This is a genomic window from Mesorhizobium kamtschaticum (assembly GCF_056174585.1).
Genome location: NZ_CM149691.1, coordinates 5,302,412 through 6,207,137, shown reverse-complemented (window position 1 = coordinate 6,207,137; position 904,726 = coordinate 5,302,412). Strand labels below are relative to the sequence as shown.

The following is a 904,726-nucleotide window of genomic DNA, read 5'->3' as shown; positions in this document are numbered from 1 at the left end:
ATCGCGACGACGGCCTTGATGCCGCTGTCCGGGATATACGGCCATGTCATGAAGAGGACGAAGAGGATCGTCGCCCATAGGCAGATGATCAGCAGCGCGGATCCACGCAAATCGGAGCGATACAGCGCCTCGATGCGCTGTTGCAGGTCTGACATCGGTTGTTCCCCTTTTTGCCGACGTCCGGTTCCGAATTGACCGTGCGCCGCTCTCTTTCAAGAGAGTGAAATTTTTTTCATAAATTCAGGCCGATCTTCGCAATTGTCAAGGCGAATTTACGCTGAGTTAACCGTTTGCTCGGGGCGGTCAATTTTGCCTGACAATGAAATTATTTGCTTTCAGGGGATTGCAGCTCTCCCGCGTTTGCGATCAATATTCAACCCAAAGCTCCGGCCACCGCGCCAAGGAGCAGGGAACAATGGATTTTTGAACGGAGGACGATCGGATGACGGCATCCTGGAGATTTTCGACCCTGGCGGATCGCCATCGCGCGCTGGGTTCGAAGCTCGAAGACTGGAGCGGTATGGGGACCGCCTGGACCTACGACAAGGACGCCGACGAAGAATACACCGCCATCCGCACCAAGGCCGGGCTGATGGATGTGTCGGGCCTGAAGAAGGTCCACATCACAGGCCCGCACGCTTCGCATCTCATCGACCTCGCCACCACCCGCGACGTCGAAAAGATCTACCCCGGCAAGTCGGCCTATGCCTGCATGCTGAACGAGGCGGGAAAATTTACCGACGACTGCATTCTCTACCGCACTGGGCCGAACGCCTGGATGGTGGTGCACGGTTCGGGCACCGGCCATGAGGAGTTGCAGCGCGCTTCCGTCGGCCGCGATGTGTCGCTGCGCTTCGACGACAATCTGCACGATCTGTCGCTGCAAGGGCCGACCGCGGTCGACTATCTCGCCAAACATGTGCCTGGGATCCGCGACCTCAACTATTTCCATCACATGCAGACGCAGCTGTTCGGTTTCCCGGTGATGATCTCGCGCACCGGCTACACCGGCGAGCGCGGCTACGAGATCTTCTGCCGCGGCCAGGACGCCGGCACGATCTGGGACAGGATTCTCGACGAGGGCAAGAGCGCCGGCATCATCCCGTGCCGCTTCACCACGCTCGACATGCTGCGGGTCGAAAGCTACCTCTTGTTCTACCCCTACGATAATTCGCAAAAATACCCGTTCGAGAATGAAGGCCCCGGCGACACGCTGTGGGAACTCGGCCTCGACTTCACCGTCAGCCCCGGCAAGACCGGATTCCGCGGGGCCGAGGAGCACTACCGCCTCAAGGGCAAGGAGCGCTTCAAGATCTATGGCGTGCTGCTCGACGGCAAGGAACCGGCCGACGAAGGCGCGCCGGTCTATCGCGACGGCAAAAAGGTCGGCGTTGTGACCTGCGCCATGTATTCGCCGCTGGTCAAGAAATCGATGGGCATTGCCCGCCTCGATGTCGACTGCGCGGTCAAGGACACCAAGCTCGAAATCCGCAACAAGAGCGGATCGATCAAGGCGACGGCACAGCCATTGCCTTTCGACGATCCCAAAAAGACCAAGCGCACCGCCAAGGGTTGAGGCATCATCAGCAGCGAGGGATTTTAAGGCACAAAGAGAGAATGGCAGCCAAGACCATCATCAGCCGGCCCATTTATGGAACCCTGTCTTCGCAGCCCGGCAAGCATCATCTTTTCGTGGCGGATGCGGAAGGCGCGCTGGCCATCCTTGACATGGCCGGGGCGGCTCCGCCCGGTTTCTTCGACGGGGCCGAGATTGTCTTCATCCCAGGTCCCGACGGCAAGCATGTCGCCGCTCTCGAAGCGCTGAAGCCGGGGCAGTTTCATCAGGCGCCGTCCTTCGCCAGCCTGCTGCCGCGACTGAAGCAGACGCTGAGCAACGCCCATATGGGCCTACGCCTTTACCTCGCCGGCACCGAAGGCCTGATCGGCCAGACCATGCAGGTGGCGCTCGAAGCCGGTATCGACCACACCTCCATGCAGACGGAGCATCGAGGCTCGCTGGCGCGGCGCATGCAGTGCGTGCACTGCAAGGGCATCACCGAAAACGTCACGACACAGCCGGCTACCTGTGCGCATTGCGGCCTGCTGCTTCTGGTGCGCGATCACTATTCCCGGCGCCTCGCCGCCTTCCAGGGCGTCTGCATCAATGCCGAGGATCGCTCGGAGATTCCTCCAATGGAGGAGGCCTTCCCATGAGCACCGGCACCACCAAACTCGATGTCGTGGTCAGCGATGTCGTCCCGGTCAACGATCTGGTCACCCGCTTCCATTTCCGCCGGCGCGACGGCGATCTCTTGCCGACCTTTTCCGGCGGCGCCCATGTCGTGGTCGAGATGCGTGACGGCGACCGCACCAGGCTCAATCCCTATTCGCTGATGGGCTCGCCGCTCGACACGCGCGAATACACGATCTCGGTGCGTCGCGACGATATCGGCCGCGGCGGCTCGTTGTTCATGCACCGGTCCGTCAAGCCGGGGCTGGAGATGGTGATCAGCTATCCGGTCAACCTGTTCTCGCTCGACCTGCGCGCCAGGAAACATCTGATGCTGGCTGGCGGCATCGGCATCACGCCGTTCATGGCGCAGACCGCGCAGCTGGCGGGGGAGGGCGGCAATTTCGAACTGCACTACACCTGCCGCACCGCCTCGCTCGGCACTTATGCCGACGTGCTGCGCGAGCGCTATGACCGCCGCATCAGGCTCTACCATGACGACCGCGACGAGCGCATCGATCTCGACCGCTTGCTGTCGACACAGCCGCTCGGCACGCATCTCTACGTCTGTGGTCCGGCTGGCATGATCAACTGGGTCCGCGACCGCGCAGCCGCCCTGGGCTGGCCGGCGGAGGCCGTGCATTTCGAGCATTTCGCCGCACCCCAGCCCGGCCTGCCTTTCGACGTAACGCTTGCCGTCACCGGCAAGACGATCCGCGTCGACGAGCAGCAGAGTCTGCTCGAGGCGATCGAGGCGGCTGGTGTCGATCCGCCCTATCTCTGCCGCGGCGGCGTCTGCGGTCAGTGCGAGACCAACGTCATTTCTTATGATGGCAAGTTCATTCACAACGACCATTGGCTGAGCGAGGAAGACCATCGCTCCGGATGCAAGATCATGCCGTGCGTGTCGCGCTTCGAAGGCCGGTCGCTGGTGCTGGAGCGGTAGGAGGAAATCATGGGCATCACCTTTCGCAAGGAAACGTTCCGCGACGATTTCACCTTCAAGAACAGCCCTGAGCATATCAGGCGGTTCCCGTTCCCGTTTCACGAAGACAGCTACATGTATGCGGTCAACATCGAGCCGCATGTCGTCGGGCCCAAGGGCAGCGTGCTGGAGAACCTGATCGACGTCGACGAACACTATGTCGCCGAAATGCAGGACCGCGCGCTGGTGCTGGCCGAGGACCCGCTGCGCTGCCAGTCTTTGCCGCACATGACGCTGGCCGGCTGGGATTTGCTGGAACTGCTGATGGAGCAACAGGCGCTCGGCTATCCCGAGCATTTTACGCTGACCCGCGACGGCGACCGCTGGCGCTGGATCAACCGGCCGCTTGGCATCGACGACACCTTCACCTTCGGCGACACTTCGACGCTGCCTTACGGGCCGATGGAATACATCACCCGCCAGAGCCAGGGAGATTTCTGCATCCTCGACCAGCGCGACGGCAATCTGTGGATGGATGCCGGCATGGTCACCACGCAAGCCGACTGGTCGCTCGATTTCGACATCGGCATGAACTTCTTCGAGTGGCACGCGCCGGTGCCGCTGGCGCATGAGAAGGGGATTTTCGTCAGGGCGCTGAAGTTCCTCACCAACATCCAGCAAGGCAAGCCGGCTCGGCGTCTCAACTGGACCATGACCATCAATCCGCGCCTCGACACCAGCCCGGAAAATTACCACAAATGGGGACCGGATCGGACAACCGTGACGCCCGAGAATGTCGGCGACAAGGTGCATTTGCGCGTCGAATTGCAGAGTTTTTGGCGGCTGCCGCGCTCCAACGGCATCGTCTTCCCGATCCGCTGTTATCTCATCAAGATGGACGAACTGGTGACACAGCCGAAATGGGCACGCCGCCTGCACCGCGTCATCCGTGATCTGCCGGACGAACTGGCCAATTACAAGGGCCTGACCCGCTATCGGCCGACGCTGGTCGAGTGGCTGTCGAAGCTGGATGACGGGAGTGCGACGAGTCCAGGGTTTGGGCCGGATTAGAGCTGCCGCCGAAGCTGCCGATCTCTCCCACGAGGGCAGGGGAATCGCATATGGCGATTTTGGACTTGAAGTCGGTTTGAGAAGGGATTCTTTGGGAAGGCAGTCCATCGAAGGAGTGACTGCCATTTCCAGCCTTGAGAGCTATTTCGGCGCGGTCCCTGATCCGCGCGCGGCCAATGCCACGCACCGGCTTGGCGACCTGATCGTGATGATGATCGCGGCGAGCCTGTGTGGCGCGACCAACGCGACGGAGTTTTCGTTGTTCGCGCAAGAACGCAAGCCGGCGCTGTCGCGTTTGATCGACTATGAGGAGGCGCCCAGCCACGACACCTTCTCGCGGCTGTTGCGGCTGCTCGATCCGGAGGCCTTCGGACGTGCGTTCGCCGCCTTTGCCGCAGGCTTTGCCCAGGCACGCCAGGGTGTGGTCTCACTTGATGGCAAGGCGCTGCGGCGGACCTATGAGAAAGGCCTTGCGGCCAGCCCGCCCCTGACGGTGTCAGCCTTTGCCAGCCAGACGCGGCTGTGTTTGGCGGCGGTCTCGCCCGGCGAGGGAGACAATGAGGTCGAGGCTGCCCTCAAGGTCGTCGAACTCATTGATCTTACTAGCCGATTGGTTGCAGCTGACGCGCTCCATTACCACACGCGCATGGCCCAGGCCATCATTCAGCGTGGTGGCGACTATCTGCTCGCGCTCAAGGGAAACCGCCGGCATTGGTTGGCTCGGGCCAAACAACAACTGGCCCAGACCACTCCCGCCGTCACTGAGCGGACCGAGACCAACCATGGCCGTAGCGAATGGCGGCAGGCAGAGGTCGTGGTGGCGGCTGAACCAATGATGCCTGGGCACAAGGCCTTCATCCGCATCACCAGCCGGCGTGATCAGGCCGAACCGCTGACGCGCATGTTCATGGCCTCAACGCTGCTGTCGCCACAGCAGGCAATCGATCTCACCAGAGCGCATTGGCAGATCGAGAACGGGCTGCACTGGATGCTCGACGTCCATCTGCACGAGGACCTCAGCCGTGCCCGCAAGGACAACGCCCCAGCCAACACCGCGCTAATCAACCGCATCGCCAGAAATATCCTTCAGGCCGCCGATATCGACAAAGTCCCTATCAGCCACCGCATCAAAAAATGCGCTTGGAATGACGACTATCTCATCCAGGCAATCGCTCATATGCGATAGCCCTGCCCTCAAGGGGGAGATGCCCGGCAGGGCAGAGGGGGGCGCGAAGGAACGCGACCATTGAGGTCGTCATCCTAGGGCGAAGCAAGGAGCGAAGCGACGCGGTGTAGACCCTAGGATCCATGCCGTGACGCTAAGGTGTTGCAGCGGTTGAGAATTCTGCTCCGTTGCACCCTTAGGCGAAGGTCGCGGCATGGATCCTCGGGTCAAGCCCGAGGATGACGAACGTCGGCGGGACAGCGCCCCCTCTGTCCTGCCGGACATCTCCCCCACGAGGGGGGAGATTGGCCAGCCTAACCCGCGCTGTTCTGCGGATAGCAAATAATCGACAGATACCGCATCGGCAGTTTCGTCAGTTGCTCCGGTCCGTGCGGCGCATCGGCGTCGAAGAACAAGCTGTCGCCCGGCTTCATCGGATAGAGGTTGCTGCCGTGCCGGTAAACGACCTCGCCTTCGAGCATGTACAGGAACTCCATGCCCTCATGCTGGAAGGTCGGGAACACGTCCGAATCCTCGGTCAGCGTGATCAGATAGGGTTCGACGACGACGCCGCTGGTGTTGGAGCCGATATGGCCGAGCAGATTGTACTGATGGCCGGCGCGCGTGCCACGGCGCTCGACATCGAGACCTTCGCCGGCCTTGACGAAGACGGCGCTGCGCTCCTCCTCGAAGCGGCGGAAGAAGGCTGTCACCGGAACGCCGAGCGCCCGCGACAGCGCCTGCAAGGTGGTCAGCGACGGCGAGGTGATGCCGTTCTCGATCTTCGACAGCATGCCCAGCGAAATGTCGGTGGCGACAGCGAGATCGGCGACGGTGATGCCGAGTTTCTTGCGGAACGCCCGCACCTCGCGGCCGATCGCCACCTCCAGCACTTTCTCGCGGGTGTCGCGGATGGCGTGCGGGTTCTGCATCAGCGGCGCGCGGATGGTCTTGCCGTCCGCCGAGACCTTTGGCAACGGCTTTGGCTTGGCGCCGGCAAGCCCGGCCTTGGAACTGTCTTTCGCCATGTCGCCCCCCGGACGTCGCGGATTTATTTCACTCTAGGTGAACATTAGAGGTGGCGATACAGCAGCGCGGCGGTGTCGGCAAGCCGTCTTGTGTCGCACGGGCCGATCCCATGAATTCCGCCCGCGAAAGTTTTTCGCCAGGAATCCTGTCCGCGCAAACGCCCTTCCCACAGATGTCTGTTGACAGCACCGAAGCGCCAATTAGTGTCACTGTCAGTGAAATTTGTTTCGCTGGGGAAATCAAAAATGAGGAGGCCCTGGAAATGAAAACTCGCGTTGCCGTCATCGGCGCCGGACCGTCCGGCCTGGCACAGCTCAGGGCCTTCAAGTCGGCTGCCGACAAGGGCGCCGACATCCCTGAAATCGTCTGCTTCGAAAAGCAGTCGGACTGGGGCGGCCTGTGGAACTACACCTGGCGCACCGGCCTCGACGAGCATGGCGATCCCGTCCACGGCTCGATGTATCGCTACCTCTGGTCGAATGGACCGAAGGAATGCCTGGAATTCGCCGACTACACATTCGAGGAGCATTTCGGCCGGCCGATCGGCTCCTATCCGCCGCGCGCCGTGCTGTGGGATTACATCAAGGGCCGCGTCGAAAAATCGGGCCTGCGCAAATGGGTGCGCTTCAACAGCCCGGTACGCATGGTCACCTTCTCGGACGAGACCAAGAAATTCACCGTTACCGCGCATGACCGCAGCAACGACGTCACCTATTCCGAAGAGTTCGACAACGTCGTCGTCGCTTCCGGGCATTTCTCCGTGCCCAACGTTCCCCATTTCGAAGGTTTTTCGACCTTCAACGGCCGCATTCTGCACAGCCACGATTTCCGCGACGCGATGGAATTCAAGGGCAAGGATATCCTGATCATCGGCCGTTCCTATTCGGCCGAGGACATTGGCTCGCAATGCTACAAATACGGCGCCAGGTCGATCACCTCCAGCTACCGCTCGAAGCCGATGGGCTTCAAATGGCCTGACAATTGGAAAGAGGTGCCGCTGCTGCAGAAGGTTGTCGGCAAGACCGCCCACTTCAAGGACGGCACTACCAAGGATGTCGACGCCATCATCCTGTGCACCGGTTATCTCCATTCCTTCCCGTTCCTGACCGACGACCTGAAGCTCAAGACCGCCAACCGCATGTGGCCAGACAGCCTCTATGAGGGCGTCGTCTGGGAGAAGAACCCGAAACTGTCCTATATCGGCATGCAGGACCAGTTCTACACCTTCAACATGTTCGACGCGCAGGCCTGGTTTGCTCGCGACGTCATCATGGGTCGCATCAAGCTGCCGTCGGCCGACGCGATGGCCGCGCACGGCGCCAAATGGCGGGCGCGTGAAGAGACACTGGAAGACGCCGAGCAGATGATCTGGTTCCAGGGCGACTACACCAAGGAACTGATGGACCAGACCGACTATCCCGGCTTCGACGTCGAGGCGGTCAACCAGACCTTCATGGAGTGGGAGCACCACAAGGGCGAAGACATTATGAGTTTTCGCGATCACGCCTACCGCTCGCTGATGACCGGCACCATGGCGCCGTTGCACCATACGCCATGGCTGCAGGCGCTGGACGATTCCATGGAGAGCTATCTCGAAGTGAAGGGCGTCGCGGCGGAGTAGGCCATGATCCCGAACCGGAGGTCAGCGAAGCAAAAAGAGGGAACCGGTTTTCGGAAAAGATCATGGCCCAACTAAAGATTGCCGCGCTTCAATCCAGCGGATAGTCGGGAGCCGCATCCGTCTCGGTAACCTTGACGGAGAGAACATCGCAATCGTTGGCCCAGTCCGGGCCATCGCCGCGCATCGCCATCATGTCGGCCATCAGCAGGAACTGCATGGTTCTGAGCGCCCAGTCGGTCGGCTCTTCCGGCCAGGCGAAGACGCCGGCGGCGTCGCCGCCGAACTTCACATCGTGGCAGACGAAACCGACCTCGACCTTCCAGGATCGCAGCGCCGCGCCCGGCGATGGGTAGGGCGGATCAGGAAGCTCGAAGTAATTGGCGACCATGAGCTTTGTCGGCACGGCCGGCTCGATGTTCTTGGCTTTGAAGGCAGCAATGGCGTCGTCGCGAAAACGCTCGAGCAGGCCGTCGCGCGCCAATTTGTAGGTCGAACGAAAGAATCCGCCGGCCCAGACCGACTCGTCCTTTTCGTTGGAGATCAGCAAGGAAGCGCGGAAGCGGCGCAGCCTTGGCGCCAAAACCTGCCAGTTGCACTCGACAGGGGTCGCCGGCGTGGCGATGAAATCGTCGAGAAGATCGCTGCCGCGCACATTGGCGTTCAACACTGAACAGTCTTCGCCGTAAAGGTGCCAGAGCTGCCTCAGCTCCGCGGCAGCGATGCCGGGCTTACGCAGTTCCTCCACCGAGGCGCGAACCCGCGCGATGGCGTAGGATGTTGCCGCATCCAGCGTCTGGAATCCGCGAACCATATGCTCGCCATCCGGCTCGCCGGTCTTGGCCATGTCGAAGACGAGAACGGTAAAAGGCGGTTCGCCCGGCTCGGTCATTCGGCTTCTATCCCAGCCTTGCCCGTGCCTTCGCCGTCCAGGCATTGAACAGCCGGTCGGCGACGATGCCGATGAAGGCTATGGCCAGGCCGGCGACAATGCCGCGGCCGGAATCGGCTTTCGACAGCGCGATGAACACCTCCTGACCGAGATCGCGGGTGCCGACCATGGCGCAGATGATGATCATCGCCAGCGCCATCAGGATCGTCTGGTTGACGCCGAGCATGATTTCGGGGAGCGCCAGCGGCAGTTGCACGCGAAAGAAGGTCTGGCGCGGCGTGCAGCCGGAAACCTTTGCCGCCTCGATCAGCGCCGGTGGCACCTGGCGGATGCCGTGATTGGTGTAGCGGATCGCCGGCACCACGGCGAAAGCAACCGTGGCGATCATCGCGGTGACGTCGCCGACTCTGAACAGCATCACCACCGGGATGATGAAGCAGAAGGACGGCAGCACCTGCAGCGTGTCTATGATGGGCGTGACAATCTTCTCGAAGCGGTCGCTGCGCGCGGCCATCAGCCCGATCGGGATGCCGATCAGGCAGGCGATGAAGGCCGAGATGCCGCAGAGGTAGACCGTCGCCATGGTCTTCTCCCAGAGACCGGTGATGGCGCAGAAGGCGGTCAGTGCCGCGACCAGGGCCGCCAGGCGCAGGCCTGAGAGCTGATAGCCGGCAAGGGCGAGCAGGAACACCGCGCCGAGCCACGGAAAGCCCTCGCAGAAGGCACGCACCGGGTTGAGCACGTTAAGGATCAGCGCCACGCGAAAGGCTTCGATGATGTCGAAGAAGTTGATCGTCACCCAGTTCACCGCCGCCTTCCACAGCGGCGCGGTGGTGAAGGTGATCGCCTTCGGCACTGCGGCGAAAGCCGGCACGAACAGGCCGAGCAGCGTTGTGACGGCAAGGATAGCGATGGCCAGCGTCAGGTTGGGGTAGCGCCGCCAGAGTCTAGGGCTCATGGCCTGATGGACATGGCCCTTTGCCTGCTTGTGCGCGATGGCCTGGCTCAGCCGGTCGAGCGCGATCGCCAGCGCCACGATGGCGAGACCGGCCTCCATCGCCTCGCCAACCTTCAGCGCGCGCAGCGCCAGAAGCACGTCGTAGCCGAGGCCGCCGGCGCCGATCATCGAGGCGATGATGACCATGTTGAGCGCCAGCATGATGACCTGGTTGACGCCGACCATCAGCGTCGGCCGCGCCGAGGGCAGCAGCACCCGCCACAGTTTCTGCCGCGCCGTGCAGCCGGCCATGTCGCTGAATTCGCCGATCTCCAGCGGCACGCGGGAGAGGCCAAGCATCGTCGCCCGCACCATCGGCGGTGTGGCGAAGATGGCGGTGGCGATCATCGCCGAGACCGGGCTGTTGCCGAACAGGAGCAGCATCGGGATGAGGTAGGCGAAGGTCGGGATCGTCTGCATCAGGTCAAGGGCAGGGGAGACGATCAGTCTTTCCGCCCACGGCTTGCGCCAGGCCCAGATACCGGCGAACAGCCCGGCGACGATGCAAAACGGCACCGCGATGGAGATCAGAGCCAGCGTCAGCATGGCACTGGTCCATTGGCCGAACAGAGCGATGTAGAGGAAGCAGCCGCCGACCAGCAGGCTGAGTTTCCGACCACCGACAGCGTGTCCGGCGAGGAAGGCGGCAGTGCACACCCCGACCCAGGACAGGCGCGGCAGGACCACGGTGTCGACGCCGTGGCCGATCTTGAAGTTCTTGGCCAAGAGATTGAGCGCGAAGTCGAGCGGCACACCGAGCACCGCGGTGATCGAGCGCGTCAGCCACGACAGGTTCGACTTGATCCAGCGCATCAGCGCGCTGACCCAGTCGGCGACCGGCACGACCGCATCGGCCGGATAGTTGACTGCCCAGGGCACACTGTCCTGCAGCAGGAACACCACCAGCACGGCGGCAAGGGCGAGTACCCAGACAAGCAGCCAGCGCTGAAGCGGTGGCCTCGCCTCGCTGGCGCTTGCCGTTACCGTCATGCGCCAGCTCTCTCGATGCCGGCCAGCAGGTCGATGACCGCTTGCGGCGTGACTTCGCCGATCGGCTTGCCGGTGCCGTTGACCACCGCGAACGGCTTGCCGGCGGAAACGATGCTGGCCGAGAAGCTGGCGATCTTGGCCTCGGGCGTCACGGTGCCGCCATACTCGGCGCCATCGCAGGCGCGCATCAGGCTGCGCGCGGAAATCACCTTGGCGCGGTCGACGTCGCGGGTGAATTCGGCGACATAGTCGGTCGCCGGATTGACCACCAGGTGTTCCGGCGTGCCGATCTGGATGACCTCGCCGTCCTTCATGATGGCGATGCGGTCGGCGAGCCGGATCGCCTCGTCGAAATCATGGGTGATGAAGACGATGGTCTTGTGCAGCATGGTCTGCAGCCGCATCAACTCGTCCTGCATCTCGCGGCGGATCAGCGGATCGAGTGCGGAGAACGGCTCGTCGAGGAACCAGATTTCCGGTTTCGTCGCGAGGCTGCGGGCAATGCCGACACGCTGCTGCTGACCGCCGGAAAGTTCGCGCGGATAAAAGTGCTCGCGGCCGCGCAGACCGACAAGTTCGATGACCTCACGCGCCCGCGCCTCGCGCGTTGCCCGGTCCTGCCCCTGGATGCTGAGCGGAAAGGCGATGTTGTCCAGCACGTTGAGATGCGGCAGCAGCGCGAAATTCTGGAATACCATGCCCATGCGATGGCGCCGGAGTTCGATCAGCGCCGCATCGGAAATCTTCAGCAGGTCCTTGCCTTCGAACTCGACCTTGCCATGGCTCGGCTCGACCAGCCTGGACATGCAGCGCACCAGTGTCGACTTGCCGGATCCCGACAGACCCATGATGATGAAGATCTCGCCCTGGCGGATTTCGAGGTCGATGGCGCGCACCGCCCCGACCAGCCCGGCAGCGGTGACATCGGCCATGCTGGCCTTGCCGTCGCGCTCGCGGATGAAACTGGCCGCGTTCGCTCCGAACAGTTTCCACACATTGCGGCAGGCAAGCTTTATCGGGCGGTCGTCCGTGCCCGGTTGCATCGCCCCCTGTTCAGTCCCGTCCGTCATCCAATCGTCCTTCTGGAACATCAACAATTGAGGCCCGGCCGATCAACGGCCGGGTCTCGCATTTCCAGTCGGAACGATCACTGCGCCCAGGCTTTCCAGTCGGCCTCATGCGCGGCAATCCAGGCTGCGGCGACGTCTTCCGGTTTTTTGCCGTCGAGGTCGATCTCGCCGCTCATCTTGTTGAGCTCGTCGGTATCGATCGTGAAGGCCTTCGCCACCTTGTAGGCGACCGGCCATTTGTCCTTCATGCCGTTCCAGGAGTACTTCCAGATCTCGCCATGCGGCTTGCCGCAATCATATTTGGCGTCGGGATTCACGCCCCATTTCGGGTCATTGTAGCATTCCGGCGTGTATTCGGGGAATTGCACCCACTCGCCCTTGTACTTGGCCGGCGCCCAATGCGGCGAATAGATCCACAGCATGATCGGCGCCTTGCGCTGATAGGCAGAGTCGAGTTCCGCGAACATCGCTGCATCGGTGCCGGCATGGATCACGGTGAAGGGCAGTTTCAGCGCCGCGACGCGCTCATCGTCAAAGCCTTCCCAGGTCACCGGGCCGCCGAGATAGCGCCCTTTCGGCGCCGTCTCCGCCGTCGAGAACGATGCGGCGCATGTCGGATCGAGCAGCGCATGCCAGTCCGGCAAGGTTGGGCATTTCTCCTTCATATATTCGGGAAACCACCACTCTTCCTTGGCCTTCGGGCCGAGCTTGCCGAGCCGTTCGGTCTGGCCGGTGGCGTCGGAGGCTTTCATGGCTTCGCCGGCGGTCGTGTCCCAGAACTCCAGCCCGACATCGAGGTCGCCATTGGTAAGGCCGGTGGTGAGGCTGGAGAGGTAATCGGCGGTCGGGTACTCGACGGTATAGCCGAGCTTTTCCAGAATGCCGCCAGAATCTTGGCGTTAAGGTTGACGCTCGTCCAGTCGAACAGCGCGATCTTGATCGGATCGTTGGATTCCGGTGCGGCGGCATGGGCGGAAGGTGTCAGCAGGCTTAGCGTCGCGAGCGCGATGGCGCCCATCGATAGTTTTGAAATTCTGCTCCGAAATGACATGCTTGTTCTCCTTCAAGCTGTGGCGGTTATTGTTCGTTCCCTTCTTGCGTCTTTTTATGCCCGTCTTGCATCTTTCCCTGATTGTGGTGGAAAGACTGGTCGTTGCGCAAGGCCGTTGCCGCCACGTCGCGGCTAAAGCCGGCGCAGGCGAAATGATGCTGAATTTCGGTGATGATGGAGTATGCCGGGAGGGTCAGCGTCATGACTGCCGATGCATCGCTGCGGGAGCGATCATCCGCGGATCAATTGCCAGTCTTGCGGCGCCCTGCAAGGTGCGAGCCATCAAGGTCCCATGATCTCGGCTGTCGGCATGGCAAGCCCCATCTCGCCAAGCCGTTTCATAGGATGAAATTATATATACCAACGTTCATCTCACGCAACGACTAACGCCTCGCGGCCGCACAAATTCAGACTGCAGGCGAAGTTCTGCCAGATGCGGTCCTACCAGCAGACGTAACCGCCATCGACGATCAGGTCGAGGCCGGTGACGAAGCTCGACGCGCGGCTGGCCAGGAACACCGTCGGCCCGACCATTTCCTCCGGCGCCGCCATGCGTCCCATGGGCGTGTCGCGTTTGAAGATCTTGATCTCCTCCGCCACCTCGGGCCGCTTGTTCATCGGCGTCAGCGTGTAGCCCGGGCTGACGACATTGACGCGCAGTCCGCGATCGGCCCATTCCATGGCGAGGCTCTTCGACATGTGGATGACGGCGGCTTTCGAGGAATTGTAATGCGCCTGCGTCAGCCCGCGATTGACGATGGTGCCTGACATCGAGGCGATGTTGATGATCGAGCCCTTGCGTCGAGCCAGCATCTTGCGCGCCTCGGCCTGGCACGACAGGAACACGCCGGCGACGTTGACCTCGTGCACCTTCTGCCATGTCTCAAGCGACATCGTTTCGGCCGGTTCCGACCCGGCGATGCCGGCATTGTTGACCGCAACGGTCAGCGCGCCGAGCTCAGCCTCGACGCGATCGATTGCCGCCGCCAGATCACTCTCCGATGTCACCGTGCCGTTAAGGACCAGTGCCTTGCGGCCAAGCGCGGTAATCCGGTGCGCGGTCTCCTCCAGCCCACCCTTCGATGCATGACCGAAACAGGCGACGTCGGCCCCTGCCTCGGCCAGTCCGATCGCGATTGCCTGGCCAATGCCGCTGCCGGCACCCGTGACCAGCACAACGTCGCCGTCCAGCTTGAAAAGATCCATCGATAGCCCTCCCTATTTCAGGGGAGGGTATGCGCTGCATGGCAGTTCGATCAACCTCGTCAGAAATCGCAAGCCTTGGGGCGCTTCTCCGAGGACCAGTCCTTGAGCGGCACCGGCCTGAATTTGCCCTTGATCGGCTTGCCGTCCTCAAGGTCCCTGGAGACAGTGCCCTTGCCGGTGAGATAGTTGATGTCGCAGCCTCCAACCGTCGTCTTGACGCCATCCGATGTCTGCTGGTTCCAGTCCCAGCTGCGGCTGTAGCCACCGACCAGGAATTGGCCTCGGCGGTAGACGATCGTCAGCGTGTCTTCTGTCGACTTGCTGGCGCCGCAGCCGAAGCAGGACGTCATCGCCAGCGATCCCTTGCCCTTGCTTTCAAGGTCGATGACCCGGTCTTCGGTCAGCCCTTTCCTAACGAAATCGGGCCGGCGCGAGGGGTCGAGCTTCTCCTCGCCCGCTGCCAGGTAGAAATACAGATCGGCCGGCCCGCCGGGCTCCTGCATCGCCACGGCCCGGTCCATCTTGCCGTCCTGGTCGATATCGAGCTTGAGCTCGAAAGCCGGCACACTTTCGGCAAACGCCGGTGCAGGTACCGCAACGAGGGCGACGAGCCAGGGAAGGGCCGCATGATGAAATGCCGTCTTCATGAGCAATCGTCCGCCGCGAAATCTCAGCCTAGCACCGGCCCGGGCGAACGAGAACTCGAAACCTGGCTGACTTCGAACGCAGTCAGCCAGTGACAGCTCAGAAGTAGCCGCTGGACGCGGCCGTGAATTCCTTCGGGATCTCGACGCCGTCGACCAGGATCTTGTCGACCAGTTCGTGGTGGAAGCAGACCAGGCCCTTGATCCGCTCGGCCTCATGCACCGGCTCTGGATAATACCAGACGAGGTTCTCGTGCCGCTTCTTGGGCGTGGTCACGTGATAGTAGCTGGAGATGCCCTTGTAGGGGCAGCGCGAAATGTAGCGGCTGGGCGCGAACATATCGAGCCGCGTGTCCGCGATCGGCAGATAGTGTCGCACCGGATGGCCGGTTTCGAACAGGAACACGCCGCGGCGTGAATCGGCAACCTGCTCGCCGTCGAGGATGACCTGGACCCGCCGCGAGGAGGGCAGGCAGTCGACCCGGCGGAACGGATCGCGGGCGTGGACGAAGATCTCTTCGTCCTCCTCATACCAGTGCGTCATCTTGGGCCAATAGAAGGACATGTAGTCCGACAGGTCAGGCGATCCCTTGACCGGATCGACATAGCGCCAGGCCGCATCCTCGACCAGCGTGATGCCGGTGTTCAGCGAATAATGCGTGGCGACGCCCTTGAACGGGCTCTCGGTCGTCGTCGCGCTCGGCAACAGGAACTCTTCGCGCACATCACTGATCGGGAAGTAGTAGACCGGCAGATGGTCGGATTCGTAGAGCACCAGCGCCTTGGTCGTGTCGGCGACGATCATCGATCCCACCTGCACGCGCAGCCGCTTCTGCATAGGCATGGTGAAAGCGACGTAGCCGGGCTCGAACTCGTATTGCACGATATTGTCGAGCAAGGGGAAATGCGGCCCGCGGCCGCGCAAATGAGGCTTGCGAATGGTAGTCTCCCGTTTCTTTTCTTTTGTCATCGAGCGTTGGCGCACAGCGAGATGAACCTGGATTGAATTGTGGTGCCGGAGAGGGTTTCCGGGCGGCGGGTTTCCCTTGCATCGAGTGGCTCGAACGATGGCCCCCCATCGTTCTTCGCAACCCTGCCAGCGGATAGCCTCACCGCCCGAAAAGCGGAATTGTCCAACCCGGCCTTATCCCAGCGACACACGATCGAGCAGCAGACCGGCGGCGATCGGCGGCAGGCCGCTGACATTCTTGCGCACCGGCACCAGCAGATCCGGGAAGTAGCTGAAAATGACCGGCGTCTCGTCGAGCAGCAGCTTCTGGATGTCGGAAGCGGCCGCGCGCTGTGCGCCGATGTCGAGTGCCTTGAGGTAGGAGGTGACCATGCCGTCATAGGCAGGGTTCTTGAAATGCGCCGCGTTCCACGGGCCGTCGCTGACCAGCGGGCTTTTCAGGAAGACATTGGGCACGCTGCGATGGGCGTAGTCGGTGATCCCCAACGGGCTGTCCAGCCAGTCCGACTGGCCGAACACCGCCTTGCCGTAATATTTGTCCTGGTCCTCGATGTTGAGCGCGATGCGGGCACCGATTTCCTTGGCGAAATTCTGGAACAGCTGCGCATAGCCTGGAATGTCGGAATAGCGCAGCGTCGTCAGGGTGATGTCGAAGCCGCTGGCGAGGCCGGCTGCCTCAAGAAGCTGCCTGGCCTTGGCGATGTCCTGGACGCGTTGCGGCACGGACTTGTCGGTGGCGGGGAAGGCCGGTGCGAACGGGCTGTCATTGCCGGTCGCCGCCATGCCGCGGCACAGGCCGTCGACCAGCTTGGAGCGGTCGATGCTGAGCGCCAGCGCCTGGCGGACGCGTTTGTCGGTGAACGGGCCGGTGTCGCAGCGCATATGCAGTTGGCGGTGCGCGGTCGAGGCGACGCGCAGCACCGTGATGTCGGGGCTGTTGAGCACCACCTGGCTGACATCGAGCGGCACGGCATCGAGGATGTCGACCTCACCCGCCTGTAGCGCCAGGATGCGTGGCTGCACGTCGCCGTAGAATTTGAACTCGAGCCGGTCGGGCAGCGCCTTCTCGCCCCAATAGTCGGGGTTGCGGATGAAGGTCGCGCCGACCTTCGGCGTATAGCTTTCCAGCCGGAACGGGCCGGTGCCTTCAAAGGTCTTTTCGTAATCGCCCTTGTAGCTCGCCGGCAGGATGACGGCGTTGTAATTGTCGATCGACACCGAATAGGGAAAGTTGCCGTTCGGCGCATCGAGATGGAAGGCGACGGTATGGTCGTCGACCTTCTGCGTGCCGCCCTTCGACAGCAGGCCCTTGAACACCGAAAGCGCGTTCGAGGCACCGTTGGGGTCGGCCAGCCGGTCGAAGGTCGCGACGACGTCGTCGGCCTTGAAGTCCTCGCCATTGTGGAATTTCACGCCCTTGCGCAGCTTGAAGGTCCACACGCTGCCGTCCGCGTTCGGCGACCAGCTTTCCGCCAGCACTGGCTTCAAGGTGAGATCCGGCTGGGTAATGCAGAGGAATTCGGCGGTCTGGAAAACCAGCTGGTAGCTGCCGCTGTCATAGTAGGTGACGGGATCGATGGCGCCGCCCGGCGTGGCCACGCCGGCGCGCACCGTGCCGCCCGGCTTGCCCTCGGCGCGGGCCTTTTGCGTGCCGAGACCAGCAGCCGCGACAAGGCTGCCCAGGAACGGCAGGGAAAGGCCGAGAACGCTGCCATGGCGCAGGAAATCGCGGCGGTCGAGCCGGCCGGCCAGCAATTCGTCGACAGCGGAATTTTCGATTGCTGTTAGGTTCTTGCGAGCGGCGTCGATCGTCATGAAATGCTTTGGCATTGGCTGCATTCCTCGCTTGCCCTTGGGGGATCGGCCATTTAGGTCATTGTTGATCGCGGCCGGAAAGCGATATTTTTTGATAGGGGTCATCGAAATTTTCGATGCAAGGTGTGAGCATGGATACCGAAAACCTGCGCAGCTTCCTGGAGGTTGCCGAACATGGCAGCTTCACTGTCGCGGCCAGCCGGCTCGATCTCGCCCAATCCACCGTCAGTGCGCGGATCAGGGGGCTGGAGGAGCAATTGGGACGCCGGCTTTTCGTGCGCGACCGCGACGGCGTTACACTGACGCCGGCGGGCCGGCAGTTCCTGCCGCACGCCTCTTCCATCACCCGCACCTGGGAGCAATCGAGGCAGGATATCGCCGTTCCCGATGGCTATGAGACACTGCTGCGGCTAACCGCGCCCGCCTATCTCTGGGACTTGATCACTTCGCCCTGGGTCGAATGGATGCGTGCCAAGCGGCCGAACGTGGCGCTGCGGCTCGAAGGCAGTTTCCCGGACCTGGCGATCGACCAGTTGGCCGAAGGCCTGCTCGACATCTGCATTCTCTATCTGCCGCGCCCGCATCCCGGAATCGTCTATGAAACGCTGGCTGTCGATCATGTGGTGCTGGTCCAGCATGCCGCGCAGACCAAGCCGTGGACCGAAAACTACATCCTGATGGACTGGGGGCTGGAATTCCGCATCGAGCATGACCGCGCCTTTGCCGGCATGGTCAAGCCGGCCATTTCTGCCGGGCTGGTCTTCATCGGCCTGCAGCATGTGCTGTCGCAGCAGGCGGCCGCCTATCTGCCGCTCAGCGCCGTCAGCGGCCATATCGAGCGCGGCGAGATGCGGCGCATCGACAACGCGCCAATGTTCCAGCGGCCGATCTATCTCGCCTATCCCTCTAACCCCGTCTCGTCGGATGTGCTCGACGTCGCGCTGACGGGCTTGCGCTTGCTGGCCAAGGACTGGACCAGCGATCAAGGTTTTTCGGAAGGCGACCGCTCCCTGGGCATGGCCGGCCTGAGGTAGCCGGCCAGTGATGCCTTGCTATGCCGCTTCGATCACGGCCGGTTTCTGCAGCCTCGTCAGTTCCGCATAGGGAATATGGCAGCGGATCGAGTGTCCGGGCTGTGCTTCTGCCAGCGGCGGCTCCTGCTGCTCGCAGATCAGGCCGATCTTCCGCGGGCAGCGTGTGTGGAAGACGCAGCCTGATGGCGGGTTGGTGGCGCTGGGGATTTCGCCGTCGAGCCGGATGCGCGCGGTTTCGGTCTGGTCGAGCTTGGGCACGGCCGACAGCAGCGCTTCGGTATAGGGATGATGCGGCCCGGAGAAGACTTCCTCCGATGGCCCGATCTCCATGATGCGGCCGAGATAGAGCACGGCGATCTTGTCGGAGAGGTAACGCACCACGCCAAGGTCATGCGAGATGAAGATGTAACTGACGTCTTCCTTCGACTGCAGGTCGGCGAGCAGGTTGAGGATCGCCGCTTGGACGGAGACGTCGAGCGCCGAGGTCGGCTCGTCGCAGACGACGATGCGCGGATCACCGGCGAAGGCGCGTGCAATCGCGACGCGCTGCTTCAGCCCGCCTGACAGCTGGCGCGGCTTGACGGCCAGATGCCGGTCGGTGAGGCGCACCGAGCGGACGAGGTCGTCGAGACGCGCCTCCTGCGCCTTGCCGGAGAGGCCGGCCAGCCGCTTCAAGGCGCGGCCGAGGATGTGGCGGATCGAATGCGAGCGGTTGAGCGCTGAGTCCGGGTTCTGGAAGACGATCTGCAGCGCCTTGACCTGATCGTCGCCGCGGTTCTCCAGCTTCGGCGCCAGCGCCTTGCCCTCGAGCTCGATGGTGCCGCCCTCATCGGGCGACACAAGGCCGAGCAGCAGCCTGGCGAAAGTGGTCTTGCCGCTGCCGGATTCGCCGACCAGCCCCAGTGTCTCGCCGGGCCGCAGATCAAGCGAGACATCCTTGACGGCGCGCAAGGGATGGCCATGGCTGGCATAGGTCTTGTTCAGCCCGGCGACACGCAGCACCGGTGCTGCCGCCGGCTTTGGTGCAGGCGCAACATCGCTGGGTGTGGCGCGCGGCAGGGCCTGCGCCTTGTCGTGATGGAAGCAACGCGACAGGCGTTTTCCGCGCTCGTCACTGAGATCATAGAGCGGCGGCAATTCGGTGCGGCAGCGATCGTCGGCGAGCGCGCAGCGGTCGGCGAAGGCACAGCCCTTGATGTCAGCGCCAATGCCCGGCAGGAAGCCCGGAATGGTGTCGAGCCGGCCCTGATCCTTGCGCTGGCCGCCGCGTGGCAGGCAGCGCAGCAGCGCAACGGTGTAAGGGTGGCGCGGATCGTTGAAGACGACGTCGGTCGGTCCTTCCTCGACCAGCATGCCGGCATAGAGCACGCCGACCCGGTCGCACATGTTGGAGACGACAGCGAGATTGTGGCTGATGAACAGGATCGAGGCCGACAGCTCTTGCCGCAGCTGTGCGATCAGGTCGAGCACCTCGGCTTCGACCGTCGCGTCGAGGCCGGTGGTCGGCTCGTCGAGGATCAGCATCGACGGGTCATTGGCCAGCGCCATGGCGATCGCCACGCGCTGCTGCATGCCGCCCGAGAGCTGGTGCGGGTAGCGCTGCATGACGCTTGGCGGATCGGAGATGCGCACGCGGTTGAGCATCGCGATGGCGCGATCCTCAGCCGCCTTGCCCGTGACGCCGGCAAGCTCGAAGATCTCGGTCAGCTGGCGTCCGATGCGGATCGACGGGTTCAGCGCCTTGCCGGGATCCTGATAGACCATCGAGACGCTTTCGGCCCGTGCGCGCCGCAAGGCTTCGGCATCGAGCTTCATGACGTCCTGGCCGTCGAGCGAGATGGCGCCGCCCGATATCGAGCCGTTCCTCGGCAGATAGCGCACGACGGTGAGCGCCACGGTGGATTTGCCGCAGCCGGATTCGCCGACCAGCCCGTAGGCCTCGCCTTGCCTGATGTTGAGGCTGAGATTGCGCAGCACAGCGCGGTTGCGCCCGGCCACCCGGTAGGCGACTGACAGATCGTGCAGTTCGAGGGCGTTTTCGGCCTTTGCTGAGTTAGTCATTGAGCGCTCCATGGACGCCATCGGCCGCCAGGTTGACACCGATCACCAGCGAGGCGATGGCGAGCGCGTCGAACAGCACCGTCCACCAGAAGCCGCCGCCGATCATGCCGTAATTGCTGGAGATCGACAGCCCCCAGTCGGGTGATGGCGGCTGGATGCCAAAACCCATGAAGGACAGCGTGGCGACCGCGAAGATGGCGTAACCCAGCCGCACGGTGGTCTCGACCAGGATCGGCGGGATGACGTTGGGCAGGATCTCGACGAACATCGTATGCAGCGCGCTCTCATGCCGGAGCTGTGCGGCGGCGACATAGTCGAGTTCGCGCTCGGCCAGCACCGCGGAGCGCACGGTGCGGGCAATGATTGGCGCGAAGCTCAGTCCAATGACGACGATGACGGTGGTCTTGGAGGTGCCGAGCGCGACGATGGCGAGCAACGCGACAATGACCACGGGGATCGCCATGAAGGCTTCGAGGATGCGGCTGACGACATCGTCGACGATGCCGCGGAAATAGCCGGTGAGCAGGCCAAGCGCGGTGCCGGCCACCGTCGCCAGCAGCGTTGCCAGTGGCGCGACGGTGAGGATATCGCGCGAGCCGACGATGACGCGCGAGAAGACATCGCGGCCGATCTGGTCGGTGCCGAACCAGTGTTCGCGCGAGGGGGGTGCCAGCGCGTTGATGATGTCGTCTGCGAGCGGGTCGTAGGGTGCAAAATGTTCGCCGAACAGCGCGCAGGCGACCCAGAACAGCACGATGAACAGGCCGACGAGGAAGGTTCGCGAGCGCAGCAGCGAGAAAAGACTTCCGCCATGGGACTGCGCCGGCGTGTGTCGTCTTGTGGCGGAGAGGTGGTCTGGACGGCGCTCATTGGTCTGACCCCAGCCGGATGCGCGGATTAAGCACGGAATAGAGGAAGTCGGCGATCAATGTCGCCACGGCATAGACGATGCCGATGGTGAGGATGCCCGATTCCAGCATCGGAAAGTCCTTGCCGCGCGCGGCGGTGAAGATCAGCGAACCGATGCCCTGGTAGCGAAACAGCGTCTCGATCACCACCAGGCCGCCGATGAGATAGCCGGTTTGCGTGGCAATGACGGTGATGGTCGGCAGCAACGCATTGCGCAGCACATGGCGCCAGATCACCGTGCGCCAGGGCAGGCCCTTGAGCACCGCCGTTCGCGTATAGTCGGAATCGAGCGCCTCGATCATGCCGGAGCGCGCCATGCGCGCGATATAGCCGAACAGCACCAGGAACAGCGGCAGCGACGGCAGGATCAGGTAATAGAGCTGGGTGAAGAAGCCGGCATCCTTCGGCCATGCCGCCGAGATCGGCAGCCAGCGCAGCCACACACCGAAGATCAGGATCAGGATGATGCCGGTGACGAACTCCGGCAGCACCGTCACCGACAGGCCGCCAAGGCTGATGATGCGGTCGAGCGGGCGGTTGAGGTTGAGCGCGGCAATGACGCCGCCGAGAATACCGATCGGCACCACCAGCACGAAGGCGACCGCGGCCAGCTTCATCGAATTGCCCAAGGCATCGATGACAAACGGCGCCACCGGCGAGCGGAAGATGTAGGACGTGCCCATGTCGCCGCGGACGAAGTTCCAGATCCAGGTCGCATATTGTGTGAGCAGCGGGCGATCGACGCCGAGCGTATGATTGAGCGCATCGACCGCGCGCTGGTCGGCAAACGGCCCCAGGATCGCGCGCCCGACATTGCCGGGCAGCACCTGGCCGCCCAGAAACACCATGATGCTGAGCAGGAACAGCGTCACGAGCGACAGGGAAACACGCCGGGCAAAGAAGGAGAGAATGGCTAAGCCTCCTTGTGATGGGGCTGCGGTCCGGCCAGGCCGGACACGTCGGCTAAACGCACTGTGGCAGGCGGATCGAATGCTGTCACCGGGGGAACGGTTCCGTCAAATCGCGACACCTGAACAAGCGTCGAATTGCAGGTCGGCGATTGGGCAAGGCGCGACGTACCCCGGTCAGGCGTCAGCACATTCGGATTGCCATGCTTTTCCATACTGTGCGGCTGTCCTGGCGAGGAAGGGTCGAACCATGCCCCGGTGGGCAACTGGACGACTCCAGGGATCAGGCCATCCGTCAGCACGGCGCCCGCCAGGCATGCTCCGCGATCGTTGGAAACGCGCACGACCGCTCCGCCCACGATGCCGCGCGCCGCGGCATCCGCCCGGTTGATCCACAGCGGCGCGCGGCCCGACACTTTGCCCGCGCGGCTGACCGAGCCGTGATCATACTGGCTGTGCAGCTTGTCGGCCGGTTGCGGTGACAGAAGATGCAGCGGGAACCGGCTGGCGAGGTCGCTGCCCAGCCATTCCCGCGGCTCAAGCCACACGGCGTGGCCCGGACAGTCGTCATAGTCGTAGGAATCGATCGTCGGCGAGAACAGCTCTATGCGGCCCGACGGCGTTGCCAGCCGGTGCCGGTCCGGATCGGTCCGGAAGGCGCCAAGCAGTGTCTGCGACGTCACCTGTCGGGCAAGATCGGCGTGTCCGTCGTGCCAGAAACGATCGAAGGATGGCATCTCGACCCCGGCCGCGTTCGCATTGTCCCTGGCCTGATCGTAAAGGACCCGGATCCATTCGCCGGCTTCGCGCCCTTCGGTGAAGGCTTCGCCGGTGCCGAGCCGTGCCGACAGGTCGGCAAAGATACGATAATCGTCGCGGGCTTCCGCCACGGGGTCGATCGCTTGCTTCATGGCGACCACGAGGTTTTCGCGGCTCGAGAAGGCGAGATCGTTTCGCTCCAGTGGCGTGGTGACGGGCAGCACGATGTCGGCATGGCGCGCCGTCGCCGTCCAGAAGGGCTCGTGGACGATGATGGTTTCAGGACGTTGCCACGCCTCGACCAGCCGGTTCAGATCCTGGTGATGATGAAAGGGATTGCCACCGGCCCAGTAGACCAGCTTGATGTCGGGATAGGACATCGTGGCGCCGTTGAATTGGAAGGAACCGCCGGGATTGAGCAGCATGTCGGCCATCCGCGCGACCGGGATGAAGTCCGGCACCTGGTTCCTGCCTTGCGGCACGGACGGCCACCGAAATCCCATCTCCGGTCTTCCTGCGCCATTTGTCGACGAATAGCCGAAGCCAAAGCCGCCGCCCGGCAATCCGATCTGGCCGAGCAGCGCGGCAAGCGTGATCGCCGCCCAATATGGCTGTTCGCCATGGTCGGCGCGCTGCAAGGACCAGCTCACCATCAACATTGTGCGCTTGGCGGCCATTTCCCTCGCCAGCGCGACGATCCTGTCCTCTGTCACGCCGCTCAGGGCGGCGGCCCATGCCGGGCTCTTCGGCTGGCCGTCGGTGTCTCCCAGGACATAGGCCCGGACAGCCTCGAAGCCGGTGCAGTAGCGCGCCAGGAATGCCTCGTCATGACGGTGCTCGCTGATGAGGACATGGCATAGAGCCAACATCAGCGCGGTGTCGCTGTTCGGCCGCAGCGGCAGCCATTCGGTTTCGACGCCGCGCGGCGCATCATCGCGCACGGGTGAGACGTTGATCAGCCGGGCGCCGTTGCCGACGGCCTTTTGCAAGGCCGCTGCCGCCTCGTGACGGGCCGCGCCACCACCTTGTATCTGCGCGTTGCGCCAGGGCAGGCCGCCAAAGGCGATGATCAGTTTGCTATGCCGTTCGATCCCGTCCCAGGTGGAATGATTGCCCGTCAGGCCATCGGTGCCGCCAAGGACATGCGGCAGGATGATCTCGGCCGCGCCATAGGAATAGCTGAGCACCGAACTCGTATAGCCGCCGATCGCGTTGAGGAAGCGGTGGACCTGGCTCTGGGCATGGTGGAACCGCCCCGCGCTCGCCCACCCATAGGAGCCCGCATAGATCGCGCTGTTGCCATGCTCGAGGCGAACACGCACGAGTTCTGCGGCCACGATGTCCAGTGCCGTTTTCCAGGAGACTTCGACAAAAGGCTCGCTGCCGCGCCCGCCCTTGCCGCTGGCCCTGTCTCCCTCCAGCCAACCGCGCCTGATGGCGGGACGGGACACGCGCAAGTCGCCCTGTACCGTGCCGAGCATGGACCTGCCGATCGGCGACGGATCGGGGTCGCCGCTCCACGGCTCGACGCCGACGAGCCTGCCGTTCTCGGCACGGACTTCGTAAGTCCCCCAATGCATGGTGGTGAGCAGGGTCTCGGACTCCATGGGACGGATCAATGATCAATCGTCCCGCAACGCGAGGTTCCGCGTCAGGCCGGCGCGCAGCGCTTTGCCTCGACCTGGCAGCGAAAGCACCAGCCCCCGGAGGGGGCTGGCGGTTGCGGGATGGGCTTTGTTTGCCTCCGCTTAGGCCTTCGTTGCCTTGTCGAGGAACAACTGCGACATGGCGGTCGGCTGCACGCCGGCCACGCCCTTCGCCGTTGCCGTCAGATAGTCGTAGAAATAGCCGAAGATAACAGGCGTTTCCTCGAGCAGCAGCTTCTGGATCTTGCCGGCGTCAGCCTTCTGCGCTTCAAGGTCGAGCGCGGCGATGTAGCTGTTTGCCAGCGTGTCGTAATCCTTGTTCTTGAAGTGCGCGGCGTTCCAGGTGCCGTCGCTCTTCAGGGGTGCTGCAAGGAACACGTTAGGCACGCCGCGGTGACCATAGTCGGTAATGCCCATCACCGAATCCAGCCAGTTCGATTTGCCGAACACCGCATCGCCGTAGTAGCCGCCCTGGTCGAGGATGTTGAGCTCGAGCTCGATACCGATCTCCTTGACCCAATTCTGGATGAGCTGGGCGTATTCGGGAATTTCCAGGTAGCGCTCGGTGGTCAGCGTCACCTTGAAACCCTTGCCGGCGCCGGCCGCTTCCATCAGCTGCTTGGCCTGCGCGATATCCTGCTTGCGCTGCGGCACGCTTGTATCGGTCGACGGATAGGCAGGCGCGAACGGGCTGTCGTTGCCAGGCGAAGCACGGCCTTTCATCAGGCCGGCGACCAGCTTGTCGCGATCGAGGCTGAGCGCGATAGCGCGACGCACGCGCGGGTCCTTGAGCGGATCGGAATCGCAGCGCAGATGCAGTTGCTGGTGCGCGACCGACTTCAGGCTGATGATGTCGACGCTCGGATCATTGAGCAGTGCAACGCCGGCCAGCACCGGCATCTGGTTGATGATGTCGACCTGCCCACCCTGCAATGCCAGGATCATCGGCTGCACATCGGTGAAGAAGGTGAACTCGGTGCGATCCGGCAGCGCCTTCGGCCCCCAGTAGTCGTCGTTGCGGACGAAGGACGCGCCGACTTTTGCCGTGTATTTTTCGATCTTGAACGGGCCGGTGCCGTCGAAGCTTTTCTCGTAATCGCCCTTGTAGCTCGCCGGGATGATGACCGCGTTGTAGTTGTCCGACGATACCATGTAGGGGAAGTTGCCGTTCGGCGCGTCGAGATGGAATTCGACCGTGTAATCGTCGACCTTCTTGGTGGCGCCCTTCTGCAGGATGCCGGTGAACACCGACAGTGCGTTGGACGAGTTTGCCGGATCGGCAAGGCGATCGATGCTGGCCACGACGTCGTCGGCCTTCATTTCGCCGCCCGAGTGGAATTTCACGCCCTTGCGCAGCTTGAAGGTCCACACCGTACCGTTGTCGTTCGGCTTCCAGCTCTCGGCCAGGGCCGGCTGCAGCACGAGGTCGGGGCCATCGACGCAGAGGAATTCGGCAACCTGCTGCATGACGAGCAGGCCGCCGGCGTCCGCAATGGTGACCGGGTCGATGGCTGCTGCCGGCACGCTGCTGGCGACGCGGATGGTGGCCCCCGCGGCACCCGCGGCGCGGGCGAGCGACGGCATGCCGCCGAAGCCGGCCGCCGTGGTGATACCGCCCAGAAGCGGCAGCGACAGGCCGAGCAGGCTGCCATGGCGGATGAAGTCGCGGCGGCTGACGCGGCCGTCGACGAGACCGTCGATCAGGTGATTTTCGAGCGGCGAGCGGTTGCGCCGGATCAGGTCGAGAATGCGGTAGTTCTTGCTCATGGGTTTAACCCTTTCCCCTGTTTCTTATGGCTGAAGAATGCATTTCAGTTGACGAAATTCCGTGGAGTTCTCCTCATCCCGGCCATCAACGAAGTCGGTCGACCGGGACTGTAGCATGCGGTTTTGTCTGGTCCATCCGATCCTTGCGACGGAGGGGTCAGATTTTCTTGAGGCAATGCTTCCACCCGTCAGGTCCTGTCGTCACGATCCGATCGCGGCGCGGACTTCTTGTTGTTGAATAAGTCTCCTTTCCTTCTCGTTCTCCTAGTTGAGCGGCAGGCGGCGATATGTTCCGGGCTTCGCCGGGTCGTGATATTTGTTGCACGCGCCGTTCTCGACGAAATCGCGATGGCAGGCCGCGAGGTTTTTCCGCGACAAGGTGACGCCGAGACCGGGGCCTTCCGGCACGCGCACGACATTATTCCTCGGCGAAAACGGCCCTTCCTCGGTGATATCCAAGGGCTGCATGCGAAACAGCGACTGGTTCGGCTCCCGGATCCAGCCGAGCGCCGCGCACAGATGCAGATAGGCCGCGCTGCCGATGCCGCTGTCGCCGCTGTAGCACCAGAAATCGACGCCGGCGTGCTCGCAGGCGCCGACGAACCGCAGCATGCGGCCGATGCCGCCATGCGCTGTCGGATTGCCGACGAAGGCGTCCGGGACCTTGAGGTCCATGGCGCGCGCAATGTCGATGTTGTGGGTCGAGAACGGGATCGAGCAATGCTGCCGCAACTGGCGCATCTCCTCGATCGTCGCCACCGGATCCTCCCAGTTGCGCACGCCGAGCTCCTCGAGCGGCCGCGCCAGCCGCCGCGCGGTGCTGAGCGAATAGGCCTGGTTGGAATCGATGCGGATCATCGCCTCGTCGCCGAGTTTTTCGCGGATCAGCTCGACCATTCTCAGCGAGATTTTCGGGTCTTGCGTCGAGAATTTGCCTTCGAAGAAGGTCGTTCCATGCGTCTCGTGCAGTTCGACGCAATAGTCGGCGACTTCTTCCGGCGTCGTCTCGCCTTTCACCTTGGGTCCGTCGCCGCGCAGCGAGAAATAGTCGGTGAACGGGATGTCCTTGCGCACGGCGCCACCGAGCAGCTGGTAGAGCGGCTGGTTCCACGCCTTGCCGCGCAGGTCCCACAGCGCCATCTCGACGGCGCCGAAGGCCATGATGCGCGTGCGGTCATTGATCGACTGCACGCCGGTCCAGTAGGGCAGGCAGACATGCTCGGCGCCGGCGATATCGAAGGCATCGCGACCGACCAGGCGCTCGGCCAGAACACCATTGATGATGGCCGCTGCCGCCGGCGTCGGCGCCTCGCCGAGGCCGATCAGCCCATCCTCGGTCTCGACCTCGACAATGGTCTGCGAAAACCCGTCGAGCTCGCCGAAGACCCAGCCATACGGCGCTTCGAGGCGAAGATTGATCGGCGTGGCCTTGATGCTGCGGATTTTCATGTCAGCGTCCGATCTCGAAGAACGGCGCACCGAGCAGGTCGGGAACGACGTCGATGCCAAGGCCCGGCCCGTCCGGAATTCCCATCCGGCTGCCGGTGACCGGCGGCTTGTTCGAGGCGGTGCGCACCGTCACCCATTCATGGAAGGCAATCGCATGCAGCCGGCGCTCCTCCGGCGTCGACAGCGACAGATGCGCCATCGCTGCCGTGTCGATCTCGGCACCGCCAGTGTCCTCGACCGTGATCATGAAACCGAGATCGACGGCGACGTCGCGGATCAGACGGGTCTTGGTGATGCCGCCCAGCCGCGAAATCTTCAGCGTCAATCCGTCGGCCGCACCCAGGCGATGGATTTCCAGCATTGCCTCGAGCGAGATGACGGATTCGTCGAGCACCATCGGCTTGTCGAGCATGCGGCGCACCGACATGTTCTCGTCGATGGTTGTGCAGGGCTGCTCGAACGTGTAGTCGATGGCGCGTGTGGCATCGGCGAACTGCCGCGCCTGATAGGGCGTCCAGCCGGCATTGGCGTCGCAGAAGATCACGGTGCCTTTCGGCACCGAAGCGGCGACCGCGGTGACGCGCTCGATGTCGTCATGGACATTGCCGCCGACCTTGACCTGCAGTCGGTGGAAGCCGTCCTTGACGATGCGCTTGGCCAGTGCGGCCATGGCGTCGACGCTGCCATGGGTGACGACCTTGTAGAGTTCGGCCGTGTCGCTCTCCTTGCCGCCGAGCAGCGTGACCAGCGGCACGTCGGCCGCGCGCGCGGCGAGATCCCAGCACGCCATGTCGAGAGCCGACTTGATGTAGGGATGGCCCTTGAACACCGTGTCCATCAGCCTGCCGATGCTGGCCAGGCCACGCGGATCGTGGCCGATGAGGTGCGGCGCGATTTCCGGCACGCCGGCGCGGGTGCCGGCCGGGAAGGCGGCCGAATAAAAGTTGCCGAGCGGCGCCATCTCGCCCCAGCCGGTGAGGCCGCTGTCGGCGGTGATGGCGACGATCACCGCGTCGAAGGCGTCAGCCTCGCGCCCCTTGGACATGCGGTAGGGCCCGTCCACGAAGGGCTGCACGACATGGTAGGCTTTGATGGTTTCGATCCGCACGTGTCTGTCCCTTGGCTGCAATGTCTGGGGAATTGATCAGGCGCCCCTTGATGGGCGCAGTTCGAGGCCGCGTGCGTAAGAAAGCAGCTGTTCGAAATCGAGGTGGATATGCTCGCGGGCATGGCGCTGGGCAGCGCGCATGTCGGTGCCCTTGAGCAGCCGCACGTAAACCTCATGGACGTCTTCGGCCGGCACCGGCTCGTTGCGCGCATGCTGGTGCAGCGCGAAATACATCTGCAGCCGGCTGGTCAACCGCTGCCAGGTTTCCAGAAGCACCGAGTTGTCGGCCCATTCATAGATCAGGCCATGCAGTTGCAGCGCCGTTTCGATCTGCCTTGTGGTGTCGAGGTTGCGGGTCGCCTGCTTCACCGCTTCGTGGCGGCGGTCAAGCTCGTCGAAGAAGCGCTGGTCGCGCAGCGGCCAGGTGCACTCGATGGCAAATTCGTCCAACACCTGGTTGAGCGAATAGGCATCGTCGATGTCCTTGGCGGTGACGTCGATGACGAAGGTGCCGGCATAGGGAATGCTGGTCAGGATGCCTTCCTGCACCAGCTCGCGCATCGCCTCGCGCAAGGGCGCGCGGCTGACCCGCATCTGTTCGGAAATCCTGAGCTCATTGAGCTTCTGGCCGGGTTGCAGTTGCCCGGTCAGGATCGCGCGCCGCAGCAGCGCCACGATCTCGGCGCGGCGCGTCGTGTCGGCAATCGGGCTGAAATCCGTCGTCACCATCCGGCCCACTCCAGCGAGAACAGAAGGCAAGACAATCAGATTGTCGACAATCTAACAAGATGTGATTTTCAGATTTTTTCGCCCGACAGCTGGCCCGCATGCGGTTGGCTCAGGCCGCCCGGCCGTAGAAGCCGACGCGCTCCTCGGTGCTGAACATCACACCCGGCTTCTCATAGTAGGAAAACACCGCGATCATGCGTTCGCGATCGCCTCCGACCGTGGTGACGCGATGCGCGGTGTTCTTGCCGCGAAAGACATTCAGCGTGCCCGGCTTCATGCGCAGGATTTTTGCGTCGGGATCGCGCCCTTCGAGCAACTTGGCGACGCCCTCATAATTCGGGTTGTCATCCGACCGGAGATCGGTGCGGTATTCGAGGTCGCCGCCGCGCTCCGCCTGCTGCAGCAGCAGCGTCGTGGTGAATTCGGAACGGTCGAAATGCCAGTTCAACGCCTCGCCGGCGCGATAGGCCATGACATTGGTGCGTGCCAGCGGATCCTGCATGACATGCAGTTTTTCCTTACCCATGGTCGCCGCTAGGAACCGCACCAGCGGTTCATACTCGTAGATGGCAAGCACGGTGCTGCCGGGAATCTGGTCGGCGCAGACCGTGTGGCTGATGGTTTCGACCTTGCGCAGTGCGGGATGTTCGGGTGCGAGTTCGGGGATATCGGGCTTGAAGTAGATGTTGTGCATGCGCTTGTGCACATGGGACTGGGTGTCCATCACCGGCTTGATTTCCCGCACCGCCTGTTCGGCGACGTCGGGCCGCAAAAAACCTTCGAGATTGAACATGCCGTCAGCCCTGAGGGCTTCGATCGACTGTTCGACGAGATGGTTCCATTCGGCGCTGCCTTCGCGATCGAGCGGATAGCGGTCGAGATCGAGGATGTCTTTCATGTCGGGTGCTCCAAGGGTTGGGCACAGAAGACGGCAAAAATTTCTTTCCCTCAACGCGGAAAATTATTACGACTGACCAAGAAAAACTTATGGAACCTATCATGGAACGGCTGCCACCGCTGAACGCGATCAAGGCCTTCGAAGTCGCGGCCCGCGCCGGCAGCTTCACTTTGGCCGCGAGCGAGCTTGGCGTATCCTCGGCGGCGGTCAGCCAGCAGATCCGCAATCTCGAAACCTGGTTCGGCAAGCAGCTGTTCGTGCGCACGGGCAACCGCATCACGCTCACCGACGCCGGCCATGCCATCTATCCGCAGACGGCGCGTGCGCTCGGCGACATCGCCGCCATCGGCCAGCGCATGCTGGAAGGCGGCTTGAGGACACGGCTTGTGGTCAGCGTGCCGTTCTCGCTGGCCGAACTGTGGCTGGCGCCGAGGCTGGCGGCTCTTCTCGATGCCTTTCCGCATATGGCGATCGACGTGCGGGCGGAGGACGATCCGATCGACCTGATGCGCCAGAATGTCGACCTGCGCATCTCCTATGGCGACTATCACTATCCCGGCCTGCGCATGGTCCGCCTCGTCCATGACGATGTGCTGCCGGTCTGCGCGCCGGACTTCTGGCACCGGCACGGCAATGGCGATCCGGGGTTCACGGACCTGCATGAGAGCCTGTTCATCCACACCAATTGGGGCCCGAATTATGCTTCGCACCCGACCTGGGCGGACTGGTTTTCTGCCTGCGGCGGCAGCCGCTCACCCGACCCCTCGCATGGGCGCCGCGTCGGGTTATCCAGCCTGGCGATCGCCTCTGCGAGGCTGGGTCTGGGCATTGCGCTCGGGCAGCGGGTGATGGCGCAGGCCGATCTGGAGGCTGGCCGCCTGATCGCGCTCTCGTCAGTTTCAGTGCGCCTTGGCCATCCCTATTGCGCGTTCATGCCGCCGGCCAAGGCCGATCGCGCCGATGTCGCCGCTCTCGTCGGCCTGCTCGTGAAAACGGCGCCCGCGACCTGAGAAAAGGTCGGGGCGCCGCGCGGAAACCGGGCCTGCGGGGGATTCAGGTAGCCGGTTTCTGTGGCAGTGGCGAGATCGGCATTCCAGGTCCGATCTTCTGCAGATTGCCAGTTATCACCTGGTCGCCTTCGGCAACACCGCTCAGGATAGCCACCAGATCGCCGCTGGTCGGGCCGAGCGAGACCAGCCGCTGGTCGACTGTGTTGCCCTTGCCGACGACATAGAGATATTTGCCGAGCTGGCTTGAGCCCAGCGCAGTCTGCGGCACCATCAGCGCGTCGGGCTGCTGCCTGATATGCAGCCGCACGCGAACATACTGGCCAGGCATCAGCGTGAACTTTGCATTGCCGATGGTGGCGCGGGCGGTGATGGTTCCGGTCGAATGGTCGACCGTGTTGTCGATGAAGGTGAGTTCGCCCTTCTGGCTGGTCTCGGTCTCACCGGGAAGCAGGACCTCGACCTCGATCGGGCCGTCTGCGCGGGCCTGCTCGATCTCGGTCAGATCCGTCTCGCTCGGATTGAAGGTGACATAGATCGGGTCGAGCTGCACCAGCGTGTTGAGCACTGTGCCGGCGACGCTGACCAGCGTGCCGACCGAAGCCTGGTTGCGGCCCAGGCGCCCGGTGAACGGCGCGTGGATCTCGGCGTAGCTCAGATTGAGCTCGGCCGTGCGCACGGCCGCCTGGTTGAGCGCCAGCGACGCCTGCGCTTCACGCAAGGTGCTGGTGCGCTGGTCGAAACTGTCCTTGTCCAGGTAACCGCTCTTGGCGAGCTCGGTGCCGCGGCCGAGATTGGACCGCGCATAGTCGAGCGTTGCCGTGTCGCGCTGGACCTGGGCTTTCGCCTGGTCAAGCGCGGCCTGGAAGTCGTCAGGCGAGATCTTGTAGAGAAGGTCGCCCTGGCGGATATCGGCGCCGTCTTGCGCCGTCTGTTCCTGCAGGTAGCCAGGCACGCGTGCCTGCAGCGTGACGCTGCGGATCGGCTCGATGCGGGCGGCATAGTCGAGATAGATCGGGATCGTCTTCTTGATCACGCTTGCCACCGGCACCGGCATGACGAATGCCGCTTGAGCCGGCGTCGCCGCTCCCGCCGTGCCGGCGCTGAGCCTGAGGTTGCCCATGTCGAGCAGGTGGACGCTGGCCACCGAGATCGCACCCAGCGCGACAGCCGTTCCCAACGCGATTTTCCATTTACGCATAATTAGTCTCCAATCTTATTCAGCCGCTTCCGCCAGGGGAGGGAAGGCGGGTTCGGCAGTTGGTTCAGTGTGTTTGGAGGAGGCGGGTTCGCCGCTTTCGCGGCGCTCCCGCAGTTGTTCGATGACCGCGTAGAAGACCGGCACGAACACCAGCGACAGGATGGTCGCGGCGACCATGCCACCGAACACGGTGGTGCCGATCGACTGCCGGCTTGCAGCGCCAGCGCCTGTCGCGAACATCAGCGGCAGCACGCCGAGGATGAAGGCGAAGGCCGTCATCAGGATCGGCCGGAGTCTCAGCCGCGCGGCTTCCATTGCCGCCTCGACGATGCTCAAGCCTTCCTCGCGCCGCCGTCTGGCGAACTCGACGATCAGGATGGCGTTCTTGGCCGCCAGGCCGATCAGCATGACGAAGCCGATCTGCGAGTAGACGTCGATCTGCATGCCACGCACCCAGAGCGCCGCGAACGCGCCGAACAAGGCCAATGGCACCGCTAGCAGCACCATGAACGGCATCGCCCAGCTCTCATACTGCGCCGCCAGGATCAGGAAGACGAAGACGATGGCGAGGCCGAAGACGACGGACGCGATCGATCCTGCCTTGAGCTCCTGGAAGGTGATGCCGGTCCATTCGAAACCGAAATCCCTGGGCAGCGCGGTGGCCGCGGCCCGTTCCATGGCAGCGACCGCCTGGCCGGAAGAGAAGCCCGGTGCGGCGCCGCCATTGATCGAGGCCGAAGCGTTGTTGTTGTAGTGCGGCACGGTTTCCGGCCCGACGAACGGCACCAGCTTGCCCAGTGTGCTGAGCGGCACCATGCCGCCCGACGCATTGCGCACATAGAGCCGTGAGATGTCGGCGGCACCCGCGCGTGCATCCTTGTCGGCCTGTATGGTCACCCGGAAGGTGCGGCCGAACAGGTTGAAGTCGTTCACGTAGAGGGAGCCGAGATAGATCTGCAGCGTGTTGAAGACATCGGGCAGGTTCAGGCCGAGCAATTTGGCCTTGCTGCGGTCGAGGTCGTAGTTGAACTGCGGCGTCGAGGTCGAGAACGGCGAGAACAACTGCTGCGGATTGATTTCCGGCTGCTTGCGCGCCTCAGCGATCACGGCCTGCGTCGCGTCGTTGAGAGCCGTGCTGCCGCGACCGGTGAGATCCTCGACGACGAATTCGAAGCCGCCCGTGGTGCCGATACCCGGTATCGAAGGCGGATCGAAACTCAACGCAAAGGCTTCCGGTATCTGCAACAGCTTGCCGCGCACGTCGGCAACCAGCTTCGATGCGCTCTGGTCGGGAGTACGCTCCTCCCAGGGCTTCAAAATCGCAAACTCGACCGCCGAGTTCGACTGCGCCGCACTGGTCAGGAAGTTCAGGCCGCTGATCGAGCCGACAATGTCGACGCCGGGCGTCGCCTGCAGGATGTCGCGCGCCTTCTGCGCCACCGCGTCGGTACGCTCCAGCGAGGCACCGTCGGGCAACTGGATGACGACGAAGAAATAACCCTGGTCCTCGACCGGGAGGAAGGTCGAGGGCAGCTTCTGCCAGACGAAATAGGTGGCAACCAGCCCGGCCGCGAACAGGCCGAGCATGATCCAGCGCAAGCGGATGAGAATGCGCACGCCATGGGCGTATGCATGCGACAGTTTGTCGAAACCCGTATTGAACCAGCGGAACAGCACGAACTGCGTCTCGCCACGATGGCGCAGGAAGGCGGCGCTGAGCGCGGGGCTGAGCGTCAGCGAATTGAAGGCGGAAATACCGACCGAAATCGCCACCGTCAGCGCGAACTGGTTGTAGAGCTTGCCGGAAACGCCGGGAATGAAGGCGACCGGCACGAACACCGCCATCAGCACGGCGGTGGTGGCGATGATCGGGCCGGTGACTTCGGCCATGGCGGCCTTGGTCGCCGCCAGTGGTTTCAACCCAGCCTCGAGCTGTCGTTCGACATTCTCGACCACCACGATGGCATCGTCGACGACAAGGCCGATCGCCAGCACCATGCCGAGCAAAGACAGCATGTTGAGCGAGAAGCCCATCATCTCCATGACGACGAGCGTCGCCACCAGCGACACCGGAATGGCGATGGTCGGGATGATCGTCGTGCGCCAGCTCTGCAAGAAGACGAACACCACGGCAACGACCAGCACCAGGGCTTCGCCGAGCGTGATCAGCACGTCATGCATCGAGGCCGAGACGAAGCGCGTCGTGTCGTAATGCATCGCGTAGGACACGCCCTTCGGGAAACGGGCCGACAGCTCCTGCATCTTGTCCTTGACGCGCTGCTGAAGGTCGAGCGCGTTGGAGCCGGGCATCTGATAGACGGCGAGCACCACCGTCGGGTCCTTGCCGAAGAAGGCCGACGAAGAATATTGCAGGGCGCCGAGCTCGATGCGGGCGACGTCGCGCAGCCGCACCAGCGAGCCGGTGTCGGTGTTGGCGCGCACCACGATGTCGCCGAATTCCTTCGGGTCGCCCAGGCGGCCAACGGCGTTGACCTGCATTTCGAAGGCGGTGCCGGCGGGAGCCGGCGACTGGCCGATCTTGCCGGCGGCCACCTGGACGTTCTGTTCGGCGATGGCATTCTGCACGTCGACGGCGGTGATGCCGAGATTGGCGAGCTTGTCCGGGTCGAGCCAGACGCGCATCGAATAGCGCCGCTCGCCGAAGATCTGCACGTCGCCGACGCCTTGCAGACGCTTCAGCGGATCGACGACCTGCAGATAGGCAAGGTTCGAGAGCGCCACCGGATCGATGGACTTGTCGGGCGAGGTGAGGTTGACGATCAGGACGAAGTTCGGGTTCTGCTTCTTGATCGTCACGCCGCCCTGGTTGACGATAGCCGGCAGCGACGAGGCCGCCTGCGAGACGCGGTTCTGGACGTCGACGGCGGCGGTGCTCAGGGAATAGCCGACATCGAAGGTGATGGTGATGGTCGAGGAGCCGTCATTGGAGCTCGTCGACGACATGTAGGTCATGCCTTGCACGCCGTTGATTTGCTGCTCCAGCGGCGTCGTCACCGTGTCGGCCACGACTTGCGCGCTGGCGCCCGGATAGTGGGCGCTGACCACGACCTGGGGCGGCGTGATGTCGGGAAACTGCGAGACCGGCAGCAGGAAATAACAGATCGTCCCGGCGAGCACCATGATGATGGCGATCGCCGAGGCGAAGATCGGACGGTGGATGAAAAAGTTTACCACGACACACATGCCTCGCCGGCTGCTCTTGCCCGCCCGAAGGCGCTGGCAACCCTGGACAACTGGCCGTGCCCGTCACGGGAGGCTTCCCGTGACCGCAGCAACGGCACCTCGCGACGCTGCTCATCGGCAAGCGAGCGAAGCATCTTCTCGAAGGCGCGGGGGTCGACCCCATCTGCTTTCATGACCAGCCGGATCATCGGATCCCGGACGGCCTCATCTATGGTAAGATCGCGGCGCTGTGGCATTGGCCGGCTCCTTGTCTGTCGATTCGCAGCCCATGCTCGCGAACCGTTTTTCATCTCTTCACCGGCCGGAGCCGCATGAACCGCAGTTTTTCGCTCATTCCGATCTGGCAGGACCAGTTCACGGCCTTGTTATTGACGGAAGGCGACATAGGTGTTACCAGTAAGTAACATCTGCATAGTTACAGACCGGTAACACCCTAGTCAAGAGGTGGCCGTGGTTTTTAGGAAACGAAAGGAGATCATGATGACAGACGGCGTCGTGGAGCGCTCACGTCCCCGGGATCGAATCTTGGAGACGGCGCGTGACATGTTCCACAAGCATGGCATCAAGGGCGTCGGTGTCGACGCCATCACCGAAGCTGCCGGCACGAACAAGATGACGCTCTATCGTCACTTCGAATCCAAGGACGAGCTGATCGTCGAGTGCCTGCGCGCCACGGCGTCCAAGGCCGGCGCGATGTGGGAAACGTTCGAGGCCGAGTTTCCCGGTGACAAGCTCGCCCAGTTGCATGCCTGGATCCGCATGGCCGCTGATTGCCTGAAGGCTGACGGCCGCGGCTGCGACATGGCCAATGCCGCTGCCGAACTGACCGAGCCTGACCATCCGGCCAGGCGTGTCATCAAGGAACTCAAGGAAGCCCAGCGCGATCGCCTTGTGACTTTGTGCCGGGATGCCGGCATCGGTCAGGCTGAGCTTCTCGCCGATACGCTGTCGCTGCTGCTTGAAGGCGCGCGCGTCAGCGTGCAGACGGTGGGCACCGAAGGGCCGAGCACGCAGTTCGTGCGCATGGCCGAAGGGCTGATCGTTTCCTTCCGGGGCACTGCCGCCGGTTGAATTGAACCGCTGTTGACGCGCCATTCCATCGTGCGGTGAAGCGCGATGGGTGGCGCGCTTTGGCGTCGGTAATACGGCTATTTCCCCGTTTGAACGAAAAAAGCCGCTGCCGGGAGGAGGTGGCAGCGGGCTCGATTTCGAATGTGGCGCGGGAGGAGGTGCACCCCATTCAGCGTCGGCATCGCATCTGGGAGGAGTAGATGGCCGACAACCAGAACATACGAGTTGCCCAATGATTCGGCAACAATGAATTGTGCATAGCAGCTGTGCAGATTTGCCGTGCCAATTATCCTACAAATGCGGGAGACCAAGCTTTGCCAGGCGGCCCGGCCTCACTGCACCGGCACGTTTTCCCTGAAGATGAGGCGCGGCTCGATGAATTTACGTGTCAGGTAGGGTGCCGATGAGGCAATGGAGCCGAGCAGGCGGATGACCGACTGTTCGGCGATCAGCCTGGCGTTCTGGTCGATGACGACATCGGCTAGATCGTCGATGAGATAGCCGCGCGTTTCCCGCGTCAGGTCGTGGCAGATGAACACCGGTTTGCGGTTGGGCCTGGCTTCACGGATGGCTTTCGCAACACCGGAGCGTCCGGCCCCGACACAATAGATGCCGAGCAGTTCCGGCTGGTTGCGCAGCGCCTTCATGGTCTCGGCATAGCTGGCATCAGGCTCGTCATTGACCTCGACGGCACTGCTGACGATCAGGTTGGGAAACTCTTCGTCGAGCACGGAGCGAAAGCCCATTTCACGCTCCTCATGGCCGCGGTAGGAGCGCGAGCCGACGACCATCGCCAGATGGCCCTCGCGGCCGCCGAGGAAGCGCCCCATCAAAAGTGCCGCCGTTCGCCCCGCCACCCGGTTGTCGATGCCGACATAGGCCGAGCGGGGAGCGGCCGGAATATCGGACACCAGCGTCACCAGGCGGATGCCGGCCTCGACAATGTCGCGCAGGATGTTGCGGGTTCGTGGATGGTCGACGGCGATGACACCGACGCCATTGGCCCTCAGCGACAGGTTTTCGACGGCGCTCTGCAGCGCGTTTGGCGAGATGCCGGCGAGGTTGTGGATCCGGCAGGACGCGACCAACGGCAGGCGCGATGCATAATCCTCGATGTGTTTTGCCAGATCCTGCATGAAGGCGTTGCTGCCGATCGGCAGGAAGAATTCGAGGTTCGCGGGCTTCGAGGGAAGCGTCACCTGGTCGGCGACCGGCAGATAGCCGAGTTGCTTGGCGGCCTCCATGACGCGCTGCCGGTTGGCGGCGCTGGCGCCCGGCCGATTGTTGAGCACCCTGTCGACCGTCGCTGTCGAGAGCCCGCAATTCCTGGCGATGTCGGAGACGGTGGCCTTCATGCCGCAACCCTATGCGCCGATGCGATGGCGCGCCAGACAAGCCATGGGATAGGTGATGTGACAGGCGATGCGATCTGAGGGGCGGATGATCGACACCCATCACCGCGCGACGCATTCGGCTGCTGCGACAAGACGCGTCCGCCCGTCCTCAGTGCGCCGGCTTGCCGTCGGCGACGGCGTCGCGGATTTCCTTGTCCGACATGCCGGTGATGATCCGTTCGACTTCCGTCACGGTCGTCTTCTTCGGGTCGATGTCGTCGGCGACCACCTTGCCCCGGCGCATGACGACGATGCGGTCGACCACCTGAAAGACATGGTGGATGTTGTGCGCGATGAAGATGCAGGAATGGCCGGAATCGCGGGCGCTGCGCACGAAACTCAGCACCCCTTGTGTTTCGGCGACGCCGAGATTGTTGGTCGGCTCGTCGAGGATGATCAGGTCGCTGTCGAAATGCATGGCGCGCGCGATCGCCACCGCCTGTCGCTCGCCGCCGGACAGCGAACCGATCGGTGTCGTCGGCGGAATGTTCTTCGAGATGCCGACCTGCTTGAGCAGGTCGCGGGCGACAGTGTTCATCGTTTCCTGATCCATGCGGTTGAGGAAACGCGGCGGCTTGATCGGCTCGCGCCCGAGGAACAGATTGCGGGCGATCGACAATTGCGTGACCAGCGCGGAATCCTGGTAGATCGTCTCGATGCCATGGGCGATGGCGTCGCTGGTGCTGCGCAAGCTGACCTTCTTGCCGCGGATGAAGATGTCGCCGCTGGTCAGCGGCACGGCGCCCGACAAAACCTTGATCAGCGTCGACTTGCCGGCGCCGTTGTCGCCGAGCAGGCCGACGATCTCGCGCTCGTTGACATGGAAATTGGCATCCTCCAGCGCCTGCACGCGGCCGTAGGACTTGCGGATGTTCTGCATGCGGATCAATGGCTCAGCCATGGTTCAAGTCCCTGCCTGATGCCGGCGTTCCAGCCATGAGTGGAGCGCCATCATGCCAAGGATGATCGCGCCGATGAAGATGTTGTAGGCGAGGCCCGGCACGCCGATCAGCACGATGCCATTGCGCATCACGCGCAGGATCAGGATGCCGAGCACGGTGCCGATGATGGTGCCGCGCCCGCCGGTCAGCGCCGTGCCGCCGATCACCACCATGGCGATGACTTCGAGCTCGTAACCGGTGCCGCTGTTGGGGTTGGCGGCAGACGTGCGCAGCGAGGAGATGACGCCGGCAAGCGAGGCCATGAGCGACGACAGCACGAACAGGCCGATCTTGACGCGGTTGACATTGACGCCGCGGGCGCGCGCCGCGTTGGGATTGCCGCCCGCCGCCTGGATCCAGTTGCCGGTCCGGCTTTGCGTCAGCACATAGCCGAGCGCGATCGCCGCGGCGATGAACCAGAACAGCGACATGTAGATGCGGAATGGCCCGATGAAGAAGTCGCCGACCAGCGCCTCCGCCAGCCAGCTGCCCTCGGCGCTCCAGGTGCGCTGCGGAAAACCGTCGGTGATGAAAAGCGCACTGCCGCGCACCACCAGCAGCATGCCGAGCGTCACCAGGAAGGACGGGATCTTGAGCTGAGTGACGAACCAGCCATTGACTAGGCCGATCAAGGCGGCAACCACCAGCGCGGCGACGAAGCCCATCTCCAGCGAGGTAACGCCGCTGTTGAACAGCGTCCACATCAGCACCGGCGAGAAGCCGAACAGGGACCCGACGGACAGGTCGAATTCGCCTGACGTCATCAGCAGCGTCATCGCCAACGCGATCAGGCCGAGCTCGACCGTGAAGGCCAGCGTGTTGGAGATGTTCTGCGGCGACAGGAAATCGTGGTTGAAGCCCCAGAAAACGCCGATCTCTATGACGAGCAGCACGAAGGGGCCGAATTCAGGCCGCGCGATCAGGCGTTGGACAAGCGAATGATTTTCCACTGAGAACCCGCGACATGATGGGAATGGCTGACACCTGCGCCGGATCCGGCGAGGCTCGGCAAATGGACAAGACAGTCGCGACCGTGGATGCGGTCGCGACTGTCTAGGTCCGGGATGTTACTTGCCGGACAGGATCTTGTCGTAGACCTGCGCGGTGTCCTTCTCATACAGCGCGCCGGTGATGACGTTGAAGCCCGGAGGAATGCCTGACGCGGCCATGTTGGCGAGCGACAGCGCGACATAGCTGGTCGCCTGCGGGTCCTGCCACTGGCCGGCATTGACGTAGCCGTTCAGCACTTCCTGCGTGGTGTCGAGCGAGTTGCCCCAGCCGACGACCGGGATTTCGCCCGGCTTGACGCCGACCTGGTCGAAGACCCGCTTGATCGAGCCGGTGACGAGGTCGCCGAGGCCGATGATGGCGTTGACCTTGCCCTTGTGGGCGGTGAGGTAGTCGACCATGCGGTTGATCACTTCGGCCTGGTCGAGCGTCGCCTCGGTCACTTCATAGGTGATGCCGAGCGGTCCGAAGACGCTCTTGATGCCTTCCTCTTCCTGGACGCCATAGGTGGCGCCGGGGACCTCGACCGGCATCCAGACGAAGTCGCCCTTCTTCACCAGCCCCTTGTCGACCAGATATTGCGCCCAATGCTTCCCGAAGGTGACGTTGTCGCCGCCGACATAGGCGTTGAAATTGGCTTTTGGATCGGGCGTGTTGAAGTTGATGATCGGGATGTTGGCCGCGCGGGCTTCCTTGACGATCTCGACGAGGCTGCCCGGATCGGGGCTGGTGGTGACGATGCCGTCGGCCTTGGCCGAGAGGGCAGCGCGAACCGCTTCCTGCTGCGAGGCGACATCGCCATTGTGGAACGAGGTGTTGACGGTGTTGCCGGTGTCCTTGGCCCATTGCTTGGCGCCGGCAAGGAAGTAGGTCCAGACCGGATCGGCCGGGCCGCCATGAGAAATCCAGTAGAATGTCTTGGCCTGTGCCGCTGCCGGAATGAGCGTCAGCGCGACCAGCAGGCCGTAGAGCACAAGTCTTAGTCTTGTCAGCATTTGATTTCCTCCCGGTTGAAGATGATCCGTCCCTTGTTCCGGCTTCAGCCGGATTGCGTCTTTTGCCAGCGCCGCTCGGATGCCTCAGAGCATCCCCTTTTTCGACGGATGGCAAGCCTCCATCTGCAGATGTAGTTGGCGCCTGACGCGACGCCATCAACGGACCCATCAGATTGCATCAGTTGGGGTGATTTTTCCGGCCAGCCGGATGATTGGCCTCGAGGCTCAGCCGAGCGGATTGTCCCGGGCGCGATCGGCGCGCCAGTTGCGCCACAGCCTGACCAGCCGGTCGACCGCGAGGGCAAGTACGACCAGGGCACCGGTGGTGAAGGCGGCCCAGATAGCATCCACGCCAAGCGTGGTCATGGCGCTCAGTATCGTCTGCAGGACCAGCATGCCGATCGCGGCACCGATGACGCTGCCGTTGCCGCCCGAAAGCGATGTGCCGCCAATGATGGCCGCCGCGATCGCCAGCAGTGCGAACCTGCCGCCGTCACCGGGGGCAATGGCGCCCTGGGCGCCGACATGGATCACACCGGCCAGCCCGGCCATTGCCCCCATCAGCACCAGCGTCAGCACCCTGACCTTGCCTGTTGGAATGCCGGCATAGGTGGCCGCCCGCGGATTGCTGCCCACGGCCTGGAGCCGGTAACCGAAGCGGGTGCGGTGAAGCACGACATGCATCGCCAGCGCCAGCATGATGAAGATGATGCCCACTGCTGGCACCACGACGAACGCCTTGCCCGACAGCGTGGCCAGGACATCCGCGCCTGGCGGCACGATTGTCTGTCCCTTGCCGGCGACGAGCGACAGGCCCTGGATCATCCACCATGTGCCGAGCGTCACCAGCAGGGCCGGCAGGCGCAGCGCGATCACCAGCAGGCCGTTGATCAGGCCAAGGCCGGCGCCAGCCGCGACACCCGCCAGCGCGGCAAGCCAGGGGTCCACTCCGGCAACCATCATCAAGGCGGTGGAGGTCGCCGCGAGATGGAACACCGCACCGGCCGAAAGGTCGATTTCGCGCGTGGCGAGCACGAACACCATGCCAATCGCCAGCAGGCCGGGCAGGGCAGCTTGGCCCAGCACCGAGAGCAGATTGGCCGGTTGGAGGAAGGCGGGACTCAGCCAACCCAGCATCGCGACCAACAGGGCGAGGGCAACGACAGCACCGGTCTCGGCCGGCAGCCGAATACGGCGTCCAGGTCGACGGTTCGCTGAACCGGCAAGCAGCGGCACGGTATCGGTCCTGGTCATGCTGCACGCTCCCGGCTGGTTTGTCGGTTTTCGTCCGCAGGCTTGCCCGCTGTGATCAGCTTCAGAAGCCTGCCCACATCCATATCGTCGCCGGCGATTTCGCCGGCCAGTCTGCCCTGGTGCAACGCAAGGATACGATCGCAGAGCCCGGTCAGTTCCGACAGCTCGTTGGAATGCAGCAGCACGATGCAGCCGCTGGCCGCCATCTGGCGGATCAAGGCGTAGATCTCCTGCTTGCTGCCGATGTCGATGCCGCGGGCAGGCTCGTCGAGCAGCACCATCTGCGGGCCGATTTCCAGCCATTTGGCGATGATCACCTTTTGCTGGCCACCGGCCGAAAGCGAGCCCGCCGGCATCTGCGGTGTGCTCCTGATGCGCAGCGCCTCGATCTGCCGTGCGGCGCGGCCGAGCGCTGCTTGGGGCGAGTACCAGCGCGATCCCCAGTCGCGTGCCCCGACGACGACGTTCGCCATGTTGAAGGCGATCGACTTGTCGGGCATCAGCCCGTTGCCGCGCTCACCTGAAATCATGCAGATGTTGCGCCGCGCCGCTTCCGTCTGCGTCCTCGGCAAGCCGTCGCCATCGGGAAAACGCACCTTGCCCTGGCGCGGCTTGCGCAGCCCGAACAACAGGGCAAGCAGATCCTGCGCTCCGGACCCAGCGAGCCCGAGAATCTCGCCGGCGCGGGCCGTGAAGCTGACACCGGACAGAATGCCGCCGCTGAGCCCGTCGACCGTGATCTCCGGCCGCAGCATGCCGGCAAGCGTCGGCAAGGCCCTGAGCGGCAGCGGGAACAGCGACTGGCGCAACTGGCCGATCATCGCTTCCTCGGAAGCCGTCAGCTCCTGCCGCGCCTTTGACAGCACGTCGCGGCCGTTGCGGATCACCGTCAGCTGGTCGGCGATGGCAAGCGCGTCCCCCAGCCGGTTCGACACGTAAAGCATGCTCATGCCTCTGGCTTTCAACCCCCGCAGCACCGCGAACAGCCGCTCGCTCTGACGCTGGTCGAGCGCCGAATTCGGGTCGTCAAGGATGAGCAGCCTTGGGTTTTCCAGAAGCGCGCGGGCGATCGCGACCAACTGCCGTTCGCCGGACCCGAGATCGCCGAGCGGGGCATGGACATCGACATCGAGGCCAAGCTGGCGAAGCAGGTCACGGCTGCGTGCCTCCATTTCGCGCCGCGAGATCAGCCCGTTGTGGATCGGTTCGCGGTTGACGAAGAGGTTGGCCAGCACCGGGCGCTCGGCAAACAGCCCCGGCTGTTGCAGGACCACGCCAATGCCGAGCTTGCGCGCCGCATTGGGGCTGTCGATGGTCGCGGTCTTGCCGTCAAATTCGATGACGCCACGGCCTGGCCGGACAATGCCCGCCAGCACTTTCGTCAGCGTCGATTTGCCGGCGCCGCTTTCGCCGACCAGTGCGTGGATCGAGCCGCGCTCGACCACAAGGTTCATATCTTCGAGCACGACCGTGCCGCCAAAACGTTTGGCGATGGTGCGCACGAACAGGATAGGCGAATCGGACATCGGAACGGCCCCCCGACCGCACCGCGATCTTGAAGCGGATTGCGTCCGCCGTCACTGGGATTCCGCATAAAATTGTGTTGATTGCGGCCGTTTCGGACAGATTCTAGATAAGATCGGCCTTCGCCAGGTCGCGCATGAGGTGGCTGGCGCCGTAGGTCCAATGCGGGCAATCGGGCGACAGCCGCACGCGGTTGACCAGCGCCCCGAATTTCTCTGACGAGATGGTGACGATGTCGCCGACCTTGTGGGTAAAACCCTTGCCCTTTTCGCCGCGATCCTTCGACGGCACGAACATGGTGCCGAGATAGAGCGCCAGCCCGTCCGGATACTGGTGGTGCGGCCCCATGGCTGCGGCCACCAGCTCTTCCGGCGAACGGCTGATCTCGGCCATCGAGCTTGCGCCCTCCAGCGAGAAGCCGTCATCGCCCTCGACCTTCAGGCGCACGACGGCCTGCTTCACGTCGTCGATCGAGAACGTGTCGTCGAACAGCCGGATGAACGGGCCAAGCGACGCGGAGGCATTGTTGTCCTTGGCCTTGCCGAGCAGCAGCGCCGAACGCCCTTCGACGTCACGCAGATTGACGTCGTTGCCGATGGTGGCGCCGACGATCCTGCCGCTTGAGGCGGCGATCATGGCGATCTCCGGCTCCGGATTGTTCCAGGTCGACACCGGGTGCAGACCGACATCGGCGCCGAAGCCGACCGAGGCCATTGGCTGACATTTGGTGAAGATCTCGGCATCGGGGCCGATGCCCACTTCCAGATATTGCGACCAGGCGCCGCGGGCGATCAGCTTGGCCTTGATCTCCATGGCTTCGGGCGAACCGGGCTTGAGCTTCGACAGGTCGTGGCCGATCAGCCCGGCAATATCGGCGCGGATGGCGTCGGCCTTCTCCGCCGAGCCGCGCGCCTGTTCCTCGATCACCCGCTCGAGCAAGCTGACGACGAAGGTCACGCCCGACGCCTTGACCGCCTGCAGGTCGACCGGGGAGAGCAGATACGGCTTTGCCTGATCGCGCGTCGCCTCGAAACTGTTTGCCGCGATATCATCGAGCGAGCCGATCGGCTTGCCCTTGGCCGAGCGCACATGCGCTGCCGGATCGGCCATCTCGCAGATGTCCCGCACGGTCGGCGCCGCGCTTGAAGTAATGTCGAAGACGGTGCCGTCACGCACCGTGACCACCACGGGATGGGAGGCAGCCGCTGATCGAGCACGGCCGACGAAGACACCATCGTCAGGCAGAAACGTCATATCAGTCATTGTTCTCTATCTCTCGTCAGAAAGCAGGACGGTTCAATGTTGCAAGGTGCGCACGGTTTCTTCAAGTCGGTTCGCTCTGAGGCGGCATGTGCCGGAGCGACAGACAACGGAAAAGGCCTGTGCCACCATGTCCTTGCGCCGCTAGCGACTCCCGATTCGACGCTACAGCTCATCCCAGCGTAGACGCAATCGCGCGCTTGTCGATCCGCCTTGTTCCAGTGTGGTCAGGCCGCTGCCGTGATGGGCGTCCACCAGATGTGAAACGGGTTCGAAACAGAAGAAATCGGCGTCTCGTCCCGGCGAATAGAGAACGAAGACGTTCAGCGACGGCGATGCCTCGACCGTGACGACGATGGCGTTATCCGGCTGGACGATCGAGGCGCGCCCATTCCAGTCTTCGAAGGCATTGTTGACCCAGCCGTCTGGAAGCGGCGCAGGGTGCGAAAAATCCCAGTCCGGGCGGGAGGCGAGCGGCACAACCTCCGTCGGCAGATGGCGCTCGTCCTCCAGCCAGACCCTCTTCGCCGATGCCTGCAGCAAAGTGCGCGGGCGGCGCGGAAACCAGGGATGGAAGCCGAGCCCGTAGGGCAGGCGGATAGCGGCTCGGTTCTCGACGGTCAGGACGGCAGACAGCGCGCCATCCTCCAGCGCGTAGCGGATGCTCGCGTGGTAGCGATAGGGTCCGATCGCTCCGTCCTCCAGAACCAACTCCATTTCAGTGCCGGCTCGTCGTGTCAGCCGCCACGGCCTTTGAAAACCGTCGCCATGGAGCGGGAACGGCTCGCCTTCGACATTGGGTTCGAGCGGATGGAAGCGCCCGTCAAACTCGAAGCCGCCGCCGGAAATACCGTTCGACCAGGGAATCAGCAGTTGAGACCCGAACGTCAGCAGGCCCGTCGATGGCTTGATGAGAGGCGTCGGCGCCCGGCCGGGGCGCAGTGCGTCGTAGCGCAGGATGGCAGCGCCCTCGCGAGGGCTCACCACCAGGCTTGCGCGCCCGTCGGCAAGTTCGACCACATCACTGTTTGTCATTGACGGAGCGCCACGGCTACCAGCCACCATCGACGCTGATGTTCTGGCCGCTGATCATGTCCGCGGCCGGGGAGACAAGGAACAGCACGAGATCCGCGACATGCTGCGGCTCGATACGGCGCTTAAGGCTTTGGTTGGTCAGGATCCAATCATTGTATTCCTTGAGCCGTTCTCCGAAAACGCGCTCCTCCGCTTCGGAAACGACGGCGCCGGGCGATACCGCGTTTACCGTAATGCCGTGCGGTCCCAATTCCCGCGCCAGCGACTTTGTGAGACCGAGCATGGCACCCTTCGAGGCTACGTAAGGCACATAACCCTCCCAGCGGCCATTCAGCGTCACTGAACAGAAATTGACGATCCTCCCGTGGCCCTTCCTCCTCATGCCAGGAGCGCAAGCGCGCGCCAGTGCGAAGGCAGCCGAGGAGTTCACGCGAATCTGGTCCTCATATTCGGCGAGCGAAAATTCCTCGAACGGACGGTTGATGATCAGCGCTGCGTTGTTGATCAGAATGTCGATCGCGCCTTCTTCGTCGGCGAGCGCCTTGATCGTCGCTTCGGCTTCGGCCAACCGGTTCAAGTCGCAACCGACATAGACGATCGTACCCTTGTTTGCCGCCGCCAATTCCGCCGCGATGCTGGGCCCTTCGGCATTCTCCGGTCGGTCTAGCAAGAGTACGCGCGCGCCGGCGTGGGCAAGTGCGGCAGCCTGGGCGCGGCCGAGCGAACCCAGACCACCAGTCAGGAGCACAACCTTGCCGGAAAAATTCGTCATCGCTATTCCCCGCTTTTAAAGCACGCCGTGGACTTCATCGATGGAGGTTTCCTCGATGCGCTTGTCGAGCACGACCTCGCCGCGCGCCATCGCGACCACGCGATCACAGCAGTCAAAAACGTGATGCATGTTGTGGCTGATGAAAATGCCGGTGACCCCTTGTGCCTTCAGTCCACGTACAAAGCCGATAACCTTGCTGGTCTCCTTGACCGAAAGGTGATTGGTCGGCTCGTCGAGGATCATCACCTTCGACTTGAAATGCATGGCGCGCGCGATGGCGACGCCCTGCCGCTGGCCGCCTGACAGTTCGCCGACCAATGCGTCGGGCGACCGCAGATGCAAATCGACATTGGCGATCGCCTTGATGCTTTCGCTGCCCATTTTCTTCTGATCGAGGATGCCAACGCCGAATACGGAAAACCGCGTCGGTTCCCGCCCGATAAACAGGTTCCTGGCAATCGACATGGTGGGAACCATGGAATTGTACTGGTAGATGGTCTCGATGCCGAGGTTCATCGCGTCGCGCGGCCTGGCGATCCGCACCGGCTTGCCGTCGACCAGGATCTCGCCCTCATCGGCGGTATGGACGCCGGACAGGATGTTGATGAGCGTCGATTTGCCGGCACCATTGTCGCCGACCAGCCCGAGCGCCTCGCCCCGCTTCAGGTCGAGGCTCACGCCCTTCAGCGCATGGACGCCGGAGTACCATTTGTGAAGATTGCGGACGGAGATGATTGCGTCTTCCATGCGTCAGCCCTCCATCTTGATCGCCTTGGCGCGCTTGCGCATCCAGGCATTGGCGACGACGGCGAAGATAGTCAGGAAGCCGATAGCGAATTTGAACCAGTTCGCATCAACGTGGGAGAGCACAAGCCCGTTGTCGATGATGCGGATGAGGATCGTGCCGATGATACCGCCAGCGACCGTGCCGATGCCGCCTGCGAGCGAAGCACCACCGATAACCGCCGAGGCGACTGCCTGGAGTTCCAGACCTTCGCCGATGGAAGGCAAAGGGGAGCCCAGCCTCAGCACTTGCAACATGCCGGCGAAACCGGACAGCATCGAGCAAAGCATGAAGCATGCGAGTTTCACCCTTGCGGTCGGGATGCCCATCGAGGCGGCGGCGGGATGGAAGCCGCCGGTGGCCTTTATCCAGTTGCCGAAATTGGTCCGGGAAAGCATCAGCGATGTCAGCACGGCAATTCCGACAAACCACACGAACGACATGCGGAACATATGGCCGGGACCGACAAACGAGGTGAACAGCCAGTTCGGCAGATCGACGGGAAGCAAGGGCGGAAACCCGCCCGAGACGACGATCGTCAGTGAGCGGGCGATGAAAAGCATGCCGAGCGTGGTGATGAAGCTCGGGATCTCGAACCAGATCGTCACATAGCCGTTGATGAATCCGATCACCGCGCAAACGACAAGCCCAGCCAGCAAGGCAAGGGGGAAAGGGACCCCCTCGACCATGAGGACGGCCATGCACATCGGCATCAGCGCGAACACCGATCCAACCGACAGGTCGAACTCGCCGCTGATCATCAGGATTGTGACGCCGATGGCGACGAGGCCCGTCTCAGGCAGAATGCCGAGTATGCCACGAAGGTTGTCCTGATTGAGGAACACGCCATCCGAGCGGATCTCGAAAATCACCACCAGAAGCGCCAGCAGGATCAGTCCCGCCAGTTCCGGCTTTTCCAGATAGGTCTTGAAGAGGCGTTTCAAGGCAGGCTCCAGGAATTCGAGGCAAGGGACCGCCCGGCGGGTGCGAACACCGCCGGGCGAACACATGGCGCGTGGGCCTAGCGCAGGCCTTGCGCGGAAAGCGTCATGATCGCGTCGGCCTGGTCCGGGCGCACGATGCCCTGGCCCGTATCGATGTCGGAGGGTGCCAGGCCGACCTTCTTGTTCAGATAGGCTTCCATCACCGGCATGAAGCCCTGCATGTAGGGCTGCTGGTCGACCAGGGCCTGGACGTAGCCCTTCTGCATTTGCTGCAAAACTTCCGGCACCAGGTCGAAGCCGCCAAGCAGGACCTTGCCGGGCGCGACACCGCGATCCTGCAGCGACCGCGCAACGCCGGCGCACCAGAAGCCGGTGTCGAAGTATGCGGTGGTGTCGGCGTGCGCGTTGAGATAGGCGCCGACACGATCGGAGGTGATCGCGAGATCCGTTCCGCTGTCGATCCGCTCCCATGAGACCTGGCGATCGGGATGGGCCGCCTTGTACTCCTCCAGGAACTGCATCACACCCGCGCCGCGACTTTCCGACCAGTTCTGGCCTGGTGCCGAAATACCGACCAGAACCTTGATCGGCCCATCCTTCGGGAAGCTCTCGGAAATTGCCTTGCCGAGCGAATAGCCCGCCGGCTTGAACCCTTGCCCTATGAAGGCCTGCCGCGCATTGCCCTTGGCGCCTTCGGTGTCATCGACATTGACGGCAATCACCAACACACCGGCATCGCGCGCTTCCTTGATGACGTCGTCGAACGCCTTGTTGTCGACGATCGAGGTCAGCAAGGCATCCGGCTTGGCGGCAAGGGCCGCGCGCATGTTAGCGAGTTGCTGCTCGACCGAACCTTCGGTCTGGGTGAAGATCATGTTGCACTTGGCCTCGACCTTGCCGCAGGCATCGTCAAAGCCCTTCTTCACCGCCTGCCAGAACGTGTTCGAGGCCGACGAATGGTGCGTGAAGACGATGTTGAGCCCGTCGGCGCTGGCGATGGAAGGCCCGGCGAGCAGCGTCGTCGCGAGCAAAAGCGTTGCAGTCAGTCGTTTCATTACTATTCCTCCCGTTGAGTGTTCTTCAGATGTCCGTCTTGTCGGAGACACGGCGATGGACGGTGTAGGCCCGACCGAGGTCGGGATTGAGTTCCAGCCCGAGGCCCGGGCCGGGCGGCACGGTGATCATGCCGTCCTTGACTTCCGGTAGTGCGGTCACGAGGTCGCGGTACCAGGTCCGGTAGAATGCCCGCACACTCTCCTGTACGAGTGCGTTGGGCGCGTTGAGGGATAAATGTGTGGACGCCGCCAGAACCACCGGCCCGGTGCAGTCGTGCGGGGCGACCGGCAGGTGCCAGGCCTCCGCCATCGCGGCGATCTTGCGTGCTTCGGAAAGCCCGCCGCACCAGGAAATATCCAGCATGACGATGCCTGCGGCGCCGGTCTCCAGAAGATCCCGGAATGCCCAGCGGCTACCCAAGGTTTCCGATGCCGAGATCGGCGCCGGGCTCGCGGCCTCATAGCGCTTGAGGTCGGCGAGGCTGTCCATGCGGATCGGATCCTCATGCCAGTATGTGCCATAAGGTCCGAGCGCTTTGGCGATCTTGATCGCCGGCAGGAGCTGCCACATGGAGTGGAATTCGACCATGATGTCGATCTTGTCGCCGACAGCTTTGCGGATCTTCTCGAAGGGTTGCAGCGCGGCTTTGAGGTCGGTGGCGGTAATGTCTTGCCCCCGGCTTTTCTCGGCGGCATGGTCGAAAGGCCAGATCTTCATGGCCGTGATACCGTCTTCAAGCAATTCTGCCGCCAATTCGTCGGCGCGGTGGAGAAACCCGTTCAGGTCGTCGTAGCCTTGCCTCGTGCCGAGACCATAATTCGCGGTTGTCTGCCCCTTGCCGTCCTTGATGTATTCGGTGCCGGCGCAGGTGTTGTAGGTGCGGATGGACTGCCGCGAAAAGCCTCCTAGAAGCTGCGCAATCGGCTGGTTCATGGCCTTGCCGAAAATATCCCAGAGCGCGATGTCGAAGGCGGAATTGCCGCGGACTTCGACCCCGCTTGAGCGAAAACCGAGATAGCCAACCAGGTCCGCGGAAAGCAGATCGATCTGCAACGGATCGCGGCCGATGACGCGGGGCGCGACATATTCATGGACGTATTCCTCGACCGTGCGGGCTAGGAAGAACGTTTCGCCAAGGCCGGTGATGCCCTCGTCGGTATGCACCTCGATCCAGAGCAGATTGGGCCGCTCTTCGATGCGAATGGTCTCAAGCGAGCGGATTTTCATGCGATCCCCGCATCGATCAGCGCCTTGACGCTCTTGTCGAAATGCGCGGCCATATGTTCGGCGGCAAGTTGCGGGTTCCCTGCGATGATCGCCTGGGCAATATCCCCGTGACCGTCGATCATCTTGATCTGCTCTGCCTCGGTGGCACGCGTACGCCAGCCGATCACCCAGGTGCGTCGCGTGACACCGCTGAAGGCGTTGATGATCAACGAGAACACCGGGTTGTGAGAGGCCCGCGCGATCGCTTCATGGAATGCGATGTCGTGCTCCATGACGATCTCGGGCGCCTGATGGTTCTCGCGCATCAGCCGCGCGCATTTTTGTATTTCAGCCGCCTCGGCATCGGTCCGCCGCAGTGCGGCGAGCGCCACCGTGCGCATTTCGATGGTACGGCGCACATCATAGACCTGCTGGATGCTGATCTGTTCGGTGGTGACGCCGTGCTCGATCACCATCGACATGGCGCCAATGTCGAGTTTGGCGACGCTGGCGCGCCGGCCGGCGCTCATGTCGATCAGACGCATCGCCGACAGCGATCGAAACGCCTCCCGCACCACTGTCCGCGAGACGCTGAGCCTGCGGGTCATGTCGGCTTCACTGGGCAAGAGGTCGCCAGGGCCAAGGCCTTCAACGCGGATGTGTTGGGTGATGGCCTGAATGGCGGCACTCACCAGGCCGGGATTTGTCTCGTCAGGTCCTATGCCGCGATCGCTTACCATTTGCCCAAAACCTGTATGACATGTTTTCTCGAAATGTGTATATCTTTGTGAAATCTTGTCTGTCAATAGGGGGGCGACCGCGCGACAGTCGGGAAGGGAAAAGGGTGGTGGATAGCGAAGAAAAGCAGCCAGGCCTCGTGTTTGATGCCCAGGATATTGTCGGTGAGAGCCTGGTCTGGGACGAGAGCAGGAAGACACTGATCTGGGTGGATATCATCGGGCGACGCATCCACTGGCTCGATCCGGTCACTCTCGATCACGAGAGCTGGCAGACACCTGACCTCGCAACCTCGATTGGCCTGCGCAGGGATGGCGGCGCGATCGTCGGGCTGCGAAAGGACGTGGCACTGTGGGATTTCGGAGAAACCTTCAGGACGATCGCGACGATCGAACCGGACAGCCCTGACACACGGTTGAATGAGGGCGTGGTCGCCCCGGACGGCTCATTCTGGGTCGGCACCATGGAAAACAACATCGGTCCCGACGATCGTCCACGCGACATCTCGCGAGATGTGGGGCGGATCTATCGAGTCGACACTGCCGGCATTGTCGAGGCGCTCAGTGCCGATCGCTTCGGCATCACCAACACGATGGTCTGGACGGCGGATGATGCCTTCATCACGGCAGACACGACCAAGAACCAGATTTTCCGCTATCACTGGGACAGGGTGCAATCGCGAATAACCGGCAGGCGTCTTTTCTTCTCGGGCTTTCCACGCGGTTTGCCGGACGGGTCGTGCATGGATGCGGAGGGTTATGTCTGGAATTGTCGCGTCGCAGGCGGCGGCTGCCTGGTCCGTATTTCACCTGACGGAGTTCTGGACAAGGTGGTGGAGCTGCCCTGCAGCTGGCCCACCAGCTGTGCTTTCGGTGGCGAGAATTTCGATATCCTTTTCGTCACCTCGGCGCGGTTTACCATGAGCGAGAGACATCTGCAGGCGAACCCGCGGGAGGGCGGGCTGTTCGCAGTGCGCGCAGGCGTTGGAGGCACACCGACCAAACGGTTCGGGTGAGATAACCTGGCTAACGCGGCCAAGAACGGCAGGCTACGGCTTTTTCGACCATTCCGGGCAAAGCCCCAAGCGTTCTGGCGGTCGCCGGAGCGCTGACGGCAACAATTCATGAAAGCTGGATTCCGCTTGACAGTTTCATGAATATGAAAAAGTCTTAGCCAATTTCAAAATCCCGGTGAGCAGGTCGATGTCGACCCTAGTTACAACGCAAGCGCCAGAGGCCCGGTCTTCATCGGGTTTCCGGCTCGCCATGCTGCTGCCGGGGGCGCTGGTCACTTTCCTGCTGATCCTGTTTGCGCTTGGCATGGTGCTGTTCCTCGCCTTCCGCGGCAATGACGGCTCGCTGCTCGGCGTTGGGCTGACCGTCGAAAACTTCGCCACCGTGGTCACCGATCCGCTCTACTGGACGGTGACGCTGCGCTCGCTGATCATTGCCGGCCTGGTGACGCTGGCGACCGTCGTCACCGCCTATCCCGTCGCCTACTACCTTGCCTTCCATGCCGGGCCGCGGCGTAGCCTGCTGTTGTTCCTGGTGACGCTGCCATTCTGGACCAGCTATCTCCTGCGCGTCTTCGCCTGGAAGATCGTACTCGCCTACAACGGCGTCTTGAACTCGGCGCTGATCGAAAGCGGCATCTGGTCCCAGCCGACATTGGCCTTCCTGAACACCCCGGCCGCGGTGGTCGTCACGCTCGCGCATGCCTACGCGCCCTTCGCCATCCTGCCCATCTATGTGGCGCTGGACACCATTCCGAAATCGCTGCTCGAGGCTGCTTCCGACCTCGGCGCGCGGCCGTTCACCGCGTTCCGCCGTGTCGTGCTGCCAAATTCGATGCCAGGCGTGCTGGCGGCCGCGCTCGTGGTCTTCGTGCCGACCGTTGGCGACTACGTCACCCCGGCCATGGTCGGCGGCCCGACCAGCACCATGATCGGCTCGCTGATCCAGTCACAGTTCGGCAAGGCCAATGACTGGCCGTTCGGCGCGGCGCTTTCGGTCTGCGTCATGCTGGTCATCCTGCTTGTGGTGCTGGTGGCGCGCGGCGCCGACCGCAGATTTGGCAGCCGCACATGAAAGCGGAACGCGCCGGCACAAAAGGCGATGGCCGCTGGCTCGGCCTCTATGTGCTTGCCTATCTGGTGTTTCTCTATCTGCCGGTCCTGCTGATCCCGCTGTTTTCCTTCAACGATTCCATCCAGGCGGCGTTTCCGCTGCAGGGTTTCACGCTGCAATGGTACCAGACGCTCTATGGCAATCCGGCGCTGTCGGGCGCGCTCATGAACAGTCTCGTCATCGCCGCCGTCGCTGCCTCCGGTGCCACGCTGTGCGGCATCACCGTTTCCTATATGGACCTCTACGGCCGCTCGCCATTGGCCTCCACGATCAGCGCCATAGCCCGGCTGCCGATCCTCATTCCCGGCGTCATTGTCGGCATTTCGCTGCTGATCCTGGTCAACCTCATCGGCCTCGGACCATCGCGCATCGCCATCGTGCTTGGCCACATACTGGTGGCGCTGCCGACGACGGTGGTGATCATGCGCAGTCGCTTTGCCGCCATCCCCAGGACGGTTCGCGAGGCGGCGCTCGACCTCGGCGCCTCCGACTGGACGACATTCCGGCGCGTCATGCTGCCGCTCAGCCTGCCCGCCGTGCTGTCGGCCTTCATGCTCGCCTTCCTGATTTCCTTCGACGAATTCATCGTCGTCTTCTTCCTCGCCGGCACCGAGCCGACGTTGCCGCTCTACATCTGGAGCCAACTGCGCTTCCCCCGCTCGCTGCCGACCGTCATGGCGCTCGGGACGGTGATCCTGGCCGTGTCCTTCATCATCGCCGGTACAGCCGAGCTCCTGCGCCATCGCGGGCTCGGCGCCGCGCGCCGTAATCCAGCCTGACCACAACAATGAGAGGAGAACGAAAATGGCATTTCTGAAATCGATAACCGGACACAAGGCCCGTGCCGGCCTCGCCGCACTGGCGCTCGCACTGTCTTCGACCGTGGCGCTGGCGGCCGAAAAGCTGCAATACTTCACCTGGTCGGGCTACGAACTGCCCGATTTCAACAAGAGCTTCCTCGCCGCACACCCCGATGGCGTCGAGGCCTCGATCTTCGGTGACGACGACGATGCCTTCACCAAGGTCAAGGCCGGCTTCCGCCCTGACATCGCCCATCCCTGCTACGACAAGGTGGCGCGCTGGAACAAGGAAGGCCTGCTGCAGCCGATCGACACCAAGCGCATCAAGAACTGGGATTCGATCTTCCCGGTGTTCAAGAACCTGCCCGATTTGCAGGCCGGCGATGGCAAGGTCTGGATGGTGCCGTGGGACTGGGGCAACACCTCGATCCTCTACCGCACCGACCTAGTGAAGAACCCCGAGGCGAGCTGGAACCTTCTTTGGGACAAACAATATGCCGGCCGCATGGCGACCATCGACGCCGTCCACGACACGCCGATCGTTGCCGCGCTTCTGGCCGGCGTGAACCCCTTCGACATGACGCCCGAGCAGATGGACAAGGTCGCGGCAAAACTGCGCGAACAGCGGCCGCTGCTGTCGAGCTACACCACCGACATGACGTCGGTCGAGCAGGCGCTGGCCAGCGGCCAACTGGTCGCCGCCATGACCTGGAACGCGTCCGCCACCTCGCTGAAGAAGCAGGGCGTGCCGGTCGAATTCATGAAGCCGAAGGAAGGCATGCTGACATGGGCCTGCGGCTTCGTCATGCTGAAGGACGCCAAGAATGTCGATCTCGCCTATGACTTCATCAACAGCCGGCTGGATGCCGATTCGGGCAAATTCCTGATCCAGTCCTACGGCTATGGCAGCTCGCTCTCGACCGCCTTCGCCGGCGTGGCGAAGGGTGAACTTGAGAAGCTGCAACTTCCGTCCGATCCGGAAGTGATGCTGAAGACCACCATCTTCACCGCACCGATGAAGCAGAATGACGATGTGGCCAAGATGTTCGAGAAGGTGAAGGCGGGCGGGTGAGACTGATCTTCCCTTCTCCCCCTGAGGGAGAAGGTGGATCGGCGCGCAGCGCCGAGACGGATGAGCGACTATCTGGGGTGTCAAGTTGCATTTGCGAATTCGTTACGCGCGTCGCGTGCTTTTGCATTGAGAATGACGAGCAGCTTGCGGGCGAGCGCAATGCGGATGACCATTTTCTCCTTTCCGGCAGCCTGCAACCGTTGCTTGAAAGCTGCCAGATGCGGATCATATTTGGCAACGATGCTGGCAACGAGGAAGAGGACGCCGCGCGGCCCTGCCCGACCGCCGCGCACTGGTCTTCGACCGCTGCGCTTGCCGCTGTCATTGGCGATCGGCGCCAGGCCGGCCAACTTGGCGATGGCCTTGTTGGAGAGGATGCCGATCTCCGGCAACTGCGCCATCAGCCGCGCCACGGTGCGAGAGGCAACACCCTTGAGCGAGCGGAAGGCCCGGTCGAGGCATGCCCACAGCGGATCGTCATCGATGAGCGTGGCGATCTCACCCTCGAGCCTGCGGCTCTGGCGCGCAAGCAGCGCGATCACCTCATCAAGGCTTGCGATGGTTTCGGCGTCGGCAGTGCTCTTGCGCTGCTTTTGAATGGTGAGGTCACCTCCCACCTGGGAAAGCCGCGCAACCAGCGCCTTGAGCCGCTGCTGGGCCGCGCTTGGCGGCGGCGTCGGCTTGAGCCGCTTGACGGCACCATAACGGGCAATCACGGCGGCATCGATCCTGTCGGTCTTCTCCAGGAAACCCATCGCCTCGGCAAAGTAGCGAACGCTCCTCGCATTGGCCATGCCGCAGGGTTGGCCCATCTCCCACAAGAGCAGGAAGGCCAACCGTTCGTAGCCGCCACTGGCCTCCATGACGACGAGTTTGACATCATGGTTCTGACACCAGGCGGCCAGATCGGCGATGCCTGCCGCATCGTTGGCGAAGCGGTTTGCCGCTCCCATCGGCTCGATATGGGCATCAAGCCAGTCTTTCGAAATATCTATTCCACAGAGGATCGTGTTCACGGTAACCTGCCTTGTGCGTGCGATTGGAGCCAAGCGACTATTCGGTCGTGCGTGACGAAGGCGAAGATCCCAGGCTCATCCACGGTTGTAGCCGCAGGGGTGTCGGGCGACTTCGCCAAGCCTCGAATCGGATGGCCGTCCGGTTCGAGGCTCAGTCGCTTCCATCGCACAAAGTCTCCTCCGTGCAGATACAAGGGGTGGGTGACGGATCGCCGTCCTTGCCAAGCTGGAACACCCCTCATCCGTCGCCTTCGGCGACACCTTCTCCCACAGGGGGAGAAGGGGAGCTTATCGACGCTGCGCCGCGCTCGGATAGAGAGACTGCAACGAGGACGAATGCATGGATGTTCTTGACGAAGCCGCCGAGAAACCCAAGGACGATGCCGATGTGCGCGTCGGCCGGCGCGTGCGGGCGCTGCGGCTGGAGCGCCGCCTGTCGCTGGCCGAACTGGCCGCAAAAGCCGGCGTGTCGATTGGTGCGCTGAGCCAGATCGAGCGCGGCATGTCCTCGCTGCGCGTCAAGGTGATCTGGCCGCTCGCCGCCGCGCTGGACATCGAGCCGTCGGCGCTGATCGCCGACGGTAACGATGCCGTCAACGATCTCTATTGCGTGCGTGCCAACAGCCGCCGCGCCATTCCCGTGAAGTCGGAAGGCATCGCCAAGGCGCTGCTGTCGCCGCCGGGCGCGACGCTGACCGGCATGCTGGTGACGGTGGAGGCCAATGGCGGCACGGCGGAAGCCTATGCCCATGCCGGCCATGAATTCGGCTATGTGCTGTCGGGCGAGGTCGAACTGGTGGTGGATTCGACAAAATACGGGCTGAAGACCGGCGACAGCTTTGCCTTCAAAAGCACGCTTTTGCACGCCTTCCGCAATCCGGGCGCCGAGCAGTGCCAGATCCTGTGGGTCAACACCACGAAGCCCTCCGAGGTACGCGATGGCGCCTGATCCACTCGTTCGGCTGCAGGCGGTCTCGAAGGTTTTTCCCGGCGGCATCGTCGGGCTCGATGCCGTCGATCTCGACATTATCAGCGGCGAGTTCATCACGCTGCTTGGGCCGTCGGGCTGCGGCAAGACCACCAGCCTGCGCGTCATTGCCGGCTTCGAAAGCCCAACAAGCGGCAAGGTTTTGCTCGACGGCCGCGACATCACGGCGCTTCGGCCCTTCGACCGGCCGGTCAACACCGTGTTCCAGGACTACGCACTGTTTCCGCATATGAACGTCGCCGAAAATGTCGGCTTCGGCCTGTCGTTGCGAAAACTCACCGGCACCGAGCAGGCAAAGCGAGTCGGCGAAGCCCTCGACATGGTCGGTCTCGCCGACAAGCTTGGCGCCCGCGTCTTGGAACTGTCGGGCGGTCAGCGCCAGCGCGTCGCGCTCGCCCGCGCCATCGTCTGCGAGCCGCGCGTGCTGTTGCTCGACGAGCCGCTGTCGGCGCTGGACGCGCATCTGCGCGAACAGATGCAGGTCGAATTGAAGCGGCTGCAGTCGCGGCTTGGCACCACCTTCGTCATGGTCACCCACGACCAAACCGAAGCGCTGTCGATCTCCGACCGCATCGTCGTCATGAACAAGGGCCGCATCGAGCAGATCGCGCCGCCGGCGACGCTCTATGACAGGCCCGCCACGAAGTTCGTTGCCAGCTTCATCGGCACCATGAATCTCCTGCAATCGCGTTTTGTCGGCAGGGATGGCGATCGCCTGCGTTTCACCGCCGGTACCTTGCCGCTGGAAGCCATTTCTGAAACCGGCCAGCCACCTGGCGAAGGCGAAATCCGCACCATTGGCGTGCGTCCGGAGGATTTGCTGGCGGCCACCGAAGCGACCGAAGGAACCGCTCCGGCGCGGGTGAACAGCATCGTCTTCCACGGCCGTACCTTGCGGCTGCATGCTGAACTGGGGCAGGGGTTGCCGGTGGTCATCGATGCGCCGCGCCAGGCCGAAGGCTTTCAATTCAGCGTCGGCGACGTGGCGCATATCAGCCTGCGCCGTGGCGCCAACTGCCCTATGCTCTCCGCATAGGCTGACCATCCATTTCCCAAAACATCGGAGTCTTCCCCGTGAGCAATCATCTCAATTTCTTCATCGACGGCAAATGGGTGGCGCCCGTGGTGCCGGCGACGCTTGATGTCATCGATCCGTCCACCGAAGAGGCCTACACCAAGATTTCCGTCGGCTCGAAGGCCGACGTCGACAAGGCTGTCGCCGCCGCCAAGGCAGCCTTCCCATCCTTCTCGCAGACCAGCAAGGCCGAGCGCCTGAAGCTGTTGAAGCGCATTCTCGAAGTCTACAACGAACGCTTCGAGGACATCGCTCAGGCCGTAAGTCAGGAGAATGGTTCGCCCATCACCTGGGCGCGCGAGGCGCAGGCCTGGGCGGGCAGGGCGCATATGGAAGCCACTATTCATGCGCTGGAGGATTATGAATTCCAGGAGAAGCGCGGCGGCACCATGGTGGTCAAGGAACCGATCGGCGTCTGCGCGCTGATCACGCCGTGGAACTGGCCGCTCAACCAGATCGTCTGCAAGGTGGCGCCGGCCATCGCGGCCGGCTGTACCGTGGTGCTGAAGCCTTCGGAGATCGCGCCGATCAGTGGCATCGTCTTTTCAGAGGTGATGGAAGCGGCCGGCACGCCGAAGGGCGTCTACAACATGATCAACGGCACGGGTCCGGATGTCGGCCAGATCATGGCCGGCCATCCTGATGTCGACATGGTGTCCTTCACCGGCTCGACCCGCGCCGGCATCATCGTCGCCAAGACGGCGGCCGAGACGGTCAAGCGCGTGGCGCAGGAACTCGGCGGCAAGTCGGCCAACATCGTGCTGCCCGACGCCGATTTCGAAACGGCGGTGCGTAAGGGCGTTGAGGGTTGCTTCGGCAACAGCGGCCAGTCCTGCGATGCGCCGACCCGCATGCTGGTACCGGCCGCCCGTCACGACGAGGCGCTCGCCATTGCCAAGAAGGCGGCCGAAGCACACAATGTCGGCGATCCGCGCAATGAACAGACCAAGCTTGGCCCGGTCGTCAGCGAGCTCCAGTTCAACAAGATCCAGCGGCTGATCGAAGCCGGCATCAAGGAAGGCGCCACGCTGGTCACCGGCGGCCCCGGCCGGCCGGAACACCTCAACCGCGGCTACTATGTGCGCCCAACCGTGTTCGGTCACGTCACCCCGGGCATGACCATCGAGAAGGAAGAAATCTTCGGCCCGGTGTTGTCGGTGATTTCCTACAATGACGATGACGACGCCGTGAAGATCGCCAACGACACGGTCTACGGCCTCGCCGCCTATGTGCAGTCCGGTGACATCGACCATGCGCGAAAGGTGGCAGGACAGCTGCGTGCTGGGCAGGTCTCGATCAACTATCCGGAATGGGACACGTTCGCACCGTTCGGCGGCTACAAGCAGTCGGGCAATGGCCGCGAATACGCCGACTGGGCGATCCACGATTTCCTGGAGGTCAAGGGCATCATCGGTTACGGGGCGTAGGGTTCGAGAGCCCTGCTCGGAAGGGCTCCCTCACTCTTGATGAAACAGGCGCTGATGCGGAGAGCATCAGCGCCTGTTTCGTTTTCACTTGATTTGTTCACTTTTTGTTCTATGGTTCCCGACTGGATTCAATTTGCCGAACGAGTTCCGTCATGAGTAGGCAACCTGCATTCGCAAAGAATGGTCAGACCTCTTTCCCATTTGAGGAACCGAGTCCGGTCCGGGAGCCGCATCTGTTCTACGCATTCCTGGTCGAAGCCCCGGTTAACGAGATGCTGCGGCGTAGGGCCGAGCACTACAATCAGGGGCTGGGGTTGCGAGGGTGGCTGACGCCAACCGATCAAATCCACATAACCCTGATGGGCCTTGGCGACGGCAAACAGAAGCGTGTGGTGGAGATCGCGCGCCATGTCGGCTTGCTGATACAGGCCGCGCCATTCGATGTTTGCTTCGATCGCCTGTCGGCTTTCGGTGGCGGGGCGCTGGTGTTTCGCAGCAGCAACCATTCGCCGGCCCTGCAAGCCTTCTGGCGCAAGCTCTCTGCTGTAATCGACGACAGCCCGCTGCAGCCGTTCGTCACGAGCTCGTTGGAGCCACATGTTACGCTGCTTCGTGACAGACGAGGCGTGCCGAAAGTGCGGGAGCAGATTGTTGAGCCGATGTCCTGGACGGTGCGCAGCTTTGCGCTGATCCGCAGCTATCAGGGCGAATACGAATGTCCAGCGATCTGGCAATTGACCGGCCAGGACGATTCCATGGCCGGCATGTGAGAAATCGTCGTCACATAGCTGCGCTATATCAATCGTCCTGACACGGCTTGTCAGCTAACGTGCGGCCCAGCGGTGGCAGGGCAGCAAGCGGTCCCCTACTTGGGGTACGTCTGAACAGGAGGAACACATGTCAATTGCAGATATTGCCAAGGATTTCACCGAGCTGCTCCAGCAGGGTGATCATGCCGGTGCTGGCGAGAAATACAACGCCGACGATATCGTCAGCTACGAAGCCATGGAAGGGCCAATGGCCGTGGCCCGTGGCAAAGAGGCTCTCAAGCAAAAGGGCCAATGGTGGCAAGAGAACCACGAAGTCCACGGTGGCTCGGTCGAGGGCCCCTATGTCAACGGCGACCAGTTCGCCGTGCGCTTCAAGTTCGACATAACGCCCAAGGCCACCGGCGAGCGTGTCACCATGGATGAAGTCGGCCTGTATACGGTCAAGAACGGCAAGATCACGGAAGAGCGTTTTTACTACTGAGGCCGGAAAGTCCCCTTTCTCGGAGTCTGCTCTCTCCGCTGCAAGGTCGAAAAACAAGCATGGCGGCCGGGGCAATGCCCTGGCCGCCAGTGATAGACTCAAATCGTCTTCACATACTTGGCGAGCTGGTCGGCCACCGTGCCCCAGCCATCGAAGAAACCCATCTCTTCATGGTTGTTGCGGGTCGCCGCGTCGCGGTGGATGGCGGTGGCGGTGTAACGCGTGCCCCGGCCATCCGGCTGGAGGGAAATGACCGCGGTGATGAAGGGCTCGCCTGACGGCCGGTAGCCCGGCAGCAGCGCATCCGTCCACACCAGCCGCTCGTTCGGCACGATGTCGAGATAGCAGCAATGGCGATCGCTGACCTCCTTGCCGTCGGGCGACTGCATGCGTGTGCGGAACAACCCGCCTGGCTTGAGATCGATCTCGCAGTCGGTGATCAGCCATGGCTTGGGCGTGAACCATTGCCTGACATGCTCCGGCGTCGTCATGGCGCGCCATAGCAGTTCGCGCGGCGCGTCGAGCACGCGCTCCAGCACGAGGTCCAGCCTGGGATCCGGCTTGAAGGGATAGTTCATTTTTCCTGCTCCTTGAGGGTCATCACATAGGCGTCGAACTGGTCGAGGCGGCGCTCCCACAGCGTGCGCTGCTCGGCCAGCCAGTTCTCGGCGAGCTGCAGCGGCTCGGGCGCCAGTTGATAGGTCCTGGTGCGGCCGATCTTTTCCGAGCGCACCAGCCCGCAGCCTTCCAGCACCTTGAGGTGCTCGATGAAGGAAGGCAGCGCCATCTCGAAAGGCTGTGCCAGTTCGCTGACCGAGGCCGGACTGCGGTTCAGCCGCTCCACCACGCGGCGGCGCGTCGGATCGGCAAGCGCGCGGAAGATGCCATCGATGGGCGGCAGGCTCGGATTGGCGGTCTGGAGACTTGTCATGATCGATCCTGCGGCGCCGTCAAAAGCGGTTCGAAAATACTTAGGGAAATTCCTTAGTATCGGCAAGCCCGAAAATTCTGGCGATGCAGGGCTGGGCGCTGGCAAAGCGGGAAGGGCGGTTTTAGGCTGTGCGACGGATTCGACTGTCAGCCCAAGGGAAGCACGCTTTGACGATCACCATCTACGGCATCACCACCTGCGACACGGTCAAGAAGGCGCGCGTCTGGCTGGAAAGCCATGACGTGCCTTACCGTTTTCATGATTTTCGTGCGGAGGGACTGGACGCGAAGCGGCTGGATGGCTGGGTCGGCAAGGTCGGCTGGGAAAAGCTGCTCAACAAGGGCAGCACGACGTTCCGCGAGTTGGCTGACAAGGAAAAGCAAGGCCTCGATGAAAAGAAGGCCAAGGCGCTGATGCTGGCCAAGCCGACGATGGTCAAGCGGCCGGTGTTGGAGGTGGGGGACAGGGTTCTGGTTGGTTTCAAGCCGGATGTTTATGAGCTGGCGGTGGGGAAATAGAGCGGACCTTCACCTTCGCCCGTCGCGGGCCAGCGCCCCCCTCTGTCCTGCCGGACATCTCCCCCACGAGCAGGGCAATCGCATATGGAATTTCTGAGTCTTTGCAGCCACTTAGTGGCTGGGAGACACTTTTGCCGACGTTCGATCGCGGTATCGAACCCGAATCGGAGCAAGAACGGATCAGAATCAAATCGCGAACCGTCCGCGTCGACGATTTTCTTGGTATCCAGCCAAGTATCTGGAAAACCAAGAAAATCGCCATATGCGATTGCCCTGCCCCCACGAGGGGGGAGATTGGATGTCATCGTGGCCTTCGCCAATCAGCTACGCTGCAAGGGATCTGCGGCGCCGAAGCTGCCGATCTCCCCCCAAGTGGGGGAGATGTCCGGCAGGACAGAGGGGGGCGCTGTCCCGCCGGCCTCAGAAAGTTCCGGCCGCCTCAACCCTTCCCCTGCAAATATCCCGCCAGCGCCACCGCATTGTTATGCGCCTCGTCATGCGCGCCGTAGAGCAGCGTCACCTTGCCCTTACTTAGCAAGCCGCGCAGTTGCGCCACCGCCTCGCCATTCTCATCCAATTCGGCTCCGTATCGCTTCCGAAACTCCGCCCAGCGCGTCGGCTCGTGCCCAAACCATTTGCGCAAATCATCGCTCGGCGCGATCTCCTTGAGCCACAGCGCCAGCGCGGCATGCTCCTTGCTGACGCCGCGCGGCCAGATCCGGTCGACCAGCACCCGCTGCCCGTCCTCGGCAGCAGGTGCTTCGTAGACCCGCTTCACCGCGATGTCGAAGACCACCGAACCCTCCGCCTGCCCTCAGGCCCATTCGCCCTTGCGCATCACCGGCACCTTGCGGCCGTCCTTGTGGACGCCGTCAATGTCGATCTTGTCCGAGCCGATCATCCAGTCGATGTGGATAAAACTCTTGTTGCCGCCGCGCGTCGTGATCTCGTCCTGGCTGAGCGAAGCGCCGTTGACGAAACACTTCGAGTAACACTGGCCGAGCGCGATGTGGCAGGCAGCGTTCTCGTCGAACAGCGTGTTGAAGAACAAAAGGCCGCTGGCCGAGATCGGCGAGGAATGCGGTACCAGCGCCACTTCGCCGAGACGCCGCGACCCCTCGTCGGTGTCGAGCACTTTCTTCAAGACGTCCTCACCCTTCGAGGCCTTGGCCTCGACGATCCGGCCTTCCTCGAAACGCACCGAGATCTCGTCGATCAGCGTGCCCTGGTAGGACAGCGGCTTGGTCGAGGAGACATGGCCCTCGACCCGCCTGGCATGCGGCGTGGTGAAGACCTCCTCGGTCGGGATGTTGGGATTGCAGGTGATGCCGTTCTTGGCGGTCGAGGCGCCGCCCATCCATTCATGACCATCCGCGAGACCAACCGTCAGGTCGGTGCCCGGTCCGGTGAAATGCAGCGCATGGAAATTATGGCCGTTCAGCCATTCGGTGCGGCCGCGCAGCGCTGCATTGTGCGCCGTCCAGTTTGCGATGGGGTCTCCCACGTCGACTCGTGACGCCGCGAAGATGGCATCGGCGAGCTTCACCACCGCGACATCGTCGGCATCGCCGGGGAAAACCTGCTTGGCCCAGGCGAGGTCCGGATAGGCGACGATGTTCCAGTTGATGTCGAAGCCGGTGATCTTTTCCAGCGCCGGCTGGTAGGCCATCGAATTGGCCTTGTTGGCGCGCGCCACTTTGGCCGGATCCTGCGCCGACAACAGCGATGGATCCTCGCCGCGCACGGCAAGCCGGGCCGCATTGTTGGAAAAGGCCTTCGCCATGCCTTCATAGAGCCAACCGGCGGCGTGGTCGAAACCGACGTCCGCCCCGAAGCGGTAACGCGCCAGCGTCATTTCGTCGTCGTTGAAGATCGGCGTCACCAGACCGGCGCCCGCCTTGTAGGCGTGCTCGACGATGCGCCTGGTCAGCGGCAGGGCCGCGATCGACGAGGTCAGCACCAGATCCTGTCCGGGCTGCAATTGCAGCCCGACCTTGATGGCGACTTCCGCCAGCCTGTCGAGCTTCACCGGGTCGATCGTTGCGGAAACGCCGCGCGAATGTGTGGTCATGATCCTGCCTGCCGTCGTTGAATATCTGCTTCTACATAGACCGGCGCCACGGCGCTTTCCACCGCGATCGCGCCGGCGGGGCCTGTCGTCGCCGATCCGAACTGCGCCATCGTCGCCGCGATCTCTTCCTTGATCCAGGCCTTGAAGTCCCGGACCTTGCGGCTCTCCGCCCTGGCCGACGAGGTCACCAGCCAGTAGCCGAGACCGCTCTGGGCGCGGATGCCGAATGGCGCCACCAGCCGCCCGTCGGCCAGCGCATCCGCCGTCAGCAACTGCCAGCCCAGCATCACGCCATGGCCGGCAATGGCCGATTCCAGGCACAGCATCGGATCGGTGAAGCGCGCGCCCTTCTGGAAGGTGACGGGTGGAACACCGGCCGCCGTGAACCAGCTTTCCCAATTGATCATCGCCCGCTCGTCGGTGATGGCGCAGGTCTGGGCAAGGTCCTCGATCGATTGCAGTTTCCTGGCGATATCAGGCGAGCAGACTGGAAAGACCTCCTGCGCCAGGAGCAATTCCGCTCGCCCTTCTGGCCATTTGCCGTCGCCAAGCCGGATGGCGATGTCAACGTCGGAGCGGTCGAGATTGGTGAGCCGCACCGTAGCGTCGATGCGCAGCAGCACGTTGGGATGGCGGTCGAAGTGACGCGACAGCCTGGGCAGCAGCCATTTCGAGGCGAAGGCCGGTGCCACCGAAACGACCAACGTGCATTGCGTCGCCTCGTCGGCCAAGGCCACGGCCTGAGCAAGCTCGCGAAACCCCGTGCCGAGACGGGTCGCGAAGACGGCGCCGAATTCGGTCGGCACCAGACCGCTTGCCGTGCGCTCGAACAGCGCCTGGCCGAGCTGCTTTTCAGTGCGGCTTATCTGCTGGCTGACGGCACTGACGGAAACGTTGAGCTCGCCGGCGGCCGCCGCGAGTGATCCCAGACGGGCAACGGTTTCGACGGCGCGAAGGCCGTTGAGATGGACGCGGTTAAGCATGGCCATTTGAGATTTTCTAAACTGTTCCGTCTGAAATCTCAATTGAAAGACGCGCCGAAACGGCAGACTTTGTTGATGGGAGAGAGACCCGTGGAGCCGGAAATGTTAAGGATGCTGTCATCGCTTAAGGTTCTGTTCGCTGGGGGCACGCCCTATGAGCCGCGCTCGCAGAGCGATACGCAGACATGGCTTACCGATCCGCTTTCGCACCCCGTGCTGAACACCATGTCGGAGCGCGAACTTGGCGACGTGCCGTTCAGGCTGACGGCGCGGCGGACGGTGCACGAGACCACTTCGTGGCAAGCCGGTTTCGGTGGGCGCTGCTGAGCGGATCCCGCACCCTCCGGCTTAAGGAAAACTCGAGCTGGCGCGACACGCTGTAGGCCCACTGGCCCAACGAAAGGCGATTGTTTCAGCGATCCCTGCATTTATTGTGCGCTGCAATGACATCGGCCTCAACAGCGCTGCGCTTCACCGTCGCCGGCATGATTGCGATGGCCGTGGCCATGGGCATCGGCCGCTTCGTCTACACGCCGATCCTGCCCGGCATGATGGAAGAACTGCATCTGTCGCCGGCCAATGCCGGGTGGATCGCGTCTGCCAATTATCTCGGCTACCTCGTCGGCGCGTTTGTGGCGGCGGGCGGCTGGGCGCATGGCCGCGAGCGCCTGCTGATGCTGGGCGGTCTTGGCGCCAGCACCATACTTGCCGCCTTGATGGGACTGTCCGACACCATGGTCGCCTTTCTTGTCATCCGCTTTCTGGCCGGTCTGGCCAGTGCCTTCGTCATGGTTTTCATGGCCAGCATCGTTTTCAGCCATATCAATGCTGCCGGTCGCGGCGACCTGCAGGCCTGGCATTTTGGCGGCGTTGGCCTCGGCATCGCGATCTCCGCGGCGATGATGGCGGTGCTGGTCACCGAGCATGCCGGCTGGGCGGCGGGCTGGCTGTGGTCGGCGGCGATTTCGGCCTGTGGCTTCGTGGTCGTGGCGCTGCTGGCAAACGAAGGCCCGCTCGCCAGCGGCGAAGCCGTCCGTGAGTCGGCCCTGCCGAAAGACCGGTCGCTGATGAAGATGATCGTCGCCTACGGGCTGTTTGGCTTTGGCTATGTGGTGACGGCGACGTTCCTGGTCGCCATCGTGCGCCAAGGCGGCGGCAGCCGCGTCTTCGAAGCCATGGTGTGGATGGTCGCCGGCCTTGCGGGTTTTCCTTCGACCTGGCTGTGGCAGAAGATCGCCGGACGGATCGGGCTCTACGCCGCCTATGCGTTGGCGTGCTTCATCGAAGTCATCGGCGTCACCGCCAGCGTGGCGCTTGGCGGATATTCGGGGCCACTGCTTGGCGGTCTGCTGCTCGGCGGCACCTTCATTGCCATCACCGCGCTTGGCCTGCAGGCCGCCCGCCAGCAGGCGCCAAAGACACCCCGGCGCATCTTTGCGTTGATGACGGCCTCGTTCGGCCTCGGCCAGATCATCGGCCCGATCGCCGCTGGCCTTTTGGCGCAGGCGTCGGGGAATTTCTTCCTGGCTTCGATCGTCGCTGCGGCCATGCTGGTCGTGTCCGGCATCATCACATGGTCGGCCGCGCCAAAATCGCCATGATTTGTGGTCTTGCTCTGCACCGGGCATCGGGCAGGCATTTTCTTTCCCCCTAATGTGTGACTTTATGCCCGCCGAAGTCAGCTGATTTGCCCACCGAGCAAGGAATTCGCCACAGTGTTCGTATCCTTCTTCCCGCAGCCGAAGCTCTTTTTCTCTTCGGCCGCCCTCTGGAGCCTTGCGGCCGTTCTGTTCTGGTTTTTTGGGGGTGAACAGTTAGGCGCCGTTTTCGGTTTGCCGCCTTTGGCTGATGGCGTCGACAAGATCGTTGGTGTAGCGCTTTTTTGGTCAAAACCATTTTTGTGGTTCTACATATATTTTGCCGCTGTTGTTTTGATTTTTTATGGATTTTGGGCTTGGTATCGCCCGCATCCGTGGCAGAATTGGTCGATCCTTGGATCTTCCTTGATACTTTTTGTAATTTACTATCAGGTTCAGGTAAGCGTCGCGTTCAATGACTGGTATGGTCCATTTTACGACCTTATCCAGAAGGCATTGGGTACCCCGTTTTCCACGACGCCATGGGATTTCTACAGCCAGTTATTGACAATAATGTGGATTGCACTTCTGGCGGTCTTTATAGGGGTGCTTAACAGGTTTTTCGTAAGCCACTGGATATTCCGTTGGCGTACTGCGATGAACAATTATTACATGGATAACTGGGAAAAATTGAGACGCATCGAAGGCGCGTCGCAACGCGTGCAGGAAGATACGATGCGTTTTTCCACGACAATGGAAGATCTCGGCGTAAGCTTGGTTGGGTCGATCATGACGCTGATAGCGTTTCTGCCTGTGCTGCTGCACCTTTCTCGAGACGTGACAGAACTGCCCATCGTCGGTGTCGTGCCATACTCACTTGTCGTTGTAGCAATTCTCTGGTCACTCTTTGGAACGACCTTCCTAGCACTTGTTGGCATCAAGCTTCCCGGTTTAGAATTTCGCAATCAGCGTGTTGAAGCTGCTTATCGCAAGGAACTGGTTTATGGTGAAGACGACAGCGATCGCGCCCAGCCTCCTACAGTAGCGGAGCTATTTAGTCATGTCCGGAAGAATTATTTTCGCTTATACTTCCACTACGTCTATTTCAATGTAGCTAGGATATTCTATCTTCAGATTGATAACATTTTTCCTTATATCGTGCTTGTTCCCACGATGGTTGCAGGCAAGATCAAGCTCGGCGCTCTGAACCAAATCCTCAACTCTTTCGATCAGGTTCGATCTTCATTCCAATACCTGGTCAACTCCTGGCCAACGATCGTTGAGTTGCTCTCGATCTACAAGCGTCTGCGCGCCTTTGAAGCGACGATCCACGGTGAGCCGCTGCCCGCCATCGACAGACGTTTCATGGAACGTCAAGCTCAGGAAGGCGATCCAGCCTGATGTTTTCAGGGCAGCGGGTTGGCGGCTCAGCCGCCAACCGAGGCCTGCTTCTGGCTTCCATCCTGCCGCGAAACATAGTCGCGAAAACTGATGCATTCGACGTCTGATTTCACACAGACCTCGCCGGCAAAGCGCTCCAGCGCGTTCCAGTAGGCACCGTCATTCATCAGCGTGAAGTGGAAGCCGAGTTCCAGGGGAATGCGCTTGCCCTGATACTGCGCGTCGAAGGCGGCGCGGAAAGCCTGATAGGTCCGGTCCGCGAACTCGTCCGCCTTGCTCGGCCGTTCGAAGCCACCGGAGTGGCGGACATAGAGATTGTAATCCATGGCGATCACCGGCCTGGATTTCGGTCCTTCCGGAATCTGCGGCAGGGAAAAGCGGGTGATGCCGCCGACGGTCGGCGGCTGGGCAGGCCCCTGTGAAACGCCGCTGGCGTCGAACTGGTAGCCGGCGGCCGGCAGCGCCTCGTAGAGCCCTTTGCTCGTCGACAGATAGGGTGCGCGGAAACCGACCACCGCATGCCGCGCGAAATCGCGCCAGCCCTGCGGTTCAGGCGCAATGCCGTTGATCGCATAGGCGTTCTCGAGAATCTGCTTGAACGAGCCGAATTCCGTCAGCCAGTCGGCCTTGCTCCAGTCCTTGCCGTCGAAATGGCCGCAGGCATGGCTGGCGATGTCGTGGCCCTCGTGCGCGGCAAGGCCGATCTGCTCAAGTCGATCGGCCACCTCCTGTTTGGAAGCGGCAAAGCCGATGTTGGATTTGCCAGCTGTCTTGCCGGGCGCGGTGTATTCCTTGCGCGTCTCCGGCGACAGCAGGAAGACGCAGGAGAGAAAATAGGTGAAATGCGCGCCGGTGCGCTGCGCCAGAGCGCGGCTGCGCTTCCACTGCGAGATGTCGCGGGCGCTGTCGAACGAGATGATGACCACCTGCTTCGGTTTTGCTGGCATTGGTGGCGCGGGCGGATCGGCCAAGGCCGCGCCTGCGGTGGCGAGCGAGGCAAGCGAAAACGCAGTAACGCGGAACAAACAAGGCATCGGCAAACTTACGGGCTCCTGACGGTCAGCAAGCCGGCTATCCCCGAAATGTGGCGTGGGTGCGGTTGGCCCTTTCGTCCGTTTGCCCCGGGGCAAACATCCGTTTGCACCTGGGGATTAGGCGATTTTCCGCTTGAACCCCTTCCATGCCGACAAAATTTCGCTAAAACGCGGGCTCATGAACCGCCCCGGCCCGGGGCAAAAGTGGTTTTGATTGATGTCCGACGACAGTTTTATCCGTGAAGTCAACGACGAGATGCGTCGCGAGCAGGCGCAGAAGCTGTGGGACCGTTTCGGCCCGGCCTTGCTTGTCATCGCGATCCTGGTGGTGCTCGGCACCGCCGCTTTCGTCGGCTACCGCTATTGGGACGAGACGCGCGCCAACCGCTCCGGCGATGCTTTCTCGCAGGCCTTGAAGCTTGCCAATGACGGCAAGAACGACGATGCGCTGGCCGCGCTCGGTCAGTTGGAGAAGGATGGCTACGGCGCCTATCCGCTGCTTGCCCGCATGCGTGCCGCCACCGTCAAGGCGAGCAAGGGCGACACCGATGCCGCCGTCAAGGATTTCGACGACGTCGCCGCCGACACCGCCATTCCCCAGGGCATTCGCGACATGGCGCGGCTCCGGGCAGCGCTCCTGCTCGTCGATCACGGCTCTTTCGCCGACGTGTCCAGCCGCGTCGAGGCGCTGACATCGGACACCAACACGCTTCGCCACACGGCGCGCGAGGCGCTCGGCCTCGCCGCCTGGAAGGAAGGCAAGACCCAGGACGCGCTCAAACTGTTCGACCAGATCGCCGCCGATGACGGCGCCCCACGCAACACCCGCGAGCGGGCAACGCTGATGTCCGAGCTGATCCGCGGCTCGGGCAATGCCTCGTAAATGCATGTCGCCCAAAAGTGTGCAGCGGTTTTGGGAAAACGACATGCATGATTGTAGGACTGTATGACCTTCAAAGTCGCCATCATCGGCAGACCTAACGTCGGCAAATCGACCCTTTTCAATCGGCTGGTGGGAAGGAAGCTGGCGCTTGTCGACGACACGCCGGGTGTCACCCGCGATCGTCGCGTCCATGCCGCCAAGCTCTACGACCTGCATTTCGATGTCATCGACACCGCCGGTTTCGAGGATGCCGGCGCCTCGACCTTGCCCGGCCGCATGCGCGCCCAGACCGAGATCGCCATCCGCGAAGCCGATCTGATCTTCTTCACCATCGACGCCAAGTCCGGCCTGCTGCCCGACGACAGGACCTTCGCCGAGATCGTGCGCAAATCCGGCAAGCCGGTCGTGCTGGTCGCCAACAAGGCCGAGGCCAAGGGCGCGCAGGGCGGCATGCTGGAGGCCTGGGAGCTTGGGCTGGGCGAGCCGATCCCGGTTTCCGCAGAACATGGCCAGGGCATGCCCGATCTGCGCGACGCGGTCATTGGCGCCCTCGGCGAGGCGCGCGCCTTCGGTGAAGAGGAAGAGGGCGAAGACGACGAGATCGCCGCCACCGAGGTGCTGATCGGCGAGGACATTGCCGACCCTGACGCCGAGGAGGTGCATACTTACGACGACACCAAGCCGATGCGCATCGCCGTCGTCGGCCGCCCGAATGCCGGCAAGTCGACGCTGATCAATGCGCTGATCGGCGAGGAGCGGCTGCTGACCGGACCGGAAGCCGGCATCACCCGCGATTCGATCTCGGTCGACTGGGACTGGCATGGCCGCCGCCTGAAGCTGTTCGACACGGCCGGCATGCGCCGCAAGGCCAGGATCCACGAGAAGCTGGAAGTGATGTCGGTGCAGGATGGCTTGCGTGCCATCCGCTTTGCCGAGATCGTCGTCATCGTGCTCGACGCCACCATTCCCTTCGAGAAGCAGGATCTGCAGATCGCCGACCTGATCATCCGCGAGGGCAGGGCACCGGTGATCGCCTTCAACAAATGGGATCTGATCGATCATCCGCAGGAGCTGCTGGCGGAGCTGCGCGAGAAGACCGAGCGGCTGTTGCCGCAGGTGCGCGGCATCCAGGCCGTGCCGGTCTCGGCCGAGACCGGACGTGGGCTCGACAAGTTGATGGACGCGGTGCTGAGGACCCACAAGGTCTGGAACAGCCGTGTCTCGACTGGCAAGCTCAACCGCTGGCTCGAAGCCATACTGGCGCATCATCCGCCGCCCGCCGTCGCCGGGCGCCGGCTGAAGGTCAAATATGTCACCCAGGCCAAGACGCGCCCGCCAGGCTTCGTTGTCCAGTGCTCGCGGCCGGATGCGATGCCGCAATCCTATGTCCGCTATCTCTCCAACAGTCTGCGCGAGGCCTTCGACATACCGGGCGTGCCGATCCGCATCGCGCTGCGCACTTCGGACAATCCGTTCGCCGGCCGGGCCAAGAAGCGCGGCTGAGGCTCGACGCTCGTCCGATCAGGCGACCGCACGCAAGCTGGCGGCCCGCGCAGTGTCCGGCAATGCCTGTCGCGCCGCCTCCAGCAATATGTCGGCGAGGCGGGCCGCCACCGGCTCGGGTTCGGCATCCCGGCGATGCAGGTAGAGCGCCATCTTGGGCAGCGCCGGCAGACCGGCAATCTCCGGCGTCATCGCGCTGACGCTGGCCGGCAGGCCGATGTCGGTGCGGATCGTCAGCCCAAGTCCAGCGGCCACCGCCGCCCAGATGCCGCCGAGGCTCGGGCTGGAGAAGGCCATGCGCCAGGGCAGCCCGGCGCGGTCGAGCGTTTCCGTCGCCACCGTGCGCAACAGGCAGGGCGCTTCGAGCGCTACCAGCGGCAGCGGTTCGCCGTCGCGCAGGCTGGTCTCGATGCGCTTGGCCGGACCGATCCAGCGCATTGGGACATCGGCGACGTGCTCGCCGTAGGGCAGCGTCTGGCCGCAATGCCAGGCCAGCGCGATGTCGAGGCTGCCTGACATCACCCTTTCGGCAAGGTCGTGGCTGCGCGCTATCCTGGCTTCGATCTTGACCTTGGGGTGGGCGCGGGCAAAGCGGCCAAGAACATCGGGCAATACAGCCTCGCCGAAATCCTCCTGCAGGCCGAGCCGCACCCAGCCTTCCAGCTCAACGTCATGAATGGCCGCTGCCGCCTCGTCATTCAATTCGAGCAGCCGGCGCGCATAGCCGAGCATGGTCTCACCCGCCTCCGTCAAGGCCAGGCCGCGCCCCGCTTTGCGAAAGATCGGCGTCGCCGCCTGCTCTTCCAGTTTCTTCAACTGCGCGCTGACCGCCGAGGTCGAGCGGCCAAGCCGGTCGGCGGCCTTGGCAAAGCTGCCAAGCTCCATGCCGGTGACGAAACTGCGGAGAACGTCGAGGTCGAATGTCACGCGTTGCATAGGGAATGTCCTGTTTTTCAGGATCGATAGTCAAAAACTTCCTGATTTTAAGGATGAATTTATGGCGATAGAGAGATGCCGTCAAGGTCTGGGCCACTGGACCACCACGGGAATGAAACCATGTCCGCCATCGTCGACTGCGCCAACCAACAGCCAGCACAAATCCTGAAAGACAGCGGCGCCACCGGCAGGGTGTTCAGTCCCGGCCATCGTTGGAAAGTCCTGGGTATAGGCGTCGCCGCGAACGCTGGTTTTTCGGCCACGTTCTCCGGCATACCGGCAACGGCGGTGGTGCTTCGTCAGGGCTATCACCTGAGCAATGCAGAGCTTGGCTTGGCACTCGGCCTTCTCGGCTTGGGCGTTGCGCTCAGCGAACTGCCCTGGGGCTTGCTCACCGATCGCTGGGGCGATCGCCGCGTGCTTCTGATCGGGCTTGGCGCGACGGCGGCATGGCTGCTTGCCATGGCGATGCTCGTCGTGCCGACAAGGTCAGGCATTCCCGATGTCGCACTCCTCTCGGCAAGCCTGCTCGTCACCGGACTGCTCGGCGGCAGCGTCAATGGTTCGAGTGGCCGCGCCATAATGGGTTGGTTCCGGGAAAGCGAACGCGGCTTTGCCATGAGCATAAGGCAGACGGCGGTGCCGCTTGGCGGCGGCCTTGGCGCGCTCGTCCTGCCGTCCCTCGCTTCGGCCTACGGCTTTTCCGCTGTGTTCGCGCTGCTGGCGGGCGCCTCCGCTCTTTCCGCTCTGTTTGCCTGGCGTTGGCTGCACGAACCGCCGACGGCGGGTCATGTCGTTTCGTCGGCTGCGGCCGGACCGGCGCCGCTGCGCAACATCGAGGTCTGGCGCATCGCAACCGCCATCGGCCTGCTCTGCTTCCCGCAAGTGGCGGTGCTCACTTTCGCATCGGTGTTCCTGCATGACTTCGCCGGGCTGGGGACGGCAGCGATCAGCGCGAGCCTCGCCGCGGTGCAGGTCGGCGCCATGGTCATGCGCGTCTGGAGCGGCCGCTTCACCGACCGCCATGGCAATCGCCGCCAGTTTCTGCGCGCATGCAGTGCGCTCAGCGGGCTGGCCTTCGCTGTGCTTTGGCTGATGGTCCAGGCCAGCCCCGCCATGCCTGGCGGCCAGTCCTTCCTGATCGCTGTCCTTCCCTTGGTACTGATTGTCGCGGGCATCTCGGTGTCCGCCTGGCACGGCGTCGCCTATACCGAGCTTGCCACGCTTGCCGGCGCCGGCCATGTCGGAACCGCGCTCAGTCTTGCCAACACCTTCGTCTTCGTCGGCTTCTTCCTGGTGCCGGTGGCCATTCCAGGGTTGCTGCACCTCTGGTCATGGTCCGGCGTCTGGCTGTCGGCCGCCATCTGCGCGCTGATCGCGTGGCCGATCTTTCTGCGGCCGGTCGCACGCGGATCAGCCTGAGACAGTCAAACCAAGGCAGCCAGTGGCATATGCTGGGATGAAGGTGCGCGCCTGGACATCGGAAACCGCCGTTTGGCCCAGGCGATGGCGGGTTTTTCTGCCGTTCGATGGAGGATGACTGAAAGGCCAAGGCTCAATATCGCTGCCGAAATTGTGGCCGCTATTGGACCGTAGTGCTTATCGAACTCGTAGTTGTAGGCCATGTTGAAAACGACGATTTGATGAATCATGTAAAATGCGAAACTGATCTCACCGCAGAAAATCAACGGGCGGCAAGATAGAACGCGCGTCACCACGCCGGATTGGTGCGCAAAGACATAGACCATGGCAGCGAACACCGGATACATCCCATATTCGCGGTACGCGACAGACGCCATGACCGATGCGTGATTGGCGAAGAATTGCGTGATCTCGTCATGCACGCCGGCATAAAGCACCAGGCTGGCGATTGCCGCAATTTGAGCGGACCCCAACCAGCCGGCGGGAATGCGTCGAAGTCTGAACAATTGATAGATGGCTATCCCCGACAGGAATTCCACCATGCGCAGAGGCGGAAAAAGTTGAACGAACGATGCGTCCGTAACGTAGAAATCCAGCCACGGTCGTTCGGAAGAAGGCGGAAATACCGGACCGGGCAAAACCACCGTGAACGCAAGCAGGCCGAGGACGGCAAGGGTCCAGCCGCAGATCACCAGCATGATCTGGTTTGGCCTCAGGATCAGAATGAACGGCAGGAGAAGGTAGAAGAATAACTCGACCGATATCGACCATGAGACGCCATTGTAGGCGTAGGCCGTGCCGTAGGTCGGAATCCATGAGCTCTGGAGCGTCGTTGTCAGATAGGCGGTGAGAAGGCTTGCCGGTTCATGAAGCGTCACCAGGGCAAAAAAGGAACACAGCATGTGAACGGGCCAGAGCCTGAAAAATCTCTGGAAGACAAAGTGTCTTACATCGCGCCAGTCAAAGAAACGCCCTGCGAAACTGTAGGACAACACGAATCCCGACAGGACAAAGAAGAACGAGACGGCGCATTCCAGATCCATGTTCCGGATGGATTGCGACGCATCGATTCCAAACACCTTTAGATGATGGATGAATATCGATAGGGCCGCAAAAGCCCGCAGGGCCGTCAAATTATGAAGCTGGGGGCGTCCGGGTGGCTCTATCGAGTCCACGCCGTTTGCGGTTGTAGTGTCCACGACCGTTGCCTCGTCGCTCGGCTTGCGCGGCCGCTGTTTCGAACCGCTCCATTGTGATGGTTGGAATATGGATATCCGGTTAAGGCCGGTTCCGGGAACGCGGATCGGCGGGTGTTCCGTCGCCATCCCGCCGCAAAACCGCCCGACTTCGAAATCACGACCTTGAGCCGACTGAGAAAACCCGATCGATCCCGTTAACGTCCCATCAAGGTTAATGCATCATTTTGCTCTCCAGTGGGGTCAGTGGCGTTCCTGGAGAGTGTTCCGTGCATCGACGTGTGTTGAAGCGGCTTGTTGCCGCCGCCGGTGAGAAGAAACGCAGCCTCGTATCTCCGCTCATCATCGGCCTCGGCATCTGGATCGGCTTCCCGACCGTCGCCGCCTACCAGGACATGACCAGCCTCGTTTCCGGCCTCGAATCGCCGACCGCGCGCTGGAATTCCTATGTCGAGCGATCCGTCGCCGGCTCGACCCATGCCGCCGAGATGCCGTTCGTCGATTCCGACGTCACCGGCTCGATCTCCGGATCGGGTATTCACCTGGCCGGCGTCGGCAACGTGTCGTTTCGCGGCAAGGGTGGCAAGGTCAGCGGCTCGCCCGACGAGGATCGCGTGGTGCGCGCCGACAAGAAGGGCCGCATCGTTCAGATGTCTCCTGTTGCACCGCCGAAGAACTTCAACGCCGGGTCGATCTTCCAGCGGACCTCTTCCTTGATGCGGCCGAGCATGGACGGCGACCTGAAGATGGCTTTCGCCAAGCCTCAGATCAAAGGCAAGGAAATCCAGATCGCCGCTGCGTTCCATGCGCGTGAGGACAAGAAGCCGGATCCCGGCGTGCCGTCCTTGCTCGCCGCCCTGGTCAATAACGATCATCCGGATGTGCTGGCGACAGCCTATGCGCAATCCGAGCCGGATTATGCCAAGGCCTCGCCCTTCGAAGTTCTGCTTCAGGATGAAGAGCCCAACAATGGCCGGTTCATTCCGCCGATGGCCAAGGGCGACCATTGGTGGATCCAGAACCCGCTGCCAGAGAGCGTCTTCTCCAAGCCCGAGCAAAAATGCCTGGCCAACGGCATCTATTTCGAGGCGAGGAGCGAATCCGTGCGCGGCCAGGCTGCCGTTGCCCAGGTCATCCTCAATCGCGTCCGCAATCCGGCCTATCCGAACTCGATCTGCGGCGTCGTCTACCAGAACGACAGCTGGTTCAACCGTTGCCAGTTCTCCTTCGCTTGCGACGGCAGGAAGAAGCGCATTGATAGCCCCGTCGCCTACAAGACCGCGCAGGACATCGCCATGGCGGTCACGGCCGGCAAGATATTCATCCCGGAGGTCGGATCGTCGACCCATTATTATGCCCAATATGTCCATCCGGGCTGGGCGCGCACCATGCAGAAGATGACCAAGATCGGCCTGCATATCTTCTACCGCACCTATGGCGGCGGCTGGAGCTGAGGTTCGTCGGTCGCTGGTCTTTTCCATCGACCACAGGCTCGATCAGCGAGCCATTGCCAGGGGGATTCGCGCAACGTATCCCCATCATCGCGACGGGCACGATGTCGCACCTCTCTAATTGATTGATTTTATTGCCTAAAATACATGGCAATGAACTTCCACCCGTGGCTTGACGGGCGCAACCCCTCTAACTATGTTGCCGGCGACTTTAGAAGCGGACGGACGGTGACGGTCTGACCGGGCAGGGGGGTTGCGATGGCCGACAAGAATGGGCCAGACGGAACCGGAGAAACCGGCCGCGGCAAGCAGCATGAACCTGACATCCGCGACGACGATCTTGAGCGCCGTCGGCGTGAACTTGAAGCATCGCTTGCGACAAGGCTGCCGAACCGGCTTGAGGGGAAAGACGACGCGAAAGCGGGCAGTGCGGCCGGATATGGCCAGGCGGTCAAACTCTCCAGTGAATTTATCGCTGGCGTGGTGGTGGGCGCCGGCATCGGCTGGATCATCGACCGTATGGCGGGGACATCGCCGTTCGGTCTGATCGTTTTCCTGCTGCTTGGTTTTGGCGCCGGCGTGCTCAATGTCATGCGTTCCGCGGGCGTTGTGGCAGAATTCGGACAGGGCGATAAATCGCGCTCTGGCCGGGACGACAGCAAATAGCCGCTGACAGGCGGCAATGATAATTTGGCCGTACGCGGCATTGACGGGGTTAGAACGTGGCAGCTGACAAGGTCGATCCGATCCACCAGTTCCATATCATCAAGCTGATTCCGATTAACATCGGCGGCTATGACCTGTCCTTCACCAACTCTGCGCTATTCATGGTCGCGACCGTGGTCGTTGCCGCCGGATTCCTGTTCCTCACGACGTCGAGCCGCAGCCTGGTTCCTGGCCGGATGCAGTCGATCTCCGAGATGGCCTACGAATTCGTCGGCAACATGCTGCGCGACGCTGCCGGCACGCAGGGCATGAAGTTCTTCCCGTTGGTATTCTCGCTGTTCATGTTCGTGCTGGTCGCCAATCTGCTTGGCCTGTTCCCCTATTTCTTCACCATTACCAGCCACATCATCGTCACCTTCGGTTTGGCCATCCTGGTGATTGGCACCGTCATCGTCTACGGCTTCATGAAGCATGGCCTTGGCTTTCTAAAGCTGTTCGTGCCGAAAGGTGTGCCTCTCCTGATGATGGTGCTTGTCGTTCCGATCGAGGTGATTTCCTTCGTATCGCGACCGGTCAGCCTCTCTGTTCGTCTGTTCGCCAACATGCTCGCCGGCCACATCACGCTGAAGGTTTTTTCGGGATTTGTCGTCAGCCTGAGCGCGCTGGGTGCGCTTGGCATTGCGGGTTCGATCTTGCCACTGGCTATGGCGGTGGCGTTGACGGCGCTGGAGCTGCTAGTGGCGCTCTTGCAGGCTTACGTCTTTGCGGTGCTGACCTGCATGTATCTGAACGACGCCCTGCATCCTTCGCACTAATTAGAGTTTCCGGCATGGCTGCCGGATGGAATCGCAACGGAATTTTAGATCCAAAGGAGTTGAACAAATGGACGTGGAAGCAGCAAAGTACATCGGCGCCGGCATCGCTTGCCTGGGCATGGGTGGCGCGGGCATTGGCCTGGGCAACATCTTCGGCAGCTATCTCTCGGGCGCGCTGCGCAATCCGTCGGCTGCTGATGGCCAGTTCGGCCGTCTGATTTTCGGTTTTGCCGTGACCGAAGCGCTGGGCATTTTCTCCCTTCTCATCGCGCTTCTGGCACTGTTCAAGTAAGCCTTGCGCCATCTGGCCCGACGCCACGGCGTTCGGGTCTGAATTTCGGGGATAGTCCATGTTCGTGACATCTGCCTTTGCGCAAGAGTCCGCGCCTGCCACAACGGAAGGCGACACGCATTCCGGTACCGGCGTGCCTGCGGAAGCACACAGCGCGTTCCCGCCATTCGATCCTGCGACCTTCCCGTCGCAGCTTCTTTGGCTGGCGGTCACGTTCGGGCTGTTCTACCTCTTCCTGAAGCGGGTGGTGATGCCGCGTGTCGCTGGCATCATCGATGTCCGCAACGATCGCATCAGCCAGGATCTCGATCAGGCGAGCAAGTTGAAGGGCGAGGCCGACGCCGCTGTTGCTGCCTACGAGCAGGAACTGGCGGAGGCCAAGAAGAACGCCAACTCGATCGGCCAGCAGGCCGCGGATGCGGCCAAGGCGGAAGCCGAGACCGCACGCAAGAAGATCGAGGCCGCGCTCGACGAGAAGCTCGGCGAGGCCGAGGCTCGCATTTCGTCCATCAAGGCCGATGCCATGAAGGAAGTCGGCAGCATTGCCGAGGACACCGCTTCGGCAATCGTCGAGGCCCTGGTCGGCGGCAAGGCCAGCAAGGCCGAGATCGCGGCCGCGGTCAAATCCGTGGCCCGGTGAGGAGCGCATCATGGACGCTACATCTCTCGCAACGCTCTGGGCCACGATCGCCCTGATCATCTTCCTGGGCGTCGCCATCTACATCAAGGTGCCTGGCATGATCGCCAAGGCACTTGACGCCCGCGCCGCCAGGATCAGCAGTGAGCTCGACGAAGCCCGCAAGCTGCGTGACGAGGCCCAGCAATTGCTCGGCCAGTACAAGAAGAAGCGCAAGGAAGCCGAGCAGGAGGCTGCCGACATCGTTGCGGCGGCCAAGCGCGAAGCCGAAATGCTCGCCGCCGATGCGCATAAGAAGTCCGAAGACTACGTCGCCCGGCGCACCGCGCTTGCCGAACAGAAGATCGGTCAGGCTGAGCGTGACGCGGTCGCCGAAGTCCGCGCCAGCGCCGTCGACATCGCCGTCGAAGCCGCCCGCGCACTGCTGGCCGCCAAGGTCGACGTCAAGGCCGGAGCCGATCTGTTCAAGGCATCGCTTGCGGATGTGAAAGCCAAGCTGAACTGAGCTGAAAAAATTTGGAAATCAAAAAAAAGCCGCCCGGGCAACCTGGCGGCTTTTTTGTTGTAGCGCGGATAATCTCCCCCCTTGAGGGGGAGATGTCGCCGAAGGCGACAGAGGGGGTCGTTTCGACCGGACGCGACGCCCATGAGACGTTGAAGAAGAGGCTGGCGCTTCACGCTCGGCGACCCCCTCTGGCCTGCCGGCCATCTCCCCCTCAAGGGGGGAGATACCGCTCCGCCGCTTTCGCCAGCTCAGTCCAGTCCGGCCAAGCCGTCTTCCTCGACCACCTCAGCCCCGCCAAGCCTGAATGGCGCAAACGACACGCGGTGCAGTCGTGCCACCGGGCCATGCGCCTCGATCGCCGTGCGGTGACGGGCGGTGGCGTAGCCCATATGGACTTCGAAGCCGTAGCGGTCGTGGTGGCTGCCGCAACCACACATCATGCGGTCGCGCATCACCTTGGCGACGATCGAGGCGGCGGCGATCGATTGCGAGCGTTGGTCGCCCTTGATCAGCGCACGGCCGTCGCACGGCAGCCCCGGCGGCACGTCGCGTCCGTCGGCGAGTGCAAGCTTCGGCCGCACCGACAGTCCGACCAGGGCGCGGCGCATCGCCTCGAGGCTCGCCTTGAGGATGTTGCTGCCGTCGATGCCCTCGGCGCTGATCGAGGCCATCGAAACCGCCTGCGCGGAGCCAAGAATGCGCAGGAACAACGCCTCGCGCTGCAAATGGCTCAGACGTTTGGAATCGTCGAGGCCTTCGGGGATGTTGGCGGGGTCGAGCACAACAGCCGCGGCGACGACCGGTCCAGCCAGGGGGCCGCGGCCAGCCTCATCCATGCCGGCGACCGGCCACAGGCCTTCGGCCATCGCCTTCGTCTCGAAGGAGAAATCGGGTTTCTCGACGATTTCGAAGAGAAGCGGAGAATCGGAACGCGCGCGAGCCATGTTGCGGCGAGGTTCGCATTGGCTCCGATTCTCCGCAAGTCCCTCCGGGTCGGGTGGGGCGCCGGACCGGGAGGGCACCGTCTGCAGGCCGGGGCAGGCCGGACGGGATTTCTTGCCGTGTGGCAGGTCAGACCGCCACGGCGAATTGCATTTTCAGAGCAGCATCAGCTGTTCCTGGTCTTTTCCAGCGGCGACGAACTGGTCGGTGCGCAGCGTGCGCCGTTCGGCATTGAGACCGAGCCGCTTGGCGGTGATCTCGAAGCGGCGGCCGATCTGCCAGGCGTAGGGGCCGGCACCCTTCATGCGCTTGCCCCATTCCGAATCGTAATCCTTGCCGTCGCGCATCGAGCGGATCAGCGACATCACGTGGCGATAGCGATCGGGATAGTGGCGCAACAGCCAGTCCTTGAAGATCGGGCTGACCTCCAGCGGCAGGCGCAGCACGACATAACCTGCCTCGCGTGCGCCGGCTGCGTGCGCCGAATCGAGGATCCGTTCCATTTCTTGATCGGTCAGGCCGGGGATGATCGGCGCCACCATGACCGAAGCCGGGATGCCGGCATCCGAGAGCTGCCGGATCGCCTCCAGCCGCTTGGTCGGCGTCGACGCGCGGGGTTCCATGGTGCGCGCCAGCATGCGGTCCATTGTCGTCACCGACAGCGCCACCTTGGCTAGCCCGCGCTCGGCCATGCGCGACAATATGTCGATGTCGCGCGTCACCAGGGCGGACTTGGTGACGATGCCGACCGGATGGCCGCGCGCTTCCAGCACTTCGAGGACCTCACGCATGATCCGGTACTGCTTCTCGATCGGCTGGTAGGGATCGGTGTTGGTGCCGATGGCGATGGTGCGCGGCTGGTAGCCGTCCTTGGACAGCTCCTTGTCGAGCAGCCGCGCCGCATCTGGCTTGGCGAACAGCTTGGATTCGAAATCCAGCCCCGGCGACAGGGCCATGAAGGCGTGCGTCGGCCGCGCGAAGCAATAGACGCAGCCATGTTCGCAGCCGCGATAGGGGTTGATCGATCGGTCGAAGGAAATGTCGGGCGATTCGTTGCGGGTGATGATGGTGCGTGGCTTTTCCACCTGCACCTCGGTCTTGAACGGCGGCAGTTCCTCCAGCGAACTCCAGCCATCGTCGAAGACATGCCGGCTGACGGGTTCGAAGCGACCGGACGGATTGATGCCCGCCGACCGGCCGCGATTGCGGTCCGGACGGATGCGCATGCCACTCTGCTCGATCATCGCATTGGCCATTTCGGCGCGTCCTGCTCCGAAGGCTGCAATGTCGGCGCGCACGATCGGTTCCATCTTGGCCCGCTCCCAGGGACTGTCCATGTTGTGTCGAATCGCTCTGTTCATGAAATTATTCCTATTTCGCCGATGAGAACAAAGCAAGAACTTTTTATGCTGCGCCGCAAAAACTGGCGCTGTGCGCGGCTTTCCGCTATTCGGCTAAACATGCTCAGTGTTCTCATCGAAACGCGCAATGACGAGGAGGCTCTCGCCCGCACGCTCGCCTCGCTGATTGGCGGCGCGGTCGAGGGGGTGGTGCGCGAGGTCGTCGTCTGCGATGCCGGTTCCACCGACCAGACGCATCATGTTGCCGAGCATGCCGGCTGCCAGTATGTGGCGAGCGGCGGTATCGCTGCCGGGATCCGGCAGGCCAAGGGTGACTGGCTGCTGCTGCTGGAACCGGGCGCGCGGCTGGTGGAAGGCTGGATCGAAGCGGTCGTCGTCCACACCGGCAGGCAAACCATGGCGGCGCGATTCTCGCGGGCGCGGGGCAGCCGCACGCCGTTCTTGGCTCGGGTGTTTTCGGGAAATCGTGCGCTCGCCGATGGGCTGGTCATCAGCAAGCGGCAGGCCGCGTCCTTGTCGAAGAGCGCCGGCAGCGCCGAAGCGCTGGCGCGTGGCCTGGCGACAAAGAGGCTCGATGCCGAGATCTGGGTGGCGCCGCCGAAGCAGCAGCACCGCTCGCCAAAGTGATTTTTTTCGGCTGCTCTGTTCATTGTGCATTGCACAAAATCTGACGTGGGGTTAGCCTTCTTCTGAAGTGGGTGAATTGGGTTTGGGTCATGCGAGTGGTGAGCACCGATGCGGCATCGGGTTGTCACTCTCATAGAAGAGGACCCGATGAACCTTTCAACGCCTGACAAATCCGGTGCTGCCAGTCTCGAGGCCATTGCGCGCAATGGTAGCCTGCTGCGGCGCATTGCCGTGCGCATTCCGACCTATCTCACGGACCTTCGCGAAAACCCTGCCTGGCTGCCGATGTTCATGCTGGCGCGCACCATGCCTGGGCGCCGCATGCACTGGCTGGGTGCAAAACGCGCCCGTCCTGCCGACACTGTTGGGGATACGATGTTTTCCGGCGTCTCGCGGGCGACAGTGGTCGATGCGCTGCGCCTCGACGGCCTGTTTTCAGGTCTGGTCTTGCCGCCTTACATCCACGAAGAGATTGCGGATTTCGCAGGGCGTACGCCTTGCTTCGGCAATTTCGACCGCCGTCTCGAATTCATGCCGGGCGAGCATGCGCAGGCTGAGAAACGCCTGGGCCGTTCGCTGCTCAGCGGGCACTATTTCGAGCGCATCCTCGACTGTCCGGCGGCACTCGCCATACAGCGCGATCCGCTGCTTCTCGACGTTGCCGCGCACTACCTTGGTGGCCAGGCGAAACTGATCACGACACGCGTCTGGTGGAGCTTTCCAACCGGCGAAGCCTCGGATGCCGACAAGAACCTTGCCTCGCTCGGCAAATATCATTTCGACCTCGACGACTGGCGCATGCTGAAATTTTTCTTCTACCTCAAGCCCGTCGACGCCGACACCGGTCCGCATGTCTATGTCAGGGGCAGCCATAACAGGCGCGCCATAAAGCATCAGCTGACCCTGTTGGTCGGTCATCCCGCCCAGGAGGTGCTGGACGTCTATGGCGAGCAGAGCCCGGTGACGCTGACCGGCGAAGCCGGCCTCGGCTTCGTCGAGGACCCCTTCGGTTTCCACATGGGCACCGTGCCGGCGCGCACGCCGCGGCTGATGATGGAAGTCGGTTTCGGTGTTTCGCGCCCCTCGCGCCGGCGCTTTCACGGCGAGCCGGTCATCCGCTGAGCGCGATCAGTCGAAACGCATCTCGACCGGCATCCAGCGAAGGCGGCGCCTGGCTTGGCGTTGCTCTCTGCTTTCCCTGTCGAAGTCGACAGGGATCGGTTCCCGATTGAATGCCCTTTGATCATCCAGGGCGTTGATGATGACGATTGCCCGCGCATCGTCGTCTCCGGCGATTGCATCGTTTCCGGCGAGTGCGGCGACATAGACGCCGCATTCCCCGCAGATCAGATAGTCGGCCGTCCTCAGCCCGAACCGGTAGTTCCGCAATCGCTCGGCGTCCTTCACCAAAATGATCAGCCTGCCGTCCGGATCGGCGACGGCGCGCGCGCCATGTCTGACACAGAACGAGCATTGGCAGGCGCGGATTTCGATTTGCGAGGGGTCGAGCTCGGTTGAAAATCGAAGGCGTATGTTGCCGCAATGGCATCCGCCGGTGTGCTCGTTCATTGCATCTTCCCCATCATGATCGGCCATGGCCGTTCCATGGGAAGGTACTTTCTTCGGCATCCGGTTTGGAATGGCGTTTCGAAGGCACTGCTGGCGTTCTGCCTGGCAAAGGCGGCGTGAAACCGGGGCTTTGCCCTGGGTTTTTACGGAGCCGACGTCCCGCGCCGCAGATGCTCGTCCAGGCGCGGCATGATCTCGACGAAGTTGCAGGGCATGTGCCGGTAATCGAGCTGCGCCTTGAGGATGCCGTCCCAGGCGTCCTTGCAGGCGCCGGGCGAGCCCGGCAGCACGAACACGAAAGTGGCGTTGACCACGCCGCCGGTCGCCCGGCTCTGGATCGTCGACGTGCCGATCTTGTCGTAGGAGATGCGGTGGAACACTTCCGAAAAGCCATCCATGCGCTTTTCGAAGATCGGCTCCAGCGCCTCCGGTGTCACGTCGCGTCCGGTGAAGCCGGTGCCGCCGGTGGTGATGACGACATCGATATCTTTGTCCCGCGACCACGCCAGGACCGTGTCGCGGATCTTTTGGCGGTCATCGGTGACGATGTCGCGGGCGGCCAGGATGTGGCCGGCCTCGGTGACGCGGTCGGCCAGCGTCTGGCCGGATTTGTCGTCGGCAAGGCTGCGCGTGTCCGAAACGGTCAGCACCGCGATGCGCACGGGAATGAAGGAACGGCTCTCGTCAAGTCTGGCCATCAGCTCCCTCCGAGGCGATGCTGCGCGTCGCCGCGACGAACCAGTCGGGCTGGCGGCCGCGGATTTCGGCCGCCGCGCGCTTGGCGACATTGCCGGTCTCGAACAGGCCGAAACAGGTCGCGCCCGATCCGGACATGCGTGAAAACCCCGATCCCGCTTTGTTCAGCCACGACAGCGCTCGGCCTATGGCGGGCTGCATCGCCAGGGCTGCCGGCTCGAGATCGTTTCGGGTGACCTCCAGCCAGTTGCGCAGGCTGTGAAAATCGATGCTGCGCGGCAGCGGCGGCAGGGGTTCGTTGTCGCGGCGGGAAAGCGCTGCGAACACATCCGCCGTCGAGACCGGCGTGCCTGGATTGACCAGCACCAGTCCCAGCGCCGAAAAGTCCGGCACCATCGACAGTTCGTCACCAATGCCGCGCGCCACCAGCGGCTTTGCCGCCAGGCACATCGGCACATCGGCGCCAAGCGAGAGACCGATCCGCGCCAGCCCGGCATCGTCCATGTCCAGGCCCCAGCTCTGCGCCAGCCCGCGCAGCACGGCCGCCGCATCGCTCGACCCGCCGCCGACGCCGGAGGCCACCGGCAGGTTCTTTTCGAGTTTTATGAAGACGGGCGGGGCTCGCTCGGGGCCGGCCTCCCTTCGCAAGGCATCGCGCGCCTTGAGCACCAGATTGCTGGCGTCGAGAGGAACTGCCGGCGCATAACGACCGGACACGGTAAACTCATCGCTGTCGGCGAGCGCGATCTCGACCCGGTCGCCAAAACGCGTGAACACCGCCAGGCTTTCGATCAGGTGATAGCCGTCAGGGCGCCGGCCGGTGACATGCAGCGCCAGATTGATCTTGGCGTGCGCGTGCCAGGTACGCGCACCGGTGTCGGTGTCCGCCGCAACTGATGTCAGCGAAATGATGCTCAGTCCTTGGCCAGCCGGTATTCGCCGGTCTTCGGATCCTTGACCAGCGTTCCCATCGCGCCGTTGGCCGCCTGCTTTTCGGTGCGCCGCACCTTGGCCGTCACGCGCTCGGCTTCGCGCACGAAAGTGCGGTAGCCGAAATAGGCGGCGACGCCAACGACGGCGAAGAAAATGATCTGCGGCATGTCACAACTCCTACCACGCTGGGCCGGCAAGGCGGCCGGTCGGGTCGGTTAATGCATGTCGCGCAAAACTGTGTCCGGTTTTGGGAAAACGACGTGCATAAGACTACAAGCACCCATGCTAGACGGTTTTGCCGGTTTTTCAAAGCCCGAAGCGAGCCCACAATGCGCGCTCTTCCGCCGCATCGATGACGCCGCTGGCGGCAGCAGCGGCAATGTCGGGCGCTGAAAAGCCCTTGCTGGAACCGAACAGGCCGAAGCGGCTGAGGAAACCGCGCGGCGCCGAGACCAATCTCAGCTGGGTTTTCGCCCCAAACCGGGTCTTCAGCACCGTGCGCATGTCGCCGAGCGCATCGACCAGGCCGAGCTCCAGACCCCTTTTGCCCGTCCAGAACAGGCCGGTGAACAGGTCCGGATCGTCCTTCAGCTTGGTGCCACGCCGCTCCTTGACGAGATCGATGAAGGTGTCGTGCACCTCGAGCTGCAAAGCCTTCAGCCGTTCGACGTCTTCCTTCTTCTCGGGCTTGAACGGATCGAGCACAGCCTTGTTCTGGCCGGCGGTGTGGACACGGCGCTCGACCCCGATCTTCTTCATCAGTTCCGGGAAACCGAACGAAGCCGAAACCACGCCGATCGAACCGACGATGGACGATGGATCGGCGAAAATCTCGTCGCCGGCGACCGCGATCATATAGCCGCCCGAGGCGGCGACGTCCTCGACGAAGACCAGCACCTTCTTGTTCTTTTCCACCGCCAGGTCGCGAATGCGCTTGAAGATCAGCCGCGACTGCACCGGCGAGCCGCCGGGCGAATTGATCGAAACGGCGACCGCCGGCGCGTCGAAGGAAAACGCCTTCTCGATGAGGCCGGCGGTGGAGGCCAGCGACAAATTCTGCCGGAACTGGCCGCCTGACATGATCGTGCCGTGCAGCCGGACAACCGGAATGACGACGACGGTGGAGCGCCAGGATTTCGGCAGCAGTCGGTTGAAAAGACGTTTCACGAGGGCGCGGTCTCCGGTCGATGGGTTGCAGGCATGTAGGGATTTCCCGGCCAACGGCAATGCGGCGGCCAGGAATAGCTCAATCTCCGAACAGCGAGGCGAGACCGTTGGTGATCATTTCGCTGCGCTCATCAGGGCCGTTGCCCGACTGCGCGTGAAGCATCAAAGGCGGGCGGATGGCGAGTTTTCCACGCGCCCCGAGTGCCGCCCGCACGACGATACGGATCGCCGCAGCGTCGGGGCGAGGGTGGACGGCGAGCATCTCGGCATCGCCGAAACGGCCTGATAACGCATCGAGAATGGCGGCGAGCTGTTCGGGCCGCGCGATGACGGCCAACCCGCCGCGCGGCCTGACCACCGCCGCAGCACTGCGGATCCAGCTTTCGAACAACCCGTCCTCCATGACATGGGCTTCTTTTCGCAGGCGGTCCGGCGTGGCGCGGTCCCGGGCGGCGTTGAAAGGCGGGTTCATGATGACGTAGTCGAAGTCATTGTCGGCGAGACCCGCCGCAGCCCGGGCTTGGCCCGACACAGCGACATCGGCGACGAGCACCGAGGCGCGATCGCTGAGATGGGCATTGCCAGGATGGGCAAGGGTGGCCGATGCGAAGGCCGCCATTTCCGGCGCACGTTCGACAAGCACGGCCTGGGCAGCCGGACAGCGCGACAGCACCGCCAGGCCGGCAGCACCGGCTCCGGCGCCGAAATCGGCGAGGCGCCCGCCAAAGCCGGAAGGCACGGCCGCCGCCAGCATCATCGCATCCATGCCGGCGCGGTGGCCGCCATGCTTGGGCTGCACCAGCCAGAACCGGCCGCGATGGAAGGCATCGACCGTATGGGCCGGTGTGTCCGGGGCGAGGGCGGCGGGCGCGGCCGACATTATTTTGTGCGGATTTCGTTGGCGATGCCGGCGTCCGTCAGGATACGCCGCGCGGCGTCGGCCTGGTCAGCGTCGACCATGACGCGCTTCTGCAAAAGACCGATCGACCCTTCGAGAATGCTCATATTCTGATCGGCGACAAAGCAGGCGATGCCGGCGTCGCGCATCAGCGATTCGACAAAGGAGATGATCACGGCATCGTTGGTGCGGACAAGTTCTATCATCGTGTGAAACTCGCAGTTTGCGCTATTGATGTAAACGGGCAGGGGATTTCCGTGGCAGGGCCTCGCTCCCTCCGGCGCCGGTTGACAGGCTGTCACCGACGCCGCGCCAATTCGCCACTTGCCGTGGCCGTGTCCGCCGCCCTAGAGTCCGCCTCGGGACTAAGGGTGCCGTCGCACGCGTTATACCAAGACGGGAGTGATTGTCGTGGGTGTCGTTCTCAACATCGAAAACGGGAAGCGGGAACCCGCCTCCATCAAGGATCTCATCGATCTGACGGCGGCCGATATGGGCCGCGTCAACGAATTGATCCTGTCCAAGGCCGGCTCCGACGTCGAGATGATCCCGGAGGTCGCCAACCATCTGATCTCGTCTGGCGGCAAGCGGCTCAGGCCGATGCTGACGCTCGCTGCCGCGCAGATGTTCGGCTATGTTGGCGAGGGCCACGTCAAGCTCGCCACCTCGGTCGAGTTCATGCATACGGCGACGCTTCTCCACGACGACGTCGTCGACGAAAGCGGCATGCGCCGCGGCAAGAAGACCGCCCGCATGATCTGGGGCAACCAGGCGAGCGTGCTGGTCGGCGACTTCCTGCTCGGCCAGGCCTTCCGCATGATGGTCGATGTCGGCTCGCTCGAAGCGCTCGACATCCTGTCCAGCGCCGCGTCAATCATCGCCGAGGGCGAGGTCATGCAGCTTGCGGCCGCCAAGAACCTCGAAACCACCGAGGACGAGCATTTCGCCGTCATCAAGGCCAAGACCGCAGCGCTGTTTTCGGCCGCCGCTGAGGTTGGACCGGTCATCGCCCAGGCGACCCGCAATGACCGCGCGGCGCTGCGCTCCTACGGCATGAATCTCGGCCTTGCCTTCCAGCTCATCGACGATGCGCTGGACTATGGCGGCACCAGCAAGGATCTCGGCAAGAATGTCGGTGACGATTTCCGCGAGGGCAAGGTGACCCTGCCGGTCATCCTCGCCTACCGGCGCGGCACCAAGGCCGAGCGCACCTTCTGGAAGCGCGCCATCGAGGACAATGTCGTCGACGACGCGGGCCTGGAAAAGGCTATCGGCCTGATGACCCGCCACGGCGCCATCGCCGACACGATCGGCCGTGCCCGCCATTTCGGCGAGATCGCCCGTGATGCGCTGGCGCCGCTGGAGGAGACGCCGCAGAAATCGGCGCTGATCGACGTCATCGATTTCTGCATCAGCCGGGTGAACTGAGCGTCACCCGGCGTGGCGACTACTTCGCCTTTGCCGGCAGCACCATTGCGGCCAGCAGGCTGATCAGGATGCCTGCCGCAGCGAGCCAGAAGGCAAATTGTATGCCGTCGGCAATCGCGCTCTTCAGCGCATCGCCCGTCAGCCCGGCAATGTGACTGTTGGCGACCGCGATCAACGTCGCCATACCGATGGCATTGCCGATGTTGAGCGTCGTGCAAGCCATTCCCGAGGCCACGCCCTGTTCGTCATGCGCGACACCTGAAGCGGCCGCGATCCACATCGCCGTCCAGACAATGCCCTGTCCAACACCGGAGATGATCAGGCCGGGAACGATGGCGGCATAGCTGCTCTCTGCCGACGCCCCAAGGACCATCAAGGCTGTGCCGATTGCCCCGATGATCATGCCGCCAACCAGGGTCGAGCGTGTCGAGAAGCGTGTCGCCAGGCGTTCACCGAGCTGCGTGCCGGTGGCGATGGCGATCGACGGCACCAGGAAGGCGAGGCCGGTCTCCAGCGCAGTGAAGCCATGCACGGTCTGCAGCAGGACGGTTAGGAAATAGGGCAGGGCTCCAAATGTCCCCATGTAGAGGAAGGTGATCGTCATGCCGGCGACCAGGCTGCGGTTGCGGAACAGGCGCAGCGGCATCAGCGGGTCGGCGCTCCTTGCCTCGATCACGGTGAAGACGATCAGGAAGAAAGCCGCCAGCAGGGCGCTCGCAAGGATGGTCGGTGACGTCCAGCCATAGTCCGGTCCCTGAACCAGCGTGAAGACCAGCAGCGTGGCGCCGGCGGTGACGGTGAGCGCGCCGGGCAGGTCGAAATTGCGCTGCTCGTGCCGCTTCGAATCGCGCGGGATGATGGCAAAGGCGGCAACGATGGCGACACCGGCCAGCACCACATTGACATAGAAGACGGACGGCCAGCCGAAGGCGCTGGTCAAAAACCCTCCCGCCAGGGAGCCGAGGGTCAGGCCGCTTGCCCCGGCGCCGCCCCAGACCGCGAGTGCCCGGTTGCGCTCTGGCCCTTCCGCGAACAGGCGATTGATCAGCGACAGTGTCGCCGGAAACAGGAAGGCAGCGCCAATGCCTTGCACGGCGCGCGCCGCGATGATGATTCCTGGCGACCAGGCGAGGCCGCCAAGCAGCGATGAAAGCGCATAAAGCCAGAGCGCGAGGATGAAGACGCGGCGCTGGCCGATGAGGTCGGCAGCGCGGCCGCCAAACAGCAGGAAGCCGCCGGTGAAGACCGTGTAGGCGCTCACCACCCATTGCAATGTCTGGCCGGAAAAACCGAGGCCGGAGCCGATCTCCGGCAGCGCCACGAAAACGATGTTGAGGTCGAGCGCGATGATGAGCTGGGCGAAGGCCAGTAGCGCCAGCGTGGCGCCGCGTTTGCTGCCAGCCGCTGCTTGAGTTGGCGCGACATCCAGCGGCGCGCCTTGATCCAGTAAACTCATGTCAGTCTCCGATTGATTCCTTATCGATTGACAAAGAATTAGAATTTGCAATCTGGAGTCAAGCGGATTATTTGTTGATCGATAAAAAATGGAGTTGGCGATGGCGGGAAGGCCAAGGGAGTTCGACCGCGATCAGGCGCTGGAGAAGGCGCAGGACGCCTTCTGGACGCGCGGTTACGAAGGCACCTCGATGGCCGATCTCGTCTCGGTGCTCGGCATCGCCTCGGCGCGCATCTATGCGGCCTTTGGTTCGAAGGAGGATCTGTTTCGGGAAGCGGTCGGGCTCTATGAGGCCAATGAGGGCGGTTTTGCCACGCGAGCCCTGGCGGAAGAGCCGACCGCCCGGCGCGTCATCGAGCGAATGCTGCGCGAGGCCGTCGAAACCTATACGAAGCCGGGGCGGCCGCAGGGCTGCATGGTGGTGTCGGCCGCCACCAACTGCGCCGTCGAGAATGACCGCGTGCAGGAGTGGCTGGCGGAGCACCGCCGGGCGCGCACGGTATCGATCGTCGAGCGGCTGAATAAGGCTGTTCGGGACGGCGAACTGAAACCGGATACCGATGCCGAGGCGCTGGGCGATTACTACGCCGCGCTCATGCATGGACTTTCCGTGCAAGCCCGTGACGGCGTGCCGAAAAAGCGCCTGCACGATCTCATCACGGTCGCCATGCAGGTGCTGGATGCAAGGCTGGCGGGGCGCCCGTGAATTTCGGTACCGTTCGCCAGGCAGTTGTGGAAGCCGGTCTCGACGTCTCGACAAGCAGCCCTGCTACAAATTATCTATAAAATATGGCAAAGGGCACGGACGACACCATCGCGGTGCGTATCAGCAAGGTGCTGGCGGACCGCATCATCTCCGGCGCGATCGAGCCTGGGGCGCGGCTGCGCCAGGATCATGTCGCCGAGGAGTTCCACACCAGCCACGTTCCGGTGCGCGAGGCGTTCCGCCGTCTGGAGGCGCAAGGCCTGGCCGTCAGCGAGCCGCGCCGCGGCGTGCGCGTCGCGGCTTTCGATCTCGGCGAAGTCAAGGAAGTCGCCGAAATGCGAGCCGCCCTTGAAGTGCTGGCGCTGCGCCACGCCGCGCCGCATCTGACGTCAGCCATTCTCGATCTCGCCGAGGAAGCGACCAAGGCCGGCGACAAATCCCGTGACGTCAGGTCCTGGGAGGAAGCGAATCGTGCTCTTTCATCGGCTGATCCTGGCGCCATGCGCCATGCCGCGCCTGCTCGCCACCATCGACGATCTGCATGCTGCCAGTGCCCGCTTTCTGTTCGCCGCTTGGCGTTCGGAGTGGGAGACACGCACCGACCAGGACCACCGGGCGATCCTGACCGCCTTGCGGCAAGGAAACACCGAATCGGCCGCCGCGACGCTGGGGCGGCATGTCCAGTGGATTGGCCGCAAGCCGGTCAAGACGGCCTCCGGCGCGACGCGCGAAGCCTTCGCGATCGTGGGCTGATGCATGTCGCACAAAAGTGGCCCCCGATTTTAGGAACACGACATGCATAAAATAATGATCTGAAGCGCGTCGCGACGCGGGTCAGACGGTCTTTGTCGTGGGAAGGCTTGCTATCCCAGCGAAAATGTGGATTCGATAATAGATCGAAAACAGAAATTATCTATAATTTCAAACCGGTCGAAGGAATCCTCATGACAGACATCGCATTCTCGTCCCACAAGCCGTCCTTCAGCCCGCTTCGGCTCCAGGATCGTTCGCTCGCCTGGCAGGTGGGAGCCGTCGTGCTCGGCACGCTGTTCCTGGCGCTGTCGTCCTACATCGAAGTGCCGATGGTGCCTGTCCCCGTGACCATGCAGACCTTCGCCGTGACGCTCATTGGCGCGCTCTATGGCTGGCGGCTTGGCGCGGTCACCATCGCGGCGTGGCTTGTCGAGGGTGCTGCCGGCTTTCCGGTGCTGGCTGGAGGCGCTGCCGGCGTGGCACATTTCGTCGGCCCGACCGGCGGTTATCTCTTCGCTTTCCCGGTCACCGGCGCGCTTGTCGGCTGGCTGGCCGAACGCGGCTGGAACGGCAACAGGGTGCTGCTTGCCTTCGCCGCCATGCTGCTCGGCAATCTTGCCTGTCTGGTGCTCGGGACGGCGTGGCTCGCCGTCATGATCGGCACTGAGAAGGCCATTACCTTCGGCTTCCTGCCGTTCATCGTCGGCGGTTTGCTGAAGTCGGCGCTTGGAGCCGCGACGCTGATGGCGCTTCGCGGCGGCAAGGCGAAGCCGGCCAATTCGTGACGATCAGGCTGCGCGCCCATCACCTCCTTTGCCTGCTCACCTATGTGGGCAAGGGATACAGCCCCGCTTTCACCGCCAATTACGACGCGGTCGCGGTGCGCCTGAGCCGGGGCGAGGACATCCTCCTCGTTGCCGGCCCAGACGACATCTGCGCGCCGTTGCTGGACGAGCCGGAACCGCATTGTCTCAACGACAGCGTCATCGAACGGGACCGGCTTGCCGCACGCGATGTCGGGGATCTACTGGCCCGGTCAATCCAGGCCGGCGTCCGCCTCCACCTCGATCCGGCAATCCTGGCGCGGATGCGGCGGGCGTTTTCCGTCGGTGGCGTGCGCAAGGCTTGCGACGGCTGCGAGTGGAACGAACTGTGCAGCGCGATAGCGGCCGGCGGCTTTGCCGAAACGAAGGTGCAGCGATCCGTCGTGCTGGGCTGACCTTGACGCGGGCTTTTCCACGGTCGAAAGTCCCCTTCAGCCATGGTTTGTTAATCGGCTGACCCGATTGTGAATTTCAGGCGGATTGAAGCGCGACCCCAAAAAGGCCATGCTTTGCCCGGAAAGATCGAGTCTACGTCGATCCCGCTGACGCGGAGATGGCGCCTGGCTGAAAGGGATACGATGCAGCAAGGACGTGCGCGCTGGCTGACAAGGCTGGCAATTGTGACGGGCATGGCGATTTCGGCTTTGCCGGCCTATGCCAAGCAATCCACCGAACCGGTCAAGATCTCGTCGTTCTCGGGCGCCTATCTGGCCGCCCGGATCGCCGAAGGCGACAACGACCTCGACAGCGCCATCGCTTACTACAAGCAGGCGCTGGCCTTCGATCCGAGCGACACCGGCCTGCAGCAGAGCCTGATGCTGTCGCTGATCGCACAAGGCCGCTTCGACGAATCCCTGGTCTATGCCGACAAGCTCAAGGAAGTGCCCGATGTCGAGCGCTTCTCGCGCCTGGCGCTGGCGGTCGATTCCTTCCACAAGAAGGATTTCACCAAGGCGCAGTACTGGCTCAAGCTGTCGCTGGAATCCGATCTCGACCGGCTGATCTCCGGCGTCATGTCCGGCTGGGCCGAACAGGGTGCCGGCCAGGCCAGCGATGCGATGGCTTCGATCGACAAGCTTCAGGGGCCGGACTGGTTCGGCCTGTTCAAATCCTTCCACCGCGCCCTGATCGCCGACGCCTCCAACATGCCTGAAAAGGCCGAGGCGATCTACGCCGCGACGATGCAGGACACAACTGCCGGCGGTGCGGCGCCTGAAACCTGGATGCGTAACGCGCAGGCCTATGCCTCGTTCCTGGCCCGCAAGGGCGACAAGGCCAAGGCGGTCTCGGTGCTCGACCAGGCCGAGGCGTTTTCGCCGGGCAAGCTGGAAATCGTCGCTTTGCGCGACAGGATAGCCAAGGGCGACAAGATTGCGCCCTTCGTTTCCGGTCCCGCCGACGGTGCTTCCGAAATCCTGCTCGATCTGGCCACCGCGCTCAATCGTGGCGGCGGCGAGCCGTTCGTTCGCCTTTACCTGCAATATGCGCTCGCCCTGCGGCCTGACAGCGACGCGGCCCTTGTGCAGCTCGCCGCCGTTGCCGAACAGCTGAAGGACGGCGAGGGCGCCATCGCGCTCTATCGGCGCATCCCCGATTCTTCGCCGCTGAAGGAGCTTTCGGACCTGCAGCTTGGCCTCAACCTTGCCGATCTCGACCGCCATGACGAGGCGATCACCCATCTCAAGGCCTTCGTCGAGGCCCATCCCAACGACATGCGCGCCTATCTGGCGCTCGGCGGGGTCTATTCCTCGAAGGATGATTTCCGCTCGGCCGCCAATCTCTACGACAAGGCCGTCGAGGTGCTGAAGACGCCGACCGCGGCCAACTGGAACATCTTCTACCAGCGCGGCATCGCCTATGAGCGGCTGAAGGAATGGCCGAAGGCCGAGCCGAATTTCCGCCGGGCGCTGGAGCTGCAGCCCGATCAGCCGCAGGTGCTGAACTATCTCGGCTATTCCTGGGTCGACATGAACACCAACCTGAAGGAAGGCCTGGCGATGATCCAGAAGGCCGTCGATCTCAGGCCGAGCGACGGTTACATCGTCGATTCGCTGGGCTGGGCCTATTTCCGCCTCGGCAGGTTCGATGACTCAGTGCGCGAAATGGAACGCGCCGTATCGCTGAAGCCGGAAGATCCGGTTCTCAACGACCATCTCGGCGACGCCTATTGGCGCGTCGGCCGCAAGCTGGAAGCCACCTTCCAGTGGAACCAGGCCCGCGACCTGAAGCCGGATCCCGATGTGCTGGCCACCTTGCAGCAGAAGCTGATGAAGGGCCTGCCGCCGATCGAATCCAACACGGCGCAGGAGACCCCCAAGGTCAAGCCGGAGCCGGTGCCTGCCCCGAAGGGGTGAAATCGGCTTTTTGAAATGCGAACGGGGCTCTTTGGGAGCCCCGTTTTCGTTTGGAGCAATTCCAGGAAAAGTGTGAACGGTTTTCCGTCCGGAACTGCGTCAAAACAAGGACTTGGAACGGCGCGTCGTCCTCAAAATAGTTTGCGGTAGACGACGAACCCGGAGCGTTCGCCGACCTTGTCATAGAGTTTCATTGCCGTCTCATTTGTCTCGTGCGTCAGCCAGTAAACCCGGCCCGAGCCGGCTGCCTGGGCGCGCTCATAAACGCCTTCGATCAGCGCCCGGCCGATGCCTTTTCCGCGCGACGCCTGCGTGGTGAAAAGGTCCTGCAAATAACAGTTCGGCGCGATCGCCGTCGTGCTGCGGTGGAAGAGATAGTGCACGAGGCCGAGCAGTTGGCCGTCGCTTTCGGCCACCAGCGCATGCACCGGCTCATAGGCATCGAAGAAGCGCGACCATGTCATGGTGGTGATCTCGCTCGCCAGCGCCGTCTCGCCCGAGCGGCCATAAAACGCGTTGTAGCCATCCCACAGCGGCAGCCATCGGTCGAAATCCTGTCGCGTGACCGGGCGGACGGTGATGGAATTGGGCATGACTGGACCTGTCGTCGTTGCTGTGGGGATCGAACAGACCGCAGGCTTCTGAGGTGGGCAATGGGCCAGCCTCCGCAAAGCTTTCAACAGCGTTTGGGTATGTCCAGCGCGACCGCATCCCACGCGCCTTGCTTGACGCTTCGCCGTCGTGTCTCTAGGACGTGCCGGCAAGCTAGCCTTTGCTGTCGAGGCCACCCCGTGACGATTGAAATCCCCGCCCATATGCACCCAGCCGCTCGTTCCAGGGGCTGATCCTGACCTTGCACAATTACTGGGCGGCCTATGGTTGCGTCATTCTCCAGCCTTACGACATGGAGGTCGGCGCCGGCACGTTTCACCCGGCAACGACGCTGCGCGCGCTCGGTCCAAAGCGCTGGAACGCTGCCTATGTCCAACCCTCGCGCCGTCCCAAGGATGGCCGCTATGGCGAAAACCCGAACCGGCTGCAGCATTATTACCAATATCAGGTGATCTTGAAGCCGAACCCGCCGAACCTGCAGGAGCTCTATCTCGGCTCGCTGGCGGCGATCGGCGTCGATCCACTGCTGCATGACATCCGTTTTGTCGAGGACGACTGGGAGAGCCCGACGCTGGGCGCCTGGGGGCTTGGCTGGGAATGCTGGTGCGACGGCATGGAAGTCTCGCAGTTCACCTATTTCCAGCAGGTCTGCGGCATCGAATGCGCGCCGGTGGCCGGCGAACTGACGTACGGGCTGGAACGGCTGGCCATGTATGTGCAGGGCGTCGACAACATCTACGACCTCAACTTCAATGGCCGCGAAGGCGCCGAAAAGGTGACCTATGGCGACGTCTTCCTGCAGGCCGAGCAGGAATATTCGCGCCACAATTTCGAATACGCCAACACGGCGATGCTGCTGCGCCACTTCGAAGACGCCGAAGCCGAGTGCAAGGCGCTGCTCGACGCTGGTGCGCCGGCTTCGAACGACAATCTGCCGATGCACAAGATGGTCTTCCCAGCCTACGACCAATGCATCAAGGCCAGCCATGTCTTCAACCTGCTCGACGCGCGCGGCGTGATCTCCGTCACCGAGCGGCAGAGCTACATCCTGCGGGTGCGCAATCTGGCGAAGGCTTGTGGCGAGGCGTTTTTGAAGACGCAGGCGGGCGGTCTGGCGGCTTAGAGCAATTCCAGGAAAAGTGTGAACGGTTTTCCGTCCGGAATTGCGTCAAAAAAGCTCTGCTTCAGACAGACTTCATCGTCTCGAGAGCAGCGTTGATCGGCGACAGGATCTGGCCGTTCTGCCCGGCCATCGTCCGCAGCGCCTGCCGCACACCCGGCATCGAGAAGGCGCCATGGACCTGCGCGGTGAAGCAGGCGCTGAGCGCGAGGATCTGGAGAAGTCTGGATGCCGTTTTCATGGTCGTTCAGCCAATAGTTTCCTGCCTGAGCGTGGGTCGCTCCAGCGCTGCGTTCGGTTCATGGAAATCTTTGATCCAAGGACGGGCGGGGTTGCCGCGTCCCGACAGGGCGGTCAAAATTTCTGGAAAGGGTGACAGCGGCCAGCCGAGTTGCTATGCCCCGCCCGGACCACTCTCCCGCATGAGCTGACCCGATGCCCGACCTGCTTCTAGAACTTCGTTCCGAGGAAATCCCCGCCCGCATGCAGCGCAAGGCGGCGGGCGATCTGAGGAAGATGCTGACCGACGGTCTGGTCGAGGCAGGGCTGACCTATGAGGCGGCGCGCGATTACTGGACGCCGCGGCGTCTGACGCTTGATATCAGGGGGCTGACCGCGCGTTCGAAGGATATAAGCGAGGAAATCAAAGGGCCTTCGACATCAGCGCCTGAACAGGCGGTGCAGGGGTTCCTGCGCAAGGCCGGCCTGTCTTCGGTCGCCGAGGCGCATGTCCATTCCGACCCGAAGAAGGGCGACTTCTATGTCGCCCACATTTCGAAGCCGGGCAGGGCGGCCGAAGAGATCGTCGCCGAACTGGTGCCTGGCATCATCCGCAACTTCCCCTGGCCGAAATCGATGCGCTGGGGGCCGGCCTCGGCCAAGCCCGGCTCGCTGCGCTGGGTGCGGCCGCTGCAATCGATCCTGTGCACCTTCGGCCCGGAGACCGAGGAACCTGTTGTGGTCGATTTCGAGATCGACGGCATCCGCTCCGGCAACATCACCTATGGCCACCGCTTCCTCGCGCCGGGCGAAATCACCGTGCGTCGCTTCGACGATTATGTGAGCAAGCTGGAAGCCGCGAAGGTCGTGCTCGACGCCGACCGGCGCAAGGAGATCATCCTCGCCGACGCCCGCAATCTTGCTTTCGCCAACGGGCTCGACCTGGTCGAGGACGAGGGCTTGCTGGAAGAGGTGTCCGGGCTGGTTGAATGGCCCGTCGTGCTGATGGGCGAGTTCGAGCAGGCGTTCCTCGCCATTCCGGCCGAAGTGATCCGGCTGACCATCCGCGCCAACCAGAAATGCTTTGTCACGCGCCCGCAGGGTGAAGGCGAAGCACTCTCCAACCGTTTCATCCTCACCGCCAACATCGAAGCCAAGGACGGCGGCAAGGAGATTGCGCATGGCAACGGCAAGGTGGTGCGCGCCCGTCTCTCCGACGCGCTCTATTTCTGGACGACCGACCAGGGCGATCTGCCGGATCTCGCCACGCTTGAAGCATCGGCTGAAAAGTTCGGGCTCGATCTGAAAAAGCCGCTTGATCAGCGCATGGCCCGGCTCGACCATCTCAATGTGACGTTCCACGCCAAGCTCGGCACGCAAGGCGAGCGCGTGGAGCGGATCAAGCGACTCGCCGAAGAACTGGCGCCAACGGTGGCGCAGTCGATCTCCCCCCTTGAGGGGGAGATGGCCGGCAGGCCAGAGGGGGTCGCCTCGCGTGAAGCGCTGGCATCCTCTGTCCTCAACGGGAAGTCGCGTCCGGTCGTTCCGACCCCCTCTGTCGCCTTTGGCGACATCTCCCCTTCGAGGGGGGAGATTCCCGCGCTCGCTGCTCGCGCCGCGGTTCTCGCAAAGGCCGACCTGCAGACCGAAGTGGTTGGCGAATTCCCGGAATTGCAGGGCGCCATGGGCCGCAAATACGCGCTGCTGCAAGGCGAGCATCCGTCCGTGGCCGCGGCCATCGAGGAACACTACAAGCCGCAGGGCCCGTCCGACTATGTGCCCAGCGATCCGGTGTCGGTCGCTGTCGCGCTCGCCGACAAACTGGATACGCTGGTCGGCTTCTGGGCAATCGACGAAAAGCCGACCGGGTCGAAAGATCCTTACGCACTGAGAAGAGCAGCACTGGGCGTGGTCAGGATTTTGGTCGAGAACGAAGTTCAATTGGATCTTGCTACACCACTCATCCGTTCAGGGCGTCATCTGATGGCGCAGTTACTTCAAAAAGAAGCCGGTAAAGCGGAGACCCAGTTGGCACCGATGCGGGCCATGGACGAACTATCCGGCAAAGGTTTGCTGAGCCAGTTGACGAGCTTATCCGAACGCGCTTCTCAGCTAATGTTTAGCGACTCCGGCGTACCACCTCAGAACTGGGAGATTGATCGCGCGCTCGACCTCCTCGCCTTCTTCCACGACCGCCTCAAAGTCTATCTCCGCGACCAAGGCGCCCGCCACGATCTCATCGACGCCGTCATCACGCCGCAGTCCGACGACCTCCTGCAGATCGTCCGCCGCGTCGAAGCACTGGGCTCCTTCCTCGACAGCGAGGACGGCCGCAATCTGCTTGCCGGCACCAAGCGCGCGGCCAACATTCTGGCTGCCGAGGAGAAGAAGAAAACGGCGATCGCCGAAACCGTTGAGCCGGCTCTGTTCAAGGAGAATGCCGAGAAAACGCTGTTTGCTGCGGTGAATCAGGCCGAGAAGCAAGCCGGCGAAGCGATTCAAAACGAAGACTTTTCCGCCGCCATGCTGGCGCTTAGCGTGTTGCGCGAACCCGTTGATTCATTCTTTGAGGGTGTTCTCGTGAATGATGAGGACTTGTCCGTACGTGCAAACCGTCTGGCGCTGCTCGCCCGCATCCGTGCCGCCACCGGTCAGGTCGCGGATTTCGCGAAAATCGCCGGCTGAGAGCCCAGGAAAAATATCTGCGAGCCGGCCGTTCGAGCCGGCTTACAGTCATATGACGATGATCTCTCCGTGGCAAAGGGACATGTTCCCCACCCCAACGGAGGCTTCCATGAATTCCGATCACGAAATCGAAGTGACAGAAGAAACCTCGGCTTCTGTCGAGGCGCTTGAAACCGCTTCCGAAACCGCCCTCGATCATGCCGCCGCTGCCACGGTCGAAGCCGCCGATCACTCTGACGGTGAGGACGGCGACGAAGAAGAAGGCGACGACGAAGACGGCGAAGAGTCCGACGAAGACGATGCTGAAGCCGCCACGCTCTCGGGCGATGACGACGAAGATGAGGACGAAGACGACGCCGATGATGCCGTGAAGGCTGAAGGCGATGACGCTGAAGGCGAAGAAGAATCCGAAGACGGCGAGTCCGAAGAAGACGACGACAAGGAAGAAGCGGCCTGAAATTTCAATCCGGTTCTGTCGAGAAGAGAGGGCGGCGCATCAGCGCCGCCCTTTTTTCGGTCTTCCCAAATGCCGTTTGATCAGTTTTCCAGGATGCTGACGCGCACGCTGTCCTCATAGACGTCGACCTGGATCAGCGGTTCGCCATTGACGATGGCGCGCTTGGTCGACGAACTCATCGCGCCGGGACGCTCCAGCATGCGCTGCAGATCGGCGCGCTGGTCGTTGGTCCTGAACCAGGCGTCAGCCTGGTCGTCGCTGTCGCGGCGATGGAATTTGTGCCAGTTGGCGCGGTCCTGCCGCACCATTTGCGCGGCGCTGTCCAGCGCATAGCCGTCGCTCGCCTGATGATCGCGATCGGAAATGCGCGCGACATAGGACCCAGCATGTCATCGGCTTGCGCTGCACTGGCACCCAGCAGCGAGGCCAGCAGAAGCCCGGCCACGGTAACGGTCTTGGATATTCTCATGATCAACCCCCTTTGAACGACGAAACCCGTCTGCCAGAGCCGCCCCTTTGCCCGATTCACTTGACCAAATTCAGGCGGCAGCGTTGAGCGGCCGGATAGGCCAGGACGAACTCGCGCGACAATGGTGCACAGGGCGCCGTCAAGCTGTCAACGATCTGGCCAGTCCACCAGTATGTGCGTCGCTACTTGAGCTTGCCGACCCCGGGAACGGGTGCGGTCGGTGCAGGTGCCGGCGCGGTCGGTTTCTTCTGTGCGACCGGGGTCGGAGCGGCCGAGGCGGTCGCCTTGGCGGGCGCCGCCGCGGTGGTCGCGGCGGGTGCCTTGCCTTGCGTAGGTGTCGAGAAGTCGCCGCCGACGACGCCGCCGCGAATGATCATCGGGCCTGGCATGAAACCGTGCCGTGCCTCGGGCGCGTTGGGGATTGCCGCCACCTTCTCATAAGTGACGTCGGGCTCGCCAAGCGCAACGACGGACACCACATCACTTGCCTTGATATCGGTTGCCTTCAGCATGAGGATGGAGGGCGTCGTGATCGGTGGGCCGGGAAAGACCAGCGACGAGGCCTGAGCTCCGCTGCTCGACGCCGCCAGGGTGATCCCCAGCAAGATACGCAGAGACACCATGACCACTCCCCTTTGCCCAAGCCCGGATGGTAGCGGACCGGAATTGATGCCGGCTTTCGCGGAAACATAGCATTTTAGGAATTGATAAATTGCCAAGGGCCTCTCTTGCCGAACAGCCGGCTTGCCCAAAAGCCGCCATCGTACTACGCAGCCGCCATCTGCGAGGTGATGAGAGTGGCTGAAATACTTGCCGTCGGCGAGGCGTTGGAGCGGGCGCTGGCCCTGCTCCAGGGCGGCGATGTCGTCGCTATCCCGACGGAGACCGTCTACGGGCTTGCCGGCGACGCCACCAACGGCATCGGCGTGGCGCGCATTTTCGAGGCCAAGGGACGGCCGCGCTTCAACCCGCTGATCGCCCATGTCGCCGACATGGCGATGGCCGAGCGCATCGCTGTGCTCGATCCGCTGTCGAAGAGACTGGCACAGACGTTCTGGCCGGGGCCGCTGACGCTGGTGCTGCCGCAGCGGCCTGGCAACGGCATTCATCCGCTGGTCACGGCCGGGCTCGACACGATCGCCTTGCGCATGCCGAGGGGCTTTGGCGGCGACCTCATTGCAAAACTCGGCCGGCCGCTTGCCGCACCCAGCGCCAATTCATCCGGCAGGATCAGCGCGACGACGGCGCAAGCGGTGGCGGCCGATCTCGGCGCCCGCATCAAGCTGGTGGTGGATGGTGGCGCGACACCGGTCGGGCTGGAATCGACCATCGTCAAGGTTGAGGGTACGGGATTGCGCCTGCTCCGGCCCGGCGGCATCGCCGCCGAGGAGATCGAAGCGGCCATCGGCATGGCTCTGTTGCGCGGCGGAGGGGCGGGGGTCGAGGCGCCGGGCATGCTTGCCTCGCACTACGCGCCAGGTGCCGCGATGCGGCTCAATGCCGATACGGTTGGCAAGGACGAAGCGTTGCTCGGCTTCGGCGACCAGCGGGCTGAAGGCTGGCGCCATGCGGCTGCCTTCCGCAATTTGTCTGTATCAGGCGATCTGCGCGAAGCCGCGAGCAATCTTTTCGCCTATATGCAGGATCTCGATCGCAGCGGCGCGCGCAGCATCGCGGTCGAGAAAATTCCCTTCGACGGGCTTGGCGAAGCCATCAACGACCGGCTCTCGCGTGCCGCCGCCCCTCGTGACAACACTGAGCCCACACCGTAGTTTTCCCACATGACCGAAATTTCGCAAAAACTCGATCCCGCTCTCATCGACCGCTTCGCGGCCATCGTCGGGAACAAATACGCGCTGCGCGACGAGCAGGACATCGCGCCTTATCTTATTGAGCGGCGCGGGCTCTGGCATGGCGCGACATCGCTGGTGCTGCGGCCGGGCAGTGTCGACGAGGTCAGCCGGATCATGCGGCTGGCAACCGAGACGGGAACGCCCATCGTGCCGCAAAGCGGCAACACCGGTCTGGTCGGCGCCCAGGTGCCCGATAGATCCGGCCGCGAGGTCATCCTGTCGCTGTCGCGGCTGAACCGCATCCGCGAGATCGATGTCCTGTCCAATACGGTGACGGTCGAGGCCGGCGTCATCCTGCAGACGCTGCAGGAGGCGGCCGATGCCGCCGACCGGCTGTTTCCACTGTCGCTCGCCGCGCAAGGCTCCTGCCAGATCGGCGGCAACCTCTCTTCCAATGCCGGCGGCACCGGCGTGCTTGCCTATGGCAATGCGCGCGAACTCTGCCTCGGCGTCGAAGTGGTGTTGCCGACAGGCGAGGTGTTCGACGATCTGCGCAAGCTGAAGAAGGACAACACAGGCTACGATTTGAAGAACCTGTTCGTCGGCGCTGAGGGCACGCTCGGCATCATCACCGCCGCTGTCTTGAAGCTCTTCCCGAGGCCGAAGGGCAGGGAGGTCGCCTTTGCCGGCATGTCGTCGCCCAAGGCGGCGCTTTCGCTCTTTATCTTGGCGATGGACCGGGCCGGCGCCTCGCTCACCGCTTTCGAGCTGATCGGTAAAAGGCCTTACGACTTCACGCTGAAGCATGGCCAAGGCATCACGCGGCCGCTGGCCGATGATTGGCCATGGTATGTGCTGATGCAGGTCTCTTCAGGACGTTCCGAGGAAGACGGCAGGGCGCTGATCGAGGAGATTCTGGGCGAAGCGCTCGAGCAAGGTATCATCGGCGACGCAGTGGTCTCGGCAAGCCTTGCCCAGGGCGATGCCTTCTGGAATTTCCGCGAGACGCTGCCCGAGTGCCAGAAGCCCGAGGGCGCTTCGATCAAGCACGACATCTCGGTGCCGACAGCCGCGATCCCGGAGTTCATCGACAAGGCGGCCGGCGTGGTGGAAGGGGTCTGCCCCGGCGCGCGCGTGGTCTGCTTCGGCCACATGGGCGACGGCAATCTGCATTACAACATCTCGCGCCCCGTGGACTGGCAGGATGAGGCGTTTCTCGCTCTCTACCATCCCATGAACAAGGCCGTGCACGATGTCGTGCGGTCCTTCCATGGATCGATCTCGGCCGAGCACGGCATCGGCCAGTTGAAGCGCGACGAACTGATCGCCACGGCGCCGCCGATGGCCATCGATCTGATGCGCAGGGTGAAGACTGCCTTCGATCCTGCCGGCATCATGAATCCCGGTAAGGTTATCTGATCCTTTCACCATCTTGTGGTCGGTGGCATTCCGATAACCATCCCTGAGATCAGCAAAATTTAACCGACTTTCTTAAGCGCGGCGGTAAGGAGCCCGCGTTACTGTTTCCCCATAACGAGGCCGGGAAAACTGGCCCGGAGAGAACCGGACACCGGCTCTCAGGAGACAGACAGGAAGGCATTCTATGAACACTGGACTGAAGCCAGTCTGGGCGGGACGCAACATGCGCCTCGACCCATTCCGCCTGCCGCAGGTGGTGAGCTACGCCACGCGCGACGACTATGGCGACGTGACGTTCACCATCGACCACCGCGGCGCCGTGATCCGCCGCCTGCTCGAGATGAGCGGCGTGCCGGCGATCATCGCACTGCCCGCCAATGCGTTCCGCGGCGTTGCCGCCCGCGCAATGGAGGATCCGGACGGCAATGTCACGGTGACCCTGGAACTCCTGCACAACGATCCGATGCTGTCGGTGCCGCTTTTGGTGGCCGACGACCTCGAAGACGTCGCCGCCGACTGGCGCGCCTGGGCCGATGCCTACCGTCTGCCGATGCTCCTCATTGAATCGGACGGCGTCGCCCGCACCTTGGAAGAATCGCTCGGCGCCGCAATCAAGACGCTGCCGCCGCAGGATCGCCGCAAGGGCCGTGTTTCGAACACGCGCCGTCCGCGCTTCCTTGCCCGCCGCAGGGCCGGCAACCTCGGTCTCAGGCTGGTCATCGACGGCCAGGAGATCATTTCAAGAGACTAGGATGGGACCTCCCTTCTCCCCTTGTGGGAGAAGGTGGCCGCGAAGCGGCCGGATGAGGGGTGTTCCAGCTTGGCAATGACGGCACTCCGTCACCCACCCCTTGTATCTGCACGGAGGAGACTTTGTGCGATGGAAGCGACTGAGCCTCGAACCGGACGGCCATCCGATTCGAGGCTTGGCGAAGTCGCCCGACACCCCTGCGGCTACAACCGTGGATGAGCCTGGGATCTTCGCCTTCGTCACGCACGACCGAATAGTCGCTTGGCTCCAATCGCACGCACAAGGCAGGTTACCGTGAACACGATCCTCTGTGGAATAGATATTTCGAAAGACTGGCTTGATGCCCATATCGAGCCGATGGGAGCGGCAAACCGCTTCGCCAACGATGCGGCAGGCATCGCCGATCTGGCCGCCTGGTGTCAGAACCATGATGTCAAACTCGTCGTCATGGAGGCCAGTGGCGGCTACGAACGGTTGGCCTTCCTGCTCTTGTGGGAGATGGGCCAACCCTGCGGCATGGCCAATGCGAGGAGCGTTCGCTACTTTGCCGAGGCGATGGGTTTCCTGGAGAAGACCGACAGGATCGATGCCGCCGTGATTGCCCGTTATGGTGCCGTCAAGCGGCTCAAGCCGACGCCGCCGCCAAGCGCGGCCCAGCAGCGGCTCAAGGCGCTGGTTGCGCGGCTTTCCCAGGTGGGAGGTGACCTCACCATTCAAAAGCAGCGCAAGAGCACTGCCGACGCCGAAACCATCGCAAGCCTTGATGAGGTGATCGCGCTGCTTGCGCGCCAGAGCCGCAGGCTCGAGGGTGAGATCGCCACGCTCATCGATGACGATCCGCTGTGGGCATGCCTCGACCGGGCCTTCCGCTCGCTCAAGGGTGTTGCCTCTCGCACCGTGGCGCGGCTGATGGCGCAGTTGCCGGAGATCGGCATCCTCTCCAACAAGGCCATCGCCAAGTTGGCCGGCCTGGCGCCGATCGCCAATGACAGCGGCAAGCGCAGCGGTCGAAGACCAGTGCGCGGCGGTCGGGCAGGGCCGCGCGGCGTCCTCTTCCTCGTTGCCAGCATCGTTGCCAAATATGATCCGCATCTGGCAGCTTTCAAGCAACGGTTGCAGGCTGCCGGAAAGGAGAAAATGGTCATCCGCATTGCGCTCGCCCGCAAGCTCGTCATTCTCAATGCAAAAGCACGCGACGCGCGTAACGAATTCGCAAATGCAACTTGACACCCCAGATAGTCGCTCATCCGTCTCGGCGCTGCGCGCCGATCCACCTTCCCCCACAAGGGGAGAAGGGAAAAAAGTCGCTACACCAGCGGCTTCAGCGCCACCCACAACGCGCCGCCGATCAGGCCGAGGAAGATCAGCCAGCCGACCTGGTTGTTCGACCGGAACAGCCGCAGGCATTGGTCGGGATCGTTGATATCCAGAACCGCGATCTGCCGGGCCATATGGGCGCCGGCGGCGATCAACCCGGCGAGCGCCACCACCGGCGCCTGCGCCGATGCGAAGGCGATGGCGAAGCAGATCAGCGTGCCGCCATAAAGCCCAGCCAGCCACGCCTTGGTGTTGTCGCCGAACAGCCGTGCCGTCGAGCGCACGCCGACAATGGCGTCGTCTTCCTTGTCCTGATGCGCATAGATCGTGTCGTAGCCGATCACCCACAGGATCGAGCCGATATAGAGCATGATGGCGGGACCATCGAGATCGCCGAACTCGACCGCCCATCCCATCAGCGCGCCCCAGGAAAAGGCAAGACCGAGAAACAATTGCGGCCAGTTGGTTATCCGCTTCATGAATGGATAGACGGCGACGATGGCCAGCGAACAGATGCCGAGCAGAATGGCGAAGCTGTTGAACTGTATGAGCACCACCAGGCCGACCAGCGCTTGCAGGACAAGAAACAGCCAGGCACCTCGGCGCGTGGCCTGGCCTGACGGCAACGGGCGCGAGCGTGTGCGTTCGACCTGGTTGTCGATGTCCTCGTCGACGATGTCGTTGTAGGTGCAGCCGGCGCCGCGCATGGCGATGGCGCCGACCAGGAACAGCACGAGATACCATGGTGCCGGCAGCAGCGAGAGCAGCGGGTCGCCGGGACGCGGATAGGCGCTCGCGGCGAGTGCGGCCGACCACCAGCATGGCCACAAGAGCAACTGCCAGCCGATCGGCCTGTCCCATCGCGCAAGCTGCGCATAGGGCCAGATCGAGCGCGGCAGCACGCGGTAGACCCAATGGCCGTTCGGCGCATCGGCAACACGGCCCTGGGCGGCTTTCGACTGGATAGGTTCCATGCCCATGGAGTGGCAGCAGCCGCGGAAACCGTCAAGCGGCAAGCGGATGAGCGGCGACCGTCAGTTCGTCAGGAGGTGAAGATGTCGCGCTTGGAAAACCAGTCTTTCGCCGTCTCGACGAATGCCAGTGCTGCATTCGACACGCGCTGATGCGTGTCATAGGTGAGGATGATCCGTTGCATCGGCAGCGGATCCGACAATGGCTTGCAGATGAGGGGCAGGCCATCATAGCTGCGGTCGCCATGCGGGCGGGTGTAGCTGACCGCGACGCCAAAACCGTTCGCCACCATGCTGCGCTGGAGTTCGAATGAACTCGTCGCCCTGTCGGCCACTGGCGAGAGGCCGCGGCTGCGGAACAGGTCGAGCATATGCTGCCAGCTGTGCGGCTGATCCGTCGTGATCAGCGGATAGGCGGCGAGGTCCGCCAGGCTGACCGATGCTTGGTCCGCCAGGGCATGGCCCGCCGGCAACAGCGCGTGCGGGCGAAGTTCGTGCAGCAGGATGCGCGCGAAATGTGTCGGCAAGCTGAGATCATAGGTGAGGCCGAGATCGATGGCGGCATCGCCAAGCCGCCGCCCAAGCGTCTCGAACGTCTCGTCGCGAACGACGACTTTCACCGCGGGATAGCGTTCGGAAAAGGCGCGGAGCAGCGCCGGTGCGAAGAATGGCGCCAGATCCTCGAAGCACCCCAGCACCAGTTCGCCGCCGACAGCCGATTTGCTTGAACCCAGGCCGACGAGTTCGTCCGTTTCGGTGAGAACCTGTCTCGCCTTGGCCACGAAAGCGCGACCGAACGATGTCGGCGACACGCCGCTTCCCCGCTGGCGGACGAACAGCTTCTGGCCGAAATTCTTTTCGACCGCGTCAATCGCCACCGAAATTGAAGGCTGTGAGACGTTCATCATCTTTGCCGCGCCGGTGACGCTGCCATGGCGCGCCACGGCGACGAGATAGCGCAATTGCGTGAGGGTGACGTTCATAGCCCTACTCTATATATCAGATGAGAAGTTATTATTTTACTGAATGAATTGATGTTGCGATAGTCGGTTCATTCCAAGAGGAGAACGCCATGGCTTCCCAAACCGCTACCCGTGCAATCAAAACCGACATCATCGATGCGGATACAATCGCCGACTATCAGCGCGACGGCGCCGTTTGCATCCGCGGCGCCTTCAAGGGCTGGGTCGATACGATCGCCGCCGGCATCGAGCGCAACATGCAGAACCGCAGCGCCACCGCATCTGATATCGCCAACGGTCGCGGCAGTTTCTTCGACGACTACTGCAATTGGGAGCGCATCCCGGAATTCGTCAAAGTGGTGCGCGAATCGCCGGCCGCGCAAATCGCGGCGGCGGTGATGCAGTCGCGCACCGCGCAGTTCTTCCATGATCATGTTCTGGTCAAGGAACCCGGCACGCAGAAGCCGACGCCCTGGCATCAGGACATCCCCTACTATTTCGTCGATGGCCAGCAGACGGTCAGCTTCTGGATCCCCATCGACCCGGTGAAGGAGGCGACGCTGCGGCTGATCGCCGGTTCGCACAAATGGGACAAGATGATCCTGCCGGTGCGCTGGCTCGACGACAGCAATTTCTACGCCGGCGAGGGCGACTATCTGCCGGTGCCCGACCCCGACAACGATCCGTCGATGAAGGTTCTCGAATGGGAGATGGAGCCGGGCGACGCCATCCTGTTCGACTTCCGCACCGCGCATGGCGCGCGCGGCAACCCGACCGCGGCACGCCGCCGGGCGCTGTCGCTGCGCTGGGTCGGTGACGATGCCCATTATGTCGAGCGGCCGGGCCGCACATCGCCGCCCTATCATGGCCACGGCATGCAGCCGGGCCAGAAATTGCGCGAGGACTGGTTCCCGGTCGTTTTCCCCGGCTAAGCGGGCCAGAATATGGGCGCCGGTATTCGGCGCCCATATTCGGCTGGGGATAACGTTCCCGTGCGCAATTCGGATCAAAACACCTTGATGCCTTGACCCGTCGCCCGGAGAGCAATAGCGGGTGCTCTCCAAGGGTTAGCATCAAGAGGTGGCCATGAACGTTCTTCTTCTGGGCTCCGGCGGCCGCGAACATGCGCTGGCCTGGAAGATCGCCGCCTCGTCGCTGCTGACCAAGCTCTACGCGGCTCCTGGCAATCCCGGCATCGGCAGCGAGGCCGAACTGGTGAAGCTTGATATCACCGATCATGCCGCCGTCGCCGCCTTCTGCCGGGAGAAAAAGATCGACCTCGTCGTGGTTGGTCCGGAAGGGCCGCTCGTCGCCGGCATTGCCGATGATCTGCGTGCCGAAAACATCCGCGTCTTCGGGCCTTCGAAGGCTGCCGCACGGCTGGAGGGGTCGAAGGGTTTCACCAAGGATCTCTGCGCCCGATACGACATCCCGACCGCCGCCTATGGCCGTTTCAGCGATCTGGCCTCGGCGAAGGCCTATGTCGAAAAGACCGGTGCACCGATCGTCATCAAGGCCGATGGGCTCGCCGCCGGCAAGGGCGTCACCGTCGCCATGACGCTGGACGAGGCGCGGGCGGCACTTGATGCCTGTTTCGAGGGCTCCTTCGGCGCTGCCGGCGCGGAAGTGGTGGTCGAGGAATTCATGACCGGCGAGGAGGCGAGCTTCTTCTGCCTCTGTGACGGCACCACCGCGCTGCCCTTCGGCACGGCGCAGGACCACAAGCGCGTCGGCGATGGCGACACCGGCCCCAACACCGGCGGCATGGGCGCCTATTCGCCAGCTCCGGTGATGACGCCTGATATGATCGAGCGCACCATGCGCGAAATCATCGAGCCGACTATGCGCGGCATGGCGGAACTCGGCGCGCCTTTCGCCGGCATTCTCTTCGCCGGGCTGATGATCACGGACAAGGGGCCGAAGCTGATCGAATACAACACCCGTTTCGGCGATCCGGAATGCCAGGTGCTGATGATGCGCCTCAGGGATGATCTGCTGGTCCTGCTCAACGCCGCCGTGGACGGTCAGCTCGCGCACACGTCCATACGCTGGCGCGATGAGGCGGCACTCACCGTGGTGATGGCGGCGAGGGGCTATCCCGGCACGCCGGAAAAAGGCTCCGTCATCCGTGGCGTCGAACAGGCGGCGAGCGACGACGTCCAGATCTTCCATGCCGGCACCGCCATCAATGGCGGCGCGCTGGTTGCCAATGGCGGCCGCGTCCTCAATGTGACCGCGAGCGGTGCCACGGTCGGCGAGGCGCAGGCGCGGGCCTATGCCGCGCTCGACCGGATCGACTGGCCGGATGGCTTCTGCCGCCGCGACATCGGCTGGCAGGCCGTGGCGCGCGAGAAGGCGAGCTAGCAGCCTTACTGCTGGCCGCGATCAATTTCGGTCGAAGCGGTGCTGAGCGGATCGGCCGCGGCAAAGGCGGCGTCGAGTTGCTCCGGGGAACGCTGTTCTGTCCGCTTCCAGGCGACATATTGGACGATGCCGAAGCTCGGCCGCCGTGGCACCGTCTTCACCACAGGCATGCGGAACCCGTCGCTGAATTTGGACCAGCGTGAACCGATCACCGCGACCATTTCCTCGAAGGTCGGCGGTGTTGCCACATCGGCATAGATGAGGGTGGCCTTGCCGGCGAGCGCTGCTTCGCGCGAGAGCGGTACCGGTACGCTGGCAAGATAATCTGATGGCACGTCGATAAGCCCACCAAACGGCCATTGCTGGCGCAATGTGGCGGCATCTGTCGGTGCGACGTTGACGTCGATATCGTTGGGCGTGCCGGCAACCCTGTAGGGGCAACGGAAGCGGCCGCAATTGGCTTGCGCCGAGAATTGCCAGAGCGCGTAGCCCTGCCAGTTGCCCATCGGAAAATGCACGTCGATGTCAGTCTTGTAACGCGCGTACCAAAGCGGCAGCCGCGACAGGAGCCGGTATTTGTAGCGGTTGTCGGCGATGTATTGGGCCGTCTTGCCATTGGTGTAGAGCACCGGGAAGCGGCCGATGCGCCGATGCACCTGGCGCACGAACTCCTCGGCATCGTCGAGCGACATCCATTGCGAGGGATCGTTGCCCTCGATGTCGAGAGCCATGAGATCGTCCGGCGCGGGGTCGGCGAAATCAAGGAAATTGTTGGCTTGCTCGACCGGATTGCCGGGCCGGGCGAGATGATAGGCGCCCCATTTCATGCCGAGCGCCTTGGCCACGACCCTGCGCGTCTGGAACAGTTCGCGCGTCACCGCATGGCGTTTCCACAGCGCCTTGCAGAGCTTTACCTCGGTGTCGGCGCCGAAGCAGAAATAGGGCGGCGGCATGCCGTCCGACGCCTTGTTGATGAAACCGGCGATGCGCTTGTCGGTGGCAAGCTGCGCCCAGTCGATGGAATTGTACTCGTAAGCGTCGACGACCAAAGCGCGGTCGGCGCTCTTCCACGGCTCGGAAAAGTCCGAGGCCTTTGCCGCCGATATCAGCGCCATCATCGCCGCAAGAGCGATCGCTGAGCGGCGAAGAGGATGCGCCGGCGTTTTCAAACAGGAGGTCCCCGTTGATCAAACACCGATGGTGAGCCGGTATGGTTAAGGAAATGCTTTCACGCTAGCAGTCCGAGGAGACTGGCGATCTTCGTCTAGGAAACTGTGCGACAAAGGCTACTGCCTCCCACTTATCCGTTGGCAAGCATCAATTCATTGGCTTGCCCGGGATAGGCGCTCTGGACCAGCTCATTATAACCCCTGAGGCAATCTATTGGCTTCGAGTAAAAGCCTTTGACGATGGGTGTCGCCGTGCAGATTCGCTTGCCGATGGCTCTCAGCTTCGTGATCTCTTCAGCCGTCAATTTTTGGCGATTCTTCTCCAGTCCAGTATATCGGGCACCGGGCGCCGCCCTCAAATAGGAGAGTACGGGGTATAGTTGCAGAGGGGGATTTTCTGCGCTCAGCAGTATCGCATCCATGCGTTGGCTGTGGTTGAGTTTTTGCGCATCGGCGAACCGATCGGTCGATATTCCGGTATAGGCTCGGATCAGGTCCTTCCATTGGACAGGCGTGCCAATGCGTTTCTGCGACCCTGGCAAGGATCCATATTCCCAGCGGATCAGTTCCTGGCCCAGCGTTCCATCCGTGACGGCTTGAAGCACTTGGACACCTTGCAGCCCGTAAGGGCGCGCAAGCACGTTCCTGTCATATTGGAAACCGCGAAGGGCTACCGCCGTTATCGGTGGGTCCACTCGTGCATTCACGACGCAGGTATTAAATATCCCTCGGGACTGCAGGTACTCCACAGAATCTTGTACGGGATTCTCTTTCGAAAGGCAGTTTTCTCCTGCCGAGAGGCTGAATGGTTTCTCGAAAAATTTTTGGCTTCCTCCATTGTTATTCAGGTGTCCATTTGAATATTTCAAGGAAATCCCATTGACGAGAATCTCGTAGCAGTTCTCAAAGCAGCCTCCGCCTTCGCCGATCAAGAGCAGCAGCTCCAGTCTGCCAACGGGCTTGGCCACCGTCCGGCTAAGGTATTCGGGCCGAATTCCCGCCTCTATCTTGGACGATGCAGTTGTATCCCTGATGTAACCGAAGCCCGACCATGCCGTCAGCAGCAGTGGGATGAGCGCAATTCCACCCAGGAGTTGCGCCGGGCGTCCTTTCGTCCACCAGATCAGTAGGCCCAAAACAATCGGTATCCCAATCACCAGCAGGGCCGGACCGAAATACACGACGATGACGATGAAGAGCATGCCCATGCCGACCCCACAGTCGCCACGGCAATCGCCGGTTCCCCCAAGAAGCGAAAGTGCCAGAAGCCAGGCTGGAGACAAAATCACCAGAACCTTGAAGCCGCCGGTTAGAAAATCCAAAAATAACTCGAATTTAGAGTGTGCCCGGTCAGGGGGTTCCACAATATCATTCATAAAGTAAGTCCCACAGAGACAACCGTTGCAGGCGTATCAATATTTTCAAAATTATCTGCTAATCGGGAAAGTAAAATATTCAGCGATGGTGCCTGCATCGCGGTCAGCAGGAGCAAGGTCGACTGATATCGCAGCGACCAATGCATTTTGCGTGTCGGTGTGGATCGACGGCAAGAGCAAATTCGCTGACCGTCACGGTCACGGGATGCTTCTGATGCTGGCCTACAAAACTAGCGCCGGCTGAACGGCTGAACCTCGAACGGATCCGGCGCGGGGTCTTGCTGCAGCGTGCCTTCGGCTGCGCGTTTGCGATGGTGGGCGAGAGAACATTGCGGCGAGCACAATATGCCGCGATCCGACCAGTAGGCCGCACCGTGTTCGAGCTGACCCCCATGATGCCAGAACCCCGCTGCGCGATAGGGCAAGCCGCATTCGATGCAGAGATAGGCGTCGGGTCTGGCGAGCATGGGCTGGTTCCGGTCGGCTGGTTCTGTCTGTCGCCGGTCGACTTGATCCGGCGTCCATCGCATTTAATACAGGCTGGCGCGATTGCAAAATCCGCGTGACAAAATTTGACGTTTACGTAAAAAGAAGATGGGAGACCGCCCAAAGGTGGATGGTTTTGCGGCGGTGCTGGCTCTAGGGTCGGCTAGGCCGATGCATCAGGAGGATCGAGCGGCATGTATCGGGCACCGGTCGAGGATATCGCGTTCACGCTCAAGCATGTGGCGGGCATGAAGTCGGCCCTTGATGCCGGCACGTTCGGCGATCTCGGCGAGGACCTGGTCGATGCCGTCCTTGGCGAGGCTGGCCGGTTCGCCACCGAGGAGGTGGCTCCGCTCTACAAGATCGGCGATGAACACGGTGCCGTGCTGAAGGATGCCGCCGTCACCACGCCGCCTGGTTGGAAGGACCTCTATCGCCGCTGGATCGACGGTGGCTGGAACGCGCTTTCCGGGCCGGAAGAGTATGGAGGCCAGGCGCTGCCGACCATGCTCGGCGTCGCCGCGCTCGAAATGTGGAATTCGGCCGCCATGGCCTTCGGCATCGGCCCGACGCTGACCATGGGCGCGGTCGAAGCGCTCGACAAGCATGCTTCCGAAGACCTCAAGGCGAAGTACCTTGCCAAGCTCGTGTCCGGCGAGTGGATGGGCACGATGAACCTGACCGAGCCGCAGGCGGGCTCGGACCTCGCTGCCTTGCGTAGCCGCGCCGAGCCGGCCGGTGACGGCACCTACCGCATCTTCGGCCAGAAGATCTTCATTACCTATGGCGAGCACGATTTTACCGACAACATCATCCATCTGGTGCTGGCGCGGCTGCCGGATGCGCCGGCCGGCACGCGCGGCATCTCGCTGTTCCTGGTGCCGAAATTCCTGGTCGGCGACGACGGCTCGCTTGGCGCGCGCAACGACGTCTTCTGTTCCGGCCTCGAGCACAAGCTCGGCATCCATGCCTCGCCGACCTGCACCATGATCTATGGCGGCGGCTTCCAGGGCGCCAAGCCCGGCGCCATCGGCTGGCTGATCGGCGAGGAGAACAAGGGTCTCGCCTGCATGTTCACCATGATGAACAATGCGCGGCTTTGCGTGGGCATGCAGGGCGTGGCGGTCGCGGAGGCCGCCACCCAGAAGGCAATCGCCTACGCCAACGACCGCCGCCAGGGCAAGGCGGCGGGTTACTCCGGTGCGGGCATGGCGCCGATCGTCCATCACCCTGACGTGCAGCGCAATCTCCTGACCATGAAGGCGCTGACGCAGACCGCGCGGGCGATCAGCTATTCCTGTGCCCACGCCATCGACATGGCGCGTGTCTCGGATGGTGATCAGGCCGCGCACTGGCGCGACCGTGCCCATCTTTTGACACCGCTGGCCAAGGCGTTTTCGACCGATGTCGGCGTTGACGTCGCATCGCTCGGCCTCCAGGTGCATGGCGGCATGGGCTTCATCGAGGAGACGGGGGCGGCGGCTTTCTACCGCGACGCGCGCATCGCGCCGATCTACGAGGGCACCAACGGCATCCAGGCGATCGATCTGGTGACCCGCAAGCTCCCGCTCGGCGGCGGCGAACATGTGCATGGCTTCATCGCCGAATTGGCCGCGGTCGCCAACGCCGTGCGCACCTCCAACCTGCAAGGTTTCGGCCGCACTGCCGATGCTCTCGATGCTGCACTCGGCGACCTGACGCAAGCGACCCGTTTCCTGCAGAGATTGTCTGCCGACGGCCGCGTAGAGGAGGCGCTGGCGGGTGCGACGCCTTACCTTAGGCTGATCTCGCTTGCCGCCGGCGGCGCCTATCTGGCGCGGGGCGCTCTTGCCGATCAGGGCCGCATCGCGCTTTGCCGATTCTTCGCCGAAAATCTGCTCGGCGAGGCGAGTGCCTTGAAAGGGCGTGTTGTCGATGGCGCGGAGAGCCTCGCTGCCGCCGGCAAGACGCTGATATCGGCCTGAATTCTCACAGCGCTCACCAGGGAAAAAAGACCGTGACAGACCACATCCTCGTCGAGCGCCAGGGCGCCATCCAGATCATCCGCATGAACCGCCCGGACAAGAAGAACGCGCTGACCCGCGCCATGTATGCGAAAATGTCGCAAACCCTGGCTGAGGGTGACGCCGATCCGGCCATCCGCGTCCATGTCTTCCTTGGCGTCCCCGGTGCCTTCTCCTCCGGCAACGACCTTGCGGATTTCATGGTTGTCGCCACCGGCGGCGATGGCGGCACCGAAGTCTGGGATTTCCTGATGGCGCTGGCCAGGGTCGAAAAACCCATCGTCTCCGGCGTTGACGGCATCGCGGTCGGCATCGGCACCACGATCAACCTGCATTGCGACCTGACCTTTGCCACGCCGCGCACCGTGTTCAGGACGCCTTTTGTCGACCTCGGCCTGGTGCCGGAGGCGGGATCAAGCCTGCTGGCGCCGCGCATCCTGGGGCAGCAAGGCGCCTTCGCCCTGCTCGGTCTTGGCGAGGGCTTTTCCGCCGAGCGCGCGAAGGCCGCCGGCCTGATCTACGAGGTGGTCGAAGAGGGTGCACTTGAAGCCTCGGTGCTGGCGGCCGCAGGCCAGATCGCCGCCAAGCCGCCGCAGGCGCTGAAGATTGCGCGCGATCTCATGCGTGGCTCGCGCGATGACCTCATCGCCCGCATCGGCGAGGAAAGCGAGCATTTCCGCGAGCGGCTGAAGTCGGACGAGGCGCGCGCGGCGCTCACCGCGTTCATGACCAGAAAGAAGAGCTAAGCCCTTTCAGGGATAAAGCCGCGTCTTGTCCCAGCCGCCTTTGGCGTTGCGGGAAAAAACCACGCGGTCATGCAGCCGGAACGGACGGTCGTGCCAGAACTCCATCGTCTTCGGCACGATGCGGAAACCCGACCAGTGCTTTGGTCGCGGGATCTCGCCGATGGCGTAACGCGCAGTGTACTCGGCGACCGCCTTCTCCAGCGCGAAGCGGCTTTCCAGCGGCCGCGACTGCTTCGAGGCCCAGGCGCCGATGCGGCTGCCGCGTGGGCGCGTTGCATAATAGCTGTCGGCCTCCGCCTCGCTGACGATCTCCACCGGACCGCGAATGCGGACCTGGCGGCGCAGCGATTTCCAGTGGAAGCACATCGCCGCCTTCATGCTGCCCAGAATCTCCTGGCCCTTCGCACTCTCGAAATTCGTGTAGAAAACAAAGCCGCCCTCATCGAACCCCTTGAGCAGCACCATCCGCACATCCGGCATGCCTTCGGCATCGACGGTCGCCAGTGCGACGCCATTGGCGTCGTTGATTTCGCTCTTGCTGGCATCGTCCAGCCATGCGGCAAAGAGGCGAAACGGCTCGGCCGCTTCGGTAAAGTCACTGGATGTTAACTCTGTGTCACTCATAGTTTTTCTCAAATTGTCACGAGATCAGGGAGGTTGCCGATTGTCGCGTATCGCGCAAGCTTTTGACAGCAGGCAATGGGGCGTTATCGCTTCGGCCAGCGCGAAAGCGGCGATCGTGTCAATCGCCCTGCCGCTTGTTGGCTGTGGCGCAGGCGGCTTCAGCCTGGAAAAAGCCGAAGTCGACCGCTCGATCCTGACCAGCAGCACGCAGGCTCCGGCCGCGTCGAAAGATTCGGATCGCGACTCCGACCAGACGACGATCGGCAATGCGGTGTCTTCCGCCGACATCGAGCAGCTCGGCGGCCAGGCCGTGCCGTGGGCGAATACCGGCACCGGCTCACGCGGCTCGATCACCGAACTGGCGGAATTGAAGGACAGGGGCCAGACCTGCCGCCGCTTCAAGGCCTCGCGCGAAAGCTTTGATGGCGTTGCCATGTTCGAGGGCGAACTGTGCCTCGCCAGTGCCGGCGGCTGGCGCATGCAGGGCTTCAAGGCGCTCTGAGCCTGACACGAAAGTCGGTCCGGTCGGCTCGGCGGGTCTTTCGCCGCCCGGTGCGTCGCCAATCTTGCCGATATCTCGATATCGGCTGCGATCGGCTCCTTCCGGATCGACAAAAATCCCTCACCGATCCTCAGCCGCCGACTTTCGGATCAGGCTCTGATTTTCCGCTTCCGATATGGTGACCCGCCACTGGAATTTCTTCCTATGCGAGCGCATATAGGGGGCAAGTATGGACTCAACTCATTTCCAGGGCAGGAAGCATGCGCGACCCGTATGAGGTCCTGGGCGTTGCAAAGAACGCATCGGCCAAGGACATAAAATCGGCGTATCGGAAACTCGCCAAGAAACATCATCCGGACCAGAATCCGGATGATCCCAAGGCGAAGGACCGTTTTGCCCAGGCCAATCAGGCCTATGAGATCGTCGGCGACGAGAAGAACCGTGCCGCCTTCGATCGCGGCGAGATCGACGCCGACGGCAAGCCGCGCTTCCAGGGATTTGAAGGCGCCGCCGGTGGCGGCGATCCCTTCGGTGGGTTTCGCCGCCAGCAAGGGGCCGGTGGTTCGCGATTCGAATTCCGGTCTGGGCGCCCGGGCGGTGATCCGTTCGACGGCAACAGCGATATTTTCAGCCAGATTTTCGGCGACGCCTTTTCCGGCGCGCGCGGCGCTGGTGGTGGCGATCGCCGCCAGCCGGCGACGGCTGCCGATCTCAACGTCACGCTCGACGTCACCATCGAAGAAGCCGCGACCGCCGAAAAGGTGACGGCGATGTTCCCCGATGGCCGCAAGGTGGCAGTCAAACTGCCGGCCTTTGTCGAGGATGGTCAGACCATCCGGCTGAAGGGGCAGGGCGAGCAGGGCCCGGGCCAGCCCGGCGACGCGCTGGTCAAGATCCATATCCGCCGGCATCCGCGCTACCGCATCGAAGGCCGCGACCTGCATGCCGATCTGCCGGTGTCGCTCGCGGATGCCGTGCTGGGCGCCAAGGTGCCGGTCGAGACGCCCACCGGCAGGCTCGCGGTCAATGTTCCCGCCTGGTCGAGCTCGGATAAGGTTCTGCGGCTCAAGGGCAGGGGCTTGCCGGAGAAAGCCGGCGGCCATGGCGATCTCTACGCCCATGTGCGCATTATGCTGCCGGAGGGCGGGGATTCTGCACTCGAAGCCCTGCTGCGCGGGCAAAAAGCCTGATCCAGCGCTTTTGTCCCCCGAACTGTCCGGTTTGAACGCTTGAAGGGGCTGTGTGCCTGTGCGATAGGCACTCCACAAAGCAGAAACCTTGCGGAGAGCGCTCACATGGCGGGTGGACAGGGCCTGATGGCCGGCAAGCGCGGCCTGATTCTTGGCGTCGCGAACAACAGGTCGATTGCCTATGGCATTGCCAAGGCATGCGTCGACCACGGTGCCGAGATCGCGCTGACCTATCAGGGCGAGGCGTTCAAGAAGCGCGTCGAGCCGCTGGCGGCGGAACTGGGCGCCTTTGTCGCCGGCCATTGCGACGTCACCGATCCGGGGAGCCTCGACGAGGTTTTCGCCAATGTCGCCAGGCATTGGGGGGGCAAGCTCGACTTCCTCGTCCATGCCATCGCCTTCTCCGACAAGGACGAACTGACCGGCCGCTATGTCGAGACGACGCGCGACAACTTCCTGCGGACCATGGACATTTCGGTCTATTCCTTCACCACCATCGCCAAGCGCGCCGAGGCGCTGATGACCGATGGCGGCTCGCTTCTGACGCTGACCTATTACGGCGCCGAGAAGGTGATGCCGCATTACAACGTCATGGGTGTCGCCAAGGCCGCGCTCGAGGCCAGCGTGCGCTACCTCGCCGTCGATCTCGGCGCCAAGAAGATCCGCGTCAACGCCATCTCCGCCGGCCCGATCAAGACGCTGGCCGCATCCGGCATCGGCGACTTCCGCTACATCCTGAAGTGGAACGAATACAATTCGCCGCTGAAGCAGACGGTCACCCAGGAAGAGGTCGGCGATTCCGGCGTCTATTTCCTGTCCGACCTGTCGCGTGGCGTCACAGGCGAAGTGCATCATGTCGATTCCGGCTACCACGTGGTCGGCATGAAGGCGGTCGACGCGCCTGATATTTCGACGGTCAAGGACTAACTCCCTCCGCCGATCCTCCGCCCAGGCCCAGGCCCGACCTCCGGAAGACCTGATGTACCCGCTGGTTTATATCGTGCGCCACGGCCAGACCGCGTGGAACGCCGAGTTCCGGCTTCAGGGCCAGGCCGATACCGATCTCAATGTCCTTGGCCGCGAACAGGCGACCGGGAACGGGCATCGGCTGGCTGAACTTGTCGGCGATCCCCACGATTTCGATTTCGTAGCCAGCCCGATGCGGCGGACGCGCGAAACGATGGAACGCATCCGCGCCGCGATGACGCTCGATCCGGTCGCCTATCGGACCGATATCAGGCTGATTGAAGTCAATTTCGGCGACTGGCAGAGTTTTACCTTCGCCGAGCTCGAGACGCAGTCACCCGGAGCAAGCCGATCCCGCGCACTGGACAAATGGAACTTCCAGCCGCCCGGCGACGGGGCGGAGAGCTACCAGATGCTGCTCGAACGGGTGAAGCCCTGTTTCGACGAGATGGACCGCAGGACGGTTTGTGTGACGCACGGTGGCGTCATGCGCACCCTGTTCCGTTTCGTGCTTGATATGGCCGAAGACGAGGCCGCGAACCTGGAGATACCGCAGGATCGCGTGCTCAAACTCGAAGGCAAGAGCCTTGAGTGGCTTTAGGCAGTCTACAGTGGCCCAGGAAATGACACGGCAGTTTGCGGCCGCAATCACGTAAGAGACGGCTGGGCCGGCTCGGCGGAATGTCGAAACCGACGGCACGCATCCAAATTGGGTTGGAAGCTTCAGTTCGTGTCGCCGTCCGGCAACTGCATGTCGGTGATGACGTTCTCGCCATTGGTCACGTCGTAAGCGATGACGATGTCCATGCCCGGCTTCAGCGCGTCGAGATCGGTCTCGGCGTTCAGCTTGTAGGATTTGCCGTCGTCCAGCGTCAGGGTCAGCGCGTCCTTGTCGACCTTCTTGATCAGGCCTTCGGTCTGGCCGGCGAAAGCAGCGGTGGAAAGCAGCAGCGTGGCGGCAACAGCGCCAATCAGGGTACGCATAATCGTCCTCTTTGGTCATTGCGCCGGCACTGTGGCGGCGGATCCTCAACGGCGGATGGAAGAAAGCAGAAACCAGCCGAATGTGTCAAAACTTAAACGGCGGGGATGACAGTTTGACCACTGCAAAAAACGCCAATAGAAGGCAGGCTTCAACCGGCTCCGCTGCCGGGCAGGGCACTTTTCCATGTCTCACAACACGTTCGGCCATCTTTTCCGAGTCACCACCTGGGGCGAAAGCCATGGCGCAGCACTGGGCTGCGTGGTCGACGGCTGCCCTCCCGGGATCCGCTTTACGCGTGACGAGATCCAGGCCGAACTCGACAAGCGCCGGCCGGGCCAGTCGCGGTTCGTCACCCAGCGCCGCGAGCCGGACGAGGTGAAGGTGCTGTCGGGCTTCGTGCTCGACGAGGACGGCGAGACGATGATCACCACCGGCACGCCGGTCTCGATGCTGATCGAAAATGTCGACCAGCGTTCGAAGGACTATGGCGAGATCGCCCGCCAGTACCGGCCGGGCCATGCCGACTACACCTATGACGTCAAATACGGCATACGCGACTATCGTGGTGGCGGCCGCTCCTCGGCCCGCGAAACAGCGGCGCGGGTGGCGGCAGGCACGCTCGCCCGCAAGGTGGTGCCGGGCATGGTGGTGCGCGGCGCGCTGGTGTCGATGGGTGAAAAGTCGATCGACCGCGCCAACTGGAACTGGAATTTCATCGGTGACGCCGAGAACCCGTTCTTCACGCCCGATCCCGCTTCCGTTCCGGTCTTCACACAGTATCTCGACGGCATCCGCAAGGCCGGTTCCTCGGTCGGCGCGGTGATCGAGATCGTTGCCGATGGCGTTCCGCCGGGGCTTGGCGCGCCGATCTACGCCAAGCTCGACCAAGACATCGCCTCCGGGCTGATGTCTATCAACGCCGTCAAGGGCGTCGAGATTGGCAACGGCTTCGAGGCGGCACGCATCACCGGCGAACAGAATGCCGACGAGATGCGTATCGGCAATGACGGCAAGCCGGTGTTCCTGGCCAACAATGCCGGCGGCATCCTCGGCGGCATCTCGACCGGCCAGGCGATCATTGCGCGCTTCGCCGTCAAGCCGACCTCGTCGATCCTGACGCCGCGCAAGTCGATCGACAAGGACGGCAACGACGTCGAGGTGATGACCAAGGGCCGGCATGACCCCTGCGTCGGCATCCGCGCCGTGCCGATCGGCGAAGCGATGGTTGCTTGCGCCATCGCCGATCATTATCTGCGTCATCGGGGACAGACGGGGAAGGGAGGGGAATAGGGCAGTAGGGCAGTAGGGCAGTATGTTACGCAGCCTGCCGAAACAGCCAAAATTTTCCTTTCCCCTACTGCCTTACTGCCTTATTCCCCTACTGCCCTGCGAGCAAAGCGAGCGTCCATGCCTTACGACCAGAAGAAGATTGTCGAAGCCATTCGGGCCTTCGAACGCGGCGAGATCGTCGTCGTCATGGACGATGACGGGCGCGAGAACGAAGGCGATCTGATCGTCGCCGCCGTCCATTGCACGCCGGAGAAGATGGCCTTCATCGTGCGCAACACCTCGGGCATCGTCTGCACGCCGATGCCGCGCGAGGAAGCCAAGCGGCTCAACCTGCAGCCGATGGTCGCCGACAATGATTCCGCCCACACCACCGCCTTCACCGTCAGCGTCGATTTCAAGCATGGCACGACGACGGGCATTTCGGCCGACGACCGCACGCTGACCGTGCGCAACCTTGCCAACGGCAATGTCGGCGCCTCCGATTTCGTCCGCCCCGGCCACATCTTTCCGCTGATCGCGCGCGAAGGCGGCGTGTTGATGCGTTCGGGCCATACGGAAGCCGCCGTCGATCTCTGCAAGCTCGCCGGCCTGCCGCCGATCGGCGTCATTTCCGAACTGGTCAATGACGACGGTACCGTCAAGCGCGGCCCGCAGGTGCAGGCCTTCGCCGAAGAGCATGGTCTGAAGCAGGTGTCGGTCGCCGACCTCATCGCCTACCGCCAGCGCAAGGAAACGCTGGTCGAGCGCGTCGCCTGCTCCGATATCGACACGCTTGGCGGCAAGGCGCAGGTCTTCACCTACACGCTTCCGTGGGACACGATGCATCACGTCGCCGTTGTCTTCGGCGACATCCGTGACGGCGAGGACGTACCGGTGCGCCTGCATTCCGAGGATGTGGTGACCGACGTCTTCGGCACCAGCCATCGGCTCGACGCCATCATGAAAGCGATGGGCGAGCGCAAGCGCGGCGTCATCGTCTATCTCAGAGAGGGTTCGGTCGGTGTCGCCCACCAGGAGCGCAAGCGCCCGCTGAGCGGCGATCGCGAGGATCACGAAGAGGCCCGCCGGCGCGAGAACGAATGGCGCGAGATCGGCCTCGGCGCGCAGATCCTGAAAGATCTCGGCATTTCCTCGATCAACCTGATCGCCTCACGCGAGCGCCACTATGTCGGCCTCGAAGGCTTTGGCATACACATCGCCAAGACCGAGATCCTCTGAAGGGGTAACCGATCCCTTTGCGGAGATGACGGGATGAACGCGTCATTGCCTCTGAGCCAGCGCAGCGAGCGGCTTTTGCTGCGCCGCCCGGCGCAGGCTGATCTGGATTTCCTGATCGATCTCTTCTCACGCCGGGAACTTGTCGCCCATCGCCCCGATCCTGTTGCGGACACGCCTCAGCAGAGCGCCGCCAGGCTGGCGCGCGACATCGGCCATTGGGACAAGCATGGCTTTGGCCGCTGGGCGGTCGAGGCCGATGGCAAGCTGATCGGCTTCGGCGGCGTCACCGTCTCGGCGGATTTCGACGGCCTGAACCTATCCTACCATCTTCATCCCCAGAGCTGGGGCCATGGCTATGCCACGGAACTGGTCACGGCGGCGCTGCAGGCCGCGTTCGGTCCCCTGCATGCCGACCGGGTCATTGGCCTCGCCCGTGACGCCAATCCGGCATCGCGGCGCGTGCTGGAGAAATGCGGCTTCGCCTTGGAACAAGAGGTGATGCTGCACGGCGCGCCAACAATGCTTTTTGCGCTGGCACGAGCCCGAAGGGCCGATGTGTCAAGCCCGTCTGCCTAAAGCGAACGGCGCGTTCCGCCCCGACGGACGGCGCGCGCTGGACACTATTCCGCGGGAACCGCGGCAGCCTCACACCCATCCAGGTCGCATTCGCGGGTGGCAAGGCTGCGCTGGCCAAGCAGCACGGTGATCAAGGCAATTGTGCCTGATGCCACCGACACCCAGAACCCGCTCTGGGCGCCGAACGCATCCACCACCGCGCCGGCGACAAACGCGCCCAGCGCCATGCCGATGCCGATGCCGGTGGTCACCCAGGTGATGCCCTCGGTCAGCATCGCTTCCGGCACGTGCCGCTCGATCAGGCCGAAAGCGGTGATGAAGGTCGGCGAGATCGCTACGCCACTAAGGAACACGGTCAATGCGAGCAGCGGCAGCGAGCCGGCGGTGAGCGGCAGCAATGTGCTGAGCGCAAGGACAGCGACTGCAATGGCGAGTTGCCGCTGCAGTGGCGCCTTCAGGTTGAGCGCGCCGACCACGATGCCGAGCATGAACGATCCCACTGCATAGACGCCGATGACGAGGCTGGCGGCACTCGGCTGGCCGAGTTCCTTGGTGAGCGCTATCGTGCTGACCTCCGTCGTCGCGAAGGTCGCGCCAACGAAGATTATGGCGAAGGTGATGATCTGCACCGGCCGCAGACGGATGGCCGAGCCGCTGGAGCCATGACCAACCGGCCGCACTTGTGGTTCGCTCGAACGCTGCAGGATGAACGCCGCCCAGCCAATGGCAAGAAACAGCGTGCTTGCCAGGACGCCGGCTTCCGGAAACAGCGCGGCGCTGAGTCCCACCGAAAGCGATGCGCCGAGAATATAGACCAGCTCGTCCGCGACCGACTCGAAGGCGAATGCAGTGTTCATTTGGGGACGTCCGCGAAAAAGCTCGGTCCAGCGCGCGCGAACCATTGCCGGCATGCTGGGCATGGCGGCTGCCGCCAGCGCCGACGCGAATAGCGTCCATACCGGCCAGTCCTGATTGGCCGCAACAATCAGCACCGCAAAGGCGATAAAGGCGATGAGGGTGGTAGGGACCGCAACCCGCGTCTGACCAAGGCGATCCACCAGCCTCGACGTTTGCGGTGAAACGAATGCGTTGCCCAGAGCAAACGTCGCCGAGACCGCACCCGCCAGCCAGTATTCGCCGCGCGTCTGCGACAGCATGGCCACAATGCCGATCGGCGCCATGGCGATCGGCAGGCGCGCGATGAAGCCGGCGGCCGCGAAGCCCTTCGCTCCCGGAGCACGAAAGATCTCAGCATAGGGGTTTTGCATGGGGTTCCTCGACAAAAGGCGATCTGCCAATTACATACGGGGCGTATGAGGATTAGATAGACCATACGCGACGTATGTCAATTGGCATACGGAACGTATGTGGATAAGGCCAGACAGAATGCACAGACCCCGCAAGGAGATGATTGCCGAGACGCGCGCCAAGCTGATCGCCGCGGCCCGCCAGGCTTTCGGCACGACAGGCTACGCCGAAGCGTCGATGGATGATTTCACTGCCTCGGCCGGACTGACGCGCGGCGCACTCTATCATCACTTCGGTGACAAGAAGGGACTGCTGGAGGCGGTTATCGCCGAAATCGACCGCGAGATGGCTGCTCGGGTGAATGAGGTCGCCTCGAAAGCGCCGACTCGCTGGCAACACTTCGTCGACGAATGCACGACCTATATCGAGATGGCGCTGGAGCCGGAAATCCAGCGCATCATGTTCCGGGATGGTCCAGCCGTGCTGGGTGATCCAGCACTTTGGTCGAATGCCAATGCCTGCGTCGGTTCAATGACCGATCATCTGACCGCGCTGCAGGGGGAAGGGGTGGTCGTCCCGAGCGTCGATCCCGAGACCGCCGCCCGGCTGATCAATGGCGCCAGCAGCCAGGCGGCGCAGCGAATCGCCAATTCGAACGACCCCGAAGCGACATCGAAGATGGTGGTGGCGGCGTTCAAGCAGCTGCTGGAGGGCCTGCTCAGAAAACCAGGTTCATAACAGACCCAAATCCCTGTTGGGCGCCTCGCTGGCCACCGCCCCGATTGACAATCTTCAGGCAGAGCGCATCCTCCTCGCCCATCTCTGAGGGGGATTCGGAGCCATGTGGGATTTCGAGATCGGCCGGTCGGTGTCCATCATGATCAGGACCTGGCCCTTCATTGTCTTTCGCATGATCGTCTATTTCGGCATCACGCTGGCCTACATCATGGCGACCGGCACCGGCGCCTCCGTTGGCTATGGCGTCGGCCATATCTCCACCGATCCAGACGGGCCAATGTCCTTCGCCCTGTGGGGTGGCGTGGTCGGTTTCGGCATCGTCTCGATCGCCGTCTACTGGATCCGCGAATACATCCTCTACGTCGTCAAGGCCGGCCATATCGCCGTCATGGTCCATCTGATCGATGGCCGGGATGTTCCCGACGGCCAGAACCAGATCGCCTATGCAAAGCAGGTCGTGACGGAGCGTTTCGCCGAGGCCAACATCCTTTTCGTCGTCGACCAGCTGGTCAAGGGCGCCATCCGCGCCATCACCGGCCTGCTCGGCGGCATCGCCGCTTTCCTGCCCATTCCAGGTCTGAGCGGCCTGGTCTCTTCATCAACACGGTGATCCGCCTGTCGCTGACCTATGTCGACGAGATCATCCTCGGCTACAACATCCGCATCAATTCGTCCTCGCCCTTCGAGACGGCGCGGCAAGGCGTCGTGCTCTATGCCCAGAACGGCAAGACCATGGTCAAGAACGCTGTCTGGCTGGCGGTCATCATGTGGGGCGTCTCTTTCGTCATTTTCCTGCTGATGCTGGCCCCGGCCGCCGCCATTTTGTTCATGATGCCCGGGCAACTCGCCGGCTGGGCTTTCGTGCTCGCCATCGTCTTCGCCTGGGCCTTCAAGGCGGCCTTCATCGAGCCCTTCGCCATCGCGTGCCTGATGCAGGTCTATTTCAAGACCATCGCCGGACAGGTGCCCGATCCCGCCTGGGATGCCCGGCTTGCCGAGGCATCGTCGAAGTTCAGGGAATTGAAGGACAAGGCGCTCGCCTCGTTCGGCGGGTCGCGCTGGGGCACGGCGGGCGCGACGCGCTGATCGGCGGGCTGCGCCGGCGCGGCATCGACGGCGTTGAGGCACGCCACCGCTGACTTGAGCTGCGCCTCGCCTTGCCCGCAAAACGTTTCGCTCATGATCAATTCGGGCAGCGGCAGGCGTCGGCCCCAGCCATGCGTTTCGAGGTCCGGTTTGGGCGCGAATTCCGAGACACGGCCGACGCAGAGATAGGCCACCGGCGTCACGTGCTCGGGAATGGACAGCAGGCTTTTCAACGCTTGCGGCTCGATGATGCTGACCCAGCCGACCCCAACGCCCTCGGCCCGCGCGGCCAGCCAGAAATTCTGCACCGCGCAGACCGTGCTGTAGAGATCCATCTCCGGATTGTGCCAGCGTCCAAGCGGTGAGCCCTGCGAGCGCTGGCGGTCGCAAGTGATGCAGATGTTGAGCGCGCTTTCGCAGATGCCTTCCAGCTTGAGCTTGCGGTAGAGCGCCTGTCTTTCGGCCTCGATTTCAGGCAGTTCCTGCTCTCGCGCGGCCAGGAACAGGTCGCGCACCTTCTCCCGTCGTGCGGCATCGCGGATGACAATGAAATTCCACGGCTGCATGAAGCCGACCGATGGTGCGTGATGGGCGGCAAGTAGCAGCCGCGCCAGCACCTCATCGTCGAGCCCGGTAGGCAGGAAATGGCTGCGCACGTCGCGCCGTGTGAACATGGCACGGTAGACCGCGTCGCGCGCCATCTGGTCAAACCCGTCGCCGATAGGAGCGGTCATAGTTTCCGGCATCGCTTGTCCCCTTGCGATTGCAATCAATGCCGCCCGCCTGACCATGCGGATGACGATGCCTGCCAGGCCGGTCTTCTGGCTCGGGATCAACCCGCGTCCGGTGCCTTCCCGTCATCGACAGTGGCATTTACCGGCGCGGTCCCCCTCACAGCGTTGGGCACGCCACGGAATTCAACCGTGTTCCCGATTCTCCCGCTCGCGGCGGGCACCAGGCAGTGGCGGAAACCTTACGCCGAAGCGCCGGCGCCGCCAATGCCCGCAGCGACACGAATGGACGCAAGCGTGATTTTCCCCAGCCCATCAAGCCGCAATGCATGGCCATCGCGGCGCCGGGGCATTAGATAGGGAACATGGCAACTCGTCTCTACACCCACCCGATCTTCCTCGAGCACCTCACGCCGCCGGGCCACCCCGAGCGGCCGGACCGCTTGCGCGCTATCGAGCGTGTCCTCGACGACGAAGCCTTTGCCGCGCTCGAACGCGTCAAGGCGCCGGAGGGCGACGAGGCGACGATCCTCTACGCGCATCCCGCCGATTTCGTCGCGCGCATCCGCGCCGCCATTCCCGAAGAAGGCCTTGCCCGCGTCGATGCCGACACCACCGCCAGCCCGAAGAGCTGGCAAGCGGTGATCACCGCGATCGGCGCCGCCAACGCCGCCGTCGACGATGTTTTTTCAGGCCGAGCCGACAATGTCTTCGTTGCCGCGCGGCCGCCCGGCCACCATGCCGAAAAGACCACCGCGATGGGCTTCTGCTTCTTCAACACGGCGGCGATCGCCGCGCGCTATGCCCAGAAGAAGCATGGCGTCGAGCGCGTCGCCGTCGTCGACTGGGACGTGCACCATGGCAACGGCACGCAGGATATTTTCTGGGACGATCCGTCGGTGCTCTATTGTTCAACGCACCAGATGCCGCTTTATCCCGGCACCGGCGCGAAGAGCGAGATTGGCGCCGGCAACATCGTCAACGCGCCCTTGGCGCCGCAGACCGGCAGCGAGGTGTTTCGCGATGCCTTCCTGTCGCGCGTCCTGCCGGCGCTCGACAATTTCGCGCCCGATCTGATCATCATTTCGGCCGGCTTCGATGCGCACCACCGCGATCCGCTGGCCGAGATCAATCTGACCGAAGACGATTTCGACTGGGCGACCGGCCAGCTGATGCAGCGTGCGGCCCGCCACAGCGGCAACCGGCTCGTCAGCCTGCTCGAGGGCGGCTACGATCTGCAGGGACTGGCATTTTCGGTCGCCGCCCATGTCGGCCGACTGATGAAAGGATGAATGATGGCTGCTGAGACCAACGAAGACGTCAAGGCGATGAGCTTCGAGCAGGCACTCGACGCTTTGGAGAAGATCGTCGATGATCTGGAGCGTGGCGACGTGCCGCTCGACCAGTCGATCAAGATCTATGAGCGCGGCGAGGCGCTGAAGGCGCATTGCGACCGGCTGCTGAAAGCCGCCGAGGACAAGGTCGAGAAGATCAGGCTGTCGCGCGACGGCAAGCCGGTTGGCACCGAGCCGCTCGACGCGGACTGAGGCACGGAGCAGCCTTACCGGCTTTTGGACACGATCATGGTTGAGGATTAAGCTCGTCTCGATTGAAACGGTCCAGGACAAGAGGAGATACGGAAGCGATGTGCAGAAACATCAAGACCCTGTTCAATTTTGAGCCGCCGGCGACCAATGACGAAGTGCGCGATGCGGCCCTTCAGTTCGTCCGCAAGCTGAGCGGAACGACGCGGCCTTCGAAGCAGAACCAGCATGCATTCGACCATGCGGTCGAGGCCATCGCGGCATCGGCGCGCGAGCTGCTCGATTCGCTCGAAACCCATCAGAATCCGCGCAATCGCGAAGAGGTGGCGGCGAAACTACGGGCAAAGTCAGCCATCCGCTTTGCCTGATACCGCCAAAGCGGCCGTTGGCCGCTGACAAGGAGAGTTCATGAGCTTCTTCCCGGGGAAAGACCCTGAAGCCGGCGACGCCTTTGCCAGCGACCAGATCGAATTGATGGTGATACCAACCGCCAAGGACATTGGCGGTTTTCAGGTGCGCCGCGCTCTGCCGACCGCCAAGCGGCGGCTGGTCGGGCCGTTCATCTTCTTCGACCGCATGGGCCCGGCGATCCTGCGCGGCGGCCAGGCGATGGATGTCCGTCCGCATCCGCATATCGGCCTGTCGACGGTGACTTATCTGTTCGACGGCAAAATCCGGCATCGCGATTCGCTCGGCACCGAAATGGTGATCCAGCCCGGCGACGTGAATTTGATGACCGCCGGCCGTGGCATCGTCCACTCCGAGCGCACGCCCGAGGAACTGCGCGGTGCGCCGATGTCGATCTCGGGCCTGCAGACATGGCTGGCCTTGCCCGATGGCAAGGAAGAAGTGGCGCCGGTGTTCGAGAACACGGCTTCCTTGCGGCTTCCCGAGATCGATGCCGAAGGCGTTCGCGGCCGCGTCGTCATCGGTGACTTCCAGGGGCTGCGCTCCCCGGTGCGGGCCGATACCGAGACGCTCTACGCCGACCTCAGACTGGCGCCCGGCGCCAGCGTGAAGATTCCTGCCGATGCGGAGGAACGAGCCATCTACACGCTGGAAGGCGAGGTCACGATTTCCGGCGACGTCTTTCCGGCCGAACGGTTGCTGGTGTTCCGGCCCGGTGACGAGATCATCATATCGTCGCAGACCGGTGCGCATTTCATGCTGTTCGGCGGCGCTTCGCTTGGCTCGAAGCGTTACATCTGGTGGAATTTCGTCTCCTCGTCAAAGGAGCGCATCGAACAAGCCAAGCAGGAGTGGAAGACGGGCCGCTTCGATATCGTTCCTGGAGACGAGGAAGAGTTTATTCCACTGCCGGAAAACTAAGGAATATCGCCCAAAAGCGGCCCGGTTTCGGGACACGATATGCATGAAAACAAGGGCTTGAAAGCGCGGGCATAAGCTGTTTCGACGCGCTGTGCTTTTGGGAGCAGGCCCGCGTCACTGACACGCATTTACTTTCGCAGGTCGGCGGCCTATCCCGCCGTTGAACAGAAAGCCTGAGACCCGTGAACGCAACGCCGCATACGCCGCTTCTCGACAAGGTCCGCATTCCCGCCGACCTACGGGCGCTTGCCGAGAGCGAATTGCCGCAACTGGCGTCCGAGTTGCGCCTCGAACTGGTCGACGCGGTGTCCCGCACCGGTGGCCATCTCGGCGCCGGCCTCGGCGTGGTCGAGCTGACGGTGGCGTTGCACTATGTCTTCAACACGCCGGACGACCGGCTGATCTGGGATGTCGGCCATCAGGCCTATCCGCACAAGATCCTGACCGGCCGCCGCGATCGCATCCGCACACTGCGCCAGGAAGGCGGCCTGTCCGGCTTCACCCGCCGCGCCGAGAGCGAATATGATCCGTTCGGCGCCGCCCACTCCTCGACATCGATATCGGCCGGCCTCGGCATGGCGGCCGCCCGCGACCTCGCCGGCGGCCGCAACAATGTGATTGCCGTCATCGGCGACGGCGCCATGTCGGCCGGCATGGCCTATGAGGCGATGAACAATGCCGGCGCGCTCGACGCCCGGCTTATCGTCATCCTCAACGACAACGACATGTCGATCGCGCCGCCGACCGGCGCCATGAGCGCCTATCTGGCGCGGCTGGCCTCCGGCAAGGCCTATGCCGGCTTGCGCGATTTCGGCAAGAAACTGACGTCCTATCTCGGCAAGCGTGCCGATCGGGCGATCACAAGAGCGGTCGAGCATGCACGCGGCTATGTCACCGGCGGCACCTTGTTCGAGGAGCTCGGTTTCTACCACATCGGTCCGATCGACGGTCACAATCTCGAACATCTGATCCCGGTGCTCAAAAACGTCCGCGACAATGGCGAAGGCCCGGTGCTGATCCATGTCGTCACCCAGAAAGGCAAGGGCTACGCACCTGCGGAAGAAGCCGCCGACAAGTATCACGGCGTCAACAAGTTCGACGTCATTACCGGCGCGCAGGCCAAGGCGCCGGCCAACGCACCGGCCTACACCAAAGTGTTCGCCGAAAGCCTGATCCAGGAGGCCCGCGAGGACGACCGCATCGTTGCCGTCACCGCCGCCATGCCGAGCGGCACGGGGCTTGACCTGTTCGGCGAAGTGTTTCCCTCGCGGACGTTCGATGTCGGCATCGCCGAACAGCACGCTGTGACTTTCGCGGCCGGCCTCGCCACCGAAGGCTACAAGCCGTTCGCCGCGATCTATTCGACCTTCCTGCAGCGCGCCTATGACCAGGTCGTCCATGACGTCGCGATCCAGAAACTGCCGGTGCGTTTTCCCATCGATCGTGCCGGTTTCGTCGGCGCTGATGGCGCCACCCATTGCGGGGCGTTCGACACCACTTTCCTGGCGAGCCTGCCGGGCTTTGTCGTGATGGCGGCGGCCGACGAGGCTGAACTTCGCCACATGGTGCGCACCGCGGCAAGCTATGATGACGGCCCGATCGCCTTCCGCTACCCGCGGGGCAACGGCGTTGGCGTCGACATGCCGGAGCGCGGCTCGGTTCTCGACATCGGCAGGGGCCGCATCGTCAGGGAAGGCAGCAAGGTGGCGCTATTGTCCTTCGGCACGCGGCTGCAGGATTGCCTTGCTGCCGCCGAGGAACTTGGCGCGGCCGGGCTTTCGACCACCGTTGCCGATGCCCGCTTCGCCAAGCCACTCGACCAGGATCTGATCCGGCGGCTGGCCCGCTCGCACGAGGTTCTGGTGACGGTGGAGGAGGGCGCCATCGGCGGCTTCGCCAGCCACGTGCTGCAGTTCCTTGCCCATGAAGGACTGCTGGAAAGCGGCCTGAAGGTACGCCCGCTGGTGCTGCCCGATGTGTTCGCCGACCACGCCAAGCCGGAAAAGATGTATGCCGATGCTGGCCTCGATGCCGCCGGCATCGTGCGCACCGTTTTCGTCGCGCTCGGGCACAGCACACGCGCTCAACGCGCTTGAATCAAAATCTCAAGCGCTTGAATCAGTTTGCCGGCTTGATTCCTTAACGCATTGTTTACGCTGCCGTTTGGCGCTTTGCTTACCGTGTCTCTTGGCCGTTTTTCAACGGCGCCCTGCTAGATGGTGATCAGGCAGGGAGACAATAACAATGAGAACGCTTCTGTGTGGCGTGGCGCTTTCAGCCACCATCGCAGCATCCGCCGCCGAAACGCCTTACGACCGCAATCTCGAAAAAGCGGCGGTGGGCATCGTCGCCAGCAAGATGGGCGACATCAGGGGCGGCTTTTCCTACAAGCAGGTGCCGCAGCTCGTCGTCCTGCCCGATCCCGTCCCTGCGTCCGCGGTTGCGGCTGAGCCTTCACGGGAGCAAGCTTCAGGCGATCGGCACGACGGTCTGTCTCCTGCCGTCGAGCGCCAGGTGTCCCGCACCATTTTCTAAAACCACATATCACGGACGCAGCGGCCATCGCGCGGCAGGTCGTCGTAAGTGTCGAGACCGTCAAAATGGTCGATCGGCAGATCGGCGACGGCCTCGGGCGGCGCCAGCCGTACATTGACGGCGATGCGTGTTCGACCGGAGGCGCCTGCACGCAAGCCGCGCCAGGCCAGCACGCAGGCGCAGGTCGGGCAGAACAGGATTTCGAGCGAAGGCGTGTCCTTCCCGGCGCGCGTATAACTGCTCACCGGTCCCGCGACACGGATGCGTTCGTCGACATAATCATAGGCCCAGAGCGTGCCATAGCGCCGGCAAAGCGTGCAGTTGCAGGCTGTGATCGGCCCAGGATCGCCCTCCAGGGTCCAGTGGGTTGCGCCACAGTGGCAGGTTCCCGTCAGCATTTCTTCTCCCCCGGGGTTTCGACGACAGAGGGCTCTGCTTGATACCATTTTGCCGGACCTGATACGGTGCACGCAAGCCGCTACGCGGCTCGATGCGTTAGCCGCTTTTTTCTGGTTGCGCCCAATGTCCTTGCCTTCGCTGCCGGCTTTCGCCATGAAGGCCGATGAACTCGCCTCTGCCAGCCAGCACACGCCAGCGGCTCGACGACCTGCTCGTCCAGCGCGGCCTGTTTGCCAGCCGCTCGCGTGCCCGTGACGCGGTCGAGCGTGGCACGGTGACGGTTGACGGTGTCATGGCCCGCAAGCCCGGTCAGAACGTTTCGCCGCAATGCCTTGTTACCATAGACGATCCGGCACAGGGCTATGTCTCGCGCGCGGCGCTGAAGTTGATCGGCGGGCTCGACCATTTTAGCCTCGACCCAGCCGGCCGCGAAGCGCTCGACATCGGCGCCTCGACCGGTGGGTTCACCCAGGTGCTGCTCGAACGCGGTGCCTCCCATGTCACGGCAATCGATGTCGGACACGGCCAGATGCATCCCGATGTCGGCAAGGACCCGCGCGTGACGGTCATCGAAGGCTTGAACGCCCGCGATCTCGCTGCCGAGGATCTTGCCGGCCGTGTTCCGGATTTCATCGTTTCCGACGTCAGCTTCATCTCCCTGAAACTGGCGTTGCCGCCGGCGCTTGCCATTGCCAAGCCTGGTGCCGCCGCGGTCTTTCTGGTCAAGCCGCAATTCGAGGCGGGTCGCGAGGCGATCGGCAAGGGCGGCCTGCTGAAAGACCCCTTCGATGCCGCCCGCGTCGCCGGCCTGCTGCAGGATTGGTTGGATGCGGTTCCCGGGTGGCGCTCGCTCGGCCTGCATCTGTCGCCGATCGAAGGTGGCGACGGCAACCGCGAATTCCTGCTCGGTGGGATTAAGGATCGATGAGTACGCGCTTCACCATCAAAAAGCTGGGCGCCCAGGGCGATGGCATTGCCGAGACTGAAAGCGGCGATCTGTTCATCCCTTTCACGCTGCCGGGCGAGACCGTCACCGCCGCGCGCGAAAGGGACCGCGCCGCGTTGATGGCGGTGCTGGAAGCCTCGCCGCTGCGCATCGAACCTGCCTGCCGCCATTTTACCGAATGCGGCGGCTGCGCCCTCCAGCATTTCGAGGCCGAAGCCTATCGCCAGTGGAAACGCGACAAGGTGGTGCACGCCCTGAAGGGCTTCGATTGCGACATCGATCCGCTGGTCGCCTGCGCGCCGCACACGCGCCGCCGTGTTGTGCTCGCCGCCCGGCGCAGCGATAAGGGCATGCTGCTCGGCTTCAACCGCCATCTGTCGCCGGAAATCATTTCCATATCCGAATGCCCGATCTCGCTGCCCGAGATCGTCGCGGCACTCGACCGGTTGCGGGCGCTCGCCGACTTGATATGCGCCACCACCAAGTCGTTCCGGATGGCGGTCACCGTGACGGGTTCCGGCCTCGACGTCGCGGTGCATGAATCCGGCAAGCTCGGCGAACACCAGCGCCGCATCGCCTCCAATTTTGTCCTTGCGCAAGGATTTGCCAGACTGTCCATCGATGACGAGATCGTCATCGAGCCGAGGAAGCCTGTTGTGATGTTCGGCAGTGTCGCTGTCGCCGTGCCGCCGGGTGCCTTCCTGCAGGCGACCGAGGCCGCCGAACAGACCATGGCCGAGATCGTCGGGGGCCATCTGAAACGCGCCAAGAAGGTCGCCGATCTTTTCGCCGGTTGCGGCAGCTTTGCCTTACGGTTGGCCGCGAAGTCGGAAGTCCATGCGGTGGAAGGCGATGCGGCCGCCCTCTCGGCACTCGACCGGGGGGCGCGGTTCGCGACCGGCCTGAAGCGAGTGACGGGCGAACGCCGCGACCTGTTTCGCCGGCCGCTGACGTTCAAGGAGCTGAACGCCTTTGACGGCCTTGTCTTCGACCCGCCGCGCGCCGGCGCCGAGGACCAGTCAAAGCAGATCGCCCGCTCGGATGTTCCCTTGGTTGCCGCGGTGTCCTGCAATCCGGTGACGCTGGCGCGCGACCTGCGCATCCTCATCGATGGCGGCTATCAACTGAAAAGCGTGACGCCGATCGACCAGTTCCTGTGGTCGCCGCATGTCGAGGCGGTCGCCCTGCTGGAAAAGCCCAAGAAGCGCCGGTAGGCGGATCGGTTCGACTGCCGCGCGGACAGCGATCACTTTTTCTTGAAATCGGCAGGTAGGCTATACTCGATCCCAACCTGCCGAGATCGCGCCGCAAAGCCGCCTCTTTGCGCCCATCTAGTCCAGATCGCTGGAGGAGGGGAAGGGCCTCGACAGCGTCGGCTCTTTACCCATGGTGGCCTGAAATGCGGATGCTCCAGAAATTCCTCGGTTTATTCGTCCTCTTGCTTGTCGTCGCCGCCTCGGCGACGGGCGCGCTCGCGCAACAGCAAAAACGCCTCGCTTTCGTTATCGGCAACGCTGCCTATCCGTCCGGCGCGATGGTGACACCCGCCAACGACGCCGGACTGATCGCGCAGACCTTGCAGGCTGCCGGTTTCGATGTGGTCGGCGCCCGTGATGTGGATCAGGAGTCGCTGCGCGGCGCGCTGCGCGACTTCCTCGGCAAGGTCTCGGCCGCCGGACCCGACGCGGTCGTCTTCGTCTATCTCGCCGGCCAAGGTGTGCAGTTCGAAGGCGAGAACTACTTCCTGCCGGTCGATGCCCAGATCGCCAATCCTGCCGACGTCCCGCTCCAGGCGATGCGGCTCTCCGACGTCACCAAGTCGCTGGCTGGACTGCCGACGAAGGTCAACATCGTCGTGCTCGACGCGGCGCGACCGAATGCATTCCCGCAAACGAACCAGCCGCTGGCCGGCGGTCTCGCGCTGGTCGATCCCGACCCGAACATGCTGATCGCCTTCAACGCCGCGCCGGGAACCGTCGCGCCGGAAGGCAAGGGCCCGTACGGCGCCTATGCCCAGGCGCTGGCCGAGATGATGCGCGACGGGGGCCTGTCGCTCGACGATGTGTTCGACCGCACGCGCCTGCGCGTCAACGAAGTGACGCAAGGGGCCGAAGTGCCTTGGAACGCCTCGAAGATCAGCGCGCCCTTCGTGTTCTTCGATCGTGCCCCGGATGCGCCCGCGCCGAAGGTTTCGGAGGCCGAATCCCAGGCCAACCGGACCAGGGAAATCCGCGACTTCGATGCCCACGACGCTTATGTAGCGGCGCTCGATCGCGACACGCTGCGCGGTTATGAGGATTTCGTCGGGGCCTATCCGCACGATCCGATGGCCAAGCGCGTGCGCGCCATCATCGCGGCGCGGCGCGAGGCGATCACTTGGCGCGAAACCTGGCTACGGGACACGCCGGAAGCCTACTGGTCATATCTCCGGCGCTACCCGCATGGCCCGCATGCCTGGGATGCCCGCCGCCGGCTCGAGCATTTCGAGGCGGCCCTGGAGCCCCCGGAGGATTTCACCGTCTACGCCTATGACGTGCCGCCGCCGCCGGAGGAGGAAATCGTCTACGTCGACCGTCCCGTACTCTATTTCGACGACCCCGACTTCGATTTCGATCCGCCGCCACCGATCGCGGTGATCTTCCTGCCGCCGCGGCCGCGCGACTTCATCGAACTGCCGCCACCGCCGCCGCCAGTCGGAATCTTCCTTCTGCCGACACCCGTCTTTGTGCCCGTGCCGGCCTGGGTGAACCCGCCACATGACGTCTTCCCACCGCCGGACAATGTCATCTTCAATAACATCCACAACACCACGATCATCAACAACACGACGATCAACGAGAACAACAACCAGGGCGGTGGCCTCACCACGGGCCAGAAACTGACCGCCGGCGCCGTGGGCCTAGGTGCGGCCGCACTGGCGACCAAGGTGGCGCTGCCAGCTCTTCTGCAGAAGAAAGAAGCCGTGCTGTCCAAGCAAAACCCGGGCGGCCTGCCGCTGAAGCCGGGGCAGGGTGGCCAGCAGCCCGGAGGTGCCACGCCGCTGTCGAAGACCTTGCCTGCCGACAAGCTGACAGGTCATGCCTTGCCCGGCGCCGACGGCAAGACGCTGCCGCTCGTCAATGGCAAGCCGGTGCTGAATGGACAGAACCTGCCCAACAACCCGAACCTGCCCAACAACAAGTCCAAGAAGCTCTTGAACAAGCAGGGCACGGCAGGTGGAAACGCCGTGACCGGGAACCCGGTGCTGAATGGACAGAACCTGCCCAACAACCCGATCCTACCCAACAACAAGTCCAAGAAGCTCTTGAACAAGCAGGGCACGGCAGGTGGAAACGCCGTGACCGGCAACCCGGTGGTGAATGGGCAAAACGGGGCCAATGGGCAGCGCCAGACCGGTACCGGCAAGAAGTTCCGCAAGGTCCCGGGTGCCAACGGCAAGCCTGTGGCGAATGGAGCGAACCCTTCGGCGCTCAATGGCCAGAATTCCGGCCAGAATCCGCCCAATGGCAAGTTCAAGAGGCTTCGCAATCAGGGCGTTGGCCAGACGAACGGCCAGGCCAACGGGCAAGGCAATGGGCCCCAGGGCAATGGCAACGGTCCCAAATTCCACAAGCTACCCGCCAACGGAAACGGTGGTGGCAACGTTCAGCAGAAATTCAAGGTCAACAATGGCAATCAGCAGTTGAAGGTGCTGGGTCAGCCCAAGCCGCAGAGGCCGGAGTTCCACGCCCAGCCGAAGCAGCAGATCCAGCAGGTGCACCGGCAGCCGCAGCCGCAGGCACAGCCAAAGCCGCCGCAGCCGCCAGCCGTCAAGAAGCCGTCTTGCGGGCACCCCAATGAGCCCGCTTGCAAGAAATAGCACATGTCGCCCGGAGGTGGCCCGACTTCGGTCGCGACATGCGTAAGGCTTGAAACGCATCGCCGGTCGCGTTGTGTGAGGTGAGACGCTTTGCCTGGCTAGGGGCAAAACATGGCCGGGCCGCTGCGGCAACCCGCGATCAGATCACAACTGCGTGGTTGGCCACAGCTGAGATTGCGCGGCGCCCCGGCTCGCTGATACCCAGTCAGTGCCGGGGGGCCTCAAGGGAGTAACCATAATGAGGATTGCAAGCGTTCTGACGTCTATCGCCTTGGCCGGTTTCATTGCGACGGGAGCCGCCGCGGCAGCGACGACAGCAGCCACGACGACCACTGCGCCGGCCGCCACCACGGCCGCCCCCATGAAGAAGGCGCCGGCGACCGCCATGACGCCGGAGAAGACCGCTATTTCGAAGCAATGCTCAGCCCTTGCCGATGCCAAGAAGCTGCACGGCAAGGCGCGCGCGAAATTCCGGGCCGACTGCAAGAAGAACGGCGGCAAACCCACCTGATCAACCGCCGTCGCGGCGGAGGTCCGCTGCCAGCCTGCCCTGCCGGGGAGGCTGGCGGCAATTTCGGAAAATATGAACCTGGTTGCGTTTGAAGCCGCTCCCATGTGAGCTGCGCCAGGGCGGAAGGTAGGCAGGTGGCATTCGCCATCTTGATGGTTGGGTACTCGCCCCCCCACCGCTGCAGTGCCTGGGCCGCCGCGGCCCTGTCAGGCCCTTCAGTCTACGAGCTTGGCAACATTCGTGAGGGTCTTCGGCGTGCCACCCCGCCGGTTGATCGACACCCAGATATTCGGGTTCTGCTGCGACTGGCGTTTCAGGAAGTAGTAGCCAGTCGCGTTCCAGGGCCTGATTTCGTTGACCAGATTGTCGAGGACGAGATCGCCCTTGTCGGTTTTCACCGTCAGGATGGTGTGGCCTTCATGTCAAGGTCGTGGACCACGGTCATCAGCAGCGCCTGCCGGGGGAATCCAGCCTCCTGAAGAAGCTTACGCTTGTAGAGTGCGTAAATCTTGCAGTCGCCCTTGCCGTCAACCGGGTAATCCCAGTGGTCCGCCATCGTGCCCCAGTGATCGAAATTGCTGACGGGTTTGATGGCGCTGTTGGCCTTCTGATTTATTCGTTTGAGGGTGCGCAGGTTCTGCGCGGTCAGCTTGACGTTGGTGGCCGGCAGAGCGGGCACCTTGCACTCTTTTGGTCGGCGATGGCAGAAATCGACCCAACCGTAGGGGACGCTGGTGGAGCCGCCCACCGCGGCAGAGAGTGACCCATCCCTGGATGGTTGCGTCGATATTCGCTTGAACAAGGTCGACTGTGCCGCCGCCGGGGTGACTTGCAGCGATGTCGCACCTATCAACGAAACGAAGCCAAGCAGGATAGACGAAGTCAGGACGGAGGAATGCCGCATTGCCGAAACCACCACCGCAACGAGGAAGCTGGTACTGCGTTCGTGCGCAAAAGGCAGCCCAGGCAGTTAAACAGTTACTAATTTCCTAACGTGGATTGTGTTCACTTCAAGGTGTGGCGGGGATTCAAGTTAGAAAAGCAAGGATCAGCCGGCACATTCAGACCAAGCTCGACTGTCGGAGCGCCAGCCGCGCGCCTCCAAATTATGCTTCCTGCACGCTCTCATATCCGGCCGCCCTCGCAGCTTTGAGGAAATTACGGTCAAAGGTCGCCAAGCCGGCGCAATGAGCTGATTTCCCCAGACGCAGCGCATCTGCGAAATCCATTCCCGAGTCCGACAGGTCGAGCGCAGAGGAGACAACCGCGGCATCTTCCAACTCAACCGTCGGCAACCCGCCGAACACCCGCAATGCGCTGGCGACCACCGCCTGGCTATAACCATAGGCACTGCGGAGCACCCACTCAGTCTCCAGGATTACCGTGACAGCGACAAAGACGGGTTGACCATCGATCAACCGCCGGGCTCGCGGGGACTGCTCCGGATCGTCGTTCGTCAAATACCTGACGACAATGTTGGTATCAATTGCGAGCATCGCGTCGCCGTGCTTCAGCAAGGACGGCTGCGTCCATTTCCTCCAGCGTCTTCGGCTTGCCACTATGCGGCAGGACGCCAAAGACATCGTCTGGCCGCGTCGGGGCAAAGGCCGGCGCCAATTTCAAAAGCACTCCATCCGGAGTGTCTTCGACCTGCAGGCGCGTGCCCGAGCCCCAATCCTTCCGTTTCCGGATCGCGCTGGGCAGGATCACCTGTCCCTTGGTGGAGACGGTCGTTATGAGTCTTTCTTTTGCAGCCATCGTGTCGCGCCTTCATGTAAGACGAAGGTAAGATAGTCTTGTCGCGAAAGCTATTCAAGCCTGTCGGATTTGCAGCCTCAAACCCGCGTGCCGCCGACCGTCATCTGGTTCATCCTGAGATGCGGCTGGCCGACGCCGACCGGCACGCCCTGTCCGGCCTTGCCGCACATGCCGATGCCGTTGTCGAGCTTCATGTCGTTGCCGACCATCGAGACGCGGTGCATGGCATCCGGCCCGTTGCCGATCAGCATCGCACCCTTGATCGGCTGCGTCACCTTGCCGTTCTCGATCATGTAGGCCTCGGTGCAGCCGAACACGAATTTGCCCGAAGTGATGTCGACCTGGCCGCCGCCGAAGGAGACGGCGTAGATGCCGTTCTTGACCGAAGCGATGATCTCGTCCGGCTCCATGTCGCCTGACGTCATGTAGGTGTTGGTCATGCGCGGCATCGGCTGGTGCGCATAGCCTTCACGCCGGCCGTTGCCAGTGGCTTTCATGCCCATCAGCCGGGCGTTCTGCCGGTCCTGCATGTAGCCGACCAGTTTGCCGTCCTCGATCAGCACGTTGCGGGCCGAAGGCGTGCCTTCATCGTCGACGGTGAGCGAGCCGCGCCGCTCGGGGATGGTGCCGTCGTCGACGACGGTGACGCCCTTGGCGGCGACCTGCTGGCCCAGGAGGCCGGCGAAGGCCGAAGTTTTCTTGCGATTGAAGTCGCCTTCCAGCCCGTGCCCTACGGCTTCGTGCAGCATGACGCCCGGCCAGCCGCTGGACAGCACGATGTCGAAGGTGCCCGCCGGGGCAGGGATCGCCTCGAGATTGACCAGCGCCTGCCTGAGCGCCTCCTTGGCCGCGTGCTTCCAGCTGTCCTCGATCAGGAATTCGCCAAACGCCTTGCGTCCGCCCATGCCATAGGAGCCGCTTTCCTGGCGGTCGCCATCGCCGACCACGACCGAGACGTTGATGCGGACCAGCGGCCGGATATCGCGCACCACCTGGCCGTCGGCGCGCACGATCTCGACATGCTGCCAGGACGCGGCGAGCGAGGCCGTCACCTGGCGCACGCGCGGATCCTCGGCGCGCAGCCATGCGTCGATTTCCTGCAGCAGCTTTGCCTTGGCCTCGAAAGAGGGCGAGGGGATCGGATTCTCCTCGCCGTAGAGATGGCGGTTGGTGCGGGCGGGTGCGGCGGCAAGCGTGCCGGAATAGCCGCCCTTGACGGTCGAGACGGCAGCGGCCGCGCGCAGCAGCGAGGTCTCGGACAGGTCGCTGGAATGGGCATAGCCGCTGGCTTCGCCGGCGACGGCACGCAGGCCAAAGCCCTGGTCGGTGTTGAAATTGGCGGTCTTCAGCCGGCCATTGTCGAACATCAGCGCCTCGCTCTCGCTGTATTCGAGAAACAGTTCGCCGTCGTCGGCGCCGTTGATGGTGTCGGCAACGATCTGCTTGATGCGATCGTCTGAAATGTCGAATTGGCCGATCAGGCTGTTCATGGCGCATCCATTCGTGGGAAGAGAGCTGGTTTCCCACGATGTAGGCGTGAAGCCGCGCCGAGACAATCGCCCCCGACGCGCTGTGCGGGCAAATGCGATCGCCGACAGGCCGCCGGCGTCACTTTTGGTTGATGAAATCCTTGATGTTGGTGGTCATCGAATCCCAGTTCGAGAACTGTTCCTCGAGATTGGCCTTGGTGATGCCGCCGATGAAGCTGATATCCATCTTGAAGTTGGAACCGTCGCCGGAAAACGCCTTCACCCAGCGATACTTCTTGTTCCACTCGTTGGCTTGCTCGGCCGTGAAGGCGTCTGTGTAGCCCGAGGAAAACTGGATGGATTTGCACTTCTCGTGGTTTTCGCAGCCATAGAAGTAGATCAAGTACTTCATGCCTTCGAGCCGGCCGGAGACCATGGGGTCGCCACCGTCGTCCTTGTCCAGCTTGGCCGAACCGTAGCCCTTGGCAATGTCGAGAATCGTAGCCGGATCAGGCGCTGTGATGATTTCGCTATCTTCAGCCCACGCAACGGAAACCGCGCCGGTCGAAATCAGACCGGCGGATAAAAGCATTGAAAACGAGCGCATGATGATCCCCCCGCCAAAAACCCGCATCCCATGGGAATTCTGCGTCAGGGCCGGTTTTTTGGCAAGCGTCCCGCTGTCAGGGCAGGGCGGCGAAGCCGTCGGCAAAACCCTTGAGGTCGACAGGGATGCCGATGCCTTCTTCAGGCGTCTGGAAGACGATGAACGTCGCCGACGTGCCGGTCTTCAACGTGTCGAGCAGCGGCTTTTCGAGAATGACTTCCGCGTAGCAGCCGTCCTGGAAGCAGCGCACGAAATAGGCGCGTCCGATGTCCTTGCCGTCGACATTGAGGCCGAGGCCGTTCGGCAAAAGCACGCCGAGCGGCGCCAGCACGCGCAGGATCTCGGCCTTGTTGTCGGCGGTGCGCAGCACGACGACCGACAGCCCCATCTCCGGACGATCCTCGGCGACGACGTTCTGCATCATCACGCATTGTTCGGAGGTTGCACCGGCCGGCGTGTCGCAGATGATCGACCACGCGCCATGCGTCGAGCGCACCGTGCCGCTCGGCTGGGCGGCATTGGCCTGACCGGTGACGAACAGACCGGCCGCGGACAAGATAGCGAGAAACACGGCCTTCGCCAGTGCTCTCGAAAGCTCCTGTCTCGTATGCCTCAGTCCCGAAAGCCAAGAGTTCATGACGGCTCCATTGCGAATCACGGCACTTTAAGCCGCGCCAATGCCAAGTAAAGGACGAGACCGCGGCCGAACTATCCCGAAACAGGCAATACAGCGCTTTTCCCTGCCAAATTCGCCTGAATTACGACGCTTCGCACACCCCGCCAGCATGAGGCGGGCAACCCGCCGGACATACGCGATTCGTCGCCGTGGCCGCTGCCCCGGAAGGGCCATGCCAGCTTGCGCGCAAAAATGCCGCACAGTTTCCTCCGCTCCTTTCTTGCGGAGGGAAAAAGAGTATGGTTTGAACCACCTTGAGACTGTCGGGATTCCCGTCCCGGCATTGTTCGTTATTCTCGTTGGCACAGCCGCGAGGAACTGGGAGACGAAGAGGGCGATGAGAAATTTCCTAGCAGACGCCAAGTTTCTAGCCAGTGCTGGGGTTGCCACCGCGTTTTTCGCCGGCACATCCGCCCATGCCGATCAGCCCGTGAACTGGGAGACGAGTTTCCAGGCGCCGGCGACCGACATGATGCGGCAGATCGAGTGGTTCGGAAACTACACGATGTGGTTCGTCGTTCCGATCACCCTGTTGGTGCTGTTCCTTCTTGCCTATTGCATCTTCAGATTCCGGGCGAGCGCCAATCCGGTCCCATCCAAGGTCAGCCACAACACGCTGATCGAGGTGATCTGGACGGTCGGACCCGTCATCGTGCTGTTGCTGATCGCCATTCCTTCGTTCCAGCTCCTGACCGCGCAGTACACGCCGCCGGAAGAAGCCAAGCTGACCGTCAAGGCGACCGGCAACCAATGGAACTGGGACTACGAATACCAGACCGACAACACGCTCTCCTTCAACTCCGCCATCCTCCAGGAGGGCGACCGTGCCGCCGCCGGCAAGGAGGATCGCAAGGTCTATCCGCGGCTGCTCGCCGTCGACAACGAGTTGGTGGTGCCGGTCAACACGATGACCCGCGTGCTCGTCACCGCGACCGATGTGATCCACTCCTTTGCCATGCCGTCGTTCGGCATCAAGATCGACGCCGTTCCGGGGCGCACCAACGAGACCTGGTTCAAGGCGGAGAAGGAAGGCCTTTATTACGGCCAGTGCTCGCAGCTCTGCGGCAAGGACCATGCCTTCATGCCGATCGCCATCCGTGTCGTCACCGACGCGCAGTTCAAGACCTGGCTGGCGGCAGCCAAGACCAATCTGCCCGGCGCCAACAAGACGCTGATGGCTGAGGTTGATGGCCAGAACAAGGTAGCGGCCGCCGGCAACTGATGCCGCGGGTTAGCAAGATTTAGGGAACGGAGCGGAACATGGCAGACGCTGCAGCTCACGATGGGCACGACCACAAACCTTATCACGGTTGGGTGCGCTGGGTTTATTCGACCAACCACAAGGATATCGGTACGCTCTACCTGATCTTCGCGATCATGGCCGGCATCATCGGCGGCGCGCTGTCGGTTGCCATCCGCATGGAACTGCAGGAGCCTGGCATCCAGATCTTCAGCGGTCTGGCGCAGATGGTCTATGGCATGAACGGTGACGCCGCGATCGACGGCGGCAAGAGCATGTACAATGCCTTCGCCACCGCGCATGCGCTGATCATGATCTTCTTCATGGTCATGCCGGCGCTGATCGGCGGCTTCGCCAACTGGATGGTGCCGATCATGATCGGTGCTCCCGACATGGCGTTCCCGCGCATGAACAACATCTCCTTCTGGCTGCTGCCGCCGGCCTTCATCCTGCTGCTCACCTCGATGTTCATGCCGAGCGCGCCGGGCGCTTACGGCGTCGGTGGTGGCTGGACGCTTTATCCGCCGCTGTCGACCTCGGGTCAGCCCGGACCGGCCATGGATCTGGCGATCCTGTCGATCCATATCGCCGGTGCCTCGTCGATCCTCGGCGCCATCAACTTCATCACCACCATCTTCAACATGCGCGCGCCTGGCATGACGCTGCACAAGATGCCGCTGTTTGCCTGGTCGGTGCTGGTCACCGCCTTCCTGCTGCTCTTGTCCCTGCCGGTTCTGGCCGGCGGCATCACCATGCTGCTCACCGACCGCAATTTTGGCACCACCTTCTTCGCTCCCGATGGTGGCGGCGACCCGATCCTGTTCCAGCACCTGTTCTGGTTCTTCGGTCACCCGGAAGTCTACATCCTGATCCTGCCGGGCTTCGGCATCATCAGCCACGTCATTTCGACCTTCTCGAAGAAGCCGGTGTTCGGCTATCTCGGCATGGCCTACGCCATGGTCGCGATCGGCGCCGTCGGCTTCATCGTGTGGGCGCACCACATGTACACGACCGGCCTGTCGCTCGACACGCAGCGCTACTTCGTCTTCGCCACCATGGTCATCGCGGTGCCGACGGGCGTGAAGATCTTCTCCTGGATCGCGACGATGTGGGGTGGGTCGATCTCGTTCAAGACGCCGATGCTGTGGGCGCTGGGCTTCATCTTCCTGTTCACCATCGGTGGCGTCACCGGCGTCCAGCTGGCCAATGCCGGTCTCGACCGCTCGCTGCATGACACCTATTTCGTCATCGCCCACTTCCACTACGTGCTGTCGCTGGGCGCGGTGTTCGCCATCTTCGCCGGCTGGTACTACTGGTTCCCGAAGATGACCGGCTACATGTACTCGCCCGTCATCGCCAACACCCACTTCTGGGTCACTTTCGTCGGCGTCAACCTGATCTTCTTCCCGCAGCATTTCCTCGGCCTCGCCGGCATGCCGCGCCGCACCATCGACTATCCGGACGCGTTTGCCGGCTGGAACTATGTGTCGTCGATCGGCTCCTATATCTCGGCCGTCGGCGTGGCGATCTTCCTCTACTGCGTGTTCGAAGCCTTCCAGAAGAAGCGGGTCGCCGGTGCCAACCCATGGGGTGAGGGCGCCACCACGCTCGAATGGCAGCTGCCTTCGCCGCCGCCGTTCCACCAGTGGGAGCAGCTGCCGAAGATCAAGTAAGGCGGCTCCCCGCTCGAATACGAAACCGCCGGCCCGCCGGCGGTTTTGGCCAACGGAATGATGGACTTGAGTACGCATGGCCCTAGTCGACGAAACCAGCATTGACGAAGCGGGCTTCCGCATGTCGGAAGCGACGGCGGGCGATTTCTTCGCCCTGCTGAAGCCGCGCGTCATGTCGCTGGTGGTGTTCACCGCCTTTGTCGGGCTGGTCGCCGCACCCGTGACCATCAACCCGCTGCTGGCGGTGATCGCCATCCTGGCCATTGCCATCGGCGCCGGCGCCTCGGGCGCGCTCAACATGTGGTACGACGCCGACATCGACGCTGTGATGACCAGGACGGCCAGCCGTCCGGTGCCGTCCGGCCGCATCCAGCCGCACGAGGCGCTGACCTTCGGCCTGGTGCTGTCGGTGCTGTCGGTGATGACGCTCGGCGTGCTGGTCAACTGGCTGTCGGCGAGCCTGCTGGCCTTCACCATCTTCTTCTATGCCGTCGTCTACACGATGTGGCTGAAGCGCTGGACGCCGCAGAACATCGTCATCGGCGGTGCTGCCGGTGCCATCCCGCCGGTCATTGGCTGGGCCGCGGTGACCGGGTCGGTCAGCCTCGAAAGCATCATCCTGTTCCTGATCATCTTCCTGTGGACACCGCCGCATTTCTGGGCGCTCGCGCTGTTCAAGTCCGAGGACTATGGGCGCGCCGGCATCCCGATGATGCCCAATGTCGCCGGCGAGGCGTCGACCCGCCGTCAGATCTTCGCCTATGCGCTGGTGCTGGCTCCGGTCGGCGTGCTGCCGTGGTTGCTCGGCTACACCACGCCGATCTATGGCGTGGCCTCCGTGCTGCTGGGCGTTGGCTTTGTCTGGTATGCGTGGAAAGTACTCGGCATGGCCGACGACGATCGCGCCATGAAGCCGGCCAAGGCGTTGTTTGCCTATTCGCTGCTTTATCTCTTCGCCATCTTCGCTGCCTACCTGGCCGACAGCGTTGTCGAACGCGCACTTGCCATGGGTGGGGCATGACCATGGTCGAGGAAAAACTTGAAACGGTCACTTTGACCGATCGCCAGAAGAAGGCCCAACGCAGCCGATCCATCGCCATAGGCGTGGCGCTGGCGGCGCTGGTCGTCATTTTCTACATCGCGACGATCGTCAAGTTCGGCCACAATCTGGGCACGATGTGATGAGCGTCGAGATGTCCAAAAGCCGGCCGGCAGGAACAGCAACGCCATCGTCGCGGCGGTCTGCCTTGCCTTCTTCACCGGCATGATCGGCATGGCCTATGCCGCCGTGCCGCTCTACAAGATGTTCTGCCAGGCGACAGGCTATGGCGGCAAGACGCAGCGTGCCGAGAAGCAGTATGCCGGCCGCGTGCTCGATCGTGAGATCACGGTGCGCTTCGATGCCAATATTGCCGGCGTGCCGTGGGAATTTCAGCCGGTCCAGCGCTCGATGACCATGAAGATCGGCGAGACCGTGCAGGCGCATTATCAGGCGACCAACAAGTTCGATCGCCCCGTCACCGGTCGCGCCACCTTCAACGTGCAGCCGGAGCTGGCGGGTCCGTATTTCAACAAGGTCGAGTGCTTCTGCTTCACCGATACGTCGCTGAAGCCCGGCGAGACGCTGGACATGCCGGTCCTGTTCTACGTGGATCCCGATATCGTCAATGTGCCGGAACTGAAGGACGTGAAGACGATCACCTTGTCCTACACGATGTTCCCGGTCGAGAAGACCAAGCCGGTCGCCTCCTCGGAGCCGGTCCAGGGCAACAGCAAGACAATTTCCAATACCGAAGCAAATCTCGGGGGTTGATATGGCAGACGCGCACGCAAAACCACAGCATGACTATCATCTCGTCGACCCGAGCCCGTGGCCTTTCCTGGGCTCGATAGGGGCGCTCGTCATGGCCTTCGGCGGCGTCTGCCTTATGGAGTACCTGAAGGGCGGCACCTTCCCGATCTTCGGCTTCAATATCGCCAATCCGTGGCTGTTCTTCATCGGCCTGGTGATCGTCCTCTACACCATGTTCGCCTGGTGGTCGGACACGATCAAGGAAGCGCATGAGGGCCATCATACGCGCGTCGTGTCGCTGCATCTGCGCTACGGCATGATCATGTTCATCGCCTCGGAAGTGATGTTCTTCGTCGCCTGGTTCTGGGCTTATTTCGACGCCAGCCTTTTTGCCGGCGAGGCGCAGAACTACGCGCGCCACACATTTACCGGTGGCGTCTGGCCGCCAAAGGGCATGGAGGTTCTCGATCCCTTCCATTTGCCGCTTTACAACACCATCATCCTGCTGCTGTCGGGCACCACGGTCACCTGGGCGCACCATTCGCTCATCCATGGCGATCGCAAGGGCCTGATCAACGGCCTGGTGCTGACCGTCGGCCTCGGCATGCTGTTCACCATGGTGCAGGCCTACGAGTACATGCACGCTCCGTTCGGCTTCAAGGATTCCATCTACGGCGCCACCTTCTTCATGGCGACCGGCTTCCACGGCTTCCATGTCATCATCGGCACCATCTTCCTGCTGGTCTGCCTGGTCAGGGCGATGAAGGGTGATTTCACCCCCAAGCAGCATTTCGGCTTCGAGGCCGCCGCCTGGTACTGGCACTTCGTCGACGTGGTCTGGCTGTTCCTGTTCTCTGCGATCTATGTCTGGGGATCTGCCGGCGCGGTGATCGAAGGCCACTGATCCAGTCTTTGGGATTTCGATTTCGGGAAGGCGGCTGCGGCGACGTGGCCGCCTTCTTCGTTTCGGCGCAATGATCGTCGATCGATTGCCCATGCGGCTGACAACTCCCTGGGCGATTTGCGCATTCATCCTCCTGGCGTTCCCGGCCCATGCGGCTGATTCGGTCGATCTGGTGCGTGTCCACAAGGCGGAACGGCTGCTGGAACTGATCGGCGACGGCAAGGTCCTGCGCAGCTACGGCATTGCGCTCGGTGGGGATCCCGTCGGCCACAAACACCAGGAGGGTGACCAGCGCACGCCCGAGGGTCGTTATGTCCTCGACTGGCGCAACCCCGACAGCATCGCGCACAGATCGATCCACATCTCCTATCCCAATGCCGAGGATCTGGCGGCCGCGACGGCGCGCAATGTCGACGCCGGTGGCATGATCATGATCCATGGCCAGCCGAATGGTTTCGGCTGGTGGGGCTGGCTGCTTCAATTGGTCGACTGGACCGATGGCTGCATTGCCGTTACGGACTCCGACATGGACGAAATCTGGGCACTGGTGGCCGACGGCACACCGATCGAGATCGAGCAATAAGCAATGAGCGACGGCCCTATCCATGACTGAAGACAAGGCGATCTGGCCTCCGATCGAACCGATTTCGGCTGGCCTGCATGGCCGTTGCCCGCGCTGTGGCGAGGGGCGGCTGTTTTCCGGTTTCCTCACCGTCGGCAAACGCTGCGTCAATTGCGGCCTCGACTATTCCTTCGCCGATGCCGGCGACGGGCCGGCGGTCTTCGTCATCCTGATCATCGGCTTCATCATTGTCGGCCTGGCGCTCTGGGTGGAAGTGACGCTGAGCCCGCCGCTCTGGCTGCATCTGTTGATCTGGATTCCGCTGGCCCTGGTGCTGTGCCTGACAGCGCTGCGGCTGATCAAGGGCGTGCTGCTCACCCTGCAATATGCCAACAAGGCGGCCGAAGGCCGGCTGGACCGCGGCGAATGAGCGAGGCATCCATCAAGGAAAGCGGCCGTTCACGGCCACGATCGGCATTGCTGCTCGGCCTTGGCTCGGTGCTGCTTTTGATCCTGATGGCGCTCGGCACCTGGCAGGTCCAGCGCCTGCACTGGAAGGAAGGTCTCCTGCAGACCATCGACCAGCGCACCCATTCGGCGCCACGCCCATTGGCCGAGGTCGAGAAGGAATTCGCCTCGACGGGGGACGTCGACTACACCCCGGTCACGGTCTCCGGCACGTTCCTGCATTCAGGCGAGCGGCATTTCTACGCGACCTGGGAGGGTGATGCCGGCTTCAACGTCTACACGCCGCTTGCCCTCGACGATGGTCGCTTCGTGCTGATCAATCGTGGTTTCATACCCTATGATCTGAAGGACCCCGCCAAGCGCGCCAAGGGGCAGGTCACAGGCAAGGTGACCATCACCGGGCTTGCCCGCAATCCGCTGCCGGCAAAGCCGTCGATGATGCTTCCCGACAATGACGTGGCCAAGAACATCTTCTACTGGAAGGACCGCGACGTCATGGCGGCGAGCGCCGGCCTGCCGGCCGGGTTCACGCTGGTGCCGATCTTCATCGATGCCGACAAGACGCCCAATCCCGGCGGTCTGCCCATCGGAGGCGTCACCATCATCGACCTGCCGAACAGCCACCTGCAATATGCCGTCACCTGGTATGGGCTTGCGGCGGCCCTCGCCGCCGTGCTCATCCTGCGGCTTCGCCGTCCCGCGAAAGAGGAATGAACGCGCGACACCCTTGACAGGGCCCACTCTTGACAGAACAGGGGTAGGCACCTCATTTCGGCGCTGACGAACCGGCCAGGATTTAATGCTTCAGACAACCACCAAGCCTCCGCTGACGATCCGGCTCTGCCAGCCACGCGGCTTCTGCGCCGGCGTCGACCGTGCCATCCAGATCGTCGTGCTGGCGCTGAAGAAATACGGCAAGCCGGTCTATGTCCGCCACGAGATCGTCCACAACCGTTACGTCGTCGAAGGACTGCAAAGCCTCGGCGCCGTCTTCATCGAGGAGCTTTCCGAGATCCCGGCCGAACACCGGCAGTCGCCGGTCGTCTTCTCGGCGCATGGCGTGCCGAAATCGGTGCCGGCGGATGCCCAGGCGCGCAAGCTGTTCTATCTCGACGCCACCTGTCCGCTGGTTTCCAAAGTCCACAAGCAAGCGATGCGCCATCAGCGGCTTGGCCGCCATGTGCTGTTGATCGGCCACGCCGGCCACCCCGAGGTGATCGGCACGATGGGGCAATTGCCGGAGGGCGCGGTCACGCTGATCGAGACCGAGGCCGATGCCGCCAGGCTTGAACCTGCCGATCCAAAGGCGCTTGGCTTCGTCACCCAGACCACGCTGTCGGTCGAGGACACTGCCGGCATCATCCGTGCGCTGAAAGAGCGCTTTCCCGACCTGCAGGCGCCGGCGGCGGAATCGATCTGCTACGCCACCACCAACCGCCAGGAGGCGGTCAAGGACACCGCCCCGGGCGCTGATCTCTATCTGATTGTCGGCGCTCCTAATTCCTCCAATTCGCGCCGCCTTGTCGAAGTGGCGGAGCGTGCCGGCGCCACCATGTCGCTTCTCGTGCAGCGCGCGGCCGAGATTCCGTGGAATGACATCGGCAACATTTCGACGCTCGGCCTGTCGGCAGGGGCATCGGCGCCGGAGATCATCGTCGACGAGATCATCGACGCGTTCCGCCAGCGCTTCGATGTCACCATCGACCTCGCCATCACGGCCACTGAAACAGAGGATTTTCCGGTCATGCGGGTACTGCGCGATGTCGAACTGACGCCGGCCGACATGGCCTTCGTCAATGGGGCCGCGTAAGCCAGATGGCGGTCTATACCGACGTTGCGGAGGGCGAACTCGGCGCTTTCCTGAAGCACTACCCGGTCGGCGATCTCCTGTCCTACAAGGGCATCGCCGAGGGCACCGAGAATTCGAATTTTTTGCTGCACACGTCGACCGGCTCCTACATCCTGACACTTTACGAAAAGCGGGTCGAGAAGGCGGATCTGCCGTTTTTCCTCGGGCTGATGGGTCATCTCGCCAACAAGGGCGTGTCCTGCCCGCTGCCGGTGATCGCGCATGACGGCAGTGTCATCGGCTCGCTGGCCGGCCGGCCGGCGGTCATCATTACCTTTCTCGAAGGGCTTTCGCTACGGCGGCCGACGGCAACGCATTGCGCCGAGGTCGGCAAGGCGCTGGCCGCCCTGCACCTTGCCGGCGCCGATTTTCCGATGACCCGTCCCAACGCGCTCGCCATCGACGGCTGGCGCAAGCTTTGGAACGCAGCTCGCGATCGGGCCGACGAGGTCGAGCCGGGCCTGGCGGCCGAGGTCGACGCCGACTTCGTCGATTTCGAGCGGAACTGGCCGAAGGGCCTTCCGGCGGGCATCATCCATGCCGATCTTTTCCCGGACAACGTCTTTTTCCTGGGCGAAAAACTCTCCGGCCTGATCGACTTCTATTTCGCCTGCAACGATCTCTACGCATACGACGTCGCCACCTGCCTCAACGCCTGGTGCTTCGAGAAGGATTTTTCCTTCAATCTCACCAAGGGCAAGGCGCTGCTCGCCGGCTATCAGAGCGTGCGTCCGCTGAGCGATCAGGAAAAGGCGGCATTGCCGATGCTGGCGCGCGGTTCGGCATTGCGCTTCATGCTGACCCGGCTCTACGACTGGCTGACCGTTCCCGATGGCGGCCTGGTCATGAAACGCGATCCGACCGAATACATCAGGCGGATGCGGTTCCATCGGGCAATCAAATCTGCTTCGGAATATGGATTGGCCGAATATAGGGTATCATGAGCAAACAGGTTGAAATCTTCACCGACGGCGCCTGTTCTGGCAATCCAGGCCCTGGCGGCTGGGGTGCAATCCTGCGCTTCAACGGCACCACCAAGGAGCTTTCCGGTGGCGAAGCCGAAACGACCAACAACCGCATGGAGTTGCTGGCGGCCATCTCGGCGCTCAATGCGCTGAAGGAGCCTTGCACGGTCGAGCTTCACACCGACAGCAAATATGTCATGGACGGCATTTCCAAGTGGATCCATGGCTGGAAGAAGAACGGCTGGAAGACCGCCGACAAGAAGCCGGTCAAGAACGGTGAGCTCTGGCAGGCGCTGGACGAAGCCAACCGCCGCCACAAGGTCACCTGGAACTGGGTCAAGGGCCATGCTGGCCACGCCGAGAATGAGCGCGCCGACGAATTGGCACGGGAGGGCATGGCGCCGTTCAAGAAAGGCTCTTTCAAGCCTGCAGCTTCAGCGCCGAAGCCGGATGTTCAGCCGAAGCAGCCGGCGGCCACGAAGGCGCGTCGTTCGACCCAGAGTTATTGAATTCCGGCAGCGATCCGCTTTCAGGCAGGAACCTCGATCGTGCCGATCCTCTACTATGTCACGCATCCCCAGGTTCAGGTCGACGCCCCCATTCCCGTGCCGGAATGGGGGCTGTCCGACATCGGACGGTCGAGAGCCGTTGCCATGCTCGATCAGCCATGGGTCGGTTCAATCCGGCGTATCGTGTCGTCGGGCGAGCGCAAGGCGACAGAGACTGCGGAGATCCTCGCAGCGCATCTCCACCTCGCGGTCGAGGTGAGGGAGCGCATGCACGAGAATGACCGCTCCGCGACAGGCTTTCTGCCGCCGCTCGAGTTTGAGGCGGTCGCCAATCAGTTCTTCGCCAAACCGGACAGCAGTATTCGCGGCTGGGAGCGAGCCATCGATGCCCAGAACCGTATCGTGCGTGAGGCCAGCGCCGTGCTCGCCGGTGATGAGGCCGGCGACATCGCTCTCATTGGCCATGGAGGCGTTGGAACGCTCCTGCTGCTGTCACTCAGCGGACGGGAGATCAGCCGCGACGCGGATCAACCAGCAGGCGGTGGCAACTATTTTGCTTACGATATCGGCGCGCGCCACGTCATCCACGGATGGCGGCCGATCGACAGGCTTGAGCAGCCCTGAGCAGCCCTGAGCCGTCAACGTATCAGCAGCGCCGTGCCCCAGAGCCCGAGCGCGAACACTGTGTGCGAGACCAGGTTGAGCGCCCGGATCTGCATGGGATTGGGCCGCTTCGAAGCTGCCCATCCGGCGCCCATGCCGGGCGCCAGCAGGAACCAGCCGGCGCCGACGGTGACGATGCCCAGGATGAAGGCCGGCAGGAAGGTCGGCGCGGCAAGCCAGCTCGCGCCAGCCACCACGACCAGGATGATGCCGTAGACGATGCCGACGAAATAGTGAAACGCCCAGCCCAGCGCGACTTCATGCGCGTAAGGCTCTGCCTCGCCGATATCGTTGTGAAAGACCTTGTCGGTGAGATGCCAGACCCAGCGGCCGACCGGTCCCCAGTTCGGCCGGGGCTGGCCGAACGCCTTGTGCAGGAAGATGGCCCAGAGATCCATCAGCACGGTAGCACCGATCCCGATCGCGACAGCACGCCAGAAGACGTCGAACATTGTTGGGATCCCCCCGAAAGCCGGCAGTTCTGGAGCGCAAGCGGTTGTCGGGCGAGGTCGGCCGTTGCGGCCTCGCCCGATGCGGCCGTTGAAGCTCAGAGCTGTCCGAGAATATGCGCCGCGCCGGACTCGTCGACGCCGGGCTTGGTCTCGACATTGAGCGCGGTGACCTTGCCGTCGTCGATGATCATTGAAAACCGCTTCGAGCGCAGGCCCATGCCGCCTGCGGAAAGGTCGTTGTCGAGGCCGACCGCCTTGGCGAAATCACCACTGCCGTCGGCGAGGAACAGGATCTTGCCCTCGCCGCCGGTGAAGCGAGCCCAGGCGCCCATGACATGGACGTCGTTGACCGAAACGACGGCGATGGTATCGACGCCGCGCGCCAGGATGGCGTCATGGTTTTCGAGATAGCCGGGCAGATGGTTGTTGCTGCAGGTCGGCGTGAAGGCGCCGGGAACACCGAACAGAACCACCTTCTTGCCCGGGAAAATCTCTGCAGACGTGATCGCCTTGGCGCCGTCGGCGGTCATCGTCTTGAAGGTCGCCTCGGGCAGCTTGTCGCCAACGGAAATGGTCATGAGTTCCTCGCTTGGGGGATGGGAAGGATGCCTGCTTGCGTAGCGAACTCGGCGGCGTCCTGCAACCGTTCGGGCAAGCTGGATCAAGGGAAAGGCAAAAGCCCTTCGACGGCGCCCGCCGAACTGGTCAGCGTGTAGTGAAGTCCACCATCCGTGGGCGTCGTCGAAGGGCGATCGAGGATCGGCACCGTGAAGATCAGCTTGCCGTCCTTCTCGCTGCGGGAAGGGGTGCCGAACATATAGTCCCGCTCGCCGGCGACGAAGAAATCCGCTGCCTCCGGGTCACCGGGAAAGCTCGCCTCGACAACCAGCGTTTCGTGATCGCCCGGCAGCACGTTGATGCCGAAATCAGGCTTTGCCGGCGCCGGCAACGCCGTGAAACTCGCCTTCACCAGGGCTGCGTCGTCGGCATTGTCAGGATCGGAAGTGGGGTCGACGGTCAGTCGTGTCTGCACGGGGATGCAGATCGTTTCACAAATGCCGAGAAAGATGTCGGCATCGATGACTGCCGGCTGGTTCGGTGTCGCCAGCGTGAAGGTCACAGGCAGCGAGATCGGATAGTTGTAGCCCGCCCATTTGCCATAACCATCGTCATGGCGTTGGGGTGCCGGAAACGAGAGTGTGGCATCGGCGATGTTGGTGCTGGCCGAAATGTCGAGCTGCGGCGGCACGCCGGCGTCGCCCGGATCGCGCCAATAGGTCTTCCAGCCGGGCTTGAGCGCGATGTCGAGAACACCCTGGATGCGGCCGGCCTCGTCGGGTTTGCCTGATGTCACCAGCCGCACCTTGCCGCCTTCGCTGTTGTACCAGGCGGACGAGGAGGCGGAGGCGGGAAGGACGGCCGCCGATCCGATGGCGGCGCCGAGCAGCAGGATTTTCAAGCTTTGCATGGCGGTGATTTGATCGTCCGTTCGTGGCTTCGCAATGATTTCATGGCCGTCCCGGTATCATATTTGCGTGACCCCTGCTGGCAAGCCACGGCGGCCTGGCCCCATGGGCTTTGGTCGAATCCGGCGCGGCGCATCTTTCGGCGCCCGGGAAACACGGTACCTTCCCTGTCATGGATTTGTTGCGCCACAAGAAGACAGCCGCTGGGCGCGGCTTTCTCGACGATCAGTTCCTGATTGCCATGCCCGGCATGAAGGACGATCGTTTCACGCGCTCGGTCATCTACATCTGCGCACACTCAGATGAAGGCGCGATGGGCCTGATCATCAACCAGACACAGCAGATGCTGTTTCCGGACCTCCTGGTGCAGCTCGGCATCATGAACGAGCAGGAGGCGATCCGCTTGCCGGCACAGGCACGCGATTTCGTCGTGCGCAATGGCGGCCCAGTCGATCGCAGCCGGGGCTTCGTCCTGCATTCTGGCGACTACCGCGTGGAATCGTCGCTGACCGTTTCCGACGACATCTGCCTGACCGCGACCGTCGACATTTTGCGCGCCATATCGTCGGGCCGCGGCCCGCGTCACGCGCTGATGGCGCTCGGCTATTCCGGCTGGGGTGCGGGCCAACTTGAAACCGAGATCGCCGAGAATGGCTGGCTGACCTGCCCGGCCAGCCCCGAGCTTCTGTTCGACGCCGACATAGAGCGCAAATACGATCGCATCCTCGCCTCGATCGGCATCGACCTTGCCCATCTCAGCCTCGCCGCTGGGCACGCCTGACCCATTAAGCCGACGCAGAGGCCGTTTCGAAACTCGCTCATGCGAGTCATATGATGGTGATTTCGAGAACCGGAGCGGAGCGTACTTTTGGTACGTGAGCACCGGAAGCGCAGAAAGCGCAGAAAGCGCCATCAGATGGCCGCAGGAGTAGAGTTTCCAAACGGCCTCTAAGCCTGCGTCAGCGGATACTGTTCCTTCAGCGTCTTCAGCACCTGGTCGCCTGGCATCGGCGCGCCGAACATGAAGCTTTGCACATACTCGCAGCCCATCTGGCGCAGTTCCAGCGCATCGCGTTCGTCCGAGATGCCCTCGGCGACCACCGACAGGCCAAGCTCATGCGCCATGTTGACCATGGATTTGAGCAGTACGGCCCGTTTGGGCGTGCTGTCGTCGACAAAGCTCTTGTCGATCTTGATCGTGTCGAACGGGAAACGCGTCAGATAGGCGAGCGACGAATAGCCGGTGCCGAAATCGTCCAGCGACAGGCCGATGCCGAGCTGCTTCAGCTTGGTCAGCACGTGGGCGGTCTGCTCGGGATTGTCCATCACCAGGGACTCGGTGAGTTCGAGCCGGAAACAGCGTGGCTTCAGATTGGCCCTTGCGATGACGGAGCGGACATCGCTGACCAGGTCGCGGCGGATGAGCTGGCGGCTGGACAGGTTGACCGAGACCGACAGCGGCGCATCGCCGATCTGCTTTTGCCATCCGGCGAGATCCTCGGCCGCCTGCTGCATGGCGAACAGGCCAAGCTGCACGATCAGCCCGCAGCTTTCGGCGACGGGGATGAAATCGGCCGGCGGGATCATGCCGCGGCGCGGATGGTCCCAACGCAGCAAGGCTTCGAAGCCGGCGACGCTGCCGTCTTCCAGCCGCACGATCGGCTGGTAGGCAAGGGTGAATTCGCGCCGCTCGATGGCGCGCCGCAGGTCGGATTCGAACTGCAGCCGATCGGTGCCGACGGTGCGGAAGGCCGGGCGGAACGGCTCGATCCTGTCGCCGCCGAAACGCTTGGCCTGATGCATGGCAAGCTCGGCGTCCTTGACCATGTCCTCGGCCGAGGTTTGCGCCGAAGTCCAGGTGATCAAGCCGATCGAGGCGGTCAGCACGATCTCGCGCTTGGCAAAGGTGATCGGGTTGTTGATCGCATGCTTGATGGCATCCGCCACACCGGCGATGCGGGCAGGATCCTGTTCGGACAAAAGCATCAGCGCGAACTGGTCGCCGGCAAAACGCGACAGCGAATCCTTCGGCTTCAACAGCCGGTGCAGGCGGCGCGCTATGGTGAGCAGGATGGTGTCGCCGGCCGAGATGCCGAGCCCGTCATTGACCTGCTTGAAACGGTCGATATCGATGACGAAGACGGTCGGACGCACCTTCTCCTCGGTGCGTGCGATCGAGATGATCGCTTCCAGCCGGTTCATGTACAATTCGCGGTTCGGCAGGCCGGTCAGATTGTCGTGCACGGCGTCGTGCAGCAGCCTTTCCTCGGACTTCTTCTGCTCGGTGACGTCGACCATGGTGCCGACGCAGCGGATGACCTCGCCATCCGATCCGATGACCGGGCGCGCCCGCAAGTTGAACCAGTGATAATGCCCATCGGCGCCACGCAGGCGGAAATTCTGCGACACCCGGCCACGGCGATGCTCCAGCACCACGTCGAGCGTCGTGCGGAAGGTGTCGCGGTCGTCGGCATGCAGCACCGGCAGCCAGTTGCGCGCCGCACCGCCGAGGCTGTTGGGCGCGAGACCGAGCTGGATGCTGACATCGGGCTTCGTGACGACGCGGTCGCGCAGCACGTCCCAATCCCACACCGTGTCGCCCGATCCGGCAACCGCCAGCGCCTGGCGTTCGAGGTCGGAGAACAGCCCCTGGTGCAGCGCGCCACCGGCAAAGGCGTGCTGCATGACGGTGAAGCCGATCAACAGGATGATCAGGATCAGCCCGCCGCCGAGCGCCGGCTGGGCGATGTCGTTGTCGAGCATGCCGGTGATCGCCATCCACGACCCGCATAGCCACAACAGCACCATGACCCAACTGGGCACCAGCATGATCGCACGATCATAACCACGAATCCCGAGGAAGATGATCAGGCCGAGCCCGGTGAGAGCGGTGGCGGCAAAGGATATGCGGGCGATGCCGGCGGCAACCGCCGGATCGACGATGGCGACGCCGGCAATCAGCACCAGCCCAAGGATCCAGACCAGGGCGCCATAGCTGAAATGGCCGTGCCATCTATTGAGGTTGAGATAAGCAAACAGGAAGACCACGAAAGTCGCCGCCAGCGCCACCTCCGTTCCCGCTCGCCACATCTGCTCATTGCCGGGCGAAATCTCGATGACCTTGTTGAGGAAGCCGAAATCGACGCAGATATAGGCAAGCACTGCCCAGGCAAGGGCTGCGGTCGCCGGGAACATGGAGGTCCCCTTGACGACGAAAAGGATGGTCAGGAACAGCGCCAGAAGGCCTGCAATGCCGATGACGATGCCGCGAAACAGCGTGTAGGAATTGACCGAGTCCTTGTAGGCTTCCGGCTCCCACAGATACACCTGCGGCAGCTTGGGCGAGGCGAGTTCGGCGATGAAGGTGATCACCGTGCCGGGGTTCAGCGTCACCCGGAACACATCGGCGTCGGGGCTGGTCTGGCGGTCGAGCGCGAAGCCCTCGCTGGGCGTGATCGCGGCAATGCGGGTGGCGCCTAGATCGGGCCAGAAGATGCCGGAATTGACCAGTCGGAAATGCGGCGCCACGATCAACCTGTCGAGCTGCTGGTCGGTGGTGTTGGCCAGCGCGAACACCGCCCAGTCGCCGGTCGAGCGCGCGTCATTGGCCTCGACCTCGATGCGCCGGACGATGCCGTCCGGCCCGGGCGCGGTCGATACCTGGAAGTTTTCGCCCTGGTTGCGGTAGATCTCGAAGGCGCGCGACAGGTCGAGCGCGACGTCGTCGCGGGCAATCTTGATCGGTTCGACGGCAAAGGCCGACGAAGCCGCGCACAGCGTCAGGATTGCCGCGAGGACAAAGGCGAACAGCGGCCCGTTTCGCAGGAAATTCGTCAAAAATCAGTCCTTCGTTCCTGCGGCCAGCGGATCGTCCGCGATCCGGGCGTAGAGGTAGTGGTCCTGCCAGATACCGTTGATCCTGAGATAGGATCTTAACAGTCCTTCGCGTCGGAATCCGGCTTTTTCAAGCACGCGGATCGACCTGATGTTGTCGGGAATACAGGCCGCCTCGATCCGGTGCAACCTCAGCGTATCGAAGGCGAAGCGTGCCACGACCTTGACCGCGTCGGTCATCAGCCCGCGCCCGCCGAAGCGCTCGCCGATCCAGTAGCCGACATGGCCGCTTTGCGAGACACCGTGGCGTATGTTGCCGAGCGTGATGCCGCCGGCCAGCTTGCCACTCGACTTCTCGAAGATGAAGAAGGCAATCGCGGTTCCTTGTGCATAGTCTTCGCGGTAGCGGCTGATGCGCAGGCGCCATGCGGTGCGGTCGAGTTCGTCGGGCGTCCAGCGCGGTTCCCACGGCTCCAGGAAGGCCCGGCTTTCGCCGCGCAGCGCCGACCACTCACGGAAGTCATTGGTGAATGGCACGCGCAACGTGACGAGGTTGCCCTTCAGCGCCGGCAGGTCACGGCGAAAGAAAGGGAGCGCGAACACGACGCTTGGGGGGCTTAGACGGCGAGCTTGCGGGCCGTGGTCTGCGTGCCCGGAAGCGAATCGAGGATCGCCTCATATGGTGCCAGCGTACCCACAGGCCCGACAGCGGTAAGCGTCGGCTTGGTCGAGAACATCCGCGACGACAGGTCGGTCAGCCGCTCGATCGTCAGCGCCGACAGGCGCTCCATCAATTCCTCCTTGGCGATCGGCCTGCCGAACAAAAGCAGTTGCCGTGCGATCTGCGAGGCGCGGCTGGCTGGGCTTTCGGCGGACATGATCAGCCCGGCGCGGTACTGGGCACGCGCCCGGTCCAGCTCTTCCTGCAGGATGTTCTCGCCGGCCTTCTGCAACTCGTCGATGATGACAGGCACGAGTTCGGCGATGTCGCTCTGCCCGGTCGCGGCATGGACGCCGAAAATGCCGGTGTCGGAAAAGCCCCAATGGAAGGCATAGACCGAGTAACACAGGCCGCGTTTCTCGCGGACTTCCTGGAACAGGCGCGACGACATGCCGCCGCCGAGGATCATCGACAGCACCTGCGAGGCGTAGAAATCACGCACGTGATAGGCACGGCCTTCGAAGCCCAGCACGATCTGCGCGTCCATCAGGTCGCGGTCCTCGCGGAAATCGCCGCCGACATATTGCGCGTATTGCGGGATGGTGCTGTCGGCCTTGCTGCGGAAGCCGCCGAGCTGCTTCTCGACCTCGCGCACGAAATTGTCGTGCTTGATGTCGCCGGCAGCCACGATCACCATCCGCTCGGCGCCATATTGGCGTTCGATGAAATCGTGCAATTGCTTGGAGGTGAAGGATTTGACGGTTTCCGGCGTGCCCAGGATCGAGCGGCCGATGGTCTGGTGGCGAAAGGCCGTCTCGGTGAAACGGTCGAAGACGATATCGTCTGGTGTGTCGTGCGCGGCGCCGATCTCCTGCAGGATGACGTGCTGCTCGCGCTCGAGTTCCTGCGGGTCGAATTCGGACTCCTGCAGGATGTCGGCAAGGATGTCGACGGCCAGCGGTACGTCGTCGGACAGCACCCTGGCATAGTAGGAGGTGGTCTCGACACTTGTGGCGGCGTTGATCTCGCCGCCGACATCCTCGATTTCCGAGGCGATTTCGAAGGCCGTCCGCCGCTTCGTGCCCTTGAACGCCATGTGCTCGAGCAGATGGGCCATGCCATGCTCGTCGTCACGTTCATTGCGGGCGCCGGACTTGACCCAGGCACCCAAGGCAACCGATTCGATACTTGGAAGGGTTTCGGTGGCGACTGTCAGGCCGTTCGACAGACGGCTTACCTCAACACCCATATGGCTCGTACTCCCTAACGCGCCGCCCGCGCGCGGCGGCTGACGTAATCTTCCACCATTTTCAGGTCGGATGGAAGTACCGTGTATTTTTCCTCAAATGTCATCAATCCCCCTAGCCATGCGGGCAGGGCCGGCGAAACCCCGCTGGCGGCCTCGACGGCGGCCGGGAATTTTGCCGGATGGGCGGTGCCCAGCACCACCATGGGGACGGTGCCCGACGCTTTGCCGGCCGCGACATGCACGGCCGCGGCGGTATGCGGATCCAGAAGATAATTGCTGGCCGCAAGCGTCGAGCGGATGGTGGCGGCGACCTCGTCCATGGTGGCGCGGCCGGCGTCGAATTCAGACCGCATCCCATTGATTTCGCGGGCTTCTATAGTGAAGGCGCCGGATTGCTTCAGGCCATCCATGTAGCGCCGCACGGTCGCGGCGTCGCGGTTCGAGGCCTCGAACAGCAGGCGTTCGAAATTCGACGACACCTGGATGTCCATCGACGGCGAAGTGGTCGCAAAGACACCCTTGGTGCGGTATTCGCCGGTCGCGAAGGTGCGCGCCAATATGTCATTGTCGTTGGTGGCGATGACCAGCCGTTCGATCGGCAGGCCCATCTTCTTGGCGGCGTAGCCGGCGAAGATATCGCCGAAATTGCCGGTCGGCACGGTGAACGACACCGGCCTGTCCGGTGCGCCGAGCGACAGCGCCGAGGAGAAATAGTAGACGATCTGGGCCATGATACGCGCCCAGTTGATCGAATTGACCCCCGACAGCGCCACCCGGTCACGGAAAGCGTGGTCGTTGAACATGTCCTTGAGCAGGCCCTGACAGTCGTCGAAATTGCCTTCGATCGCCAGCGCGTGGACGTTTTCGGCTTTCGAGGTCGTCATCTGCCGCTGCTGCACCGGCGAAACGCGGCCATGCGGGAACAGGATGAAGATGTCGGTGCGGCTGCGCCCGGCAAAGGCGTCGATGGCCGCGCCGCCGGTATCGCCCGACGTGGCGCCGACGATGGTGGCGTGCTGATCGCGTTCGGCAAGCACATGGTCCATCAGCCGGGCGAGCAACTGCATCGCCACATCCTTGAACGCCAGCGTCGGCCCGTGGAAGAGTTCGAGGACAAAGGTGTTGGAGCCGGTCTGCACCAGCGGGCAGACGGCCTCGTGGCGGAAGGTGGCATAGGCTTCGCGGACTAGGCGTTCGAAGACCGGTGCTGCGATTTCACCGCCAAGGAACGGCGACAGCACGCGGATGGCAAGGTCGGGATACGCAAGGCCGCGCATGGCGCGGATCTCGGAGGCGGAAAACCGCGGCCACTCGCGCGGCACGTAAAGCCCGCCATCGCGTGCCAGCCCCGCCAGCACGGCATCGGAAAATCCAAGCGCCGGTGCTTCCCCGCGCGTACTCACATATTGCATGTCTCAGTCCCGTTGCCGCTTGGCTTTTCCGTTCACCACAAGGTGGTTAATTTCTGTGTCGGCTCCAGTCGCATTTTTGCCGCGCCGTTGATATACGTCACCAGCTTTGCGAGAGGGAAGTGGGAGTTTCATGGCGTTTCGTACATTCAGTGGTCGCTTTTTGGCGGGTCTTGCGCTCACCGGCTTTATGCTCGCCGTCGCCGGCTGCCAATCGGGCGACAATGGCATCCTGAACCTCGGCTTGGGCGGCAAGAAGGATCCGACCGCGCCGCCACCGCCGCAGGATCCCGAGATTCTGGCCAGCCAGTTGAATGCCTATTGCCCGAGGGTGACGGTGCGTGACGGCACGGCCTTCTTCAACACCTATGTCAATGAGGTCAAGAAGGCCAAGCCGAAGCTCAAGAAGACCGGCGACGCCGCCGCGGATGCCGCGGCCCAGGCTGCGGCTGACGCCGCCGCTGCCACTCCGCCCGACGATTCTCAGAGGATCATTTATCAGGCCTCGATCAGCGACGTGACCCGCGATTGCAGCCGCGCCGACGGCCAGCTGACGATGAAGATCGCGGTCGCCGGCAAGATCGTGCCGGGACCGAAGTTCACACCCGGCACCATCACCATGCCGATCCGCACCGCGGTGATGCACGGCACCGACGTGCTTTATTCGCAGATTCACCAGTATCAGGTCCAGGTCACCGACCCGTCGGTCGCCACCCAGTTCGTCTTCACCGATTCCAATGTCGTCGTGCCGGCGCCGACGGCGCAGGACTATCAGGCCTATGCCGGCTATGACGAAACCACGCCGAAGGCGACGACGGACAAGCCGAAGAAGACCCACAGGAAGAAGGCCACCGCGACGAATTAGTCGCGGTTCTCAAGGGAAGCGTGCGTCGCGGCGCAGATTGCTCAGGCGTCGGCTGACCATTCCGACAGTGCCGCGATCACGCTTTTCAGCTCTGCCCAGCGGCGGATCACCGTCTCGGCGCCGGCCTCGGTCAGCGCGTCGGCATGGCCGGGATAGCTGTGGCTGGCGCCGGTGAAGCCGATCACTCGCATACCGGCTGCCCTGGCGCCGGCAACGCCGTGCACGGAATCCTCGATGACGAAAGTGTTCGCCGGGTTCGCGCCGAGTTTTTCGGCCGCGAGCAGGAACACGTCCGGAGCGGGCTTGGTCTTTTTGCTCGGTATTTCCAGCGCCGAGAAGATGCGGCCGGCGAAAAACGGCAGCAGATGCACCTTCTCCAACATGAATTCTATCCGCTCCGAGCGTGAGTTGGAGCAGATACAGCGTTGCGCCGTGACCGAGGCGACCGCTTCGCGCACGCCCTCTATGGCACGAACGTCGCTGCGCAGTTTCCGGTCCACCAAGTCTTCGGCGCGGTCGATCAGCGACGCCTGGAACGGGATTTTGGATTTTTCCTCGATCCGCAGCAGGATGTCCTTGAACGTCAGGCCGGCATAGGTCTCGGCAACCTCCTCGGCGGAGATTTCATATCCGGCGAGCGTTATCAACTCAGCCTCGACCCGCGCGGCGATGATTTCGGAATCGACGAGCACGCCGTCGCAATCGAAGATGACAAGGTCTGGCTGGGGCATGGTGATCCGGACAAGGGGAATGGAGGGATGGCCTCTCAGGGCTCAAGCGGCGCGGCATACACCAACAGCCCGGCCTTCGCAAACCTGGCAGGCGATCGCGCAGGCCTTCACCGAATATTTACGCTGATCGGTAACCATAACGGGGAGTAAACAGTAACGCGTGCCTTGGGTGTAAAAATGTCTGCCGTGCGTCTTCTCGCCGACCTTTCCCATGCTCCCCAGCAATCCGAATGGCTGGACACGATCCTCAAGGGCGACTGCGTCGCGGCACTCGACCGCCTGCCCGAAAAGTCGATCGACGTCATCTTCGCCGATCCGCCCTACAATCTGCAGCTCGACGGCGACCTGCACCGCCCCGACCAGTCCAAGGTCGACGCGGTCGACGACGACTGGGACCAGTTCGAGAGTTTTGAAGCCTATGACGCCTTCACCCGGGCCTGGCTGCTGGCGGCGCGGCGGGTGCTGAAGCCCAATGGCACAATCTGGGTCATCGGCTCCTATCACAACATCTTCCGGGTCGGCGCCAAGATGCAGGATCTGGGCTTCTGGATCCTCAACGACGTGGTCTGGCGCAAGACCAACCCGATGCCGAATTTCCGCGGCCGCCGTTTCCAGAACGCCCATGAGACGATGATCTGGGCTTCGCGCGACCAGAAGGGCAAGGGCTACACCTTCAACTACGAAGCCATGAAGGCGTCCAACGACGACATCCAGATGCGCTCGGACTGGCTGTTTCCGATCTGCACCGGGGGCGAGCGGCTGAAGAACGACAATGGCGACAAATTGCACCCGACGCAGAAGCCGGAAGCGCTGCTCGCCCGCATCATGATGGCCTCGACCAAGCCCGGCGACATCGTGCTCGATCCCTTCTTCGGCTCCGGCACGACGGGTGCTGTCGCCAAGCGCCTTGGCCGCCATTTCGTTGGCATCGAGCGCGAGCAGGCCTATATCGACGCCGCCAACGAGCGCATCGATGCGGTGCGGCCGCTGGAGGATGCCGATTTGACGGTGCTGACCGGCAAGCGTGCGGAGCCGCGCGTTGCCTTCGTCAGCCTGATCGACACCGGGTTGATGACGCCTGGCGCCACGCTTTATGACGCCAAGAAGCGCTGGGCGGCCAAGGTGCGTGCCGACGGCACGGTGGCGATCGGCGACAGCGCCGGCTCGATCCACAAGATCGGCGCCGAAGTGCAGGGCCTGGACGCCTGCAATGGCTGGACCTTCTGGCACTATGAGCGCAGCGGCGGGCTCACCCCGATCGACGAACTTCGCCGCATCGCTCGGTTGGGCATGGAGCGGGCAGGGGCCTGAGCCCCTGCCGTCTACGCAATTTGCGTTGATTCAAAATCTCAGCGGATCGCCGCAAGCGATTCAGACCACGCCTTTATACCGAAGCGTTCAAGATCTGCTTGAAGCGTCTTGGCATCGGTGAACAGCACCGCTTGCCAGCCGGCCGCCTTGGCGCCGTCGACATTCTTCTGGCTGTCGTCGATGAACAGCGATGCGGCCGGGTCAAGGTCGAAGGCTGCGACGTGATGGTCGTAAATCCTGCGATCCGGCTTGATCAGCCCGATCTCGGCGGACACAGTTATGCCGCGCGGCCGGTCGAGGAATGGAAAGCGGCCGCGCGCCTCGACGAACGTGTCGGCGGCCCAGTTGGTCAGCAGCGTCACGTCGTGGCCGGTGTCGATCAAGTTCTCCAGGATGGCAACACTGTCCGCATAGGCATGCGGCGCCATCTCGTGCCAGTGACGCCGGAAATTACGAATGTTTTCCGCATGATCCGGATGATCGGCGATGGCAAGCGCCTCGGCCTCTTCCCATGTACGGCCGCGGTCCTGCTCGATGTTCCAGTCATGCGTGCAGACATTGTCGAAGAACCATTTCCGCTCATTCTCATCGGGAATCAGCCGGCTGAAGGGGATGTTGGGATCGTAGTGGACCAGCACCTTGCCGATGTCGAAAACGATGTGGCGGATCTCAGTCATGAAGCCTCTTTCAATGCGGACGTTCCTTTTTCGTCGCGCCGGGTATCGCAGCCTCGATTGCCTTTTTCATGACAGTTGGCAGGGCCTCCCCCGAAATATCCTGACGCAATGACCAGAAATGGCCGGCCGGCGCGTCACCTTTGGTGCGGGCCAGGAAGATTTCGAGCTCGAGGGCGAAATGGGTGAAGACATGCGAAATTGTCCCGGCGCGCTTCCAGTCAGCCGGGAACGGAGCTGCCGCTTGCGTGGTGGCGCCGTCGATGCGCGCGGTCCAGGCGGTGGTCGGCACCTCGGTCATGCCGCCAAGGAGACCCTTGTCCGGCCGTTTGCGCAGAAGAATGGCACCGTCCTCGCGCACGGCCACGAAAGCAGCGCCGCGCCGCTGCGGCTTGTCTGCTTTCGGCAGCCGCACCGGGAAGTTTTCGGGATCGCCTGAGACGACGGCGCTGCAGTCCTCGCGCAGCGGGCACAGCATGCAGCGTGGCCGGCGCGGCGTGCAGATCGTCGCGCCGAGATCCATCATCGCCTGGGCGAAGTCGCCCGGCCTTGCCGCCGGCACCATGGCCTCGACATGGGCGCGTATCTCAGGCTTGGCGTCGCTGAGCGGCGTCGTGATCGAAAACAGCCTCGATATGACGCGTTCGACATTGCCGTCGACCACGGCGGCCGGCCGGTCGAAGGCGATCGCCGTGATCGCGGCCGAGGTGTAGGCGCCGATGCCGGGCAGGTCTCGCAGAGCAGCCTCGGTGTCGGGAAACCGGCCGCCACGCGCCGCCACCAGATCGGCGCAGGCCTTGAGGTTGCGTGCGCGGGAATAGTAGCCAAGCCCCGCCCAGGCCTTCATCACGTCCTCGGTTGGCGCCGTGGCCAGCGCCCCGACATCAGGCCATTTCTCGACAAAGACGCGGAAATAGGATTTCACCGCCTCGACCGTGGTCTGCTGCAGCATGACTTCGGACAGCCAGATACGGTAAGGTTCGGGCCGCACGCCGCGTGCATGCTCGCGCGGCGTCACCCGCCACGGCAGCTCGCGATGATGCACGTCGTACCAGGCGAGCAGGCGCGACGCGGTATCGTCTGGGATTGCCTTGGTGGTCTGGGCCTTGCGGGTCTGGTCTGCTGGTGCCATTGATCGTGTATTGGCCTGGCCGGTATTGCTGGGGTCGTGGCTGGAGAACGTACATGGCAGGGAGAACGCCCTACGGCAATCCCGTCCCGGTGAGCGATCTTGCGACCAAAATCCTCGATCCGGTGCTGCGCAAGCGGGCCGGCATCTCGATTGGTCTCGTCCAGTCCTGGGAAGAGATTGCCGGACCGCGCCTTGCCAGTCGCTCGCGGCCCGAGAAGATCCAGTGGCCGCGCCGGCTGCATGAGGACGACCCGTTCGAGCCGGCGGTGCTGGTCATCGCCTGCGAAGGCATGGCGGCGCTTCATTTGCAGCACGAGACCGGCGAGATCATCAACCGGGTCAACGCATTTCTTGGCTTTACGGCAATAGACCGCATCAGGATCGTGCAAAAACCGGTGACGGCGGACAAAGGACGGCCTAAACCGACCTTCAGGCCCTTGACGGCAGCGGAGAAGACGAAGTTGTCCAGCACGGTCGAACTGATCGAGGATGACGGACTGCGCGCCTCGCTGGAAAGGCTTGGCGCAACCATTTTGGGTGAAAGGAAGTCAAAAACACCTTGAAGACAGTCATCGATTTGTCGTCAACATCTCGCATTCGTGATCGCCTCTGTCAGGTTTCGCGATTGGATTGGGGATGGAGATGCCTTAATTCGCGCCAACTCTCGCCTTTTCGTGCCTTTGCATTGCAAAATTCAACCCTTGTCAGGTGATTCGTATGAACCGTCCTCCGTTCGGCAAAAGTCTGTCTCGCAGAAACGTCCTGTCTTCGCTGGCCGCCATTCCGGCGGTGGCCCTGCTCGCCGCCTGCAGCGACTCCGGCGAACAGGCCAAGGCGGCGGATGTGAAGCCCGCTGATCCGGCAACGCCCGCAAAGCCGGCCACGCCGGCTGCCATTCAGGTTCCCGAGTCTCAGGGCAACGTCGACATGGCCGAATTGCTGAAGCCGGGCGCGCTGCCTGACAAGCAGCTCGGCAAGGATGACGCCAAGGTCACCATTGTCGAATACGCCTCGATGACCTGCCCGCACTGCGCGCATTTCGCCGCAACCACCTTCCCGGACCTGAAGAAGAAGTATATCGACACCGGCAAGGCGCGCTATATCCTGCGCGAATTCCCGTTCGATCCGAGCGCGGAAGCCGGTTTCATGCTGGCGCGCTGCGCCAAGGATAACTATTTCCCGATGGTGGACGTGCTGTTTGCGCAGCAGGCGAACTGGGTTGGCGTGTCCAACACCAAGGATGCGCTGCTGCAAATCTCGAAGCTCGCCGGTTTTACACAGGAGTCCTTCGAGGCCTGCTTGACGGACCAGAAACTTCTGGACGATGTGAGATCGGTCCAGAAGCGCGGCGCCAATGAATTCAAGGTCGACTCGACACCGACCTTCTTCATCAACGGTAAGACCTACAAAGGGGCGATGTCGATTGAGGAAATGTCGGCCATCATCGACCCTCTGCTCTGACATCAGGTCAGCGCTGAAGCGGCAGCGTTTCGGCGCTCGCCTTTATGGGGCGCGTGAATGAAGTTTTCGCGCCTCCGCCTCCTCGGTTTCAAGTCCTTCGTCGAGCCCGGCGAGTTCGTCATCGAGCGCGGCCTGACGGGTATTGTCGGGCCGAACGGCTGCGGCAAGTCGAACCTTGTCGAGGCGCTGCGCTGGGTGATGGGCGAAAGCTCCTACAAGAACATGCGCGCGTCCGGCATGGACGACGTCATCTTTTCGGGGTCGGGCACGCGGCCTGCGCGCAACACCGCCGAAGTCACGCTTTTCCTCGACAACACAGACCGCTCGGCGCCATCAGCCTTCAACGACGCCGATGAGTTGCAGGTGTCGCGCCGCATCGAGCGCGAGGCCGGCTCGCTCTACCGCATCAATGGCAAGGAAGCGCGCGCCAAGGATGTGCAGCTTCTGTTCGCCGACCAGTCGACCGGCGCACGCTCGCCCTCGATGGTAGGCCAAGGCCGTATCGGTGAACTGATTCAGGCCAAGCCGCAGGCGCGCCGTGCCCTTCTCGAAGAGGCAGCCGGCATTTCCGGCCTGCACACCCGCCGCCACGAGGCCGAACTGCGGCTGAAGGCGGCAGAACAGAATCTCGAACGCCTGGACGACGTCGTCGGCGAACTGGAAAGCCAGATCGAAAGCCTGAAGCGCCAGGCGCGCCAGGCGTCCCGCTTCAAGAACCTGTCGGCCGATATCCGCAAGGCCGAGGCGACATTGCTGCATTTGCGCTGGACGCTGGCCAAGACGCAGGAAGGCGAGGCGCGTTCGGCCCTGGCGGTTGCCACGGCACTTGTCGGCGACCGCGCGGCCGCGCAGATGGCCGCCGCCAGGGAGCAAGGCATCAGCGCGCATCGCCTGCCTGACCTGCGCGACGCGGAAGCCGCGGCTGCCGCCGCCTTCCAGCGCCTGTCGATCGCCAAGTCGCAGATCGAGGAGGAGGCCGGCCGCATCCGTGCCCGCCAGACGGAAATCGAGCGCCGGTTGCAGCAGCTCGACGGCGATATCGCCCGCGAGGAGCGGATGGTGCGCGACAATGCCGATGTTCTCGAACGCCTGCGCACCGAAGAGGCTACGCTGAATTCCGAGAACGCCGGCGCCGCCGAGCGCGAGACCACCACCCGCGCGGCGTTCGAACAGGCGGCATCGACGCTTGCGCAAAGCGAAGCCAAACTCGCCGCGCTGACCGCCGAACGGGCCGAGGCCGCCGCCTCGCGCCATCAGATCGAACGCACGCTGCGCGAAACCGCCGAGCGCCGCGACCGCTTCGCCCGCCAGCTCGCCGAGGTCGACCGCGAACTGTCGGATATTCTCTCCAAGGTGGCCGGCCTGCCGGATCCGGCCGAAAAGCGCGTTCTGGTCGAACAGGCGATGGAGGTTCTCGAGGAATCCGAGGCCGCCGTGGCGCAGGCCGAGCAGTCGGTCATCGATGCCCGTGCCGCCGAAAGCACTGCCCGTCCGCCGCTTCAGGACGCCCGGGCCGAACTGGCGCGGGTCGAGACCGAAGCACGCACGCTGGCCAAGATCCTTAACGCCGCCAGCGGCGATCTCTTCCCTTCGGTGCTCGAGCAGATCAGCGTCGAGCGCGGCTTCGAGACGGCGCTGGGTGCGGCACTTGGCGAAGACCTCGACGTGCCGCTTGATCGCAGCGCGCCGGCGCATTGGGGCGAAAGCGAAATCCAGCCCGGCGACGCCGCGCTGCCGGAAGGCATCAAGAGCCTTGCCAGCGTGGTGCGTGCCCCGGCGCAACTTGCCCGCCGCCTGGCGCAGATCGGCATCGTCGAGACCGCTGATGGCCGCCGGCTGCAGGGGCTTCTTGCTCCTGGCCAGCGTCTGGTCAGCCGCGAGGGCGCGCTCTGGCGCTGGGACGGCCTGACCGCCAGCGCCGATGCGCCGACGGCCGCGGCACAAAGGCTGGCGCAGAAGAACCGGTTGGCCGAACTCGACGCCGAGGCGGTGCAGGCGACACTCGTCCTGCGCCACGCCGAGGAAGCGCTGGCGCAGGCTGAACAGGCGCTTCGCCAGGCGAGCGAGGCCGAACGCAACACACGCCAGGCCGGGCGCGACGCCCAGCACCGGCTGGATGCTGCCCGCAATGCGCTGGCCGAGGCCGAGAAAGCCGGCGGCGAACTGGCGAGCCGCCGCGCGGCACTCGACGAGGCGCGCGCGCGCATCGTCGACAGCCATGAGGAAACCTCGGCGGCTTTCGTCGAGGCCGAAATGCTGCTGCAGGACGCGCCCGATCTCGGCGACCTGCAATTGCAGCTCGAACAGTCCTCGGCCAACGTCTCCCGCGACCGCGCCACGCTGGCCGATGCACGCGCCGTCCATGAGGGGCTGCGGCGCGAAGCCGAGGCGCGCGTACGCCGGCTCGATGCCATCGGCGCCGAACGCAGCAACTGGCTGGTGCGTGCCGAGAACGCCTCGACGCAGATCGCCTCGCTCGGTGAACGCAAGGCCGAGGCCGAGGCCGAGCGCGAGCGGTTGGCCGATGCGCCCGACGAGATCGACGCCAAGCGCCGTGCATTGCTGTCGCAGCTCACCGAGGCTGAGACCTTGCGCAAGGCGGCGGCCGATCGTCTGCAGGAAGCGGAGAACAGGCAATCCGAACTGGACAAGGCGGCCACATCAGCCATCCAGTCGCTGGCCGAGGCGCGCGAGACCCGTGTCCGTGCCGAGGAAAGGCTCACTGCGGCCGACGAACGGCGGCTGGAAGTCGAGGCGCGCATCCAGGAAACGCTGAACACACCGCCGCACCTGGTCATCCGTCATACCGGCCTGGAAGCCGACGATCCGATGCCCGACATGCCCGAGACCGAACGCCAGCTCGATCGGCTGAAGATCGAGCGCGAGCGGCTCGGCGCTGTCAATCTGCGCGCCGAGGAAGAGCAGAAGGAGCTGTCCGACCGGCTGGAAGCGATCGTCACCGAACGCGAGGACATCATCGAGGCGATCCGCAAGCTGCGGCAAGCGATCCAAAGCCTCAATCGCGAGGGCCGCGAGCGGCTTCTCGCTGCCTTCGATGTCGTCAACAGCCATTTCCAGCGGCTGTTCTCACATCTGTTCGGCGGCGGCACGGCCGAATTGCAACTGATCGAGTCTGAGGATCCGCTCGAGGCAGGGCTTGAAATCCTGGCCCGCCCGCCGGGCAAGAAGCCGCAGACCATGACGCTGCTGTCGGGCGGCGAGCAGGCGCTGACGGCGATGTCGCTGATCTTCGCCGTGTTCCTGACCAATCCGGCGCCGATCTGCGTGCTCGACGAAGTCGACGCGCCGCTCGACGATCACAATGTCGAGCGCTTCTGCAATCTCATGGACGAGATGGCCAAGACCACCGAGACGCGCTTCGTCATCATCACCCACAACCCGATCACCATGGCGCGCATGGACCGGCTGTTCGGCGTGACCATGGCCGAGCAGGGCGTCAGCCAGCTTGTGTCGGTCGACCTGCAGGCGGCAGAGGCGATGCGCGAGGCGAGCTAACGCATCCGGGCTGACAGCGCTGCGGCCCGTAGGACCAGATGCGATTGGTGGTCAGCCTTGGCGGTGCATGATCCGGTGTGCACAGATCGCGACCGCGAGGCCGCACGCCATATTATTGGCCGAGTATAGCGACGCCGGGGGGTCAACAGGTTGATTGAATCCGTTTGTCCTGCTTGCGGTGCCGGCGCGCCAATGAGGTTGGCGTTGCCCCATTCATCCCTTTCCATGACGAGCGATGGTGCGATTCTCAGCCGCCCCCTGCAGAAGGCCTCATGTCTGAGGTGCGGACATGGCTTTCATCTCACCCCGCTGAAGCCCGAAGATCGGGACGCCATGTACAGCGACGGATACGATCTCGGCCTGGTCGACCCGGCCGCCGATGCCGCGCGAGCAGAAGCCTATGCCGCTTGCATAGACGAATCCGCGGTCACGCTTCTCGGACGCACTCTTCGCCCCCGCAGCGTCGTTGAGTTTGGGGCAGGGACCGGTGCCCTGCTCGAAGAACTTGCACGGCGATGGCAATTGGGGGAGGCGCTGGGCTTCGAAGCGGCATCTCAACTGGTCGCCGCTACTCGGCAGCGGGATCAAGCACGGGCAACGATCCGGCGGGGCTATGCCGAAGAAGCCCTTGGTGAGATTGCCGGACGGTACGACCTCTGCCTCTCGGTGAACGTCCTTGAGCACGCCCTCAGCCCGGAAGTCTTCCTGTCCGTGTCCAGGCAGGCCCTCTCGGATGAAGGCACCGTGGTGGTGATCTGCCCGGACGGCGATGTTGCCGACACGGAGCTGTTGTTCCTTGATCATGTCTCGAGTTTCTCCCAACAGTCCCTGCGGATGGTCGCTGCGGCAGCGGGATTGCACGTCACTGGAAGCGTTGCGCTGAGTGGACAGCAAAAAGGCTTTCGATTGACCTTCCTGAATCCCGACCCGACCGCGCCGGCGGTTCCCACGGACCTCCAATACCTGTCGCTCGCACAGGTGCGATCGGATTTCCTGAAGGGTTGGTCGGAAATTGATGATGGCGCGTCAGAATGGCTGGACGGCAAGCCCTACGCGATGTTTGGAGCCGGGGAGTTCCGAAATCTGCTGCGCGCCTATGCCCCCCGGCTCGTCAAAGGAGCCGAAGCATTCCTGACGGACGAGCCGCTCGCGGCCACTCTCGACGACCGCCCATGGCTGAGAGCCAACGAATATGCTTCCGCGCATCCCCAGACTATCATAGTGGCCGCCGTGAATCCGCGAAGCTGGCTGGCGTTGGCCGGAAAGTTTCGGGGCAGCGGCATGCAGATCGTCCATCCCTACCTCTTCTCCAGCCGTCTCAAGGAGCAGCTGTGACCGAGATAGATCGCTACGGCGTCAAGGAAACCGCGGTTGTACGCGATGAGATCGATGTCCTGATCGAAGATCTCCGGCTCACCGGCCATACAACGCTCGACGCAGGGCTGACCGGCGAGCAACTGGATGCGTTGTCCCGTGACTTTGACGCCGCTGAAGCGGAATACGCTGAACAAGCCGCGACTGCGGGCTACGACCTTTCGACGATCGGCGAGCGCGACACGATCCGCGTCCTGCCCAAATACGCTCCGGCGTTCATGGCCATCGCCTTCAATGAGCGGCTGGCGCAGTTGCTCTCAAGGATGCTCGGTGACTACTACATCCTCAATCAGGTCAATGGGCTGATCAATCGCGGCAACAAGAGCAAATACGGACAGGCGGCCTTCCATCGCGACATTCCCTACCAGCACTTCGTCAGTTCACGGGCGCTTGCCATAAATGCGCTGTTCGCGCTTGACGATTTCACAGCCGAAAATGGAGCCACCCGGGTCATACCCGCCAGCCATCATCGCGAGGATTTTCCCTCCGACGAGACGGTGCGGCGGCGTCAGATTCAGATAGCCGTGCCGCGGGGGACATTCATCATTCTGGATTGCATGCTCTACCATGCCGGATCGACCAACCATACCGACAGGAATCGGCGCGCTGTGAACCACGTTTTCACCATCCCGATGCTGCGGCAGCAGCTTCATCTTCCGTCGGTCCTGTCCGATCTTCCGGGATTAAGCGCGGATCAGAAGAAGATTCTCGGATTTGGTCTGGATGAGTATCGCTCGGTGGACGCGTGGTTCGGCGCGCGAGCGAAGAAGTAGATGCTGCGAAAGCGGCACGGCCTTGCTTCCGCTGCTACGGATGTGCCCGCTCGATGGTGACGGATTTGAACGCCGCCGCGCCGGTTCCCAAGGTCCAGACCCGAAACTCCATAACCGATGTGTGGTCGAGCGAGAAGAGCAACTGTTGGGGGCCGTGACTTTCCGTCAAATCCTTCTGAGCTATAACTATTCCGCCCGGTGATGCAGCCGCGTCAACGCGCAGCGCGGCAGTCGGACTGCTGTTGGCTTCGACGTCAAAGGTAAGGCGATACGTTCCCGGGGCGACGCTCACATAGGGACCATAGTACAACGCGCCGTTCGCTTCCGGCGGCGCCACCAGCGCTTTCCCGTCGCCGCGCTCTTGCAGGGAGCCCACTTGCGTAAGCGCCTGGGCGTCGGCATGAAATGTTACCGGCTGCATGAACCGAACATCCCAACCCGGCAGCTTCGCAGCAATGTTTTCCGCGAATACAAAGATGCCAAGATTGCCGAATTGAAGTTTCCGCGAAACGGGTAAGCCGAGTGCCGCCAGCCGCTTCCAGTCGATCTTGTTTGCTTCCTCCTGTGTCAGCAGAAGAAACGTCTCGCCCTTCCACGTATCGGCATTGTACCAACGGTCAGCAGACAGGAAGCGCATTGGCATCGGCAGGGCGCTGTCCAGGGCAATCTGCCGAACCAGGACATGTTCGTCGGACAACACGCTGACCGTGCCGGCGTTCCAATAGGTGGCGTAGCCATAGGTCAGCCCATTGTCTTGGAGGTAGCGCGCCAAGTCCGACAGATCGACGGCACGGGATTTCTGCTGCCCCAGGCTCAGACGCGACCACGCATCCGACTTGACAAACGTCGGGTAGGCACTTGTCAGCAATCCGGCAAAGACGACCGCTACGCTGAGGAACTCGATGGGTCTCTGTCGCAAGTCGAGAGGGGTGGCCAACGCCACGATGGCCATCGTGACGAGCGCCGGTACCAGGTAACGGGAACTGCCGATCGGATCGGCAAGGTTTGGAATGGTCGTTGCCACTTGCAGAAGGCACACCGACAGAAGCGCCAAAGATCCATAGATGGCGAGCGGTCTGACCTCGTCGTGCGGTCTCGCCGATGTCGCCACCGACCGCACGATCAACGACACCAATAGGACTGCCACAATCAATCGCAGCGCGCCGTAGAGGCCGACCACGGTCAGAAGCCCGCTGCCTCCGGGCGGAGACCCGCCGAAAACCGCCAGGACCTCCTTGCCCAGCACCACGAGGTTGCTGACGATCGTCTCGTATGGCAGCCATTGGACGGAGGCCGCGTCGCGCGCGGCATTGTTTACATGCGCAAAGGTCACGCCATAGAGGATGGTCCCGCCACCTATCGCTGCGCCGATCGAGGCGGCCGCGCCCACCAAGGAAGCTCTTCCCACACCTGCGGGACGCAGCCTGTGTATCGACCACAGCGCGGCGGCGATCAGCGGCATCCCTATGGTAACGATCGCGCGCTGAGGATTGCCCCAGAACTCGGCCGTAGTCAGCGCCCAGAGCAAAACGCTCCATATGACGACGTTCTTCGTCGACGTCTCTCTCATCAACCTGACGAGGCAGTATATCGAATACAGCGACATGTAGAGAATTGTGCCGTACGACGCCTGTCCGTAGAGATTTTCGGCCAGAACTCCGGATATTCCCGCCGCTACTGACGCGGTTATCAGCATCCGCCGTGTTTTGCCGATCGGCGCCAGGCCGGCAGCCAGCCATACACTGTGCAGCACGAGTATGGATGTGACGAGGCCCGAGATCGCATGAACTGTAAAGCCGGCGGGAAGAAAGGCCAGGGCCGGTATGATAAAGAGATGGCCGATACAACGACAATGTCGTTGTTTCCATAATACCAATCCGGCGGGAAGAAATTGTGGCTTTGGACGATTTCTCGCGCCAGCAGCACTTTCATTGCGCTGTCGGAGTGAAATATGGTTTTGTATTTCACGAAAACGTAAAATACGAGGAAGCAGAAATTGATCGCCAGAATTAATACAGCCGCAGGAAACCAATAGGACCTGGCTTTGGACAGTCCCTCTGCTGGCAAATTCTGCTCAGCCGGGATTGTCCGGGACTGCTCCTGGATTGCCATGGTTCGGTTGGGCTCCCCCTGGAGCAGTTCACCGTTTCACGGAAACGGCGAGCCACTCCAACTTTTTGTTTTGACGCAATTCCTGTGGGAAAACCGTTACACACTTTTCCTGGAATTGCGCCATGCCGTGCACACAGCCCGAAACCAGGGCCGGGCACGACAACTGGCCTAGATGGACCGTTTGGCTTCGCCTTTGTCAACCTGAACTGGCCAATCGAAGCCGGTATCAACGGTTCCTGGTCGACCGAGAGGCTCCCGGGAGGGCGCGCCCCGCGTTTGCAGCCGCCAGCCCAGCCCAGAATGGACAGCTGGCATGCTACAGTCCAAAGGCTAAGGCGCCGGCCGATTCGAGCAGATGGAGAAGCAAACTGGATAACCGTGCCACCGGCATTGCCCTTATTGTTGCGGCTGTGCTTCTGCTCACCACAGCCCAGATCATCATCAAGTCTCGCCTGACCGACCATGGGACGGTGCCGTTCAGCTTTGAGCAAGGCTGGCCCTATTTGCTTGGTTTGCTCGCCGACTGGAAGGTTTGGATAGGCGGTCTTGGCCTCGTCTTCTCGAGCGTTCTTTGGTACGCCGCGATCTCAAGAATTCCGCTATCGGTAGCCTTCCCGTTTGCAGCGCTGGCTTATCCTCTGGTCTTTGCCAGTTCGGTGCTGTTCCTGCACGAACGGTTCAGCTGGCAGTCCCTTGCCGGCAATGGCTTGATTGTCCTCGGTGTGGTGTTGGCGGCGACCCGATTGCCGTAGGCAACGTTGCTGTTGTCGGTAAGGTGCCGGCTGCTTTCCCGGCGAGTGCCGCCAGTCACGGGCGCTTCGCCACCACCAATCTGGATCCGCCGACCGGAAGGGTCAGGCCCGATGCGAGGATCACGCTTTCGATCCCCATGACGGCTCGCAAAGAGGCATTTGTGGCCCGTCCAAGGCGAAATTCCCTGCCGGCGTCGAACTCGGCGCTGTTGCTCTTGCGTTGCCGCGACAGGAACATCAGCGGCAACAGCAGCGACACGAACGACGTGCTGTAGACGATCTCCAGTCCCACGCCTGCGATCTTTTCATGCAGCTCCCGCTTTTCATAGCGCCGGAAATGAAACGACTGTTTGTCGATGTCACTCCAAAGCCATTTGTGCTGCGGCACGGAAATGATCACGCCCCCGCCGGGCTTTACCGCGCGTTTCAGATTCTCCAACGTATCGACATCCTCATCGATGTGCTCGATCACGTCGAACGCCCCTATCACGTCGAATTCCGCGGCATAGGGCAATCGTCTCGCGTCCATCTGCGCAAAGCTTGCCGACGGCACGCGGGCGGCGGCAAAGGGCAGCCCTGCAACGAAGATTTCGGTCCCGACAAGCCGGACCTCGGGAAAGGCGCGGGCGATGCCGCTGAGCACAAACCCAGTGCCGCAGCCGATCTCGAGGAATGACTGCAACTGCGGAAAGAACCGCCTCAGCGTGCGAACGATGATGGTATTGCGGGCCTCGAACCAGAAATTTCCAGCCTCGCGATGAGCAAGTTCGGCAAAGAAGCTCTCGTGGAACCCACCGCCTTCGGTTGCCATTTCGGGCGCCCAGGCGGGGAAGCCGTTCAGGATGGCGGGAACGAAGCCGCAGGCCGGACAACCCGCGTCCAGGGATGCATGGTGTAGACTGCAGCGCGGACAAATAATCATATGTCCGCTCGATCCCCGTTAGACGAGCACGGCCAGGCCGAAGCCGGTCTTCCCGTAGCCATTGCCGTTGTAGAGCATGTAGCGCTGCCCCCCATGATCGAACACAATTGGATACTCGATCATCTCACAATCCCAGCCTGACTTGGAACGCGCGATGCCCACCTCATGGTCCATCCGGGTCCAGTTCAGGCCATCGGCCGATTCGGCGTAGCCGATGCGATAGCGGTCGCCGCGATAGGCATACCACATGCGCCACAGCGCGCCGTCTCGCTGAACCGCTGGTCGAGATATCGCATATTCCTGTTCAGTCGCGAAATCGATGGCGACCCTCCCGTCACGGCGCCAGTGGATGCCGTCGTCGGAGCTCGCATATTTGATGTGGTAGCGATGGATTGGTCCATTCGCCGATGGGCTCCAATCGACGCAGGACGTGTACCACATATGCCAGAGGCCGGCCTCATGCAGCACACAGCAACTGCCGACAAAATGCGGCTCTGTCATCGAGCGATCAACCAGCGGACCCGCGGCGAACCGTGAAAACGAACCATCGGGCGGCGCCGTGGCGAGGCCGATGGCGTTGCGAAAGGGAACGGTGACGCCCAGATTCCAGCCGACATAGTAGAGATATCGCGTCGGACCCGCGACCGTGAGCCAACTCGCCAGGGCGCCGCTGTCGTCAAATTCGCCGAGGGCTCCCGGCACCAGGACAGGCGACCGGGCTACCTCGAGGATCCGCGCCGGCGACGACAGATCGACGATGACATAGCCGGTATGCGAGCGTTGCGATGCATCCCGAGAGCCGAAATAGATTCTGAACAGATTGCCCGAAACGTGCTCGGCGATCGGCATGGTGGCGTGCGAGCGCATCCAATCGACATCACCGGTCGGGCAGAACAGGCGGCCGAGCTTCTCCCATCGCACGGGGTCATATCCCCCTGAGCCGCGAACGCGGCACTGTCGACCGTTCCGTCATGGTTCCAGGATAGCGACCCCGACCCCATCCCTCCCATAACCATTGCCATTATAGAGCAGGAAGCTGGCCTCCGCGGTGTGCAACAGGCTGGCATAGCAGACCATCTCGCAATCCCATCCGCTGGCGCTGGTGTCGAGCAGTGGCACCCTGTCGCGCTCCCAGTGTACCCCGTCGACGGATGTGGCGCGGTACACTCGGTAGGTTTCGCCCAAACGCCTTGCACAATAGAGCATTTCGTAGCCGGCATCGGTCCTTTGCACGACCGGTCGGGCGATGGCGTGCTCTCCCTCATGGAAGGGCAGGCAGATTTGCTCGTTGGTCGTCCAATTCATGCCGTCGCGGCTCGTCGCGTGCTTGACGGTGTAGTAGTGGATAGGAGCATTCTTCCCTTCCGGGTCGACCTCCCATCGCAGGCCGGACACATACCACATGCGGAAATTGCCGTCTTCGACGAGCACCCAGGGCGCGCCGGCAAGCAGGGGATCGTAGTGGTTGCGGCCGAGCACAGGCGCTTCGGACAGACGATCGAAATGCCGGCCTCCGTCGCGCGATTCCGCGATCCCGACTGCGAAGGTGAATGGCACCGTGCGGGTGAGTGACCAGCCGGTATAGTAGAGCAGCAAGCGACCTTCGTGATTGACGAGACAGCCGGGCATGGCGCCCGCATCATCAAATGTCCCCGGCTGGCCAATATCGAGGGATGGACGCTCCGAGCGGGCGATCTGGGTCAGGCCGTCAGCGGTCGCGGCGACCTCGGCCCAGCCGCCTCGCGAGCGATTGCTGTCATCGCGACTTGCAAAATGAATGCGGTATGTTTCGTTGCCCAGCCTCTGGGCAAAGGGGTTCTGGCAATGCGAACGCTCCCAGGGCGAGCCGCCCGGCCGGCATACCAATCCGGCGCGCTTGAAGCGTAATCGCGTCATATCTTTCTCAGCCGCGAGCTCGGCACTTTAGACCGCTCCGTGGCGTTGCCGAGATAGACCCCGTCGGGCGCCGCATCCGCCAGAATTAGCGCTCCGGCGCCGATCACGCACCTCTCGCCCACACGGATATGATCGCGCAGCGTCGCGTTGACACCCAGGAAACAGGCCTCGCCAATATCGACCCCGCCCGAGACCACGATATGCGAGGCAAGAAAGCAATGATCGGCAATGCGCGAGTGGTGCCCGATGTGATTGCCGCTCCACAGCGTCACATTGTTGCCGATAGATGCGAAAGGCTGAATGACGTTGTGCTCGAGAATGAAGCAGTTTTCGCCGATTTTACCGTCGTTGAGGACTGTTGCCCTGGAACTGACATAGCTGGCGAAATCGTAGCCCAGCGCCTTGAGCGCCAGGTATTTTTCGCGGCGAACCTCGTTCAATTTGCTGTAGCTGAGCGCCACGAACGCACTATGGCTGCTCGGCGGATAGTCCCGGGTCAATGTCTCGAATGGCACGACAGGAAGGCCCGCCAGCCGATCCTGGGTCAGGAATGCACTGTCCACGGTAAAGGCGGTGACGTCGTAAGAGGAATCGCGCGTAAAATAGTAGTGGGCGAGTTCAGCGATATCGCCTGCTCCGAATATGACGATGGGCCGCTTCATGACTTCCTGACCAGGATGGTGAATTCATAGAGACCATAATCGTGCAGCAATGCCACGCGCTGCGCATATTTTTTCTTGCAGATGTCGAAAAGCTGCCTTGGATCGGCATAGAAGAGATCGGCTCTTCTCTTGTCCATATCCGAATAGGAGGTAAGGCAATTGAAGGCGAAGCCGCGCCGGCTGGTGGCATGGAGGACATCCAGCGTCGACTCCAGATAAGCCGCCCATTCATCGTCCGGACGTGTGAGCTTGACGTTGAAGATACCGCTCGCAAAGCCGAAATCGGCAATCTGCGCCGGCACTGATCCGACGGCAAACTGCGCTTGGGAACGATCACCAAAAAGTGTGGCCGCTGCTTCGATCATCTCTGCAGCCACATCGCAGCCATAGTATCGTACGCCGGGAAAGCGATCGGCGAGGAACGGCAGCAAAGCACCGTAGCCGCACCCCAGATCGTTGACCGTGAAGTCGCCCGGCAGGTCGATCAACGATGCCAATTGCCTGAAGCGAAGGATCTGGCCTTCTTCTGTATTCCAATCCACACCCTTGGGGCTGGGGCCGTGCGCCTGCACCTTGTCGCCATAGTAGCGGGCGACCTCAAGCAACATTGCCCCGCTTCTGTCCGTTGCCGGGGTGCCAATAGACGTCATGGGCATAACCATCAGTGGGTTTTCGCTCACAGAATCGTGAATCCAAGTCTAAATGGACGGTTCCGCGAATGATACCGGAATTGAACTTTGTTTCCCCTTGACTAGGCAGCCGCTGACAGAGGCGCCGGACGGCTCCGCTTTGCTGGGCGGGCCAGACGAGCGCTATCCCCTGATCGACGACATTCCGCAACTGCTCATCCGCTCCGGCGAGGTGCAGGCCTCTTCCGAGAGCCAGGCCTATTACCGCGAGCGGGCAAGCGAATATGATCGCGGCATCGAGGCACTATTTGCCACGCTGCTGGCGGACGAGGAGCAAACGCGCCGGGACATGTTTGCCCAGCTCGAGCTTCGGCCGGATAGCAAGGTGCTCGAAATTGGCTGCGGGACCTGCCGCGACACCATCCATCTGCTCGATATGCCCATTGACGTGTTTGCCGGCGACCTCTCATTCGAGATGCTGCTGACGGGCCAGGGTCGCCTGCATCGCGCGAAGAAGGACACTTCACGCCTGCAGTTGTTCTGCGCCGATGTGATGCATTTGCCTTTCGCCGACGGCTTCTTCGATGCGGCCTATCATTTCGGCGGCTTCAATCTGTTCCCCGACCACAAGGAGGCCCTGGCTGAAATCACCCGCGTCGTGAAGCCGAACGGACGGGTCGTGGTCGGCGACGAAGGAATCGCGCCCTGGCTGGCGAACAGCGAATTCGCAAAGATCCTGGAAAACTCCGATCCCCTGTTTCGCCATCGTGCGCCGCTGGACTGCATCCCGGTCGATGCGCGACAGGTCGCCTGCCGGTGGATTCTCGGCGGGTCCTTCTATCTGATCAGCTTCGTGAAGGGCCAGGGAGAGCCGCCGCTCGATCTCGACGTCACATTCCCCGGGCGACGGGGCGGATCGCACCGGACCCGCTATTTCGGCAAACTGGAGGGCGTTTCTCCCGAATTGCGCGACCAGCTGCTGGATGCGGCGGCGGCCGAGGGGGTATCGGTGGTCGACTGGCTGGAAAGAACACTTGGCAGAGCAGTACAGAATGCCGAGCGTGATGGCGTCGAAGACTAGCTAGTCGCGAACACGCTCTGACCCAAGGGATGATCGATCTTCAGCGACGGCATTGCCATCGGCCTGCCCCTCGACACCCATCGCTGCGCCGCGATGAATATCTCGAATTATCGTGTAGGGACGACGTTTGGTTTCGGACAATATATTGGCAATGTAGACACTGAGAAGGCCAAGGACAAGCATCGTCATGCCGCCGAAGAACCAAATGGAAATGATTATGGATGTAAATCCGGTAACGCCAATGCCATGGACGAGATATCTCATGAGATAAAATGCCATCGTCAATACCGATAAAAGTGAAATCGTTAATCCAAAATACAATATCAAGTAAAGAATTCTGGTTGATGTCGTCATAAGATAACGCACCGCCATTTGAATGCGGCGACTGATCGAATACGTCGTAGGGGACAGGGCGTGCTTGACGACGACCTGTGAGTCTTGACGAAAACCGGTCAGCTGAAACAGATGAGCGATGATAAACTCATGATCCTGATGGCTGACGAGCGCGGCAACGTAAGCGCGAGTCATGAGCCGCGCGATCACCAGATTGCGCGGCAGATGGAAGTCGCTCAGCCAGTCATTGATTGTGAAGAATAGCGCGCCGGTCCATCGTTCAAAGGCGCCGCCACGGCGAGATTCCTGCACCCCATAGACCACATCGAGTTTCTGTTCCGACATCTGCTCCGCAAAGGGCAGCAGACACTCGGGCTCTTCCTCGAGATCGCTGTCGATGAGGAACACCCGATCGCCCTTGGCGTGGGCCAACCCGGTCATGATCGCCTTGTGGTGGCCGAAATTCCGCGACAGGTCGATGACGGTCACGTGCCGATCAACCGTGCTACGCGCGACGGCGAGGTCGAGGCTGCCATCGGGGGAGCCGTCATTGACGAGGATGATCTCGAATTCATCCCCGACCAGGCGACGCGCCGCGGCAGAGACCCGGTCGCAAAATTCGGCGATATGGGGCTCTGATTTGTAGAGCGTGCTGACGACGGAAAGCTTCATGAAGGAGAATCGGTCCATTGCTGCGCCAGGCGCTTCCGCCCGACGTCTCATTTCAGCTATCGTTGCCCCAGGAAAAGCAACACCGTCAACCTGGCGTCCTTCATTCTACCCCCTCAGCGCCAAAATCGGATGTTCTCACGTCCAATTTCCCAAGTTGGCTTGCTCAAGCCGGCAATTAATGGAACTGTCCTGGTTGAAGTACAGGAGGTACTTTCTTTCGGCGACACCAGTAGCGCCGTTTGGCGGGGGGACGACAGTGTCCGATTCTTTGAACAAGCCTTTGCGGACGGCAGGGTCGCTGCCTGTTGCATTCAATCGCTTGCATTTGACCGGGCGGGAGATGCTCTACATCGCTGAGGCGCGGGTAGCCCAGCACATGTCCGGTGACGGGGCTTTCACCAAACGCTGCCATGCCTGGATCGAGGAGCATGTCGGGTGCGCAAAGGCGCTTCTGACCCATTCATGCACGGCGGCGCTGGAGATGTCGGCGCTCTTGCTGGATATTGTTCCCGGCGACGAAATCATCATGCCGTCCTACACATTCACATCGACGGCGAATGCGTTTGTGCTGCGCGGCGGCGTGCCGGTATTCGTCGACATAAGAGGATACCCTCAATCTTGACGAGCGCCTGATAGAGGCCGCGATCACCCCAAGGACACGGGCGATCGTGGTGGTCCACTATGCCGGAGTGGGCTGCGAGATGGACACCATACTCGATATCGCGCACCGGCACGGGCTGAAGGTCGTCGAAGACGCTGCCCAGGGTGCGATGGCGCGCTACAAGGGGCGGCCGCTCGGCAGCATCGGCGATCTGGGGACGCTAAGCTTCCATGAGACCAAGAACCTGATTTCGGGTGAGGGCGGCGCGCTGCTGATCAATGACCCAGAACTCAGCCAACGGGCTGAGATCATCCGCGAAAAGGGAACCGACCGCAGCCGGTTCTTCCGTGGCGAGGTCGACAAATACACTTGGCAGGACGTCGGCTCCTCCTATCTGCCCAGCGATTTGCTGGCGGCATTCCTGCTCGCCCAGCTCGAGGATGCGGAATCGATCACCGCGGAGCGTTTGCGGGTATGGAACCGCTATCACGAGCTGCTGGCGCCGCTGGAGCAGGCCGGGCTGCTTCGCCGGCCAATCGTTCCGGCCGAGTGCGAACACAATGCGCATCTCTACTACGTGCTGCTGCCCGAAGGAGTGGACAGGCGCGGCGTGCTGGCCCGTCTTCGGGAAAATGGCATCGACGCCATTTTCCACTATGTTCCGTTGCACGAAGCGCCGGCTGGCCGACGCTACTGCCGGACCCACGGCGACCTGCGGGTCACCACCGGAGCCGCAGCGCGCCTGATCAGACTGCCGCTGTGGTATGGCCTCAGTCTCGCCGCCCAGGAGGGCGTGGCCGCGGTGCTGAGCGCCGGTCACCGCTGAACAATCCGCAAGGACGTTGAGCTATTCCCATGATTCTTGGTGAGTGAAGCTGCGGGCAGATGACGAAGCGGGTGGCCATTCTTCAGTCGAACTATATCCCCTGGAAGGGATATTTCGACCTCATCGCTTCGGTCGACGAGTTCATCCTCTACGACGACATGCAATATACCCGTCGCGACTGGCGCAATCGCAACAAGATCAAGACGCCCACTGGGCCCCAATGGCTGACCGTGCCTGTCGTGACCAAGGGAAAATACCTTCAGAAGATTTTCGAGACCGAGATAGACGGCGCCGACTGGGCTCAATCGCACTGGCGGCAGCTGCAGCTGAACTATCGCCGGGCGAGCTGCTTTTCGGAAATAGCCGAATGGCTGGAGCCGCTCTATAGCCGCCACTACACGCACATATCGGAGCTGAACCGCTGCTTCATCGCGGCAATATGCGGGTATTTGGGGATCACTACGGCCATCACATCGTCCAGCGCGTACCAGCTCAACGGTGCGAAAACCGAGCGGTTGGCCGACATTTGTGCCCAGGCCGGAGGGACGGTCTACGTTTCCGGGCCGTCCGCGAAGGACTACATCGTGCCCGACGTCTTCGAGCTCAAGGGCATCGATCTCGAATGGTTCGACTACGAGGGCTATCCTGCCTATCCCCAGCTCTGGGAGGGGTTCATTCACCAGGTGTCGATCCTCGATCTGCTGTTCAACTGCGGCAAGCAGTCGCCTCGGTTCATGCGGTTCGTTGCCAAGCGGGCCTAGTCTGGTGCCCTGATGAAAAGTTCATTAAGATATTGATTTAAATACACAATCATGAACTGGCTGGGGCGCCAGGATTCGAACCTGGGAATGTCGGTACCAAAAACCGATGCCTTACCACTTGGCGACGCCCCAATAGCCGTCAGAGTCGCTTGTGCGGCGCGTTATTAGCAGAGCAGCCGAAAAGCACAATGCTTTATGAGCGAGGGCAAGAACGCCCAAATCGAGCAGTCCACAATGCCACCGGATCCTGTCCGAGCGGGCTATTCACCCCAGACAGCCAGCTCGTTCCCGGCCGGATCGACGAAGTGGAAGCGCCGGCCGCCGGGGAACGGGAAGATCGGCTTGACGATCGTGCCGCCGGCGCTTTCGACGGCGCCAAAGGTTTCCTCGAGGTTGTCGCTATAGAGCACGGGCAGCGGCTTGGCCGGTGCTTCTGCGGCATCGGCCTGAAAACCGCCGTCCAGGCCTTCGGAAAAGGCCGAATAGGTCGGCCCATAGTCGGTGAACGACCAGGCAAAGGCGGAACTGTAGAAAGCCTTCAACCGGTCCAGCGTGCCGCCGGTCGCCGACATTTCCAGATAGTCGAGTTTTCCAGTCAGTTTCATGGGCACCTCTACGTTCCCTTTATGTTCTAGTCGTCGAACCGTGAGGTGGCAAGTCTTTTTGCCGCATGTCCGGGCGAGGCTTTTTCTTAATCGATTGTAGCGGCAGGACGGCTTTGCCGGCGCTTGCCTTTCGCACTGCAGCATCATATCGCTCCAAAGTCGGAGCAGGGCGGAACTTTCCGTTTCGCCAATCTTTCCAATCTCCTGCAACCGGAGCGCAAAGCATGACCAAATGGGTTTTCACCTTTGGCGATGGTGCGGCGGAAGGCCGTGCCAGCGACAGGAATCTGCTGGGCGGCAAGGGCGCCAACCTGGCCGAGATGTGCAGCCTGGGCCTGCCGGTGCCGCCGGGCTTCACCCTCACCACCGAGGTCTGCAACGCCTATTACGCCAATGGCCGTGCCTATCCGGCGGGCCTGGAAGCCGATGTCGCGGTAGCGCTCGATCAGATCGGCCGGCTGACCGGCCGCCGGTTCGGCGATCCGTCGAAGCTGCTGCTTGTGTCGGTGCGCTCCGGGGCCCGCGCGTCGATGCCCGGCATGATGGACACCGTGCTCAATCTCGGGCTGAACGATGAGACCGTCGAGGCGCTGGCCACCGATTCCGGCGACGCCCGCTTTGCCTATGACAGCTATCGCCGCTTCATCCAGATGTATTCCGATGTCGTCATGGGCCTCGACCACGAGGTGTTCGAGGAAATCCTGGAGGACCAGAAGGGCGGATTGGGCTATGAACTCGACACCGAGTTGACGGCAGCCGAATGGCAGGGCGTCATCGAACTCTACAAGGCCAAGGTGGAGGAGGAGCTCAGCAAACCCTTCCCGCAGGATCCGAACGAACAGCTCTGGGGCGCCATCGGTGCGGTGTTCTCGAGCTGGATGAACAACCGCGCCATCACCTACCGGCGTCTGCACGACATCCCCGAAAGCTGGGGCACGGCGGTCAACGTCCAGGCCATGGTGTTCGGCAATATGGGCGAGACCTCGGCCACCGGCGTCGCCTTCACCCGCAACCCGTCGACCGGCGAAAAGCAGCTCTATGGCGAGTTCCTGGTCAACGCGCAGGGCGAGGATGTCGTTGCCGGCATCCGCACGCCGCAGAACATCACCGAGGCCGCCCGCATCGCCGCCGGCTCCGACAAGCCTTCGCTGCAGAAGCTGATGCCGGACGCGTTCCAGTCCTTCGTCACCATCTCCGACAGCCTGGAAAAGCACTACCGCGACATGCAGGACCTCGAATTCACCATCGAGCGCGGCAAATTGTGGATGCTGCAGACCCGGTCGGGCAAGCGCACCGCCAAGGCAGCGTTGAAGATTGCGGTCGAAATGGCAAGGGACGGCCTGATCACGAAGGAGGAAGCCGTCGCGCGCATCGACCCCGCCTCGCTCGACCAGTTGCTGCACCCGACCATCGACCCGAAGGCCGCGCGTGACGTCATCGGCGTCGGCCTGCCGGCGTCGCCCGGAGCCGCCACCGGCGAGATCGTCTTTTCCTCCGGGGATGCCGAGGATCTGAAGACGCAAGGCCGCAAGGCGATCCTGGTGCGTATCGAAACCAGCCCGGAGGACATCCACGGCATGCATGCGGCCGAGGGCATCCTGACCACGCGCGGCGGCATGACCAGCCATGCCGCCGTCGTCGCGCGCGGCATGGGCAAGCCTTGCGTGTCTGGCGCCGGCTCGCTGCGCGTCGACTACAAGGCCGGCACGCTCCTCTCGATGGGACAGACGTTCCGCAAGGGCGACATCATCACCATCGATGGCAGCAATGGCCAGGTGTTGAAGGGCGCCGTATCGATGCTGCAGCCCGAACTATCAGGCGATTTCGCCGCCATCATGGAATGGGCCGACGCGGTGCGCCGCATGAAGGTGCGCACCAACGCCGAAACGCCGCTCGACGCCCGCATGGCGCGTTCTTTCGGCGCCGAAGGCATCGGTCTCTGCCGCACCGAGCACATGTTCTTCGACGGCGAGCGCATCGTCGCCATGCGCGAGATGATCCTGGCCGACACCGAAAAGGAGCGGCGTGCCGCCCTTGCCAAGCTTCTGCCCATGCAGCGCTCGGATTTCCTGGAATTGTTCGAGATCATGGCCGGCCTGCCGGTGACGATCCGCCTGCTCGATCCGCCGCTGCATGAATTCCTGCCCAAGACCGAAGCCGAAATCGCCGAGGTCGCGGCCGTCATGAATGTGTCGCCCGACAAACTCAGGCAGCGCACCGAGGCCCTGCACGAATTCAACCCGATGCTCGGCCATCGCGGCTGCCGGCTGGCCGTCTCCTATCCCGAGATCGCCGAGATGCAGGCGCGCGCCATTTTCGAGGCCGCCGTCGAGGCCGGCAAGAAGGCCGGCGCGCTGGTCGTGCCTGAGATTATGGTGCCGCTGGTCGGCCTGGTGAAGGAACTCGACTATGTGAAGGCGCGCATCGATGCGGTCGCCAAGAGCGTCATGGACGAGACCGGCGTCAAGATCGACTACCTGACCGGAACCATGATTGAGCTGCCGCGCGCGGCGATTCGTGCTCATGTCATCGCCGAATCGGCCGAATTCTTCTCCTTCGGCACCAACGATCTTACCCAGACCACCTTTGGCATCTCACGCGACGATGCGGCCTCGTTCCTGGAGACCTACCGCCAGAAGGGCATCATCGAGCAGGACCCATTCGTCTCGCTCGACATCGACGGCGTCGGCGAACTGGTGCGCATGGCGGCGCAAAAGGGCAGGGCGACCCGGCCCGACATCAAGCTCGGCATCTGCGGCGAACATGGCGGCGACCCCGCATCGATCCGTTTCTGCGAGGAGGTCGGTCTCGACTATGTGTCGTGCTCGCCATATCGCGTGCCGATCGCCAGGCTAGCGGCCGCGCAAGCCGCGGTGCAGGTGGCGAAAACGCGACGTGGATAGGGGAATCAAAGCTTACGATTTTGTATGAAAACTCACGCGAATGTGCTGAAGGCATTGCGTAATCTCGACATTGTTCCTGCCCAATTTGCGGATGGCCCGCCAATTGCACCCGGAATCACATGTTGCAGATCTCACCCGCGCCATTTCGCTCGATCCTGATCATTCAAACGAAGTTCATCGGCGATATTGTTCTCGCCTCGACGCTCGCCAGGAACCTGCAACTCGAATTCCCGGGCGCCAGGATCGTGTTCCTCTGCGAAGCGCACTTCGAGAGTTTCGTGGTGGCGCATGGCATCGCTTCCGAAGTGGTGGCGTTCAGGCGGTCCCGCATGCGGGGCACCCCGCTGGAGCGTGGGAAAGAGCTCTATGCCATGGTGCGGGCTCTGCGCCGCTTCCGCTTCGACCTGACGATCGACCTGACTGATTCCAAGACCTCGCGCCTCGTCAGCGGGCTCGTCAACGCAAAGACACGCATCGGCTACAATCCGCCCGAGAGGCCCCTGAAACTGCTGGAGCGGCAGCCCGCCAATCTGTTTGCAAAACCACAGGGATTTGGCGGCCAGCATTTTGTCTATCGCTATCTGTCGCCCCTTGAAGCGCTTGGCATCGATCTGCGTGTGACGGTGCCAAGCATTCAGCCGCTGCCATCGGAGACCATGAAAGCCCTGGCGCTTCTCAGCAAGCACCGTCTCCACCCGAACGGCTTCGTCGCCGTGCATGCGGGTGCGAGCTTCAAGGGCCGGCAATGGCAGCCGGAACGATTTGCCGAGGCGATCAACGAGATTGCCACCGACAGCGGATTGGCCGTTGCCCTGGTGGGAGGCCCTGACGAACGCGAGGCTGCCAGGCGGATCATCGCCGGAACGGCGACGCCGGTCGTCGACCTTGTCGGGACGCTGTCGCTTGAGACCTTGCTGGCTGTTCTCGAACAGGCGCGGCTGTTTCTTGGCAATGAGAGCGGTCCGATGCATATGGCCGCCGCCGCGGGCACACCGGTTGTCGGACTTTTCGGCCTGACGCATCCGTCGCGCTGGGGGCCTGTCGGCGTGCCCAGCATCGCGCTTCGGCCATCGATGCCGTGCGACTGCGTAGCCAAGGACCTATGCAGCCCGAAGGACCCCAGCAAGGCGTGCTGCGTGTGGCGGCTTGAGGTGAAACCTGTCGTCGAAGCGGCGCGCGAGCTCCTCGCGCGCACCGAGATGAAGCGGGAACGCGCTGTCTGAGCGGCGATCGAACATCGAAGGCTGTCGAATGGCTCGTGCACCAGCGCGCGGTCAAATTGCCGCGCCGGGCATTTTTCTGCTATCCATCGTCCCGATTTCCGCCTTCATGCGGGTCTTGGGATACCGGCTTGAAATCGGTAGAGCAATTCCAGGAAAAGTGTGAAGCGGTTTTCCGTCAGGAATTGCTCCAAAACAAGGAGTTGGGGCGGGTCACCGTTTCAGCGAAACGGTGAACTGCTCCAATAGGGAACTCGGTTTGATGCGTCTGCTGCAAAGACATCTCTGCATGATCGCCATGTCGTTGGCGGTGGTATCCGGCGTCCATGCCGCCCCGCTGGTCGAACCCACGCTGCACATCAAGCCCGCGGCAAGCGGCGCCGGCCGCGTTGCGCTCACGCTCGATGCCTGCGGCGGACAGACCGACACACGCATTCTCTCGGCGCTGGTGGAAAACAAGATCCCCGCCACGATTTTCGTCACCGGCATCTGGCTGAAGCGCAACGCTGCGGCAGTCGAGATCATGCGGGCGCATCCCGACCTGTTCGAGCTGGAAAATCACGGCGGGCGCCATGTTCCGGCGGTCGACACGCCGCAGAAGATTTATGGCATCCGCAGCGCCGGCAGCCCGGAGGCTGTGCTGGCCGAGGTCGAGTCGGGGGCTGCGGCCCTGGCCAGGACCGGCGAGCCGGCACCGAAATGGTTCCGCGGTGCAACCGCCGAGTACAGCCCCTCGGCGATCGCGATGATCCGCAAGCTCGGCTTCAAGATTGCCGGCTTCTCGATCAATGGTGATGGCGGCTCGCTGCTGGGCGCCAAGGAAACAGCCAGACGCATCGCCGCGGCCAAGGACGGCGACGTCATCATCTCACACATCAACCAGCCGACCCATGCCGCCGGCGAGGGTGTGGTTCAGGGCCTGTTGGCGCTGAAGGAAAAAGGCATGACCTTTGTGCGCCTCGACGACGCCGATGGCACAGGCAATCATGGTACGACGGACTAACCGGTAGCGCTGTCTTGTCCTTGGCGACCGTTCAGCCGGGCGTGGCTTCGATCGTTACCTTGCTGGCGTAGAACGCACCGTGGTCGCGGATCTCGGTCATTTCGTCGAAAGGCCGCTCGTAAGCCCACATCGCGTTCTGCCCGGCCTCGCCGGCAGGCAGCACGCTCCAATAGCTGGCATCGCCCTTGTAGGGGCAATGGGTCGAGTGTTCGGTGCCGCTCAGCCTGTCGAAATCGATGTCGGCGAATGGAATATAGAAGGCTGGGGAATAGGGAGCCTCCGTCAACACCTTGGCCTTGGTGGACGACGCTATGACCGTGTCGCCGGCGCGCACCGTGACGGTGCCGACATAGGGCTCGATGGTGATGATCTTGTCGGGATTGCGCTGGAAGCCGGGTGCCGGGTTGGCGATCTTGTCCATGCTGTTCTCCTTGCCTGGCACCTTAAAGTGTGGCGGACACAGCTGTTGCACAAGGGCGTTCGCATCACGAATACGAGCGCCAGTCGCCGAGGCCTGGCGTGCTTTCGCGTGTCAGCCGAGGCTCAGGCGGCGGTTTTGAATGCGTCCATCAGTCCGGCATAGGCGGCCGCGATGCCCGCCACCGGATTGCTGCTTCTCGAAACGGTTTCGACTTTCAGCGAACCGCCGCCGGTCGGCAGAGTGAGCAGCAGGAACTGGCGATTGCCGCCAGCGCCGACGGAGGCGGCCGCGACGTGCTGGCCTTCCCCTTCATTCTTGACGCACATCTTGAACAGCAGCGTGCCGCCGACCGCTTCGAGCGCGCCGCCGACAACTTCAACAAATTCGTCTTCGGAAACAGTCTTTTCGTCCGGCACCAGATCGGCCAGACTTTCGGCAAGTGTGCTCTCAAGGGCCTTGTCGTCGATCTGCGCGTCCATGCGAACCTCTTTCAGTCGCCAATCGCCCCTTGCCCGTTAACGAACCTTAACGCCGACGATGGCCGGATTGTGGCGGATTTCCCGGTCATTTCGCGGGGTAGGACACTGCCACCATTGCGGTGGCTTTGACACTCCTGCCATCGCGGTGGCACGAGTGCCCAGCAACCCGAAATCCAAAACATGCCAGAATTCAACCGCTTGCCGTTGCGGCAGGAACTCTGAAATTCATTCGCCGCGCAAGCGGGTGACTGGACAATCCGCCGGTTCGCTTCACAATGAACCAAAGCTACGACGCAAAATGCGCGAGGGAGGAGGAATCAGATGCTGGGGCTGATGCAGGAATGGCCGCTGCTGTGCCACAAGCTTATCGACAACGCTGAACGGCAACATGGGATGCGCGAGATCGTGTCGCGCTCGATCGAGGGACCGATCGTGCGCACCACCTACGCCGACATCCATCGTCGTTCTCTCAAGGTCGCCCAGCGGCTGGAGCGAGACGGCTATGGGTTGGGCGACCGCATCGCCACGCTCGCCTGGAACACGGCGCGCCATATCGAGGCCTGGTACGGCATCATGGGCGTCGGCGCGATCTATCACACGCTCAATCCGCGCCTGTTTCCCGAGCAGATTGTCTGGATCATGAACCATGCCGAGGACAAGGCCGTCTTCGTCGACCTCACCTTCATACCGTTGCTCGAGAAGATCGCCGGTGCCGTCAAATCGCTGAAAAAGGTGATTGTGCTGACCGACAAGGCGCACATGCCGCAAACGACCTTGCCCAATGCCGTCGCCTATGAGGACTGGCTTGACGAGGTCGATGGCGATTTCGCCTGGAAGACCTTCGACGAAGGCACCGCCGCCGGCATGTGTTACACATCGGGCACGACAGGCGATCCCAAGGGCGTCGTCTACAGCCATCGCTCGAACGTGCTGCACGCCATGATCGCCGCCATGCCGGACGCGATGGGCCTGTCGTCGCGCGACACGATCCTGCCGGTGGTGCCGATGTTCCACGCCAATGCCTGGGGCCTTGGCCAGGCCGGCCCGATGATCGGCGCCAAGCTGGTCATGCCCGGCTGCAAGATGGACGGCGCCTCGATCTATGAGTTGCTCGACACCGAGAAGGTCACCTTCAGTGCCGCTGTGCCGACCGTATGGATGATGCTGCTGCAATATCTGGAGGAGACCGGCAAGAAGCTGCCCTACCTGAACAAGGTCGTCATCGGCGGCTCATCCTGCCCGCGTGCGATCATGACGAAATTCCAGGACAATTACGACGTCCAGGTCATCCATGCCTGGGGCATGACCGAAATGTCGCCGCTCGGCACGCTGTGCACCTTGAAGCCCGAATATGCCGATCTCCAGGGCGAGGCCCGGCTCGATGTCAAGCAGAAGCAGGGCTACCCGCCCTTCGGCGTCGAAATGAAGGTGACCGACGACGAGAACAATCCGCAACCTTGGGATGGCAAGACCTTTGGCCGCCTGAAGGTGCGTGGACCCGCCGTCGCTCGCGCCTATTATGGTGGCGTCGGCACGGAGCAGTTCGATGAGGACGGCTGGTTCGACACTGGAGACGTCGCTCACATCGACGCCGGCGGCTACATGCAGATCACCGATCGGGCCAAGGACGTCATCAAGTCCGGCGGCGAATGGATTTCGACCATCGATCTTGAGAATCTGGCCGTCGGCCATCCGGACGTAGCAGAAGCGGCGGCCATCGGCGTCCATCATTCGAAATGGGGCGAGCGGCCCTTGCTGGTCGTCGTTGCCAAGCCGGGCAAGGAGCCGACCAAGGCGGACATTCTCGACTTCATGAACGGCAAGGTGGCCAAGTGGTGGATGCCCGACGATGTCGCCTTCGTCGGCGAAATACCGCATACCGCCACCGGCAAGATCCAAAAGATCACCTTGCGCCAGCAGTTCAGGGATTATCGCTTGCCGACGGATTGACGGGATGTTGCGTGTTTCGGCTTCAAGCCGTCGCGAAAAGGCACTAAACCTCCGTCCGGGTTGGGGCAGCGCAGAGAACAATGGTTAGCATTCCCGAACGGCGAACGTCGAAGGCTGCCGGCTGGTCGCGGCGCATCGGCGCATTTTCAGCGGTGCTTTTGCTGACCGACTTCGTCGGCCATCGCTTCGATCTCGTCGAAACGCCGGTGTTCCTGTGGGTGCTGGGCGTTGTCGCGCTGCTGGCGGCGCTGGCGCTGCTGTTTGCCGCCTTTGCCTTTTCGAGGCTATGGAAATTTGGTGACCGCGGTGGCCGCGACCTGACCGTCGGCGCCTTGCTGGCACTGCTGGTGCTGGTTCCCTATGGCGTTGCCGCCTACTGGGCGACGATCTGTCCGCCGCTCCGGGACATCTCGACCGATTTCGAAGATCCGCCCGCTCTCGACGTCAGCGACCGGACAAAGGACATGAATGTGCTTGTCCCATCCACACCAGGCGAACAGAGGCTGCAGACCGACAGCTATCCGCTGGTCACCGCGCGCAGCTACGACCTGCCATTCGAGACCATCGTCAATGCCGTCGAAACCGTGCTCGACCGGCGCAGCTGGGAGCTTTCCGAACCCTATCCCGACCTCGCCGGGCAAAGCGACGTCACCATTACCGCTGTCGCCAAGGGCTTCGTGCTCGGCCTTCCGGCCGATGTGGCGATCCGTGTGACGGACGACGGCGATACGGTGATCGTCGACATGCGGTCGGCCTCGCGTTACGGCCGCTACGACCTTGGCGACAATGCCGCGCGCGTCACCGATTTCCTGGCGGAACTCGATCAGGAAGTCGCCGGCCAGGTCGGGGCGGCGCCTGCCGAATAGTCATTTTTCCTCGGATCCCGTGCCTGTGACCAGGGCAGGTGGCGTCCGGGCCAGACAGGCCTACCGAGTTGGCGTGAAAATGCCGTCGATAGCGGGGGCGGCGTCCGTCGACACCATGCCGCGCGCCACCAGGTCTTCGAGATGGGCAAGCACCGACAGTCCGGCGGCGCCATGCAGCCGGGGATCGGTGTCGCGATAGATTGCCCTGACCATGTCGGGAATGGTCCGGTCGCCGGCCCTGACCCGCTCCAATATGGCCCGCTCGCGCATCTTGCGATGCGTCTTCAGCCCGCGCATGAAAGCGCGCGGCTTCGTCACCGGCCCGCCATGGCCAGGCAGCAGCAGGCTGTCGTCGCGCGCGATGAGCCTGTCCAGCGATGCCATGTAATCGGCCATCGCTCCGTCCGGCGGCGCGACAATGGATGTCGCCCACGCCATGACATGATCGGCCGAAAACAGGATGCCGGTTCCTTCCAGCGCGAACACCGCATGATTGGCGGTATGGCCGGGGGTCAGAACCGTGCGGATCGCCCAGCCGTCGCCGTCGACCAACACACCGTCCGGCAGTGCGATATCGGGAACGAAAGCGGTGTCGGCGCTGGCGTCGAGCGCATTGGTCTCGCCGATATGCAATGGCCTTGCCGGTCGGTGCGGCCCCTCCGCCATCACCAAAGCGCCGGTGCGCTCCTTTAGCCGGGCCGCCAGCGGGGAATGGTCGCGATGCGTGTGGCTGACGAAGATATGGCTGACCGGCCTGCCGGCGATCACGTCGAGCAAGGTTTGAAGATGCGGCTCATCATCAGGCCCTGGATCGATCACCGCCAGCGTGTCGCGCCCGACGACATAGCTGTTGGTGCCATGAAAAGTGAAGGGGCTGGGATTTCGCACCGTGACGCGCTGTACGTCCGGTGCCACGTTCACGGCCCGGCCGTAGTGCGGTTCGAAGCTGGTATCGAATTTCAGAGCCATATCGGCACATTATTCCCGGAACGGCAAAACCGATTGCCGCATAGCACGCAAGCCAATATAGGAAAACGCTGAGACCGCGATTATCGGATCGCGACAGATCGGATTGGGGAAGACCATGGCAACTGCAACGACGATGCGCCCGCTTGTTTTTCTGGCTTTGCCGCAAGAAGGCGCGGCGCGACTGGCAACACAGCTTTTGCTGGCGATCGCCGGAACGCTGCTTTTGACCCTGTCGGCCAAGACCAAGGTTGTGCTAGGCCCCGTCGACATCTCGATGCAGACGCTCGCCGTCTTGCTGATCGCCGCCGCCTTCGGCATGCGCCTCGGCGTCGCCACGCTGCTGCTCTACATGGCTGAAGGCGCTATGGGCTTCCCGGTCTTCCAGGGTACCCCGGAAAAGGGCGTCGGCATTGCCTACATGCTCGGCTCGACCGGCGGCTACCTCGCTGGCTTTGTGGTCATGGCGGCGATTGTCGGCTGGGCTGCGGATCGCGGCTGGGATCGCCACCCGATCAAGCTTTTCAATGCGATGCTGGTTGCCGAAGTGGTGATGATGGCGATGGGCTTTGCCTGGCTGGCGCTGCTCATCGGCCCGGAAAAATCCTGGCAGTTCGGCGTCGTGCCGTTCATCGTTGGCGACCTCATCAAGGTTGCGCTGGCGGCTAGCCTTGTGCCGGCCGTGTGGTCGCTGCTGAAGCGCTCCTGAGGTCTGTCGGAAGCTTGGCGTGCCATAGACGTCAGGGCTCCATTCCCGAGGGCGGACGCTTCTGATGAAGGTTCTGGTCACCGGCGCCGCCGGCTTCATAGGCTATCACGTCGCCAGGCGGCTCCTGGAGCGTGGCGACGAGGTTGTCGGCATCGACAGCGTCAACGATTACTATGATCCCGCGATCAAGCAGGCGCGGCTGCGGCTGCTGGCCGAGGCGAGCCGAAGCACCAATGCCGGCTATCATTTCATCCATGGCAATCTTGCCGACAGACAGATCGTGGACGGCTGCTTTGCCGACCACGCCTTCGACCGGGTGATCCATCTCGCCGCCCAGGCCGGGGTCCGCTACAGCCTGGAAAACCCGCGCGCCTATGTCGAAAGCAACATCGTCGCTTTCACCAACATGCTGGAGGCCTGTCGCAGCGACGGCATAGCGCACCTCACCTATGCCAGCACCTCGAGCGTCTACGGCGCCAACACCGACATGCCGTTTTCCGAGCACCGCCCCGCCGATCATCCGCTGCAGTTCTACGCCGCGACCAAGCGCGCCAACGAGTTGATGGCGCACAGTTACAGTCATCTGTTCGGGCTGCCGACCACCGGGCTGCGCTTCTTCACCGTGTACGGCCCCTGGGGGCGTCCCGACATGGCGCTGTTCCTGTTCACCAGGAGCATCTTGGCCGGTGAGCCGATCAAGCTGTTCAACAATGGCAACCACACGCGCGACTTCACCTATGTCGATGACATCGCCGAAGGCGTGATCCGAACCAGCGACAGTCCTGCCGCCGGCAACCCTGCCTGGGATTCCGGTCATCCGGATCCGGCAACGAGCAGCGCGCCGTGGCGCATCTTCAACATCGGCAACAACAATCCGGTCAAGCTGACCGCCTATGTCGAGGCGCTGGAAAACGCGCTTGGCCGCAAAGCCATCATCGAGTTCTTGCCGCTGCAGGCCGGCGACGTGCCGGACACCTTCGCCGACACCTCGGCTCTGCAAGCCGCCGTCGGCTATCGGCCCCGGTACGTCGGTGTCCGACGGGGTAGGGCGGTTCGTCGAGTGGTACCAGGCGTATTTTGGTAACGACTCTAGGATATAAGCGGGCGCTGGCAGCAGCTTTTCAGGGTGTAGTTTGGCTACCACTGCTGCGGAGGGGATTTGGGCATGTCAGGGAGAGCTTCTTGAAAGGAATTATCCTTGCGGGAGGTAGTGGAACGCGCCTTTATCCGCTGACATTGGCAGTCTCTAAACAAATTCTTCCGGTATACGACAAGCCGATGATCTACTATCCGCTGAGCGTACTGATGCTCGCGGAAATTCGCGAGATCCTGGTTATTTCGACGCCCCGAGATCTGCCCGTTTTTCGTGATTTACTCGGCGACGGATCGGATTTTGGGCTGGATATCTCCTATGCGGAGCAGCCGCAACCCAATGGGCTCGCGGAAGCTTTCATCATCGGCCGTGACTTCATCGGTAAGGACAGCGTGTCGATGATCCTGGGCGACAACATCTATTTTGGCGACGGGCTGTCGCAGCTTTGCCGCACCGCCGCTGCGCGCGACACCGGCGCTTCGGTGTTCGCCTACCGCGTCGAGGATCCTGAACGGTATGGTGTTGTGTCCTTCGACAAGGCCACCGGAACCGCGCTCACGATCGAGGAAAAGCCGCAAAAGCCGAAATCCAACTGGGCCGTCACAGGGCTGTATTTCTACGACAACGCTGTCGTCGACATCGCTTCGTCCATTCGACCTTCGGCCCGCGGCGAGCTCGAGATCACGGCGGTCAACAACGCCTATCTCGATCGCGGCCTGCTGCATGTGCACCGATTGGGGCGCGGCTATGCCTGGCTCGATACCGGGACCCATGACAGTCTGAACGACGCTTCTTCCTTCGTGCGCACGATCGAGCACCGGCAAGGCATCAAGGTTGCTTGCCCTGAGGAGATCGCCTTCGAGCAGGGCTGGCTGACGGCAGACGAAGTGCTGCAACGCGCAACCCGGTTGGGCAAAAATGAATATGCCGCCTATCTGCGCCGGCGCGTCGCCGATCTGTCGGAGAGCTGAGCGTTGGAGATCAGGTCCCTCGGCCTCGAAGGCGTGCTGGAAATCGTTCCAAAGCGGCATGGCGATGCACGCGGCTTCTTCATGGAGACATACAATGCCGAGCGCTTTGCGCAGGCCGGAATAAAATTGCATTTCATGCAGGACAACCATTCCTATTCCGCGGCGGCGGGCGTCCTGCGCGGGCTGCATTATCAGCTTGCGCCCCGCACCCAGGACAAATTGCTGCGTGTGATCCGCGGCCGGGTTCTGGATGTTTGTGTCGACATCCGCCGCAGCTCGAAGACCTTTGGAAAATGGATCGCTCACGAGATTTCGGCCGAAAAGGGCAACCAGATTCTGGTGCCAAGGGGCTTTGCACATGGCTTTGTGACGCTCGTGCCCGACACCGAGGTCCTCTACAAGGTCACCGACACCTATTCGCCCGATCATGAGCGCTCGATCCGTTTCGATGATCCCGCCATCGGCATCAAGTGGCCGTCCATCGCTGGCGGGTTCCAGCTTTCGGACAAGGACCTCAAGGCGCCGATGCTTGCTGCCGCAGAGGTGTTTGCCTGATGAATTTTCTGGTGACAGGCGGGGCTGGCTTCATCGGTTCAGCGGTGTGCCGGCATCTGTGCGCCAATCCGGCCTACCGGGTGACCAATCTCGACAAGCTGACCTATGCCGGCAACCTGGCTTCGCTGCGGCCGATCGAAAACGCGCACAATTACAGCTTCGCCCATGCCGATATCTGCGACGAGAGGACGGTGCTCGATCTCCTGCGCCGTGACGATATCGACATCGTCATGAACCTCGCTGCCGAGAGCCATGTCGACCGTTCGATCGACGGGCCCGGCGCCTTCATCGAGACCAACATCGTCGGCACCTACCGGATCCTCAATGCCGCGCTCGAATACTGGCGCGGCCTTGCCGACGACAGGAAAAGCCGCTTCCGCTTCCATCATGTCTCCACCGACGAGGTGTTCGGCGATCTGCCTTTCGATGGCGGCATGTTCGTCGAGGAGACGCCTTACGCGCCGTCCTCGCCCTATTCCGCCTCGAAGGCAGCCTCGGACCATCTGGTGCGGGCCTGGCACGAGACCTATGGCCTGCCGGTCGTGCTCTCCAATTGTTCGAACAATTACGGCCCCTATCATTTTCCCGAAAAACTGATCCCGCTCGTCATTCTCAACGCGCTCGATGAAAAACCGCTGCCGGTCTACGGCGCCGGCGCCAATGTGCGCGACTGGCTGTTCGTCGAGGATCATGCGCGGGCCCTGGAACTCGTCGCCACCAAGGGCACGCCCGGCGAGAGCTACAATGTCGGCGGCAATTCGGAACGGACGAATCTCGCCGTCGTCGAGACGATCTGCGATCTGCTCGATGTCAGGCGTCCCCGGGCCGGGGGCAAGCGCTACCGCGACCTGATCTCCTTCGTCACCGATCGCCCCGGCCACGACCGCCGCTACGCCATCGATGCCTCCAAGATCGCCCGCGAACTCGGCTGGGCGCCGAGGGAGAATTTCGACAGCGGCCTGACCAGAACCGTGGACTGGTTCCTCGACAACAAATGGTGGTGGGGGCCGATCCGCGAGCAGCGCTACGCCGGTGAAAGACTGGGCGAAGCGCGCAAGGGTGGCGCGTGAGGCTCGTCGTCACCGGACGCGACGGCCAGGTCGCGGCGAGCCTGCTGGAGGCCGGCGAAGGAGAGGCCGGCGTGGAGGTCGTCGCCATCGGCCGTCCGGAACTCGACCTGGCAAGACCCGAGACCGTCATCGACGCCATCGCGGCGGGCAAGCCGGATATCGTCGTCTCGGCCGCCGCTTACACGGCCGTGGACCAGGCCGAGGACGAGCCTGACCTGGCTTTTGCGGTCAACGCAACCGGCGCCGGCAAGGTGGCTGAGGCTGCAGCGCGGCTCGGCGTTCCCATCATCCATCTTTCGACCGACTATGTCTTCGACGGCAGCGCCTCCCACGCCTATGTCGAGACCGACGCGACGGCATCGCTGGGCGTCTACGGCGCCTCCAAGCTCGCCGGCGAACAGGCGGTGGCCGCCGCCGGCCCGCGCCACCTGATCCTGCGCACCGCCTGGGTCTACAGCCCGTTCGGCAAGAATTTCGTCAAAACCATGCTGCGGCTGGCCGCCGACCGCGACGAGATTTCGGTGGTGGCCGATCAGTGGGGCAATCCCACCTCGGCACTCGATATCGCCGACGCCATCCTGCATGCGGCAACGATGCTGCATGACGACAAGAGTTTTGGTGCGTTCGGTACCTATCACCTGGCCGGCACGGGCGAGGCCAACTGGAGCGGCTTTGCCCGTCACATCCTGGACACCAGCCGGGCGTCTGGCGGTCCCTGGGCGCAGGTGCGGGATATCGGCACCAAGGACTATCCGACCAAGGCGCGGCGCCCCGCCAGTTCGCGCCTGTCGAGCGCGAAATTCGCGGCTGTATTCGGATGGCGCGCGCCGGGATGGCGAAAATCCACCGAGCGGGTCGTGCGCCGCATCCTGGATCGTCAGTGAGCTCGAGGTTTCAATCAGCGTTCGATTTGCCTGAACTCGGTAGGCTTGCTCCGTAGCTTTTCACGGCCGTGGTCGCCTGAATCCCCTGCAGCGTGGTGAAATCGAACTCGGTCCCGCGTCCGAGATTGACAAGCCATTGCGTGAAACCTAAGCACGGGCAACTTGGGTGTCAGGTGGGGGCTTGGCAATTCACGGAGAGCTTCTTGAAGGGGATCATCCTTGCTGGAGGCAATGAGAACCGGCTGTACCCAATAATATTAGCGGTCTCTAAGCAAACACTGCTTATATATGAAGATCAGGTCGCTGGCTTTGATCTATAGCGACGCGCAGTCTGACGTTCTCGCTCGCCAGCCTTCATGCTGTCGCAGGCTGCGGCACGTGAGGGCCCTTGCCGCAATTTGTGCCGGGGCAGCATTCCCGGAAAAAGGTAGCAATCAGTGACTTTGAAGTTCGGCACCAGCGGGCTGCGCGGTCTCGTCAGCGAGCTCATGGGACCACCGGCGCGCACCTATACAATTGCCTTCGCACGCATGCTTGTGGGGCGTGGTGTATTGAGCGAGGGCGACAAGATCCTTGTTGGGCGCGACCTTCGCTCTTCCAGTCCCGAGATTGCGGGGATTGTCCATGCTGCAATCGCCGAAGCCGGCTTGGTGCCGGTCGATTGCGGAGCCTTGCCCACGCCAGCACTCGCACTTTATGCAGCAGGCAAAGCCCCGGCGATCATGGTGACCGGCAGTCATATTCCCGAGGACAGGAATGGGCTTAAGTTCTACCGGGCGGACGGCGAGATCGACAAGCGCGATGAGCTTGAAATTGTGGCGATCCACGCAGGCTTGCAGATAGCCGACCGATCACAGCCATCCGTTGAACCCGTACAACTGGGCTCCGAACCGTCCGCAGGCTACAGGGATCATTTTCTTGGGTTCTTTCAGCCGGGTAGCCTGTCTGGTGTCCGTGTCGGGGTCTACCAGCATTCGTCGGTAGCCAGGGACATCATCGTCGATATCCTTCGTGCGTTGGGAGCCGAGGCGGTGCCGCTCGGCAGGTCCACACATTTCATTCCGGTGGATACCGAAGCGCTCAGGCAAGAGGATCTATCGCTTCTCAAAAACTGGGCGGCGGCGGAGCCCTTCGATGCCATCGTGTCCGCTGATGGCGATGGCGACCGGCCGCTTGTGGCGGATGCGCAGGGCAGTTTCGTGCGCGGCGACCTGATCGGCGCGATCACGGCGCGTTTTCTTGATGCCGACTGCATCGTCACGCCAGTCAGTTCCAATTCTGCCTTGGAGCGTTGCGGGTATTTCGCAACCGTGGTGCGCACACGCATAGGCTCGCCCTATGTTATCGAAGGTATCGGCGCGGCCCTCGCTCAAGGGGCAAAATGCGTCGTCGGGTTCGAGGCAAATGGCGGCGTTCTTCTGGGGTCATCCGTCGAGAAGGATGGCCGCACGCTCGCGGCCTTGCGAACCCGGGATTCGCTGTTGCCAATTCTCTGTGCGCTATCAACGATTGCGGCGACAGGTCGCCCGCTCGCCGAGATCGCGGCCGGTTTCGGATTCCTTGCCGCGGCAAGTGGCCGGCTTGAAGGCGTGTCGGCGGAAAATAGCGCGTCTTTCCTCAAGAGACTGGCGACGAATGCCGTCTATGCCGACACTCTTTTCGAGGTTCTGGGCGGCGTGGCGGATATTGACAATCGCGACGGCGTGCGTATCACCGCCCGCAACGGAGAGGTTGTTCACTTCCGTGCGTCAGGCAACGCGCCCGAATTGCGGTGCTACATCGAGGCAAAGACAGAATCCCGCGCAGACGAATTGCTCGGTTGGGGTCTTGACCTCAGCCGGACTCAAATCCTGGAAAGCTGAACTTTGACCAATATCGTTCCTGTCATCATAAGTGGCGGTGTCGGTTCCCGCCTCTGGCCTATTTCGCGGGCCTTGCACCCCAAGCCGTTCATCCCCTTGCCGGGAGGCGGGACCCTCATTCGCAGGACCTACGCCCGTGCAGCCGGGCTTGCAGGCGTTGATCAAATTGTGACGGTCACCAATCGCGATCTGTTGTTCCTGACGGCGGACGAGTATGCGGAGGTGGCGGCGCCAGGTGTAAGGAACACGTTCCTGCTGGAGCCTTTCGGCCGTGACACGGCAGCCGCGGTCGCGCTCGCTGCGTTGCAGGTCGCCCGCGACAATCCAGACGCGGTTCTGGTTGTGCTGCCTGCGGATCACCTGATCATGGACGAAGCCGGCTTTGGCGCGGCCGTGGCGAAGGCGGCGGCGATCGCGGCCACGGGACGGATCGTCACGTTTGGCATGAAGGCCGAGAGCCCTGAAACCGGGTTTGGCTATATCGAGGCCGAGGGAGATACGGTCCTTCGGTTCGTCGAAAAGCCGAATGCGGAACGAGCGGCCCAATTTATCGCCAGCGGTCGGTTTTTCTGGAATTCGGGCATGTTCTGTTTTGCGGCTCGCTCCATGATCGCCGCGATGCAGGAACTGTGTCCGGATGTGTTGTCCAATGCGCGCACGGCGCTCGATGCGGCCAGGACAAGCGATGCCGCGGACCGGATCACTGTTGAGATAGACAAGGATGGTTTCGCGGCTGTTCCTGCTGTTTCCATCGACTATGCGGTCATGGAGAAAGCAAAGAACGTGGGTTTCGTGCCCTGCAGCTTCGATTGGTCCGACATCGGCTCATGGACCGTTCTGTCGAAGCTTGTTCCAGCCGACGACAACGGCAACCGCACGACCGGGGAGACCATGCTCCATGACACGACGAACTGCTACGTGCACAGCGAAGACCGGCTTGTCGGTCTTGTCGGTGTTTCGGATCTGTTGATCGTCGACACGCCCGATGCGCTTCTGATTGCCCACAAGGACAAGGCGCAGGAGGTCAAGGATCTCTACAACCGCCTCAAGGCGGAGGGGCATGAGGCAGCGACAGTGCATCGCACCGTGCATCGCCCATGGGGTACCTACACCGTCCTGGAGGAGGGGCCGCGTTTCAAGATCAAGCGGATCGAGGTGAAGCCGAACGCGCGCCTGAGCCTGCAGGCGCATCATCACCGCTCCGAGCACTGGGTGGTGGTGAGCGGGACTGCCAAGGTCGTCAACGGCCAGAGTGAGATCCTGCTGGCGACCAACCAGTCCACCTATATCCCTTGCGGCCACAAGCACCGCCTCGAAAATCCCGGCATTCTTCCGCTGGTCATGATCGAAGTGCAAAGCGGGGAATATCTCGGTGAGGACGATATCGTGCGCTTCGATGATGTTTATGGCCGCACGTAACCTGAAGACAACCCATTGGGCACGTCTGCGAATTGGGTACAGTTTCCGTTTTCGGGCAGATGGTTTGCATTCCTGAAATAGCGATCAACAAAGTAGAGACAGGTTCATCATGAATTCCAAAATAGCGTTTATCACCGGCGTGACCGGGCAGGATGGAGCCTATCTCTCGAAGTTCCTGCTTGAGAAGGGGTACGAGGTCCACGGCCTTCTGCGGCGCAGTGCCTCGGCCGATGTGGTCGGTTCACGGCTGAAATGGCTTGGAATCGCCGACAAGATCGTGCTTCACGATGGCAATCTGACCGATCTCTCCGGCCTCATCCGGGTCCTCCAGGACGTTCGTCCGGCCGAAGTCTACAATCTTGCCGCGCAATCTTTCGTCAAATCGTCTTGGCAGCAACCGCTTTTGACAGGCAACGTGACGGGCATTGGCGCCGCCAACGTGCTGGAAGCGGTGCGGATAACGTGTCCCGAAACCCGTTTCTACCAGGCATCCTCTTCGGAAATGTTCGGGCTGATCCAGGAACCCATCCAGTCGGAAAAGACCCCCTTTTATCCGCGCTCTCCCTATGCCGCGGCCAAGCTCTATGCACATTGGATGACGGTCAATTATCGCGAGAGCTTTGGGCTCCACGCGTCGAGCGGCATTCTCTTCAATCATGAATCGCCCCTGCGCGGCATCGAATTCGTCACCCGCAAGATTACCGACGCTGTCGCGCGCATTAAGCTTGGACTGCAGGAAAAGCTGGCGCTCGGCAACCTGGACGCCAAGCGCGACTGGGGCCACGCACGCGACTATGTCGAAGCCATGTGGCTGATGGTGCAGCAAGACACGGCAAGCGACTATGTGGTCGCCACGGGCAAGACAGTCTCCGTTCGGGACTTCTGCAAGCTCGCCTTCGAACATGCCGGTCTCAATATGGAGGATCACGTCTCCATCGACGAACGCTTCCTGCGGCCTGCGGAAGTTGAAGTCCTGCATGGCAATCCGACCAAGGCCAAGGAGAAATTGGGCTGGGAGGCAAAGACGAGCCTCAAGGAACTCGTCATCGAGATGGTCGAAGCCGATCTTGAGCGTGTAAGACGTGACCAACACCTTTGAGGTGCGGTTAGCGAGGTCGGCATGCGAGTTTTGATCACGGGCGCACGGGGCTTTGTCGGTCCCTATGTCTATGAGGCGTTGCACAGCATCTGCGGTCGCGACCTGACGGTTATTGCGACCTCCAAGGACGCAGGACCGCATCCCGTGTTCGGTCAAATCGCTGCGCTCGACGTGACGGACAAGGTCGCGGTTCATGAGGCGATTGCCCGTCACAAGCCGACCCACGTTGTCCACCTGGCGGCCGTCGCCGCGCTTGGCGCCGCCCAGGCTGACCCTGAAAACACCTGGCGCATCCATGTCCAGGGTGCGCTCAACGTGGCCCATGCCATTCTCGAGGAGGCACCGGGATGTTGGTTGCTCTATGTCGGGTCGGGCCTGGTCTATGGCGAGAGCGCGAAAGCTGGCCGGCCGCTTGATGAAAATGCGCTGCTTGCGCCGATGGACGACTATGCCGTGACCAAGGCCGCGGCCGACCTCGCATTGGGTGCGCTTTCCCGTCACGGCCTTAAATGCATTCGTTTGCGCCCCTTCAATCATACGGGACCAGGGCAAACCGAGGCATTTGCCGTACCTGCCTTCGCCATGCAGATCGCGCGGATTGAAGCAGGTTTGGCCCCGCCGGTCATTCGCGTCGGCAATCTTGACGCGGAGCGGGATTTCCTGGACGCGCGAGACGTCGCCAGCGCTTATGCGCGCGTCGCCTTGAACAGCGACGATCTCCAGCCAAACACCATCTTCAATGTCGCATCTGGCATCTCATGGCGGATGGGGGATATTTTGGATCAGCTCTTGGCGCAGAGCAGTGTCAAGATCGTCACCGAACAAGATCCGCTGCGGCTGCGACCAAGTGATCTGCCGTCCATTGTGGGGGATGCAACCCGCGCCCGAACGCGTCTTGGCTGGGTGCCGGAGCATTCCTTCGAGGAGGCCCTTGCCGCGGTTCTGAAGGATTGCCGCGCACGGGTGGCCCAAGCTTAGAGAACCGCAATCAATGCCCTTTCACCAACAAATTGAGAGTCAGAATTCATGAATGAGGTAAGGTATCACGCCATCGAGACCTGCCGTGTCGGCAAGGCCAAGGATCTGGTCTCCGTGCTCAATCTCGGCGAGCAGGCGCTCACCGGAGTGTTTCCCAAATCGGCGTCTGAACCTGTGACCAAAGGGCCGCTCGAGCTGGTCTGGTCTGCCTCCAGCGGACTTCTGCAGCTGAGACATTCCTATGAGCCGAGCGAAATGTACGGCGACAATTACGGCTATCGCTCGGGTCTCAACCAGTCGATGGTCGATCATTTGACGCACAAGGTTCGCTTCCTGGAGAGGCTCGCCTCGCCACGCGGCGGTGACGTCGTTCTCGACATCGGAAGCAACGATTGCACGACCCTCAAGGCCTATTCGACCGCAGGGTTGACGCGTATAGGCATCGATCCGACGGGCAGGAAGTTTGCGCAGTATTATCCGGACGATGTGAAACTGGTGCCGGACTTTTTCTCGGCCGAAGCCTATCGTGGCATCTCACAAAAGCGGGCCAAGATCGTGACATCCATTGCGATGTTTTATGATCTTGAGGATCCTATCGCCTTTGCTCGTCAGGTGGCCGAGGTCCTTGCCGAAGACGGCATCTGGCATTTCGAACAAAGCTACATGCCGTCCATGCTTCGCCTCAACTCCTATGACACGATTTGCCACGAGCATGTCGAGTACTACTCCCTCGGAGTCGTGGCTAACATACTGGAGGCGGCCGGTCTCAAGGTCGTCAACGTTGTTATGAACAACATCAACGGCGGCAGTTTCGCGGTCACGGCCACCCACAAGGGCAACACGAGTCTCAGATCCGATCAACCGGTCATCGATTGGCTGCTGCAACAGGAAGACCGCATGGGCCTGTCCACGCCGCGGCCTTTTCGCGACTTCGAGGAGCGCGTGTTCCGGCACAAGGACGACCTGTCACGTCTTATCAGGACACTCGTGGCCGACGGCAAGAAAGTGCTGGGCTACGGCGCCTCGACCAAAGGCAATGTCGTCCTGCAATTCTGCAACTTCACGTCAGCCGAAATCCCGGCCATCGCCGAAGTCAATCCGGAAAAGTTTGGCCGCATGACGCCTGGGACGCACATACCGATCATTTCCGAAGCCGAAGCGCGAGCGATGAAGCCGGACTATTTTCTGGTCCTGCCTTGGCATTTCAAGGACGGTATCCTGCGTCGTGAGCGCGAATATCTTGCCGACGGCGGACGGTTTATTTTCCCGTTCCCCGAGATAGAGATAATCTAGATCGGCAGTTGGAGAGCCCGTGCTTTTTACAAAGCTCTGCTCTGGGCGCCGTCCAGCGCCGCGTCCGCGTCGTGATCAAATGATGCGGCCTGGCATGAGGAGTCAAATGGCCGCTTCATAGAGTTCCTGGTCAATTCGCGTGAGGTCTCGCAGTCTCCGAAGCGCTTCCTCCGGCAGTTCCTCGGCGTCGTCCCGTTCGGTGCCGTTCGCCCGAGGGACCTCCGTCGCTATGGGGGGAGGGATATCTGCGACTTCTGCGACTCGGACAAGGAAGTCGTGAAGGCGCTCGGTAACTCCGACGACCGCCATACCCTTGAGCGCTGTCCTGGCCCCCTCCAGCAGCTCCGGCTTGAGCAGAGGCAGTGACATTTGCTCCAGCGCCTCGGAGAGGGCGAACAGTGCGTGGTCGGCCTCGGAGTAGCGACTGCCGAGTACCGCAAGGTTGAGCGGCAGTTTCATAAGGTACCGGGCCTGATAGTCCTCGATCATAACCCGATTAAGATCGTCCATCACGAAGTCGGTGAAGGTTTGGCCCAATACCCTGAGATGATGAGGGTGCTCACGCGCCCGGCGAACATGGTGCCAGTGCGAGCGCGTCCTGGCGACGGGCTCCCGCAGGACAGTCACCGTCACGACGTCGCGACCAAGATACTGCTTGAGATAGCTATGAAAGTGGCCGGCGAATGCCTGGTAGTCGCGAAGCGTTTCCGGTGGACGCATCACCAAATCGTCCGCAAGCCAAGCCGGGCAGAGGCGGTCGCCGTAGTGGGAATGCAGCCACGTCCTGACAGAAACGCCGGCCGTTTTCGGGATGTGCTGGAAGTAGATCGGGAGATCCTGCAACCGTGCGCGTGCCCGCCTTTCGATCCAGCCTCTGACGCGAGATACCATAGTCTTTTTCCTTCTGCGCCGGCCACTTGTAGCCTCACCCGACGATTTCGTAAGAAGCCTTCCATTGAATGCGTCGTGCGAATCGCGCGCTTTGCTCAACCAGTTTGATAAAGCCATCAACTTGATGTCCTTGAGGCAATAATGTATCGAACCTGTCGCACACCGCCGGGCCTGGGCAGAACACACGATCGGGATATCTCGACATATGCTGCCGACTGAGACAGGCGTCCTCGCAGAGGCTTTCGCCGACATAAGAGCGTCGCTGAAGAAACACCACCTGGCGACAACTTTCAGCTGGCAGGACGTGGCCCAGCGGTACCGGCGCTCGCGGGTCGGAGCGTTTTGGCTGACCATCAACATGGGCGTTCTGATCGGCGCGCTCGGGCTCGTCTTCGGCACGCTCTTCCGTGCGCCGATGCAGGAGTTTCTGCCCTACATCTGCGTCAGCTTGATCTTCTGGGGGTACATTTCGTCGTCGATCAACGAGGGGTGCACCACCTTTATCGGGGCCGAAGGCATCATCCTTCAGGTGCGCATGCCATTGTTCACGCACGTGCTGCGCACGCTCTACCGCAACGCCATCATTCTCGGCCACAACATCCTCATCTATCCTCTCGTTCTCCTGGTCTTGTGGCGCATGCCGACATGGCACGTTTTCCTGGCGCTGCCGGGCTTTGTCATCTTGTCGCTCAATTTGCTCTGGATCATGGTGATCCTGGGTGTCTTATGCGCCCGCTATCGCGACATGACGCAGGTCATGCAGAATCTCCTGCAGGTCATCATGTACCTGACCCCGGTGATGTGGATGGCACGAACGCTGCCCGAGGGCATTTCGCGGCTGTTGCTGGATCTCAATCCCTTCTACCACCTTATCAGCGTCGTGCGCGACCCGCTGCTGGGCGAGCTTGCGTCCGCGACGAGCTGGATGGCGTGCATCGTGTTTGCGATCGTCGGCTGGACGGTCGCCCTGTTGCTGTTCGGCCGTTATCGTCATCGCATTCCGTATTGGCTTTGAACATTCCCATGGTCTCAATCATACTGACCGGTGTCTCGGTCGAATTTCCGGTCTTCAACGCGGCAAGCCGCTCTCTCAAGAACAGGGTGCTGAGTGTCGCCACGGGAGGCGCGATCGACCGTCGGGTTGATGGCCATGTCATCGTGCGCGGACTGGAGGATGTGAGCTTTTCTGTGAACGAGGGGGACCGGATCGGCCTCGTTGGCCACAACGGTTCCGGCAAGACGACGCTGCTGCGGGTGCTGTCAGGCATCTACAAGCCGACGAGCGGGTCGGCGGTGATCCACGGCGAATGCGTATCCCTTATCAACATCTCCCTGGGTATCGACCCGGAAGCAACGGGCCGCGAAAACATCAGGCTGCGCGCGGCGATGATGGGCATGCGGCCGAACGAATTGCGCGAGCAATTCGATGGGATTGCCGAGTTCACCGGACTGGGCGATTTTCTTGACATGCCGTTCCGGACCTACTCGTCGGGCATGCAGCTTCGCCTGGCTTTCTCGACATCCACGGCGATCCGGCCGGAAATCCTTGTCATGGACGAATGGCTCTCAACCGGCGACGAGGACTTCAAGCAGAAGGCCGACAAGCGGCTGCGCGAGATCGTGGAGACGACCAAGATACTCGTCCTTGCCAGCCACTCGCGCGATCTGCTGCAAAAGAATTGCAACCGCATTCTGTGGATGGAACATGGTCGTGTGCGGATGGACGGCCCCCCCAATGAGGTTCTGCCAGCTTATTTCGGTTGATAGTTTTGCGAATGGAGGTAGAACGATCTCGGTTGAGATAGACAATAACAATCAATAGTCATGCGGTCGCTGGAACTCGTACGATTCGAATGAAATGTACGGAGAAATAATGGAGATCCAGGCAATGCCCGCACGGGATGCATCCACCGTCACTGCCGCCTCGAGCCCACCGCCGGAACCGGCGTCTCATGGCTAGCAGCGAGCAAGGCTGGTGGCGCGGCAGGAAGGCTGCATTGATCGTTGCTCATCCGGGGCATGAATTGCGGGTCCATCATTGGATGGAGACCAGCAAGCCTCTGGTCCTGGTACTGACAGACGGCTCGGGGCATCTCGATGCCGGCCGGCTCGACCGCACGGCCGAAGTGCTGGCCGGCGCCGGTGCGCGTCCAGCGGCAACGTTCTTCGGCAGGATGGCGGACCGCGATCTCTACCGGGCCATTCTGACCGGCGAAGTGGAGACGTTCAGGGTGCTCGTTGACGAAATAGCCGCGATCCTCGTCGATGAGGCGATCGACTATGTCGCGGCCGACGCGGTCGAGGGGTTCAATCCGGGGCATGATGTCTGTCGGCTGCTCGTCAACGCGGCGCTGGCGCGGCTGCACGAGCGAAGTGGTCACGATCTGCCCAATCTCGAATTTCCGCTCGAGGCGGTTGCACTGAGGCGCCAAACCGCCACGCGGGAGGGAATAGAGCTTCATCTCGACGCCGGCGCCTTCGACCGCAAGCTTAGGGCCGTCGACAATTATCCGGAATTGACCGAGGAAGCCGACCGTCTGCGCGCGGCGCATGGCCTTACGAGCTTCAGCGTGGAACACCTCACCCCGGTCGACTATCATCTGGACATTTCAGAATGCTCCGAGCAGCCGCCGGCCTATGAGCGTTGGGGCACGGAGCGCGTGAAAAGCGGCTACTACAAGACGGTGCTTCGCTTCAAGGAACACGTCGAGCCGCTGGCCAGGCAACTGGCGATCTGAATCCCGAACGAGCGTCCTGGCCGAAGTCAGGACCTCATTCGCCAAGTTCGATCAGGCATAGCCCCAATCCAAGCCGCCGCCGATCGTCTGACAGCCCCACCTCCAGCGGACTTGCCGGATTCTCGATCCGCAGACCAACAGAGAGACTGCGGGCCAGCGCAGCATCGGGCGGCAACGCCACCTGCCAGTCTTGCTGAAGGAAAAGCGGTGCACCGGGCGTGGCCGATCCAAACACCCGCCGTTCAATCCACACTCCGTTGATGAAGAGTTCAGCGGCCACTTCCGGATGGTTCTCATGAAGAAAAGCCACCAAACCCAGTCTTAACCAGGTCGGCGCAGCCGCGGAGGATATTTTGAATTCGACTGTCGCCAGGTCGCCGTCAGTCCAGACTCCCCAATGTTCAACCGCGGAGAATCCCGTCAGGCGCACAAATCTTTGGGGACCGTCGGCCTGGGCGAACGATACCGCCTTGCTCGCCTCGACCGGTTCCAGCCCACCCTGTTCCGGTTCGGCTCGCTCCAGCTCGGCCTGCGCCAGCTTGGCCTGTTCCAACGCGGCCTGCGTCATCATCTCGGCCTGCTCCAACTCGGCCCGCATGCGAGCCAGCCGCGCCAGCAGATCCTCACGCTCCGTCATCCACGGCCATATCGGCCCAGGCTTCGGCAGCCAGGTCTGCATGTGACGCGCCAGCGACAGGTTCAATTCGTCCTTGTCCGCAGGTGAGGCGCGGTGTTGGCTCAGTGCTTCGCGATAGAGCGACAGGCAAGCGTTCAGCCATTTTGACATGCCTGCCTCTTGGCGGGTTCTGCTCGAGATTTCCGCTGCATCGACGGCATCGTAGCGGTCGATCTCGGCTGCAACCGCCTCGGTCGACAGGCGCTGTTGCAGCACCCGCAGTCCGAAGTTGCGCCGCCGCCATCCATCCCAAGTGTCGGACCGAGCCATTCCGGCAAGGCCGCGGCCGTCGCAGACGATGACTGCGCGTCCGCATGCCATGGCTTCAAGGGCGCTTAGCGCCGACGCGAAGACGAGGTCGTATTGCGGCAGCAGGATCTCGGGTTCACTCACGATGCTGCCGATGGAGGCTCCTATCACATCCAGTTCGATGCCCCGCTCCGCGCAGGCGGCGCGCACCGCGTGCAAATGCTGCGTGTTCTTGGCGAAAGCCAGGGCTCGGCGCGGACGCTCCGGCAGCGGCGGGCCGGGGACGAAACGGTCGGTGTCGACGGCATTGAGCAGCGTGACAATACGGTCGGCCGGAATGCCGGCTTCGAACTGCAGCCGCTCGGCAACCGTGTCGTCGACGGCAACGTATTTGCGGATGTTGGCGAGAAGCGGTGGGGCGCTGTGCCAGGCGACGAAGTCGTGTGCGAAGTAAACGGCCGGGGCATTCGGGAAGCGCGCCGTGGCGATCGCGGTAACCTGGGTGTGGTTGCCGTGGATGATGTCAATGTCTGCGGCGATGGTCGAGATGTCGTCGGTGACAGGTATGCCACGAGCCTGGATCTCTTCCGCGATCGGTCCCAGCCCGGGGGCATAAACGATCGGTCTGTGCCCGGCACGCATGAGGGCGAAGGCAACTTCCCGGGTGACGATCTCGGTCCCCGATCGGCCTGTCAGATAAATGTTGGCGATCAGGACCGTCAGCGGCTGTTCGAAGGTCATGGATCGGCAGGCTCCCTACGACGAACTGTCCGCTCAGGCAGTCCCGGCGCACCGCGCCAACTCTATAACTTATCGACGCCATGACAGGAAATTGCTACCCGACCGTGGCGCCGTGCAGATCGCGAAACCGCGCAAGGGAGGACAATCCCGATCCGTTGGCAGGTTTTTAGCCGATGTCTCGTTTTCAGCAAACAGTTCGACAATTTTCGGACACGGCAGCATGCGACCAGGGGGGCTGCAGACCTGCCTCGGTTGCGAGTTTCCCCCTGATGTCAAACGGCTTCAGCTAAGTTAGACAACAGCGAGGCTGCGGGGCCAATGGAGCTTTTTCGATTCGAATGAAATGCACGGAAAAACCATGGGCGCCGACGCAACGCCCCCGCCGGCAGCGCCCGCAATGATCAGCTACGCCCAAAATTGTGAAGACGTTTTGCTCGAGCGCGTTTTCAAGGACGCCGCGACCGGTTTCTATATCGACATCGGCGCCTATCACCCAACCATAGGATCCGTCACCAAAACTTTCTACGATCGCGGATGGTCCGGCATAAACGTCGAACCGGGAGCGGTTTTCGACGAGTTGGCGCGGGAACGATCGCGTGACACGAATGTTAGGGCCGTGGTCACAGATCAGGACGGTGAAGTTGATTTCTTCCAGAATCAATCCGATCCCGGCATGTCCAAAGTGGCCGAAGAGCCGGTCATGGCGGACGGCGAAGGGGAGATGCTTCGAGTTCGGGCTGTGACGCTGGACGGTCTCGTCGCCCAGCATGCCATCGGACAAGAGATCAGCTTTCTCAAGATCGATGCGGAAGGGTCGGAAGCTGCAATCATTCGAGCGACAGACTGGAGCTTGATTCGACCGCTGGTGCTGGTGATCGAAGCAACTGCGCCGTGGTCGAACGAGCTCGTCAATCAGAGTTGGGAGCCTGCTCTGCTCGCGAGCGGGTTCTTGCGTGCGTATTTCGACGGCATCAATGTCTTTTACGTGAGGGCCGAGAGCAAAGAGCTGCTCCGCCACTTCCATGTGCCGGTAAACGTTCTCGATGGCCATGTTACATTCGAACAATGGCATTTGAGCGTAGCCGTGGAACAGCTGACGGCCGAACGCAGCGAGATCATTGCGCAGCGAGATCAATTTTCCGCAGAATGCGAAGCCCAACGCCAAGAGAGCGCGGAAATTCAAAAACGATCGGTTGAGCTCACGGCGGCAATCGAGCAGGCGGAGGCTGAAAGCCAGCGTCTGACAGTCCACGCAGCGGCTCTGACCAAACGCCTTGCGCGGGAACAAAAGCAGGCGGAGGCCGAACGCAAGCGCCTGACAGCCCAAGCGGCAACTCTGTCCAAGCAGCTGGAGCAAGAACGCGAGCGGGCGGAGGAGGACAGCAGGCGTCAGGCGACCCATATTGCTGCCCTGTCCGGACAGTTGGAGCAGGAGCGTCATTCACGCGCTTCTGCGACCTCTCTTGCCGTACGTTACGATCGCCTCGTCCTTGAGCTTCGCGATGATGGGGCGCCCCGCGCCTTGGGGAGCGTTCTGCCTTTGGCGCGGCTTTTGCGCCGGTTTCATCATGCTGTCGGTCGTGATAATGCGATTGATATCACTCCTACGGAGAGTTCCATGGTTTCGCAGGCTAGTTCTGAGCCGCCCTCCAGCCCTGCTCCAGGTCGCCTGCGCTCAACTGTGAAGAAGGGCGCTCTCGGCGTCTACAAGGCCCTTTTCAGGCCTTTCGTGCGTCCAGTCATGTGGCGGACCAGAACATTTCTGTTGCAACCCGTCCAGGAACACCTCGATCGCTCATATGAGACCCTTCATGCACGCTCGGATGACATCCAGGCGTTGCGACAGGAGCAGGCTCAGCTCGCGAGGAACCTGGAAAATCATGCACGCTCGGATGACATCCAGGCATTGCGACAAGAGCAGGCTCAACTCGTGAGGAGCTTGGAGGCACTGGCTCTGACGATAGCGTCAAACCCGCCGCGAGGCCGTTAGAGCAATTTCAGGAAAAGCGTGAAACGGTTTTCTCGGGAAAAGCGGGTAGCGCCTTCCCTGGGGAATTGCGTCAAAACAAAGAGTTAGAGCGGGTCGCCGTTTCCGTGAAGCGGTGAACTGCTCTAGCCTGCGCCGTGCAGCCACGCTGCAAGTTTGCGCACAAACCCGTCCCAAGTCGGTATTCGCAGTCTCGTCACCTCATCCCAAAGCCTTTCCGCGAACGGATCGTCAAGCAGTTGATGCACCGCGCTCGCAATCGCGTTGGGGCTTATCTCGTCGAGGATGACACGGCCGCCTGGTGGCAGCACGTCGAGGCTTGGCAGGTTTGCCGATGCGATGACCGGAATGCCGCTTGCCAGGCTTTCATAGGGCGGAATGCCAAAGCCCTCCAGTGAACTGACGAACAGGGTTGCTCGCGTTTTTTCCAGGGTTTGCCTGATCGCATCATCGCTTGCATGACCCAGATACCTGAACCGCGGTTCGGCCTTGAGGCGTTCCAGGATCACAGGCTCGCGCGTCGATCGGCTTTCCATCCGACCAATGATGGTCAATTCGACGTCGATATCTTGCTGCCAAAGCAGCTCAAAGGCCTCGAGAATATCGGCAACGTTTTTTCTGGGCTCGATTGTCCCGACATATGTGAACATTCGTTTCTGGGCGTCGAACGTTTGCCGGGACATCGCTACGCCATCGCCGCCCAGCGGGATCGCGGGACCTGCGCGACCAACCTTTCGGATGACGCGATGCACGTACTCGCGGCGGGTCTGTTCGCTGATAAACGCAGCGCGCGGTACTTCGCGAAGCGCGCGCAGATAATGCATCAGTCGCCCGGTCGTGCGCGGCTCCCAGTCCTGCGGATGAAGATAGGGCAGGAAATCGTACACCAGCCAACTGACCGATGCGGTGCCCTCATGGCACAGAGCCCGGTATGCTTCGGCACGTTGCGCATCGAAAAACACCTCGGGGTTGTGCAGGCCGGCTTTCAGATCGGTCGTGGAAATCGGGGTGCCCTTGCGGAGATGTGGCAGAAGTCGTTCTCTTTCGTCCTCGACTGAGTGCTTGCCGTCACGGGTGAGTATCTCCACCACCGCGTCCGGGAGCGCGCGAAAACCCAATTTCTCCGAGTCGAACCGACACGGGACGAGCGGCCGCGGACCGCTCCACCTGCGCAAGATCTCGCGTTCTACCCGCTGGATACCCGTGCGCAACGGATGGGTCGTCAACTCGGTCAGATCGACAAAGATTGGGGTTCGTGACAATTCGCTTCTCTTACGGTCTTTGGCGACAGTCTCAGAATCCAAGTCCCTCGCACAGTTGCTGCGCGTAGTTTTTGAAACTGTGAACGTCGCAGTATTGTCGCCGCGTCTCGTCAAATTGGGACCGATTGGCACCTATCTGGCTGATCTTGGCCAGCGCTTCCGCGATCAGAACCGGGCTCGGGTGATCCGGTACGGTAGAAACAAATGTCGGCCCCTCCATTGCCAGCGCCAAGTCCTCGTTTGCAACGGTGGGCAGCCCAACGGCGATACAGTCGAGCAGCGCACCGGACAAGCCTCCGAAGAAGTGGGTTCTCAGCTGAACCGCGGCGTCGGCTGCAAGCAGATAGTCTCGATATTGCACCTCGCCGACAAAGTCGGCTGAGAACACGACATGATCTGCCAAGCCGACGTTGGAAACCAAATCCCTGAACGGACCCTCATCCGATGCAAATCCGCCAACAAAATACAGTTTTGCGGGAATGCCCCAGCTGCGCAGAAGGTCAACAGCCCAAATGCACTCCTCGGCCGCTTTATTGGAGTGGACAAAACCAAGCGATATGATCGCAAATTCTTTCTTGGCGATGCCAAGCCTCAGTCTGGCCGCTGATTTTAGCCTTCGATCGGTGGGATCGGTCTCCCACTGCCGATAGATCGAAAAGGGCAGATAGATCGCCATTTTGGAAAAGCGCTCTTGAACGATCCGAGCCGTCACGCGCGAGTGAACGAACATCGGTGAAGCCCATTCGGCGATTTCGCCGAGAAATGTTGCTGGCAGCCTCGATTCATCTTGCAGCCAGGAGCCGACCTCTTCCGCGGTCACGGATCGCCCGAGTTCACGCTCCGCAACCGCGCAAGCGCGCGGCGAACCCAGGAGACTTCCGTAGAAGCCGAGGAGGCGATTGTCGTGTTCGATGCAAGCTCCGCCATACCGTTCAAGTAGCTGGAACACCTCCAGATGAAAATATGAGTTCCCTACCACTCCAACCACTCGATCAAAGCCCGAAGACAAGCACGGAAGGGTGGTGATCTGCTGCGCCGATGCTGCTCCGTCAGGTGCGGTCACAGGCACATGTTTCGAGAACACATGGACATCGGCCAGTTTCCCGAGTTCCCTGATTGTTGCGGCGGAATAGTCAGCAACACCGGATTGATCAGGCGGCATCGGACTGAGGAATGCAATTTGTGGACGCGCGCCTCTGAGGATGCCGGTGGGCTTCGGATGACGACGCGTAACCAAATCGCCCACCGTCGACCAGAATTCCGCCGCGATTTGGTCGGCCCGAAACCGCTGCCACCGTGTCGACTGATCCTGGATAATCTTGCCGCGCTCCGCTTGATCGACGGCAATCGCTTCGAGCTTCTGTCTGAGTTCCTCCGCGCTGTCGGGAGAAAACATCAAATCGTCGCGCCCGATCAGTTCCCTGTGAGCAGGGATGGAAGACGCGATTACCGGTGAGCCAGCCGCCATTGCCTCGACGACCGGAATCGAGAACCCTTCCATGTACGTTGCAACGACCGTGCAGAGCGCGCCGCGGTAGATCGATACGAGTTCATCTTCGTCGACAAAACCCGGGAAAACAAGAAGCTCGGACCTGCCGCCATTGCCGGTGTACAGGTCGCGCAAGATTGCCTGCCAAACCGGCGGGTAATTCCCGGTGACCACGAGCTGAATGCCGGCGTCCTGCATCACGGCGCTTCCGGCATGAGCGAGGATAGGGCATTCGACATTCTTGCGAGGTTCGGCTCCGCCGCAGGCAAGAACATAGCGCGCGGAGGATCTTCCCGCCGCCCCGAAGTGTCGGCGCGCTCGAACGCGCTGTCTATCGGTGCCCCGGTCTTCGTAATGCGCGTCGGGTTTACGCCGAGAATGCGCCGGAGTTCGTCGGATGTATGCTGCGAGATGGGAAAGAAATGATCGTAGCGAGAAAGCCAAATGAGCTGGGTGTGATAGTCGAGGCGATTGGAAGCCGTTGGCAGGTAACGTTCCGGCTTCATCAGCGGAATGAAGTCGTAGACAATCGCGAGCTTGAGAATGTCGGGATCGTTCACGATGCGACCCAGGAAGAACGGGTCATGGGTCATAGGGGACAGTTCGAAGAACACCGTCGAACATCCTTTGGCGCCCAGATAGGCGTTGCTGCGAACCTGATCGACGAGATGTAGGAAACGATCCTCGAGCGGTGGCAAGGCGGGATCAACCAGCCCGAGGGTCGACACATCAACTCTTTCGCGAAGGTGGCCGACAGCCCTGACCAGATTCGCCGACAACTTGCCGACGCCGCGATCCTTATAGGAAGGGTCTTGCAGGCATCTCAAATCGAATACAATTTCGCAGTTGTCCATGCCGCAACCCAACCCCGTCGTAGCTCACTTCCTACTCGCTGCAAACGGAAGATGACAAGCGAAAAGGGCCTGGGATGTCGCGCCTATGGGAAGAGGCCACCCGGAAATCGATTCGATGATTAGTCCTGATTAATATAAGGGTCGAGAAGAAGCTTGGCTATCGCTTTGGTCTCGTGGCGTAAAAGGCACGATGACGTGGGATTTATTTGCTGTTGCCGGAGAAGTATTAGATATTCTTCATGAGATACTGGTAGAGATTCATATAGGAGATCGCCATTTTCTCAGACGTGAACAGGCCCTCGTATCGCTCTACTGCATTTTGCCCGAAGCGTTGCGCCATGTCCGTGTCATTCCACATCTGAGTCATGGCGGCGGCCAAGGCCGGCGCATCGGCGGCTGGGACGACCAATCCCGTCACCTTGTCCAGGTTGATAAAACTCGTGCCCGTGCCGATCTCGCAGGAGATCATCGGTTTGCCGAACATCGCTGCTTCGACAAGAGACAACCCAAAAGCTTCCGAGCGCAGATGGGATGGGAGAGACGACTCCGCTGCACAGCGTCAGAAGCGCGATCTTGTCCTCTTCTTCCAGCGCGCCGACGAAATGCACATTCGACAGCCGGCTTGCGTCAGCTTGACCGCGCAGGGCCTGCTCCATCGGACCTGAACCGACAATAACCACCGGATAGCCGCTCAGGCGCGCCGCCTCGATCAGCACATGCAGGCCTTTGTAATAACGCAGCACACCGGTGAACAGGAAAAACCTGCCGGGAAACCGCGCGCGCCATTGTTGCAGCCGTGCTTCGGTGGGAGCCGGATAGTCATTCGGGTCCAGGCCGTTCGGGATGACGATTGTCTTGGCACGCTGTCCTCGCAGGACCCCACTCGTTTCGAGATAGTTGGGCGAGGCCACGACAATGCGGTCAACGCTGTTGAGGAAGAGATGCATCAGCGGACGATAGACCTGCAGCAGCGTGCTCTGCTTGACGATATCGGACTGATAGGTGACCACGGTTGGCTTTCGCACCCGCATGCCGAAATGAACCAGGTCCATGAAGGGCCAGGGGAAGTGATAGTGAATGACGTCGGCTTGCGCCGCCAGTTCGCCGAAGCGCTTGAAGGCGCCGAGCGAGAAACCCGTCGAAGCGATCTCCAGATCGAGCCGTGCCTTGTAGGCCCAATGCCCGTCGAAGAAGACGCTGTTCTCCTCCGGCTTGCGGCTGAGTGAAAGCACTGTTGGCTCCACGCCCAGTTTCGACGTTCCACAGGCGATTGCATGGATTGCTCGTTCCATGCCGCCGAACGTGTCAGGCCAGTACGTCTTGAAAAAGTGGAGGACGCGCATGTCAGCGGCTTTTCCGCTTGGCAATGGCCTGGTCGAAAACCTCAATCAAACGCTTTGCGCTGAGATGCCAGTCGAAACGCGCCGCATTAGCCTTGGCGGTCGCGGCCCGTCGTGCAAGGTCGCGATCGTCGGTAAGCAGTTGCTGCAGTTTTGCGGTGAGGTCGCTCACTGACAGCGGATCGACCAGCAGGGCGCCTTCGCCGGCAACTTCGGGCATTGAAGAGACGTTGGAGGTCAGAACCGGTACCCCAAAGCCGTTTGCCTCCAGAATGGGCAAGCCGAACCCTTCATAGAGCGACGGCATCGTAAGGGCTCGAGCTCCAGCATAGAGCGATGCCAGATCGGTGTCATCCAGGTACCCGGTGAGCCGCACCTGGTCGGAAATACCGAGATCCGCCAGGCGAGATCGGAGATCGCCGAGGTGCCAACCCTGCCCACCGGCGATAACCAGCAGATGTCCGGAACGGACCTCCGGGCCGAGGCTGGCCCAGGCCCCCAAAAGGCGAATGAGGTTCTTGCGTGGCTCAAGGGTCCCCACAAACAGCAGATAGGGCCGGTCGATTCCAAAACGCGTGCGCACGGCCGCAATGTCGCCCGGCACGAGGCGGGTGTAACCGGGATAGATCGTTGTCACTGGAGCTTCCACGCCAGGGTACCGCTCACGGAGCGCCCCCATCGTTGAATTGGAGTCCACGACAATTGCATCAGCCCGGCGCACTGCTGAGCCGACAAAGGCGCGCTCCGCGCCCCATGTCTGCCAACGCATGGTTTCGGGCGCATAGGCCCAAACCAGATCGTGAATGGTGACCACCCGTGGCATCGGCGCCGGTAGACGGAAGGGAAGCCTGTGGGCCGGACCCCAAAAAATGTCGACCGCGTCGTTGACCGCAGCGCGTGGTAGCGCCGTTTGCGACCAGATCATGCGAGCGACAGCGCCTGGAAAAGCCGCGACGCGCATGTCGGCTCCAGCCAACTCGCCAAGTGCGTTGGCCGACGGCTCCGGCAGATAGAGGATTGGCCGGTGTCCGGCCGCGACGAGCGCCCGCGTCATCTCGACGACATATCTTCCGATACCCGTGAGGCCAGGTACAAGGTTGCGTGCGTCGATTCCGATTTTCATTTACGATCTGAGTACAATGAACTGCGTGCGGTGCAGGTAGCGAGCACTTCTGCCGTGATATCAGGGTTGCCCCCCACCTTTTCATGCCTATCGCCGGCACTTCCTTTCGCATAGCAGAGTCGAACTCCATTGCAACATCGTCTGCGATGAGCGCGGAGGTCGATATCAGACTTGGCGACCGAAGCCGGCCATGCTTCCGATCTCTCATTTGACAAGCGATGGTGCACTGCAATACCAGACACAGCCTTCCGGGGGCCGGAAAGCGGATGATCGAGCGCATGATCAAGAAGAAACGAATTTTCTGGCTGGGCATGCACAAGGTGCTGTCGCAGACCGAACTTCCTCACCTGCGGGCGCTCGGCTACGAGGTGTTCAATCCGCCCTATCTGAGCGACGTCTATGATCAGTCCGCTGTCTACGATTGGGCTCCATCAGCTTCCAGCCTGCCCAAAGAGGCACTGGAGATCCTGGAAAGGACCAACTTCTTCTACGATGAGGTTCCGCCGGAAGCAGCTGAGATTCTGAACGCATATTTCGATGCGGCCATCGTTACCATCAACCCGCTATGGCTGGTACATTTCCTGAAAGCCTACCGTGGCCGTGTCATCTATCGCACCTATGGTCAGCCCTACAGTCTGTCGGATGAGCTCATCAATATTGGCGGGCTGCCGCTTGTCACAGAGCGGGACGATTTCTGGTTCATGCCGCACTCCGAAAAGGTTGCCGACATAGAGGACGATTGGCTGCGATCGCGCATGACGATCGTTCCCTATTGCCTCACGCAGGACGTCGTCGATCTGCGCGACACATGGGATGTCGGGGCGTCGACGGCAGAGGTGGGGTTGCTATGTCCAAGGGCGGCGGACATCCCTTATTACTCCGCCAACTACCGTCACCTTAAGCACTATTTCCCTGCCAAAGGTTACAGGATCTTCGGCGCGCAAAACGTGCCCGTCCGCGATGAACAGGTGATTGGCACGGTCGAGCGTCCCGAGTTCCTGAGACGATTCGCTCAGATGCGTGGCTTTGCCTATCACTATGAAGAGCCGACCGTCTGCTATCTGCCGCCGATAGAATTCATGACGCTTGGCGGTCCGGTGCTTTTCCAAAAGGGATCTTTGCTCAGCCGGTATTTCCCCGCCGACGCGCCCGGCAGGACCGACAGCATTGAAGATCTGGTCAGGCGGTCGGAGCAGCTGAGGAAAGGGGACGGTGCTCTCTCCCGCGAACTGATCGAAAGCCAGGCCGAGGTTCGCAAACTCTACCAGCCGGAATTTGTGTGGCCCGTATTCGACCGGGCGATAGAGATGGCGCTTGGTGAAGCAGGATCGAACCGGGCACAGGAATTGATTTATACGCCTGCCGTGAAGGTGGAAGCGCCTGCCGCCGAAACTGTTCTTGTCGCCTTCCACGGTTTCGGACCGCTGGTCGTTCGCCACAATGGCGAATACCACTGTTCAGAGGGGATCGCGCGCGTTGTCCGTCAGATCATTCGTGCGTTGAGCGATCTTGGTTTCAAGATTGTCGTCACGAGCCGCAAGCAGGACATCGGCCGCGTTCATGGCTTCCTCAGTTCCGCCGCCGGGCGCGATCTGAGGGTCATGGTTGTGGAAGAAGAGGTTGCCGGTGGAGGAAACGCCATGAAGGCGCTAGGCCGCCTTCGCCAGATTGCAAGGATGCGGCCATTCTCCGCCAACCTCGATCATCTCAGGACGCTCTACCGAACCAGAGATTTCAAGAAGATGCCGCGTGCACTGGCATCCACGGCATTGTTGGCAATTTTCAAGATTTTGACCAAGGTGGAGCAGCAAGTAAATAATATTAGACTTGCGAATGGAACCATACCTCACGCCAAATATGTCGATTTGATAAATGCAGACCCGAACATTGCGCATGTATTGATCTCGCATTACTACATGTTCCCTGAGCTTGCCCATCTGAATGGTAAGAATGTTGTTCTGTATCTTCCCGACTACATGCCTCATTTCTACCAGGGGTCGGCTGAGATGGGGGCTACACGGCAATCGGCCATGATCGGCAAAAAGATGGTCGCCAAGGCGCGCCGCATCCTGACGAACTCCGCGTTCACCGCGTCTTATCTGCCCAAGACCGCCTTGGCGCCAAGGCCCGAGAATATCGCCCACATTCCCTTGCCGTTCCTGAATGACAATGCGAGCAGCGTAGAATCCCTTGATCGGTTTGGAGCGCTGCCGGCGCACTATGTATTTTACCCCACGAGGAACCGGCCCTCAAAGCGGCTTGCAGATTTCGCAAAGACCGTGGCGATCGTAAACGAACGGCTGAAGGCAGCGGGAGGCAAGGATCAGCTCGTTGGGATTTTGACCACGCCCTTGACAGGTCAGGCGGCGGCCGGGGCGGGTGAGCATCTGATTTCGCTTTCGGAGCTGACGGACGCGGAACTCGGATATTTGTACAAGAACGCGCTCTGTCTGCTGTTTACATCTGAAATGGAAGGGAACTTCCCAACCCAGATAACCGAGGCGCTGCACTTGGGCGTGCCGGTGGTTGCAACGAACATCCCTCTCATTACCTTGGAGATGGAGGATGCATCGGCCTCCCTGGATTTGGTCGATGTCGGCGACTGCGAGGGCTTCGCGAACCGGGTTATGTCGATCCTCGCGGATCGCTCGGCGGTGGTGCGCCGACAGGAAGGCGCCAGGCAACTTTCGTCCAGGAAGTTCGCCTATGACAACTTCAAGCACGGATTGTTTGAGCTCTTTAGGCCGTAGGCTATTTCGTGCACAGGCGACAAACTGCTGAAGTTCCAAATGCCGCCTGATTTGGAACTCATAAGGTCGCACGGCGCGCGCCTGTCTAGCGGGTGGAATGGGGGGCGTGACAGAGAGCCCGAAATCAGCTTTTGTTGGTTTGGCAGATGCGCTCGTCCGCTGCCGCTGTTGATGTACGATCGGGGTCGCTCATAGTCGAGGGCGATGGGGGTTTAAAACGCATAAGGTCGCAAGGCGAATGTTTCATTCGCGCATTTTGCATGACCAAAGGCGCAGTCTGGAGAAGCGCATTCTGGAAGGTCTTCGTCAGTTCATGATCCGCAACGCCAGGCCATACTTCGTGCGCGGCAGTGCGGCTTTGGCGCGCGCGTACCGAGCGGGTGGACTGCGGGGCGTGACAGGCTGCCTGAAATCAGCCTTCGTCGGTCTGACACCGCCTGCTGAACAGCTTTTGCCGTCGTCTCCTGATACACTCGAGACCGCACCCGCTGCCGCTGTTGGTTTGGCACGGCCTGCTGATCAGGCCTTGGCGCCGGCTCTGCTCGAGACCGCTGCCGCTGTTGATTTGACGCCGCCTGCTGAACAGATCGTGGCGCCGGTACTTGATGCACTCGAGACCGCACCCGCGTCCACTGCCGCTCTGACACCGCCTGCTGAACAGAGTGTGCCGCCGGCTCCTGATACACCCGCGTCCGCTGCCGCTGCCGCTGCCGCTGTCGATTTGACACCGCCTGCGGAACAGAGTGTGGCGCCGGCTCCCGATACACCCGATACCGCGCCCACTGCTGGTGATATACGATCGGGGTCGCTCAAGTTCGCGCTTGATGATCGATATCGTCTGCCTGCCGCAGCATGGTCAGCTTATTTGGATCATATCCATTCGGCCGTCCAAGGCGATGCGGGAGAATTGCAGGCTTCGATCACCGTCTATGTGGCTATCGTCCTTGCGCTGGGCGAGAGTGAGCAGGAGCAAGATCGCTGCGTTGAGGCCACGCTGACCTCTATTCGGTCGGCTAATTCCCATGTGTTGGTTGACATTCAGCCGGTAGCGTTGGGGGAGGCTGCTTCCAGTAATTTGAAATGCTACTCTTCCGCCAAGGAACTCGCGGAGAAAATTTCAGGCGGGCGTACCTACGTTCTCTTCCTGAAGGCCGGCGACGAAGTGTCCGATAAATTTTCCGCCGTGCTTGCTTATGGGCTGAACGACGGCAAGGACCTGTTGTTGTTCGATATGTGGCAGAGATCGAATGACAAGGTCCTTCCAATTTTTTTGCCGGGTGTAAATCCGATACTTGCTTTGAACAAAGATTATTTTCATTCCCGGTTCTTGATCTCTGGCCCCGCAATAAAGGAAGAATCCGCGAACGCGGAGGTCAAAGCGCCCTATGGCCTGGCTCTTGGCGTGCTCGGAAAAGCATACGAGGCGAAGGAATTTCAAAAATACGGGCATTTGCCGTTTCCCATGATTTGTCTTCCTGGGACAGAAGCGGCCTCGGCGCCTTTGGCGTTGTCGGAACCGTTCCGGTATCGCTTTCCCGGCGCCGGAAAACATGGCGCGAGCAAGTCGGAAGAGGAGCGCATACCGTCCGTTTCGGTCGTCATCTGCACGCGAAACAAAGGCCAGCTTCTCTTTCAGCTGGTGAATGGTATCCTCAACCAGAAAAACAGTCTCATCGAGGACGTCATCATTGTTGCCAACAACACTGACAATCCTCTGGCGATTGAGAGACACAGGCGTCTCTCAAAAAATAGAAAAGTGAAATTTTTAGAATTTCCGCAGCCGTTTAATTTCTCTGCCCAGAGCAACCTTGGTGCCAGGAACGCGAAGGGGAATACCCTCCTCTTCCTGAATGATGACATCGTGCCCGTCACGGAGGATTGGGTGGCTGAATTGTTGCGGCCCCTCGAAAGCGAACGCATTGCAATGGCTGGAGCGTTGCTGCTTTACCCGAATGAACGGGTGCAGCATGCCGGTATGTTTCTCGGCTTCGATGGGATTTGTGGCCACACCTTCAGGCATGCTGCATTGCCAGAAGAGGATTATTGCGGGCTGCTGTCTGCACCGCGCAACGTCAGCTGCACGACGGGGGCATGCCAGATGATTAAGCGCGATGTTTTCGAGGATCTGAATGGATTTGATGAAACCTTCGCGACGTACATACAAGATGTCGACCTTTGCCTGCGGGTGCGCGAACGTGGTTACGACATAGCTTGGACACCCTCGGCTGTTCTCCTGCATGTGGAATCTCCCTCCGTAAGAGAAATTCTCGCAGACGCGAGTATTGAGTTCACGCGGAAACGCGAACGCGACATCTTCACGGAGCGTTGGGGGCAGGCATATCTAGCGAAAGATCCATTTCACAATCCGAACTTTTCTATCGATGACGAGCGTCTTCGCGAAATCGTCTAGCCGCAGAACACCAATGGCTGCCACAAACATCCCTTCCATTGCCCTGGAGCTGGGGGTGCGTCTGCTTCCCTGGACCTGGCGGATGGTGGCGACTGCGGAGGATTTGCGGACCCGTGCGCAAACGCAGCCGCCGATTCCATCTGATTGATCGCGTGGCTCATCGTCTTTACCCTGCACGATCAGTGTTTCACGGCGAAAAGCTGGTCGCCGATGCGCAGCAGCATGAGGCGCCTGACGCTCTGCCCAAAAAAACTCTGGCGATGGCCGCAACTCCACGCTATGCGATGATTGCAGCGGGGGCTGAGGACAGAGCTACGGAACGAGCGATCGATGAGGGATGTCATTCGATCGCGCGAGGCTGTAATGTTGAAGTCCTCTGCCTGGAGTATAGTACTGGCCAATGACTTCCTATGTAAAAGCCGTATCCGGAAGTCGGCCGAAGATGCGTCGCGCCATCATCATGGTCCAGGATATGGCCATGGTCCTGATCGCGGTGGCGCTTAGTCTCGTCCTCTCCAGGTCAAATCTTTCGTTCGATGCCTTCTCCTACGAAGGCTTCGTCACCTGGGCGGGGATCGTTCTCATCAGCCACCTGCTGTTCAGATATTGTGGCCTCTACACCACGATCTGGCGCTTTGCCTCGACCCCGGACTTTTTCAACATTCTGAAGAGCTGTGCGATTCTGACGGTCGTGCTTTACGGCGTCTCGCTGATGTCTCGTTTCTTCCAGCCTGTCGCCGGCCTTAATGAGCGCCAATTCATCGTCTTCTTCCTCGTTTCCTTCACCATCATATCGGCGCCTCGGCTGTTCTACCGATTCCTTCGCGACGGCGCGAGCTGGGGCATCCTCACGGACAAGACCAATAAGGCGCAGGCCAAGCGGGCGCTGTTCGTCGGTCGGCTTGGCGAGGCCGATCTGATCATTCGCTTCACACGCACGGCAGAGCCGGCCGACTATTCCATCGCCGGCATCATGGCGACCGAGCGCGGTGCACCGTTGGGTACACGGATTCAAGGTGTTCCCGTGGTGGCGTCCCGGCCGCGCCTGATCGATGTCCTGGAGGACTACGCCGCCGGCACCAAGAGCATCGACCTGCTTATTTTCGGCAGCGGCGTCGAGCATGAGATCGAGGAATATTCCGAGCTTGTGCGTGTCGCCCGCCATGGCGGTATAGCCGTCGTACAGTTCTCGCGGCTTTCGCAACTGGGGCAGGAGGGAAGATCGTTCTCGACGAAGTCGAGATGGAAACGATCCTGCGCCGCCCGACGGTGCCGTCCGATATCGAACGCATTGGTGCCTTTGTCGGCGGCAGGCGCGTCCTGGTGACGGGAGGCGCCGGGTCTATCGGCCGCACACTGGTCAAGCGGTCGCTGGAGCTGGGGGCAGGGGCGGTGCTGGTCGCCGATAATTCCGAGTTCGGCATCTTCCAGTTGAGCCAGTATGTCGACGAGAAGGACCACGATCGCCTCAAGGTCCGCATCGTCGATGTCGCGGACCGGCGTCAGATGACGCGTGTCGTCACCGAATTCAAACCGGATATCATCTTTCATGCCGCGGCGCTCAAGCACGTTCCGCTGCTCGAGGAGAACTGGGAATCGGCCATTCAGACCAATGTTTTCGGCACGCTTGTCTGCGCTGAGGTTGCCGCCAAATGTGGCGTTCCGCAGTTCCTGCTCATCTCGAGCGACAAGGCCGTGGATCCGACCTCGGTGCTTGGCATCACAAAGAGAGCGGCCGAGCAGCTCGTCAGTTCCCTGCACGAAAGCCACGCAGTCGCGCCGGACGGGCGCCGTTCCGGCACCAAGTTCATAGCCGTGCGGTTCGGCAACGTGTTTGGCTCCAACGGTTCGGTGGCGACCATCTTCCAGGCACAGATCGAAGCCGGCGGCCCGGTCACGATTACCGATCGACGAATGACGCGTTATTTCATGACGGTGGCGGAAGCTGTCGACCTGGTCATCATGGCGGCCGCCGACGCGCAGTCGCGTGAAGGCAAGGACGATTATGCCATCTACATGCTGGACATGGGCAAACCCGTGCCGATTCTCGAAGTCGCGGAAACCATGATCCGCATGGCCGGCAAGACGCCCTATGCGGATATCCCGATCCGCTTCACCGGCATCAGGCCCGGTGAGAAGCTGCATGAGACGCTCCAGGGCGCCAATGAAGAGATCGTCACGCTCGACATCGCCAAGATCTTCGGCCTCAGGACCGATGTCGTGGCGTGGCCGGCGGTTCAGGCCGCGCTGGCTGCGTTGCAGGCGGCAATGAAGAACCAGGACAAGGCTTCCGCCCTTGCGGTGCTGGCGGAACTCCATCGGCCGGAGACGCCAGCGCCCGACACGCGGCAGGAAACGGGCTCGAGAACAGTCGGGCAGGCAGGTTAGATACGTTGCAGCTGACGGTTGAATGACGAGATCTTGCCTGGATATCGATCCCGCGGCGTTGTCAGAGCAATTCCCAAGGGAAAGCGCTACGCGTTTTTCCCGGGAAGACCGGTTCACACTTTTCCTGGAATTGCTCTAGTGATCGGGGGATGGCCGTGAAGGGACTGAAGCGAGCCTTCGATCTCGTCGCGACAGCCCTGCTGTTGCTGGTGACGTCGCCTGTTCTATTGCTCTGCGCGCTTGCGGTGCGGGCATCGTCGCCGGGTCCGGTGATCTTTTCGCAAACGCGGGTCGGTCGCGATGGCGTGTTGTTTCGCTGCCACAAATTGCGGACGATGGTCCAGGGAACGCCGTCCTTGCCCTCGCACGAAGCGCCAGCGAATGCCGTGACCGCGGTCGGAAGGACCTTGCGGAAGTTCAAGCTCGATGAGCTGCCACAATTCTGGAACGTTCTGCGCGGCGAGATGAGCCTGGTCGGGCCGCGCCCTTGCCTGCCGACACAGACAGAACTGATCGAGCGCCGCAGGCGGCTGGGCGTCTTGGCGGCACTTCCGGGCATTACCGGCATGGCCCAGATCAGGGGCATCGACATGTCGAACCCGCAGCTTCTGGCCGAAACGGATGCCGCCTATCTCAGGTCTGCGTCGTTCTGGCTCGACCTGCGCATCCTGTTTGCAACGCTCTATCGCAAAGGAGGCGATTGAGCGTTTCCGAGCCGCGCTATCTCGGCCAGCCGCTCCAGCGTGGCGGTTTCCGGTAGCCAGCCTTCGGATACGAGCAGGGAAGGGTCGCATATCTGCGTCGCCGTCATGCTATCCCAGGACGTCCGCTTGCCCAGCAGGATCGCGGCTGTCCGCAACAGCCCGGCCGGCACGGCCATCAGGCGCTTCGGCCGTCCAAAACCGTTGCGAAAGGCGCCGACAATGTCAGCGACCGAAACCGGCGGCACATCGCTGGCAACATAGATCGGGCGCAGTGGCCCCGAATGGCTGAGCAGGTGCCACACCGCGCCAGCCGCCGATTGCGATGACAGCAGCGAGCGGGTTCCTGTCAACGCACCTGCCGGCAGCGGCAGGCCCGTATCGGCCAGGCGCATCAGCGTCGCCAGGTTTCCCTTCATGCCGGTTCCGTAGACCGGGGGCAGCCGCAATACGGTGGCGTCGGAACGGCCATGCGACGCATAGGCGTCCAGCACCGTGATCTCTGCTTCGCGCTTCGAGCGCCCATAGGCGCATTGCGGATCGGCTATCGTGTCCGCGTCGATCGTTGCACTGACGCGCGCACCGATCACGGCCCGGATCGAGGAAAGCTGGATGAAGCGCCCGCTTGCCTGTTCGGCGGCGGCCTGCGCCAGCCGTGCACTCAATTCCGTATTGGCCGCCCGAAAATCGGCTTCGGTGGCATTGCCTGCGTCATTGTTCAGGCCCGCGCAATGCACGACATCCGTAACATCCCTGGTAAGCGCCAGGAAGGCAGCCGCCGGCGCATCGAAACCGGGCATCTGCATGGCATCCTGTCCCGGACCAAGCCTCTCAGGATAGCGGGACGCGAGACGAAGCTCCGAGCCCGCCTGACGAAGCTGATGCACCACCTGACGGCCGAGGAAGCCTGTCGCGCCTGTGACCAGGACTTTCATGACCTTTGCCCTGAACGGCTATTGGGTGGATGGAAGCGCCTGGTCTTTCATTGCTGGCGGAAGGACTTCTTCCGCCACTGGCGGAAACGCCTGATCTTGCGGCAACGGAGCCTGACGTCCGCAGGCAAGATAGGTTCCCGACACCAGGAAGACCATCAGCACCGAGTCCAGAATGTCGTGACCAACCAGGATGCCCGTCATCCCTGATGTGAGATAGGTGATCACCACGATGACAATCATCGTAGCGCCAAAACGCTCGATCGGATCGGTGCTGTTTCGCAAGACCATGGCGGCATTTGTGGCGGCAACGACAAAGATCGCCGCCAGCGTCACCGCGCCCAGGATTCCCGCCTGCACCAAGGCGGTCAGGAAGCCGTTGTGGAAATGGCTGAAGCCTGCATCCATTCCGAACTGATCGCGGAAGCCCTGTTTTATCAAGGTTTGGGTGGCGCCCACGCCATGTCCGAACAAGGGCATCTCACGAAACGCCTTCAGGCCGATATCCCACAAGGCGAATCGCAATCCGATAGGCGTCGTGTAGTCACCATGGGTGGCGAGCGCGTCCAAGTCGGAACGCATAAAGTCGACACGCCCGGATATCGTCTGGAAACCGACTGCCGCGATCACAGCGCCGACGGCCACCAGCAGCATCAGCAGGCGAATGGCATTCCTTCCTTTCAGCCTCTGTTGGTTGATCAGCAGGACGGCGATGACGGCGATCAGCAGCGACAGCCAGATAATGCGCGTACCGGAGTAGACGATGGCGATCGTTCCGCCAAGGGCTGCGCAGGTGAGGGCGATCCTGTGCCTCTCGAGACCCGACAAGGCGCCGGCCACACAGACCATTACGGCAAGGCAAAGCACCTCCGCGAACACGATCGCATTGCCGGCCCCGCCCTTGGCCCTCATCCCCACCCAATATTGCTGGAGAACGGCCAGCAGCAGCGCGACGAAACAGGCGGCCAGGCTGCTGAGCACGATGATGCGGACGAGCGTGGTTTTCTGCGTGATGCTCCAGGTCGAATAGGAGACAGGAAAAAACAGGAAGGTTACGAGCGGTATAAGGCGTGGCGCATCCTGGACGAGCGTGTTGTTGACAATGGACGCCACGAGATTGGCGGCGCAATAGGCATAGATCGCGATCGTCAGCGCCATCATCGCCCGGTCGGTGTTGAAGCGCCTCTTCTTCAAGGCGACCAGCAGGACGGACCACAGGCCGCCGCCATTGAACACGAAGCTGACCAGCGATCCCAGGACCGGTGGAAAAAGAAGCAAAGAATGGAGAAGTAGATATTGATCCGCGACGGCGTGAGTTGCGGTCTTATGGACGAAAGCCGGTTCAAGTTTCGGGCTCGCTGTTCTCGAGTAGCTCTATGCGGCACATCCTGTTCAGCGGAACCGAATATGCTCGCCTCGAAATTGCCCATGCCTGATGACGCATCTTGCCCGCTTCCGCAGGTTGTATAACGGCTGGGCTGTCTTTTCGATAGTGCGCCGGAGCTTGTTGTCACGGAAAATCGGCGGCCCAGCGCCCGTCGATTGGCAAAGGGCGCCAGGGGTGTTTGTCGTCAGGTCATCCCGAGCAATATTTTTCCTGCCTTTTCCCGGTTCGAGGCCTTGCGAACAGAAATTTTCGGGTTATGGCGAAAGCGTGGAAAATTCATTCCCGAACCGACCGCTGCCGGGCTCGTCTTGCATTGTTCTGCCGTGCGCCGATCTGCTAGAACGCCCGCACGAAACACTTTGTCCAGAAGCGAAGCTTGAACCGGGCGCAAAAAGCTCGATGATTTGACGCAAGGTCTTCTGGCGCAGGCACGAGAGAACGCTCACAGTCTATGACCATAGCGCTTACGCATCTGCAGCGGCTTGAAGCCGAATCCATCCACATATTCCGCGAAGTTGCGGCCGCCTTCTCCAACCCGGTGATGCTCTATTCGGTCGGCAAGGATTCATCCGTGCTGATGCATCTGGCAATGAAGGCGTTCTATCCCGCCAAGCCGCCATTCCCGTTCCTTCACGTCGATACCACCTGGAAATTCCGCGAAATGATCGCTTTTCGCGATCAGATGGCGCAAAAGCTCGGCTTCGATCTCCTGGTTCATGTCAACGAAGATGGTGTGCGCGACAACATCAATCCGTTCGATCACGGTTCAAACACGCACACCCATGTGATGAAGACCGTGGCGCTGCGCCAGGCGCTCGACAAATACGGTTTCGACGCCGCCTTTGGCGGCGCCCGTCGCGACGAGGAGAAATCCCGCGCCAAGGAGCGCATATTCTCCTTCCGCAACGCTCAGCATGTCTGGGACCCGAAGAACCAGCGACCCGAGATGTGGAAGATATTCAACACCCGCATCGCCTCGGGCGAATCGATCCGCGTCTTCCCGCTGTCGAACTGGACCGAACTCGATATCTGGCAGTATATTCTGCAGGAAAACATCCCGATCGTGCCGCTCTATTTCGCCAAGCCACGGCCCGTCGTCGAGCGCGACGGCATGCTGATCCTGCGGGATGACGAGCGCATGAAACTGCGCCCCGGCGAGACGGTGGAGAACCGGCTTGTGCGGTTCCGTACGCTCGGCTGCTATCCGCTGACCGGCGCCATCGAATCGGATGCCGACACGCTGGAAGCCATCGTCGGCGAAATGCTGACCGCGCGCACCTCCGAGCGACAGGGTCGCCTGATCGACCGCGATGAAGCCGGCTCGATGGAAAGAAGAAGCGCGAGGGGTATTTCTGACCATGCGCCACATCATGGCAAAGAGCCTCGCACCCACCGACGGCGTCCGCGACTATCTGGCGGCGCAGGAGAAGAAATCGCTGCTGCGCTTCCTGACCTGCGGTTCCGTCGATGATGGCAAGTCGACGCTGATCGGGCGCCTGCTTTCCGACACCAAGCAGATTTTCGAGGACCAGCTCGCCGCGCTCGAACGCGATTCGCGCAAGCACGGCACCACCGGCGACGATATCGATTTCGCGCTGCTGGTCGACGGTCTTGAGGCCGAGCGCGAGCAAGGCATCACCATCGACGTCGCCTATCGCTTCTTCGCCACGCCGAAGCGCAAGTTCATCGTCGCCGATACGCCCGGCCACGAACAATACACCCGCAACATGGCGACAGGCGCCTCGACCGCCGATCTGGCGATCGTGCTGATCGATGCAAGGCAAGGGGTGCTGCGCCAGACCAGGCGCCATTCGATCATCGCCTCGCTGCTCGGCATCCGTCACATCGTGCTGGCCGTCAACAAGATCGATCTCGTCGATTTCGACGAGGCGGTTTTTGACCGGATCGTCGAAGACTACGGACAATTCTCGCGCGACCTCGGCTTTCAGACCATCGTGCCGATCCCGATGTCGGCTCGCTACGGTGACAACGTCAGCAGCCGTTCCGAAAAAATGAAATGGTATTCCGGCCCGACGCTGATCGAGCACCTCGAGACCGTTTCGGTCGAAGAGGCCGCCGTCGAGCAGCCGTTCCGTTTTCCGGTGCAATACGTCAACCGCCCCAATCTCGACTTTCGCGGCTTTGCCGGCACGATAGCGTCAGGCGCCATCGCGCAAGGCGACGAGGTCGTCGTCGCCAAATCCGGCAAGTCCTCGCATGTCAAACGCATTGTCGCTTATGGCGGCGATCTCAAACAGGCGGTGGCCGGCCAGGCCATCACGCTCGTTCTTGACGACGAGGTCGAGGTTTCCAGAGGCAACATGCTGGTTTCGCCGGCTGCCAGGCCGCAGGTCGCCGACCAGTTCGCCGCCAACATCGTTTGGTTCGACGAGCATGCGCTGCTGCCCGGCCGTTCCTACATCCTGCGCACCGAAACCGACCAGACCAGCGCCACCATTACCGACCTGAAATACCGCATCAACGTCAACGACTTCGCCCATGAGGCGGCCAAGTCGCTTGAAATGAACGAGGTCGGCATCTGCAACATCTCGACGCGGGCGCCGATCGCCTTCGATCCCTTCGCTGAGAACCGCACCACAGGCGCCTTCATCCTGATCGACCGCATCAGCAACGCCACGGTCGGCGCTGGCATGATCGTGCACTCGCTGCGTCGTGCCGAGAACATCCACTGGCAATCGCTCGATGTCGGCAAGCGCGTGCGCGCCGACATGAAGAACCAGCGGCCCGCCGTGTTCTGGTTCACCGGGCTTTCAGGATCCGGCAAGTCGACCATCGCCAATTTGTTCGAGAAGAAGCTGTTCGCCACCGGCCGGCACACCTATATCCTGGACGGCGACAATGTCCGTCACGGTCTCAACCGCGATCTCGGCTTCACCGATGCCGACCGCGTCGAGAACATCCGCCGGGTGGCCGAAGTGGCCAAGCTGATGGCCGATGCCGGGTTGATCGTCATTGTCTCGTTCATTTCGCCGTTCAGCGCCGAGCGGCGCATGGCGCGCGAGTTGATGGCCGATGGCGAGTTCATCGAGGTGTTTGTCGACACGCCTTTCGAGGAGTGCGCCAGGCGTGACCCGAAGGGCCTCTATGCCCGCGCGCTGAACGGCGAGATCAAGAACTTCACTGGCGTCGATTCCCCTTACGAAGCGCCGGAAAAACCGGAAATCCATCTGAAGACGCTCGGCAGATCGGCGGAAGAGATGGTAGATGCCCTGGAACACTGGCTGAACGAGCGTGACATTGCCGAAGACCAATATGACAATGGCGGCGGTATCTGACGACAGGTCGATGCTCGACATCTTCGAGCAACTGGCCCTGGCGGCTGGACGTGAGGTCATGCGCGTGTTTCACGCCGGCTGCGCGGTCGACCGCAAATCGGACTCCTCGCCGGTGACCGAGGCGGACCGCGAGAGCGAGAAGATCATTCTCGCCGGCCTGCGCGCCGCATTTCCCGACATTCCCTGCGTGGCCGAAGAGGAAGCGGCGGCCGGAATCATGCCGGCCGATCTTGGCGACGCCTTCTTCCTCATCGATCCACTCGACGGCACCAAGGAATTCGTCAACCGCCGCACCGACTTCACCGTCAACATCGCGCTTGTCCGCCATGGCGTGCCGGAAGTCGGCGTCGTCTTCGCCCCTTGCACCGGCCGCTTCTTTTCCGGCCGGCCGGGGAGGGCGGAGAGCCTCGAAATCGATGGCGATTACCAGATCGTCGCGCGCCGGCCGATTTCAGTGAGAACGGCAGCGGTGCCGCTGGCCGTCGTCGCCAGCCGCTCCCACAACACGCCGGAAACCGAAGCGTATATTCGCGACCTCGGCGCCGCCGAGATCGTCTCGGTCGGATCGTCGTTGAAATTCTGTCTTCTGGCCAGCGCCGAGGCGGATGTCTATCCACGCTTCGGCCGCACCATGGAATGGGACACGGCAGCGGGCGACGCGGTGCTGCGCGCGGCGGGCGGCACGACACGCACGCTCGATGGCAAACCCTTGGCCTACGGCAAACGCGACCAGGCCGACGACGAGGATTTCGCCAACCCGCATTTCATCGCCAGCGGCAGGGCAGGGGCGAGCCCCGTCTGATATTGCTGGTTACTCGGCCGCGGCCTGCGCCGAGTTCGAGCCGATATAGTTGCGGATCGTCTCGATGATCCGGTCCTGGTCGACTTCGCTGAGATAGGGGTGCATCGGCAGGCACAGGATGCGCTTCGGCAGGTCCTCCGAGACGGCAAGGCCGGTCGGCGTGCGCGGGTAGTCGCGATAGGCGACCTGGGCATGCAGCGGCTTGACGTAGTAGATGACGGATGGAATGCCCTTTTCGCCCAGATGCGCCTTCAGACCGTCGCGCTTGGGCGTCTCGATGGCGTATTGCGCCCAGGCCGAACGGCTGCCGTCGAGGTTGCGAGCCGCTGTGACGACATCGCCGAGCCCCTCCGCATAGCGGTTTGCCACCACCTGGCGCGCCACCATCTCGTCTTCGAGAATGGCGAGCTTTTCGATCAGGATCGCCGCCTGGATCGTGTCGAGCCGTGAATTGATGCCGACGCGGACATTGTCATATTGCGTCTCGCCCTTGCCGTGGAAGGCGAAGGAACGCAGCTTGTCGGCCATCGCGTCATCATTGGTGAACATCGCGCCGCCGTCGCCGTAGCAGCCGAGCGGCTTGGCCGGATAGAAGCTGGTCGAGCCGACATGGCCGAAGGCACCGCACATCTTGCCGTCAAGCGACCCGCCCATCGACTGGGCGGCGTCCTCGATCACCAGCAGCCCTTCGCGGTCGGCGATGGCCATGATGGCATCGTAGTCGGCGGCAAGGCCGAACAGGTCGACCGGGATGATCGCCTTCGGCTTCAGCCGGCCTTCCTTCTTGATCATGGCGATGGCCGCCTCGAGGCTGGCGATGTCGATGTTGTAGGTCACCGGATCAACATCGACGAAGACAGGTTCCGCCTTGGCCAGCGCCACCACTTCGGCGGTGGCGGCGAAAGTGAAGCTCGGCACGAACACCGCGTCGCCCGGGCCGATGCCGGCGGCAAACAGCGGCAGCAGCAGCGCATCGGTGCCGTTGGCACAGGCCACGACATGCTTGGTGCCGATATAGGCGGCGAGCTTGTTCTCGAATTCGGTGACCTGCGGGCCGAGAATATAGCGCCCTTCTTCGACGACACGGTCGATCGCGGCCTTCAGCCGGTCGCGGATGCGTTCGCGCTGCGCGCCAAGATCAATGAACTGCATGTCGGCCTCAAAACGGTTCTAACCAGGCGGTTTAGCCCAATAACGGCCCGCTGGTATCAGAGTTGCGCCTGCCGAGAAAGCCGGGCATTCAGAGCCGCCAATTGCCGAGATATCGCAGTCTGTTACCTCTGATTTCCGGCGTATCTTCGCAAGATGCCGGAAATCCGGGCTTCGTCGGGCTCAATCGCGCCTATATAACGCCTGGGATCAGGCCTGCGAAACATAAAGTGATCGGCTGGCTCAACTTAAGTTGAGCGCTATTCAGGCGATTTCATGCCGCCACGGCGGATTGGCGCCCGCGCGTGACACGGTCACCGCCGCTGCCTTTGCACCAAGCGCCAGCGCCTTGTGGATGGCCTCTTTCGATAGGCCGGCGATGGCCGCCTTCGCCAGCAGGCCCTGTTCATGCAGGGAGGCAAGGATGCCGGCATTGAACGTGTCGCCGGCGCCGACCGTGTCGACCACCTCGACTTTTTCCGGCATCACGGTGACGGCGTGGTCTTTGGTGTAACCGACAGCGCCTTCGCTGCCATGGGTCACGACGATCAGCTTGGGGCCGCGGTCGAGCCAGTTGCGGATGACATCCTCATGCCGAGCCGGCTTCGCCGAACCAATGGAGGTCTTCGTCCGAGAGCTTCACGATGTCGGCCATCGCCATCATCTCGCGGATGCGCCTGAGGTGCTTGGCCTTGTCGGGGATGAAGTTCGGCCGGATGTTGGGATCGAGCATCATGACGCGGCTTGCGTGCTCGCGCCGCATGAACTCTTCATAAGCACTGCCGGCGGGCTCCGAGATCAGGCTGATGGCGCCGAACAGCATGGCCTCGATCTCGTTGCCGAGCGCCGGCAGGTCGTCGATGGTCAACAGGCGTCCGGCTGTGTTCTCGTCGTAGAATGTGTAGGTCGCCTGGCCGTTGGTGAGCTTCACAAAGGCCAGTGTCGTCGGTCGCGACGAAGTGTGGGCATAGGTGGAACTCACCTTGCTTGCGCCCAGCGCATCCCGGAACTGGCCGCCGAACAGATCCGACGACAGGCCGGAAAAGAAGCCGGCCGGCGCGCCCAGCCGGCCAAGTGCAATGGCCGTGTTGAACACCGCGCCGCCGACATAGGGAGCAAAGGCCGGCTCACCCTGCGTCGTCGTGCGCGGCAGCATGTCGATCAGGGCTTCGCCGCAGCAGAGGATCATGGCTTCCTGGTCTCCGGCGGATAGATCACGCCCTTGCGGATGATGATGTTGGCGTAAAGCCGCGGCTCGCTTGTCGCGACGATGGCATGCGCCGATTTGACCCGTGCATAGAAGTCGGCGCCGGCCAGTGCAACCACCTTGCGGCCCGGCGCGCGTTTGGCGCAGATCGCCTCGATCTCGTGATGGACTGGATCGGCGAGTGACGGGTCGCCTTTCACGGACGCGCGAAACAGCGCCTCCGATACCGCGTCGTCGACCGGCAGGATGCTCAGGATCGCGTCGAGCACCGGAATGAGCGGATGACCGTCGGCGCGGATCAGGCGCCTTGCCTGCTCCTCGGCCGGATAGTTTCCGTCGACAAGGGCGATCTCGTCGCCATGGCCCATGGCGCGCAGTGTCGCCAGGAGATCCGGACCGAGCAGCGCCGGGATTCCGATCAGCATTCAGGCGCTCCTGGAAATCGTCGTCGAACCAATGAGGAAGCGTTCGGACAGCGGCAGGCTGGCGCCACCGAGCGCCCGGGCATGGATGCCGACGGTTCCCTCGCGAACGGCGGGAAGTTTCAGGCCTTCGCCGTCGATCGTCGCGATGGCCGCGATGATGGCATCGACCAGCCGGCGGCGCACCGCCTTCGGCATCCAGCCGTCGATCACCGCCGCCTCGAAATCGATGACCGAGGACGCCGCGACGATGGCATAGGCGAGCGCCTGCGAGGCGCTGGCGATCCAGTCGTCGAGTTCGGAGCCGATCTCGCCCCAGTCCTCGGGCGAGGTCCACAGATGCGAGGCCTCGACGCCGCGGGCATTGAGCGCTTTTTCCAGCATGGCGATCGACGCCACGTCGATCAATTGGGTCGGCTTGCCATCCGGTCCGGGCACCGGCATCGAGCCGAGCGCGCCGGCATTGCCGGTTGGCCCGCCGAACAGCCGGCCGTTGAGCACGATGCCGCCGCCGGCAAAGGCGCCGATGTAGAAATAGACGAAGTCACGCGCGCCGCCAGCCTGGCCGAAGACGAGCTCGGCGCCGCAGGCCGAGGTGGCGTCATTTTGCAGATAGACCGGAAACTCACATTGCGCCTGGATATCGGTCCTGATGTCACGGTGGCGCCATTCGTCCATGACGTCGCGCGGCGCGCCGGCGGTGTCGGCCCAGTTCCACAGTTCGAACGGCATGGCGATGCCGAGCCCGGCGATGCGCTTGTCCTGCGCCGGTGTCAGTTCGCCGCGCATCTTCTTCATGCCTGATGTGACGAATTCCACCGTCTCGCGCGGTGCCGGATAGCGATAGGAGTGCTGCAGCATCGCGCGCACATGCCCAAGAAAATCGATCAGCACCAGTTCCGCGCTGCGGCGGCCGATCTTGAGGCCGATGAAGAAGGCGCCCTCGGGATTGAGCGCCATCGGTATGGAGGGCTGGCCGATCTTGCCGCGCAGCGGCGCCTGGCGAACGAGCAGGCCTTCTTCCTCCAGTTCGCGCATGATGACCGAAACCGTCTGCGCCGAAAGTCCGGTCATGCGGGCGATGTCGGATTTCGCCAGGCTGCCATGCTGGCGCACCAGCGAGAGCACCAACCGCTCGTTGTGGTCGCGCATGCCACTCTGGTTGGTGCCGCGGTGAATCAGGCTGTCATTCGCTTCGGGCGAACCGTGCCTCGCAGTGGCGGTCTCCACCCTGTTCCTCCCGTCGTTTCTTCTCAATGCTTTTGGGCCAGAATGAGTGAACGAAGCAAGGCTGTCAATAATAAATAAGAGTGATTTAATTATTGACAGAGGCCCCTGTCTGGTGTCTGTTGGAGCCGCGTCCACGCTGGGAGAAATTCGTTGGATGCGCTGTGGATGTCGGTTGGCCGGCATCCGGAATTGGTTCCACTGGGAGGAAAATCGTGACCAATACAAAACTGTTGAAGTCCACCGTCTTTGCGGCGGCGGCCCTGGGCCTGATGGCGTTTGCCTCGTCCGCATCCGCGGCCGGTGTCGGCGCTTGCCTGATCACCAAGACCGACACCAATCCGTTCTTCGTCAAGATGAAGGAAGGCGCGACCGCGAAGGCCAAGGAACTCGGCGTCGACCTCAAGACCTACGCCGGCAAGATCGACGGCGACAGCGAGAGCCAGGTCGCGGCGATTGAAAGCTGCATCGCCGACGGCGCCAAGGGCATCCTGATCACCGCATCCGACACCAAGGGCATCGTGCCGACCGTGAAGAAGGCGCGTGATGCCGGCTTGCTGGTGATCGCGCTCGACACGCCGCTCGACCCGATCGACGCGGCCGATGCGACCTTCGCCACCGACAATCTCGAGGCCGGCAAGCTGATCGGCGCCTGGGCCGCCGCGACGCTCGGCGACAAGGCCAAGGACGCCAAGATCGGCTTCCTTGACCTGACGCCTTCGCAGCCGACCGTGGACGTGCTGCGCGACCAGGGCTTCATGATGGGCTACGGCATCGACGTGAAGGACCCCAACAAGATCGGCGACGAAACCGATCCGCGCATCGTTGGCCACGACGTCACCAACGGCAATGAGGAGGGCGGCCGCAAGGCGATGGAGAACCTTCTGCAGAAGGACAACACCATCAACGTCATCCACACCATCAACGAGCCGGCCGCCGTCGGTGCCTACCAGGCGCTCAAGGCTGTCGGCCTTGAGAAGCAGGTGCTGATCGTTTCCGTCGACGGCGGCTGCCCCGGCGTGAAGTCGGTGGCCGAAGGTGTCATCGGTGCGACGTCGCAGCAATATCCGCTGCAGATGGCGGCGCTCGGCATCGAGGCGATCGCCGCCTTCGCCAAGGACGGCACCAAGCCGAAGCCGACCGAAGGCAAGAACTTCTTCGATACCGGCGTCAACCTGGTGACCGACAAGCCGGCCACCGGCGTGAAGTCCATCGACACCAAGGAAGGCCTCGCCAAGTGCTGGGGCTGATGCTGGTCTGACCGGCAATTACCGAACTCGAGTGGTTGGGGCTTGATCCCCAACCGCTTCGGGTGGACGATGGGTCGCGTGACCGCGAGCAATCCCGGCGACAGACCGGAAGGCGTGGACGGGCGTCGGCGTTAGGCTGACACCTCACGGGGAGGAAACATGGCTCAAGCTCAGGAATTCGAGAAGGTTCTCTCGGGCAGCGACACCAGCGTCGCCGCTTTTGACGAGCACAAATCGGCCGTCAAGCGCATCCAGCATTTCCTGCATTCGACGCCGGCCGCTGTGCCGCTGATCGTGCTGGTTCTGTCGATCTTCGTCTTCGGCATCGCCATCGGCGGACGTTTCTTTTCGTCCTACACGCTGACGCTGATCCTGCAGCAGATCGCCATCGTCGGCATTCTCGGTGCCGCGCAGACGCTGGTCATCCTGACCGCTGGCATCGATCTGTCGATCGGCGTGATCATGGTTATTTCCGCCGTGATCATGGGCAATTGCGCGGTCAGCTACGGTATGCCCGCCATTCTCGCCGTGACGATCGGGCTCGCCGCCGGCGCGGCCTGCGGACTGCTCAACGGGTTGCTGGTCGCTTACATGAAGCTGCCGCCCTTCATCGTGACGCTTGGCACCTGGAACATCGTCATGGCCACGAACTTCATTTATTCAGCCAATGAGACGATCCGCGACACCGATGTCGACACCCAGGCGCCGCTGCTGCATCTGTTTGCCCTGAGCTTCAAGATCGGCACGGCTGTGCTGACGCTCGGCGTCATTGCCACGGTCGTGCTCGTGATGATCCTCTGGTACGTGCTCAATCACACGGCATGGGGCCGCCATGTCTACGCCGTTGGCGATGACCAGGAAGCGGCGAAACTGTCGGCATCCAGACCAAGAAGGTGCTGATGACGGTCTACACTCTTGCCGGGCTGATCGCTGCTTTCGCTGCCTGGGTCTCCATCGGCCGCAACGGTTCGATCTCGCCGTCCGCCGCCGTCACCGACTACAATCTGCAGGCGATCACCGCGACAGTGATCGGTGGTATTTCCCTCTTCGGCGGGCGTGGTTCGATCCTGGGCACGCTGTTTGGCGCGATGATCGTCGGCGTCGTCTCCATGGGCCTCAACATGCTGGGCGCCGATCCACAATGGAAAGTGCTGCTCACCGGCGTGCTGATCATCGGCGCCGTCGCGATCGACCAATGGATCAGAAAGGTTTCGGCATAGTCATGACCCAGGAACCCATCCTTACCGCGCGCGGTCTGATCAAGCGCTATGGTCGCGTCACCGCCCTCGACAATGCCGACTTCGACCTCTACCCCGGCGAAATCCTCGCCGTCATCGGCGACAATGGCGCCGGCAAATCGTCGCTCATCAAGGCGATTTCCGGCGCGGCCGCGCCCGACGAAGGCGAGATACGGCTTGAAGGCAAACTCGTCTCCTTCAAATCGCCGATGGAGGCCCGCGCGGCCGGTATCGAGACGGTCTATCAGAACCTGGCGCTGTCGCCAGCGCTGTCGATCGCCGACAACATGTTCCTTGGCCGCGAGATCCGCAAACCCGGCTTCCTCGGCCAGTGGCTGCGCATGCTCGACCGCCCGGCGATGGAAAAGCGTGCCCGCGACAAGCTTACCGAACTCGGCCTGATGACCATCCAGAACATCAGCCAGGCGGTGGAAACGCTCTCGGGCGGCCAGCGCCAGGGCGTGGCGGTGGCGCGCGCCGCTGCCTTCGGCAGCCGCGTGGTGATCATGGACGAGCCGACGGCCGCCCTTGGTGTCAAGGAGAGCCGCCGCGTGCTCGAACTGATCCTCGACGTCAAGAAGCGTGGCCTGCCGATCGTTCTGATCTCGCACAACATGCCGCATGTCTTCGAGGTGGCCGACCGTATTCATATCCATCGTCTCGGCCGTCGTCTCGCCGTCATCGACCCCAAGCAATATACGATGTCCGATGCCGTCGCCTTCATGACCGGAGCAAAGGCCCCCCCGGAGGCCGCGCTGGCCGCCTGACTGTCAAATTGCCGCAGGGTAAGCCGGCACGCGCTCATCTAAATCGATTGAATATATGTTGCGATGCGGTAACATGGGCTGGGATGAATGGTGAAAGCCGGTATGATCATTGCAACCGCACGAGAGGCAGCATGACGCGCGCGATGACATCCGAAACCCTTCCCCCACTGCTCGAAAACCCCGATCCGAAGACCCTCGCAAGGGAAGTCTTGATGGCCCTCAAATACAGGGTCGGCAAGGACACTACCGTTGCGACCCAGTACGACTGGCTGACCGCCTCGATCAAGGTCGTGCGCGACCGTATCGTCGATCACTGGATGCAGGCGACCAAAGAGGCCTACGACCAGCAGGAAAAGCGCGTCTATTACCTGTCGCTGGAATTCCTCATCGGCCGCCTGATGCGCGACGCCTTTTCCAATCTCGGCCTGATGGACAACATGCGCGAGGCGCTGTCTTCGCTCGGCGTCGACCTTGATCTTATCGCGGCGCTCGAACCCGATGCCGCGCTCGGCAATGGCGGCCTTGGCCGGCTCGCCGCCTGCTTCATGGAAAGCATGGCGACCGTCGACATTCCGGCACACGGCTACGGCATCCGCTACGCCAACGGCATGTTCCGCCAGGAGATCCAAGGCGGCTGGCAGGTCGAACTGCCAGAGACCTGGCTCGATCACGGCAACCCTTGGGAATTCGAACGGCGTGAACGCTCGTTCGAAGTCGGCTTCGGCGGCTCGGTCGAATCCATCACTTCAAAGGATGGCCGGCTCGAGCGCCACGTCTGGAAACCGACCGAGCATGTTCTGGCGGTCGCCTACGACACGCCCGTCGTCGGCTGGCGGGCAAACCGCGTCAACACGCTGCGGCTCTGGTCCGGCATGCCGATCGATCCGATCCTTCTCGACAAGTTCAATGCTGGCGACCACATCGGCGCGCTCGCCGAAAGCAACAAGGCCGACGCCCTGTCGCGCGTCCTTTACCCCGCCGATTCCCACAAGGCAGGGCAGGAGCTGCGGCTCAGGCAAGAGTACTTCTTCTCCACCGCTTCGCTGCAGGACATCGTGCAGCGCCATCTCAGCCAATATGGTGACCTGAAGTCGCTGCCCGACAAGGCGGCGATCCACTTGAACGACACCCACCCGGCGATCGCGGTGCCGGAACTGATGCGGCTCTTGATGGATGTCCACGGCATGGACTTCGACCTTGCCTGGGATGTCACCAAACGCACCTTCGGCTACACCAACCACACACTTCTTCCCGAGGCGCTGGAAAGCTGGCCGGTGCCGCTGTTCGAGCGGCTTTTGCCGCGCCATATGCAGATCGTCTACGCCATCAACGCGCAGGTGCTGCTGGAGGCGCGCGCCACGAACCTGTTCTCGGATGAGCAGATCAGCCGCATCTCGCTGATCCAGGAGAATGGCGACCGCCGCGTGCGCATGGGCAATCTGGCTTTTGTCGGCTCGCACTCGATCAACGGCGTCTCCGCGCTGCATACCGAGCTGATGAAGGAAACGGTGTTCGCCGACCTGCACAAGCTCTATCCCGATCGCATCAACAACAAGACCAACGGCATCACGCCGCGGCGCTGGTTGATCCAGTGCAACCCCGGGCTGACCTCGCTCGCCCGCGAGGCGATCGGCGACCGCTTCCTTGACGACATCGACGCCATCAAGGGGCTCGACAGCTTTGCCGATGACAGCGCGTTCCGGGAGAAGTTCGCGGGCGTCAAGCGGCAGAACAAGGCGCGGCTGGCCAATCTGGTCGCCGACCGGCTCGGCATCAAGGTCGACCCCTCGGCGCTGTTCGACATCCAGGTCAAGCGTATCCACGAATACAAGCGCCAGCTGCTCAACATCCTCGAGGCGATCGCGCTTTACGACCAGATCCGCTCGCATCCGGAACGCGACTGGATGCCGCGCGTGAAATTCTTCGGCGGCAAGGCCGCACCCAGCTACCACAACGCCAAGCTGATCATAAAACTCGCCAACGACGTCGCCAGGGTCATCAACCGCGATCCGGCCGTTCGCGGTTTGCTGAAGGTGGTGTTCGTGCCGAACTACAATGTCAGCCTGGCCGAAATCATGATGCCGGCCGCCGACCTGTCCGAGCAGATCTCGACCGCGGGCATGGAAGCGTCGGGCACCGGCAACATGAAGTTCGCGCTCAACGGCGCGCTGACCATCGGCACGCTCGACGGCGCCAATGTCGAGATCAAGGAATGCGTCGGCGACGACAACATCTTCATCTTCGGCCTGACCACCGCCGAGGTCGCCGAGCGGCGCAACAATGGCTACAACCCGCGCGCCGTGATCGAGGGCTCCCCCGAACTGGCGCAGGCGGTCGCGGCCGTTTCCTCGGGTGTCTTCTCACCCGACGATCCCGATCGCTACCGCGAGCTGATCAACGGCCTCTACAACACCGACTGGTTCATGGTCGCCGCCGATTTCGACGCCTACGCCGCCGCCCAGCGGGATGTCGACGCTGTCTGGCGCAACAGCCCGGACTGGTATGCGAGAGCAATCCGCAATGTCGCGCGCGTCGGCTGGTTCTCATCCGATCGTACGATCCGCCAATATGCGAAAGAAATCTGGAACGTGCCTGTCTGATGTGATTGCATGAGGCCACGAACAATGTGGTCCCGGTGATGCGGGTTGACTGCCAACCCGCATCGCTGGAAATAAAAACCTGGTGCCCTGGGAGGGACACTGCCTGATGAGGAAACCGCGCGCGACCGCTACGACAAGCGGGCCGGACGGACTGGCGCCAGCCAGCGATGTTGCGGCGATTGTCGCCGGCACGCACGGAGATCCGTTTGCGGTCCTTGGTGTCCAGGAGGTCGGCAAAGGCCTGTTTGCCCGTTGCTTCGTTCCGCACGCCGAGACCGTCACCGCCTATACGCTGACGGGCATCGAGGCTGGTCAATTGTCGAGGCGGGACGATGCCGGCTTCTTCGAAGGCAAATTGTCGATCAAGAAGCGGCAGCCGCTGCGCTATCACGCGCGCAATGCCGGCGGCGACTGGTGGCTGACCGATCCCTATTCGTTCGGCCCGGTGCTCGGACCTCTGGACGATTACTATATCGCCGAAGGGTCGCATCTCAGGCTGTTCGACAAGCTTGGCGCGCATGTCATCGAGCACGAAGGCGCCACCGGCGTGCATTTCGCCGTCTGGGCTCCCAATGCAAAACGCGTCTCGGTGGTCGGCGATTTCAACGACTGGGACGGCCGCCGCCACACGATGCGCGATCGCCGCGACACAGGCATCTGGGAACTGTTCGTGCCCGACATCGGTGCCGGGCGGCCCTACAAATACGAGATCATCGGACCCGATGGCGTCAGGCTGCCGTTGAAGGCGGACCCGTTTGCGTTCAAGTCCGAACTGCGTCCGGCCACGGCCTCGGTTGTCGCCGTGCCGCCGGCGCATGAGTGGGGCGATGAGGCGCACCGCAATTTCTGGCGCAATGCCGATCACCGCCGCGAAGCCATCTCGATCTACGAAGTCCATGCCGGTTCCTGGCAGCTTCGCGACGACGGCACGTTCCTGTCATGGGACGAACTGGCCGACCGGCTGATCCCTTATGCGGTCGAGACCGGTTTCACGCACATCGAGTTCATGCCGATCTCCGAACATCCCTATGACCCGTCTTGGGGTTATCAGACAACCGGGCTTTATGCGCCGTCTGCCCGTTTCGGCGATCCGGACGGCTTTGCCCGTTTTGTCGATGGGGCGCACCGTGCCGGCGTTGGCGTCATCCTCGACTGGGTGCCGGCGCATTTCCCGGTCGACGCGCATGGCCTGGCCCATTTCGACGGCACCGCGCTCTACGAACATGCCGATCCGCGCAAGGGCTTCCACCCCGACTGGAACACCGCGATCTACAATTTCGGCCGCCGCGAGGTGATATCGTTCCTGGTCAACAACGCGCTGTTCTGGGCCGAGAAATATCATGTCGACGGTTTGCGCGTCGATGCGGTCGCCTCGATGCTCTACCTCGACTATTCGCGCAAGGCCGGCGAATGGATCCCCAACGAGAAGGGCGGCCGCGAGAACCTCGAAGCGGTCTCTTTCCTGCAGAAGATGAACAAGGAGGTCTACGGCCACCATCCAGGTGTGATGACCATCGCCGAGGAATCGACCTCATGGCCGAAGGTCTCGGCGCCGGTGCATGAAGGCGGGCTGGGCTTCGGCTTCAAGTGGAACATGGGCTTCATGCACGACACGCTGGAGTATTTCGCCAAGGAGCCGATCTTCCGCAAGCACCACCACAACGACCTGACCTTCGGCCTGACCTACGCCTTTTCGGAGAATTTCGTGCTGCCGCTCTCGCATGACGAGGTCGTGCACGGCAAAGGCACGCTGCTGGGCAAGATGGCCGGCGACGACTGGCAGAAATTCGCGACCTTGCGGGCCTATTACGGCTTCATGTGGGGCTATCCCGGCAAGAAGCTCTTGTTCATGGGGCAGGAGTTCGCGCAGCGCCGCGAATGGAGCGAGGCGCGCGCGCTCGACTGGAACCTGCTCGATTTCCGCCCGCATCGCGGCGTCTGGCAGACGGTGCGCGATCTCAACTATCTCTATCGTTCGCGCCCGGCGCTGCATTGCCGCGATTGCGAGCCGGAAGGCTTTTCCTGGCTGATTGTCGACGACAGCCAGAATTCGGTTTTTGCCTGGGTGCGCAACGCGCCGGGCGGCAGCCCGGTGGCCGTCATCTCCAACTTCACGCCGGTGCCGCGCGACAATTACCGCGTGCCGCTGCCGAAGGCCGGCAAGTGGCGCGAGATCATCAACACCGACGCATCCGAATATGGCGGCTCCGGCATGGGCAATGGCGGCCTGGTCGAGGCAAGGGCGGAGGGCAAGAGCATCTCGGCAACGATGCTTTTGCCGCCGCTGTCGACGATCATGCTTGAACTCGTTGCCGACTGAGCCCGGCAAGGCCGAGCACCATGGCGAGACTTGAGTAACTTGGGAGGGTAGAAATGGCAGACTTGAAACGGACCCAGCCGCTGGCACGCGATGCCATGGCCTATGTACTGGCCGGCGGCCGTGGCAGCCGCCTCAAGGAACTGACGGACCGTCGCGCCAAGCCGGCGGTCTATTTCGGCGGCAAGACGCGCATCATCGATTTCGCGCTCTCCAACGCGCTGAACTCGGGCATCCGCCGTCTCGGCGTCGCCACCCAGTACAAGGCGCACTCGCTGATCCGCCACCTGCAGCGCGGCTGGAACTTCCTGCGGCCAGAACGAAACGAGAGTTTCGACATCCTCCCGGCCAGCCAGCGCGTCTCCGAAACGCAGTGGTATGAAGGCACGGCCGACGCCGTTTACCAGAACATCGACATCATCGAGGCCTACGGCCCGGAATACATGGTCATCCTGGCCGGCGACCACATCTACAAGATGGATTACGAGCTGATGCTTCGCCAGCACGTCGACGCCAATGCCGACGTCACCGTTGGCTGCCTCGAAGTGCCGCGCATGGAAGCGACCGGTTTCGGCGTCATGCATGTCGACGGCAAGGACAACATCATTGCCTTCGTCGAAAAGCCCGCCGATCCGCCTGGTATACCCGACAAGCCCGAGTTTGCCCTCGCCTCGATGGGCATCTACGTCTTCAAGACCAAGTTCCTGATGGAACAGCTGCGCCGCGATGCCGCCGAGCCTGGTTCGAGCCGCGACTTCGGCAAGGACATCATCCCCCATATCGTCCAGCACGGTAAGGCGATCGCCCACCGCTTCGCCAAGTCCTGTGTCCGCTCGACGATGGAAAACGAGGCCTACTGGCGCGATGTCGGCACGGTCGACGCCTATTGGGAAGCCAATATCGACCTGACCGATATCACCCCGGAGCTGGACCTCTACGACCGCGACTGGCCGATCTGGACCTATGCCGAGTTGAAGCCGCCGGCAAAGTTCGTCCATGACGAGGATGGCCGCCGCGGCTCGGCTGTTTCTTCACTCGTGTCGGGCGACTGCATCGTTTCGGGCGCTTCGCTGAAACGCAGCCTGATCTTCACCGGCGCGCGCATCAATTCCTATTCGACGCTGGAAGAGGTCGTCATGCTGCCCGACGTTCATGTCGGCCGGAACGCAAAGTTGAAGCGCGTCGTCATCGACCATGGTGTTAGGATACCGGAAGGGCTGGTCGTCGGCGAAGACCCCGCTCTCGACGCCAAGCGTTTTCGTGTTTCCGAAAAGGGCATCTGCCTAGTCACCCAGGACATGATCGACAAGCTGAAACTCTAGAGCAATTCCACGCGAATTGCTTAGAAACAAAGAATTGGACAGGATCGGACCATAAACGCATGCAGGTTCTGTCGGTCACGCCCGAGATATTCCCGCTGATCAAGACCGGCGGGCTTGCCGACGTGACCGGCGCGCTGCCCATAGCGCTCGCCGCCAAGGGCGTGACGATGCGCACGCTCATTCCCGGCTTTCCTGTGGTGATGGATGCCTTCAAGAAAAAGAAGGCCGTCTACCAATATCCGCTGCTGCAGGGCGGCAAGGCTTCGGTCCACGCCGTCCAGATTGCCGGGCTCGAGCTGTTCGTGCTCGACGCGCCGCATCTCTTCGACCGTCCCGGCGGGCCCTACGGCAATGCTGCGGGCGCCGACTGGCCGGACAATTGGAGGCGCTTCGCGGCACTCAGCCAGGTTGGCGGTGATATCGCCGGCGGCGCCATCTCCGGCTACCAGCCTGATATCGTCCATGCCCATGACTGGCAGTCGGCGATGACGCTGGCCTATATGCGCTACGGCAAGGCGGTCGGCGTCCCGTCTATGATGACGGTCCACAATCTCGCCTTCCAGGGCCAGTTCGGCGCCGGCATCTTCGGCGAACTCGGTCTGCCGGCGGTTGCGATGGCGCTCGACGGCGTCGAATATTATGGCGGCGTCGGCTTCCTCAAGGCTGGCCTGCAGGCGGCGTGGGCGATCACCACGGTGAGCCCGACCTATGCGCAGGAAATCTGCTCGCCGGAATTCGGCATGGGTCTCGACGGCCTCATCAACATGCGCTCCAGTGATCTCTACGGCATCGTCAACGGCATCGACACCGCCATCTGGGATCCGCAAACCGACAAGCATCTGGTGTCGAACTATACAGCCGCCACGCTCAAGGCACGGGCACCGAACCGGGCAGCCGTGGAGGATCGCTTCGGCCTCGACCGCGACGACAGCCCGATGGTCTGCGTCATCAGCCGGCTGACCTGGCAGAAGGGCATGGACATATTGGCCACCGTGGTCGACGGCATCGTCGCGACCGGTGCACGGCTGGCCATACTGGGCTCGGGCGATGCCGGACTGGAGGGCGCGTTGCTTGCCGCCGCCGCACGCCACCGCGGCCGCGTCGGCGTGGTCGTTGGCTATGATGAGGGGCTGTCGCACACCATGCAGGGCGGCTGCGACGCCATCATTATCCCGTCGCGCTTCGAACCCTGTGGACTGACCCAGCTATACGGTCTGCGCTATGGCTGCGTGCCGATCGTTGCCCGCACCGGCGGCCTGGCGGACACGGTCATCGATGCCAATGAGGCCGCAGTTTCTGCTGGCGTCGCCACCGGCTTTCAGTTCGCGCCCAACAATGGCATTGCCATGCTGCACGCCATCCGCCGTCTCGTCGACGCACATGCCAATCCGGTGATCTGGGAATCGCTGCAGCGCCAGGGCATGAAGGCCGATGTGTCATGGGACAAGAGCGCGGAAAAATATGTCGAACTCTATCGCCTGCTGCTTTCGAAAAGGGTTGCCTGAAGCATGATACGGACCGTTCCCACCAAACCCTATTTAGACCAGAAGCCCGGCACGTCGGGACTGCGCAAGAAGGTGCCTGTGTTCCAGCAGGAGCATTATGCCGAGAATTTCATCCAGTCGATCTTCGATGCGCTCGACGGCTTCAAGGGCAAGACGCTGGTGATCGGCGGCGACGGCCGCTTCTACAACCGCGAGGTTATCCAGAAGGCGATCGCCATGGCCGCCGCCAACGGCTTCGGCAAGGTGATGGTCGGGCAGGGCGGCATATTGTCGACGCCCGCCGCCTCGCATGTCATCCGCAAATACAAGACCTTCGGCGGCATCATCCTGTCGGCAAGCCACAATCCCGGCGGCCCGCATGAGGATTTCGGCATCAAGTACAATGCCGGCAATGGCGGCCCGGCGCCGGAAAAGCTGACCGACGCGATCTTCGAAAAAACCAAGGCGATTGCGAGCTTCAAGACCGCAGACATCGATCCGATCGACATCGACACGATTGGCACCGTCAAGGCCGCAGGCATGACGGTCGAGATCATCGATCCGGTCGCCGACTATGCCGAGCTGATGGAAAGCCTGTTCGACTTCGACGCGCTGCGCAAACTGTTCAAGTCGGGCTTCCGCATGCGCTTCGACGCCATGCACGCGGTGACTGGTCCCTACGCCAAGGAAATCCTCGAAAACCGCCTCGGTGCGCCCAACGGCACCTGCCGCAACTTCAAGCCGCTGCCGGACTTCGGCGGCCATCATCCGGATCCGAACCTTGTCCACGCCAAGCATCTCTATGACGAGATGATGGGACCGGACGCGCCGGATTTTGGTGCCGCTTCCGACGGCGACGGCGACCGCAATCTGATCATCGGCAAGGGCATTTTCGTCACCCCGTCGGATTCGGTGGCGATGCTCGCCGCCAATGCCCGCCTGGCGCCCGGCTACAAGGACGGGCTGAAGGGCATCGCCCGCTCGATGCCGACCAGTGGTGCGGCCGACCGCGTCGCTGAAAAGCTCGGCATCGGCATTTATGAAACGCCGACCGGCTGGAAGTTCTTCGGCAATCTGCTCGATGCCGGCATGGCGACGATCTGCGGCGAGGAGAGTGCCGGCACCGGCTCCAACCATGTGCGTGAGAAGGATGGCCTATGGGCAGTGCTGTTGTGGCTCAACATCCTTGCGGCGCGCGGCGAGAGCTGCAAGCAGGTCGTCACCGAGCACTGGGCGGCCTATGGGCGCAACTACTATTCGCGCCACGATTATGAGGAGGTCGAGAGCGACCGCGCCAACGCGCTGGTCGACGAACTCAGGGCCAAGCTCGGCTCTTTGCCCGGCACCAGCGTACGCGGCCTGAAGATCGCCAAGGCCGACGATTTTGCCTATCACGACCCGGTCGACGGCTCGACCAGCGAGCATCAGGGTATCAGGGTGCTGTTCGAAGGCGGCTCGCGCGTCGTCTTTCGGCTTTCCGGCACCGGCACGTCGGGCGCGACGCTGCGCGTCTATATCGAGCGTTACGAGCCGGACAAGGCGAGGCACGATCTCGACACCCAGGTAGCACTCGCCGACCTCATCGCCGCCGCCGACGACATTGCAGGGATCAAGAGCCACACCGGCCGCAACAAGCCGAGCGTGATTACTTGAGGGTGGTGGATAGGGCTCCCCCTTCTCCCCTTGTGGGGTCCGAAGGACGGGGCGTGACCCGTGGCTCGCCCCCGGGCGGTGGATCGGCGCGTAGCGCCGAGACGGATGAGGGGTGCGTGACGGATCGCATACCTTGGAGTTTGTCCGAAACGCCAATCCTTTCGTCATCCACGGGCGGAGCAAGGAGCGTAGCGACGCGGCGCAGACCCGAGGATCCATGCCGGGACATCAAGGCGTTGCCACGGCGCAGAATTCTGCTCCGCCGCGCACGTCGGTCAAGGTCACGGCATGGATCCCAGGGTCTCCGCGACGGAGCTTCGCTCCTGCTTCGCCCTAGGATGACGAAGTCGGGGAAGGCTCAGCCAATCTTCAACGTTTACAATACCCGACAAGGCTCGCACCCTTGAACCAACTCGGCGCCACCGTCACTCCCGAAGGCATCCGCTTTGCCGCATGGTCCTCAGCCGCGAGACGCCTCTGGGTCTCGATCTTCGACGGGCAGGGCAACCGAGAACTCGACCGGTTGGAACTGAAGCCGGAAGGCGAGGGGGTGCATGCGCTCTTCGTCTCAGGCCTCGCCGCCGGCACCCGCTATGGCTTCCGCGCCGATGGTGATTATGCGCCCGAGCGCGGGCTTTGGTTCGATCCCGACAAGCTGCTGAGCGATCCCTACGCCATCGAAATCGATCGCCCCTATGCCTATCACTGGCGGCTCGCCGCGCGGCGCAATGAGGGCGCCGACACCGCGCCGCTGATGCCAAAGACCGTGGCAAAGGCCTTGCCAATAGCGGCACCCGTGCTACCGGCGCTTTTCCGCCCGGGCGGTGTCATCTATGAGCTGAATATCCGCGCCTTCACCAAGCTGCATCCGGATATTCCGGAAGCGCAGCGCGGTACGATCGCGGCACTTGCTCATCCTGTCATCATCGAGCATCTCAAAAAACTCGGCGTGTCAGCCGTCGAACTGATGCCGGTGACGGCATCGATCGACGAGCGGCATCTGCCGCCGCTGGGCCTGAGCAATGCCTGGGGCTACAATCCCGTGACCTTCATGGCGCTCGACCCCCGGCTTGCACCGGGCGGGCTGGCGGAATTGCGCGACACGGTCGCCGCGCTGCGTCAGGCCGGCATCGGCACCATCCTCGATCTCGTCTTCAACCACACCGGCGAAAGCGACCGGCTGGGGCCGACGCTGTCGCTGCGCGGCCTCGACAATCAGGCCTACTACCGGCATCTGCCGGATGGCAGGCTGGTCAATGACACCGGCACCGGCAACACCGTCGCCTGCGATCACCCGGTGGTGCGAGACATGGTGCTCGACACGCTTCGCCACTTTGTCCGCCATGCCGGCGTCGACGGCTTCCGCTTCGATCTGGCGCCGGTGCTGGGCCGCGTCGAAGGAGCATTCGATACCCAGGCGCCGTTGTTGAAGGCGATGCACGAGGATACGCTGCTGGCCGATCGCGTCTTGATCGCCGAGCCCTGGGACATCGGGCCGGATGGCTACCAGCTTGGCAATTTTCAGCCGCCCTTTCTCGAGTGGAACGATAGATATCGCGACGATGCCAGACGTTTCTGGCGCGGCGATGCCGGCGCGGTGGGAGTGTTGGCGACGCGGCTTGCCGGCTCGTCCGACGTGTTTGCCAAGGCAGGTCAACCGGCCAGCCGCACGGTCAATTTCATCGCCGCCCACGATGGCATGACGCTGGCCGACATCGTCCGCTACGAGCGCAAGCACAACGAAGCCAATGGCGAGCAGAACCGCGACGGCCACAATGAGAACCTGTCGTGGAACAACGGCGTCGAGGGCGATGCGGACAGTGCGGCGATCATCCGCGACCGCTTCGACGACCAGTGCGCGTTGCTTGCCACGCTGTTTGCCTCGCGCGGCACCATCATGCTGACCGCGGGCGACGAGTTCGGCCGCACCCAGAAGGGCAACAACAACGCCTATGCGCAGGACAACGCCATCACCTGGCTCGATTGGGCAGGCCGCGACCAGGCGCTGGAGCGCTACGCATCGGCGCTCGGCATGCTTCGTCGTGCCGTCCCCGCTCTGTCGGACACGCATTTCCTGACAGGAGAGCCGACCGAGGCTTCTGGCATCGCCGACGTCGCCTGGTTGACCGAGACCGGCATGCCGCTTGCCGAGACGGACTGGAACGACCCCGCCCGGCACCGCCTCGTCATGCTGCTCGGCGATGCCGGCGGCGGCCGCCTTGCCGTCATCGTCAACGGCGATCGTCGCCAATGCGTCTTCACCTTGCCCGCGCGGGAAGGGTTCCGATGGCAGCCGGCGATCGACACGCAGCCGATCGACCTTGCGAGGCCGCTGCCCGGTCGCAGCGTCAATTTCATGGCAGAGCATCGGATCGAAAAGTGGCAACCGGTTTTCGGTGAATCCGATGCGAAAGAAAATAGTTCGCGTCGGGTCGCAAAGGGCCGCGCCGGGAAGGGTTCGTAATGGCCGACAACAATGCCAGCCCTTGGGCCGACCCGGAGGCGGAGCAGGCGACTGAATGGTGGCGCGGCTGCGTCATCTATCAGGTCTACCCGCGTTCCTATCAGGACACGACCGGTGACGGCAGCGGCGATCTCAAGGGCGTCACGGCAAGGCTAGCCCACATCGCCTCGCTCGGCGTCGATGCCGTCTGGCTGTCGCCCTTCTTCAAGTCGCCGATGGCCGACATGGGCTACGACGTGTCGGATTATCGCGATGTCGATCCGATGTTCGGTTCGCTGGAGGATTTCGACGCTCTGGTCGCCGAGGCGCACCGGCTCGGCCTGAAAATCGTCATCGACCAGGTGCTGTCGCACTCATCCGACAAGCACGAATGGTTCATCGAAAGCCGCGCCAGCCGCGACAATCCCAAGGCTGACTGGTACGTCTGGGCCGATACGAAGCCCGATGGCAATGCGCCCAACAACTGGCTGTCCGTCTTCGGGGGCCCGTCCTGGGAGTGGGATTCGACCCGCCGCCAATATTACATGCACAATTTCCTCGCCTCGCAGCCCGATCTGAATTTCCACAATCCGGAGGTCCAGGATGCACTGCTGGACACGGTGCGCTTCTGGCTCGAGCGTGGCGTCGACGGCTTCCGGCTCGACACCGTCAATTATTATGTCCACGACCGCTGGCTGCGCAGCAATCCGCCTCTGGCGTCGAGCGTCGCCGGCACCAATGGCGAGACCAACACCTATCTTTACCAGGAGCATCTGTTCGACAAGACGCAGCCGGAGAACCTGGCTTTTCTCAGACGCTTCCGAGCGCTGCTCGACGAGTATCAGGACCGCGCCGCCGTCGGCGAAATCGGCGATGAGGGCCGCTCGCTGCAGACGCTGGCCGCCTACACCGCCGGCGGCGACAAGCTGCATATGTGCTACACTTTCGATCTGCTCGGCGCGCAGTTTTCGGCGGCGCATGTGCGTGGTTGTGTCGAGGCCTTCGAACATGCGGTCGCCGACGGCTGGGTCTGCTGGGCGTTTTCCAACCATGACGTGGTGCGCCATGTCAGCCGCTGGACAAGGCCGGACGGCGATGCCGACGCGGTGGCCAAATTCTCGATCATGCTGCTCGCCTGCCTGCGCGGCTCGATCTGCCTCTACCAGGGCGAGGAACTCGGCCTGGAGGAGGCGGAGCTTGCCTATGAGGATCTGCGCGATCCGGTCGGCATCCGCTTCTGGCCGGGCGTGAAGGGGAGGGATGGCTGCCGCACGCCGATGGTTTGGGAGGCCGGCGCCGACAATGCGGGTTTCTCAACGGGCAAGCCCTGGCTGCCGGTTCCCACCAGCCATCGCGCCCGCGCCGCCGATCTACAGAACGGCGACGAGCAATCGGTGCTGTCCGCCTACCGTTCAACCCTCGCCTTGCGCAGGCGCCATCCAGCGCTGGTCAGCGGTTCGATCCGCTTTCTCGATGCCGAGGGCGACGTGCTCGCCTTCATCCGCGGAGGCGGCGGGCAGAGGCTGCTCTGTGTCTTCAATTTCGCTGGAGAGCCGGCGAATTGGCCGTTGCCCGGGGATATCGGAGCTGTCGCGCCTGTCCTGGATGGCGGCGCTGTTGTCGAGGAAGAGGCGCTCTCGCTGCCGGCTCTCGGTTGCTTCCTTGGTCGGCTCTACTGAACCAGCACGGCGCGTCCGCAGGTCGCCCCGGTGACACGCACGTCGGCCTGGCCGACACCGACACCCAGGGCGGACAGCACATTGTAGAGCAAGTCGTCGACGGGCGCCGTCACGGTGTTGAGCAGGGTCACCACTGCGGGTTTGACCGTTCCGAGCAGGGCGGTGAGATCGATGCCGAGACCAAGCAGGTTGGCCGAAAGCGACAGGTTGTTGACCAGCGACGTGGTGAGCGACTGCGAGATGTTGCGCGTCGAAACGGTCTTGATCGTCTTGTTGGCGATGTCGGTCGCGTTGAAGGTCAGGGTCTGCGGGCTGTTGTTGGTGATCGCGGTCGCGGCCGAACCCATCACCTGGATCAGCGGGATGTTGATCAGCAGCAGATGGAGGCTGACATCCGCGATCTCGGCGTCGGTGAAGGTCTGCGGCTGGCTGAAATCGGCAAAACCGGAGGGATTGTTGCTGTTGGCGAGGTTCAACTGGGCAATACCCGGGTGTGCGGCGATGGAGACGCTGATGCTGGAAGGCCCCGTCGGGCAGGTGATGTCGGTCAGTTTGGCTTCGGCATAGGCGACTTCCACATTGAGCGGCAGATTGACGGCCAGCAGGCTGATGCCGCCGCCGAGGCCGGGCGTGCCGACACCGACGGAGGCCGTCAGTTTGATGCGCGTCTGGGCCGTCCGCACGGTGGTGCCAATGCCGTCGATCGCCAGCCAGGGCGAGGATTGCGCCGGCTGGCCAATGGCGATGGCGAGCTGGGTGTTGAGCAGCCCCGGGATGGTGGCGCCGAGATTGATCGCTGCCTGGTTGGTGCCGTTCGCGAGCACGGCGGCGGCGGTCAGCATGCCCATGGCGCTTGCGTCGACGCCGAGGCCGGTCGGCTGTTGCCCGAGGCCCAGGCTGCCGACGGAACCGAGGTCGACAAGACTGCTGAGCGGGATCTTGACCGTGCTGGTCGACTTGGTGGCGATGGTCTGCAGGGCGACCTTGGCCGTGTTGCCGAGGCCGGGAACGTTGGCCATGGCAGTGGCGATCTGGCCGACGGTCGCCTTCGAGGCCAGCACGTCCGAATAGGTGCCGGCCGTGATGTTCAGCTGTGTGCCGAGCGCACTGATGAAGGAAAGCACGCTGACGTCGGCCGAGATCAGCCCGTTATAGTCCATGACACTGAGCGAGATGTTGCCGCCGAGAAGCCCGCTCAGAAGAGCGTTGAGGATGCCGCCATTGACGCTGAGCAGTCTCGATCCGACCGAGAATGTCGCCTGCGGCGTCATGCTGGCCGTGGCTTGGGTACCGATGACCGGACTGGGGATGAGCGAGCTGGCGAAATAGCGGGCGGGGATTTTCGTCAGCGTGACACGCACCGCGTTATAGGGCGTCACACCCGCCTGGAAGCGCTGGGTGACATTGGTGGTCGTCGAGGCATATCGGCCCTGCGTGACCGTCACCACGGTCTTTCCGACAGCCGGGGCAATGGTCTGGCCCGAAGCTTGAACGACGACACCCGGCATGCCGTTGTCGGTGAGCGTGGTGACGACCGCCGTGTTGACATTGTTGATGTTCGAGGCTGCGGTGATCGCCGCCAGGTCGACCATCGCCTGGGCTTGCCGGCGCTCGCCGTAGATTGAGGCCTCGTCGATGGCCACCGCGGCCAGCGCCAGCGCGACCGGCGCGCTCAGTGCGGTCATGACGGCGAAGTTTGCTTTCCTGTCTCCCACCATCGACCGTGCAAGCCGGCCGATGCCCTTGCCCGCACGCTGCAGCATTAGATACCTCCGACCCTGATCGTTGACTGGCGCGTGATCGTGGTCCCCGGCATCGCTATGCCCGGGAACAGATTCCAGATCGGCAGGTTGCGGGCATCGTACGAGATGGACACCACGAACTGGCTTCCATCGGCCACGCTGTCATTGGCCTGGTAGGTCAGTTTGCTGGCGTCCACGAACGGGTAGCCGCCGGCATTTGTGGTCAGGTAGCTGGCCACCAGTGTCTGCCGCTCGGTCTGGTTCAATCCGGCTATGGCCGTCCGGGCGGCATCGGCCGCGATCTGCTGGATCGAGTTGGCGGCGCCAAAGTAGATGCCGTATGCAACCATTCCGAGCAAAAGGAGGATGAAAAGCGGTGCTAGCAGGGCGAATTCGACCGCCGAGGTTCCCGAATTGTCTGTTCGGAACGCGCTCCTTCGGACCCTGGAAATGAGGTTCTGAACCATGATATCAGCATGCCAAAGTTCGCATGCAGAAAGCGAAAACTCCGGGCGCAACCTGAGGATGCACGCGATTGAAAATGCCGCTCTAATTTAGCCGTTGCTTCTTCGATTATGAGGATTGACTTAGGGTCAATCAGTACTCGGTTGAAAGAGCTTACCTCCTGTCTAGTCTCCTGCCACCAGCTGCCGGAGGGAACCGGCGGCGCGCTCAAAAGGGGCCAGACATCGGTTCCGGGGCGTCAACACGTAAAGGCGCGCCGACGGCAGCGCCGACAGGGAGAACTTCATGCTGAAAAACATGCTGAAGGCGACGGTGTTCGCCACCACCATGGCGGTAGCCGCCGGCGCATTCTACGCGCCGGCTTTCGCCGAGACCGTCTATAACAGGGGCACCGCCGCTGAATCGGAATCGGTCGACCCGCACAAGACCTCGACGGTCTATGAAGCGAATGTCTTGCGTGACCTGTTCCAGGGCCTGGTCATGCAGGACGAGAAGGCCAACCTCATCCCGGGCGCCGCCGAAAGCTGGACGGTATCGGACGACGGCACCGTCTACACCTTCAAGCTGCGCAAGGGCGGCCAGTGGTCGGACGGCAGCCCGGTGACGGCGGACGACTTCGTCTACGCCTTCCACCGGCTGGAAGACCCGGCGACCGGCGCCGAATACGCCTCGATGCTGTACCCGGTGAAGGGTGCGGAGGACGTCAACACCAAGAAAGGCAAGCCCGAGGACATGGGTGTCAAGGCGATCGACGCCAACACTCTGGAAGTGACCTTGAAGGCGCCGACACCTTATTTCCTGGAGATGCTGACCCATCAGGCGACCTATCCGGTCAGCAAGGCCTCGATCGAAAAGCTCGGCGCCGACTGGATCAAGCCCGGCAATCTTGTTTCGAACGGCGCCTATACGTTGGCCGAATGGGTTCCCAACGACCACATGAAACTGGTCAAGAATCCGAAATTCTGGGACGCCGCGACCGTCAAGTTCGACGTGGTGAACTACATCCCGACCGAAGATCGTTCGTCGGCGATGAAGCGCTTCGAGGCCGGCGAACTCGACAGCTATGACGATCTGCCGACCGAACAGCTTGCCGATCTCAAGACCAAGTTCGGCGACCAGATCCATGTCGGCCCGTATCTCGGCACCTACTACTACGCGATCAAGACCGACAAGGCGCCGTGGAACAACCCCGAGCTGCGCAACGCAATCTCGATGGCGATCGACCGTGACTTCATCGCCGAAAAGGTCTGGCAGAACTCGATGTTGCCCGGCTACTCGATGGTGCCTCCTGGCATCGAGGGCTACACGCCGGCAATGGCCAAATACGCCGACATGCCGCAGATCGACCGCGAGGACGCGGCCAAGAAGATCCTCGAGAAGCTCGGCTACACGCCCGAACATCCGCTGAAGATGGAAATCCGCTACAACACCTCGGAGAACCACAAGAACACCGCGGTCGCCATCCAGGAACAGCTGAAGCCGCTCGGCGTCGACGTCACGCTGCTCAACACCGACACCAAGACCCACTATTCCTTCCTCGAGCAGAAGGGCGACTATGACGTGGCGCGAGCCGCCTGGATCGCCGACTACAAGGATCCGGAAACCTTCCTCGGCATCTCGCGCAAGGCGAGCGGCAACAACTACTCGAACTACAACAGCGCGCCATACGAAGCGGCCATGGACAAGGCGGCCGCCGCCGGCGGCAAGCCTGAGGAGCGCATGAAGGAGCTCTCCGAGGCCGAGCGCATCCTCGTCGACGATGTCGGCCAGATTCCGCTGCTCTATTACAGCTACCACGACATCGTTTCCTCGAAGCTGCATGGCTTCGTCGACAATGTGATGGACGTCCATCCGTCGCGCTTCGTCAGCAAGGACTGATCCCTGGCCAAGCCGCCGCGCACTCGGTGCGCGGCGGTGATGGTTTGCCATCGCATCGGCCGGGAAGCGCAATCGATTTTCGGAAAATCCGGTGCGAAGATTTGAAGGCTGGAGCACAATCATCCGACTGGATGGGCGTGTTCCGGATCAAGTGGGGCACCGATGCTGCGATACGTATTCCGGCGGCTTTTGACCGCCATTCCAACGCTGTTCGTCATCGTGACGATGGCGTTCTTCCTGATGCGCGTCGCGCCGGGCGGGCCATTCAACCAGGAGCGGGGATTGAGCCCCGAGATCAAGGCCAACCTTGAAGCCCAGTTCGGCCTCAACGACCCGCTCTGGCTGCAATATGTCCACTATCTCGGCAATCTCCTGCGCGGCAATTTCGGCCCAAGCTACAACATGCCGGATTTCACCGTCACCGAACTGTTTGCCAAGGGCCTGCCCATTTCCGTCCAGCTCGGTGCCTCGGCGCTGATCCTGGCGCTGCTGCTCGGTTCAGTGCTCGGCACCATTGCCGCGCTCAACCAGAACAAGCTTGGCGACTATACGGTGATCGCCCTGGCGACGGCCGGCAGCACCATCCCGACCTTCGTCATCGCGCCGGTGATCCAGCTCCTGTTCGGGCTGACCTGGAAGCTGCTGCCGATCGGTGGCTGGGGCGATGGCGCCTTCGTCAACAAGGTCGGCCCGGTGCTCACGCTCGCTTTGCCGCAGATTGCCATCGTCGCCCGCCTGATGCGCGGCTCGATGATCGAATCGCTGCGCTCCCATCATATCCGCACTGCTCGTGCGCTCGGCCTTTCCGACTGGTCGGTGGTGGTCAAGCACGCCCTGCGCGGCGCCATCCTGCCCATCGTCTCGTTCACCGGTCCCGCCGCGGCGGCCTTGCTGACCGGCTCGGTCATCGTCGAGACGATCTTTTCCATCCCAGGCGTCGGCCGCTATTTCGTCGATGCCGCGCTCAACCGCGACTACACGCTGGTGATGGGAACGGTGGTGGTGATCGCCATCTTCACCATCGTCTTCAACCTGATTGTCGACGTCATGTACGCGGTCGTCGACCCGAGGGTGCGCTATGACTGACATCGCAGCCGCGGCGGCTCCCGCCATCGTTGGCCGTTCGCTCTGGGGCGATGCCTGGGCGCGCCTCAAGGCCAACCGCGCCGCCATGTTCAGCCTCTATTACCTTGCCTTGATCGGGCTCGTCAGCGTGTTAGGCCCCTGGTTCGTGCCGCATCAGTACACGACCATCTATGCCGACTATGTCCGCATGCCACCAAGCCTGTCGGCCTATCCGAAGCCGGACATGATTCAGGGAGCACTCACGGACGCCATCAAGCGCATGCGGGTCGACCTCAAGGAGTGGCATCAGGAAGGCAGCCGCGTTACGGTCACCGTCACCTCGACCAAGCCGATCGATGATCGCAACATCCGCTACCTCGACCGCTCCGATGCCTTTGACGACACCAAGATCGAGAACAAATCGCCCGACGGGCTCGAGGTGACGATGAGCACATCGGTCAAGCAGCAATATTTCCTGTTTGGCACCGACAACACCGGCCGCGATCTTCTCTCGCGCACGCTGATGGCCGGGCGCATCTCGCTCGCCATCGGGCTGCTCGCCGGCGTCGTGGCGGTGGTGATCGGGGTGATCTACGGCGCCGCCGCCGGCTTTTCCGGCGGCAAGATCGACGAGGTGATGATGCGCATCGTCGATGTGCTCTACTCCTTGCCGTTCATCTTCTTCGTCATCATGCTGGTGGTGTTCTTCGGCCGCAACTTCGTGCTGATGTTCCTGGCGGTCGGGGCGGTGCTGTGGCTCGACATGGCCCGTATCGTGCGCGGCCAGGCCCTGTCGATCCGCCGCCAGGAATATGTCCAGGCAGCGGAAGCCATGGGCGTCGGCCAGCGCGGCATTCTGCTGCGCCATGTCATCCCCAATCTGCTCGGCCCGGTGGTGATCTACATGACGCTGCTGGTGCCGCAGGTCATCATCCTGGAAAGCTTCCTGTCGTTCCTCGGTCTCGGCGTGCAGGAGCCGATGACCAGCTGGGGCGTGCTGATCTCGGTCGGCGCCAAGAACATCGGCACCGCCAACTGGCTGCTGTTGTTTCCCGCCTTCTTCCTCGTCTCGACGCTGTTTGCCCTCAATTTCGTCGGCGACGGCTTGCGCGACGCACTTGACCCGAGAGATCGTTGACATGGCCACTCCCGAAACGATCCTCAGCGTCAAGGACCTGCGCGTCCGCTTCCGCACGCTCGATGGCGCGGTCGAGGCGGTGAAGGGCATCAACATCCACGTCAATGCGGGCGAGACCGTTGCCGTGGTCGGCGAGTCCGGTTCCGGTAAGAGCCAGACGATGATGGCGGCGATGAGCCTGCTGGCCTCGAACGGCGAGGCGACGGGCCATGTCGACTATCGCGGCCGCAATCTGCTGACACTCAGCAAATCCGACCTGAACAAGGTCCGCGGCGCCAAGATCAGCATGATCTTCCAGGAGCCGATGACCTCGCTCGATCCGCTCTATTCGATCGGCAACCAGCTGATCGAACCGATCCGCCGGCATCGCGGCCTGAATGCCGCCGAGGCACGCGAGGAAGCGCTCAAGCTTTTACGCCTCGTGCACATCCCCGATCCGGAGCGGCGGATGAAATCCTACCCGCACGAAATGTCCGGCGGCCAGCGCCAGCGCGTGATGATCGCCATGGCGCTGGCCAACGACCCCGACATCCTGATCGCCGACGAGCCGACGACGGCGCTCGACGTCACCATCCAGGCGCAGATCCTGATGCTGCTCGCCGAACTGCAGCGCAAGCTCGGCATGGCCATCGTCTTCATCACCCACGACCTAGGCATCGTCCGGCGCTTCGCCGACCGGGTCTACGTCATGCGCCAGGGCGAGGTCGTCGAGGAGGGTGAGGCCGAAGCGATCTTCGTCAACCCGCAGCACGCCTACACCAAGATGCTGCTGGCGGCCGAGCCGACAGGCACCAAGGCGCCTCCGCCCGTCAATGCGCCCGTGGTGCTCGAAGGCCGGAATGTCGAAGTCACGTTCAAGATCGGCGGCGGGTTCCTTGCCGGTGAGGCGCTAATGCTGCGCGCCGTCGATGACATCTCGATCCGGCTGCAGCGCAACCAGACCATCGGCATTGTCGGCGAATCCGGCTCCGGCAAATCGACGCTCGGCCGCGCCTTGCTGCGGCTGCTGCCGAGCGACGGGCTCATTCGTTTCGGCGATCGCGACATTTCCCAGGCCGACCGGCAGCAGATGCGGCCGTTGCGGCGCCAGATGCAACTCGTCTTCCAGGACCCGTTCGGCTCGCTGTCGCCGCGCATGACGGTCGGCCAGGTCATCACCGAAGGGCTCTTGGTGCATGAGCCGAACCTGTCGCACAAGCAGCGCGACCAGCGCGCGGTCGAGGCCTTGCTTGAGGTCGGCCTCGATCCCAACGCCCGCAACCGTTACCCGCATGAATTCTCCGGCGGGCAGCGGCAGCGCATCGCCATTGCCCGCGCCATGATCCTGAAGCCGAAGATGGTCGTGCTGGACGAGCCGACCTCGGCGCTCGACCGTTCGGTGCAGAAACAGATCGTCGAACTGTTGCGCAAGCTGCAGGCCGACCACGAACTGTCCTACCTCTTCATCAGCCACGATCTCTCGGTCGTGCGCGCCATGGCCGACTACATCATCGTCATGAAACAGGGCAAGATCGTCGAAGAGGGGCCGACCGAGGCGATCTTCAGCAACCCGCAGCATATCTACACACAGACGCTGATGGCGGCGGCGATTGATGTCACGCGCTTCCGGCTGAGCGCGTGAGACGGCGCTTCAGGTAAAGGCAATCATCGTGGCGGCAACCATTCGTTCAGCCCGCAGACCTCGGGCATTTGCGCGCTCGCGCGGCGGCAATGGCATCCTGCTGCTGTTTCAGCCGGTCAATCCTGGCGGTCTCACGATTGGCCACTGCGGTTTTCACACGCGAGCCGCCAAGCAGCCAACGCGGAACACTGGTGTTGGCGACCTTGCCGCGGGTGATCGCGGTTTGTGAGATTTCACCGGCGTTGGTTCCCAGCGCGCTGTTAAGCTCGGTGCAGCTCATCGTGTCGTACTTCGCAGGGTCAGCCGTCCCGCTGAGGGAAGTGCAGCCCGCGACGACAAACAATATGAGCACCAGCGTGAGCGGGTAGGCAACGGTAGAAGGCAATTTCATCTTCCAACCTTGCTCCCGCGCCGCCCTTAGAGCAATTCCAGGAAAAGTGTGAAACGGTTTTCCCGGGAAAAGCGCGTAGCGCTTTCCCTAGGGAATTGCGTTAAAACAAAGAGTTAGAGCAGTTTCCGTGAAACGGTGAACTGCTCTAGCCATCCGAATGTTCCATGGAAGTAGAGCGGCTCGTTTGTCTCGTCAAACGGCATTCTTCGCCGGTGGGACCAGATCCGGCCGGCGCGGGGTTTTCCATAGCGCCTGGTATCTTGCCCCGTGGAGACGATACTGATTTGCTCGGGCAGGTGATAAGAGTTCGATCGAAGGGGCAATCACTTGGGACACAAGCATGCGTCGATGGTTCTTCTGATCACTTTAGCCCTACTGAGCTTGGGGTCACCGGAAGCCGATGCCCGTTTGAGGGTGACGGAGACGACCAAATACTTTGCTGTCTCTGGAACGTCCGTTCCAGAGCTGCTCGACAGCCTGAGGCGCGCGCATTCAAATTTTGACGCGGAAACGCACTGGGACGTTTCTGTCAATCACAACTGGAGGCAGTCTGGCAAAACATGCCGGATGACCAGCGTCGACGTTGCATTGAAGTTGACTGTGTTGTTGCCGAAGCTCGCCACCACCAAGGTTCCGCCTGACGTTCAGGTGAGGTGGGACAAATTCCTGGCTGGCGTGATCGTCCACGAGAATGGGCACGTAAAACTCTACAAATCGACGGCGAAGGATCTCGACAGAAGTCTCGGGGCACTCGCCCGGCCATGCGACATCTTTCTGCGCGATGCCGCTGCGGTGACCCAGGATGGTTACAAGAGAATGCAGGAGGCCAATGACGATTATGACGCCGAGACTGATCATGGCGTCAAACAGGGCGGGACCCTGTATTGATAGCCGTCACACCGCTTTATGAACATTTGGATTGCTGGCCGATGTGGGAACGTTCTCGGGCACTCGAAGTTGATCTCGGTCGAGTGTCTTAATTCAAATTGCTGGTAACGGAGAGAGCCCGTCTCGGTTGATGCCGGGGCGGGCTTTTCGTCGGCCACTGGCCAAGGGTCACGCTGCTTCGGCGATGAATGCGGTGGGAACACAACCGCCGAGCACAGCCTGGGCGATGTCAGTCTCATGGTCATCGACATGCGCGGTCACCAAAACGATTCGCTCGGCAACGCTCCGATCATCCAGCTTTGTGGCAGCCGTGATGACTGCACCGAGCAACCCGCCAGCACCGCCGCCGCAGATCGCGTAAATCAATGCTGTTGCCGATAGTCCTGCCGGAAGAGGATCGGCGCCGAAAACGATCATGGCGCTCAGGCAAGCCAATACCGCACCGACGGCGCCAAGGAGGACACACGGAGTTCTCAGAAACCCGACCTCGTCCTGGTAGGGCCCGATAATGGCAATCTGAACGCGAGGAACACCGACCGCCACCAACTCTCCGGCAACCCTGGCGGCTTCGGCATGGGACTCAAAAAGCTTGCTGATTGTTCGCATGGTCTCAGGGCGTCTTGTCGAGCAACGTGTCGGTAACGAAGGACGCGGCGATCAAATCGTCGCCACCGATGCTTCCTCGTCCGTCGACCATCATGGCCGCGACCTTTTGGAAGGTCTTCATTTCGCTCATGGTAATCCGGGCCTGCTGCATTCTGGACTTGAGGTCCGCTACGCGCGTCCCCAAAGCATCGGATCTTGTGGCCTCACTGCTAAGCATGGTGACGTTCATCCAGTTCCGCTTCCTCGTTGATCGTCCTCACGCCCAGCCAATCGAACAGGGCTGCAGCGCAAACGTTCCCTGGCTGGGCTTCGGTCCGGTATGACCCAGGACTTTAGTCTGGCCACAAAATGCAATGGTCTTACCTCTGGTGCTGTTCGGAACGGCCACTGTTCGCAGCCGTTGTCCGCTGCACGTTCAGGAGGGAGCTGATGGAGAAGAGTGTTGACTAGGCGCGCTGGTTGCTCGCGGTGGCCATCACTTTCATGGCGATTGGAATAGCCCTTGGCTGACCATCCGAGAGGTCAAGCAGGAATGATTTGCAGATTGGCGCAGCTACGTTCCTTCCTGCGCTGATAGGGTTCGCTCGCCGCGCCCGTGTGGCGAGCGAACCCTCGAGTTTCAGCAGCCCCAGCAGCTTGTATTCAAGCCAGTGAAGCGAAATTCCGCGAGCTTTTCGGAGAGGCCGAATGGCGTCGTATCCACACGATGGTTCGCTGATGGTGCCTTGTATCGGCACGCCGGATCACCAGCCACATTTCAGATTTTTTTGCCGGCAGGCCCGGCTGCAAAGAGCCGGGCCTCGGCGTCGATCAGTAATCGTTGTTTTCGATCACCACGGGGCGGCGGTGATGGTGCTTGGAGACGGAGCCAGTCACGATGACCGCATCCGGACGATGGTGCCGGCGACCATGATCGTAGAACGCAACGGTGCCATGGTGACGATGATGCAGGCGCTGGCCGTCCTCGTTGATGATCTTGACGTTGCTGTGGTGACGATGGTGGGTTTTGATAACGACATCGGCTTCGGCGGCCGAAGCGATAGCCGGCAATCCGACGGAAAGCGCCAAAGCGCACATGATCATTGTTTTCATTGTAATTTCTCCATTGCCCTGATTGGCCCTTCGTCGGAATAACTGCCGCTGGTCGCTTTGGTTCCGGGTTTCCCAAGGCAGCCGGAAAGACAATGGCAATTCGCAGGACGAGCGATCGCGTGCCGAGGGCTGAGAAGGAGCCGCCTCTCGCTCAGGGTACTTATAAAGAACGATGTGTCTCGACGCATCGGTCGTGCACGCATCGGCAACGCCGCGCCCAAAAACCCACCTCTCTCGATCCTTGCCATATGGCGGAACATTAGGCGTGCCTAATAGTTCTAGTCTTCACAGCAGATGCCGTGGTGTCTGCTGAAGATCAGCCGGCAAAGGGCTGGTCGGCCCGCGTTCTTCGCCAGAGGCGTGGGCTCCCCCAACCAATAGGAGAGAGATCATGAACAACATCATTTGGCTCGTTGGAGCGGTGGTTATCGTCATAGCGATATTGAGCTTCTTCGGCCTGCGCTAAGCTCGACATCAGACATGCCCATGGACCCTTTATCGGAAGATGACCAGCCGAAGCGGACAGTGCGAAAGCGCCGCAGGCCACCAGCCGAAGACCGAAACGATGGCGGGGAGTTCGTCGCCCCTTTTCCACCTGAAGACAGGAGCTTTCGCGTCTGGTTCCTGTCCAATGAAACAGGCATCAGCGTCGACCAGGCCAGCGAACTTGTGGACAAGATCGAGATGGATGGCGCGGCATTATTGAACGCCGCGCGGCGAATGAAAACTCACGCGCAATGACCGATAAACTGCAGCCGGCTACGTCGCCAGCGTTTTCAACAAGCCCACTTGTGTGGCGCGTTGGCGACAAAGCGAAGAGCTGCGCCGAGGAGGCAGCTCATCTCGCCGTATTTTCGGCTGTGACATCGGTTCGAGCGCCAAAGTCGGGATGCGCTAACACGTTGTTTTTCTGGTCGGAGTGGCAGGATTTGAACCTGCGACCCCCTCGTCCCGAACGAGGTGCGCTACCAGGCTGCGCTACACTCCGTGACCAGACCGCGGGCTTATAGCCGCCACACTTCATTCCTGCAAGCGGCAATGGCAGCACTTCTGTCGCATTTATCGGCTTTCGCCACGCAGGCCGCTGGCGCTCCAGTCAAATGCGCGCGCCCAGTCGGCAAAGCCGTGCCAGCGCACCTCGGGGAAGTCCCTGTGCAAGGCGGCGATATCGACGTCGTAGCCGACGCGGTCGAACCATTCGAACATCAGCGCCGCGTCCTCGCTCTGCTGGCGCGCGACAGCGATCGGGATTTCCTGATAGCGGATCGGGCGGCCGATGGCCTCGGACAGGATTTGCGCCTGCTCTTCGCCGGACAATTCGTCCCCGGCGAAATCGAAGCGCTTGCCGAACACCTGTTCCCGCCGTTCCGCAAGCGCGGCAACGAAGGCGCCGATATCGGCCAGCGCGACCAGCTGGAGGACGCGCTTCGGCGGCATGGCGAAGGCATGGGTGCCCTGGCTAAGCGCGTCGATCGACCATGGCGCGACGGCGTTCTCCATGAAGGCGACCGGCGCGCTGATCGTATAGGGAATGCCGAGTTGCCTGACATGCTGCTCGACCCGGTATTTGCTTTCGAAATGCGGAACGCCGGTCCGCTTGTCGGCATCGGCGACGGACGAATAGATCAGGTGTCCGATGCCGGCGGCCTTTGCGGCATCGGCGGCCAGGATCCCTTGGCGGGTTTCCTCTTCGAGGCCGGCCTCGTAGCTGTTGCCCATCAGGAACATGGTGTCGACGCCTGTTGCGGCTTTCACGACGGAGGCTGTGTCGGCGAGATCGCCGGCCACGATTTCGGCGCCTGCCGCCGCCAGTTGCCGCGCGGCTTCGCTGTCCGGCTTGCGCGTCAACGCCTTGACGCGATGGCCCCTGGACAGCAGGGCACGGGCAACAGCGCCGCCTTGCTGGCCCGTTGCTCCGCTCACAAGAATGCTTCGTTTGCTGGTCATCTCATTTGCTCCTTCTTGTTTGTCTGGAGCAAATTAGGCTTTGTCACATTGATGCATAATTGCCTATAATTGGAAAACTTTGTCCCAGTATTGAGCACAATGATCGACCTCAACGATGTCATCGTGTTTGCCCGCGTCGTTGAAGCCGGCAGCTTTACCGCGGCCGCACGCCTGCTCGCCATGCCCAAGACCACGGTCAGCCGCCGCGTCGCCGCACTCGAACGCGAGGTCGGTGTGCGTCTGCTGCAACGCACCACACGCAGCCTCAACCTGACGGACGCCGGACGTCTCTATTATGAGCAAAGCAGCCAGGGGCTGCGGACGATCGAGGAGGCAAATCTACGCCTCGCGGAGGCGAGGGCGGAGCCTTCGGGTACGATCCGCATTTCGGCCCCGGTCGGTTTTGGCGGTCACTTCCTCATCCGCGCCGTGGTCGAGTTTCTGGCGTTGTACCCGAAGACCAATGTCGAACTCCGCCTCACCGACGACAAGCTCAACCTGGTCGAGGACGGCATCGACCTCGCCTTCCGCACCGGGAGACTTGAGGATTCGACGCTGATTGCCCGCAAGATCGGTTCCACGCACAGGCTGCTCTGCGCCAGCCCCGACTATCTCGCCCGGTACGGAATGCCGGAAAGCCCAACCGATCTCGCTCGCCATCGATGCGTCATCGCGGGCCCGTCGGCCTCAGGCGCTCATTGGGTGCTGGATGGACCACAAGGCCAGGAAAGTGTCTTCGTCGCCGGGCGTTTCGCCGCCAATGAGATGCAGGCGGTGGTGGCGGCCGCAATCGCAAGCTTCGGCATCGCCCAACTGCCTCAGGTGATGGCCGAGGCGCTCATCGCGGAGGGACGGTTGCAACGCGTTCTCGATGGCTACACGACGCCCGAGGGCGGTCTATATGTTCTCTATCCAAGCAGCCGACACCTCTCACCCCTGGTCAAGGCTTTCATCGATCTCGCGGTCGAGCGGATTTCGAATCGGGTAAACACGGCTTAGAGGCATGTCTGCTGCCCCAGACCAATTTTTGAGCGAGATCCGAATGAGCCAGCGCATCGTCAGTTTTGTCATGAGCGGTGGCGTCGGCTCGCGGCTCTGGCCGCTGTCGCGCGAGGACAATCCGAAGCAGTTTCACGATTTTTCCGGCGATGGCTCCATGCTGGCCAAGACCTTGCGCCGGCTGACGGCAAGGCCGGCCGGGGAAACGCCGATCTTCCTGATTGCCTCCGAGCGCCATGCCGATCGTGTCCATGCCGACCTGGCCGGCCTAGATCTCGCCGGCGGCGGCCCGCTGTTTGAGCCCACCGGGCGCAACACCGCCGCCGCGATCGCACTGGCAACGCTGCGCACCCTGTCCGAATTCGGCGACAGCCTGGTCCTTGTGGTGCCGTCGGACCACGAAATATCGACCGCGGCGCTATTCTGGCAGAGCGTCGAGGCAGGCGCCGAGGCGGCGCACGCCGGCCGGCTTGTGGTGTTCGGCATCAAACCGACACAGCCTGAAACCGGCTATGGCTATATCGAGGTGGCGGGCACGCAGGGTGGCATCTTCGACGTCACGCGTTTCGTCGAGAAGCCGGACCTGGCGACGGCGCAGGCCTACCTCAAGGCGGAAAGCTTTTACTGGAACACCGGCATCTTCCTGTTTCGTGCCGCTGCCATGCGTGACGCCTTCGCCGCTTTCGAGCCCGACATCTGGCAGGCCACCGAAGCCGCCTACAAGGCGGCGACATCGGACCTGTCCGGCCTCTATATGCCGCTGGAACTCTATGAGGCCATCCCCTCGATCTCGATCGACTATGCCATCATGGAGCGGGCGCAAGGCATTGCCATGGTGCCGGCCGACTTTCGCTGGAACGATCTCGGCTCCTGGCAATCGCTGCTCGACGTCGGCCCGGCCGACGACCGCGGCAATGTCGTCATCGGCGATGTCGTCGCCATCGATTGCGAGAACTCCTACATCCGCAGCGACGGCCGCCTGCTGTCGGCGATCGGCATGAAGGATGTCGCCATCGTTTCGACCGCTGACGCAACTTTCGTCGCACCGGTCAGCCACAGCCAGCACGTCAAGAAGATCGTCGAACAGCTCGAAAAATCCGGCCGGCTGGAAACCAGGTTCACGCCGGCGCATGACCGCGTCATCGAAAGCGGCGCCTGGCGGCGGCGTGTGCACCACTGGCTGTTTCAGGAGACCTTGCCGCTGTGGTCGACATCGGGTGTGGACGAACGCCATGGCGGTTTCCATGAAGCGCTCGGTTTTGATCGCGCGCCGCTGATGAAACCCAAGCGCATGCGCACAATGGCCAGGCAGGTCTATGCCTTCGCGGTCGCCAGCGCGCGCGGCTGGGATGGTCCGGCCGACCGGCTGATCAGCCACGGTATCGAGTTCATGGTCAGAAATGGCCGCACCGACAAAGGCGGCTGGGTGCGCACGCTGCATGTCGACGGCTCCGTCGCCGACGCTACAGAGGATGCCTACGACCATTCCTGCGTGCTCCTGGCGCTGGCGCATGCGCATATGTCCGGCAATCCCGATGCCTTGCGGCTCGGTGAGGAAACCTTCGCCTTCCTCGATGCCCATCTCGAGGATCATCGCATGACCGGCTTCCTCGAAACGTCGGACGGCGAGGGCGAGCGCCGCTCCAACCCGCATATGCATCTGCTCGAGGCGTTCCTCGCCTGGCACCAGGCAACCGGCGAGCGTGCTCATCTGCGCCGTGCGGCGCGCATCATCGATCTCTTCCGCAGCCATTTCTTCGACCGGGAAAGCTGGACGCTGGGCGAATATTTCGATGATGAATGGAAGCCGTCAGCGGGCGATAAGGGCGCCTGGACCGAGCCCGGCCATCACTTCGAATGGGCTTCGCTGCTTGTCGATTTTGCCGGCCGCAGCGGCCAGGCCGAACTGAGCGGCTTCGCCCGAAAGCTCTATGCCTCGGCCATCGCCAATGGCCTCAACCGCGCCACCGGCCTTGCCTATGGCGCCGTCTCCCGGCAGGGGCTGCCGCTGGACCTGATCTCGCGCAGTTGGCCTCAGGCCGAAGCGGTCAAGGCGGCGATTGCGCTGGACGGTTCGGGCGGACCCGATCTCAAGCCGGAGATCGAGGAACGCGTCGGCCGGCTGTTCCGCTGGCACATCGACCCGGCCCCGCTCGGCCTGTGGATCGACCGCATCGACGAACGCGGCCGTTCGTTGGCGACCGACGTGCCGGCAAGCATCTTTTATCACCTGGTCTGTGCGTTGACCCAGTATCTGGATGGGACGGCGAAGAAGGCGGCCTAAGCTCGGCTCAATACGGGCTCGCCACATCCCCGGTCTCGACATAGATCGACTTCAGCTGCGAATAGAGCGCCAGTGCCGCAAGCGAATTTTCACGGCCGATGCCTGACTGCTTGAAGCCGCCGAAGGGGATTTCCACCGGTGTCAGATTGTAGGCGTTGATCCAGCAAGTGCCGGCCTGCAGCTCGGCGATGACACGGTGGGCGCGCGGCAGGTCGCGGGTGAAGACGCCGGCGGCAAGGCCGAATTCGGTGTCGTTGGCGCGGTCGATCACCTCGTCCTCGCCATCGAATTTCAGCACGCTCATGACCGGCCCGAAAATCTCCTCGCGCGCGATCCGCATATTATCGGTGACGCCTGTGAAGACCGTCGGCTCGACGAAGAAGCCGCCGTCAAACCCCTGCAGCGAAGGCACGTTGCCGCCGCAGGCCAGTGTGGCGCCGTCCTGCTTGCCTATCCCGATATAGCCGACCACCTTGTCGTGCTGTGCCTTCGACACCAGCGGCCCCATCTGCGTTTCGGGGTCGAGTGGATCGCCGATGCGGATCTTTTTCGTCCGCTCGACCAGACGGTCGACAAAGCGGTCGTGAATGCCGCTCTGCACGAAGACGCGCGTACCGTTGGAGCAGATCTGGCCGGTCGAGTAGAAATTGCCGAGCATGGCGCCGCCAATGGCGTTTTCGATGTCGGCGTCGTCGAAGACGATCAGCGGCGACTTGCCGCCGAGCTCCATCGTCGCATGCTTCATCTTCGAGCCGGCGAGCGACAGCACCTTGCGGCCGGTTGGAACCGAGCCGGTCACCGAAACCTTGGCGACGACATCGTGGCCAACGAGGCCTGCACCGACATCGCCATAGCCTTGCACGACGTTGAACAGCCCGTCCGGCAGTCCGGCCTCGCTGTAGATTTCGGCCAGCGCCAGCGCTGATAGCGGTGTGTTTTCCGATGGCTTGAACACCATGGCGTTGCCCATGGCGAGCGCCGGTGCCGATTTCCAGCCGGCGATCTGGATCGGATAGTTCCAGGCGCCGATGCCGACGCAGACGCCAAGCGCCTCGCGCCGCGTGTAGGCAAAGGGCCCGCCGAGGTCGATGGATTCGCCATTGTAGGCGGCGACCGCGCCGCCGAAATACTCAAGACAGTCCGCAGCCGAAGGCGCATCCGCAACCAGCGTTTCCTGGATTGCCTTGCCGGTGTCGAGCGTCTCGATGCGGGCGAGATCGGCATTGCGGGCGCGCAAAATGTCGGCGGCGCGGCGCAGGATGCGGCCGCGCTCGACCGGCTTCAGCCGCGCCCAGGCCGGCTGCGCGGCCCGTGCGGCCTCGATGGCGAGCTCCAGCACGTTCGGCGTCGCCGAATGCAGGGTGGCGATGACCTCGCCGGTTGCCGGATAGATCACCGGCAGCGGCGCGCCGCCTTCGTCCTCTATGTAGCGTCCGTTGACATAGTGCGATGCCGTGGGTTGGGCGCGCATGGGAAGTCTCCAAATTGTCTTTCGCGGCATGCGGATCGTGCAGTCACACGATCATGGCCTATCTGTCGGACAGCTGCCAGCGCGGATTGATCCATGGTTCCTGGTTGGACGGCGCCAGCGGCGTGCGGCCGAGAATGTGGTCGGACGCCTTCTCACCGGTCATGATCGAAGGCGCATTGAGATTGCCGTTGGTGACACGCGGGAAGATCGAAGAGTCCGCGACCCGCAAGCCGTCGACGCCGATGACCCGGCATTCCGGGTCGACGACACTCATCAGATCGTCGGCGCGGCCCATCCTGCAGGTGCCGCAGGGATGGTAGGCGCTCTCGGCATGGTCGCGAATGAAGATGTCGAGATCGTCGTCCGACTGCACATGGCTGCCCGGCGAGATTTCCTTGCCGCGATAGGCGTCGAAGGCCGACTGGCCAAAGATTTCGCGAGTCAGCCGGATGCAGTGACGGAACTCGGTCCAGTCGTCCGGATGCGACATATAATTGAAGCGGATCACCGGTGTCGCCTTGGGGTCTGGCGAGCGCAGCGTCACCGAGCCGCGCGACTTCGAGCGCATCGGCCCGACATGCGCCTGGAAGCCATGTGACTTCGCCGCAGCCTTGCCGTCATAGCGCACCGCCGCCGGGATGAAGTGATACTGGATGTCCGGATAGTCGACGCCGGCGCGCGAGCGCACGAAAGCGGCCGCCTCGAAATGGTTGGTGGCGCCGAGCCCGGTTTTGAAGAACAGCCACTGCGCCCCGATCAGTGCTTTCGAGAACGGGTTCAGCACCGAATTCAGCGTGATCGGCTTGGTCGATTCCTGCTGGATATAAAGCTCCATATGGTCCTGCAGATTGCGACCGACGCCGGGCCGGTCAGCGACCACGGCAATGCCGTTTTCGCGCAAATGCTCGGCCGGTCCGATGCCCGACAGCATCAGGATCTTGGGCGAATTGATCGACGACGCGGCGACGATCACCTCACGTCGCGCCTTAACGACTTGAATCTGTTTATGAGCTTCGATCTCGACGCCGACGGCGCGTTGATTCTCGATGATCACCCGGCGAGCGAAACCCTTGAGCAGGCTAACATTCTTGCGTTTGAGAGCCGGCTTCAGATAGGCCGATGCCGCCGACCAGCGGCGGCCGCCACGGATGGTTTGCTCCATCGGCCCAAAGCCTTCCTGCTTGGCGCCGTTGTAGTCGTCGGTCAGTTCGAAGCCGGCCTGGCGGCCGGCCTCAACGAAGGCGCCATAGAGCGGATTTTTACGCGGACCGCGCTGCACATGCAGCGGCCCGCCGTGGCCGCGCCAGCCATCCTCGCCGCCGTCATTGTCCTCCATGCGCTTGAAATAGGGGAGCACGTCGGCGAAGCCCCATCCCGTCGCACCTTCTTCGGCCCAGTGGTCGAAGTCGCGGGCATGGCCGCGCACATAGACCATGCCGTTGATCGAGGACGAGCCACCGATCACCTTGCCGCGCGGGGTCGCCAGCACGCGGCCGCCGAGATACGGCTCCGGTTCGCTGGCGAAGCCCCAGTCGTAGAGGCTCATGTTGAGCGGGATCGACAACGCCGACGGCATCTGGATCAGCGGCCCGATATCGCTGCCGCCGAATTCGATGACGATGACCGAATGCTTGCCGTCCTCCGACAGGCGATAGGCCATTGCCGAGCCGGCCGAGCCGGAGCCGATGATGACAAAATCCGCTTCAAGCATGGTTCATATGCGCCATAAAATCGGCGAGCGAGACATTGCCGCCGGTAGCCACAACAAGGACGGTCTTGTCCTTCACATCCACTTTGCCGCCGAGCAGTGCGGCGAGCGACGCAGCACCAGACGGCTCAAGCACCAGCTTCATCCGCTCGAAGGCGATCCGCATGGCGCTGCGCACCGATTGATCGTCAACGGTGATGCCGCGAACGCCGGCGGTCTTGACCGCCGCGAACGGCGCATCACCTGGCCGTCGCGACATCAGCCCGTCGCAGATCGACTTCGGCCCGATCGGCATTGTCTCGATGCTGCCATGCGCCAATGACGAACCCATGCCATTAAAACCTTCCGGCTCAACGCCGATGATCTCGGTCGAGGGCGACAGATAGTGGAAGGCGAGCGAAACGCCGCCAATCAGTCCACCGCCGCCGACCGAGCAGAACAACAGGTCGGCGCTGGCGTCCTTGGCCTCGAGCTGGTCGAGCGCTTCAAGGCCGGCGCCCGCCTGGCCGGCGACGATCTCCGGATCGTCGAAGGGATGCAGCAGGGCCAGACCTTCGGTCTGAGCGATCTCGCGCGCCTTGGCGGCCGCGACCTCTTCGCGCGCGCGATCGCCATGGTCGGTCAGCACGACGCGCGCGCCATAGCCCGCCGTCGCGTCACGCTTGGCGGCCGGCGCATCGATCGGCATGACGATGGTGACCGGAATGCCGAGCGCCTGGCCGGCGGCGGCGAGCCCTTGCGCGAAATTGCCGGAGGAATAGGCGACGACACCCTTTTTCGCCTCGTCGGCCGAAAGCTGCTTTAAACGCCAATAGGCGCCGCGCACCTTGAACGATCCGGCCCATTGCAGCGATTCCGGCTTGATGAAGACGCGGGCCGCTCCGGTCTCCCGGGCGAGCGCGGCCGATTCCAGCAGTGGCGTGATCTGCGTCGCCCTGGAGGTGACGGCATAGGCCTGCTTGAGATGGTCAAGGGAGGGGACGAGAAGGTCTGCCATCATTCGCCTCGCGGATACCGTTTGCTCTCTTCGAGATTGTCGAGATTCATGTGATTGCGCATATAGCGCTCCGACGCCTTCTGCAGCGGCTGGAAATCCCAGGGGTAGTAGGCGCCATTGCGCAGCGCCGGATAGACGATCCAACGGCGCGCCTGGCTTTCGCGCACGGCGGCGTCGAAGCCGGCCATGTCCCAGCGTGCCCGGACCTTGTCCATGAACGCTGCGACCAAGGCTGCGTTTGCCGGATCGTCGGCGAGGTTGTCGCGCTCGAGCGGATCGGTTTCGAGATCGAACAGTTGCGGCGCGTCGAGTTCGCAATGGACGAATTTGTACTTGCTCTCGCGGATCGCCACCATCGGCGCATAGGAGCCCTCGGCGGCATATTCCATCAGCACCGGTGCCGAACGCTCCTTGCCGTCGAGAAGCGGCAACAGCGACTGGCCATCGGTCCATGGCACGATCGCGCGGATGTCGATGCCAGCGAGGTCGCAAAGCGTCGGCGTCACGTCGAGATTGGAGACCGGCGCCTCGACCAGCCCAGCCGGCACGCCCTTGCCGGCGATCAACAGCGGCACCCGCGCCGAACCCTCGAAGAAGCTCATCTTGAACCACAGGCCACGCTCGCCCAGCATGTCGCCATGGTCAGAACAGAACAGGATGATTGTGTCGTCGAGCATGCGCGTGCGGCCGAGAACGTCCAGCAGCTCGCCGAACTTGTCGTCGACATAGGAGATGTTGGCGAAATAGCCGCGCCGCGAACGGCGCGCCTGCTCAGGCGTGATCTCGAACGAGGGATAGTCGCTGGCATGGTACAGCCGCTGCGAATGCGTGTCCTGCTCGTCATGCGCGATGAACCCGGTTTCCGGGTCCAACGCTTGGCAGTGTTTGTAGAGATCCCAGTATTGCTTGCGCGCGACGTATGGGTCGTGCGGGTGCGACAGCGAGACGGTGAGGCACCACGGCCTGAGGTTCGCATCGTCCTGTTCGCGCGAAAGCTGATAGAGCTTCTGCGTGGCCAGGAACACGACCTCGTCGTCATACTCCATCTGGTTGGTGGTCTCGGCGACGCCGGCGCCGGTCACCGAGCCGAGATTGTGATACCACCATTCGATGCGCTCGCCGGGCTTGCGGTAGTCCGGCGTCCAGCCGAAATCGGCGGGATAGATGTCGGTGGTCAGCCGCTCCTCGAAACCATGCAGCTGATCCGGCCCGACAAAATGCATCTTGCCCGACAGGCAGGTGTAATAGCCGGCGGCGCGTAGATGATGGGCGAAGGTCGGGATCGATGAGACGAATTCGGCGGCATTGTCATAGACCCCGGTGCGCGACGGCAACTGCCCGCTCATGAACGAGGCCCGGCCCGGCGCGCAGAGCGGCGAGGCCGTGTAATTGTTGGCAAAGCGCGCCGAGCGCGCGGCCAGCGCTTTCAGATGCGGCACATGCAGGAAGTCCGCCGGTCCGTCGGGGAACAGCGTGCCGTTGAGCTGATCGACCATGACGATCAGGAAATTGGGTCGCTTGGTTGTCACTGTTTATGCCGCTCACCGAGTTTGGTTTCGAGATAGTCCTCGACCAGCGCGATCGCGGTCGCGGCGTCGGGCACGCCGTCCTTCAGCGCCCGCCTGATGTAGAGCCCGTCGATCATCGCCGCTGTCGCTTCGGCGGCGCGGTCGGCCTCTGCCCTGGGCAGGATGCCGGTCAGCCCGCTCATCAGGTTCGAGTGCAGCCGTCTTGCATAGACCCTGAGCAACCGGCGCAACGCCGATGACTTCTGCGCCTCGACATAGAAGGCGAGCCAGGCGGCGATGGTTTGCGGCTGGAACTGGATGTCGGAGAAGTTGACCGCGACCACGGCCGAGACGCGTTCGCGCGGGGACGCGGCGGATTGCAGGGCGCGGCGCATATCGATGGTCAGTTCGGCAAGGATGTGCCGCATCGTTGCCAGCAGCAGCTCGTCCTTGGCGCCGAAATAATGATGGGCAAGCGCCGACGACACGCCGGCACGTCCCGCGATCTCGGACATGGTCACGTCGAGCGAGCCGCGCTCGCCGATCGCCGAGATCGTCGCGTCGATAAGCGCCTTGCGGCGCAGTGGCTCCATTCCGACTTTTGGCATGTCGTTCCCGATTTTTGCGCGGAGATTATTTTTTATTGACGGGTCAATCAACAAAAAATCGACGCCGCCGCGACCTGTACCAAGCGATTGTCTTGTTCCGGCCCTTCACGGCTTGGGCAAGAATGTTTATATTTGAACAATAACGGCGAACTGCGCCATGAGCCCATAGGCCAGGCTGGCGCCAAGGATGGAGACCGCCATGACCGCATGCATCGTTGGCTGGGCGCATTCGCGCTTCGGCAAGCTCGAAGGCGAGACTTCTCGAAAACCTGATCGTCAAGGTCGCGACGGACGCGCTCGACCATGCCGGCATCGGCCCGGACGAGGTCGACGAGATCGTGCTCGGCCATTTCAATGCCGGCTTTTCAGCGCAGGATTTCACCGCCAGCCTGGTGCTTCAGGCCGATGATCGGCTGCGCTTCAAGCCGGCGACGCGCGTCGAGAACGCTTGCGCCACGGGATCGGCGGCGGTCAGGCAAGGCATCCGCGCCATCGACGCCAATGCCGCCCGCATCGTGCTAGTGGTCGGCGCCGAGCAGATGACGACGACGCCGGGACCGGAGATCGGCAAGAACCTGCTGAAAGCGTCCTATCTGCCGGAGGACGGCGAGACGCCTGCGGGCTTCGCCGGCGTCTTCGGTAAGATCGCGCAGGCCTATTTCCAGCGCTATGGCGACCAGTCGGACGCGCTCGCCATGATCGCCGCCAAGAACCACAAGAACGGCGTCGACAATCCTTATGCGCAGATGCGCAAGGATTTCGGCTACGAATTCTGCCGCCAGGAGAGCGAAAAGAACCCCTTCGTCGCCGGTCCTCTCAAGCGCACCGACTGCTCGCTGGTCTCGGACGGCGCCGCCGCCCTTATCCTTGCCGACACGGCGACGGCGTTGAATATGCGCCGAGCCGTCGCCTTCCGCGCCAACGAGCACGTTCAGGACTTCCTGCCGATGTCGAAGCGCGACATCCTGTCCTTCGAAGGCTGCGAGCAGGCCTGGACCCGCGCGCTGAAGAACGCCGGCGTGACACTCGACGATCTCTCCTTTGTCGAGACGCATGACTGCTTCACCATTGCCGAACTGATCGAGTACGAGGCGATGGGGCTGGCCAAGCCGGGCGAGGGCGCCAGACTGGCGCTGGACGGCACGACGGCCAAGGACGGCCGCCTGCCGGTCAATCCCTCCGGCGGGCTGAAGGCCAAGGGCCATCCGATCGGCGCCACCGGTGTCTCCATGCATGTCCTGACCGCCATGCAGCTTGTCGGTGAAGCCGGCGGCATCCAGGTCCCCGGTGCAAAGCTTGGCGGCATCTTCAATATGGGCGGAGCTGCGGTCGCCAACTACGTTTCCATTCTCGACCGGATCAGGTAAACCGCCCCTGCATTTGTTGGAGGTGGCATGGTAAATCCGGTCCTGATCGAGGTTCTGCGCGGCGCAATCGTCGAGAGCGTGCATCGCGGTGCCGTCGCGGTCTTCGATGCCGACGGCAAGCCGGTCCTGGAGATCGGCGACACCTCGAAGCCGGTGTTCCCGCGCTCGGCGGTCAAGGCGATCCAGGCCCTGCCGCTGGTCGAAACCGGTGCTGCCGATGCCTATGGCTTCGGCAACCGCGAACTGGCGCTGGCCTGCGCCTCCCATTCCGGCGAGCCGGCGCATGTCGAACTGGCGCGGTCCATGCTGGCCAGGGCCGGGCTGGACGGCTCAGCGCTCGAATGCGGCGCGCATTGGCCCTCGAATCATGATGCGGAGATTGCGCTTGCCCGCTCCGGCGGTTCGCCCAACGCGCTGCATAACAACTGTTCCGGCAAACATTCCGGCTTCCTCTGCATCTGCGTCCACGCGGGCATTGCGCACCGCGGCTACGTCAAAGCGGGGCACGGTCTGCAGGAGATGGTGCGCGACGCCATGCAGTCGGTCACCGGGGCCGTCCATGGCGCCGATGAGCGGGCGACCGATGGCTGCTCGATCCCGACCTATGCGGTGCCGCTCAAGAGTTTCGCGCTCGGCTTTGCCCGTATGGCCACGACATCAGGTTTTGGTCCAGAGCGGGCCAAGGCAGCAAAGCGTCTGTTCGCGGCCTGCATGGCAGAACCCTTCTTCGTTGCCGGCACAGGCCGCGCCGATGTCGCTTTGATGGAAGCGGCACCTGGCCGGATCTTTGCGAAAGGCGGCGCCGAAGGTGTCCACTGTAGCGCGATACCCGAACTTGGCCTCGGCATCGCCATCAAATGCGATGATGGTGCCGGCCGCGCCGGCGAGGCCATGGCGGCCGCCGTCCTTGCCAGACTGCTGCGTGCCGATGAGGCCGTGGCGGCGAAGCTGCTCGAACTGGCGAACGCCCCGATCGAAAGCCGGATTGGCGCCAAGGTCGGGGCGCTGAGGCCGACCCCGGCCTTGAATTAAAAATTGCTCTCAGCTGACGCGGTTGCGCTCAACCGTCAGATGCGCAAAGCCGCTATTGCTTGACTGGGTGAGGTCTGATGTCACCGGCTCGGCCCAGCGCTGGCCGATGACGGCGCCGTTCAACGCGCCGTCGATGACGTTGTCGGAGATGACGGCGGTGCCGGCACCCTCGACCACGCTGACGACAATGCCGGTGCCTGCCTTGCGGATGATGTTGCCCGTGGCCACCACATTGCGCAGATACGGCCCCCAGCCGATCGACATGCCATAGAGCGGCGCGTTCTCGATGACGTTGTTGGACGCGATGGTGTCGGCTTCGACGGCAATGCCGACGCCGAAGCCGGGCGGATCGGCGGTGTAGGGGCCGCTGGTCGACAAATTGCGCACGATGTTGCCCGAGCAGACACCCATGCGGCCACCTTCATTGAAGTTGACGATCGAGATGCCGTTGGCCGCGCCATCGACGATGTTGTTGCTGATGACGGCACCCTCGAACGAGAATTCGGAATAGACCGCGGTCTCGCCCGAGCGCGAACAGGTATTGCCTGAAATCTGCAGATTGCTCGAACTGTTGGCGCGGATCGCCGAGAAAGCACAGTCCGAAACGACGTTGCCCGAGATGATGACATTGCCGGCGCGGAAGGCGTTGATGCCATTGCCGTTCTGGCCGGTTCCGCCGCTGCGCGCGCCGATGCGTTCGACACGGTTGCCGGTGACCATGGTGCCGTCCTCCGCCGCCTGCCAGCGATGCACGAGGATGCCGCCATTGGCGCAGTCGGAGACGGTGTTGCCTGATATCGCCAGTCCAGCTGCCTCGACCGAATGGATGCCGGCGTCCGCCGCGCCCGATATGTCGGAGCGTTCGATGCGGCCTGCCGCGTGTTCCAGCGCCAATCCATTCTTGCCGCTGCCCGTTATCTGGCAATTGTCGACGACGAGATGGCCGACCCGGCGCAGATCGAGCAACCCTTGCGCATAGTCGCCCATCGAGCGGTTAGAACCGTCGAAGACCAGCCCGCTCAGTTCGATATGGTCGGCCTGTTCGGCCATGAAGAGGTGGCCGTCGCCGCCATAGACGATCCGCGTTGCGCCCGGCACACCGGAAAGACGCACGCGGCTGGGCAGCGACAGGTTGGACACCACATAGGTGCCCGCCGGCAGGAACACCGGTATGTCGCGCTCGTTCGCGTCACGCAGCAGCTTGGCGAAGGCCTTGCTCTGGTCGTCGAAGGTGCCGGGCTGCACGCCAAGTTCGGTGGCGTTGATCGAGCCGCGCATCGAGGCCTTCTCGATACCAGCCAGGCTGGCGGCCGCCGCCTTGCCGAGCGAAAGGCCCATGACGGCAAAGCCGGCGGTTCCGGTCAGCAGTGTTCGCCTGTTCAACATCGGCACAGAATCCCAGCGTTCAACCATGACACCGCGGTGTCAGCCCTGACACCGCAGGAATCGTGCCAGACGCCCTGTTCCGCTTCACGAGGTATCGACAATGGCTTGTCGAGCAGCCACTCGAGGCCTAGGTTCAGGGAATGAGCAGAGCTTTCACCCGCGAAGAAGACAGCGAAAATGCCATCGCCGGCGTCGGCGAGCGGCCGATCAGCACGCACCGCAACCTGGTGACGGAGCGTGGCCTGGCGCAGATCGAGGACAATCTGGCCGATCTGCGCGATATCCTGGCGAAAGCCGAGAAGAAGGCTGATCGCGAGCGCATCGCGGTCGTGTCGCGCGACCTGCGCTACTGGACGGCCCGGCGCGAAAACGCCGAGCTTTCCGTGCCGGAGCCCGACAGCGATGTCGTCCGCTTCGGCATGGGCGTCACGCTGGAAGGCGATGACGGCAAGAAGGTGCACTGGAAGATCGTCGGCGAGGACGAGGCTGACCCGGCCAAGGGCACGATTTCCCACGTTTCGCCGATGGCGGTCGCCCTGTTCGGCAAGAAGGTCGGCGAGGTCGTCACGGTCAACGGCAACGAATGGGAAATCGTCAAGCTCTCGGACAGTTAGAGCGTTTCCAAATTGCCAAGTTGACGCGTCATTCGGCCAGCTTTTGAAGGCCAGCTTTATATTTGTCCATGACCTCACGAGCAGCCTTCATCTGCCGATCGAAGCTGTCGGTCATTGGTCTTAGGATGATGCCGTCATCGGTTTCGATGATCTGGAGTTGATCGCCCACATGCTGATTCAAGCCGTCGAGCAGTTCCGAGGCAAGATTAGGGCTTCTGATCCGTCGTCGAGCGTTTGGATAGTGGTCTTCACGGCTACTGCGCCTTTGGTTGTAGGTTCGACCCTAGCACAACCTTTCCAGCAGCGCAGCAAGCTTACTCCGCAGCCAGCAGCCGATCCATCAGCCGGTCCGCCGCCTCCGGAATAACCGTCCCCGGCGGGAAAATTTCCGCCGCGCCGGCTTGCAGCACGGCGTCGTAATCCTGCGGCGGGATAACGCCGCCGGCCACGATCAGCATGTCGCCACGGCCGAGTTTTTTCAGCGCGTCGCGCAATTCTGGGATCAGCGTCAGGTGTCCTGCCGCCAGCGATGAGGCGCCAATGATGTGGACGTCATGCTGGACCGCCAGTTTGGCGATCTCTTCCGGCGTCTGGAACATCGCGCCGACGGTGACGTCGAAGCCGAGATCGGCGAAGGCTGTGGCGATCACCTTCTGTCCACGGTCGTGGCCATCCTGTCCCATCTTGGCAACGAGGATGCGCGGCCTGCTGCCGTTTTTCTTCTCGAAGGCAGTGAGCTTGTCCTGCAGCCCGTCGACCACAGGATTGTCGCCAAGCGCCTTGCGGTAGACGCCAGAGATGGTCTGCACCGTCGCGACGTGGCGGCCAAAGGCTCTTTCTAGCGCAAACGAAATCTCGCCGACTGTCGCATTGGCGCGCGCGGCGCGGATGGCGAATTCCAGCAGGTTCTCATTGCCTTGCGCGGCACGGGTCAGCGCATCGAGCGCGCTTTCGACGGCCGCGACCTCACGCGTGCCCTTCAGCCGTTGCAGCTTCGACAATTGCCGGGCCCTGACCTCGGCATTGTCGATCTTCAGCACGTCGACCTCGATGTCGTTCTCGGGGCGATGCGCATTGACGCCGACCAGCATCTGCTCGCCGGAATCGATGCGTGCCTGCGTGCGCGCCGCTGCTTCCTCGATGCGCAGCTTCGGAATGCCCTGTTCGGTCGCTGCGGCCATGCCACCGAGCGCCTCGACCTCCTCGATATGGGCAAGCGCGCGCGCCGCCAGATCATGGGTGAGCCGCTCGAGATAGGCAGAGCCGCCCCACGGATCGATGATGCGCGTGGTGCCGGATTCCTTCTGCAGGATGAGCTGCGTGTTGCGGGCGATGCGGGCCGAATGATCGGTCGGCAGCGCCATCGCCTCGTCGAAGGAGTTGGTGTGCAGCGATTGGGTGTGGCCCTGCGTGGCCGCCATCGCCTCGATCATGGTGCGGATGATGTTGTTGTAGGGGTCCTGCGCCGTCAGCGACCAGCCGGACGTCTGGCAATGGGTGCGCAGCGACAGCGAACGCTCGTCCTTCGGCGCAAAATTCTTCTTCATCAGCGTCGCCCACAGCAGGCGCGCGGCCCTGAGCTTGGCGACTTCCATGAAGAAGTTCATGCCGATCGCCCAGAAGAACGACAGGCGTGGCGCGAAACGGTCGATATCGAGCCCCGCCGCGACACCCGCGCGGGCATATTCGATGCCGTCGGCGATCGTATAGGCAAGCTCCAGGTCGGCGGTCGCGCCGGCCTCCTGCATGTGGTAGCCGGAGATCGAGATCGAATTGAACTTCGGCATGTTCTTCGACGTGTAGGAGAAGATGTCCGACACGATCCGCATCGAGGGCTTTGGCGGATAGATGTAGGTGTTGCGGACCATGAACTCCTTCAGAATGTCGTTCTGAATGGTCCCGGCCAGATCCTTCTGCGCAACGCCCTGTTCTTCCGCCGCGACGATATAAAGCGCCATGATCGGCAGCACCGCGCCGTTCATCGTCATCGACACCGTCATGTCGCCGAGCGGAATGCCGTCGAACAACTGCCGCATGTCGAGGATGGAATCGATGGCGACGCCCGCCATGCCGACATCGCCGGCAACGCGCGGATGGTCGCTGTCATAGCCGCGATGCGTGGCCAGATCGAAGGCGACCGACAGACCTTTCTGGCCGGCGGCAAGATTGCGCCGGTAGAAGGCGTTGGATTCCTCGGCCGTGGAGAAACCGGCATATTGCCGGATCGTCCAGGGCTGCTGGACATACATGGTCGGGTAGGGGCCGCGCACGAAGGGCGGCAAGCCTGGATAGGTGTCGAGATGCGGCAGGCCCTTGAGGTCGCCCTGATTGTAGAGATGCTTGACGACAAGCCCTTCCGGCGTCGTCCGCTGGCCCTTGACCTCGACCGGTGCGCGTCGTGGCGGCACCCAGCCGATCTGACTGAAATCCGGGATCAAGAGGCGGCCCCGATGGATTGGTCGATGCGGGCTGGAAACAGCGGTTCGCACAGGACGACACCTTCGGTGAAGGCAGGCCGCTGCTCCGCGTCCAGCGTTTCGACCGGACGCTCGCTTTTCTGCGGATAGAGCGTGGTGCCGATGATGGCCCGCTCGCCTGTCTTGAAGGCGACGTTGCGACGGGCGGCGGCAGCGCGAACACGCTTCTGGATGTGTCCGTCCCGAAGGCTGGACAATACGCCTCCTTCGGCCTCGATCGTCTGCAGCTCCGCCCAGGCGGCTTCGCAAAGCTCCGCCGTCAGCGCTTCGACCGCGCCGGACCCATAGGCGGGATCGGCGACGTGATCGACATGGCTTTCATTGGCCATGATCAACTGTGCGTTGCGCGCGACGCGGCGGGCAAAAGGCGCCGGCAGGCCGTGCGCGATCGTATGCGGCAGGATGGAGATCGAATCGGCTCCCCCCGCGGCCGCGGCGAAGCAGCCGATTGTCGTGCGCAGGATGTTGGTCTCGGGTCCAATGCCGTCATCATGCGAAATGATGTCTCGGCATGGATGTTGGCCGTCGAATTGGGGATCGAGCAGGCTTCCTGCACCCGTGCCCATAGCCTGCGCAGCGCCCGCACCTTGGCCATCGACAGGAACTGGTCCTGGTCGACGCTGAGCGCGAAGCCGATATGCGGTGCGGCATAGACGAGCGGCTGCCGCGCCTTCTCGAACATTCTGAGATAAGAGACAGCGGACGCCAGCATGATGCCGAGTTCCTGCGCCTCCGTGGCGCCGGCATTGTGGAAGACGCGACCGTCCGCTTCCAGCAACACGCCGGGAACGCCCATCGAGAAGAAATGCGCCAGCGATTGCGGCATCGATTCCTGCAATGCCTCGATCGACATGCGCAGCCGGCCGGTTCCGGCGAGGATGGCCGCCGGATCGATGCCGAAGGACAGGTTGAGCTTTGCCGGATCGGAGCGGCGCTTGCTCAGGAACGCCACCAGCCAGTCGGCCATGGGGCGGCTCCAGGGGTGGGTGTCGATGCGGATCTGGATCCGGTTGAGGGGCACACCCTCCAGCACCGTTTCCAGCGCCTGTGCGGTCCTCGGCAGACCGTAGCCGAATGCGTTCGGAGCACCTTCGAAGACGAGCGACAATCCCGTCGCGCCCTGCGCGATATCATCCAGGACCTGCGCCTTGGCGCGATCGACATCAGGGTCGTCGACGCGCTGGCTGACAATCCAGGGCGATCGGGGATTCGCGCGCACGATCGGCTCCGTCCCGGTCGCACGGTCATAGAGTGGCTCGATGCGGATGGTGTCGTCGGTGTGCGAGACCAGCTTTTCCTCGAAGGATGCGCCGGCCAACGCCTTTTCCGCCAGGGCCAGCCAACGCTGGCGCTCCGCGTTCACAGGTTCAGCATCCCTAGTCAAGGCTCCGGCGCCCATCCATTTTCCTCGTTTATGTGGCCGCACCAGCCGGGCGGTTCAGTCTACGGTCCCCGACCGGTTATCGCAATGCACGTCCAGGGTCCGAATGCGATCCACCAGATATAGGGCGGCTTGCATGGACGAACCATGAACGATTGCCAAACACCAGCAAAATCCGCAAGTTCCAAAAATCCGATTTCGGCGATGGGTCCGATTGGGACGATTGGCCTCGATTTGGATGGTCGGCCCCGATCTAGATGATCGGCTTGTCGCTGTGCAGCAGCCTCACTATACCTTCGGGCAAAGGCTGGCTTTTGACACATCGATTTGCGGAGACCCGACATATGGCTGACGACACCAGTATTTTCATCGGCGCCAGCCGCAAGCCCGACGACAGCTATCAGCGTGCCGAGCAGCTGTTGCTGCAATATGGGAATCGCCATGGCCTGGTGACCGGTGCCACCGGCACCGGCAAGACCGTCACCTTGCAGATCCTGGCCGAAGGTTTTTCGAATGCCGGCGTGCCGGTGTTCTGCGCCGACATCAAGGGCGACCTGTCCGGCATTTCCATGATGGGCACGGCGCAGGATTTCCTGCTCAAGCGGGCCGCGCAGGTCAAGCTCGATCCCTATGACTTCCAGGAATTCCCGGTCATCTTCTGGGACCTGTTCGGCGAGCAGGGTCATCCGATCCGCGCCACCGTCTCTGAGATGGGGCCGCTGCTGTTGTCGCGCCTGATGAACCTCACCGAGGCGCAGGAAGGCATCATGAATATCGCCTTCCGCCTGGCCGACGAGGAAGGCCTGCTGCTGCTCGACATGAAGGATCTTCAGGCGCTGCTGGCCAACATCGCCGAGCGCGCCGACGAGATCGGCTCGCGCTACGGCAATGTGACCAAACCTTCCGTGGGAGCTATCCAGCGCACGCTGCTGGTCCTGGAGCAGCAAGGTGCGGCGCATTTCTTCGGCGAGCCGGCACTGCGGATCTCCGACATCATGCGCACCACCCGGGACGGGCGCGGTGCGATCAGCGTGCTTGCCGCCGACAAGCTGATGATGAACCCGCGGCTCTATGCGACCTTCCTGTTATGGCTGATGTCGGAACTGTTCGAGGTGTTGCCGGAAGTCGGCGATCCTGACAAGCCGAAGCTGGTGTTCTTCTTCGACGAGGCGCATCTTCTGTTCGACGAAGCGCCGAAAGTGCTGATCGATCGCGTCGAGCAGGTGGTCCGCCTGATCCGTTCGAAAGGCGTCGGCGTCTATTTCGTCACGCAGAACCCCCTGGATATCCCTGAAAAGGTTCTGGCCCAGCTCGGCAATCGCGTCCAGCACGCGCTGCGCGCCTACACGCCGCGTGAGCAGCAGGCGGTGAGGACGGCGGCCGAGACGTTCCGTCCCAATCCCGATTTCGATTGCGCCGTCGCCATCACCCAACTCGCCACCGGCGAAGCGCTGGTCTCGACGCTGGAGGCCAAAGGCATTCCGTCCATGGTTCAACGCACCTCGATCCGCCCACCGTCGTCGCGGCTCGGGCCGATAACTCCCGCCGAGCGGCAAAAGCTGATCGCGGAAAGCCCCGTCACCGGACAGTACGACGAGGTCATCGACCGAGAATCGGCCTTCGAGATGCTGCAGAAGAAGGCCAAGGAGGCGCAGGACGCCGAGGCGCAGGCGCAGCAGGCCGGCACCGGTGGTTCGCGTTGGACCATTCCGGGTTTCGGCAATGACGATCCCGCACCGCAGTCGGGTGGCCGCCGCGCCCCGACGCCGCGCCCCTCCGATCGCCAGACGGTGGCCGAGGCCGCGATCAAGTCGGTGGTGCGCTCGGTCGGCTCGTCGGTCGGACGCGCGATTGTGCGTGGAATTTTGGGGAGCCTGTCGAGGGGCCGCTGAGCTTTATGCCAAGGCAGCAAAGCCTGCGTTACAGCGCCGCGCGTTCCCTTGAACGCGTGGCGCTAAGCATTTCCGTAGACGGCCAACTCAGAAGATCGCGTCCGTTACGGCCTTCACAGGTCCGAGCAGGACCGATCCGTCCGGCACGCCGGAATCGATCGGGATAGCCTTGCGGTTGGCCGTCGCCGCCATTGCCTGACCGATATCAGCGGTCACGATGACCGGCGTCTTCTGGGGCACGCGATCATAGAGATCGATGATGTCCTGGTTCATGAAACGAACGCAGCCTGATGAAACCGACTTGCCGATCGATTTCCATTCCGGCGAACCGTGCAGGCGGTAGAGCGTGTCGACGTTGCCCTGGAAAAGATAGAGCGCGCGCGCACCGAGCGGGTTTTTCAGCCCGCCGGGCATGCCGCCATTGTCGGCGCTGTATGGCTTCAATTCCGGCTGCCGGGCGATCATTTCATCCGGCGGCGTCCATTTCGGCCACTTCTGCTTCCACTGGACGACGGCATCGCCGGACCATTCGAAGCCGGCGCGGCCGAGGCCGACACCATAGCGGATCGCCTGGCCGCCCGGTCGCACCAGATAGAGATGATGTCCGGTCGTATCGACGACGATCGTGCCAGGCTTCTGCCCCGTCGGATCGGGCACGATCTGGCGCAGGTACTGCGGATCGATTCTTTCGAACGGTATGGCCGGAAGGTCGAAACCGCCATCGCTGACGGCCGCATACATCGTCGCGTAGTCGGGCAGAGGCGGTTCTACATAAGTCGGCGGTGGCGGCTGGACCGGTCCCGGCCCGGTGGTGGCGCATGCGGAAACCGCAATCGAGGCGGCGCCTAGTGCAGCGGCATTGAGGAAGCCGCGACGGCTCAGGCGAAAGGATTCGATTTCGGTATTGGACATGGTTGCCTTCTTTAGGTCGGAAATCGCAACAAAGCGTGAATTCGCCGACCGTTGTTACGAGGTGCCTGACAACACCTGAGACGATAGGCGGTTCCGATTCTGGCCCGAACGTGGACAAACAAAGGCGAAGCTGTGACTGCACCGCCACTGTGGCGCCAGGGCCACAGCCCTAGCTGCCTGACACCAAAGCTTCGAGGGTTGGCAGGATCAGGGCCGGCGGGAAGTCCCGGTATTCCTCGGGCTGGTTCGAACGGTTGATCCAAACCGTGCGGAAGCCGAATTTGGTCGCGCCTGCGATGTCCCAGCGATTGGAGGACTGGAAGGACACCGCGCCGGGATAGAGGCGCCAGCCAGTGGCGACCATGTCGTAGACCGCCGGATCGGTCTTGAAGCGCCGCACCGCATCGACCGAATAGATGTCGTCCAGGACCTGGTCGAGCGCGGCGGACTTGACCGCCGCTTCCAGCATTTCGGGCGAGCCGTTGGAGAGGATTGCCAGCCTGGCTCCCGACGCCTTGAGCGCCTTCAGCACGGCCGGCACTTCCGGGTAGCAATCCAGCCGCCAATAGGCTTCCAGCAGCTTGGCCTTGAGGTTTGGATCGGCGGACGGGACCTTGCGCAAAGCGAAGTCGAGCGCCTGTTCGGTCAGCTGCCAGAAGTCGGCATAGGCGCCCATCAGCGTGCGCACCCAGGAATATTCGAGCTGCTTGGCGCGCCAGATTTCGGACAGCAACTGGCCATCCGGCCCGATCTGGTCGGCATGGCGGCGCACGGCGGCATGCACGTCGAACAGTGTGCCGTAGGCGTCGAAAACATAGGCGGCGTATTGCATGGCGACAGTTTTGAGGCGAGGCGGGGCAAGGTGCAAGCCTTGATTGCATCACGCCTGTCGCTGGCCTCAACAAAACTCCCCGATGCCCGTTGACGGCAGCGGCCAAAGCATCATCCAATGTTGTCACACAAGATTGATCGGAACGGGATAACGCGATGACACTGGCGGCAGCGGCGCAATCCGCGACATGGACTTTCGTCGATGGCGATTGGTTCGAGGGCAACGTCGCCATTTTGGGGCCGCGCAGCCACGCCATGTGGCTCGGTACCAGCGTGTTCGACGGCGCGCGCTGGTTCGAGGGCGTGGCGCCCGACCTCGACCTCCATGCCAGGCGGGTGAACGCCTCGGCGATCGCGCTCGGCCTCAAGCCGAACATGTCGCCCGAACAGATCGTCGGGCTGACCTGGGATGGACTGAAGAAGTTCGACGGCAAGACGGCGGTCTATATCAGGCCGATGTACTGGGCCGAGCACGGCGGCTATATGGGCGTGCCGGCCGATCCCGCTTCGACCCGTTTCTGCCTCTGCCTCTATGAATCGCCGATGATCTCGCCAACCGGGTTTTCGGTGACCGTGTCGCCATTCCGGCGTCCGACGATCGAAACCATGCCGACCAATGCCAAGGCCGGTTGCCTCTATCCCAACAATGGCCGCGCCATCCTCGAAGCCAAGATGCGCGGCTTCGACAATGCGCTGGTGCTGGACATGCTGGGCAATGTCGCCGAGACCGGAAGCTCCAACATTTTCCTGGTCAAGGATGGCCACGTGCTGACGCCGGCGCCGAACGGCACCTTCCTGTCCGGCATCACGCGCTCGCGCACGATGACGCTGCTCGGCGAGTACGGCTTCAAGACGACGGAAAAGACGCTGTCGGTGCGCGATTTCCTCGAAGCGGACGAAATTTTCTCGACAGGCAACCATTCCAAGGTGGTGCCGATCACGCGCATCGAGGATCGCGACCTGCAACCGGGGCCGGTGGCCAAGAAGGCGCGCGAGCTCTATTGGGACTGGGCGCATTCGACGTCGGCTGGCTGACGCGCCAGCCCGGCCTTTTTGTCGCTGCGCGCTTCGTCGCGGGAAAACCGTGTGACAGTTTTCCGGAACCCGCTTAGAAAGGGTACCGGCGCTTCACTTCCGGAGTTGTCCCAGCTCAATCCAGACCTATCTTAATCCGGTATCCACACCGGATTTTTCCACGAGGGAGTACTACCCATGGCTTTTGAATTGCCCGCTCTGCCCTACGACTATGAGGCCTTGCAGCCCTACATGTCGAAAGAGACGCTGGAGTATCACCACGACAAGCACCACAAGGCCTATGTCGACAACGGCAACAAGCTGGCCGCCGAGGCGGGTCTTGGCGATCTGTCGGTCGAAGAGGTGGTCAAGCAGTCGTTCGGCAAGAATGCCGGTCTCTTCAACAATGCAGCCCAGCACTACAACCACATCCATTTCTGGAAGTGGATGAAGAAGGGCGGCGGCGGCAACAAGCTGCCTGGCGCACTGCAGAAGGCTGTCGACAGCGACCTCGGCGGCTACGACAAGTTCAAGGCTGATTTCATCGCCGCCGGCACGACGCAGTTCGGTTCGGGCTGGGCCTGGGTTTCCGTCAAGGACGGCAAGCTGGCGATCTCGAAGACGCCGAACGGCGAAAACCCGCTCGTCCATGGCGCCTCGCCGATCCTCGGCGTCGACGTCTGGGAACACTCCTATTACATCGACTACCGCAACGCCCGCCCGAAATATCTCGAGGCGTTCGTCGACAGCCTGATCAACTGGGATCATGTGCTGGAACTTTACGAAAAGGCGAAGTAATCGATCGTCAGAAAGGCCCCGGCAATCCCGGGGCTTTTCTTTTTCTGTAGCGATGTCGGTGGCTGCGAAAGCCCGGCAAAAATCGCCCGGGGGAAGGGGATATTTAGCCCGCCGCTTCCGTTAACGTCCTGTCCCTAAATACCTTCATCATGGAGCCAATTGAATGAGAAAGCTTGTCATCGCCATCTCAATGCTCGCCTTCGCCGGTTCGGCGGCCTTCGCCGACCCGATCCTCGACCGGCAGGCTCTGATGAAGGAGCGTGGAAAGATCGCCGGCGGCATTTCGAAAGTAGTCAAGGGCGAGGACCCCTTTGATGCCGCTGCCGTGCTAGCGCAACTCCAGGCATTGCAGGCGAATGCCGAGAAGTTCGACGCCGACGCGTTGTTCCCGAAAGGCAGCGACGCCGGCGACACCACGGCGGGGCCGAAGATCTGGGAAGACATGGCCGGCTTCAAGGCCACCGGGGACAAGTATCTCGCCGACGTCAAGGCCGCCGTCGCAGCAGCTCCCGCCGATGTCGACGCGCTGAAGGCGCAACTCGGCATCATCGGCTCGGATTGCGGTACCTGCCATCAGAGTTACAGGATCAAGAAGGGCTGATCTCAGCCATGGCATGGCTGAAGAAGCTCGTCGGCGTGGCTCTCGTTCTGGGTGGCGCCGGCGCGGCTGCTGGCTGGCTGCTGTCGGCGCCGGTCAAGCTGGATGCGGCGACCCTGGCGCAACTCGGGCCGGGCGACGCGAGCCGGGGCAAGCGCATTTTCTATGCCGGCGGCTGCACCTCCTGCCATGCAAAGCCGGGCTCACAAGGCGATGCACGGCTTCAGCTCGTCGGCGGCCTCGAACTCAAGACGCCGTTCGGCACTTTCGTGCCGCCCAACATTTCGCAAGACCCCAAGGATGGCATCGGGGCGTGGTCGGTCGGCGACCTCGCCAACGCCATGCTCAAGGGCGTGTCGCCGTCCGGCGAGCATTTTTATCCGGCCTTTCCCTACGCGTCCTACGCCCGCATGAAGCCATCGGACATTGCCGACCTTTATGCCTTCCTCAAGACGCTGCCCGCGGTCGCCGGCAAGGCGCCGGCCAATTCGCTCGGTTTCCCCTTCAACATCCGTCGCGGCATCGGCATTTGGAAGCTGCTCTACCTCAGCCACCAGCCTGTTGTCGCCTTGCCTGATGGCACGCCTGAGCCCGTGATGGCCGGCCGCTACCTGGTCGAAGGGCCGGGCCATTGCGGCGAATGCCACACGCCGCGCGACTTCGCTGGCGGCATCAAGAAAAGCGAATGGCTTGCCGGTGCCGTGGCCGCCGAAGGCTCGGGCATTGTGCCCAACATCACATCGGGCGCCGGCGCCGTCGCCAAATGGTCGGAAGCCGATATCGCCAACTATCTCGAAACCGGCTTCACGCCTGATTTCGATTCCGTTGGCGGCGCGATGGTCGACGTGCAGCGCAACATGGCTGAGCTGACACCGGAGGACCGGGCCGCGATCGCCGCCTACCTCAAGGCAGTACCGCCGCACCCGAACGGTTATCCCGCACGCAAGAAACCGACTGCGAATTGATTATCGACTACAGGTGCCGGTCGCCGAGGAAGTCGAAGCCCGTTTCGAAGAAGAGATTGTAGTTGCAGGTCATCTCCTCGCCGGCTGCGATGTCGCGCAAGGCGTAGGTTTCCTCGGGCGACGAGACATCGCAATTCGGCTCGTCGTCATGGTTCATGTAGCGGGCGTCGTCGGCTTCGAAGACGATATAGGCCGGATCGCGCCGGTCGGGGTAGGAATAGCGGTCGAGATAGTTCTTCACCGGCCCGGTCTCGCCCTCATAGGTCTCGACGTCGATGATCCGGTCGAACCGGGGGTCGAGCTTCCAGACCAGCGTGCCCTTGGCAATGTGGCTCTTGGCAAAGACACCGATGCCCTGGATGGGCGATTTGTCGAGATAGACGTCGACGAGCAGCATAATGGACCCTTGTGCGAGCGTAGGCTTTGTTGCCCCAGGAAAATCGTGCTTTGGGTAGCGCGCGGGCGTCGCAATTGCGAGCGGAAATGAGCAATTCGGAATTCAAAAAGTCATGATCATCATGCCTGCCGGATGGCGCGCGCTGGCCGCTGTCAGCGTTGCTGCAGCGCCAGACGGACGCCCAGGGCGCAGTAGATGCCGCCGACCACCTTGCCCTGCCATTTCAGCACTGTCGGATTTCGGCGCAGGAAACTGCCGAGCCGACCGGCGCTTAACGCAAAGATGACCGTGCTGAAAAGGCCCAGCGCGACGAAGACAATTCCCAATGCGGCCAATTGAAGTATCACGGATCCGTTTTCGGGCCGCACGAACTGAGGCAGGAATGCGAGGAAGAACAGCGCGGTCTTGGGGTTGAGCACCTCGGTCAGGACAGCCTGTCGAAACGCCTTGCCGGCAGGGATGGCGAGCGCGCCGGCGGTCGGATCGGCCGGCGTCTTCTCGATGATCGCGCGAATGCCGAGGTAAACGAGATAGGCCGCGCCGATGTACTTTACGATGCTGAACAGTGTCGCCGACGTGGCGATGATCGCCGAGATGCCGACCATCGCCATGACAGTGTGAAACATGTCGCCGGCCGCGATCCCGGCACCGGTTGCGATTCCGACCCTCGTTCCCGAACTCGTTGCCCGGGCGATCGTCAGCAGCGTGGCTGGACCCGGGATAAAGACGAAGCCGAGCACGACGGCGATGTAGGCTATCAATGTCGACAGATCGATCATCGGAGGGTCTCCTCAGCAAGCTGCGCCTTCCCGTCACCTTCAGCGCGAAGGAATAGGTATAGGCGATTTCCTCGAGCCTTGAGAACCGGCCCGACGCGCCGGCATGGCCAGAATCCATGTTGATCTTGAACAGCACCGGATTGTCGCCGCTCTTGCGTTCGCGCAGCCGCGCCACCCATTGGCCGGTTCCCAATAGGTGACGCGCGGATCGGTGAGGCCGGCAAGCGCCAGGATTGGCGGATAGTCGAGCGCCGCGACATTGTCGTAGGGCGAGTAGGCGGCGATCGTCCGGTAGTCGTCGGCCGACGCGATCGGGTTGCCCCATTCCGGCCATTCCGGCGGCGTCAGCGGCAGGGTCGCGTCGAGCATGGTGGTGAGAACGTCGACGAACGGAACCTCGGCGACGATGCCGCCAAAGCACTCCGGCGCCATGTTGGCGATGGCGCCCATCAGCATGCCGCCGGCCGAGCCGCCTTGCGCGACCATGCGGTCATGCGCGGTATAGCGCTCGGCAACGAGGTGGCGCGCACAGGCGATGAAATCCGTGAAGGTATTCATCTTGTGCTCCCGCTTGCCGTCATCGTACCAGCCGTAGCCCTTGTCCTTGCCGCCACGGACGTGGGCGATGGCGTAGACGAAGCCGCGGTCGACCAGCGACAGGCAGTTGGTGTTGAAGGCTGCCGGCACGGTGATGCCGTAGGAGCCGTAACCATAGAGCAGGCACGGTGCCGATCCATCGAGCGGCGTGTCGCGATGGTGCAGAAGCGAGATCGGCACCAACTCGCCATCGGCGGCGGGCGCCATCAGCCGCCTGGTGGCATAGTGGTCCGCATCATGGCCGGATGGCACTTCCTGGGTCTTGAGCAATACACGCTCGCGGGTGCGCATATTGTAGTCGAACACCTGCGCCGGCGTCGTCATCGACGAATAGGAAAAGCGCATGATCTCGGTGTCGTATTCATAGGAACCCGACAGGCCGAGCGAGAATGCTTCCTCATCGAGAGACAGAAGATGCTCTTCACCGCTGGTGCGGTCGCGCACGACGATGCGCGGCAGGCCCTCCTTGCGTTCGAGCCGGACCATATGGTCCTTGAAACCGATCACCGACAGGATCAGCCGGCCCGGCTCATGCGCCACCAGCTCCTGCCAGTTGGCGCGGACCGGATCGCTTGCCGGCGCCGTCATGATCTTGAAGTCCTCGGCGCCGTCGGCATTGGTCAGGATGAAGAAAATGTCGCCGCCTTCCTCCAGCTCATATTGCAGGCCGACCTCTCGCGCCGAAACCAGCTTGGGCTCGGCAAACGGATCGCTGGCGCTCAACAGGCGGTATTCCGAGGTCTCGTGATCGTTGATGCCGATCATGATCCATTGGTTGTTGCGGGTGCCGTCGACATTCATGAAGAAGCCGGGATCGGTTTCCTCATAGATCAGGCGGTCGTTTTCAGGGTCTTGTCCCAATGCGTGGAACAGCACTTTCGACGGCCGGTGGTTGGGGTCGAGACGCGTATAGAAGAACCCGTCATTGCCCGCGTCCCACACGCCCGAACCGCCGGTGGCGGGAATCTGGTCCGCCAGTTCCTTGCCGTCGGCAAGATCGCGCACGCGCAGGGTGTAGAATTCGGAACCCTTGTCGTCGAAGGCCCACAGCAGCTTGCGGTGGTCGGCCGAATGATCGACGCCGCCAAGCCGGAAATAGGCCTTACCCTCCGCCTCAAGGTCACCGTTGAGCAGGATCTGCTCAACTCCGCCGTCGCGCGGCATGCGGAAATAGCGCGGCTGCTCGCCGCCGAGCTTGAAGGAAGAACCATAGGCATAGGGTCCGTCTTTCATAGGAACGGAAGAATCGTCTTCCTTGATGCGGGCCTTCATCTCCTTGAAAAGCTGCTTCCGCAGGTCTGAAGTGTCGGCCATCAGCTTCGACTGGTAGGCATTCTCGGCTTCGAGTTCGGCACGGATACCCGCATCGAGCAGGGAAGGATCCCTGAACATCTCCTGCCAGTTGTCGGCCCGCAGCCAGGCATATTCATCGGTTCGCGTGATGCCGTGATGCGTGTCGAAAACCGGCCGCTTCTCGGGTGTCGGCGGGCTGACGATCGGAAATCGGGGAGTGTTGGTCATTGCGTCTCGCTTGGGAAATATCTTGAATGGCGAATGAATACGCTGATCAGGGTGGGTTCAAGGGCCGCAGCCTAGAGTTGGTGCCGGCTCCATGAGATGAGTTGGGGAGGAAAGATGATGACTGTTCGATCTCGGATTGCTGCGACTTTCGCCGTTGCTTCGCTAACTCTGGTCTTTGCCGGCCAGTCTCATGCGACCGTATTCGCGGCTTGGCAAGTGGCCAATGTGCCGTTCGGCGACACGCTCAATGTGCGTAAGTATCCGTCCGGCACATCGCAGAAGCAGGCCGCATACCCGAACGGGACCGTCCTGCAGATGACCGGACGCTGCACCGGTGGCATAAACCTGCTCGATATCGCCAATCAACCGGCATGGAAGCAGCAGCAGACGGTTCGCTATCGCTGGTGCGAGGTCTGGTATGACCCGGCCAACAACGGCGCCTTCGTCACCGGCTGGGCCTATGGCAAGTACATCACCCCGTATTGATCGACCACCAGCGTTTGTCCTGACAGCATGGTCGCCTGGTTGCCTGCGAAAAAGATGAGCGGCAACCTGAGGTTTTGTGGACAGATGTGAACAACCAAGATTGTCGGCTCGATGGCAAAGCAAACCAGAGCATTGAAATCTGCTTTGTGAGTTATCGCGAATGTAACGATCAGCTGACGTAACGTCAGCCTTTGCCGGTTTGGCGCGAAAAATATCGAAAAATTACATGATGCACGAAAGATTGAAGCTGATTGGCGAATAGTTGATCAGCATTCCCAAATATAATGCAAAGGGCGAATTGACTTACTTGCTCTTCGGTCGCATTGATGTGCCCGCGACACGAATCGCAGAAACTCTACCTGCTCAAAATTCGTGCAATGCCCTGCCTGTAAAAAAGGGCGCAGACCACGTAACTCTTGTTGGGGCCTGAAGACCATGGATATTGTCGAAACACCTTCCAGAAACAGTGACGCGCTGATCGAGCTGACCGCCGATGTGGTGGCCGCCTATGTCAGTAACAATCCCGTGCCGGTCGGCGAACTGCCGAACCTCATATCAGATGTCCATGCCGCTCTCGGGCGTGTGGGCGGAACCGCCGAACAGCCCCCTGCCGACAAGCAGAAGCCGGCTGTCAACCCGAAGCGCTCTGTTCATGACGACTACATTGTCTGTCTTGAAGACGGCAAGAAGTTCAAGTCGCTCAAGCGTCACCTGATGACCCACTATGATCTGACGCCGGACCAGTATCGCGAAAAGTGGAATCTCGACCCGAGCTATCCGATGGTTGCCCCGAACTATGCGGCAGCCCGCTCGCAGCTCGCCAAGAAGATGGGCCTTGGCCGCAAGCGCAAGGCGCGGTAATCGCCTGCTCTGTCAGGTCGAACCGACATCAACGGCGCCTTCGGGCGCCGTTTGATTTTGGGGACGTGACAGGACCCTGCCGGTCTGCTCAGGCGGTCTGGGCGAGTGCCATCTCGGCATCGCGCTTGATGCGCTTGACCATCGAGCGAAGACCGTTGGCGCGCTGCGGCGACAGGTGCTCGTCCAGGCCGAGCTCTTTCAGCGTCGCTTCCGCATCGGTTTTCTGGATCTCGCTGGCGGCCCTTCCGGAAAACAGCGCCAGCATGATCGCCACCAGGCCGCGCACGATATGGGCGTCCGAATCGCCCGTGAAGGTGATGACCGGATCGCTGCCCGGTCCCCGTTCGGTGGTCAGCCAGACCTGGCTGACGCAGCCCGGCACCTTGTTGGCTGCATTGCGCTTCTCATCGGGAAAAGGCGGCAGCGCCTCGCCCAGTTCGATCACATAGCGGTAGCGGTCTTCCCATTCGTCGAGGAACGAAAAATCGTCGCGGATCGTCTGGATCGTGGTCGTCATGACCCCGGATATAGTCATGCAGCAGTGCCGCGTCACGGAAAAAACAAGGACACCGCGGGCGTCGAGAGGGCAGACGGCCCGCGGTGCGCCGTCGAGACGGCTTAATTCTTTATCGGCAGGTTGACGGTCTCGGGCAGGACAATCTCTTGCGGCACGCTGCCCGTCATTGTCGAGGTGTCAGGGCCGGCGGACTTGTCGTCCAGCATGGCGGCCGCGATCTTGGCGGTCTCCTTGGCGCGCGCGGTGATGGTGTGCATCGCCGACTTGCCGGTTTCGCAGACATCGGGCTTGCGTTCGCAGATGCCGGCGATGTCGCCGACGGCGTCACGGGCCGCGAACAGGGCCTGGATCGGCCCGACGCTGTCCTGCCCCGGCTCGGAACCGACGCTCAGCGGCAGCGCCAGCAGCACCAGTGAAAACCAGAAAGCCATTCTTATCAGGAAGAACATGCCTTGCCTCTCGTCGTGACCGGATCATGCATCATATGGCATGACCTCTTTATGGGCAGGATGTTGGCACACAGGCACGAAGGACGGCTTGCAGGTTCGCCGAGAATTTTCCTCAAATTTTAGGCAAATTCGAAACGAAGCGTTTTGTGATGGATTTGTTTCATATCGGGACGATTTTGCTTACCCCTTGATAACCATTTATCCGGTTGTTTCCATTGCATTTTCTCTAAACTAGGCCGCTTCTCGCCGCGCCCATGGTCCGCTGATGGCAGGCGTTCGGGGATAACCCTCCATTTACTATGGCGGCATTTGCCCCGGTTTTCGGCAGCAAGCATCCCGATATTTGCCACAGGCCGGGCTTTGGTCGGCCCTGCCTTATCCATTCCTTAAACGCTGGATGAGAGTTTCAGAGCCAACCAAAACAATCTGCAAAAGCAGAGCTGTTCACGACGAGTGCGAGTGCGTTGAGTTGATGCCGATCAAGGCCAGATACGCTGAATTGCCTGGCGCGATTGCCGCCGGTTGCGAACGTATGGTCCATCCCTCGAATTCTTGGGCAGAGCGGGCGCGAGCGCCAGCGCCGCTTCATCGGCGTCATGCTGGCGGCGCCATTCTTTGCCGCCGGTGCCGCGGTCACGCTGGTTACGTCAGGCATGGGTGCCGCGGTGACCATGGCCGCCATTTTCGCGGCCTTCGGTCTGTGCTGGTTCATCGCCCTGCTGGTGGCGGCGACCGGCAGGATGGCCACGGCGGCACCGGTCGCCCTGGCGATGGCGGCTGTTGCCCTTGGCGGTCTGATCGCCGCCGCCGGCGGGTTGAGTTCTCCTGTCGCCATGCTTGCCGTGGCGCTGCCGTTCGAAGCCTGGTGGATCGGCGCCTCACGGCGTGCGGCCCTGTGGGGAGCGGTCTCTGCCATTGCCGCCATTGCCCTTCAGCCTCTGGCTGCGGCTTTCTTGCCCTTCGCGGGCGCGCAGATAGCCGCCTGGCATTGGCTGGTGCCGTTGGCCTGGGCGCTGACACTGATCCCGCGCCTATCGGCGTTTCGCGATAGTGCCGGTGTGGCCGATACGCTGGATAGCGGTGACCGGCTGGAAGACCTCATCGACGCGGTGATCTTGCGGGTCGCCCGCCACGGTGAGGTGCTCGATGCCTCGGCCAAGGCGCGCACACTTTTGAAATTGCCGCCGGAACTGCTTTCCGGAACCGGCCTCTTCGACCGCGTCCACCTGTCGGACCGTGTCTCCTATCTCAGCGCCCTGGCCGACATGCGTGATGGTGCTGCCTCGCGCCGCCTCGAATTGCGCATCAGGCTGCCCCAGAACGGCAATGGCCAGAGTGACAATCGCCAAAATGACAGTCGCCAAAATGACAGTCGCTTGGTGGCTGACAACTATCGACCGTTCCTGCTCGAACTGCTGCGCGCCGAGGAACAGGGCGACGTCTTCACGCTCATCCTGCGCGAGAATGACGAGACGGCCCGGCTGCGTGAGGAACTCGCGCAGGCCAATGAGGCGGCAGCCGCAGCAGAGGTGGCCAAGGGTCGGTTCCTGGCGGTGGTGAGCCATGAGCTGCGCACGCCGTTGAACGCCATCATCGGCTTCTCGGACATGCTGCTGCACGAGATGTTCGGTGCCTTCAAGGATCCGCGCCAGAAGGAATATGTCGGCCTGGTGCGGGATTCGGGCCAGCATCTGCTGGCCGTCGTGACATCCATACTCGACGTGTCGCGGATCGAATCCGGCGCCTACGCGGCGGAACCGGAGCCGTTCCGGTTCATGGAAGCCGTCGACATGTGCCAGTCGATGATGAGCCTGCAGGCGCAGGCCAAGAACATCGACCTGCAGGCGCAGATCGCTCCCGACGCCGGCGACATCAATGCCGATCGCCGCGCCGTGCAGCAGATACTGATCAACCTCGTCTCCAATGCGATCAAGTTCACACCCGACGGCGGCGATGTCGTCGTCGGCGCCAAGCGGATCGGCTCGCGTCTGCATTTCTGGGTCAGGGATACCGGCATCGGCATCGCCGAGGAGGATTTCGCCAATCTCGGCAAGCCCTTCATGCAGATCCAGAACGACTATACGCGCCGTTTCGAGGGGACCGGCCTTGGCCTGTCACTGGTGAAGGGGCTGGTGGCGCTGCACGAAGGCACCATGTCGATCGAAAGCATGCCGGGTGAGGGCACCACGGTGACCATCAGCCTGCCGGTCAACGGGCCGAAGGGGCGCCCGGCGAACCAGGCAGGGGTGCTGACGATGCCGGTGACGAGGGCGAAAGGGGACAGAAATGGCTCGCTCCGCAAAACAGCCTAAGGCGGTCAAACGCCGCAGCAACGCCTTTCAGGATGGCGCCATCGCCGTCGGCGGGATGATTTCGCGCAATCCCGTTTTGGTGGGCGGATCGACGGCATTCCTGGTGACGCTGTTCTATGTCTCGGCGAATGCGCTGTGGTATCAGCCTTTCCCGCATGCCGGGGCGTTCTTCGCCACCCGCAGCGTCCACGCTTTTCCGCACGCCGCGGCTGACGAGCCGGAGACGACATTCAACATTGAACGACCCAGTGCCGCGCCGTCGCCGGTCAAGGGCGACCCGGTCGTCGAGCAGGTGCAAGGCATATTGAAGGATCTCGACTTCTATCCCGGCACGGTCGACGGCATTTCCGGCCCGAACACGCGCAAGGCCATTCAGGCCTATCAGCAGAAGGTCGGGCTCAACGCTTCCGGCGAGATCGACGCGCTGCTGCTGGATCAGCTTGGCGCAACGCCGAAGACCGCTGCCGTGCCCAAACCACAGCCTCGTCCAGACGTGGCGCCGACCGCCGTTCCGGTGTCGTTGCAGACAAATTCCGGGCAGACGAATGCTGGCCAGACGAATGCTGGGCAAACGGATGCGGCCCCGACCCAGGGACCCGATCCCCGTATCGTCAAGATCCAGGCCGGGCTCAAGGCGTTCGGCAATGACAATATGCAGCTGGACGGTGTCGTCGGTGCGCGCACCAAGGCGGCGATCAAGGAATTCCAGTCGCTGTTCGGACTGCCGCAGACCGGCGAACCCGACGAGATCGTCTACGTCAAGATGCGCGAGATCGGCCTGACAAACTAAGGCCTGAAACGACGGCTCGCCGAGCGGCGGAAATATCGCTAGATAGCCGCACGCTTTCGGAGCTGTCTCATGCGCGTTACATCGGATCTTTGGGTTTCTGCCTTGGTGCGCCGGGTTTTCGGCGCCGGCGGATTTGCCGCCGTGGCCAACCGGGGCGCGACCGAGGCCGGTGCTGTTTTCGTGCTGGCGCGGGGCAGGCTGGGCGAAATCGCCCTCTACGGGCCGGCGCCGCAGACAAGCTACGATTCGGCCAAGCCGGACGACCGTTTCTTCAGTCTTCTCGCCGCAGGCGATGATCAGTCCGTGCTCGATGCCCGTCTTGAAAGGGAAAAGAAATTCGATCCCGACATCTGGGTGGTCGAGATCGAGGCCGGCACTGTTCCCGTCGAGGAACTTATTTCCGTGAAGACGCCCTGAGGCCGGGAGCCGCGGCTTCGTCGCTGTTCGAGGCCTTGCGGCTGTCGCTATTCGCGGGTTCGGCTTGGCGGACCACCCTGGCCAGCGTTTCGGCTTTCCATCCCCGCACCCGGTCCAGAGCGACATCGCGGTGCATCAGGCGGTAGCGGTCGAGATAGGTGCGGATGGCCTGCGGATGCGGGAACAGGCTGGGATAGATGGCGACCGTGATCAGGAAGGCCCGATCCTCACTGAAGTCGAGCGAGCGTAGCGCCGCAAGCAGTGAGGCATAGTTCTGGTTGGCGGTCAGCGCGCGCGCGGTCGAGAAATCAATGTCGAGGGCATCCGCCAGCGCGGTCTGGAAGAACGCGGCGTTTCCCGTCAGCGCCGTCTCGCGCAGTTTGACATAGGTGTCGGAGCCAGGGAACGCATCGACCTTCGCCGCCAAAGCTTCGTCGCCGGTGCGCATCATGGAGCGCAGCCTGCGCCGCGCATTCTCTGCGGCAATGCCGGAGGGCTCTTGCCCTGTCGCGCTGTCCTCGGCCGCGTCCGCAGTGACGACTGCGACGGTTGGCGCCGCGGGAGCCTGCACCTCCGGATCCCGCACCCGCACCAATGTCGGTCTTTCGAGCGCCCGGATCAGGTCGGCGATGGTCGGGTTCAGGTCCTTGCGTCGGGCTATGGCGCGCGCATGCGGCAGGCCGTGCCGGCCGATCAGCGCGATCAGGTCGATATCGCTGACGGCGCGCGAGCGGATCAGCAGCGGTGCGGCAATGTCGACCGGTTCTTCGCAGAGGCGACGCACGAGCGCTGCGGGGGCATATTCGCATTCGGAAAGGGCGGCCGCCACATAGCGTCGCGATTCGACGGATACATCGTCGAACAGCGGCAGCGTCAGGTCTTCGAGCTGGCCGATCTCACGGCGGGACGGCCGGGTCAGCGAACAGAACGCCGACACCGCGGCGCGGAACAGCCTTTCAGCTCTACCCGATTCCGTTCGTACAGCGATTTGCCTGAAGTCCGAAGATGACACGAAGGATACCCGATACTCGATACACAGCCTTGATCATGCTCAACCGGGACCATGTCGGTTTCGCGACTACCAAGAACAAAGATCAAGTTAGCGGCGATCCGTTAGCGCTCCGTTAACCCTCTGCCGGCCTTAATGATATTTGGAGGCGTTGCGTTGTGCTCCGGGGAAACCGAGAGGAATGCGCGAATCATGGGCATGGTACTGTCTTTCGTGCCGCGTGCGGCACCGACCAATCGAGCCAAGCAAACCACCGAAATACCGGCGGCGGTGATCATCTTTCCCGGCATCCGCTATGAGCGGTCCAGCACTGGCGAGACGCGCCCTGCCGGGCCCGATAAGCCGGGATCGCCACGGACACCGGTGCCGCACCACTGAGCCTTGCTGAAGCCACGACCTGATCCGTCAGGCCATTGGCTCTGGGGCTCTGATCAGTGGCCTAGAAATCCTGCAGCTCGCAGGAACTCTGATCAAGAAAGCGCGACACGGTCGGCTTCCAGCTGTCGTCCGGCACGAAGCTGCGAATGACGAAGATGCCCTCGTCGATCGGCGCTTCGACGAAGATCGCTCCTTGCAAATCCTCGGGCAAGTCCTTGCGCACGTCGATCATCTGCGCCGGCGTCAGCACGACCGCATCAAGCTTACCGTCGGTCGCGGTATGGTCGTTGAAGGAATAGATGTTGTGGCCGTTGCGGTCATAGACCGACACCGACCAGAAGGGGACATTCCCCGGCGCCTTGATCCGGACCATGCCTTCCTCGAGGTCGAACCGGCAGGCGGTGGCGTAGAACAGCGGGTCGACCGATTTCACCACCGGCGCGCCGCCAGCCTCGGCATCGAGCCGGTTCATCCGGTAGAGATCGGACGCCATCGACAGTCGCGACCAGGCGTCGCGTTCCGAAAATTCCGGCACCAGAAGCAGCACGACGATGTGCACGATGCCGGCGCCGACCAGGCCGAGTAGGACGGCGTGAAAGAGCCTGCGCAGCGCGGCCAGGACATTACGCATCGCAGCCGGCCTTCACGATCCTCGGAAGCGACACGTCCGACAGGCCGGTGCTGCTGGCGATCGGCGTGTCGTAGAAGGTCAGGACGAAATACATCCGCCCGGAACCGTCGGTCAGAAGCCAGTTGCCGGACATCGGGTGATGGCCGACCGAAATGATCACCGAATTGTCGGCCTGGCGCAGCACCTCGTAGGACTGAAGGGCTGCGAGTCGCGGCTTGCCGGTCTCGACGACGCCGAGCGATTGATCGGCGGCATAGAGTGTCCAGAAACGGGCGGTCGGGAATCCGCCCTCTATCCTGTAGCTGCATTCCCGCTTGAGCTGGTCGCCGGCAGCGTCATTTTCCGCGACGAAGGACAGGCCCTCGGCGCGGCCGAGCGCAAGCACGCCCTCGCGCGCCACGCGCGCCTTTGAATAGGGATCGGCGGCCGGCGTGCCGATGTCGGGGAAGGCGGTCCATTGGCCGATGCGGATAGCGCCGACGCCATCCTGGATCTTCAGCGCATACCAGACGCTGGCGCCACCGCCGCCAATGGCTATGGCAAGCGAAAGCAGCATCAGGAAGGCATTCTTGAGCATGAAGGGCCGCGTGCGCGAAGGATTGCCGCTCGGGGATATCGCGGCGCAGGGCCTTGTGGCAAGCGGGCGCGATGGATTTGCGTATTGGCCTGGCCCACGCCGGACAGATGTCACAACGCCGAAAGCGTTTCGGGCGGGGCGGGGGCGTTGAGTTTGGGCGCCGATTGGAACAACTGCGTCATGTCCCTCAGCGTCTGCGTGGTCCGGCTGGACAGCACCGCCGGCCGTTCGGCTGCCGCGTCGGCCGCAGCCTGTTCCTCGCTCTTCTTCTGCGCTTCCGCGGCCTTGGCCGCGACGTCCTCGTCGACGAACGGCTTGTCGATACCGGGGATCGGCTTCAGGTCGATGTTCTGGTGCGCGTAGACCATCAGGCGCTGCCACACCATCGCCGGCAGCGAACCGCCCGTCATGTTCTTGGTCGGAGTGAAATCATCGTTGCCCAGCCACACGGCCGCCGTGTAGTTGCCGGTGAAGCCGACAAACCAGGCGTCGCGGTAGGATTGCGTCGTGCCGGTCTTGCCGGCGACGACGATATTGGGAATTTGAGCCCTCCGCCCGGTTCCCATCACCGGCACCGCCGCCAGCATGGTGTTCATGGATTTCAGCGCCTGCTCTGACAGAACGCGATGCGGCGGGGGTGCTTCCTTGGCGAAATCGTAAACTACCTCTCCGGTCCGGGAGACAAGCTGCGTTATGCCGTGCCTGGAACCGACGAAGCCGTTCTGGGCGAACACGCTGTAGCCCGTCGCCTGGTCCATTACGGTCATGCCCGAAGTGCCGAGCACCATGGTCTTGTGTGCCTCGAGCGGCGATTCCACCCGAATGATTCCGCCATCGCCTTGATCGGCGCGATGCCGAGATGGTCCTTGGCCAGCCGTACCGGCACGGTGTTGATCGACTTCGCCATCGCCATCAGCAGCGTGATATTGCCCGCCGACTCGCCACTGTAATTGTGTGGCGACCAGTTGCCCCAGCTGATCGGGCCGCCTGAAAATGATCGAGTTCGGCGTAAAACCGTGTTCCATCGCCGTGGCGTAGACATAGGGTTTGAACGACGAGCCGGTCTGGCGCAGCGCCTTGGTGGCGCGGTTGAACTGGCTGGCGCCGTAATCGCGGCCGCCGACGATCGCGCGCACAGCGCCGTTGGTCTCGATGACGACTACCGCACCTTCGGTGACGTTGTACTCCTTGCCGAACTGGCGCAGGTGGAACTCGACGGATTCTTCCGCCGCCTTCTGGATATTCGCGTCGAAGGTGGTGTGGGCAACCAGAGAATGCTGGCCCGGCTTGGCGATCTTCTTGACCTCGTCGAACGCCCAGTCGAGATAATAATCCGGACTTTTCTGTTCGCCGCGGTCGACGACGTCCGCCGGATGAAGCCTTGCCTGCAGCACCTGGCCCTCGGTCATGAAACCGGAATCGACCAGGTTGGACAGCACCACATTGGCGCGCGCACGCGCTGCCGGCAGGTTGATGTGGGGGGCGTATTTGGTTGGCGCCTTGAACAGGCCGGCCAGCATGGCAGCCTCGGCGAGGTTCAGGTCCTTGACGCTCTTGCCGAAATAGAAGTCCGCCGCCGCCTCGATGCCGAACGTGCCGCCGCCCATATAGGCGCGGTCGAGATAGAGCTGCAGGATTTCCTTCTTCGATAGATTGGCCTCGAGCCATAGCGACAGGAAGGCTTCCTTGATCTTGCGCTCGAAGGTGCGCTCATTGGTCAGGAACAGGTTCTTGGCCAATTGCTGGGTGATGCTCGAACCGCCCTGGACGACGGAATTCGCCCGCACATTCTCGAAGATCGCGCGCGACAGGCCGAGCACGTCGATGCCGTAGTGATCGAAAAAGCGCCGATCCTCGGTGGCCAGCACCGCCTTGATGACGTGATCGGGCATCTCGTCGACCGGCACGGAATCACGCTGGATGATGCCGCGTTGGCCGATCTCGTTGCCGTAACGGTCGAGGAAGGTGACGGCGAAATCGCCCTGGGCACGCCAGTCGCCGGTCGTATCCTGGAAGGCAGGTATCGCCAGCGCCAGCATCACCACGATACCGCCGGCGCCGAGCGTGAAACCTTCGCTCAAAAGTTCGATGATGACGCGGCGCCAGCCCTTCAATCGGAAGCGCCGCGAGAAGATCGTCGCGGCTTCCCAGAACTCGCGCGCCTTGAAGCCGATCTCGTAGAGCGAGGAATCGATCCAGGCGTCCAGCGCCAGAAGGCGGGAGGCGATCGCACCTCTTCTCTTGCGCGGTTCAGGGCTGACCATTCAAAAACCCGGCTCGGCTGTGGCGTGACCTGAAAACCGCAAGCCGGCAATTTCAGGGCAGCGCCCTGTTCCGACTATTCATCCATTTTGTGGACGCTCACAAGAGCGGCGAGGACACAGCCGCAAGGTTTGTCGATGAAAAAGCAGGCAACCGGTGACACGGTCGCCCACCCGCCAGATTCTTGATCCGGCGGGCGAGGGCGGTTTGTCGTTCCCGGGCTGTCAGGCCGCTTCGCGCTTCAGCGCCTGCGCCATGCAATGGATGCCGCCGCCGGTCTTGGAGATCTCGCTCATGTCGATCGCCGCGACCTCGAAGCCGCGCGCCTTGAGCTTTTCGATCAGCGTCTTGCTGGAGGTCGGCGCGATCACCCGGTCCTTGCCGAGCGACATGAAGTTGCAGCCGAGCGCCATCGTGTCCTGGAACGGCACGTCGATGATCTCATGGCCCTTGCCCTTCAGCCAGTTGACGATGCCGGGTTCGGTGCAGGCGAGGCACACTGCAGTGAGCTTTTCAGCGATCGGCACCACCATCAGGTCGATGTGGACGTAATATTCGTCGATGAAGGCGATGCGCGTTTCCCAGCCTTCCTTCTCGAACCAGGACTGGACCTGGCGGGCGCCTTCCTCCTGCGTGCGGGCGCCGCCGCAGCCGATCAGCACCACGCCCTCTTCGATGACGTTGAAGTCGCCGCCCTCGAACGTGCCTGCGGTGACCATGTCGTAGATCGGGATGCCGAGTTTCTCGTAGGTGCGGATGGCGGCATAGTTCTCGCCGCGCCGCCACCAGTTGGCCATGGCGGTGATGAAGGCGCCGTAAGGCGTCATGACGCTGGAATCGCGGGAATAGACCTGCATCGGCAGTTCCGGTGTCGGCTCGTGCCAGTGGATGTTGACACCGAAATGCTCATAGGCGGCGACCAGGTCCTTGTGCTGTGCCTGCGCGATCTGGACGTTGCAGGGGGCTTCGCGCAGATGCTTGCGCGACAGCGAACTGGTCGACAAATGGCGCAGGAAATTCGGCGAGCCGAGCAGGACGTCGGTCAACACGTCGGTTTCGTTTGCGAAGCCCCATGATGTCAGCGGCTTGGTGCCGCCGGCCGGATTGCGGCGCTGCAGCGAAAACGGTTCGGCGACGATGCGATCATGAACGGTCATGCGGTTCTCCTCATGGGCTTGTTCTCAAGGGTTGGTCGGGTCATGCATTGCTTGGGATCCACCAGTCGCGGCCGCGTGCGGTGGTGACATATTCCGGCCAGCGGAAATTTGTCGGCGGATCGTAGTCGCAGAGCGGCGCGATCCAGTTCGCACCACCAACGCCGCCGCCGGTGCGGGTGACGAATTCGTCCATCGCCGTATCACGGGCGGTTTTGTCCTCGAGCAGACGCAGCGCCGCCAGCGCGATCGTCTTGGCCGCGCAGGTGACCATCGGATCAATGGTGGCGGAAATGCCGCCCAGCGCATTCATCACCCAGGAAGGATAGGCGTGGCCATTCGCCGAGCGCAGCGCCGGACGCGCGACATAAAAGCGCGCGGTCGGCGCATGCCAGCTCATGTCGGTGTAGTCGTCGGAGGTTGAATTGACCTGCGAAGGCGGCAGGTCGCGGCGCAGGATCGCCTCGGCCTCCTGTGGCGAAATCAGCCGCTCCAGCTCATCGATGAACGGATTTTCGGTTGCGGCAGCTCCGGCATTGACCTGGATTTCGCGCCCGACCGCCCTGGCGGCCTCGTCCCAGCGTGGCGGGCCGACCGTCGACAGCGCCTCATAGGCAATCTCGGCCATGGCGTGGTTGGCCAGCCCCGGTCGCGACTTCGACACCCAGTGCCGCTCATAGCGGCAGCCGCTGATCGCGGCCGCGGCCGCGGCATTGCGGTCGAGCACGGCGGTCACCTGCTCTGCCATGCCGATGGTCGGCACGCGGATCATGTACTGGATCTCGGCCAGCCCTGCCGGGAGATTGTCGGCGGTGGCCTGGCCAGCAGTGAGGATCGCCTCGCTGATCGACCAGCCGCCCTGATGCGGCAGCATGGAGTCGCGCAGCGCCTTGGACGCCATATACATCATCATCAGCGCGTCGTTGGCGCCGGGCGCGCGCGCAGCCGAATGTGCCTGCGGGATCGGTGCGCCGTCACCCGCCGCACGCGCCCAATTCTGCGGCTCGTCGCAGATGAAGCGATAGATCATGGCGTAGGCGGCACCGCAATGCGTGTCCCAGCGCGCCGTGTTGCAGAGCGGCAGCATGTAGAAGGGATGGAAGGAGATCATGCCGGCAAGGCCGTCATAATAGCCTTTTTCCGCATGGATCGGCTTCGACCCCCGCACCTTCTCGGCCGGCTCGCCGGTGAAGCGCAGCGTGCCTGGAATGCCGTGCCGCTGCATCGCCGCCTTGGTGGCCAGCACGCCGCCAAGGCTTGCCATGCCGAGCCCCGAATGCGGGTCGGTGTGGCCGCCGGCCTCGACGCCAAGACCGGGCCGCGGCTGCTTTACGGTCACTGCGTCCTGGCAGTTGCCGGGGACGGCATCATATTCGGCATACATACCGATCGTCGGCCCGGCGCCATTCGTCCAGTGGGCGCAAAATGCGGTCGGCATGCCGCCGGAACCGTCCTCGATGGAAAAGCCCTCAAGCTTCAGCCGTGCCACATACCAGGCGGCTGACTGGTATTCGCGCCAGGCGGTCTCGCCGAAATCGAAAATGGTGCGCGTCCACGCCGACAGCAGCGGCTGGATGCCGTCGAGGCAGGCAAGGGCCGTCTCTTGCGCCGATGTCGTCACCGGTTTGTCCATGCCTCAAAGAAAGCAGTGAAGCGGCTCGCCAAAAAGTGATATGTTTTCCCGGTTCATGCAAATTCGGTTCACCTCTTGAGAATTCCCTCCACACAGGCGCTGCGCGCTCTCGACAGTTTCGCCAGGCATGGCAGCGTCTGGCGTGCCGCCGACGAACTGCACCTCACCCGCAGCGCGGTGAGCCACCAGCTGCGGCTGTTGGAGCGCGACCTCGGCTTCGATCTGCTGCAGCGCATCGGCAAAGGCGTGGCGCTGACGCCGCGCGGCCAGCGCTACGCGGCCGATGTCAGGAAGGCGCTGACCGTGCTCGGCGACGCGGGGACGCAAAACAGCGGCGCCGGCGTCGGTGGTTCCTTCGCCATTTCCTGCCCTCCGGGCTTCGCCTCGATGTTCCTGTGCAGCCATATCGGCGAGTTCCAGCAAATGTACCGGGACGTGGCGCTCTCGATCCTGACGCCTCGCCGCCTTGACGACGTCAGCAATCCGGAAGCCGACGCCTTCATTGCCTTTGGCGTTGGCAACTGGCCGAACCGGGCGGTGGAGCTGCTTTGCGAAGTTTCCTTCACGCCGCTCTGCAGCCCGACGCTGCTCAACAAGGTGGGTGGATTTTCCAAACCCGCCGACGTGCTGCGCGCCAACCTGCTGCATCTCGGCGATACCGAGGACTGGGCGCGCTGGCTGGCGCTGTCCAAGGTGGAGAATCCCGATACCGAAGGCGGTATCTTCTTTTCCGACATGAACCTCGTCTTTTCCGCGGCGGTCGCCGGACAGGGCATTGCCATGGGCGACGAACTGACCGGCCGCCGGGCGCTGAGCGAGGGTCGGCTGGTGAAGCCGTTTGAAGCCTCGGTGCCCTCGCCACGCTCCTATTTCCTGGTCTTCGAGCATGCCAAGGCCAGCCACCCCGTGCTCAATGCCTTCAGCGACTGGCTAAGGGCAAAGCTGTCGGAGAACAGACTCTAATCTCCCCCCTCGAGGGGGAGATGGCCGCGAAGCGGCCAGAGGGGGTCGGTTCGACTGGGCTCGGCCTGCTGCGGCGGATAAAGGTTGGCGCTCCATGCGCGGCGACCCCCTCTGTCGCCTTCGGCGACATCTCCCCCTCAAGGAGGGAGATTAGGCGCGCCCCATCTCCCACCCGTGAATCAAATTTGCCGATCAGGCGAAAACTATTCGGTTGCGGTGAGCCGTGAGCCTGCCTACGATTTCACCAGAGACTGAGGAAGGGGCAGGATGCAGCAACCCGGCCGGGCCGCGGAGATCAAGGCAATCGGGATCGGCAAGAGCTTCGGCTCGTTCCGTGCGCTGGACAATCTGTCGCTCAACATTGGCCGCGGCGAGTTCCTGACGCTGCTGGGACCCTCCGGCTCGGGCAAGACCACCTTCCTGATGATCCTGGCCGGTTTCGTGCAGCCGACCGAAGGCAAGCTTTTCAGCGACGGCACCGACATCACCGACCGCCCGGCCGAGCAGCGCGCCGCCGGCATGGTGTTCCAGGGCTATGCGCTGTTCCCGCATATGAGCGTCGAGGCCAACATCGCTTTCCCGCTCAAGGTGCGCAAGAAATCGGCCGCCGACATCAAGAAGCGCGTCGGTGAGATGATCGAGCGCGTCGGTTTGATCGGCCACGAGAAGAAACTGCCGTCGCAGCTCTCGGGCGGCCAGCAGCAGCGCGTGGCGCTTGCCCGCGCGCTGGTGTTCGAGCCGGGCGTGCTTCTGCTCGACGAGCCGTTCTCGGCGCTGGACAAGAGCCTGCGCGGCCAGATGCAGGCCGAGATGAAGCGCCTGCACCAGGAAACCGGCACCACCTTCGTCTTCGTCACCCACGACCAGAGCGAGGCGCTCGCGCTGTCGTCACGCGTCGCCATCTTCAACCACGGCAAACTGCTGCAGGTCGGCGCACCGGACGAAGTCTACGACCGGCCGGACAACCGCTTCGTCGCCGAGTTCCTCGGTGAGATCAACATGCTGCCGCTGAAGGGCGTCACGCCCGCCGGCAATGGCTCGACCGGCCTTTGCGAGGATCGCGCCGTCAACATGCACTGCAAGGCCGAGAAAGTCCGTGGTGACGCCATCCTGGCGATCCGGCCCGAACATATGTCGATCGCGCGTGAGGCGACGGTCGGCGAGAACGGCATCGCCGCGACCGCCATCGCCTCGACCTATATGGGGGCTGCGACCAAGCTCGACCTGACGACGCGCCAAGGCGCCAAGGTGACCGTCTCGGTGCCGAACGAAGTCGCCGCCGCCGCACTGAGCAAAGGCAATTCCGTCTGGCTGACCTGGCCGGCGGAAAAGGGTTTCCTCCTTCCGGACGGAGGACAATGACCGCCGGCGCGGACCGATGGGACACGCAGGCTTCCGGGAATGATCAACGACAAAAAGGGGAACTGACATGACAAACGATACGAAGAAACAAGCCATCGACAGCCTGTCCGCGAGAGCAGGTCGCGGCGAGATTTCGCGCCGCCAGTTCACGCAACTGGCAGCGCTCGTGCTCGCCGGCACGCCGATGCTGCTGCGCTCGACCGGTGCCTTCGCGCAGGCCAAGGAACTGGTGCTGGTCAATTGGGGCGGCGACGCCATCACCGCCTATGACGCGGCTTATGGCCAGGCCTTCACCAAGGACACCGGCATCACGGTGAAGATGGACGGCTCCGGCCCGACCGAAGGCGCCATTTCGGCGCAGTTCAAGAGCGGCGCGCCGACCTGGGACCTGGTCGACGTCGATCCGTTCTCGGCCATTACGCTCGGCGCCCAGGGCGCGCTGGAGCCGATCGACTACAAGATCGTCGACAAGACGAAGATGCGCCCCGGCTTCGGCTGGGAGTTTGCCGCTTCGACCTATTTCTTCTCCTATGTCATCGCCTATGATTCCGAGAAATACGGCAAGGACGCCCCGACCGGCATGGCCGACTTCTTCGATGTGAAGAAGTTCCCCGGCAAGCGCTCGCTCTACAAATGGGGCGTGTCGAGCTGGGAAGCGGCTCTTTTGGCCGACGGCATCGCGCCGGCTTCGCTCTACCCGCTCGATCTCAAGCGCGCGCATGACAAGATCGCCGCCTTCAAGGAAAACGTCGTCGCCTATTGGGGTGGCGGCGCCGAGAGCCAGAGCGTGCTGCTCAATGGCGAAGCCTCGATGGCCATCGTCTGGTCGACCCGCGCTTCGCTGATCGAGCAGGATTCCGGCGGCAAGATCAAGTTCATCTGGGACCAGGGCCTTATCTCGCCCGGTGCGCTGGCCGTGCTCAAGAACAACCCCGGCGGCAAGGACGCGGCGATGAAGTTCATCGCCAGCGCACAGGATCCGCAAAAGCAGCTCGTTATGTTCGACAAGCTCGGCCAGGGCCCGGCCAATCCGGCCGCCGATGCGCTGATCCCCGCCGACAAGAAGCGCATCAACCCCGTCGATCCGGAGAACATGAAGAAGCAGATCGCGCTCGACATGGATTGGTACGCCAAGAACTATGGCGCCGCGCTCGACGAATACACCAAGATCATCTCCGCCTGAGAGCTGGATGCTGATCTGAGATGAGAGGCGTTCTCTCCGACAGGATGGGCGCGGCGCTGTTGATGGCGCCGCTGCTCCTGTTTCTCGTCCTGGCCTATGCCTGGCCGTTTCTCGGCGTGGTGAAGTGGAGTTTCACTCTGCCGACGCCTGGGCTAGGCCAATACGAGGCATTGCTCACCGATGATCTGGTCCAGTCGGTGTTCATCCGCACGCTACGCATCGCGGCCATCGTCACTGTTGTGTCCGTCGCGGCCGCCTATGCCATCACGGTCGTCTGGGTGCGCGGCAGCCCGGCGCAGCGTCTCATCGCCGAATTCTGCATCCTCGTGCCGTTCTGGATCTCGGTGCTGACGCGCGCCTTCGGCTGGGTGGCGCTTTTGTCCAATCGCGGCTTGATCAACACCTGGCTGCAGTCGATCGGCTTCATCTCCGAACCACTGACGCTGGTGCGCAACGAGTTCGGCGTCATCGTCGGCATGACGCATTTCCTCATTCCGTTCGCCGTTTTCCCGCTGGCATCCGCCATGCGCAGCCTCGACGACCGCGTGCTGCTGGCAGCGCGTGGCCTTGGCTCCAGCCGCATGCGCACCTTCTGGACGGTGTTCGTGCCGATGACTCGCTCCGGCATCATAGGCTCGGCGCTGATCGTCTTCGTCTTCTCGCTCGGCTTCTTCGTCACGCCGGCGATTCTCGGCGGCGGCCGCAGCGTGATGATCGCCGAGCTGATCTATCTCAGGATTTTCCAGAGCCCGGACTGGGGTCTGGGAGCGGCAATCAGCGTGGTGCTGGTGCTGTTCGTCGGCGCGCTGATGGCGCTCTTGTTCCGTTATGTCAGACCGAAGCAGTTGATCTGATGCCGACCTATCGCCCCGGTCCCGTCTCGCTGGTCATCGCCGCCCTGGTGGCGCTGTTCCTGCTGATGCCGCTGCTCGCCGTTATCCCGGTGTCGCTGACGCCGAGCCGCATGCTGGCGATGCCATCAGGCGAACTGTCGTTGCGCCATTACCGGGCTTTGATCGAGGATCCGCGCTGGATCGACTCGATCCTGCTCTATCCGCATCGGCGTCGTCAGCAGCGCTTTTTCCACTGTGCTGGCACTGTGCTTCAGCCTCGGCGTCTGGATGTTCCAGCCGCGTTTTACCGCCGCTCTCGTCGGCTTCGTGCTGCTGCCGATGGTGGTGCCGCCGGTGGTCTCGGCGATCACGCTCTACTTCCTGCTGACCTCGGTCTCCGGCGTCTCTTCCTTCTTCGGCTACGACACCTGGCTCGGCGTCGCCATGGCGCATTCGGTGATGACGGTGCCCTTCGCCACGGTGCTGATCCTGGTCTCGCTCAGCCAGCTCGACCGGCGCATCGACCTGGCCGCGAGGGGCCTTGGCGCGACCGTCTGGGAGCGCGCCACCCGCATTATCATGCCCAACATCAAGTTCGGCATCGTCACAGCAGCACTTTTGTCCTTCGTGCTGTCCTGGGAAGAGATCGGCGTCACCCTGTTCATCACCTCGGTCAACGCCATCACGCTGCCCCGGCTGATGTGGATGGGCCTGCGTGACAACATCGACCCGGCGATCGCCGCCCTTTCGGTGATCCTGATCATCATCACGGTGCTGGTGCTGGCGGTGCGCAGTGTGGTCACCAGGCAGCGCGCCGGGCACTAAACAAATCGCACCGAGACGCGGCCGAACCGGCCCAGATCGCCGATGACTTCGTCGCCGGCCTCGACGCTGATCGGTGTCACGCAAGTGCCTGTAATCACCATTTGTCCCGGCTCGAGTGCTATGCCGAGCCCGGACAATTCATTGACGATCCATGTGAGCGCGATCCGAGGGTCGCCCAGCACAGCCGCGCCCGATCCGTTGTGCTGCGACTTGCCGGAAACGACACCGACCACCAGGTGCTCCGCGAGATCCACGTCGCGCCATTCGTCTTCTACAGCCTCGCCGATGACAAACAGATTGGCGCAGGCATTGTCGGCGATGAGCTGTGGCGCCCCGACAGCGCAGAAATCGTTGTATCGTGAGTCCGGAATCTCGATCGCCGGGTGCAGGCTCGACACCGCATCCATCACCTCGGCGATTTCATAGGGCGCGGGACGCGGCGGCAACGGACGGCCGAAACGGAAAGCGAATTCGATCTCGGCCACGCGCATCTTGCTCGTCGCCAGGGAAACGGTGCCGCCAACCTCAACCGATTTCTCGGCGATGAGACGCCCGGCCATCGGGCCTTCGACATTGATGTGTCTTTGTCCAGCCAGGCTTGTCGCGGCAATCTTCCAGCCGAAAAGTGGAGCTGACAACCGCTCCATCACATGCGACTGGATGGCGTAGCCGTCGATCCGCGTTTGCGGCCGCAACTCCTGGGGTATGGCGTCGAGACGGGTGCCGTTGTCCCAATGGCCTACCAACAGCCGAGACGCGGCCCTGGCCTTTTCTGTATCGAGCATCATCAGCTCCGGAAATCTGGGAAAATGCCCCGCTGCCCAGCCAAAGCCGGCAATGAACATCCCGTCGAGTGGACCAGTCCATATGGAGCAAGATCACGTGACCAGGCAAGCGAGACACCACGTTCATATAAACCTTGCCGGGCAGTGCTGATGCTCAGCTTCGCGGCTGCGGCATCACGCCTGCCGACGGGATTGTCGGCAAAGTCGTATTTCCGAGATCATCGGCATTCATCATTCTGATGACGAATCGCCATCGTCTTCGCGTGGCGAACCGCTATATCTGGCAAGGGTATGCAGACATGGACAGGCTTTGGAAAAGCAATGTCGGTGATGCAAAGGCTTGAGGAAATGAATTATGACCGCGCCCGGCGATTTGCTGCAGGCACTTTTTCTGAGGCTGAAAAGCGATAAGTCGCTGTCGGCGTTGCTAAGCGGCGCTGGCCTGCTCGAACAGGCAACCGACAATGCCGCCTTCCCGTATGTGACCTGCGGCCAGACCAGTGCCTTTGACTGGAACACCGGTGCCGACAACAATGACGATCAGCTGATCACGCTGCATGTCTGGTCGAAAGCCCAGGGCGAAGCCGAAACGCTTGCCATCATGGACGCCATCAAGGCGCGCCTTGCCGACGCGGCGCTGGTGATCGGCCCGCGCGGCCAGACGCGGCTGTCGCTTGAGTTCACCGAGGCCCGTTACGACGAGGATCTCCTCGTGCACCACGGACTGCTGCGGTTTCGTGCGCTGACGCAGGAAAATGCCTGACACGCTTTCAATCTGACCGTAACGGAGTCTAGATTGGCGTCTGCGGGATTTCGTCGGGTTGGGGCGTCGAAATCACCATCGGTCGTCTCGCGTTCAGGGGTGTAGCGAACATGGTTTTCGCATCGATCACCGTTCATTTCACGTTCAGCACCGATGCGTTACAACGCCGACCATGAAAACGCTTCGCTCCCACTTTCGAACCGCGACCCTGGCGCTCTGTGCTGCCGGGCTGTTCGCGTCGCAGGCGACAGCGATGCCGGTGATCGCGCCCGACCAGGCCAGCCCGATCGTCCTGGCCGCATCCGACTGCTACGCGATCGGCCAGCAGGTGGCCGAGCAGAATGGCGGGACGCTCGCCAAGGCCTCGCAGTCGACACGCGGTGGCCAGCCGGTCTGCGTCATCGTCGTGCTGGTGCCTGGCAAGGACGGGCAGCGTCCGCGCCGTTCTGAGATCGTCGTTCCGCAGAACTGACCCAACCTTCCAACTGACAAGGCTAAGTTTCCCAGGCCGCCGGAATCGGCCTATATCTGAACCAGTCCTTCAACAGGTATCGATCACCGCATGCGCGTACTCGTCGTCGAGGATGACAAGGATCTCAACCGGCAGATAGCGGACGCGCTGGTCGACGCCGGCTATGTCGTCGACCGTGCCTTTGACGGTGAGGAAGGCCATTTCCTCGGCGACACCGAACCCTACGACGCCGTCGTGCTCGACATCGGCCTGCCGCAGATGGACGGCATCAGCGTGGTCGAGCGCTGGCGTCGCGGCGGCCGCAAGATGCCGGTGCTGATCCTGACGGCGCGCGACCGCTGGAGCGACAAGGTCTCCGGCATCGATGCTGGCGCCGACGACTATGTCACCAAGCCGTTCCACATCGAGGAGGTGTTGGCGCGGCTCAGGGCCTTGATCCGCCGCGCCGCCGGCCATGCGTCATCCGAACTCACCTGCGGGCCGCTGCGCCTCGACACCAAGGCCTCGAAGGCAGATGTCGACGGCGTGCCGCTGAAGCTGACCTCGCACGAATTCCGCCTGCTTGCCTATCTGATGCACCATATGGGCGAGGTCGTCTCGCGCACCGAACTGGTCGAGCATCTCTATGACCAGGATTTCGACCGCGATTCCAACACCATCGAGGTTTTCGTCGGGCGGCTGCGCAAGAAGATGGGCATCGACATGATCGAAACCGTGCGTGGCATGGGCTACCGCATGCGTGAGCCGGAGGCGTAACTCGGAACCGCTTAAACCAACCGCAAGGGCGCTGCTTTCGCTGCGTTTGTGGCCGCGTTCGCTGACGTTCCGCGTCATCGCCTTTTCCACGGTGTGGGCGATCCTGACCCTTGTCGTCATCTTCACTTTGATCACCACGCTCTATCGCCAGGCGAGCGAGCGCGGCTTCGACAGCCTTTTGTCGGCGCACCTGTTCAATCTGATCGGGTCCATCGGCATTTCCGACACGGGAGCGCTGACTGGCGCTCCCGACCTCGGCGACCTCCGCTTCTCGGAACCGAATTCAGGCTGGTACTGGTCGGTCGAGCCTGCCTCGGAAGGCGTGCATGGCGACCTTCATTCGTCGTCGATGACGAGCAAAATCCCGTCGCCAAGCGTCGCCGAAGTGCCCTTCAATGCCAGCTTCCAGCGCAGCTATGCGGCCGAAGGCATCGATGGCGAGCAACTCGAAGTGTTCGAGAGCGAATTCGTGCTCGACGCCAAGAACCGCGCCGCGCGTTTCCGCGTCATGGGCAATCAGAGCGAGCTCGAACAGGAAATCTCCACCTTCCAGCGCCGCCTGCTGACCTATCTCAGCCTGTTCGGCGTCGGCATGATCGCCATCAACGCCATCGCCATCCTGCTCGGCCTGCAGCCGCTGCGCCGGGTCCGCAACGCCCTTGCCATGGTGCGTGAAGGCACCGCGCAGCGGCTCGACGGCCGCTTCCCGGCCGAGATCGAACCATTAGCCAACGAAACCAACGCCTTGATCGAGAACAACAAACGCATCGTCGAGCGCTCGCGCACCCAGGTCGGCAATCTCGCCCATTCGCTGAAGACGCCGCTGGCGGTGCTGCTCAACGAAGGCCGGGCGCTTGGCGGCGCCAAGGGACAATTGATCGCCGAGCAGGCCGCCTCGATGCAGAAGCAGGTCGACCATTATTTGCAGCGCGCCCGCGTCGCGGCGCAACGCGACAGCGTCGTCTACCGCACGCCGGTGGCGCCGCTGGTGCAGCGCATGGTGCGGGTCTTGCAGAAACTCAACCCGCAGACCAGCCTGTCGCTGTCGCTGCCGGCCACCGAGATCGTGTTTGCCGGTGAGCGCGAGGACCTCGAGGAACTGCTCGGCAATCTTCTCGAAAATGCGATGAAATGGGCAAGGAGCGCGGTGTCGGTCACGGTGGCGCCGTCGGCCGGCAAGGATGATAATCTTTTCGAGATCAGCATCGACGACGATGGCCCAGGCATTCCCGAGGACAAGGCGCGCGACGCGCTGAAGCGTGGAAGACGCCTCGACGAGACAAAACCGGGAACAGGGCTGGGGCTGGCCATTGTCGCCGACCTCGTCAACGAGTATGGAGGCGTTCTCGCGCTCGAACGGTCGGGCCTGGGTGGATTGAAGGCAGTGGTGCGATTGCGGAGCCTTCAGTGACGCTTTCTCGGGCCAATCGACAGCTGTGGACGGCGTGTGTTATGGCGGCATACCGATTGATCCCGGAGCAATACCGATTTGCTTCAGGAGTGGCCGGCGGTGGCCAAATTTCCGACAAATATCAATACTATGGCCACGCCTACTTATCCGATGACGCGGCCCCGGCGCATCCATGGCAGGCTCCAACTCAAGAAAACCGGTTGTTGGCATGAAGATTCGCGTCGCGCTTGTTTCCGCCTTGCTGGCCGTGTCCGGCTGCTCCACGTTGAGCGGCAAGGGTCCAACGCTCGCGCCGACACCGGCCTCGACGCCTCCGTCGAGCGGCAAGGTCACCAAGTCGATCATTTCGGCAATGGATGGCGGTCTTATCGGCGGCTCAATCGGCAATGGCCTCAGTGAATCGGAAAAACGCAGCGCGCTCGAGGCGGAATACAAGGCGCTCGAATATACGACGAGCGGCCAGAAAGTGGCGTGGAAGGGCGATCAGGCATCGCACTATGGCGAGGTGGTTCCGGCTCAACCCTATCGCGTCGGTTCGCAGGATTGCCGCCAGTACACGCAGACGGTCTTCACCGGCGGAGCAGGCGTCACGGCGCGCGGAACCGCTTGCCGCAACGCCGATGGCAGCTGGACGCCGCTGACCTGATATCCAGACCGGCTCCGCCCGGTTGATGTCGATCAAGGACGTCAGGCGCGCCGGCCGTCAAAGCGTCGCAGGATGCCTGTGTTGGCAGGGCAGGGCTCTGCCGTTATTGGAAGAACCATGCTGTTCTGGGTCATAGCTGCAATACTGACGCTCGGCGCGAGCCTGGCGGTGCTGCTGCCGCTAGCGGCCGGCCCGAAGAGCGACTCGTCGAGCGGCGATCACGACCTGGAAGTCTATCGCGATCAATTGTCCGAGCTTGACCGCGACGCCGTGCGCGGCTTGATCCAGCCGGCGGAAGCGGCCGAGGCGCGCGCCGAGATCGCGCGCCGCATCCTTCGCCTCGACACTGCGGATACAGCCGATAAGGCAACGGCCAGGCAGGTCTCGGTCACGGCGCGGCTTGTCGCGACCATGGCCGTGCTGGCGGTGCCGCTGGTCAGTTGGGGCCTTTACAGCCAGATCGGCTCGCCTGACCTGCCATCGCAGCCGCTCAGCGAACGTCTGGCCAAGAACCCGGCCGACAGTTCGGTCGACGAATTGGTGGCGCGGGCCGAGGCCCATCTTGCCGCCAACCCTTCCGACGGCAGGGGGTGGGACGTGCTGGCCCCGGTCTATCTGCGCATGCAGCGCTTTTCCGACGCGGTGACCGCGTATCGCAACGCCATCCGCTTCGATGGCGACAGCGCTGTTCGCCAGGCTGGCCTCGGCGAGGCAATCGCCGGTGCGGCGGGCGGCATTGTTTCCGCCGATGCCCAGGATGCTTTCGAGGCGGCGCTGAAGCTTGATCCGGCCAATGCGAAAGCCAGCTTCTATCTGGCCATGGCTTTGGCGCAGGAGGGGCGAAACAAGGACGCGGTGACGGCCTGGCAGGCAATGCTCGGCACTTTGCCGCCGGATTCGCCATGGCGCGGCGCGGTCGAGCAGGCATTAGCCAAATCCGGCGAAGTCGCTTCCGGCGCGGCCGCGAAAGGCCCTGACGCCGCGGATGTCGACAACGCATCCTCCCTGTCGCCGCAGGATCGCGAAGCCATGATCAACACGATGGTCGCCGGCCTCGACGAGAAATTGCGGCAAAATCCGCGTGACCCGGAAGGATGGATGCGGCTCGTTCGTTCCTATGTCGTGCTGGGCAAGGCCGATCAGGCGCGCGAGGCGCTGGGTCGCGCCATCGCCGTCTTTGGCGCCGGCAGTGACGAAGCCAAGAAATTCACCGCCTTTGCCACCTCGCTCGGCCTGACGGCGACGGAGTAGAACTGGATATGACGCGCAAGCAGAAACGGTTGTCGGTCATTGTCGGTGGGTTGGTTTTCCTGGGCGCCGCCACCGGGCTGACCTTTTACGCGCTTGGCCAGAAGGCCTCCTATTTCTACATGCCGGCCGATCTCACCACGGCCAGCGTCCAACCTGGCCAGCGCATCAGGCTGGGAGGCTTGGTCGAGAAAGGCACCATCCAGCGCGGGCAGGGGCAACGGTCGCCTTTTCGGTGACCGACACGCACAAATCGATCAAGGTCACCTATACCGGCATCCTGCCCGATCTTTTTCGCGAGGAGCAGGGCGTCATCACCGAGGGCACCTTCGGCCCGGACGGTGTCTTTGTTGCCGACAGCGTGCTGGCCAAGCATGATGAGCGCTACATGCCCAAGGAAGTGGCCGACGGTCTGAAGGCCAAGGGCGTCTGGCAGGAGAGCAAGAGTGAGTAACTCTGGCGGGAGAGCAAACGTGGATTTCGGGCACAACCATGGTTGAAACCGGACATTTCGCCCTGGTCCTGGCGTTCGCGCTTTCGCTGGTGCAGACGATCGTGCCGCTGTTTGGCGCGCGCCTCAACAACCAGCGCCTGATGGCTGTCGGCGGTCCTGTCGCGGTGACCGGCTTCGCGTTGACGGCGCTGTCCTTCGCGGCGCTGGCGAGTGCCTATGCGAACTCCGATTTCTCGGTGGCGAGCGTCTGGGAGAACTCGCATTCGCTGCAGCCGATGATCTACAAGATCACCGGAACCTGGGGCAATCACGAAGGCTCGATGCTGCTCTGGGTGCTGATCCTGACCTTTTTCGGCGCGCTGGTCGCCGCTTTCGGCTCCAACCTGCCGGCGACGCTGCGCGCCAATGTGCTGGCGGTGCAGGGCGCCATTGGCGCTGCCTTCTTCCTGTTCATCCTGGCGACGTCCAATCCCTTCATCCGGCTCAATCCGGCGCCCATCGAAGGCCGTGACCTCAACCCGGTTTTGCAGGATCTCGGCCTCGCCATTCATCCGCCGCTGCTCTATCTCGGCTATGTCGGCTTCTCGATCTGCTTCTCCTTCTCGGTCGCAGCCCTCATCGAGGGCCGCATCGACGCCTCCTGGGCGCGCTGGGTGCGGCCATGGACACTGGTCGCCTGGATGTTCCTGACCGGCGGCATCGCCATGGGATCGTACTGGGCCTATTACGAGCTCGGCTGGGGTGGCTTCTGGTTCTGGGATCCGGTCGAGAACGCTTCCTTCATGCCGTGGCTGGCCGGCACCGCGCTGCTGCATTCGGCCATCGTCATGGAGAAGCGCTCGGCGCTGAAGATCTGGACCCTGCTGCTCGCCATCCTCACCTTCTCGCTGTCGCTGCTCGGCACCTTCCTGGTGCGTTCGGGCGTGCTGACTTCCGTTCACGCCTTCGCCACCGATCCGACGCGTGGTGTCTTCATCCTGTGCATCCTGACGCTGTTCATCGGCGGCTCGCTGGCGCTGTTTGCGCTGCGCGCCTCGAGGTTGACGGCCGGCGGTCTGTTCCATCCGATCTCGCGCGAAGGCGCGCTCGTCCTCAACAACCTGTTTCTGACCACCGCGACCGCAACCGTGCTCGTCGGAACGCTCTATCCGCTGGCGTTGGAGGCGCTCACCGGCGACAAGATCTCGGTCGGGGCGCCGTTCTTCGACCTGACCTTCGGCCCCTTGATGCTGCCGCTTCTGGCCATCGTGCCGTTCGGGCCGCTTCTGGCCTGGAAGCGCGGCGATGTCTTCGCTGCATCGCAACGCCTGATGGCGGCCTTTGCCACGGCGCTGGCGGCGATGCTGGTCACCGGCCTGTTTGTCGACGGCGCGTCGGTGTTCGCCGCACTCGGCATCGGCCTTGCCGTCTGGCTGGTTGGCGGCGCGCTCACCGATCTTGCCGTCAAGTCCGGCGTCGGGTCGGTTGCACCGGCCGTCATGTTCAGGCGCTTCGCCGGCCTGCCGCGCTCGGTCTTCGGCACGGCATTGGCCCATCTCGGCCTCGGCCTGACGTTGCTCGGCATCGTCGCCACGCTCTCCTTCGGCACCGAGAAGATCCTCAGCATGCGCGCCGGCGAGACGGTCGAATTGTCAGGCCATACGCTGCGTTTCGTCGGTCTCTATCCGGCGCAAGGGCCGAACTACAGCGAGGACCGTGGCCGCTTCGAGCTGATCGGCGCCGACGGAAACGCAGCTGGCGAAATCACCTCGGCCAAGCGCTTCTTCCCCGTGCGCCAGATGACGACGACAGAGTCCGGCATCAAGACGCTCTGGTTCGGTCAGCTCTACCTCTCGCTCGGTGATGAGAACAAGGACGGCTCCGTCGTGGTGCGCCTGTGGTGGAAACCGCTGGTGACGCTGATCTGGGGCGGCGGCCTGGTGATGATGGCGGGTGCTGCCATGTCGCTGATGGACAGGCGCCTGCGTGTCGGCGCGCCCTCGCGCCGGCGCAAGCAGGCCGAGGTAGCTGCAGGCCATTGAAGATTGCGGTGGAGCGCTTTGCCGTGGCCGAAGCGCGTCTTGTTTAGGCATTTCTGTGGGTATAGCCAAAGCTCCAAGCGGTCGTCGCGGCTGCCATGGCCGGCGCAGGCAAACTAACGCTCGAAGCGCTGCTAAAGCGAATGCCCCTAAATGTGCTCCAAGCCGATTAGCGCAGCTGAAACCATTTCCAGTGTAGGCGTTTCACATGAAATGGATCGCCCAGATTGCTATCGGAATCGTTCTCCTGGCAGTCGCCTGCTGGATAGGCATTTACAGTGGGATATATCTTACAGCTTTCACGCTGGGAATTTTCGGCGGCGTTGGCATGTTCATCAGCGCTGCTCTGCCGCTCGGCGTGGCTGTTTTTCTGATCCTGCAAGCTGCTCGCGGCAGGCCTGCCTATGCCGCGGCCCCCGTCTTGTTCTTCTGCGGTTGGGCTCTGACATCAGTCGGCATACGCCAACAACTCAGTCTCGAAGCCGCAAAGTTCGCACCGCCCGCGATCGACCACGGGCTGGTGAAGAACAAAACCCTGATCGTGGACGATTTCCTGAATTTCAGCCGCACCTTCGTCACCGAAGGCGTCGTCGATCGACTGGTCGAGATCTCTTACGAGGACAACAACCGTTCCAAGCCAATCAGGTCCATACGGCAGACAACGCTCGCACGGGGCCAGGAATGCAGCGACGCGGACAAACAGCGATCCAGCTTATTGCGCGCTGCGGGAAGGACCGAGGAGTGCCTGAAGGAAACCACTCTCTCTGAAATTCCCGATGGTCTCCAGATACTCTATCCCCGGGGTTATTTTTGGGGGCCGGGTTGGCCCGGTCCACTCACCGCGACTGTCGTCGACGGCGAGCGGAAAACGGACGCTTTGACATGGCGCAGGATCGCGGCGCGTGTCCCTGCCTATCTTCCATTTTTCAGGATGAATAGTGGGCCGTTCGACCGTGCGGCCACCATCTGGGAATCGCGCCAGGGACCTTTCGAACTTGTCAGCTACGGCGATCTGGACCTGAGGTCGCAGACGATGGCGGCTGCAATCTTTGGCTTCGATCCAAGCCAGCCGCCCAAGCCCGAGCAAAATCTCACCCTGGTGGCCAAGCGTGCGTCGGACCTTGCATCCGCCGGCGACTATGGTGCCGCGTTGAGCAACGTCACACTTCTGGACAAGGCCAATTTCCTCGATGACAATATGATCAGGGCCGCCGCCTACAACATTTTTGTCAATGTAAATAGCAATGTCGTTGGTGGACGCTTGCCCTCTCTGCGCCAATTCTCAGACAAGTTGAGCAATCAGCAGCGCGCGCTGTTGAACGGCGAGATCATTCGGATATTGACGACGCCTAAGAAGTGCTATTGCCGCGCGTTTCTTTTCGATTCCAAGGAACTCGGGCAGATGGCCATCGATGCGTTCCAGAATGCAGCGGGCCTGGAGCTTTGGCAGTATAATGGGCTTCTGACAGCGACGATGTACATCTCTACACCGTTCGAACAATACCGCAGCGCGTTGTTTTCGAGCATCATGGCTTCACATGATCAATCGAATGCTCGTCGAATTATCGCCTATTTGTATAAGGCGGACTGGAATCTGCGTGACGACGACATGCGGGCATTGACCGCGAAATTGACCGAATTGGACGCTGACGGTATCTACTTGATGGCGACGCAAACTGCGGGTCTCCACTCACCCTCTCAGATTGCAAAGTTTCACAAATCGTTCGATCCCGAAATTGCTGTCAGAGCCGATACGTGGAATGCATTCTGGACCGCCATGCGGGTGCATGCCTCCCGGATTCCGGAGCCTGACCAACGAGATCGCGCTATAGAGGGAATCGCAAAAATGCAGCAGGAAAGCTAACCAGAACCGGCATGAGATGAACGCACGCCTTTCATTGACCTCGATTGTCCTTTTGCTGGCGCTGTTCTTTACCGGTACGGCAATGGCGGTGAAGCCTGATGAGATGCTGGCCGATCCGGCGCTCGAGGCGAGGGCGCGGGCGCTGTCGGAAGGCCTGCGCTGCATGGTCTGCCAGAACCAGTCGATCGACGAATCCGATGCCGATCTTGCCCGCGATCTGCGTATTCTGGTGCGCCAGCGCCTGGTCGCCGGCGATACCGACCAGCAGGTCATGGACTATGTCGTTTCGCGCTACGGCGAATTCGTGCTGCTGAAGCCGCGTTTCGACCTGCGCAACGCACTGCTTTGGGGCACGCCCGTACTGTTGCTGCTGGTCGGAGGCGTATTCATTGTGCTGACCGCGCGGTCGCGCCGGACACTGGCGACAAAGTCCCTGTCTTCAGAGGAACAGGCGGCACTGGACGCTATCCTGCGCCGCGACTGACGGCGGCGACCGCCCCGCCAACATTACCAAAGTTTCATGTGTCGGAAATGGCGCCGTAATGTGCGCCTCTCTAAGTCTCTCTCCTCGAGGATGCCAATCAAGCAGCGTCCGTTTCAAAGAGGATAAGAGATCCATGAATATTGCCCCCAATTCATATTCCGTCACTCGCAAGCGTCTTATGGCAGCCGTCGCTTCGGTCGCCGTTGCCGGCGTGATCGGCGTTGGCGCGCTGACCGGTGGAACCAGCCCCGTTCTGGCCGATGCCGTACGCGTCGAGGCGCCGCAGGTGCAAGGCTTCGCCGATGTCGTCGAGCGCGTTTCGCCGGCCGTCGTCAGCGTCAAGGTGAAGGCCAAGATTCAGCCGACCGCCGATGATGGCTCCGATGACCAGGACGGTCTCGACAATCTTCCCAACAATCCGCAGCTGCGCCGCTTCTTCAAGGAGTTCCGCGGCTTTGGCGATCAGAACGGCCAGAATGACGACGGCCATCGCCGCTTCGGTCACCGCGACCGCAACAATGACCAGCCGCGCCCGGTGGCCCAGGGCTCCGGCTTCTTCATTTCCGATGACGGCTATCTCGTCACCAACAACCACGTCGTCGAAGAGGGCACCGCTTTCACGGTTGTCACCAATGATGGCAAGGAACTCGATGCCAAGCTGGTCGGCACCGACCCGCGCACCGATCTCGCCGTGCTTAAGGTCGAAGGCAGCGGCAAGTTCACCTATGTCGACTTCGCCGACGATTCCAAGGTTCGTGTCGGCGACTGGGTTGTGGCTGTCGGCAATCCGTTCGGTCTCGGTGGCACCGTCACCGCCGGCATCGTGTCGGCGCGCGGCCGTGACATCGGCGCTGGCCCGTATGACGATTTCCTCCAGATCGACGCCTCGGTCAACCGCGGCAATTCCGGTGGCCCGACCTTCAACCTCAACGGCCAGGTGGTCGGCATCAACACGGCGATCTTCTCGCCTTCCGGTGGCAGCGTCGGTATCGCCTTCGACATTCCTGCCTCGACCGCCAAGCAGGTTGTCGAAGACCTGATGAAGAACGGCGCGGTGCAGCGCGGCTGGCTCGGCGTCGAAATCCAGCCGGTTACCTCTGACATCGCCGAATCGCTCGGTCTGAAATCCAACAATGGTGCGTTGGTGTCGAGCGCCCAGGACGATGGCCCCGGCAAAAAGGCCGGCATCGCGGCTGGTGACGTCATCACCCAGGTCGAGGGCAAGGATGTCGCGTCGCCGAAGGAACTCGCCCGCCTGATCGGCGCCTATTCGCCGGGCAAGTCGGTTGACGTCACCGTCTGGCGCGACGGCAAGAGCCAGACGATCAAGGTCGATCTCGGCAAGCTGCCGGCCAGCGACAAGCAGGCTTCGAACGACCAGCAGCCGCAGCCCGCCACTCCGGCGAAGCCCGACACGCTGGCTGATCTCGGTCTCAAAGTCACCAAATCCGAAAACGGCAAGGGTCTTGTGGTGACCGATGTCGATCCCGACAGCGATGCCGCCGACCGCGGCATCCAGCCGGGCGACATCATCACCGCTGTCAATTCGACCGAAGTCAACGGCACCGACGACGTCACCAAGGCGATGACCGACGCGGTGAAGGCCGGACGCAAGGCAGTGCTGATGCAGATCACCCGCGACGACAACAACCGCTTCGTCGCGCTGCCCGTCGCCAAGGGCTGATAACGACTTTTCCGGTGCGGCGGTTTCAAACACCCCCGAGCCACCGCATGGGAAAGCATGGAGCCGGGTACGTTAGTCAGTCATCGTGCTCTCCTCCAGCGGCAGCGGGCCTCCCATCGCCCGCTGCCGCACATTTTGGAAGTCGCCTAAAAGCGCTCCCTCGGGCCTGGGCCGAGAGGACGTCATGATTGCAGGATCATGCCCTGAAACAGGCCCCGAAACAGGCTTGTCCGGGATGAAGACAACCAGAGAACAAGATTTTATCGCGCGCGGTCTCGATCATCTTGATCGCGACGCGCTTTGGCAAAGGCTAAAATGCAGATGCCGGCTACTCAACCTTCCAGCGAAATCGCGTATAACGGCCCCATGAAGATTCTCGTCATAGAAGACGATCGCGAGGCTGCGGATTATCTGCAGAAAGCCTTTACCGAAGCCGGTCATACCGCGCACGTCGCCGGTGACGGCGAAACCGGTTTCGCGCTTGCCGACGCCGGCGACTATGACGTGATGGTCATCGATCGAATGATGCCGCGCCGCGACGGTCTTTCGGTCATTGCCGGCCTTCGCTCCCGTGGCAACACCACGCCGGTGCTGATCCTGTCGGCGCTGGGCGAGGTCGATGACCGGGTCACCGGCCTTCGCGCCGGCGGCGACGATTATCTGACCAAGCCCTATGCTTTCTCCGAGCTTCTGGCCCGCGTCGAGGTGTTGAACCGCCGCGCCAGCGCCAAGGAGGCCGAGACCGTCTACCGGGTTGGCGACCTTGAACTCGACAGGCTGTCGCATTCGGTCCGCCGGGCGGCGCGCGAGATCACGCTGCAGCCGCGCGAGTTCCGCCTGCTCGAATATCTGATGCGCCATGCAGGCCAGGTGGTGACGCGCACCATGCTGCTCGAAAATGTCTGGGATTATCATTTCGATCCGCAAACCAATGTCATCGACGTGCATGTCTCGCGGCTGCGTGGCAAGATCGAAAAGGGCTTCGACAAGCCGATCCTGCATACGGTTCGCGGCGCCGGCTACATGCTGAAGGGCGGCTAGAGCATGACCCCGAAAAGTGGGAACCGGTTTTCTCGGACAAACGGTTCCGTTTGTCCAGAGGTCATGCTCCAACAACAAAGAGCTAGATCAGCATGACGATTCGACCAATCGTCATGCTGATCTAGGCGACGCATGGCTCTTTCCGTGCCGGCCATCATGAAGACGACGGCAGCGCGGCTTTCGGCGCTCTACCTTCTGCTCTTCGCGCTCTGCGCCGTGCTGCTTGTCTTCTACATGACCTCGCTGTCGGCGCGCATGCTCACGGCGCAAACGCAGGAGACCATCAACGACGAAGTGCTCGGTCTTGCGCGCGCCTATCAGCGTGGTGGCCTGCCAGTCCTGGTGCGCGTGGTCGAAAACCGCTCCCGCCAGCCTGGTGCCAACCTCTATCTGATCGCCGACGCCAACGGGCAGATCCTGACCGGCAATGTGCAGAGCCTGGAGCCGGGGGTAATCGACAACGAGGGCTGGACGACCGAGCCCTTCTCCTACAAGCGCTTCGGCGAAGGTGAGCTTGACCGCCTGCGCAGCGGAGCATCCGACCAGACGCCATCGCCTTCAACTGGCGACAACACCACGCAGCAGGCCGAAGGCGAGAAGGGTCACAACGCCATTGCGCTGGTGCTGCGGCTGCCCAACCAGATGATCATGCTGGTCGGCCGCGATCTTGGCGAACCGGAACGCTTTCGCGCCGTCATCCGCCGTGCGCTGATGCTGGCGCTCGGCATGATGGGGCTCGGCGGACTGCTGATCTGGTTCTTTGTCGGCCGCGCCGCGCTGAAGCGCATCGACAGCGTGTCGGAGGCCAGCCGCCGCATCATGGGTGGTGACCTCTCGGGCCGGCTGCCGGTGACCGGCGCCGGCGACGAGTTCGACCGCCTTTCGGAAAACCTCAATTCCATGCTGGCCAGGATCGCCACGCTCAACGAAGGCTTGAAGCAGGTTTCCGACAACATCGCGCATGATCTGAAAACGCCGCTGACCCGGCTGCGCAACCGTGCCGAAGCGACACTGTCCGGTAAGCACAAGCCCGCCGATTATCGTCAGGCGCTGGAAGGCACCATCACCGAATCCGACCAACTGATAAAGACCTTCAACGCCATCCTGATGATCTCGCGGCTGGAGGCCGGATATTCGTCGGAGCACACCAATCGCGTCGATCTGACCGCGGCCGTGCGTGATGTCGTCGAACTCTACGAGCCGGTGGCGGAAGAGGCAGGCGCTTCGCTCGACGCCGAAGTGAACGGCGCCTTTGTCGTCAACGGCAACCGCGAACTGATCGGCCAGGCGCTGTCCAACATCGTCGACAATGCGATCAAATATTCGACCGATTCCACGTCCAAGCCGGCGGTTCGTGTGACGCTCGAGCGGACACATGGCGAGATCAGGCTTTGTGTCGCCGACAACGGCCAGGGCATTCCGGACGATGCCGATCGCGCCCGGGCGACCGAACGTTTTGTTCGGTTGGAGAAGAGCCGTTCGCAGCCGGGCTCCGGCCTTGGCCTCAGCCTCGCCAAGGCGGTCATGACCTTCCACTATGGACGGCTTGATCTCTTGTCTGGCAATCCGGGACTATCCGTGGTCATGAGTTTCCCCGCGCGGGAGGATCACTGATGGCTGCGGTTGCGAAGCGAACGGTCACGGACTGGCTGCTGAAGCCGGCGGTTGGGCTTGCCCCTCTCGACGAAGGCCGGGCGCGGCACGAACTGGCCGAAATCGCCACAGCGGCACGCGAAGAAGGGCTGGCGCGACTGGCCAAGTTCCTGGCCGGCAAGGGGGAGGGCCAGGATTTCCTCGCCGCTGTCTTCGATCTCTCGCCATTCCTGCGTGACACGGCGCGTCGCCGGCCCCGGATTCTGGATGCTCTTTTCGACCAGCCGGTCGAGTCGCGCCTGAAAGCGATCACCGTCGCGATCGAACAGGCGCCGCTGGCCGAAGCGGTCTCGGAATCCGGCCTGATGATGGAGCTGCGCCAGTGCAAGGCCGAGGCGCATTTCCTGATCGCGCTCGCCGATCTCGCCGGTGAGGCGGAAACGTCGCTGACGGTGCGGCGGCTGAGTGATCTCGCCGATGCCTGCACCCGTGCTGCAGTCGACTTCCTGCTGCGCGACGCGCATGGCCAGGGCAAGCTCAAACTGCCCGATCTCGACGACCCGTCGCGGCAGTCGGGCTGGATCCTGCTCGGCATGGGCAAGCTCGGCGCGCACGAGCTGAATTTCTCTTCCGACATCGATCTCGTCGTCTTCTTCGATCCGGAAGCACCCGCAATTGTCGATCCGCTCGACGCCACAGAGCTGTTTTCGCGGCTGACGCGCCGGCTGGTGCGCATCCTGCAGGATCGCACCGAGCACGGCTATGTCTTCCGCACCGATCTGCGGTTGCGCCCCGATCCCGGGTCGACCCCACTGGCGATCCCCGTTGAAGCAGCACTTCGCTACTACGAAGCGCGTGGCCAGAATTGGGAGCGTGCGGCGATGATCAAGGCGCGTCCGGTGGCCGGCGACCTCGCCGCGGGTGCTGCCTTCCTCAAGGAGTTGCAGCCCTACATCTGGCGCAAATACATGGACTACGCGGCGATTGCCGACGTCCATTCGATCAAGCGCCAGATCCACGCCCACAAGGGCCATGGCGAGATCGCCGTGAAGGGCCACAACGTCAAGCTCGGCCGCGGCGGCATTCGCGAGATCGAGTTCTTCGTCCAGACCCAGCAGCTCATCGCCGGCGGCCGTTTTCCGGAATTGCGCGGCCGCGAGACCGTGCCGATGCTCGGCCAGCTCTCCGCGCGCGGATGGATCACCACTGAGGCGCGTGATGCACTCGCCCGCCAGTACTGGTTCCTGCGCCGTGTAGAACACGCCATCCAGATGGTGGCCGACGAGCAGAGCCACACGCTGCCGGAAGACGATGAAGGGCTGGAGCGGATCGCCCGCATGCTGGGCTTTGCCGATGCCGCAGCCTTTTCCCTGGCGTTCCGCGCCTCGCTGCAGCAGGTCGAACGCCATTATGCGGCGCTGTTCGAAACGGCCCCGGAGCTTTCGGCGGGCATTGGCAATCTGGTCTTCACCGGCGATGTCGACGATCCCGACACGCTGCGGACCTTGCATGGCCTCGGCTTCCAGCGGCCGAGCGACATCTGCCGCGTCATCCGCGGCTGGCATTTTGGGCGCTATCGCGTCACCCGGTCGGCGGAGGCGCGCGAGCGGCTGACGGAATTGACGCCGGCGTTGCTGCGCTCTTTCGGCCAGACGCGCCGGGCGGACGAAGCCTTGATCCGCTTCGACGAGTTCCTTGCCGGTCTGCCGGCCGGCATCCAGCTGTTCTCGCTGCTACAGTCGAACCCGCCGCTGCTCAAGCTGATGGCAACGATCATGGGCGCGGCACCCCGGCTGGCGGCGATCATCACGCGCCGGCCGCATGTCTTCGACGGCCTGCTCGACCCGGCCTTGCTGAGTGAACTGCCAGACCGCGCCTATCTCTCGGCACGGCTTTCGGCCTTCCTCGAAGGCGACAGGGCCTATGAGGAATTGCTGGACCGGTTGCGCATCTTTGCCTCGGAGCAAAAATTCCTCATCGGTGTGCGGTTGCTTGCCGGCTCGATCGATCCGGCCCGGGCCGGCCGCGCCTTTTCCGATCTGGCCGATCTCACCATCGAGGCGGCCTTGCAGGCGGTGACCGCCGAGTTCGCGGCGCGCCACGGCAGGATCGCCGGCGGCGTGGTTTCGCTGCTTGGCATGGGCAAGCTCGGCAGCCGCGAGTTGACCGCGGGATCGGATGTCGATCTCATTCTGCTCTACGACCATGACGCGGACGCCGAGGACTCCGACGGTGACAAGCCGCTGGCGCCCTCGCATTACTACACCCGCATGACGCAGCGGCTGATCGCGGCCGTGTCAGCACCGACGGCCGAAGGGGTGCTCTACGAGCTCGACCTGCGACTACGGCCGTCCGGCAACAAGGGGCCAGTGGCCACCCACATTGATGCCTTCAAGAAGTATCAGCGCCAGGAGGCCTGGACCTGGGAGCATATGGCGCTGTCGCGGGCGCGCGCCATTGGCGGCGATGCCGGCCTGTGCGCCGAGGTCGAAGCGGAAGTCGCGGCCGTGCTTGGCCAGTCGCGCGATGCGGCAAAGGCTAAGGCCGAGGCCTCGGACATGCGCGTCATGATCGATAAGGAAAAGCCGCCGCGCGATCTCTGGGACATCAAGTTGATCCCGGGGGGACTGATCGATCTTGAATTCATCGCCCAGGTGGCTGTCATCACCGGACAGGTCGAGGCCGGGCCGCGTGTCACCGGTACGGCTGAGATCCTGTCCCGCCTCGCACCTGGCTTCGCCGACGTCGGGGTCAGGCAGGAACTTGGTGCCGCCTTCGCGCTCTATCTGGCGCTGACCCAGATGACGCGGCTATGCCTCACCGGAGCCTTCGAGCGCGATGACGTTCCGCCGGGGCTTTCGGATCTGCTTCTGGCGGTGACCGACCTGCCGGATTTCGGTGTGCTGGAAGCACATCTCAAGGAGACGTCGCAGAAGATCAGGAAGGACTTTGATCTTTTGCTTCGTGCCGGACGACCATGAAATAGCTGTCGAAGCATCGGACCCAAAAGTGGAAACCGGTTTTGGGAAAATCCGATGCTCGAACAAAGAGATAGAGCGGCAACAGGATCGAAGATCCGCCGCTCTCGCATCGGGGGTGACGATGCAACAGGAGAAGATCATGAGAAAGTCAACCAAGCTTGCCCTTGCCTTCGCAGCACTTGCCGGAGCCGTCGGCACCACCGCCTATGCCGAAAACAATGCCAGCGCAAAAATGCGCGAGGACACGATGATGCGCCTCAACAAGGCGATGAGCGATTCAGATGGCGCCATCACCTTCGACCAGTTCTCCGACGCCATGAACGCGCGGCTGAAGAAGCTCGTTGCCGCCAATGGCGGCAAGCTGACCGTCGCCCAGCTCGCCGACGCGCTGGAGAAGGCGCGCTTCGAGCGGATGGCCAAGCACATCATCGCCCGCTACGACACCAAGGGCGACGGCACGCTGACGACCGATGACATCACCGGCCGTGAGAAGAAGGTCTTCGCCATGCTCGACAAGAACAATGACGGCAAGATCGAGAAGAGCGAGCTGCCGAAAGGCAACCATCACTCCCAATTGGATGACGAAGGCAACGATGGCAGCGTGCAATGATCATCATCCTGTAAACTCCGGCGGCGTCAGTCGCCGGAGGCTTTTCGTTATCTTCAGCGACCGTGGAGCTATTCTGTTCGCCGAATCTGCTGGAGCACGCGGTTTGTCCGAGCCTGCAAAATCCTGTCGCGCAGATAGGCATAGAAGCGCGGCGGCAGCATGCCATAGTCGAAACGGGATGGCTTAATGCCTGCAATGGGCCGCAGGTCGGGACCTGGCCAGAGGAAATCATTGGTTTCGGTCACGACAATCCATGACGGCGTTTCATCGAGGCCGAGATAGGCCTTGAGTGGCGCAGGCATCTCTACTGCATCGGCAGGGTCAGTCGGTGCCGAGTGTGTGATTGGAACCACCGTTACGACCTCACGGCCCTCTACGATCCGTCGAGCGGCGACAATGGCGCAGGGCCGGCTTTTGCGGCCTTCCTCCGCGCCTTTTTCGTATTCTCTCACCCAGAGGTATGAATAGGAGATCACCAGGCCGGGGATAGGCTTGGGCAGGCTCACGGCGTCCAGTCTTTGAGCATTGCATCAAGCCCGGCATATTCGGCTGGGACGGCGCTTTCGGCGACGGCGTTCAGCGTCTCGTCGTCCAGTTCCTCCACCGGACGAGCGACCCGCCCTTTGACCAGAACCTCGAACATTGCCGCCGACAGGAGCACCGTGTGAGTCCGGCCGTTCTTTGTGATCGCAACCGGCGCACGCTGGGCTGCGTCCTGAAAGCGCCCGACATTCTGCTGAAATTCCGTTGACGTCACGCGCATGACAAATCCTCTTCTTATCTAAAATAGATAGAATGGATAATCTTGTCAAAGCATCTCACCTCACGCTCACGCACGGAGCGAGAGAGAAACCTGCTGTTCAAGCCGCGACCTTGACCGCCGGCGTTGCCCTTTTCACCGGGATACGCACCGACACGATCGTGCCGACGCCTTCGGTCGACCGGATTTTCAGCGCGCCGCCCTGGAGCTCGGCAAGCGAGCGCGAGATGGCAAGGCCAAGTCCGGATCCAGCATGGTTCTTGGAGAACTGGTTCTGCACCTGTTCGAAGGGCCGCCCGAGCTTGCCGAGCGCCGCTTTCGGGATGCCGCAGCCATTGTCCTCGATGGTCAGCACCAGCGCGCCGGACGTGTTGCGGGCCCTGACCGATATGTGGCCGCCCTGGCCGGTGAACTTAACCGCGTTGGACAGAAGGTTGATGACGATCTGCTTGATTGCGCGGCGATCGGCAAACAGCGTCAGCGCGTCGGCGATACGCGTTTCCACGGTGATCGCCTTTTGCGCGGCCTGCAGCGAGACGACGCGCACCGTCTCGCTGATCAGCGGCCCGAGGTCGATCTGCTCCTGGTCCAGCGAGAACTGGCCGGCCTCGATCTTGGACATGTCGAGAATGTCGTTGATGACGCCGAGCAGATATTTGCCGCTGCTGTTGATATCGGTGGCGTACTCCTCGTAGCGCTCCGAGCCCAGCGGGCCGAACAGCCCCTGTTCCATCAGTTCGGAGAAACCGATGATGGCGTTCAGCGGCGTGCGCAATTCATGCGACATGTTGGCCAGGAATTCGGATTTCGCGCGGTTCGCCGCTTCGGCGCGCTCGGTTTCCTTCATGTACTTGCGGTTGAGGTCGACCAGTTCACTGGAGCGCTCCTCTTCGGAGCGCCTGGCGAGGCTGAGGTCATGGATCGTTGCCATCAGCCGGCGTTCGCTGTCGACCAGCTTTTCCTGATGCAGCTTGATCTGGGTGATGTCGGAGCCGACCGAGACGATGCCGCCGTCCCTGGTCCTGAGTTCGTTGACCTGCAGCCAGCGGCCGTCGGACAGCTGCCGCTCGAAAGTGGCGCCGCCTTGCGGGCCATTGGTGTTGGCAAGCCGGCGCTCGGAAGCAAAGGCCAGCATCCGCTCTTCCAGGGAAGCGCGCGTCACACCCGGCATCACGTCGCGATCCGAGAGCCCGTTGTCCTGCTGGTATTTGGAGTTGCACATGATCAAGCGCTGGGCAGAATCCCACAGCACGAAGGATTCATTGATGTTCTCGATCGCAGTCCTGAGGCGAAGATCGGCTGCCTCCGAACGCAGCGCCAGATGGCGCTGCTCGGTGACGTCGACGGCGATGCCGATCAGCTGGATTTCCGGTGCTTCCGGATCCATGACTTGGGCACGAGCGCGCATCCACACCCATTGGCCGTCGGCATGCCGCATCCGGAACACCTGGTCGATGTGGTCGATCTCGCGGGCGACAATTCTGTTGGCGAGCTCGAACAGGTCGCCGTCCTCGGGATGAATGATCTCGTCGACCTCGCCGAAGGACAGCATCGTGTCGCAGGGCTCGTAGCCGAGCATGTCGTACATCGAGCGCGACCAATACATCTTGCCGCGCACCATGTCCCAGTCCCACAGGCCGCAGCGGCCACGAACCAGCGCCATGTCGATGCGCTGATGCGCTTCGAGATAGATGCGGTCGGCGGCCTGCGCGCGCGCCGCCTGCCCGAAATAGGCGTAGAGGATGATGATCAGCACGCCGGCCGTCAGCACGAACAGGGTGACGTTGAGCGAGACGGTCTTGCGCCACGTGTCGAAGACCGCTTCCTGCGGCACCAGGGCCGCCGCGGCACCCTTCCGATCCTTGGCCACGCTGACCGCGGCGTACCAGTCCTGGCCGCCGATATTGACCTCCATGACGCCGGCGCGATCGCCGAACATGAACAGCGGCTGGCCGCCCTCGACGAGGCCGTCGAGGGCATGGCCTTGCCAGGGCATCGAGCGCGGCGTCCCCGCGGTGATTTTGAAGGCGCTGTCGGTGATGACGAGCACATGGCTGCGGCTCATCGAGCCCTGACGGCTGGTGGTTTCCAGCAGGTCCTGTATGGCGCCGGGCACGGTATCCGAGGTGGTGGCGAGCGAACTGGCCAGTTGCCCCGCCGCCAGCGTCAGGATCGCTTTGGCATCACGCTCGACGTCGTCGCGTTCATTCATCAGCGACAGCACGCGCAACGCCGCGATGACGAAAAGGAAGATGATGATGAGGGCCGGAATCGACCGGCGCAGCAGCGGTTCGGCGGCCAGAAGCCGCTTGTAGGCCGGTTCGGCAATGAGCCGCGTATTCCCGGCAAGGCCATCGCTGCGCGTCTCGCGACGCGCAAAAGCCGTCCCACCGGGCGCGCCCCACGCGTCCGCCTTCGCCATAAATGGCACTCCCCGAATTTGCCTATGCTGCTTGGTGATCCGGCAAACGCCGCACATCCGAATCGTCAGTAAAGAATCAAAGGTGATTCGCCTTGTCCAGTGGTCCGGCGAAAAAAGATCAAAAATAGACTAAAATAATCGGTTTTGGGGGTGCGGCGACTTGGGCCTTCTCCCCGCACGGGAGAAGGCAAGGTATGCCTAGGCCAGTGTGCGCTCGATGATGTCGCGCAGATCCGCCGACAGGTTTTCGGCATTGGCGATCGAAAGCAGCGCTTCCCTGGCCTTGGCCTGCCGGCCCGGCTCAAGCGAACGCCACGATCTGAGTGCCGTCGCCAGTCTTGCCGCCACTTGCGGATTGCGTTTTTCGACCTCGAGCACCGTCTGCGCGAAGAACCGGTAGCCTTCGCCGTCGGCGCGGTGGAAGCCGGTCTGGTTGGCGCTGGAGAAGGTGCCGACCAGCGAACGCACTCGGTTTGGATTGGCCATCGAGAAGGCCGGATGAGCGGACAGCGCCCGAACCGTGTCCACGGCCTGCGGCCCCGGCACGCTGGCCTGGATCTGGAACCATTTGTCCATGACCAGTGGGTCGGACCCATAAGTCGTCTCGAAAGCCGCCAGCGCCTTGATGGCCTCGGGCGAACCATGGTGGCGGTGAGCGAGTGCGCCAAGTGCGGCCGCACGGTCGGTCATGTTGGTCGCCGACTGGAAATGCCCGGCCGCCAATGCCGCTCCACCCGGCAGCAGCGAGAGATAATCCAGCAAAGTGTTGCGCAGGGCGCGCCGTCCGGCGCTTGTCGCATCCGGGCTGAACACGGCCTTGTCGGCAAGGCTGTTGTAGAGGCTGGAAAATGCCTCGCCATTGGCCGCGGCGATCGCGAGCGCAAGGGCCTGTCGGGCTGCGTGGATGGCGTCGGGATCGATATTCTTGCCGATGTCGCGGGCGATGTCGGCATCGCCGGGCAGCGCCAGCGCCAGCGCCCGGTAGGCCGGCTCCAGCGTCTCATCGCCGGCGATGCTGCCGGCAAGCTCGGTCAGCCGCGTCGCGAAGACCGGCTGCTTGCCGCCAAGGATCTCGCGGAAGGCTGCGATCAGCGCATCGGTGAGCAGCGTGTTGAAGGCTTGCCAGCGCGAGAAGGCATCGCTGTCATGGCGGGCGAGGAAGAACTGGTCGTCGGCCTTCTGCTCGACCGACAGCGTCACTGGTGCCGAAAAGCCGCGATTGAGCGACACCGCCGGGCGTTCGGCAACACCTGAAAAGCGCACCATATGCCGGCGCTTACGAAGATGGATGACACCATCCTCGACGCTGGCGCCCTCGACGCCGCTATATTCGACGGGCTTGCCGCCGGCGCCGATCAGCCCGAAGGCGAGCGGGATATGCATCAGCCGCTTGCGGCTTTCGGAGGGTGTCGGCGGCACCGACTGCTCGATCTCGAGCGTGAATTCCTGCGCGGCCGCATTGTGCGCCGAGCTGACCGTCAGATTGGGCGTGCCCGCCTGATGATACCAGAGCGCGAACTGTGACAAGTCGCGGCCCGAGGCATCCTCGAACACCTTGATGAAATCCTCGATCGTCGCCGCTTCGCCGTCATGGCGCTCGAAATAAAGGTCCATGCCGGCGCGAAAGGCGTCAGGCCCGAGGATGGTGCGGATCATGCGCACCACTTCGGAGCCCTTTTCGTAGACCGTCGCTGTGTAGAAATTGTTGATCTCGCGGTAGCGGCGCGGCCGCACCGGATGCGCCAGCGGGCCTTGATCCTCGGGAAACTGATGCGCGCGCAGCAGGCGTACCTCGGCGATGCGCTTGACCGGCCGCGAGCGCTGGTCGGCGGAGAATTCATGGTCGCGGAAGACCGTCAGACCTTCCTTCAGGCAAAGCTGGAACCAGTCGCGGCAAGTGATTCTGTTGCCTGTCCAATTGTGGAAATACTCATGCGCGATGATCGCCTCGATATTGGCAAAATCGGCGTCCGTCGCCGTCTCCTGGTCGGCAAGCACATATTTGTCGTTGAAGATGTTGAGGCCCTTGTTCTCCATCGCGCCCATGTTGAAGTCGGACACGGCGACGATGTTGAAGACGTCGAGGTCGTATTCGCGGCCAAACGCCTCTTCGTCCCATTGCATCGACCGCTTCAGCGCGTCCATGGCGTAGCCGGCAAGCTTCTCCTTGCCAGGCTCGACATAGATGCCGAGTTCGACCTCGCGGCCGGATAGGGTGACGAAACTGTCGGCAACCCGGCCGAGATTGCCGGCCACCAGCGCGAACAGATAGGACGGCTTGGGGAAGGGGTCGTGCCACACGGCATAGTGCCAGCCGTCGCCGAGATCGCCCTTGTCGACCGGATTGCCGTTGGACAGGAGCAGCGGCGCCTCGTCGCGCAGTGCCTCGATCCGCACGGTGTAGACCGACAGGACATCGGGGCGATCGAGGAAATAGGTGATGCGGCGAAAGCCTTCGGCCTCGCATTGCGTGCAATAGACATTGTTCGAGCGGTAGAGCCCCATCAGGGCTTCGTTGCCGGCCGGTGCCAGTTCGGTTTCGATCAACAGTTGGAAGCGGCGCGCAGCCGGCGGCTTGAGAATGGTGAGTTGGTCGGGTGTCACCAGCAGATCCGCTGGTTTTGCCTTCTTGCCGTCGATCGCGATGCGCTTGAGCGTCAACCCGTCGCCGTCGAGCACCAAAGGCGCCGACGCGGGCACCCCATCGCGGCGTTCGACCGTCAGGATTGCGGTGACGATTGTGGCCTCGGGCGAAAGGCGGAAGGTCAGGTTGGTCTGCGGAATGAGATAGTCGTTGGGGCGATAGTCTTCGAGCCTGAAGACCTGGCCGGTGTCCGTGCGCATTCCGTGGGTTTTCCTGTCGATTGCGTTGGAAGCGGACAGTTCCCGCTGGTCCAAAAAAATGAAGTTCGCGCTCTTTACACGAAACGGTCCCTCGACAAAACTGCGAGAGGGTCTATCGAGGCCTTCTTTGCGGCATCGCGGCTAAAGCATGTTGAATGCCAGCGTTGCCGGGCATACAGGCAACGATCAGGGACGCATCACCAGCGTGACATCAGGAGCCGGGGCTCAACCAGAAACAACCGGCGGCCACGGTACGCTGAGGGGCATCGCCCTGAAGATCGTGTCCGTCGCGGTTTTTGTCGGCATGCAAACCTGCATCAAGGCGGCCGGCGACGTGCCAGCCGGGCAGATCGTCTTCTTCCGCTCCTTCTTCGCCATCTTCCCGATCATTGCCTTCCTGGCATTGAAGGGACAGCTGTCGACGGCATTCGTCACCAAACGTCCCTTCAACCACGTCGCACGCGGTATTGTCGGCGTTGGCGCCATGGGGCTTGGCTTCTTCGCGCTGACCAGGCTGCCGCTGCCGGAGGCGATCACCCTGAACTATGCGCAGCCGCTGCTGGTCGTGGTGTTCTCCTCTGTCTTCCTTGGCGAGACGATCCGCGTCTATCGCTGGAGCGCTGTCGCCGTTGGTCTTGTCGGCGTGCTCATCATTTCCTGGCCGGAGCTGACGTTGCTTAATTCGGATGAAGCGCTCGACGACCAGGAGGTCCTGGGCGTCATGGCCGCGCTGGTGGCCGCGGCGATCTCGGCTGTTGCCATGCTGCTTGTGCGCAATCTCGTGCAAACGGAGAAGACGGCGACCATCGTCTTGTGGTTCTCGTCGACCGCAAGCGTGCTCTCGCTGCTGACGTTGCCTTTCGGCTGGCAATCGCTGACGCCGGCGCAAGCCGCGCTGCTCATCATGGCCGGCTTCTGCGGCGGCCTCGGCCAGATCCTGATGACCTCGGCCTATCGTCATGCCGAGGCTTCGGTGGTGGCGCCGTTCGAATACACTTCGATGATCCTCGGTGTCGTCGTCGGCTATTTCGTTTTCGGCGACGTGACTTCGCTCAGCACGCTGATCGGCGGTGTGATCGTGGTGGCCGCCGGCATCTTCATCATCTGGCGCGAGCGGCAACTCGGACTGGAGCGTAAGCGAGCGCGCAAGGTGGCGCTGCCGCAAGGCTGATCAGGATCGTTCGCTCCGCTCCTTGGCCAGCCGCACCAGCACCGCCCTTGTCTGTTCGTCGGCCGGGAAGAAGGATTCGATCGCCAGTTCCGACAAGGTCACGTCGAGCGGTGTGCCGAACACGGTGATGGTGCTGATGAACGACAGCACCTGATCACCATGGGCGAGGCGCAGCGGATGCACGATCGCATTCGGCTCGACAGGCATGGGCCTGCTGCCCTTCAGCCCGGACGGGTAGGTGCGCAGCTCGCGTTCCAATTCGACCAGCATCGGATCGCCGCTGGCGTCGTTCTGGTGTTTGAGACGTTCGAGCAGGTGCGTGCGCCATTCCGCGAGGTTGACGATGCGTGGCGCGATGCCGCCGGGATGCAGGCTGAGGCGAAGCACGTTGACCGGCGGCGCCAGCAGCGAAGCCTCGCCGACATCGGCAAGGAAGGGAGCAATCGCGGCGTTCGCCGAAACCAGGTTCCAGTGCCGGTCCACCGCCAGCGCCGGGAACGGCTCATGCCCCTTGAGCACGATCTCGACCGCCGCCATCGCTGGTGCCAGAGTCATGTCGGTCAGCGGCCGTTCGCTGAAGCTCGGCGCAAAGCCTGCGGCCAGCAGCAACAGGTTGCGCTGCCTCAGCGGGATCGACAGCTGCTCGGCCAGATGCAACACCATGTCGCGCGACGGCGCGGCGCGCCCGCTCTCGACGAAGCTCAAATGCCGCTGCGAAATCTCGGCTTCCATGGCAAGGTCGAGCTGGCTCATGCGGCGGCGCGTGCGCCATTCGCGAATGAGACTGCCAGCGGAGGTTTGGGCTGTTGTCATGGGGAAATGACTAGGTCAGCGAGGGGCGCAATTCAATTACCTTGGAGGTTATGGCGCAGCCGTCCTCGAAGATTGGCGAAGCCCGTGACGACATCCGATCTCCCCCCTCGTGGGGGAGATGCCTGGCAAGGCAGAGGGGGGCGCTGTCCCGCCGACATGTCAGCAAGCCGCGACTACTTTATCAAGCGAAGAGTGAAAATCACAAAGGCTGGCGATCTTTCGCGCCCCCCTCTGTCCTGCCGGACATCTCCCCCACGAGGGGGGAGATTGGCTAATCTCCCAGCGCCCGCAGCTTCGCCTTCACCTCGAGAAAATCCCGCCACGCCAGCTTCTTGTGCGCGGGCGTCCGCAGCAAATAGGCCGGATGCAGCGTCGGCATGGCCGGAATGGCGGTGCCTGAGGCCGTGGTGTGAACACGCCAGTTGCCGCGCAGCCGCAGAATGCCTTCCGAGGTGTTGAGCAAGGTCTTGGCCGACGGTCCGCCGAGATTGACCAGCACCTTGGGATTGACCAGCTCGATCTGCCGCTCGATGAACGGCCGGCAAATCTCGGTCTCGTGCGGCGTCGGCGTGCGGTTGCCTGGTGGCCGCCACGGAATGACATTGGCGATATAGACCGAAGTGCGGTCGAGCCCGATCGCGGCCAGCATGCGGTCGAGCAGACGGCCCGAGCGGCCGACGAAGGGCAGGCCCTCAATGTCCTCATCGCGGCCGGGCGCTTCGCCGACCAGCATCACCGCGGCCTCCGGGTTGCCGTCGGCGAACACCAGGTTCTTGGCGGTGGCCTTGAGATTGCAGCCGTCGAATGCCGCCATATGCTGGCGCAGCTCGTCCAGGGTTGTTGCCGTTGTTGCCAACTGGCGCGCAAGCGCCGCCTGAGCTTCGTCTGGCACGGCGGCGACCGATGAACGCGCCGGTGGCGCATCCGGCACGTTGCTCGTATCCAAGCCGGGCGAAGCCGCTGGCCGCTCCGGCGCCTTGTCTTCGCGAGGGGGCGCTGCCTGTGCCGGTGCGCGCTCGACGGGCCTCGGCGCCGGCTCGGCGAAGCGGTTCACCGGGGCGTCTTCCAGCGCCTCGTCGACGCCTGCGCTGGCATAGAAAGCCAGGATGTCGGCAATTTCGGTCGGGCTGTTGGGGGAGGCGGCAGTCATGGTGCGCACATTCGTCCGCATGACTGCAATTTGCAAGCTGGCGGCTTGCTCTATCCGGTCGGTATGCGCGGATCCTGCACCACATAGAAGGTCCATCGCGGCGTATAGTCGGTCATCAGGAACTCGAAGCTGACGGTCTTGTGCGGGTCGACCTTGCCGTTCTTGAACAGCAGCCGGTCATAAGGTTCGAACTCGCGGTCGAAATCGGCGAAATTGCTCGACCAGATATTTTCCGGCGTCTTGTTGCGTTGGTCGAACGAGAACCCGTCTCCAAACACGCTCGGCTGGTTCAGGATCTCCTGAAGCTCGAACTGGAACTCGATCCAGGCCTGGCCGCTGTTGTTGAGCACGTCGATGCGCATGTACATGATGCCGTTGGCGAACTCGCCCGCCTTACCGAATGTCTGGATCGGCTTGGTGGTGCGGATGGTCAGCGTCACCGGTGTCGCCGAATTCAGCTCTTCGGTGATGACGAGCGGATCCTCCTTGGTTCCGATGCCGGAGGCTCCGGTGATGCGGAAGCCGCCGAGCTCGTCAGAGAAGGAGTAGGCGCCCGTCGGCCAGACCTTCACCTCGTCCGCCGCGGCGTGCCCTGATGCCGACATCAGAAGGGCCAGAAGAATCGCCCGGCAGGCCCGGCCGGGCGTGAAAAGAAAGCGCGTCGAAGGAAAGCCGGCAGGCCCAGGAATGCGCATGGCAGGAAGTATGGCCGATAAGCAAGCCGCCGAACAATTAAAAAACGCAAGCACTGTAGGTCTCGCCGGGCACAAACGGCTGCCCTGCCGCAAGATGCGCGACTTTTTGGCCAAATCCGCATTGTCACGTCTGCGCCGGTTTCCTGTCGCCAATTGATGCGCTATGCAGCGCAGGAGCTAGCAAGATACGCAACAGCGGCAAGCCAGTGCGGAGGGGTTGATGAGCGATATCGAACGCGAAAGCATGGAATTCGACGTGGTCATCGTCGGTGCCGGCCCGGCCGGCCTTGCCGCCGCCATCCGCCTCAAGCAGGTCAATCCCGAGCTTTCCGTCGTCGTGCTGGAAAAGGGCGGCGAGGTTGGCGCCCATATCCTCTCCGGCGCCGTCGTCGATCCGATCGGCATCGACCGGCTGCTGCCCGGTTGGCGCGAGGAGGATGGTCATCCCTTCAAGACCCCGGTCACCGCTGATCATTTCCTGGTGCTTGGCCCTGCCGGCTCGTTCCGTCTGCCCAACATTTTCATGCCGCCGCTGATGAACAATCACGGCAATTACATCGTTTCGCTCGGCAATGTCTGCCGCTGGCTGGCTGGTAAGGCCGAGGCGCTCGGCGTCGAGATCTATCCGGGCTTTGCCGCCGCCGGGCTGCTCTACAATGAAGAAGGTGCGGTCACCGGCGTCGTCACCGGCGACATGGGCGTCGAGAAGGACGGCACGCATGGCCCGGGCTTCGCGCCGGGCATGGCGCTGATGGGCAAATATGTACTCATCGGCGAGGGCGCGCGCGGCTCGCTCGCCAAGCAGCTGATCGCCAGATACAAACTCTCTGATGGCCGCGAACCCGGCAAATATGGCATCGGCCTGAAAGAACTCTGGCAGGTCAAGCCGGAGAACCACCGGCTGGGCCTTGTCCAGCATTCCTTCGGCTGGCCGCTCGACATGAAGACCGGCGGCGGCTCCTTCCTCTACCACCTCGAGGACAATCAGGTGGCGGTCGGCTTCGTCCTCCACCTCAATTACAAGAACCCGTATCTCTCACCCTTCGAGGAATTCCAACGCTTCAAGACCCATCCGGCGATCGCGGGCACCTTCGAAGGTGCCAAGCGCCTGGGCTATGGCGCGCGCGCCATCACCGAGGGTGGCTGGCAGTCGGTGCCGAAACTGTCCTTCCCAGGCGGTGCGTTGATGGGTTGTGCCGCGGGCTTCGTCAACGTGCCGCGCATCAAGGGCTCCCACAATGCGGTGCTGTCGGGCATGCTGGCCGCCGAGCATGTCAGTGAAGCAATTGCCGCCGGTCGCGCCAATGACGAGCTCACTTCCTACGAGGAAGCCTGGCGTGCGACCGATATCGGCAAGGATTTGAAGAAGGTGCGCAACGTCAAGCCGCTCTGGTCGCGTTTCGGCACCATCGTCGGCATCGGCCTCGGCGGCCTCGACATGTGGCTGAACACGCTGTTCGGCGTCTCGCCCTTCGGCACGCTGAAGCACGGCAAGGCCGACTATGCCACGCTCGAGCCCGCCGCCCAGCACCAGAAGATCGCCTATCCGAAGCCGGATGGCGTGCTGACCTTCGATCGCCTGTCCTCGGTGTTCCTGTCCAACACCAATCACGAAGAGAACGAGCCGGTCCATCTGCTGGTCGGCGATATGGACCTGCAGAAGCGCTCCGAGCACGATGTCTTTGCCGGACCCTCGACCCGCTATTGCCCGGCAGGCGTCTATGAATGGGTCGACAAGGACGGCAACGCCGCCGCCGATCCGGCGGCGAAGGATGTGCGCTTCGTCATCAACGCGCAGAACTGCGTCCACTGCAAGACCTGCGACATCAAGGACCCGAACCAGAACATCAACTGGGTGCCGCCGCAGGGCGGCGAAGGTCCGGTTTACCAGGGTATGTGACCTCGCGTGGCCGGGCGGTTTAGGCCTCGGCGGCAAAACCGTTGAAACGGCCATCGGTCTATGGTTCCTTCTCCCGGGATACGGGAGAAGGCCATGCGCCGGATCGTTCTGACATGCCTCGTCGCTATTGGAGCGCTGTGTGCGCCAGAAGCCTTGGCCGGCACCAGGGCGGTGGTCCAGACGCGGACCTACGACATTACGGGAAGCTCGGGCGCTGCTCTCGTCGAGGCTATGGACAGCAAAGGCCCCAGGCACGGCTTCATGACGCATGCCATCGCCACAACTGCCTATACCGTCGACTGGAACCTCAATGCCGGTGAGGGCAACGGCTTTTGCCGGATGCGGGGTGTCAATGGCACGCTCAATCTTTTCTACACCTTCCCTCGCTTTGCCTCGCCCGCGACGCCGGCACTGAAGAGGCGCTGGGTCAGGTTTTTCGCCGGTGTTCGCGCCCATGAGGAAACTCATGGACGCATCGCCAGGGAGATGATGCGCGCTACGGAAAGGTCGATAACCGGCCTGCGGTTAGCCAACGACCCGTCTTGCTACAAGACGCGCCGCGAAGCGCAGCTTCGCATCAAGGCTGTCTATGCCGAATACGAGGCCAAACAGATCGCCTTCGATCGGCGCGAGCACAGCAATGGCGGCCATGTCGAACATCTGATCGCCGCTTTGATCGGAAAACCTTGAACGGCGATCCATTCGCAATCGCAATGCTTCGCCACGTCGTCGGGCGCGCGCGCTCCACTCGATTGAGCGCGTCAGACGTGCGGCTTGGCTGATAAGTCGCTCGCCGCGAGCGCGGTGGCGTGCCCATTCTCAGGCTGCTTGTCGTCAGGCCTTAGCGTGAACTCGACCAGCACCGGCAGATGGTCGGAGCCGGTGTCCTCCAGCCGGGTCGAAGACAGGATGGTCAACCCGCCCTTGCTGAAGACCTGGTCGATCGGCAGGCCTGCATAGCGGCGCAGAACGTCGGGCAGTGTCCGGTGGATCCAGGTCGGGCCGACCGAAGGCATGAGCGTCAGCCCGCCGAGAGCCGCGACCCGCCGCACCGCCGCGCTCCACGGCACGGCGTTGCAGTCGCCGGCCATGATCGCGGTCGGGCCAAGCCCGGCCAATGTCTGCGCCAGTTCGCCGACCTGCCAGTATTGCTCCTTCGGCCACGGCCAGCTCAAATGGATCGCGGCGACATCGACGCCGATGCCGCCGAAGTCGACGGTGGCGGTCGCCATCGCGCCGCGCGGCTCGCAACGCGGTGCGGTGTCGGCGGCAAACGGCCGGCGCGACAGCAGCGCCACCCCGAACATGCCGTTCGGGTAGGGGCACAGGATACGGTAGGGGTAGGCGCTGGTGATGGTGCCAAGCTCGGTCGTCCACATCTCCGACACCTCGTCGAGGGTGATCACGTCCGGATTGGTGCGGCCGATCAGCGAGAGCACCTTCTTCGGTGTCGGGTTGTTGAAGCGCAGGTTCATCTGCAGCAGGCTGTAGACAGCCTGATCTGCGGGCTTGGCAGCCGCAGGCTGCGGCCAAAGCCTCGGCAGGGCGCTTGCCGTCGTGGCCAGGCAGGCGATGGCAAAGACCAGCCCCGCTGCCGCTTGCAGCCGAAACGAGCTGGCGAGCAGCGGCAGAGCCAGAAGCGCCATAAGCACACTGAAGTGAATGCGGAAATGCGAGAAGGAATCGAACGCCGGATGCAGCGTGCCGAAGAACCCGGCCAACAGCGCGGCCGACAGTGCCGTCATCGCCAGGAATGCCAACCCAGCTGTCATTTTCAAGCGCGCGCCTGTTATCATTGAGGTCGTGTCTGCTGGATGCCGCCTGCGTTCGATCTGCTTACCGGTCAAATTGCGGCCTGAGCAAGACGGCGAATTGCCTCGCCGCGGCCTCGCGGCCGCCTATTGGAACGCCGTCTCCGAAAAACTCCGGAGCTTGCGCGAATGCAGCCGCTCCATCGGCATCTCGGCCAGCTTCTCCATCGCCCTGATGCCGATGGTCAGGTGCTGCGCCACCTGGCGCTTGTAGAACTCGGTCGCCATGCCAGGCAGTTTCAACTCGCCATGCAGTGGCTTGTCGGAAACGCACAGCAGCGTGCCGTAGGGCACGCGGAAGCGGAAACCATTGGCGGCGATCGTCGCCGATTCCATGTCGAGCGCGATGGCGCGCGACTGCGACAGGCGCTGCACCGGTCCACGCTGGTCGCGCAGTTCCCAGTTTCGGTTGTCGATGGTGGCAACGGTACCGGTGCGCATGATGCGCTTCAGGTCATAACCCGACAGGCCGGTGACCTCGGCAACAGCCTCCTGCAACGCCACCTGGATCTCGGCCAGCGGCGGGATCGGTACCCAGACGGGAAGATCGTCGTCCAGTACGTGATCCTCGCGCACGTAGGCATGCGCCAGCACATAGTCGCCGAGCGCCTGGGTGTTGCGTAGCCCGGCGCAATGGCCAAGCATTACCCAGGCATGCGGCCGCAGCACGGCGATATGGTCGGTGATCGTCTTGGCGTTCGAGGGGCCAACACCGATGTTGACCATGGTGATGCCGCCATGGTTCGGCTTTTTCAGGTGATAGGCCGGCATCTGCGGCAGGCGCGGCGGCGCGACGCCTTCGCTGGGCGCGGCCTGTCCCGCCTTGGTGATGACATTGCCCGGTTCGACGAATTCGGTATAGCCGTGGCCACCTTCCGCCATCTGTACCCGGGCGCGGGCCACGAACTCGTCGATGTAGAACTGGTAGTTGGTGAACAGCACGAAGTTCTGGAAGTGCTGCGGTGTGGTCGCGGTGTAGTGCGACAGGCGGTGCAGGGAATAGTCGATGCGCTGCGCCGTGAACGGCGCCAGCGGTCTTGGTTCGCCGAATGGCACTTCAAAGGTGCCGTTGGCGATCTGGTCGTCGGTGCCGTCGAGGTCGGGCACATCGAACAGGTCGCGGATCGGTCGTTTGATGCGTTCGGCCGCCGCGCCGTCGACATGGGTGCCCTCGAGGAAGGCGAAATGCAGCGGGATGGGCGTGGTCGATTCCGACACCGTGACCGCGACCCCGTGATTGCGCATGATCAGGCGCAACTGCTCGACCAGATAGCTTTCGAACAGAGCTGGCTGGGTGATCGTGGTCGAAAAATGCCCCGGCGTCGGCATGTGGCCATAGGCCTGACGCGAGTCGATCTGGGTGAACGAATTGGTTGTGACGCCGATCTCGGGATAGAAGGCGCGGTAGCGTTTGCCGTTGTCGCCGCCCGCCGCGGCGAGCGCCGCAAAGGAGTCGCGCAGGAACTTGGTGTTGCGGTCGTAGAGGACCTGCAGTGCGGCGACGGCTTTTTCGGCTTTGTCAAAGCTTTGCCGGCCAAAAGGCTCGGGCATGACGACAGATTCGATGGCTTGGGGGTAGATTCGCTTTTCCATGACTCAATATAGAGACTTGGACGGGCGGTTGGGAGGGGTGTCGCTGTCGAAGGCGCCCAAAGCGCCATTTTTCTTTATCCCCGCTGCAGGCTGACCAGCAGGACGAAACCCACGCCGGACTGCCTCAGGGCCGGCGCCTCGATCGTCGAGCCGGCATCGGCGCGCATCATCGGCACCGCCAGAACCGGAGCGGACAGAAGCATCAGGACAAGCACCGCCCGCGGCAGAAGCCGGAGGGTCTTGAGGGTGTTGGCGGCGATGCGGTCCATGATGTCTGAGCTTTTCTGTTCGAGGTCTTGGTTTCTTTGGTTCAGTTGCGAAGGTGGGTGGGGCAGGCGAGGCGGCATGTCCTGGAACTGGCTTCGTCCCATGAGCGGGGCGAACGGCCCGCTTCGGCGACGAGGATGGCGAAGAACATTCCAAACAGGCTCATCAGCAGGCAGACGATGGTGAAGCGGCGAGCAAGCATTGGTCGTGTCTCCTTCAACACGGGAGAGAATGCCCCAACGCTTCTGAACCGGCTCTGATGCCGGCGTTCATCTGCGGTTCAAATTGATTGACGGGGTCTGACCAGGCGGGCGCCGGCTGCGCGGCGACCGGAAGCGGGGCACTGGCACCAAGGCTCGACGTGCCGGTGAAACGAAAACGGGGCCCGCCGGGCGGGTAGAACTCCCCCTCTATCAGCGCAAGACTTTGCTAGTCTCCGCAACGATCTTGGGGTTGGACCCAATCGATATCGTGTAGCTAAAGTTCGCTACGCCCTTTGCTTGCTTGTGCCTAGGCAGGCTACGGACGATCCAGTCATAAGTGCCCGAGACCATGCATGTGTCGTTAGCGCAGGAGACCATCACGCTGCCATCGCGAACGTTGTATCCCCGCTCGGGCCAACGCTCGAAATAGTTTCGCTTGTCCTGAATGATCGAGCCTAGGTCCGTCAGCTTCCCATAGTAGTCAACGGTGGGAGCGTAGGAGGACTGAACTTGAGCGAGAGCCAACTCGGCGTTGTCCCCATGATGCTCTATAAGCCCCTTGATGAAGGCTACCGCAGCGCCCTCCAACTCTTGCTTGGCGCTGGCATCTGGCACAGGCGCGGGATTGGGCCTCGTGGGCACCTGAGATGTATCTACCGGCGATTGCGTAACAGCGACGTTGGTCACCCGCAGGTCCGCCATTTCGCTGGCCGATAGGTACCTCATGTCGGACCTGTCGTAGCTCAGGGCTACTTCCATGAGTTTGGAGTCTACTCCCATTTCCGTCATGTAAGACATGACTTGGGCAGTTCCGGCCTGGATTTGAGCCACGGCTTCATCAGCGGACATTCCGCTATTCGTGTCGAAAGATGCCCTGTGAACGCCAATGGAGCCCGCATCTGCAACTCGGCGGACACCACCCAAGAAGGCCAGTGAGCAAGCAGAGGCGCACTGCAACTGGCGAACTTGGAGTGTGTCCAAGCCCGCTGCCCGGATCATACGTCCTAGCTGTATTGCGGTGCCCACGCTCCCTCCGGGGGAGTCGAAGACGATCACCCTGGCCCCGCTGCTCACCACAGCGTTGGTGAATGCTGTCAGTGGTTCGCTGACGCCGAATTCTCCGGAGACCACTAGGAATGGCTGTTGGCCCGGAGAGGAAACTGGAGTGTACTCTAGCGCCCAAACCGGAGACGCCGCCGCCGCGACAATTGACCCAACTCCTATAACTACAGAAACTGCACGCACAACCTGACAGAGCCCCAACCTGCCTGCAGCAAGTAAGAACCTGTTAACGGGTTATTTCAAGGGCTTTGCTCGAAGTCTGGGATGAATTTGTGGGGCAGGTGTGGGCGTCTCCATCGGTCTGGAGATCGCCCGATATCGCTCTGCAGAATTAAAGCTTGTGCCAGGTCTGGCTCTTGCAGATTAGTCCGCCGAGCACGCAGCCGCTCATCTTCAGCGAGGTGCCCGACAATGTCGCCTTGCCCGAATAGGTCTTGTCGTTCGCCGGATCGGTGATGCTGCCGGCATATTTGTTGTCGCCGGCCGCTTTCAGCGAGCCGATGGTCTTGCCGGCATATTTTCCTGATTTGAGCGTGATGGAAAACGAGCCGCTGCCTGAAATGGCGGCGGTGTCGCCGGCTTGCGTCTTCCAGTTGCCTTCGATCGGATCGGCCCACGCCGCACCCGCCATGATCAATGTGGCTGCAAGAGCCAGGCTCACTTTTCGAACATGTCTTGCTCCCTTTGGATAGCCGGCCGAATTCTCCGCCTCGCCGGTCTGCCGCTTACGCAAACGTAAGCTAATCCAGCTCCCGACAAAACAAAAGCGGTGCCGCAAGGGAAGACTTTGGGATTTTGAAAGCGCCTGAATCCGGCTTGTCGCAGAGGAAATGAAAACGACCGGCGCATCGTGTTTGTTTCCCGTGGTTAGCGGAGTGTTGATTCCGCTCCCGAAAATTTTCGTCAAATTTGGCGCAAATCGGCTGAATTGCTGGCTTCGTATCCTTAACGAATTTGCGCGTTTACCTCTTGTTTTAGCTTTGTTTTCTTCAAATTAAGCACGCCATTTAACGACGGATTCAAGCCTGATCGGCATTCTCGAAGGCATCGAAAGAGCGGCCCGGACAAGACAAACGGAGGCAGCTCTCGGGAGCCAGACAGGGGACTAAAATGGCACGTTTTGAAATGCTTGAAGCAGGTTTCGGCGCCATGGGGGCAACTGCCCAGGCCGACATTCTTTTCGAACTGGGCATGATGTATGCGACCGGCCGCGACTGCGAGACCGACGTCGTTGCCGCCCACAAATGGTTCAACATCGCCGCCATCAAGGGCTCGGCTCGCGCCGCGGAGCTGCGCTCTGAACTGTCGGCGGCCATGTCGAAGGTCGAGATCGCCAAGGCGCTGCGCGAAGCCCGCGAATGGATGACCATGCACTGAGTTCCGCCAGACGGGGACGCTCCGGCCAAGACCGCTCCAAGACGGTCGGGCCAAAACAGGGATAAGGCTGCGCAGACGGCCAGGCCACAGGCCATCAACAACAAGAATGCGGCCGGCCGACAGGTCCAGGCCGTGCGACGAACCATGATCCCGAAAATCGGGAAAGGTCATGGTCTGCAGGAAGACAGGAAAGGCGACGTTGGGGTTCGCGGCGCGGGGGCGCTGGGGAAACAGCCCGACAGGCAAAGAAGCCACGACCAGCCGGAACAAGGCTGGCGTGGCTTTTTTGCGTGGAGGAGGCTTCGCAGGCCCAATCGAGCGGTGCCGATGCGCCTAGACAGGCCCAATGAAGGATGAAATTGTCCCGCCTCTCTAAGAAGAAGCGCGGCCGGGGCGGCCGCGCGTGAGTGGAGGAGTTCTATTGCCATGAAAAAAATGAGTATTTTTAGCGCGGCCATTTTCGGCCTGATGATGAGTGCGCCGGTCGCATTCGCCGACGACATCACCGTTTCGGTGGTCGGCCCGATGACCGGACAGCTCGCCACCATCGGCGATCAGTTCAAGCAGGGCGCACAGGCCGCCGCCGACGCCATCAACGCCGCGGGCGGCGTCAACGGCTCGATGATCAAGCTCGATATCGAGGACGACCAGTGCGATCCGAAGCAGGCTGTTTCGGTGGCCAACCGCATTGTCGCCAACGGCACCAAGTTCATCGACGGTCACGCTTGCTCGGGCTCGAGCATTCCGGCCTCGGCCGTCTATGCCGAATCCGGCGCGCTGATGATGAGCCCGGCTTCCTCGAACCCGGTCCTGACCGACGCGGCCGCCAAGGCCGGCTGGCCGACAATCATGCGTCTCTATACGCGTGATGACGCACAGGGCGCCTTCATCGGCCCGTGGATCGCCAAGAAGTATGCCGGCAAGAACGTCGTCGTCCTGCACGACAAGAGCGCCTACGGTCAGGGCGTGGCTGACGCCGTCAGGGCGACCATGAACGCCGGCGGCCTCAAGGAAGTCTACTATGACGCCATCAACCCCGGCGAGAAGGACTATTCGGCGCTCGTCACCAAGCTGAAGGATCTCAAGGCCGACGTCGTCTATTTCGGTGGCTACCATCCTGAAGCCGGCCTGATCTTGCGTCAGTCGGCGGAACAGAACCTCAAGTTCCAGCTGATCATGCCGGACTCCATCGCCTCGCCGGAATTCTGGCAGGTTGCCGGCCCGGCTGGCGAGGGCACCATGTTCGTGTTCCCGTCGGACCCGCAGGCAAAGCCGGAAGCCAAGGCCGCTGTCGAGAAGATCAAGGCTGGTGGCTTCGTGCCGGAAGGCTTCACGCTGTTCTCCTACGCCGTCGTCCAGGCTTTCGCCGAAGGCATCAAGCGCGCCGGCAGCGACGATCCGGCCAAGGTTGCCGAAGCGTTGAAGAACGGCACGCCGATCAGCACCGTGGTCGGCGATGTCACCTTCGACGAGAAGGGCGACCTCAAGAATGCCAGCTACGACATCAACCAGTGGCATGACGGCAAGTACGCGCCGATCGCGCAGTAATCTCAGGCGATGAGATAATCCAAGGAAATGGCCGGGTTCGCCCGGCCATTTCTGTTTGCTCTGTCGTTTGCCTCTTGATCCGTCAGTTCGCAGGCGTGGTCGCGGCGCTCTGTTCCTCGACGAACCGCACCAGCACGGTCCCGTCGCTGACCTGGGCTCCCTCCACGGCGATCTCGGCGATCACCCCGTCATGCGGGGCGGCGATGGTGTGCTCCATCTTCATCGCTTCGAGGATCAGCAGCGGTTGCCCTTTGATCACCGCATCGCCCTTTGCCACGCGCACCAGCTTGACCAGGCCAGGCATCGGCGCGCGCAGGCTGCCGGAAGCGGCCGCCGCGTCATCGCTCCTGGCCAAGGGGTCGGGCACCACGAATGTATAGCCGACGGCGCCTTCGAACACGGTGACGTGGCCTGGCCAGCGGGCGACGCGAGGAACGGCGCGAAAATCATGTGTATTGGCGCTGTCATAGGGCGCGTCGAGCGCCACCAGGAAGCGCCCGTCCGGCCGCACCGAAACCTTTGCCAGTATATCCGCCTCGCCGAACTTTAGCCGCGTGCGCCGCGCGACGCCGTGGAAATGCGCGTAGCCGGAAAGCGAAGACCATGGGTCGTTCGATGGCGGCGAAGCTTCCGCACCGGAGGCGGCAAGGCCGGCTGCCGAGATGATTTCGCCGGTCGGCGGCGCGACCTCGGTCAGTGCCGCCTGATGTCTGCCGATCAAGCCGGTGTCGACGTCCCCAGCGTAAAAGTCCGGATCGGCGGCAAGCGCGGCAAGAAAGGCGGTGTTGACGGTGGAGCCGGCGATCTCGGTTCGCGACAGCGCCGCGCCGAGGGCTTCCAGCGCCGACTGCCTGTCGTTTGCATGGACGACCAGTTTCGCGATCATCGGATCGTAATAGGGCGAGATGGCATCGCCGGCCCGCACGCCGGTCTCGATGCGCATCGTGGCCCCTTCGGCTGCTGCTTCAGGAAATTTCAGGTGATGCAGTGTGCCCGTTGCCGGCAGGAACCCCTTTGCCGCGTCCTCCGCATAGATGCGCGCCTCGAAGGCATGGCCGGCAAGCGCGATCTCGCTTTGCGTCTTCGGCAGCTTTTCGCCAGACGCAACCCGCAACTGCCACTCCACCAGATCGGTGCCGGTGACCATTTCCGTGACCGGATGCTCGACCTGCAGGCGGGTGTTCATTTCCATGAACCAGAAGCGGTCGGCCTTGAGACCTTGCGAGGCATCGACGATGAACTCGATGGTGCCGGCGCCTGAATAATTGATCGCCTTGGCGGCCTTCACCGCCGCCTCCGTCATCGCCTTGCGCAAAGCCGGCGTCATGCCGGGGGCGGGCGCTTCCTCTATCACCTTCTGGTGGCGGCGCTGCGCCGAGCAGTCACGTTCGTAGAGATGCACCGCATTGCCGAAATTGTCGCCGAACACCTGCACTTCGATGTGCCGCGGCTTGTCGACATATTTTTCAACCAGAACGCGGTCGTCGCCGAAGGCGGCTTTTGCTTCGCGCCGGGCGCTGGACAGCGCCTCGGAGAAATCATCAGGATGCTCGACGCGGCGCATGCCCTTGCCGCCGCCGCCGGCGCGCGCCTTGATCAGTACTGGGTAGCCGATCTCGCGTGCCTTGGACGCAAGCAGGACAATCTCCTGTGCCTCACCATGATAGCCCGGCACCACCGGCACCCCGGCCTTTTCCATCAGCCGCTTGGCGGCGTCCTTCAGTCCCATGGCGCGGATCGAGGCCGCCGACGGACCGATGAAGGTGAGCCCTGCCGCCACCACCTGGTCGACGAAATCAGGATTTTCCGACAGGAAGCCGTAACCGGGATGGATGGCCTGTGCCCTCGTCGAAAGCGCTGCCGCGACGATCTTGTCGCCGCGCAGATAACTTTCGCCGACAGGCGAGGGGCCGATATGAACAGCCTCGTCGGCCATCTCGACATGCAGGGATTTCGCGTCCGCATCCGAATAGACGGCGACGGTGTGCACGCCGAGCTTGCGGGCCGTGCGGATGACACGGCAGGCGATCTCGCCCCGATTGGCGATCAGGATCTTGCTAAACATGGAGCCTCCCGGGTTTGTTTCGGGCGGCGCCATTCGGGCAGGCGCCGGCCTATTTCGAAGCGGCGATCTCGCAGGCGCCGCCGTTCGTCACCTTGTAGTGCGCGCGTGTGGCCAGGCAGGATTTCATCGCCAGCTCTTCCGCCACTTTTTGCGATGGCGCATTCAGCCGCGTGCCGCAGAGGATGTACAACGAGACCACCCTGGAATACGGCGTGGTGGCATAGGCGGAATGGCCGCCGGCCGCCACATAGGCCTTGTATGCCTTGGTGCATGGCGACTTCGGGTCGCCATTCAAAGCTGGCGGAAACCGTTTGTCTCCCTCGCTGCCCGCCAGCGATCCGGCCACGCCGAAACCGGACGAGGTGATCATGAACAACCCGGCCAGTATCGCCATGGCTGTTCGCCTGGAACTCGTGGATTTCATTTTGTCTTCCCCAAAGAGAAAAACCGCGCGCCTTCCAGCCTACTTGGACGCGGCGATGCTGCAGGCGCCGGCGACCGTCACCTTGTATTTGCCTTTGCTGGCCTGGCAGGATTTGAGCGCCAGGTCCTCGGCCGCCTTCTGTGAAGGTGCATTCAGCTTCACGCCGCAAATGAAATACTCGCTCGCCGGAACGATTGGCGTCGCCGCAAAGGCCGAATGGCCCGCGGCTGCGAGATACGCTGCATAGATCTTGCCGCAGCCTCCGGTGGTCCCCACGGGAATGTTTATCGGGTAACGCACGTCGCCCCTGCTGCCTGCCAGCGATTTCCGCCGGGCTGGCGCCAGCTGTTGCGAGTATTAGCAGGATCGCAAGTGTCGAGACAGACGTCCCCCGATAATATTCCAGTTTCATTTCCACCCTGTCCCCTTTGCACTGAGCAGGACAAGCAGTAGCGAATGTTTTGCCTCGCCGCCAGTTCGTTGGTGGGAATTTTGGTTTGCCTGTGCTGATGAATCGGTTGGTCCATACAGTTCAGCCTTTCCGGAGCGCAGCAACGGTTCGCCGGTATAGTTCTGCCGTATGCTCGTCGAAGCAGCAGAAGATGACGGTTTCGGGCATGCTTTTCTCTTCGACGACCATGCTGACCGTGCCGACAGCGATCTCGGTCGCCTCATCTTTCGGGTAGCGGTAAACACCGGTCGAGATCGCCGGAAACGCCACCGAGCGGCAATCATTGGCGGCCGCGAGTTCCAGCGACCTGCGATAGCAGGAGGCCAGCAGTTCGGCCTCGCCCTTGCCGCCGCCCTGCCAAACCGGTCCGACTGTGTGGATGATGTGTCGAGCCGGCAGTTTATAACCCTTGGTGATCTTGGCGTCGCCGACCTTGCATCCGTTCAGCATCCGGCATTCGAACTCGAGCTCGCGGCCCGCCGCGCGATGGATGGCGCCATCGACACCGCCGCCACCGAGCAGCGACGAATTGGCGGCATTGACGATGGCGTCGACATCCAGTTTCGTGATGTCGCCGGTGTGGATGCGGATCCTGTCCAGAGCCTTGGTCATCTCACATTCTGAACACGCCGAAGCGCGTGTCCTCGATTTCGGCATTGAGCGCGGCGGACAGGCTGAGCGCCAGCACCTCGCGCGTCTTGGCCGGATCGATGATGCCGTCATCCCAGAGGCGGGCGGACGAGTAGAGGGGATGGCCCTCATGCTCGTATTTCATCAGGATCGGCTTCTTGAATTTTGCTTCCTCCTCGGCGCTCCATTCGCCCCCCTTGCGCTCGATGCCTTCGCGCTTGACCATGGCAAGCACGGTCGCCGCCTGCTCGCCGCCCATTACCGATATGCGCGCATTCGGCCACATCCACAGGAAGCGTGGCGAATAGGCACGGCCGCACATGCCGTAATTGCCGGCGCCGAATGAACCGCCGATGATGACGGTCACCTTCGGCACCCTGGCGGTGGCGACCGCCATCACCAGCTTGGCACCGTCCTTGGCGATGCCGCCGGCTTCGTATTTCCGGCCGACCATGAAGCCGGTGATGTTCTGCAGGAAGACAAGCGGGATCTTGCGCTGGCAGCACAGTTCGATGAAGTGCGCGCCCTTCAGCGCGCTTTCGGAAAACAGCACGCCATTGTTGGCGATGATGCCGACCGGCATGCCATGAAGATGGGCAAAGCCGGTGATCAGCGTGGTGCCGTAGTTCTGCTTGAACTCGTCGAATTCGGACCCGTCGACAAGGCGCGCGATCACCTCGCGCGCATCATAGGGCTGGCGCAGGTCCGTCGGCACGACGCCGTAGAGTTCGTCCTCCGGATGAAGTGGCGGAATCGAATTCTGTAAGTTCAGGCTTACGGTCTTGTTCCGATTCAGGTTCTTGACGATGCGACGGCAGATGGCGAGCGCATGGTCGTCGTCCATCGCATAGTGGTCGGCGACACCGGAAAGCCGCGTGTGCACATCCGCGCCGCCCAGATCCTCGGCGCTGACGTCTTCGCCGGTGGCCGCCTTCACCAGCGGCGGGCCGCCGAGGAAGATGGTTGCCTGGTTGCGCACCATGATCGTCTCGTCCGACATCGCCGGCACATAGGCCCCGCCCGCGGTGCAGGAGCCCATGACGCAGGCAATCTGCGGGATGCCCGCGGCCGACATGTTGGCCTGGTTGTAGAAGATGCGGCCGAAATGCTCGCGGTCGGGAAACACCTCGTCCTGGTTGGGCAGATTGGCGCCGCCGCTGTCGACCAGATAGATGCAAGGCAGATTGTTCTGCAGCGCGATCTCCTGCGCGCGCAGATGCTTTTTCACCGTCAGCGGGTAGTAGGTGCCGCCCTTCACCGTGGCATCGTTGACGACGACCATCACCTCGGTGCCTTCGACACGGCCGATGCCGGCGATCATGCCGGCCGACGAAATCTCCTCGCCATACATCGACCACGCCGCGAACTGGCCGATCTCGAGGAAGGGCGAGCCGGTGTCGAGCAATTGGGCGAGGCGTTCGCGCGGCAACAGCTTGCCGCGGGAGACGTGGCGCTCGCGTGCCTCCTCCGAGCCGCCGCGCTCGACGGTCGCGGCTTTTTCGGCGATGTCGGCGACCAGTGCGCGCATGCGTTCGGCATTGGCGCGAAAGGTATCGGAGGAAGGCGAGATCTGGGTCTGGAGGACGGCCATGCTACACCCCCTCCGCCATGATCTCGCGACCGATCAGCCAGCGCCGGATCTCGCTGGTGCCGGCGCCGATCTCATAGAGCTTGGCGTCGCGCAAAAGCCGGCCGGTCGGATAATCGTTGATATAGCCATTGCCGCCCAGCAGCTGGAGGGCGTCGAGCGCCATCTGCGTCGCCTTTTCGGCGGCGAACAAAACGCAGCCGGCGGCGTCCTTGCGGGTGGTCTGGCCGCGATCGCAAGCGGCGGCGACGGCATAGACATAGGCGCGAGCCGCATTCATCACCGTGTACATGTCGGCAAGCTTGCCTTGCACCAGCTGGAATTCGCCGATCGGCTGGCCGAACTGCTTGCGCTCATGCACATAGGGGATCGCCACGTCGAGGCACGCCGCCATCAGGCCGATCGGGCCGCCGGCAAGCACGGTGCGTTCATAGTCGAGCCCCGACATCAGCACCTCGACGCCGCGTCCTTCCTCATGCAGAACATTGTCGAACGGCACCTCGACATCCGAAAAAACCAACTCGCCGGTGTTGGAGCCGCGCATACCGAGCTTGTCGAGTTTTTGCGCCACGGAGAACCCCGTCATTGCCTTCTCGACGATGAAGGCGGTGATGCCGCGCGATTTCCGCTCCGGATCGGTCTTGGCATAGACGACCAGCGTATCGGCGTCCGGCCCGTTGGTGATCCACATCTTGGTGCCGTTGAGCACATAGCGGTCATTGCGCTTTTCGGCGCGCAGTTTGAGCGAGACGACGTCGGAGCCGGCGCCGGATTCCGACATCGCCAGCGCACCGACACGCTCGCCCGAGCACAGCGGCGGCAGGAATTTTTCCTTCTGCGCCGGCGTCGCCCAGCGGTTGATCTGGTTGACGCAGAGGTTGGAGTGGGCGCCGTAGGAGAGACCGACCGAAGCCGAGGCGCGGGAAATCTCTTCCACCGCGATGACATGGGCGAGATAACCCATGCCGCTGCCGCCGAAGTCGGGATCGGCGGTGATGCCGAGCAGGCCGAGCGCGCCGAGCTCGCGCCACAGATGCGCTGGAAATTCGTTGTCGCGATCGATGTCGCCGGCGATCGGCGCTATCCTGTCCTGGGCGAAGCGCCGCACCAGGTCGCGCAGCGCTTCGATATCCTCGTCATGCCCGAAGCTGAGCGTGTTCGTGTACATCTCGTTCCTCCCCCGAGTATGCCCCCGAAGACCGCTCTCGATCTTCGGGGGCATACTCAAATCAAAGTGCTACAGCGTCCTTTGCGCGTCCGAAGGGACGCGCGGCGCTGTAGGTGCCGATCCTCGCGCCAACCAGGCGCATTGTCATTGAAAGATATGTCGCCGTTACTTCAGGGACAGACAGCCGCTCGCCGGGCCGGAACCAGACGATGACGCCGGTCATCATCTGGATCAGCGCCATGGCCGTCAGGCCGGTGTCCTCGATGCTGAAGGCGCCGGAACTCGGCGCCGTCGCGCAGGATGGTGCGCAGTTCCTTTTCGTAGGCTGTGCGCATGCGCAGGATCTGTGTCAGCCTGTCGGGCGACAGGCTGCGCAATTCCATGTTCGACACATGCGTGGCGTGCCGGCGCTCGATATGGAAAGCGATGTGGTTGCGCACATAGGCCGCAAGCTGCTCCGCCGGATCGGCGTCGGTCGGTCGGGCATGTTCCCAGGCCTCGCGAAGCCCTTCCATGTGTTCGCGCATCAGCATGAACAGCAGGTCTTCCTTGGTCGGGAAATAGCGGTAGAGCGCAGCCGCCTGGACGCCGACCTCGGCCGCCAGCTGGCGCATCGACATCGCTTCGTAGCCATAGCGGGCGATCAGGTTGACCGCCGCTTCGCGGACTGCCGCCTCGGTTCGCTCGCCGTCGGACCCTGTGGTGCGCGCCATGATCGCCTCGTCAATGCGCGGATAATAAAACGAACGTTCAATTAATTCAAGGGTGCCTGATGAATTCAAGTCACGCGCATGCGCCTACGCGACGATCCTGAAGTCTCCAGGCGCGGTCCAGGTCTCGATCTCCTCGACATCGATCCGTGAGACTGATGCGCCCCGCGGGCCTTGCCAAAGTCGTTCGATCATGGCCGAAACCGTCGCGTCGGCGCCGGCAAGCCATGCCGTTACCGAGCCGTCTCTTTCATTGCGCACCCAGCCCACCAGCCCAAGCCCTGCCGCTTCGCCTCTCACCCAGATCCTGTAGCCGACGCCTTGCACCCTGCCGTGTACGCTGGCCTGCACTGCCCTTTTCCGATCGTTCATCTCGCGCTCCCTTGCATAGAGTCTGGCGCAGGATCGAGCGAAGGCAACCGGCTTGAAGGGGAGGCTATAGAATATGAGCCGAGGCTTGTCGGAAGATAGATGACTTGATCCAATAAATAGTTGACTTGGTCAACTTTTGCGCGATGATCTGCCGACGTGGAATCTCACGGAAGGCGCATGACATGCCCGCCGATCGGAATGCTTTGGTCAGAGACCTCAGGTGCTTCAACCGGTTCTATACCGGCCTGATCGGGCTGCTCGACGAAACCTTGACGCACAGCGCCTATACGCTGACCGAGGCGCGGGTGCTGTTCGAACTGGGCCGTCGATCCGGCCATATTGCCGCCAGCCCTGACGGCAAGGCAGGCTTTCTGGCACGGGCGTTTCAAATCGATTTCGCGCCAGCAGCGTCCGACATCGCCCAGGAGCTCCAGTTGGAGCCGGCCTACGTCATGAGAATCCTTCGAAAACTCGCTGCCGCCGGCCTGACGGAAACGCATGCCGGCCCCGATGCCCTGCGCGGTCGCGTCCTCTCGCTCACTGTCCGCGGCCAGGCCGCGCTTGCCACACTCCAGGCGGCCGCGGATCGCGATCTCGTCCGGCTGACCGCGAATCTGGACGACGAGGAAGCCGCCGAACTATCCGATATTTTGACACGTGCCAGGTATCTGCTCGGCGGCGCCCCGGCATCCGGGAGCGGTGAAATTACCTAGTTTCCTCGCGCTGCGGCCAAGGCGCCGGGCAACTCCTCGGCGAAAATATCGAGTTCATGATCAAGACCGACGCTGACGCGGATGCAGCGGTCGAGCCCTGGCGCCATCGGCTTGCGGATGAACACGTCGCGCGACAACAGTCCCTGCAGCACTTTCAGCGCGAAGGCGCCGTCATGGCCACAATCGATGGTGACGAAATTGGTCGCCGAGGCCAGCGGCTTCAACCCGTTCTGCTCGGCGATCGCCGCGATGCGCCGGCGCCCGGCGGCCACCCGCGCCACCACCGTCTCGAGATAGGCCTGGTCGGCAAGCGCCTCGACACCGGCGATCTGCGCCATGCGGCTGACGCCGTAATGGTTGCGGATCTTCTCGAAGTCGCGGATCACCTGGGCCTCCGCCACCGCATAGCCGCAGCGTATCCCGGCAAGCCCGTAAGCCTTTGAAAAGGTGCGCATGCGGATGACGTTCGGGCGCGAAGTATCGATCGGCGGCAAAGCCGAGGCGGGCCCCAATTCGCCATAGGCCTCGTCGAGCACCAGCATGGTGGTCTCAGGCAACGCTTCGATGAAGCGGATCACCTCGTCCGCCTCCCACCAGCTACCCATCGGATTGTCCGGGTTGGACAGATAGACCAGCGGTGCCTTCTCCTTGACGACCGCCGCGAGCAAACCATTCAGACTTTCGTGGTCGTTCTCGTAAGGGACGGTCACCAGCCGGCCGCCGACGCCGGCAACATGGAAGTTGAAGGTCGGATAGGCGCCGAGCGAGGTGACCACGGCATCGCCAGGCGCCACATACATGCGCGCCACCAAGCTGAGCAGGCCGTCAATGCCTTCGCCGACAACGACGTTCTCGACCGCCACATCGTGATGCGCGGCGGTCGCGACCTTCAGATCGAAATTGTCGGGGTCGCAATACATCCACATGTCGCGGGCGATCTCGGCCATGCGGGCGATGACGCGCGGCGAAGGCCCAAAACTGCTCTCATTGGCACCGATACGGGCGCGGAAGGCCCGTCCGCGCTCACGCTCTTGCGCCTCCGGGCCGACAAACGGCACGGTTGAAGGAAGCGCGGCGATGAGGGGCGTGAGGGGAGGGCGCTGGCGCATGGCAGAGGCTCGCGTGGAAAGAGCCTTCTTGCTAGCGTGACCGCTTAACCTGTGCAAGCACCGGTGGCCTGTGCAACCGTAGTGCTGGATTCTGCCGTCTCTTTTTGCTAGCGAGGCAATATGAACAATCGTCTGCCGCCCGCCTGGTCCAAGCACGTCAAGCCCGGCCTTGCGCCAAAAGCGAAGCCATCGATGCCAAACCCGCCGAAAGCAAATTTGCTTTCCCGTGGGCGGTCCGACGATGCTCTGCTGCAACAGGCCTACGTCCTCCAACAGGCCAAACGCCTCAACGAAGCTCAGGACCTGTGCCTTCGAGTTCTGTCGCGTACGCCAAATCATCCCCTCGCCCTGTATATTTTGGGGACCATTTGCGTAGGCTATGAGGATGAGGCGGCTTTGCGATATTTCGCGCGCGCGGTTGGCGAGGAACCCAAAAATCCTTATTATCACCTGAGCTTGGCTTCGGTCTATGTCCGGCTTAGCGAGTACTCGCCGGCAATCAAGCATATGCAATATGCCTTGGAGTTGCAGCCAGACCTTATAGAGGCACTTGGCGAATTGGGCGACGCCTACCTTGATTTTGACAAACCCGAGATGGCTTTGCCGCTTTACGAGAAGGCGCTGAAAATCGACCGGGACCATCCAAAGGTGCGAATCGGGATGGCCCGCGCGCTCACCAGTTTGGGACGCATGGATGAGGCGGCCGTCTACCTTCATGAGTCGAATCGCACGCCGCATCTCGGTGCCGACCGCATACAGCGACCTTGTGCAGACACAAAAATTCACCGAAGAGCCAAAGGAGCTCAAATCCATCCTTGGCGAACTTGGAAATCCAAAACTTAACGCCGACGACGTGGAGAAGCTTCATCTGGCGGCGGGCAAGGTGCTGAATGACCTCAAGCGTTACGAGGATGCGTTCGACCATTTCAAAAAGTCGAAATTGGCCTCCGGGCGTAAATTCAATATCGATCTGTATCGTTGCTGGATCGATGCAATCATTGAAGTTTTCACGCCTGAATTGTTGGCAGCCAGGAAAGGGTTTGGAAATCCTTCGGAAGTGCCGGTGTTCGTTGTCGGAATGCCCCGCTCCGGAACGACGCTGACGGAACAAATCTGTGCCAGTCATCCCGACGTTCATGGCGCGGGCGAGCTTATGAAGCTTAGGCGCGTCGCGAATGCGCTAGAATTCAGAAAGTCATCGGCCGCAAATTTGAATCAGGCGATCGCATCGATCACAAAAAACCTGTCAAGAACGTTGGCTGATGAACATCTGTCCTATCTGCACGAGCGGGCACCTGATGCACTGCGGATCGTGGATAAGATGCCGCACAATTTTGAACTGATTGGTTTGATCGGTCTCCTCTTTCCCAATGCACGCATCATTCATTGCCGTCGCGATGCCATCGACAATTGCGTCTCCTGCTTTGTTTTGAAGTTCGGCGAGGGGCACAGCTATAACGCCGACCTGCGGACGCTTGGCCTATACTATCGCGAATATGACCGTCTGATGCAGCATTGGAACAAGGTGTTTCCGGGCCTGATCTTCGAAAATAAATATGAAACGCTGGTTGACGATCAGGAAGCACAGTCCCGCCGTCTCATAGATTATCTAGGGTTGCCCTGGGATGACGCCTGCCTGCGCTTTTTCGACAGGGATGGTTCGGTCAACACGCCCAGCCGCTGGCAGGTTCGTCAGCCGATCTACAAATCCTCGGTCAAGCGCTGGAAGAACTATGAGAACAAGATTCAGCCGTTGATCGAAGCATTGGGTGAACTGGCGGACGCGTGAATCAGGTATTCGCGTCTCAAACCCACCTCCGCCAATAGGACACATCGGGTGGGCACTGCCGCGTGGCACGTATTCTGTAGTTTTCCCGTATCGACCTTCCAGCGGTAAGCGAAGACGCCATCCGGCAAATGGCATCGTCGAGGAAAGTGCTGCGATGAGTGGCGCGAGGCGAAGAGCGCTGGCGCATGGCAAAAGCTCGCTTGAAGGCTTCCTTGCAAGCCTGCCGGATGGGCGTGCAAGTTCCAGCAGCCTGCAACCGCACGCTGGATTCCTTGGTCTCTTTTTGCTAGCCAGTCACGATGAACAATCGTCTGCCGCCAGCCTGGTCCAAGCACATCAAGCCCGGCCCCGCGCCGAAACCCAAATTGCCACAGCCAACCTTGCCGAAAGCAAACTCGCTTTCGCGTGCCCAGGCCGACGATGCGATGCTGAAGCAGGCGTATATCCATCAGCAGGAGGAGCGGCTGGACGAGGCGCAGGACCTCTGCCTTCGGGTTCTGGCGCGCACGCCAAACCATCCGCTCGCCCTATACATACTGGGGACTGTATGCCTGGGCTACGACGACGAAATGGCCTTGCGGTATTTCGCGCGAGCGGTCGGCGAGGAACCTAAGAACCCTCACTATCAACTTGGCCTGGCCGAGACCTACATGAAGGTCAGCGAATATTCGCTTGCGATCAGGCATATGCAGCAAGCGTTGAAACTCCAGCCTGGCCTTATCGGGGCACTTTGTGCGTTGGGGCGCGCTTATATCGCATTTGACAAACCTGATATGGCGTTGCCGCTTTACGAGAAAGCGTTGAAAATCAACCGTGATCACCCCAAGGTGAGGGAAGGACTGGCCAAGGCGCTCAGCAGCCTCGGCCGTATGGATGAAGCCGCCGTCTACCTGAAAGAGGCAATCGAGCGGCGTATCGAAATGCCGGCTGCGTACAACGCCCTTGTGCGGACGCAAAAGTTCACCGAAGAGCCGATGGAACTCCAAGCCATCCTTCGTGAACTCGATAACCCGAAGCTGGATGTCGATGGCGCGAAGGAACTCCATCATGCGGCCGGCAAGGTCTTGAACGACCTCAAGCGTTATGAGGAAGCTTTTATTCATTTTACCAAGGGAAAACAGGCAGCAGGATATAAATTCGATATCGGCTCTTACCGGAACTGGGTCGATTCGATGGTCGAAACCTTCACTCCGGATATGTTGGCTGGGAAGGCCGGCTATGGAAATCCGTCCGAAGTCCCGGTGTTCGTGGTTGGCATGCCCCGCTCGGGAACGACGCTCACGGAACAGATCTGTGCCAGCCATCCCGATGTTCATGGCGCGGGCGAGCTCAGCAAGCTGATGCGCGTCGCCAACGCTATCGGCTTGACAAAGCGCGGTTCAGGAGACATGGGCCAGTCGGCCATGTCGATCACGACGGGCCTGTCGAGAAGGCTGGCTCAGGAACATCTGTCATACCTGCGCGAGCGGACGCCTGATGCCTTGCGCGTTGTTGACAAGATGCCGCACAATTTCGAACTGATCGGCCTCATCGGGCTTCTCTTTCCCAACGCACGCATCATTCATTGCCGCCGCGATGCCATCGACAATTGTGTCTCGTGCTTTGTGCTCCCCTTAGGTAAGGGACACAGCTACAGCAATGATCTGGAAACGCTCGGGCTTTATTACCGCGAATATGACCGCTTGATGCGCCACTGGCAGACGGTTTTTCCGGGGCTCATTTTCGAGAATCGCTATGAGACGCTGATTGAAGATCAGGAAGCGCAATCGCGCCGCCTCATAGATTATCTTGGGCTGCCCTGGGACGATGCCTGCCTGCGGTTTTTCGACAAGGGTGGCTCGGTTAATACTTTTAGCCGCTGGCAGGTTCGCCAGCCGATCTATACATCGTCCGTCAAGCGCTGGAAAAATTACGAAGGCGAGATCCAGCCTCTTATCGGGGCGCTGGGAGATCTGGCTGAACTTTGAACAGAGATGCGCTTGATGCCCTGAGGCCCCATCCGGACATGATCAATCGTCATCCCGAAGCCGTTGCGCAGTGTTGGGCCACATGAATAGGCAAACTTGACGAAGGCCATGCAGTCGGCGGCTATGTCATCGAGAAACTTTCTGCGGCAGTGCTGATCACCTGATACGCCGTGACCGGCGTCGAGAGGCGCCTCCAAGCGTTCGGTGATCGCAATGCTCATTCATAGTTCGGAACTGGGCCATGTTTGAGCCGTTCAAACCTCGTTGCGGGACCGCGCAATCATGCGGCGGCCCGATCGCCTTTGTCGCTCCGGCCTTGGTATCATGGGGCAGGAAAAAACCCGGCGGTCGCCCGCCGGGTTTTCGATTTCGACTTGCCGAAATCTGTTAGAACGAGCGCTGGAAGCGGAGGATGCCGCCGACGCTGTTCTTCTTGTCGGCGTTGGTCCAGTTGCGATCGTCAACATCTCCGAATTTGCCGTCGTGAGCATAGTCAACTTCGGCCGTAACCGTGAGGCCGGGAACGACGTCATAGGCGATGTTCGCCGCGACGCCATAGTTCTTGTCCCCGTCAACTGACGCCTGGAGGTTGAACGAGGTCTTCTCGTTGAACTTGTAGGTGCCGCCGCCCCACACTGCCCAGTGACCGCCCCACTGCTTGTAGAAGTTGCGGTCGATGTTCTTGTCGGAGCCCCAGCCGCCGATGATGAACAGCGACAGTGCGCTGGTCGCATTCACGTCCAAGCGGACCTTGCCTGCGTACTCATCCCAGGTGCTGTCATAGGCGGCGACGCCACTGATGGCGCCCCAGCCCTGCGTGTACTTCACGCCGCCGACGACGTCCGGTACGTAGCTGTCGATCGAATCATTGCCCGAATTGCTGGCCTGGAAAACTCCGGGCGAAGCGCTGGCGCTACCCGAGCCTTCTTCCAGCGAAACCACAGCCGACAGGCCGTTGCCGGCATCGAAGTAGTACTGCACGACGTTGGTGTCGAAGCCGCCGTAGGGGACGAGCGTGTCGTTGATGACGCTGCCGGCGTAGCCGATGAACGTATCGAAGGCCGATTCATCCTTACCGACGCGCAGGCCGCCGAGCTGGATCCAGGCAAAGTTTAGCGAGATGCCCTTGTTTTCAGCATAATTGTCGCTGCTGTAGTTGTTGTGATTGCCGAAGTTGATGCGGGTCTCGGTATAGGTCTTCAAGGTGCCGAGTTCGGTTTCCTGGCCGGTCCAGGTCTTCAGTGTGAAGCGGGTGTTCTTGAAATAGGTGCTCTGGTCTTTGCCGGACCGCTGATCCTCTGTCTTGGCACCGTCGAACGAGCCGACGTCACCGACGCCGATGTCGTAACGGACATAGCCGCCAATGCGCAGGCAGGTTTCGGTGCCGGGGATGTAGAAGTAGCCGGCGCCGTAGACGTCGCAGATCTTGACGTATTCAGCGGGTTCCGGCTCGGCGACGACGACGGCGTCGGCGGCGCGCGCACCGGAAACTGCGATCAGGGCCGCAGCGGAGCCGAGAAGAAGGCTCTTGATGTTCATTTTCTGACCTCCAGTCAGAATCGAGAGCGGAGGTCAGAGAAAAACAGATTTAATAGCTGTTTTTCGTTTCATATCAGATAGATAGCATTGTGGGTCGTCAGCGGGGCTCGGTTCGCCAAAATCGCTTGTTAGCAAAAGCCTTGCCCGATCCGGTCTTGAAATACCGCTCCAACTGCCGTGCATTGGCCTCGGTTTCGACCGCAATATACGTCTTCAAGGCGACAGGTAGATGAGCCTTTGTCGATGTCACATAGCCTGATTGATGTGATTCGAACCGGCGTCGAAGGTCGTTTGTCGACCCGACATAGACGTCACCATTATGGAGCTGCAGGAAATAAACGTACCACATAGTCCCCCTACGCTACTTCGTAGCTTCGGGCGACACTCCTACGCCCGAATGCGGTTCCGGGTGGCCTGCCACCCGAAGCCCGCAGGGCGTAGGGTGGCGGAGAGGATGGGATTCGAACCCACGAGAAGCTTTTGACCTCTACTCCCTTAGCAGGGGAGCGCCTTCGACCACTCGGCCACCTCTCCGTTGCGCCGCTGGATAAAGAAAAGCGCAGGCACAATCAACAAGCCCCAGCCATTATCTCGGAAAAAGAAGTCATTATATGGAAAAATAACGGCGCGCCGCGCCGTTGGCTTTCCCAGCTGCGGCGGTTCTGCGGCAGATCCCTGGCCAGCGACTCGCCGCTTCGCCTTGATTCCGTCAGTCGGTTGCCGGATTCGGCTGGAAATAAGCGGTTGCGGCAGGCCAGATGGTTAATGAGAGCTTTCTGAGTGAGGCCAAATCGTGTCATTTGTGCAACAACGCCGGGGGATAGCAGCCGAACAGCCCTTTCGCCGGTACGATCGTTGTTGAACGCCGCCGCCTCATGGGTAATGTCGGTTTCGAGGAAGCGGCGCGGTGCGCATCTTTTTCGGTAGTGGGGATGGGGCAGGGAACGCTGTCCTTCAGCAAAGAATACCCAGACCCGTTTTTTAACTTTTGACTGGAGGTCAGAAAATGAACATCAAGAGCCTTCTTCTCGGCTCCGCTGCGGCCCTGATCGCAGTTTCCGGTGCGCGCGCCGCCGACGCCGTCGTCGTCGCCGAGCCGGAACCCGCTGAATACGTCAAGATCTGCGACGTCTACGGCGCTGGCTACTTCTACATCCCCGGCACCGAAACCTGCCTGCGCATTGGCGGCTACGTCCGCTACGACATCGGTGTGGGCGAGCACGGCTCGTTCGATGGCGTAAACCATGTTCCCGATCAGATGGGCGGTGGCGACCATTCGACCTACCAAAAGCAGGCTCGCTTCTCGCTGAAGACCTGGACCGGCCAGGAAACAGAACTCGGCACCTTGAAGACCTATACCGAGACCCGCATCAATTTCGGCAACAATGGCGGCGACTACACCGATCAGAGCACCGGCTACTATGGCAACGCCAAGCGCAATAACTGGCAGGGTCACAACAAGGGCATCTCGCTCAACTTCGCCTGGATCCAGCTCGGTGGTCTTCGCGTCGGTAAGGACGAATCGGCTTACGATACGTTCATCGGTTATGCCGGCAACGTCATCAACGACACGATCGTTCCTTACGGCGGCTTCGACACCAACGTTGTCCAGTACACCTTCGACGCTGGCAACGGTTTCTCGGCCATAGTCTCGCTTGAAGAAGGTTATGGCGGTTACTCGATCGACAGCTACATTCCGCACGTCGTCGGCGGTGTGAAGTGGACCCAGGGTTGGGGTGCGATCACCGGCGTCGTTGCTTACGACAGCACTTTTGAAGAAGTCGCTGGCAAGGTTCGCTTGGACGTTAACGTTTCCAACGCACTGTCGCTGTTCGTGATGGGCGGCTACGGCAACGACAACAACCTCCAAACCTTCCATGGCGACCGCGGCATGTACAAGATCTGGGCCGGCAACTGGGCTTTCTGGGCCGGCGGCACCTACAAGTTCAACGAGAAAACCTCGTTCAACATCCAGGTGTCGGGTGACGAAGAGAAGAACTACGGCGTGGCGGCGAACGTTGCCTACGACGTCGTTCCTGGCCTCACGGTCACTGCCGAAGTCGACTACGACCATGCTGGCAATTTTGGCAGCTTCACGTCCGCCAACGGCGGCAACTGGACTGGCGCCGACAAGAAGAACAGCGTCGGCGGTATCCTCCGCTTCCAGCGCTCCTTCTAAGGGCTGGTTCCTTACAGGTGAAATCCAGCCCGGGCGCGCAAACGCCCGGGCTGTTTTTGTTTCGTGACTGGATCAACGCAAACGAAGGAACAGGGGGAATCGGTAGCTGAATAGATCTGCGGGATGATGTCGTGGGATCCGTTGATGGGCGGATGAGATCACAACCGCGTGATTAAAATCTCTTGAAAGGACGCTTCCAAGCGGGTAGGGCTGATCTATCCACTCGGGGGTGTGATGAATTATGACCAACGAAGCGATTCAAGAGGGTAGCCCCCCGGATCCGTTTTCGATGTTTTCTTCTCAGAACTCAAAGATCAACTACACCTACAATAAGATAAGAGAAGTAAAGTCGTATAGGGTCGGAGAGCTTTTTTCAGCTTACCGGGACATACTGTGGGATGATGGGCGGCATAAATACAATGTCAGCTCCTTCATCGGCGAGATAGACGAGATCCTCCTTGGGGAGCGTTTTAGCGCCGTTGACCAGAGTACCCTTGATAACCTTATCGGCACCTTGCGCCAGCGCGGCAACAGCAACGCAACCATCAATCGAAAGATGGCTGCCCTCAGCAAACTGCTGCGCAAGGCTTACAAGATGGGAGATATCCACAGCCTGCCCGAGTTCCGCCGCCAGAAGGAGCGGGCGGGACGGATTCGCTTCCTCGAGAGAGAGGAAGAGGCAAGGCTGTTCTCCGCCATCAGAAGCCGCAGCGAGGATGCTTACAGGCTTTCCGTCTTCCTGGTCGACACCGGATGCCGTCTCGGCGAAGCGCTCGGGCTGATCTGGAACGACATCCAGGAACATCGCGTCTCCTTCTGGATCACCAAATCCGGCCGCAGCCGCACCATTCCGATGACCGAGCGCGTCAAGGAGGTGATCAAGCTGCCTCCCACTGAAGGGCGCCGCCCCAAAGGCCCGTTCACCAAGCTCAGCCAGGCGCAGTTCCGTGCGATTTGGAACGACGCGAAAGCCGAAGTCGGCCTCGGCGCCGACGATCAGGTCGTGCCGCACATTCTGCGCCACACCTGCGCATCGCGCCTTGTCCAGGGCGGCATCGACATCAGGCGTGTGCAGATGTGGCTCGGCCATCAGACCCTGTCGATGACCATGCGCTACGCGCATCTGGCTACCAACGATCTTGACGGCTGCGTCGTGGTGCTGGAAACGCCGCGAAGCGAAGCGTCGCCGCACGGTGCCGAAAGCTCGGTGTTCTCGTCTCCGTTGACCGCGGCTTCGACGCCAAAGCGGGGCCAGACAGGCGAGGCGGGCACGGCGAAGTCGGCCAAAGCGTCGGGGAAAAGCTCAAAGGCCAAATAGTTCCACCGGCTTGCATATACTGTCATGTTAACCCCAGGGCCAGATCTGGTCTTGGGGTTTACTTTGTTTGGACTAATGCATGTCGCCGAAAAGTGGCCTCGGTTTTGGGAGAACGACATGCATAAAACAAAGACGTAAGGCGCGTCGCATGGATCCGTTCAGACGCGACGCGCTTTAGCGCTCAGCCCGATCAAGGAAGGCCGCTATATCGCCGGGCAAGCTGCCGGTTTCTAGGAATGGTGCGTGACCCTGGCCGTCGACCGTAATCGTTTCCATCGCCGGATGATGCTCTCGCATTTGCCGCATGGTGTCCGCGGACAGCAGTCTCGAATTGGCGCCGCGAATCGTGAGCAAGGGAATGGCCGCCAGCGCGTCGAATTGCGGCCACAGGGCCGGCAATGGCTGGGACAGGTCGAGACTGGCGACCGTCTCGACAAGCTTCGGGTCAAAATCCGGTACCAGCCCTTGATTCGTCTCGCGGTAGAGCGCGCCCACCATCCGCGTCCAGTCAGCGTCGGTGAGCACGGGAAAATCCTTGCCGTGAACGCTGCGCTGGGCATTCACCAACTCGGCGAAAGTTTTCGCCTTCGGCGCGCGTTCAAGATAGGACTGGATGTGGGCGAGGCCGGCCGGCTCGATCACCGGCCCGATGTCGTTGAGAACAATGGCTTTCAGCGCGGCCGGCCGCAGGGCGCCGAGCACATGGATGATCAGCCCGCCGCGTGAGGTGCCGATGAAAGCGGCCTCCTCGATGCCGAGTGCGGCCAGCCCGGCAAGAATGTCGCCGGCTTCGATGCCGACATTATAGTGACCGACATCGGGATCATAGGCGGACTGTCCGCGTCCGCGATAGTCGAAGGCAACCACCTTGCGCGGTACCGACGATCGCGTCGAAAGATAAAGTGCCAGCTCGTGAAAGTCCCGGGCGTTGCGGGTCAGGCCAGGCAGGCAGACGACTGGCCAGTGTCCGGAATTCGCTTCGCCGTAGACGCGCGCATGAAGTCTCAGCCCGTCTGGCGCCGCGTAGAAGAAGTCGGAAAAGCCTTCGGTGCTCGACATCTGAAAAAGACTCCCTGGCCGGATCGTTTCCGAGTGCTACAGACGAGGGCAGGGATGGTCAAATGAAGGTCTTCCCTTCTCCCCTTGCGGGGCAGGGCAATCGCATATGGCGATTTTCTTGGTTTTCCAGATACTTGGCTGGATACCAAGAAAATCGTCGACGCGGACGGTTCGCGATTTGATTCTGATCCGTTCTTGCTCAGATTCGGGTTCGATACCGCGATCGAACGTCGGCAAAAGTGTCTCCCAGCCACTAAGTGGCTGCAAAGACTCAGAAATTCCATATGCGATTGCCCTGCCTTGCGGGGTGAGAAGCGGTCCGCGCAGCGGACGAAAAGCCAATTGCTTGGCTTTTCGAGCTTCGAACGGTGAAGACCCGGTTCGCCTTCGGGCGAAGCAAAAGGTCCAGTGGACCTTTTGAAGGGGCTGAACGCCCGAAGGGCTGGGAGCCTGCGAAGGGCCGGGTGGTGGCTGATCCACCTGCCGGGTCCCCGCTGCTTCGCAGCGCCCCGGCGTTCGCCGGCCTTTCATCGTGCCACTGGCACGATGAATTCGCTGACGCGAACCGGCTGCTCGCCCCACAAGGGGAGAAGGACAAGAAGCCTCAACTGCGCCCGTTCACGAGATCGCCGACGATGTCGTATTTGCCGGAAATACGCATCTTGTAGACCTCGTAATTCTCCATCACGCGCTGCACGTAACTTCTTGTTTCCGTGTAGGGAATCCGCTCGATCCAGTCCACCACCGCATCGATGTCCTTGCCGCGTGGGTCGCCGTATTTCGCCACCCACTGGCTGGCCCGATTGGGCCCGGCATTGTAACCGGCGAAGGTCAGCACGTAGGAGCCGTTGAAACGGTCGAGCTGCTCGCCAAGGAAGGCTGAACCCAGCGTGGCGTTATAGCCGGCGTCGGTGGTCAGCCGTGCCTGAGAAAACTGCAATCCGGCTTTCTTCGCCAATTGCTTGGCGGTTCCCGGCATCAGCTGCAGCAGCCCGCGCGCGCCGGCACTTGATATGGCGCCGACGTTGAATTCGCTCTCCTGGCGGGCAATCGCATAGGCCAGTGCCTTGCCCGAACCGGAAATGTTGGCCGAATCAGGGATGACGCCGAGCGGGTGCGACAGCGCGCCGACATCGATGCCGCGTGCCCCGGCGATCTTGCCGACCTTCAGCGCCATGAAGTGGTTGTCCTGCTTTTCAGCAAGGACAGCGAGCAGCGCCAGTTCGCCCGGGCTGGTCAACTGGCCGGCAAGGTCGCGATAGAGCGTCTCGGCGTAGCGGTCATAGCCTGCCTCTTGCAGCCGCTTGATGGCGCTGACGGCTTCGCGGCCAGCAAAATTCTGCCGGTCGGCGGCACTTGGCGTGGGATAGACGATGTTGAGCGCCTGCCGGCCGACGCGTTCGGCGGCAAGCTGGCCGTAAAAGGTCGTGCCGTAAGCGGCGGCGCGCCCAAAATAATCCTTGGCATTGCCCGGGCCGCCGACTTCCGCCGCGCGGCCGAGCCAGTAATAGGCGCGTGACAGCGTCATCGGTCCCTGAGCGAGGTCGGCGATGCGCGAAAAGTGCGTTGCGGCAAGCTTGGGGTCGTTCAGGCCGCGCAGCGCGTACCAGCCGGCATGGAATTCGGCCTCCGCCGCATTGGCAGCACTTTCGGCGGCATGCGTGGCGACGATCCTGTACGCCGTCTTCATGTCGCCCTGGTCGACCAGTTCGCGCGACAGCACCCGGCGCTCGACCCACCAGGCGTCGGGATCTACCAGAGCCTCGCGGTTCGTCGGCGCTTTCATCACGACGGCCGCGGCACCGGCAAAATCCTCCTGCTTGCGCAGATATTCCGCCTGCGCGAAGAAGTAGCCGGCCGAACGCTGGGATGCCGGCACCGCCTTCAGCAGTTTCAACGCATTCTTGTCGCCTCTGTCGGCCGCGGCCCAGGCCTCGGCAAACTGCTGGGCGCCGGCAAGGCCGGCAATGCGCAGCGCGGAATTCACCCGGTCGGCATAGAACATGCGGTCCATGCGAAAACGATGGTCGGCGGCAGGGATCAGGCTGCCGAATTCCTTGATCAGTGCCGTCTCGTCCTTGGCTTCCAGGATCGCGGTGCGCCAGAACGGCGACAGCACCGAGCGCGCCGCCTTGACGTTGCCTGACGCCACATAGGCGCGGGCGAGAACCATGACGCCTTCGAATGTCTGTGGCTGGCTGCCATCGAACGCCGCAATGACGATGTCGGCGGCGGGGTTTTCCCGATAGAGCGCGCGCTCGCTGTTCTTGCGCAAGGCAACCGTGCCCGGCCAGTTGGGCAGCATCTTCGCGGCCGCGGCGATATCGCCACTCGGCACCTTGTCGCCGCCATAAAGCGCGATCGCCCAGGCCAGTATGTGCTGATCGAGCGATTGAGCGGGAAGCGCATCGCGCACGCCACGGGCGCCGGGAATATCGCCGGCCGCCAGAGCGTCCAGCCCGCTCTTCAACAGCGCGACGCTGGGCGAGGGGGCCTGCTGTGCGCTGTCCAGCGGGCTCGGCACCGGAATCGCCGAGGTGACCCGCACATCGACGCTGCCGCTGATCGCCACGCCGGGCATCAGCCCGGCAATGGCGCCAAGCAGCGCGAAGAGGTGAGGCCGACGGGTCGGCATGATCTCGTGTCTTTCCCTAATCCAGCATGTTATCAGCAGGCGAAGAAGCCTCGAAGCCTAAACTTAGGTCGTGAAGGGCTCGTAAACAAAGAGTTATCGAGGCCGTTCGAATTGCGCTTGCTGGCACCATGGCAATGCTTGCCGCGCAACCATGTCGAGACTATGGTGCGCCGCTTCGCTTTCGGTTAGAAGGCGCGCACGACAAAACACCGGTGCATGTCGCCCAAAAGTGGATACCGGTTTTGGGATAACGACATGCATAAACCGAAGATGCATGTCGCCCAAAAGTGGATACCGGTTTTGGGAATAACGACATGCATAAACAAAGAAGTCCCAAGGAGTTGGACGACATGCTGAGAGGCTCGCTTACTGCGCTCGTGACACCGTTCGAAAAGAGCGGGCGTTTCGACGAGAAAGCCTTTCGCGCGTTTGTCGAATGGCAGCTAGGGGAAGGCACGACGGGTCTGGTTCCGGTGGGCACGACCGGCGAGTCGCCGACGCTGTCGCATGATGAGCACCGCCATGTCATCAAGGTCTGCATCGAGGTGGCCAAGGGTCGCGTCCCGGTCGTCGCCGGTGCTGGCTCCAACAATACCGAAGAAGCGGTCGGGCTTGTACAATATGCCGAGAAGGCCGGCGCGGATGCCGCCCTGGTCGTCACACCCTATTACAACAGGCCGACGCAGCGCGGCCTCTACGAGCACTTCGCCGCTGTCGCCAGGGCGACCAAGCTGCCGATCATCATCTACAACATTCCGCCGCGCTCGGTGATCGACATGATGCCCGAGACGATGGGCCGGTTGGCGCACGACTTCAAGAACATCGTCGGCGTCAAGGATGCCACCGGCAAGGTCGAGCGTGTCTCCGAGCAACGGATGACATGTGGCAAGGATTTCATCCAGCTCTCCGGCGAGGACGCTTCGGCACTCGGCTTCAACGCGCATGGCGGCGTCGGCGCTATTTCGGTGACTTCGAACGTCGCGCCGCGGCTCTGCGCGGAGTTTCAGGAGGCGACCCTGTCCGGTGACAGCGCCAAGGCGCTGGAGTTGCAGGACCGCCTGCTGCCATTGCACAAGGCGATCTTTATCGAACCCGGCGTTTCCGGCGCAAAGTATGCGCTTTGGAAGCTCGGCAAGGTCGAGAACGTGCTTCGGTCGCCGCTTGTCACGGTCGAGGAGTCGACTGCGTTAAAGCTTGACGCGGCATTGAAGCACGCCGGCTTGATTAATTAGGGATGAGGCGCCACCTCTCCACATCATGAATCAAGTCAGAAAAGCCGATCCCAACAACAAGACTGTTGCGGAAAACCGCAAGGCGCGGTTTTCCTATGAGGTGCTCGACACGGTCGAGGCCGGCCTTGTGCTGACCGGCACCGAGGTCAAGTCGCTGCGTCAGGGTCAGGCCAACATCCAGGACAGCTACGCCTCGGTCGAGGGCGGCGAGATCTGGCTGATCAATTCGTATCTGCCGGAATATCTGCAAGCCAACCGCTTCAACCACGAGCCCAGGCGGCGTCGCAAACTCCTGCTCAACAAGCGTGAGATGGCGAAACTGTCGCAAAGCGTCGACCGTGAAGGCATGACGCTGGTGCCGCTAAAGATCTATTTCAACGATCAGGGCCGCGCCAAGCTGCTGCTCGCCGTCGGACGAGGCAAGAAATTGCACGACAAGCGCGAGACCGAAAAGCAGCGCGACTGGTCGCGCGAGAAGGGCCGGCTTCTCAAGGAGCGCGGGTAAGGAAACATCGGGCGATAGCCCCAGAAAAGCCAACGATTTGGCTTTCAAGTTTCAACCCATCAGTCAGGACGACAACCGGGGGATGGTCTTGAAAAACCGGATTGTTCTCTGGGGCGTGGCCAGCGTGGTTGTTGCGGGCCTCATCATCGCCGGCGGCTTCGTCTACTTCCACACCTATTCTCCCGACCGTGGCAAATATCCGCTTAGAGGTATCGACGTTTCCCATCATCAGGGCCAGATCGACTGGCGGCGCGTTGCCGCCGACGATGTCGCCTTCGCCGTGATCAAGGCGACCGAGGGCGGCGACCATGTCGATGATGCCTTTGCCACCAATCTGCGTGAGGCGCGTGCGGCTGGCCTTGCCGTCGGCGCCTATCATTTCTTCACCTTCTGCCGGCCGGGCGCCGACCAGGCAAAGAATTTCATCTCGGTCGTGCCGCACGATCAGCCCTTGCTGCCGCCGGTCGTCGATATCGAGTTCGGCGGCAATTGTCCGCAGCGTCCGTCGCCCGAACAGTTGAATGCCGAACTCCAGGCTTTCCTCGGACCCGTCGAGGCGGCGTTCGGCAAGACGGCAATCGTCTATCTGACCGATGAGGCCGAGGCCGCCTATGCCGGGCAGATCGTCGCTCGCCCGCTCTGGCTTCGCTCACTGCTGGTGGAACCGGACCGCCACGACTGGATCTATTGGCAGTACCACAACATGGGGCGCGTGGACGGCATTGTGGGCGACGTAGACCTGAACGTTCTTCGGGGCGGGCAGGACAGATTGGCGTCTCTGCTTGCGTCGGTGAATTGAGGTGTCGAATCGTTTGGGACACCGCAGGCCCGAATCTGTTTCTTCATAAATCTGGCTATGCCATTGAACTCATTGATGGTTCGGTCGGCTCCGCATTAAGCCTGCTGTGCCGCGCGTCTTGCCATCACTGAAAAGCCCATCCCTGTGGCCATGATCGCTATCGCTGCGAATTGGATCGCAGTGGGTGTTTCGCCGAGCACGACCATGCCGACCGCCACCGTGGCGATCGGTACGCCCGGCATGAACAGCGATGCCGCCTGCGACCCGAGTTGCCCGACGATGTAGGTATAGAGGAACATGGCGGCCGCACCGGCAAGAAGGCCCTGGATAACGACCTGGCTGACGATCTCGGCACCTGCCGCGGCATGGAAACCGCTTGGTGCGAAGAGGGCGAGAAAGGGCAACGGCACGCAAGACAGGAGCACCACGGTCGCGGTCGCCGTGACCGGATCGACACGCCATTGCCGCACAAGCGTTGCATAGACGGAAAACATGAGGCCCGATCCGACGAACAGCAGGTCGCCGAGGAGAATTTCATTGCCGCCGCCGCGTGCCGGCGCGATGAACAACAGCAGCCCGACGATTATGGTGGCGACGCCGATAGTGCGTTGATGCGAGGCGCGCTCCAAAAAGAGCGATAGCAGGAACGAGAAGAACACAATCGAGGCGGGGCAAAGTGCTGCGCCATGGACGGCAGGCGCATAGGTGAGTCCCCAATTGATGATCAGCGGATAAGGCAATCCGGCCAGCATCGCCAATACCAGTGCCCGCCGCCAGCCCAATGCCTTCATCCGCGAAAAGCCGCTTCGCCAGACGATCGGCAGGAAGGCTGCAGCCGCACCGGCAAAGCGCAGGGTCGCCATGTCGGTCGCCGTCAGATGGTCTCTGAGGCTGAAGCGGGCGGCGACGAATTGCACCGCATAGATACCGATCATGGTCAGCCCGGCGATGATTGCCAGCTTTGCGTTTCCTGTGCTTTCTGCCACGTCCCAGCCGCCTGTAACCGACATCGCCGCCGGACTGTCCCGAACGTCGCGGCAAGCACAGGATATTGCTGGTAAAGCCGTGATTGAATATGCTTCTTTCAAGAAAATTGAGTGAAATTCACGCGAACGGGGCGGTAGAAAGTGAATCCTGAATCAGCTGGTCTCGACGCCATCGACCGCAGTCTCCTGCGATTGCTGCAGGAAGATGGACGCCGCACCACGCTCGATCTGGCAGCCCGCGTCGGCCTCTCGCCGACCGGCACCAGCCAGCGCGTGAAACGCCTGTTCCGCGACGGGTTCATCACTGCTGTCAGGGCCGTGCTCAATCCGGCGAAGATTGGTCGCGGCACGCTTGTCTTCATCGAGGTGCGGCTGGATCACACGGCTCCGCATGTCTTTGACCGTTTCGCCGAGGCGGTGGCAAAGGCGCCCGAGGTTCTGGAGTGCCATATGGTCGTCGGCGGCTTCGACTATCTGGTGAAGGCGCGCATTGCCGAAATGGCCGATTATCAGGATTTTCTGAAGCGTGTGATCCTGCCACTGCCGGGGGTGAAGGAGACACACACCTACGCGTCGATCGGCGACGTGAAACCCGATGCCCTGCTGCCGGTGTGAACCCTGCCAGTCCTTACCGCCGCCGCTTCAAGCCGCTGCCTGCGAAACCTGCGGCGCCAGCGTCACATTCGCATCGCCCCACACTTTCAAGGCTGTGATCACCGGCTCCAGGCTTCTGCCGCGCGGCGTCAGGCTGTATTCCACCTTCGGCGGCACTTCCGGATAGATCTTGCGGGCAATCAGCCCATCGGCTTCCAATTCGCGCAACTGGTTGGTCAGCATGCGCTGCGTGCAGTTGGGAATGCGCCGGCGGATCTCGTTGAAGCGCAGCGTGCCCTCGAACAAATGGTAGAGCACGACGCCTTTCCACTTTCCGTCGATATAGCGGAGCGTTCCCTCCACGGTACAGCCTGGGCTGCAATCGAAACGCTCATGGCGAATGCGCGGCATGACGGTATCCTTTTCGACACTATGTGCTTTATATGTGCATTCTTGCGCTTTGCGCACATAATCCGCATCTCTGCCCCAGACAAAGCTCAACAGCAATCGCGGAGACCAGAATGCGCGCCGTCGGCTATCAAATCCCAGCTCCCATCACCGATGAGGCCTCCCTTGTCGATATCGACCTGCCCAAGCCGGAGCCGAAAGGCCGTCAACTGCTGGTCGAGGTGAAGGCAATTTCGGTCAATCCGGTCGACACCAAAATCCGGAAAAGTGCCAAGCCCGAAGCGGGAGCGTGGCGGGTGCTTGGTTGGGACGCCGCCGGTCGGGTCGCGGCGACCGGTCCGGATGCCAGCCTGTTCAAGCCTGGTGACGATGTCTTCTATTCCGGTGCGCTCGCGCCGCAGGGCACCAATGCCGAGTTCCACCTTGTCGATGAGCGTCTTGTCGGCCGCAAGCCCGGCTCGCTCGATTATGCGCAGGCTGCGGCGCTGCCGCTGACGGCGATCACCGCCTTTGAGGCGCTGTTCGACCGCCTTGACGTGAAGAGGCAGGTCGTCGGTGCCGCGAATGCCATCGTGATCATCGGCGGCGCCGGTGGCGTCGGCTCGATTGCGGTCCAGCTTGCCCGCCAACTGACCGATCTGACGGTGATCGCCACCGCATCAAGGCCTGAAACACGCGACTGGGTGCTTGGGCTTGGCGCGCATCATGTCATCGACCATTCCAAGCCGCTCAGCAGTGAAGTCGCAGCCCTCGGCATCGGCGCACCAGCCTTCGTGTTCTCGACAACCAACACCGACCGGCACCTCGCCGAGATCGCTGAATTGATCGCACCGCAGGGCCGGTTCGGCTTGATCGACGACCCTCAAACGCTCGATATCAATCCGTTCAAGCGCAAGAGTGTTTCGGTGCATTGGGAACTGATGTTCACCCGCTCGCTGTTCGAGACGCAGGACATGGCCGCACAGGGCGAGCATCTGAACGAGCTGTCACGCCTTGTCGATCAAGGCACCATCCGCACCACTTTGGGCGAAACCTTCGGTCGTATCAATGCCGCCAATCTGAAGCGCGCTCATGCCCTGATCGAGACCGGCAAGGCCAAGGGCAAGATTGTCCTCGAAGGCTTTTGATCCGGGGTCGCCCAGCCGAATCTAACTCTGCAGGAAAGCTTCTATCTGGCTAAAAACATTGACGAACATCTCCTCCGTCAAGACGCCGGTGTTGGTGTTGTAGCGCGAGCAGTGGTAGCTCGAAAACAGCGTGATGCCGCCGGCCGGCAATTGCCCGCCATGCTTGAACGGGTAGGCGGCGACACGCCCGCCCAGAGCGCGCACCGTCGACTGGTGCGCGATCGACCCCAGCGCCAGCACGGCGCGCAGATTGGGAAAGCGAGCGATCGTCGGTACCAGGAATGTCCGGCAGGTGGAGATTTCGGCGCCGACCGGCTTGTTCTCTGGCGGCACGCAGCGCACCGCATTGGTGATCGCCGTGGCGACAAGCTCCAGGCCGTCATCTGGCCGCGCCTTGAACTCACCGCGCGCAAAGCCGTGTGCGATCAGCGTTGAGTAGAGTAGATCGCCGGCATAGTCGCCGGTGAAGGGACGCCCGGTTCGATTTGCGCCGCGCAGGCCGGGTGCCAGTCCAACGATCAAAAGCTGAACGGCTTCATCGCCCTCGAGTGGCAAAAAAGTCGGCACCGGCGCGTTGAACCAGGACGGCTCGCGCTGCCGCCACTCGGCGATGAAGTCATGCAGCCGCGGGCAGAGCGGGCAGTCGCGGTTCGGTTCGGAAGCGGAAAGCGCGGTCAAGGCGACCGCCCTCAGTAGTCGTCCTCGTCGACTTCAGCCGGTTCGGGCCGCCGCACGGGCCGTTCGGAGGGGTCGCGGCCGACTTCGCTCTTCAGCGTCGTCAGGTCGATGAAATGGTCGGCCTGGCGGCGCAGATCGTCGGAAATCATCGGCGGCTGCGAGGCCATGGTCGAGACAATCGACACTTTGCGGCCACGCCGCTGCAGCGCCTCGACCAGCGTGCGGAAGTCGCCATCGCCGGAGAAGATGACATAGTGGTCGACGACATCGGCGAGTTCCAGCGCATCGACGGTGAGTTCGATGTCCATGTTGCCCTTGATCTTGCGGCGGCCGGTCGAGTCGGTGAATTCCTTGGCCGGCTTGGTCACCACCTTGAAGCCGTTGTAGTCGAGCCAGTCGATCAGGGGGCGGATCGAGGAGTATTCCTGATCCTCGACCAGCGCCGTGTAATAATAGGCGCGCAAGAGATAGCCGCGCTTCTGGAAGCTCGACAGCAGCTTGCGGTAGTCGATGTCGAAGCCGAGCGCCCGCGACGTGGCGTAGAGATTGGCGCCGTCGATGAACAGCGCGATTTTTTCACGAGGGTCGAACATGGAAAATATTCCTTTTCGAAAAATGCGGCCGTCTAAACGAAATGCGGTAGCGACTATCGGTCTGGCTCATAATAAACCGGCTGACCTTGTCCATCCGAGATAACGCCAGTTTGGTGGCAATCCAAGGCGTGATGGGGCAATGCAAGCAATTGTGATCGCGGCGTCGAACGCCATGGACACAACGGCGTTCCGCTTCAATCGGGTGTTTGACCGCGCGATTGAGTGCCCTGCAGCGCCGACTTTGGCATGATGCTTGTATTTTGACGGCGTTCGGGTTATGGACCGCGCCTGTTTTCCATCAAATCCAGGCATGAAAGGGGCAGTCCATGGCCCGCGTAACCGTTGAAGATTGCATCGACAAGGTCGACAACCGCTTCGAGCTGGTGCTTTTGGCCGGCCACCGTGCTCGCCAGATCAGCCAGGGCGCGCAGATCACCGTTCCTCGCGACAACGACAAGAACCCGGTTATCGCCTTGCGCGAGATCGCCGACGAGACGCTGTCGCCCGATGATCTCAAGGAAGATCTGATCCATTCGCTGCAGAAGCATGTCGAGGTCGATGAGCCCGAAGCCGATGGCGAGGTGATCGCCGACCAGACCAGCGGCGCCGTTGCGGCCGCCGACACCGATGATGCCGAGGAAAATGTCACGTTCGATCGGATGACCGAGGAAGACCTGCTCGCCGGCATCGAGGGTCTGGTTCCCCCGGAAAAGAGCGACGACTACTAAGCGAGTGCTCTGGACCTGCCTGAATACGTTTCCGGCACTTCCGTCCAGTCAGTTTCGTGGCTATCTATGAGATGCGCCGTACGCTAGTGCGGCGCATCAATCATTTCAGCACCGCGAGATTCCGCCCATGATGCGTCAGTATGAGCTTGTCGAGCGCGTCCAGCGCTACAAGCCTGACGTCAACGAGGCGTTGCTCAACAAGGCCTATGTCTATGCCATGCAAAAGCATGGCCACCAGAAGCGCGCTTCGGGCGACCCCTATTTCTCGCATCCGCTCGAAGTCGCCGCCATCCTCACCGAAATGCACATGGACGAGGCGACGATCGCCGTCGCTTTGTTGCACGACACCATCGAGGACACCACGGCCACGCGGGCCGAGATCGACGATCTGTTCGGCCCCGAAATGGGTAAGCTGGTCGAGGGCCTGACCAAGCTGAAGAAGCTCGATCTCGTCTCGAAGAAGGCCGAGCAGGCGGAGAACCTGCGCAAGCTGCTGCTGGCGATCTCGGAAGATGTCCGCGTGCTGCTGGTCAAGCTCGCCGACCGTTTGCACAACATGCGCACCCTCGACCACATGCCCGAGGCCAAACGCCTGCGCATTGCCGAGGAGACGATGGACATCTATGCGCCGCTGGCCGGGCGCATGGGCATGCAAGGCATGCGCGAGGAGCTGGAAGAGATCGCCTTCCGCTTCATCAATCCGGAAGCCTATCGCGCGGTCACCGCCCGGCTTGCCGAGATATTCGAACGCAACAAGGGCGTGCTGACCGACATTGAAAAGGCGCTGTCGGCGCTGTTTGAAAAGCATGCCATCAACGCCGGCGTGAAGAGCCGGCAGAAAAAGCCCTGGTCGGTGTTCCGCAAGATGGAGGCCAAGGCGCTGTCCTTCGAGCAGCTGTCCGACATTTTCGGCTTCCGCGTCGTCGTCGACAGCGTCGAAGACTGCTATCGCGCGCTCGGCGCCATCCACACGACATGGTCGATGGTGCCAGGCCGCTTCAAGGACTACATCTCGACGCCGAAGCAGAACGACTACCGCTCGATCCACACCACCATCGTCGGGCCGTCGCGCCAGCGCGTCGAACTGCAGATCCGCACCCGCGAGATGAACAAGATCGCCGAATACGGCGTCGCGGCGCACTCGATCTACAAGGACACCGGCGGCAAGACCAACGGTGCCGGCCATGCGATCTCGAAGGAGACCAACGCCTATGCCTGGCTGCGGCGCACCATCGAGCAGCTCGCCGAAGGCGACAATCCCGAGGATTTCCTCGAAAACACCAAGCTGGAACTGTTCCAGGACCAGGTGTTCTGCTTCACGCCGAAGGGCATGCTGATTGCCTTGCCGCGTGGCGCCACCCCCATCGATTTCGCCTATGCGGTGCACACCGATGTCGGCGACACCTGCGTCGGCGCCAAGGTCAATGGCCGCATCATGCCGCTGATGACGGAACTGAAAAACGGCGACGAGGTCGAGATCATCCGCTCCAAGGCGCAGGTGCCGCCGGCGGCGTGGGAATCGGTCGTCGTCACCGGCAAAGCCCGCGCCGCCATCCGCCGTGCCACCAAGAACGCCATCCGCAAGCAGTATTCGGGTCTTGGCGCGCGCATTCTGGAACGCGCCTTCGAACGGGCCGGCAAGACCTTCACCAAGGAAAGCCTGAAGCCGGTGCTGCACCGGCTGGCGCGCAAGGATATCGAGGACGTGCTGGCGTCGGTCGGCCGTGGCGAACTGGCCTCTACCGACGTCATGAAGGCGGTCTTCCCTGACTACAAGGACGAGCGTGTCACGTCGGCAGCGCCCAAGCCGCGCGAGGAGGGCTGGTCGAAGATCCGCAATGCTGCAGGCATGCTGTTCCAGATTCCAGGTCGCGCCGCCCGCAAGGACAAGGACCAGCCGCGCGACGGTGCAGTGCCGATCCGTGGCGTGCGCGGCGACTTGCCGGTGCGCTTCGCGCCGGAAGGCGCAGTGCCTGGCGACCGCATCGTCGGCATCGTCCAGCCGGGCACCGGCATCACCATCTATCCGATCCAGTCGCCGGCGCTGCAGGCCTTCGACGACCAGCCCGAGCGCTGGATCGACGTGCGCTGGGACATTGACGAACGCACCAAGGAACGCTTTCCCGCGCGTGTCTCGGTCACCGCCATCAATGCGCCGGGATCGCTGGCCGATATCGCCCAGGTCGTTGCGTCCAACGACGCCAACATCCATACGCTGTCGATGGTGCGCACCGCACCCGACTTCACCGAAATGCTGATCGATCTCGAAGTCTGGGATCTGAAGCATCTCAACCGGCTGCTGTCGCAGCTCAAGGACAATTCGAGCGTCAGCGATGCACGGCGTGTGAATGGCTGACGCGGCTGATCTATGAGGGGATAGGCGCAAATGAAGACCGATGAAGTGCTGGGCATTTTCCGCGAGGCGGGTGCTGTTCTGGAGGGGCATTTCATCCTGACGTCGGGCCTGCGCAGCCCGGTCTTCCTGCAGAAGGCCCGCGTGTTCATGCATGCCGATAAGACCGAGCGCTTGTGCAAGGCGCTGGCCGAGAAGATCCGCGCCGCGGTGCCGGGCAAGATCGACTATGTCGTCGGCCCGGCGATCGGCGGTCTGATCCCGGCCTACGAAACCTCGCGCCATCTCGGCGTGCCGGCGATCTGGGTCGAGCGGGAAGGGGGCGAGTTCCGCCTGCGCCGCTTCGAAATCGCCAGGGGTGCCCGTGTCGTCATCGTCGAGGATATCGTCACCACCGGCCTGTCGATCCGCGAAACCATCGAATGCCTGCGCGAGCTTGGCGCCGAGGTGGTGGCCGCCGCCTGCATCATCGACCGTTCGGCCGGCAAAACCCATGTCGGCGTGCCGCTGATCGCGCTCGCCGAATACGAGGTTCCGGCCTATCCGCCGGACCGGCTGCCGCCGGAGCTTGCCGCGCTGCCGGCGATCAAGCCCGGCAGCCGCAATATCTGACCATGCATGTCGCCCAAAAGTGTGCAGCGGTTTTGGGAGTGACGACATGCATGAAAGCAAATTGGCGATGATCGTCGGCATCGATCATTTCGTATTGACGGTGGCGTCGCTCGAGGCGACCTGCGCCTTTTACCAGCGCGTGCTGGGCTTTGAGCGCATCGATACGCCGGGCCGACCGACGGCGCTGGCTTTTGGCAGCCAGAAGATCAATGTCCACGAAGTCCGCCGCACTTTCGAGCCGAAGGCGAAGGTGCCGACGCCAGGGTCAGGCGATTTCTGCCTGATCACCGAACGGCCGCTCGACGAAATCCGTGCCCGTCTCGAAGCCAATGACGTTGCGCTCGAACTGGGACCGGTCGAACGCATCGGGGCGCCGGGTCAGATGATGTCTGTCTATTTTCGCGATCCGGACGGCAACCTTGTCGAAGTCAGCCAGTACTTGCGGTAGTGTCTCAAGCATCCGGCTGCGACAATAAGCCGAAGCCATTCTCAAATTCGCCGTGATTGTCCGGTGTTGGAAGAGGGAACCTTACCAAAAATTATGGCGGTGCGGTCGCTGAGCAGCTGGCCTTTGGTTGTTGTGGGGGTTCGAGATGGCTATATCAAAGTGGCGATTGCCTTTGGGCGACCGTAAAGCGCAAGATGTGGCGGTCGAAGTCCGGCTGGAAACAGTCGGCATGTAAGCCGTAAGTTATCGGGAATAGGACAAGAGTGCTTTTTCGTCGCCGCAAGCCTGATGGCCTTTTCGAGCGGGTGCGCACCTATCTGTGGCCGCGCCGGTCGTTTTCGCGCTCGCTTCAGTATTTCTCGAAGCGCATTCTGCGGCTGAAGGCCACGCCGCATGCGGTGGCCGCCGGTGTCGCGGCCGGTGTCTTCGCTTCGTTCTTTCCCGTGGGCTTCCATTTCATCATTGCCGCCGTTCTGTGCTGGGTGATCGCCGGCAATCTGGTGGCGGCGGCACTCGGCGCTGTTTTGTTCGGCAATCCGCTGACCTTTCCCATTCTGTGGGGCGCATCCTGGGAAACCGGCAAGCTCATCCTGCACGATCGCCTGCCGGCGCATGGTCCGCCGGCGCATCTGGGCGAGATGCTGCACACGCTTTCCTTCGCGAAACTGTGGCATCCCGTGCTGGAGCCCATGCTGATCGGCGCGGTGCCGCTCGGGCTGGTGTTCGGCCTCCTGTTCTACGGTGTCACGCGCTGGGGCATGACTGTCTTTCGCGAGCAAAGGCGCAAGCGGTTGGCCGAGCGCGCGCAGCGCCACGCGCAATCGTCTCATCCCGGCGGAAGCGTTGGTTCCGCCGCACAATGATCATCGGCATCGGCAGCGATCTGATCGATATCAGGCGCATCGAGAAATCGCTGGAGCGTCACGGCCAGCGCTTCGTCCAGAGGATCTACACCGAGATCGAACAGGCGCGTTCGGAGAACCGTCGTGCCCGCGCCGCCTCCTACGCCAAGCGCTTCGCCGCCAAGGAAGCTTGCGCCAAGGCGCTCGGTACCGGTCTGGCGCAAGGCGTGTTCTGGCGCGACATGGGTGTCGTCAACCTGCCCAGCGGCGCGCCAACCATGGCACTGACCGGCGGTGCACTGGTACGGCTGCAAAAAATCCTGCCGAAAGGGCATCGGGCGGCGATCCACCTCACCATCACGGATGATTTCCCCCTCGCTCAAGCCTTTGTGATCATCGAGGCGTTGCCCGTCGAAGAAGCGCCACATTGATTGCATCTGACGACCGGCATTGACGTTGCCCAGCGCGCGCCGAGACTCTATACCATCCAACGCACAATCGAGGACGACATGAGCGTGGCTGAAAAATCTCAGAAGAAATCCGGCGGGCTTGGCGAAACCGTCAGCGTCATCGTCCAGGCGCTTTTGCTCGCCCTGGTCATCCGCACGCTGTTGTTCCAGCCCTTTTCGATCCCGTCGGGATCGATGCGGCCGACACTTCTGGAAGGCGACTATCTGTTCGTCACCAAATGGTCCTACGGCTACTCCCGCTATTCGCTGCCTTTCGGCCCTGACATTTTCTCGGGTCGCATCTGGGGCTCCGAGCCCAAGCGCGGCGACGTGGTGGTGTTCAAGTTCCCACCGGATCCGTCCGTCGACTACATCAAGCGCGTGGTCGGCCTGCCTGGCGACAAGATCCAGATGAAGAACGGCCAGCTGTTCATCAATGGCGTCGGCGTGCCACGCGTGAAGACCGGCCAGATCGACAATCCCGACATCACCGAAATGCCTCAGCCGATCGATGTCTACCGGGAAACCCTGCCCAACGGCGTCAGCTACGACACGCTTGACCTCAATCCGAATTCGATCGGCGACAACACGCGTGAATTCGATGTGCCGCCCGGCCATTATTTCATGATGGGCGACAACCGCGACAATTCCGCCGACAGCCGTTTCACGGTCGGCTACGTTCCGGCGGAGAACCTGGTTGGCCGCGCCAATCTCGTTTTCTTCTCGATTGCCGGCAAGGCAAGCCCGCTCGAAATCTGGAAATGGCCGTCGCTGATGCGCGCTTCGCGCCTGTTCCACTTCGTCAATTAGGGATGGCAGCGGCGAAACGCCTGACCGCCGATGCGCTCGCCGAAGCGCTTGTGGAACGCACGGGCCATGCCTTTGCCGACCGCCAGCGCCTGCAGCGTGCGCTAACCCATGCCAGTGCCCGCAGCGCCAATGCCGGCACCGATTATGAGCGTTTCGAATTTCTCGGCGACCGGGTTCTCGGCCTGGTTGTTGCCGACATGCTGCTGGCCGCGTTTCCCGATGCGGCGGAAGGCGAGTTGTCTCTGCGGCTCAATGCACTGGTCAATGCCGAGGCGCTTTCGGACATCGCCGAGGATATCGGGCTGCCGGAGTTGATCCGCGCTGGATCGGATGTGCGCGGGCTCGCGGGGCGCAAGCGCGTCAATCTGCGCGCCGACGCCTTGGAATCGCTGATCGCCGTGCTCTATCTCGATGGTGGGCTGGAGGCGGCGAGCGCTTTCATCCACAAATACTGGCAGCCACGTTCGCAGGCTTCGGGCGCGGCACGCCGTGACGCCAAGACCGAATTGCAGGAATGGGCGCATCAGGCGGCGAGTGCCGTTCCTGCCTACCAGATCGACAGCCGCGAGGGGCCGGACCACGATCCGTTGTTCACCGTCAGCGTCAAGGTTGGTGCATTTCAGCCGGCGACAGGCAGCGGCCGTTCCAAGCGCGAGGCCGAGCAGGCGGCTGCGGCTGCCCTTCTGTTGCGCGAAGGTGTATGGAGCGTGGCATGACGGATATTGAAACTGCCGAAGCCCCTGCCACCCATTCCGGCTTCGTCGCGCTGATCGGCGCGCCCAATGCCGGCAAATCGACGCTGGTCAACCAGTTGGTCGGCGCCAAGGTGTCGATCGTCACCCACAAGGTGCAGACGACACGCGCCATCGTGCGCGGCATCGCCACGCATGACAATGCGCAGATCGTGTTCGTCGACACGCCGGGCATCTTCAAGCCCAAGCGGCGCCTCGACACGGCTATGGTCACCACCGCCTGGGGTGGCGCCAAGGACGCAGATATCGTGCTTCTACTGATCGACGCCGAGCGCGGCATCCGCGGCGATGCCGACGCGATCCTGGAGCGATTGAAGGACGTGCGCCAGCCGATGGTGCTGATCCTCAACAAGGTCGACCGGGTCAAGCACGAGACGCTTCTGGCCCTGTCCGCGGCAGCGAACGAAAAGGTGCCGTTCAAGCGCACCTTCATGGTCTCGGCGCTGACCGGCTCCGGCTGCAAGGACCTGCTCGACTATCTGGCGCAGGCGCTGCCGGCCGGCCCGTGGTATTATCCGGAAGACCAGATCTCGGACCTGCCGATGCGCCAGCTGGCGGCCGAAATCACGCGCGAAAAACTGTATCTGCGGCTGCATCAGGAACTGCCCTATTCCTCGCATATCGAGACCGAGAAATGGGAAGAGAAGCCGGACGGCTCGGTGCGCATCGACCAGACCATCTATGTCGAGCGCGACAGCCAGAAGAAGATCGTGCTCGGCCACAAGGGCGAAACCATCCGCGCCATCGGCCAGGCAGCGCGCATGGAAATAGCAGGCATCCTCGAACAGAAGGTGCATCTGTTTCTGTTCGTAAAAGTGCGCGAGAACTGGGGCGACGACCCCGAGCGCTACCGCGAGATGGGTCTCGAATTCCCGCATTAAATGGACGGCAAGCTCACCATCGATACGGCTTTGGTCCGCCGGTTGGTCGCCACGCAATTCCCCCAGTGGAGGGATCTTGCCGTCAGGCCGGTTGCATCAGGCGGATGGGACAACAGGACCTTTCATCTCGGCGACGGGATGACCGTGCGGCTGCCAAGCGCTGCCGCGTATTCCCTGCAAGGGGAAAAGGAACATCGCTGGCTGCCGCGGCTGGCGCCGCTTTTGCCTCTGCCCATCCCGGTACCGCTGGCGATGGGCGTCCCGGCTGGCGGTTACCCCTGGCATTGGTCCATCTATGGCTGGATCGAGGGCGAGACCGCGAGGCGAGAGAACATCGCCGATCTGTCGAAATTCGCCGCGGATCTGGCCGGATTCCTGATTGCATTGAAACGCATCGATCCGAACGGCGGCCCGTCGCCAGGCCAGCATAACTTCTTTCGAGGCGGACCGCTGAGCGTCTATGACGGCGAGACAAGGCAAGCGATCACCGCACTCGGCAGTCGCATCGATGCCAGTGCGGCGAGTGCCGTTTGGGAAGCAGCCCTTGCCGCGACCTGGCAGGGACCACCTGTCTGGTTCCATGGCGATGTTGCCTCGGGAAATCTGCTCGTCGAGGACGGCCGCTTGAGCGCCGTGATCGACTTCGGCACGTCAGGCGTCGGCGATCCCTCCTGCGACATGGTGATCGCCTGGACCTTGTTTGAGGGTGAGAGCAGGGAGGTTTTCCGCACCGGTCTTGCCGTTGATGATGCGACCTGGGCGCGCGGGCGTGGCTGGGCGCTGTGGAAGGCACTGATCACGGTCGCTGGCCATACGAACGATCAGGCAGAAGTCGAAAAGTCTCGGCAGGTGATCGGCGAAGTGCTGGCCGATTACGAGAACTCAGCCTGACGTGATTCCGCGATCGCCCTTGTTTGTTACTCGCCTGCTTTTGTCGCGCTGGGCTTGAGAAAGCGGTCCCGCACCTGCTCACGTTGAGCCGGTGGCTGTCACAATCGATAGCGCCGGAGCGTGCGCCGGCCTGTTTCGAGTCGCCTTCGCGAGATTTGGCCGACTTGGCAGGCGGCGTTGGAGTTCCTTTGCGTCATCGCAGGTGGAGGATGCCAGCCTAGCTGCTGAACGAAACGTAACAGTTACTTTTCAAGACAAGTAGCCAAAAAATGCCATTTTTAGGCTAATGATTGGAAATATCTCGTGCAGGACACATAGTTAGCCGAGAAACTATCCGAATATATATTGAATATATGACGTTGTGCCAATTGTGCCATTCGTCATATGGGCCAGTGTTATTTGTGCAACACAGCATTAATCTGTTCACAGAATCGCCTTTATTTCCAAAACCGTCATTGAACGCGGAAGATTGATGGGTATGTTCGCCGCGAAAAGGGGACGCGGTGCGAGCCTTTTTCGTTGTGGGGGTGAGGCGGGAAAACATATCCGCCAGCCACAAATCCGAAGCCATTTTTAACTTTGACTGGAGAGGTCAGAAAATGAACATCAAGAGCCTCCTTCTCGGCTCAGCCGCGGCCCTGATCGCGGTTTCCGGCGCTCGCGCCGCGGACGCGGTTGTCGTCGCCGAGCCGGAACCGGCCGAATACGTCAAGATCTGCGACGTCTACGGCGCCGGCTACTTCTACATTCCGGGCACCGAAACCTGCCTGCGCATCGGCGGCTATGTCCGTTACGATATCGGCGTCGGTGATGCCGGCTCGTTGGATGGTGTCAACCATGTCCCGGATCGCATGAATGCCGGTGACGATCATTCGACCTACTACAAGAACACCCGCTTCACGCTGAAGACCTGGACCGGCCAGGAAACCGAACTCGGCACCCTGAAGACCTACACCGAGACGCGCATCAATTTCGGCAACAAGTCTGGCGACTATACCAATCAAAAAGCTAGCAGCGCCAATGACTGGCAGGCCGTTAACAAGACGCCTATTTCGCTGCGTTTCGCCTGGATTCAGCTTGGCGGCCTGCGCGTCGGCAAGGACGATACAGCTTTCGATACGTTCATCGGCTATGCCGGCAACGTCATCCAGGATACTCTGGTTCCGTATGGCGGGCAGGAGAGCAACGTCGTTCAGTACTACTTCGACGGAGGCAACGGGCTGACGGGGCTGGTTTCGCTTGAAGAAGGCGCTGGCACCGGCACCATCGACAGCTACGTGCCGCATGTGGTCGGCGGCTTGAAGTACAAGGGTGACTGGGGCGCGATCACAGGCGTCGTCGCCTATGACAGCAACTACGAGGAAGTGGCCGGCAAGGTTCGTTTGGACGTGAATGTCAGCAAGGCATTTTCGCTGTTCATCATGGGGGGCTACGGCTCGGACAACAACCTCAACGATCCAACCAACTTCGTCAATGCAAAAGGTCGCGGCTTCTACAAGCAGTGGGGCGGCAACTGGGCAGTCTGGGGCGGCGGCACCTACAAGTTGAACGACAAGACTGCGTTCAATGCCCAGGTCTCCTATGATGACTGGAAGAACCTCGGCATCGCCGCCAACGTTGCCTATACCGTTGTGCCCGGCTTTACGGTCACTGCTGAAGTCGACTACCTCAATGCAGGTAAGTTCGACGACGCCGACTTCAACAACTGGACCAAGGCTACCAAGAAGAGCAGCCTCGGCGGCATCCTCCGCTTCCAGCGCAACTTCTAATCGATCGACTGACCTTACCAGGCCGCCCGCAGCGTATCGCTGCGGGCGGTTTTTTATGTGTTCTTGCGAGCGTTGGCCCCGGCGCCGGGCCCATACCTTGATTTCGTCACCCGATCGGTGAAAAGCTCCGGCATGGAATGGCGCGACGAGGGAATCATTCTCGGCACCCGCAAGCATGGCGAAACCAGCGCCATTCTCGAGGTGATGACACGTGCGCATGGCCGTCATCTCGGCCTCGTCCGCGGCGGCCGCTCGCGCAAGCAGCAACCCGTTCTCCAGCCTGGCAATCGCGTCGATCTTCTGTGGCGGGCGCGGCTCGACGAGCATCTCGGCACCTTCCAGGTCGAGGCGATCGAGATGAACGCTGCCCGATTGATGGATAGCGCCGTCGCCGTCTACGGACTGCAGACCATGGCCGCGCATCTGCGCCTGCTACCCGAGCGCGATGCTCATGGCGGCCTCTACGAGGCGCTCACCGTGATGATCGTCCATCTCGACGATGCCGATGCCGCCGGCGAATTGGTGGCGCGCTTGGAGCTTCTGATTCTCGATGAACTCGGCTTCGGCCTCGATCTCAGCCAATGCGCCGCCACCGGCACAAAGCAGGACCTTGCCTATGTTTCGCCGAAGTCGGGCCGTGCGGTCTCGGCAGAAGCCGGCGCGCCTTGGCACGACAAGATGCTGGCGCTGCCGGCCTTTTTGCAGCGCGGCTCCGGCCTGCGCGCCGATCCAGCGGCGGTCGAGGACGCCTTCCGGCTCACCGGCTTCTTCTTGGCCGCCACGTCTACGAGCCGCGTGCCATCGAACAGCCCGATGCCCGCGCCGGCTTCCTTGCCGCGCTGCGCAAGCACTATGCAGCGCGCAAAACCATTGCCGGAGAAAATGCAGCCAGAGAAATCATCACATGAGCGAAGTCGAGCTTTATCCGGGCCGGGTCTCGCCGCTCGGCCTCGGCACCATTCCGCACGCCGACATCCTGAAATACACTGGCTTGGAGTTGCTGCAGCGAATCATCGACGGCAAATACCGGCACCGCCGATCTCGTTCCAGCTCAGCTTCGCGCTGACCGAAGTGTCGGAAGGTCGAGCGGTGTTCCGTGGCGTGCCGAATGAGCGCCACCTCAACCCGCTCGGCGGCGTGCATGGCGGCTGGGCGGCGACGCTGCTCGATTCGGCATTGGCTTGCGCCTTGCAGACGCTGCTCGAAAAGGGCGAGGCCTACACGACGGCGGAGTTCATGGTGGATCTCACGCGGCCGATCACGCCCAGGACCGGCGAGGTGGTCTGCGAAGGCAAGGTGGTCCACAAAGGCCGCACGCTTGCCGTTTCGGAAGCGACGCTCAGGGATGCCGGCGGCAAGCTGCTGGCTTTCGGCACCGAGACATGTTCGATATTTCCAGCCGCCAATCTGGCGGCACGTTGAGTTTTTAAGCCGTTTAGCCGCCGCATTTGAATGTCAGTGAGATGAAACGTCAGTGAAAACTGGCCTGGTTTGGGGGAACCGCCATGTTTGAAAGCCTGATCGGCCTTGTCGCCATCATTGCCTTGTTCGTCATCATTTCGCGTCAGCAGAGCCGCATCGGCCTTGTCGAGCGCGAGCTTGGCGCGCTGCGCAGTCTCGTCCTTTCGGGCGCCGTGCCGCCGGTGGTCAAGCCATCCGGGCAGGCCGCGAGGGACAGCGAACCCGCCGATGTGGTTCCAGCAGTAGCTGCCGCCATGGCTTCGCCTGCGGTGAGCGAGGCCACCGCTGGGCAAGCGCCGGCGCCTGAGACGGTAGCTGTGCCCAGCGACGCTGTGTCCGGCCCGTGGGCCGCGGGCGAGCCGAAGGCAGTGGAACCCGCGGCGCCGACACCGCCGGTCAAAGCGCACGGCAAGCCGGATATCGAAACGGCGCTCGGCACGCGCTGGGCGGTCTGGGTCGGCGGCATCGCGTTGGCGCTGGGTGGCCTGTTCCTGATCCGCTACACCATCGAGGCTGGCATTTTCGGCCCCGGCGTGCGGCTCACCATGGCAGCGGTGCTCGGGCTGGTACTGGTCGCCGGCGGCGAGTTCATTCGCCGCACCGGCTTCAAGGTGCCGGTGCAAGGCGTTGCCGGCGCCTATATTCCGGCGATCCTGACGGCGGCGGGTGCCTTCATCCTGTTCGGCACCGTCTATGCCGCCCATGGCATTTATGGCTTCATCGGCCCGGCGCTTGCCTTCACGCTGCTCGGCGCCATCGGCGTGGCGACGATCGCAGCTGCCCTGGTCCATGGCCTGGCCCTGGCCGGCATCGGTCTCGTCGGTGCCATGGCGACGCCGGCGCTCGTGTCCTCGCAGGCGCCAAATCCATGGGCGCTGTTCGTCTATCTCGCCATCGTGCTTGCCGCCACCGCGGTGATCGCCCGCATGCGCGACTGGAAATTCCTGATGGCGGCGGCCTTCTTCGGCACCGGTCTCTGGACCATCGCCTACATGACGAACGCGCCCGGCGCCGACCTTGCCGTCATCCTGTTCATCGACGCGGTGACGCTGGCGTTGCTTGCCCTTGTCTGGCTGCGCAGTCGTGGCGGCGAAGAGGAAACTGCAAAAACGGGTTTCGATTGGCCATCGATCGTGCCGGGCGTTTTTGTTGCGTTTTCGGCGCTGGGCCTGTCCGTCGACTCCACGCTTGTCGCGGCCGGCGATGCCTTGCCGGGCGCCTTGGTCATCGTCGCCCTTGTCGCCACCGCACTCTATCGGCCGCGCGCCGTCCCGCTGCTGCATGCCGCCGGGGTGGTGAGCGTGATGATCTATCTCGGCATCATTCCGCCGGCCACCATCGGCTCCGATTTGTCCCAGGGCAACATAGGCTTTGACGGCCTGCAGGTGGCCGCCGGAAATCCCTTGACGCTGCGCATCGGCATTGGCCTCGGCCTGGTCTTCGTCGGCGCGGGTTTCTGGGCCGCCCGCCGTTTCGCCGCCGTCGCGCAGATCCGCGCGGCATGCTGGGCGGCATGGGGCATCGCCGCGCCGCTGCTCATCATGCTGACGCTATGGCTGACCTACGGCAATCTCGATCGCGACCTTGCCTATACCGCGGTTGCGGCCCTTCTGGTCGTGGTTTTCGCCGCCGGCGGCGAGTGGATCGCGCGCGCCGAAGAACCGCCTCTCAAGGGCGGCCTGGCGGTGTCGTTTGCCCTGTGCGGCGCGGCGATCGCCGGCCTCTTGATGCTGCACATGGCTTTCGATTCCGGCTGGACCACCATTCTGCTCGGTGCCGCGGCCATCGTGCCGGCGCTGGCGACGCGCTGGCGCGCTTATCCAGTGCTTGGCTGGATTGCGGTTGGCGCGGTGATCGCCGTGCTTGGCCGTGTCGCCTTCGATCCGACCATCGTCGGCGCCGAATTCCTCTCCAGGACGCCGGTGTTCAACTGGCTGCTGCCGGGATACGGCGTGCCGGCGCTCGCCTTCGGCTTCGCCGCCTGGCAGCTCGCCCGCACCACCAATGGCCGGCCGCGCCTCGCCATGGAAGCGGCGACGGCGCTGTTTGCGCTGCTTGCCGTTGCCATGCTGGTACGTCACGCCATGCATGGCGGCGTCATCGACACGGGTGCGATGACGCTCGCCGAGCAGGCGGTCTACACGCTGATTGCCATCGGCGCCGGCGCCATCCTGGTCGCCATCGACATGCGCTCGCCAAGCTCGGTGCTGCGCTATGGTTCGATGGCCGCCGGCGTGGTTTCGGTCGCGTTCATTGTTATCCGGCATTTCGTGGTGCTGAACCCGCTGTTCACCGACGAATCGACCGGCCAGATCCCGGTGTTCAACCTGTTGTTCCTCGCCTATCTCCTGCCGGCGGTCGCCGCCGGTGGGCTGGCGCTGTACGCCCGCGACAAGCGGCCGAAATGGTATGCGCAGATGTTGGCGGTGGTGGCGGCCGTGCTTGCCCTGGCCTATGCCACGCTGTCGGTGAGGCGGCTGTTCAAGGGCGAGTTCATCGGCCTGTGGAGCGGCCTCGGCCAGCTGGAGACCTACACTTATTCGGCGCTCTGGCTGGTGATTGGCGTGGCGCTGCTCACCGCCGGCGTCTGGCTGAAGTCGCAGGTGCTGCGCATTGCCTCCGCCGCGCTGATCGCGATCGCCGTGCTGAAAGTCTTCCTCTTCGACATGTCGGAGCTGGAAGGCGTGCTGCGGGCGCTGTCTTTCATCGGCTTGGGCGCGGTTTTGATCGGCATCGGCCTGTTCTACCAGCGGCTGCTGACGCGGGCGGCGAAGGAAAATGGGTAAAGGCAAGCAAGAACAATAAGATTTCCGTCCGGCCGGGAATAAATCGGCCAATGGGCTCGTTATCTCATTGCTTGGGTGACCGGGGCGTTGGACCGCTTCGCGCTGGCCGCTTGCGTCACGCCGGGAAGGCGCGTTCAATCGGGATCAACAAGGGCGACCTCAGAACCAGCGGTCATGGACGAAAAGAAGGCAGCAATCCTTGGCGAAATACCGCGCCTGCGCCGCTACGCACGCTCGCTTTTGCGCGACCGCGATTCTGCCGACGACCTCGTTCAGGACTGCCTCGAGCGCGCACTCATGCGGCTCGACAACTGGCAGACGGGAGAAAGCCCCAGGAGGTGGCTGTTTACGATCATGCATCATTTGTTCATCGACCAGATGCGCAAGGTGAACCGCCGCGGCGAAGCGGCGATGCTTCCCTTGGAAGCGGGCGAGGCGGTTGCCCAGCCGGCCGAGCAGTTGGAAGGCATCGCCTCACGCGAGATCATCGATGCGTTGCAGGCGATCAGCCCCGATCGCCGCGCGGCCCTTGTCATGGTCGCCATCGAAGGCTTTTCCTATGCCGAGGCCGCCAACATTCTGGGCGTACCCGCCGGCACGCTGATGTCGCGCATTGCGCGCGGGCGTGAGGAATTGCGCGGGTTGCTCGATGACACGGCGCGTCGCCGCACGATAAGGATCGTCGAGAAATGATCCGCCGCGATTTCTCCGAACGTGACATCCATATGGCGCACGACGGCGAACTGCCGGCCGACGAGCGTGCCGCCTATGATGCCTGGCTCGATGCCAATCCCGAGATGAAGGCGAGAAGCGCCCGTTTCACAGCCGACCGGGAGGCGTTGCGCTCGGCCTTTGCCGGCGTGCTGGATGAGCCTGTTCCCGCGCGCTTGCGCAAGGTGGTGCTCGGCGAAGCGCCTGTTAAGGCTGTGGTGCCGCGCTCGCGCTGGTGGCTTGCCGCGGCCGCGGCCGTGCTCTTGGCCACAGGTGGATTTGGCGGCTATTTTGCCGGCATTGACAGCGCCGGACAGGAGGATCCGGCGGAGGATCGGCTCGCCGAGCAGGCGATTGCCGCCCATGTCATCTACGCCGCCGAGAAGCGGCACGCGGTGGAAGTGCCGGCCAGCGACAAGGATCATTTGCAGACCTGGCTGTCCAACCGGGTTGGGCTGAAGCTGGTAGCGCCGGATCTGACCGCGAACGGTTTTCAACTGGTCGGCGGCCGGTTGTTGCCGGCCGGAGAAGCCAAGGCCGCGATGCTGCTCTACGAGGACGACAAGGGCGAACGCATATCGCTCTTCGTCACGGCGGAATCGACGGAGAACGCCAAGGGCACCTATGCCTCGGCGCAAGACGGCCCGCAGGCGGTCTACTGGCTGGACAAGGGCTATGGCTGCGCCGTCGTCGGCTCGCTGCCGCGCGAGCAATTGGCGGTCGTGGCCAAGAGCGCCTATGGCCAGCTTCTGGCTGGCATCGCAAGCTGATTTGGCCGCAATTGTTTGCAACCGATGGCCTGTCAAAACAGCGATCCTGTTCAAAGCCCGCGCGCTTCCTTGCCGCCGCGGAAACTGTCACAATTCGGCCCTAATCAAGGAGCGATAGCGCTTGATGAATACCGGCGCTTCGGCCGGTGTTTGCGACGCTTTTGACCGGGGCCGTTTCCGCAACGCAATCGAGGTTTTCTCAAGTCGCATGCCTGCCGAGATCCGCACGGCCCGCGCGTCTGACGTCGATGATCTCGCCGCCATCGAGAAAGCCGTTTTCTCGAGCGATCGCATTTCCCGTCGCTCCTTTCGCCTGTTCATCGAGCGCGAGACTGCCGAGACGCTGGTCGCCGAAGTCGATGGCCGCGTCGCCGGCTATGCGATCGTGCTGTTTCGCAAGGGCAGTGGGGTGGCGCGGCTTTACTCCATAGCCACGGGTCCGTTTTTTGGCGGGCTGGGTGTCGGCCGCATGCTGCTCACGTCGGCGGAAGACGCTGCCTTCGAACACGACCGCATGATGCTGCGTCTCGAAGTGCGTGAGGACAACAGCCGCGCCATCCGCATCTACGAGCAGGCCGGCTACCGCAAGATCGGCCGAGAGCCGGGCTACTACGAGGACGGCGCAACCGCGCTTCGCTATGAGAAAACCTTGCGCGGCGACATTCCGATCGCCACCAGGGTGCCGTTCTATCAGCAGACCTGCGAATTCACCTGCGGCCCATGCTGCCTGATGATGGCCATGGCCAATTTCGACCGGGGCTTCGTGCCCGACCCGGTGATGGAAATCCGCCTCTGGCGTGAGGCGACGACCGTCTTCATGATGTCGGGGCCGGGCGGCTGCGAACCATTCGGCCTGGCTGTTTCTGGATACGAAAGCGGGCTCGCGGCGGAGATCTTCGTTTCCTTCTATGGCGCGCTGTTCCTGCAATCGGTGCGCAGCGAGGACAAGCGCCGGGTGATGGAACTGGCCCAGGTCGACTTTCGCCGCCGCGCGGAACTTTACGGCATCCCGGTGAATTACCGCTCATTCAGCATCGATGACATCAGAGCCGCGATCGCCGAGGGGAAACTGGTGCTGGTGCTGATCAGCGGCTTCCTGATGTTCGGCAAGAAGGTGCCGCACTGGGTGCTGGCTATCGGCGATGATGGCGACCATATTCTGATCCACGATCCCTGGGTCGAGGACGAAAGGCAGGAGACCATCCTTGATGCCGCCAACATTCCCGTGCCCTACGGCATCTTCATGAACATGGCGCAGTTCGGCCGCGACGGACTGCGTGCCGCCATCACTCTGGGGAAGCGCGACACACAATGACCTGGGTCATCCTTACCGGCCGGCAGAGCGATCTCGACCAGGTGGCGACACCGCACAAGATCATCACCAATCGTGATTATCTCGCGCATCCCTCGCTGTTTCGCGGCCAGCGGCCGAAGGTCATCAACCTGTCGAACAATTATGGCTACCAGAGCCGCGGCTACTATGCCTCGCTGCTGGCGAGCTCGCGCGGCCACAAGGTCATTCCGACCGTCGAGACGATGATCGACCTGTCGGAGCGCAAGCTCTACGAGCATGCGTTGCCGGAACTGGAACTGGCGCTCAACAAATGCCGCAAGGATCTCGGCGGCGCCTTTCCGGCCAAGGTCTGCATCTTTTTCGGCATCGGCCCCTCCAAGGTGTGGGACCGTTTCGCCAAGCTGTTGTTCGACTGGTTCCGGGCGCCGGCACTCGAGGTCCACATCAAGGACAGCGCCGAATGGGCCTCGATCCGCAAGATCGGCTTCCATCCGCTGGCGCGGATGACCGAGGACGAAGAAAAAGCTTCATCCAGTGCCTGGAGACCTACACCAACCGCGAATGGCGCGACACCAAGGGGCGCACGCCGGCGCGCTACACCTTCGCCACGCTGGTCGATCCGCATGAGGAATTGCCGCCGTCGGAAATCTCGTCGCTGCGCTACTGGGCCAAGATCGCCGAAAAGATGGGGGTCGAAATCGAGCCCATCACCAGGAAGGACCTTGCCAAGCTCGCGAACTACGATGCGCTGTTCATCCGCGAGACCACCTCGATTTCCAACCACACCTATCGTTTCGCCCGCCGTGCCCAGCAGGAAGGCATGCCGGTCATCGACGATCCGCTGTCGATGATCCGTTGCACCAACAAGGTCTATCTCAACGAGCTGATGGCCTACAACAAGGTGCCGGTGCCACCGACGGTGATGATCGCCGGCACCTCGGATCTCGAACTCGCGGCGCAGACACTGGGCTTTCCGCTGGTGCTGAAGATCCCGGATTCCTCCTTCTCGCGCGGCGTCAAGAAATGCGAGAATCTGGAGGAGCTGACGCGGCTTGCGACCGAGTGGCTAGAGGATTCCGACCTTCTGATCGCGCAGAAATTCATTCCGACCGAATATGACTGGCGCGTCGGCGTGCTCGGCGGCCAGCCGCTGTTTGCCGTGCACTATCTGATGGCCAAGAAGCACTGGCAAATCGTCAACCACAAGGCCAATGGCAAGCCCGACCAGGGTGGCATCAAGACCTTCACGCTGAAGGAGACACCGGCCCATGTCGTCGAGACCGCGGTCAAGGCGGCACGCTGCATCGGCGATGGCCTTTACGGCGTCGACCTCAAGGAGACCAAGGACGGCGTCTTCGTCATCGAGGTCAACGACAACCCCAATCTCGACCATGGCTGGGAAGATTCCGGCGAGAAGGATGAGGTCTGGGTCCGGCTGACGCAGTGGTTCCTGGAGCGGCTCGACCGGCCGGGGCGACAATAGTTCAACCAAGGGGAAAACATGCAGTTCATTGTGATCGAGGATTTCACCGGCTGCGACCGCAAGGAGATCTACCGCCGCTTCCGCGATCGCGGCCGCCTGAAGCCGGATGAGCTTGTCGTGCACCACAGCTGGATCGCGGCGGATATGAGTCGCTGCTTCCTGCTGGTCGAGGCCGATGACGTCACAGTGCTGCAGCGGTGGGCTATCGAATGGAACGATCTGGTCGAGTTCGAGATCGTTCCCGTGGCAACGAGCAAGGACATGACAGCGGCATTGGCCAGCCATCTCTGACCGGCGCCTGCCGGTCAGAGGCTGTCGTGGGAACGCAGCGCCGGTGATCCAATCGATCGCTGGCATTCCTTGATCAGCCAATCGCGGAACGCCGCCACGACATCGCGCCTGGCGCTGCGCTCCGGGATCGTTAGGCAATAGGGCTGGCGCAACGCGATCGCCTTGGCGGCGGGGCGGACCAGCCTGCCGTCCCCCAGCGCCTCGGCACAGTAAACGCCTTGTGCCAACGCCACACCCAGTCCCGAAATGGCGAGGTCGAGTGCCGCGCGCGACGAGTTGGCCGACAGGCCCCGCTGCGCTGCCCGGCCGGGCTGGGCACCGGCAGCCTCGAACCAGTTGCGCCAGGACGGAAATGAGGCGCCGGTCGGTCCCCAGTCGGTGTGGATCAGCGGCAGCCCGGCGAGCGGACCGCCATCCACCTTGATCCCGCGGGCAAGCCCCGGCGCGCAGACGGGATAGACGGCGTCTCGGGCGATGTCCTCGGTCGGGTGCTCGCGGTAATGCGGACCGTAAGACAGCCTGATGTCGATCAGCTCGCGGTCGAACGGCACCGGGTCGTCATCACCGCGCAGCGATATATCGGCGGCGCCATGGCTTGCGACAAAGCCGGCGAGACGCTGCGAAAGCCAGCCCATGGCCATGGATGGCGGCACCGAGACCACCAGGCGTGGGCGAAATGCATCGCCGCCCAGTTCACGCGAGACACTGCCGATTTCCTGGAAGGCCATGGTCAGCCGTGGCAGCATTTCCACGCCGGCCTCGGTGAGGACCACGCGGCGGTTGACCCGGTGAAACAGCTTGCGGCCCATCTGTTCCTCGACGGTGCGGATGAGCTGGCTGACGGCGGCCGCCGAGACCGAAAGCTCTTCCGCCGCCGCGGCAAAGCTGCCCGTGCGTGCCGCGGCCTCGAAAGCTTGCAGTCCTTTCAGGGATGGAGGTGTGACCATGATGACCAGATAGATAAGTTTAGCTTATCTAAATCGCAGGAATCGTCGTTTTTGGAAAGCTTTTTCACCGGCTAGAGTGGGCCCCATCAAATCTCCAGCCTGGATCGAAGCCGATGGATCATCGCGACATAATCGCGTCATTAACCCCGGAAGAGCGCAATCGCCTGACCGCCAAGTCCGACGCCGCGGGTCTCGTTCAACTCGGCGCCCATTGGGGTGCGATTTTAATCATTGGGTCGTTGATCGCCGCGAAAGTGCCATTCTGGCCGTTGCTGATGTTGCCGCAAGGCATCCTGATCGTCTTCCTGTTCACTCTGCTGCACGAAACGGTTCATCGCACGGCCTTCGAGACGCAGTGGCTGAACGATGTCGTGGCGCGGGTGTGCAGCGTGGCGCTGGCGCTGCCGGCCGACTGGTTTCGTTACTTCCATTTCGCCCATCATCGCTTCACGCAAGATCCGCAGAACGATCCCGAGCTGGCCTTTCCCAAACCGGACACCCTGCGGCAGTACCTCGTGCATGTTTCCGGCATCCCGCTGTGGTGGGGCCATCTCAAGACGCTCTACGCCAATGCCTTTGGTCACAGTCAGGAAAGCTATGTGCCGCCGAAAGGCCGACCCAAGGTACGTGCCGAGGCGCGCGCCATGATTGCCTTCTACGCCGTCGTCATTCTGATCGCCGTCTATTTCCGGCTCACGGTGCTTGTCTATGTCTGGATCATTCCCGCGCTGCTTGGTCAGCCCTTTCTGCGCCTCTACCTCCTGGCCGAGCACGGCCGCTGTCCGTTCGTCGCCAACATGCTGGAGAACACGAGAACCACGCTGACCAATTGGGTCGTGCGCAAGCTGGCCTGGAACATGCCGTTCCATGCCGAGCATCATGCCTATCCCGGTGTGCCGTTTCATCAACTGCCGCAGTTTCACGCGCTGATCGAGCGGCATCTGAAAGTGGTCGAGCCCGGCTATGTCAGCTTCCATGAGAAATACATCGAGACATTGCGCTGATGTGGCCAAGGTGTGCCGGTATGCCGGGCGCGCCCCTTAAGGACGCGACCGGCGTGAGCGACTAGACTTGAGCGATGCCACCGTCGACGAACAGCTCGGCACCAGTGACAAAGCTGGAATCGTCCGAGGCCAGGAACACCGCCGCCTTGCCGATCTCATCGGGATCGCCCAGCCGGCCCATCGGCACCTGGGTAGCAAGGAAATCGAGCAAGCCCTTCTGGTGCTCGGCTTCGGGGCCGGCAAGCTCAGCCAGGCCCGTTGTACGGGTCGGGCCGGGGCTGAGGATGTTGACGCGTATCCGCCGCTCCTTCAGGTCGATTATCCAGCTGCGGGCAAAATTACGCAGTGCCGCCTTTGACGCGCCATAGACGCTGAACGCCGCCGCACCGGTTGAGCCGGCGGTCGAACCGGTCAGGATCACCGAGGCGCCTTCGGTCAACAGTGCGAGCGCCTTCTGCACCGTGAAAAGCACGGCTTTGACATTGCGGTCGAACGTTTCGTCAAAGTGCTGTTCGGTTATCTGACCGAGCGGCAACATCGAACCGCCGCCGGCATTGACCGAAAGCACATCGATACGGCCGCTTTGCGCTTTCACCTCGGCATAGAGCCGGTCGAGATCGGTGAAACTGGTCGAGTCGGCCTGGATGCCGGTGGCATTCTTCCCGACTGCCGCGACAGCCTTGTCGATCTCGGCCTGTCGCCGTCCGGTAAGGTAGACATGCGCCCCTTCGGCGGCGAAGCGCTTGGCGATGCCAAGACCGATGCCGCTGCTGCCGCCGGTAACCACGGCGATCTTTCCTTCGAGTTTCCCAGTCATTTTCGTCACTCCTGTTGTGGGGGTGACAGAGACATATGGACAGCTGGATCCTTTCGAAATAGCAATGCTTGCAAACAATCGTTGCAGGATTGGTGATGTCGAAAATCCCGGATTTCGAAGGTTTGGCCATGTTCGCCAAAGTCGCGGAAGAGCGGTCCTTTGCCGCCGCCGCGCGCGTGCTCGGCCTATCGGTCGCAACAGTGTCACGTGGCGTCAGCCGGCTGGAGGAGCGGCTTGGCGCGCGGCTTTTCAATCGGACGTCGCGGCGCCTGGCGCTCACGGATTTCGGTCATCGGCTCGCCGAGCGTGCGTCCCGTCTCTATCGTGATGCGGAGGATGCCGAGAATGCGGCCCGCGAGCTGTCGGCCAGTCCGCGCGGCCTTGTGCGTCTGGCCGTGCCGATGGCGTTCGGGTTGCGGTGGGTGGCGCCGTTGCTTCCAGATTTCTTCAAACTCTATCCTGACGTGTCGATCGATATGCATCTGAGTGACGAAGTCGTCGACCTGATCGGAGATGGGTTCGATGCAGCGCTGCGGATTGCCGTGTTGCCAGATTCCTCGCTGGTTGCCCGGCGCTTGTGCAACATAGCTCCGTTCATCGTTGCGGCACCGTCCTATCTCGCCAGGCACGGCTGTCCAGGCAAGCCACGCGACCTCGACGCGCATCACTGTCTTGGCTATGCCTATCGGCCGCGCCAGGATGTCTGGCATTTCAGCAATGCCGCAGGTGACGAAGAGGCCGTCACGCCGTCAGGGCCGTTGCGTGTGACCAATGCTGAAGCGTTGGTTCCAACGGTGCTGGCTGGGATGGCAATAGCCGAGTTGCCGGAGTTCATTGCCAGCGAATATCTTGCCGACGGGCGTCTGGAAGCGATCCTCACCGACTGGACGTTGCCAAGGGGCGCGCTGTATTTCGTCACGCCATCAGCACGGGCGCGGCCGGCCAAAGTCGAAGCCGTCGCCGGCTTCATGGCTGCCCGCCTGTCGAGACCAAGTTGGCAACCAATCCCACAATAGAGGGCGCGGCTGAAGAGCTCGACGATATGCCCTTGAACGGATCAGCCGGTCTGGCTGTGCAGCGCACGCGACTTCAACAGACGCTGGATGTCCGCCGCCTTTGACGGCACGCCGATCAGATAACCCTGTGCCTCGACACAGCCATTGTCGCGCAGCATGTCGAGTTGCACCTCGGTCTCGACGCCCTCGGCGGTGACAACGATGCCAAGCTCATTGCCCAGCCCGATGATGGTGCGGACGATCGCCGCCGTGTCGCGATTGCCCATGTCGCGGATGAAGGAGCGATCGATCTTGATCTTGTCGACCGGGAAACGCCGGAGGTAGCCGAGCGAGGAATAGCCGGTGCCGAAATCATCCAGCGCGATGCGGATGCCGAGTTCGCGCAACTGTCGCAGCGTCTTCAGCACGGCTTTGCTCTCGTCCATCAGCACCGTTTCGGTGATTTCCAGCTCCAGCTGTGGGGCCGGCACGCCGGAAAAGGCCAGAGCCGAGATGACGTCACGGGCAAAACCGCCGCTTTTGAGCTGGACGGCCGAGACATTGACCGCGATGCGCAAGCCGGGGGGCCAGCTTGCCGCCGCCGTGCAGGCCGTCCTCAGCGCCCATTCGCCAAACGGCACGATCAGTCCGGTTTCTTCGGCGACTGGAATGAATGCGTCCGGCGTGACAGTGCCCCGTGCTGGCGAATGCCAGCGCATCAAGGCCTCCGCGCCGATGATCTCGCCGGAGGCGATGTGCATGATGGGCTGGAAATCGAGGTCCAATTCCTGGCGCGACAGCGCGGCCTCAAGGTCGACCTCCAGCGCCCGGCGGGCCTGCACGACGGCGTCCATTGCGGTCTCGAAGAAGCGACAGAGGTTTCGCCCTTCGCTCTTCGCCCGATAGAGCGCCGTATCGGCGTTCTTCAGCAGCGTGTCGGCGTCCCTGCCATCGTCAGGGAAGACGGCGATGCCCAGGCTGATGCCGACATGCATGTCCCGGCTCTTGTCGCGAAACGGTTTTGCGATTGCCTCGACGATGCGCTTCGCCAGTTTTTCAGCATCGGCGCCCCTGGAATTGAACTGCATGATGACGAACTCGTCGCCGCCGAAGCGGGCGACGATGTCTGTCTCATTGTGCAGGCAACACTGCAGCCTCTCGGCCACGCTTTTCAAGAGCCAGTCGCCGGCAGGATGTCCCCAGGTGTCGTTGATCGCCTTGAAGCGGTCGAGATCGAGAGAGAAGATCGCCAGCGGCGGTGCCGTCGCATCCTCCAGTGCCAGGTCGAGCCGTTCGCGAAACATCGAGCGGTTGGGCAGTCCGGTCAGTGTGTCGTGATGCGCAAGGTGGGTCATACGCTCTTCGGTGCGGCGACGTTCGGTGACATCGTCGAAGGTCACCACCCAGCCGCCGCCGCTCATCGGCCGTCGTGTGACCAGAACCGTCCTGCCGTCGGTAAGATAGCGATAGGCCGAATGCGGTTTTGCCGCCGCCAGGCAGGCTTCGGTCTTGGCGACTTCGCTGTCGACGTCGATCTTCGTATAGATGCCCAGTTCCAGAAGCCGTTCGAGCGCGTCGCGGTGCGTTGTTCCAAGCGGAAAGTCCGCCGCGGTGACGTCGTAGAGTTCCAGAAAACGCCGGTTGCGCACGATCATCTTGCCGTCGGCGTCATACATCAGCAAGCCTTGCGACATGTTGGCGAGTGCGGCGTCGAAACGGCGATGCTGCTCCTTGAGATCCTGCTCGGCGCGCCTTTGTTCGGTGATGTCCTCATAGATCGAGACCCAGCCGCCCAGAGCCAGCGGGCGGTGCGAGATGTTGATGATGCGACCATCCGACAGCGTCTCTTCGTAGGTCGAGGGTTTCGCCTGGTCGATATAGGGTTTGCGGATGGCATAGAGCTCGTCGGCGCTTTGCGAGGCGATGCCGATGTCGACGCTGTGCCGCAGGATGTCGATGAAGTGGATGCCCGGTCGTATCAGCTTGGCGTCGAGGCAGAAGATGTTGAGGTAGTTGCCGTTGCAGATGATCATGCGCTCGTCGGCATCGAACATGCACAGGCCATGCGACATGTTCTCGACAGCGGCTGAAAAGCGCTCATTCTGTTCGCGCAGCTCGTCTTCCATGTGGCGAGAGCGCTCCACGCCTTCGGCCACCCGCTCCGGGACGACCGAACCAACCTTGACATCCACGACGGGCATGAGGCGCGCCTGCGGTGTTTGATCCAACACCGCACTGTTGACGTTTCCGGTTAATTTAGCGTTTTCTACCCTACAGCCGACGTCGGAACTGTGCGTCGCGACGTCTCGATCGCCGCAAACCGCTTCAGGAAGGCATTCTGTGCCCAGGTGACCGAGCGCGGTGTGAAGTCGAAGCGCTCGGCGGAAAAACCGCGCGGACGGCCGAAGAATTCGGTCGCCTCGGCGGTCGAGAAGCCGGCAAGCAGCGTCGCCTCGAAATAGGCGGCGATCTGGTCGGCGCGCTTGATGTCCCTGCGCAGTGCCGCGGCCGGTTCGGGAGGCAGCGAAAAGCGCAGATGGATGGCGCGCTGCAGGCGCAGTTCGCAATCCTTGTAGCTGCCGCCCATCACCGACTTGAACGGCGAGATCATGTCGCCGATGACATATTCCGGCGCATCGTGCAGCAGCGCCGCGAGCCGGTCGCTGGCCGAAGCCTGGGGCACGAGGTCGTTGAACAGCGCCTCGACCAGCAGCGAATGCTGGGCGACCGAAAATGCATGCTCGCCGCGGGTCTGGCCGTTCCAGCGGGCGACGCGGGCGAGCCCATGGGCAATGTCGGAAATCTCGATGTCGAGCGGCGAGGGGTCGAGCAGGTCGAGCCGGCGGCCGGACAGCATGCGCTGCCAGGCGCGTGGCGGCGCGCCGGTGCGGTCCGCCGCCATCAGGCTTCCTCCGCGCTGACGGCTTCCTGCGGAAAGCTGAATTTGGCCCAGGCGGGAATGGCTACCGTTACTGGCATATCGCCCGCCAGGATCGGCTGGCCGGCGTCCAGCGCCGCCTTGACCCTGTCGATGCGGGCAATGGCAAGCCCTGATGTGCCGGCGTTCGAGCCGAGCGTGCCGACCGGCCGTCCGTCAACGGTGAGTTCGGTGCCGGAGGCGGGCAGGGGAAGCCCAGCCTGGACAATCAGCACGCGCCGCCTGGCCGTGCCGCGATGCTGCATGCGCGAGACGACTTCCTGGCCGACATAGCAGCCCTTCCTGAAGCCGACGCCGTCGGTCTCGTCGAGCAGCACGTCATGCGGGAAGGCGTCGCCCAGCGCATAATCGGCACCGCTTTCGGCAATCCCATTGGCAATGCGGAAGGCCTGCCACGCGGCGATGTCGCCGGCGTCTGCAGTGCCGGCATAGGAGCGCGTGACGCTCTCATCGCGAAAGCGCCTGTCGGCAGGCGCGGTTGAATCATTTTCTGAGGCGATTGACTCTTTCCCCACCCGACAGTGACAAGCGTCTGTTCCGACTTGGCAATCTCGACCTTGGCGCGAAGCCTGTAGAGCGTCAGCCGGCGAACGAAATCGTCTGAAATGTCGGCCCGGCATTCGAGCCGGAAGGCGTTTTCACCGGCCCGCGAGATCAGGAAGTCGAACAGGATCTTGCCTTGCGGCGTCAAAAGCGCGCCAGGCTTTGCTTCGCTTTGGCCGAGTGTGTCGAGATCGGTGGTCAGGATGTTTTGCAGAAAGTGCTCGGCATCCGGGCCGGAGACGGAGATGAGCGCGCGGTCTTTCAGCAGGGCAAAGGGCATGGGGCGGATAAAAGCCTGATCTTGCAAAACGGTTGGCCATTACGTAAGCCGCTGACACTCCCCCCGCAAGAGAGCATGGCCATGACCTACGACCTCATCCTGACAGGCGGCACTGTGGTCAACCATGACGGCGAGGGGGCACGTGACATCGGCGTGAAGAAGGGGCGCATCGCCGCAATAGGCGATCTCCGCCAGGCTTCAGCCGGCGAGACGATCGACTGCCGCGGCCTGCATATTCTGCCCGGTGTCGTCGACAGCCAGGTGCATTTTCGCGAGCCGGGACTGGAGCATAAGGAAGATTTGGAAACGGGCTCGCGGGCTGCGGTGCTTGGCGGTGTCACCGCGGTGTTCGAGATGCCCAACACCAACCCGTTGACCACCAGCGCGGCAACGCTTGCCGACAAGGTTTGGCGCGGCAGCGGCCGCATGCATTGCGATTTCGCGTTCTGGGTCGGCGGTACCCGTGACAACGCCAGGGATGTCGGCGAGCTCGAGCGGTTGCCGGGGGCGGCGGGAATAAAGGTTTTCATGGGTTCGTCCACCGGCGACCTGCTGGTCGAGGACGACGAAGGCGTCGCCTCGATCCTGCGGAATACTCGCCGCCGCGCCGCATTCCATTCGGAGGACGAGTTCCGATTGCGTGAGCGCCTCGGCGAGCGCATCGAGGGCGACCCGTCATCGCATCCGGTCTGGCGCGACGAAATTGCCGCCTTGCGCTGCACCGAGCGGCTTGTGCGCATCGCCAAGCAGACCCGCGCCCGCATCCACGTCCTGCACATCTCGACCGCCGAGGAAATCCTGTTCCTCGAACAGCACAAGGACGTCACGACTTGCGAGGCGACGCCGCATCATCTGACGCTGAGCGCCGACGACTATCTCAGGCTCGGCACGCTGATCCAGATGAACCCGCCGGTGCGCGCCTCCCGCCACCGCGACGGTGTCTGGCACGGCATTGCACAAGGCATTGTCGACGTGCTCGGCTCCGACCACGCACCGCATACACTGGCCGAAAAGGCAAAACCCTACCCGGCTTCGCCCTCGGGCATGACCGGTGTGCAGACGCTGGTGCCGATCATGCTCGACCACGTCAACGCCGGCCGGCTGACCTTGCAGCGCTTTGTCGACCTGTCCAGCCACGGCCCGCAGCGCATTTTCGGCATGGCCAGAAAAGGCCGCATCGCCGCCGGCTACGATGCCGACTTCACCATCGTCGACATGAAACGGCGCGAGACCATCACCAATGCGCAGGCCGGTTCGAAGGCGGGCTGGACGCCCTATGACGGCAAGGAAGTGACCGGCTGGCCAGTCGGCACGGTCGTTCGCGGACGACGAATCATGTGGGAAGGCGAAATCGTCACGCCAGGCCAGGGCAGGGCGGTGGAGTTTTCCGAGGCGCTGCCGGTTTAGCCTCCGTACTCGCTTGTGGAGGGTAAGCCGCTCGATCCCCTGCGACGAAAAATGTCCACTGCCCGGCAGGCGTGATGCCGACGCGGTAGAAGATATAGGCGCCGAACTGCTTCATGTCGTCGAAGTCGCCGGCGGTGACGATCTTGAACAGCTCGACCCGCTGCTTGGCGTCGAGCTTGTCCAGCGGCAGGGCGAAGAAATACGGCCAGACATAGAGTTCCTGCGGCGTTCCGGCATCGACATGGACATAGCCGGCACTGAGCACCTCCTCCAGAATGGCCAGGATTTCCTGGCCGTCTGGATCGCCGGACAGGCCTTTGAGGAAGGCGATGGCGTCGCCGTCGATATCGGCCAGCGACAGCTGGGTCATGCTGTCGCCCTTGCCGATCAAGGGCCGGAGCTTTTCGATGTCGCCGCTCTTGCAGGCTTCGATGATCAAATCATGCATGCGCCGCACGGGCTCGGGCAGCTTGCTGAGATCGTAGACGACTTCCGGCAACGGCGCTTCGGGATCGACACGCGGCCTGTTGGTGCCGCCATCCGCTGGACTGTCGGGCTCCGCAGCGTCCGGAGCGGCCGGCTGCTGGCCAGTCGAAGGCGGGGTTCCCACCGGGTCAGGCATGGGAATCGCGCCGCCGGGCGACGAAACGTCGTCATCCGTCGACGGTGTGACGGGAGCGGGAAGCTCTTCGCGTTTGATCTCGCTCAGCGCATAGGCCGGGCTGCTTGCCAGGCACGTCACAAAGGCAATCGCGGCACAGCAAGCAGCGAGGCGGATGTAGAGGACCAGGCCCTTCGGCCTGCCTGACATCGGAAAATTCACTGCCCGTATCTCCTTGGCTCCCGGGCAATCGATCGTCAAAGAACCGGATGTCGGTTCAGTGGCGCAGCCGCTCGGGTTCGAAGGCGCCAGCAATCACCTTCTCGCGCATGCGGTCGAGCAGGGCAAGGGCCGAGGTCTCGCCATTGGCGCGCAGCATTTCGCCGAATGCTGTCTCGAGCGCCGCTTCGGCAATGATCTCGGGCTCGATGCCGGCCGACAGACCCTCCGCCCAGGCCTCGCTGTGGCTCTCCACCGCGGTCAGGCGTTTTTCTTCCCTGACCAGAGCGTCGATGTCGTTGGCAGCTTGTTCCATAAGCGATGTCCACCCTTTCAAGCGGCGATCCGCCAGTGCGGATCAGGCTTGATCTGTTCCGTTTGCGCGCAGCCTCGAAGTAAGTATCTGTAAATACGACATTTTTCTGATCGTCTTTTACAGGAGACGGCTGTGTTTGGCGAAGCTGCGTTTCAACCCGGATCAAACTTAGCCGATTAGGCCGGCCTGCGGGGCGAAAACCTTCAGTTTGAGTTAATTCCGCATTCGTGCGCTAACGTTTCATTAACGTTGTTGCAGAAGTGCAACATCAGGATTGCACCAAGACATCGACTGCTACAAGCCGATTTGTCCAATATTGCCTGGCGACGGCCCGGATATCTGTTGATGGATTGCCTAGTTGCCGTAGCGCGAGGCGATGTCGCGCGACAGCGTCTCGCCTTCCTTCATGTAACGGCTGATGGCCTCGGTGGCCGAGGCGGTGCACTGGGTGTAGGTGCCGCCGAAGGAGCGGTAGCCGCGGTTGAAGCTGGCGATGAAGCGGGCGCGGCGCTCCGGATCCGGATTTTCCGAATCGAGCAGTTTTTCCATCTCGCCACGCCACTGATCGCCCTTCTCTCCGCACAGATTGCGCAGGAAATGCAGCGACCCCAGAACCTCTGCCAGCCGCATCAGTCCCGGCTCGAATGGCGACTCGGCACTGAACGCAGGCCGCACGGCCATGGCCGCACTGACGGCAAGGCATAAAGCGACAAGAAAAGGAGCGCGGCTCATGGGTCTATGTGGCCAAACAATTTGTCGCCTGCAAGGCGTTTCCGGCGCGGCGGTCGGGGAATTCAGCAGCTTTCAGGAGAACCAGCAGGTCGGCCAAGCAGATCATCCGCAACTGCGAACACTGAACCGGCAAGCGGTAGCGCCGCCATCTCTTTGAGCGTGTAGAAGGCGGCTGTCTCGGCATCGTCGCTGGCCACGGCCTCGCCGCCAGCATAAGCAGCGCCGAAGACCGTGAGGCGGTAATCGACCGGGTGGCTGTCGTCCCTGCCGTCGATGTGGATTTCCCGAAGCGGGCGGAAGCCGGTGGCGTGCAAGCCGGTCTCTTCCAGCAACTCGCGCCGTACCGCATCCTCCAGCGTCTCGCCGGCCTCGACCTTTCCGCCCGGGAAGGCATACAGCCCCTGTGAGGGCTGCCGCGCCCGCTTGACCAGCAGCACGGTGTCACCACGCACGACGGCCACCGAGACGGCCGGAAGTGTCTTGCGCTGTTCGTTCATGGTTTCCGATCGGGCTCGATGGCAGGTCTGTTGTGGACCGCCCAGCATGAGGAAGCTTTAGCGGTTGCGCAACGCCGCTTCCATCGCCACCTTCAACCGAACCATTCGAAGGGCGCCAATCGACAATGTGCGGACGTTTTGCCTTGACCGCGACGCCGGATCAGACCGCCACCTTTCTGGGCTTGGCCGAGCTGGAGGAATTTCCGGCACGCTACAACATCGCGCCGACGCAGCCGGTGCTGATGGCGATCGCCGGCGCGCCGCGGGCGCCGGGTTCCAATTTGCCCGACCGGCAGCCGATGCTGGTGCGCTGGGGGCTCATTCCCGCCTGGGTCAAGGACACCAGGGAGTTTCCGCTGCTGTTCAATGCGCGCTCGGAAGGCGCGATCGAAAAGGCCTCGTTCAAGGCCGCCATGCGCCATCGCCGCGCGCTGGTGCCGGCGTCGGGCTTCTATGAATGGCGCCAGGCCGGGGGCAAGAAGGTGCAACCCTATTGGATTCGCCCCAGGCATGGCGGGCTGATCGCCTTTGCCGGCCTGATCGAGACCTATGCGGAGCCGGGCGGCTCGGAAATGGACACCGGCGCCATCCTGACGGTCAACGCCAATGCCGACATCGCCCATATCCACGACCGTATGCCGGTGGTGATCGATCCCAGGGATTTCGCTCGCTGGCTGGATTGCCGCACGCTCGAGCCGCGCGATGTCGCCGACCTGTTGCGGCCGGCGCAACTCGATTTCTTCGAGGCTATCCCCGTCTCCGACCTCGTCAACAAGGTCGCCAAAACCGGCCCGGAGATTCAGGTGAGGGGCGAGATCGGGCCGGAGCCCGAGAAGGCCAAGCGCCAGAAGCCTGGCGTGGACGACAGTCAGATGACGCTGTTCTAGCGCATGATCCTGAAAAGTGGCCCCGGTTTTCGGGAAAGATCATGCTCGGACAAAAGATCGAAGTTTCGATCTGGAGGCGTATACGAGCGCCTCATGCCCGGCGCCTTTGGCGCCGGCCGCACACTGCTTCAGGCAGCGCGGGGCGATACGATTTTCGGTGCCGGCTTGTTCTTCTTCGCGGTGTGGAGAAGGGCGGCGACGATCGCGGCCGGACCGATCGCGCGATAGTGGCTAGCCAGCGCCGGTTGCTTGGCACGGGTGGCGTCTTGCTTGCTTCGAGACATGTTTCTCTTCCCAGGTAACGTTTTCGTGTTCGCGTTTGACCGTTGATTCCGACCAAATCGTGACGCTTGGTGATCTAGCCGGCGAATGTTTCATGACTGTGCCGACATGTTTAATAAAATGTTTCACTGGCTGATTCCGCGTGATCGGGCGACGGGTTTGCCAGTCTTGGCGACGTTTTTCCCGGGATCAGCGGCTTGACGGCAACACTGACCAAGGCGATAAAGCCGCCCATGAAAACGTCTTTCGCCATTTGTGGCATTTGCATTATTGGCTAGCCTCGCGCTGGTCCGGACGTTTTCGCCTCATCTTTCCCCAGATTGGACAAACGCCCCGGCCAGCAGGCTGGAGTCTGATTTGCGCCTCGGCGCGCGGCTGGCTCCATCCAGATAAGAAGTTCTGAATCGGGAAGGCATGGAATGTCAGACGCATCGAAGGGCCTGCGCCTCTACAACACGCTGACGCGCACGAAGGAAAGTTTCGTTCCGATCGATGCGCTGAACGTGCGCATGTATGTCTGCGGCCCGACCGTCTATGACTTCGCCCATATTGGCAATGCCAGGCCGGCCATCGTCTTCGACGTCCTGTTCCGCCTGTTGAGTCATGTCTATGGCGAAACGCATGTCACCTATGTGCGCAACATCACCGACGTCGACGACAAGATCAACGCGCGTGCGCTGCGCGATTTCGGTGGCGAGATATCAGCCGGAAAACTGTCGCTCAACGAAGCGATCCGGCGGGTGACCGAAAAGACCGCCGACCAGTTCCACAGGGATGTGGCTACGCTCGGCTGCCTGGAGCCGACGGTCGAACCGCGCGCCACCGAATTCGTCGAGCCTCGCGCCGACGGCAAGGCCGACATGATCACCTTGATTCAAAGCCTGATCCAACGCGGCCATGCCTATGTTGCTGCGGGTGAAGTGCTGTTCGACACCGCGTCGATGCCGGACTACGGGCAATTGTCGAAGCGCAATCTCGACGAGCAGCAGGCCGGTGCCCGCATCGCCGTCGACGCTCACAAGAAGAACCCGCAAGATTTCGTGTTGTGGAAGCTGTCGTCGCCGGAAGAGCCGGGCTGGCAGAGCCCATGGGGCAGGGGTCGGCCGGGCTGGCACATCGAATGCTCGGCGATGTCGGCGGCCTATCTCGGCGAAGTCTTCGACATCCATGGCGGCGGCCTCGACCTGATCTTCCCGCATCATGAGAACGAGATTGCCCAGTCGCGCTGCGCCCACGGCACGTCAGTCATGGCCAATGTCTGGATGCACAATGGCTTCCTGCAGGTCGAGGGCCAGAAGATGTCGAAGAGCCTCGGCAATTTCTATTCGATCCACGAATTGCTGGAGACCGAGACCTTCGGCGGTCGCAACTGGCCGGGTGAGGTTCTGCGGCTGGCGATGCTGATGACGCATTACCGCGAGCCGATCGACTTTTCCGTGCGCAAGCTGGAGGAGGCGGAGAACACGCTGCGCAAATGGAAACGCGCGGCGGATCTGGCGCCAGCGGTCGGGCAGTTGCCGGCGGAGGTCATCGATGCCTTGTCGGACGATCTCGCCACCTATGCCGCTTTCCAGGTGCTGACGCAGTTGGCTGGAGAAGCCGCGGACGGCAACGAGGCTGCCGCTTCGTTGAAAGCGTCGCTGCTGTTCCTTGGCTTCGATATCGCGTCGGCAGAGGTGGATGAGGACAAGGTCGCCAAGGCCATCGCCAATCGTCTCGCGCTCATCGCCGCCAAGAACTGGGCCGAAGCCGACCGCATCCGCGACGACCTTTTGGCGCAAGGTGTACAATTGAAGGATGGCAAGGATCCGGCCACCGGCGAACGCATCACGACGTGGGAGGTGAAGCGTTGAGGGTGGCGCCAAGCACCCCCCTCTGCCCTGCCGGGCATCTCCCCCTCAAGGGGGAGATTGGATGTCGGTTCGGTTTTCGCCAATCGCGGACGTTGAAGACTGGGTGCCGTCAGCGGAGCTGCCGATCTCCCCCCTTGAGGGGGAGATGTCCGGCAGGACAGGAGGGGGGCGCCTCGCGATGACCCATTATCGCGTATCTCCCGTCAATCGCGGCAATGCGCGCAAGATGCGCAAGGGCATGACCGACGCCGAACTGAAGCTTTGGAATGAGATACGTGCACACCGACTCATGGGGCTGGCGTTTCGACGTCAAATGCCGATAGCTGGCTACATCGTCGATTTTGCTTGCCCCAACAAGAAGCTGATCGTTGAGCTGGATGGTTCCCAGCACGCTTCTCATGAGGTTTCGGCGTCTGATGCCGCGCGATCAGCCAGGCTCGAAGCGCTGGGCTGGACCATCCTGCGCTTCTGGAACGACGACGTCATTCGCGATATCGACAATGTCTGCCAGCACATCGTGATCGAGACCGGCTTGGCTGGTGCCGAATTGCCAGCACACGAACCAGCAAGGGAGGCATTTCCATGATCGACCATCTCGGCATCGACGTTGCGGATTTCGAGGCTTCGAAGGCTTTCTACGACAAGGCGATGGCGCCGCTTGGCGCCTCGCTGTTGTATATGGTGCCGCTGGAATACACTGGCGGCGAAAAAGTCGGTGGCTACGGTCGCGATCGGCCGGTGTTCTGGCTGCAGGAAGGCAACGACGGTCAGAAGGCTCATCAGCACGTCGCCTTCACCGCGCGCAGCCGCGCCGAGGTCGACGCCTTCCATGCCGCGGCGCTTGCCGCCGGCGGCAAGGATAATGGCGGGCCGGGCCTGCGCCCGCACTATCACCCGAACTACTACGGCGCCTTCGTCTTCGATCCCGACGGCAATAATGTCGAGGCCGTCTGCCATGCGCCGGAGTGAGCGGTCATGAGCCTCGACAACCGGCCGGTCTACACAGGCGGCTGCCAGTGCGGGGCGGTTAGGTTCCGCGTCGAGGGCACGCTTGGCGACGCGTCGGTCTGCCACTGCCGCATGTGCCAGAAGGCGAGCGGCAATTTCTACCTGCCGCTGGTCTCGGTGCGTGGCGCCAAGGTCGACTGGACGCGCGGTGAACCGAAGCGTTTCCGTTCCTCCAATGCCGCCTGGCGCGGCTTCTGCGCCGAATGCGGCACGCCGCTGACCTTCGAGGCGCCCGACGGCATGGCGCTGGCGATAGCCGCCTTCGACGATCCGGCTGACATCGTACCGACCATCCAATGGGGCACCGAAGCAAAACTGCCTTATGTCGACACTATTCCGCAATTGCCGGGCGAGGACACAATGGCGGATATGGGGTCGGCCCCCTATCTCGCCGAACTTGTCTCCTACCAGCATCCCGATCACGACACCGAACAATGGCCGCCGGAGGAAAGACCATGACCGAGACTGTCCGAACCGGCGGCTGCCAGTGCGGCGCCGTGCGTTTCCGCATCAAGGGGGCGCTGGGGCGCCCGTCCATCTGCCATTGCCGCATGTGCCAGAAACAGTTCGGCTCGTTCTTCGGCGCGCTGGTGACCGTGCCTAGGGATGGCGTCGAATGGACCCATGAGGAACCGAGCTATTTCCAGTCGTCGGTCAACATCGATCGCGGCTTCTGCGCCCGCTGCGGTACACCGCTGACCTACCGCCAACCCGGCGGGCTCGAGATCGCCATCGGCGCCTTCGACGATCGCTCCGATCTGGCGCCGCAGATTCAGGTCAACTATGCGTCCCGGCTGCCCTGGGTGGAGACGATTTTCGACCAGCCGGTCCACCAGGATCCCGACTATTACGCCAGGCAGGAGCAGATCATCTCCTTCCAGCATCCCGATCACGAAACGGCCAACTGGCCGCAACAGGGCCTGAAACTATGAGCTTGCGCACCCTCTACCCGGAGATCGAGCCGTTCGACTCAGGCATGCTCGATGTCGGCGATGGCCATAGGGTCTATTGGGAGCGTTCCGGCACCAAGGGCGCCAAGCCGGCGGTGTTCCTGCATGGCGGACCGGGCGGCACCATCTCGGCAAAACACCGGCGGCTGTTCGACCCAAAACTCTATGATGTCATCCTGTTCGACCAGCGCGGCTGCGGAAAATCGACGCCGAACGCCTCGCTCGAAGCCAACACGACCTGGCATCTCGTCGCCGACATCGAGCGCCTGCGCGCAATGGCCGGCTTCGACACATGGTTGGTGTTCGGCGGCTCCTGGGGCTCGACGCTGGCGCTCGCCTATGCCGAGACGCATCCCGATCGCGTCAGCGAGCTGGTGGTGCGCGGCATCTACACGCTGACCCGGGCCGAGCTCGAATGGTACTATCAGTTCGGCGTCTCCGAAATGTTTCCCGACAAGTGGGAGCGTTTCGTGGCGCCGATCCCGCGGGCCGAGCGCGGCGACATGATGGCGGCCTATCGCAAGCGGCTGGTCGGTTCCGACCGCAAGGCGCAGATCGAGGCGGCTCGCGCCTGGAGCCTGTGGGAAGGCGAGACGATCACGTTGCTGCCGGAGCCTGAAACCAGCGGTCCGTTTGGGCAGGATGACTATGCCGTCGCTTTCGCCCGCATCGAGAACCACTATTTCGTCCATGCCGGCTGGCTGGAGGAGGGGCAGCTTTTGCGCGATGCGCACAAGCTCGGCGACATCCCCGGCACCATCGTCCACGGCCGCTACGACATGCCGTGCCCGGCGCGCTACGCCTGGGCGCTGCACAGGGCTTGGCCGAAGGCCGATTTCCATCTGATCGAAGGCGCCGGCCACGCCTATTCGGAGCCCGGCATCCTTGACCGGCTGATCCGCGCGACGGACAAATTTGCAGGCAAATGATCATGACCCGCGAGCGCCTCTATCTCTTCGACACCACATTGCGCGATGGCCAGCAGACGCCGGGCATCGACTTTTCCGTCGAGGACAAGATCGCGATTGCAAAATTGCTCGACGAATTCGGCATGGATTATGTCGAGGGCGGCTATCCCGGCGCCAATCCGACCGACACTGCATTCTTCCAGCAGAAACGCACGGCACGCGCCAAATTCGCCGCCTTCGGCATGACCAAGCGGGCAGGGGTGTCGGCATCCAACGATCCGGGCCTTGCAGCCCTTGTCCAGTCGAAATCGGACGCCATCTGCTTCGTCGCCAAGAGCTGGGACTACCACGTCCGCGTCGCACTCGGCTGCACCAACGAGGAGAACCTCGACTCCATCAAGGCCTCGGTCGAGGCATCAGTCGCTTCGGGCAAGGAAGCGATGGTCGACTGCGAGCATTTCTTCGATGGCTTCAAGGCCAATCCCGACTATGCGCTGGCCTGCGCGAAGACGGCATATGACGCCGGCGCGCGCTGGGTGGTGTTGTGCGACACCAATGGCGGCACGCAGCCCTCGGAAGTGCGCGCCATCGTCGACAAGGTCATCGCCTCAGGCATACCGGGCGATCATCTCGGCATCCACGCCCATGATGACACCGGCCAGGCGGTTGCCAATTCGCTGGCAGCGGTCGAGGCCGGCGTGCGCCAGATCCAGGGCACGCTGAACGGCATCGGCGAGCGCTGCGGCAACGCCAATCTGATCTCGATCGTGCCGACGCTGGCGCTGAAGCCCGCCTTCGCCGATCGCTTCGAGACCGGCATTTCGGCCGAGGCACTGACCGGCATTTCGCGTCTGTCGCGTGCTTTCGACGAACTCTTGAACCGTGCCCCGGAAGCGCAGGCGCCCTATGTCGGCGCCTCGGCTTTTGCCACCAAGGCCGGCATCCATGCCTCCGCGCTGGCCAAGGAGCCGGCGACCTATGAGCACGTGCCGCCGGAAACGGTCGGCAACCGCCGCCGCGTCATGGTTTCCGACCAGGGTGGCAAGGCCAATTTCCTTGCCGAGCTGAAGCGGCGCGGCATCGATGTGCCCAGGGACGATCACCGGCTCGATGCGCTGATCGCTGTCGTCAAGGAGCGCGAGGCCGAGGGCTATGCCTATGAGGGCGCCGACGCCTCCTTTGAGCTCTTGGCACGCAAGATGCTGCACGGCCTGCCGGAGTTTTTCCACGTCACCTCGTTTCGCTGCATGATCGAACGCCGCTTCGATGCCAATGGCCAGCTGAAGACGGTGTCGGAAGCGGTGGTCAAAGTGCAGGTCGAGGGCGAGGAGAAGATGTCGGTGGCGGAAGGCCATGGCCCGGTCAACGCGCTCGACATCGCGTTGCGCAAGGATCTCGGCAAGTACCAGAACGAGATCGCCGATCTCGAACTCGCCGACTTCAAGGTGCGTATCCTCAATGGCGGCACCGAGGCCATCACCCGCGTGCTGATCGAATCGCATGACGGCACCGGCGCGCGCTGGTGGACGGTCGGCGTGTCCGAAAACATTATCGACGCGTCATTCCAGGCCTTGATGGATTCGATCATCTACAAGCTGATGAAGAACCGCGAGATGGCTGGCTTGGTTGCTGCCGAATAAGGTTGAACCATCAGCGGAACTCCATTGATCCATAAGAACTTTGCGATGGTCTTGCCAAGGTTACTGGGCCATAGCGTTGGCCCATGGCCGCTGAAGCAATTGCCCTGGATACAGATTCAAAAGCCCGTCGCGGCTTCTTGCTGGCGCTGGGTGCCTATCTCTTGTGGGGATTGCTGCCTTTCTACATGAAGGCGGTGGCGCATCTGCCGCTTGCCGAGGTGATTGCACACCGCATCGTCTGGTCGGTGCCGATCGCCGCCGCGGTTCTGGTCTGGGCCGGCCGCACGGCGGATTTCAAGGCGGCGATTCGCTCACCCCGCACCATTGCCATGGCGGCGCTGACGGCCGCGCTGATCTCGGTCAACTGGGGCATCTATGTCTGGGCGATTTCCGCCGACCGCACCGTCGAGACCGCGCTCGGCTACTATATCAACCCGCTGGTGGTGGTCGTGGTCGGAGCCGTGCTGCTGGGCGAAAGGCTCGACCGGTTGCAGATCGCTGCTGTCGCGCTGGCGGCGGTCGCCGTCACGCTGCTGACGATCCAGGGCGGCAAGCTGCCTTGGGTATCGCTGGCGCTGGCGTTTTCCTTCGCCGCCTACGGCTTCTTCCGCAAGACGCTGCCGATCGGCCCAAGCCAGGGCTTTCTGCTCGAAGTGCTTTTGCTGTCCGTGCCGGCGCTCGGCTACATCGTCTACCTGATCACGACAGGACAGGACCACATCGTGTCCAGCAACGGCACCGACACTGCCCTGCTGATCGGCTGCGGTCCGGTCACATCGATACCATTGCTGTTGTTCGCCTTCGGCGCCAAGCTGCTGCGGCTCTCCACCATCGGCATCATGCAATATATCGCGCCGACCATGGTGTTCCTGATTGCCGTTCTGATTTTCGATGAACCGTTCGGCACCGCACAGGCCATCGCCTTTGCCCTGATCTGGGCAGCCTTGGCGATGTATTCCTGGTCGATGCTGGTTACGGCCCGCCGGGCCGCCGCTACAACCCGCGGCCGAGCCGCCTGACGAACAGGTAGGTGGCCAAAGCGATAACCACCGACACAGCCGTCACCACCCAGAAGCCCGCTGGCGTATCGACCAGCGGCAGCCCGCCGACATTCATGCCGAACAGGCCCGAGATGATGGTCATCGGCAGCAGCACTGCCGTCATGACGGAGAGAACGTAGAGGAGCTGGTTCGACTGCATGGTCAGCTTGGCCATCAATTCGTCCTGCAACAACCTCGTGCGCGCCTGCAGCTGCTCGCCATCATTGTAGAGGGTGAGCGCCCGATGCGAGAGCCTGGCCGCCATGTCGTTGATCAGGTCGGGCAGCTCGTCGCGATGCGAATGATCGAGATGGCGAAACAGGTTGGTGAGCGTCGCCATCTGCCGGTGGATCACCACCAGCTGCCGGCGCGCCTCGACCAGCGACTGGCGTTCATTGTGCCATGCATCGCGCACGACGCGGTCCTCGATGCCGTCGAGCGCGTCGCCGAGTTTGCCGAGCTCGCCCGACATGCCGTCGAGCGACTGACCCATGACCGCCTCGATCAGTTCCGCAGGCGAGCGGAATTTCCGCGATCCGTTTTCCACCGCCTTGCGGACCGCGTCGACCGACTCAAGAGGCTGCTTGCGGGCACCGATCAGCATCGTGCCGTTGAAGGCGAAGCGGAAATGGACGAGCCCGCGCGCCTCTGAAAAATCGTGCCTGAGGTCCGGCAGGTCGCCAAACAGCCAGTCATCCTCGTAGTCGATGTGGCAGCCATGGCTGGGCGCGAGGAAAGCATCGCGCGCCGGGACCGGCAGAGCTTTCTCGGCGGCGATCTCCTGGCGGGCGTGCAGATCGGTGATCTGATAGCTGCGCCAGGTCCATCGCGCTTGCGCGGGGTCCTTGGTGCGCACGCCTTCAGCGGTGAAATGATAGATGAAGAACAGCCCGTGCTCGTCGGGCAGGTAAGGCGACAGGTCGGTGCCTTCCGGGGCGAGGGCGATATCCATGGGCGCAGTGCCAGATGCAGGTTTCGACAAGTGGCGCCGCGCAACGGCGCCTGATCTCAATTTCTAGCACGCGCGAACCCGGTTTCGTGTGACGGTTTCTTGACAGCGGGTCACAGTGTGTCGAGCAGGAGAGGCCTCGATCCGCCAATTGCCGTCATTTTCGACGCTTGGATGGACTTCGCATCCACCGCAACGGGGCTGTCAATCGTCGCCAGCTGGGCGATGCGAGCAGTGCGGCGCGTTCGGCAACGAGATTGTCTCGATCGTGCACCAATGCGTTCCGTTCGAGGCCAAGCTCATGATAGGCCAGGTTGATTGCGTCGCGCTCGCCGCGCAAATGGTCTGCCTCGGCCGCTGCCGCGGCGCCCACGACAGCGCAACTTTCGTCGAATTTCGCCCGCATAAGATCCAGCTCGTCGCGCAATCTCTGGTTGTCGCCGTCGTCTGCCATGGCGCATAAAATGTCGTAGGCGGTGCGTATCAGCGGTGTCACATCCGGATGGTTTTGAAATTCCCCGACTGTCGCCCGTTCACGGTGCAGGTCCGCTGTCAGAAAACGTCCTATTTCGGCCTCCGCCTGATCGGAGCGGATCGGCCAGACGATCCCGGTCTTCTCCGCCGCGCGGTCGACATGATGTCGCCAGTCGATCAGGAATTGTTCGTGGCGCATGAAATGACGTGGCATGTGCCGGGAATGATATTCCGCATCGAGCACGTGCCTCAGCCAGAGCAAAAGGGATTTTGCCAGCGGTAATCCATCCCGCCGCTCCAGCGAGTAGGCGACCTCGAGGGGGTTGCGGAGCGGAAGCAGAGCCACCGGCTCGACCTCCATCTCGGCGAGGATCGACGACAGGAACGGAATGAACCGGCAGATCCGGGGATCCTTGACGAAAAACAGCGGTTCGTCGCCGTACTCGCTTGCCAGGATCGCCTTGATCTTGTGGCGGTGACGCTCCGCCGCGGGCGATTGCAGCCATTGCGGATCGAGTGGCCGCCAGTCATGCCACGAGGAGGCTGCCGCTGCGAGCAGTTCGTCGTTGGCGAAATTGAGCGGGGTGCTTTCCCAGTATCCCCTGGGATTGTTGCCGTCCGCGCGCAACGGTTTTTTGGGGCCGGCCGATCCCAATGCGGCGATGGTGCCGGCAAGCATCGAGGTCCCGCTGCGGTGCATCCCAAGCACGAGGATCGCTTTTCTCCGGGAGTGGCGCGCGCGGTTCGGCATCTGCGCGGCCTGCGCAGGGGGCTCTCGCAATGGCAGCCGGGCCTCGAGCCATTCGGCTATTCCCGCAGGCAGCGCAAACGTTCCGTCCAGCATCGGGTTCGCGGCGGCAGAGCCCTCGTTGAACAGTCCATGATAGTGGATATGGACCAGCCGGGCCGGGTCGGGCGACGTGGCCGGGTTGAAGTTGTGAAGCGGAAAATTATGCGTGGCCGGCAAAAGCCTGACGGAATGGTTGCCGGCGGTGGCCGCCAGTGAGAAGGCAGCCTGGCTCGAGCCCCAGAAGGCCGTGGCCTCCCCTTGCAGGATGCCGGTCCCGGTGCCGTAGGTTGGCTCGGCGCCGGCCCATGGTTTCATATTGGCGGTCACCAGCTTCCTGAAAATATCTTCGGTGCGCTGAAACAGGCCGCTCGCCCTTTTTGAGGCGATGAGCCCGGCATTGTAGCTGGCGCGCACAGCCAGGCCGTCGACACTCGTGCGCACGATGGGCAGGTGTTCGTAGTCGACACCGGCAAGGACGCATAGCTGTCGCCAGTAACCGTCGAATGGGTCGCCAGGGCCGGTCGTGCACATGCCCTTGCTGTCCACCGGGCGGGCAGCGGCGGAGCATGTACCCAACGAAAAGTCGGGCTCGGCTATGAATATTGCGTCGCTATCAAGCATGATGATGACCGGCGGCCCGGTCCGTCTTTCGACATGAGCAAGCGAATGGACCCGGTATGAGGGGCCATATTGCGGGCAGCGGCTGTCGATTTCGATCGGCAGGTAGTCCACTCCCAGTTGCTCGAACCGGTCTATCGTTGACGCGGACGGGCGACGGCTGCTTCTCGGCGAGACCGCAATTATCGGGGACCTCGAATAAGATCCGGCGAAACACCTTATGCTTTCGCACAGCAGCAGGGCCTGTGCTTCGAGAATGCCCGCCTCGGCGATCAGCACAAACTCGACGTCGCTTTCGGATCCGTCGGCTTTGGGTTTGTCGACGGGTTCTTCCCGGGGGGCAGGAGGCGGCCGAGAAGAAATTGCCGGGCGCTCGTTCCTGGCGACGCCGATCTTCTGGATGATGACTTGTTCTCCTCGGTACAACTCGCGGTATTGGCCTGATTGCACCGACAGGAAACTGTCGATCCCGAGTTTTGGACGCTCGACCTCGTCGGCAAAGAAAGTCCATTCGTAATCATCGAAAATGACGATCCCGCCGTCCCGCACCATCTGCCAGGAGAACACGGCATCGGACTGGACGTCGGCGCTGTGATGGCTGCCGTCGACATAGACGAGGTCGAAACGCCGCTCGTCGGTGATAAGGCGGGCCAATGCCTGGGACGAGGGACTTTTGATCTTCTCGACCCGTTCGCCGAACGCGGCCAGGTTGCTGTCGAAGCGTTGCTCGACATGCGCAAGCTGGTCGCTCCATTTGTGGCGCAGCGTGTGTTCGGGACTGCCGCCGAATGTATCGATGCATGTCAGCCGGCATTTGCCGAAATAGTTGAGAAAGAAGATCGCCGACCGGCCCTCCCAGGAGCCGATCTCCAGGACATCGAGAGCCTCATCGCGGCGCGACTGGAACAGTGTGGCCCAGAGAGGAAAGAAGCGCGAGGTCCAGTCGGTCGAAAGGCTCTTGCCTGCAAACCACGCGGAATAATCAGGGTTCATATTCTCACTCTTTAAGGCAGAGACGGCACCTTCAGTTTCCAGAATGCTGTTCCTCGTCAATTGGTCCGGCACCGATTCAGTCAGCTGCTTCAGTCAGCTGCTTGTTTTGGGCAACCACGCTTTGAGCCCAATCGCCAGCCGTTTTGTCACCGCACCGGTTACGGTTCGCCAGCCGAGCGGCCAGCACAGATAGCAGACGCGCAGCATCTCTGTGAAACCCGGTGGCGGGCTGGCGAGCATGCGCGCGACGATGCCATGGGCCAGCTGCCTTGCCGCAACCCCATCCTCCGTGCGCTGGAAGGGCCGTGACGCTGCGAGGAAGGCTTTGAGCACGCCAAGCAACTTGCCGTAGGCGGCGGCGCGTCGGTCGACGGCAATCACGTGCCCGCGGATGAACTGGGTGAGATCCTGGGCGAAGGCGTCGTCATAAAGGTCATAGGTCAGGCCGAGGCGCGCCCATGATGCCTGGCGGATCGGATGCGTGCGATTGCGGGCATTCGTTGCGTTTGTCGCGGTCAGCCCGAGTGCGTTCAGCCGGTAGCGCGTCAGCGGCTCGGCAAGATTTCGCGCCCGGCACAAAGGCAGCATGTCGAACCACAGATAATGGTCTTGCGAGACCAGCTCATCGATCCTGTAGCGCCCGGCGGCCTCGAAGCAGCCGCGGCGGTAGGCGATCGTCGAATGGTAGAAGGGATTGTGGAACAGGATCGTCCAGCGGATCTCCAGATCCGTCTCGGGCATAAGTTGCGCACCGACGACGCGGTCGGCTTCGTCGATCAGCGTCACCGCATGTCCGACGAGGCCAAGTTCGCGGTCCTCGTCCAGGGCCGCGACCAGTCGTCCGACATGCGCAGGCTCGGCGATATCGTCCGCGTCGATGCGCAGGATGATCTCGCCTCGGGCCGCCTCGATGCCGCGATTGGCGGCGGCCGCGGTGCCGATATTGGTCGGGTTGGTGACCAGCCGGATGCGCGGATCGCGACGCGCCAGCTCCTGGAAGACTGCGTCCTGACCCGTGCCGTCATCGACAATGATGAGTTCGAGATCGTCGAACTCCTGGGTCAGGATGCTGTTGACCGCGGCATCGAGAAAGCGCTGGTCCGTATAGACGGTCATGACGACGGAGGCGCGTGGAACGCGATCCGCATCGCCGTCTGTCCTGTCCACCACCGTTCAATCCCCCTTGCGCATCTCCCCGATAACCAACCAGGAGATTCGCCGCAAATGGAAATCGCCGGAGCCGTCCGCGAGGCTTCTACCTTGCCGCTCGACCGGCGGTCGGCGCTGAGTGTCGCCGACCGCTCCGTCTGACGCGGTTCAGCGCTTCGGCCCAAACCCGGGGTAGGGGTTGAGCGGCACGATCGCGGCGATATCCATCATGCCGGCCTTGATCAGCGGCAGAGTGGCGAGATGGCCGCGCACTTCGGTGTCATCAGCCGCCTCGAACATCATGCCGCTGCCGGGAATGTCGCCGCGGTTCCAGACTTGGCGCACCGCGCCCTCCGCATAGAGCGTGCGCCGCTGTTCGGCCTCGCCGGGCAGAAGCGGTGCAAAGTCGGCATCGCCAAACTTTGCGGTGTTGCGGGTGAGAAGGGCAAAGAACTGCATGTCGGTCTCCTTTGGTTGGGATGGTCGAGTATTGCTTTGGACTGGTCAGACTGTCCAAGACTGATTAGGCTAAAGTTGAGACCTGAAAGGACGTAAACCTTCGGATAAAAATGTTCGACCTGCGCCAGCTCCGCTACTTCATCACTGTCGCCGAAACCGGAAATGTCGGCCGCGCCGCCGAACTGCTGCATATTTCGCAATCGCCGCTCAGCCGGCAGATCATGCAGCTCGAACAGCAACTGGGCGTCGCCCTGTTCGAACGGGCAAAGCAGCGGGTTCATCTCAATGCCGAGGGCCGCGCCTTCCTCACTGAAGCCCGCGCGCTGCTCGCCAGTGCGCGACGAGTGGAGGAGTTCGGCCGCAACCTTGCCAGCGGCGCGGTCGGCCGTCTCGCCATCGGCTATGTCGAGGGCGCGGTGCATGCCGGGCTGGTCGCCGACATGCTCAGGCAATTCCGCCGCGAGCGGCCCGATTTCCATCTTCAGCTTAGGAGCAGTCGCACGGCGGTGCAGTTCGAGGACTTGCGGCAGAGCGCGCTCGACCTCGGCTTCGTCTACGCTCCGGCCCTGGCCGACGATCCGGACATCGACAGCATGCTGGTGCGGCGGGAGCCGCTGGTGCTGGCGATCCCCGAAGATGACCCGCTTGTCCAGTTGTCGGACATCAGGCCGCATCATCTCGATGGCCGCACCTGGATCACCGTCGTGCGCCAGCCAGACGACCAATCGCGGCCAATTCCTCGCCGCTTGCGCCAAGGCCGGCTTTCTGCCCGACATCGCCTATGAGACAGCCGATCCGCTGACCTCGCTCGGCCTGGTCAGTGCCGGCCTGGGCCTGGCGACAGTGCAGTCCAGCCTGCGTGCCGCCGCACCGCCGCGGATCGTGTTCCGCGACCTGCCCTGGTTCGACCGCACGGTTTCGATTCACCTGGCCTGGCGGCGGCAGGATCGGCGGGCGGTGATTGGGGATTTGCGGAAGGCAGTAGGGCAGTAGGGCAGTAGGGCAGTAGGGCAGTAGGGCAGTAGGGCAGTAGGGCAGTAGGGCAGTAGGGCAGTAGGGCAGTAGGGCAGTAGGGCAGTAGGGCAGTAGGGCAGTAGGGCAGTAGGTGCAGTCTTTCCCTACTGCCTTACTGCCCTACTGCCTTATTCCCTTACATTTTGTCGATTACCGACCGCATGCCCTCGGTTGGCGCGTCGACGGAGGAGCCTGCAACCATGATGGCGGCGACGATGGCCTCCGGGTCGTTGACGACCAGCGGCTTGACCCGTTGCGCCGTGTGGATGAAGCCCCCTGCCGCCATGTGATCAAGCAACGACAGCATCGGATCCCAGAATCCGTTGACATTGCCGAAGACGATCGGCTTGCGGTGATGGCCGAGTTGCCCCCAGGTCATGACCTCGACGATCTCCTCGACTGTACCGATGCCGCCCGGCAGCGCCACAAAGGCGTCGGATTTCTCGAACATCTTGTGTTTGCGCTCGTGCATATTGTCGGTGATCAGCAGTTCGTCGAGCCGGTCGAGCGCGGTTTCGGTTGCTTCCTTGTTGATCAGGAAGCGGGGAATGATGCCCGTCACCTTGCCGCCGGCCTTGAGCGCGCCTTCGGCGACGGCGCCCATAATGCCTTTGGTGCCGCCGCCATAGACCAGCCGCAGGCCCGCTTTGGCAATTGACCGGCCAAGCAGGTGTCCGGCCTTCGCATAGATTTCAACGCGGCCCGGCGACGAGCCGCAATAGACGCAGACGGATCGAATCGTGTTCATACGGATGATTGGTGATTGGGTCTGAAAGCGTGGTCAAGCCCCAAGGCTTGACAAGTTCGGGCTTTTTCTTGTCGGCCCGTTTTTCTTGTCGGCATTGGGAAAACACGCTAGACCGGCATTAGGTGGCTAAGGGGTAGGGAAATATGGCAATTAATCCATTGAAGGCGTTCCTGTTCGCGGCGGGTGGGACCGTCGCGGCCGCGGGAACCGCCTATGTATCGGGCGCACTCGACCCGTATCTTCATCCAGCGCCGCCGGCGCAGGTGGCGGCCTTGACGCCGCCCGAGGCGCCGAAACCGGCTGATCCCGGCACGGAAGGGCGACTGCCGGCGCCGGCAGTGCCGGCCGCTCCCGCCGCAGCGCCGCAGGCGACCGCTCCGGCCGCGCCTGCGACGGAAGCCACGCCCCCGGCAGCGCCGGCAACCGATGCGGCGGCTCCCGCGGTGCCAGCAGCAGCCGGTCCGACCGCGCCGACCTTCGATGTCGTGCGCGTCGAGAGCAATGGTTCGATCGTCATTGCCGGCAACGCGGCGCCCAATTCAAAGGTCGAGATCCTCAACGGCACGACCGTGCTTGGTTCGACGGTGGCCGGTCCCGATGGCGCTTTCGTCATCGTGCTCGACGATCCGCTGAAGCCGGGCGACTACACAATTGCCCTGCGTTCGGCGGTCGGCACGGTGGTGACCGTCTCGGTGCAGACCGCCGTCGTTTCGGTTCCCAAAAATGCCGCCGGCCAGGTGCTGGCGATGGTCGAAGAGCCGGGTAAGCCGGCCGAACTGCTGACCGTTCCGGCACCCGAGACCAAACCGGCCGCACCCGCCACCGGCGACCAAGCTGCCGCTCCGGCTGCCCCGGCGCCAGCTCCGGCCGCAGAAGCGCCCGCAGCTGCTGCTCCGGCGCCAGCCGCACCGGCACCTGCACCGGCGCCAGCCGTCGTCGAGACTGCACCGGCTCCCGCCGCGCCGGCAACACCGCCCGCCGCAGCCGTGGCCGAACCCAAGATCGTCGTCGAGGCGGTCGAGATCGACGGCAACAAGATCTTTGTCGCCGGCCTCGCCGATCCGGGCCGCAAGGTGCGCGCCTATGCCAACGACATTCTGCTCGGTGACGCGCAGACATCGCCGGACGGTCATTTCCTCGTCGAGGCGACGCGCGACATTCCGGTCGGCAGCTACACCATCCATGTCGACGGCCTCGATGCCGACGGCGTGAAGGTGGTGGCCCGCGCCGCCGTACCGTTCGAGCGCGAACCGGGCGAAGCGGTTGCCGCCGTGGCGCCCGCCGAGACCAAGCCAGCAGATGCCAAGCCGGCAGAGACCAAGCCAGCCGCACCCGCGGCCGCCGAAGCGCCTGCCGCTCCGGCTCCTGCTGCGCCAGCGCCAGCTCCGGCCGTTGCCGCCGCTCCGGCGGAGACGGCACCGGCAACGTCGCCTGCGCCCGCCGCCGAGGCTCCGGCCGTTGTCGCTGCGGCCACGCCGCCAAGCGACGTGCCGGAGGTTGTGTCGCCCAAGCTCGAACATGCCGACGGCGCCGTCATTATCCGCCGCAACGACACGTTGTGGCGGATTTCGCGGCGCGTCTATGGCCATGGCGTGCGCTATTCCACCATCTACCTCGCCAACCAGGACCAGATCAGGGATCCCGATCGCATCTGGCCCGGGCAGGTGTTCAAGGTCCCGGAGAAGTCCAAGGAAGGCGAGGCCGCCGACCTCAAGGCGATGGGTGAGCAGGCGACCACGGCGCCGGCCAAGACGCAGTAGAGCCCCACTTCGGTCAGCTGGCATTGCCGGCTTGGTTGGCGTGAAGCGCGAAGCCGGCTGCACCGGGATCGCCTAGCTCAGGGCGGAGATTCATGCTTGGGATGAGATAATCTCCGCCATTTTGCCGACGGTATGGGATGGGCGGCGTCGTCGCCAGTGTCCGCATCCTGTCACGCAGGCTTTCGGCCACGGGTTCGAAGCCGGTCTCGTCCAGACGATCGACCTTGTAGACAACGAATGGCGGAAGCACGTCGTATCCGGGGTAATAGAGGATCCCGTGATTGATCGGGAACAGCAGGTCGTCGATGGGGCCGTTGATCCCGCGCGGCGTATAGTGCTCTTCCCAGCCTCCGGCGGTCACGATCAACATCGCGCGTTTTCCGACGAGGGTCCCCTCACCATAGCGATCGCCCCAGCGCCGATCGCTATGCTCGCCAACGCCATAGGCGAATCCGTAGGCGAACACACGGTCGACCCAGCCCTTGAGGATCGCCGGCATGGCGAACCACCAAAGCGGGAACTGCAGGATCAAGGTATCGGCCCACAGGAGCTTTTCGATCTCGGCCTTTACATCCCCGGTTAGCGTGTTGGCCTCGAAACCCTTCTTGGAAGCCGCGACCGGGATGAAGCGCGCATCAGGGTCCTGCGATGGGAAGTCGGCACGATCGACTTCGGATTTCCAGCCATCGGCGTACAGGTCCGATACGCATACCTCATGCCCTTGAGCCTCGAGTTCCTTGATGGCGACGTCACGAAGGGCGCCGCTCAGCGAGCGTGATTCAGGGTGAGCGAAGACGAGCAGAATTTTCATGGGTCAGATCCAATGTTGAGGAAACTGATGGGAAGGTAGCCAGTGGCAGAATGATCCGCTATATGCAGGTAATGCATAATATTGTGCCGAATAATGGATAAGTCCGACATTACATTCGAGCGCATGCGCAGCTTCATTCGCGTGGCCGAGCGTGGCAGCCTTTCAGCCGTCGCGCGCGAACTTGGGGTCGGGCAGTCAACGATCACGCGGCACGTGCGGGAGCTCGAAGAAGCGGTCGGCGTGCCTTTGCTCAGCAGAACGACCAGGCGTGTGACGATGACCGCCGAAGGCAGCCGCTACTATGCCAACAGCGTTCAGATACTGCGCCTTGTCGAACAAGCCAGCGATGAGGCCCGAGGCACGCGTGGCGCGCCTGCCGGCACGATCCGGATAAGCTGTACGGCGGCCTTCGGAGTCCTGCACGTCAGCCGGCTGATCTTCGCTTTTCAGGACCGTCATCCTGACATTGGAGTTGACCTCAGCCTCACGGATCAGCGGGTGGATCTCGTGCGCGAGGGCGTCGATATCGCGCTTCGCCTGGGGCCACTCACGGACAGCTCGTTGAAGCTGCGGGCCCTGGGCCAATCGCGGCGTCTGCTCGTGGCATCTCCGGATTATCTGGCGGCACGGGGGAGGCCGGCTACCCCTGCGGATCTGTCCCGGCATGAGGGCATCCGGATGTCGAACGTGGCGGGCAGCGAAACACTCATTTTGCGGGATGCCGGCGGCGAACGCCACACCGTGCCTTTCGCGGGGCGACTGCGTATCGATCATGGGCTTGCCGCGCGGCAGGCCATGGTCGCCGCTCGAGGGATCGCGCCGGCGCATCGATGGCTTGTGGACGATCTTTTGGCCGCGGGCTTGCTCGAGACGATCCTGGCGGATTATTCGCTGACGTCCGTCCCGCTGAACATGTTGATTGTCCCCGAGCGCGCGGGCGTCGCAAGGGTGCGCTTGCTGGTCGAGTTTCTGGCTGAACAGATTGCCGCTATTCCAGGGATCGAGAAATCCATACCGGAGCACTAGCCGCCGTCCGATCTGCCCGGAAGAGTAGCTTGCGGCGGTGCCGTCCATCGTCTATCGCCGATGAACGATGACAGAATCCGCCCTTGAACCAGACCGCGCTACCAGCGCTCTACCCAACTGCATCTCCGACAGCCGCGCTGTCGCGGCGCGTTTCGCGGCATTATCGCATCCGGCACGGATCGAGATACTGAAGCACCTCTCGGCCAGCAATTCGTGCTGCTGCCGTGAAGTCGTTGACCGTTTCGATCTGGCGCAGTCGACCGTCTCGCAGCATCTGAAGATATTGGTCGAGGCCGGCCTGGTCCGCTTCGAGCCCGACCGCCAGCGTTCTCGCTATGCGGTCGATCATGCCGCGCTCGCCAACCTGTCGGCATCGCTGAACGCGCTCGTCAATTCCTGCTGCTCCGGCCGCTGACCCTCTCACCCAAAAGGCAAGAAAAGTGGTCGAAAAAACCGTCTCCGCCGATACCTCAACCCTAACCACATTGCGCAATTTGTGGCCCTATATGTGGCCGGCCGACCGCGCCGACCTCCGGGCACGCGTCACCTGGGCGACGCTGCTGCTGGTCGTTGCCAAGCTGACGCTGGTCGCCGGCCCCTATTTCTTCAAATGGGCAACCGATGCGCTGGCGGGCGGCTCCAAGGTACCACCGCCGCTGCCGTCTTTCATGCTCGCCCCGGTGATGCTGGTTATTGCCTACAACGTGCTGAGGCTCGTCCAACTCGGCTTCAACCAGTTGCGCGATGCACTGTTTGCCCGCGTTGGCCAGCATGCGGTGCGTCAGCTCGCCTTTCGCACCTTCGTGCACATGCACCAGCTGTCGCTGCGCTTTCATTTGGAGCGGCGCACCGGCGGTCTGTCGCGCATCATCGAGCGCGGCACCAAGGGCATCGAGACGATAGTACGCTTCATCATGCTGAACACCGCGCCGACCATCCTCGAATTCGCGCTGACCGCCGGCATATTCGGTTTCACCTATGGCTGGAAATACGTGGCCGTGGTGGCGGCCACCGTCTGCCTCTATGTCTGGTTCACGGTCAAGGCGAGCGACTGGCGCATCTCGATCCGCCGCGACATGAACGACAGCGACACCGACGCCAACACCAAGGCGATCGACTCGCTGCTCAATTTCGAGACGGTCAAGTATTTCACCAACGAGGCTATGGAAGCCGAGCGCTTCGACCGTTCGATGGCGCGCTACGAGATCGCCGCCACCAAGACCTGGACCTCGCTCGGCTGGCTGAATTTTGGCCAGGGCATCATCTTCGGCCTCGGCACCGTTGTCGTGATGTGCATGTCGGCGCTGGAGGTCCAGGCCCACACGCAGACGGTCGGCGATTTTGTCTTCATCAACGCCATGCTGGTGCAGTTATCCGTGCCGCTCAACTTCATCGGCTTCATCTACCGCGAAATCCGGCAAGGGTTGACCGATATCGAGCACATGTTCGACCTGCTCGACGTGCCGCAGGAGATCGTCGACAAGCCGGATGCGAAATCCCTGGTCGTCGGCGCCGGTAAGGTCGAGTTCCGCGACGTGCATTTCTCCTATGACCCGAACCGCAAGATCCTGAAGGGCGTCAGCTTCGAGGTGCCGGCCGGCAAGACGGTCGCCATTGTCGGCCCGTCCGGCGCCGGCAAGTCGACCATCTCGCGGCTTTTGTTCCGCTTCTACGACGTGCAGGCCGGCCAGGTGCTGATCGATGGCCAGGATGTCAGGGATGTCACCCAGGACAGCCTGCGCGCTGTGCTCGGCATGGTGCCGCAGGACACGGTGCTGTTCAACGACACCATCGCCTACAACATCCGCTATGGCCGCGTCGGCGCCAGCGAGGAGGAGGTGCGCAAGGCCGCCGAACTCGCGCAGATCGGGCCGTTCATCGACAAGCTCCCTGACGGCTACAAGTCGATGGTCGGCGAGCGTGGCCTAAAACTTTCGGGTGGCGAGAAGCAACGCGTGGCGATCGCCCGCACCATCCTGAAAGCACCGCCGATCCTGATGCTCGACGAAGCGACCTCGGCACTGGACAGCCACACCGAGCAGGAAATCCAGGCCGCGCTCGACCTCGTCAGCAAGGGCCGCACCACCATTGTGATTGCCCACCGCCTGTCGACGGTGATCTCGGCCGACGAAATCATCGTGCTCAAGGACGGCCAGATCACCGAACGCGGCACTCATATCGAACTGATGCGAAAGCACGGCCTCTATGCCTCGATGTGGGACCGCCAGCGCGAGGCGACCGAGGCCGAAGAGCGCCTGCGCCTCGCTCGCGAGGGCGACGAACTCGGCGTCATCGTTCGCCGGCGGACGTCGGAGGTAAATTGATTTTTGCGCTTGACCTCAACTTAGGTTGAGATTGTACGCCCGTTCCTGGAGCCTGAGAACACCATCATCCAGGAACGGAACAACTGAAATGAACGACATAAATCAGAGTGTTAACGGTGGCAGCGTGTTCAGGGTGGACAAGTTTGTCGTCCCGGCCGCCGCTCGCGAGGAGATCCTCACCAAGGTCAGGACGACGCATGAATTGCTGCGCCAACAGCAGGGTTTCGTGCAGGATTTCCTGCTCGAGCAATTTTCCGGGCCGGGCGAATTCAACCTGGTGACGATCGTCGAATGGGAAAGCCAGGCGGCCGTCGACAAGGTTGTGCCGATAGTCAAGGCCGCGCAAGAACGCGTCGCGTTCAATCCGCAAGAGACGATCGCCCGTCTTGGGGTGCGAGCCGACATCGCCAACTATCAGCGGATCCCGGGGCTGTAGGTTCCGTTCCTAGGGCCAGCCGATGCCAGGTGCCGGCGCTTCGACGCTGAGCACCTGGCCGGTTCTGATATCGCTGACCATATGCTCGAAGCCGCGCCACTCGGCGGCGACGATGAACAGCGTCCTCCTGTCCGCGCCGCCCAGCATGCAGGCAAAGCAGCCGCGGTCGACAGTGACGGTCTGCAGCACCTCGCCGCCTTCGCGCACCCGCACGCAGTGCTTGTTGGGAACGTCCGCGTACCAGACCGCCCCTTCGGCATCGAGGCAGATACCGTCGGGATAGCCGTCTAGATCGGCCCAGACGCGCCGGTTGGACAGGTGCCATCACTGGTGATGTCGAAAGCGGTCAGCCGGTTGGCATGGGATTCGGCAATGATCAGCGTCTTGTTGTCCGGAGTTACCGCCATGCCGTTGGCAAAGGCGATATCCTCCGCCACCTGTCGGATCGCGCCATCCGACATGATCAGCACGATGGTGCCCGGGCCGAATTGCTGGCCGGCAGCCGGCGCCGGTCCGCCGCCATTGACATAGATGTTGCCGCGCCCATCGACGACGATCTCGTTCCACGGGCTTTTCGACAGGGCGCGCAGATCGGCGTGGGTGACGAGCCTGCCATCGGCGTCCTGCCGCAACAGCAAGCCTTCGCGACCTGAGACAACGAGCAGGCGCCCATCCGGCAGCCAGTCGATGGAGTAAGGCAGGACGGCTGGCACGGTGAGCATGATTTCGCGATTGCCGTCGGCATCGACGGCGATGATCTCGCCGGTGCCCCAATTGCAAAGCCAGAGCCGTCCGTCATGCCAGCGCGGCGATTCACCGAAGGCGAGGCCCTCCATGACGAGACGAGCTTTGGTGTTGGATGATGTCGACATCATCGGGAGCCTCCGTTGCGCGCATCATCGGCCCTGCGGTACGATGATGCGCTTTCTCACCAAGGACGGGCGGGAGGGTGGTTTGCCGACAGTGGGCTAGCGCTTTTCGCTCAGAAAAAACGTTCCATCGGCATGGCCATTGTAGCCGCATGATGGTGGCTCCGAATTGCCGTCCTTGCCGGTGCCGCTCTGCTCGACAACAAGCGCGTCGCCGTTGCGGCGGAAGGTGAAGACAAATCCGGTCGGCTTGTCATTGTCGTCGGTGTCGACGAGCCGTAAGGCCTTGCGGCTCTCGACCGTGCCACCGATGTCGCACGCACCATTTCCTGAGACAGGGTTGGCGACCACATCTTCCGAAATCTCGAGCTTGCCTGCACCCGCCGCCTTGATTTCGACCCCGCCGCGGACGCTGCTCCATGTGCCGACGAAACCGGCGTCAGCCGGCTTGCGGATGCCGGCGAGGAAGGTCGCACGGTCGCGCAGGAATTCGCCGAGATCGAAAGTCTGCTGATCCTTGGGCGTGTTCTCGTTGAAGCCGGCGATCTGGTCGCGATACCCAATGAAATCGCTCTGATCGTCCCGCAAGGCCTTGCCGGCGCGGGCGTCGAGCGTCTTCAGTAATGCCGCGTAGTTCTTCGCCACGTCGGCGTCGGCTTGCGCCAGGGCAGGATCGGCGCAAATGGCTTTTTCCGCCACGCTGGCCGCCTTGGCGCAGTCGAAGGATGGCTGCGCCAGCGCATGGCCGGAAACTGCCTCCACCATGGCCAACGCCAGCGCGGGATAGAGTACGCGGCCCGCGGATTTCGGGCTTTTCATCAGATTTTACCCGCCCAGGCCGGAATTCTGACGGCTATGGCATGGGCACGCAAGCCGGTCCCGACTTCACGAAACGCGGAGCGTCCGGCTGTCCGGACACGGCCGACCCTTGCCCGTTCGCCCGCGCGGCCGATTGTTGCGTTGCGGCGAAGGGGGCTTTCGGCTATTGAGGCCCCACTTGAAACGGAGCCAGCCCCAGCCCGATGAGCCTTGTCGATACGGTCAAGAACGCGTTCGTACCGATCCATCGCGAAGGCTACCCCTTCATTGCGGCCTTTGGCGCGGCAACGCTTTTCCTCGGCTATTTCTCCTCGATCCTGTTCTGGATCGGCCTCATCCTGACTGCCTGGTGCGTCTATTTCTTCCGCGATCCCGAGCGCGTCACGCCAGTCGACGACCGCCTGGTGGTGAGCCCCGCCGATGGCATCATCTCGGCGGTCGGTCCGGCCGTGCCGCCGCGCGAGCTTGGCCTCGGCAACGTTGAAATGACCCGCATCTCGGTGTTCATGAATGTCTTTTCCTGCCATGTGAACCGCGCCCCGGTGCGCGGCCGTATCGCCAAGATCGAACATCGGCCGGGAAAATTCCTCAATGCCGAACTCGACAAGGCCAGCACCGAAAACGAGCGCAACGGACTGGTCATCGAGAGCCCCAACGGCACGGTCGCCGCCGTCCAGATCGCCGGCCTGGTGGCCCGCCGCATTGTCTGCTGGGCCGAGGCCGGCGCTTCGATCGGCACCGGCGAGCGTTTCGGGCTGATCCGTTTCGGCTCGCGCGTCGACGTCTTCCTGCCTTTGACCGCCACGCCGCGTGTAGCCGTTGGCCAGACGGCGGTCGGCGGTGAAACGGTGCTCGCCGAATTCGGTGGGATCGCCGGCACCCCCCTCGTACGGATTTCCTGAGCGGTGGGCACGCAATACAAAAAGTTCGAGGCCCATGCCAGCGGCGGTCCGCGCATCCGCGAGATCCCGATGCGCATGGTGCTGCCCAATCTGGTCACCGTGCTTGCGATCTGTGCCGGCCTGTCCGGCATCCGCTTCGGCTTCGAAGGCCGCTTCGAGCCGGCGGTGGTGATGGTGCTGCTGGCCGCCTTCCTCGACGGCATTGACGGCCGCCTGGCGCGGATGCTGAAGGCGACGTCCAAATTCGGCGCGCAGATGGATTCGCTGGCCGACATCGTCAATTTCGGCGTCGCCCCGGCCCTGGTGCTTTATGCTTTCCTGCTCGATCGCGCCGGCTCGCCGGGCTGGATCGCGGCGCTTCTGTTCGCCATTGCCTGCGGGCTCAGGCTCGCCCGCTTCAACGTGCTCGACGACGAGAAGGCCGAGCGCCCCCTTTGGCAGTCCGAATATTTCGTCGGTGTGCCGGCGCCGGCGGGCGCGGTGCTGGTGATGCTGCCGCTCTATCTCTATTTCCTGCGGCTCGGAGTGGAGCCCAGCCGCCCGGCCGCCTTCGTCGCCACCGGCTTCACCATCCTGGTCGCCTTCCTTCTGGTCAGCCGGCTGCCGGTCTATTCCGGCAAGAGCATCAAGATCCCTGGAGACAGGGTGCTGCCGGTCATCCTGGCCGTGGTGCTCTACGTCCTCTTGCTGATGACCTATCCCTGGTACACGCTGACGGCTTCGGTCGCGGGCTATCTGATCTTCCTGCCGTTTTCCGTGCGCGCCTACTCCAAGCGTGCCAAGCTCGAGGGCGAGAAGGTGCCGCCTTCGGACATAGGTTAGCGCGCGCCATCTCCCCCCTTGAGGCCCCTTGAGGGGGGAGATGTCGCCAAAGGCGACAGAGGGGGTCGGTTCGACGGGGCTCGACCTATTCCACAAATGGACGATGGCGCTTTACGCGCGAGGACCCCCTCTGGCCGCTTCGCCGCCATCTCCCCCTCAAGGGGGGAGATTAAGCAGCCACTCCAAGCCCCAGCCTGTCGATCGCCAGCTTCCGGGTCGAAACATAGTCGGTCTTGCCGGACCCCAGCACCGGGATTTCCTCCACCTTGACGATGTCGTTGGGCACCATCAATTCGGCGGCCCCGGCCTTCTTGCCGAACTGACGCAGCTCTTCGGGATTGGCATCGTCGGCGGTGGTGACCAGAACGATGCGCTCGCCGCGCCTTTTGTCCGGCACCGCTACCGCCGCATGGCGTTCTTCCGGCCACAGCGACTGCACCAGCATCTCGACCGCGCCCAGCGACACCATCTCGCCGGCAATCTTGGCAAAGCGCTTGGCGCGGCCGCGAATGGTGATGAAGCCTTCGCGGTCGACGGCGACGATGTCGCCGGTGTCGTGCCAGCCGGTCAGCGGCTGCAACTCACCGGGGCGGTCCGCAGTCATGTAGCCCATCATCAGATTGGGTCCGTCGAGCCACAATTGGCCGGCGTCCGAAATGCCTTCGACCGGTTCCAGCTTCATGCGCATCGCAGGCAGCAGCCGGCCGACGGTGCCGTCGCGGCCATGGATGGCGGTGTTGACGGCAACCACGGGTGCGGCCTCGGTCAGCCCGAAACCTTCGATGATCTCAGCCTGGAAACGCTCGCGATAGGTGCGCCGCGTTTCCGGCTTCACCGCCTCGGCGCCGGCAACGACGAAGCGTAGGCTGGAGAAATCGCCGTCCTTGGCGGTGCGCGCATAGTTGGCGAGGAAGGTGTCGGTGCCGAACATGATGGTCGGCTTCACCTTGCGCGCGATCTCGGGGATGATCTTGTAGTGGAGCGGCGAGGGGTAGAGGAACAGTTTTACCCCGGTGACCAGCGGCAGGATGGTGCCGCCCGTCAGGCCGAAGGAATGGAACACCGGCAGCACGTTGAGCAGGATATCGGCCGGCGAGATGGTGATGCGCGCCTCGGCCTGCATGGCGTTGGCGAGCAGGTTCTTTTGCGACAGAACCACCGCTTTCGGCGTGCCTTCCGAACCCGAGGTGAACAGGATCACACCCGGCTTGGCCGCATCCTGCCGCTGCAGCGGCAATCGCCACAGCAAGGCGGCGGCAAGCTTGTCCAGCGTGGTAACGCTGGTGCGAATATCTTCCAGCCACAGCAGCCTGGCGCCACCCTTTTCGACCGCCGCGACGATATCGGCGAGATCGGCCTTCTCGACGAAGGCGCGTGAAGAGATGACGGTGCGGATGACGGCCGTGCGCACAGCGGCCGTGACGCTCGCTGGCCCGGCCGTATAATTGATCATCGCCGCCACCCGGCCCGCTGAGAGAAGGCCGACGAACGACAGCACGACACCATTGGCGTTGGGCAGCATTATCCCCACCGCTTCGCCAGGCGCCGTCACTGCCTCGAAGCGCCGGCCCAGCACACGCGCACCGATGAACATCTTGCGGTAGCTCAGCGCACCCGAGATGACGTCCTCGATGATCGGATGCGAGGCGCCGACTCTGCTTGCGGCATCGCGCATGGCCAGGAACAGGCCGCGATCGAGGTTGGTGCCGAAAAGCCGCGCTTCGGCGACGCGGTCGAACAGCGCATTGGTGTTCGACGCCTGGTCCGGATTGCGCGCCACCAGTTCGGCGATGGTCATCGGCTCCAGCACGCTGATCGACAGCTGCGGAAACCAGTGCCGCGGCGCCTTGTCCGCCGGCGTCAACGACACAGGCAGGCTGCGCGCGCCAGCAACGAAGATCGGCACGATGCGGGCGTCGGCCTGCATGGCGATGCGGGTGACGGCGCGAAACAGGCGGAACGTCTTGATGTCGGGTTCGACCGCATCCGGCAGATAGACGGCGAGCCGGCCCTTGCCCTTCAGCACGCGCACCAACCGGCGGCTGACGAAGAGATGTTCGGCATTGAAGGCGATGCTGCGGCCAAGCTCACGCCATGGTTCAAGCCAGGGCGAGCGCGCCGAGACCTCGTCGAGGATGTGAAGCGTGTCATCCGGCAGCAGCGACAGCATCAGCGCCGGTTCGAAGCGCGACTGGTGCGAGATGACGTAGATGACAGGAGCCTGCGCCTTGCGGGCGATACCGATGCGGTTGTCGCTGATCCGGTAGGCGAGCTTGAACGGAACATAGAGCAGCGCCTGGGTGAAACGCAGGCCGAGGCGGAATTTCTCCACCATGCCGATCAGCAGCCAGGCCACAACAAGACCTGCAAGCAGCGCCAGTGTCAGGATCATGCCGCGTCTCTCCCAACGTTTTTGTCATCACGGCTCTGCGGCCGCTTCGGAGGCAGAGGGTAGCGGAAGTCGGAGGAAGGTCAATGTGGGGGTGACCGACGCGGAGCTTCGATTTTACGCTGGGACATGATGGGCCAAGAGATCAGGCGTCATCACTTGAAAGGCGGCGACACATGTCGTAAATAAAGCGACACGTGACGGAGAGACGAGCATGGCTAATTTCCCAATGGCGTTTGCCGAGGCACCACGCATGGAGCCGGAATTCGAACGACTGGTCGACCTATTTGGCGGGCCGAAAGTTCTTGGATTTTCCGTATCCAGTCAGCTTGAGGCACATGAAATGATCCTGCACGGAATTCCAAGCCAAGCCCTGGAAAGCCTTGTGGGACACCTGACCGTCATTGATCTTGCCGATGCTTTCGAGACGGCATTTGGCATGAGCGAGCGGACATTTCAGCGGCATAAGTCGGATCACTCCAGGACCCTTAGTAGGGAGCAAGGCTCTAGAACCTGGAATTTCGCCAGGGTTCTCACGAAGGCCACGTCCGTTCTTGGAAACCAGGAAGAGGCTGAGAAATGGATGATCCAGCCCGCGATGGGTTTGGACAACCGGCGACCGATCGATCTGCTCGCCACAGCGGCGGGTACTATACTTGTACAGGAATTTCTTGAGCGGCTCGACTACGGTGTCTATGCATGACACCCCTGCCAGGTTCCCTGGGAACAGGAGATGTCCTCGGCTGGAGACTTGACCACAAACGCTTCAAGGCAACTTGGGACAGCGGTGAGGGAGCCTTCAAACTCGGTGGAAGATGGAACAGCAAAGGTGTCAGGGCTGTGTATGCGTCCATCGACCCATCGACCTCCATCCTTGAGGTGGCTGTCCACAAGGGGTTTCGCACGCTGGATACTGTTCCTCATGTGCTGACGGCATTTGCCATCACTGATCCGTCGAAGATTCATGTGGTGGAAATTGACGATATTCCAAACGCAAACTGGCTGCGCCCTGGCATTCCCAGCGCAGGACAGCAGCAATTTGGTGACAGTCTGCTGGCAAAGCATCCCTTGTTCCTAATCCCCAGCACGGTATCCCAGCACAGCTGGAACCTGGTGTTCGACCCTGGCCAGGTGGCCGGCCTTCACAGGCTACACCTCCAGGAGGATTTCGCGCTTGATACAAGGCTTCACCCTCCTGCCACGTAGCCGTTCGGTCGGAGTGGGGTAGGAGCGAAAAGCCCTTATGCCGCCTTCAATCGTCCGCTGATGAAACGGAACTCCTGCGTCTTGCCGCCATAGCCATAGGCGGCCGCCGGCACCTCATGCACGAAGGCATAGCTTTCCTCGTGTACGCCGCCGAGCAGGCGGCCGAAGGCATCGAAGAGAGCCTTGAGATAGGCTTCCAGCTCGAGCTTGGTGTTGGTGCCGTCGACCACCTTGATATCCAGCCAGAACGTGTTGGTACCATGCTCGGCCAGCGACTTGCCGCCGGCGAACCAATGCTGCGGGTCGACATAGGTGACGGCAACGGCGGTGATCGTCGGATCCTTGCGCAACTGGGTGGCGGTGATCTCGGTGATTTCCCTGGCAATCCTGGCGGACAAAGCGGCGTCCGGCTTGCCGGTGACGCTGATGTTGATGATGGGCATTTTCTTCTCCTGGGTTTCTAGCGGCGTCTGATGGCCGTTGGAGAGACAATGTCATCATCCGGGAGTTAAAAAAATCGAATTGTTTTCAAGTGAAGATTCGATATTATCGAATTATGGCAACGCTCGACCCCGATCTACTCAAAACCTTCCTCGCTTTCGTCGACAGCGGCTCGTTGGCGCAAGCGGCTTCCAGCGTCGGCCGTTCGCCTTCGGCGGTGACTGCCCAGATGCAGCGGCTGGAGGAGATCGTCGGCGAGCCGCTGCTGGCGCCGCAAGGCCGGGGTCGTGGCCTGACGCCGGCTGGCGAGGACCTCGTCGGCCATGCCAGGCGCATCCTTGCCGTGCACCGCGAGGCGTGGCTGGCGCTGAAGGGCGCGCGGGCCGCCGGGCGTGTCGCCATCGGCACGACACAGGATTTCGCCGACAGCGGCCTGCCGGACCTGCTGCGTGCCTTTGCCACCAGCCATCCGCGCGTCAGGATCGAATTGCGGGTCGGCCGCTCCACTGAGCTGGCACAGGCCCTGCAGGCCGGCAGCCTCGATCTGGCGATCGTCATGCGCCAGACCGCGGCGCCGGACGAAGTCGGCGTCCTGCGCGAGCCGATGATCTGGCTGTGTTCACAGAAGGGACTGGCCTCGCGCCAGGAAGAACTGCCGCTGGCGCTGCTCGATCCCTATTGCGGGTTTCGCGAGGCCGCGCTCGCAGCGCTCGATGCCGCCGGCCGCCGCTATCGCATCGCCGCCGGCAGTGCCAGCCTGGCCGGCCTGCGCACTGCCGTAAACGCCGGCGTTGCGCTGACCTTGCGAACGCCGCGTTTTGCCCATTCCGGAATTGTCGAGGCGCCGCGCGAGCTTGGCCTGCCACCGGTTCCCACGGCTGAGTTCGCGATTCGGCTGCGCGCCGGTGCCGATGCTTCCGCGGGCGATCTGGCGGCGCTGCTCAGCGGCAACCTGGCTTCATCTGGGCATTTCGGTTGAAGCCACGGGGCCTCGGTCTCCCTTCGCCCAGTTCAGAGCAAAGAAAAAGCCGACCTTGCGGTCGGGCCCATTTAGCAAAAGAAAAAGCCGACCTCGCGGTCGGCTTGGGAGTAGGACGGGCCGAGGGGTTTGGGGGGACTTGGGGGGTGGCCCGTCGCACCAATAATGCCTGACCCCGATGATGGTTCCATGACTGTGTCACTTTTTTAAGAAATATTTGACGCTGCTTGCTGTGAGCGGGCCACCAGCCAGTCGCGGCCGGCATGGGCGAACACCGCGCAGAGCACAATGGCGCCGCCGATCATGCTGGCCAATGGCGGTATCTCGGCCAGGAACAAGAAGGCAAACAGGATCGCGAACGGTACCTCGGCTGAGCCGAGCAGGCCGGATTCGGGTGCAGGCAGAAGCCGCGCGCCCTCCGTCCACAGGATCGAAGCCAGCGCGAAGGACGCGCCGAAAGTGGCAAGCAGAACGGCGTCCCTTGGCGAAACCGCCAGCGGATCGGTGACGAACCAGCCAAGGACAAACAAAAGAAAGGCCGACACCGCACCGGCCCAAACCGATGGCGTGTCGCGGAAGGCGCGCACCATGATCATGTAGAGCGCGCTGCCGGCCGTCATCAGCAGCGCCAGCCCGTCGCCGAACAGATTGCCGGTACCGAAGCCGGACCAGACCATGATGGCCACGCCGCACAGCGATACGGCGGCCGCGACCATGGTCTGCAGGCGGAAGGGCTCGCGCACCAGCATCCAGGCCAGCACCGCGGCGATGAAGGGCGACGTGGCGTAAATGACCGCGACATTGGCGACGTAGGTGAATTTGAACGCTGAAATGAAGGCGATGCTGGCCAGCGCACCCTCAACCGCCAGCAGCCAGCCGCGCCAGCCAAGGCGCAGCGTGTCGCGGTTGCCCGAGCGGCGGCGGCGCCACAGCACATAAAGGCTGATCAGGATCGAGCCGACAAAGCCGCGCCAGCAGGTGATCGTCAGCGGATCGGCGTGGATCGACTTGGTCAGCACACCGGTTAGGCCGAACACCGCCGCCGATGACGATACTAGTATGATGCCAAGCGTGCGTTCGGCGACAGTGTCGGTGGTGGCTGTCACATCAGTCATGTCGCGAGCCTACGCCACTCCGTCCTGACATCGTAGCGTCAGCAGTCATGCACATCACAGCCGCTTCCGGAAATGCTCGCCGCCCACGATCAGCAGCCCGGCGGCGATGATCAGGGCAGCACCGAGAAACACTTCGCGGCGCGGCACGTCGCCCCAGATCGCAAAGCCGAGCGCGAACGCCCACAGCAGCGAGCTGTATTCGAGAGGGGCGAGGATCGATGCCGGCGTCCGCTTCATGCCTTCGAAGAGAAGATATTGCGCTAGCCCCCCGAGCGCGCCGACGCTGGCAAGAAGCAGCAACTGGGTCAGGTCAGGCGTGTGCCACCACAACAGCGCCGGCACAGCCGAGAACATCAGGAAATAGAAATTGTTGAGGAGGAGCTGGATCATCGAGCGTTCGGCAAGTGCTGTCTTGCGCAGGAGCACGATGGCGATGGCCCACAAAAGCGCGGCCGCCAGCACCAGCAGCACCGGCACGGACAGGCCGAGATGGGTGGGATCACAAGCGACGAAGACACCGACAAAGCCGATCAGCACCGCCAGCCAGCGCAGCATCGGCACCTTTTCACCGAGCAGGAACACCGAAAGCACGGTGACGATGATCGGGGCCGCGTAATAGACGGTGGTCAGTTCGGCGAGCTGCAGGCTGCGGGCGGCATTATAGTAGCAGAGCCAGGCAGCAAGCGTGAAGGCGCTGCGCACCAGCATCGGCCACACGATCGGCGAGCGCACCGCGTCGGCAAACAGTTTTCGCCCGCCGATCGCCGCGCAGGCGCTCAGAATGGTGATGCTGCGGAAGAACATGATCTGCCAGACGGTCATGCCGGTGACCAGCAGCTTGATCGAGGCGTCCTGCGTTGAAAACAGCAAATAGGCGGCGCCGGTCAGCAGGATTCCGGCGAGAACCCTTTCGCGTGTTTCGAGAATGGCGACATCGGCCATAGGCGCGGACCAAAGTTACAGAAAGCGGCAGGGATGCTGCGAGGCGGCGCAAGGGGCTTGGAAGGTCAGGCGCTCACCAAAGCTATACGGTCGAAAGTTGGTCCAGCGCTACGCCAGCCCTGGGCTTGCATTGGGGCAGGGATTGCGAGCTTGCTTCCAGGACACGATCGGCACTTATATCTGCCAAAGCCACGCTGCGCGCTGGCCATAAATGCAAAAGAGGCAACGGAAATGGACGCCACGGAACTGAAAGCGATGCAGGCGCCGCTGAAGCAGGCTTACCGCGACGATGCCGCGCAGGCGTTGATCACGCTTCGAGCCAAGGGCTCGATCGACGATCAGTCGGTGGCCTGCAAGGTGGAGACGGGCAGGGCGATCGCCATCGCCGGTCTGCATCCGGCGACAGGCGGCTCAGGGCTCGAACTCTGCTCCGGCGACATGCTGCTGGAAGCACTGGTGGCGTGCGCCGGCGTGACGCTGAAGGCGGTGGCGACGGCACTCGAGTTCAAGCTCGGCGCTGCCACGGTGGAGGCCGAAGGCGACCTCGATTTTCGCGGCACGCTCGGTGTCGCCAAGGATGCGCCGGTCGGTTTTCGCGCCATCCGGCTCAATTTCGCTCTCGACACCGATGAACCGCAGGAGCGTATCGACTCGCTGCTGAAGCTGACCGAGCGCTATTGCGTGGTGTTCCAGACCATCAACCAGAAGCCGGAATTGACGGTGAGCGCCGGGCGCTGAAAATCACAAGGCCCGCAGCCAACGGCTGCGGGCCTTGTTGCATCTGATGCTTACTGCGCTGCCGGCGTCTCGGCATCGCCTTCGTCGGTGAAGGGCGAGGCGCTTGGCACGCACTGTATGGACCAGCCGGTGGGTGTCGGCTGCTTCTGATATTCGGTGATGGCGGCGGTGCACTGTTCGCGCTTGTCGAAGGTGCTGGGCAGCACCACCATGCCGCCCTGCGGGCCGGCGATTACCAGATACCAGACCAACGCTGCCGTGGTAGCCATGGGGATGTCCTTGTTCTGCCCAGCTCGGGCGCTCGTTGTTGTGGGAGTCTATACGATCCTACCAACTCTATGGAAACGACGAAAGCATGACAGAAGCGCAGCCTTTCCCCCTCTGATCACAGCCGCGTGATCGTCCGGCGGATCTTGCAGCCAGGGTTTTACAGCCGACGCGGCTCAGTCGGTTGCAAAACAATAAAACAGCCCGTCGCCACCGGTGCCCTTCAGCGCCTCCTGGCCGCAGCCGCCGCGCGACGCGTGCGAGGAATTCCACGACTTTGCCGCCGCCGAATCGTCAAGGCCGGTGCGGTCGTGATGCCCCATCATCGCCGCCCCTTCGGCGCCGCTCATCGTCCAGTCGCCGCAGGTCTGGTCGGCGATCCTGGTGCCGCCGGGTTTCGACCCGGTCAGCATGTCATGCCGGTTTGGCGTGTCGCCGCGCCCATTGACCACTTCGCTCTTTTCGTTCAGCGCCGTCTGCTTGGTGATGCCGTTGGCGTCGCCGTGCAACGAGGCGACATCGTCGGCGATCTTTTCGCCCTTGGCGTTGAACCAGGGACCCTTGCCGATGCGGTCACGCGCATCCTCGGCGCTGGTCGAGAGATAGGCATGCCAGCTCTTGACGCCGGCGGCTTCGGCCAGCGAAGCGCAATGCGCGTCGGCGCCCTTCAGGCCGCCGAGATCGGCACCCTTGCCGGAGCCGGCACTGGTGACGAAGAAATTCATCTTGGCATCTTGCGAAACGGCAACACCGGCTGTCGCGCCGAGAGCGGCCACAAAGGTGGTGGCGCCAACGAGAAGAAGTCTGCGCATGTCGGTCCTCCGGTTTCGAATGGCCTCCATTCGAAGAACGTAGCCGAAGGCCCTTTTAATCCCTGACATAACCCACCCAAAGGCGGGCAACGGTCCTGGGAGCCGTCAAAACCGAGGTGTAAGTTTATTCCGGCTGCCTGTAGGTGACGAAGCGGTTGTGCTTGGCCTGGAAGATCAGCCCGGTCTCCTTCAACTCGGGGCTGGCCAGCGGCACGATGCGCTTGGCGATCTCCGAGGGGTGCGGCAGCGTCTCCGGATCCTCGCCGGGCACGGCCTGGGCCCGCATCGCGGTTCGGGTGGCGCCGGGGTCAGCAGCATTGACGCGCAGTGGCAGGCTTTGCGTCTCATGCGCCCAGGAGCGCATCATGGTCTCGACCGCAGCCTTCGATGCCGCGTAAGGCGCCCAGAAGGCACGCGCTGAGTGTGCTGCGTTTGACGACAGGATGATGGCCCGGCCGGCATCGGAAAGCCTGAGCAGCGGGTCCACCGAGCGGATCAGCCGCCAGGTCGAAGTGACGTTGATGGTCATCACCTTCTCGAACGTCTTGGCCTCGACATGGCCGATCGGCGAGATGACGCCGAGCACGCCGGCATTGGCGACAAGAATGTCGAGCTTGCCCCAGCGCTCATGAATGGCGCCGCCCAGCCGGTCGATGCCGGCCATGTCGACGAGATCGAGCGGCACCAGCGTCGCCTGGCCGCCGGCCGCCTTGATCTGGTCGTCGAGTTCTTCCAGCCCGCCGACGGTGCGCGCAACCGCGATGACATGCGCCCCGGCAGCGGCCAATTCCCTGGCGATGAAATAGCCGATGCCGCGCGAGGCGCCGGTGACGACCGCGACGCGGCCGGTAAGGTCGAGGGTCATGCGAGAATTTCCGTAAGGTGGTCTAGAGCAATTCCAGGAAAAGTGTGAAGCGGTTTTCCGTCCGGAATTGCGTCAAACAAAGAGTCTGGCCTACGCCCCGTTGTTCGCCAGCAGCGACAGCGTGCGCACATTGTCGTGGCCTTCGAAGTCGAGCAGGCGGGTCGGATACTGGCCGGTGAAGCAGGCGTCGCAGAACTGCGGCTGGTCGTTGTCGCGGCCCGCCTCGCCGACGGCGCGGTAAAGCCCGTCGATCGACAGGAAGCCGAGCGAATCGACACGGATGAACTCGGCCATCTCTTCCACCGACATGCGCGATGCCAGCAGCTTCGACTTCTCCGGCGTGTCGACGCCGTAGAAGCACGACGCGCTGGTCGGCGGCGAAGCGATGCGCATGTGCACTTCCTTGGCGCCGGCATCGCGCACCATCTGCACGATTTTCTGGCTGGTGGTGCCGCGCACGATCGAATCGTCGACCAGAACCACGCGCTTGCCCTCGATCATGCGGCGGTTGGCGTTGTGCTTCAGCTTGACGCCCATATGGCGGATCGAATCGCCGGGCTGGATGAAGGTGCGGCCGACATAATGGTTGCGGATGATACCGAGCTCGAAGGGAATGCCTGCGGCTTGCGAAAAACCGATCGCCGCCGGCGTGCCCGAATCCGGCACCGGCACGACGATGTCGGCCTCGACCGGGTTTTCCTGCGCCAGCTCGGCGCCGATGCGTTTGCGCACTTCGTAGACGTTGCGTCCTTCGACCGACGAATCCGGCCGCGCGAAATAGACATATTCGAAGATGCAGAAGCGGGTCTTCTGCGGCTCGAACGGGAACAGGCTCTCAATGCCCTTGGAAGTGACGACGACCATCTCGCCGGGCTTCAGGTCGCGCACGAAACGCGCACCGATAATGTCGAGCGCGCAGGTCTCGGAGGCAAGGATCCAGGCGCCGTCGAGATCGCCCAGCACCAGCGGCCGGATGCCGAGCGGATCGCGGCAGCCGATCATCTTCTTGGCCGTCATCGCCACCAGCGAGAAGGCGCCCTCGACCTGCCGCACCGCGTCGATGAAGCGCGAATTGAGGTCGCGTTCCTTGCTGGTCGCGACAAGGTGCAGGAGCGTCTCGGTGTCGGAGGTGGAGGAGAAGATCGCGCCCTGCTTCTGCAGCGCACGCTGCACCGTCATGGCGTTGGTCAGATTGCCGTTGTGGGCGACAGCAAAGCCGCCATCGGCGAGTTCGGCGAAGAAAGGCTGGATGTTGCGCATGCCGGCGCCGCCGGTCGTGGCGTAGCGCGTATGGCCGATGGCACGGTTGCCTTGCAGGCTGTCGATGACGCGCTGCTTGGTGAAGGTGTCGCCGATCAGGCCGACATGACGTTCGACATGGAACTGGCTGCCGTCGTAGGAAACGATGCCGGCCGCTTCCTGGCCGCGATGTTGCAGGGCGTGCAAGCCGAGTGTGACGATAGCCGCTGCGTCCTGTCGGCCGAAAATGCCGAACACACCGCATTCGTCATGGAAATGGTCGTCGGCCTCGGCGGAAAGCACGTCGTCTGCGTCTGCCATCTTAAGCTCCGCTAAAATCGCCATATAAGGCGCTCACGCGTCGAAAGCAACGCACACCGTGCAGTCCTTCACACCATCGTCTTTACCGGCGCCCGTTTCGGGCGTCAGTTTGCAGGTGCCGCCGGCGCTGCCGGCGCCGGCTTGGCCGTGTTGTCCGCCGGGCCGGCGTCGTTCTCGTCGGGAGCCGGTGCGTTGGCATCATCACCTGTCGCCGGCGCATCCGCCGCTGGCGCATCGGCGGCAGCCGGGGCCTCGGCGCCTGCTTTCGGGCTGAGCTTCTTGAGGATTGCGTTTTCTGTGTCGGGAGGCAGCAGGTTCTCGATCTTGGCACCGATCGATTCCAGCAAGGGCCGCGACTTGGCATCCGTGACCCAGGCGGGAGCCTTGGCGCCGGCCAGCCAGTTGAAGAACAGCAGCGCGACAGCGACGACCAGGATGCCGCGCGCGGCGCCGTAGAGGAAGCCGAGCGTGCGGTCGAGCGCGCCGATCCGCGAATCGATGATCCAGTCGGCGAGCTTCATGGTGATGACCGAAACGACGATCAGCGCGATGACGAAGACGACGCCGGCGGAGGCCGCCATGGCGATCTTCTCATTGTCGATATAGGGCTTCAGGTAAGGCAGAACCGGCTTGTAGAAGAAGAAAGCCGCCGCCGCCGCCGCCGCCCATGAGACGACCGACAGCACCTCGCGCGAGAAGCCGCGAACCATGGCGAGCATCGCCGAGACCAGGGTGAAGCCGACCAGGATTCCGTCAAGCAGCGTAATCGGCATGTTTTTCGCCCCACTCCGATCTGTTTTTCACGGCTCGGCGAGCCGCGTCACTCTTCGTCGTCGGCGCGGCTTCGCCGTGAGCCGGCTATGCGCGCCACGAGGTCGGCAAGCTCGGTGGGCTGGAAAGCGCCGGCCCCGATCCCTCCAGCAAGTTCCTCGCTGCCCAAGGGCAGAACCGCGCTACCAAAACCCAGCTTTTCGGCTTCCTTGAGGCGCTGCTGCGCATGCGCAACCGGCCTCACAGCGCCCGAAAGGCTGATTTCGCCGAAATAGACGCAATCGGCGGGAAGGGCAAGACCGGTGAGCGAGGAAACCAGTGCGGCCGCTACCGCCAGATCGGCGGCGGGTTCCGAGATTCGATAGCCGCCGGCAACGTTGAGATAGACATCGTGGCTGCCGAAGCGCACGCCGCAATGGGCTTCGAGAACCGCCAGGATCATCGACAGCCGGGCGCCGTCCCAGCCGACCACCGCCCGGCGCGGCGTGCCGAGTGAGGACGGCGCGACCAGCGCCTGGATCTCGACCAGAACCGGCCTCGTGCCTTCCATGCCGGCGAAAACGGCCGCACCGGGCGATTTCGCATGCCGCTCGCCGAGGAACAGCTCGGAGGGATTGGCGACCTCGCGCAAGCCCTTGTCCGACATTTCGAAGACGCCGATCTCGTCTGTCGGCCCAAAACGGTTCTTCACCGTGCGCAGGATGCGGTAGTGATGGCCGCCTTCGCCTTCGAAGTAGAGCACGGCATCGACCATGTGCTCGACGACGCGTGGACCGGCGATCTGGCCTTCCTTGGTGACATGGCCGACCAGCACGATCGCGGCACCCGTGGATTTCGCATAGCGGATCATCGCCTGGGCGGCGGCGCGCACCTGGGTGACGGTGCCGGGCGCCGAATCGGCGAGATCGGTCCACAGTGTCTGGATGGAATCGAGAATGACCAGATCCGGCCGCTTGCCGTCGGCGATGGTGGCGAGAATGTCTTCGACATTGGTCTCGGCTGCCAGTTCCACCGGCGTGTCGGCGACGCCGAGCCGCTGCGCCCTCAGCCTGATCTGGGCGACGGCTTCCTCGCCCGAGACATAGACGATGCGGTGGCCTCGCGACGCAAGAGCCGCTGCCGCCTGGGTAAGCAGCGTCGACTTGCCGATACCGGGATCGCCGCCGACCAGCAACGCCGAGCCGCGCACGAAGCCGCCGCCGGTGGCGCGGTCGAGTTCGCCGATGCCCGAGATGATGCGCGGCGCGTCCTCGATATCGCCGGAAAGCGTGGTCAGCACCACCGCGCGGCCCTTGCGGGCGTTGCGCGTGTTGGCTGGCCCCGAGCCGATGCCGCCGGACGTGCCTTCCTCGACCAGCGTGTTCCACTCGCCGCAGGCATCGCATTTGCCGGCCCAGCGCTGATGCACCGATCCGCAGTTCTGGCAGATGAACTGGACGCGCGATTTAGCCATCAGGTGTGGCCTGCGACAAATGAAAGATAGGTCGGCGGGACAGCGCCCCCCTCTGTCCTGCCGGACATCTCCCCCACGAGGGGGGAGATCGACTCGCGCGTCGGATTTCGCCAATTTTCAGCGTTGCAGAAACGAGCGCCGGCATGGGTGACAGCCAATCTCCCCCCTTGTGGGGGAGATGTCCGGCAGGGCAGAGGGGGGCGCCGCAGAGCGCCTTGGTTCCATATTTCTGTTGCGACCGCTGGCAAGAGGCTACTCAAACCTCTCCGCGATATGATGCTCTTCCGCCAGATCGGAGAAGCGGGTGAATTCGCCGTGGAAGGCCAGCGTCACCGATCCCGTCGGTCCGTGGCGCTGCTTGGCGACGATGACCTCGGCCTTGCCGCGCATCTCGTTCATCTCGTTTTCCCACTTGACGTATTCTTCGGTGCCAAGCTTCGGCTCGCGGTTCTTGAGATAATACTCCTCACGATAGACGAACATGACGACGTCGGCGTCCTGCTCGATCGAACCGGATTCACGCAAGTCGGAGAGCTGCGGGCGTTTGTCCTCGCGGCTTTCGACCTGACGCGACAGCTGCGACAGCGCGATGATCGGCACGGCCAGCTCCTTGGCGAGCGCCTTCAGGCCGGTGGTGATCTCGGTGATTTCCTGCACGCGGTTCTGCGAAGACTTGGCGGATGAGCCCTGCATCAGCTGGATATAGTCGATGACGATCAGGTCGAGGCCGCGCTGGCGCTTCAGGCGACGCGCGCGGGCAGACAGCTGGGCAATGGAAATACCACCGGTCTGGTCGATGAAAAGCGGAATCTTCTGCATGGTCTGCGAACAGGCGACCAGCTTTTCGAAGTCCATTTCGGTGATTTCGCCACGACGAATCTTGGACGACGAAATTTCCGTCTGTTCGGAAATGATACGGGTGGCGAGCTGTTCCGACGACATTTCGAGCGAGAAGAAGCCGACAACGCCGCCATTGGCCGCCTTGAACGAGCCATCGGCCTGCTGCGCCGGCTCATACATCTCGGCAATGTTGAAGGCGATGTTGGTGGCGAGCGATGTCTTGCCCATGCCTGGACGGCCGGCGATGATGATCAGATCGGACGACTGCAGGCCGCCCATGCGGCGGTCGAGATCGCGCATGCCGGTGGCAAGGCCCGACAGATGGCCGTCGCGCATATAGGCGGCGTTGGCCATGTCGACCGCGGTCTTGACCGCGTCGGTGAAGCTCTCGAAACCGCCATCGTAGCGTCCGGTTTCGGCGAGTTCGAACAGGCGGCGCTCGGCGTCCTCGATCTGCTCGGAAGGCGACATGTCGACCGGCGCGTCATAGGCGATGTTGACCATGTCCTCGCCGACGGTGATCAGCGCGCGGCGCGTCGCCAAATCATAGATGGCGCGACCATAGTCGGTGGCGTTGACGACGGTGACGGCTTCCACCGCCAGCCGCACGATATATTGCGCCACCGTCATGTCGCCGACCTTCTCGTCGGCCGGCAGGAAGGTCTTCAGTGTGATCGGCGTCGCCACCTTGCCCATGCGGATGAGCTCGGCCGCGATTTCGAAGATCTTGCGATGCAGGGGTTCGTGGAAATGGCCTGGCTTCAGGAAGTCGGAGACACGATAGAAGGCATCGTTGTTGACGAGGATGGCGCCGAGCAGCGCCTGCTCGGCCTCGATGTTGTTCGGGGCCTCACGATAAAGCGGTTGCTGCTCCGCCACGCCGAATTTTCGCGCTGCCTCTGCCATGATATCCCCGATTTCGATCCCGATCCGTCGCTAGCAGAGGCGATTGATGAGGCCTAAACAAACTTTGACTTATCCCGCTTGTGCACACGATTCACAGCGTCGAAAAAATTTGTGCATGCGGGGTACGAAATTCGATTGACGAATCGAGCGTCAAAGATACCGGCGCGGAAAGAACGAAACAAGAAAATTCCAAGGCTTGTCCAGCCAGAATCGCAGCACTAGCTGTGAGCTTTCAGAAGGTTGTCCATTCGGACCGGACCGAGGAGACTGGAGTTACCAGGCTTCAGCACTCGTGGGAGGGTCCGAATGAACATCCATAAGAATGCCCGTCTGACGCCGCTGCGTCGAGAGGAGATGGCGCTGGCGGTGATAGAAGGCGGTTTTTCCAAAGCCAATGCGGCGCGGACGTATGGTGTGTCGGCGAAGATCGTGGCGCGCTGGGTCGAGCGCTACAAGGCCGAGGGCAGCAAAGGCATGGCCGACCGCTCGTCGCGGCCCACCGTCATGCCGAGCATGACCGAACAGGCCGTGGCCGAGCGCATCGTCGCCTTGCGCCGCCAGCGGCTGACCGGCAAGCACATAGCCATGGAGGTCGGCGTGTCGCCCGCCACCGTCAGCCGGGTTCTCAAGCGTGCTGGACTGTCGCGGCTCAGAGACATCGAGCTGGCCGAACCGGTCCGACGCTACGAACGCGAGCATCCCGGCGACATGATCCACATCGACATCAAGAAGCTCGGGCGATTTGAACGGGTTGGCCACCGCATCACCGGCGATCGCACCGGCCAGTCCAACAGTCGCGGCGTGGGCTGGGAGTTCGTTCATGTCTGCATCGACGACGCTTCGCGCGTCGCCTTCTCGCAAATACTGCCCGACGAGCGCAAGGAAAGCGCCATCGCCTTCCTCAAGGCAGCGGTGGCCTATTATGCCAGCCTTGGTATCTCAGTCGCGCGCGTCATGACCGACAACGGCTCGTGCTACAGATCGAAAGCCTTCGCCACGACCTGCCGCGAGCTTGGCCTCAAACATATCCGCACAAAGCCCTATACGCCGAAGACCAATGGCAAGGCAGAGCGCTTCATTCAGACCGCGCTCAGGGAATGGGCCTACGCCATTGCCTACCCGACCTCCGATCATCGTGCCGGAGAACTTCCCGTCTGGCTGCACCGATACAATTGGCATCGACCGCACGGCAGCTTAAAGTCCAAAACACCAATCAGCCGCCTCGGCCTAACCGAGGACAACCTGTTGAGGTTCCACAACTAGAGCTGCCCAAGTCGCGACACGATAAACCGCCGTTCGGCCGGCTGGCTGGCAAGTTCGAGAGCCCGCAGATAAGAGGCTCTTGCCGCCTCTGTCAGGCCAAGCCGCCGCTGCATATCGGCCCGCGCCGCATGCGCCAGGTGGTAGCCATCGAGGCCGCCTTGTGCCATCACGTCTTCGATCGCCGCCAGGCCGGGCTGTGGCCCGTCGCGCATGCCGAGCGCCGCCGCCCGATTGAGCGCTACCACCGGTGAGGGCGCCACTCGTTCCAGCACATTGTAGAGCGCGATGATCTGGGACCAATCCGTCTCAGTCGTGCTCGCCGATTCGGCATGAACGGACGCGATGGCCGCCTGCAGGATGTAGGGCCCGACGCGTCGCGAAGCGAGCGCCTGGCTGATCAGCCCATCGGCCTCGGCAATCAAATTTCGATCCCATCGCGACCGGTCCTGATCTTCCAGCAACACGAGATCCCCGCTCGCATCGATCCGTGTCGCGCGCCTTGCTTCATGCAACAACATCAACGCCAGCAGCCCTTGCGCTTCGGGCTGGTCAAGCAGATCCACCACCAACCGGCCGAGACGGATCGCCTCGGCGCACAGATCAGCGCGCGTCAGGCTTGGTCCCTGGGTTGCCGCGTAGCCTTCGTTGAAGATCAGGTAGATCACCTGCAGCGCACTCTCGAGGCGTGCCGGCAGTTCGCCGCGGTCAGGCACCTCGTAGGGAATAGCCTCGTCGCGTATCCTTGCCTTGGCCCGCACAATACGCTGGGCAATGGTCGGCGCCGGTGTCAGATAGGCGCGGGCGATCTCTTCGGTGGTCAAGCCACCCACCTCGCGCAGGGTCAAGGCAATGCGTGCGTCCGGCGCCAGCGCTGGATGGCAACAGACGAAGATGAGCCGCAGTTCATCGTCCCCGATGTCTTCGGGCATGGGCGGTTCCACCATCGGTTCCGCCAAAGCCGAAAGTTCCGGCAAGGTGCTCGCCAGCCGCGCTTCCCGGCGCCAGCGATCAATGGTTCTGAAGCGGCCGGCCGAGACCAGCCAGGAATAGGGATTGGCCGGCACGCCTTGGCGCGGCCATTGCTCGGCGGCGGCGGCGAAGGCCTCATGCAAGGCCTCCTCCGCCGCGTCGAAACCGCCGAGCAGGCGGATCAAGGTCGCCAGCACGCGCCGCGCCTCGGTGCGGTACACCGTCTCCAGGCAAGCGTGCGTGCCGGCGGCGTTCACAGCACAGGCCGAGGCTGGCTGAAGTCGACGATCGGACGGACTTCGATATGGCCGATCGTGGCCAATGGATGTCCGCTTGCCACCCGCACCGCTTCGTTGAGGTCACGGGCTTCGATGACGACGATCCCGCCCAGGATTTCCTTGGTCTCCATGAACGGGCCGTCGACAGCCGACATTTTGCCGTCGCGAACCTGCAAGGTCATCGCTTGTTCCGGCAGCACCAGAGCTTCGCCGGTGACGAAGTGGCCGCTGGCCTTCAGCACCTCGTCATATCCGGCGCACTCGGCGAGTGCGGCGTTGGCTTGCGGGCTTCCGCCGAAGAGTGCCTGAGGGTGATAGTAGATGAGACAGGCATAGCGCATGATGGTCTCCTGGTTTCCGAGGTCAGGCGTCGAGGATCGGCGCGAAGCCGCCATGGACCCTTCGATTGTTGTCGTAGGGCATCATGTCGGCATACATGCGCGGATCGGCAATCACCTTCTTCCAGCCTTCGTCACGAACCTGCTTCGACGGCCATTCGACCCAGGCATAGACGACAGCTTCCCCGTCTGTCGCTTTCACCGCTGTCCTGTAGTCGGTGACCTCGCCCGCGGAGATGTCGTCGCCCCAGGCTTCGACGATGCGGGTGGCGCCGAATTCCCGGATCACGGCGGCATGCTTCGCCGCCACGGCAAGGTAGGTAGCCTTGTTGGCGATGGGAACCGGCACCAGCGAGCCATCAATATACCCGGCCTTGCCAGGTCTGCCCTCGTCGATGATTGAGGTGAAGCCGCCTATCATCATGCGTTGGCCGTCGAATGGCATGGTTGCGACCATCTTCGCCACACGCGGATCGCTCATCATCGTATGGTAGGCGGCGTCCGCCGCTGCCTTGTCCAGATATTCGTGCCACGAAAAGGTGACGACCTCGTCCGGCGTTGCCTTCACGGCGCTCTTGAAGTCGGTGGTCTTGCCGCCGGGGACGTCGTCACCCCAGGCTTCGATCATCCGGGTCGCGCCGAATTCCTTCAGCACCGACGCCGCCTCGGCGACATGCTTGCGATAGGCTTCCTTGCTGGCGGCGGGCACGGCGGCGACAAATCCTGCGATATAGTTCATTGCGTTTCTCCTCTTGGCTGATGTTTGACGCTTTGGCGTCTCGGGAAGGCCCGAGAACGCCAATGGTCGAACGGCCCAGCCTGGATTCGACATTGCTGCGAAATTTTTCTTGGGCGGCGCTGTCTGAATGCCGTTGCCGCTCTATTCGGACGCCAGCCTGTCGCCCCAGTCCAGCCGCCGGGCCAGCTTGAAGTCCGCGCCGTCACGCTTGGTGAACAGTTGCTCCGTGGCCGTGCCGTCTTCCCGGCAAAGCTTGAGCAGAACCTTGCCCGATCCGGATTTCGGCGGTGCGATGACCCGCGCGGCGTGGGAGGCAGCCGGGTGGCGCGAAGCGGCGACAAAAATGAATTTCTCGTCTTCCCAAGGCACTTCTGCGTCCTTGGCCAGCCGGTGCAGGCGCGAGCGGGCGACGCGGCGGGAAAAGTGGCACCAGTCGGGCGGGTCGAGCGGGCACGGCGCCTCGTGCGGACAAGGCGCCAGCAGATGCGCGCCGGCCGCGATCAGCTGCGCGCGCACCGCCAGAATCCGCTGCCAGCCCGCCGGCGTGCCCGGCTCGATGATCAGCAAAGTGTCTGTCGTCAGTTGCCATAGCCGGTCGACCATTTTGGGCAGCGATGCCGGCACGATCTCGTCCAGCACATAGGCGCAGGTGACGAGGTCTGCCGGCTGAAAATCGGCAAGGTCTGTTGTGACGTCGCCGGCCTGCCAGACCGTTCGGGCTGTGATGGCATTGGCGGCAAGCATCTCGCCGACCTTGCGCACCGCCGCACTCGCTTCCAGCAAAACGGCCTGTTCGAGATCAGGCCAGAGCTCGCTGGTGGCCCAAAGCACCGTACCAGGACCGGCGCCGACATCGAGTAGGGTTTTCGGCATGAAATCCGGCCGGGCTGCGTTCAGCGTGTCTAGGCTGGCGCGGACCGCGGCATAGGTCGCCGGCAGCCGTGTCGCCAGATAGGCCCTGACCGCCATGTCCTGTGCCATGTGCAGGCGGCCGTCGCGCAGTTCGGCGCGGTAGCGGTCCGACAGGGTTTTCGCCGCCTGCTTCAGTTCTGGCAGCGGAACTTTTTCCAGGATGCGATCGACAGCTTGTCGAAGAGAGGCCGGCAACTCCACGCTATGCTCCTCGCGGTGCGAGCAGAATGTTCGAGGCGCCGGCTATGCAAAGCGCCGCGCCGCCAAGATCCCACCGGTCGGGCCGCACGCCCTCCACCAGCCACAGCCAGGCCAGCGAGGCGACGATGTAGATGCCGCCATAAGCGGCATAGGCGCGGCCTGCGGCATTGGTGTCGACCAGTGCCAGAAGCCAGGCGAACAGAAGCAGCGAGACGAAGCCCGGTGCCAGCCACAGCGGCGATCTTTCCAGCCGCCACCAGGCCCATACCGAAAAACAGCCGGCGATCTCGGCCAAGGCCGCGGCGGCATAGAGGAGATAGGTCATGAAAAAGGCCTCGCGACGATCACGAGGCCTTTTTCGGGCAGGGGCCGAGAATGGCAAGCGCCAATGGGGAACGGCGTTTCTACTCCGCCACCTTGCGGCGCCGGGCGGGCTTTGCGGGCTTCTCCACGGGAGCAGCTTCGCGGCGGCCCATGTCGCGCAATTCCAGCGCCTTTTCACATTTGGCCATATAGTCGCGGGTCATCGGCAGCGTGTCGTTCTTCTTGGCGATCTGGAACTGGAAGATGACCAGATCCTGCCAGCGGAAGGCGGCTTCCGAGGCGGCCAGATAGAATTCCCACATGCGGCAGAAGCGTTCGTCGTAGATCGCCTTGGCCTTGTCGCGATTGGCGTCGAAGCGCTGGCTCCAGTGCTTCAGCGTGTCGGCATAGTGGAGCCGCAGGATCTCGACGTCCGTGACCACGAGGCCCGACTTCTCGATCGCCGGCAGCACCTCCGACATGGCCGGTATGTAGCCGCCCGGGAAAATATACTTGCGGATGAAGGCGCTGGTCGCCCACGGCACGCCGGAACGGCCGATCGTATGCAGGAGCATGACGCCATCGGGCTTCAGCAATGTTGCCGCCTTGTCGAAGAAGGTCCTGAAGTGGTTCACGCCGACATGTTCGAACATGCCGACCGAAACGATGCGGTCGAAGCGCTCGTTGAGTTCGCGATAATCCTTCAGCTCGAAATGGACATGGTTTTCCAGGCCTTGCGCATGCGCCCGGTCGGTGGCGACGCCATGCTGTTCGGTCGACAGCGTCACGCCTTGCACGTCGACGTCGAACGCCTTGGCGAGATAGAGGCCAAGCCCGCCCCAGCCGGAGCCGATGTCGAGCACAGTCTGGCCGGGCTTCAGCCTGAGCTTGGCGGCGATGTGCCGTTTCTTGGCAGCCTGCGCCTCGTCGAGCGTCATGTCCGGCTGTTCGAAATAGGCGCAGGAATACTGCATGTCCTCATCGAGGAAGAGCCGGTAGAGGTCGCCCGACAGATCGTAGTGGCGCTGCACGTTGCGGCGCGAGCGCGAGGTGGTGTTGATCTGCTGCAGGCGGCGAAAGGCATGGCGCAGGCCCTCTATGGCTTTCGACCAGGTTGCGTCGATGCCGCCGCTGCCCATGTTCTGGAAGGCAATACGCATCAGTCCGAGCACGCCGCCTTCGAGAATGTCGAGTTCGCCGTCCATGTAGGATTCAGGCACCGCCAGCATCGGATCGAAGGTGATGGCGCGTTCGGCGTGTCGGGTCTTGATGTGCATGTGCACCGGTTCGCCGCTGCCGTCGCCGAAGACGAAGGTGGCGCCTTTGGGCCCGGTCACCTTGAGATTCCCCGTGCGCACCAGGCGATCGAGAACGCGCTTCAGCAGGATGTTCATAACCAAATGTCCCCTCACGGTCAGACTGGCTGCCTTAATTCTGCAACAATATATAGGGGTTCGAAAAGTTCCATTTGGTACAAAAACGCCCGGGCGAGAGGCCCGGGCATTGGTCCAGAAAGGCTGGATGACGACAAAGTGATCGGAGCGCCGCTCCTCGCTTGTCGTACGCGATCAGGCGTTGTCTTCGCCGCCCTCGAACTCAGTGTTCGGATCGAAGAAGTTCTCCGGCCGCGCATTGTCGTTGATGTCGTCGCCATAGATGGCTTCGGCGGTGGTCAGCGTCTCGCCCTTGGCCTGACGCTCGGCTTCATCGGCCGTGCGGGCGATGTTGAGCGTGATGGTGACTTCGACTTCCGGATGCAGCGCGATCGCCACATTGGTGAGACCGATGGTCTTGATCGGCTGGTTGAGCAGGATCTGGTTGCGGTTGACCGAAAAACCTTCCGCCGTCACCAGATCGGCGATGTCGCGTGTCGACACCGAACCGTAGAGCTGACCGGTCTCGCCGGCCGAACGGACCGCGATGAAGCTCTTGCCGTCGAGCTTTTCGGCAATTTGGCTAGCTTCCGACTTGCGCTCGAGATTGCGGGCCTCGAGCTGGGCGCGCTGGCCTTCGAACTTCTTCTTGTTGGCTTCGTTGGCGCGCAGCGCCTTGCCCTGCGGCAGCAGGAAATTACGGGCAAAGCCGTCCTTGACCTTGACGGTATCGCCCATCTGGCCGAGGCGGGAAACGCGTTCGAGAAGAATGACTTCCATGGTTTTGTTCCTTTTGGCTGGGCGTCTGTCCATTAAGGCAGGCGCCGAATTCTCTGGAACAGGTCAGGAAGCAAAAGGGGCGTTGCCGCCGGTGTCGCTGTCCTGCCTGTCGCGGCAGTTAGAGGCCTTGACCTCAACTCGGGATTTGATGGCTGAACCGGTCATGCCCGTCATGGCCGGCGAAAGGAACGGGCGGCGAACCGCCCGTTCGAGAGCATTAGCGGACCACGTAGGGCAGCAGGCCGAGGAAGCGGGCGCGCTTGATCGCCTTGGCGAGTTCACGCTGCTTCTTCTGGCTGACGGCGGTGATGCGCGACGGCACGATCTTGCCGCGCTCGGAAATGTAGCGCTGCAGCAGACGCACGTCCTTGTAGTCGATCTTGGGCGCGTTGGCGCCGGAGAACGGGCAGGTCTTGCGGCGACGATGGAACGGGCGCCGGGTCGGGATCTGGTTGATGTCGACCATTATTCTGCACCCCCTTCAAAGCCTTCGCGCGGACGGCGCGGACCACGATCAGCACCGGCGTCGCCACCGAAGCTGCGCGGCGGACGATCGCCACGGTCGCCGCGATCACGGTCGCCGAACGAACGCGGGCCACGATCGCCACGGTCGCGGTCGCCGAAGCTGCCGCGCTCGGAGCGCTCTTCGCGCTTCTGCATCATGGCCGAAGGACCTTCCTCATGCGCCTCGACCTTGATGGTCAGGAAACGCAGGACGTCCTCGGACAGACCCATCTGGCGCTCCATCTCGTTGAGCGCTGCCGGCGGGCAGTTGAGGTCCATGAGCGTGTAGTATGCCTTCCGGTTCTTGTTGACCCGGTAGGTGAGGGACTTCAGTCCCCAGTTCTCGACCCGGCCGACGGACCCGCCATTCGCGGAGATGACGCCCTTGTACTGTTCGACAAGCGCATCGACCTGCTGCTGCGAGAGGTCCTGCCGGGCAAGAAACACATGTTCGTAAAGAGCCATTATGGTTCAGTGCCTTTCTTCGTTTCTCTCCCGGTTCCCGGCGGCTAAAGCCTCTGCAACTTCTCTGACCCGCAAACCCTTGAAGGGTACGGGGAAGAAAGGAGCATTTCGAGACGGTCGAGAGCGGAGACACGGGAGGCGGAAACACTTCTGGCTTCACACGAAGGTTTTTTGAAAAACCTACGGCCCTCCGTTCAGCCCCCAGCAAGGACCGGCAGATTGCGGGCGTCTATACAGCAATCCGCTGATAAGGCAAGGGCAAGGTGCGTTCCCGATGTCGCAGGGGCCCTGAAAATCAAGCAGCAGCGCCAGAAGGCGATGATTTCCCGGCAACCGGCCCTTAACCACAATGTCAGGTTGTGCAGGGTTGCGCCCTCGCCGTCAACGGTCGATTCATCATGGAAGGCGCAAAAGCCCGGGCAATCCGCGCAGATCAAGCGGTAAGCATTTCCGGGGGTAAGGATGCTTCTCAACAGATTCTGGCGCTCGAAGAGCGGCAATTTCGCGCTTCTGATGGGGCTCGGCCTGCCGGCCATCCTGTCGGCCGTGGCCTTCGCGGTCGACGTGTCCACCATCATGCGAGCCAAGAGCAACCTGCAGAATGCGCTCGACTCCGCAAATCTTGCCTCCTCGCATCTCGGCGATCTCGACATCACACGTACCGACGCTTTCAATCGCTATTTTCAGGCCAACATCGCCGGGCATGGCGAACTCGCCAACGCGCAGGCGACGCTGACCGTCGACAAAGGCGTCAACTACATCAAGACGAAAGCTGTCGCCTCGGCGGACGTCAAGTTGAACTTCGCCTTCCTGTTCGGCGAGAACAAACTCATCGTCGTCGATGCCTCGGCTGTCGAATCGAACAATCAGCTCGAAGTCGTGCTGGTGCTGGACAATACCGGCTCGATGGCCGGCGCCCGCATGACGGCGTTGAGAACGGCGACGAAGTCACTGCTGGACACGCTCGAGGCGACAAAATCACCGACGCGCCAGGTTCGTGCCTCGCTGGTTCCCTTCGTCACGGCGGTCAATGTCAATGGCGACGGGTTCGATCCGTCCTGGATCGACATGGACGGCAAATCCTCGACCAACGGCATCAATTTCCCCGTCATCGATGGCAAGCGGCCGAACCATATGGCGCTGTTCAAGCAATTGGGGCTGAAGGGCGGATGGAAAGATACCGGATGGAAAGGCTGCGTCGAGGCTCGCCCCGGCGCCTACAACGTCTCTGATACGCCGCCGGATCCAAACAAACCCGACACGCTGTTCGTCCCTTACTTCGCTCCCGACGATCCGGCGCCTGCCACCAAGCCGTCAGGCTCCTACGGCAACTCGGCCACCGGCTACAACAATTCGTACCTCGACGACACCATCGACAAGGTTAAACTCGCCGAGCCGGGCGTCAACATACTGGGCATCGACCTCAGCGGCCGGCTTGGCAGCGTGGTCGACGCACTGTTGGGCGCGGACCTGGAAAAGATCGCCAAATATGTCGCGTCGACGAACAAGATCGTCACCGAGACCGGCAGCGCGATCACCGTTGGCCCCAATCGCTCCTGCCCAACCCCTGTCGTTCCCCTGACCGATGATTTCGACAAATTGCGCAAGGCGGCGAGCCAGATGACGGAGTGGAACGGTTCCGGCACCAACGTCTCCGAGGGGCTGTCGTGGGGCATGCGCGTGCTGTCACCCGGCGCGCCCTATACCGACGGGGTGCCATTCAAGACGCCGGGCGTCAGCAAGATCGTCATGCTGCTTACCGATGGCGAGAATGTCGTCTATGGCGCCAGCAATCAGCCGACCAAGTCCGACTACACATCCTATGGCTATCTGGCGGGTGGCCGCTTCGGGTCGGACAACCAGACGACTGCGGCGCGCAATGTCGACGGCTGGACCAAGAGCGTCTGCACGCAGTTGAAGAACGAGGGCGTGCAAATCTACACAATGGTGCTGCAGTCGGATACCGCCGCCAACCGCACGCTCTACAGCGCCTGCGCTTCCGACCCCAGCGGCTATTATGCCGTCAACGATCCGGCAAAACTGCCGAACGTTTTTCAGCAAATCGCCAACAAGTTCTCGAAGCTGCAATTGACGAATTGAGCGCTCAATCTCGAGAGGCCGCTACATCTGAAGGGATCGGAACCCTTCAACTCGTATGGGCGACAACCTTGTCGACCGTCTCGGGGAAGAAGTCGGGCGCAGCGCTGCGCTTGCCGAACATCATGTCGTACTGGATGAGCCGGAAATCGCGGATCGCCGGGTCGATCTCCTTTTACGCGACCAGTCGGGCGTGGCCTCGCCGGCCGGGGTCAGCAGCAGGTTGCGGTCGACGACGCGGTAACGTTCCCGCATCTCGCCCAGGAAGCCCGTGTAGTAGGGATGGGTAATCCCCGCGGTGGTGAGGATATGATAGGGCAGGAAGGCCGGGCTCACCGCGCCAAGGTTCTCGACCGAACCGGAGCGGTTCGACCAGATGATCAGTGGCGTCTGATGATGCTCCAATGCGTCTTGCGGCGTTGCTTCCTTGCGGGGTGCGACATTGTCCTTGAGGAAGCCGGTTTCGACATAGACTGGCCCCAGTGGCGGCAGATGGTCGCCGAAAAAGGCGATGACGGTGGGGCGGGAGCGCTTCTTGGCCCATTCGATCAGCCGTTCAAGGCCGCGGTCCGCGTCGGCTGAACCCTCCGCATAGCTCAGCAGCGAGTCGCGCGCCCATTGGCTGATCGGCGCCTGCACCGAGTGGGTCGGGTTGTAGTAGCGGTTCGGTTCATAAGGACCATGGTTCTGCAGGCTGACCGCGAAGAAGAACACCGGGTCGTCACTGGCGTCGGCTTCGCGGATGATCTCGTCCGTCATCGCCGCGTCCGATGCCAGCGGTCCGCGCTTTTCCATGGGCGGCAGTGTCTCTTCCGACTTGAAATCGTTGAACCCGAAATCGGCGTACACCGCGCCGCGGTTCCAGAACCAGTTGGTGCCGGGATGGATGGCGCGCGCGCGGTAGCCCTCGCTCTTCAGGAAGGTCGCCATCGAAGGCGTCGGCGTGCGCACATATTGCTGGTAGGGGATGCTGCCGGCCGGCAGGAAGGCGTTGGAAAAACCGGTCAGCGCCTCGAATTCGATGTTTGCGGTCATGCCGCCGAACTCGGGCGAGAACATCGAACCGGAACGCAACGCCCGCACGGTGGGAATGGGATCCGGCGTGATGGTGACACCGGGCAGCTTGGTCGGGTCCCAGAAGGATTCGCTCATGACGACGATGATGTCGGGCTTTTCGTCGGGTACCGAGGCCGTCACCTGCGGCCGGTCGATCGCCGCGATCGCCTTGTCTGAATAGCCTGATGGTGCCGAGACATGCGCCATCGGCACGTTGAGCGCGAAGGCGAGCGCAAAGCCGTTCGAGGCGTAGTTTTCCTTCTGGTCCCACATGATCGGGATGATCTGCAGCCGATCCCTGGTCCACGAGAAGGTGGCATAGTCCATGATCGAAACGAAGAAGGCGAGCAGCGGCACGGCCAGCGTCAGCCGGGCAAGGCGGCCCTTGCGGCTGAGTGCGGGAACCTTGCGGCGCCACAGCCGCCAGCCATAGACGAGCAGCGACAGGCCGGCGACGATGCCGACGACCATGGCGAGCGCGGTCATCGGCCGGTCACGCACCAGGAGCGGCAGCAGGGCGGCGATCTGGCGGGCGTAGAGAAAGTCAGTCGGATAGAGGGGATCGCCGAGATAATGCGATTTCTGGTGGCCGACAAAGGCCAGCGACAGGGTCAATGGCGCGACGATCATCAGGCTTTGATGACTGCGGCCGAGCACGGCGTCGAGGCCGATCAGGATCAGCGCGAACACGACGATGGTCGTCCAGCCCGGCTTGAGCGGCTGCAGGAAGAAGGAGACCGTGCCGGCAAAGTCGCCGCGTACGATCAATTCGATGGCAAACACCAGGATGGTTGCGATCGCCAGGCTGATCAATCCGTAACGGACGACAGGCCATCTCCGGCCCGGCAGATAGCCGGTGGACGGATCGTCTTCCAGGAACTGAGGCGCGGCTTTACCTGCGCGTTTCGAACTCTTTGCCACTTTAACTTCCCACCCAGCGACAACCCAAGTCACGCGATTGTCATATAATTGTCACGCGAAGCTAGCGCCTGTGGCGGAAATAAGAAGAGCCAGCAAACGATTCGTGAGCGGTTTTCATCAGGAGTGATCGCCAAAAAGCCTTTCGGAACAGGCACTCGGCGCATGGTTCCGACTCGGGACTGGGCTGAACCGGGCTTGACTTGGCGGCCTGCCTTGCGCCACAGGCAGGAAAAACGCGTGTTATCAGGCAAGCACAACCAGTCTTGGAGAGCCCTCGCATGGCCATTGCATTCACCTTTCCGGGACAAGGCAGCCAGGCTGTCGGCATGGGCAAGGATCTCGCCGATGCCTTTCCCGAGGCACGCAGGATCTTTCAGGAAGTCGACGACGCGCTCGGCGAAAACCTGTCGAAGCTGATCTGGGAAGGTCCGGAAGAGACCTTGACGCTGACGGCCAATGCGCAGCCGGCGCTGATGGCGGTGTCACTGGCGGCGATCAGGGCGCTGGAAGCGCGCGGCTTCTCGCTGAAGGACAAGGTCGCCTATGTCGCCGGCCATTCGCTGGGCGAATATCGGCCCTTGCCGCCGCGGGTTTTGTTTCCGTTGCCGATGCCGCCCGGCTGCTGCGCATTCGCGGCAACGCCATGCAGGCGGCGGTGCCGGCCGGCGAGGGCGCGATGGCGGCGATCATCGGGCTGGAGCAGGCGGATGTCGAAGCCGCTTGCACCGAGGCCGCGCAAGGGGCCGGCAAGGTCTGCCAGATCGCCAACGATAATGGCGGCGGCCAGCTGGTGATTTCCGGCGCCAAGGCCGCGGTCGAACTGGCGGCGAAACTGTGCACCGAAAAGGGCGCCAAGCGGGCGCTGATGCTGCAGGTCTCGGCGCCCTTCCATTCGGCGCTGATGGCGCCGGCGGCCAATGTCATGCGCGACGCGCTCGCCGGGGTAACGAAGCATGCGCCGGCGGTGCCCGTGCTGTCCAACGTCACCGTGACCCCGACCAGTGATCCCGACGAGATCGCGCGGCGCCTGGTCGAGCAGATAACCAGCCGCGTGCGCTGGCGCGAAACGGTGGAATGGTTCGGCGCCAACGGCGTCACCGCGCTTTACGAGATCGGCGCCGGCAAGGTGCTGTCGGGCCTGGCACGGCGCATCAACCGCGACATCGCTACCGCGTCGGTCGGCACATCGGCCGATGTCGAGGCCGCGCTGGCCGCACTTGCATAATCCACTGGCGATTTGACCCCTTCCGTGTGAAGGCTGTTCTCTCAGATCAGGAGACAAAAATGTTCGAACTGACCGGCCGCAAGGCACTCGTCACCGGAGCATCGGGAGGCATCGGCGAGGCGATTGCCCGCGTACTGCATGCGCAAGGCGCCATTGTCGGCCTGCACGGCACCCGCATCGAGAAACTGGAGACCTTGGCAGGCGAACTTGGCGACCGGGTCAAACTGTTCCCGGCCAATCTGTCGATCCGCGACGAGGTCAAGGCGCTTGGCCAGAAGGCGGAGGCCGAGCTCGAAGGCGTCGATATCCTGGTCAACAATGCCGGCATCACCAAGGACGGCCTGTTCGTGCGTATGTCGGACGCCGATTGGGATAGCGTGCTCGAAGTCAATCTGACCGCCGTTTTCCGGCTGACCCGCGAACTCACCCATCCAATGATGCGCCGCCGCCATGGCCGTATCATCAACATCACCTCGGTGGTTGGCGTCACCGGCAATCCCGGCCAGACCAATTACTGCGCCTCCAAGGCCGGCATGATCGGCTTCTCCAAATCACTGGCGCAGGAGATCGCCACCCGCAACATCACCGTCAACTGCGTTGCACCGGGCTTCATCGAATCGGCCATGACCGACAAGCTCAACGACAAGCAGAAAGAAGCGATCATGGCGGCGATTCCGACGCGCCGCATGGGCACGAGTGTTGAAGTGGCGTCCGCCGTTGCCTACCTCGCCTCCAACGAAGCCGCCTACGTCACCGGCCAGACCATCCATGTCAACGGCGGCATGGCTATGATTTGACGGATACGGCGGGGCTGTGAAAAGAGACCATTTCGCCTTGGACCTCAGCCATTTTTCGTGTAATGCGGCCCGCAACCCGGCGGTTCGGGCAAAAACCGGTCCGTGGCCGTAGCGTTTCCGGCAGGACCATCTTTCAGCTTGATTAGCGGCATTCTGCCCGCTAACGAAGACAGACAAACAAAAGACGAGGATGCCCCAAATGAGTGACACCGCAGAGCGCGTCAAGAAGATCGTCATCGAGCACCTTGGCGTCGATGCCGACAAAGTGACGGAGCAGGCGAGCTTCATCGATGATCTGGGCGCTGACAGCCTCGACACGGTCGAACTCGTCATGGCGTTCGAAGAAGAATTCGGCGTCGAGATTCCCGACGACGCAGCCGAGACCATCCTGACGGTCGGCGATGCGGTGAAGTACATCGACAAGGCTTCGGCCTGACGCTTTCCGCAGTCATCACCGGGGAGGACCTGCGATGAGGCGTGTCGTCGTCACGGGCCTAGGGTTGTTGTCGCCGTTCGGCATGGGCTTCGAGCACAGCTGGAAGGAACTTCTGACCGGCCGCAGCGCCGCCAAGCGCATTACCGAGTTCGAGGTGGAGGATCTTGCTTGCAAGATCGCCCACGTCGTTCCGCGTGGTGACGGCAGCAATGCCACCTTCAATCCCGAGGCCGTGCTCGAGCCGAAGGAATTGCGCAAGATCGGCGACTTCATCCTGTACGGGATTGCCGCCGCCGATGAGGCGCTGAAGGATTCCGGCTGGGAACCCAAGACCCACGAAGAGCAATGCGCCACCGGCGTGCTCATCGGTTCGGGCATTGGCGGCATCGAGGGCATCGCCGAGAACGCGATGATCCTCAAGGAACGCGGCCCGCGCCGCATCAGCCCCTTCTTCATCCCGGGCCAGATCATCAATCTCGTCTCCGGCCAGGTTTCGATCCGGCACGGGCTGAAAGGTCCGAACCATGCCGTCGTCACGGCCTGTTCGACCGGCGCGCACGCCATTGGCGATGCTGCCCGGCTGATCATGTGGGGCGATGCCGACGTCATGGTCGCCGGTGGCGCCGAGGCGCCGGTGACGCGGCTGTCGATCGCCGGCTTCGCCGCCTGCCGGGCGCTGTCGACCGATCGCAATGACACGCCGCAGACGGCGTCGCGTCCCTATGACCGTGACCGCGACGGCTTCGTCATGGGCGAGGGCGCCGGTGTCGTGGTGCTTGAAGAACTCGAGCACGCCAAGGCGCGCGGTGCGAAGATTTATGCCGAGGTGACCGGCTACGGTCTCACCGGCGATGCCTATCATATCACGGCTCCGGCTGAAGACGGCGACGGGGCGTTCCGTTGCATGACTGCGGCGTTGAACCGGGCCAAGCTTACGCCCGCCGATGTTGACTACATCAACGCGCACGGCACCTCGACCATGGCCGACACGATCGAACTCGGCGCCGTCGAGCGGCTGGTCGGCAATGCGGCGTCGAAGATTTCGATGTCATCGACCAAGTCGTCGATCGGCCATCTCTTGGGCGCGGCGGGTGCCGCCGAAGCGATCTTCTCGATCCTCGCGATCCGGGACAATGTCGCGCCGGCGACCATCAACCTCGACAACCCGGAGCGCGAAACCGCGATCGACCTGGTGCCGAACAAGCCGCGGGCTCGCCAGATCGACGTGGCGCTGTCCAATTCCTTCGGTTTCGGCGGCACCAACGCTTCGCTTGTGTTCCAGCGCTACAATGGCTGATCGCCCGGCTGCCGGGCGATGATTGGGCATGTCGTCAATTTTGCCATATTCGCCCCTACTCTGCCGCAGGGGATTCGTTGAGAGATCAAACGGTAGGGCGAAATGAACACAAATCCGGCGGGCAACGGAGAATTCGGGCAACGGCCGGCGAATACCGGGCCGATCGTGCCGAAGACAGCCAGCGAGGCCTTGCGGCCGGAAGCCGGAACGCCGCCGCCGAAGCGCTCGCGCGCTTCGCGCAGCCAGGTCGTCGTGTTCATGAACTTCGTCATCTCCTTGGTGATGCTGATGGTTCTGGCGGCGGGTGCGGCGCTTTACTTCGGCAAGCAGGAATTCACCGAAGCCGGTCCCTCGGCCAATGGCGACACCTTCCTGGTCAAGCCGAACACCGGCGTCGCCGACATCGCCGACCAGCTTGAGCGCCGTGGGCTGATCAGCGATGCCCGCGTCTTCCGCCTTGGCGTGCGTGCCTTCGGCAACGATTCCGCGCTCAAGGCCGGCGAATACGAGATCAAACCCCGGGCATCCATGCGCGACATCATGGAGCTTCTGAAGAGCGGCAAGTCGGTGATGTACTCGCTGACCATTCCGGAAGGGCTGACGGTTGAGCAGGCCCTGCAGCGTATTGCCGACGAGCCCGCCTTGAGTGGCGACATGCCGTCGACAACGCCCCCCGAGGGTAGCCTTGCGACCGACACGCTGCGCTTCACGCGCGGCGCGACGCGTCAGCAGATGATCGACAAGCTGGTGGCCGATCAGAAGAAGCTGGTCGACGAGGTCTGGCAGCGTCGCGCGCCGGACCTGCCGCTCGCCAATATCGAGGACTTCGTCACCCTGGCCTCGATCGTCGAGAAGGAAACCGGCAGGGGTGACGAGCGTTCGCGCGTCGCCGCCGTCTTCCTCAACCGGTTGGCCAAGGGCATGCGCCTGCAATCCGATCCGACCATCATCTATGGTCTGTTCGGCGGCAAGGGAAAGCCTGCGGACCGCCCGATCTACCAGTCGGACATTCAGAAGCAGACGCCCTACAACACCTATGTGATCAGCGGCCTGCCGCCGACGCCTATCGCCAATCCGGGCCGTGCAGCACTTGAGGCCGTGGCCAATCCATCGAAGACCGACGATCTCTATTTCGTCGCCGACGGCACGGGCGGTCACGTCTTTGCCGCGACGCTGGATGAGCACAATGAGAACGTCGCCCGTTATCGTGCGTTGCAGAAGAAGCAGGCCGATGACGCGGCCAAGGCCGCTGCTGCCTCTGGTACAAACGGCAATGCCGACAAGCCTGCTACCGACAAGCCTGCCGATGACAAGCCCGCTACCGACAAGCCTGCCGACGGCAGCGACAGCACCGGTGGCGACAATAGCGATGCCGGCGGCGATGCGGGTGACGCCCAGTAAGACGAAGAAAGGCGTTGCCCGAAAGGCGACAGCCTGACATTTGAAGGAACGCCAAGCGTCCGATTTTGACGCACCCGCGGCGTGGTTGTTTTAAGCAGCACTTGCCCCGTCCGGAAAACTGGCTTTGGGGTGATGCGCCAGGGGTGTGCAGGCGACATGAATTTGCAGAGCATGACCGGGTTTGCGCGTGCCGTCGCCGAGCATGACGGCACTTCGATCGCCTGGGAGGTCAAGTCCGTCAACGGCAAGAGCGTCGAGGTGCGGCTGCGGCTGCCGCAAGGTTTCGAGCGGCTGGAGCCGACGGTCAGGCAAACGCTGCAGAAGCGTTTCGCCCGCGGCAATTTCCAGGCGACGCTGACCATCGGCCGCGCCGCCGGCGCGCAGGCGCAACCCGTTGTCAACGAGGCCTTTCTAAAGGACCTTGCTGGGCTGGCGAAGCGGCTGCAGGAACAATTCGGCGTTGCCCCCGCGTCGGCTGACGGGTTGCTGTCGCTGCGTGGCGTGCTCGACATTACCGAAACCATGGAAACCGAAGAGGCGCGCGCCGCGCTCGACATCGCCATCATGGCTGCGCTCGACGTGGCACTGAAAGGGCTGGAGCAGGCACGGCAGGGCGAGGGTGCGGCACTGACTTTGCTGCTATCCGGCCACATCGACGCCATCGAGGCACTGACGTTGCGCGCGGAGGCGGATCCGTCTCGCGAGACCACGGCGATCCGTGAACGCATCGCCGAGCAGGTCAGGCTGCTGATGGACGCGTCCGCCAATCTGGATGCGAGCAGGCTGCACATGGAGGCGGCGTTCCTCGCCACCAAGGCTGATATCCGCGAAGAGATCGACCGGCTGAAAACGCATGTCGCATCTGGCCGGGCCCTGCTTGAGGGCGGCGGCGCCGTCGGCCGTAAGCTCGATTTTCTGGCACAGGAATTTAACCGCGAATCGAATACGCTGTGCTCGAAGTCGAACGCCGCAGCCGTCACCGCGATCGGACTGGAACTGAAGGCCGTGGTCGACCAGTTTCGTGAACAGGTCCAGAATCTGGAGTAGCCGATGGTCGCCAAGGAACCGATGGTTCCCAGGGATTTGGGGTCCCGCATCCGCCGCCGGGGGCTGATGCTCGTGCTGTCGTCGCCATCCGGCGCCGGCAAGTCGACGATCGCGCGCAACCTCCTGGAAAGCGATTCCAGCCTCGAACTGTCGGTCTCGGTCACCACCAGACCGCGCCGCGGCTCAGAGATCGAGGGTGTTCACTACCATTTCCGCACCATGCGCGACTTCGAGCGGCTGCGCGATTCCGACGCGCTGCTTGAATGGGCCGAGGTGCACGGCAATTGCTATGCGACACCGCGCGAACCCGCCGAACTGGCGTTGGCGCAAGGCCGCGACATGCTGTTCGACATCGACTGGCAGGGCGCACAGCAGCTGAAGGAGAAGATGCGTGCCGACATCGTCTCCATCTTCATCCTACCGCCATCGATGAAGGAATTGAAGGCGCGGCTGAAGCGCCGGGCCGAGGACCAGGAAGCGGTGATCGAGACGCGGCTGAAGAACGCCCGCAACGAGATCGAGCACTGGAAGGAATATGATTTCGTCATCGTCAATGACGATCTCGACCGCGCCTTCGCTGAGGTGCGCGGCATCGTCGTCGCCGAACGATTGCGGCGGGACCGCCGGCCCGGTCTCTTCGATTTCGTCTCGGGGTTGCTGGACGAGAAAACCGTCTAGAGCTGTTCACCGTTTCACGAAAACGGCGACCCGCTCTAACTCTTTGTTTTGAGGCAATTCTGGAGTGCGCCCCTCGGAGCGGACAGATTGACTAAGCAGAATTGACTTGGAAGCCGGGCTTTCGAAGGATGGAAGCCATGACTGCACATCGCGCGCACAGCATCGAGTTCAAACGTCAGGTAGTGCAAGAGTTCCTCTCCGGTGAGACGCTTCATGGTCTGGCCAGGCGGCACGAACTAGCGCGTAACCTGATCCGTATCTGGGTCCAGAAATACGAGGCCGGCGCCTTCGACGAGGATGTAGCGGCGGCCGAGACGATGCAGACCTATGAGGCTCGGATCGCCGCGCTGGAGCGGCTGGTAGGCCGGCAAGCCTTGGAAATCGAGTTTCTAAAGGGGGCTCTGAAAAGCGCACCACGTCCCAGAAGCGGACCTACATCCGTGATCACCGGCCCCGCGGTGTCTCCATCGCTGAAGGATGCCGGCTGATGGGGATCGCGCGATCAACCTACTACGATCAGCCCGAAACCGCCGTGGATGACACAGCGCTCGTCGAGACGATGGGTGAGATCTCCGACAGCTTCGAAGCCTACGGGCTATCGCCGCATGCAGGCGGCGCTGCGGCAGAGCGGCATTGTCGTGAACCACAAGAAGGTCAGACGATTGATGCGCGAGCATGATCTGCAGCCCAGGATCAGGCGACGCTTCATCGCCACCACGGACAGCAATCATGAATTGCCGATCTTCCCGAACCTGGCGAAGGACGTGACACTCGATGGCCCGAACCGGCTTTGGGTAAGCGACATAACCTACGTGGCGATTGCGGCAGGCTTCGTCTACGTCGCGGTCATCTTGGATGCCTGGTCCCGCAAGGTCGTTGGTTACGCCATCGGCCGGTCGATCGACGCGCGCTTGACCGTTGCAGCATTGAAGGCGGCAATCGAACGGCGAAAGCCGCCGCCGGGCTGCGTCCATCACTCGGATCGAGGCGCGCAATATGCCGCGCTCCTCTATCGCAAGCTTCTCGCCGAGCACGATCTTATTGGATCGATGGGTCGGCGCGGCAATCCCTACGATAATGCCAAAGCGGAAAGCTTCATGAAGACGATGAAGGTCGAAGCCATCTATCCGATGGCCTATGAAACCTTCACCGACGTCGCTGAGGATCTTCCCCGCTTCATTGATGAGGTTTACAACACTCGCCGATTGCACTCAGCGCTCGGCTATCTCAGCCCGCAACAGTTCGAAGACCAACACGCCCGGAAGATGGTCAAAACTGCCGCCTGATCCTGTCCGCTCCGAGGGGCGCACTCCATTCCCGAGGGAAAGCCCTACGCGCTTTTCCCGGGGAAAACCGTTCACACTTTTCCTGGAATTGCTCTGGCTGGCTTCAGGGCGTCATGCCGTCGGCCAGGATCAGATCGCGGCTGAGTGCGGCGTCGCGCACCTCCAGTGCCGCGGCATACTCGGCGGATGCGTACCAGCGCCGTGCCTGCTCGATGTCAGGAAATTCGACGACGATCAGCGGTGTCGGATGCCACTCGCCTTCCAGCGTTTCCACTTGGCCGCCGCGTACGAGGTAGCGTCCACCATACTGGGCGATGGAAGCTGCTGCGCGTGAGCGGTACGTCTGGAACGCCTCTTCGTTGCGGATCGTGACATCGGAAATAATATAGGCAGGCATTTGGTTTCTCCGGCATGCTCGCCGGACTATCTATGCCTGCTTCGTCGCGATTCCAGAGCTGCCGGTGCTACACCGCATTGGTCAGTCGCACGAATTCCTCGACACTGAGCGTTTCGGCGCGGCGGGTCGGATCGATGCCCGCGCGCTCGAGCAAGGCCTCGCCGCCGAGGCTCTTCACACTCTGTCGTAGCATCTTTCGGCGTTGGCCAAAGGCGGCTTCTGTGACGCGGCCGAGTTTCTTCACGTCAGTGGGCAGGGGTGTCGTGCGCGGCTCCAGATGCACCACCGAAGAGGTGACCTTGGGCGGTGGTGTGAAGGCCTGGGGCGGCACATCGAAGGCGATCCTGGCCTGCGTGCGCCAGCCGGCCAGCACGCCAAGCCGGCCATAGGCGTCGCTGCCGGGCGCGGCGACGATGCGCTGGGCCACTTCGCGTTGGAACATCAGCGTCATCGAGGCGTAGAAGGGCGGCCAGGCCGGGACCGTCAGCCACCGCACCAGCAGCTCGGTGCCAATATTGTAGGGCAGGTTGGCGACGATCCGCACCTGACCACTGTCTCCGGCGGCCGCCGAAGCGAGGGCGGCGAAGTCGGTCTTCAGTGCGTCGCCTGAAATCACCTCCAGCCGGCCGGGATAGTGAGCGGAGACTTCGGCAAGGGCAGCCAGGCAGCGCTCATCGCGCTCGATGGCGACGACCCGGCGGGCGCCGTTGGAAAGCAGCGCCCTTGTCAGCCCACCGGGCCCCGGACCAACCTCGATCACCGTGGCGTCTGTCAGATCGCCGGCGCTGCGTGCGATCTTGCCGGTCAGATTGAGGTCGAGCAGGAAATTCTGGCCAAGCGCCTTTTTCGCCTGCAACCCATGGCGCTCGATGACGTCGCGCAGCGGCGGCAGACCGTCGATGCTCATGCGTTCGGACCCGAAACGGCAGCGCTCATGCAGCCACCGCCTTTGCGTCGGTGTCGGCGAGCCTTCTGGCGAGCTTCAGCGCCGCGATCAGGCTGTCGGGCCGCGCAATGCCCTTGCCGGCGATGTCGAAGGCAGTGCCGTGGTCTGGCGAGGTGCGGATGAAGGGCAGGCCGAGCGTGACGTTGACCGCCTCGTCGAAGGCCAGCGTCTTGGCCGGGATCAAGGCCTGGTCGTGATACATGCACAGTACCACGTCATAGCTTGCCCGCGCCCGCGCATGGAACAGCGTGTCGGCCGGCAGCGGGCCGAAAGCATCGATGCCTTCGGCGCGCAGGATGTCGACTGCCGGGCGCACGATACGCTCGTCCTCCAGGCCCATGGAACCGCCTTCGCCGGCATGCGGATTGAGGCCGGCGATGGCGAGCCTCGGCCTGGCGATGCCGAAGCGGCCGGCGAGGTCGGCCGCGGTGATGCGCGCGGTCGCGATGATCAGCTCGGTGGTCAGGGTCTTCGGCACCTCGGCGAGAGCGATGTGGATGGTTACGGGAACCGTGCGCAGGTCAGGACCCGCCAGCATCATCACCGGCATTGCGTCGACACCACTGTGCCGGGCTGCCAGGTGCGCCAGATATTCGGTGTGGCCGGGAAAGCGGAACCCGGCGTCGTAGAGCGGCTTCTTGGCGATCGGGCAGGTGACGACGGCGGCGGCGTCGCCGGCAAGGCAGGCGGCGACCGCGCGGTCGATGGCCTCGACGGTGCCGGCCGCATTGGCCGGATCCGGCCGGCCGGGGCTGTCGACGAACTGGGCCGCCAGTGGAACGATCGGCAAGGCATGGGCGAAAATCTGCACCGCTTGCGCCGGTATCGTCTCGACGATCGGCACCGACACGCCCAGCTGGCTTGCCCGCGAGGCGATCAGCGTCGGATCGGCCAAAAGATAGAAGGCGGGCAGACCAACTGCCTCGCGCGCCAGGAAGGCGGCGATGGCGATTTCGGGGCCGATGCCGGATGGATCGCCGACGCTCAGCGCCAGCGCGGTCATCGCGCTCTTCACGTCAGCGCTTGACGATGCGGGCTTTCGCCTTCAGCTCGTCGACATATTTCTTGCTGAGATCGTCGGCGGCCTTGTCGTTGGAGCCTTCGCTCTGGAACACCATCTGGGCTGTTTTGTCGTCGGATACTTCGCGCGACGAGCAGATGCCGATGAACTCGACGCCGCGATCGGTTTCGCGCGTGGTGGTGGCGCTGCCGACCTTGGTCGCCTTGATCTGGTCGGCCCAGTCCGGCGGCAATTGCGGCGCCAGCACCCGTCCGAGATCGCGAACGGTGACGTCGATGAGGCCCTTGGCGAATTCGCGCGTCGTGGTGCAGCCGTTGAAGCGGGCGCGCATGGCATCGGCCTCGCGCTTGCGCTTGGCCAGCGTCGCGCTGCGTTCGGCGGCGGGCACGACGAAGATGACCTGCTGCAGCATGTACTCGGTGGCGCTCGGTTTGGCCCCGCCCTTGTCGAGCATGCGCCTGACGGCGTCCTGTTCGGTCACGCTGCCGCCTTCGCCGGAACGGTAACGCGCACTCAAGGCCTGGTTCCAGGCCATCTGGGCGCGGATGAACTCTTTGAAATGGTCCTTGCCGACGCCGGATTTCTCCATCACGCCGTCGAGTTGGGCGAGCTGCATCTTGTTGCCGGAAGCAAAGCGCTGATAGGCGGCCTCGACCTGGGCGTCGCTGATGCGGATGCCAAGCCGCTTGGCCTCGGCCATGCGCAGCGTCTGGTCGATCATTTCCTGGGCGGCATCGCCCTTCTTGCGCTGCAGCTTAAAGAAGGCGGCGCGATGCGCGATATCGCCTGACGTGATTGGTATGTCGTTGACGATGTATTTGATCTCGCTGGCGAAAGCCGGCGGCGTCATGACGGTCATCGACACGGATGTCGCCGCCACAAGCAGCGCGAACCCTGCTGAAAAGAGGTATTTCCTCATCATTAGCATCCCAATTCTATCCCGGTTCCGCCCAATTTCGTCCTCTCCCGGGTGCGCGAATCCGTGCCAGCCCTATGCGGCGAAACGATGTCTCGCCGGCTATTGGATGGTGTCGATTGCGCTGGTCGACGAGCCGAAGTCGCCAAGGGTGCGGAACGACAGGTTGAAGCCGATGCTCTGCGTCACTTCCCTGGTGTTCAGGTCACGCGACTGCGAGTACGTCATCAGATAGGTGAAGCAGGAATCGTTGTAGGCGAAGCCGACCCCATCCTTGACCAGCAGGCTTTCCTGCAGATCATAGGTTCCTGTCCCGAACACGCGCCAGTTCTGGGCCAGATGCGTGGAGGCACCCAGTGTGACCTCATGACGGTCGGTGGTGAAACCGTAGAGCGGCTGGGCCTGGATGAAGGCGTATCTGGCACTCAACGACACCGGCAGGCCTGAATAGGCGGCCCTCAACTCGGCGCGGCGAACCTCGAAGGTCTGTTCGTCGAAGCGGCCGCTGACCGAGGCCGCGAATCCATTCGGGCTGTTGATACCGAACAGACCGACATAGTCGGACTTGGTGGTCTGAAGGCCCGAATAGGCGCCGACATTGACCAGATCCGGCGCGGCGAAGGAGTTCTCGCCGCCAATCTGATAGGACTGGCCGAAGATGGCATTGGTGCCCCAGCCATTGATGTAGGAGCCGGAATAGCGGAAGCCGACATTGGCGCGCGAGCCGCCTTCGATGCGGTCATAACCGGAGAACTTGTCGCGTTCGAACAGGGTGGTCGCGTCGAACACCATGCTCTGGGCGTCTTCGTTCGGAATGGAGAGGCCGCCGACATATTGTTCGTTCGGACGCATAAAGACCTGCGCCATCGGCTCGATGACATGGCTGGATCCGCTGGCCATCGAAAACAGCAGCGGCCAACGCATTTCGAGCCCGGCGGTTGCCATGTAGCGGGCGAACGACGAACGCATATCGTCCTGCTCACCCAAATTTGTCGCCATCTGGTTGACGGCGGCGAGCGAGGCCGATGATGCGTTAAGGTAATCGACGTCGCCCTGCAGCGCCAGCAACGGTGTCAGCACCAGCCCGTCGTCGGTGACAAAGCTCCGCTTCCACTCGGCCTCGGCCGTGAGACGTCCTGATTCGCCCGCGATGCCGGGCACGCGCACCGTAGGCGTAGTCGTGCCGTCATCGAGATCATCGCGGCGGAGGACCCGCGTATTGACATTTAAAGACAGCTGCCCGCCGGCGACCGCCACGTCGGGAATGTAAGCGTAGTCGAGAGAAGGCAGCACCCAGGGCTGCTGGCCGCTGCGCGCGGTGCTGTCGATAGTGTTTTCCTGAACGTCGAAATGCATTGCACGCACGTCGAAATAGTTACGGCCATTGAGGCCCGTCAGGTAGACCGTCGACTGATGCACGGCTGCGTTGTACTTGTCGATATTATAGGTGCTCGAAAAGTCCTTGTCGGTCTGCAGCAGAACGTCCCAGCCGAACTTCCAGCGTTCGTTGATGGCGAACTGTCCCTGCGTGCCCATCATGCCGCGGAACTTGTTTGGATCGCCCGCTGCGCCCGAATCGACATTGTGGCCGGAGGCGTCGACGAAAGCGTCGGGATTCTGCTGCTGGATCCCGGCGATCTTGAAACTGTATTCGCCATTGTTGAAACGCTGGCGCCACTCGGCCTCTCCGAGGAAACCCTGCTTGGTATAGCCGCTTCCCGTCACCGTCAGGTCATATGTCGGCGAAAGTGCGAAATAATAGGGAATCTTGACGCTGTACCCCAGGTGGCTGTTGTAGTTGATGCTGGGGATCAGGAAGCCGCTCTTGCGCTTCACCGTCGGGTCGGCGATCTCGAACGCTGGCAGGTAGGCGAGGGGAAAGCCGAAGAATTCGAAATTCGCATTCTCGAAGCGAACCGTCTTCTTCTCGCCGTTCCAGATGATCTTCCTGGCTTTCACGCGCCAGGTCGGCGCCTTGTCGGGCTTGTCCTCGCACGGTTCGCACGCGGTGTAGACACCGTTGTGGAATGTGGTCAGCACGCCGCCCATGCGCTCGGCGCTTTCGGCGGCGAAATAGGCCTTGTCGATGGTTTCAACGCGCAGCGCGTTGACGAAACCGTCGGCGAAATCGTCGGTGATATCGATATGCTGCGAATTGATCTTGGTGCCGTCGCTGTTGACGATCTCAACATTGCCGGTGGCAACCATCCGCTTGGTGTTGCGGTCGTATATGACCTTCTGGGCGACGAGGCGGTTGCCGCCATAGTCGATCTGCACACCACCGACAGCGGTCACCGTCTGGTTGTCATTGTTGTAGACCAGCGTATCGGCGGCCAGCAGCATCTGCGAGCCGGCCGGAACGTTGGTCGTCATCTTGCCGACTTCCTGAGCGAAGGCAGGCAACGGCACGGCGCAGGCAAGCAGGCACGCCAAAGCGCTCGCCGCATAGAGGCGCGCCAAATTGGCCTGCCTGTTGCTGGGCAAAACGCCTCCCTCACTAGCCGTCTTCCTTGTATAGCAGGAAAGTCACCCCGAAGAACATAGCTACCACGACCGGCACCCAGGCGGCTATGGCTGTCGGCACGAATCCCGCCACGCCGAATGCCTTCACCAGCACCGAAACGACATAAAGCAGAAACCCGGCAACGACGCCACCCAGAATCATCGTTGCCGATTGCCCCATTCTCGCAAATCGCATTGAAACTGTTGCCGCAATCAGCGTCATGGCGACGAGAAGGAACGGCAACGCCACCAGCGAATCAAACTGCATGGCGAACGCATTTGCCTTGAGGCCGAAGGAACGGGCAACCTCGATTTTTCCAGGCAGGTCGTAGAACGGAATGGTCTCCGGGCGTGCCAGACGCTCCTGCACGAATTCGGGCTTCAAATTGGTCGGCACGCGATCGCTGGCCGCGGGCTGGATGGTGCCGTTCCTGAAGGTCTTCACATCCTGCAATTCCCAATAGCCGTCCCGCAGATAGGCGCGGGCGGCGTCCTTGCGCTCGACGATGTTGCCTTTCGGGTCGAGGATGAAGAAGACGACATCGGCCATCTCGAGGCCCTGGTTGAGGATGGCCCGCGCACCGATGATGGTGTCACCGGTACTGGTTTTCTGGCGAATCCAGGGGGCGGCATCGGCCGAAACCGTATTTGATTTGCCGGAGCGCAACTGGGTCTCGATCTGCTCGGACAAGGAGAAGGCATGCGCGGCGAGCGGGTTGATGAGCCCGACCGAGACAAAGCCGAACAGCAACGCTCCGATGCAGCATGGCAAAAGGAATTGCCAGGCGGAAACGCCGGCGGACCGCGCGATGACCAGCTCGTAGCGGCGGTTGAGCGAAACCAGTGTCGCCATCGCCGAGAACAGGCCGACAAACGGCACCGTCTGCAGCATGATCATCGGCATGCGAAGACCCGAAATGGCCACCGCCGTTCCGTAGGTGAAGCCGGGCAGGCCGGTGGTGCGGCCGGACAGCTCGGTGAAATCGATCAGGAACACCAGCGCCAGCAGGCCCAGGAAGAACCAGATCGTGATCGTCACGTAGCGGAAGAAGAAATAGCGGCCCAGTGTCCAGCCCATCAGCCGATCCCCTGACCTGAAGTGCCGCGCCTCGACCAACGCAGTTTGAGGGCATTCCAGCCGTCACCGAAGCGGCTGGCCAGGTTCGTCATCCAGTCCGCCCATGCCACTGGCAGTTCCATGGTCCGGTTCGACACGATGAACCAGATGGCCACGGCGGAAGCCACGATGGGCACGCCATAGACCATATAGGCGTATTGCGGCACTTCATCGGCCTTGCTGGCGGCAAAGAAACCCAGCCAGCGCACGAACAGGGATATGGTGATCGCCGTGATCAAAGGATTGACGCGTGCCTCACGATGCGAGCGCGCGTCGCCGGCGACCGCGAGCGCGATCAGCGCGAACACCATGGAATACAGCCATTCCGAAAACCGCTGGTCGACCTCGGCCCGGTATTCCTGCGGATTCTGCTGAAAACTCTTGTCGTTGGGGCTTGGATTGAGCAGGTACTGGGTGGTCTGGTCCTTCGGCAACAGCGTCACCTCGGAAGCCGCCGCCATGAAAGCCGACATGTCGAAGGCATAGGAGGTGAACCGGATGACGCTGAGGTCGCCGGTCAGCGTTTTGCGGTGGATGACGCCGTCGTTCATCATCAGCACCTTTTCGCCGCCGCGTTCGACGACGCTGCCGGTCTTGGCGTAATAGACGAGATTGACGCCTTCCTCGCGCGAATCGGCGACGAAGATGCCGCCCAGCTTGTTATCGGGAAGCCGCTCGCCAATCTGCAGGAACAGCCCGTCCTCGATCTTTCGGAAAGTGCCTTCCTGGATGATCAGCGACAACAGATCGGCGCGCGACTCCGCCACCAAAGCGCGGTTCTTCTGCCGTGCATAGGGGTCGATGCCATTGTCGACGGCAAAGGAAAAAACACTGGCGGCAACGGCCAGAAGCATGATCGGCCGCACGATCGTCCAGCGCGAGGCGCCGGCGGCGTTGACGACGGCGAGTTCGGAATCCGAATTCATGACACTGAGTGTCTGGGCGACCGCCACCACCAGCGCGAAAGGCACGACGATCGGAATGATCGAGGGGAGAATGAGGGCGGCGACCTCGAAGAAGGTCAGCGACGACTGGCCGCTGTCGGTAACCAGATCGATCTTGGCCAGCACCTGCGTGGTCCACACGATGGCCAGCGTCCAGACCAGCGCTGCCAGAAAGACCACGAAAGCGCGGCGCATGATGTAGCGTTCAACGACCTTCATGAAGGCTTTACTCGATTTTCTCGAACGGCATCATGCCACCACGCTAAGGGTAGCTGCCCGGCGACGCCCGCACAACTGGCTCCGATGGGCTCGATCAGGCAGGCGATCCGGTTCCCGTCCCACGTCGCGTGCCGCAATGAACCGGAGTGTCGGAGGGAATGGATAAGAAAGGGAAAACATCGATGGTTAACAACAGGTTGCGGCATGAAGCGGGGCCGTGCCGCGACGAATCGCCATCGATTCCACGTGTCATATGGGTGGTCATTTTGGCAAAGTCTTGCCAAATGCCGGAAAACGACCAAATGTCGCGGATCACTTCAAAGCGCTTCGCACACCATCGCGCAATCCCCGAAAGCAGGACATGATGAACCCGAGACCGTCGATCGCCTTTGCAAAATTCGCCGCGCCTCAGACGGCGGCGAACAGGAAGGGCACGGTCTTCGTGCTGTCGGCGGATGACGGTGGCCTGAGCGATGCGGCCAGGGCTTACGATCCCGGCAAGACGCTGGATCGGGCCTTTCCGGTGGCCGAGTTCAGCGGCAAGTTCGCCGGCGTCGTCGAGATTCTGGCGCCGGAAGCAACCTCACTCGACAGGCTGGTCGCGGTCGGCGCCGGTAAGGCGGCGGGGCTCGATGAATATGCCTGGCTGAAACTGGGCGGCACCATTGCGGCGTCGCTGCGCAAGGCAACCGACGTCGCCGTGGTGCTCGACCTGGTCGGCGCCTCGGCTGATGGCAAGGACGCCGCCAACCTTGCCGCGGGCATTCTCCTGCGCAGCTATTCCTTCGACAAGTACAAGACCAGGAAGGACAAGGATGACGCAAAGGCCGATCAGAAAAAGCCGGTCAAGGTCACCATCCACACCGCAGACCCCGCGGGCGCCAAGAAGGCTTTCGCCGAGACCGAGGCGGTGGTCGACGGCGTGCTTCTGGCGCGCGACCTGGTCAACGAACCGGCAAACGTGCTGGGACCGGTCGAGTTCGCCGCCCAGGCCAAGGAACTCGAGGCGCTCGGCGTCAAGGTCGAGATCCTGGCCGAGAAGGAGATGAAGAAGCTCGGCATGGGCTCGCTGCTCGGCGTCGCCCAAGGCTCGCCTCGCGGCGCCCGCATGGCGATCATGCAGTGGAACGGCGGCAAGCCCAAGGACAGCCCGATTGCCTTCGTCGGCAAGGGCGTCACCTTCGACACCGGCGGCAATTCGATAAAGCCGGCTTCGGGCATGGAGGATATGAAAGGTGACATGGGCGGCGCCGCCGCCGTCACCGGGTTGATGCATGCCCTGGCCGCGCGCAAGGCAAAGGCCAATGTCGTCGGCATCATCGGCCTTGTCGAGAACGCCGTCGACGGCCACGCCCAGCGTCCCGGCGACATCGTCACCTCGATGTCGGGCCAGACCATCGAGGTGCTCAACACCGACGCCGAAGGGCGCCTCGTGCTCGCCGACGCGCTGTGGTACTGCAACGACCGCTTCCAGCCGAAATTCATGGTCAACCTGGCGACGCTGACCGGCGCCATCATGGTCGCGCTCGGCCTGCATTATGCCGGCCTGTTCTCCAACAATGACGAACTGGCGGAGAGGCTGGCGGCGGCGGGGCAGGCGACGCAGGAACGGTTGTGGCGCATGCCGCTCGGCGCCGAATACGACAAGCTGATCGATTCCAAGAACGCCGACATGAAGAACATCGGCGGCCGCTATGGCGGCGCCATCATCGCCGCGCAATTCCTGCAGCGCTTCGTCAAGGACACGCCCTGGGCGCATCTCGACATTGCCGGCACGGCGATGGGCTCGCCGTCGAACGAGATCAACCAGTCCTGGGGTTCAGGCTTCGGCGTGCGCCTGCTCGACCGGCTGGTGCGCGACCACTACGAAAGCTGACCTTCATCCATGGCCGACGTGCTGTTCTACCATCTGACCGAATCGACGCTGGAGGAGGCGCTGCCGGGGCTGCTCGAGCGCAGCGTCGATCGCGGCTGGCGCGCGGTGGTGCAGACCGGCAGCGAGGAACGGCGTGACGCGCTCGACCAGCATCTGTGGACCTTCCGCGACGATTCGTTCCTGGCGCACGCGACCGATCGCGAGGCTTATCCCGGCGAGCAGCCTATCCTGTTGACCACCGGCGACGGCAATCCCAACGAGGCCAGGATAAGGTTCCTGGTCGACGGCGCGGTGCCCCCTGAGCTCAGCGGCTACGAGCGTGCCGTGTTCCTGTTCGACGGCCATGACGCCGCCCAGGTCGAGGCGGCGAGGGGGCATTGGAAGACGATGAAGGACGCGGGCCACGCCGTGACCTACTGGCAGCAGACATCAGACCGCCGTTGGGAGCGCAAGGCTTAGCGCGATGCTTGGGACGCAGACCTAGCAGGTTGTTGAAGAAGTACTGGCGCGGCTGTTTGGAGCGTGATTCACTGCTCCCCGGATGATTTGGGGATTTGTGGATGCGCGGCTCAGACGAACGGACAGGTTCGCTGTTTTCGTATGTCGACCTTGAGGCGCGGGTTCGCCGCGACCATCCGCTGCGGGTGATACGAGAGATCGTGAACGCCGCTCTTGTGGAGATGGACGGCGATTTTGCGGTGCTTTATCCGCCCGGACTCGGCCGCCCGTCGATCGCGCCGGAACGTTTGCTGCGTGCGATGCTGCTGCAGGCCTTCTACGGCATTCGCTCGGAGCGTCAGTTGATGGAGCGGATGGAGTTTGATCTTCTGTTCCGCTGGTTCGTGGGGCTTGGTGTAGACGAGCCGGCCTGGGATCATTCGAGCTTCACCAAGAACCGGGATCGGCTGCTGGAAGGTGAGATCGCGGCAAAGTTTCTGCGCGCGGTGCTTGCTCAGCCAAAGGTGAAGCGGCTTTTGTCGTCGGACCACTTCTCGGTGGATGGGACGCTGATCGAGGCCTGGGCTTCGATCAAGAGCTTCCGCCGCAAGGACGGGGACGACAACGACCCGGATGGAGCGGGCCGTAACGCCGAGCGCGGCTTCCACAAGGAGAAGCGCTCCAACGACACACATCAGAGCACGAGCGACCCGCAGGCACGGCTCTACAAGAAGGGCGACGGGCAGCCGGCGAAGCTCTGCTACATGGGGCATGCGCTGATGGAGAACCGTCATGGGCTGGCGGTCGATGGCGGCATTACCCAAGCGACAGGTACGGGCGAACGTGATGCCGCGCTCGCCATGTTGGATCGCAGACCGTCGCGGCGGCGCATCACACTGGGTGCGGACAAGGCGTATGACGTGCGCGCTTTCATCAAGGATCTGCGCGAGCGCAAGGTCACGCCGCATATCGCCGTCGACGGCCATCTGAGCAAAACCGGCAAGCCTCGCGTGACGGCGGTCGATGGCCGCACGCGTCGCCACGCCGGCTATGCGGTCAGCCAGCGCCGCCGCAAGCGGATTGAGGAGGTGTTCGGTTGGATCAAGGCCTCGGCCGGCATGGCCAAAGTCAAGCTGCGAGGATGCGCCCGTGTGGGCGCGGCCTTCACCTTGAACCTGGCGGCCTACAATCTGATCCGCTTGCCCAAGCTGCTGGCAGCGCCGATATGAGCCTCACCGGCCGCTGGCGGATCGTCGCGATGCCCGACTATGTCGAGAACTATCGCGACATGATGGAGGCCGCCTACATTGAGTTCGCGGCCGACGGCTCCGGCGAATTCGCCTTCGGCTGCGTCACTGGGCAGATCTTCGGCGCGGGCGACGGCAACAATGCCGCCTTCTCCTGGCAAGGCAATGACGAAATGGACGAAGCCCAAGGCAATGGCTGGGCCGAAATCCAACCAGACGGCTCCATCAGTGGACAAATCTGCTTCCATGGCGGTGACGAAGCAGACTTCGTCGCCCGCAAGTGGACTTCTTCAACAGCCTGCTAGAGCAGTTCACCGTTTCACGGAAACGGCAACCGGCTTAGGGCAGGACATGCTGGGTAACCCTCCAGTCGGGCAGCCCATAGCCGCCCAGCCATGGCCACACTTCCTTCTGGTTGAAGTAGACGACCGACGTCAGGGCCGGGAATTCCGAATAGGACTTGCGGGAATCGGCCGCCCATTGCGAAACATATTCCTGCTTCCCGACATAGCCGAGTTCCGCCACTTCGATCGGCTTGTTGAAACCCGCGACGCGGTCGTAGCCTGGCTTCAGCATCTCGGCGAACGTACGGTCACGACCGGCCTCGTTATTGTCCTTTGTCTGCAGGCCGAACACCGACAGGCCGATGACGTCGACGTAGTCGTCGCCAGGGTAGTATTTCTCCAGACCCTCTTCACCTTTGGGCGACCACATGTATTTGGCGGCCGGAGCAGCCTTGCGGCAGAGATCGACCTCGCGCTTGTAGGCGGCGATCCAATCCTTGGGGGCCCAGTTGGCCCATGTGAAGCGACCGTTCTTGTCCTCCATTTCCTGCGCCCAGCGAATGGTGACGGGGCTCTTCATGGCCCCCACCAGGTTGCAGATTGCCTGCATGTTGGCGTCATACTTGCCGCTCAAAATGCCGTCGCGCAGTTCGTTCGGGGTGATGCGCCAGTCCTTCGACCAGGTCCAAGGCTCGATGGTGATCAAGAGCGACCGGTTTCGCTGAAGGGCGTAGGCATCGGCCAAGGGGAGGGTCGCCAGATCGACGTCTTCCCAAGGCAGGAACAACTCCTCGATGCTGGCAGTCTTGTCGGCGCTGAAGTCGCCGTAGGGATCATAGGATCCGAACGCCGACGCGGCGCTGCTCGTCTGAACGGGATCCGTCGCGGCTGTCGAGCCGGCGCCTGCCGAAATCGGGAACGCTGCGCTTCCGCCCAAAGCCAACGCGATTGCAAGTGCACTTGCCGCATAGTTTTTCATGTTTGTTCTCCCATCGCCTGAACTTCCCGCGGAAGTCAAAGCGTCGCCTCTGCGCATCGATGTATACTCGATGCGACTGCCCAAGACCGATCGGCTCAGTTGGGGGAATCTGTGGGATTTCGGAGCGATTGGTGGGTGTGTGACCCATCGCACAAAACCCACCTGACAATTATCTCTCAAGGCACCGACACAAGGGCTACGAAGAGAGATTTCGCCGCGATACTCACAAATTCGCGTCAACATCCCGATATATCATCCCTGGCTAATTTAAGAGCCGGTCGGGACCAAGAGTCAAGTGCAATTAACGGTTGCTTAACCATGGCTCGCAACATGGTTAACGCGCCCCTTGGGGCCATGACGGTTTGTTGGGATCTGCCCCTCCCGTCGGCGAATTCTCCAACGAAAGATTTTACCGGCACGCCATTTCAGAGCGGGTGGGTGGAGAGCGTCCCATGGAATTCGTGCTGCGATTCAAGGCGTTAAGTTAACCAGTTCTCAAGGAGCATAGTTAACGAACACTTAATTTAGTTGACTCTAAAGAGGCCCGGGCAGATTCTGGAGCAGGGTTTGAAGGTCGTTGGCCGTTGTTTGGCTGACGTTTAGTGTGGCGGCGGTACGTGTATGAGTATTTCCTCGGCAGGAACCATCAGCGGTAAGACCAGGCCGAGACGGCGGCCCGCAGCGCCTCTGGCACAGGCGGCGGAGCTGGCCAAGGCGGCGGAGCTGGCCAAGGCGGCGGAGAAGGCTCCTTTTCTCGTGCCCGTCCTGTCGGTTACCCAGCAGCGTATCTGGAGGCTGGGACTGGCTTGCTGGTCAGTCACGTTCGGGTTTTTCTGGTTCTGGTGGCTGCAGCCCGAGCACGTCGAACACATCTTTCCATACATGTTGGCGACGCTCACGCTCATATGGCTGACATTCATGCCGATGTATTTTCTCTTGAACGTGCATGCGATGAAAAAACCGTCCAGGCTTCACACGATCCCGAAGCATGCGCGGGTCGCGATGGTGGTGACCAAGGCTCCGTCCGAACCGTTTTCTGTGGTCGCGCGAACCCTCGAGGCAATGCTGGCGCAGGACTATCCGCATGACACCTGGCTGGCCGACGAGGACCCATCCGAGGAAACGATCGCCTGGTGCGATGCCCACAATGTCATGGTTTCGACGCGGCGCGGGCGAGAAGATTATCACCGCAAGGTGTGGCCGCGCCGGACGCGCTGCAAAGAGGGGAACCTAGCGTTCTTCTACGACCATTATGGTTATGAACGCTACGACTTCGTCGCCCAGATGGATGCCGACCACGTACCGACACCGTCCTATCTCAGGGAAATTCTGGTCGCTTTTGCCGACCCTGCGGTCGGCTATGTCTCGGCGCCGAGCATTTGCGACAACAATGCCGCCGAGAGTTGGTCGGCGCGGGGACGGCTGTTTCCGGAGGGGATGTTCCACGGCCCCCTGCAGTCCGGCCACACGGGCGACGGAACGCCGCTCTGCATCGGCTCGCATTATGCGGTGCGCACAGCCGCGCTCAAGCAAATCGGCGGCCTTGGCCCGGAATTGGCCGAGGACCACTCGACTTCCATGCTGTTCATTGCGGCCGGATGGCGCGGCGTGCACGCCATTGACGCCATCGCCCATGGCGATGGGCCCCAGACTTTTGCCGATCTTGTCACGCAGGAATTCCAGTGGTCCCGAAGCCTGATGACGATCATGCTCCAATACTCACCCATCTATCTTTCCAAACTGACACCGCGGCTCAAGTTTCAGTTCTTGTTTCGGCAGCTTTGGTATCCGCTGTTCGCCCTGTTCTCGCTGCTGATGTATGTCATGCCGATCTATGCACTTTTGTCGGGGCAGAGCTTCGCTAACGTGACTTATACCGATTTCCTTTGTTACTATGCGCCGAATTCGACAGCCTTGATTATCCTCGTAGTGCTCCTGAGAGCCTTCGGTTTGGCACGTCCTCTCACCGCCAGGACGATCAGTTGGGAAGGAACGTTGTTCTCCTTCTTTGCGCGTTGGCCGTGGGTGCTGGCGGGCACGCTGTCGTCGATTCGTGATTATCTGACCAGGTCATTCGTCGATTTTCGGGTTACCCCCAAAGGCAGCGGCCCGAAAAATCTCCTGCCTGCCCGCGTTATCGTTCCCTATGCGGCGCTTGCGATCGGGGCTTCACTGCCGGTCCTTCTTGTCGAGCGCGCCTCCGACGCCACCGGCTTCTACTGGTTTGCTGCCTTCAATGCGTTCATCTACGGCTTGCTCGTGGTCCTGATCATCGCCAGGCACCTCCTGGAAAACAGAATTTCACTGCGCCGTAATGTCGCGAAACTTGCCTTGCAGGCCTTGCTGGCCAGTGTCGCGCTCTCCGTCCCGGGCGCTGCGTTTTATGACCGCGGCCTGGAAGGCATATATGGCCTGCAGCAGGGTGCAGGCAGTGTGCGCATAGTTAGCGTGGCCTATCCGGTCTCGGGCGCTGGCCGTGGGGGGATCGGAACACGCACGTTCCATTTTGACCCCGGCTGGGATCAAGCAACGGTCAGATAGTCGGATAGTTGGGTCGGAAGAGCGGAGCGAACTCACAATCTCGGACCGATCGCCAAACAACGCGCTGCAAGGCACGGGGATGACGCCTCGACCGCAGGAGATTGAAGGCAGCGGCTGATTGGAGATTTTCAGTCGCTTTGCCGGGGGGGGCAAATCCGGCACCCAGCAAATGCCAGTGGGGCTTGAGATGGCAGCGCGAGCACTTGCTCGTCGCCTCACTGGGCCAGATATTTGTTCTTCGATGTACACGCGAGTCATGCACGGATAGGGCAGATGGAATCCAAGACACAGCCAAGTTCCTTTCGCTACATGCGCTTCTTCCGCGCAAGCGTGCTGATCATTTGTACTGCCATGTTCTCCTGGCTGCTTCTGGGTATCTATCGAAGCTTCATCATCGACCCGCAAACGACGCTGCAGGGACTTTCGGCGTCCATCCCAAGCGGAATAGCCGCGAGCTACTACGACCTGGTTTTCGTTGTGTTCCTGACGGCGGCAGCCTTGGTTCTGCTTTTCCTGGCGAGGGCCAGCCGCCTCGGCACCGGCGTCGTCGTCACAATATTCTACATAGCTATCCTTGTGTCGCTGTGTTGGGGGTTTGCCAACATCAATCTCGTCAAGATGTTGAGCGAGCCGTTCACCTTCCAATGGCTGGTCTATGGCGACTTCCTGCAGAACGCCGACGCCAAGAACGCAATAGGCGACGCGCTCAAGCCAAAGGATTTTGCGGTTTCGTCCATCTCAATCGTTATGGTGCTGGTCCTGGGGTACGCTGCAGCGAGGCTATGCTTGCGGCTGGGGGCAACCGGCCGCACGATATTCCTGGGCGCGCTAGTCCTGTGCGTTGCCGCGGCACTGTTCGGTACCGGACGCTATCTGCAGGCAGCGGCCCTGCCGGCGGCAAAAGTCGAAAATCCGATTGTGCATTTTGTTGAATCCGCCTTGCTCAAGCCTACGCCGGTCGTCTTCACCATGAAAGTCGACGCCAACGACCCAGACGTCGCCAGCGTTGGGGAGCGTCCGGCGGAGACCTCCAGTTTTAAGGCGCCATCGCCAAATCCGATAAAGAACGTGCTGGTCTTCATGATGGAATCGGTGCCATCCCGATACATCGAGACGTTTGGCGGAAAGTATCCAGTGACGCCAAATATAAAAAGTTACGCGAGCGATTCCTTGCGTTTCGACAATATATACGCACACACGCCTTCCACTAACTATTCGATATTTTCTTTGTTCAGCTCGCTATACAACGACATATCCTACTACGGCATGACCGCGAGCCATCCGGATCTACCGCTGAATTCGATATCCAACACTCTGACCGCGAGCGGCTTTCGCACCGGCTTCTTCTGGAGCGCGGATTCACGATTCCAGCGCGTGGATGAGTTTCTGCTCAACAAGGGGCTGGATGTCATCCAGGACTATCGTGGGCAGAAATGCACCATTCCCACATTCAAGCTCAGCTCGGAAGAATGGAAGAATTTCGACTACAACAGCGATCTCTGCACGGCCCAATCCGTCATTAATTGGGTGAATGAGGATGCGGAAAATCCATTTTTCGCTGTCATGTTCACGGCGATGACCCACTACCCCTATTTCACGGACAGCGAACAGGTTCACTATTCAGATGACGAGAAGTTCAACGCCTACCTCAATGCTCTGAAGATCGGCGACCAGGCGCTCGGGCAGATACTTGATTCGCTCAAGCAATCCGGCAAACTCGATTCCACGCTCGTGGTCATACTTGGCGATCACGGCGAAGCGTTTGGAGAGCACGGAAATTACGTCCATGCCAGCGCTCTCTACGAAGAAAACATCCATATTCCCCTTATCATGATCAACAAGCAGCTCTTTCATGATGACGTCGCGCATTCTGTCGGTGGAATTATCGATATAGCTCCAACCATCCTCGATATACTCGGCCTTCCGCTACCGAAGCCGTGGCAAGGCCACAGCCTGTTCAGCGAGCAGCGGCCGAACAAGACATTCTTCTTCATCCCGTGGAGCGGGTTCCAGTTCGGCTACCGCGAGAATGATCGAAAGGTCATCTTCAACGCGTCCACCGGCAAGATCGAAGAGTATGACCTCAAGGCGGACCCCACGGAAAAGGTCAATCTTGTCAAGGACGGCACGCGCGACCATAGCGAACTGCTGCGGCCCATCGCCGGATGGGTACAGTCGCAGAAGCGGCGCGTGGCGGATATGGTCGCTGAGGCAGAGAAAAACGCGGCACGTTGCCGGATCGCCAGCCTTGAGGTTGACGCCACCGGCACCAGCTTTGAAGGGCCACCTCGGCTCGACGTCCTGGTGGACGGGAAGCCGGTTGGACAGATTGAAGTCGAGGGGGTGGAAAGCAAAGCGATCACAGCCGAATCCATCGTGGCGGAGTTGAAGGCAGCGTCCGCTCACACAGTGTCATTCCGCTTCGATCTCAGCGCCGTGCCAAATCCGCACAAGATCGAACTGCGCTACGCCAATGATCTCTGGGCCGGGCTGGGCAAGGCGGGCGATCGCAACCTGTTCGTCAGGAGTATCAAGGTAAACGGCCAGGTGGTGCCGAAGAGCAAGTTGCATGTCGACAACAAAGCCGTCGGCTTCATTGACGACAGCGGGACCAGCATGTTCAACAATGGCTCGCTGTGGGTCAGCGGCCCGTTTGTCGAGGGGTGCATATAGCGCCATGGGTATCTTGAAGCGGGTCGCATCGTTTCCACATTTCGAACCGCACCGCAGTGGCGGGCCTCGCATTCGGGAGGTTCCGCCACGGATGGTGTTGCCCAGCCTGATCACCGTGCTGGCGATCTGCGCCGGTCTTTCAGCAATCCGGCTTGCATTCGACAGCCATTTCGAAGCCGCCGTCAGCCTGATACTGCTCGCCTGTCTGCTGGATGGGATCGACGGCCGGCTTGCCCGCGCGCTTCATGCGACCTCGCGTTTTGGCGCTGAGATAGATTCGCTCGCTGATATTGTGAATTTCGGCGTGGCTCCGGCGCTCGTGCTCCACGCCTTCCTGCTTCATGACGCTGGCCCGCTTGGCTGGATTGCCGCGGTCATCTTCGCCATCGCATGCGGGTTGCGCCTGGCGCGGTTCAATGTCCTTGCCGGAACAGGACACGAAAGGGGAAATTGGCAGGCCGAATACTTTGTTGGCGTCCCCCGCGCCGGCAGGCGCCCTGCTCGTGCTTCTGCCGATGTACCTGGTGCTCAGCGGCCTGGAACCGGATCGAACATTTGCCCTGCTGAGCAGCGGCTACACGATCATGGTCGCATATCTGCTGGTCAGTAGGATGCCTGTTTTTTCCGGGAAGGGTATAGGTGGCCGTATCCCGCTTTTTATCGCGATCATGGTGATGTCCGGCCTGCTGGGTTACGCCATGCTGCTGTTCAACTACGCATGGTACACCCTGACCGCCTCGGCGCTAGCATATCTTGTTTTCTTGCCTTTCAGCGCCCTCGCATATTCGCGACGGGCGCGCATCGAGGATGAAAGAAAGACCTCTGCGTGATCGCGGCATTACTTCGCCTGCGCCGCTTGCCGGAATGTGAATTGCAAAATTCGCTGTGATGCTCACATCGGCCGACTTATGGACGGCTGTCTTGCGGCCCGATCATCCATTCCGGCACATCAGACAATGATTGCATTTTAATAATATCCGATCGAGCGCTGAAAGGCGGCACTGACCATGCCGTTTGCGCGAATTTTAATAAGTATCCTCTAATATTCGGACATGATGTGAGTGGCGATTGGTCGCTCACGCGGCGCGGAAGACACCAAAGAAAAATATCTCCGCGTCCAATCGACTTGCATTTCTCGGCAGGGGATAGGTGATGAACAAGTTCATGAGGGGTTTGGCTGCCAAGGGCAGAAAGAATGCCTGGTCTATAGCTGCCGTTGCATTGATCTCGATGGTTTCCGGTTGCCAGAGCATGGACGCAACCACGACTGGCTCACTCGCCGGCAAGCCTGCGGTGCATGCGCCGGTCAAGAAGATTCACTACATCGGCAAGAAGCGGAGTCATGTGTTCAACCGCAAGCGCCTCATGCAGACGACCAGCGTGACGCGCACGACCGAAACGGCCTACGCCGCCTTCGTGCGGCCGCAGCGGGCCAGGATCGTGACGCCGGCGCCGATCAAGGTTTCTTACAAGCTGGGCGATGGCGGCCCATTCCTCGGTCATTCGCCCTGGATCTGCGGTCCGAGCGGATTTGGCCAGCGCGCGGCTTGCCGCGCTCGCTAGCAGGAGTTCGGCGGGGACTGGAATCCGGACGCGAGAGGGGAGGCGGTGCGGGCCGCGCATCCACCCCTCGCGCCCGGATTTCCATTCGCGCCGATACCAATCGACGAACGCCTCGGATCCCACTTCGATCGGCTCTCGTGGCTTGACGTCGAAGTCTCACCTCGGCCCGTGTTTTTGGGGCTTGTCGACCCTCAGCCTGAAGCACTTCGGTACGGCGCAAAAGGTTGACATCGGTCTTTACCCGGCTGTTAATGCTCGTAGCCAGTTGCCGACCGCGCGGCCTGGGTCGTGATCATGTCGGCGCTACGCTGGATCGAGATGCGAAAACCGAAATGCGACCGCTGATTGTGCCGACAGCTTCAACCGGATTCCCCTGGCCTCGTGCAGGTAGAGAACGCGCCCAGTCTGCCAGGCGCATATGGCTTGTGCCTCTGCTGGTCGTTTGTGGCCAGTTGGTGCTGGCCGGAGCGGCTCACGCGACCGACGAAAAGAAGCCGAAGCCTACGGAAGCAGCCGCCACCGTGCCGACGGCTTTTGATCTGCAGCTTCTCTACACCGACCGCACATGGCTATGGAAAGACGGAGCGGCCTATTTCGGAAAGGCCGGCCGACCCCTCCGGGCCTGGACCTCGGGGCAGGATTCAGCCTCGGTCGCCGAGGGCAGGTGGCTGGTGACCAAAGACGGCCAGATGTGCATGGAAGTCGCCTGGCGGTCCAAGAGCTACAAGGGCAAGCTGCAGCGCACCTGCTACAGCCACCGCATCAAGGGCGGGACCATTGAGCAGCGCAAGGACCCGGGTGGGGAATGGTACAGTTTTAAGCGAACTCCCGAGGACCCTTCCGACGAATACCGGAAATTCGTAGCGGGCGACACCAAGGGCGCGCAGTTCGAAGAGACCCGCAAGCTGATCGATTCCAAAAATTAGGTCGTGTCTCGGCCACACTGAGCTCACAGTAGCTTGTGGCATGCTTGCATGAGCGTTGGCACAGTCCGCATTGCGCGATCCGCTCCAGACCCATCGCGGCGGTAAAGCAGACCCCAAATCCGTCCCTGATTTGACAGGGGGCTGCCTTTGCCGGCGCCTGTCAAGGACCTTGCGAATCGCCTATGGTGAAGCATCAAGCGGTTCGGCTGGAACCGTCGGCGCGCCGACCGCCGATTGATCGCATTCAATTGCATCTGACGGACGACGAGACGGTGCGCTTACCCTAGGGTTTTCATTAAATTTAATAATTAGTGATGTCTAATGTTCATGCGTGATGTGCGAGTGGTTGCCCACGCGGCGTGGAAGCGACGGAGGCATAGTATGTCGCAACACGCCCTTGGCTTATACTTGATAACAAGGGACACATGATGAACAAATCCGCAGTGGGCGCATTTCGCCCAAGCAAAAATATAGTATCTATTGTTGCGGTTATGGCGATGATCTCTGCGATTGCAGGCTGCCAGGGTATGGATGCGACCGAAACCAATTCGGTCTTCATCAAGCCTGTGGTCCACCCGGTGCGCGTCAAGCCCGTGGCCCAGTCGGTCTACGCCATGTCCACGGTTCATTCGCTCAGAATCGAGCCTCAGATTCTGATGACGAGCGCGGTACAAACGACTGAAAGCGATTACGCTTTTGCATCACCACAGCGGATCAGGGTTCGCACGCCGGGGCCAGTGAAAGTCGCTTTCACTCCTGGCGATGATGGTCTGTTGCTGGGCGGTTCGCCTTATATCTGCAGCCCCAGCGGATTTGGCCAACGCGCAAGCTGCCACCCCCGCTATCTCTGATCTAGCGAGCAGCGACAGATGCTGCCGCCTCGCTTGGCGGCAGTTTCACCGATTTTGTCTGCAGCCCGAAGAATGGCGCCGCCGTCCTGACGATCGTGTCGATGTCGGAGAGCTGCGGTACGAAGCCAAGCTGCGCGCGCGCCTTGCCCGGATCGGCATAGAGTTCGGCCGGGTCTCCCGGGCGCCGAGCCTTGAAGACGGCCGGAACCGGTCTTGAGGTTATCCGGCTGACCGCCTGTACGATCTCCTTGATGGATACGCCTCGCCCGGTGCCAAGGTTGACCGCCAGGCTTTGTCCGCCGCCCTCGAGGTGTTGGAGCGCTTTCAGGTGGGCGCGGACCAGGTCGCTGACGTGGATATAGTCGCGCACGCAGGTGCCGTCCGGCGTATCGTAGTCCGTGCCGAAGACCTCGATTTCGTCGATGATGCCAGACGCCGCCATCAGCACCCTGGGAACCAGATGCGTTTCTGGCGAATGCCACTCGCCGAGCTCGCCGTCAGGATCGGCGCCGCAGGCATTGAAATAGCGCAGGATTGCGAATTTCATCCCATAGGCCGACGCATAGTCGCCAATGATCTGTTCGCCCATCAGCTTGGTGCGCCCGTAAGGGCTGATCGGGTTTTGCGAGGAGGTCTCGCGAACGGGCAACGCTTCCGGCACGCCGTAGGTTGCGCAGCTGCTGGAGAAGATGATGTTTTCAATGGCGTGCGCGCGTGCGGCGTCGAGCACGGCGATGGTGCCGGCCACATTGGTCGAATAATAGTCGGCGGGCTCGTGAACGGATTCCCCGACATAGGCCAGTGCCGCGAAGTGGATGACCGACGTCGGCCGGTACGTCCCGATCGCCTCCCGCAGCGCATCCCGGTCGCGGATATCGCCGACGACAAGCGGACCCCAGGCGACGGATTTCCGGTTGCCGCGGCACAGATTGTCGAAAGCCACGGGCAGATAGCCGGCGGCGGCTAGCAGCTTGCAGGTGTGACTGCCGATGAAGCCCGCTCCGCCTGTTACCAGGATCGCCGGTCGGCTCATGAAGCCGCGGCCCCCGTGATCATCCGGCTGCCGTAGAGCAGGGTGTCGAAATAGTCGACAGTGTGCGCGAGCCCCTGGGCCAGGTTGATCCTCGGCTCCCAGCCGAGATTGTCCCTGGCGAAGGAAATATCCGGTTTGCGCTGCCTGGGATCGTCGACTGGCAGCGGCCGATGCACGATCTTCGATCTGGAGTTGGTGTAGCCAACGACCAACGTCGCGAGTTCCATGATGGTGAATTCGCCGGGATTACCAAGATTGACCGGATGGGCAGGCGCACGCGGCGTATTCATCAGCCGCATGAAGCCCTCGATCAGGTCGTCGGCATAACAGAAGGAGCGGGTCTGCAGGCCGCTGCCATAGACGGTCAGGTCTTCGCCGCGCAGGGCCTGGACGATGAAGTTCGAGACCACGCGCCCGTCATCGGGCTGCATGCGGCGACCGTAGGTGTTGAAGATACGGGCAACGCGGATGTCGAGCCCATATGTCCGCGAATAGTCGAAGAACAGGGTTTCGGCCGAACGTTTGCCTTCATCATAGCAGGACCGCGGTCCATGCGTGTTGACGTTGCCGAAATAGCTCTCGGGCTGCGGGTGCACGAACGGGTCGCCATAGACCTCCGAAGTCGAGGCCTGGAAGATCTTGGCGTTGTTCCGGCGCGCGAGCTCCAGAAGGTTCAGCGCACCGAGCACGCTCGTCTTGAACGTATGGATCGGGTCTGCCTGATAGTGCGGCGGAGAGGCAGGGCAGGCGAGATTGTAAATCTCGTCGCACTCAAGGCCCACAGGCAGCGGATCGACAATGTCGTGCTCGATGCAGGTGAACCTGGGATTGCGCAGAAGGGCATTGAGATTGTATTTTTTTCCGGTGTGGAAATTGTCCAGCGCGACGACGTCATACCCATCCCGCAACAGCCGTTCGCACAGATGCGACCCCAGGAAGCCCGCGCCTCCGGCAACCAGGGCGCGACGTCGTTTTTGGTCGGGCTCCCTTTGACCGTTTCCGGATCCCAGTTTTAGAACCTTGATGACCTTGCTCATGCTTTCCCCTTACGCAACGCGCACGCTACCGCCGAGCCGGGACAAACAGTCCGGCCACGCCTTCAGAACGTGACAAACCCTCCGCATCCGCGGATTCGCCAACATGATGTGCGTTAATTGTTCTCTGGGTTCGCCGGGCTGGTGCTACACGGCTTTTACGTGCCGCTGCTCACACCCGTATCCACACCCCAAAATCGCGATCACGCGCTCGGTGCCATCATCGTCGATTGCTCGCCCAAATTGCACATCCCAACGCATTGAAAATATACCTGTGGAAATCATAGTCAACTAAATTAGCAATCGGTTAACTACAACATTTTGCGAATGGTTAACCCTTGGGTCGGTTTGGGCCCGCAACGCCGGACTGTGAGGCTCGAAGAGGATACTCTTTTCAAATCAACAGTTTGGATCGGCCATTTGACGAAGTGTCAGGGGCTTGGCGCCTGGGGATGCGGAGGCCACCACTCCATTGCGCATCTCGGCATGTATCCCAGGAAATATGCTTAAATGAAAACCGCCTGGATGATCCATGGCGGACGTCAAATTTTCAAAGTGCAACTAGATTGTTGGCCAAAAACACTCGGGCTACAAACATAAACGTCCGGGTGTAAATATTTTGCCAATATTTCTTTATGGAAAGAGGATGCATCGCATCCGGCTATAGTGGAGAAGAAGCCGAGAGCGAAAAGATGAACGAAAAACCGCGTCGTAAAGGCGGGATTCAATCGCGATTTTATTCCACCGCACTGTTCGCAGGCTCTGCGCATAAGGGCCTCTCGTTCGCGTGGCGCGGATCACCGGTCATTTTTGCCGGAAAACGCCCACACGTCCATTCCATGCCGAAATATCGGTCATTTCTGCAATGGCATTGAGCGCATAGGTAGAGTGCATCGTCCATTGCGCGATCGCGTATGCGCGGAACGGCACCTCGACACAACTGGTGGCAAAAAATGCCTGAACCATGGGGCGGTTCGCAATCCGCGGGCCGTCCCCTGGCGAGTGCCGAGAAAACGGTCGCACTATCCTGTCGTCGATTGAGCATGGATCGAAGCGGTCGCCCGCTTCGGGCGCGAACAGCCTACTGCCCGCCCATCTCCTTCTTGAATGTGTCGAAATCGACCTGCATGCCATTGAAGATGGTGCTCCAGTGGCGGGTCAGCGCGGCCATCGCCACGGCCTCCTGGATTTCCTCGTCGGTGGCGCCGGCACGCTTGGCGTCCTGCGTATCCGACCAGATGCAATAGTTGCACGGAATCTGCGCCGCCACCGCCAGCGAGATCAGTGACTTGACCTTTGGCGGCAGCGCCGTCTTGTCGCTGAGTTCGATGGCCTTGACCTCCGCCCAGGCACCGGGCAGACCGGCTTTGGGAAACTGCTTCACAAAGCTCGGCACGCCGCCCATGGTCGACTGAATGTCCTTCAGGGTTGCATCATAGTCGTCGGCATGGACAGGTGCCGCGGCCAGTGTCAGCGCACAGCCGGCAGCGGCGAGCAAGCAAGCGTGGCGTATTGATGAAAGCACGGATGAAAGAATGCGATTGGCAGACATGACATTCTCCTCTGGTCTTTGTTAACCTTACGATGTAAGGTGATGTGGAAAATGAACCTTACAGTGTAAGTTTTCAAGCGACGCCATGGACTCATCGATAAAAAGAACCAGAACCCGTGGCCGGCTGTCGCGCGAGATGATCGAGGACGCGGCCTTCGAGGTGATCGAGAAGGAGGGGCTCGCCGGCTTTTCGATGCGCAAGCTGGCGGCGGCGCTCGGCTGCGAGGCGATGAGCATTTATCACCACTTTCCTTCGGTGGCGCATTTGCACGAAGCGCTGGTCGACCGGCTGGTCGGTGCGCTTGAAATGCCTGACGCCAGCCTGCCGTGGCGACAAAGGATGCGCATCGCCATCGAGGATTTTCGCCGCATCGGCCGCGACCATCCGGCCTATGCCACTTTCTTCGTGACTTACCGCATGAACTCGCCGACCTGCCTTGCCTGGTTGAACGGCGTTATCGGCCTGTTCAGGGATGGCGGCTTCGACGCCGAGCTCAGCGCGCGGCTGTTTCGTGCCGTCGGCTATTATCTGATGGGCGCGGTGCTGGACGAAAACGCAGGCTATGCCAAGGGGCCGTCGGCGGTGAACACAGTCAGCGACGAGCAATTGGCCCGGGATTTTCCAAATGTCATGGCCGCCGGGCGTTTTTTTTAGCACCGCCGAATTCGACAAGACATTCGAGCTTGGCCTAGACATGCTGCTGGACGAGATGGAACGCCTGCGCGACGGCGCCAACGCAAGCTAGTTGTCCAGCAAAGGTGCGATACAAGGTGACTGTCTGAATGCGCTTTCTGTTTGTCCTGATCCTGCTCGCCGGCACCGGCGTCGGCCTCATCTATCCCTGGGCGATGACCAATTTTTCCGGCCGTGAGATCGGCTCCTGGCGGGTCTATGAGCAAGGCCGCTTCAAGCCGTTGACCGTGTCGCTCTCCGGCCGTGATGCACCGGTGCGGGTGTTGGTCGACCTCACTGCGCGGGCCGAACGCATCGTTTCGCAGCAGCGCACGGTGTTGACGCTGACCGCCGCCAGCAATGGCCGCACGGTGCTTGCCTCGACGTTGCAGTTCAACCATGTCGACAACCCGCGCCAGGTCAGCCCGCAGCTGCCCGACAAGATCTTTCGCGATGAAGGCGGCGTGATCGCGACCGTCAGTCCCGGCCCTTATGTTTTCACCGTTGGCCCGGGTGATGCCGAAGACATTCCGATACGCGCGGTCGACCTCGTCCTGCGCTCCGGTGTCGGCGAAACCGACCGGCGTGCGCGGCCGGTCGGCTTCTCCTTGATGGCGATCGGTTTGATCGGCTTCCTGCTCTCGTTGCGTTCTGGTGGCGGCCGGCCGGACAACCCGAACTCGCAACCGCCGCCGCCGCGCTGGGGCAGGGGAGCCAAGTGAACTATCGCCACGCCTACCACGCCGGAAATTTCGCCGACGTCGTCAAGCATGTCGTGCTGACGCGCCTGCTCGAGTATCTGAAGCAGAAGGACAAGGCGTTTCGCGTCGTCGACACCCATGCCGGCATTGGCCGCTACGATCTGTCCTCACTGGAGGCGCAGAAGACCGGCGAGTGGCAGGGCGGCATCGGCAGGCTGATCGACGCCTCGTTCGCCGCGCCGGTGGCGGCACTGCTGGCGCCCTATCTGGAGGCGGTGCGGTCGCTCAATCCTGAGGGTGGCATCCAGAAATATCCGGGCTCGCCGCTGATCGCACGGCATCTGATGCGCAAGCAGGACCGGCTGTCGGCGATCGAACTGCATCCCAAGGATGCGGCGAAGCTGAGGACACTGTTTGCCGGTGATTTTCAGGCCCGCATCATCGAGCTCGATGGCTGGCTGGCGCTCGGCGCCCATTTGCCGCCGAAGGAAAAGCGTGGCCTGGTGCTCATCGATCCGCCCTTCGAGGAAGCGGGTGAGTTCGACCGCCTCGTCGACGGGCTCGTAACGGCGCACAAGCGCTGGCCGGGCGGCATCTACGCGCTCTGGTATCCGATCAAGGATCGCAGGGCGATCATCGCCTTCAGGAAGGCGCTGAAGCAATCCGGCATCCCGAAAATCCTCGACATAGAATTCGAGATCAGGCCGGCCTCTTCTGAGCCCAGCCTCGACGGCAGCGGCATGGTGGTGGTCAACCCGCCCTTCACGCTCGAAGGCGAATTGCGAACCGTGTTGCCAGCACTGCACAAAGTGCTCGCCGTGGAAAAGCCGGCGCACTGGTCGCTGGAATGGCTGGCCGGAGAGTAGGCCGGCATGGCTTCGGCTGCCTCGGCCGAGGCTATGCTCCGGTGGCAGCCAGCGCGGCCGGCGTGATACTGGATAGCCGCCTGCTTTCTCGTATCAGATGGGCCTGGTCCGCATAGCCGGCCTCGATCGCTAAGACCGCGGTCGAGGTATTGCTGGATGCCTGTCGCAGGCGCTTGAAGCGGTGGAAGCGCAGGATCCGGTCAAGCGTCTTCGGGCCGTAGCCGAAACTTTCGTCGAAACGCCGCCGCAGCGTTCGTTCGCTCATATACAGGGAGCGCAAGAGGAAAGGCACCAGCGGCTTGTCGGCTGGCAGACCTCGGTCGATAATGTCAAAGGCAAAGCCCATGACCGCATCGGGCACACGGTGGTCTTGCCCGTATGCGCCGATTGCCTCCTCCAATTGTCTCACCAGCTTGGCGAGATCGGGCGTGGCCTGGATGCGGCCTGCCAGATGCCGCGCCCTCGTGCCCCAAAGCTCGCTGAGATCAAGGCGTTCTCCGACGATCTGGTTGGCCGGCATGCCCAGCCAACCGGCGGCCGCCCCTGGCCGGAATCTGAACCCGACGATCGTCGCTCCTGACGGCAGTATTTCGATCTGCGGCTCCCGGTCCGGTCCCGCGACCCGGAAGCGGCCGTCGATCCACTGCAGGTCGATCGTCGCATCCGGCGTTATCACGACGGGTGGAGCGTCCTGGTCCCGCATGCGGTGGACCCAGATGGACGCGAAAGCGGCACTCAGCCGCTTCTCTGCAGGCCGTTCCTGGAAAAAGCCGGTGGTCTGCGCCAGTACCGCTTCCATCCCTTCAGCCTTTGTCAGTCCGCTCGGCCCATGGTCTTCGAGGCCATTTTGGCCGAAATCTTCAAGGCGTGCCGCTCCCGCCATGGCAAACCGAACGAAGCCTTTCGGTGCCATTCGATGTCACCGACATCGCACCGTCGTGAATATAGAAAGGACAGACCAAAATGAAAGCTCGCATCAGTGTCATCACGCTTGGTGTCGATAGTCTGGAAGCGTCGCTCGAATTCTACCGAAACGGCCTCGGGCTTCCGACAGAAGGCATCATCGGCAAGGAGTTCGAGCACGGCGCCGTCGCCTTCTTCGATCTGCAGGGTGGCTTGAAGTTCGCGATCTTCGAACGCGCCAACATCGCTCTTGACGCCGGCATCGCCCAAACCGGCCGCAGCCCGACCGAGTTCACCATCGGTCACAATGTCACGAGCGAGGCCGAGGTCGATGCCGTGATGGCACAGGCGATCAGCGCTGGCGCGCGCCTCGTCAAGCCGGCGCAAGATACGTTCTGGGGTGGCTATGCCGGCTATTTCCAGGATCCGGATGACCATCTCTGGGAAGTCGTCTTCAACCCCGCCTTTCTTCCCGAGGACTGATCCTTGAGAGGAACGCGTAGCCGGTAGGTACGTTGGTGGATGCTCCAGCTCGTTTCTGGAAACCATTGTTTCGGCAACCGCTTGACCGCCGCCAAGCGAATCCGCACAGTGGGCGTAACCGACCTTGAGAGGCTGTCATGACTCGCTTCGCCAAATCCGCACTTGCCGCCCTGATTTCGCTCTGCACCCCGCTTGCCGCGCCTCTCGGTATCACCCAGGCGGTGCAGGCGGCCGACCTCAGCGTCTATTCCGACGACGATGGCGGCGTCTGCGGCCAGCCTTGGGTGCTGAGCAAGATTTCCAGCCGCTTCTCCTACCAGGTGCATCACGTGCCGCATCTGCCGGATGTGCAGATCACCGATTTCCGGCGCATCCACCAGCACCGCTATCTGCCGGCCAACGACATCTGGCCGATCGGCCGCCGCTATTGCGGCGCCACCGTCAGTCTCTCCGATGGGCGCGACCGGACCATCTGGTATCTGATCGAGGAAGGCCAGGGCTTTGCCTCGATCGGCGACAATGTCGAATTCTGTGTCTCGGGCTTCGACCGCTGGATGGTCTATAACGGCCGTTGCCGCGTCCTGCGCTAGACGCAGCTTTCCGATTATCGATTTCCTCTAACGCCTGCGGCTCGATCAGCCGCAGGCGCTTTTCCGTGCCGTGTTGACAGCTGGCGCGATCCATCGCATAAATTAGACAGACCTGTCTCATCACTTGGACGCGCCATGACACCGTCACCTCCCTCCGACAAACGCCAGCATGTCGTCGAAACGGCCTATGCACTGTTCAAGCGCGGGGGCTTCCATGCCACCGGCATCGACCGGATCATCGCCGAAGCCGACGTGGCCAAGATGACGATGTACCGGCATTTCCCCAGCAAGGACGAGCTGATCGTAGCGGTGCTCGACTATCGCGCCAGGCGCTTTGACGATCAGCTCGAGCAGCTTGCCCAGAAGAGCATCACTCCGGAACAGAAGATCGCCGAGATATTCGACTGGCATGGGCGCTGGTTCCGCAGTCCGGATTTCCACGGCTGCCTGTTCGCGCATGCGCTGGCCGAGTTCGGTGATCCCCGGCATCCGGTGTTCGAGGCTGTCGCCCGGCAGAAGAATGGCTTGAGGCAGCGCATGCAGTCGATCCTCGCGCAGGTGATGCCGCGCGGGCGGGCCGAAAACGTGGCGGCGACGCTGTTGATGCTGATCGAGGGTGCCACCCTTATGGCGCAGATGGGGCAGGCGGACACCGCCCTTCGTGAAGCCCGCAAGGCCGCCCTGGATATCGTCGCTGCCTCGCGCAGGCCGCAATGAGCCCGCCGGTCATCGGCCTCGCGCTCTTCGCGGCGATCCTGCACGCAAGCTGGAACGCTTTCCTGCGAACCGGCGCCGACAGGTTGTGGACCGTCACCGTGATGAGCTTCTCCAGCACGGCGTTGGCCATTCCGCTGGCAATCTTCAACGGTTTTCCAGCCACATCGGCCTGGCCCTATGTCGGGCTCTCGGCCTGCCTGCAGGTCGGCTACAGCGTGTTTCTGGTGGCCGCCTACAGATATGGCGAATTGGGACAGGTCTACCCGATTGTTCGCGGCAGCGTGCCTCTGCTCGTCACCCTTGGCGGCTTCCTGCTCGCCGGCCAGCAACTCACCGCTCTGGAGACCGTCGGCGTTGCCCTGGTCGGTGGCGGCATCATGGGCCTTTCACTCGGACGAGGAAGGGCTGCCACGACGTCGATCCTTTATGCGCTGGCAACGGGGGCAATCATCGCCGCCTATGCGACGGTCGATGCCATCGGCGTGCGTATGGCAGGCAATGTCGGCGCCTACACAGCCTGGGTCCTGCTCGCCTATGGCGCCTTGCTGCCGGCGACCTTCGTCGCCAGTCGTGGCCGGCTCGTTGTCGACCCGCGGGCGCCGGAGACCTGGAAGGCACTCGGCGGCGGACTGTTCGCGCTTCTCGCCTATGGCGTCGTGGTGGCGGCCTTCGCGCTCGGGCCTGCCGGTCCGATCACAGCGATCCGCGAGACCAGCGTCGTCTTCGCGGCCTTCATCGGCCGGCTGTTTCTCGGCGAGACGCTGACGCCCCGGCGGGTCGGCGCCTGCGCTGTCGTCGCGCTCGGCGCCATCTGCCTCGGTTATCAATCGTGACGGAAATGCATACGCCTGCCGGCACGCGCAGCCCTACGATCGACAAAGGTCTGCTTGCCATACTCGCGATTGCCGCGGGCCTGACCGTGGCCAACAACTACTACAACCAGGCGATGCTCGGCCTGCTGGCACACCAGTTCGCTCTGTCCGCCGGCGCGGTGTCAGTGCTTCCCGTCGTGACGCAACTGGGCAACGTCGCTGGCATCCTGTTTCTGGCGCCGCTCGGCGATCGGCTCGATCGGCGTTCCCTCATCCTGGCGACGACAGCGGCGCTGGTCGTCGCTCTTGTCGTTGCCGCACTGGCGCCCAGCTTTGTCTGGCTGGTCGTCGCCGGCATCGGCATTGGTCTCTTCGCCACGGTCACGCAGCAGATAGTGCCGCTCGCCGTGCATCTGGCGGCGCCGCATGAGCGCGGCCGTGTGCTTGGCATCGTCACCGGCGGCATCCTCGTCGGCATCCTGCTTGCCCGCACCGTCAGCGGCTTCATCTCCGACATATGGGGATGGCAGGCTGTCTTCGCGGCCGCCGCAGCATTGATGCTTGCCACCGGCGCGGCACTCGCTTGGCGTCTGCCGCGCGTCGAGCCGGTCACTGATCTGAGTTATGGCAGGCTGCTCGGCTCGCTGTGGACGCTGCTGCGCACGCACCGCATCCTGCGCCAGGCGATCGTCGTGCAGGCGCTGATCTTCGCCGCCTTCATCGGCTTCTGGTCGACGCTCGCTCTTGCCTTCGAAGCAGCCCCCTATCATTTCGGCGCCACGGCTGTGGGCCTGATGGCACTGGTCGGTGTCGCCGGCGCGCTTGCGGCTCCGCTCGCCGGCCGCTTCGCCGACCGGCGCGGGCCTGATCTCATCGTTTCGATCGGCGCCGGCCTGGTGGTCGCCGCCTTCGCCATCCTTGGCCTGTTCCAGGGATCGCTGGCGGCGATGATCGTCGGCGTGTTGATCCTCGATCTCGGCGTGCAGTCGTCGCAGGTCGCCAATCAGGCGCGCATCCATGCTCTGGATCCGGCAGCCCGCAGCCGCCTGAACACCATCTTCATGGCGACGATGATTCTCGGCGGCGCCTGCGGCTCGGGTCTTGCAGGGCTTGCCTATTCGGCGTGGGGCTGGAGCGGTACCTGCCTGTTCGGCGCGGCATCCGCCGCGACCGCGCTGTTGGTGTCACGAAGGCCGTGAATTTTTCGGGCTATCGCCGGCAGGCAAATCGGCTAACCTGAACACCCGAGAGCAACGCATCACTTTCGGGAGTCTTCATGGACCTTGCCACCATCCTTGCCTTCGCGGCCGCCTTCTTCGTGTTCGCCGCCAGCCCAGGCCCCGACAACATGACGATCGTCGCCCGCACGATCTCCAGCGGTGCGGCGTCGGGCATCGCCTACGGTGCCGGCACGGTGGTCGGCATCCTCATCTTCCTGATGCTCGCTGCCTTCGGCCTGTCGATCATCGCCGCCAAGATGGCGATCGTCATGACGGTGCTTCGCTATGGCGGAGCGGCCTATCTGATCTGGATGGGCATCAGGCTGTGGACGGCCGCGCCCGTCGTGCCGGAACTGCAGCCCGTCTCCGGGCGGCGCGGACTAATGACGATCTTTGCCACCGGTGTCGCGCTCAATCTCGGCAATCCGAAAATGCCGCTGTTCTATGTGGCGCTGTTACCCAACGTCGTCGGCGCCTCGCTCACTTCGGCTCATCTCGGCATCCTCGTCGCGGTGATCCTGGCTGTCGAGATCGTGGTGATCGGCGGGCATGTCGTTCTCGCCGGCCGCGCCCGCAATCTGTTGCGCACGCCCAGGATCGTGCGCCGGGTCAACCGCGCGGCGGGCGGCGTGATGATCGGCGCCGGCGTTGCCGTTGTCGCCACGCGTTGAGGGCGGATCGCGGCGCTATTTCCTGCGTTGCACCGCCTCGGCCTGATCGATGATCTTGCGAAGATAAGCAATGTGGCCGCGAAAGGCCCGCCGCCCGATCGTTGTTGCCTTGATCCGGGTCTGCGGCCGTCGCCCGACGAAAAGCTTTTCGACATCGACATAGCCCGCTCTGGCCAGCGTATCGATGTGCGCCCCGAGATTTCCGTCAGTGGTTTCGATCATGACCTTCAACTGGCTGAACTCCAGCGCCTCGCGCCTTTCCAGTGTGTTCAGGGCGGCCATGATCCTGAGCCTTGTGCTCTGGTGGATGATGTCGTCGGCGCTCATCGATGGCTCCGATGCGGCAAAGCCTTGGGCCGTCGTCATATGGCTCGGCAACCTCGGCGGCGATGGCTCCTATGCAGAATACTCTGCTATGCAGAGTATTCTGTCAACTTGTCAGCAGTTGACGGAGGCATGCTTGACAAGGTGATCGTCAGATCGGTCGTCGCGTCGCGCTCGTGATCCGCATGGATCATTCGTCTGCAGGAAGATGATTGCCTCGATGAGGTGGCAGGTCATGATATTCACGGCCGACGATCATGCGTAAAGCTGCTCGCTAGTCTTCGGAGTTTGATGGTGGGCTGGCATCGAGAATTCCGGTGTCAAATTGCTGGCGATGCCAGAAGATCAGCGACGGATTTTTTCGATGATGAGTGTGATCGCGTCTCGATCTCAACGAAAATTTAAGCTGACAAAATCATACCATTGCTTCGCTGGCTAGCGAGCCGCGAGTCAGATATGCATTGCGCGCCGGGGTCATTCACGGCCATCGGCATAACGTGAAGGGGCATGACATGGCTAAGCAGTCATCTAAAGCGCCGGCATCCAAAGCACCGGCAAAGAAAGCACCCGCAAAAGCAGTCGCGGCGAAGGCCGCAACAGCAGTGAAGAAAGCAGTGCCTGCGAAGGCGGCGGCAAAGCCCGCAGCGAAAGCAGCACCGGCCAAGAAGCCGGCAGCGGCCAAGGCTGTGGCGAAGCCCGCAGTGAAGAAGGCAGCGCCCGCTAAGGCAGCGGCAAAGCCCGCCGCCAAGGCAGCACCGGCCAAGAAGCCTGCAGCCAAGGCAGCGGCAAAACCCGCGGCCAAGAAGGCAGCGCCCGCCAAGGCTGCGGCAAAACCCGCCGCTAAGGCAGCAGCAAAGCCAGCCGTGAAAGCAGCAGCGGCCGCGACAAAGCCTGCGGTGAAGAAAGCCGCCGCGCCGAAGGCCAAGGCAGCGCCTGCGAAGGCGAAGGCTCCGGCCAAGAAGTAGACCGGTCGTTGGGGCGTCGCGTGTCCTTCGGGGCTCGGCAAGGACGCTCTGACGCACTGGATCGAAGCAAGTCCGGCAGCGGGTTCAGCCCTGAGGGCTGAACATCGGGATGGGACCGATGGGCAAGCAAAGCGAGGCGCCGGTTGGCTGCCTCGCTCGCTCTTTGGATTGTCTCCTTGCCGCGGTCGGCGAAGGCCCCGGTGCAATGCCTGGGGTTTGTAAGATGCGAATGCAGGTTTGAATCCCATCGGCCTGCACTTGTCGTTCGCTCGTGTTTTCCAGCGTATCAGTCTGTAGGCTTGTCACGATGTCTGGGGCGGAAACCGCAACCGGTTTCTGGCCGCTGTTTTTTTGCGCTCTGGCGGTTGATCGCAAGCGCCTGTCCAGTCAACACTAAGCGTCTGCAAACAGGAAACCGATCATGCCGAAGCTGCTCTATGCATCCACCTCGCCGTACAGCTCGAAGGTGCGGATGGCCGCGGCCTATGCCGGGATCGTGATCGATCTGGCGCCGGTCAAGACCGAGGACAAACCGGCCGAACTGATCAGTGCCAATCCGCTCGGCAAGATCCCGGTTCTGGTGCTCGACGATGGCCGTTCGGTACACGACAGCCGCGCCATCACCCAGCACCTCAACCGGATTTCGAGGAACGCTTTGTTCCCGCGCAATGCCGACAAGCGGCTGGAAGCGGAAGTGCTTGAGGCGCTGGCCGACGGCATCTGCGATTGCGCGCTGTCGATGGTCTATGAGCGCCGCACCCGGCCCAACGAGATGGTCTATCAGCCCTGGCTCGACCGGCAGTGGGCGAAGATCACCGCCGCGCTCGATCTGCTCAATGCCAACCCGCCAAAACTGCCGAAGAAGATCACGGTCGGTCAGATGGCGTTGCGTGCCTGCCTCGGCTACCTCTCCCTGCGCTTCGCCGGCAAATGGAAAAGGGCCGTGGCCGATTGACCCGCTGGGCGGCGCGTTTCGACGAGAAGTTTCCGGAACTGAAAGGCTGCGTGCCGGCGTGAAGCGATGCGCCTTTCCTTCTCCCCTTGTGGGGCCCGAAGGGCGGGCGAGACAGGTGGCTCGCCCTGGGGTGGCCGAGCGAAGCTCGGTCGGATGGCAACAGGCTTGAAATCGCCGCCGCTTCATTCCGTCACGCACCCCTCATCCGTCTCGGCGCTATCGCGCCGATCCACCTTCTCCCACAAGGGGGCTGTTGCGTAATTCGCTGTTTGTGATTCTCTGAGATTGACGCTCGGAGGGAATCACGATGGCAGTGAAGCGGACGGGTCAGTTGAGCTTGGCGGAAGCCTTTCTGGGCACCAAGCTGGTGGGCGGGGCTTCGCCGCTCGACCGTCTTGTCGGTCTGGTGAAGTGGTATCGCTTCGAGAAGCTGCTGACACCGCTACGCGATGGCGGGCCGGGTCGGGCAGCCTGGCCGCCGCTGGTTCTGTTCAAGGCGCTCTTGCTGCAATCTCTGTACGGGCTGTCGGACCGCGAACTGGAGGAGGCACTTGGCGACCGGCTGTCGTTTCGACGTTTCGTCGGGCTCGGTCTCGAGGAGAGCATTCCCGATCACACGGTGCTTTCGCGCTTTCGCAATCTGCTTGTTGGCGAAGGTCTGCTTGAGAAGCTGTTTGGCGAACTGGACCGGCAGTTGGAGAAGGCCGGCGTGATCCTGAAGCGGGGCACGATGCTGGATGCCACGCTGATCGATGCGGTCTCATCGCCGCCTTCGGGCGAGCGGGTCTCGAAGGATGCGGACGCCCGTGTCACGGTGCGGCAAGGCAAGGGCGGCTTCACCTTCGGCTACAAGGCACATGTCGGAGTGGATGAAGGCTCTGGCCTGATCCGCAAAGTGATCACGACGCCTGCCAACGTCAACGACACGGTGGTGGCCGATGCCTTGATCTGCGGCGACGAGAAGACGGTATGGGCGGACGCCGCCTACGACACCCATGCCCGCCGTGCCCGGCTCAAGGCTGCAGGCAAGAAGACTCGCATCGCGCGCCGCCCCAATAAGCACCATGCGCTGGCGCCACGGCTCAAACATTACAACCGTCTAATCGCCAGACGGCGTGCCGCAGTCGAGACCACCTTCGCCACGCTCAAGAACCGCATGAAGCTGACCACGATCCGCTATGTCGGGCTGGCCAAGGCCGCTGCCCAGGTGACACTGGCGGCGATCGCCTTCAACATGCGCCGATGGGTCGCCATCACAGGATAGGTGCGCCCGCAGTCCGGCTGCACCACCTCCAAAACCCCAAATCAAGCGTCAGGGCTCACAAATACGAGCGGAATCCTTGCGATCCCGCTCCCTTCAAACATCCACGGCTACTGCGCAACAGGCCCACAAGGGAGAAGGGAAGGCGCGCCACGCGAGTTTGCTGCCTGCCCGTACAAAGTTCTCGAAACCGGCAAGCTCCTGGGCTAGAAAGGTTTTTGAGAATGGCGGCGCGAAAACCGGACAATGACCATAATCGACGAAGACAGCCCGAATGGCGCAGGCCACGCCACCTTCACGCCGCCCGGTGATGGCGCCGCCGTAGAGCGGGCAGGGCGCCCGCGCAAGGCGCTGCTCTCGTCCTCGATGGTCGGCTCGACCAATCGCGGCCGCGTGCTGCAGGCGCTGTTCGATCTCGGCCCCACCAGCCGCGCCGAGCTCGCGCGCATGGCCGGCGTCAACCGCACGACGATTTCCGGCATCGTCCAGCCGCTGATCGACGACGAGGTGCTGGTCGAGAGCGATCCCATGCCCGCCAGTCCCGGCGGCGGAAAGCCGGCGCGTCCGCTGTGGTTTTCGCCGAAAGCCCGTCCAATCTGCGGCGTGCTTTTGATGCCGGACGCGGTGCACGCCTGCGTGGCGACGCTCGACGGCAAGATCGAGTCGGAACGCAAGATGGTGCTGCCGGACGGCAGGGGGCAGGTCGCACCGATCATCGAGACGATTGCCGAATGTGTCGGCGACACGCTTGCCAAGGCGCGGCGCAAACCCTTCGGCATCGGTGTCGCGGTCGGCGGTATGGTCGATACCGACCGCGGCTCGATCGTCACCGTCAATCTGGCCCCGGCGCTCGACCGCTATCCGCTGGCCGAAGATCTCGGCCGGCGCTTCGGCCTGCCGGTCAAGCTCGACCATCATCCGCGTGCTTTGCTGGTCGGCGACCGCTGGTTCGGCGCCGGCCGCGGTGTCAAACAATTCGCGGTCGTCTACACCGGCGAAGTATTGGGCGGTGCGCTCTATTTCGACGGCCATCTCCATCGTGGCACGTCCGGGGCAGGGGGCGAACTCGGCCACACATTCGTGCAACTCGACGGCGAGCTCTGCCGCTGCGGCCGGCGCGGTTGCTGGGACACCATCGCCACGCTGAGCTGGCTGCGGCGCGAGGCCGCCCATGCGGGCTGCCCGAGCCCGAGCTGATCGATTCGGCCCGTCTTGTCGTCATGGCCGGGCGCCGAGTGCCGGGCGCTGAAAAGCTGCTCGACCACTATGCCCGCAACGTCGCCGTCGGCATCGCCAATCTGCAGCAGACAGTGGCGCCCAACATCTTCATCCTGCATGGCGACGTCGTGCTCGGTGGCGATCGTCTGCTCGGCGCGATCGCCGACCATGTCCGCGCCATGGTGCCCGCGCGGCCGGGCGGCACCATCGAAATCATCGCCGGCGATGCCGGCGATGGCGCGGCACTGCTGGGCGCGGCCGGCCTGGTTATTTCCGAGCTGCTGCAGCTGCCGATCTAGAGCAATTCCAGGAAAAGTGTGAAACGGTTTTCCCGGGAAAAGCGCGTAGCGCTTTCCCTAGGGAATTGCGTCAAAACAAAGAGTTAGAGCAGGTTGCCGTTTCCGTGAAACGGTGAACTGCTCTAGGGGACGCGCGTCGTCCTATCCAGCAAGCCCCGGATAGCTTTGAAACCACGGCCTGATGCGCTCGAAGCGCGCCGCCATGTTGAGCACGCTCTCGTCGGCGTGGCGTCGCCCGATGATCTGCAGACCGACCGGCAAGCCCTGCGCGGTCAGACCGGCTGGAACCGAAATCGCCGGATGACCGGTGTAGTTGATCGGATAGGTCATGCACCAGCCGATCAGCGGATCGACCGCCTCGCCATTGATCGACGTCGGTCCGATCGTGTTGCCGTCGGTGACGTTCTTCACCGGCGGAATGGCGAGCGTCGGCGACACGATCAGGTCGTGGCTCGCAAATACATCTTCGAGCCCGTCATGCACGCCGGTGCGCAGGAGATCGTCGAGCGCATGATCGACGGCGGACACCTTGTAGGCGTCCTTCAGCATGGCGAGGAATTGCGGGGTCAGCACGTCGGCATGCTCGCCCATCAGGTCGATGCCTTCTTGCTTCCAGTAGACCGCGATCGCGGCGTAGTGGATCGAGATCGTGCGCACCCACAGCGCCGCGAGGTCCTTGTGGTCGGCCCTGAAATCGAGCTCGATCTCGTCGACCGCAATGCCGTTGTTGCGCATGGCCTCGACCGCGCCGGCCACCACGGCTGCGACCTCAGGATCGACCGGGAAATTGCCGAGGCGCGGACTGTAGGCGACGCGTAGCGGCCGGAACGGTCCGCCGGCCGCGCCGACATAGTCGGCGCCATCGTCCGGCAGGCTGAGCGGGTCGCGACCGTGCGGACCGGCCATCACCTTGGTCATCAGCGCGGCGTCGCCGACGGTGCGCGCCAATGGCCCGATATGGACAAGTGGATGCCCCCACAGGAAACCGTCGGGACGGGTCACCGAAGGGATGCGGCCGAAGGAGGGCTTGAAGCCGACAGTGCCACTGAACGAGGCGGGGATGCGCACCGAGCCGCCGCCATCGGTGCCTTGTGCCAGCGCCGCCATGCCGTCGGCGACGGCTGCGGCACTGCCACCCGATGAGCCGCCGGAATTGTAGCCGATCGCGAAAGGCGTGCTGGTCGGTCCGAAGCGCGGATTGTCGGTGATGCCCTTGTGGCCGAACTCCGGCGTGTTGGTCTTGCCCAGTACGATGGCGCCGGCTGCAAGCAGCCGCTCGACAGCTACGGCGCTGGTTTGCGGCACCTTGTTGTGCACGGCGCGCGACGCCATCGATGTCGGCACGTCGGCGACATCGTCGAGATCCTTGATGCCGACCGGCACGCCATGCAGCGGCCCGAGCGGAACACCGGCCATCACTTCCTTTTCGGCAACGCGCGCAGCGTCCATCGCTTCGTCGCCGAGGACCAGCGTGTAAGCGTTGATGACGGGGTTTCGCGCCTCGATGCGGCGCAGGTAAGCCTCGGTCACCTCGACCGGCGACAGGTCGCGGCGCCGGATGCGCTGTGCCAGTTCGGCAGCCGGCAGGAAACAGAGTTCATTGTCCGCAGAAGTCATTGAAGCCATTCCGTCTATTTGATGAAAACCGGATTTGCCGAGCCGCCCGTGCCCTTGCTCACCTTGGCGGGGCTGGCGCAGTAAAAGCCTTCGTAGCGCCGGTCGATCGCGCAATCGGCGGCAAGCTGGTCGAGCGCGGCCATTTCGGTGAACACGACGCCGAGATTGCGCATCAGCGCTGCATGCAGCACCAGCATCAGGCCGGTTTCGGGATCGTAGGTGGTTTCATTGGCCAGCGTGTCGGTGACCAGACAAGGCACCTGCATGGCGTCGAACCAGCGCACGAGGTCCAACGAGAAGGTCAGGCCGGGTTCCCAATAGCTTTCGCCCACTGTCTGAATTCCCGCCGCCAGCGCACCAACCCAGCCGGTGCGGATGAGCAGGATGCTGCGCGGCAGGATCTCGACGCCTTGCGCCCGCGCGCAGTCCATCAAATCGTGGTGGGTGAAGGTCTCGGCGCGGTCGAGCACCGGCTTGCCGCGAAAGCGGGCAATGTCGAGGAGCACGCCGCGGCCGACAATGCCGCGTTCGGCGATTGGCATGATGCCGGCCTTGGTCATGCCGCCATTGGTGCTCGATGCCGGAAAGCCGTTCCACAAAGTATCGTCGAACCACATATGGCCGAGTGCGTCGCAATGCGTGCCTGCCTGCGCGAAGCCGGTGACATAGTCGTCGGCGAATTCGAGCCCGCCGGGCAGGGGATGCCAATGGCCGTTCTCGAATCCGGCCTTGTCGGCGACCATGAAATGCTTGGCCGGCCAGCGGCCGGGGAACACCGCGTCTCCTTCGTGGGTGCCGATCGGCACGCCAAGCGTGAAGGTGCGGCCGTCCCGCACCGTCGCCAGCCCGCGCTTGACCTCTTCAGCGGTGAGATAGTTGAGCGCACCGATCTCGTCGTCAGCGCCCCAGTGACCCCAGCGGTTGGGGGCGTTCGCCAGCAGCCGGCGCAGCGTCATTGCGTCGGTTGCGCTCATGCGCCGGCCTCCATGGCCGCGGCAGTCATCGCCGCCTTGGCGCCGGTTATATAGGCGACGACCTCTTCCATGGTGGTGGCGGAACTCGCGAGATCGGCGGCCTTGCGACCCCTGCGCATCACCACCACCCGATTGCAGACCTGCCAGAGATGATCGAGATTGTGGGTGACCATGACGATGGTCAGCCCCTTGGCGGTCAGCCGCTTGATCAGCTCAAGCACCTCGCGCGATTCGCGCACGCCAAGTGCCGCCGTCGGTTCGTCGAGCAGCAGCAGCTTATGGCCCCAGAAGGCGCCGCGCGCGATCGCAACCAACTGGCGCTGGCCGCCCGACATGCGCTCGACCGTCTTTGTGCGCACGCCTGGAATATCGATGTGCAACTCGTCGAGGCCCTTGATCGCGGTGTCGCCCATCGATCTCAGGCGGATCCAGCGCAGCAGCGCCGGGCCGCGTCCGTGCGCGAGCTCGCGGCCGAGAAAGAAATTCTCGGCGGCCGTGAAGGTGCCGATCAGCGACAGGTCCTGGTAGACCGTCTCGATGCCTAGTCGCTGTGCCTCGGCCGGCGGCGACAGTTTGCGCGGCTGGCCTTCGAGGATGATCTCGCCGGAAGTCGGGTCGTGCGCCCCGGCGAGGATCTTGATCAGCGTCGACTTGCCGGCGCCATTGTCGCCGACCAGGCCGATAATGTCGCCCCTGGCGATATCGAGCGAAACAGTGTCGAGCGCCTGGATGCCGCCGAAGCTACGGCAGATGCCGCGCAGGCTGAGCAGTGTGTCCCGTGCCATGGCCTAGCTAGCCCCTCGCGAAGCGGCGGCCGATGCCGCCGAGCGCCACGGCGACGACGAGCAAGGTGCCGGTGAACAGGAACTGGGTGAAGATCGGCGCGCCGATCATGGCCAGGCCATTGTTGCCGACGGCGACCGTCAGCACGCCGATCAGTGTGCCGAGAATGTGGAACTGGCCTTCCCGCAGAGCCGCCGAACCGAGGAAGGCGGCGGAAAACGAGGTCAGCATGAAACTGTCGCCGGCCGTCACCTGGCCGGAGCCGAGGTTGGAGGCCATCAGCACACCGCCTATGGCCGCGCAGGTGCTGGCGATGGCGAAGGCGACGATGCGGCTGCGGTCGACGGCGACGCCGGCCCGACGCGCCGATTCGGGACTGACGCCGATCGCCTTGATGTGCTGGCCCTGCACCGTGCGATTGAGGATCACCCACAAAAGCGCCAGCACCACGGCCATGATGATGACGAGATGCGGCACCCCGACGACGCGGCCGATGGCGATGTCGGTGAATTCGCGTGATTGGGTGAGCTGCAGCGGTATGCCGCCTGAATAGGCGTAGTTCAGCCCGACGACGATGGTGCCGGTGCCGAGCGTGGCGATGAAGGCGTTCACGCCGATCTTGGAAACGACGATGCCGTTGACGATGCCGATGATCGCGCCGAGCGCGATGACGATAAGGATGGCGAGCGGGATGGACAGGCCGCTGCTCAGCAGTCCGACCGCGAGCAGCCCACAGAAGCTTGCGACATAGCCGATGCTGAGATCGAAATCGCCGGCCACGAGCGGCACGGTGAGGCCCGCCGCGACGATGGTGCCGATTGCCATATCGTTGATGATGTTGCGGAAATTGCCGATCGTGGCGAAGGTCCCCGGTTGCAGCACCGAGAAGATCGCCAGCATCAGCGCCAGCACGATGATGGTGCCATAGGTGCCGAGCAGGCGCATCAGAAGCGCCCGCCGGTCGCGCGCGCCGGGCGGGAGAGACCCGGCCTGCGTGACCGGCAAAGCGCCCTCCGCCCGGGCGGAGGTTTCGGGCAGGGGATGATCTGCGGGCATGACAGCTCTGTTCATGATGGACCGTCAATCTGCAGGACTTACTGCGGATTGTCCTTCATGAACTGGTCGACATTGTCCTTGGTGACGAGCGTGTAGCCCGGCACGAAGGATTTCGGCTGCCACTTGTCGCCGGCTGCCAGGATGTCGGGGATCTGGTCGACCAGCATCTTGCCGGCGGACGTCAGGTCGACGCCGAGCGTCGCGGTCATCGTTCCGTCCTTGACCGCCTGGACGGCGGGCGCCGTGGCGTTGAACGAATAGACCTTCACATCGCTGCGGCTGTTCTGCTTCAGCGCCGCGATCGCACCCATGGCGTTGTCGTCATAGCAGTTGAAGATCGCGAACGGCCCCTTGGCGTTGGCATTCGCGGCAAGCCAGGCACTCGTTGCGGCCTGCGAGGATTCGGCGGCACCTGGAATGCTGATCTCGTGCGACGTCGCAGTCAGTCCGGGATTGGCCTTGGCCGCGGCATCGAAGGCGTCGGCCCGCTCACGGCATGGAATGCCGGGATGATAGGTAAGGTCGAGCAGGGTGCCGGCATTGCCTATGTCCTTCAGCATCAGGTCGAGCAGCGGCGGCGCTGCACCGGTGCTGGCCGAAAGCGCAATACCGTCGGCCATGCCGCCGCCGGCGGAAAGCACAGGGATGTTGGCATCGGCCGCGGCCTGCAGCCCGGCGGCGAGGCCGGTCGAATCGAACACCGTGACGATGATGGCGTTCACCTTCTTGATCGCCAGTTGCTTGATTGAGGTGATCGCCTGCGACGGGTCGCCATTGGCGTTGAGGGTTTCCACCGTCCAGCCCTTGGACTGGGCCTCCTTGCTCATCGTGTCGACCATCTGGTTGGTGTCGACGTCCGAGGTCGAGAAGGTGACGATGCCGATCGTCAGCTTGTTGTCGGTGGCATGTGCTGCAGGCGCGAAAGATGCCGCGACGAGCGTGGCGGCCGAGAGTTTTTGAAAGCGGTTCACTGCAAATCCCCTTTTGATCGAGTGTTCCGGCTCACATCCCAACCACGCGCAGGCCACGATTTCGGGCCTGGCTCCGGGTCGATACAGCTAAAGCTGTTTGTTCGTGCGAGACACGTACTAACTATAGGCACAAGCTGGGGAAGGGCGCAACGGGGAATTTGGAGATGCTGGAGGTATCCGTAGTGTTGCCGGGTAACTTGAGCATTCTAAAATATGCGTCGCGCATTTCGGGCTTTCTAAAATATTTGAGGGGATCATAGCCGCGATTTAACTGGCCTAGGGCAATCAGCATGGCGGAACCGGAATGGGTTGATCGGCTGTTTTTCTGGATGTCTAAAGGCAAAGAATTCGAGGGGCTAAGGATTGCCACTCTTGAAGGCAAGAGATCCACCGAAGTGTTTCAGCGTGTCATTGATGCGATCCAACTGATCAAGAAACATGATCCTATTCGCTTTCGAATGGTATTGCGGGAGATAGAATGCATCTGGGTAAGACTCCTCCCGGGGCATTCGGCCGAGTACGGCCAAAGCAGAAAGATGTGCGTTCTCGACAGGAGATTCGTCTTTTCTTCTCAGCCGGAGATGCTTGCGTCCGCAATCGTCCATGAAGCGACACACGGACGGATTATGCGATGGGATATCGGCTACATGGAGGATGTGCGCCATCGTGTTGAAATGGTCTGCGTCCGCCGTGAGTTAGCGTTTGCGCAGAAGATTCCGAACGCCGAAGCGTTGATGACACAAACCAAAGCGATACTCGAATATGGTCCCGAAATCTTTAGCAACGAGGCCATGATCGAGCGCTCGTCCGCTGGAGAGGTCGAGGCAGCCCGTGAGGCAGGCATCTCGGACTGGGTGATAAAACTGGCGTTTCGTGTGAGGAGCTTGCGGTCCAGGTTTGCAACGCGAACCCGACGGTGACCAGACAAATAGGACCGAAAAGGCACAAAAAAAGCCGGGCGCGAGGCCCGGCTTTTTCGTGTCGTGGCTTGAACGACTTAGAACTTCATACCGACGCCGAAGGTGACGCGGTTGTCGGTGGCCTTGACCTTGCCGATGCCGCTGAAGTCCTTCGAGCCGAAGTCGGTGTAGCGGTACTCGACACGGCCGAAGATATTGTCGGTCAGCTTGATGTCGGTGCCGACGCCGGCGGTCCAGCCGATCATCGTGGCGGTGTCGCTGGCGCCGAGGACGCTGTCCTCTACCTTCAGGCTTCTGCCGGCGAGACCGCCGGTGCCATAAAGCAGGATTTCCGGGGTCACAGCGTAGCCGAGACGGGCACGCAGCGAGCCTTCGAAGCCGCCCTTGGAGTTGATGCCGTTATCGTCACCCTTGATGCCGTTGTAGCCGAGTTCGGCTTCACCACCGTACACGAAGTTCTCCTGCTGCCACTGATAGCCGCCGAAGACACTGCCGACGAAGCCCTTGGTGCTGGTCGAATCGCCGAAATCCTTTTCCTTGGTACGGCCGCTAAAGCCATAGCCAACGTTCAGACCGGCGTAAGGGCCGGCCCAGGATGCGACGGGCAGTTCGGCAACCGGAGCGGGTGCCGGCGGCTCTTCCTGGACGACGTCTGCGGCATAGGCAGTACCACCGAGGGCGAAGAGCCCGAGCGCAACGGCCAGCGGCCGTGCGAATTTAAGATTGGCTTGCATTGTTCTTTACTCCTTAAGCCACAGGACACAGGCTTGTTTCTCACGATCGCCATCAACCCGTCCGGGGGGTGAAACGGATCTGGCGTTCGTCGGTTCCAAATGTCGTGTCAAAATGCGGCTGAAGCGAACCTGAACTTGGGTCATTCCCCGGCGCGAATGAGGCGGAACCTTGACGTTGCATCTTCGCAACAGCGAAATGTCAGCAGCCATTTCATGCTGCGCTGCACACCGCTTGGTGCAAGGAGTCCAGCGTCCTATATTGCGCTCCAGCGCTTCCGACTCCAAGACGAGTCGGGATGCCGAACCGGGCACTTCGCCACAATGCTGCCCCAGGTGAGAACGCCATTTAACGCATGCCGGGCCATATTTCGTCGGCGTCGAGTTTTCGGGCCGAAATTGAGGATTGACAACACATGAGCAAAGCCACTGCCGCGGCGCTGGTGACGGGCGGGGCGAAACGGATCGGCAAGGCAATTGTCGAAGACCTCGCCAGCCATGGTTTTGCCGTAGCCATCCACGCCAATCGCTCGCGCGATGAGGCGGATGCCTTGGCCGCGGGGATCAACCAGTCTGGCGGCCGCGCGGCGGTGGTAAGCGCCGACCTGACCGACATGAATGCTGTCAGTGACCTCATTGGCCAGGCGGAAACCGCGCTGGGCCCTATCTCGCTGCTGGTCAACAACGCTTCGCTCTTCGTCGATGATTCCATTGAGGATTTCGACTGGCAGGCCTGGGACCGCCACTTTGCCATTCACGTCAAAACGCCGGCGCTGTTGGCGCAGAATTTCGCCAGCGCCTTGCCGGAAGGGCAGGAGGGGCTGATCGTCAACATCATCGACCAACGCGTCTGGCGGCCGACGCCGCGCTATTTTTCCTATGCGCTGTCCAAATCCGCGTTGTGGACCCAAACGCAGATGCTGGCGCAGGCGCTCGGCCCGCGCATTCGTGTCAATGCAATAGGACCTGGCCCGACGCTGAAGAATGTGCGCCAGGACGATTCCGATTTTGATGCGCAGATCGCCGGCCTGACTCTGAAGCGTGGCCCGGAATTGTCGGAATTCGGCGCCACCATCCGCTATCTCTGGGAGGCGCGCTCGATCACCGGCCAGATGATCGCGCTCGATGGCGGCCAGCATCTTGCATGGCAGACGCCCGATGTGACAGGCATGACGGAATGAGTCCTTTGGATCACAAGAACAAGGCGCGCGGCGGCGCCGACGATCTGCCTCCCGAAATCGACCTCGAGGATGAGGCACTGGAGGAGATCGTCGAACCGGCCGGCCCGGATGTCGCCTTCACGGCCATCGACTGGACGCCCCATGCCGGCGACGCCGAAGGCATGGTCGGCGCCGAGGTGATCCAGACGCTGGTCAAGCGGCTGCCCAACGCGCCCGGCGTCTACCGCATGATGAACGCCGCCGGCGACGTGCTCTATGTCGGCAAGGCGCGCAGTCTGAAGAAGCGCGTCACCAACTACGCGCAAGGCCGGTTCCACACCAATCGCATCGGCCGCATGGTGCGCGAGACGTCGACGATGGAGTTCGTCGTCACCCGCACCGAGATCGAGGCACTGCTGCTCGAAGCCAATCTTATCAAGCGCTTGCGGCCGCGATTCAATGTGCTGATGCGGGACGACAAGTCGTTCCCCTATATCCTTTTGACCGGCGACCATGTCTCGCCCGGCATCTACAAACATCGCGGCGCGCGGTCGCGCAAGGGCGACTATTTCGGCCCCTTTGCCTCGGCCGGCGCCGTGGGCCGCACCATCAATTCGCTGCAGCGCGCCTTCCTGCTGCGCAGCTGCACAAACTCGTTCTACGAAAACCGTACGCGCCCGTGCCTGCTGTACCAGATCAAGCGCTGCGCAGGCCCCTGCACCGGCGAAATCTCGCATGAGGGCTATGCCGAACTTGTGGAGGAAGCGAAGGACTTCCTGTCGGGCCGCAGCCAGAAGGTGAAGACCGAGATTTCGGCGGCCATGCAGCAGGCCTCGCAAGACCTCGATTTTGAGCGCGCCGCCATCTATCGCGACCGGCTCGCGGCCCTGTCGCATGTGCAGAGTCATCAGGGCATCAACCCGGCGACCGTCGACGAGGCCGATGTCTTCGCCATCCATCAGGAAGGCGGCCAGGTCTGCATCCAGGTGTTCTTCTTCCGCACCGGCCAGAACTGGGGCAACCGCGCCTATTTCCCCAAGGCCGATCCGGCGCTGGAAGCCGCCGAAGTGCTGGGCTCCTTCCTGGCGCAATTCTATGACGACAAGCCGACGCCGCGGAACATTCTCCTGTCGCATGGCGTCGAGGATCAGGAACTGCTGGCCGAGGCGCTCTCCACCCGCGCCGGCCGTAAGGTTGCGATCTCTGTGCCGCAGCGCGGCGAGAAGAAGGACCTGACCGACAACGCCCTGCAGAACGCCCGTGAGGCGTTGGGCCGCAGGCTGGCCGAAACCTCGACGCAAGGGCGATTGCTTGCCGGTTTCGCCGAGACGTTCGGTCTGGCCAAGCCGCCGGTGCGCATCGAGGTGTACGACAACTCGCACATTATGGGCACCAATGCCGTCGGCGCCATGGTCGTCGCGGGACCGGAAGGTTTCGTGAAAAACCAGTACCGGAAATTCAACATCCGCTCGACCGAGATAACGCCGGGCGACGATTTCGGCATGATGCGCGAGGTGATGGAGCGGCGCTTTTCGCGGCTGCTCAAGGAACATGGCGATGTCGCCGTGGCCGACGCCGTGCCAGCAGGCGAGGCGGCCGATGATATCGAAGACGATATCTCCGGCAACTTCCCGGCCTGGCCAGACGTCATCCTGATCGATGGCGGCCAGGGCCAGATGACGGCGGTGCGCAAGATTCTCGCCGAGCTCGGCATCGAGGATCGCGTCGTGGCGATCGGCATCGCCAAGGGCCAGGACCGCGATGCCGGTCGCGAGCGCTTTTTCGTCAGGGGCAAGGACTCGTTTTCGCTGCCGGTGCGCGACCCCGTGCTCTATTTCGTCCAGCGCCTGCGCGACGAGGTCCATCGCTTCGCCATTGGTTCGCACCGGGCCCGCCGCAAGAAGGAAATGGTCAAGAGCCCGCTCGACGAGATCGCCGGCATCGGCCCCGGCCGCAAGCGCGCGCTGCTGCTGGCATTCGGCACCGCCAAGGCGGTCAGCCGTGCGGCGATCGAGGATCTGAGGAAAGTCGAGGGTATTTCCGAACAGGTCGCCAAACTGGTCTACAATCATTTCCACGAAAGCTGAAAAATTCGGCAGTTTCGGCTGGCCAGTCGAATCTGGCCTGTTGACCCCCCACATTCGCTTCTGATTTGAGTACGCAGGCAGAAAGAGTCTCCCAGACATGGCCAAGCGCGCGTTCAACCTGCCCAACATGCTCACCTACGCCCGCATCGTCGCGGTGCCGCTGGTTGTGTTGTGCTTTTTTCTCGAAGGCCATCTGAAATCGAGCGACTTCGCCCGCTGGTCGGCGCTGATCATCTTCCTGCTCGCCTCGATCACCGATTACCTGGACGGTTATCTGGCGCGCGCCTGGCAGCAGACCTCCAACATCGGCAAGATGCTCGATCCGATTGCCGACAAATTGTTGGTCGCCACCTGTCTGCTGCTGTTGGCCGCCGACACCGATCGCCATGCCGGCATCGCCGGCTGGTCGCTGTGGGCGGCGATCATCATCCTGTGCCGCGAAATCCTGGTCTCGGGCCTGCGCGAATATCTGGCGGCACTCAAGGTTTCGGTGCCGGTAACGCAGCTCGCCAAATGGAAGACCGCCATCCAGATGGTTGCCATTGCCTTCCTGCTGGCGGGGCCGGCCGGCGACAAGATTTTCCCACTGACCACGCAGACCGGCCTGGTGCTGCTGTGGATCGCGGCACTCGTTACGCTTTACACCGGCTACGACTATTTCCGCGCCGGCCTCAAGCACATCATGGACGAGTGAGATGACGACCCGTCTCATCTACTTTGCCTGGGTGCGTGAACGGATCGGCATGCCTGAAGAGGATGTCGAATTGCCCGCCGGCATCGAGACGGTCGCCGACCTCTTGCGCTGGCTGCAATCGCGCGGCGAGGGCTACGAACACGCGCTGCAATATCCCGACGTGATCCGCGTTGCCATCAACCAGGAGCATGTCGATCACCGCGAAAAGATATCGGGCGCACGCGAAATCGCGCTGTTCCCTCCGATGACCGGGGGCTGACACTCATGTCGGCCATCCCGGTGCCGACCGTGCGCATCCAGCGCCAGGATTTCGACGTCGCCGCCGAGATTGCCGGACTGACGCAAGGCCGCGCCGACATTGGCGCGGTCGTCACTTTTTCCGGTCTCTGCCGTGACGAGCAGGGCACGCTCTCGGCACTCGAACTCGAACACTATCCCGGCATGGCGGAGGCCGAGATTGGCCGCATCGCCGCTGAGGCGGTTCAGCGCTGGCCACTGCAAGGCCTTACCGTCATCCACCGCCATGGCAAGATCGCGCCGGGCGAGAACATCGTGCTGGTGGTGGCCGCCTCGGCCCATCGCCAGGCGGCGTTCGAAGCGGCAAACTTTCTCATGGATTATCTCAAATCGCGGGCACCCTTCTGGAAGAAGGAGCATCGCGTCGATGGTTCCGAAGGTGGCTGGGTCGAGGCCAAGGAAGCTGACGCCCTGGCGGTCGGGCGCTGGAAGTCACCGCCCGAATAAATCCGTCGCAGCCATGCATTGACCGCAATCCTTTGGCCAATTGCGCGAGGTTGATCAGCCCGGGCATTGACAGTTCGGGGCATTGGCAGCCCGGGGCAAGGGAGGTGGTCATGCTGGACAGGCTCGCGGAATTCTTCGTCTTCGGTTTCGTGCCTCTGGTCATCGGCATGCTGGCGGTGCCGGAACTGTCCGTGGCCGCCGAAAAGACGGTGAGGGGCGAAGTCATCTATCGCGAGCGCATTGCCTTGCCGCCCAGCGCCGTGCTTTCCGTCCAGCTTGCCGATGTCTCGCTGGCCGATGCGCCGGCCAAGATCATCGGCGAGCAGACTGTCAAGCCGGCCGGCCAGGTGCCGATCAGTTTCGAGATCAAATTCGATCCATCGGTGGTCCGGTCGCAGATGACCTATGCGCTGCAGGCGCGCATCACTGTCGATGGCAGGCTGATGTTCATCTCCGACGTGCGCCATCAAGTCGATCCGCTGACCGACGCGCCGCAGACCATCATGCTGAAGATGGTCACGCCAGCCATCGAACCGGCGGCTTCCGTCTTTGGTCAACTCTGGGTGGTGGACTATGTCGACGGCATCGGCGCCATCACCGCGCCACAGGCGACGTTCAGGGTCAGCGAGGCCGGCAAGGCCGGCGGCAGTGGCCCCTGCAACACCTATTTCGCCACGGCGAAGGTCGAAGGCCAGGCGATCGCCATCAGTGAGATCGGTTCGACCTACAAGGCCTGCGCCCCCGAGATGATGGCCGAGGAAAAGGCCTTGTTCGATGCATTGGCCAAGGCGGCGTCATACAAGGTCGATGCCGGCAAGCTCACCATATCAGACAAGGACGGCCGCGAGATCCTGCGCTTCAGCGCCGCGAGCTGATTCCGCATCGGCGTCACATCGCAGCCGTTTCCTTGGCCATGGTCTTGACGATCTCGATGGTCTGGTCGTCGGCCGGAAACAGCATTTCCAGGGCAAGCTCCGCCAGCGTCACATCGTTGGGCGTGCTGAAAACGGTGGTGGTGTTGAGGAAGGATACGTTGCCGAGGCGCGTTGCGATGCGCAGCGGCGTTGCCCGGCATCATTTACACGCATATGGACCGGCTGCATGCAGATATGCTGCGGTCCATGCGCGAGACCTGATCGGTCGCTTGCCCGCTGATGACTCCGTATTTGAGGCCACCTATACTCTCTGCGCTTCAGGCGAAGGAAAGTGCGATGCGTAAAGCGCTGCCATGAAAGTCGCTCTCTTTATTCCGTGCTTTATCGATGCGTTTTATCCAGGGGTCGGCGTTGCGACGCTCGAGTTGCTGGAGCGTCTGGGTCTCGACGTGGACTATCCCGAAGAACAGACCTGCTGCGGTCAACCGATGGCCAACAGCGGCGCGCAAAAGGAAGCGGCAGGCGCGGAGGCCGTGTTCGTCGACAATTTCGCCGGCTACGATTACGTCGTCGGACCTTCGGCGAGTTGCATCAACCATGTCCGCTCCCACCTGACCGCCATTGAGCAGACCGCTTCCGTCCGTCAGGTCAGGGCGGCTGCCTATGACTTGACTGAGTTTCTTCATGACGTGCTGGATGTGCGCGAATTTCCCTGGGCGGAATTTCCACATCGTGTGGGGTTGCACAACAGCTGCAGCGCCATCCGGCATCTACGCCAGGCGACGGCGTCCGAAATCGACGAGCCGCCATTCTCGAAGCCGCGTGCCCTGCTGGAAAGCGTCAAGGGGATCGAATTCGTCACGCCGTCCCGGCCGGATGAATGTTGTGGCTTTGGCGGTACGTTCTCCGTCACCGAAGAGGCGGTCTCCGTCAGAATGGGGCAAGACAGGGTACGCGATCATCTGGCCGCGGGCGCCGAATACATCGTGTCCGGCGACATATCGTGCCTGATGCATCAGCAGGGCTGCGCCGATCGCATGAAGCTGAAAGTGCGCTTCATCCACATTGCGCAAATTCTGAATGGCGCCCGGGCATGAGCAAGCGGGTCGATCACGCCAAGGCCGCAGGCGACTTCCTCGCCAAGCCGGACCACGTGTCGTTCCACGACCAGCGTCTTTGGGGCCTGCGCTCGAAGCGCGACGCACAGGCGCACGGCCTACCCGAATGGGAAACCCTTCGCGACCTCGCCTCGGGCATCAAGGAGCATACGCTCTCTCATCTCTCCCAGTACGTGGAGCAGTTTGTCGATGCGGCCGAAGGCAACGGCGTCGTCGTCCATTTTGCCGCCGACGCCCGCGAGCACAATGAGATCGTGTTCAGCCTTTTGTCCGAGCGCGGCATGACCACGCTGGTCAAGAGCAAGTCGATGCTCACCGACGAATGTGCGATGCGGGCCCATCTCGAGCCACGCGGCATCGTGGTGATGGAGACCGATCTCGGCGAACGCATTCAGCAGCTCGACAATCAGGATCCGAGCCACATGGTTGTCCCAGCGGTGCACAAGCTGCGCAGCGACGTGGCCGAGTTGTTTGGCCGCACCATCGGCACCGATCCCGCAAACAGCGACATTCATTACCTCGCCGAAAGCCAGCGCATGGATACGCGTCCGCATTTCCTGCGCGACAAGACAGCGGGCATGACCGGCTGCAACTTCGCGGTCGCGGAGACAGGAACCGTCGTCGTGTGCACCAACGAGGGCAACGCCGACCTGTCCGCCAACATTCCTCCGTTGCACATTGCCTCGATCGGCATCGAGAAGCTGATACCCCGCATTTCCGATCTCGGGGTCTTCATCCGCATGTTGTCGCGCAGCGGGCTCGGCTCGCCCATCACGCAGTACACCTCGCATTTCCGCGCGCCACGGCCCAGCACCGAGATGCACTTCATCCTGGTCGACAACGGCCGCTCGGAACGCCTCGCCATGGAGGACTTCTGGCCATCGCTGAAATGCATTCGCTGCGGCGCTTGCATGAATACCTGTCCGGTCTACCGGCGCAGCGGCGGCCTATCGTATGGCAGCACCTATTCGGGGCCGATCGGAGCCATCATCAATCCAGCCTTCGATCTGCAGCGTTTCAGCGCGCTGCCCTTTGCTTCGACGCTGAACGGCAGTTGCACCAGCGTCTGCCCGGTGCGCATCAACATCCACGAACAGATATACAAATGGCGCCAGGTGATCAGTGCACGGCACGAGGCACCGTTCGTCAAGGCGGAGGTATTGAAGATGGCCGGACGGCTGCTCGCCAGCCCGACACTGTACCGCGCCACCATTGCCTCGCTTGGCGGTGCCTTGAAGAGGCTGCCCAACTTCCTGCTCTACAATCCACTGAACATCTGGGGTCGGCAGCGCGACCTTCCCGATGCACCGGTGCAAACCTTCCGCGATTGGTACCGCGAAAACCGGAAGCAGTCGAAATGACCTCCCGCGATGTTTTCCTGGCGAAAATACGAAAGGCGCAGCCTTCGCCGGTGTCGCTGCCCGTCGTGCCGCTCTTCGCCACGCCCGTGGGTAACCGCGTATCGCGCTTTGAAGCGGCGCTGACAATCATGGGCGGCACCTGCATTACCGTGAAGAACCTCAGGGACGTCAGGGCTTGGGTGATCGATCGTTTCGGCCCGGGCGCGGTGATCGCATCCGCGGTGCCGGGAATCGATGGCAACAGGGCGATCAATTCTCGAACCCCTCCGGCGTCGCTCGAGGATGTCGCCGTCGGCATCGTACGGGCACGCTTTGGCGTTGCCGAAACCGGCTCCGTGTGGTTCAGCGAGGACGAATACGTCGTCAATGCGATCGGCTATCTCGTGCAGTACCTCGTGGTGCTGCTTGATCCCGCGCGGATCGAGGACGGGCTTCAGGAAGCCTACCGCCGACCCGACTTCAAGACGGCCCGATACGCCGCGCTGGTCACCGGACCATCCGCCACCGCCGACATCGAAGGCGTCATGATCCGTGGCGCCCAAGGCGTGAGGTCATTGACGGTGGCGCTGGTGCCTTGACACCCAACGTGCAGCAAGGCCACACGCGGCTGCACGTCAACGTTCTGATGCAATCGGGCGCCAACAAAAAAGGCCGACGAAACGCCGGCCTTTTTGCATCAGATTTGGCAGTGTCGGCTCAGCCGACGATCTCGGTGTCCGAGAACCAGTACTTGATCTCCTGCGCAGCGGTTTCCGGCGCGTCGGAGCCGTGCACCGAATTCTCGCCGATCGACAGCGCATGCACCTTGCGGATGGTGCCTTCGGCGGCGTTGGCCGGGTTGGTGGCGCCCATCACTTCGCGGTTCCTGGCAATGGCGTTCTCGCCTTCCAGCACCTGGACGATCGTCGGTGCCGACGACATGAATTCGACCAGCTCGCCGAAGAACGGACGATCCTTGTGGACGGCGTAGAAGCCTTCGGCCTCACGACGGCTCATCCAGACGCGGCGCGAAGCGATGACGCGCAGACCGGCGTCTTCGAGCATCTTGGTGATGGCGCCGGTGAGGTTGCGCCGGGTTGCGTCCGGCTTGATCATGGAAAAGGTGCGTTCGAGCGCCATGGGTCGTCCTTGTCTGAGAATGGAATTGAGAGTGGCGGGCTCTATACAAGTCGCCCGGAGCCAGAGCAAGGGGTGAGGAGCGGTCCGCAAAGCGGACGGAAAGCCAATTGCTTGGCTTTCCGAGTGACGAACGCCCGAAGCGGCAGCGAAGGGCCGGAACAGTGCGTGTTTCTATGCAAGGCTGGTGTCGACAAGGTGAGCCCGGAGCCGACATCAGATGGCTGCACAGCAACGCTTTGCTTGCTATAGTCGCGTGTCGGTGCCGCGCTGAAGTCGGCCCGAATGGAGACAACATGACCATGGCAGACGATCGTCAGGAGCGCATTCGCAACCGCGCACATCAGATCTGGCAGGAAGAAGGGCAACCGGCCGGTCACCACGAACGCCATTGGCACCAGGCGGCAGCCGACATCGATCGAGAGGATGCCACGGGCAAGCCAGCCAAGAAGCCATCCAAGAAGGCAGCCGGCGCCGACAGGGCAAAGGCCGAGCCCAAGGAGGCCCAGGGTAAAGTGGCCAAGGCTGCCAAAAAACCCAGCAAGCCGAAGAAGGCAGCAGCCAAGTAGCCCTGCGGCGTCAGGCTGCCGCGGCAACCTTTCGTCCCAGCCCGCCATGCAGGTCGAGGCAGCGGGCGAACCATTGCGCCACGATGTCGCTGTTTTCGAGCAGCTGATAGGGCGTGGCGATGCGCGCCCATTGCAGCGCGCCGAAGACGATATAGTCCGCAAACAGCGGTGAGGCGCCGCCGATGAAAGGCTGGTAGCCCAGCATCGAGCGCAGCGGCTCCAGCGAAGCCCGAAACGCCGCCAAGCCGGCGTCGCGGGCCGCGACGACATCTTCCAGCCGCTTGCCCAAGCGTTGCTCACGGCTCAGGCGGAAATAGGTGGCGTTCTCCTCGTCCTGCATGGTGTGGAGATCGACGATCGCGGCGGTGGTGATGTAGGGGTGGATGGTCAATTGCGACCAGCGCTCGATGAAACGCGCCATCGCCTTGCCGCCTTCGCCGCCAAACAGCGTCGGCCGATCCGGATAGGCCTCATCGAGATAGAGCGCGATGGCGAAGGAATCGATGACGACCTTGTCGCCGTCGCGGATCACCGGAACAGTTTTCGAAGCGCCGCCTTCGATGCTGGGGACCTCGAGAAAACGCGTCGGCGCGGTTGAGATATCGAGCCCCTTATGGGCCAGCGCCATCGTTGCCTTCCAGCAATGCGGGCTGAACGGACGGCTCTCGTCGCGCCCGACGAGATCATAAAGCAGAATGGTCATTGGCGCGGGTCCCTTTGCGGTCTGGAGCAATTCCAGGAAAAGTGTGATCGGTTTTTGGAGTGCGCCCCTCGGAGCGGACAGGATCAGGCGGCAGTTTTGACCATCTTCCGGGCGTGTTGGTCTTCGAACTGTTGCGGGCTGAGATAGCCGAGCGCTGAGTGCAATCGGCGAGTGTTGTAAACCTCATCAATGAAGCGGGGAAGATCCTCAGCGACGTCGGTGAAGGTTTCATAGGCCATCGGATAGATGGCTTCGACCTTCATCGTCTTCATGAAGCTTTCCGCTTTGGCATTATCGTAGGGATTGCCGCGCCGACCCATCGATCCAATAAGATCGTGCTCGGCGAGAAGATTGCGATAGAGGAGCGCGGCATATTGCGCGCCTCGATCCGAGTGATGGACGCAGCCCGGCGGCGGCTTTCGCCGTTCGATTGCCGCCTTCAATGCTGCAACGGTCAAGCGCGCGTCGATCGACCGGCCGATGGCGTAACCAACGACCTTGCGGGACCAGGCATCCAAGATGACCGCGACGTAGACGAAGCCTGCCGCAATCGCCACGTAGGTTATGTCGCTTACCCAAAGCCGGTTCGGGCCATCGAGTGTCACGTCCTTCGCCAGGTTCGGGAAGATCGGCAATTCATGATTGCTGTCCGTGGTGGCGATGAAGCGTCGCCTGATCCTGGGCTGCAGATCATGCTCGCGCATCAATCGTCTGACCTTCTTGTGGTTCACGACAATGCCGCTCTGCCGCAGCGCCGCCTGCATGCGGCGATAGCCGTAGGCTTCGAAGCTGTCGGAGATCTCACCCATCGTCTCGACGAGCGCTGTGTCATCCACGGCGGTTTCGGGCTGATCGTAGTAGGTTGATCGCGCGATCCCCATCAGCCGGCATCCTTCAGCGATGGAGACACCGCGGGGCCGGTGATCACGGATGTAGGTCCGCTTCTGGGACGTGGTGCGCTTTTCAGAGCCCCCTTTAGAAGCTCGATTTCCAAGGCTTGCCGGCCTACCAGCCGCTCCAGCGCGGCGATCCGAGCTTCATAGGTCTGCATCGTCTCGGCCGCCGCTACATCCTCGTCGAAGGCGCCGGCCTCGTATTTCTGGACCCAGATACGGATCAGGTTACGCGCTAGTTCGTGCCGCCTGGCCAGACCATGAAGCGTCTCACCGGAGAGGAACTCTTGCACTACCTGACGTTTGAACTCGATGCTGTGCGCGCGATGTGCAGTCATGGCTTCCATCCTTCGAAAGCCCGGCTTCCAAGTCAATTCTGCTTAGTCAATCTGTCCGCTCCGAGGGGCGCACTCCATTTCCCGGGAAAAGCGCGTAGCGCTTTCCCTTGGGAATTGCGTCTAAACAAACAGTTAGAGCAATTCACCGTTTCCGTGAAACGGTGAATTGCTCTAGGTATCGCCCCGACACCCCGAGACAGGCGCGGCGGGAGAAAAGATGAAACAGCACTTCATGATGTTTGCGGCGTACAATCAATGGGCCAATGGCCGCATCTATCATGCAGCTGCCGATCTCGACGATGAGGAATTCAACCGTGATGTCGGAGCCTTCTTCCGCTCGCTGATGGGCACGCTCAACCATCTGCTCGCCGCCGATCGCATCTGGATGAAGCGCTTCACCGGCGAAGGCGACGCGCCGACGGCGCTGGATGTCATCCTGCACCGGGCCTTGCCCAATTTGAGGACGGCGCGCGAGGCCGAAGACCGGCGGATCATCGACTGGCTCAGTGGCATGAACGACAAGGCGCTCTCCGGCCGCTTCACCTATATGACCGTATCGGATATGCGCACCGTCTCGCAGCGCCTGGCGCCGGCCCTGGCTCATGTCTTCAACCACCAGACCCATCATCGTGGCCAGGCGCATATGATCCTTACGGTTCTCGGCCGCCCCTCCGTGCCGCTCGATCTGGCGCATTTCCAGCGCACTGAAGAGGGCAGGGCCTTCGGCTGATTGAGATTGTTTCGTTCTAAATCCGCGGGCGAGCGGTCCGCGCTGACTATCGCCGCGTCTTTACCGCAGCATCGCTTTTACATCAGGCCACTCGGAAATTTCAGACAGCCTCTGAAACCAGGCCGTTGATTTCGCTATCCAATTGGCGCTGCGTTAGAGCCGCTTCCGCCATCACCCATTGTTTGAACATCTGCACCTTGCGTGCGGCAAGGCTCTTATGGGGGGAGACGAAATACCAACCGGCCGTGTTTGGGTGATGGACGTCAAAGGGAGCGACCAGCCTCTCGGCGCGGATATCGCTGGCCATATAGGCACGGTTGGCCACGGCAAAACCCATTCCGGCATTGGCCGCCTCGTAGGACATCATGCACGAATCGAAATAGATGCTTTTGGTCTCGCTGAGCACGAAGCTGGCGCCGGCGAAGCCAAGCCAGGATTGCCAGTTCTGGGTGCAGGTGTCGGAATGCAGCAGCGTAAAGTACTGGAGGTCGTCCGGCGTCACCTTTGACAGCGGCTTGTCGCCCAAAACTTCATGGAACAGCTTGCGGCTACACACCGGCGTCAGGTCCTCCCGAAACAGCAGATCGGATAGCAGCCCGTTGAAGTGGCCGTCGCCATAGCGGATTTCGAGATCGAAATCGGAGGTCGTGAACTCATGCGTCGCGTAGGAGGTCGAAACCCGCATCACGATATCGGGATGTTGCCGCTGGAACAGCGGCAGGCGCGGAAACAGCCAGCGCGCCGCAAAGGTCGGCAGCACGGATATCTTCAGCACATGCTCCTGCGATTGCCCGGTCGCTTCCATGCTGGCAGCAACGATCCGCTCCAGCGCCTCGCGAACGCGCGAGACATATGTCTCGCCCTCCGGCGTCAGCGATACGGCGTTGCCGCCGCGCTGGAAAATCTTGAAGCGCAGCTGGTCCTCCAGGCTTTTGACACGCTGGCTGACCGCGGAAGCGGTGATGAACTGCTCTTCGCCGGCGCGCGTGAAATTCCCGTGGCGCGCAGCACTCTCCACGATTTTCAGCGAATTGAGGTTGACCTGACTGAGCAGACGCACTGGTTTTCGACCTTAAGCTGGGCTTACGGTAGCACTAGCATTCCTAATTTTACAGGGGGGGCTAATTTAATCGACTGTTAACCAAGTGTTTGCCCCCCACTTGGAGAAGTACAATGAACGCACATACCATACCCGAACTGCGCTATGCGATGAGCCGCGAGGCCATTATCGGACACGAAACCGCCTGGAAAGTGTCGAGTTTCGGCGTTGCGCAGTATCTGCATGGCTATGACCCGGCACTGCTTGCCGCAATCGAGGAAGCCGCCCTGAAGCTCAAGGCCAGCCATGCCGTGCACAAGCACCTCGACCTGACCTTCATCACCGGCGCCGACCGTTTCATCCCTGAAATCAAGGAGTTGCTGCACGACAAGCTGCGCCTGGAGCGGCTGTCCGACATGATGGGCACGAAGCTGGAGCCGTATCCGCTGTCGATCGTCGGCTCGACCGTCACCTTCATGAATCCCAGGGACGGCGCCGTCGAATGGCATTGCGACGGCGTCCCGGTCACCGAGCTCATTCCGCTGTCAATCAGCGATCCGCTGGTCGGCGGCCATCTCGAAATTTATTGCGACGATTCCGAGACCGGCCGCGCCATTCTCGAATCCGGACGCGAAATCCCGCGCAACCGCATCATGCGCATCGATCACAAGATGAAATACGCGACGCTCGGGCAGTTCCTTGGCGTCCTGCATCGCACGGCGCCGATCCACTATGGCGAGCGTGTCACCCTGGTGCTCAATCAGCGCTCGGTGGCCAAGCCCTATGTCGACGACAACCGCATGTTCTACCTCGCCGCCGACAATGATCACGACCGCGAGTGGGTCAACGAACTGGCCGAAGATGTATGGACCAATCAGTTGCCGGCCTATCGCCGGTTCGAGGCGGAGCATCCCACGCCGGCCGCCGTTGAGGCACCGGTTGCAGGCGGAGCGAGGGATACATGGTAGTCAGATCCGCGCTGGTCTTTGCCACCGGCGCGGTGGCTTTATGGTCGACCAATGCGTTGGTCGGCAAATCCCTCTTGGCGAACCATCCGGTGTCGCAGGTGCAGTTCCTGCAATTTGCAGGGGCTGCACTGGTCTTCGCCGCCATCCGGCTGATGAGCCGGGAAAAGGCCGCGCCGGTCATGGCCGGGGCGGCGTTGGCATCGCTCGCGGTCGGCTTCATCGGTCTGGTCGGTACCATGGTGCTGCAATACATCGCCTTCGCCTCGATGCCGGTGATCGAAGCCAATCTCGTGGCCTACACTTGGCCCTTGATGGTTGCCGCGGCAGTGATCGCCTTCGAAAATCCGCGGCGTCCGGCACTGCTCGGCCTTGCCGCGGCCCTTGGGTTCGTCGGCGTCGCGCTGGTGATTTCGGGAGGGCGTGAGAGCAACTGGTTCCAGGGCGATCTTGTCGGCTATTTCGCCGCATTCGGGTCTGCGCTGTGCATGGCCTTCTATTCGGTGATGGTGGGACGGCTCGCCACTTCGCCGGAACGCCTGTTGCTGCCCTCGTCGCTGGCCGGCGTCGCCTTGACGCTTCTATGGTCTGCTGGCGAAGGCGTCGCCTGGCCCGCAGGCGTGGATCTCGCCCTCGGGCTTTATCTCGGCGCCGGCCCGATGGGGCTGGGTTATTACTTCTGGTCGCGCGCCCTGAAGCTCGAAGGCAGCGGCAAGGTCGCTGTCGTCGCCTATCTCACGCCGATTGCTTCGACGTTGCTGTTGACCTTGTCCGGCGAACGACTAACGGCCACCGCCATTGCCGGCGCTATCCTCGTCATCGGCAGTTGTATCGCGGTCGGCCTGGAACGTTCGGAGGCGCAAGATTATGTTTGACGAAAATGAACGTCTCGCCAGGCAGGAAGCAGATTGGCTCATCAAGGAATTTGGCGCCGAGGCACCGCTTTACGCGGCGATGAAGGCCGAGAAGGCGATTGAACAGAAGGATTTCGGGCGATGTGCCCGCTGGCGGCGTATTCTTGAGATATTGGCCGACGCCCGGACAACCAAGTCTGCTGTGTCCAAGTATTAGATTTTCTAATTTGCACGTCGTCGCTTTCCAATAAAAATAGTTGACGCCAAGTCTTGATTCGTTTTGGCGCTTGGCGGCCCGTTGGGGGACGCGGTTAAAGAGATACATCGACAAAAGTCTTCGCTGGGGTGGACGACTTTGTCGCAAATAGGATGAAAGAATTGTCAAATATCGAGGATAAGACCATTATCGAGCTAACAGCCGATATTGTCTCGGCCTATGTAGGCAACAATCCGCTTCCGGCTTCCGGCCTGCCTGACCTGATTGCCAGCGTCAGCGCAGCGGTTCGAAAGCTGGCTGGTGCAGCCGTCGTGGAAAGCCCGAGCCTGGTTCCGGCCGTAAACCCGAAAAAGTCGGTGTTTCCCGACTACATCGTCTGCCTGGAGGACGGAAAGAAGTTCAAGTCGCTCAAGCGACACCTCAGGACAGACTATGGTTTGAGCCCGGACGACTATCGGGCCAAATGGGGCTTGCCGCCGGACTATCCGATGGTCGCTCCGAATTACTCGGCGACCCGGTCGGCGCTGGCGAAGTCGACAGGACTCGGCCGCAAGCCGGCAGCAGTGCCGGCCGCCGTGGCCAAGCCAAAGCGCAAGGCGACTGTCTGAGCGCGGCTTGAGTGGTATGGCAAGCCACTGATCGGCTGCCCTGACGGCGCAGTTGCGCGCGCCGTTTTCAGGCCTTGTGCGGCCAACTGGCCCGCAAGGTCTTGCGAAGCGTTGATGTCCAGTGCAAAAGCGCCACCATGCTGATCATCAACGACCTTTCGCTCCGCATGGCCGGGCGCCTTCTTCTCGACCACGCCTCGCTGACCTTGCCGGCCGGCACCAAGGCCGGCCTTGTCGGTCGCAACGGCACCGGCAAGACGACGCTGTTCAAAGCCATCACCGGAGATTTTCCCTCCGAGACCGGCTCGATCAGCCTGCCGAAGAACACGCGCATCGGCCAGGTGGCGCAGGAAGCGCCGGGAACCGAGGAGCCGCTGATCGAGATCGTGCTCAAGGCCGACCTCGAACGCACGGCGCTGCTCGAAGAGGAAAAGACGGCCACCGATCCGCACCGCATCGCCGACATCCACATGCGGCTGGCCGACATCGACGCACATTCCGCCGAATCCCGCGCCGCCACCATCCTCGCCGGCCTCGGTTTCGACGATGCCGCGCAACGCCGTCCCGCCTCGTCCTTCTCCGGCGGCTGGCGCATGCGCGTGGCTCTCGCCGCCGTGCTGTTTTCCGAGCCTGACCTTCTGCTGCTCGACGAGCCGACCAACTATCTCGATCTCGAAGGCACGTTGTGGCTGGAAAACTATGTGTCGAAGTATCCGCACACAGTGTTGCTGATTTCGCACGATCGCGATCTGCTCAACCGTGCCGTCAACTCGATCGTTCATCTCGACCAGAAGAAGCTGACTTTCTGGCGTGGCGGCTACGACCAGTTCGAGCGCCAGTATACCGAGCAGAAGGAATTGCAGGAAAAGGGCCGCGTCAAGCAGGAGGCCGCCCGCAAGCACATGGAATCCTTCGTCGAACGCTTCCGCGCCAAGGCCTCCAAGGCCAGGCAGGCGCAGTCGCGCATCAAGGCGCTGGAGAAGATGAAGCCGATCGCGGCCATCGTGAACGATTCAGTGCGACCGTTCTCTTTCCCCGAACCGGTGAAGACGGTTGCCTCGCCGATCGTGGCGCTGAACAACGTCAATGTCGGCTATACCGAGGGCCAGCCGATCCTGAAGAAGATGACGCTGCGCATCGACGCCGACGACCGCATCGCGCTGCTCGGCGCCAACGGCAACGGCAAGTCGACCTTCGCCAAACTACTGTCCGGCCGGCTCAAGCAAGAGAGCGGCACGATGACGGTGGCGCCCGGGCTGAAGGTGGCGATCTTCGCCCAGCACCAGCTTGATGACTTGCGGCCGGAGGAAAACGCCTATGAGCACGTCCGCCGGCTGATGCCGGAGGCGCCGGAATCCAAGGTACGCGGCCGCGTCGCCCAGTTTGGTCTCACCACCGAGAAGATGAATACGCCCGCCAAGGACCTGTCGGGTGGCGAGAAGGCGCGCCTTCTGATGGGCCTGTCGGCCTTCGAGGGGCCGAACCTGTTCATCCTCGACGAGCCGACCAACCATCTCGACATCGACAGCCGCGAATCGCTGATCCGTGCGCTGAACGAGTTTCCCGGCGCCGTCATCCTGATCTCGCACGACCGCCATCTGTTGGAGGCGACGGCCGACCGGCTGTGGCTGGTCAAGGATGGGGCGGTCAACCCGTATGATGGCGACCTTGAGGACTACAAGACGCTGGTCACCGGCGTGTCCGGCGACCGCCGCGGCAAGCGCGAGGCGGACAAGGCGTCAAAAGCCGACCGCCGCCGCGATGCGGCCGCGCGCCGCGCCGCCTTCGAGCCGCTGGCCAAGGAAATCCGCGCCACCGAAGCGCTGATGGACCGCATCCGCAAACGCATCGACGGCATCGAGGATGAACTGGCCAACCCGGCGATCTACGAAAAGGATCCGTCGACAGCGACACGCCTGGCCAAGGAACGCTCGCAACTCGCCCAGACGCTCGCCGGCCACGAGGAAAAATGGCTGACCATGTCGGCCGAATATGAGGAAGGCACGGCGGAGTAGAGCCAATCTCCCCCTCGTGGGCAGGGCAATCGCATATGGCGATTTTCTTGGTTTTCCAGATACTTGGCTGGATACCAAGAAAATCGTCGACGCGGACGGTTCGCGATTTGATTCTGATCCGTTCTTGCTCCGATTCTGGTTCGATACCGCGATCGAACGTCGGCAAAAGTGTCTCCCAGCCACTAAGTGGCTGCAAAGACTCAGAAATTCCATATGCGATTGCCCTGCCCTCGTGGGGGAGATGCCCGGCAGGGCAGAGGGGGGCGCTGTCCGGCCAACCTGTCAGCCTTTTTGCAATCACCCACCGCCGGCCTCGGTGACGAATAGATAGGTCGCGATCCTTCGCGCCCCCCTCTGTCCTGCCGGACATCTCCCCCACAAGTGGGGAGATTGGCTAATCATCTGGCCCTACACGCCACCCGCAAAACCCGCTAGACAAGCCCCATGAACCAGCACGCCAAGCTCCGCATCGGCCATTCGGCCTGTCCGCATGATTGCCCGTCGACCTGCGCGCTCGAGGTCGAACTGCTTGATGGCAACCGCATCGGCCGCGTCCATGGCGCCAAGGCCAACACCTACACATCCGGTGTCGTCTGCGCCAAGGTTGCCCGCTATGCCGACCGCGTCCACCATCCCGACCGGCTGCTGAAGCCCCTGATCCGCGCCGGCGCCAAGGGCGATGGCGTCTGGAAGGAAGCGAGTTGGGAGGCCGCACTCGACCTCGTCGCCGAAAGATTCATCGCCGCCGAGGCAAAATACGGCTCGGAGACGGTCTGGCCCTATTTCTATGCCGGCACGATGGGGCTGGTGCAGCGCGACGGCATCGACCGGCTGCGCCATGCGAAAAAGTACTCAGGCTTCTTCGGTTCGATCTGCACCAATCTCGCCTGGACCGGCTGGATGATGGGAGCCGGCGCCTTGCGTGGGCCGGACCCGCGCGAGATGGCGAAATCCGATTGCGTGGTGATCTGGGGCACCAATGCCGTGGTCACGCAGGTCAATGTCATGACCCACGCCATCAAGGCGCGCAAGGAGCGTGGGGCGAAGATCGTCGTCATCGACGTCTATGAAAACGCCACCATGAAGCAGGCTGACATGGGCCTCGTCCTGAAGCCCGGCACCGATGGAGCGTTGGCCTGCGCGGTCATGCATGTGCTGTTCAGGGACGGCCTGGCCGACCGCGCCTATCTCGAGAGATACACCGACGACCCGAAGGGGCTGGAAGCGCATCTGAAGACCCGTACGCCTGAATGGGCCTCCGCGATCACCAGCCTTGGCGTCGCTGAAATCGAAGCCTTCGCGCGCTTGGTCGGCACGACCAAGAAGACCTATTTCCGCCTCGGCTATGGCTTTGCCCGCCAGCGCAACGGCGCCGTCAACATGCATGCCGCGTCTTGCATCGCCGCGGTCACCGGCAGCTGGCAGTATGAGGGCGGCGGCGCTTTCCATTCCAACTCCGGCATCTTCAAGCTCAACCAGGAAGTGCTGGAAGGCTCCAGGATGCGCGATCCCTCGATCCGCCATCTCGACCATTCGCGCATCGGCCCGGTTCTGACCGGCGCCAGCGACGCGCTCTATGGCGGACCGCCGGTGACAGCGATGCTGATCCAGAACACCAATCCGGTGAATGTCGCGCCCGAGCAGCGGCTGGTGAAGCAGGGCTTTCTGCGCGACGACCTGTTCACGTGCGTGCATGAGCAGTTCATGACCGACACGGCCAAGCTTGCCGATGTCGTGCTGCCGGCGACGATGTTCCTCGAACATGACGACGTCTACAAGGGCGGCGGCAACCAGCACATCACGCTCGGCCCCAAGCTGATCGAGCCGCCGGAGGGGCCGCGCACCAATCATTTCGTCATCGAGCAGTTGGCCGAGCGCCTGGGAGTCGCCGACCGCCCCGGTTTTGGCCTGACCGAGCAGCAGCATATCGACATTATTCTCGGCAAGCGTGGGCTGGGCAGCTTCGACAGCTTGAAGGAGCAGAAGTGGATCGATCTGCAGCCGGATTTTGAGACCGCGCATTACATCAAGGGGTTCGGCCATCCCGACGGAAAGTTCCGCTTCCGCGCCGACTGGACCGGCCAGCCGGCGCCCAACCGGCCGCCCAAGAGCATGGGCCTGTTCGGGCCGGTGGAACGGCTGCCGGAGTTTCCCGACCATGTCGATCTGATCGAGGTGGCCGACGAGGCGCATCCGTTCCGGCTGACGACCTCGCCGGCGCGCAATTTTCTCAACTCGACCTTTGCCGAGACGCCGGTGTCGAAGGAAAAGGAAGGCAGGCCGGCGCTGCTCCTGCACCCCGATGATGCGGCGGACCTTGGGCTTGCCGATGGCGACCGTGTCGAGGTCGGCAACCGGCGTGGCGACCTGGTACTGTACGCGAAATTCTTCGACGGCATCAAGCGCGGCGTGGTGATCGCCGAAGGCATCTGGCCAAACAGCGCCCATGAGCGCGGCGAGGGCATCAACGTGCTGACCGGCGCCGACGCACCCGCGCCCTATGGTGGTGCTGCCTTCCATGACAACAAGGTCTGGCTGCGCAAGGCAAGTTGAGCTGGGCGAGCGCGTCGGCCGTCTGGGGCCGACTACACCGGCAGGATCTCAGCCGCCTTTTTCCTGTTCAGCCGGTGCCGGATATCGTCGGCGATCGCCTGGGCTTCGATCCCGATCTCGCGCAGCAATCCGGTGACAGCATTGTGGAAACCGATGAGGTAGAGGCCGAGATCCGAAGCTTTGGGGGTAACGCCGCTGCGGTCCGGCTGGGTGCCAGGCTCGAGAAATCTGGCATAGCCCGGCCGGTAACCGGTCGCGAAGATGATCGCGTCGAATTCGCCGTGTTTGCCGTCGGCAAAACGCGCACCGCGTTCCGAGATCTCGGCGATGTCGGGCGCGACCTTGATGGCGCCTTCGCGGATCTTGCCGATGGTGCCGACGTCGATCACCGGGATGCGCGATGCAATCGCAATCTGTTCCAGCAGTCCCTGTCCCGGCCGTTTGAGCCCGTATTTTTCCAACCTGCCCAGCACCAGGTCGAGAATGACGGGGAAAAGAGCGTCATTGAGGCGTTGCGGCCCCAGGCGCGTTGCCATGCCGACCATCTGGATGGGCACGCCGAACAGTTCGCGCGGCACGATATGAACGCCGCCGCGCACGGAAATCGTCGGTTTTGCGCCGTTTTCCGCCAGGTCGAGCGCAATCTCGGCGCCGGTATTGCCCATGCCGATGACCAGCACGGACTGACCGGCGAAAGGGACGGCATTGCGATAGTCGGCGCTGTGCAGTGTCTTGCCCGTGAAGGTGTCGATGCCGGCAAATCCGGGCCGCAGGGGCTCGGCATTGTAGCCTGACGCGATCACCACATGTTTGGCGCGCAACGGGCCGGATGTCGCATCCACAAGCCAGCCGCGACCCTCCCGGGTGATCGCTTTCACCGTTTCCCCAAACCGGGGCTTGAGGTCGAAGCGTTGCGCATAGGCATCGAGATAGTCGGCGAAGAGATCGCGTGGCACATAACGCGGATAGTGTTTTGGGAAGGGCACGAAGGGCAGGGACGAATAGCGCTTGGTCGTGTGCAGGTGGACGCGCTCGTAATGGCGCCGCCAGGCGGGTGCGGCCTGCTGCTCCTTCTCGATGATGATGAAGTCGATGCCGGCCTGCCGCAGGCATGCGGCAACCGCCAGGCCCGCCGGCCCGGCACCGATGATCGCTACTGTTGTGATGTCGTCCAAGCGCGCCTCCCAGCTCAACTCGCGTCCTGAGAATGTCAAAAGCATGGCGGGACCGACTGGGCCCCGCCTGCAGCAAAGCTCAATCCGGCAACGGCACCGTCAGCCCGACCTTGACGCGGTCCATGGCGACGAAGGTGCGGAACTTCCGGACATTGTTGCTGCCGAAGAACAGTTTTCGCGTCAGCGCCTCGTAGGCGCCCATATCGGCCACGGTGAGGACGAGGATGAAGTCGGCTTCGCCGGTGACGTAATAGCATTGCTGCACTTCAGGCGTTTCCGAGAATTGCCGCTTGGCTGCGTCGATCAGTTCGGTGCGCTCGCTCTCCAGCTCCACCTCGACGAAGATGGTGATGGGCTGGCCGACCGCTGCGGGCTCGATGATGGCGACATTGCTTGCGATGACGCCGGCCTGCTCCATGCGCTTGATGCGGCGCTGCACCGCCGGCGCCGACAGGTTCACCGCTTCGCCGATCAGGCGCTGCGGCGTCGTGTTGTCCCGCTGCAGGATGGCAAGGATGGCGAGGTCGAAACTGTCGAGCGAAGGTGGCGATGGAGGCAATGGAGATATCCTGGCGAAACAAACTTGCATTTCTAAGGCCCAATTACAGCGCTCTTTGCGCCGGTCCTGCAATATGGTCTCGCTGACTGCCAAGGAGGCGCCAGTGTTCCTGCCCAATCGTAATGCTCTGCTCGGCAAGCCGCTTGATACGGCTGACGCCGAAACCCTTGGGATTGCCGGAGCCGACACGGTCGAGCGCTTCCTCGCCCATCGTGACAATCATCGTGAGACACCGCTGCACGCGCTGCCGGCGCTGGCGAGCGAACTCGGCCTCGATGCGCTGCATGTCAAGGATGAGGGCTTTCGTCTCGGCCTCGGCAGCTTCAAGGCTTTGGGAGGCGCCTACGCCGTCTTCAGCTTGGTGCTGGAGGAGGCAGGAAAGCGGCTTGGCCGCCCTGTCGATGTCGAGGATCTCGATCGGCCGGATGTTCGCGGGGTCGCCGCGAAGATGACATTTGCCTGCGCCACCGACGGCAATCACGGCCGCTCCGTCGCGCAAGGCGCCGAGCTTGCCGGCGCCAGGGCCGTGATCTTCGTCCATGCCGGCGTCAGCGACGAGCGGATCGCCGCAATCGCCCGCTATGGCGCGGAGATGGTCCGTGTCGATGGCAATTATGACGACTCGGTCAGGCAAGCCGCCAAGGTCGCGGCCGAGAAAGGCTGGACCGTGGTGTCGGATACGTCGTGGCCGGGATACGAGCGTATTCCTGGTCTGGTGATGCAAGGCTATACGGCGATCGTGCGCGAAGCGCTGCGCCAGCTCAGCGAACCACCGACCCACGTCTTCGTCCAGGCGGGCGTCGGCGGCATTGCCGCCGCCGTGGCCGGCCATCTCGCTATCGTGCTCGGCGACGCCAGGCCAACCTTCATTGTCGTCGAACCGGCCCGCGCGGCCTGCATTGTCGCGGCTGCCCGGGCAGGGCATGTGGTCAAGGTCGCGCACGACCAGCCGACGGTGATGGCCATGCTTGAATGCTACGAGGCCTCGCAGGTTGCCTGGCGGGTGCTGGCGCGCGTCGCCGACGCCTTCATGACCGTGGACGAGGACGACGCCATCGCGGTGATGCGACGCTTGGCCCGCCCGGCCGGCAGCGATCCGGTGATTATCGCTGGCGAGAGCGGCGGCGTCGGCCTTGCCGGACTGACCCGGGCGGTGGCCGAGAACAAGGCCGATCTCGGCCTCGACGGCAAATCCCGCGTGCTGGTGATCAACACCGAAGGTGCCACCGACCCGCATCGCTATGCCGAACTGGTCGGCAGGAGCCCGGCCGATGTGCTGGCCGGCAAGCTCGCTGCCGAAGCAACATCATGATCGCGATCGATGCACAGCGGCTGCTTGGCCGCATCCGTGAACTCGGCGCCGTTGGCCGCGATGACCAGGGCCGGCTGAGCCGGTTGGCCGCTTCCGACACCGACAGACAGGGCCGCGACCTCTTCGTCGGCTGGCTGCGGCAGGCCGGGCTCGATGTCGCCATCGACCGCATCGGCAACATTTTCGGCATCTGGCAGAGCGCCGACAATGCCGGCGAGGCACCGCTGCTCATCGGCTCGCACATCGACACGGTCATCGACGCCGGCATCTATGATGGCTGCTACGGCGTGCTTGCCGGGCTGGAGGTGATCGAGACGCTGAAGGCCTCGGGGCTCTCGCCATCGCGCCCACTCGCCGTCGCTGCCTTCACCAATGAGGAAGGCGTGCGCTTTTCTCCCGACATGATGGGGTCGCTGGTCCATGCCGGCGGCGTCGATGTCGAAGCAGCACTTGCCGCTGTCGGGACCGACGGCAGCACGCTCGGGCAGGAACTCGCCCGCATCGGCTATGCCGGCGACCGCGAACCGGGTTTTCTCAAGCCGCACATCTATGTCGAACTGCATATCGAGCAGGGGCCGGTTCTGCAGCGCGAAGGCATTCCGATCGGCGCGGTGGAAACCCTGCAGGGGATTTCCTGGCAGCGCATCACTCTCGATGGCGTCGCCAACCATGCCGGCACCACACCGATGTCGATGCGCTGCGACGCCGGATACGCTGCGGCACGCGTGGTCACCTTCCTGCATGACCGTGCCGCGGCTTCCAACGCGCCAACCGTTGCCACTGTCGGCACGATGCGCTTGGAGCCGAACGCCATCAACGTCATTCCCTCACGCGCCGTCTTCACCGTCGATCTGCGCGATCCCGATGAGCAGCGCTTGCAGGCGCAGGAGGCGGCGCTGGCTGCCTTTCTGGAGCAACTCGCCACCGAGGGCATCACGGTGACTGTCGAAAGGCTGGCGCGCTTCGAACCCGTTATTTTCGACGGCTGGGTCGTCGAGCTGATCGAGGCCGCGTCGAGGAAGCGCGGGCTTGCCTCGCGGCGCATGACCTCGGGCGCCGGCCATGACGCGCAGATGATCGCGCGCATCGCGCCGGCGGCGATGATCTTCGTGCCGAGCGCCGGAGGCATCAGCCACAGCCCGCACGAGCACACCGAAGATGCCGAGCTTGTTGCCGGCGCCAACATCCTGCTTGATGTGATCACCGAACTTGCGGAGGGGCGGAGGAATGGCTGAACTCGATCCCGAAACATTGAAGCGCGAGATGACCAATTGGCGGCGCGACCTGCACGCGCACCCCGAATTCGGCTTCGAGGAGAAACGCACCGCTGCCTTCGTCGCGGCCAAGCTGCGTGAATTCGGCCTCGACGATGTCACCGAGGGTGTCGGCGGCACCGGTGTCGTCGGCACGCTGAAGCGCGGCACCGGCAACCGCGCCATTGCGCTCCGGGCCGACATGGATGCGCTGCGCATGTTAGAGCAGTCGACTGCGTCCTATCGCTCCGGCAATCCTGGCGTCATGCATGCCTGCGGCCATGATGGCCACACAGCCATGCTGCTTGGTGCGGCAAAGCTGCTTGCCGGCGAGGGCGGTTTCGACGGCACCGTGCGCTTCATCTTCCAGCCGGCCGAGGAGTGGGGCAGGGGCGCGCTGGCCATGCTCGATGATGGCCTGATGCAGCGTTTCCCTTTCGACGAGATTTTTGGCCTGCACAATATGCCTGGCCTGCCTGTCGGCCACTTCGAGACCCGTGCCGGTCCTGTCATGTCGGCCGAGGATAACTTCGAGATCGTGCTCAGGGGGCTGGGTGGCCACGCGGCGCGGCCGCAATCGGGCAACGAAACGCTGGTTGCCGCCTGCGCGCTGGTCACCAACCTGCAGACCATCGCCTCGCGCCGCCTGAGCCCGGCCGACATCGCGGTGGTTTCGGTGACCGAACTGATCACCGACGGTACCCGCAATGCACTGCCCGGTCTCGCCCGCATCCTCGGCGATGCGCGTAGTTTCCGTCCCGAGGTGAGCGCCGAGATCGAACGCCAGATGCGTGTCATCGCCGAGGGTACAGCTGCCGCCTACAATATCACCGCCGAGGTTACCTATACGCGCGAATTCGTGCCTTTGCGCAACGATGCCGAACTGGTTGACGCGGCCTTCGCCGCCGCGGGAAACGTCTTCGAGCCGGGCAATATCGCAGTCGCCCGCGAGCCGATGACCGCTTCGGAGGATTTTGCCCGCTTCCTCGACCACGTGCCGGGCTGCTTCGTCTTCCTCGGCAATGGTGAGGCCTCGGCGCCGCTGCACAATTCCAGCTACGACTTCAACGATGACGGGTTGTTGTTCGGCACGAACTTCCATGTCGCCATCGTCAGGCAAAGACTGGGCAACGGGACCGGCAGATGATCGTGGTTTGATTGGGTGCTCGAACCCGGCTTTGTACGTTTTTATCAAACGACGATCCTCAATGACGCAACGGAAAGACTCAGCTAACCTCCGCTACGCGGCGGACCTCTTATCCGCTTGGCCGGCGCCTTCTCCTCCCAAGCGGCGCCGGCCTTCTTCATTGCGGCGACAGGCCGCTAAATTAGTGCTCATTAAATTTAGAATGTTCGCACTTGCCGGAAGTTAAAATCTTTCTGGCATGAAAAGCCGCAGGTCTTTGGGGTTTTGCGGGAAGACGGATGCGCGGGCGAGGCTGGATAAAAGCGTTGCGTCAGGACGAGGCGCGGCAGGTGCGCGCGCGCATCGCTGAACTCGAAAGAAACCTCACGGCGGCGTCACCGTCCCGGGGCCGTCAGCAACGACAGGAAGCCGGGCACGAACTGCGCAACGCCAAGTTCCGCCTCGAGCGCCTTGAGGAGTGCATCGCGGCAATGCCTGACGTCCCGACTATCACCTGACTGCACGGAACATATTCACTTGCCGGCAGTCCCTGCGTTCATGACAGGATTGCCGGCGTGAAAACTTTGTTCGGCACCAGGAGCCTTCGTCGGTGGCAGTTTGTTGTCGCAGGCCGAGACAGCCAAAGCCACCAGAACGAGGCTAAATCCTAGCTTTTTCATCGCTACGATCTCCAATCCCACAACGAGCCTCCAGTCTCAAAACGAGGCGATGTTGGTTTGGTTGCGAACCAGCGTTGCGGGAACAAAACGCCACGCCTGCGGTTGATCTCTATTAGAGGAGACCGCCGCATGATCCGTTTGCTTCTGGCCGGCACCTTTGCCTATGTCACCTACCGTCTCGCGCGCAGGATGATCGATGATGTGCCCGACGACATCGATCCCCTTCTGTTACCCGCATCGAGAAGCGACCGCGACGCTCTGCGCCGACAATCGGTGGCCATGGGTGTCGATCCCCGGCGCTAATTCGTCATACCGCTTACTTGTTGCGAACAAAGCGGAAACGATGCTTGATGGGCGATGAACCTCGCCGCCCATGATTCGACCTTTTTGGAATCGACCGTCGCGCCCGCCTATCTCGCTCGCTTGAACGATGCCCAGCGCCAGGCCGTCGAGCATGGCGACGGCAAGATCGCAGGGCCGCTGCTGGTCATTGCCGGCGCCGGCTCGGGCAAGACCAATACGCTGGCGCATCGCGTCGCTCATCTCATCGTCAAGGGCGCAGACCCGCGCCGCATCCTGCTGATGACTTTTTCGCGACGCGCCGCGTCCGAAATGGCGAAGCGCGTCGAACGCATCGCCGGCGAAGTGCTCGGCCGTGACGCCGCGGTCATCACCGATGCGCTGACCTGGGCCGGCACCTTTCATGGCATCGGCGCGCGCCTGTTGCGCGACTATGCGCTGGAGATCGGCCTCGATCCGGCCTTCACCATCCATGACCGCGAGGATTCCGCCGATCTGATGAATCTCGTGCGCCACGAACTCGGTTTCTCCAAGACGGAGGCGCGCTTTCCGACCAAGGGCACCTGCCTTGCCATCTATTCGCGCGCCGTCAACGCGCAGGCGCCGCTGGGCGAAGTGCTGGGCTCTGCCTTCCCCTGGTGCGCTGGCTGGGCCGATCAACTGAAGTTGCTCTTCGCCGGCTATGTCGAGACCAAGCAGGCGCAGAACGTGCTCGATTACGACGATCTGCTGCTCTACTGGGCGCAGATGACGGCCGAGCCGGAAATCGCGGCGCATCTCGGCGGGCGTTTCGATCATGTGCTGGTCGACGAATACCAGGACACCAACCGGCTGCAGGCTTCGATCCTGATGGCGCTGAAACCCGACGGCGCCGGGCTGACCGTGGTCGGCGACGATGCGCAGTCGATCTATTCGTTCCGCGCCGCCGAGGTGCGCAACATCCTCGATTTCCCCAAGCAGTTCGCGCAAGCCGCCGATGTGGTGATGCTGGAGCGCAACTATCGCTCGACCGAGACCATTCTGGCCGCCGCCAATGCGGTGATTGGCGAGGCCTCGGAGCGTTTTACGAAGAACCTGTGGTCGGAGCGCAAATCCACCGACAAGCCAAGGCTGGTCAGCGTGCGCGACGAGGTCGAGCAGGCCAACTTCGTCTGCGATACGATCCTTGCCGAGCGCGAGGCCGGCACGGCGCTGAAATCGCAGGCGGTGCTGTTTCGCGCCTCGCACCACAGCGGGCCGCTGGAAATCGAGCTGACACGGCGCAACATTCCCTTCGTCAAGTTCGGTGGCCTGAAATTCCTCGACGCCGCGCATGTCAAGGATGTGCTGGCGGTGCTGCGTTTTGCTGAAAACCCGCGCGACCGTGTCGCCGGTTTTCGCGTCCTGCAGTTGATGCCGGGCATTGGCCCCTCGGCCGCCGGACAGATTGTCGAGACGATGACCACGGCACTGGATGAGGCTATGGGCTTGGCCGGCTGGCGGCCGCCGCAGCGCGCGGCGGATGATTGGTCGGGCTTCGTCTCGCTCTATGCCGGCCTGCGGGCCGGCGCCAAATGGCCGGCCGACCTTGAACAGGTCAGGCTTTGGTACGAGCCGCATCTGGAGCGTATCCACGAGGACGCGATCACGCGCCGCGCCGACCTGTTGCAGCTCGAGCAGATCGGCTCAGGTTACGCCTCGCGCGAACGGTTCCTGACCGAACTGACGCTCGATCCGCCGGACGCGACCAGCGACCAGGCCGGACCGCCGCATCGCGACGAGGACTATCTGATCCTGTCGACCATCCACTCGGCCAAGGGCCAGGAGTGGAAGAATGTCTTCGTGCTCAACACGGTCGATGGCTGCATTCCGGCCGATCTCGGTGTCGGCACCAAGGAGGACATCGAGGAGGAACGCCGGCTGCTCTATGTTGCGATGACGCGGGCCAAGGACAATCTCAACCTCGTCATGCCGCAGCGCTTCTTTCCGCACGGCCAGGCGGCGCGCGGCGACCGTCATCTCTATGCCTCGCGCACCCGCTTCATCCCGGCCTCGATCCTCGCTGCGTTCCAGCAGGTGTCATGGCCGAGCGCGCAAGAAGCACAGGGCAGGGCGCCCCGGCCGGAAGTGCGCGTCGACATCGGCGCACGCATGCGCGGCATGTGGAAATAGCCGACGCCATGGCGCAACCGCCGATCGGGATCGCCATCGCCGGGGCGCTCGGCCGCATGGGCCGCCAGATGGCGGACGCCGTTCAGGCCGATCCGCGGCTGGCGCTTACCGCCCGCTTCCATCGCCCAGGCAGTGTCGGTGACGGGCTGGTGAGCCGCGACGAGGCGCTTGCCAAGGCCGATGTCGTGATCGATTTCACCACGCCTGCTGCATCAGCCGAACTGGCAAGGCTTTGCGCAAACCGCGGCGGCCCCGCTTTGGTGATCGGTTCGACCGGTTTCGATGCCGCCGAACTGGCCACCATCGCCGACGCCGGGAAAACGGTTCCCATCGTCCGCTCCGGCAGCTTTTCGCTCGGGCTGAACATGGTGGTCGGATTGGTCGAGCAGGCGGCGAGAGCGCTCGATGCAACGGACTGGGATGCCGAGATTTTCGAGGCGCATCATCGCCACAAGATCGATGCGCCGTCGGGCACCGCGCTGATGCTGGGCAGGCCGTTGCCGGTGGACGCGGCATCGAACTGGAAACGGTCGCCAAGCGCGTCCGCGACGGCGTCACCGGAGCGCGTCCGGCCGGCGAGATCAGTTTTGCGGTGGTTCGCGGCGGCAGCATCGTCGGCGAACACAGCGTCAGCTTCTGTGCCGAAGGCGAGCTTGTGACCTTGTCGCATGCCGCCGGCGACCGCATCATGTTTGCCCGTGGTGCCATTGCCGCGGCACTCTGGGTGTCGGGACGCTCGCCTGGTGAATATGACATGCGCGACGTGCTGGGGATGAACGATTGAGCGGCCGTGCGTTGTCACGGCATGTCCGCCCTATGGGGGCCGGCAGCCGCAGTACCAATCTGTAAGCTTTGATTTTCAGCTTTTCCTTGAAAGCTGGCTGAAAGGTTGGTGCCATAACTGTTGAGTGGCGCCCCCATATTGTCGTGCAAAAACGATGGGAGAGAGGGGCGCGGGACACGAACAAAGGGAAGAGGCCATGTCGCTCGCGCGAATTCTGCTTGATTCAGCCGCCACAACCGCACTCGTCGCCACCATGGCCTTGTCAGCGCCGTCCGTACGCGCCGACGAGAAGGTCTCCATCATGGTCGGCGGTTACGAGAAACAGATTTATCTGCCAGCCAAGCTGACCGAAGCGCTCGGTTACTTCAAGGACGAGGGCCTCGACGTCGAGCTGCTGAATGAGCCGGCCGGCGTCGATGCCGAAAACGAGATGCTCGCAGGCGCCGTGCAAGGAGTTGTCGGCTTCTACGATCACTGCATAGATTTGCAGGCGAAGGGCAAATTCGTCGAATCGATTGTCCAGTTCAGCCAGGCACCGGGCGAGGTCGAGCTTGTTTCGACCAAGCATCCAGAGATCAAATCGCCCGCCGACTTCAAGGGAATGAGCCTGGGCGTGACCGGTCTGGGCTCATCGACGAATTTTCTTACGGAATATCTCGCCGTCAAGAACGGCTTGAAGCTCGGCGAATTTACCTCGGTTCCGGTTGGCGCCGGCACCACCTTCATCGCCGCCATGCAGCAGGACAAGATCCAGGCAGGCATGACGACCGAGCCGACGATCACCCGGCTGCTAAAAACCGGCGAAGCGACCGTTCTTATCGATATGCGCACAATGGAGGGCACCAAGGCTGCGCTCGGCGGCACTTACCCGGCCGCATCCCTCTATATGCAGACCGACTGGGTCGAAGCGCATAAGGACACCGTGCAGAAGCTGGCCAATGCCTTCGTCAAGACACAGAAGTTCATCAACACGCATAGCGGCGCCGAGATCGCCGACAAGATGCCGAAGGACTACTATGTCGGCGACAAGGAAGGCTATGTGAAGGCCCTCGATGCCGGCAAGGCGATGTTCACCCCTGACGGGATCATGCCTGCAGGTGGACCGGAGACGGTGCTGACGGTTCTTTCAGCCTTCAAGAAGGAACTGCAGGGCAAGCAGATCGACCTCTCTAAGACCTACACCTCGGAATTCGTCAAGAACGCCAAGTAGCAGGCCGAGCCGGCGCGATGTGCGACATCGCGCCGGCAATCGTCAGTTCTCGACGTCCGGCGGCCCTGGCCGACGGCGGGCGTCCGCTCGAACCCGGAGTTTCACCATGGCCCCTGAAAAGACCACACCCGCGATCGAACTGATCAATGTCAGCCGTCGCTTCCTCTCGCCTACCGGCAAATCGCTGACAGCGCTGCGCGATTTCACCATGACCGTCGAGCGCGGCGAATTCGTTGCCGTTGTCGGTCCAACCGGTTGCGGAAAATCCACCACCCTCAACCTGGTCACGGGATTGGCAAGCCCGAGTGCCGGCGAGGTTCGTGTGATGGGCGCCCCCGTCAAGGGAATAGACCCGCGCATCGGCTTTGTCTTCCAGAGCGATGCCTTGTTCCCTTGGCGAACCGTGATCGAGAACGTGATGGCCGGCCCGCTGTTTCGCGGCCGAGCCAAGGCCGATGCCACGGCGGCGGCACGCGACTGGCTAGCGCGCGTCGGCCTGTCGCGCTTCGAGCACCATTATCCGCATCAGCTTTCCGGCGGCATGCGCAAACGCGTGGCGCTGGCACAGACCTTCATAAACGGCCCAGAGATCCTTCTAATGGACGAGCCGTTTTCAGCGCTTGACGTACAGACGCGCGTTCTGATGCACGAGGAGTTGCTGCGCCTGTGGTCTGAGGCAAAGGCTTCCGTGGTCTTCGTCACACATGACCTCGAAGAGGCGATCGCACTTGCCGACAAGGTCTATGTCCTGACCGCCGGGCCGGCCACGGTAAAATCGGTCTACACGATTGATCTGCCGCGCCCGCGCGTCGTCGCCGATATCCGCTACGAGCAGAGCTTCATCAATTACTCGCGCACCATCTGGGCCGACCTCAAGGAAGAGGTCGAGACCAGCTATGCGCGTGCGGCAGCCTGAGGAGGAACGCCATGACAGATGCTGCCATCGACATCAGAGCAGGGGCTTTCAAGCCTGGTACATCAGACGCGGAAATCGAAGCGGCCGCGGCAAAGGCATCGCAGCACCGTCGCCGCACCGTGATTTTCTGGCGGGTCGCCATTCTCGTTGCCTTTCTAGGCGTTTGGGAGGTCGCCGCGCGCGAGGCCTGGATCGATCCGTTCTTCTACGCGATGCCGAGCGCGATCGCGCAGCGGCTCTATGAATGGACGACGGAAGGAACGTCCGAGGGGCCGCTCTGGTATCATCTCTATGTCACCATGGAGGAATCGGTCATCGGCTTCGTGACCGGCTCGGTCGCCGGCATCATCGTCGGCGTGGCGCTCGGTCGCAACCGCATGGCCGCCGACATTTTCTCGATCTACATCAAGGTGATCAATTCCATTCCGCGCGTGGTTCTGGCGCCGATCTTCATCATGATCCTTGGCCTCGGCCTCGCCTCGAAAGTGGCGCTTGCCTTCGTGATGGTTTTCTTTGTCGTCTTCCACAACGCATTCCAGGGCGTGCGGGAAGCCGACAGGGCTATGATCGCCAATGCCCGCATCCTCGGCGCGTCCAACTGGCAATTGACCCGCTCGGTGATTGTCCCTTCGGCGATGAGCTGGATCTTCGCCAGCCTGCATGTCAGCTTCGGCTTTGCCATCATCGGCGCGATCGTTGGCGAGTTCGTCGGCGCGCGCTTCGGCATCGGCCTGCTGATCAACATCGCCAAGGGGTCCTTTGACGCCGCCGGCATGTACGCCGCGATCGTCATCGTCATGGTGGTGGCGCTCGGTGCCGAGTACCTGATGACGATGGTCGAGAATCGCCTCGCAAAATGGCGCCCCCAGCCTTTGCACGAGACGCAGTGAGCGGCGAAGTATACTAGCTGCCCGCCAGCGGCAGCCGCACTTCAACCACCAGACCGCCGGCCGCGCCATCCCCGAGGGTGACGCGGCCGCCGGCATTTTCGACGACCTCGCGCACGATGGCGAGCCCCAGCCCGCTGCCTTCCTCGGTCGAGCCGGCGATGCGGTAGAAGCGCTCGAAGACGTGATCGCGCTCGTCGATCGGAATGCCGGGCCCGTCATCGGCGACCGTCAGCACAGCTTCGCCGTCCACGGCCGCCAGTCTCACCGTGACGCTGCCGCCTGCCCCGGAGTAGCGTAGCGCGTTGTCGACAAGGTTGACGATCATCTCGCGCAGCATGGTGCCGTCGCCGATGACCGGCACGGGGCCGGTCTCCTCGAGGCCGAGATCGATGTTTCGGGCGATTGCAGTCGGCGCCTGCGTTTCCAGCACATGCCTGGCGGCCTCGGTCAGGTCGATGCGGTCGGCGCGCGGCCGCCGGCTACCCGGTTCGGCACGTGACAGAGTGAGCAACTGTTCGGCCAATCGTGCCAGCTTGCCGGAGCTTGCCTGCAGCGCCACCAGCGCTTCCTGGCGCGCGTCGGGTACAGTTTCGCGAAGCGCATAGCTCGCTTGCGTCGACAGCAACGCCAGTGGGGTGCGCAATTGGTGTGCCGCATTGGCGATGAAGCGGCGCTGCGCCGCCATCTGCGCCCGCACCCGTTGCATATAGGCGTTCAGCGCGTCGATCAGCGGGCGGATCTCGTTCTGCGCGCCCGGAACTTCGACGGGGTCAAGGTCGCTTCGGCGCGGCGAGCGCACCGCGTCGCGCAAGCGGATCAGGGGTGCAAGGCCACGATGCAGACCCAGCAGAACGAACAAGCCCGCAATCGCCACCAGTGCCAGCTGCTGGGCAAAAGCGCCAAACCAAAGACGCCGCACCATGGCGTCGTGTCCGGCAAGCGAGACGCCAACGGTAACGGCGATCGGCGAATCGTTGCCGGCACCGACCACCGCGTGGCTGAAGGTAAGCAGCCTCAGCCGATGGTCGCGATAGCTTGCCTCGGTGTTGGATGACTTCGGTGCCTCCGGCAGGTCCGGGTAGCCGGTCAGCAGCCGCCCTCCAGCCGTCTTGACATGGTAGTAGACGCTGTCCTGGTCACCAGTATCGAACATTTCGATCGCCGCCGGCGGTATCGTGGCGTCGAGCACGCCGTCGGCCACGGCGACACGTTCGGCAATAGCTCGCGCCGAGCCCATCAGCATGCGGTCGGTGACAAGGTCCGCGGTTGCCAGCGCGTTGCGGTGGCTGGTCCACAGGTTGATGGTCGCGAGCCCGGCGAGCGGCAACACCACCCAGGCCAAAAGCTGCAAGCGGAGACTGTTAATCCTCATCGTGCCCTAATCGTCATGGCGCCGGATCTTCTTGCCGCAAGAGATAGCCGAGGCCGCGCAAGGTGGCGATCTGGACTCGAGACCCCTCGAGCTTCTTGCGCACGCGGTGGACATAGATCTCGATGGCGCTGGGGTCGGCGTCGGTCTCGAAATCGTAGATCGCCGCAGACAGCGCCGCCTTGCTCACCGTGCGCCCGGCCTTGACCATCAATTGCTCCAGCACCGCGTGTTCGCGTGGTGTCAGTGCCAGCGTCTCGCCGGCAAGCGAAAACAACCTTGTGTTGGTGTCGAAGACGAGATCGCCGCAGGCAACGACGGGCGCGGTGCGGTCATTGGCGCGGCGCAGCTGCACGCGGATGCGCGCTTCGAGCTCCTCGATCTGGAAGGGCTTGGCCAGATAGTCGTCGGCACCCTCATTGAGGCCCTTGACCCGGCCGTCGAGGCTGGCATTGGCGGTCAGCACGATCACCGGTACCGCATTGCCGCGCGCCCGCAGCATGCGCAGCACCTCCATCCCGCCCATGCGCGGCAGCGCCAGGTCGAGGATGACGAGCGCATGATCGCCCGCCGCCAGCGCGTGCTCGACATCCTCGCCGTCATGGACAATGTCGACCACGTAATTCGCCTGGCGCAGGGTCTTGCCCAGCCAGTTGGCCAGTTCGCGATTGTCCTCAACAAGCAGCAGTCGCATATCTATGGCAGTCCGGATCTCATCCGCCAGCGGGTCGCCTTGGGCCTGATCGGCCGCGGCACCCCTGATCTCTTCTGAATGAGCGACAGGATCGATCTCAACGCAAGACAAATGCGATCTTGGCTAGGGCTAACAACAGGTCCTTGCAGGTTCAGGTAGGTCTGTTTTCACCCTCAAATCGAACCGAACGGTTCGGTTCTGATTGACAGATTGTATCGCAAACAGTGAACAATGACCTCCAAAAGCACTCCGGTTTCGTTGGGAGCGCTGAGCTTGGTATATTGAAATTGTTACATAAATTGCGTCAAAATTGCTGCAATGCAATATTCATTGTCTATAATATAAGGAAATTATGCAAAACCGGCGCGACTGGTAATCGCAAAAAGCATCCCCTACTTCGGGGTGGTCTGAGCGACGCGAATTCCCCACAGAGGGCACGCCACTAGACGGACAGGAAAAGGAATACTGGAGTAACCAAAATGACCAAGATCGCTCTTACCGCCGCCGCGATCCTCGTAGCCACGGGCACCGCCTTTGCTGGTAGCGACAACTATGGCTCCGCCAATGCCAATCAGCCCGCCGCCACTGTCGACCATTCGGTCACCGCTTCGATTTCGAAGTCGACCGCTGCGTCCGTCCAGGCCCCGCAGGGCGCTGACCTCAACCTCTTCGGCCGCTAATCGCGACTGCCGATATCAACCCAAATTTGAATTCAGGAGTACTTAAAATGACCAAGATCGCACTCACCGCCGCCGCCATCCTCGTTGCCACGGGCACCGCTTTCGCCGGCAGCGACAACTATGGTTCCAACAACGTCAACCAGCCGGTTGCCAGCCAGTCGTCCGCCAACATCGACACCACGCATACCGGTTCGATCGCCAAGTCCGTAAAGACACAGGGCGACGCCAATGCCAAGGTGCCGGCTCAGTCGGGCCAGGGCATCTGGGGCCGTTAATTCCTTCAATCCCCGGAAGACGACAAAGAGCGGTGGGCTTGGCCCGCCGCTCTTGTTTTTTATGCACGCGGGAATGCCGATCGAAAATCGAACCGATCGGTTCAAGTTATGTTGACGAACCGTGAGCGGAGGGTCGACGCCAGCTCGATGAATCGCCGCACCATGCGTTGGCAGTTTTCCTATAACAATATGTTATCGATCAATAAAATTCTTGACGATTGATCCCTTGGCCGAAGTTCAAGATGTGGATCCGGCACGTGATGGCACATCTTCGTGATTGGAAGTCGACGAACGAAAAACCCACTTCCAGCCTGTCCGAGCGACGCGAAATTCCTCCCAAGGGCACGCCACTTGACGGACAGAACCAGGAATACTGGAGTAAAGAAAATGACCAAGATCGCACTTACCGCCGCCGCCATCCTCATTGCCACGGGCAGCGCGTTCGCCGGCAGCGACAACTATCACTCGGCCACCGACAACCAGCTTGCCGTCACCGCACCCGCGGGTAATATGACCACGGCCGCACGGCTTCGATCCGCAAGCCGGTCGAGCACCACGGCTTCAAGCTGACGCCCGATTCGAACCAGCCGGAATCCGGCCAGGGCATTTGGGGCAACTGAGCCAACGCTGTTCTTCGCAGCAGTCCTCGATAACAAAGAGCGGTGGGCTTGGCCCGCCGCTCTTGTTTTTTGCGCGACAGGGCAGGGACCGGGCTGGCATCGGAGCAGCCGCTCTTCGCACCCGGCAGAAAAAGCGTGCAGCTTCAGGAATAAAACCTGACGACATCGGGTCTTGTCCTTAGCGGAACCGTCCTCCCAAGACGCCGCCCAACGGATGAAACAGGAGATTGAAATGAACAAGATCGCTCTTGCTACCGTCGCTATCCTCGTTGCGACCAGCGGCGCCTTTGCCGGCAGTGACCATTATGGTTCCGACAATGCCAACCAGCCGGTTGCTTCGGTTGCCGGCGTGGATCATGCCGTCACCGGCGCGGTCGAGAACACGGATATGGCCGGGCAAAAGGCAGCCGACACCAAGATGAAGACAACCACCGAGTGGCCGGAACCCGGTCAGGGCATCTGGGGGAACTGAGGTCTCGGCCGCGGGCTTGCCTGCCGCCCCTGTCCGCAGCGGACTTCTAGTTCAGATCCTTCGGGCGCAGGCAATGCGTCAGCCGCCCGGACGACAGGCCGGACCAATCGCCCTCGAAGACAAAGCGCGCAAGAGCCGTCGTCGGAAACTTTTCCTCGAGCCTCTTGCGGGCTTTGGCCTCCGAGCCTGAACCGGCAAGCTGTTTCGCCAGATATTCCAGGCCCGGATTGTGGCCGACCACCGCCAGGCAGCCGCTCGGCGGGTCGGCCAGGCGAATCTGGCTCAGAACATCCGCCGCCGAAGCATCGTAGAGCGCATTGGCAAACACGACCCGGGGATGCGCCGGCAGTTCCGCGGCGACCAGCCGCCAGGTGTCGCGGGTGCGCATGGCCGACGACACCAGCACCTGGTCGGGCAGCCAGTCGCGCGCCGCAAGCTCCCGCCCCATCAATTTGGCCGCCTTCAATCCGCGTTCGGCGAGCGGCCGATCGAAATCATCGAGATCAGGGTCGTCCCAGCTCGATTTGGCATGGCGAAGCAGAAGCAGTTGTTTCATGCCCGTGTTCTCGGCTCAGGGCGTAATCCGAGCCAGATGCTCGAGATCGGCTTCCTCGCGCAGCGGATCGGGCGCCATCACCACCGAGGTGCCGTTGTCGGCATCGTCGGCAAAGTGGGCAAGCACCGTGCGCCCAGCTTCCATGCGTGCCTTGCCTTCAGCAACGAGTCCCAGTGCCAGCGGATAGAGCCGATGCTCGGCTTTCAGGACGCGGGCAGCCAGCGTATCGGCATTGTCGCCGACCATTACCGGCACGGCCGCCTGGGCGATGATCGGGCCGTCATCCATCTCGGACGTGACGAAATGCACGGTACAGCCATGGATGCGCAGGCCGGCGGCCAGGGCGCGCGCATGGGTGTCGAGGCCCTTGAATGCCGGCAGCAGGGCAGGGTGGATGTTGATCATGCGGCCCTGCCATTTCTGCACGAAGCCGGCGGAGAGGATGCGCAAGTAGCCGGCCAGCGCCACGATCTCGGCATTGAAGGCCGTGAGAGCGGCGTCGATCGCCGCGTCATGCGCCTGCTTGCTGCCATGGTCGGCGCGGGCAATGATCTGCGTGGAGATGCCGCGCGCCCGGGCGATGCCGAGGCCGGCGGCGTCCGCCTTGTCGGAAATCACGCCGACGATCTCGGCCGGGAAGGCCGGGTCGCTGGCCGCCGCGATCAGCGCGGTCATGTTGGAGCCGCGCCCCGATATCAGGACGACTGTGCGCTTTCTCTGCGTGCTCATAGGCCGATCGAGCCCCGATAGATGACGCCGGCGTCGCGGCGCGGCACGATGCGGCCGATCGGCGTCACCGTCTCGCCGGCTTCCTGCAGCACGGCGGCGACCTGCGCCGCCTGGCCGGAGGCGACCGCCAGGATCATGCCGATGCCGCAATTGAACGTGCGCATCATCTCATCCGGCGCTACGCCGCCGGTCTTGGCAAGCCACGAAAACACCGCCGGCACGTCGATGGCTTCGAGATCGAGTTCGGCCGAAAAATCCTTGGGCAGCACGCGCGGAATGTTTTCAGGGAAGCCGCCACCGGTGATGTGCGCCAGCGCCTTGATGCCATGCGTGTTGCGAATGGCCTTGAGGATCGACTTGACGTAGATGCGGGTCGGTTCGAGCAGCGCCTCGGCCAGCGTTGCCTCGTCGTTGAACGGCGCCGGGTCGCTCCACGCCAGGCCGCTGGTGGCGACGATGCGGCGCACCAGCGAGAAGCCGTTCGAATGCAGGCCCGAGGAAGCGAGACCCAAGAGCACGTCGCCTTCGACGATGTCGTCGGTGGGCAAAAGCTGGCCGCGTTCAGCCGCGCCCACGGCAAAGCCGGCGAGGTCATAGTCCTTGCCGTGATACATGCCCGGCATTTCCGCCGTCTCGCCGCCGATCAGCGCGCAGCCGGCCTGTCGGCAGCCTTCGGCAATGCCGCCGACGATCGCCGCGCCCTGGTCGGGGTCGAGCTTGCCGGTGGCGAAATAGTCAAGGAAGAACAGTGGCTCGGCGCCCTGCACGACGATGTCGTTGACGCACATCGCGACGAGGTCGATGCCGATCGTGTCGTGCTTGCCGGCATCGATGGCGATCTTGACCTTGGTGCCGACGCCGTCATTGGCGGCGACCAGCACGGGATCGGTCAAGCCGGCAGCCTTGAGGTCGAACAGGCCGCCGAAACCGCCAATCTCGCCATCCGCGCCCGGCCGGCGCGTGGCGCGCACCAGCGGCTTGATCTTCTCGACCATGAGATTGCCGGCATCGATATCGACGCCGGCCTCGGCATAGGTGAGCCCGTTCCTGCGCTTGGCCGTTTTGTCTTGGCTGGTGTCGCGCTTGCTCATCGCAATTTTCCTGCTCGTTTGCGGGCTCTTCGCATGAATGGTTTCGGGGGGCAAGGATAACGGCGGAACCGAGCGCCATTTGGCCTGACAAAAGCGTGGATAGAACTTCCGGCATTCGCGGCGAACACAGTGGCGGCCGAATTGCTCGGCACGGAGCTTGCGGCGCCTCTCCATCTCCATCATCTATCTCCGACCGGAGAGGACGGGACATCACCTTGACCATCCCCAACCTGATCACCATCCTGCGGCTTCTGCTGGTGCCCGCCGTGGTGCTGGCCATGCTGCAGGCGCGCTGGGACTGGGCCTTTGCCGGCTTCGTCATTGCCGGCGTCTCGGACGGCGTCGATGGCTTCATTGCCCGCCGTTTCAACCAGCAGTCCAGGCTCGGCGCCTATCTCGATCCGATGGCCGACAAGCTGCTTCTGGTTTCGGTGTTCGTCGTCATGGGCTTCATCGGGCAATTGCCGCTGTGGCTGGTCGTCACCATGGTGTCGCGCGACGCGCTGATCGTCTGCGCGGTCCTGTTATCCACGGTGATGGCCCATCCGGTCGAGATAAAACCGTTTCTGGTGTCGAAGGCCAATACCGCCGCCCAGATCGTGCTGGCGGCTGTCGTGCTGGGCGAACTTGCCTTTGCCGTGCACCTCGACCCGCTGCGGCCGGCCCTCATATTGCTGTCCGGGGTCTTGACCGTGGCTTCGGCCGCGGCCTATCTCGTGGCTTGGCTGAGGCATATGAGCGGCTATGGCGAAGGCTCCAATCCGGACATCTGAGAAAGAGGCGGCGGTGGTCGAGGCTGCGGCCGCCGATCTTGCCGCGGCGTCCGCGTTCCGCCGGCAGATCTTCTTCTGGCTGGCTGGTGCGGCGATCCTGGCGCTTTTTCTTTATGTCTTCAGTGGCATCCTGCTGCCCTTCGTCGCCGGCATGGTGCTTGCCTATTTCCTCGATCCGGTCGCCGACCGGCTGCAGCGTCTCGGCCTGTCGCGTTTCATGGCGACGGTGGTCATCCTCATCACCTTCCTGATCGTGCTGGTGCTGGCTTTCGTCATCCTCATCCCGGTGCTGGCGACGCAGATGGCCGATTTCGCCGGCAAGCTGCCGGAGTACCTGACCCGGCTGCAGAGCCTGATCACCTCCTTTGATCCGAAATGGCTGGAGCAGAAATTCGGCGTCAACGCCAATGGCTTGCGCGATGGGCTGAATTCCTTGCTGACGTCCGGCTTTGGCCTGATCACCACAGTCTTCACCTCGCTGTGGAGTTCCGGCATGGCGCTGGTCTCAGTGGTCAGCCTGTTCGTGGTGACGCCGGTCGTTGCCTTCTACATGCTGCTCGACTGGGACCGCATGGTGGCGGTCATCGACAGCTGGGTGCCGCGCGACAATGTCGCGACCGTGCGCGCCATCGCACGCGACATCAACACGGCGACCGCCGGCTTCGTGCGCGGCCAAGGCACGCTTTGCCTGGTGCTGGGCGCCATGTACGCCACCGGCCTGACGCTGACCGGGTTGAATTTCGCCATCCTCATCGGGCTGTTCGCCGGGCTGATTTCCTTCATTCCCTATGTCGGCTCGCTGACCGGTCTCGTGCTGGCCGTCGGCGTCGCCTTCGTCCAGTTCTGGCCCGATTGGACGATGATCGTTGCGGTTGCTGTGGTGTTCTTCATCGGCCAGTTCATCGAAGGCAACATCCTGCAGCCCAGGCTGGTCGGCAAAAGCGTCGGCCTGCACCCGGTATGGCTGATGTTCGCGCTGTTTGCCTTCGGCGCGCTGTTCGGTTTTGTCGGCCTGCTGATTGCCGTGCCGGCTTCCGCCGCTGTCGCCGTGCTGGTGCGCTTTGCCATCGCCCGCTATCTCGAATCGCCGCTCTACAAGGGCCACGCGACAGAGCCCGCGCCACCGCTGCCGGCCGATCGCGGCGGCGGCCACCGCACGCAACCGCGTCGCTGAAGTGACCGCCCAGAAAACCGATCCGCCGCGCCAACTGCCGCTCGATCTCGGCCACGGCACCGGCTATTCGCGCGACGAACTGGTCGTTTCCGGCACCAACAACCAGGCGGCCGCACTGGTTGACCGCTGGCCGGACTGGCCCTCACCGGTGGTGGTGCTGGCAGGTCCCGCCGGCTCCGGCAAGACGCATCTGGCAGCCATCTGGCGCGCGCGCGCCAACGCGGTGGCCGTGAATGCCGGGCGGATTGGTGACAGCATCGCCAGTCTCGGCGCCCGGCCGGCACTGATCGACGATGTCGATACGCGCGCGATCGACGAACAAGGCCTGTTCCATCTGATCAACGCGGTGCGCGGTGCCGGCTCGACGCTGCTGTTGACCGCACGGCGTTTTCCCTCCGCCTGGGGCGTCTCGCTGCCCGACCTGGCTTCGCGGCTGAAGGCGGCGGCGACGGTCGAAATCCATGAACCCGACGACCTGCTGCTCGCCGGTGTCATCACCAAACTGTTCGCCGACCGCCAGGTCGAGGTCGAACCGCATGTCGTGCAGTATCTGGTGCGGCGCATCGAACGCTCGCTGGCGACAGCCATGCGCGTGGTGGAGCGGCTCGATCGCACCGCGCTCGAGCGCAAGACGCCGATCACGCGAGCGCTTGCCGCCGAAACCGTCAGCGCCATGGATGAGGGGCAGCGCGAGTTCGAGATTTAGAAAACCTCGGGCGGCCTGAAAACGGTCCGCAGTGTCCCATTTCGGGAAACAACAGCTGGCATCCATCTTGCTACACCAGCTTGCCGGCTGACCCCGGTCCTGATTGCGTTCCAAATCAGGTTGTAGGCTCGCCGGGAATGAGGTTTGGGGTTCTCGCCCGGCGAGCTTGCCTTCTAGTGCCTGGAGCAGTCAGGCGCGGCGGTAGCCGGCGAGCTGGGCGTCGTCGACGTCTGGCAGATTGATCACGATATTCTCAGGGGTCCGGCAGGCCAGCCACCACAGTTCCTCCGTCGTGCTCATATTGGCTTCGAGATGCGGCAGGAATGGCGGCACGAACATGAAGTCGCCCGCCGAGAGTTCGACGAACTCCTGGTAGTTCTCGCCGAAATAGATGCGGGCGTTGCCGGACAGCAGATAAGCACCCGTTTCCGCCTCGCCATGGTGATGCGGCAGCGAACGAAAGCCGGGCGCGTTGCTGGCCTTGCCGAACCACAGCTTTGTCGCCGACGTATGTTGCGGCCCGACCCCGGTCACCAGCGCCATGCCGCCGGACTGGCTGGTCTTGTTGCTCTCCTGGCCTTTCCGGGTGATCACCGGCCTGTCGTTTGCTGCCATTCGAAGCGCTCCCCGTTGCGGCATCAGACAAGCACCAGAAAACTGTCGCGGCAAGGCCCGCGAGCGGAGCGCCGCAAGGTGGCCACGCCACTTTCGATACTGCATTTTCGAGAGGGATGGTCGGAGTGGAGAGATTCGAACTCCCGACCCTCTGGTCCCAAACCAGATGCGCTACCAGCCTGCGCTACACTCCGAACGGTCTGTTGCCTATTCATTTCGGAGTTACATGGCAAGTGCAAAAACCTTGCCGCCATGCGCATTGCGCAGTAATGACGGGCGAAGGGTGGCGATGCTGCCTTGCACAACAATGAGGTGGCCATGTCCGCGCGCATTTTCAGCCCAGCCAAAACCGCTATGCAGTCAGGCAAGGCCAAGACCGGCCACTGGGTGCTGGAATTCGACCCCGAGATGCGCAAGAAGATCGATCCCTTGATGGGCTATACGACGTCCGGAGATATGAGAAGCCAGATCAGGCTCACCTTCGACACACGGGAAGAGGCCGTGGCTTACGCCGAAAAGGAAGGGCTTGCCTTCCGCGTCGAGGAGCCGAAAGAGACCAAGCGCCGCCAGATTTCCTATGCGGAGAATTTCCGCTATGACCGCAGGACGCCCTGGACGCATTGAACGGCGGCCAGCGCCAGATATCCAGCCGGCCCCTTGGGCCGGCCAGCGGTCCCGTAGCTCAGCTGGATAGAGCACCGGCCTTCTAAGCCGATGGTCACAGGTTCGAATCCTGTCGGGATCGCCAATAACCTCTGATTTTACTGAGCTATTTTCTTTCATATTTGGGAGCGCAGGACGCCTGTCGTCGTGCCAGAACGGTGTCGATCTGCGCCGCGAGAAATGACCAGCGGGAACCTGCTGCCCGCCGGCGCGTTGCCTCGCATGCTCAAGAAAATCGCCTTCGCCGCCGTGCTGTTCCAGGTTGCCGTCTTCTCGGCGCTGATAACGCAGACGGTTCTTTTCGCATCCACAGCCACTCAAGCGGCCGACGTCCAGCCCAGTGAACCCGTTGCGGTCACTGACAAGGAATGCGTCACCGCGACCTGGCCGAACATTCCGGGTCGGTGCCTGGAGCGGGTCGAGGCGCGGAGCTCTGTTGTGACGCTAGTGCTGATGGCCGGGCAATAAGACATACCCCGCGGGGCGGCCCGTAATTATTTCGTGATCTGCCGGGATTGGAACCTTAGCCCATATGAGGCGTTCGGGGCCTTGTATTCGCGTGCCTCATAAAAAGGGCAATGTGGACCGGCGAATGGGCGAGGCAAAACAAAAGCGGGTTGGGGGAGGAGAAAACCAGGCCATGTCGAAACGTGAAATTGGAACGTCCCCTGCGTTGGGGCGGCGTATCGCTGAACTCAAGGCCAGAATGCAGGATGCCGAAATATCCGATCATGAGATGAAGACCTTCCACAAGGTCGCCGCCATCATGGGGGTAGGCGACGGTTCGCTACGACTGGATGCAGACGACCTGATCGCGGCATCCTTCGTCGTCGAGGCGGGTGGACCGACGTCCAGCCGTTGACATCAGGGATTCCCTGCGCCTGCAATTCAGTGAACGAGCTTGCTTTCATCGCCGGAGCACGGCCGCCTATCGGGCAGCATGCTCCGGCTTCCGCTCATCTGATCTCGAATTGAAGGGAAAGTCTTATCATTTTGTTTGCGTTGGTACGTCATAGTAGCGACGGCTAACGGAGTTGAACGCAATGAAGCTCGATCTGTCGCCGACGAGCTGGGGCAGGGTGATTGCTGTCACGGCCGCCGGTACGGCATTCTTCATTGCCGTGGCGTTTTCGTTGATTCGTTCAATTTCCCCTATCTCTCGCCCGAGGCCATTTGGCGCGCGCAAATGACAGATCTCATGCTGCCTCTGGTGCTGGGCGGGTCGTTTCTGTTCTTCCTCATGTGGAAGATCCGCCAACTGGCCATAGCCCAGCGTGATCTCAGCATCGTTGCCGCGACGGATAGCCTGACGGCGGTGCTGAATCGCGGCGCCTTCTCGATGCTGGTCGAGGCCTATCTCGAGCAGACCCGCAAGCAGGAAGATACCCGTTCCGGCGCTTTGCTGATCATCGACGCCGACCATTTCAAGTTGATCAACGACCGCCTCGGCCATGACTGCGGCGACCAAGCGCTCAAGCTGATCGCGCAGGCGATCAAGGGACAATTGCGCGGCAGCGATATCGTCGGCCGCATCGGCGGCGAGGAATTTGGCGTGTTCCTTCCCGGTGTCGACCCCTCGCAATCCTGGCTGGTTGCCGAAGCCATTCGCCGACGCATTCGCGAAATGGATTTTTCGCCCGGTGGCCGCGCCTGTCCGCTTTCCGTCTCGATCGGCGGCACCAGCTTCAGTGGGCCGACGACTTACGAGGCGATCTTCTCCGCCGCCGACAGACGGCTCTATGCCGCCAAGTCGAATGGACGCGATCAGGTCAGCTTCGACCCGACGGAAGCCTCCCAGGTGTCTCAGCCCAGCGTCGCCACGGTGCATTGACCGCAGCCTTGCTGCGCATGCTGACGCCGACCGCTTCCTTGACGCTTTCTTGCCGGTGTGCTTCCTCCGGCATCCGGGCCGCCCAGGTAAGCGCAACGCATGATCCATTTGTTCAACGGCTTTCAGAACCCGTTTGGCGGCAGCGAGCGCGAAACCCTGGACCTGTATCGGCTGTTGAGTGCCGACCAACAGGTGCGTCTGTGGGCAACCTCATCGCGCCTGTCCGACGAACTGGTGCGGCAATTTCCGGTTCATCGCGTCTCGCCGGCAACGCGCGACGTGCCGGACGGCGGCACCTATGTCTTCCTCGGCGCGCATTGGCGCAACAAAATCTGGCCTTACCTGATCGCGCGGCCACGCCGGCTGATCTATGTCTTCAATACCTTTCACCCGAAGATCATCGCGCTGACGACGCGCATGCCGCGCCTGCTGGGCTGGCCGGACGCCGAACTGGTGCTGATCTCCGACTTCCAGAAGCGCATGCTGCAGGTCGAAGGTGTCGTGCATCCGTCGCCGATCGATATCGATCGCTTCTCCCCGCGGCTGGCAAGGCCTGACGGCCCGTTCATGGTGGGGCGGCTGAGCCGCGACACGGCGGACAAGCATCATGCCGACGACGTTGCGCTCTACGAGGCCTTGCTGGCCGATGGCGTCGCGGTGCGGATCCAGGGCGGAATGCCGCTCAAGGACAGGCTCGCGCCGCATCCGCAACTCGAACTCCTGCCGCAGGGCCAATTTCCCGCCGAACAATTCCTGCCGACGCTCGACGTCTTCTACTATCGCACCGGCTCGCATGTGGAGACATTCGGCCGTGTCGTCTTCGAAGCGATGGCGTGCGGTTTGCCCGTGGTCTGCCATTCGCATGGCGGCTATGCCGACCATATCAGCCATGGCGAAAACGGTTTTCTGTTCGAGACGACGCAACAGGCGGCGCTAATCCTGGCCGAGCTCAAAGCCGATCCGGCGCTGCGGGCGAGAGTGGGCGACAAGGCGCGGCAGACCGTCGAGCAGCTGTTTTCGCCACAGGCATTGCGGCAGCGGCTGGATTTCTATCGACGTTAGCGATACCGACCTGCGGAACCACGGTCTGCCTACTCCGTTGGTCATCAATCTCGACACCGCCAAAGCTGACATGCAAAAGAACCATCGGGCGGACCGCATCGGCGCCACCAGATCGAGCGGGGCTCCTTACCGATGACATTGATGGGCGCGGCGGCACTGCTGATCCTGGTCCTCACCTATGCCGGCGTCGCCATTGGCCGCATCCCTGGCCTGCGTCTCGACCGGGCGGGAATTGCGCTGCTTGGTGGCGCCGCGATGATCGCCATCGGCGCGATCAGCATGGAAGATGCCTACCGCGCGATCAATTTCGACACCATTACGCTTCTGCTCGGCATGATGATCGTGGTGGCGCATCTGAAGGTCTCCGGCGCCTTTCGTGGCCTTGGTGCCATCGCTATCGAACATGCGCACGCGCCGTTCATGCTGCTGGTGATGGTGACGCTGCTCACCGGCGTGCTGTCGGCCTTCCTCGTCAACGATGCCATCTGCCTGGTCATGGCGCCGATCGTCGTCCACGTCACTCGCGTCATCAACCGCAATCCGATCCCCTATCTGATCGCCACCGCCACCGCGTCGAACTGCGGCAGCGTCGCCACCATCACCGGCAATCCGCAGAACATGGTCATCGGCGCGCTGTCGGGCATTTCCTATCCGGCCTTTTCGGCGGCGCTGGCACCTGTCGCCCTGTTCGGCCTCGTCGCGGTCATCGTCATCGTGCGCATCGTCTATCGGGCCGAATTCACCCGCACCGCTGAATTGACGCCGCATGTCGCGCGCGGCCGCGTGCATCGCGGGCAGGTGCTGAAGGCGGTGATCGTCTGCATCGGCCTGGCCGTTGCCTTCTTCGCCGGCGTTCCCGTTGCCAAGGCGGCGTTGATCGGCGGCGCCATTCTCCTGCTCACCCGCGCCATCAAGCCGGAGCGCATCTACCGTGAGATCGACGGTCCGCTGCTGTTCATGTTCGCCGGTCTGTTCGTGGTCGTCTCCGGCGCCGAAAAGACGCTGCTGACGCCTGATCTCATCGCTTCGGCCAAGAATCTCGGCCTGGACGATGTCTGGCGCTTGTCCGGGTTCACCGCCGTGCTCTCCAACATCATGAGCAATGTGCCGGCCGTTCTGGCGTTGCGGCCCTTCATACCCGGGCTGGAAAACCCCGAGCGGGCCTGGCTGGTGGTGGCGATGAGCTCGACGCTTGCCGGTAATTTCACGCTGCTCGGCTCGGTCGCCAATCTGATCGTCGCCGAGCAGTCCAAGGCTGCCGGGACGCCATTGTCTTTCGGTGCCTTCTTCAAGGTCGGCTTGCCGCTGACGCTGATCACGCTCGTGGTCGGTACGGCATGGCTGGCGTTCGGGGTGTAGAGGGGACGGCAAAGCAATGGTGAACACCAATCAAGGTGAAAGCGGAGATCTGATCCGCCGGGCTGTGGCCGCTTTCAATTCCGGTAACCACGGCCAGGCAGTGGATTTGTGCGAGTTGGGCCTAAAGCAGCACCCGGGCGATTCGGCGCTTTGCCATCTGATGGCCGCGGTCCTCTTCGCGAGGGCCGACTTGCCGGAGGCTCGTGCGCGCATCGAAGCGAGCCTTGCCGCTCGTCCGGACAATGTACCAGCCTTGATTCTCGCCTGCCGGATTGCCCGGGCCCAAGGCAGGCTCGAAGCGGCGTTGCAGCATCTGGACCGCGCGGCAAGGCAATCATCGCAGGCGGAGATCCTGCTCGAGCGGGCACGTACCCTCGACCAGGCAGGCGATGTCGCGGCTGCGCGCGAATGTTGGACACTTGTCTTGCAAAGGGAGCCAAAATCCAAGGAGGCAATGGCACGCCTAGGGCACCTTGCGTGGGAACGCGGCGAGTCTCTGGAGGCGGAAGCCTTCCTCGAGCGCGCCGTCGCCGGCGGTGGGCATCCGGCCGCGTGGTTTGACCTCGGACTGGTGCGCCAGGACATGCGCAAGTTCGGCAGCGCCGCCGAAGCCTATCGACGGGTGCTGGAGATGAGCCCGGACGCGCCGGAGGCTGCCGTCAATCTGGGCGTCGTCTTGCAGGAAACCGGCGACCTCGACGGGGCCATGGCGGCGTATTCGATGGCCTATCGTCTGCGCCCATCCACCTTCGGCGTGATCGCCATGGCACTCACATCGGCGCCGAGCGGCAGGCTGTGGCTCGATGAGGAAGCGCTGCGTCGCTCACTCGCCGGTGGCGCGCCCCCGCCTGGCGCGAAACCGCTTGCGGTAGACGCCGGGCGCTGAGAGGACATCCGCGACCGTCTGCGCATAGGATGCCTGTCGCTTCTCGTCGAACACCTCGTATTCCAGCTGCGGCGCGGCGCGCGGAACCGCAAAGCACTGTGCGACGGGAGTTCCTTTCCGGAGTACGCCGGAGAATTCGGGCTCCGTCCAGATCGCCGGGAAATTGATGCCGCCGTCGCTGAATCGGTCGGAATCCACCAGGCCCGTCACCAGCCTGAAGGGAAGATCCTGGCGATTGACAGGATGTGTCGCGAACAGTGACCAGCCATCCTCGACCTCGATGGTCCAGAAGCTGTTGAATTTGAGGGCGGCTTGGCTGGGCGTGGCAAACGGGCTTCCGGCGAGCTGCCCCGGCGTGTGAAAGCTCAGCGGCGCTCTGGGATGGTTCTCTGTGGCCGGTTCTGGAATTTGCCAGTCCCAGGAAAAAGTGCCTTTGTCGACGACGACGTCGCATGGCAGCAAGACCATGAAGCCATAGGTCATCGCGTCGACCACCGGTGGGCACTGCTTGAGCGTGCGAATGTCGCGACCATGGATCGCAGAGTAGGCGGTGGCGGGCATTGCACGCAGCCAATCCGGCAGAGCGCTGCGCGCCAGGATCGGGCGTGGCAAATGCTCAACCAACATTGGATCACATCGGAAAATGACACGCATCGCCGCCTCCTGGCACCTGCGATACCATGCTTGCCGGCCACGCTCCAAGCGCGGTTGGTCAGTCCTTGTTACGGCATCTCGCCCCAACAAGTGTGGCAGCGGCTCGTCCTGCTGCTTCGATGTAGTCGGGATTGCGATGGATCAGCATGATCGAAAAGCAGCCGTCTATCAGCAGCACGATCTCGCGGGCCAAGGCTTGCGGCTCCTCAATGTCATGCCCGGACAACGCGCCAGCCAGCCATGTTTCAAAATTTGACTTGTGGCGCGACCCGACCTTGACCGCCGGATGGCCGGGCATCGAGGCAAGTTCCGCGGCCGTGCGCAGAAAGCCGCATCCCTTCCATTTCGGATGGCGTGCAACCCGCGCCAGATTGCTGAAGATCGCCTCGATCCTGCGGTCAGCCCCACCTTCCGCGGCGTCGAACCAGCCGGCCATCTGTTGCAGATTGGGCTGGTCGCGACCATCGAGATAGGCAGCGACGAGGTCATCCTTGCTTTTGAAGTGGTAGTAGAGCGTACGCTTGGTGAGACCTGCCTTCTCGGCAATGGCATCGACGCTGACGCGACCGATTCCTTCGGCATAGAACAGCTTCGTCGCGGCATCGACGATGCGTTTACGGGTCGGGCTGGCAGGGTCAGACATCAAGCATGTATACTGACTAGTGAATATACAGGCAATCGAAAGCATGATCCCCTTTCCGTCGTATCTGGAAAGGAAGAACAATGGCCGATCTTGTCCTGAGCGAGACCCGCGACCGGGTCACCGTCCTCACCCTCAACCGCCCGGAAAAACTCAACGCGCTGAACTATGCCCTGATCGATCGCCTGCTCGCGATCCTCGACACGATAGAGACCGATGATGCAGTGCGCGCCGTCATCCTGACCGGGGCGGGGGACCGCGCCTTTTCCGCCGGGGGTGATATCAACGAATTCTCATTGAGTGTCGCCGCAGGCGTGGATGTGGCGCTGCGCGACTTCGTCACGCGCGGCCAGCGGCTGACGGCGCGGCTGGAAGCCTTCCGCAAGCCGATCATCGCCGCCGTCAACGGGATCGCTTTCGGTGGCGGCTGCGAGATCACCGAGGCTGTGCCGCTGGCGATCGCCAGCGACCGCGCACTGTTCGCCAAGCCGGAGATCAACCTTGCGATGCCGCCGACCTTTGGCGGCACGCAGCGCCTGCCGCGGCTCGCCGGTCGCAAGCGCGCGCTGGAACTGCTTCTGACGGGCTCAACCTTTTCGGCTGAACGAGCCGCCGAGCTCGGCCTCGTCAACAAAATTGTATCGCATGCCGAGTTGATGCCGGTAGCGCACGATCTTGCCCGCCGCATCATCACGCATTCGCCGGCAGCGCTCGCCAGCATTCTCACCGCGGTGGCGCGCGGCATCAACCTCAGCATCGCCGAAGGGTTGCTGGTCGAGGCCGAGCAGTTCGCCCGCATGGCCCCGACCGCCGATCTCAGGGAAGGGCTCTGCGCCTGGATCGAGCGGCGCAAGCCCAGCTATGACGGCTCCTGGACGCACATCGCAAGGCCGGACGAGGCCAGGCGCGCCTCGCTGCGGCTCGACCAGGCGGCGGGTCTGGGCAAAGCGTCGAGGTGATGCGTCATGCTGGGGGTGGAACGTTGCTGCCCAGCCGCCGTTACTTCGCCCTGACGATGAACCCAAGCTGTCCGAGCACTTTCACCGCGCCGCTCTTGCCGCCCTCGAAGTCGCCCGAGGCCAGTCTCTTGCCCGTGGCGAATTCGTAGGCGGTGCCCAGGATTGCCTTGGGCGGATAGACGCGGGTATCCGCTACCAGCTCGTAGGTGGTGGTCGGGGCAAAGCCGTGTTCGGCGAAGAAGCGGTCAGGCCCCAGCCGGTCGTATTCTTCCATCGCCTGCGCGACGTGGGCGCGGGTCACTTGGTCCCAGGCAATCATGTCGTCCTCCTCAGATCGATTTCACTTCGCCGCCATCCATGCGCAGCGTCGAGCCGGTCATCCAGCGCGCGGCTGATGACACCAGGAAGGCCATCAGCTCGGCGATCTCTTCCGGCTCGCCGTAGCGGGCAATGCCGGCTTCCCTGGGGAAGTTGGCCGTCGCCTCCTCGACGCTCATCTCGTGCAGCGGCGCCCAGTGTTCGAGATAGGAGCGCCGGCGGCCGGTCATCACCGGACCCGGCAGCACGCTGTTGACCTGCACGCCGTCGGCGATGCCGCGATCGGAGAAGGCTTTTGCCAGTGCCACGATCGCCGCATTGATCGTGCCGACGGCCGCATAGGGTGCCTTCGGAAACAGTGCCGAATTGCCCGACATCAGCACGACGGCGCCCTTTGCCGTCTTCAGCGCCGGCCACGCCGCGACCGTGAGCCGGCGGGCGCCGTGCAGTTTCAGCGCCAGGCCCGCATCCCACTGCTCGTCGCTCATGTCGAACAGGTCGATCTGCGGCACGGCGCCGGCAATGTTGAGCAGCGCGTCGATGCGGCCGAAGGCGGCCAGCGCCTGATCGACCACCGTCCTGGCTGCTTCGGGCCGGGCGAGATCCGCATCGATGATCAGCGCTTTCGCGCCTGCTGCCCTGACCGCCTCGGCTGTTTCTTCGAGCTTCGACCGGCTGCGCGCGACCAGCACAAGCGCTGAGAAATCGCGCGCCAGCCGGATGGCGGTGGCTTGGCCGATGCCCTGGCTGGCACCGGTGACGATGGCGACGGAGGTCGACATGGCAAGTCTTCTCTTTTCGGATCAGCGCAGGAAGTCGAGCATCGCCGCGGCGATCTCGTTGGCATGCGTTTCCAGCGCGAAATGGCCGGTGTCGAGGAAACGCACCACGGCGTCCGGCATGTCGCGCTTGAACGCTTCGGCGCCCGGCGGCAGGAAGAACGGATCGTTCTTTCCCCAAACCGCCAGGAACGGTGGCTTGTGGGTGCGGAAATAGGCCTGGAAGGCGGGATAGAGGGCGACGTTGCTCTTGTAGTCGCCAAACAGGTCGAGCTGCACTTCCTCGGCGTCCGGTCGGCCGAAATAGAAACTGTCGAGCGAATGGCCGTCGGGCGAGATCAGGTTCTCAGGCGCGCCATGCGTGTACTGCCAGGCGATCGCGCCCGGCTTGAAGGCGGGGCGCAACGCCTCGCGGTTGGCCGGCGAGGGTCGCGCCAATAGGCGCGGATCGGATTCCAGTCCTCGCCGAGACCTTCCTCATAGGCATTGCCATTCTGCGAGATGATCGCGCTGATGCGCTCGGAGTGCTTCACCGCCAGACGGAAACCGGTCGGCGCACCATAGTCGAAGACGTAGAGCGCGTAGCGGTCGAAGCCGACCACTTCGGTAAAGCGGTCGATGATCTCGGCAATATGGTCGAACGTGTAGTCAAACGTTTCGCGTGGCGGCATGTCGGAGCGCCCAAATCCCGGCAGGTCGGGCGCGACGATATGGAAGCGGTCTGCAAGCGGCGGAATGAGATCCCGGAACATATGGCTCGAGCTCGGGAAGCCGTGCAGCAGGAGCAGCTTTGGCGCGCCAGGCGTGCCGGCCTCGCGATAGAAGATGTTGAAGCCATCGACATCGGCGTTGCGGTAGGTGGTCATGGTTCTCTCCGTCGTGGTAACCGAAAAATCGGCATAGGGAAGGTTATTGAGATTAAGGGCGGTAAGCCCGCTTTGGGGTTCAGCCTCGCGCCTCGCTGGCACCCGCCGCTTCGACGATGATGTCGACGACGGCATCCGGCGCGGTGACCATCGGCGTGTGATCGGCCGGATGCCCGCGTACGCGGGCATTCATGCGCGTGGCCATGAAATGCTGTGTCTCGGCAACGATCATGCGATCCTGCTCGGCAACCAGGAACCAGGCCGGCCGGTCCTTCCATAGCGGCCGCGCCATCGGCACCGTGATGCAGGCCGGCGAGATCGGCCGCTGGACCGCCCGCAGCACCGCCAGTTCGTCCGCCGTCGCGTTCTGCGCAAAGGCCGAAGCGAAGGCAGTGTCCGGCAGGTGGATCAGGCCATGATCGTCCGGCGCCAGCTTCGGCGCCTGGGCATGCGGCGTTGCGCGATAGAAGACGTCCGCCACGGTCTCGCCTTCGTCGGGCGCAAGTGCGGCGACATAGACCAGCGCCTTCACCTTGTCGCTGCGTGTCGCCCCGATCACCGCGCCGGCATAGGCGTGGCCGGCGAGCACGACAGGCCCGGTGACACGCTCCAGCGTCCGGTCGAGTGCCGCCACATCGTCCTCGAAAGACATCAGCGGCAGCGGCGCGGCAACCACGTCGAAGCCCTTGGCCGCGAGCGGCGCGATGACCTTGGCCCAGCTCGACCCGTCGGCCCAGGCGCCATGGACGAGCACAACAATGATATCGTTCGAGGGCATCGCGGCGTTTCCTTCCGAGTGGAGTTGATCGAGTAACCTGTTAAATTGCAAAGAGAGGGTTACGTGACATGAGCGTAACTTGTCAATCGGCCTTGAAGGGGTTATCACTGATTTGTGTTTAGGGCGCTCGGCCGAGCCGATGCGCGATCGGAGTTACGAATGACCCCTGCGATCTTTGTCGGTGACGCGCTCGGCCTGGATTTCCTCAATTCGATCGCGACACCGCTCGATACTCCTGTCGATTGGATCAAGGACGGCGAGGGATTGCTGGATTGGGTCGAGCAGGCGCGACTGGTGCCGCACGAGGCGCTCGACAGCGTTCGCACGCACGCCCTGCCGGGCGAGCTCGACAAGGTGGCCGATCAGGCGAGGCATCTCAGGGAGTGGTTCCGGGGGTTCGTCCGCGAGCATAAAGGTCGCCCGTTGGCAGCTCAGGATCTTGCGCAATTGGAACCGCTCAACCGGCTGCTCGAACGCGACGAGATCTTCACGCGGATCGCCCCTGTCCTTGGCGACACAGACATGCCTGTGGGCAGCACGATTCCTCTTCAGCTTCAGACGGATCGCAAGTGGCGCACGCCCGAGGCGCTTCTGCTGCCGATCGGAGAGGCGCTGGCGCGTTTCGTCTGCAGCGAGGATTTCTCACATGTGAAGGCCTGCGAGGGTCCGGCCTGCACGCTGCTGTTCGTCGACCACACCCGCGGCCACCGGCGCCGCTGGTGCAGCATGGCGCAGTGCGGCAACCGGGCAAAGCAAGCCGCGCACCGCCACCGCGTCAAGGCGCATCACGACTAGAGCCGCGACGGCTCTTGGACACATATCGCGCGGCCTGACGAGGCCGGAAGAAACCTCCGTTCTTCAGGCAGCCGAGGCATGATAGGCTTATTTTTCCTAAGCCTAGGCGCTAGAACTACTCGTTTGCGCCCAGGCGATCGCCAGCGTCATCCTTGTCGCCATTCGCAGCCGATTTGTCGGCGAAGGCAATGGAGGCATCGTTGGTCGCTCTCGCTCGCAGGTCCTGGGTTCCCTCGCATTGCGACATGTTCGCCCAGCAACTGGCCGAGCAAACCAGTCATCAGACGACCGATGCCGTCATGGCGGCAATCGCCGGGGGTATTGAGCTGAACCGCTCGATCCACGAGACCGACTGCATCAACCTCAACCCGGCGACCAATGTCATGAATCCGAAGGCCGAGGCAGTGCTAGCCTCGGGCCTGGGATCGCGCCCATCGCTTGGCTATCCCGGCGACAAGTATGAAATGGGCTTGGAAGGTGTCGAGCGGATCGAAGTCATCGCGGCTGAGCTCGCGGCGGAAGTCTTCGGTGCGACATATGCCGAGATCCGCGTGCCATCCGGCGCGATCGCCAATCTCTACGCCTTCATGGTCGCGGCCCGGCCAGGCGACAGCATCATTGTCCCTTCGCCGGCGGTTGGCGGCCATGTCACCCACCACATGGCCGGTTGCGCCGGCCTTTACGGCCTCGATATTCACACGGCTCCGGTTGATGCCGACGGCTACACCGTCGATGTCGGAAAATTGCGCGACCTGGCCAGGTCGATAAAGCCGAAAATGATAACGATCGGCAGCAGCCTCAATCTGCTGCCGCATCCCATTCGGGAAATCAGGGCGATCGCCGATGAGGTCGGCGCGCTGGTCCTCTTCGACGCCGCACATCTGTGCGGCATGATTGCAGGGCGCGCCTGGCAGCAGCCCCTGCAGGAGGGGGCTCATCTGATGACGATGAGCACTTACAAGAGCCTTGGCGGCCCGGCGTCGGGGCTGATCGTCACCAATGATGCTGCCGTCGCCGAAAAACTCGACAGGATCGCATTCCCCGGCATGACGGCCAACTTCGATGCCGCCAAGTCGGCGGCGCTGGCAATCACGCTTCTGGACTGGAAGGACCACGGCAAAGCCTATGCCGCAACGATGGCGCGGACCGCAAAAGCCCTGGCCGACAGCCTTGCCGATCGCGGTCTGCCGGTGTTTCGACGAGCAAGGGCTACACGACATCGCACCAGTTTGCCATCAAGGCAGCCGAATTCGGCGGCGGTCAGGCCGCGGCAAAAAAGCTGCGGCTGGCCAACATCCTGAGCTGCGGCATCGGCCTTCCCGTGGACACGGTTGACGGCGATATGAATGGGCTGCGCCTCGGCACGCCAGAGATCGTTCGCTGGGGCATGACCGAAGACGACATGCCGGAACTCGCGGCGCTTATCGCCAGGGGGCTGCGCGGCAACGACGCCAGCGAACAGGTCGCCGCTGATGTCACGGCATTCCGGCGTCGGTTCAACAAGCTTCATTTTGTGAACTGACGGCCAGAACCCGCGGGCAAATGCCCGCCACTCTAAAAACAGGGGAATGAAATGCGCATGATCGTGCAGATGATGACTGCTGCCCTAATCACGGCTGCCGCTGTCGGCGTTGCGAGGGCGGATATCGTGTTCGGCGTCGCGGGTCCGATGTCGGGACCGAACGCGGCTTATGGAGAACAGTACCGCGTCGGTGTCGAAACCGCGGTCGAACGCATCAACGCCAATGGCGGCGTTCTCGGACAAAAACTTGTCGTATCGGTCGGTGACGACGTCTCCGACCCGAAGCAGGGCGTTTCGGTCGCCAACAATTTTGTCGCCGACGGCGTCCACTATGTCGTCGGGCACTACAATTCCGGTGTCACCATTCCGGCCTCCGAAGTCTATTCGGAAAATGGCGTCCTGTTCGTGACGCCGACAGCCACCAATCCGACGGTTACCGAGCGCGGTCTGTGGAATGCGTTCAGGGCATGCGGCCGCGACGATCAGCAGGGCTCGATCGCCGCCAAATTCATTCTCGGCCGTTTCAAGGACAAGAAGATCGCGATCGTCGACGACAAGTCGACTGCGGGCAAAGGCCTCGCCGATGAAATGACCAAGGCCTACAATGCCAGTGGCGGCAAGGAAGTCCTCCATGAGGAGGTCAACCCGGGCGAGAAGGACTACAGCCCGCTGGTGACCAAGATCAAGCAATCGGGTGCCGATCTCGTCTATTATGGCGGCCAGCACACGGAGGCCGGGCTTATTGTCCGTCAGATGCACGATCAGGGCGTCGCCGCGATCCTGATGGGCGGCGACGGCATCAGCAACAGCGAATTCGGCGCGATAGCCGGTGACGGTGCTGCTGGAACCCTGATGACGTCATTCCCCGATCCGGCGACATTCCCGGAAGCCAAGGACGCCGTCGCCGATCTGAAGGCCAGGAACGTGCCGACCGAAGCGGTGACCCTTTACGCTTACGCGGCTACGCAGATTCTTGCCGAGGCCATCGCCAAGGCCAAGGCCGATGATCCGAAGGCCGCTGCCGACTACCTCCATTCCGGTGCCGCCATCTCGACGGTCCTCGGTTCGATCTCCTATGACGACAAGGGGGATATCAAGCAGCCGGGCTTCGTCGTATTTGAATGGCAGAAGGTCGACGGCAAGCTGATCCCCGTCGCCCTCAAATAGAAACATTGCGTCGGTGGCCGGGCACTTGCCGCCGACGTCGCCCTGGAATGCTGGATGGCTGTTAATCCGCCGCGACCTCGAATGCCGCCCCTCAACACCTTGCGGGCCTTCGAGGCCGCTGCTCGGCATGAGAGCTTCGCCAAGGCCGCGGATGAACTCGGTGTCACGCCCGCGGCCGTCTCACATCAGGTCAAATCCCTCGAAGCGTGGCTTGGCTCGCCGCTTTTTGTCCGGCATGCGCAAGGGCTGCATCTGACGGAAGCGGGACGCGCGGCAATCCCGGCCTTTTCCACCGCGTTCGACGCCTTGGGCCTTGCCGTCCAGGAGTTGCGCATCTGGGCGCCGAAATCGCAAGTGAGTATCGCCGCGCTGCCATCCATTGCCCAACTGTGGCTGGCCCCGCGCCTGCCGGCTCTCCGCGCCGCCTTGCCGGCTCTTCGTCCATCCATACACGCGCTCGAGGAGCCGCCGGATTTCAGGCGAGAGCCATTCGATCTCGCCATCTTCCTGACAAGGCAAAGAGCCGGCGGCAGCCGTTCGTTCAAGCTTTGCGACGATGTCCTGTTTCCGGTCTGTACCCCCGGCTTGGCCGCACAGCTGAAAACGCCCGCGGATCTCGCCTCGCAGCTCTTGTTGTGGGACACCACCTGGACCGGTGATTGGAACCTTTGGTTCGACAGTGTCGGCATGAAAGGCCCATCGATCGATGCCGGATCGGAGTTTTCGCTTTATAGCCTCGCACTTCAGGCTGCTATCGATGGCGCCGGCGTGCTGATGGGTCATGAAGTGCTGGTGTCTCGCGCCCTGGCGTCCGGCGTCCTCGTGGCGCCGTTTAGCCAGCGTGTCCTGAGTGGCCTCAGCCTTGAAGTGCAGGCTCCAGACCGGCCACCTGCCCAAGCGGCGCAAATGATCGAATGGCTGCTTTCGCAGGCCGAGCCGACCAGCTCGGGCGCAAAAGTTTGAGTGTTGACCGTAAATGGTTGCGGCCGCTGACTGCACGTTGGATGCACCTGCCGGCAAAAGGTTCCCGGATTTGAGCAAATCCGGCTTCGCGATCTTAAGCCGCCGCCAGTCCCTTGTCTGTCGTTTGCACGCGTGCCGCCGCCGCCAGAAGGTCGGTCTGGGTGATCAGGCCGAGAATGCGCCGTTCGCCGTCGACGATGACCACGGCATGGCTGCGGCCGTCGGTCAAAACTGGAAGCAGGCTCATCGCCGGCGTGTCGGGCGAGGCAGTGCCGGCCGGCGACATCACGCCCTTCACCGTATCGATGGCTTTGGTCAGCTCACGCAGGCCGACCGCGCCCACCAGCATTGCATCCGCGTCGACCACCGGCAAGGTGCGGATGTTATGGTCCAGCAGTTGCTGGCGCGCCTCGTCGGCCGTGGCTTGCTCGGGCACTGAAATCACGTCGCGGGACATGATGTCCTCGCACAGCAGCGTCCGGTGCGAGCGCACCATGGCCTGCAGCTCGACTTGCCTCAAGAGCCGTTCGAGGTCGTTGCGGTCGATGTCGAAGGTCTCGTCGAGCGTGGTCAGCGCCGCATCGATATCCTCGGGCCGGAAACCGACGCGCTGCTGCGCCGGCGGATCGGCGGTGCCGTGGCTGTTGGCGGCGGCTGCGGCGACATGCGGGTAGTTGCGCCGCGCCAGCCTGTGGAAGAGCAAGCCGAGCGTGACCAGGATGATCGAATTCAGGGCCACCGGCACGAACGGAAACAGGAAGCCCGCGCTGACAACGGCCGGCCCGCCGAGCACCGCCGTCAGTGCTGCCGCTCCGCCCGGCGGATGCAGGCAGCGCGCGAACGACATCGCCGCGATGGCGAGCGCCACCGCAAGGCCCGAGGCAAATACCGGATCATGGACGAAATGCGCCACGGTCACGCCCACCAGCGCCGATATGGAATTGCCGCCGATGATCGACCAGGGCTGCGCCAACGGGCTCGCGGGCACCGCGAACAGAAGCACGGCGGAGGCGCCCATCGGCGCCACCAGCAGCGCCACATGCGGGCCGCCGCCCATCGCCAGCCCGCTGATCACGCCGGTCAGCGCGATGCCGATAGTGGCGCCGATGCAGGCAAGCAGGCGCTCGCGCAGCGTCGCGCCGGCAAGGATGGGGACAAAGAGGCGAAAGGCCATGGCAAGCTTTGTTAGAAATGGATTGGTCGGGATGCCGTACAGCACGCAATGCAGCCGAACCGACGGATTTGAAAGTCAAACAAATCCGCAAAGTCACGGCCTGGCAGAATAATATTGCGCGACACCCCTCGCTGGGATGCCGCGAACGGCTCGCACTTTGTCATCAGCGTCAGAGCCTTGCGGCCGTTTGCTGATTCTGTCCGGCAGTCAGCCCGTATGCGCCGCCGTCAGGCGGCGGCAGCGGTCAGACCACGCAAAATGTCGGCTTTCAGGTCGTCGACATCCTCGAGGCCGATCTGCAGGCGGATCAACGGACCCTCATAAGGGGCTTTGGCGACGACACGGTCGCCGAGCCAGACCGGCACTGCGAGGCTCTCATAGCCGCCCCAGGAATAGCCGAGCCCGAATATCCTGAGCGCGTCGAGGAAGGCGTGCTGCTCCTTCTGGCCGCCGCCGGCAAGCACGATGGAAAAGATGCCGCTCGAGCCGCAAAAGTCGCGCTTCCACAAATCGTGGTCCGGGTGGCTGGGAAGGGCAGGGTGGAGCACGCGCGCCACGCCCTTGTGGCCTTCGAGCCAGGATGCGATGGCGAGTGCGCTGCGCTGGTGATGCTCCAGGCGCACGCCCATCGTGCGCAGGCCGCGCAGCACCTGGTAGACATCGTCGGGTCCCGCACAGCAGCCAAGCGTGCAAAAACTCTCGTAGAGATGCTTCCAGTGGCTCTCATTGGCCGAGACCGTGCCGAGCAGCACGTCGGAATGGCCGGCCGGATACTTGGTTGCCGCATGGATGGAGATGTCGACACCATGGTCGAGCGGACGGAAGTAGAGGGGCGTCGCCCAGGTGTTGTCCATCATGACGATGGCGCCGGCCGCATGCGCCGCCTTGGCGATCGCCGGGATGTCCTGCAGCTCGAACGTGTTGGAGGCCGGTGATTCCGTGAACACCACTTTGGTGTTGGGCTTGATCAGCGCGGCGATGCCGGCGCCGACATCGGGAGCGTAGTACTCGACCTCGACTCCCAACCGCTTCAGCATCGTGTCGGCGAAGTTGCGGGTCGGGTGATAGACGGTGTCGACGATCAGCAGATGATCGCCCGCCGATACGAAGGCGAGCAGCGGAATGGTCACCGCAGCAAGGCCTGATGGCACCACGATCGTGCCGGCGGATCCCTCCAGCGCGTCGATGGCGTGGGCAAGGGCGTCCGTCGTCGGCGTGCCGCGTGTGCCGTAGGTGTATTTCTGGTTGCGATCCGCCATTGTGGCAGCATTGCGAAACAGCACGGTCGAGGCGTGCACGACAGGCGGATTGACGAAGCCGAAATAGTCGTGCGGATTGTTGCCCGAATGGGCAAGCCGCGTGTTGATGCCCATCTTGCCGCTGAGCTGCTCGTTGCCGTCTTTCGCCATTCTTCGTCGCCTTGTTTGACAAGGCGCTAGCCATAGTGCGGCGTCATGGACCGTGCAACAGCACACCGTCCGCCAGGGCGCGGACTTCGGATATGCCAATTCCGCGTGTGAAAGACACGCAGCCGAGGTCGCGTCCTGACCGAAGCGCCGGCCAGCCTATTGTGGGTGGTCCTGAATGATATATAATCAACATCTAATATTAATCGCCGGATTGCCTCGATCAGATGCTGCCGGATGGTTTTTGCGGCTGGCCTGTTGGTCCCTCGATCCGGATATCGCGCTCGCAGAGAATGAGCGCGGCAAGGGGAGGAATGCCATGCCCGACGTCAAATGGACGATGAAGGCGCGCGAATTCATCAACTGCAATTGCGCCTATGGCTGCCCATGCCAGTTCAACGCCTTGCCGACATACGGCTTCTGTCAGGCGGTTGCCGGCATGGAGATCGAGAGCGGCCACCATGGCAGCACCAAGCTCGATGGATTGCGGTTCGTCGGGATTTTCCGCTGGCCCGGCGCGATACACCAGGGCAAGGGCGAAGCCGCGGTGGTTATCGACGAGCGGGCGAGCGAGGCCCAGCGTGAGGCGCTGCTGCGCATATCGGGCGGTCAGGACACCGAACCAGGCGCGACAATATTCCAGGTGTTCTCGACCACGCTGGAAAAATTCCATGACCCGATCTTTGCCCCGATCGAGTTCGAGGTCGATGTCGACGCGCGAACCGGACGGCTGCACGTCAAGGGCGTGACCGACGGTCATGGCGAACCGATCAAGAATCCGGTCACCGGCGCCGAGCATCGAGCCCGCATCGACCTGCCGCGCGGCTTCGAATACGCGATTGCCGAAATCGGCCGTGGCTGGACCAAAACGACGGGCCCGATCAAGTTCGAGGTGGCCGATACGCACAGCCATTTCGCCAATCTGCACCTCACGCAGAGCGGCGTCGTCCATTGACCTGATCCAATGAGTGACACAGCCCTCGAGGCGGTGCTGCGGCGCGACCGCGCGGTCGTGATGACCGCGCTCGTCGTGATTGCCGTGCTCGCCTGGGCCTATGTGCTGTGGCTCGCCACCGACATGGCCATGCCCGCTTCCCCCATGTTGGCCGGAGCGAGCGGCGGCATGGCCGGAATGGACATGGCGAAGACGGACATGGGCGGCATGGACATGAATGGCATGGACATGGGCGACATGGATATGGGCGCCGCCGTGGCGCCCGGGTTCCGGGCCTGGGCACCCGCCGATTTCGCTTTCATCTTCACCATGTGGGCGGTGATGATGGTCGGCATGATGACGCCTTCGGTCGCGCCGATGCTGCTGCTCTATGCCGGCGTTGGCCGCAAGGCGCAGGCGGATGGCCGGCCTATCGCTTCGACCGGATGGTTCTTTACCGGCTATCTCGCCGTCTGGATCGTCTTCAGCATCGTGGCAACCGTTGCGCAATGGCTGCTCGCGCGCCTCGCCTTGCTCGATCCCTCAATGGCGACCGGCAGCACGATCCTCGGCGGCTTCGTCCTGATCGCCACCGGCCTCTATCAATGGACGCCGATCAAGGGTGCCTGCTTGCGCCAATGCCAGGGGCCGATCGCGTTCCTGGCCAGTCACGGCGGGTTTCGCTCGGCGCCACTCGGCGCGCTTCGGCTGGGCATTGATCACGGCCTGTATTGTCTGGGCTGCTGCTGGGCGCTGATGGCTCTGCTGTTCGTCGGCGGCGTCATGAACATCCTGTGGATCGCCGGCATCGCCATCCTCGTTCTCCTGGAAAAGACAGTCACGGTCGGGCAGTGGATCCCCCGCATTTCCGGCTTGTTGATGGTGGCGGCCGGCGCGTGGCTGATCTCTCGCGCGCTTTGACGGCGCGTATCTGATAACAGTCTTCGGACGTGCCAATTCATCCCGCATCCAGATCAGTCACGCCAGGCTGGTGCCAGGGATGGATTTCGCCGCTGGCCCGCATTTGCGTTGAATGCGCTTTGCCGACTTTATTCGCGCCGTGACTAAATCGCGGGCGCGTTTGTCTGCAATTCGGGCATTTCAGGCAATCGATTTTCAAACACGTTCGGATTCGGTCATTTCCCTTGACCTCACGAGAATTATCGCCTTCGATGCTGTTCGTGAATGGGAGGCGGCGCGTCGGTTACGATGCGGGATTCCGGGAATGGGCCGGAATGGGAACTGCGTTCACACGGGAAAAAGATCAGGGTTTGCCTGAAAAACAGAGAAAAGGGTCTGTGGGTCATGAAACATATTGCTATCGGCATTCTTGGCGCCGCTACGCTCGGATTGATGGCGTCGGCCGCGTCGGCTACGACGCTCGATACCGTCAAGGCGAAGGGCTTCATCCAGTGCGGTGTCTCGACCGGTTTGGCCGGCTTCTCGGCGCCGGACGACAAGGGTGAGTGGCAAGGCATCGATGCGGATTTCTGCCGCGCCGTGGCCGCCGCTGTCTTCGGTGACGGCACCAAGGTCAAGTTCACGCCGCTCAGCGCCAAGGAACGCTTCACCGCGCTGCAGTCCGGCGAGGTCGACATCCTGTCGCGTAACACCACCTGGACCATCAACCGCGACACCGCACTTGGCCTGAACTTTGTCGGCGTCACCTACTATGACGGTCAGGGCTTCATGATCAACGCCAAGAAGCTGCCGGGCGTCAATTCCGCGTTGCAGCTTTCCGGCGCCGCAGTCTGCGTGCAGAGCGGCACCACCACCGAACTCAATCTCGCCGACTACTTCAAGGCGAACAAGATGGAGTACAATCCGGTCGTCTTCGAAAAGCTCGAAGAGGTCAACGCCGCTTATGATGCCGGCCGCTGCGACGTCTACACCACCGACCAGTCGGGCCTGTACGGCATCCGCCTGACGCTGGCGTCACCGGCCGATCACGTCGTGCTGCCCGAGATCATCTCCAAGGAGCCGCTCGGCCCGGCCGTGCGCCAGGGCGACGACCAGTGGTACCACATCGTCAAGTGGACCTATTTCGCGCTGTTGCAGGCTGAAGAGCTCGGCATCACCAAGGCCAACGTCGATGAAATGAAGAACTCCCCCAGCCCGGAGATCAAGCGTGTTCTCGGCCAGGAAGCCGACACCAAGATCGGTACCGATCTCGGTGTCTCCAACGACTGGGTCGTCAACATCGTCAAGGCTGTCGGCAACTACGGAGAACTGTTCGACCGCAATGTCGGCTCGGGTAGCCCGCTCAAGATCGCCCGCGGCATCAATGCGCTGTGGACCAAGGGCGGCCTGCAATACGCTCCGCCGATCCGCTGACCGAAATGTGATCCGGGAGGCAGATCGTCTGCCTCCCGGTTTCTCTTTCCAGGGGATGGTCGAATGGCATCGCAGGAAGTTCTTCGCGAGGCGCCAAGTCGCGCTTCTCTTATAAACGACCCCAAAGTCCGCAGCATTTTCTATCAATGCCTGGTCGTTGCTTTGCTGGTGTCGGGTGTCTGGTGGATTGTCCACAACACCATCGTGAACCTCACGAACCTCCACATTGCCTCCGGCTTCGGCTTTCTGAGGGGCCGCGCCGGCTTCGACATCTCAGACACGCCCATCGCCTACACGTCGGACTCCACCTATGGCCGAGCCATCATCGTCGGCTTGATCAACACGTTGATCGTCGCCTTTGTCGGCATCATCACCGCCACCATCATCGGCTTTATCGTCGGCATCGGCCGGCTGTCGAAAAATTGGCTGATCCAGAAGATCTGCACGGTCTATGTCGAGGTGTTCCGCAACATCCCGCCGCTGCTGGTCATCTTCTTCTGGTATTCCGGCGTGCTAGCCGTGCTGCCGGCGCCGCGTGACAGCTATCATCTGCCTTTCGGATCCTTCCTCAACCAGCGCGGCTTCTATTTTCCACGCGCTATCTGGGGCGACGGCTCCTGGCTGATCCTGGTGGGTCTGCTTGTCGGCATCGCCATGGCGTGGTTCGTCGCCCGCAAGGCGCATCAGCGGCAGATGGCGACCGGGCAGCAATTCCCGGTGTTCTGGACATCGCTGGCGCTGATTATCGGGCTGCCGCTGCTTGCTTATGCGTTGAGCGGCTTTCCGCTGACCTTCGATTTTCCCAAGCAGTCGACTTTCAACCTGAGCGGCGGTTTCGTCGTCAAGCCGGAGTTTCTGTCGCTCTATCTGGCGCTGTCGTTTTATACCGCCGCCTTCATTTCCGAGATCGTGCGCGCCGGCATTCGCGGCGTTGCCAAGGGCCAGAGCGAGGCCTCGGCGGCGCTTGGCCTGCGTTCCGGCCAGGCGTTACGGCTGGTGGTCGTGCCGCAGGCCATGCGCATCGTCATTCCACCACTGGCCAGCCAGTATCTCAACCTGACCAAGAATTCCTCGCTCGCCATCGCCATCGGCTATCCCGACCTGACGGCGACGACCGGCACGGTGCTCAACCAGACCGGCCAGGCAGTGGAATGCGTGGTCATCATGATGGTGATCTATCTGGCCATCAGCATTCTGACCTCGCTGCTGATGAACTGGTTCAATGCCAAAATGGCGCTGGTGGAGAGGTAAGGACATGCAAGAACATGATATGTCCTGGGTACGCACCGAAATGATGCTGGCGCAACCGGCGCCTGCCGGCGTCACGGGTCTCAGCGCGTGGGTGCGAAGGAACCTTATCGCCTCGGTAGGCGATACCATCATGACCATAATCGGTTTGGCGCTGGTGGTGATGATCCTCCCGCAGATCATCAACTGGGCTTTCATCAACGCTGTCTGGACAGGACCGAACCGGACCGTCTGCGCCACGGTGACGCAAGGCGGAATTCAGCCGGACGGCTGGTCTGGCGCCTGCTGGGCCTTTGTGAACGCCAAGTTCGGCCAGTTCATGTTCGGAACCTATCCGATTGAGGAGCGCTGGCGGCCGATTCTGGTCGGCATATTGCTCGTCGTGCTTATGGTGCCGATGCTGATGCCGAGCGTGCCGCGCAAGGGCCTCAACGCCCTGCTGCTGATCGTCGGTTTACCTGTTGTGGCGTTCTTCCTGCTGGTGGGCGGCGTGTTCGGTCTGGAACATGTCGAAACCGCGCGCTGGGGCGGCTTGCTGGTAACGCTGTCGCTATCTTTCGTGGCCATCGTCGTGTCGTTGCCGCTTGGCATCGTGCTGGCGCTTGGCCGGCGCTCCAAAATGCCGATCGTCAAGATGCTGTGCGTCATCTTCATCGAAGCCGTGCGCGGCATTCCGCTGATCACCGTTCTGTTCATGGCCAGCGTCATGCTGCCGCTGTTCCTGCCGCCGGGGGTCACCTTCGACAAGTACCTGCGCGCGCTGATCGGCGTGTCGCTGTTTGCGGCCGCCTATATGGCCGAAGTGGTGCGCGGCGGCCTGCAGGCGATTCCAAAGGGGCAGTATGAAGGCGCCGATTCGCTCGGTCTCGGCTATTGGCAGAAGATGTACTTCATCGTCATGCCGCAGGCGCTGAAGCTGGTCATCCCAGGCATCGTCAACACCTTTATCGGCATGTTCAAGGACACCAGCCTGGTCACCATCATCTCGATGTTCGACCTGCTTGGCATCGTCAAACAGAACTTCTCCGACGCCAATTGGGCGACGGCGCAGACGGCCAAGTCCGGCCTGATCTTTGCCGCCTTCGTCTTCTGGCTGTTCTGCTTCGGCATGTCGCGCTATTCAATGTACACCGAACGCCGGCTCGACACCGGCCACAAACGCTGATGCATGTCGCCCAAAAGTGTGTTGCGGTTTTGGGATAACGGCATGCATCATAACCAAGATAGATGCATGTCGCCCAAAAGTGTGTTGCGGTTTTGGGATAACGGCATGCATCATAACCAAAGATAGATGCATGTCGCCCAAAAGTGTGTTGCGGTTTTGGGATAACGACATGCATCATAACCAAAGATAAAAGAACAAGGGGACCCCTGTCATGGCCACCGAAAATGCCGTCAGCGCGGAAGAGATCAAGGTCAACGCCGCCAAGATGCACATCTCGACCACCGATGTCGCCATCGACATCATCGCCATGCACAAATGGTATGGCGAGTTCCATGTGCTGAAGGACATCAATCTGAAAGTGATGCGCGGCGAGCGCATCGTCATCTGCGGGCCGTCCGGCTCCGGCAAATCGACCATGATCCGTTGCATCAACCGGCTGGAGGAGCACCAGAAGGGCAAGATCATCGTCGACGGCAAGGAATTGACCAACGATCTGAAGAAGATCGACGAGGTGCGCCGCGAGGTCGGCATGGTGTTCCAGCACTTCAACCTGTTCCCGCATCTGACCATCCTGGAAAACTGCACGCTGGCGCCGATCTGGGTGCGCAAGACGCCGAAGAAGCAGGCCGAGGAAATCGCCATGCATTTCCTCAAGCGGGTGAAAATCCCGGAGCAGGCCAACAAATATCCCGGCCAGCTGTCCGGCGGCCAGCAGCAGCGCGTGGCGATCGCGCGCTCGCTGTGCATGAACCCGCGCATCATGCTGTTCGACGAGCCGACTTCGGCGCTCGACCCGGAAATGATCAAGGAAGTGCTGGAGACGATGGTCGGCCTGGCCGAAGAGGGCATGACCATGCTGTGCGTCACCCACGAAATGGGCTTTGCCCGCAAGGTCGCCAACCGGGTGATCTTCATGGATCAGGGCCAGATCGTCGAGCAGAACACGCCGGCCGAATTCTTCGACCACCCGCGCCACGAGCGCACGAAGCTGTTCCTCAGCCAGATCCTGCACTAGGCCTTTCAGTGAACTGAGGAGAGCCCGGCCGAAACAGTGCCGGGCTCTTTTGCGTATGGGTAGGCAGGAGGCGGGCGGTTCGTGTCGCGCCGGATGCGTTTGCAGGGCCGCCATTCATGAAAAAGCTCGGCCGTTTTCTTGGTCTGCTGTTGATCGCGGTGGCGCTCGCCGTGACGCTCGGCACTTTGGTGCCGCGGCCGCTCTGGCAAACAGCCGGCGACAAGTCAGCGACGCGCCATATCCTGGTGCTGAGAAACCCGATCCATACCGACATCGCCATCCTGGTCGACGACGCCGTGCGCCAGCGCTTTCATTTTCTGGTCGAAGCCGGCATCCCGGCCGACGCGCCGGAGGTGCGCTACATCGTCTTCGGCTGGGGTGGCCGCGCCTTCTATCTGGAAACGCCGACCTGGTCTGAGATCAAAGCCGTTCCAGTGATGAAAGCGCTGACCCTCGACGCGTCGGTCATGCATGTCGATGTCGCCGGCGATATTGTCGAACCCCAGCCCGATGTCGCCGGCTTCGACATCGGCGAAGAGCAGTTCGCGGCGCTGCTCGATTTCATCGAGGCCAGTTTTCAGCAGGGTCCGGGCGGTCCGATCGTCATCGAGAATGCGGCCTATTCCAGGTTCGACCGGTTCTACGAGGCGAACGGCCATTTCAACGCACTGGTCGGCTGCAACACCTGGACGGCGGCGGCACTGCGCACCGCCGGTCTGCGCACCGGCTGGTGGAACCCGCTGCCGGTATCGCTCGGGTTGTCAATGCGACTCTATAATTAGCGTCTTTCCGCAGACAAGCTGAAAACATGCCTCGATTTCAGCGCCGGATGATTTCCTGCTGCTGCCAGCCATAGAGCCAGTCGAGGTCGGCCGCGAGTTTTCCCGAAGGGCGCATTTTCAGGAACAGATTGCGGGTGATAGCTACAGGGCCAGCAGCATGCCAGGCCAGCCGGTTGATGGCGCCGCGACGAGCGACTTGCGCGACGCGAGGCCGCCGCGATTGTTCCCAAACTGCCAGCGTGGCCAGGGGATCGGCGGGGGAGGCGCAGACGACGTCGGCAAGAGTCACTGCATCCTCGATTGCCATCGCGGCACCTTGGGCTGCAAAAGGCGTCATCGCATGAGCTGCATCGCCGATCAGCGCTATGCCGTCCGATGTCGTCCATGGCCTCTCCGGATAGGCAGTGTGGATTGGCCAGGCCGTCCATGGGCCCGCTTCCTTGACTAACCGTACCAGTCCCGGTGCTGTGCCGCGCATGGAGTCGGCCAGGATGCGTGGATCGGCATGGCCGGACCAGCCCTCGGCGATGCGCTCGCCTTTGGTGAAGGCGACGAGGTTGAAGGCGTCGCCCTTGCTGACGGGATAGGCAACCATATGGAAGCCCGGGTGCAGGAAGGTGGTAACGCAGTCCAAAGCGCCGATCGCTGCAAAGGCTTGGCCGGCAGCGCTGTCAGCCGCAATGGTGGAGCGCCAGGCAAGCTCGCCCGAGAACCGGCTTCCACTGCCCATGGTCCACTTGTCCAAAAGCGGCTTCCTGACGAACGACCAGACGCCATCGGCGCCGACGATGAGGAAACCGCCCGCTTCGATGACCTCACCATCGACCTCTGCCTGCATGCCGACGCCATGCGGCCCGAATGGAAAAATCTTTGTCACGCGCGCTCCGGTCTGGATTTTGATGTCAGGCCATTCCGCTACCCGCGCCATCAGCGCACTCTGCAGGTCGGCCCGGTGCGCAACGAGATAGGGAGCGCCCCAGCGGCTTTCACCCGATTGCCCGAGCGGCACGCGCGCCAATTGGCGCAACGTCCTTGCGTCCTTCAGCACCACGGCCTCCGGTCGCACCGCCGCCGGCAGCAGCCGATCGAGCACGCCGAGTTGGCGCAGGATGCGTGTCGCGTTGGGAGAGAGCTGGATGCCGGCACCTGCCGCTTCAAGGCGCTGTGCTTGCTCGAAAACCTGTACGGAATAGCCGCGTTCGGCAAAGGCAATGGCTGCGGTCAGCCCGGCAACGCCTGCTCCGGCGATGACGACTTGCCGGGAGCGCGTGTCGTCCATCAGCTCTGTCGCGAAAGAATCAGGCGGCCTGGTCGATGTAGAGGCAGCCGGCCGGCAGCGTTTCCGACGCCTTCAGCTTCGGCGAATACCGGTAGAGCGTCGAGCAATAGGGGCAGACTTTCTCATTGTCGTCGCCCATGTCGAGAAACACATGCGGATGGTCGAAAGGCGGGTTGGCGCCCGTGCACATGAATTCCTTGACCCCGATGTCGATCGCCGGATGGCCCGCATCGTTCTGGAAATGGGGAATGGAACCGCCTGCCATCGTCGTCTCCTTAACGCAGTCTCGCATGCATCTGGATCATAACAGGTCTCTTTGCAAGATCGATGAAATCAAACTGTCGCAAAAGCCTGTCAGAGGATAAGTTGAGCCGGTTAAGCGTGTGAGCGCGGACGCAAAGCGATTCCGCGACCGATCGTGCGTCACAAAAACATGTTAGAGCGTCCATCGCCATCTGGCGGCGCTGCAAAAGGAACGGTTACGGGCAGGGACCATGAACGAACTGAAGCCGGTGCAGAGCGAATTCGTCAATGTCGAGGTGGCCAGTTCGGAAGGCGGCAACCCCGATCGCTTCGTCAACCGCGAGTTTTCCTGGCTGCAGTTCAATCGCCGCGTGCTCGAGGAATCGCTGAACACCCATCATCCGCTGCTGGAGCGCGTCCGCTTCCTGTCGATCTCGGCAGCCAATCTCGACGAGTTCTTCATGGTGCGTGTCGCTGGCCTCGCTGGCCAGGTGCGCGAAGGAATCACGCTGAAAAGCCCCGATGGCCGCACGCCCGAGCAGCAGCTCGAACAATTGCTGCGCGAGGTTGAACGGCTGCAGGAAGACCAGCAGAAGAGCCTTTCGGCACTCACCGTGCTGCTCAACAAGGAAGGCATCGAGAGCATCACCCGCGACGCTCTGACCAAGGACGAGAAGGTCTGGCTGGAGGACCATTTCCAGGACCAGGTGTTTCCGGTGCTCACCCCGCTGTCGATCGACCCGGCGCATCCATTCCCGTTCATTCCCAATCTCGGCTTCTCGATGGCGTTGCAGCTGCGCCACCGCAAGAATGGCGAGGAAATGAGTGCGCTGCTGCGCCTGCCGGTGGCGCTGAAGCGTTTCATCCGTTTGCCGGACCGCAAGCACCATATCCGCTTCATCCCGCTGGAAGAGGCGGTTGGCCTTTACATCGGCAAGCTGTTCCCCGGCTATGAGGTCAAGGGCTCAGGCACGTTCCGCATCATCCGAGACAGCGATATCGAGGTCGAGGAAGAGTCGGAAGATCTCGTGCGCCTGTTCGAGACGGCGCTGAAGCGCCGCCGCCGCGGGTCGGTGATCCGCATCGAATTCGACAAGCTGATGCCTGGCGAACTGCGCGAATTCGTGGCCGGCGAGCTCGGTGTCTCATCGAGTTCGCATCAGCGTCCTCACCGGACCGCTGGCGCTCAGCCAGATCTCCGAGATTGTCTCCATCCCCCGCGATGACCTGAAGTTCACGCCTTACAATCCGCGCTTTCCCGAGCGCATCCGCGAGCATGGCGGCGACTGTTTTGCCGCCATTCGCGAGAAGGACATCGTCGTCCACCACCCCTATGGATCCTTCGACGTCGTGGTGCAGTTCCTGCGCCAGGCGATGGCCGACCCCGAAGTGGTGGCGATCAAGCAGACGCTTTACCGCACCTCCAACGACAGCCCGATCGTGCGCGCGCTGGTCGACGCGGCCGAGGCCGGCAAATCGGTGACCGCGCTTGTCGAGCTCAAGGCCCGGTTCGACGAGGAAGCCAACATTCGCTGGGCGCGCGACCTCGAGCGTGCCGGCGTGCAGGTTGTGTTCGGCTTCCTCGAACTCAAAACCCACGCGAAAATGTCGCTGGTGGTGCGGCGAGAGGACGGCAAGCTGCGCAACTACGTTCATCTCGGCACCGGCAACTACCACCCGGTCACCGCGCGCATCTACACCGACCTGTCTTTCTTCACCACCGATCCGACGATCGCGCGCGATGTCGCCCAGCTGTTCAACTTCATCACCGGCTATGCCGAGCCGACCGATGAGATGCGGATCGCGATCTCGCCATTCACGCTGAGAAGCCGCATTCTGAAGCACATTTCCGACGAAGTCGCCCATGCGCTGGAAGGAAAGCCGGCTCGCATCTGGATGAAGATGAACGCGCTTGTCGACCCGATCATCATCGACGCGCTTTACGATGCCAGCCGCGTCGGGGTGGAAATCGACCTCGTCGTGCGCGGTATCTGCTGCCTGCGGCCGCAGGTGCCGGGCCTGTCGGAAAACATCCGGGTCAAGTCAATTGTCGGCCGGTTCCTCGAACACAGTCGCATCTATTGTTTCGGCAACGGCCATGGCCTGCCCTCGGACGAGGCGATCGTCTACATCTCCTCGGCCGACCTGATGCCGCGCAATCTTGACCGCCGCGTCGAAACCATGGTGCCGATCACCAATCCAACTGTGCATGAACAGATCCTGGGCCAGATCATGCTGGGCAACATCATGGACAATCAGCAAAGTTTCGACGTATTGGCAGATGGAACCTCCCGGCGCGTGGTGCTGGAGGAGGGCGAGGAACCGTTCAACGCGCAGGAATATTTCATGACCAATCCGAGCCTGTCGGGACGGGGTGACGCGCTGAAGTCGCATGCGCCCAAGCGCATTGCGCAGTTCAAGCGCCGCAAGAAGAACGCCGCAGCGTCCACCTGATGCTGTCTGATTCCCAGGGCCGGCTGCAGGACCGCCGACCGCTGTCCATCATAGACATCGGGTCGAATTCGATCCGCCTCGTTGTCTATGAAGGGCTGGCGCGCTCGCCGACCATGCTGTTCAACGAAAAGATGCTGGCTGGTCTTGGCCGCGGCATCGTTTCGACCGGCAAACTCGACCCCGAGGCGGTGACGCGTTCGATGGAAGAGTTCCGCCGCTTTCGTGCGCTGTCCGACCAGGCCGGCTCCGAGCATATGTATGTTCTGGCCACCGCCGCGGCGCGTGAGGCGATCAACGGTCCCGATTTCATCCACCGCGCCGAAGAGGTGCTGAAAACCGAAATCCGCGTGATCAGCGGGCGTCAGGAAGCTTATTACTCGGCGCTTGGTGTCATTTCCGGCTTCCATCCGGCCAATGGCATTGCCGGCGATCTGGGCGGCGGCAGTCTCGAATTGGTCGACGTCAATGGCGAAGCGATCGGTGACGGCATAACGCTGCCGCTGGGTGGTCTGCGCCTGCAGGACATGGCGAAAAACTCTCTCACGCAGGCGCAGAAGATCGCGCGCGACGAGCTGGCGCGGGCCAAGCTGTTGAAAGGCGGGCAGGGCCGACCCTTCTATGCCGTCGGCGGCACCTGGCGAAACCTCGCCCGGCTGCACATGGAGATGAACAACTACCCGCTCGGCGTCATGCACCACTACGAGATGTCGGCCGACAGTGCGGCGAACTTTCTCAAGCAGGTGGCCAAAGCCGAGATCGAGAAGGTCAAGGGTATCGAAGGCGTTTCGAAGAATCGCCGCTCGCTGCTGCCCTATGGCGCCATCGTGCTGCAGGAGATCATGGCGGCGATGCAGCCGTCGAAGATCATCGTCTCGGCGCTCGGTGTGCGCGAAGGCTTTCTCTATTCGCTGCTCGATGAGGCGGAGCAGAAGGCCGATCCGTTGATCTCGGCGTCCGAGGAACTCGCCCGGTTGCGCTCGCGCTCCGTTACCCATGCGCATGAGCTGGTCGACTGGACGGCCAAATCCTTCGCCGCCTTCGGCATCGACGAGACCGAGGACGAGGCGCGCTACCGCCACGCAGCCGCATTGCTGGCCGATATCGGCTGGCGCGCGCATCCCGAATACCGCGGCAGGCAGTCGCTCAACATCATTGCCCATGCCTCTTTCTACGGCGTCGACCATCCCGGCCGTGCTTTCCTGGCTTTGGCCAGCGCCTATCGACACGACGGCATCTTCAACGAATCCATCGCGCCGGAAATCAAGGCGCTGGCCACGCCGCGCTACCTCGAGCGGGCTCGGGTGCTGGCGGCGATGATGCGGGTGGTCTATCTGCTGACGGCCTCGATGCCCGGCATCATGCCGAGGCTGAAATGGGAGCAGCGCGCCAACGGCGTGCTGGCGCTGGTGTTGCCGGCGTCGCTCTCCGACCTCTACGGCGAGCGGCCGGCCGGCCGCCTGGCGCAGCTGGCGCGGATCACCAACCGCAGGCTGGTGCTGGCGGTCGAGGGCGGGCCCAGCGTTTCGGTCAAATAGGGCACTCGGCAATAGAGCGCGTCGGTGAAACAACCGCGCGCGGATTTCGTGACGAAAGAGCAAAACGCGGAGTGGAAGGTCCATGAACAGCGCATTGTCCACGTCCGAAGCTGCCGCCGAATCTCTCGACTTCGATCCTGCCATCCGCCGCAAGCTCCTTGCCGGCATCGAATCCGGCCTGCTGCGCGACCTGCATGTCGTTCTCGCCGCCCGCGCCGCGCAAGTCGTCCTGGAACATTACGCCGAAGGCGCCGATGAGGAATGGGGCCGGCCCCTCGGTCATGTCGCTTTCGATGCCGACACACTGCACGATCTCCGCTCGGTGACGAAGAGTATTGTTGGCCTGCTTTACGGCATTGCGCTCGACAAGGGATTGGTGCCGCCGCCCGAAGCGCCGCTCGTCGCGCAGTTTCCCGAATATGCCGATCTCGACGCCGACCCGGCCCGCGCCAGGATCACCATCGGCCACGCGCTGACGATGACGCTCGGCATGGAGTGGGACGAGAACCGTCCCTACAGCGATCCGCTGAACAGCGAGATCGCGATGGAACTCGCCCCCGATCGCTATCGCTTCGTCCTCGAACGGTCGATCATCGCGGAAGCCGGGAGCCGCTGGATCTATTCCGGCGGCAGCGTGGCGCTCGTTGGCGCGATCATCGAGAGAGGCAGCGGCAAATCGCTGCCGGACTTCGCGCAGGAAACACTGTTCGCGCCGCTCGGCATCAGGCGTTTCCACTGGACGGCGGGTCACGATGGCATTGCCTCGGCAGCCTCGGGGCTCAGGCTGACCGCAACCGATCTGCTCAAGATCGGCCAGTTGCTTCTGCGCAAGGGCGAGTGGAACGGGCAGCGCATCGTCTCGGAAGGCTGGATCGCAGCATCGTTAACATCAGCGACTTCCACGCCCGACGGTCTCGGCTATGGCCGGCTGTGGTTCATCGGCGATGCGCCCGCGCCAGCCTTCGACGCTCCCAAACCATGGCATGCCGGCTTCGGCAATGGCGGCCAGCGGCTCTGGCTGATGCCCGAGGCGGATATCGCGGCCGTCATCTATGCCGGCAAATACAATGCCTGGGATGCCTGGGTCACGCCCACCCGCGTCTGGCGCGAGATCATCCTGGCCAATTTCCTGCGTCTTCAATCGAGATCAAGTCTCGCTGCCGCGTCCATCGGCCGACCAGGCTCCCGCACCAGCCATCGCCAGCGCCAGGAAACCGCCAGATATCGCAATGTCCTTCATCAGCATTTGCTGGTGCAGGAAGGCGAGCATCGCATCGCCGGCGCCTTGGCCGTAATGGCCGATGAAGCCGGCAACGACGCAGAAGGCCGCCAAGAGCAGCGCCACGATCCGGGTCTGGAAGCCGATGAGGATCAGCAACCCGGCGATCAGCTCGAACAGGCCCGTGCCCCAGGCGGCGAGCGTCGGCAGCGGCAGACCGAGGCCGGCGAAATAACCTGATGTACCGGCGATGTTGGCGAGTGCCTGGAAGCCGGATGGTACGAACATCACGGCAAACAGCAGCCGCGAAACCAGAAGCAATGCATTACGGGCCATGGCCACCTCCCTTGCCTGCGCCCGATTGGGCTCGGGCCGGCTACCGCGCAGGTTACCCCTGCGCGGCTGCGGCCGATACCGAACCGGCTATTCCAGACGACGAAAAAGCGGCGCGGAAAATTCCGCGCCGCTTCTGTCAAGGCCCGGGAGGGGGCTTGAGAGGGGAGGCTCAGCCGCGCTTGGCGTCGATCGAGTAGGCGCCGGCGCCCGATGAAGCCAGCAACAGGAAGCCGCCGGTGATGGCGAGGTTCTTGAGGAACTGGATCATCTGCATCTGGTCGGCCCAGCCGGTGTGGGCGACAAGCCCGGTGGCGATCGTGAAGACCGCGAGCACCCAGGCGGCGATCCTGGTCTGGAAACCGACGAGGATGGCGAGGCCGCCGAGCAGTTCGATCAGGCCGACGACGACGGCCGTTACGGTCGGAAGGGGCAGGCCGAGGCCGCCGAAATAGGCGGCGGTGCCGGAAATGGCGGTGAGCTTGCCGAAACCGGAAAGCAGGAAAATGACCGCGAGCAGGATGCGGCCGAGCAGGATGGTGACAGAACTGTTGGACGCGGTGCCGGCGCCGGCGGTGGAAGTGTTGATGGACATGGGGACTCTCCGAATGGGTTGAATGACCCATGAGATAGACGATGCCGACTGTTCACCAAAGCCGCCTATCCGGCGACACATCGTTCACAGGTTGTACATTTCCGTGATCGGCCAAGCAGCGCGAAATTCGTGTCGGGTGATATGGTGACGGGAGTAAATTATCCCGCCGAAAAACACTTTACCCCGGATGCGTCATGTCCTCCGGCCGCACCAGCCGATCATAGTCGGCCTCGCTGACCAGTCCTGTGGCCAGCGCTTCCTCGCGCAGCGTCGTGCCGTTCTTGTGCGCCGTCTTGGCGATCTTGGCGGCGTTGTCGTAGCCGATGGTGGGCGCAAGCGCCGTCACCAGCATCAGCGAGCGGTCGAGGGCCGCCTTGATGTTGTCTTCCCGCGCCTCGATGCCGACGACGCAATTGTCGGTGAAGGACACCGATGCGTCGGAGAGCAGCTGCACCGACTGCAGGAAATTGTAAGCCATCAGCGGATTGTAGACATTGAGCTCGAAATGGCCCTGGCTGCCGGCGAAGGTCACTGCGGCGTTGTTGCCGAACACCTGCACGCAGACCTGCGTCATCGCCTCGCACTGCGTCGGATTGACCTTGCCCGGCATGATCGACGAGCCGGGTTCGTTCTCCGGCAACGACAATTCGCCGAGGCCTGAGCGCGGGCCGGAACCGAGGAAGCGGATGTCGTTGGCGACCTTGAACAGTGCTGCCGCCGCCGCGTTGATGGCGCCGTGCGAAAACACCATGGAATCGTGTGCCGCCAGCGCCTCGAACTTGTTCGGCGCGGTGACGAAGGCGATGCCGGTGATGGCGGCGATGCGATCGGCCACCCGCTCGGCGAAGCCGACCGGCGCATTGAGGCCGGTGCCGACGGCGGTGCCGCCCTGCGCCAGTTCCTGCAGGCCGGGCAGCGTCAGTTCGATGCGCTTGATCGAGGAGGCGACCTGCGCCGCATAGCCGGAGAATTCCTGGCCCAACGTAAGTGGGGTGGCATCCTGCGTGTGCGTGCGGCCGATCTTGATGATGTGATTGAACTCCCGGCTCTTGGCGGCGAGCGCCTTGTGCAGGTGCTTCAGCGCCGGGAGAAGGTCGTGCACGATGCGCTCGGCGCAGGCGATGTGCATGGCCGTCGGATAGGTGTCGTTCGACGACTGGCTCATATTGACGTGGTCGTTGGGATGCACCGGCTTCTTCGAGCCCATGACGCCGCCCAGCATCTCGATCGCCCGGTTGGAGATCACCTCGTTGGCGTTCATGTTGGACTGCGTGCCCGAGCCGGTCTGCCAGACCACAAGGGGGAAATGGTCATTGAGCTTGCCGTCGATGACCTCCTGCGCCGCCTCGACAATCGTCTTGCCGATTGCCGGATCGAGCCGCTTCAACTCCATATTGGCTTCCGCCGCCGCCCGCTTGACGATGCCCAGCGCGCGCACGACCGAAACCGGCTGCTTTTCCCAGCCGATCTTGAAATTGCCGAGCGAGCGCTGCGCCTGCGCGCCCCAATAGCGGTCGGCGGCAACCTCGATGGGGCCGAACGTATCGGTTTCGGTTCTGGTCTTTGGCGTGCTCACGGCAAGTCTCCGGTCTGTCGATTTGGGCAACGGCGTATCGCGTTGCACAAATGGCTTCAAGCGGAGAATGTTGGCAGTGAGGATGCAAATCGGTTGAAGAGGGCTCTCCGGGAATGCGCTTCGTATGCAGCTTCCTGCCGCATGTTCGCGGAATTCTCTTCCTTGACCTAACGGCCGCGGCGGCCAAATCCGGTTGGACCCGAGGGACGCCTGGTGTGCGGCGCTGGAGGTGCGGAATCCATCCTGCTGGCTTGCTGTTCCAGCCTGGTGGATCGCGATTGCAGCTGAACAGAGCGTTCGGCCGCCATACGGGAGATGTGGGTGCTGAGGTCCCTTCTCGATCCCTCTGCGCCGGACGGCGGACCATAGTCGTTGTTGCCATCCGAGCCGGAGAAGAAGCCGCATTCGACGAGCACCCAGAGCCCGCCGATATAGGGGAGGAACAACAGCAGCGACCATCGGCCCGATTTGTCCAGATCATGGTATCGCTTGATCGTTGCGGCGAAATTGACCCAGAGCGAAAGTGCGGCACCGATGAGCAGCACCAGATTGGCACTTAGACTGTCTGAGGGAAACGCTCTGAGCCTATGTCCGGCCGATGCAGCTCCGACATGGACCAGGGCGGCAACGGTCACCACCAGCAGGACCAGCACTGCGAACTGGGCCAGCCACCATTGCCCACGGCCGATGCGCCCGGAAAATCCAAACAAAAGATTCATGTACATCCCCATCGGCAGAGAGGGCAATATTCATTGCGTGTGTAAAAAGTTACTGAAGATATTCGAATGGACTAAGAGTATGGTGGGCCGATTATTTGGATGGTTAATTGATATAAAATTGTATATATAAATAAAGTTCAGTATTTTATGTCTGCTGATGGGGGATGCGCTCGGCAGCGTAAACAGGCGTTTGGTTTGATGATTTACCCCTCCGGGGTAACAGGCCGCGAGCTCTCCGGTCTCATGCAGGGCGACAGCCGGCGCTCACCCAGCAGTATATCCACCGTCGATCCCGAAGATACCACCGCTCGTCCACGCGGCCTCGTCGCTGGCGAGATAGACTGCGATGCCGCTAAGGTCGTCGGGGCGGCCGATGCGCCCCAGCGGATAGCTGCGTTCGACATAGGCCTTCAGCTCCGCTTGCGCCTCGGCCGGCAGATTGTCGACCGTCTTGCGCCGCATCGCCGTATCCACTGTGCCGGGCGCAATGGCGTTGACGCGGATGCCGCGGGGGCCGAGCTCGAAGGCAAGCGATCTGGTCAGCGAATTCAGCGCCCCTTTCGACAAGGAGTAGAGGCTGGACGGCCGCTTCGGGATCATCTTGTTGGCGAAATAGGAGGAGATGTTGATGACGGATGCGCCGGCCCCGAAATGCGGCAGCAGCCCCTGGGTGAGGAAGAACGCCGCCGTCACATTGAGCGCGAAGGAGTGCTGGAACTGCGCCTCGCTGACGGTCTCGAACGGCACGAGGTAGGCGACACCGGCATTGTTGACGAGAACGTCGAGCGGCCGGCCGGTCTCTTTCACGTGCTCGATAACAACTGCGATACCGGAGCCGGTGGCAAGATCGGCCGACACTGTTTCCACCTGGCCGGCCGGGCCGGAAGCCGTCAGCCTCGTACGGGCGGCTTCGAGCTTGCCGGCGTCGCGGCCGACGATCAGGACATCGGCGCCCTCACGCAGGAATGCTTCCGCGATTGCCAGGCCGATGCCGTCCGAGCCGCCGGTCACCAGCGCGCGCTTGTCTTGCAGTCTCATCGGGCACTCCGAGGTCGCCTTGGCCAATGCCAGAGCACCGCATAGTCGCGGCCTGGGTCAAGCCGCTGGCCTATCCCACGGTATGAACTTCGCCAGTTGCCGACGCCGGGATCGTCTGCCCTTGCATCCACCGCGCCAACGGGATAGCCGCGTTGATCGAAAACGGGTCGCGACGAGCATCTTTCAAAAATGGCACCACTCAAGACCAGCCTGAAGGCGCTTCCCAGGGATATCGACGTCGTTGAGATTGGCAGGCGCTTGCTGCCCGGCCTCAATCGCGGCGAGATCCACTGCCGTTTCGAAGGCGGCAAGCTCAAGGTGCGCTCCCGTGCCGCCTGGCTTGAAAGGCATGTGCAGGTGCTGACTTTGATAGCCGAGGCGTTGGCATCCCTGGGCGTCCGCAGCCTGCCGCCCTTCTATATGCTTCTCGGCGACACGCCGTCGCGCAGAAGGCATCGCCATTTCCGCACGCGTTTCGCCTTCTCTCAAGCTGACGGCTATGGCGAAGTGGCCGCACCCGATTTCGTCTTCGATGGTTGGCCGGACGCGAAGTTCGACGATTATGATCAGAAGACGCTGGCGATGGCGGCCGCGTCGGAAGCCCCGCCGCGTGATGACAGGTTGTTCTGGGCGGGGCGTTGCATGAACGCTGCCCGCAAAAGGATCGTCGAGATCGCGTCGGCCCGCCCGGATCTCATCGAGGCGTATGACACCGAGGCGAATTACGATGTCGCCACCAATCGGTATTCCACCAGGTTCATGACGATGGAAGACCAGGTCGCCACCTACAGATACATGATCGATGTCGAAGGGGCGGGTTACAGCGGCCGCTTCAAGATGCTGCTCCACACCAAACGCGTCGTGCTGTTGCAGGATCGGCCGTGGTGCGAGTGGTTCTTCGACGATATCGAACCGTTTCGCCACTATGTCCCGATGGCGCGCGACATGTCGGATCTGGCCGAACGCATCGAGTGGCTGCGCGCCAATCCGAAGCTGGAAGCCGAAATAGCCGCGGAGGCGCGGCATTTCGCACAAACCCGCCTGACCCGCGCGGCAGCGGTGGCGGCATGGGCAAAGCTCCTACGGGATCACGCCGCCGCCGGTGGCAATCTCAAATCCGGTCTGCAGGGGCGCAAGCGTGCGACCGGCTGGCCGCCCTGATAGACCGCGCCTGTCACATTGTATGAACCTCCGCTGACCAGCCCAGGGCCGGTCTTATGCGCCGACGGTCGCAGGCTGGTGCACGGCCAGTCGGGCGGCGACAAAATCCTTGACCTGGCGGATCGCCTGTTCGCGCGACACGCTGCCCGGCTCCAGGCCGAGGCGCAGCCAAAGCCCGTCGATCAGCGCGGTGACGCCAAGCGCGATGTCGTCGGCATCGCCGGGTGAGGCAAGGCCATGCAGGCCGGACAATAGGTTCGAGCGCATGCGCGCGTGCAGCACCTTCTGGATGCGCGCCAACTTCTCGTCGCGCGGCACCTCGGCGCAGAGCGAAAGCCAGGCATGGCAAAGAGGCGGCAGGAAAAGATGCTCCTCGAAATTGCCATCGATCACCGCATCGAGCCGCTCCATCGGCGTGCGCGCTTGGCGAAGCCGGGCGACGACCGCGTCGCGCAGCACGGCGTTGGCCTCGCGCATCGCATGCTCGAACAATTCCTGCTTGTTGCGGAAATAGTGCAGCACGATGCCCTTGGAGGCGCCGGCATGGGCGGCCACCTTTTCCAGCGTCGCACCCGCAATCCCCTCGCGCTCAAGCACCGCGAAGGCGGCCTGCCGCAACTCCTTGCGGCGTATGTCACTGAGACGCTTGAGTTTCACGGCTTCGATCCAGGCATTGCGAATCCACGTTGACATTTTCGTCCGCCTAGATCAACAATTGACCAGTGGGACAATAAAAAGACCAGTTGGTCAATTTGGCGATGATGAGGAGAGACGAAATGGTCCGCATGCTTGCAAATGGCATCTGTGTTGCAGCCCTGATGCTGGCCGCTCATGCGGCTCAGGCGGCAGAGGCCGAGCAGTGCAGGGCGGTCCGCATGGCCGAACCGGGTTGGAACGATCTTGCCTTCACCACCGGCGTCGCCAATGTCTTGCTCGGCGCGCTCGGCTACCAGCCGCAAAGCTCGGTGCTGGGCATCAACGTCATCTACGAAGGCATGAAGAACAACGATCTGGACCTGTTCCTCGGCTACTGGGATCCGGCCATGGTCACCTATTACGATCCCTACAAGAAGGATGGCTCGGTCGAGAATGTGCGCGTCAATCTCGAAGGCGCCAAATACACCTTCGCCGTGCCGACCTATGTCTGGGATGCCGGCGTCAAGGATTTTGCCGACCTGCACAAGTTTGCCGACAAGTTCGGCAAGAAAATGTACGGCATCGAGCCCGGTTCGAACCAGCTGATGATGGATGCCATCGCCGACCCGTCGCTTGGTCTCGACGGCTGGCAAGTGGTCGAGTCGAGCGAAGCCGGCATGCTTTCCGAGGTCGGCTACGAGATCAAGGAAAAGCAGTTCATCGTCTTCCAGGGCTGGGCCCCGCATCCGATGAACACCATGTACGATTTCAAATATCTAACCGGCGGCGACAAGTTCTTTGGCCCGAATTTCGGCGCCGCTACGGTGACGACGCAGGTGCGTAAGGGCTATCTGCAGCAATGCCCGAACGTCGCGCAGTTCCTGAAAAACCTCACCTTCGACATCGATTTCGAAAATGTCGGCATGGGCTATCTGATCAATGACGGCCTGAAGCCGGAGGACGGCGCGCTGAAGGCGATCATGGCGAACAAGACCCGCCTCGACGCCTGGCTCGCCGGCGTCACCACCTTCGACGGCAAGCCCGGACTTGCCGCGGTCAAGGAGAAGCTCGGCCTGTGACATCGGTCGCGCTGGAAGCGGCCCCGGATGCCGAGCAGGACGCCTGGGCCGGCCGCAAGCAATTCGTCGATCTTGCTGGCGTCGAGATCGCCTATGTCGAGATCGCAGGCGCCGAACCGGCGCTGGTTCTGGTGCATGGCTTCACCGACACCAGCCGCAGCTATTCGCTGCTGGCACCGCATCTGGCCGGCCGCCGGGTGATCATGCCCGACCTGCGCGGCCACGGCGCGTCGCAAGCGGGCAAGGGCTTCGGCATTGACGACTTCGCCGACGATATTGCCGGGCTGATCCTGCATTTGCGGCTCGATAGGCCTGTTGTCGTTGGCCATTCGCTGGGCGCCATGGTGGCCATCGCCCTGGCTGCGCGGCACAATGATCTTATCGACGGACTGGTGGTCCTGGCCGGCACGTTGAAGCCGGATTTCGCAGGCGATCATCCGCTCGTCGCGGGCGTGCAGGCTCTGCAGGACCCGATATCGCCGGCCGACCCGTTCTATGCCTGGTGGCATGCCTGCCGGCCCGGTGTGCCCCAGCCGTTTCTTGCCGGCCTAGCGAAAGACGCCTCGGCAATGCCCGCGGCGCGCTGGCGCGCCATCCTGGAGGAGATTTGCCGGGCTGACCTGACCAGTGTGGCGCAAGCTGTGCGGACCCGAACGCTGATCATCGCCGGCGCGTGCGACCCGCTGTTCGGCGAGGCGCATCAGCAGGCGCTGTTGCGTTGCCTGGCGGGGGCGAGCCTCGTGCGTGCCGAAGCGTGTGGCCACAACCCGCATTGGGAGGACCCGGCCTTTGTCGCGCGGGCCATCGTCGAGGCATTTGAATCCTAACGTCCGACCAATCGCAGCCGCGCTACGCGCGCTTGACGATGGCGTTTGAAGGCGGGCCAACGGAGCCGCGCTCAAAGATCGATGTTGGCAAAATGAGCCTTTCCGCCGGACGCGGATCTCCCTTCAATCGCCGGATGAGCAGTTCCGCGACACTCTTGCCAAGCGCGTAGACAGGCTGGTCGATGACGGTAATGGGTGGCGTTGTCACGCTCGTCCAGTCCGCATCATGGAAGGTGATCAGCGAAATGTCCTCCGGAATCCGCAAGCCGCGCTCGCGGATCACCCTGAATATCTCCAGCGCTATGACGCTGTCGGAGGCAAGGATCGCCGTCGGCCGATCCGGCCCGGACAGCATCTCGTCGGCAACCCTGCGCGTTTCGGCGGGGCTTGTTGCACCAAGGCGAACATTGCGTTCTGGCCGATCAATTCCAGCATTTCGGCACACGGTGAGGAAACCGTCGATGCGCTCGCGAACCGACGAGGTGTAGATCTGCTCGAGATCGCGGTACTCATGCCCTTCGGCGTCGACGGCGGTCACATAGGCGATGTTGCGGTGTCCGGCATCCACAAGAATGCGGGTCGCCCGCATGGCGATGTCGTGATCGTCGACCGTGACTGTATCGACATCCAGATCGGGCAGCGCCCTGTCAAGCAGGGCAAGCGGCCGGCCTGAACGATGGATGTCGCGCAGGTGTGAGATGTCACGCGATTCCGCCGGCGTGACGATCAGCCCGTCGACGCGCTTGCCGATCAACAGCCGCACGGCTGCCTTTTCAACCTCGATCCTCTCGCCGGAGTTGGCCAGAATGACGTTGAACCCGGCTGCCCTTGCCGCGTCGCTGATGCCGCGCACCGCGAGGCTGAAGAACGGGTTCTCGATGTCGCCGACAACCACCCCGATGATGCCGGACCGGCCGGTCGTCATGCTGCGAGCCAGCTCGTTCGGACGGTAGTCCAGTGCCTTGGCCGCGGCCATGACATCCGCGCGGATCATGTCGCTGACGACGCCGTATCCGCCGAGCACGCGCGCGGCTGTCGCTTTCGACACCTTTGCCGCGCGGGCGACATCGCTGACCGTTATCGACTGGGTCTTGGGCGCGGTTCTTTTCATCGGATGAACGACTACAAGAGTTGTTGACGGAAGGTCAATCTGGCGATAACGATTATCAAAGAGACCGGTCTCAAGCAATAAGAGACCGGTCTCTTTTAGAAAATTGCGAGCCAGGAGGCGTAACGAACGTTCCCGCATATGTCGCGGTCGCGGCGGCGGGCGATGTCAAGCGCGAGATGGCGGCTCGGCGTAAATACCAAGAAGAACAGACCTTCAGAGTGGAGAGAAGACATGAGCAGGATAGGAATTCTCAAGTCGTTGATGTCACCGGTCCAGATTGGCGCGATGGCTCTTATGGCCGTGTGCATTGGCGCCGGGTTGGTTTCGGGAGCAGCCGCCGCGGATGACAATCCCTATGGTCTTATTGATGCGAAAGTCATCAGCGTCGGTACCATGGGTGATGCCAAACCCTACGCTTTCACCCAGGCGGATGGCACGTTCACCGGCTTCGACATCGAATTGTTCCGCAACGTCGCGAGCCGCCTTGGATTCAAGCCGGACCAGGTGATCTTCACCGGCCAGGAATTCTCGGCGCTGATGCCTTCGGTTGCGAACGAACGCTTCGATGTCGCGGTCGCGGCGATCGGCACGACGGAGGCGCGCAAGAAGACCGTCGACTTTTCCGACGGGTATCTTGCAGGCTATCTCTCCGTGCTTACCGCCGACAAGGCGATCACGTCGGCGGACGGGCTCAAGGGCAAGCGCCTCGGCGTCGTGCAGGGGACGCTCCAGGAAATCTACGCGGCGAAGAACTTTGTCGGAACCGATCTCGTCAAATTCCCCGACAACAACTCCGCCGTTTCAGCACTGAACAACGGAACTGTCGACGCGCATTTCCTCGATTACGAGGCCGCCAAGGACTATGGCGTTCGCTATCCGAACCTGAAGATCGCGGTCAATATTCCTTCCTTTGACGCGCCGGCTGGTTTCGTGGTGCGCAAGGGCAACGACAAGTTTCGCGAGGCATTGAACACTGCCCTTCATGCGGCCATGCAGGACGGCACCTGGAAGACGCTTTACGAGAAGTGGTTCCCCGGTTCGCCGATGCCCGATCAGTATCTCCCCAAGAAGTAAACCGCACCGGCCGCAGGCCTTTATGCTGGCGGCCGGACCTATGCCGCCGTCCTTGATGTCGCACGATGCGGACGGCGCAACCGAAAGGCGACTGAATGGACTGGTTCGAAAACCTGCGGCGCAGTTTCCTCGACTGGCAGGCCATGGCGGACGTGCTGCCGAGCATGATCACCATCGGCTTGAAGAACACCTTGATCCTTGCGGCCGCGTCCACGGTACTGGGTGTCATACTCGGCATGATCCTGGCGGTCATGGGTATCTCGCAATCGCGCTGGCTGCGCATTCCCGCCCGGGTCTATACCGATATTTTCCGTGGCCTTCCGGCGATCGTCACGATTCTGCTGATTGGCCAGGGCTTCGCCCGCATCGGCCGTGAAATCTTCGGGCCTTCGCCCTTTCCGCTCGGCATTCTCGCCCTCAGCCTGATCGCCGGTGCCTATATCGGCGAAATCTTCCGCTCGGGCATCCAGAGCGTCGAGCGCGGGCAGATGGAGGCCTGCAGGGCGCTCAGCATGAGCTACGGCCAAGGCATGCGCCTGATCGTGATACCGCAAGGCATCCGCCGCGTTCTGCCGGCGCTGGTCAACCAGTTCATCGGCAACGTCAAGGATTCGAGCCTTGTCTATTTCCTCGGTCTGCTCGCGTCGGAGCGCGAGATTTTCCGTGTCGGTCAGGACCAGGCGGTGGTCACCGGAAACCTCTCGCCATTGCTCCTGGCCGGCGTGTTCTATCTCGTCATCACCGTGCCGTTGACCCATGTGGTCAACTACATCGACAACTCGCTGCGAGCCGGAAAGCAAAAGGCCGGCCTCGTCACCAGCGGCCTGGCCGAAGTGAGCGAGTTGGAGAGCGCCACCGGCAGCCCACTCTCCGAGGCCAGCCCTGAAGGCGGCTCGGCGCTGCCCCGGTTCAAGGGCGGCAGTCTCGCCATCACCGATCTCGACATGGCCTACGGCGAGCTCGATGTTCTCAAAGGCGTCAGCCTGGCGGTCAAGCCGGGCACGGTCACATGCGTCATTGGTCCATCAGGTTCGGGCAAGTCGACCTTGCTGCGCTGCCTCAACCGCCTGGTCGAGCCCAAGGGCGGTGACGTGTTGCTCGATGGCGCCAGCATCCTGGCGATGAAGCCTGAAAAACTGCGCCGGCGTGTCGGCATGGTTTTCCAGCAATTCAACCTGTTTCCCGACCACACGGCCCTCGAAAACGTCATGCTGTCGCTGACCAAGGTAAAAGGCCTTCCGGTGCAGGAAGCTGAGCGCATCGCCGAGGCGCGCCTTGCCGATGTCGGCTTGGCTGCCCGCAAGAACCATCGTCCCGGAAGCCTATCCGGCGGACAGCAGCAGCGTGTGGCGATCGCTCGTGCGCTGGCCATGGACCCGGAGGTCATCCTGTTCGACGAAGTGACGAGCGCACTCGATCCCGAATTGGTGAAGGGCGTTCTCAACCTGATGGCGGACCTCGGCCGGCGCGGCATGACAATGGTCGTGGTCACCCATGAGATGGGCTTTGCCCGCAAGGTCGCCGATCAGGTCGTCTTCATGGATGAAGGCCGCGTCATCGAGGTCGGCACGCCCGCTGCGATCTTCGACACGCCGAAAAGCACGCGTCTGAAGCACTTCCTTGCCGAAGTGCTTTGATCGCGCATGAGCCCTGAGGCGGCCGCCCAATCCAACTTCCACCAGTGAAAGAATATTCCATGGCTACGTTACATCAGGTCTCGAAGGTCGTTGTTGTCGGCGGCGGCATTTTCGGTGTCTCCTCGGCCGTTCATCTTGCAAGGCTCGCCATCGAAACCGTTCTGGTCAATGATGGACCGCTCGCCAGGGGAGCTTCCGGCCGCTCGCTCGCCTGGATCAATTCCGCGCGCAAGCGCTCGGCTGAATATCATCGCCTGCGCATGATCGGTATCGACCGCTACCGGACGCTGTCGGCGAGATATCCGGATGCCGCCTGGCTGCGTTTCGACGGCGGCCTGACATGGGATGCGGACGGCGCCTCGAACGAGATCGCGGATGTCTTCGCTCATGAAAAGGCCCTTGGCTATGATGCCCAACATCTGTCCGCGGACGCCATAGCGTCAGTCACGCCAGGTGTCTCCGCAAGCGCTGTCACGCCTCAAGGCGCGATCTTCAACCCGGGCGAGGGCTGGGTCGACCTGCCGTCGCTGATCGAGATATTGATTGCGGAATTCGTGGAGCGCGGCGGGCAACTGGTCACCGATGCCGGAAGCGCCGCGGTCACGGTCGTCGACGGCCGCGCCACTGGCGTCATCACGACAAGCGGCATCAGCTTTACTGCCGACGCGGTGCTGTTGGCGACCGGCGGTGATGTACCGCGAATGGTTGCGGACGCCGGCCGGTATATCGCCGACGGGACGCCGATCGCTTTGCTGGTCAGGACCAAGCCCGCCGACTTGCCGCTTCAGGCGGTCCTCAACACACCGCGCGCCGCCATCCGGCCGACGCCGAATGGAGGCCTCGTGCTCGATTCCGCCTGGTCGGAAGAAGAGGTGGTCGTCAATTCGGATGGCACATATAGCGTGCGGGATTCGACTGTTCAGGGGCTTCTCAACGAAGCTTCGAATGTTCTCGAAGGTCATCCAAAGCTGGAATTGGAGAGCTACGGTGTCGGGCCCAAGCCGATCCCGGGAGACGGCGAGCCGGTCTTCGGCCAGTTGAAGGACATCGAGGGATACTACGTCGCCTTCAGCCACAGCGGCGCAACGCTTGGCCTGATCGCCGGCGAACTGCTTGCCGGCGAGATCGCCAGCGGCAATGAACATCCGCTGCTTGCGAACTTCCGTCCAAGCCGTTTTTGATGAGATCAGTCTAAGGGTTTCCTACGCACCAGCGGAGCGCATACAGCTTTAAGAGATCATGCTCGAACAAGCGGATAGGACCTTCATTCGGCCAGCGGCTTGATCGTCTCATAGCCGTTCACCGAATCCTTGCTGGTGCCTTCATCGTAGCGCCGGGCGAGGGCGGCTTGCAGATCGGGCGCATAGAGTGCGGTGAATGCATCCAGTGTTTCGCCGGCCCCATTCTTGAAGGTCTCGTTGACGGCGAGCACATTGTATTTGCAGTCGCCCAGGCTGAAGGTTTCCTTGCCCTTGACCACCAGCGTCAGCGTCTTGGTGGCCTTAGGCTGCTTGTCCGGCGACAGCTCGACGAACTCGATCGTGCTCTTGGCTCCCGTCTTCAGCGGAAACAGTTTTCGCAGATCGGAAAACGGGATCATCGCCAGCCGGCCGGTGTCGCTGTCGCGAAAAACCTCGATCAGGCCGGCAAACAGGAACTGCTTCTGCGGCGATTGCGACCCGTAGGTGTTGGCGACGGAGACCATTCCGCCCGCCACGGGCCGAAACTCGCTTTGGATGCCGGGCCGCGCCAGGATGAACCCATTTTTCGCGGACTTCGCATCGACGCACGGGCCGGCAAGCGCAACACTTGTCGGCAGCAAAACCGCCAATGCCATGCCGATAGACGCGCTCTTCATAACCATCCCCCGTATCTTCCAAATAGAATGCAAGTGCAGGTAGAAGTGGCAGACGTTCATTGCGATGTCGATGAGCAAGGCAGTCGCGACATTGCCGAAACTGGACGGACAGACGCCGCTTGTGCTGAATTCCGCCGATGATGAATCACCGGTGGCCAAAATTGCTTTCACGACGCAGCTTTCTGATGCAAGCCGCTGGCCTTGCCGCGGCCGGTGCGCTTTCACGCCCGGCGTTCAGCCAGACGGGGCAGCGCATCCAGCCCATCGACGCCACCTTCCTGTTCATCGCCGATGTCCATGCCTGCCGCATGGCGAGCGGCCTGAGCCCCAACTGCCTGCAGGAGGGCAAGACCGACGCTGCGCTGCTGCGCAACGTGGCAGCACTGAACGCCATCGGCGACAAGGACTGGCCGGCCGAGATCAACGGCGTCGCCACGGGCTTGCGTTCGGCAGGCAACCGGATCGGCATGCCGCTCGGCCTTGTCGTCGGCGGTGATATCACCGACGATGGCGGCGGCCAGATCACCCAGCCGAGCGAAGGCACGCAGCTGCTGCAATTCAGCCAGCGCTACAGCCAGGGCGTTGGCCCGGACCGTGTCCACATGCCGGTCTATGTCGGGCTCGGCAACCACGATCTCGACCAGAATGGTCTGTCGCACCATGTCGACTGGTACCGGCGCGAACTGCGCGACTATGTCGAGGTCAACCACCGCGCCGGCGTGTTCTTCAAGCCGCCCGTGCCGGCCACCGACTACGATGTCGATACCGACTGCTATTCATGGGACTGGGGCGGCCTGCATCTCGTCCAGACGCATCGTTTCGCCGGTGACACCGGCCACGGCGCCGAAAGCAGCCTGCCATGGCTCAAGCAGGATCTGGCGACCTACGCGGCGGATGGCCGGCCGGTCATCCTGTTCCAGCACTATGGCTGGGACACGTTTTCGACGGAGCGGTGGGATCCTGCCAGGCGAACTTACGACGACAACGGCACCGGACCGCCGCACTGGTGGGGCGAGGCCGACAGGCAGGCGCTTCTGGCAGCGCTGAAGGGCTACAATGTCGTCGGCATCTTCCACGGCCATCAGCATGACGCCTCGCTGATCTATCGTCGCGACGGGCTCGACCTGTTCAAGCCGAAGGCCGCCTATATGGGCGGTTTCGCCGTGGCCAGGGTGACCAGCGATGGCATGGATGTCGTGTTGGGCGAGGCATCCGATGACCATGGCGGGATCACCTTCACCAACGCCTTCAGCAAGGGCTGGAGCACATGAAAAAGGCGGCCTTGGCGGCAGCCTTCTCCGATGGGAGCATTTCTCGATGCGGGATCAGAACGCCTTCTTGACCTTGTCCCTCACGTCGCCATAGGCCTTCTGCACTTTGCCGGCGACCTTGTCGGCCATGCCTTCAGCCTGGGTCCGCCTGTTGCCGGTCGCCTTGCCGGCGGCCTGTTTTACTGAGCCTTTGATCTGCTTGGCGATACCAGCAACCTGATCCCTGTTCACCACTTTCGCATCTCCTGGGAGTCCTGAATTCGGGGGAATTCATCCGCGCGAATAAACGGACTGGCATTGTTTAGGTTCCAGGCATCCCACCGCAAGCAGGCGAAACGCGCGTGGCCGCTTCCGGCGGCCGGGCAGGCAGGCTAGGCTGTGGATACGCGCCGACCAATCGTGCGCACGGGGAGAAAAATGGCGGAATTCAAGCTCTACATCGGCAACAAATGCTTCTCCTCATGGTCGCTGCGGCCATGGGTGGCGATGAGGCATCTGGAGATTCCGTTCGAGGAAGACCTTGTGCGGTTGCGCACGCCCGAGACCTTTGCCAACCTGGCGAAAGTGTCGCCCACCGGTCAGGTGCCCGTCCTGGTTCACAAGCCCTTGAATCACAATGGAAGGATCATCTGGGAAACTCTTGCCATCCTTGAGTATCTTGCCGACCTGTTTCCCGAGAAAAAACTCTGGCCGGCCGATCTCGGCGCCCGCGCGCTGGCACGCGCGGCGGCGACAGAGATGCATTCCGGCTTTCGCGAGGTCCGCTATGGCTGGCCGATGAATTTACGGCGGCCGAAGGGGCACAAGCCGCTCGATGCCGAAGGCGAGGCACAGCGGGCGCGCATCGAGGCGCTGTGGCGCGAGTGCCGTGAACGATACGGCAAGGGCGGCCCTTTCCTGTTTGGCCATTTCACCGCGGCCGATGCCATGTATGCGCCCGTCGTCACTCGCTTCGACACCTATGGCGGCGAACTGGCCCCGGATACACGCGCCTATGTCGATGCCGTGCTGGCAACACCGGCAATGCGGCACTGGTATGCGGAAGCGGCCAAAGAGCCTTGGCCGGAGCCAGGGCCGGACGAGTAGGTCGACTGACGACATTCAGGGAGGGACCCATGGCCAGCAGTGACGGACCGCGCGAGGCAACAGTGCCACGGATCTTCCATTGCCGGCTGATTCCGCCCCGGCCGGACTTCGCCTTCACCATGACGGAGGAGGAGAGGGAACTGATGGGCCGGCATGCGGACTACCTGCGCGGCAAGCTGCGCGAGGGGACCATGATCTTGGCTGGCCCGGTCGCCGACCCGGCCGGCCCTTGGGGGCTGCTGATCCTGCGTGTCGGCAGCGAGGCCGAGGCAAGGGCCGTGACCGAAGGCGATCCGGTGACAAAGTCAGGCCGCGGCTTCCATTACGAAATCCTGCCGCTGATCAGCGCGATCCTGTAACGCGGCCGGCATGGGCAGCCCGGCCTGTGGGTACAAGCAGGTTGCTGGAAAAGGCCGTGAGGTTGGCGCCAAGGCATTCGCCGCCCGGTTTTATGGCTGCACCGGGCGGCGGCTTGAGCACATGGTTTCAAGCTCGCACGCGTAGAATTTGACATCGTCGCGAAATGCCTCTACAAGAACTTCGTCGATATTTGTTTGACTGACTTTTGTTATCCGCGCTTTCGAGCGCGTCTTTGACGAACTTCCCACATCAAAAATCGAGACAAAAATCGTTGTGCATTCGCACCGCGATTAACGAATATTTGCCATGGAAAGGGTTCGTCATGAGCACCGGCACAGTTAAATGGTTCAACGCCACCAAAGGTTTTGGTTTTATTCAGCCTGACGACGGCTCGGCCGACGTTTTCGTCCACATCTCGGCCGTAGAGCGTGCCGGCATGCGCGACATCGTCGAGGGCCAGAAGCTCGGCTACGAGATGGTCCGCGACAACAAGTCGGGCAAGATGTCCGCCGACCAGTTGAAGGCGGCCTGAAGAAAGAATTCAGCTATCCCGGTGACCACGGATGTACTGGCACCGGTGATTGGCGAATTCTGGCGCGTGGCCACGGAAACCTGAGTTTCCAAGGCACATCACGCGCATGAGAGGAGTGTCTCCTGTGCATCCATCTGGATGCGCGGTGCTCCCATGGAAGGTCAGGCGGTGCCTGGCCTTTTTCATTTTACGCTTGTTGCCGCCGAAAATGCGCTGCGCATCGGGCTGAACGTGCTAAGGGACGCTCCAGCAATTAGAATCCGCTGCCGTATTGCCCCGATGCCGTTGCTTAGTGCGTGGTCCTGACCGAAGACCCGGTCTCGCCCTAACGGCACCAGGCTCCTGACAGGAGAAAGATTTTGACCGCCCATTCGAAGACAGCCGCCGATCCGGCGGTGTCGCTGTTCAGCAAGACGCAAACCCAGTCGATGTCGCTCGGCCGCATCATGTCCGAGCGCGATGCCGTCAGCGAAGCGCGGGAAGCCAAGACCGCACGCTTGCGCGAACTGCGCCTGGAAAAGGAAGCTGACGAGATGGCCGCGGCCGCAGCACTCGCGGCGCTGCCGAAACGAGCCGGAAAACGCTGATGGCCACCAAGCGCGTACCGCCAACGCCGATCGCCGCCGATGCGACCATCGCCGACATGGTCGAAGGTCTCGACAAGCCGGTCGAGTACGTCCGGCGTGTGCTGGAGAAGCTTGAACGCTGCAAGCGCGCCCATGGCGATGCCCAGGTGCGCGTCGGTGTGCGCGGCCGTGCCGAGTGCCCGAACTATCTGATCGAATATGTCCGCGAAGACGCCAAGACCCACGATCGGGTGACCTATCAGGATGCCGCCTACAGCGGCAGCACGCATCGTGAATTGGCGCCCCATCACATCGAGGCGGTAAAGAACTGGTCGCCTGAGGAAATGAACATCACTGCGGTTTCGGCGCTGATCGGCCGCTTGCGCAACCCGCGCGCACCATCATCGCGTTTCGTCGACGAGGACTGACATGGCCATAAAATTCTCCACCAAGGACCAGCCGGCAGCGCCGGCCCCCGCTGCAAAGCCGGCCAAGCCGGTTGCCGCGAAGGCCGGTGAACCCGCCGAAGCCGCGACCGACCTGTTCAAGTCGCCGGCGGACGCACCGAAGGGCAAGACGGCTAAGAAGAAATAGCGCCTTGCCGCAGGACGCCGATCGCAATCCGGCCGCGCCAGGGCTCTTCGCCCTGATCACTGCCGCAAACCTTTCGTCGTCGCAACGCAGCGCCGCGCCACTCTTCGACTGCCAGAGCTGCGGCGCCTGCTGTTCCTATTCGGCCGAATGGCCACGCTTCTCCACCGAGGACGATGCGCACCTCGAGCGGATCCCGGAAAAATATGTCGCGGCCGATCTGTCCGGCATGCGCTGTGACGGCGCGCGCTGCTCGGCCCTGTCGGGCGAAGTCGGCAAGTCGACCGCATGCGGCATCTACGAACTGCGCCCCGATGTCTGTCGCGCCTGCATGCCTGGCGACGAGGAGTGCCTGATGGCGCGCCGGGCGCACGGATTTCCTACCTCTTAGCAACGATTGCCGGTGGCTTGTGCGCACCCTCCTTGCTGGCTACGCTGCAACGGGGCAGGGCGTCGGAGGAAATCCATCGTGAGCATCGAATTTTTGTTGACGTCGCTGATCGTCGTGGCTTCGCCCGGCACCGGCGTTCTCTACACGCTGAGCGCCGGACTTTCGCGCGGTGCGCGGGCCTCGATCATTGCCGCCTTTGGCTGCACGCTCGGCATCATCCCGCACATGGCCGCCGCCATCACCGGCCTGGCTGCGCTGCTGCACACCAGTGCGGTCGCCTTCGAGACGCTGAAATATCTCGGCGTCGCCTATCTGCTCTACATGGCCTGGAACACGCTGAAGGAGAAGGGCGGTCTCAGTGTGGAGGACAATGTCGCGCCGCGCTCGGCCGGCAAGGTGATTGCCACCGGCATCCTCGTCAACGTGCTCAACCCGAAACTGTCGATCTTCTTCTTCGCCTTCCTGCCGCAATTCGTCAGCACGACCGAGCCCAACGCGCTGTCGAAGATGTTGGAACTCAGCTCCGTCTTCATGCTCCTGACCTTCGTGGTTTTCGTCGGCTACGGCATCTTCGCCGCTTCGATCCGCAGCCATGTCGTGTCACGGCCAATGGTGCTGACGTGGATGCGCAGGACCTTTGCCGGCGCCTTCGTCATGCTCGGCGCCAAGCTCGCGCTGGCGGACCGGTAGCGACGACAAGGCGAGCCGGCTTTCTCTGCTTCACGCCTTCATCGCATCGATAACGGCGCGCAGCCCGGCCGACATGTTCCGACGGCTCGGATAATAGAGGTAGAGCCAATCTTCAGGGGGACACCATTCGTCCAGGCAGCGGATCAGCTTGCCGTCGAGGATGTCGCGTTGGGCTCGGTTCTCCCAGACATAGGCCAGCGCTACATCGGATAGCGCGGCCTGAATCATCAATTCGTGGTCGTCGAGGGCAATCGGGCCGCTCGGGTGAAAGGCAATGGCCTCGCCCTTCAATTCGAATTCCCAGGGGTAGCGCATTCCGTTTGGGTACATGTTCTGCACGCAGGCATGATCGCTCAGATCCCGCGGCGTTCGAGGCATCTCGCGATTGCGGAAATAGTTCGGCGAGCCGACCACCGCGAAGCGCATCCGTGGCTTGACCCTCACGGCGATCATCCCTTCGCGAAGACTCTCACCCAATCTAATGCCCGCGTCGAAGCCCTCCTCGACAATGTCGACCAGCCTGTCGGTCGCTGCAATCTCGATCTCGAGATTGGGATTGTCTGTGATGAGCGGTCCGATGATCCCACCGAGCACGAAAGGAGCGATCGAGTTCGGCACATTGATGCGCACTTTGCCGAACGGCGTGTCGCGGAACTGGTTGAGAGCATCGAGTGCCGCGCTGATATCGCCGAAGGCCGGCGCCAGCCGGGCCTGCAGCATCGCTCCCGCATCGGTCACCGACACGCTCCGTGTCGTGCGGTTGAGCAGGCGGATGCCGACACGCTCCTCGAGATTGCTGACTGCATGGCTGATCGCCGACGCGGTGACGCCGCGCTCCTCCGCCGCCTTGCGAAAGCTGCGGTGGCGCGCCACCGCATCGAAGGCGGCAAGTTCAGAGAGGTCGGTCGCTCTCATTGATGATTTTTACTCAGGAGTGTCGAAAGGATTATCACTCTAATAGATGCAATTTAATTCCGCCATCTTCTCCTCGTCGCCGCAGGCAATCACTGAGCGGCTCACGATCAAAAGGAGACTGAAATGGCTGACTTCCCGATCCCTGCGAAAAACACCACTTCGGCTTTTGCCAGCATGCGCGCTCATCATGTCGGTCTGCGCGTCCCCGACTACGAGACCGCCAAGAACTGGTATGTCGACAAGCTCGACTTCCGTGTCGTCCACGAATGGCCATTCGCCGACGAGCAGATCGCCTATCTCGCGCCGGCCAATGACGATCATTTCATGATCGAATTGCTGGGTGGCGGCGATCCGCTGCCGATCGATGCGCCGGTCTACAAGGATCTGGCCGATAGCCTGCGCTATTCCGGCTATCATCATTTCTGCATCAACGTGGCCGACATCGACGCGACGATCGCCGAGCTGCGCAAGCGCGGCGTCACCATCGTCACCGCACCGTTCAAGCTCGACGACATCAGCCGCAAGCTGGCCTTCTTCGCCGACCCGTTCGGCAATCTGATCGAACTCGCCGAGGTTGTCTGAGGGCGACATGCCCACTAGAAGCGAAAAAGGGCGGCATCGCTGCCGCCCTTTCCGTATCTGAGGCTGATGGAAGCGTGGATTAGAAGTCCATGCCGCCACTCAAGCCCGCTTGCGGGCTTGAGCAATGTTAGTTCATGGGCGTGCTTTATGGACTTCTTAGAAGTCCATGCCGCCCATGCCGCCCATGCCGCCGCCGCCCATGCCGCCAGGCATGCCGCCGCCAGCCGACTCCTTCTTCGGAGCCTCCGCGATCATGGCTTCGGTGGTGACGAGCAGGCCGGCGACCGAAGCCGCGTCCTGAAGAGCCGTACGCACAACCTTGACCGGATCGACGATGCCCATGGCGATCATGTCGCCATATTCGCCGGTCTGGGCGTTGTAGCCGAAGGTCGCGCCCTTGTTCTCAAGGATCTTGCCGGCAACGATCGAAGCTTCCGCACCGGCGTTCGAGGCGATCTGGCGGGCCGGAGCCTGCAGTGCGCGACGCACGATGTTGATGCCAGCAGCCTGGTCGGCATTGGCGCCGGTGGCCTTGATGTTGGCCGAAGCGCGCAGGAGAGCGACGCCGCCGCCTGCAACGATGCCTTCTTCCACGGCCGCGCGGGTCGCGTTGAGGGCGTCATCGACGCGGTCCTTCTTTTCCTTGACTTCGACTTCCGTCGCACCGCCGACGCGGATCACCGCAACGCCGCCCGCCAGCTTGGCGAGACGTTCCTGCAGCTTCTCCTTGTCGTAGTCCGAAGTGGTCTCTTCGATCTGCTGCTTGATCTGGGCAACGCGGCCCTGGATCTCGGCCTTCTTGCCGGCGCCGTCGACGATGGTGGTGTTCTCCTTGGAGATCGACACCTTCTTGGCGCGGCCGAGCATGTTGAGGCCGACGTTCTCGAGCTTGATGCCGAGGTCTTCGGAGATGACCTGGCCACCGGTCAGGATGGCGATGTCTTCCAGCATGGCCTTGCGGCGATCACCGAAGCCCGGAGCCTTGACGGCGGCGATCTTCAGGCCGCCACGCAGCTTGTTGACGACCAGCGTGGCCAGAGCCTCGCCTTCGACGTCTTCCGAGATGATGAGCAACGGCTTGGAGGTCTGCACGACGGCTTCGAGAACCGGCAGCATGGCCTGGAGGTTGGAGAGCTTCTTCTCGTGGAGGAGGATGTAGACGTCCTCGAGCTCGGCAACCATCTTGTCGGCGTTGGTGACGAAGTAGGGCGAGAGGTAGCCGCGGTCGAACTGCATGCCTTCGACGACTTCCAGCTCGGTCTCGGCGGTCTTGGCTTCCTCAACCGTGATGACGCCTTCGTTGCCGACCTTCTGCATCGCTTCCGCGATCATCTTGCCAACCGACTCGTCGCCATTGGCCGAGATCGTGCCGACCTGGGCGACTTCCTCGGAGGTCTTGATCTTCTTGGCAGCCTTGCCGAGAGCCGCGACGACTTCGGTGACGGCCAGATCGATACCGCGCTTCAGGTCCATCGGGTTCATGCCGGCGGCAACGGCCTTGTGGCCTTCCTGGACGATCGACTGCGCCAGAACGGTCGCGGTCGTGGTGCCGTCGCCGGCGATGTCGTTGGTCTTCGAAGCAACTTCGCGGACCATCTGCGCGCCCATGTTCTCGAACTTGTCCTCAAGCTCGATTTCCTTGGCGACGGTGACGCCGTCCTTGGTGATGCGCGGGGCGCCGAACGACTTGTCGATGACGACGTTGCGGCCCTTGGGGCCGAGCGTGACCTTCACCGCGTCGGCGAGGATGTTGACGCCGCGCAGCATGCGCTCGCGGGCATCACGGGAGAATTTTACGTCTTTAGCAGCCATTTTTGAGCTCCTGGCAGGGGCTTGGGGTAAGCCCGAATTCAGTTGACGGTGAGGCCGATAATCAGCCGATGATGCCCATGATGTCGGATTCCTTCATGATCAGAAGGTCTTCGCCATTGAGCTTGACTTCGGTGCCCGACCACTTGCCGAACAGGATGCGGTCGCCAGCCTTGACGTCCAGCGGGACCAGCTTGCCAGCTTCGTCACGAGCGCCGGAGCCGACAGCGATGATCTCGCCTTCCTGCGGCTTTTCCTTTGCCGTATCCGGGATGATGATCCCGCCGGCGGTCTTGGATTCGGATTCGACCCGGCGAACGACCACGCGGTCATGAAGCGGGCGGAACTTCGACTTTGCCATTTTTTCTTCCTCGATGAGAACGGTGAGAAACAGTTCCTCCATCCGGCGAAGCCGGACATGTGGTTAGCACTCACCAAGGGCGAGTGCTAACGTGGCGCTGAAATAGGCTTGCCGCTTTCGAGAGTCAAGGCACGTCAAGCCGCCCGAGCGCGCGAATTTTGCTCCTGTGACCCCGTCTCCGCGAATGAGTTGGTTGCCGCCTCCAATCAACGTGGAATTGTCCACCGCTCCGGCCGACCGTTACTCGTACTCTTGATCAATGCCCTAGGCGGAACCCAGTCGCCCGCTCATCGAGATCGAACAGCAAACTATTCTTCTCAAAGTATCGTATGCCGACGATGTTGTGGGCAAGATCTGGATAGAACTCAACCTCCGGCATGTAAGTTGTTCTGAATATCCAATCGTCATGACCTGCAATTTGTACACTAACCTTTGTCCCGATCTTCAGTGATGGGTCCGATTTGGACGGCGGCTCGGATGCGACAACAATTGTCGAGTTGCCGGTGTCGTACACCGTGGGTCGACAGGTTTTCTCGTCGCCCCACAAAACGCAAGAATCGACAGTTGGAAAATTGTATTGCGCGCTGCCTGTTGCCCATTTCTCCATCATGAAATCGCTTTTCACCTTATCTGAAACACCGATGTGAAGCGCGTTAACTTCGGGGCAATTCCGGCCCTCATTAGTACAGGTTTTCCACTTTGTCCCTATCGGAGAGAGATAGTACCCCCTGCGCAAACCGGGCCTAATACTCACGGCGTCAATCGGCGATTTGAGCATTTGATTTGGTCCGCCACCTCCAACTGGAGAGATGCCAAAAATGCCTTTTGGCCAAAGCGGACCGCCGACAATTTCACCCGTGCTGCGTTTGACTTTCTTGTAGCGAATGAGGAATGCGATCGGCGCATCTGTGGAGGCTGGGGAGCCTGGCGCACCGAAAGCCAGACGGGCCGAGGCGACATTTCCATACTCGTCATAGGTGTTGTAGTGCATGACGACCTTTTGGGTCGTGACAGTTATCCCTTCCAACTCTTGGTCCTGGGTAACTTTTATTCCTTTCTCCGAGCACATTCCTGCAGGGAGTACGATCCCGCAGTCGATAGTCATTCCACTTGAGCCGGCGTCAAGCAGAATTGGCTGATCAATCTTTCGGTCGCCAAGCAGTAGTATTTTTACATATAGCATGCGAACATTGGGGGGATTTCCGGGGTATTCTAATTTAATCAATGGCACTATTTTCGGAAGTTCCTCAGCGTCAACGAAAGAAGGCAAAGAACATGGCAGAACTAGCAAAACTAGCAGGAAGGATACCAAAGAACTGATCTTCATTCTCACTCTGTGCCACCCCGCGACCCAACAAGTGCCTTTGGTTGCCTACTGTCCCCAGAGTCGGATCCTGCGCGCTCAAAGTTATTTTTGCAATTAGTTTGCCTTGCTGGACTAGTGACGTGACGCGAAGGCGTGCTGAAACTCGCCTCGCACCTGTCAACGCCGAGGTGATCTCACCACCAACAGCGGGCATCGCTCGGCAAGCCCATAGCTGCCGGTCGAAGCGATGCGGACATCGCCAAAGAAGGCTTCCGCCTCGCGCACCAGTGTGGTCGCCGGCGCGAAGCTATAGATGGCCGATGAGGTCCTGTAGACATCGATCGTGCCGATCGCCGGCAGGTCCCAACCTGTCCGCGCGGAAAGTTCCTGCCGGTCAGGAAACAGTTCGTCGAACCTTTCCGCGATCGTCTTGACCGGAACGGCATGGTCGGGCGCATCGCCCGTCGCGGTCATGGCGACGCGCCATTTGAGTTCGTGGAAGGTCGAGACGCCGCCGGAAAAAGCAAGAGCCTGCACCGCCGCCGGATCGTCCGGTGTTTCCGGACCGGCAAAGAGACGCAGTCCCGCGCGGCCGTCGGTGCGCAGCACGCCGGCGATTGCCGCAAACAGCGCCCGGCGCGCGGTTGAAAGGCCGAGCGCCGACAGGCAGCCGTCGCCGATCACCGCATCGACGCTTGCGTTCGACACCGGCAAGTCGAGCCAGTCGCCGTTGATTGCCTTTCGCAACGCGGTGTCGCCTGGCCAGATACCGCCGATCATGTCGGAAGATTCGTCGACGGCCGTCATCGTCGCCCCGAGCCTGGCGAGTTCGGGCGTCACGCCGAGCAGAATGACGTGCGCCTTCGAAAGGTTGAGCTCACGCTCATAGGCCTCAATCGCTTCCGCCGGCGGCCGCAACGGTGGCCCGAGCAACTGCCAGTGCCCTCGAATGGCATTCCAATGGTCGGTCATCCACAGCCCCAAGCCGGCATTGTACTTGCAGGCATAATCGAGGACGCTAATGAAACCAAGCTCGGGGGGCGCATGACACGCATCGCGGTTATTACGCATGAGTTCGACAGGTTCGAACGCCGGCGCGGCCCGCTGTTTCGCCGCGACAGTCCCTACATGCTTTTCGATCTGCTGGAGGAACTGAAGCGACGCGGTCATTCCGTCCGCATAATCCCCGGAACGTCGGCAAAGCCGGAGGCCGACATCGCGGTGCTGCACGTCGATGCGACCGTGACGCCACCCGAATATGTCGAATACGCGCGCGCTTTTCCCTTCTGCCTGAACATCGGGGCTGCCGACATCTCCAAGCGCCGCGTCAGTGGCGCCGTGATCGGCAAGGATGACGACTGGCAAGGGCCGGTCATCGTCAAGAGCAATCTCAACAATCTCGGGATGCGGGAGCAGTCGCTCAACCGGCGATCGCTGCGTGCCGGAAAGCCGAAGCCGTTTCCCGGCGTTGAGCTTATCGAGGGCTACCGCGTCTATACATCCCTTTCGGATGTTGCGCCGGCGGTCTTCGACCGCAGCGATCTCGTCGTCGAAAAATTCATTCCCGAGCCGGAGTCGGACGGCTTTGGAGCCCGCTTCTGGATATTCTGCGGCGAGCGCGAGCGCTGCACCCGCCATGTCTCGCCGCAGAGCCTCGTCAAGGGCGACGACACGATCCGCCGTGAGCCGGTTCCGGTTCCCGAGGAGCTTCGCGCGCTGAGGCGCCAGCTTGGCTTTGACTACGGAAAGTTCGATTTCGTCATGCATGAGGGCAGGGCGGTACTGCTTGATGCCAACAAAACGCCCGGCGGCGCCCGCAATCTTTCTGCGTTTCTCGCTGCCGGCAATGCCAATCTTGCTGACGGCTTCGAAGGCCTTATCCGCCAGGTCGCATAGCTGGCGTTCCGATGCTCACGCCGCCCGACACGTCTCATTCGGGGCAGCTTGACGACGATCACCAGGGCTACAGAAACAGCCGCAACTGGGTGTGGATGATCGACCGGTAATCCTCGATGGTCCGGCGGCTTTCCGCTTCGCCCTCCGCAAGCGCGAGGCGCACCACGCCACCGGCGAGCTGGAAGATCAGCAGAACCATGCGCTCGAACTGCTCGTGCTTATGCGGCTCGAGCAAGCCGATGACATGGTCGCAGAACATCCTGGCCTGATGTCGTGTTTCGGCGATGTCGAGATTCTTCAGCGCCTTGTCGGCCTGGATGGCATTCTGCAGGTCCTGGATGGCCGGATCGCCGGCGACGCGGCTGAGGTAGTCGTCAAGCAACCGGTCGGCGGCGGCGATGACGTCCTTGGCTTCCCGGACATCGGCGATGATCGCGGTCAGCCGCGCGCGGCTGACCTCCGAAAACCGCTCGTAGAGCATCGCCAGGATCGCCGACTTGTTGGGGAAGTAGTGATAGACGGTGGCGATCGGCCCGCCCGCCAGCATGCCGACCTCCTTCATGGTGACGGCATCGATACCCTTCTCGCCGATCAGCCGCATCGTCGTCGACAGGATGGCGTCGATGCGCTCGCGGCTGCGCTCCTGCTTGGGTTTGCGCCTCGGTTCGGTCCCTGTTCGCCTTGCTTGTGTCATGCACCGGTCTTTCGCACGCATTGGCAAATTCTGGTTGACAAGAAATATGATCAAGTATCAGTTTCTGAAATGCTGACAGGTTGTCAGCTTTTTTGCGATCCGGCAAGGGACGTTGGGAGGCGGCTTTGGCATCTGGTGACGCGCATACCGGAAGCGGCGATTGGCTGGTCGGCAATCCGACCGGCGGACAGCTTGCCTCCGCTCTGTGGATCGGGTCGGTCGGCCTGCTCATTCTCGGTCTGCAGCCCGTCCTGCTCGGCGCCCTCTACACCGAAGGCCATGTCAGCGGCGATGAACTGGCACTGGTCGCCACCGCCGAGATGATCGCCATTGCGATCGGCTCGGCGATCGTTGCGATGCTGCTCTCCGCCCACAACATGCGCTGGAAAAGTGCGATCCTGCTGCTCCTGCTGGCGCTGGCGAATGTCTGGACGGCCTATGCCGCCGGCGCCAACACGTTGATGGCGGCACGCGCCCTGGCCGGTCTTGCCGAAGGCGGCCTGGTCGCGGTCGCCACCGAACTGATCGCCCGTTCGCGGCGGGCCGAACGCATCGGCGGCTTTTTCGTCACCATGCAGACGCTGGCGCAATGCGCGCTTGCGCTGCTGCTGGCGCTCTATGTCATCCCGGCCGCCGGCTCGGCTGGCGGCTTCCTCATTCTCGCGGGCGTCTGCGTCCTGTCGCTCTTCGTCGCCTTCATTGTCCCCGCTGATTACGCTGATCTGCCGAAGGACGAGAACCTGGCCAATGTGCTGACGGTTCCTTCGATCACCGCACTGTTGTGCGTCTTCTGCTACTTCATGTTCTTCGGCTCGGTCTGGGCGTTCCTGGAGCCGCTTGGCGCCCAATTCGGCATCGATGGCCGCACCGTCGGCCTGATCGTCTCGGCCAGCCTCGCGGTACAGGTCCTGGGCGCGATGACGGCGACCGTGTTCGAGGCGCGTATCGATTATCGCATTGCCATTGTGGTGATCGGTGTGGTGGCGCTTTTGTGTTCGCTGGTTCTCGCCAGCGGACCTGGCCTCACCACGTTCTGGGTCGCAGCCCTGGTCATGGGTTTTATCCTGCTGTTCATCGTGCCCTACCAGATCCGGCTGGCGATCACCGCGGATGAGGCACGCACGGCCGTGCTGTTGGTGCCGGCCGCGCAGCTCTTTGGCCTGGCGATCGGGCCGGTTGCCGCGTCGCTGCTCATCGATGGCAAGGATTTTCGCCCGGTTCCGGAATTCGCCGCCGGCAGTGCTCTGGCCAGCGTGGCACTCCTTGGCCTGTTTGTCTTCGTGGCGCGGCGTCGCCGGGTTGTTGCGTGAGCGCCATGTCGAACATCTGGAGCAACTGGTCAGGTTTTGTCACTGCCGAGCCGCGGCTGATCGCCAGTCCCGCCGATGCCGGCGAACTCGGCGATCTCATTCGCACCGCGCCCGGCCCGGTACGCGTCGTCGGCGCTGGTCATTCCTTCACGCCGCTGGTGAAGTCCGAGGGCACGATCCTGTCTCTGGAGAGACTGGAAGGGCTGGTCTCGCATGACGCTGAAAGGCATCAGGCGCGCGTGCGGGCCGGGACGCGGCTTGGTTCGCTGATGCAGATCCTGCAAAGTATCGGCCAGGGCCTGCCCAATATGGGCGATATCGACCGCCAGGCGATTGGCGGCGCGCTGGGAACCGCCACCCATGGCTCGGGACCGACGCTCGGCGCCTATCACACGCAATTGGAGACGGTGCAGATCGTCGACGGGCTTGGCAAGGTCCGCGACTTCACCAGGGCAGGGGATCAGGACACGATCCACGCGATCGGCGTCGCGCTCGGTGCCTTCGGCGTCTTGAGCGAAGTGACGCTGAACAACATCCCGACCTACCGGCTGCGCCGCCGCAAATGGGTGCTGCCGATCGCCGACATGCTGCGCGACTTCGAGACGATGATGACGGCGCACCGCTCGGCCGAATTCTACTACATTCCATTTTCCGGCTACGCGCAGTTCATCGCCAGCGACTTCAGCACCGAGGCGACCACCGCGCGCCCGACCGAGGATGATGAGGGCTCCTTGCGCACGCTGCGTCGGCTGCGCACCGGGCTTGCCTGGCTGCCGTCGCTGCGCCGGCGGCTGATCCTCGGTGCCGTCGCGAAAGTGCCGGCCGAGGATTATGTGCAGGACTGGCTCAACGTCTATGCCAGCGACCGGCAGACCAAATTCAACGAGATGGAATATCACCTTCCCTTCGAGGAAGGGCCGAAGGCGCTGGCCGAGATCATCGAGCTGACTGAAAAGCGCTTTCCCGAAGTCTATTTCCCGATGGAGGTGCGCAGCGTCGCGGCCGACCAGTTCTGGCTCTCGCCCTTCTACAACAGGCCGACCTGCTCGATCGCCATCCACCATGATGCGGCGAGCGATCCGCTTCCGTTCATGCAGGCGGCCGAGCCGATCTTCCGCAGATATGGCGGCAGGCCGCATTGGGGCAAGATGCACAGCCTGAAGGCGGCGGATTTCAAGAAGCTATACCCCCGCTGGGACGATGCCATGGCGGTGCGCCGCGACATCGATCCGCAAAACCGCTTCGTCTCGCCCTATATGGCCGGCCTGTTCGGCATCGAGCCCAGTCCTTTTGGCATCGAACGATGAGCAGCGCCTATTTCGCCACGCTCTCGGAGGCGTTGAAGCAGGCCGGCATCTTCCAGCCCTGTCTGCTGCTCGACCGCGACCGCCTGGATGGCAACATTGCCCTGGTGAATGAGCGGCTCGACCCCGGCCTTGCCGTACGGCTGGTCGACAAGTCGCTCGCTTGCCTGCCGCTGCTGTCGCATATCGGCAAGACGCTCGGCGCCGATCGCTTCATGACCTTCCATCCGCCGATCAGCGCGGCGGTGCTGGAGGCGTTTCCGGATGCGAATCTGCTCTACGGCAAACCGATGCCGGTCAGCGCGGCAAGGGCGGTGCTTTCCAGAGGCGATGTGGCCTGGTCGCGCGTCTGCTGGCTGATCGATACGCAGGAGAGGCTGGCGGAATATGGCGCTCTCGCTGCCGAGCTCGGTACGGAACTGCGCATCGTCTTCGAGATCGATGTCGGGCTGCATCGCGGCGGCCTCGCCGAGCCGGAGGCCTTGTCGCAGGCGTTGAAGGTGCTGTCGGCCCATAAGAGGCTGCGCTGTGAGGGCGTCATGGCCTATGAGGCGCATGCGCCGCATATTCCTAGCCTGTTCGGCGGCCCGGCCAAGGCGTTGGCGCAAGCCTCGGAACGGGCCGCCGCTTTCGTTGCTCGTCTCGGCGCCGACCAGCGCCGCATCCTCAACATTGGCGGCAGCAAGACCGCGCTGCTCCATCACGGCGGCGCTGCCAATGAAGTGTCGATGGGGTCGGCCTTCGTGCTGCCCAGCGATTTCGACACAACTGGTCTCGAAGGTTTCCAGCCGGCGGCCTTCATCGCGACGCCGATCCTGAAAGTGGTCGAGCCGATGCTGCCGGGTCCGCGGGCCGTTTCCCGTCTGCTGCAGGCGCTCGGCCGGTTTCCCCGCAAGGGCTGCTATCTCTATGGCGGCAAATGGATGGCCGAACCGGTCTTTCCCGAAGGCATGAAGACGAACGGCCTGCTCGGCCAGTCCTCCAACCAGCAATTTATGGGCCTGCCCACCGGAAGCATGGCCAAGCCGGGCGACTACGCGTTCCTGCGGCCGACGCAGAGCGAGGTGGTGCTTCAGCAATTCGGCCCGATCGCGGTGCTTTCCGGCGGCAGGATCGTCGATCGCTGGCCGGTGTTGCCGATGATGTGATCAAGTTAGATAGTTGACTGCGTCAAGTAAATGGCTGATCCTGCAAAAACAGGAGATGCCCATGACGATTCACCATGCGCCCAACAAAGAGCTGATCGATGCGGTGCGGGCTTTCAACCGCTTCTACACCCGCCAGATCGGGCTGCTCGACGAAGGGCTGCTGAAAAGCGCCTTTTCCCTAACCGAGGCGCGCGTGCTCTACGAGTTGGCGCATCGCGACGGTTTGACCGCGACCGACCTTGGACGCGATCTCGGCCTCGACGCCGGTTATGTCAGCCGTTTGCTGAAGAAGTTCGAGCGCCTTCACCTGATCTCCAGGTCGACGCTGGTTTCGGACGCCAGGCAATCGGCGATTGCGCTGACGCCGGCGGGCCGGAATGCCTTCGCGCCACTGAACAAGGATTCGCACGACCAGGTCGCGGCCTTGCTCGATCGGCTGCCCGCGTCGGAGCAGGACCGGCTGGTGAAATCCATGCGCACGGTCCAGGCGCTGTTGAGCGAAGGCGCCGAGCCGAAAATCCCCTATCTGTTGCGGCCGCTGCAGGTCGGCGACATCGGCTGGATCATCCGCCGGCAAGGGATGCTCTACGCGCGGGACTATGGCTGGGACGAAACCTATGAGGCGCTGGTCGCCGAAATCCTGGCGGCCTTCGTCAAATCCTTCGACCCGAAATGGGAGCGCAGCTGGATCGCCGAGCGCGATGGCGAGGTCGTCGGCTCGGTCTTCGTCGTGCGCAAATCGGATCAGGTGGCGAAGCTGCGCCTGCTCTATGTCGAACCGTCGGCGCGCGGCCTCGGTATCGGCAAGCGGCTGGTCGAGGAGTGCATCGGCTTTGCCCGCGCCAAGGACTACAAGACGCTGACCTTGTGGACCAACGACATCCTGACCGCCGCCCGGCACATCTACCAGGCGGCCGGCTTCAAACTGATCGAGGAAGAGCCTCACCATTCCTTCGGCAAGGATCTGGTTGGCCAGAACTGGGATCTCGATCTCTAGGCAAACCCTGTCCGGGGCCTGTTTTGGTGATGCGCGGTTGTTGGTCGTTTGCGCCGATGCTATGAAACGCGGGTCGAAAAGGACCCTGGAGCGGCAAACGGTAAGCCCGCTCCCTTCCACCGGTTGGAAGCTCCGTTCCCATCCCATATGGGAACCCACGGCAAGCCCACGGCGTGCTTTTACGCCCGGCTTGGCGTTCGGGGTTTTCGCGGATCGGCGTTCCTTCGTTTGCCAGGCGCCAACGAAGGAGAAGAGAGAATGCCCATCATTCGCGCCGACACCGGCATCATCACTCAGATCAATGTTTTCACCGTGCCCGAAGGCGGACAGCAGGCGTTGATCGACCTACTGCAGGAGGCGGCAACGAGTTGCCGCAGCGTTCCCGGCTGGATGTCCGCCAGCCTGCACCGAAGTCTCGACGGCACGCGTGTCGTCAATTACGCCCAGGCGCAGGACCAAGCGGCCATGCGGCGGGTCTTCGAGCATCTGCGCAGCAGCGGTTTTCTCGATCGCAACCAGGCTTTGGGTCAGGCCCATCCCGGCCTCTATGAGGTCGCTCTCACCGTGGAGTAAGGCGGAGCGGCGGACCGCGCCTTGGCCACATGCCAAGGTACGGTCTGCTCGGTACTTATGACTTCACCGGTATCCAGATCTCCAGCCCGCCATTGCCGCTGCGCGGATCGAACTCCGGGCCATAGCGCTCGAATTCGGGCGCGTCCGATATTTCGTGCCCGGAGGCGGGCAGCCATTTGTTCCAGATCGTGTTGACGGTGCGGCGGATGGTCGAGATGTGTTCGCGATGCGAAAACACCGCATATTTCTGCGCCGGTATGCGCACACGGCTGAATTCCCTGGGAAGGTCGGAAAAGTCCGAGACCTCGACACCGGCGATGTAATCGAAATTGCCCGCGTCGTCGCCATTGACGCAGACGCCATAGGCAACGTCGCCGGTCTCGCCCGGAATGTTGCCGATATAGGGGCCGAAGCGCTGCCACTGCATCGGAATGGCGGCGCTGGTTTCGCAGCTGTAGCGTTCGCCGAGCCCCGCGATCAGGAACGGCCGGCTGGTCTCGAAGCGTGGCGGTTCGAGGTTGGCGAGAAGGGACTGGTCCATCAGGATCGGCTCCACGAGGTCGAGGGTCTTGGTCGAACCTTGCGCCCGCACCAGTTCCGGCGTGGTGCCGAACTGATCGCGGAAGGCCCGGGTGAAAGCCTCATGCGAGTTGTAGCCGGCGTCGAGCGCCACCGAGAGGATGTCGGGCGCCCCGCCGGCCAGCCTGCGCGCCGCCTCGGTCAACCGGCGCGCGCGCATATAACCCATCACCGAGCGGCCGGTGGCGGCGCCGAAGGCGCGCGTCACATGGAAGCGCGACACGCCGCTGCCTTGGGCGACGTCGTCAAGCGAGATTGCCTCAGGCAGATGGCTCTCGACAAACCACAGCGCTTTCTCGGTCGGGTTCATGGCTCCTCGCATTTGGCGCGCTGACATTACTGACCGCGTCGATGGCCAGTTTGATCGAAATTGCGCGTGGCGTGCAATCAGCGCGGCAATGATCGGGAAGCGCTCGCCGCAGCCGCAGATCAGGAAACGGCCGGGGCGGCGCAGAATCTCTGACGACAAGCGTTGATTTCAGCCTGATGGAGCGCGGCGCGGCGGTCAATCCGTTGATCCGTTCGACAAGCATCTGCGCGGCCCTGTGGCCGATCTCGTTGCAGGGTTGCGCGATCAACGTCAGCCGAGGTTCGAAATAGTCTGCCCACTCGAGATCGTCGAAGCCGGCAATGGCTCGCGACAGGGGATTGACAGCGGCAGAGGATATCGCTTTATAGGTTCTGTTATTACATTACAGATGGAGATGCGGCACGCCCCTTTCTGATCAGGCCGCAGGCTGCGGGTGCCGAGATGGTGACAGGTTCAGTCGAAAAGAATCGTTGCGATGCGCCCGGGGCAAAACTACGATGACCCGGTGATGGTCCCCGCGCCGAAAGGCAAGGGGTGAAAAGGGAACACGGTGAGACCCTCAAAGGTCGAGACCGTGGCTGCCCCCGCAACTGTAAGCGGTGAGCAAGATCCGACATGCCACTGGCCGGCAAGGCTGGGAAGGCAGGATTGAGCCGAGACCCGCGAGCCAGGAGACCTGCCATCACTGAGTTGACCGGACGGGGTGTGCCGGGAGGAAACGTGGACGTCGGTCTTGTCGGCCGGCTCGCCAACATCCTTCCGTCGCCAGTTTTGGAAAGTGACGGAAAGTTGGACGGCTTCATCCATCGCATCATCGTGTGCACGCTTTGCCGTGACGTCCCGACCGGGGTCAGGTCGGGCGAAGCCTTGTGCAACGATTTGCGTTCCCGGCTCTCCGCTCACCATGACCCCGCCGTGGCGCATGGCTTCGCGATCGAAGGCGTCGAATGCATGGCGGGCTGCGCGCGGCCGCTGACGGTAGCCTTCCGGGCGCCGGGCAAGGCCGCCTATCTCTTCGGCTCCATCGACGCCGAGGCCGACGCCGGCGATCTCGTGCGATTTGCCAGGCTCTACGCGTCGCTGGCAGACGGCTGGTGCAATTCCGGACAACGTCCGCCGCGGCTGGCCGGCAAGACGCTGGCCCGCATCCCGGCACCGGCCAAGCCTGCGGGGACGGCCGATGACAACGCCGCTCCTTGAAGCGCGCGACCTCGGCGCGACGGCAAATGGCCGGGCTCTGGTCCATGCGGTCAGCCTGTCGGTCGCCGCTGGTGATCGCCTCGCCATTATCGGCCCCAACGGCGCCGGCAAGACGACGCTGCTGCGCATGCTGTCGGGCATGCTCAGGCCAAGTTCGGGTGAGGTGAAGCTTGGCGGGCGCCGCCTGGACAGGATTTCAGCCGCCGAACGGGCATTGCATATCGCCGTCGTCGGCCAGACCGACCAGCCGGATCCGCGGCTGGCGGTGATCGACTATGTCGAGCTTGGCCGCGTCCCGCATGCCGGCCTGAGGCGCCGGAGCGAGGAACGCGACATTGTCGTGGACGCGCTGCGCCGGACCGGACTGTTGCCGCTGCTTGGCCGAAGCATCGGCTCGCTGTCGGGCGGGGAACGCCAACGCGCCCAACTGGCGCGCGCCATCGCACAGCAACCGAAAGTGTTGTTCCTCGATGAGCCGACCAACCATCTCGACCCGCGAGCCCGCGGCGAGCTTCTCGAACTTGTGGCCGGCTTCGGCATGACGGTGATCGCCGTGCTGCACGATCTGGCGTTGGTGGCGCCCTTCGCCACCAGGGTCGCGGTGATGCATGAAGCCCGGCTGCATGCGCTGGCGGCACCGCGCGAAGCGCTGACCCAACAGTTGATCCGCGAGATTTTCGGCGTCGACGTGTTTCGCCTGCGCCATCCCACCGAGGATCGCGAACTGACCGTGTTCGATGTTCCGAACCGTGCCGCGCCGCCGTCCTGACCAAAACCCTTCATCCGACCCTGTTCAACCAAGGAGCAAAATCCGTGAAACGTCTCGCTTTGTCGCTCGTCCTCTCGCTGCTGGCCTCGACAGCCTTCGCTTTTCCCGTCACGGTCGATAGCTGCGGCAAACCGCTGACCTTCGACGCGCCACCCAAGCGCGCCGTCATCCACGATCTCAACATGGCCGAGATGGCCTTCGCGCTGAAGCTGCAGCCGTCGATCATCGGCCTGACCGGCATCACCGGATGGTATAAGGTCGGCCCAGAATTCAAGGCCGAGCAGGGGTCCATCCCGGAACTGGCGCCCAAATACCCGACGCTCGAGAACCTCGTCGCGGTCGAGCCCGATTTCTTCTTCGCCGGCTGGTACTATGGCATGAAGCCGGGCGGTGACGTGACCCCCGACACGCTCGCCCCGCACGGCATCAAGACGCTGGTGCTGACTGAAAGCTGCGTCCATCTCGACAAAACCAGGCCTGCCGCCTCGATGGACCTTCTGTATGGCGACGTCGAAAAGCTGGGCAAGATTTTTGGCAAGGATGCCGAAGCGGAAAAGCTCGTCTCAGACTGGAAGGCGCAATTGGCCGATATCACCGCCAAGGTCGGCAACGCCAAGGGGACGCGGGTGTTCCTCTATGATTCCGGTGAGGACAAGCCATTCACCGCCGGAAAATTCGCTATTCCCAGCACCATGATCACGGCGGCCGGCGGCGACAACATCATGGCTGACCTGGACACCAGCTGGGGCAATACGGACTGGGAAACGGTGGCGTCGCGCAATCCGCAATTCCTCATCCTGCTCGATTACCAGGATGGCGGCGGCTACAAGAAATTGCTCGATTTTTTGAAAGCGCATCCGGCGATGAAGGAGACGGACGCGGTCAAGAACGAGCGCTTCGTGGCGCTGCGCTATGCCGAATTGACACCCGGACCGGCGAACATCGAAGCGATCGCCAAGATCGCCAAGGCGATGCATCCGGAAGCGTTCTGATGCTATTTGCCCCTGGGCATGAATCCGGCGCGCTTTCAGGGCACAAGGCATTCGCGCTGGCGATGGCGGCGGGCGCGGTGGCGGTCGCCGCTCTCGTGCTGCTGTCGATCGCCTATGGTTCGACACTGATCCCGCTGACCGACGTCATTGCCGCCCTTGGCCATGCCGTCGGGTTGAATGAACACCAGGTGTCGGGTCCCGTCGGCAAGATCGTCGTCGATCTCAGGCTGCCGCGCACGATCCTGGCGGCGTGTGTTGGCGGCGGCCTCGGCATAACAGGCGCACTGCTGCAGACGGTGACCCGCAACGATCTCGCCGATCCCTTCCTGTTCGGCCTGTCCTCGGGGGCTGCCGCTGGTGCGGTTTCCGTCATCACCGTCTTTGGCGACAGTTTTGGCATCTGGACCTTGCCGGTCGCGGCCTTCACCGGCGGCATACTGGCCGCCTGCATTGTCCTGTTGCTGGTCGCGCGGGTGAGGGGGCAAGGGCCGGAACGGCTGATCCTTGCCGGCCTTGCCGTCTCCTTCCTGTTCACGGCATTGACCAATTATCTGGTGTTTGCCGGCGATCAGCGCGCGGCCCACTCGGTGCTGTTCTGGACGATGGGCGGGCTCGGGCTGGCGCGTTGGGATAATGTCTGGCTGGGTGCTTTGGGGGCCGGCACGATCGCGGCCTATGGGTTGTGGAACCACCGCAGGCTGGACGCCTTCCTGGCCGGCGAAAGTGCTGCCGAAAGCCTCGGTGTGCCGGTGGCGCGGATGCGCAGGACGACGTTTCTCGTTGCCGCCTTCTCGACGGCAATTCTCGTCTCGGTCGCCGGCGTCATCGGCTTTGTCGGATTGATGATCCCGCATCTGTCGCGGCCGCTGGCGGGTCCCTTGCATCTGCGCCTGATCGCAAGCTGTGCGTTGTTCGGAGCGGTGCTCCTGCTGGCAAGCGATCTCTTGGCGCGGACCTTGCTGCCGCCGCAGGAACTGCCGATCGGCATCATCACCAGCTCGCTTGGCGCCTTCTTTGTCGTCACGCTGGTCGTGCGAAACCGCCTGTGAAAACGGCTGGTTCTCCCGGTCCGTCTGTCTTCCAAGGGGTCATGGCGCTCACCGATCGCCAACCACGATCGCGTTGCGCGGCGTCATACACAACGCCGCGGCTTGAATAATAAGCACGCTTATTATATATACCGCTCATGGTTTCAGATGGCATAGACAGATTGGGATTTTTGATCCACGACGTGCAGCGTCTGCTGCGCAAGCGTTTCGAGACGCGCGCCAGCGGGCTTGGCCTGTCGTCCGCGCAATGGCGGCTTATGGTGCGTGTCGCCAAAGAGGAAGGCGTCACCCAGGCCCGGCTCGCTGAACTGCTCGAAATCGAGCCGATCAGCGTCTCGCGTCTTGTCGACCGGATGGAGGAGGGCGGCTGGATCGAACGCCGCGCCGACGCCGCCGACCGCCGCGTGCGCATGATTTTCCCAACCGCCAAGGCGAGCGCTGCCTATGCCGAGGTCAAGAGCCTCGCCGGCGAAGTCTATGAGGAATCGCTTGTCGGCGTTTCGCCGGAGGACCGTCGCGTCCTGATCAGGGCGCTCGATGCGATGGCGCAGAATCTCGGGGACGGCGATACCGCGTCCTCGGAAAAAGTCGAGCCTGCGAAAGGCGCAGCAGCATGAACGCGGTAGCCAAGGTCGAAAAAGACACCGCCAAGGTGGAGATGGAAGCGCCGGCCAAGCCGGTTGTCGCCCCTGTCGCGGTCGCTCCTCCCGTACAACCGGTCCCGGCGCCGAAGAAGAAGCGCCGCATGGGCCGCTTCTTTTTGATGTTCGCTCTGCCGGCCGCCCTGATCATCGGTGGCGGCTACGTCTGGGTGACCGGCGGACGCTATCAGGAGACGGAGAACGCCAATCTGCAGCAGGCCAAGGTGTCGATCGCCTCGGATACGGCCGGCCGCATCGTCCAGGTTGCCATATCGGACCATCAGATGGTCAAGCAGGGCGACCTTCTGTTCACCATCGACCCCGAACCCTACCGGATCGCGCTTGCCCAGGCCGACGCCGCGGTTGCCGGCGCGCGCCTCAATGTCGAGCAGCTGCGCGCTGCCTACAGCCAGTCGACGGCGCAGGAAAAGTCCGCCAGCAGCGAGGTCGACTACGCCCAGTCGCAATATGACCGCGCCGCCGACCTCGCCCAGAAAGGCATCAACGCCAAATCGTCGCTGGATGAGGCCCGCAACGAGCTCGACAAGGCAAAGCAGCAGGTCGCCGTTGCCCAGCAGGGCATCATCAGTGCCAAGGCCGCGCTCGGCGGCAACCCTGACATCGAAACCGACAAGCATCCGACCGTGATGGCCGCACTCGCCGCGCGCGACAAGGCTGCCTACAACCTGGCGCAGACCACGGTGAAGGCGCCCGCTGACGGCGTCATCTCCCAGGCCTCCTCCTTCAAGGTCGGTCAGTTCGTCGGCTCCGGCACGCCGCTGTTTTCGCTGGTCGAGACCGACGACACCTGGATCGATGCCAATTTCAAGGAAACCCAGCTTACCAACATGAAGCCGGGCCAGAAGGCCGAGATCGTCGTCGATACCTATCCGGGCAGGACTTTCGAAGCGACGGTCAAGGCGATCGGTGCGGGAACGGGCGCGGAATTTTCGCTGCTGCCCGCCCAGAACGCCACCGGCAACTGGGTCAAGGTCACGCAGCGCATCCCGGTGCGCCTGGAACTGACCGATCCCGACGCCAAGATGGCGCTGCGGACCGGCATGAGCGCCAGCGTCACCGTCGATACCGGCGTTGCCCGTGGTTTTCCCGCCATATTCGGTCACGCCACGGCTGGCGAGGCCGCGCAGTAAAATCGGCGGAAGCCCGCGCAGACCAGCGGGTGGAAGCGGACAGCAGGATTGGTCTGATGGGAGGGGTGGAAAGGATCAGTGCTTGGTTCGAGCCGCACCGCGGCCTGGCCGAAAGCTGAAAATCTTCGACACGGACCCGTCGGTCCTCATGTTTCCGGGCGGCAGGCATCCGCTCATCAGAGACTTTCGGTCGATGTAACCCCCACATCGATACTCGCGTCCCACCGCGATGAAGGTCTCTTAACGGAAGGCTTTGCCGCCCGGAAACCCTATGTACACGCTTTTGTTACCTGCTGGAAGTTCCGCATCATGAGCACGCCAGAACCTTTCAAGGAAGTGCCGCATCGCGGCCTGATCACGGTTGCGCTCATGCTGGCGACCGTCATGCAGGCGCTCGACACCACCATCGCCAACGTCGCGCTGCCGACCATGACAGGCGATCTCGGGGCCTCTCCCGACAACATCAATTGGGTGCTGACCTCCTACATCGTCGCCGCCGCCATCATGACGCCGGTCACCGGCTGGCTCGCCGACCGCTTCGGCCGCAAGGAATTGTTCCTGACGACCGTGGTCGGCTTCACCGTCTTCTCCATGCTGTGTGGCCTGGCATGGAGCCTTGAAACCATTGTGCTGTTCCGGCTGATGCAAGGCGTGTTCGGCGCCGCCATCGTGCCGCTGTCGCAGACCTTCCTGCTCGACATCAACCCCAAGGAGCGTCACGGGCAGGCCATGGCCATCTGGGGCGCCGGCATCATGCTGGGACCGATCCTGGGCCCGACGCTGGGCGGCTGGCTGACCGACAATTTCAACTGGCGCTGGGTGTTTTTCATCAACCTGCCGGTCGGCATCGTCGCCTTCCTTGGCATGGCCGCCTATCTGCCGGCCGTTGCCCGGCGCGTGCGCAGCTTCGATTTCTTCGGCTTTGCCATGATATCGCTCGGCGTCGGCGCGCTGCAGCTGATGCTGGATCGCGGCGGCGAGGTCGACTGGTTTTCCTCGGTCGAGATATGGATCGAACTCGGCCTGGCCATCACCGGTTTCTGGGTGTTCATCATTCACACAGTGACGGCGGAACATCCCTTTATCGACCCCAAGATATTCCTCGACCGGAACTTCGTGACCGGCCTGGCGTTCATCTTCGTCATGGGGGTGCTGATCCTGGCCTCGATGTCGCTGCTGCCGCCAATGCTGTCGACCATTTTCGGCTATCCGACTGTCACCATCGGTATCGTCATAGGTCCACGCGGTATCGGAACGATGATTTCGATGCTCGTCGTCGGGCGGCTCATGAACAAGATCGACGCCAGAATTCTCGTCGTCATCGGCTTTCTGCTGACCGCGCAGTCGCTCTATACCATGGCGAGCTTCACGCCACAGATGGATAACTGGCTGATCCTCAGTTCCGGTGCGATCCAGGGCCTGGGCATGGGAATGGTGTTCGTGCCGCTGTCGACGGTTGCCTTCGCCACGCTTGACGCGCGCTACCGCACCGACGCAACCTCGTTGTTCAGCCTGGTGCGCAATCTTGGCTCATCGATCGGCGTCTCGGTCGTGACGGTGCTTTTGGTGCGCAACACGCAGATCAACCACGCCGAGCTTTCAGCCTTCATCAACCCGTTCAATCCCAACCTCTGGGCGGTTTCGCCGGCGGCCGCGGGCGGCGATCCGATGGCGCTGTCGGAGGTCGATCGCATGGTCAATCTCCAGGCGATGATGATCTCCTACATCAACGACTTCAAAATCCTGATGGTGATGACGCTGGTTGCCATTCCGTTTGTCTTCCTGCTGCGTAAGCCGAAGGCCGCGCCAGCCGGCAGCGGGCCTGCCGTGCACATGGACTAGGCCCGCGGCAGGCATGTGCTTGCCGCGCAGATGGACTAGAATTGCCGGGTCGGTTGGTCCTAGCTCATGGCCAAACCTGACTGCATCGTTTCGTTGACAGGCTGGATGCAAGAACGATGCAGACGACATTCCCGGTGTTCGATCTCGATAAGTTCGAAAGCTCCGGCGCCGAGGAGAAAAGAGCGCTCGGCGCCGAGGTCGACCGCATCTGCCGCGACACCGGGTTCCTGGCTGTGACCAACCATGGAATTCCGCAGGCGGTGATCGATGCGGCGTGGTCAAAGGCCCGCGCCTTCTTCGATCTGCCGCCGGAGCAAAAGCAGCGCTCGAAGGCGCCCTACAAGGGTTATCCCTACGGCTATCTCGGCCCCGAACTCGAAGCACTGGCCAAATCCCGCAACGTCGACACACCACCCGACCTCAAGGAGAGCTTCAACGGCGGTCCCCTCAGCGTGCCGCAAGGCATGGCCGATCCCGAGGCGCTGGCCTTCTGCTATGCGCAAACGATCTGGCCGAAGCGCCGGCCGGATTCGTCGACGCCTGGAAAGCCTATTATGCGGCGCTCGAGGATCTGGCGCTGCGCATCATGCGGGTCTTCGCCACCGCGCTAGGCCTGCCCGAAAATCATTTCGACAGCTATCTCGATGCGCCGATCAGCGCGCTCAGGGCGCTCAACTATCCCGAACAGCATGTCGCGCCCAAACCCGGCCAGATCCGCGCCGGCGCCCACACAGACTATGGCAGCCTGACCATCCTGTTGCCGCAGGCCGGATCGCGCGGCCTTCAGATCATCACGCCGGACGGAGAATGGACCGAAGTGCCGCCGATCCCGGGAGCCTTCGTCATCAACATCGGTGACTTGATGGCGCGCTGGACCAACGACCGCTGGGTCTCTACCGTGCATCGCGTGGTCAATCCCCCAGCGGAAGAGGGCGGCAAGAACCGGCGCCAATCCATGGCGTTCTTCCACCAGCCGAACTGGGACGCCGAGATCAAGGTGCTGGACGCCTGTCTCGCCGACGGCGAGGCGCCGAAATACGGACCGGTGCGCTCCGGCCCCTATCTGATGGGAAAATTCAAGGCGACGACGAAGTAATGCATTTCGCCCAAAAGTGCGTAGCGGTTTTCGGGATAACGACATGCATCAAACAAGAAACTGCATGTCGCCCAAAACTGTGTGACGCTACCTGCCGAGAACCAGTGACCAATAGCGCAGGTTGGGGTCACGTCCGTCGCGGACGTAGGCGAGCCCGAAGCGGCTGAAATCCGGATCGAGTATGTTGCGCCGGTGGCCCTGCGAATGCATCCAGATGTCGAACAGTTTCTGCTGGTCGAAGCGGCCTTCGGCGATGTTCTCAGCCGCAGCGCCCCGCACGCCATTGTCCTTCATGCGCGAGGCGAAATCCTTGCCCCAACCCGTGGTGTGGCTCATACGCTCCCGCGATGCCATGTAGCCGGCCTGCTGAAGCGCCGCCTGCTCGAGCTGAGTGTCCGGCGTCAGCGGGCCGAGCCCGGCCGTCGCGCGCAAGCCCGCCAGAGTGGCCGTGGCGGAGGACGAGACGCCTGCGCCATCGCCCGTCGGTACAGAGACGGTGCTGCAGGCGGAAAGCACGGCAATGGCTGCGAGGCCGGCTGTCTTGAGCACCGTGCGCCTGCTCAGGCCTGCTGGACGTATTTCAATCTTTTCAGCTGTCATACCTGCCTGACATAGTCGCGATCATGGCTTTTGCCGGGCAGGGTGGTGAAAATCTGAGATCGAAAGGGTGATTACCCGCCTAGTTCACAAGCTTGATGAGGCGGCTGGCATACATCTCGCGATTTCCAAACACTGCCGTGCAGTCGGTTTTGATGGATGAGTTTCCGGTCATTTGCACGGTCAGGCCGACAAGCCTCAGACAGTCGCCCTGACCGCTCATATCTGAGTTGCCGGCAAAGGAAATGGCCGCGTCAGGCGCATAGACGAACCCGCTGATCACGGAATTTGCGCCGCCATTCAGCGTCAAGGCCGATGTGTTGCCGTGATTCTCGAAAATGGTGATGCCGGCGTAGGGACCGCTGGTGGGCGGGGAAAGGTTCACCTGTTCATTGGCATTTATGTAGATCTGCGCGCCCTCCATGAGGAAAATGGTCACGCCCTGGCCAGTCAGGCTGCCGTTGCCGCCCGGTTTAAGCGTTACGCCGCGCAAGATGTAGACGCCCGGATTGAGCGTGATGTTTCCCGACAACGTATTGTCGCAATAGGTTCCGGGCGACAGCGTATAGGTTTTGCCGTTCGGGACCTGCTGGCACAACGTGTAGGGGGGAGGGACGACGTCCGCCAGAGGATCGAAGGACGCATATTGATGTTCGAGCGGGGCTCCGCGGGTGAGATTGGCGCTGGGCGGCAAAAGCCCGGAAGTGCCGCCGACGGTTGAGACGCAACCCGCCGACACCTGCGCGGAACCGCCTCTGCTGACGGCATCGGACGCGTCCGAGTTTGCCGCGATCACACAGCTGCTCATGGAGACATCGGTCGAGCCCTGCAGGCTTACGGCGGCCGACGCATGTGGATCGAGGGCCAGCACACAGGCCTGCGCACCGGGGTTCATCTTGACTGTGGCCGAGCGGTGAGCTGGCCAGGGGTCGCCCCATTGATGAAGCTCGGACGGTTGATGCTGGACGAAAGCGAGATGTAATAGGCACTCGGGTCGCCACTGGCGGTTGCCGAAAAAGCGGAGACGCTGTCTGCATATTCCTGCTGGTCGGCAACGCTCATATTGGCCGCAAAGAACGTCAGCCCAACCCCCTGGACATCACCTGCGGTCATGCTGGGTAGGTACTTTGTGACGACGGCAAGCCCGACCGCGTCCAGCGAGTTCTGCAATTGCGCGGCGTCGTCGCTCGTGCCCGTCAGATCGATAGTGCCGGCCACGACAACCATTATCGGCAGCATCGCTATGGCAGTCGCCATGGCAAAGTTGCCGCGCTCCGAAGGCCAGAAGCCCTTCAATCTGAACATCGCCCATCGCCCAAACCTGTAAAGCTCAGGTGATACGCTAGGGGTCTCAATGATTAATTTAAGCAATCGCTAAAATACGTAAATGCTAAAATACAGCGCAATGGTTGACCAAACCGAATGTCTGCCAGAGCGCGTCAAATTAGTGTCGACACGGAGATGAGCGCAACAAGGAACGGATCCATGTCATCGATAACGCGACAACCCCTGGCAAATCGGCTATGGTGCTACATCTACTAGTGGCAGCTGCGGGCGGCCATCTCGGCGGTGACCGCCCCGACACACGGGAGGATGGTTATGGCCGGCTTTCATGTCATGGCGGACGCGTATGGGATGCATGTGCAGCCCACGGTGCGCCGCATCACCACGACGGATCTCTGGGACGCGCTCAAGCTCGGCGCCGAGGATTTCTGGGCAAAACCGTCCCACTACGTGTTCCTGTGCCTGATCTATCCGGTTGTCGGCCTGATCCTGACGCAGTGGACTTCGGGCTCCAATGCCATCCAGCTTGTCTATCCCTTGATGTCGGGCTTTGCCTTGGTCGGGCCTTTTGCGGCGATCGGTCTCTACGAGATCAGCCGCCGGCGCGAGCTCGGCATGAACACGAACTGGCGCCACGCACTGGATGTGCGTCGTTCCCCGGCGCTGCCGTCGATCGCGGTCATCGGCATCATGCTGTTTGCGCTGTTCCTGCTGTGGCTGTTCACCGCGCAATCGATCTACACCAGCCTGTTCGGCGACCAGCCGCCGGCTTCGATCGGCGCCTTTGTCCGCGACGTGCTGACAACCGGCAAGGGCTGGACCTTGATTGTGCTTGGCAATGCGGCCGGTTTCGTCTTTGCCGTTGTGGTGCTGGCGACAACGGTGATCGCCTTTCCGCTGATGCTCGACCGTGATGTCGGCGCCGTCTCGGCGATCGAGACCTCGGCCCGAGCGGTGATGGCAAACCCGCTGCAGATGGCGCTGTGGGGGCTGCTGGTCGCCGTGCTTCTGGTGATCGGCTCCATCCCGCTGTTTGCCGGGCTGGCCGTGGTCATGCCGATCCTGGGTCATGCCACCTGGCACCTCTACCGCAAGGTGATCGAGCCGGTGCAGATCCGGCCGATCCGCCGGCCGATGTAGGCTAAAGCATGATCCCCAGAAGTGGGGACCGGTTCTGGGAAAAGATCATGCTCGACTAGAGACCCTCAGCGTTGCGCGTCGGTCGCCATCTTCAGCGCCAGCGCCGTCAGCACGCCTCCCATCATCCAGCGCTGGATGACCAGCCACAATGGCCGTCCGGCAAGGAAGGTGGCGATCGAACCGGCCGTCACCGCGATGATGGCATTGACGGTCAGGCTGATGGTGATCTGGGTCGCGCCCAGAACCAGCAGCTGCGACAGGACATGGCCTTCGCCGATGCTGATGAATTGCGGCAGCAGTGACAGATAGAGCACCGCCACCTTGGGATTGAGCAGATTGGTCATCAGGCCCATGGCGAACAGCTTGCGCGGCCCGTCTTTCGGCAGGTCGCGCACCTGGAACGGCGAACGTCCGCCCGGCTTCACGGCTTGCCAGGCGAGCCACAAGAGATAGAGCACGCCGGCAAAGCGCAGCGCGTCATAGGCATAGGGCACAGCAAGCAGCAGTGCGGTGATACCGAACGCCGCCGAAACCACATAGAATAGGAAGCCGACCGCGACCCCGCCAAGTGAGATCAGTCCGGCCCTCGGCCCTTGCGACAGCGAGCGCGAGATCAGGTAGATCATGTTCGGGCCAGGCGTCAGCACCATGCCAAGGCAGACCAGCGCGAAGGCAAGATGATTGGCGGTATCGGGCATTGTTCGTCCCCTAGGTCATAGACCCATAAAGGGGATTCCCAAAACGTGCGATGAATGATTCAACCTTCGTAGTTGAGGAGGTTTGATATGGCACGTTTTGATCTGACGGATTTCGAGTGGTCGACTATCGAACCGTTGTTGCCAAACAAGGTGCGCGGGGTAGCGCGGGTTGATGATCGGCGGGTTTTGAACGGCATCTTCTGGCGGCTTCGGACTGGAGCGCCATGGGCAGACATCCCGGCACGCTACGGGCCGCACACGACCTGCGTCAACCGCTTCAACCGATGGCGTCGAGCGGGTGTCTGGGACCGGCTTCTGGATGCCGTTTCAAAGGCTTACGATGGGGACATCCAAATGATCGACTCGTCCTCGATCCGCGTCCATCAGCATGGTGCAAACGCCCAAAAAAAGATGGCCGATCCCGTTGCGTGGGTCGCTCGCGGGGCGGCCTGACGACCAAGATCCATGCGCTCGTTGACGCCGAGGGACTACCGATCGCCCTCAAGCTGACCGAGGGACAAGCCCATGACGGCCGCAGCGCCCGGGAGATGTTGGGCGGTTTGGGCGACGGCCAAATTCTGCTTGCTGACCGCGCCTATGACGCAGACGAATTGCGCGCCAGCCTCAAGCAACGCGGCGCTTGGGCTAACATCAAGCCGATGCCGAACCGCAAAAATATCCCCGCATTCAGCCCGTGGCTATATCGCTTTCGAAACCTCGTCGAACGCTTCTTCAACAAACTCAAGCACTTCCGAGCCGTTGCCACACGATACGACAAGCGCGACGGATAACTTCCTTGCAAGCGTCAAACTCGCTTCTTTTCGTATCTGGTGCCGATTTAATGAGTCTATGGCCTAGAGCAATTCCAGGAAAAGTGTGAACGGTTTTCCGTCCGGAATTGCGTCAAAACAAAAGAGTTAGAACAGTTCGCCGTTTCCATGAAACGGTGAAACACTCTAAGCGTGCCGCGATGGATGCGCGATCCCGCGAGCGTCCGATATGTGCCTGTGACGGCAGGCGGCGGCAAGGGCTTGGCAGCGCCAGGCGTTGCGCCAGAGGAGCCGTTAGCCGACCACCCGCAGGTTCGACAGTTCGTTGCCGATTTCCTTGAAGTCGTTCGACAGGCTGGCGCCGGTCGCATTCCAGAACAGTTTGGCCGGCTTGGTCGGGTCCGTCGGGTCCTTGCGGAAGCGCGAGTCCGACGAGCAGGATTTCAGCGCCGCGATCGCCAGCTTGTCGCTGGCCTTGGTCGTCGACAGGTCGAGCGCCACCGTCATCACCATGATGTTGGCTGCCTTGGCGTTGTTGCAAAGCGTTGCCATCTGCTCGTTGAGTGCGTTCGTATAGTTGCCGTTCGAATAGTCGAACTGACCGATGGCGCTCGACGTGCCCATGAACATGCGGCCGACCGAGGTGCCGTTATAGCCGGGGTTGAGATAGCCGTAGGACGCATAGGTCGATTTCGAGCCGGCTGGATCCGAATAGCCCAGCGAGGACGGCGTATAATAGGTGTTCTCGCCGTCGGTGAGCACGATCACCACCTTGTCGTTGCCTCTTTCCGTTTCGGCGCGCCCTTGCGTGAACGGCTCGCCGCTCGAAACCACCCGCCAGCCCCACGCCAGGCCCTCGGGAACATTGGTGCCGCCGTTCGGCTGCATCAGGTCGATCGCCGCCTTGATCGCGGTGGCCCCATCGGTGACGCTGACATCGGTCAGCGGTGTGATTGCACCGGTGGTGCAGCTGTAGTTCGGGCCGTTGCCGGTCGGCAGCGCCGGCGCATCGATTGGCCGCGGCTGGAAATATTTGGCCATGTTGCGCAACCGCGATTGACCGCTGCTGCTCGAAGGATCGTCATTCCACCAGCTGTTCACCGCGCCATAGGTCACCGGCGCGGCTTCGTCGGGATCCTGGGTGAGCTTCCAGTGATTGCCGGGCTCGTCCGGGGCGAACATCGGCACGAACATCGTTGCCGGATCGCCGACGCCTATGCCGGTGTTGGCCGAGCCGCCGGATGGAGGGGTGTCGTTGACATTGTAGGGGTAGGGCCGGGCCTCCACACAGCCCTGCCAGCTGGCGAACGGACCGTAGGAATCGATGTAGTCATATTCGTCGTGGCTGCGTTTGCAGGTGTTGTTCGGATTGTATTCGTCGCAAACCACGCGCTTGCTGTTGACGACACGCTCATGGTTGGTGACGACCTTCATGTCGCGGTAGAGCGAAAACCGGGTCAGCGTCTGGCCTTCCTCGCTGCCCCAGCCGGTGCCGCGCTTGTACCAGATGCCGTTGGTTTGCTGGGCGTATTTGTTGGCCGCGTTCAGCGTCGACCAGTCGAAATTCTCGTTCGACACCGGCGACAGGCCCTCAGTGTCCATCCACGACGCGTTGCCATTGCCGGAGCCGACATTGACTGAAGCGGCAAAGGGCACCAGGCCGAATTGCACAGGCTTGTCGACCTGCTTGATCATGACCGCCTGCGCGGCCAGCGTGTCGACCAGTTGCTTGGACGCAGTCTTGAGAAGATCGATGCGCTTTTGCCCCGAGCCTGTGCCCAGCGTGGTCATCGATCCGGAATTGTCGAGCACCAGGGCAACTTCCAGCGTGTTTTTCAGCCGCACCTGGGAGGTAACGTTGAAGTTGATCCTTTGGTTCGCATCGGTTGCGGATTTGCCGACGAGCTGGGCGAAGGCGGGATAGAAATAGGGCTTGTAGGCAAGCTGCGCCGTCATCGTGAGCAGGCCGCCGCCGCTGGTGTTGCTCGGCAAGGTGACGTTGAGCGTCGCGCTGGCGGGATCGATATCGTTCAGGTTGGCATTGAAGAAGTCGAGCGCATAGGCTTTCAGCTGGTCGTCGGTCGCGCCTTCCGTCAGCCGGCGCGCCGTGGCGAAGTTGGCGGCGTCGAGTGCATTCGTCACCATCTGCTTTTCACGGTTCATTTCCGTGAAGTCGACCGCAATCGCCAGGCCGCCTATCAGCGGCACCATCGCCACAACAGTCATAAGAGCATAGTTGCCGCGTCTGTCGCGGCGGAACTGACGCCAAAGTTCATGCATGTCTTGCAGCGGCCCCCGCCGGCGGATTCTCGATTGTCGCCAGCTTTCCACAAAACGCTGAAGGACGGGTTTGGGAAACCGCTCTATTGCTTGGCTGGCGCTTCACCAACCGCTAACCAATGCAAGGGCAGCGGCCGCGATGCTGTTCAAAACAAAACGCCCTGCCGGGGCAGGGCGTTCATATGCGAGATCGGTGGATCAGCTGACGATGCGCAGGTTGGACAGCTCGTTGCCGATCGCCTTGAAGTCGTCGGAGAGTGTCGCTCCGGTCGAATTCCAGAACAGTTTCATCGGCTTGCTCGGATCGGTTGGATCCTTGCTGAAGCGGGAATCCGAAGAGCAGGCCTTCAGCGCATCCATCTGTGTTTTTTCCGCCGTCTTGGTCGCATCCAGGTCAAGCGCAATGGTCATGACCATGATGTTGGCGGCTTTGGCGTTGTTGCACAGCGTGGTGAAATGCTCGTTCATCGCCTTGGTGTAATTGGCGTTGGAATAGTCGGTCTTGATGACGTTGTCGCTGGTGCCAAGGAACAGCCGGCCATAGGTGTATGCGCTGCTGAAAGGCAAGATGTAGCCGAGCGACGAATAGATGGCTTTGCTACCCGCCAGGTCGTTGCCGCCATAGGCCCAGTTGGTTCCGGAGTAGGTCTGGGCCGTCACCGACGTTGGTGTGTAGTACGTGTTCGCACCATCGGTCAGAACGATCAGGATCTTGTCATTGCCTCTTTCCGTCTCGGCCCGGCCCTCGATGAATGGAGCAGTGCTGGAAAGGGTCCGCCAGCCCCAAGCCATGCCTTCCGGCACATTGGTTGCGCCGTCGGCGGCCATGGCGTCTACGGCGGCCTTGACCGCGTTCGCGCCGGTTGTCGTGGAGACATCGGTCAACGGCGTGATCGCCGTGGTGCTGCAACTCGTGTTGGGGCCGGCATCCATGCCATAGGCTGGAGTAACCGTGGTGCCTGGATCGATGAAATATTTGGGCATGTAGCGCTGACGTATCGCGCTCGTGCCCGTCGACACATCGGTAAGCCAATTGTTGTTGGCGGGACGCGCCGGGTTGTTGCTGTCGGTGAGGTCAGTTTCATCGGGTGCGAACATCGGCACGAACATCGTCGCGGGCGTCCCGGTCGCCGCCGCGGTGTCGTTGATGTTGTAGGGATAGGGCCGTGACTCGACACATCCACCCCAGGAAGCAACGCTGCCATAGGTTGCCGGTGTCGTCGTCGTCGTGCAGACCCGATTTAAAAGAAAGCCGGTACATGACGTCGTCGTCGAACTCGCCGTCACAACGCGCTTCATCTGGTTGTAGATGGAGAAACGCGTCAACGGCAGGTCCTTCTGGGTCGCGTCCCAGCCGCTGCCTTTGGCGTACCAGACGCCGGCAATGTTCTGCGCGTATTTGGTGGACGAATAGGACGAGCTCATCGACGCCCAATCGAAATTCTCGTGATGGACCGGCGAAATCCCGGTCGTGTCCATCCAGGACGCCGAGGCATTGCCAGGGCCGACATTCACCGAGGCGGCGAAGGGGACGAGGCTGAACTGGACCGGCTTGCTGACCTGCTTCATCAACTGGGCCTGTCCCGCCAACTGGTCAACCAGCTGCTTGGCCGCGTCTTTGAGCAGGTCGAAGCGAACCTTGTTGGAGCCATGGCCGAGTTCCGTCATCGAGCCGGAATTGTCGAGCACCAGGGATACTTCCAACGTATTCTTGAGGCGAATTTCGGAACATGTGGTGAAGGCGATGTCACTGGCACCACCGACGCCACCCGCCAGTATTCTCGCTGTTGGCGAGAAGTAGGGCTTGTAGGTCAAGGTGCTGCAAAGCTTCAGTGTTCCACCGCCTGCGTTGTTGTTGGGCAGCGTCACGGCCAGCGCGGTGTTGGCCGGATCGATATGCATGAGATTGGCTTCGAAGAAATTCTTGGCGTAGGCCTTGGCGTCGGCGTCGCTGGCACCAGCGACGATCTGCTGGGCTGTGGCGATGCCGGCTGCGTCCAGGGCGTTCAAGGTGTTCTGTCGCTGACGCACCATCTCGGTATAGTCGATGCCGAGCGCCAGGCTACCCATGAGTGGTACCATGGCGAGGACGGTCATGAGCGCATAATTGCCACGCCGATCGCTTCCGAATCTTCGGATCATTGCCTTGAGTTACCCCCGCGAAATCAATTGTTCGTGAGGACATTGTCATAAATCGTTAAATTTCAGGTTGCCGTAATATGTCCAAGATCGATCCACCGTTTCAACGCGCGTTAACCAAACACTGTCCAGTCGCGGCTTTTGGCCGCCGACAGATGGCGCCGGTCGGTGGACAGGAGCGTCTTCGCGTCGATCTCCAGGTGAAAGCTGGTGACAGCATGGACCGGTTCGGATAATTCGAACCGGTTGCGGCGAACCGTCGGCCGCGGCACTCGCAACGCTCATATTGAAGGACACCGCATGGCGGATTCGCCTGAAATCGTCGGCTCGCTCGAAGACGTCTCGAAGACCTATTTGGCAATTCTTTGCGATGTCTGGGGCGTGGTGCACAATGGCGAATGGCATTTTCCGGCGGCCGCGGCGGCACTGGCCAGGGCAAGGGCAGCCGGTATTCCCGTTGTCCTCATCACCAATTCGCCCCGCCGCAGCGCCGATGTCGTGGCTCAGATGAGCGCAATCGGCGTTCCGCCGTCAACCTACGACCGTGTGGTGACCTCGGGTGACGTGACCCGTGACCTGATCGCGGAAGGTCCGCGAAAAGTCTTCCACATTGGCGCAGAGCGCGATCTGACCCTCTATGACGGTCTCGATGTCGAACTCGTCGAGGAATTCGAGGCAACCGGCGTCGTCTGCACCGGGCTTTTCAATGACGAGGTCGAGAAGCCTGAGGATTATGCGGACCTTTTGCGTCGATTGCGGGCCAGGAACCTGCCGTTCATCTGCGCCAATCCCGATATCATGGTGGAGCGCGGCGAACGGATCATCTGGTGCGCCGGCGCCCTGGCGCGCGACTATGCCCAGCTCGGCGGCCGCACGCTGATCGCCGGAAAGCCCTACGCGCCTGTCTATGATGTCGCGATGAAGGAGGTGGCGGAGGTGCTTGGCCGGCCGGTAGAGCGTTCTCAGATATTGGCCATCGGCGACGGCATGATGACCGATGTGAAGGGCGCGGCGGACAATGGTTTCGACGTTCTCTATATCTCTGGCGGCATTCACGCCCGCGACTACGGCGATGCATCCCGGCCGGATCCGGCAAAGCTCGGGCTCTTCCTGGAACGGCACGGCTATCGTCCGGTGGCCGTCATGGTCAGACTGCAGTAGGTGTCAATGGTAGCCCTCCAGCATCTCTCGGCAACCGCGCCGCTGCCAGCCGATCTGCGTGGCGGCGTTGTCGCGATCGGCAATTTCGATGGCGTCCACCGTGGCCATCAGGCGGTGCTCGAACGGGCGTTGGCCGAGGCTGTGCGGCGTGACGTGCCGGCCCTGGTGCTGAGCTTCGAACCGCACCCGCGAAAGGTCTTCAGGCCCGACATGCCGTTGTTCGTGCTGACGCCGCCGCCGATGAAGGCGCGGCTCTTGTCCTTGCTGGGCTTCGCCGCGCTCGTCGAGCAGCCGTTCACGCGCGACTTCGCCTCGCTGTCGGCGGAAGCTTTCGTCACCGATGTGCTGGAGAGGACACTCGGCATTACCCACGCCATAACCGGCTTCGATTTCCATTTCGGCAAGGACCGCCAGGGCGGACCGGCCTATCTGATGGCAGCCGGCGAACGCCATGGCTTCGGCGTCACGCTTGTCGACGCTTTTCGCGACGAGGGCGCCGAGGTGGTTTCGTCAAGCCGGATCCGGGCTCTGCTCTGCGATGGGGAGGTGGCCGAGGCCGCCGGTCTGCTCGGCTATCGCTTCACGGTGGAAAGCGAGGTCGTCGGCGGCCAGCAGCTTGGACGAACGCTCGGCTTTCCCACCGCGAATATGAGGCTTCCCGCGGAAGCCACCCTCAAGGAGGGCATCTATGCCGTCCGCTTTCGGCGCGCCGACGGCACGCTGCATGACGGCGTTGCCTCCTTCGGCCGCCGCCCGACCGTCGACGACAATGGCGCACCGCTGCTGGAAACCTTCGTCTTCGATTTTTCCGGCGATCTCTATGGCGAGACCTGCGAGGTCTCGTTCTTCGGCTTCCTGCGCAGCGAGATCAAATTCGACGGGCTCGATGCGTTGGTCGCGCAAATGAAGCGCGACGAAGAAGAGGCGAGGGCGCTCCTTGCCGGCGTCCAGCCGCTCTCCGACCTAGACGCTGCCGTCGCGTTTTGAGCTACTTTTTCAATGCCAGGCCGACGGCGATGAAGGTCCAGCCCTGGAAGATCAGGTCGATCGCCAGGAACATCCCGAGCACCCACAGGCTGTTGACCGGCCAGCCCATGGCGATGATCAGGCCAGCAATCACGCTGATCACGCCCGCCGCGACGATCCAGCCCCAGCCGCGTTCCGGACGGTGACTGTAGCCGACCCAGGCCCGCAGCGCGCCGGAAGCGACGAGCGCAACGGCCAGCAGGAAGGTCAGCACCGCCGAGGCCAGCAGCGGATTGTCGAAAGCGAAAAATCCGGCGACCGCATAAAGCAGTCCGCTGAGCAGCCAGTAGAAGAAGCGGCTCCAGGTCTTGACGCCGAAAGCATGCATGATCTCGATGATGCCGGCCACCAGCATCAGCCAGCCGACGACATAGACGGAAGCCACCGTGGCGATGAACAGATTGCCGAAGGCAATGCCGCCGAGGATCAGCAGCAACACGCCCAGACCGACAAACCATCCCCACTTGTCTCGTGTCTGGCCGATCGCATTCTTCAGTGTATCGCCTTGCAAGGTCATGTCGCCACCTCCATTGAGGGCCGCCAGCATGCCGCGAAGTTACCCCTGGTGCCTGTCCGCGTCCAGCCGATAGCGGGCTCGATGGTGCAGGCAATGCGAGGCGGATGTCTCATCCTTAAACCAAATTTTACCAAAGCCTCGTCAAAGCTGTCACCAAGGAACAGTTGTATCGTGTTAGTGGAGTGGCCATGAGTCCGGTCGTGAAGATTTCTGCAGCCTTGGCTACCCTGATGCTGGCCACGTCAGGCGCGGCCGAGGCCGGTGACGGCGCTTTCGGCTGGCTGTCCGGCGACTGGTATCTGACGGTCGGCGCCACTGGCCTTGTCGCGCCGAATTTCGAGGGCGGCAAGAAATACATGCTTAGCGCCCAGCCCATCATCTCCTTGGGCAAGGCCGGTCCCCAGGCACGCTTCACCTCGCGTAACGACAACATTTCGCTGGCGCTGGTCGATGATGGCGGCGTCCGCGCCGGCCTGACCGGCAAGTTCCTGTTCTCGCGCGATGACAGCAATGCCGACGAACTCAAGGGCCTCGATCCGGTCCGCTGGGGTGGCGAAGTCGGTGGCTTCTTCGAATTCTATCCGACGGACTGGCTGCGCGCGCGTGCCGAATTGCGGCATGGCATCCGTGCCCATAATGGTTTTGTTGCCGATATCACCGCCGACGCCTTCTATGATGTGACGCCAACCGTCAGGATTTCGGGTGGCCCACGCGTGTCGTTTGCCTCGGCCAACTATTTCGACGCCTATTATGGCGTCAATGCACAGGAAGCCGTGGCCTCGGGTCTCAGCCAATACAATCCCGGTGGCGGCCTGAAATCCGTCGGCCTCGGCGGCGCGGTGACCTGGAAGGTGACCGATCCGATGACGGCCAGCCTGTTCGGCGAATATTCGCGCCTCGAGGGCCCGGCAGCTGATTCCAGCCTGGTCAGAGAGCGCGGCGACCGCAATCAGTTCACTGTCGGTGTGTCGACCACCTACCGTTTCGACTTCACGATGTAAGCGATTCGACGCTTTATTCCTGCCGCCGCATCGGCTAAAAGCCCGGTGATGACGCACTTTATCGGCGCTTTCGCGATTGCGATACGAATTATGAGCCCGGTGTTCCGGGCGGCCTGAGCGCCGCCGGAGCCGCCGGGAATGTTGCGCGCGGCCTCTCGCGCTTTTTCCAAATCATGATAGTTCAACGCCCGAGCTCCTTTGCCGCCGGGCAATGCACATGGCAGACCAATGACCGACACTGTTGAAACGATCGACTATTCCAAGACGCTTTACCTGCCGCAGACGGATTTCCCGATGCGCGCCGGCTTGCCCGAGAAGGAACCGGTGCTGGTCAAGCGCTGGCAGGACATGGATCTCTACCGCAAGCTGCGCGAGAGTGCCGCCGGCCGCACGAAATACGTGCTGCATGACGGCCCGCCCTACGCAAACGGCAACATCCATATCGGCCATGCGCTGAACAAGATCCTCAAGGATGTGATCACCCGCTCGTTCCAGATGCGCGGCTACGATTCCAACTATGTGCCCGGCTGGGACTGCCACGGCCTGCCGATCGAATGGAAGATCGAGGAGCAGTACCGCGCCAAGGGCAAGAACAAGGACGAAGTGCCGGTCAACGAATTCCGCAAGGAATGCCGTGAGTTTGCCGCGCACTGGATCTCGGTGCAGGGCGGTGAGTTCCAGCGGCTCGGCGTCGTCGGCGACTTCAAGAATCCCTATACGACGATGGCCTTCCACGCGGAGTCGCGCATCGCCGGCGAATTGCTGAAATTCGCCATGTCGGGCCAGCTCTATCGCGGCTCGAAGCCGGTGATGTGGAGCGTCGTCGAGCGCACCGCGTTGGCCGAGGCCGAGATCGAGTATCAGGATTACGAGTCGGATACGATCTGGGTAAAATTTCCCGTCGCCAGCCTGGTCCGCCCGATCGATGACGGTGAGGCCAAACTCACGGAGGGCGCGCTCGATCTGCTGCAGGCGCATGTCGTCATCTGGACGACAACGCCATGGACGATCCCTGGCAACCGCGCCGTCAACTATTCGCCGCGTATCAGCTATGGCCTCTACGAGGTTACGGCAGCCGAGAATGCTTTTGGCCCACAGCCGGGCGAAAAGCTGATCTTCGCCGATGCACTGGCTGAAGATTCTTCGGCGAAGGCCAAGGTGGCCTTGAATCGCCTTCGCAGTGTTTCAGCGCAAGAGCTTGGAAGCCTTACGCTTTCGCACCCTTTCAAGGGCCTCGGTGGCGGCTATGAGTTCCCGGTGCCGATGCTCGCCGGCGACCACGTCACCGACGACGCGGGTACGGGTTTCGTCCACACGGCTCCCGGCCATGGCCGCGAGGACTTCGATGCCTGGATGGATGCGGCGGCGGATCTGCGCGCGCGCGGCATCGATGCGGCCATTCCCTTCACTGTCGACGATGCCGGCTTCCTGACCAAGGATGCACCGGGCTTTGGCCCGGACCGTGAGGGTGGAGCCGCGCGCGTCATCGATGACAACGGCAAGAAAGGCAACGCCAACCAGGTCGTCATCGAAGAGCTGATCAAGCGCAACGCTTTGTTCGCGCGTGGCCGCCTGAAGCATTCTTATCCGCATTCCTGGCGATCGAAGAAGCCGGTCATCTTCCGCAACACGCCGCAATGGTTCGTCTACATGGACAAGGATCTCGGCGACGGCACGACGCTGCGCCGCCGTGCGCTGAAGGCCATCGACGACACGCGCTTCGTGCCAGCCGCCGGTCAGAATCGCATTCGCGCGATGATCGAGGAGCGCCCCGACTGGGTGCTGTCGCGCCAGCGTGCCTGGGGTGTGCCGATCGCCGTCTTCGCCGACGAGGACGGCCACGTGCTGAAGGACGAGGCGGTCAACCAGCGCATCATGGACGCTTTCGAGGAAGAGGGGGCCGACGCATGGTTCGCCGCCGACGCCAAGGAGCGTTTCCTCGGCAATCACGATGCCTCTAAGTGGAAGCAGGTGATGGACATCCTCGACGTCTGGTTCGATTCGGGCTCGACGCATGTCTTCACGCTGGAAGACCGTCCGGATCTGAAATGGCCGGCCGACGTCTATCTCGAGGGCTCGGACCAGCATCGCGGCTGGTTCCACTCCTCGCTGCTCGAAAGCTGCGGCACCAGGGGCAGGGCACCTTACGACACCGTCGTCACCCATGGCTTCACCATGGACGAGGACGGGCGCAAGATGTCGAAGTCGCTCGGCAACACGGTCGTGCCGCAGGACGTCATCAAGCAGTCCGGCGCCGACATTCTGCGCCTGTGGGTGGTGACGACGGATTATTGGGAAGACCAGCGGCTCGGTAAGAACGTGCTGCAGACCAACATCGACGCCTACCGCAAGCTGCGCAACACCATTCGCTGGATGCTTGGCACGCTCGCCCATGACGATGGCGAGGAGGTGCCGCCGGAAGCGATGCCGGAGCTGGAGCGCCTGATGTTGCACCGGCTGGCGGAGCTGGATGAAGTCGTGCGCTCTGGCTACGACGCCTTCGAGTTCAAGCGCATCACCCGTACGCTTCTCGATTTCATGGTCGTCGAGCTGTCGGCCTTCTATTTCGACATCCGCAAGGACGCGCTCTACTGCGACGCGCCGTCGAGCCTGAAGCGCAAGGCCTCGGTGCAGGTGGTGCGCCATCTCTTCGAGTGCCTGGTGAAATGGCTGGCGCCAATGCTGCCCTTCACCATGGAAGAGGCCTGGCTCGACCGGCATCCCGATGCCGTGTCGGTACATCTCGACCAGTTCCCGGAAATCCCGGCGGACTGGAAGAATGAGGCGCTGGCGGAGAAATGGCGCAAGGTGCGGCAGGTGCGCCGCGTCGTCACCGGCGCGCTCGAGATCGCACGTGCCCAGAAGGTGATCGGCTCCTCGCTGGAGGCGGTGCCGGTCGTCACCATCAACGACGCAGCGCTCGAAGCGGCGATATCGGACGTCGACATGGCCGAGATGGCGATCACCAGCGATCTCGTCATTGCCCATGGTCAGGCGCCGGGATCAGCCTTCACCCTCGACGACGTCAAGGGCGTCGCCGTGGTGGTCGAGAAGGCCGAGGACCGCGGCCTGGTCAAATGCGCGCGTTCCTGGCGCTACACGGCCGATGTCGGGCAGGATCCGGAATTCCCGGACGTTTCGGCGCGCGATGCCGCCGTGCTGCACGAGCTGAAGGCGCTCGGCCGGCTTTGATGCATGTCGCCCGAAAGTGCATTGCGGTTTTGGGGATCACGGTATGCGCGGTCAGAATGCGCGACAATCGGTGCACAAATGCCACGCCGGGCGGTGCAAATCCGCCCGTGCGTTGCCCTTAACGAGTGGTTGAGGTAAACACGCGAAACTCCGGAAGACAAATTGTCGCCGGATTTCCGTCGCAAGTGCTTGGATGATGGGGACCGGACTTTGGGCCGGTGGCGATCGAGAGGCTGTCTAGAGTGGGACTTTTTGGCATGACCGAGAGATATAATGCGCGCCTGGCGCTGCTGGCGCCGCTTGTCGCATCGGGCCTCGCTTTGTCCGGCTGCATGGGCTCTCCGACCTACGGCACCGACAAGACCGCTGCCGAACAGCTGGCCGGCGATCTCACCGGCGCCGTTTCCTTCGCCCCGAAGCACAAGGATCCGATCGACTACAAGCCGCGCCCCACCTTGGTGAAGCCCGCTCCCGGACAGAAGGAAGCGCTGCCTGCACCGCAGGACAGCATCCAGTCGGCAAGCGCCGAGTGGCCCGAATCGCCCGAGCAGCGTCGCGCGCGGCTGCGTGCCGACGCCACCGCCCACCAGAATGACCCGAGCTATCAGTCAGAGATCGTCGACGATGTGCAGAGCGATCCGGCCTCGGTCAAGAAGGCGATGGCGGAATCAGGTTCCAGCCACCCGCCGGCGTGGACCCCCGCGGACTCCGACAAGGGCCGCGCCGCCGAAATTCAGCGTCGTCTTGCGGACGCCAAGCAGGGCGATCCCAACACTCGCAAATATCTGAGCGAGCCGCCGTTGGCCTACCGTGTCGCGTCCGACACTGCGCCGCAGAACGTACTCGGCGAGGACGAGTACAAGAAGGAACGCCGCCTGAAGAAAGAGGCGGAAGGCAAGAAGAGCGGCTGGTTCGACTGGTTGCCGTCGCTGTAAGAACGGCCACGCTGCCCTTCTCGGAGGGCATGGCGCGGTTCAGTCGCGCCGTTTCCTGAAGAATTCCTTAAGCAGCAGGGCCGCTTCGGTCTCGCCCATGCCCGGATAGATGTCGGGCGTATGGTGGCAGGTCGGCGAGGCGAAGAAGCGCACGCCATTGACCACCGCACCGCCCTTTTCGTCGGCGGCGCCGAAGTAGAGACGGCGCAGCCTGGCGAAGGAAATGGCGCCGGCGCACATGGCGCAAGGTTCCAGCGTTACATAGAGATCGTGGCCGGTCAGCCGCTCAGCTGAGAGCTTGCCGCAGGCTTCGCGGATGACCAGCATCTCGGCATGCGCCGTTGGATCGGCAAGCTCGCGGGTGCGGTTGCCGGCTTTTGCAACGACTGTGTTGCCTGTGGCGATGACGGCGCCGACCGGCACTTCGCCCCGCAAGGCTGCCGCTTCGGCCTCCTTCAGCGCCAATGCCATGAAATCAGGCCGCTTCAAGCGGTTTCCATTCCGATTATCTCCTCGCCACTCAGGCGTGATCCTGTTATTGAGCGACATCAACCCGAAAATCGGACTCGATTTTCGGAAAAGATCATGCGCCAAATCAAAGTGCTACAGCGTTCGTTGCGCGCCCGAAAGGATGCGCCACGCTGTAGCAGCGCAAACGGACAAAGGCCACATGGACGACAACGACAAGAAATCTCCGCGCCAAAAAGGCCCGGGCAAGAAACCTGCGGCTCCGCGAGGCGAGAGGGGCGGCAAGCCGTCCTTCGGCGCGAAGAAGCCTTATACCCCTCGCGGCGACCGGCCGATGGCCGCTGAGGGCGAGCGCCCGAAGCGCGACTTCAAGAGCGGCGACAAGCCCTTCAGCAAAGGCCCGCGCAAGCCCTACGCACCGCGCGGCGACCGCCCAGTGGCCGCCGAAGGCGAACGCAAGCCCTACGAGAAGCGCGAAGGACCGCGCAAGCCCTATGCGCCGCGTGGCGACCGTCCGCTGGCGGCCGAAGGCGAGCGCAAGCCGTTTGAGAAGCGCGAAGGGCCACGCAAACCCTATGCGCCGCGTGGCGACCGTCCGATGGCAGCGGAAGGCGAGCGCAAGCCGTTTGAGAAGCGCGAAGGACCGCGCAAGCCGTATGCGCCGCGTGGCGATCGCCCGATGGCAGCCGGAGGCGAGCGCAAGCCGTATGAAAAACGCGAAGGACCGCGCAAGCCCTACGCGCCGCGTGGCGACCGTCCGGTTGCCGCTTCGGCGGAAGGTGGCGAAAAGCGTTTCGACCGTCCCAAGCGTGATTTCGGCGATCGCCCGAAGCGCGACTTCGCTGACCGCCCCAAGCGCGATTTCGGCAGCGATCGCCCCAAGCGTGACTTCAGCGATCGGCCGCAAGGCGCATCAGCCGGCTTCAAGCCGCGCCCGCGTCCAGCCGAGGCGGCGGAAGAGGCCGGTGAACGCATCGCCAAGCGGCTGGCGCGCGCCGGGCTTGCCTCGCGCCGCGACGCCGAGGAATTGATCGCGGCCGGTCGCGTCAAGGTCAATGGCCGGGCACTGTCGTCGCCGGCCTTCAATGTCATGCCTGGCGACATCATCCATCTCGACGGCATGGAAATCCCACCGATCGAACGCACGCGCCTGTTCCTGTTCCACAAGCCGGCCGGCGTCGTCACCACCAACCGCGATCCCGAAGGCCGCAAGACCGTCTTCGACGTGCTGCCGGCCGAATTGCCGCGGCTGATGACCATCGGCCGGCTAGACATCAACACCGAAGGCCTGCTGCTGCTGACCAATGATGGCGGCCTGTCGCGGGTGCTCGAACTGCCGGCCACCGGCTGGCTGCGCCGCTACCGCGTGCGCGTCCACGGCAAGGTCGAGGAAAGCGCGCTCGCCGGCCTGCGCGAAGGCATTGCCGTCGACGGCGTCTTCTACGGCGCGATCGAGGCGACGCTCGACCGCGAGCAAGGCACCAACGCCTGGCTGACGATCGGCCTGCGCGAAGGCAAGAACCGCGAAGTCAGGAACATCCTTGGCTCGCTCGGCCTCGATGTGACACGGCTGATCCGCATCTCCTACGGTCCGTTCCAGCTCGATGACCTCGCCGAGGGTCACGTGCTGGAGATCAAGGGTCGCGTCCTGCGCGACCAGCTTGGCGAGCGTCTGGTCGAGGAATCCGGCGCCAATTTCGACGCCGAGGTCACCAAGCCGTTTTCCAACAAGCCGGTGCGGCGCACCGAAGTTCGCGAGCCCGAGCCGGAACGGCCGAAATTCACCCGCGACGGCGAGCGCCGGCCGATCGGTGAGGGCGGGCTGATCAAGAACCGCAAGCGTAGGGAAGGCAGCCGCGACGAGGCATTGGGTAAGCTGTCGACCAGTCCCGACAGAGGCGAGAGGCCGGAAAAGAGCTTTGGCGAACGCGGTCCCAGGCCCGAACGCGGCGGCTTTGGCGACAAGCCACGCGGCAGCTTTGGCGACAAGCCGCGCGGTGGCTTCGGCGACAAGCCGCGTGGTGGTTTTGGGGGAAAGAAAACCGAGCGTGAGCAGCGGCCGATCGAGCCGCCCGGCCAGCGCAAGGCCAATGTCTGGATGGCGCCAGGCGCCCGGCCGATCGGCAAGGGCAGGGCGGAAGCCGACGCCGCCAAGGCGGCTGACGCCAAAGCGCGCAAGGCCTCGTTCATGCCGTCTTATGGCAAACCCGATGGCAAGCCAGGCGGTGCAAAGCCGTTCGGCAAGCCGCGTGGCGAGCGTCCGGCCGGTGGCGGTGAACGGCCGCGTGGCGGCCCCAAGGGTCCCCGGACAAGATGAGAATCGTCGGTGGTGAGTTTCGCGGACGTCCACTGGCGACGCCCCGCAGCAGCGCCATCCGTCCGACGACCGACCGCACCCGCGAGGCCGTCTTCAACGTGCTGGCGCATCGCTTTGCCGAACAGCTGGGCGGTGCGCGCGTGCTCGATCTGTTCGCCGGCACCGGCGCGCTTGGTCTGGAGGCGCTGTCGCGCGGCGCTTCCTATGGCGTCTTCATCGAGGAGTCGGCCGAAGGCCGTGGCCTGATCCGCGATAATGTCGAGGCCTTCGGCCTGACCGGCCGCACCAAGATTTTTCGCCGTGACGCTACCGGCCTTGGCGAGGCGGGCACGCTGGCGCCGTTCGGCCTCGTCTTCGCCGACCCGCCCTATGGCAAGGGCCTTGGCGAGCGCGCCTTGCAGTCAGCGAAAGCCGGCGGCTGGCTGCGGCCTGGCGCGCTCTGCGTGGTCGAGGAGACGTCGGCGGCGCCCTTCGAGCCTGGCCCCGGCTTTTCCGTGCTGGATGAACGCAACTATGGCGAAACCATCATCCGCTTCATCGAGGCCGCCTGATCCGCCGGCCTCTTTGCCGCCGCCTTTGCCGGCAACAACAATTCACTTTGCTTGTCGCCAGCACCTTGCCCTATCGTCGTACCCAAGCAATTCCAGGAAAAGTGTCATGCGGTTTTCCGTCCGGAATTGCGTCAGAACAAAGAGATGGAGCAGTTCAGCGTTTCCGTGAAACGATGAACCGCTCTACGAACCGGAGCCATTGATGACATTTCAGGCTGAATGGCTGCGCGGAACACTGCTGGCAACGTCGCTGGCCTTCACGCTCACCGGCTCCGCGCTGGCAGATAGTGCCGTGCCGGCCAACACGAAGCCGGCCGAGTTCAAGGTGACGGATTTCTTGCTCGACAACGGCATGGAAGTGGTCGTCATTCCCGACCATCGCGCGCCGATCGTCACCCATATGGTCTGGTACAAGATCGGCAGCGCCGACGAGCCGCCGGGCAAATCCGGCATCGCCCATTTCTTCGAGCATCTGATGTTCAAGGCGACGACCCATCACGCGGCCGGCGAGTTCGACCGCGCCGTCTCCGACATTGGCGGCTCCAACAACGCCTTCACCTCCTACGACTACACCGCCTTCCACGAGACGGTGGCGCCGTCATCGCTCGAGTTGATGATGAGTTTTGAAGCCGACCGCATGCGCAACCTCATCCTCACCGATGACGTCATCAAGACCGAGCGCGATGTCATCCTCGAAGAGCGCCGCTCGCGCATCGACAACAATCCGCAGGCGGTGCTCGACGAGGAAGTCGATGCGACGCTGTGGCAGAACCAGCCCTACCGCATCCCGGTCATCGGCTGGATGCAGGAGATGGAGCAACTGAACCGCATCGACGCCACCGCCTTCTATGACAAATACTACCGGCCCAACAACGCCGTGCTGATCGTGGCCGGCGATGTCGAACCGGATACGGTGAAGGCGCTGGCGCAAAAGACCTATGGCAAGGTGGCGCGCGGGCCGGACCTGCCGCCGCGCATCCGCCCGGTCGAGCCGGAGCAGAACACCAAGCGCACCGTCACGCTCACCGACGCTCGTGTCAGCGTACCGAGTTTTTCGACGCAATGGGTGGTGCCGTCCTATCACACCGCAAAGCCAGGCGAGGCGGAAACGCTCGACCTGCTGGCCGAAATCCTCGGCGGCGGCAACCGCAGCCGGCTCTACCAGGCGCTGGTCGTCCAGCAGGGCATCGCTTCCAGCGCCGGCGCGTTCTTTCAGGGCACCATGCTCGACGACACCAACTTCACCGTCTATGGCGCGCCGCGCGGCGACGCCAAGCTGGCCGACGTCGAGGCCGCGGTCGATGCCGAGGTAGCGCGCATCGCCAGCGGCGGCGTCACATCCGATGAGCTCGAGAAGGCCAAGGACCGCTATATCAGGTCGATGGTCTTTGCCCGCGACAAGCAGGACTCCATGGCCGAAATCTATGGCTCGACGCTCGCCACGGGCGGCAATGTGCAGGATGTCCAGCAATGGCCGGACCGCATCCGCAAGGTCACGGTCGACGAGGTCAAGGCCGCCGCTGCGCGCTATCTGGTGCTGGCTCGCTCGACAACTGGCTATCTCTTGCCGCAGCAACAGGCGGGGAATTGATGATGACGAACTCGCACTGCGGCTCTTCTCCTTCTCCCGCAAGGGGAGAAGGAAGAACGCGCGCCGCACTGGCAACTCTCTTCCTCTCCATCCTCTTCCTGATCCTGCCGGCGCTGGCCGCCCGCGCCATGGACATCCAGTCCGTCACTTCGTCGAAGGGCGTCACCGCCTGGCTGGTGGAGGATTATTCCGTACCGATCGTCGCTGTCCGCTTCGTCTTCGGCGGCGGCTCGACCCAGGATCCGGTGGGCAAGGAAGGTTTGGCCAATCTGATGACCGGCCTCTTCGACGAGGGCGCTGGCACTCTCGATTCGGAAGCCTTCCAGATCAGGCTCGACGATGCCGGCGCCGAGATGAGCTTCGAAGAGAGCCGCGACGGCATCTACGGTTCGATGCGTATGCTGGCCGAGCAGCGCGACGAGGCCTTCGAGCTGTTGCGCCTGGCGGTCAACGAGCCCCGCTTCGACCAGGCGCCGATCGACCGCATCCGCGCCCAGATCCTGTCCGGCATCATCGCCAACGAGAACGACCCCGACACGGTGGCGCAGAGCAAATGGGCGCGCGCCGTCTATGGCGACCACCCCTATTCGCGCTCCGACCAGGGCACCAGGCAAGGCGTCGCCGCCATCACGCAGGACGATCTGAAAGCCCTGCACAAGGCGGTGTTCGCACGCGGTGGCCTGCATGTCGCCGTGGTCGGCGCCATCGACGCCGAGACGCTGAAGAAGAAGCTGGACATGGTGTTCGGCGACCTGCCGCAGAGCCAGGCGCTCGCTCCGGTCGCCGATGTCGAGCCGAAGCTGGCGCAGCATCTCGAGGTCAATTACGACCTGCCGCAGACCTCGCTGCAGCTTGCCTGGCCGGGCGTTAAGCGCAAATCGGCGGATTTCTTCCCCGCCGTGCTGATGAACGAGATCCTCGGCGGCGGCACCTTCACCTCCCGCCTGTTCCAGGAGGTGCGCGAAAAGCGCGGGTTGGCCTATGGCGTCAACTCCTCGCTGGTCAACCAGGATCATGCCGACGCGCTGATCGTCACCACCGGCACGCGTTCCGACCGCGCGGCCGAGACGCTCGGCATCGTGCGCGATGTCGTCAAGCAATTGGCGCAGGACGGCCCGACCGAGGCTGAGTTGGCGGCAACCAAGAAATACCTGATCGGCGCCTATGCCATCAGCAATCTGGACTCTTCGAGCTCCATCGCCGCGACGCTGGTCGAATTGCAGATCGACGATCTCGGCATCGACTACATGCAGCGCCGCGCCGGCTACATCAACGCGGTGACGCTTGACCAGGTCAAGGCGGCAGCGAAAAAGCTGCTGACGGCCGAACCGACCATCATGGTGGTCGGGCCGCCGCTGGCCGGAGCCGGCAAGGGATGAGCCCGACCTTCGGCATAGCCTTCGGCGGTGGCGGCGCGCGCGGCCTGGCGCATATCCATGTCATCGAGGCGCTGGACGAGCTCGGCATCAAACCGGTGGCGATCGCCGGCTCGTCGATCGGCGCCATCATGGGCGCCGGCATGGCCGCGGGCATGACCGGCAAGGACATCCACGACTACGCCCGCTCGATCCTCGGCCGCCGCGCCGAAGTGGCGAGCCGGATGTGGCGCGCGCGCCCGGGCACGATCGCGGAGGCCATGCAGGGCGGCATTCGGGTCAGCCAGTTCAATGTCGAGCGCATCCTGAAGGCCTTCCTGCCCGAGGCCATTCCCGAAACCTTCGCCGCGCTGAAGATCCCGCTGAAGGTGACGGCGACCGACTATTTCGGCCACAAGCTCGCTGTGTTCGACGAAGGCGATCTGCACTCCGCGCTTGCCGCCTCGGCCGCCATTCCAGCAGTCTTCCGGCCGGTGACGCGCGACGGCAGGCTGCTGATCGATGGCGGCATCTACAACCCCGTGCCGTTCGATCTCATAGAGAACGACGCCGACATCATCATCGGCGTCGACGTCGTCGGCGCGCCGGAAGAGGCTGACCGCAAGCAGCCGACCTCCGTCGACCTGATGTTCGGCGCCACGCAGCTGATGATGCAGTCGATCATCGCCAACAAGCTCAAACAGTGCAGCCCCGACATACTGGTCCGCCCGGCGGTGTCGAAATACCGCGTGCTCGATTTCCTGAAGATCGACGCATTGATGAACGACACGGCGGATATCAAGGATCAGCTGAAGCGCGAGGTGGAAAAAGCACTGGAGGCGCGCTCCGGCGCCACCAGGCTCAAGCGCGGCAAGCGCGGTTTGGACTGAGTCTTGGGGCGGCCAATGCCTGTGGCCCTGATCCTGCTCTGATGCGCACGGTGCTGATCACAGGCGCTCGGGCGCCGGTGGCGCTGCATCTGGCGCGGCTGCTCGATGGCGCCGGCCTGAGGGTGATCCTGGCCGACAGCCCGGCCGGTCCGATTGCCGCGGCGAGCGCCGCCTGCGCCTCCTATCATCGTCTGCCGCCGCCGCGTTTTGCGCCGCAGGCCTATTTCCAGGCCGTGGCGGACCTTGTTCGCACCGAGGCGGTGGACCTGGTCATCCCGACTTGCGAAGAAATCTTCTACCTCGGCGCATTGTGGCGAGACCGGGCCATGCCGGCCCGGCTGCTCGCGCCGGACATGGAATTGCTGACCCGGGTCCATGACAAGCACGCGTTCATCGGCTTGGCGCAAGGTTTTGGCCTTGCCGTGCCCGAAACGACGCTGCTGCGATCCGACGATGATATCGAGGCTGTGCGCGGCCGTTCGCGCGAACTGGTGTTCAAGCCGGTCTGGTCGCGCTTTGCCAGTCATGTGCTGCTGCGGCCGCCGCCTTCAGCGCTCGATGCCATCAGCCCTTCGGCAGCGGCGCCGTGGGTGGCGCAACGTTTCGTCGACGGCGAAGAGATCAGCGCCTATGCGCTGGCGCATGACGGCAAGCTCAAGGCATTGGCGCTCTATCGTTCGCGCTACCGCGCCGGCAAGGGCGCCGGCATCTGGTTCGAACAGGTCGATGATGGCGCTGCTCGCCATTTCGTCGAAGCGTTCGTTGCCGGCACCGGCTGGACCGGCCAGATTTCCTTCGACCTGATGCGGGAAAGCGACGGCACTGTGCTGCCGCTGGAGTGCAATCCGCGCGCCGTCAGCGGCCTGCACTTCTTCCGCGAGCCTGAAGCCTTCACGGCTGCGCTATTCGAAGGCGCTGAGGTGAGGCCTGATGTCGGCAGACCGCAAACGGTGCGACTGGCCATGTGGGTCTACGGCCTGCCGTCAGCTCTTCGGTCAGGCCGGATCGGGAGCTTCCGTCAGGCGATGCGTGATGCGGACGAATTGCTCGACTGGCCGAACGATCCTGCGCCCAAACGGGCGCAGTGGCGGGCGCTTGCCGAGATCGCCAGCAAAGCGCTGTGCCAGCGCATCAGCCTGCAAGCCGCCTCGACGCGCGACATCGAATGGAACGGGCCGCTTCAAAGCTCGATCTGATACACGCGTGGCGTTGCAGCTGCCGGTGGCATTTCGCCTGCCATGATGGCCGCCATGTCGCGGCGCAGGAAATCCAGCGGGCCGATCGCCGGCGGGGCAGGGGGAGCGTGGCGTGCATTGTCGCTGGCCGATTTCAGCACCTTGCGGTCCTGTGCCAAGGCGATGTTGAACAGCGGTTTGAAGGCGAGCGCCTTGAGGTGGCCAAGCAGGCCCTGACGCGGACCGATGAGCCAGCCGACCCCCTCGACTATGTTCTCATCCGCCTGGCGCAGATGGAACGTCGTGGCCAGCGCCAGCCCGTCCTTGCCCCAATATTCCAGTTCGGCGATGCCTGGATGGCGGAAACGGCCGATGGTTTTCGTGCGTTCACCCTCCAGCAGCCGGCTGATCAGGCCCTGCTGCCGCTCCTCGCCGGTATAGCAAGCCTCGACCCAACCTTCGCCACCGGTCACGTCGACACGCACAAGATGGCGCCTGGCGCTCAGGCCTCGCAGCAGGCCTTTATGGGTGAAATGCGTGTGGGTCGCGTCGAGAATGTTCTCGGCCGCGTCGATCACGGTCGATTGCGTCGAGGAACGCACGCGCCGCACGAGCACGTCCTGGCCCTGCATGCAGTGGAGATATGGCTCCGCCTCTGGCGTGCCCGCCGAGACGAAGACGATGCCATCACGCTCGATCGCGCCGTAGCGTCGCACCCGATAGCGCGGCATCTCGCCGACATGGCCAGGAATGGCGGTGCAGAGGCCTTCGCCGTCATAGCGCCAGCCATGGTAGGGGCACTCGATCTCGCCATTGACGACCTTGCCGGTCGACAGTTCGACCAGCCGGTGAACGCAGCGGTCAAACAGCGCCGCGATGCCCTTGTCGGAACGGAACAGCACCACCGGCGAGCCTTCGAACAGGATGCGCCTCGGTCTGGCGCCGACATCGGCTGAAAGCGCCACAGCCTGCCAAAAATCCTTTCGCGCGGCCTTGCTCAAAGTTCAAACCTCCGCAGCAGCGGTATCCCGACCTGTGCCAGAACCCGCGCCATTGTCCACACCGCGAGGCGTTGGCGGCGTGGCAGATGCCCGACATAGCAGGCGTTGTACTCGATCGCCGGCACGGCGCCGCGACGGCGTTTGAAACCGGCCGCACCGGCGCTCATGTTGAAGAACAGGCCGCGTGCCGTGGCGTGGTCCTGCGCCATTGCCATCGCCATCCGGTAGAGGCCGTCGCTGATCGGCAGGCTGGTGTCGTAGCCGACGATCGGCTGGGTCAGCGTTCCGCCGTTTTCGAACAGGCCGGTGACGGCAACGAGTTGCCCCGCTTCGTCTCGCAAGCCGGCAAGCCGCAAGATGCCGCGCCGGTGCATTTCACTGATATAGCGGGCCGTATAGTGCGGATTGAGTGGCGTGTATTTTCTGATGTAGAGCATGCCGTAAAGCTCTTCGCTCCTGACATAGTCGGCCGGCGTGAAATCGTCATTGCCGGCGATACGCAACGATGTCGCGCGCAGCCGGGCACGGTCGCGCTTCATGTCGCGTGTCATCGGCGGTGCTGAACTGCGGTCGGCGAAGATGTAGACCTGACGTGCCGCGAGCAAGTGAAATCCCTCCGCCTTGAGCGACGCAATGGTCGAGGGATCGGCGATGTCGTTCAGCGAGCGGATGACGATGGCGCGATCCGGGAACCGGCTCGTCAGATCCGTACGCATCGCCGCGATCGAGCCGCGGTCGAGCAGCGGCACTGGGTTGGTCGAATAGAGCCAGTTGTTGACCTGAACCTGATGATCGAGGCCGCTTGCCTTCACCAGCGGGCCACATAGGCCGATGAGCATCCGGATTGTCTTTTGCAGCCAAGGTTTTGCAGCGAAATTGCGGGTCTCGTCGATCGCATAGTCGATATAGGCGCTGGACGGACAGCAGATGTAGCAGTTCGGCGCCTCACTGGCATCGTTCAACGTCAGCGGAAAGGCTCGGCCCGCGATGTCGAAAGTCTCGACGCGAACGGTCAGGTTGGCGATGAGATCGCGCACCGGCATGGCGTTGAACAATTGTGCGAAAGCGTCGACCTTGTGCAGGTCGTTCTCGACCCGGTCCGCTTGCTCCGGCTCCCGCTTGGCGGCTGCTGCCACGACCCGGCTCACCTGGCGGCCCCGGTGGGAAGCCGGCACTCGACACGGCGCAGCTTGCGGCCGGTTTCCAGCGGCAAGGCCGAGCGCACGGGTTCGACCGCGACCCTTGCCTGGCGCGAGGCGAACAGCCCTCGCACCGCCTCCAGTGCGGCCTGTGCGGCATCCCCGGCCAGGTCGGGCTTGAGGTGTAACTCGACCGTCTCGGGCGCCGTCTGGATCAGCCGGAAGTCGTCGATGCGCCGGTCCGCCTTCAGCACGGCATTGCGCAGGATATCAGGCGTGATCAGGAGTGGCTCTTGCGCGGAAGTAAGGCGGAAGGCGTCGTCCATGCGGCCGACGATTTCATCCACCACGCGCAACGGCGAGCCGCATCGGCATGGTGTGGGCGACAGGCGCAGCAGATCGTTCATCCGGTAGCGCGCCATGATCTGGGTCTGCCGGCGGAAGGCGGTGACCAGCGGCGTCACCAGCCCGTCGCCCGCCGTTTCGAACTCGAAGAAGATGGAATCCTCGGCCAGATGCAGGTTGCCTTGCCGGCAGGTGACCGCGAACAACCCCTCGGTCGCCATGTAGATCTGGTCGAGCCGGCGCCCGAAGAACGCTTCGATAATAGGCCGGTCGACCGGATCGAGCGTCTCGGCGGCGCTGAACACGCGCAGCGGCGAAAGCCGGAAGCGTTGGATCGCAAAGTGCCGCAGAATCTTGGGTGGGCCGATGATCACCGTCGGCGCGAACGCCTCGAGGGCCGCCCGCCAACGCTCCGGCCCGAGCGTCAGGTCGAAGAAGCGCAGGTCGATGCGCTTCGACTGGCGAGCGGTGTCATAAAGGCCGGTGTTTTGCGGCAGGATCACTGCCACGCGCTGCCGGCGCCAGAGCAGATCAGGAATGGCTTTCGCCAGGATTGTCCCCAGCCAGCGGTATTTCTCGGCTTCGCAGATGACGAAAAGGCCACGATTGCCCGAGGTGCCTGTGCTGGCGCCGACCGTCAGCACGCCGAGACGGCCGTCACCAGCCGCCGCCGTCCAGGCGTCGGCAGACGACATACCGGCAATGTTGAAGCGCTCGAAATCGGCCATCAGCAGTGCCTTGTCGGTCACCGGAAGGTCACTGAGATGGTCTGGCGCCACGCCATAAAACGGTGCCAGCGGCAGGTCGCGGTCGAGCCAGCGCCGCAAGGCGCGCGCCTGCCAGCGTTCGAAGTTTTCGCGGCTCTTGCGTGACACCCACAAGGTGAGGGCAAACGAGCGGATCGCTTCGCCGAACCCGGTCATCCGCCCTCCGGTGTCAGGTCGTATGGTGTCAGCCCTGGGTCGTGGCAGAACATCACTTCGCCGCCGGCTGCCAGAAAGCGGCGCAACGCCGCGCTGGTCCGATCGATGGCGGCGAAATCCTCGGCCAGCAGGCGTGCAGGAAAGCCCGGCGTCCGGTTCTCGACCAGTGCCTTGAGCAGCCACTGCACGTCGACCGCATAAAGCAGCGGCCGATCCATTTCAGGAAACAGGAGCCCGAACTGGCCATCGGCATGGCCTGGCAGGTCGACCGCGATAACGCTGCCGTCACCGAACAGATCGGCTCCGCCGGGAATATCGCCGCGCGATGGGATCTGTCCCATCGCTGACAGCCCGTCGAGCCTTGTCTCGAAATCCGCCGGAAAAAGCTCGGTGAAGACACCATGACGCAGGGTTTGCCGGGCTGTCCGCGCCTTCAGCCGCGACCAGGCGGCATCGCTGGCGATGTAACGCGCATTGGGAAACAGGGACAGGCCCGAGATATGATCAGCATGATAATGCGTGACGATGACGGCTCTGACATCGCGTGGTGTCAGGCCAAAGCGAGCCAGGAAAGACGAGGGTTGCCCGGCCTCGACGAGCTGGGGCCCGAGCACCGCGCCATAGAATCGCAGCATGGCGCTGCGCCGGGCTCCGGTGGTCACATGCGGCGTATAGCCGGTGTCGATCAGCACCGGGCCGGCCTGCGGATGGAGGATCAGCCCGTAGCGCACGCGCAGCCGGATTTTTTGCCAAGCGCCGCCGCGCAGGATCAGTCTTTCGGCGGCGCTGACCCAGGCGCTGTTGGCGAAGGCGATCTTCAAGCTGTCCACCAGGCTTCGCGCCCTCTGGCAAACGTACGGTCGAGCCCATCCTCGAACGGCACTTTCGGCGTCCAGCCAAGGATCCGCCTGGCCTTGGAAATATCGAGGCTCTGGGCATAGGCGAACAAGCCGAGGCCGTAACGGGTGACTGGCGGTTCGGGCCGGCGGGGCAGAAGCAGCGCCACGGCTTCCATCACGCCCGCTGCCAGCATCGCTGGCGCCAGCGGCGTTTTCCGCCATCGCGTTCGCAGCCCGGCGCGGGCGCAGGCACTGTCGGCAATGTGGCGCACGGGCAGCACTTCGCCGCTCGAGATGTTGAATATCTGGCCTTCGGCGGCGCTGCCGGCCGCCAGCGCCGCGAACACCGCATCGACGACATCGTCGACATGGGTGAGATCGATGCGTGCCTGGCCATCGCGAAACAGCGGCAGCGGCCGCCGCGCTGCCTGCAGCAGGCGTGGCAGCAGCGCTCGGTCGCCTGCTCCGTAGATACCGCGTGGCCTGAGCACGACAGGCCCTATGTCCGCCGCCGCGAGCACGATGTCTTCACCTTGCCGCTTGGTGCGGGCGTAGTGGTTGACCGGATCGGGCAAGGGGCTGTTCTCGGTGATGCAGAGCTGGTCGCGAAAAGCGAAACAGACCGAAGGGGTGGAGATCTGGACAAAACGCTGCACACCCAGCTGCCGTGCGAAATCGACGAGATTGCGGGTCGCCGTGACGTTGGCGGCCTCGAAATCAGCGAGCCGGCCGAAAGGCGAAGACAGTGCTGCGCAATGGACGATGGCATCGATCTCGCCAAATCCGGCGTCGGACTTCGCATCGAACGGCTGCGACAGGTCGCGACGCATGACCGTATGGCCGGCGGCTTCGAGTGCGGCGCTTCGCCTGATGTCGCGGCCTTGTGCCAACACCGGCGTGCCAGCGGCGGTCAGCCGCGCCACGACATGGCCGCCAAGAAAGCCGCTTGCGCCGGTGACGAGCACGCGTCCCATCACGCCTCCAGCGCCATGCCACCGAAGGAGACACCGGCCGAGGTGCCGAGGAAGAGCACCTTGGTGCCCTGCATGACGCGGCCTTGCCGGCGCGCAATATCGAGCGCGAAGGGAATGGAAGCCGCGATCTGGTTGCCGTAACGCGCTGAAATGTCGACCAGCTTCTGTGCCGCGAACCCGGTCTGTCGTGCCATGTGCGCCAGCGCGAACGGGCTCGCCTGGTGCGGTACGACGAGGTCGACGTCCTCATGCCGCCAGCCGGCACGTAGCAGCAGTTCGCCGACGAAGCCATTGAAATGGCGCGCGGTCACCCGAAACAGCTCCTTGCCGTCCATGTGAAAGAGCGCATGGCGGGAAAACTCCTCCGGCTGGTGGTGGAAGTCGAAGCGGGTGCCGCCGGCCCCAATGCTACAAGCCTCGTAGGCCGATGGATAGGTGCGCATGAGATTGGCCAGCACCTTACCCTCACCGGGCGCCGCCTTGCGCAGCACGGCGGCGGCCGCACCATCGCCGAACAGGGCGGCGATTTCAGGCTGCTCTTTCCAGGGCAGGGCGCGTGAGGCAATCTCCGCCGAGAACACCAGCGCGGTTTCGCTTTGCCCGGCCTCAATCATGCGGGCGGCGGTTTCGAAAGCGGTGAGGAAGCCAAGGCAGGTGCTGTTGACGTCGAAGGCTGCGGCCGAGCCATCGGCCAGCCCCAGCCGCTGCATCACCAGAGGTGCCGTCGAAGGCAGTGGCTGGTATGGCACGCCACATCCGCCGATGATGAGGTCGACCGCATCAGGCTCTATCCCGGCATCAGCCAGCGCCAGCCGCGCTGCCGTGCAGGCCAGATCGACTTGCGACTCGGTCTCGCAGACATAGCGCTCGATGACACCGGTGGCGGCTTCAATCTGGCCTTGGCCAAATCCCAGCCGCTCGTCGAGGCTGCGCGATGTCAAGCATAGCGCAGGCACTGCGCGCCCGGTTCCAACGATCTTGATCCGCATGCTCAGCCGCCCAGTGAGTTGCGATTCCCAACTCATAATGCGGACCGATGGTAACAGTGAGGCGGAGTGTTAGACAGGGCGGTGCGGTTTCCTGGCAGCGGGCCGCCAGGCCAAATAGCTGACGGACAGGTCCCCTTAGTGTGGCCCTTGGTCGTCGGCTCTGTCTCGACCACTTCGAAAGAGTACCGCTGCGGCAGCATCAGCGCGACTGCGAGGCCGTTGAACTGCGAGACCTGAACCGGCCTGGGCAAAGTGCCAGCCTACGCGTCATCGCGCGAAGCGACGTTTGATCCGATCAATCTGCTTGCGTATGCGGGCGGAAGCACGCCGGGTCATGCTGGACATTTTGGCGTTCAGCCGGCCTGACTTTCGCATGCGCTCAATCTCTTCGGCCAAATGGGAATTGTCGGAGCGCAGGCGCTTCATTTCGACACGGATTTCCGGAAAATGCACCTTGGCTATATGGGACCATAGTTCTCGTTGCGAACGCTCGAGGTAAGTCGCTCGGTCCAATCCATGAGGTTGGAGTTCATCCTGGACTGCGGACGCGAGCCTGCCAAGGCCCATCACGGCCACGGTGTCTGGAAGGAAGACGGTCCCATGCGCGACGCCGAGATGATCGAGGAAGCGCTCCGCATTGACGATCGCGTCCGAGATCAGATTGGCGTCGTGGAAGCAAATAATGCAGTCCGCCTGTGTAAGCGCCAGGACGCCGATAAAGTCCGAAAAGCAGGCTCGGTTTGTATGCACTCCATCGATAAACGCGAGCGTGGCCTTGAGTTCGACCGCCCCAGGAGCCAAAGCGGAGACGTCGCTCTCGATCGTGGTCAGCTTTGCCATTGCAGAGCGAGGGAGCCGTTCCGACAGCACGGCGATCATCCGGGCCGTTGAGTTCTGGGGATAGCGGATAAACTCGGCGCGTTCGTCGGGTAGGGCCGCGGGCCGTGGATCGACCGACACCGCCGCCTCACAGGCCGGATCGATCAGGTGCGGCAACAGGCTTCCGCCGATATGCGAGCCGACCTCAAGGTAAACGTAGCGGCCGAGCAGGGATCGGGCCAAGTTCTGCACCCGCAGGAAACTGGCTCGGTCATTGGGCGTACTCTGGGTTTCGACCTGGAAAACGGCAATGTCGAGCGTCCCAATCATGCCCAGTGCTTGATCGGGGGTCAGCATCTGCGGGATTTCCATGCGCCGAGATTGTACTGCCTGCAGAGGAGTCGCCCCTCAGCGGGATGTCTGCAACAGCATATTTCGGTTTGAAATAGAGGGTAAAGCCTGCGCAACCCGATTCTCCGCGGATCGCCCCGAGCATCTGGCGCCCACCTATCTATGGGTCAGGTACGATCACACCAAGCGCGGGCGCGCCCAAAAACGGATAGCCTCGCGCCGATCCGCTGAACTTTCGCCCTCAGTCCTTCGCCCGCTCCACATAAGCCCCGTCCGCCGTCATCACCACCACACGGGTGCCGGGCGCGATGTGCGGCGGCACGGTGGTGCGCACGCCGTTGGAGAGCACGGCGGGCTTATAGGAGGACGATGCCGTCTGGCCCTTGGTCGTCGGCTCGGTCTCGACCACTTCGAAGGTGGCGCGCTGCGGCAGCACCAGGGCGATCGCAATGCCGTTGAACTGCGAGACCTGCACCGGCATGCCTTCCTTGAGATAGGGGGCTGCGTCGCCGACCACGGCTTCCGACACGGCCACCTGATCATAGGTTTCCGGATTCATGAAGTGATAGCCTTCGCCGTCGGCGTAAAGGAAGGTGTGCTCGCGCTCCTCGACATAGGCGCGCTCGACCTGTTCGGTGGTGCGATAGCGCTCCGACACCTTCACCCCGTCGCCGATGCGGCGCATGTCGAGCTGCGTCACCGGCGTGCCCTTGCCTGGGTGGATGTTTTCGGCAAAGAGGATCACATAAAGCTTGCCGTCCTTGTCGACGACATTGCCTTTGCGGAGCGAACTGGCGATGACTTTCACCACGGTTTTAAATCCTGCGAGAGTTGACGGGCGTTTGCCGGCTTGTGCGGCGCTGGTAGCGCATCTTGGCGCGAACCGCCAGCCCCCACTGTTAACTGACATGGCGCGCGCCGGCACGCCTTCAATCCGCTCATGACCGCCGCTTCGCCCTGGTGGACGCCGCACGTTCACGCCGACCGCCGCCCGCGCCTGCTGCTGCGCAATGGCCTGACGGCCGCCCTGCGCGACTGGTTCGCCCGCAACGATTTCATCGAGGTGGAAACGGCGACCCTGCAGGTCTCGCCCGGCAACGAGGCGCATCTGGCGGCTTTCGTCACGGAGGCGGTCGGGCCGGATGGGGGGCGCTCGCCGCTTTATCTCCACACCTCGCCGGAATTCGCCTGCAAGAAGCTGCTCGCTGCCGGTGAAGTCAGGATTTTCAGCCTCGGTCCGGTCTACCGCAACCGCGAGCGCGGCCCCTTGCATCATCCCGAATTCACCATGCTCGAATGGTACCGGGTGGGCGAGACCTATGAGAGCCTGATGCGCGATTGCGCCGATCTGCTGGCGCTGGCCGCGACAAGGGCAGGGACCACGCGCTTTTCCTTCCGGGCCCGCGATTGCGATCCGTTCGCAGAGCCTGAGCGGCTGACGGTGGCGGACGCCTTCACCCGCCATGCCGGCATCGATCTCCTAGCCACGGTCGCCGCCGATGGCGGCACCGACCGGGACGCGCTCTACGCCGTGTTGGGTCAAGCCGGCCTGCGCACGGCGCCCGACGACAGCTGGGCCGACCTGTTCAGCCGGGTGATGGTGGAAAAGATCGAGCCCAATCTGGGCTTCGGCTGCGCCACCATCCTGTGCGAATATCCGGTCGCCGAGGCGGCACTTGCCCGACCGAGCCCGCGAGATGCGTGCGTCGCCGAGCGTTTCGAACTGTATTGTTGCGGTGTCGAGCTTGCCAACGGCTTTGGCGAATTGACCGATGCCGCCGAGCAGCGCCGGCGCTTCATCCTCGAGATGGACGAGAAAGAGCGGATCTATGGCGAGCGCTACCCGCTCGACGAGGATTTCCTTGCCGCGCTGGCCATCATGCCGCAGGCGAGCGGCATCGCGCTCGGCTTCGACCGGCTGGTGATGCTGGCGACCGGTGCGCAGAAAATCGAGGATGTCATCTGGACGCCGGTCGCGGCAACTTGAACGGCACGCTCGCGGCTGGCCTTCTCATCTCAATGCGCGAAAACCTGTTCCAGCGAGCGAAAACCCTTGAATTCCAGCGCGTTGCCCGAGGGGTCGCGGATAAACAGCGTCGCCTGTTCGCCCGGCTCGCCCTTGAAGCGCACCATCGGCCGTTCCAGCCAGTCGATGTCGTCGCGCGCCTCCAGCCGCATCGCCAGGCGCTGCCAGTCGTCCATCAGCAGCACGGCGCCGAAATGCGGGATCGGCACCAGAATGCCGTCGACCTTGCCGTCACTGGCGGCTTGCGCGGCCTGCGGTCGCAAATGCGCCGACATCTGGTGGCCGTAAAGATCGAAATCGACCCAGGTCGCCGACGAGCGGCCAATCGCGCAGCCCAGCACCTCGCCATAGAAAGTTCGGGTTTCATCGAGATCCCGGACCGGGAAGGCGAGATGGAAGGGCGTCATCGAGAATGCTCCGTGCAGGCTGCGGACTGATTTTGCGTCACAGGGTTCTGGGTAGGAACCATGTAGCGATGCATTTTGATTGAAGCCTGTGCCATTGCACAAGCCGGATCGGAACAATAGATGGGTGGGCGGGGCCGCAAGCTGGCCGCGACAAGCAGGATTACAGGCATGGCCGACATATCAGACGCTGCAAAACTGATCGACCGCGTCGCGGCGCTGGTCGAGGCCGCCAAAAAGGCCGGCGCCGATGCCGCAGACGCGGTCGCCGTGCGCGGCCGCTCAACAAGCGTGTCGGTTCGGCTCGGCAAGGTCGAGGCCACCGAATCGTCGGAAGCCGAGGACGTTTCGCTGCGCGTCTTCGTCGGCCAGAAAGTGGCAAGCGTATCGGCCACCGCCGCGTCCGACCCGGCGATGCTCGCCGAGCGCGCCGTTGCCATGGCGAAAGTCTCGCCCGAGGATCCCTATCAGGGTCTGGCCGATCCGGGGCTGCTGGCAAGGCAAACGCGCGATCTCGGCCTGTTCGATGGCACCGAAGTGTCGGCCGATCAGTTGAAGGAAGCAGCCCTTGCGGCGGAAGCGGCGGCACTTGCCGTCAAGGGCGTCACCAATTCGGCTGGCAGCGGCGCCAGTGCCGGGCTGGGCGGGATGGTGTTGGCCACTTCGCACGGCTTCCTCGGCCATTATGTCGGTTCGGGTTTTTCGCGTTCCGCCAGCGTCATCGCCGGCGAGGGCACCGGCATGGAGCGCGACTATGAATTCTCCTCTCGCCGGCACTTTGCCGATCTCGATGCGCCGCAGGATATCGGCCGCAAGGCCGGCGAACGGGCGGTGCGCCGCATCGGCGCGCGCAAGGCGGCGACCGGGCCGGTCGACGTGGTGTTCGATCCGCGCGTGGCACGCGGCATTGCCGGTCATATTGCCGGCGCCATCAATGGCGCGTCCGTCGCGCGCAAGACCTCGTTCCTGCGCGACATGATGGGCAAGCAGGTGACCGCATCCGCAATCACGGTCACCGACGAACCGCTCAGGCCGCGTGGCCAGGCCTCGCGCCCGTTCGACGGCGAAGGTATCGAGGGCGAAAAGCTTCTGATGGTCGAAAAAGGCGTGCTCAACCACTGGTTCCTGTCGACGTCGGCGGCGCGGGAGCTGGGATTGATCACCAACGGGCGTGGGTCGCGCAGCGGCTCCTCCGTGTCGCCGTCTTCCACCAATCTCGCCATCGAGCCCGGCGAACGCTCGCCGGAGGACCTGATCAAGTCGCTCAAGACCGGCTTCTACGTCACCGAAGTGTTCGGTCAGGGCGTCGATATGCTGACCGGCGAATACAGCCGTGGTGCCTCCGGCTTCTGGATCGAGAATGGCGAACTTGCCTATCCGGTCGCAGAAGTCACCATCGCCTCGAACCTGAAGACGATGTTCCTCAACATGGTGCCGGCGAACGACCTCGACCGCAATTTCGGCACCGCCGCGCCAACGCTCCTGATCGAAGGCATGACCCTTGCCGGAGCATGAACTGACCGCTTCTGGGGCCATTGGGGATCTGCCGCTGCTGCGCGACGCCGCCCGCGAGGCGGGTCTCATCGCCATGCGTTACTTCGGCAACAGCCCGCAGGTCTGGATGAAGGGCGGCACCTCGCCGGTCAGCGAAGCCGACCATGCGGCGGACGCCTATCTGCGCCAGACCCTGCTGGCGGCGCGGCCAGACTATGGCTGGCTGTCGGAAGAAACGGTCGACGATCCGGCGCGGCTTTCGGCGCGCCGCACCTTTGTGGTCGATCCGATCGACGGCACACGCGGCTTCCTCGAGGGACAGCGCACATGGTGCGTCAGCGTTGCCGTCGTCGAACAAGGCCGCACGCTCGCCGGCGTGCTCGAATGCCCGGCGATGGACGAGACCTACTGGGCGCTGCCCGGCCAGGGCGCATTCCGCAACGGCAAGCGTATTGGCGTGCGCAAGCTTGGCGATAAAGCCGAGATTTCCGGGCTGAAGCAGCTGATCGACCTGGTGCCGGCCAGCTGGCAGAAGCGGCTGACACGGGCGGCCTACAGCCCGTCGCTTGCCTACCGCTTGGCAATGATCGCCAATGGCACGCTCGACGCCACCTTCGTCAAGCCGAACGCGCATGACTGGGACATCGCCGCCGCCGATCTCATCCTGCGCGAGGCCGGCGGCCAGTTGCTCGACCCGCATGGCCGCGCGCCGCTCTTTGCCGGCGAGGTGACCCGCCACGGCGCGCTCGCCGCCGGCAGTGGTGAGCTGTTGGCGGTGCTCGTCGATGTCATCGCCGGGCTGTGAAAGCATATTCGCAGGTTCCAAAGTCGACGGCTTTGGTCTAGACCTGTCACAAACTCACAATATGTGAAGGACCGACATGGCCGCGGAAGACGGAAAGAAACAGCTTTTGCATCTGGTGTTCGGCGGCGAACTGAAGAAGCTTGGCGGCACCGAGTTCCGCGATCTCGATGCGCTCGACATTGTCGGCGTCTATCCGGATTATCAATCCGCGCACACGGCGTGGAAAGCCAAGGCGCAAGCCAGCGTGGACAATGCCCATATGCGTTATTTCGTCGTTCATCTGCACCGTCTGCTGGATCCCGACAGCAAGGTCGTCGGTTGAATTCGATGGAGCGTGACCTGGCGAAAGGGCCAGCCAGCGACGCCACGCCTACGGGCAGAGGCGGCAGCCGCGCGACCAAGGCCTTCTGGCGCAAGATACGCGAACCGCTCGCGCAGTCGCGACTCGTCAAGAACGCCATTGCCAGCCTGCTCGCGCAATTCGTGCGGCTGGTACGCCTGACCAGCCCCCCGGTCGCCGGATCGGCGCGCTTTTCAGGCGGCGCCTACGCCGAGTTCGAGCCCGGTATCATTGCTCTGTGGCACGGCCAGCATCTTTTGACGCCGGCCTTTTATCCCAAGCGTAAACCGCTGGTCGCCATGGTGTCGCGCAGCGCCGATGCCGAGCTCAACGCGTTGATGCTGGAGAAATTCGGCATCGAGGCGGTGCGGGGTTCCGGTGGACGCGACAATGCCAGGCATCTCGACAAGGGCGGGGCCAAGGCGCTCATCGCCCTCAAAAAAGTCGCTCACCGCTGGCAAGAACGTCGCCATGATCGCAGACATTCCGCACGGCACGCCGCGCGACGCAGGGCTTGGTATCGTTCTGCTGGCGCGTCTCTCCGGCCGGCCGCTGCTGCCGGTTGCCATTACCACCAGCCGCCGCAAGGTGCTGGAGAAGAGCTGGGACAAGACGACCATCAACCTGCCATTCGGCCGATCCGCTGTCGTTATAGGCTCACCGATTTTCGTGGCGGCCGATGCCGACGAAGCCGAAATGGAGCGCAAGCGCCAGGAAGTCACCGCTGCGCTCAATGCCGCGACGGCCGAGGCCAACCGCCTCGTGGACGGTCGGCGATGAGCGGTCGCTGGGCGCGCGCCATGCTGACTGCGTACCGTTTTGCCGGCGCTGCAGCCTATCCGCTGGTCGGACCTTATGTCGCCTGGCGCACCTCGCGCGGCAAGGAAGACCGCAACCGCCGCCGCGAACGATACGGCGTCGCCGGCCGCCCGCGCCCCGAAGGGCCGGTGATCTGGATCCATGCCGCGAGCGTCGGCGAGACCATCGCCGTCGTGCCGCTGGTCGAAAGCATTCTCGATTATGGCGTCAACATCGTTTTGACGACCGGCACCGTGACATCGGCCCAGGTTGCCGACGAGCGGCTCGGCGACCGCATCATCCACCAATATGTGCCGCTCGACCTGAAGCCGGCGGTCAGCCGGTTCCTCGATCACTGGCGGCCGGACCTGGCGATCATCGCCGAATCCGAGATCTGGCCGATGACCATTCTCGAGCTTGGCGCGCGCCACGTGCCGCAGGTGCTGGTCAATGGCAGGCTGTCCGACCGCTCGTTCACCTCCTGGAAAAAGCGCGCCAATATCGCCGAGGCGCTGTTCGAGAACCTTGCCCATGTCGTTGCCCAGTCGGATGTTGACGGCGAGCGTTTTCGCGCGCTCGGCGCCCGCCCGGTCACGGTGTCCGGCAACCTCAAGGTCGATACCAATCCGCCGCCGGTCGACCAACGGGCGCTGGCCACCTTGCAGCGGCAGATCGGTGGCCGCCCGACCTGGGCGGCGATCTCCACTCATGACGGCGAGGAAGTGGTCGCGGCGGAAGTCCACGCGACGCTGCACAAGCGTCACCATGGCTTGCTGACGATCGTCGTTCCGCGCCATCCCGATCGCGCCGAGGCTCTTGCCGCGCAGATTTCCGGCATGGGCCTGAAGGTCGCGCGGCGCAGCAAGGGCGACCGTATTGGGCCGGACACCGATATCCTGCTCGGCGATACGATCGGCGAGATGGGGCTCTATCTCCGGCTGACCGAAATCGCCTTCGTCGGCCGCTCGCTGACCTCGGAGGGCGGCCAGAATCCGCTTGAGCCGGCCATGCTCGACACCGCGGTTCTCGCCGGGCGCAATGTGCAGAATTTCCGTGAAGCCTATCAGCGCCTGATCGACAGCGGCGGCGCCAAGCTGGTGCGCGATCGCGACATGCTGGCCGGCGCTGTCAACTTCCTTTTGACCAACGAAGTGGCGCGCCACGAGATGATGGCGGCGGGGATCGCGACCGTTGATGAGATGCGCGGCGCCTTGGCGCGCACGCTGAAATCGCTCGAACCCTACATCCAGCCACTGGTCGTCAAGTCGCGCCTGAAGGGCGCCAACGGGCGCTAACGTGGCCTCCGAAGCACCACCATTCTGGTGGGAAGAGCCGGACTGGAAGGTCCTGGCGCTATCGCCGCTGTCGGCCGTCTACGCGCTCGTTGCCGGCCGCGGCATGCGGCGGGCGCGGCGCGAGAAGATCGAGGCGCCGGTCCTGTGCATCGGCAATTTCACCGTTGGCGGCACCGGCAAGACGCCGGTGGCGATTGCGCTCGCGCAACAGGCCAAGCGCATGCAGCTCAAACCCGGTTTCCTGTCGCGCGGCCATGGCGGCTCCTTCGCCGAGCCGCATGTCGTCGATTCCCACCACGACAGCGCCAGGCATGTTGGCGACGAGCCGCTGCTGCTTGCCGAACACGCCCCCGTCGCGGTGACACCGAACCGCGCCGCCGGCGCCCGGCTGCTGCTGGAAAAGCACGGCTGCGATTTCCTGATCATGGACGATGGCTTTCAGAGCGCGCGCATCCATATCGATTACGCGCTGGTCGTGGTCGATGCCCGCTACGGCATCGGCAATGGCCGCGTCATTCCGGGCGGGCCGCTCAGGGCCAAGATCGTCGACCAGCTGGTCTTCACTAGCGGGCTGTTGAAGATGGGCGAGGGCAGTGCGGCCGATGCCGTGGTGCGCCAGGCGGCGCGCGCCGGCCGGCCGATCTTCGAGGCTCATACGGAGCCAAGCAGCAAGGCAGGGCTTGCCGGCAAGCGGTTCCTCGCCTTCGCCGGCATCGGCCATCCCGACAAATTCTTCGACACGGTGCGCGAGGCTAGCGGCGAGGTGGTTTTCTCAAAACCCTTTCCGGACCATCACTTTTATGCCGAGGACGAGCTGGCCGAACTGGCGACGACGGCGCACACCGAAGGTCTTAGCCTTATCACCACGGCCAAGGACGCTGCCCGGCTGCGCCACGGCGCCTCACAGGATTTTCTCGACAAACTCGAGGTGCTGGAAATCGATACGGTTTTCGAACTCGACAATGTGCCGGAACGCATCATCCACGAGACGTTGGATGCGTGGCGCCAGCGCAAGCTCAAGGGTTAGCAATTCCAGGAAAAGTGTGACGCGGTTTTCCGTTCGGAATTGCGTCAAACAAAAAGTTAGCCCCGCTTGCGCAGCTCCGGATGCACCTCGATCTCGCGGCGCAGCGAAGCGGTGGCGTTCACGTAAGGCTCCTGCCTGGCGACGCTCCAGTATTTCAGCTCATCGAGCGGAATGCTCTCACCGGTCACGGCGCAGCGCACGAACGAGCCGGGGCTGGTGACCTGGAAATCGCCATCGAGATAGCGGATGCGGGCTTCCTTGCCGCCCGGGCCTTCGAAACGGTTCATCATGCGGTGGTGCCAAGTGTCATACAGATTTCATCGCCACAAATCTGCGGCCGGGTCAAGCATGTGACAAGCCTCGGACAATGCTGAGGCGTTACGAGAGGCCGAAAAGCGCTTTTATCGGGGGCATGATGGATATTTCTTCCGCCCGCCTGGCTTCCTTGCTCAAGGAGGCGATGACGCCGCAACCCGTGCCGTTGGCGAAAGCCGATCCGGTCAGGACGGCGCTGGTCAGGGAACTGGTCCAGCCCGCCGCGCCCTCTCTGTTCGCTCAACGCACGGCGCCCGCTTTGTTGGCGATGCCCGCGGCACCGATGGCCGTCAAATCGCAGCAGATTGCTTCTTCCGGCATCGTCGAGGCCTATCAGGCCCAGCTCGACGCGAGGGATGAGGCGGTGCTGGCTGAGGTTGTCGCGAGGAAAGCAGCACCAGAAGCCGAAACGCAGCGAGGCTTCGTGCCGCCTTCGGCAACGGCCAATGACAACGCACCGGTCAGGGCGGCGGGGGTCTCGTTGCTGTCGTTCATTCCGCCGCCGGCTCCCGTCTCGCGCAGCAGTCCCGCTCTGGATGCGCCGGCCGGACGGCTAAGGCCTGCCAATCAATCCCAGGCTGCGGCATCCAACCCCGAGGGCCTGCTGGTGAGGATCGGCTTTGTCTCGATCATGACCGGCCTGTTGGCAACCATGATCTTTGGGTTCGTTCTGCTGCTGCTTCGCTGAACGTCGAATCAGCGATAGGCCAGCAGACCTAGCGCTCGGCTTCGATGAACGCCTCGATCTTGTCCGGCGCCAATCCGGCCTGTTGCGCGATGCGGCGGGCGAGGTCGGCCGCGGCGGTGCGTGGGCGTCCCAGCGGCCGGTCGAGCCAATAGGACACCGGATTGAGCGCGGTGCGCTCGTCGACGGCGGTGATGCGGCCCGACTGCAGCTGATATCCGGTCAGCGGCGGACGCGCCAAGGCAATACCCAGCCCATAGGCGGCAGCATCCAGCACCAGATTATAGTCCTCGAAGCGGCGATCCTGCGGGCGCGGACGATAGTCCATGCCTTGTGCCGCGAACCAGGCGCGCCAGCCGGAGGCGTCGGAATCGTTGATCAGTGGAAATTTGAGCAGCCTGGCCGGGTCGCCGCGGCCTATCTCGCGTACCAGTTCCGGTGAGGCGATGGGGAAGACATGTTCTTCGAACAGTTGCACCGAAACGCGGCCCGGAATGCCGCCACGGCCGCAGCGGATCGACAGATCGATGCCTTCATCGGCAAGGTCGGCTTGGCGGATGTCGACATCGAGCACGATGCGCAGTTTGGTGGGATTGTTCTCCAGTGCCGCCATGCGCGGCATCAGCCACAGCCCGCTGACCGAGGGGATCGAGGTCAGCCGCACCACCGCAGTGCCGCGCGGCTCGACCCAGCGGTCGGAATGGCTTGATATCAGTGCGAAGGCTTCCGCTGTGCGCAGATGCAGCCGGTTGCCTTCGATCGTCAGCGAGACGCCGCGCGCGCCGCGATCGAACACTTTCAACCCGAGCCAGTCCTCGAGCTTGGCGATCTGCCGGCTGACGGCGCCATGGGTGATGTTGAGTTTTTCGGCCGCCGCCGAAAAACTGCCCGTGCGCGCCGCCGCATCGAATGCACGCAGGGTTTCGAGCGGCACCATTGTATCCGAGCTGTGATCCACAGTCACAGGTGATCCTCGATTTGGTCGTTTGTCAACAAGCGGGAAAAGGCGTTTTGTGCCTTTCAGGACGCAAGAACACGAGGACAGTGAGATGAGCGCGATGACGGGCACGTGGAATCAGACACAGCGCATGGACACCACGGCCGCCATCGCCGTGGCGCTGACGGTGGTTGGCTGGGCTTCGGCCTTCCCGGCCATTCGCGCCGGCCTCGCCGCCTTTGGGCCGCTGGAACTGGGCGCCCTGCGCTTTGCCATTGCCGCGGTGCCGGCGGCGATCTTCCTTGCCGTCAAGCGTCCGGCGCTGCCCAGGCTCGACGAGGTATGGCGCCTCGTCTTTGGCGGGGCCATTTTCGTCGCGCTCTATACCGTCATGCTCAATTTCGGCGAACTGACCGTCTCGGCCGGTGCCGCCGGCTTCATCATCAACGTCAGCCCGATCTTCACCGCCATCATGGCCATGGCATTGCTCGGCGAACGCTTCTCAAGCTGGGCCTGGTTGGGCACGGCCATTTCTTTCGCCGGCATCGGCATCATCGCCGTGGCCGACGGCAACGGCCTGCACTTCAATGCCGGCGCGCTGCTGGTTCTTGGCTCCGCGCTGTGCTCGGCCGTCAACACCATCGTCCAGAAGCCTCTGTTTGCCCGTCATCACCCGCTGACCATCTCCGCATCGAACATGATCCTTGGCGCACTTTGCCTGTCACCGTTTCTGCCAAGCGGCTTTGCACAGGCAGCGGTCGCCAACACAGCCGGCCTCGGCGCCGTCATCTTTCTCGGCATCGTGCCCAGCCTGATCGCCTACGCCGCCTGGGCGATGGCCTTGTCGCGCCTGCCGGCAGCGCGTGCTTCGAACTTCCTCTACCTTGTCTCGCCAATGTCCGCCCTGATCGGCTTCTTCTGGCTGGGCGAAGTGCCGACGCTGCTCGGCATCCTCGGCGGCGCGCTGGCGCTCGGCGGCGTCATCGTGGTGAATTTGAAGAGGTGAAACAGAGGGTTGGAGGCGTTTGCGGACTCAAATCCGAAACCGTATCCGCCGGTATGCAGACACCCAGGGAAAGGGCCATTATGGTGAGCCGCTTTCACTGGGGGACGGAATGGGAAAACTGCTCGTATCGGCACTCTTTTGCGTTTTGCTGCTGACCGGGGAAGCCGCCGCAGGCTGGTATCAGGTCGAAAACTACGCAGGAACCATCGGGCCTGATCCGGTCCATCTGTCGCTGCAGAGATATGACAGTTTCGGCAGCGGCATTACCGTCGAGGGAAGTTACTTCCGCGACACGAAGCAGAGGCCGATCGCGCTGTATGGCACCGTCAACGGCACCAAAATCTCGCTTTGCGAGATTGCGGACGACAAGGAATTCTATCGGGTCATGGTGATGGGGTCAAAGACGCCAGTCGACACCGCCGGATGCCCGTTTACCATCGATGTCGACGCGGACGGCGCGACGGGAAGCTTGAGCAAGGGTGCCGATAAATTGCCCGTCATTCTCAAGAAGGTCGCGAGCCTTGATGACACCGGCGACGCAAAGATCGTCGGCCCCGTCGAGATTCCCTTCTGGGCGGAGACCGCCGCCAACAGGTTCGCCGGCGTCTACGTGAACACCAGCGGCGGCATCTGCATGACGAAAATGCAGGTGATCAAGAAGAGCACCGGCAAGGTCGTCCAGCAAATCCGCTTCGATGACCATGATTGCAACGCGGGCATGCTGATGACGCCCATCTACATGAATGTCCAAAAGTCGGTGGAGCACGGCAAGGACATCATTTCCGTGAATTTTCGTGGCGGCGGCGCCGGCTACACGACGGACTATGTCTTCAATCGCGCGACCAGGAAATATCAGCAGAAGAAGTAACGGCGTTGGCCGCTGGCCGTTACCGCCGCCCGAACAGCCGCTCGATATCCGCCAGCTTGAGCTCGATATAGGTCGGGCGGCCGTGGTTGCAGGTGCCGGAGCCCGGCGTCGCCTCCATCTGGCGCAGCAGTGCGTTCATTTCCTCGGCCTTGAGCAGCCGGCCGGAGCGGACCGAGCCATGGCAGGCCATGGTGGCGGCGATCTTGTCCAGCCGCTCCTTCAGTGTCTCGACCGTATCATTGTCGGCGATCTCGTCGGCGAGGTCGCGCACCAATTGCCCGACATTGGTCTCGCCCAGCATTGACGGCGTCTCGCGCACGGCGACAGCGCCTGGGCCGAAACGCTCGATGCCGAGCCCGAATCGGGCGAGCGTTTCGGAGTGCATGGCGAGCCGCTCGGCATCCTCTTCCGGCAGGTCGATGATTTCAGGCAGGAGCAGCATCTGTGAGGGGACGGGTCGCGAGTGCAGCGCGTTCTTCAGGGCTTCGTAAACCAGCCGCTCATGCGCCGCATGCTGGTCGACGATGACGAGCGAATCCCTGGTCTGGGCAACGATGTAGTTTTCGTGCACCTGGGCGCGTGCCGCGCCGAGCACCGCGCCAAGCAGCGTCTCGGCCGGCATATCCTGGCTGGCGCGCGCATCGGCGCTGGCAAGCGGGCCGGCATCGAACGCCGCCTGGTCAGGCTCACCAAAGCCGCCATTCCTTGCGCCGGCGCGTTGAAAGCCCGCACCTTCGAATTGCATGTCGAGCGGCCGCTGCGGCGAGCGCGAGGGGTCGAAACCGGCGGAGCCGGACGCACGATAGGCCGCGTCGTAGCTGCGATGGCCGTTGGCCGGGCCGCCGTGACCGTAGGATGCCGCACCTGGCCGGAACGCCGCTATCATGCCGGCGGCGCCCGTAGTGGCAGAACGGATGCCGGCATCGGCGAGTGCCTGCCGAATGGCGCCGACGATCAGCCCGCGCACCAGGCCCGGGTCGCGGAAGCGCACATCGGCCTTGGCCGGGTGGACGTTGACGTCGACGATGGCCGGATCGAGCGAAAGAAACAGCACCGTCACCGCATGGCGGTCGCGCGGCAGGACATCGGCGAAGGCGCCGCGAATGGCTCCGGCGATCAGCTTGTCGCGCACCGGCCTGCCATTGACATAGGCATATTGCTGCAGCGCATTGGCGCGGGTGAAGGATGGGATCGACACGTGGCCGGTCAGATGCACGCCTTCGCGCATCGCGTCGATGGCGATGGAATTGTCGGGAAACTCGGCCCCCATCACCTGGGCGACGCGGCGCAGGCTGCCCTCCGGACTGTCGTCGGTCGCCGGCAATTCCAGCGTCGAGCGGTCGGAGCCGGCCAGCGTGAACCGCACGGTGGGGAAAGCGATGGCGATGCGCTTGACCACATCGCTGGTCGCCGAGCTTTCGGCGCGCTCGCCCTTCATGAATTTCAGCCGGGCCGGCGTGGCGAAGAACAGGTCGCGCACTTCGACGGTGGTGCCGCGGTTGGCGGCCGCCGGCCGAACGGGCAAGATGCGGCCGCCCTCGATGCCGATTTCGGCGGCGCTGTCGCCTGAGGCCGTGCGCGACCGGATCGACAGCCGCGACACCGAGCCGATCGACGGCAGCGCTTCACCGCGAAAGCCGAGCGAGCGGATGTCGTTGATGTCCTCGACGAGCTTGGAGGTGCAATGGCGTGCGATTGCCAGCGAAAGCTCCTGTTCGGGGATGCCGGAGCCGTCATCGGTGACGCGGATCAGGTTCAGCCCGCCGCCCGACGTGACGATTTCGACGCGTGATGCGCCGGCATCGAGTGCGTTCTCGACCAGTTCCTTGACCACGCTTGCCGGACGCTCGATGACTTCGCCGGCGGCGATCTGGTTGATCATCGTTTCGGAAAGCTGGCGAATGGGCATCGGCGCACTATAGGCGGATTCGTGTCGTGCGGGAGGGGAGAATTGTCAGAGTGGATCAGTTTGCAGTGCGGATTTCGCGCACGCCCTTGCGCAGCCGCCGGCGCAGCAGATTGCGCAACGTCACCCCGTCGCCATAGCCGACCTTGGCGGCGATCTCCTCGACGCTATCGGATGTGGTCTTCAACAAATGCACAGCCTGCTCGACGCGCAGATCCTGGAAATAGGACAGCGGCGTCTTGCCAAGTACGTCGTTGACCCGCCGCGACAGCGTCCGCTTGCTGGCACCCAGCGCCGCTGCTGCTTCGTCGAGATTGAAACCGGCGGCGAGATGGCCGCGCGCCCAGCGCTCGAAACGTTCGACCAGCGGGTTCGAATGGGCGAGGTGGTCGGAGATTGCATAGGCCGATTGCAACGGCCGGCTGTCGACGATGAGGTATTTCGCAGTCAGCGCGGCGAGCTCCGGACTGGTCTGGCGGATCACCATCAAAGCGAGGTCGATATGGCCGAGCGCCGCACCGGCGGTTGCGAACTGGCCATCATTGATCAGCATGCGCGAGGCGTCGAGCCGCACTTGCGGGTAACGTTGCCGGAACATCGGCGCCAGCCACCAGGTCGTGGTTGAAGGCCGGCGGTCGAGCAGGCCGGTCTCCGCGAGGATGAAAGTGCCGATGCAGGCAGCGCCGATGCGCGTGCCGGCTTCGGCGGCGGCGCGCAACGCCTTGGTCGCCTCCGCAATGTCGCTTCGCTTCAGCGCGTCGCCAAGCGGGCCTGGCATCTTCTGGCCGATCGCCGGGATCACCAGCCAATCGGGGGTCGGCTCCGTGCCCATCGAGATGACCGGCACCCGGAGGCCTTGCCCGGTGTGGACCGTGTCGCTCACCCCGACAACGGTCGTGGCGAAATGGCCGGGCGGCGATGCCAGCATCCCAGCCAGTTCGTTGGCGGTGCCGAAAACGTCGAGCATGGTGGCCAGTCCGGTGTCGAAGACGCCGTCAAGCGCAAGGACGGAAATGTTCATGGCAATAATGATATCAAAGATGTCATTTTTGCCAATACGGTTTCCGCTTCGATGCTGCGATTGTGCCTCCGACGGCCCTTGGCCGTACAAACCACGAGGAGAAGACACATGATCAAACTCGCATTGTTCGCGCGCTTCGAAGCCAAGCCCGGCAAGGAGCAGGACGTCGCCGCGTTCCTCAAAACCGGGCTTCAGCTGGCCAATCAGGAGGCAAAGACACCGATCTGGTTCGCTCTGCGGCTTTCGCCAAGCGTCTTCGGCGTGTTCGATGCCTTTCACGACGAGGCAGGGCGGCAGGCGCATCTCACCGGCGAGATAGCCAAGGCACTGATGGCCAATGCTGAAACGCTGTTTGTTGGCCCGCCGACCATCGACAAGATCGACGTGCTCGGCCTCAAGAATGACGGCTCGGTCTGATCTCTTTCAGCATGCGAACGCAATCCGGTCACGCGCCGGATTGCGCCGGCGAAGCTACGCCTGCGCCGCCAGCCAATCCCTGACCTTGCGGGCATTGTCGCTAAGCTCCCGGTTCTTCGGCCATATGACGTAGAATCCGATGCCGGTCCTCAGCACATGATCCGTCACCGGCACCAACAGTCCTGATGACACGAGGCGCTCGACCAGATGCCGCCAGCCGAGCGAGATGCCTTGTCCCTCCATGACCGCCTGAATCACCAAGGCATAGTCATTGATGCGCAACCCGCGCTCAGCATTACGGAGGCTGGTTCCTGCGGACGCGAACCATTCGTCCCAGTTCGGGGCTTCGCGGTAGGGCTCCTCAAGATGGATGAGTCGGTGCGTTGCCAGTTCCTCGACAGTCTTCGGCAGCCCAAACTTCGCCAGATAGTTGGGGCCTGCGACCGGGAAGATCTCCTCGTCAGAGAGCGACAGCGAATGATAGTCCGGCCAGTCGCGCGGCACGCCGCCGCGCACGCCGAGCGGGATGCCCTCGGCGATGATGTCGAGGTCGCGGTCGGCGGTCTGGATGCGCAGATCAACGCCAGGCAGTTCGTCGCGGAATTGCTGCAGGCGCGGCATCATCCAGAACGAACCAAAGGCGGTCGAGGCGGCCAGCGTGACATGGCCGCCGGTCGCCTGCAGGCGCAGATCCTCCGCCGACTTGCGGATATGCGACAGCCCTAGCGAGACGTCGGCGTGGAAGCGCTCGCCGGCCTCTGTCAGGAGAACCTGGCGGTGGCGGCGCTGGAATAGCTTGGCGCCGAGCTGCTCCTCCAGCCCGCGCACGGCATAGGAAACGGCGGCCTGTGTCATGCCGAGCTCCCGCCCGGCAGCGGTGAAACTCGACAGCCGCCCGGCGGCTTCGAAGACGATCAGGCTGCCGGCGGAGGGCAGCAGATGGCGCAGGCTTCGCATAAACTCAGCTTATACAAGAGATCAGGATTTTCCAGCGTCACAGCTGCATTTTGTCTCTCTAGATTGATGGCCTCTGGGAGGATGGAGTTTCCATGAACGCACCGGCCGTTGAAGTGACCGAACCTGCCCACCGTCGAGCGGGTGGCCGCCTGGGGCGCAAGGTGCTGCGGGGAATTCCCATGGCGTCTTTTCCGACCCTGGTCCGTAAGATCCCCGTGTATGAGATGGTCCCGGATGAGGCGGTGGAACTCATCCACCAGGAGTCGCTCTCGATCCTCGAAGAGGTGGGATGCGAGTTCCGCGACGACGAGGCGATTGCACTGTGGAAAGCTGCGGGAGCCGATGTCTCGGACACAAGAGTCCGGATCGACCGTGCGCTCCTGATGGAGCTCATATCGAAGGTTCCGTCGGAGTTTACGCTCAATGCGAGGAATCCGCAGCGTACAGTGCGGGTAGGCGGCAACAACTCCATCTTCGTGCCGATGTACGGCGCGCCTTACGTGCGCGACCTCGACAACAACAGGCGCTACGGGACGCTCGCCGACCTGCAGAACTTCCACAAACTCTCCTACATGGCGCCGGCGCTGCACTCGTCGAGCTCGGTCATCTGCGAGCCGATGGAAATTGCGGTGCCGAAGCGTCACCTCCACATCATCCACTCGGCGCTGAAGCACTCGGACAAACCGTTCATGGGCATCGTGACGTCCAGGGAACGAGCGGAGGACACGATGGCCATGGCAGGCATCGTGTTCGGCGAGGACTATGTCCGCGACAACCCAGTGCTGGTGTCGATCACAAACTGCAATTCGCCGCTTGTATGGGACGCCACCATGCTGGACGCGATGAAGGTCTATGCGCGCCACAACCAGCCGCTCATCCTCGCGCCCTTCGCCCTTTGCGGCGCCTCGACTTCGGCGTCTGCCGTGGGTGCGGTCGCGCAGGTCAACGCTGAAGCGCTGGCCGGCGTCGCGTTCACACAGCTGCTGCGTCCTGGGTCGCCGCAGCTCTACGGACAATTCATGGTTACGGTCGACATGAAAACCGGCGCTCCGATGGGCGGCACGCCGGAGGCTGCCCAGATGATGTATCTGATGGGAGCCCTGGCGCGGAAATACCGGCTGCCGTGGCGCACCTCCGGCTTCCATGTCGGGTCGAAACTGAATGACGCCCAGGCAGGCTACGAGTTCGAACATGCTGATGCATGCCGCCATCCTTTCCGGCGCCAACTACATCTGGCACTCCGCCGGATGGCTAGAGGCCGGCTTGACTTGCGGCTACTCAAAATTCGCCACCGACTGCGAACAGCTTGTCGGCTGGTACAAATATGCTGGCGGGCTGCCGTTCGACGATTTCAAGGAAGCCATGGCGGCGATCCGCGAGGTCGGGCCGCAGGGCCATTTCCTCGGCACCCAGCACACGCTTGAACATTTCGAGTCGGCCTTCTTCATGCCCTCGATCATGGACTTCAACTCGTTCGAACAGTGGAAGGCTGAAGGGGCGAAGGACCATGACACCCGCGGCCGCGAGAAAGCGCGCAACATGCTCGCCGATTATGAGGAGCCGAAGCTCGATGAAGGTATCGCCGAGGGGCTGACGGATTTCATTGCGCGGCGCGAGGAGGCGCTGCCAAACAGCGTCAGCTGACGCGACGGACGAACAATCAACGGGAACAAAAAAGGGAGAAAAAAATGACATTCTTCAGAAGCAATGGCGACCGCGTGCCGGGCGCTATCGAGGCAATGGCGAAAGAGACGCGTGCAGGCCGCATGGACCGGCGCGAATTCTTGGCGCTGGCCAGCGCCTTCGGCGCCTCGACGGCTTTCGCCTATAGCATGATCGGCCTTGCCGCGCCCACAAAAGCCCTGGCCGACGAACCGAAAAAGGGTGGAACGCTGCATGTCGCGATGTCGGTCAAGGCACAGAAGGATCCGCGTACCTATGACTGGACCGAGATGGCAAACGTCACCCGTTGTTGGCTGGAGCCGCTCGTCCGCTACACGCACCAATTCACTTTCGAGCCAGTTCTGCTCGAAAGCTGGGACGTCAATGACGACGCCACCGAATATACACTGCATCTGCGCAAAGGCATCACCTGGAACAATGGCGATGCCTTCAACGCCGATGACGTGGTCTCCAATCTGAACCGCTGGTGCGAGAAGGGTGCTTCCGGCAATTCCATGGCGGCACGCGTCGGCGCGCTGATCGACACAAAGACTGGCAAGGCGAAGGATGGCGCCATCACCAGGGTCGACGACCTCACGGTCAAGCTGAAGCTGTCCGAACCTGACATCGCGATCATACCCGGCTTCACCGACTATCCGGCGCTGGTCGTGCATCGCGACTTCGACAAGGATGGAGCCGACCCGCTCAAGAAGCCAATCGGTACCGGACCTTTCGAGTTGGTGTCGTATTCAGTGGGCTCGAAGGCGGTCGTCAAGCGTCGCGAGAACGGCAAGTGGTGGGGCGGTGAAACGCCGCTCGACGGTGTCGAATTCATCGACTACGGCACCGACTTCAACGCGACGCTGAATGCCTTCGAATCCGGCGAGATCGACCTCGACTTCGAAACACCGGCCGACTTCATCGACGCCCTTGATAAGATGGATCTGGTGAAATCGGAGGTCGCGACAGCGACCACGCTCGTTGCCCGCACCAACATCACCCACAAGCCTTATGACGATCAGCGGGTACGCAATGCGCTGCAGATGGCCGTCGACAACAATGCCGTCATGCAGCTGGGCTACGCCGGGCTCGGCACGGTTGGCGAGAACCACCACGTCGCCCCGATCCATCCCGAATACTATCCGCTACCCAAGAAGACGCGGGATGCCGCGGCCGCCAAGAAACTGATGGCGGATGCCGGGCAGGCCGACTTCGAGCATGAGCTTATCACCGTCGAGGACGAATGGCAGAAGAACACCGGCGATGCGATCGCCGGCCAATTGCGCGATGCCGGTATCAAGGTCAAGCGTACGGTGCTGCCGGGTTCGACCTTCTGGAATGACTGGACGAAGTATCCGTACTCGATGACCATCTGGTACATGCGGCCGCTGGGCGTCCAGGTGCTGGCGTTGGGATATCGCACTGGCGAGGCCTGGAACGAAACGGCCTATGCCAACCCGGATTTCGACGCCAAGCTGAAGCAGGCGCTCTCGCTCGCCGATCCTGCCAAGCGCAAGGAGGTGATGAAGGACGTCGAGCAGATCCTGCAGGATTCCGGCGTCATCATTCAGCCGTTCTGGCAGAAGCTCTACTGCCACATGAGCAAGAAGGTGAAGAACTACGGAATGCACCAGACCTACGAAATGGACTTCCAGAACGTCTGGCTCGACGCCTGATATAACTCCCGAGACTTGCAAGCAATCGCCGCCGGCACCTCTGAAAAAAGGTGCCGGCGGCCCGTAAATCACTGACAAGCAATTGGCGCAGGCACAATGTCCGACGACGAGATCATCCTTTCTGAACTTTCCGACGACGAGTTGGTGCAGCAGATGCACGACGATCTCTATGACGGGTTGAAGGAAGAGATCGAGGAAGGCACCAACATCCTGCTCGAGCGCGGCTGGGTGCCTTACAAGGTGCTGACCGAAGCGCTGGTCGAAGGCATGCGCATCGTCGGCGAGGATTTTCGCGACGGCATCCTGTTCGTTCCCGAAGTGCTGTTGTCGGCCAACGCCATGAAGGCCGGCATGTTCATCCTGCGTCCGCTGCTCGCCGCCACCGGCGCGCCCAAGCAGGGCAAGATGGTGATCGGCACCGTCAAGGGCGACATCCACGACATCGGCAAGAACCTCGTCGGCATGATGATGGAAGGCGCCGGCTTCGATGTCATCGATCTCGGCATCAACAATGCGGTCGAGAAATATCTCGATGCGATCGAAAAGCACCAGCCCGACATCATCGGCATGTCGGCACTGCTGACCACGACCATGCCCTACATGAAGGTCGTCATCGACACGATGAAGGAAAAGGGCATCCGCGACGACTACGTCGTGCTGGTTGGCGGCGCGCCGCTCAACGAGGAATTCGGCAAGGCCGTCGGCGCCGACGCCTATTGCCGCGATGCCGCGGTGGCGGTCGAGACCGCCAAGGACTACATGAAGCGCAAGCACAACGTCCGCGCTTGAGCACAACAGTTCGATCCAGCTTTGTGACCGAGAGCGCCGTCATGCACTGGGATGGCAAGATGGCCAGAATCGCTTGGCTCGAAGGGAGCTAAGGTCCGTATGCGTATCGAGTCGATCAAAGTCTATCAGATGTCTCTGCCTGTCAAAGGCGGTGCCTACCGGATGGCCAGCGATACCGTGCAGGATCTGGACAGCACGCTCGTTGAAGTGACCACCGAGGACGGGCTGTCAGGCTGGGGTGAGACTTGCCCGGTCGGCCCTGTTTATCAGCCCCAACATGCTCTGGGTGCGAGAGCGGCAATTGCCGAAATAGCGCCTGGGCTCGTTGGCGAGGACACTACGTCGATGCGCCGCCTCGCGAAGAGAATTGACGAGCGGTTGAACGGTCACAACTATGCCAAGGCGGCTCTCGATATAGCTCTCCTCGACCTCGCCGGCCAACGGCTGGGCGTTCCGGTTTCGACACTTCTGGGCGGTGCGCTCACCGACCGTGTGCCGTCCTACTACTCGACTATTGTCGGTGCACCGGACGAGACTGCGCGCATTGCCGTCGACAAGGTCAAGGCCGGATACCCACGGCTTCAGATCAAGATCGGCGGACGGGACCTCGAACAAGACGTCGCCACCGTGCACAAGGTATGGGAAGCGGTTGGCTTCAAGGCCCGGATAGCCGTCGACGCCAATCGTGGCCTCACCACCGCGGCGACGCTCCACATCGATCGGCTTTGCCAGGCAATCCCGTTTGTGTTCGAACAGCCTTGTAACACCATGGAGGAAGTCGCGAGCCTCAAGGGACGCGTTACCCACCCGGTATACCTCGACGAGAATACCGAGGATTTGAATGCCGTCCTGCGGGCAGTTTCTTCAGGTATCGCGGACGGATTCGGATTGAAGGTGACCCGCCTTGGCGGCCTCACCAAGATGGCCACGGTCCGCGACCTGTGTGCGATACGATCTCTTCCGCACAGTTGCGACGACGCCTGGGGTGGCGACGTCATCGCCGCGGCATGCGTGCACCTGGCCGCTACCGTCGAGCCGAGACGCTTTGAAGGCGCCTGGATCGCGCAGGAATACATCGAAGGGCATACCGATCCCGTAAATCCCATCGTCATCGAAAACGGGCATATACACGTCCCCCAGATGCCAGGGCTTGGTGTCAAGCCTGAGCGCTCCCGACTCAGAGCGCCGATTGCGACTTTCGGAGGCTGAGGATCCTGTGATGCTCGCGGCGATTGTATCTGGCCAGTATCGTCTGCAATTGCGAACCTCCAGAACATCTGGCAGGGCATCTGAGGCTGGCGCGGCAGGGCTTCATGAGCCGCAAGAAAACCGGTATGCAGGATGCGTGGTGTTGATTGCCTCAAGCCATCAAAAGCCGGAGATTCTGCATGAGACTGACAGTGCTCCTTGCCGCCCTTGCGACAGCCTTGCCCGCAACCGCCTTCGCCGGACCTGCGTCCGACGCCGTGAAGTTCTTCTATGTTCCGGCGGTCAAATTCGAGGCCGATGCACAATACCGGGATCGCTTCACCGAGCCGGTGACGAAACTGTTCGATCTCAACGATCAGGCGACCAAAAGAATCCCGACCAGGTCGCTTGTATCGACTTCGATCCTGGTCTTGATGCGCAGGATTTCGATCAGAAAACGGTCTCCAAGACCCTGAAACTGTCCGAGACGGTGGATGGCGACACGGCGCAAGTGGTGGCGAACTTCAGCCTTTTTCCGGACGGAGACGATTCGCAACGCGAAATGCACTGGTCGCTGAAGAAGGTCGATGGCAAGTGGAAGATATCGGACATTGCTTCGAAGACCAGCGACTGGACGCTGAGCAAGCTCGAATGCGTGGCGGGTCAGGATCCGGGGTGACGCCATGGGCCTTGGCCGTTCCGGCCGAGGCGTCGAATCGGGGGATTTATGTCGCTGCTTGCCATCCCTGACGCGCCAAGCTTGCTAAATTTGGTGGAACGTCAAGCACTTCGACTGTAGTGTGAAGGCTATGTAACAAAGCCACGATGGCGGCTGCGTAGCTTGGCGGAGCGCCGTTCATACGAGAAATTCAAATTGGTGATTCGGTTTTGACGTCACGTTGCTTTCGACGAGGCAACGCGCTAGACTTCTTCCGCTTGGTTGTGAACGAATCTCTTGTTCCATTTAGGGGGAATGATCATGAAAATTCTAGGCTACCTATTATCTTCGCTGTTTCTCGCTTTGGCGATGGCGGTGATTGCTACGCCGGCTTCCGCGCAGGCAACCCGGACATGGGTTTCCGGTGTTGGTGACGACGCCAATCCCTGCAGCCGCACGGCGCCTTGCAAGACTTTCGCCGGCGCAATCTCGAAGACCGCGACCGGCGGCGAAATCAACTGCATCGATCCAGGTGGCTTCGGTGCGGTGACAATTACCAAGTCGATGACCATCGCTTGTGAGGATGTCGAGGCAGGTGTGTTGAACGCAGGGACGAATGGGATCATCGTCAATGCGTTGGCCACTGACGTTATCGTTCTTCGTGGTCTCGATATCGACAGCACGCCGGCCACGCCCGGTCTCAACGGAATCCGGTTTCTTGCCGGCGCCGCGCTGCATGTCGAGGATTGTGTCATTCGTGACAACACTGGCGCTGGCGTCGGGAACGGCAACGGAATCTTGTTCGCGCCGTCGGGCACAGCCGAACTCTATGTCCGCGACACAATCATCACCGGCAACAATGACGGCATTCATATCCAGCCAACCGGTGCCGGCGTCGCCAAGGTCGTCATCGAGACCTCGTCGATCGAGAACAACAACCTGGCCGGGGTGAAGGCGGACGGCACCAGCAACACTGGTGGCTCGAACACGACCATTGTTAACAGCAATGTCTCGGGCAATACCAATGCCGGTATCAGCATACTGAATCCGGGCGGCGGGCCGGCCATCAACCTCATGGTCGACGGCGTTACCGTGGCCAACAACGGTGCGGCCGGCGGCCTGCGCGTCGACGGAGCAAATGCGACAATCCGTGTCGGCAGATCGAGCATCTCCGGCAACACCACCGGAACGGCCATCGTCAATGGCGGCGTGATTTCGTCCTACGGCACCAACCAGCTCAACGGCAACACGTCGGACGGTCCGAATCCACCGACCATTCCGCAGAAATAGCTGTTGACAGCAATGGTGCGCGCAGGATGACTGCGTGAACCCACGAAATGCTCCGCGCAGGCGACTGCGCGGAGCAAGCAATTGAGGCGGTCCGGGCTATCTGCGCCAGTGAGTTCAGCATGTCCATGAATCGGGTCCGAAGGCCATCGGCTGGATTCTCAGCCACCTCGACTGCCTCGCCGGCCGAATCCCGCAATGCAGCCGTCCGCTTCAGTCTCGTGGCTCTGTCGATCGCTGGCATGCTGTCCGTGGCAGCAGGTGGCAGCGCTGTGGCGCAAGGGTTGTTTGGCGCGCCCCCGGCAAACGCTCCGGCGAACGGCGCGCCCTCGGCTGGCGCTCCTGCCGACAGCGGGACGCCGCCCGCCAACGCACCGGGCGGTGCGGCAGAACCGGCAACGCCGCCGGTTGCATGGCCGCCCAGCCAACCTGCCGCGCCCATCCAGGCTGGATCGCCGACAGCGGTGGTGCGGCCGTTCTACGATCAGGTCGGCCTGGAGATCGATCCGGCGCAGCGCAGCCATTTCATCGATCCGGCCAAAACCGTGCTCGACAAGAGCGACGCGCTGCGCAAATCCGGGCAGGGCGAGTGCCTCGATCCCAACATGGCGCTGGACAATGCCGATTACGACAAGGACGAGATCGACAAGAGCCTCAAAACGCTCGAAGCGATCAATGGCGACCAGGCCAAGGTCATCGTCGCCTTCGTCGTCGCCGGCAACCCGCACCGTCTTGAATGGAAGCTCAAGAAGGTCGCCGGCGACTGGAAGATATCGGACCTGCTGTCGGTGACCGGCGAGTGGGCGCTCAGCCAGTATCAGTGCGAATGAGGGCCGAACTAGCCGCGCCCGCGATAGGGCGCAACGCCGGTGTCGGGCAACCAGGCGCCTTCCGGTGGGGCGCCGGTCTGCCAGAACACATCGATCGGAATGCCGCCGCGCGGATACCAATAGCCGCCTATGCGCAACCACAGCGGCTTGGTTGCTGCCACGATGCGGCGGCCGATCATGACGGTACAATCTTCATGGAAGGCGCCATGGTTGCGAAACGAGGTCATGAACAGCTTCAGCGACTTCGATTCCACCAAAGCCGCATCGGGTGCGTAGTCGATGACGATATGGGCGAAATCCGGCTGGCCGGTCACCGGGCACAGCGAGGTGAATTCCGGGCAGGTGAAGCGCACGATCGCCGGCGGGCCGTCGCCGCGCGAAAACGGCACGGTCTCCAGGACCGCTGCTTCGGGGCTCTGTGGCGTCTCGACGTGGGCGCCGAGCTGGGTAAGGGTTTTGGTATCGATCATGAGCGGGATCTCTTTCAATTTTCGCCGCTCCTTAGCACCGGACCGAAAAGTGTGCAGCGGTTTTCGGACGAATCCGGTGCTTAAATAGGAACTGGAGCAGTGCATGCTGCTCCAACACAATTTGAAACAGCAGGAAGACGATGACCTCCAACGACCCGCTTCTCCAGCCCTACCAGCTCAAGCATTTGACGCTGAAGAACCGGGTGATGTCGACCAGCCATGAGCCGGCCTATTCCGAGGACGGCATGCCGAAACAACGCTACCGGCTCTACCATGCCGAGAAGGCCAAGGGCGGTATGGCGCTGACCATGACCGCCGGCTCAGCCATCGTTTCACGCGACAGTCCCGCCGCCTTCGGCAATCTGCATGTCTATGACGACCGCATCGTGCCGTGGCTGGCCGAACTCACTGAGGCCTGCCACGAGCACGACTGCAAGGTGATGATCCAGATCACCCATCTCGGCCGCCGCACCGGCTGGAACAAGGCCGACTGGCTGCCGGTGCTGTCCGCCTCGCCGGTGCGCGAGCCGGCGCACCGCGCTTTCCCGAAGACGATCGAGGACTGGGACATCGAGCGCATCGTCGCCGATTATGCGTCGGCTGCCCAGCGTTGCCAGGCCGCTGGCCTCGACGGCATCGAGTTCGAGGCCTACGGCCATCTGATGGATGGCTTCTGGTCGCCGGCCACCAATCATCGCGACGACCAGTATGGTGGCTCGCTCGACAATCGCCTACGCTTCACCAACATGGTGCTGGATGCCGTGCGGGCAGCGGTCGGCGAAAAATTCGTCGTCGGTATCCGCATGGTCGCCGACGAGGACTTTGAGAAAGGCCTGTCGAAGGAGGAGGGTGTCGAGATCGCCAAGCGGCTGGCCGGCTCCGGCAAGGTCGATTTCCTCAACATCATCCGCGGTTCGATCGAAAGCGACGCGGCACTCACCAAGGTCATCCCGGTGACCGGCATGCGGTCTTCGCCGCATCTCGATTTCGCCGGCGAGGTGAGGGCGGCGACGAAGTTCCCGACCTTCCACGCGGCGCGCATTTCCGATGTCGCCACCGCGCGCCATGCGATCGCGACAGGCAAGCTCGACATGGTCGGCATGACCCGCGCCCACATCGCTGATCCGCACATCATCAGGAAGGTGATGGAGGGCCGCGAGCACGAGATCCGCCCCTGTGTCGGCGCCACCTATTGTCTCGACCGCATCTACGAAGGCGGCGAGGCGCTGTGCGTCCACAATGCGGCGACCGGCCGCGAGGCCGAGATTCCGCACATCATCGTCAAGACGGAAGGCCCCAAGCGGAAAGTCGTCGTCGTCGGTGCTGGCGCCGGCGGGCTGGAGGCGGCGCGTGTCGCAGCCGAGCGCGGCCATCATGTCACGATCCTGGAGGCATCGTCGCAAGCGGGCGGCCAGGTGCGGCTGGCGACGCAGAACCCGCGCCGCAAGGAATTGATCGGCATCATCGACTGGCGACTGGCCGAACTCGACCGGCTCGGCGTCGAAATCCGCTACGATACCTGGGCGGAAAAGGACGATGTTCTGGCGCTGGCGCCCGATGTCGTGGTCGTTGCCACCGGCGGCCTGCCACAGAACCCGCCGCTGACGGCGGGCGACAATCTCGTCACCTCGAGCTGGGACATCATGGCCGGCAGCGTCAAGCCGGCCGAGAACGTCCTGCTCTTTGACGACAATGGCGGCCATCAGGGCATGGGCGCGGCCGAGTTGATCGCCAACAGCGGCGCGAGGCTGGAACTGGTTTCGCCGGAGCGTTTCTTCGCCCCCGAAATGGGCGGCATGAACCATGTGCCGTATATGCGCGCCTTCCAGGAAAAGGGCGTCACCATCACCATCAACACGCGCCTGCGCTCGGTGCGGCGCGAGGGCAATCAACTGGTCGCGGAACTGGCTTCGGACTTTGCCGATGGCTGGCGCGGCGAGCGTTGGGTCGACCAGGTGGTGGTCGAGCACGGCACGGCGCCGCTCGACGATCTCTACCTCAGCCTGAAACCGCTGTCGAAGAATGGCGGCGCGGTCGACTACGAACGTCTGGTCAGCGGTGGCGACATTTTCCCGGCACGCAATCCCGAAGCCGGCTTCGTGCTGCTGCGCATCGGTGACGCGGTCGCCTCGCGCAACATCCACGCCGCCATCTATGACGGGATAAGGTTCGGCCTGCGCATCTGATCCACTCACGCCGGCATGTTGAACGGCGTGATGATCTGGATGTTGGACGCGCCTGGCGCGACCGATTTCGGCAACGCGCCCTGTGCCCGCATGATGTGGATGCAGGCTGTGCGCATATCTTGCCTGAGATCGTGATGCAGCACGGCCGAGATACGCCGGCTTCGCAGCAAGTCGAGATTGTCGGCGTCGAGATCGTGGCCGATGAACACCCGGCAGGGCCGTTTCATCTCGGCGAATGCCTGCACAATGGAGGCATTTCCGCCGCCGATGGAGTATACGGCTGCAATGTCGGGATGATTTATCAGCGCGGCGCGGACCAGCTCGCCCGTCGCGCGATCGATGCCGTGCCCTTCGCTGATGTCGACGATCCCAAGGTCTGGAAGGTTTTCGCGCAAGGCGCGGCGAAAGCCGATTTCGCGCTCCTCCTCGCCCCGGAACCGGTTGCTGCTCAAGGTGACCAGGACATCGGCGCGACGTCCGCCAAGCCATGCGCCGATCAGATAGGCCGCCGTTTCGCCGGCGGCGCGGTTGTCGACGCCGACATAGGCCAGCCTCCGGCTGTTCGGCAGATCGGTGACCAGCGTCACGACAGGTATTCCCGACTGAACGACCCGATCCACCGCGGCCGAGATCTCCGGAATATCAGGCGCCTTGAGGAAAATACCGTTGCTGCCGCGACGGGCAATCGCGTCGAGCAGGGAAACGGTGTTCGCAGCCGCTCGCATTTCGGCTAGATGGTAGCGTGACCGGAACACGGCCGGATGCAGGCCCGGCATCTCGACCTCCAGCGCCGTGCGCACCGCCTCGGTGAAGCGCAGCGGAGCCTCCATGACAAGATCAAGAATGAATTTGCGGCCCGACAAGCCGAGCTGGGAGCGTTGCGTTTCCAGTTCGCGGATCGCCTGCTCGATACGGCGGATAGTGTGCTGACGCACACCGCTGCGCCCATGCAGGACACGGTCGACCGTGGCGATGCTGACGCCGGCCTGCTGGGCGATGTCCTTCACCAGGAATGGATGCGACATCAGCCGTCTCGTCAATCCTGAGGTGTTTTTGAGGTGTTTCAGCCGTATGCTACCTCTCACCCAAAGCTATACTTCCGCCATCCAGTCGAAACAAGACCATGGGGAGGATGCCGTGAAGGCCGACAATTTTTCCAAGCTCAGATCCGATCGTGTCTGGCTAACCGCCGATACGTGCAGCATCGACGATTTTGCGGCGTCCACGCAACGGACCACAAATCTGGCGGACTATCCGTTCGCGTCCGAGGTGAAGAAGAACGTCCTGATCTACGACGGTGCCGCGGTTCGCGCGGCCGCTGGCAATCCGGCCCTGCGCAAGGTGCTTCTCGCCGAGTGGGTCGAGGCGATGACGGACGGCCCAGGTGTCGTCGTCTTTCGCAGCGCTTTCGAAGATGTGGCTCCAGTCGATGCCGCCACCGAGGCTTTCAACGCCATCATCGCCGAGGAGCGCGCGGCCGGGGCAGGCGGCGGCGATCATTTTGCCAAGCCCGGCGCCAACGACCGGGTGTGGAACGCGCTGGAAAAGCTTTGCCTGCGCGACCCCGCAACCTTTGCCGCCTACTACGGCAACGACATTATCGCGCTGATATCGGAAGCCTGGCTCGGCCCGGCCTATCAAGTCACATCGCAGGTGAACAATGTCAGGCCGGGCGGCGCGTCCCAGTCGGCGCACCGGGATTATCATCTCGGCTTCCAGACCGCATCGGTCATCGAACGCTATCCGGTGCATGTCCATCGGATTTCGCCGGTGCTGACGCTGCAGGGCGCCGTCGCCCATTGCGACATGCCGGTAGAAAGCGGTCCGACGCTTTACTTGCCCTATTCCCAGACCTATCTGCCTGGATACCTGGCGATGAACCGCCCCGAATTCCAAGCCTATTTCACCGAGCATCATGTTCAACTGCCCCTGAAAAAAGGGGATGCGGCGTTCTTCAATCCGGCGCTGTTTCATGCCGCCGGCACCAACAGGTCGGCCGACATCCAGCGCATGGCGAACCTGTTGCAGGTCTCATCGGCCTATGGCCGCGCCATGGAGAGTGTGGACCGGACCCGCATGAGCGCGGCCCTCTATCCAATTGTCCAGCGCATGCTGGGCGATGGCAGCCTGATCAGGCAGGCAGCGGACAATGCCATAGCGTCGTCGGCGGAAGGCTATTCCTTTCCGACCAACCTCGATCGCGACCCGCCGCTCGGCGGCCTTGCGCCGGAAACACAGCAGGCGCTTTTCCATCGCGCACTGGATGCAGGTTGGGAACCGGCCGTCTTCGTGGAGGCGCTCGAGAAGCAGGCACGCAAGAAGCTGACCTGAGAAAGGCAGCTGCTGCACTTCGCACCGCTGGTGGCGCGCGGCCGAGCCTGCGTACGAGAGCCCGTGTACGTTGGCCTGACCGCGCGCCCGCACGTCATTGGCTCGATGCCAGACAACGTACGATCTCGTGAGGTGGTGCTGCGTCTCAGAACATCCTGGCGACAGCCATGCACAGCACCGTGATGGCCAGCAGCCGCGCGGCAATGCGTTCGCCAGTCGCCATTCTGGCGCGCAGTTGCGTTTCGGTTTCCGCATTGGCGCCGGCAAGCCGCCGGCTGGGCGTCCTGACCATGGCGCCGAGGACGCCGGCGGCGGCGAAGGCGGTCAGAATGCCAAGCGCCAGTACCATCTCCGTCGAGCCAAAATAGGCGCCGTGGAAGAAATACCACAGCAGCGCCCCGGTCAGGAAAACCATGCCGGCGGCGCCCAACTGTGGCCGGATGAAGCGCTCGGCCCGGATCTCGGGATCGCGCGCCAGCGTGACCGTCGTGCCGGCCCAGAACACGCCTGCCAGGACATGAAGACCGATGACGACGATATAGACATATTGCATACCGGCTCTCCTCTTTCGCCTGATGGCATCTAATAGTTAGATATCTAACTGTTAGATGTCAATGTATAAACGCGAGCCTGTTCCATCTGGGAAAAACACCGTCTAGTGTCTTGCGATGACGCCCTTTGAACGCCCGCCGGTCGGCATGAATCTCGGCCGCACCGCCAAGCTTGTTGCGCAGGCCTTCGACGCCGCTCTGGTCGAGGCCGGCGGTACATTGCCGGTGTGGCTGACATTGTTGTCGGTTAAGTCGAATGGGCTAGCCAACCAGCGCGAGCTTGCCAGCATGATCGGCATCCAGGGCGCGACGCTCACCCACCACCTCAACGCGATGGAGACGCAGGGCCTGCTGACGCGCCGCCGCGATCCTGTGAACCGAAGGGTCCATCTCGTCGAATTGACGGAGGCGGGAGAAGCGCTGTTCGAGACGTTGCGACAAGCCGCACTTGTCTTCGACAAGCGGCTTCGCACCGGGCTGCCCGACGAGCGTCTGGCGGAGTTCGCACAGGTGCTGGCGGCGTTGCGAGACAATGTAGAGAGCTAGGAAAACCGGCCCGTCGGCTCAGTCATAGCTCTGGATCGCTCCAAAAGCATAGCCGCGCAGTTTGAGCGCGGTGATCAGGTTGGTGAGCTGCGTCTTGCCGTCAAAACCGTCCTGGAACATCTCGTCATGCATCAACAGGATGAGCTTGCCCGGCTTGGCGAAGTGGCCATAGCCGAACAGGTGGTCGATCTCGCTGACCAGATGATCGACGCTCTGGACCGGCTCGCCACTGTCCTTGTGCACCCATTCATGGTCCCAGCCATAGAGATAAAAGCCGGAAGCGGCGACGAACTCGTAGTCGGGGTCCTCGCGTCCGGCCTGCGCGGGGCCGAGCGAGTTGTCGTTCTTTGACATCGAAGGCAGACGGAACACATCGCGTCCGGGCAGGCGCGCATGCACCGCGGGCTTCAGGCCCAACACGGCATTCGCCATGAGCATGTCGGCAACTACCCCTTCCGTGTCGCTGTAGAAGTGCCGGTAGTGGTTGTAAGCGTGGCTGTAGCTGTGGTTGCCGATCGTCACCAGCGGCATCGCCTTGGCGCGCCGCACCAGCGCCTTGTTGGCCGCACTGGCCTCGGCATGCATGCCGACCATGAACAGCGTTGCCGGAACCTGTTCTGCCGCCAGCACGTCGAGAATGTTGCTGGTGCCGTTCAGCGGGCCGTCGTCGAAGGTGAGATAGATGGTGCGATCCGCCGCATAGGCTGGCAACGCGGACATCAACATGGCCGCCAGGACAAACCGAAAGAATGTCATAAGCCGCACGATCCGGTTGTTGTCGCGACAGGCCGCCATTTCAGCGGCTGGTTGTCAAGCCGGGCTGGATTCTGCCTAAGACAGGCTGCCCTGCAGGACCCGCAGTTTGGCCTTCTTCGGCATGCGGGCGGTCAGCCACTCCAGCGCCTTGTCCTGCGGCATCGGGAAGGCGATGGAATAGCCCTGCACCTGGTCGCAGCCGATCGCCATCAGCGAGTCGAGTTCGGCCTCGGTTTCCGCACCCTCGGCGACGATGGAGATGCCGAGGCCGCGGGCAAGCTCGGTGATGGCGCGCACGATCTTCGAATTGTCGCCATTCTCATGGATGTTCTGGACGAAGCGGCGGTCGATCTTGAGCCGGTCGATCTCGTTGGGATTGACATGGCTGAGCGACGCGTAACCGGTGCCGAAATCATCGAGTTCCAGATGGACGCCGGCGGCCCGGATGTGACGCAGCTTTGCCGCGATGCCTGTCTTCTCATCATCCAGGATGACGGATTCGACGATTTCCAGCGACAGTTTCTGTGGCGGCAGTCCGGCCTTTTCCAGCGTCTCGAACAGAAACGCATCGAAATCGTGCTCGCGCAACTCGGTGCCCGAGACATTGACGGCGAGCCGTCCGAAGGCAATGCCGGCACGGTTCCATTCAGCGGCCTCGTTGATCGCCTTGCTGATCACGATGCGGCCGATCTCCGGCATGAAGCCGCATTTCTCGGCGACCGGGATGAATTCGCCCGGCGAGATCATGCCGCGCTCGTGATGGTTCCATCGCACCAGGGCTTCGATGCCGCTGATGGTGCCGTCGGTCAGCGAAACCTGCGGCTGGAAATAAACCTGGAACGCCTTGTCCGCGATGGCGACCTTGATGTCATGCTCGAGTTGCTTGCGGTAGTCGAGCTCGCGGCGCAGTTCCTCCGAGAAGAACGAGAAATTGCCGCCGCCCATCTTCTTGGCGGAATAAAGCGCCAGATCGGCATGGACGAGCAGGTCCTGCGCATTGTCGGCATCGATCGGATAGACGGCGATGCCGCCGCTGGCGCCCGGAAGAATGGTGGTGCCCTGGAAGACGATCGGCTCGTTGATATGCGCCAGGATGCGCCGCGCGAGCATGTTGATGTCTTCGGTGCTGCCGGCGCCGTTGAGGATCATCACGAATTCGTCGCCGCCGAGCCGCGCGCACAGATCCGACGCCCGGCAGGAATCGCGCATGCGCTGTGCCGTCACCACCAGGACATAGTCGCCGGCGGCGTGGCCGAGCGTATCGTTGATCTGCTTGAAGCGGTCGAGGTCGAGTTGGACGACAGCCAGGCGTTCGCGCCGCCGGTGCGCGCCCTTGATCAGCGTCTCGAAATGATCGGTCAGGAAGGTGCGGTTGTGCAGGCCTGTCAGGCCGTCATGAACCGCGATGAAGGCCATCGAATTGCGCGCATCGACCAGCTCACGCGTCTTGCGCAGGATCGCATTGGACATCGGCCTGAAGATGAACAGCGCCACCAGCAGGATGACGCCGAGTGTGGCGTAGAACAGCGTGCGGTGCAGGGTGAGCAGCTTTTCGGAGCGCTCGTCGGCTTCGGCGCTGATACGCTGTCCGAGGGCGGCATAGCCCGACAAGGTAGCATTGGCGACCGAGGCATCGAGGTTCACGCGTTCGGCGCCGCCTTTGTAGCCTTCATTGTCGACATGGTTGAGTTGCGATTCAAGGGCGGAGATCAGACGGTCGCCATTGGCGATCAGTCCGACCGAGAAGTAATCGAGATGGAAGGGCTTGGCGAAAAGCACGCTCTCGATCGACTTCGAATCGAGCTTGGCCGGCGATTCCGGATCCGCGCCGGTCTGCTTGAGCAGCAGATCGTAGTTGGTCTCGAACTCCGCCGTCGCCTGCTTGAGCGCGCTGACCAACGCCGGCTGCTTGTCGCGCGAGGCGGCACCCGTTGCACTGGCCAGGAAGACGATGCGCTGCGACAACGTCTTCTGCGTGCCGACGATGTCGAGCAAGGTGTGATTGTGCTGCTGTGTGGCCATCGTCTGCTGCAGCAGGACGAAGGACGCCGCCACCATGGCGGCAATGATCAGCAGCGCCAGCCAGTAGCCGGCTTTGATCAGCAGGATAAGCTTGCCTGAAACGGTATGCACCGGCTGCTGCGACATGTTCGGGGGCGGCCCTCTCGCCAACGGATTCCTGTATGAGCACCATTGAACTGCAAACGTTAACAGGACTGGAAATCGACAGCTGGCCGGCAAGGGGGAGATGCGGAAAGATCGCGAAATGGTTATCGCCTCCTTTCGCCGCCGGCCTGCATTTGACCATTCATTGTCCCATGCGTTCCCGAGTGGTCGCTTGGGCGATGTCCATGGCGTCTGATTTGATGCTGCCCGGCCACCCGATCCGGTCGCTTTTGCGATGGATTTTTCGCGCGAGCGGGACGACAGTCTGCCCACGTCAAAACGAGGCCTGATCATGACCGCAGCATTTCTCTCCCATATCGACAGCGAGCTTGCCGGGCTCAAATCGGCCGGCCTCTACAAGTCCGAGCGGGTGATCTCCTCGATGCAGTCGGCGCAGATCGAGGTCGGCGGCGAGAAAGTGCTGAACTTCTGCGCCAACAACTATCTCGGCCTCGCCGACAGCGCCGACCTGCGAAAGGCGGCCACCCAGGCGCTCGACCGTTACGGCTACGGCATGGCGTCGGTGCGCTTCATCTGCGGCACGCAGGAGGAGCATAAACAGCTCGAGGCGACGATCTCCTCCTTCCTCGGCCTGGAGGACACCATCCTCTACGGCTCCTGCTTCGACGCCAATGGTGGCCTGTTCGAGACGCTGCTTGGCGAGGAAGACGCGATCATTTCTGATGCGCTGAACCATGCCTCGATCATCGACGGTGTCAGGCTGTCGAAGGCCAAACGATTCCGCTATGCCAACAACGACATGGCCGATCTCGAGGCGCGGCTGAAGGAAGCCAGGGATTGCCGTTTCCGGCTGATCGCCACCGACGGCGTGTTTTCGATGGACGGCATCATCGCCAACCTGAAAGGCGTCTGCGACCTTGCCGACAAATACGATGCGATGGTCATGGTCGACGACAGCCATGCGGTCGGCTTCGTGGGCAAAAATGGCCGCGGCTCGGCCGAGCATTGCGGCGTCGAGGGCAGGGTCGACATCATCACCGGCACGCTCGGCAAGGCGCTCGGCGGCGCTTCCGGCGGCTATACGTCAGGCAGAAGCCAGGTGGTCGACTGGCTGCGCCAGCGCTCGCGGCCCTACCTCTTTTCCAACACGCTGATGCCGGCGATCGCCGGCGCCTCGATCAAGGTGTTCGACCTGATCCGCAATGGCGATGCCTTGCGCGAGCGCCTTTATGCCAATGCGGCGCGGTTCAGGTCTGAGATGGGCAAACTCGGCTTCACGCTGGCAGGGGCCGACCATCCGATCATCCCGGTAATGCTGGGCGACGCGACGCTGGCGCAGGAGATGGCGGCGCGCATGCTGAAACGCGGCATCTATGTCATCGGCTTTTCCTTCCCGGTGGTGCCCAAGGGCCAGGCGCGCATCCGCACCCAGATGTCGGCTGCGCATTCCATTGCCGATATCGATCGTGCGGTGGAGGCTTTCGCTGCGGTCGGCAAGGAGCTGGGCGTGATTTCCTGAGCAGCCGGCGGCGAAAAGCGATTCCGGATCAAGAGATTCAAGGGACAAAAGAATGTCGAACATGATGAAGGCGCTGGTGAAGGCCAAAGCCGAGCCGGGCATCTGGATGGAAGAGGTGCCGGTGCCGGAGATCGGTCCCAACGACGTGCTGATCAAGATCAAGAAGACAGCGATCTGCGGTACCGATGTCCACATCTACAATTGGGACCAGTGGGCGCAGAAGACCGTGCCGGTGCCGATGGTCACCGGCCATGAGTTTGTCGGCACCGTCGCCGATTTCGGCGCGGCGGTCACTGAATACAAGGTCGGCCAGCGCGTCTCGGGCGAAGGCCACATCGTCTGCGGCCATTGCCGCAACTGCCGTGCGGGCAGGGGGCATCTGTGCCGCAACACGCTCGGCGTCGGCGTCAACCGGCCCGGCGCCTTCGGCGAGTATCTGGCGATCCCGCAGCACAATGTCGTGCCGATCCCAGACGATGTGCCGGACGAGATCGCCGCGATCTTCGATCCCTTGGGCAATGCCGTCCACACGGCATTGTCTTTTGACCTCGTCGGCGAGGACGTGCTGGTCACCGGTGCCGGGCCGATCGGCATCATGGGGGCGCTGGTGGCGCAATGTGTCGGCGCGCGAAAAGTGGTCATCACCGACATCAATCCGGTGCGGCTGGCGCTGGCGAAAAAGCTTGGCGTCCAGCATGTCGTCGATGCCTCGAAGGAAAAGCTGCGCGACGTCATGCCGGCGCTCGGCATGACCGAGGGTTTTGACGTCGGCCTCGAAATGTCGGGCGCGGCCCCTGCCTTCCGCGACATGATCGACACCATGAACAATGGCGGCAAGATCGCTATTCTGGGCATCGCGCCGACCGGCTTCGAGATTGACTGGAACAAGGTCATCTTCAAGATGCTGCATCTCAAGGGCATCTACGGCCGCGAAATGTTCGAGACCTGGTACAAGATGATCGCGCTGGTGCAGGGCCCGCTGGATGTGTCCGGCCTGATCACTCATCGCATCGGCATCGACGATTTCCAGACGGGGTTCGATGCGATGAGGAGTGGCAGTTCGGGCAAGGTGGTTATGGACTGGTAGGAATCGATAGAGACGTCGAGTTCCTTCGCGCCCCCTCTGTCCTGCCGGACATCTCCCCCACAAGTGGGGAGATTGGCAGTTTCGGCGCGTCGCCCATTCCTCCAACGTTGGCGATTGGCGAAAGCCTGCGTGACGTCCGATCTCCCTCCAAGTGGGGGAGATGTCCGGCAGGACAGAGGGGGCGCTGTTCCTCCAGCCTATCAACTCTTCCTTCCTTCCAACGCCCTCTCTAGCGCCGCCACCCCACCGACGACGGCCGCGCGCTCGTCCACACCAAGCCTCGCCAACAATTCCCGCTCAAACGCCTGCGCCAGCGGCACCATCTCGCGATAGGCGGTAAGTCCAGCCTTGGTGAGCGCCAGATGTTCAACACGGCGATCGCTCTCGTCAGGCGTGCGTGTCAGCCAGCGCCGCCGTTCCAGCTCAGCCACCGCGCGCGACACCTTGGTCTTGTGCATGGCCGACTGCTCGCCGAGCTCTGTCGCCGTCATCGTGCCGCGCTGGCCGAGGCCTGAAAGTGTGCGCCACTCCGGTCGCGTCAGCCCGTGGCGATCCCGGTAGATCTTCGAGAATTCGCGGCTGACGGCATCGGCCAGCCGGTAGAGCCGATAGGGCAGGAAGCTTTCCAGCTCCAGAATGTCGGGTTCCATGACGCGCCGTGACCGTTGATAGTTACATTTTCAATGGTTACAAATGAAACCAGTTTGGTCAACATCGCCGGCAGGCCAGGTTTCGTGAAGCTTGGAGCCGGGATCAGGGAGGATCGGATGGCCTTTTCCTACATGCCGGGCTTCGGCAACGATTTTGAGACCGAAACCTTGCCCGGCTCGCTGCCGCAGGGGCGGAATTCACCACAACGGCCGGCTTACGGCCTCTATGCCGAGCAGCTTTCCGGCTCGCCCTTCACCGCGCCGCGCGGCACCAATGAGCGCTCCTGGCTCTATCGCATCCGGCCAAGCGTCAAGCACACCGGTCGCTTCAAGGCGGCGAGCTATCCGTTGTGGAAGACAGCCCCCAATGTCGGCGATCACGAGCTGGCGCTGGGCCAGTATCGCTGGAATTCGGTGCCGATGCCGAAAGAGCCGACCGACTTTGTCGCCGGCATGCGCTCGATCACCACGGCCGGCGACGTGCTCGGACAGACCGGCATGGCAGCCCATGTCTATGTCGCCAACACATCGATGGTCGACGACCATTTCTTCAACGCCGACGGCGAGTTGCTGGTCGTGCCGCAGGCCGGCGCCCTGCGTCTGGTGACGGAGATGGGCGTCATCGAGCTTCGGCCCGGAGAGATCGCCGTTTTGCCGCGCGGCCTCGTCTTCAAGGTCGAACTGGTCGACATGGAAGTACGCGGCTATGTCTGCGAGAATTACGGCGCCAAGCTGACCTTGCCCGATCGCGGCCCGATCGGCGCCAATTGCCTGGCCAATCCGCGCGACTTCAAGACGCCTTGCGCCTGGTTCGAAGAGAAGGAAACGCCGTGCCGGCTGATCGTGAAATGGTGCGGCAATTTCCATGTCACCGAGATCGGCCATTCACCGCTCGACGTCGTCGCCTGGCATGGCAATTACGCGCCCTACAAATATGATCTGGCGACGTTTTCGCCGGTCGGCGCCATCCTGTTCGACCACCCAGATCCGTCGATCTTCACCGTGCTGACCGCGCCAAGCGGCGAAGAGGGCACCGCCAACATCGACTTCGTTATCTTCCCGCCGCGCTGGCTGGTTGCGGAGAACACGTTCCGGCCGCCCTGGTACCACCGCAACATCATGAGCGAGTTCATGGGCCTGATCCACGGCCAGTACGATGCCAAGGAAGAAGGTTTTGTGCCCGGCGGCATCAGCCTGCACAATCTGATGCTGGCCCATGGGCCGGATGCGCCTGGCTTCGAAAAGGCCTCGCGCGCGGAGCTGAAACCGGTCAAGCTCGACAACACCATGGCCTTCATGTTCGAGACCCGTTTCCCGCAGATGCTGACCCGCTACGGCGCCGAACTGGAAACCCGGCAGGACAATTACATCGACTGCTGGGCCGACCTGAAGAAGCGCTTCAATGGCACGCCCGAGGGCGACTGGTCTTGATGAGCGATCGGCTGGTGCTTCTCGGCTCGAAGGGCGGCCCGGCGTTGCGGCCGGGCGGGCCGTGGCCGAGCTCATCGCTGCTTGAGATCGGCGGGCGGACCATCGTCGTTGATTGCGGGCTTGGCGTGACCCGCGGCGTCGTCGATGCCGGCATCAGCCTGAAGGCGCTCGACCTGATCTTCATCACGCACCTCCATTCCGATCATGTGCTGGAACTGGGGCCGTTGATCCACACCGCCTGGACGGCGGGGCTGGCGACACCGGTCAATGTGTTCGGGCCTGCTGGCACCGGCCATTACTGGCGGCGCTTCTGCCAGGCGATGGAATTCGACATTGAAATCCGCATCGTTGACGAAGGCCGGCCCGACATTCGCGAGCTGGTTTCGGTCAACGAGTTCGGCGAGGGGCAGGTGGTCGAGCGAGGCGGCCTGAAAGTGACGGCGCTGCGTGTCGACCATCCGCCGGTGACCGACTGCTTTGCCCTGCGCTTCGAGCATGGCGGCAAAAGCGTGGTGTTTTCCGCCGATACGGCTTTCTTTCCACCGCTCGCCGATTTTGCCGAGGGTGCTGATGTTCTCGTCCATGAAGCCATGCTGGAAGAGGGCATCGAGCGGCTGGTTGCCAGAACCGGCAATGGCGCGCGGCTCAGGGAACATCTGCTCGCCAGCCACAGCCTTGCCGAAGAAGCCGGGCGCATCGCCAGCGACGCTGGGGTGAAGAGACTGGTGCTCAACCACCTCATTCCGGCCGACGATGCCGAGATCGGCGAGGCGGATTGGATCGCCGCTGTCAGGAAAACATGGGCCGGCGACTTGACGATCGCCCACGACGGCCTTGTTGTGGAGTTAAGCAGCAGGAAAGCTGCACAAGGAGAGGGAACCGCATGAAGCTGGCCACATTGAAGGACGGGACGCGCGACGGAAAACTCGTTGTCGTCTCGCGCGACCTGACGCAGTACACCGATGCCTCGTTCCTGGCGCGCACGCTGCAGGCGGCACTCGACGATTGGCGCAGGGTCTCGCCGCATCTCGGCACAATCGCGGAATCGCTGGAGAACAATGCGGTGCCGTCGGCGCGCTTTCACGAGCACGACGCGCATTCGCCGTTGCCGCGTGCCTATCAGTGGGCTGACGGGTCCGCCTATGTGAACCATGTTGAACTGGTGCGCAAAGCGCGTGGCGTCGAGATGCCGGCGAGTTTCTGGACCGACCCGCTGATCTACCAGGGCGGGTCCGATTCCTTCATTGCGCCGCGCGATCCCATCCGCATGGCCGACGAGGCTTTCGGCATCGACATGGAGGCGGAAGTGGCCGTCATCGTCGACGACGTGCCGATGGGCGCAAGCCTCGATGAAGCGCGCGCCGCGATTCGGCTGGTCATGCTGGTCAACGATGTCACGCTACGGGCGCTGACCGGGCCGGAACTGGCCAAGGGCTTCGGCTTCTTCCAGTCGAAACCCTCTTCGGCCTTTTCGCCGGTCGCGGTGACGCCGGACGAGCTGGGCGATGCCTGGGATGGCGGCAAGGTCAGTCTGCCGCTGCTTGCCGACCTCAACGGCAAGCCCTTCGGCCGCGCCAATGCCGGCGTCGACATGACCTTCGATTTTCCGGCGCTGATCGTGCATGCGGCCAGGACAAGGCCACTGGTGGCGGGTACGATTATCGGTTCGGGTACGGTCTCCAACAAGCTCGATGGCGGTCCGGGCAAGCCTGTTTCGGCCCGTGGCGCCGGCTATTCCTGCATTGCCGAAGTGCGCATGATCGAGACCATCGAGGCGGGTGAACCCAAAACACCGTTCCTGCGCTTCGGCGACACGGTGCGCATCGAGATGAAGGACAGAGCCGGCCATTCGATCTTCGGCGCCATCGAGCAGAAGGTCGAGAAATATCAGGGATAATAGCGGGAGTATGGAATGACGGGGGAGGTGTTCTATCTGCTGGCCGGTGTCTGGGCACTGGCCATACTAGCCGTGTTCATCCTGGCCATCCAGCTGAGCTATCGTATCGAGGCGCGCTCGCCGGATCTGACCAACCGCAGCGGCTTCCCGCGCAAGGCGATGATGTTTCACACCATCACCAACATGAAAGTCGCACGGGACGAGGAAACGCAAGCCATGCGTCGGCGCATGAACGGGTTGCTGCTGATCGTTCTCGCCGGGTTCGCGATTATGGGGCTAGGCTTGCATCTGGTGCGGTCAGGGGGATGATCTCGTGACCCTGTTGGATCATCTGCGCCGCATGGCCGGCAACAATCTCTGGTCGAACGACCGGCTCTATCGTGCCGTGCTGGCGCTCAAGCCCGGTGAGTTCGAAGCCGAGCGCACCAGCTTTTTCCCGTCGATCAAGGCGACGCTCAACCACATCCTCGCGGTCGATTATCTCTATCTCGATTTTCTCGAAGAGGGCGGCGTCGGCGCCGCGGCCCATGATGATTTCGTGCCCTTCGACGAGCGGCGGGAACTCTATGTTGCCCAGGTTGCGGCCGACCGGCGGCTGATCGCCTTCTGTGATGGCCTGTCGGAGGCCGATCTCGATCGCCATGTCATCACCGACCGGCGCGAGGACGGCATGATCCCCGAAAAGATCGGCGACATCCTCGCCCACGTCTTCCTGCACGACATCCACCATCGCGGCCAGGTGCACGCCATGCTGTCCGGCACCTCGGTGGCGCCGCCGCAACTTGACGAGTTCCTGCTCGATTATGATGTGAAGTTGCGGGAGAAAGAGGTCGAGCGGCTGGGGTTCAAGATCTGATTTTTGCGCATGGCCCATAAGCGGGCCACGTGCAATCCGCCCGACCTGAACCTTATTCCGCCGCCTGAACCTTGATCACGCCGCGCTTGATCTGGTCCTGCTCGATCGATTCGAACAGCGCGCGGAAATTGCCTTCGCCAAAGCCTTCGTCGCCCTTGCGCTGGATGAATTCGAAGAAGATCGGTCCGATCACGGTTTTCGAGAATATCTGCAGCAGGATCTTGGTCATGCCGCCATCGACCACGCCTTCGCCGTCGATCAGGATGCCGTGCTTCTTCATCCGCTCGATCGGCTCGTCATGGCCGTTCACCCGGTCATAGGACATGTCGTAATAGGTTTCCGGCGGGCCGGGCATGAACTTCAGCCCGTTGTCGGCCAGCTTGTCGGTGGCAGCGTAGATCTCGTCGGTGCCGACAGCGATGTGTTGGATGCCTTCGCCATTGTACTTCTTCAGATACTCGGCGATCTGGCTGGTCTCGTCCTTGGATTCGTTGAGCGGAATGCGGATCTTGCCGCAGGGCGAGGTGATAGCGCGGCTGACCAGGCCGGTGATCTTGCCGTCAATGTCGAAGAAGTGGATCTGCTTGAAGCCGAACAGATTGCGGTAGAAATCCCACCATTTGTCCATCTGGCCGCGATAGACATTGTGGGTCAGGTGGTCGAGGAAATAGAAGCCGACGCCTTGCGGCCGCGGATCGCGCGCGCCGAGCCATTCGAACTCGGCATCATAGGCCGAGCCCTTCTTGCCGTAGGTATCGATGAAATAGAGCAGTGAGCCACCGATGCCGACGATCGCCGGAACATCGAGCGCTTTGTCGTCGCCTTCGTAAGGCGTCGCGCCCTTTGAGACGGCGTGGTCGAACGCATACTTGGCATCGACCACGCGCCAGGCCATCGAGGCGGCGCACGGGCCATGCTTGTCGGCGAACTTCATCGCATGCGAGCCCGGCTCGGCATTGACGACATAGTTGATGTCGCCCTGGCGCCAGACGGTGATGTCTTTGGTCCGGTGCTTCGCCACCGCCGCATAGCCCATGCGGGTGAACAGCTCGGCCAGCTTCTGTGGCTCCGGATGCGCGAATTCGACGAACTCGAAGCCATCGGTGCCGGCAGGGTTGTCCTTGCTGATCGTGGCGGGCGGGGCGTCGTGCGGGAAAGGACCCATGGCATTCCTCCAAAAAGCTGGCTTGGCCTGAAAAGGCCATCTCATGCCATCATAGCGCGGAGCCGGTGCATGGTGCTTGCATTCAAACGCTTGAAATGATGATGTCATGCGTGAAACATGCATGATGAGAGACAAAACCATGGATGAGACGCGCATTGATCAGTTTGACCGCAAGATAATGGCGCTGCTGCAGGGCGACGCGCGGCTCACCAACAACGATCTCTCGGAGCGGGTGAATCTGTCGGCGTCGCAATGCTCGCGCCGCCGCCAGCGGCTCGAGGAGGACGGCTATATCAAGGGCTATCGGGCGGTACTCGACCGCGACAAGCTCGGCTTCTCGCTGGTCAACGTCATCTCGGTAACGCTTGCCACCCACAATCGCGACAATGCCAGGCGCTTCGGCGAGTTAGTGGCGCGGCTGCCCGAGGTGCAGGAGGCGCACGCGCTGACCGGTGAGATGGATTACATCCTGAAAGTGGTGACGCCCGATCTCAAATCATTGTCGGAATTCGTCAATGGCGTGCTTCTGCCGCATGAATCGGTGCAGCATGTGAAGACGGCTATCGTGCTGGAAACGCTCAAGGAAACCGGTGCTCTGCCGATTTGAGGTGTGTCGATATTCAGGTGAGGCCGGCCTGCAAATGCCAGCTTCCTGCGCTTCCGGCCTTCGCCGGCCGAAGCACTCGTGAGTAGCGTGGCAACTAAGGCTACGGCCGGTGCTCATATGTGGACGGCCCCCTGCTTGCAAGGCTCGGTTGGGATGGTTTGATCGGATCGCTTGCGCTCATATGTCCGGCCTTTTGCGCGCGGATTTGTGAGCGCTGGCCAAGATGGGCTTCACGGATAGCGAGTTCCAAACACGTACACGACATTGGCTGCCGGTGAGCACCTCGGAATGCCTCGCTTGTCCCGGTTCGACCGGTCACGCCATCTTCTCCTCTGCTTGCAAGTTCCGGCCTCGACGTCGAACGTGAACTCGACGCCGAACTCTGATCTCTTACGGCTGCACCGAGGTCGGATGGATGGCGCTGATAGGGCGATAATGCTCGCCGCTGACCATCAACCTCCAGGCGATCCGAGCGAGCTTGTTGGCCAGCGCCACCGCTGCCAGCTTGGGAGCTTTGCGCGCAATCAAGGCCCGTAACCAGGGCCAGACCCGTTTGCTGCCACGCCGCATGTGCTGGATGAGAGCGGTCGCGCCCGCCACCAGCACACTTCGCAGCATCTCGTCGCCGGCGCGGGTAATTACGCCGAGCCTGTTTCTACCTGCTGTTGAATGGTTCTTCGGCGTCAGTCCGAGCCAGGCGGCAAAGTCCCGTCCCGATCTGAAGCCATGCGCATCCGTAACCTTGATGGCCAGCAGCGTCGCTCCGACGGGACCAACCGCCGGTATGGCGGCCAACCGCTGGCTCACTTCGCTCTGTCTGTGAAGCGCAAGCAGCTTCTCATCGAGCGTGGCGACCTCGGCGCTGATATGCGCATAATCGCGCGCCAGCGTCTCGAACATGTCCCTGGCCGTGTCCGGGATCGTCACATCAGCGCGAATGTCAGCCAGCAGATCGCCGAGGCGGGAAAGCCCCTTGGGCGCGACAAGACCGAACTCCGCCGCAAAGCCTCGGATCGAATTGGCGAGCTGCGTGCGCCGGCCGATGAACCGCGCGCGCAGTTTCGCCAGCATTTGCGATCCCAACTGGTCGGCGCTCTTGATCGGAACAAAACGCATCTCTGGCCGGCTCATCGCCTCACAGATCGCCCCGGCGTCCGCCGCATCCGACTTGGAGCGCTTCACATAGGGCTTCACGTACTGCGGCGGCAGCAACACCACTTCATGGCCCAGCGCGCGCAATTCCCGCGCCCAGTAGTGCGCCGCGCCACAGGCCTCCATGCCAATTTTCAGTCCCGAAAGCTCGGCAAAGAAGGCAAGCACCTGATTGCGCCGCAGCTTCTTGCGCAACACCGGCTGTTCAGCTTCATTCACGCCATGCAACTGGAAAACGCTCTTTGACGTATCCATGCCAATGCGAATAAGTTTATCCACGGACGGTCTCCCTGGTTTGAGATCTGCAACGACCTCAATCTGGCACATCGCGATGCCGTCGGGGGCCGTCCACCCAACACGTACTTTAAGTACGCTCCGCTCCGGTTCTCGGAAGCCATCGTTTTCGACTCGGCCTGACCTGAATCTCAGCACACCTTGCGCTGGCGAATTTTCAGCCCTTCGACTGCTGGATCAGCCCGTACAGGTTGGTGCAGCGCGCACCCGAGCGGCAATAGGCGAAGACCGGGCCTTCGAGCGCGTCGAGTGCCTCGGCCTGGTCCTCGACATTCTCGGCGGTGATCTGGCCGCTGATCACAGGGATGTAGCGGAAAGCGAGGCCGGCGGCTTCGACCGCCGAGCCGATGCTTTTGGCTGAGGGTTGGCCGGGCTGCTCGTCGTCCGGCCGGTTGCAGATGACGCTCTTGAAGCCGGCCTCCTTGATGGCGGCGACGTCTTCTGGCTGGATCTGGCCAGAGACCGAATAGTCCTCGCTGATCTCACGATATTCCATGGCAGCATCCTCGCAATCTGGTTTGGCGAGAAGTCTTGCCACTCTCCAGCGGAACCGGCAACACCCGTCAGGTAAAATCCGGCCGACCTTGTCTCGGCCCGACCGGATGGAATGAGAAAATCAGCTTCCGAGGATCGCGCCTTTGATCTGGCGGATGTTGTTGTGCATCATGTCGATATAGGTCGATCCCGGGCCATCGGGCTGCGACAGCGCATCCGAATAGAGCGTGCCGCCCACCTTGATGCCGGTCTCGCTGGCGATCTGTTCGATCAGGCGCGGGTTGGTGATGTTCTCGACGAAAATCGCCGACGCTTTGTCCTGCTTCACCTGCTCGACCAGCTTGGCGACGTCCGCGGCCGATGGTTCGGAATCGGTCGAAATACCTTGCGGGGCAAGGAAGGTCAGGCCGTATTCGTGCTCGAAATAGCCGAAGGCGTCATGCGAGGTGATGACGACGCGCTTGGCTTCGGGGATCGACTGGATCGCCGCCTTCACTTCGCCCTCCAGCGCATCGAGTTTCTTGGTGTAGGCGGCGGCATTGGTCTGGTAGCCGACGCAGCCCTCGGAATCGGCGGCGCAAAACGCCTCGGCGATGTTCTTCACATAGATCTTGGCATTGGCGATCGACTGGAAGGCGTGCGGATCGGTAACCGTCTTGCCGCCGCCGGTGCCGGCACCCTCGGCCGCGTCGGCGTCGGCGAATTCAGGCTTGAAGTCGATCGGCGTCACGCCCTCGGTCAAGGTGATGATAGACGCCTTGGTGGCGCTGGCGTCGACCAGCCGCTGCAGGAAACCTTCAAAGTGCAGGCCGTTGACCAGCACGATATCGGCCTTGGCCATGGCGACTGCATCGGCCGGGCTCGGCTCATAGACGTGGGCGTCGCCATCCGGTCCGACGATGGTGGTGATGTCGACACGGTCGCCGCCGACATTCCTGGCAAAGTCGGCAATGACGGTGAAGCTGGCAACGACTTTCAGCGGGGCCGCGAAGGCTGAGGACGCACCAAAGGCCGTTAATGTTATAACGCTCATCGCCAGGGCGGCGCGGATGGATTTCAGCATGGACGGGGTCTCCTTTCGAGGGGCGAGGGATCAGGCCGTTCTGTGACGGTGATGGATGATGCGGGCGCGCAAAATGCCGCGCGTGCCAAACAGGATCGAGGCGAAGTAGACGACGCCGGCCGACAGGATGATGGCCGGGCCGGACGGCAGCGAGGCGTGATAGGACAGAAGCAGCCCGGCGATGCAGGAGGCAAAGCCGATCAGCACGGCCAGCACGCACATCGGCTCGACGCGCACCGTCCAGAAGCGGGCGGCCGCCGCCGGCAGCATCATCAGGCCGACGGACAGCAAAGTGCCGAGCGCCTGGAAACCGCCAACGAGGTTGAGCACGACGAGGCCAAGGAAGATGAAATGCACCGGGCTGCCCATCTTGCTGACCGAACGCAGGAACAGCGGATCGAGGCATTCGGCGACCAGCGCCCGCCAGAAGATGGCGAGGCTGACCAGCGTCACCGCGACGATGCCGCCAATCAGGATCAGCGCCTCGTTGTTGAGCGCCAGCACCGTGCCGAACAGCACATGCATCAGATCGACACTGGAGCCGCGGATCGACACCATCAGCACGCCGATGGCGAGTGAAATCAGATAGAAGGCCGCCATCGAGGCATCCTCACGTTGGATGGTGAAGCGCGAGACGGCACCGGCGCCGAGCGCCACGACGATGCCGGCGATCAGGCCACCAATGGTCATCGGCAGGATTTCCAGCCCATAGAACAGGAAGCCGGCGGCCGCCCCCGGCAGGATGGCATGCGCCATGGCGTCACCCGACAGGCTCATGCGCCGCAGCATCAGGAAGACGCCGATGGGGCAGGCGCCGAGCGACAGCATCAGCGAGCCGAACAGCGCCCGCTGCATGAAGCCGAAATCGGCGAAAGGGGCGATGAAAAGACCGTAGACCCAGTCCATCAGGCCGCCCTCGGTCCGGCGCCGTGGTGATGGTCGTGATCGTGGCCATCATGATCGTGCCCATGGGCATGATCATGAGTGTGCTCTTCCGGTTCGCACCAGGGCGCGTTTTCCTCCCAGGCTTCGTGAAAACGGCGGGCGCGCAACAGGTTCTCCGGCTTCAGCGTCTCGCGCGTTTCGCCCCAGGCGATCGGCTGGCGGGCCAAAAGCAGCGTCTCAGGAAAATTCTGCCGCACGAGATCGAGATCGTGGACGACGACCATGATGGTGCGTTCCTCGCCGTGCCAGCGCTTGATGAGCGCAATCAGGTCGCCGACCGTCTTGGCATCGACGGCGTTGAATGGTTCGTCGAGCAGGATCAGGTCGGCGTCCTGCAACAGCACGCGGGCAAACAGCGTGCGCTGCAGCTGGCCGCCCGACAGCGTGTCGATCGGGCGCTTCTCGAAGCCGCCAAGGCCTACCGCCATCAGCGCCTGGCTGACGGACTCGCGATCTTCCTTGGTGTAGCGGCCAAGCATGCCGCGTTTCGGCCAGAGGCCGAGCGAAACCAGATCGACGACGCGGGCGGGAAAGGAACGGTCGAGTTCCGATTGCTGTGGCAGGTAGGCGGCGCGCACGCCAGGTGCGCGGACAACCTCGCCGGCCATCGGCTTCAGCACCCCGACGATACCCTTCATCAGCGTCGATTTGCCGGAGCCATTGGCGCCGACCACGGCCGTTAGCGACCCCTTGCGGATGGTGCCGTCGAGATGATGGATCGCCGGGTGGCTGCTGTAGCCCAGCGTCAGGTCACGGAAGGTCAGGCAGGTCTGGGTCATGTCGTTCCGTGGAGCAGCGAAACCCGGCTGCGGGCAGGGGTCGATTGGATATGTGATGTTATTACATTAGTCAACAAGCCAATCGGGCGGAATTGCGACCGGCGGCTCAACTTGCCGTGAATCTCTTCCGCACTGGTCCAAGGGGATTTGGTCCGGGCGGCCTTGCCCGAAGCCCGCGCCAACTCTAAACAGTCGCCACCCATAACAGGAAGGAACCTCCCATGAGCATTCGTCGCATCGATGTTGGCCCGCGCATGAGCCAGATCGTCATCCACGGCAACACCGTCTATCTGGCCGGCCAGGTCGGCGAGCCCAGCGGCAACGTCGCCTCGCAGACCCGCGATATCCTGGCGGCCATCGACGAATTGCTGGCCAAGGCCGGCACCGACAAGACCAAGATCGTTCAGGCGATCATCTGGCTGGCCGACATGGGCACCTTCGCCGAGATGAATTCGGAATGGGACAAGTGGGTGCCGCAGGGCCACACGCCGGCCCGCGCCACCGGCGAAGCCAAGCTCGCCGGCCCGGAATATCTGGTCGAGATTATTGTTACGGCGGCGATTTAAGCGCGGCGCTGGAACTGCCAATCTCCCCCCTTGTGGGGGGTGAGCAGCCGGTTCGCGTCAGCGAATTCGGCGCGCCAGTGGCGCGCCGAAAGGCCCGCGAACGCTGGGACGCTGCCGAAGGCAGCGGGGACCCAGCCCAGCGCAACTGCCCTCCGCTATGGCTCCGGGCGTTCGGCGTTCGAAAAGCCAAATCGTTGGCTTTTCGCCAGCCTTCGGCTGGACACGCCTCACCCCTGCGACGGCGTGAACCTTGCCACCAGCGTGTGGCTTTCCGCCGGATAGACAAACCGGACATGGGTGACCGGGTGTTCCGCGCTCCAGGTGCGGCGCTCGACCACCAGGCAAGGCGCGCCCGGATCGATATCGAGCGCGTCGGCAACAATCTCATCGGCGGCCATGGCACGGATCCGGTGTTCGGCCTCGCTCCAGGGCACGCGGCCGATCAGCCAGGGCCCGGCGGCGATTTCCCTGAACTCTTCGTCTCCGGCTTCAGGGACCGCCGAAAGATTGATCAGCCGCTGCTCGAGTGCGAATGGCCGCTCGCCGGCAAAATGCAGGCCTTCGACCCATAGCAATGACCCTGCGACGGACAGCCCGAGCAGCGCTCTGTCGTCCGCGTTGCTGCGCCGCTTCAGGCGCTCCAGCCGCTCGTAACGATAGGGTAGGCCAAGCGCTTCGACCTCGATCCTGATGTCATGAAGTTCCAGCACCGCTGCCTGCGACTGCGGCTGGCGGACAAAGCTGCCTGAGCGGCGGCGGCGTTCGATCAGCCCGGCCTTGGCCAGCTGCGACAGCGCCTTGTTCACCGTCATGCGCGAGCAATTGTACTCGGTCGTCAGCTCATGCTCGAACGGAATGCGATGTCCGGGCGCCCAGGCGCCGGACAGGATCTTTTCGCTGATGTCGGACAGGATACGCTGGTGCAGCGATCCGCCGCTGTCAGCATCAACTGTCTCGACCGTGCTCATGCCGACAGCGCCGTCATCACAGTGCGAAACCGCTCGGCGATGGCTTCGCGTCTGGCATGCCGGCCGCCGCTGACCTGTTTCTGCCCATGCACCCAGACGCAGTCGACCTTGCTGCCATTGGCGAAGATCCAGGCGTCGAGGATCGCGTCGCCGGTCTTGCCGGCCAGCGAGGGGGTCTTGGCGTCGAGCGAGACAAGATCGGCGGCGCTCCCGACGGCGATCTGCGAGGCGCCGGCGCCAAGCGCGACGCTGCCGCCATCAAGTGCTGCGTCGAACAGCGCCCGGCCGGTCGAGCCCCCGGCCACGGCAAGGACATTGCGGGCGCGGTGGGCGAGGCGCTGCGAATATTCGAGCTGGCGCAATTCGTCGGGCAGTCCGATCAGCACGTTGGAATCGGAGCCGACACCGAAGCGGCCGCCATGCTCCCCGAACAAGGGCGCAGCAAATGTGCCGTCGCCGAGATTGGCCTCGGTGATCGGGCAAAGGCCGGCGATGGCGCCGCTCTTGGCCATGCCGATCGTTTCCGCATCGGTCATATGGGTGGCGTGGATCAGGCACCAGCGCTGGTCGACATCGGCAGCGCCAAGCAGAAATTCGACCGGGCGCGCGCCGGACCAGGCGAGGCAATCCTCGACTTCCTTCACCTGTTCGGCGACGTGGATGTGGATCGGCCCATTCGGCGCCAAAGCAGCAATTTGGGTCAGTTCCTCCGGCGTCGCGGCGCGCAGACTGTGCGGGGCGACGCCGACGACGGCTTGATTCAACGCACGAACCGATTCGCGGCTCTTCTCGACAAGCCGGGAGAACCGATTCACATCGTTGATGAATCGGCGCTGGCCTTCGTTCGGCGCCGCACCGCCGAAGGAGGAGTGCGCATAAACACCGGCAGCAGCGTCAGGCCGATACCCGTTTCGCCAGCCGCGGCGGCGATCCGTTCTGCCATCTCGGCGAGATTGGCGTAGGGCTTTCCATCGCGGTCGTGGTGCAAATAGTGGAATTCACCGACGCGGGAAAAACCAGCCTCCAGCATCTCGACATAGAGCTGCGCGGCAACCGCCTCGACCTGATCCGGTGTCATCGACAGCGCGAAGCGGTACATCACCTCGCGCCAGCTCCAGAAACTGTCGGCGGACGGGCCGCGAAGCTCGGCAAGCCCGGCCATGCCGCGCTGGAAGGCGTGGCTGTGCAGATTGGGCATGCCGGGCACGAGAATGACGTGGCGCTCGTCGCCGGCCTGCGGAGTGGTGCCCGCATCGACGGTGGCGATACGGCCTCCATCGAGCGCGATCCTGACATTGCTTTGCCAGCCCTTGGGCAGCAGCGCCTGTTCCGCAAAGATCGCCGTCACGTCCGCCTCCAAATCTGCATGCCCGAGCGACGAGACCACTTGCGTCGCGTTTCAATATGTATATACATAATCGCCATCCTTTCAAATGGAAAAGATGATGGTTGGAGCAAACGGGAAGAGCGGCTTTCGTCTGTGGCGCAATGCGCGGCTGGCAACCATGGCCGACGGCACAGCTGGCCTCGGCGTCGTCGAGAAGGGCGCCGTTGCTGCCCGCGACGGGCTTATCGTCTATGCCGGCGCCGAAGCGGACATGCCGGCTTCGCTTAGGCAGGGCGCGGAGACCATCGATTGCGAGGGCCGCTGGATCACGCCCGGCCTGATCGATTGCCACACCCATCTTGTCTATGCTGGCAACCGCGCCAACGAATTCGAGATGCGGCTGGCCGGCGCCACCTATGAAGAAGTGGCCCGCGCTGGCGGCGGTATTGTTTCCTCGGTCAAGTCGCTGCGCGCGGCCAGCGAGGATGAGCTCGTTGCCCAGACGCTGCCACGCCTCGATGCGCTGATGGCCGAAGGCGTCACGACGGTCGAGGTTAAGTCTGGCTACGGACTAGACCTCGACAATGAGAAGAAGTCGTTGCGTGCCGCCCGCCGGTTGGCCAATGAACGCCCTGTCGCCGTCCGTACGACGTGCCTCGCTGCGCACGCACTGCCGCCTGAAGCCAAGGGTGACAAGGACGCTTTTATCGATTTGGTCGCCAAGCAGATCGTTCCAGCGGTTGCCGCCGAGGGACTGGCCGATGCGGTCGACGGTTTTTGCGAAGGCATAGCGTTCTCCCCTGAGCAGATGGCGCGCGTTTTCGATGCCGCCAAGGCCCTGGGCCTGCCGGTCAAGCTTCACGCCGACCAACTGTCCAACCTGCACGGGGCAGCGCTTGCCGCCAGCTATGGCGCGCTGTCCGCCGACCATCTCGAATATACGGACGAGGCGGGCGCTGCCGCGATGGCGAAGGCCGGCACGGTGGCGACCATCCTGCCCGGCGCCTATTACTTTATCCGCGAAACCAAGAAGCCGCCTGTCGACCTGCTCCGCCGCCATGGCGTCAAGATGGCGGTGGCGACGGACAGCAATCCCGGCACATCGCCGCTCACCTCGCTGTTGCTCACCATGAATATGGCAGCCACGCTCTTTGGCTTGACCGTCGATGAATGCCTCGCCGGCGTCACCCGCGAGGCCGCTCGTGCGCTTGGCCTTCTCGACAAGGCCGGCACGCTGGAAGCCGGAAAATCCGCCGATCTGGCGATCTGGGACATCGAGCGTCCCGCCGAACTCGTTTACCGCATGGGCTTCAACCCGCTCCATGCCCGCATCTGGAGAGGACAATGACCGAACTGACCTTGAAGCCCGGCAATGCGACGCTGGCCGACTGGCGCGCCATCTATCGTGGCGCCGTACCGAAACTGGATGATGCCTGCCGCCCAAAGATCAAGGCGAGCGCCGAGGCTGTCGCCAGGATCGTTGCCAAGGGCGAGCCGGTCTACGGCATCAACACCGGCTTCGGCAAACTGGCCAGCGTGCGCATCCCGGCTGGCGATCTCGAGACCTTGCAGCGCAACATCGTGCTGTCGCACGCCGCCGGCGTCGGCGAGCCGATGCCGGTGGCCATTGCCCGGCTGATGATGGCGCTGAAACTCGCCAGCCTGGCGCAGGGCGCCTCTGGCGTCCGCCCGAAACCATCGAGCTGCTGGAAGCGATGCTTGCCAACGACGTGATCCCCGTGGTGCCGGCGCAAGGCTCCGTCGGCGCTTCCGGCGACCTTGCCCCGCTGTCGCACATGACGGCGGTGATGATCGGCGTCGGCGAATGTTTTACGCCACATGGCCGTTTCCCGGCCAAGGTCGCTTTTGTCTCGCACGGCCTCGAGCCGGTGACATTGGGCGCCAAGGAAGGTCTGGCGCTTCTGAATGGTACGCAGTTTTCCACCGCCTATGCGCTCGCCGCCTTGTTCGAGGCCGAAGTGCTCTACCAGTCGGCGCTGGTCGCCGGCGCACTGTCGACCGACGCCGCAAAAGGCTCCGACGCCCCGTTCGATCCGCGTATCCATGTGCTGAGAAAGCATCCCGGCCAGATCGAGACGGCAGACGCGCTGCGCAATCTGATGGCCGGCAGCGCCATCCGTGAATCGCACCGCGTCGGCGACGAGCGCGTACAGGATCCCTATTGCCTGCGCTGCCAGCCACAGGTCATGGGCGCCGCACTCACCGTGCTGCGCCAGGCCGCCGACACGCTCGGCACCGAAGCCAATGGCGTCACCGACAACCCGCTGATCTTCGCCGAGGATGATACCGCGCTCTCTGGTGGCAATTTCCACGCCGAGCCGGTGGCTTTCGCCGCCGATATGATCGCGCTTGCCGTCTGCGAGATCGGCTCGTTGTCGGAACGCCGCATCGCCATGCTGGTCGATCCGGCGCTGTCGGGCATGCCAGCCTTCCTGACGCCCAAGCCCGGCCTGAACTCCGGCTTCATGATCCCGCAGGTGACGGCGGCGGCACTCGTCTCGGAAAACAAGCAGAAGGCCTATCCGGCCAGCGTCGATTCCATTCCGACCTCGGCCAATCAGGAAGACCACGTTTCGATGGCCGCGCATGGCGCGCGCCGGCTGATCGGCATGGTCGAGAATGCGACGGCTGTAATCGGCATCGAATTGCTGGCCGCCGCGCAGGGTTGCGATTTCCATGCGCCATTGGCGTCGAGTGCCGCTCTGGAAGCAGTGCGCAAACTGGTCCGGGCCGAAGTGCCGCATCTCGACAATGACCGGCACTTTCATCCCGACATGGAAAAGGCAATCGCCATGGTGCGCAGCGGCGCGACCGTCAGGGCCGCCGGCGCGGTGGCGCTGCCCTCGATTTCGGGAGCGGCGTGATGGCCGCCACACCCTGGCTCACCGTTAGCCAAGGCACAGCACCCCTGCTGGTGTCGATTCCGCACACCGGCATCGACCTTGCCGGCCTCGAAAACCGGCTGGTCTCGCCCTGGCTCGGCCGCCGCGATTGCGACTGGTGGATCGACAATCTCTATGACTTCGCCGGCAGCCTCGGCGCCACCGTCGTCCACACCGCGATCTCGCGCACCGTCATCGACGTCAACCGCGATCCCTCGGGCGCCTCGCTCTATCCCGGACAGGCAACGACCGGCCTGTGCCCGACAGAAACCTTCGACGGCGATCCGCTCTACCGCGAAGGTGAAGAGCCGGGACCGTCGGAGGTCGACGAGCGTCGCGAAAAATTCTTCGTGCCTTATCATGCCGCCTTGCAGGCCGAGATCGACCGGCTGCGTGGCCTGCACGACAAGATCGTCCTCTACGATTGCCACTCGATCCGCTCGGTGCTGCCGCGCCTGTTCGAAGGCACGCTGCCGGTGTTCAACCTCGGCACCAATGACGGCAAGAGCGCCGATCCGAATCTGCAGGCAATGGTCAGCCAGATCATGACTGAGACCGGCGAAACCTCTGTCGTCAACGGCCGCTTCAAGGGCGGCTGGATCACACGCCATTTTGGCCAGCCGCAACAGGGTGTCCACGCCTTGCAGATGGAACTCTCCAACCGCGGCTACATGCGCGAGCCCGAGGAACAGGGTGAGCCGGACAATTGGCCGGTACCGTATGACGCCGATTTCGCTGCGCCGATCCGCGCAACGCTGAAGCAGATTCTCGAAACCGCCATTGACTGGGCCGGGCGCTGACGCGCGCCGCCTTACTCGAAAGGGACAATGATGAACAATCCTCGCCACAACATCCGTGAAGTCCGCGCGCCGCGCGGCGACAAGCTCAACGCCCGCTATTGGACGACCGAGGCGCCGTTGCGCATGCTGATGAACAATCTCGACCCCGAGGTTGCCGAAAACCCCAACGAACTGGTCGTCTATGGCGGCATTGGCCGGGCCGCGCGCACCTGGAACGACTTTGACAGCATCGTCGCCTCGCTGAAGACGCTTGGTGAGGACGAGACACTTTTGGTGCAATCGGGCAAGCCGGTCGGCGTTTTTCGCACCCACGCCGATGCGCCGCGTGTGCTGATTGCCAATTCCAACCTCGTGCCGCACTGGGCGAATTGGGACAAATTCAACGAGCTCGATAAGAAGGGCTTGATGATGTACGGCCAGATGACGGCCGGCTCGTGGATCTACATCGGCACGCAAGGCATTGTGCAGGGCACCTACGAGACCTTCGTCGAGGCCGGCCGCCAGCACTATGGCGGCAACCTCAAGGGCAAATGGATCCTGACCGGCGGCCTCGGCGGGATGGGCGGCGCCCAGCCGCTGGCCGCTGTCATGGCCGGCGCCTGCTGCCTTGCCATCGAATGCAACCCGGATTCGATCGATTTCCGCCTGCGCACCCGCTATGTCGACGAGAAGGCGGAGACGCTTGACGAGGCGATGGAAATGATCGAGCGCTGGACCAAGGCCGGCGAAGCGAAGTCGGTTGGCCTGCTCGGCAATGCGGCCGAGATCGTGCCCGAAATGTTCAGGCGCGGCATCCGCCCCGACATGGTCACCGACCAGACGTCGGCCCACGATCCAATCAACGGCTACCTGCCGAAGGGCTGGACGATGGCTGAGTGGCGTGAGAAGCGCGTCAGCGACCCGAAGGCGGTCGAGAAGGCCGCACGCGCTTCCATGCGCGAACATGTCGAGGCGATGGTGGCGTTCTGGAACGCCGGCGTGCCGACGCTCGACTATGGCAACAACATCCGCCAGGTCGCCAAGGATGAAGGTTTCGAGAACGCCTTTGCCTTCCCCGGCTTTGTGCCGGCCTATATCCGCCCGCTGTTTTGCCGCGGCATCGGCCCGTTCCGTTGGGCCGCGCTCTCTGGCGATCCCGAGGATATCTACAAGACCGATGCCAAGGTGCGCGAACTGACGCCTGGCAACACCCATCTGCACAACTGGCTGGACATGGCGCGCGAGCGCATTGCCTTTCAGGGCCTGCCGGCGCGCATCTGCTGGGTCGGTCTTGGCGATCGCCACAGGCTCGGCCTAGCCTTCAACGAGATGGTCGCCAAGGGCGAGCTCAAGGCGCCGGTCGTCATCGGCCGCGATCACCTCGATTCCGGCTCCGTCGCTTCGCCGAACCGTGAGACGGAAGCGATGAAGGACGGCTCCGACGCGGTCTCCGACTGGCCGCTGCTCAACGCGCTGCTCAACACCGCGTCCGGCGCCACCTGGGTGTCGCTGCATCATGGCGGCGGCGTCGGCATGGGCTTCTCGCAGCACGCCGGCATGGTCATCGTCGCCGACGGCACGCCGGACGCCGCAAGGCGGCTGGAGCGGGTGCTGTGGAACGACCCGGCGACCGGCGTCATGCGCCACGCCGATGCCGGCTACGACATCGCCATCGACTGCGCCAGGGAGCACCAGCTCAACCTGCCCGGCATTCTCGGGTGATAGGCTGACCTCATGCGCATCCTTCGTGCCGCCGACTACCGCGTCATGCCGTGGAAGAATGGCGGCGGCACGACGACCGAAATCGCCGTCTCGCCTGACGGCGGCGGGCTCGATGATTTCGACTGGCGCGTCTCGATGGCCCGCGTCGAGGGTAGCGGGCCATTCTCCAGCTTTGCCGGTATCGACCGCACGCTGTCGGTGCTGGAAGGCGAGGGGATCGTACTCGATGTCGCCGGTCAGCCGGCGGTGCCGCTAACGCCGGCTTCCGCGCCTTTTTTCTTCGCGGCCGACTTGCCAACCAGTGCCGCCCTGATCGCCGGCCCGATCACCGATCTCAACGTCATGACCCGCCGCGGCCGCGTGCTGCATTCGGTCGAGCGCCTGGCGATTTCGCGGCCTGTGGACATCGCAACCGAGGCCGGTTCGACCCTCATCCTTTGTCACAAGGGCGAAGCTGTTTTCCCCGACGCCGGGTCAATTCGCCTCGGGCCGCTTGACACGCTGCTGCTCGGGCCGGATGTACCTGTCCTGCGGGTTGAGCCCGTTCGGGATACGACGCTGTTCGTCATCCGGATAACCATCGCGGCTTGACGCTTTCGCGCCAACGGTTACCGCCTGTTTCCAAACATGATCGCAATGCCGGCGAAATATAGCGTAAGCTCTTGCTGGCATCACGAAAAAGCCCGAATCCTCTCCGTCGATCGATCCTGACGGGAGCGAGGGGCGCTCGTCTTTGAGTTTGGTCGAAAGATGGACGCCCTGTCGTGGTGCGGAAACAAACTTTCGGCATAGGGGTTGATGCAACCAATTGCATTTGAACCGGTTTTAGGGCCATTGCCGTGGCGGTGACGCCGCTGAGTGCCCGCTTACGGAATTTTCAATGAATATTCAGACGAATCCAGCCCAGATCGAGAAGACCAGCGCGAGCTTCCCGGCCATCACGGAAGAGCCGATAAGGTCGACATTCCTGCCGGAGGAACGGCTCCGGCTGCTCGGAGAAAGCCTGGCAAAAGGCGATCTCGCCGACCTGTTCGGCCTAACCCCGTTCGATTTCCAGGCGCGCATCCGCGACAGCGCCAAGAAGATCCTCGAAGTCTACCGTTCGACCAATGCGGCGCAGGCCAGGGGCGAAACGATCACCCCGGCCGCCCAATGGCTGCTCGACAACAATTACCTGGTCGAGGAGACCATTTTCCAGGTCAAGCGCGATCTGCCGCGCCGCTTCTACCGTCAGCTGCCGACGCTGAAACTGCCTGATGGCGGCACCGTGCCGCGTGCGCTGGCGCTGGCCTGGACCTATGTGGCGCATTCGGACAGTTCCGTCTCGGCGACCATGTTCAAGTCCATCGTCCAGGGCTTTCAGTCGGTCGAGCCGCTGAAGATCGGTGAACTCTGGGCGCTGCCATCGCTTCTGCGCTTCGTGCTGATCGAAAATCTCCGCCGGCTGGCGGTCAGGGTCAATCGCACCCGCCAGATGCGCCAGATCGCCAACGACGTGGCCGACAAGGTGCTGGCGACCGACGACAGCGCCGACCGGCAGGCGATCCTGGCCAATTTCAGGGCCCACGCGCAGGACACCACCTTCGCCACCCAGCTGCTTTATCGTTTGCGCGATGGATCGCAGAATGCCGGCAAGGCCCTGGAATGGCTGGAAGGCGAGCTTGAAAAGACCGGCTCCGATGCCGAGGAGATCATCATCTCCGAGCATCACACACTGTCCAGCGGCAATGTGACGACCGGCAACATCATTCGCGGCCTGCGCCTCATCAACGACGTCGACTGGACGGTTTGGTTCGAAGGCGTCAGCCGCATCGACACCGTGCTGCGCGAGCGCACCGATTTCGCCGCGCTCGACTTCTTCTCGCGCGACCAATACCGCACCGCGATCGAGGAACTGGCGCGCCGCTCGAACCTGTCGGAGTACCGCGTCGCCGAAAAGGCCATCGAACTGGCCGGCCAGGCCGCCAGCGAACGCGCCGCCAGCGAACATGCACCGGCTGGCGATGGCGACGATTCCGTTCCGGCTCCGTCCGCGCATACCGATGTCGGCTTCTTCCTCGTCGGCCCGCGCCGGCTGGAGCTGGAAAAGGCGATCGGTTATCGGCCGACGATCAGCCAGATAGCCAAGCGGACCTTCGCCAAGACCGGGTGGCTTGGCATCGTCCTGCCGGTCTTCGCATTGACGGCCCTGCTTCTTGTCCTCACCGGCAATGCGTTGGCCAATCTCGGCCTGTCGGTGACCTCGATCGTGCTGATGCTGGCGCTGTTTGCCGTGCCGGCAAGCGAGGGCGCACTCGCTTTCTTCAACACCGTGGTCTCGCTGTTCCTCAAGCCGACACGCCTGATCGGCTATGACTACAGGCACGGCGTGCCGCCCGAGGCGCGCACGCTGGTGGTTGTGCCTTCGCTGATTGGCTCGCGTGACGATGTCGAGGAAAACATCCGCAACATCGAAGTGCATTACCTTGCCAATCTGGTGGACGAGATCCATTTCGCGCTGCTGTCGGACTGGCCCGACAGCAAGATCGAGATTGATGCGGCGGACACCGAGATTCTCGAATATGCCCGCGCCGAGATCGCCCGTCTCAACGCCCGCTATCCCTCGGAAGGCGCGCCGCGCTTCTATATCCTGCACCGCCGCCGGCTCTTCAACGCCGCTCAAGGGGCCTGGATGGGCTGGGAGCGCAAACGCGGCAAGCTGCATGAGCTTGACCTTTTGCTGCGCGGCGACAGCGACACCACTTTCCTGCCGCTCGAGGTGCCGCTGCCGGAAAAAGTCGTCCATGTGATGACGCTCGATGCCGATACGCGCACCACCCGCGATGCGGTGGCGACCCTTGTCGGCAAGCTCTGCCATCCGCTCAACCGCCCGCATTTCGACGCGGCGAAGCGCGTTGTCACCGCCGGCTACACGATCCTGCAGCCGCGCATCACCGCTTCGCTCACCAGCGGTGACGAAGCCTCGTTCTTCCAGCGCGTGTTCTCGGCCAATCGCGGCCTCGACCCCTATGTCTTCGCCGTCTCGGATATTTATCAGGATGTGTTCAGCGACGGGTCCTTCACCGGCAAGGGCCTCTATCACGTCGATGCCTTCGAGGCCGCCCTGCAAGGCCGTATCGAGGAAAACACCATCCTCAGCCACGACCTGCTCGAAGGCGCGCTGGCGCGTGCAGCACTTGTCACCGACGTCGAACTGGTCGAGGACTATCCGACCCGCTACTCGGTCGACGCCTCGCGCCACCATCGCTGGGCACGCGGCGACTGGCAGTTGCTGGGCTTCATCCTCGATCCGCGCTCCGGCGTTCCGGCCCTGTCGCGCTGGAAGATGGTCGACAATCTGCGCCGCTCGCTGACGCCGATCTTCTGGGTGATGGCGGCGATCGCAGGCTGGACCTTGCTGCCCTTCACCCAGGCCGCGCAATGGCAGGCGCTGCTGATCCTCAGCCTGTTCATGGCGCCGACCTTCGACGTCGTCAACGCCATCCTGCCCAAGAGCGGCGACCAGACTCCGCGTGGTCATTTCTCTGCTCTCGCTCGCGACGTCGCCTTCGGCACCGCCATGGTGGCGCTGAAGATCGTGCTGATGGCGCACAATGCCTGGATGATGGGCGACGCCATCGTGCGCACGCTCTACCGGTTGTTCGTCAGCCGCCAGAATCTGCTGGAATGGCGCACCGCCTCGCAGGCGCACAAGGCCGGCGACAACGATGTCGGCTCCTATTACGGCATGATGTACGGCGCCGTGATCATCGGTTTTGTCGGCCTCGCCATTCCGGTGCTGGCTGATTCCACCGGCGCCTTCGTCGCCTTCTTCTTCGCCCTGTTCTGGATCGGCTCGCCGGCGATCGCCAGCTGGATCAGCCGCTCGGCCGAAACCGAGGACCGGCTGCGCATATCGCAGGCCGACATCCATACACTGCGTACCGTGGCGCGGCGCACCTGGCACTATTTCGAAAGCTTCGTCACGGCAGAGCATCACAATCTGCCGCCGGACAATTTCCAGGAAAGCCCGGCACCGGTCGTGGCACCGCGCACGTCGCCGACCAACGTCGGTGTCTACCTGCTGTCGGTGGTTTCGGCGCGTGATTTCGGCTGGATCAGCCTGTCCGATGCCATAACCCGCATCGACGCCACCATGACGACCATCGAGAGCATGCCGCGCCACCGCGGCCATCTCTTCAACTGGTACGACACCACGACGCTGAAGCCGCTCTATCCGCTTTATATTTCTGCCGTCGACAGCGGCAATCTCGCCGGTCACCTGGTGGCGGTGGCGGCTGCCTGTGCCGAATGGGCGGAAGCGCCTTCCGTCCACCTCCAGGGTGATTTCGAAGGCATTCTCGACACGGTGACCATTCTGAGCGAAAGCCTCGATGAGTTGCCTGACGACCGCCGTCAGCTCAGGCCTCTGCGCCAGCGTCTCGTCGACCGCCTGGACGGCATGCGGCGCGCCGTTGAAACGATCAAGGCACAGCCGGAAATGGCCTCGATCCGTACCATCAACCTCGCCGTGCTGGCGGGCGAAATCCGCAAGCTGGCCACCGCCATCCACACCGAAGCGGCATCGGCCAAGAGCGACGTCATCGTCGACTGGGCGGCGAGGCTGGAAGCCACCTGCGAGGCGCATGTCCACGACGCCCATAGCGACGACAACGCAGTCGAGGCGCTGCGCGCCAAGCTCCTGACCTTGCGCGAGCGCACGCGCCGTTTCGCCTTCGAGATGGAGTTCTCCTTCCTGCTGCGGCCGGAGCGCAAGCTGCTGTCGATCGGTTACCGGGTCGAGGAGCATCAGCTCGACGAAAGCTGCTACGACCTTCTCGCCTCCGAGGCGCGGCTGACCAGCCTGTTCGCCATCGCCAAGGGCGACCTGCCGACCGAGCACTGGTTCCGGCTCGGCCGCCCGATCGTCGAGATCGGTTTCCAGGGTGCACTGATGTCCTGGTCGGGCTCGATGTTCGAGTATCTGATGCCGCCGCTGGTGATGAAGGAGCCGCAAGGCTCGATTCTCAACCAGACCAGCAAGCTGATCATCAAGCGCCAGATCCAGTACGGTCGCCAGAAGAACGTGCCGTGGGGCATTTCCGAAGCGGCCTACAACGCCCGCGACCGGGAACTGACCTATCAGTACACCAATTTCGGCGTGCCCGGTCTTGGTCTGAAACGCGGCCTTGGCCAGAACACGGTGATCGCGCCTTACGCCACCATATTGGCGGCGCAATTCAACCCGCGTGAAGCCGTGCAGAATCTGGCCCGGCTGCGCGAGATCGGTGCGCTTGGCCCTCACGGCTACTACGATGCGGTCGATTTCACGCCGCAGCGCGTGCCTGAAGGCACCAACCACGCGGTGGTGCTGAATTACTATGCTCACCATTCGGGCATGTCGATCGCGGCGGTCGCCGACGCGATCTTCGAGGGTCGCCTGCGCGACCGTTTCCACAGCGATCCGGTCATTGAATCGGCTGAACTCTTGCTGCAGGAAAGGGCGCCGCGCGACATCCCGACCGCGACCGTCAGGACCGAAGCGGACGAGCGAGCGAAAGACGAGACTGAAACCGAGAGCCCCGACACCCGCATCGTGCTCGATCCCTTGCGGGCGCTGCGTTCGACCAATGTGATGTCGAACGGCCGCTATTCGGTGATGGTGACGGCGACCGGTTCCGGCTACAGCCGCTGGGGCGATCTGTCGGTGACCCGCTGGCAGCCCGACCCGGTCGAGGACCGCCTGGGCTCCTACATCTTCCTGCGTGACGTCGGCACTGGAGACTGGTGGTCGGCAACGGCGGAGCCAAAGCGCGCGGCCGAGGAGAAGGTGCAGACCCTGTTCTCCGACGACAAGGCGAGCTTCGTCAAATCGGTCGGCACGTTGCGCTCCGAGGTCGAATGCATCGTCGTTTCCGAAGGCAATGGCGAAGGCCGTCGCATCACGCTCTACAATGAAAGCATATCCGATCGTCACATCGAGGTGACGTCCTTTGCCGAACTGGTGCTCGGTTCGGAGGCTTCCGACAACGCGCATCCGGCCTTCTCGAAAATGTTCGTCGAGACCGAAATCGCCGCCAACAAAGGCGCGATCTTCGCCACGCGCCGCAAGCGCGAAACCAGTGAGCCTGATATCACCCTGGCGCATTTCGTCACCGATCCGTCTGGACCGGCGCGCGATGCCGAGGCCGAGACCGACAGGCGCGCCTTCATCGGCCGCGGCCGCTCCATCGTCGATGCCGCCGCCTTCGATCCGGGCGCCCGGCTCGGCGGTCATTCGGGCTTCACGCTCGATCCCATCGCCTCGCTGCGCCGCCAGGTGCGCGTGCCCGCCAACAAGAAGATATCGCTGACCTTCTGGACCGTGGTCGGGGCCAACCGCACCGAGCTGGAAGAAGCGATAAACCGGCTCGACCATCAGGAGAGCTTTGCCCGTCAGGCCATGCTTGCCTGGACGCGCAGCCAGGTGCAGACCCGTCATATGGGTCTCAGCCTGACCGATGCCGCCAATGTGCAGAAACTGGCGCGCTATCTGATCTACCCCGATGCGTTCCTGCGCCTGCCCGCCGAATCCCTCGCCTCGGGCCTGGGCAAGCAGTCGAGCCTGTGGCCGACCAGCATTTCGGGCGATTTCCCGATTTTCCTGGTCAGGATCGGCGACGTCGCCGATCTGGAGATCGTCGCCCAGGCGCTGCGTTTCCAGGAATATATGCGCACCCGCGGCATGATGATCGACTTCGTCGTCGTCAACGAGCAGGCCTCATCCTACGTCCAGGACCTGCAGCGTGCGGTCGAGACACTGTGCGAAAACAGCCGTCTGCGCGGCAAGGAACTGGGTCCCCGCCAGCACATTTTCGCGGTGCGCCGCGACCTGATGGAAGAGACCACCTACAAGACGCTGCTCGCCGTCGCCCGCGTGGTGCTGCATACCCGCAACGGCACCATCTTCGATCAGATCGAGCGGGCCGAGGCGGCTGCCTTGCAGGCGCGCGACGCCTTGCTGCCGACCGGATTGCCGGCTCTGCGCGACATTTCGGCGCCGGTGGCGCATGCCTTTGCCTCGCAGGCCGTTATGGATGTCCGCGCCGATGGCACGGGCCTCAGCCAATGGAACGGCTTTGGCGGCTTCGACGGCGACGGACGCCACTATGTGGTGCGTCTGGCTGGCCGGCGCACCACACCGCAGCCGTGGATCAATGTCGTCTCCAACGCCTCGTTCGGCTTCCACACCTCGGCCGAGGGAGCTGCTTTCACCTGGAGCCGCAACAGCCGCGACTACCAGCTGACGCCGTGGTCGAACGATCCGGTCTCGAACAGGCCGGGCGAGGGCATCTATATCTACGATCAGGCCAGCGGCAGGGCGTTCTCGCCGATCGCCGCGGTGGTGCGCGATCCCTCCATGACCTACGAGGCATGGCATGGCCAGGGCTTCTCGACCTTCCGCGCCAAGCGCGGGCCGTTGTCGATGGACCTGACCCATGTCGTTGACCCCATCGATCCGGTGAAGATTTCGCGGCTGCGCATCCAGAACTCCGGCTCGGTGCCGGCGCGGCTGCGCATCTATGCCTATGCCGAATGGGTGCTTGGCGGGCATCGGTCGCGCACCGCGGCAACCATCGTCCCGTCGCGCGACAGAGCGACCGGCGCGTTGCTGGCGCAAAACCCCTACGGGCTCGATTTCAGCGAGCGCGTAGCCTTCCTCGCCGCCGATGCCGCTGTCCATTCGGTCACGACTGATCGCCCGGAGTTCCTCGGCCGACATGGGTCCAGCGAGCTGCCGCAGGCGGTGCTGAGCGGTGCCGCGCTGTCGGGTCGTGTCGAGGCCGGAGACGATCCTTGCGCGGCGATCGCCCGCGACGTCGAGATCCCGGCCGGCGGCGACGTCACGCTGCTGTGGTTGCTCGGCGATGCCGATTCTTCTGCGCAGGCGAGCGCGCTGGTGCAGACGCATCGGGGCAAGGATTTCGACCAGCGCCTGGCCGACAACGAGCGCGAGTGGCGTGCGTTCCTCGATACCATCCAGGTCGAGACGCCGGACAAGGCGCTCGATGCCATGGTCAATCACTGGCTGCCCTATCAGAGTCTTGCCTGCCGCATTCGCGCCCGCTCGGCCTTCTATCAGGCAAGCGGTGCCTTCGGCTTCCGCGACCAGTTGCAGGACACGCTGGCGCTGCTGGCGCATGATCCGACGCTGGCGCGCGACCAGATCCTCAACGCCGCACGGCGGCAGTTCCCGGAGGGCGACGTGCAGCATTGGTGGCTGCCGCGCACCGGAGCCGGCGTGCGCACCATGATCTCCGACGATGTGGTCTGGCTGGCCCACGCCACGGCGCGCTATCTCCAGGTGACCGGCGATGCCGGCATCCTGAAGGAGCAACTGCCCTTCATCGACGGGCAGGCGCTGGGTGAGGGCGAGCACGACGCCTTCTTCACACCCGAAATCTCGAAGAAGACGGTCTCGCTATACGACCATTGCGCGCGGGCGCTCGACCTTGCCATCAAGCGCAGCAGTCCTGCCGGCCTGCCGCTCATCCTTGGCGGCGACTGGAACGACGGCATGAACCGCGTCGGCGAGCAGGGCAAGGGCGAGAGCGTGTGGCTGGGCTGGTTCCTGCTCAAGACGCTCGGCGATTTCGCGCCTGTTGCCAAGAGCGAGGGCGACAGCAAGCGCGCTCAGGCCTGGGCAAAGCATGCCGAGGCGCTGAAGCGGGCGCTCGAGAGCACGGCATGGGACGGCGAATGGTACCGGCGCGGCAGTTTTGACGACGGCACGCCTTTGGGATCGCGTACATCCGAAGAGTGCAGGATCGACTCCATCGCCCAGTCCTGGAGCGTGCTTTCGGGCGAGGGCGACCCGGCACGGTCGACGACTGCCATGCAACAGGCGACGAAGCTGCTCGTCGACGACAGGCTCAAGATCGTCAAACTGTTCACGCCGCCCTTCTCGAAGACGCAGAAGGACCCGGGCTACATCAAGAGCTATCCGCCGGGCGTGCGCGAGAATGGCGGCCAGTACACCCACGCCGCCACATGGTTCGTCATCGCGCTGGCCGAGATGGGACAGACCGACGAAGCCTATCGCTGCTTCTCGATGCTGAACCCGGTCAACCACGCATTCGACGAGGTTTCGGCCGAACACTATCGTGTCGAACCCTACGTGGTCGCGGCCGATATCTATGCCGGAGACGACAAGGGCGGGCGCGGCGGCTGGACCTGGTACACCGGCTCGGCGGGCTGGCTCTACCGGGCGGCGGTGGAGGGCATCCTCGGCATCGAACGGCGCGGCAAGCAGATCACGTTCCGGCCGAAGCTGCCCAGCCACTGGGATGGCTACCACGCCACGCTCAAGATGCTGGGCGCAGAGATCAGGGTTCAGGTCGTTCGCGACAAAAAGACCAAGACGATCTCGCTTGAAGTCGATGGTTCGAAAACAAAGTCCGCTTCATTCGAACCCAAAGCCGGCACTCAGACCGAGATCGTGGTCAAGATACCGGCGTAAAATCAACAGCTTGGGTTGATTGTTCGCGCGTCCTTCGGGACGCGCGACGCTGCGTCTCGTTACTTGCACGCGGTCCGCCACTGCGCCCGCAAGATGCCTCCCGATTAAACCTTGCAATACGGTCGTGATTAAAAATGTGGCAGTGCTCGGCCACTGCCATGATTTTGCCGCAAGGCTGGCATTTCACCTTTTATCTCAAACCGTTAGGTGATCACGTCAGATTTCGCATCGTCGTCATGTTTTGTTCGCTAAATGGGAACGGAAGCGATAGACGGGCATTGTTTTGCGACGCATCAACCGTTACGTGTCAAGGAATGGTGCAGTGCACAATATTGGTATTGGGCACAATAGAGAGTTGGCGGAGTAGCTGAAGTGTCACTTCTGCAAATCTATTGGAGAGCGCTGGGCTATCTGGCATCCGACAAGAAGCGCGTCGCGCTGATTTGCGGCGCCAATGTCGCGCTGGCCACGATTGCGATCGTTGAGTCGATCCTGTTTGGTCGAGTGATCGACGCTATCTCCAGCCACGGTCCGGTTTTTTCAATGCTCGCTCTCTGGGCCGCCCTCGGCGTCTTCAGTGTCGTTGCCTTTGTGCTTGTGGCGCGCGGCGCCGATCGCTTTGCCCATGCCCGCCGCTCGGAAGTGCTCTGCGAGTCCTTTGAACGCGTGATCACCATGCCGCTCGCCTGGCATCATCAGCGCGGAACTTCCAACGCCTTGCACACGCTGTTGCGCGCGGTCGAGACGCTGTTCAGCCTATGGCTCGAATTCATGCGCCAGCATTTGTCCACGGCCGTTACGCTGGTCCTGCTGGTGCCGACGGCACTCAGCATGGATGTGCGCATGTCGATGGTGCTGCTCGCGCTTGGCGTGCTCTATGTCGGCATCGGCCGGCTGGTGATGAAGCGGACCAAGGCAGGCCAGGCCGCCGTCGAGCGCCACTACCACAAGGTGTTCGCGCATGTGACCGACTCGGTCAGCAACGTCGCCGTGCTGCAGAGCTACAATCGCCTTGGCCACGAGGCCGAGACGCTGCGCCGTTATGTCAGGAACCTGCTCGACGCGCAAAACCCCGTGCTCGACTGGTGGGCGATCGCCAATGCGCTGCAGCGCCTGTCCTCGACCATATCGATGATGGTCGTGCTGATCATCGGCGCCTATCTGGTCACCCATGGCCAGCTGCGCGTCGGCGACGTTGTTGCCTTCACCGGCTTCGCGACGCTGCTCATCTCCCGTCTCGACCAGCTGTCGGCTTTCGCCAACCAGATTTCGGAAGCCCGCGCCAAGCTCGAGGAATTCTACAAGCTCGAAGACTCGGCTGCCGATGCCGCCGAGCCGGATGGCCTGCGCGACCTCACCAACGTCACCGGCCATGTCCGTTTCGAGGATGTCGGCTTCGAATTCGCCAATTCGGGGCAGGGCGTCAGCGACGTGTCCTTCGAGGTTCAGGCCGGCCAGACCGTTGCCATCGTCGGACCGACGGGTGCCGGCAAGACCACGCTCATCAATCTGCTGCAGCGCGTCTTCTCGCCGTCCAGCGGCCGCATCCTGATCGACGGCATCGATACTCGCACCGTGACCCGCAAGTCGCTGCGCCATTCGATCGCCACCGTGTTCCAGGATGCCGGGCTTCTCAACCGCTCGATCGAGGACAACATCCGTGTCGGCCGTGCCGAAGCCAGCAATGACGAGATCCATGCCGCTGCCACCGCGGCGGCCGCACAGGACTTCATCCTGGCCAAGAGCAATGGCTACGACACGGTGGTCGGCGAACGTGGCGGCCAGCTGTCGGGCGGCGAGCGCCAGCGCATCGCCATCGCGCGTGCCGTGCTTAAGGATGCCCCGATCCTGGTGCTCGACGAGGCGACCAGCGCGCTCGACGTCGAGACCGAGGACCGGGTCAAGGAAGCGATCGACGAGTTGCGCCGCGACCGCACCACCTTCATCATCGCCCACCGCCTGACCACCGTTCGCGACGCCGATCTGGTCGTGTTCATGGACAAGGGCAGGGTGGTCGAAATGGGTGGCTTCGCCGAACTGTCGCTGCGCAACGGCCGCTTCGCCAGCCTGCTGCGCGCCGGCGGCCTGCTCAACGACGAGGAAGTCCGCCGCCTCAGCCGCTCCGTGCAGGACGCGGCCGCCTAACTCGTTCCTTCTCCCGGGCGGGAGAAGGAAGAACGCTCCCCACACTGCGACACCACCGCTCGATTGCCCCAATTGCCCCGGCGGTCTATGTAAAGTCGTATGAGCGATACGACTTCACGCCTGACCGGCTGGATGGACCTTGCCAACCCGACACGCTTCGTCGGACTGGCCGACAAGGTCGTGCCATGGCTGGCAACGATCGCTGCACTCATCCTTGCCGTCGGCCTCTATATGAGCTTCGCCGCGCCTGAGGATTTCCAGCAAGGCATCACCGTCCGCATCATGTACATCCACGTGCCTTTCGCCTGGCTCGCCATGATGTGCTACACGCTGATGGCGGTCTCGGCCCTTGGCACGCTGGTCTGGCGCCATCCGCTCGCCGACGTCGCGCTGAAATCGGCGGCCCCCATCGGTGCCGTCTTCACCGCACTGGCGCTGATCACCGGTTCGATCTGGGCAAGCCGATGTGGGGCACCTGGTGGGTGTGGGATGCGCGCCTAACCTCTGTCTTCGTGCTGTTCCTGATGTATCTCGGCATCATCGCACTGACCCGCGCGCTCGACGATGCCAGCCGCGCCGCCTGGGCCGCCGCCATCATCACGCTGGTCGGCTTCATCAACATCCCGATCATCAAATTCTCGGTCGACTGGTGGAACACGCTGCACCAGCCGGCCTCGGTGTTCCGGCTTGGTGGCCCGACCATCGACCCCAGCCTGCTTTGGCCGCTGCTGGTCATGGCTGTCGGCTTCACCGTGCTGTTCTTCGCGCTGCATCTGATGGCAATGCGCACCGAAATCCGCCGCCGCCGGGTGATTGCCATGCGGCGGGTGGCGGCGCGGCAGGCCGAGAGGCAACCGGCCTAATTCACCTGTTGCCTCCCGTAAGCGGTCAGGCCATCAGGCCCCGCGCTGCCACCGGCAGCGTTTCCAGCACCTTCTCGCCGTCGATCAGACTGACCTCGTTGAACAAATTGGTAACGACGCAGCAATGGTCGGGCACCACGCGCACGCGCTCGCCGATGCGCAGCTTCGCGTCACCGGAAAGCGTGACTGTGCCATGTTCTTCACTGAGCCCGGTGACCCTTGCGTCGGGAGCGCCGAGCAGTTCGCCAAAATCTTTTAGCCCCAGCGTGTCGCTGGACAGCGCCTTGCTGCCGCTGTCCAGAATGGCGCGTGTTGGCGTCGGATGGCTGACCACCGTCGACAGCACCGTCAGCGCGCAATCGTCCAAGGTGCCGACGCCTTTGGCGACCTGATAGCGGTCGAGATAGATGTAGGTGCCGGGGCGATATTCGGTGACGACGGAGGCATCGACGGAACGCCACATGTCAGGTGTGCCACCGCTGGAGATGCGTTCGCAGGCGAGACCCGAAGCGGCCAGCGCCTGCTTGGCGTTGGCGAGCCAGGCCTCGGCCTCCGCCGCGCGGCCGGCGGCCGGATAGGTCATGAGTCCACCGAAGATCAGGCCACTGGCCTTGTCGATCAGCCTTGCCAGCGCCACCGCTTCATCAGCCGTTTGCGCGCCGCAACGGCCCATGCCGGTGTCACATTCGACCAGCACCGGCAGAGGATGGCCGGCATCGGTGAAAACCGCCGCGAGTCCTCCCAGCGTCTCCGTGCTGTCCGCGGTCACCGACAGCGTCACGCGACCGTGCAGCGCCTTCAGCCGTTCCAGCTTGGCGCGGCCAAGGATGTTGTAGGGCAGGAAGATGTCGGACAACCCGGCATCGGCCATCACCTCGGCCTCGCCGATCTTCTGGCAAGTGATGCCGACGGCACCCGCCGCCACCTGCTTCTTCGCCCAATAGGGCAGCTTGTGCGTCTTGATGTGCGGCCTGAGCTTCAGCCCGTTTCTGTCGGCATGGGCCTGTGCGCGGGCAATGTTGGCTTCGGCGCGTGCGGCGTCGATCAGGATCGACGGCGTATCAAGGTCGTGGATCGTCGGCATCTTCTATCCCTGTGAGAATTTCGCAGGGTTTATGAGCCTGAAAGCCGGCGATGTCACGCGGCCAGCGGATCGGATCGGTGGGCCATCCGAGGGTAGCAAAGGGCATGGCAGGCAGCGACATGGATCGACACCGCAGCGGTGTTCGGCTATGCGATTTGCAATGCATGTCGCCCAAAAGTGCCCAGCGGTTTTGGGATGACGACATGCAACAACCTAAAACGTGTCGACACGAAGGGTCACGATCATGAAACGCTCCGCCATCAACGACATCATCCGCGAAGCCGACGCTTTCATCCGCTCGTTCGGCTACATCATGCCGCCCTTCGCCTACTGGTCGCCCGAGGAGATGAAGGCGCGTCAGGTCGATTCTTCGGCGATCTTCACCTCGCGGCTCGGCTGGGACATCACCGACTACGGACAGGAGAAGTTCAAGGATCTCGGCCTGTTCCTGTTCACCGTGCGCAACGGCCGCTACGAGGACATGAAGAAGGGCATGGGCATGCTCTACGCCGAGAAGATCATGATCTCGCGCAAGGATCAGCTGTCGCCGATGCACCGCCACAACATCAAGGCCGAGGACATCATCAACCGCGGCGGCGGCAAGCTGGTGCTGGAACTGTTCATGCACGACCGCGACGGCGGCATCGATCCCAAGGCCGAGGTGTCGGTGCCGGTCGACGGAACCATCCATCGGCTGCCGGCTGGCGGCCTCCTGAAGCTCGACCCAGGCCAGAGCGTCACGTTGCTGCCCGGCGTCTGGCACGCCTTCTGGGCCGAGGGCAAGGACGTGCTGATCGGCGAGGTCTCGACCGTCAACGACGATCTCACCGACAACGTGTTTCGCGAGACGATCGGCCGCTTCTCCAACATCGACGAGGACGTCGCACCGGTGCACCTGCTGGTGGCCGACTATGAGAAGTGGTTGGGGTAGGGCAGGTCGGATTCGGCTTGGCCACGCGCTACAGCGCGTACTTATCCGCCTTCCGATTCCCCAGCAGAAGCTTCCGCTCCAGATGCGCGCGAAGCTCGCCGTAATAGGCGGTGAGGAAAGCTTTTGAATCGATCGGCTCGACGTTGGAGCCGATCTTGCGGCTGATCGTTTCCGCCACCGCCTTCATCGCGAAATAGTCATCGCGGCGCAGCACTTCTTCCAGCTTGTGCAACTCGGCTATGCCATAGGCGTCGAGCTGCGCCGGGTTGAAATGGAAGCGCTTGGCAATCGGGTCTTGCCGCTGCGAAAGGTCCTCCACCAGCTTGAATTTCGGCGTCTCCACCACCCAGGTTCCGGCAAGCAGGTCGCCAATGCGCAGCCGGTCGCGGTTGAACAATAGAAACAGCGAAAACAGTAGTGCCCACACCAGGCCGAAGATCGTCGACAGCGTATCGGCGACGCCGGCGCCGCCGCGCCCGGCGATGATCGACAGCGGCAGGAAAACCTCGATCTCGCGCATCAGGTTGCGCGCGATGACCTGATCGATGGTGAGACCCGCGCCGCTGCGCGAGGCGACCCGCACGCCAACGATCCGCTTGCCGGGCGTCGCGGCCCGCCGCCCCGCCTCGAAGGCGATGAAATAGGCGTTGCGCAGCAGGAAGATGAAGATCATCCAGACGATGAAGAGCGGCACCGCCTCCTTCACGCCAAGGCCGCCGAGGCCGAAGATGACGACGAGGGTGACCGCAATGGCGGCAGCGACAATGATCACCACATCGAGCAGGAAGGCCGCGGCCCGCGTACCCGCGTCCGCCAGCTTGACCTTGAGGTCGACACCTTCCGGCGTGATCAGAGGCCTTATCAGCGCGGCAGGGTTCCTAGCCGTTGCCATGCCGCACCATCCGGAACAGGTAGAAATAGGCGATCCATAACGCCAGCATGCCGCCGCCGATGGCGTAGCGCGCCGCATCGGTGGTAATCGTCTGCCGGCCGATGCCTTCGAGCAGGCCGGCAAACAGAAGCATCACCATGACGCCGACCATGGCGGTCGCCGCCACCCGCCCGGCCTGGGCCGCGGCGGCCATTCGGGTCAGTTCGCCGGGGAACGCTATACGCGTGCCGATCCGCATGCCTGCCGCACCAGCCAGCGCGATGGCGAACAATTCCGTCGTGCCGTGGATCGACAGCCAGCCGCCAAGCTCGAAGCCCAACCCCTTGGCCGCGTAGACCTGGAAGAGCGCGCCCAGCATACATCCGTTCATCAGGATGATCAGTACACTGGGCACCGCGAAGGCGAAGCCCAGCGCAAAGGCCAGGATCGCCACTTGCGTGTTGTGGGTAAATAGATAGGCGGCAAAGCCGGACAGGAAATGGCCGCCGCCGTTGTCATAAAGCACGCTGCGCAGCGCCTCGACCGACGAATCCGGATTACGCCCGCCGGCGAGGCTGGGCGCAATGATGGCATCGTACCAGCGGCTGTCGGAGGCCACCAGCCAGTAAGCGGCAATGGCGCCGATCACCGTCAGACCGACCGACACCCAGGTCTCGCGCCACAGATCGCGGATCGCCGCCGGCCAGTCGCGCAGGAAGAAATCGCCGACGCGCTGCCTCAGGCCGCGCCGTGCGCCATAGAGATAGAAATAGCCGCGCAGGCTGAGCGCCTCCAGATAGGCGATCAGCGCGCTGTCGAGCGACGTCGCGCGCGCCACCGAGAGCGAGGACAGCGCCGAGCGATAAAGCAGCGGCAGCGACAGAAGCTCGTCTTCCGAGAGGGTACGCGGTGCGCGTTTTTCGACCCGCGAAAGCAGCGCCTCGAACGCCTTCCAGTCGGCCTCGCGCTCCTGGCGGAAGCTTGCCAGCGACTGGCGTACGGCATCGGTGCCTGTGGGCAGCGTCATAGGAGGTTCTCCTCCTTGAGCTGGATATAACGCTCGACCAGCGCCGGACCGAGGCGTTGGTGGTCGGCCTCGATCACATGCGCACCAAGCAGCCGCAGCCGCCCAATCACCACTTGCCGCTCCCGAAGCAGGCCGCCGGCGGTGACTGCGCGGGCCACATCCTCGGGGTTCGTGGGTTGCATGTCGGCCAGCGTCTCCAGTTCGACATCCTTCATCAGCATGAACAGCACCAGATGCCGCTCGGTCAGCCGACCGACGGTGCGCAGCATCAGCTCGGCGCTGATCGGGTCGACGAAATCGGTGAAGATGATGACCAGCGAGCGACGGTCAAGCTTGGCCGCCAGCGTCGTGAGCGCCAGCGTGAAATTGGTCTCCTCGCTGGAATAGTCGATCTCGGCCGCCCGCTTCTGGATCATCATGAAACTCGGCGAGCCGCGTACCGCGCCGCTCGAGACACGCGGCTTGGCGTCGAAGGAGAACAGGCTGACGAGGTCGCCGCCCTTCAGCGCAATGAAGGCCGACAGAAGTGCTGCCGTCACCGCCCGATCAACCTTCGGCACGCCGTCGACCGGCTCGCACATCAGCCGTCCGCAGTCGATCGCCAGCACGATGTTGTTGTTCTCCTCGACGCGGAATTCGCGTGCCAAAAGCTTGCCGTGGCGCGCGCTGCGCTTCCAGTCGATCATCCGCCGGCCCATGCCTGGCTGATAGTCCTTCAGCGACTCGAACTCGCGGCCCTGGCCGGCCCGCCTTTGCGCGTGGCCGTCGGCGAGCGCGGAGCGCTGCAGCAGAGTGATCGCCTCATCGCGCGCGCTTCTGACATCGGGCAGCACCGCCACCTTGCGGTCCATCGGCAGGACGACCTGGTTCCAGGTCAACCCGAACGGGCCGTTCCAGCGCAGCCACAGCCGGTCGAAACTGGCGATGCCGCGTCTGAGCGCATCGAATTCGAGGTCGAGCGTGCCGCCATTGGCGGGCAGGGCGCCACCGGTGCCACCGACCGGCGCCAGCCGCTGATCGTGGCCGACGCGCGCCTGCAGCCTGCGCGCCCGCCCGCCGAGGCTGGCCGCGACATGGAGGGTGAAACGCCCGCCGACGCCGACTTGCGGCGGCGCCGAAAGACTGGCGGTGAGTGAGGCGCGTCCGCGCCCGGCCGCCGCGTCGACCGCCAGGAAGGCGAGCAGAATGCAGATCCACAACAGGCCGAGATACCAGAAGGAGGGCAGCGCAAGCGCGATCAGGAAGGCGGGGATGGCACCCGCCGCCGCTGCCCAGACCGCTCTGCCGCTTGGGTAGATCAACGGGGCGCTGCCGTCTGGTCGACAAGGTCCGAGACGATCTGCTCGACCAGCCGCCCGTCGATCTGCGCCGCCGGCGACAGGATGACGCGGTGGCGCAGCGTCGGCACGGCGAGCGCCTTGACGTCGTCGGGGATGACATAGGCGCGGCCGTCGAGCGCTGCCCTGGCGCGGGCGGCCCGGGCCAGCATGGCGCCGGCGCGAGGACTGGCGCCAACCTCCAGATCCGGACTTTCGCGCGTGCCGCGCACAAGGGCCGCGATGTAGCCGACGATATCGTCGACCAGCGTGACATCGCCGACGGTGGCAAGTGCGGCCTCCAGCGTCTTTCGGTCGGTCTGTGCCTTGATGCCGTATTGCTGGATGTCGTGCGAGGCGGAGCCGCCGCCGTGATGCACGATGATGGCACGTTCCTCCTGTGCATCGGGATAGCTTACCCTGTGCTTGAACAGGAAGCGGTCGAGCTGGGCTTCGGGCAGGGGATAGACGCCCTGATGCTCGATCGGGTTCTGCGTTGCCACCACCATGAAGTTCTGGCTGAGCGCATGCGTGGTGCCGTCGAAGGTGACGGCATGTTCCTGCATGGCTTCCAGCAGTGCCGCCTGCGTCTTCGGCGGCGTGCGGTTGATTTCGTCGGCAAGCAGGAGGTCGCAGAAGATCGGGCCGCGCGTCAGTGTGAACTGCCCGCTCTGGAAATTGTAGATGTTGGAGCCGACGATATCGCCGGGCATCAGGTCGGGCGTGAACTGGATGCGGCCATAGGCGACGCCGAGCGCTTGCGCGAAGCAGCGCGCGGTCATCGTCTTGGCGGTTCCCGGCGGGCCTTCCAGCAATATGTGTCCGCCGGCGAACAATGCCGTCAGCATCAGATCGACCGTGTCGCGTTGTCCGGTGATCGCTTTCGCCACTTCTTCCCTGATCGCATTCGCCAGGGCCTTCACATCATCGACGTTCACCGAGCCTCCTTGTCGTCCAGTCATGCAGCTCCTGCGCTGCTTCATGCATTTGGGCCAGAGTCCCAGCTTCGTTCGCGGCCTTGAAGCGACGGCTGAAGCCCTGGGTTTCGCCGTGGTCGCGGGAATCCAGCCAACGGTCGAGTGCTTCGCCTGGCAAGCCTTGCGGCGCGCCGAGCAAGGCACCGGCGCGCGCACGCATCAGCGCCGCATAACGGTCGCCGAGCTCCTCGATCCGCCCGGCGCGCTTCAAAAGCATCGCCGTGGTGTCGACCAGCGCCTGTTTGCCGAAGGCAATCGCCCGGGCCTCGGTGCGCGGCGGTCCGAACCGGCCGAGCCCGTGCAGGAAAGCAAGGGCCGCCGCCGCCAGCACCGACAGCGTCAGCGCCAGGAAGGGCGGCTCGACCAACAGCCTGGCCAGATCGTATTTTCGCCCCGCGCCGTGCAGCGTCAGGTCGAACATAACCCCGATATCGTCAAGCGAAGCCAGGAGATCGAAGATCGCCGCCGCCTTGTCGGGATCCTTGAGCCCGGCGTTGTTGATGAGGTCGGGATCCGTCAGGATGTAGAAGGGCTTGTCAGCGAGTTTGGTGAGAACGGCCTTGCCGTCGCCAGCCGCAATCCATGGAGTGCTGTCCGCGATCCACTGCAGGTCATCGGGCGCGGCAACCAAATGACCTTCGATGTCGATCTTGTTGGCCGTGCTTTTGCCTTCGCCGAGCTTTGCCTTCGTGATGCGGCCAAGCCAGTCGTTGACGACCAGGTCCGGCAGCCGCTCTATTCTCATCTCCCATCCTTCGTGCGTTTGCAGCGGCAAGGTTTGCCATTTGGGCAGCACGAACAGCGTCGGCAGGTCCTGCCGAAGATCGATGATGTTTTTGAGCGCCTCCGGATCGCTTTCCGGCGAGATGGTGACGATGAGCAGGATGTTCCTTGAAAGGTCTTTCTCGGTCTTCGCCATGTAGGGCAGGCCACCGGTCAGTTTCACCCATTCCACAAGACCAGCATAGCCGGAACCGCCCTTGGAGAGCGGCGTCGCCCCGCCTTCCGGTTGGCGAAAATCCGGCGCATAGGTCGACAACAGGAAAAATCCCGCCGCGGCGAGCAGGCTGGCAAAAATCCCCCAGAACAGGGTTTTTCGGCTGAACGGTTCCTGTACCGCCTCGACGGCCGGCATGCTCATGTCCAGGCATCCCTGAAGGCGAAGCGCTCATAGGCGCCGCGCGCCTGCTGCCAGCCCTCGGCCCCGACCGGCCGGCGGGCAAACAGGGCGGCCTCGACGATGCGCGCGATCTCGCTGAAGGCGTGGCGCGCCCGCGATGGCAGCGATGGGGCCGTGGCAATGTCGCGCGACGTCAGCGACGGGCGCAGGAAGTCGGGCAACCGCCCCGCAATGTCGGCGACGCTGCGCCGAAGCAGAAGATGCACTGCCTCGTCATAATCGCCGCGCGCGGCGAGCGCGTCGGCCTCGGACAGCAGGATCTGCGCCGCCGCGGCGTCCGGGCGCCAGGCCTCTTCCGCCTCTGCCTGTTTGCGAGCGCGCCGCCATGGCAGGCGCCATGCCACCCCCTTCGCTTCGAGGGCGACGAGAAGCGCGATGACCGCGACGCCGATGATCACCGCGCCCCAGAACAGGTAGATCATGTAGGGGCCAATTTTCGCCAATGCGTCCAGAAAAGGCCTCAACCATACCGGCGGCGTGGGCTGCACCAGCATCGGCAGGTCAAACTGGATCGAATCGTCCGCAAGCAGCTGCTTGTGCACCTTGGCCAGCCATTCGGCGTCTACCGGCTGTGCAACTGTCACCCGCTCGCTCCCCTGCAACCTGCGGTTCGGCCTCGACACTGGCAATACGCCTGCACAATTGCAAGTCCACTGGACGAAGCCTTCTAATCTTGGCAGATTTACTTTCGCTGTCCGCCGTTTGGATGCGGCGGTGACCGGGGGAAACACCATGACCACTGCGACACTGGGACAACCCAGCCGGTTCGAGATCGGCAGGGTGTTCAACAACACCTTTGCCGTCATCGGCCGCAACATCGGGCTTTGCCTTGGCCTTGCCGCGCTGTTCGCGGGCGTGCCGACGCTGCTTGTCAGATTGTGGACCCAGCCGCAGATCGACGCGGTGTTGCATGGCAATCCCGGTGCGATGGCGGATCCCCATGCGATGTTTCGCAATTCCTACCTCAGCGTTATTGCTGGGCTGGTTTCCTTCGTTCTCACGCTGCTGCTTCAGTCATCGCTGGTTCGGGCGACGATCGAGGACCTGAACGGCCGGCGACCATCTTTTGGCGACTGCATTCAGATTGCGATCCGCTTCCTGCTGCCGACGCTGGCGATTGGCCTCCTCGTCGCTCTTGGCTCCGCCCTTGCCATGCTGGCCTTGGTCGTGCCCGGCATCATCCTGTGGCTCGGATGGTCGATGTCGGTTCCGGTCCTGATCCAGGAGCGGCGGGGTGTGTTCGGTTCGATGTCGCGCAGCCGTGCCCTGACAAAGGGCAACCGCTGGTCGCTGTTTGGCCTGTTTCTCATCCTGATGATTATCGCGATGGTCATCCAGTGGGGGATATTGCTGGTTGTCGTCCTGTTTGGCGGGATTTTGGCGCAACTGGGCGCTGCGCTGGTGCAGACCGTGGTCTCCATGGTGCTGTCGATCGCCGCCGCGGTCAGCTATGTCGAATTGCGCCAGGTCAAGGAAGGCGCCAGCATCGACGAACTGGCGAAGATATTCTCTTAGGCGCCCATTGGATGTCGTCTGCAGCACTGGAGCGGGTCGATCGCTTCCGCATCGGCAGGGTGTTGAATGACAGCTTCGCCGTCATTCGCCGCAATCCCGTGCTGTGCCTCGGGCTTGGCCTGGTTCTCTACGCGGTGCCGAGGTTCGCCCTCTCACTTTGGTATGTCAAAGCGATCGTCGGCAACGGCAAGATACCCCTCTGGGTGTTTTTCAGCCAACACGTGATGCTCGCCATTGCCGGCGTGCTCTTTTACGTTGGCGCGATCGCCATTCTGCAGACAGCTCTTATGCGCGCGGCCATCGTCGATATGCACGGCGAAAAGCCATTGCCTGCGGAGTGCCTGGGTGTCGCACGTGCCCTGTTTTTTCCAGTCCTCCTGACCTCGCTTGTGGTGACGCTGGCCGTCATGCTGGGGCTGGTTCTGCTGATCGTTCCCGGGATCCTCCTGCTGCTTCGCTGGGCGGTGACGATACCGGTCTTGATCCAGGAGAAACGGAACATTCTCGACAGCATGGCGCGCAGCCGTGACCTGACCAAAGGGAATCGCTGGGCACTCCTGGGACTGTGGCTGATCCTGATAGTGGGTGGGACACTGGTGGGGCTGGTGGCGCCTCGCATCGCCATGCCTTTGAACGCCACCTTCGGCCTGATCGTCGATTCCCTGGTGAAGGCGACCGTGACGGTGATCTCATCGGTTGCCACGGCGGTCAGCTATATCGAACTCCGGCAGATCAAGGAGGGCACCAGCGTGGAGCAACTCGCGAAGATTTTCTCGTAGCGGACGGTGCCATCTGTACGCTGGCGACAGCCCGTTCAGTGGCAGCAGCAAGGATCTGATTGCACGCTTGTCCGGCACAGGCATGACGAACTGATCGCCACATCCGCCTTGGCCACTGCCACAGCGAGCTTGGCCTGCAGGGCCGGCAGCTCCTCGCTCTCGCCACGCCGCTTCAAACATTCCACCAGCCCGTGCAGCGCCCAGACATTGTCCGGATGCTGGGCGCAGCGCTGCACCTTGCCGCTGAGGCCGAGATCGTCGTGATAGACCTGCTCGGCCTCTTGCGCATGGCCCTGGTCGAGAAGCAGCGCGGCCAGCGCATGGCGCGGCGGGTGCATCCACGCCCACGGTTCGGTGTAGGAGAGATTGTCGTCGAGCTCGACCGCCTGCCGCAGATGGGCGTAGGCCTCATCATGCCGGCCCTGGTGGTAGGCAAGCTCGCCGTCGAGCAAGGCAGCTCCGACAGCGAGCGATGCGCGGGTCGGGTTGCTGAGAAAACGCCGCTCGGCCGGAATGTTCTCCATATGCCGGTGGAATCGCTCGCGCTCGCGCTTGGCTTCAGCGAAATGCTTCAGCGTCGCGTGCGCGACGCCCTTGGCATAGTGCTGCATGGCCGCCGTCAGCACATAGAGACCGGGTTCTTCAACCGCCGGTTCGTCGATGATCTCCTGCCACCGGCCGAATCGCACCTGCACATGCGACTTCATCGCATGATAGCCTTCCACCGTTTGCGTCAGCTTGGGCCGGTCCCCGGATGGCGACCACGTCGCGCACGACCAGGCTGCGCACCTTGTCGGCGGCCCACAGCGCCGGCTTGTACTGGCCAAGGAACATGCAGGTGAACATCATCAGATGCAGGTCGTGGCAGCAGCCTAGCAGGTAATAGGTCGGCTCATCGGCATAGGCGAGGTAGAGGTCGTTGGCGCGGACCGCCTTTTCGCTGGCAAGCTTCGCCTTCTCATAGTCGCCGCACAACACATAGATATGCCCGGCATGTGGTTCATGTGTCCGGCATCGGGGCACATTTCACCGAGCAGATCGGCCGAGCGCATGCCGCGTTCGGGCATGGTGGACATTTCCAGGAGATGGATGTGCAGGTGGACGATCGCCGGATGCTGCGCAATGCCGGCTTCGTCGGCGAGCCGGATCGACCGCTCGCAAACCTCCAGCGCCTCAAGCACGTCCGAATTAGGCGCCGGCGCACCGGTCTTGAGGTTCCACAGCCGCCGCACCGTGCGCATCATCAGCGCCTCGACCAGCAGCGCCATCACATCATGGTCGTCTGGAAAGTTTTCGTAGACCTGCCGCATCGCGGCGGCGTAGGCATCATCCCACTGTTCGAATTCCTGCGGGCTTACTTTGTGCGGCTTCTGGAAACGGCGGGCCAGCGCCTCGATCAGCAGTCGTTCGACCTCGCTGGCGCCAGCCGCATTGGCACGCGCCAGATGGACATGTTCGAAACAGCGCTTCGTCGCGCTGTTGGCCTCGGCCTCGCCATGTTCCTTCCAGGTCAGATTGTAGAAAGGCCCGGCGGCATAGGCGATGCCCCAATGCACAAAAGCGCAGCCGGGATCGGTCTCCAGCGCCTTCTCAAAGCACTTGATGCCTTCCTCATGGTTGAAGCCGTAGCACCAGTTGAGCCCGATATCGAACCAGCGCTGGGTCTCGGTGGAGCGGGTGGAGATCGGGCGGCGATAGGTGCCGAGGTTGAAGCGGTCCATGTCTTCCATTCAAGTCCGATGAGCCGCGAGCCAAGCCGTGGTCAGATTCCCTAGCCATCAATGTGTGCCGAAATCTCCAGACATGGCAAACACCATGAGTGCCGTCGCCACTGTTTTGGAACCGGCGTCCCCTGACAAGAAAAGCCGCCCGGCTTATGCAAGCGCGGACGGCTTTTGAAAATGGAGGTCTGAATGGGAATTGAACCCATTACGTCGGTTTTGCAGACCGATGCGTCACCGTCCCGCCCTCAGACCGCGCTGCTCTTATGGCCACCGCAGCGACACTGCGTCAACCTTGCGCGAGGCGCTACGCCGTCTCGTTTAGGCTCGGAACCAAATCTGCAAATCAGAACTTGTACGCGATCCCGATTCTGAGTTCATTGGTCTTGAGGTGTTCGTGCTCGACAAACGACGAGTCAGTGTTGGTGGTCGCGGTCGTAACCTTGCCGAAATCCGTATAGCGATATTCGACCTGACCGACCCAGTTCTTGTTGAAGGCATAGGCGACGCCAGCACCAACCGTCCAGCCAGCCTTGATTTTTGACTGAGAATCCGTGTCCGGGCTATCTTCGAACTTCGTGTGAATATCCCCGAGGGCCAGACCGCCGGTGACGTAGGGCAGCCAGTTGTCGAAGGCATAACCCAAGCGCCCGCGCAATGAGCCCTGGGCGTCGATATGGGTATTGTCGTCAGTGCCGAACGGCCAGTCCGGATTGTGGCCGACAATTCCGGAGGCCTCGATATCACCTTCAATGCCGCCGACTATGTTGCCCCATTGCATGTTGTAGCCGGCAAAAACACCTCCGGTAACGCCACGGAGCCTAAAGCTATCAGAATAATCCGACAAACCGCCGCCGAGAATTTCGTCCTGAATATGATCCCGGCCCCAGGCGTAACCGATCTGGCCGCCGATATAGGCGCCTGTCCAATCATAGGTGGAAGCGACCGGAAGCTCGTTCACAACATCAGCCGCCATGGCCGAGGTAAGAGTGGCGCCCAGAATTGCTGCAGCCAAAATGTACTTCATTGCGTATCCCCGCCGCGTTGAACTGTGCTTAGCTCAACCATAGCCTCGTATATCAGATGAATTCCCCAGCGGAACGCAATCGAGTGGTCGGAGTGGGACAGTTTCCCGAAGCGTGTTGCGATGGTGCAACAAAAAGACGTTTTCGAGGGGCGTTTCGCAGGTTTCTGAACGATTGTGTTGCGATCTTCACGATTGCGGGAGAGCTGCGCTGCCACAATTACCTGCGACTCTGCAGCGCCTCCCTTGCGCGGTTTGGGCGACGACAGGACTGTCAGTGTTGTAGTGCTGATACTATGCGAAGGGGCGGCTGGCGCCCGCCGCCCTCAGTTGGTTCCTTCGGGCGACGCTTCGTTTTGCCAGCCGGCTAGCTCCGGCAGGTCGTCAAGCCAACTTTTCTCGCTCATCAAGGTATCGCCAGCCAGCGGTGCAACCTCCGTGGCGTTTTGAATGAGCCAGTCCATCCACTTCCGATAGGCAACCGGATCCAGCTGGGGCGGCAGCACCTTGGCCTTGAGCAGCATCCTCTTGCGGAAACTGGTCTGCCGGCGGAGCTTGGTCGTCGTGAACTTGACGACCTTGCCTTGGTAATCAACCGTCCAGCGGTCGCCTCCAAGACTGACAAGGCCGTCGATGGAGAAACCGGCATCGACCGGTCTATCCCGCCAGGGAAGCTCGATGGCATTCTTTCTCAGATCGAGAGCCCATCGCCTGTAATCGGCCCCGGGGCGCTGCGCCGGCAGCACACCCGCCTGTTCGAGCATCTTCCTACGGAAGGTCGGCTGCTTCTTGAGCTGGCCGGTCGTGAACTCGACGCGATGCCCGCGAAACTCGACGTGCCAGCGGATCCTTCCATTGCCGACATACTTCACCAGCCTGTCGATGAGCAACTCGCCATCGGCAAGCATGAGGCAGCCTTGGCTGATGCTTTCGAGAATGAACTGGCTGTCAGTGGGCACTACGCGGCCTCGTGTAGGAAGCTTTTCTGGAACTTAGCCAGTGGAACGCACCGGCAGCCACCAATCTTTTTCGTTCTGGAAATCTCATCTGCCTTAAGCAGCCCAAAGTGACGCGCGGGTTGCGATTGATCTGCAAGCAATGGAACTCGCACCCAGGTGATACAGGGAGCCAGGGTCGCCGATTCTGTTGACATTTGGCATAGCGACGCGACCGCGAATTGATCATCAGGCTAGCCGGTCCCCTGAGGATCGTCGTCACGGTAAGCTAGGCATATTTGAGGTTGTACAAGTAGCAAGATAAGGGGCACCGTGACGCGGTGTCTGCATCCTGTGGAGGGAAATACTATGGAGTCACAGATACCCGCTATTTCGGGATTTGACGCAGACGATTTGCGAGCGTTGCAACTGTTTTACCCATTTGCTTTCGAACAGACAATGCGGGGCATTCAGCAGCAAATTCGCTTTGCCCATTATTCCTCAGCCGAATCCGCAATGAAGATATTGCAGAACAATCAAGTCTGGATGCGTCGTGTTGGCGCTGGCTTGGCCGTTCTAAAACGAAATCGCTGGGCAGGCCGTTGCGTCTGACTCAGCGCCGTCGGTGACCACGGATATACTGGCACCGGCGGACCTAACCGGCAAGCGGCCAGGGCTTCATTCTTATTGATGATGCTGTGTTTCGACTGGCGGTTGTATGGTGGTCTCGGTCATTTCAGTGCGACAATTATGGAAGCAAGGTTCGGGTGCCCGGGAGGGTGTGCCATGCGAGAATTGCCATTCGACATCGATGCAGATGCCGTGATTGAAGTCGGCCGATATCTGGATGATCACGCGAAGACCACCGCAGTTTCGATATCTGAAGCGCTCCGTGTAATCAGGCGTCGCGTCAACAAATCCCGCGTCGGCGACAGCGGTTTGGAGGAACTGATTGTAGAAAGCGCCGCAACCAGAAAGCTTGCTCTCTTGTTGGACAACCACAATTAAAGGGCAGAGCCGCCGTAGGCGGGCGCCCAGACGCGCGCGGATCAGGCTTTTTCCTGCGGCCCGACAGCCCGTTGGGGTGTGACTTTACCGACCGCCGGGCCTAACCGGCGAGGGCACGCCGGCTGATCCGACCATAATATTAGCAACTCCGCAACAGAACCCTGTACAGACGTTTTCCCCCGGTATTGTCCCATTTCGGGACGTCGGTGCTGGCATTGCTCTTGCTTCGGACTTCGTACCGGGTAATCCCGGCCCTGATCGCGTACCTGATCAGGTAGTAGGCTCGCCGGGCTTGAGGTGGTTGGGGTCTTCGCCCGGCGGGTTTATCGCTTTTGCGGCCCTATAGTCAGATTCCCATGGCAATGCGTCAAAGTTCGGCTTGACCCCGCCAGAGCGGTAGGCGTCCTTGGGGCAACGTAATTGCATTTGGCCTTCTCCAGGATGCAGGCAAAGGGCGGATTTCCTGGGCAACGGAAAAGGCCTACTGCGTCCACCTTAGAAATTCCCGGTGAATATCTCAGAATGGATCCCATGGCTGCCTACCGTAAGTCGCCGGTCGGGCTTGCCAGCGTCTGCGAAGGCAGGAATATAATCCTCCCGTTGCGGCGACCCTTCAATGGAGATCGCCATGCCCCACAAGACCCTCGCCGACGCTCTGGCCGCCCGCGAAACGATGTATGTGAATTGCGGCCACCCCATGTGCTGCAAGTCAACCAAGCTCGATATCCAAGCGCTGATCGACAGGCTCGGGCCTGAGTACGGCTCAATGCATCAGGATCTCGTTGGGCTCTTCGGGTGCTTGTATTCCCGACTACGAAGGCCTGCAGCGGGAGCCTAACCGCGACTGGAAGCCGACTTTCGAACGATAGACGTGAGCGTCTTCGAGGAGCCGCACTGGCGGACCGTGTTGACCACCAAGGATAAGCAGAAGGCGTTCGATATGGCCAAGGAGATCGGCGACAAGGTGCGGGTCGAGGAGATCACGCCGAAGGTGAAGAGATAAGATGGTCGGGCGCCCTGTTGCGATCTGGGTGGCTTGGGGGCAGCACTTGCAAATTAGCTAAATTAGTGAAAGCTTATTTATGGGTTCTCGGGGTTTGACCAAACGATGTATTTTCCGCAGTTTCTGGTGGGAATGCTGACGACGTCGGGCGTCGTAGGAACTTGGGCCTATGTGGCCACAGGATCTATCTGGAAGGCCATTGCCTGGGGCATCATCGCTGCAGTTTTGTTGCAGGTCGGGTACTTCTCGCTTGTGTTCAGGCTTGTCTACGGTCGGCGAAACACCGAGCAGGCGGCGGAGGAAATTACACCGGACGCCACGAAGCGGCCAGTCGTTCCAAGTCAGCCACTGCATAGAGCTTCTTCCGCAGCCTCACCCCGGCGCCGCCGCCATTCTCGGGGATGAATTCCTCGACCCCCGCAAGGGCGCGCTTGGCAGCGGTAGCCTCTGGGCCTGACCGGCGGGTATTGAGGAGGTCGGCGACGGCAAGCCAGCCATCCCACGTAAAACCCCCGGCAACCTGCCGCCAGTAGCAACAACGGTATCGGAGACGAAAAGGTTGCCTGGATCGAGAGATCACGCGGAAGGGTGAAGAAGCGTTAGCTAATGAAAATGGCCGGCGCCCTCGCTGGGAGGTTGCCCGAATGGCGCCGGCCAGACGGTCCTTTTCAGGTCCGCCGCGGCGTGAGGGTATCTGAGTCTTGACGTTGCGTCCTGCGGATCGGCTAGCGTGCCTGCTGCATGAGACGGGGCTTTGTCCGGGCGATAGGCAGGGAAATCGCATATGGCGATTTTGGACTTGAAGTCGGTTTGAGAAGGGATTCTTTGGGAAGGCAGTCCATCGAAGGAGTGACTGCCATTTCCAGCCTTGAGAGCTATTTCGGCGCGGTCCCTGATCCGCGCGCGGCCAATGCCACGCACCGGCTTGGCGACCTGATCGTGATGATGATCGCGGCGAGCCTGTGTGGCGCGACCAACGCGACGGAGTTTTCGTTGTTCGCGCAAGAACGCAAGCCGGCGCTGTCGCGTTTGATCGACTATGAGGAGGCGCCCAGCCACGACACCTTCTCGCGGCTGTTGCGGCTGCTCGATCCGGAGGCCTTCGGACGTGCGTTCGCCGCCTTTGCCGCAGGCTTTGCCCAGGCACGCCAGGGTGTGGTCTCACTTGATGGCAAGGCGCTGCGGCGGACCTATGAGAAAGGCCTTGCGGCCAGCCCGCCCCTGACGGTGTCAGCCTTTGCCAGCCAGACGCGGCTGTGTTTGGCGGCGGTCTCGCCCGGCGAGGGAGACAATGAGGTCGAGGCTGCCCTCAAGGTCGTCGAACTCATTGATCTTACTAGCCGATTGGTTGCAGCTGACGCGCTCCATTACCACACGCGCATGGCCCAGGCCATCATTCAGCGTGGTGGCGACTATCTGCTCGCGCTCAAGGGAAACCGCCGGCATTGGTTGGCTCGGGCCAAACAACAACTGGCCCAGACCACTCCCGCCGTCACTGAGCGGACCGAGACCAACCATGGCCGTAGCGAATGGCGGCAGGCAGAGGTCGTGGTGGCGGCTGAACCAATGATGCCTGGGCACAAGGCCTTCATCCGCATCACCAGCCGGCGTGATCAGGCCGAACCGCTGACGCGCATGTTCATGGCCTCAACGCTGCTGTCGCCACAGCAGGCAATCGATCTCACCAGAGCGCATTGGCAGATCGAGAACGGGCTGCACTGGATGCTCGACGTCCATCTGCACGAGGACCTCAGCCGTGCCCGCAAGGACAACGCCCCAGCCAACACCGCGCTAATCAACCGCATCGCCAGAAATATCCTTCAGGCCGCCGATATCGACAAAGTCCCTATCAGCCACCGCATCAAAAAATGCGCTTGGAATGACGACTATCTCATCCAGGCAATCGCTCATATGCGATAGCCCTGGGGCGATAGGCGGGACTAGGCGGTAGGCGGCCCACATCACAACGACAAGCCCCGCTTCGGCGGGGTTTTTCATGTCGCCATGTTGCTATCCATGTTGCTATTCGTAGCCTCCGCTCATTACCAAGCCTTACAAATCAATGGCTTATGTTGCTGCGCATTTCGAGGGTAGCAACATGATTTTGAGCAGTTTTGGTAGCTAAGTGCTTGAAATTGTTTGGCTGGGGAACCTGGATTCGAACCAGGACTAACGGAGTCAGAGTCCGACCCATATCATTGATTTTGCATACTTTTTTTCCCAACGACTTGGAAAATCAGTCATGAAAGATCAAGCAGTTAGCGCAAAAATTCCAACCGTCAAACCGCTGGCGAAACGATTGCCCTGGTTTAGGTTAGACACAGATCGTTGGCGCAGCGAGACGACGACCCTAAAGCCGTTGGAAAAAGTCGTTTACATTGAGGTTAAATGTCTCCTTTTCGAAAACTCCGGCTTCGTGAGGTTTGAAGAAAGCGCGCTTGTGAGGCGCTGTTTTATGCGTCCTACTTCACTCAAAAAAGCTCTGGCAGAACTCGTTAGAGTGGGGCTGATCGACCTGGAGGAAGGTTTTCTTTCGTGCAACGCCGTCACCGAAGAAATCCAAAATCGCACCAAATTCATGGAAAAGTCGGCTAAAACTCGATTAGAAGTAGCGGAAAAAGGCAATAAAATCAGGGACAGCGATCAGAAAGTGAATGCACATCGACAGGATACAGATATTAAACAAGACTCTTACGATCCGGACATTTTCGGGAGGCCTCCAGGTCGATCGTCGTATGAGTCCTTGGCGGGCTTTCACGAACGAACGAAATGGGCATCTGAGAGATATCGAACGGGTCTGGGTACGGCTCATGCCAGGGCTAGAAAGGCTGCCCGTTGACGGATCTCGCGGTGAAGCGGTCACATGCAAGAACTTCGCAAGGTAGTAAGGCCAGCGAGCAGAAAAATATCAAGGGACAGCAGAACCAAACACAGCAACCACACGTGAATCCGAGATTCAAGCAATCGTCGAACTGTTCGATTCAGATGGAAGTCGACGTACCTGCGGGCCGCGACTTGGTGCCCAAAACTGAAGAGGCTGCCAGGTCAATAGAACCCGGGGCTCAGGCGCTTGCCCAACTTTGCAAGGGAGTCGATCCAGTCGTGCTCCAGATCGCAGCAGACGGAGCAACCGATCTTGCACATGGGGCGGATGGGTTTAGCTTGGATGAAAGTAAGAAGATCCTAGCTATGGTGTTGCAGTTGGCGCCGTGCAACGCCCATGAGGCCCTCTTGGCGGTCCAGATGATCGCGGTCCATCGCGCTACCCTCCGTCACGCTGCCGCTATGCATCGATCGAGCACGGCCCACGACATAGCGCTCTTTGAGGGGGGCCTTAACAAGTTGGCGCGAACGTTCTCGATACTGACTGACTCCTTAGGCAGGCTGCGGAATGGCGGTCAACATACGATGCGGGTGGAGCGCGTTACGGTGAACGAAGGCGGCCAAGCGATCGTTGGAAACTTCGGGGGAAGGGGGGTAATAGTGAAAACTCGAATCAACCCCATGCACAAGGCCACAAGATGCAAGGCCAGCAGCAAACGGACTGGCGAACGGTGTGGGGCCACCGCCGTTTCTGGGTTCAGGGTCTGTCGGATGCATGGTGCAGGCGGTGGCGCGCCAAGTGGTGTGCGGAACGGCAATTTCCGGACCGGCTACTGGACAAAGGAAGCGATCGCGATGCGACGGGCACTTAAGCGACTTTTGCGCGGATGCAACGAAACCATCTCCCTGGTTATGCCCCCGCGCACACGTTAGCTCGGATCCCTGCTCGGGTAGACCACCTCCCATCTAGCTGATCGACAGTCAAACGCACCGCTGTGGAAGGCAAGCGTTCGCTTAAGGCCCGTTTCCTGAAAGGCGGCTTTCGGACGTGGACACGCGATAGTTGCCGTCAAGTGAGATTGCGGGTTGATCCTGCGCATCCGCAGCCATGTTCCAACTGACCCGCGCTCGCGCGACGAAAACAATGCAGGCGCGAAACCCATCCTGCTATAGGCATCGCGGGGATACCCATGACGAAACAGAACCTTCCGAAGCGCACGCCACGGAAAAAGTCCGAAGCCGAGTCCTTCGCGATCATTCAATACAAACTGGACGACCTTGGTATTTTTCGCGGCCAGACCGAAAATGACTACGGAATTGATGTCGATTAGAGCTCGCGTGACCGGCACTGGTACGTATTTTGCGCAGCAAGCTCGCACGCCGCCGGCCAAGCAGAAGAAGGAGCGCCGCAATGAACATCGACGAATATGAAAATGGCGGCCGCGCGCTCTATACCGACTTCGCAGAGGCGGTGGCGGCGATCCTCCAGGCGGCGGTCGCCGAGCACAACGACCTGCGGCTGCAGAACATCCAGCATCGCGCCAAGGAGGTGGACTCGCTGCGCGCCAAGCTCGTCAAGGCCGCGGCGGCAGACGCGGCAATTGGTGATATCGCCAAGGACGTCTCGGGCTGCCGTCTCATCTTCTACACCAATGGCGATGTACACCGCTTTGGGCAGAGCGGCATCCTGCGCGAGAATTTCACGGTCGATTATGATCGCTCGAAAATCCACTACCCCGACAGCAAGGAAGACGGCGCCGAGTTCTTCATCTCCGAGAACTGGGTGGTGACAATGAGCGATGCTCGCTGTGCGCTTCCCGAGTATCGCCGGTTCACTGGGCTGCGCTGCGAGATTCAGGTCCAGACGATCCTCGATCATGCCTGGGCGGAGATGGCGCACGACACCATCTACAAGCCGATGACCGATGTCGGGTTCGGGGCCGCCAAGATCGAGGCGATGCGCAAGCGGCTGCGCAAGGTGATGCAGGAGTTCCTCCAGCCGGCGGGTTATGCGTTCGACAAGATCGCGAGTGACTATGCGCAATTGCGCGACGGCAAGGCGATCTTCGACAGCGACGCGCTTGGCGTGATCCGCGCCTGCACTGATCGCAATTCCCTCGACGATGCCATCGAGAAATTTTCGAACTACGTGCTGCCCAACTATGACGACGACATCGCGGCCGCTCCCGAAATTATCGACACGCTGTCGGATGCAGCAATCCGCGCACCGACGATGCCCGACGTGCCGCACAAAAACTATTTCGGCGAATATCCCGGGATCAAGAGCGACGCGGTGATCGCCAAGATTTGCCGCATTCTCGAGAGTGGCTATCTCCTCTATGCGAGCCCCGAGCGGATGCTCGATGCGCTGATAGCGATGCGCAGAGCAGCGGCCACGGAGGACGAGCGCAAGCCGATCGACGATCTCACCCAGCATTTCGCGAAACATGATCGGCGCGCTTGGCAGCAGGTTGGACCGGCTCTCCAGCGACTGCTGGTCGACCATATCGGAGGCCTTGAGGATGCGGCCCTCGTCGCGGCGGCGCCCAGTGCTACCATCATGCTGCGCGAGGCGCTGTCGAGTACGGTGACGGGCACTAGCTGGCAGTCTGATTCCGTGACGTTGCATACCGGGTCGGTTGCGGCGACCGAAGACCTCAAGGCGATGCGGCGCGACGCACTGCACCAGCTCGAGCGCCTGCACGTCCTGCTGGGCAAGGACGCCGCGCGCAAGGATGTCCGCCACGCCATGCTCGCTGCAGGCAATACGCCGAACAACGCTGGCTATACCGACCTGCTCGGCAAGGTCATCATGGACGATCTCGCGCATGTCGCCGGGTTTTTCACTGCGGTGGTGCCCGACCTCGGCCTAGAAGCAAGGCGACAGCTCGAGGTTGATCTGCACCATAAATTCTACGCGTATCACGCACTGCCGACGGGGATGGCGGACAAGCCCGAACTGGTCGTCGCCCAAAGCCGGTTGGTTGACGCGATCACGGCGTGCCGCGCGGCGCTGGAAGGCGATCCCGATTTCGACCGCTACCGGTTGCTTGTCGGGCACGACAGCGTGACCCCGATCATGTGGGCGAAGCCCGGGTTCGATTATGAGGCGGCAGCGAGGGAGCGCTCCGCCGGGATCGACGCCTTGGTGGCGAGCGTCGATGCGGCGAGCGCCGACGAGTGGCTCGCGCGGCTCGAGCGGTTCGTTGAAACCCGTAGCGAGGATATGGCGACGTTCCTCGGCTTGCAGGAGTTCATCAAAAAGCTCGCCACAGCTCAGCCGGACATATTGCTCGACTGGATGCCGCGACTGAACGACCGACTCGCCAACTGGCTGCCCGGCATGCTGCACGGCCTGTCGGACGCGGGTCATGGTGCTGCGGTCAATCCGCGGATCGAAACCTGGGTCGCCGAAGACAAGCATCTCTCGTCGATCGCCTGGTATCTCCAATTCGCGGAGGCGTTCCGGTTCGACCTGCTCGCGGCCATCACCATCAAAGGTCTCGCTGCGGAAGACGATCAGATCCTCCACAATGTCGCGGTGGCCGCTGCGCGGCAGTCCACCAAGCATCCGGACGAATTGTTCGACGCCATCTTCCTGCCGGCGGTTCAGTCGCTGTCGTCCCGCGGATTGTTCGGCTGGGTCGGCGGTATGTTCAACTGGGATCAGTTGGGGCTGCTCAAGGGATTGTCGGCCAAACAGGTCGAGCCGCTGCTCGCGCTCATAATCGACGTGCCCCGCCTCGGCACCGATGGCGAAGCGCTGCTGGCTGTGATTGCGCACGAGCACGCCCAGGCCGTGATCGACCTAATTGGCCGGCGCTTCCTGCATGACCGCGAGACCGGCGATTTCCGGTACGAGGACCTGCCGCATGCGCTCCACTATCTGCGGAAACCGCTCGCCGCTGCGCCGGTCGAGATCGTCGCAGCGGCGCGGCGCTGGTTCGATGCCGACCCAAGCTTTTCTGAGTTTCGCGGCGGGCGCCTGATCGCGCAGCTGTTCCCTAGTCTGGAACTTCCGCTTTACCCCCTGCTCTACAGCCAAGTCGAAGAGAGCCGCGAAGGCATCAATTTCGTGCTGTCTGTGCTGCGCGCGTTCAAGGGCGAGAAGTTCCTGCACCCGCTACTGCGCGCAATCGTCGGCTTCCTGACCCCCGAAGACGAGTTGCTGCAAATCGTCCATATCGTCATCGATTCGAGCGGCGTGCTCGTCGGCGAATATGGCAGCGTCGAAGCGCAGGAGGCGCGCAAGGCGCTGGTCGCCGGATGGGAGACAGATGAGAATGAGGCGGTGCGCGCGTTTGCCACGAGCTTCGTCAAATCGGCGGATAACCAGCTCGCGATGGAACGCCGCCGCGCGGACCGTTCGATCGCGCTGCGTAAGATCGCCTATGAGGAGTAGAACTGTGACAGTGGACCGCACTGCCAAATCGTTGGTAGCCGTGCCCGCGGATTCCTAACTAGGTGTCGATGGGGCTCCTTCAGGTGGAATGGTCCAGCAAGGCTCGGTCTTCGAAATCCGAAAGGGCTGCGCCAAGACGTGCTGCCAGAAGCGCTTCAAAGACGGCGGAATGATTTAGAGATGACACCAAAGCCGATAATCCCACCCGAACAGCTCTCAGAGGAGACGAGGGAGCTTTTCGACCTGTTAAATCACGAGGCGGACTTGGCGGTCATACTGATAGCCACGAGCTTCTTAGATGCCTGCCTGAAATCCATCCTGGAAAACCACTTTTTAGAAGGTAGCACGAGCGAACGCATGCTGGAGCATACAGGCATTCTCGGTGCGCTGAGCGCCCGAAGTGACCTTTGCTATGTGCTGGGGCTGATATCAAAGGGTTGGTACAATGACCTGCGGAAGTTTGCTGAGATCCGCAATACGGTCGCACACCACCATCTGCAGCTCTCGTTCGATGACGAGGACATCGCCAAGCAATGCAATGAACTGTCGACCATTGAGCTAATCGGTATGGGGCCGGAGCAAATGACGCAACGCACAAGGTTCACTCTGTGCGTAGCAATGCTCGCGAATTGGCTTCTGATCACAGCTTTGCAGATCAAGCAAAAGCTGAAGGTTACATCGCCGCGCGACCCAAGGCTCACACGGTACACCACATCGCCTCCACCGGAGTAGGCCATCGATCAGAACCTCGTCTGGTCAACGGCAGCTTCTGGTATAGACGGCGCTGCCACGTCATGTCGGCTTTGCGGCGCGTAGCTGCCATAGCCGCATGCGGTGGCCAGTTTCCTAGCGCAGGCGGCACCACGGCTCACCGGTTGGTGCCGCGCAACGTTTCGAACAGGAACCAGACGCGCTTCTCGCCCTCGTCGATCCAGTTTTCTATAAGGCTGGCGGTGGCCACGTCGCCGTATTCATCACAGAGATCGTGCATCGAGCGCATGCTTGCGACCAGCGTTGCATTACCCTCGCGCAGTTCAGCGAGCATTTCGTGCGGATGGACGAAATCCGCGTCATTGTCGATAAGCCGCTGCTGGCGGGAAATGTCTCCGATCGACTTGATGGTGTGGGCGCCGAGGGCGGACCCGCTCTGCCAGTGGATCGGTCATCGCAACGATTTCCGCGCTCTGATCGTCGAGCAGACGGTGATAGTCGCGGAAATGCGGACCCGACATGTGCCAATGGAAATTCTTGGTCTTCAGATAAAGCGCAAAGATGTCGGCAAGGAGCACCGTTGCGGCGGCTCCGATGTCCTTCATCGCGTTTGTACCGAGGCCGGTCGGGTCTTCAGGTCGTAGGCTATGCGTGATTAGCCGGTCGCGTTCATGAGACGGTCCTGTTGTAGGGCTGACATCCGGCCGCCATTCGGTGGTGTTCGTTGTCGGATCACGCCTCGGAGGGTTCGCCAGGAGGGGTCAGGAAGCTGAGACCGACCAGCACCGGAGGCACGACGAAGCACCAGGTCGGGGAGGCGACGACGGCAAGCGCTCCCGCCGCGCATCCAACTGCAAAGCCCAGGAGGCTGGTTGCCATGCGCTTCAGCCGCTGCCTGACTTCGCGCGCGTGGTCGGTTGCCGTGCCGGATATGAGGTCGGCGAGATCGATCATGATCTGTGTCGTCGTGCCGGTCATCAGCGTAGTCGGCGGCAGTTTGGAAAGATGGGCGCGATGCAGCCCGTTCTGGATTGCCATGGCCGTAACGAGGGTCATCCCGATGGCGATGGCGGCGGGCAAGTCGCCATTCGAGACAGGGCCGTGAGCGAAGGCGGCGAAGGCGGCGATCGTGAATAGCACAAGCATCAGGGTGAGGAGCGTGGCGATGGCTCGTCGTCCTGTGAGCTTGAGGCGCAGGGACAGCACGCTCGTCAGCAGGATAACAATGCAGAAGACCGGCAATGCGAGCATCGGCGGCCCCGGTCGGTACGATGTCGAACAGACTGGGCAGAACGGCAACCGGCTTGCCGGCCCGCAAGAAACGGGCGACCAGAACTGCGGCCGAGCGGCGGTCGGCCTCGTGCCAGATTGCGCCCGGTTCCCCGATACAGGTGTCCCGCCGTCGACGCCTAGCATGCAGTAGCCGCCACCTAAAGTCTTGCGCCCTATAAAGGTCTGGCGTTGCCGCTTTAGTTCCGTGAATGTCCATTGGACGTTCCGTACTTAAGTCAATCGACATATAAGATACTCCTCACTCGGGGGAGCGTTTATCATTGGCTGACGAAAACAATCCGGAACGAAGTGCCGCCTATCGCCTTGAGCGGATTGAGGACGGCCAGGCTATCGCAACTTTCTACACCGCAGCGGAGGCGAACACCGTCATTCGACATCTGGGCGATGCCCATCGCCTTATGCTCGGCGACAGGCAGATATGGCCCGTCGAGACTGTCACATCAGCTTAACAATTCGCGGGTAATGGCTGGGAGCCTACTAAACTCCTCCAGCCCCGCCAGCTTCGTCCCAAGAAGGCGGGGCAGTTTTTTTGTTCAAGACGCGGCGCCCGAATCCAGCTTTGACAGGATTGCGTTGATGGCGTCCACGATGGCTTTGGCAGTCTGCTTGTCTAGGGCGATATCCAACAAGCCTTCAGTTGTCTGGAGCGAGAGGATGCCAAGAGGACCTTTCTCGTCCTCGACCGTGCTGACGTGAATTTCGGTCGGCACGAAAGGCAGCGCCTTGTTTCCGGTACGCTTCATTGGATACTCAATTGCCTAGGCCGCGCGACGACAATCGCGCAATTCGGCAATGATTTCAAGCGGATCGGGTCGCAAAAGAAATGACCCGTGAGGGGGTTGCTTGTTTTAGACGCGGGCGGTGCCGCCCATCATCTTCCAGCCGATGCGAGCACGACCTTGGAGTTACGCTTTCGCCTTCCGTTTAGCCGGTGGCTTCGTGACCGGTTCGCTCTTGCGACCAAGACCGCTGGCCTTAGCCATGGCTGATCTCTGAACGGAATAGCTAGGCGCGACCATTGGGTAGTCGTGTGGCAAGCCCCATTTGGCGCGATATTGATCTGGCGTCATGCCGAGCAGGCCCAAAGCCCGTCTCATCGACTTGAATTTGCGACCGTCTTCGAGGCTGATGATGTAGTCAGGAAACACCGACTTCTTCGGGTTAACAGCGGGCGTCTGTGGCTCAATCACCGGCGCCAGTGGGCCGCTGATCCCAGTCAATGACCGATGAACCGAGGCGATCAGATCTGGTAGGCCTGAAACCGGCATCGCATTGTTGCTCACGAACGCCGATACGACTTCGGCGGTTAGCTCGGCCAAGTCTGCTGCGCGGTCCGCGGCTTCATCTGTCATGTATCGATTCTCCTTGACGAGTGCGTGATTTGTTATCTACCGCTCGCAGCACCTGTGCAATATATTAGTTAGCGCTAAAATGATGGCATTTCCAAAATTGGAACCAATCAAGCAGGCTAATTGAGTCGCGTTTTGGGGCGCGCCTCACTGCAGGATTTCCGCGAGGAGAATTAGCCTGGCATGAAATCCGGGCTCTGAACTCTAAAGCAATATTTTACCGACCGCTCCTCACGGAGTGAAAGAGGTTGAAGTTTCGTTGCTCATCTAGGCACTTAGGCCACCTTGGCTATTGAGTGCCGAGCGTATTAGGGGCGATGAAATAGCGCTCGTCATGCACCGGCGAGTGCTCAGCTTCCCATTCCTGCCCTTCATTCTCGTACGGGACAGCTACAACGAGACGGTTTGACACGCGGGCCGTCGAAGAGCGACGACCGCTTTTGAGCGCAACGGGGACTTCCAGCAGATCCTCCGGAGCTGTCTGCTGTCAGGCAACCGCAAAATTGAACTCTAGGTCCGATATGGGGCGCAAAGTTGCCACCTGCCGCGGCAACTCAGATGTCGGCTTCTGGGGCGTCACTAATGCGGCAGCAACCGAATGGTGCGAGGCGCCGACGTCCCGACTTCCCAAATAGTTGCCTGGGCCTTTAATCTAGTCTTCGGGCTCACCTGTGCTCGCCACACTGTCGTGCCTTGAAGGATGGCCGACGTAATTCTTAAGATAAGTGCCGAGATCTGCATTTCCGCGCCAATGGCCCTCGATCCACCGGTCGGGGCCTAGGGACGGTTTTAGGTGCTTCCGAACGTAGTGCAGCTGATGTTCACGGTGCGTGGCGTTTGCGCGGGCAGGGGCGGCACCATGAACTCCGGGCCTGATGTGACACTGATGCCATTTTGCCTCTGGCGCGCCGACGCCGCGTTCAGCCGCAAGTCGCAGTACCCGCTTATCGGTATCGCGAGTGCGCCGGTCTATAGGCCGGGCTGGTTGATCAGGCAAAGGAACTTCTCAACCAAAAGGAGGCCAGCGTGAATGCTTGCGAACTTTGCATCGGACGGAAGGGTGTCCTCACCGAATGTTACGTGGTCCGAGCCGGGTTGAAATGCGGCCTGCCATGCCACAGCGATTCTGCCATTTTGTTCAGCGATGGCATTGACCGTTACCCGGCCGTCACCTGCTCGTTCTTGGCAGGCGAACGCGATACGCCTCTCCCTAATCGCAGTTTCAATAAAGGTTCTAGGGGCAGGAAGGCGCGCGTTCGCGCTAAATCCGCTGCCTGGCGGATCAGCCCTGCGCATTTCCAGCGCCATTGATGTTAGGGTCGAACATTCTAAGAATTGTGAGGCGGCCAATGCTCGCTGAGTCTGCTCATCACCCATTGAAAAGCCTAGCCGCTAATGGGGTCATTCAACCTTTCCAAAGTTCATTGCCGTGCTCAGGCGTCTTCAGTGTTTCACACGAAGCTCTGTTGTTGTGAAGATTTTGATGGCTGGCAAGCATGCTTTTGGGAAACCATCGGGGCCAACCAAATGACCGCAATTGGGCGCATTGAAGCCCGGCAGCCTTGGGGCCGTTAGGCGACCGTTAGCTTTCGGGAACGAAGTTCCGAACAGCAGCAATCCGATGCCCTGTTGCTGCCTGCAACAAGCGCCAGGATGGCTGTCTCGACAATCGCCAGACTGCCCACCAATGCATTGGGGTCAAACGAAACATTCAGCTCGGCCAGCTGCTGTTCGTATGTTCAGCGATGGCCTGAAGATGACCCGACGAGCGAAAATGGAGTGAAAACAGCTCCAAAAGGCTATGAGATGATCTCGATCCGAGCAAAACGGCCAAAACTTCACAACCTTGAGTAACGTCAGTTTATGCATGACCCCGCGCTTCTTCCTCTTGCTTCATCTCACTAAACTGTACGTCGAGGAGAAGCCCGGAATCGGCCGGATGATCTGCCAGTGAAGATTGCCACCCGATGACCGGCAAAGCGGGCCGATTTCGTTTATCCATTTTTCGTAGTCACCCTGCCTGCCATCACGCACCCGATGAGTGATGACGACCGTGCCGGTCGGCCACGAGCGTTTCACGGCGGCGAACTCTTTTTTCGAACACCTCGGTCTCGTCGGCGGCTTCCTTCTTGTCGCCTGGCACGACCTCAAACGCAGGGCCTAGCTCATGGCGTCTGCGTCCATGACCGCCTGGGCGAAGGCCTCAGGCGCTTCCTGGGGGAGGTTATGGCCGATGCCGCCGTTGACGACGCGATGGGTGTACTTGCCTGAAAACTTTTTCGCATAGGCGGTGGCATCAGGGTGCGGCGCGCCGTTGGCATCGCCCTCGAGCGTGATTGTAGGAACGGTGATAACCGGCGCCTGCGCAAGTTGCGTTTCAAGCGCGTCGAACTTCGCTTCGCCTTCGGCGAGGCCGAGCCGCCAGCGGTAATTGTGGATGACGATGTCGACGTGGTCGGGATTGTCGAAGGCGGCGGCACTGCGCTCGAAAGTGGCATCGTCGAAGTTCCACTGCGGCGACGTGATCTGCCAGATGAGCCTGGCGAAGTCGCGCCGGTATTTCTCGTAGCCGGCGCGTCCGCGCTCGGTGCTGAAATAGTATTGGTACCACCACTGCAGCTCGGCTTTCGGCGGCAGCGGCTGCTTGCCGATCTGTTGGTTGCCGATCAAATAGCCGCTCACCGAGACCAGCGCCTTGCAGCGTTCCGGCCAGAGTGCGGCGACGATGTTGGCCGTCCGGGCGCCCCAGTCACAACCGCCGATTACCGCCTTGTCGATCGCAAGGGCATCCATCAGGGCGAGGATATCGGAGGCAATGACTGACTGCTGGCCGTTGCGCATCGTCGTATCGGACAGGAAGCGGGTCGGACCATAGCCACGCAGATAGGGAACGATGACGCGATAACCTCTCGAAGCCAGCAAATGCGTGGCATCGACATAGGTGTGAATGTCATAGGGCCAACCATGAAGCAGGACAACCGGCGTGCCGTCGGCCGGACCCATTTCGGCATAGCTCACCCTAAGCTCCCCGGCATCAACCTGCTTCAACGGGGTGAAACTATTGCTCATGGTCGTCGCCTTTGCTGGATCCGTCGCTGCGGCCGCAGGCTTGGCTGGCGCGATTAGCCCCAGTTCGGCGGCGGCCAACGTCATCGCCGTGGCGCCAATTAGATGGCGACGACGGGAATCGACGGTCTCGGAGGTCTTATCCGTGTTCATGGCGAATGCCTCGCACATTTCAGTTGCGGGCGATCGGCGCTTCGTGCGCGCCGATCGCCAGTGCCAACAGCTGTGTCAGACGAGACTGACTTTCACGTCGATGCTTTTGCTCAACGCCTTGGAATAGGGGCAGATCTGGTGCGCTTCCTCGACGAGGGCCTGCGCGACATCCCGCTCGACGCCTGGCAGGCTCACGTCAAGGCGCGCGCGCAGGAAAAAGCCGTCTCCGCCATAGTTCAGGTCGACTTCGGCGTCGATGGTCGGGTCCGAGGCGAGCGTGACCCTGCGCTTGCGCGCCACGATGTCGAGCGCACCTTCGAAGCAAGCCGACCAGCCGGCCGCCAGCATCTGCTCGGGGTTGGTGCCCGGCCGTCCGGAGCCGGGCGGCGAGAACTTGACTTCGAGCTGGCCGTCATCGCTGCGGGCGATGCCGTGATCGCGGCCGCCCTGCGTGTGAGCCCTTCCCGTATACAGGAGCTTCTCGCCCTGCGGGGCCATTGCTGCTTGTGACATGGTTGTTCCTTTCGGTTTCTAAGGATGGTCGAGAGAAAATTCCGAAGCCTGCGTCAGGCTGCTGCGGCAACGCGGTAGCGTGCTGCGGGAAGGCGATTTGACAGATTGGGGATGAGTTTTTGACGGGCCGCTTCGTAGGCGTCCCAGTCGGCGGCGTCGGGCAGCGCGGGGATGGTAACCAGCTCACCCTGGTCGAAGCCGACGAGCGCAGCATCGACCATGTCCTCAGCGGACATGAGGATTGCGCTTGGGAGGTTTTCGAGCGGCCTGCCGGAAAGGTCCCAGAAATCGGTGGCGGTGGCGCCTGGCAGTACGGCCTGGATGCGCACGTTGCTGGCGGCCAGCTCGTTGAACAGCGACAGGCTGAGCGCCAGAACGAAGGCTTTCGTGCCGCCATAGACGCCGTTCAAGGATTCGGGCCGGATGGCAACGATCGACGCTACGTTGACGATCGCCCCTCCGCCACGCGCTGTAAAGGATGGCGCTGCGGCGTAGGTCAGGCGGGTGAGCGCGGTCACGTTCAGTGAAATCATGCGCTCCATCGCGTCGACATCGGCCTCCAGCAACGGGGCGACTGAACCGATGCCGGCGTTATTGACCAGCATGGTGATGCCGGGCTCTGTTGCGAGCAGCGTCTCGATCCGCTTCAAGTCGGCTCTATCGTTGAGATCTGCGGTAATGACGTTGACAGCGCGGCCAGTGGCGCCGGCAATGCGGCCCGCCACCGCATCGAGCTTCTTCTGGCTGCGGGCAACCAGGATGAGATCGTAGCCGCGGCGTGCTAGCCTGTCGGCGTAGATCGCGCCGATCCCTGATGAGGCGCCTGTGACAACTGCGATCCCTTTGGAAGTGGTAGACATTTCATTCTCCGATCCGGTTTTGCGCCGTCTGGTGGCGATCGATTGTGGGATGCGCGGCCGGGGGGAGGACCCGGCCGCGCGTGCGGCAGTGAGCGGTGGGGGAGCCGCCCTGTCGCTTTAGATCTGCTGGCGCAGCGGCCGGAACGCGGTGCGCAGTTCTTCCGAAAAGACTTTCGGCTGTTCCCAGGCAGCGAAGTGACCGCCCTTGTCGAGCTTGTTGTAGTGAATAAGCTTGGGGTAAGCCTTCTCGGCCCAGTTCTTCGGCGCTGCGTAGATCTCATCGGGGAAGGCGCTCACGGCAACCGGTAGCTTGACGCCGCGAACATCGAAGAAGCCTGCTCCATTCGAGATCTGCGTCGTATCCCAGTACAGCCGGGCCGAGGAGACCGCCGTATTCGTCAGCCAGTAAAGCGTGACGTTGTCGAGGATGTCATCCCGCGTCAGGCCTTCGGTCGCCCCGTCGAAGACGCGAGCGATGAGGTCATAGCTGCGGATGTCGTGGTCGAGCATCCATGCTGCCAGACCGACCGGCGAATCGGCGATGCCGTATAGGCTTTGCGGCCGGTTCGACATTTCCAGCGCATAGCCCAGCCCCTTGCCGTAGAACTCAACCAGTTGGTCCCACGCATTGCGTTCTTCTGCGGTCAAATTGGCGGGAGGCGCCTCGTGGAATGCGAGTGCCTTGGAGATGTTGGCCGGGACCGTCGCCGCCATGTTGGTGTGGATGCCGAGTAATCCCTGCGGCTGCTGCAGGGCCATGATCTCGGAGACGGCGTTACCCCAGTCGCCGCCCTGCGCCACATACTTCGTGTAGCCAAGACGCTGCATCAGCGTTGCCCACGCCTGGCCGATGGTGACGGGGGTCCAGCCAGCTGCTGTCGGCTTGCCGGAGAATCCGTGACCGGGCAGCGAGGGGATCACGACATGAAACGCGTCAGCTTCACTGCCGCCATGCGCGGTCGGATCGGTAAGCGGACCGATGATCTTCAGCTGTTCGATGATTGAGCCCGGCCATCCATGTGTCACGATCACCGGCAATGCGTTCTCGTGCTTTGAACGCACGTGAATGAAGTGAATGTCCAGTCCATTGATCTCGGTGACGAACTGGGGCAGGGCGTTGAGCCGAGCCTCCACCTTGCGCCAGTCGTGATCGGTCGCCCAGTACTGAGCGAGCTTCTGCATCGTCGCCAACTGCACGCCCTGGGAGTGGTCCCTGACGGTTTCCTTGTCAGGCCAGCGGGTCGCCGCCACACGCCGGCGAAGATCGTCCAGATCCGCCTGCGGGAAACTGACCGAGAAGGGGCGGATCGCTTCCGGTGCCGCTGCGCCCAATGCATTCGGAACCATGGTGATAACGCCGACAGCTGCCGTAGCGACGAGAAGCTCGCGCCTCGTGGGGGAAAGTAGATCTTTTGACATAACGTCCTCCTATGCAAAGAGAAAACCGATTTGACTTATGCATAGTTCTATCGTCATCGATGCTTAAGCTATTGCACGAAGGTATCGGCGATACTTTTGGATTGGTCTGGAGCCTGGTTGCGCAGCTTTGAGATGAAACCGCGGAGCAATGCGTGTCCGCGCTGGAGCTGGACCGCATTGCGCGTGCGGGTGTCCGGCTTCTAAATCCGGTTCGCGTCGAGACGTGAGCGCGGCGGGCGCCAAGGCGCCCGCGTTCATATAGCAATGTAGACTGCTGGGACTATCCAGCGCGATACCGAATGGAACCGGCGAGGCCACCGCTCCTTCCGGCTCCCTGACGTCATTTGGTGGCTTGGACCGCCTCCAGAATAACCGCGGCTACTTCCTTTGGGTGCGACAGCATCGGAACATGACTGGACGCGATGGCCGTGACATGGGCTTTCATCACCTTCGCACTGTCCGCGAGCAGCTTGGGATCGATCATCTGATCATTCTTGGTGACGACCGCCCAGCTGGGCTTCGACTTCCATGCGGCCGTTGTCACCTTCTCGTCGAAGTTCGCGCCGCGCACAGGGCCTTGTGTCACCGCGATCAGGTTGGACTCCGCCTTCGGAACATCCGGAGCGAAGTATTTGGCGATATCGTCGTGTGATAGCGTCAGAAAGCCGGCGGCATCCACCTGCGGGTGCGCCAATCCGGGCGGGGTGGGGTAGTTTTTGTTGAGATCGGACGTCGACTGACCATCGCCAGGGGAGAAAGCGGCGACATAGACCAGCGCCTTGACGTGGTCGTCATTGCCGGCCTGTGTGATAACGGTCCCTGCCCAGGAATGGCCGACCAGAACGACAGGTCCCTTTTGCTGCGCGATGGCGCGTTGCGTGGCGGCGACGTCGTCGGCAAGCGAGGTCAAAGGATTTTGAACCGCGACAACGGTCAGGCCCTTTGCCTGAAGCAGTGGAATGACCTTGTCCCAGGACGAGCCATCAGCGAATGCGCCATGAACGAGAACGACGGTCGTCGGGGCAGTCTGCGCCAGTGCCGGTGCCGAACTGCCAGCGGCAGCCATGAGCATGGCTCCTGCAAAGATCGCGATGCCTGCTCGCCGAACGCCAATCTTTGAGACGGCAATCATTGTCATGACTTCTCTCCTTGGTGGGCTACACCATTTGCTTGTGATGTCCAGACAGATGCCCGTTCGAACAACGCAGTGCCATTGCACGTTGGTATCGGTGATACTTTTGGATTGTTCCAGATCACGACGGATAGATGGAGATCGCTCCGGGCCCAGGGTCGGACGTGACCGCCGGCTACATCAGATAGCCGGACACGCCGTCCCACAATAGTTTGAACGCCGTCACGATCAGCAGTCCATAGCAGGCTCTATAAAGCTGACGCTGGTCCAGCCTTCCATGAAGGCCCCAACCAAGCCAGACGCCGGCGGGAATGGCAAGCAGACATATGGCCATCACGATCCAGGTGTTGCCTTCCGGCCTCGACAGCAGCAGCCATGGCCCCGCCTTGATCATATTGCCGACAGTGAAGAACAGGCTCGTCGTGCCTGCATAGACTTCCTTGCTGAGGCCGAGCGGCAGCAGGTACATTGCAAGCGGCGGTCCGCCCGAATGCGCCACCATGGTGGTTATTCCCGACGTAAGACCCGCGGCAACTGCCTTCGGCGGTGAGCGCGGACGGATCGTGACGTTCGCTCCCGCAGCAAACCAGAGGCCGACGAAGATCAGGGTGGTTACCGCCATCACGATCGATATGGCGCGGTGATCCAGAACTCGGAACAGCAGATAGCCAAATCCGATCCCGACAACGAGGCCCGGTAACAGCAGCAAAAGGTCGGGTTTCGACCACGTCGAGGACTTCCAGTAACGTAAAGCGACTAGGTCCGAGGCAACGAAAAGCGGAGCGAGAAGACCACCCGCCGTCACCGGATCCATGACGATCGACAACAGCGGAATGCCAATAATGGCGAATCCTCCGCCGAACGCGCCCCTCATGAAGGAGATCAGGAAGACGCCGGCAAAAGCGACAATTATCGTAGCGGCCGTCAGCTCCATGCGGAAACTCCAGCTTCTCGTTGACTATGTATTGGAGATTCAGATGGGCTCCCGGTGGCGCGCGCACCGAGCAACGGCACCGTTGCGTCAGGGCCCAACGCGGTACCTCAATCAACGAACCGGCGGCGCGCCTCGCGGTTGGCTTCAAAGCGCGACCGACCGATATCCTTCAGCAAGTCGTCGCTCAGTTCGAGCAGCGCCTTGCGCGAGCGCCGCTTCTTCACCTGCCGCTTCAGCCAGGCCATCCTGGACATGACCGAGAAATCCCACTCGCAAGTCTGGTCGAGGTCGTGGTCCAGCCCCTTCGGCATCCGATAATTTGTCTTGATCGTGGCCATTGTCGTATCCTTTGGTTCCAATTGAACCGTCGTAGAACTGGCCCGTCGCCGCAGAATAATCGATTGCACGAAGGTGTCGGCAATACTTTTGGATTGTCCGTCGGTAGGGACCGACGAAAACCGACACCAAGGCATAATAGACGTTTGCCGGACGCTGGCGCAGTTTAGCCGACAGGCTGGAAAGGATAGCGCATGAAGAGTGATCAGGGCGGCGTACTGGATGCGCTGCCGGCCATGGCATGGACTGCGCTGCCTGACGGAACCATTGACCTTATCAATCGACGCTGGTGCGACTACTGCGGCGTCAGTTCGCGTGAGGAGCGCTGGGAGTGGCAGGCTGTGGTCCATCCAGACGATCTGGAAGGGCTACTTGAGGACTGGCGGTCGATCATCGCTTCCGGTCAACCCGGCGAGATAGACGCATATATACGCCGCGCGGACGGACAGTATCGCAGGTTTCTCATCCAATGCAGCCCGGTTCACGACCAGTCCGGACAGCTCAGCAAATGGTGTGGAACCGCAACCGACATCGAGGACGCGCGGCGCGCTGAAGAGGCATTCAGGCAGCGCGAGTTCAATTTTCAGGCAATCGTCGACAGCATTCCGATTCCTGTTGCCGTCACATCGTCATCGGGCGAGGTAGAGGCCCTGAACAAACCCACGCTCGACTACTTCGGAAAGACGTTCGAGGAGCTGAGAGGGTGGAAGGCGTCCGACGTCGTGCATCCAGACGACCTTGAGCGGACGATCTCCGAGCAGATTGCCGCACACCAGCAGGGCAGCTCCTATCACGTCGAGAGTCGGCATCGCCGCTCTGATGGCGTGTACCGCTGGTACAGTGTCTATGGCCTGCCTTTGCGGGATCGTCAGGGCCAAATCCTTCGCTGGCTTCATTTGCTGATTGATATCGATGATAGAAAGCGGGCCCAGGAGGCGTTGGGCGAGAGCGAGCGCAAGGCGCGCGCCATCGTGAACGGCATCCCGGGTCTGGTGGCGACCCTGACGGCTGATGGCAAGACAGACGTGGTGAACTATCAGATGGCGGCCTATCACGGCCTGCCGCCCGACGAACTCAAGAAATGGTCGACAAACAAAACGATACATGACGACGATCTTCAGGAAGTGACGGAGATCTTCAACAAGGCGGTCGCGTCCGGCGTGCCTTATGAGCTTGAATACCGGCTGCGTCGCTTCGATGGCATGTATCGGTGGTTCTACAGTCGCGGCATTCCGCTTCATGACGCCGAAGGCCGTATCGTCTGCTGGTACGCGTTACAGACCGACATCGATGACAGGAAAAAGGCAGAGGAGTCGCTGCGCGAAAGCGAACGCAATACCCAGACGATCATGGACAGCATCCCGGCCGGGATCGGCGTACTGAGGCCAAGCGGTGAAGTCGAGGCCGTCAACAAGCATATGGTGGACTATTTCGGCAAGTCGGAGGAAGAGCTCAAGAATTGGAGTGCCACCGACATCGTTCATCCTGACGATCTACAGCGCGTCCTCGCGACAAGGCTGCACGCACTGACGACCGGAAAGTCCTATTCCACAGACCAAAGACTTCGTGGCGCCGACGGCACCTATCGCTGGTTCCGGGTGCGAGGACGTCCGTTGTACGACGGCGACGGCAATATCCTGCGGTGGTATCTCGTATACGATGAAATTGACGAAAAGAAGCGCGCCGAGGACGCGCTTGCAGCGAGCGAACGCAACCTCCAACTCATCATAGACACCATCCCCGCACTTGCCTGGTCGGGACGTCCCGATGGCAGCGACGAATTCCTGAGCAAGCACTATGTCGACTATGTCGGCCTCTCGCCTGAACAGGTGCCGGGCTGGGACTACAAGGCCGCGCTACATCCCGATGACTGGGAACGCCTTGACACGACTTGGAAAAGCGCGGTCGCACGCGCTGTCCCTGTGGAGGCCGAAGGGCGGCTTCGCCGACATGACGGCAAATATCGGTGGTTCCTCTTTCGCGCCAACCCATTGCGGGACGACAACGGAAATATCGCCAAGTGGTACGGGGTAAGCACCGACATCGACGACATGAAGCGGGCGCAGGAAGCATTGGCGACCAGCGAGCGCAACCTCCAGGCGACTCTCGACACCATTCCGGCAAGGGTTGGCGTTTTCAGCGACGATGGCACGCACGTGTCCGTCAACAAACGTACGGTCGAGCTCAGCGGCATCCCCGCCGTCGCCGATTGGCGGCTCGTTTTCCATCCCGACGATCTGCCGCTTGCCGAAAGCCGATGGAGGGAATGCCTCGCCACCGGTGAGGATTTTGAATGCGAGTACCGGGCTCGCATGGCGGACGGGACGTATCGTTGGCATCTGGGGCGCCGCGTACCGATGCGCGACCAAGCTGGGAAGATAGTCCGCTGGTACGGTATCGCGCACGACATCGAGGACCGCAAGCTCGCTGAGCAAGCCTTGCAGGAGAGCGAGCGCCAATCTCGCCTCGTCGTCGACAGCATCCCCGCCAGGGTCGGCATCTACGACACGTCGGGTAACCGCATTTCCGCCAACAAGCAGGCGCTCGAACTCAGCGGCTACTCCATTGGGTCGGATTGGAGAGAGGTTTTCCATCCGGATGATCTTGAACGCGCTGAGAAACTCTGGGCTACGTCTCTGGCCAGCGGTGAGCCGTTCGAATGCGAATATCGCGCGCGGATGGCCGACGGCACATATCGTTGGCATCTGGGGCGCCGCGTGGCGATGCGCGACGAGGCAGGAAAGGTGATCCGCTGGTATGGCGTCAGCTCCGACATCGAGGATCGAAAGCGTGCCGAGCAGGCGCTGGCGGCGAGCGAACGCGAATTACGTCTGATCCTGGACTCGATTCCTGCAAGGGTCAGCGTACACGACACCGATGGCATCCGTGTTTCAGCCAACAGGCAGGCAATCGAGCTCAGTGGTCTGCCGGGGGATGCCGATTGGAGGGAGCTGTTCCATCCGGATGATGTCGGGCTCGCGGAGAAGCTATGGCGCGAGAGCCTGGCAAAGGAAGAGCCCTTCGAGGCCGAATATCGCGCGCGGATGGCGGACGGCACCTATCGCTGGCATTTGGGGCGCCGTGTGCCGGTGCGTGACGAGACAGGAAAGGTGATCCACTGGTACGGTGTCAGCTCGGACATTGAGGATCGAAAGCGAGCCGAGCAGGCGCTGGCGGCGAGCGAGCGCAATCTACAGGCGACCATCGACAGCATTCCGGTAAGGGTCGGCATTTACAACGCGGACGGCACAAACGTGTACGTCAACAAGCGTACGCTCGAGCTGAGTGGCCAGCCCAGCGGCGTCGACTTTCGGAGCCTTTTCCATCCCGACGATCTGTCGCTCGTCGACAGTCGCTGGCAAGAGTGCCTGGCCACAGAGGAGCCGTTCGAATGCGAGTATCGCGCCATCATGGCCGACGGGTCGTATCGCTGGCACGTAGGCCGACGCGTGCCGATGCGCGGCGAGACAGGAAAGGTCATTCGTTGGTACGGTGTCACCTCGGACATAGAGGACCTAAAGCGCGCCGAGCAGGCACTGACGGCGAACGAGCGCAGTCTGCAGCTTACCATCGATACGATCCCAACGCTCGCCTGGGCGGCGCGTCTGGATGGCACCGCCGAGTTCCTCAACAAGCATTATCTCGACTATATCGGCCTTACCGCCGAAGGGGCGCGGGATTGGGGCTGGGCGGCCGCGGTCCATCCCGAGGATATGATTGGTTTGGCAGATACATGGCAAACCATCATGGCTTCGGGAAAACCGGGAGAGACCGAAGCGCGGCTGCGGCGCCACGACGGCGAATACCGGTGGTTCCTCTTCCGTGCCAATCCGCTGCATGACGAATACGGCAACATCGTCAGATGGTATGGCGTCAACACCGACATCGAAGACCGCAAGCGCAGCGAAGAGGGTTTCCGCGCCATCGTGGAAACGACGCCTGAATGCGTGAAAGTGGTGGCCCGCGACGGCACGGTTCTGCGCACAAATGCGGCCGGCGCGACAATGGCAGGGGTGCCTTCCATCGATAATGTCATCGGGCAGCGGTTCTTCGACCTCGTAGCTCCCGAGCACCAGGAAAAATATCGTCAGTTCCACGAGAAGATCTGCGCCGGCGAAAAAGGCTTTCTGGAGTTCGACCTCATCAATGCGCAAGGCCTGCGCCGGCACATGGAGACGCATGCCGCTCCGCTGCGCAACAGCGATGGTTCAATCGCACAGCTTGGCGTCACGCGCGATATGACGGCGCGCAAGCGAGCGGAAGACGCCCTCAGGCGCAGCGAGGCGTTCCTGGCGGAAGGCCAGCATCTCGCTCGTATGGGCAATCTTTCCTGGCACGTCGGCAGCGGCGAGATCATTTGGTCTGAGCAACTCTACCGCATCTTCGCGTTCGAGCCAGACACGGTCGTGAGTCTCGATCGAATCGCTAGCCGGGTTCATCCCGAAGACATGTCGATGATGGTCAATATGGTCGAGCGGGCGCAACGCGGCGAACGCGAATTCGAATACCAACACAGAATCGTTCTGCCCGATCAGTCGGTCAAATATCTGCACCTGATCGCGCATCGGGCGGGATGCCACGGCGATGGCCAGATCGAATATATTGGCGCCGTTCTCGACATAACCCAGCGCCGGCTTTCGGAAGAGGCGTTCGAGAAGCTCAGATCGGAGCTTGCGCAGGTCACCCGCATCATGAGTCTCGGCGCCTTGACGGCCTCGATCGCCCATGAGGTCAATCAGCCGCTGGCAGGCATCATCACCAACGCCAGTACCTGCCTTCGTATGCTGGCCAGCGACCCGCCCAATATCGATGGTGCGCAGGAGACAGCGCGGCGCACTATACGTGACGGCAAGCGTGCGGCGGACGTGATTGCGCGATTGCGCGCGCTGTTCACCAAGCGTGGGGTGACCTTCGAGCCTGTCGATCTCAACGACGCCGCGAAAGAGGTCATCGCCTTGTTTTCGGCAGACCTGCAACGCAGTCGAGTCGTCTTGCGCACCGAACTGGCCGACAAATTGCCGCTGGTTGCCGGTGATCGTGTCCAGCTCCAGCAGGTGATCATGAACCTCCTGCGCAATGCCACAGATGCGATGGACGCCATTAACGACCGCCGGCGGCTGCTGTTGATGAGGACCAGCCGTGATGAGGACGGGCAGGTTCGTCTGTCCGTGCAGGATACCGGTGTGGGTTTTGGGTCTGAAGGAGCAGAAAAGCTGTTCGACGCGTTCTACACGACGAAGAGCGATCGCATGGGTATTGGCCTCTCCGTCAGCCGCTCCATCATAGAAAGACACAATGGACGTCTTTGGGCGCAAGCCAACGATGGCCCGGGGGCGACGTTCGCGTTTTCGATTCCACATTGCTCAACGGATGCAACATCCGTTGACGACGTTGCCATGACCAATGTGGCGCGTGGCAATCCCAAAATCCCATCGGAGTTTTCATGAAATCTGCGCAGCCCCTCGTGTCGATCGTTGATGATGACGAATCCGTACGCGAATCTCTCCCCGATCTGCTCAAGGAGCTAGGCTTCACCGCCAAGGTATTTTCCTCGGCGGAAGACTTCCTGGCATCTGACCACCTCGGCCAAACCAGATGCCTGATCCTCGACGTCGGTATGCCCGGGATGACCGGACCGGAGTTGCATCTTGAGCTGCTGCGCCGCGGGCAGAAAATTCCAACCATTTTCATCACGGCTCTCAAGGATGACACCGTGCGGCCACGCCTCATCGAGCAAGGTGCTGTTGATTGCCTGTTCAAGCCCTTCACAGACGACGCTCTGCAGGAGGCTTTGAATTCGGCGCTACCGGACTGATGCGCACCGCTTGATAGACACATGGCAAGGGGGTAATAGCTGTGCATACGAACCTGGCGAATTCACCCGGTGACTTGGGGAGCTGACGCCTATGCCGCAGGAAATCCCTCTCGTCTTCGTCGTAGACGACGATATTTCGGTCCGCGAATCGCTCGAATTGCTGATCCAATCGGCGGGCTGGCAAGCTGAGATGTTCGAGTCGGCGCAGCACTTCCTGTCCCGCTCGAGGGCACTGGTTCCGAACTGCCTTGTCCTCGACGTCAACCTTCCCGATTTGAACGGCCTGGATCTGCAGCAGCTGGTTTCCGTGGAACGAACGGAGATGCCGATCATCTTCGTTACCGGCTATGGCGACGTGCCCATGACGGTAAAGGCGATGAAGGCGGGGGCCGTCGAGTTCCTGACCAAGCCTTTCGGCGAAGACGAGATGTTGGCGGCCCTGGAACAGGCTCTCGACCGGAGCAGGACAGCACTTGCCCTCGAAATCGAGATGCGCGCATTGCGCGAGCGCCACGCATCGCTCAGCCGTCGCGAACAGGAAGTGATGGCCCTGGTCATCACGGGATTGCTGAACAAGCAGGTCGCGTATGAGCTCGGCATAAGCGAGATCACCGTCAAGGCACACCGCGGCCGGGTGATGGAAAAAATGCAGGCCGCATCCTTCGCCGATCTCGTTAACATGGCCGGCAGGTTGCACATCGGCCACTAGCGTCACGCCGACCATGGTTCGGTATTCTTCAATACCAACACCACCAAATTTCGGCGCCTGCGGTCCATGACCAGAGCGGTGTCACATCAACTGCCGACCGACGGGTACAACCTGTCGGCGATGTCGCCAGCTTTCGAGGACGGGACAGAACCGATTCCAAAGTGTTGTCGATACCAACGTACAATAGATATCCAGGCACACTGCTCAAATATGCGTTTGGACACGGGAGCATCAGGCGCTTGCGATCCTACCGGTACCATCGTGGCTTCATGGCCTGACTGACGGTCCGACCGGCGGGAGGAGCGGTAGGTCGCCGAGGGAACTGAGATCAATGTCGAGTTATGGCGACGTCGCCCAGCTGGCCGCTGACCCTATCGTGCAGACGGGTGCACTCGCTGCCCTGGGAACGGTGTCTACGCGGGTGGCACTTCGCAAGCGATCCGAACGCCAGCTGGTCAGCCAACTGGCTCTGTTTGCCGCGCTGACTGCCCTGCTGATGTCGCAGGGCATCGTCCCATACGCGCCGGGGCCGCAGAACGTCTCCGGTCTGCTGCGCTTTTTCCTTGGGCTCGCCAAGATCGCGTGGTGGACCAGCGCGGCATGGGCGCTAATCAGTTTCGTGCGCGTCTTCGTGACTTTCGAGGGCCGGGCTCGCGAAGGTCGTTTCCTACAGGATCTCGTTGTCGGCATTATCTATATCGGGGCGGCACTGTCAGTCGTCGCCTACGTCTTCAATGCTCCGGTCGGTACTCTCATTGCCACGTCCGGCGCCATCGCAGTGATCTTCGGCCTGGCCTTGCAGAGCACATTGAGTGATGTGTTCTCGGGGATCGCACTCAATCTGGCCAGGCCTTATGGGATCGGCGACTGGCTTGTTCTCGGCAATGCTATTGAAGGCAAGGTCGTCGAGACCAATTGGCGCGCGACGCATCTGCTCACTGGCGCCAATGATCTTGTCATCGTTCCCAACAGTGATCTCGCGAAAGCGAGGCTCACAAATCTGAGTACTCCCGAGCCCAGCCACGGGGTGACACTCACTATACGTCTACGGCCGACCACAGCGCCGTCTGCCATGATCGAGTTGATGCATTCTGTCCTGCTCAGCAGCACGTCCACTTTGAGAACGCCAGAGCCCAGTGTTCATGTAACCTCGCTCGATGCGAACGCAGTCGAGCTGGAAGTAACGTTCAGGGTTGCCGATGTCTCGCTGGTGGGCACTGCAAAAACCGAGATATTTGATCTGACCTATCGCCACGCGAAGGCTGCAGGACTGGCTCTTGCCCAACCTGCGGATAGTGGCCTTGCTGTTGCCACATCGGCTTCTTGCTCCCTGTCCCCCGGGATGCGCGCCACGCAGCTGCGGCTGCTCGATGCCGTTCCGCTGTTTGCCCATCTGACTGAGGATGAAAAGGAAGCCCTTGCTTCGACGATGACGCGCCGCACCTTTCGCAAAGGCGACGTATTCGTTGAGCAGGGAAGCGTGCTGAAATCTCTTATGATCCTTCGCAGCGGCGTGGCTGCGGTCACGCGACGGCGCGAGGGTGCCGCCGGCGAGGCGGCCGAACTGGCGAGGCTGGCGCCAGGCGATTTCTTTGGAGAGGGCGGTCTGCTGACCGGCGCTGGCGAACCCGGTTCGATCACAGCGCTGACTCCTGTCGTTGTTTATGAGATCACCCAGGAGGGCTTGGCACCGCTTATGCGGGACCGGCCTGCCATTGCGGACGAACTCGGCTTGCTCCTGTCAAGGCGAACCGCTGCGGAACAGTCCAGGCTGGATGAGCGCAATGGCTCTGTACTGCAAAAATCAGATCCCGGCCTGACTGCCCGGATTCGGCATCTGTTTCATCTTTGATTGAATTCTAAATCTCGATACCAAAGTATCGGCGATACAATAGTACTATAGATTTGACCGAAACACCTTTGCATATTGATCATATTCAACAAACCGACTTCAACAGCAAAGATTTACTGCTGTGGCGGCGGTGCATCTATGGAGAGGTCGAGATGCCTTCTGCAACTTCCTTGAAGCAGGCCCGTGAGCCAAAACCGCTGCCGGCGCCCAACGCCGATTTCTACCAGATCGAGGACACCTTGAGTGCCGAGGAGCGTACGATCCTCACAAAGGTGCACGATTTCATGGAGGCCAGGGTCGCGCCGATCATCAACGACTATTGGGTCAGAGATGCTTTTCCGTTCGAGCTGATCGAACCGCTGAAGGAACTTAATATTGGCGGTCTCAACATTGGCGATTACAGCTCGAGGCTGAAGGGCTTGGTGGCGATGGAGATGTCCCGCGTCGACCCCTCGTTCACGACTTTCTTTGGTGTTCACACCGGCCTTGCCATGGGGACGATCGCCCTGCTGGGCTCCGAGGAGCAGCGGCAGAAATGGCTGCCGCCCATGGCGCGGCTGGAGATAATCGGCTGCTTCGGCCTGACCGAGCCGCTAGTCGGCTCTGGGACGGGGGGCGGACTCCTGACGACCGCGAAACGCGAAGGCGATACCTGGATCCTCAACGGCGAGAAAAAGTGGATTGGCAACGCACCCTGGTGCGACGTGTCGATCATCTGGGCGCGCGACCTGGACGATAACCAGGTCAAGGGGTTCATCGTCGATAACAACACAACGCCCGGTTTCAGCGTGCAGAAGATCGAGAACAAGATGGCGCTCAAGGTGGTCCAGAACGGCCTTATCACCATGAAGAACTGCCGCGTTCCGGAAGCCAACCGCCTGCAGAACGCCAATTCGTTCCGCGATACCGCCCACGTGCTGCGCGAGACCCGGTCCGGCGTCGGCTGGATGTCGACCGGCGTGCAGATGGGCGCCTACGAAGCCGCAGTGAAATACACCCAGCAGCGCATTCAGTTCGGCAAGCCGATCGCCTCGTTTCAGATGATCCAGGATCTCGTCGCCAAAATGCTCGCCAATGTAACGGCGTGCCAGGCGCTGATGTTTCGCCTCGAAGACCTCCACGCAGAGGGCAAGCTTCTCGACCAGCATGCGTCGCTCGCAAAGGCATTCACGACGCAGCGTATGCGCGAGACGGTCGCCTGGGCGCGTGAGGTGCATGGCGCCAACGGCATCATTGTCGACAACAATGTCGGACGCCTGTTTGCCGACGCCGAGGCGCTCTACTCCTATGAGGGCACCTTCCAGATGCAGAACCTCATCGTTGCCAAGGCCGCAACCGGGTTCAGCGCCTTCGTCTGAGGCGCTGACTGCCGGAGCGGTCAAACATCCCGTCATTCACTTCAAACTCAGGAGACGATCCATGAGCTCGCCCGCTGCTGCACAGACACTCGAGCACGCCTTGAGCTTGCCGGTCAGCGAAATGAACGCCGCCAACGTGCTCTACGAGCAGAAGGGCGCCATCGCCTATGTGACGATCAATCGTCCGAAGGTGCTCAACGCGCTCAATCGGGCGACCTGGCTGGAGCTTCGCACGGCGTTCGAGGACGCACGTGACGATGCCGCGATACGCGGTGTCATTCTGACCGGTGCGGGGGAAAAGGCATTTGCCGCCGGCGCCGACATCAGCGAACTGGCGCATGCAAGCGCGATCGAGGCGGAGGCATCGAGCCGTCTTGGACAGGCGGTGCTCGATCTCATTGAGAATCTCGGCAAGCCGGTGATTGCAGCAATTAACGGCTTTGCGTTAGGCGGCGGCTGCGAAACGGCAATGGCCTGCACCCTCCGCATCGCCGTTCCGCAGGCCAATTCGGCCAGCCTGAGGTCAAGCTGGGATTGCTCCCTGGTGGCGGTGGCACCCAAAGGTTGCCCCGCCTGATCGGCAAGGGTCGCGCGCTTCAGCTCATTTTGACCGGCGGCCTGATCGACGCCGAGGAGGCGTACCGCATCGGCCTTGTCAACGAGGTCGTGCCGGCAGCCGAACTGCTGGCACGCGCCGAAGCGATCCTCCACCAGATCGCCGCCAATGGACCGATCGCCGTGCGCTATGCGCTCGAAGCCACGCACAAGGGCTTGGACACGAACCAGAGCGAAGGCCTGGCCCTTGAGGCCGCCTATTCGGCCTGAGCGCTGGAACAGAAGACAAGAAAGAGGGCACGTCCGCCTTCCTCGAGAAACGCGCGCCCCAATTCCACGGGCACTGAACCGCAAGATTTCAGGAGAACGAAAATGACGACCGACAACATCTTTTCCGGGCTGAAGGTGGTGGACTTCTCAAGCTTCGTCGCCGGTCCCAGTGCCGCCGTGATCCTGTCGGACTTCGGCGCCGACGTCATTAAGGTCGAGCCGCCGACAGGCGACCCCTGGAGACATGGACACCAGGTCGCACCGCAGCCGCTGGCAGAGGATCCCTATCAATGGCATCTCGCCAACCGCAACAAGCGCAGCATCGCGCTCGATCTGAAATCGCCGAGCGCGCAGCTGGTGCTGCAGAAGCTCGTCACCTGGGCCGACGTCTTTGTCGTCAACACGCCGCATCACGCCCGCGCCAAGCTCAAGCTTGAATTCAACGATGTCGAGGAATGGAACCCGAGGCTGATCTACGCCGATCTCACAGGTTTCGGTGAAAAGGGGCCGGACGCGAACCTGCCCGGCTTTGATATCACCTCCTATTGGGCACGCAGCGGGCTGCTTTCGATGACGCGAGATGCCGGTGCACCGCCGACCTGGCCGGTGGGCGGCAGCGGCGACAACGCGACGGCCATGGGCCTCTATTCAGCCATCGTCACTGCGCTCTATCGCAGGGAGCGTACAGGCAAGGGGGCTTATGTCACGACCTCGCTGCTTGCCGAGGGCGTCTGGTCGGCAAGCGTGTCGATCCAGGGTGCGTTGGCCGGCGCGAAGTTTGCTGCCCCGCACGATCGCGAGAATCCCGCCAATGCGGGGCTTAACATCTACAAAGCCTCCGACGGGACTTGGTTCGCCCCTGATCATTACACCCGACAAAGTCGCGGATGTGGCAAAGGCAATCGGGCGCGAAGACCTCCTCGCAGACCCGCGCTTTTCCGACCGCGCAAAGCTCGCGGCGAACAGGCCGCAACTGACGGCCATTCTCGACCAGGTCTTTGGCGCCCAGCCGATGGCGCATTGGTACGATGTCTTCAACGGTGTCCACGTCACGTTCGGCGCCATTCGCGGCCCGCAGGAGGTGATCCAGGATCCGCAGCTGCGGCTGAACGACATAGTCGTTCCGCTCGAGGGCGCGGGAAGCAGGCTGATCGAAACGATCAGCAGTCCAATTCAGGTCCACGGCGTAACCAAGGTTCTCGCCAAGGGTGCTCCCGGTCTCGGTGAACATAGCGACGAGATCCTGCGGGCGGTCGGATTCGATGCCAAGGGCATCGACGGCCTGCGTGCCAGCGGCGCCGTGCCGAAGGCACAGGAACGCGCTGCTTAGCGGATCAAAACGCATAGTACGGAGGCAAGCAATGACCGACATCCTCACCGAACGTTCTGGCGGCATTCTGCGGGTCGAGCTCAATCGTCCGGAGAAGAAGAATGCGATGACCGGCGCCATGTACACGCAGTTGGCGAATATCTTGATCGATGCCGCGGAGGACGGAAACACCCGTGTCGTCCTCTGGCATGGCGCAGGCGATGACTTCTGCGCCGGCAACGATGCAGGCGAGTTCCTCAAAGCTCCGCCCGGGCCGGGGGAATCTCCCCAGACGCAGCTGATGCTCGCTTTTGTCGGGTTCGAAAAGCCAATCGTCGCGGCGGTACAAGGCGCGGCGGTCGGCGGTGGAACCACGATGCTGACGCACTGTGACGTGGTCTACGCCGGCGAAGGTGCGCGGTTTCAGTTGCCCTTCATCAATCTCGCGCTGACACCGGAGTTTGGATCGAGCTACTCGCTGCCGGCGCGCATTGGGCATCTCCGGGCCGCGGAACTATTCCTGCTGGGAGAGCGGTTCGGCGCTGCGCGGGCCGCGGAGCTGGGTCTGGTGACCCGCGTCGTGCCCGACGATGGCTTGTTCGCCACCGCGATGGAGACGGCACAGAAGCTTGCAGCCAAACCAGCTGGTGCATTGCAGGCCAGCAAGCGGCTCCTCAAGCGAGGTTTCATCGACCAGATCAAGGCGGCCATCGACGCTGAAGGACAGGAGTTCAGCGAGCGCCTGCGCTCGGCCGAAGCCAAGGAAGCGCTGTCTGCCTTCCTTGAGAAGCGTCCACCGAATTTCACCAAGACATCGGCGATGGCGGCCGAATAGGCGTTGCCGCCTCCCGCGACACGAAGAGAAACAGGTCATGAGCATATTAGAGGCTACCAAGGCAAAGACCATTTCAGGCGAGGCCCGCATGGGCCGGCTGTTCGTGCTGGAACTTAGTGGCGGCCGCATCCACGCCATGAATTCGGACGGCTCCGACCAAAGCGTCATCGTCACCGGCTGCCGGTTTCCCGACGGCATCGTGGTCGATGCTGAAGCCGGCCATATCTACTGGACCAACATGGGGACGCTCAACCTCAATGACGGCTCCATCGAGCGTGCCGATCTCGACGGGAGCAATCGTCAAATCATCATACCGAACGGCGTCACCCATACGCCAAAACAGCTTCAACTCGAGCAGCGCAGCGGCAAACTCTACTGGGCCGACCGCGAGGGGATTCGGGTGATGCGTGCCAACCTCGACGGCACCGACGTCGAAACACTGGTTCAGACCGGGCAGGGCGAAGACGATCGAAGCGACGCGACAAGTTGGTGCGTCGGCATTGCCGTGGACCCGATCCGGCGCCACGTCTACTGGACACAAAAGGGTCCGGATAATGCGGGCCTCGGCAGAATTTTCCGGGCAGGCCTGGATTTTCCGAAAGGTGAGGACGGATTTAACCGCTCGGACATCCAGGTGCTGTTCGACGACCTGCCTGAGCCAATCGACCTCGAACTCGATCTCGAAAACGGCTTCCTCTATTGGACTGATCGCGGCGATCCTCCCTTCGGCAACACCGTCAACCGCGCGCCGATCGAGCCGCCGGCTGGTCGCGGTCGCGCGCCAGAGATCCTGTTCGCCGGGCTGATGGAGGGCATCGGCATCGCCCTCGATGTTGCCGGCGACCGCATGTTCATCACCGACCTTGGCGGATCGGTCTATTCCGCCAGGCTCGACGGCACTGAGCGGCGCACGCTTCGCTATGCCCAGGGCAACCTCAGCGGCATTGCCTACGTCTGACCATTCCCAAGGAGATCAAACCATGTCCGACATCAAATCCATTCGACAGGTCGCAGTCATCGGAACGGGCGTTATCGGCGCGAGCTGGACGGCGCTGTTCCTGGCCAAGGGTCTCGACGTCGTCGCAACCGACGTCGCACCCAATGCTGAAGCCGCTTTGAGACGGTTTGTCGACGCCGCGTGGCCGGCGCTCGAGAGGCTGGGGCTCGCTCCCGGCTCCTCGCCTCTTCGGCTCGCCTTTACCGCCGATCTGGCAGAAGCGGTGAAAGGCGTCGACCTCGTGCAAGAGAACGGGCCCGAGCGGCTCGATTTCAAGCAGAAACTCTACGGCCAGCTCGACCAGTTGTTGCCGCCCGACGTCATCATTGCCTCAAGCTCGTCGGGACTGCCGATGAGTCAGATCCAGCTGGGCGCTACGTCGCATCCCGAGCGTTGTGTGATCGGCCATCCGTTCAATCCGCCGCACCTGATGCCGCTGGTCGAAATCGTCGGCGGGGCAAAGACCTCGCAAGAGACGATCCGGCGCGCGGAAGCATTCTACACCTCGATCGGCAAGAAGACGGTGCGCATCAACAAGGAACTGCCGGGGCACGTCGCCAACCGTCTCCAGGGTGCGTTGGCGCGCGAGGTCTATTACCTCGTTGCAGAGGGCGTGCTGAGCGCGGCCGACGTCGATACGGCTCTATCCTACGGGCCAGGTCTGCGCTGGGGCATTATGGGCAACATGATGCTCAACCATCTCGGTGGTGGCCAAGGCGGCATTGACCACTTCTTCGAACAGTTCGCCGGCCCAATGACCGCATCGTGGAAGTCTCTCGGCCAGCCTGTGCTGACGAAGGAGGTGCAGCAGAAGCTTATCGACAGCGTCCATGCCGAGATCGGGTCGCGGACAGTGGCGGAGCTGGAGGCGGAACGCGACAAACTGCTGCTCGGCCTGCTCGAATTGCGCACCAACGCTGCAGGAACAGCTGCCGCGCGGGCGGCTTAGGCTCAGTATCGGCAGCGGCCGCGATCACCGATCGCGGCCGCTCCTGCAATTTGCTCTCTTAACCTACAGAGGATGCCGTCATGACGGGCAGGCTCATAGCAGGCGCCAACTCCGCGTATCGGTATCCGCTGCTCATAAAGCAGCTGTGGCATACGCCGCTCGTGCAGGCGCCAGATCAGGAGATCGTTTATCGCGACATGAGGCGCTTCACGTATCGCCAGTTGCGTAAACGCATCGGGCGGCTCGCGTCCAGCCTCGCCGGGTTGGGTGTTGCAGCAGGCGACACTGTCGGCCTGCTCGACTGGGACAGCAATCGGTTTCTGGAAGCCTATTTTGCGGTTCCAATGATGGGGGCTGTCCTGCAAACGGTGAATGTGCGGCTGTCGCCGGAGCAGATCGCCTACACGATCGATCACGCGGGCTCGTCGGTGCTTCTCGTCAACGATGATTTCGTGCCGGTCCTGGAAGATATCATCCAGCAGCTGCCCAAAGTGAAGACGCTCATTCTGATGTCGGACCGAGCAGCGCCCCAGACTGGCGGCCTCTCCTTTGCTGGCGAATATGAGGGCCTTCTTGCTGGTGCCTCGGACGACTACGACTTCCCGGACTTTGACGAAAACACCCTCGCCACGACCTTCTATACGTCAGGGACGACGGGCAGGCCAAAAGGCGTCTATTTCAGTCATAGGCAGTTGGTGCTCCACACGCTCGCCCAAATGGCTTTCCTGGGCACTGCCACTAAACAGGGCCGCTTCTGCCGCGACGACGTCTATATGCCGATGACCCCGATGTTTCATGCGCATGCCTGGGGATTGCCATGGACGGCGACGCTCAGCGGCGTCAAGCAAGTCTATCCGGGTCGGTACGATCCGCATTTGCTTCTCAAGCTGATCAAGACCGAAGGCGTAACGGTCACGCATGGCGTGCCGACAATCCTGCAAATGCTTATTGGCGCTGCCACCGCGGCAAACACCGACCTTGCCGGATTGAAGATGGCGGTCGGGGGCTCGGAGCTGCCGAAGGCGCTTGCCAGGCAAGCGCTTGCGCTCGGTGTTGATGTCTATGCCGGCTATGGCATGTCTGAAACTGCTCCGCTGCTTTCCCTTGCACAGGTCAGAACCCAAGACCTCACGGCGGATTTGGACAAACAACTGGATATCCGAACCATGGCCGGCATCTCGGCGCCGCTTGTCGACCTGCGCCTGGTCGACAGGAACCGGGATGAGGTGGCGCGCGACGGCAAATCCTCGGGCGAAATCGTGGTGCGTGCGCCGTGGCTCACGCAGGGCTATGCCGGCGATCCACAAGCGTCCGAGCACTTGTGGTCCGGTGGCTATCTGCATACTGGCGATATCGGCGTCATCGACGCCGGCGGTTATCTTCGTGTCGTCGACCGGATCAAGGACGTCATCAAGTCCGGTGGCGAATGGGTCTCATCGTTGCAAATTGAGGACCTGATCTCTCAATGCGAGGGTGTGTTCGAAGCCGCGGTGATCGGCATCAAGGACGATAAGTGGGGCGAGCGGCCCCTGGCTCTGGTCATCAGGAATGCCAAGACCGGCAGCGGGCTCAGCGACACGCGGATAAAGGCGCATCTGAAATCGTTTGCCGATTCAGGTATGATCTCGAAGGTCGGCATTCCCGACAAAATACTGTTTGTGGACACACTTCCCCGGACCAGCGTCGGAAAGTTCGACAAGAAGCAACTCAGAGCGACCTATGGCAATATGGCGGTCGTTGAATCCAGGGAGGAACTGCATCATGCGTGACCGGATCCCGGCAGGCCATCTCCATTTGGACGATCTCCACGTCGGACAGAGCTTTGTCAGCGCCAGTCATACGATCGATGAACCGCAGATCAAGGCTTTCGCCGCGCAATTTGATCCGCAGCCGTTTCATATGGATGCGGATGCCGCCGCAGACACCTTGTTCAAGGGCTTGGCGGCAAGCGGGTGGCATACTGCCGCCATCACCATGCGGCTGAATGTGGAAGGCGGCCTGCCGCTGGCCGGCGGAATTATCGGGGCTGGGGGAGAGATCAACTGGCCGGCGGCGACCCGCCCTGGCGATGTCGTGCACGTGGAGAGCGAGGTCGTCGAGATCACGCCGTCCCGGTCAAAGCCAGATCGCGGCATCGCCACGATCATCAGCCGAACGATCAATCAGCGTGGCGAGGTAGTTCAGAACCTCACGGCCAAGCTTGTGGTCCCGCGAAGGGCCGTGACGTAGGCGCTGCAGGCCATTCCCAAGCCGCAACGATATCGACCTGAGGTAACCCTGACAAAGCGACGGCACCCAACCCTTGGGACAATCTGTCGTGCCTCGGCATCAAGCCGAAAGACGCTGCCTCGCAAACCAATCCAAAAGTATTGCCGACACCATCGTGCAATGGATTTGCGGCCGCCGTCAGCCGATCTCTAGCGCAATCCAATAGAGGAGATGTGCCATGCGAGATCACCGGCTTAGCAACTCACGCGTAGCAGCAATCATCGAAACGAGGAACGACATCAGCGTCAACCAGGCGCGGTGGATACTAATTCCACTGTTCGGATTGTGGATCCTGGTTTCCGCCGCAAGCGTGATCCTCCAGTAAGGAAATGGATCCGGCCGTGAGCGCAACCACGACACAATTGCCCTTCGTCGTCGCCGGATTTCCTCTCCGGTCGTGGGCTTTCGCCGTCCGCATCTGGATGGCCTCGGTCGTTGCCTTGCTGGCGAGCTTCTGGCTTCAACTCGAGGCGCCGGCCTCAGCCATGCTCACCGTCATGATATTGGCCGAACCTACCCGTGGGCAGGCGCTGGAGAAGGCCGGGTTTCGCCTGATTGCAACCGTCGTGGGCGTGGTTGCCTCAATTGCAATCGTCGGCTCGCTGTCGCAGACGCGTGATCTGCTCCTGGTGGCCTTCGCGCTATGGATGGGCCTTTGCATCTATGCATGCAGTCTGCTCGACGGCTACCGGGCCTACGCCGCGGTGCTGTCGGGATATACCGTCGCGTTCATCGCCATACAGCAGATCGACAACCCGCAAGGTGTTTTTGAGGTAGCAATGGAGCGCGGCGCTGCCATTGCGGTCGGGGTGCTGTCGATCACCCTCGTGAACGATCTGCTGTTGGCTCCTGATCGTCATCCGCAGCTTGAGGCGCAGCTCGCTGCCCTGCATCAGCGTGTGCGAAATTATGCGCGGGCGATCATACGTGGCGAGGCCACCGACACCGTGGCGGTCGCCGGCCTGATCAGAGAGATCGTCACGCTGCGCCCGGACATATCTAGTCTCGCAGCCGAATCGAGCAGCGGCCCGGTGAGAAGTGCTGCAGCCCGCAGCGCGATGGTCGCGCTCGTGGCGGAACTGCAGGCGGCGCGCGCCTTGGCCGCCCTTCCGGCAAACTCGGATACCGCGCTGCGCGAACGTTGGGCTTCGATGTTTGATTTGAACTCCGAGGAGGTTTCGAAGATATCATCTCACGATCAAGACTTATTCGACGCTGATCAAACGTCACTTCGGTGGGCACTTGGCGAACTCATGCGGCGGGATACAGAGGTTCGCCTTCATCTTGCGGCGCTGAAGTCCGTCGTGCGCCCGCCCAGGTCATGGCGAGCGCCGCTCTACCGGTCACAGCGGGTTGCGATAGAAAACGGAGTCCGTACGGCAGCATGCGTTGCGGCAGCTTGCCTCTTCTTCGTGTTGGCCGGCTGGCCGAGCGCGAGTTCGTCGCTTTCTCTGGTTGCAGTCGCAATGGGATTGGGTGCGACGACGCCGGCGCCACAAACCTTCACGACGCTCGGTTTCATCGGCGCGCCAATCGCGGTCTTGCTGACCGGCATCTTGGAATTCTTTGTCCTCAACGGCGTCTCCGACTTTCCACTGCTGGCGATTGGCCTGGCTCCATTCCTGATCGGAGCCGGGCTCATGGCGACATCGCCGAACCCGGTCTGGGCGGGTCTTGGAAAGGTGAACCTGATTTTCATTTCGGCGATATTCGCCCCGAGCAATCCGCAAACCTACAGTCCGCAGTCATTCCTGTTCACCTCGCTGTTCACCTGTGCGGCAATGAGTGTGCTGCTCGCAACCCAGTATCTCATTCCCCCCATATCGAACTCTCAGCGCCGACGCTGGCTGCTCGCGTCGGCATGGCATGATCTTCGGCGGCTGCTGGATCGTCCCGATCGACGCTACGCACCCGAGGAGGCGGCATTCAGAGATGCGGTGCGGATCGGGCAGATTGCTTCGGCCGGCCTGAACGAGGCGGAGTACCGGACGTCCGTCGAGCATGCGCTGGCATATTTCGACCAGGCCGCGGCAATCCGCTGCAGTGCAGCCCAGCTTGCCCAGTTGCCGGATAGCGCGGAGGCCCCCTTGGTCGCGAACGCGCGCGCAGCTTTGGCCGCACTCGATCCCCAGCTTATCCGCGCAGCCGCCGACGATCTGCGTGCCAGCGCCGAGACCGATCATGCCGTCGCCGCCGCGCGTGCAGCGCTCGTCACTGCCAGTGCAATTGTCGAGCAGGCTCCGGCAGGAAACATTGATACTCAAGGAGCCAGGTTATGACGCACGATTTTCATGAGCTTGTGATCGGCGGGGTCATGTTCGCGCCATTCATCATCTACGCGGTCGCGGCGCTCGTCATCATTCTTGGGCTTCGGCCGATCCTGCACCTCGTCGGTTTCGCCAGCATCTTCAGCCACGTGTCGATCGCCGAGTTCAGCCTTTATGTGGTCGTGCTTGGCGGCCTTGTGCTTCTCGCTTGATGGAGACTGTTATGAACGCGCTACTCAAGGAAGAGTTTGTGCAGGAGGCGACGCGGACCCCGCGGCCTCCCGCTTTGCTCCCTAGGCAAACGGACACTACGGCACTACTGGAGCCGAACCTCAAGGTCACTGCTCCGGTTGCGCCGCAGGACAGTGCCCAGACAGGTTTCATGCCGACGGACCAAGTGACGCGTCAACGGTCCTCGATACCCCGGCGCTGGCAGCGCTGGCGAGGCGCCTGACCACTCTGGCGCTGGCGGTTGTCGCAGTGCTCATTTCCCTCATCGCCTGGGATCATTATCTGACCGCTCCATGGACTTCGCGACGGGCGCGTCCGCGTTCAGGTGGCAAGCGTCGCTCCCGAAGTGACCGGCCGGATCAAGGAACTGCGCGTTGCCGACAACCAGTTCGTGCGCAAGGGCGATGTTCTGTACGTACTCGACAAGTTCGATTTCGACGTCGCCCTGCAGAGCAGTAAAGCTGCGCTGCAGCAAAGGGCAGCAGACGTGCAGGTAAAGCAGCGGCAATCGGAACGGCAGGGGAAACTGTCGAGCCTCGCGACCACCCCCGAACAGCAGCAGATCTATGCCGGCAACGCAATCCAGGCTGAGGCTGCATTCGAAGCCGCGCAGTCCCAGGTCGCCCTGGCCGAGGTGAACCTGAAGCGTACCGAGATTCGCAGTCCGGTGAATGGATATGTGACGAACCTGCTGCTGCGCGCCGGCGATTATGCCCGCCAGGGCATTGCCAATGTGTCTGTCATAGATACCGACAGTTTCTGGATCGACGGATATTTCGAAGAGACCAAGATGGCGCGTGTCTGCACCGGCGCCCAGGTCGAGGCGAAGCTGATGGGCTACTCGACGCCGATCATTGGGCACGTTAGCACCATCACACGTGGCCTCAGCGTCTCCAACGCAGCCGCCGGCGCCCAGGGACTGCCGAATGTGGACCCGATCTATACCTGGGTGCGGCTGGCCCAGCGCGTTCCCGTTCGCATCGCGATCGACGAAGTGCCGCCCGGCGTACCGCTTGTCTCCGGCATGACGGCAACCGTTTCGATCAGGGACCACTCCGCAGCAGATCATTCTACCTGGCTCGACAGCGCACGTGAAAGTCTGTCCAACGTGCTCGACGGCCCCTCGGCCCGCCCGGACTGTATCCCAACAGAGATGGCCGACGGTGAACTGGCGCAATCGGTCCCGGAATGGGAGGTACAGGCGACGCCCGAGCCGGACCAGATCAATCCCGGCCTGGCTTCCAGTATACAGGCGAAACCTCGCCATGATTGACCCGTGGCCGCCTGATTATGTCCGATTTCGGGAACCGGCAAATGCTAGTTGCACGCCCGATCTGAGGCTGCTGCACAGCTGGCTTTATGGCATCCACTCTAACAATCGTCTTCGGTGGAAGCTGTATCAGCAAGCTTGGCCAATCTCCGCAGTGCAGACGGCTCTCCAGAGCCACCGGCATAGGAGCGGAAGCGACCGCCTGCTCCCCGGCTGCTCTCTCCTGCCATACCAAGGTATCGCCGACACCATCGTGCAATAGTTTTGATCTAGCAACCGGCTGATGTTGGTTTCCGAGCAGATTTCGAACGCGCCAGGGTGTTCAGGTCAATCAGTCCCGAGCAAACGTGATTGGCGGGCCTGTCATCAGCAGTACGAATCAAACGCTGGGAGATACTCATGAGCACGTCCGCAACACAGATGACCGGTCCACCAGCGTCCCCTGGGCCGGCTACGAGCGAGTTGACCCGGTCATGCCGCGCCGCCCGTGCGTGCCAGCGCTTCCGAAGGATTGCACAACCTTAATGATAAAGCTGCCGCGGCTGCCACACCACGACGATGGTAGCGGATCGATCATCGTCCAGTAGAGTCAGGGCTGATCTTTGTCTCATCTAAAGTCGTCAGCGCTTCCAAGCGCGCCGCCATGAAAGGAGCGTCTCATGTCCGAATATGCGTCAAAACACACCCGTCGCAGCGTGCTGACATCGACTGCCGCCGCGGGACTAGCCTTGCTGATGACCAGCAAAACGAACACCGCGGGGGCTGCAAGCAGCGGGGATTTCGAGCTCGATCCGCCCGTTCCGCGCAGACATTCCCGAAGAGGCTCTTGATGACTTGCGTCGCCGGATTCTTGCAACGCGGTGGGCCGATCGCGAAACGGTAGACGACCAGTCTCAAGGCACGCAGCTGGCGACGGTCCGGGAACTCGCGCGCTACTGGGCAAAGGACTACGACTGGCGCCGGTTCGAAGCCAAGCTCAACGCACTGCCCAATTTCATCACCGAGGTCGATGGACTGGACATTCATTTCATCCACGTGCGGTCGCGCCACGCCAATGCGCTGCCACTGATCGTCACGCATGGCTGGCCTGGCTCGATCGTCGAGCAACTGAAGATCATCGATCCGCTCGTCAATCCTACCGCGCATGGCGGCAGCGCGTCCGATGCCTTTCACGTCGTTATCCCATCCATGCCGGGCTATGGCTTCTCCGCCAGGCCGATGAAGACAGGCTGGAACCCGGACCGCATCGGGCGCGCATGGGATACGCTGATGAAGCGGCTGGGATACTCCCGCTACGTCCATCAAGGCGGGGACTGGGGCGCGCGCATTTCGGAGGTTATGGGTCATCAGGCGCCGGAAGGTCTGCTTGGCATCCACATGAATCTGCTGCTCACTTTCCCGCCGGAAACCACGCGCGCCATTGGCGCTGGCGATCCTCCGCCGGCAGGGCTCTCCCCGGAAGAGCTGGTGACCTTCAATCAGCGAAAAGCCATTCAGCCCATCGGCTATTTCATCGAGCAGGCGCGGCGCCCGCAGACCATCGGCAATGCCCTTGCCGATTCGCCGATCGGCCTGGCATCGTGGCTGCTCGATCACGACCCGCACAGCTACGGGCTGCTCGCAGGTGCGGTTGCCGGCACGCCGGACGGCGCGATCACGCGCGATGACATCCTCGACAATATCAGCCTCTACTGGCTGACGAATACCGGGGGTTCGGCCGCACGGCTCTATTGGGAAGCGGCGCGCGCCCCTGTGATGGGACCGGTCCACATTCCGGCAGCCTATACGGTCTTTCCGGGCGAACTCTATACCGTCCCGAGAAGCTGGGTCGAATACACGTTCAAGAACCTGATCTATTACAATCAGGTCGATCGTGGCGGCCACTTCGCCGCGTGGGAAGAGCCGGAGCTCTTTGCCTCCGAAGTGCGCGCCGCCTTCCGCTCGTTCCAGACACCAACCTGAACCAGGCGGCAGCGTGCGCTGTCTGCAACGTGCGCTGCCCGCCGACCGGCGGGTCGCACCTGGATTCCATAGAAACTCGAAGGCTTTCACGATGACTCACCTAGACAATGCAAACGGACTTCGCGGCGCTTCCCAGGAATGTGGCTCTTCGACCGACGGCAGCGACATCCAGCACCAGTTGGTCGATGCCACTTTTCGGCCACCATCAACGCAGCCATCGACAGAATCGACATTCCGTCGTGGTGCTTCAACCTTCCGGAGCATGAATATCAGGCTTGCTCGCCGGCACACGTCGCGGCGGGGTTCACGACGTCGCCGGACGGCAAGCGCATGTCTATCAATGTCGAGATCATCGGCGCGACGGTCATGGTTCAGCACTACGTCGAGAAGCTCGGCCGCAAGGGCCACCTGATTCTAGAATCCGTCACGGATGTGTTTACCCGGCCGGACGATCGACCTTCCTCGTGAGCTGGGACATGAGCGTGCGCGCTATCGACGGCGCAAGGTGCGAATTCACCAACCGCGTGCGCTCAAGTCCCAGTGAGGATTTTCTGGCATTGCTGGCGCGGCAAGGCATTCCCTTCGATCAATTCCGCGCTCAGCGCCAGCAGGCCTCCACCGAGCATCTGAAGAACGAAACGCCGCTATTTGCGGCAAGCATCGAACGCTCGGCCCTGAAAGCATAGCGTCTCGCCTGCGGTCGAATGGAGGACGATCATGACCACACCGAGTTACGAGAGGGAAATCACCGCGCTGCTGGTGATCGACCCTTATAACGATTTCATTTCGGAGGGCGGGAAGGTCTGGGGCCGCATCCAGGCCGTGGCCGAGGCGAACAACTGCGTTACGCACATGCTGCAAATCCTCGATGCCGCGCGCCAAGCCGACCTCAAGGTCTTCTACGTGATGCACCATCGCTACCGGCCCGGCGACTATGAAGGCTGGAAATACATAGCGCCGATACAGAAAGCGGCGTTGCGCAGCAAGGTCTTTGAGTACGGCACATGGGGCGGCGAGATCCGGCCCGACTTTGCGCGACGAGCTGGCGAGGTTCTGGTCTCCGAGCATTGGTGCTCAAGCGGCTTTGCCAATACCGACCTCGACCTTCAACTGAAGAAGCACGGCATTCGGAAGCTCATTGTCGTCGGCCTCATCGCACACACCTGTGTCGAGGCTACCGTGCGGTTCGCCGCAGAGCTTGGATATGAGGTGACGGTAGTGAGGGACGCAACGGCTGACTACTCGGATATCGAGATGCACGCGGCACTTGACGTCAACATGCCGAACTATGCAGCCGCGATCCTGGCAACAAAAGAGGTCATCGACCTCATCCCTTCATCATGAACGCAAGCGAGGCTTCGATGGAAATGGACTTGGAAACGCTGAAGCTGTGCCGGGAAGGCGCTTTGCTCTTCGTTGAAATCAACGCACCGCCCATGAACCTCCTGGGGCCGCAACTGGTCGGTGACTTGGTCACACTCATCCTTCAGGCGGAGGCGGACACAACCTGCCGGGTATTGGTGTTCAAGAGCGCCAATCCCGACTATTTCATCTCCCACGTGGATGTGACCCGAATTAGAGAGCTTCGCGCTCAGACATCGAGGTTGTCCGAAGAGGCCTCGCTCGGCCTGCTGTTTCGTCGGCTGAGCACGAGCCGGCTCGTAACCATCGCCCAGATTGAAGGGCGCGTGCGCGGTGCGGGCAGCGAGTTCGTCCTGGCATGCGACATGCGCTTTGCCGCACGCGACACAGCAGTTTTCGGCCAGCTGGAGCAGGCGTTCGGCTTCGTCCCGGGCGCCGGCGGCGTACAACATCTGACCCGCCTGCTCGGACGCGGGCGCGCGCTCGAGGTCCTGCTGAGCGCTGACGACTATGATGCCGATCTTGCCGAAAGATACGGCTGGATCAATCGTGCCCTGCCAGGCCACGCTCTCGACGACTTCGTCCGCTCGCTGGCCAATCGCATCGCCAGATTTCCGACCGGCGGCCAAGCGGCACTCAAGGACCGGATCAACGCGATCACGCTCGCGTCCGTCGAGGAATTCCGCCGTGACTCCGATTTGTTCATCGAAGCGGCGGGCCTGCATGAAACACAGTCCCTTATCAAGTCCGCATTCAATAGCGGATTTCAAACCGCGGACGGAGAAATGGCCCTCGGGCGAATGCTCGCCGAGTTGGGCGAGACCTGACCGTTCTCGTTGCTCAACGGAGAAAGAACATGAAGTGGCTGTTTCCAATCATGACTGTCGCGGCCCTATCGGTAGTGGCACGGGCTTCTGCTGAGCAACCTGCTCTCACCCGGACAGACTTGCAACGTCACGACATCAGCATCCCGGGACGGGAGGCCTTGCAAGTGCGGGTCGATTTCCCACCGGGCGTTGTGGCGCCCCGTCACACGCATCCAGGCGAGGAGATCATATATGTCCTGTCCGGCACGCTAGACTATAGGATCGGCGACGGCGCGTGGCTGACGTTGCACGCGGGCGACGTCCTGTTCGTCCCTGCGGGAGTTGTACACACCGCAAGGAATGCCAGCGCGAACCCGGCGAGCGAGCTTGCGACTTACATCGTCCAGAAAGGAGAACCACTCATCGCGCTGGCTCCCTGACGCCTGACTGGCGGCGGGAGAGGTGTCGGTCCTCGGCCGCTTATTTACTTCGGAGCGATCGTGTTGCGTAAGTCCGAACCGAACCGGAGTGTCAGTCCAACACCGGCGCTGTGCGGTCTTCGCAACATGCCGTTGGCGCGAGCAGGGCGTAACTCCACCTCGATCGCGGCCAAGGAGCCATGCAGGAAACGCCACCGACGTGGTGACAGACTTCAACGATCGCGGTGGCATCGTGATGATCAGGCGCTTGCATTTGCCTTGCGATACCCGGTTGAGTTGATACGCAATCGCGCGGATGTGCCAGTTGATAAATACTCGCCGCCGGGCTCGACAGCCGAGAATGCCAGCCTGACGAAGACCGCGAAATCATCGCGTGCCGCAGCGAAGAGCATCTGAAGGGCGCTTATTGGCGCAGCTGTGGCTGACGGTGCTGCTGGTTGAGGGAAGCGCATGTTCATTCGACGTCCTCACCATGCGCGGTGCTAGAACGCAGCGCGCTGTTTGCGCCGTCTTCGCTCTCGTCCGATGGCGACATTTTGTGATCGAGGTAGTCCCGCATCAACGCGATCATCGTCTCTTGGTCGAGCGGATTGACCTTTTTGACAGCCTGGTTGGCGCCGCCGATCATTCTACCTGGCTCGACAGCGCAAGTGCGAGCCTGTCCAACGTGTTCGACGGCCCCTCGGCGCGGCCCGACTGTACCCCAATGGTGACGGCCGACGGTGAGCTGGCGCAATCGGTGCCGGAATGGGAAGCACAGGCGACGCTTGAGCCGGATCAGATCAATCCCGGCCTAGCTTCCAGCATACAGGCGCGCAAGGATTGACCTCGCGCCGCGCTTGGTTATGTCTGATTTGGGGGGATCGAGAAATGCTAATTGCACGGGCGGGATGAGGCTGCTTGCACGGCTTGCTTGTCGACGTTGCTCCGATCCAGGACCGGGCCAGCTACCGGGCGACCGTGACTATCTACGCGGCATGGCACCACACGCTTCATGTCGCTCCGACCCGCGTGAGTGGCAGCAGGCGGCGCTCGCCGTCGATATCGTTGAGGTGATCGACGGGCTATGGATCGATAAGGCCTTTGTTGGCCTATAACTGCCGGCGCACCCCGCCGGTATCATCGCCACGCTTTGGCCGTGCGGTGGAAGGTCTTGGTTTCTGTCAGCGGTTGTCTCAGCCGTGCAGACTGCCCTCCAGGGCCACCGGCATAAGATCAAAAATGCGGGGACTCCTTCCCGGCTGCTCGCTCCTGCCACACCAAGGTATCGCCGACACCATCGTGCAATTGATTTGATCTAGCGACTGGCCGATCTTGGTTCCGAGAAGATTGTGAACGCGCCAGCTGGCGAAGAACTTCAATCGAACTATCGGCAAGACCGCGAAATCCAATCAACCCGGCCCCGTGCGGTTACTGCCGCAGGGCGACTAACTGGCAGATGTCATCAGCAGAATGAATCAAACGCTAGGAGATCCTCATGAGCTCGTCCGCAACACCAATGACCCCGGCCAGCAGCGTGTATATCACCCCCGCGTTCTGGGAGCGCTTGTGGCGATCGAGCGGCATCCAATCCGTCGGCCTCTTCATCATCGCTTATGCGCTCTATGGGCATCAGCCGCAGGTCGCTGCGTCGACCGATACACTCGTCTCTTTCTACGATGGAGATCGCACGTGGATCCTGATCGCCGCGATCTTCTCGGGCTTGGCGGTACTCAATCTTCTATGGTTCGCGGCGGCATTGCGGACCACCTTGGCTGATGCGGGACAAGATGGCTGGGGGGCAGCAGCGACCGCCGCCAGCGCAATGCTCGGTGCACTGTTGCTGCTCCAGGTAACGGTGGGCGCATCACTCGCTTACTCGCTCGCCGGTTCACCCGATCGAGCACTCGTATCAGAACTGAACGCCTTCTCTTGGGTTCTCGGCGTGTTGACTTCGTTTCCACGCGCGATGCTGATCATGTCCGGGGCGTTCGGCCTTTGGCGCGCCAGACTGATTTCCAATGCACTCTTCGCAGCGGGTGTCGCAGCTGTTGTGCTCGGGTTACTGGGCGGCACCACATGGTTGAGTGACGGAATCTGGGCTCCCGACGGGGCATATTCACGGTTCGTTTCTCCCATTCTCCTTCTCGCATGGGTCCTGGTCGTGAGCCGGGTTCTTCTAAGCCGAGGACCCACGACACGCGTCGGATGGTAGTGAGGATTCTGCCACCCAAACGGGCATAGTTTTTCACAGTTGGCGGTTCGTCTTTTTGAACGAACCCGAGGTCAGCGATATGACAAAGAAACATGACCATCCGATCCTCGTGACGGGCGCGGCCGGTGCAGTGGGCGGCATCGGCCGCAACGTCACCGAGTTCCTGCTCGCAAGAGGGCACAAGGTTCGCGCCTTGGTTCGGCGAGAGGACGAACGCGCCGAAACCCTTCGGCAGCTCGGCGCCGAGGTCATGCAGGGCGACCTGACGGATCTCGCCTCAATGCACCGCGCAATCGAAGGTGCCAAGCGCATCTATTTTGGGATGTCTACCTCCGCCGCCTATCTGGAAGCCACGGTCAACACTGCCGCGGTGGCGCGCTACCATGGCGTCGAGGCTTTTGTGAACATGTCACAGATGACCGTGTCTCAAATGAACATCAACGAGACCACCGACAGCCCAAAGCACAAGCTGCACTGGCTGTCGGAACAGGCTCTGTCCTGGTCGGGATTGCCGGTCGTCACGGTGCGGCCAACTGTCTTCCTCGAGGGCTTCTTTCTTCAACTCGCGGCCCCCGGCGTGCGTGCATCCAACGCGTTGACGCTTCCGCTGGGCAGCGGCAAAACCTCACCGATCTCAGCAGTCGACGTGGCGCGCGCGGTCGCAGCGATCCTCGACGACCCCGCGCCGCATATAGGACAAATCTACGATTTGACGGGATCGGAATCGGCTGATCTGGACCACTATGCGCGCGTCTACTCCGAAGCGCTCGGCAGGCCCATTGCATATCGCGACGTTCCGCTCCCGGCGTGGAGCGAAAGGCTTCGGCAGATGCGGTTTCCTGAACACCTCGTCAGACATCTTGCGGCAATGGCCGAGTTGACCAGACAAGGACGCTACGACCGCATGACAGACACTCTGCGCAAACTCACCGGCGAAGCACCGACGAATATGCGCGACTTCGTGAAGCTCCATGCCGCAGCGTTCTCACAGCGTGAACCCGCGCATTCGTAGGTCGCTCGCCGCGGAGCTTGTCCGCCGACGGCGCCGCTGCGCACCGCTGGGCCAAAGCGGGGGTTGATGAGCCGCTTTGGCAGTCTGCCTCACAAGCCAAGCGGACCAATCCTAACGTATCGGCGACACCATAGTCCAATCGATCTGCGGCAATGGTTTTGCAATTTTAGAGCCGCGAGCCGACGCGTGCCGCGCCATCGGAGTCGCGGTGTCGAGCACTTGGGTCATCCACGCCGGCGCGATGGTCACAACCAAACAGGAGAACCGACAATGTCCTATTTCTGGAAACTGCTTTTTGTGGCAGCCTTGTCAATCTATGCGACCGCGGCGACCTTGACTGCTAGAGCAGCCGAGCCGCAAAAGACCGTGGTCTTGGTCCACGGCGCTTTCGTAGACGGATCGAGCTGGAGCAAGGTGATCCCGTTGCTCCAGGCCAAAGGATTAAGAGTGATCGCCGTGCAGAATCCGCTCACCTCGCTCGCGGACGATGTCGCTGCTACCAAACGCGCAATTGAGACTGCGCCCGGGGCCGGTAATTCTGGTCGGCCACTCCTGGGGAGGCATGGTCATCACAGAGGCGGGGATAGACGACAAGGTCAAAGCCCTCGTGTACGTTGCGGCCTTCGCTCTGCCGAACGGACAGTCTGTGAACAGCGCCTCCGCCGGAAGTCCGCCGGCGCCGTGGGCCGCGACACTGAAAAAGGACAGCGGTGGATTCCTGTGGGTCTCCGAAGATTCGCTAGGGAAATATTTCGCCCAGGACGTGAGCAAGCCGGAGGTCGCCGTTATTGCGGCAACCCAAGTCCCGACGTTCAGTGGCGTCTTTGACGATCGGTTGTCGCATGCTGCATATGAGGCGAAACCGAGTTGGTTCGTCGTGCCAAAGGCCGACGGCGCAATCCCTCCCCAGGTGGAGAGAGCGATGGCGAAGAGCATCAAAGCGCATACAACCGAGCTGGATGGAAGCCATGTCATCATGTGGACGAAACCCCGGCAGGTCGCAAACGTAATCATTGAAGCGGCTAAATCAGTGCACTGATCCAGATCAGGAGGGCCTGCGGCTCCCCCCGGCGGCGCTGCTCCGATCCGCCGGGCGGTGTGTTCCCGAAGTCACGACAGCGCTGCGCCGATCGCACTCGCTGCCAAAGTGAACTGGAAGATCGCACCCCGAGGTACGGCGGGAGTGGCCCAGAGGTTGCCACTATGAGCCGTGATGATCGTGCGGCAAATCGATAGACCCATGCCTAGACCATCCGACTTGGTGCTGTAGAAAGCACCAAAGATCCGATCCAAACCGTCCGGATCCAGGCCCGGACCAGTATCCTCGACGGCGACCAGCACATCTGAGCCAGTTGTGGCCGTCCTGACAAGCAGCTGTCTTGGACGATCTTCAACGACAGACATCGCGTCCATGGCATTCCTGATGAGGTTCAGCATTACCTGCTGCAACTGGATGCGGTCGCCCATGACCGACGGGAGATCGTCGGTCAGGTCCAAACGCAGAACAACGCGCATTTGCTGCAGGTCATGCCCACAAAGCGCGACAACTTCCCGAATAGCCTTATTGAGGTCTAGGAGCTCGCTGGAAGTCTCGCGCTTGGCAAAAAGCGCTCGCAATCGCTGGATTACATCCGAAGCGCGATTGGCGTCGCGAATAGTCCGACGTGTAGTTTCACGTGCGCCCTCCACGTTGGGAGGATCGGCGGCAAGCATCCGCAAGCCGGTGCTTGCGTTCGTAACTATGCCTGACAGGGGTTGGTTGATTTCATGAGCAATCGATGCAGAGAGTTGTCCGAGCGTGGCGACACGGTTTGCGTGTGCCAACTCAATCTGTATTTCGTGGTATCTCCGCTCGCTTTCGCGGGCCTCTTTTTCCGCCTGCTTGCGATCACTTAGATCGAGAATGAATGAGACCCCTTGGTTCTCCGGTCCGTCAAAGAGCGCGGTGCCCAGCCAGACTGGAATACGCGTCCCATCCTGCCTGGTCAGCTCTGTTTCATAAGGTTCGACAAGGCCTGCCAATCTGATCTCCGAAATTCTCTGGGCGTGCCTCCCTTGCCACTCAGCAGGTATCAAGTCGGGCCAATTGATATGTCCTTCCGCCAGATCGTCCCGGTCATAGCCTACAATTCGAAGAAAGGCGTCATTGGCGTCAATGATTTGCTCTGCCAGCACGCCGATTGCGATCCCAACTATGTTCGAATCGACTAGGCGTCTCATCCGAGCTTCGCGTTCCCTTAGGTCATCGTAAAGCCGGCTGTTCTCAAGCGAAACGGCAGCCCCGGAGGCGACCAATTCCAGGACACTGATCCGATCAGGCGTGAAGACGTCGGTGCTGAGATTATTCTCGAGGTAGAGAATGCCGATCAGTCGGTTCTGCTTTAGCAACGGCAGGCAAAATACAGATCGAGCTTGGTACCGCCGTATATATTCGTCGCTAAGAAACCGCTCATCGGCGGACGCATCGTTCAGAAGTACACTTTCTTTTGTTCTGACGACATAGTGAAAGATCGACTCGGGCAGGAGAGTTGCCGACACCCCAGCCGGCTTGACGCTCACCAGAACAGTGTTCTGATTAGTTGTTGCTTCAGCCTCAATCCTAAATCTTCCGTCGTGGGCAAGAATCAACAGTCCACGCTCGGCGCCGGCGTGCTCGATGGCCGTGCGCATGAGTGTGTCGAGTAGCCTTTCGAGTACGATTTCGGTGGAGATGGTTTGCGAAACCTTCATCACGGTCGCCAGATCGAGTTGGTCCAGAGGGGCGCCAATACCGGCGAGTGAAGGCTGAGCGATCCACGCCGTTCTCAAGTGAGGATGTATTTGATCGAGTTGCCGCACCTTGCCGTCGGCTCTCCAACGCAGATAACAGGAGCGCGCGTCCCGTAGATATGCGTTCGCGATCGTTGCAAAGCCGCGCGCAGCATAGGAGCGGGCCGCCAATTCGTTAGCGAGCGCTTCGTGTTGAACGAAGCCCTGCTCTCCCGCCGAACGTATGGCCTCCTCATAAAGCTGCATCGCGTCGCTTTCGCGCCGTTCGAGCCGAGCCAACTCTGCGCCGAGCAACGCTGCGCCATGTGCGAAATTCCTCGGCCCGCTGAGTGACCAGTACGCGAATTTTCCCTGATGAATTCTCAGCCGGTTCAAGGCGTCATCCAGGCCTGTTGCCGCCGCAGCATCGCATTTCCCCGCCCAGGCGAGACCGGCATAGAAATGATACTCAGGCAGCTCCTGTTGAGCGGGTAGCGTCCAAAGCAGCAATTCCGCTTTCGATGCAGCCATTTCGGCGTCTGCGTAGTCACCGGCATAGACCTTGAGCTGCAGCTTGCGGATCCAATACCTTGACGCTGCGACGGCCAGGCGGGGGTCACCTTCCAGATGCTGCTCGAAGGTGTTCTCATCAAATTCGCCATCGTTGAACGAGCCTACCTGTGCAGTCTGTCCCCGGAGTGCCCGGATCACCCCGAGTTGCGCCAGGATGACGTCACTGATCAGGCCGAACCTGACGCCTTGCACGAAGGCCAGCGCACTTTTCGCCTCGCGCTCCACCTCGTCGAGCGGTTGTCCGGTTGCCAGAAGGTTGGTGACCAGATCGACGCGGGCAAAGGACGCATTTTTGAGATCACCAACATCCATAGCAGCCTCGAAACCGCTTCGAAACAACCTTTGGCAGGTCGCCAAAGGCTGCGTCCAGTGCGCAGTGAAAAGCGCAAATAAGTAGGAGATGGCTCCTCTGATACGATTAAATCTGTGCTTCTCGACCAAGTCCAAGGCAATCTTGCCGACACGAAAGCCAGCTTGAGATTTCTCAGCATCGAGACTCGGCACGCTACCGAGCAAAGCGTAGCCAACGCACGAGCCTTCCGTATTGCCGTGTTCAAGGCTGAGGTCCACCATATGAATGATAATAAGGTGAAAGAGGTTGAGATCAGTAAACTGGGCCGCTGAAAGCATAGAGGTGAGCACATTCATTGTCGCCCGCTGCTCTGGATCGCTCATTAATGGCAAGTCGAGCAGCGCCTCGATGGAAGAGCGCTCGATCTTGCTCCACAATCGATTGCATTCCTGCCTGATGTCCTCGGCCGTTGGACGCAGCGCCAATTGCGGTTGACGCCGACGCAGGTATGCGAGGCCGACAGCGACGGCATCGTCGCTTCGATCCAAGATTATGTAGAGATTGATCAGCAAGTAGGCGACCGCAGCAGAATCGATCGACGTTTGAGCTTGCCCTGATAGGGCCAAAAGACGTTGCTCCGCCTCTACGGATCGCCCGCTCAAATGCTCGCATTCGGCAAGGTGGAGATCGAGGTCGAAGGTGAGTTTGTGATTGCGCTGCCATCCGTTCTTGCCGAGCAGGGCCCGGCCGACTTCGAGATACCGTAGAGCCGCGGCGAAAGCACTTGCTGCCTTTGCCCGCTTGCCCGCAACCAGGTTGAGTGCAGCGACCTGCTCACGCTCCTCGTCTTCGGCGATCAGCGCGGCCGCCTGATCGAACTGGTTGACAATGTCGAAGATTGCTTCGTCACGCTTTCCTGGCGGCATTTGCGTTGTCAGCAGCCGGCCGATTGTCAAATGGATCTTGGCGCGAGACTTCTTCGGTATCAGCGCGTAGGCGGCTTCCTGCACCCGGTCATGCGCAAACCTGTAGGTATGCTCGAGGCGCTCTATCAATTGTTGGCGGAGCGCCTCCAGGAGAGCGGCGTCAACCCGGTCCTCGGACTTCTTCAAGACCATCGAGAGCGTCGCGACGTCGGCAACGTTGCCGAGGCAAGCGAGGCTCCGTAACGCGTCTTGCGTATCGGGCGGCAACCGCTTCAGCTTCGGGACGAGGAGGTCAACAACGTTGTCCGTGTACTGTTTGGCGTAGATGCGTGCGACGTCCCATGACCATCGTGCCCGCGCGTAATCAAACGCCAAGAGACCCTCGTCGGCGAGGACTTGAAGAAACTGGATTGCGAAGAACGGATTGCCGTTGGTCTTCGCGTACACCATCTCGGTCAGGGCAGCGGACTCCTCCTTTTCACAATGCAGCGAGTCCGCGACGAGTCTTTCCAAATCCTCGACCGTCAGTGGATCCAACTTGATGTCCTGCACCCTCCCAGTTCTCCGAATTGTCTCGAGCCTATGGGTGAGCGGGTGGGCTGTCGTGACTTCGTTGTCGCGGTAGGCACCAATGACGAGGAGATTTCGCAGGTCGGACCGGATCAATAGCTCCAGCAGGTCGAGCGTCGCCGCGTCCAGCCATTGCAGATCATCAAGGAAAAGCGCTAGAGGACGCCCCGGCTGAGCGAAGACCCGGACAAACTGGCGAAAGACCCGTTGGAAACGCTCTTGCTTGTCTTGCGGCGGAAGCTCGGGGAGGGGCGGCGTCTCTCCGATAATGACCTTCACTTCGGGTACGAGGTCGACAATCAACGCGGCGTCCGCCCCAAGTGCCTTCTGAAGCGCGTCGCGCCAAGGCGCAAGCTCGGCTTCGCTCTTGCCGAGCAGGGGCCGAACCAGGCTTTGAAAGGCCTGCGCCAGTGTGGCGTAGGGAATATTGCGTTTGTACTGATCGAACTTGCCGGAAGCGAAAAAGCCGCGCCACGGTGCTAGAACTGGCTGCAGTTCGTTGACGACCGAGGATTTTCCCACGCCGGAATAGCCGGAAACGAGCACCAATTCCGGAGCGCCGCCTTTGACGACGCGATCGAAAGAAGTGAGCAGCGTATCGACCTCCTTTCGCCGTCCGTAGAGTTTCTCGGGAACTACGAGGCGGGCGGATGTGTCGTGCCCGCCAAGTGGAAAGTCGTCGATTCGACCGTGCGCGATCCACTCAGTCCGGCATCGGCGAAGGTCGTTTTCGAGGCCGGCGGCGGTCTGATAGCGATCTTCGGCCCCCTTTGCGAGCAGCTTCATGACGATCGCTGAAAGGACGCCGGGAATTTCCTTCAGCTGCTCGGCAGGTGCAATCGGCCGCCTTGCCAAATGGCAGTGAACCCACTCCATTGGATCCACAGCCACAAACGGCAAAATTCCCGTGAGCATTCGGTAAAACGTGACACCGAGTGCGTAGAGGTCGCTACGGGAGTCGATTGAGCGGTTCATCCGCCCCGTTTGCTCAGGCGCCATGTAGGCAAGCGTGCCGGCGATTGTTTCGGGAGGATGGGACAGCTGGCGCTCGCGCACCAAACGCGAGGCGATACCGAAACCAGTCAGCCACACCTCGTCCGTGGCGACATTGACGAAAATGTTCGCTGGTTTGATGTCCTTGTGGATCAGAGTGCGCTGGTGTAGTTTACCCACAGCCACCGCAATTGCGGTTGCAAGGTTGAGGAAGCGTCTAACCTCCATTGGTGTGTTGAGCAGCAGGTCGAGTGGTTCGCCGTCAACATTTTCAAGCACCAAGATGGTCTGACCGGCGCCATGGACGAGGTCCAACGGCCGCAGCGCCCAAGATCCATCGAGTTGGTCTTTGAGTTCGTATTCGTGGCTGAACCGTCCGAGGGTTGATCGAGGCGGGTGTTCGACGGCAGGCACGACGATCAGAACGGCACGTCGTTCGCCCTGCTCATCCAGTCGCCAATCACGGCAGACAACGCGTTCACCGTCCTCCCACAAGACCTGAGAGGCGGCGCTGGAATAGCCCGTGGTCTGCGAATAAGCCACTAGTTGCCAGACTCCGTCACCCGCAAGACTACCGCGAGGGGCCATGATATTCAAGGGTCGGCCACAGCAGCCAACGACCCTGAGCAGGCGAAGGCGCAGAAGAGGCTTGCGACTGTCAAACTTTGTCACGACCGGAAGGAGGAAAGCGATGAGGGTCGACGTCTATGAACGGTTGATGAGAATTCAGGCGAACCGCCGCCGCGTTTTGAAGGGTGCCGCAGGGGCCGCCGCTCTTGCCGCCGGATCGTCGTCGGGAGTGCCCGGAACGGTTTCGCGCTTGTTCGCGAATGAGAACCTGCGTGCGCAGATCCTGAAGATTCCTGGAGTAGGAACCGGCGAGCCGACCGACGCCGATTGGCAAAAGGTCGGCGAGTTATGCCTCGAAGGCACCAAGGCTACCATCGCCGAAGGCGAGTTCGCCGGCGTCGAGTTGACCTTTATGGGTCTTAACAATGAACAGAAACACAACTTCCTTTTTCGCGGCTTCCTCAAGCCCTGGGAGACGTATACTGGCGCGAGGATCAAATGGATCGACCTCGCCCAGGCCGATTACAATCCGCGCCTGCAGCAGTCCATCGCTACTGGCACAATCGACTTCGACATCCTCGAGATGGGTGCGCCACTGGAGGGTGACACTGCCGGCAAGGGCCTTCTCGACGAGATGCCAGACTGGGTGGCGAAGCAAATCGACGCCGATGACCTTGTCGGCTACTTAAAGCCTCCGGTCGGAACTTGGAACGGAAAAACTTACCGCGTCACCATCGACGGCGATTGCCACACCTTCGCTTACCGTACCGACTATCTCGGCGACGGATCGATAAGCGGCATGTTAGAGCCCCCGGACACGTGGGCGAAGGTGAAGGCTTTCTCCGAGGCCCTTAAGGGAAAGAAGGATCCGCTTACAGGGCTCGACGCCTACGGTTTCCTCGATCCGTTGAAGTTCCAATGGGGCGGGTTCGGCTACTACTTTCTGGCCGACCGTGCCGCGGCTTACGCCAAGCATCCGGGTGATCCGGCGTGGCTCTTCGAGCCCGACACCATGAAGCCGCGCATCAACAACCCGGCGTGGGTGCGGGCGATCCAAGACGTTATGGACATGATGCCGGATCAGCCGCCGGACCAAGTGAACGCCGATCCGAACACCACTATGTCTCAACAGTTCCTTGCAGGCACTGGCGGAGCGCTCTGCTGGTGGGGCGACGTCGGCCCGTATGCCCGCACATCGGAGACGTCGGTCGTCGGGGGGGTCGTCGGCTTCGCGATCAACCCTGGCGCTGACGAGGTGTACAATTCCAGGACCGGCGCGTGGGAAAAGCCGGCGAGCCCGAACTTCGCGCCGAATATGGCATTTCTAGGCTGGGGCATCTACGTCACCACCCGTGTCTTGAGCAACGAGATGAAGCGCAAGGCGGCATGGTCGGCGGCGGCGCATCTCGGCGGCAAGGACATTTCGCTCTGGACGGCCGCCTATCCATCCGGCTTCCAGCCCTATCGCAATTCGCACTTCAACTATGACGAATGGGTGGCGGCGGGTTATGACCGCCACTACATCGAGGATTATCTCGGCTCGAACGCGGATAGCTACAATCATCCCAACGCCGCGATCGAGCCGCGCATCCCCGGCATTTTCCAATACTACTCGATCTTCGAGGACGAGCTGGTGAAGGGCATTTCGGGCCAGTACGCATCCGCTCAGGAGACGGCCGACACGATCGCCGCCGCCTGGGAGAAGATCACGGACCAGATCGGTCGCGACGATCAGATTAAGCTGTATAAAGCGTCGCTTGGCATGTAGCCGCCCAGCGACTGGACTGATTCCGGTCTGGACCCTGAAAGGAGGCGACTATGTCGTCCGCCAAGGAGCCTGCGTGTGCCGACCTTCGCTCTAGGCCATAGACTCATTAAATCGGCACCAGATACGAAAAGAAGCGAGTTTGACGCTTGCAAGGAAGTTATCGTCGCGCTTGTCGTATCGTGTGGCAACGGCTCGGAAGTGCTTGAGTTTGTTGAAGAAGCGTTCGACGAGGTTTCGAAAGCGATATAGCCACGGGCTGAATGCGGGGATATTTTTGCGGTTCGGCATCGGCTTGATGTTAGCCCAAGCGCCGCGTTGCTTGAGGCTGGCGCGCAATTCGTCTGCGTCATAGGCGCGGTCAGCAAGCAGAATTTGGCCGTCGCCCAAACCGCCCAACATCTCCCGGGCGCTGCGGCCGTCATGGGCTTGTCCCTCGGTCAGCTTGAGGGCGATCGGTAGTCCCTCGGCGTCAACGAGCGCATGGATCTTGGTCGTCAGGCCGCCCCGCGAGCGACCCACGCAACGGGATCGGCCATCTTTTTTTGGGCGTTTGCACCATGCTGATGGACGCGGATCGAGGACGAGTCGATCATTTGGATGTCCCCATCGTAAGCCTTTGAAACGGCATCCAGAAGCCGGTCCCAGACACCCGCTCGACGCCATCGGTTGAAGCGGTTGACGCAGGTCGTGTGCGGCCCGTAGCGTGCCGGGATGTCTGCCCATGGCGCTCCAGTCCGAAGCCGCCAGAAGATGCCGTTCAAAACCCGCCGATCATCAACCCGCGCTACCCCGCGCACCTTGTTTGGCAACAACGGTTCGATAGTCGACCACTCGAAATCCGTCAGATCAAAACGTGCCATATCAAACCTCCTCAACTACGAAGGTTGAATCATTCATCGCACGTTTTGGGAATCCCCTTTATGGGTCTATGACCTAGAAGGCTTGTGCACAGATTAAGACTTCTCAAACGGCTTATAGGGGGTATGAATCCTGACTTGCTCGACCTGAGCAACAGCCATTTCTAGGCCCTTATTCACGCGTTGGGCTTCCGCGCGGAACTTCGACATCCGGCGACAACTGCTACCGCCATGTCTAACTGACTTCGCTAATACCAAGGTATCGTCAACACCATCGGACAATCGATCCAGGGCGCGGTCGGCTGCATTTTCGTGACTGCCGAGGCGATCTAGTCTCGCGAGCAGGCAGCGCCGTTGCCCAATGAAGGATCGTCCACCATGCACGTAATTCGAACACTTCGTGAGTCAGGCCACGCCACCGTAGCTGACTATGAAAAACTTCTAGCTGCAAATGTCGTTTTTCACAGTCCGGTACTAATACGGACCGCAGAAGGTCGCTCGGTGGTTGCAAAGATCTTCGCGGCGTCGACGACGCTACGAGACGGTGCCTATATCGGTGAGTGGAAACTGGACGACCGACGAACCCTGTTGAGATGGAAGGGAACAATTCAGGGTCACGAGCTGGAAAGCTTCGATATTATCGAAGAAAATGACGAGGGGCTCATCGTCGATCGCACGGTAGCTTTTCGTCCAATGCCCGCAGCGAAACTTTTTCGGGATGCCATGCGGGCTGCTATCGGAACCTCTGTTCCAGACGATTTCTGGGAATATCCAAACTAGAACTCCAGTGCATCGGCGAAGCCGCCCGCTGCGATGTCGGCCGGTTTGGGAAGCCGAATTGCGCATCATACGACCTTACGTTTCGCTATTGGCGGCACATAGCGACACAGTTCGCGGCGACCAGATTTAGCGCTGATACCAAAGTATCGTCGACACCATCGTCCAATCGATCCAGCGCGCGCTCCCGCTCTAGCCTTCATATCGCCCAAGCGATCACTCTCGCGAGGATACGGTGAAGGAGGGAGCCATGCCATTCACGATCAAAATCAACGATGAGACGCATGACGTCGATGTTGACGGTGACACGCCACTCCTTTGGGTGTTGCGCGATGTGCTCGGAATGACAGGCACGAAATTCGGATGCGGCATGGCACTCTGCGGTGCCTGCACCGTGCATGTCGACGGCGACCCAGTCCGCTCGTGCATCACCTCGATCGACAGCATCGGCGAATCTTCGATCACGACCATCGAGGCGATCGGCATGACCAAGGCGGGCGCCAAGATACAGCAGGCTTGGCTCGACCTCGAAGTGCCACAGTGCGGTTATTGCCAATCGGGGCAGATCATGTCCGCGGCGGCGCTGCTCGCGAGCAATTCACACCCGACCGACGCCGACATCAACGACACGATGTCAGGAAACATCTGCCGTTGCGGGACCTATGTCCGCATCCGGGATGCAATCAAGCAGGCTGCTGCAAGCTGAACGGAGGGCTGTCATGATAAATCACGGTGGATCCAAAGGCTCCAGTCACGATCGACAGGGCGGGGCAGATAGCATCTCGCGGCGTAGCTTTCTGCAAGTTGCGACGACTTTAGGCGGAGGCCTGGTTCTAAGTCTCGCCCTCCCAGCGGCAAACGCCACACCGGCGGTCGATGCCGGGAAGTTCACCCCCAACGCCTTCATCAGCATCGGTGGCGACGGAAAGATCGTGCTGACGATGCCCTATGTCGAGATGGGGCAGGGGACCTACACCTCCATTCCGATGCTGATCGCCGAAGAGCTTGAGGTCGATCTGAACCAGGTGAGCCTGGAGCATGCACCGCCCGATGAGAAGCTCTATGCCAACCCACTGATTGGGGTGCAGGCGACGGGTAACTCGAATGCGATCCGCGGAGCCTGGCAGCCGCTTCGCCAGGCCGGAGCGACGGCGCGTGGCATGCTTGTCTCGGCGGCGGCAACGCGCTGGAATGTCAATCCTGCGACTTGCCATGCGGAGCGCGGTGAAGTCGTCCATGCGGCGACAGGGCGACGTCTCAGTTACGGCGAACTCGCTGCGGAGGCGGCGCGAATGCCGGTTCCACAAGACGTTGCGCTGAAACAGCGGGGCGATTTCAAGCTCATCGGCACATCGGCCAAGCGTCTCGACCTACCGCCCAAGGTGAACGGCACTGCCGTATACGGCATCGACGCCCGCCCGCGGGGTGTGAAGATCGCGACGCTTTCGCAGTCGCCCGTATTCGGCGGCCGCGTGAAGAGCGTTGACGACACCGCGGCAAAGGCGGTCAGCGGCGTGCGACAGATCGTTCGGCTCACGGACGCCGTCGCCGTTGTGGCGGACCACATGGGGGCTGCGAAGAAAGGCCTCGATGCGCTGGTGATCGAGTGGGATGACGGACCCAACGCCGCCCTGACCACGGGGGCGATCGCCGATATGCTCGAGCAAGCGACCCTAAATCCCGGTGCTGTTGCAGAGACGGTTGGTGACATCGATGCGGCGATGGCAGGCGCCCTTGTCAAGGTCGAAGCGAGCTATCACGTGCCATTCCTCGCGCACGCAACGATGGAGCCGATGAATTGCACCGTCCACCTGCGCAAGGACGGTTGCGAAATCTGGGTAGGCAGCCAAGTTCTCGGACGAACTCAGTCCATCGCTGCGGAGGTAGCAGGCCTGCCGTTAGAACAAGTCGTCGTCCACAATCACCTAATCGGAGGCGGGTTCGGTCGGAGGCTCGAAGTTGATGGGGTCGCTCGAGCTGTCGAGATTGCCAAACATGTTGACGGTCCGGTCAAGATCGTATGGACGCGTGAGGAAGACATTCAACACGACATGTATCGTCCTATGTTCTTCGACCGTCTGTCTGCCGGGCTCGACAAGACAGGAATGCCGATCGCTTGGAGTAACCGTTTTGCGGGTTCTTCGGTGATCGCGAGATGGGCACCTCCTGCGTTCAAGAACGGGCTCGATCCCGATACCACCGAAGGCGCGATCAATCTTGTCTATAATCTGCCCAATTTGCATGTCGAGTACGTTCAGGTGGAGCCCCCAGGCGTTCCGACCGCCTTTTGGCGCAGCGTGGGACCTTCCCACAATGTTTTCGTGACCGAGAGCTTCATGGATGAGCTTGCTGCGGTTGCGAAGCAGGACCCGGTGGCTTACCGGCTCTCCCTCCTCGACAAAAAGCCTCGGGCGAAGGCCGTGCTGCAACTGGCTGCTGAAAAAGCCGGTTGGGGAGAGAAACTACCCGAACGTGTCGGTCGCGGGGCATCGGTCCAGTATGCATTTGCGAGCTATCTCGCACAGGTCGCCGAAGTCGAGGTCTCGAAGGAGGGCAAGGTTCGCGTTAGGCGAGTAGTATGCGCTGTCGACTGCGGAATACCAGTCAATCCCAACACCATCGAGGCACAGATACATAGTGCTGTAATGTTTGGCATCACCGCAGCGCTTCATGGCGAGATCACCGTCAAAAACGGAAGGGTGGAACAGTCCAACTTCGATACATATGAAATTCTGCGTATCGACGAAGCTCCCACTGTCGAGGTCTACATCATTCCGAGCACCGAAGCGCCAGGCGGTATGGGCGAGGCAGGAACCTCGGCCATCGTGCCGGCCGTGGCCAACGCTATCTTTGCCGCCACCGGAAAACGCATCCGAAAGATGCCGATTGATAGCAGCGCCCTCAGCCTCCCGGAATAAACTGTGGGCAGAACGGTCCACGATAACCAAGCCCGCATCTGAGCTTTCCAATCAGACGAGCAATGGTGGGTCTTAAGGTGGGTCTCTGCGCGTCAGTTTTCTATCGGATTGATTTTCATAAGTTTTATCAAATAGCTGGCGGAGGGATTGAAATTCGAACTGGGAATGGATTTGCTCCTACAAGCACTTTGAATTCGGCGCATCCTACCCATCGCCCGGCGGTCACAGTGCGCAGTTGCCGTGGCGCAAGTAGACTCAGGACCTATTTAGAGATTGCCGACGGGGCGACTGATCCAATGGCAGTGCAGGAGGCGCGCTGCCATGAATAATCTGGCCGGGCTTTCGGAGGCGCAGGCCGGCCGGATCGAGCCGCGTTTTCCATTTTTCCCACGGCATTGCCCATGTTGATGACCGCCGGGTGATCACCGGGATAGGCCATCCTTGGGCTTCGTCAACCATCAATTCGGCCATTTTTCGAAAGGATGCGCCACGAACCCATCTACAGCCGACCGTTTCCAGGGAAAAAGGCTCTAAGTTTGAAATCTGATTGCGAACCGGTTCGAAATCTGATTTCATTTGGTCATGGCAAATTTGATTGAGCTTGTTCGGCGCATCGCCGAAATAATGGACGATCCAGAAAAAACTGTCGGCGTTCGAGCAATGGTATTGCGGAAGGCCGGACTTTTAACAAGCGAGGGGCGCGGCCGAAGCGCGTCAATGACACCTTCTGACGCCGTAAACATGTTCTTGTTGTCGCTTGGTAGAGGTTATTCAACGAATGCGGTGAGCAACGTCATGAAGTTGCGCGGCGGCGAAATTCAGTGGGACAGGTACAATGATCCGCCACCGTTTAAGCGTAACAGCAACCTCCGCTATACGGTAGATAACCTTGGCCGTTTCTTGGACTCCCTGATAGGAGAACTTATCGTCGACAGACATCTCCGCACTGAATCAGGTTTGATTGAAGTGCTAAGTATTCGTCTCGAGAAAACATACTACGAAGTTAGTGTAATAATTGAATTCATTGGTGAAGAGAATAATTACTGGAGGATGAGATACGTCATACCAGGATTTATGCCTCGAAAGTCCAAAGTAAATAATGACGGACGGGGCGGTAAAAAGAAACTCAAGAAGTAAATAGTCTGCCTTTTTACGCGCTCGCTTGCTTGCTTAGAGATGAAAAATACACCGAGCACAGGATATTTGAAGCGAGTTTCGAAGATTGCAATCAACGATCAAATCATTGGCGTCTTTCGCGCCATACCGGAGGGTCTGGCGCTTGAAAGCTCGAACTGTATTTCGACAAGCTGACGTCTCCCGCGCGCTAAAAGGCGCTGCGAACGCCGGAATGAGCGTAGTGCGAGTAGAGATTGAGTCAACTGGCAAGATATCGCTCTTCGCCGTCAATGAGGGCACTCCTCCTAAAAACGACCTCGACAAATGGAGCGAAAGTCGTGCGCGTTAGACTCAAGGGGCTGAACTCAATTCGCAAGAAACTAGCTGACGGCACGTACCGAACCTATTGGTACGCTTGGAAAGGAGGTCCCGCGCTGGTTGGTTCGAAGGGTTCGCCAGAGTTTATCGCAAGCTACAATTCTGCTGTCTCCAAGAAAGTTCAATCTCCGAATGGTGTTTTGCTTTCAATCCTCATTGGATTTCAGGCGACAACGCTTTGGCAAGATCTCGCACCTCGAACGCGTCGCGATTACACTGCGTTGATCAAAATCATTGAGAGGGAATTTGGCGATTTTCCCCTTTCAGCTCTCGGCGATCGCAGAGCGAGAGACATCTTCCTTTCATGGAGAGACAAGAGAGCCAGGTCGTCCAGGCGGCAAGCTGACTACGGCTGGCAGGTCTTGGCCAGAATCTTAGCCTGGGCCCATAGCAGGGGCCTCGTGATCTCCAACCCATGCGAAAAAGGCGGTCGCGTCTACAAGGGAAGCCGTGCAGAAAATGTGTGGACGGATGATGACGAAGCGGCTTTCCTCGCGAGCGCACCAAGGCACCTTCACCTACCGTTGATAATGGCGTTGTGGACAGGCCAACGGCAAGGTGATCTGCTTCAGCTAGCGTGGCAGCAATACGATGGGAGCGTTATCCGACTTCAGCAGTCGAAGACCGGCGCCCGGGTAGTAATCCCGGTTGGTGCACCGCTTAAAGCCATGCTTGATGTGGCGCTCGGAAAAATGGGCCCCATCCTTCTCAATAGGGATGGTGTACCGTGGACTGCGGATGGCTTCCGTTCATCCTGGAGGAAAGCCTGTATCTCTGCAGGCATCGTCGGTCTGACCTTCAACGATCTGCGCGGAACGGCGGTCACCCGGCTCGCTGTCGGTGGTGCCACTGTGCCGCAGATCGCTACCATTACTGGCCACAGCCTTCGCGACGTGCATTCGATCCTCGACTCCAACTACCTAAATCGTGATCCCACACTGGCCGAAGATGCCATTCGAAAGCTCGAAACAAGAACGAAAACTCCCAACCGAGCACCCAACTGACCTCATATGTTCTTCAGAGAAAACGAAAAAAACGCTGCAAAATCAATTGGCTGGGGAACCTGGATTCGAACCAGGACTAACGGAGTCAGAGTCCGTGGGTCTACCGTTAACCTATTCCCCAGCAGGCGCGGTCATGGACCGCGCGGGCCGAACGGCTGAGCCGCTTGAGCGCTGCCTTGTAGCCGCCAGCGGAAAATAGTCAAGCCTGCTCTGCGGTTCAAATTGGCCAATCGCACAAGTTTGCGCTGCCCTCATCCGCCTGCCGGCGTTCGTCGTTCGAAAAGCCAAGCAGTTGGCTTTTCGTCCGCTGTGCGGACCACTCCTCGACTCCCCGTGGACGGAGAGAAGGCCGCTGGGCGCGCCTCAGTTCTCCGTCTTGCTGAACTGCGAGCGTTCGAAGAACAGCACCACGCCGAGGCCCAGAATCAGCGGGATGATCAGGTAGAACAGCCGAAACACCAGCAGTGCGGCCAGCACGCCGACCGGGTCCATGTCGGAAAGGCCGGCCAGAAACACCACTTCGAACACGCCGAGCCCGCCCGGCGCATGCGAGATCTGGGCGACCGAGAAGGAGACGAGGAAGACGCCGAGCACGACGAAATAGCCGGGATTGTGTATCTCGGGCAGGGCAAAGAAGATGATCGCGGCCGCCGCGAGCAGTTCGATCGGGCCGATCAGCAATTGCCTGGCGACGATCGGCAGTGCCGGATAATGCAGCTGGAAGCCGGCGATCTTCAGCGGTTTGCGATGCAGCGCGCTGCCGAAAATGTAAGCGCCGATGATAATCAGCATGGCAAGGCCGGCGGCGATCGCCAGCCCGTGATGCGGGGCACCCGAGAAGCGGTCGACGATTTGCGGCTCCAGCACCAGCACCAGACCGCCGGCCAGAAGACTGGACAGCACGAAGGTGATCCAGCAGATCGCCACCAGCACGCCGACATCCTGGCCGGTCAGGCCTCTGGTGCCATAGGCGCGGTAGCGGATGACGGCGCCGGAGAAAACCGAGCCGCCGATATTGTGCGACAGCGCGTAGGTGGTGAAGGAGCACAGCGTCACGAACAGCCACGACACCCGCTTGCCGATATGCAGCAGCGCGATGTGGTCGTAGCCGGCGAGCGCGGCATAGGCGATGACGGAACTGAGCGCCGCCAGCGCCCAGCCGCGCGCTGGAATGGCGGCAAGTCCGTCCCAGACATCGTCGATCGAGATGCCGCGCAGCTCGTGCCAAAGCAGCAGCAGCGAGAAGATCACCGCGGCGAAGCCGACGACCGGCCAGAAATAGCGTCTCCAGTTCATTGCCTGACTGCCATGCGTTGCGTGTCCGCTTCCTTTTCTCTTGGTGGTGGAGGCCGGCTCTCCGGATTCCTCCGTTCATTTCAGAAATGCCTCATTGAAGCCGGCTATTCAACCGCGAACACTTGTCGCGCCGGCCGCCGGCAAGGTCCGCCCGCAGCGAAAGCGGCGCGAAGGCAAGCGATGGGGCATCGGCTTCGACCAGCGTTATCCTCGCTGGCGTCCGCGCTATCAGTCCAGCCTTGCGGGTACATTACGCGGCCGGGCAAAAGGCGGTTCACGCCCAGCCGGCAAAATTCAGCGTGCGGCTCTTGGTGATCGGCCACGGCACTGTTACTCTGGCAGCAACTTGAAACATGCCAAAGCGCCTGCTGCGTCCTTCATCGGTTCGCGCGGCGCCGGAAGGAACGACAGTGGAAGACCGCGACACCGGCGCAGGCGCGTCGGAGGTAGGCGCGTCCAGCGCTTCCCCAGGGCCATCGGGCTCGGGGACAGCCGGTTGGCAGCAACGCCGCCCGACGGAGCCACGCTCCGCCGACGGCCAGGCGGGCGACGCGACCCATCACCAGAAGGGCAAGCCCAAGAAGCGGCGCAAGCGAAGGCGCGGGCGCAAGGTTTTTGCGCGCGACGAAGCTCATCCCCAAGACAATCGATCTCCGGTGCAAGGCAAAGCCGCCGGCCCGGCTGTAGAGCCGAAGCAGCCGGCGGCGCCGGTGATCTCGCCTGTCGCTCCAGCGCCACGCCCGGAACAGGGGGCGCGCCGTCCGCCAGTGCACGAGCTTCCCGTCTTTGCCGCTCTCGATCTCGGCACCAACAATTGCCGGCTGCTGGTCGCCGTTCCCACACGGCATGGCCAGTTCCGTGTCATCGATGCCTTCTCGCGCATCGTCAGGTTGGGCGAGGGGCTCACTGCCAATGGCCGGCTCGGCCAGCCGGCGATGGATCGCGCCGTCGAGGCGCTAAAAATCTGCGGCGACAAATTGCGCAGCCGCAAGATCAGGAAAGCCAGGCTGATCGCCACTGAAGCCTGCCGCTCGGCCGAGAACGGCGTCGAATTCCTCGAACGCGTCGAGCGCGAGGCCGGGCTGAAGCTCGAGATCATCGATCGCCAGACCGAGGCGCGGCTGGCGGTTTCCGGCTGCGGCTCGCTGGTCGAGCGCGACACGCAAGGCGTCGTCCTGTTCGACATCGGCGGCGGTTCCTCCGAGATCGCGCTGATCGATCTCACCGGCCGCCGTTCGCCGCGGCTTGCCAACCATATCGTGTCGTGGACGTCGCTGCCGGTCGGGGTCGTCTCCTTGGCCGAGCGCTTTGGCGGCCGCACGGTAACGCGCGAAATCTTCACCGCCATGGTCGACGACGTCGCCGGCCGGCTGGCCAGCTTCGATGGCCGCGACCGGCTGAGCCACCTCAAGGCCAGCCCGAATTTTCACCTGCTCGGCACCTCCGGCACGGTGACCACTCTGGCCGGCGTTCACCTCGATCTCGAGCGTTACGACCGGCGTCGCGTCGACGGGCTGTGGATGGATCGCGACAGCGTCGACCGCATGGTGGAGAGGCTGGTCGGCTGGGATTTCCAGCAGCGCTGCGCCAACCCTTGCATCGGTGCGGACCGCGCCGATCTGGTGCTGGCCGGCTGTGCTATCCTCGAAGCCATCCGCGCGGTCTGGCCGTCGGAGCGACTGCGTGTCGCCGATCGTGGCCTGCGCGAAGGCATATTGAGCGAGCTGATGGCCGATGACGGCGTCTGGCGCAATGATGGGCGTGGCCGTTAAATGACCAAGAAACCGGAAAAACCAGGCTCGGCCAGCATTCGCGTGCTGAAGACGCGGATCAAGAAGAAGAGCGGCCTGAAGGAATCGTCGCGCCGCTGGCTGCAGCGCCACATCAACGATCCCTATGTCCAGCGGTCGAAGGCGGACGGCTACCGCTCGCGCGCGGCCTACAAGCTGATCGAGATCGACGACAAGCACCATCTGCTCAAACCCGGCATGAAGGTGATCGATCTAGGCGCCGCTCCCGGCGGCTGGTGCCAGGTCGCGGCCGCGCGCACGAAATCGACGGCGGAAAATCCGCATGTCATCGGCATCGACTATCTGGAAATGGACGCCGTGCCCGGCGCGCCGGTGCTGTTGATGGATTTCCTGGATGCGGATGCGCCGCGCAAGCTGGCCGAAGCGCTGGGTGGTGACCCGGATGTCGTGTTGTCCGACATGGCGGCGCCAACCACCGGCCACAAGCGGACCGACCACATCCGCACCATGCATCTGTGCGAGGTGGCGGCCGATTTCGCGCTGTCGGTTCTGAAGCCGGGCGGACATTTCCTCGCCAAGACTTTCCAAGGCGGCGCGGAGAACGAACTGCTCTCGATGCTCAAGAAGAATTTCCGCTCCGTCCACCACGTCAAGCCGCCAGCATCACGCGATGAGTCGGTGGAGCTTTACCTATTGGCGAAGGATTTTAAGGGGCGAGAGGCCGGTACTCCGTCGGGCGGATCGGAACGTTCAGTGGACGTTCCGAAGGACCCGAACGCCCGGAGCCATAGCGAAGCGTCGGACGACCCCGAAGCCTAAGCCGGCCGGCTCACTCCCCCGGCGATCTCACCGGTTCCAGCGTCTTGGGCGTGGTCAACCGGCCATGGCCGGAGACGGCGTTGCCGGCGTCGGGCGCCAGCCGCATGAACGACAGCGATGCCGCCGCTGACACCGCCGCTACGATGAAGAAGGCGATATGGAAATCGCCCAGCGTCAGCGAGCCGCCATGGATCGACGTCGAGACTTCCAGAATGCCGCCGGCGAGCGCCACGCCGAGCGCGATCGACAGTTGTTGGAACACCGCCGTGATCGGCGTTGCCTTGCTGGTGTCTTCGGCCGACACCTCGGCATAGGAGAGCGCGTTGACGCCGGTGAAGAACATCGAGCGGATGAAGCCGCCGACCAGCAATATGGCCAGCATCAGCGCGTAAGGCGTCTCTGGCGTGAACAGGCCGTAGATGGCGATCGATGCGGCCGCGATCAGCGAGCCCCAGATCAGCACCCTGCGGAAGCCGGCGAGCCGGAAGATCAGTGCCGTCACGAACTTCATGCCAATGGCGCCGATGGCCGAGACGAAGGTGATCATGCCCGACTGGAACGGCGTCAGCCCGAAGCCGATCTGGAACATCAGCGGCAGCAGGAACGGCACGGCGCCGATACCGATGCGAAACAGCGAGCCGCCAAGCACCGAGGAGCGGAACACCTGGTTGCGGAACAGCTCGAGCGCCAGCAGCGGATTTTTGGCGCGGCGGGCATGCAGCAGGTAGAGTACGCCCGACAGCAGCCCGACAGCCACGGTGATCAAGCCGGTCGCCGGCGGCAGATAGGGCAGGGAGACCACCGACAGGCCGAACACGACGCCGGAGGCCGCCAGCCCGCTCAGCACGAAGCCGATGAAATCGAGTGGCGGCGTCTCCATCGATTCGGTTTCCGGCAGGAAGCGTGTGGCCAGCCAGATGCCGATCAGGCCGATCGGCACGTTGATCAGGAAAATCCAGTGCCAGGTGAAATAGGTGGTGATGAAGCCGCCGATCGGCGGTCCGACGAGCGGTCCGACCAGTGCGGGAACGGTCAGCCATGACATGGCCGCGACCAGTTCGCTCTTGGGCGTGGCGCGCACCAGCACCAGGCGCCCGACCGGCGTCATCATGGCGCCGCCAATGCCTTGCAGGAAGCGTGAAACGACGAAAGCCGGCAGCGAACCGGACAGGGCGCAAGCGATCGAACCAACGATGAAGACCGCGATCGCGGCACGAAAAACGGTCTTGGCGCCAAAACGGTCGGCCATCCAGCCGCTGATCGGAATGAAGATCGCCAGCGACACCAGATAGGCCGTCAGCGCCAGCTTGAGCGCGATCGGGCTGGTATGGATGTCGATGGCGATCGCCGGCAGCGAGGTCGCGATGACGGTCGAATCCATGTTTTCCATGAAAAGGGCGACCGCCAGGATCAGCGGGATGGTGCGATTCACGAGCGTGACCGTTTCAAATTTTCTTTCCGGCCCAATTCTCGTTCAGAAAAGGGGAACAAGCCGATATGTGGGGGCGGTTATCATGGCCGGCCACCGATGTCGTGTTAATTTGCTGTCACTTTTGTGCGACTGCAACCAGGGGTGGCCTAATCAACTGTTCGAACACGCTGTTGTGCAACGCAACGATCGGCTTTTCATCCGCGCCGCGACGTGTTACCAGCCAGCGCCAATCCTGAAAGGGAAGAACGAGTCGGCGCTGTCCATCCCGGTCCAGCGCTTTTTCCGCATTCTAAAGGGCTGGCCATGGCAAAAATCATCGAAACGTCCACCGGCGCACTGGCGCTGACCTTTGACGACGTGCTTTTGCAGCCGGGTCATTCCGAGGTCATGCCGGGCGAAACCGATGTCCGCACCCGCATTGCCGGCGACATCGATCTCAACGTGCCTATCCTCTCCGCCGCGATGGACACCGTCACCGAGGCGCGTCTTGCCATCGCCATGGCCCAGGCCGGCGGCATCGGCGTCATCCACCGCAATTTCTCGCCGGCCGAACAGGCCGAGCAGGTGCGGCAGGTCAAGAAATTCGAGTCCGGCATGGTGATCAATCCCGTCACCATCGGCCCCGACGCCACCCTTGCCGACGCGCTGTCGCTGATGCGCACCTATTCGATCTCGGGCATTCCGGTGGTCGAGAATGGCGGTACCGGTGGCCAGAAGATCGGTCGGCTGGTCGGCATCCTGACCAACCGCGACGTGCGCTTTGCCTCCGACCCGGCGCAGAAGGTCTACGAATTGATGACCCGTGAGAACCTGATCACGGTCAAGGAAAACGTCGACCAGGACGAGGCCAAGCGGCTTCTGCACCAGCACCGCATCGAAAAGCTCGTTGTTGTCGACAAGGCGGGCAATTGCGTCGGCCTGATCACGGTCAAGGACATCGAGAAGTCGCAGCTCAACCCGCACGCCACCAAGGATGCGCAGGGGCGCCTGCGCGCGGCGGCCGCCACCAGCGTCGGCGACGACGGCTTCGAACGCGCCGAGCGTCTGATCGACGCCGGCGTCGACCTTCTGGTCATCGACACCGCGCATGGCCACTCGCAGCGCGTGCTGGACGCGGTCACGCGCGCCAAGAAACTCTCCAATTCGGTTCGCATCCTCGCCGGCAACGTCGCCACCGCCGAAGGCACGCAGGCGCTGATCGACGCCGGCGCCGACGCCGTCAAGGTCGGCATCGGCCCAGGTTCCATCTGCACCACCCGCATCGTTGCCGGTGTCGGCGTGCCGCAGCTTTCGGCCATCATGTCGGCCGTCGAGACGGCGCACAAATCTGGTGTGTCGGTGATTGCCGATGGCGGCATCAAATATTCCGGCGATCTCGCCAAGGCGCTCGCCGCCGGCGCCAGTGCCGCCATGATCGGCTCGCTGCTGGCCGGTACCGACGAGAGCCCGGGCGAGGTCTATCTGCACCAGGGCCGCTCGTTCAAGGCCTATCGCGGCATGGGTTCGGTCGGCGCCATGGCGCGCGGCTCGGCCGATCGCTACTTCCAGGCCGAAGTGCGCGACACGCTGAAACTGGTGCCGGAAGGCATTGAAGGCCAGGTTCCCTACAAAGGACCTGTGTCTGGCGTGCTGCATCAGCTTGCAGGCGGGCTAAAAGCCGCTATGGGTTATGTCGGTGGCCGCGACCTTGCCGATTTCCGTGAACGCGCCACCTTTGTGCGCATATCCAACGCCGGACTTCGTGAAAGCCACGCCCATGACGTCACGATTACCCGCGAAAGCCCGAACTATCCTGGCGGAGCCTGAACAATACGGGCTCGGGCGGAGCCTGACCGCGACGATCCTGCGGCTGTCGCGCCACGCGGGTGCGCTGTGTTTCCTGTCGGCGGCGGTTTTCATCGCCATGACGGTGCTGGAATTCTTCTATTTCCGTCAATTGAGCGGCGGCTTACCGTCACTCGATATGCGTTATTTCGGCTTCACACCCGACGAAGGCATGGCCTGGCTGACGGCGCTTGGCCGGCGCGGCGGCGAGATCATCCTGGTCTGGCACTATCTGACCTTCGATCTCCTGTTCCCGGCGCTGCTGTCGCTGACATTGGTCAGCCTGATCCTGGCCGCCGGCCGGCGCCTGAAGAATTTCCGCGTGCTCCCCGGGCAGGTGCAGTCGATCTTCGCGCTGGTGCTGGTGCTGCCCTACACGCTTGCCGACTATGCGCAGAATATCGCCGTGGCACGGCTTCTGTCCGATTTCCTGTCGGCCAACCCGGATTCGCTGTCTTTGGCTTCCGAGCTGATCGTCACCAAATTCGCGCTTCTCGCCGTGCCGCTGCTCGTCATCGCCGCTTTCTGGCTGATGGGCCAGAAACGTCAGGCTTGATGCCGGACAGAGCAGGGGACATGTCATGAACCAGACCACGATCTTCTGGCCCGTTCTGGCGCAAGTTCTGCTGGCCTATATCGTTTACGTCGTGATGGGTCGGCGCCGGTTCGTCGCGGTGAAGTCCGGCGAGGCCAAAGTCGGCCAGTTCAAGACGCGTTCGAGCGAGCCGGCGTCCAGCGCGACGGTCGCCGCCAATCTCAGCAACCAGTTCGAATTGCCGGTGCTGTTCTACGTGCTGTGCCTGACACTGCACGTCACCAATGGCGTCAATTATCTGACCCTGGCGCTGATGTGGATTTTTGTCGCCTCTCGCTATGTCCACGCCTGGGTGCACCTGACCAGCAACAACCTGCTGCTGCGCAACCGCTCTTTCGTCGCAGGCGCGGTGATTATCCTGCTGGGCTGGATCTGGGTCGCGCTGCACCTGCTTGGGATGGTCTGAGCAGAGCAGTTCTCCCTTCTCCCCTTGTGGGGCTGTTGCGTAATTCGCTGTTTGTGATTCTCTGAGATTGACGCTCGGAGGGAATCACGATGGCAGTGAAGCGGACGGGTCAGTTGAGCTTGGCGGAAGCCTTTCTGGGCACCAAGCTGGTGGGCGGGGCTTCGCCGCTCGACCGTCTTGTCGGTCTGGTGAAGTGGTATCGCTTCGAGAAGCTGCTGACACCGCTACGCGATGGCGGGCCGGGTCGGGCAGCCTGGCCGCCGCTGGTTCTGTTCAAGGCGCTCTTGCTGCAATCTCTGTACGGGCTGTCGGACCGCGAACTGGAGGAGGCACTTGGCGACCGGCTGTCGTTTCGGCGCTTTGCTGGGCTGGGGCTGGACGATACGATCCCCGACCACACGGTGCTGTCGCGCTTTCGCAATCTGCTTGTTGGCGAAGGTCTGCTTGAGAAGCTGTTTGGCGAACTGGACCGGCAGTTGGAGAAGGCCGGCGTGATCCTGAAGCGGGGCACGATGCTGGATGCCACGCTGATCGATGCGGTCTCATCGCCGCCTTCGGGCGAGCGGGTCTCGAAGGATGCGGACGCCCGTGTCACGGTGCGGCAAGGCAAGGGCGGCTTCACCTTCGGCTACAAGGCACATGTCGGAGTGGATGAAGGCTCTGGCCTGATCCGCAAAGTGATCACGACGCCTGCCAACGTCAACGACACGGTGGTGGCCGATGCCTTGATCTGCGGCGACGAGAAGACGGTATGGGCGGACGCCGCCTACGACACCCATGCCCGCCGTGCCCGGCTCAAGGCTGCAGGCAAGAAGACTCGCATCGCGCGCCGCCCCAATAAGCACCATGCGCTGGCGCCACGGCTCAAACATTACAACCGTCTAATCGCCAGACGGCGTGCCGCAGTCGAGACCACCTTCGCCACGCTCAAGAACCGCATGAAGCTGACCACGATCCGCTATGTCGGGCTGGCCAAGGCCGCTGCCCAGGTGACACTGGCGGCGATCGCCTTCAACATGCGCCGATGGGCCGCCATCACAGGATAGGTGCGCCCGCAGTCCGGCTGCACCACCTCCAAAACCCCAAATCAAGCGTCAGGGCTCACAAATACGAGCGGAATCCTTGCGATCCCGCTCCCTTCAAACATCCACGGCTACTGCGCAACAGGCCCCTTGTGGGAGAAGGTGGCCGAGCGAAGCTCGGTCGGATGAGGGGTGCTCCAGGGAACGCCAACGTCTCACTCCGCTGGAACACCCCTCAACCGTCTCGGCGCTGTGCGCCGATCCACCTTCTCCCACAAGGGGAGAAGGGAAGTCCGCTCGCCTACAGATCGAACACCGCGATCTTGCGCTTGTCGAACTTGATGCCGATCTCGCCACGCACCAGCTTCAGCGCCGCTTCGCCGAACACGGCGCGCCGCCAGCCCTGCAGCGCCGGCACATCGGCGTCCTCGCCCTCGGCCGCTATGCGGTCGATGTCGTCGCTGGAGGCCAGCACTTTCGATGCCACGCCCTGCTTTTCGGCGACGATCCGCAGCAGCACTTTCAACAGTTCGGCCGCGGCGCTCGAGCCTTCCGGCGGCTGAAAATTCTTCGGCAGTTTCGGCATCTCCTCCTTGGGCAAGGCCAGCGCGGTATTGACCGCGCCAAGCAGGGCCGTCGCCGTCGAGGAGCGCTCCCAGCCTTTCGGCGTGGTGCGCAGCTTGGCAAGGGCCGCCGCGTCGCGCGGTGCCTGCTGTGCCACTTCGTAGATCGCGTCGTCCTTGAGCACGCGGCCGCGCGGCACGTCGCGCTCGCGCGCCTCGCGTTCGCGCCATGCCGCCACGGTCTGGACGATCGCCAGTTCCTGCGGCTTGCGCAGCCGCATCTTCAGCCGCTTCCAGGCGTCTTCGGGGTGTGGGTCGTAGGTCTCGCGCGAGGTCAGCACATCCATCTCTTCGTTCAGCCAGTGGGCGCGGTTTTCCCGCTCCAGCTCGGCGCTGAGGTGCTGATAGACTTCGATCAGATGAGTGACGTCGGCCAGCGCGTAATCGAGCTGCTTGTCGGACAGCGGCCGGTGGCGCCAGTCGGTGAAGCGCGACGACTTGTCGAGCCGCGCACCGGTGATGCGCTGCACGAGCTGGTCGTAGGAAACACTGTCGCCAAAGCCGCAGACCATCGCCGCGACCTGTGTGTCGAACACCGGGTGCGGAACGAGATCGCCGAGATGGACGATGATTTCGATGTCTTGCCGGGCGGCATGGAAGACTTTGACCACCGCCTCGTTGGCCATCAGCCTGAAGAAGGGCGCCAGGTCGATGTCCGGCGACAGCGGATCGATCAGTGCCGTGACGCCAGGCGCCGCCATCTGGATCAGGCACAGGATTGGCCAGAAGGTCGTTTCGCGGATGAATTCGGTGTCGACGGTGACGAAATCCGACTTTTCGAAAGCGGCGAGAACGGTCTCGAGTTCTTTCTGGGTGGTGATGACGTGCATCAAATCGCTTTTGGCAGGAGTAAAGTCTTCCTAGATTTCAGCCGAAAACGCTTTCGTCAAGCTGTGGTGCCATGGTTAAGGCCCTGGCGGGCCGTCTGGATCGCCGTTTCTTCTGGCCAGCCGGGCAAAAACGGTCGAGGTGCGCAACAGGGCGATAAAGCGGCTGCGTTTGCCAGCGGGCACGCCGGACCGCGCCCGCATGCGGTAGAGGATGACGGCGATGAAGATCGCGTAGACGATGGCGCTGAACACGAACAGCGCGCTCGGCCCGAAATACTGCATCAGTGTCGAGGCGGCGAACGGCCCGCCAATGGCGCCGAAGGAATAGAACAGCATCAGCGCCGCGTTGATCAGCACGAACTCGCCGGTGTCGGCGCGGTCGTTGGAATGCGCCGCCGACAGCGAATAGAGCGGCATGGCGAAACAGCCGAAGATGAAGATCAAGACGAAGTTGAGCAGCGGATTGCTGCCGGCGATGAACACCAGTGCCAAGGCTGAAAGCATCGCGCAGCAGGTCGTTATCAACAACACGCGGCGCCGGTCCCAGCGATCGGAGAGATAGCCGAGCGGATATTGGATGATGGCGCCGCCGAAGATGCCGACGCTGACGAAGGTGACGACATCGGCGACCGACATGCCGATCTGCTCGGCATAGACCGGCGATAGCGTGCGAAACGCGCTGTTGGTGACGCCGACGGCGATACAGCCGAAGCAGCCGAGCGGCGAAATCCGCCAGACGCGCGCCAGGTCGAGCTTGACCTCTTCGGGCGGCGTCGGGTTGGAGCGGTCGCCGAGCGAGACCGGCACCAGCGACAGTGTGATCATGATCGACATGATGGCGAAGATGGTGAAGCCGCCGGCGCCGAAGACCGGGATCAGGAACTGGGCTGATGTCACCGAACCGGTATCGACCATCCGGTAGATCGCCAGCACACGGGCTCGGTCCTTGTTGGTGACGCCGGAATTCAGCCAGCTCTCGACGATGGTGAACAGCCCGGCGAAACAGAAGCCGCCGGCAAAGCGCACGGCGCACCACATCACCGGATCGAGGACCAGCACCAGCAGCAAGGTGCCGACCGAGGCGATCGCGGCAAGTGCTGAAAACGCCCTGATATGGCCGACTGCCTTCATGATGCGGGTGATGGCCAGGCAGCCGAGCAGGAAGCCGGCGAAATAGAAGGTGCCCATCAGGCCGATGTCGGAGGCCGAAAACCCTTCCTGCGCGCCGCGCAGCGCAATCAGCGTGCTCTGCAGCCCATTGCCGCCGAGCAGGATGCCTGCGGCGAGAAGGAGCGGGATCAGCGGGCGAATGGAGGACATGAAGTGCGATCACGTATCGGTGATTCCTTCTTGAACCATTGTCCCTGCCAATGCCAGCGGCGATTCAGCCTGACGTCGTCATCACGGACGACCGCATCGCGGAACAGGAGATCGTCTGCTCCTTGGCGTGGCATTCATAATCCAGCGAGCTTCCATTGCTGCCTATCTTCGAGAAAGCTGCGGAATCGCTGCCGGATCTGCGGCGCGTTTGGAATAATATGTCCGCCCTCGTGCTCCAGGATCAGCGGGTTGCGGAAACGCGACGCAAGTTCGGTTGAGGCGATGGGCGGCACGATGGTGTCCGAACGGCCAATGATATGCACCGAGGGTAGGTCGTAGTTCGATCCCGCGCCAAACAGGCTGGCGAGGTCAGGATCGGCACTGACGAAACCACCAACCATGATGGCAAAGTCGAAGGCAAGCGAACGGTTTGGATGTTTGCCCGCCGTGCCGGAGGGGTCGTCGTCGGAGTTATTGCCGGAGCGCAAGCCCACGAGCAGTGCCGTCAGGGCAGCCCCCTGGCTGAAGCCGAACACGCCATCGAAAGGCCCTAGCTGCGCAAAGGCCGAACCGATCGCATCGCGTGTTCCATGCCAACCTTCGTAACGCTTGGTGCCCGGACCGACACCTGCGTTGGCCACGCTCTCCGCGCTTGCCGCGTGCCACCAGCCGAAGTCACCTTTAGCCAGTGATGGCGCATCGATGCAGACAAACTCAGCCAGTTCAGTCAGCCCGTCGGCGAGCGGGGTTAGCTGCCGGCGCAGAATTTGCGCGCTGCCGTGATAACCGTGCAAGCAGAGGATACGAAGTCTCTTCATTCTGGCTCCCGGATCACGGCCAAGGTACAGCATCCCTATCCGTTCGACGGTGAGCTTGCAGGCCGGCCCGCCAGATCGTCGCAGTGACGGGCGGAAACCTGTGCTCTCGGGCTGCCTTGCCGAGGCTTACTTGCGCCCGTAAGAGGCGGTGAAGCTGGCGGTGCCGAGAAGCTTGTTGCCCAACCCCTTGTTCAGCACGAACGAATAGAGTGCCGTAGTGCCTGTTTTCGGAATGCCCGCGGCCGCCTGCACGTCATCGACCGCTATGGCGTACAGGGTGAACATATAGTGATGCGGCTTGTCGCCGATGGACGGGCAGGGGCCGGCATAGTTGCCATTGGCGCCGGTTACGCCTGTGTCGAGAAAATCGGTGGTGCCGCCAAATGCCGGCGCCGGCAGCGCCGAAGATGAGTTTCCAGCTCCCTGAGCGAGACCCGTCGCAGTCGGCGGAATGTTGTAAACGGCCCAGTGCCACAGTCCGCTGCCGGTCGGGGCATCCCGATCGCGGACCTGGAGCGCCAGCGATTTCGTGCCGGCAGGGATGTTTGACCATTGCAGGGCCGGAGAGATATTCGAGCCAGTGCAGCCGAAGCCGTTCAGGGTGAATTTTGATTCGAAGGTCCCGGAGGACAGGTCTGGGCTGGTAAGCGAGAACTTCGATCCGGCATGGGCCTGGCCGACAAAGCCGCCCAGCGCCGCGGCGACGAACGCGGCCGATACCGAGATTACGGCGCCGGCCAGCAGGGGTTGCCAGTGTCGTCCGGCACCGACGGACTGACGATAGAACAGCAGCGATGATTTGAGGTTTTGAAGGATGTTCATGACCGAGCTCCAGATGTGAGGAGTGATCTTCGTATGAAGCCGGGCCTTGCCTGGCCAGCGCTGTGGTCGCACGAGACTATTGCAAAAGCCGCATGAATAGCGCGACGGCGCGGCAGTTCGGCAAGTCTCAGGCCGCTTTGGCCCGGAGATTGTCGGCGTATTGTTTTTTGACGAAATCGAGAAATGCCCGGACCCGGTGGGGAATGTAGGACCGTGACGTGTGAAGCAGCCAGATCGCATTGTCGAAATCGGTCGGCGTCGCTTCATGCCGCGGAAACAGATCGGTCAACCGCCCCGCCGCCAGGTCCGCACCGACCAGCCAATCCGGAAGCAACGCCGGCCCCAGTCCTTCCTGCGCGGCGCGCTGCAGGGCGAGCGAGTTGGACATCGTCAGCCTGCCTTGAATATCGATCCCGTCGATCACGCCGAGAGCATCGCGGAACCGCCACTGCGCCGAATAGCCCGGTACCGGACAGCGGAGGCAATCGTGCGCCACCAACTCCGCCGGCGTCAGCGGAGTGCCGTGCTGCTTTAGGTATGCCGGGCTGCCGCAGACATGGTAACGAATGCGCGCGAGACGGACACCGACCAGCGAACTGTCGGCGGCCTGCCGAAGGCGCAGTGCCACATCGACACGCTCGGCCACCAGGTCGATGATGGAATCGGTCAGCCGCAGATCGATTTCGAGCCTGGGATAGGCCTTTCGAAGTGCCATGAGCATCGGCACCAGGACGGAATAGCCATAGCTCACCGACGCCGTCACCCGCACGACGCCTTCAGGCTGGCCGGCGAGATCGCGCGCCTCGTCGGTAGCGCGCTGTAGATCCTTCAGCAGACCCCGCACGCTGTCGTGATAGGCCGCACCAGCCTTGGTCAGCGCCAGCCGCCGTGTCGTCCGCTCCAGCAGCCGTACCCCTAGGCTCTTCTCAAGCGCGGCTATGGAGCGCGTCACCGCGGATGGGTCGGTCGAGAATTCGCGTGCCACGGCGGCGAAGCTTCCCAGCCGAACCACCTCCACGAAGGTCTTGAGCTGTTCCGTGTCCATGCCCAGCATCTTGCCAGATGTGCCATGCCATTGGCGAGACAATTGTTGCCAGTTTGGCAATAATCTGTGGTTTTCGAACCGGTTGGGCCAGTCCGCCGCGCTCCTGTTCGAACGCTGCAAGCCATCGCGCCGTCGCTTGCAGCCTGGCTTCACGGCTATCCCACAACTCTTTCAGATTCCCCCATCGCCTGTCGTCGGACTACAAGCCCAACCGCCTGGTTGCTCCCGAAGCGATTCCTATTCCGACGAAGACCGCGATTAGCCCGACAATCAGCTTCGCGCTCACTTGCTCGCCCAGGGAGACGACACCGAAGATCGATGCCGTCACTGGATTGACCGCGACAGAGACGGCAACCAGCGTCGGCGCCGCGCGTCCAAGCGCGAATGCCCAGAGGAAGAAGATGAAGGCACCGCAAATTATGGCGAGGTATCCGCTCGCTATCCACTGCGGTGCATTAAGCGTGGCAAGTCGTGCGAAGCCTCCGTTCGATGCCACCAGGACCGACAGGCAGACCGCACCCACGCCCATGCCAAACGCCACGAACGGGATTGGCGCGGTGCGGGACAGAAACGGTCGCGACCAGACATTGTAGAGCGCCATGCAGCATGCGGCCGCGACCATGAGCAGGTCTCCGCGCCATGCACCTGGGGGAGCGGTCGCCAGGCTCGTGCCGAGTGCGATGGCCACCCCGGCCATCGCGGTCAGGACGCCGACGATCTTGCGCATGGTCGGCAGCTCGATCCTGAGTACTGCCCCGGCTGCCATGGTGAGCAGGGGCAGCGTCGAAAGCGCCAGGGCTCCGCGTGCCGCCGTCGTGTAGACAAGGGCTCCATTGAACAACACGGGAAACAGGCCGAAGAACAGCAGACCCAATGCGGCGGTGCCGGGCCAGTCGCTCTTCGGCGGCCATTTGTCGCGCCGCACAAGTGCCACGGCGACCAGAACCAGAAACCCGCCGTCGAACCGGATCGCACCGATCGTCAGAGGATCGAGCGTGCCGGCAGGATATCGAGTTGCGCCAACCGCCGTGCCGCCAAGGGCACTGGAGAGAATCGCCGCGAGCACGCCCAGAATTTCCATTGTTTCCCGATCTTGCCAGTTCGGCGCCAGCGATATCGGGCAGGCGGGTCGAAAGGAATCGAATAAGCTCAATGAGTTTGATAATGTTTCGCTATGAACAGCCCAAGCCTTGATCCCGACCTGCTGCGCGCCTTCGTCGTTGTTGCCGACCGCCTCTCGTTCACGCGCGCCGCCGAGCAGCTCAATCGAACGCAGGCCGCCGTCAGCCTGCAGGTGAAGCGTCTCGAGGAACGCCTCGACATCGCCCTGTTTCGCCGCTCGACCGCCCGCGTTGAACTCACGGCCGCCGGGGAGGGCTTTCTGACCGATGCGCGCCGCATCCTTGCTCTCAATGAGCAGGCGATTGCCCGTGTTGCCAATCAGCGTGTGGCTGGACACGTTCGTATCGGGGTCATGGAAGACTATGGCACCAAGATCCTGCCGCGCCTCCTCGCCGACATTGCCGAGCGATTTCCGCTCGTTCAGGTCGACATGGAGATCGGTCTCACAGCTCTGCTTCTCAAACGGCTCGGTTCATCGTTCGACGCGGTCATCGCCATGCATCCGGAAGGCACTGTCGAGGGTGATCTGATATGCCGCGAAAGGGCGATTTGGGCGGCTGCCGCGACCCGGGCCGTCGAGGAGATCGATCCGCTGCCCGTCGCCTTGTCCTATCCCGATTGCCTGTTTCGCGCCTGGGCCGTCGAGGCGCTCGACAAGGCAGGCCGGCCATGGCGATTGGCCTATGTCAGCCCGAGCCTCGCCGCCACGGAGGCAATCGTCGAACAGGGCCTGGCAATCACCGTGGTCAAGGGCAGCATGCTTGCGTCCGGCCTGCGGGGCGTCCATCCGGGTCGACATGTGCCGCAGCTGCCCGGGGCCGAAATACGCCTTCATCGGGCCGCAACGTCTTCCGCCGGCACTGCATTGGTCGTCGATCACCTCGCGCATCGCCTGCGGCTGTCGGCCCTTGGTTCTTAGAGGCAGACGCCATTCACCCCTCTGCAGCCCGCGCTAGGGCCTTGTCCGGCGTCGGTTCGAGCGGCTCATCCGCCGGCGTGGCGGGTTTTTCAGCGACCGGTCGCCGGCCAAGCGATCCCGCGGTCAGCAGGCTCAGCACGATGAACGGGATGCCGATGCCAAAGGCCGAGCGAATACCCCAATGGTCGGAGACGAAGCCGAGCAGCGGCGGGCCAAGCAGGAAGGCGACGAAGGAGATCTGCGACAGCGCCGCGACATTGATCGCAGCCGGCCGATCTGTCCGCTGCGCGGCGGCCGAGATCGCCAGCGGGAAGAGGGCGCTGGTGCCGATCCCCAGAAGGGCAAAGCCCAGCATGGAGAAGATCGGCGCGGGCGAGAAGAACACGATCAGCACACCGGCCGCCATCATCACCAGCAGCACCCGCGCCACGCCGCTTGGCGAATGGCGGTCGACGAAACTGTCGGCGAAGAAGCGCGTGGTTGCCTGAGAAAAGGCAAACAGCGCCACGGTGAAGCCGGCGACGAAGGGCCCGGATTCGAACACGGTGCGCATATAAATCGCCGACCAGTCGATGCTGGCGCCTTCCATCAGCATCGCCGAGAGCGTCACGGCGACGAGGACGAGGATCGGTAGTGTCGGCCGTGCCAGCACGGGCGCCTTTTCGCCGGTGCCGGCAAAGCGGCTCGGCGCCGGCTGGTAGCTGCCCAAGAACAGCGCCATCGCGATCGCGACGATCGGCACGATCAGCGCCAGATGCAGTTGCGGCGATATACCGAGATGCGCGAGGCCCGCGCCGAACAGGCCGGCGCCGAAAAAGCCGATGCTCCAGAACGAATGCGCGCGGTTCATGATGCGGCGCTTGACCAGGAATTCGGTCCGGTCGGCCTCGACATTGAGCATGATCTCGACGCTGCCGATCATCAGGCCGACCGGAAAGAGCATCAGGAACAGCGCCAGCGGACCCGGCGCATGCACCGCGATGGCATAGGCAAGCGCCACCAGCGGGACCAGGGCAAGCAGCGCGCTGCGGAAGCCGACGCGCTCGAGCAGCGGCGTCGCCAGCGTCAGCGCCGTCAAGGTGCCGATCGGCGTTCCGATCAGGGCGAGGCCGAGCGTGCCGTCCTCGATGCCCATGGCGTGCTTGATGTCGGGCAGCCGCGGAAAAATGTTGCCCATGGCGAAGGAATAGATCGCGAACCCGGCATAGACGCGGTGTTGCGGGGCAAGGTTGAGGCCAAAGCGCATCGCTGGTGCTTTCAAAGGAGGAGAGGCGAGCTTGTCCAGCAGCCTGGTTGACCACTCCTTGCATAAACGTGCAAAACATGCAAGAACGTGCACAGAGAAATAGGAACAGGCAATGCTCACCGATCAACGGCACCAGCTTATCCGCGAGCGCCTTGCCGCGGAGGGAAGCGTGCTGGCAGGCGAACTGGCGAGCCGCTTTGGCGTTTCGGAGGACACGGTGCGCCGCGACCTCAGGGAATTGGCGAAAGCCGGGCACTGTCGCCGCGTCTATGGTGGCGCGGTTGCGGCGGCGCCCTTTGCGGCGGCCCCCGTCGGTCTGCGCGGCGGCCATGCGGTCGAGGAGAAGGCGCGGCTGGCGAGCGCGGCCGTGGCGTTGCTCTCCGGCAAACAGACCCTGTTCATCGACGGCGGCAGCACCAACACCGCCATCGCCAAAGCCATTCCGCGCGACCTCGAACTGACCATCGCCACCAATTCGCTCGGTGTTGCCTCGGCGCTGTCCGAGCATCCCCTTGTCGAACTGATCGTGCTCGGCGGCAGGTTCGTCCGCGACCTCGGAACCTGCGTCGGCGCCGACACGCTGGCCGCCATTGGGCAGCTTGGCGCCGATCTGTTTTTCCTTGGCTCGTGCGGCCTCGATGCCTCACGCGGTGTGACGGCATTCGATTCGGCCGAGGCCGAGGTCAAGCGGGCGATGGCCAGGAACAGCGCCGGTATCGTCATCGCCGTCACCAATGACAAGCTGGCCACTGCGGCACCCTATCGCGTCGCCGGCGCCGAAGCGATCCGCCATCTGGTGGTCGAAAAGACCGCGCCGGCCGCGATCCTTGCCGATTTCGAACGCCAGGGCGCCGAAATCCACTTCGCCTGAACGCTCAGTGGCATGCCGGGCATCGGGATCGCCCGCTTGCCTTGACAAATCCGGCCTCCCATGCGCTTTTCGCGCAAATTTTGGGCCGGGCTTTGATGCTTCGGCCGCAACCCAGCACCCCGGACTTTAGCAATGACCATGCACCGTTACCGCAGCCATACCTGTGCCCAGTTGAGAAAGAGCGATGTCGGCTCTTCCGTTCGCCTGTCGGGCTGGGTGCATCGCGTGCGCGACCATGGCGGCCTGCTGTTCATCGACCTGCGCGACAATTATGGCCTGACCCAGATCGTCGCCGATCCGGATTCGCCGGCCTTCAAGGTTGCCGAGACCGTGCGTGGCGAGTGGGTCATCCGTGTCGACGGCGAGGTCAAGGCACGCTTGCCTGAGACCACGAACGCCAATTTGCCGACCGGTGAGATCGAGATATTCGCCCGCGAGATCGAGGTGCTGTCCGCAGCCAAGGAATTGCCGCTGCCGGTGTTCGGCGAGCCCGACTATCCCGAGGATATCCGGCTGAAATACCGTTTCCTCGACCTGCGCCGTGAGACGCTGCACAAGAACATTATCGCTCGGACAAAAATCATCGCCGAAATGCGCAGGCGCATGGGCGAGGTCGGCTTCACCGAATTCTCGACACCGATCCTCACCGCGTCGTCGCCCGAGGGCGCGCGCGACTTCCTGGTGCCGTCGCGCATCCATCCCGGCACGTTCTACGCGCTGCCGCAGGCGCCGCAGCAGTACAAGCAGCTGATCATGGTGTCGGGCTTCGACCGCTATTTCCAGATCGCGCCCTGCTTCCGCGACGAAGACCCGCGCGCCGACCGTCTGCCTGGCGAATTCTACCAGCTCGACCTCGAAATGAGCTTCGTCGAGCAGGACGATGTGCTGTCGACCATGGAACCGGTGATGCGTGGCGTGTTCGAGACCTTCGCCAACGGCAAGCCGGTGACGCAGAAGTTCCAGCGCATCCCCTATGATGTCGCCATGCGCAAATACGGCTCCGACAAGCCCGACCTGCGCAACCCGATCGAGATGCAGGCCGTCTCCGACCATTTTCGCGATTCCGGCTTCAAGGTCTTCGCCAACATCCTGGCCAACGACCCGAAGGCGGAGGTGTGGGGCATTCCGGCCAAGACCGGCGGCAGCCGTGCCTTCTGCGACCGCATGAACTCTTGGGCGCAAGGTGAAGGCCAGCCGGGGCTGGGCTACATCTTCTGGCGCAAGGAGGGCGACAAGCTCGAAGGCGCCGGCCCGCTCGCCAAGAACATCGGCGAGGAGCGCACCGAGGCGATCCGCCAGCAACTCGGCCTTGCCGATGGCGACGCCGCCTTCTTCGTCGCCGGTGATCCGAAGAAATTCGTGTCCTTTGCCGGTGCGGCGCGCACGCGCGCGGGCGAGGAGCTGAACCTTGTCGATCGCGAGCGCTTCGAACTGTGCTGGATCGTCGACTTCCCGTTCTTCGAATGGAACGAGGAGGAGAAGAAGATCGACTTCGCCCACAACCCGTTCTCGATGCCGCAGGGTGGCATCGATGCGCTGAACGGCGAGGATCTGCTCGGCATCAAGGCGTTCCAGTATGACATGGTCTGCAACGGTTTCGAGATCGCCTCAGGCGGCATCCGCAACCATCTGCCCGAAACCATGGTCAAGGCGTTCGAGACGGTCGGGCTGGACCGTGCCACGGTGGAGGAGCGCTTTGGCGGCCTCTACCGCGCCTTCCAGTACGGCGCGCCGCCGCATGGCGGCATGGCGGCCGGCGTCGACCGTGTCGTCATGCTGCTGGTTGGCGCCAAGAACCTGCGCGAGATCACCATGTTCCCGATGAACCAGCAGGCCTATGACCTGTTGATGAACGCGCCGTCGGAAGCCTCGCCGCAGCAGCTTCGTGAATTGGCGCTGCGCGTTGCACCGACCAAGAAGGACGCCTGATCGCAAGCTTCGGACGGCACTTTAAAGAACCGTCCGAACCGATTCTTTCGATTCGATAATCCAACAAAAAAGCCCGGCATCGCTGCCGGGCTTTTTCGTATCTGAGGCCGTTCGATCAGTCTTCGTTGGCCTTGACGTGGACGCCGAGCGTCTTCGGCAGGTCGAGCGGGTTGGACATGGCACCCGCCATGATCAGCGCGAACGGCACCGATGCCGGCGGCTCGGCCGAGACTTCGAGGCTCTTCGGATCGTCGAGATACTTGCTGACCGCAGCCGTCACTTCGGCCGTCAGTTCCGGATTGTTGAGCTGCGCCATGCCGAAGGGCACGATCGCCTTGGCCTGGTTGGCGATGTCCTTGGCCGACATGCCCTGCTGCTTGCCGACATAGTCCAGCACCTTGCCGGTCAGCGAATCGTCGTCGAAACGGATCGAGGCGCTGTTGAACGACAGCTGCTGCAACAGGCCGAGCATGGCCATGCCTTGCGCCGAATTGTCGGCGCCTTCCGGCTGCGCGGCCATCTTCTTCTGCATTTCCTGCAGCGACTTGATGAAGTCGATCGTGTAGCCGCCGAGATCGAAGGTCATGCCAAGCGTGCCGGCATTCTCGATGGAGATGTCATATTTCGACAGCTCCATCTTGCCGTCCGAGGGCAGCCAGGTGCCGGCCATTGCGAAATTGCCGGAGATGTTCTGGTAGCCGAGCGCGTCGATGACTTCCTTGGACTTGGGGTCGTCGACCAGCGACAGATCGGCCGAGAATTTCTCCGTATTGCCGGTGAATTCCATCGCCTTGCCGTCCGCCGGCGGTGTGATCTGGATGGCAAGCCCGTCCATCGAGAAGGCGGTTTTGTCGGCGACTTTGACCGTCATGTTGGAGAGTTCGGCCGACTTGTACATCATCAGCGAGCCAAGCGGGCCGGTGGAGCCATCGGCCGGAACCGTCATGTCGTGGATGATGAAGGGGCTGAGATTGAGGGTGACGCCGTCCTTGCTGTGTTCGAAGGCCGAGGTCGAGACGGTGCCGATGTCGTAGCCGCCATTGGCTTCGGTGACGTTCTCGAGCTTGACGTCGCCGATGGTGAGGGCTTCCTTTTCCGCAGCCGGCTTGATGGCAACGCCCTGCAGCACCATGCTGGTGTTGTCGCCGGTCACGCCGGTCCAGGAGATGTCGACGCCCTGGGCGGCAAGCGTTGCCTTCAGCCGGTCGGCGACAGCCGCGTCCTGGGCAAGGGCGGCATTCAGCGGAAGTGTGAACAAGAAGGTCGAAAGAGCGAATTTCCGGAGAGTTGAGCGTTTGATTGTCATCGCAAGGTCCCTGAGAGTGTCCTGAAATTGTTTTTCAATTCTTCGCGCCATCACCATTCCGTGACGAACTGGACGGGAAAAAGGCATGTCCCGGCACAATGGTCGAAAATCGCAGTGAAAGGCAAACCCGAACCGTATGCTATTGGAGAATGCAGTGAATTTGGCATGAAGGTCGGGCCGTCGAGCGTTATCGTGCTTCGCAATAGATGTGGCATGTAACAGATTGATGTTGGCCGGCAAGCTAGACCTTGCGGTTTCCTGTTGCACAACAGCGCGCAAGCCGATTGGTCCGGCACGCGCCTCTTGCCGCGAATCACCCGCTCGGCTAGTCCCAGCCCATGGCAAAAAGGGTTTTGCCGCCTCAAGATGGCGGTGGCGATCACATCGAACCGGTCGATCTGAAGAAGGCGCTGGAAGAGCGCTATCTTGCCTATGCGCTGTCGACCATCATGCACCGGGCGCTGCCCGATGTTCGCGACGGGCTGAAGCCGGTTCACCGCCGCATCATGCACGCCATGCGCCTGCTGCGCCTCAATCCCGACCAGGGCTTCGCCAAATGCGCCCGTATCGTCGGCGAGGTGATGGGCAAGTTCCATCCGCATGGCGATCAGTCGATCTACGACGCGCTGGTGCGGTTGGCGCAGGATTTTTCGATGCGCTATCCCCTGGTCGACGGGCAGGGCAATTTCGGCAACATCGATGGCGATAACGCCGCCGCCATGCGCTACACCGAAGCGCGCATGACCGACGTGGCGACCGAACTGCTCGCCGGCATCACCGAGGATGCCGTCGACTATCGGCCGACCTACAATGAAGAGGACGAGGAGCCGGTGGTGCTCCCCGGCGCCTTCCCGAACCTGCTTGCCAACGGCTCGTCCGGGATCGCGGTCGGCATGGCGACATCGATCCCGCCGCACAATGCGGCCGAACTCTGCGACGCGGCATTGCATCTGATCGAGCATCGGGATGCGCCGGTGGCGAAGCTGATGGAGTTCGTCCAGGGCCCGGATTTCCCGACCGGCGGCATCATCGTCGACAGCCGCGCCTCCATCCTCGAAGCCTATGAGACCGGGCGCGGCGGTTTTCGCGTGCGCTCAAAGTGGATCCAGGAGGACCAGGGCAGGGGCACATGGAGCATCGTCGTCACCGAAATCCCCTATGGCGTGCAGAAAGCACGGCTGATCGAGAAGATCGCGGAGCTGTTGATAGCGCGCAAGCTGCCGCTGCTCGAGGATATCAGGGACGAAAGTGCCGAGGACATCCGCGTCGTGCTGGTGCCCAAGAGCCGCTCTGTCGATTCCGGCATCCTGATGGAATCGCTGTTCAAGCTGACCGAGCTTGAAAGCCGCTTTCCCCTCAATATGAATGTGCTGTCGCGCGGCAAGGTGCCCAACGTGCTGTCGCTGAAAGGCGTGCTGCAGGAATGGCTCGACCATCGCCGCGACGTTCTGATCCGCCGCTCGAAACATCGCCTGGGCGAGATCGAAAGACGGCTGGAGATCCTTGCCGGTTACCTGATCGCCTATCTCAACATCGACGAGGTGATCAGGATCATCCGCGAGGAGGACGAGCCCAAGCAGGTGATGATGGCCCGTTGGTCGCTCACCGACACCCAGGCCGAAGCCATCCTCAACATGCGCCTGCGCGCTCTGCGCAAGCTGGAAGAATTCGAGATCCGCAAGGAATTCGATGGCCTCACCACCGAGAAGAAGCAGATCGAGGCGCTGCTGGCATCGGATGCCAAGCAGTGGGCGACGATCAAGTGGGAAGTCACCAGCATCCGCGACAAGTTCGGCCCCGAGACCGAGCTCGGCAAGCGCCGCACCCAGTTCGCCGACGCGCCCGAGCATGACCTGACCGATATCGCCCACGCCATGATCGAGCGCGAGCCGGTCACCGTGGTGGTTTCGGAAAAAGGCTGGCTGCGGGCGATGAAGGGGCATCTGGCCGACCTTTCGACGCTGACCTTCAAGGAAGGCGACAGCCTGAAGCTCGCCTTCCATGCCCAGACCACCGACAAGGTGCTGGTCTTCACCACCGGCGGCAAGTTCTACACCATTGGCGCCGACCGGCTGCCGGGCGGGCGTGGCCATGGCGAGCCGATCCGCATCATCGTCGACATGGACAATGACCAGGACATCGTCACCGCCTTCGTCCATGATCCGAAGCGCAAGCTGCTGTTGGCCTCATATGACGCCAATGGCTTCATCGTGCCGGAGGAGGAAGTGGTCGCCAACACCCGCAAGGGCAAGCAGGTGATGAACGTCAAGGCGCCGGACGAGGCCAAACGCTGCATCCCGGTCAGTGGCGATCACCTGGCCATCGTCGGCGAGAACCGCAAAATGCTGGTGTTCGCGCTCGCCGAAATTCCCGAGATGGGCCGCGGCAAGGGCGTTCGGCTGCAGAAATACAAGGATGGCGGCCTGCTCGATCTCAAGCCGTTCACCTTGGAGACAGGCCTGTCCTGGCAGGATTCGGCCGACCGCACCTTTACGAGATCGCGCGAAGAACTCGCCGAATGGATCGGCGCCAGGGCATCGGCCGGGCGTATGGTGCCCAAAGGGTTCCCGAGGACGGGGAAGTTTGGGTAGCGCCGAATCTCCCCCCTCGAGGGGGAGATGTCGCCGAAGGCGACAGAGGGGGGTCGGTTCGACCGGACGCGACCTCCTACTTCGACCAGACGCGACCTTATACTTTGAACAGAGAATGCTAGCGCTTTACGCGAGGCGACCCCCTCTGGCCTGCCGGCCATCTCCCCCTCGAGGGGGGAGATATCCAACCATTTGGAGTATCGTCACGATTGCTGCACTATATCAGTGCATAAAGGGAAGGGCGTTTGGGAGACACGGGCGTTTGAAGGAATCCAAAATCCAGAAACCGGAGCGCCACCAGCGCCTGTTCGGCTTGTCGACGCCGTTGCGGTCGGCTGTCATTCCGCCGCTGTCGGCGGCGCGCTGGCTGCTGGTGCTGATCGTCGCCGCCGGCGTCTATTTCTTCCACGGCTTCCTGTTCCCGGTACTGGCCGCGCTCGTCATCGCCTTCGCCAGCTGGCCGCTCTACCGGCGTCTGCTTGTTGCGGTCGGCGGCAACCGCACCATCGCCGCGACCTTTGCCATCCTGTTCATCCTCGCCTTCCTGGTGATACCCATCGCGCTTGCCGGCACCTATGCCATCAACGAGGTGCGCGAGTGGGTTGGCTGGGCGATCGAGACCAATCGGCATGGTGCTGTGACGCCGCACTGGATCGCCACCATGCCTGTCATAGGCGACTGGCTGAACGAGCAATGGACGACCAATTTCGGCCATCCCGGCGGCATTGGTGAACTGATCCAGCTGGTCAGCGGCGCCAACATCGGCAGCATCTATCGCGGCGCCCTGGCCGCCGGCGGCAGTGCCTTTGGGCTGCTCTTGACGCTGCTGTTCATGATGATCGCGCTGTTCTTCGCCTATCGCGACGGCGAGCATTTTGCCGGCCAGGTCGACCGCCTCGGCGAGCGCATCCTGCCGACGCGATGGGAGCGGATTTCGCGCGTCGTGCCGGCGACGATTTCCTCGACGGTGACCGGCATGACCGTCATCGCCATCGGCGAAGGGTTGGTACTGGGCATCGCCTACTGGCTCGCCGGCGTGCCGTCGCCGGTGACGCTCGGCGCCCTGACCGGCGTCATGGCGCTCATCCCCGGCGGCGCGCCTCTGTCCTTCACCCTTGTCTCGATCTACCTCGCCGCCAGCGGCTCGCCCATGACCGGTCTGGCGCTGTTCCTGTGGGGTGCGGTCGAGCTGTTCATCGTCGACAAGACACTGCGCCCGAAGCTCGTCGGCGGGCCGATAAAACTGCCCTTCCTGCCGACCTTTTTCGGCCTGATCGGCGGCGTCAAGACCATGGGTTTTCTCGGCCTGTTCATCGGCCCGGTGCTGATGGCGCTGCTGGTCGCCATCTGGCGCGAATGGCTGCGCGAGGTGGAACTGGTCGACGAGACGGCTGCAGGCGAGGCGGTCGAAATCGAAGCCGGTCCGCAGATCGAAATCCTGCCGGAACCAAGTTCGGCGAAAAAGCCAGCGCCTGATTCCGAAAGTTTGTTTCTAGACCGGGTGATGCACCGCGAGATCGGACCGGTGCTTTCGGCCGTCATGCAACTGCCAGAGCGAATGCGCGATCAGTGTGACGATCAGGATCGCGCCACCGATCAGGCTGTTGCGGGTCGGTGCCTCGGCAAAGATCATCCACACCCAGATCGGCGCCAGCACGGTTTCGAGCAGGTAGAACATCGCCACTTCCGGCCCCGAAATGTATTTCGGCCCGGCGGCGAGGCAGAAGAACGAGATCGGCATGATGACGGCGCCGTTGAAGATGATCCACCAGGGTGCGTTCACGTGAAAGCCTTCGCCTGACACCATAAAGGCGGCCAGGGCCATCGGCAGAAGGACGCCGACGAGCGAGGTGAAGCCCATGTCCTTGCCGCTGGCGCGCGAGATGGTGATGGCCACGGCGATGAAGAAGGCCGAGCAAAGCGCCATGAAATCGCCGAACAGCTTGCCGGTGCCGACCGAGCCGCCGACGATGACCAGCACGCCGAGGATCATGATCGACATGGCGATGACCGTCACCAACTGCGGCCTTTCCTTCAGGAATAGCCAGGACAGCAACCCTGCGAACACGGTGTTGAAGGCCAGGATGAAGACCAGATCGGCGGTCGAGGTGTGATAGACGGCGGTGACGAAGGTGATCCCGGTCAGTCCGTAGCAGATCGCCACGATCAGGCCTGACCAGCCGGGGATGAGCGGCGGTGCGTTCCGGCTGAGCGCGCGCCAGACCGACCAGATGACCATCGCCGCGACGAATGTGGTGCCGGTGCGCAGCAGCATGATCGTCCATGCGCCACCGTCGGCGAGGCGGATCAACGGTATGTCGACCGTCAGCGTCAGCCCGCCGATGGCGGTTATCAGAAGGCCCTTCTGGTGATCGTGGTGAGAGGACATGCAGGAACTTTCGCAATGAAGTGCAGGCTGGCGGCCGGCCGGTACAACGGCGCACTCTCTCCAGCCAACCGGCTGAAAGACCAGCATCCCCTGCCTTGAAACAGTTTAAGCGCGGATCGTGGAAGAACTCAGCGTGAGACCGCTTCGTTGGTGTAGCGCTCCCAGCCCTTGGGGCCGAGATGCTCCTGCGGCATGAAGCGCATCTTATAATTCATCTTGCGCGAGCCGTTGACCCAGTAGCCGAGGTAGACATGGGGCAGGCCCATCGCCCTGGCGCGGGCGATGTGGTCGAGGATCATGAACGTGCCGAGCGAACGCTCCTCGAATTCGGGATTGAAGTAGGAATAGACCATCGACAGGCCGTCGGCCATCTTGTCGGTCAGCGCCACCGCGATCAGTTCACCCTGACCCTTGCCGGTGATGAAGGTGTCGGGTCCACGCCGCCGGTATTCGATCACCTTGGTGTCGACATGGGTATCCTCGACCATCATGGCGTAGTCGAGCACCGTCATGTCGGACATGCCGCCGCGGCGGTGGCGGGCATCGAGGTAGCCGCGGAACAGCGAATATTGTTCGGTCGAGGGTTCGGCATTGTGCATGGCGCCGACGAGGTCGGAATTATGCTGCAGCACGCGCTTCATGTTGCGGCTGGGAGCGAACTCCTGGGCGAGGATGCGCACCGAGACACAGGCACGGCAGGTCTCGCAGGCCGGCCTGTAGGCGATGTTCTGCGAGCGCCGGAAGCCGCCTTGCGTGAGGAGATCGTTCATCTCCGACGCCTTGTCGCCGACCAGATGCGTGAACACCTTGCGCTCGAACTGGCCGTCGAGATAGGGGCACGGCGACGGCGCGGTCAGGAAGAACTGCGGCGACTGGGTCGGATGCTGCGTCATCTAAGTCTTGGAAACACTCCTTCGAGTCGCTCTACCTTTGGCGCGGAAAGCAAAAAATTCAACAGGATTGTGAAGGCGCGAGCAAGCTAAGGCCTTCACATTTGCACTGACGAGGCGGGAGCGCTCCCGAAAAACGCCTTTAACGGCCGCTGCGGCTAACCACCGTGCCGAGCAGAAGGTCGTGCAGCGTGCGCTTGCGATCGGAGAACAAGGTCACCAGCAGCACCAGCGGCGACAGGATGACATTGCCGGCCCAGAACAGCACGGAATGGACGACCGCGGTCAGTCCGTCGATCGGCCGGCCGTCGAGCCGGTCGAGGCGGATGCCCATCACCTTCATGCCCGTGGTGGCCTGGTCGGCGCTGCCCAGCGTGTTCCAGATGTAGAGGATAGCAACGGCCGGCAGCAGGACGCCGAACAGCATCCAGCCGAGACCGAGGGTCAAAAGCCCGAGGAAGAACACCAGTATGGCGAACGGAATGGTGAGCAGCGCGACGATGATATAGTCGACCACGAAGGCCAGGATGCGCCTTGTGCGCACGCCTTCATAGGCCCTGACATCGTCAAGCCGGGTGTTGATGATTTCGCCGTCGAGAACGCGCGCGTTCATGTCATTTCCTCGTAACAGGGCCCGACATAGGGTGCGGACCGCTCGATGATGAAATGGTGAAGGCCAGTGTCGGAATCAAGGTCGGCTTCCGGAGAGCAAGGCTCGAGCGACGCAGGACACAATCCGAATCGGTTGAATTTGCCGCGCGGATGGCATTAGCTTGTTGCGGCGCAACAAAAGCACTCTGAAGCAGAGGCGAGGGGACGGAGAAATATGGACTACGACATGCTGGTCATCGGCAGCGGCCCTTCCGGCCGCCGCGCCGCGGTGCAGTCGGCCAAGCTCGGCAAATCCGTGCTGGTGGTCGACCGTGGCCGGCGTCTTGGCGGCGTCTCCGTGCACACCGGCACCATCCCCTCGAAAACGCTGCGCGAAACCGTGCTCAATCTCTCGGGCTGGCGCGAGCGCGGTTTTTATGGACGCGGCTACAGGGTCAAGCAGGACATTTCCGTCGGCGATCTGGTCGAGCGCCTGCACAAGACGCTCGATCACGAGGTCGAGGTGCTGCAGCACCAGTTCATGCGCAACACGGTCAAGAGCGCGCGTGCCTCGGTAAAATTTCTCGGCCCCAACAAGGTCAGCCTGACAGCCGACAATGGCGATTACAGCGAAGTCGGATTCGCAAATGCGCTGATCGCGGTCGGCACCAGGCCGCACCGGCCGCGCGACGTGCCTTTCGACAAGACCCGCGTCTTCGACAGCGACGAGATGCTGGAACTCGGCCAGTTGCCGCGCACGCTGACGGTGATCGGCGGCGGCGTCATCGGCGTCGAATATGCGACGATCTTTTCCGCGCTCGACGTGCCGGTGACGCTGGTCGAGCCGCGCAACACCATCCTCGATTTCGTCGACCGCGAGATTGTCGACGATTTCATTCACCAGATGCGCGACCGCGGCATGACGATAAGGCTGGGCAGCGCGGTGAAGGAAATCCGCTCCAAGCCGGAAACGGCCGAGGTGGAACTGGCCGACGGCCGCACCATCCGTTCGGATGTCGTGCTCTATGCCGCGGGACGCACCGGCAACGTCGGAACCTTGGGCCTCGACGTGGTCGGCATCGAGGCCGACTCCCGGGGCCGCATCAAAGTCGACCCGCAGACTTTTCAGACCAGCGTTCCCAACATCTACGCCGCCGGCGACGTCATAGGTTTTCCCAGCCTCGCCTCGACCTCGATGGAGCAGGGCAGGGTGGCCGCCTGCCACGCCTTCGGCGTGGCGCTGCCGCCGCCGCCGGAAACCTTCCCCTATGGCATCTATGCGGTGCCGGAGATTTCGACGGTCGGCCAATCCGAGGAACAGGTGCGCCAGAGTGGCGGCGCCTATGAGGTTGGCGTTGCGCGCTTCCGCGAAACCTCGCGCGGCCACATCATGGGCGTCGACACCGGCTTCCTGAAGCTGCTGTTCTCGATCGAAACGCGCCGCCTGCTCGGCGCGCATATCGTCGGCGAAGGCGCCACCGAGCTCATTCACATCGGCCAGGCGGTCATCAATCTCGGCGGCACGGTCGACTTCTTCGTCAACAACACCTTCAACTATCCGACGCTCGCCGAAGCCTACAAGATCGCCGGACTGGACGCCTGGAACCGGATGGGACGGGGGTAGAGCAAATCCCCGTTGCTCAAAATCTGCCTGCTGAAGCCGGTTTTGAATCAGGGATCAATTGATTGGTGAGTCCAATTTGACGCCAGAGTTCAAGTAGATTGCGCCGTAGGGATTATATTTGAAGTCGTCTTCGTCGTAGTCGTCGATTGGCAGCAACATCGCACCGTGGCGGGCTAAAACCATTTCGACTCCGTCAATGAACATCTCATCGGCAACCCTGTCGATTATCGAGCTGAGCAGCAGGTCATCATCTGAAAGGCTCCTCGGCACGAAAACCTCCGGCAGCCCAATGAGATGAAAGCCGACGCTGCAGAGGAATTCCCCGTCACTTAACGGCCGCCTGCTGAAGGCAAAGCGGCAGAGGCGAGCTAATGTGACGTCTTCCTTGGCATGCTCTACATCATGACCGAATTCCGTCCACCGAGCGACACCGTGCGCGACGCCAGCACTCTCACCCTTTACAGCGATAGCGCCGTTGGCCAGTGAATAGGTGATCAGACGAAGAGCCGTCGTAGACGTTTCAAGGGTATCTTCCGCATCCATATACGGGCCGAGCACATAGATCACGCAGCCATGTTCGAGGACGGCCCTTTCGTCCTCCTCGGTTCTGGCGGTCTTGTGTACACGATCTCAAGACACCTCGAATGACCGCGCCATGCGATCATCTGGCGTATCTTGCGAAAACTCTGTGTCGATCTCAAACCCAGGAGCGAAGTTGTCGATTGCCGACTGTATCAGGCTGCAAAGTTCAAGAAATCGCCCTTCTCAGCCCAAGAGGCAAAGCACATGGCGTGGCTGAAATTCTGAAAAACTCATGGACGCAACCCTTCAGCATTCGCCAGGAGTTTGATTCACTCAACAGGGCTCAACCTTCCATCTGGGCGAGCAGCGCCAGCATCACATCGGCTGAAGGCATCGGCAGCACCGCTTCGATCTCCGCCGGTCTCACCCCGGCGATGGCGTCGGCGTCACCCGCCACGGTGCCGAGCGGGCCGCGGAACCCGTGCTTGGACCAGGCGAGCTGCTGCAGCTTCGGACTGGTCAGCGCCTCCAGCAGCCGGTCGACCGCCGGATCGATGACGATCAGCGGATGCGCTGAGTAGACCGTCGGTCTGGGGTAGAGGATTTCGGGCTTCGCGCCCATGCCGGCCTGCACCCTTTGCCAGCGCGCCGGGTCGGCGAGCGCCCATTCGACCAGCTGGTTTTCATAACCGACCACCATCGGCTCGGCGCCGAGGCCACCGGCGATGTATTGGTCGAACAGTTTTCCCGACGACGATGATTTCAGGCCCATGCTGCGGAAGATCGCCTTGGCCTGGTCGCCGTGCTGCGCCAGCAGCTCCTGCGTCGCCACGTCGCCGCTCATCAGGCTGAGCACAAGGCCGGCGAACATGAAGCCGGAATTGGAACGGTTGGGATCGGTGGAGACGATGCGGGCCCGGCCATAGAGTTCGTCGATGCCGAGATCGGACCAGTTCTTGCCGGCCAGAATGGCATCGAGCAAGGCCTTGAGATCGAGCTGATTGTAGCCACCCTTGGCAGCGACCGTGACCAGCCCGCTCTTCTTCAGCCCTTCGACCACCGGCCCCCAGGTGTAGACGACGATCGGCGAATTCAGCACCACCTGGTCGTTGCGGATCGCCACTCCGCTTTTGCGGGCGAGATCGACCATGATCGAGGAGGATGGCCACAGGAATTGCGGTTTCTGCGACAACAGTGCTGCTTCCCGCACCATCTCGACCGAACCAGCGACACGTGCGTCAAGCTCCAGCCCGTAGCCAGCCAGCGCATGGACGACATCGGGGTCGGCCAGGAACGCTTGCTTCTCGCCGCCGATGAAGCCGAACAGATGCGCTTTGTTACCGAGATAGCCGCGGAATTCGGGGCGATCCTTGAGCGTCAGATAGCCGCCGGTGCCGGCGGCGGCGGCACCCAGCAGACCCAGTCCGAAAGCGCGGCGTGAAATGGCCATCAGCGACCAATATCCTCTTTCAGCGACTCCTGAATGAGTCGCAGGTCTACGTCGAGCGTGCCGAGTTCGGAGTCGGCCAGGCTGTCGGCATAATGCGTGAAAGCATCCTGAAGCTTGGTGATGACCGCACCGATATTGGTGAGCCGTGCCTGGCTTGGCGCGCGCCGGTTGGCCAGCGCCGCGTAGCCTTCCGACACTTCGGCCGCCTGCGGCACGTAATAAGTGAGGAACCGCCGCACGGCGGGCGCGCTTTCGGGCTTGGCTTCGACCCTGGTAATGACATCGGCGGCGACGTCGGACAGGTTCTTCACCTTTGCCGCCATGTCCTTGTCGGAAATGGTCCGCGCGGTTGCCGCCAGGCGGTCCGCCGCCGGCTGGGCCTGCGCCAGCAACTCGCGCGCAAACGCGACCCGGCTGCCACTGAGCGAATTGAGGTCGAGCCCTTCGAACAGCTGGCGTGGCGCCAGCACGAACACCAGTCCGGCAAAGACAAGTGCGGCAATAATTGCCGACACCAGGAAGGGGAAATGGGTGAGGAGGCTCAGCCCGACCAGCAACGCCGCCGAGACAAGGCCCGCTATGATCCAGTTCCAGTCGTTGCCGAACAAGCCACGCATCCTAGCCGCGCATCTCAGTTGTAGCCGCGGGCAGCGCGGAAGGCGCCCGCCAGATCGCCGCTGCCATCGAATACGCGTGCCGAAGTCGCCTTGGCAAGGCTGTCGAGCTGGCTCTTGTCGGCATCGCCGAAGGTGATGCCGAACACCGGCACGCGCACCGGCGCGCTACGCCACTGCTGAAGGAAGAAGTCGGCGCTGCCGTCTGTCCTGCCATCGGTCATGATGATGATCGCTGGCAGGTATTTCGACAAATCCGGCGTCGCGGTGATCTGCTGCAGCGCCTGCTGGGCACAGGCATACATGTCTGTGCCGCCGCCGGCATGTTGATCAGCGACGTCTGCCAGCAACTGGGCTTGCCCGGCAGCATCGCCGGTCGCCGCGAAATTGGCACGCACGGCGCTGTCGAACGGCAAAACGAAGATATGGTCGGACGGCGTCCACTGCACCAGCACCTCGCTGGCCTTTTCCGGCGTGAACAGGAACTGCGCGGCAGCCTGCAGCTGTTTCTCGCCCTGGTCCTCCATCGAGCCGGAGAAGTCGAAACATAGCGCTGTCAGCGACGGCTTGCGCAAGGCTTCCTGGTAGAGATCGAGCGCCTTGCGGATCACCGCCGGCTCCGGCATCCGGATCGACGTCACCAGCTTGCCCGGATCGAAATTCCAGTCGGGCTCGGCCGCGGCCTGGATCGCCGAGCCACCCAGCGGCAGCCGCCGGCCGGTGTCGGCAATCCGCTTGCGCACCGCGTCCGACTGCAGATAGGCGAGCAGGTCGGTGAAGAACTTTTCGACCTCCGGGCCGCGTCCATGGTCGATGAAGCCGAGCGGGGAATCGCCGACCGCGACGCCGTCGGCCGGATAGACGGCATAGAGCGGCTCCTTGCCCATCTGCTTCAGTTTGTCGTTGGTCTCCTTCAGCGTCGCCTCATAGTTCCACATCGCGTCGTAGACGGTGCCCTTGCCGGCGCTGTCGACATAGAGATCGGCGAGCCAGCCCGACGAACCGGACGAACGCTCGACGCCCTGCAGCAGGGCGCTTACGGTTTCACGCACATTCGGATTGTCGAGGTCGCCGGGCTCGATCACTTCCTTGCCGCCGAGCGCGCTGGACAACATGGCGAGATAGGCGCTGGCGCCGGAATTGGACTGTGTCGCCGACGTCATCAGGAATTTGAGCTTGCCGTCTTTCACCGCGGCCAGAATGTCCTTCATGAAGACCGGCTTGCCGATCCAGCCGAGCTCCGTGGCCTTGGATTTGCGCACACCCAGAATGACCGGCATCTGCGCAATCGAGGTCAGGTTGCGCACTTTGCGGCCGCTATCGAACAGGTCGACCCACACGCTCGAGGCCGGCCAGACCGCGTCCTGGTCAAGTCCGGCAGGCCGTTGCAGGCCAAGGCCGATGTCGAGCGAGCCTTCATAGGCGAAGGTGCAGGTAGCGCCTTGCTTGTCGCAGAACTCCTGCACGATGGGCTGCAGCACTGTGTTCTCGGAGCCGGATACAATCGAGAACTTGACGTTGCTCGAATTGCACGCCGCCAAAAGCACTGCGAGGGCCAGCAGCAGAACGGACGTCAGCGTCTTCGGCATGGCGGTTCCGATCAGCCTTGAGTCAGCGCTTTCTTGAGATCGAGCGTCATCTGGTCCATCTGCTTTTCGGCATCCGCCCGCTTCTGGCGGCCTTCCTGCTGGACCTTCAGCACGCCTTGCACCGTATCGATGAGGTCGCGATTGGCCTGTGCCAGCGTCTCGACATCGACAATGCCGCGTTGCGCCTGCTCCTCGATTGAGATCGCCTGGTCCTTCATCATCTTGGAGGTCTGGCGGATCATCTCGTTGGTGGCGTCCGTCACGGTCTTTTGCAGTTCAAGCGCCGATTTCTGGTTGGTCAGGCCAAGGAGGATGACCATTTTCTGCTTCCAGGCCGGCACGGTCAGCGCCGAGGTAGCCTGCAAATTCTCGATCAGTGTCTCATCGCCGGACTGGACGATGCGGATCTGCGGCAATTGCTGGATGCCGAGCTGACGCGCCTGCACCAGATAGAAGACCCGCTTTTCCAACCGGTCGAGCGCCTGCACCGCGTCCTGATAGGTTTGCGCTTCCAGCGTACCACCAACATCGCCGCCTCCGGCATCGGCGGCAGCCTTCAGTTTCGGCAGTTCGTTGGCGCGGTAGTCGTCAACGAATTTCTTGCCAGCCTGCACATAGGCATCGAGCTTGAGGATGGAGTCCTTGGTCTGCTCATGCAGGTCGTCGAGCACGGCGATGTCGCGCCGCAGCGTGTCCTTGTGGCGGTCGAGCTCCAGGCCGATGCGGTCGATCTGCCCCGCCACATCCTCGTATTTTTCCTTGAAGCGCTCGAGCCGTGCCTTGAACGAGGAAAACAGATTGCTCAAAAACCCCTGATCCTTCAGCGCTGCCGGATCGAGGTTCTTGGCCTTCATGATGATATCGGTCAGCAGGTCGCCGGTGTCGCCGAGATCGCGATTGCGCAGCTGGGACAGGATCTTGTCGGCATAGTCGCTGACGGATTGCTGGGCGCGGTCGCCGAACACCGAAATCGCGGCGCGGTCGCGCACGTCGATGCTGTTTTCAATCCTGGCAATCTCGGCCGGATTGGCCGCGATGACGGGCAATTGCGAAGTATCGTCGAGCAGAGTGATGCTGTTCTTGTCGGTCATGCAGACCTCCCCTCAGTGAACAGTATCTCGATAGGCCGGATGTAACAGACATATGTCGCCGCTGTGGACAATGGAAGGTCCGGGCTGTTTCGTTGGTGAATAGTTGCTTTTATCGCACTTATTCTGGTGCTTCCTGCCGCGAAACAGGCCGCCTGACGCTCACAGGCGGCTCACGCCACGGCAGCCGATCCCGCCAGCCACTGCCTGACGATGGCGGCGTCCGGATCCCCGATTTCATGGCCTGATGGGATGATCCGGGCGTCGATCTCGGCGTGGTGCCGGCTGAGCAGTCTCACCAGCGCCGGCGCGAAGGGGCCGTAGGTCTCGTCGGTGGCGCCGGCGATGATCAGTGCTCGTGTTCCCGTGAGATCCGTCGCCGGCACGTGGTCGAGCACAGGCATTGGCCTGAGCAGTGCCGCCCTGCGGACAATGCCGGGATGGAGCAGCATCAAGCTGGAAACCAGATTGGCGCCGTTCGAATAGCCAAGGAATGTTGCGTGATCGAGATCAAGTCCATGGCGCCTGGCGGCCTCGCTTGCGAATGCCGCGAAGGCAGCTGTTTCGGCGAGGATGCTCCTCTGTTCGAAACGCGTCGGGCTTATCCGCTCGAACCAGCGAAAACCATCCTCCTGAGGGATACGGCCACGCGCCGCGACCAGCACGGCGCCGGGCGCGATCCGTCTTGCCAGCGGCACCAGAGTGGTCTCGTCGACGCCCGATCCATGCAGCAGGAACAGGCATTCACGGCTGTCTTTGCCGGCGTCGTGAATGCGATAGGGAAAGGCCAGATCCGTGAGCAGCGGGCCGTTTTCGAGGCTGTCGCCAGTCATCCCGCATCCTCTTGATTATATGAGGTTCCGCTGAATTTGCCGGCTTCAAAACGCAATATTTTCGTGCTCCGCGAAAGTTGATTGAACCAGGCGCATTCCAGCCCGTTTCTGCGCCGATATACTCAGCGTGGGAGGAATCGAAGCGGTGCGCCGGGGGTCGCATTGCTGGACATGAACAACCAGCTTTGAGGCCTTTTGTCGATGACTACCCCTGTTTTGTCGGATCGCAATTTGCGTATCCCGGAACGCGACACGCGTATCGACGTGCTGCGCGCTCTTGCGCTCATCGTCATTTTCATCGACCACGTGCCGGGCACGGCTTTCGAGGCCTTCACCTACAAGAATTTCGGTTTCTCGGACGCGGCCGAGGCCTTCGTTTTGATTTCCGGCATCTCGGTCGCGCTCGCCTACGGGACCAAGTTCCGGCCGGGTGGCCGGCTTCTCGCCACATTGAAGATGTGGCGGCGGGCAGGCATGCTCTACATCGCCCATATTGTCACGACCATGGTGGTGATCGCCCTGTTCTGCGCCGTGGCGGTGTTCACCAGGCGGCCGGAACTGCTCAAGTTGATCAACATCGAACCATTGATGAAGAACACGCCGGAGGTGCTGGTCGGCATCGTCACGCTCGGCCATCAGCTCGGCTACAACAACATCCTGCCGGTCTATGCCGCGCTGCTTTTGATGGCGCCGGCCTTCGTCCTGCTGATCAGCTATCGGCCTGTCGCGGCGCTCGTCGCCTCCGGCGCGCTGTGGCTCGTCGCCGGCATCTGGCAGATCGCCCCGCCCAATTATCCCGAGCCCGGCTTCTGGTTCCTCAACCCTCTGTCCTGGCAGTTCCTGTTCAACATCGGCTTGGCCAGCATGCTGCATGTCAGGCGCGGCGGTGCCATTCCGGTCAACCGCTGGCTGGTCGCCGCGGCCGCGGCCTATGTGGCGACGGCTTTGGTCTGGGTGCACAGTCCGCTCTGGGGGCAGATAACCTGGTTCAAGTTGCCGGTGGTGATCGGCGGCTTCGACAAGACCTTCCTGTCGCTGCCGCGTCTGTTGCATATCCTGGCGGTCAGCTACCTCATCGTCGCCCTGCCGTCGCTGTCGAACCTGTTCCGCACCAGCCCGGACCATCCACTGGCGATACTCGGCAAGCGCTCGCTGCCGGTTTTCATTGCCGGCACGGTGATCGCCATGATCGCGCAGGTGATGAAACTGATCAATCCGGGCGGGCTTGCCTATGACAGCCTGCTGCTGTCGGCCGGCATCGCCATGCAGTTCGCGCTCGCCTTCTATCTCGAATGGCTGTCGACCATCGGCGGCTCGGGCAAGGCCCGCACGACGCAAAAGGATGTCACGCCGGTCCGAGCGTCTTTCGGCATCTCCGCCGTCGCAAGAGCCAATCGCTGAGAGGGGCGCGGCTCAGCCGCGCGGCGGAGCCGACGACGCGCGCACGATCAGTTCGACCGGCAGCAACTGCCGGCTGACCTTGCCGTCGTTTTCCAGGATCGCCTTGACGGCCAGGCGGCCCATCTCCGCGATCGGCTGGGCGATCGTGGTCAGCGACGGCTCGGATACGGCGGACTCCGGAACACCGTCGAACCCGACGACGGAAACATCGTTGGGGACGTTGAGCTTGCGCGCGCTCAGCCATTCGAGCGTTACCAAGGCTATTTTGTCCGACATCGCCAGGATGGCCGTGGGCGGCTCCTTGGCCGCGAAGATGGTTTCGAGCCCGGCTTTCGCGCTGGCCGCATCGTTGGCGGTCTCGTAGACGGGCACTTTGGATGTGTCGACGCCAACCCGCGAAAGCTCCTGAAGATAGCCGGTGAGGCGGTCGCGCGTTCCCGCATAGGTCGCGGAGCGAACCTGCTCGGGTGAAACGAGACCTGTCCTGCCGTCGGCAAAAGGCAGTGCCAGAACGGCAAAGCGGCGATGTCCGAGATCGGTGAGATGGCGCGCCGCCAGGCTGGCGCCGGCGATGTTGTCGACACCGATCGCCGCGACCGCCCCATCCTCGGAGTCCAGGTCGAGCGCCACGAAGGGCAGTTTGCGCTCACGTGCCAATTCCACCAGGCGCGAACCGCCTTCGACGCAGAAGACGATGAAGCCGTCGACCAGGGCGCTCTGGATGTTCCAGGCAAGCTGTTCGTTGTTGGCGGCCGAAACCAGGGAGATACCGGCTCCCGTTGCATCGCAGGCCTGCGAGATGCTCGCCATCATGACCCGCGCGAAGGGATCGTCGAAGAAATAGGAGAGGGGTTCGGCCGTGGCGACGCCGATGGCGTTGACCTTGCCGGCCCGCAGCAGGCGACCCTTGGGATCCGGTCCGCCATAGCCCATCGCCTCGGCTGCTGCCTTGACCCGTTCGCGCACTTCCTCGCGCACGATCTCGGGGCGGCTGAAGACATTGGATGCGGTGCCGTGCGAAACCCCGGCGGCCTTGGCGATGTCGGCCAGCCGGACGGGTCTTCGATTGCCTGCGGTGAGTGACGCCATTGTACGTGCCTCCTGACATGCATTTAGCACGTTCCGGATTTGCATCTAGCACTTTCGTTGGATCGATTCAAATTTCACTTGACCACAGACGCTTGAAGATCCATATTTGAATCGATCCAAGATGCAGATTTGTTCTGCGAAACGACCCAGGGGAGGTGCGCCATGCATCCCGTCAATTATCTGTTCCAAGACATCTATCGCAACGACTGGAGTATCGGGTCGGGTGCCGACAGGCCCGCGCGCCGGGGTAGGGCCGCCCCATGGATTCGCGACCTTCGCTTCCTTGTGGAGCGCAAGCGGAGCTGATCGGCGCCATTTTTTTGCGTGCCGATTGGATCGATTCAATTCAAAGGGAGAAAAGCCATGCATCCCATCAAGCATCTGTTTGAGGACATCTATCGCAACTACTGGGGCATCGCGCCGGCTGCCGAGCGGCCGAAGGTGCGACGCCTGACCAAGCCGGCCGCGCGCAATCGCGATCTCTGGGTCCGCACCGAACGTCCCCGGGATTGATCCTGTTTGGCCTCAGGAGCGCGGGCGTACCAGGGCGGAAATAGCTATCCCCAGCCAGCCGGCGATGAGCAGGGTGCCTCCGATTGGCGCCGACATCGGGAACAGTCTCGATCCCAGGAAATCGCGGGCGAGAAGATCGCCCGCGAAAAGCAGGAGCCCGACAAGCAGGACCACGCTCGCAATCCGCAGGCAGCGATTCGCGCCGATGAGGCCGACGGCGAGGAAGACCGGTGCGTGCATCAACAGGAACGACGCGGCCGTGTCGGTGAAGGCGCCGCCGCGATGCGCTGCGGCCGCCGACAGCACCACACCCGCCGCGCCGACGAGGCCGCCGGCAAACACAAGGATACGGCTGGGTTCGGCGGATTTCATGTCGGCTAGCTCCTTGTTGCGTGAAACGGCGAAACCCTAAAGCCGCTCAGGACTCACTCGCTTCCAGCGCCATATGCCGTGTGCGCCGCGATTGGACAATCCAGTTGTAGACGGCGCCGCCAGCCATCAGGGCGGATGTACCGAGGAACACCGCCCGCATGCCAAAATGGCCGCCGACGAAGCCGCCGGTCAATGGTCCTGCAACCTGCCCGACATATTGCGCCGAGATCGCCAGGCCAAGCACATTGCCGCCGACGCCGTCCGGGATGTTGTGGCGGATGACGCTGGTGATGCAAGGCAGCAGACCGCCGAGCGCCAGGCCCATCAGGAAACGCAGGCCGATCAGTTGCCAGCCATTGGTGACAAAGGCCTGCGGGATGAGCAGCAGGGCCGAGACGGCCAGCGCCCCGACGACGACGTTCCAATGGCCGACACGGTCGGCAAGCTTGCCCAGCCATGACGCCGACAGGATCGTGCCAAGGGCCGCCGCCGACATCACCACGCCCGCGACCATCGTTACCTGGCTCTGATCCTCGATGAGCTGCTGCACATAGACGGTGATGATCGGCTCGATCGACATGGTGGCGAAGGCGAGCAGCATGCCGGTTGTCAGCATGGCCACCACCGGGCGCTTGTCCGGAATTCTGCGACCAGCCGCTTTTCGGCTTCACGCTTGACGCTGCCTTGGCCGCCTGTGGGCGCGGATTCTCCTTGATCAGGAATGTCGTCGCCAGAAAGGCGAGGAAGATCATGCCACCCGACAAAAGGAAGGTGGTGCGGATGCCGATCAGTGGCGGCAGTGCACCGCCGAGCAGGGGGCCGACCAGCGACCCCGCCGTGATCCCCGCCGACAGCACGCCCAGCGCCCAGCCGGAGCGGTCCTTCGGCGTCTGCATGGCCACCAGTATGGTCGACCCCGAGGAATAGCCGCCGGCAAAGCCGATCAGCAGGCGCAGCAGCACCAGTTGCCAGACGGTCTCGACCATGCCTGTCAATGACATGCAGATAGCCATGCCGAAGCTGGCGCGCACCAGCATCACCTTGCGGCCGTAGCGGTCGCCCAGCCTTCCCCACAACGGCGCGACCAAGGCCGCGGCGAAGAAGGTGGCGCCATAGGCGATGCCCGACCACTGCACGATCGCCTCATGGCCCTGTGCGCCAAGCTGTTCGACATAGAGCGGCAGGAAAGGCAACAGCAGCGTCATGGCGATGAGCGTGCTGAACGAGCCCGCGAAACAGACGGCGAGATTGCGCCGCCAGTGGATGTTGTAGCCGCTTTGTTGCGTGACTTCCTGTGCCATGTCCTGCCTGCCCGATATCAGCGCTTGTTGCGGATACCATTTTGGGATACCAAACCGGTATCCGTCATGAACTCCAACCCAGGCGCTGTCAATGCGGCTTGGGAAAAGGGCAACGCAATGTCGCAGATGCAGAATGTCGAACGACAGTTGCGCGAGATGATCCTGGGGCTCGAGATCGGTCCAGGCGAGAAACTGACCGAGCGCTGGATCGAAGCACGCTTCGGCGCCTCGCGCACGCCGGTCAGGGCAGCACTTCTGCGCCTGGAGACCGAGGGGCTGGTGGGCAGGGATGGCCGCGGCTGGACGGTGTCGCCCATCAACCTCGCCGAGCTCGAGCAGATCGCGGTCTATCGCGAAGCGGTCGAGGTCGCGGCTTTGCGGCTGACATGCACGCGCGCCGACGCGAATGCCATCGATGTCATCGAGGCGATGCTCGATTCCTGCGACGAAAACACGCCGCGGGAGGAATGGCATCGCGTCGGCATGGATTTTCACATCGAGCTGGCGCGCCTGTCCGGCAACGAATTCCTGTTCCGGGCCGTGCGCGATGCCATGACGCGCCTGTCGCGCGCCCGCTGGCTGGAGGTGCGAGACGAAGCGGCCCTTGGCCGCGCCTGGGCCGAACATCGCGCCATTCTGGCGGCAACACGCCTTGGCGAGGCCGATGACGCGGCGCGCCGGCTTTCAGCCCATATCGTCGGCAGCCGCGACCGGCTGGTGACGTCGCTCGCCAACGACCGACGCGGTCTTCGCGCCAGGGGCTTTGCCGTCGTCGCCGCTTAGCGCGCTCTATGCGGGGCAGGGGCCCGCCGGGCAAAAGAGGCTGCGTCTGATGCGAACGGCACTTTCGGCCTCGCTTCGCGCATGCCGATGGCGTAAGAGCGGCGATGGAAAACAACCGATTTGATACACCCGTGACCGTCAAGTCCGTCGCGGCAGGAAGCACTCAGCTCTTGCGCACGGCCCGCGAAGCTTCCGACTACCTGCTCAACAGCTGGCCCGGCAAGCGCAGTCCCAAGCATCGCGCAGCGCTTCAGGCCTGCCATGACGCGCTGGCCGGCGACAAGCCGGCCATGAACGCCCGGCGCGCCTTTATTGCCGCGGCGCGTGAAGTGGACGTTTTGTCAGCGACAAAGCGCCCGCCTGACGCAGGGCGACAATCTGGATTGAGGCAAGGCCCGCATGTGCGGGCCTTTTGCCGTCATTCCGCGGTTTCGGTCTTAGTCTCGCTTTCGGGCTGCGAACGCTCCCGTGCGGCAACCTTGGCCGCCAGCTTCTCGGCCTTCTTGGCCGCCTTCTGGCGGTCGCGTTCCTTGCGTTCCTGATCGTAGTTTGGTGCTCGCGCCATATCGGCTCCTTTTCATCGCCTTGCGGCTCTGATCCTGCCTAGGAGCATTAGCCGTCAAACACAACAGCTGAAGCGACAGTACGCGGGCGTCAACGTCGGAGATCCGCAGGGGCTTGCCAGACGGGCGCCATAATGATGTAGGAAACGCGGGGCGCCAGCGTGTTGAGAGCTGCTCGTTTGTCTTGATCAAGTGAACCATGGCTACAATTGCGCGGACGTCGGCAAAGGTTTTCTACTATGCGCGAAACGCCGCGCGCGATGTCATTCCACAAGCGCTGTTTCGCCGCAGACTGGCCGTTCACCTTGAAAAGGCTAGGCTTTGCGATGAGGCGGCGCGCCGACGGTTGAATTACTACAACAAGCTGCAGGATGGTTTCGCGCCAAGCGTCAATGCCATACGCATCAGCAAGCTGCCCTTCACGCCGACCATGTACTATTACGACCTGAAGGAATTCGCCCGCTACTTCGATCCCGGATTGCTCATCGACATCGAATTCGGCGACGTCAAGAACGTGCCGAAGGTGCCGACGATCGTCAAGGACCGCCCAATCCGTGATGACGACGAGAACGCGGTCATCATGAAGCTCGACAAGTTCCGTCACTTCCAGATGCCGGCCGACGCCATCTCTTTCGCCGACAAGTTGCCGACCGTGGTCTGGCGCGGCGATCTCAACAATCCGATCAGGACACGGTTTCTGCAAGCGGCGCGCGACCTGCCATTCTGCGATGCCGGCTCGCACAAGCCCAACGCGCCGGCCGAATACGCCAAGCCCTTTCTCAGCATCAGCCAGCACCAGCGCTATCGCTACATCGTCTCGCTCGAGGGCAATGACGTGGCGACCAACCTGAAATGGATCTTGAACTCGAAGTCGCTCTGCCTGATGCCGCCGCCGACCTACGAGACATGGTTCGCGGAGCGGCAGCTCGAAGCCAATGTGCACTATGTGCCGCTCGATCCGGATTTCGCTGATCTCGGCGAAAAGGTGGCTTATTTCGAAAGGCACCCGGCGAAGGCAGAGCGCATCATCGCGGCCGCGAATGGCTATTGCCGGATATTCAACGACGAACAGACCGAACAGGCGATCTCGCTTCTGGTGCTCTACAAATATTTCGTGCTGAGCGGCCAGATCAAGCCGGATGCCGAGGTCTGGCGCTACATTATGGGATAAGCAATTCCCGCGTCAAAAGGTGGGGACCGGCGAGCCTGGACCCGCCGGCCTCTCGTCAAACCTGTACCTATACGCCGCTTCGGTCAATCACGAGATCGGCAGCACCGAAGCGAGCCTTTGCCGTCAGTTGCTGGTGCCAGTACGGGTAGAGCAAAGGCGGACGGCTGACCGCGTCGAGGCGCTGGCGTTCCTCAGGGCTGAGCTCCAGGCTTGCTGCCGCGAGATTGTCCTTGAGCTGGACATCGTTGCGGGCGCCGATCACCAGCGAGGAGACGGCAGGGCGGCCGAGCAGCCAGGCAAGCGCCACTTGCGCCGCCGACACGCCGCGGGCCTTGCCGATCTCGACCAGCACATCGACGATCCGCCACAGCCGGTCCTCGTCGCGGATCGGCGGTTCGGACCAGCCGGCGAGCTGCCGCGCGGTCGGGCTGTCGCGGCGGTATTTGCCCGACAGCAAGCCGCCGGCGAGCGGGCTCCACACCAGCACGCCCAGTCCCTGGTCGACCGAAATCGGCAGCAGCTCGTATTCGGCCTCGCGAGCCTCCAGCGTGTAGTGGATCTGCTGGGTGACGAAGCGCTGCTGGTGACGGCTGTCGCTGGTGGCGAGCGCCTTCATCACCTGCCAGCCGGACCAGTTGGAGCAGCCGATATAGCGCACCTTGCCCTGGCTGACCAAAGTGTCGAGCGCGGCGACCGTTTCCTCGACCGGGGTAAGGCCGTCCCATTGGTGGACGAAATAGATGTCGATGACATCGGTCTTCAGCCGCTTCAGGCTCCTTTCACATTCGCGGATCAGATGGTGGCGCGACAGGCCTTCGTCGTTCGGCCCGCTGCCGATCCGCATGCGCGCCTTGGAGGCGATCAGCACATCGTTCTTGCGCTTGCCGCCAAGCGCCTCGCCGATGATCTCCTCCGACAGGCCGTTCGAATAGACATTGGCGGTGTCGATGAGATTGATGCCGGCGTCGATGCACATGTCGATCATCCGCTTGGCTTCGGTAAGATCGCTGTTGCCGACCGCGGCGAATGGCCCGGTGCCACCGAAGGTCATGGTGCCCAGGGTCAGTGTCGAAACCTTCAGGCCTGAACGGCCGAGAGTACGGTATTCCATGTTAGTCCTCGCGATTGTGTTGAATTGGGGCGCCGCCAAAGGGCAGCCCGGAATGCGACCAGGCATTTGTAGGACAATTTGGTCGGCTTGTCGCCATGCCAGGACGACGGATCGATCGTACCTCGCGGGATTGGCAGTGACGGCAATGGCGCTCGGGCTGCAATAAAACCGTCACTGCCGGCCTATATTGAATTCGGCTAAGGTGTTTCCATTCCAGGCCGCAGGCCAGCAGTTTGGGGTGCCGGACATGAACCGACAGGCTTGCAAGCGGAGCGACCGATATGACCGAGCTGAGACAGAATTCTCCCGCCAAGGACTGGCTTGAAGCCGAACTCGCCGACACGCTCGACGAAGATTATGAGCTCGAAATGTCGGAGCCGGCGCTGTCGATGGAGATCGCCAAGATCTATAAGAACGCGCATCCGCCTTCGATCGATCGCATGCAATATTTTCGTGACCTGATCAGCCTGCAGTCGGAATTGATCAAGCTGCAGTCCTGGGTCGCCTATCACAAGAAGAAGCTGGTGGTGATCTTCGAGGGCCGCGACTCCGCCGGCAAGGGCGGCGTCATCAAGCGGATCACCCAGCGGCTCAATCCGCGCATCTGCCGCGTCGTGGCGCTGCCGGCGCCGACCGAGCGCGAGAAGTCGCAATGGTATTTCCAGCGCTATGTGCCGCATCTGCCGGCAGGTGGCGAGATCGTGCTGTTCGACCGCTCCTGGTACAACCGCTCCGGCGTCGAACGGGTGATGGGATTTGCCGATGGAGGTCAGGTCGAGGAATTTTTCCGCGACGTGCCGGAGTTTGAGCGCATGCTGGTGCGCTCGGGCATCACCGTGGTCAAATACTGGTTCTCGATCACCGATGAGGAACAGCAGATGCGCTTCCTGATGCGCATCCACGACCCGATGAAGCAATGGAAGCTGTCGCCCATGGATTTGCAGTCGCGCGTGCGCTGGGAGCAGTACACCAAGGCCAAGGAAGAGACCTTCGCCCGCACCAACATTCCCGAAGCGCCCTGGTTCATCGTCGAGGGCAACGACAAGAAGCGGGCGCGGCTGAACTGCATCGATCATCTGCTCAAGCAGATGCCGTATGAAGAGGTGCCGCACGAGGAGATCACGCTGCCGGAACGCGTCTTCAATCCCGAATACGAACGCCAGACGCTGCCGCGCGAGCTTTACGTGCCGGAGAAGTATTGAGGGGTTCTTCCTTCTCCCCGTTTACTGACGGGGAGAGGGAGCTGTCGTTACGTCCGCTTGATGACCACATGCGTGGCGAGCGCCGTCGCCACCTGCTCGGTGCACTGGTAGCCCAGCTTCAGCATATCAATCCCGGCAAAAAGGTTCTCGCCTCTGCCAAGCAGCACCGGCGAGATTGCCAGATGCATCTCGTCGATCAACCTCTCCTGCAGATATTGCCGAATAGTGGCGACGCCGCCACCAACCCGCACATCCTTGCCATCAGCCGCCGCCTTCGCCTGGTCGAGCGCCGAATGGATGCCGTCGGTGACGAAATAAAAGGTCGTGCCACCTTCCATCGTGATGGGCGCACGCTCGTGGTGCGTCAGCACGAAAACCGGTACATGGTAGGGCGGGTTGTCGCCCCACCAGCCTTTCCAGCTGTCGTCAGGCCATTCGCCGCGGATCGGCCCGAACATGTTGCGGCCAAGGATCCAGGCGCCGACATTCTCGAAGCTGCGCGCCGCGAACGCCTCGTTGATGTCGGTGGTGCCGCCATCTTGTCTGAGCACCATCTCACGGAAGGTGCGAGTGTCGACAAACCACTTGTGCAAGGATTCCCCGCCGACGCCGAGCGGATTTTTCAGATCCTGATCAGGGCCAGCGCCATAGCCGTCGAGCGATAGGGTGAAAGCGTTGACGCGAAGTTTGGGCATGGAGATACTCCTCGATAACCAATTATGTTTTGCAAGCGGTTTCTTGTAGCAAACCGATTGCAGATCACAAGCGGTGTTCCCCACGATGCAGACACGTCCTGACATCGTCGCCAAGTGACGTCCGGAATGTTGCGTAGTGATGCGCTGGGGTGGCCACTGGTGGCCGCCGAAACAGCCGCGATATCAGGCTATTCGCCGGTGAGTTCCATGAAGCGGATGTGGTTGCTGAACGGGTCGATGACCTCGACCGTCAGCCTTCCGTCCTCCTGTTCCAGACCAGGCTTCATGTAGCGGTAGTCCTTGGCCGCAAGCTCTTTGTGAAAGTCGCGGATGCCTTTCATGTAGACGACCATGTTGCCGCCCGGCGTCGCGTCGCCGGCATGTTCGGACAAATGCAGGACAAGGTTGCCGCGCGAGACCTGCGTATAAAGCGGGAAGTTGTCGCCGTAGCGGTGCTCCCAGTCCGCGGCGAAGCCGAGGTAGCCGAGATAGAATTCGTGCGCCTTGGCGACGTCGAAGATGCGCATGATCGGCGCTGTCCGTTCGAAAATGATCGTTTCCTGCCGGGCCGCCGACGCATCGATTTTCGCCGACAGGATGTTCCAGGTCGCCAGTCCGAACTGGCGCGCGACGATCTCCAGGGCCTCGCTGTGGCTGATCGTCAGGTCGCGGGCGGCAAGCGCCTCCCGCATGGCTTTCGCCATGGTCTTGGCATTACGATAGGCAAGCATGTCCGTTTCCTCGGGTCACGGCGAAGTCTTCGTCAGTGCCCGCATTGCCGACGCCTTCGCCCGACGGTGAAACGGGTCAGGAAGCATCCTCTGGAGGCGTTCGCCATACCTCTTGGCGAGGTGCGGGCTGCCGGTCGCCTCCGACCGTGCCGCCATCATAGCCGGGTCACGCTGATCTTGTCAGCGCAAAAATTGGTTGGATTTGCGGAATGCGGCAGTCCTCGGTCGTAAGGGCCACGTGCCAAGGGGCGAAGAACTATTCCATCGACAGGATGAGATTGCGCACGACCGGATAGATTTCACGCTCCCAGCGTTTGCCGTTGAAGACGCCATAATGGCCCACATTGGCCTGCAGGTGATGGCGCTTGAGATGCGGACGCAGCGACCGGCACAATTCATGCGCGGCCGAAGTCTGTCCGAGTGCGCAGATATCGTCGCGTCCGCCTTCGACGGTGAGCAGCGCGGTGTTGCGGATCGCGCCCGGGTCGACCAGGCTGCCACGGAAAGTGTACGTCCCGGTGGCAATCTCTGCCTTCTGGAACACGCGGTCTATGGTTTCGATATAGAATTCCTCGGTCAGGTCGAGCACCGCCAGATACTCGTCATAGAAGGTCTTGATCTTCTCGGCCTCGGCGGTCTCGCCGGCGGCCAGATGGTCGTGCAGTTTGCGGTGCGCTTTCGTGTGCCGGTCCATGTTCATACCCATGAACGCGGCAAGCTGGAGAAAGCCCGGATAGACCCGACGTCCACCGCCGGCATGGCGCCAGGGCACACGCGAGATGACGGAATTCTGAAACCAGGACAGCGACTTGCTGACGGCGAATTGGTTGACCTTGGTGGGACTTTCGCGCGGATCGATCGGACCCGCCATCAGCGTCATCGAGCGCGGCGTCGCCGGATGCCCGTCCTCGGACATAATGGCAACGGCGGCAAGCGCCTGGACGCAGGGCTGGCAAACCGCCAGGATGTGCGCGCCCGGGCCGATCGCCTGCAGGAAGCGAATGATGTAGTCGACATAGTCGTCCACCCCGAAGCGGCCGGCGGCAAGCGGCACGTCGCGGGCATTGGCCCAGTCTGTGATATAGACTTCGTGGTCGGCCAGAAGTGTCGTCACCGTGCCGCGCAGCAGCGTCGAGAAATGGCCCGACAACGGGGCGACCACCATCATCCGCGGCTGTCGCGTATCCATATCCTTGGCGAAGCGCAAAAGCCTGCCGAATGGCAGGTCGAGCGCCGTTTCGACGCTGACTGGCACGTCGCGATTGCCGACCCTGACGGATTTGATGTCGAAATCCGGCCGTGCATGGGTGAGCTTGAGACGGGCGATCATCTCCAGCCCGGCGGCCAGGCGTTGTTTCAAGCTGTCGCCCGAGACCATACCGCCCATCTTCGAGCGCATCAGATCGGCGAAAAAGCGCGTCGGGGCGATAAGGTCGTCCTGAAGCTGGTAGGCCTGGTACAGCATCGAATACGTCCCATTCCCAGCGGCCATGTGGCAGTGCAAAAAAATCTAGTGCAAAATTTTGTGCATTGCGAGAGGATTGTTGCCGGCAAAAGGGCTTGGAGGGTCGACGGCGTGACGAAGATGACATGAGTAAGGTGCCAGCAACCAAGGCGTCCGGGACTAAGGTGCCTGCGCCCAAAGGGCCCGTGGCCAAGGCCATGTTGACGATCTCGTCGAAGAACTATTCGTCCTGGTCGCTGCGCGGCTGGCTGCTCTGCCGCATGGCCGGGCTGGAGTTCGAGGAAAAGCGCGTCGACATCGATGATGCCGGGCAGCGGCAGGAGTTGCTGTTGCTGTCGCCATCGGTTCTGGTGCCGCGTCTGACCCATGACGGGGTGACGGTGTGGGACACGCTGGCAATCGCCGAATATTTGGCCGAGACCATGCCGGGAGCGGGGCTCCTGCCGGCCGACCGCGTCGCGCGCGCCCATTGCCGCGCCGTGTCTGGCGAGATGCATTCGGGTTTTCACAATTTGCGCTCGGCGCTGCCGATGAGCCTGAAGGCCAGGCACAAGAGCTTCAAGATATTTTCCGGCGCGCGCCCGGATGTGGAGCGGATCAAGACGATCTGGTCCGAATGCCTCGAGGCCTATGGCGGTCCCTGGCTGTTCGGCGCGTCACCGACCGTGGCCGACGCGATGTACGCGCCTGTCTGTACCCGTTTCCGCACCTATGCGGTCGAACTCGAAGCGCCGCTCGCCGCCTATTGCGACACCATCTTCGCCTGGCCGCTGATGCAGGAATGGACGCAGGACGCCTTGGCCGAGCCCGAGGACATCATCGAACTGGACGTCGAATTTTGAGGCCAACCGGGCCGTTGCCGAGCGGGGCTGGCTGTATAAAGGCGCGCTGCTACCCCTTCAGCATCTGCGCCACTTCGGGCGCGAAATAGGTCAAGATACCGTCGCAGCCGGCACGCTTGAAGGCGAGCAGCGATTCCAGCATCGCCTTTTCGCCATCGATCCAGCCATTGGCGCCCGCCGCCTTGATCATCGAATATTCGCCCGACACCTGGTAGGCGAAGGTTGGCATCTGGAATTCGTCCTTCAGCCGGCGGATGATGTCGAGATAGGGCAGGCCGGGCTTGACCATCAGCATGTCGGCGCCTTCGGCGATATCCTGTTCGGCCTCACGCACCGCCTCGTCCGAATTGGCGTGGTCGATGTAATAGGTCTTCTTGTCGCCCTTGAGCAGGCCGGCGGTGCCCACCGCCTCGCGATAGGGGCCGTAGAAGGCCGAGGCGAACTTGGTCGCGTAGGACATGATCGCCACGTCCTGAAAACCGTTGGCGTCGAGCGCGTCGCGGATGGCGCCGATGCGGCCGTCCATCATGTCGGACGGCGCGATGATGTCGGCGCCGGCCGCTGCCTGGATGACGGCCGCTGCCGCGACCTGTTCCACCGTTTCGTCATTGACGATGATGCCGTCGCGCAGGATGCCGTCATGGCCGTGGCTGGTGAACGGGTCGAGCGCGGCGTCGGTGATGATGCCGATCCCGGGCACCGCGTCCTTGATGGCGCGGGTGGCGCGGTTGATGATGTTTTGCGGGTCGAGGATGTGCGAGCCGGTCTGGTCGCGCAAGCCGAGTTCGACATTGGGGAAGGTGGCCAGCGCCGGAATGCCGAGCTTTGCCGCGCGTTCGGCCTCCTTGACGGCAAGGTCGACCGACAGGCGGAAGACGCCGGGCATGGCGGCAATCGGCTCGCGCACTTTTTTGCCCTCGACGACGAAGATCGGCCAGATCAAATCGTCGACCGTAAGCCGGTTCTCCTGCACCAGACGGCGCGACCAGTCGGCCTTGCGCATGCGGCGCAGGCGGCGGCTACCGGTGATGTCGTCGACGCTGCGCGCGCCGGCTGGCTTGGTCTGGGTGAATTTGTTCATTGCCAAAACTCTCGGCCAAAACTCTCGTTCGGCGGCTTTTACCACGAGCCCTTGCCACTGACCAATGCGACACGATTGTGCCAGGCCGAAACCGCTACCTCTCAGGGCTGGCCATTGCCCGAAAGAATCTGCGCCGCGCCCTTGATTGCCACGCGGAAGGCCTCGTCGAAGCTGACACCGCGTATTTGCCAGTCATAGGTTTTGCCATCGATCGCAAGCCACCAGTCTACGATCCAGCCCAAGTCCTTGTCGCGCCACCGGATGTGGCCGAAAAGGAGTGGTCGGCCGCCAAGGGTTCTTGCATCGCCGCCCAGCAGTTCAGGCGAGGTGGCCATGGCCCTTACCTCCTCGAAAATGAAGCCGCCCTTGGTGAGCGTAGCCTTGTCTGGAATCACGATCGACATCGCCATAGGCCGGGCAGCCGCCTCAAACGAGTCTCGCATATAGGGGCTTTCGTCCCCATCGCTCGCGAGTACGAATCCGCGCCCCGCGCGTTCCACAGCCAAGAGTATCGTCAGCGTCGGTCGCTCGCCCAGCCAGGGCCTGCTGCCGAGCGAAGCCAGCAGCTTGTTGACCGTGGCGGGCTTGTAGAGACAGGTCAGATCATGCGGCCGGTCGTGCGTGCCTTGCTCGTCATGGATCGGAATGCCCTCCATCCGGTCGTGGTAACGGAAGGAATCGACGAAGCTGCCGGCCTTGTCGCGAAGATCCGTCATTTCGGGTTTCTCAAGCAGCCGCCGATCGCCCGAAACCCTGACCAGAACCCGATCCAGGCAGTCCCTGAAGCCTATCTGGCGGTTCACCTCCCCCTGGCCGGTGACGATGGTCTGCGATTGATAGAGATCGTCCAGCGTGACGGCGAATGCAGCGTGCGGTGCAAGTCCCGCAATCACAAGCCCGATCGTCAAAAGCGCGCGACGAAGAAATCCGGACATGGCCAACTGCCCCCCTGAGGCCGTCCGCGCCGCAATATCGACGCTTCGCCGGCAACGGCGGCGATCTTCGTAGCATCGGCCACGGCCGCCCGCCAAGACCGCGGGAACAGACTGCTGCCATTGACGCACCCATGCGCCGCCTTTAGCACTTCAGTCCCGCAGGCGCGGGGGAGGGATTCTCTGGCGATGGATTTTGGCGGCGGCGACGAGATCCGCTTCGAGCGGCTGAGCCGGGCCGGCGTCATCACGCTGACGCGGCCGAAGGCGCTCAATGCCATCACGCACAACATGGTCAAGGCGCTCGGCAAGGCGCTCGATGCCTGGGAGCAGGATGCGAGCGTCAACGTCGTCGTCGTCAAGGCAGAGGGCAGGGCGTTTTCCGCCGGAGGCGATATCCTGCAGGTCTACGAGGGCGGCCGCGCCGGCAAGCCGCCGGTCGATTTCTTCGCTGATGAATACAGGCTCAACGCCCGCATCGCGCGCTTCAAGAAACCCTATGTCGCGCTGATCGACGGCATCGTCATGGGCGGCGGCGTCGGCATCTCCTTCCATGGCTCACACCGCATAATGACCGAGAATGCGCAGTTCGCCATGCCCGAGGTCGGCATCGGCTTCTTCCCCGATGTCGGTGCCAGCCACCTGCTTCCGGATCTTGGCGGCAGCTTTGGCATGTATCTCGGCTTGACTGGAGCGCGTATCCGTTATGGCGATGCGCTGTGGTCCGGCCTTGCCACGCACACGATCAAGGCCGACGACCAGGCAGGGCTGCTCGACGAACTGGTGACCAGCAATGACCCGAACGCGGAGTTGCGCGACTTCTTCGTCCCGGCCAAACGCGAGACGGAACGGCAGGACCTGGATTCGATCGCACGCCATTTTTCGCAAGGCACGCTCGCCGGCATCATCGCCAGTCTTGAGGACGCAGCCGGCGGTGATGCCTTTGCCGAGAAGACGCTGGCGATGATCCGAAGCCGCTCGCCGACCAGCCTTCACATTGCCTGGCGCGAGATCGGTGCCGGCCAGACGCTGTCGATGGATGACTGCATGAAGATGGAGTTCCGCATTCTCAATCGTATGCTCGCCGGCCATGATTTCTACGAGGGCATCCGCGCCGCCATCATCGACAAGGGCTCGACCCCGCAATGGCGGCCGGCGACGCTGGATGCGGTGAGCGCGGCCGATATCGATGCCTATTTCGCCCCACTCGGTGAACGGGAACTCTCGCTATGAGCGAGGTGACGTCGAGACGCGTCGTACTTCAGCCTTCGACGGTCGAGGTGATCTTCGCCTGGTTCCAGCGTGTCATCGCGGGCTACTGCCTGCTGTTCGGCATCCTGTACTGGATCAAGCTGATCGGCTTTTATCCGGGCTCGCTGTGGCGCTTCGACCTGATGCCGGTGCACTGGCAGGTGGCGGCGGTGATGCTCGCCGTGTTTTTCCCCTTTGCCGCGGCCGGCCTTTGGATGCTGGCCTCCTGGGGGCCGGTGATCTGGTTCATCTGCGCGGTGACCGAGACCGTGATGTATGCCGGTTTTCCCGAGCTTTTCGGCCATCGGCTGCTGATCGTCGTCTCGCACGCGGCGGTGGCGCTGCTCTACATCGTCTTTCGCGTCGTCATCTGGCTGCAGAAACGCCCTGTCCGGCACTAAGCCGTTGACGGCATTGGCGACTTGGCAAGCGCCGGATTTCAGCCCCGCGATAACTGCCTAAGCCTTTAGGTTAATTATCCTTGCTCGGGTGACCGTTCGTTAAGCCTCTTTCGAAACCTCTTACCGGTAAGCTCTTGTTAGCCCTAGCGTTTAAGTCGAATTTTATGAGTATTCGATAGTGTCGCGATCAAGGTGAAAAACAAAAAATCACCAGGGCGACAAACGAGAGGCAAAGACAATGATCAATTCGCGTCCGGCGGCGAAGACCGCCAACGTATCCGACGATCGCCGCGAGGCTATCCGTTCCCTGTACATGGAATCGCTGCAGCTGGTCGAGCGGTTGCACCGCCGCCTGCTTGACGTCATCAAGGACGAATTCGACCGCAACGGCCGTTCCGACATCAATGCCATCCAGGCGCTGCTGCTGTTCAACATCGGCAATTCCGAGCTGACCGCCGGTGAGCTGCGCTCGCGTGGCTACTATCTCGGCTCGAACGTATCGTACAATCTGAAGAAGCTGGTCGATCTCGGCTTCATCAACCACCAGCGCTCGCGCATCGACCGCCGTTCGGTCCGCGTCTCGCTGACGCCGAAGGGCAACGAGGTGGCTGATGTCGTCGCCGGTCTCTATGAGCGCCATGTCGGCTCGATCGAGCAGGTCGGCGGCATCAACACCGACGAGTTCAAGCAGATGAACCGTGCCCTGCAGCGTCTCGACCGCTTCTGGAACGATACCATCGCCTACCGGATGTAAGCCATCCGCATCAGCATTTGAGCCGCGCCGCAGAAGCACGGCCGAAACAGCGACCTTCAGTCAGGGCCGGTGCCGAAAAGCACCGGTCTTTTCTTTTCGGAGTGACGGGCGGGCCCAAATTGGGCGCAAGGCCACGTTGCCGCCATATTCCAATGGAACCGAGGGTGGCAGTGATGCTGTCGTGAAGACCATGCGTCCACCCGCAACCGTATCGCGCCTCGTGCGTTTCTCGCCAAAGTGATACGGGCCATGGTTGGCTAATTGTTAAGATTGCCAATTTTAGAGTGCGGGCGAGATCGCCCGATGACCGACGCAGCAAGTGATCGAACCGCTACCTATGTCTGGAACGTCCATGAGAACCAGCCGCCGCTTTTTCCTTTCCGGAGCCTCCGCGCTCGCCGCCGCCGCCATGGTGGCCGGCCGTGCGAATGCGCAGGATGTGATCGGGGATATCCTGAAATCCTCGGCCCGCGGCAATTGGGACGACCAGTTCGACGCCCGCGCCAGCGAAGGCGGCAAGGTGGCCTCGACGCTGCCGATCTTCAGCCCGCAGACCGTTGCATTCACGGAGCAGGCGGTCGCGCAATATCAGAACATTGTCAGCCAGGGTGGCTGGGTGGACGTTCCCGCGACCAAGAAACTGGAACTCGGTGTCGATGACCCGGATGTGGTGCCGCTGCGCAAGCGCCTGATGATTGCGGGTGATCTGTCGCAGAGCGCCGGCATTTCGACGGCCTTCGATTCCTATGTCGACTCGGCGGTCAAGCGCTTCCAGTTGCGCCATGGCCTGCCGGCTGACGGCTCGATGGGCAAATACACCTACGCCGCAATGAACGTTTCGGCGCAGATCCGGCTCGGCCAGTTGCAGACCAATCTGCAGCGGCTGAAGGAGAAGGCGGGCACGCTCGGCAATCGTTATGTGCTGGTCGACATTCCGGCGGCGCAGGTCGAGGCGGTAGAGAACGACCGCGTCGTGCTTCGCCATACCGCGATCGTCGGCAAGATCGATCGCCAGACGCCGATCGTCAATTCCAAGATCAACGAGATCATCGTCAATCCGTACTGGAACGCGCCGGTCTCGATCGTGCGCAAGGACATCATTCCGCTGATGCGGAAGGATCCCAATTATCTCAAGAACAGCCACATCCGCCTGTTCGCGCCGGATGGCAGCGAAGTCGATCCGATGAACGTGGACTGGTCGACCGACGACGCCGCCAAGTACCGGTTCCGCCAGGATCCCGGTTCGGAAAACGCCATGGCGTCGGTCAAGATCAATTTCCCGAGCCCCGATGGCGTCTACATGCACGACACGCCGCAGCAGAGCCTGTTCGGCAAGATGTTGCGCTTTGATTCCTCGGGCTGCGTGCGCGTCCAGAACGTGCGCGACCTCGTCACCTGGATCCTGCGCGACACGCCCGGCTGGGACCGCCAGCATTTCGAGGCGGCGATCAAGACCGGCGAAAACACGCCGATCCAGGTTACCAACCCGGTGCCGGTGCACTTCCTCTATCTCTCGGCCTGGTCGACGGGACCCGGCGTGGTTCAGTTCCGCGACGACGTCTACGCGCTCGATGGCGCCAGCGAGCTGCAGATCACATCCTCGCTCTAAACATCTGATAATTCTAGCGAAAGGCCGCTCAAAGGGCGGCCTTTTTATTGCTAGATCAGCCGCTGATTGACCAGCCGCGCCACCGCTTGCGCGCGGTTGACGGCGCCGAGCTTGCGCCTGGCATTGTCGACATGGAAGCGCACCGTCGCTTCGGCAATGCCGAGGATGACCGAGATTTCCCAATCCGTCTTGCCTTCGGCGACCAGCGCCAGGCCGTCGCGTTCGCGCACCGTCAGCCGAACGGCGGCGGCGGGCGGTGGCGTCGTCAGGCTCATCAGCCTTTCCGTCAGCACGAGCCCGGCCATCTGGATGGCAAAGCTTTCGTCTGCCGTGAAGTCGCGCTCGTGGAAGCCGAGGTGCAGCGAGGCTATGGCGCCGTCGGCGCCATAGGAGGTGGAACACAGCGCGTCATTGATCCCGGCCTCACCGAGCGCTTCCCAATAGACGCCGAACTCAGCGCGGTCGCGCGGGGCAAAGTCGGAGAAGCGGTAGCGCGTGCGGCTTTCACGGATCGCGCCCAGTAGCGGGTTGCACTCGAAGCAGACATAGTCGAATGCCGGGCTGCCCGGCCAGTCCGCCGGCGCCAGCCGCGTGATGAAGCCGCCGGCCGCCCAATGGCTAGCGGAGGTCAGCGTCGCTGACGGCCTTCGATAGAGGCGGGTCTGCAGATAGGAAGCGCCGAAGGTTTCCATCGCCGCGAAATAAGCGGTGCTTGCGCCCTCGGCCGTTGCCGACGCCAAGGCCGGTTCGGCATGTGCCATGATCCTTGACAGCATCGATCGAACCCCCGCTCGTGAGCCGTAACGCAGCGTCGCACAGCCGAGTATGACCCGCAAGGCGGCCAGCCGGCGAAAGCCATCTGTCAACCCCGCGCTATCGGGAGGTTGATGCTGGACTATGCTCGCGTATCCAGAAAAGCAGCGGCGCCGGCTTTCGAAATTCACGTCCGATGTTCGGGCATCGGCGCTCCGCATGCGCACGTCGACCGGGGGGCCGGCGTGCGGCCGGCCACCTGGTGCCCCTAGGTAGCCTTGCGCTGACGCCAGGTGCCGGCCTTTTTCTGACATTGGCAGCCTGCTGGCCACTCGCTCTGCTGTCCTCTCGGCCGTCGCTCCGCCAGCGCTGTCTGGACGCGACGCCGATGATTGCGCATGGTCCGGCAAACAGCCGGAATCGAGCCATGCAAACCGCCACCTTCATTCTCGTCGTGCTCGTCTTCGTCGCCGTTTCCGGCGCGCTGGCGCGGCTGGTGCGCGTGCCGCTGCCGGTTTTGCAGATTGCCATAGGCGCCGCGCTCGCATGGCCGGTGCGCGGCATCCATGTCGAGATCGATCCGGAACTGTTCCTGCTGGTGTTCATTCCGCCGCTGCTGTTCAGCGACGCTTTTGGCGCGCCCAAGCGCGAGTTGATGGCACTGCGCGGGCCGATCCTCGACCTTGCCATAGGCCTCGTCTTCTTCACCATCGTCGGCTTCGGCTATGCCTTGCACTGGCTGGTGCCGAGCATTCCGCTGGTCGTTGCCTTCGCGCTCGCGGCTGTGCTGTCGCCGACCGATGCGGTGGCCGTCTCCTCGATCGTCGACAGGAACGTCGTTCCGGCGCGGCTGATGCACATTCTGGAAGGCGAGTCGCTGCTCAACGATGCGTCGGGCCTTGTCATGTTCCGCTTTGCCGTGGCGGCGGCGTTGACCGGCAGCTTTTCCTTTGCTGCCGCTTCGCTGAGTTTCCTCTATGCCGTGGCGGTCGGCATCCTGGCCGGCGTGGCGGCCTTGTTCGTCGCCGCCAAGGCGCTGCAACTCTTGAACCGCATCGGCGGCGTGCCGGCCGAGGCGCAGGTGCTGATCACCATCCTGCTGCCCTTCGTCGCCTATCTCGTCGCCGAGCATTTCGGGGCCTCGGGTATCCTGGCGGCGGTGACCGCCGGCCTGCTGACCGGAAGCACCGGCATATTCCGCTTTCTCGGCGTCTCGGCGCGCATGCAGACGATCTCCTTGTGGACGACGTTTTCCTTCGTCTTCAACGGCGCGCTGTTCATCGTGCTCGGCCTGCAGCTTCCCGAGATCATCCGCAAGGTGCCGCCGGAACTCACGGGTCACTATCCGATCATCCAGCCGGTGCTGACCGTGGTGGCGTTGACCTTGTGCCTGATAGCGCTCCGCTTCGTCTGGATCTGGATTGGCGACATCGCGGCGACGCTTGCGGCGCGGCTCGGCAAGCGCGAGGCCGAACCGTTCGGCCTGCGCGTGCGGCTCGCGGGATCGGTGGCGGGCGTGCGTGGTGCCATTACGCTGGCCGGCATCTTGTCGCTGCCGCTGGCCCTGCAGGACGGCTCGCCATTTCCAGCGCGCGACCTTGTCATCTTCCTCGCCGCCGGCGTCATCATCTGCTCCCTGGTTATCGCCAGCTTGGCCTTGCCGGTGATTGCGCGCGGTCTGGTCGAGCCGGGCGAAGACGCCGGCGATGCCGAGGAACGCTTAGCGCGTGTCGGCGCGGCGAAGGCGGCAATCGCCCATCTTGAGAAGTCTCGCGCAGACGGATGAAGAGGAGGGCGATGCGCCCGGCGTCAGGCTCGCCGCGGCCAACGGCATTGTCGCTGCCTACCAGCGGCGCATCGCGGCATCCGACGAGGCGAATGAAGCACGTGCCGAGGTCCGTGAGGCAGGGAGGCTGGAGATCGATCTGAGGCTCGCCGGCATCGCCGCCGAGCGTGACGCCGTGCGCGCCATGCTTCGTCGCGGCGAGATCAACGACCACACCGCGCGGAAGCTGTATACCGAGATCACGCTCACGGAAGCCCTTTTGAACGGCAGGCAGACGCAGAAATAGGATTGGCGATGCCCAGGGGCTGTGGATTTGCAGGCTCTGCCGCAAACCGGCCAGCAAATTTCGCGCTGCAAACGTGGCGGGTCGAAAACAACTGTGTTAATGGCGCGGCAATGCATGTCGCCCCAAGCTGTGCAGCGGTTTTGGGGCAACGATATGCGTAAGCAAATTGCCCCCGAACCGGAGGATTTCAGGTCATGGCAACAGCAGCGGCAGTGTCGAACAAATTCGAATCCTTCTTCGAAACCACGCTGGAAGACGCCGATCCGGAGATTTTCGGCGCCATCCGCAACGAACTCGGTCGCCAGCGCCACGAGATCGAGCTGATCGCTTCGGAGAACATTGTTTCCCGCGCGGTGCTCGAGGCGCAGGGGTCGATCATGACCAACAAATACGCCGAGGGCTATCCGGGCAAGCGCTACTATGGCGGCTGCCAGTTCGTCGACGTGGCCGAGGAACTGGCCATCGAGCGGGCGAAGAAGCTGTTTGGCTGTAATTTCGCCAACGTCCAGCCGAATTCCGGCAGCCAGATGAACCAGGCGGTGTTCCTGGCGCTGCTGCAGCCCGGCGACACGTTCATGGGCCTCGACCTCAATTCCGGTGGCCATCTCACCCACGGCTCGCCGGTCAACATGAGCGGCAAGTGGTTCAAGGTCGTCTCCTATGGCGTGCGCAAGGAAGACCATCTGCTCGACATGGACGCGATTGAGAAGACCGCGCATGAGACCAAGCCGAAGCTGATCCTGGCCGGCGGCACCGCCTATTCGCGCATCTGGGACTGGAAGCGCTTTCGCGAGATCGCCGATGCGGTTGGCGCCTATCTGATGGTCGACATGGCCCACATCGCCGGCCTCGTCGCCGGTGGCGTGCATCCGTCGCCGCTGCCGCACGCGCACGTGGTGACGACCACCACGCACAAGTCGCTGCGCGGTCCGCGCGGCGGCATGATCCTGTGCAACGACGAGGACATTGCCAAGAAGATGAACTCGGCCGTGTTTCCCGGCCTGCAAGGCGGCCCGCTGATGCATGTCATCGCCGCCAAGGCGGTGGCCTTCGGCGAGGCGCTGAAGCCGAGCTTCAAGGTCTATGCGGAGAGTGTAGCCGCCAACGCCAAGGCGCTGGCTTCGAGCCTCAAGGAGACGGGCCTCGACATCGTCTCCGGCGGCACCGACAACCATCTGATGCTGGTCGATTTGCGCCCCAAGAACGCCACCGGCAAGCGGGCCGAGGCAGCCCTTGGCCGCGCCAACATCACCTGCAACAAGAACGGCATCCCCTTCGATCCGGAAAAGCCCTTCGTCACCTCGGGTGTGCGCCTCGGCACGCCGGCCGGCACCACGCGCGGCTTCGGCCAGGCCGAGTTCCGCGAGATCGGCAAGCTGATCGCCGAAGTGCTGGATGGTCTCAAGGTCGCCAATTCGGACGAGGGCAATGCCGCGGTCGAAGCGGCGGTCAAGGCCAAGGTCGTGGCGCTGACCGATCGTTTTCCGCTCTATCCTTATCTCGGTTGAACGATCCTTATCTCGATTGACCGGACGCGAAGCGTCATCTTTTATTCGCCGGCACTGCGTCACCCCTGATCGGGTGACGCATGGAACTGGAGACTTGATGATGCGCAATTTTCGTCCTGCCTCACTCGGCGTCGCCGGCTGGCTGGCCGTTTGCGGGTCTGCCTTGGCGCAGACCCAGCCCGCCCCGGACACGCCTGCCACCAGCACCTTCGGCAAATGGACAACCATCGTCGATGTGCTCGACACCGGCCAGGATGCGAGCAGGACCTGTGCGGCTTCGACGGCGTTCTTCGATGCGAGCGGCAATTCGGGGACGCTGACCTTGTCGATTTCGACCGGCGATGCGCTGCCGCCTGATGCCTATCCGGCCATCATGCTCACTGTTGACAACAAGGCGCTGCCGACCGGCGAGAAGATCGCGGCGACGTTCGGCGATCCAGGCGTCAAGGTTTCGACGACGGTCTACTCCAACGATGCCGTCATCGGCCGTCCGAGCTGGACGGTCGACAATCAGGCCAAGACCAGTCTCGCCCTGCTGCGAGCCATGCGCCAGGTCATCTCGCTCGATGTGACTTTCGGCAAGAACGTTGTCGCCAGCATCCCGATGGATGGCTTCACCAAGGCCTACCGCAACCTCGGAACGTCCTGCGGCTTCCCGACCAAGGACGTCGCGCCGTGACCCGGACGGCCGGGTCGGAATAGGGGGCGCGGATGGACATTGTCTGGAAGGGCGTGGTCGGCGGGCTGGTGACGGCGCTGATCGTCTGGGCGTCCAGGCGAGGCAATGTCCTGCCCGGGATACTGCCGCTGGCGCCGACCTTTGCCGTCATCGCCTTGCTTGCCGTCGGTGCCAAGGGTGATCCGGGCGGCTTTCGCGATGCCTGCCTTGCCGGTATGAAGACAATTGCCGCCTATCTTGCCTTCCTCGGCGCCTGCTGGTTGTTCATCGACAAGGTCGACTATCGCCTGGCTGTCGCCGGCGGCATCGCCGTCTGGCTGGTGGCCGCGCTGGCAATCTTCCTCGCGCCTCGCTATCTCTGAAGAAACGGAACCGCTTCAATCCAGGCCGGAAAGGCTCTAAGCCTTTCGCCTCATCAGATTCGCGAACCCAAGGCTTTTCATGCGCTGTCCCTATTGCCAGTCCGAAGATACGCAGGTGAAGGATTCGCGCCCCGCCGAGGACGGCGCGGCGATCCGCAGGCGTCGTGTCTGCCCCGATTGCGGCGGCCGTTTCACCACCTTCGAGCGCGTCCAGTTGCGCGATCTGGTCGTGGTCAAGAAGTCGGGCCGGAAAGTGCCGTTCGACCGCGACAAGCTGCTGCGCTCGGTCGAGATCGCGGTGCGCAAGCGCAATGTCGACCCCGAGCGCATCGACCGCGCCGTGACCGGCATCGTGCGCCAGCTCGAAAGCTCCGGCGAGACGGAAGTGGCTTCCGGCGAGGTCGGCAAGCTGGTCATGGAAGCGCTGAAATCGCTCGATGACGTCGCCTATGTGCGTTTTGCCTCGGTCTACCGCAATTTTCGCGAGGCCAAGGACTTCCATGAGCTGCTGGGCGAACTGAAGGGCGACGAAGACAAGAGCGGTGAAGAGGAAGCCGGCTGAGCATGGCGGGATCGCAACGCAGCGAGGCTGAACAGGCAGCCCTTGATCGCCGTTTCATGGCCGCGGCGCTGAGGCTGTCGCGCCGCAATGCCGGCAGGACCTCGACCAACCCTTCCGTCGGTACGCTGATCGTGCGCGACGATGGCGCTGGGCCGATGATCGTCGGCACCGGCGTCACCGCCGTCGGCGGCCGACCGCATGCCGAGACCGAGGCGCTGGCCGAAGCCGGCGAACTCGCGCGTGGCGCCACGGCTTACGTCACTTTGGAGCCCTGCGCTCATCACGGCCGCACCCCGCCTTGCGCCAATGCGCTGGTCAATGCCGGCATTGCGCGCGTCGTGGGGGCTGCCAGCGATCCCGATCCGCGCGTCTCCGGCAAGGGCTATGCCATCCTGCGCGCCGCCGGTGTCGAGGTGGTCGAGAGGGTGCTGGCGGGCGAAGCCGCCGAGCAGATGGCCGGTTATCTCATTCGGTCGCTCAGCAAGCGCCCGGAAGTGATTCTGAAGCTTGCGCTTTCCAGTGACGGCAAGATCGGCAGGGAAGGCGCCGGGCAGGTTGCGATAACAGGCGACATCGCCCGCCGCGAAGTCTACCTGATGCGGGCCGAGGCCGACGCCATCCTGGTCGGCATCGGCACGGCGCTGGAGGATGATCCGGCGCTGACGGTGCGCTTGCCGGGGCTGGAGAACCGTTCGCCGGCACGCATCGTGCTTGACCGGCAGATCAGGCTGCCTGAGTCCTCGAAACTGGCCTCGGGCGTGGATCGCGTACCGCTCTACGTCGCCGCTTGCCTGGAGGCTGATCCGCATCGGCGGGCGGCGCTCGAACGCGCCGGCGTGCGCTTCATCGGCACCGAAACGCATGAAGGCGGCGTGGCGTTGCCGGAACTGCTCGAGGATTTGGCGGCTCTCGGCATGGCAAGCGTGCTGGTCGAGGGCGGCGCCAAGGTGGCCAGCGCTTTCCTGGCCGATGGGCTGGTCGACCGCATCGTGCTGTTCCAGGGGCCGGAAGCGATTGGCGAAGACGGCATTGCATCGCCGATCGATGGCGACCACATCCCGGCAGGCTTTCGCAAGCTGCGCGACATGCGCTTTGGTGAAGACAGCTACGCCGAGTGGGTAAGAGACCTCTAGACCATGATCCCGAAAAGTGGGACCCGGTTTTCGGACAAGGTCATGGTCAAAACGGGAAGATAGCATCGATGTTTACCGGAATTGTCACCGATATCGGCACCGTAGCGGCCGTCAAGCCGCTGAGCGAAGGCGTCGGCCTGCGCATCGACACGGCATATGATCCCGAGACCATCGCCATTGGCGCCTCGATCTCCTGCGGCGGCGTCTGCCTGACGGTCACGGCTTTGCCCGACCATGGCTCCAACGCGCGCTGGTTCGAGGTCGAGGCCTGGGAAGAGGCCTTGCGGCTGACCACGGCCTCGACCTGGAAATCCGGCAGCAAGGTCAATCTCGAGCGGGCGCTGAAGATCGGCGACGAACTTGGCGGCCACATCGTTTCAGGACACGTCGACGGCACCGCCGAGATCGTCGAGCGCAAGGATGAGGGCGATGCGGTGCGTTTCACGCTGGAGGCGCCGCGCCATCTGGCGAAATTCATTGCGCCGAAGGGCTCCGTGGCGCTCGACGGCACCTCGCTCACCGTCAACAAGGTCGAGGGCACCCGCTTCGACGTGCTGTTGATCCACCATTCGCTGACCGTCACCACCTGGGGCGAGCGCAAGGCCGGCGACCGCGTCAATCTCGAGATCGACACCATGGCCCGCTACGCCGCGCGGCTGGTCGAGGCGGCGAAAGAGGGACTTTGAGCGCTATGGCCTGAGCTTCGACCTCGACTTAATCAGTTTTAATCGCTATGATTAAGTTTGATTGTGAGGCTTAGATGGATACAAAAGTAATCACCGCTCACGTTCCGCTGCCGCTAGCAGAAAAGGTAGATCAGCTGGCTGCTCGCCTTGAGCGCCCGCGCGGCTGGATCGTCAAACAAGCTCTTTCGGCGTGGGTGGATTTGGAGGAGGAGCGCCGACGGCTCACGCTTGAAGCATTGGCCGATGTGGATGCAGGACGGGTCATCGACCACCAGGCAGTGCAGGCTTGGGCTGAGAGTCTTGGCACCGACAAGCCACTGCCGGTGCCTCGTTGATGGAGTTGAAATGGACCAACAAGGCTTTGTCCGACTTGGTTCGGCTCCATGATTTTCTCGCGCCAGCAAATGCCCCAGCCGCCGCCCGCGCTGTGCAGTCGCTTACTGCCGCGCCGGCACGGTTGGTCGAGCATCCGCGTATCGGCGAGAAACTAGAAGAGTTCGAGCCACGAGAAGTGCGCCGCATTTTGGTTGGCAGCTACGAAATTCGCTACGAAATACAGGACACGACAATTTCTATGTTGCGCCTGTGGCATACGCGAGAGGATCGATAGGCTTGACGCGCCTCCTGCAATCTTCCGCTTGCGATCAATCCGGCTTCGGCCTAAGTCACCGGCAACCCCCCGGAGATTTTTATGGCAGGCACATCCCAACACGGCAAAGCCTTCATTCGTCCGAAGGCGAAGGCGCATCTGCTGATTGTCGAAGCGCGCTTTCACGACGACCTTGCCGACGCGCTGCTCGACGGCGCGACAAGCGCGCTCGATGAAGCGGGCGCGACCTACGACGTCGTCACCGTTCCAGGTTCGCTCGAGATTCCCGCGGTGATCACCTTCGCGCTGGACGGCGCGGCGGAAGGCGGCACCAATTACGACGGCTTCGTCGCGCTCGGCACCGTCGTTCGCGGCGACACCTATCATTTCGACATCGTCGCCAATGAATCCAGCCGCGCGCTGATGGACCTGTCCGTGCAGGACTCGGTCTGCATCGGCAACGGCATCCTGACCACCGAGAACGACGCACAGGCATGGACGCGGGCCAAGCGCTCGGAAGGCGACAAGGGTGGCTTTGCCGCGCGTGCGGCGCTGACCATGATCGCGCTGAGGGAACAATTGGGAGCGCGATCGTGAGCGAACCCGCTTCGCCCGGACAGCCCGCGGTGCGCCACGCCAACAAGCGCGGCGCCGCCCGTCTGGCGGCCGTGCAGGCGCTCTATCAGATGGATGTCGCCGGCAGCGGCGTCTTCGAGATCACCGCCGAATATGAGGCGTTTCGCCTCGGCAAGGAAGTCGATGGTGCGCTCTATCGCGAAGCGGATGCCCAATGGTTCCGCGCCATCCTGACCGGCGTCGTCGAGAACCAGACGACCATCGATCCGGTCATCCGCCAGGCGCTGACCGATGACTGGCCGCTGTCTCGGCTCGATTCGACGCTGCGCGCCATTATGCGCGCCGGTGTCTATGAATTGATGAAGCGCGAAGACGTGCCGGTGGCCGTCATCGTTTCCGAATATGTCGACATCGCCAAGGCCTTCTACGAGGACGACGAGCCGAAGCTGGTCAATGCCGTGCTCGACCGTGTGTCACGCCGGGTGCGCGGCGAGGGGCGCGGCAAGGACGCATCGTGACATCAATCGCCGTCGAGGCGCCTAAGGATGCGCGGCGCACCGCGCTGATCCTGGCCGCCTCGCAGGCGATTATCGGCTCGGCGGCACCCATCGCCATTTCGATGGGCGCGCTGGCCGGGCAATACCTGCTCGGTGCCGACAAATCGCTGGCGACAGCGCCGATCACCGGCTTCAACCTTGGCGTGGCGCTCGGCGCCTTGCCGGCCGCGGCCATCATTCGCGGACTGGGCCAGCGCGGCGGCTTCATGACCGGAACCGTCGTCACAGCGCTTGGCGGCCTGATTGCCACGCTGGCGCTTTTCCACGGCAGTTTCTGGCTGTTCGCGTTTGCACTGATGGTGATCGGCATCGGTGGTGCCTTCGTCCAGCAGTTCCGCTTTGCCGCCGCCGACAACGCGCCGCCGGAGTTCAAGGCGCGCGCCATCTCCTTCGTGCTGGCCGGCGGCATCATCACCGCCGTCCTTGGGCCGCAGATCGTCATCTTCACCCGTGAACTGTTCGCGCCGGTGATGTTTGCCGGGTCGTTCGTCTCCATCCTGCCGCTGGCAGCCGTGGGCGCCATCATCCTGTCGTTTCTGCGCCTGCCGACCAAGGCCGAGAGCAAGGTTGAAATTGCCGACGGCGACGCCAGACCCCTGTCCGAAATCGTCACCAAGCCGCGCTTCGTCGCCGCGCTGTTTTGTGCCGTCGGCAGCTATGCGCTGATGAGCTTCGTCATGACCGGCGCACCGCTGGCCATGGTCGGCTGCGGCCTGTCGGAGGATGATGCGACGCTGGGCATCTCCTGGCACGTGATGGCGATGTTCGCGCCGAGCTTCTTCACTGGCTCGCTGATCCATCGCTTCGGCGCCGAGCGCATTGTCGCCGCCGGCCTGATCTTGCTCATCGGCTGCGCCATTGTCGCTTTGTCGGGCCTGGCGCTGTGGCAATTCTGGACGTCGCTGATCCTGCTCGGCCTTGGCTGGAATTTTGGCTTCATCGGCGCCACCGCCATGGTCGCGGCCAGCTACCGGCCGTCGGAAAAGGGCAAGGTGCAGGGTTTTCACGACTTCGTCCTGTTCGGCTCCGTCGCCTGCGCGTCGCTGCTGTCGGGCATGGTCTACAATGCCTGGGGCTGGGAGATGCTGAACTGGATGATCTTTCCGGTCACCGTTCTGTGCTTTGTCGCACTCGGCGCGCTCAAGTTGACGGCTCTGCGCAAGGCGAGCGCCTGATCCTCGAACTGCTGTCGACCTGACATGATGCTGTCAGGATTGCTTCGGTTGAATTTGTCGCTCCGAAACAAAATTATTGCGTCTGTACCTATTGTTATGAAACCGTGTGCCCCGACTGGCCGTTGAAGCCATGCTCATATGCGGCCCACCGCATTCCGGTTCACAGCAAGGGGTTTTCACGATGTTTTCAGTCAAGGTTTTCGCCGGCGCGGCATTGGCGCTGGCCGTCACGGCGGCTTCCGCCAGTGCTCAGGTGGTCGTCTCCTCGAAGATCGATACCGAGGGTGGCGTGCTCGGCAACATCATCCAGCTCGTTCTCAACGCCAACAACATCAAGACCACTGACCGCATCCAGCTTGGCGGCACGCCGGTGGTGCGCAAGGCGATCACCGCCGGCGAGATCGACATCTATCCCGAATACACCGGCAACGCCGCCTTCTTCTTCGAGAAGGCCGATGACCCCGTGTGGAAGGATGCCGCCAAGGCCTATGAGACGGCCAAGAAGCTCGACTATGACGCCAACAAGATCGTCTGGCTGGCGCCGGCGCCGGCCAACAACACCTGGGCGATCGCGCTGCGCAAGGAAGTGACTGATACCAACAAGCTCGCCACGCTTTCCGACTTCGGCAAGTATGTCGCCGGCGGCGGCCAGGTGGTGCTGGCGGCTTCGGCCGAGTTCGTCAATTCGGCGGCGGCACTGCCGGCCTTCCAGACCACCTATGGCTTCAAGCTGAAGCCGGAGCAGCTGATCACGCTCTCCGGTGGCGACACGGCGGCGACCATCGCCGCTGCGGCCAACCAGACCAGCGGTGCCAACGCCGCCATGGTCTACGGCACCGACGGTGGCATCGCGCCGTCCGGCCTGGTCGTGCTCGAGGACGACAAGGGCGTTCAGCCGGTCTACCAGCCGGCGCCGATCATCCGCGAATCCGTGCTCAAGGAGCATCCCGAGATCGAGACGCTGCTGAAGCCGGTCTTCGCCAAGCTCGATCTCGTCACGCTGCAGGAACTGAACGGCCGCGTGCAGGTCGGCGGCGAGCCGGTCAAGGGCGTCGCCGAAGACTTCCTGAAGAAGAACGGCTTTCTGAAGTAGGACGATTCCGGCGCGCCGCTCGCGTGGCGCGCCGGAACGACCAACGGGGGAGGGCGTGAATATCCGCTTCGACAAGCTCGGCGTGGTTATCGCCGCGATCGCGGCCTATGCGGCGTTCCTCGCCCCCTTCGCCACGTTCCGCGCCAACCGTATCGTTCCTGGCCAAGCGCGCTCGATTCTCGAAGCGTTGCCGGCTACGACAGGAGCATTGCTGCTCGCCATCATCGTCGCCGCAGCGCTCATAGCGCTGTTCAGGACGCCGCTCGTGCTGCGCCTTGCCGCCAGCGTGGTGACGCTTGTCGCGCTGGCGCTGTTGATCGGCGCCGCCGGCGCATTTCTCACGCCAGCCGGCAACACCTTCGCCAGAGTGTCCCCCGCTTCCGGCTTTTGGATACTGATTTTTGCCTTCACGATTCTGTCGGCAGACGTGCTGACAAGGCTGAACCTGTCGCCCTTGGCGCGCGTTGGCGTGCTTGTCGTCGCGGCGTTGGCCATTGGCCTGCTTTTGGTGTCGGGAGCCTGGAATGACCTTTCCATCCTCAAGGAATACGCCAACCGCGCCGACAATTTCTGGGCCGAAGGCTCCAAGCATGTGACGCTGGCGCTCGGTTCGCTGCTTGCGGCGGTCATTGTCGGCCTGCCGCTCGGCATCCTGTGCCATCGCGTCGAAAGGCTGCGGGCTGGCGTGCTCAACGTGCTCAACATCATCCAGACCATTCCTTCGATCGCGCTGTTTGGCCTGCTGATCGCGCCCCTCGGCTGGGTCGCCACGCATGTGCCCGGAGCCGCCGCGCTCGGCATTCGCGGCATTGGCACCGCACCCGCCTTCGTCGCGTTGTTCCTCTATTCGCTGCTGCCGGTGGTGGCCAACACCGTCGTCGGGCTCGCCGGTGTGCCGCGTGCGGCCAATGACGCGGCGCGCGGCATGGGCATGACCGACCGCCAGCGCCTGTTCGGCGTCGAGTTCCCACTGGCCTTTCCGGTAATTCTCACCGGCATCCGCATCGTCCTGGTGCAGAATATCGGCCTTGCCACCATCGCCGCCCTCATCGGCGGCGGCGGCTTCGGCGTGTTCGTGTTCCAGGGCGTTGGCCAGACGGCGATGGATCTGGTGCTGCTCGGCGCCGTGCCGACCGTGGCGCTGGCCTTTGCCGCCGCCATCATCCTCGACGCAGTGATCGAAATGACCGCCACCAAGCGCAGGGTTGAAACGGCATGATCGAGATCGAAGGCATTACCAAGCGCTATGACGCGACAACGGTGGTCGACAACGTCTCGATGGTCATCGAGCCACGCACGGTTTGCGTCATCGTCGGCACCTCCGGCTCCGGCAAGACGACGCTGCTGCGGATGATCAACCGGCTGGTCGAGCCGACCGCTGGCATCATCAAGCTCGACGGCGCCGACAATCGTTCGGTGCCCGGCTACGAACTGCGCCGCAGCATCGGCTATGCCATCCAGGGCCATGGCCTGTTTCCGCATCGAACAGTGGCGCAGAACATCGCCACCGTGCCGGTGCTGCTTGGCTGGGACAAGGACCGCATCAAGGCCCGCGTCAACGAGTTGATGACGCTCTACCAGCTCGATCCGCAGGCTTACGGGCCGCGCTACCCGCACGAACTGTCCGGCGGCCAGCAACAGCGCGTCGGCGTCGCCCGCGCGCTCGCCGCCGAACCCAATGTGCTGCTGATGGACGAGCCGTTCGGCGCGCTCGACCCGATCATCCGCACCAAGGCGCAGGAAGATCTGCTGGCGATCCAGAAGCGCTTCGGCACCACCATCATCCTTGTCACCCACGACATGGAAGAGGCCGTGCATATGGGCGACAAGATCGCGGTGATGGACGCCGGCAAACTCGTGCAATACGCTAAACCCGCCGAGATCCTGGCAAACCCGGCCAGCAGCTTCGTCGAGACCTTGGTCGGGGCCAGCGAAAGGCCGTTCCGGCTGCTGTCGCTAGGACGTGTTCGCGACGCGGTCGAGAAAGGCACCGCCGAGGGCGAGGCGATTCCCGGCGAAGCCAGCCAGCGCGACGCGTTGGCCGAGCTGTTGTGGTCGGGCCGGCCGGCACTGCCGGTAAAAGACGCCGACGGCAAGCCGCTCGGCCGCGTCACGGTGGACGGGCTGGTCAAGCGCGCGGCGAGGCCGGCATGAAAGCCTGGCTGCCTTTGCTGCTCAGGCTTGCGCTGGTGGTGTTGCTCGTGGCTTTCGTCACCAATCCCGGCTGGTTCGAGCCGCTGCTCAAGCCATTGACCGAAAACAACGCGCCTGCGATCTACAATCAGGGCAGCCTGCTGACGCTGACGCTGCTGCATCTGCGCATCGTGCTGATCGCCACCGTCGCCGCGACCATCGTTGCCGTGGCTCTGGCCATCCTTGTCACCAGGCCAGCCGGTGCCGAATTCCTGCCGCTGTCGCGCAGCCTGGTCAATATCGGCCAGACCTTTCCGCCGGTGGCGGTGCTGGCGCTCGCGGTGCCGGCTGTCGGCTTCGGTGAGAAGCCGACGCTGGTCGCGCTGTTTCTCTATGGCCTGCTGCCGATCTTCGAAAACGCGCTGACCGGCCTGACGACGCTGCCGGCCAATGTCGTCGAGGCGGCGCGCGGCGCCGGCATGACCGGCTGGCAAAGGCTCACCAAGGTCGAGTTGCCGCTCAGCGCACCGATCATCCTTGGCGGCATCAGGCTCTCGGTGGTGATCAGCCTGGCCACCGCGACCATCGGCTCGACCGTGGCTGCCAAGACGCTGGGCGAGGTGATCATCGCCGGCCTGCTGTCCAACAATCTCGCCTTCATCCTGCAGGGCGGCCTGATCGTGGCGGCCCTTGCCGTGCTGATCTATGACGGGCTGTCGGCGGTCGAGCGCTATGCCGCGCGGCGGATGGGACGCGAGGCGGAGTAACGAATTTGTCTGTTTGAGCTGCGATGCCTTCCGCTTGGCCAGCCCGCCTCGGGTTCTGGGTGAAGACAAACCTGACCTCATCCAGAACCGGCCTCCGCGACGCGGGCGGCGTGTTCCATCATCTGCAGGCATGCCCGGGCCTGATGATAGGGCTCCTTCCAGGCGGCGACCCGCGGGAGGCTGCGGTCCGGCTTGCCGTCAGGCGCGACGCGCCAGAACCACTCGCCTCCATCCCGGTCCAAGATATGTGCCTCGATGTATCGCCACAGGGCTTCGGCACGGTCGAGCATTGTCAGGTCGCCGGAACGGGCATATTCGTTCAGTAACCCTGTCATTGCCTCTGCCTGCACCCACCAGATGCGGCTTCGGTCGGTCACCCCTTGCGCCTCGCCGCTGTTGGCAAGCGATCCGTCCTCCATGATGCCTGCCAAGGCACCGCGACACAGGCGGGAGGCGGCAAGCCTGGTCGCATCGGCAAGTTCCCGGGCGCCGAGCGCGTCGGCAGCAGCATCGAGCAGCCAACTCGCCTCGATGTCATGCCCATAAGATATTGTTTTACCGACAGGCCGCAGCGAGGTGTCGATTGTCGGCCAACTATACGTGCCTTCCGGCGCGATGAAGTGCGTGAGGAAAAGGCGCAGCAAGGCTTCCAGCGCGTCACGCACGTCTTCTGCCTGTGATGTCGTGAGAAGCTCTGTCAGCGCCTCCAGTAAGTGCAGATGCGCATTCATACTGCGCAGACCTGTCATCGGGTTCTCTGCCATGCGACGGTTTTTCGTCGGCCGCCAGTATCGGTTGAAGGATTCGCCACCCACGGCCAGCATCTTCGCCTGAGCGAGGCGGAAAGCAGCAAGCGCCTGACGCAGCGCAGCTGGGTCACCGCTTGCATTGGCGTAAGCGGCAAGGCCGAAGATCGCAAAAGCCTGCGCATAAAGGTGCTTGTCCGGCTCGTATCTGCCCCCTGCCGCAGTGACGGACCAGAAGAAGCCGCCGAACCATTTGTCGGCCGATCTCGTCAGAAGGAACTGGCTGGTGTGTTCGGCTTGGCGCCGTGTCTCGGCATTTCCGGCCACTCCGTCGAGTGCCGAAAGCGTCCACAGCAGACGCGCGACGAAGACGGTCGCGCGTGGCGCGTCGCGGTCGATTTCACCTGTGGCGGCAACAAGCGAAAAATAGCCGCCGTTCCTCCGATCCTCCAGCGCGGCCCAGAACGGCAACAGTCGCCCTCTCAGTTCCGCCTCTGCCTTGCTGGCAAGAATGCGCAATCGTTCTCTCGGCGACGGGGGTAAGGGAAGTATCGGGGGATCACCTGCCATCGCCTGCTACAATGTCTTGGGATTACGACGTGGCCGCGCCCTGTTTTTGATAGGCATCGCGACCAGGACGTAAGCCTGTTCCGCTTGGGAGGAATTGCCTGAGCTTTGACAATCAACTCATGTCTGATCTGGAGGATAGGCAGCCGACAGGTGACTGCAAAGCATGATGCTCGCAAACGGCGCTCTATTTCAATCGATCTAATTGGAGGACGGTGCGGGTCGCCGCAGCGCGGTCCATGTCTTTTGGGCGAAAGCCGGGCAAAAACCGAACAATATCTTGACGTTCCGAGCCCTGTTTCGCATACACCGATGCGAAGAGGTGGATTCCGTGCGCGGATTCCGGTCTTTGTCTCAACGGCCCAGGGAGGGGTTCTTTTGGGCCAGCAATCGAGGAAAATTCGGCAATGACCATACTTTACGCCGTCATCGCCTGCGGCTTGCTTTCTGTCCTTTACGCCATCTGGGCGACACGTTCGGTTCTCGCGGCCGATCAGGGCAATGCACGCATGCAGGAAATCTCTGCCGCCATCCGCGAAGGCGCGCAAGCCTATCTGGCGCGCCAGTACACCACCATCGCCATCGTTGGTGTGGTCGTGCTCGTGCTCGCCTGGTGGCTGCTTTCCATCACCGCCGCGATCGGCTTCCTGATCGGCGCCGTCCTGTCCGGCGCTGCCGGCTTCATCGGCATGCATGTTTCGGTGCGGGCCAATGTGCGCACGGCACAGGCGGCATCCAACAGCCTCGCCGCCGGTCTCGACATCGCCTTCAAGTCGGGCGCTATCACCGGCATGCTGGTGGCTGGCCTGGCGCTGCTCGGCGTCTCGATCTACTACCTCATCCTGACCGGCCCGATGGGCCTGCAGCCCAATGACCGCATCGTCATCGACTCGCTGGTCTCGCTCGGCTTCGGCGCCTCGCTGATCTCGATCTTCGCCCGTCTCGGCGGCGGCATCTTCACCAAGGGCGCCGACGTCGGCGGCGATCTGGTCGGCAAGGTCGAAGCCGGCATCCCGGAAGACGACCCGCGCAACCCGGCCACCATCGCCGACAATGTCGGCGACAATGTCGGCGACTGCGCCGGCATGGCCGCCGACCTGTTCGAGACCTATGCGGTGACGGTCGTCGCCACCATGGTGCTTGCCGCCATCTTCTTCGGCGGTACCGCGGTTCTGCAGACTGCGATGCTGTATCCGCTCGCCATCTGCGGCGCCTGCATCCTGACCTCGATCGTCGGCACCTTCTTCGTCAAGCTAGGCTCGAACGGCTCGATCATGGGCGCGCTCTACAAGGGCCTGATCGTGACCGGCCTGCTGTCGATCGTCGGCCTCGGCGTCGCCACCTCCGCTACGGTCGGCTGGGGTGAGGTTGGCACCGTTGCCGGCATGATCATCACCGGCAAGAACCTGTTCGTCTGCGGCCTCATCGGCCTCGTGGTGACCGGCCTCATCGTGGTGATCACCGAGTACTACACCGGCACCGGAAAGCGTCCGGTCAACTCGATCGCCCAGGCCTCGGTGACCGGCCACGGCACCAACGTCATCCAGGGCCTCGCGGTTTCGCTGGAATCGACGGCACTGCCGGCCATCGTCATCGTCGGCGGCATCATCTCGACCTACCAGCTCGCCGGCCTGTTCGGCACGGCGATCGCGGTCACCACCATGCTCGGCCTTGCCGGCATGATCGTCGCGCTCGACGCCTTCGGCCCTGTCACCGACAATGCCGGCGGCATTGCCGAAATGGCCGGCCTGCCCAAGGAAGTGCGCCACTCCACCGACGCGCTCGACGCGGTCGGCAACACCACCAAGGCGGTGACCAAGGGCTATGCCATCGGCTCGGCCGGTCTCGGCGCGTTGGTGTTGTTCGCCGCCTACTCGAACGACCTGAAGTTCTTTGCCGCCAATGGCGACAAATATCCTTACTTCCAGGGCATGGGCGAGATCTCCTTCGATCTCTCCAACCCCTACGTCGTCGCCGGCCTGATCTTCGGCGGGCTGATCCCGTATCTGTTCGGTGGCATCGCCATGACGGCCGTCGGCCGCGCGGCGGGCGCCATCGTCGAGGAGGTGCGCAAGCAGTTCCGCGAGGATCCGGGCATCATGGCCGGCACCTCCAAGCCGAACTATGCGCGTGCGGTCGACCTTCTGACCAAGGCAGCGATCCGGGAAATGATCATCCCGTCGCTGTTGCCGGTGCTGGCGCCGCTCGTCGTCTATTTCGGCGTGCTGTTGATCTCGGGGTCGAAGGCGTCAGGCTTCGCGGCCCTCGGCGCCTCGTTGCTCGGCGTCATCGTCAACGGCCTGTTCGTCGCCATCTCGATGACCTCGGGCGGCGGCGCCTGGGACAACGCGAAAAAGTCGTTCGAGGACGGTTTCGTCGACAAGGACGGCGTCAAGCACCTGAAGGGCTCCGAGGCGCACAAGGCTTCGGTGACCGGCGATACGGTGGGCGATCCCTACAAGGACACCGCCGGTCCGGCGGTCAACCCGGCGATCAAGATCACCAACATCGTGGCGCTCCTGCTGCTGGCCGTGCTCGCGCACGGCTGAACGGAGCCTGGCAGCTAGATCAAAACCCGCGGGGAGCGATCCCCGCGGGTTTTTGTTTGGCTCAAATCAGACACGGTGCTTCAGCCACCGTTCGGCTTGGCTCCATCGCTCTCGGCAAGCTTGCGGTAGCGGGCCAGCAAATCGTCCAACCCTGGTTCCCGTTCAGGCATGGGCGGCAGGCCGCGCACCTTTCTCAGGCTGGGCACATAGGAATCACGTCCGTATTTGCGGCGAAACTCGACGGATCTCGGATGGATGCCGCATGCGGCCCAAAGCCTGCGTTTCAGATAGCTGGATTTCTTCAAGGGGCGAGGGGCCGTGGCCGCGGCAAGAACCTTGATGCGCAGGTCGTTCGGCATTCGCATGGCGTCGATAAGGTCTTCCTGTTCCACCGCCGTGTCTTCGACGTAGCTGCAACTGCGCTGGCCGGAGAAGATACTGAGCACCGTTAGGTGTGGCAGGGTGGCGATCACGGCCCCCTTTCGCCAGGCCCGGAAGAGCCAGTCCTGCGAACTTTCGCAGAGGCACTCGCTGGCAGGGCGCCAAGGCCCGAGCCAGCCCAGCGATGCCCGCCTGGCCATCTGTGCCGACCCGTATCCGGCTGTGATGACGGGATCGTAAAACCCGCTTTTGCCCATCCCGTAGATTGAGGTCTTGAGAGGGTCGCCTTTCATCCGCGTAGGCTCGATGATGGCGCCGCGAGCAATGATGATGTCGGCGCCGGTCGCATCGATCCAGCCGGTCATCGCCGCGAGATGGTCTGGAAACCAGAGATCGTCATGGTTGAGCAAGGCGACGAATCGGCCGCGTGCCCTGGCCGGATTGCTCGCCGAAATTGACCGGCAGGTTGATGTAGACGATGCGCGGATCGGCAAATTCGGCGATGAGAGCCGCCGTGTCGGGACGACAGGTATCGCCGATCACCAGAATTTCGAAGTCCTGCAGGGTCTGGCCCAGCACGCTGCGCAGCGCCTGTCGCAAGGCGGCGGGACGGTTGTGGGTTGCAATCACCACCGAGACGAGCGGCGTGTTCTGCCCGGTTGCATCGGACTGGCCGGATCGTTCCACACTACACCAGTCTATAGGGGATCTGATCCGTGTCCGGCGGCAGGCGCCAATGGTCCGGTGCGTCGTACGCATAGGCCTTGTCGACGAGATTGAGCAGTATCGCGATCTCCGGCCCCAGCGCCGTCACGCCATGCCATACGCCGGGCGGGATGATGATGATCGCCGGTCGCAAGGCGCCGATGATCTTGTGCCAGACCGTGCCGAAGCTGGGCGAAGCCTTTCGGCCGTCATAGAGCGATAGGCGCACACTGCCGACACAGCAGAAAAGCCGATCCTGCGTCACCTTGTGTGCGTGCCAGCCAGTCACCGCACCCGGATACATCGTGCGCTAGAAAACCTGGCCGACGGGCAATTGGTCGAGCTCCCACTCGTCCCGGAAAACCTCGGTGAGATAGCCGTTGGACGTCGCGACCGGCCTGATTTCCTTGATCCTGACGCCGTCGATTGCCGGAGGATCGATGGCAAGCCAATCAGGTGTCACAGTCTGCCGGTCGGGTGCTCCCGTGGCCATCCAGCCGTCCGGTGCTACACGTTCGCCACTGCTCATTTTCAAAACCCCAAAGCCCGGGGATTTGATACGGGCTTGCCCCATTGCTGACAAGCCGGGCCTGCCTTGGCCAAACAAAAACCCGTGAGATCGCTCCCACGGGTTTTCGGTCGCCTGAGATCTGCCGCTTTCCCCGTGGGGAAGCAGGGTCTGATGATCAGGGAGTGCCGCCGCCGGGATGCCGGGCGCCAGCTTGCTGGCGCCGTTGATGATCTGGCTGAGGAAGTTCTGGTCCTTGCCGCCAGTCGGCGTGGTGCGCGAGATGAAGTCGAAAATCTTGCCGTCCTTCAAGCCGTAATTGGCGATCTGGGTGACGCGGCCATCGGCGCCGAAATAGACCGCGAGCACCTTCTGGTCGACGAGCCTGGGCTTAGCGAAGGCGACATAACGCTTGCGCGTTTGCGAGATGTAATAAAACGCCTCATTGTCGAAAGTCGCGGTGGTCGACGGCGTGCCAAGCGCCAGAAGCACCTGCTCGCGGCTGGAGCCGACGGGCACCGAATCGACGGCCTGCTGGTCGTAGACATACCCTTGCGTGAGCGTCTCGCTCGGACTGAGGTCACCGAACATCTTGTTGGTATGACATGCCGAGAGCGCCGATATGACGAGCAGCAGCGAGATCGCGCCGGCGGGCCTGGACGAGAAGGTCGACTTGAAATTCAGCGCGCGCAACAACAATTCTCCATTATATCGCCGCAACTTGCGCTGGGCCGCAAAACCGGTAAACCAGCTTGCTTGCCGATGCAACAAGGCCAATTCAACAAACGGTCCCCGGAGACCATCCCCATGTTCCAGCGCCTTTTTGGTCGCGAACGCCACGCCAACCGCGCCATCACGGACGCGCTTTACGCACAAATCGTGGCGGCGGCGCGGCAGAGTGTATTTTATTCCCACTGGAATGTGCCGGACACGCCGCTCGGCCGTTTCGAGATGCTTTCGCTGCATATGTTCCTGTTCCAGCATCGCTTGCGTGGCGAGGACGGTGTGGCGCAGGAGATCGCCCAGGTGCTGATCGACGAGTTCTTCCTCGACGTCGACCATTCGCTGCGGGAGCTGGGCATTGGTGACGTCGGCGTGCCCAAGCGTATGAAGAAACTGGCGAAGATGTTTTATGGCCGCACCGCCGCCTATGATGATGCGCTTGAAAGAAACGATCGCGACGGGCTGACCGCGGCTCTGGCCCGCAATGTCCGGCCCGATTCCGGCGCATGGCCGGAGGCGCCGCAATTGGCCGACTATGTCGCCGATGCCTGCCGGCAGCTGGCCGCGCAGCCGTCCGAATCAATCGTTTCCGGCAAGGCGGCGTTTCCGCTCGCCAAGGGAGGTGCTTGATGAAACATGCTGATCCGCAGAGCCCGGTTGGCTTTTTCGCGAATGTCGCCCGGCTGCCGCAGAAGGGCCTGCCCTTGGTGATCGAGGCCGACGCCGCCCAGCGGGCGGCGCTCGCCGAGGAACACGGGTTGCTATCGGTCGAAGCCTACCGCGCGGAACTCCTTGTGGCCTCCTGGAAACGCAATGGCGTCAAGGTCAGCGGCCGTGTCCAGGCCGATATCACGCAGGCCTGCATCGTCACGCTCGATCCCGTCGCTGCGCATATCGACGAGCCATTCGAGGCGTTGCTGCTGCCCGAGGATTCCAAGCTTGGACGGCAGGGGTTCGACGGCGGCGGCGAGATCCTGCTAGACGCGGATGGCCCTGACAGTCCCGAAACATTCTCCGGTGACATCATCGATGTCGGGGCGCTTGCCGAACAGTTCTTCGGACTGGCGATCGACCCCTATCCGCGCAAGTCGGGCGCGTCGCTCGATGCCGGAGGCGAGACCGAAGCGGCGGAGAATGAATTTCAGCAAAAACTGCGATCCTTGCTGGGAAAATCCTGAAAACCTCGCCCGCGATGGAAAAGTCGGTTGTGTGAAAAGCCAAAACCGCTATTTTCGCCGAACCTTCGCGACCACTAAAGCGACCTGCCGCCTAACCCGTGAGATGAATACCGCGTGATCAGGATTTCCATCGATGCCATGGGCGGCGATCACGGACCAGCCGTGGTCATTCCGGCGCTCATGACGGTCGCCACCCGCCGTCCCGACATCCGCTTCGTCATCTATGGGCGTGAGGATATCGTGCGTCCCGAACTGGCCAAGTTTCCCAAACTGGCCGAGGTGAGCGAATTCTTCCACTGTGAGATCTCGGTCAGGATGGACGACAAGCCGAGCCAGGCGCTGCGCCATGGCCGCTGGAAGTCCTCGATGTGGAAGGCTGTCGAAGCGGTCAAGTCGGGCGCCGCGGACGCCTGCATCTCCGCCGGCAACACCGGCGCACTGATGGCGATGTCGAAATTCTGCCTGCGCACCATGGCCACCATCGATCGCCCGGCGATCGCGGCATTGTGGCCGACTTTGCGCGGCGAAAGCGTGGTTCTGGACGTCGGCGCCACCATTGGCGCCGATGCGCACCAGCTCATTGATTTTGCTATTCTCGGCACCGGCATGGCGCGCTCCGTCTTCGGCATCGCCCGGCCCACCGTCGGCCTGCTCAATGTCGGCGTCGAAGAGATCAAGGGCCAGGAAGAGGTCAAGGAAGCGGGACGCATGCTGCGCGAGGCCAATATGGCCTCGATGAACTATCATGGTTTCGTCGAAGGCGACGATATCGGCAAGGGCACGGTCGACGTGGTGGTGACGGAAGGCTTCGCCGGCAACATCGCGCTGAAGACGGCCGAAGGCACCGCGCGCCAGATCGCGGGGTATCTGCGCGCCGCGATGAGCCGCACCTTGATGGCCAAGATCGGCTATGTCTTCGCCAAGGGCGCCTTCGATCGCCTGCGCGAAAAGATGGATGTCGGCCGCTCCAATGGCGGCGTGTTCCTGGGGCTGAACGGCATCGTCGTCAAAAGCCACGGCGGTGCTGATTCGGACGGTTTCGCCGCGGCGATCGAGCTCGGCTACGACATGGTGCGCAACAATCTGCTCGACCGCATCGAGGCCGACCTGGACCTGTTTCATGCGCGCAACCCGCATGCCCTGTCATCCCGGAAATCCGACGGTACCGACGCGAAGGAATAGGAAACAACTTTGATCAGATCAGTCGTGCGCGGCACGGGTGCCGCGCTGCCCCGCCGCATTATGAAGAATGCCGATTTCGAAGGCATGGTCGAGACCTCGGACGAGTGGATCGCCCAGCGCACCGGCATCCGCCAGCGTCATATCGCGGCCGACGACGAGACGACGGCTTCTCTGGGCGAGGCCGCGGCCCGCGCCGCCCTTGCCAATGCCGGGCTCACTCCTGACGATATCGACCTGATCGTGCTGGCGACGTCGACCCCCAACAACACATTCCCGGCCACCGCGGTTGAGATCCAGAACCGCCTCGGCATGCATCACGGCTTTGCCTTCGACATGCAGGCGGTGTGCTCGGGCTTCGTCTATGCGGTGACGACAGCCGATCTCTACATCCGTGGCGGCCTGGCAAAACGCGTGCTGGTGATCGGCTCGGAAACATTCTCGCGCATCCTCGACTGGAGCGACCGCTCGACCTGCGTGCTGTTCGGCGACGGCGCCGGCGCACTGATCCTGGAAGCAGGCGAGGGGGCTGGCACGATTGCCGATCACGGCGTTCTGGCCGCCAGCCTGCGCTCGGATGGTGCGCACAAGGACAAGCTTTTTGTCGACGGCGGACCATCCACGACAGGAACCGTCGGCCACCTCAGGATGGAAGGCCGCGAAGTCTTCAAGCACGCGGTCGGCATGATCACCGACGTCATCGAGGCGACCTTCTCGGCCGCCGGCATATCAGCCGACGATCTCGACTGGTTCGTGCCGCACCAGGCCAATAAACGAATTATTGACGCTTCGGCCAAGAAGCTCGGGATTGCAGAACAAAAGGTGGTGGTTACGGTCGATTTGCACGGTAACACCTCGGCTGCTTCCGTGCCGCTGGCGCTGTCGGTGGCCGTCGCCGACGGCCGCATCAAGAAGGGCGACCTCGTCCTCCTGGAAGCGATGGGCGGCGGCTTCACCTGGGGCGCCGTTCTGGTTCGCTGGTAACTGCCGAACGGTCCAGTTTCGGTCCTTGACCTTGCCGGATCAATTACTTAGGCTCTATCGTTGTTGTGCCGATTTTATGTTTGAACTGATGGGACGGTCGCATGGGGGGAAAGACACTTACGCGTGCCGACCTAGCGGAGGCCGTCTACCGAAAGGTCGGTCTGTCGCGCACTGAATCCGCCGAACTCGTCGAAGCGGTGCTGGACGAAATCTGCGAGGCCATCGTGCGTGGCGAGACGGTCAAGCTGTCGTCCTTCGCGACATTCCATGTCCGCTCCAAGAACGAGCGCATCGGGCGCAATCCCAAGACCGGTGAAGAGGTGCCGATCCTGCCGCGGCGGGTGATGACCTTCAAATCGTCGAACGTGTTGAAGAACCGCATCTTGCGTTCCCACCAGAACAGCAAGGCCAAGGGCGGCAAATAGCCTCCATTGTACGGTTGAAAACCGCCCCCGCCATGACGCCGGGCTTGAATATTGCTTCACAAACCGCTGAAATAAGGCCCGATTCGGCAGCATGGCCGGATTGGTGTTCGGCGTATGATCCATTCGGCACAAACGGAATGACTATCTCCTTCGTTGAGCCTGATCTCGTCTGAAGACCGTTCCGGATCACGCTCCAGCGTGAGGATTTCGCCCATGGACAAGAGCCCTGACGCCTTCCGCACCATCAGCGAGGTCGCTGAAGATCTCGACCTGCCGCAGCATGTGCTGCGCTTCTGGGAAACGCGCTTCAACCAGATCAAGCCGATGAAGCGCGGCGGCGGCCGTCGCTACTACCGGCCGCAGGATGTCGAGCTGATCAAGGGCATCCGCCACATGCTCTACGACCAGGGCTACACCATCAAGGGCGTGCAGAAGCTGCTGCGCGAAAACGGCAATCATTTCCTCGTCGCCATCGGCAATGGCGACATGGCCGCCGTTGAGGCGATTTCGCAGCGAAAGCAGGCCGATCAGGTGCCGCTGACGCCGGCGGCTCAGCCGCGCGGCGGCGATGATGAGTTGGTTGGCCAGCCAAGGGTCAAGCCCAGCCGCCGCTTTTTCGGCCTGGGCAAGAGCGACGAGGAAGGTCCGGTTCAGCCGGACGCGTCGAAACTCTCGCGCGACAATCGCGCGCTGCTGCAGGAGGCGCTGTTCGACCTCTTGGAATGCAAGCGCCTGCTTGACCAGGTGCGCTGACCGCCGCGCGAAGCGCTTTGGAGCCGCGAGACCGGAACCCGACTTGGGGTGAGGCGTTACGTTTCCTTCTGCAAGACTTTCCTGCGGCAAGACAAGGAAACGTATGATGGCAACATTTTCGACCCTTTCGGACATCGACCTCGAAAAGCAGGTCGCGGCCCTCTCGAGGGAACTCGCGGCGTTGCGCAAGGCCGTGTCGAAGCGGGGTGGCGCTTACTATGAAGACGGCCGCGATGCCGCTCTCGACACATATTCCGATCTTGCCGGACGTCTGCGGGACGCGATGCCGGCGATCCGCAAGCAGGGCAGGGTGATGGAGAAATCGGCCCGTGATCACCCGGCGGCGGCGGCCGCCATCGGCCTTGTGGTGCTCGGCCTGGTCGCCAGCCTGCTGTTCAGCCGGCGCTGACGGCGACGTCGGTACAAGGGATAGGAAAGAAAATGGCGGCTCGCCGTTCGGGCGCGGTCGCCATTTTCAGTTTATGCGGGTTGCGATCCGCTCCGGCATCTGGCGCGGAGCGCATCGGCATAGAGGCGCACAGCCCCTTTATGGGAGCGGCGCAGGAAGGCGGATTGGTCGAGCCTCCAGAGCCGCTCGATTTCACCGGTGAACGCTGGATTGGTGGTGGTGCCATAGCCGGCGCCGGGATAGACGACGATCTCGCCGGCGTAGAGACGATGGTCGGTGACCAGGAAGTCGATGCGGATGTAGTCGAGGTTGCCGGCGATGGTTGGCGCGATCGATATCGCCTGACGGACATAGTCGAGAAGCCGTGTATTGACGGGCACCGCCTGATCCTCGCGGGGATAGTCCGGATCGCGCCCCGGCAATGGATTGGCGTCCCGGTCCAAAAGCAGCGAGCGCCCGGCTTCCTTATCCTCGACCCAGGCATGCGTTACCACGCCGCCGCAGACATGCACTTTGATGTCGGTTGCGATCCTTGCGCCGGAGAGCGCCAGCCGCTCTTCCACGAAGACGGTGGGAGCGACAGGCCAATAGGCCCATTCGCCATTGCGGCGACCGTAGCGTTTTCTCAGCCAGTGCCTCGTCTTGGCGACGATGAGGCCGTGATTGGGGGCGCCATTGGCAACGAATATGTTCATCGCGCAGCCGTGGTTTGTCTTGACGATGACCTTGCCGGCAAGCAGGTCGCGAGGAATGTCGGCAGGGTCGCGCCCTGACCAGAGCGTCTTTGGCACGGCGATCCCGGGACAGGCGTCGCGGATATGGGCCTTGGCCGCGAGCTTGTCGGTCAGCGTCACGAACAGCGGGTTGCGATCGAGGATCTTTCGCCAGAGCAGAAGCTCATGGTAGCGCACCGGCACGGCCGGATTGGGCAGATAGCCCAGTTTCACGAAAAATCGCATCACAAGGGCAGGATGGCGAAGCGTGAGCCACAATCGTGCGACCGACAGGACAATGCGGTCTGTCCGGGAGATATCGGCCTTGGCCGTCATCGGGGATACCTGGCCCTGTTCGCAAAAGCTTGGGTCCGGTGCAGCGTACCGGTCGGCAACATCTCCTTGAGTATCGCGATTTGGCCCTGCGTGAAAGATTTCGCCTGCCCTCGCGGTATCGGGTCGTCGCGGTACCGGGATTGGCGCCGAAAATCCTGGGCCAGCAGTCGTCAGGCGAAATTCAACAGGCCCGGTCCATGTCGGGCTTGGCATTGCATGACCATGAGAAGACCAGCCCTGAACAAGAAGCCAGGGCCGGTCTTCTCGTTGGCAGTCGGTATGCTTAGGCCTTCTTCATCGTCTTCATGTGGTGGTGATGATGATGGTGGTGCCAGTGATGGTGGCGATGATGATGGTGGTGGCGATGATGATGATGCTTCGCCATCGGGGCCGCATCCGCGCTCGTCACGCCGATAGCCGGCACCGTGAAAGCAACTGCAGCTGCAAGCCCGAGGGCCGAGAGGAGGGACTTTTTCATGGATCGTTTCCTTCTTTCGCAGGCAGATGTAGATCGGATCGATAGCCCGACTGCCGCGCACTGGATTACGCTCCCGATTTTTTTCGTCAGTATTTCCCGATTGTAGAATTTTGTTTCTGGACTGTTTCTAAGGCAGCCGGCTTCCCGTCACATCTTTGCGAGGGCCGAAAAGCCGGCTCTTGCCGCCTGTTTTGGCTACATCGGCGGAACCACGCCATTGTTTCCCACCACGACGCGGCTGGAACTCAGCGTCCCGTCAGCCTCGTGCTGGGCGGTAACGAAGACCGTAGCGCCTGGCTTGAGATCGGTCGGCGTGGCCGGGGCGAAGGTCACGACAGGCGTGCTGTCGGATATCGAAATCTTCTTGGTCTGGCCGTTGTCGTAGGTCAGGGTCACTGTTCGCCCATCTATGTCGGTGACGTCGGCCACGGTGCCGTTGGTCATGCGGCTGTTCGGCTGCAGGTCCCACGGACGATCGCCCTCGCCGGTGCCCTTCATGGCCGCGGGAAAGACCACTACTTCCACCGCGCCACTGCCGCCATCCGCCTTCGAGACGGAAGCGATGCCAAGGAAATCGCCCTGCTTGATGTCCTTTTCGGAGGCGCTGGCAACGCCGGAGATCTTCCAGCCGGTGTTGAGTTTGATCGCGGAGGTATCGCCCTGGCGGGTTTTAACGGTGAGCAGCGATGGCTCGAAACTGACCACCGTGCCGCGCACGCGCAGCGCGTCCGCCGCCTGGGCGCCGCCCACGGCGGCAACGGAAAGGCTGGAGACCGTGCCGAGCACGACCATGAATGTCTTGAAGTTCATTGCAGAGATCCTTCTGGGAACGGGCTGGCTGGAACCGGATGGTTTTCACCCCAGCGCATCAGAACAACGAACAGGTGGGCTGAAACCTCCGGGCAAAAAGGTGCCGGGTGTTCAAAAGAACTTGATGGCATGCGTGAGACCGCCTCGCGGGCCCCCGGTTCACGATAGCGTGACGGCCTTTGGCTCTTGGCAAATCGCTGGCGAGCGGGCATGTTCCTGCTCGTCTCAGGCAACACTCCTTTTTTGATCAAAACGCTTTCAGCCACCGGAGTTGCCAATGCCCAACAATGCAAAAAGCCATGCCCTCTCCGAACCGTTAGCCAGTGAGATCGGGCACGATTACAGCAGCCTCAGAGCAATGCGGGAAACCCGCGGATACAGCGTGGAAGAGCTTTCTTTGACCTGCGGCCTCTCGGTCGGCGAGATTGAGGATATCGAGAACGGCCGGGCGGCCGATCCGTCGAAGCTGCGTCGTATTGCGTCCGCGCTTCGCATGCCTCAGGACACTCTCATGGCGCCCGCCGCGCCGACGCCGGCCGCACAAGGCCGACCCCTGGCATAGACCAGCACCAGGCATGCAAGAGAACCCGCCAAGGCCCGCTTGGCGGGTTTCTTGTTGATGCCATGGCGTTCCCAAGCAGGTCGGGCTTGCCGATTTACAGATCGCGCGTGTTTATACCTGCGGCATCCAAATCTGCGCCAATCGCGTCGCCGTGCATCGGCTTTGAATCGTGGGTTTTCTGATATGAGCCTGGACTCTGTTCGTGCCTTCTTCGCCGCTCATGCGCCCGATATCGAGGTCATCGTCACGCAAGCAAGTTCGGCGACGGTCACGCTGGCGGCGGAAGCGCATGGCGTCCTGCCGGCGCAGATCGCCAAGACCATCTGCCTGCGCGTCGGCGACCGCACCATGCTGGTTGTGACCAGCGGCATCGCCAGGCTGGACAACCGCAAGTTCAAGGACCAGTTCGGCGGCAAGCCGCGCATGCTGGACGCGGACGAAGTTGTCGCCGCCACCAGCCATCCGGTCGGCGGCGTCTGCCCCTTCGGCCTGCCGTCGCCGCTGCCGGTCTATTGCGACGTGTCGCTGCGCGAATTCAACGAGGTGGTGCCTGCTGCTGGAGCCACCAATGCGGCGGTACGGATTGCACCGCAGAGGATAGCTGAGCTTACCGGTGCTGAGTGGGTGGATGTGTGCCAGGGTTAGAGGCTGGGTGCGATCCAGAGCTGAAACCAGCACGACAAGGGAAGGGGCGATTCGAAGATCGGCCGATCTCGCTCGGGGACTTCGGGGGCAAGTCCTGCTTCAAAATGGTCGGAGTGGCCGGATTCGAACCGACGACCCCTTGACCCCCAGTCAAGTGCGCTACCGGGCTGCGCTACACTCCGGACCGGTCGCGATGTATCGTGATAACCTCGCCCGGGTCAACCGAAATTCGGCGTTTATCGCGCTATCGCCGACACGCCTGGAAATGCCGGCCCCAACAGCCGCTGATGGCGGTATTCCAGCGCGATCGCGCCCCAGATCAGGCCGAGCAGCAGATACATGTGGCGCCAGTGGTCGATGTCGATGAAGGTGCCGAGCCCGATATTGCCGATGAAGGCGACATAGGCGCACAGGAGATAGGGCTGCCATGGCCGGTCGCGCAGCAGGATTCGAAAACCGGCTGTGATGGTCCAGACGACAAGGGTCAGGAACGACACGAAGCCGAGCCAGCCATAATCCATCAGCATTTTCAGCCAGATGTCGTGCGTGTCCTCGCCGAACATCTTGCCGAAGACCAGCGGCCCGATGCCGAACGGACGCTCCATCGCCATCTGGAAGCCTATACCGTAGCGGGCGAAGCGGCCGAGGCGGGCGGTGTCGTAGCTCTGTTCGAGATGAGCGCGGTTGGAGAACATCTCCGACACGCCGGGCAACTGCAGGATGACGATGATGGCGATCGCCAGCAGCGACAGTGCGGCGATGGTCATGATCACCACGCGCAGCCGGAACTTGCCGCTGGCGCTCTGCAGGAACAGGCAGCCGGTGAGCAGCACGGCAGAGACGGCGAACATGCCCCAGGCGCCGCGCGAGAAGGAGAAGAAGATGCCCAATGTGATGATCAGTAGCGGCACCGCCAGCAGTGGCATGCGCGAGACCGAACCGGTCAGGATCAGATAGAGCAGATAGATGCCGGGCAGCACCAGGAACGGTCCGAAGACGTTCGGATCCTGGAAGGCGCCGGCGGCGCGGTCGTATTTGGTGAACATTTCGGCGCCGGGGAAGGCATGGAAATAGCCCGCTATGCCGAGCAGCGAGGTCGCCACCGCCGAGACGACATAGGCATTGAAGATCAGCCGGTAGAGGCCTGGCTGCGTGGCTGTCACGGAGGCGAAGAAAACCGCGCTGAAGGCGAGAAACAGCGACACGGAGAGATAGAGCGGCGTGAAGGCAAGGTCCGCCATCTGCGTCATCGAGATCATGCCGCCGATGTTCATCCCCACCAGCAGCACCAGCAAAGGCATGGCCGCACGCGAAATCCGCAGGCCGAACAGCGCCCAGATGACGATCAGCCCGGCCATGTAGATTTCGTAAGGCGCCGGCTCGCTGATGACGAAGCCGGACAGAAGGATGCCGACCACCACCGCAGCGGAAGAAATCAGCACGATCAGCTTGGCGTTGACCGCGCCCAGTGGCAGCTCATGGGAAATCGCGCTCAATAGGCGTTTTCCGTGTTGAGCAGCCGGACCGGCGTCAGGAACAGGATTCTGAGATCGAACAGCAGCGACCAGTTCTCGATGTAGTAGAGGTCGTATTCGGTCCGCATGCGGATCTTCTCGTTGGTGTCCATCTCGCCGCGCCAGCCATTGATCTGCGCCCAGCCGGTGACGCCGGGCTTGACCTTGTGGCGGGCGAAATAGCCGTCGACCACTTCGTTGTAGAGCAGGTTGTGCGACTGCGCGGCAATCGCATGCGGGCGCGGGCCGATCAGCGACAGCGATCCCAACAGCGAATTGACGAATTGCGGCAGTTCGTCGATCGAGGTCTTGCGGATGAAGCGGCCGACGCGGGTGACGCGCGGATCGTTCTTGGTCACCGTCTGCTTGGCGGTCGGATCCGACCGGTCGGTGTACATCGAGCGGAACTTGTAGACCTCGATGATCTCGTTGTTGAAGCCATGCCGCTTCTGCTTGAACAGCACCGGTCCCTTGCTGTCGAGCTTGATGGCGATCGCGGTCGCCAGCATCACCGGAGAGAAGACGATGATGCCGATCAGCGAGAAGATGATGTCGAAGGCGCGCTTGGCGACCGAATCCCAGTCGTTGATCGGCTTGTCGAAGATGTCGAGCATCGGCACCGAGCCGATGAAGGAATAGGCGCGCGGGCGGAACTGCAGCGCGTTGGAATGCGCCGAAAGCCGGATATCGACCGGCAGCACCCACAGCTTCTTCAACAGCTGCAGCACGCGCGTTTCGGCGGTCAGCGGCAGCGACACGATCAGCATGTCGATGCGGGCGATGCGGGCGAACTCGATCAGTTCCGAAATGGTGCCGAGCTTGGGATAGCCGGCGACGATCGGCGGCGAGCGCTTGTCTGAGCGGTCATCGAAGATGCCGCAGATGCGGATGTCATTGTAAGGCTGCTTTTCGACCGAGCGGATCAGGACTTCCGCCGCCTTGCCGCCGCCGACGATGACGGCGCGCCGCTCCATGCGGCCATCGCGTGCCCAGCGCCGGATCAGTCTCGACATCACCAGCCTGAGGCCGAAGAGGAGGACGAAGCCGGCGACGAACCAGGTGCCGAACAGAAGCCGCGAATAGTCTTCCGACATCTTCATGGCGAAGGCCGTCAACGCCATCAGCGCGAAGGTGCCGGCCCAGACGAGCAGGATACGGCCAAGATTGGCGATCGGCCGCATCAGGGAAACGACCTGGTAGCAGTCGGTGACATCGAGCAGCACCACGGCGAGGAACGACGCGGCGGCAATCGTCACCGGATATTGCCAGGCGAGATAGTTGAAGAAACCGACGAAGTAGAAATAGACGCAGAGCCCCGAAACGAACAGGATCCCGAACTCGACCATGCGCAGGACGCCGCTGACCATGATCGGCGACATCGTATCGCGCCGGTATTGCGACGCGACCTGCCGGGCAACGTCGTTCATGCCGCCGGGCACATCGCCCTCGGTCGGGCCGTCGAATTTACGCACCGCTTCAGGTGAAAAGCGGCGCGCTGGGTCGATCTCGTTCATGGGGCTTTCCGCAAGCTTCCCCTCGGTCAATAGCAAAAGAGAGCTAAGAAACCCTTGAAACAACGCATGGCTTTGGAAAGGCCTGGGCGTTACCTGTCGAGCGCGGCGAAATAGGCCTTCTCGATTTCGGCGGCCATGACGTCGGCGCCGAAGCGCGCCCTGAGGCTGCCGCCATCGGGCATGAGTTTGCTGTAGGCTGAGAGATCGGTCAG

General features: G+C 62.4%; 833 protein-coding genes, 8 tRNA genes, 53 pseudogenes and 2 riboswitches (2 of these 896 cut by a window edge). Of the genes and pseudogenes, 511 read left to right on the top strand and 383 right to left on the bottom strand.

Features of this window, described 5'->3' with window-relative positions; translation table 11 throughout:
• A protein-coding gene (locus tag AC0V7N_RS30920; RefSeq protein WP_475451971.1) for a hypothetical protein crosses the window boundary here: on the bottom strand, positions 1–155 show its 5' portion. Its footprint begins 133 nt before the window's first position; only the first 155 of its 288 coding nucleotides appear in the window; the start codon lies at positions 153–155; the stop codon falls past the left edge of the window.
• 287 nt (positions 156–442) lie between these two features.
• Here AC0V7N_RS30920 and AC0V7N_RS30915 point away from each other — a divergent pair, with 287 nt between their 5' ends.
• Genes AC0V7N_RS30915 through AC0V7N_RS30895 form a run of 5 tightly spaced genes read left to right on the top strand, consistent with a single transcriptional unit; the run spans position 443 to position 5,412 of the window.
• The gene (locus AC0V7N_RS30915) at positions 443–1,576 is read left to right on the top strand and encodes an aminomethyl transferase family protein (protein WP_027041338.1); all 1,134 of its coding nucleotides are present in this window, start codon (positions 443–445) and stop codon (positions 1,574–1,576) included.
• Between the two features lie 41 nt (positions 1,577–1,617).
• Complete coding sequence (locus tag AC0V7N_RS30910) at positions 1,618–2,214, top strand: dimethylamine monooxygenase subunit DmmA family protein (RefSeq protein WP_475451970.1); 597 nt, start codon at positions 1,618–1,620, stop codon at positions 2,212–2,214.
• Positions 2,211–3,176, top strand: a complete 966-nt coding sequence (locus tag AC0V7N_RS30905; protein WP_475451969.1) for a PDR/VanB family oxidoreductase — start codon at positions 2,211–2,213, stop codon at positions 3,174–3,176. Before AC0V7N_RS30910 ends, AC0V7N_RS30905 begins: the two co-directional genes overlap by 4 nt.
• 9 nt (positions 3,177–3,185) lie before the next feature.
• Positions 3,186–4,226: a heme-dependent oxidative N-demethylase family protein gene (locus AC0V7N_RS30900; protein WP_475451968.1), complete on the top strand. Its 1,041-nt coding sequence runs from the start codon at positions 3,186–3,188 to the stop codon at positions 4,224–4,226.
• Positions 4,195–5,412, top strand: a complete 1,218-nt coding sequence (locus AC0V7N_RS30895; protein ID WP_496627482.1) for an ISAs1 family transposase — start codon at positions 4,195–4,197, stop codon at positions 5,410–5,412. The genes AC0V7N_RS30900 and AC0V7N_RS30895 overlap by 32 nt, the downstream gene beginning before the upstream one ends.
• A 293-nt stretch (positions 5,413–5,705) precedes the next feature.
• Here AC0V7N_RS30895 and AC0V7N_RS30890 read toward each other — a convergent pair whose 3' ends face one another.
• Positions 5,706–6,419: a helix-turn-helix domain-containing protein gene (locus AC0V7N_RS30890; RefSeq protein WP_475451967.1), complete on the bottom strand. Its 714-nt coding sequence runs from the start codon at positions 6,417–6,419 to the stop codon at positions 5,706–5,708.
• 263 nt (positions 6,420–6,682) lie between these two features.
• On the opposite strand from AC0V7N_RS30890, the gene AC0V7N_RS30885 reads away from it, so the two are divergent.
• On the top strand, positions 6,683–8,041 hold the full coding sequence (locus tag AC0V7N_RS30885) for a trimethylamine monooxygenase (protein WP_475451965.1): 1,359 nt from the start codon (positions 6,683–6,685) through the stop codon (positions 8,039–8,041).
• A gap of 88 nt (positions 8,042–8,129) precedes the next feature.
• Here AC0V7N_RS30885 and AC0V7N_RS30880 read toward each other — a convergent pair whose 3' ends face one another.
• From AC0V7N_RS30880 to AC0V7N_RS30840, 9 genes and pseudogenes are all read right to left on the bottom strand, one after another.
• Positions 8,130–8,930 carry a hypothetical protein gene (locus AC0V7N_RS30880; RefSeq protein WP_475451964.1) on the bottom strand — a complete coding sequence of 267 codons (801 nt, stop codon included), beginning with the start codon at positions 8,928–8,930 and terminating at the stop codon, positions 8,130–8,132.
• A gap of 7 nt (positions 8,931–8,937) precedes the next feature.
• Positions 8,938–10,917, bottom strand: coding sequence for an ABC transporter permease (locus AC0V7N_RS30875; RefSeq protein WP_475451963.1), 1,980 nt, complete (start codon positions 10,915–10,917; stop codon positions 8,938–8,940).
• Positions 10,914–11,987: a quaternary amine ABC transporter ATP-binding protein gene (locus AC0V7N_RS30870; RefSeq protein WP_475451962.1), complete on the bottom strand. Its 1,074-nt coding sequence runs from the start codon at positions 11,985–11,987 to the stop codon at positions 10,914–10,916. The genes AC0V7N_RS30875 and AC0V7N_RS30870 overlap by 4 nt, the downstream gene beginning before the upstream one ends.
• A gap of 77 nt (positions 11,988–12,064) precedes the next feature.
• Positions 12,065–13,038: pseudogene (locus tag AC0V7N_RS30865) on the bottom strand (ABC transporter substrate-binding protein).
• A gap of 26 nt (positions 13,039–13,064) precedes the next feature.
• Complete coding sequence (locus AC0V7N_RS30860) at positions 13,065–13,241, bottom strand: hypothetical protein (protein WP_475451961.1); 177 nt, start codon at positions 13,239–13,241, stop codon at positions 13,065–13,067.
• 238 nt (positions 13,242–13,479) lie between these two features.
• Positions 13,480–14,244, bottom strand: a complete 765-nt coding sequence (locus AC0V7N_RS30855) for an SDR family oxidoreductase (RefSeq protein ID WP_475451960.1) — start codon at positions 14,242–14,244, stop codon at positions 13,480–13,482.
• A gap of 59 nt (positions 14,245–14,303) precedes the next feature.
• The gene (locus AC0V7N_RS30850) at positions 14,304–14,891 is read right to left on the bottom strand and encodes a hypothetical protein (protein ID WP_475451959.1); all 588 of its coding nucleotides are present in this window, start codon (positions 14,889–14,891) and stop codon (positions 14,304–14,306) included.
• A 97-nt stretch (positions 14,892–14,988) separates the two neighbouring features.
• Entirely contained in the window at positions 14,989–15,786 is a 798-nt protein-coding gene (locus tag AC0V7N_RS30845) for a DUF427 domain-containing protein (RefSeq protein WP_475451958.1), read from the bottom strand.
• 246 nt (positions 15,787–16,032) lie between these two features.
• The gene (locus tag AC0V7N_RS30840; RefSeq protein WP_496627481.1) at positions 16,033–17,688 is read right to left on the bottom strand and encodes an ABC transporter substrate-binding protein; all 1,656 of its coding nucleotides are present in this window, start codon (positions 17,686–17,688) and stop codon (positions 16,033–16,035) included.
• 116 nt (positions 17,689–17,804) lie between these two features.
• Here AC0V7N_RS30840 and AC0V7N_RS30835 point away from each other — a divergent pair, with 116 nt between their 5' ends.
• A complete protein-coding gene (locus tag AC0V7N_RS30835) occupies positions 17,805–18,707 on the top strand; it encodes a LysR family transcriptional regulator (protein WP_496627480.1) in 903 nt (300 codons plus the stop codon).
• Positions 18,708–18,725: 18 nt separating this feature from the next.
• On the opposite strand, the gene AC0V7N_RS30830 is transcribed toward AC0V7N_RS30835, so the two are convergent.
• The 9 genes and pseudogenes from AC0V7N_RS30830 to AC0V7N_RS30790 all read right to left on the bottom strand — a co-directional run bounded on the left by AC0V7N_RS30830 (position 18,726) and on the right by AC0V7N_RS30790 (position 30,941).
• Positions 18,726–20,768, bottom strand: coding sequence for a dipeptide ABC transporter ATP-binding protein (locus AC0V7N_RS30830; protein WP_475451954.1), 2,043 nt, complete (start codon positions 20,766–20,768; stop codon positions 18,726–18,728).
• Positions 20,761–21,638: pseudogene (locus tag AC0V7N_RS30825) on the bottom strand (ABC transporter permease). Before AC0V7N_RS30825 ends, AC0V7N_RS30830 begins: the two are co-directional and overlap by 8 nt.
• Entirely contained in the window at positions 21,635–22,525 is an 891-nt protein-coding gene (locus AC0V7N_RS30820; RefSeq protein WP_475460569.1) for an ABC transporter permease, read from the bottom strand. The pseudogene AC0V7N_RS30825 and the gene AC0V7N_RS30820 overlap by 4 nt, the downstream one beginning before the upstream one ends.
• 65 nt (positions 22,526–22,590) lie before the next feature.
• The gene (locus AC0V7N_RS30815) at positions 22,591–24,951 is read right to left on the bottom strand and encodes a molybdopterin-dependent oxidoreductase (RefSeq protein WP_496627479.1); all 2,361 of its coding nucleotides are present in this window, start codon (positions 24,949–24,951) and stop codon (positions 22,591–22,593) included.
• A gap of 141 nt (positions 24,952–25,092) precedes the next feature.
• Entirely contained in the window at positions 25,093–26,757 is a 1,665-nt protein-coding gene (locus AC0V7N_RS30810) for an ABC transporter substrate-binding protein (RefSeq protein ID WP_475451950.1), read from the bottom strand.
• 264 nt (positions 26,758–27,021) lie between these two features.
• The gene (locus tag AC0V7N_RS30805) at positions 27,022–28,206 is read right to left on the bottom strand and encodes a mandelate racemase/muconate lactonizing enzyme family protein (protein WP_475451949.1); all 1,185 of its coding nucleotides are present in this window, start codon (positions 28,204–28,206) and stop codon (positions 27,022–27,024) included.
• A 1-nt stretch (position 28,207) separates the two neighbouring features.
• Positions 28,208–29,314 (bottom strand): mandelate racemase/muconate lactonizing enzyme family protein, encoded by a 1,107-nt coding sequence (locus tag AC0V7N_RS30800; protein WP_475451948.1) that lies wholly within the window; start codon positions 29,312–29,314, stop codon positions 28,208–28,210.
• Positions 29,315–29,350: 36 nt separating this feature from the next.
• Positions 29,351–30,043, bottom strand: a complete 693-nt coding sequence (locus tag AC0V7N_RS30795; RefSeq protein WP_475451947.1) for a GntR family transcriptional regulator — start codon at positions 30,041–30,043, stop codon at positions 29,351–29,353.
• A 109-nt stretch (positions 30,044–30,152) separates the two neighbouring features.
• Positions 30,153–30,941 carry a HalD/BesD family halogenase gene (locus AC0V7N_RS30790; protein ID WP_475451946.1) on the bottom strand — a complete coding sequence of 263 codons (789 nt, stop codon included), beginning with the start codon at positions 30,939–30,941 and terminating at the stop codon, positions 30,153–30,155.
• Between the two features lie 101 nt (positions 30,942–31,042).
• Between AC0V7N_RS30790 and AC0V7N_RS30785 the strand changes: the two genes are divergently transcribed.
• Positions 31,043–31,951, top strand: coding sequence for a LysR substrate-binding domain-containing protein (locus tag AC0V7N_RS30785; protein ID WP_475451944.1), 909 nt, complete (start codon positions 31,043–31,045; stop codon positions 31,949–31,951).
• Positions 31,952–31,994: 43 nt separating this feature from the next.
• Here AC0V7N_RS30785 and AC0V7N_RS30780 read toward each other — a convergent pair whose 3' ends face one another.
• From AC0V7N_RS30780 to AC0V7N_RS30770, 3 genes are read right to left on the bottom strand one after another with little or no spacing between them, the layout of a single operon-like run.
• Positions 31,995–33,149 carry an efflux RND transporter periplasmic adaptor subunit gene (locus AC0V7N_RS30780; protein ID WP_475451943.1) on the bottom strand — a complete coding sequence of 385 codons (1,155 nt, stop codon included), beginning with the start codon at positions 33,147–33,149 and terminating at the stop codon, positions 31,995–31,997.
• A 15-nt stretch (positions 33,150–33,164) separates the two neighbouring features.
• Positions 33,165–36,344 carry a multidrug efflux RND transporter permease subunit gene (locus tag AC0V7N_RS30775; protein WP_496627478.1) on the bottom strand — a complete coding sequence of 1,060 codons (3,180 nt, stop codon included), beginning with the start codon at positions 36,342–36,344 and terminating at the stop codon, positions 33,165–33,167.
• Positions 36,338–36,589: a hypothetical protein gene (locus AC0V7N_RS30770; RefSeq protein ID WP_475451942.1), complete on the bottom strand. Its 252-nt coding sequence runs from the start codon at positions 36,587–36,589 to the stop codon at positions 36,338–36,340. Before AC0V7N_RS30770 ends, AC0V7N_RS30775 begins: the two co-directional genes overlap by 7 nt.
• Positions 36,590–36,833: 244 nt before the next feature.
• Here AC0V7N_RS30770 and AC0V7N_RS30765 point away from each other — a divergent pair, with 244 nt between their 5' ends.
• Positions 36,834–37,424: a TetR/AcrR family transcriptional regulator gene (locus tag AC0V7N_RS30765; RefSeq protein WP_475451941.1), complete on the top strand. Its 591-nt coding sequence runs from the start codon at positions 36,834–36,836 to the stop codon at positions 37,422–37,424.
• 332 nt (positions 37,425–37,756) lie between these two features.
• On the opposite strand, the gene AC0V7N_RS30760 is transcribed toward AC0V7N_RS30765, so the two are convergent.
• From AC0V7N_RS30760 to AC0V7N_RS30695, 14 genes are all read right to left on the bottom strand, one after another.
• Complete coding sequence (locus AC0V7N_RS30760) at positions 37,757–38,779, bottom strand: LacI family DNA-binding transcriptional regulator (RefSeq protein WP_475451939.1); 1,023 nt, start codon at positions 38,777–38,779, stop codon at positions 37,757–37,759.
• 148 nt (positions 38,780–38,927) lie between these two features.
• Positions 38,928–39,719 (bottom strand): ATP-binding cassette domain-containing protein, encoded by a 792-nt coding sequence (locus AC0V7N_RS30755; RefSeq protein ID WP_475451937.1) that lies wholly within the window; start codon positions 39,717–39,719, stop codon positions 38,928–38,930.
• Between the two features lie 3 nt (positions 39,720–39,722).
• Complete coding sequence (locus AC0V7N_RS30750) at positions 39,723–40,709, bottom strand: ABC transporter permease (protein ID WP_475451936.1); 987 nt, start codon at positions 40,707–40,709, stop codon at positions 39,723–39,725.
• Between the two features lie 117 nt (positions 40,710–40,826).
• Positions 40,827–41,762, bottom strand: coding sequence for a substrate-binding domain-containing protein (locus tag AC0V7N_RS30745; protein WP_475451935.1), 936 nt, complete (start codon positions 41,760–41,762; stop codon positions 40,827–40,829).
• 225 nt (positions 41,763–41,987) lie between these two features.
• Positions 41,988–43,016, bottom strand: a complete 1,029-nt coding sequence (locus tag AC0V7N_RS30740) for an ABC transporter permease (protein ID WP_475451933.1) — start codon at positions 43,014–43,016, stop codon at positions 41,988–41,990.
• Positions 43,013–44,542 (bottom strand): sugar ABC transporter ATP-binding protein, encoded by a 1,530-nt coding sequence (locus tag AC0V7N_RS30735; RefSeq protein WP_475451932.1) that lies wholly within the window; start codon positions 44,540–44,542, stop codon positions 43,013–43,015. The genes AC0V7N_RS30740 and AC0V7N_RS30735 overlap by 4 nt, the downstream gene beginning before the upstream one ends.
• 103 nt (positions 44,543–44,645) lie before the next feature.
• Positions 44,646–45,803 (bottom strand): fumarylacetoacetate hydrolase family protein, encoded by a 1,158-nt coding sequence (locus tag AC0V7N_RS30730; RefSeq protein WP_475451930.1) that lies wholly within the window; start codon positions 45,801–45,803, stop codon positions 44,646–44,648.
• A gap of 162 nt (positions 45,804–45,965) precedes the next feature.
• Positions 45,966–46,835, bottom strand: a complete 870-nt coding sequence (locus AC0V7N_RS30725; RefSeq protein WP_475451929.1) for an aldose 1-epimerase — start codon at positions 46,833–46,835, stop codon at positions 45,966–45,968.
• 16 nt (positions 46,836–46,851) lie between these two features.
• Complete coding sequence (locus tag AC0V7N_RS30720) at positions 46,852–47,607, bottom strand: SDR family oxidoreductase (RefSeq protein ID WP_496627477.1); 756 nt, start codon at positions 47,605–47,607, stop codon at positions 46,852–46,854.
• Between the two features lie 15 nt (positions 47,608–47,622).
• The gene (locus AC0V7N_RS30715; protein ID WP_475451926.1) at positions 47,623–48,354 is read right to left on the bottom strand and encodes an ATP-binding cassette domain-containing protein; all 732 of its coding nucleotides are present in this window, start codon (positions 48,352–48,354) and stop codon (positions 47,623–47,625) included.
• Between the two features lie 3 nt (positions 48,355–48,357).
• Positions 48,358–49,335, bottom strand: a complete 978-nt coding sequence (locus tag AC0V7N_RS30710; protein ID WP_027058271.1) for an ABC transporter permease — start codon at positions 49,333–49,335, stop codon at positions 48,358–48,360.
• 77 nt (positions 49,336–49,412) lie between these two features.
• Positions 49,413–50,390, bottom strand: a complete 978-nt coding sequence (locus AC0V7N_RS30705; protein WP_475451923.1) for a sugar ABC transporter substrate-binding protein — start codon at positions 50,388–50,390, stop codon at positions 49,413–49,415.
• A 25-nt stretch (positions 50,391–50,415) separates the two neighbouring features.
• Positions 50,416–51,618: a mandelate racemase/muconate lactonizing enzyme family protein gene (locus AC0V7N_RS30700; protein WP_475451922.1), complete on the bottom strand. Its 1,203-nt coding sequence runs from the start codon at positions 51,616–51,618 to the stop codon at positions 50,416–50,418.
• On the bottom strand, positions 51,615–52,337 hold the full coding sequence (locus tag AC0V7N_RS30695; RefSeq protein ID WP_496627476.1) for an FCD domain-containing protein: 723 nt from the start codon (positions 52,335–52,337) through the stop codon (positions 51,615–51,617). Before AC0V7N_RS30695 ends, AC0V7N_RS30700 begins: the two co-directional genes overlap by 4 nt.
• Positions 52,338–52,444: 107 nt before the next feature.
• On the opposite strand from AC0V7N_RS30695, the gene AC0V7N_RS30690 reads away from it, so the two are divergent.
• From AC0V7N_RS30690 to AC0V7N_RS30675, 4 genes are all read left to right on the top strand, one after another.
• Positions 52,445–53,350 (top strand): SMP-30/gluconolactonase/LRE family protein, encoded by a 906-nt coding sequence (locus AC0V7N_RS30690; protein WP_496628038.1) that lies wholly within the window; start codon positions 52,445–52,447, stop codon positions 53,348–53,350.
• Positions 53,351–53,537: 187 nt separating this feature from the next.
• Positions 53,538–54,422, top strand: a complete 885-nt coding sequence (locus AC0V7N_RS30685; protein ID WP_475451919.1) for an ABC transporter permease — start codon at positions 53,538–53,540, stop codon at positions 54,420–54,422.
• Positions 54,419–55,240 carry an ABC transporter permease gene (locus tag AC0V7N_RS30680; RefSeq protein WP_475451918.1) on the top strand — a complete coding sequence of 274 codons (822 nt, stop codon included), beginning with the start codon at positions 54,419–54,421 and terminating at the stop codon, positions 55,238–55,240. Before AC0V7N_RS30685 ends, AC0V7N_RS30680 begins: the two co-directional genes overlap by 4 nt.
• Positions 55,241–55,265: 25 nt before the next feature.
• Complete coding sequence (locus tag AC0V7N_RS30675; protein ID WP_475451916.1) at positions 55,266–56,333, top strand: ABC transporter substrate-binding protein; 1,068 nt, start codon at positions 55,266–55,268, stop codon at positions 56,331–56,333.
• An 80-nt stretch (positions 56,334–56,413) separates the two neighbouring features.
• Here the strand turns inward: AC0V7N_RS30675 and AC0V7N_RS30670 are convergent, their stop codons facing one another.
• Positions 56,414–57,349: an IS110 family RNA-guided transposase gene (locus AC0V7N_RS30670; RefSeq protein ID WP_475455801.1), complete on the bottom strand. Its 936-nt coding sequence runs from the start codon at positions 57,347–57,349 to the stop codon at positions 56,414–56,416.
• Positions 57,350–57,689: 340 nt separating this feature from the next.
• Between AC0V7N_RS30670 and AC0V7N_RS30665 the strand changes: the two genes are divergently transcribed.
• The 5 genes from AC0V7N_RS30665 (at position 57,690) to AC0V7N_RS30645 (ending at position 62,090) form a co-directional block, all read left to right on the top strand.
• Positions 57,690–58,298 (top strand): cupin domain-containing protein, encoded by a 609-nt coding sequence (locus AC0V7N_RS30665; protein WP_475451915.1) that lies wholly within the window; start codon positions 57,690–57,692, stop codon positions 58,296–58,298.
• Positions 58,288–59,373: an ABC transporter ATP-binding protein gene (locus tag AC0V7N_RS30660; RefSeq protein WP_475451913.1), complete on the top strand. Its 1,086-nt coding sequence runs from the start codon at positions 58,288–58,290 to the stop codon at positions 59,371–59,373. Before AC0V7N_RS30665 ends, AC0V7N_RS30660 begins: the two co-directional genes overlap by 11 nt.
• A gap of 38 nt (positions 59,374–59,411) precedes the next feature.
• Positions 59,412–60,839, top strand: coding sequence for an aldehyde dehydrogenase family protein (locus tag AC0V7N_RS30655; protein ID WP_475451912.1), 1,428 nt, complete (start codon positions 59,412–59,414; stop codon positions 60,837–60,839).
• Between the two features lie 152 nt (positions 60,840–60,991).
• On the top strand, positions 60,992–61,609 hold the full coding sequence (locus AC0V7N_RS30650) for a 2'-5' RNA ligase family protein (protein ID WP_475451911.1): 618 nt from the start codon (positions 60,992–60,994) through the stop codon (positions 61,607–61,609).
• A 127-nt stretch (positions 61,610–61,736) separates the two neighbouring features.
• Positions 61,737–62,090: a SnoaL-like domain-containing protein gene (locus tag AC0V7N_RS30645; protein WP_475451910.1), complete on the top strand. Its 354-nt coding sequence runs from the start codon at positions 61,737–61,739 to the stop codon at positions 62,088–62,090.
• 98 nt (positions 62,091–62,188) lie between these two features.
• Here the strand turns inward: AC0V7N_RS30645 and AC0V7N_RS30640 are convergent, their stop codons facing one another.
• On the bottom strand, positions 62,189–62,668 hold the full coding sequence (locus AC0V7N_RS30640; RefSeq protein ID WP_475451909.1) for an SRPBCC family protein: 480 nt from the start codon (positions 62,666–62,668) through the stop codon (positions 62,189–62,191).
• A complete protein-coding gene (locus AC0V7N_RS30635; protein ID WP_475451908.1) occupies positions 62,665–63,021 on the bottom strand; it encodes an ArsR/SmtB family transcription factor in 357 nt (118 codons plus the stop codon). Before AC0V7N_RS30635 ends, AC0V7N_RS30640 begins: the two co-directional genes overlap by 4 nt.
• A 167-nt stretch (positions 63,022–63,188) precedes the next feature.
• Here AC0V7N_RS30635 and AC0V7N_RS30630 point away from each other — a divergent pair, with 167 nt between their 5' ends.
• Positions 63,189–63,539: an ArsC family reductase gene (locus AC0V7N_RS30630; RefSeq protein WP_475451907.1), complete on the top strand. Its 351-nt coding sequence runs from the start codon at positions 63,189–63,191 to the stop codon at positions 63,537–63,539.
• A gap of 439 nt (positions 63,540–63,978) precedes the next feature.
• Here the strand turns inward: AC0V7N_RS30630 and AC0V7N_RS30625 are convergent, their stop codons facing one another.
• Genes AC0V7N_RS30625 through AC0V7N_RS30615 form a run of 3 tightly spaced genes read right to left on the bottom strand, consistent with a single transcriptional unit; the run spans position 63,979 to position 66,599 of the window.
• A complete protein-coding gene (locus AC0V7N_RS30625; RefSeq protein WP_475451906.1) occupies positions 63,979–64,335 on the bottom strand; it encodes a DUF488 domain-containing protein in 357 nt (118 codons plus the stop codon).
• 18 nt (positions 64,336–64,353) lie between these two features.
• Positions 64,354–65,610 (bottom strand): aminopeptidase, encoded by a 1,257-nt coding sequence (locus tag AC0V7N_RS30620; RefSeq protein WP_475451905.1) that lies wholly within the window; start codon positions 65,608–65,610, stop codon positions 64,354–64,356.
• Positions 65,607–66,599, bottom strand: coding sequence for a LysR substrate-binding domain-containing protein (locus AC0V7N_RS30615; RefSeq protein WP_475451904.1), 993 nt, complete (start codon positions 66,597–66,599; stop codon positions 65,607–65,609). The genes AC0V7N_RS30620 and AC0V7N_RS30615 overlap by 4 nt, the downstream gene beginning before the upstream one ends.
• Before the next feature lie 96 nt (positions 66,600–66,695).
• Here AC0V7N_RS30615 and AC0V7N_RS30610 point away from each other — a divergent pair, with 96 nt between their 5' ends.
• From AC0V7N_RS30610 to sbmA, 3 genes are all read left to right on the top strand, one after another.
• Positions 66,696–66,920, top strand: coding sequence for a hypothetical protein (locus AC0V7N_RS30610; protein ID WP_475451903.1), 225 nt, complete (start codon positions 66,696–66,698; stop codon positions 66,918–66,920).
• A gap of 116 nt (positions 66,921–67,036) precedes the next feature.
• Complete coding sequence (locus tag AC0V7N_RS30605) at positions 67,037–68,194, top strand: YbfB/YjiJ family MFS transporter (RefSeq protein WP_475451902.1); 1,158 nt, start codon at positions 67,037–67,039, stop codon at positions 68,192–68,194.
• A gap of 114 nt (positions 68,195–68,308) precedes the next feature.
• On the top strand, positions 68,309–69,571 hold the full coding sequence (gene sbmA / locus AC0V7N_RS30600; RefSeq protein WP_475451901.1) for a peptide antibiotic transporter SbmA: 1,263 nt from the start codon (positions 68,309–68,311) through the stop codon (positions 69,569–69,571).
• A 26-nt stretch (positions 69,572–69,597) separates the two neighbouring features.
• Here sbmA and AC0V7N_RS30595 read toward each other — a convergent pair whose 3' ends face one another.
• Positions 69,598–70,605, bottom strand: coding sequence for a polysaccharide deacetylase family protein (locus AC0V7N_RS30595; protein ID WP_475451900.1), 1,008 nt, complete (start codon positions 70,603–70,605; stop codon positions 69,598–69,600).
• Positions 70,606–70,822: 217 nt separating this feature from the next.
• Between AC0V7N_RS30595 and AC0V7N_RS30590 the strand changes: the two genes are divergently transcribed.
• Both AC0V7N_RS30590 and der read left to right on the top strand, forming a co-directional pair.
• Positions 70,823–71,488: a tetratricopeptide repeat protein gene (locus tag AC0V7N_RS30590; RefSeq protein WP_475451899.1), complete on the top strand. Its 666-nt coding sequence runs from the start codon at positions 70,823–70,825 to the stop codon at positions 71,486–71,488.
• A 63-nt stretch (positions 71,489–71,551) separates the two neighbouring features.
• Positions 71,552–72,991 (top strand): ribosome biogenesis GTPase Der, encoded by a 1,440-nt coding sequence (gene der / locus AC0V7N_RS30585; RefSeq protein ID WP_475451898.1) that lies wholly within the window; start codon positions 71,552–71,554, stop codon positions 72,989–72,991.
• A gap of 18 nt (positions 72,992–73,009) precedes the next feature.
• Here der and AC0V7N_RS30580 read toward each other — a convergent pair whose 3' ends face one another.
• Positions 73,010–73,927: a LysR substrate-binding domain-containing protein gene (locus AC0V7N_RS30580; protein WP_475451897.1), complete on the bottom strand. Its 918-nt coding sequence runs from the start codon at positions 73,925–73,927 to the stop codon at positions 73,010–73,012.
• Between the two features lie 120 nt (positions 73,928–74,047).
• Here AC0V7N_RS30580 and AC0V7N_RS30575 point away from each other — a divergent pair, with 120 nt between their 5' ends.
• Positions 74,048–75,349: an MFS transporter gene (locus AC0V7N_RS30575; RefSeq protein ID WP_475451896.1), complete on the top strand. Its 1,302-nt coding sequence runs from the start codon at positions 74,048–74,050 to the stop codon at positions 75,347–75,349.
• 5 nt (positions 75,350–75,354) lie between these two features.
• On the opposite strand, the gene AC0V7N_RS30570 is transcribed toward AC0V7N_RS30575, so the two are convergent.
• On the bottom strand, positions 75,355–76,548 hold the full coding sequence (locus tag AC0V7N_RS30570) for an acyltransferase family protein (protein ID WP_475451895.1): 1,194 nt from the start codon (positions 76,546–76,548) through the stop codon (positions 75,355–75,357).
• Positions 76,549–76,814: 266 nt separating this feature from the next.
• Between AC0V7N_RS30570 and AC0V7N_RS30565 the strand changes: the two genes are divergently transcribed.
• The 6 genes from AC0V7N_RS30565 to AC0V7N_RS30540 all read left to right on the top strand — a co-directional run bounded on the left by AC0V7N_RS30565 (position 76,815) and on the right by AC0V7N_RS30540 (position 80,911).
• Positions 76,815–77,999 carry a cell wall hydrolase gene (locus AC0V7N_RS30565; RefSeq protein ID WP_475451894.1) on the top strand — a complete coding sequence of 395 codons (1,185 nt, stop codon included), beginning with the start codon at positions 76,815–76,817 and terminating at the stop codon, positions 77,997–77,999.
• A 255-nt stretch (positions 78,000–78,254) separates the two neighbouring features.
• Positions 78,255–78,662: an AtpZ/AtpI family protein gene (locus AC0V7N_RS30560; RefSeq protein WP_475451893.1), complete on the top strand. Its 408-nt coding sequence runs from the start codon at positions 78,255–78,257 to the stop codon at positions 78,660–78,662.
• Between the two features lie 56 nt (positions 78,663–78,718).
• Entirely contained in the window at positions 78,719–79,477 is a 759-nt protein-coding gene (locus AC0V7N_RS30555) for a F0F1 ATP synthase subunit A (protein ID WP_475451892.1), read from the top strand.
• A gap of 67 nt (positions 79,478–79,544) precedes the next feature.
• On the top strand, positions 79,545–79,769 hold the full coding sequence (locus AC0V7N_RS30550; RefSeq protein ID WP_140611028.1) for a F0F1 ATP synthase subunit C: 225 nt from the start codon (positions 79,545–79,547) through the stop codon (positions 79,767–79,769).
• A 58-nt stretch (positions 79,770–79,827) separates the two neighbouring features.
• Positions 79,828–80,409 (top strand): F0F1 ATP synthase subunit B, encoded by a 582-nt coding sequence (locus tag AC0V7N_RS30545; protein ID WP_475451891.1) that lies wholly within the window; start codon positions 79,828–79,830, stop codon positions 80,407–80,409.
• 10 nt (positions 80,410–80,419) lie between these two features.
• Entirely contained in the window at positions 80,420–80,911 is a 492-nt protein-coding gene (locus tag AC0V7N_RS30540) for a F0F1 ATP synthase subunit B (protein ID WP_475451890.1), read from the top strand.
• A 248-nt stretch (positions 80,912–81,159) separates the two neighbouring features.
• Here the strand turns inward: AC0V7N_RS30540 and rnhB are convergent, their stop codons facing one another.
• Positions 81,160–81,855 (bottom strand): ribonuclease HII, encoded by a 696-nt coding sequence (gene rnhB / locus AC0V7N_RS30535; protein ID WP_475451889.1) that lies wholly within the window; start codon positions 81,853–81,855, stop codon positions 81,160–81,162.
• A gap of 153 nt (positions 81,856–82,008) precedes the next feature.
• Positions 82,009–83,163 (bottom strand): PA0069 family radical SAM protein, encoded by a 1,155-nt coding sequence (locus AC0V7N_RS30530; protein ID WP_475460565.1) that lies wholly within the window; start codon positions 83,161–83,163, stop codon positions 82,009–82,011.
• A 150-nt stretch (positions 83,164–83,313) separates the two neighbouring features.
• On the opposite strand from AC0V7N_RS30530, the gene AC0V7N_RS30525 reads away from it, so the two are divergent.
• Positions 83,314–83,841 carry a glycosyltransferase gene (locus AC0V7N_RS30525; protein WP_475451888.1) on the top strand — a complete coding sequence of 176 codons (528 nt, stop codon included), beginning with the start codon at positions 83,314–83,316 and terminating at the stop codon, positions 83,839–83,841.
• 147 nt (positions 83,842–83,988) lie between these two features.
• Positions 83,989–84,963: a hypothetical protein gene (locus tag AC0V7N_RS30520; protein ID WP_475451887.1), complete on the top strand. Its 975-nt coding sequence runs from the start codon at positions 83,989–83,991 to the stop codon at positions 84,961–84,963.
• Between the two features lie 6 nt (positions 84,964–84,969).
• On the opposite strand, the gene AC0V7N_RS30515 is transcribed toward AC0V7N_RS30520, so the two are convergent.
• The 7 genes from AC0V7N_RS30515 to AC0V7N_RS30485 form a co-directional block, all read right to left on the bottom strand.
• Positions 84,970–85,410, bottom strand: a complete 441-nt coding sequence (locus AC0V7N_RS30515; RefSeq protein ID WP_475451886.1) for a GFA family protein — start codon at positions 85,408–85,410, stop codon at positions 84,970–84,972.
• A gap of 143 nt (positions 85,411–85,553) precedes the next feature.
• On the bottom strand, positions 85,554–86,108 hold the full coding sequence (moaB, locus tag AC0V7N_RS30510; RefSeq protein ID WP_475451885.1) for a molybdenum cofactor biosynthesis protein B: 555 nt from the start codon (positions 86,106–86,108) through the stop codon (positions 85,554–85,556).
• Positions 86,095–87,009, bottom strand: a complete 915-nt coding sequence (locus AC0V7N_RS30505; RefSeq protein ID WP_475460563.1) for a 4-(cytidine 5'-diphospho)-2-C-methyl-D-erythritol kinase — start codon at positions 87,007–87,009, stop codon at positions 86,095–86,097. The genes moaB and AC0V7N_RS30505 overlap by 14 nt, the downstream gene beginning before the upstream one ends.
• An 11-nt stretch (positions 87,010–87,020) precedes the next feature.
• Complete coding sequence (locus AC0V7N_RS30500; RefSeq protein WP_027041406.1) at positions 87,021–87,206, bottom strand: membrane protein; 186 nt, start codon at positions 87,204–87,206, stop codon at positions 87,021–87,023.
• Positions 87,207–87,345: 139 nt separating this feature from the next.
• Complete coding sequence (locus AC0V7N_RS30495; RefSeq protein ID WP_475451884.1) at positions 87,346–88,206, bottom strand: S49 family peptidase; 861 nt, start codon at positions 88,204–88,206, stop codon at positions 87,346–87,348.
• 79 nt (positions 88,207–88,285) lie between these two features.
• Complete coding sequence (locus AC0V7N_RS30490) at positions 88,286–89,086, bottom strand: tRNA1(Val) (adenine(37)-N6)-methyltransferase (protein WP_475451883.1); 801 nt, start codon at positions 89,084–89,086, stop codon at positions 88,286–88,288.
• Positions 89,086–89,310 (bottom strand): putative signal transducing protein, encoded by a 225-nt coding sequence (locus tag AC0V7N_RS30485; protein ID WP_096455869.1) that lies wholly within the window; start codon positions 89,308–89,310, stop codon positions 89,086–89,088. The genes AC0V7N_RS30490 and AC0V7N_RS30485 overlap by 1 nt, the downstream gene beginning before the upstream one ends.
• A 205-nt stretch (positions 89,311–89,515) precedes the next feature.
• Between AC0V7N_RS30485 and AC0V7N_RS30480 the strand changes: the two genes are divergently transcribed.
• Positions 89,516–90,532: a polyprenyl synthetase family protein gene (locus AC0V7N_RS30480; RefSeq protein WP_475451882.1), complete on the top strand. Its 1,017-nt coding sequence runs from the start codon at positions 89,516–89,518 to the stop codon at positions 90,530–90,532.
• A 19-nt stretch (positions 90,533–90,551) separates the two neighbouring features.
• Here the strand turns inward: AC0V7N_RS30480 and AC0V7N_RS30475 are convergent, their stop codons facing one another.
• Positions 90,552–91,988 (bottom strand): MFS transporter, encoded by a 1,437-nt coding sequence (locus AC0V7N_RS30475; protein WP_475451881.1) that lies wholly within the window; start codon positions 91,986–91,988, stop codon positions 90,552–90,554.
• Positions 91,989–92,088: 100 nt separating this feature from the next.
• Between AC0V7N_RS30475 and AC0V7N_RS30470 the strand changes: the two genes are divergently transcribed.
• The 5 genes and pseudogenes from AC0V7N_RS30470 (at position 92,089) to AC0V7N_RS30450 (ending at position 96,625) form a co-directional block, all read left to right on the top strand.
• A complete protein-coding gene (locus tag AC0V7N_RS30470) occupies positions 92,089–92,694 on the top strand; it encodes a TetR/AcrR family transcriptional regulator (RefSeq protein ID WP_475451880.1) in 606 nt (201 codons plus the stop codon).
• An 83-nt stretch (positions 92,695–92,777) separates the two neighbouring features.
• Positions 92,778–93,447: pseudogene (locus AC0V7N_RS30465) on the top strand (GntR family transcriptional regulator).
• A 191-nt stretch (positions 93,448–93,638) separates the two neighbouring features.
• On the top strand, positions 93,639–94,232 hold the full coding sequence (locus AC0V7N_RS30460; RefSeq protein ID WP_475451878.1) for a biotin transporter BioY: 594 nt from the start codon (positions 93,639–93,641) through the stop codon (positions 94,230–94,232).
• Complete coding sequence (locus AC0V7N_RS30455; RefSeq protein WP_475451876.1) at positions 94,229–94,666, top strand: DUF1284 domain-containing protein; 438 nt, start codon at positions 94,229–94,231, stop codon at positions 94,664–94,666. The genes AC0V7N_RS30460 and AC0V7N_RS30455 overlap by 4 nt, the downstream gene beginning before the upstream one ends.
• A gap of 183 nt (positions 94,667–94,849) precedes the next feature.
• Entirely contained in the window at positions 94,850–96,625 is a 1,776-nt protein-coding gene (locus tag AC0V7N_RS30450) for a tetratricopeptide repeat protein (protein ID WP_475451875.1), read from the top strand.
• 131 nt (positions 96,626–96,756) lie between these two features.
• Here AC0V7N_RS30450 and AC0V7N_RS30445 read toward each other — a convergent pair whose 3' ends face one another.
• Positions 96,757–97,218 (bottom strand): GNAT family N-acetyltransferase, encoded by a 462-nt coding sequence (locus AC0V7N_RS30445; protein WP_475451874.1) that lies wholly within the window; start codon positions 97,216–97,218, stop codon positions 96,757–96,759.
• Between the two features lie 222 nt (positions 97,219–97,440).
• On the opposite strand from AC0V7N_RS30445, the pseudogene AC0V7N_RS30440 reads away from it, so the two are divergent.
• Positions 97,441–98,360 (top strand): annotated as a pseudogene (locus AC0V7N_RS30440) (glycine--tRNA ligase subunit alpha).
• Positions 98,361–98,421: 61 nt separating this feature from the next.
• On the opposite strand, the gene AC0V7N_RS30435 reads toward AC0V7N_RS30440, so the two are convergent.
• The gene (locus AC0V7N_RS30435) at positions 98,422–98,598 is read right to left on the bottom strand and encodes a hypothetical protein (protein WP_475451873.1); all 177 of its coding nucleotides are present in this window, start codon (positions 98,596–98,598) and stop codon (positions 98,422–98,424) included.
• A 194-nt stretch (positions 98,599–98,792) separates the two neighbouring features.
• Here AC0V7N_RS30435 and glyS point away from each other — a divergent pair, with 194 nt between their 5' ends.
• The gene (gene glyS, locus AC0V7N_RS30430) at positions 98,793–101,261 is read left to right on the top strand and encodes a glycine--tRNA ligase subunit beta (RefSeq protein WP_475451872.1); all 2,469 of its coding nucleotides are present in this window, start codon (positions 98,793–98,795) and stop codon (positions 101,259–101,261) included.
• Between the two features lie 109 nt (positions 101,262–101,370).
• Positions 101,371–101,718 carry an ATPase gene (locus AC0V7N_RS30425; RefSeq protein WP_475451871.1) on the top strand — a complete coding sequence of 116 codons (348 nt, stop codon included), beginning with the start codon at positions 101,371–101,373 and terminating at the stop codon, positions 101,716–101,718.
• A gap of 80 nt (positions 101,719–101,798) precedes the next feature.
• Here AC0V7N_RS30425 and AC0V7N_RS30420 read toward each other — a convergent pair whose 3' ends face one another.
• Positions 101,799–102,026, bottom strand: a complete 228-nt coding sequence (locus AC0V7N_RS30420; RefSeq protein WP_475451870.1) for a hypothetical protein — start codon at positions 102,024–102,026, stop codon at positions 101,799–101,801.
• A 343-nt stretch (positions 102,027–102,369) separates the two neighbouring features.
• Positions 102,370–102,810 (bottom strand): hypothetical protein, encoded by a 441-nt coding sequence (locus tag AC0V7N_RS30415; protein ID WP_496627475.1) that lies wholly within the window; start codon positions 102,808–102,810, stop codon positions 102,370–102,372.
• Between the two features lie 174 nt (positions 102,811–102,984).
• Between AC0V7N_RS30415 and AC0V7N_RS30410 the strand changes: the two genes are divergently transcribed.
• The 4 genes from AC0V7N_RS30410 (at position 102,985) to AC0V7N_RS30395 (ending at position 107,377) form a co-directional block, all read left to right on the top strand.
• A complete protein-coding gene (locus tag AC0V7N_RS30410) occupies positions 102,985–103,959 on the top strand; it encodes an L-threonylcarbamoyladenylate synthase (protein ID WP_475451868.1) in 975 nt (324 codons plus the stop codon).
• 9 nt (positions 103,960–103,968) lie between these two features.
• Positions 103,969–105,399 (top strand): FAD-binding oxidoreductase, encoded by a 1,431-nt coding sequence (locus AC0V7N_RS30405; RefSeq protein ID WP_475451867.1) that lies wholly within the window; start codon positions 103,969–103,971, stop codon positions 105,397–105,399.
• 184 nt (positions 105,400–105,583) lie between these two features.
• The gene (locus AC0V7N_RS30400; RefSeq protein ID WP_496627474.1) at positions 105,584–106,150 is read left to right on the top strand and encodes a DUF6101 family protein; all 567 of its coding nucleotides are present in this window, start codon (positions 105,584–105,586) and stop codon (positions 106,148–106,150) included.
• A 294-nt stretch (positions 106,151–106,444) separates the two neighbouring features.
• Positions 106,445–107,377 carry an IS110 family RNA-guided transposase gene (locus AC0V7N_RS30395; RefSeq protein WP_475450584.1) on the top strand — a complete coding sequence of 311 codons (933 nt, stop codon included), beginning with the start codon at positions 106,445–106,447 and terminating at the stop codon, positions 107,375–107,377.
• 80 nt (positions 107,378–107,457) lie between these two features.
• Here AC0V7N_RS30395 and ubiA read toward each other — a convergent pair whose 3' ends face one another.
• Together ubiA and AC0V7N_RS30385 are read right to left on the bottom strand one after the other, a co-directional pair.
• Positions 107,458–108,441, bottom strand: coding sequence for a 4-hydroxybenzoate octaprenyltransferase (ubiA, locus tag AC0V7N_RS30390; RefSeq protein WP_475460559.1), 984 nt, complete (start codon positions 108,439–108,441; stop codon positions 107,458–107,460).
• 68 nt (positions 108,442–108,509) lie between these two features.
• A complete protein-coding gene (locus AC0V7N_RS30385) occupies positions 108,510–109,421 on the bottom strand; it encodes a LysR family transcriptional regulator (RefSeq protein WP_475451866.1) in 912 nt (303 codons plus the stop codon).
• 89 nt (positions 109,422–109,510) lie between these two features.
• Between AC0V7N_RS30385 and AC0V7N_RS30380 the strand changes: the two genes are divergently transcribed.
• Positions 109,511–110,332 carry a phytanoyl-CoA dioxygenase family protein gene (locus AC0V7N_RS30380; protein WP_475451865.1) on the top strand — a complete coding sequence of 274 codons (822 nt, stop codon included), beginning with the start codon at positions 109,511–109,513 and terminating at the stop codon, positions 110,330–110,332.
• A 154-nt stretch (positions 110,333–110,486) separates the two neighbouring features.
• Complete coding sequence (purD, locus tag AC0V7N_RS30375) at positions 110,487–111,764, top strand: phosphoribosylamine--glycine ligase (protein WP_475451864.1); 1,278 nt, start codon at positions 110,487–110,489, stop codon at positions 111,762–111,764.
• A 5-nt stretch (positions 111,765–111,769) separates the two neighbouring features.
• Here the strand turns inward: purD and AC0V7N_RS30370 are convergent, their stop codons facing one another.
• From AC0V7N_RS30370 to AC0V7N_RS30360, 3 genes are all read right to left on the bottom strand, one after another.
• The gene (locus tag AC0V7N_RS30370; protein ID WP_475460557.1) at positions 111,770–112,882 is read right to left on the bottom strand and encodes a glycoside hydrolase family 25 protein; all 1,113 of its coding nucleotides are present in this window, start codon (positions 112,880–112,882) and stop codon (positions 111,770–111,772) included.
• Positions 112,883–113,064: 182 nt separating this feature from the next.
• Complete coding sequence (locus AC0V7N_RS30365) at positions 113,065–114,309, bottom strand: hypothetical protein (RefSeq protein WP_475451863.1); 1,245 nt, start codon at positions 114,307–114,309, stop codon at positions 113,065–113,067.
• Between the two features lie 230 nt (positions 114,310–114,539).
• Complete coding sequence (locus AC0V7N_RS30360) at positions 114,540–114,776, bottom strand: hypothetical protein (RefSeq protein ID WP_475451862.1); 237 nt, start codon at positions 114,774–114,776, stop codon at positions 114,540–114,542.
• Positions 114,777–114,989: 213 nt separating this feature from the next.
• Between AC0V7N_RS30360 and AC0V7N_RS30355 the strand changes: the two genes are divergently transcribed.
• Positions 114,990–116,759 (top strand): acyl-CoA dehydrogenase family protein, encoded by a 1,770-nt coding sequence (locus tag AC0V7N_RS30355; protein WP_475451861.1) that lies wholly within the window; start codon positions 114,990–114,992, stop codon positions 116,757–116,759.
• Between the two features lie 32 nt (positions 116,760–116,791).
• Positions 116,792–117,544: a crotonase/enoyl-CoA hydratase family protein gene (locus tag AC0V7N_RS30350; protein ID WP_475451860.1), complete on the top strand. Its 753-nt coding sequence runs from the start codon at positions 116,792–116,794 to the stop codon at positions 117,542–117,544.
• A 6-nt stretch (positions 117,545–117,550) separates the two neighbouring features.
• Here the strand turns inward: AC0V7N_RS30350 and pdxH are convergent, their stop codons facing one another.
• Positions 117,551–118,168, bottom strand: coding sequence for a pyridoxamine 5'-phosphate oxidase (pdxH, locus tag AC0V7N_RS30345; protein ID WP_475451859.1), 618 nt, complete (start codon positions 118,166–118,168; stop codon positions 117,551–117,553).
• Positions 118,169–118,208: 40 nt separating this feature from the next.
• Here pdxH and AC0V7N_RS30340 point away from each other — a divergent pair, with 40 nt between their 5' ends.
• The 4 genes from AC0V7N_RS30340 to AC0V7N_RS30325 all read left to right on the top strand — a co-directional run bounded on the left by AC0V7N_RS30340 (position 118,209) and on the right by AC0V7N_RS30325 (position 121,427).
• Positions 118,209–118,670 (top strand): RT0821/Lpp0805 family surface protein, encoded by a 462-nt coding sequence (locus AC0V7N_RS30340; protein ID WP_475451858.1) that lies wholly within the window; start codon positions 118,209–118,211, stop codon positions 118,668–118,670.
• Between the two features lie 260 nt (positions 118,671–118,930).
• Positions 118,931–119,860 (top strand): DnaJ C-terminal domain-containing protein, encoded by a 930-nt coding sequence (locus AC0V7N_RS30335; RefSeq protein ID WP_475451857.1) that lies wholly within the window; start codon positions 118,931–118,933, stop codon positions 119,858–119,860.
• 105 nt (positions 119,861–119,965) lie between these two features.
• Positions 119,966–120,787 carry an enoyl-ACP reductase FabI gene (gene fabI, locus AC0V7N_RS30330; protein ID WP_475451856.1) on the top strand — a complete coding sequence of 274 codons (822 nt, stop codon included), beginning with the start codon at positions 119,966–119,968 and terminating at the stop codon, positions 120,785–120,787.
• A gap of 52 nt (positions 120,788–120,839) precedes the next feature.
• Positions 120,840–121,427, top strand: a complete 588-nt coding sequence (locus tag AC0V7N_RS30325; RefSeq protein ID WP_475451855.1) for a histidine phosphatase family protein — start codon at positions 120,840–120,842, stop codon at positions 121,425–121,427.
• A 122-nt stretch (positions 121,428–121,549) separates the two neighbouring features.
• On the opposite strand, the gene AC0V7N_RS30320 is transcribed toward AC0V7N_RS30325, so the two are convergent.
• The gene (locus AC0V7N_RS30320; RefSeq protein WP_027041441.1) at positions 121,550–121,810 is read right to left on the bottom strand and encodes a DUF1344 domain-containing protein; all 261 of its coding nucleotides are present in this window, start codon (positions 121,808–121,810) and stop codon (positions 121,550–121,552) included.
• Positions 121,811–121,994: 184 nt separating this feature from the next.
• Here AC0V7N_RS30320 and aroC point away from each other — a divergent pair, with 184 nt between their 5' ends.
• The 3 genes from aroC (at position 121,995) to AC0V7N_RS30305 (ending at position 124,895) form a co-directional block, all read left to right on the top strand.
• Positions 121,995–123,101, top strand: a complete 1,107-nt coding sequence (gene aroC / locus AC0V7N_RS30315) for a chorismate synthase (protein ID WP_475451854.1) — start codon at positions 121,995–121,997, stop codon at positions 123,099–123,101.
• Positions 123,102–123,218: 117 nt separating this feature from the next.
• Entirely contained in the window at positions 123,219–124,319 is a 1,101-nt protein-coding gene (gene ribB, locus AC0V7N_RS30310; RefSeq protein ID WP_115139937.1) for a 3,4-dihydroxy-2-butanone-4-phosphate synthase, read from the top strand.
• A gap of 33 nt (positions 124,320–124,352) precedes the next feature.
• Complete coding sequence (locus AC0V7N_RS30305; RefSeq protein ID WP_475451853.1) at positions 124,353–124,895, top strand: GNAT family N-acetyltransferase; 543 nt, start codon at positions 124,353–124,355, stop codon at positions 124,893–124,895.
• Between the two features lie 44 nt (positions 124,896–124,939).
• Here AC0V7N_RS30305 and AC0V7N_RS30300 read toward each other — a convergent pair whose 3' ends face one another.
• On the bottom strand, positions 124,940–126,163 hold the full coding sequence (locus tag AC0V7N_RS30300; RefSeq protein ID WP_496627473.1) for an MFS transporter: 1,224 nt from the start codon (positions 126,161–126,163) through the stop codon (positions 124,940–124,942).
• Positions 126,164–126,281: 118 nt separating this feature from the next.
• On the opposite strand from AC0V7N_RS30300, the gene AC0V7N_RS30295 reads away from it, so the two are divergent.
• Entirely contained in the window at positions 126,282–126,881 is a 600-nt protein-coding gene (locus AC0V7N_RS30295) for a TetR/AcrR family transcriptional regulator (protein ID WP_475451852.1), read from the top strand.
• Positions 126,882–126,984: 103 nt separating this feature from the next.
• Positions 126,985–127,967 (top strand): annotated as a pseudogene (locus AC0V7N_RS30290) (hypothetical protein).
• A 164-nt stretch (positions 127,968–128,131) separates the two neighbouring features.
• Here AC0V7N_RS30290 and bluB read toward each other — a convergent pair.
• Positions 128,132–128,641, bottom strand: a pseudogene (gene bluB, locus AC0V7N_RS30285) (5,6-dimethylbenzimidazole synthase); the annotation flags it as partial.
• A gap of 120 nt (positions 128,642–128,761) precedes the next feature.
• Positions 128,762–128,941, bottom strand: a riboswitch (cobalamin riboswitch).
• A gap of 122 nt (positions 128,942–129,063) precedes the next feature.
• Between bluB and AC0V7N_RS30280 the strand changes: the two are divergent.
• The 6 genes from AC0V7N_RS30280 to AC0V7N_RS30255 all read left to right on the top strand — a co-directional run bounded on the left by AC0V7N_RS30280 (position 129,064) and on the right by AC0V7N_RS30255 (position 134,106).
• Positions 129,064–129,990 (top strand): histone deacetylase family protein, encoded by a 927-nt coding sequence (locus AC0V7N_RS30280; RefSeq protein ID WP_475451851.1) that lies wholly within the window; start codon positions 129,064–129,066, stop codon positions 129,988–129,990.
• Positions 129,991–129,993: 3 nt separating this feature from the next.
• Entirely contained in the window at positions 129,994–130,245 is a 252-nt protein-coding gene (locus tag AC0V7N_RS30275; protein WP_027034215.1) for an exodeoxyribonuclease VII small subunit, read from the top strand.
• A 98-nt stretch (positions 130,246–130,343) separates the two neighbouring features.
• Positions 130,344–130,610: a DUF2277 domain-containing protein gene (locus AC0V7N_RS30270; protein WP_475451850.1), complete on the top strand. Its 267-nt coding sequence runs from the start codon at positions 130,344–130,346 to the stop codon at positions 130,608–130,610.
• A gap of 40 nt (positions 130,611–130,650) precedes the next feature.
• A complete protein-coding gene (locus AC0V7N_RS30265; RefSeq protein ID WP_475451849.1) occupies positions 130,651–131,571 on the top strand; it encodes a pirin family protein in 921 nt (306 codons plus the stop codon).
• 182 nt (positions 131,572–131,753) lie between these two features.
• Positions 131,754–133,667, top strand: a complete 1,914-nt coding sequence (gene dxs, locus AC0V7N_RS30260; RefSeq protein WP_475451848.1) for a 1-deoxy-D-xylulose-5-phosphate synthase — start codon at positions 131,754–131,756, stop codon at positions 133,665–133,667.
• 148 nt (positions 133,668–133,815) lie between these two features.
• Complete coding sequence (locus tag AC0V7N_RS30255; RefSeq protein ID WP_475451847.1) at positions 133,816–134,106, top strand: hypothetical protein; 291 nt, start codon at positions 133,816–133,818, stop codon at positions 134,104–134,106.
• Here AC0V7N_RS30255 and AC0V7N_RS30250 read toward each other — a convergent pair.
• Entirely contained in the window at positions 134,103–134,504 is a 402-nt protein-coding gene (locus tag AC0V7N_RS30250) for a GFA family protein (RefSeq protein WP_475451846.1), read from the bottom strand. The genes AC0V7N_RS30255 and AC0V7N_RS30250 overlap by 4 nt on opposite strands.
• 164 nt (positions 134,505–134,668) lie before the next feature.
• Between AC0V7N_RS30250 and AC0V7N_RS30245 the strand changes: the two genes are divergently transcribed.
• The 4 genes from AC0V7N_RS30245 to AC0V7N_RS30230 all read left to right on the top strand — a co-directional run bounded on the left by AC0V7N_RS30245 (position 134,669) and on the right by AC0V7N_RS30230 (position 139,821).
• Positions 134,669–135,433 carry an SAM-dependent methyltransferase gene (locus AC0V7N_RS30245; RefSeq protein WP_496627472.1) on the top strand — a complete coding sequence of 255 codons (765 nt, stop codon included), beginning with the start codon at positions 134,669–134,671 and terminating at the stop codon, positions 135,431–135,433.
• Positions 135,430–136,665 carry a class I SAM-dependent RNA methyltransferase gene (locus AC0V7N_RS30240; protein WP_496627471.1) on the top strand — a complete coding sequence of 412 codons (1,236 nt, stop codon included), beginning with the start codon at positions 135,430–135,432 and terminating at the stop codon, positions 136,663–136,665. Before AC0V7N_RS30245 ends, AC0V7N_RS30240 begins: the two co-directional genes overlap by 4 nt.
• Before the next feature lie 185 nt (positions 136,666–136,850).
• Complete coding sequence (locus AC0V7N_RS30235) at positions 136,851–139,310, top strand: caspase family protein (protein ID WP_496627470.1); 2,460 nt, start codon at positions 136,851–136,853, stop codon at positions 139,308–139,310.
• Positions 139,311–139,548: 238 nt separating this feature from the next.
• A complete protein-coding gene (locus AC0V7N_RS30230) occupies positions 139,549–139,821 on the top strand; it encodes a PsiF family protein (protein ID WP_475451845.1) in 273 nt (90 codons plus the stop codon).
• 215 nt (positions 139,822–140,036) lie between these two features.
• Here AC0V7N_RS30230 and AC0V7N_RS30225 read toward each other — a convergent pair whose 3' ends face one another.
• From AC0V7N_RS30225 to AC0V7N_RS30195, 7 genes are all read right to left on the bottom strand, one after another.
• The gene (locus AC0V7N_RS30225; RefSeq protein ID WP_496627469.1) at positions 140,037–140,219 is read right to left on the bottom strand and encodes a transglutaminase-like cysteine peptidase; all 183 of its coding nucleotides are present in this window, start codon (positions 140,217–140,219) and stop codon (positions 140,037–140,039) included.
• Between the two features lie 2 nt (positions 140,220–140,221).
• Positions 140,222–140,725 carry a transglutaminase-like cysteine peptidase gene (locus AC0V7N_RS30220; protein WP_496627467.1) on the bottom strand — a complete coding sequence of 168 codons (504 nt, stop codon included), beginning with the start codon at positions 140,723–140,725 and terminating at the stop codon, positions 140,222–140,224.
• Between the two features lie 202 nt (positions 140,726–140,927).
• Positions 140,928–141,317, bottom strand: a complete 390-nt coding sequence (locus AC0V7N_RS30215; protein ID WP_475460555.1) for a type II toxin-antitoxin system VapC family toxin — start codon at positions 141,315–141,317, stop codon at positions 140,928–140,930.
• Complete coding sequence (locus tag AC0V7N_RS30210; protein WP_475451841.1) at positions 141,304–141,579, bottom strand: AbrB/MazE/SpoVT family DNA-binding domain-containing protein; 276 nt, start codon at positions 141,577–141,579, stop codon at positions 141,304–141,306. The genes AC0V7N_RS30215 and AC0V7N_RS30210 overlap by 14 nt, the downstream gene beginning before the upstream one ends.
• Positions 141,580–141,656: 77 nt before the next feature.
• Positions 141,657–143,069 (bottom strand): metalloprotease TldD, encoded by a 1,413-nt coding sequence (gene tldD / locus AC0V7N_RS30205; protein ID WP_475451840.1) that lies wholly within the window; start codon positions 143,067–143,069, stop codon positions 141,657–141,659.
• A 118-nt stretch (positions 143,070–143,187) separates the two neighbouring features.
• Positions 143,188–143,655: a YbjN domain-containing protein gene (locus AC0V7N_RS30200; protein WP_475451838.1), complete on the bottom strand. Its 468-nt coding sequence runs from the start codon at positions 143,653–143,655 to the stop codon at positions 143,188–143,190.
• A gap of 76 nt (positions 143,656–143,731) precedes the next feature.
• Positions 143,732–144,292 carry an invasion associated locus B family protein gene (locus AC0V7N_RS30195; protein ID WP_475451837.1) on the bottom strand — a complete coding sequence of 187 codons (561 nt, stop codon included), beginning with the start codon at positions 144,290–144,292 and terminating at the stop codon, positions 143,732–143,734.
• 376 nt (positions 144,293–144,668) lie between these two features.
• Here AC0V7N_RS30195 and coxB point away from each other — a divergent pair, with 376 nt between their 5' ends.
• The 13 genes from coxB to AC0V7N_RS30130 all read left to right on the top strand — a co-directional run bounded on the left by coxB (position 144,669) and on the right by AC0V7N_RS30130 (position 154,917).
• Positions 144,669–145,553, top strand: coding sequence for a cytochrome c oxidase subunit II (gene coxB, locus AC0V7N_RS30190; RefSeq protein WP_475451836.1), 885 nt, complete (start codon positions 144,669–144,671; stop codon positions 145,551–145,553).
• A gap of 38 nt (positions 145,554–145,591) precedes the next feature.
• On the top strand, positions 145,592–147,244 hold the full coding sequence (gene ctaD, locus AC0V7N_RS30185; RefSeq protein ID WP_475451835.1) for a cytochrome c oxidase subunit I: 1,653 nt from the start codon (positions 145,592–145,594) through the stop codon (positions 147,242–147,244).
• 76 nt (positions 147,245–147,320) lie between these two features.
• Complete coding sequence (locus AC0V7N_RS30180; RefSeq protein ID WP_027041466.1) at positions 147,321–148,265, top strand: heme o synthase; 945 nt, start codon at positions 147,321–147,323, stop codon at positions 148,263–148,265.
• The gene (locus AC0V7N_RS30175) at positions 148,262–148,426 is read left to right on the top strand and encodes a cytochrome c oxidase system small membrane protein (RefSeq protein WP_258584926.1); all 165 of its coding nucleotides are present in this window, start codon (positions 148,262–148,264) and stop codon (positions 148,424–148,426) included. The genes AC0V7N_RS30180 and AC0V7N_RS30175 overlap by 4 nt, the downstream gene beginning before the upstream one ends.
• Positions 148,410–149,057 carry a cytochrome c oxidase assembly protein gene (locus AC0V7N_RS30170; RefSeq protein WP_475460553.1) on the top strand — a complete coding sequence of 216 codons (648 nt, stop codon included), beginning with the start codon at positions 148,410–148,412 and terminating at the stop codon, positions 149,055–149,057. The genes AC0V7N_RS30175 and AC0V7N_RS30170 overlap by 17 nt, the downstream gene beginning before the upstream one ends.
• A 1-nt stretch (position 149,058) precedes the next feature.
• A complete protein-coding gene (locus AC0V7N_RS30165) occupies positions 149,059–149,940 on the top strand; it encodes a cytochrome c oxidase subunit 3 (RefSeq protein WP_475451834.1) in 882 nt (293 codons plus the stop codon).
• A 91-nt stretch (positions 149,941–150,031) separates the two neighbouring features.
• The gene (locus AC0V7N_RS30160) at positions 150,032–150,523 is read left to right on the top strand and encodes a L,D-transpeptidase family protein (RefSeq protein ID WP_475451833.1); all 492 of its coding nucleotides are present in this window, start codon (positions 150,032–150,034) and stop codon (positions 150,521–150,523) included.
• Positions 150,524–150,545: 22 nt separating this feature from the next.
• Positions 150,546–150,932 carry a DUF983 domain-containing protein gene (locus tag AC0V7N_RS30155; RefSeq protein ID WP_475451832.1) on the top strand — a complete coding sequence of 129 codons (387 nt, stop codon included), beginning with the start codon at positions 150,546–150,548 and terminating at the stop codon, positions 150,930–150,932.
• A complete protein-coding gene (locus tag AC0V7N_RS30150; protein ID WP_475451831.1) occupies positions 150,929–151,684 on the top strand; it encodes an SURF1 family protein in 756 nt (251 codons plus the stop codon). Before AC0V7N_RS30155 ends, AC0V7N_RS30150 begins: the two co-directional genes overlap by 4 nt.
• Positions 151,685–151,769: 85 nt before the next feature.
• Positions 151,770–152,780 (top strand): 4-hydroxy-3-methylbut-2-enyl diphosphate reductase, encoded by a 1,011-nt coding sequence (gene ispH, locus AC0V7N_RS30145; RefSeq protein WP_475451830.1) that lies wholly within the window; start codon positions 151,770–151,772, stop codon positions 152,778–152,780.
• 5 nt (positions 152,781–152,785) lie between these two features.
• Positions 152,786–153,763, top strand: coding sequence for a homoserine kinase (locus tag AC0V7N_RS30140; protein ID WP_475451829.1), 978 nt, complete (start codon positions 152,786–152,788; stop codon positions 153,761–153,763).
• Positions 153,760–154,293: a ribonuclease HI gene (gene rnhA / locus AC0V7N_RS30135; RefSeq protein ID WP_475451827.1), complete on the top strand. Its 534-nt coding sequence runs from the start codon at positions 153,760–153,762 to the stop codon at positions 154,291–154,293. Before AC0V7N_RS30140 ends, rnhA begins: the two co-directional genes overlap by 4 nt.
• Positions 154,294–154,332: 39 nt before the next feature.
• Positions 154,333–154,917 carry a histidine phosphatase family protein gene (locus AC0V7N_RS30130; RefSeq protein ID WP_475451826.1) on the top strand — a complete coding sequence of 195 codons (585 nt, stop codon included), beginning with the start codon at positions 154,333–154,335 and terminating at the stop codon, positions 154,915–154,917.
• A 14-nt stretch (positions 154,918–154,931) separates the two neighbouring features.
• Here AC0V7N_RS30130 and AC0V7N_RS30125 read toward each other — a convergent pair whose 3' ends face one another.
• The 3 genes from AC0V7N_RS30125 to AC0V7N_RS30115 form a co-directional block, all read right to left on the bottom strand.
• Complete coding sequence (locus AC0V7N_RS30125; protein WP_475451825.1) at positions 154,932–155,408, bottom strand: DUF2938 domain-containing protein; 477 nt, start codon at positions 155,406–155,408, stop codon at positions 154,932–154,934.
• A 95-nt stretch (positions 155,409–155,503) separates the two neighbouring features.
• Positions 155,504–155,986 carry a peroxiredoxin gene (locus AC0V7N_RS30120; protein WP_475451824.1) on the bottom strand — a complete coding sequence of 161 codons (483 nt, stop codon included), beginning with the start codon at positions 155,984–155,986 and terminating at the stop codon, positions 155,504–155,506.
• 83 nt (positions 155,987–156,069) lie between these two features.
• On the bottom strand, positions 156,070–156,876 hold the full coding sequence (locus AC0V7N_RS30115) for a protein-disulfide reductase DsbD domain-containing protein (RefSeq protein ID WP_475451823.1): 807 nt from the start codon (positions 156,874–156,876) through the stop codon (positions 156,070–156,072).
• A gap of 170 nt (positions 156,877–157,046) precedes the next feature.
• Between AC0V7N_RS30115 and AC0V7N_RS30110 the strand changes: the two genes are divergently transcribed.
• Positions 157,047–157,655, top strand: a complete 609-nt coding sequence (locus AC0V7N_RS30110; RefSeq protein WP_027046619.1) for a YqgE/AlgH family protein — start codon at positions 157,047–157,049, stop codon at positions 157,653–157,655.
• Positions 157,656–157,822: 167 nt separating this feature from the next.
• On the opposite strand, the gene AC0V7N_RS30105 is transcribed toward AC0V7N_RS30110, so the two are convergent.
• The 4 genes from AC0V7N_RS30105 to thrC are packed head-to-tail and all read right to left on the bottom strand — an operon-like array spanning position 157,823 to position 164,030.
• Positions 157,823–160,711: an EAL domain-containing protein gene (locus tag AC0V7N_RS30105; protein ID WP_172231349.1), complete on the bottom strand. Its 2,889-nt coding sequence runs from the start codon at positions 160,709–160,711 to the stop codon at positions 157,823–157,825.
• A gap of 3 nt (positions 160,712–160,714) precedes the next feature.
• Positions 160,715–161,311, bottom strand: coding sequence for a GNAT family N-acetyltransferase (locus tag AC0V7N_RS30100; RefSeq protein WP_475451822.1), 597 nt, complete (start codon positions 161,309–161,311; stop codon positions 160,715–160,717).
• A gap of 14 nt (positions 161,312–161,325) precedes the next feature.
• Positions 161,326–162,618, bottom strand: a complete 1,293-nt coding sequence (locus AC0V7N_RS30095; RefSeq protein ID WP_027041484.1) for a M16 family metallopeptidase — start codon at positions 162,616–162,618, stop codon at positions 161,326–161,328.
• Between the two features lie 14 nt (positions 162,619–162,632).
• On the bottom strand, positions 162,633–164,030 hold the full coding sequence (gene thrC, locus AC0V7N_RS30090; RefSeq protein ID WP_475451821.1) for a threonine synthase: 1,398 nt from the start codon (positions 164,028–164,030) through the stop codon (positions 162,633–162,635).
• Between the two features lie 130 nt (positions 164,031–164,160).
• Here thrC and AC0V7N_RS30085 point away from each other — a divergent pair, with 130 nt between their 5' ends.
• On the top strand, positions 164,161–164,892 hold the full coding sequence (locus AC0V7N_RS30085) for a hypothetical protein (protein ID WP_475451820.1): 732 nt from the start codon (positions 164,161–164,163) through the stop codon (positions 164,890–164,892).
• Between the two features lie 41 nt (positions 164,893–164,933).
• Here AC0V7N_RS30085 and AC0V7N_RS30080 read toward each other — a convergent pair whose 3' ends face one another.
• Positions 164,934–165,623: an HAD family hydrolase gene (locus AC0V7N_RS30080; RefSeq protein WP_475451819.1), complete on the bottom strand. Its 690-nt coding sequence runs from the start codon at positions 165,621–165,623 to the stop codon at positions 164,934–164,936.
• A 177-nt stretch (positions 165,624–165,800) separates the two neighbouring features.
• Here AC0V7N_RS30080 and AC0V7N_RS30075 point away from each other — a divergent pair, with 177 nt between their 5' ends.
• A complete protein-coding gene (locus AC0V7N_RS30075) occupies positions 165,801–166,934 on the top strand; it encodes a site-specific DNA-methyltransferase (RefSeq protein ID WP_475451817.1) in 1,134 nt (377 codons plus the stop codon).
• Between the two features lie 38 nt (positions 166,935–166,972).
• Here AC0V7N_RS30075 and AC0V7N_RS30070 read toward each other — a convergent pair whose 3' ends face one another.
• Both AC0V7N_RS30070 and mutY read right to left on the bottom strand, forming a co-directional pair.
• Complete coding sequence (locus AC0V7N_RS30070) at positions 166,973–167,611, bottom strand: HAD family hydrolase (RefSeq protein ID WP_475451816.1); 639 nt, start codon at positions 167,609–167,611, stop codon at positions 166,973–166,975.
• A gap of 10 nt (positions 167,612–167,621) precedes the next feature.
• A complete protein-coding gene (gene mutY / locus AC0V7N_RS30065) occupies positions 167,622–168,740 on the bottom strand; it encodes an A/G-specific adenine glycosylase (RefSeq protein WP_475451815.1) in 1,119 nt (372 codons plus the stop codon).
• Between the two features lie 53 nt (positions 168,741–168,793).
• Here mutY and AC0V7N_RS30060 point away from each other — a divergent pair, with 53 nt between their 5' ends.
• The 5 genes from AC0V7N_RS30060 to AC0V7N_RS30040 all read left to right on the top strand — a co-directional run bounded on the left by AC0V7N_RS30060 (position 168,794) and on the right by AC0V7N_RS30040 (position 175,864).
• Positions 168,794–169,303, top strand: coding sequence for a DUF721 domain-containing protein (locus tag AC0V7N_RS30060; RefSeq protein ID WP_475451814.1), 510 nt, complete (start codon positions 168,794–168,796; stop codon positions 169,301–169,303).
• A 154-nt stretch (positions 169,304–169,457) separates the two neighbouring features.
• Entirely contained in the window at positions 169,458–170,201 is a 744-nt protein-coding gene (locus AC0V7N_RS30055; RefSeq protein ID WP_475451813.1) for a DsbA family protein, read from the top strand.
• A 57-nt stretch (positions 170,202–170,258) separates the two neighbouring features.
• A complete protein-coding gene (gene smc, locus AC0V7N_RS30050) occupies positions 170,259–173,717 on the top strand; it encodes a chromosome segregation protein SMC (protein WP_475451812.1) in 3,459 nt (1,152 codons plus the stop codon).
• A 333-nt stretch (positions 173,718–174,050) separates the two neighbouring features.
• Complete coding sequence (locus tag AC0V7N_RS30045; RefSeq protein WP_496627466.1) at positions 174,051–175,052, top strand: methyltransferase domain-containing protein; 1,002 nt, start codon at positions 174,051–174,053, stop codon at positions 175,050–175,052.
• On the top strand, positions 175,049–175,864 hold the full coding sequence (locus tag AC0V7N_RS30040) for a phytanoyl-CoA dioxygenase family protein (protein WP_475451810.1): 816 nt from the start codon (positions 175,049–175,051) through the stop codon (positions 175,862–175,864). The genes AC0V7N_RS30045 and AC0V7N_RS30040 overlap by 4 nt, the downstream gene beginning before the upstream one ends.
• A 34-nt stretch (positions 175,865–175,898) precedes the next feature.
• Here the strand turns inward: AC0V7N_RS30040 and AC0V7N_RS30035 are convergent, their stop codons facing one another.
• Together AC0V7N_RS30035 and AC0V7N_RS30030 are read right to left on the bottom strand one after the other, a co-directional pair.
• Positions 175,899–177,560, bottom strand: coding sequence for a hypothetical protein (locus AC0V7N_RS30035; protein ID WP_496627465.1), 1,662 nt, complete (start codon positions 177,558–177,560; stop codon positions 175,899–175,901).
• Positions 177,554–177,976, bottom strand: a complete 423-nt coding sequence (locus AC0V7N_RS30030; RefSeq protein ID WP_496627464.1) for a hypothetical protein — start codon at positions 177,974–177,976, stop codon at positions 177,554–177,556. Before AC0V7N_RS30030 ends, AC0V7N_RS30035 begins: the two co-directional genes overlap by 7 nt.
• A 410-nt stretch (positions 177,977–178,386) precedes the next feature.
• Here AC0V7N_RS30030 and AC0V7N_RS30025 point away from each other — a divergent pair, with 410 nt between their 5' ends.
• On the top strand, positions 178,387–178,728 hold the full coding sequence (locus AC0V7N_RS30025) for an EamA family transporter (RefSeq protein WP_475451808.1): 342 nt from the start codon (positions 178,387–178,389) through the stop codon (positions 178,726–178,728).
• Between the two features lie 55 nt (positions 178,729–178,783).
• Here the strand turns inward: AC0V7N_RS30025 and AC0V7N_RS30020 are convergent, their stop codons facing one another.
• From AC0V7N_RS30020 to AC0V7N_RS30000, 5 genes are all read right to left on the bottom strand, one after another.
• The gene (locus AC0V7N_RS30020) at positions 178,784–179,539 is read right to left on the bottom strand and encodes a class I SAM-dependent methyltransferase (protein ID WP_475451807.1); all 756 of its coding nucleotides are present in this window, start codon (positions 179,537–179,539) and stop codon (positions 178,784–178,786) included.
• A 129-nt stretch (positions 179,540–179,668) separates the two neighbouring features.
• A complete protein-coding gene (locus AC0V7N_RS30015) occupies positions 179,669–180,571 on the bottom strand; it encodes a glycoside hydrolase family protein (protein WP_496627463.1) in 903 nt (300 codons plus the stop codon).
• A 48-nt stretch (positions 180,572–180,619) separates the two neighbouring features.
• Entirely contained in the window at positions 180,620–181,546 is a 927-nt protein-coding gene (locus tag AC0V7N_RS30010; protein ID WP_496627462.1) for a glycoside hydrolase family protein, read from the bottom strand.
• On the bottom strand, positions 181,543–182,208 hold the full coding sequence (locus tag AC0V7N_RS30005) for a NeuD/PglB/VioB family sugar acetyltransferase (protein WP_496627461.1): 666 nt from the start codon (positions 182,206–182,208) through the stop codon (positions 181,543–181,545). Before AC0V7N_RS30005 ends, AC0V7N_RS30010 begins: the two co-directional genes overlap by 4 nt.
• Positions 182,205–182,816: a class I SAM-dependent methyltransferase gene (locus tag AC0V7N_RS30000; protein ID WP_475451802.1), complete on the bottom strand. Its 612-nt coding sequence runs from the start codon at positions 182,814–182,816 to the stop codon at positions 182,205–182,207. Before AC0V7N_RS30000 ends, AC0V7N_RS30005 begins: the two co-directional genes overlap by 4 nt.
• Before the next feature lie 139 nt (positions 182,817–182,955).
• Between AC0V7N_RS30000 and AC0V7N_RS29995 the strand changes: the two genes are divergently transcribed.
• The gene (locus AC0V7N_RS29995) at positions 182,956–183,918 is read left to right on the top strand and encodes a methyltransferase domain-containing protein (RefSeq protein ID WP_496627460.1); all 963 of its coding nucleotides are present in this window, start codon (positions 182,956–182,958) and stop codon (positions 183,916–183,918) included.
• Here the strand turns inward: AC0V7N_RS29995 and AC0V7N_RS29990 are convergent, their stop codons facing one another.
• Positions 183,919–184,923 (bottom strand): glycosyltransferase family 2 protein, encoded by a 1,005-nt coding sequence (locus tag AC0V7N_RS29990; protein WP_475451800.1) that lies wholly within the window; start codon positions 184,921–184,923, stop codon positions 183,919–183,921. It lies immediately after the preceding gene.
• A 256-nt stretch (positions 184,924–185,179) separates the two neighbouring features.
• On the opposite strand from AC0V7N_RS29990, the gene AC0V7N_RS29985 reads away from it, so the two are divergent.
• From AC0V7N_RS29985 to AC0V7N_RS29975, 3 genes are read left to right on the top strand one after another with little or no spacing between them, the layout of a single operon-like run.
• Positions 185,180–185,545, top strand: coding sequence for an aminotransferase class I/II-fold pyridoxal phosphate-dependent enzyme (locus AC0V7N_RS29985; protein ID WP_496627459.1), 366 nt, complete (start codon positions 185,180–185,182; stop codon positions 185,543–185,545).
• Positions 185,546–185,552: 7 nt separating this feature from the next.
• Entirely contained in the window at positions 185,553–186,350 is a 798-nt protein-coding gene (gene rffA, locus AC0V7N_RS29980) for a dTDP-4-amino-4,6-dideoxygalactose transaminase (protein ID WP_496628037.1), read from the top strand.
• A gap of 59 nt (positions 186,351–186,409) precedes the next feature.
• A complete protein-coding gene (locus AC0V7N_RS29975) occupies positions 186,410–187,111 on the top strand; it encodes a WbqC family protein (protein ID WP_475451798.1) in 702 nt (233 codons plus the stop codon).
• Between the two features lie 57 nt (positions 187,112–187,168).
• Here AC0V7N_RS29975 and AC0V7N_RS29970 read toward each other — a convergent pair.
• Together AC0V7N_RS29970 and AC0V7N_RS29965 are read right to left on the bottom strand one after the other, a co-directional pair.
• A tRNA-Gln gene (locus AC0V7N_RS29970) sits at positions 187,169–187,243 on the bottom strand.
• 128 nt (positions 187,244–187,371) lie between these two features.
• Positions 187,372–187,716, bottom strand: a complete 345-nt coding sequence (locus tag AC0V7N_RS29965; RefSeq protein WP_496627458.1) for a VOC family protein — start codon at positions 187,714–187,716, stop codon at positions 187,372–187,374.
• Between the two features lie 224 nt (positions 187,717–187,940).
• On the opposite strand from AC0V7N_RS29965, the gene ppdK reads away from it, so the two are divergent.
• The 3 genes from ppdK to AC0V7N_RS29950 all read left to right on the top strand — a co-directional run bounded on the left by ppdK (position 187,941) and on the right by AC0V7N_RS29950 (position 192,842).
• Positions 187,941–190,619 carry a pyruvate, phosphate dikinase gene (ppdK, locus tag AC0V7N_RS29960; protein WP_475451796.1) on the top strand — a complete coding sequence of 893 codons (2,679 nt, stop codon included), beginning with the start codon at positions 187,941–187,943 and terminating at the stop codon, positions 190,617–190,619.
• A 119-nt stretch (positions 190,620–190,738) separates the two neighbouring features.
• A complete protein-coding gene (locus AC0V7N_RS29955) occupies positions 190,739–191,842 on the top strand; it encodes a glycosyltransferase family 9 protein (RefSeq protein ID WP_475451795.1) in 1,104 nt (367 codons plus the stop codon).
• Positions 191,843–192,101: 259 nt separating this feature from the next.
• Positions 192,102–192,842, top strand: a complete 741-nt coding sequence (locus AC0V7N_RS29950; RefSeq protein WP_475451794.1) for a polysaccharide deacetylase family protein — start codon at positions 192,102–192,104, stop codon at positions 192,840–192,842.
• Between the two features lie 31 nt (positions 192,843–192,873).
• Here the strand turns inward: AC0V7N_RS29950 and AC0V7N_RS29945 are convergent, their stop codons facing one another.
• Both AC0V7N_RS29945 and AC0V7N_RS29940 read right to left on the bottom strand, forming a co-directional pair.
• A complete protein-coding gene (locus AC0V7N_RS29945) occupies positions 192,874–193,263 on the bottom strand; it encodes a DUF427 domain-containing protein (RefSeq protein WP_475451792.1) in 390 nt (129 codons plus the stop codon).
• 122 nt (positions 193,264–193,385) lie between these two features.
• Complete coding sequence (locus tag AC0V7N_RS29940) at positions 193,386–193,742, bottom strand: hypothetical protein (protein WP_475451791.1); 357 nt, start codon at positions 193,740–193,742, stop codon at positions 193,386–193,388.
• 321 nt (positions 193,743–194,063) lie between these two features.
• On the opposite strand from AC0V7N_RS29940, the gene AC0V7N_RS29935 reads away from it, so the two are divergent.
• Both AC0V7N_RS29935 and AC0V7N_RS29930 read left to right on the top strand, forming a co-directional pair.
• Complete coding sequence (locus AC0V7N_RS29935; RefSeq protein WP_475451790.1) at positions 194,064–195,692, top strand: fatty-acid--CoA ligase; 1,629 nt, start codon at positions 194,064–194,066, stop codon at positions 195,690–195,692.
• Between the two features lie 80 nt (positions 195,693–195,772).
• A complete protein-coding gene (locus AC0V7N_RS29930) occupies positions 195,773–196,558 on the top strand; it encodes a DUF1499 domain-containing protein (RefSeq protein ID WP_475451788.1) in 786 nt (261 codons plus the stop codon).
• Between the two features lie 60 nt (positions 196,559–196,618).
• Here AC0V7N_RS29930 and AC0V7N_RS29925 read toward each other — a convergent pair whose 3' ends face one another.
• On the bottom strand, positions 196,619–197,527 hold the full coding sequence (locus AC0V7N_RS29925) for an MBL fold metallo-hydrolase (RefSeq protein WP_475451786.1): 909 nt from the start codon (positions 197,525–197,527) through the stop codon (positions 196,619–196,621).
• A 115-nt stretch (positions 197,528–197,642) separates the two neighbouring features.
• Here AC0V7N_RS29925 and AC0V7N_RS29920 point away from each other — a divergent pair, with 115 nt between their 5' ends.
• From AC0V7N_RS29920 to AC0V7N_RS29865, 12 genes and pseudogenes are all read left to right on the top strand, one after another.
• Positions 197,643–198,233, top strand: coding sequence for a biotin transporter BioY (locus AC0V7N_RS29920; RefSeq protein ID WP_172231271.1), 591 nt, complete (start codon positions 197,643–197,645; stop codon positions 198,231–198,233).
• Between the two features lie 64 nt (positions 198,234–198,297).
• Positions 198,298–199,333 (top strand): annotated as a pseudogene (locus tag AC0V7N_RS29915) (NAD-dependent epimerase).
• 82 nt (positions 199,334–199,415) lie between these two features.
• Complete coding sequence (gene rfbA, locus AC0V7N_RS29910) at positions 199,416–200,297, top strand: glucose-1-phosphate thymidylyltransferase RfbA (protein WP_475460551.1); 882 nt, start codon at positions 199,416–199,418, stop codon at positions 200,295–200,297.
• 3 nt (positions 200,298–200,300) lie between these two features.
• Positions 200,301–200,852, top strand: coding sequence for a dTDP-4-dehydrorhamnose 3,5-epimerase (rfbC, locus tag AC0V7N_RS29905; RefSeq protein ID WP_496627457.1), 552 nt, complete (start codon positions 200,301–200,303; stop codon positions 200,850–200,852).
• Positions 200,852–201,922 carry a dTDP-glucose 4,6-dehydratase gene (rfbB, locus tag AC0V7N_RS29900; RefSeq protein ID WP_475451784.1) on the top strand — a complete coding sequence of 357 codons (1,071 nt, stop codon included), beginning with the start codon at positions 200,852–200,854 and terminating at the stop codon, positions 201,920–201,922. Before rfbC ends, rfbB begins: the two co-directional genes overlap by 1 nt.
• A complete protein-coding gene (rfbD, locus tag AC0V7N_RS29895; protein ID WP_475451782.1) occupies positions 201,919–202,806 on the top strand; it encodes a dTDP-4-dehydrorhamnose reductase in 888 nt (295 codons plus the stop codon). The genes rfbB and rfbD overlap by 4 nt, the downstream gene beginning before the upstream one ends.
• Positions 202,807–202,898: 92 nt before the next feature.
• Entirely contained in the window at positions 202,899–203,126 is a 228-nt protein-coding gene (locus tag AC0V7N_RS29890) for a sugar phosphate nucleotidyltransferase (protein ID WP_475451781.1), read from the top strand.
• 168 nt (positions 203,127–203,294) lie between these two features.
• Positions 203,295–204,668 (top strand): phosphohexomutase domain-containing protein, encoded by a 1,374-nt coding sequence (locus tag AC0V7N_RS29885; protein ID WP_496628036.1) that lies wholly within the window; start codon positions 203,295–203,297, stop codon positions 204,666–204,668.
• Between the two features lie 3 nt (positions 204,669–204,671).
• Positions 204,672–206,087 (top strand): mannose-1-phosphate guanylyltransferase/mannose-6-phosphate isomerase, encoded by a 1,416-nt coding sequence (locus tag AC0V7N_RS29880; protein ID WP_475451780.1) that lies wholly within the window; start codon positions 204,672–204,674, stop codon positions 206,085–206,087.
• Between the two features lie 109 nt (positions 206,088–206,196).
• Positions 206,197–207,186: a GDP-mannose 4,6-dehydratase gene (gmd, locus tag AC0V7N_RS29875; protein ID WP_496627454.1), complete on the top strand. Its 990-nt coding sequence runs from the start codon at positions 206,197–206,199 to the stop codon at positions 207,184–207,186.
• A gap of 21 nt (positions 207,187–207,207) precedes the next feature.
• Positions 207,208–208,164, top strand: a complete 957-nt coding sequence (locus AC0V7N_RS29870) for an NAD-dependent epimerase/dehydratase family protein (protein ID WP_475451779.1) — start codon at positions 207,208–207,210, stop codon at positions 208,162–208,164.
• Positions 208,165–208,212: 48 nt separating this feature from the next.
• Complete coding sequence (locus AC0V7N_RS29865) at positions 208,213–209,457, top strand: methyltransferase domain-containing protein (RefSeq protein WP_496627453.1); 1,245 nt, start codon at positions 208,213–208,215, stop codon at positions 209,455–209,457.
• A 102-nt stretch (positions 209,458–209,559) separates the two neighbouring features.
• Here AC0V7N_RS29865 and AC0V7N_RS29860 read toward each other — a convergent pair whose 3' ends face one another.
• Positions 209,560–210,348, bottom strand: coding sequence for a hypothetical protein (locus AC0V7N_RS29860; protein ID WP_475451776.1), 789 nt, complete (start codon positions 210,346–210,348; stop codon positions 209,560–209,562).
• A gap of 205 nt (positions 210,349–210,553) precedes the next feature.
• Between AC0V7N_RS29860 and AC0V7N_RS29855 the strand changes: the two genes are divergently transcribed.
• The 3 genes from AC0V7N_RS29855 to AC0V7N_RS29845 all read left to right on the top strand — a co-directional run bounded on the left by AC0V7N_RS29855 (position 210,554) and on the right by AC0V7N_RS29845 (position 213,086).
• Positions 210,554–211,363, top strand: a complete 810-nt coding sequence (locus AC0V7N_RS29855; protein ID WP_475451774.1) for an ABC transporter permease — start codon at positions 210,554–210,556, stop codon at positions 211,361–211,363.
• An 8-nt stretch (positions 211,364–211,371) separates the two neighbouring features.
• Complete coding sequence (locus AC0V7N_RS29850) at positions 211,372–212,112, top strand: ABC transporter ATP-binding protein (protein WP_475451773.1); 741 nt, start codon at positions 211,372–211,374, stop codon at positions 212,110–212,112.
• A gap of 188 nt (positions 212,113–212,300) precedes the next feature.
• Complete coding sequence (locus AC0V7N_RS29845) at positions 212,301–213,086, top strand: hypothetical protein (protein ID WP_475451772.1); 786 nt, start codon at positions 212,301–212,303, stop codon at positions 213,084–213,086.
• A gap of 34 nt (positions 213,087–213,120) precedes the next feature.
• Here the strand turns inward: AC0V7N_RS29845 and AC0V7N_RS29840 are convergent, their stop codons facing one another.
• Positions 213,121–214,752: a glycosyltransferase gene (locus AC0V7N_RS29840; RefSeq protein WP_475451770.1), complete on the bottom strand. Its 1,632-nt coding sequence runs from the start codon at positions 214,750–214,752 to the stop codon at positions 213,121–213,123.
• Between the two features lie 397 nt (positions 214,753–215,149).
• Between AC0V7N_RS29840 and AC0V7N_RS29835 the strand changes: the two genes are divergently transcribed.
• Entirely contained in the window at positions 215,150–216,742 is a 1,593-nt protein-coding gene (locus AC0V7N_RS29835; RefSeq protein WP_475451769.1) for an FkbM family methyltransferase, read from the top strand.
• A gap of 122 nt (positions 216,743–216,864) precedes the next feature.
• Here the strand turns inward: AC0V7N_RS29835 and AC0V7N_RS29830 are convergent, their stop codons facing one another.
• From AC0V7N_RS29830 to AC0V7N_RS29810, 5 genes and pseudogenes are all read right to left on the bottom strand, one after another.
• Entirely contained in the window at positions 216,865–217,857 is a 993-nt protein-coding gene (locus AC0V7N_RS29830; RefSeq protein WP_475451768.1) for a glycosyltransferase, read from the bottom strand.
• 175 nt (positions 217,858–218,032) lie between these two features.
• Entirely contained in the window at positions 218,033–219,715 is a 1,683-nt protein-coding gene (locus AC0V7N_RS29825) for a glycosyltransferase (RefSeq protein ID WP_475460548.1), read from the bottom strand.
• A complete protein-coding gene (locus AC0V7N_RS29820) occupies positions 219,688–220,344 on the bottom strand; it encodes a glycosyltransferase family protein (protein WP_475451766.1) in 657 nt (218 codons plus the stop codon). The genes AC0V7N_RS29825 and AC0V7N_RS29820 overlap by 28 nt, the downstream gene beginning before the upstream one ends.
• Before the next feature lie 226 nt (positions 220,345–220,570).
• A pseudogene (locus tag AC0V7N_RS29815) lies at positions 220,571–221,687 on the bottom strand (glycosyltransferase).
• Position 221,688: 1 nt separating this feature from the next.
• Complete coding sequence (locus AC0V7N_RS29810; RefSeq protein ID WP_496627452.1) at positions 221,689–222,807, bottom strand: glycosyltransferase; 1,119 nt, start codon at positions 222,805–222,807, stop codon at positions 221,689–221,691.
• Between the two features lie 266 nt (positions 222,808–223,073).
• On the opposite strand from AC0V7N_RS29810, the gene AC0V7N_RS29805 reads away from it, so the two are divergent.
• The 4 genes and pseudogenes from AC0V7N_RS29805 to AC0V7N_RS29790 all read left to right on the top strand — a co-directional run bounded on the left by AC0V7N_RS29805 (position 223,074) and on the right by AC0V7N_RS29790 (position 231,059).
• Positions 223,074–225,557, top strand: coding sequence for a glycosyltransferase (locus AC0V7N_RS29805; RefSeq protein WP_475451764.1), 2,484 nt, complete (start codon positions 223,074–223,076; stop codon positions 225,555–225,557).
• Positions 225,558–225,795: 238 nt separating this feature from the next.
• A complete protein-coding gene (locus AC0V7N_RS29800; protein ID WP_475451763.1) occupies positions 225,796–227,967 on the top strand; it encodes a glycosyltransferase family 2 protein in 2,172 nt (723 codons plus the stop codon).
• Between the two features lie 400 nt (positions 227,968–228,367).
• Positions 228,368–230,355 (top strand): annotated as a pseudogene (locus AC0V7N_RS29795) (SDR family NAD(P)-dependent oxidoreductase).
• Positions 230,356–230,504: 149 nt separating this feature from the next.
• Positions 230,505–231,059 carry a sugar transferase gene (locus AC0V7N_RS29790; RefSeq protein WP_475451762.1) on the top strand — a complete coding sequence of 185 codons (555 nt, stop codon included), beginning with the start codon at positions 230,505–230,507 and terminating at the stop codon, positions 231,057–231,059.
• Here AC0V7N_RS29790 and AC0V7N_RS29785 read toward each other — a convergent pair.
• Both AC0V7N_RS29785 and AC0V7N_RS29780 read right to left on the bottom strand, forming a co-directional pair.
• Positions 231,038–231,991: a UDP-glucose 4-epimerase family protein gene (locus tag AC0V7N_RS29785; protein ID WP_475451761.1), complete on the bottom strand. Its 954-nt coding sequence runs from the start codon at positions 231,989–231,991 to the stop codon at positions 231,038–231,040. The two genes, AC0V7N_RS29790 and AC0V7N_RS29785, sit on opposite strands and share 22 nt — an antisense overlap.
• An 18-nt stretch (positions 231,992–232,009) precedes the next feature.
• Positions 232,010–233,149 carry an O-antigen ligase family protein gene (locus tag AC0V7N_RS29780; protein WP_475451760.1) on the bottom strand — a complete coding sequence of 380 codons (1,140 nt, stop codon included), beginning with the start codon at positions 233,147–233,149 and terminating at the stop codon, positions 232,010–232,012.
• A 677-nt stretch (positions 233,150–233,826) separates the two neighbouring features.
• Between AC0V7N_RS29780 and cysD the strand changes: the two are divergent.
• From cysD to cysQ, 3 genes and pseudogenes are all read left to right on the top strand, one after another.
• Positions 233,827–234,731, top strand: a pseudogene (gene cysD, locus AC0V7N_RS29775) (sulfate adenylyltransferase subunit CysD).
• Between the two features lie 2 nt (positions 234,732–234,733).
• Positions 234,734–236,671 carry a sulfate adenylyltransferase subunit CysN gene (cysN, locus tag AC0V7N_RS29770; protein WP_496627451.1) on the top strand — a complete coding sequence of 646 codons (1,938 nt, stop codon included), beginning with the start codon at positions 234,734–234,736 and terminating at the stop codon, positions 236,669–236,671.
• A gap of 10 nt (positions 236,672–236,681) precedes the next feature.
• On the top strand, positions 236,682–237,473 hold the full coding sequence (gene cysQ / locus AC0V7N_RS29765; RefSeq protein ID WP_475460546.1) for a 3'(2'),5'-bisphosphate nucleotidase CysQ: 792 nt from the start codon (positions 236,682–236,684) through the stop codon (positions 237,471–237,473).
• Between the two features lie 9 nt (positions 237,474–237,482).
• Here the strand turns inward: cysQ and AC0V7N_RS29760 are convergent, their stop codons facing one another.
• The 4 genes and pseudogenes from AC0V7N_RS29760 to AC0V7N_RS29745 all read right to left on the bottom strand — a co-directional run bounded on the left by AC0V7N_RS29760 (position 237,483) and on the right by AC0V7N_RS29745 (position 241,481).
• Entirely contained in the window at positions 237,483–238,625 is a 1,143-nt protein-coding gene (locus AC0V7N_RS29760) for a DegT/DnrJ/EryC1/StrS family aminotransferase (protein ID WP_475451758.1), read from the bottom strand.
• 261 nt (positions 238,626–238,886) lie between these two features.
• Positions 238,887–239,811 (bottom strand): annotated as a pseudogene (locus AC0V7N_RS29755) (carbohydrate kinase family protein).
• A complete protein-coding gene (locus AC0V7N_RS29750; RefSeq protein WP_475451755.1) occupies positions 239,808–240,254 on the bottom strand; it encodes an RbsD/FucU family protein in 447 nt (148 codons plus the stop codon). The pseudogene AC0V7N_RS29755 and the gene AC0V7N_RS29750 overlap by 4 nt, the downstream one beginning before the upstream one ends.
• Positions 240,255–241,481 (bottom strand): ROK family transcriptional regulator, encoded by a 1,227-nt coding sequence (locus AC0V7N_RS29745; RefSeq protein WP_475451754.1) that lies wholly within the window; start codon positions 241,479–241,481, stop codon positions 240,255–240,257. It lies immediately after the preceding gene.
• A 269-nt stretch (positions 241,482–241,750) separates the two neighbouring features.
• Between AC0V7N_RS29745 and AC0V7N_RS29740 the strand changes: the two genes are divergently transcribed.
• From AC0V7N_RS29740 to bglA, 10 genes and pseudogenes are all read left to right on the top strand, one after another.
• On the top strand, positions 241,751–242,728 hold the full coding sequence (locus AC0V7N_RS29740; RefSeq protein WP_224540954.1) for a sugar ABC transporter substrate-binding protein: 978 nt from the start codon (positions 241,751–241,753) through the stop codon (positions 242,726–242,728).
• 159 nt (positions 242,729–242,887) lie between these two features.
• A pseudogene (locus AC0V7N_RS29735) lies at positions 242,888–243,948 on the top strand (ABC transporter permease).
• A 2-nt stretch (positions 243,949–243,950) separates the two neighbouring features.
• Positions 243,951–244,733: an ATP-binding cassette domain-containing protein gene (locus AC0V7N_RS29730; protein ID WP_475451752.1), complete on the top strand. Its 783-nt coding sequence runs from the start codon at positions 243,951–243,953 to the stop codon at positions 244,731–244,733.
• 131 nt (positions 244,734–244,864) lie between these two features.
• A complete protein-coding gene (locus AC0V7N_RS29725; protein ID WP_475451751.1) occupies positions 244,865–247,333 on the top strand; it encodes a glycogen/starch/alpha-glucan phosphorylase in 2,469 nt (822 codons plus the stop codon).
• A 106-nt stretch (positions 247,334–247,439) separates the two neighbouring features.
• Positions 247,440–249,653 carry a 1,4-alpha-glucan branching protein GlgB gene (glgB, locus tag AC0V7N_RS29720; RefSeq protein WP_475451750.1) on the top strand — a complete coding sequence of 738 codons (2,214 nt, stop codon included), beginning with the start codon at positions 247,440–247,442 and terminating at the stop codon, positions 249,651–249,653.
• Between the two features lie 53 nt (positions 249,654–249,706).
• Positions 249,707–250,972 carry a glucose-1-phosphate adenylyltransferase gene (gene glgC, locus AC0V7N_RS29715; RefSeq protein WP_475451749.1) on the top strand — a complete coding sequence of 422 codons (1,266 nt, stop codon included), beginning with the start codon at positions 249,707–249,709 and terminating at the stop codon, positions 250,970–250,972.
• Positions 250,973–251,031: 59 nt separating this feature from the next.
• Positions 251,032–252,477, top strand: coding sequence for a glycogen synthase GlgA (glgA, locus tag AC0V7N_RS29710; protein WP_475451748.1), 1,446 nt, complete (start codon positions 251,032–251,034; stop codon positions 252,475–252,477).
• A gap of 3 nt (positions 252,478–252,480) precedes the next feature.
• The gene (locus AC0V7N_RS29705) at positions 252,481–254,109 is read left to right on the top strand and encodes an alpha-D-glucose phosphate-specific phosphoglucomutase (RefSeq protein WP_258584841.1); all 1,629 of its coding nucleotides are present in this window, start codon (positions 252,481–252,483) and stop codon (positions 254,107–254,109) included.
• 403 nt (positions 254,110–254,512) lie between these two features.
• The gene (glgX, locus tag AC0V7N_RS29700) at positions 254,513–256,573 is read left to right on the top strand and encodes a glycogen debranching protein GlgX (protein ID WP_475451747.1); all 2,061 of its coding nucleotides are present in this window, start codon (positions 254,513–254,515) and stop codon (positions 256,571–256,573) included.
• The gene (bglA, locus tag AC0V7N_RS29695; protein WP_475451746.1) at positions 256,573–258,231 is read left to right on the top strand and encodes a beta-galactosidase BglA; all 1,659 of its coding nucleotides are present in this window, start codon (positions 256,573–256,575) and stop codon (positions 258,229–258,231) included. Before glgX ends, bglA begins: the two co-directional genes overlap by 1 nt.
• Here bglA and AC0V7N_RS29690 read toward each other — a convergent pair.
• Together AC0V7N_RS29690 and AC0V7N_RS29685 are read right to left on the bottom strand one after the other, a co-directional pair.
• Positions 258,225–259,994: a Tad domain-containing protein gene (locus AC0V7N_RS29690; RefSeq protein WP_475451745.1), complete on the bottom strand. Its 1,770-nt coding sequence runs from the start codon at positions 259,992–259,994 to the stop codon at positions 258,225–258,227. The two genes, bglA and AC0V7N_RS29690, sit on opposite strands and share 7 nt — an antisense overlap.
• A complete protein-coding gene (locus AC0V7N_RS29685; RefSeq protein ID WP_475451744.1) occupies positions 259,994–260,440 on the bottom strand; it encodes a TadE/TadG family type IV pilus assembly protein in 447 nt (148 codons plus the stop codon). Before AC0V7N_RS29685 ends, AC0V7N_RS29690 begins: the two co-directional genes overlap by 1 nt.
• Positions 260,441–260,723: 283 nt before the next feature.
• On the opposite strand from AC0V7N_RS29685, the gene AC0V7N_RS29680 reads away from it, so the two are divergent.
• From AC0V7N_RS29680 to AC0V7N_RS29665, 4 genes are all read left to right on the top strand, one after another.
• Positions 260,724–262,316 (top strand): peptide ABC transporter substrate-binding protein, encoded by a 1,593-nt coding sequence (locus AC0V7N_RS29680; RefSeq protein WP_475451743.1) that lies wholly within the window; start codon positions 260,724–260,726, stop codon positions 262,314–262,316.
• A 162-nt stretch (positions 262,317–262,478) separates the two neighbouring features.
• Positions 262,479–263,402: an ABC transporter permease subunit gene (locus tag AC0V7N_RS29675; RefSeq protein ID WP_475451742.1), complete on the top strand. Its 924-nt coding sequence runs from the start codon at positions 262,479–262,481 to the stop codon at positions 263,400–263,402.
• The gene (locus AC0V7N_RS29670) at positions 263,395–264,519 is read left to right on the top strand and encodes an ABC transporter permease (RefSeq protein WP_475451741.1); all 1,125 of its coding nucleotides are present in this window, start codon (positions 263,395–263,397) and stop codon (positions 264,517–264,519) included. The genes AC0V7N_RS29675 and AC0V7N_RS29670 overlap by 8 nt, the downstream gene beginning before the upstream one ends.
• Before the next feature lies 1 nt (position 264,520).
• On the top strand, positions 264,521–266,140 hold the full coding sequence (locus AC0V7N_RS29665; protein ID WP_475451740.1) for an ABC transporter ATP-binding protein: 1,620 nt from the start codon (positions 264,521–264,523) through the stop codon (positions 266,138–266,140).
• A 46-nt stretch (positions 266,141–266,186) separates the two neighbouring features.
• Here the strand turns inward: AC0V7N_RS29665 and AC0V7N_RS29660 are convergent, their stop codons facing one another.
• A complete protein-coding gene (locus tag AC0V7N_RS29660) occupies positions 266,187–266,531 on the bottom strand; it encodes a hypothetical protein (protein WP_475451739.1) in 345 nt (114 codons plus the stop codon).
• A gap of 348 nt (positions 266,532–266,879) precedes the next feature.
• Between AC0V7N_RS29660 and AC0V7N_RS29655 the strand changes: the two genes are divergently transcribed.
• A complete protein-coding gene (locus AC0V7N_RS29655; protein ID WP_475451738.1) occupies positions 266,880–267,419 on the top strand; it encodes a DUF922 domain-containing protein in 540 nt (179 codons plus the stop codon).
• Positions 267,420–267,587: 168 nt separating this feature from the next.
• On the opposite strand, the gene AC0V7N_RS29650 is transcribed toward AC0V7N_RS29655, so the two are convergent.
• Together AC0V7N_RS29650 and AC0V7N_RS29645 are read right to left on the bottom strand one after the other, a co-directional pair.
• Positions 267,588–268,025 (bottom strand): hypothetical protein, encoded by a 438-nt coding sequence (locus AC0V7N_RS29650; protein ID WP_475451737.1) that lies wholly within the window; start codon positions 268,023–268,025, stop codon positions 267,588–267,590.
• Positions 268,026–268,029: 4 nt separating this feature from the next.
• The gene (locus AC0V7N_RS29645) at positions 268,030–268,254 is read right to left on the bottom strand and encodes a hypothetical protein (RefSeq protein ID WP_475451736.1); all 225 of its coding nucleotides are present in this window, start codon (positions 268,252–268,254) and stop codon (positions 268,030–268,032) included.
• Between the two features lie 458 nt (positions 268,255–268,712).
• Here AC0V7N_RS29645 and AC0V7N_RS29640 point away from each other — a divergent pair, with 458 nt between their 5' ends.
• On the top strand, positions 268,713–269,159 hold the full coding sequence (locus tag AC0V7N_RS29640; RefSeq protein ID WP_475451735.1) for a hypothetical protein: 447 nt from the start codon (positions 268,713–268,715) through the stop codon (positions 269,157–269,159).
• Positions 269,160–269,597: 438 nt separating this feature from the next.
• Complete coding sequence (locus tag AC0V7N_RS29635; protein WP_475451734.1) at positions 269,598–269,858, top strand: hypothetical protein; 261 nt, start codon at positions 269,598–269,600, stop codon at positions 269,856–269,858.
• Positions 269,859–270,028: 170 nt separating this feature from the next.
• Here AC0V7N_RS29635 and AC0V7N_RS29630 read toward each other — a convergent pair.
• Both AC0V7N_RS29630 and AC0V7N_RS29625 read right to left on the bottom strand, forming a co-directional pair.
• Positions 270,029–270,105: transfer RNA gene (locus AC0V7N_RS29630), tRNA-Pro, on the bottom strand.
• Positions 270,106–270,176: 71 nt separating this feature from the next.
• The gene (locus AC0V7N_RS29625) at positions 270,177–271,064 is read right to left on the bottom strand and encodes an NmrA/HSCARG family protein (protein WP_475451732.1); all 888 of its coding nucleotides are present in this window, start codon (positions 271,062–271,064) and stop codon (positions 270,177–270,179) included.
• A 99-nt stretch (positions 271,065–271,163) separates the two neighbouring features.
• On the opposite strand from AC0V7N_RS29625, the gene AC0V7N_RS29620 reads away from it, so the two are divergent.
• The gene (locus AC0V7N_RS29620) at positions 271,164–272,063 is read left to right on the top strand and encodes a LysR family transcriptional regulator (RefSeq protein WP_475460544.1); all 900 of its coding nucleotides are present in this window, start codon (positions 271,164–271,166) and stop codon (positions 272,061–272,063) included.
• Between the two features lie 43 nt (positions 272,064–272,106).
• Positions 272,107–274,347, top strand: coding sequence for an AGE family epimerase/isomerase (locus AC0V7N_RS29615; protein WP_475451731.1), 2,241 nt, complete (start codon positions 272,107–272,109; stop codon positions 274,345–274,347).
• A 7-nt stretch (positions 274,348–274,354) separates the two neighbouring features.
• Here the strand turns inward: AC0V7N_RS29615 and betB are convergent, their stop codons facing one another.
• From betB to betI (AC0V7N_RS29590), 5 genes are read right to left on the bottom strand one after another with little or no spacing between them, the layout of a single operon-like run.
• A complete protein-coding gene (gene betB, locus AC0V7N_RS29610; RefSeq protein ID WP_475451730.1) occupies positions 274,355–275,818 on the bottom strand; it encodes a betaine-aldehyde dehydrogenase in 1,464 nt (487 codons plus the stop codon).
• Positions 275,819–275,876: 58 nt separating this feature from the next.
• Complete coding sequence (betA, locus tag AC0V7N_RS29605; RefSeq protein WP_496627450.1) at positions 275,877–277,529, bottom strand: choline dehydrogenase; 1,653 nt, start codon at positions 277,527–277,529, stop codon at positions 275,877–275,879.
• Positions 277,522–278,526 carry a threonine/serine dehydratase family protein gene (locus tag AC0V7N_RS29600; protein ID WP_475451729.1) on the bottom strand — a complete coding sequence of 335 codons (1,005 nt, stop codon included), beginning with the start codon at positions 278,524–278,526 and terminating at the stop codon, positions 277,522–277,524. Before AC0V7N_RS29600 ends, betA begins: the two co-directional genes overlap by 8 nt.
• Positions 278,523–280,052 carry a choline-sulfatase gene (gene betC / locus AC0V7N_RS29595; RefSeq protein ID WP_475451728.1) on the bottom strand — a complete coding sequence of 510 codons (1,530 nt, stop codon included), beginning with the start codon at positions 280,050–280,052 and terminating at the stop codon, positions 278,523–278,525. The genes AC0V7N_RS29600 and betC overlap by 4 nt, the downstream gene beginning before the upstream one ends.
• Positions 280,049–280,639: a choline-binding transcriptional repressor BetI gene (gene betI, locus AC0V7N_RS29590; protein ID WP_172230949.1), complete on the bottom strand. Its 591-nt coding sequence runs from the start codon at positions 280,637–280,639 to the stop codon at positions 280,049–280,051. The genes betC and betI (AC0V7N_RS29590) overlap by 4 nt, the downstream gene beginning before the upstream one ends.
• A 199-nt stretch (positions 280,640–280,838) precedes the next feature.
• Between betI (AC0V7N_RS29590) and AC0V7N_RS29585 the strand changes: the two are divergent.
• Both AC0V7N_RS29585 and AC0V7N_RS29580 read left to right on the top strand, forming a co-directional pair.
• Positions 280,839–282,006 (top strand): annotated as a pseudogene (locus AC0V7N_RS29585) (acetyl-CoA acetyltransferase).
• 27 nt (positions 282,007–282,033) lie between these two features.
• Positions 282,034–283,038 carry an asparaginase gene (locus tag AC0V7N_RS29580; protein ID WP_475451725.1) on the top strand — a complete coding sequence of 335 codons (1,005 nt, stop codon included), beginning with the start codon at positions 282,034–282,036 and terminating at the stop codon, positions 283,036–283,038.
• Between the two features lie 9 nt (positions 283,039–283,047).
• On the opposite strand, the gene AC0V7N_RS29575 is transcribed toward AC0V7N_RS29580, so the two are convergent.
• Positions 283,048–284,424 (bottom strand): TIGR03808 family TAT-translocated repetitive protein, encoded by a 1,377-nt coding sequence (locus tag AC0V7N_RS29575; RefSeq protein WP_475451724.1) that lies wholly within the window; start codon positions 284,422–284,424, stop codon positions 283,048–283,050.
• Between the two features lie 140 nt (positions 284,425–284,564).
• On the opposite strand from AC0V7N_RS29575, the gene greA reads away from it, so the two are divergent.
• Positions 284,565–285,038: a transcription elongation factor GreA gene (gene greA / locus AC0V7N_RS29570; RefSeq protein WP_475451723.1), complete on the top strand. Its 474-nt coding sequence runs from the start codon at positions 284,565–284,567 to the stop codon at positions 285,036–285,038.
• A 28-nt stretch (positions 285,039–285,066) separates the two neighbouring features.
• On the opposite strand, the gene AC0V7N_RS29565 is transcribed toward greA, so the two are convergent.
• The 3 genes and pseudogenes from AC0V7N_RS29565 to AC0V7N_RS29555 form a co-directional block, all read right to left on the bottom strand.
• Entirely contained in the window at positions 285,067–285,207 is a 141-nt protein-coding gene (locus AC0V7N_RS29565) for a hypothetical protein (protein WP_496627449.1), read from the bottom strand.
• A gap of 145 nt (positions 285,208–285,352) precedes the next feature.
• Complete coding sequence (gene scpA, locus AC0V7N_RS29560; RefSeq protein ID WP_496627448.1) at positions 285,353–287,476, bottom strand: methylmalonyl-CoA mutase; 2,124 nt, start codon at positions 287,474–287,476, stop codon at positions 285,353–285,355.
• Positions 287,473–288,914, bottom strand: a pseudogene (locus AC0V7N_RS29555) (methylmalonyl-CoA mutase subunit beta). Before AC0V7N_RS29555 ends, scpA begins: the two are co-directional and overlap by 4 nt.
• Before the next feature lie 326 nt (positions 288,915–289,240).
• Between AC0V7N_RS29555 and AC0V7N_RS29550 the strand changes: the two are divergent.
• Entirely contained in the window at positions 289,241–290,788 is a 1,548-nt protein-coding gene (locus tag AC0V7N_RS29550) for a helicase HerA-like domain-containing protein (protein ID WP_496627447.1), read from the top strand.
• An 87-nt stretch (positions 290,789–290,875) separates the two neighbouring features.
• Here the strand turns inward: AC0V7N_RS29550 and AC0V7N_RS29545 are convergent, their stop codons facing one another.
• Positions 290,876–291,700 (bottom strand): L,D-transpeptidase, encoded by an 825-nt coding sequence (locus tag AC0V7N_RS29545; protein ID WP_475451720.1) that lies wholly within the window; start codon positions 291,698–291,700, stop codon positions 290,876–290,878.
• 169 nt (positions 291,701–291,869) lie between these two features.
• Positions 291,870–292,532, bottom strand: a complete 663-nt coding sequence (locus tag AC0V7N_RS29540) for a haloacid dehalogenase type II (RefSeq protein WP_475451719.1) — start codon at positions 292,530–292,532, stop codon at positions 291,870–291,872.
• A 155-nt stretch (positions 292,533–292,687) separates the two neighbouring features.
• On the opposite strand from AC0V7N_RS29540, the gene AC0V7N_RS29535 reads away from it, so the two are divergent.
• The 4 genes from AC0V7N_RS29535 (at position 292,688) to AC0V7N_RS29520 (ending at position 295,906) form a co-directional block, all read left to right on the top strand.
• On the top strand, positions 292,688–293,566 hold the full coding sequence (locus tag AC0V7N_RS29535; protein ID WP_475451717.1) for a branched-chain amino acid aminotransferase: 879 nt from the start codon (positions 292,688–292,690) through the stop codon (positions 293,564–293,566).
• Positions 293,567–293,743: 177 nt separating this feature from the next.
• Complete coding sequence (locus tag AC0V7N_RS29530; protein ID WP_013532667.1) at positions 293,744–294,343, top strand: superoxide dismutase; 600 nt, start codon at positions 293,744–293,746, stop codon at positions 294,341–294,343.
• Between the two features lie 163 nt (positions 294,344–294,506).
• A complete protein-coding gene (locus tag AC0V7N_RS29525; RefSeq protein WP_475451716.1) occupies positions 294,507–294,944 on the top strand; it encodes a c-type cytochrome in 438 nt (145 codons plus the stop codon).
• A gap of 8 nt (positions 294,945–294,952) precedes the next feature.
• The gene (locus tag AC0V7N_RS29520) at positions 294,953–295,906 is read left to right on the top strand and encodes a c-type cytochrome (RefSeq protein ID WP_475451714.1); all 954 of its coding nucleotides are present in this window, start codon (positions 294,953–294,955) and stop codon (positions 295,904–295,906) included.
• Positions 295,907–295,913: 7 nt separating this feature from the next.
• On the opposite strand, the gene AC0V7N_RS29515 is transcribed toward AC0V7N_RS29520, so the two are convergent.
• The 3 genes and pseudogenes from AC0V7N_RS29515 to AC0V7N_RS29505 all read right to left on the bottom strand — a co-directional run.
• Entirely contained in the window at positions 295,914–296,303 is a 390-nt protein-coding gene (locus AC0V7N_RS29515; protein ID WP_475451713.1) for an SET domain-containing protein, read from the bottom strand.
• Between the two features lie 152 nt (positions 296,304–296,455).
• Positions 296,456–297,082: a LysE family translocator gene (locus AC0V7N_RS29510; protein ID WP_475451712.1), complete on the bottom strand. Its 627-nt coding sequence runs from the start codon at positions 297,080–297,082 to the stop codon at positions 296,456–296,458.
• A 16-nt stretch (positions 297,083–297,098) separates the two neighbouring features.
• A pseudogene (locus tag AC0V7N_RS29505) lies at positions 297,099–299,200 on the bottom strand (S9 family peptidase); the annotation flags it as partial.
• A gap of 117 nt (positions 299,201–299,317) precedes the next feature.
• Between AC0V7N_RS29505 and AC0V7N_RS29500 the strand changes: the two are divergent.
• Together AC0V7N_RS29500 and AC0V7N_RS29495 are read left to right on the top strand one after the other, a co-directional pair.
• Positions 299,318–299,686, top strand: a complete 369-nt coding sequence (locus AC0V7N_RS29500) for an SH3 domain-containing protein (RefSeq protein WP_475451710.1) — start codon at positions 299,318–299,320, stop codon at positions 299,684–299,686.
• A 435-nt stretch (positions 299,687–300,121) separates the two neighbouring features.
• Positions 300,122–300,547: a Ros/MucR family transcriptional regulator gene (locus AC0V7N_RS29495; protein ID WP_095089970.1), complete on the top strand. Its 426-nt coding sequence runs from the start codon at positions 300,122–300,124 to the stop codon at positions 300,545–300,547.
• 88 nt (positions 300,548–300,635) lie between these two features.
• On the opposite strand, the gene AC0V7N_RS29490 is transcribed toward AC0V7N_RS29495, so the two are convergent.
• Positions 300,636–301,064 (bottom strand): SufE family protein, encoded by a 429-nt coding sequence (locus tag AC0V7N_RS29490; protein WP_475460542.1) that lies wholly within the window; start codon positions 301,062–301,064, stop codon positions 300,636–300,638.
• 101 nt (positions 301,065–301,165) lie between these two features.
• Positions 301,166–301,513, bottom strand: a complete 348-nt coding sequence (locus AC0V7N_RS29485; protein WP_475451708.1) for a DUF5330 domain-containing protein — start codon at positions 301,511–301,513, stop codon at positions 301,166–301,168.
• A gap of 532 nt (positions 301,514–302,045) precedes the next feature.
• Here AC0V7N_RS29485 and AC0V7N_RS29480 point away from each other — a divergent pair.
• From AC0V7N_RS29480 to AC0V7N_RS29470, 3 genes and pseudogenes are all read left to right on the top strand, one after another.
• Positions 302,046–303,825: pseudogene (locus AC0V7N_RS29480) on the top strand (PAS domain-containing sensor histidine kinase).
• A complete protein-coding gene (locus AC0V7N_RS29475; protein WP_475451706.1) occupies positions 303,800–304,615 on the top strand; it encodes a peptidoglycan-binding domain-containing protein in 816 nt (271 codons plus the stop codon). Before AC0V7N_RS29480 ends, AC0V7N_RS29475 begins: the two are co-directional and overlap by 26 nt.
• A gap of 69 nt (positions 304,616–304,684) precedes the next feature.
• Entirely contained in the window at positions 304,685–305,032 is a 348-nt protein-coding gene (locus AC0V7N_RS29470) for a DUF1491 family protein (RefSeq protein ID WP_475451705.1), read from the top strand.
• Here AC0V7N_RS29470 and AC0V7N_RS29465 read toward each other — a convergent pair.
• Complete coding sequence (locus AC0V7N_RS29465) at positions 305,010–306,044, bottom strand: hypothetical protein (protein WP_475451704.1); 1,035 nt, start codon at positions 306,042–306,044, stop codon at positions 305,010–305,012. The two genes, AC0V7N_RS29470 and AC0V7N_RS29465, sit on opposite strands and share 23 nt — an antisense overlap.
• Before the next feature lie 189 nt (positions 306,045–306,233).
• On the opposite strand from AC0V7N_RS29465, the gene AC0V7N_RS29460 reads away from it, so the two are divergent.
• The gene (locus tag AC0V7N_RS29460) at positions 306,234–306,419 is read left to right on the top strand and encodes a hypothetical protein (RefSeq protein ID WP_095204290.1); all 186 of its coding nucleotides are present in this window, start codon (positions 306,234–306,236) and stop codon (positions 306,417–306,419) included.
• Between the two features lie 61 nt (positions 306,420–306,480).
• On the opposite strand, the gene AC0V7N_RS29455 is transcribed toward AC0V7N_RS29460, so the two are convergent.
• The 5 genes and pseudogenes from AC0V7N_RS29455 to AC0V7N_RS29435 form a co-directional block, all read right to left on the bottom strand.
• Positions 306,481–307,050: a DUF1254 domain-containing protein gene (locus tag AC0V7N_RS29455; protein ID WP_475451703.1), complete on the bottom strand. Its 570-nt coding sequence runs from the start codon at positions 307,048–307,050 to the stop codon at positions 306,481–306,483.
• Positions 307,043–307,627 (bottom strand): DUF1214 domain-containing protein, encoded by a 585-nt coding sequence (locus tag AC0V7N_RS29450; RefSeq protein WP_475451702.1) that lies wholly within the window; start codon positions 307,625–307,627, stop codon positions 307,043–307,045. The genes AC0V7N_RS29455 and AC0V7N_RS29450 overlap by 8 nt, the downstream gene beginning before the upstream one ends.
• Positions 307,628–307,737: 110 nt before the next feature.
• Positions 307,738–309,891: pseudogene (locus AC0V7N_RS29445) on the bottom strand (transglycosylase domain-containing protein).
• A gap of 222 nt (positions 309,892–310,113) precedes the next feature.
• On the bottom strand, positions 310,114–311,046 hold the full coding sequence (locus AC0V7N_RS29440) for a dimethylarginine dimethylaminohydrolase family protein (protein ID WP_475451701.1): 933 nt from the start codon (positions 311,044–311,046) through the stop codon (positions 310,114–310,116).
• A 40-nt stretch (positions 311,047–311,086) separates the two neighbouring features.
• Positions 311,087–312,676 (bottom strand): zinc-binding metallopeptidase family protein, encoded by a 1,590-nt coding sequence (locus tag AC0V7N_RS29435; protein WP_475451700.1) that lies wholly within the window; start codon positions 312,674–312,676, stop codon positions 311,087–311,089.
• A 75-nt stretch (positions 312,677–312,751) separates the two neighbouring features.
• Between AC0V7N_RS29435 and AC0V7N_RS29430 the strand changes: the two genes are divergently transcribed.
• The 5 genes and pseudogenes from AC0V7N_RS29430 to AC0V7N_RS29410 all read left to right on the top strand — a co-directional run bounded on the left by AC0V7N_RS29430 (position 312,752) and on the right by AC0V7N_RS29410 (position 317,842).
• Positions 312,752–313,639 carry a LysR substrate-binding domain-containing protein gene (locus AC0V7N_RS29430; RefSeq protein ID WP_475451699.1) on the top strand — a complete coding sequence of 296 codons (888 nt, stop codon included), beginning with the start codon at positions 312,752–312,754 and terminating at the stop codon, positions 313,637–313,639.
• 267 nt (positions 313,640–313,906) lie between these two features.
• Positions 313,907–315,001 carry an ABC transporter ATP-binding protein gene (locus tag AC0V7N_RS29425; protein WP_475451698.1) on the top strand — a complete coding sequence of 365 codons (1,095 nt, stop codon included), beginning with the start codon at positions 313,907–313,909 and terminating at the stop codon, positions 314,999–315,001.
• A gap of 67 nt (positions 315,002–315,068) precedes the next feature.
• Positions 315,069–316,184, top strand: coding sequence for an ABC transporter substrate-binding protein (locus AC0V7N_RS29420; protein WP_475451697.1), 1,116 nt, complete (start codon positions 315,069–315,071; stop codon positions 316,182–316,184).
• Between the two features lie 20 nt (positions 316,185–316,204).
• Positions 316,205–317,038 (top strand): ABC transporter permease, encoded by an 834-nt coding sequence (locus AC0V7N_RS29415; protein ID WP_475451696.1) that lies wholly within the window; start codon positions 316,205–316,207, stop codon positions 317,036–317,038.
• Positions 317,038–317,842, top strand: a pseudogene (locus AC0V7N_RS29410) (ABC transporter permease). The gene AC0V7N_RS29415 and the pseudogene AC0V7N_RS29410 overlap by 1 nt, the downstream one beginning before the upstream one ends.
• On the opposite strand, the gene AC0V7N_RS29405 reads toward AC0V7N_RS29410, so the two are convergent.
• Positions 317,839–318,627: a fumarylacetoacetate hydrolase family protein gene (locus AC0V7N_RS29405; protein WP_496627445.1), complete on the bottom strand. Its 789-nt coding sequence runs from the start codon at positions 318,625–318,627 to the stop codon at positions 317,839–317,841. The pseudogene AC0V7N_RS29410 and the gene AC0V7N_RS29405 sit on opposite strands and share 4 nt — an antisense overlap.
• Positions 318,628–318,982: 355 nt before the next feature.
• On the opposite strand from AC0V7N_RS29405, the gene AC0V7N_RS29400 reads away from it, so the two are divergent.
• The 15 genes and pseudogenes from AC0V7N_RS29400 (at position 318,983) to AC0V7N_RS29330 (ending at position 336,652) form a co-directional block, all read left to right on the top strand.
• A complete protein-coding gene (locus AC0V7N_RS29400; protein WP_475451693.1) occupies positions 318,983–319,390 on the top strand; it encodes a DUF3168 domain-containing protein in 408 nt (135 codons plus the stop codon).
• Between the two features lie 172 nt (positions 319,391–319,562).
• Entirely contained in the window at positions 319,563–319,862 is a 300-nt protein-coding gene (locus tag AC0V7N_RS29395; RefSeq protein WP_475451691.1) for a hypothetical protein, read from the top strand.
• Positions 319,863–319,952: 90 nt separating this feature from the next.
• A complete protein-coding gene (locus tag AC0V7N_RS29390) occupies positions 319,953–320,618 on the top strand; it encodes a response regulator transcription factor (protein ID WP_019857144.1) in 666 nt (221 codons plus the stop codon).
• Positions 320,602–322,029, top strand: a complete 1,428-nt coding sequence (locus AC0V7N_RS29385; RefSeq protein WP_475451690.1) for an ATP-binding protein — start codon at positions 320,602–320,604, stop codon at positions 322,027–322,029. The genes AC0V7N_RS29390 and AC0V7N_RS29385 overlap by 17 nt, the downstream gene beginning before the upstream one ends.
• Positions 322,030–322,237: 208 nt before the next feature.
• Positions 322,238–322,675 (top strand): RT0821/Lpp0805 family surface protein, encoded by a 438-nt coding sequence (locus AC0V7N_RS29380; RefSeq protein ID WP_475451689.1) that lies wholly within the window; start codon positions 322,238–322,240, stop codon positions 322,673–322,675.
• A gap of 117 nt (positions 322,676–322,792) precedes the next feature.
• The gene (ccmI, locus tag AC0V7N_RS29375; RefSeq protein ID WP_475451688.1) at positions 322,793–323,926 is read left to right on the top strand and encodes a c-type cytochrome biogenesis protein CcmI; all 1,134 of its coding nucleotides are present in this window, start codon (positions 322,793–322,795) and stop codon (positions 323,924–323,926) included.
• Between the two features lie 8 nt (positions 323,927–323,934).
• Positions 323,935–324,377: pseudogene (gene ccmE / locus AC0V7N_RS29370) on the top strand (cytochrome c maturation protein CcmE).
• 38 nt (positions 324,378–324,415) lie between these two features.
• Positions 324,416–326,398, top strand: coding sequence for a heme lyase CcmF/NrfE family subunit (locus tag AC0V7N_RS29365; protein ID WP_475451686.1), 1,983 nt, complete (start codon positions 324,416–324,418; stop codon positions 326,396–326,398).
• A 205-nt stretch (positions 326,399–326,603) separates the two neighbouring features.
• Entirely contained in the window at positions 326,604–328,259 is a 1,656-nt protein-coding gene (locus tag AC0V7N_RS29360) for a hypothetical protein (RefSeq protein ID WP_475451685.1), read from the top strand.
• 16 nt (positions 328,260–328,275) lie between these two features.
• Positions 328,276–328,743 (top strand): cytochrome c-type biogenesis protein, encoded by a 468-nt coding sequence (locus tag AC0V7N_RS29355; RefSeq protein ID WP_475451684.1) that lies wholly within the window; start codon positions 328,276–328,278, stop codon positions 328,741–328,743.
• 133 nt (positions 328,744–328,876) lie between these two features.
• Complete coding sequence (locus AC0V7N_RS29350) at positions 328,877–330,427, top strand: Do family serine endopeptidase (RefSeq protein ID WP_475451683.1); 1,551 nt, start codon at positions 328,877–328,879, stop codon at positions 330,425–330,427.
• A 366-nt stretch (positions 330,428–330,793) separates the two neighbouring features.
• On the top strand, positions 330,794–331,468 hold the full coding sequence (locus AC0V7N_RS29345) for a response regulator transcription factor (protein ID WP_027046649.1): 675 nt from the start codon (positions 330,794–330,796) through the stop codon (positions 331,466–331,468).
• 132 nt (positions 331,469–331,600) lie between these two features.
• On the top strand, positions 331,601–333,082 hold the full coding sequence (locus tag AC0V7N_RS29340; RefSeq protein ID WP_475451681.1) for a sensor histidine kinase: 1,482 nt from the start codon (positions 331,601–331,603) through the stop codon (positions 333,080–333,082).
• Entirely contained in the window at positions 333,082–336,042 is a 2,961-nt protein-coding gene (locus AC0V7N_RS29335; protein ID WP_475451680.1) for a bifunctional [glutamine synthetase] adenylyltransferase/[glutamine synthetase]-adenylyl-L-tyrosine phosphorylase, read from the top strand. The genes AC0V7N_RS29340 and AC0V7N_RS29335 overlap by 1 nt, the downstream gene beginning before the upstream one ends.
• 139 nt (positions 336,043–336,181) lie before the next feature.
• Positions 336,182–336,652 carry an EF-hand domain-containing protein gene (locus AC0V7N_RS29330; protein ID WP_475451679.1) on the top strand — a complete coding sequence of 157 codons (471 nt, stop codon included), beginning with the start codon at positions 336,182–336,184 and terminating at the stop codon, positions 336,650–336,652.
• 68 nt (positions 336,653–336,720) lie between these two features.
• Here AC0V7N_RS29330 and AC0V7N_RS29325 read toward each other — a convergent pair whose 3' ends face one another.
• From AC0V7N_RS29325 to pepN, 4 genes are all read right to left on the bottom strand, one after another.
• Positions 336,721–337,158: a hypothetical protein gene (locus AC0V7N_RS29325; RefSeq protein ID WP_475451678.1), complete on the bottom strand. Its 438-nt coding sequence runs from the start codon at positions 337,156–337,158 to the stop codon at positions 336,721–336,723.
• Complete coding sequence (locus AC0V7N_RS29320) at positions 337,155–337,415, bottom strand: type II toxin-antitoxin system prevent-host-death family antitoxin (RefSeq protein WP_475451677.1); 261 nt, start codon at positions 337,413–337,415, stop codon at positions 337,155–337,157. Before AC0V7N_RS29320 ends, AC0V7N_RS29325 begins: the two co-directional genes overlap by 4 nt.
• 97 nt (positions 337,416–337,512) lie before the next feature.
• Positions 337,513–339,834, bottom strand: a complete 2,322-nt coding sequence (locus AC0V7N_RS29315) for an ATP-binding protein (protein ID WP_496627444.1) — start codon at positions 339,832–339,834, stop codon at positions 337,513–337,515.
• Positions 339,835–340,032: 198 nt separating this feature from the next.
• The gene (gene pepN / locus AC0V7N_RS29310) at positions 340,033–342,678 is read right to left on the bottom strand and encodes an aminopeptidase N (protein ID WP_475451674.1); all 2,646 of its coding nucleotides are present in this window, start codon (positions 342,676–342,678) and stop codon (positions 340,033–340,035) included.
• A gap of 148 nt (positions 342,679–342,826) precedes the next feature.
• On the opposite strand from pepN, the gene AC0V7N_RS29305 reads away from it, so the two are divergent.
• Complete coding sequence (locus AC0V7N_RS29305; RefSeq protein ID WP_475451673.1) at positions 342,827–343,849, top strand: DMT family transporter; 1,023 nt, start codon at positions 342,827–342,829, stop codon at positions 343,847–343,849.
• Here the strand turns inward: AC0V7N_RS29305 and AC0V7N_RS29300 are convergent, their stop codons facing one another.
• The 3 genes from AC0V7N_RS29300 to AC0V7N_RS29290 form a co-directional block, all read right to left on the bottom strand.
• On the bottom strand, positions 343,850–344,662 hold the full coding sequence (locus AC0V7N_RS29300) for a helix-turn-helix domain-containing protein (protein ID WP_475451672.1): 813 nt from the start codon (positions 344,660–344,662) through the stop codon (positions 343,850–343,852).
• Positions 344,663–344,933: 271 nt separating this feature from the next.
• A complete protein-coding gene (locus tag AC0V7N_RS29295) occupies positions 344,934–345,812 on the bottom strand; it encodes a uracil-DNA glycosylase (RefSeq protein ID WP_475451671.1) in 879 nt (292 codons plus the stop codon).
• A 50-nt stretch (positions 345,813–345,862) separates the two neighbouring features.
• Entirely contained in the window at positions 345,863–346,507 is a 645-nt protein-coding gene (locus tag AC0V7N_RS29290) for a hypothetical protein (RefSeq protein WP_475451670.1), read from the bottom strand.
• Here AC0V7N_RS29290 and AC0V7N_RS29285 point away from each other — a divergent pair.
• The 3 genes from AC0V7N_RS29285 to AC0V7N_RS29275 all read left to right on the top strand — a co-directional run bounded on the left by AC0V7N_RS29285 (position 346,506) and on the right by AC0V7N_RS29275 (position 349,097).
• A complete protein-coding gene (locus AC0V7N_RS29285; RefSeq protein ID WP_475451669.1) occupies positions 346,506–346,664 on the top strand; it encodes a hypothetical protein in 159 nt (52 codons plus the stop codon). The two genes, AC0V7N_RS29290 and AC0V7N_RS29285, sit on opposite strands and share 2 nt — an antisense overlap.
• A gap of 63 nt (positions 346,665–346,727) precedes the next feature.
• Positions 346,728–348,407, top strand: coding sequence for an electron transfer flavoprotein-ubiquinone oxidoreductase (locus AC0V7N_RS29280; protein ID WP_475451668.1), 1,680 nt, complete (start codon positions 346,728–346,730; stop codon positions 348,405–348,407).
• A 93-nt stretch (positions 348,408–348,500) separates the two neighbouring features.
• Entirely contained in the window at positions 348,501–349,097 is a 597-nt protein-coding gene (locus AC0V7N_RS29275; RefSeq protein ID WP_475451667.1) for a DUF922 domain-containing Zn-dependent protease, read from the top strand.
• A 71-nt stretch (positions 349,098–349,168) separates the two neighbouring features.
• Here the strand turns inward: AC0V7N_RS29275 and AC0V7N_RS29270 are convergent, their stop codons facing one another.
• From AC0V7N_RS29270 to AC0V7N_RS29245, 6 genes are all read right to left on the bottom strand, one after another.
• Positions 349,169–350,179, bottom strand: a complete 1,011-nt coding sequence (locus tag AC0V7N_RS29270) for an endonuclease/exonuclease/phosphatase family protein (RefSeq protein ID WP_475460540.1) — start codon at positions 350,177–350,179, stop codon at positions 349,169–349,171.
• 126 nt (positions 350,180–350,305) lie between these two features.
• The gene (locus AC0V7N_RS29265) at positions 350,306–351,769 is read right to left on the bottom strand and encodes an AMP nucleosidase (RefSeq protein ID WP_475451666.1); all 1,464 of its coding nucleotides are present in this window, start codon (positions 351,767–351,769) and stop codon (positions 350,306–350,308) included.
• A 116-nt stretch (positions 351,770–351,885) separates the two neighbouring features.
• A complete protein-coding gene (locus AC0V7N_RS29260; RefSeq protein ID WP_475451665.1) occupies positions 351,886–352,080 on the bottom strand; it encodes a hypothetical protein in 195 nt (64 codons plus the stop codon).
• Positions 352,081–352,121: 41 nt separating this feature from the next.
• Positions 352,122–352,280, bottom strand: coding sequence for a hypothetical protein (locus AC0V7N_RS29255; protein ID WP_167334910.1), 159 nt, complete (start codon positions 352,278–352,280; stop codon positions 352,122–352,124).
• 211 nt (positions 352,281–352,491) lie between these two features.
• A complete protein-coding gene (locus tag AC0V7N_RS29250; protein ID WP_475451664.1) occupies positions 352,492–353,130 on the bottom strand; it encodes a hypothetical protein in 639 nt (212 codons plus the stop codon).
• Between the two features lie 544 nt (positions 353,131–353,674).
• Positions 353,675–353,974 (bottom strand): DUF2147 domain-containing protein, encoded by a 300-nt coding sequence (locus AC0V7N_RS29245; RefSeq protein ID WP_496628035.1) that lies wholly within the window; start codon positions 353,972–353,974, stop codon positions 353,675–353,677.
• 479 nt (positions 353,975–354,453) lie between these two features.
• Here AC0V7N_RS29245 and AC0V7N_RS29240 point away from each other — a divergent pair, with 479 nt between their 5' ends.
• Together AC0V7N_RS29240 and AC0V7N_RS29235 are read left to right on the top strand one after the other, a co-directional pair.
• Entirely contained in the window at positions 354,454–354,720 is a 267-nt protein-coding gene (locus AC0V7N_RS29240; protein WP_010915070.1) for an SEL1-like repeat protein, read from the top strand.
• Positions 354,721–355,146: 426 nt separating this feature from the next.
• Positions 355,147–356,268, top strand: coding sequence for an ABC transporter substrate-binding protein (locus tag AC0V7N_RS29235; protein WP_475451662.1), 1,122 nt, complete (start codon positions 355,147–355,149; stop codon positions 356,266–356,268).
• Between the two features lie 82 nt (positions 356,269–356,350).
• On the opposite strand, the gene AC0V7N_RS29230 is transcribed toward AC0V7N_RS29235, so the two are convergent.
• On the bottom strand, positions 356,351–358,333 hold the full coding sequence (locus AC0V7N_RS29230; RefSeq protein WP_475451661.1) for an acetyl/propionyl/methylcrotonyl-CoA carboxylase subunit alpha: 1,983 nt from the start codon (positions 358,331–358,333) through the stop codon (positions 356,351–356,353).
• A gap of 49 nt (positions 358,334–358,382) precedes the next feature.
• Complete coding sequence (locus AC0V7N_RS29225) at positions 358,383–358,727, bottom strand: hypothetical protein (protein WP_475451660.1); 345 nt, start codon at positions 358,725–358,727, stop codon at positions 358,383–358,385.
• On the opposite strand from AC0V7N_RS29225, the gene AC0V7N_RS29220 reads away from it, so the two are divergent.
• Complete coding sequence (locus AC0V7N_RS29220) at positions 358,702–359,004, top strand: hypothetical protein (protein WP_475451659.1); 303 nt, start codon at positions 358,702–358,704, stop codon at positions 359,002–359,004. The genes AC0V7N_RS29225 and AC0V7N_RS29220 overlap by 26 nt on opposite strands.
• A 285-nt stretch (positions 359,005–359,289) precedes the next feature.
• Here the strand turns inward: AC0V7N_RS29220 and AC0V7N_RS29215 are convergent, their stop codons facing one another.
• The 5 genes and pseudogenes from AC0V7N_RS29215 to AC0V7N_RS29195 all read right to left on the bottom strand — a co-directional run bounded on the left by AC0V7N_RS29215 (position 359,290) and on the right by AC0V7N_RS29195 (position 363,676).
• Positions 359,290–359,820 (bottom strand): O-acetyl-ADP-ribose deacetylase, encoded by a 531-nt coding sequence (locus AC0V7N_RS29215; RefSeq protein WP_475451658.1) that lies wholly within the window; start codon positions 359,818–359,820, stop codon positions 359,290–359,292.
• 1 nt (position 359,821) lies between these two features.
• A complete protein-coding gene (locus tag AC0V7N_RS29210; protein ID WP_475451656.1) occupies positions 359,822–361,429 on the bottom strand; it encodes a carboxyl transferase domain-containing protein in 1,608 nt (535 codons plus the stop codon).
• A 1-nt stretch (position 361,430) separates the two neighbouring features.
• Entirely contained in the window at positions 361,431–362,594 is a 1,164-nt protein-coding gene (locus tag AC0V7N_RS29205; RefSeq protein ID WP_475451655.1) for an isovaleryl-CoA dehydrogenase, read from the bottom strand.
• A 61-nt stretch (positions 362,595–362,655) separates the two neighbouring features.
• Positions 362,656–363,307, bottom strand: a pseudogene (locus AC0V7N_RS29200) (TetR/AcrR family transcriptional regulator).
• A gap of 84 nt (positions 363,308–363,391) precedes the next feature.
• Positions 363,392–363,676, bottom strand: coding sequence for an acylphosphatase (locus tag AC0V7N_RS29195; protein ID WP_475451652.1), 285 nt, complete (start codon positions 363,674–363,676; stop codon positions 363,392–363,394).
• A 182-nt stretch (positions 363,677–363,858) separates the two neighbouring features.
• Here AC0V7N_RS29195 and AC0V7N_RS29190 point away from each other — a divergent pair, with 182 nt between their 5' ends.
• Positions 363,859–364,389 carry a MarR family winged helix-turn-helix transcriptional regulator gene (locus AC0V7N_RS29190; RefSeq protein ID WP_475451650.1) on the top strand — a complete coding sequence of 177 codons (531 nt, stop codon included), beginning with the start codon at positions 363,859–363,861 and terminating at the stop codon, positions 364,387–364,389.
• Here AC0V7N_RS29190 and AC0V7N_RS29185 read toward each other — a convergent pair.
• Positions 364,386–365,498, bottom strand: coding sequence for a pyridoxal phosphate-dependent aminotransferase (locus AC0V7N_RS29185; protein WP_475451649.1), 1,113 nt, complete (start codon positions 365,496–365,498; stop codon positions 364,386–364,388). The two genes, AC0V7N_RS29190 and AC0V7N_RS29185, sit on opposite strands and share 4 nt — an antisense overlap.
• Positions 365,499–365,618: 120 nt before the next feature.
• Between AC0V7N_RS29185 and AC0V7N_RS29180 the strand changes: the two are divergent.
• Both AC0V7N_RS29180 and AC0V7N_RS29175 read left to right on the top strand, forming a co-directional pair.
• Positions 365,619–367,287, top strand: a pseudogene (locus AC0V7N_RS29180) (tetratricopeptide repeat-containing sulfotransferase family protein).
• 299 nt (positions 367,288–367,586) lie between these two features.
• The gene (locus AC0V7N_RS29175) at positions 367,587–369,254 is read left to right on the top strand and encodes a tetratricopeptide repeat-containing sulfotransferase family protein (protein WP_475451647.1); all 1,668 of its coding nucleotides are present in this window, start codon (positions 367,587–367,589) and stop codon (positions 369,252–369,254) included.
• Between the two features lie 387 nt (positions 369,255–369,641).
• Here the strand turns inward: AC0V7N_RS29175 and AC0V7N_RS29170 are convergent, their stop codons facing one another.
• The 3 genes from AC0V7N_RS29170 to AC0V7N_RS29160 form a co-directional block, all read right to left on the bottom strand.
• Positions 369,642–370,793 carry a porin gene (locus AC0V7N_RS29170; protein ID WP_475451646.1) on the bottom strand — a complete coding sequence of 384 codons (1,152 nt, stop codon included), beginning with the start codon at positions 370,791–370,793 and terminating at the stop codon, positions 369,642–369,644.
• Positions 370,794–370,890: 97 nt separating this feature from the next.
• Entirely contained in the window at positions 370,891–371,142 is a 252-nt protein-coding gene (locus tag AC0V7N_RS29165) for a GIY-YIG nuclease family protein (protein ID WP_475451645.1), read from the bottom strand.
• A 94-nt stretch (positions 371,143–371,236) separates the two neighbouring features.
• Positions 371,237–371,327 (bottom strand) — tRNA-Ser (locus AC0V7N_RS29160).
• A gap of 472 nt (positions 371,328–371,799) precedes the next feature.
• Between AC0V7N_RS29160 and AC0V7N_RS29155 the strand changes: the two genes are divergently transcribed.
• Together AC0V7N_RS29155 and AC0V7N_RS29150 are read left to right on the top strand one after the other, a co-directional pair.
• A complete protein-coding gene (locus tag AC0V7N_RS29155; RefSeq protein ID WP_475451644.1) occupies positions 371,800–372,972 on the top strand; it encodes a porin in 1,173 nt (390 codons plus the stop codon).
• A gap of 241 nt (positions 372,973–373,213) precedes the next feature.
• A complete protein-coding gene (locus AC0V7N_RS29150; RefSeq protein ID WP_475451643.1) occupies positions 373,214–374,290 on the top strand; it encodes a tyrosine-type recombinase/integrase in 1,077 nt (358 codons plus the stop codon).
• Between the two features lie 174 nt (positions 374,291–374,464).
• On the opposite strand, the gene AC0V7N_RS29145 is transcribed toward AC0V7N_RS29150, so the two are convergent.
• Together AC0V7N_RS29145 and AC0V7N_RS29140 are read right to left on the bottom strand one after the other, a co-directional pair.
• Positions 374,465–375,349, bottom strand: coding sequence for an alpha/beta fold hydrolase (locus AC0V7N_RS29145; RefSeq protein WP_475451642.1), 885 nt, complete (start codon positions 375,347–375,349; stop codon positions 374,465–374,467).
• A 604-nt stretch (positions 375,350–375,953) separates the two neighbouring features.
• Complete coding sequence (locus AC0V7N_RS29140; protein ID WP_475451641.1) at positions 375,954–377,984, bottom strand: lytic transglycosylase domain-containing protein; 2,031 nt, start codon at positions 377,982–377,984, stop codon at positions 375,954–375,956.
• 350 nt (positions 377,985–378,334) lie between these two features.
• Between AC0V7N_RS29140 and dapA the strand changes: the two genes are divergently transcribed.
• The 3 genes from dapA to AC0V7N_RS29125 all read left to right on the top strand — a co-directional run bounded on the left by dapA (position 378,335) and on the right by AC0V7N_RS29125 (position 380,520).
• Entirely contained in the window at positions 378,335–379,216 is an 882-nt protein-coding gene (gene dapA, locus AC0V7N_RS29135; RefSeq protein WP_496628033.1) for a 4-hydroxy-tetrahydrodipicolinate synthase, read from the top strand.
• A 25-nt stretch (positions 379,217–379,241) separates the two neighbouring features.
• Positions 379,242–379,721 carry an SsrA-binding protein SmpB gene (gene smpB / locus AC0V7N_RS29130; RefSeq protein WP_224622928.1) on the top strand — a complete coding sequence of 160 codons (480 nt, stop codon included), beginning with the start codon at positions 379,242–379,244 and terminating at the stop codon, positions 379,719–379,721.
• An 88-nt stretch (positions 379,722–379,809) separates the two neighbouring features.
• Positions 379,810–380,520: a glycoside hydrolase family 25 protein gene (locus tag AC0V7N_RS29125; protein ID WP_475451640.1), complete on the top strand. Its 711-nt coding sequence runs from the start codon at positions 379,810–379,812 to the stop codon at positions 380,518–380,520.
• 95 nt (positions 380,521–380,615) lie between these two features.
• Here AC0V7N_RS29125 and AC0V7N_RS29120 read toward each other — a convergent pair whose 3' ends face one another.
• Positions 380,616–381,455, bottom strand: a complete 840-nt coding sequence (locus AC0V7N_RS29120; protein WP_496627443.1) for an EamA family transporter — start codon at positions 381,453–381,455, stop codon at positions 380,616–380,618.
• Between AC0V7N_RS29120 and AC0V7N_RS29115 the strand changes: the two genes are divergently transcribed.
• Positions 381,454–381,621: a hypothetical protein gene (locus AC0V7N_RS29115; protein WP_496627442.1), complete on the top strand. Its 168-nt coding sequence runs from the start codon at positions 381,454–381,456 to the stop codon at positions 381,619–381,621. The genes AC0V7N_RS29120 and AC0V7N_RS29115 overlap by 2 nt on opposite strands.
• 26 nt (positions 381,622–381,647) lie before the next feature.
• Positions 381,648–382,121 (top strand): Lrp/AsnC family transcriptional regulator, encoded by a 474-nt coding sequence (locus AC0V7N_RS29110; RefSeq protein ID WP_475451637.1) that lies wholly within the window; start codon positions 381,648–381,650, stop codon positions 382,119–382,121.
• Between the two features lie 27 nt (positions 382,122–382,148).
• Here the strand turns inward: AC0V7N_RS29110 and AC0V7N_RS29105 are convergent, their stop codons facing one another.
• Complete coding sequence (locus AC0V7N_RS29105; RefSeq protein ID WP_027045275.1) at positions 382,149–382,511, bottom strand: winged helix-turn-helix transcriptional regulator; 363 nt, start codon at positions 382,509–382,511, stop codon at positions 382,149–382,151.
• A 110-nt stretch (positions 382,512–382,621) separates the two neighbouring features.
• On the opposite strand from AC0V7N_RS29105, the gene AC0V7N_RS29100 reads away from it, so the two are divergent.
• Positions 382,622–383,635, top strand: a complete 1,014-nt coding sequence (locus tag AC0V7N_RS29100; protein ID WP_475451636.1) for a zinc-binding alcohol dehydrogenase family protein — start codon at positions 382,622–382,624, stop codon at positions 383,633–383,635.
• Between the two features lie 21 nt (positions 383,636–383,656).
• Here AC0V7N_RS29100 and AC0V7N_RS29095 read toward each other — a convergent pair whose 3' ends face one another.
• Positions 383,657–384,313, bottom strand: a complete 657-nt coding sequence (locus tag AC0V7N_RS29095) for a uracil-DNA glycosylase (protein WP_475451634.1) — start codon at positions 384,311–384,313, stop codon at positions 383,657–383,659.
• Positions 384,314–384,324: 11 nt separating this feature from the next.
• On the bottom strand, positions 384,325–384,906 hold the full coding sequence (locus tag AC0V7N_RS29090) for a LabA-like NYN domain-containing protein (RefSeq protein WP_172230683.1): 582 nt from the start codon (positions 384,904–384,906) through the stop codon (positions 384,325–384,327).
• Positions 384,907–385,232: 326 nt separating this feature from the next.
• Between AC0V7N_RS29090 and rpoZ the strand changes: the two genes are divergently transcribed.
• The 19 genes and pseudogenes from rpoZ to AC0V7N_RS28995 all read left to right on the top strand — a co-directional run bounded on the left by rpoZ (position 385,233) and on the right by AC0V7N_RS28995 (position 404,237).
• Positions 385,233–385,634, top strand: a complete 402-nt coding sequence (gene rpoZ / locus AC0V7N_RS29085; RefSeq protein WP_475451633.1) for a DNA-directed RNA polymerase subunit omega — start codon at positions 385,233–385,235, stop codon at positions 385,632–385,634.
• Between the two features lie 127 nt (positions 385,635–385,761).
• Complete coding sequence (locus tag AC0V7N_RS29080; RefSeq protein ID WP_172230677.1) at positions 385,762–387,990, top strand: RelA/SpoT family protein; 2,229 nt, start codon at positions 385,762–385,764, stop codon at positions 387,988–387,990.
• A gap of 30 nt (positions 387,991–388,020) precedes the next feature.
• Positions 388,021–388,599 (top strand): orotate phosphoribosyltransferase, encoded by a 579-nt coding sequence (pyrE, locus tag AC0V7N_RS29075; RefSeq protein WP_475451631.1) that lies wholly within the window; start codon positions 388,021–388,023, stop codon positions 388,597–388,599.
• 46 nt (positions 388,600–388,645) lie between these two features.
• The gene (locus tag AC0V7N_RS29070) at positions 388,646–389,047 is read left to right on the top strand and encodes a VOC family protein (RefSeq protein ID WP_475451630.1); all 402 of its coding nucleotides are present in this window, start codon (positions 388,646–388,648) and stop codon (positions 389,045–389,047) included.
• Between the two features lie 263 nt (positions 389,048–389,310).
• Complete coding sequence (locus AC0V7N_RS29065) at positions 389,311–389,910, top strand: DUF2062 domain-containing protein (protein ID WP_475451629.1); 600 nt, start codon at positions 389,311–389,313, stop codon at positions 389,908–389,910.
• A complete protein-coding gene (gene acpS / locus AC0V7N_RS29060) occupies positions 389,907–390,320 on the top strand; it encodes a holo-ACP synthase (protein ID WP_475451628.1) in 414 nt (137 codons plus the stop codon). The genes AC0V7N_RS29065 and acpS overlap by 4 nt, the downstream gene beginning before the upstream one ends.
• A 78-nt stretch (positions 390,321–390,398) precedes the next feature.
• Entirely contained in the window at positions 390,399–391,148 is a 750-nt protein-coding gene (lepB, locus tag AC0V7N_RS29055) for a signal peptidase I (RefSeq protein WP_027045285.1), read from the top strand.
• Positions 391,149–391,150: 2 nt separating this feature from the next.
• Entirely contained in the window at positions 391,151–391,864 is a 714-nt protein-coding gene (gene rnc, locus AC0V7N_RS29050) for a ribonuclease III (RefSeq protein ID WP_475451627.1), read from the top strand.
• Positions 391,849–392,781, top strand: coding sequence for a GTPase Era (era, locus tag AC0V7N_RS29045; RefSeq protein WP_475451626.1), 933 nt, complete (start codon positions 391,849–391,851; stop codon positions 392,779–392,781). Before rnc ends, era begins: the two co-directional genes overlap by 16 nt.
• Positions 392,782–393,672 (top strand): aminoglycoside phosphotransferase family protein, encoded by an 891-nt coding sequence (locus AC0V7N_RS29040; protein WP_475451625.1) that lies wholly within the window; start codon positions 392,782–392,784, stop codon positions 393,670–393,672.
• 599 nt (positions 393,673–394,271) lie between these two features.
• Positions 394,272–395,441, top strand: coding sequence for a porin (locus tag AC0V7N_RS29035; protein ID WP_475451624.1), 1,170 nt, complete (start codon positions 394,272–394,274; stop codon positions 395,439–395,441).
• A 132-nt stretch (positions 395,442–395,573) separates the two neighbouring features.
• Positions 395,574–396,349: pseudogene (gene recO / locus AC0V7N_RS29030) on the top strand (DNA repair protein RecO).
• Positions 396,255–396,863, top strand: coding sequence for a hotdog fold thioesterase (locus AC0V7N_RS29025; protein ID WP_496627441.1), 609 nt, complete (start codon positions 396,255–396,257; stop codon positions 396,861–396,863). Before recO ends, AC0V7N_RS29025 begins: the two are co-directional and overlap by 95 nt.
• 83 nt (positions 396,864–396,946) lie before the next feature.
• Positions 396,947–399,688: a DUF2339 domain-containing protein gene (locus AC0V7N_RS29020; RefSeq protein WP_475451622.1), complete on the top strand. Its 2,742-nt coding sequence runs from the start codon at positions 396,947–396,949 to the stop codon at positions 399,686–399,688.
• Between the two features lie 174 nt (positions 399,689–399,862).
• Complete coding sequence (locus tag AC0V7N_RS29015; protein WP_027045295.1) at positions 399,863–400,381, top strand: sigma-70 family RNA polymerase sigma factor; 519 nt, start codon at positions 399,863–399,865, stop codon at positions 400,379–400,381.
• On the top strand, positions 400,378–401,169 hold the full coding sequence (locus tag AC0V7N_RS29010; protein WP_475451621.1) for an anti-sigma factor family protein: 792 nt from the start codon (positions 400,378–400,380) through the stop codon (positions 401,167–401,169). The genes AC0V7N_RS29015 and AC0V7N_RS29010 overlap by 4 nt, the downstream gene beginning before the upstream one ends.
• A gap of 208 nt (positions 401,170–401,377) precedes the next feature.
• Positions 401,378–402,484: a peptidase C39 family protein gene (locus tag AC0V7N_RS29005; RefSeq protein ID WP_475460538.1), complete on the top strand. Its 1,107-nt coding sequence runs from the start codon at positions 401,378–401,380 to the stop codon at positions 402,482–402,484.
• Positions 402,481–403,946, top strand: a pseudogene (locus AC0V7N_RS29000) (RimK family ATP-grasp domain-containing protein). The gene AC0V7N_RS29005 and the pseudogene AC0V7N_RS29000 overlap by 4 nt, the downstream one beginning before the upstream one ends.
• An 18-nt stretch (positions 403,947–403,964) precedes the next feature.
• Positions 403,965–404,237 (top strand): DUF3303 domain-containing protein, encoded by a 273-nt coding sequence (locus AC0V7N_RS28995; RefSeq protein ID WP_475451620.1) that lies wholly within the window; start codon positions 403,965–403,967, stop codon positions 404,235–404,237.
• Between the two features lie 14 nt (positions 404,238–404,251).
• Here AC0V7N_RS28995 and AC0V7N_RS28990 read toward each other — a convergent pair whose 3' ends face one another.
• Positions 404,252–405,184: a LysR substrate-binding domain-containing protein gene (locus tag AC0V7N_RS28990; protein ID WP_475451619.1), complete on the bottom strand. Its 933-nt coding sequence runs from the start codon at positions 405,182–405,184 to the stop codon at positions 404,252–404,254.
• A 113-nt stretch (positions 405,185–405,297) separates the two neighbouring features.
• On the opposite strand from AC0V7N_RS28990, the gene AC0V7N_RS28985 reads away from it, so the two are divergent.
• Positions 405,298–406,188, top strand: a complete 891-nt coding sequence (locus tag AC0V7N_RS28985; protein WP_475451618.1) for a fatty acid desaturase family protein — start codon at positions 405,298–405,300, stop codon at positions 406,186–406,188.
• Positions 406,189–406,249: 61 nt separating this feature from the next.
• Here the strand turns inward: AC0V7N_RS28985 and AC0V7N_RS28980 are convergent, their stop codons facing one another.
• Entirely contained in the window at positions 406,250–407,005 is a 756-nt protein-coding gene (locus AC0V7N_RS28980; protein WP_475451617.1) for an SDR family NAD(P)-dependent oxidoreductase, read from the bottom strand.
• Between the two features lie 95 nt (positions 407,006–407,100).
• Between AC0V7N_RS28980 and AC0V7N_RS28975 the strand changes: the two genes are divergently transcribed.
• The gene (locus AC0V7N_RS28975; protein ID WP_475451616.1) at positions 407,101–408,021 is read left to right on the top strand and encodes a LysR family transcriptional regulator; all 921 of its coding nucleotides are present in this window, start codon (positions 407,101–407,103) and stop codon (positions 408,019–408,021) included.
• Between the two features lie 41 nt (positions 408,022–408,062).
• Here AC0V7N_RS28975 and AC0V7N_RS28970 read toward each other — a convergent pair whose 3' ends face one another.
• The 3 genes and pseudogenes from AC0V7N_RS28970 to ygfZ form a co-directional block, all read right to left on the bottom strand.
• Positions 408,063–410,201, bottom strand: coding sequence for a putative bifunctional diguanylate cyclase/phosphodiesterase (locus tag AC0V7N_RS28970; RefSeq protein ID WP_475451615.1), 2,139 nt, complete (start codon positions 410,199–410,201; stop codon positions 408,063–408,065).
• 65 nt (positions 410,202–410,266) lie between these two features.
• Positions 410,267–410,902 carry an HD domain-containing protein gene (locus tag AC0V7N_RS28965; protein ID WP_475451614.1) on the bottom strand — a complete coding sequence of 212 codons (636 nt, stop codon included), beginning with the start codon at positions 410,900–410,902 and terminating at the stop codon, positions 410,267–410,269.
• A pseudogene (ygfZ, locus tag AC0V7N_RS28960) lies at positions 410,902–411,761 on the bottom strand (CAF17-like 4Fe-4S cluster assembly/insertion protein YgfZ). Before ygfZ ends, AC0V7N_RS28965 begins: the two are co-directional and overlap by 1 nt.
• A 75-nt stretch (positions 411,762–411,836) precedes the next feature.
• Here ygfZ and AC0V7N_RS28955 point away from each other — a divergent pair.
• A complete protein-coding gene (locus AC0V7N_RS28955; protein ID WP_475451613.1) occupies positions 411,837–413,168 on the top strand; it encodes a dihydroorotase in 1,332 nt (443 codons plus the stop codon).
• Here AC0V7N_RS28955 and AC0V7N_RS28950 read toward each other — a convergent pair.
• The 4 genes from AC0V7N_RS28950 to AC0V7N_RS28935 form a co-directional block, all read right to left on the bottom strand.
• Positions 413,116–413,991, bottom strand: coding sequence for a hypothetical protein (locus AC0V7N_RS28950; RefSeq protein WP_496627439.1), 876 nt, complete (start codon positions 413,989–413,991; stop codon positions 413,116–413,118). The two genes, AC0V7N_RS28955 and AC0V7N_RS28950, sit on opposite strands and share 53 nt — an antisense overlap.
• 55 nt (positions 413,992–414,046) lie before the next feature.
• Positions 414,047–414,304 carry a hypothetical protein gene (locus tag AC0V7N_RS28945; RefSeq protein ID WP_095203263.1) on the bottom strand — a complete coding sequence of 86 codons (258 nt, stop codon included), beginning with the start codon at positions 414,302–414,304 and terminating at the stop codon, positions 414,047–414,049.
• 354 nt (positions 414,305–414,658) lie between these two features.
• Positions 414,659–415,036: a TIGR02301 family protein gene (locus AC0V7N_RS28940; protein ID WP_475451610.1), complete on the bottom strand. Its 378-nt coding sequence runs from the start codon at positions 415,034–415,036 to the stop codon at positions 414,659–414,661.
• 62 nt (positions 415,037–415,098) lie between these two features.
• Positions 415,099–415,533 carry an NUDIX hydrolase gene (locus AC0V7N_RS28935; protein WP_475451609.1) on the bottom strand — a complete coding sequence of 145 codons (435 nt, stop codon included), beginning with the start codon at positions 415,531–415,533 and terminating at the stop codon, positions 415,099–415,101.
• A gap of 125 nt (positions 415,534–415,658) precedes the next feature.
• Here AC0V7N_RS28935 and AC0V7N_RS28930 point away from each other — a divergent pair, with 125 nt between their 5' ends.
• Positions 415,659–416,420, top strand: a complete 762-nt coding sequence (locus AC0V7N_RS28930; protein ID WP_475451608.1) for an SOS response-associated peptidase — start codon at positions 415,659–415,661, stop codon at positions 416,418–416,420.
• A gap of 128 nt (positions 416,421–416,548) precedes the next feature.
• Here AC0V7N_RS28930 and AC0V7N_RS28925 read toward each other — a convergent pair whose 3' ends face one another.
• Together AC0V7N_RS28925 and AC0V7N_RS28920 are read right to left on the bottom strand one after the other, a co-directional pair.
• Positions 416,549–416,704: a hypothetical protein gene (locus AC0V7N_RS28925; protein WP_081850608.1), complete on the bottom strand. Its 156-nt coding sequence runs from the start codon at positions 416,702–416,704 to the stop codon at positions 416,549–416,551.
• 110 nt (positions 416,705–416,814) lie between these two features.
• Positions 416,815–416,955: a hypothetical protein gene (locus AC0V7N_RS28920; protein WP_475451607.1), complete on the bottom strand. Its 141-nt coding sequence runs from the start codon at positions 416,953–416,955 to the stop codon at positions 416,815–416,817.
• A gap of 166 nt (positions 416,956–417,121) precedes the next feature.
• Between AC0V7N_RS28920 and cysS the strand changes: the two genes are divergently transcribed.
• From cysS to rarD, 8 genes are all read left to right on the top strand, one after another.
• Positions 417,122–418,555 (top strand): cysteine--tRNA ligase, encoded by a 1,434-nt coding sequence (gene cysS / locus AC0V7N_RS28915; protein WP_475451606.1) that lies wholly within the window; start codon positions 417,122–417,124, stop codon positions 418,553–418,555.
• 178 nt (positions 418,556–418,733) lie between these two features.
• On the top strand, positions 418,734–419,141 hold the full coding sequence (locus AC0V7N_RS28910) for an endonuclease domain-containing protein (protein ID WP_475451605.1): 408 nt from the start codon (positions 418,734–418,736) through the stop codon (positions 419,139–419,141).
• Positions 419,138–419,524: a VOC family protein gene (locus tag AC0V7N_RS28905; protein ID WP_475451604.1), complete on the top strand. Its 387-nt coding sequence runs from the start codon at positions 419,138–419,140 to the stop codon at positions 419,522–419,524. Before AC0V7N_RS28910 ends, AC0V7N_RS28905 begins: the two co-directional genes overlap by 4 nt.
• A gap of 6 nt (positions 419,525–419,530) precedes the next feature.
• On the top strand, positions 419,531–420,022 hold the full coding sequence (locus tag AC0V7N_RS28900) for a GFA family protein (RefSeq protein WP_475451603.1): 492 nt from the start codon (positions 419,531–419,533) through the stop codon (positions 420,020–420,022).
• A complete protein-coding gene (locus AC0V7N_RS28895) occupies positions 420,019–420,495 on the top strand; it encodes a GFA family protein (protein ID WP_475451602.1) in 477 nt (158 codons plus the stop codon). Before AC0V7N_RS28900 ends, AC0V7N_RS28895 begins: the two co-directional genes overlap by 4 nt.
• Positions 420,492–421,442: a prolyl aminopeptidase gene (gene pip, locus AC0V7N_RS28890; RefSeq protein ID WP_475451601.1), complete on the top strand. Its 951-nt coding sequence runs from the start codon at positions 420,492–420,494 to the stop codon at positions 421,440–421,442. The genes AC0V7N_RS28895 and pip overlap by 4 nt, the downstream gene beginning before the upstream one ends.
• Positions 421,443–421,444: 2 nt before the next feature.
• Positions 421,445–423,061 (top strand): citramalate synthase, encoded by a 1,617-nt coding sequence (gene cimA / locus AC0V7N_RS28885; protein WP_475451600.1) that lies wholly within the window; start codon positions 421,445–421,447, stop codon positions 423,059–423,061.
• A gap of 83 nt (positions 423,062–423,144) precedes the next feature.
• Positions 423,145–424,080, top strand: coding sequence for an EamA family transporter RarD (gene rarD / locus AC0V7N_RS28880; RefSeq protein ID WP_475451599.1), 936 nt, complete (start codon positions 423,145–423,147; stop codon positions 424,078–424,080).
• On the opposite strand, the gene AC0V7N_RS28875 is transcribed toward rarD, so the two are convergent.
• The 5 genes and pseudogenes from AC0V7N_RS28875 to AC0V7N_RS28855 form a co-directional block, all read right to left on the bottom strand.
• Positions 424,055–425,053, bottom strand: a complete 999-nt coding sequence (locus AC0V7N_RS28875; RefSeq protein WP_475451598.1) for a transporter — start codon at positions 425,051–425,053, stop codon at positions 424,055–424,057. The two genes, rarD and AC0V7N_RS28875, sit on opposite strands and share 26 nt — an antisense overlap.
• 154 nt (positions 425,054–425,207) lie before the next feature.
• Positions 425,208–427,499, bottom strand: coding sequence for a GT-B fold glycosyltransferase domain-containing protein (locus tag AC0V7N_RS28870; protein ID WP_496628032.1), 2,292 nt, complete (start codon positions 427,497–427,499; stop codon positions 425,208–425,210).
• A gap of 6 nt (positions 427,500–427,505) precedes the next feature.
• Positions 427,506–427,925, bottom strand: a pseudogene (locus AC0V7N_RS28865) (class I SAM-dependent methyltransferase); the annotation flags it as partial.
• Between the two features lie 93 nt (positions 427,926–428,018).
• The gene (locus AC0V7N_RS28860; RefSeq protein WP_475451594.1) at positions 428,019–429,092 is read right to left on the bottom strand and encodes a glycosyltransferase; all 1,074 of its coding nucleotides are present in this window, start codon (positions 429,090–429,092) and stop codon (positions 428,019–428,021) included.
• Between the two features lie 150 nt (positions 429,093–429,242).
• Complete coding sequence (locus AC0V7N_RS28855) at positions 429,243–429,533, bottom strand: muconolactone Delta-isomerase family protein (protein WP_475451593.1); 291 nt, start codon at positions 429,531–429,533, stop codon at positions 429,243–429,245.
• Positions 429,534–429,643: 110 nt separating this feature from the next.
• Between AC0V7N_RS28855 and AC0V7N_RS28850 the strand changes: the two genes are divergently transcribed.
• On the top strand, positions 429,644–430,318 hold the full coding sequence (locus tag AC0V7N_RS28850) for a LysR family transcriptional regulator (protein WP_475451592.1): 675 nt from the start codon (positions 429,644–429,646) through the stop codon (positions 430,316–430,318).
• Positions 430,215–430,526 (top strand): LysR substrate-binding domain-containing protein, encoded by a 312-nt coding sequence (locus tag AC0V7N_RS28845; RefSeq protein WP_475451591.1) that lies wholly within the window; start codon positions 430,215–430,217, stop codon positions 430,524–430,526. Before AC0V7N_RS28850 ends, AC0V7N_RS28845 begins: the two co-directional genes overlap by 104 nt.
• A 157-nt stretch (positions 430,527–430,683) precedes the next feature.
• Here AC0V7N_RS28845 and AC0V7N_RS28840 read toward each other — a convergent pair whose 3' ends face one another.
• On the bottom strand, positions 430,684–431,295 hold the full coding sequence (locus tag AC0V7N_RS28840; protein ID WP_496627437.1) for a TIGR00730 family Rossman fold protein: 612 nt from the start codon (positions 431,293–431,295) through the stop codon (positions 430,684–430,686).
• Positions 431,296–431,438: 143 nt separating this feature from the next.
• Here AC0V7N_RS28840 and AC0V7N_RS28835 point away from each other — a divergent pair, with 143 nt between their 5' ends.
• Entirely contained in the window at positions 431,439–433,055 is a 1,617-nt protein-coding gene (locus tag AC0V7N_RS28835; protein ID WP_475451590.1) for a LysM peptidoglycan-binding domain-containing protein, read from the top strand.
• Between the two features lie 13 nt (positions 433,056–433,068).
• Here AC0V7N_RS28835 and AC0V7N_RS28830 read toward each other — a convergent pair whose 3' ends face one another.
• Positions 433,069–433,866 carry an NAD(P)H-dependent oxidoreductase gene (locus tag AC0V7N_RS28830; RefSeq protein ID WP_475451589.1) on the bottom strand — a complete coding sequence of 266 codons (798 nt, stop codon included), beginning with the start codon at positions 433,864–433,866 and terminating at the stop codon, positions 433,069–433,071.
• Positions 433,867–433,959: 93 nt separating this feature from the next.
• Between AC0V7N_RS28830 and AC0V7N_RS28825 the strand changes: the two genes are divergently transcribed.
• The 4 genes from AC0V7N_RS28825 to AC0V7N_RS28810 all read left to right on the top strand — a co-directional run bounded on the left by AC0V7N_RS28825 (position 433,960) and on the right by AC0V7N_RS28810 (position 437,652).
• Positions 433,960–434,892, top strand: coding sequence for a LysR family transcriptional regulator (locus AC0V7N_RS28825; RefSeq protein WP_475451588.1), 933 nt, complete (start codon positions 433,960–433,962; stop codon positions 434,890–434,892).
• A gap of 67 nt (positions 434,893–434,959) precedes the next feature.
• Positions 434,960–435,307 carry an ArsR/SmtB family transcription factor gene (locus AC0V7N_RS28820; RefSeq protein WP_475451587.1) on the top strand — a complete coding sequence of 116 codons (348 nt, stop codon included), beginning with the start codon at positions 434,960–434,962 and terminating at the stop codon, positions 435,305–435,307.
• A gap of 25 nt (positions 435,308–435,332) precedes the next feature.
• Complete coding sequence (locus AC0V7N_RS28815) at positions 435,333–437,216, top strand: ABCB family ABC transporter ATP-binding protein/permease (RefSeq protein WP_475451586.1); 1,884 nt, start codon at positions 435,333–435,335, stop codon at positions 437,214–437,216.
• Positions 437,217–437,304: 88 nt separating this feature from the next.
• Positions 437,305–437,652 carry an antibiotic biosynthesis monooxygenase gene (locus tag AC0V7N_RS28810; RefSeq protein WP_475451585.1) on the top strand — a complete coding sequence of 116 codons (348 nt, stop codon included), beginning with the start codon at positions 437,305–437,307 and terminating at the stop codon, positions 437,650–437,652.
• Positions 437,653–437,661: 9 nt separating this feature from the next.
• On the opposite strand, the pseudogene AC0V7N_RS28805 reads toward AC0V7N_RS28810, so the two are convergent.
• Together AC0V7N_RS28805 and AC0V7N_RS28800 are read right to left on the bottom strand one after the other, a co-directional pair.
• Positions 437,662–438,524: pseudogene (locus AC0V7N_RS28805) on the bottom strand (SMP-30/gluconolactonase/LRE family protein).
• Positions 438,525–438,620: 96 nt separating this feature from the next.
• Positions 438,621–439,340, bottom strand: a complete 720-nt coding sequence (locus tag AC0V7N_RS28800) for a lysozyme inhibitor LprI family protein (RefSeq protein ID WP_496627436.1) — start codon at positions 439,338–439,340, stop codon at positions 438,621–438,623.
• Between the two features lie 203 nt (positions 439,341–439,543).
• Here AC0V7N_RS28800 and AC0V7N_RS28795 point away from each other — a divergent pair, with 203 nt between their 5' ends.
• Complete coding sequence (locus AC0V7N_RS28795) at positions 439,544–440,242, top strand: phosphatidylserine decarboxylase (protein ID WP_475451583.1); 699 nt, start codon at positions 439,544–439,546, stop codon at positions 440,240–440,242.
• A 3-nt stretch (positions 440,243–440,245) separates the two neighbouring features.
• The gene (locus tag AC0V7N_RS28790) at positions 440,246–441,064 is read left to right on the top strand and encodes a CDP-alcohol phosphatidyltransferase family protein (RefSeq protein ID WP_172230557.1); all 819 of its coding nucleotides are present in this window, start codon (positions 440,246–440,248) and stop codon (positions 441,062–441,064) included.
• A gap of 169 nt (positions 441,065–441,233) precedes the next feature.
• Here the strand turns inward: AC0V7N_RS28790 and AC0V7N_RS28785 are convergent, their stop codons facing one another.
• Positions 441,234–443,456, bottom strand: coding sequence for an AMP-binding protein (locus AC0V7N_RS28785; RefSeq protein ID WP_475451582.1), 2,223 nt, complete (start codon positions 443,454–443,456; stop codon positions 441,234–441,236).
• A 211-nt stretch (positions 443,457–443,667) separates the two neighbouring features.
• On the opposite strand from AC0V7N_RS28785, the gene AC0V7N_RS28780 reads away from it, so the two are divergent.
• Together AC0V7N_RS28780 and AC0V7N_RS28775 are read left to right on the top strand one after the other, a co-directional pair.
• Positions 443,668–444,156: an Xre family toxin-antitoxin system antitoxin gene (locus AC0V7N_RS28780; RefSeq protein WP_475451581.1), complete on the top strand. Its 489-nt coding sequence runs from the start codon at positions 443,668–443,670 to the stop codon at positions 444,154–444,156.
• Entirely contained in the window at positions 444,153–444,659 is a 507-nt protein-coding gene (locus tag AC0V7N_RS28775; protein WP_475451580.1) for an RES family NAD+ phosphorylase, read from the top strand. The genes AC0V7N_RS28780 and AC0V7N_RS28775 overlap by 4 nt, the downstream gene beginning before the upstream one ends.
• 35 nt (positions 444,660–444,694) lie before the next feature.
• Here AC0V7N_RS28775 and AC0V7N_RS28770 read toward each other — a convergent pair whose 3' ends face one another.
• Positions 444,695–445,102, bottom strand: coding sequence for a tautomerase family protein (locus AC0V7N_RS28770; RefSeq protein ID WP_475451579.1), 408 nt, complete (start codon positions 445,100–445,102; stop codon positions 444,695–444,697).
• A 113-nt stretch (positions 445,103–445,215) separates the two neighbouring features.
• On the opposite strand from AC0V7N_RS28770, the gene AC0V7N_RS28765 reads away from it, so the two are divergent.
• Positions 445,216–446,079: a LysR substrate-binding domain-containing protein gene (locus AC0V7N_RS28765; RefSeq protein WP_475451578.1), complete on the top strand. Its 864-nt coding sequence runs from the start codon at positions 445,216–445,218 to the stop codon at positions 446,077–446,079.
• Between the two features lie 206 nt (positions 446,080–446,285).
• Here the strand turns inward: AC0V7N_RS28765 and AC0V7N_RS28760 are convergent, their stop codons facing one another.
• Complete coding sequence (locus AC0V7N_RS28760) at positions 446,286–447,194, bottom strand: DMT family transporter (protein WP_475451577.1); 909 nt, start codon at positions 447,192–447,194, stop codon at positions 446,286–446,288.
• A gap of 54 nt (positions 447,195–447,248) precedes the next feature.
• Entirely contained in the window at positions 447,249–448,136 is an 888-nt protein-coding gene (locus AC0V7N_RS28755) for a DMT family transporter (protein WP_475451576.1), read from the bottom strand.
• Positions 448,137–448,367: 231 nt separating this feature from the next.
• On the opposite strand from AC0V7N_RS28755, the gene AC0V7N_RS28750 reads away from it, so the two are divergent.
• Positions 448,368–448,874: an OsmC family protein gene (locus tag AC0V7N_RS28750; RefSeq protein WP_475451575.1), complete on the top strand. Its 507-nt coding sequence runs from the start codon at positions 448,368–448,370 to the stop codon at positions 448,872–448,874.
• Between the two features lie 50 nt (positions 448,875–448,924).
• Here the strand turns inward: AC0V7N_RS28750 and AC0V7N_RS28745 are convergent, their stop codons facing one another.
• The 7 genes from AC0V7N_RS28745 to AC0V7N_RS28715 form a co-directional block, all read right to left on the bottom strand.
• Positions 448,925–449,143: a hypothetical protein gene (locus AC0V7N_RS28745; protein WP_475451574.1), complete on the bottom strand. Its 219-nt coding sequence runs from the start codon at positions 449,141–449,143 to the stop codon at positions 448,925–448,927.
• 174 nt (positions 449,144–449,317) lie between these two features.
• Positions 449,318–449,953 carry a hypothetical protein gene (locus AC0V7N_RS28740; protein ID WP_475451573.1) on the bottom strand — a complete coding sequence of 212 codons (636 nt, stop codon included), beginning with the start codon at positions 449,951–449,953 and terminating at the stop codon, positions 449,318–449,320.
• A 124-nt stretch (positions 449,954–450,077) separates the two neighbouring features.
• On the bottom strand, positions 450,078–450,818 hold the full coding sequence (locus AC0V7N_RS28735) for an SDR family NAD(P)-dependent oxidoreductase (protein ID WP_475451571.1): 741 nt from the start codon (positions 450,816–450,818) through the stop codon (positions 450,078–450,080).
• Between the two features lie 90 nt (positions 450,819–450,908).
• Complete coding sequence (purF, locus tag AC0V7N_RS28730) at positions 450,909–452,378, bottom strand: amidophosphoribosyltransferase (protein ID WP_140768436.1); 1,470 nt, start codon at positions 452,376–452,378, stop codon at positions 450,909–450,911.
• Between the two features lie 104 nt (positions 452,379–452,482).
• The gene (locus AC0V7N_RS28725; protein ID WP_475451570.1) at positions 452,483–453,151 is read right to left on the bottom strand and encodes a CvpA family protein; all 669 of its coding nucleotides are present in this window, start codon (positions 453,149–453,151) and stop codon (positions 452,483–452,485) included.
• Between the two features lie 47 nt (positions 453,152–453,198).
• Complete coding sequence (gene radA, locus AC0V7N_RS28720) at positions 453,199–454,602, bottom strand: DNA repair protein RadA (RefSeq protein ID WP_475451569.1); 1,404 nt, start codon at positions 454,600–454,602, stop codon at positions 453,199–453,201.
• A 252-nt stretch (positions 454,603–454,854) separates the two neighbouring features.
• Positions 454,855–456,348: a replicative DNA helicase gene (locus tag AC0V7N_RS28715; RefSeq protein WP_027045351.1), complete on the bottom strand. Its 1,494-nt coding sequence runs from the start codon at positions 456,346–456,348 to the stop codon at positions 454,855–454,857.
• 306 nt (positions 456,349–456,654) lie between these two features.
• Here AC0V7N_RS28715 and AC0V7N_RS28710 point away from each other — a divergent pair, with 306 nt between their 5' ends.
• Positions 456,655–457,611 carry an IS481 family transposase gene (locus tag AC0V7N_RS28710; RefSeq protein WP_475451568.1) on the top strand — a complete coding sequence of 319 codons (957 nt, stop codon included), beginning with the start codon at positions 456,655–456,657 and terminating at the stop codon, positions 457,609–457,611.
• Here AC0V7N_RS28710 and AC0V7N_RS28705 read toward each other — a convergent pair.
• The 9 genes from AC0V7N_RS28705 to rpsF all read right to left on the bottom strand — a co-directional run bounded on the left by AC0V7N_RS28705 (position 457,608) and on the right by rpsF (position 464,473).
• The gene (locus AC0V7N_RS28705) at positions 457,608–458,837 is read right to left on the bottom strand and encodes an RNA polymerase sigma factor (RefSeq protein ID WP_475451567.1); all 1,230 of its coding nucleotides are present in this window, start codon (positions 458,835–458,837) and stop codon (positions 457,608–457,610) included. The genes AC0V7N_RS28710 and AC0V7N_RS28705 overlap by 4 nt on opposite strands.
• On the bottom strand, positions 458,834–459,199 hold the full coding sequence (locus tag AC0V7N_RS28700; RefSeq protein WP_475451566.1) for a YciI family protein: 366 nt from the start codon (positions 459,197–459,199) through the stop codon (positions 458,834–458,836). Before AC0V7N_RS28700 ends, AC0V7N_RS28705 begins: the two co-directional genes overlap by 4 nt.
• A 22-nt stretch (positions 459,200–459,221) precedes the next feature.
• The gene (locus AC0V7N_RS28695) at positions 459,222–459,935 is read right to left on the bottom strand and encodes a DUF1428 domain-containing protein (RefSeq protein WP_475451565.1); all 714 of its coding nucleotides are present in this window, start codon (positions 459,933–459,935) and stop codon (positions 459,222–459,224) included.
• A 141-nt stretch (positions 459,936–460,076) separates the two neighbouring features.
• Positions 460,077–461,048 carry a small ribosomal subunit Rsm22 family protein gene (locus AC0V7N_RS28690; protein WP_475451564.1) on the bottom strand — a complete coding sequence of 324 codons (972 nt, stop codon included), beginning with the start codon at positions 461,046–461,048 and terminating at the stop codon, positions 460,077–460,079.
• 1 nt (position 461,049) lies between these two features.
• Positions 461,050–461,373: a YnfA family protein gene (locus AC0V7N_RS28685; RefSeq protein ID WP_475451563.1), complete on the bottom strand. Its 324-nt coding sequence runs from the start codon at positions 461,371–461,373 to the stop codon at positions 461,050–461,052.
• 79 nt (positions 461,374–461,452) lie between these two features.
• A complete protein-coding gene (locus AC0V7N_RS28680) occupies positions 461,453–462,745 on the bottom strand; it encodes a cyclopropane fatty acid synthase (protein WP_475451562.1) in 1,293 nt (430 codons plus the stop codon).
• Positions 462,746–462,919: 174 nt separating this feature from the next.
• The gene (gene rplI / locus AC0V7N_RS28675; protein WP_475451561.1) at positions 462,920–463,504 is read right to left on the bottom strand and encodes a 50S ribosomal protein L9; all 585 of its coding nucleotides are present in this window, start codon (positions 463,502–463,504) and stop codon (positions 462,920–462,922) included.
• A 217-nt stretch (positions 463,505–463,721) separates the two neighbouring features.
• Positions 463,722–463,970, bottom strand: coding sequence for a 30S ribosomal protein S18 (rpsR, locus tag AC0V7N_RS28670; protein WP_006203718.1), 249 nt, complete (start codon positions 463,968–463,970; stop codon positions 463,722–463,724).
• The gene (rpsF, locus tag AC0V7N_RS28665; protein ID WP_027045356.1) at positions 463,970–464,473 is read right to left on the bottom strand and encodes a 30S ribosomal protein S6; all 504 of its coding nucleotides are present in this window, start codon (positions 464,471–464,473) and stop codon (positions 463,970–463,972) included. Before rpsF ends, rpsR begins: the two co-directional genes overlap by 1 nt.
• A 462-nt stretch (positions 464,474–464,935) precedes the next feature.
• Here rpsF and AC0V7N_RS28660 point away from each other — a divergent pair, with 462 nt between their 5' ends.
• Positions 464,936–466,573, top strand: coding sequence for a pilus assembly protein TadG-related protein (locus AC0V7N_RS28660; RefSeq protein ID WP_475451560.1), 1,638 nt, complete (start codon positions 464,936–464,938; stop codon positions 466,571–466,573).
• 46 nt (positions 466,574–466,619) lie between these two features.
• Here the strand turns inward: AC0V7N_RS28660 and AC0V7N_RS28655 are convergent.
• A pseudogene (locus AC0V7N_RS28655) lies at positions 466,620–468,580 on the bottom strand (LTA synthase family protein).
• A 245-nt stretch (positions 468,581–468,825) separates the two neighbouring features.
• Between AC0V7N_RS28655 and fabD the strand changes: the two are divergent.
• The 4 genes and pseudogenes from fabD to fabF all read left to right on the top strand — a co-directional run bounded on the left by fabD (position 468,826) and on the right by fabF (position 472,302).
• Positions 468,826–469,772: pseudogene (gene fabD, locus AC0V7N_RS28650) on the top strand (ACP S-malonyltransferase).
• A gap of 59 nt (positions 469,773–469,831) precedes the next feature.
• Positions 469,832–470,569 carry a 3-oxoacyl-[acyl-carrier-protein] reductase gene (fabG, locus tag AC0V7N_RS28645; protein WP_475451557.1) on the top strand — a complete coding sequence of 246 codons (738 nt, stop codon included), beginning with the start codon at positions 469,832–469,834 and terminating at the stop codon, positions 470,567–470,569.
• Positions 470,570–470,768: 199 nt separating this feature from the next.
• Positions 470,769–471,005: an acyl carrier protein gene (locus AC0V7N_RS28640; protein WP_006203723.1), complete on the top strand. Its 237-nt coding sequence runs from the start codon at positions 470,769–470,771 to the stop codon at positions 471,003–471,005.
• Between the two features lie 34 nt (positions 471,006–471,039).
• Positions 471,040–472,302, top strand: a complete 1,263-nt coding sequence (gene fabF, locus AC0V7N_RS28635) for a beta-ketoacyl-ACP synthase II (protein WP_172230506.1) — start codon at positions 471,040–471,042, stop codon at positions 472,300–472,302.
• On the opposite strand, the gene AC0V7N_RS28630 is transcribed toward fabF, so the two are convergent.
• Positions 472,290–472,562, bottom strand: coding sequence for a hypothetical protein (locus AC0V7N_RS28630; protein ID WP_475451555.1), 273 nt, complete (start codon positions 472,560–472,562; stop codon positions 472,290–472,292). The two genes, fabF and AC0V7N_RS28630, sit on opposite strands and share 13 nt — an antisense overlap.
• On the opposite strand from AC0V7N_RS28630, the gene mltG reads away from it, so the two are divergent.
• From mltG to AC0V7N_RS28605, 5 genes are all read left to right on the top strand, one after another.
• Positions 472,561–473,703: an endolytic transglycosylase MltG gene (gene mltG / locus AC0V7N_RS28625; RefSeq protein ID WP_475451554.1), complete on the top strand. Its 1,143-nt coding sequence runs from the start codon at positions 472,561–472,563 to the stop codon at positions 473,701–473,703. The two genes, AC0V7N_RS28630 and mltG, sit on opposite strands and share 2 nt — an antisense overlap.
• A 156-nt stretch (positions 473,704–473,859) precedes the next feature.
• On the top strand, positions 473,860–474,750 hold the full coding sequence (locus tag AC0V7N_RS28620; protein ID WP_475451553.1) for a YicC/YloC family endoribonuclease: 891 nt from the start codon (positions 473,860–473,862) through the stop codon (positions 474,748–474,750).
• 21 nt (positions 474,751–474,771) lie between these two features.
• A complete protein-coding gene (gmk, locus tag AC0V7N_RS28615) occupies positions 474,772–475,428 on the top strand; it encodes a guanylate kinase (RefSeq protein WP_172234850.1) in 657 nt (218 codons plus the stop codon).
• A 137-nt stretch (positions 475,429–475,565) separates the two neighbouring features.
• Positions 475,566–475,916 carry a transposase gene (locus tag AC0V7N_RS28610; RefSeq protein WP_183460044.1) on the top strand — a complete coding sequence of 117 codons (351 nt, stop codon included), beginning with the start codon at positions 475,566–475,568 and terminating at the stop codon, positions 475,914–475,916.
• Positions 475,917–475,991: 75 nt separating this feature from the next.
• Positions 475,992–476,714: an IS3 family transposase gene (locus AC0V7N_RS28605; RefSeq protein WP_475451551.1), complete on the top strand. Its 723-nt coding sequence runs from the start codon at positions 475,992–475,994 to the stop codon at positions 476,712–476,714.
• A 103-nt stretch (positions 476,715–476,817) separates the two neighbouring features.
• On the opposite strand, the gene AC0V7N_RS28600 is transcribed toward AC0V7N_RS28605, so the two are convergent.
• The 7 genes from AC0V7N_RS28600 to lptF form a co-directional block, all read right to left on the bottom strand.
• Positions 476,818–477,111: a DUF1330 domain-containing protein gene (locus AC0V7N_RS28600; protein WP_475451550.1), complete on the bottom strand. Its 294-nt coding sequence runs from the start codon at positions 477,109–477,111 to the stop codon at positions 476,818–476,820.
• A 67-nt stretch (positions 477,112–477,178) separates the two neighbouring features.
• Positions 477,179–478,018, bottom strand: coding sequence for a 16S rRNA (adenine(1518)-N(6)/adenine(1519)-N(6))-dimethyltransferase RsmA (rsmA, locus tag AC0V7N_RS28595; protein WP_475451549.1), 840 nt, complete (start codon positions 478,016–478,018; stop codon positions 477,179–477,181).
• Between the two features lie 25 nt (positions 478,019–478,043).
• The gene (pdxA, locus tag AC0V7N_RS28590) at positions 478,044–479,060 is read right to left on the bottom strand and encodes a 4-hydroxythreonine-4-phosphate dehydrogenase PdxA (RefSeq protein ID WP_475451547.1); all 1,017 of its coding nucleotides are present in this window, start codon (positions 479,058–479,060) and stop codon (positions 478,044–478,046) included.
• Positions 479,061–479,073: 13 nt separating this feature from the next.
• Positions 479,074–480,006, bottom strand: coding sequence for a peptidylprolyl isomerase (locus AC0V7N_RS28585; RefSeq protein ID WP_475451546.1), 933 nt, complete (start codon positions 480,004–480,006; stop codon positions 479,074–479,076).
• 90 nt (positions 480,007–480,096) lie between these two features.
• Positions 480,097–482,478 carry an LPS assembly protein LptD gene (locus AC0V7N_RS28580; protein WP_496627435.1) on the bottom strand — a complete coding sequence of 794 codons (2,382 nt, stop codon included), beginning with the start codon at positions 482,476–482,478 and terminating at the stop codon, positions 480,097–480,099.
• A gap of 13 nt (positions 482,479–482,491) precedes the next feature.
• Entirely contained in the window at positions 482,492–483,577 is a 1,086-nt protein-coding gene (lptG, locus tag AC0V7N_RS28575) for an LPS export ABC transporter permease LptG (RefSeq protein ID WP_475460533.1), read from the bottom strand.
• Positions 483,574–484,776 carry an LPS export ABC transporter permease LptF gene (gene lptF / locus AC0V7N_RS28570; protein WP_475451545.1) on the bottom strand — a complete coding sequence of 401 codons (1,203 nt, stop codon included), beginning with the start codon at positions 484,774–484,776 and terminating at the stop codon, positions 483,574–483,576. Before lptF ends, lptG begins: the two co-directional genes overlap by 4 nt.
• Before the next feature lie 364 nt (positions 484,777–485,140).
• Here lptF and AC0V7N_RS28565 point away from each other — a divergent pair, with 364 nt between their 5' ends.
• The 4 genes from AC0V7N_RS28565 (at position 485,141) to AC0V7N_RS28550 (ending at position 488,642) form a co-directional block, all read left to right on the top strand.
• Complete coding sequence (locus AC0V7N_RS28565) at positions 485,141–486,652, top strand: leucyl aminopeptidase (protein WP_475451544.1); 1,512 nt, start codon at positions 485,141–485,143, stop codon at positions 486,650–486,652.
• 9 nt (positions 486,653–486,661) lie between these two features.
• A complete protein-coding gene (locus AC0V7N_RS28560; protein ID WP_475451543.1) occupies positions 486,662–487,111 on the top strand; it encodes a DNA polymerase III subunit chi in 450 nt (149 codons plus the stop codon).
• A gap of 101 nt (positions 487,112–487,212) precedes the next feature.
• A complete protein-coding gene (locus AC0V7N_RS28555; RefSeq protein WP_475450046.1) occupies positions 487,213–488,319 on the top strand; it encodes an IS5 family transposase in 1,107 nt (368 codons plus the stop codon).
• Positions 488,316–488,642, top strand: coding sequence for a hypothetical protein (locus AC0V7N_RS28550; RefSeq protein WP_475451542.1), 327 nt, complete (start codon positions 488,316–488,318; stop codon positions 488,640–488,642). The genes AC0V7N_RS28555 and AC0V7N_RS28550 overlap by 4 nt, the downstream gene beginning before the upstream one ends.
• Before the next feature lie 34 nt (positions 488,643–488,676).
• Here the strand turns inward: AC0V7N_RS28550 and AC0V7N_RS28545 are convergent, their stop codons facing one another.
• Positions 488,677–489,600, bottom strand: coding sequence for a glycoside hydrolase family 26 protein (locus AC0V7N_RS28545; RefSeq protein ID WP_475451541.1), 924 nt, complete (start codon positions 489,598–489,600; stop codon positions 488,677–488,679).
• Positions 489,601–490,221: 621 nt separating this feature from the next.
• Here AC0V7N_RS28545 and AC0V7N_RS28540 point away from each other — a divergent pair.
• From AC0V7N_RS28540 to pssA, 3 genes and pseudogenes are all read left to right on the top strand, one after another.
• Entirely contained in the window at positions 490,222–492,141 is a 1,920-nt protein-coding gene (locus AC0V7N_RS28540; RefSeq protein WP_496627434.1) for a glycosyltransferase family 2 protein, read from the top strand.
• A gap of 273 nt (positions 492,142–492,414) precedes the next feature.
• Entirely contained in the window at positions 492,415–494,814 is a 2,400-nt protein-coding gene (locus AC0V7N_RS28535) for a sulfatase-like hydrolase/transferase (RefSeq protein WP_496627433.1), read from the top strand.
• A gap of 4 nt (positions 494,815–494,818) precedes the next feature.
• Positions 494,819–495,644 (top strand): annotated as a pseudogene (gene pssA / locus AC0V7N_RS28530) (CDP-diacylglycerol--serine O-phosphatidyltransferase).
• 246 nt (positions 495,645–495,890) lie between these two features.
• Here pssA and AC0V7N_RS28525 read toward each other — a convergent pair.
• Positions 495,891–496,067: a hypothetical protein gene (locus AC0V7N_RS28525; protein WP_475451539.1), complete on the bottom strand. Its 177-nt coding sequence runs from the start codon at positions 496,065–496,067 to the stop codon at positions 495,891–495,893.
• On the opposite strand from AC0V7N_RS28525, the gene AC0V7N_RS28520 reads away from it, so the two are divergent.
• The 3 genes from AC0V7N_RS28520 to AC0V7N_RS28510 all read left to right on the top strand — a co-directional run bounded on the left by AC0V7N_RS28520 (position 496,066) and on the right by AC0V7N_RS28510 (position 498,154).
• Complete coding sequence (locus tag AC0V7N_RS28520; protein ID WP_475451538.1) at positions 496,066–496,377, top strand: hypothetical protein; 312 nt, start codon at positions 496,066–496,068, stop codon at positions 496,375–496,377. The two genes, AC0V7N_RS28525 and AC0V7N_RS28520, sit on opposite strands and share 2 nt — an antisense overlap.
• A gap of 455 nt (positions 496,378–496,832) precedes the next feature.
• Positions 496,833–497,303, top strand: a complete 471-nt coding sequence (locus AC0V7N_RS28515) for a DUF995 domain-containing protein (protein ID WP_496628031.1) — start codon at positions 496,833–496,835, stop codon at positions 497,301–497,303.
• Between the two features lie 428 nt (positions 497,304–497,731).
• Positions 497,732–498,154, top strand: a complete 423-nt coding sequence (locus tag AC0V7N_RS28510) for a hypothetical protein (protein WP_475451536.1) — start codon at positions 497,732–497,734, stop codon at positions 498,152–498,154.
• A gap of 1 nt (position 498,155) precedes the next feature.
• Here AC0V7N_RS28510 and galE read toward each other — a convergent pair whose 3' ends face one another.
• The 4 genes from galE to AC0V7N_RS28490 all read right to left on the bottom strand — a co-directional run bounded on the left by galE (position 498,156) and on the right by AC0V7N_RS28490 (position 501,773).
• A complete protein-coding gene (gene galE / locus AC0V7N_RS28505) occupies positions 498,156–499,187 on the bottom strand; it encodes a UDP-glucose 4-epimerase GalE (RefSeq protein ID WP_475451535.1) in 1,032 nt (343 codons plus the stop codon).
• Complete coding sequence (locus tag AC0V7N_RS28500) at positions 499,184–500,224, bottom strand: UDP-glucuronic acid decarboxylase family protein (RefSeq protein ID WP_475451534.1); 1,041 nt, start codon at positions 500,222–500,224, stop codon at positions 499,184–499,186. The genes galE and AC0V7N_RS28500 overlap by 4 nt, the downstream gene beginning before the upstream one ends.
• An 801-nt stretch (positions 500,225–501,025) precedes the next feature.
• On the bottom strand, positions 501,026–501,187 hold the full coding sequence (locus AC0V7N_RS28495; protein WP_475451533.1) for a hypothetical protein: 162 nt from the start codon (positions 501,185–501,187) through the stop codon (positions 501,026–501,028).
• A gap of 115 nt (positions 501,188–501,302) precedes the next feature.
• A complete protein-coding gene (locus tag AC0V7N_RS28490) occupies positions 501,303–501,773 on the bottom strand; it encodes a carboxymuconolactone decarboxylase family protein (RefSeq protein WP_475451532.1) in 471 nt (156 codons plus the stop codon).
• A gap of 85 nt (positions 501,774–501,858) precedes the next feature.
• Here AC0V7N_RS28490 and AC0V7N_RS28485 point away from each other — a divergent pair, with 85 nt between their 5' ends.
• From AC0V7N_RS28485 to AC0V7N_RS28475, 3 genes are all read left to right on the top strand, one after another.
• The gene (locus AC0V7N_RS28485; RefSeq protein ID WP_496627432.1) at positions 501,859–502,428 is read left to right on the top strand and encodes a TetR family transcriptional regulator; all 570 of its coding nucleotides are present in this window, start codon (positions 501,859–501,861) and stop codon (positions 502,426–502,428) included.
• 128 nt (positions 502,429–502,556) lie between these two features.
• Positions 502,557–503,168: a hypothetical protein gene (locus tag AC0V7N_RS28480; protein ID WP_475451530.1), complete on the top strand. Its 612-nt coding sequence runs from the start codon at positions 502,557–502,559 to the stop codon at positions 503,166–503,168.
• Entirely contained in the window at positions 503,165–504,013 is an 849-nt protein-coding gene (locus AC0V7N_RS28475) for a 23S rRNA (adenine(2030)-N(6))-methyltransferase RlmJ (RefSeq protein WP_475451529.1), read from the top strand. The genes AC0V7N_RS28480 and AC0V7N_RS28475 overlap by 4 nt, the downstream gene beginning before the upstream one ends.
• A 31-nt stretch (positions 504,014–504,044) precedes the next feature.
• Here the strand turns inward: AC0V7N_RS28475 and AC0V7N_RS28470 are convergent, their stop codons facing one another.
• Entirely contained in the window at positions 504,045–504,926 is an 882-nt protein-coding gene (locus AC0V7N_RS28470) for a helix-turn-helix domain-containing protein (protein WP_496627431.1), read from the bottom strand.
• 50 nt (positions 504,927–504,976) lie between these two features.
• Between AC0V7N_RS28470 and AC0V7N_RS28465 the strand changes: the two genes are divergently transcribed.
• The 6 genes from AC0V7N_RS28465 to AC0V7N_RS28440 all read left to right on the top strand — a co-directional run bounded on the left by AC0V7N_RS28465 (position 504,977) and on the right by AC0V7N_RS28440 (position 509,409).
• Positions 504,977–505,399: a VOC family protein gene (locus AC0V7N_RS28465; protein WP_496627430.1), complete on the top strand. Its 423-nt coding sequence runs from the start codon at positions 504,977–504,979 to the stop codon at positions 505,397–505,399.
• A 137-nt stretch (positions 505,400–505,536) separates the two neighbouring features.
• Complete coding sequence (locus AC0V7N_RS28460) at positions 505,537–505,989, top strand: hypothetical protein (protein WP_475451527.1); 453 nt, start codon at positions 505,537–505,539, stop codon at positions 505,987–505,989.
• Between the two features lie 135 nt (positions 505,990–506,124).
• Positions 506,125–506,706, top strand: coding sequence for a TetR/AcrR family transcriptional regulator (locus AC0V7N_RS28455; RefSeq protein ID WP_475451526.1), 582 nt, complete (start codon positions 506,125–506,127; stop codon positions 506,704–506,706).
• Positions 506,703–507,539, top strand: coding sequence for an EamA family transporter (locus AC0V7N_RS28450; protein ID WP_475451524.1), 837 nt, complete (start codon positions 506,703–506,705; stop codon positions 507,537–507,539). The genes AC0V7N_RS28455 and AC0V7N_RS28450 overlap by 4 nt, the downstream gene beginning before the upstream one ends.
• 5 nt (positions 507,540–507,544) lie before the next feature.
• Positions 507,545–508,717, top strand: a complete 1,173-nt coding sequence (locus AC0V7N_RS28445) for an MFS transporter (RefSeq protein WP_475460531.1) — start codon at positions 507,545–507,547, stop codon at positions 508,715–508,717.
• 77 nt (positions 508,718–508,794) lie between these two features.
• A complete protein-coding gene (locus AC0V7N_RS28440) occupies positions 508,795–509,409 on the top strand; it encodes a LysE family translocator (protein WP_475451523.1) in 615 nt (204 codons plus the stop codon).
• 15 nt (positions 509,410–509,424) lie between these two features.
• Here the strand turns inward: AC0V7N_RS28440 and AC0V7N_RS28435 are convergent, their stop codons facing one another.
• Positions 509,425–509,736: a transcriptional regulator gene (locus AC0V7N_RS28435; protein ID WP_475451522.1), complete on the bottom strand. Its 312-nt coding sequence runs from the start codon at positions 509,734–509,736 to the stop codon at positions 509,425–509,427.
• Between the two features lie 611 nt (positions 509,737–510,347).
• On the opposite strand from AC0V7N_RS28435, the gene AC0V7N_RS28430 reads away from it, so the two are divergent.
• From AC0V7N_RS28430 to AC0V7N_RS28410, 5 genes and pseudogenes are all read left to right on the top strand, one after another.
• Positions 510,348–510,698, top strand: coding sequence for a hypothetical protein (locus AC0V7N_RS28430; protein ID WP_475451521.1), 351 nt, complete (start codon positions 510,348–510,350; stop codon positions 510,696–510,698).
• Between the two features lie 421 nt (positions 510,699–511,119).
• A pseudogene (locus tag AC0V7N_RS28425) lies at positions 511,120–511,715 on the top strand (glutathione S-transferase family protein).
• A 245-nt stretch (positions 511,716–511,960) separates the two neighbouring features.
• Complete coding sequence (locus AC0V7N_RS28420; RefSeq protein WP_475451519.1) at positions 511,961–512,917, top strand: IS5 family transposase; 957 nt, start codon at positions 511,961–511,963, stop codon at positions 512,915–512,917.
• 243 nt (positions 512,918–513,160) lie between these two features.
• On the top strand, positions 513,161–514,111 hold the full coding sequence (locus AC0V7N_RS28415; RefSeq protein WP_496627429.1) for an ROK family protein: 951 nt from the start codon (positions 513,161–513,163) through the stop codon (positions 514,109–514,111).
• 23 nt (positions 514,112–514,134) lie between these two features.
• Complete coding sequence (locus tag AC0V7N_RS28410; protein WP_496627428.1) at positions 514,135–514,431, top strand: ROK family protein; 297 nt, start codon at positions 514,135–514,137, stop codon at positions 514,429–514,431.
• A gap of 141 nt (positions 514,432–514,572) precedes the next feature.
• Here AC0V7N_RS28410 and AC0V7N_RS28405 read toward each other — a convergent pair whose 3' ends face one another.
• The 5 genes from AC0V7N_RS28405 to AC0V7N_RS28385 are packed head-to-tail and all read right to left on the bottom strand — an operon-like array spanning position 514,573 to position 519,832.
• Entirely contained in the window at positions 514,573–516,048 is a 1,476-nt protein-coding gene (locus AC0V7N_RS28405; protein WP_475451514.1) for an amidase, read from the bottom strand.
• Between the two features lie 14 nt (positions 516,049–516,062).
• Positions 516,063–517,022 carry a cyclase family protein gene (locus tag AC0V7N_RS28400; protein WP_496627427.1) on the bottom strand — a complete coding sequence of 320 codons (960 nt, stop codon included), beginning with the start codon at positions 517,020–517,022 and terminating at the stop codon, positions 516,063–516,065.
• On the bottom strand, positions 517,019–517,807 hold the full coding sequence (locus AC0V7N_RS28395; protein ID WP_475451511.1) for an ATP-binding cassette domain-containing protein: 789 nt from the start codon (positions 517,805–517,807) through the stop codon (positions 517,019–517,021). Before AC0V7N_RS28395 ends, AC0V7N_RS28400 begins: the two co-directional genes overlap by 4 nt.
• Positions 517,808–517,814: 7 nt before the next feature.
• Positions 517,815–518,876, bottom strand: a complete 1,062-nt coding sequence (locus AC0V7N_RS28390; protein ID WP_475451509.1) for an ABC transporter permease — start codon at positions 518,874–518,876, stop codon at positions 517,815–517,817.
• A gap of 23 nt (positions 518,877–518,899) precedes the next feature.
• Positions 518,900–519,832: a sugar ABC transporter substrate-binding protein gene (locus AC0V7N_RS28385; protein ID WP_475451507.1), complete on the bottom strand. Its 933-nt coding sequence runs from the start codon at positions 519,830–519,832 to the stop codon at positions 518,900–518,902.
• Positions 519,833–520,122: 290 nt separating this feature from the next.
• On the opposite strand from AC0V7N_RS28385, the gene AC0V7N_RS28380 reads away from it, so the two are divergent.
• Positions 520,123–520,752, top strand: a complete 630-nt coding sequence (locus AC0V7N_RS28380) for a hypothetical protein (protein ID WP_475451506.1) — start codon at positions 520,123–520,125, stop codon at positions 520,750–520,752.
• A 77-nt stretch (positions 520,753–520,829) separates the two neighbouring features.
• Here AC0V7N_RS28380 and AC0V7N_RS28375 read toward each other — a convergent pair whose 3' ends face one another.
• Positions 520,830–521,486: an outer membrane protein gene (locus tag AC0V7N_RS28375; protein WP_475451504.1), complete on the bottom strand. Its 657-nt coding sequence runs from the start codon at positions 521,484–521,486 to the stop codon at positions 520,830–520,832.
• A 413-nt stretch (positions 521,487–521,899) separates the two neighbouring features.
• Here AC0V7N_RS28375 and AC0V7N_RS28370 point away from each other — a divergent pair, with 413 nt between their 5' ends.
• From AC0V7N_RS28370 to AC0V7N_RS28330, 9 genes and pseudogenes are all read left to right on the top strand, one after another.
• A complete protein-coding gene (locus AC0V7N_RS28370; protein ID WP_475451503.1) occupies positions 521,900–522,664 on the top strand; it encodes an SDR family oxidoreductase in 765 nt (254 codons plus the stop codon).
• Positions 522,661–524,730 (top strand): excinuclease ABC subunit UvrC, encoded by a 2,070-nt coding sequence (gene uvrC / locus AC0V7N_RS28365; RefSeq protein WP_475451502.1) that lies wholly within the window; start codon positions 522,661–522,663, stop codon positions 524,728–524,730. The genes AC0V7N_RS28370 and uvrC overlap by 4 nt, the downstream gene beginning before the upstream one ends.
• Before the next feature lie 97 nt (positions 524,731–524,827).
• The gene (gene pgsA, locus AC0V7N_RS28360) at positions 524,828–525,424 is read left to right on the top strand and encodes a CDP-diacylglycerol--glycerol-3-phosphate 3-phosphatidyltransferase (RefSeq protein WP_023673449.1); all 597 of its coding nucleotides are present in this window, start codon (positions 524,828–524,830) and stop codon (positions 525,422–525,424) included.
• Between the two features lies 1 nt (position 525,425).
• On the top strand, positions 525,426–525,683 hold the full coding sequence (gene moaD, locus AC0V7N_RS28355; RefSeq protein ID WP_143976459.1) for a molybdopterin converting factor subunit 1: 258 nt from the start codon (positions 525,426–525,428) through the stop codon (positions 525,681–525,683).
• A gap of 5 nt (positions 525,684–525,688) precedes the next feature.
• Positions 525,689–526,168: a molybdenum cofactor biosynthesis protein MoaE gene (locus AC0V7N_RS28350; protein WP_475451500.1), complete on the top strand. Its 480-nt coding sequence runs from the start codon at positions 525,689–525,691 to the stop codon at positions 526,166–526,168.
• Positions 526,169–526,278: 110 nt separating this feature from the next.
• On the top strand, positions 526,279–527,043 hold the full coding sequence (locus AC0V7N_RS28345; protein ID WP_475451499.1) for a YbaY family lipoprotein: 765 nt from the start codon (positions 526,279–526,281) through the stop codon (positions 527,041–527,043).
• Positions 527,044–527,396: 353 nt separating this feature from the next.
• Positions 527,397–528,140: a (Fe-S)-binding protein gene (locus AC0V7N_RS28340; RefSeq protein WP_475451497.1), complete on the top strand. Its 744-nt coding sequence runs from the start codon at positions 527,397–527,399 to the stop codon at positions 528,138–528,140.
• Positions 528,071–529,522 (top strand): annotated as a pseudogene (locus AC0V7N_RS28335) (lactate utilization protein B); the annotation flags it as partial. The gene AC0V7N_RS28340 and the pseudogene AC0V7N_RS28335, both read left to right, overlap by 70 nt.
• On the top strand, positions 529,519–530,100 hold the full coding sequence (locus AC0V7N_RS28330) for an LUD domain-containing protein (RefSeq protein WP_496627426.1): 582 nt from the start codon (positions 529,519–529,521) through the stop codon (positions 530,098–530,100). The pseudogene AC0V7N_RS28335 and the gene AC0V7N_RS28330, both read left to right, overlap by 4 nt.
• 118 nt (positions 530,101–530,218) lie before the next feature.
• Here the strand turns inward: AC0V7N_RS28330 and ndk are convergent, their stop codons facing one another.
• Entirely contained in the window at positions 530,219–530,641 is a 423-nt protein-coding gene (gene ndk / locus AC0V7N_RS28325) for a nucleoside-diphosphate kinase (protein ID WP_010915217.1), read from the bottom strand.
• Between the two features lie 299 nt (positions 530,642–530,940).
• On the opposite strand from ndk, the gene AC0V7N_RS28320 reads away from it, so the two are divergent.
• Positions 530,941–531,207 carry a DUF2934 domain-containing protein gene (locus AC0V7N_RS28320; RefSeq protein ID WP_496627425.1) on the top strand — a complete coding sequence of 89 codons (267 nt, stop codon included), beginning with the start codon at positions 530,941–530,943 and terminating at the stop codon, positions 531,205–531,207.
• Positions 531,208–531,217: 10 nt separating this feature from the next.
• Here AC0V7N_RS28320 and AC0V7N_RS28315 read toward each other — a convergent pair whose 3' ends face one another.
• From AC0V7N_RS28315 to AC0V7N_RS28305, 3 genes are all read right to left on the bottom strand, one after another.
• Positions 531,218–531,910 (bottom strand): glutathione S-transferase family protein, encoded by a 693-nt coding sequence (locus tag AC0V7N_RS28315; RefSeq protein ID WP_475451492.1) that lies wholly within the window; start codon positions 531,908–531,910, stop codon positions 531,218–531,220.
• 83 nt (positions 531,911–531,993) lie between these two features.
• Positions 531,994–532,812, bottom strand: coding sequence for an IS3 family transposase (locus AC0V7N_RS28310; RefSeq protein WP_475460529.1), 819 nt, complete (start codon positions 532,810–532,812; stop codon positions 531,994–531,996).
• Positions 532,791–533,141 carry a transposase gene (locus tag AC0V7N_RS28305; RefSeq protein ID WP_475451491.1) on the bottom strand — a complete coding sequence of 117 codons (351 nt, stop codon included), beginning with the start codon at positions 533,139–533,141 and terminating at the stop codon, positions 532,791–532,793. The genes AC0V7N_RS28310 and AC0V7N_RS28305 overlap by 22 nt, the downstream gene beginning before the upstream one ends.
• Positions 533,142–533,358: 217 nt before the next feature.
• Between AC0V7N_RS28305 and AC0V7N_RS28300 the strand changes: the two genes are divergently transcribed.
• Positions 533,359–533,871, top strand: a complete 513-nt coding sequence (locus AC0V7N_RS28300; RefSeq protein WP_475451490.1) for a DinB family protein — start codon at positions 533,359–533,361, stop codon at positions 533,869–533,871.
• Between the two features lie 100 nt (positions 533,872–533,971).
• Here AC0V7N_RS28300 and AC0V7N_RS28295 read toward each other — a convergent pair whose 3' ends face one another.
• The gene (locus AC0V7N_RS28295) at positions 533,972–534,931 is read right to left on the bottom strand and encodes a LysR substrate-binding domain-containing protein (protein WP_475451488.1); all 960 of its coding nucleotides are present in this window, start codon (positions 534,929–534,931) and stop codon (positions 533,972–533,974) included.
• Between the two features lie 113 nt (positions 534,932–535,044).
• Between AC0V7N_RS28295 and AC0V7N_RS28290 the strand changes: the two genes are divergently transcribed.
• The 6 genes from AC0V7N_RS28290 to AC0V7N_RS28265 all read left to right on the top strand — a co-directional run bounded on the left by AC0V7N_RS28290 (position 535,045) and on the right by AC0V7N_RS28265 (position 542,122).
• Positions 535,045–535,878, top strand: coding sequence for a hypothetical protein (locus AC0V7N_RS28290; protein WP_475451487.1), 834 nt, complete (start codon positions 535,045–535,047; stop codon positions 535,876–535,878).
• The gene (locus tag AC0V7N_RS28285) at positions 535,872–536,750 is read left to right on the top strand and encodes a DMT family transporter (protein ID WP_475451486.1); all 879 of its coding nucleotides are present in this window, start codon (positions 535,872–535,874) and stop codon (positions 536,748–536,750) included. The genes AC0V7N_RS28290 and AC0V7N_RS28285 overlap by 7 nt, the downstream gene beginning before the upstream one ends.
• The gene (locus AC0V7N_RS28280; protein WP_475451485.1) at positions 536,743–536,946 is read left to right on the top strand and encodes a hypothetical protein; all 204 of its coding nucleotides are present in this window, start codon (positions 536,743–536,745) and stop codon (positions 536,944–536,946) included. The genes AC0V7N_RS28285 and AC0V7N_RS28280 overlap by 8 nt, the downstream gene beginning before the upstream one ends.
• 152 nt (positions 536,947–537,098) lie before the next feature.
• Entirely contained in the window at positions 537,099–537,554 is a 456-nt protein-coding gene (locus AC0V7N_RS28275) for a Ros/MucR family transcriptional regulator (protein ID WP_475451484.1), read from the top strand.
• A gap of 137 nt (positions 537,555–537,691) precedes the next feature.
• Positions 537,692–539,569 (top strand): ATP-binding cassette domain-containing protein, encoded by a 1,878-nt coding sequence (locus AC0V7N_RS28270; RefSeq protein WP_496627424.1) that lies wholly within the window; start codon positions 537,692–537,694, stop codon positions 539,567–539,569.
• Between the two features lie 444 nt (positions 539,570–540,013).
• Positions 540,014–542,122 (top strand): molybdopterin-containing oxidoreductase family protein, encoded by a 2,109-nt coding sequence (locus AC0V7N_RS28265; protein WP_475451482.1) that lies wholly within the window; start codon positions 540,014–540,016, stop codon positions 542,120–542,122.
• Positions 542,123–542,154: 32 nt separating this feature from the next.
• Here AC0V7N_RS28265 and AC0V7N_RS28260 read toward each other — a convergent pair whose 3' ends face one another.
• A complete protein-coding gene (locus tag AC0V7N_RS28260) occupies positions 542,155–543,342 on the bottom strand; it encodes a flavin-containing monooxygenase (protein ID WP_475451481.1) in 1,188 nt (395 codons plus the stop codon).
• Positions 543,343–543,376: 34 nt separating this feature from the next.
• Positions 543,377–543,856 carry an Lrp/AsnC family transcriptional regulator gene (locus AC0V7N_RS28255; RefSeq protein WP_475451480.1) on the bottom strand — a complete coding sequence of 160 codons (480 nt, stop codon included), beginning with the start codon at positions 543,854–543,856 and terminating at the stop codon, positions 543,377–543,379.
• Between the two features lie 103 nt (positions 543,857–543,959).
• Here AC0V7N_RS28255 and AC0V7N_RS28250 point away from each other — a divergent pair, with 103 nt between their 5' ends.
• The 4 genes from AC0V7N_RS28250 to AC0V7N_RS28235 all read left to right on the top strand — a co-directional run bounded on the left by AC0V7N_RS28250 (position 543,960) and on the right by AC0V7N_RS28235 (position 548,065).
• Positions 543,960–545,168: a diaminopropionate ammonia-lyase gene (locus AC0V7N_RS28250; RefSeq protein WP_475451479.1), complete on the top strand. Its 1,209-nt coding sequence runs from the start codon at positions 543,960–543,962 to the stop codon at positions 545,166–545,168.
• Positions 545,165–546,403 carry a Zn-dependent hydrolase gene (locus tag AC0V7N_RS28245; RefSeq protein ID WP_475451477.1) on the top strand — a complete coding sequence of 413 codons (1,239 nt, stop codon included), beginning with the start codon at positions 545,165–545,167 and terminating at the stop codon, positions 546,401–546,403. The genes AC0V7N_RS28250 and AC0V7N_RS28245 overlap by 4 nt, the downstream gene beginning before the upstream one ends.
• Complete coding sequence (locus AC0V7N_RS28240) at positions 546,396–547,568, top strand: M20 aminoacylase family protein (protein ID WP_475451476.1); 1,173 nt, start codon at positions 546,396–546,398, stop codon at positions 547,566–547,568. Before AC0V7N_RS28245 ends, AC0V7N_RS28240 begins: the two co-directional genes overlap by 8 nt.
• A gap of 305 nt (positions 547,569–547,873) precedes the next feature.
• On the top strand, positions 547,874–548,065 hold the full coding sequence (locus tag AC0V7N_RS28235; RefSeq protein WP_475451474.1) for a hypothetical protein: 192 nt from the start codon (positions 547,874–547,876) through the stop codon (positions 548,063–548,065).
• 15 nt (positions 548,066–548,080) lie between these two features.
• On the opposite strand, the gene AC0V7N_RS28230 is transcribed toward AC0V7N_RS28235, so the two are convergent.
• Complete coding sequence (locus tag AC0V7N_RS28230; protein WP_475451473.1) at positions 548,081–548,227, bottom strand: hypothetical protein; 147 nt, start codon at positions 548,225–548,227, stop codon at positions 548,081–548,083.
• A 129-nt stretch (positions 548,228–548,356) separates the two neighbouring features.
• Here AC0V7N_RS28230 and AC0V7N_RS28225 point away from each other — a divergent pair, with 129 nt between their 5' ends.
• From AC0V7N_RS28225 to AC0V7N_RS28200, 6 genes and pseudogenes are all read left to right on the top strand, one after another.
• Positions 548,357–548,530 (top strand): hypothetical protein, encoded by a 174-nt coding sequence (locus tag AC0V7N_RS28225; protein ID WP_475451471.1) that lies wholly within the window; start codon positions 548,357–548,359, stop codon positions 548,528–548,530.
• Positions 548,531–548,584: 54 nt separating this feature from the next.
• Entirely contained in the window at positions 548,585–550,678 is a 2,094-nt protein-coding gene (locus tag AC0V7N_RS28220) for an ATP-dependent helicase (RefSeq protein ID WP_475451470.1), read from the top strand.
• Positions 550,679–550,686: 8 nt separating this feature from the next.
• Positions 550,687–551,462: pseudogene (gene dapB, locus AC0V7N_RS28215) on the top strand (4-hydroxy-tetrahydrodipicolinate reductase).
• A 253-nt stretch (positions 551,463–551,715) separates the two neighbouring features.
• Positions 551,716–552,672, top strand: coding sequence for an ABC transporter substrate-binding protein (locus AC0V7N_RS28210; protein ID WP_475460527.1), 957 nt, complete (start codon positions 551,716–551,718; stop codon positions 552,670–552,672).
• Between the two features lie 106 nt (positions 552,673–552,778).
• Positions 552,779–553,588, top strand: a complete 810-nt coding sequence (locus tag AC0V7N_RS28205) for an ABC transporter ATP-binding protein (RefSeq protein WP_475451467.1) — start codon at positions 552,779–552,781, stop codon at positions 553,586–553,588.
• Positions 553,589–553,599: 11 nt separating this feature from the next.
• Positions 553,600–554,478 carry an ABC transporter permease gene (locus AC0V7N_RS28200; protein WP_475451466.1) on the top strand — a complete coding sequence of 293 codons (879 nt, stop codon included), beginning with the start codon at positions 553,600–553,602 and terminating at the stop codon, positions 554,476–554,478.
• 13 nt (positions 554,479–554,491) lie between these two features.
• Here the strand turns inward: AC0V7N_RS28200 and AC0V7N_RS28195 are convergent, their stop codons facing one another.
• Positions 554,492–555,850, bottom strand: coding sequence for a sensor histidine kinase (locus AC0V7N_RS28195; RefSeq protein ID WP_475451465.1), 1,359 nt, complete (start codon positions 555,848–555,850; stop codon positions 554,492–554,494).
• A gap of 13 nt (positions 555,851–555,863) precedes the next feature.
• The gene (locus tag AC0V7N_RS28190; protein WP_475451464.1) at positions 555,864–556,541 is read right to left on the bottom strand and encodes a response regulator; all 678 of its coding nucleotides are present in this window, start codon (positions 556,539–556,541) and stop codon (positions 555,864–555,866) included.
• Between the two features lie 479 nt (positions 556,542–557,020).
• On the opposite strand from AC0V7N_RS28190, the gene AC0V7N_RS28185 reads away from it, so the two are divergent.
• The 4 genes and pseudogenes from AC0V7N_RS28185 to AC0V7N_RS28170 all read left to right on the top strand — a co-directional run bounded on the left by AC0V7N_RS28185 (position 557,021) and on the right by AC0V7N_RS28170 (position 558,588).
• Positions 557,021–557,221 carry a DUF680 domain-containing protein gene (locus AC0V7N_RS28185; protein ID WP_475451463.1) on the top strand — a complete coding sequence of 67 codons (201 nt, stop codon included), beginning with the start codon at positions 557,021–557,023 and terminating at the stop codon, positions 557,219–557,221.
• Positions 557,222–557,268: 47 nt separating this feature from the next.
• Complete coding sequence (locus AC0V7N_RS28180; protein ID WP_475451462.1) at positions 557,269–557,496, top strand: DUF680 domain-containing protein; 228 nt, start codon at positions 557,269–557,271, stop codon at positions 557,494–557,496.
• Between the two features lie 387 nt (positions 557,497–557,883).
• Positions 557,884–558,116 (top strand): annotated as a pseudogene (locus AC0V7N_RS28175) (DUF680 domain-containing protein).
• A 232-nt stretch (positions 558,117–558,348) separates the two neighbouring features.
• Positions 558,349–558,588: a DUF680 domain-containing protein gene (locus AC0V7N_RS28170; protein WP_475451460.1), complete on the top strand. Its 240-nt coding sequence runs from the start codon at positions 558,349–558,351 to the stop codon at positions 558,586–558,588.
• A 46-nt stretch (positions 558,589–558,634) separates the two neighbouring features.
• Here AC0V7N_RS28170 and AC0V7N_RS28165 read toward each other — a convergent pair whose 3' ends face one another.
• From AC0V7N_RS28165 to purM, 3 genes are read right to left on the bottom strand one after another with little or no spacing between them, the layout of a single operon-like run.
• A complete protein-coding gene (locus tag AC0V7N_RS28165; protein WP_475451459.1) occupies positions 558,635–559,144 on the bottom strand; it encodes a SixA phosphatase family protein in 510 nt (169 codons plus the stop codon).
• A 15-nt stretch (positions 559,145–559,159) separates the two neighbouring features.
• Positions 559,160–559,873, bottom strand: coding sequence for a phosphoribosylglycinamide formyltransferase (gene purN, locus AC0V7N_RS28160; protein WP_475451458.1), 714 nt, complete (start codon positions 559,871–559,873; stop codon positions 559,160–559,162).
• Positions 559,870–560,964 (bottom strand): phosphoribosylformylglycinamidine cyclo-ligase, encoded by a 1,095-nt coding sequence (gene purM / locus AC0V7N_RS28155; RefSeq protein WP_496627423.1) that lies wholly within the window; start codon positions 560,962–560,964, stop codon positions 559,870–559,872. Before purM ends, purN begins: the two co-directional genes overlap by 4 nt.
• Positions 560,965–561,179: 215 nt before the next feature.
• On the opposite strand from purM, the gene AC0V7N_RS28150 reads away from it, so the two are divergent.
• The 3 genes from AC0V7N_RS28150 to hdaA are packed head-to-tail and all read left to right on the top strand — an operon-like array spanning position 561,180 to position 563,617.
• Positions 561,180–561,737 (top strand): CDP-alcohol phosphatidyltransferase family protein, encoded by a 558-nt coding sequence (locus AC0V7N_RS28150; protein WP_475451456.1) that lies wholly within the window; start codon positions 561,180–561,182, stop codon positions 561,735–561,737.
• Complete coding sequence (locus AC0V7N_RS28145; RefSeq protein WP_475451454.1) at positions 561,709–562,911, top strand: AI-2E family transporter; 1,203 nt, start codon at positions 561,709–561,711, stop codon at positions 562,909–562,911. Before AC0V7N_RS28150 ends, AC0V7N_RS28145 begins: the two co-directional genes overlap by 29 nt.
• A gap of 1 nt (position 562,912) precedes the next feature.
• Positions 562,913–563,617, top strand: a complete 705-nt coding sequence (gene hdaA / locus AC0V7N_RS28140) for a DnaA regulatory inactivator HdaA (RefSeq protein ID WP_475451453.1) — start codon at positions 562,913–562,915, stop codon at positions 563,615–563,617.
• Between the two features lie 189 nt (positions 563,618–563,806).
• Here hdaA and AC0V7N_RS28135 read toward each other — a convergent pair whose 3' ends face one another.
• Both AC0V7N_RS28135 and AC0V7N_RS28130 read right to left on the bottom strand, forming a co-directional pair.
• Complete coding sequence (locus AC0V7N_RS28135) at positions 563,807–564,232, bottom strand: cupin domain-containing protein (protein ID WP_475451452.1); 426 nt, start codon at positions 564,230–564,232, stop codon at positions 563,807–563,809.
• 117 nt (positions 564,233–564,349) lie between these two features.
• A tRNA-Pro gene (locus tag AC0V7N_RS28130) sits at positions 564,350–564,426 on the bottom strand.
• 124 nt (positions 564,427–564,550) lie between these two features.
• On the opposite strand from AC0V7N_RS28130, the gene AC0V7N_RS28125 reads away from it, so the two are divergent.
• The 9 genes from AC0V7N_RS28125 to AC0V7N_RS28085 all read left to right on the top strand — a co-directional run bounded on the left by AC0V7N_RS28125 (position 564,551) and on the right by AC0V7N_RS28085 (position 570,033).
• On the top strand, positions 564,551–564,856 hold the full coding sequence (locus AC0V7N_RS28125; RefSeq protein WP_015318428.1) for an ETC complex I subunit: 306 nt from the start codon (positions 564,551–564,553) through the stop codon (positions 564,854–564,856).
• Positions 564,857–564,903: 47 nt separating this feature from the next.
• Positions 564,904–564,980 (top strand) — tRNA-Arg (locus AC0V7N_RS28120).
• Positions 564,981–565,117: 137 nt separating this feature from the next.
• A complete protein-coding gene (locus tag AC0V7N_RS28115; protein ID WP_475451451.1) occupies positions 565,118–565,363 on the top strand; it encodes a hypothetical protein in 246 nt (81 codons plus the stop codon).
• A 172-nt stretch (positions 565,364–565,535) separates the two neighbouring features.
• Positions 565,536–565,757 carry a hypothetical protein gene (locus tag AC0V7N_RS28110; protein WP_475460525.1) on the top strand — a complete coding sequence of 74 codons (222 nt, stop codon included), beginning with the start codon at positions 565,536–565,538 and terminating at the stop codon, positions 565,755–565,757.
• Positions 565,758–565,938: 181 nt separating this feature from the next.
• Complete coding sequence (locus AC0V7N_RS28105) at positions 565,939–566,085, top strand: hypothetical protein (RefSeq protein WP_496627422.1); 147 nt, start codon at positions 565,939–565,941, stop codon at positions 566,083–566,085.
• The gene (locus tag AC0V7N_RS28100; protein ID WP_496627421.1) at positions 566,082–566,726 is read left to right on the top strand and encodes a diguanylate cyclase; all 645 of its coding nucleotides are present in this window, start codon (positions 566,082–566,084) and stop codon (positions 566,724–566,726) included. Before AC0V7N_RS28105 ends, AC0V7N_RS28100 begins: the two co-directional genes overlap by 4 nt.
• 99 nt (positions 566,727–566,825) lie before the next feature.
• Positions 566,826–567,788, top strand: a complete 963-nt coding sequence (locus AC0V7N_RS28095) for a glycosyltransferase family 4 protein (protein ID WP_475451449.1) — start codon at positions 566,826–566,828, stop codon at positions 567,786–567,788.
• Positions 567,789–567,920: 132 nt separating this feature from the next.
• The gene (locus AC0V7N_RS28090; RefSeq protein WP_475451448.1) at positions 567,921–569,147 is read left to right on the top strand and encodes an anion transporter; all 1,227 of its coding nucleotides are present in this window, start codon (positions 567,921–567,923) and stop codon (positions 569,145–569,147) included.
• Between the two features lie 16 nt (positions 569,148–569,163).
• Positions 569,164–570,033: a tetratricopeptide repeat protein gene (locus AC0V7N_RS28085; RefSeq protein WP_475451446.1), complete on the top strand. Its 870-nt coding sequence runs from the start codon at positions 569,164–569,166 to the stop codon at positions 570,031–570,033.
• Here the strand turns inward: AC0V7N_RS28085 and AC0V7N_RS28080 are convergent.
• Positions 569,971–570,687, bottom strand: coding sequence for a hypothetical protein (locus AC0V7N_RS28080; protein WP_475460523.1), 717 nt, complete (start codon positions 570,685–570,687; stop codon positions 569,971–569,973). The genes AC0V7N_RS28085 and AC0V7N_RS28080 overlap by 63 nt on opposite strands.
• Before the next feature lie 58 nt (positions 570,688–570,745).
• Entirely contained in the window at positions 570,746–571,330 is a 585-nt protein-coding gene (locus AC0V7N_RS28075) for a TetR/AcrR family transcriptional regulator (RefSeq protein WP_475460521.1), read from the bottom strand.
• Between the two features lie 80 nt (positions 571,331–571,410).
• Here AC0V7N_RS28075 and AC0V7N_RS28070 point away from each other — a divergent pair, with 80 nt between their 5' ends.
• Positions 571,411–572,286 (top strand): crotonase/enoyl-CoA hydratase family protein, encoded by an 876-nt coding sequence (locus tag AC0V7N_RS28070; protein WP_475451444.1) that lies wholly within the window; start codon positions 571,411–571,413, stop codon positions 572,284–572,286.
• Positions 572,287–572,326: 40 nt separating this feature from the next.
• On the opposite strand, the gene AC0V7N_RS28065 is transcribed toward AC0V7N_RS28070, so the two are convergent.
• From AC0V7N_RS28065 to AC0V7N_RS28050, 4 genes and pseudogenes are all read right to left on the bottom strand, one after another.
• Positions 572,327–572,605, bottom strand: coding sequence for a ScoMcrA-related endonuclease (locus tag AC0V7N_RS28065; RefSeq protein WP_475451443.1), 279 nt, complete (start codon positions 572,603–572,605; stop codon positions 572,327–572,329).
• Positions 572,606–572,615: 10 nt separating this feature from the next.
• Positions 572,616–573,386, bottom strand: a complete 771-nt coding sequence (locus AC0V7N_RS28060) for an SDR family oxidoreductase (RefSeq protein ID WP_475451442.1) — start codon at positions 573,384–573,386, stop codon at positions 572,616–572,618.
• 21 nt (positions 573,387–573,407) lie between these two features.
• Positions 573,408–574,249, bottom strand: a pseudogene (locus tag AC0V7N_RS28055) (alpha/beta fold hydrolase).
• 79 nt (positions 574,250–574,328) lie between these two features.
• Positions 574,329–575,027, bottom strand: a complete 699-nt coding sequence (locus AC0V7N_RS28050; protein ID WP_475451441.1) for an alpha/beta fold hydrolase — start codon at positions 575,025–575,027, stop codon at positions 574,329–574,331.
• A 159-nt stretch (positions 575,028–575,186) separates the two neighbouring features.
• Here AC0V7N_RS28050 and AC0V7N_RS28045 point away from each other — a divergent pair, with 159 nt between their 5' ends.
• From AC0V7N_RS28045 to AC0V7N_RS28025, 5 genes are all read left to right on the top strand, one after another.
• Positions 575,187–575,822, top strand: a complete 636-nt coding sequence (locus tag AC0V7N_RS28045; protein ID WP_475451440.1) for a CGNR zinc finger domain-containing protein — start codon at positions 575,187–575,189, stop codon at positions 575,820–575,822.
• Between the two features lie 200 nt (positions 575,823–576,022).
• A complete protein-coding gene (gene glyA, locus AC0V7N_RS28040) occupies positions 576,023–577,123 on the top strand; it encodes an aminotransferase class I/II-fold pyridoxal phosphate-dependent enzyme (RefSeq protein WP_496627420.1) in 1,101 nt (366 codons plus the stop codon).
• Between the two features lie 86 nt (positions 577,124–577,209).
• Positions 577,210–577,344 carry a hypothetical protein gene (locus tag AC0V7N_RS28035; protein ID WP_496627419.1) on the top strand — a complete coding sequence of 45 codons (135 nt, stop codon included), beginning with the start codon at positions 577,210–577,212 and terminating at the stop codon, positions 577,342–577,344.
• Between the two features lie 51 nt (positions 577,345–577,395).
• On the top strand, positions 577,396–578,511 hold the full coding sequence (locus AC0V7N_RS28030; protein WP_475451436.1) for a branched-chain amino acid ABC transporter substrate-binding protein: 1,116 nt from the start codon (positions 577,396–577,398) through the stop codon (positions 578,509–578,511).
• Between the two features lie 81 nt (positions 578,512–578,592).
• On the top strand, positions 578,593–579,474 hold the full coding sequence (locus tag AC0V7N_RS28025; RefSeq protein WP_475451435.1) for a LysR family transcriptional regulator: 882 nt from the start codon (positions 578,593–578,595) through the stop codon (positions 579,472–579,474).
• A gap of 94 nt (positions 579,475–579,568) precedes the next feature.
• Here the strand turns inward: AC0V7N_RS28025 and AC0V7N_RS28020 are convergent, their stop codons facing one another.
• Positions 579,569–580,648, bottom strand: coding sequence for an HPP family protein (locus AC0V7N_RS28020; protein ID WP_475460519.1), 1,080 nt, complete (start codon positions 580,646–580,648; stop codon positions 579,569–579,571).
• A gap of 227 nt (positions 580,649–580,875) precedes the next feature.
• On the bottom strand, positions 580,876–582,057 hold the full coding sequence (locus tag AC0V7N_RS28015) for a cystathionine beta-lyase (RefSeq protein ID WP_475451434.1): 1,182 nt from the start codon (positions 582,055–582,057) through the stop codon (positions 580,876–580,878).
• 316 nt (positions 582,058–582,373) lie between these two features.
• Between AC0V7N_RS28015 and AC0V7N_RS28010 the strand changes: the two genes are divergently transcribed.
• The 7 genes from AC0V7N_RS28010 to AC0V7N_RS27980 all read left to right on the top strand — a co-directional run bounded on the left by AC0V7N_RS28010 (position 582,374) and on the right by AC0V7N_RS27980 (position 589,532).
• On the top strand, positions 582,374–583,009 hold the full coding sequence (locus AC0V7N_RS28010; RefSeq protein WP_475451433.1) for a DUF1326 domain-containing protein: 636 nt from the start codon (positions 582,374–582,376) through the stop codon (positions 583,007–583,009).
• A gap of 9 nt (positions 583,010–583,018) precedes the next feature.
• Positions 583,019–583,909: a DUF2182 domain-containing protein gene (locus AC0V7N_RS28005; protein WP_475451431.1), complete on the top strand. Its 891-nt coding sequence runs from the start codon at positions 583,019–583,021 to the stop codon at positions 583,907–583,909.
• A gap of 384 nt (positions 583,910–584,293) precedes the next feature.
• A complete protein-coding gene (locus tag AC0V7N_RS28000) occupies positions 584,294–585,322 on the top strand; it encodes an amino acid ABC transporter substrate-binding protein (RefSeq protein WP_475451430.1) in 1,029 nt (342 codons plus the stop codon).
• A 63-nt stretch (positions 585,323–585,385) separates the two neighbouring features.
• The gene (locus tag AC0V7N_RS27995; RefSeq protein WP_475451429.1) at positions 585,386–586,573 is read left to right on the top strand and encodes an amino acid ABC transporter permease; all 1,188 of its coding nucleotides are present in this window, start codon (positions 585,386–585,388) and stop codon (positions 586,571–586,573) included.
• Positions 586,574–586,577: 4 nt separating this feature from the next.
• On the top strand, positions 586,578–587,735 hold the full coding sequence (locus tag AC0V7N_RS27990) for an amino acid ABC transporter permease (RefSeq protein WP_475451428.1): 1,158 nt from the start codon (positions 586,578–586,580) through the stop codon (positions 587,733–587,735).
• Between the two features lie 265 nt (positions 587,736–588,000).
• Positions 588,001–588,750: an amino acid ABC transporter ATP-binding protein gene (locus tag AC0V7N_RS27985; protein WP_031240865.1), complete on the top strand. Its 750-nt coding sequence runs from the start codon at positions 588,001–588,003 to the stop codon at positions 588,748–588,750.
• Positions 588,751–588,866: 116 nt separating this feature from the next.
• On the top strand, positions 588,867–589,532 hold the full coding sequence (locus AC0V7N_RS27980; RefSeq protein ID WP_475451427.1) for a TIGR02117 family protein: 666 nt from the start codon (positions 588,867–588,869) through the stop codon (positions 589,530–589,532).
• Positions 589,533–589,569: 37 nt separating this feature from the next.
• On the opposite strand, the gene AC0V7N_RS27975 is transcribed toward AC0V7N_RS27980, so the two are convergent.
• Together AC0V7N_RS27975 and AC0V7N_RS27970 are read right to left on the bottom strand one after the other, a co-directional pair.
• The gene (locus AC0V7N_RS27975) at positions 589,570–590,811 is read right to left on the bottom strand and encodes an FAD-dependent monooxygenase (protein ID WP_475451426.1); all 1,242 of its coding nucleotides are present in this window, start codon (positions 590,809–590,811) and stop codon (positions 589,570–589,572) included.
• A 19-nt stretch (positions 590,812–590,830) separates the two neighbouring features.
• Positions 590,831–591,076 carry a zinc-finger domain-containing protein gene (locus tag AC0V7N_RS27970; RefSeq protein WP_475451425.1) on the bottom strand — a complete coding sequence of 82 codons (246 nt, stop codon included), beginning with the start codon at positions 591,074–591,076 and terminating at the stop codon, positions 590,831–590,833.
• A 229-nt stretch (positions 591,077–591,305) separates the two neighbouring features.
• Between AC0V7N_RS27970 and AC0V7N_RS27965 the strand changes: the two are divergent.
• The 3 genes and pseudogenes from AC0V7N_RS27965 to AC0V7N_RS27955 all read left to right on the top strand — a co-directional run.
• A pseudogene (locus AC0V7N_RS27965) lies at positions 591,306–593,508 on the top strand (RNA degradosome polyphosphate kinase).
• Positions 593,508–595,043, top strand: a complete 1,536-nt coding sequence (gene ppx, locus AC0V7N_RS27960; RefSeq protein WP_475451424.1) for an exopolyphosphatase — start codon at positions 593,508–593,510, stop codon at positions 595,041–595,043. The pseudogene AC0V7N_RS27965 and the gene ppx overlap by 1 nt, the downstream one beginning before the upstream one ends.
• A gap of 82 nt (positions 595,044–595,125) precedes the next feature.
• Positions 595,126–596,040: pseudogene (locus tag AC0V7N_RS27955) on the top strand (serine hydrolase domain-containing protein); the annotation flags it as partial.
• 150 nt (positions 596,041–596,190) lie between these two features.
• Here the strand turns inward: AC0V7N_RS27955 and AC0V7N_RS27950 are convergent.
• The 5 genes from AC0V7N_RS27950 to AC0V7N_RS27930 form a co-directional block, all read right to left on the bottom strand.
• On the bottom strand, positions 596,191–596,598 hold the full coding sequence (locus AC0V7N_RS27950; protein ID WP_475451423.1) for a DoxX family protein: 408 nt from the start codon (positions 596,596–596,598) through the stop codon (positions 596,191–596,193).
• Positions 596,599–596,767: 169 nt separating this feature from the next.
• Positions 596,768–597,190, bottom strand: a complete 423-nt coding sequence (locus AC0V7N_RS27945) for a DoxX family protein (RefSeq protein WP_183458078.1) — start codon at positions 597,188–597,190, stop codon at positions 596,768–596,770.
• Positions 597,191–597,368: 178 nt separating this feature from the next.
• On the bottom strand, positions 597,369–598,766 hold the full coding sequence (fumC, locus tag AC0V7N_RS27940) for a class II fumarate hydratase (RefSeq protein WP_475451422.1): 1,398 nt from the start codon (positions 598,764–598,766) through the stop codon (positions 597,369–597,371).
• Between the two features lie 167 nt (positions 598,767–598,933).
• Positions 598,934–599,485 carry a DUF805 domain-containing protein gene (locus AC0V7N_RS27935; protein ID WP_475451421.1) on the bottom strand — a complete coding sequence of 184 codons (552 nt, stop codon included), beginning with the start codon at positions 599,483–599,485 and terminating at the stop codon, positions 598,934–598,936.
• 264 nt (positions 599,486–599,749) lie between these two features.
• Positions 599,750–600,523 (bottom strand): SDR family NAD(P)-dependent oxidoreductase, encoded by a 774-nt coding sequence (locus AC0V7N_RS27930; protein WP_475451420.1) that lies wholly within the window; start codon positions 600,521–600,523, stop codon positions 599,750–599,752.
• 189 nt (positions 600,524–600,712) lie between these two features.
• On the opposite strand from AC0V7N_RS27930, the gene AC0V7N_RS27925 reads away from it, so the two are divergent.
• Complete coding sequence (locus tag AC0V7N_RS27925; RefSeq protein ID WP_475451419.1) at positions 600,713–601,684, top strand: glycosyl transferase family 90; 972 nt, start codon at positions 600,713–600,715, stop codon at positions 601,682–601,684.
• A 54-nt stretch (positions 601,685–601,738) separates the two neighbouring features.
• Here the strand turns inward: AC0V7N_RS27925 and betI (AC0V7N_RS27920) are convergent, their stop codons facing one another.
• A complete protein-coding gene (gene betI, locus AC0V7N_RS27920) occupies positions 601,739–602,377 on the bottom strand; it encodes a choline-binding transcriptional repressor BetI (protein WP_475451418.1) in 639 nt (212 codons plus the stop codon).
• A gap of 83 nt (positions 602,378–602,460) precedes the next feature.
• On the opposite strand from betI (AC0V7N_RS27920), the gene choX reads away from it, so the two are divergent.
• Positions 602,461–603,399 (top strand): choline ABC transporter substrate-binding protein, encoded by a 939-nt coding sequence (gene choX / locus AC0V7N_RS27915; protein WP_475451417.1) that lies wholly within the window; start codon positions 602,461–602,463, stop codon positions 603,397–603,399.
• The gene (locus tag AC0V7N_RS27910; protein ID WP_475451416.1) at positions 603,396–604,226 is read left to right on the top strand and encodes an alpha/beta fold hydrolase; all 831 of its coding nucleotides are present in this window, start codon (positions 603,396–603,398) and stop codon (positions 604,224–604,226) included. Before choX ends, AC0V7N_RS27910 begins: the two co-directional genes overlap by 4 nt.
• Before the next feature lie 22 nt (positions 604,227–604,248).
• Here the strand turns inward: AC0V7N_RS27910 and AC0V7N_RS27905 are convergent, their stop codons facing one another.
• Positions 604,249–605,337: a LacI family DNA-binding transcriptional regulator gene (locus AC0V7N_RS27905; protein ID WP_475451415.1), complete on the bottom strand. Its 1,089-nt coding sequence runs from the start codon at positions 605,335–605,337 to the stop codon at positions 604,249–604,251.
• 231 nt (positions 605,338–605,568) lie between these two features.
• Between AC0V7N_RS27905 and AC0V7N_RS27900 the strand changes: the two genes are divergently transcribed.
• The 3 genes from AC0V7N_RS27900 (at position 605,569) to AC0V7N_RS27890 (ending at position 609,229) form a co-directional block, all read left to right on the top strand.
• Entirely contained in the window at positions 605,569–606,411 is an 843-nt protein-coding gene (locus AC0V7N_RS27900) for an ABC transporter substrate-binding protein (protein WP_475451414.1), read from the top strand.
• Positions 606,412–606,506: 95 nt separating this feature from the next.
• The gene (locus tag AC0V7N_RS27895; protein WP_475451413.1) at positions 606,507–608,048 is read left to right on the top strand and encodes an amino acid ABC transporter permease/ATP-binding protein; all 1,542 of its coding nucleotides are present in this window, start codon (positions 606,507–606,509) and stop codon (positions 608,046–608,048) included.
• Between the two features lie 59 nt (positions 608,049–608,107).
• A complete protein-coding gene (locus AC0V7N_RS27890) occupies positions 608,108–609,229 on the top strand; it encodes an NAD(P)/FAD-dependent oxidoreductase (RefSeq protein ID WP_475451412.1) in 1,122 nt (373 codons plus the stop codon).
• A gap of 83 nt (positions 609,230–609,312) precedes the next feature.
• On the opposite strand, the gene AC0V7N_RS27885 is transcribed toward AC0V7N_RS27890, so the two are convergent.
• Positions 609,313–609,906 (bottom strand): hypothetical protein, encoded by a 594-nt coding sequence (locus AC0V7N_RS27885; RefSeq protein WP_475451411.1) that lies wholly within the window; start codon positions 609,904–609,906, stop codon positions 609,313–609,315.
• 137 nt (positions 609,907–610,043) lie between these two features.
• On the opposite strand from AC0V7N_RS27885, the gene AC0V7N_RS27880 reads away from it, so the two are divergent.
• Positions 610,044–611,177, top strand: coding sequence for a metallophosphoesterase (locus tag AC0V7N_RS27880; RefSeq protein ID WP_475451410.1), 1,134 nt, complete (start codon positions 610,044–610,046; stop codon positions 611,175–611,177).
• A gap of 54 nt (positions 611,178–611,231) precedes the next feature.
• Here AC0V7N_RS27880 and AC0V7N_RS27875 read toward each other — a convergent pair whose 3' ends face one another.
• Positions 611,232–611,411, bottom strand: coding sequence for a CsbD family protein (locus tag AC0V7N_RS27875; protein ID WP_475451409.1), 180 nt, complete (start codon positions 611,409–611,411; stop codon positions 611,232–611,234).
• Between the two features lie 183 nt (positions 611,412–611,594).
• Between AC0V7N_RS27875 and AC0V7N_RS27870 the strand changes: the two genes are divergently transcribed.
• From AC0V7N_RS27870 to AC0V7N_RS27835, 8 genes are all read left to right on the top strand, one after another.
• Positions 611,595–612,263 carry a glutathione S-transferase C-terminal domain-containing protein gene (locus tag AC0V7N_RS27870; protein ID WP_475451408.1) on the top strand — a complete coding sequence of 223 codons (669 nt, stop codon included), beginning with the start codon at positions 611,595–611,597 and terminating at the stop codon, positions 612,261–612,263.
• A gap of 29 nt (positions 612,264–612,292) precedes the next feature.
• A complete protein-coding gene (locus AC0V7N_RS27865; RefSeq protein WP_475451406.1) occupies positions 612,293–612,622 on the top strand; it encodes a YciI family protein in 330 nt (109 codons plus the stop codon).
• 323 nt (positions 612,623–612,945) lie between these two features.
• Complete coding sequence (locus tag AC0V7N_RS27860; protein ID WP_010915421.1) at positions 612,946–613,155, top strand: cold-shock protein; 210 nt, start codon at positions 612,946–612,948, stop codon at positions 613,153–613,155.
• A gap of 359 nt (positions 613,156–613,514) precedes the next feature.
• Positions 613,515–613,742 (top strand): hypothetical protein, encoded by a 228-nt coding sequence (locus AC0V7N_RS27855; protein WP_172230154.1) that lies wholly within the window; start codon positions 613,515–613,517, stop codon positions 613,740–613,742.
• A complete protein-coding gene (locus tag AC0V7N_RS27850; RefSeq protein WP_475451405.1) occupies positions 613,742–614,149 on the top strand; it encodes a hypothetical protein in 408 nt (135 codons plus the stop codon). The genes AC0V7N_RS27855 and AC0V7N_RS27850 overlap by 1 nt, the downstream gene beginning before the upstream one ends.
• Position 614,150: 1 nt before the next feature.
• Positions 614,151–614,315, top strand: a complete 165-nt coding sequence (locus AC0V7N_RS27845) for a hypothetical protein (protein WP_475451404.1) — start codon at positions 614,151–614,153, stop codon at positions 614,313–614,315.
• A 4-nt stretch (positions 614,316–614,319) separates the two neighbouring features.
• Complete coding sequence (locus AC0V7N_RS27840; protein WP_475451403.1) at positions 614,320–614,703, top strand: YkgJ family cysteine cluster protein; 384 nt, start codon at positions 614,320–614,322, stop codon at positions 614,701–614,703.
• Between the two features lie 78 nt (positions 614,704–614,781).
• The gene (locus AC0V7N_RS27835; protein WP_023766446.1) at positions 614,782–615,393 is read left to right on the top strand and encodes a LysE family translocator; all 612 of its coding nucleotides are present in this window, start codon (positions 614,782–614,784) and stop codon (positions 615,391–615,393) included.
• 30 nt (positions 615,394–615,423) lie between these two features.
• Here AC0V7N_RS27835 and AC0V7N_RS27830 read toward each other — a convergent pair whose 3' ends face one another.
• The gene (locus AC0V7N_RS27830) at positions 615,424–616,308 is read right to left on the bottom strand and encodes a LysR family transcriptional regulator (protein WP_475451402.1); all 885 of its coding nucleotides are present in this window, start codon (positions 616,306–616,308) and stop codon (positions 615,424–615,426) included.
• Between the two features lie 123 nt (positions 616,309–616,431).
• Here AC0V7N_RS27830 and AC0V7N_RS27825 point away from each other — a divergent pair, with 123 nt between their 5' ends.
• Positions 616,432–616,890, top strand: coding sequence for a VOC family protein (locus tag AC0V7N_RS27825; RefSeq protein ID WP_475451401.1), 459 nt, complete (start codon positions 616,432–616,434; stop codon positions 616,888–616,890).
• Between the two features lie 156 nt (positions 616,891–617,046).
• Here the strand turns inward: AC0V7N_RS27825 and groL are convergent, their stop codons facing one another.
• The 4 genes from groL to AC0V7N_RS27805 all read right to left on the bottom strand — a co-directional run bounded on the left by groL (position 617,047) and on the right by AC0V7N_RS27805 (position 621,338).
• Complete coding sequence (gene groL, locus AC0V7N_RS27820) at positions 617,047–618,702, bottom strand: chaperonin GroEL (protein WP_091577362.1); 1,656 nt, start codon at positions 618,700–618,702, stop codon at positions 617,047–617,049.
• Positions 618,703–618,763: 61 nt separating this feature from the next.
• Positions 618,764–619,060: a co-chaperone GroES gene (gene groES / locus AC0V7N_RS27815; RefSeq protein ID WP_006203049.1), complete on the bottom strand. Its 297-nt coding sequence runs from the start codon at positions 619,058–619,060 to the stop codon at positions 618,764–618,766.
• Between the two features lie 256 nt (positions 619,061–619,316).
• Positions 619,317–620,387 (bottom strand): hypothetical protein, encoded by a 1,071-nt coding sequence (locus tag AC0V7N_RS27810; protein WP_475451400.1) that lies wholly within the window; start codon positions 620,385–620,387, stop codon positions 619,317–619,319.
• Positions 620,388–620,543: 156 nt separating this feature from the next.
• A complete protein-coding gene (locus AC0V7N_RS27805) occupies positions 620,544–621,338 on the bottom strand; it encodes a class I SAM-dependent methyltransferase (RefSeq protein WP_475451399.1) in 795 nt (264 codons plus the stop codon).
• 72 nt (positions 621,339–621,410) lie between these two features.
• On the opposite strand from AC0V7N_RS27805, the gene AC0V7N_RS27800 reads away from it, so the two are divergent.
• Complete coding sequence (locus AC0V7N_RS27800; RefSeq protein WP_475451398.1) at positions 621,411–622,262, top strand: ATP-grasp domain-containing protein; 852 nt, start codon at positions 621,411–621,413, stop codon at positions 622,260–622,262.
• Between the two features lie 67 nt (positions 622,263–622,329).
• Here AC0V7N_RS27800 and AC0V7N_RS27795 read toward each other — a convergent pair whose 3' ends face one another.
• Positions 622,330–622,956, bottom strand: coding sequence for a TetR/AcrR family transcriptional regulator (locus AC0V7N_RS27795; protein ID WP_475451397.1), 627 nt, complete (start codon positions 622,954–622,956; stop codon positions 622,330–622,332).
• A gap of 125 nt (positions 622,957–623,081) precedes the next feature.
• On the opposite strand from AC0V7N_RS27795, the gene AC0V7N_RS27790 reads away from it, so the two are divergent.
• From AC0V7N_RS27790 to AC0V7N_RS27770, 5 genes are all read left to right on the top strand, one after another.
• Positions 623,082–624,266 (top strand): MFS transporter, encoded by a 1,185-nt coding sequence (locus AC0V7N_RS27790; RefSeq protein ID WP_475451396.1) that lies wholly within the window; start codon positions 623,082–623,084, stop codon positions 624,264–624,266.
• A 5-nt stretch (positions 624,267–624,271) separates the two neighbouring features.
• The gene (locus tag AC0V7N_RS27785) at positions 624,272–625,573 is read left to right on the top strand and encodes a D-arabinono-1,4-lactone oxidase (RefSeq protein ID WP_475460517.1); all 1,302 of its coding nucleotides are present in this window, start codon (positions 624,272–624,274) and stop codon (positions 625,571–625,573) included.
• Positions 625,570–626,718 (top strand): DSD1 family PLP-dependent enzyme, encoded by a 1,149-nt coding sequence (locus AC0V7N_RS27780; RefSeq protein ID WP_475451395.1) that lies wholly within the window; start codon positions 625,570–625,572, stop codon positions 626,716–626,718. The genes AC0V7N_RS27785 and AC0V7N_RS27780 overlap by 4 nt, the downstream gene beginning before the upstream one ends.
• A gap of 61 nt (positions 626,719–626,779) precedes the next feature.
• Positions 626,780–627,715 carry a bifunctional helix-turn-helix transcriptional regulator/GNAT family N-acetyltransferase gene (locus tag AC0V7N_RS27775; protein WP_475451394.1) on the top strand — a complete coding sequence of 312 codons (936 nt, stop codon included), beginning with the start codon at positions 626,780–626,782 and terminating at the stop codon, positions 627,713–627,715.
• Positions 627,716–627,973: 258 nt separating this feature from the next.
• Positions 627,974–628,288, top strand: a complete 315-nt coding sequence (locus AC0V7N_RS27770) for an antibiotic biosynthesis monooxygenase family protein (RefSeq protein ID WP_475451393.1) — start codon at positions 627,974–627,976, stop codon at positions 628,286–628,288.
• A 55-nt stretch (positions 628,289–628,343) separates the two neighbouring features.
• On the opposite strand, the gene AC0V7N_RS27765 is transcribed toward AC0V7N_RS27770, so the two are convergent.
• Both AC0V7N_RS27765 and AC0V7N_RS27760 read right to left on the bottom strand, forming a co-directional pair.
• Positions 628,344–629,177: a GyrI-like domain-containing protein gene (locus tag AC0V7N_RS27765; protein WP_475451392.1), complete on the bottom strand. Its 834-nt coding sequence runs from the start codon at positions 629,175–629,177 to the stop codon at positions 628,344–628,346.
• Positions 629,128–629,445 carry a substrate-binding domain-containing protein gene (locus AC0V7N_RS27760; protein ID WP_496627418.1) on the bottom strand — a complete coding sequence of 106 codons (318 nt, stop codon included), beginning with the start codon at positions 629,443–629,445 and terminating at the stop codon, positions 629,128–629,130. The genes AC0V7N_RS27765 and AC0V7N_RS27760 overlap by 50 nt, the downstream gene beginning before the upstream one ends.
• A gap of 224 nt (positions 629,446–629,669) precedes the next feature.
• Positions 629,670–629,875, top strand: a riboswitch (cobalamin riboswitch).
• A gap of 91 nt (positions 629,876–629,966) precedes the next feature.
• Between AC0V7N_RS27760 and AC0V7N_RS27755 the strand changes: the two genes are divergently transcribed.
• The 9 genes from AC0V7N_RS27755 to AC0V7N_RS27715 all read left to right on the top strand — a co-directional run bounded on the left by AC0V7N_RS27755 (position 629,967) and on the right by AC0V7N_RS27715 (position 637,917).
• A complete protein-coding gene (locus tag AC0V7N_RS27755; RefSeq protein WP_475451390.1) occupies positions 629,967–630,377 on the top strand; it encodes a DUF1636 family protein in 411 nt (136 codons plus the stop codon).
• A complete protein-coding gene (locus AC0V7N_RS27750) occupies positions 630,358–631,146 on the top strand; it encodes an ABC transporter ATP-binding protein (RefSeq protein WP_475451389.1) in 789 nt (262 codons plus the stop codon). Before AC0V7N_RS27755 ends, AC0V7N_RS27750 begins: the two co-directional genes overlap by 20 nt.
• Before the next feature lie 44 nt (positions 631,147–631,190).
• Positions 631,191–632,138 (top strand): ABC transporter substrate-binding protein, encoded by a 948-nt coding sequence (locus AC0V7N_RS27745; RefSeq protein WP_475451388.1) that lies wholly within the window; start codon positions 631,191–631,193, stop codon positions 632,136–632,138.
• The gene (locus AC0V7N_RS27740) at positions 632,138–633,187 is read left to right on the top strand and encodes a FecCD family ABC transporter permease (protein ID WP_475451387.1); all 1,050 of its coding nucleotides are present in this window, start codon (positions 632,138–632,140) and stop codon (positions 633,185–633,187) included. The genes AC0V7N_RS27745 and AC0V7N_RS27740 overlap by 1 nt, the downstream gene beginning before the upstream one ends.
• Positions 633,188–633,324: 137 nt before the next feature.
• Positions 633,325–633,804, top strand: a complete 480-nt coding sequence (locus tag AC0V7N_RS27735; protein ID WP_475451386.1) for a MarR family winged helix-turn-helix transcriptional regulator — start codon at positions 633,325–633,327, stop codon at positions 633,802–633,804.
• Positions 633,801–634,979, top strand: coding sequence for an HlyD family secretion protein (locus AC0V7N_RS27730; RefSeq protein ID WP_475451385.1), 1,179 nt, complete (start codon positions 633,801–633,803; stop codon positions 634,977–634,979). The genes AC0V7N_RS27735 and AC0V7N_RS27730 overlap by 4 nt, the downstream gene beginning before the upstream one ends.
• 309 nt (positions 634,980–635,288) lie before the next feature.
• Positions 635,289–636,821, top strand: a complete 1,533-nt coding sequence (locus tag AC0V7N_RS27725; protein ID WP_475451384.1) for a DHA2 family efflux MFS transporter permease subunit — start codon at positions 635,289–635,291, stop codon at positions 636,819–636,821.
• Between the two features lie 116 nt (positions 636,822–636,937).
• Complete coding sequence (locus AC0V7N_RS27720) at positions 636,938–637,432, top strand: 2-oxoglutarate and iron-dependent oxygenase domain-containing protein (protein ID WP_496627417.1); 495 nt, start codon at positions 636,938–636,940, stop codon at positions 637,430–637,432.
• A complete protein-coding gene (locus tag AC0V7N_RS27715; RefSeq protein WP_496627416.1) occupies positions 637,408–637,917 on the top strand; it encodes a 2OG-Fe(II) oxygenase family protein in 510 nt (169 codons plus the stop codon). Before AC0V7N_RS27720 ends, AC0V7N_RS27715 begins: the two co-directional genes overlap by 25 nt.
• 87 nt (positions 637,918–638,004) lie before the next feature.
• On the opposite strand, the gene AC0V7N_RS27710 is transcribed toward AC0V7N_RS27715, so the two are convergent.
• The 3 genes from AC0V7N_RS27710 to AC0V7N_RS27700 all read right to left on the bottom strand — a co-directional run bounded on the left by AC0V7N_RS27710 (position 638,005) and on the right by AC0V7N_RS27700 (position 639,810).
• Positions 638,005–638,517: a CAP domain-containing protein gene (locus AC0V7N_RS27710; RefSeq protein ID WP_475451382.1), complete on the bottom strand. Its 513-nt coding sequence runs from the start codon at positions 638,515–638,517 to the stop codon at positions 638,005–638,007.
• 79 nt (positions 638,518–638,596) lie between these two features.
• Entirely contained in the window at positions 638,597–639,409 is an 813-nt protein-coding gene (locus tag AC0V7N_RS27705; protein ID WP_496627415.1) for a pilus assembly protein, read from the bottom strand.
• Positions 639,406–639,810, bottom strand: coding sequence for a pilus assembly protein TadG-related protein (locus tag AC0V7N_RS27700; protein ID WP_496627414.1), 405 nt, complete (start codon positions 639,808–639,810; stop codon positions 639,406–639,408). The genes AC0V7N_RS27705 and AC0V7N_RS27700 overlap by 4 nt, the downstream gene beginning before the upstream one ends.
• 303 nt (positions 639,811–640,113) lie before the next feature.
• On the opposite strand from AC0V7N_RS27700, the gene AC0V7N_RS27695 reads away from it, so the two are divergent.
• Complete coding sequence (locus tag AC0V7N_RS27695) at positions 640,114–640,938, top strand: DUF2189 domain-containing protein (RefSeq protein WP_475451380.1); 825 nt, start codon at positions 640,114–640,116, stop codon at positions 640,936–640,938.
• A gap of 65 nt (positions 640,939–641,003) precedes the next feature.
• Here the strand turns inward: AC0V7N_RS27695 and AC0V7N_RS27690 are convergent, their stop codons facing one another.
• Entirely contained in the window at positions 641,004–641,636 is a 633-nt protein-coding gene (locus tag AC0V7N_RS27690; RefSeq protein WP_475451379.1) for a LysE family translocator, read from the bottom strand.
• 87 nt (positions 641,637–641,723) lie between these two features.
• Between AC0V7N_RS27690 and AC0V7N_RS27685 the strand changes: the two are divergent.
• Positions 641,724–642,494: pseudogene (locus tag AC0V7N_RS27685) on the top strand (IS5 family transposase).
• Between the two features lie 206 nt (positions 642,495–642,700).
• On the opposite strand, the gene AC0V7N_RS27680 reads toward AC0V7N_RS27685, so the two are convergent.
• Both AC0V7N_RS27680 and AC0V7N_RS27675 read right to left on the bottom strand, forming a co-directional pair.
• Positions 642,701–644,686, bottom strand: coding sequence for a pilus assembly protein TadG-related protein (locus AC0V7N_RS27680; RefSeq protein ID WP_496627413.1), 1,986 nt, complete (start codon positions 644,684–644,686; stop codon positions 642,701–642,703).
• A 198-nt stretch (positions 644,687–644,884) separates the two neighbouring features.
• On the bottom strand, positions 644,885–646,828 hold the full coding sequence (locus tag AC0V7N_RS27675; protein ID WP_496627412.1) for a pilus assembly protein TadG-related protein: 1,944 nt from the start codon (positions 646,826–646,828) through the stop codon (positions 644,885–644,887).
• 297 nt (positions 646,829–647,125) lie between these two features.
• Between AC0V7N_RS27675 and AC0V7N_RS27670 the strand changes: the two genes are divergently transcribed.
• Together AC0V7N_RS27670 and AC0V7N_RS27665 are read left to right on the top strand one after the other, a co-directional pair.
• Complete coding sequence (locus tag AC0V7N_RS27670; protein WP_475451377.1) at positions 647,126–647,986, top strand: TIGR01459 family HAD-type hydrolase; 861 nt, start codon at positions 647,126–647,128, stop codon at positions 647,984–647,986.
• 6 nt (positions 647,987–647,992) lie between these two features.
• Positions 647,993–648,973 carry a bifunctional riboflavin kinase/FAD synthetase gene (locus AC0V7N_RS27665; protein ID WP_475451376.1) on the top strand — a complete coding sequence of 327 codons (981 nt, stop codon included), beginning with the start codon at positions 647,993–647,995 and terminating at the stop codon, positions 648,971–648,973.
• A gap of 1 nt (position 648,974) precedes the next feature.
• Here AC0V7N_RS27665 and AC0V7N_RS27660 read toward each other — a convergent pair whose 3' ends face one another.
• A complete protein-coding gene (locus AC0V7N_RS27660) occupies positions 648,975–649,529 on the bottom strand; it encodes an HdeD family acid-resistance protein (RefSeq protein WP_475451375.1) in 555 nt (184 codons plus the stop codon).
• Between the two features lie 188 nt (positions 649,530–649,717).
• On the opposite strand from AC0V7N_RS27660, the gene AC0V7N_RS27655 reads away from it, so the two are divergent.
• Positions 649,718–650,530 carry a MipA/OmpV family protein gene (locus tag AC0V7N_RS27655; protein WP_475451374.1) on the top strand — a complete coding sequence of 271 codons (813 nt, stop codon included), beginning with the start codon at positions 649,718–649,720 and terminating at the stop codon, positions 650,528–650,530.
• Here AC0V7N_RS27655 and AC0V7N_RS27650 read toward each other — a convergent pair.
• The gene (locus tag AC0V7N_RS27650; protein WP_143748368.1) at positions 650,506–650,715 is read right to left on the bottom strand and encodes a hypothetical protein; all 210 of its coding nucleotides are present in this window, start codon (positions 650,713–650,715) and stop codon (positions 650,506–650,508) included. The genes AC0V7N_RS27655 and AC0V7N_RS27650 overlap by 25 nt on opposite strands.
• Positions 650,716–650,758: 43 nt before the next feature.
• On the opposite strand from AC0V7N_RS27650, the gene ileS reads away from it, so the two are divergent.
• Both ileS and AC0V7N_RS27640 read left to right on the top strand, forming a co-directional pair.
• Positions 650,759–653,722: an isoleucine--tRNA ligase gene (gene ileS / locus AC0V7N_RS27645; RefSeq protein ID WP_496627411.1), complete on the top strand. Its 2,964-nt coding sequence runs from the start codon at positions 650,759–650,761 to the stop codon at positions 653,720–653,722.
• Positions 653,723–653,979: 257 nt separating this feature from the next.
• The gene (locus AC0V7N_RS27640; protein WP_475451373.1) at positions 653,980–654,657 is read left to right on the top strand and encodes a hypothetical protein; all 678 of its coding nucleotides are present in this window, start codon (positions 653,980–653,982) and stop codon (positions 654,655–654,657) included.
• A gap of 39 nt (positions 654,658–654,696) precedes the next feature.
• Here the strand turns inward: AC0V7N_RS27640 and AC0V7N_RS27635 are convergent, their stop codons facing one another.
• Complete coding sequence (locus AC0V7N_RS27635) at positions 654,697–655,146, bottom strand: nucleoside deaminase (RefSeq protein WP_475451372.1); 450 nt, start codon at positions 655,144–655,146, stop codon at positions 654,697–654,699.
• A 181-nt stretch (positions 655,147–655,327) separates the two neighbouring features.
• On the opposite strand from AC0V7N_RS27635, the gene AC0V7N_RS27630 reads away from it, so the two are divergent.
• From AC0V7N_RS27630 to AC0V7N_RS27605, 6 genes are all read left to right on the top strand, one after another.
• The gene (locus tag AC0V7N_RS27630; RefSeq protein ID WP_475451371.1) at positions 655,328–657,442 is read left to right on the top strand and encodes a pseudouridine synthase; all 2,115 of its coding nucleotides are present in this window, start codon (positions 655,328–655,330) and stop codon (positions 657,440–657,442) included.
• Positions 657,439–657,993: a 16S rRNA (guanine(966)-N(2))-methyltransferase RsmD gene (rsmD, locus tag AC0V7N_RS27625; protein ID WP_496627410.1), complete on the top strand. Its 555-nt coding sequence runs from the start codon at positions 657,439–657,441 to the stop codon at positions 657,991–657,993. The genes AC0V7N_RS27630 and rsmD overlap by 4 nt, the downstream gene beginning before the upstream one ends.
• Positions 657,994–658,195: 202 nt before the next feature.
• Positions 658,196–659,584, top strand: a complete 1,389-nt coding sequence (locus tag AC0V7N_RS27620) for a M16 family metallopeptidase (RefSeq protein ID WP_475451370.1) — start codon at positions 658,196–658,198, stop codon at positions 659,582–659,584.
• Between the two features lie 2 nt (positions 659,585–659,586).
• The gene (locus tag AC0V7N_RS27615; protein ID WP_475451369.1) at positions 659,587–660,963 is read left to right on the top strand and encodes a M16 family metallopeptidase; all 1,377 of its coding nucleotides are present in this window, start codon (positions 659,587–659,589) and stop codon (positions 660,961–660,963) included.
• Positions 660,960–661,829, top strand: a complete 870-nt coding sequence (locus AC0V7N_RS27610; protein WP_475451368.1) for a patatin-like phospholipase family protein — start codon at positions 660,960–660,962, stop codon at positions 661,827–661,829. The genes AC0V7N_RS27615 and AC0V7N_RS27610 overlap by 4 nt, the downstream gene beginning before the upstream one ends.
• Positions 661,830–661,870: 41 nt before the next feature.
• Entirely contained in the window at positions 661,871–663,025 is a 1,155-nt protein-coding gene (locus AC0V7N_RS27605; RefSeq protein ID WP_475451367.1) for an ATP-grasp domain-containing protein, read from the top strand.
• On the opposite strand, the gene AC0V7N_RS27600 is transcribed toward AC0V7N_RS27605, so the two are convergent.
• From AC0V7N_RS27600 to efp, 8 genes are all read right to left on the bottom strand, one after another.
• A complete protein-coding gene (locus AC0V7N_RS27600) occupies positions 663,010–663,969 on the bottom strand; it encodes a Rieske 2Fe-2S domain-containing protein (RefSeq protein WP_475451366.1) in 960 nt (319 codons plus the stop codon). The two genes, AC0V7N_RS27605 and AC0V7N_RS27600, sit on opposite strands and share 16 nt — an antisense overlap.
• Positions 663,970–664,001: 32 nt before the next feature.
• Positions 664,002–665,153, bottom strand: a complete 1,152-nt coding sequence (locus AC0V7N_RS27595) for a GNAT family N-acetyltransferase (protein WP_496627409.1) — start codon at positions 665,151–665,153, stop codon at positions 664,002–664,004.
• On the bottom strand, positions 665,150–666,412 hold the full coding sequence (locus AC0V7N_RS27590; RefSeq protein WP_496627408.1) for a F390 synthetase-related protein: 1,263 nt from the start codon (positions 666,410–666,412) through the stop codon (positions 665,150–665,152). The genes AC0V7N_RS27595 and AC0V7N_RS27590 overlap by 4 nt, the downstream gene beginning before the upstream one ends.
• Positions 666,409–667,242, bottom strand: a complete 834-nt coding sequence (locus AC0V7N_RS27585) for an MBL fold metallo-hydrolase (protein WP_475451362.1) — start codon at positions 667,240–667,242, stop codon at positions 666,409–666,411. Before AC0V7N_RS27585 ends, AC0V7N_RS27590 begins: the two co-directional genes overlap by 4 nt.
• Entirely contained in the window at positions 667,230–668,225 is a 996-nt protein-coding gene (locus AC0V7N_RS27580; RefSeq protein WP_475451361.1) for an NAD-dependent epimerase/dehydratase family protein, read from the bottom strand. Before AC0V7N_RS27580 ends, AC0V7N_RS27585 begins: the two co-directional genes overlap by 13 nt.
• A complete protein-coding gene (locus AC0V7N_RS27575) occupies positions 668,225–669,166 on the bottom strand; it encodes a 3-oxoacyl-ACP synthase III family protein (RefSeq protein ID WP_475451360.1) in 942 nt (313 codons plus the stop codon). Before AC0V7N_RS27575 ends, AC0V7N_RS27580 begins: the two co-directional genes overlap by 1 nt.
• Before the next feature lie 315 nt (positions 669,167–669,481).
• Positions 669,482–670,390, bottom strand: coding sequence for a hypothetical protein (locus AC0V7N_RS27570; RefSeq protein WP_475451359.1), 909 nt, complete (start codon positions 670,388–670,390; stop codon positions 669,482–669,484).
• A 235-nt stretch (positions 670,391–670,625) separates the two neighbouring features.
• Positions 670,626–671,195: an elongation factor P gene (gene efp / locus AC0V7N_RS27565; RefSeq protein WP_023782984.1), complete on the bottom strand. Its 570-nt coding sequence runs from the start codon at positions 671,193–671,195 to the stop codon at positions 670,626–670,628.
• A 129-nt stretch (positions 671,196–671,324) separates the two neighbouring features.
• On the opposite strand from efp, the gene epmA reads away from it, so the two are divergent.
• Positions 671,325–672,371 carry an EF-P lysine aminoacylase EpmA gene (gene epmA / locus AC0V7N_RS27560; RefSeq protein WP_475451358.1) on the top strand — a complete coding sequence of 349 codons (1,047 nt, stop codon included), beginning with the start codon at positions 671,325–671,327 and terminating at the stop codon, positions 672,369–672,371.
• A 29-nt stretch (positions 672,372–672,400) separates the two neighbouring features.
• On the opposite strand, the gene AC0V7N_RS27555 is transcribed toward epmA, so the two are convergent.
• Positions 672,401–672,817, bottom strand: coding sequence for a VOC family protein (locus AC0V7N_RS27555; protein ID WP_475451357.1), 417 nt, complete (start codon positions 672,815–672,817; stop codon positions 672,401–672,403).
• 168 nt (positions 672,818–672,985) lie between these two features.
• Here AC0V7N_RS27555 and AC0V7N_RS27550 point away from each other — a divergent pair, with 168 nt between their 5' ends.
• The 6 genes and pseudogenes from AC0V7N_RS27550 to lpxK all read left to right on the top strand — a co-directional run bounded on the left by AC0V7N_RS27550 (position 672,986) and on the right by lpxK (position 678,573).
• Positions 672,986–674,329 carry a TldD/PmbA family protein gene (locus AC0V7N_RS27550; protein ID WP_475451356.1) on the top strand — a complete coding sequence of 448 codons (1,344 nt, stop codon included), beginning with the start codon at positions 672,986–672,988 and terminating at the stop codon, positions 674,327–674,329.
• Positions 674,316–675,113 (top strand): 3'(2'),5'-bisphosphate nucleotidase CysQ, encoded by a 798-nt coding sequence (locus AC0V7N_RS27545; protein WP_475451355.1) that lies wholly within the window; start codon positions 674,316–674,318, stop codon positions 675,111–675,113. The genes AC0V7N_RS27550 and AC0V7N_RS27545 overlap by 14 nt, the downstream gene beginning before the upstream one ends.
• Before the next feature lie 76 nt (positions 675,114–675,189).
• Positions 675,190–675,435, top strand: coding sequence for a DUF4170 domain-containing protein (locus AC0V7N_RS27540; protein WP_475451354.1), 246 nt, complete (start codon positions 675,190–675,192; stop codon positions 675,433–675,435).
• 5 nt (positions 675,436–675,440) lie between these two features.
• Positions 675,441–676,233: pseudogene (locus AC0V7N_RS27535) on the top strand (lysophospholipid acyltransferase family protein).
• Entirely contained in the window at positions 676,230–677,546 is a 1,317-nt protein-coding gene (gene waaA, locus AC0V7N_RS27530; RefSeq protein WP_496627407.1) for a lipid IV(A) 3-deoxy-D-manno-octulosonic acid transferase, read from the top strand. Before AC0V7N_RS27535 ends, waaA begins: the two are co-directional and overlap by 4 nt.
• Position 677,547: 1 nt before the next feature.
• Positions 677,548–678,573, top strand: a complete 1,026-nt coding sequence (gene lpxK, locus AC0V7N_RS27525) for a tetraacyldisaccharide 4'-kinase (protein ID WP_475451352.1) — start codon at positions 677,548–677,550, stop codon at positions 678,571–678,573.
• Between the two features lie 56 nt (positions 678,574–678,629).
• On the opposite strand, the gene AC0V7N_RS27520 is transcribed toward lpxK, so the two are convergent.
• A complete protein-coding gene (locus AC0V7N_RS27520) occupies positions 678,630–678,863 on the bottom strand; it encodes a DUF2093 domain-containing protein (RefSeq protein WP_027057465.1) in 234 nt (77 codons plus the stop codon).
• 155 nt (positions 678,864–679,018) lie between these two features.
• Here AC0V7N_RS27520 and AC0V7N_RS27515 point away from each other — a divergent pair, with 155 nt between their 5' ends.
• Positions 679,019–679,576 (top strand): hypothetical protein, encoded by a 558-nt coding sequence (locus AC0V7N_RS27515; RefSeq protein ID WP_496627406.1) that lies wholly within the window; start codon positions 679,019–679,021, stop codon positions 679,574–679,576.
• 28 nt (positions 679,577–679,604) lie between these two features.
• Here AC0V7N_RS27515 and AC0V7N_RS27510 read toward each other — a convergent pair whose 3' ends face one another.
• Positions 679,605–680,510 carry a LysR family transcriptional regulator gene (locus AC0V7N_RS27510; protein WP_475451350.1) on the bottom strand — a complete coding sequence of 302 codons (906 nt, stop codon included), beginning with the start codon at positions 680,508–680,510 and terminating at the stop codon, positions 679,605–679,607.
• Positions 680,511–680,622: 112 nt separating this feature from the next.
• Here AC0V7N_RS27510 and AC0V7N_RS27505 point away from each other — a divergent pair, with 112 nt between their 5' ends.
• A complete protein-coding gene (locus AC0V7N_RS27505) occupies positions 680,623–681,516 on the top strand; it encodes an EamA family transporter (RefSeq protein WP_496627405.1) in 894 nt (297 codons plus the stop codon).
• 109 nt (positions 681,517–681,625) lie between these two features.
• Positions 681,626–682,384 (top strand): hypothetical protein, encoded by a 759-nt coding sequence (locus AC0V7N_RS27500; RefSeq protein ID WP_475451349.1) that lies wholly within the window; start codon positions 681,626–681,628, stop codon positions 682,382–682,384.
• 19 nt (positions 682,385–682,403) lie between these two features.
• Here the strand turns inward: AC0V7N_RS27500 and mutL are convergent, their stop codons facing one another.
• A complete protein-coding gene (gene mutL, locus AC0V7N_RS27495; RefSeq protein WP_475451348.1) occupies positions 682,404–684,293 on the bottom strand; it encodes a DNA mismatch repair endonuclease MutL in 1,890 nt (629 codons plus the stop codon).
• 55 nt (positions 684,294–684,348) lie between these two features.
• Positions 684,349–685,311, bottom strand: a complete 963-nt coding sequence (locus AC0V7N_RS27490; protein WP_475451347.1) for a GlxA family transcriptional regulator — start codon at positions 685,309–685,311, stop codon at positions 684,349–684,351.
• Positions 685,312–685,419: 108 nt separating this feature from the next.
• Here AC0V7N_RS27490 and AC0V7N_RS27485 point away from each other — a divergent pair, with 108 nt between their 5' ends.
• Positions 685,420–685,728, top strand: coding sequence for a putative quinol monooxygenase (locus AC0V7N_RS27485; RefSeq protein WP_475451346.1), 309 nt, complete (start codon positions 685,420–685,422; stop codon positions 685,726–685,728).
• Positions 685,729–685,782: 54 nt separating this feature from the next.
• Here the strand turns inward: AC0V7N_RS27485 and AC0V7N_RS27480 are convergent, their stop codons facing one another.
• A complete protein-coding gene (locus tag AC0V7N_RS27480) occupies positions 685,783–686,685 on the bottom strand; it encodes a LysR substrate-binding domain-containing protein (protein WP_475451345.1) in 903 nt (300 codons plus the stop codon).
• 92 nt (positions 686,686–686,777) lie between these two features.
• Here AC0V7N_RS27480 and AC0V7N_RS27475 point away from each other — a divergent pair.
• The 7 genes and pseudogenes from AC0V7N_RS27475 to AC0V7N_RS27445 all read left to right on the top strand — a co-directional run bounded on the left by AC0V7N_RS27475 (position 686,778) and on the right by AC0V7N_RS27445 (position 694,775).
• Positions 686,778–688,329, top strand: a pseudogene (locus AC0V7N_RS27475) (trimethylamine methyltransferase family protein).
• A gap of 44 nt (positions 688,330–688,373) precedes the next feature.
• A complete protein-coding gene (locus tag AC0V7N_RS27470; RefSeq protein ID WP_475451344.1) occupies positions 688,374–690,023 on the top strand; it encodes an ABC transporter substrate-binding protein in 1,650 nt (549 codons plus the stop codon).
• Between the two features lie 96 nt (positions 690,024–690,119).
• On the top strand, positions 690,120–690,812 hold the full coding sequence (locus AC0V7N_RS27465; RefSeq protein ID WP_475451343.1) for a cobalamin B12-binding domain-containing protein: 693 nt from the start codon (positions 690,120–690,122) through the stop codon (positions 690,810–690,812).
• A 99-nt stretch (positions 690,813–690,911) separates the two neighbouring features.
• Positions 690,912–692,021: a mandelate racemase/muconate lactonizing enzyme family protein gene (locus AC0V7N_RS27460; protein ID WP_475451342.1), complete on the top strand. Its 1,110-nt coding sequence runs from the start codon at positions 690,912–690,914 to the stop codon at positions 692,019–692,021.
• A 179-nt stretch (positions 692,022–692,200) separates the two neighbouring features.
• Positions 692,201–692,679, top strand: a pseudogene (locus AC0V7N_RS27455) (DUF3828 domain-containing protein).
• Between the two features lie 300 nt (positions 692,680–692,979).
• Complete coding sequence (locus tag AC0V7N_RS27450) at positions 692,980–693,948, top strand: right-handed parallel beta-helix repeat-containing protein (RefSeq protein WP_475451341.1); 969 nt, start codon at positions 692,980–692,982, stop codon at positions 693,946–693,948.
• Between the two features lie 239 nt (positions 693,949–694,187).
• Entirely contained in the window at positions 694,188–694,775 is a 588-nt protein-coding gene (locus tag AC0V7N_RS27445; RefSeq protein WP_475451340.1) for a YqhG/Tai3 family protein, read from the top strand.
• 8 nt (positions 694,776–694,783) lie between these two features.
• Here the strand turns inward: AC0V7N_RS27445 and queF are convergent, their stop codons facing one another.
• Positions 694,784–695,245, bottom strand: coding sequence for a preQ(1) synthase (gene queF / locus AC0V7N_RS27440; RefSeq protein ID WP_010915503.1), 462 nt, complete (start codon positions 695,243–695,245; stop codon positions 694,784–694,786).
• 140 nt (positions 695,246–695,385) lie between these two features.
• Between queF and AC0V7N_RS27435 the strand changes: the two genes are divergently transcribed.
• The gene (locus AC0V7N_RS27435; protein WP_475451339.1) at positions 695,386–697,431 is read left to right on the top strand and encodes an oxidoreductase; all 2,046 of its coding nucleotides are present in this window, start codon (positions 695,386–695,388) and stop codon (positions 697,429–697,431) included.
• 5 nt (positions 697,432–697,436) lie between these two features.
• Here the strand turns inward: AC0V7N_RS27435 and AC0V7N_RS27430 are convergent, their stop codons facing one another.
• A complete protein-coding gene (locus AC0V7N_RS27430; protein ID WP_475451338.1) occupies positions 697,437–698,456 on the bottom strand; it encodes a LacI family DNA-binding transcriptional regulator in 1,020 nt (339 codons plus the stop codon).
• 112 nt (positions 698,457–698,568) lie between these two features.
• Between AC0V7N_RS27430 and AC0V7N_RS27425 the strand changes: the two genes are divergently transcribed.
• A complete protein-coding gene (locus AC0V7N_RS27425) occupies positions 698,569–699,762 on the top strand; it encodes a phytanoyl-CoA dioxygenase family protein (RefSeq protein ID WP_475451337.1) in 1,194 nt (397 codons plus the stop codon).
• A 145-nt stretch (positions 699,763–699,907) separates the two neighbouring features.
• Here AC0V7N_RS27425 and AC0V7N_RS27420 read toward each other — a convergent pair whose 3' ends face one another.
• Positions 699,908–700,315: a hypothetical protein gene (locus AC0V7N_RS27420; protein ID WP_475451336.1), complete on the bottom strand. Its 408-nt coding sequence runs from the start codon at positions 700,313–700,315 to the stop codon at positions 699,908–699,910.
• Between the two features lie 115 nt (positions 700,316–700,430).
• Here AC0V7N_RS27420 and AC0V7N_RS27415 point away from each other — a divergent pair, with 115 nt between their 5' ends.
• Positions 700,431–700,859 (top strand): MarR family winged helix-turn-helix transcriptional regulator, encoded by a 429-nt coding sequence (locus tag AC0V7N_RS27415; protein WP_475451335.1) that lies wholly within the window; start codon positions 700,431–700,433, stop codon positions 700,857–700,859.
• A gap of 18 nt (positions 700,860–700,877) precedes the next feature.
• Here the strand turns inward: AC0V7N_RS27415 and AC0V7N_RS27410 are convergent, their stop codons facing one another.
• Positions 700,878–701,579, bottom strand: coding sequence for a polysaccharide deacetylase family protein (locus AC0V7N_RS27410; protein WP_475451334.1), 702 nt, complete (start codon positions 701,577–701,579; stop codon positions 700,878–700,880).
• A gap of 111 nt (positions 701,580–701,690) precedes the next feature.
• Positions 701,691–703,763, bottom strand: a complete 2,073-nt coding sequence (locus AC0V7N_RS27405) for a putative bifunctional diguanylate cyclase/phosphodiesterase (RefSeq protein ID WP_475451333.1) — start codon at positions 703,761–703,763, stop codon at positions 701,691–701,693.
• Between the two features lie 35 nt (positions 703,764–703,798).
• Here AC0V7N_RS27405 and AC0V7N_RS27400 point away from each other — a divergent pair, with 35 nt between their 5' ends.
• The 3 genes from AC0V7N_RS27400 to tdh are packed head-to-tail and all read left to right on the top strand — an operon-like array spanning position 703,799 to position 706,348.
• Positions 703,799–704,071 (top strand): hypothetical protein, encoded by a 273-nt coding sequence (locus AC0V7N_RS27400; RefSeq protein WP_475451332.1) that lies wholly within the window; start codon positions 703,799–703,801, stop codon positions 704,069–704,071.
• A gap of 2 nt (positions 704,072–704,073) precedes the next feature.
• Positions 704,074–705,261 carry a glycine C-acetyltransferase gene (locus tag AC0V7N_RS27395; RefSeq protein WP_475451331.1) on the top strand — a complete coding sequence of 396 codons (1,188 nt, stop codon included), beginning with the start codon at positions 704,074–704,076 and terminating at the stop codon, positions 705,259–705,261.
• Positions 705,262–705,313: 52 nt separating this feature from the next.
• On the top strand, positions 705,314–706,348 hold the full coding sequence (gene tdh / locus AC0V7N_RS27390; RefSeq protein WP_183458247.1) for an L-threonine 3-dehydrogenase: 1,035 nt from the start codon (positions 705,314–705,316) through the stop codon (positions 706,346–706,348).
• A 200-nt stretch (positions 706,349–706,548) separates the two neighbouring features.
• On the opposite strand, the gene AC0V7N_RS27385 is transcribed toward tdh, so the two are convergent.
• Positions 706,549–706,998 (bottom strand): MarR family winged helix-turn-helix transcriptional regulator, encoded by a 450-nt coding sequence (locus AC0V7N_RS27385; protein WP_475451330.1) that lies wholly within the window; start codon positions 706,996–706,998, stop codon positions 706,549–706,551.
• A gap of 117 nt (positions 706,999–707,115) precedes the next feature.
• Here AC0V7N_RS27385 and hmgA point away from each other — a divergent pair, with 117 nt between their 5' ends.
• Genes hmgA through AC0V7N_RS27360 form a run of 5 tightly spaced genes read left to right on the top strand, consistent with a single transcriptional unit; the run spans position 707,116 to position 711,182 of the window.
• Positions 707,116–708,429: a homogentisate 1,2-dioxygenase gene (gene hmgA, locus AC0V7N_RS27380; RefSeq protein WP_475451329.1), complete on the top strand. Its 1,314-nt coding sequence runs from the start codon at positions 707,116–707,118 to the stop codon at positions 708,427–708,429.
• Complete coding sequence (locus tag AC0V7N_RS27375; protein ID WP_475451328.1) at positions 708,429–709,316, top strand: MBL fold metallo-hydrolase; 888 nt, start codon at positions 708,429–708,431, stop codon at positions 709,314–709,316. The genes hmgA and AC0V7N_RS27375 overlap by 1 nt, the downstream gene beginning before the upstream one ends.
• On the top strand, positions 709,313–710,326 hold the full coding sequence (locus tag AC0V7N_RS27370; RefSeq protein WP_475451327.1) for a fumarylacetoacetate hydrolase family protein: 1,014 nt from the start codon (positions 709,313–709,315) through the stop codon (positions 710,324–710,326). Before AC0V7N_RS27375 ends, AC0V7N_RS27370 begins: the two co-directional genes overlap by 4 nt.
• Before the next feature lie 15 nt (positions 710,327–710,341).
• Positions 710,342–710,635, top strand: a complete 294-nt coding sequence (locus AC0V7N_RS27365; RefSeq protein ID WP_475451326.1) for a hypothetical protein — start codon at positions 710,342–710,344, stop codon at positions 710,633–710,635.
• A gap of 4 nt (positions 710,636–710,639) precedes the next feature.
• Complete coding sequence (locus AC0V7N_RS27360) at positions 710,640–711,182, top strand: DinB family protein (protein ID WP_475451325.1); 543 nt, start codon at positions 710,640–710,642, stop codon at positions 711,180–711,182.
• Between the two features lie 52 nt (positions 711,183–711,234).
• Here the strand turns inward: AC0V7N_RS27360 and hppD are convergent, their stop codons facing one another.
• Complete coding sequence (gene hppD, locus AC0V7N_RS27355) at positions 711,235–712,347, bottom strand: 4-hydroxyphenylpyruvate dioxygenase (protein ID WP_475451324.1); 1,113 nt, start codon at positions 712,345–712,347, stop codon at positions 711,235–711,237.
• Positions 712,348–712,486: 139 nt separating this feature from the next.
• Between hppD and AC0V7N_RS27350 the strand changes: the two genes are divergently transcribed.
• On the top strand, positions 712,487–712,954 hold the full coding sequence (locus AC0V7N_RS27350) for an Lrp/AsnC family transcriptional regulator (protein WP_032933331.1): 468 nt from the start codon (positions 712,487–712,489) through the stop codon (positions 712,952–712,954).
• Positions 712,955–713,344: 390 nt separating this feature from the next.
• Here AC0V7N_RS27350 and AC0V7N_RS27345 read toward each other — a convergent pair whose 3' ends face one another.
• The 5 genes from AC0V7N_RS27345 to aztA form a co-directional block, all read right to left on the bottom strand.
• Positions 713,345–714,385 carry an IS110 family RNA-guided transposase gene (locus AC0V7N_RS27345; RefSeq protein WP_475450569.1) on the bottom strand — a complete coding sequence of 347 codons (1,041 nt, stop codon included), beginning with the start codon at positions 714,383–714,385 and terminating at the stop codon, positions 713,345–713,347.
• 172 nt (positions 714,386–714,557) lie between these two features.
• Positions 714,558–714,896, bottom strand: coding sequence for a protein tyrosine phosphatase family protein (locus AC0V7N_RS27340; RefSeq protein WP_475451323.1), 339 nt, complete (start codon positions 714,894–714,896; stop codon positions 714,558–714,560).
• Between the two features lie 120 nt (positions 714,897–715,016).
• Positions 715,017–715,958 (bottom strand): zinc ABC transporter substrate-binding protein AztC, encoded by a 942-nt coding sequence (gene aztC / locus AC0V7N_RS27335; protein ID WP_475451322.1) that lies wholly within the window; start codon positions 715,956–715,958, stop codon positions 715,017–715,019.
• Positions 715,959–715,988: 30 nt separating this feature from the next.
• Positions 715,989–716,864, bottom strand: coding sequence for a zinc ABC transporter permease AztB (gene aztB, locus AC0V7N_RS27330; RefSeq protein WP_475451321.1), 876 nt, complete (start codon positions 716,862–716,864; stop codon positions 715,989–715,991).
• Positions 716,864–717,682, bottom strand: coding sequence for a zinc ABC transporter ATP-binding protein AztA (gene aztA, locus AC0V7N_RS27325; RefSeq protein ID WP_475451320.1), 819 nt, complete (start codon positions 717,680–717,682; stop codon positions 716,864–716,866). The genes aztB and aztA overlap by 1 nt, the downstream gene beginning before the upstream one ends.
• A gap of 221 nt (positions 717,683–717,903) precedes the next feature.
• Here aztA and AC0V7N_RS27320 point away from each other — a divergent pair, with 221 nt between their 5' ends.
• Positions 717,904–718,248: a RidA family protein gene (locus tag AC0V7N_RS27320; protein WP_475451319.1), complete on the top strand. Its 345-nt coding sequence runs from the start codon at positions 717,904–717,906 to the stop codon at positions 718,246–718,248.
• Between the two features lie 227 nt (positions 718,249–718,475).
• On the opposite strand, the gene hutC is transcribed toward AC0V7N_RS27320, so the two are convergent.
• On the bottom strand, positions 718,476–719,216 hold the full coding sequence (hutC, locus tag AC0V7N_RS27315) for a histidine utilization transcriptional repressor HutC (protein ID WP_475451318.1): 741 nt from the start codon (positions 719,214–719,216) through the stop codon (positions 718,476–718,478).
• A pseudogene (locus tag AC0V7N_RS27310) lies at positions 719,213–720,564 on the bottom strand (formimidoylglutamate deiminase). Before AC0V7N_RS27310 ends, hutC begins: the two are co-directional and overlap by 4 nt.
• Before the next feature lie 97 nt (positions 720,565–720,661).
• Here AC0V7N_RS27310 and hutI point away from each other — a divergent pair.
• From hutI to AC0V7N_RS27270, 8 genes and pseudogenes are all read left to right on the top strand, one after another.
• Complete coding sequence (hutI, locus tag AC0V7N_RS27305; protein WP_475451316.1) at positions 720,662–721,891, top strand: imidazolonepropionase; 1,230 nt, start codon at positions 720,662–720,664, stop codon at positions 721,889–721,891.
• A pseudogene (hutH, locus tag AC0V7N_RS27300) lies at positions 721,888–723,428 on the top strand (histidine ammonia-lyase). The gene hutI and the pseudogene hutH overlap by 4 nt, the downstream one beginning before the upstream one ends.
• Positions 723,428–724,246, top strand: coding sequence for an N-formylglutamate deformylase (gene hutG / locus AC0V7N_RS27295; RefSeq protein WP_475451315.1), 819 nt, complete (start codon positions 723,428–723,430; stop codon positions 724,244–724,246). The pseudogene hutH and the gene hutG overlap by 1 nt, the downstream one beginning before the upstream one ends.
• 30 nt (positions 724,247–724,276) lie before the next feature.
• A complete protein-coding gene (gene hutU, locus AC0V7N_RS27290; RefSeq protein WP_172234832.1) occupies positions 724,277–725,947 on the top strand; it encodes a urocanate hydratase in 1,671 nt (556 codons plus the stop codon).
• Positions 725,948–725,959: 12 nt separating this feature from the next.
• On the top strand, positions 725,960–726,538 hold the full coding sequence (locus AC0V7N_RS27285; protein ID WP_475451314.1) for a HutD/Ves family protein: 579 nt from the start codon (positions 725,960–725,962) through the stop codon (positions 726,536–726,538).
• A gap of 289 nt (positions 726,539–726,827) precedes the next feature.
• Positions 726,828–735,425: a GH36-type glycosyl hydrolase domain-containing protein gene (locus AC0V7N_RS27280; RefSeq protein ID WP_496627403.1), complete on the top strand. Its 8,598-nt coding sequence runs from the start codon at positions 726,828–726,830 to the stop codon at positions 735,423–735,425.
• Between the two features lie 372 nt (positions 735,426–735,797).
• Positions 735,798–737,570: a glucan ABC transporter ATP-binding protein/ permease gene (locus AC0V7N_RS27275; RefSeq protein WP_496627402.1), complete on the top strand. Its 1,773-nt coding sequence runs from the start codon at positions 735,798–735,800 to the stop codon at positions 737,568–737,570.
• A 99-nt stretch (positions 737,571–737,669) separates the two neighbouring features.
• Positions 737,670–738,433, top strand: a pseudogene (locus AC0V7N_RS27270) (heme ABC transporter permease).
• Between the two features lie 25 nt (positions 738,434–738,458).
• Here AC0V7N_RS27270 and AC0V7N_RS27265 read toward each other — a convergent pair.
• Positions 738,459–739,517, bottom strand: a complete 1,059-nt coding sequence (locus AC0V7N_RS27265) for a D-TA family PLP-dependent enzyme (protein ID WP_475451312.1) — start codon at positions 739,515–739,517, stop codon at positions 738,459–738,461.
• Between the two features lie 244 nt (positions 739,518–739,761).
• On the opposite strand from AC0V7N_RS27265, the gene AC0V7N_RS27260 reads away from it, so the two are divergent.
• Entirely contained in the window at positions 739,762–740,448 is a 687-nt protein-coding gene (locus tag AC0V7N_RS27260) for a D-lyxose/D-mannose family sugar isomerase (protein ID WP_475451311.1), read from the top strand.
• 28 nt (positions 740,449–740,476) lie between these two features.
• Here the strand turns inward: AC0V7N_RS27260 and AC0V7N_RS27255 are convergent, their stop codons facing one another.
• From AC0V7N_RS27255 to AC0V7N_RS27230, 6 genes are read right to left on the bottom strand one after another with little or no spacing between them, the layout of a single operon-like run.
• A complete protein-coding gene (locus tag AC0V7N_RS27255) occupies positions 740,477–741,340 on the bottom strand; it encodes an RDD family protein (protein WP_475451310.1) in 864 nt (287 codons plus the stop codon).
• Entirely contained in the window at positions 741,327–742,346 is a 1,020-nt protein-coding gene (locus tag AC0V7N_RS27250; RefSeq protein WP_475451309.1) for a stage II sporulation protein M, read from the bottom strand. Before AC0V7N_RS27250 ends, AC0V7N_RS27255 begins: the two co-directional genes overlap by 14 nt.
• Positions 742,343–743,647, bottom strand: coding sequence for a DUF58 domain-containing protein (locus AC0V7N_RS27245; RefSeq protein WP_475451308.1), 1,305 nt, complete (start codon positions 743,645–743,647; stop codon positions 742,343–742,345). Before AC0V7N_RS27245 ends, AC0V7N_RS27250 begins: the two co-directional genes overlap by 4 nt.
• On the bottom strand, positions 743,644–744,600 hold the full coding sequence (locus AC0V7N_RS27240; protein WP_475451307.1) for an AAA family ATPase: 957 nt from the start codon (positions 744,598–744,600) through the stop codon (positions 743,644–743,646). The genes AC0V7N_RS27245 and AC0V7N_RS27240 overlap by 4 nt, the downstream gene beginning before the upstream one ends.
• Positions 744,587–745,780, bottom strand: a complete 1,194-nt coding sequence (locus AC0V7N_RS27235; RefSeq protein ID WP_475451306.1) for a DUF4350 domain-containing protein — start codon at positions 745,778–745,780, stop codon at positions 744,587–744,589. The genes AC0V7N_RS27240 and AC0V7N_RS27235 overlap by 14 nt, the downstream gene beginning before the upstream one ends.
• The gene (locus tag AC0V7N_RS27230; RefSeq protein WP_475451305.1) at positions 745,777–746,403 is read right to left on the bottom strand and encodes a DUF4129 domain-containing protein; all 627 of its coding nucleotides are present in this window, start codon (positions 746,401–746,403) and stop codon (positions 745,777–745,779) included. The genes AC0V7N_RS27235 and AC0V7N_RS27230 overlap by 4 nt, the downstream gene beginning before the upstream one ends.
• Before the next feature lie 148 nt (positions 746,404–746,551).
• Between AC0V7N_RS27230 and AC0V7N_RS27225 the strand changes: the two genes are divergently transcribed.
• Positions 746,552–747,334: a YciC family protein gene (locus tag AC0V7N_RS27225; RefSeq protein WP_475451304.1), complete on the top strand. Its 783-nt coding sequence runs from the start codon at positions 746,552–746,554 to the stop codon at positions 747,332–747,334.
• Between the two features lie 11 nt (positions 747,335–747,345).
• A complete protein-coding gene (locus tag AC0V7N_RS27220; protein WP_475451303.1) occupies positions 747,346–748,113 on the top strand; it encodes a glycerophosphoryl diester phosphodiesterase membrane domain-containing protein in 768 nt (255 codons plus the stop codon).
• A 35-nt stretch (positions 748,114–748,148) separates the two neighbouring features.
• On the opposite strand, the pseudogene AC0V7N_RS27215 reads toward AC0V7N_RS27220, so the two are convergent.
• The 4 genes and pseudogenes from AC0V7N_RS27215 to AC0V7N_RS27200 form a co-directional block, all read right to left on the bottom strand.
• Positions 748,149–749,834: pseudogene (locus AC0V7N_RS27215) on the bottom strand (hypothetical protein).
• Positions 749,835–750,015: 181 nt separating this feature from the next.
• Positions 750,016–750,089: transfer RNA gene (locus tag AC0V7N_RS27210), tRNA-Cys, on the bottom strand.
• 91 nt (positions 750,090–750,180) lie between these two features.
• Positions 750,181–750,861 (bottom strand): outer membrane protein, encoded by a 681-nt coding sequence (locus AC0V7N_RS27205; RefSeq protein WP_475451301.1) that lies wholly within the window; start codon positions 750,859–750,861, stop codon positions 750,181–750,183.
• Between the two features lie 323 nt (positions 750,862–751,184).
• Positions 751,185–751,817 carry a hypothetical protein gene (locus AC0V7N_RS27200; RefSeq protein ID WP_496627401.1) on the bottom strand — a complete coding sequence of 211 codons (633 nt, stop codon included), beginning with the start codon at positions 751,815–751,817 and terminating at the stop codon, positions 751,185–751,187.
• A 345-nt stretch (positions 751,818–752,162) separates the two neighbouring features.
• Between AC0V7N_RS27200 and AC0V7N_RS27195 the strand changes: the two genes are divergently transcribed.
• The 9 genes from AC0V7N_RS27195 to AC0V7N_RS27155 all read left to right on the top strand — a co-directional run bounded on the left by AC0V7N_RS27195 (position 752,163) and on the right by AC0V7N_RS27155 (position 761,761).
• The gene (locus AC0V7N_RS27195; protein WP_475451300.1) at positions 752,163–752,405 is read left to right on the top strand and encodes a hypothetical protein; all 243 of its coding nucleotides are present in this window, start codon (positions 752,163–752,165) and stop codon (positions 752,403–752,405) included.
• A 174-nt stretch (positions 752,406–752,579) separates the two neighbouring features.
• On the top strand, positions 752,580–752,801 hold the full coding sequence (locus AC0V7N_RS27190) for a hypothetical protein (RefSeq protein WP_172224913.1): 222 nt from the start codon (positions 752,580–752,582) through the stop codon (positions 752,799–752,801).
• A gap of 871 nt (positions 752,802–753,672) precedes the next feature.
• Positions 753,673–753,804 (top strand): hypothetical protein, encoded by a 132-nt coding sequence (locus tag AC0V7N_RS27185; protein ID WP_475451299.1) that lies wholly within the window; start codon positions 753,673–753,675, stop codon positions 753,802–753,804.
• Between the two features lie 105 nt (positions 753,805–753,909).
• Positions 753,910–754,209, top strand: a complete 300-nt coding sequence (locus tag AC0V7N_RS27180; RefSeq protein WP_475451298.1) for an exopolysaccharide production repressor protein — start codon at positions 753,910–753,912, stop codon at positions 754,207–754,209.
• A gap of 336 nt (positions 754,210–754,545) precedes the next feature.
• A complete protein-coding gene (locus AC0V7N_RS27175) occupies positions 754,546–755,724 on the top strand; it encodes an ISAs1 family transposase (protein WP_496627400.1) in 1,179 nt (392 codons plus the stop codon).
• A 322-nt stretch (positions 755,725–756,046) separates the two neighbouring features.
• Positions 756,047–756,643 (top strand): DUF1376 domain-containing protein, encoded by a 597-nt coding sequence (locus tag AC0V7N_RS27170; protein WP_496627399.1) that lies wholly within the window; start codon positions 756,047–756,049, stop codon positions 756,641–756,643.
• Between the two features lie 1,174 nt (positions 756,644–757,817).
• Complete coding sequence (locus AC0V7N_RS27165; RefSeq protein WP_475451296.1) at positions 757,818–757,958, top strand: hypothetical protein; 141 nt, start codon at positions 757,818–757,820, stop codon at positions 757,956–757,958.
• 80 nt (positions 757,959–758,038) lie between these two features.
• Entirely contained in the window at positions 758,039–761,029 is a 2,991-nt protein-coding gene (locus AC0V7N_RS27160) for a RelA/SpoT-related domain-containing protein (RefSeq protein WP_475451295.1), read from the top strand.
• Positions 761,030–761,293: 264 nt separating this feature from the next.
• Entirely contained in the window at positions 761,294–761,761 is a 468-nt protein-coding gene (locus AC0V7N_RS27155) for an MltR family transcriptional regulator (RefSeq protein ID WP_475451294.1), read from the top strand.
• A gap of 136 nt (positions 761,762–761,897) precedes the next feature.
• Here AC0V7N_RS27155 and AC0V7N_RS27150 read toward each other — a convergent pair.
• Positions 761,898–762,396: pseudogene (locus AC0V7N_RS27150) on the bottom strand (Dps family protein).
• 76 nt (positions 762,397–762,472) lie between these two features.
• Positions 762,473–762,991 (bottom strand): DUF1275 family protein, encoded by a 519-nt coding sequence (locus AC0V7N_RS27145; RefSeq protein WP_475451293.1) that lies wholly within the window; start codon positions 762,989–762,991, stop codon positions 762,473–762,475.
• Positions 762,992–763,293: 302 nt separating this feature from the next.
• Between AC0V7N_RS27145 and AC0V7N_RS27140 the strand changes: the two genes are divergently transcribed.
• The gene (locus AC0V7N_RS27140; protein ID WP_475451292.1) at positions 763,294–763,482 is read left to right on the top strand and encodes a hypothetical protein; all 189 of its coding nucleotides are present in this window, start codon (positions 763,294–763,296) and stop codon (positions 763,480–763,482) included.
• Between the two features lie 84 nt (positions 763,483–763,566).
• On the opposite strand, the gene AC0V7N_RS27135 is transcribed toward AC0V7N_RS27140, so the two are convergent.
• From AC0V7N_RS27135 to AC0V7N_RS27095, 9 genes are all read right to left on the bottom strand, one after another.
• Positions 763,567–763,776, bottom strand: a complete 210-nt coding sequence (locus tag AC0V7N_RS27135; RefSeq protein WP_475451291.1) for a hypothetical protein — start codon at positions 763,774–763,776, stop codon at positions 763,567–763,569.
• Between the two features lie 162 nt (positions 763,777–763,938).
• Positions 763,939–764,385 carry a Ros/MucR family transcriptional regulator gene (locus tag AC0V7N_RS27130; protein ID WP_475451290.1) on the bottom strand — a complete coding sequence of 149 codons (447 nt, stop codon included), beginning with the start codon at positions 764,383–764,385 and terminating at the stop codon, positions 763,939–763,941.
• A gap of 2,157 nt (positions 764,386–766,542) precedes the next feature.
• Positions 766,543–767,601 carry an alpha/beta fold hydrolase gene (locus tag AC0V7N_RS27125; protein ID WP_475451289.1) on the bottom strand — a complete coding sequence of 353 codons (1,059 nt, stop codon included), beginning with the start codon at positions 767,599–767,601 and terminating at the stop codon, positions 766,543–766,545.
• 75 nt (positions 767,602–767,676) lie between these two features.
• Positions 767,677–768,114, bottom strand: coding sequence for an organic hydroperoxide resistance protein (locus AC0V7N_RS27120; RefSeq protein ID WP_475451288.1), 438 nt, complete (start codon positions 768,112–768,114; stop codon positions 767,677–767,679).
• 53 nt (positions 768,115–768,167) lie between these two features.
• Positions 768,168–768,974 carry an SDR family NAD(P)-dependent oxidoreductase gene (locus tag AC0V7N_RS27115; protein WP_475451287.1) on the bottom strand — a complete coding sequence of 269 codons (807 nt, stop codon included), beginning with the start codon at positions 768,972–768,974 and terminating at the stop codon, positions 768,168–768,170.
• Positions 768,975–769,091: 117 nt separating this feature from the next.
• Positions 769,092–770,393, bottom strand: a complete 1,302-nt coding sequence (locus tag AC0V7N_RS27110) for an epoxide hydrolase family protein (protein ID WP_475451286.1) — start codon at positions 770,391–770,393, stop codon at positions 769,092–769,094.
• 340 nt (positions 770,394–770,733) lie between these two features.
• The gene (locus tag AC0V7N_RS27105) at positions 770,734–771,531 is read right to left on the bottom strand and encodes an alpha/beta fold hydrolase (protein ID WP_475451285.1); all 798 of its coding nucleotides are present in this window, start codon (positions 771,529–771,531) and stop codon (positions 770,734–770,736) included.
• A 169-nt stretch (positions 771,532–771,700) separates the two neighbouring features.
• Positions 771,701–772,459: a TSUP family transporter gene (locus tag AC0V7N_RS27100; protein WP_496627398.1), complete on the bottom strand. Its 759-nt coding sequence runs from the start codon at positions 772,457–772,459 to the stop codon at positions 771,701–771,703.
• 107 nt (positions 772,460–772,566) lie between these two features.
• Positions 772,567–772,797: a DUF1127 domain-containing protein gene (locus tag AC0V7N_RS27095; protein WP_475451284.1), complete on the bottom strand. Its 231-nt coding sequence runs from the start codon at positions 772,795–772,797 to the stop codon at positions 772,567–772,569.
• A gap of 192 nt (positions 772,798–772,989) precedes the next feature.
• Here AC0V7N_RS27095 and AC0V7N_RS27090 point away from each other — a divergent pair, with 192 nt between their 5' ends.
• The 25 genes and pseudogenes from AC0V7N_RS27090 to AC0V7N_RS26970 all read left to right on the top strand — a co-directional run bounded on the left by AC0V7N_RS27090 (position 772,990) and on the right by AC0V7N_RS26970 (position 802,295).
• Positions 772,990–778,242: a PAS domain-containing protein gene (locus tag AC0V7N_RS27090; protein ID WP_496627396.1), complete on the top strand. Its 5,253-nt coding sequence runs from the start codon at positions 772,990–772,992 to the stop codon at positions 778,240–778,242.
• Complete coding sequence (locus AC0V7N_RS27085; protein WP_475451281.1) at positions 778,239–778,610, top strand: response regulator; 372 nt, start codon at positions 778,239–778,241, stop codon at positions 778,608–778,610. Before AC0V7N_RS27090 ends, AC0V7N_RS27085 begins: the two co-directional genes overlap by 4 nt.
• Before the next feature lie 91 nt (positions 778,611–778,701).
• Positions 778,702–779,319, top strand: a complete 618-nt coding sequence (locus tag AC0V7N_RS27080; RefSeq protein WP_475451280.1) for a response regulator transcription factor — start codon at positions 778,702–778,704, stop codon at positions 779,317–779,319.
• Between the two features lie 331 nt (positions 779,320–779,650).
• Positions 779,651–781,171, top strand: coding sequence for a cyclic nucleotide-binding domain-containing protein (locus AC0V7N_RS27075; protein ID WP_475451279.1), 1,521 nt, complete (start codon positions 779,651–779,653; stop codon positions 781,169–781,171).
• A gap of 152 nt (positions 781,172–781,323) precedes the next feature.
• Complete coding sequence (locus tag AC0V7N_RS27070) at positions 781,324–782,529, top strand: acyl-CoA dehydrogenase family protein (protein ID WP_475451278.1); 1,206 nt, start codon at positions 781,324–781,326, stop codon at positions 782,527–782,529.
• Positions 782,417–783,354: pseudogene (locus AC0V7N_RS27065) on the top strand (enoyl-CoA hydratase-related protein). Before AC0V7N_RS27070 ends, AC0V7N_RS27065 begins: the two are co-directional and overlap by 113 nt.
• Before the next feature lie 102 nt (positions 783,355–783,456).
• Positions 783,457–784,152: pseudogene (locus AC0V7N_RS27060) on the top strand (CoA transferase); the annotation flags it as partial.
• Positions 784,055–784,684: a CoA transferase gene (locus AC0V7N_RS27055; RefSeq protein ID WP_496628030.1), complete on the top strand. Its 630-nt coding sequence runs from the start codon at positions 784,055–784,057 to the stop codon at positions 784,682–784,684. The pseudogene AC0V7N_RS27060 and the gene AC0V7N_RS27055, both read left to right, overlap by 98 nt.
• A 31-nt stretch (positions 784,685–784,715) precedes the next feature.
• Positions 784,716–785,498: an enoyl-CoA hydratase-related protein gene (locus tag AC0V7N_RS27050; RefSeq protein ID WP_496627395.1), complete on the top strand. Its 783-nt coding sequence runs from the start codon at positions 784,716–784,718 to the stop codon at positions 785,496–785,498.
• Positions 785,499–785,535: 37 nt separating this feature from the next.
• Positions 785,536–786,456: an SMP-30/gluconolactonase/LRE family protein gene (locus tag AC0V7N_RS27045; RefSeq protein WP_496627394.1), complete on the top strand. Its 921-nt coding sequence runs from the start codon at positions 785,536–785,538 to the stop codon at positions 786,454–786,456.
• A 22-nt stretch (positions 786,457–786,478) separates the two neighbouring features.
• Positions 786,479–787,444 carry a 3-hydroxyacyl-CoA dehydrogenase NAD-binding domain-containing protein gene (locus AC0V7N_RS27040; RefSeq protein ID WP_475451274.1) on the top strand — a complete coding sequence of 322 codons (966 nt, stop codon included), beginning with the start codon at positions 786,479–786,481 and terminating at the stop codon, positions 787,442–787,444.
• An 80-nt stretch (positions 787,445–787,524) separates the two neighbouring features.
• Positions 787,525–789,213, top strand: a complete 1,689-nt coding sequence (locus AC0V7N_RS27035; protein ID WP_475451273.1) for a fatty acid--CoA ligase — start codon at positions 787,525–787,527, stop codon at positions 789,211–789,213.
• Positions 789,206–789,673 (top strand): MaoC/PaaZ C-terminal domain-containing protein, encoded by a 468-nt coding sequence (locus AC0V7N_RS27030; RefSeq protein WP_496627393.1) that lies wholly within the window; start codon positions 789,206–789,208, stop codon positions 789,671–789,673. Before AC0V7N_RS27035 ends, AC0V7N_RS27030 begins: the two co-directional genes overlap by 8 nt.
• A 380-nt stretch (positions 789,674–790,053) precedes the next feature.
• Positions 790,054–791,991 (top strand): FUSC family protein, encoded by a 1,938-nt coding sequence (locus AC0V7N_RS27025; protein ID WP_496627392.1) that lies wholly within the window; start codon positions 790,054–790,056, stop codon positions 791,989–791,991.
• Positions 791,988–792,191 carry a DUF1656 domain-containing protein gene (locus tag AC0V7N_RS27020; RefSeq protein WP_477339366.1) on the top strand — a complete coding sequence of 68 codons (204 nt, stop codon included), beginning with the start codon at positions 791,988–791,990 and terminating at the stop codon, positions 792,189–792,191. Before AC0V7N_RS27025 ends, AC0V7N_RS27020 begins: the two co-directional genes overlap by 4 nt.
• Positions 792,192–792,535: 344 nt before the next feature.
• Positions 792,536–793,483, top strand: a complete 948-nt coding sequence (locus AC0V7N_RS27015; protein WP_496627390.1) for an HlyD family secretion protein — start codon at positions 792,536–792,538, stop codon at positions 793,481–793,483.
• An 831-nt stretch (positions 793,484–794,314) separates the two neighbouring features.
• Positions 794,315–795,442, top strand: a complete 1,128-nt coding sequence (locus tag AC0V7N_RS27010; RefSeq protein ID WP_496627389.1) for an alpha/beta fold hydrolase — start codon at positions 794,315–794,317, stop codon at positions 795,440–795,442.
• A 166-nt stretch (positions 795,443–795,608) separates the two neighbouring features.
• A pseudogene (locus AC0V7N_RS27005) lies at positions 795,609–796,128 on the top strand (hypothetical protein).
• 31 nt (positions 796,129–796,159) lie between these two features.
• Positions 796,160–796,786, top strand: a complete 627-nt coding sequence (locus AC0V7N_RS27000) for a cysteine hydrolase family protein (RefSeq protein ID WP_475451269.1) — start codon at positions 796,160–796,162, stop codon at positions 796,784–796,786.
• A 29-nt stretch (positions 796,787–796,815) separates the two neighbouring features.
• Complete coding sequence (locus AC0V7N_RS26995) at positions 796,816–797,631, top strand: enoyl-CoA hydratase-related protein (protein ID WP_496627388.1); 816 nt, start codon at positions 796,816–796,818, stop codon at positions 797,629–797,631.
• Positions 797,632–797,660: 29 nt separating this feature from the next.
• Positions 797,661–798,050 carry a cupin domain-containing protein gene (locus tag AC0V7N_RS26990; protein WP_475451267.1) on the top strand — a complete coding sequence of 130 codons (390 nt, stop codon included), beginning with the start codon at positions 797,661–797,663 and terminating at the stop codon, positions 798,048–798,050.
• A 406-nt stretch (positions 798,051–798,456) separates the two neighbouring features.
• The gene (locus AC0V7N_RS26985) at positions 798,457–798,876 is read left to right on the top strand and encodes a hypothetical protein (protein ID WP_475451266.1); all 420 of its coding nucleotides are present in this window, start codon (positions 798,457–798,459) and stop codon (positions 798,874–798,876) included.
• A 651-nt stretch (positions 798,877–799,527) separates the two neighbouring features.
• Positions 799,528–800,244 (top strand): hypothetical protein, encoded by a 717-nt coding sequence (locus AC0V7N_RS26980; RefSeq protein WP_475451265.1) that lies wholly within the window; start codon positions 799,528–799,530, stop codon positions 800,242–800,244.
• A 55-nt stretch (positions 800,245–800,299) separates the two neighbouring features.
• The gene (locus tag AC0V7N_RS26975) at positions 800,300–801,256 is read left to right on the top strand and encodes an SDR family NAD(P)-dependent oxidoreductase (RefSeq protein WP_496627387.1); all 957 of its coding nucleotides are present in this window, start codon (positions 800,300–800,302) and stop codon (positions 801,254–801,256) included.
• A gap of 562 nt (positions 801,257–801,818) precedes the next feature.
• Positions 801,819–802,295 (top strand): alpha/beta fold hydrolase, encoded by a 477-nt coding sequence (locus AC0V7N_RS26970; RefSeq protein WP_496627386.1) that lies wholly within the window; start codon positions 801,819–801,821, stop codon positions 802,293–802,295.
• Between the two features lie 71 nt (positions 802,296–802,366).
• Here AC0V7N_RS26970 and AC0V7N_RS26965 read toward each other — a convergent pair whose 3' ends face one another.
• Positions 802,367–807,946, bottom strand: coding sequence for an AAA family ATPase (locus AC0V7N_RS26965; protein ID WP_496628029.1), 5,580 nt, complete (start codon positions 807,944–807,946; stop codon positions 802,367–802,369).
• 103 nt (positions 807,947–808,049) lie between these two features.
• Between AC0V7N_RS26965 and AC0V7N_RS26960 the strand changes: the two genes are divergently transcribed.
• The gene (locus AC0V7N_RS26960; RefSeq protein WP_475451260.1) at positions 808,050–809,696 is read left to right on the top strand and encodes a type 2 periplasmic-binding domain-containing protein; all 1,647 of its coding nucleotides are present in this window, start codon (positions 808,050–808,052) and stop codon (positions 809,694–809,696) included.
• A 90-nt stretch (positions 809,697–809,786) separates the two neighbouring features.
• Here the strand turns inward: AC0V7N_RS26960 and AC0V7N_RS26955 are convergent.
• Positions 809,787–810,556 (bottom strand): IS5 family transposase gene (locus AC0V7N_RS26955; protein ID WP_475451259.1). Its coding sequence is split into 2 segments (ribosomal slippage): positions 809,787–810,239 and positions 810,242–810,556, totalling 768 coding nucleotides; the frame shifts between segments, so codons are not numbered across the junction.
• Between the two features lie 498 nt (positions 810,557–811,054).
• On the opposite strand from AC0V7N_RS26955, the gene AC0V7N_RS26950 reads away from it, so the two are divergent.
• The 3 genes from AC0V7N_RS26950 (at position 811,055) to AC0V7N_RS26940 (ending at position 814,248) form a co-directional block, all read left to right on the top strand.
• Entirely contained in the window at positions 811,055–811,333 is a 279-nt protein-coding gene (locus AC0V7N_RS26950; protein ID WP_475451258.1) for a hypothetical protein, read from the top strand.
• Positions 811,334–811,580: 247 nt separating this feature from the next.
• Positions 811,581–812,036 (top strand): (2Fe-2S)-binding protein, encoded by a 456-nt coding sequence (locus AC0V7N_RS26945; RefSeq protein WP_475451257.1) that lies wholly within the window; start codon positions 811,581–811,583, stop codon positions 812,034–812,036.
• Positions 812,037–812,049: 13 nt separating this feature from the next.
• Complete coding sequence (locus AC0V7N_RS26940) at positions 812,050–814,248, top strand: molybdopterin cofactor-binding domain-containing protein (protein WP_496627385.1); 2,199 nt, start codon at positions 812,050–812,052, stop codon at positions 814,246–814,248.
• A gap of 255 nt (positions 814,249–814,503) precedes the next feature.
• Here AC0V7N_RS26940 and AC0V7N_RS26935 read toward each other — a convergent pair whose 3' ends face one another.
• Complete coding sequence (locus AC0V7N_RS26935; protein WP_475451256.1) at positions 814,504–814,824, bottom strand: hypothetical protein; 321 nt, start codon at positions 814,822–814,824, stop codon at positions 814,504–814,506.
• 6 nt (positions 814,825–814,830) lie between these two features.
• On the opposite strand from AC0V7N_RS26935, the gene AC0V7N_RS26930 reads away from it, so the two are divergent.
• Both AC0V7N_RS26930 and AC0V7N_RS26925 read left to right on the top strand, forming a co-directional pair.
• On the top strand, positions 814,831–815,385 hold the full coding sequence (locus AC0V7N_RS26930; RefSeq protein ID WP_475451255.1) for a hypothetical protein: 555 nt from the start codon (positions 814,831–814,833) through the stop codon (positions 815,383–815,385).
• Between the two features lie 317 nt (positions 815,386–815,702).
• Positions 815,703–816,746 carry a tyrosine-type recombinase/integrase gene (locus AC0V7N_RS26925; protein WP_475451254.1) on the top strand — a complete coding sequence of 348 codons (1,044 nt, stop codon included), beginning with the start codon at positions 815,703–815,705 and terminating at the stop codon, positions 816,744–816,746.
• A 47-nt stretch (positions 816,747–816,793) separates the two neighbouring features.
• Here the strand turns inward: AC0V7N_RS26925 and AC0V7N_RS26920 are convergent.
• Both AC0V7N_RS26920 and AC0V7N_RS26915 read right to left on the bottom strand, forming a co-directional pair.
• Positions 816,794–816,867, bottom strand: a tRNA-Gln gene (locus tag AC0V7N_RS26920).
• A gap of 242 nt (positions 816,868–817,109) precedes the next feature.
• The gene (locus AC0V7N_RS26915) at positions 817,110–818,042 is read right to left on the bottom strand and encodes a lysylphosphatidylglycerol synthase domain-containing protein (protein ID WP_475451253.1); all 933 of its coding nucleotides are present in this window, start codon (positions 818,040–818,042) and stop codon (positions 817,110–817,112) included.
• A 353-nt stretch (positions 818,043–818,395) separates the two neighbouring features.
• Here AC0V7N_RS26915 and AC0V7N_RS26910 point away from each other — a divergent pair, with 353 nt between their 5' ends.
• On the top strand, positions 818,396–819,814 hold the full coding sequence (locus AC0V7N_RS26910; protein WP_496627384.1) for a Ppx/GppA phosphatase family protein: 1,419 nt from the start codon (positions 818,396–818,398) through the stop codon (positions 819,812–819,814).
• Positions 819,815–820,612 carry an RlmE family RNA methyltransferase gene (locus AC0V7N_RS26905; RefSeq protein ID WP_475451252.1) on the top strand — a complete coding sequence of 266 codons (798 nt, stop codon included), beginning with the start codon at positions 819,815–819,817 and terminating at the stop codon, positions 820,610–820,612.
• Between the two features lie 10 nt (positions 820,613–820,622).
• On the opposite strand, the gene AC0V7N_RS26900 is transcribed toward AC0V7N_RS26905, so the two are convergent.
• Entirely contained in the window at positions 820,623–822,044 is a 1,422-nt protein-coding gene (locus AC0V7N_RS26900; protein ID WP_496627383.1) for an MFS transporter, read from the bottom strand.
• A 303-nt stretch (positions 822,045–822,347) separates the two neighbouring features.
• Here AC0V7N_RS26900 and guaB point away from each other — a divergent pair, with 303 nt between their 5' ends.
• From guaB to AC0V7N_RS26880, 4 genes are all read left to right on the top strand, one after another.
• Positions 822,348–823,850 (top strand): IMP dehydrogenase, encoded by a 1,503-nt coding sequence (gene guaB, locus AC0V7N_RS26895; protein ID WP_027057339.1) that lies wholly within the window; start codon positions 822,348–822,350, stop codon positions 823,848–823,850.
• A complete protein-coding gene (locus AC0V7N_RS26890) occupies positions 823,801–824,424 on the top strand; it encodes a hypothetical protein (RefSeq protein ID WP_475451250.1) in 624 nt (207 codons plus the stop codon). Before guaB ends, AC0V7N_RS26890 begins: the two co-directional genes overlap by 50 nt.
• 25 nt (positions 824,425–824,449) lie before the next feature.
• Entirely contained in the window at positions 824,450–824,869 is a 420-nt protein-coding gene (locus AC0V7N_RS26885) for an MAPEG family protein (protein ID WP_475451249.1), read from the top strand.
• Positions 824,870–824,958: 89 nt separating this feature from the next.
• Positions 824,959–825,915 (top strand): IS5 family transposase, encoded by a 957-nt coding sequence (locus tag AC0V7N_RS26880; RefSeq protein WP_475450585.1) that lies wholly within the window; start codon positions 824,959–824,961, stop codon positions 825,913–825,915.
• A gap of 277 nt (positions 825,916–826,192) precedes the next feature.
• Here AC0V7N_RS26880 and rnd read toward each other — a convergent pair whose 3' ends face one another.
• From rnd to AC0V7N_RS26850, 6 genes are all read right to left on the bottom strand, one after another.
• Entirely contained in the window at positions 826,193–827,344 is a 1,152-nt protein-coding gene (gene rnd, locus AC0V7N_RS26875) for a ribonuclease D (RefSeq protein WP_475451248.1), read from the bottom strand.
• 75 nt (positions 827,345–827,419) lie between these two features.
• Positions 827,420–828,664, bottom strand: a complete 1,245-nt coding sequence (locus AC0V7N_RS26870) for an MFS transporter (RefSeq protein ID WP_475451247.1) — start codon at positions 828,662–828,664, stop codon at positions 827,420–827,422.
• Positions 828,665–828,798: 134 nt separating this feature from the next.
• On the bottom strand, positions 828,799–829,482 hold the full coding sequence (locus tag AC0V7N_RS26865; protein ID WP_475451246.1) for a putative serine hydrolase: 684 nt from the start codon (positions 829,480–829,482) through the stop codon (positions 828,799–828,801).
• A 126-nt stretch (positions 829,483–829,608) separates the two neighbouring features.
• The gene (locus tag AC0V7N_RS26860) at positions 829,609–830,376 is read right to left on the bottom strand and encodes a YbhB/YbcL family Raf kinase inhibitor-like protein (protein ID WP_496627382.1); all 768 of its coding nucleotides are present in this window, start codon (positions 830,374–830,376) and stop codon (positions 829,609–829,611) included.
• Positions 830,377–830,431: 55 nt separating this feature from the next.
• Positions 830,432–831,349: a LysR family transcriptional regulator gene (locus AC0V7N_RS26855; RefSeq protein ID WP_475451244.1), complete on the bottom strand. Its 918-nt coding sequence runs from the start codon at positions 831,347–831,349 to the stop codon at positions 830,432–830,434.
• A 199-nt stretch (positions 831,350–831,548) separates the two neighbouring features.
• The gene (locus AC0V7N_RS26850; protein WP_475451243.1) at positions 831,549–832,430 is read right to left on the bottom strand and encodes a DMT family transporter; all 882 of its coding nucleotides are present in this window, start codon (positions 832,428–832,430) and stop codon (positions 831,549–831,551) included.
• A 93-nt stretch (positions 832,431–832,523) separates the two neighbouring features.
• Here AC0V7N_RS26850 and AC0V7N_RS26845 point away from each other — a divergent pair.
• Positions 832,524–832,664 (top strand): annotated as a pseudogene (locus AC0V7N_RS26845) (helix-turn-helix domain-containing protein); the annotation flags it as partial.
• A 159-nt stretch (positions 832,665–832,823) separates the two neighbouring features.
• Positions 832,824–833,390 (top strand): LysR substrate-binding domain-containing protein, encoded by a 567-nt coding sequence (locus AC0V7N_RS26840; RefSeq protein ID WP_496628028.1) that lies wholly within the window; start codon positions 832,824–832,826, stop codon positions 833,388–833,390.
• A 13-nt stretch (positions 833,391–833,403) separates the two neighbouring features.
• Here AC0V7N_RS26840 and AC0V7N_RS26835 read toward each other — a convergent pair whose 3' ends face one another.
• Positions 833,404–834,636 (bottom strand): MFS transporter, encoded by a 1,233-nt coding sequence (locus tag AC0V7N_RS26835; protein ID WP_475451242.1) that lies wholly within the window; start codon positions 834,634–834,636, stop codon positions 833,404–833,406.
• 112 nt (positions 834,637–834,748) lie between these two features.
• Here AC0V7N_RS26835 and AC0V7N_RS26830 point away from each other — a divergent pair, with 112 nt between their 5' ends.
• Together AC0V7N_RS26830 and aspS are read left to right on the top strand one after the other, a co-directional pair.
• Positions 834,749–835,507, top strand: a complete 759-nt coding sequence (locus tag AC0V7N_RS26830; RefSeq protein WP_475451241.1) for a DeoR/GlpR family DNA-binding transcription regulator — start codon at positions 834,749–834,751, stop codon at positions 835,505–835,507.
• A gap of 138 nt (positions 835,508–835,645) precedes the next feature.
• Complete coding sequence (gene aspS, locus AC0V7N_RS26825; RefSeq protein ID WP_027042284.1) at positions 835,646–837,436, top strand: aspartate--tRNA ligase; 1,791 nt, start codon at positions 835,646–835,648, stop codon at positions 837,434–837,436.
• Positions 837,437–837,551: 115 nt separating this feature from the next.
• On the opposite strand, the gene AC0V7N_RS26820 is transcribed toward aspS, so the two are convergent.
• Positions 837,552–838,742: an aq_1923 C-terminal domain gene (locus AC0V7N_RS26820; RefSeq protein ID WP_475451240.1), complete on the bottom strand. Its 1,191-nt coding sequence runs from the start codon at positions 838,740–838,742 to the stop codon at positions 837,552–837,554.
• A gap of 338 nt (positions 838,743–839,080) precedes the next feature.
• On the opposite strand from AC0V7N_RS26820, the gene parC reads away from it, so the two are divergent.
• Together parC and AC0V7N_RS26810 are read left to right on the top strand one after the other, a co-directional pair.
• A complete protein-coding gene (parC, locus tag AC0V7N_RS26815; protein ID WP_475451239.1) occupies positions 839,081–841,333 on the top strand; it encodes a DNA topoisomerase IV subunit A in 2,253 nt (750 codons plus the stop codon).
• A gap of 262 nt (positions 841,334–841,595) precedes the next feature.
• Positions 841,596–842,798 (top strand): annotated as a pseudogene (locus AC0V7N_RS26810) (AI-2E family transporter); the annotation flags it as partial.
• 27 nt (positions 842,799–842,825) lie between these two features.
• Here AC0V7N_RS26810 and AC0V7N_RS26805 read toward each other — a convergent pair.
• The 3 genes from AC0V7N_RS26805 to AC0V7N_RS26795 form a co-directional block, all read right to left on the bottom strand.
• Positions 842,826–843,722 carry a DMT family transporter gene (locus AC0V7N_RS26805; RefSeq protein ID WP_475451237.1) on the bottom strand — a complete coding sequence of 299 codons (897 nt, stop codon included), beginning with the start codon at positions 843,720–843,722 and terminating at the stop codon, positions 842,826–842,828.
• A 128-nt stretch (positions 843,723–843,850) separates the two neighbouring features.
• On the bottom strand, positions 843,851–844,615 hold the full coding sequence (locus AC0V7N_RS26800) for an arginyltransferase (RefSeq protein ID WP_475451236.1): 765 nt from the start codon (positions 844,613–844,615) through the stop codon (positions 843,851–843,853).
• A 139-nt stretch (positions 844,616–844,754) separates the two neighbouring features.
• Complete coding sequence (locus AC0V7N_RS26795; RefSeq protein ID WP_475451235.1) at positions 844,755–845,225, bottom strand: RDD family protein; 471 nt, start codon at positions 845,223–845,225, stop codon at positions 844,755–844,757.
• Between the two features lie 213 nt (positions 845,226–845,438).
• Here AC0V7N_RS26795 and sthA point away from each other — a divergent pair, with 213 nt between their 5' ends.
• Positions 845,439–846,827 (top strand): Si-specific NAD(P)(+) transhydrogenase, encoded by a 1,389-nt coding sequence (gene sthA, locus AC0V7N_RS26790; RefSeq protein WP_475451234.1) that lies wholly within the window; start codon positions 845,439–845,441, stop codon positions 846,825–846,827.
• 54 nt (positions 846,828–846,881) lie between these two features.
• Here sthA and AC0V7N_RS26785 read toward each other — a convergent pair whose 3' ends face one another.
• The 6 genes from AC0V7N_RS26785 to AC0V7N_RS26760 all read right to left on the bottom strand — a co-directional run bounded on the left by AC0V7N_RS26785 (position 846,882) and on the right by AC0V7N_RS26760 (position 852,923).
• Complete coding sequence (locus tag AC0V7N_RS26785) at positions 846,882–847,394, bottom strand: hypothetical protein (protein ID WP_475451233.1); 513 nt, start codon at positions 847,392–847,394, stop codon at positions 846,882–846,884.
• 298 nt (positions 847,395–847,692) lie between these two features.
• Positions 847,693–848,799, bottom strand: coding sequence for a hypothetical protein (locus AC0V7N_RS26780; protein WP_496627381.1), 1,107 nt, complete (start codon positions 848,797–848,799; stop codon positions 847,693–847,695).
• Positions 848,799–849,416, bottom strand: coding sequence for a 5-bromo-4-chloroindolyl phosphate hydrolysis family protein (locus tag AC0V7N_RS26775; protein WP_475451232.1), 618 nt, complete (start codon positions 849,414–849,416; stop codon positions 848,799–848,801). Before AC0V7N_RS26775 ends, AC0V7N_RS26780 begins: the two co-directional genes overlap by 1 nt.
• Before the next feature lie 14 nt (positions 849,417–849,430).
• The gene (locus tag AC0V7N_RS26770; protein WP_475451231.1) at positions 849,431–851,002 is read right to left on the bottom strand and encodes a substrate-binding domain-containing protein; all 1,572 of its coding nucleotides are present in this window, start codon (positions 851,000–851,002) and stop codon (positions 849,431–849,433) included.
• Between the two features lie 11 nt (positions 851,003–851,013).
• The gene (locus tag AC0V7N_RS26765; protein WP_475451230.1) at positions 851,014–852,093 is read right to left on the bottom strand and encodes a toxic anion resistance protein; all 1,080 of its coding nucleotides are present in this window, start codon (positions 852,091–852,093) and stop codon (positions 851,014–851,016) included.
• 170 nt (positions 852,094–852,263) lie between these two features.
• The gene (locus tag AC0V7N_RS26760) at positions 852,264–852,923 is read right to left on the bottom strand and encodes an alpha/beta hydrolase (RefSeq protein ID WP_475451229.1); all 660 of its coding nucleotides are present in this window, start codon (positions 852,921–852,923) and stop codon (positions 852,264–852,266) included.
• Positions 852,924–853,124: 201 nt separating this feature from the next.
• Here AC0V7N_RS26760 and AC0V7N_RS26755 point away from each other — a divergent pair, with 201 nt between their 5' ends.
• Entirely contained in the window at positions 853,125–854,324 is a 1,200-nt protein-coding gene (locus AC0V7N_RS26755; RefSeq protein WP_475451228.1) for an OpgC family protein, read from the top strand.
• 12 nt (positions 854,325–854,336) lie between these two features.
• On the opposite strand, the gene AC0V7N_RS26750 is transcribed toward AC0V7N_RS26755, so the two are convergent.
• The gene (locus tag AC0V7N_RS26750) at positions 854,337–855,413 is read right to left on the bottom strand and encodes a LacI family DNA-binding transcriptional regulator (RefSeq protein ID WP_475451227.1); all 1,077 of its coding nucleotides are present in this window, start codon (positions 855,411–855,413) and stop codon (positions 854,337–854,339) included.
• A 363-nt stretch (positions 855,414–855,776) separates the two neighbouring features.
• On the opposite strand from AC0V7N_RS26750, the gene AC0V7N_RS26745 reads away from it, so the two are divergent.
• Positions 855,777–855,926 carry a hypothetical protein gene (locus AC0V7N_RS26745; RefSeq protein WP_081850367.1) on the top strand — a complete coding sequence of 50 codons (150 nt, stop codon included), beginning with the start codon at positions 855,777–855,779 and terminating at the stop codon, positions 855,924–855,926.
• A 12-nt stretch (positions 855,927–855,938) separates the two neighbouring features.
• On the opposite strand, the gene AC0V7N_RS26740 is transcribed toward AC0V7N_RS26745, so the two are convergent.
• Both AC0V7N_RS26740 and AC0V7N_RS26735 read right to left on the bottom strand, forming a co-directional pair.
• Positions 855,939–856,298, bottom strand: a complete 360-nt coding sequence (locus tag AC0V7N_RS26740) for a DUF423 domain-containing protein (RefSeq protein WP_475451226.1) — start codon at positions 856,296–856,298, stop codon at positions 855,939–855,941.
• A 46-nt stretch (positions 856,299–856,344) separates the two neighbouring features.
• Positions 856,345–857,599, bottom strand: a pseudogene (locus tag AC0V7N_RS26735) (multidrug efflux MFS transporter).
• A gap of 117 nt (positions 857,600–857,716) precedes the next feature.
• Between AC0V7N_RS26735 and AC0V7N_RS26730 the strand changes: the two are divergent.
• Both AC0V7N_RS26730 and AC0V7N_RS26725 read left to right on the top strand, forming a co-directional pair.
• Complete coding sequence (locus AC0V7N_RS26730) at positions 857,717–858,382, top strand: GntR family transcriptional regulator (RefSeq protein WP_475460505.1); 666 nt, start codon at positions 857,717–857,719, stop codon at positions 858,380–858,382.
• A gap of 104 nt (positions 858,383–858,486) precedes the next feature.
• A pseudogene (locus tag AC0V7N_RS26725) lies at positions 858,487–858,660 on the top strand (DUF982 domain-containing protein); the annotation flags it as partial.
• Between the two features lie 140 nt (positions 858,661–858,800).
• On the opposite strand, the gene AC0V7N_RS26720 reads toward AC0V7N_RS26725, so the two are convergent.
• Positions 858,801–858,947, bottom strand: a complete 147-nt coding sequence (locus tag AC0V7N_RS26720) for a hypothetical protein (protein WP_081850368.1) — start codon at positions 858,945–858,947, stop codon at positions 858,801–858,803.
• Between the two features lie 197 nt (positions 858,948–859,144).
• Between AC0V7N_RS26720 and AC0V7N_RS26715 the strand changes: the two genes are divergently transcribed.
• A complete protein-coding gene (locus tag AC0V7N_RS26715; protein WP_475451224.1) occupies positions 859,145–860,116 on the top strand; it encodes a glycosyl transferase family 90 in 972 nt (323 codons plus the stop codon).
• Between the two features lie 67 nt (positions 860,117–860,183).
• Here the strand turns inward: AC0V7N_RS26715 and AC0V7N_RS26710 are convergent, their stop codons facing one another.
• A complete protein-coding gene (locus AC0V7N_RS26710; RefSeq protein ID WP_475451223.1) occupies positions 860,184–861,227 on the bottom strand; it encodes an aldo/keto reductase in 1,044 nt (347 codons plus the stop codon).
• A gap of 281 nt (positions 861,228–861,508) precedes the next feature.
• Between AC0V7N_RS26710 and ppk2 the strand changes: the two genes are divergently transcribed.
• Positions 861,509–862,429, top strand: coding sequence for a polyphosphate kinase 2 (gene ppk2, locus AC0V7N_RS26705; protein WP_475451222.1), 921 nt, complete (start codon positions 861,509–861,511; stop codon positions 862,427–862,429).
• Between the two features lie 47 nt (positions 862,430–862,476).
• Here the strand turns inward: ppk2 and AC0V7N_RS26700 are convergent, their stop codons facing one another.
• The 3 genes from AC0V7N_RS26700 to AC0V7N_RS26690 all read right to left on the bottom strand — a co-directional run bounded on the left by AC0V7N_RS26700 (position 862,477) and on the right by AC0V7N_RS26690 (position 865,320).
• Positions 862,477–863,124 (bottom strand): dihydrofolate reductase family protein, encoded by a 648-nt coding sequence (locus AC0V7N_RS26700; RefSeq protein WP_475451221.1) that lies wholly within the window; start codon positions 863,122–863,124, stop codon positions 862,477–862,479.
• Between the two features lie 188 nt (positions 863,125–863,312).
• On the bottom strand, positions 863,313–863,855 hold the full coding sequence (locus tag AC0V7N_RS26695) for a glyoxalase superfamily protein (RefSeq protein WP_475451220.1): 543 nt from the start codon (positions 863,853–863,855) through the stop codon (positions 863,313–863,315).
• A 256-nt stretch (positions 863,856–864,111) separates the two neighbouring features.
• Positions 864,112–865,320: a polyhydroxyalkanoate depolymerase gene (locus AC0V7N_RS26690; protein ID WP_475451219.1), complete on the bottom strand. Its 1,209-nt coding sequence runs from the start codon at positions 865,318–865,320 to the stop codon at positions 864,112–864,114.
• Between the two features lie 185 nt (positions 865,321–865,505).
• On the opposite strand from AC0V7N_RS26690, the gene AC0V7N_RS26685 reads away from it, so the two are divergent.
• Positions 865,506–866,162 (top strand): glutathione S-transferase, encoded by a 657-nt coding sequence (locus tag AC0V7N_RS26685; protein WP_475460503.1) that lies wholly within the window; start codon positions 865,506–865,508, stop codon positions 866,160–866,162.
• Between the two features lie 49 nt (positions 866,163–866,211).
• On the opposite strand, the gene hemB is transcribed toward AC0V7N_RS26685, so the two are convergent.
• Together hemB and AC0V7N_RS26675 are read right to left on the bottom strand one after the other, a co-directional pair.
• Positions 866,212–867,243 (bottom strand): porphobilinogen synthase, encoded by a 1,032-nt coding sequence (gene hemB / locus AC0V7N_RS26680; protein ID WP_475451218.1) that lies wholly within the window; start codon positions 867,241–867,243, stop codon positions 866,212–866,214.
• A 101-nt stretch (positions 867,244–867,344) separates the two neighbouring features.
• Positions 867,345–868,178, bottom strand: a complete 834-nt coding sequence (locus tag AC0V7N_RS26675; protein WP_496627380.1) for a DUF8605 domain-containing protein — start codon at positions 868,176–868,178, stop codon at positions 867,345–867,347.
• A 186-nt stretch (positions 868,179–868,364) separates the two neighbouring features.
• Here AC0V7N_RS26675 and AC0V7N_RS26670 point away from each other — a divergent pair, with 186 nt between their 5' ends.
• The 4 genes from AC0V7N_RS26670 to AC0V7N_RS26655 all read left to right on the top strand — a co-directional run bounded on the left by AC0V7N_RS26670 (position 868,365) and on the right by AC0V7N_RS26655 (position 872,190).
• The gene (locus tag AC0V7N_RS26670; protein ID WP_475451216.1) at positions 868,365–869,408 is read left to right on the top strand and encodes an enoyl-CoA hydratase/isomerase family protein; all 1,044 of its coding nucleotides are present in this window, start codon (positions 868,365–868,367) and stop codon (positions 869,406–869,408) included.
• Positions 869,405–869,827 (top strand): DUF6163 family protein, encoded by a 423-nt coding sequence (locus AC0V7N_RS26665; RefSeq protein WP_115139495.1) that lies wholly within the window; start codon positions 869,405–869,407, stop codon positions 869,825–869,827. Before AC0V7N_RS26670 ends, AC0V7N_RS26665 begins: the two co-directional genes overlap by 4 nt.
• Positions 869,828–870,065: 238 nt before the next feature.
• On the top strand, positions 870,066–870,581 hold the full coding sequence (gene ldtR, locus AC0V7N_RS26660; RefSeq protein WP_013896002.1) for a transcriptional regulator LdtR: 516 nt from the start codon (positions 870,066–870,068) through the stop codon (positions 870,579–870,581).
• A gap of 352 nt (positions 870,582–870,933) precedes the next feature.
• The gene (locus AC0V7N_RS26655; RefSeq protein WP_475451215.1) at positions 870,934–872,190 is read left to right on the top strand and encodes a L,D-transpeptidase family protein; all 1,257 of its coding nucleotides are present in this window, start codon (positions 870,934–870,936) and stop codon (positions 872,188–872,190) included.
• Between the two features lie 50 nt (positions 872,191–872,240).
• Here AC0V7N_RS26655 and AC0V7N_RS26650 read toward each other — a convergent pair whose 3' ends face one another.
• On the bottom strand, positions 872,241–872,966 hold the full coding sequence (locus tag AC0V7N_RS26650) for a helix-turn-helix transcriptional regulator (protein ID WP_475451214.1): 726 nt from the start codon (positions 872,964–872,966) through the stop codon (positions 872,241–872,243).
• A 404-nt stretch (positions 872,967–873,370) separates the two neighbouring features.
• Between AC0V7N_RS26650 and AC0V7N_RS26645 the strand changes: the two genes are divergently transcribed.
• The 17 genes from AC0V7N_RS26645 (at position 873,371) to AC0V7N_RS26565 (ending at position 886,835) form a co-directional block, all read left to right on the top strand.
• Positions 873,371–874,729: a Na+/H+ antiporter gene (locus AC0V7N_RS26645; RefSeq protein ID WP_496627379.1), complete on the top strand. Its 1,359-nt coding sequence runs from the start codon at positions 873,371–873,373 to the stop codon at positions 874,727–874,729.
• Positions 874,704–875,015: a hypothetical protein gene (locus tag AC0V7N_RS26640; protein WP_496627378.1), complete on the top strand. Its 312-nt coding sequence runs from the start codon at positions 874,704–874,706 to the stop codon at positions 875,013–875,015. Before AC0V7N_RS26645 ends, AC0V7N_RS26640 begins: the two co-directional genes overlap by 26 nt.
• Before the next feature lie 194 nt (positions 875,016–875,209).
• A complete protein-coding gene (gene glyA / locus AC0V7N_RS26635; RefSeq protein WP_475451212.1) occupies positions 875,210–876,523 on the top strand; it encodes a serine hydroxymethyltransferase in 1,314 nt (437 codons plus the stop codon).
• A gap of 100 nt (positions 876,524–876,623) precedes the next feature.
• The gene (locus AC0V7N_RS26630) at positions 876,624–877,202 is read left to right on the top strand and encodes an invasion associated locus B family protein (protein WP_475451211.1); all 579 of its coding nucleotides are present in this window, start codon (positions 876,624–876,626) and stop codon (positions 877,200–877,202) included.
• 32 nt (positions 877,203–877,234) lie between these two features.
• Positions 877,235–877,564 carry a GlpM family protein gene (locus AC0V7N_RS26625; RefSeq protein ID WP_475451210.1) on the top strand — a complete coding sequence of 110 codons (330 nt, stop codon included), beginning with the start codon at positions 877,235–877,237 and terminating at the stop codon, positions 877,562–877,564.
• Positions 877,565–877,643: 79 nt separating this feature from the next.
• Positions 877,644–878,126 carry a transcriptional regulator NrdR gene (gene nrdR / locus AC0V7N_RS26620; protein WP_475451209.1) on the top strand — a complete coding sequence of 161 codons (483 nt, stop codon included), beginning with the start codon at positions 877,644–877,646 and terminating at the stop codon, positions 878,124–878,126.
• 2 nt (positions 878,127–878,128) lie between these two features.
• A complete protein-coding gene (gene ribD, locus AC0V7N_RS26615; protein WP_475451208.1) occupies positions 878,129–879,259 on the top strand; it encodes a bifunctional diaminohydroxyphosphoribosylaminopyrimidine deaminase/5-amino-6-(5-phosphoribosylamino)uracil reductase RibD in 1,131 nt (376 codons plus the stop codon).
• Positions 879,260–879,327: 68 nt separating this feature from the next.
• Complete coding sequence (locus tag AC0V7N_RS26610) at positions 879,328–879,945, top strand: riboflavin synthase (RefSeq protein ID WP_475451207.1); 618 nt, start codon at positions 879,328–879,330, stop codon at positions 879,943–879,945.
• A gap of 74 nt (positions 879,946–880,019) precedes the next feature.
• A complete protein-coding gene (locus AC0V7N_RS26605) occupies positions 880,020–880,280 on the top strand; it encodes a CopG family ribbon-helix-helix protein (RefSeq protein WP_140767921.1) in 261 nt (86 codons plus the stop codon).
• Positions 880,280–880,555 (top strand): type II toxin-antitoxin system RelE/ParE family toxin, encoded by a 276-nt coding sequence (locus AC0V7N_RS26600; protein ID WP_475451206.1) that lies wholly within the window; start codon positions 880,280–880,282, stop codon positions 880,553–880,555. The genes AC0V7N_RS26605 and AC0V7N_RS26600 overlap by 1 nt, the downstream gene beginning before the upstream one ends.
• 81 nt (positions 880,556–880,636) lie before the next feature.
• Positions 880,637–881,131, top strand: a complete 495-nt coding sequence (gene ribH / locus AC0V7N_RS26595) for a 6,7-dimethyl-8-ribityllumazine synthase (protein WP_475451205.1) — start codon at positions 880,637–880,639, stop codon at positions 881,129–881,131.
• Positions 881,128–881,628, top strand: a complete 501-nt coding sequence (nusB, locus tag AC0V7N_RS26590; RefSeq protein ID WP_475451204.1) for a transcription antitermination factor NusB — start codon at positions 881,128–881,130, stop codon at positions 881,626–881,628. The genes ribH and nusB overlap by 4 nt, the downstream gene beginning before the upstream one ends.
• Positions 881,625–882,842 (top strand): MFS transporter, encoded by a 1,218-nt coding sequence (locus tag AC0V7N_RS26585; RefSeq protein ID WP_475451203.1) that lies wholly within the window; start codon positions 881,625–881,627, stop codon positions 882,840–882,842. Before nusB ends, AC0V7N_RS26585 begins: the two co-directional genes overlap by 4 nt.
• A gap of 181 nt (positions 882,843–883,023) precedes the next feature.
• A complete protein-coding gene (osmF, locus tag AC0V7N_RS26580; protein WP_475451202.1) occupies positions 883,024–883,935 on the top strand; it encodes a glycine betaine ABC transporter substrate-binding protein OsmF in 912 nt (303 codons plus the stop codon).
• Positions 883,936–883,990: 55 nt separating this feature from the next.
• Positions 883,991–885,154: an ABC transporter permease subunit gene (locus AC0V7N_RS26575; RefSeq protein WP_496627377.1), complete on the top strand. Its 1,164-nt coding sequence runs from the start codon at positions 883,991–883,993 to the stop codon at positions 885,152–885,154.
• Complete coding sequence (locus AC0V7N_RS26570; protein ID WP_475451201.1) at positions 885,151–886,089, top strand: ABC transporter ATP-binding protein; 939 nt, start codon at positions 885,151–885,153, stop codon at positions 886,087–886,089. The genes AC0V7N_RS26575 and AC0V7N_RS26570 overlap by 4 nt, the downstream gene beginning before the upstream one ends.
• Complete coding sequence (locus AC0V7N_RS26565; RefSeq protein ID WP_475451200.1) at positions 886,086–886,835, top strand: ABC transporter permease; 750 nt, start codon at positions 886,086–886,088, stop codon at positions 886,833–886,835. Before AC0V7N_RS26570 ends, AC0V7N_RS26565 begins: the two co-directional genes overlap by 4 nt.
• Before the next feature lie 77 nt (positions 886,836–886,912).
• On the opposite strand, the gene AC0V7N_RS26560 is transcribed toward AC0V7N_RS26565, so the two are convergent.
• Positions 886,913–888,100, bottom strand: coding sequence for an AGE family epimerase/isomerase (locus AC0V7N_RS26560; RefSeq protein ID WP_496627376.1), 1,188 nt, complete (start codon positions 888,098–888,100; stop codon positions 886,913–886,915).
• Between the two features lie 455 nt (positions 888,101–888,555).
• Between AC0V7N_RS26560 and AC0V7N_RS26555 the strand changes: the two genes are divergently transcribed.
• Entirely contained in the window at positions 888,556–890,697 is a 2,142-nt protein-coding gene (locus tag AC0V7N_RS26555) for a sodium-translocating pyrophosphatase (RefSeq protein ID WP_475451198.1), read from the top strand.
• An 80-nt stretch (positions 890,698–890,777) separates the two neighbouring features.
• On the opposite strand, the gene AC0V7N_RS26550 is transcribed toward AC0V7N_RS26555, so the two are convergent.
• The 4 genes and pseudogenes from AC0V7N_RS26550 to AC0V7N_RS26535 form a co-directional block, all read right to left on the bottom strand.
• On the bottom strand, positions 890,778–891,443 hold the full coding sequence (locus AC0V7N_RS26550; protein WP_496627375.1) for a hypothetical protein: 666 nt from the start codon (positions 891,441–891,443) through the stop codon (positions 890,778–890,780).
• Positions 891,444–891,474: 31 nt separating this feature from the next.
• Complete coding sequence (locus tag AC0V7N_RS26545; protein ID WP_475451196.1) at positions 891,475–891,765, bottom strand: glycosyltransferase family 2 protein; 291 nt, start codon at positions 891,763–891,765, stop codon at positions 891,475–891,477.
• Position 891,766: 1 nt separating this feature from the next.
• Entirely contained in the window at positions 891,767–892,072 is a 306-nt protein-coding gene (locus AC0V7N_RS26540; RefSeq protein WP_496627374.1) for a dTDP-4-dehydrorhamnose 3,5-epimerase family protein, read from the bottom strand.
• A 405-nt stretch (positions 892,073–892,477) separates the two neighbouring features.
• Positions 892,478–892,984 (bottom strand): annotated as a pseudogene (locus tag AC0V7N_RS26535) (outer membrane protein assembly factor BamE); the annotation flags it as partial.
• 114 nt (positions 892,985–893,098) lie between these two features.
• Between AC0V7N_RS26535 and AC0V7N_RS26530 the strand changes: the two are divergent.
• From AC0V7N_RS26530 to AC0V7N_RS26500, 7 genes are all read left to right on the top strand, one after another.
• Positions 893,099–893,644 (top strand): ubiquinol-cytochrome C chaperone family protein, encoded by a 546-nt coding sequence (locus AC0V7N_RS26530; protein WP_475451192.1) that lies wholly within the window; start codon positions 893,099–893,101, stop codon positions 893,642–893,644.
• Entirely contained in the window at positions 893,644–894,192 is a 549-nt protein-coding gene (locus AC0V7N_RS26525) for a YceD family protein (protein WP_475451191.1), read from the top strand. Before AC0V7N_RS26530 ends, AC0V7N_RS26525 begins: the two co-directional genes overlap by 1 nt.
• Before the next feature lie 114 nt (positions 894,193–894,306).
• Positions 894,307–895,374, top strand: a complete 1,068-nt coding sequence (gene plsX / locus AC0V7N_RS26520) for a phosphate acyltransferase PlsX (RefSeq protein ID WP_475451190.1) — start codon at positions 894,307–894,309, stop codon at positions 895,372–895,374.
• Between the two features lie 9 nt (positions 895,375–895,383).
• On the top strand, positions 895,384–896,355 hold the full coding sequence (locus AC0V7N_RS26515; protein WP_475451189.1) for a beta-ketoacyl-ACP synthase III: 972 nt from the start codon (positions 895,384–895,386) through the stop codon (positions 896,353–896,355).
• Positions 896,356–896,456: 101 nt separating this feature from the next.
• Positions 896,457–896,780, top strand: a complete 324-nt coding sequence (locus AC0V7N_RS26510; protein ID WP_010915609.1) for an integration host factor subunit alpha — start codon at positions 896,457–896,459, stop codon at positions 896,778–896,780.
• 213 nt (positions 896,781–896,993) lie between these two features.
• The gene (locus AC0V7N_RS26505) at positions 896,994–897,533 is read left to right on the top strand and encodes a MerR family transcriptional regulator (protein ID WP_027042329.1); all 540 of its coding nucleotides are present in this window, start codon (positions 896,994–896,996) and stop codon (positions 897,531–897,533) included.
• A 106-nt stretch (positions 897,534–897,639) separates the two neighbouring features.
• On the top strand, positions 897,640–897,942 hold the full coding sequence (locus AC0V7N_RS26500; RefSeq protein WP_475451188.1) for a hypothetical protein: 303 nt from the start codon (positions 897,640–897,642) through the stop codon (positions 897,940–897,942).
• Positions 897,943–898,013: 71 nt separating this feature from the next.
• On the opposite strand, the gene AC0V7N_RS26495 is transcribed toward AC0V7N_RS26500, so the two are convergent.
• From AC0V7N_RS26495 to AC0V7N_RS26485, 3 genes are all read right to left on the bottom strand, one after another.
• A complete protein-coding gene (locus AC0V7N_RS26495; protein ID WP_475451187.1) occupies positions 898,014–898,991 on the bottom strand; it encodes an ATP-grasp fold amidoligase family protein in 978 nt (325 codons plus the stop codon).
• A gap of 283 nt (positions 898,992–899,274) precedes the next feature.
• Positions 899,275–899,469 carry a hypothetical protein gene (locus AC0V7N_RS26490; RefSeq protein WP_475451186.1) on the bottom strand — a complete coding sequence of 65 codons (195 nt, stop codon included), beginning with the start codon at positions 899,467–899,469 and terminating at the stop codon, positions 899,275–899,277.
• A gap of 195 nt (positions 899,470–899,664) precedes the next feature.
• Positions 899,665–900,279: a hypothetical protein gene (locus tag AC0V7N_RS26485; protein ID WP_475451185.1), complete on the bottom strand. Its 615-nt coding sequence runs from the start codon at positions 900,277–900,279 to the stop codon at positions 899,665–899,667.
• 277 nt (positions 900,280–900,556) lie between these two features.
• Between AC0V7N_RS26485 and AC0V7N_RS26480 the strand changes: the two genes are divergently transcribed.
• Entirely contained in the window at positions 900,557–900,841 is a 285-nt protein-coding gene (locus AC0V7N_RS26480) for a helix-turn-helix domain-containing protein (RefSeq protein ID WP_475451184.1), read from the top strand.
• Positions 900,842–901,024: 183 nt separating this feature from the next.
• On the top strand, positions 901,025–901,486 hold the full coding sequence (locus AC0V7N_RS26475; RefSeq protein ID WP_496627373.1) for a YbaK/EbsC family protein: 462 nt from the start codon (positions 901,025–901,027) through the stop codon (positions 901,484–901,486).
• Positions 901,487–901,591: 105 nt separating this feature from the next.
• Here AC0V7N_RS26475 and AC0V7N_RS26470 read toward each other — a convergent pair.
• From AC0V7N_RS26470 to AC0V7N_RS26455, 4 genes are all read right to left on the bottom strand, one after another.
• A tRNA-Pro gene (locus AC0V7N_RS26470) sits at positions 901,592–901,668 on the bottom strand.
• A gap of 54 nt (positions 901,669–901,722) precedes the next feature.
• Positions 901,723–902,982 carry an O-antigen ligase family protein gene (locus tag AC0V7N_RS26465; protein WP_475451182.1) on the bottom strand — a complete coding sequence of 420 codons (1,260 nt, stop codon included), beginning with the start codon at positions 902,980–902,982 and terminating at the stop codon, positions 901,723–901,725.
• Positions 902,979–904,514, bottom strand: a complete 1,536-nt coding sequence (locus AC0V7N_RS26460; protein WP_475451181.1) for an undecaprenyl-phosphate glucose phosphotransferase — start codon at positions 904,512–904,514, stop codon at positions 902,979–902,981. Before AC0V7N_RS26460 ends, AC0V7N_RS26465 begins: the two co-directional genes overlap by 4 nt.
• Before the next feature lie 89 nt (positions 904,515–904,603).
• A protein-coding gene (locus tag AC0V7N_RS26455) for a glycosyltransferase family 4 protein (protein WP_475451180.1) crosses the window boundary here: on the bottom strand, positions 904,604–904,726 show its 3' portion. Its footprint extends 1,008 nt past the window's final position; 123 of the gene's 1,131 nt are visible here — the last part of the coding sequence; its start codon lies beyond the right edge, outside the window — the gene reads right to left on this strand; it ends in the stop codon at positions 904,604–904,606.

Bases quoted from the DNA above. Each gene is read 5' to 3' on its own strand.
- AC0V7N_RS30915 (WP_027041338.1), top strand. From the start codon at position 443: ATGACGGCATCCTGGAGATTTTCGACCCTGGCGGATCGCCATCGCGCG.
- AC0V7N_RS30910 (WP_475451970.1), top strand. From the start codon at position 1,618: ATGGCAGCCAAGACCATCATCAGCCGGCCCATTTATGGAACCCTGTCT.
- AC0V7N_RS30905 (WP_475451969.1), top strand. From the start codon at position 2,211: ATGAGCACCGGCACCACCAAACTCGATGTCGTGGTCAGCGATGTCGTC.
- AC0V7N_RS30900 (WP_475451968.1), top strand. From the start codon at position 3,186: ATGGGCATCACCTTTCGCAAGGAAACGTTCCGCGACGATTTCACCTTC.
- AC0V7N_RS30890 (WP_475451967.1), bottom strand. From the start codon at position 6,419: ATGGCGAAAGACAGTTCCAAGGCCGGGCTTGCCGGCGCCAAGCCAAAG.
- AC0V7N_RS30885 (WP_475451965.1), top strand. From the start codon at position 6,683: ATGAAAACTCGCGTTGCCGTCATCGGCGCCGGACCGTCCGGCCTGGCA.
- AC0V7N_RS30880 (WP_475451964.1), bottom strand. From the start codon at position 8,930: ATGACCGAGCCGGGCGAACCGCCTTTTACCGTTCTCGTCTTCGACATG.
- AC0V7N_RS30875 (WP_475451963.1), bottom strand. From the start codon at position 10,917: ATGACGGTAACGGCAAGCGCCAGCGAGGCGAGGCCACCGCTTCAGCGC.
- AC0V7N_RS30870 (WP_475451962.1), bottom strand. From the start codon at position 11,987: ATGACGGACGGGACTGAACAGGGGGCGATGCAACCGGGCACGGACGAC.
- AC0V7N_RS30860 (WP_475451961.1), bottom strand. From the start codon at position 13,241: ATGACGCTGACCCTCCCGGCATACTCCATCATCACCGAAATTCAGCAT.
- AC0V7N_RS30855 (WP_475451960.1), bottom strand. From the start codon at position 14,244: ATGGATCTTTTCAAGCTGGACGGCGACGTTGTGCTGGTCACGGGTGCC.
- AC0V7N_RS30850 (WP_475451959.1), bottom strand. From the start codon at position 14,891: ATGAAGACGGCATTTCATCATGCGGCCCTTCCCTGGCTCGTCGCCCTC.
- AC0V7N_RS30840 (WP_496627481.1), bottom strand. From the start codon at position 17,688: ATGCCAAAGCATTTCATGACGATCGACGCCGCTCGCAAGAACCTAACA.
- AC0V7N_RS30835 (WP_496627480.1), top strand. From the start codon at position 17,805: ATGGATACCGAAAACCTGCGCAGCTTCCTGGAGGTTGCCGAACATGGC.
- AC0V7N_RS30830 (WP_475451954.1), bottom strand. From the start codon at position 20,768: ATGACTAACTCAGCAAAGGCCGAAAACGCCCTCGAACTGCACGATCTG.
- AC0V7N_RS30820 (WP_475460569.1), bottom strand. From the start codon at position 22,525: ATGGTGTTTCTGGGCGGCCAGGTGCTGCCCGGCAATGTCGGGCGCGCG.
- AC0V7N_RS30815 (WP_496627479.1), bottom strand. From the start codon at position 24,951: ATGGAGTCCGAGACCCTGCTCACCACCATGCATTGGGGGACTTACGAA.
- AC0V7N_RS30810 (WP_475451950.1), bottom strand. From the start codon at position 26,757: ATGAGCAAGAACTACCGCATTCTCGACCTGATCCGGCGCAACCGCTCG.
- AC0V7N_RS30805 (WP_475451949.1), bottom strand. From the start codon at position 28,206: ATGAAAATCCGCAGCATCAAGGCCACGCCGATCAATCTTCGCCTCGAA.
- AC0V7N_RS30795 (WP_475451947.1), bottom strand. From the start codon at position 30,043: ATGGTGACGACGGATTTCAGCCCGATTGCCGACACGACGCGCCGCGCC.
- AC0V7N_RS30790 (WP_475451946.1), bottom strand. From the start codon at position 30,941: ATGAAAGACATCCTCGATCTCGACCGCTATCCGCTCGATCGCGAAGGC.
- AC0V7N_RS30785 (WP_475451944.1), top strand. From the start codon at position 31,043: ATGGAACGGCTGCCACCGCTGAACGCGATCAAGGCCTTCGAAGTCGCG.
- AC0V7N_RS30780 (WP_475451943.1), bottom strand. From the start codon at position 33,149: ATGCGTAAATGGAAAATCGCGTTGGGAACGGCTGTCGCGCTGGGTGCG.
- AC0V7N_RS30770 (WP_475451942.1), bottom strand. From the start codon at position 36,589: ATGCCACAGCGCCGCGATCTTACCATAGATGAGGCCGTCCGGGATCCG.
- AC0V7N_RS30765 (WP_475451941.1), top strand. From the start codon at position 36,834: ATGACAGACGGCGTCGTGGAGCGCTCACGTCCCCGGGATCGAATCTTG.
- AC0V7N_RS30760 (WP_475451939.1), bottom strand. From the start codon at position 38,779: ATGAAGGCCACCGTCTCCGACATCGCCAGGAATTGCGGGCTCTCGACA.
- AC0V7N_RS30755 (WP_475451937.1), bottom strand. From the start codon at position 39,719: ATGGCTGAGCCATTGATCCGCATGCAGAACATCCGCAAGTCCTACGGC.
- AC0V7N_RS30745 (WP_475451935.1), bottom strand. From the start codon at position 41,762: ATGCTGACAAGACTAAGACTTGTGCTCTACGGCCTGCTGGTCGCGCTG.
- AC0V7N_RS30740 (WP_475451933.1), bottom strand. From the start codon at position 43,016: ATGACCAGGACCGATACCGTGCCGCTGCTTGCCGGTTCAGCGAACCGT.
- AC0V7N_RS30735 (WP_475451932.1), bottom strand. From the start codon at position 44,542: ATGTCCGATTCGCCTATCCTGTTCGTGCGCACCATCGCCAAACGTTTT.
- AC0V7N_RS30730 (WP_475451930.1), bottom strand. From the start codon at position 45,803: ATGACTGATATGACGTTTCTGCCTGACGATGGTGTCTTCGTCGGCCGT.
- AC0V7N_RS30725 (WP_475451929.1), bottom strand. From the start codon at position 46,835: ATGACAAACAGTGATGTGGTCGAACTTGCCGACGGGCGCGCAAGCCTG.
- AC0V7N_RS30720 (WP_496627477.1), bottom strand. From the start codon at position 47,607: ATGACGAATTTTTCCGGCAAGGTTGTGCTCCTGACTGGTGGTCTGGGT.
- AC0V7N_RS30715 (WP_475451926.1), bottom strand. From the start codon at position 48,354: ATGGAAGACGCAATCATCTCCGTCCGCAATCTTCACAAATGGTACTCC.
- AC0V7N_RS30705 (WP_475451923.1), bottom strand. From the start codon at position 50,390: ATGAAACGACTGACTGCAACGCTTTTGCTCGCGACGACGCTGCTCGCC.
- AC0V7N_RS30700 (WP_475451922.1), bottom strand. From the start codon at position 51,618: ATGAAAATCCGCTCGCTTGAGACCATTCGCATCGAAGAGCGGCCCAAT.
- AC0V7N_RS30695 (WP_496627476.1), bottom strand. From the start codon at position 52,337: ATGGTAAGCGATCGCGGCATAGGACCTGACGAGACAAATCCCGGCCTG.
- AC0V7N_RS30685 (WP_475451919.1), top strand. From the start codon at position 53,538: ATGTCGACCCTAGTTACAACGCAAGCGCCAGAGGCCCGGTCTTCATCG.
- AC0V7N_RS30680 (WP_475451918.1), top strand. From the start codon at position 54,419: ATGAAAGCGGAACGCGCCGGCACAAAAGGCGATGGCCGCTGGCTCGGC.
- AC0V7N_RS30675 (WP_475451916.1), top strand. From the start codon at position 55,266: ATGGCATTTCTGAAATCGATAACCGGACACAAGGCCCGTGCCGGCCTC.
- AC0V7N_RS30665 (WP_475451915.1), top strand. From the start codon at position 57,690: ATGGATGTTCTTGACGAAGCCGCCGAGAAACCCAAGGACGATGCCGAT.
- AC0V7N_RS30660 (WP_475451913.1), top strand. From the start codon at position 58,288: ATGGCGCCTGATCCACTCGTTCGGCTGCAGGCGGTCTCGAAGGTTTTT.
- AC0V7N_RS30650 (WP_475451911.1), top strand. From the start codon at position 60,992: ATGAGTAGGCAACCTGCATTCGCAAAGAATGGTCAGACCTCTTTCCCA.
- AC0V7N_RS30645 (WP_475451910.1), top strand. From the start codon at position 61,737: ATGTCAATTGCAGATATTGCCAAGGATTTCACCGAGCTGCTCCAGCAG.
- AC0V7N_RS30640 (WP_475451909.1), bottom strand. From the start codon at position 62,668: ATGAACTATCCCTTCAAGCCGGATCCCAGGCTGGACCTCGTGCTGGAG.
- AC0V7N_RS30635 (WP_475451908.1), bottom strand. From the start codon at position 63,021: ATGACAAGTCTCCAGACCGCCAATCCGAGCCTGCCGCCCATCGATGGC.
- AC0V7N_RS30620 (WP_475451905.1), bottom strand. From the start codon at position 65,610: ATGACCACACATTCGCGCGGCGTTTCCGCAACGATCGACCCGGTGAAG.
- AC0V7N_RS30615 (WP_475451904.1), bottom strand. From the start codon at position 66,599: ATGGCCATGCTTAACCGCGTCCATCTCAACGGCCTTCGCGCCGTCGAA.
- AC0V7N_RS30610 (WP_475451903.1), top strand. From the start codon at position 66,696: ATGTTAAGGATGCTGTCATCGCTTAAGGTTCTGTTCGCTGGGGGCACG.
- AC0V7N_RS30605 (WP_475451902.1), top strand. From the start codon at position 67,037: ATGACATCGGCCTCAACAGCGCTGCGCTTCACCGTCGCCGGCATGATT.
- AC0V7N_RS30595 (WP_475451900.1), bottom strand. From the start codon at position 70,605: ATGCCTTGTTTGTTCCGCGTTACTGCGTTTTCGCTTGCCTCGCTCGCC.
- AC0V7N_RS30590 (WP_475451899.1), top strand. From the start codon at position 70,823: ATGTCCGACGACAGTTTTATCCGTGAAGTCAACGACGAGATGCGTCGC.
- der (WP_475451898.1), top strand. From the start codon at position 71,552: ATGACCTTCAAAGTCGCCATCATCGGCAGACCTAACGTCGGCAAATCG.
- AC0V7N_RS30580 (WP_475451897.1), bottom strand. From the start codon at position 73,927: ATGCAACGCGTGACATTCGACCTCGACGTTCTCCGCAGTTTCGTCACC.
- AC0V7N_RS30575 (WP_475451896.1), top strand. From the start codon at position 74,048: ATGTCCGCCATCGTCGACTGCGCCAACCAACAGCCAGCACAAATCCTG.
- AC0V7N_RS30560 (WP_475451893.1), top strand. From the start codon at position 78,255: ATGGCCGACAAGAATGGGCCAGACGGAACCGGAGAAACCGGCCGCGGC.
- AC0V7N_RS30550 (WP_140611028.1), top strand. From the start codon at position 79,545: ATGGACGTGGAAGCAGCAAAGTACATCGGCGCCGGCATCGCTTGCCTG.
- AC0V7N_RS30545 (WP_475451891.1), top strand. From the start codon at position 79,828: ATGTTCGTGACATCTGCCTTTGCGCAAGAGTCCGCGCCTGCCACAACG.
- AC0V7N_RS30540 (WP_475451890.1), top strand. From the start codon at position 80,420: ATGGACGCTACATCTCTCGCAACGCTCTGGGCCACGATCGCCCTGATC.
- rnhB (WP_475451889.1), bottom strand. From the start codon at position 81,855: ATGGCTCGCGCGCGTTCCGATTCTCCGCTTCTCTTCGAAATCGTCGAG.
- AC0V7N_RS30530 (WP_475460565.1), bottom strand. From the start codon at position 83,163: ATGGAACCGATCGTGCGCGCCGACATTGCAGCCTTCGGAGCAGGACGC.
- AC0V7N_RS30525 (WP_475451888.1), top strand. From the start codon at position 83,314: ATGCTCAGTGTTCTCATCGAAACGCGCAATGACGAGGAGGCTCTCGCC.
- AC0V7N_RS30520 (WP_475451887.1), top strand. From the start codon at position 83,989: ATGAACCTTTCAACGCCTGACAAATCCGGTGCTGCCAGTCTCGAGGCC.
- AC0V7N_RS30515 (WP_475451886.1), bottom strand. From the start codon at position 85,410: ATGAACGAGCACACCGGCGGATGCCATTGCGGCAACATACGCCTTCGA.
- moaB (WP_475451885.1), bottom strand. From the start codon at position 86,108: ATGGCCAGACTTGACGAGAGCCGTTCCTTCATTCCCGTGCGCATCGCG.
- AC0V7N_RS30500 (WP_027041406.1), bottom strand. From the start codon at position 87,206: ATGCCGCAGATCATTTTCTTCGCCGTCGTTGGCGTCGCCGCCTATTTC.
- AC0V7N_RS30490 (WP_475451883.1), bottom strand. From the start codon at position 89,086: ATGTCGGCCGCGCCCGCCGCCCTCGCCCCGGACACACCGGCCCATACG.
- AC0V7N_RS30485 (WP_096455869.1), bottom strand. From the start codon at position 89,310: ATGATAGAACTTGTCCGCACCAACGATGCCGTGATCATCTCCTTTGTC.
- AC0V7N_RS30475 (WP_475451881.1), bottom strand. From the start codon at position 91,988: ATGAGTTTACTGGATCAAGGCGCGCCGCTGGATGTCGCGCCAACTCAA.
- AC0V7N_RS30470 (WP_475451880.1), top strand. From the start codon at position 92,089: ATGGCGGGAAGGCCAAGGGAGTTCGACCGCGATCAGGCGCTGGAGAAG.
- AC0V7N_RS30460 (WP_475451878.1), top strand. From the start codon at position 93,639: ATGACAGACATCGCATTCTCGTCCCACAAGCCGTCCTTCAGCCCGCTT.
- AC0V7N_RS30450 (WP_475451875.1), top strand. From the start codon at position 94,850: ATGCAGCAAGGACGTGCGCGCTGGCTGACAAGGCTGGCAATTGTGACG.
- AC0V7N_RS30445 (WP_475451874.1), bottom strand. From the start codon at position 97,218: ATGCCCAATTCCATCACCGTCCGCCCGGTCACGCGACAGGATTTCGAC.
- AC0V7N_RS30435 (WP_475451873.1), bottom strand. From the start codon at position 98,598: ATGAAAACGGCATCCAGACTTCTCCAGATCCTCGCGCTCAGCGCCTGC.
- glyS (WP_475451872.1), top strand. From the start codon at position 98,793: ATGCCCGACCTGCTTCTAGAACTTCGTTCCGAGGAAATCCCCGCCCGC.
- AC0V7N_RS30425 (WP_475451871.1), top strand. From the start codon at position 101,371: ATGAATTCCGATCACGAAATCGAAGTGACAGAAGAAACCTCGGCTTCT.
- AC0V7N_RS30420 (WP_475451870.1), bottom strand. From the start codon at position 102,026: ATGGTGCGGCAGGACCGCGCCAACTGGCACAAATTCCATCGCCGCGAC.
- AC0V7N_RS30415 (WP_496627475.1), bottom strand. From the start codon at position 102,810: ATGGTGTCTCTGCGTATCTTGCTGGGGATCACCCTGGCGGCGTCGAGC.
- AC0V7N_RS30405 (WP_475451867.1), top strand. From the start codon at position 103,969: ATGACCGAAATTTCGCAAAAACTCGATCCCGCTCTCATCGACCGCTTC.
- AC0V7N_RS30400 (WP_496627474.1), top strand. From the start codon at position 105,584: ATGAACACTGGACTGAAGCCAGTCTGGGCGGGACGCAACATGCGCCTC.
- ubiA (WP_475460559.1), bottom strand. From the start codon at position 108,441: ATGGAACCTATCCAGTCGAAAGCCGCCCAGGGCCGTGTTGCCGATGCG.
- AC0V7N_RS30385 (WP_475451866.1), bottom strand. From the start codon at position 109,421: ATGAACGTCACCCTCACGCAATTGCGCTATCTCGTCGCCGTGGCGCGC.
- AC0V7N_RS30380 (WP_475451865.1), top strand. From the start codon at position 109,511: ATGGCTTCCCAAACCGCTACCCGTGCAATCAAAACCGACATCATCGAT.
- purD (WP_475451864.1), top strand. From the start codon at position 110,487: ATGAACGTTCTTCTTCTGGGCTCCGGCGGCCGCGAACATGCGCTGGCC.
- AC0V7N_RS30370 (WP_475460557.1), bottom strand. From the start codon at position 112,882: ATGATGGCGCTGATATCGGCGGCAAAGGCCTCGGACTTTTCCGAGCCG.
- AC0V7N_RS30365 (WP_475451863.1), bottom strand. From the start codon at position 114,309: ATGAATGATATTGTGGAACCCCCTGACCGGGCACACTCTAAATTCGAG.
- AC0V7N_RS30360 (WP_475451862.1), bottom strand. From the start codon at position 114,776: ATGCTCGCCAGACCCGACGCCTATCTCTGCATCGAATGCGGCTTGCCC.
- AC0V7N_RS30355 (WP_475451861.1), top strand. From the start codon at position 114,990: ATGTATCGGGCACCGGTCGAGGATATCGCGTTCACGCTCAAGCATGTG.
- pdxH (WP_475451859.1), bottom strand. From the start codon at position 118,168: ATGAGTGACACAGAGTTAACATCCAGTGACTTTACCGAAGCGGCCGAG.
- AC0V7N_RS30335 (WP_475451857.1), top strand. From the start codon at position 118,931: ATGCGCGACCCGTATGAGGTCCTGGGCGTTGCAAAGAACGCATCGGCC.
- fabI (WP_475451856.1), top strand. From the start codon at position 119,966: ATGGCGGGTGGACAGGGCCTGATGGCCGGCAAGCGCGGCCTGATTCTT.
- AC0V7N_RS30325 (WP_475451855.1), top strand. From the start codon at position 120,840: ATGTACCCGCTGGTTTATATCGTGCGCCACGGCCAGACCGCGTGGAAC.
- AC0V7N_RS30320 (WP_027041441.1), bottom strand. From the start codon at position 121,810: ATGCGTACCCTGATTGGCGCTGTTGCCGCCACGCTGCTGCTTTCCACC.
- aroC (WP_475451854.1), top strand. From the start codon at position 121,995: ATGTCTCACAACACGTTCGGCCATCTTTTCCGAGTCACCACCTGGGGC.
- ribB (WP_115139937.1), top strand. From the start codon at position 123,219: ATGCCTTACGACCAGAAGAAGATTGTCGAAGCCATTCGGGCCTTCGAA.
- AC0V7N_RS30305 (WP_475451853.1), top strand. From the start codon at position 124,353: ATGAACGCGTCATTGCCTCTGAGCCAGCGCAGCGAGCGGCTTTTGCTG.
- AC0V7N_RS30300 (WP_496627473.1), bottom strand. From the start codon at position 126,163: ATGCAAAACCCCTATGCTGAGATCTTTCGTGCTCCGGGAGCGAAGGGC.
- AC0V7N_RS30295 (WP_475451852.1), top strand. From the start codon at position 126,282: ATGCACAGACCCCGCAAGGAGATGATTGCCGAGACGCGCGCCAAGCTG.
- AC0V7N_RS30280 (WP_475451851.1), top strand. From the start codon at position 129,064: ATGGCAACTCGTCTCTACACCCACCCGATCTTCCTCGAGCACCTCACG.
- AC0V7N_RS30275 (WP_027034215.1), top strand. From the start codon at position 129,994: ATGGCTGCTGAGACCAACGAAGACGTCAAGGCGATGAGCTTCGAGCAG.
- AC0V7N_RS30270 (WP_475451850.1), top strand. From the start codon at position 130,344: ATGTGCAGAAACATCAAGACCCTGTTCAATTTTGAGCCGCCGGCGACC.
- AC0V7N_RS30265 (WP_475451849.1), top strand. From the start codon at position 130,651: ATGAGCTTCTTCCCGGGGAAAGACCCTGAAGCCGGCGACGCCTTTGCC.
- AC0V7N_RS30255 (WP_475451847.1), top strand. From the start codon at position 133,816: ATGAGAACGCTTCTGTGTGGCGTGGCGCTTTCAGCCACCATCGCAGCA.
- AC0V7N_RS30250 (WP_475451846.1), bottom strand. From the start codon at position 134,504: ATGCTGACGGGAACCTGCCACTGTGGCGCAACCCACTGGACCCTGGAG.
- AC0V7N_RS30245 (WP_496627472.1), top strand. From the start codon at position 134,669: ATGAACTCGCCTCTGCCAGCCAGCACACGCCAGCGGCTCGACGACCTG.
- AC0V7N_RS30240 (WP_496627471.1), top strand. From the start codon at position 135,430: ATGAGTACGCGCTTCACCATCAAAAAGCTGGGCGCCCAGGGCGATGGC.
- AC0V7N_RS30235 (WP_496627470.1), top strand. From the start codon at position 136,851: ATGCGGATGCTCCAGAAATTCCTCGGTTTATTCGTCCTCTTGCTTGTC.
- AC0V7N_RS30230 (WP_475451845.1), top strand. From the start codon at position 139,549: ATGAGGATTGCAAGCGTTCTGACGTCTATCGCCTTGGCCGGTTTCATT.
- AC0V7N_RS30220 (WP_496627467.1), bottom strand. From the start codon at position 140,725: ATGCGGCATTCCTCCGTCCTGACTTCGTCTATCCTGCTTGGCTTCGTT.
- AC0V7N_RS30215 (WP_475460555.1), bottom strand. From the start codon at position 141,317: ATGCTCGCAATTGATACCAACATTGTCGTCAGGTATTTGACGAACGAC.
- AC0V7N_RS30210 (WP_475451841.1), bottom strand. From the start codon at position 141,579: ATGGCTGCAAAAGAAAGACTCATAACGACCGTCTCCACCAAGGGACAG.
- tldD (WP_475451840.1), bottom strand. From the start codon at position 143,069: ATGAACAGCCTGATCGGCCAATTCGACATTTCAGACGATCGCATCAAG.
- AC0V7N_RS30200 (WP_475451838.1), bottom strand. From the start codon at position 143,655: ATGCGCTCGTTTTCAATGCTTTTATCCGCCGGTCTGATTTCGACCGGC.
- AC0V7N_RS30195 (WP_475451837.1), bottom strand. From the start codon at position 144,292: ATGAACTCTTGGCTTTCGGGACTGAGGCATACGAGACAGGAGCTTTCG.
- coxB (WP_475451836.1), top strand. From the start codon at position 144,669: ATGAGAAATTTCCTAGCAGACGCCAAGTTTCTAGCCAGTGCTGGGGTT.
- ctaD (WP_475451835.1), top strand. From the start codon at position 145,592: ATGGCAGACGCTGCAGCTCACGATGGGCACGACCACAAACCTTATCAC.
- AC0V7N_RS30180 (WP_027041466.1), top strand. From the start codon at position 147,321: ATGGCCCTAGTCGACGAAACCAGCATTGACGAAGCGGGCTTCCGCATG.
- AC0V7N_RS30175 (WP_258584926.1), top strand. From the start codon at position 148,262: ATGACCATGGTCGAGGAAAAACTTGAAACGGTCACTTTGACCGATCGC.
- AC0V7N_RS30165 (WP_475451834.1), top strand. From the start codon at position 149,059: ATGGCAGACGCGCACGCAAAACCACAGCATGACTATCATCTCGTCGAC.
- AC0V7N_RS30160 (WP_475451833.1), top strand. From the start codon at position 150,032: ATGCGGCTGACAACTCCCTGGGCGATTTGCGCATTCATCCTCCTGGCG.
- AC0V7N_RS30155 (WP_475451832.1), top strand. From the start codon at position 150,546: ATGACTGAAGACAAGGCGATCTGGCCTCCGATCGAACCGATTTCGGCT.
- AC0V7N_RS30150 (WP_475451831.1), top strand. From the start codon at position 150,929: ATGAGCGAGGCATCCATCAAGGAAAGCGGCCGTTCACGGCCACGATCG.
- ispH (WP_475451830.1), top strand. From the start codon at position 151,770: ATGCTTCAGACAACCACCAAGCCTCCGCTGACGATCCGGCTCTGCCAG.
- AC0V7N_RS30140 (WP_475451829.1), top strand. From the start codon at position 152,786: ATGGCGGTCTATACCGACGTTGCGGAGGGCGAACTCGGCGCTTTCCTG.
- rnhA (WP_475451827.1), top strand. From the start codon at position 153,760: ATGAGCAAACAGGTTGAAATCTTCACCGACGGCGCCTGTTCTGGCAAT.
- AC0V7N_RS30125 (WP_475451825.1), bottom strand. From the start codon at position 155,408: ATGTTCGACGTCTTCTGGCGTGCTGTCGCGATCGGGATCGGTGCTACC.
- AC0V7N_RS30120 (WP_475451824.1), bottom strand. From the start codon at position 155,986: ATGACCATTTCCGTTGGCGACAAGCTGCCCGAGGCGACCTTCAAGACG.
- AC0V7N_RS30115 (WP_475451823.1), bottom strand. From the start codon at position 156,876: ATGCAAAGCTTGAAAATCCTGCTGCTCGGCGCCGCCATCGGATCGGCG.
- AC0V7N_RS30110 (WP_027046619.1), top strand. From the start codon at position 157,047: ATGGATTTGTTGCGCCACAAGAAGACAGCCGCTGGGCGCGGCTTTCTC.
- AC0V7N_RS30095 (WP_027041484.1), bottom strand. From the start codon at position 162,618: ATGGGTGTTGAGGTAAGCCGTCTGTCGAACGGCCTGACAGTCGCCACC.
- thrC (WP_475451821.1), bottom strand. From the start codon at position 164,030: ATGCAATATGTGAGTACGCGCGGGGAAGCACCGGCGCTTGGATTTTCC.
- AC0V7N_RS30085 (WP_475451820.1), top strand. From the start codon at position 164,161: ATGGCGTTTCGTACATTCAGTGGTCGCTTTTTGGCGGGTCTTGCGCTC.
- AC0V7N_RS30080 (WP_475451819.1), bottom strand. From the start codon at position 165,623: ATGCCCCAGCCAGACCTTGTCATCTTCGATTGCGACGGCGTGCTCGTC.
- AC0V7N_RS30075 (WP_475451817.1), top strand. From the start codon at position 165,801: ATGTCTGCCGTGCGTCTTCTCGCCGACCTTTCCCATGCTCCCCAGCAA.
- AC0V7N_RS30070 (WP_475451816.1), bottom strand. From the start codon at position 167,611: ATGACTGAGATCCGCCACATCGTTTTCGACATCGGCAAGGTGCTGGTC.
- mutY (WP_475451815.1), bottom strand. From the start codon at position 168,740: ATGGCACCAGCAGACCAGACCCGCAAGGCCCAGACCACCAAGGCAATC.
- AC0V7N_RS30060 (WP_475451814.1), top strand. From the start codon at position 168,794: ATGGCAGGGAGAACGCCCTACGGCAATCCCGTCCCGGTGAGCGATCTT.
- AC0V7N_RS30055 (WP_475451813.1), top strand. From the start codon at position 169,458: ATGAACCGTCCTCCGTTCGGCAAAAGTCTGTCTCGCAGAAACGTCCTG.
- smc (WP_475451812.1), top strand. From the start codon at position 170,259: ATGAAGTTTTCGCGCCTCCGCCTCCTCGGTTTCAAGTCCTTCGTCGAG.
- AC0V7N_RS30045 (WP_496627466.1), top strand. From the start codon at position 174,051: ATGTACAGCGACGGATACGATCTCGGCCTGGTCGACCCGGCCGCCGAT.
- AC0V7N_RS30035 (WP_496627465.1), bottom strand. From the start codon at position 177,560: ATGCTGATAACCGCGTCAGTAGCGGCGGGAATATCCGGAGTTCTGGCC.
- AC0V7N_RS30030 (WP_496627464.1), bottom strand. From the start codon at position 177,976: ATGGCAATCCAGGAGCAGTCCCGGACAATCCCGGCTGAGCAGAATTTG.
- AC0V7N_RS30020 (WP_475451807.1), bottom strand. From the start codon at position 179,539: ATGGCAACCGAAGGCGGTGGGTTCCACGAGAGCTTCTTTGCCGAACTT.
- AC0V7N_RS30010 (WP_496627462.1), bottom strand. From the start codon at position 181,546: ATGACGCGATTACGCTTCAAGCGCGCCGGATTGGTATGCCGGCCGGGC.
- AC0V7N_RS30005 (WP_496627461.1), bottom strand. From the start codon at position 182,208: ATGAAGCGGCCCATCGTCATATTCGGAGCAGGCGATATCGCTGAACTC.
- AC0V7N_RS30000 (WP_475451802.1), bottom strand. From the start codon at position 182,816: ATGTTGCTTGAGGTCGCCCGCTACTATGGCGACAAGGTGCAGGCGCAC.
- AC0V7N_RS29990 (WP_475451800.1), bottom strand. From the start codon at position 184,923: ATGAAGCTTTCCGTCGTCAGCACGCTCTACAAATCAGAGCCCCATATC.
- AC0V7N_RS29975 (WP_475451798.1), top strand. From the start codon at position 186,410: ATGACGAAGCGGGTGGCCATTCTTCAGTCGAACTATATCCCCTGGAAG.
- AC0V7N_RS29965 (WP_496627458.1), bottom strand. From the start codon at position 187,716: ATGAAACTGACTGGAAAACTCGACTATCTGGAAATGTCGGCGACCGGC.
- ppdK (WP_475451796.1), top strand. From the start codon at position 187,941: ATGACCAAATGGGTTTTCACCTTTGGCGATGGTGCGGCGGAAGGCCGT.
- AC0V7N_RS29955 (WP_475451795.1), top strand. From the start codon at position 190,739: ATGTTGCAGATCTCACCCGCGCCATTTCGCTCGATCCTGATCATTCAA.
- AC0V7N_RS29950 (WP_475451794.1), top strand. From the start codon at position 192,102: ATGCGTCTGCTGCAAAGACATCTCTGCATGATCGCCATGTCGTTGGCG.
- AC0V7N_RS29945 (WP_475451792.1), bottom strand. From the start codon at position 193,263: ATGGACAAGATCGCCAACCCGGCACCCGGCTTCCAGCGCAATCCCGAC.
- AC0V7N_RS29940 (WP_475451791.1), bottom strand. From the start codon at position 193,742: ATGGACGCGCAGATCGACGACAAGGCCCTTGAGAGCACACTTGCCGAA.
- AC0V7N_RS29935 (WP_475451790.1), top strand. From the start codon at position 194,064: ATGCTGGGGCTGATGCAGGAATGGCCGCTGCTGTGCCACAAGCTTATC.
- AC0V7N_RS29930 (WP_475451788.1), top strand. From the start codon at position 195,773: ATGGTTAGCATTCCCGAACGGCGAACGTCGAAGGCTGCCGGCTGGTCG.
- AC0V7N_RS29925 (WP_475451786.1), bottom strand. From the start codon at position 197,527: ATGGCTCTGAAATTCGATACCAGCTTCGAACCGCACTACGGCCGGGCC.
- AC0V7N_RS29920 (WP_172231271.1), top strand. From the start codon at position 197,643: ATGGCAACTGCAACGACGATGCGCCCGCTTGTTTTTCTGGCTTTGCCG.
- rfbB (WP_475451784.1), top strand. From the start codon at position 200,852: ATGAATTTTCTGGTGACAGGCGGGGCTGGCTTCATCGGTTCAGCGGTG.
- AC0V7N_RS29885 (WP_496628036.1), top strand. From the start codon at position 203,295: ATGGGACCACCGGCGCGCACCTATACAATTGCCTTCGCACGCATGCTT.
- gmd (WP_496627454.1), top strand. From the start codon at position 206,197: ATGAATTCCAAAATAGCGTTTATCACCGGCGTGACCGGGCAGGATGGA.
- AC0V7N_RS29870 (WP_475451779.1), top strand. From the start codon at position 207,208: ATGCGAGTTTTGATCACGGGCGCACGGGGCTTTGTCGGTCCCTATGTC.
- AC0V7N_RS29865 (WP_496627453.1), top strand. From the start codon at position 208,213: ATGAATGAGGTAAGGTATCACGCCATCGAGACCTGCCGTGTCGGCAAG.
- AC0V7N_RS29860 (WP_475451776.1), bottom strand. From the start codon at position 210,348: ATGGTATCTCGCGTCAGAGGCTGGATCGAAAGGCGGGCACGCGCACGG.
- AC0V7N_RS29855 (WP_475451774.1), top strand. From the start codon at position 210,554: ATGCTGCCGACTGAGACAGGCGTCCTCGCAGAGGCTTTCGCCGACATA.
- AC0V7N_RS29850 (WP_475451773.1), top strand. From the start codon at position 211,372: ATGGTCTCAATCATACTGACCGGTGTCTCGGTCGAATTTCCGGTCTTC.
- AC0V7N_RS29845 (WP_475451772.1), top strand. From the start codon at position 212,301: ATGGCTAGCAGCGAGCAAGGCTGGTGGCGCGGCAGGAAGGCTGCATTG.
- AC0V7N_RS29840 (WP_475451770.1), bottom strand. From the start codon at position 214,752: ATGACCTTCGAACAGCCGCTGACGGTCCTGATCGCCAACATTTATCTG.
- AC0V7N_RS29835 (WP_475451769.1), top strand. From the start codon at position 215,150: ATGATCAGCTACGCCCAAAATTGTGAAGACGTTTTGCTCGAGCGCGTT.
- AC0V7N_RS29820 (WP_475451766.1), bottom strand. From the start codon at position 220,344: ATGGACAACTGCGAAATTGTATTCGATTTGAGATGCCTGCAAGACCCT.
- AC0V7N_RS29810 (WP_496627452.1), bottom strand. From the start codon at position 222,807: ATGAAAATCGGAATCGACGCACGCAACCTTGTACCTGGCCTCACGGGT.
- AC0V7N_RS29805 (WP_475451764.1), top strand. From the start codon at position 223,074: ATGATCGAGCGCATGATCAAGAAGAAACGAATTTTCTGGCTGGGCATG.
- AC0V7N_RS29800 (WP_475451763.1), top strand. From the start codon at position 225,796: ATGTTTCATTCGCGCATTTTGCATGACCAAAGGCGCAGTCTGGAGAAG.
- AC0V7N_RS29790 (WP_475451762.1), top strand. From the start codon at position 230,505: ATGGCCGTGAAGGGACTGAAGCGAGCCTTCGATCTCGTCGCGACAGCC.
- AC0V7N_RS29785 (WP_475451761.1), bottom strand. From the start codon at position 231,991: ATGAAAGTCCTGGTCACAGGCGCGACAGGCTTCCTCGGCCGTCAGGTG.
- AC0V7N_RS29780 (WP_475451760.1), bottom strand. From the start codon at position 233,149: ATGATGGCGCTGACGATCGCGATCTATGCCTATTGCGCCGCCAATCTC.
- cysN (WP_496627451.1), top strand. From the start codon at position 234,734: ATGCGCCACATCATGGCAAAGAGCCTCGCACCCACCGACGGCGTCCGC.
- cysQ (WP_475460546.1), top strand. From the start codon at position 236,682: ATGCTCGACATCTTCGAGCAACTGGCCCTGGCGGCTGGACGTGAGGTC.
- AC0V7N_RS29760 (WP_475451758.1), bottom strand. From the start codon at position 238,625: ATGCAGTTCATTGATCTTGGCGCGCAGCGCGAACGCATCCGCGACCGG.
- AC0V7N_RS29750 (WP_475451755.1), bottom strand. From the start codon at position 240,254: ATGCTGATCGGAATCCCGGCGCTGCTCGGTCCGGATCTCCTGGCGACA.
- AC0V7N_RS29740 (WP_224540954.1), top strand. From the start codon at position 241,751: ATGGCGTTTGCCTCGTCCGCATCCGCGGCCGGTGTCGGCGCTTGCCTG.
- AC0V7N_RS29730 (WP_475451752.1), top strand. From the start codon at position 243,951: ATGACCCAGGAACCCATCCTTACCGCGCGCGGTCTGATCAAGCGCTAT.
- AC0V7N_RS29725 (WP_475451751.1), top strand. From the start codon at position 244,865: ATGACGCGCGCGATGACATCCGAAACCCTTCCCCCACTGCTCGAAAAC.
- glgB (WP_475451750.1), top strand. From the start codon at position 247,440: ATGAGGAAACCGCGCGCGACCGCTACGACAAGCGGGCCGGACGGACTG.
- glgC (WP_475451749.1), top strand. From the start codon at position 249,707: ATGGCAGACTTGAAACGGACCCAGCCGCTGGCACGCGATGCCATGGCC.
- glgA (WP_475451748.1), top strand. From the start codon at position 251,032: ATGCAGGTTCTGTCGGTCACGCCCGAGATATTCCCGCTGATCAAGACC.
- AC0V7N_RS29705 (WP_258584841.1), top strand. From the start codon at position 252,481: ATGATACGGACCGTTCCCACCAAACCCTATTTAGACCAGAAGCCCGGC.
- bglA (WP_475451746.1), top strand. From the start codon at position 256,573: ATGGCCGACAACAATGCCAGCCCTTGGGCCGACCCGGAGGCGGAGCAG.
- AC0V7N_RS29690 (WP_475451745.1), bottom strand. From the start codon at position 259,994: ATGCTGCAGCGTGCGGGCAAGGGCATCGGCCGGCTTGCACGGTCGATG.
- AC0V7N_RS29685 (WP_475451744.1), bottom strand. From the start codon at position 260,440: ATGGTTCAGAACCTCATTTCCAGGGTCCGAAGGAGCGCGTTCCGAACA.
- AC0V7N_RS29680 (WP_475451743.1), top strand. From the start codon at position 260,724: ATGCTGAAAAACATGCTGAAGGCGACGGTGTTCGCCACCACCATGGCG.
- AC0V7N_RS29675 (WP_475451742.1), top strand. From the start codon at position 262,479: ATGCTGCGATACGTATTCCGGCGGCTTTTGACCGCCATTCCAACGCTG.
- AC0V7N_RS29670 (WP_475451741.1), top strand. From the start codon at position 263,395: ATGACTGACATCGCAGCCGCGGCGGCTCCCGCCATCGTTGGCCGTTCG.
- AC0V7N_RS29665 (WP_475451740.1), top strand. From the start codon at position 264,521: ATGGCCACTCCCGAAACGATCCTCAGCGTCAAGGACCTGCGCGTCCGC.
- AC0V7N_RS29660 (WP_475451739.1), bottom strand. From the start codon at position 266,531: ATGAAATTGCCTTCTACCGTTGCCTACCCGCTCACGCTGGTGCTCATA.
- AC0V7N_RS29655 (WP_475451738.1), top strand. From the start codon at position 266,880: ATGGTTCTTCTGATCACTTTAGCCCTACTGAGCTTGGGGTCACCGGAA.
- AC0V7N_RS29650 (WP_475451737.1), bottom strand. From the start codon at position 268,025: ATGCGAACAATCAGCAAGCTTTTTGAGTCCCATGCCGAAGCCGCCAGG.
- AC0V7N_RS29645 (WP_475451736.1), bottom strand. From the start codon at position 268,254: ATGAACGTCACCATGCTTAGCAGTGAGGCCACAAGATCCGATGCTTTG.
- AC0V7N_RS29640 (WP_475451735.1), top strand. From the start codon at position 268,713: ATGGCGTCGTATCCACACGATGGTTCGCTGATGGTGCCTTGTATCGGC.
- AC0V7N_RS29635 (WP_475451734.1), top strand. From the start codon at position 269,598: ATGCCCATGGACCCTTTATCGGAAGATGACCAGCCGAAGCGGACAGTG.
- AC0V7N_RS29625 (WP_475451732.1), bottom strand. From the start codon at position 271,064: ATGACCAGCAAACGAAGCATTCTTGTGAGCGGAGCAACGGGCCAGCAA.
- AC0V7N_RS29620 (WP_475460544.1), top strand. From the start codon at position 271,164: ATGATCGACCTCAACGATGTCATCGTGTTTGCCCGCGTCGTTGAAGCC.
- AC0V7N_RS29615 (WP_475451731.1), top strand. From the start codon at position 272,107: ATGAGCCAGCGCATCGTCAGTTTTGTCATGAGCGGTGGCGTCGGCTCG.
- betB (WP_475451730.1), bottom strand. From the start codon at position 275,818: ATGCGCGCCCAACCCACGGCATCGCACTATGTCAACGGACGCTACATA.
- betA (WP_496627450.1), bottom strand. From the start codon at position 277,529: ATGCTTGAAGCGGATTTTGTCATCATCGGCTCCGGCTCGGCCGGCTCG.
- AC0V7N_RS29600 (WP_475451729.1), bottom strand. From the start codon at position 278,526: ATGATGGCAGACCTTCTCGTCCCCTCCCTTGACCATCTCAAGCAGGCC.
- betI (WP_172230949.1), bottom strand. From the start codon at position 280,639: ATGCCAAAAGTCGGAATGGAGCCACTGCGCCGCAAGGCGCTTATCGAC.
- AC0V7N_RS29580 (WP_475451725.1), top strand. From the start codon at position 282,034: ATGGTAAATCCGGTCCTGATCGAGGTTCTGCGCGGCGCAATCGTCGAG.
- AC0V7N_RS29575 (WP_475451724.1), bottom strand. From the start codon at position 284,424: ATGTTGAACAGGCGAACACTGCTGACCGGAACCGCCGGCTTTGCCGTC.
- greA (WP_475451723.1), top strand. From the start codon at position 284,565: ATGAGCAGAGCTTTCACCCGCGAAGAAGACAGCGAAAATGCCATCGCC.
- AC0V7N_RS29550 (WP_496627447.1), top strand. From the start codon at position 289,241: ATGGCTGACGACACCAGTATTTTCATCGGCGCCAGCCGCAAGCCCGAC.
- AC0V7N_RS29545 (WP_475451720.1), bottom strand. From the start codon at position 291,700: ATGTCCAATACCGAAATCGAATCCTTTCGCCTGAGCCGTCGCGGCTTC.
- AC0V7N_RS29540 (WP_475451719.1), bottom strand. From the start codon at position 292,532: ATGCAATACGCCGCCTATGTTTTCGACGCCTACGGCACACTGTTCGAC.
- AC0V7N_RS29535 (WP_475451717.1), top strand. From the start codon at position 292,688: ATGACACTGGCGGCAGCGGCGCAATCCGCGACATGGACTTTCGTCGAT.
- AC0V7N_RS29530 (WP_013532667.1), top strand. From the start codon at position 293,744: ATGGCTTTTGAATTGCCCGCTCTGCCCTACGACTATGAGGCCTTGCAG.
- AC0V7N_RS29525 (WP_475451716.1), top strand. From the start codon at position 294,507: ATGAGAAAGCTTGTCATCGCCATCTCAATGCTCGCCTTCGCCGGTTCG.
- AC0V7N_RS29520 (WP_475451714.1), top strand. From the start codon at position 294,953: ATGGCATGGCTGAAGAAGCTCGTCGGCGTGGCTCTCGTTCTGGGTGGC.
- AC0V7N_RS29515 (WP_475451713.1), bottom strand. From the start codon at position 296,303: ATGCTGCTCGTCGACGTCTATCTCGACAAATCGCCCATCCAGGGCATC.
- AC0V7N_RS29510 (WP_475451712.1), bottom strand. From the start codon at position 297,082: ATGATCGATCTGTCGACATTGATAGCCTACATCGCCGTCGTGCTCGGC.
- AC0V7N_RS29500 (WP_475451710.1), top strand. From the start codon at position 299,318: ATGACTGTTCGATCTCGGATTGCTGCGACTTTCGCCGTTGCTTCGCTA.
- AC0V7N_RS29495 (WP_095089970.1), top strand. From the start codon at position 300,122: ATGGATATTGTCGAAACACCTTCCAGAAACAGTGACGCGCTGATCGAG.
- AC0V7N_RS29490 (WP_475460542.1), bottom strand. From the start codon at position 301,064: ATGACGACCACGATCCAGACGATCCGCGACGATTTTTCGTTCCTCGAC.
- AC0V7N_RS29485 (WP_475451708.1), bottom strand. From the start codon at position 301,513: ATGTTCTTCCTGATAAGAATGGCTTTCTGGTTTTCACTGGTGCTGCTG.
- AC0V7N_RS29475 (WP_475451706.1), top strand. From the start codon at position 303,800: ATGGCTCGCTCCGCAAAACAGCCTAAGGCGGTCAAACGCCGCAGCAAC.
- AC0V7N_RS29470 (WP_475451705.1), top strand. From the start codon at position 304,685: ATGCGCGTTACATCGGATCTTTGGGTTTCTGCCTTGGTGCGCCGGGTT.
- AC0V7N_RS29460 (WP_095204290.1), top strand. From the start codon at position 306,234: ATGGGCATGGTACTGTCTTTCGTGCCGCGTGCGGCACCGACCAATCGA.
- AC0V7N_RS29455 (WP_475451703.1), bottom strand. From the start codon at position 307,050: ATGCGTAATGTCCTGGCCGCGCTGCGCAGGCTCTTTCACGCCGTCCTA.
- AC0V7N_RS29450 (WP_475451702.1), bottom strand. From the start codon at position 307,627: ATGCTCAAGAATGCCTTCCTGATGCTGCTTTCGCTTGCCATAGCCATT.
- AC0V7N_RS29440 (WP_475451701.1), bottom strand. From the start codon at position 311,046: ATGACCGTTCATGATCGCATCGTCGCCGAACCGTTTTCGCTGCAGCGC.
- AC0V7N_RS29435 (WP_475451700.1), bottom strand. From the start codon at position 312,676: ATGGACAAACCGGTGACGACATCGGCGCAAGAGACGGCCCTTGCCTGC.
- AC0V7N_RS29425 (WP_475451698.1), top strand. From the start codon at position 313,907: ATGCAGCAACCCGGCCGGGCCGCGGAGATCAAGGCAATCGGGATCGGC.
- AC0V7N_RS29420 (WP_475451697.1), top strand. From the start codon at position 315,069: ATGACAAACGATACGAAGAAACAAGCCATCGACAGCCTGTCCGCGAGA.
- AC0V7N_RS29415 (WP_475451696.1), top strand. From the start codon at position 316,205: ATGAGAGGCGTTCTCTCCGACAGGATGGGCGCGGCGCTGTTGATGGCG.
- AC0V7N_RS29405 (WP_496627445.1), bottom strand. From the start codon at position 318,627: ATGCTCGATACAGAAAAGGCCAGGGCCGCGTCTCGGCTGTTGGTAGGC.
- AC0V7N_RS29400 (WP_475451693.1), top strand. From the start codon at position 318,983: ATGACCGCGCCCGGCGATTTGCTGCAGGCACTTTTTCTGAGGCTGAAA.
- AC0V7N_RS29395 (WP_475451691.1), top strand. From the start codon at position 319,563: ATGAAAACGCTTCGCTCCCACTTTCGAACCGCGACCCTGGCGCTCTGT.
- AC0V7N_RS29390 (WP_019857144.1), top strand. From the start codon at position 319,953: ATGCGCGTACTCGTCGTCGAGGATGACAAGGATCTCAACCGGCAGATA.
- AC0V7N_RS29380 (WP_475451689.1), top strand. From the start codon at position 322,238: ATGAAGATTCGCGTCGCGCTTGTTTCCGCCTTGCTGGCCGTGTCCGGC.
- ccmI (WP_475451688.1), top strand. From the start codon at position 322,793: ATGCTGTTCTGGGTCATAGCTGCAATACTGACGCTCGGCGCGAGCCTG.
- AC0V7N_RS29365 (WP_475451686.1), top strand. From the start codon at position 324,416: ATGGTTGAAACCGGACATTTCGCCCTGGTCCTGGCGTTCGCGCTTTCG.
- AC0V7N_RS29360 (WP_475451685.1), top strand. From the start codon at position 326,604: ATGAAATGGATCGCCCAGATTGCTATCGGAATCGTTCTCCTGGCAGTC.
- AC0V7N_RS29355 (WP_475451684.1), top strand. From the start codon at position 328,276: ATGAACGCACGCCTTTCATTGACCTCGATTGTCCTTTTGCTGGCGCTG.
- AC0V7N_RS29350 (WP_475451683.1), top strand. From the start codon at position 328,877: ATGAATATTGCCCCCAATTCATATTCCGTCACTCGCAAGCGTCTTATG.
- AC0V7N_RS29345 (WP_027046649.1), top strand. From the start codon at position 330,794: ATGAAGATTCTCGTCATAGAAGACGATCGCGAGGCTGCGGATTATCTG.
- AC0V7N_RS29340 (WP_475451681.1), top strand. From the start codon at position 331,601: ATGGCTCTTTCCGTGCCGGCCATCATGAAGACGACGGCAGCGCGGCTT.
- AC0V7N_RS29335 (WP_475451680.1), top strand. From the start codon at position 333,082: ATGGCTGCGGTTGCGAAGCGAACGGTCACGGACTGGCTGCTGAAGCCG.
- AC0V7N_RS29330 (WP_475451679.1), top strand. From the start codon at position 336,182: ATGAGAAAGTCAACCAAGCTTGCCCTTGCCTTCGCAGCACTTGCCGGA.
- AC0V7N_RS29320 (WP_475451677.1), bottom strand. From the start codon at position 337,415: ATGCGCGTGACGTCAACGGAATTTCAGCAGAATGTCGGGCGCTTTCAG.
- AC0V7N_RS29315 (WP_496627444.1), bottom strand. From the start codon at position 339,834: ATGGCGAAGGCGGACGCGTGGGGCGCGCCCGGTGGGACGGCTTTTGCG.
- pepN (WP_475451674.1), bottom strand. From the start codon at position 342,678: ATGCGCACGGACACCGGCCAGGTCTTCAGGCTCGAAGACTATCGCCCC.
- AC0V7N_RS29305 (WP_475451673.1), top strand. From the start codon at position 342,827: ATGTTGAATGCCAGCGTTGCCGGGCATACAGGCAACGATCAGGGACGC.
- AC0V7N_RS29300 (WP_475451672.1), bottom strand. From the start codon at position 344,662: ATGACAACAGCCCAAACCTCCGCTGGCAGTCTCATTCGCGAATGGCGC.
- AC0V7N_RS29295 (WP_475451671.1), bottom strand. From the start codon at position 345,812: ATGACTGCCGCCTCCCCCAACAGCCCGACCGAAATTGCCGACATCCTG.
- AC0V7N_RS29285 (WP_475451669.1), top strand. From the start codon at position 346,506: ATGGCAGGAAGTATGGCCGATAAGCAAGCCGCCGAACAATTAAAAAAC.
- AC0V7N_RS29290 (WP_475451670.1), bottom strand. From the start codon at position 346,507: ATGCGCATTCCTGGGCCTGCCGGCTTTCCTTCGACGCGCTTTCTTTTC.
- AC0V7N_RS29280 (WP_475451668.1), top strand. From the start codon at position 346,728: ATGAGCGATATCGAACGCGAAAGCATGGAATTCGACGTGGTCATCGTC.
- AC0V7N_RS29275 (WP_475451667.1), top strand. From the start codon at position 348,501: ATGCGCCGGATCGTTCTGACATGCCTCGTCGCTATTGGAGCGCTGTGT.
- AC0V7N_RS29270 (WP_475460540.1), bottom strand. From the start codon at position 350,179: ATGACAGCTGGGTTGGCATTCCTGGCGATGACGGCACTGTCGGCCGCG.
- AC0V7N_RS29265 (WP_475451666.1), bottom strand. From the start codon at position 351,769: ATGCCCGAGCCTTTTGGCCGGCAAAGCTTTGACAAAGCCGAAAAAGCC.
- AC0V7N_RS29260 (WP_475451665.1), bottom strand. From the start codon at position 352,080: ATGGACCGCATCGCCGCCAACACCCTCAAGACCCTCCGGCTTCTGCCG.
- AC0V7N_RS29255 (WP_167334910.1), bottom strand. From the start codon at position 352,280: ATGCTTGCTCGCCGCTTCACCATCGTCTGCCTGCTGATGAGCCTGTTT.
- AC0V7N_RS29250 (WP_475451664.1), bottom strand. From the start codon at position 353,130: ATGTCCGCTGATGAAGCCGTGGCTCAAATCCAGGCCGGAACTGCCCAA.
- AC0V7N_RS29245 (WP_496628035.1), bottom strand. From the start codon at position 353,974: ATGGCGGGTGCGGCGTGGGCCGATCCGATCGAAGGCAACTGGAAGACG.
- AC0V7N_RS29240 (WP_010915070.1), top strand. From the start codon at position 354,454: ATGGCACGTTTTGAAATGCTTGAAGCAGGTTTCGGCGCCATGGGGGCA.
- AC0V7N_RS29235 (WP_475451662.1), top strand. From the start codon at position 355,147: ATGAAAAAAATGAGTATTTTTAGCGCGGCCATTTTCGGCCTGATGATG.
- AC0V7N_RS29230 (WP_475451661.1), bottom strand. From the start codon at position 358,333: ATGTTTAGCAAGATCCTGATCGCCAATCGGGGCGAGATCGCCTGCCGT.
- AC0V7N_RS29220 (WP_475451659.1), top strand. From the start codon at position 358,702: ATGAACAACCCGGCCAGTATCGCCATGGCTGTTCGCCTGGAACTCGTG.
- AC0V7N_RS29225 (WP_475451660.1), bottom strand. From the start codon at position 358,727: ATGGCGATACTGGCCGGGTTGTTCATGATCACCTCGTCCGGTTTCGGC.
- AC0V7N_RS29215 (WP_475451658.1), bottom strand. From the start codon at position 359,820: ATGACCAAGGCTCTGGACAGGATCCGCATCCACACCGGCGACATCACG.
- AC0V7N_RS29210 (WP_475451656.1), bottom strand. From the start codon at position 361,429: ATGGCCGTCCTCCAGACCCAGATCTCGCCTTCCTCCGATACCTTTCGC.
- AC0V7N_RS29205 (WP_475451655.1), bottom strand. From the start codon at position 362,594: ATGTACACGAACACGCTCAGCTTCGGGCATGACGAGGATATCGAAGCG.
- AC0V7N_RS29195 (WP_475451652.1), bottom strand. From the start codon at position 363,676: ATGAACGATCGGAAAAGGGCAGTGCAGGCCAGCGTACACGGCAGGGTG.
- AC0V7N_RS29190 (WP_475451650.1), top strand. From the start codon at position 363,859: ATGCCCGCCGATCGGAATGCTTTGGTCAGAGACCTCAGGTGCTTCAAC.
- AC0V7N_RS29185 (WP_475451649.1), bottom strand. From the start codon at position 365,498: ATGCGCCAGCGCCCTCCCCTCACGCCCCTCATCGCCGCGCTTCCTTCA.
- AC0V7N_RS29175 (WP_475451647.1), top strand. From the start codon at position 367,587: ATGAACAATCGTCTGCCGCCAGCCTGGTCCAAGCACATCAAGCCCGGC.
- AC0V7N_RS29170 (WP_475451646.1), bottom strand. From the start codon at position 370,793: ATGAACATCAAGAGCCTTCTTCTCGGCTCCGCTGCGGCCCTGATCGCA.
- AC0V7N_RS29165 (WP_475451645.1), bottom strand. From the start codon at position 371,142: ATGTGGTACGTTTATTTCCTGCAGCTCCATAATGGTGACGTCTATGTC.
- AC0V7N_RS29155 (WP_475451644.1), top strand. From the start codon at position 371,800: ATGAACATCAAGAGCCTTCTTCTCGGCTCCGCTGCGGCCCTGATCGCA.
- AC0V7N_RS29150 (WP_475451643.1), top strand. From the start codon at position 373,214: ATGACCAACGAAGCGATTCAAGAGGGTAGCCCCCCGGATCCGTTTTCG.
- AC0V7N_RS29145 (WP_475451642.1), bottom strand. From the start codon at position 375,349: ATGTCGAGCACCGAAGGCTTTTCCGACTTCTTCTACGCGGCGCCAGAC.
- AC0V7N_RS29140 (WP_475451641.1), bottom strand. From the start codon at position 377,984: ATGCCGACCCGTCGGCCTCACCTCTTCGCGCTGCTTGGCGCCATTGCC.
- dapA (WP_496628033.1), top strand. From the start codon at position 378,335: ATGCTGAGAGGCTCGCTTACTGCGCTCGTGACACCGTTCGAAAAGAGC.
- smpB (WP_224622928.1), top strand. From the start codon at position 379,242: ATGAATCAAGTCAGAAAAGCCGATCCCAACAACAAGACTGTTGCGGAA.
- AC0V7N_RS29115 (WP_496627442.1), top strand. From the start codon at position 381,454: ATGGTCAGCCCGGCGATGATTGCCAGCTTTGCGTTTCCTGTGCTTTCT.
- AC0V7N_RS29120 (WP_496627443.1), bottom strand. From the start codon at position 381,455: ATGATCGGTATCTATGCGGTGCAATTCGTCGCCGCCCGCTTCAGCCTC.
- AC0V7N_RS29105 (WP_027045275.1), bottom strand. From the start codon at position 382,511: ATGCCGCGCATTCGCCATGAGCGTTTCGATTGCAGCCCAGGCTGTACC.
- AC0V7N_RS29100 (WP_475451636.1), top strand. From the start codon at position 382,622: ATGCGCGCCGTCGGCTATCAAATCCCAGCTCCCATCACCGATGAGGCC.
- AC0V7N_RS29090 (WP_172230683.1), bottom strand. From the start codon at position 384,906: ATGTTCGACCCTCGTGAAAAAATCGCGCTGTTCATCGACGGCGCCAAT.
- rpoZ (WP_475451633.1), top strand. From the start codon at position 385,233: ATGGCCCGCGTAACCGTTGAAGATTGCATCGACAAGGTCGACAACCGC.
- AC0V7N_RS29080 (WP_172230677.1), top strand. From the start codon at position 385,762: ATGATGCGTCAGTATGAGCTTGTCGAGCGCGTCCAGCGCTACAAGCCT.
- pyrE (WP_475451631.1), top strand. From the start codon at position 388,021: ATGAAGACCGATGAAGTGCTGGGCATTTTCCGCGAGGCGGGTGCTGTT.
- AC0V7N_RS29070 (WP_475451630.1), top strand. From the start codon at position 388,646: ATGCATGAAAGCAAATTGGCGATGATCGTCGGCATCGATCATTTCGTA.
- acpS (WP_475451628.1), top strand. From the start codon at position 389,907: ATGATCATCGGCATCGGCAGCGATCTGATCGATATCAGGCGCATCGAG.
- lepB (WP_027045285.1), top strand. From the start codon at position 390,399: ATGAGCGTGGCTGAAAAATCTCAGAAGAAATCCGGCGGGCTTGGCGAA.
- rnc (WP_475451627.1), top strand. From the start codon at position 391,151: ATGGCAGCGGCGAAACGCCTGACCGCCGATGCGCTCGCCGAAGCGCTT.
- era (WP_475451626.1), top strand. From the start codon at position 391,849: ATGGAGCGTGGCATGACGGATATTGAAACTGCCGAAGCCCCTGCCACC.
- AC0V7N_RS29040 (WP_475451625.1), top strand. From the start codon at position 392,782: ATGGACGGCAAGCTCACCATCGATACGGCTTTGGTCCGCCGGTTGGTC.
- AC0V7N_RS29035 (WP_475451624.1), top strand. From the start codon at position 394,272: ATGAACATCAAGAGCCTCCTTCTCGGCTCAGCCGCGGCCCTGATCGCG.
- AC0V7N_RS29025 (WP_496627441.1), top strand. From the start codon at position 396,255: ATGCCCGCGCCGGCTTCCTTGCCGCGCTGCGCAAGCACTATGCAGCGC.
- AC0V7N_RS29020 (WP_475451622.1), top strand. From the start codon at position 396,947: ATGTTTGAAAGCCTGATCGGCCTTGTCGCCATCATTGCCTTGTTCGTC.
- AC0V7N_RS29015 (WP_027045295.1), top strand. From the start codon at position 399,863: ATGGACGAAAAGAAGGCAGCAATCCTTGGCGAAATACCGCGCCTGCGC.
- AC0V7N_RS29010 (WP_475451621.1), top strand. From the start codon at position 400,378: ATGATCCGCCGCGATTTCTCCGAACGTGACATCCATATGGCGCACGAC.
- AC0V7N_RS29005 (WP_475460538.1), top strand. From the start codon at position 401,378: ATGCCTGCCGAGATCCGCACGGCCCGCGCGTCTGACGTCGATGATCTC.
- AC0V7N_RS28995 (WP_475451620.1), top strand. From the start codon at position 403,965: ATGCAGTTCATTGTGATCGAGGATTTCACCGGCTGCGACCGCAAGGAG.
- AC0V7N_RS28990 (WP_475451619.1), bottom strand. From the start codon at position 405,184: ATGGTCACACCTCCATCCCTGAAAGGACTGCAAGCTTTCGAGGCCGCG.
- AC0V7N_RS28985 (WP_475451618.1), top strand. From the start codon at position 405,298: ATGGATCATCGCGACATAATCGCGTCATTAACCCCGGAAGAGCGCAAT.
- AC0V7N_RS28980 (WP_475451617.1), bottom strand. From the start codon at position 407,005: ATGACTGGGAAACTCGAAGGAAAGATCGCCGTGGTTACCGGCGGCAGC.
- AC0V7N_RS28975 (WP_475451616.1), top strand. From the start codon at position 407,101: ATGTCGAAAATCCCGGATTTCGAAGGTTTGGCCATGTTCGCCAAAGTC.
- AC0V7N_RS28970 (WP_475451615.1), bottom strand. From the start codon at position 410,201: ATGCCCGTCGTGGATGTCAAGGTTGGTTCGGTCGTCCCGGAGCGGGTG.
- AC0V7N_RS28965 (WP_475451614.1), bottom strand. From the start codon at position 410,902: ATGGCGGCGGACCGCACCGGCGCGCCGCCACGCGCCTGGCAGCGCATG.
- AC0V7N_RS28955 (WP_475451613.1), top strand. From the start codon at position 411,837: ATGGCCATGACCTACGACCTCATCCTGACAGGCGGCACTGTGGTCAAC.
- AC0V7N_RS28945 (WP_095203263.1), bottom strand. From the start codon at position 414,304: ATGGAACAAGCTGCCAACGACATCGACGCTCTGGTCAGGGAAGAAAAA.
- AC0V7N_RS28940 (WP_475451610.1), bottom strand. From the start codon at position 415,036: ATGAGCCGCGCTCCTTTTCTTGTCGCTTTATGCCTTGCCGTCAGTGCG.
- AC0V7N_RS28935 (WP_475451609.1), bottom strand. From the start codon at position 415,533: ATGAACGAACAGCGCAAGACACTTCCGGCCGTCTCGGTGGCCGTCGTG.
- AC0V7N_RS28930 (WP_475451608.1), top strand. From the start codon at position 415,659: ATGTGCGGACGTTTTGCCTTGACCGCGACGCCGGATCAGACCGCCACC.
- AC0V7N_RS28925 (WP_081850608.1), bottom strand. From the start codon at position 416,704: ATGTCTCGAAGCAAGCAAGACGCCACCCGTGCCAAGCAACCGGCGCTG.
- AC0V7N_RS28920 (WP_475451607.1), bottom strand. From the start codon at position 416,955: ATGGCGAAAGACGTTTTCATGGGCGGCTTTATCGCCTTGGTCAGTGTT.
- cysS (WP_475451606.1), top strand. From the start codon at position 417,122: ATGTCAGACGCATCGAAGGGCCTGCGCCTCTACAACACGCTGACGCGC.
- AC0V7N_RS28910 (WP_475451605.1), top strand. From the start codon at position 418,734: ATGACCCATTATCGCGTATCTCCCGTCAATCGCGGCAATGCGCGCAAG.
- AC0V7N_RS28905 (WP_475451604.1), top strand. From the start codon at position 419,138: ATGATCGACCATCTCGGCATCGACGTTGCGGATTTCGAGGCTTCGAAG.
- AC0V7N_RS28900 (WP_475451603.1), top strand. From the start codon at position 419,531: ATGAGCCTCGACAACCGGCCGGTCTACACAGGCGGCTGCCAGTGCGGG.
- AC0V7N_RS28895 (WP_475451602.1), top strand. From the start codon at position 420,019: ATGACCGAGACTGTCCGAACCGGCGGCTGCCAGTGCGGCGCCGTGCGT.
- pip (WP_475451601.1), top strand. From the start codon at position 420,492: ATGAGCTTGCGCACCCTCTACCCGGAGATCGAGCCGTTCGACTCAGGC.
- cimA (WP_475451600.1), top strand. From the start codon at position 421,445: ATGACCCGCGAGCGCCTCTATCTCTTCGACACCACATTGCGCGATGGC.
- rarD (WP_475451599.1), top strand. From the start codon at position 423,145: ATGGCCGCTGAAGCAATTGCCCTGGATACAGATTCAAAAGCCCGTCGC.
- AC0V7N_RS28875 (WP_475451598.1), bottom strand. From the start codon at position 425,053: ATGGATATCGCCCTCGCCCCGGAAGGCACCGACCTGTCGCCTTACCTG.
- AC0V7N_RS28855 (WP_475451593.1), bottom strand. From the start codon at position 429,533: ATGCAGTTCTTTGCCCTTCTCACCCGCAACACCGCAAAGTTTGGCGAT.
- AC0V7N_RS28850 (WP_475451592.1), top strand. From the start codon at position 429,644: ATGTTCGACCTGCGCCAGCTCCGCTACTTCATCACTGTCGCCGAAACC.
- AC0V7N_RS28845 (WP_475451591.1), top strand. From the start codon at position 430,215: ATGGCCGCACCTGGATCACCGTCGTGCGCCAGCCAGACGACCAATCGC.
- AC0V7N_RS28840 (WP_496627437.1), bottom strand. From the start codon at position 431,295: ATGAACACGATTCGATCCGTCTGCGTCTATTGCGGCTCGTCGCCGGGC.
- AC0V7N_RS28835 (WP_475451590.1), top strand. From the start codon at position 431,439: ATGGCAATTAATCCATTGAAGGCGTTCCTGTTCGCGGCGGGTGGGACC.
- AC0V7N_RS28830 (WP_475451589.1), bottom strand. From the start codon at position 433,866: ATGAAAATTCTGCTCGTCTTCGCTCACCCTGAATCACGCTCGCTGAGC.
- AC0V7N_RS28825 (WP_475451588.1), top strand. From the start codon at position 433,960: ATGGATAAGTCCGACATTACATTCGAGCGCATGCGCAGCTTCATTCGC.
- AC0V7N_RS28820 (WP_475451587.1), top strand. From the start codon at position 434,960: ATGACAGAATCCGCCCTTGAACCAGACCGCGCTACCAGCGCTCTACCC.
- AC0V7N_RS28810 (WP_475451585.1), top strand. From the start codon at position 437,305: ATGAACGACATAAATCAGAGTGTTAACGGTGGCAGCGTGTTCAGGGTG.
- AC0V7N_RS28800 (WP_496627436.1), bottom strand. From the start codon at position 439,340: ATGAAAAGCCCGAAATCCGCGGGCCGCGTACTCTATCCCGCGCTGGCG.
- AC0V7N_RS28795 (WP_475451583.1), top strand. From the start codon at position 439,544: ATGAGCCTTGTCGATACGGTCAAGAACGCGTTCGTACCGATCCATCGC.
- AC0V7N_RS28785 (WP_475451582.1), bottom strand. From the start codon at position 443,456: ATGATCCTGACACTGGCGCTGCTTGCAGGTCTTGTTGTGGCCTGGCTG.
- AC0V7N_RS28780 (WP_475451581.1), top strand. From the start codon at position 443,668: ATGGCTAATTTCCCAATGGCGTTTGCCGAGGCACCACGCATGGAGCCG.
- AC0V7N_RS28775 (WP_475451580.1), top strand. From the start codon at position 444,153: ATGACACCCCTGCCAGGTTCCCTGGGAACAGGAGATGTCCTCGGCTGG.
- AC0V7N_RS28770 (WP_475451579.1), bottom strand. From the start codon at position 445,102: ATGCCCATCATCAACATCAGCGTCACCGGCAAGCCGGACGCCGCTTTG.
- AC0V7N_RS28765 (WP_475451578.1), top strand. From the start codon at position 445,216: ATGGCAACGCTCGACCCCGATCTACTCAAAACCTTCCTCGCTTTCGTC.
- AC0V7N_RS28760 (WP_475451577.1), bottom strand. From the start codon at position 447,194: ATGACTGATGTGACAGCCACCACCGACACTGTCGCCGAACGCACGCTT.
- AC0V7N_RS28755 (WP_475451576.1), bottom strand. From the start codon at position 448,136: ATGGCCGATGTCGCCATTCTCGAAACACGCGAAAGGGTTCTCGCCGGA.
- AC0V7N_RS28750 (WP_475451575.1), top strand. From the start codon at position 448,368: ATGGACGCCACGGAACTGAAAGCGATGCAGGCGCCGCTGAAGCAGGCT.
- AC0V7N_RS28745 (WP_475451574.1), bottom strand. From the start codon at position 449,143: ATGGCTACCACGGCAGCGTTGGTCTGGTATCTGGTAATCGCCGGCCCG.
- AC0V7N_RS28740 (WP_475451573.1), bottom strand. From the start codon at position 449,953: ATGCGCAGACTTCTTCTCGTTGGCGCCACCACCTTTGTGGCCGCTCTC.
- AC0V7N_RS28735 (WP_475451571.1), bottom strand. From the start codon at position 450,818: ATGACCCTCGACCTTACCGGCCGCGTCGCGGTCGTCACCGGCGCCTCG.
- purF (WP_140768436.1), bottom strand. From the start codon at position 452,378: ATGGCAGACGCAGACGACGTGCTTTCCGCCGAGGCCGACGACCATTTC.
- AC0V7N_RS28725 (WP_475451570.1), bottom strand. From the start codon at position 453,151: ATGCCGATTACGCTGCTTGACGGAATCCTGGTCGGCTTCACCCTGGTC.
- radA (WP_475451569.1), bottom strand. From the start codon at position 454,602: ATGGCTAAATCGCGCGTCCAGTTCATCTGCCAGAACTGCGGATCGGTG.
- AC0V7N_RS28715 (WP_027045351.1), bottom strand. From the start codon at position 456,348: ATGGCAGAGGCAGCGCGAAAATTCGGCGTGGCGGAGCAGCAACCGCTT.
- AC0V7N_RS28710 (WP_475451568.1), top strand. From the start codon at position 456,655: ATGAACATCCATAAGAATGCCCGTCTGACGCCGCTGCGTCGAGAGGAG.
- AC0V7N_RS28700 (WP_475451566.1), bottom strand. From the start codon at position 459,199: ATGCGCTATGCCTGTCTCATCTACTATCACCCTCAGGCACTCTTCGGC.
- AC0V7N_RS28695 (WP_475451565.1), bottom strand. From the start codon at position 459,935: ATGAACTATATCGCAGGATTTGTCGCCGCCGTGCCCGCCGCCAGCAAG.
- AC0V7N_RS28685 (WP_475451563.1), bottom strand. From the start codon at position 461,373: ATGACCTATCTCCTCTATGCCGCCGCGGCCTTGGCCGAGATCGCCGGC.
- AC0V7N_RS28680 (WP_475451562.1), bottom strand. From the start codon at position 462,745: ATGAACATCCTGCTGAAGCGCGTTCTCGATCGCCTGGTGCGCACGGGG.
- rplI (WP_475451561.1), bottom strand. From the start codon at position 463,504: ATGGAAGTCATTCTTCTCGAACGCGTTTCCCGCCTCGGCCAGATGGGC.
- rpsR (WP_006203718.1), bottom strand. From the start codon at position 463,970: ATGGTCGACATCAACCAGATCCCGACCCGGCGCCCGTTCCATCGTCGC.
- rpsF (WP_027045356.1), bottom strand. From the start codon at position 464,473: ATGGCTCTTTACGAACATGTGTTTCTTGCCCGGCAGGACCTCTCGCAG.
- AC0V7N_RS28660 (WP_475451560.1), top strand. From the start codon at position 464,936: ATGCTTCTCAACAGATTCTGGCGCTCGAAGAGCGGCAATTTCGCGCTT.
- fabG (WP_475451557.1), top strand. From the start codon at position 469,832: ATGTTCGAACTGACCGGCCGCAAGGCACTCGTCACCGGAGCATCGGGA.
- AC0V7N_RS28640 (WP_006203723.1), top strand. From the start codon at position 470,769: ATGAGTGACACCGCAGAGCGCGTCAAGAAGATCGTCATCGAGCACCTT.
- fabF (WP_172230506.1), top strand. From the start codon at position 471,040: ATGAGGCGTGTCGTCGTCACGGGCCTAGGGTTGTTGTCGCCGTTCGGC.
- mltG (WP_475451554.1), top strand. From the start codon at position 472,561: ATGAACTTCGTCATCTCCTTGGTGATGCTGATGGTTCTGGCGGCGGGT.
- AC0V7N_RS28630 (WP_475451555.1), bottom strand. From the start codon at position 472,562: ATGAACACGACGACCTGGCTGCGCGAAGCGCGCGAGCGCTTCGGCGGC.
- AC0V7N_RS28620 (WP_475451553.1), top strand. From the start codon at position 473,860: ATGAATTTGCAGAGCATGACCGGGTTTGCGCGTGCCGTCGCCGAGCAT.
- gmk (WP_172234850.1), top strand. From the start codon at position 474,772: ATGGTTCCCAGGGATTTGGGGTCCCGCATCCGCCGCCGGGGGCTGATG.
- AC0V7N_RS28610 (WP_183460044.1), top strand. From the start codon at position 475,566: ATGACTGCACATCGCGCGCACAGCATCGAGTTCAAACGTCAGGTAGTG.
- AC0V7N_RS28600 (WP_475451550.1), bottom strand. From the start codon at position 477,111: ATGCCTGCCTATATTATTTCCGATGTCACGATCCGCAACGAAGAGGCG.
- rsmA (WP_475451549.1), bottom strand. From the start codon at position 478,018: ATGAGCATCGACGGTCTGCCGCCGCTGCGCGACGTCATCGAGCGCCAT.
- pdxA (WP_475451547.1), bottom strand. From the start codon at position 479,060: ATGACCGCGCTGGCGCTGAGCGTCGGCGATCCATCCGGCATCGGCCCC.
- AC0V7N_RS28585 (WP_475451546.1), bottom strand. From the start codon at position 480,006: ATGCTAATGATGAGGAAATACCTCTTTTCAGCAGGGTTCGCGCTGCTT.
- lptF (WP_475451545.1), bottom strand. From the start codon at position 484,776: ATGAAGGTCGTTGAACGCTACATCATGCGCCGCGCTTTCGTGGTCTTT.
- AC0V7N_RS28565 (WP_475451544.1), top strand. From the start codon at position 485,141: ATGAACCCGAGACCGTCGATCGCCTTTGCAAAATTCGCCGCGCCTCAG.
- AC0V7N_RS28560 (WP_475451543.1), top strand. From the start codon at position 486,662: ATGGCCGACGTGCTGTTCTACCATCTGACCGAATCGACGCTGGAGGAG.
- AC0V7N_RS28555 (WP_475450046.1), top strand. From the start codon at position 487,213: ATGCGCGGCTCAGACGAACGGACAGGTTCGCTGTTTTCGTATGTCGAC.
- AC0V7N_RS28550 (WP_475451542.1), top strand. From the start codon at position 488,316: ATGAGCCTCACCGGCCGCTGGCGGATCGTCGCGATGCCCGACTATGTC.
- AC0V7N_RS28545 (WP_475451541.1), bottom strand. From the start codon at position 489,600: ATGAAAAACTATGCGGCAAGTGCACTTGCAATCGCGTTGGCTTTGGGC.
- AC0V7N_RS28540 (WP_496627434.1), top strand. From the start codon at position 490,222: ATGAGTATTTCCTCGGCAGGAACCATCAGCGGTAAGACCAGGCCGAGA.
- AC0V7N_RS28535 (WP_496627433.1), top strand. From the start codon at position 492,415: ATGGAATCCAAGACACAGCCAAGTTCCTTTCGCTACATGCGCTTCTTC.
- AC0V7N_RS28520 (WP_475451538.1), top strand. From the start codon at position 496,066: ATGGACGCAACCACGACTGGCTCACTCGCCGGCAAGCCTGCGGTGCAT.
- AC0V7N_RS28525 (WP_475451539.1), bottom strand. From the start codon at position 496,067: ATGCTCTGGCAACCGGAAACCATCGAGATCAATGCAACGGCAGCTATA.
- AC0V7N_RS28510 (WP_475451536.1), top strand. From the start codon at position 497,732: ATGAACAAATCCGCAGTGGGCGCATTTCGCCCAAGCAAAAATATAGTA.
- galE (WP_475451535.1), bottom strand. From the start codon at position 499,187: ATGAGCCGACCGGCGATCCTGGTAACAGGCGGAGCGGGCTTCATCGGC.
- AC0V7N_RS28500 (WP_475451534.1), bottom strand. From the start codon at position 500,224: ATGAGCAAGGTCATCAAGGTTCTAAAACTGGGATCCGGAAACGGTCAA.
- AC0V7N_RS28495 (WP_475451533.1), bottom strand. From the start codon at position 501,187: ATGGTTCAGGCATTTTTTGCCACCAGTTGTGTCGAGGTGCCGTTCCGC.
- AC0V7N_RS28490 (WP_475451532.1), bottom strand. From the start codon at position 501,773: ATGTCTGCCAATCGCATTCTTTCATCCGTGCTTTCATCAATACGCCAC.
- AC0V7N_RS28485 (WP_496627432.1), top strand. From the start codon at position 501,859: ATGGACTCATCGATAAAAAGAACCAGAACCCGTGGCCGGCTGTCGCGC.
- AC0V7N_RS28480 (WP_475451530.1), top strand. From the start codon at position 502,557: ATGCGCTTTCTGTTTGTCCTGATCCTGCTCGCCGGCACCGGCGTCGGC.
- AC0V7N_RS28470 (WP_496627431.1), bottom strand. From the start codon at position 504,926: ATGGCACCGAAAGGCTTCGTTCGGTTTGCCATGGCGGGAGCGGCACGC.
- AC0V7N_RS28465 (WP_496627430.1), top strand. From the start codon at position 504,977: ATGAAAGCTCGCATCAGTGTCATCACGCTTGGTGTCGATAGTCTGGAA.
- AC0V7N_RS28460 (WP_475451527.1), top strand. From the start codon at position 505,537: ATGACTCGCTTCGCCAAATCCGCACTTGCCGCCCTGATTTCGCTCTGC.
- AC0V7N_RS28455 (WP_475451526.1), top strand. From the start codon at position 506,125: ATGACACCGTCACCTCCCTCCGACAAACGCCAGCATGTCGTCGAAACG.
- AC0V7N_RS28450 (WP_475451524.1), top strand. From the start codon at position 506,703: ATGAGCCCGCCGGTCATCGGCCTCGCGCTCTTCGCGGCGATCCTGCAC.
- AC0V7N_RS28445 (WP_475460531.1), top strand. From the start codon at position 507,545: ATGCATACGCCTGCCGGCACGCGCAGCCCTACGATCGACAAAGGTCTG.
- AC0V7N_RS28440 (WP_475451523.1), top strand. From the start codon at position 508,795: ATGGACCTTGCCACCATCCTTGCCTTCGCGGCCGCCTTCTTCGTGTTC.
- AC0V7N_RS28435 (WP_475451522.1), bottom strand. From the start codon at position 509,736: ATGAGCGCCGACGACATCATCCACCAGAGCACAAGGCTCAGGATCATG.
- AC0V7N_RS28420 (WP_475451519.1), top strand. From the start codon at position 511,961: ATGGCAGTGAAGCGGACGGGTCAGTTGAGCTTGGCGGAAGCCTTTCTG.
- AC0V7N_RS28415 (WP_496627429.1), top strand. From the start codon at position 513,161: ATGACCATAATCGACGAAGACAGCCCGAATGGCGCAGGCCACGCCACC.
- AC0V7N_RS28410 (WP_496627428.1), top strand. From the start codon at position 514,135: ATGGCCGGGCGCCGAGTGCCGGGCGCTGAAAAGCTGCTCGACCACTAT.
- AC0V7N_RS28405 (WP_475451514.1), bottom strand. From the start codon at position 516,048: ATGACTTCTGCGGACAATGAACTCTGTTTCCTGCCGGCTGCCGAACTG.
- AC0V7N_RS28400 (WP_496627427.1), bottom strand. From the start codon at position 517,022: ATGAGCGCAACCGACGCAATGACGCTGCGCCGGCTGCTGGCGAACGCC.
- AC0V7N_RS28395 (WP_475451511.1), bottom strand. From the start codon at position 517,807: ATGGCACGGGACACACTGCTCAGCCTGCGCGGCATCTGCCGTAGCTTC.
- AC0V7N_RS28390 (WP_475451509.1), bottom strand. From the start codon at position 518,876: ATGAACAGAGCTGTCATGCCCGCAGATCATCCCCTGCCCGAAACCTCC.
- AC0V7N_RS28380 (WP_475451506.1), top strand. From the start codon at position 520,123: ATGGCGGAACCGGAATGGGTTGATCGGCTGTTTTTCTGGATGTCTAAA.
- AC0V7N_RS28375 (WP_475451504.1), bottom strand. From the start codon at position 521,486: ATGCAAGCCAATCTTAAATTCGCACGGCCGCTGGCCGTTGCGCTCGGG.
- AC0V7N_RS28370 (WP_475451503.1), top strand. From the start codon at position 521,900: ATGAGCAAAGCCACTGCCGCGGCGCTGGTGACGGGCGGGGCGAAACGG.
- uvrC (WP_475451502.1), top strand. From the start codon at position 522,661: ATGAGTCCTTTGGATCACAAGAACAAGGCGCGCGGCGGCGCCGACGAT.
- pgsA (WP_023673449.1), top strand. From the start codon at position 524,828: ATGGCCAAGCGCGCGTTCAACCTGCCCAACATGCTCACCTACGCCCGC.
- moaD (WP_143976459.1), top strand. From the start codon at position 525,426: ATGACGACCCGTCTCATCTACTTTGCCTGGGTGCGTGAACGGATCGGC.
- AC0V7N_RS28350 (WP_475451500.1), top strand. From the start codon at position 525,689: ATGTCGGCCATCCCGGTGCCGACCGTGCGCATCCAGCGCCAGGATTTC.
- AC0V7N_RS28345 (WP_475451499.1), top strand. From the start codon at position 526,279: ATGCTGGACAGGCTCGCGGAATTCTTCGTCTTCGGTTTCGTGCCTCTG.
- AC0V7N_RS28340 (WP_475451497.1), top strand. From the start codon at position 527,397: ATGAAAGTCGCTCTCTTTATTCCGTGCTTTATCGATGCGTTTTATCCA.
- AC0V7N_RS28330 (WP_496627426.1), top strand. From the start codon at position 529,519: ATGACCTCCCGCGATGTTTTCCTGGCGAAAATACGAAAGGCGCAGCCT.
- ndk (WP_010915217.1), bottom strand. From the start codon at position 530,641: ATGGCGCTCGAACGCACCTTTTCCATGATCAAGCCGGACGCAACCCGG.
- AC0V7N_RS28320 (WP_496627425.1), top strand. From the start codon at position 530,941: ATGGCAGACGATCGTCAGGAGCGCATTCGCAACCGCGCACATCAGATC.
- AC0V7N_RS28315 (WP_475451492.1), bottom strand. From the start codon at position 531,910: ATGACCATTCTGCTTTATGATCTCGTCGGGCGCGACGAGAGCCGTCCG.
- AC0V7N_RS28305 (WP_475451491.1), bottom strand. From the start codon at position 533,141: ATGACTGCACATCGCGCGCACAGCATCGAGTTCAAACGTCAGGTAGTG.
- AC0V7N_RS28300 (WP_475451490.1), top strand. From the start codon at position 533,359: ATGAAACAGCACTTCATGATGTTTGCGGCGTACAATCAATGGGCCAAT.
- AC0V7N_RS28290 (WP_475451487.1), top strand. From the start codon at position 535,045: ATGAACGCACATACCATACCCGAACTGCGCTATGCGATGAGCCGCGAG.
- AC0V7N_RS28285 (WP_475451486.1), top strand. From the start codon at position 535,872: ATGGTAGTCAGATCCGCGCTGGTCTTTGCCACCGGCGCGGTGGCTTTA.
- AC0V7N_RS28280 (WP_475451485.1), top strand. From the start codon at position 536,743: ATGTTTGACGAAAATGAACGTCTCGCCAGGCAGGAAGCAGATTGGCTC.
- AC0V7N_RS28275 (WP_475451484.1), top strand. From the start codon at position 537,099: ATGAAAGAATTGTCAAATATCGAGGATAAGACCATTATCGAGCTAACA.
- AC0V7N_RS28270 (WP_496627424.1), top strand. From the start codon at position 537,692: ATGCTGATCATCAACGACCTTTCGCTCCGCATGGCCGGGCGCCTTCTT.
- AC0V7N_RS28265 (WP_475451482.1), top strand. From the start codon at position 540,014: ATGAACCAGCACGCCAAGCTCCGCATCGGCCATTCGGCCTGTCCGCAT.
- AC0V7N_RS28260 (WP_475451481.1), bottom strand. From the start codon at position 543,342: ATGCTTTTGACATTCTCAGGACGCGAGTTGAGCTGGGAGGCGCGCTTG.
- AC0V7N_RS28245 (WP_475451477.1), top strand. From the start codon at position 545,165: ATGATCGCGATCGATGCACAGCGGCTGCTTGGCCGCATCCGTGAACTC.
- AC0V7N_RS28240 (WP_475451476.1), top strand. From the start codon at position 546,396: ATGGCTGAACTCGATCCCGAAACATTGAAGCGCGAGATGACCAATTGG.
- AC0V7N_RS28230 (WP_475451473.1), bottom strand. From the start codon at position 548,227: ATGAAAAAGCTAGGATTTAGCCTCGTTCTGGTGGCTTTGGCTGTCTCG.
- AC0V7N_RS28225 (WP_475451471.1), top strand. From the start codon at position 548,357: ATGATCCGTTTGCTTCTGGCCGGCACCTTTGCCTATGTCACCTACCGT.
- AC0V7N_RS28220 (WP_475451470.1), top strand. From the start codon at position 548,585: ATGAACCTCGCCGCCCATGATTCGACCTTTTTGGAATCGACCGTCGCG.
- AC0V7N_RS28210 (WP_475460527.1), top strand. From the start codon at position 551,716: ATGGCCTTGTCAGCGCCGTCCGTACGCGCCGACGAGAAGGTCTCCATC.
- AC0V7N_RS28205 (WP_475451467.1), top strand. From the start codon at position 552,779: ATGGCCCCTGAAAAGACCACACCCGCGATCGAACTGATCAATGTCAGC.
- AC0V7N_RS28200 (WP_475451466.1), top strand. From the start codon at position 553,600: ATGACAGATGCTGCCATCGACATCAGAGCAGGGGCTTTCAAGCCTGGT.
- AC0V7N_RS28195 (WP_475451465.1), bottom strand. From the start codon at position 555,850: ATGAGGATTAACAGTCTCCGCTTGCAGCTTTTGGCCTGGGTGGTGTTG.
- AC0V7N_RS28190 (WP_475451464.1), bottom strand. From the start codon at position 556,541: ATGCGACTGCTGCTTGTTGAGGACAATCGCGAACTGGCCAACTGGCTG.
- AC0V7N_RS28185 (WP_475451463.1), top strand. From the start codon at position 557,021: ATGACCAAGATCGCTCTTACCGCCGCCGCGATCCTCGTAGCCACGGGC.
- AC0V7N_RS28180 (WP_475451462.1), top strand. From the start codon at position 557,269: ATGACCAAGATCGCACTCACCGCCGCCGCCATCCTCGTTGCCACGGGC.
- AC0V7N_RS28170 (WP_475451460.1), top strand. From the start codon at position 558,349: ATGAACAAGATCGCTCTTGCTACCGTCGCTATCCTCGTTGCGACCAGC.
- AC0V7N_RS28165 (WP_475451459.1), bottom strand. From the start codon at position 559,144: ATGAAACAACTGCTTCTGCTTCGCCATGCCAAATCGAGCTGGGACGAC.
- purN (WP_475451458.1), bottom strand. From the start codon at position 559,873: ATGAGCACGCAGAGAAAGCGCACAGTCGTCCTGATATCGGGGCGCGGC.
- purM (WP_496627423.1), bottom strand. From the start codon at position 560,964: ATGAGCAAGCGCGACACCAGCCAAGACAAAACGGCCAAGCGCAGGAAC.
- AC0V7N_RS28145 (WP_475451454.1), top strand. From the start codon at position 561,709: ATGGCGAAGGCTCCAATCCGGACATCTGAGAAAGAGGCGGCGGTGGTC.
- AC0V7N_RS28135 (WP_475451452.1), bottom strand. From the start codon at position 564,232: ATGGCAGCAAACGACAGGCCGGTGATCACCCGGAAAGGCCAGGAGAGC.
- AC0V7N_RS28125 (WP_015318428.1), top strand. From the start codon at position 564,551: ATGTCCGCGCGCATTTTCAGCCCAGCCAAAACCGCTATGCAGTCAGGC.
- AC0V7N_RS28115 (WP_475451451.1), top strand. From the start codon at position 565,118: ATGCTCAAGAAAATCGCCTTCGCCGCCGTGCTGTTCCAGGTTGCCGTC.
- AC0V7N_RS28110 (WP_475460525.1), top strand. From the start codon at position 565,536: ATGTCGAAACGTGAAATTGGAACGTCCCCTGCGTTGGGGCGGCGTATC.
- AC0V7N_RS28105 (WP_496627422.1), top strand. From the start codon at position 565,939: ATGAAGCTCGATCTGTCGCCGACGAGCTGGGGCAGGGTGATTGCTGTC.
- AC0V7N_RS28100 (WP_496627421.1), top strand. From the start codon at position 566,082: ATGACAGATCTCATGCTGCCTCTGGTGCTGGGCGGGTCGTTTCTGTTC.
- AC0V7N_RS28095 (WP_475451449.1), top strand. From the start codon at position 566,826: ATGATCCATTTGTTCAACGGCTTTCAGAACCCGTTTGGCGGCAGCGAG.
- AC0V7N_RS28090 (WP_475451448.1), top strand. From the start codon at position 567,921: ATGACATTGATGGGCGCGGCGGCACTGCTGATCCTGGTCCTCACCTAT.
- AC0V7N_RS28085 (WP_475451446.1), top strand. From the start codon at position 569,164: ATGGTGAACACCAATCAAGGTGAAAGCGGAGATCTGATCCGCCGGGCT.
- AC0V7N_RS28080 (WP_475460523.1), bottom strand. From the start codon at position 570,687: ATGCGTGTCATTTTCCGATGTGATCCAATGTTGGTTGAGCATTTGCCA.
- AC0V7N_RS28075 (WP_475460521.1), bottom strand. From the start codon at position 571,330: ATGTCTGACCCTGCCAGCCCGACCCGTAAACGCATCGTCGATGCCGCG.
- AC0V7N_RS28070 (WP_475451444.1), top strand. From the start codon at position 571,411: ATGGCCGATCTTGTCCTGAGCGAGACCCGCGACCGGGTCACCGTCCTC.
- AC0V7N_RS28065 (WP_475451443.1), bottom strand. From the start codon at position 572,605: ATGATTGCCTGGGACCAAGTGACCCGCGCCCACGTCGCGCAGGCGATG.
- AC0V7N_RS28060 (WP_475451442.1), bottom strand. From the start codon at position 573,386: ATGTCGACCTCCGTCGCCATCGTCACCGGTGCCAGCCAGGGCATCGGC.
- AC0V7N_RS28050 (WP_475451441.1), bottom strand. From the start codon at position 575,027: ATGCCCTCGAACGATATCATTGTTGTGCTCGTCCATGGCGCCTGGGCC.
- AC0V7N_RS28045 (WP_475451440.1), top strand. From the start codon at position 575,187: ATGACCCCTGCGATCTTTGTCGGTGACGCGCTCGGCCTGGATTTCCTC.
- AC0V7N_RS28035 (WP_496627419.1), top strand. From the start codon at position 577,210: ATGACCGAAGACGACATGCCGGAACTCGCGGCGCTTATCGCCAGGGGG.
- AC0V7N_RS28030 (WP_475451436.1), top strand. From the start codon at position 577,396: ATGCGCATGATCGTGCAGATGATGACTGCTGCCCTAATCACGGCTGCC.
- AC0V7N_RS28025 (WP_475451435.1), top strand. From the start codon at position 578,593: ATGCCGCCCCTCAACACCTTGCGGGCCTTCGAGGCCGCTGCTCGGCAT.
- AC0V7N_RS28020 (WP_475460519.1), bottom strand. From the start codon at position 580,648: ATGGCCTTTCGCCTCTTTGTCCCCATCCTTGCCGGCGCGACGCTGCGC.
- AC0V7N_RS28015 (WP_475451434.1), bottom strand. From the start codon at position 582,057: ATGGCGAAAGACGGCAACGAGCAGCTCAGCGGCAAGATGGGCATCAAC.
- AC0V7N_RS28010 (WP_475451433.1), top strand. From the start codon at position 582,374: ATGCCCGACGTCAAATGGACGATGAAGGCGCGCGAATTCATCAACTGC.
- AC0V7N_RS28005 (WP_475451431.1), top strand. From the start codon at position 583,019: ATGAGTGACACAGCCCTCGAGGCGGTGCTGCGGCGCGACCGCGCGGTC.
- AC0V7N_RS28000 (WP_475451430.1), top strand. From the start codon at position 584,294: ATGAAACATATTGCTATCGGCATTCTTGGCGCCGCTACGCTCGGATTG.
- AC0V7N_RS27995 (WP_475451429.1), top strand. From the start codon at position 585,386: ATGGCATCGCAGGAAGTTCTTCGCGAGGCGCCAAGTCGCGCTTCTCTT.
- AC0V7N_RS27990 (WP_475451428.1), top strand. From the start codon at position 586,578: ATGCAAGAACATGATATGTCCTGGGTACGCACCGAAATGATGCTGGCG.
- AC0V7N_RS27985 (WP_031240865.1), top strand. From the start codon at position 588,001: ATGCACATCTCGACCACCGATGTCGCCATCGACATCATCGCCATGCAC.
- AC0V7N_RS27980 (WP_475451427.1), top strand. From the start codon at position 588,867: ATGAAAAAGCTCGGCCGTTTTCTTGGTCTGCTGTTGATCGCGGTGGCG.
- AC0V7N_RS27975 (WP_475451426.1), bottom strand. From the start codon at position 590,811: ATGGACGACACGCGCTCCCGGCAAGTCGTCATCGCCGGAGCAGGCGTT.
- AC0V7N_RS27970 (WP_475451425.1), bottom strand. From the start codon at position 591,076: ATGGCAGGCGGTTCCATTCCCCATTTCCAGAACGATGCGGGCCATCCG.
- ppx (WP_475451424.1), top strand. From the start codon at position 593,508: ATGCTGTCTGATTCCCAGGGCCGGCTGCAGGACCGCCGACCGCTGTCC.
- AC0V7N_RS27950 (WP_475451423.1), bottom strand. From the start codon at position 596,598: ATGGCCCGTAATGCATTGCTTCTGGTTTCGCGGCTGCTGTTTGCCGTG.
- AC0V7N_RS27945 (WP_183458078.1), bottom strand. From the start codon at position 597,190: ATGTCCATCAACACTTCCACCGCCGGCGCCGGCACCGCGTCCAACAGT.
- AC0V7N_RS27935 (WP_475451421.1), bottom strand. From the start codon at position 599,485: ATGAATCTTTTGTTTGGATTTTCCGGGCGCATCGGCCGTGGGCAATGG.
- AC0V7N_RS27930 (WP_475451420.1), bottom strand. From the start codon at position 600,523: ATGAGACTGCAAGACAAGCGCGCGCTGGTGACCGGCGGCTCGGACGGC.
- AC0V7N_RS27925 (WP_475451419.1), top strand. From the start codon at position 600,713: ATGGCACCACTCAAGACCAGCCTGAAGGCGCTTCCCAGGGATATCGAC.
- betI (WP_475451418.1), bottom strand. From the start codon at position 602,377: ATGTCAACGTGGATTCGCAATGCCTGGATCGAAGCCGTGAAACTCAAG.
- choX (WP_475451417.1), top strand. From the start codon at position 602,461: ATGGTCCGCATGCTTGCAAATGGCATCTGTGTTGCAGCCCTGATGCTG.
- AC0V7N_RS27905 (WP_475451415.1), bottom strand. From the start codon at position 605,337: ATGAAAAGAACCGCGCCCAAGACCCAGTCGATAACGGTCAGCGATGTC.
- AC0V7N_RS27900 (WP_475451414.1), top strand. From the start codon at position 605,569: ATGAGCAGGATAGGAATTCTCAAGTCGTTGATGTCACCGGTCCAGATT.
- AC0V7N_RS27895 (WP_475451413.1), top strand. From the start codon at position 606,507: ATGGACTGGTTCGAAAACCTGCGGCGCAGTTTCCTCGACTGGCAGGCC.
- AC0V7N_RS27890 (WP_475451412.1), top strand. From the start codon at position 608,108: ATGGCTACGTTACATCAGGTCTCGAAGGTCGTTGTTGTCGGCGGCGGC.
- AC0V7N_RS27885 (WP_475451411.1), bottom strand. From the start codon at position 609,906: ATGAAGAGCGCGTCTATCGGCATGGCATTGGCGGTTTTGCTGCCGACA.
- AC0V7N_RS27880 (WP_475451410.1), top strand. From the start codon at position 610,044: ATGATGAATCACCGGTGGCCAAAATTGCTTTCACGACGCAGCTTTCTG.
- AC0V7N_RS27870 (WP_475451408.1), top strand. From the start codon at position 611,595: ATGGCGGAATTCAAGCTCTACATCGGCAACAAATGCTTCTCCTCATGG.
- AC0V7N_RS27865 (WP_475451406.1), top strand. From the start codon at position 612,293: ATGGCCAGCAGTGACGGACCGCGCGAGGCAACAGTGCCACGGATCTTC.
- AC0V7N_RS27860 (WP_010915421.1), top strand. From the start codon at position 612,946: ATGAGCACCGGCACAGTTAAATGGTTCAACGCCACCAAAGGTTTTGGT.
- AC0V7N_RS27850 (WP_475451405.1), top strand. From the start codon at position 613,742: ATGGCCACCAAGCGCGTACCGCCAACGCCGATCGCCGCCGATGCGACC.
- AC0V7N_RS27845 (WP_475451404.1), top strand. From the start codon at position 614,151: ATGGCCATAAAATTCTCCACCAAGGACCAGCCGGCAGCGCCGGCCCCC.
- AC0V7N_RS27830 (WP_475451402.1), bottom strand. From the start codon at position 616,308: ATGAGAGCGACCGACCTCTCTGAACTTGCCGCCTTCGATGCGGTGGCG.
- AC0V7N_RS27825 (WP_475451401.1), top strand. From the start codon at position 616,432: ATGGCTGACTTCCCGATCCCTGCGAAAAACACCACTTCGGCTTTTGCC.
- groL (WP_091577362.1), bottom strand. From the start codon at position 618,702: ATGGCTGCTAAAGACGTAAAATTCTCCCGTGATGCCCGCGAGCGCATG.
- groES (WP_006203049.1), bottom strand. From the start codon at position 619,060: ATGGCAAAGTCGAAGTTCCGCCCGCTTCATGACCGCGTGGTCGTTCGC.
- AC0V7N_RS27810 (WP_475451400.1), bottom strand. From the start codon at position 620,387: ATGAAGATCAGTTCTTTGGTATCCTTCCTGCTAGTTTTGCTAGTTCTG.
- AC0V7N_RS27805 (WP_475451399.1), bottom strand. From the start codon at position 621,338: ATGACCGACCATTGGAATGCCATTCGAGGGCACTGGCAGTTGCTCGGG.
- AC0V7N_RS27800 (WP_475451398.1), top strand. From the start codon at position 621,411: ATGACACGCATCGCGGTTATTACGCATGAGTTCGACAGGTTCGAACGC.
- AC0V7N_RS27795 (WP_475451397.1), bottom strand. From the start codon at position 622,956: ATGACACAAGCAAGGCGAACAGGGACCGAACCGAGGCGCAAACCCAAG.
- AC0V7N_RS27785 (WP_475460517.1), top strand. From the start codon at position 624,272: ATGTCGAACATCTGGAGCAACTGGTCAGGTTTTGTCACTGCCGAGCCG.
- AC0V7N_RS27780 (WP_475451395.1), top strand. From the start codon at position 625,570: ATGAGCAGCGCCTATTTCGCCACGCTCTCGGAGGCGTTGAAGCAGGCC.
- AC0V7N_RS27775 (WP_475451394.1), top strand. From the start codon at position 626,780: ATGACGATTCACCATGCGCCCAACAAAGAGCTGATCGATGCGGTGCGG.
- AC0V7N_RS27770 (WP_475451393.1), top strand. From the start codon at position 627,974: ATGCCCATCATTCGCGCCGACACCGGCATCATCACTCAGATCAATGTT.
- AC0V7N_RS27765 (WP_475451392.1), bottom strand. From the start codon at position 629,177: ATGAACCCGACCGAGAAAGCGCTGTGGTTTGTCGAGAGCCATCTGCCT.
- AC0V7N_RS27750 (WP_475451389.1), top strand. From the start codon at position 630,358: ATGACAACGCCGCTCCTTGAAGCGCGCGACCTCGGCGCGACGGCAAAT.
- AC0V7N_RS27740 (WP_475451387.1), top strand. From the start codon at position 632,138: ATGCTATTTGCCCCTGGGCATGAATCCGGCGCGCTTTCAGGGCACAAG.
- AC0V7N_RS27735 (WP_475451386.1), top strand. From the start codon at position 633,325: ATGGTTTCAGATGGCATAGACAGATTGGGATTTTTGATCCACGACGTG.
- AC0V7N_RS27730 (WP_475451385.1), top strand. From the start codon at position 633,801: ATGAACGCGGTAGCCAAGGTCGAAAAAGACACCGCCAAGGTGGAGATG.
- AC0V7N_RS27725 (WP_475451384.1), top strand. From the start codon at position 635,289: ATGAGCACGCCAGAACCTTTCAAGGAAGTGCCGCATCGCGGCCTGATC.
- AC0V7N_RS27720 (WP_496627417.1), top strand. From the start codon at position 636,938: ATGCAGACGACATTCCCGGTGTTCGATCTCGATAAGTTCGAAAGCTCC.
- AC0V7N_RS27715 (WP_496627416.1), top strand. From the start codon at position 637,408: ATGCGGGTCTTCGCCACCGCGCTAGGCCTGCCCGAAAATCATTTCGAC.
- AC0V7N_RS27710 (WP_475451382.1), bottom strand. From the start codon at position 638,517: ATGACAGCTGAAAAGATTGAAATACGTCCAGCAGGCCTGAGCAGGCGC.
- AC0V7N_RS27705 (WP_496627415.1), bottom strand. From the start codon at position 639,409: ATGAACCCCGGTGCGCAGGCCTGTGTGCTGGCCCTCGATCCACATGCG.
- AC0V7N_RS27695 (WP_475451380.1), top strand. From the start codon at position 640,114: ATGGCCGGCTTTCATGTCATGGCGGACGCGTATGGGATGCATGTGCAG.
- AC0V7N_RS27690 (WP_475451379.1), bottom strand. From the start codon at position 641,636: ATGCCCGATACCGCCAATCATCTTGCCTTCGCGCTGGTCTGCCTTGGC.
- AC0V7N_RS27680 (WP_496627413.1), bottom strand. From the start codon at position 644,686: ATGCATGAACTTTGGCGTCAGTTCCGCCGCGACAGACGCGGCAACTAT.
- AC0V7N_RS27675 (WP_496627412.1), bottom strand. From the start codon at position 646,828: ATGATCCGAAGATTCGGAAGCGATCGGCGTGGCAATTATGCGCTCATG.
- AC0V7N_RS27670 (WP_475451377.1), top strand. From the start codon at position 647,126: ATGGCGGATTCGCCTGAAATCGTCGGCTCGCTCGAAGACGTCTCGAAG.
- AC0V7N_RS27665 (WP_475451376.1), top strand. From the start codon at position 647,993: ATGGTAGCCCTCCAGCATCTCTCGGCAACCGCGCCGCTGCCAGCCGAT.
- AC0V7N_RS27660 (WP_475451375.1), bottom strand. From the start codon at position 649,529: ATGACCTTGCAAGGCGATACACTGAAGAATGCGATCGGCCAGACACGA.
- AC0V7N_RS27655 (WP_475451374.1), top strand. From the start codon at position 649,718: ATGAGTCCGGTCGTGAAGATTTCTGCAGCCTTGGCTACCCTGATGCTG.
- ileS (WP_496627411.1), top strand. From the start codon at position 650,759: ATGACCGACACTGTTGAAACGATCGACTATTCCAAGACGCTTTACCTG.
- AC0V7N_RS27640 (WP_475451373.1), top strand. From the start codon at position 653,980: ATGACCGAGAGATATAATGCGCGCCTGGCGCTGCTGGCGCCGCTTGTC.
- AC0V7N_RS27630 (WP_475451371.1), top strand. From the start codon at position 655,328: ATGGACGACAACGACAAGAAATCTCCGCGCCAAAAAGGCCCGGGCAAG.
- rsmD (WP_496627410.1), top strand. From the start codon at position 657,439: ATGAGAATCGTCGGTGGTGAGTTTCGCGGACGTCCACTGGCGACGCCC.
- AC0V7N_RS27620 (WP_475451370.1), top strand. From the start codon at position 658,196: ATGACATTTCAGGCTGAATGGCTGCGCGGAACACTGCTGGCAACGTCG.
- AC0V7N_RS27615 (WP_475451369.1), top strand. From the start codon at position 659,587: ATGACGAACTCGCACTGCGGCTCTTCTCCTTCTCCCGCAAGGGGAGAA.
- AC0V7N_RS27610 (WP_475451368.1), top strand. From the start codon at position 660,960: ATGAGCCCGACCTTCGGCATAGCCTTCGGCGGTGGCGGCGCGCGCGGC.
- AC0V7N_RS27605 (WP_475451367.1), top strand. From the start codon at position 661,871: ATGCGCACGGTGCTGATCACAGGCGCTCGGGCGCCGGTGGCGCTGCAT.
- AC0V7N_RS27590 (WP_496627408.1), bottom strand. From the start codon at position 666,412: ATGACCGGGTTCGGCGAAGCGATCCGCTCGTTTGCCCTCACCTTGTGG.
- AC0V7N_RS27580 (WP_475451361.1), bottom strand. From the start codon at position 668,225: ATGGGACGCGTGCTCGTCACCGGCGCAAGCGGCTTTCTTGGCGGCCAT.
- AC0V7N_RS27570 (WP_475451359.1), bottom strand. From the start codon at position 670,390: ATGCTGACCCCCGATCAAGCACTGGGCATGATTGGGACGCTCGACATT.
- epmA (WP_475451358.1), top strand. From the start codon at position 671,325: ATGACCGCCGCTTCGCCCTGGTGGACGCCGCACGTTCACGCCGACCGC.
- AC0V7N_RS27555 (WP_475451357.1), bottom strand. From the start codon at position 672,817: ATGACGCCCTTCCATCTCGCCTTCCCGGTCCGGGATCTCGATGAAACC.
- AC0V7N_RS27550 (WP_475451356.1), top strand. From the start codon at position 672,986: ATGGCCGACATATCAGACGCTGCAAAACTGATCGACCGCGTCGCGGCG.
- AC0V7N_RS27540 (WP_475451354.1), top strand. From the start codon at position 675,190: ATGGCCGCGGAAGACGGAAAGAAACAGCTTTTGCATCTGGTGTTCGGC.
- waaA (WP_496627407.1), top strand. From the start codon at position 676,230: ATGAGCGGTCGCTGGGCGCGCGCCATGCTGACTGCGTACCGTTTTGCC.
- AC0V7N_RS27520 (WP_027057465.1), bottom strand. From the start codon at position 678,863: ATGATGAACCGTTTCGAAGGCCCGGGCGGCAAGGAAGCCCGCATCCGC.
- AC0V7N_RS27510 (WP_475451350.1), bottom strand. From the start codon at position 680,510: ATGGTGCCGCTCGAAACCCTGCGTGCATTCGATGCGGCGGCGCGCACG.
- AC0V7N_RS27505 (WP_496627405.1), top strand. From the start codon at position 680,623: ATGAGCGCGATGACGGGCACGTGGAATCAGACACAGCGCATGGACACC.
- AC0V7N_RS27500 (WP_475451349.1), top strand. From the start codon at position 681,626: ATGGGAAAACTGCTCGTATCGGCACTCTTTTGCGTTTTGCTGCTGACC.
- mutL (WP_475451348.1), bottom strand. From the start codon at position 684,293: ATGCCCATTCGCCAGCTTTCCGAAACGATGATCAACCAGATCGCCGCC.
- AC0V7N_RS27490 (WP_475451347.1), bottom strand. From the start codon at position 685,311: ATGAACATTTCCGTCCTTGCGCTTGACGGCGTCTTCGACACCGGACTG.
- AC0V7N_RS27485 (WP_475451346.1), top strand. From the start codon at position 685,420: ATGATCAAACTCGCATTGTTCGCGCGCTTCGAAGCCAAGCCCGGCAAG.
- AC0V7N_RS27480 (WP_475451345.1), bottom strand. From the start codon at position 686,685: ATGCGAAGCCTGCGCCATCTGCTGCCCTCCGCCGGCAGCCTGATCGTC.
- AC0V7N_RS27470 (WP_475451344.1), top strand. From the start codon at position 688,374: ATGACATTCTTCAGAAGCAATGGCGACCGCGTGCCGGGCGCTATCGAG.
- AC0V7N_RS27465 (WP_475451343.1), top strand. From the start codon at position 690,120: ATGTCCGACGACGAGATCATCCTTTCTGAACTTTCCGACGACGAGTTG.
- AC0V7N_RS27460 (WP_475451342.1), top strand. From the start codon at position 690,912: ATGCGTATCGAGTCGATCAAAGTCTATCAGATGTCTCTGCCTGTCAAA.
- AC0V7N_RS27450 (WP_475451341.1), top strand. From the start codon at position 692,980: ATGAAAATTCTAGGCTACCTATTATCTTCGCTGTTTCTCGCTTTGGCG.
- AC0V7N_RS27445 (WP_475451340.1), top strand. From the start codon at position 694,188: ATGCTGTCCGTGGCAGCAGGTGGCAGCGCTGTGGCGCAAGGGTTGTTT.
- queF (WP_010915503.1), bottom strand. From the start codon at position 695,245: ATGATCGATACCAAAACCCTTACCCAGCTCGGCGCCCACGTCGAGACG.
- AC0V7N_RS27435 (WP_475451339.1), top strand. From the start codon at position 695,386: ATGACCTCCAACGACCCGCTTCTCCAGCCCTACCAGCTCAAGCATTTG.
- AC0V7N_RS27430 (WP_475451338.1), bottom strand. From the start codon at position 698,456: ATGTCGCATCCATTCCTGGTGAAGGACATCGCCCAGCAGGCCGGCGTC.
- AC0V7N_RS27420 (WP_475451336.1), bottom strand. From the start codon at position 700,315: ATGCAATATGTCTATATCGTCGTCATCGGTCTTCATGTCCTGGCAGGC.
- AC0V7N_RS27415 (WP_475451335.1), top strand. From the start codon at position 700,431: ATGACGCCCTTTGAACGCCCGCCGGTCGGCATGAATCTCGGCCGCACC.
- AC0V7N_RS27410 (WP_475451334.1), bottom strand. From the start codon at position 701,579: ATGTCCGCGTTGCCAGCCTATGCGGCGGATCGCACCATCTATCTCACC.
- AC0V7N_RS27405 (WP_475451333.1), bottom strand. From the start codon at position 703,763: ATGTCGCAGCAGCCGGTGCATACCGTTTCAGGCAAGCTTATCCTGCTG.
- AC0V7N_RS27400 (WP_475451332.1), top strand. From the start codon at position 703,799: ATGAGCACCATTGAACTGCAAACGTTAACAGGACTGGAAATCGACAGC.
- AC0V7N_RS27395 (WP_475451331.1), top strand. From the start codon at position 704,074: ATGACCGCAGCATTTCTCTCCCATATCGACAGCGAGCTTGCCGGGCTC.
- tdh (WP_183458247.1), top strand. From the start codon at position 705,314: ATGTCGAACATGATGAAGGCGCTGGTGAAGGCCAAAGCCGAGCCGGGC.
- AC0V7N_RS27385 (WP_475451330.1), bottom strand. From the start codon at position 706,998: ATGGAACCCGACATTCTGGAGCTGGAAAGCTTCCTGCCCTATCGGCTC.
- hmgA (WP_475451329.1), top strand. From the start codon at position 707,116: ATGGCCTTTTCCTACATGCCGGGCTTCGGCAACGATTTTGAGACCGAA.
- AC0V7N_RS27375 (WP_475451328.1), top strand. From the start codon at position 708,429: ATGAGCGATCGGCTGGTGCTTCTCGGCTCGAAGGGCGGCCCGGCGTTG.
- AC0V7N_RS27370 (WP_475451327.1), top strand. From the start codon at position 709,313: ATGAAGCTGGCCACATTGAAGGACGGGACGCGCGACGGAAAACTCGTT.
- AC0V7N_RS27365 (WP_475451326.1), top strand. From the start codon at position 710,342: ATGACGGGGGAGGTGTTCTATCTGCTGGCCGGTGTCTGGGCACTGGCC.
- hppD (WP_475451324.1), bottom strand. From the start codon at position 712,347: ATGGGTCCTTTCCCGCACGACGCCCCGCCCGCCACGATCAGCAAGGAC.
- AC0V7N_RS27350 (WP_032933331.1), top strand. From the start codon at position 712,487: ATGGATGAGACGCGCATTGATCAGTTTGACCGCAAGATAATGGCGCTG.
- AC0V7N_RS27340 (WP_475451323.1), bottom strand. From the start codon at position 714,896: ATGGAATATCGTGAGATCAGCGAGGACTATTCGGTCTCTGGCCAGATC.
- aztC (WP_475451322.1), bottom strand. From the start codon at position 715,958: ATGCTGAAATCCATCCGCGCCGCCCTGGCGATGAGCGTTATAACATTA.
- aztB (WP_475451321.1), bottom strand. From the start codon at position 716,864: ATGGACTGGGTCTACGGTCTTTTCATCGCCCCTTTCGCCGATTTCGGC.
- aztA (WP_475451320.1), bottom strand. From the start codon at position 717,682: ATGACCCAGACCTGCCTGACCTTCCGTGACCTGACGCTGGGCTACAGC.
- AC0V7N_RS27320 (WP_475451319.1), top strand. From the start codon at position 717,904: ATGAGCATTCGTCGCATCGATGTTGGCCCGCGCATGAGCCAGATCGTC.
- hutC (WP_475451318.1), bottom strand. From the start codon at position 719,216: ATGAGCACGGTCGAGACAGTTGATGCTGACAGCGGCGGATCGCTGCAC.
- hutI (WP_475451316.1), top strand. From the start codon at position 720,662: ATGGTTGGAGCAAACGGGAAGAGCGGCTTTCGTCTGTGGCGCAATGCG.
- hutG (WP_475451315.1), top strand. From the start codon at position 723,428: ATGGCCGCCACACCCTGGCTCACCGTTAGCCAAGGCACAGCACCCCTG.
- hutU (WP_172234832.1), top strand. From the start codon at position 724,277: ATGAACAATCCTCGCCACAACATCCGTGAAGTCCGCGCGCCGCGCGGC.
- AC0V7N_RS27285 (WP_475451314.1), top strand. From the start codon at position 725,960: ATGCGCATCCTTCGTGCCGCCGACTACCGCGTCATGCCGTGGAAGAAT.
- AC0V7N_RS27280 (WP_496627403.1), top strand. From the start codon at position 726,828: ATGAATATTCAGACGAATCCAGCCCAGATCGAGAAGACCAGCGCGAGC.
- AC0V7N_RS27265 (WP_475451312.1), bottom strand. From the start codon at position 739,517: ATGCCGACGATCCACGACCTTGATACGCCGTCGATCCTGATCGACGCC.
- AC0V7N_RS27260 (WP_475451311.1), top strand. From the start codon at position 739,762: ATGAAACGCTCCGCCATCAACGACATCATCCGCGAAGCCGACGCTTTC.
- AC0V7N_RS27255 (WP_475451310.1), bottom strand. From the start codon at position 741,340: ATGGCAACGGCTAGGAACCCTGCCGCGCTGATAAGGCCTCTGATCACG.
- AC0V7N_RS27250 (WP_475451309.1), bottom strand. From the start codon at position 742,346: ATGACGCTGCCCACAGGCACCGATGCCGTACGCCAGTCGCTGGCAAGC.
- AC0V7N_RS27235 (WP_475451306.1), bottom strand. From the start codon at position 745,780: ATGAGCATGCCGGCCGTCGAGGCGGTACAGGAACCGTTCAGCCGAAAA.
- AC0V7N_RS27225 (WP_475451304.1), top strand. From the start codon at position 746,552: ATGACCACTGCGACACTGGGACAACCCAGCCGGTTCGAGATCGGCAGG.
- AC0V7N_RS27220 (WP_475451303.1), top strand. From the start codon at position 747,346: ATGTCGTCTGCAGCACTGGAGCGGGTCGATCGCTTCCGCATCGGCAGG.
- AC0V7N_RS27205 (WP_475451301.1), bottom strand. From the start codon at position 750,861: ATGAAGTACATTTTGGCTGCAGCAATTCTGGGCGCCACTCTTACCTCG.
- AC0V7N_RS27195 (WP_475451300.1), top strand. From the start codon at position 752,163: ATGGAGTCACAGATACCCGCTATTTCGGGATTTGACGCAGACGATTTG.
- AC0V7N_RS27190 (WP_172224913.1), top strand. From the start codon at position 752,580: ATGCGAGAATTGCCATTCGACATCGATGCAGATGCCGTGATTGAAGTC.
- AC0V7N_RS27180 (WP_475451298.1), top strand. From the start codon at position 753,910: ATGTATTTTCCGCAGTTTCTGGTGGGAATGCTGACGACGTCGGGCGTC.
- AC0V7N_RS27175 (WP_496627400.1), top strand. From the start codon at position 754,546: ATGAGACGGGGCTTTGTCCGGGCGATAGGCAGGGAAATCGCATATGGC.
- AC0V7N_RS27170 (WP_496627399.1), top strand. From the start codon at position 756,047: ATGAAAGATCAAGCAGTTAGCGCAAAAATTCCAACCGTCAAACCGCTG.
- AC0V7N_RS27165 (WP_475451296.1), top strand. From the start codon at position 757,818: ATGACGAAACAGAACCTTCCGAAGCGCACGCCACGGAAAAAGTCCGAA.
- AC0V7N_RS27160 (WP_475451295.1), top strand. From the start codon at position 758,039: ATGAACATCGACGAATATGAAAATGGCGGCCGCGCGCTCTATACCGAC.
- AC0V7N_RS27145 (WP_475451293.1), bottom strand. From the start codon at position 762,991: ATGCTCGCATTGCCGGTCTTCTGCATTGTTATCCTGCTGACGAGCGTG.
- AC0V7N_RS27135 (WP_475451291.1), bottom strand. From the start codon at position 763,776: ATGAAGCGTACCGGAAACAAGGCGCTGCCTTTCGTGCCGACCGAAATT.
- AC0V7N_RS27130 (WP_475451290.1), bottom strand. From the start codon at position 764,385: ATGACAGATGAAGCCGCGGACCGCGCAGCAGACTTGGCCGAGCTAACC.
- AC0V7N_RS27125 (WP_475451289.1), bottom strand. From the start codon at position 767,601: ATGAACACGGATAAGACCTCCGAGACCGTCGATTCCCGTCGTCGCCAT.
- AC0V7N_RS27120 (WP_475451288.1), bottom strand. From the start codon at position 768,114: ATGTCACAAGCAGCAATGGCCCCGCAGGGCGAGAAGCTCCTGTATACG.
- AC0V7N_RS27115 (WP_475451287.1), bottom strand. From the start codon at position 768,974: ATGTCTACCACTTCCAAAGGGATCGCAGTTGTCACAGGCGCCTCATCA.
- AC0V7N_RS27110 (WP_475451286.1), bottom strand. From the start codon at position 770,393: ATGTCAAAAGATCTACTTTCCCCCACGAGGCGCGAGCTTCTCGTCGCT.
- AC0V7N_RS27105 (WP_475451285.1), bottom strand. From the start codon at position 771,531: ATGACAATGATTGCCGTCTCAAAGATTGGCGTTCGGCGAGCAGGCATC.
- AC0V7N_RS27100 (WP_496627398.1), bottom strand. From the start codon at position 772,459: ATGGAGCTGACGGCCGCTACGATAATTGTCGCTTTTGCCGGCGTCTTC.
- AC0V7N_RS27095 (WP_475451284.1), bottom strand. From the start codon at position 772,797: ATGGCCACGATCAAGACAAATTATCGGATGCCGAAGGGGCTGGACCAC.
- AC0V7N_RS27090 (WP_496627396.1), top strand. From the start codon at position 772,990: ATGAAGAGTGATCAGGGCGGCGTACTGGATGCGCTGCCGGCCATGGCA.
- AC0V7N_RS27085 (WP_475451281.1), top strand. From the start codon at position 778,239: ATGAAATCTGCGCAGCCCCTCGTGTCGATCGTTGATGATGACGAATCC.
- AC0V7N_RS27080 (WP_475451280.1), top strand. From the start codon at position 778,702: ATGCCGCAGGAAATCCCTCTCGTCTTCGTCGTAGACGACGATATTTCG.
- AC0V7N_RS27075 (WP_475451279.1), top strand. From the start codon at position 779,651: ATGTCGAGTTATGGCGACGTCGCCCAGCTGGCCGCTGACCCTATCGTG.
- AC0V7N_RS27070 (WP_475451278.1), top strand. From the start codon at position 781,324: ATGCCTTCTGCAACTTCCTTGAAGCAGGCCCGTGAGCCAAAACCGCTG.
- AC0V7N_RS27055 (WP_496628030.1), top strand. From the start codon at position 784,055: ATGTCACGACCTCGCTGCTTGCCGAGGGCGTCTGGTCGGCAAGCGTGT.
- AC0V7N_RS27050 (WP_496627395.1), top strand. From the start codon at position 784,716: ATGACCGACATCCTCACCGAACGTTCTGGCGGCATTCTGCGGGTCGAG.
- AC0V7N_RS27045 (WP_496627394.1), top strand. From the start codon at position 785,536: ATGAGCATATTAGAGGCTACCAAGGCAAAGACCATTTCAGGCGAGGCC.
- AC0V7N_RS27040 (WP_475451274.1), top strand. From the start codon at position 786,479: ATGTCCGACATCAAATCCATTCGACAGGTCGCAGTCATCGGAACGGGC.
- AC0V7N_RS27035 (WP_475451273.1), top strand. From the start codon at position 787,525: ATGACGGGCAGGCTCATAGCAGGCGCCAACTCCGCGTATCGGTATCCG.
- AC0V7N_RS27030 (WP_496627393.1), top strand. From the start codon at position 789,206: ATGCGTGACCGGATCCCGGCAGGCCATCTCCATTTGGACGATCTCCAC.
- AC0V7N_RS27020 (WP_477339366.1), top strand. From the start codon at position 791,988: ATGACGCACGATTTTCATGAGCTTGTGATCGGCGGGGTCATGTTCGCG.
- AC0V7N_RS27000 (WP_475451269.1), top strand. From the start codon at position 796,160: ATGACCACACCGAGTTACGAGAGGGAAATCACCGCGCTGCTGGTGATC.
- AC0V7N_RS26990 (WP_475451267.1), top strand. From the start codon at position 797,661: ATGAAGTGGCTGTTTCCAATCATGACTGTCGCGGCCCTATCGGTAGTG.
- AC0V7N_RS26980 (WP_475451265.1), top strand. From the start codon at position 799,528: ATGAGCTCGTCCGCAACACCAATGACCCCGGCCAGCAGCGTGTATATC.
- AC0V7N_RS26970 (WP_496627386.1), top strand. From the start codon at position 801,819: ATGGTCATCACAGAGGCGGGGATAGACGACAAGGTCAAAGCCCTCGTG.
- AC0V7N_RS26965 (WP_496628029.1), bottom strand. From the start codon at position 807,946: ATGGCCCCTCGCGGTAGTCTTGCGGGTGACGGAGTCTGGCAACTAGTG.
- AC0V7N_RS26960 (WP_475451260.1), top strand. From the start codon at position 808,050: ATGAGGGTCGACGTCTATGAACGGTTGATGAGAATTCAGGCGAACCGC.
- AC0V7N_RS26945 (WP_475451257.1), top strand. From the start codon at position 811,581: ATGCCATTCACGATCAAAATCAACGATGAGACGCATGACGTCGATGTT.
- AC0V7N_RS26940 (WP_496627385.1), top strand. From the start codon at position 812,050: ATGATAAATCACGGTGGATCCAAAGGCTCCAGTCACGATCGACAGGGC.
- AC0V7N_RS26935 (WP_475451256.1), bottom strand. From the start codon at position 814,824: ATGAAATCAGATTTCGAACCGGTTCGCAATCAGATTTCAAACTTAGAG.
- AC0V7N_RS26930 (WP_475451255.1), top strand. From the start codon at position 814,831: ATGGCAAATTTGATTGAGCTTGTTCGGCGCATCGCCGAAATAATGGAC.
- AC0V7N_RS26915 (WP_475451253.1), bottom strand. From the start codon at position 818,042: ATGAACTGGAGACGCTATTTCTGGCCGGTCGTCGGCTTCGCCGCGGTG.
- AC0V7N_RS26910 (WP_496627384.1), top strand. From the start codon at position 818,396: ATGCCAAAGCGCCTGCTGCGTCCTTCATCGGTTCGCGCGGCGCCGGAA.
- AC0V7N_RS26905 (WP_475451252.1), top strand. From the start codon at position 819,815: ATGACCAAGAAACCGGAAAAACCAGGCTCGGCCAGCATTCGCGTGCTG.
- guaB (WP_027057339.1), top strand. From the start codon at position 822,348: ATGGCAAAAATCATCGAAACGTCCACCGGCGCACTGGCGCTGACCTTT.
- AC0V7N_RS26890 (WP_475451250.1), top strand. From the start codon at position 823,801: ATGACGTCACGATTACCCGCGAAAGCCCGAACTATCCTGGCGGAGCCT.
- AC0V7N_RS26885 (WP_475451249.1), top strand. From the start codon at position 824,450: ATGAACCAGACCACGATCTTCTGGCCCGTTCTGGCGCAAGTTCTGCTG.
- AC0V7N_RS26880 (WP_475450585.1), top strand. From the start codon at position 824,959: ATGGCAGTGAAGCGGACGGGTCAGTTGAGCTTGGCGGAAGCCTTTCTG.
- rnd (WP_475451248.1), bottom strand. From the start codon at position 827,344: ATGCACGTCATCACCACCCAGAAAGAACTCGAGACCGTTCTCGCCGCT.
- AC0V7N_RS26870 (WP_475451247.1), bottom strand. From the start codon at position 828,664: ATGTCCTCCATTCGCCCGCTGATCCCGCTCCTTCTCGCCGCAGGCATC.
- AC0V7N_RS26865 (WP_475451246.1), bottom strand. From the start codon at position 829,482: ATGAAGAGACTTCGTATCCTCTGCTTGCACGGTTATCACGGCAGCGCG.
- AC0V7N_RS26855 (WP_475451244.1), bottom strand. From the start codon at position 831,349: ATGGACACGGAACAGCTCAAGACCTTCGTGGAGGTGGTTCGGCTGGGA.
- AC0V7N_RS26850 (WP_475451243.1), bottom strand. From the start codon at position 832,430: ATGGAAATTCTGGGCGTGCTCGCGGCGATTCTCTCCAGTGCCCTTGGC.
- AC0V7N_RS26840 (WP_496628028.1), top strand. From the start codon at position 832,824: ATGGAAGACTATGGCACCAAGATCCTGCCGCGCCTCCTCGCCGACATT.
- AC0V7N_RS26835 (WP_475451242.1), bottom strand. From the start codon at position 834,636: ATGCGCTTTGGCCTCAACCTTGCCCCGCAACACCGCGTCTATGCCGGG.
- AC0V7N_RS26830 (WP_475451241.1), top strand. From the start codon at position 834,749: ATGCTCACCGATCAACGGCACCAGCTTATCCGCGAGCGCCTTGCCGCG.
- aspS (WP_027042284.1), top strand. From the start codon at position 835,646: ATGCACCGTTACCGCAGCCATACCTGTGCCCAGTTGAGAAAGAGCGAT.
- AC0V7N_RS26820 (WP_475451240.1), bottom strand. From the start codon at position 838,742: ATGACAATCAAACGCTCAACTCTCCGGAAATTCGCTCTTTCGACCTTC.
- parC (WP_475451239.1), top strand. From the start codon at position 839,081: ATGGCAAAAAGGGTTTTGCCGCCTCAAGATGGCGGTGGCGATCACATC.
- AC0V7N_RS26805 (WP_475451237.1), bottom strand. From the start codon at position 843,722: ATGTCCTCTCACCACGATCACCAGAAGGGCCTTCTGATAACCGCCATC.
- AC0V7N_RS26800 (WP_475451236.1), bottom strand. From the start codon at position 844,615: ATGACGCAGCATCCGACCCAGTCGCCGCAGTTCTTCCTGACCGCGCCG.
- AC0V7N_RS26795 (WP_475451235.1), bottom strand. From the start codon at position 845,225: ATGAACGCGCGCGTTCTCGACGGCGAAATCATCAACACCCGGCTTGAC.
- sthA (WP_475451234.1), top strand. From the start codon at position 845,439: ATGGACTACGACATGCTGGTCATCGGCAGCGGCCCTTCCGGCCGCCGC.
- AC0V7N_RS26780 (WP_496627381.1), bottom strand. From the start codon at position 848,799: ATGGCCATTTCACGCCGCGCTTTCGGACTGGGTCTGCTGGGTGCCGCC.
- AC0V7N_RS26775 (WP_475451232.1), bottom strand. From the start codon at position 849,416: ATGCGTGGCTTGTTCGGCAACGACTGGAACTGGATCATAGCGGGCCTT.
- AC0V7N_RS26770 (WP_475451231.1), bottom strand. From the start codon at position 851,002: ATGCCGAAGACGCTGACGTCCGTTCTGCTGCTGGCCCTCGCAGTGCTT.
- AC0V7N_RS26765 (WP_475451230.1), bottom strand. From the start codon at position 852,093: ATGACCGACAAGAACAGCATCACTCTGCTCGACGATACTTCGCAATTG.
- AC0V7N_RS26760 (WP_475451229.1), bottom strand. From the start codon at position 852,923: ATGACTGGCGACAGCCTCGAAAACGGCCCGCTGCTCACGGATCTGGCC.
- AC0V7N_RS26755 (WP_475451228.1), top strand. From the start codon at position 853,125: ATGACTACCCCTGTTTTGTCGGATCGCAATTTGCGTATCCCGGAACGC.
- AC0V7N_RS26750 (WP_475451227.1), bottom strand. From the start codon at position 855,413: ATGGCGTCACTCACCGCAGGCAATCGAAGACCCGTCCGGCTGGCCGAC.
- AC0V7N_RS26745 (WP_081850367.1), top strand. From the start codon at position 855,777: ATGCATCCCATCAAGCATCTGTTTGAGGACATCTATCGCAACTACTGG.
- AC0V7N_RS26740 (WP_475451226.1), bottom strand. From the start codon at position 856,298: ATGAAATCCGCCGAACCCAGCCGTATCCTTGTGTTTGCCGGCGGCCTC.
- AC0V7N_RS26730 (WP_475460505.1), top strand. From the start codon at position 857,717: ATGTCGCAGATGCAGAATGTCGAACGACAGTTGCGCGAGATGATCCTG.
- AC0V7N_RS26720 (WP_081850368.1), bottom strand. From the start codon at position 858,947: ATGGCGCGAGCACCAAACTACGATCAGGAACGCAAGGAACGCGACCGC.
- AC0V7N_RS26715 (WP_475451224.1), top strand. From the start codon at position 859,145: ATGGCTACAATTGCGCGGACGTCGGCAAAGGTTTTCTACTATGCGCGA.
- AC0V7N_RS26710 (WP_475451223.1), bottom strand. From the start codon at position 861,227: ATGGAATACCGTACTCTCGGCCGTTCAGGCCTGAAGGTTTCGACACTG.
- ppk2 (WP_475451222.1), top strand. From the start codon at position 861,509: ATGACCGAGCTGAGACAGAATTCTCCCGCCAAGGACTGGCTTGAAGCC.
- AC0V7N_RS26700 (WP_475451221.1), bottom strand. From the start codon at position 863,124: ATGCCCAAACTTCGCGTCAACGCTTTCACCCTATCGCTCGACGGCTAT.
- AC0V7N_RS26695 (WP_475451220.1), bottom strand. From the start codon at position 863,855: ATGCTTGCCTATCGTAATGCCAAGACCATGGCGAAAGCCATGCGGGAG.
- AC0V7N_RS26690 (WP_475451219.1), bottom strand. From the start codon at position 865,320: ATGCTGTACCAGGCCTACCAGCTTCAGGACGACCTTATCGCCCCGACG.
- hemB (WP_475451218.1), bottom strand. From the start codon at position 867,243: ATGAACAAATTCACCCAGACCAAGCCAGCCGGCGCGCGCAGCGTCGAC.
- AC0V7N_RS26675 (WP_496627380.1), bottom strand. From the start codon at position 868,178: ATGTCCGGATTTCTTCGTCGCGCGCTTTTGACGATCGGGCTTGTGATT.
- AC0V7N_RS26670 (WP_475451216.1), top strand. From the start codon at position 868,365: ATGGATTTTGGCGGCGGCGACGAGATCCGCTTCGAGCGGCTGAGCCGG.
- AC0V7N_RS26665 (WP_115139495.1), top strand. From the start codon at position 869,405: ATGAGCGAGGTGACGTCGAGACGCGTCGTACTTCAGCCTTCGACGGTC.
- ldtR (WP_013896002.1), top strand. From the start codon at position 870,066: ATGATCAATTCGCGTCCGGCGGCGAAGACCGCCAACGTATCCGACGAT.
- AC0V7N_RS26655 (WP_475451215.1), top strand. From the start codon at position 870,934: ATGAGAACCAGCCGCCGCTTTTTCCTTTCCGGAGCCTCCGCGCTCGCC.
- AC0V7N_RS26650 (WP_475451214.1), bottom strand. From the start codon at position 872,966: ATGCTGTCAAGGATCATGGCACATGCCGAACCGGCCTTGGCGTCGGCA.
- AC0V7N_RS26645 (WP_496627379.1), top strand. From the start codon at position 873,371: ATGCAAACCGCCACCTTCATTCTCGTCGTGCTCGTCTTCGTCGCCGTT.
- glyA (WP_475451212.1), top strand. From the start codon at position 875,210: ATGGCAACAGCAGCGGCAGTGTCGAACAAATTCGAATCCTTCTTCGAA.
- AC0V7N_RS26630 (WP_475451211.1), top strand. From the start codon at position 876,624: ATGCGCAATTTTCGTCCTGCCTCACTCGGCGTCGCCGGCTGGCTGGCC.
- AC0V7N_RS26625 (WP_475451210.1), top strand. From the start codon at position 877,235: ATGGACATTGTCTGGAAGGGCGTGGTCGGCGGGCTGGTGACGGCGCTG.
- nrdR (WP_475451209.1), top strand. From the start codon at position 877,644: ATGCGCTGTCCCTATTGCCAGTCCGAAGATACGCAGGTGAAGGATTCG.
- ribD (WP_475451208.1), top strand. From the start codon at position 878,129: ATGGCGGGATCGCAACGCAGCGAGGCTGAACAGGCAGCCCTTGATCGC.
- AC0V7N_RS26610 (WP_475451207.1), top strand. From the start codon at position 879,328: ATGTTTACCGGAATTGTCACCGATATCGGCACCGTAGCGGCCGTCAAG.
- AC0V7N_RS26605 (WP_140767921.1), top strand. From the start codon at position 880,020: ATGGATACAAAAGTAATCACCGCTCACGTTCCGCTGCCGCTAGCAGAA.
- AC0V7N_RS26600 (WP_475451206.1), top strand. From the start codon at position 880,280: ATGGAGTTGAAATGGACCAACAAGGCTTTGTCCGACTTGGTTCGGCTC.
- ribH (WP_475451205.1), top strand. From the start codon at position 880,637: ATGGCAGGCACATCCCAACACGGCAAAGCCTTCATTCGTCCGAAGGCG.
- osmF (WP_475451202.1), top strand. From the start codon at position 883,024: ATGTTTTCAGTCAAGGTTTTCGCCGGCGCGGCATTGGCGCTGGCCGTC.
- AC0V7N_RS26570 (WP_475451201.1), top strand. From the start codon at position 885,151: ATGATCGAGATCGAAGGCATTACCAAGCGCTATGACGCGACAACGGTG.
- AC0V7N_RS26565 (WP_475451200.1), top strand. From the start codon at position 886,086: ATGAAAGCCTGGCTGCCTTTGCTGCTCAGGCTTGCGCTGGTGGTGTTG.
- AC0V7N_RS26555 (WP_475451198.1), top strand. From the start codon at position 888,556: ATGACCATACTTTACGCCGTCATCGCCTGCGGCTTGCTTTCTGTCCTT.
- AC0V7N_RS26550 (WP_496627375.1), bottom strand. From the start codon at position 891,443: ATGACCGGCTGGATCGATGCGACCGGCGCCGACATCATCATTGCTCGC.
- AC0V7N_RS26530 (WP_475451192.1), top strand. From the start codon at position 893,099: ATGTTCCAGCGCCTTTTTGGTCGCGAACGCCACGCCAACCGCGCCATC.
- AC0V7N_RS26525 (WP_475451191.1), top strand. From the start codon at position 893,644: ATGAAACATGCTGATCCGCAGAGCCCGGTTGGCTTTTTCGCGAATGTC.
- AC0V7N_RS26510 (WP_010915609.1), top strand. From the start codon at position 896,457: ATGGGGGGAAAGACACTTACGCGTGCCGACCTAGCGGAGGCCGTCTAC.
- AC0V7N_RS26505 (WP_027042329.1), top strand. From the start codon at position 896,994: ATGGACAAGAGCCCTGACGCCTTCCGCACCATCAGCGAGGTCGCTGAA.
- AC0V7N_RS26500 (WP_475451188.1), top strand. From the start codon at position 897,640: ATGGCAACATTTTCGACCCTTTCGGACATCGACCTCGAAAAGCAGGTC.
- AC0V7N_RS26495 (WP_475451187.1), bottom strand. From the start codon at position 898,991: ATGACGGCCAAGGCCGATATCTCCCGGACAGACCGCATTGTCCTGTCG.
- AC0V7N_RS26490 (WP_475451186.1), bottom strand. From the start codon at position 899,469: ATGAAAAAGTCCCTCCTCTCGGCCCTCGGGCTTGCAGCTGCAGTTGCT.
- AC0V7N_RS26485 (WP_475451185.1), bottom strand. From the start codon at position 900,279: ATGAACTTCAAGACATTCATGGTCGTGCTCGGCACGGTCTCCAGCCTT.
- AC0V7N_RS26480 (WP_475451184.1), top strand. From the start codon at position 900,557: ATGCCCAACAATGCAAAAAGCCATGCCCTCTCCGAACCGTTAGCCAGT.
- AC0V7N_RS26475 (WP_496627373.1), top strand. From the start codon at position 901,025: ATGAGCCTGGACTCTGTTCGTGCCTTCTTCGCCGCTCATGCGCCCGAT.
- AC0V7N_RS26460 (WP_475451181.1), bottom strand. From the start codon at position 904,514: ATGAACGAGATCGACCCAGCGCGCCGCTTTTCACCTGAAGCGGTGCGT.